Origin of the sequence: Pseudomonas sp. S10E 269 (assembly GCF_002798465.1) — a bacterium.
GTDB lineage: Bacteria > Pseudomonadota > Gammaproteobacteria > Pseudomonadales > Pseudomonadaceae > Aquipseudomonas > Aquipseudomonas pergaminensis.
This window is the reverse complement of sequence record NZ_PHIJ01000001.1, coordinates 2914187-3836932: the sequence shown is the minus strand read 5'-3', so window position 1 is coordinate 3836932 and position 922746 is coordinate 2914187. Positions and strand designations below refer to the sequence as shown.

Annotated in this window: 844 protein-coding genes, 18 tRNA genes, 6 rRNA genes, 1 other RNA gene, 13 pseudogenes and 1 riboswitch (2 of these 883 only partly in view); of the genes and pseudogenes, 367 read left to right on the top strand and 515 right to left on the bottom strand. The window is 59.7% G+C overall.

Features of this window, described 5'->3' with window-relative positions; genetic code table 11:
• Positions 1-2599 carry the 3' portion of a ribonuclease E gene (gene rne / locus CWC48_RS17855; RefSeq protein WP_177409496.1) on the top strand. 569 nt of this gene lie to the left of the window's left edge, so the window shows 2599 of its 3168 coding nt (coding positions 570-3168); the start codon falls outside the window, past its left edge; the stop codon is at positions 2597-2599.
• A gap of 103 nt (positions 2600-2702) precedes the next feature.
• On the opposite strand, the gene CWC48_RS17850 is transcribed toward rne, so the two are convergent.
• From CWC48_RS17850 to CWC48_RS17840, 3 genes are all read right to left on the bottom strand, one after another.
• On the bottom strand, positions 2703-3293 hold the full coding sequence (locus tag CWC48_RS17850; protein ID WP_100492299.1) for an NTP transferase domain-containing protein: 591 nt from the start codon (positions 3291-3293) through the stop codon (positions 2703-2705).
• Positions 3290-4276, bottom strand: coding sequence for an XdhC family protein (locus tag CWC48_RS17845; protein WP_078049859.1), 987 nt, complete (start codon positions 4274-4276; stop codon positions 3290-3292). The genes CWC48_RS17850 and CWC48_RS17845 overlap by 4 nt, the downstream gene beginning before the upstream one ends.
• A gap of 261 nt (positions 4277-4537) precedes the next feature.
• Complete coding sequence (locus tag CWC48_RS17840) at positions 4538-5869, bottom strand: dicarboxylate/amino acid:cation symporter (protein WP_028617588.1); 1332 nt, start codon at positions 5867-5869, stop codon at positions 4538-4540.
• Positions 5870-6207: 338 nt separating this feature from the next.
• On the opposite strand from CWC48_RS17840, the gene CWC48_RS17835 reads away from it, so the two are divergent.
• Positions 6208-7206, top strand: a complete 999-nt coding sequence (locus tag CWC48_RS17835; RefSeq protein ID WP_100492298.1) for an AraC family transcriptional regulator — start codon at positions 6208-6210, stop codon at positions 7204-7206.
• Positions 7207-7336: 130 nt separating this feature from the next.
• Here CWC48_RS17835 and CWC48_RS17830 read toward each other — a convergent pair whose 3' ends face one another.
• Genes CWC48_RS17830 through CWC48_RS17820 form a run of 3 tightly spaced genes read right to left on the bottom strand, consistent with a single transcriptional unit; the run spans position 7337 to position 9684 of the window.
• Entirely contained in the window at positions 7337-8683 is a 1347-nt protein-coding gene (locus tag CWC48_RS17830; RefSeq protein ID WP_078049861.1) for an ATP-binding protein, read from the bottom strand.
• On the bottom strand, positions 8680-9357 hold the full coding sequence (locus CWC48_RS17825; protein ID WP_015885446.1) for a response regulator transcription factor: 678 nt from the start codon (positions 9355-9357) through the stop codon (positions 8680-8682). Before CWC48_RS17825 ends, CWC48_RS17830 begins: the two co-directional genes overlap by 4 nt.
• Positions 9358-9375: 18 nt before the next feature.
• Positions 9376-9684, bottom strand: coding sequence for a hypothetical protein (locus CWC48_RS17820; RefSeq protein WP_078049862.1), 309 nt, complete (start codon positions 9682-9684; stop codon positions 9376-9378).
• 137 nt (positions 9685-9821) lie between these two features.
• Here CWC48_RS17820 and CWC48_RS17815 point away from each other — a divergent pair, with 137 nt between their 5' ends.
• Entirely contained in the window at positions 9822-10538 is a 717-nt protein-coding gene (locus CWC48_RS17815; protein ID WP_100492297.1) for a 4'-phosphopantetheinyl transferase, read from the top strand.
• A 64-nt stretch (positions 10539-10602) separates the two neighbouring features.
• Here CWC48_RS17815 and CWC48_RS17810 read toward each other — a convergent pair whose 3' ends face one another.
• Complete coding sequence (locus tag CWC48_RS17810) at positions 10603-12213, bottom strand: ATP-binding protein (protein ID WP_078049864.1); 1611 nt, start codon at positions 12211-12213, stop codon at positions 10603-10605.
• The gene (locus tag CWC48_RS17805; protein ID WP_099493661.1) at positions 12210-12935 is read right to left on the bottom strand and encodes a response regulator; all 726 of its coding nucleotides are present in this window, start codon (positions 12933-12935) and stop codon (positions 12210-12212) included. The genes CWC48_RS17810 and CWC48_RS17805 overlap by 4 nt, the downstream gene beginning before the upstream one ends.
• A 717-nt stretch (positions 12936-13652) precedes the next feature.
• Between CWC48_RS17805 and CWC48_RS17800 the strand changes: the two genes are divergently transcribed.
• Positions 13653-16547 carry a ribonucleoside-diphosphate reductase subunit alpha gene (locus tag CWC48_RS17800; protein ID WP_071493969.1) on the top strand — a complete coding sequence of 965 codons (2895 nt, stop codon included), beginning with the start codon at positions 13653-13655 and terminating at the stop codon, positions 16545-16547.
• A 102-nt stretch (positions 16548-16649) separates the two neighbouring features.
• Here CWC48_RS17800 and CWC48_RS17795 read toward each other — a convergent pair whose 3' ends face one another.
• The 7 genes from CWC48_RS17795 to CWC48_RS17760 all read right to left on the bottom strand — a co-directional run bounded on the left by CWC48_RS17795 (position 16650) and on the right by CWC48_RS17760 (position 22931).
• A complete protein-coding gene (locus tag CWC48_RS17795; RefSeq protein ID WP_100492296.1) occupies positions 16650-17648 on the bottom strand; it encodes a hypothetical protein in 999 nt (332 codons plus the stop codon).
• Between the two features lie 224 nt (positions 17649-17872).
• Entirely contained in the window at positions 17873-19183 is a 1311-nt protein-coding gene (gene flgE, locus CWC48_RS17790; RefSeq protein WP_078049867.1) for a flagellar hook protein FlgE, read from the bottom strand.
• Between the two features lie 31 nt (positions 19184-19214).
• The gene (gene flgD / locus CWC48_RS17785; RefSeq protein ID WP_100492295.1) at positions 19215-19943 is read right to left on the bottom strand and encodes a flagellar hook assembly protein FlgD; all 729 of its coding nucleotides are present in this window, start codon (positions 19941-19943) and stop codon (positions 19215-19217) included.
• Between the two features lie 16 nt (positions 19944-19959).
• Positions 19960-20403, bottom strand: coding sequence for a flagellar basal body rod protein FlgC (flgC, locus tag CWC48_RS17780; RefSeq protein ID WP_076949604.1), 444 nt, complete (start codon positions 20401-20403; stop codon positions 19960-19962).
• A gap of 3 nt (positions 20404-20406) precedes the next feature.
• The gene (flgB, locus tag CWC48_RS17775; RefSeq protein ID WP_010208346.1) at positions 20407-20814 is read right to left on the bottom strand and encodes a flagellar basal body rod protein FlgB; all 408 of its coding nucleotides are present in this window, start codon (positions 20812-20814) and stop codon (positions 20407-20409) included.
• A 312-nt stretch (positions 20815-21126) separates the two neighbouring features.
• Positions 21127-21954: a protein-glutamate O-methyltransferase CheR gene (gene cheR / locus CWC48_RS17765; protein ID WP_016979774.1), complete on the bottom strand. Its 828-nt coding sequence runs from the start codon at positions 21952-21954 to the stop codon at positions 21127-21129.
• A 44-nt stretch (positions 21955-21998) separates the two neighbouring features.
• The gene (locus CWC48_RS17760; protein WP_100492294.1) at positions 21999-22931 is read right to left on the bottom strand and encodes a chemotaxis protein CheV; all 933 of its coding nucleotides are present in this window, start codon (positions 22929-22931) and stop codon (positions 21999-22001) included.
• Positions 22932-23012: 81 nt separating this feature from the next.
• Here CWC48_RS17760 and flgA point away from each other — a divergent pair, with 81 nt between their 5' ends.
• From flgA to CWC48_RS17740, 4 genes are all read left to right on the top strand, one after another.
• A complete protein-coding gene (gene flgA, locus CWC48_RS17755; RefSeq protein ID WP_078049869.1) occupies positions 23013-23777 on the top strand; it encodes a flagellar basal body P-ring formation chaperone FlgA in 765 nt (254 codons plus the stop codon).
• Positions 23778-23919: 142 nt separating this feature from the next.
• Positions 23920-24243, top strand: a complete 324-nt coding sequence (flgM, locus tag CWC48_RS17750; protein ID WP_078049870.1) for a flagellar biosynthesis anti-sigma factor FlgM — start codon at positions 23920-23922, stop codon at positions 24241-24243.
• A 48-nt stretch (positions 24244-24291) separates the two neighbouring features.
• A complete protein-coding gene (locus CWC48_RS17745) occupies positions 24292-24762 on the top strand; it encodes a flagella synthesis protein FlgN (RefSeq protein WP_015885461.1) in 471 nt (156 codons plus the stop codon).
• Positions 24763-24858: 96 nt separating this feature from the next.
• The gene (locus tag CWC48_RS17740) at positions 24859-25608 is read left to right on the top strand and encodes a flagellar brake protein (protein ID WP_100492293.1); all 750 of its coding nucleotides are present in this window, start codon (positions 24859-24861) and stop codon (positions 25606-25608) included.
• Between the two features lie 60 nt (positions 25609-25668).
• Here CWC48_RS17740 and CWC48_RS17735 read toward each other — a convergent pair whose 3' ends face one another.
• Complete coding sequence (locus CWC48_RS17735) at positions 25669-27048, bottom strand: MFS transporter (RefSeq protein WP_078049872.1); 1380 nt, start codon at positions 27046-27048, stop codon at positions 25669-25671.
• Between the two features lie 437 nt (positions 27049-27485).
• Here CWC48_RS17735 and CWC48_RS17730 point away from each other — a divergent pair, with 437 nt between their 5' ends.
• Entirely contained in the window at positions 27486-28697 is a 1212-nt protein-coding gene (locus tag CWC48_RS17730; protein ID WP_100492292.1) for a site-specific integrase, read from the top strand.
• Here the strand turns inward: CWC48_RS17730 and CWC48_RS17725 are convergent.
• Complete coding sequence (locus tag CWC48_RS17725) at positions 28694-29299, bottom strand: hypothetical protein (RefSeq protein WP_157806832.1); 606 nt, start codon at positions 29297-29299, stop codon at positions 28694-28696. The two genes, CWC48_RS17730 and CWC48_RS17725, sit on opposite strands and share 4 nt — an antisense overlap.
• Before the next feature lie 96 nt (positions 29300-29395).
• Here CWC48_RS17725 and CWC48_RS17720 point away from each other — a divergent pair, with 96 nt between their 5' ends.
• On the top strand, positions 29396-29596 hold the full coding sequence (locus tag CWC48_RS17720; protein ID WP_100492290.1) for a helix-turn-helix domain-containing protein: 201 nt from the start codon (positions 29396-29398) through the stop codon (positions 29594-29596).
• A 210-nt stretch (positions 29597-29806) separates the two neighbouring features.
• On the opposite strand, the gene CWC48_RS17715 is transcribed toward CWC48_RS17720, so the two are convergent.
• Positions 29807-30469 carry a recombinase family protein gene (locus CWC48_RS17715; RefSeq protein ID WP_100492289.1) on the bottom strand — a complete coding sequence of 221 codons (663 nt, stop codon included), beginning with the start codon at positions 30467-30469 and terminating at the stop codon, positions 29807-29809.
• Between the two features lie 577 nt (positions 30470-31046).
• Between CWC48_RS17715 and CWC48_RS17710 the strand changes: the two genes are divergently transcribed.
• Positions 31047-31349 (top strand): hypothetical protein, encoded by a 303-nt coding sequence (locus CWC48_RS17710; protein ID WP_100492288.1) that lies wholly within the window; start codon positions 31047-31049, stop codon positions 31347-31349.
• On the opposite strand, the gene CWC48_RS17705 is transcribed toward CWC48_RS17710, so the two are convergent.
• The 8 genes from CWC48_RS17705 to CWC48_RS17675 form a co-directional block, all read right to left on the bottom strand.
• A complete protein-coding gene (locus CWC48_RS17705) occupies positions 31350-32330 on the bottom strand; it encodes an XcyI family restriction endonuclease (protein WP_100492287.1) in 981 nt (326 codons plus the stop codon).
• A complete protein-coding gene (locus CWC48_RS17700; protein ID WP_100492286.1) occupies positions 32327-33211 on the bottom strand; it encodes a site-specific DNA-methyltransferase in 885 nt (294 codons plus the stop codon). Before CWC48_RS17700 ends, CWC48_RS17705 begins: the two co-directional genes overlap by 4 nt.
• 215 nt (positions 33212-33426) lie before the next feature.
• The gene (locus tag CWC48_RS30565; RefSeq protein ID WP_256581663.1) at positions 33427-34488 is read right to left on the bottom strand and encodes a hypothetical protein; all 1062 of its coding nucleotides are present in this window, start codon (positions 34486-34488) and stop codon (positions 33427-33429) included.
• A gap of 217 nt (positions 34489-34705) precedes the next feature.
• Positions 34706-36430 (bottom strand): ADP-ribosylglycohydrolase family protein, encoded by a 1725-nt coding sequence (locus tag CWC48_RS17690; RefSeq protein WP_157806831.1) that lies wholly within the window; start codon positions 36428-36430, stop codon positions 34706-34708.
• Positions 36431-36444: 14 nt separating this feature from the next.
• Entirely contained in the window at positions 36445-37119 is a 675-nt protein-coding gene (locus CWC48_RS17685; RefSeq protein WP_100492284.1) for a DarT ssDNA thymidine ADP-ribosyltransferase family protein, read from the bottom strand.
• Complete coding sequence (locus CWC48_RS30450; RefSeq protein ID WP_218261618.1) at positions 37116-37331, bottom strand: hypothetical protein; 216 nt, start codon at positions 37329-37331, stop codon at positions 37116-37118. Before CWC48_RS30450 ends, CWC48_RS17685 begins: the two co-directional genes overlap by 4 nt.
• Positions 37310-38521, bottom strand: coding sequence for an AAA family ATPase (locus CWC48_RS17680; RefSeq protein WP_218261617.1), 1212 nt, complete (start codon positions 38519-38521; stop codon positions 37310-37312). Before CWC48_RS17680 ends, CWC48_RS30450 begins: the two co-directional genes overlap by 22 nt.
• 151 nt (positions 38522-38672) lie before the next feature.
• Positions 38673-38888: a helix-turn-helix domain-containing protein gene (locus tag CWC48_RS17675; protein WP_100492283.1), complete on the bottom strand. Its 216-nt coding sequence runs from the start codon at positions 38886-38888 to the stop codon at positions 38673-38675.
• 267 nt (positions 38889-39155) lie between these two features.
• On the opposite strand from CWC48_RS17675, the gene CWC48_RS17670 reads away from it, so the two are divergent.
• Entirely contained in the window at positions 39156-39977 is an 822-nt protein-coding gene (locus tag CWC48_RS17670; protein WP_100492282.1) for a hypothetical protein, read from the top strand.
• 28 nt (positions 39978-40005) lie between these two features.
• Complete coding sequence (locus CWC48_RS30210; RefSeq protein ID WP_157806830.1) at positions 40006-40470, top strand: hypothetical protein; 465 nt, start codon at positions 40006-40008, stop codon at positions 40468-40470.
• 118 nt (positions 40471-40588) lie between these two features.
• Here CWC48_RS30210 and CWC48_RS17665 read toward each other — a convergent pair whose 3' ends face one another.
• Positions 40589-42607 carry a hypothetical protein gene (locus CWC48_RS17665; protein ID WP_157806829.1) on the bottom strand — a complete coding sequence of 673 codons (2019 nt, stop codon included), beginning with the start codon at positions 42605-42607 and terminating at the stop codon, positions 40589-40591.
• Positions 42608-42774: 167 nt separating this feature from the next.
• Between CWC48_RS17665 and CWC48_RS17660 the strand changes: the two genes are divergently transcribed.
• On the top strand, positions 42775-43389 hold the full coding sequence (locus CWC48_RS17660) for a recombinase family protein (protein WP_100492280.1): 615 nt from the start codon (positions 42775-42777) through the stop codon (positions 43387-43389).
• Here CWC48_RS17660 and CWC48_RS17655 read toward each other — a convergent pair.
• The 3 genes from CWC48_RS17655 to CWC48_RS17645 form a co-directional block, all read right to left on the bottom strand.
• Positions 43378-43875: a hypothetical protein gene (locus CWC48_RS17655; RefSeq protein WP_100492279.1), complete on the bottom strand. Its 498-nt coding sequence runs from the start codon at positions 43873-43875 to the stop codon at positions 43378-43380. The genes CWC48_RS17660 and CWC48_RS17655 overlap by 12 nt on opposite strands.
• Positions 43875-44798: a hypothetical protein gene (locus CWC48_RS17650; protein ID WP_100492278.1), complete on the bottom strand. Its 924-nt coding sequence runs from the start codon at positions 44796-44798 to the stop codon at positions 43875-43877. The genes CWC48_RS17655 and CWC48_RS17650 overlap by 1 nt, the downstream gene beginning before the upstream one ends.
• Before the next feature lie 169 nt (positions 44799-44967).
• A tRNA-Arg gene (locus tag CWC48_RS17645) sits at positions 44968-45044 on the bottom strand.
• 325 nt (positions 45045-45369) lie between these two features.
• On the opposite strand from CWC48_RS17645, the gene CWC48_RS17640 reads away from it, so the two are divergent.
• Entirely contained in the window at positions 45370-45597 is a 228-nt protein-coding gene (locus CWC48_RS17640; RefSeq protein ID WP_078049873.1) for a hypothetical protein, read from the top strand.
• Between the two features lie 11 nt (positions 45598-45608).
• A complete protein-coding gene (locus tag CWC48_RS17635; protein ID WP_078049874.1) occupies positions 45609-45788 on the top strand; it encodes a PA3371 family protein in 180 nt (59 codons plus the stop codon).
• Positions 45789-45808: 20 nt separating this feature from the next.
• Here the strand turns inward: CWC48_RS17635 and CWC48_RS30370 are convergent, their stop codons facing one another.
• Entirely contained in the window at positions 45809-46123 is a 315-nt protein-coding gene (locus tag CWC48_RS30370; protein WP_143523225.1) for a hypothetical protein, read from the bottom strand.
• Positions 46124-46172: 49 nt separating this feature from the next.
• Here CWC48_RS30370 and CWC48_RS17625 point away from each other — a divergent pair, with 49 nt between their 5' ends.
• Positions 46173-46499: an Arc family DNA-binding protein gene (locus tag CWC48_RS17625; RefSeq protein WP_003175643.1), complete on the top strand. Its 327-nt coding sequence runs from the start codon at positions 46173-46175 to the stop codon at positions 46497-46499.
• A 175-nt stretch (positions 46500-46674) separates the two neighbouring features.
• On the opposite strand, the gene mgtE is transcribed toward CWC48_RS17625, so the two are convergent.
• The 8 genes from mgtE to ltaE form a co-directional block, all read right to left on the bottom strand.
• Complete coding sequence (mgtE, locus tag CWC48_RS17620; RefSeq protein ID WP_058427502.1) at positions 46675-48117, bottom strand: magnesium transporter; 1443 nt, start codon at positions 48115-48117, stop codon at positions 46675-46677.
• 340 nt (positions 48118-48457) lie between these two features.
• Positions 48458-48534, bottom strand: a tRNA-Arg gene (locus CWC48_RS17615).
• Positions 48535-48606: 72 nt separating this feature from the next.
• Positions 48607-48683, bottom strand: a tRNA-Arg gene (locus CWC48_RS17610).
• Between the two features lie 108 nt (positions 48684-48791).
• Positions 48792-48882 (bottom strand) — tRNA-Ser (locus CWC48_RS17605).
• A gap of 62 nt (positions 48883-48944) precedes the next feature.
• Entirely contained in the window at positions 48945-49133 is a 189-nt protein-coding gene (gene csrA / locus CWC48_RS17600; protein ID WP_003175645.1) for a carbon storage regulator CsrA, read from the bottom strand.
• A gap of 174 nt (positions 49134-49307) precedes the next feature.
• Entirely contained in the window at positions 49308-50549 is a 1242-nt protein-coding gene (locus tag CWC48_RS17595; protein ID WP_010208327.1) for an aspartate kinase, read from the bottom strand.
• Between the two features lie 94 nt (positions 50550-50643).
• Complete coding sequence (alaS, locus tag CWC48_RS17590; RefSeq protein WP_100492277.1) at positions 50644-53262, bottom strand: alanine--tRNA ligase; 2619 nt, start codon at positions 53260-53262, stop codon at positions 50644-50646.
• Positions 53263-53408: 146 nt separating this feature from the next.
• Positions 53409-54413, bottom strand: coding sequence for a low-specificity L-threonine aldolase (gene ltaE, locus CWC48_RS17585; protein ID WP_100492276.1), 1005 nt, complete (start codon positions 54411-54413; stop codon positions 53409-53411).
• A 191-nt stretch (positions 54414-54604) separates the two neighbouring features.
• Positions 54605-54774: riboswitch (FMN riboswitch) on the top strand.
• A gap of 96 nt (positions 54775-54870) precedes the next feature.
• On the opposite strand from ltaE, the gene CWC48_RS17580 reads away from it, so the two are divergent.
• Positions 54871-55383, top strand: a complete 513-nt coding sequence (locus tag CWC48_RS17580) for a 6,7-dimethyl-8-ribityllumazine synthase (RefSeq protein WP_099493698.1) — start codon at positions 54871-54873, stop codon at positions 55381-55383.
• A gap of 143 nt (positions 55384-55526) precedes the next feature.
• Entirely contained in the window at positions 55527-57002 is a 1476-nt protein-coding gene (locus CWC48_RS17575; RefSeq protein ID WP_100492275.1) for a M91 family zinc metallopeptidase, read from the top strand.
• Here the strand turns inward: CWC48_RS17575 and astE are convergent.
• From astE to CWC48_RS17540, 7 genes are all read right to left on the bottom strand, one after another.
• Complete coding sequence (astE, locus tag CWC48_RS17570) at positions 56999-58003, bottom strand: succinylglutamate desuccinylase (RefSeq protein WP_100492274.1); 1005 nt, start codon at positions 58001-58003, stop codon at positions 56999-57001. The genes CWC48_RS17575 and astE overlap by 4 nt on opposite strands.
• 11 nt (positions 58004-58014) lie before the next feature.
• Complete coding sequence (locus tag CWC48_RS17565) at positions 58015-58305, bottom strand: hypothetical protein (RefSeq protein ID WP_003214319.1); 291 nt, start codon at positions 58303-58305, stop codon at positions 58015-58017.
• Positions 58306-58343: 38 nt separating this feature from the next.
• Positions 58344-59690, bottom strand: coding sequence for an N-succinylarginine dihydrolase (gene astB / locus CWC48_RS17560; RefSeq protein ID WP_100492273.1), 1347 nt, complete (start codon positions 59688-59690; stop codon positions 58344-58346).
• A 161-nt stretch (positions 59691-59851) separates the two neighbouring features.
• Entirely contained in the window at positions 59852-61321 is a 1470-nt protein-coding gene (gene astD, locus CWC48_RS17555) for a succinylglutamate-semialdehyde dehydrogenase (protein WP_177409546.1), read from the bottom strand.
• Entirely contained in the window at positions 61318-62343 is a 1026-nt protein-coding gene (astA, locus tag CWC48_RS17550; RefSeq protein ID WP_078049883.1) for an arginine N-succinyltransferase, read from the bottom strand. Before astA ends, astD begins: the two co-directional genes overlap by 4 nt.
• 51 nt (positions 62344-62394) lie before the next feature.
• Entirely contained in the window at positions 62395-63414 is a 1020-nt protein-coding gene (aruF, locus tag CWC48_RS17545; RefSeq protein ID WP_003175655.1) for an arginine/ornithine succinyltransferase subunit alpha, read from the bottom strand.
• A gap of 246 nt (positions 63415-63660) precedes the next feature.
• Positions 63661-64881, bottom strand: coding sequence for an aspartate aminotransferase family protein (locus tag CWC48_RS17540; protein ID WP_099493702.1), 1221 nt, complete (start codon positions 64879-64881; stop codon positions 63661-63663).
• Positions 64882-65171: 290 nt separating this feature from the next.
• Between CWC48_RS17540 and CWC48_RS17535 the strand changes: the two genes are divergently transcribed.
• The gene (locus tag CWC48_RS17535) at positions 65172-71081 is read left to right on the top strand and encodes a dermonecrotic toxin domain-containing protein (RefSeq protein WP_100492271.1); all 5910 of its coding nucleotides are present in this window, start codon (positions 65172-65174) and stop codon (positions 71079-71081) included.
• Positions 71082-71084: 3 nt separating this feature from the next.
• Here the strand turns inward: CWC48_RS17535 and CWC48_RS17530 are convergent, their stop codons facing one another.
• The 7 genes from CWC48_RS17530 to acs (CWC48_RS17500) all read right to left on the bottom strand — a co-directional run bounded on the left by CWC48_RS17530 (position 71085) and on the right by acs (CWC48_RS17500) (position 79119).
• Positions 71085-72065 (bottom strand): GlxA family transcriptional regulator, encoded by a 981-nt coding sequence (locus CWC48_RS17530; RefSeq protein ID WP_078049886.1) that lies wholly within the window; start codon positions 72063-72065, stop codon positions 71085-71087.
• A gap of 245 nt (positions 72066-72310) precedes the next feature.
• A complete protein-coding gene (locus tag CWC48_RS17525; RefSeq protein ID WP_003214336.1) occupies positions 72311-73075 on the bottom strand; it encodes an ABC transporter ATP-binding protein in 765 nt (254 codons plus the stop codon).
• Positions 73076-73102: 27 nt separating this feature from the next.
• Positions 73103-74215, bottom strand: coding sequence for a succinylglutamate desuccinylase/aspartoacylase family protein (locus tag CWC48_RS17520; RefSeq protein WP_100492270.1), 1113 nt, complete (start codon positions 74213-74215; stop codon positions 73103-73105).
• Position 74216: 1 nt separating this feature from the next.
• Positions 74217-74915 carry an ABC transporter permease gene (locus tag CWC48_RS17515; RefSeq protein WP_010208307.1) on the bottom strand — a complete coding sequence of 233 codons (699 nt, stop codon included), beginning with the start codon at positions 74913-74915 and terminating at the stop codon, positions 74217-74219.
• A complete protein-coding gene (locus CWC48_RS17510) occupies positions 74912-75601 on the bottom strand; it encodes an ABC transporter permease (RefSeq protein WP_024077013.1) in 690 nt (229 codons plus the stop codon). The genes CWC48_RS17515 and CWC48_RS17510 overlap by 4 nt, the downstream gene beginning before the upstream one ends.
• A gap of 91 nt (positions 75602-75692) precedes the next feature.
• The gene (locus tag CWC48_RS17505; protein ID WP_078049888.1) at positions 75693-76478 is read right to left on the bottom strand and encodes an ABC transporter substrate-binding protein; all 786 of its coding nucleotides are present in this window, start codon (positions 76476-76478) and stop codon (positions 75693-75695) included.
• 685 nt (positions 76479-77163) lie between these two features.
• On the bottom strand, positions 77164-79119 hold the full coding sequence (gene acs / locus CWC48_RS17500) for an acetate--CoA ligase (RefSeq protein WP_078049889.1): 1956 nt from the start codon (positions 79117-79119) through the stop codon (positions 77164-77166).
• A gap of 397 nt (positions 79120-79516) precedes the next feature.
• Here acs (CWC48_RS17500) and CWC48_RS17495 point away from each other — a divergent pair, with 397 nt between their 5' ends.
• The 4 genes and pseudogenes from CWC48_RS17495 (at position 79517) to CWC48_RS17480 (ending at position 82474) form a co-directional block, all read left to right on the top strand.
• Positions 79517-79786: a DUF2790 domain-containing protein gene (locus tag CWC48_RS17495; protein WP_015885484.1), complete on the top strand. Its 270-nt coding sequence runs from the start codon at positions 79517-79519 to the stop codon at positions 79784-79786.
• Between the two features lie 484 nt (positions 79787-80270).
• A complete protein-coding gene (locus CWC48_RS17490) occupies positions 80271-81521 on the top strand; it encodes a ribonucleotide-diphosphate reductase subunit beta (RefSeq protein WP_005790649.1) in 1251 nt (416 codons plus the stop codon).
• 47 nt (positions 81522-81568) lie between these two features.
• A pseudogene (locus CWC48_RS17485) lies at positions 81569-81802 on the top strand (HNH endonuclease); the annotation flags it as partial.
• Between the two features lie 27 nt (positions 81803-81829).
• The gene (locus CWC48_RS17480) at positions 81830-82474 is read left to right on the top strand and encodes an HAD-IB family hydrolase (RefSeq protein WP_068932303.1); all 645 of its coding nucleotides are present in this window, start codon (positions 81830-81832) and stop codon (positions 82472-82474) included.
• A gap of 115 nt (positions 82475-82589) precedes the next feature.
• On the opposite strand, the gene CWC48_RS17475 is transcribed toward CWC48_RS17480, so the two are convergent.
• Positions 82590-83549: a LysR family transcriptional regulator gene (locus tag CWC48_RS17475; RefSeq protein ID WP_099494362.1), complete on the bottom strand. Its 960-nt coding sequence runs from the start codon at positions 83547-83549 to the stop codon at positions 82590-82592.
• Positions 83550-83742: 193 nt separating this feature from the next.
• On the opposite strand from CWC48_RS17475, the gene argH reads away from it, so the two are divergent.
• From argH to CWC48_RS17440, 7 genes are all read left to right on the top strand, one after another.
• A complete protein-coding gene (gene argH, locus CWC48_RS17470) occupies positions 83743-85170 on the top strand; it encodes an argininosuccinate lyase (protein WP_100492269.1) in 1428 nt (475 codons plus the stop codon).
• Between the two features lie 97 nt (positions 85171-85267).
• On the top strand, positions 85268-86146 hold the full coding sequence (locus CWC48_RS17465) for an amino acid ABC transporter permease (RefSeq protein ID WP_016979819.1): 879 nt from the start codon (positions 85268-85270) through the stop codon (positions 86144-86146).
• A gap of 24 nt (positions 86147-86170) precedes the next feature.
• A complete protein-coding gene (locus CWC48_RS17460) occupies positions 86171-86935 on the top strand; it encodes an amino acid ABC transporter ATP-binding protein (RefSeq protein ID WP_010208290.1) in 765 nt (254 codons plus the stop codon).
• A gap of 25 nt (positions 86936-86960) precedes the next feature.
• A complete protein-coding gene (locus tag CWC48_RS17455) occupies positions 86961-87782 on the top strand; it encodes an ABC transporter substrate-binding protein (protein WP_100492268.1) in 822 nt (273 codons plus the stop codon).
• A 149-nt stretch (positions 87783-87931) separates the two neighbouring features.
• Positions 87932-89101 carry an MFS transporter gene (locus CWC48_RS17450; protein WP_078049903.1) on the top strand — a complete coding sequence of 390 codons (1170 nt, stop codon included), beginning with the start codon at positions 87932-87934 and terminating at the stop codon, positions 89099-89101.
• A 54-nt stretch (positions 89102-89155) separates the two neighbouring features.
• Positions 89156-90103: a hypothetical protein gene (locus CWC48_RS17445; RefSeq protein ID WP_100492267.1), complete on the top strand. Its 948-nt coding sequence runs from the start codon at positions 89156-89158 to the stop codon at positions 90101-90103.
• A 94-nt stretch (positions 90104-90197) separates the two neighbouring features.
• Positions 90198-90578: a helix-turn-helix transcriptional regulator gene (locus CWC48_RS17440; protein WP_078049905.1), complete on the top strand. Its 381-nt coding sequence runs from the start codon at positions 90198-90200 to the stop codon at positions 90576-90578.
• A gap of 55 nt (positions 90579-90633) precedes the next feature.
• Here CWC48_RS17440 and CWC48_RS17435 read toward each other — a convergent pair whose 3' ends face one another.
• The 3 genes from CWC48_RS17435 to CWC48_RS17425 all read right to left on the bottom strand — a co-directional run bounded on the left by CWC48_RS17435 (position 90634) and on the right by CWC48_RS17425 (position 94159).
• A complete protein-coding gene (locus CWC48_RS17435; protein ID WP_100492266.1) occupies positions 90634-92136 on the bottom strand; it encodes an amidase family protein in 1503 nt (500 codons plus the stop codon).
• A 136-nt stretch (positions 92137-92272) separates the two neighbouring features.
• Positions 92273-92992, bottom strand: coding sequence for a hypothetical protein (locus CWC48_RS30560; protein WP_223204477.1), 720 nt, complete (start codon positions 92990-92992; stop codon positions 92273-92275).
• Between the two features lie 108 nt (positions 92993-93100).
• Positions 93101-94159, bottom strand: a complete 1059-nt coding sequence (locus tag CWC48_RS17425; RefSeq protein WP_099494356.1) for an MBL fold metallo-hydrolase — start codon at positions 94157-94159, stop codon at positions 93101-93103.
• A 128-nt stretch (positions 94160-94287) separates the two neighbouring features.
• Between CWC48_RS17425 and CWC48_RS17420 the strand changes: the two genes are divergently transcribed.
• From CWC48_RS17420 to CWC48_RS17405, 4 genes are all read left to right on the top strand, one after another.
• A complete protein-coding gene (locus tag CWC48_RS17420; protein ID WP_078049908.1) occupies positions 94288-94914 on the top strand; it encodes a TetR/AcrR family transcriptional regulator in 627 nt (208 codons plus the stop codon).
• A gap of 188 nt (positions 94915-95102) precedes the next feature.
• Entirely contained in the window at positions 95103-96161 is a 1059-nt protein-coding gene (locus CWC48_RS17415) for a diguanylate cyclase (protein ID WP_100492265.1), read from the top strand.
• A gap of 262 nt (positions 96162-96423) precedes the next feature.
• Positions 96424-97743: a PAS domain-containing methyl-accepting chemotaxis protein gene (locus tag CWC48_RS17410; protein ID WP_078049910.1), complete on the top strand. Its 1320-nt coding sequence runs from the start codon at positions 96424-96426 to the stop codon at positions 97741-97743.
• A gap of 76 nt (positions 97744-97819) precedes the next feature.
• On the top strand, positions 97820-98338 hold the full coding sequence (locus CWC48_RS17405) for a DUF1003 domain-containing protein (RefSeq protein ID WP_078049911.1): 519 nt from the start codon (positions 97820-97822) through the stop codon (positions 98336-98338).
• On the opposite strand, the gene CWC48_RS17400 is transcribed toward CWC48_RS17405, so the two are convergent.
• On the bottom strand, positions 98335-99213 hold the full coding sequence (locus CWC48_RS17400) for a LysR family transcriptional regulator (protein WP_100492264.1): 879 nt from the start codon (positions 99211-99213) through the stop codon (positions 98335-98337). The two genes, CWC48_RS17405 and CWC48_RS17400, sit on opposite strands and share 4 nt — an antisense overlap.
• Before the next feature lie 80 nt (positions 99214-99293).
• Between CWC48_RS17400 and CWC48_RS17395 the strand changes: the two genes are divergently transcribed.
• Both CWC48_RS17395 and CWC48_RS17390 read left to right on the top strand, forming a co-directional pair.
• Positions 99294-99995 (top strand): CTP synthase, encoded by a 702-nt coding sequence (locus tag CWC48_RS17395; RefSeq protein WP_177409495.1) that lies wholly within the window; start codon positions 99294-99296, stop codon positions 99993-99995.
• On the top strand, positions 99992-100363 hold the full coding sequence (locus CWC48_RS17390) for an antibiotic biosynthesis monooxygenase (protein WP_078049914.1): 372 nt from the start codon (positions 99992-99994) through the stop codon (positions 100361-100363). Before CWC48_RS17395 ends, CWC48_RS17390 begins: the two co-directional genes overlap by 4 nt.
• Here the strand turns inward: CWC48_RS17390 and CWC48_RS17385 are convergent.
• Positions 100360-100683, bottom strand: coding sequence for a DUF2025 family protein (locus CWC48_RS17385; RefSeq protein WP_032891062.1), 324 nt, complete (start codon positions 100681-100683; stop codon positions 100360-100362). The genes CWC48_RS17390 and CWC48_RS17385 overlap by 4 nt on opposite strands.
• Before the next feature lie 232 nt (positions 100684-100915).
• Here CWC48_RS17385 and CWC48_RS17380 point away from each other — a divergent pair, with 232 nt between their 5' ends.
• Both CWC48_RS17380 and CWC48_RS17375 read left to right on the top strand, forming a co-directional pair.
• Positions 100916-102043, top strand: coding sequence for a glycerophosphodiester phosphodiesterase family protein (locus CWC48_RS17380; RefSeq protein ID WP_078049915.1), 1128 nt, complete (start codon positions 100916-100918; stop codon positions 102041-102043).
• Complete coding sequence (locus CWC48_RS17375; protein WP_100492263.1) at positions 102044-102697, top strand: AraC family transcriptional regulator; 654 nt, start codon at positions 102044-102046, stop codon at positions 102695-102697. It abuts the gene before it with no gap.
• On the opposite strand, the gene CWC48_RS17370 is transcribed toward CWC48_RS17375, so the two are convergent.
• Positions 102689-103552, bottom strand: a complete 864-nt coding sequence (locus tag CWC48_RS17370; protein WP_100492262.1) for a sterol desaturase family protein — start codon at positions 103550-103552, stop codon at positions 102689-102691. The two genes, CWC48_RS17375 and CWC48_RS17370, sit on opposite strands and share 9 nt — an antisense overlap.
• Positions 103553-103707: 155 nt before the next feature.
• Between CWC48_RS17370 and CWC48_RS17365 the strand changes: the two genes are divergently transcribed.
• From CWC48_RS17365 to CWC48_RS17350, 4 genes are all read left to right on the top strand, one after another.
• On the top strand, positions 103708-104016 hold the full coding sequence (locus CWC48_RS17365; protein ID WP_078049918.1) for a PepSY domain-containing protein: 309 nt from the start codon (positions 103708-103710) through the stop codon (positions 104014-104016).
• A gap of 173 nt (positions 104017-104189) precedes the next feature.
• Positions 104190-105362 (top strand): GAF domain-containing sensor histidine kinase, encoded by a 1173-nt coding sequence (locus tag CWC48_RS17360; RefSeq protein WP_100492261.1) that lies wholly within the window; start codon positions 104190-104192, stop codon positions 105360-105362.
• 120 nt (positions 105363-105482) lie between these two features.
• Positions 105483-106505 (top strand): transporter, encoded by a 1023-nt coding sequence (locus tag CWC48_RS17355; protein WP_078049920.1) that lies wholly within the window; start codon positions 105483-105485, stop codon positions 106503-106505.
• A gap of 102 nt (positions 106506-106607) precedes the next feature.
• Positions 106608-108224 carry an inorganic phosphate transporter gene (locus tag CWC48_RS17350; protein WP_100492260.1) on the top strand — a complete coding sequence of 539 codons (1617 nt, stop codon included), beginning with the start codon at positions 106608-106610 and terminating at the stop codon, positions 108222-108224.
• A gap of 125 nt (positions 108225-108349) precedes the next feature.
• On the opposite strand, the gene CWC48_RS17345 is transcribed toward CWC48_RS17350, so the two are convergent.
• The 3 genes from CWC48_RS17345 to CWC48_RS17335 are packed head-to-tail and all read right to left on the bottom strand — an operon-like array spanning position 108350 to position 111015.
• Positions 108350-109324: a biotin-dependent carboxyltransferase family protein gene (locus tag CWC48_RS17345; protein ID WP_078049922.1), complete on the bottom strand. Its 975-nt coding sequence runs from the start codon at positions 109322-109324 to the stop codon at positions 108350-108352.
• A complete protein-coding gene (locus tag CWC48_RS17340; RefSeq protein WP_100492259.1) occupies positions 109321-110199 on the bottom strand; it encodes an allophanate hydrolase subunit 1 in 879 nt (292 codons plus the stop codon). Before CWC48_RS17340 ends, CWC48_RS17345 begins: the two co-directional genes overlap by 4 nt.
• A 57-nt stretch (positions 110200-110256) precedes the next feature.
• Positions 110257-111015, bottom strand: a complete 759-nt coding sequence (locus tag CWC48_RS17335; protein WP_099494341.1) for a 5-oxoprolinase subunit PxpA — start codon at positions 111013-111015, stop codon at positions 110257-110259.
• Between the two features lie 103 nt (positions 111016-111118).
• On the opposite strand from CWC48_RS17335, the gene CWC48_RS17330 reads away from it, so the two are divergent.
• The gene (locus CWC48_RS17330; protein ID WP_078049925.1) at positions 111119-112036 is read left to right on the top strand and encodes a LysR family transcriptional regulator; all 918 of its coding nucleotides are present in this window, start codon (positions 111119-111121) and stop codon (positions 112034-112036) included.
• Here the strand turns inward: CWC48_RS17330 and CWC48_RS17325 are convergent.
• The gene (locus tag CWC48_RS17325; RefSeq protein WP_100492258.1) at positions 112033-112929 is read right to left on the bottom strand and encodes a LysR family transcriptional regulator; all 897 of its coding nucleotides are present in this window, start codon (positions 112927-112929) and stop codon (positions 112033-112035) included. The two genes, CWC48_RS17330 and CWC48_RS17325, sit on opposite strands and share 4 nt — an antisense overlap.
• Positions 112930-113035: 106 nt before the next feature.
• Between CWC48_RS17325 and CWC48_RS17320 the strand changes: the two genes are divergently transcribed.
• Positions 113036-113794: an SDR family NAD(P)-dependent oxidoreductase gene (locus CWC48_RS17320; protein ID WP_099494338.1), complete on the top strand. Its 759-nt coding sequence runs from the start codon at positions 113036-113038 to the stop codon at positions 113792-113794.
• A 50-nt stretch (positions 113795-113844) separates the two neighbouring features.
• On the top strand, positions 113845-114783 hold the full coding sequence (locus CWC48_RS17315; protein WP_100492257.1) for a LysR family transcriptional regulator: 939 nt from the start codon (positions 113845-113847) through the stop codon (positions 114781-114783).
• Here the strand turns inward: CWC48_RS17315 and CWC48_RS17310 are convergent.
• The gene (locus CWC48_RS17310; protein ID WP_078049929.1) at positions 114755-115192 is read right to left on the bottom strand and encodes a multidrug/biocide efflux PACE transporter; all 438 of its coding nucleotides are present in this window, start codon (positions 115190-115192) and stop codon (positions 114755-114757) included. The genes CWC48_RS17315 and CWC48_RS17310 overlap by 29 nt on opposite strands.
• An 88-nt stretch (positions 115193-115280) precedes the next feature.
• Between CWC48_RS17310 and CWC48_RS17305 the strand changes: the two genes are divergently transcribed.
• The gene (locus CWC48_RS17305; RefSeq protein ID WP_078049930.1) at positions 115281-116135 is read left to right on the top strand and encodes a LysR family transcriptional regulator; all 855 of its coding nucleotides are present in this window, start codon (positions 115281-115283) and stop codon (positions 116133-116135) included.
• Between the two features lie 63 nt (positions 116136-116198).
• Here the strand turns inward: CWC48_RS17305 and CWC48_RS17300 are convergent, their stop codons facing one another.
• The gene (locus CWC48_RS17300; RefSeq protein ID WP_100492256.1) at positions 116199-117041 is read right to left on the bottom strand and encodes a LysR family transcriptional regulator; all 843 of its coding nucleotides are present in this window, start codon (positions 117039-117041) and stop codon (positions 116199-116201) included.
• A 111-nt stretch (positions 117042-117152) separates the two neighbouring features.
• Here CWC48_RS17300 and CWC48_RS17295 point away from each other — a divergent pair, with 111 nt between their 5' ends.
• Positions 117153-117878, top strand: a complete 726-nt coding sequence (locus CWC48_RS17295; RefSeq protein ID WP_100492255.1) for an SDR family oxidoreductase — start codon at positions 117153-117155, stop codon at positions 117876-117878.
• A 71-nt stretch (positions 117879-117949) separates the two neighbouring features.
• On the opposite strand, the gene CWC48_RS17290 is transcribed toward CWC48_RS17295, so the two are convergent.
• Genes CWC48_RS17290 through CWC48_RS17275 form a run of 4 tightly spaced genes read right to left on the bottom strand, consistent with a single transcriptional unit; the run spans position 117950 to position 120482 of the window.
• Entirely contained in the window at positions 117950-119167 is a 1218-nt protein-coding gene (locus CWC48_RS17290; protein WP_100492254.1) for an RNA polymerase sigma factor, read from the bottom strand.
• Positions 119164-119643: an SRPBCC family protein gene (locus tag CWC48_RS17285; RefSeq protein ID WP_078049934.1), complete on the bottom strand. Its 480-nt coding sequence runs from the start codon at positions 119641-119643 to the stop codon at positions 119164-119166. The genes CWC48_RS17290 and CWC48_RS17285 overlap by 4 nt, the downstream gene beginning before the upstream one ends.
• A gap of 32 nt (positions 119644-119675) precedes the next feature.
• Positions 119676-120020, bottom strand: coding sequence for a YciI family protein (locus tag CWC48_RS17280; RefSeq protein WP_100492253.1), 345 nt, complete (start codon positions 120018-120020; stop codon positions 119676-119678).
• A 42-nt stretch (positions 120021-120062) separates the two neighbouring features.
• Positions 120063-120482, bottom strand: a complete 420-nt coding sequence (locus tag CWC48_RS17275) for a nuclear transport factor 2 family protein (protein WP_100492252.1) — start codon at positions 120480-120482, stop codon at positions 120063-120065.
• A 147-nt stretch (positions 120483-120629) separates the two neighbouring features.
• Here CWC48_RS17275 and CWC48_RS17270 point away from each other — a divergent pair, with 147 nt between their 5' ends.
• Positions 120630-121118 carry an N-acetyltransferase gene (locus CWC48_RS17270; RefSeq protein ID WP_100492251.1) on the top strand — a complete coding sequence of 163 codons (489 nt, stop codon included), beginning with the start codon at positions 120630-120632 and terminating at the stop codon, positions 121116-121118.
• A gap of 20 nt (positions 121119-121138) precedes the next feature.
• On the top strand, positions 121139-121744 hold the full coding sequence (locus tag CWC48_RS17265; protein WP_099494331.1) for a pyridoxamine 5'-phosphate oxidase family protein: 606 nt from the start codon (positions 121139-121141) through the stop codon (positions 121742-121744).
• 43 nt (positions 121745-121787) lie between these two features.
• On the opposite strand, the gene CWC48_RS17260 is transcribed toward CWC48_RS17265, so the two are convergent.
• Positions 121788-122270: a GyrI-like domain-containing protein gene (locus CWC48_RS17260; protein WP_100492250.1), complete on the bottom strand. Its 483-nt coding sequence runs from the start codon at positions 122268-122270 to the stop codon at positions 121788-121790.
• A gap of 196 nt (positions 122271-122466) precedes the next feature.
• Between CWC48_RS17260 and alaC the strand changes: the two genes are divergently transcribed.
• Positions 122467-123678 (top strand): alanine transaminase, encoded by a 1212-nt coding sequence (alaC, locus tag CWC48_RS17255; RefSeq protein WP_078049940.1) that lies wholly within the window; start codon positions 122467-122469, stop codon positions 123676-123678.
• Positions 123679-123833: 155 nt separating this feature from the next.
• On the opposite strand, the gene CWC48_RS17250 is transcribed toward alaC, so the two are convergent.
• Together CWC48_RS17250 and CWC48_RS17245 are read right to left on the bottom strand one after the other, a co-directional pair.
• Entirely contained in the window at positions 123834-125186 is a 1353-nt protein-coding gene (locus CWC48_RS17250; protein ID WP_069078116.1) for a GntP family permease, read from the bottom strand.
• A gap of 84 nt (positions 125187-125270) precedes the next feature.
• Positions 125271-125804 (bottom strand): gluconokinase, encoded by a 534-nt coding sequence (locus CWC48_RS17245; protein WP_034108975.1) that lies wholly within the window; start codon positions 125802-125804, stop codon positions 125271-125273.
• Between the two features lie 223 nt (positions 125805-126027).
• Between CWC48_RS17245 and CWC48_RS17240 the strand changes: the two genes are divergently transcribed.
• The 9 genes from CWC48_RS17240 to CWC48_RS17210 all read left to right on the top strand — a co-directional run bounded on the left by CWC48_RS17240 (position 126028) and on the right by CWC48_RS17210 (position 134205).
• Positions 126028-127059, top strand: coding sequence for a LacI family DNA-binding transcriptional regulator (locus CWC48_RS17240; protein WP_177409545.1), 1032 nt, complete (start codon positions 126028-126030; stop codon positions 127057-127059).
• Between the two features lie 294 nt (positions 127060-127353).
• Entirely contained in the window at positions 127354-127773 is a 420-nt protein-coding gene (locus CWC48_RS30205) for a hypothetical protein (protein WP_157806828.1), read from the top strand.
• Positions 127774-128343: 570 nt separating this feature from the next.
• A complete protein-coding gene (locus CWC48_RS30200) occupies positions 128344-128763 on the top strand; it encodes a hypothetical protein (RefSeq protein ID WP_157806827.1) in 420 nt (139 codons plus the stop codon).
• A gap of 569 nt (positions 128764-129332) precedes the next feature.
• A complete protein-coding gene (locus tag CWC48_RS17235) occupies positions 129333-129752 on the top strand; it encodes a hypothetical protein (protein WP_100492249.1) in 420 nt (139 codons plus the stop codon).
• Between the two features lie 453 nt (positions 129753-130205).
• On the top strand, positions 130206-130445 hold the full coding sequence (locus CWC48_RS17230; protein ID WP_099494327.1) for a DUF6124 family protein: 240 nt from the start codon (positions 130206-130208) through the stop codon (positions 130443-130445).
• A 190-nt stretch (positions 130446-130635) separates the two neighbouring features.
• Positions 130636-131268, top strand: coding sequence for a glutathione S-transferase family protein (locus tag CWC48_RS17225; protein WP_078049943.1), 633 nt, complete (start codon positions 130636-130638; stop codon positions 131266-131268).
• Between the two features lie 15 nt (positions 131269-131283).
• The gene (locus tag CWC48_RS17220) at positions 131284-132021 is read left to right on the top strand and encodes an NAD(P)-dependent oxidoreductase (protein ID WP_078049944.1); all 738 of its coding nucleotides are present in this window, start codon (positions 131284-131286) and stop codon (positions 132019-132021) included.
• A gap of 138 nt (positions 132022-132159) precedes the next feature.
• Positions 132160-133575, top strand: a complete 1416-nt coding sequence (locus tag CWC48_RS17215; protein ID WP_078049945.1) for an MFS transporter — start codon at positions 132160-132162, stop codon at positions 133573-133575.
• A gap of 132 nt (positions 133576-133707) precedes the next feature.
• On the top strand, positions 133708-134205 hold the full coding sequence (locus CWC48_RS17210; protein ID WP_100492248.1) for a hypothetical protein: 498 nt from the start codon (positions 133708-133710) through the stop codon (positions 134203-134205).
• A 91-nt stretch (positions 134206-134296) separates the two neighbouring features.
• Here the strand turns inward: CWC48_RS17210 and CWC48_RS30905 are convergent.
• The 3 genes and pseudogenes from CWC48_RS30905 to CWC48_RS17200 form a co-directional block, all read right to left on the bottom strand.
• A pseudogene (locus tag CWC48_RS30905) lies at positions 134297-134722 on the bottom strand (methyl-accepting chemotaxis protein); the annotation flags it as partial.
• Between the two features lie 117 nt (positions 134723-134839).
• Positions 134840-135616, bottom strand: a pseudogene (locus CWC48_RS30900) (PAS domain-containing protein); the annotation flags it as partial.
• 167 nt (positions 135617-135783) lie between these two features.
• Positions 135784-136653, bottom strand: a complete 870-nt coding sequence (locus CWC48_RS17200) for a LysR family transcriptional regulator (RefSeq protein WP_100492247.1) — start codon at positions 136651-136653, stop codon at positions 135784-135786.
• A gap of 96 nt (positions 136654-136749) precedes the next feature.
• On the opposite strand from CWC48_RS17200, the gene gstA reads away from it, so the two are divergent.
• On the top strand, positions 136750-137352 hold the full coding sequence (gene gstA / locus CWC48_RS17195) for a glutathione transferase GstA (RefSeq protein WP_028617676.1): 603 nt from the start codon (positions 136750-136752) through the stop codon (positions 137350-137352).
• A 76-nt stretch (positions 137353-137428) separates the two neighbouring features.
• Here gstA and CWC48_RS17190 read toward each other — a convergent pair whose 3' ends face one another.
• The 9 genes from CWC48_RS17190 to CWC48_RS17150 all read right to left on the bottom strand — a co-directional run bounded on the left by CWC48_RS17190 (position 137429) and on the right by CWC48_RS17150 (position 148089).
• Entirely contained in the window at positions 137429-138817 is a 1389-nt protein-coding gene (locus CWC48_RS17190; RefSeq protein WP_100492246.1) for an aromatic amino acid lyase, read from the bottom strand.
• Positions 138814-139818 (bottom strand): ornithine cyclodeaminase family protein, encoded by a 1005-nt coding sequence (locus tag CWC48_RS17185; RefSeq protein ID WP_100492245.1) that lies wholly within the window; start codon positions 139816-139818, stop codon positions 138814-138816. The genes CWC48_RS17190 and CWC48_RS17185 overlap by 4 nt, the downstream gene beginning before the upstream one ends.
• A gap of 2 nt (positions 139819-139820) precedes the next feature.
• On the bottom strand, positions 139821-140747 hold the full coding sequence (locus tag CWC48_RS17180) for an aliphatic sulfonate ABC transporter substrate-binding protein (RefSeq protein ID WP_100492244.1): 927 nt from the start codon (positions 140745-140747) through the stop codon (positions 139821-139823).
• Positions 140747-141760, bottom strand: a complete 1014-nt coding sequence (locus CWC48_RS17175) for an ABC transporter substrate-binding protein (protein ID WP_100492243.1) — start codon at positions 141758-141760, stop codon at positions 140747-140749. Before CWC48_RS17175 ends, CWC48_RS17180 begins: the two co-directional genes overlap by 1 nt.
• A 161-nt stretch (positions 141761-141921) precedes the next feature.
• On the bottom strand, positions 141922-144558 hold the full coding sequence (locus tag CWC48_RS17170) for a TonB-dependent receptor (protein ID WP_100492242.1): 2637 nt from the start codon (positions 144556-144558) through the stop codon (positions 141922-141924).
• Between the two features lie 241 nt (positions 144559-144799).
• On the bottom strand, positions 144800-145744 hold the full coding sequence (locus tag CWC48_RS17165; RefSeq protein WP_100492241.1) for a FecR domain-containing protein: 945 nt from the start codon (positions 145742-145744) through the stop codon (positions 144800-144802).
• A complete protein-coding gene (locus CWC48_RS17160) occupies positions 145741-146250 on the bottom strand; it encodes a sigma-70 family RNA polymerase sigma factor (RefSeq protein WP_078049955.1) in 510 nt (169 codons plus the stop codon). The genes CWC48_RS17165 and CWC48_RS17160 overlap by 4 nt, the downstream gene beginning before the upstream one ends.
• Before the next feature lie 108 nt (positions 146251-146358).
• Positions 146359-147150 (bottom strand): phosphate/phosphite/phosphonate ABC transporter substrate-binding protein, encoded by a 792-nt coding sequence (locus tag CWC48_RS17155; protein ID WP_100492529.1) that lies wholly within the window; start codon positions 147148-147150, stop codon positions 146359-146361.
• 9 nt (positions 147151-147159) lie between these two features.
• Complete coding sequence (locus CWC48_RS17150) at positions 147160-148089, bottom strand: fatty acid desaturase (protein ID WP_078049957.1); 930 nt, start codon at positions 148087-148089, stop codon at positions 147160-147162.
• A 302-nt stretch (positions 148090-148391) separates the two neighbouring features.
• On the opposite strand from CWC48_RS17150, the gene CWC48_RS17145 reads away from it, so the two are divergent.
• Positions 148392-148829: a GNAT family N-acetyltransferase gene (locus CWC48_RS17145; protein WP_100492240.1), complete on the top strand. Its 438-nt coding sequence runs from the start codon at positions 148392-148394 to the stop codon at positions 148827-148829.
• 59 nt (positions 148830-148888) lie between these two features.
• Entirely contained in the window at positions 148889-149707 is an 819-nt protein-coding gene (locus CWC48_RS17140) for a class I SAM-dependent methyltransferase (RefSeq protein ID WP_100492239.1), read from the top strand.
• 202 nt (positions 149708-149909) lie between these two features.
• On the opposite strand, the gene def is transcribed toward CWC48_RS17140, so the two are convergent.
• The 3 genes from def to CWC48_RS17125 form a co-directional block, all read right to left on the bottom strand.
• Complete coding sequence (def, locus tag CWC48_RS17135; RefSeq protein ID WP_028617688.1) at positions 149910-150449, bottom strand: peptide deformylase; 540 nt, start codon at positions 150447-150449, stop codon at positions 149910-149912.
• A gap of 3 nt (positions 150450-150452) precedes the next feature.
• Positions 150453-151403 (bottom strand): YihY/virulence factor BrkB family protein, encoded by a 951-nt coding sequence (locus CWC48_RS17130; RefSeq protein ID WP_034108996.1) that lies wholly within the window; start codon positions 151401-151403, stop codon positions 150453-150455.
• 181 nt (positions 151404-151584) lie between these two features.
• A complete protein-coding gene (locus CWC48_RS17125; RefSeq protein ID WP_028617689.1) occupies positions 151585-151770 on the bottom strand; it encodes a CsbD family protein in 186 nt (61 codons plus the stop codon).
• 201 nt (positions 151771-151971) lie between these two features.
• Between CWC48_RS17125 and CWC48_RS17120 the strand changes: the two genes are divergently transcribed.
• Entirely contained in the window at positions 151972-152349 is a 378-nt protein-coding gene (locus tag CWC48_RS17120; RefSeq protein WP_078049960.1) for a hypothetical protein, read from the top strand.
• A 115-nt stretch (positions 152350-152464) separates the two neighbouring features.
• On the opposite strand, the gene fadD1 is transcribed toward CWC48_RS17120, so the two are convergent.
• Positions 152465-154156 carry a long-chain-fatty-acid--CoA ligase FadD1 gene (gene fadD1, locus CWC48_RS17115; protein WP_078049961.1) on the bottom strand — a complete coding sequence of 564 codons (1692 nt, stop codon included), beginning with the start codon at positions 154154-154156 and terminating at the stop codon, positions 152465-152467.
• 399 nt (positions 154157-154555) lie between these two features.
• Complete coding sequence (fadD2, locus tag CWC48_RS17110; RefSeq protein ID WP_078049962.1) at positions 154556-156244, bottom strand: long-chain-fatty-acid--CoA ligase FadD2; 1689 nt, start codon at positions 156242-156244, stop codon at positions 154556-154558.
• A 222-nt stretch (positions 156245-156466) separates the two neighbouring features.
• Between fadD2 and CWC48_RS17105 the strand changes: the two genes are divergently transcribed.
• Both CWC48_RS17105 and CWC48_RS17100 read left to right on the top strand, forming a co-directional pair.
• Positions 156467-157411: an alpha/beta hydrolase gene (locus CWC48_RS17105; protein ID WP_100492238.1), complete on the top strand. Its 945-nt coding sequence runs from the start codon at positions 156467-156469 to the stop codon at positions 157409-157411.
• A gap of 69 nt (positions 157412-157480) precedes the next feature.
• Positions 157481-157951, top strand: a complete 471-nt coding sequence (locus CWC48_RS17100) for a MaoC family dehydratase (protein WP_010208208.1) — start codon at positions 157481-157483, stop codon at positions 157949-157951.
• A 55-nt stretch (positions 157952-158006) separates the two neighbouring features.
• Here the strand turns inward: CWC48_RS17100 and CWC48_RS17095 are convergent, their stop codons facing one another.
• Positions 158007-158474 carry a PA2169 family four-helix-bundle protein gene (locus CWC48_RS17095; protein ID WP_078049964.1) on the bottom strand — a complete coding sequence of 156 codons (468 nt, stop codon included), beginning with the start codon at positions 158472-158474 and terminating at the stop codon, positions 158007-158009.
• A gap of 205 nt (positions 158475-158679) precedes the next feature.
• Here CWC48_RS17095 and CWC48_RS17090 point away from each other — a divergent pair, with 205 nt between their 5' ends.
• Positions 158680-158916: a DUF3820 family protein gene (locus CWC48_RS17090; protein WP_010208204.1), complete on the top strand. Its 237-nt coding sequence runs from the start codon at positions 158680-158682 to the stop codon at positions 158914-158916.
• An 11-nt stretch (positions 158917-158927) separates the two neighbouring features.
• Positions 158928-160109, top strand: a complete 1182-nt coding sequence (locus tag CWC48_RS17085) for an aminotransferase class V-fold PLP-dependent enzyme (RefSeq protein ID WP_100492237.1) — start codon at positions 158928-158930, stop codon at positions 160107-160109.
• Positions 160110-160292: 183 nt separating this feature from the next.
• Here the strand turns inward: CWC48_RS17085 and CWC48_RS17080 are convergent, their stop codons facing one another.
• From CWC48_RS17080 to zwf, 3 genes are read right to left on the bottom strand one after another with little or no spacing between them, the layout of a single operon-like run.
• Positions 160293-160958 carry a bifunctional 4-hydroxy-2-oxoglutarate aldolase/2-dehydro-3-deoxy-phosphogluconate aldolase gene (locus CWC48_RS17080; RefSeq protein ID WP_026013852.1) on the bottom strand — a complete coding sequence of 222 codons (666 nt, stop codon included), beginning with the start codon at positions 160956-160958 and terminating at the stop codon, positions 160293-160295.
• Between the two features lie 17 nt (positions 160959-160975).
• Positions 160976-161689 carry a 6-phosphogluconolactonase gene (pgl, locus tag CWC48_RS17075; protein WP_099494309.1) on the bottom strand — a complete coding sequence of 238 codons (714 nt, stop codon included), beginning with the start codon at positions 161687-161689 and terminating at the stop codon, positions 160976-160978.
• Positions 161676-163142: a glucose-6-phosphate dehydrogenase gene (gene zwf, locus CWC48_RS17070; protein ID WP_025858439.1), complete on the bottom strand. Its 1467-nt coding sequence runs from the start codon at positions 163140-163142 to the stop codon at positions 161676-161678. The genes pgl and zwf overlap by 14 nt, the downstream gene beginning before the upstream one ends.
• 219 nt (positions 163143-163361) lie before the next feature.
• Between zwf and CWC48_RS17065 the strand changes: the two genes are divergently transcribed.
• Positions 163362-164222: a MurR/RpiR family transcriptional regulator gene (locus CWC48_RS17065; protein WP_174555598.1), complete on the top strand. Its 861-nt coding sequence runs from the start codon at positions 163362-163364 to the stop codon at positions 164220-164222.
• Between the two features lie 204 nt (positions 164223-164426).
• Here the strand turns inward: CWC48_RS17065 and CWC48_RS17060 are convergent, their stop codons facing one another.
• The 10 genes from CWC48_RS17060 to CWC48_RS17015 all read right to left on the bottom strand — a co-directional run bounded on the left by CWC48_RS17060 (position 164427) and on the right by CWC48_RS17015 (position 175692).
• Positions 164427-165272: a D-hexose-6-phosphate mutarotase gene (locus CWC48_RS17060; protein WP_071489446.1), complete on the bottom strand. Its 846-nt coding sequence runs from the start codon at positions 165270-165272 to the stop codon at positions 164427-164429.
• Between the two features lie 176 nt (positions 165273-165448).
• Complete coding sequence (locus CWC48_RS17055; RefSeq protein ID WP_078049968.1) at positions 165449-166795, bottom strand: carbohydrate porin; 1347 nt, start codon at positions 166793-166795, stop codon at positions 165449-165451.
• A gap of 133 nt (positions 166796-166928) precedes the next feature.
• The gene (locus CWC48_RS17050) at positions 166929-168092 is read right to left on the bottom strand and encodes an ABC transporter ATP-binding protein (protein ID WP_078049969.1); all 1164 of its coding nucleotides are present in this window, start codon (positions 168090-168092) and stop codon (positions 166929-166931) included.
• Between the two features lie 2 nt (positions 168093-168094).
• Positions 168095-168940 carry a carbohydrate ABC transporter permease gene (locus CWC48_RS17045; RefSeq protein ID WP_100492236.1) on the bottom strand — a complete coding sequence of 282 codons (846 nt, stop codon included), beginning with the start codon at positions 168938-168940 and terminating at the stop codon, positions 168095-168097.
• Positions 168933-169841 carry a carbohydrate ABC transporter permease gene (locus CWC48_RS17040; protein ID WP_028617701.1) on the bottom strand — a complete coding sequence of 303 codons (909 nt, stop codon included), beginning with the start codon at positions 169839-169841 and terminating at the stop codon, positions 168933-168935. Before CWC48_RS17040 ends, CWC48_RS17045 begins: the two co-directional genes overlap by 8 nt.
• Positions 169842-170021: 180 nt before the next feature.
• Positions 170022-171308, bottom strand: a complete 1287-nt coding sequence (locus CWC48_RS17035; RefSeq protein WP_078049971.1) for an ABC transporter substrate-binding protein — start codon at positions 171306-171308, stop codon at positions 170022-170024.
• A gap of 104 nt (positions 171309-171412) precedes the next feature.
• The gene (locus CWC48_RS17030; protein ID WP_099494305.1) at positions 171413-172672 is read right to left on the bottom strand and encodes an AGE family epimerase/isomerase; all 1260 of its coding nucleotides are present in this window, start codon (positions 172670-172672) and stop codon (positions 171413-171415) included.
• Positions 172673-172787: 115 nt separating this feature from the next.
• The gene (locus CWC48_RS17025; protein WP_099494304.1) at positions 172788-173633 is read right to left on the bottom strand and encodes an ATPase; all 846 of its coding nucleotides are present in this window, start codon (positions 173631-173633) and stop codon (positions 172788-172790) included.
• Between the two features lie 114 nt (positions 173634-173747).
• A complete protein-coding gene (locus CWC48_RS17020) occupies positions 173748-174746 on the bottom strand; it encodes an NAD(P)-dependent oxidoreductase (RefSeq protein ID WP_100492235.1) in 999 nt (332 codons plus the stop codon).
• A gap of 52 nt (positions 174747-174798) precedes the next feature.
• The gene (locus CWC48_RS17015) at positions 174799-175692 is read right to left on the bottom strand and encodes a LysR family transcriptional regulator ArgP (protein ID WP_078049975.1); all 894 of its coding nucleotides are present in this window, start codon (positions 175690-175692) and stop codon (positions 174799-174801) included.
• Positions 175693-175793: 101 nt separating this feature from the next.
• Here CWC48_RS17015 and CWC48_RS17010 point away from each other — a divergent pair, with 101 nt between their 5' ends.
• The 7 genes from CWC48_RS17010 (at position 175794) to CWC48_RS16980 (ending at position 184042) form a co-directional block, all read left to right on the top strand.
• Entirely contained in the window at positions 175794-176195 is a 402-nt protein-coding gene (locus CWC48_RS17010) for an ACT domain-containing protein (RefSeq protein ID WP_078049976.1), read from the top strand.
• Between the two features lie 5 nt (positions 176196-176200).
• Positions 176201-176800, top strand: coding sequence for a LysE/ArgO family amino acid transporter (locus CWC48_RS17005; RefSeq protein WP_078049977.1), 600 nt, complete (start codon positions 176201-176203; stop codon positions 176798-176800).
• A gap of 178 nt (positions 176801-176978) precedes the next feature.
• A complete protein-coding gene (locus CWC48_RS17000; RefSeq protein WP_078049978.1) occupies positions 176979-177575 on the top strand; it encodes a superoxide dismutase in 597 nt (198 codons plus the stop codon).
• Positions 177576-177703: 128 nt separating this feature from the next.
• Positions 177704-177928, top strand: a complete 225-nt coding sequence (locus CWC48_RS16995) for a hypothetical protein (RefSeq protein ID WP_100492234.1) — start codon at positions 177704-177706, stop codon at positions 177926-177928.
• A gap of 210 nt (positions 177929-178138) precedes the next feature.
• Positions 178139-180190 carry a bifunctional diguanylate cyclase/phosphodiesterase gene (locus CWC48_RS16990; protein WP_078049980.1) on the top strand — a complete coding sequence of 684 codons (2052 nt, stop codon included), beginning with the start codon at positions 178139-178141 and terminating at the stop codon, positions 180188-180190.
• A 127-nt stretch (positions 180191-180317) separates the two neighbouring features.
• Positions 180318-181661, top strand: coding sequence for an imelysin family protein (locus CWC48_RS16985; protein WP_078049981.1), 1344 nt, complete (start codon positions 180318-180320; stop codon positions 181659-181661).
• Between the two features lie 926 nt (positions 181662-182587).
• A complete protein-coding gene (locus CWC48_RS16980; RefSeq protein WP_078049982.1) occupies positions 182588-184042 on the top strand; it encodes a TrkH family potassium uptake protein in 1455 nt (484 codons plus the stop codon).
• On the opposite strand, the gene CWC48_RS16975 is transcribed toward CWC48_RS16980, so the two are convergent.
• A complete protein-coding gene (locus CWC48_RS16975) occupies positions 183999-185057 on the bottom strand; it encodes an AraC family transcriptional regulator (protein ID WP_078049983.1) in 1059 nt (352 codons plus the stop codon). The two genes, CWC48_RS16980 and CWC48_RS16975, sit on opposite strands and share 44 nt — an antisense overlap.
• A gap of 160 nt (positions 185058-185217) precedes the next feature.
• Between CWC48_RS16975 and CWC48_RS16970 the strand changes: the two genes are divergently transcribed.
• The 4 genes from CWC48_RS16970 to CWC48_RS16960 all read left to right on the top strand — a co-directional run bounded on the left by CWC48_RS16970 (position 185218) and on the right by CWC48_RS16960 (position 187365).
• Positions 185218-185529, top strand: a complete 312-nt coding sequence (locus CWC48_RS16970; protein WP_078050992.1) for a DUF962 domain-containing protein — start codon at positions 185218-185220, stop codon at positions 185527-185529.
• Between the two features lie 147 nt (positions 185530-185676).
• Positions 185677-185805 carry a hypothetical protein gene (locus CWC48_RS30555; protein WP_256581662.1) on the top strand — a complete coding sequence of 43 codons (129 nt, stop codon included), beginning with the start codon at positions 185677-185679 and terminating at the stop codon, positions 185803-185805.
• Between the two features lie 74 nt (positions 185806-185879).
• Positions 185880-186062, top strand: a complete 183-nt coding sequence (locus CWC48_RS16965) for a hypothetical protein (protein WP_078049984.1) — start codon at positions 185880-185882, stop codon at positions 186060-186062.
• Between the two features lie 106 nt (positions 186063-186168).
• Positions 186169-187365: an MFS transporter gene (locus CWC48_RS16960; RefSeq protein ID WP_078049985.1), complete on the top strand. Its 1197-nt coding sequence runs from the start codon at positions 186169-186171 to the stop codon at positions 187363-187365.
• On the opposite strand, the gene arfB is transcribed toward CWC48_RS16960, so the two are convergent.
• Together arfB and CWC48_RS16950 are read right to left on the bottom strand one after the other, a co-directional pair.
• On the bottom strand, positions 187362-187775 hold the full coding sequence (gene arfB / locus CWC48_RS16955) for an alternative ribosome rescue aminoacyl-tRNA hydrolase ArfB (RefSeq protein ID WP_016975416.1): 414 nt from the start codon (positions 187773-187775) through the stop codon (positions 187362-187364). The genes CWC48_RS16960 and arfB overlap by 4 nt on opposite strands.
• 109 nt (positions 187776-187884) lie before the next feature.
• Positions 187885-189306, bottom strand: coding sequence for an amino acid permease (locus CWC48_RS16950; RefSeq protein WP_100492233.1), 1422 nt, complete (start codon positions 189304-189306; stop codon positions 187885-187887).
• A gap of 638 nt (positions 189307-189944) precedes the next feature.
• On the opposite strand from CWC48_RS16950, the gene CWC48_RS30365 reads away from it, so the two are divergent.
• Entirely contained in the window at positions 189945-190082 is a 138-nt protein-coding gene (locus CWC48_RS30365; protein WP_003175756.1) for a hypothetical protein, read from the top strand.
• 73 nt (positions 190083-190155) lie between these two features.
• On the top strand, positions 190156-191115 hold the full coding sequence (locus CWC48_RS16940) for a leucyl aminopeptidase (RefSeq protein ID WP_100492232.1): 960 nt from the start codon (positions 190156-190158) through the stop codon (positions 191113-191115).
• Positions 191116-191239: 124 nt separating this feature from the next.
• Here CWC48_RS16940 and CWC48_RS16935 read toward each other — a convergent pair whose 3' ends face one another.
• From CWC48_RS16935 to CWC48_RS16905, 7 genes are all read right to left on the bottom strand, one after another.
• Positions 191240-192169, bottom strand: coding sequence for a tyrosinase family protein (locus CWC48_RS16935; protein ID WP_078049988.1), 930 nt, complete (start codon positions 192167-192169; stop codon positions 191240-191242).
• A gap of 183 nt (positions 192170-192352) precedes the next feature.
• Positions 192353-193564 (bottom strand): 23S rRNA pseudouridine(2605) synthase RluB, encoded by a 1212-nt coding sequence (gene rluB / locus CWC48_RS16930; protein WP_025858414.1) that lies wholly within the window; start codon positions 193562-193564, stop codon positions 192353-192355.
• A 144-nt stretch (positions 193565-193708) separates the two neighbouring features.
• The gene (locus CWC48_RS16925) at positions 193709-193900 is read right to left on the bottom strand and encodes a DUF1289 domain-containing protein (protein ID WP_028617718.1); all 192 of its coding nucleotides are present in this window, start codon (positions 193898-193900) and stop codon (positions 193709-193711) included.
• Between the two features lie 128 nt (positions 193901-194028).
• Positions 194029-194961 (bottom strand): SMC-Scp complex subunit ScpB, encoded by a 933-nt coding sequence (scpB, locus tag CWC48_RS16920; RefSeq protein ID WP_099494296.1) that lies wholly within the window; start codon positions 194959-194961, stop codon positions 194029-194031.
• Positions 194962-194973: 12 nt separating this feature from the next.
• On the bottom strand, positions 194974-195732 hold the full coding sequence (locus CWC48_RS16915; RefSeq protein ID WP_177409544.1) for a ScpA family protein: 759 nt from the start codon (positions 195730-195732) through the stop codon (positions 194974-194976).
• A gap of 60 nt (positions 195733-195792) precedes the next feature.
• Positions 195793-196422: an L-threonylcarbamoyladenylate synthase gene (locus tag CWC48_RS16910; protein WP_016975422.1), complete on the bottom strand. Its 630-nt coding sequence runs from the start codon at positions 196420-196422 to the stop codon at positions 195793-195795.
• 13 nt (positions 196423-196435) lie between these two features.
• On the bottom strand, positions 196436-197299 hold the full coding sequence (locus CWC48_RS16905; RefSeq protein WP_078049990.1) for a PHP domain-containing protein: 864 nt from the start codon (positions 197297-197299) through the stop codon (positions 196436-196438).
• An 87-nt stretch (positions 197300-197386) separates the two neighbouring features.
• On the opposite strand from CWC48_RS16905, the gene CWC48_RS16900 reads away from it, so the two are divergent.
• From CWC48_RS16900 to CWC48_RS16870, 7 genes are all read left to right on the top strand, one after another.
• Entirely contained in the window at positions 197387-197983 is a 597-nt protein-coding gene (locus CWC48_RS16900) for a septation protein A (protein ID WP_078049991.1), read from the top strand.
• Position 197984: 1 nt separating this feature from the next.
• Positions 197985-198284 carry a YciI family protein gene (locus CWC48_RS16895; RefSeq protein ID WP_015885584.1) on the top strand — a complete coding sequence of 100 codons (300 nt, stop codon included), beginning with the start codon at positions 197985-197987 and terminating at the stop codon, positions 198282-198284.
• A 106-nt stretch (positions 198285-198390) separates the two neighbouring features.
• Positions 198391-198798 carry a translation initiation factor 2 gene (locus CWC48_RS16890; RefSeq protein WP_078049992.1) on the top strand — a complete coding sequence of 136 codons (408 nt, stop codon included), beginning with the start codon at positions 198391-198393 and terminating at the stop codon, positions 198796-198798.
• A 7-nt stretch (positions 198799-198805) separates the two neighbouring features.
• Positions 198806-199483 (top strand): response regulator transcription factor, encoded by a 678-nt coding sequence (locus CWC48_RS16885; protein WP_078049993.1) that lies wholly within the window; start codon positions 198806-198808, stop codon positions 199481-199483.
• 249 nt (positions 199484-199732) lie between these two features.
• Positions 199733-200197 carry a Spy/CpxP family protein refolding chaperone gene (locus tag CWC48_RS16880; protein WP_100492231.1) on the top strand — a complete coding sequence of 155 codons (465 nt, stop codon included), beginning with the start codon at positions 199733-199735 and terminating at the stop codon, positions 200195-200197.
• 68 nt (positions 200198-200265) lie between these two features.
• A complete protein-coding gene (locus tag CWC48_RS16875; RefSeq protein ID WP_099494294.1) occupies positions 200266-201609 on the top strand; it encodes a HAMP domain-containing sensor histidine kinase in 1344 nt (447 codons plus the stop codon).
• A 40-nt stretch (positions 201610-201649) separates the two neighbouring features.
• Entirely contained in the window at positions 201650-202999 is a 1350-nt protein-coding gene (locus CWC48_RS16870) for a CoA transferase (protein ID WP_100492230.1), read from the top strand.
• A gap of 114 nt (positions 203000-203113) precedes the next feature.
• Here the strand turns inward: CWC48_RS16870 and CWC48_RS16865 are convergent, their stop codons facing one another.
• Both CWC48_RS16865 and arcD (CWC48_RS16860) read right to left on the bottom strand, forming a co-directional pair.
• Entirely contained in the window at positions 203114-203977 is an 864-nt protein-coding gene (locus CWC48_RS16865; protein WP_100492229.1) for a DNA-3-methyladenine glycosylase, read from the bottom strand.
• Positions 203974-205401: an arginine-ornithine antiporter gene (arcD, locus tag CWC48_RS16860; protein WP_078049997.1), complete on the bottom strand. Its 1428-nt coding sequence runs from the start codon at positions 205399-205401 to the stop codon at positions 203974-203976. The genes CWC48_RS16865 and arcD (CWC48_RS16860) overlap by 4 nt, the downstream gene beginning before the upstream one ends.
• A gap of 448 nt (positions 205402-205849) precedes the next feature.
• Here arcD (CWC48_RS16860) and arcD (CWC48_RS16855) point away from each other — a divergent pair, with 448 nt between their 5' ends.
• The 12 genes from arcD (CWC48_RS16855) (at position 205850) to CWC48_RS16800 (ending at position 220333) form a co-directional block, all read left to right on the top strand.
• Positions 205850-207277: an arginine-ornithine antiporter gene (arcD, locus tag CWC48_RS16855; protein ID WP_078049998.1), complete on the top strand. Its 1428-nt coding sequence runs from the start codon at positions 205850-205852 to the stop codon at positions 207275-207277.
• A 33-nt stretch (positions 207278-207310) separates the two neighbouring features.
• Positions 207311-208567, top strand: coding sequence for an arginine deiminase (gene arcA / locus CWC48_RS16850; protein ID WP_099494289.1), 1257 nt, complete (start codon positions 207311-207313; stop codon positions 208565-208567).
• Between the two features lie 69 nt (positions 208568-208636).
• Positions 208637-209647, top strand: coding sequence for an ornithine carbamoyltransferase (locus CWC48_RS16845; protein WP_016973242.1), 1011 nt, complete (start codon positions 208637-208639; stop codon positions 209645-209647).
• A 156-nt stretch (positions 209648-209803) separates the two neighbouring features.
• Positions 209804-210733: a carbamate kinase gene (gene arcC / locus CWC48_RS16840; protein ID WP_078050000.1), complete on the top strand. Its 930-nt coding sequence runs from the start codon at positions 209804-209806 to the stop codon at positions 210731-210733.
• 18 nt (positions 210734-210751) lie between these two features.
• Entirely contained in the window at positions 210752-211114 is a 363-nt protein-coding gene (locus CWC48_RS16835) for a DUF5064 family protein (RefSeq protein ID WP_078050001.1), read from the top strand.
• 184 nt (positions 211115-211298) lie between these two features.
• Positions 211299-212807 (top strand): sigma-54-dependent transcriptional regulator, encoded by a 1509-nt coding sequence (locus tag CWC48_RS16830; RefSeq protein WP_078050002.1) that lies wholly within the window; start codon positions 211299-211301, stop codon positions 212805-212807.
• Between the two features lie 394 nt (positions 212808-213201).
• Positions 213202-213585: a glycine cleavage system protein GcvH gene (gcvH, locus tag CWC48_RS16825; RefSeq protein ID WP_015885597.1), complete on the top strand. Its 384-nt coding sequence runs from the start codon at positions 213202-213204 to the stop codon at positions 213583-213585.
• Between the two features lie 10 nt (positions 213586-213595).
• Positions 213596-216436: an aminomethyl-transferring glycine dehydrogenase gene (gene gcvP, locus CWC48_RS16820; protein WP_100492228.1), complete on the top strand. Its 2841-nt coding sequence runs from the start codon at positions 213596-213598 to the stop codon at positions 216434-216436.
• Between the two features lie 164 nt (positions 216437-216600).
• On the top strand, positions 216601-217977 hold the full coding sequence (locus CWC48_RS16815) for an L-serine ammonia-lyase (RefSeq protein WP_099494287.1): 1377 nt from the start codon (positions 216601-216603) through the stop codon (positions 217975-217977).
• 39 nt (positions 217978-218016) lie between these two features.
• Positions 218017-219141 carry a glycine cleavage system aminomethyltransferase GcvT gene (gene gcvT, locus CWC48_RS16810; protein ID WP_100492227.1) on the top strand — a complete coding sequence of 375 codons (1125 nt, stop codon included), beginning with the start codon at positions 218017-218019 and terminating at the stop codon, positions 219139-219141.
• A 395-nt stretch (positions 219142-219536) separates the two neighbouring features.
• Entirely contained in the window at positions 219537-219749 is a 213-nt protein-coding gene (locus CWC48_RS16805) for a cold-shock protein (RefSeq protein ID WP_034109143.1), read from the top strand.
• A 95-nt stretch (positions 219750-219844) separates the two neighbouring features.
• Positions 219845-220333 (top strand): RDD family protein, encoded by a 489-nt coding sequence (locus CWC48_RS16800; protein WP_010208122.1) that lies wholly within the window; start codon positions 219845-219847, stop codon positions 220331-220333.
• Between the two features lie 136 nt (positions 220334-220469).
• Here CWC48_RS16800 and nadA read toward each other — a convergent pair whose 3' ends face one another.
• The 20 genes from nadA to CWC48_RS16700 form a co-directional block, all read right to left on the bottom strand.
• Complete coding sequence (gene nadA / locus CWC48_RS16795; protein ID WP_100492226.1) at positions 220470-221528, bottom strand: quinolinate synthase NadA; 1059 nt, start codon at positions 221526-221528, stop codon at positions 220470-220472.
• 256 nt (positions 221529-221784) lie between these two features.
• Positions 221785-223071 (bottom strand): OmpP1/FadL family transporter, encoded by a 1287-nt coding sequence (locus tag CWC48_RS16790; protein ID WP_078050007.1) that lies wholly within the window; start codon positions 223069-223071, stop codon positions 221785-221787.
• 318 nt (positions 223072-223389) lie between these two features.
• Positions 223390-223465: transfer RNA gene (locus CWC48_RS16785), tRNA-Lys, on the bottom strand.
• Between the two features lie 63 nt (positions 223466-223528).
• On the bottom strand, positions 223529-224203 hold the full coding sequence (gene queC / locus CWC48_RS16780; protein WP_100492528.1) for a 7-cyano-7-deazaguanine synthase QueC: 675 nt from the start codon (positions 224201-224203) through the stop codon (positions 223529-223531).
• 16 nt (positions 224204-224219) lie between these two features.
• Entirely contained in the window at positions 224220-224867 is a 648-nt protein-coding gene (queE, locus tag CWC48_RS16775; RefSeq protein ID WP_100492225.1) for a 7-carboxy-7-deazaguanine synthase QueE, read from the bottom strand.
• A gap of 164 nt (positions 224868-225031) precedes the next feature.
• A complete protein-coding gene (gene ybgF / locus CWC48_RS16770) occupies positions 225032-225862 on the bottom strand; it encodes a tol-pal system protein YbgF (protein WP_100492224.1) in 831 nt (276 codons plus the stop codon).
• Between the two features lie 6 nt (positions 225863-225868).
• Positions 225869-226369, bottom strand: coding sequence for a peptidoglycan-associated lipoprotein Pal (gene pal, locus CWC48_RS16765; RefSeq protein ID WP_003209827.1), 501 nt, complete (start codon positions 226367-226369; stop codon positions 225869-225871).
• Between the two features lie 55 nt (positions 226370-226424).
• On the bottom strand, positions 226425-227705 hold the full coding sequence (tolB, locus tag CWC48_RS16760) for a Tol-Pal system beta propeller repeat protein TolB (RefSeq protein ID WP_033898484.1): 1281 nt from the start codon (positions 227703-227705) through the stop codon (positions 226425-226427).
• A 17-nt stretch (positions 227706-227722) separates the two neighbouring features.
• Positions 227723-228796: a cell envelope integrity protein TolA gene (gene tolA, locus CWC48_RS16755; protein ID WP_016975448.1), complete on the bottom strand. Its 1074-nt coding sequence runs from the start codon at positions 228794-228796 to the stop codon at positions 227723-227725.
• Positions 228796-229248 carry a protein TolR gene (gene tolR, locus CWC48_RS16750; protein WP_161634127.1) on the bottom strand — a complete coding sequence of 151 codons (453 nt, stop codon included), beginning with the start codon at positions 229246-229248 and terminating at the stop codon, positions 228796-228798. Before tolR ends, tolA begins: the two co-directional genes overlap by 1 nt.
• 23 nt (positions 229249-229271) lie before the next feature.
• On the bottom strand, positions 229272-229967 hold the full coding sequence (gene tolQ, locus CWC48_RS16745) for a protein TolQ (RefSeq protein WP_010208111.1): 696 nt from the start codon (positions 229965-229967) through the stop codon (positions 229272-229274).
• Position 229968: 1 nt separating this feature from the next.
• Positions 229969-230424: a tol-pal system-associated acyl-CoA thioesterase gene (gene ybgC / locus CWC48_RS16740; protein WP_015885610.1), complete on the bottom strand. Its 456-nt coding sequence runs from the start codon at positions 230422-230424 to the stop codon at positions 229969-229971.
• 138 nt (positions 230425-230562) lie between these two features.
• Complete coding sequence (ruvB, locus tag CWC48_RS16735) at positions 230563-231621, bottom strand: Holliday junction branch migration DNA helicase RuvB (RefSeq protein WP_003193867.1); 1059 nt, start codon at positions 231619-231621, stop codon at positions 230563-230565.
• A complete protein-coding gene (ruvA, locus tag CWC48_RS16730) occupies positions 231622-232233 on the bottom strand; it encodes a Holliday junction branch migration protein RuvA (RefSeq protein ID WP_003175802.1) in 612 nt (203 codons plus the stop codon).
• 65 nt (positions 232234-232298) lie between these two features.
• On the bottom strand, positions 232299-232823 hold the full coding sequence (ruvC, locus tag CWC48_RS16725; RefSeq protein ID WP_016975450.1) for a crossover junction endodeoxyribonuclease RuvC: 525 nt from the start codon (positions 232821-232823) through the stop codon (positions 232299-232301).
• Positions 232824-232980: 157 nt separating this feature from the next.
• Positions 232981-233727 carry a YebC/PmpR family DNA-binding transcriptional regulator gene (locus CWC48_RS16720; RefSeq protein WP_058423270.1) on the bottom strand — a complete coding sequence of 249 codons (747 nt, stop codon included), beginning with the start codon at positions 233725-233727 and terminating at the stop codon, positions 232981-232983.
• 148 nt (positions 233728-233875) lie between these two features.
• Positions 233876-235651 (bottom strand): aspartate--tRNA ligase, encoded by a 1776-nt coding sequence (aspS, locus tag CWC48_RS16715; RefSeq protein WP_100492223.1) that lies wholly within the window; start codon positions 235649-235651, stop codon positions 233876-233878.
• 107 nt (positions 235652-235758) lie between these two features.
• The gene (locus CWC48_RS16710; RefSeq protein WP_010208103.1) at positions 235759-235980 is read right to left on the bottom strand and encodes an FmdB family zinc ribbon protein; all 222 of its coding nucleotides are present in this window, start codon (positions 235978-235980) and stop codon (positions 235759-235761) included.
• Positions 235981-236146: 166 nt separating this feature from the next.
• The gene (locus tag CWC48_RS16705; RefSeq protein WP_078050010.1) at positions 236147-236503 is read right to left on the bottom strand and encodes a ribbon-helix-helix domain-containing protein; all 357 of its coding nucleotides are present in this window, start codon (positions 236501-236503) and stop codon (positions 236147-236149) included.
• 180 nt (positions 236504-236683) lie between these two features.
• The gene (locus CWC48_RS16700; protein ID WP_003193874.1) at positions 236684-237157 is read right to left on the bottom strand and encodes a Dps family protein; all 474 of its coding nucleotides are present in this window, start codon (positions 237155-237157) and stop codon (positions 236684-236686) included.
• 414 nt (positions 237158-237571) lie between these two features.
• Here CWC48_RS16700 and CWC48_RS30690 point away from each other — a divergent pair, with 414 nt between their 5' ends.
• The gene (locus CWC48_RS30690; protein WP_025854767.1) at positions 237572-238174 is read left to right on the top strand and encodes a cold-shock protein; all 603 of its coding nucleotides are present in this window, start codon (positions 237572-237574) and stop codon (positions 238172-238174) included.
• A 79-nt stretch (positions 238175-238253) separates the two neighbouring features.
• On the opposite strand, the gene CWC48_RS16690 is transcribed toward CWC48_RS30690, so the two are convergent.
• Positions 238254-238460: a SlyX family protein gene (locus CWC48_RS16690; protein ID WP_015885618.1), complete on the bottom strand. Its 207-nt coding sequence runs from the start codon at positions 238458-238460 to the stop codon at positions 238254-238256.
• A gap of 3 nt (positions 238461-238463) precedes the next feature.
• On the bottom strand, positions 238464-238889 hold the full coding sequence (locus CWC48_RS16685) for an HIT domain-containing protein (protein ID WP_078050993.1): 426 nt from the start codon (positions 238887-238889) through the stop codon (positions 238464-238466).
• 874 nt (positions 238890-239763) lie between these two features.
• Between CWC48_RS16685 and CWC48_RS16680 the strand changes: the two genes are divergently transcribed.
• Positions 239764-241062, top strand: a complete 1299-nt coding sequence (locus tag CWC48_RS16680; protein WP_078050011.1) for an OprD family porin — start codon at positions 239764-239766, stop codon at positions 241060-241062.
• Positions 241063-241253: 191 nt separating this feature from the next.
• On the opposite strand, the gene CWC48_RS16675 is transcribed toward CWC48_RS16680, so the two are convergent.
• Positions 241254-242096 carry a mechanosensitive ion channel family protein gene (locus tag CWC48_RS16675; protein ID WP_100492222.1) on the bottom strand — a complete coding sequence of 281 codons (843 nt, stop codon included), beginning with the start codon at positions 242094-242096 and terminating at the stop codon, positions 241254-241256.
• Between the two features lie 135 nt (positions 242097-242231).
• Positions 242232-242717 carry a YajQ family cyclic di-GMP-binding protein gene (locus CWC48_RS16670; protein ID WP_010208088.1) on the bottom strand — a complete coding sequence of 162 codons (486 nt, stop codon included), beginning with the start codon at positions 242715-242717 and terminating at the stop codon, positions 242232-242234.
• Between the two features lie 123 nt (positions 242718-242840).
• Between CWC48_RS16670 and CWC48_RS16665 the strand changes: the two genes are divergently transcribed.
• Genes CWC48_RS16665 through CWC48_RS16655 form a run of 3 tightly spaced genes read left to right on the top strand, consistent with a single transcriptional unit; the run spans position 242841 to position 246422 of the window.
• Positions 242841-243758: a putative 2-dehydropantoate 2-reductase gene (locus CWC48_RS16665; protein WP_100492221.1), complete on the top strand. Its 918-nt coding sequence runs from the start codon at positions 242841-242843 to the stop codon at positions 243756-243758.
• 46 nt (positions 243759-243804) lie between these two features.
• Positions 243805-245841, top strand: coding sequence for an ATP-binding protein (locus CWC48_RS16660; protein WP_078050014.1), 2037 nt, complete (start codon positions 243805-243807; stop codon positions 245839-245841).
• A gap of 2 nt (positions 245842-245843) precedes the next feature.
• Positions 245844-246422: a cob(I)yrinic acid a,c-diamide adenosyltransferase gene (locus CWC48_RS16655; protein WP_078050015.1), complete on the top strand. Its 579-nt coding sequence runs from the start codon at positions 245844-245846 to the stop codon at positions 246420-246422.
• A 116-nt stretch (positions 246423-246538) separates the two neighbouring features.
• On the opposite strand, the gene CWC48_RS16650 is transcribed toward CWC48_RS16655, so the two are convergent.
• From CWC48_RS16650 to secA, 3 genes are all read right to left on the bottom strand, one after another.
• Entirely contained in the window at positions 246539-247483 is a 945-nt protein-coding gene (locus CWC48_RS16650; RefSeq protein WP_099494278.1) for a Nudix family hydrolase, read from the bottom strand.
• Positions 247484-247503: 20 nt separating this feature from the next.
• Positions 247504-248721: a bifunctional glutamate N-acetyltransferase/amino-acid acetyltransferase ArgJ gene (argJ, locus tag CWC48_RS16645; protein WP_078050017.1), complete on the bottom strand. Its 1218-nt coding sequence runs from the start codon at positions 248719-248721 to the stop codon at positions 247504-247506.
• A 123-nt stretch (positions 248722-248844) separates the two neighbouring features.
• Positions 248845-251580, bottom strand: a complete 2736-nt coding sequence (secA, locus tag CWC48_RS16640; RefSeq protein WP_078050018.1) for a preprotein translocase subunit SecA — start codon at positions 251578-251580, stop codon at positions 248845-248847.
• A gap of 306 nt (positions 251581-251886) precedes the next feature.
• Between secA and CWC48_RS16635 the strand changes: the two genes are divergently transcribed.
• Positions 251887-252342 (top strand): DUF721 domain-containing protein, encoded by a 456-nt coding sequence (locus CWC48_RS16635; protein ID WP_078050019.1) that lies wholly within the window; start codon positions 251887-251889, stop codon positions 252340-252342.
• 4 nt (positions 252343-252346) lie between these two features.
• Here the strand turns inward: CWC48_RS16635 and CWC48_RS16630 are convergent, their stop codons facing one another.
• Complete coding sequence (locus CWC48_RS16630) at positions 252347-253825, bottom strand: helicase HerA-like domain-containing protein (protein ID WP_100492220.1); 1479 nt, start codon at positions 253823-253825, stop codon at positions 252347-252349.
• Positions 253826-254030: 205 nt separating this feature from the next.
• On the opposite strand from CWC48_RS16630, the pseudogene CWC48_RS30895 reads away from it, so the two are divergent.
• Positions 254031-255062 (top strand): annotated as a pseudogene (locus CWC48_RS30895) (cache and HAMP domain-containing protein); the annotation flags it as partial.
• A 93-nt stretch (positions 255063-255155) separates the two neighbouring features.
• Positions 255156-255920, top strand: coding sequence for a methyl-accepting chemotaxis protein (locus CWC48_RS30890; RefSeq protein WP_371857074.1), 765 nt, complete (start codon positions 255156-255158; stop codon positions 255918-255920).
• Between the two features lie 268 nt (positions 255921-256188).
• On the opposite strand, the gene purU is transcribed toward CWC48_RS30890, so the two are convergent.
• Complete coding sequence (purU, locus tag CWC48_RS16620) at positions 256189-257037, bottom strand: formyltetrahydrofolate deformylase (RefSeq protein ID WP_078050022.1); 849 nt, start codon at positions 257035-257037, stop codon at positions 256189-256191.
• Between the two features lie 351 nt (positions 257038-257388).
• On the opposite strand from purU, the gene mvaT reads away from it, so the two are divergent.
• The gene (gene mvaT / locus CWC48_RS16615; RefSeq protein ID WP_005790963.1) at positions 257389-257763 is read left to right on the top strand and encodes a histone-like nucleoid-structuring protein MvaT; all 375 of its coding nucleotides are present in this window, start codon (positions 257389-257391) and stop codon (positions 257761-257763) included.
• A 91-nt stretch (positions 257764-257854) separates the two neighbouring features.
• On the opposite strand, the gene sbcB is transcribed toward mvaT, so the two are convergent.
• Positions 257855-259282 (bottom strand): exodeoxyribonuclease I, encoded by a 1428-nt coding sequence (gene sbcB / locus CWC48_RS16610; protein ID WP_078050023.1) that lies wholly within the window; start codon positions 259280-259282, stop codon positions 257855-257857.
• Positions 259283-259449: 167 nt separating this feature from the next.
• On the opposite strand from sbcB, the gene CWC48_RS16605 reads away from it, so the two are divergent.
• From CWC48_RS16605 to CWC48_RS16580, 6 genes are read left to right on the top strand one after another with little or no spacing between them, the layout of a single operon-like run.
• Entirely contained in the window at positions 259450-260142 is a 693-nt protein-coding gene (locus CWC48_RS16605) for an RDD family protein (protein WP_100492218.1), read from the top strand.
• Complete coding sequence (locus CWC48_RS16600; protein WP_100492217.1) at positions 260139-261119, top strand: stage II sporulation protein M; 981 nt, start codon at positions 260139-260141, stop codon at positions 261117-261119. Before CWC48_RS16605 ends, CWC48_RS16600 begins: the two co-directional genes overlap by 4 nt.
• Positions 261106-262635, top strand: a complete 1530-nt coding sequence (locus CWC48_RS16595) for a DUF4129 domain-containing protein (protein ID WP_100492216.1) — start codon at positions 261106-261108, stop codon at positions 262633-262635. The genes CWC48_RS16600 and CWC48_RS16595 overlap by 14 nt, the downstream gene beginning before the upstream one ends.
• On the top strand, positions 262632-263801 hold the full coding sequence (locus tag CWC48_RS16590; RefSeq protein ID WP_100492215.1) for a DUF4350 domain-containing protein: 1170 nt from the start codon (positions 262632-262634) through the stop codon (positions 263799-263801). The genes CWC48_RS16595 and CWC48_RS16590 overlap by 4 nt, the downstream gene beginning before the upstream one ends.
• Entirely contained in the window at positions 263798-264793 is a 996-nt protein-coding gene (locus CWC48_RS16585; RefSeq protein WP_100492214.1) for a MoxR family ATPase, read from the top strand. Before CWC48_RS16590 ends, CWC48_RS16585 begins: the two co-directional genes overlap by 4 nt.
• 7 nt (positions 264794-264800) lie before the next feature.
• A complete protein-coding gene (locus CWC48_RS16580; protein WP_100492213.1) occupies positions 264801-266132 on the top strand; it encodes a DUF58 domain-containing protein in 1332 nt (443 codons plus the stop codon).
• Positions 266133-266195: 63 nt separating this feature from the next.
• Here the strand turns inward: CWC48_RS16580 and CWC48_RS16575 are convergent, their stop codons facing one another.
• Together CWC48_RS16575 and CWC48_RS16570 are read right to left on the bottom strand one after the other, a co-directional pair.
• Positions 266196-266555, bottom strand: a complete 360-nt coding sequence (locus tag CWC48_RS16575; protein WP_078050030.1) for a PilZ domain-containing protein — start codon at positions 266553-266555, stop codon at positions 266196-266198.
• A 226-nt stretch (positions 266556-266781) separates the two neighbouring features.
• Positions 266782-267156 (bottom strand): hypothetical protein, encoded by a 375-nt coding sequence (locus tag CWC48_RS16570; RefSeq protein WP_100492212.1) that lies wholly within the window; start codon positions 267154-267156, stop codon positions 266782-266784.
• Positions 267157-267329: 173 nt separating this feature from the next.
• On the opposite strand from CWC48_RS16570, the gene pyk reads away from it, so the two are divergent.
• On the top strand, positions 267330-268781 hold the full coding sequence (gene pyk, locus CWC48_RS16565) for a pyruvate kinase (RefSeq protein ID WP_078050031.1): 1452 nt from the start codon (positions 267330-267332) through the stop codon (positions 268779-268781).
• A 180-nt stretch (positions 268782-268961) separates the two neighbouring features.
• On the opposite strand, the gene CWC48_RS16560 is transcribed toward pyk, so the two are convergent.
• Positions 268962-269711, bottom strand: coding sequence for an enoyl-CoA hydratase-related protein (locus CWC48_RS16560; protein ID WP_078050032.1), 750 nt, complete (start codon positions 269709-269711; stop codon positions 268962-268964).
• 30 nt (positions 269712-269741) lie between these two features.
• A complete protein-coding gene (locus CWC48_RS16555; protein WP_100492211.1) occupies positions 269742-270674 on the bottom strand; it encodes an iron-sulfur-binding ferredoxin reductase in 933 nt (310 codons plus the stop codon).
• Between the two features lie 228 nt (positions 270675-270902).
• Here CWC48_RS16555 and CWC48_RS16550 point away from each other — a divergent pair, with 228 nt between their 5' ends.
• From CWC48_RS16550 to CWC48_RS16525, 5 genes are all read left to right on the top strand, one after another.
• On the top strand, positions 270903-272426 hold the full coding sequence (locus tag CWC48_RS16550) for a fumarate hydratase (protein ID WP_100492210.1): 1524 nt from the start codon (positions 270903-270905) through the stop codon (positions 272424-272426).
• A 103-nt stretch (positions 272427-272529) separates the two neighbouring features.
• Positions 272530-274296, top strand: coding sequence for an ATP-binding protein (locus tag CWC48_RS16545; RefSeq protein WP_100492527.1), 1767 nt, complete (start codon positions 272530-272532; stop codon positions 274294-274296).
• Positions 274290-275615 (top strand): sigma-54 dependent transcriptional regulator, encoded by a 1326-nt coding sequence (locus CWC48_RS16540; protein WP_100492209.1) that lies wholly within the window; start codon positions 274290-274292, stop codon positions 275613-275615. Before CWC48_RS16545 ends, CWC48_RS16540 begins: the two co-directional genes overlap by 7 nt.
• Before the next feature lie 278 nt (positions 275616-275893).
• Positions 275894-277213 carry an MFS transporter gene (locus CWC48_RS16535; protein ID WP_100492208.1) on the top strand — a complete coding sequence of 440 codons (1320 nt, stop codon included), beginning with the start codon at positions 275894-275896 and terminating at the stop codon, positions 277211-277213.
• 152 nt (positions 277214-277365) lie between these two features.
• Entirely contained in the window at positions 277366-277998 is a 633-nt protein-coding gene (locus CWC48_RS16525) for a flavin reductase family protein (RefSeq protein ID WP_078050036.1), read from the top strand.
• Between the two features lie 126 nt (positions 277999-278124).
• On the opposite strand, the gene CWC48_RS16520 is transcribed toward CWC48_RS16525, so the two are convergent.
• Positions 278125-278403 carry a hypothetical protein gene (locus CWC48_RS16520; RefSeq protein WP_078050037.1) on the bottom strand — a complete coding sequence of 93 codons (279 nt, stop codon included), beginning with the start codon at positions 278401-278403 and terminating at the stop codon, positions 278125-278127.
• A gap of 11 nt (positions 278404-278414) precedes the next feature.
• Positions 278415-278756, bottom strand: a complete 342-nt coding sequence (locus CWC48_RS16515; protein WP_065925866.1) for an antibiotic biosynthesis monooxygenase family protein — start codon at positions 278754-278756, stop codon at positions 278415-278417.
• Positions 278757-279082: 326 nt separating this feature from the next.
• Between CWC48_RS16515 and CWC48_RS16510 the strand changes: the two genes are divergently transcribed.
• The gene (locus CWC48_RS16510) at positions 279083-280012 is read left to right on the top strand and encodes an AraC family transcriptional regulator (protein WP_078050038.1); all 930 of its coding nucleotides are present in this window, start codon (positions 279083-279085) and stop codon (positions 280010-280012) included.
• A gap of 62 nt (positions 280013-280074) precedes the next feature.
• Here the strand turns inward: CWC48_RS16510 and CWC48_RS16505 are convergent, their stop codons facing one another.
• The 4 genes from CWC48_RS16505 to edd all read right to left on the bottom strand — a co-directional run bounded on the left by CWC48_RS16505 (position 280075) and on the right by edd (position 285201).
• The gene (locus CWC48_RS16505) at positions 280075-281502 is read right to left on the bottom strand and encodes an ATP-binding protein (protein ID WP_214497477.1); all 1428 of its coding nucleotides are present in this window, start codon (positions 281500-281502) and stop codon (positions 280075-280077) included.
• 31 nt (positions 281503-281533) lie between these two features.
• Positions 281534-282268 (bottom strand): response regulator, encoded by a 735-nt coding sequence (locus CWC48_RS16500; protein ID WP_025854798.1) that lies wholly within the window; start codon positions 282266-282268, stop codon positions 281534-281536.
• A 153-nt stretch (positions 282269-282421) separates the two neighbouring features.
• Positions 282422-283378, bottom strand: a complete 957-nt coding sequence (locus tag CWC48_RS16495; protein WP_078050040.1) for a glucokinase — start codon at positions 283376-283378, stop codon at positions 282422-282424.
• Positions 283375-285201 (bottom strand): phosphogluconate dehydratase, encoded by a 1827-nt coding sequence (edd, locus tag CWC48_RS16490; RefSeq protein ID WP_099494265.1) that lies wholly within the window; start codon positions 285199-285201, stop codon positions 283375-283377. Before edd ends, CWC48_RS16495 begins: the two co-directional genes overlap by 4 nt.
• A gap of 221 nt (positions 285202-285422) precedes the next feature.
• Here edd and gap point away from each other — a divergent pair, with 221 nt between their 5' ends.
• From gap to CWC48_RS30880, 8 genes and pseudogenes are all read left to right on the top strand, one after another.
• Positions 285423-286424: a type I glyceraldehyde-3-phosphate dehydrogenase gene (gene gap, locus CWC48_RS16485; RefSeq protein ID WP_015885658.1), complete on the top strand. Its 1002-nt coding sequence runs from the start codon at positions 285423-285425 to the stop codon at positions 286422-286424.
• 196 nt (positions 286425-286620) lie between these two features.
• Positions 286621-287139 (top strand): RNA polymerase sigma factor, encoded by a 519-nt coding sequence (locus tag CWC48_RS16480; protein ID WP_099494264.1) that lies wholly within the window; start codon positions 286621-286623, stop codon positions 287137-287139.
• 74 nt (positions 287140-287213) lie between these two features.
• Positions 287214-288182, top strand: coding sequence for a FecR domain-containing protein (locus CWC48_RS16475; protein ID WP_099494263.1), 969 nt, complete (start codon positions 287214-287216; stop codon positions 288180-288182).
• A gap of 115 nt (positions 288183-288297) precedes the next feature.
• On the top strand, positions 288298-290862 hold the full coding sequence (locus CWC48_RS16470) for a TonB-dependent receptor (protein WP_100492207.1): 2565 nt from the start codon (positions 288298-288300) through the stop codon (positions 290860-290862).
• A 137-nt stretch (positions 290863-290999) separates the two neighbouring features.
• Positions 291000-291608, top strand: coding sequence for a biliverdin-producing heme oxygenase (locus CWC48_RS16465; protein WP_100492206.1), 609 nt, complete (start codon positions 291000-291002; stop codon positions 291606-291608).
• Positions 291609-291799: 191 nt separating this feature from the next.
• Positions 291800-292201: a YbaN family protein gene (locus CWC48_RS16460; RefSeq protein WP_099494261.1), complete on the top strand. Its 402-nt coding sequence runs from the start codon at positions 291800-291802 to the stop codon at positions 292199-292201.
• A gap of 85 nt (positions 292202-292286) precedes the next feature.
• Positions 292287-293621, top strand: a pseudogene (locus CWC48_RS30885) (HAMP domain-containing protein); the annotation flags it as partial.
• 102 nt (positions 293622-293723) lie between these two features.
• On the top strand, positions 293724-294479 hold the full coding sequence (locus tag CWC48_RS30880; RefSeq protein WP_371857073.1) for a methyl-accepting chemotaxis protein: 756 nt from the start codon (positions 293724-293726) through the stop codon (positions 294477-294479).
• A 102-nt stretch (positions 294480-294581) separates the two neighbouring features.
• On the opposite strand, the gene CWC48_RS16445 is transcribed toward CWC48_RS30880, so the two are convergent.
• The gene (locus CWC48_RS16445) at positions 294582-295145 is read right to left on the bottom strand and encodes an NAD(P)H nitroreductase (RefSeq protein WP_053135698.1); all 564 of its coding nucleotides are present in this window, start codon (positions 295143-295145) and stop codon (positions 294582-294584) included.
• Between the two features lie 139 nt (positions 295146-295284).
• Between CWC48_RS16445 and CWC48_RS16440 the strand changes: the two genes are divergently transcribed.
• The 5 genes from CWC48_RS16440 (at position 295285) to CWC48_RS16415 (ending at position 303273) form a co-directional block, all read left to right on the top strand.
• A complete protein-coding gene (locus CWC48_RS16440) occupies positions 295285-296712 on the top strand; it encodes a di-heme oxidoredictase family protein (protein WP_100492204.1) in 1428 nt (475 codons plus the stop codon).
• 31 nt (positions 296713-296743) lie between these two features.
• Positions 296744-297808 carry an imelysin family protein gene (locus tag CWC48_RS16435; RefSeq protein ID WP_078050050.1) on the top strand — a complete coding sequence of 355 codons (1065 nt, stop codon included), beginning with the start codon at positions 296744-296746 and terminating at the stop codon, positions 297806-297808.
• Positions 297809-297810: 2 nt separating this feature from the next.
• Entirely contained in the window at positions 297811-298908 is a 1098-nt protein-coding gene (locus CWC48_RS16430; protein WP_078050051.1) for a DUF1513 domain-containing protein, read from the top strand.
• Between the two features lie 204 nt (positions 298909-299112).
• The gene (locus CWC48_RS16420) at positions 299113-300243 is read left to right on the top strand and encodes an efflux RND transporter periplasmic adaptor subunit (protein WP_100492202.1); all 1131 of its coding nucleotides are present in this window, start codon (positions 299113-299115) and stop codon (positions 300241-300243) included.
• Between the two features lie 3 nt (positions 300244-300246).
• On the top strand, positions 300247-303273 hold the full coding sequence (locus tag CWC48_RS16415; RefSeq protein WP_100492201.1) for a multidrug efflux RND transporter permease subunit: 3027 nt from the start codon (positions 300247-300249) through the stop codon (positions 303271-303273).
• 60 nt (positions 303274-303333) lie between these two features.
• On the opposite strand, the gene CWC48_RS16410 is transcribed toward CWC48_RS16415, so the two are convergent.
• The 10 genes from CWC48_RS16410 to CWC48_RS16365 all read right to left on the bottom strand — a co-directional run bounded on the left by CWC48_RS16410 (position 303334) and on the right by CWC48_RS16365 (position 311998).
• Positions 303334-303561: a hypothetical protein gene (locus CWC48_RS16410; RefSeq protein WP_078050054.1), complete on the bottom strand. Its 228-nt coding sequence runs from the start codon at positions 303559-303561 to the stop codon at positions 303334-303336.
• Positions 303558-304277 (bottom strand): lipopolysaccharide kinase InaA family protein, encoded by a 720-nt coding sequence (locus CWC48_RS16405; protein ID WP_078050055.1) that lies wholly within the window; start codon positions 304275-304277, stop codon positions 303558-303560. The genes CWC48_RS16410 and CWC48_RS16405 overlap by 4 nt, the downstream gene beginning before the upstream one ends.
• Before the next feature lie 4 nt (positions 304278-304281).
• Positions 304282-304962 (bottom strand): class I SAM-dependent methyltransferase, encoded by a 681-nt coding sequence (locus CWC48_RS16400; protein WP_078050056.1) that lies wholly within the window; start codon positions 304960-304962, stop codon positions 304282-304284.
• Between the two features lie 188 nt (positions 304963-305150).
• On the bottom strand, positions 305151-306431 hold the full coding sequence (locus CWC48_RS16395) for a HAMP domain-containing sensor histidine kinase (RefSeq protein ID WP_099494256.1): 1281 nt from the start codon (positions 306429-306431) through the stop codon (positions 305151-305153).
• Entirely contained in the window at positions 306421-307104 is a 684-nt protein-coding gene (colR, locus tag CWC48_RS16390) for a two-component system response regulator ColR (RefSeq protein WP_003175870.1), read from the bottom strand. Before colR ends, CWC48_RS16395 begins: the two co-directional genes overlap by 11 nt.
• Before the next feature lie 265 nt (positions 307105-307369).
• Complete coding sequence (gene groL / locus CWC48_RS16385; protein ID WP_078050058.1) at positions 307370-309016, bottom strand: chaperonin GroEL; 1647 nt, start codon at positions 309014-309016, stop codon at positions 307370-307372.
• A gap of 50 nt (positions 309017-309066) precedes the next feature.
• Entirely contained in the window at positions 309067-309363 is a 297-nt protein-coding gene (gene groES / locus CWC48_RS16380) for a co-chaperone GroES (RefSeq protein WP_016975516.1), read from the bottom strand.
• Positions 309364-309610: 247 nt separating this feature from the next.
• On the bottom strand, positions 309611-310087 hold the full coding sequence (locus CWC48_RS16375; protein WP_025854816.1) for an FxsA family protein: 477 nt from the start codon (positions 310085-310087) through the stop codon (positions 309611-309613).
• Positions 310088-310153: 66 nt separating this feature from the next.
• Entirely contained in the window at positions 310154-310885 is a 732-nt protein-coding gene (locus CWC48_RS16370; protein WP_100492200.1) for a HugZ family protein, read from the bottom strand.
• A gap of 105 nt (positions 310886-310990) precedes the next feature.
• Complete coding sequence (locus CWC48_RS16365) at positions 310991-311998, bottom strand: DUF481 domain-containing protein (RefSeq protein WP_078050060.1); 1008 nt, start codon at positions 311996-311998, stop codon at positions 310991-310993.
• A 193-nt stretch (positions 311999-312191) separates the two neighbouring features.
• Between CWC48_RS16365 and CWC48_RS16360 the strand changes: the two genes are divergently transcribed.
• The 4 genes from CWC48_RS16360 to CWC48_RS16340 all read left to right on the top strand — a co-directional run bounded on the left by CWC48_RS16360 (position 312192) and on the right by CWC48_RS16340 (position 316983).
• Positions 312192-312506, top strand: coding sequence for an MGMT family protein (locus CWC48_RS16360; protein WP_223204549.1), 315 nt, complete (start codon positions 312192-312194; stop codon positions 312504-312506).
• Positions 312507-312549: 43 nt separating this feature from the next.
• Positions 312550-314082, top strand: a complete 1533-nt coding sequence (locus tag CWC48_RS16355; RefSeq protein ID WP_078050062.1) for an AmpG family muropeptide MFS transporter — start codon at positions 312550-312552, stop codon at positions 314080-314082.
• Positions 314083-314293: 211 nt separating this feature from the next.
• Positions 314294-316009: a proline--tRNA ligase gene (locus CWC48_RS16345; protein ID WP_078050063.1), complete on the top strand. Its 1716-nt coding sequence runs from the start codon at positions 314294-314296 to the stop codon at positions 316007-316009.
• 20 nt (positions 316010-316029) lie between these two features.
• Positions 316030-316983 carry a hypothetical protein gene (locus tag CWC48_RS16340; protein WP_100492199.1) on the top strand — a complete coding sequence of 318 codons (954 nt, stop codon included), beginning with the start codon at positions 316030-316032 and terminating at the stop codon, positions 316981-316983.
• A gap of 130 nt (positions 316984-317113) precedes the next feature.
• On the opposite strand, the gene dinB is transcribed toward CWC48_RS16340, so the two are convergent.
• Positions 317114-318172 carry a DNA polymerase IV gene (dinB, locus tag CWC48_RS16335; protein WP_099494253.1) on the bottom strand — a complete coding sequence of 353 codons (1059 nt, stop codon included), beginning with the start codon at positions 318170-318172 and terminating at the stop codon, positions 317114-317116.
• 278 nt (positions 318173-318450) lie between these two features.
• Here dinB and CWC48_RS16330 point away from each other — a divergent pair.
• The 4 genes from CWC48_RS16330 to CWC48_RS16315 all read left to right on the top strand — a co-directional run bounded on the left by CWC48_RS16330 (position 318451) and on the right by CWC48_RS16315 (position 323020).
• Positions 318451-318527, top strand: a tRNA-Met gene (locus CWC48_RS16330).
• Between the two features lie 208 nt (positions 318528-318735).
• Positions 318736-318812: transfer RNA gene (locus CWC48_RS16325), tRNA-Met, on the top strand.
• A 279-nt stretch (positions 318813-319091) separates the two neighbouring features.
• Positions 319092-321734, top strand: coding sequence for a bifunctional lysylphosphatidylglycerol flippase/synthetase MprF (gene mprF, locus CWC48_RS16320; RefSeq protein WP_078050065.1), 2643 nt, complete (start codon positions 319092-319094; stop codon positions 321732-321734).
• A complete protein-coding gene (locus CWC48_RS16315; protein WP_078050066.1) occupies positions 321734-323020 on the top strand; it encodes a virulence factor family protein in 1287 nt (428 codons plus the stop codon). The genes mprF and CWC48_RS16315 overlap by 1 nt, the downstream gene beginning before the upstream one ends.
• Before the next feature lie 138 nt (positions 323021-323158).
• Here the strand turns inward: CWC48_RS16315 and recJ are convergent, their stop codons facing one another.
• Both recJ and CWC48_RS16305 read right to left on the bottom strand, forming a co-directional pair.
• Positions 323159-324868: a single-stranded-DNA-specific exonuclease RecJ gene (recJ, locus tag CWC48_RS16310; RefSeq protein WP_078050067.1), complete on the bottom strand. Its 1710-nt coding sequence runs from the start codon at positions 324866-324868 to the stop codon at positions 323159-323161.
• Between the two features lie 197 nt (positions 324869-325065).
• Positions 325066-325608, bottom strand: a complete 543-nt coding sequence (locus CWC48_RS16305) for a YaeQ family protein (RefSeq protein ID WP_003193952.1) — start codon at positions 325606-325608, stop codon at positions 325066-325068.
• A gap of 148 nt (positions 325609-325756) precedes the next feature.
• On the opposite strand from CWC48_RS16305, the gene CWC48_RS16300 reads away from it, so the two are divergent.
• Together CWC48_RS16300 and CWC48_RS16295 are read left to right on the top strand one after the other, a co-directional pair.
• Complete coding sequence (locus CWC48_RS16300; protein ID WP_078050068.1) at positions 325757-326956, top strand: CaiB/BaiF CoA-transferase family protein; 1200 nt, start codon at positions 325757-325759, stop codon at positions 326954-326956.
• Complete coding sequence (locus CWC48_RS16295; protein WP_100492198.1) at positions 326956-327828, top strand: TIGR02285 family protein; 873 nt, start codon at positions 326956-326958, stop codon at positions 327826-327828. The genes CWC48_RS16300 and CWC48_RS16295 overlap by 1 nt, the downstream gene beginning before the upstream one ends.
• 170 nt (positions 327829-327998) lie before the next feature.
• Here CWC48_RS16295 and CWC48_RS16290 read toward each other — a convergent pair whose 3' ends face one another.
• The 11 genes from CWC48_RS16290 to ffh all read right to left on the bottom strand — a co-directional run bounded on the left by CWC48_RS16290 (position 327999) and on the right by ffh (position 337569).
• The gene (locus CWC48_RS16290) at positions 327999-328283 is read right to left on the bottom strand and encodes a DUF3509 domain-containing protein (RefSeq protein ID WP_078050070.1); all 285 of its coding nucleotides are present in this window, start codon (positions 328281-328283) and stop codon (positions 327999-328001) included.
• Between the two features lie 337 nt (positions 328284-328620).
• Positions 328621-330030 carry a threonine synthase gene (gene thrC, locus CWC48_RS16285; RefSeq protein ID WP_028617811.1) on the bottom strand — a complete coding sequence of 470 codons (1410 nt, stop codon included), beginning with the start codon at positions 330028-330030 and terminating at the stop codon, positions 328621-328623.
• Between the two features lie 104 nt (positions 330031-330134).
• Positions 330135-331439, bottom strand: a complete 1305-nt coding sequence (locus CWC48_RS16280; RefSeq protein WP_033898582.1) for a homoserine dehydrogenase — start codon at positions 331437-331439, stop codon at positions 330135-330137.
• 129 nt (positions 331440-331568) lie between these two features.
• Positions 331569-332300, bottom strand: a complete 732-nt coding sequence (locus CWC48_RS16275; protein WP_010207987.1) for a thioredoxin fold domain-containing protein — start codon at positions 332298-332300, stop codon at positions 331569-331571.
• A 152-nt stretch (positions 332301-332452) separates the two neighbouring features.
• Entirely contained in the window at positions 332453-333349 is an 897-nt protein-coding gene (gene xerD, locus CWC48_RS16270) for a site-specific tyrosine recombinase XerD (protein WP_078050072.1), read from the bottom strand.
• A gap of 151 nt (positions 333350-333500) precedes the next feature.
• Entirely contained in the window at positions 333501-333914 is a 414-nt protein-coding gene (locus CWC48_RS16265; protein ID WP_016977715.1) for an acyl-CoA thioesterase, read from the bottom strand.
• 82 nt (positions 333915-333996) lie between these two features.
• The gene (gene rplS, locus CWC48_RS16260) at positions 333997-334347 is read right to left on the bottom strand and encodes a 50S ribosomal protein L19 (RefSeq protein ID WP_003175895.1); all 351 of its coding nucleotides are present in this window, start codon (positions 334345-334347) and stop codon (positions 333997-333999) included.
• Between the two features lie 45 nt (positions 334348-334392).
• Positions 334393-335166 (bottom strand): tRNA (guanosine(37)-N1)-methyltransferase TrmD, encoded by a 774-nt coding sequence (gene trmD, locus CWC48_RS16255; RefSeq protein ID WP_174554031.1) that lies wholly within the window; start codon positions 335164-335166, stop codon positions 334393-334395.
• Positions 335148-335684, bottom strand: coding sequence for a ribosome maturation factor RimM (rimM, locus tag CWC48_RS16250; protein ID WP_053135622.1), 537 nt, complete (start codon positions 335682-335684; stop codon positions 335148-335150). The genes trmD and rimM overlap by 19 nt, the downstream gene beginning before the upstream one ends.
• Positions 335685-335689: 5 nt before the next feature.
• Positions 335690-335941, bottom strand: a complete 252-nt coding sequence (gene rpsP / locus CWC48_RS16245; RefSeq protein WP_003175899.1) for a 30S ribosomal protein S16 — start codon at positions 335939-335941, stop codon at positions 335690-335692.
• Positions 335942-336192: 251 nt separating this feature from the next.
• Positions 336193-337569, bottom strand: coding sequence for a signal recognition particle protein (gene ffh, locus CWC48_RS16240; protein ID WP_003193965.1), 1377 nt, complete (start codon positions 337567-337569; stop codon positions 336193-336195).
• A 220-nt stretch (positions 337570-337789) separates the two neighbouring features.
• Here ffh and CWC48_RS16235 point away from each other — a divergent pair, with 220 nt between their 5' ends.
• From CWC48_RS16235 to CWC48_RS16225, 3 genes are all read left to right on the top strand, one after another.
• On the top strand, positions 337790-338602 hold the full coding sequence (locus CWC48_RS16235; protein WP_078050073.1) for an inner membrane protein YpjD: 813 nt from the start codon (positions 337790-337792) through the stop codon (positions 338600-338602).
• 12 nt (positions 338603-338614) lie between these two features.
• A complete protein-coding gene (locus CWC48_RS16230; protein WP_078050074.1) occupies positions 338615-339853 on the top strand; it encodes a transporter associated domain-containing protein in 1239 nt (412 codons plus the stop codon).
• Between the two features lie 356 nt (positions 339854-340209).
• On the top strand, positions 340210-341520 hold the full coding sequence (locus tag CWC48_RS16225; RefSeq protein WP_078050075.1) for an MFS transporter: 1311 nt from the start codon (positions 340210-340212) through the stop codon (positions 341518-341520).
• 105 nt (positions 341521-341625) lie between these two features.
• On the opposite strand, the gene purT is transcribed toward CWC48_RS16225, so the two are convergent.
• From purT to CWC48_RS16200, 5 genes are all read right to left on the bottom strand, one after another.
• Positions 341626-342807, bottom strand: a complete 1182-nt coding sequence (gene purT / locus CWC48_RS16220) for a formate-dependent phosphoribosylglycinamide formyltransferase (protein ID WP_078050076.1) — start codon at positions 342805-342807, stop codon at positions 341626-341628.
• A 69-nt stretch (positions 342808-342876) separates the two neighbouring features.
• Positions 342877-343344, bottom strand: coding sequence for a VUT family protein (locus CWC48_RS16215; RefSeq protein WP_100492197.1), 468 nt, complete (start codon positions 343342-343344; stop codon positions 342877-342879).
• Positions 343345-343507: 163 nt separating this feature from the next.
• On the bottom strand, positions 343508-343723 hold the full coding sequence (locus tag CWC48_RS16210) for a DUF1289 domain-containing protein (protein ID WP_078050077.1): 216 nt from the start codon (positions 343721-343723) through the stop codon (positions 343508-343510).
• Complete coding sequence (locus CWC48_RS16205; protein ID WP_010207972.1) at positions 343720-344244, bottom strand: gamma carbonic anhydrase family protein; 525 nt, start codon at positions 344242-344244, stop codon at positions 343720-343722. Before CWC48_RS16205 ends, CWC48_RS16210 begins: the two co-directional genes overlap by 4 nt.
• A 36-nt stretch (positions 344245-344280) precedes the next feature.
• Entirely contained in the window at positions 344281-344883 is a 603-nt protein-coding gene (locus CWC48_RS16200; RefSeq protein ID WP_071489281.1) for a CoA pyrophosphatase, read from the bottom strand.
• 146 nt (positions 344884-345029) lie between these two features.
• Here CWC48_RS16200 and CWC48_RS16195 point away from each other — a divergent pair, with 146 nt between their 5' ends.
• The 7 genes from CWC48_RS16195 (at position 345030) to nagE (ending at position 353518) form a co-directional block, all read left to right on the top strand.
• A complete protein-coding gene (locus tag CWC48_RS16195; RefSeq protein WP_078050078.1) occupies positions 345030-345578 on the top strand; it encodes an NUDIX hydrolase in 549 nt (182 codons plus the stop codon).
• Positions 345579-345598: 20 nt separating this feature from the next.
• A complete protein-coding gene (locus tag CWC48_RS16190) occupies positions 345599-346102 on the top strand; it encodes a murein L,D-transpeptidase family protein (protein WP_078050079.1) in 504 nt (167 codons plus the stop codon).
• A gap of 263 nt (positions 346103-346365) precedes the next feature.
• Positions 346366-347124, top strand: coding sequence for a GntR family transcriptional regulator (locus CWC48_RS16185; protein ID WP_016977704.1), 759 nt, complete (start codon positions 346366-346368; stop codon positions 347122-347124).
• A gap of 10 nt (positions 347125-347134) precedes the next feature.
• A complete protein-coding gene (gene nagA / locus CWC48_RS16180) occupies positions 347135-348241 on the top strand; it encodes an N-acetylglucosamine-6-phosphate deacetylase (protein ID WP_100492196.1) in 1107 nt (368 codons plus the stop codon).
• Complete coding sequence (locus CWC48_RS16175) at positions 348234-349244, top strand: SIS domain-containing protein (protein ID WP_100492195.1); 1011 nt, start codon at positions 348234-348236, stop codon at positions 349242-349244. Before nagA ends, CWC48_RS16175 begins: the two co-directional genes overlap by 8 nt.
• Positions 349245-349273: 29 nt before the next feature.
• Entirely contained in the window at positions 349274-351784 is a 2511-nt protein-coding gene (ptsP, locus tag CWC48_RS16170; protein ID WP_100492194.1) for a phosphoenolpyruvate--protein phosphotransferase, read from the top strand.
• Between the two features lie 27 nt (positions 351785-351811).
• Positions 351812-353518, top strand: coding sequence for an N-acetylglucosamine-specific PTS transporter subunit IIBC (gene nagE, locus CWC48_RS16165; protein ID WP_099494243.1), 1707 nt, complete (start codon positions 351812-351814; stop codon positions 353516-353518).
• 437 nt (positions 353519-353955) lie between these two features.
• Here nagE and CWC48_RS16160 read toward each other — a convergent pair whose 3' ends face one another.
• Together CWC48_RS16160 and purL are read right to left on the bottom strand one after the other, a co-directional pair.
• On the bottom strand, positions 353956-354267 hold the full coding sequence (locus CWC48_RS16160; RefSeq protein WP_015885716.1) for an NIF3 1: 312 nt from the start codon (positions 354265-354267) through the stop codon (positions 353956-353958).
• Positions 354268-354271: 4 nt separating this feature from the next.
• Positions 354272-358168: a phosphoribosylformylglycinamidine synthase gene (purL, locus tag CWC48_RS16155; RefSeq protein WP_078050083.1), complete on the bottom strand. Its 3897-nt coding sequence runs from the start codon at positions 358166-358168 to the stop codon at positions 354272-354274.
• A gap of 287 nt (positions 358169-358455) precedes the next feature.
• On the opposite strand from purL, the gene mltF reads away from it, so the two are divergent.
• Positions 358456-359916, top strand: coding sequence for a membrane-bound lytic murein transglycosylase MltF (mltF, locus tag CWC48_RS16150; protein WP_078050084.1), 1461 nt, complete (start codon positions 358456-358458; stop codon positions 359914-359916).
• 136 nt (positions 359917-360052) lie between these two features.
• Here the strand turns inward: mltF and CWC48_RS16145 are convergent, their stop codons facing one another.
• From CWC48_RS16145 to treP, 5 genes are all read right to left on the bottom strand, one after another.
• Positions 360053-360331: a PTS transporter subunit EIIB gene (locus CWC48_RS16145; protein ID WP_100492193.1), complete on the bottom strand. Its 279-nt coding sequence runs from the start codon at positions 360329-360331 to the stop codon at positions 360053-360055.
• A 2-nt stretch (positions 360332-360333) separates the two neighbouring features.
• Positions 360334-362850, bottom strand: coding sequence for a phosphoenolpyruvate--protein phosphotransferase (ptsP, locus tag CWC48_RS16140; RefSeq protein WP_100492192.1), 2517 nt, complete (start codon positions 362848-362850; stop codon positions 360334-360336).
• Positions 362851-363030: 180 nt separating this feature from the next.
• Entirely contained in the window at positions 363031-364251 is a 1221-nt protein-coding gene (locus CWC48_RS16135) for a carbohydrate porin (protein ID WP_099494241.1), read from the bottom strand.
• Between the two features lie 152 nt (positions 364252-364403).
• Positions 364404-366050 (bottom strand): alpha,alpha-phosphotrehalase, encoded by a 1647-nt coding sequence (gene treC / locus CWC48_RS16130; protein WP_100492191.1) that lies wholly within the window; start codon positions 366048-366050, stop codon positions 364404-364406.
• A gap of 107 nt (positions 366051-366157) precedes the next feature.
• A complete protein-coding gene (gene treP / locus CWC48_RS16125) occupies positions 366158-367600 on the bottom strand; it encodes a PTS system trehalose-specific EIIBC component (protein ID WP_100492190.1) in 1443 nt (480 codons plus the stop codon).
• Positions 367601-367838: 238 nt separating this feature from the next.
• Here treP and treR point away from each other — a divergent pair, with 238 nt between their 5' ends.
• On the top strand, positions 367839-368543 hold the full coding sequence (treR, locus tag CWC48_RS16120; protein WP_100492189.1) for a trehalose operon repressor: 705 nt from the start codon (positions 367839-367841) through the stop codon (positions 368541-368543).
• Between the two features lie 198 nt (positions 368544-368741).
• On the opposite strand, the gene guaA is transcribed toward treR, so the two are convergent.
• From guaA to CWC48_RS16095, 4 genes are all read right to left on the bottom strand, one after another.
• Positions 368742-370319 carry a glutamine-hydrolyzing GMP synthase gene (gene guaA, locus CWC48_RS16110; RefSeq protein WP_028617834.1) on the bottom strand — a complete coding sequence of 526 codons (1578 nt, stop codon included), beginning with the start codon at positions 370317-370319 and terminating at the stop codon, positions 368742-368744.
• Positions 370320-370399: 80 nt separating this feature from the next.
• Positions 370400-371869, bottom strand: a complete 1470-nt coding sequence (guaB, locus tag CWC48_RS16105; protein WP_038446326.1) for an IMP dehydrogenase — start codon at positions 371867-371869, stop codon at positions 370400-370402.
• Between the two features lie 217 nt (positions 371870-372086).
• Entirely contained in the window at positions 372087-372635 is a 549-nt protein-coding gene (locus CWC48_RS16100; protein ID WP_100492188.1) for a sugar ABC transporter ATPase, read from the bottom strand.
• A gap of 137 nt (positions 372636-372772) precedes the next feature.
• Positions 372773-373540, bottom strand: a complete 768-nt coding sequence (locus tag CWC48_RS16095) for a sulfite exporter TauE/SafE family protein (protein WP_100492187.1) — start codon at positions 373538-373540, stop codon at positions 372773-372775.
• A 99-nt stretch (positions 373541-373639) separates the two neighbouring features.
• Here CWC48_RS16095 and CWC48_RS16090 point away from each other — a divergent pair, with 99 nt between their 5' ends.
• The 5 genes from CWC48_RS16090 to leuA all read left to right on the top strand — a co-directional run bounded on the left by CWC48_RS16090 (position 373640) and on the right by leuA (position 382413).
• The gene (locus CWC48_RS16090; RefSeq protein ID WP_078050093.1) at positions 373640-374530 is read left to right on the top strand and encodes a LysR family transcriptional regulator; all 891 of its coding nucleotides are present in this window, start codon (positions 373640-373642) and stop codon (positions 374528-374530) included.
• A gap of 30 nt (positions 374531-374560) precedes the next feature.
• Positions 374561-375940: an exodeoxyribonuclease VII large subunit gene (gene xseA / locus CWC48_RS16085; RefSeq protein WP_078050094.1), complete on the top strand. Its 1380-nt coding sequence runs from the start codon at positions 374561-374563 to the stop codon at positions 375938-375940.
• A 3-nt stretch (positions 375941-375943) separates the two neighbouring features.
• Positions 375944-376765: a M23 family metallopeptidase gene (locus CWC48_RS16080; protein WP_025859266.1), complete on the top strand. Its 822-nt coding sequence runs from the start codon at positions 375944-375946 to the stop codon at positions 376763-376765.
• A 177-nt stretch (positions 376766-376942) separates the two neighbouring features.
• Positions 376943-380368: a membrane-targeted effector domain-containing toxin gene (locus CWC48_RS16075; RefSeq protein WP_157806826.1), complete on the top strand. Its 3426-nt coding sequence runs from the start codon at positions 376943-376945 to the stop codon at positions 380366-380368.
• Between the two features lie 365 nt (positions 380369-380733).
• Entirely contained in the window at positions 380734-382413 is a 1680-nt protein-coding gene (gene leuA, locus CWC48_RS16065; RefSeq protein ID WP_010207924.1) for a 2-isopropylmalate synthase, read from the top strand.
• A 164-nt stretch (positions 382414-382577) separates the two neighbouring features.
• Here the strand turns inward: leuA and CWC48_RS16060 are convergent, their stop codons facing one another.
• The 21 genes from CWC48_RS16060 to trmJ all read right to left on the bottom strand — a co-directional run bounded on the left by CWC48_RS16060 (position 382578) and on the right by trmJ (position 401394).
• Positions 382578-383369, bottom strand: coding sequence for an amidohydrolase (locus tag CWC48_RS16060; RefSeq protein ID WP_099494232.1), 792 nt, complete (start codon positions 383367-383369; stop codon positions 382578-382580).
• Positions 383357-384505, bottom strand: a complete 1149-nt coding sequence (locus CWC48_RS16055) for a pyridoxal phosphate-dependent aminotransferase (protein WP_100492185.1) — start codon at positions 384503-384505, stop codon at positions 383357-383359. Before CWC48_RS16055 ends, CWC48_RS16060 begins: the two co-directional genes overlap by 13 nt.
• A gap of 114 nt (positions 384506-384619) precedes the next feature.
• Positions 384620-386089 carry a ribosome biogenesis GTPase Der gene (der, locus tag CWC48_RS16050; protein ID WP_078050098.1) on the bottom strand — a complete coding sequence of 490 codons (1470 nt, stop codon included), beginning with the start codon at positions 386087-386089 and terminating at the stop codon, positions 384620-384622.
• 134 nt (positions 386090-386223) lie between these two features.
• Positions 386224-387375 (bottom strand): outer membrane protein assembly factor BamB, encoded by a 1152-nt coding sequence (gene bamB / locus CWC48_RS16045; RefSeq protein WP_078050099.1) that lies wholly within the window; start codon positions 387373-387375, stop codon positions 386224-386226.
• Entirely contained in the window at positions 387368-388009 is a 642-nt protein-coding gene (locus tag CWC48_RS16040) for a YfgM family protein (RefSeq protein WP_078050100.1), read from the bottom strand. Before CWC48_RS16040 ends, bamB begins: the two co-directional genes overlap by 8 nt.
• Before the next feature lie 41 nt (positions 388010-388050).
• A complete protein-coding gene (hisS, locus tag CWC48_RS16035; RefSeq protein ID WP_078050101.1) occupies positions 388051-389340 on the bottom strand; it encodes a histidine--tRNA ligase in 1290 nt (429 codons plus the stop codon).
• Positions 389341-389361: 21 nt separating this feature from the next.
• Positions 389362-390471, bottom strand: a complete 1110-nt coding sequence (gene ispG, locus CWC48_RS16030; protein WP_025859271.1) for a flavodoxin-dependent (E)-4-hydroxy-3-methylbut-2-enyl-diphosphate synthase — start codon at positions 390469-390471, stop codon at positions 389362-389364.
• Positions 390472-390473: 2 nt separating this feature from the next.
• Complete coding sequence (locus CWC48_RS16025) at positions 390474-391481, bottom strand: RodZ family helix-turn-helix domain-containing protein (RefSeq protein WP_100492184.1); 1008 nt, start codon at positions 391479-391481, stop codon at positions 390474-390476.
• The gene (pilW, locus tag CWC48_RS16020) at positions 391481-392239 is read right to left on the bottom strand and encodes a type IV pilus biogenesis/stability protein PilW (RefSeq protein ID WP_100492183.1); all 759 of its coding nucleotides are present in this window, start codon (positions 392237-392239) and stop codon (positions 391481-391483) included. Before pilW ends, CWC48_RS16025 begins: the two co-directional genes overlap by 1 nt.
• Before the next feature lie 12 nt (positions 392240-392251).
• Complete coding sequence (gene rlmN / locus CWC48_RS16015; RefSeq protein ID WP_025859274.1) at positions 392252-393400, bottom strand: 23S rRNA (adenine(2503)-C(2))-methyltransferase RlmN; 1149 nt, start codon at positions 393398-393400, stop codon at positions 392252-392254.
• A 29-nt stretch (positions 393401-393429) separates the two neighbouring features.
• Entirely contained in the window at positions 393430-393855 is a 426-nt protein-coding gene (ndk, locus tag CWC48_RS16010) for a nucleoside-diphosphate kinase (RefSeq protein WP_003175956.1), read from the bottom strand.
• A 92-nt stretch (positions 393856-393947) separates the two neighbouring features.
• Positions 393948-394148 carry a Fe-S cluster assembly protein IscX gene (gene iscX, locus CWC48_RS16005; protein ID WP_003238461.1) on the bottom strand — a complete coding sequence of 67 codons (201 nt, stop codon included), beginning with the start codon at positions 394146-394148 and terminating at the stop codon, positions 393948-393950.
• 14 nt (positions 394149-394162) lie between these two features.
• The gene (gene fdx, locus CWC48_RS16000) at positions 394163-394504 is read right to left on the bottom strand and encodes an ISC system 2Fe-2S type ferredoxin (RefSeq protein ID WP_025859275.1); all 342 of its coding nucleotides are present in this window, start codon (positions 394502-394504) and stop codon (positions 394163-394165) included.
• 3 nt (positions 394505-394507) lie between these two features.
• On the bottom strand, positions 394508-396370 hold the full coding sequence (hscA, locus tag CWC48_RS15995) for a Fe-S protein assembly chaperone HscA (protein WP_100492182.1): 1863 nt from the start codon (positions 396368-396370) through the stop codon (positions 394508-394510).
• A 53-nt stretch (positions 396371-396423) separates the two neighbouring features.
• Positions 396424-396945, bottom strand: coding sequence for a co-chaperone HscB (hscB, locus tag CWC48_RS15990; protein WP_078050105.1), 522 nt, complete (start codon positions 396943-396945; stop codon positions 396424-396426).
• A gap of 8 nt (positions 396946-396953) precedes the next feature.
• A complete protein-coding gene (iscA, locus tag CWC48_RS15985) occupies positions 396954-397277 on the bottom strand; it encodes an iron-sulfur cluster assembly protein IscA (RefSeq protein ID WP_003209680.1) in 324 nt (107 codons plus the stop codon).
• 28 nt (positions 397278-397305) lie between these two features.
• On the bottom strand, positions 397306-397692 hold the full coding sequence (iscU, locus tag CWC48_RS15980) for a Fe-S cluster assembly scaffold IscU (protein WP_003175965.1): 387 nt from the start codon (positions 397690-397692) through the stop codon (positions 397306-397308).
• Between the two features lie 99 nt (positions 397693-397791).
• Positions 397792-399006 (bottom strand): IscS subfamily cysteine desulfurase, encoded by a 1215-nt coding sequence (locus tag CWC48_RS15975; protein WP_017530022.1) that lies wholly within the window; start codon positions 399004-399006, stop codon positions 397792-397794.
• Between the two features lie 50 nt (positions 399007-399056).
• Positions 399057-399548, bottom strand: coding sequence for a Fe-S cluster assembly transcriptional regulator IscR (gene iscR, locus CWC48_RS15970; RefSeq protein ID WP_003194020.1), 492 nt, complete (start codon positions 399546-399548; stop codon positions 399057-399059).
• A 287-nt stretch (positions 399549-399835) separates the two neighbouring features.
• A complete protein-coding gene (gene cysE, locus CWC48_RS15965) occupies positions 399836-400621 on the bottom strand; it encodes a serine O-acetyltransferase (RefSeq protein ID WP_078050107.1) in 786 nt (261 codons plus the stop codon).
• Positions 400622-400623: 2 nt separating this feature from the next.
• The gene (gene trmJ / locus CWC48_RS15960; protein ID WP_003210307.1) at positions 400624-401394 is read right to left on the bottom strand and encodes a tRNA (cytosine(32)/uridine(32)-2'-O)-methyltransferase TrmJ; all 771 of its coding nucleotides are present in this window, start codon (positions 401392-401394) and stop codon (positions 400624-400626) included.
• 145 nt (positions 401395-401539) lie between these two features.
• Between trmJ and suhB the strand changes: the two genes are divergently transcribed.
• Positions 401540-402355 (top strand): inositol-phosphate phosphatase, encoded by an 816-nt coding sequence (gene suhB, locus CWC48_RS15955; RefSeq protein WP_003175971.1) that lies wholly within the window; start codon positions 401540-401542, stop codon positions 402353-402355.
• 57 nt (positions 402356-402412) lie between these two features.
• On the opposite strand, the gene CWC48_RS15950 is transcribed toward suhB, so the two are convergent.
• The 6 genes from CWC48_RS15950 to queA form a co-directional block, all read right to left on the bottom strand.
• Positions 402413-402955: a glycine zipper 2TM domain-containing protein gene (locus tag CWC48_RS15950; protein WP_025858533.1), complete on the bottom strand. Its 543-nt coding sequence runs from the start codon at positions 402953-402955 to the stop codon at positions 402413-402415.
• Positions 402956-403079: 124 nt separating this feature from the next.
• Positions 403080-403994 carry a protein translocase subunit SecF gene (secF, locus tag CWC48_RS15945; RefSeq protein ID WP_065908613.1) on the bottom strand — a complete coding sequence of 305 codons (915 nt, stop codon included), beginning with the start codon at positions 403992-403994 and terminating at the stop codon, positions 403080-403082.
• A 9-nt stretch (positions 403995-404003) separates the two neighbouring features.
• A complete protein-coding gene (secD, locus tag CWC48_RS15940; RefSeq protein WP_100492181.1) occupies positions 404004-405872 on the bottom strand; it encodes a protein translocase subunit SecD in 1869 nt (622 codons plus the stop codon).
• A gap of 62 nt (positions 405873-405934) precedes the next feature.
• Entirely contained in the window at positions 405935-406273 is a 339-nt protein-coding gene (gene yajC / locus CWC48_RS15935) for a preprotein translocase subunit YajC (RefSeq protein WP_003175975.1), read from the bottom strand.
• Positions 406274-406316: 43 nt separating this feature from the next.
• Positions 406317-407432, bottom strand: a complete 1116-nt coding sequence (gene tgt, locus CWC48_RS15930; RefSeq protein WP_003175976.1) for a tRNA guanosine(34) transglycosylase Tgt — start codon at positions 407430-407432, stop codon at positions 406317-406319.
• A 5-nt stretch (positions 407433-407437) separates the two neighbouring features.
• Positions 407438-408487 (bottom strand): tRNA preQ1(34) S-adenosylmethionine ribosyltransferase-isomerase QueA, encoded by a 1050-nt coding sequence (queA, locus tag CWC48_RS15925; protein ID WP_100492180.1) that lies wholly within the window; start codon positions 408485-408487, stop codon positions 407438-407440.
• A gap of 108 nt (positions 408488-408595) precedes the next feature.
• Here queA and CWC48_RS15920 point away from each other — a divergent pair.
• Both CWC48_RS15920 and CWC48_RS15915 read left to right on the top strand, forming a co-directional pair.
• A tRNA-Leu gene (locus CWC48_RS15920) sits at positions 408596-408680 on the top strand.
• A gap of 94 nt (positions 408681-408774) precedes the next feature.
• A complete protein-coding gene (locus CWC48_RS15915; protein WP_078050110.1) occupies positions 408775-409104 on the top strand; it encodes a hypothetical protein in 330 nt (109 codons plus the stop codon).
• 7 nt (positions 409105-409111) lie between these two features.
• On the opposite strand, the gene CWC48_RS15910 is transcribed toward CWC48_RS15915, so the two are convergent.
• Positions 409112-409747, bottom strand: coding sequence for a LysE family translocator (locus CWC48_RS15910; RefSeq protein WP_100492179.1), 636 nt, complete (start codon positions 409745-409747; stop codon positions 409112-409114).
• Between the two features lie 157 nt (positions 409748-409904).
• Here CWC48_RS15910 and CWC48_RS15905 point away from each other — a divergent pair, with 157 nt between their 5' ends.
• From CWC48_RS15905 to CWC48_RS15890, 4 genes are all read left to right on the top strand, one after another.
• On the top strand, positions 409905-410276 hold the full coding sequence (locus CWC48_RS15905) for a PH domain-containing protein (protein WP_098467339.1): 372 nt from the start codon (positions 409905-409907) through the stop codon (positions 410274-410276).
• Positions 410277-410519: 243 nt separating this feature from the next.
• Positions 410520-411674 carry an S-type pyocin domain-containing protein gene (locus CWC48_RS15900; RefSeq protein WP_078050112.1) on the top strand — a complete coding sequence of 385 codons (1155 nt, stop codon included), beginning with the start codon at positions 410520-410522 and terminating at the stop codon, positions 411672-411674.
• Positions 411675-411681: 7 nt separating this feature from the next.
• Positions 411682-411939 (top strand): colicin E3-like toxin immunity protein, encoded by a 258-nt coding sequence (locus tag CWC48_RS15895; RefSeq protein ID WP_025858514.1) that lies wholly within the window; start codon positions 411682-411684, stop codon positions 411937-411939.
• Between the two features lie 24 nt (positions 411940-411963).
• Positions 411964-412587 carry a DUF3916 domain-containing protein gene (locus tag CWC48_RS15890; protein WP_100492178.1) on the top strand — a complete coding sequence of 208 codons (624 nt, stop codon included), beginning with the start codon at positions 411964-411966 and terminating at the stop codon, positions 412585-412587.
• On the opposite strand, the gene CWC48_RS15885 is transcribed toward CWC48_RS15890, so the two are convergent.
• Positions 412584-413156, bottom strand: coding sequence for a hypothetical protein (locus CWC48_RS15885; RefSeq protein WP_078050114.1), 573 nt, complete (start codon positions 413154-413156; stop codon positions 412584-412586). The two genes, CWC48_RS15890 and CWC48_RS15885, sit on opposite strands and share 4 nt — an antisense overlap.
• Positions 413157-413418: 262 nt before the next feature.
• Between CWC48_RS15885 and CWC48_RS30875 the strand changes: the two are divergent.
• Positions 413419-413531, top strand: a pseudogene (locus CWC48_RS30875) (sulfatase); the annotation flags it as partial.
• On the opposite strand, the gene CWC48_RS15880 reads toward CWC48_RS30875, so the two are convergent.
• Positions 413532-413906: a cytochrome c family protein gene (locus CWC48_RS15880; protein ID WP_078050115.1), complete on the bottom strand. Its 375-nt coding sequence runs from the start codon at positions 413904-413906 to the stop codon at positions 413532-413534.
• A gap of 183 nt (positions 413907-414089) precedes the next feature.
• On the opposite strand from CWC48_RS15880, the gene CWC48_RS15875 reads away from it, so the two are divergent.
• The 3 genes from CWC48_RS15875 (at position 414090) to CWC48_RS15865 (ending at position 417521) form a co-directional block, all read left to right on the top strand.
• The gene (locus CWC48_RS15875) at positions 414090-414470 is read left to right on the top strand and encodes a response regulator (RefSeq protein ID WP_078050116.1); all 381 of its coding nucleotides are present in this window, start codon (positions 414090-414092) and stop codon (positions 414468-414470) included.
• 196 nt (positions 414471-414666) lie between these two features.
• The gene (locus CWC48_RS15870; RefSeq protein ID WP_099494221.1) at positions 414667-415281 is read left to right on the top strand and encodes a biliverdin-producing heme oxygenase; all 615 of its coding nucleotides are present in this window, start codon (positions 414667-414669) and stop codon (positions 415279-415281) included.
• A complete protein-coding gene (locus CWC48_RS15865) occupies positions 415278-417521 on the top strand; it encodes an ATP-binding protein (protein WP_100492177.1) in 2244 nt (747 codons plus the stop codon). Before CWC48_RS15870 ends, CWC48_RS15865 begins: the two co-directional genes overlap by 4 nt.
• Positions 417522-418512: 991 nt before the next feature.
• Here CWC48_RS15865 and CWC48_RS15860 read toward each other — a convergent pair.
• The gene (locus CWC48_RS15860; RefSeq protein ID WP_100492176.1) at positions 418513-419832 is read right to left on the bottom strand and encodes a cell wall metabolism sensor histidine kinase WalK; all 1320 of its coding nucleotides are present in this window, start codon (positions 419830-419832) and stop codon (positions 418513-418515) included.
• A complete protein-coding gene (locus CWC48_RS15855) occupies positions 419829-420539 on the bottom strand; it encodes a response regulator (protein ID WP_100492175.1) in 711 nt (236 codons plus the stop codon). The genes CWC48_RS15860 and CWC48_RS15855 overlap by 4 nt, the downstream gene beginning before the upstream one ends.
• 164 nt (positions 420540-420703) lie before the next feature.
• On the opposite strand from CWC48_RS15855, the gene CWC48_RS15850 reads away from it, so the two are divergent.
• From CWC48_RS15850 to CWC48_RS15835, 4 genes are all read left to right on the top strand, one after another.
• The gene (locus CWC48_RS15850; protein WP_078050121.1) at positions 420704-421492 is read left to right on the top strand and encodes a VacJ family lipoprotein; all 789 of its coding nucleotides are present in this window, start codon (positions 420704-420706) and stop codon (positions 421490-421492) included.
• A 130-nt stretch (positions 421493-421622) separates the two neighbouring features.
• Positions 421623-421829, top strand: coding sequence for a hypothetical protein (locus CWC48_RS15845; protein ID WP_100492174.1), 207 nt, complete (start codon positions 421623-421625; stop codon positions 421827-421829).
• Positions 421830-421939: 110 nt separating this feature from the next.
• Positions 421940-423829, top strand: coding sequence for an alkaline phosphatase D family protein (locus tag CWC48_RS15840; protein ID WP_100492173.1), 1890 nt, complete (start codon positions 421940-421942; stop codon positions 423827-423829).
• Between the two features lie 140 nt (positions 423830-423969).
• Entirely contained in the window at positions 423970-424983 is a 1014-nt protein-coding gene (locus CWC48_RS15835) for a diguanylate cyclase (RefSeq protein WP_100492172.1), read from the top strand.
• A 12-nt stretch (positions 424984-424995) separates the two neighbouring features.
• Here the strand turns inward: CWC48_RS15835 and CWC48_RS15830 are convergent, their stop codons facing one another.
• A complete protein-coding gene (locus CWC48_RS15830; RefSeq protein WP_078050125.1) occupies positions 424996-426024 on the bottom strand; it encodes an amino acid ABC transporter substrate-binding protein in 1029 nt (342 codons plus the stop codon).
• 144 nt (positions 426025-426168) lie between these two features.
• Between CWC48_RS15830 and CWC48_RS15825 the strand changes: the two genes are divergently transcribed.
• Both CWC48_RS15825 and CWC48_RS15820 read left to right on the top strand, forming a co-directional pair.
• Positions 426169-427062, top strand: coding sequence for a LysR substrate-binding domain-containing protein (locus CWC48_RS15825; RefSeq protein WP_100492171.1), 894 nt, complete (start codon positions 426169-426171; stop codon positions 427060-427062).
• Between the two features lie 89 nt (positions 427063-427151).
• Positions 427152-428402: an aspartate aminotransferase family protein gene (locus CWC48_RS15820; RefSeq protein WP_100492170.1), complete on the top strand. Its 1251-nt coding sequence runs from the start codon at positions 427152-427154 to the stop codon at positions 428400-428402.
• Here the strand turns inward: CWC48_RS15820 and CWC48_RS15815 are convergent.
• Positions 428399-430423, bottom strand: a complete 2025-nt coding sequence (locus CWC48_RS15815) for a c-type cytochrome (RefSeq protein ID WP_100492169.1) — start codon at positions 430421-430423, stop codon at positions 428399-428401. The genes CWC48_RS15820 and CWC48_RS15815 overlap by 4 nt on opposite strands.
• Before the next feature lie 199 nt (positions 430424-430622).
• On the opposite strand from CWC48_RS15815, the gene CWC48_RS15810 reads away from it, so the two are divergent.
• Together CWC48_RS15810 and CWC48_RS15805 are read left to right on the top strand one after the other, a co-directional pair.
• Positions 430623-431126 carry a DUF6622 family protein gene (locus CWC48_RS15810; protein ID WP_078050129.1) on the top strand — a complete coding sequence of 168 codons (504 nt, stop codon included), beginning with the start codon at positions 430623-430625 and terminating at the stop codon, positions 431124-431126.
• Between the two features lie 70 nt (positions 431127-431196).
• Positions 431197-431916: a hypothetical protein gene (locus CWC48_RS15805; RefSeq protein WP_078050130.1), complete on the top strand. Its 720-nt coding sequence runs from the start codon at positions 431197-431199 to the stop codon at positions 431914-431916.
• 132 nt (positions 431917-432048) lie between these two features.
• Here the strand turns inward: CWC48_RS15805 and CWC48_RS15800 are convergent, their stop codons facing one another.
• From CWC48_RS15800 to hmpA, 8 genes are all read right to left on the bottom strand, one after another.
• Positions 432049-433143 carry a pyridoxal phosphate-dependent aminotransferase gene (locus tag CWC48_RS15800; protein WP_100492168.1) on the bottom strand — a complete coding sequence of 365 codons (1095 nt, stop codon included), beginning with the start codon at positions 433141-433143 and terminating at the stop codon, positions 432049-432051.
• Positions 433144-433288: 145 nt separating this feature from the next.
• Positions 433289-434176 (bottom strand): heme o synthase, encoded by an 888-nt coding sequence (gene cyoE / locus CWC48_RS15795; protein ID WP_003194050.1) that lies wholly within the window; start codon positions 434174-434176, stop codon positions 433289-433291.
• Between the two features lie 11 nt (positions 434177-434187).
• Entirely contained in the window at positions 434188-434529 is a 342-nt protein-coding gene (cyoD, locus tag CWC48_RS15790; RefSeq protein ID WP_016979640.1) for a cytochrome o ubiquinol oxidase subunit IV, read from the bottom strand.
• Positions 434529-435155 (bottom strand): cytochrome o ubiquinol oxidase subunit III, encoded by a 627-nt coding sequence (locus CWC48_RS15785; RefSeq protein ID WP_010206435.1) that lies wholly within the window; start codon positions 435153-435155, stop codon positions 434529-434531. The genes cyoD and CWC48_RS15785 overlap by 1 nt, the downstream gene beginning before the upstream one ends.
• 3 nt (positions 435156-435158) lie before the next feature.
• Positions 435159-437177, bottom strand: a complete 2019-nt coding sequence (cyoB, locus tag CWC48_RS15780; protein ID WP_078050132.1) for a cytochrome o ubiquinol oxidase subunit I — start codon at positions 437175-437177, stop codon at positions 435159-435161.
• A 3-nt stretch (positions 437178-437180) separates the two neighbouring features.
• Positions 437181-438122, bottom strand: a complete 942-nt coding sequence (cyoA, locus tag CWC48_RS15775; protein ID WP_078050133.1) for a ubiquinol oxidase subunit II — start codon at positions 438120-438122, stop codon at positions 437181-437183.
• Between the two features lie 792 nt (positions 438123-438914).
• Positions 438915-439421 (bottom strand): disulfide bond formation protein B, encoded by a 507-nt coding sequence (locus CWC48_RS15765; RefSeq protein ID WP_078050134.1) that lies wholly within the window; start codon positions 439419-439421, stop codon positions 438915-438917.
• 212 nt (positions 439422-439633) lie between these two features.
• Positions 439634-440815 carry an NO-inducible flavohemoprotein gene (gene hmpA, locus CWC48_RS15760; protein WP_100492167.1) on the bottom strand — a complete coding sequence of 394 codons (1182 nt, stop codon included), beginning with the start codon at positions 440813-440815 and terminating at the stop codon, positions 439634-439636.
• Positions 440816-440963: 148 nt separating this feature from the next.
• Between hmpA and norR the strand changes: the two genes are divergently transcribed.
• The gene (gene norR, locus CWC48_RS15755) at positions 440964-442508 is read left to right on the top strand and encodes a nitric oxide reductase transcriptional regulator NorR (RefSeq protein ID WP_100492166.1); all 1545 of its coding nucleotides are present in this window, start codon (positions 440964-440966) and stop codon (positions 442506-442508) included.
• Between the two features lie 109 nt (positions 442509-442617).
• On the opposite strand, the gene CWC48_RS15750 is transcribed toward norR, so the two are convergent.
• Complete coding sequence (locus CWC48_RS15750) at positions 442618-443520, bottom strand: DMT family transporter (protein ID WP_099492605.1); 903 nt, start codon at positions 443518-443520, stop codon at positions 442618-442620.
• 137 nt (positions 443521-443657) lie between these two features.
• On the opposite strand from CWC48_RS15750, the gene CWC48_RS15745 reads away from it, so the two are divergent.
• A complete protein-coding gene (locus CWC48_RS15745; protein WP_100492165.1) occupies positions 443658-444533 on the top strand; it encodes a helix-turn-helix domain-containing protein in 876 nt (291 codons plus the stop codon).
• Here the strand turns inward: CWC48_RS15745 and CWC48_RS15740 are convergent.
• From CWC48_RS15740 to CWC48_RS15705, 8 genes are all read right to left on the bottom strand, one after another.
• Positions 444530-447031 carry a LuxR C-terminal-related transcriptional regulator gene (locus tag CWC48_RS15740; protein ID WP_100492164.1) on the bottom strand — a complete coding sequence of 834 codons (2502 nt, stop codon included), beginning with the start codon at positions 447029-447031 and terminating at the stop codon, positions 444530-444532. The genes CWC48_RS15745 and CWC48_RS15740 overlap by 4 nt on opposite strands.
• Positions 447032-447289: 258 nt before the next feature.
• Positions 447290-448648: a DUF1329 domain-containing protein gene (locus CWC48_RS15735; protein WP_078050140.1), complete on the bottom strand. Its 1359-nt coding sequence runs from the start codon at positions 448646-448648 to the stop codon at positions 447290-447292.
• 26 nt (positions 448649-448674) lie between these two features.
• Positions 448675-450465: a DUF1302 domain-containing protein gene (locus tag CWC48_RS15730; RefSeq protein ID WP_078050141.1), complete on the bottom strand. Its 1791-nt coding sequence runs from the start codon at positions 450463-450465 to the stop codon at positions 448675-448677.
• A gap of 482 nt (positions 450466-450947) precedes the next feature.
• Positions 450948-451859: an SDR family oxidoreductase gene (locus CWC48_RS15725; RefSeq protein WP_078050142.1), complete on the bottom strand. Its 912-nt coding sequence runs from the start codon at positions 451857-451859 to the stop codon at positions 450948-450950.
• A 173-nt stretch (positions 451860-452032) separates the two neighbouring features.
• Positions 452033-452938, bottom strand: coding sequence for an alpha/beta fold hydrolase (locus CWC48_RS15720; protein ID WP_100492163.1), 906 nt, complete (start codon positions 452936-452938; stop codon positions 452033-452035).
• Entirely contained in the window at positions 452938-453720 is a 783-nt protein-coding gene (locus CWC48_RS15715) for a class II aldolase/adducin family protein (RefSeq protein WP_078050144.1), read from the bottom strand. Before CWC48_RS15715 ends, CWC48_RS15720 begins: the two co-directional genes overlap by 1 nt.
• A gap of 150 nt (positions 453721-453870) precedes the next feature.
• Complete coding sequence (locus CWC48_RS15710) at positions 453871-454557, bottom strand: LrgB family protein (protein WP_078050145.1); 687 nt, start codon at positions 454555-454557, stop codon at positions 453871-453873.
• Positions 454547-454918, bottom strand: coding sequence for a CidA/LrgA family protein (locus CWC48_RS15705; RefSeq protein WP_099492598.1), 372 nt, complete (start codon positions 454916-454918; stop codon positions 454547-454549). Before CWC48_RS15705 ends, CWC48_RS15710 begins: the two co-directional genes overlap by 11 nt.
• Positions 454919-455016: 98 nt before the next feature.
• Here CWC48_RS15705 and CWC48_RS15700 point away from each other — a divergent pair, with 98 nt between their 5' ends.
• Complete coding sequence (locus CWC48_RS15700; RefSeq protein ID WP_099492597.1) at positions 455017-455913, top strand: LysR family transcriptional regulator; 897 nt, start codon at positions 455017-455019, stop codon at positions 455911-455913.
• Here CWC48_RS15700 and CWC48_RS15695 read toward each other — a convergent pair.
• Complete coding sequence (locus CWC48_RS15695) at positions 455894-456349, bottom strand: flavodoxin (protein WP_078050147.1); 456 nt, start codon at positions 456347-456349, stop codon at positions 455894-455896. The genes CWC48_RS15700 and CWC48_RS15695 overlap by 20 nt on opposite strands.
• A 137-nt stretch (positions 456350-456486) precedes the next feature.
• Between CWC48_RS15695 and CWC48_RS15690 the strand changes: the two genes are divergently transcribed.
• Positions 456487-456954 (top strand): PAS domain-containing protein, encoded by a 468-nt coding sequence (locus tag CWC48_RS15690; RefSeq protein WP_078050148.1) that lies wholly within the window; start codon positions 456487-456489, stop codon positions 456952-456954.
• Between the two features lie 63 nt (positions 456955-457017).
• The gene (locus CWC48_RS15685; RefSeq protein ID WP_078050149.1) at positions 457018-457623 is read left to right on the top strand and encodes a hypothetical protein; all 606 of its coding nucleotides are present in this window, start codon (positions 457018-457020) and stop codon (positions 457621-457623) included.
• A gap of 2 nt (positions 457624-457625) precedes the next feature.
• Here CWC48_RS15685 and CWC48_RS15680 read toward each other — a convergent pair whose 3' ends face one another.
• The gene (locus CWC48_RS15680; protein WP_100492162.1) at positions 457626-458576 is read right to left on the bottom strand and encodes a MerR family transcriptional regulator; all 951 of its coding nucleotides are present in this window, start codon (positions 458574-458576) and stop codon (positions 457626-457628) included.
• A 218-nt stretch (positions 458577-458794) separates the two neighbouring features.
• Here CWC48_RS15680 and CWC48_RS15675 point away from each other — a divergent pair, with 218 nt between their 5' ends.
• Genes CWC48_RS15675 through CWC48_RS15650 form a run of 6 tightly spaced genes read left to right on the top strand, consistent with a single transcriptional unit; the run spans position 458795 to position 461729 of the window.
• Positions 458795-459355, top strand: coding sequence for an antibiotic biosynthesis monooxygenase (locus CWC48_RS15675; protein WP_078050151.1), 561 nt, complete (start codon positions 458795-458797; stop codon positions 459353-459355).
• 57 nt (positions 459356-459412) lie between these two features.
• Positions 459413-460123 carry a dihydromonapterin reductase gene (gene folM / locus CWC48_RS15670; protein WP_078050152.1) on the top strand — a complete coding sequence of 237 codons (711 nt, stop codon included), beginning with the start codon at positions 459413-459415 and terminating at the stop codon, positions 460121-460123.
• A 20-nt stretch (positions 460124-460143) separates the two neighbouring features.
• A complete protein-coding gene (folE, locus tag CWC48_RS15665) occupies positions 460144-460704 on the top strand; it encodes a GTP cyclohydrolase I FolE (RefSeq protein WP_025858052.1) in 561 nt (186 codons plus the stop codon).
• Between the two features lie 2 nt (positions 460705-460706).
• Complete coding sequence (gene folX, locus CWC48_RS15660; protein WP_003176029.1) at positions 460707-461078, top strand: dihydroneopterin triphosphate 2'-epimerase; 372 nt, start codon at positions 460707-460709, stop codon at positions 461076-461078.
• A 23-nt stretch (positions 461079-461101) separates the two neighbouring features.
• On the top strand, positions 461102-461398 hold the full coding sequence (locus tag CWC48_RS15655; protein ID WP_010206472.1) for a DUF1244 domain-containing protein: 297 nt from the start codon (positions 461102-461104) through the stop codon (positions 461396-461398).
• Positions 461391-461729 carry a HopJ type III effector protein gene (locus tag CWC48_RS15650; protein ID WP_099492593.1) on the top strand — a complete coding sequence of 113 codons (339 nt, stop codon included), beginning with the start codon at positions 461391-461393 and terminating at the stop codon, positions 461727-461729. Before CWC48_RS15655 ends, CWC48_RS15650 begins: the two co-directional genes overlap by 8 nt.
• Before the next feature lie 188 nt (positions 461730-461917).
• On the opposite strand, the gene trxB is transcribed toward CWC48_RS15650, so the two are convergent.
• Positions 461918-462880 carry a thioredoxin-disulfide reductase gene (gene trxB / locus CWC48_RS15645; RefSeq protein WP_003176041.1) on the bottom strand — a complete coding sequence of 321 codons (963 nt, stop codon included), beginning with the start codon at positions 462878-462880 and terminating at the stop codon, positions 461918-461920.
• Between the two features lie 283 nt (positions 462881-463163).
• Between trxB and cysZ the strand changes: the two genes are divergently transcribed.
• Both cysZ and CWC48_RS15635 read left to right on the top strand, forming a co-directional pair.
• Positions 463164-463931, top strand: a complete 768-nt coding sequence (cysZ, locus tag CWC48_RS15640) for a sulfate transporter CysZ (RefSeq protein ID WP_100492161.1) — start codon at positions 463164-463166, stop codon at positions 463929-463931.
• A gap of 54 nt (positions 463932-463985) precedes the next feature.
• Complete coding sequence (locus tag CWC48_RS15635; RefSeq protein WP_078050155.1) at positions 463986-465164, top strand: glycosyltransferase family 1 protein; 1179 nt, start codon at positions 463986-463988, stop codon at positions 465162-465164.
• 796 nt (positions 465165-465960) lie between these two features.
• Here the strand turns inward: CWC48_RS15635 and CWC48_RS15630 are convergent.
• From CWC48_RS15630 to rplU, 7 genes are all read right to left on the bottom strand, one after another.
• A complete protein-coding gene (locus tag CWC48_RS15630; protein ID WP_078050156.1) occupies positions 465961-467064 on the bottom strand; it encodes an NADH:flavin oxidoreductase in 1104 nt (367 codons plus the stop codon).
• Positions 467065-467337: 273 nt separating this feature from the next.
• Positions 467338-467820 (bottom strand): glutathione peroxidase, encoded by a 483-nt coding sequence (locus CWC48_RS15625; RefSeq protein ID WP_078050157.1) that lies wholly within the window; start codon positions 467818-467820, stop codon positions 467338-467340.
• Positions 467821-467921: 101 nt separating this feature from the next.
• Positions 467922-468386 carry a CreA family protein gene (locus CWC48_RS15620; protein WP_015885841.1) on the bottom strand — a complete coding sequence of 155 codons (465 nt, stop codon included), beginning with the start codon at positions 468384-468386 and terminating at the stop codon, positions 467922-467924.
• A 15-nt stretch (positions 468387-468401) separates the two neighbouring features.
• Positions 468402-469520: a glutamate 5-kinase gene (gene proB / locus CWC48_RS15615; protein ID WP_005791305.1), complete on the bottom strand. Its 1119-nt coding sequence runs from the start codon at positions 469518-469520 to the stop codon at positions 468402-468404.
• 111 nt (positions 469521-469631) lie between these two features.
• On the bottom strand, positions 469632-470855 hold the full coding sequence (gene cgtA / locus CWC48_RS15610) for an Obg family GTPase CgtA (protein ID WP_078050158.1): 1224 nt from the start codon (positions 470853-470855) through the stop codon (positions 469632-469634).
• Positions 470856-471048: 193 nt separating this feature from the next.
• A complete protein-coding gene (rpmA, locus tag CWC48_RS15605) occupies positions 471049-471306 on the bottom strand; it encodes a 50S ribosomal protein L27 (protein WP_003176049.1) in 258 nt (85 codons plus the stop codon).
• A 34-nt stretch (positions 471307-471340) separates the two neighbouring features.
• Positions 471341-471655, bottom strand: coding sequence for a 50S ribosomal protein L21 (gene rplU / locus CWC48_RS15600; protein ID WP_007950961.1), 315 nt, complete (start codon positions 471653-471655; stop codon positions 471341-471343).
• A gap of 239 nt (positions 471656-471894) precedes the next feature.
• On the opposite strand from rplU, the gene CWC48_RS15595 reads away from it, so the two are divergent.
• The 3 genes from CWC48_RS15595 (at position 471895) to CWC48_RS15585 (ending at position 473803) form a co-directional block, all read left to right on the top strand.
• Complete coding sequence (locus tag CWC48_RS15595) at positions 471895-472863, top strand: polyprenyl synthetase family protein (protein ID WP_100492160.1); 969 nt, start codon at positions 471895-471897, stop codon at positions 472861-472863.
• Positions 472864-473042: 179 nt separating this feature from the next.
• The gene (locus CWC48_RS15590; protein ID WP_078050159.1) at positions 473043-473384 is read left to right on the top strand and encodes a zinc ribbon domain-containing protein YjdM; all 342 of its coding nucleotides are present in this window, start codon (positions 473043-473045) and stop codon (positions 473382-473384) included.
• A gap of 161 nt (positions 473385-473545) precedes the next feature.
• Positions 473546-473803, top strand: coding sequence for a hypothetical protein (locus tag CWC48_RS15585; protein WP_003194088.1), 258 nt, complete (start codon positions 473546-473548; stop codon positions 473801-473803).
• 139 nt (positions 473804-473942) lie between these two features.
• On the opposite strand, the gene CWC48_RS15580 is transcribed toward CWC48_RS15585, so the two are convergent.
• Positions 473943-474560 (bottom strand): FKBP-type peptidyl-prolyl cis-trans isomerase, encoded by a 618-nt coding sequence (locus CWC48_RS15580; protein WP_078050160.1) that lies wholly within the window; start codon positions 474558-474560, stop codon positions 473943-473945.
• Between the two features lie 246 nt (positions 474561-474806).
• Between CWC48_RS15580 and CWC48_RS30870 the strand changes: the two are divergent.
• Positions 474807-475871: pseudogene (locus tag CWC48_RS30870) on the top strand (methyl-accepting chemotaxis protein); the annotation flags it as partial.
• Complete coding sequence (locus CWC48_RS30865; protein WP_370636473.1) at positions 475863-476726, top strand: methyl-accepting chemotaxis protein; 864 nt, start codon at positions 475863-475865, stop codon at positions 476724-476726. The pseudogene CWC48_RS30870 and the gene CWC48_RS30865, both read left to right, overlap by 9 nt.
• A gap of 179 nt (positions 476727-476905) precedes the next feature.
• On the opposite strand, the gene CWC48_RS15570 is transcribed toward CWC48_RS30865, so the two are convergent.
• The 4 genes from CWC48_RS15570 to CWC48_RS15555 are packed head-to-tail and all read right to left on the bottom strand — an operon-like array spanning position 476906 to position 481004.
• On the bottom strand, positions 476906-477274 hold the full coding sequence (locus CWC48_RS15570) for a glyoxalase superfamily protein (protein ID WP_100492159.1): 369 nt from the start codon (positions 477272-477274) through the stop codon (positions 476906-476908).
• A gap of 29 nt (positions 477275-477303) precedes the next feature.
• Positions 477304-478767 carry an amidohydrolase family protein gene (locus CWC48_RS15565; protein WP_100492158.1) on the bottom strand — a complete coding sequence of 488 codons (1464 nt, stop codon included), beginning with the start codon at positions 478765-478767 and terminating at the stop codon, positions 477304-477306.
• Position 478768: 1 nt separating this feature from the next.
• Positions 478769-479629: a MurR/RpiR family transcriptional regulator gene (locus tag CWC48_RS15560; RefSeq protein ID WP_078050164.1), complete on the bottom strand. Its 861-nt coding sequence runs from the start codon at positions 479627-479629 to the stop codon at positions 478769-478771.
• A 25-nt stretch (positions 479630-479654) separates the two neighbouring features.
• Complete coding sequence (locus CWC48_RS15555; RefSeq protein ID WP_099492621.1) at positions 479655-481004, bottom strand: gluconate:H+ symporter; 1350 nt, start codon at positions 481002-481004, stop codon at positions 479655-479657.
• A 248-nt stretch (positions 481005-481252) separates the two neighbouring features.
• On the opposite strand from CWC48_RS15555, the gene CWC48_RS15550 reads away from it, so the two are divergent.
• The gene (locus CWC48_RS15550; protein ID WP_100492157.1) at positions 481253-481633 is read left to right on the top strand and encodes a lysozyme inhibitor LprI family protein; all 381 of its coding nucleotides are present in this window, start codon (positions 481253-481255) and stop codon (positions 481631-481633) included.
• Positions 481634-481695: 62 nt separating this feature from the next.
• Here CWC48_RS15550 and CWC48_RS15545 read toward each other — a convergent pair whose 3' ends face one another.
• Positions 481696-483141, bottom strand: coding sequence for a SulP family inorganic anion transporter (locus CWC48_RS15545; RefSeq protein ID WP_078050166.1), 1446 nt, complete (start codon positions 483139-483141; stop codon positions 481696-481698).
• A gap of 313 nt (positions 483142-483454) precedes the next feature.
• Between CWC48_RS15545 and CWC48_RS15540 the strand changes: the two genes are divergently transcribed.
• Positions 483455-484387, top strand: coding sequence for a transposase (locus CWC48_RS15540; protein WP_100490184.1), 933 nt, complete (start codon positions 483455-483457; stop codon positions 484385-484387).
• A 205-nt stretch (positions 484388-484592) separates the two neighbouring features.
• Here CWC48_RS15540 and CWC48_RS15535 read toward each other — a convergent pair whose 3' ends face one another.
• The 3 genes from CWC48_RS15535 to CWC48_RS15525 all read right to left on the bottom strand — a co-directional run bounded on the left by CWC48_RS15535 (position 484593) and on the right by CWC48_RS15525 (position 487311).
• Positions 484593-485486 (bottom strand): NAD-dependent epimerase/dehydratase family protein, encoded by an 894-nt coding sequence (locus CWC48_RS15535; protein WP_078050167.1) that lies wholly within the window; start codon positions 485484-485486, stop codon positions 484593-484595.
• Between the two features lie 103 nt (positions 485487-485589).
• On the bottom strand, positions 485590-486486 hold the full coding sequence (locus CWC48_RS15530; protein WP_078050168.1) for a LysR family transcriptional regulator: 897 nt from the start codon (positions 486484-486486) through the stop codon (positions 485590-485592).
• Positions 486487-486546: 60 nt separating this feature from the next.
• A complete protein-coding gene (locus CWC48_RS15525; protein WP_100492156.1) occupies positions 486547-487311 on the bottom strand; it encodes a sulfite exporter TauE/SafE family protein in 765 nt (254 codons plus the stop codon).
• A 183-nt stretch (positions 487312-487494) separates the two neighbouring features.
• On the opposite strand from CWC48_RS15525, the gene CWC48_RS15520 reads away from it, so the two are divergent.
• Positions 487495-488385 carry a LysR substrate-binding domain-containing protein gene (locus tag CWC48_RS15520; RefSeq protein WP_078050170.1) on the top strand — a complete coding sequence of 297 codons (891 nt, stop codon included), beginning with the start codon at positions 487495-487497 and terminating at the stop codon, positions 488383-488385.
• On the opposite strand, the gene CWC48_RS15515 is transcribed toward CWC48_RS15520, so the two are convergent.
• Both CWC48_RS15515 and kynU read right to left on the bottom strand, forming a co-directional pair.
• The gene (locus CWC48_RS15515; protein WP_100492155.1) at positions 488331-489737 is read right to left on the bottom strand and encodes an amino acid permease; all 1407 of its coding nucleotides are present in this window, start codon (positions 489735-489737) and stop codon (positions 488331-488333) included. The two genes, CWC48_RS15520 and CWC48_RS15515, sit on opposite strands and share 55 nt — an antisense overlap.
• Before the next feature lie 131 nt (positions 489738-489868).
• On the bottom strand, positions 489869-491119 hold the full coding sequence (kynU, locus tag CWC48_RS15510) for a kynureninase (RefSeq protein ID WP_100492154.1): 1251 nt from the start codon (positions 491117-491119) through the stop codon (positions 489869-489871).
• Positions 491120-491263: 144 nt separating this feature from the next.
• Here kynU and CWC48_RS15505 point away from each other — a divergent pair, with 144 nt between their 5' ends.
• Complete coding sequence (locus tag CWC48_RS15505) at positions 491264-491737, top strand: Lrp/AsnC family transcriptional regulator (RefSeq protein WP_016974903.1); 474 nt, start codon at positions 491264-491266, stop codon at positions 491735-491737.
• 103 nt (positions 491738-491840) lie between these two features.
• Here the strand turns inward: CWC48_RS15505 and catA are convergent, their stop codons facing one another.
• From catA to CWC48_RS15490, 3 genes are read right to left on the bottom strand one after another with little or no spacing between them, the layout of a single operon-like run.
• Positions 491841-492770: a catechol 1,2-dioxygenase gene (catA, locus tag CWC48_RS15500; RefSeq protein WP_100492153.1), complete on the bottom strand. Its 930-nt coding sequence runs from the start codon at positions 492768-492770 to the stop codon at positions 491841-491843.
• Between the two features lie 41 nt (positions 492771-492811).
• Positions 492812-493102 carry a muconolactone Delta-isomerase gene (gene catC, locus CWC48_RS15495; RefSeq protein ID WP_078050174.1) on the bottom strand — a complete coding sequence of 97 codons (291 nt, stop codon included), beginning with the start codon at positions 493100-493102 and terminating at the stop codon, positions 492812-492814.
• 12 nt (positions 493103-493114) lie between these two features.
• Positions 493115-494242 (bottom strand): muconate cycloisomerase family protein, encoded by a 1128-nt coding sequence (locus CWC48_RS15490; RefSeq protein WP_078050175.1) that lies wholly within the window; start codon positions 494240-494242, stop codon positions 493115-493117.
• A 114-nt stretch (positions 494243-494356) separates the two neighbouring features.
• Between CWC48_RS15490 and CWC48_RS15485 the strand changes: the two genes are divergently transcribed.
• Positions 494357-495232 carry a LysR family transcriptional regulator gene (locus CWC48_RS15485; protein WP_078050176.1) on the top strand — a complete coding sequence of 292 codons (876 nt, stop codon included), beginning with the start codon at positions 494357-494359 and terminating at the stop codon, positions 495230-495232.
• Between the two features lie 133 nt (positions 495233-495365).
• Here the strand turns inward: CWC48_RS15485 and CWC48_RS15480 are convergent, their stop codons facing one another.
• Positions 495366-496346: an AraC family transcriptional regulator gene (locus CWC48_RS15480; RefSeq protein ID WP_078050177.1), complete on the bottom strand. Its 981-nt coding sequence runs from the start codon at positions 496344-496346 to the stop codon at positions 495366-495368.
• Positions 496347-496656: 310 nt separating this feature from the next.
• Between CWC48_RS15480 and antA the strand changes: the two genes are divergently transcribed.
• The 4 genes from antA to CWC48_RS15460 all read left to right on the top strand — a co-directional run bounded on the left by antA (position 496657) and on the right by CWC48_RS15460 (position 501248).
• The gene (gene antA / locus CWC48_RS15475) at positions 496657-498048 is read left to right on the top strand and encodes an anthranilate 1,2-dioxygenase large subunit (RefSeq protein ID WP_078050178.1); all 1392 of its coding nucleotides are present in this window, start codon (positions 496657-496659) and stop codon (positions 498046-498048) included.
• Complete coding sequence (antB, locus tag CWC48_RS15470; RefSeq protein ID WP_078050179.1) at positions 498048-498539, top strand: anthranilate 1,2-dioxygenase small subunit; 492 nt, start codon at positions 498048-498050, stop codon at positions 498537-498539. The genes antA and antB overlap by 1 nt, the downstream gene beginning before the upstream one ends.
• A 225-nt stretch (positions 498540-498764) precedes the next feature.
• Positions 498765-499772, top strand: coding sequence for an anthranilate 1,2-dioxygenase electron transfer component AntC (gene antC, locus CWC48_RS15465; RefSeq protein ID WP_100492152.1), 1008 nt, complete (start codon positions 498765-498767; stop codon positions 499770-499772).
• 72 nt (positions 499773-499844) lie between these two features.
• Positions 499845-501248, top strand: a complete 1404-nt coding sequence (locus CWC48_RS15460; protein ID WP_100492151.1) for an amino acid permease — start codon at positions 499845-499847, stop codon at positions 501246-501248.
• Positions 501249-501407: 159 nt separating this feature from the next.
• Here the strand turns inward: CWC48_RS15460 and kynA are convergent, their stop codons facing one another.
• Together kynA and kynB are read right to left on the bottom strand one after the other, a co-directional pair.
• Complete coding sequence (gene kynA, locus CWC48_RS15455) at positions 501408-502265, bottom strand: tryptophan 2,3-dioxygenase (protein ID WP_078050181.1); 858 nt, start codon at positions 502263-502265, stop codon at positions 501408-501410.
• The gene (kynB, locus tag CWC48_RS15450) at positions 502262-502912 is read right to left on the bottom strand and encodes an arylformamidase (protein ID WP_100492150.1); all 651 of its coding nucleotides are present in this window, start codon (positions 502910-502912) and stop codon (positions 502262-502264) included. The genes kynA and kynB overlap by 4 nt, the downstream gene beginning before the upstream one ends.
• Positions 502913-503287: 375 nt before the next feature.
• On the opposite strand from kynB, the gene CWC48_RS15445 reads away from it, so the two are divergent.
• On the top strand, positions 503288-503632 hold the full coding sequence (locus CWC48_RS15445; protein ID WP_010206533.1) for a cupin domain-containing protein: 345 nt from the start codon (positions 503288-503290) through the stop codon (positions 503630-503632).
• A 48-nt stretch (positions 503633-503680) separates the two neighbouring features.
• Here CWC48_RS15445 and mmsB read toward each other — a convergent pair whose 3' ends face one another.
• Positions 503681-504568, bottom strand: a complete 888-nt coding sequence (gene mmsB / locus CWC48_RS15440) for a 3-hydroxyisobutyrate dehydrogenase (protein ID WP_078050183.1) — start codon at positions 504566-504568, stop codon at positions 503681-503683.
• 15 nt (positions 504569-504583) lie between these two features.
• Positions 504584-506101, bottom strand: a complete 1518-nt coding sequence (locus CWC48_RS15435; RefSeq protein ID WP_016974890.1) for a CoA-acylating methylmalonate-semialdehyde dehydrogenase — start codon at positions 506099-506101, stop codon at positions 504584-504586.
• 129 nt (positions 506102-506230) lie between these two features.
• On the opposite strand from CWC48_RS15435, the gene CWC48_RS15430 reads away from it, so the two are divergent.
• Together CWC48_RS15430 and CWC48_RS15425 are read left to right on the top strand one after the other, a co-directional pair.
• Positions 506231-507178: a LysR family transcriptional regulator gene (locus CWC48_RS15430; RefSeq protein ID WP_028617937.1), complete on the top strand. Its 948-nt coding sequence runs from the start codon at positions 506231-506233 to the stop codon at positions 507176-507178.
• Positions 507179-507492: 314 nt separating this feature from the next.
• Complete coding sequence (locus CWC48_RS15425) at positions 507493-507759, top strand: DUF3077 domain-containing protein (protein ID WP_256581661.1); 267 nt, start codon at positions 507493-507495, stop codon at positions 507757-507759.
• A gap of 215 nt (positions 507760-507974) precedes the next feature.
• Here CWC48_RS15425 and CWC48_RS15420 read toward each other — a convergent pair whose 3' ends face one another.
• From CWC48_RS15420 to mrcB, 20 genes are all read right to left on the bottom strand, one after another.
• A complete protein-coding gene (locus tag CWC48_RS15420) occupies positions 507975-508466 on the bottom strand; it encodes an OmpA family protein (RefSeq protein WP_078050184.1) in 492 nt (163 codons plus the stop codon).
• A 4-nt stretch (positions 508467-508470) separates the two neighbouring features.
• Positions 508471-509733 carry a diguanylate cyclase domain-containing protein gene (locus CWC48_RS15415; protein ID WP_099492576.1) on the bottom strand — a complete coding sequence of 421 codons (1263 nt, stop codon included), beginning with the start codon at positions 509731-509733 and terminating at the stop codon, positions 508471-508473.
• Positions 509730-510305: a YfiR family protein gene (locus CWC48_RS15410; protein ID WP_078050186.1), complete on the bottom strand. Its 576-nt coding sequence runs from the start codon at positions 510303-510305 to the stop codon at positions 509730-509732. The genes CWC48_RS15415 and CWC48_RS15410 overlap by 4 nt, the downstream gene beginning before the upstream one ends.
• Before the next feature lie 141 nt (positions 510306-510446).
• On the bottom strand, positions 510447-512516 hold the full coding sequence (gene recD, locus CWC48_RS15405) for an exodeoxyribonuclease V subunit alpha (RefSeq protein ID WP_100492149.1): 2070 nt from the start codon (positions 512514-512516) through the stop codon (positions 510447-510449).
• The gene (gene recB, locus CWC48_RS15400) at positions 512513-516187 is read right to left on the bottom strand and encodes an exodeoxyribonuclease V subunit beta (RefSeq protein ID WP_100492148.1); all 3675 of its coding nucleotides are present in this window, start codon (positions 516185-516187) and stop codon (positions 512513-512515) included. The genes recD and recB overlap by 4 nt, the downstream gene beginning before the upstream one ends.
• Positions 516184-519633 (bottom strand): exodeoxyribonuclease V subunit gamma, encoded by a 3450-nt coding sequence (gene recC / locus CWC48_RS15395; protein ID WP_100492147.1) that lies wholly within the window; start codon positions 519631-519633, stop codon positions 516184-516186. The genes recB and recC overlap by 4 nt, the downstream gene beginning before the upstream one ends.
• Positions 519634-519778: 145 nt before the next feature.
• A 5S ribosomal RNA gene (rrf, locus tag CWC48_RS15390) occupies positions 519779-519894 on the bottom strand.
• 157 nt (positions 519895-520051) lie between these two features.
• Positions 520052-522943: ribosomal RNA gene (locus CWC48_RS15385) — 23S ribosomal RNA — on the bottom strand.
• Positions 522944-523191: 248 nt separating this feature from the next.
• Positions 523192-523267 (bottom strand) — tRNA-Ala (locus CWC48_RS15380).
• Between the two features lie 30 nt (positions 523268-523297).
• A tRNA-Ile gene (locus CWC48_RS15375) sits at positions 523298-523374 on the bottom strand.
• 82 nt (positions 523375-523456) lie between these two features.
• Positions 523457-524993 (bottom strand): 16S ribosomal RNA (locus tag CWC48_RS15370).
• Together the 16S, 23S and 5S rRNA genes with 2 tRNA genes alongside form the textbook arrangement of a ribosomal RNA operon.
• 545 nt (positions 524994-525538) lie before the next feature.
• Complete coding sequence (gene msrQ / locus CWC48_RS15360) at positions 525539-526159, bottom strand: protein-methionine-sulfoxide reductase heme-binding subunit MsrQ (protein WP_078050191.1); 621 nt, start codon at positions 526157-526159, stop codon at positions 525539-525541.
• Positions 526159-527172: a protein-methionine-sulfoxide reductase catalytic subunit MsrP gene (msrP, locus tag CWC48_RS15355; protein WP_078050192.1), complete on the bottom strand. Its 1014-nt coding sequence runs from the start codon at positions 527170-527172 to the stop codon at positions 526159-526161. The genes msrQ and msrP overlap by 1 nt, the downstream gene beginning before the upstream one ends.
• A 63-nt stretch (positions 527173-527235) precedes the next feature.
• Positions 527236-528093 carry a CDP-diacylglycerol--serine O-phosphatidyltransferase gene (gene pssA / locus CWC48_RS15350; RefSeq protein ID WP_078050193.1) on the bottom strand — a complete coding sequence of 286 codons (858 nt, stop codon included), beginning with the start codon at positions 528091-528093 and terminating at the stop codon, positions 527236-527238.
• A 144-nt stretch (positions 528094-528237) separates the two neighbouring features.
• Complete coding sequence (gene ilvC / locus CWC48_RS15345) at positions 528238-529254, bottom strand: ketol-acid reductoisomerase (RefSeq protein ID WP_003176099.1); 1017 nt, start codon at positions 529252-529254, stop codon at positions 528238-528240.
• 47 nt (positions 529255-529301) lie between these two features.
• Positions 529302-529793, bottom strand: a complete 492-nt coding sequence (ilvN, locus tag CWC48_RS15340; protein WP_003176102.1) for an acetolactate synthase small subunit — start codon at positions 529791-529793, stop codon at positions 529302-529304.
• A gap of 2 nt (positions 529794-529795) precedes the next feature.
• Positions 529796-531520 (bottom strand): acetolactate synthase 3 large subunit, encoded by a 1725-nt coding sequence (locus tag CWC48_RS15335; protein ID WP_078050996.1) that lies wholly within the window; start codon positions 531518-531520, stop codon positions 529796-529798.
• A 431-nt stretch (positions 531521-531951) separates the two neighbouring features.
• Complete coding sequence (locus CWC48_RS15330) at positions 531952-532281, bottom strand: YqcC family protein (protein ID WP_078050194.1); 330 nt, start codon at positions 532279-532281, stop codon at positions 531952-531954.
• Positions 532281-533015: a M48 family metallopeptidase gene (locus CWC48_RS15325; RefSeq protein WP_099490967.1), complete on the bottom strand. Its 735-nt coding sequence runs from the start codon at positions 533013-533015 to the stop codon at positions 532281-532283. Before CWC48_RS15325 ends, CWC48_RS15330 begins: the two co-directional genes overlap by 1 nt.
• Before the next feature lie 16 nt (positions 533016-533031).
• Positions 533032-535356, bottom strand: a complete 2325-nt coding sequence (mrcB, locus tag CWC48_RS15320; protein ID WP_078050196.1) for a penicillin-binding protein 1B — start codon at positions 535354-535356, stop codon at positions 533032-533034.
• A 118-nt stretch (positions 535357-535474) separates the two neighbouring features.
• On the opposite strand from mrcB, the gene CWC48_RS15315 reads away from it, so the two are divergent.
• The 3 genes from CWC48_RS15315 (at position 535475) to CWC48_RS15305 (ending at position 537935) form a co-directional block, all read left to right on the top strand.
• Entirely contained in the window at positions 535475-537031 is a 1557-nt protein-coding gene (locus tag CWC48_RS15315; protein ID WP_078050197.1) for a bifunctional aminoglycoside phosphotransferase/ATP-binding protein, read from the top strand.
• A gap of 93 nt (positions 537032-537124) precedes the next feature.
• The gene (locus CWC48_RS15310; RefSeq protein WP_078050198.1) at positions 537125-537469 is read left to right on the top strand and encodes a pentapeptide repeat-containing protein; all 345 of its coding nucleotides are present in this window, start codon (positions 537125-537127) and stop codon (positions 537467-537469) included.
• Positions 537470-537662: 193 nt separating this feature from the next.
• Entirely contained in the window at positions 537663-537935 is a 273-nt protein-coding gene (locus CWC48_RS15305) for a TfoX/Sxy family protein (RefSeq protein WP_071490018.1), read from the top strand.
• A 260-nt stretch (positions 537936-538195) separates the two neighbouring features.
• Here CWC48_RS15305 and CWC48_RS15300 read toward each other — a convergent pair whose 3' ends face one another.
• From CWC48_RS15300 to CWC48_RS15290, 3 genes are read right to left on the bottom strand one after another with little or no spacing between them, the layout of a single operon-like run.
• Positions 538196-538963 (bottom strand): heme ABC transporter ATP-binding protein, encoded by a 768-nt coding sequence (locus CWC48_RS15300; protein WP_078050199.1) that lies wholly within the window; start codon positions 538961-538963, stop codon positions 538196-538198.
• Positions 538963-540000, bottom strand: coding sequence for an iron ABC transporter permease (locus CWC48_RS15295; protein WP_078050200.1), 1038 nt, complete (start codon positions 539998-540000; stop codon positions 538963-538965). The genes CWC48_RS15300 and CWC48_RS15295 overlap by 1 nt, the downstream gene beginning before the upstream one ends.
• The gene (locus tag CWC48_RS15290; protein WP_100492146.1) at positions 539997-540875 is read right to left on the bottom strand and encodes a hemin ABC transporter substrate-binding protein; all 879 of its coding nucleotides are present in this window, start codon (positions 540873-540875) and stop codon (positions 539997-539999) included. The genes CWC48_RS15295 and CWC48_RS15290 overlap by 4 nt, the downstream gene beginning before the upstream one ends.
• A 158-nt stretch (positions 540876-541033) precedes the next feature.
• Here CWC48_RS15290 and CWC48_RS15285 point away from each other — a divergent pair, with 158 nt between their 5' ends.
• The gene (locus tag CWC48_RS15285; protein ID WP_078050202.1) at positions 541034-541351 is read left to right on the top strand and encodes a Rieske (2Fe-2S) protein; all 318 of its coding nucleotides are present in this window, start codon (positions 541034-541036) and stop codon (positions 541349-541351) included.
• On the opposite strand, the gene sfsA is transcribed toward CWC48_RS15285, so the two are convergent.
• Positions 541348-542058: a DNA/RNA nuclease SfsA gene (gene sfsA, locus CWC48_RS15280; RefSeq protein ID WP_100492145.1), complete on the bottom strand. Its 711-nt coding sequence runs from the start codon at positions 542056-542058 to the stop codon at positions 541348-541350. The genes CWC48_RS15285 and sfsA overlap by 4 nt on opposite strands.
• Complete coding sequence (locus CWC48_RS15275; protein WP_100492144.1) at positions 542058-543230, bottom strand: pyridoxal phosphate-dependent aminotransferase; 1173 nt, start codon at positions 543228-543230, stop codon at positions 542058-542060. Before CWC48_RS15275 ends, sfsA begins: the two co-directional genes overlap by 1 nt.
• Positions 543231-543549: 319 nt before the next feature.
• On the opposite strand from CWC48_RS15275, the gene dksA reads away from it, so the two are divergent.
• The 15 genes from dksA (at position 543550) to CWC48_RS15205 (ending at position 563108) form a co-directional block, all read left to right on the top strand.
• The gene (gene dksA, locus CWC48_RS15270) at positions 543550-543993 is read left to right on the top strand and encodes an RNA polymerase-binding protein DksA (protein WP_025857127.1); all 444 of its coding nucleotides are present in this window, start codon (positions 543550-543552) and stop codon (positions 543991-543993) included.
• Positions 543994-544076: 83 nt separating this feature from the next.
• Positions 544077-544964: a tRNA glutamyl-Q(34) synthetase GluQRS gene (gene gluQRS / locus CWC48_RS15265; RefSeq protein WP_100492143.1), complete on the top strand. Its 888-nt coding sequence runs from the start codon at positions 544077-544079 to the stop codon at positions 544962-544964.
• Between the two features lie 62 nt (positions 544965-545026).
• The gene (locus CWC48_RS15260; protein ID WP_003176118.1) at positions 545027-545203 is read left to right on the top strand and encodes a hypothetical protein; all 177 of its coding nucleotides are present in this window, start codon (positions 545027-545029) and stop codon (positions 545201-545203) included.
• Positions 545187-548141, top strand: coding sequence for a sensor histidine kinase (locus tag CWC48_RS15255; protein WP_177409493.1), 2955 nt, complete (start codon positions 545187-545189; stop codon positions 548139-548141). The genes CWC48_RS15260 and CWC48_RS15255 overlap by 17 nt, the downstream gene beginning before the upstream one ends.
• A 22-nt stretch (positions 548142-548163) precedes the next feature.
• Positions 548164-549594: a sigma-54 dependent transcriptional regulator gene (locus CWC48_RS15250; protein WP_034107044.1), complete on the top strand. Its 1431-nt coding sequence runs from the start codon at positions 548164-548166 to the stop codon at positions 549592-549594.
• A 459-nt stretch (positions 549595-550053) separates the two neighbouring features.
• Positions 550054-550227: a hypothetical protein gene (locus tag CWC48_RS30195; protein ID WP_157806825.1), complete on the top strand. Its 174-nt coding sequence runs from the start codon at positions 550054-550056 to the stop codon at positions 550225-550227.
• A 75-nt stretch (positions 550228-550302) separates the two neighbouring features.
• A complete protein-coding gene (locus CWC48_RS15245; protein WP_078050207.1) occupies positions 550303-551706 on the top strand; it encodes a polynucleotide adenylyltransferase PcnB in 1404 nt (467 codons plus the stop codon).
• Between the two features lie 2 nt (positions 551707-551708).
• Positions 551709-552194 carry a 2-amino-4-hydroxy-6-hydroxymethyldihydropteridine diphosphokinase gene (gene folK, locus CWC48_RS15240; protein ID WP_100492142.1) on the top strand — a complete coding sequence of 162 codons (486 nt, stop codon included), beginning with the start codon at positions 551709-551711 and terminating at the stop codon, positions 552192-552194.
• 366 nt (positions 552195-552560) lie between these two features.
• Positions 552561-553361: a 3-methyl-2-oxobutanoate hydroxymethyltransferase gene (gene panB, locus CWC48_RS15235; RefSeq protein WP_078050209.1), complete on the top strand. Its 801-nt coding sequence runs from the start codon at positions 552561-552563 to the stop codon at positions 553359-553361.
• On the top strand, positions 553358-554209 hold the full coding sequence (panC, locus tag CWC48_RS15230; RefSeq protein WP_078050210.1) for a pantoate--beta-alanine ligase: 852 nt from the start codon (positions 553358-553360) through the stop codon (positions 554207-554209). Before panB ends, panC begins: the two co-directional genes overlap by 4 nt.
• A gap of 224 nt (positions 554210-554433) precedes the next feature.
• The gene (gene pgi, locus CWC48_RS15225) at positions 554434-556098 is read left to right on the top strand and encodes a glucose-6-phosphate isomerase (protein ID WP_078050211.1); all 1665 of its coding nucleotides are present in this window, start codon (positions 554434-554436) and stop codon (positions 556096-556098) included.
• 105 nt (positions 556099-556203) lie between these two features.
• Entirely contained in the window at positions 556204-558141 is a 1938-nt protein-coding gene (acs, locus tag CWC48_RS15220) for an acetate--CoA ligase (RefSeq protein ID WP_100492141.1), read from the top strand.
• 16 nt (positions 558142-558157) lie between these two features.
• Positions 558158-559027, top strand: a complete 870-nt coding sequence (locus tag CWC48_RS15215) for an oxygenase MpaB family protein (protein ID WP_028617965.1) — start codon at positions 558158-558160, stop codon at positions 559025-559027.
• Positions 559028-559084: 57 nt separating this feature from the next.
• Positions 559085-560101: a class I SAM-dependent rRNA methyltransferase gene (locus CWC48_RS15210; RefSeq protein ID WP_100492140.1), complete on the top strand. Its 1017-nt coding sequence runs from the start codon at positions 559085-559087 to the stop codon at positions 560099-560101.
• A gap of 88 nt (positions 560102-560189) precedes the next feature.
• The gene (locus tag CWC48_RS15205) at positions 560190-563108 is read left to right on the top strand and encodes a DUF748 domain-containing protein (RefSeq protein WP_099490979.1); all 2919 of its coding nucleotides are present in this window, start codon (positions 560190-560192) and stop codon (positions 563106-563108) included.
• A 273-nt stretch (positions 563109-563381) separates the two neighbouring features.
• Here CWC48_RS15205 and CWC48_RS15200 read toward each other — a convergent pair whose 3' ends face one another.
• From CWC48_RS15200 to rlmE, 16 genes are all read right to left on the bottom strand, one after another.
• Complete coding sequence (locus CWC48_RS15200) at positions 563382-564002, bottom strand: BON domain-containing protein (RefSeq protein WP_078050215.1); 621 nt, start codon at positions 564000-564002, stop codon at positions 563382-563384.
• A gap of 294 nt (positions 564003-564296) precedes the next feature.
• Entirely contained in the window at positions 564297-566402 is a 2106-nt protein-coding gene (gene pnp, locus CWC48_RS15195; RefSeq protein ID WP_017528788.1) for a polyribonucleotide nucleotidyltransferase, read from the bottom strand.
• Between the two features lie 194 nt (positions 566403-566596).
• Positions 566597-566866, bottom strand: a complete 270-nt coding sequence (gene rpsO / locus CWC48_RS15190; RefSeq protein WP_003177875.1) for a 30S ribosomal protein S15 — start codon at positions 566864-566866, stop codon at positions 566597-566599.
• Positions 566867-566981: 115 nt separating this feature from the next.
• Positions 566982-567899 (bottom strand): tRNA pseudouridine(55) synthase TruB, encoded by a 918-nt coding sequence (gene truB, locus CWC48_RS15185; protein WP_025857114.1) that lies wholly within the window; start codon positions 567897-567899, stop codon positions 566982-566984.
• Positions 567900-567902: 3 nt separating this feature from the next.
• A complete protein-coding gene (gene rbfA, locus CWC48_RS15180; RefSeq protein ID WP_016973761.1) occupies positions 567903-568298 on the bottom strand; it encodes a 30S ribosome-binding factor RbfA in 396 nt (131 codons plus the stop codon).
• A gap of 159 nt (positions 568299-568457) precedes the next feature.
• Positions 568458-570983 carry a translation initiation factor IF-2 gene (infB, locus tag CWC48_RS15175; RefSeq protein WP_078050216.1) on the bottom strand — a complete coding sequence of 842 codons (2526 nt, stop codon included), beginning with the start codon at positions 570981-570983 and terminating at the stop codon, positions 568458-568460.
• 27 nt (positions 570984-571010) lie between these two features.
• On the bottom strand, positions 571011-572492 hold the full coding sequence (gene nusA / locus CWC48_RS15170) for a transcription termination factor NusA (RefSeq protein ID WP_025857112.1): 1482 nt from the start codon (positions 572490-572492) through the stop codon (positions 571011-571013).
• A 47-nt stretch (positions 572493-572539) separates the two neighbouring features.
• Positions 572540-572998: a ribosome maturation factor RimP gene (gene rimP, locus CWC48_RS15165; protein ID WP_003235029.1), complete on the bottom strand. Its 459-nt coding sequence runs from the start codon at positions 572996-572998 to the stop codon at positions 572540-572542.
• 140 nt (positions 572999-573138) lie between these two features.
• Positions 573139-573215: transfer RNA gene (locus CWC48_RS15160), tRNA-Met, on the bottom strand.
• A gap of 96 nt (positions 573216-573311) precedes the next feature.
• Positions 573312-573397, bottom strand: a tRNA-Leu gene (locus CWC48_RS15155).
• 21 nt (positions 573398-573418) lie between these two features.
• Positions 573419-573802 (bottom strand): preprotein translocase subunit SecG, encoded by a 384-nt coding sequence (gene secG, locus CWC48_RS15150; protein WP_010206600.1) that lies wholly within the window; start codon positions 573800-573802, stop codon positions 573419-573421.
• 4 nt (positions 573803-573806) lie between these two features.
• A complete protein-coding gene (gene tpiA, locus CWC48_RS15145; RefSeq protein WP_078050217.1) occupies positions 573807-574562 on the bottom strand; it encodes a triose-phosphate isomerase in 756 nt (251 codons plus the stop codon).
• Positions 574563-574628: 66 nt separating this feature from the next.
• On the bottom strand, positions 574629-575966 hold the full coding sequence (gene glmM / locus CWC48_RS15140; RefSeq protein WP_078050218.1) for a phosphoglucosamine mutase: 1338 nt from the start codon (positions 575964-575966) through the stop codon (positions 574629-574631).
• 16 nt (positions 575967-575982) lie between these two features.
• The gene (gene folP, locus CWC48_RS15135; protein WP_078050219.1) at positions 575983-576834 is read right to left on the bottom strand and encodes a dihydropteroate synthase; all 852 of its coding nucleotides are present in this window, start codon (positions 576832-576834) and stop codon (positions 575983-575985) included.
• An 8-nt stretch (positions 576835-576842) separates the two neighbouring features.
• Entirely contained in the window at positions 576843-578753 is a 1911-nt protein-coding gene (gene ftsH, locus CWC48_RS15130) for an ATP-dependent zinc metalloprotease FtsH (protein WP_010562674.1), read from the bottom strand.
• 200 nt (positions 578754-578953) lie between these two features.
• Positions 578954-579604 (bottom strand): 23S rRNA (uridine(2552)-2'-O)-methyltransferase RlmE, encoded by a 651-nt coding sequence (gene rlmE / locus CWC48_RS15125; RefSeq protein ID WP_010206606.1) that lies wholly within the window; start codon positions 579602-579604, stop codon positions 578954-578956.
• A gap of 106 nt (positions 579605-579710) precedes the next feature.
• On the opposite strand from rlmE, the gene CWC48_RS15120 reads away from it, so the two are divergent.
• Positions 579711-580019, top strand: a complete 309-nt coding sequence (locus CWC48_RS15120) for a YhbY family RNA-binding protein (RefSeq protein ID WP_010206607.1) — start codon at positions 579711-579713, stop codon at positions 580017-580019.
• Positions 580020-580038: 19 nt separating this feature from the next.
• On the opposite strand, the gene CWC48_RS15115 is transcribed toward CWC48_RS15120, so the two are convergent.
• From CWC48_RS15115 to grpE, 8 genes are all read right to left on the bottom strand, one after another.
• Positions 580039-580443, bottom strand: coding sequence for an MFS transporter (locus CWC48_RS15115; protein ID WP_078050220.1), 405 nt, complete (start codon positions 580441-580443; stop codon positions 580039-580041).
• A gap of 28 nt (positions 580444-580471) precedes the next feature.
• Complete coding sequence (gene greA / locus CWC48_RS15110; protein ID WP_003235048.1) at positions 580472-580948, bottom strand: transcription elongation factor GreA; 477 nt, start codon at positions 580946-580948, stop codon at positions 580472-580474.
• Complete coding sequence (gene carB / locus CWC48_RS15105) at positions 580945-584166, bottom strand: carbamoyl-phosphate synthase large subunit (RefSeq protein WP_010206612.1); 3222 nt, start codon at positions 584164-584166, stop codon at positions 580945-580947. The genes greA and carB overlap by 4 nt, the downstream gene beginning before the upstream one ends.
• A 105-nt stretch (positions 584167-584271) precedes the next feature.
• The gene (gene carA / locus CWC48_RS15100; RefSeq protein WP_025857106.1) at positions 584272-585408 is read right to left on the bottom strand and encodes a glutamine-hydrolyzing carbamoyl-phosphate synthase small subunit; all 1137 of its coding nucleotides are present in this window, start codon (positions 585406-585408) and stop codon (positions 584272-584274) included.
• Positions 585409-585667: 259 nt separating this feature from the next.
• Positions 585668-586474 (bottom strand): 4-hydroxy-tetrahydrodipicolinate reductase, encoded by an 807-nt coding sequence (dapB, locus tag CWC48_RS15095; RefSeq protein WP_078050221.1) that lies wholly within the window; start codon positions 586472-586474, stop codon positions 585668-585670.
• Between the two features lie 10 nt (positions 586475-586484).
• Positions 586485-587609 (bottom strand): molecular chaperone DnaJ, encoded by a 1125-nt coding sequence (gene dnaJ / locus CWC48_RS15090; RefSeq protein ID WP_071489991.1) that lies wholly within the window; start codon positions 587607-587609, stop codon positions 586485-586487.
• A gap of 316 nt (positions 587610-587925) precedes the next feature.
• Positions 587926-589842 (bottom strand): molecular chaperone DnaK, encoded by a 1917-nt coding sequence (gene dnaK / locus CWC48_RS15085; RefSeq protein WP_015885931.1) that lies wholly within the window; start codon positions 589840-589842, stop codon positions 587926-587928.
• A gap of 102 nt (positions 589843-589944) precedes the next feature.
• Entirely contained in the window at positions 589945-590505 is a 561-nt protein-coding gene (gene grpE / locus CWC48_RS15080; RefSeq protein ID WP_025857103.1) for a nucleotide exchange factor GrpE, read from the bottom strand.
• A 254-nt stretch (positions 590506-590759) separates the two neighbouring features.
• Here grpE and recN point away from each other — a divergent pair, with 254 nt between their 5' ends.
• Positions 590760-592433: a DNA repair protein RecN gene (recN, locus tag CWC48_RS15075; RefSeq protein ID WP_078050223.1), complete on the top strand. Its 1674-nt coding sequence runs from the start codon at positions 590760-590762 to the stop codon at positions 592431-592433.
• Positions 592434-592519: 86 nt separating this feature from the next.
• Here recN and fur read toward each other — a convergent pair whose 3' ends face one another.
• Positions 592520-592924, bottom strand: a complete 405-nt coding sequence (fur, locus tag CWC48_RS15070) for a ferric iron uptake transcriptional regulator (RefSeq protein ID WP_003194220.1) — start codon at positions 592922-592924, stop codon at positions 592520-592522.
• A gap of 98 nt (positions 592925-593022) precedes the next feature.
• Between fur and CWC48_RS15065 the strand changes: the two genes are divergently transcribed.
• Entirely contained in the window at positions 593023-593550 is a 528-nt protein-coding gene (locus CWC48_RS15065; RefSeq protein ID WP_078050224.1) for an outer membrane protein assembly factor BamE, read from the top strand.
• 64 nt (positions 593551-593614) lie between these two features.
• Here CWC48_RS15065 and CWC48_RS15060 read toward each other — a convergent pair whose 3' ends face one another.
• On the bottom strand, positions 593615-593914 hold the full coding sequence (locus tag CWC48_RS15060; protein WP_078050225.1) for an RnfH family protein: 300 nt from the start codon (positions 593912-593914) through the stop codon (positions 593615-593617).
• The gene (locus CWC48_RS15055) at positions 593907-594341 is read right to left on the bottom strand and encodes a type II toxin-antitoxin system RatA family toxin (protein ID WP_025857099.1); all 435 of its coding nucleotides are present in this window, start codon (positions 594339-594341) and stop codon (positions 593907-593909) included. Before CWC48_RS15055 ends, CWC48_RS15060 begins: the two co-directional genes overlap by 8 nt.
• A 168-nt stretch (positions 594342-594509) precedes the next feature.
• On the opposite strand from CWC48_RS15055, the gene smpB reads away from it, so the two are divergent.
• Positions 594510-594992 carry an SsrA-binding protein SmpB gene (gene smpB / locus CWC48_RS15050; RefSeq protein WP_025857098.1) on the top strand — a complete coding sequence of 161 codons (483 nt, stop codon included), beginning with the start codon at positions 594510-594512 and terminating at the stop codon, positions 594990-594992.
• Positions 594993-595028: 36 nt separating this feature from the next.
• Here smpB and CWC48_RS15045 read toward each other — a convergent pair whose 3' ends face one another.
• Positions 595029-595796: a GntR family transcriptional regulator gene (locus tag CWC48_RS15045; protein WP_078050226.1), complete on the bottom strand. Its 768-nt coding sequence runs from the start codon at positions 595794-595796 to the stop codon at positions 595029-595031.
• 250 nt (positions 595797-596046) lie between these two features.
• Here CWC48_RS15045 and CWC48_RS15040 point away from each other — a divergent pair, with 250 nt between their 5' ends.
• From CWC48_RS15040 to CWC48_RS15005, 8 genes and pseudogenes are all read left to right on the top strand, one after another.
• Complete coding sequence (locus CWC48_RS15040) at positions 596047-597741, top strand: lactate permease LctP family transporter (RefSeq protein ID WP_078050227.1); 1695 nt, start codon at positions 596047-596049, stop codon at positions 597739-597741.
• Between the two features lie 69 nt (positions 597742-597810).
• The gene (locus tag CWC48_RS15035; protein ID WP_100492139.1) at positions 597811-600621 is read left to right on the top strand and encodes an FAD-binding and (Fe-S)-binding domain-containing protein; all 2811 of its coding nucleotides are present in this window, start codon (positions 597811-597813) and stop codon (positions 600619-600621) included.
• A gap of 138 nt (positions 600622-600759) precedes the next feature.
• Positions 600760-601038, top strand: a complete 279-nt coding sequence (locus CWC48_RS15030) for a hypothetical protein (protein WP_010206635.1) — start codon at positions 600760-600762, stop codon at positions 601036-601038.
• A gap of 105 nt (positions 601039-601143) precedes the next feature.
• Positions 601144-601540: a transfer-messenger RNA gene (ssrA, locus tag CWC48_RS15025) on the top strand.
• A gap of 187 nt (positions 601541-601727) precedes the next feature.
• Positions 601728-602982 (top strand): annotated as a pseudogene (locus tag CWC48_RS15020) (integrase domain-containing protein).
• A gap of 898 nt (positions 602983-603880) precedes the next feature.
• Positions 603881-606445 carry a phosphoenolpyruvate carboxylase gene (locus CWC48_RS15015; RefSeq protein ID WP_256581660.1) on the top strand — a complete coding sequence of 855 codons (2565 nt, stop codon included), beginning with the start codon at positions 603881-603883 and terminating at the stop codon, positions 606443-606445.
• Between the two features lie 64 nt (positions 606446-606509).
• Positions 606510-607565: a D-isomer specific 2-hydroxyacid dehydrogenase family protein gene (locus tag CWC48_RS15010; protein ID WP_100492137.1), complete on the top strand. Its 1056-nt coding sequence runs from the start codon at positions 606510-606512 to the stop codon at positions 607563-607565.
• Positions 607566-607592: 27 nt separating this feature from the next.
• Positions 607593-608246: an RraA family protein gene (locus CWC48_RS15005; RefSeq protein WP_100492136.1), complete on the top strand. Its 654-nt coding sequence runs from the start codon at positions 607593-607595 to the stop codon at positions 608244-608246.
• A 433-nt stretch (positions 608247-608679) separates the two neighbouring features.
• Here CWC48_RS15005 and CWC48_RS15000 read toward each other — a convergent pair whose 3' ends face one another.
• Positions 608680-609252: a TetR/AcrR family transcriptional regulator gene (locus tag CWC48_RS15000; RefSeq protein ID WP_078050233.1), complete on the bottom strand. Its 573-nt coding sequence runs from the start codon at positions 609250-609252 to the stop codon at positions 608680-608682.
• A gap of 138 nt (positions 609253-609390) precedes the next feature.
• On the bottom strand, positions 609391-609693 hold the full coding sequence (locus CWC48_RS14995) for a hypothetical protein (RefSeq protein ID WP_177409492.1): 303 nt from the start codon (positions 609691-609693) through the stop codon (positions 609391-609393).
• 314 nt (positions 609694-610007) lie between these two features.
• Here CWC48_RS14995 and CWC48_RS14990 point away from each other — a divergent pair, with 314 nt between their 5' ends.
• From CWC48_RS14990 to CWC48_RS14955, 8 genes and pseudogenes are all read left to right on the top strand, one after another.
• Positions 610008-610994: an aldo/keto reductase gene (locus CWC48_RS14990; protein WP_100492135.1), complete on the top strand. Its 987-nt coding sequence runs from the start codon at positions 610008-610010 to the stop codon at positions 610992-610994.
• A 21-nt stretch (positions 610995-611015) separates the two neighbouring features.
• Positions 611016-612173, top strand: a complete 1158-nt coding sequence (locus tag CWC48_RS14985) for a hypothetical protein (RefSeq protein ID WP_100492134.1) — start codon at positions 611016-611018, stop codon at positions 612171-612173.
• A gap of 10 nt (positions 612174-612183) precedes the next feature.
• Positions 612184-613563: an MFS transporter gene (locus CWC48_RS14980; protein ID WP_078050243.1), complete on the top strand. Its 1380-nt coding sequence runs from the start codon at positions 612184-612186 to the stop codon at positions 613561-613563.
• Positions 613564-613603: 40 nt separating this feature from the next.
• Positions 613604-614434 carry a phytanoyl-CoA dioxygenase family protein gene (locus CWC48_RS14975; RefSeq protein WP_100492133.1) on the top strand — a complete coding sequence of 277 codons (831 nt, stop codon included), beginning with the start codon at positions 613604-613606 and terminating at the stop codon, positions 614432-614434.
• A 62-nt stretch (positions 614435-614496) separates the two neighbouring features.
• Positions 614497-614880: a 5-carboxymethyl-2-hydroxymuconate Delta-isomerase gene (locus tag CWC48_RS14970; RefSeq protein WP_100492132.1), complete on the top strand. Its 384-nt coding sequence runs from the start codon at positions 614497-614499 to the stop codon at positions 614878-614880.
• A 222-nt stretch (positions 614881-615102) separates the two neighbouring features.
• Positions 615103-615356: pseudogene (locus CWC48_RS14965) on the top strand (DUF6124 family protein).
• Positions 615357-615468: 112 nt separating this feature from the next.
• On the top strand, positions 615469-616494 hold the full coding sequence (locus CWC48_RS14960) for a hypothetical protein (RefSeq protein WP_100492131.1): 1026 nt from the start codon (positions 615469-615471) through the stop codon (positions 616492-616494).
• Between the two features lie 124 nt (positions 616495-616618).
• Entirely contained in the window at positions 616619-618052 is a 1434-nt protein-coding gene (locus tag CWC48_RS14955) for a glycosyltransferase family 39 protein (RefSeq protein ID WP_100492130.1), read from the top strand.
• A 15-nt stretch (positions 618053-618067) separates the two neighbouring features.
• Here the strand turns inward: CWC48_RS14955 and CWC48_RS14950 are convergent, their stop codons facing one another.
• Positions 618068-618556, bottom strand: a complete 489-nt coding sequence (locus CWC48_RS14950; protein WP_010206662.1) for a TIGR00645 family protein — start codon at positions 618554-618556, stop codon at positions 618068-618070.
• Between the two features lie 163 nt (positions 618557-618719).
• On the opposite strand from CWC48_RS14950, the gene CWC48_RS14945 reads away from it, so the two are divergent.
• A complete protein-coding gene (locus CWC48_RS14945) occupies positions 618720-620543 on the top strand; it encodes a hypothetical protein (protein ID WP_100492129.1) in 1824 nt (607 codons plus the stop codon).
• A gap of 8 nt (positions 620544-620551) precedes the next feature.
• Here the strand turns inward: CWC48_RS14945 and CWC48_RS14940 are convergent, their stop codons facing one another.
• Both CWC48_RS14940 and CWC48_RS14935 read right to left on the bottom strand, forming a co-directional pair.
• Positions 620552-620869, bottom strand: a complete 318-nt coding sequence (locus CWC48_RS14940) for a hypothetical protein (protein WP_025859221.1) — start codon at positions 620867-620869, stop codon at positions 620552-620554.
• A gap of 318 nt (positions 620870-621187) precedes the next feature.
• Complete coding sequence (locus CWC48_RS14935) at positions 621188-623626, bottom strand: Lon protease family protein (protein WP_078050248.1); 2439 nt, start codon at positions 623624-623626, stop codon at positions 621188-621190.
• 267 nt (positions 623627-623893) lie between these two features.
• On the opposite strand from CWC48_RS14935, the gene CWC48_RS14930 reads away from it, so the two are divergent.
• The 5 genes from CWC48_RS14930 to CWC48_RS14910 all read left to right on the top strand — a co-directional run bounded on the left by CWC48_RS14930 (position 623894) and on the right by CWC48_RS14910 (position 627850).
• On the top strand, positions 623894-624382 hold the full coding sequence (locus CWC48_RS14930) for a DUF3015 domain-containing protein (protein ID WP_015885974.1): 489 nt from the start codon (positions 623894-623896) through the stop codon (positions 624380-624382).
• A 92-nt stretch (positions 624383-624474) separates the two neighbouring features.
• Positions 624475-626328: a DUF4105 domain-containing protein gene (locus tag CWC48_RS14925; RefSeq protein WP_100492128.1), complete on the top strand. Its 1854-nt coding sequence runs from the start codon at positions 624475-624477 to the stop codon at positions 626326-626328.
• Positions 626329-626499: 171 nt separating this feature from the next.
• Positions 626500-626799: a chorismate mutase gene (locus tag CWC48_RS14920; RefSeq protein ID WP_099490998.1), complete on the top strand. Its 300-nt coding sequence runs from the start codon at positions 626500-626502 to the stop codon at positions 626797-626799.
• Positions 626800-626925: 126 nt separating this feature from the next.
• A complete protein-coding gene (locus tag CWC48_RS14915; RefSeq protein WP_100492127.1) occupies positions 626926-627282 on the top strand; it encodes a hypothetical protein in 357 nt (118 codons plus the stop codon).
• 70 nt (positions 627283-627352) lie between these two features.
• Positions 627353-627850 carry a GreA/GreB family elongation factor gene (locus CWC48_RS14910; protein ID WP_100492126.1) on the top strand — a complete coding sequence of 166 codons (498 nt, stop codon included), beginning with the start codon at positions 627353-627355 and terminating at the stop codon, positions 627848-627850.
• Here the strand turns inward: CWC48_RS14910 and gdhA are convergent.
• Together gdhA and ettA are read right to left on the bottom strand one after the other, a co-directional pair.
• Positions 627847-629184 (bottom strand): NADP-specific glutamate dehydrogenase, encoded by a 1338-nt coding sequence (gdhA, locus tag CWC48_RS14905; RefSeq protein ID WP_100492125.1) that lies wholly within the window; start codon positions 629182-629184, stop codon positions 627847-627849. The genes CWC48_RS14910 and gdhA overlap by 4 nt on opposite strands.
• Positions 629185-629516: 332 nt before the next feature.
• Positions 629517-631181, bottom strand: a complete 1665-nt coding sequence (ettA, locus tag CWC48_RS14900) for an energy-dependent translational throttle protein EttA (RefSeq protein WP_025859215.1) — start codon at positions 631179-631181, stop codon at positions 629517-629519.
• A 161-nt stretch (positions 631182-631342) separates the two neighbouring features.
• Here ettA and CWC48_RS14895 point away from each other — a divergent pair, with 161 nt between their 5' ends.
• From CWC48_RS14895 to glyA, 3 genes are all read left to right on the top strand, one after another.
• On the top strand, positions 631343-631954 hold the full coding sequence (locus CWC48_RS14895; protein WP_100492124.1) for a LysE family translocator: 612 nt from the start codon (positions 631343-631345) through the stop codon (positions 631952-631954).
• Positions 631955-632069: 115 nt separating this feature from the next.
• Positions 632070-635921, top strand: coding sequence for a bifunctional diguanylate cyclase/phosphodiesterase (locus CWC48_RS14890; protein ID WP_100492123.1), 3852 nt, complete (start codon positions 632070-632072; stop codon positions 635919-635921).
• A 230-nt stretch (positions 635922-636151) separates the two neighbouring features.
• Entirely contained in the window at positions 636152-637405 is a 1254-nt protein-coding gene (gene glyA / locus CWC48_RS14885) for a serine hydroxymethyltransferase (protein WP_017737423.1), read from the top strand.
• Positions 637406-637582: 177 nt separating this feature from the next.
• On the opposite strand, the gene yjiA is transcribed toward glyA, so the two are convergent.
• From yjiA to CWC48_RS14870, 3 genes are all read right to left on the bottom strand, one after another.
• Positions 637583-638542 (bottom strand): GTPase, encoded by a 960-nt coding sequence (yjiA, locus tag CWC48_RS14880; RefSeq protein ID WP_100492122.1) that lies wholly within the window; start codon positions 638540-638542, stop codon positions 637583-637585.
• A 147-nt stretch (positions 638543-638689) separates the two neighbouring features.
• Complete coding sequence (locus tag CWC48_RS14875) at positions 638690-638887, bottom strand: YbdD/YjiX family protein (RefSeq protein ID WP_003194308.1); 198 nt, start codon at positions 638885-638887, stop codon at positions 638690-638692.
• Between the two features lie 15 nt (positions 638888-638902).
• Positions 638903-640969: a carbon starvation CstA family protein gene (locus CWC48_RS14870; protein WP_034107129.1), complete on the bottom strand. Its 2067-nt coding sequence runs from the start codon at positions 640967-640969 to the stop codon at positions 638903-638905.
• A gap of 174 nt (positions 640970-641143) precedes the next feature.
• Between CWC48_RS14870 and CWC48_RS14865 the strand changes: the two genes are divergently transcribed.
• Entirely contained in the window at positions 641144-641512 is a 369-nt protein-coding gene (locus CWC48_RS14865) for a PilZ domain-containing protein (protein ID WP_100492121.1), read from the top strand.
• A gap of 135 nt (positions 641513-641647) precedes the next feature.
• Here CWC48_RS14865 and radA read toward each other — a convergent pair whose 3' ends face one another.
• The 3 genes from radA to katB all read right to left on the bottom strand — a co-directional run bounded on the left by radA (position 641648) and on the right by katB (position 645237).
• On the bottom strand, positions 641648-643015 hold the full coding sequence (radA, locus tag CWC48_RS14860) for a DNA repair protein RadA (RefSeq protein WP_100492120.1): 1368 nt from the start codon (positions 643013-643015) through the stop codon (positions 641648-641650).
• Between the two features lie 35 nt (positions 643016-643050).
• Complete coding sequence (locus CWC48_RS14855; protein ID WP_099491006.1) at positions 643051-643590, bottom strand: ankyrin repeat domain-containing protein; 540 nt, start codon at positions 643588-643590, stop codon at positions 643051-643053.
• Positions 643591-643695: 105 nt separating this feature from the next.
• Positions 643696-645237, bottom strand: a complete 1542-nt coding sequence (gene katB / locus CWC48_RS14850; protein ID WP_100492119.1) for a catalase KatB — start codon at positions 645235-645237, stop codon at positions 643696-643698.
• Between the two features lie 287 nt (positions 645238-645524).
• Here katB and mscL point away from each other — a divergent pair, with 287 nt between their 5' ends.
• Positions 645525-645944 (top strand): large-conductance mechanosensitive channel protein MscL, encoded by a 420-nt coding sequence (gene mscL / locus CWC48_RS14845; RefSeq protein ID WP_078050265.1) that lies wholly within the window; start codon positions 645525-645527, stop codon positions 645942-645944.
• A 45-nt stretch (positions 645945-645989) separates the two neighbouring features.
• Here the strand turns inward: mscL and CWC48_RS14840 are convergent, their stop codons facing one another.
• Positions 645990-646766, bottom strand: a complete 777-nt coding sequence (locus CWC48_RS14840) for a ferredoxin--NADP reductase (protein WP_100492118.1) — start codon at positions 646764-646766, stop codon at positions 645990-645992.
• 379 nt (positions 646767-647145) lie between these two features.
• Here CWC48_RS14840 and CWC48_RS14835 point away from each other — a divergent pair, with 379 nt between their 5' ends.
• On the top strand, positions 647146-647856 hold the full coding sequence (locus CWC48_RS14835) for a LuxR family transcriptional regulator (RefSeq protein WP_100492117.1): 711 nt from the start codon (positions 647146-647148) through the stop codon (positions 647854-647856).
• Between the two features lie 157 nt (positions 647857-648013).
• On the top strand, positions 648014-649138 hold the full coding sequence (locus tag CWC48_RS14830; protein ID WP_100492116.1) for a class I SAM-dependent methyltransferase: 1125 nt from the start codon (positions 648014-648016) through the stop codon (positions 649136-649138).
• 65 nt (positions 649139-649203) lie between these two features.
• Here the strand turns inward: CWC48_RS14830 and CWC48_RS14825 are convergent, their stop codons facing one another.
• Genes CWC48_RS14825 through CWC48_RS14815 form a run of 3 tightly spaced genes read right to left on the bottom strand, consistent with a single transcriptional unit; the run spans position 649204 to position 651832 of the window.
• Entirely contained in the window at positions 649204-649371 is a 168-nt protein-coding gene (locus tag CWC48_RS14825; RefSeq protein ID WP_078050269.1) for a DUF2474 domain-containing protein, read from the bottom strand.
• Positions 649372-649383: 12 nt separating this feature from the next.
• Complete coding sequence (gene cydB / locus CWC48_RS14820) at positions 649384-650391, bottom strand: cytochrome d ubiquinol oxidase subunit II (RefSeq protein WP_078050270.1); 1008 nt, start codon at positions 650389-650391, stop codon at positions 649384-649386.
• Position 650392: 1 nt separating this feature from the next.
• The gene (locus tag CWC48_RS14815) at positions 650393-651832 is read right to left on the bottom strand and encodes a cytochrome ubiquinol oxidase subunit I (RefSeq protein WP_100492115.1); all 1440 of its coding nucleotides are present in this window, start codon (positions 651830-651832) and stop codon (positions 650393-650395) included.
• Between the two features lie 318 nt (positions 651833-652150).
• Here CWC48_RS14815 and CWC48_RS14810 point away from each other — a divergent pair, with 318 nt between their 5' ends.
• Positions 652151-653389: an MFS transporter gene (locus CWC48_RS14810; RefSeq protein WP_078050272.1), complete on the top strand. Its 1239-nt coding sequence runs from the start codon at positions 652151-652153 to the stop codon at positions 653387-653389.
• Positions 653390-653525: 136 nt separating this feature from the next.
• On the opposite strand, the gene CWC48_RS14805 is transcribed toward CWC48_RS14810, so the two are convergent.
• The 4 genes from CWC48_RS14805 to CWC48_RS14790 form a co-directional block, all read right to left on the bottom strand.
• Complete coding sequence (locus CWC48_RS14805; protein WP_099491010.1) at positions 653526-655709, bottom strand: xanthine dehydrogenase family protein molybdopterin-binding subunit; 2184 nt, start codon at positions 655707-655709, stop codon at positions 653526-653528.
• Positions 655706-656695, bottom strand: coding sequence for a xanthine dehydrogenase family protein subunit M (locus CWC48_RS14800; protein ID WP_078050274.1), 990 nt, complete (start codon positions 656693-656695; stop codon positions 655706-655708). The genes CWC48_RS14805 and CWC48_RS14800 overlap by 4 nt, the downstream gene beginning before the upstream one ends.
• Positions 656692-657198, bottom strand: coding sequence for a (2Fe-2S)-binding protein (locus CWC48_RS14795; RefSeq protein ID WP_100492114.1), 507 nt, complete (start codon positions 657196-657198; stop codon positions 656692-656694). Before CWC48_RS14795 ends, CWC48_RS14800 begins: the two co-directional genes overlap by 4 nt.
• Positions 657199-657294: 96 nt before the next feature.
• Entirely contained in the window at positions 657295-657741 is a 447-nt protein-coding gene (locus CWC48_RS14790) for a DUF4879 domain-containing protein (protein WP_078050276.1), read from the bottom strand.
• Positions 657742-657914: 173 nt separating this feature from the next.
• Between CWC48_RS14790 and CWC48_RS14785 the strand changes: the two genes are divergently transcribed.
• Positions 657915-659210 carry an NCS2 family permease gene (locus CWC48_RS14785; protein ID WP_078050277.1) on the top strand — a complete coding sequence of 432 codons (1296 nt, stop codon included), beginning with the start codon at positions 657915-657917 and terminating at the stop codon, positions 659208-659210.
• A complete protein-coding gene (gene trmA / locus CWC48_RS14780; RefSeq protein WP_100492113.1) occupies positions 659207-660286 on the top strand; it encodes a tRNA (uridine(54)-C5)-methyltransferase TrmA in 1080 nt (359 codons plus the stop codon). Before CWC48_RS14785 ends, trmA begins: the two co-directional genes overlap by 4 nt.
• Positions 660287-660374: 88 nt before the next feature.
• Here trmA and CWC48_RS14775 read toward each other — a convergent pair whose 3' ends face one another.
• The 7 genes from CWC48_RS14775 to CWC48_RS14740 form a co-directional block, all read right to left on the bottom strand.
• Complete coding sequence (locus CWC48_RS14775) at positions 660375-661691, bottom strand: TolC family outer membrane protein (RefSeq protein ID WP_100492112.1); 1317 nt, start codon at positions 661689-661691, stop codon at positions 660375-660377.
• Positions 661688-663013 carry an HlyD family type I secretion periplasmic adaptor subunit gene (locus tag CWC48_RS14770; protein WP_100492111.1) on the bottom strand — a complete coding sequence of 442 codons (1326 nt, stop codon included), beginning with the start codon at positions 663011-663013 and terminating at the stop codon, positions 661688-661690. Before CWC48_RS14770 ends, CWC48_RS14775 begins: the two co-directional genes overlap by 4 nt.
• Positions 663010-664746, bottom strand: coding sequence for a type I secretion system permease/ATPase (locus CWC48_RS14765; RefSeq protein WP_100492110.1), 1737 nt, complete (start codon positions 664744-664746; stop codon positions 663010-663012). Before CWC48_RS14765 ends, CWC48_RS14770 begins: the two co-directional genes overlap by 4 nt.
• A gap of 176 nt (positions 664747-664922) precedes the next feature.
• Positions 664923-665546: a heme acquisition protein HasA gene (locus tag CWC48_RS14760; RefSeq protein ID WP_078050282.1), complete on the bottom strand. Its 624-nt coding sequence runs from the start codon at positions 665544-665546 to the stop codon at positions 664923-664925.
• A 103-nt stretch (positions 665547-665649) separates the two neighbouring features.
• Entirely contained in the window at positions 665650-668400 is a 2751-nt protein-coding gene (locus CWC48_RS14755; RefSeq protein ID WP_100492109.1) for a TonB-dependent receptor, read from the bottom strand.
• Positions 668401-669342: 942 nt separating this feature from the next.
• On the bottom strand, positions 669343-670341 hold the full coding sequence (locus CWC48_RS14745; RefSeq protein ID WP_100492107.1) for a FecR family protein: 999 nt from the start codon (positions 670339-670341) through the stop codon (positions 669343-669345).
• Positions 670342-670404: 63 nt separating this feature from the next.
• Complete coding sequence (locus tag CWC48_RS14740; protein WP_078050285.1) at positions 670405-670926, bottom strand: RNA polymerase sigma factor; 522 nt, start codon at positions 670924-670926, stop codon at positions 670405-670407.
• Between the two features lie 207 nt (positions 670927-671133).
• Between CWC48_RS14740 and aroQ the strand changes: the two genes are divergently transcribed.
• Positions 671134-671583 (top strand): type II 3-dehydroquinate dehydratase, encoded by a 450-nt coding sequence (gene aroQ, locus CWC48_RS14735; RefSeq protein WP_078050286.1) that lies wholly within the window; start codon positions 671134-671136, stop codon positions 671581-671583.
• Positions 671580-672428: a shikimate dehydrogenase gene (locus CWC48_RS14730; protein WP_078050287.1), complete on the top strand. Its 849-nt coding sequence runs from the start codon at positions 671580-671582 to the stop codon at positions 672426-672428. The genes aroQ and CWC48_RS14730 overlap by 4 nt, the downstream gene beginning before the upstream one ends.
• A gap of 145 nt (positions 672429-672573) precedes the next feature.
• On the opposite strand, the gene CWC48_RS14725 is transcribed toward CWC48_RS14730, so the two are convergent.
• Together CWC48_RS14725 and quiC are read right to left on the bottom strand one after the other, a co-directional pair.
• On the bottom strand, positions 672574-673215 hold the full coding sequence (locus tag CWC48_RS14725; RefSeq protein WP_078050288.1) for a TetR/AcrR family transcriptional regulator: 642 nt from the start codon (positions 673213-673215) through the stop codon (positions 672574-672576).
• A gap of 77 nt (positions 673216-673292) precedes the next feature.
• A complete protein-coding gene (gene quiC / locus CWC48_RS14720) occupies positions 673293-675194 on the bottom strand; it encodes a 3-dehydroshikimate dehydratase QuiC (RefSeq protein ID WP_100492106.1) in 1902 nt (633 codons plus the stop codon).
• Positions 675195-675416: 222 nt separating this feature from the next.
• On the opposite strand from quiC, the gene CWC48_RS14715 reads away from it, so the two are divergent.
• Complete coding sequence (locus tag CWC48_RS14715) at positions 675417-676751, top strand: MFS transporter (protein WP_100492105.1); 1335 nt, start codon at positions 675417-675419, stop codon at positions 676749-676751.
• A 1-nt stretch (position 676752) separates the two neighbouring features.
• Here the strand turns inward: CWC48_RS14715 and CWC48_RS14710 are convergent, their stop codons facing one another.
• The gene (locus tag CWC48_RS14710; RefSeq protein ID WP_078050291.1) at positions 676753-677631 is read right to left on the bottom strand and encodes a DMT family transporter; all 879 of its coding nucleotides are present in this window, start codon (positions 677629-677631) and stop codon (positions 676753-676755) included.
• Between the two features lie 178 nt (positions 677632-677809).
• On the opposite strand from CWC48_RS14710, the gene CWC48_RS14705 reads away from it, so the two are divergent.
• The 3 genes from CWC48_RS14705 (at position 677810) to CWC48_RS14695 (ending at position 680259) form a co-directional block, all read left to right on the top strand.
• Entirely contained in the window at positions 677810-678226 is a 417-nt protein-coding gene (locus CWC48_RS14705; RefSeq protein WP_078050292.1) for a membrane lipoprotein lipid attachment site-containing protein, read from the top strand.
• 155 nt (positions 678227-678381) lie between these two features.
• A complete protein-coding gene (locus CWC48_RS14700; RefSeq protein WP_078050293.1) occupies positions 678382-679269 on the top strand; it encodes a neutral zinc metallopeptidase in 888 nt (295 codons plus the stop codon).
• Positions 679270-680259, top strand: coding sequence for a hypothetical protein (locus CWC48_RS14695; RefSeq protein ID WP_100492104.1), 990 nt, complete (start codon positions 679270-679272; stop codon positions 680257-680259).
• A gap of 130 nt (positions 680260-680389) precedes the next feature.
• Here CWC48_RS14695 and CWC48_RS14685 read toward each other — a convergent pair whose 3' ends face one another.
• Genes CWC48_RS14685 through CWC48_RS14675 form a run of 3 tightly spaced genes read right to left on the bottom strand, consistent with a single transcriptional unit; the run spans position 680390 to position 682451 of the window.
• Positions 680390-680977, bottom strand: coding sequence for an HAD family hydrolase (locus CWC48_RS14685; protein ID WP_078050295.1), 588 nt, complete (start codon positions 680975-680977; stop codon positions 680390-680392).
• A complete protein-coding gene (tesB, locus tag CWC48_RS14680; protein WP_025858197.1) occupies positions 680974-681843 on the bottom strand; it encodes an acyl-CoA thioesterase II in 870 nt (289 codons plus the stop codon). Before tesB ends, CWC48_RS14685 begins: the two co-directional genes overlap by 4 nt.
• 38 nt (positions 681844-681881) lie before the next feature.
• On the bottom strand, positions 681882-682451 hold the full coding sequence (locus CWC48_RS14675) for a GNAT family N-acetyltransferase (protein ID WP_078050296.1): 570 nt from the start codon (positions 682449-682451) through the stop codon (positions 681882-681884).
• Between the two features lie 75 nt (positions 682452-682526).
• Between CWC48_RS14675 and CWC48_RS14670 the strand changes: the two genes are divergently transcribed.
• From CWC48_RS14670 to CWC48_RS14660, 3 genes are all read left to right on the top strand, one after another.
• Complete coding sequence (locus tag CWC48_RS14670) at positions 682527-683447, top strand: histone deacetylase (RefSeq protein WP_100492102.1); 921 nt, start codon at positions 682527-682529, stop codon at positions 683445-683447.
• 229 nt (positions 683448-683676) lie between these two features.
• Positions 683677-687000 (top strand): type III effector HrpK domain-containing protein, encoded by a 3324-nt coding sequence (locus CWC48_RS14665; RefSeq protein ID WP_100492101.1) that lies wholly within the window; start codon positions 683677-683679, stop codon positions 686998-687000.
• A 73-nt stretch (positions 687001-687073) separates the two neighbouring features.
• Positions 687074-688300 (top strand): TIGR03862 family flavoprotein, encoded by a 1227-nt coding sequence (locus CWC48_RS14660; protein ID WP_100492100.1) that lies wholly within the window; start codon positions 687074-687076, stop codon positions 688298-688300.
• Positions 688301-688432: 132 nt separating this feature from the next.
• Here the strand turns inward: CWC48_RS14660 and CWC48_RS14655 are convergent, their stop codons facing one another.
• Complete coding sequence (locus CWC48_RS14655; RefSeq protein ID WP_100492099.1) at positions 688433-689767, bottom strand: DEAD/DEAH box helicase; 1335 nt, start codon at positions 689765-689767, stop codon at positions 688433-688435.
• A gap of 48 nt (positions 689768-689815) precedes the next feature.
• A complete protein-coding gene (gene yedA, locus CWC48_RS14650) occupies positions 689816-690712 on the bottom strand; it encodes a drug/metabolite exporter YedA (RefSeq protein ID WP_078050302.1) in 897 nt (298 codons plus the stop codon).
• Positions 690713-690872: 160 nt separating this feature from the next.
• Here yedA and CWC48_RS14645 point away from each other — a divergent pair, with 160 nt between their 5' ends.
• On the top strand, positions 690873-691334 hold the full coding sequence (locus CWC48_RS14645) for an Lrp/AsnC family transcriptional regulator (RefSeq protein WP_078050303.1): 462 nt from the start codon (positions 690873-690875) through the stop codon (positions 691332-691334).
• Between the two features lie 39 nt (positions 691335-691373).
• A complete protein-coding gene (locus CWC48_RS14640; protein ID WP_256581659.1) occupies positions 691374-691640 on the top strand; it encodes a DUF3077 domain-containing protein in 267 nt (88 codons plus the stop codon).
• Positions 691641-691829: 189 nt separating this feature from the next.
• Here the strand turns inward: CWC48_RS14640 and CWC48_RS14635 are convergent, their stop codons facing one another.
• The 3 genes from CWC48_RS14635 to CWC48_RS14625 all read right to left on the bottom strand — a co-directional run bounded on the left by CWC48_RS14635 (position 691830) and on the right by CWC48_RS14625 (position 693816).
• Positions 691830-692441: a PolC-type DNA polymerase III gene (locus CWC48_RS14635; protein WP_078050305.1), complete on the bottom strand. Its 612-nt coding sequence runs from the start codon at positions 692439-692441 to the stop codon at positions 691830-691832.
• Between the two features lie 25 nt (positions 692442-692466).
• Complete coding sequence (locus CWC48_RS14630; RefSeq protein ID WP_057024475.1) at positions 692467-692943, bottom strand: NYN domain-containing protein; 477 nt, start codon at positions 692941-692943, stop codon at positions 692467-692469.
• A 117-nt stretch (positions 692944-693060) separates the two neighbouring features.
• The gene (locus CWC48_RS14625; RefSeq protein WP_025858211.1) at positions 693061-693816 is read right to left on the bottom strand and encodes a DUF2076 domain-containing protein; all 756 of its coding nucleotides are present in this window, start codon (positions 693814-693816) and stop codon (positions 693061-693063) included.
• Between the two features lie 176 nt (positions 693817-693992).
• Between CWC48_RS14625 and CWC48_RS14620 the strand changes: the two genes are divergently transcribed.
• Both CWC48_RS14620 and CWC48_RS14615 read left to right on the top strand, forming a co-directional pair.
• A complete protein-coding gene (locus CWC48_RS14620) occupies positions 693993-694652 on the top strand; it encodes a YciC family protein (protein ID WP_078050307.1) in 660 nt (219 codons plus the stop codon).
• Between the two features lie 40 nt (positions 694653-694692).
• Positions 694693-695781, top strand: coding sequence for an endonuclease/exonuclease/phosphatase family protein (locus CWC48_RS14615; RefSeq protein WP_078050308.1), 1089 nt, complete (start codon positions 694693-694695; stop codon positions 695779-695781).
• 31 nt (positions 695782-695812) lie between these two features.
• Here CWC48_RS14615 and CWC48_RS14610 read toward each other — a convergent pair whose 3' ends face one another.
• Together CWC48_RS14610 and hrpB are read right to left on the bottom strand one after the other, a co-directional pair.
• Entirely contained in the window at positions 695813-696016 is a 204-nt protein-coding gene (locus tag CWC48_RS14610) for a 4-oxalocrotonate tautomerase family protein (RefSeq protein ID WP_078050309.1), read from the bottom strand.
• Between the two features lie 147 nt (positions 696017-696163).
• Entirely contained in the window at positions 696164-698671 is a 2508-nt protein-coding gene (gene hrpB, locus CWC48_RS14605; protein WP_078050310.1) for an ATP-dependent helicase HrpB, read from the bottom strand.
• A gap of 252 nt (positions 698672-698923) precedes the next feature.
• Between hrpB and CWC48_RS14600 the strand changes: the two genes are divergently transcribed.
• Together CWC48_RS14600 and CWC48_RS14595 are read left to right on the top strand one after the other, a co-directional pair.
• Complete coding sequence (locus tag CWC48_RS14600) at positions 698924-699343, top strand: polyribonucleotide nucleotidyltransferase (RefSeq protein WP_078050311.1); 420 nt, start codon at positions 698924-698926, stop codon at positions 699341-699343.
• Between the two features lie 15 nt (positions 699344-699358).
• Positions 699359-700252, top strand: a complete 894-nt coding sequence (locus CWC48_RS14595; protein WP_100492097.1) for a cation diffusion facilitator family transporter — start codon at positions 699359-699361, stop codon at positions 700250-700252.
• Here the strand turns inward: CWC48_RS14595 and CWC48_RS14590 are convergent.
• Positions 700249-701337: a DUF6515 family protein gene (locus CWC48_RS14590; protein WP_099491064.1), complete on the bottom strand. Its 1089-nt coding sequence runs from the start codon at positions 701335-701337 to the stop codon at positions 700249-700251. The two genes, CWC48_RS14595 and CWC48_RS14590, sit on opposite strands and share 4 nt — an antisense overlap.
• 398 nt (positions 701338-701735) lie before the next feature.
• Between CWC48_RS14590 and CWC48_RS14585 the strand changes: the two genes are divergently transcribed.
• Both CWC48_RS14585 and CWC48_RS14580 read left to right on the top strand, forming a co-directional pair.
• Entirely contained in the window at positions 701736-702215 is a 480-nt protein-coding gene (locus tag CWC48_RS14585; protein WP_003194418.1) for an Lrp/AsnC family transcriptional regulator, read from the top strand.
• 191 nt (positions 702216-702406) lie between these two features.
• Complete coding sequence (locus CWC48_RS14580) at positions 702407-702616, top strand: DUF2788 domain-containing protein (RefSeq protein WP_032884769.1); 210 nt, start codon at positions 702407-702409, stop codon at positions 702614-702616.
• On the opposite strand, the gene CWC48_RS14575 is transcribed toward CWC48_RS14580, so the two are convergent.
• From CWC48_RS14575 to CWC48_RS14560, 4 genes are all read right to left on the bottom strand, one after another.
• The gene (locus tag CWC48_RS14575) at positions 702611-703246 is read right to left on the bottom strand and encodes a pseudouridine synthase (protein ID WP_078050314.1); all 636 of its coding nucleotides are present in this window, start codon (positions 703244-703246) and stop codon (positions 702611-702613) included. The genes CWC48_RS14580 and CWC48_RS14575 overlap by 6 nt on opposite strands.
• Before the next feature lie 71 nt (positions 703247-703317).
• Positions 703318-704790 (bottom strand): AMP nucleosidase, encoded by a 1473-nt coding sequence (amn, locus tag CWC48_RS14570; protein ID WP_161630243.1) that lies wholly within the window; start codon positions 704788-704790, stop codon positions 703318-703320.
• Between the two features lie 66 nt (positions 704791-704856).
• Positions 704857-706503 (bottom strand): acyl-CoA dehydrogenase family protein, encoded by a 1647-nt coding sequence (locus CWC48_RS14565; protein ID WP_100492096.1) that lies wholly within the window; start codon positions 706501-706503, stop codon positions 704857-704859.
• A 68-nt stretch (positions 706504-706571) separates the two neighbouring features.
• Positions 706572-708962 (bottom strand): hybrid sensor histidine kinase/response regulator, encoded by a 2391-nt coding sequence (locus CWC48_RS14560; protein WP_100492094.1) that lies wholly within the window; start codon positions 708960-708962, stop codon positions 706572-706574.
• A 277-nt stretch (positions 708963-709239) separates the two neighbouring features.
• Between CWC48_RS14560 and CWC48_RS14555 the strand changes: the two genes are divergently transcribed.
• From CWC48_RS14555 to CWC48_RS14540, 4 genes are all read left to right on the top strand, one after another.
• On the top strand, positions 709240-710037 hold the full coding sequence (locus tag CWC48_RS14555; protein ID WP_049711392.1) for a hydroxymethylpyrimidine/phosphomethylpyrimidine kinase: 798 nt from the start codon (positions 709240-709242) through the stop codon (positions 710035-710037).
• 18 nt (positions 710038-710055) lie between these two features.
• Positions 710056-710685, top strand: coding sequence for a thiamine phosphate synthase (gene thiE / locus CWC48_RS14550; RefSeq protein ID WP_078050317.1), 630 nt, complete (start codon positions 710056-710058; stop codon positions 710683-710685).
• 11 nt (positions 710686-710696) lie between these two features.
• Positions 710697-711980, top strand: coding sequence for a glutamate-1-semialdehyde 2,1-aminomutase (gene hemL, locus CWC48_RS14545; protein ID WP_078050318.1), 1284 nt, complete (start codon positions 710697-710699; stop codon positions 711978-711980).
• A gap of 225 nt (positions 711981-712205) precedes the next feature.
• Positions 712206-712760: a tetratricopeptide repeat protein gene (locus CWC48_RS14540; protein WP_010206766.1), complete on the top strand. Its 555-nt coding sequence runs from the start codon at positions 712206-712208 to the stop codon at positions 712758-712760.
• Between the two features lie 128 nt (positions 712761-712888).
• Here CWC48_RS14540 and CWC48_RS14535 read toward each other — a convergent pair whose 3' ends face one another.
• Positions 712889-713215 (bottom strand): DUF1820 family protein, encoded by a 327-nt coding sequence (locus CWC48_RS14535; RefSeq protein ID WP_003194436.1) that lies wholly within the window; start codon positions 713213-713215, stop codon positions 712889-712891.
• A 131-nt stretch (positions 713216-713346) separates the two neighbouring features.
• Here CWC48_RS14535 and miaB point away from each other — a divergent pair, with 131 nt between their 5' ends.
• The 5 genes from miaB to lnt all read left to right on the top strand — a co-directional run bounded on the left by miaB (position 713347) and on the right by lnt (position 718770).
• Positions 713347-714675: a tRNA (N6-isopentenyl adenosine(37)-C2)-methylthiotransferase MiaB gene (gene miaB / locus CWC48_RS14530; RefSeq protein ID WP_100492092.1), complete on the top strand. Its 1329-nt coding sequence runs from the start codon at positions 713347-713349 to the stop codon at positions 714673-714675.
• 226 nt (positions 714676-714901) lie between these two features.
• Positions 714902-715906, top strand: a complete 1005-nt coding sequence (locus CWC48_RS14525) for a PhoH family protein (RefSeq protein ID WP_078050321.1) — start codon at positions 714902-714904, stop codon at positions 715904-715906.
• Complete coding sequence (gene ybeY, locus CWC48_RS14520) at positions 715899-716357, top strand: rRNA maturation RNase YbeY (RefSeq protein WP_078050322.1); 459 nt, start codon at positions 715899-715901, stop codon at positions 716355-716357. The genes CWC48_RS14525 and ybeY overlap by 8 nt, the downstream gene beginning before the upstream one ends.
• Before the next feature lie 41 nt (positions 716358-716398).
• Positions 716399-717238, top strand: coding sequence for an HlyC/CorC family transporter (locus CWC48_RS14515; protein ID WP_010206772.1), 840 nt, complete (start codon positions 716399-716401; stop codon positions 717236-717238).
• An 8-nt stretch (positions 717239-717246) separates the two neighbouring features.
• The gene (gene lnt, locus CWC48_RS14510) at positions 717247-718770 is read left to right on the top strand and encodes an apolipoprotein N-acyltransferase (RefSeq protein WP_100492091.1); all 1524 of its coding nucleotides are present in this window, start codon (positions 717247-717249) and stop codon (positions 718768-718770) included.
• Between the two features lie 123 nt (positions 718771-718893).
• Here lnt and CWC48_RS14505 read toward each other — a convergent pair whose 3' ends face one another.
• Positions 718894-719655, bottom strand: coding sequence for a YdcF family protein (locus tag CWC48_RS14505; RefSeq protein WP_100492090.1), 762 nt, complete (start codon positions 719653-719655; stop codon positions 718894-718896).
• A gap of 114 nt (positions 719656-719769) precedes the next feature.
• On the bottom strand, positions 719770-720087 hold the full coding sequence (locus tag CWC48_RS14500) for a hypothetical protein (RefSeq protein WP_078050325.1): 318 nt from the start codon (positions 720085-720087) through the stop codon (positions 719770-719772).
• 262 nt (positions 720088-720349) lie between these two features.
• Here CWC48_RS14500 and leuS point away from each other — a divergent pair, with 262 nt between their 5' ends.
• The 5 genes from leuS (at position 720350) to CWC48_RS14475 (ending at position 726506) form a co-directional block, all read left to right on the top strand.
• Complete coding sequence (leuS, locus tag CWC48_RS14495; protein WP_078050326.1) at positions 720350-722956, top strand: leucine--tRNA ligase; 2607 nt, start codon at positions 720350-720352, stop codon at positions 722954-722956.
• A gap of 88 nt (positions 722957-723044) precedes the next feature.
• Positions 723045-723650, top strand: coding sequence for an LPS assembly lipoprotein LptE (lptE, locus tag CWC48_RS14490; protein WP_078050327.1), 606 nt, complete (start codon positions 723045-723047; stop codon positions 723648-723650).
• A 39-nt stretch (positions 723651-723689) separates the two neighbouring features.
• Positions 723690-724727, top strand: a complete 1038-nt coding sequence (gene holA / locus CWC48_RS14485) for a DNA polymerase III subunit delta (protein WP_078050328.1) — start codon at positions 723690-723692, stop codon at positions 724725-724727.
• Between the two features lie 227 nt (positions 724728-724954).
• Complete coding sequence (gene arfA, locus CWC48_RS14480; RefSeq protein ID WP_003176285.1) at positions 724955-725119, top strand: alternative ribosome rescue factor ArfA; 165 nt, start codon at positions 724955-724957, stop codon at positions 725117-725119.
• Between the two features lie 61 nt (positions 725120-725180).
• Positions 725181-726506, top strand: a complete 1326-nt coding sequence (locus CWC48_RS14475; RefSeq protein ID WP_078050329.1) for a lytic murein transglycosylase — start codon at positions 725181-725183, stop codon at positions 726504-726506.
• Positions 726507-726619: 113 nt separating this feature from the next.
• Here CWC48_RS14475 and CWC48_RS14470 read toward each other — a convergent pair whose 3' ends face one another.
• The 13 genes from CWC48_RS14470 to CWC48_RS14410 all read right to left on the bottom strand — a co-directional run bounded on the left by CWC48_RS14470 (position 726620) and on the right by CWC48_RS14410 (position 739120).
• On the bottom strand, positions 726620-727540 hold the full coding sequence (locus CWC48_RS14470; RefSeq protein ID WP_100492089.1) for an LD-carboxypeptidase: 921 nt from the start codon (positions 727538-727540) through the stop codon (positions 726620-726622).
• Between the two features lie 181 nt (positions 727541-727721).
• Positions 727722-728723 (bottom strand): lipoyl synthase, encoded by a 1002-nt coding sequence (gene lipA / locus CWC48_RS14465; RefSeq protein ID WP_162163623.1) that lies wholly within the window; start codon positions 728721-728723, stop codon positions 727722-727724.
• A 26-nt stretch (positions 728724-728749) separates the two neighbouring features.
• Complete coding sequence (gene lipB, locus CWC48_RS14460; protein WP_010206783.1) at positions 728750-729397, bottom strand: lipoyl(octanoyl) transferase LipB; 648 nt, start codon at positions 729395-729397, stop codon at positions 728750-728752.
• The gene (locus tag CWC48_RS14455; protein ID WP_078050331.1) at positions 729397-729672 is read right to left on the bottom strand and encodes a DUF493 domain-containing protein; all 276 of its coding nucleotides are present in this window, start codon (positions 729670-729672) and stop codon (positions 729397-729399) included. Before CWC48_RS14455 ends, lipB begins: the two co-directional genes overlap by 1 nt.
• An 84-nt stretch (positions 729673-729756) precedes the next feature.
• Positions 729757-730914 carry a D-alanyl-D-alanine carboxypeptidase family protein gene (locus CWC48_RS14450; protein ID WP_078050332.1) on the bottom strand — a complete coding sequence of 386 codons (1158 nt, stop codon included), beginning with the start codon at positions 730912-730914 and terminating at the stop codon, positions 729757-729759.
• Positions 730915-731094: 180 nt separating this feature from the next.
• Positions 731095-732093: a septal ring lytic transglycosylase RlpA family protein gene (locus CWC48_RS14445; protein WP_078050333.1), complete on the bottom strand. Its 999-nt coding sequence runs from the start codon at positions 732091-732093 to the stop codon at positions 731095-731097.
• Positions 732093-733103, bottom strand: coding sequence for a lytic murein transglycosylase B (gene mltB, locus CWC48_RS14440; protein ID WP_078050334.1), 1011 nt, complete (start codon positions 733101-733103; stop codon positions 732093-732095). Before mltB ends, CWC48_RS14445 begins: the two co-directional genes overlap by 1 nt.
• A gap of 17 nt (positions 733104-733120) precedes the next feature.
• Positions 733121-734224, bottom strand: a complete 1104-nt coding sequence (gene rodA / locus CWC48_RS14435) for a rod shape-determining protein RodA (RefSeq protein WP_042570827.1) — start codon at positions 734222-734224, stop codon at positions 733121-733123.
• Between the two features lie 31 nt (positions 734225-734255).
• Positions 734256-736154: a penicillin-binding protein 2 gene (mrdA, locus tag CWC48_RS14430; protein ID WP_078050335.1), complete on the bottom strand. Its 1899-nt coding sequence runs from the start codon at positions 736152-736154 to the stop codon at positions 734256-734258.
• 15 nt (positions 736155-736169) lie between these two features.
• The gene (gene rlmH / locus CWC48_RS14425; protein WP_003176297.1) at positions 736170-736637 is read right to left on the bottom strand and encodes a 23S rRNA (pseudouridine(1915)-N(3))-methyltransferase RlmH; all 468 of its coding nucleotides are present in this window, start codon (positions 736635-736637) and stop codon (positions 736170-736172) included.
• 9 nt (positions 736638-736646) lie between these two features.
• Entirely contained in the window at positions 736647-737141 is a 495-nt protein-coding gene (rsfS, locus tag CWC48_RS14420; RefSeq protein WP_010206793.1) for a ribosome silencing factor, read from the bottom strand.
• Between the two features lie 69 nt (positions 737142-737210).
• A complete protein-coding gene (gene nadD, locus CWC48_RS14415; RefSeq protein ID WP_078050336.1) occupies positions 737211-737855 on the bottom strand; it encodes a nicotinate-nucleotide adenylyltransferase in 645 nt (214 codons plus the stop codon).
• The gene (locus CWC48_RS14410; protein WP_100492088.1) at positions 737855-739120 is read right to left on the bottom strand and encodes a glutamate-5-semialdehyde dehydrogenase; all 1266 of its coding nucleotides are present in this window, start codon (positions 739118-739120) and stop codon (positions 737855-737857) included. Before CWC48_RS14410 ends, nadD begins: the two co-directional genes overlap by 1 nt.
• A 174-nt stretch (positions 739121-739294) precedes the next feature.
• Between CWC48_RS14410 and CWC48_RS14405 the strand changes: the two genes are divergently transcribed.
• Complete coding sequence (locus tag CWC48_RS14405) at positions 739295-739978, top strand: DNA-3-methyladenine glycosylase (RefSeq protein WP_100492526.1); 684 nt, start codon at positions 739295-739297, stop codon at positions 739976-739978.
• 108 nt (positions 739979-740086) lie between these two features.
• Entirely contained in the window at positions 740087-741403 is a 1317-nt protein-coding gene (locus CWC48_RS14400) for a bifunctional DedA family/phosphatase PAP2 family protein (protein ID WP_100492087.1), read from the top strand.
• On the opposite strand, the gene CWC48_RS14395 is transcribed toward CWC48_RS14400, so the two are convergent.
• From CWC48_RS14395 to CWC48_RS14385, 3 genes are read right to left on the bottom strand one after another with little or no spacing between them, the layout of a single operon-like run.
• On the bottom strand, positions 741400-741990 hold the full coding sequence (locus CWC48_RS14395; protein ID WP_078050339.1) for an LON peptidase substrate-binding domain-containing protein: 591 nt from the start codon (positions 741988-741990) through the stop codon (positions 741400-741402). The two genes, CWC48_RS14400 and CWC48_RS14395, sit on opposite strands and share 4 nt — an antisense overlap.
• 21 nt (positions 741991-742011) lie before the next feature.
• The gene (locus tag CWC48_RS14390) at positions 742012-742728 is read right to left on the bottom strand and encodes an LrgB family protein (RefSeq protein ID WP_100492086.1); all 717 of its coding nucleotides are present in this window, start codon (positions 742726-742728) and stop codon (positions 742012-742014) included.
• Positions 742725-743078 (bottom strand): CidA/LrgA family protein, encoded by a 354-nt coding sequence (locus tag CWC48_RS14385; RefSeq protein ID WP_015886074.1) that lies wholly within the window; start codon positions 743076-743078, stop codon positions 742725-742727. The genes CWC48_RS14390 and CWC48_RS14385 overlap by 4 nt, the downstream gene beginning before the upstream one ends.
• Before the next feature lie 164 nt (positions 743079-743242).
• Here CWC48_RS14385 and CWC48_RS14380 point away from each other — a divergent pair, with 164 nt between their 5' ends.
• The 3 genes from CWC48_RS14380 (at position 743243) to CWC48_RS14370 (ending at position 746306) form a co-directional block, all read left to right on the top strand.
• Entirely contained in the window at positions 743243-743698 is a 456-nt protein-coding gene (locus CWC48_RS14380; RefSeq protein WP_010206803.1) for a MaoC family dehydratase, read from the top strand.
• 218 nt (positions 743699-743916) lie between these two features.
• Positions 743917-745635, top strand: a complete 1719-nt coding sequence (locus tag CWC48_RS14375) for a C13 family peptidase (RefSeq protein ID WP_100492085.1) — start codon at positions 743917-743919, stop codon at positions 745633-745635.
• Positions 745636-745664: 29 nt separating this feature from the next.
• Positions 745665-746306, top strand: coding sequence for an oxidoreductase (locus tag CWC48_RS14370; protein WP_078050342.1), 642 nt, complete (start codon positions 745665-745667; stop codon positions 746304-746306).
• Between the two features lie 394 nt (positions 746307-746700).
• On the opposite strand, the gene CWC48_RS14365 is transcribed toward CWC48_RS14370, so the two are convergent.
• The 6 genes from CWC48_RS14365 to CWC48_RS14335 form a co-directional block, all read right to left on the bottom strand.
• The gene (locus CWC48_RS14365) at positions 746701-746985 is read right to left on the bottom strand and encodes a YceK/YidQ family lipoprotein (RefSeq protein WP_078050343.1); all 285 of its coding nucleotides are present in this window, start codon (positions 746983-746985) and stop codon (positions 746701-746703) included.
• Positions 746978-747607 (bottom strand): flavin prenyltransferase UbiX, encoded by a 630-nt coding sequence (ubiX, locus tag CWC48_RS14360; RefSeq protein ID WP_028618086.1) that lies wholly within the window; start codon positions 747605-747607, stop codon positions 746978-746980. Before ubiX ends, CWC48_RS14365 begins: the two co-directional genes overlap by 8 nt.
• Positions 747604-748953: a UDP-N-acetylmuramate:L-alanyl-gamma-D-glutamyl-meso-diaminopimelate ligase gene (gene mpl, locus CWC48_RS14355; protein WP_078050344.1), complete on the bottom strand. Its 1350-nt coding sequence runs from the start codon at positions 748951-748953 to the stop codon at positions 747604-747606. Before mpl ends, ubiX begins: the two co-directional genes overlap by 4 nt.
• Before the next feature lie 75 nt (positions 748954-749028).
• Entirely contained in the window at positions 749029-751980 is a 2952-nt protein-coding gene (locus tag CWC48_RS14350; protein WP_157806824.1) for a hypothetical protein, read from the bottom strand.
• Between the two features lie 177 nt (positions 751981-752157).
• Positions 752158-753402, bottom strand: a complete 1245-nt coding sequence (locus CWC48_RS30190; protein ID WP_157806823.1) for a hypothetical protein — start codon at positions 753400-753402, stop codon at positions 752158-752160.
• A gap of 172 nt (positions 753403-753574) precedes the next feature.
• A complete protein-coding gene (locus CWC48_RS14335) occupies positions 753575-755464 on the bottom strand; it encodes a sigma-54-dependent Fis family transcriptional regulator (RefSeq protein ID WP_100492082.1) in 1890 nt (629 codons plus the stop codon).
• 273 nt (positions 755465-755737) lie between these two features.
• Here CWC48_RS14335 and CWC48_RS14330 point away from each other — a divergent pair, with 273 nt between their 5' ends.
• The 11 genes from CWC48_RS14330 (at position 755738) to CWC48_RS14275 (ending at position 767626) form a co-directional block, all read left to right on the top strand.
• A complete protein-coding gene (locus tag CWC48_RS14330) occupies positions 755738-757258 on the top strand; it encodes an aldehyde dehydrogenase family protein (protein WP_100492081.1) in 1521 nt (506 codons plus the stop codon).
• Positions 757259-757476: 218 nt separating this feature from the next.
• Positions 757477-758910, top strand: coding sequence for an ethanolamine permease (gene eat / locus CWC48_RS14325; protein ID WP_078050349.1), 1434 nt, complete (start codon positions 757477-757479; stop codon positions 758908-758910).
• Positions 758911-758962: 52 nt separating this feature from the next.
• On the top strand, positions 758963-760357 hold the full coding sequence (locus CWC48_RS14320) for an ethanolamine ammonia-lyase subunit EutB (RefSeq protein WP_099491085.1): 1395 nt from the start codon (positions 758963-758965) through the stop codon (positions 760355-760357).
• Positions 760354-761187, top strand: coding sequence for an ethanolamine ammonia-lyase subunit EutC (gene eutC, locus CWC48_RS14315; RefSeq protein WP_078050351.1), 834 nt, complete (start codon positions 760354-760356; stop codon positions 761185-761187). Before CWC48_RS14320 ends, eutC begins: the two co-directional genes overlap by 4 nt.
• A gap of 92 nt (positions 761188-761279) precedes the next feature.
• Complete coding sequence (locus tag CWC48_RS14310) at positions 761280-761738, top strand: N-acetyltransferase (protein WP_017528964.1); 459 nt, start codon at positions 761280-761282, stop codon at positions 761736-761738.
• Between the two features lie 310 nt (positions 761739-762048).
• Entirely contained in the window at positions 762049-762705 is a 657-nt protein-coding gene (locus CWC48_RS14305) for a DedA family protein (protein WP_078050352.1), read from the top strand.
• A 6-nt stretch (positions 762706-762711) separates the two neighbouring features.
• A complete protein-coding gene (locus tag CWC48_RS14300) occupies positions 762712-763527 on the top strand; it encodes a zinc-dependent peptidase (RefSeq protein ID WP_100492080.1) in 816 nt (271 codons plus the stop codon).
• Positions 763528-763636: 109 nt separating this feature from the next.
• Entirely contained in the window at positions 763637-764164 is a 528-nt protein-coding gene (ppa, locus tag CWC48_RS14295; RefSeq protein WP_003219382.1) for an inorganic diphosphatase, read from the top strand.
• Positions 764165-764377: 213 nt separating this feature from the next.
• A complete protein-coding gene (locus CWC48_RS14290) occupies positions 764378-765157 on the top strand; it encodes a S24 family peptidase (RefSeq protein WP_078050354.1) in 780 nt (259 codons plus the stop codon).
• A gap of 370 nt (positions 765158-765527) precedes the next feature.
• Positions 765528-766736, top strand: coding sequence for an integrase arm-type DNA-binding domain-containing protein (locus CWC48_RS14280; RefSeq protein WP_100492077.1), 1209 nt, complete (start codon positions 765528-765530; stop codon positions 766734-766736).
• Between the two features lie 170 nt (positions 766737-766906).
• On the top strand, positions 766907-767626 hold the full coding sequence (locus CWC48_RS14275) for a hypothetical protein (protein WP_100492076.1): 720 nt from the start codon (positions 766907-766909) through the stop codon (positions 767624-767626).
• A gap of 80 nt (positions 767627-767706) precedes the next feature.
• Here CWC48_RS14275 and CWC48_RS14270 read toward each other — a convergent pair whose 3' ends face one another.
• Both CWC48_RS14270 and CWC48_RS14265 read right to left on the bottom strand, forming a co-directional pair.
• On the bottom strand, positions 767707-768777 hold the full coding sequence (locus tag CWC48_RS14270) for an inovirus-type Gp2 protein (RefSeq protein WP_100492075.1): 1071 nt from the start codon (positions 768775-768777) through the stop codon (positions 767707-767709).
• A gap of 354 nt (positions 768778-769131) precedes the next feature.
• On the bottom strand, positions 769132-769362 hold the full coding sequence (locus CWC48_RS14265; RefSeq protein ID WP_177409491.1) for an AlpA family transcriptional regulator: 231 nt from the start codon (positions 769360-769362) through the stop codon (positions 769132-769134).
• Positions 769363-769952: 590 nt separating this feature from the next.
• Between CWC48_RS14265 and CWC48_RS30545 the strand changes: the two genes are divergently transcribed.
• Together CWC48_RS30545 and CWC48_RS14250 are read left to right on the top strand one after the other, a co-directional pair.
• Positions 769953-770282 (top strand): hypothetical protein, encoded by a 330-nt coding sequence (locus CWC48_RS30545; RefSeq protein WP_100492073.1) that lies wholly within the window; start codon positions 769953-769955, stop codon positions 770280-770282.
• Positions 770283-770366: 84 nt separating this feature from the next.
• Positions 770367-771335: a DUF932 domain-containing protein gene (locus CWC48_RS14250; RefSeq protein WP_100492072.1), complete on the top strand. Its 969-nt coding sequence runs from the start codon at positions 770367-770369 to the stop codon at positions 771333-771335.
• A gap of 152 nt (positions 771336-771487) precedes the next feature.
• Here the strand turns inward: CWC48_RS14250 and CWC48_RS30185 are convergent, their stop codons facing one another.
• Together CWC48_RS30185 and CWC48_RS14235 are read right to left on the bottom strand one after the other, a co-directional pair.
• On the bottom strand, positions 771488-771655 hold the full coding sequence (locus CWC48_RS30185; RefSeq protein WP_157806822.1) for a hypothetical protein: 168 nt from the start codon (positions 771653-771655) through the stop codon (positions 771488-771490).
• Positions 771656-772039: 384 nt separating this feature from the next.
• Positions 772040-772384: a helix-turn-helix domain-containing protein gene (locus CWC48_RS14235; protein ID WP_100492068.1), complete on the bottom strand. Its 345-nt coding sequence runs from the start codon at positions 772382-772384 to the stop codon at positions 772040-772042.
• 136 nt (positions 772385-772520) lie between these two features.
• Here CWC48_RS14235 and CWC48_RS14230 point away from each other — a divergent pair, with 136 nt between their 5' ends.
• The 3 genes from CWC48_RS14230 (at position 772521) to CWC48_RS14220 (ending at position 775141) form a co-directional block, all read left to right on the top strand.
• Complete coding sequence (locus tag CWC48_RS14230) at positions 772521-772973, top strand: hypothetical protein (protein WP_177409489.1); 453 nt, start codon at positions 772521-772523, stop codon at positions 772971-772973.
• Between the two features lie 33 nt (positions 772974-773006).
• The gene (locus tag CWC48_RS14225) at positions 773007-773384 is read left to right on the top strand and encodes a hypothetical protein (RefSeq protein ID WP_218261616.1); all 378 of its coding nucleotides are present in this window, start codon (positions 773007-773009) and stop codon (positions 773382-773384) included.
• 1331 nt (positions 773385-774715) lie between these two features.
• Positions 774716-775141, top strand: coding sequence for a tail fiber domain-containing protein (locus CWC48_RS14220; RefSeq protein ID WP_100492067.1), 426 nt, complete (start codon positions 774716-774718; stop codon positions 775139-775141).
• A gap of 142 nt (positions 775142-775283) precedes the next feature.
• Here the strand turns inward: CWC48_RS14220 and CWC48_RS30180 are convergent.
• Positions 775284-775949 (bottom strand): annotated as a pseudogene (locus CWC48_RS30180) (transposase); the annotation flags it as partial.
• Between the two features lie 114 nt (positions 775950-776063).
• On the opposite strand from CWC48_RS30180, the gene CWC48_RS30860 reads away from it, so the two are divergent.
• Complete coding sequence (locus CWC48_RS30860) at positions 776064-776159, top strand: hypothetical protein (protein WP_310053003.1); 96 nt, start codon at positions 776064-776066, stop codon at positions 776157-776159.
• 789 nt (positions 776160-776948) lie between these two features.
• A complete protein-coding gene (locus CWC48_RS14210) occupies positions 776949-777446 on the top strand; it encodes a hypothetical protein (protein WP_100492066.1) in 498 nt (165 codons plus the stop codon).
• A 24-nt stretch (positions 777447-777470) separates the two neighbouring features.
• Here the strand turns inward: CWC48_RS14210 and CWC48_RS14205 are convergent, their stop codons facing one another.
• The 6 genes and pseudogenes from CWC48_RS14205 to CWC48_RS14185 all read right to left on the bottom strand — a co-directional run bounded on the left by CWC48_RS14205 (position 777471) and on the right by CWC48_RS14185 (position 784371).
• A complete protein-coding gene (locus tag CWC48_RS14205; protein WP_100492065.1) occupies positions 777471-777653 on the bottom strand; it encodes a carbon storage regulator in 183 nt (60 codons plus the stop codon).
• A 45-nt stretch (positions 777654-777698) separates the two neighbouring features.
• Positions 777699-778562 carry a methyl-accepting chemotaxis protein gene (locus tag CWC48_RS30855; RefSeq protein WP_371857072.1) on the bottom strand — a complete coding sequence of 288 codons (864 nt, stop codon included), beginning with the start codon at positions 778560-778562 and terminating at the stop codon, positions 777699-777701.
• Positions 778554-779309, bottom strand: a pseudogene (locus tag CWC48_RS30850) (MCP four helix bundle domain-containing protein); the annotation flags it as partial. The pseudogene CWC48_RS30850 and the gene CWC48_RS30855, both read right to left, overlap by 9 nt.
• Before the next feature lie 111 nt (positions 779310-779420).
• Positions 779421-780218: an EAL domain-containing protein gene (locus tag CWC48_RS14195; protein ID WP_157806851.1), complete on the bottom strand. Its 798-nt coding sequence runs from the start codon at positions 780216-780218 to the stop codon at positions 779421-779423.
• Positions 780215-780652, bottom strand: coding sequence for a response regulator (locus CWC48_RS14190; RefSeq protein ID WP_157806850.1), 438 nt, complete (start codon positions 780650-780652; stop codon positions 780215-780217). Before CWC48_RS14190 ends, CWC48_RS14195 begins: the two co-directional genes overlap by 4 nt.
• Positions 780653-780762: 110 nt before the next feature.
• A complete protein-coding gene (locus tag CWC48_RS14185; protein WP_100492061.1) occupies positions 780763-784371 on the bottom strand; it encodes a transporter substrate-binding domain-containing protein in 3609 nt (1202 codons plus the stop codon).
• Positions 784372-784513: 142 nt separating this feature from the next.
• On the opposite strand from CWC48_RS14185, the gene CWC48_RS14180 reads away from it, so the two are divergent.
• Positions 784514-785143 carry a response regulator transcription factor gene (locus tag CWC48_RS14180; RefSeq protein ID WP_100492059.1) on the top strand — a complete coding sequence of 210 codons (630 nt, stop codon included), beginning with the start codon at positions 784514-784516 and terminating at the stop codon, positions 785141-785143.
• Between the two features lie 44 nt (positions 785144-785187).
• On the opposite strand, the pseudogene CWC48_RS30170 reads toward CWC48_RS14180, so the two are convergent.
• Together CWC48_RS30170 and CWC48_RS30540 are read right to left on the bottom strand one after the other, a co-directional pair.
• A pseudogene (locus CWC48_RS30170) lies at positions 785188-785493 on the bottom strand (flagellar biosynthesis protein FlhA); the annotation flags it as partial.
• A gap of 25 nt (positions 785494-785518) precedes the next feature.
• Entirely contained in the window at positions 785519-785710 is a 192-nt protein-coding gene (locus CWC48_RS30540) for an FHIPEP family type III secretion protein (RefSeq protein ID WP_256581652.1), read from the bottom strand.
• 302 nt (positions 785711-786012) lie between these two features.
• Here CWC48_RS30540 and CWC48_RS30160 point away from each other — a divergent pair.
• The 11 genes and pseudogenes from CWC48_RS30160 to CWC48_RS14125 form a co-directional block, all read left to right on the top strand.
• Positions 786013-786291, top strand: a pseudogene (locus CWC48_RS30160) (IS3 family transposase); the annotation flags it as partial.
• A 718-nt stretch (positions 786292-787009) separates the two neighbouring features.
• Positions 787010-787279 (top strand): EAL domain-containing protein, encoded by a 270-nt coding sequence (locus CWC48_RS30845; protein WP_100492057.1) that lies wholly within the window; start codon positions 787010-787012, stop codon positions 787277-787279.
• Positions 787280-787460: 181 nt separating this feature from the next.
• On the top strand, positions 787461-787712 hold the full coding sequence (locus CWC48_RS14165; RefSeq protein ID WP_100492056.1) for an EAL domain-containing protein: 252 nt from the start codon (positions 787461-787463) through the stop codon (positions 787710-787712).
• 273 nt (positions 787713-787985) lie between these two features.
• Positions 787986-788612 carry a response regulator transcription factor gene (locus tag CWC48_RS14160; protein WP_100492522.1) on the top strand — a complete coding sequence of 209 codons (627 nt, stop codon included), beginning with the start codon at positions 787986-787988 and terminating at the stop codon, positions 788610-788612.
• On the top strand, positions 788613-792269 hold the full coding sequence (locus tag CWC48_RS14155) for a transporter substrate-binding domain-containing protein (protein ID WP_100492055.1): 3657 nt from the start codon (positions 788613-788615) through the stop codon (positions 792267-792269).
• Between the two features lie 496 nt (positions 792270-792765).
• Positions 792766-793407 (top strand): DUF1120 domain-containing protein, encoded by a 642-nt coding sequence (locus CWC48_RS14150; RefSeq protein WP_100492054.1) that lies wholly within the window; start codon positions 792766-792768, stop codon positions 793405-793407.
• A gap of 329 nt (positions 793408-793736) precedes the next feature.
• The gene (locus CWC48_RS14145) at positions 793737-794369 is read left to right on the top strand and encodes a DUF1120 domain-containing protein (protein ID WP_157806817.1); all 633 of its coding nucleotides are present in this window, start codon (positions 793737-793739) and stop codon (positions 794367-794369) included.
• 473 nt (positions 794370-794842) lie between these two features.
• Positions 794843-795550, top strand: coding sequence for a fimbria/pilus chaperone family protein (locus tag CWC48_RS14140; RefSeq protein ID WP_256581651.1), 708 nt, complete (start codon positions 794843-794845; stop codon positions 795548-795550).
• A gap of 32 nt (positions 795551-795582) precedes the next feature.
• Positions 795583-798174: a fimbrial biogenesis usher protein gene (locus tag CWC48_RS14135; protein ID WP_100492052.1), complete on the top strand. Its 2592-nt coding sequence runs from the start codon at positions 795583-795585 to the stop codon at positions 798172-798174.
• 31 nt (positions 798175-798205) lie between these two features.
• Positions 798206-798778, top strand: coding sequence for a hypothetical protein (locus CWC48_RS14130; protein ID WP_100492051.1), 573 nt, complete (start codon positions 798206-798208; stop codon positions 798776-798778).
• A gap of 562 nt (positions 798779-799340) precedes the next feature.
• Entirely contained in the window at positions 799341-800594 is a 1254-nt protein-coding gene (locus tag CWC48_RS14125) for an EAL domain-containing protein (protein ID WP_256581649.1), read from the top strand.
• A 595-nt stretch (positions 800595-801189) separates the two neighbouring features.
• Here the strand turns inward: CWC48_RS14125 and CWC48_RS14115 are convergent.
• The 8 genes from CWC48_RS14115 to CWC48_RS14080 form a co-directional block, all read right to left on the bottom strand.
• Complete coding sequence (locus tag CWC48_RS14115) at positions 801190-802347, bottom strand: glutathionylspermidine synthase family protein (RefSeq protein ID WP_100492048.1); 1158 nt, start codon at positions 802345-802347, stop codon at positions 801190-801192.
• A gap of 12 nt (positions 802348-802359) precedes the next feature.
• Positions 802360-803070, bottom strand: coding sequence for a DUF1190 domain-containing protein (locus CWC48_RS14110; RefSeq protein WP_078050356.1), 711 nt, complete (start codon positions 803068-803070; stop codon positions 802360-802362).
• Between the two features lie 18 nt (positions 803071-803088).
• Entirely contained in the window at positions 803089-803517 is a 429-nt protein-coding gene (locus tag CWC48_RS14105) for a DUF350 domain-containing protein (RefSeq protein ID WP_078050357.1), read from the bottom strand.
• Positions 803518-803532: 15 nt separating this feature from the next.
• Complete coding sequence (locus CWC48_RS14100; protein WP_099491088.1) at positions 803533-804207, bottom strand: DUF2491 family protein; 675 nt, start codon at positions 804205-804207, stop codon at positions 803533-803535.
• Positions 804194-805228 (bottom strand): ion channel, encoded by a 1035-nt coding sequence (locus CWC48_RS14095; protein ID WP_078050359.1) that lies wholly within the window; start codon positions 805226-805228, stop codon positions 804194-804196. Before CWC48_RS14095 ends, CWC48_RS14100 begins: the two co-directional genes overlap by 14 nt.
• A 72-nt stretch (positions 805229-805300) precedes the next feature.
• Entirely contained in the window at positions 805301-805861 is a 561-nt protein-coding gene (locus CWC48_RS14090) for a rhomboid family intramembrane serine protease (RefSeq protein WP_078050360.1), read from the bottom strand.
• 84 nt (positions 805862-805945) lie between these two features.
• Positions 805946-806644, bottom strand: coding sequence for a PspA/IM30 family protein (locus tag CWC48_RS14085; protein WP_078050361.1), 699 nt, complete (start codon positions 806642-806644; stop codon positions 805946-805948).
• A 17-nt stretch (positions 806645-806661) separates the two neighbouring features.
• Positions 806662-807243, bottom strand: a complete 582-nt coding sequence (locus tag CWC48_RS14080) for a YjfI family protein (protein WP_071493700.1) — start codon at positions 807241-807243, stop codon at positions 806662-806664.
• Between the two features lie 370 nt (positions 807244-807613).
• Here CWC48_RS14080 and ycaC point away from each other — a divergent pair, with 370 nt between their 5' ends.
• The 3 genes from ycaC (at position 807614) to CWC48_RS14065 (ending at position 809426) form a co-directional block, all read left to right on the top strand.
• Positions 807614-808246 carry an isochorismate family cysteine hydrolase YcaC gene (ycaC, locus tag CWC48_RS14075; protein ID WP_100492047.1) on the top strand — a complete coding sequence of 211 codons (633 nt, stop codon included), beginning with the start codon at positions 807614-807616 and terminating at the stop codon, positions 808244-808246.
• Positions 808247-808395: 149 nt separating this feature from the next.
• Positions 808396-808962: a hypothetical protein gene (locus CWC48_RS14070; protein WP_100492046.1), complete on the top strand. Its 567-nt coding sequence runs from the start codon at positions 808396-808398 to the stop codon at positions 808960-808962.
• A gap of 29 nt (positions 808963-808991) precedes the next feature.
• Positions 808992-809426 (top strand): hypothetical protein, encoded by a 435-nt coding sequence (locus CWC48_RS14065; RefSeq protein ID WP_100492045.1) that lies wholly within the window; start codon positions 808992-808994, stop codon positions 809424-809426.
• A 14-nt stretch (positions 809427-809440) separates the two neighbouring features.
• Here the strand turns inward: CWC48_RS14065 and CWC48_RS14060 are convergent, their stop codons facing one another.
• Complete coding sequence (locus tag CWC48_RS14060; RefSeq protein WP_100492044.1) at positions 809441-810472, bottom strand: YhcG family protein; 1032 nt, start codon at positions 810470-810472, stop codon at positions 809441-809443.
• Between the two features lie 186 nt (positions 810473-810658).
• Here CWC48_RS14060 and CWC48_RS14055 point away from each other — a divergent pair, with 186 nt between their 5' ends.
• The 6 genes from CWC48_RS14055 to CWC48_RS14030 all read left to right on the top strand — a co-directional run bounded on the left by CWC48_RS14055 (position 810659) and on the right by CWC48_RS14030 (position 816968).
• Positions 810659-811303, top strand: coding sequence for an NAD(P)H-dependent oxidoreductase (locus CWC48_RS14055; RefSeq protein WP_100492043.1), 645 nt, complete (start codon positions 810659-810661; stop codon positions 811301-811303).
• Complete coding sequence (locus tag CWC48_RS14050; protein WP_100492042.1) at positions 811242-811619, top strand: MerR family transcriptional regulator; 378 nt, start codon at positions 811242-811244, stop codon at positions 811617-811619. Before CWC48_RS14055 ends, CWC48_RS14050 begins: the two co-directional genes overlap by 62 nt.
• A 158-nt stretch (positions 811620-811777) precedes the next feature.
• Entirely contained in the window at positions 811778-812020 is a 243-nt protein-coding gene (locus tag CWC48_RS14045; protein WP_003176346.1) for an exodeoxyribonuclease VII small subunit, read from the top strand.
• Positions 812017-812904, top strand: coding sequence for a (2E,6E)-farnesyl diphosphate synthase (ispA, locus tag CWC48_RS14040; RefSeq protein WP_078050369.1), 888 nt, complete (start codon positions 812017-812019; stop codon positions 812902-812904). The genes CWC48_RS14045 and ispA overlap by 4 nt, the downstream gene beginning before the upstream one ends.
• 110 nt (positions 812905-813014) lie before the next feature.
• Positions 813015-814913 (top strand): 1-deoxy-D-xylulose-5-phosphate synthase, encoded by a 1899-nt coding sequence (gene dxs / locus CWC48_RS14035; RefSeq protein ID WP_100492041.1) that lies wholly within the window; start codon positions 813015-813017, stop codon positions 814911-814913.
• A 159-nt stretch (positions 814914-815072) separates the two neighbouring features.
• The gene (locus CWC48_RS14030) at positions 815073-816968 is read left to right on the top strand and encodes a TonB-dependent receptor domain-containing protein (protein ID WP_100492040.1); all 1896 of its coding nucleotides are present in this window, start codon (positions 815073-815075) and stop codon (positions 816966-816968) included.
• A 50-nt stretch (positions 816969-817018) separates the two neighbouring features.
• On the opposite strand, the gene CWC48_RS14025 is transcribed toward CWC48_RS14030, so the two are convergent.
• The 11 genes from CWC48_RS14025 to nrdR form a co-directional block, all read right to left on the bottom strand.
• Positions 817019-817807 (bottom strand): cobalamin-binding protein, encoded by a 789-nt coding sequence (locus CWC48_RS14025; RefSeq protein WP_100492039.1) that lies wholly within the window; start codon positions 817805-817807, stop codon positions 817019-817021.
• Positions 817804-818223: a nuclear FMR1 interacting 1 family protein gene (locus tag CWC48_RS14020; protein WP_033897956.1), complete on the bottom strand. Its 420-nt coding sequence runs from the start codon at positions 818221-818223 to the stop codon at positions 817804-817806. Before CWC48_RS14020 ends, CWC48_RS14025 begins: the two co-directional genes overlap by 4 nt.
• Complete coding sequence (gene ribA / locus CWC48_RS14015; RefSeq protein ID WP_016978544.1) at positions 818220-818837, bottom strand: GTP cyclohydrolase II; 618 nt, start codon at positions 818835-818837, stop codon at positions 818220-818222. Before ribA ends, CWC48_RS14020 begins: the two co-directional genes overlap by 4 nt.
• Before the next feature lie 129 nt (positions 818838-818966).
• Complete coding sequence (locus CWC48_RS14010) at positions 818967-819686, bottom strand: ABC transporter substrate-binding protein (RefSeq protein ID WP_099491099.1); 720 nt, start codon at positions 819684-819686, stop codon at positions 818967-818969.
• Positions 819687-819752: 66 nt separating this feature from the next.
• Positions 819753-820718, bottom strand: a complete 966-nt coding sequence (thiL, locus tag CWC48_RS14005) for a thiamine-phosphate kinase (protein WP_100492038.1) — start codon at positions 820716-820718, stop codon at positions 819753-819755.
• Positions 820719-820736: 18 nt separating this feature from the next.
• Positions 820737-821237, bottom strand: a complete 501-nt coding sequence (gene nusB / locus CWC48_RS14000) for a transcription antitermination factor NusB (RefSeq protein WP_010206836.1) — start codon at positions 821235-821237, stop codon at positions 820737-820739.
• Positions 821234-821710: a 6,7-dimethyl-8-ribityllumazine synthase gene (ribE, locus tag CWC48_RS13995; RefSeq protein WP_003176356.1), complete on the bottom strand. Its 477-nt coding sequence runs from the start codon at positions 821708-821710 to the stop codon at positions 821234-821236. Before ribE ends, nusB begins: the two co-directional genes overlap by 4 nt.
• A 90-nt stretch (positions 821711-821800) precedes the next feature.
• Positions 821801-822892 carry a bifunctional 3,4-dihydroxy-2-butanone-4-phosphate synthase/GTP cyclohydrolase II gene (gene ribBA, locus CWC48_RS13990; RefSeq protein ID WP_078050375.1) on the bottom strand — a complete coding sequence of 364 codons (1092 nt, stop codon included), beginning with the start codon at positions 822890-822892 and terminating at the stop codon, positions 821801-821803.
• Between the two features lie 15 nt (positions 822893-822907).
• Positions 822908-823570 carry a riboflavin synthase gene (locus tag CWC48_RS13985; RefSeq protein WP_005791849.1) on the bottom strand — a complete coding sequence of 221 codons (663 nt, stop codon included), beginning with the start codon at positions 823568-823570 and terminating at the stop codon, positions 822908-822910.
• A 48-nt stretch (positions 823571-823618) separates the two neighbouring features.
• Entirely contained in the window at positions 823619-824755 is a 1137-nt protein-coding gene (gene ribD, locus CWC48_RS13980; protein ID WP_078050376.1) for a bifunctional diaminohydroxyphosphoribosylaminopyrimidine deaminase/5-amino-6-(5-phosphoribosylamino)uracil reductase RibD, read from the bottom strand.
• A complete protein-coding gene (gene nrdR, locus CWC48_RS13975) occupies positions 824752-825216 on the bottom strand; it encodes a transcriptional regulator NrdR (protein WP_010206843.1) in 465 nt (154 codons plus the stop codon). The genes ribD and nrdR overlap by 4 nt, the downstream gene beginning before the upstream one ends.
• 140 nt (positions 825217-825356) lie before the next feature.
• On the opposite strand from nrdR, the gene CWC48_RS13970 reads away from it, so the two are divergent.
• From CWC48_RS13970 to trxA, 3 genes are all read left to right on the top strand, one after another.
• Positions 825357-825812 carry a YbaY family lipoprotein gene (locus tag CWC48_RS13970; RefSeq protein ID WP_034109512.1) on the top strand — a complete coding sequence of 152 codons (456 nt, stop codon included), beginning with the start codon at positions 825357-825359 and terminating at the stop codon, positions 825810-825812.
• Positions 825809-826465 (top strand): methyltransferase, encoded by a 657-nt coding sequence (locus CWC48_RS13965; RefSeq protein WP_100492037.1) that lies wholly within the window; start codon positions 825809-825811, stop codon positions 826463-826465. Before CWC48_RS13970 ends, CWC48_RS13965 begins: the two co-directional genes overlap by 4 nt.
• A 151-nt stretch (positions 826466-826616) precedes the next feature.
• Positions 826617-827489, top strand: a complete 873-nt coding sequence (gene trxA, locus CWC48_RS13960) for a thioredoxin (RefSeq protein WP_100492036.1) — start codon at positions 826617-826619, stop codon at positions 827487-827489.
• On the opposite strand, the gene CWC48_RS13955 is transcribed toward trxA, so the two are convergent.
• The gene (locus tag CWC48_RS13955) at positions 827486-827833 is read right to left on the bottom strand and encodes a hypothetical protein (protein ID WP_078050379.1); all 348 of its coding nucleotides are present in this window, start codon (positions 827831-827833) and stop codon (positions 827486-827488) included. The two genes, trxA and CWC48_RS13955, sit on opposite strands and share 4 nt — an antisense overlap.
• 130 nt (positions 827834-827963) lie before the next feature.
• Here CWC48_RS13955 and CWC48_RS13950 point away from each other — a divergent pair, with 130 nt between their 5' ends.
• The 5 genes from CWC48_RS13950 (at position 827964) to CWC48_RS13930 (ending at position 831934) form a co-directional block, all read left to right on the top strand.
• Entirely contained in the window at positions 827964-828560 is a 597-nt protein-coding gene (locus CWC48_RS13950) for a DUF2796 domain-containing protein (protein ID WP_078050380.1), read from the top strand.
• 79 nt (positions 828561-828639) lie between these two features.
• Positions 828640-829350 carry an ABC transporter ATP-binding protein gene (locus CWC48_RS13945; protein WP_100492035.1) on the top strand — a complete coding sequence of 237 codons (711 nt, stop codon included), beginning with the start codon at positions 828640-828642 and terminating at the stop codon, positions 829348-829350.
• 1 nt (position 829351) lies between these two features.
• Entirely contained in the window at positions 829352-830617 is a 1266-nt protein-coding gene (locus CWC48_RS13940; protein ID WP_078050382.1) for an ABC transporter permease, read from the top strand.
• 11 nt (positions 830618-830628) lie between these two features.
• The gene (locus tag CWC48_RS13935; RefSeq protein WP_078050383.1) at positions 830629-831141 is read left to right on the top strand and encodes a DUF3299 domain-containing protein; all 513 of its coding nucleotides are present in this window, start codon (positions 830629-830631) and stop codon (positions 831139-831141) included.
• A 94-nt stretch (positions 831142-831235) separates the two neighbouring features.
• The gene (locus CWC48_RS13930; RefSeq protein ID WP_016978527.1) at positions 831236-831934 is read left to right on the top strand and encodes an OmpW family protein; all 699 of its coding nucleotides are present in this window, start codon (positions 831236-831238) and stop codon (positions 831932-831934) included.
• 169 nt (positions 831935-832103) lie between these two features.
• Here CWC48_RS13930 and CWC48_RS13925 read toward each other — a convergent pair whose 3' ends face one another.
• Entirely contained in the window at positions 832104-832988 is an 885-nt protein-coding gene (locus CWC48_RS13925) for a sugar nucleotide-binding protein (RefSeq protein WP_078050384.1), read from the bottom strand.
• 141 nt (positions 832989-833129) lie between these two features.
• On the opposite strand from CWC48_RS13925, the gene CWC48_RS13920 reads away from it, so the two are divergent.
• A complete protein-coding gene (locus CWC48_RS13920; RefSeq protein ID WP_100492034.1) occupies positions 833130-837389 on the top strand; it encodes a DEAD/DEAH box helicase in 4260 nt (1419 codons plus the stop codon).
• A 113-nt stretch (positions 837390-837502) separates the two neighbouring features.
• Here CWC48_RS13920 and CWC48_RS13915 read toward each other — a convergent pair whose 3' ends face one another.
• Positions 837503-839608, bottom strand: a complete 2106-nt coding sequence (locus tag CWC48_RS13915) for a mechanosensitive ion channel family protein (RefSeq protein WP_100492033.1) — start codon at positions 839606-839608, stop codon at positions 837503-837505.
• A gap of 176 nt (positions 839609-839784) precedes the next feature.
• Here CWC48_RS13915 and CWC48_RS13910 point away from each other — a divergent pair, with 176 nt between their 5' ends.
• The 4 genes from CWC48_RS13910 to CWC48_RS13895 all read left to right on the top strand — a co-directional run bounded on the left by CWC48_RS13910 (position 839785) and on the right by CWC48_RS13895 (position 844181).
• Complete coding sequence (locus tag CWC48_RS13910; RefSeq protein WP_100492032.1) at positions 839785-840987, top strand: MFS transporter; 1203 nt, start codon at positions 839785-839787, stop codon at positions 840985-840987.
• Between the two features lie 209 nt (positions 840988-841196).
• The gene (locus tag CWC48_RS13905) at positions 841197-841976 is read left to right on the top strand and encodes an endonuclease/exonuclease/phosphatase family protein (RefSeq protein WP_078050388.1); all 780 of its coding nucleotides are present in this window, start codon (positions 841197-841199) and stop codon (positions 841974-841976) included.
• Positions 841973-843235: a cardiolipin synthase ClsB gene (gene clsB / locus CWC48_RS13900; RefSeq protein ID WP_078050389.1), complete on the top strand. Its 1263-nt coding sequence runs from the start codon at positions 841973-841975 to the stop codon at positions 843233-843235. The genes CWC48_RS13905 and clsB overlap by 4 nt, the downstream gene beginning before the upstream one ends.
• Complete coding sequence (locus CWC48_RS13895; protein ID WP_100492031.1) at positions 843225-844181, top strand: lysylphosphatidylglycerol synthase domain-containing protein; 957 nt, start codon at positions 843225-843227, stop codon at positions 844179-844181. The genes clsB and CWC48_RS13895 overlap by 11 nt, the downstream gene beginning before the upstream one ends.
• A 94-nt stretch (positions 844182-844275) precedes the next feature.
• Here CWC48_RS13895 and CWC48_RS13890 read toward each other — a convergent pair whose 3' ends face one another.
• From CWC48_RS13890 to CWC48_RS13880, 3 genes are all read right to left on the bottom strand, one after another.
• Positions 844276-845031, bottom strand: a complete 756-nt coding sequence (locus CWC48_RS13890; protein ID WP_025857195.1) for a S9 family peptidase — start codon at positions 845029-845031, stop codon at positions 844276-844278.
• Positions 845021-846130 carry a DUF3182 family protein gene (locus CWC48_RS13885; protein WP_099491112.1) on the bottom strand — a complete coding sequence of 370 codons (1110 nt, stop codon included), beginning with the start codon at positions 846128-846130 and terminating at the stop codon, positions 845021-845023. The genes CWC48_RS13890 and CWC48_RS13885 overlap by 11 nt, the downstream gene beginning before the upstream one ends.
• A gap of 171 nt (positions 846131-846301) precedes the next feature.
• Positions 846302-847261, bottom strand: coding sequence for a GlxA family transcriptional regulator (locus CWC48_RS13880; protein ID WP_100492030.1), 960 nt, complete (start codon positions 847259-847261; stop codon positions 846302-846304).
• A 96-nt stretch (positions 847262-847357) separates the two neighbouring features.
• Here CWC48_RS13880 and CWC48_RS13875 point away from each other — a divergent pair, with 96 nt between their 5' ends.
• Positions 847358-847909: a cysteine hydrolase family protein gene (locus tag CWC48_RS13875; protein ID WP_100492029.1), complete on the top strand. Its 552-nt coding sequence runs from the start codon at positions 847358-847360 to the stop codon at positions 847907-847909.
• 29 nt (positions 847910-847938) lie between these two features.
• Here the strand turns inward: CWC48_RS13875 and tam are convergent, their stop codons facing one another.
• Positions 847939-848700, bottom strand: a complete 762-nt coding sequence (gene tam, locus CWC48_RS13870) for a trans-aconitate 2-methyltransferase (RefSeq protein ID WP_078050395.1) — start codon at positions 848698-848700, stop codon at positions 847939-847941.
• Positions 848701-848801: 101 nt separating this feature from the next.
• Between tam and CWC48_RS13865 the strand changes: the two genes are divergently transcribed.
• Positions 848802-849719: a LysR family transcriptional regulator gene (locus CWC48_RS13865; protein ID WP_100492028.1), complete on the top strand. Its 918-nt coding sequence runs from the start codon at positions 848802-848804 to the stop codon at positions 849717-849719.
• A gap of 57 nt (positions 849720-849776) precedes the next feature.
• Here CWC48_RS13865 and CWC48_RS13860 read toward each other — a convergent pair whose 3' ends face one another.
• Both CWC48_RS13860 and CWC48_RS13855 read right to left on the bottom strand, forming a co-directional pair.
• Positions 849777-850292, bottom strand: a complete 516-nt coding sequence (locus CWC48_RS13860; RefSeq protein ID WP_003232445.1) for a single-stranded DNA-binding protein — start codon at positions 850290-850292, stop codon at positions 849777-849779.
• A gap of 9 nt (positions 850293-850301) precedes the next feature.
• The gene (locus CWC48_RS13855; RefSeq protein ID WP_078050397.1) at positions 850302-851696 is read right to left on the bottom strand and encodes an MFS transporter; all 1395 of its coding nucleotides are present in this window, start codon (positions 851694-851696) and stop codon (positions 850302-850304) included.
• 178 nt (positions 851697-851874) lie between these two features.
• Here CWC48_RS13855 and uvrA point away from each other — a divergent pair, with 178 nt between their 5' ends.
• On the top strand, positions 851875-854709 hold the full coding sequence (uvrA, locus tag CWC48_RS13850; protein ID WP_025857202.1) for an excinuclease ABC subunit UvrA: 2835 nt from the start codon (positions 851875-851877) through the stop codon (positions 854707-854709).
• Positions 854710-854775: 66 nt separating this feature from the next.
• On the opposite strand, the gene bfr is transcribed toward uvrA, so the two are convergent.
• From bfr to tyrS, 55 genes are all read right to left on the bottom strand, one after another.
• Positions 854776-855240, bottom strand: coding sequence for a bacterioferritin (gene bfr, locus CWC48_RS13845; protein WP_033900044.1), 465 nt, complete (start codon positions 855238-855240; stop codon positions 854776-854778).
• Positions 855241-855395: 155 nt separating this feature from the next.
• On the bottom strand, positions 855396-856844 hold the full coding sequence (locus CWC48_RS13840) for a catalase (RefSeq protein ID WP_100492027.1): 1449 nt from the start codon (positions 856842-856844) through the stop codon (positions 855396-855398).
• 238 nt (positions 856845-857082) lie between these two features.
• Positions 857083-857469: a 50S ribosomal protein L17 gene (rplQ, locus tag CWC48_RS13835; protein ID WP_007918448.1), complete on the bottom strand. Its 387-nt coding sequence runs from the start codon at positions 857467-857469 to the stop codon at positions 857083-857085.
• A gap of 41 nt (positions 857470-857510) precedes the next feature.
• Complete coding sequence (rpoA, locus tag CWC48_RS13830; protein WP_003176403.1) at positions 857511-858512, bottom strand: DNA-directed RNA polymerase subunit alpha; 1002 nt, start codon at positions 858510-858512, stop codon at positions 857511-857513.
• A gap of 22 nt (positions 858513-858534) precedes the next feature.
• Positions 858535-859155, bottom strand: a complete 621-nt coding sequence (gene rpsD / locus CWC48_RS13825) for a 30S ribosomal protein S4 (protein ID WP_003176404.1) — start codon at positions 859153-859155, stop codon at positions 858535-858537.
• An 18-nt stretch (positions 859156-859173) separates the two neighbouring features.
• Positions 859174-859563: a 30S ribosomal protein S11 gene (gene rpsK, locus CWC48_RS13820; protein WP_002555466.1), complete on the bottom strand. Its 390-nt coding sequence runs from the start codon at positions 859561-859563 to the stop codon at positions 859174-859176.
• A gap of 30 nt (positions 859564-859593) precedes the next feature.
• On the bottom strand, positions 859594-859950 hold the full coding sequence (gene rpsM, locus CWC48_RS13815; RefSeq protein ID WP_076964124.1) for a 30S ribosomal protein S13: 357 nt from the start codon (positions 859948-859950) through the stop codon (positions 859594-859596).
• 129 nt (positions 859951-860079) lie between these two features.
• Positions 860080-860196 carry a 50S ribosomal protein L36 gene (gene rpmJ, locus CWC48_RS13810; protein ID WP_002555468.1) on the bottom strand — a complete coding sequence of 39 codons (117 nt, stop codon included), beginning with the start codon at positions 860194-860196 and terminating at the stop codon, positions 860080-860082.
• A gap of 28 nt (positions 860197-860224) precedes the next feature.
• A complete protein-coding gene (gene secY / locus CWC48_RS13805; protein WP_003194637.1) occupies positions 860225-861553 on the bottom strand; it encodes a preprotein translocase subunit SecY in 1329 nt (442 codons plus the stop codon).
• Positions 861554-861991 (bottom strand): 50S ribosomal protein L15, encoded by a 438-nt coding sequence (rplO, locus tag CWC48_RS13800; protein ID WP_003176407.1) that lies wholly within the window; start codon positions 861989-861991, stop codon positions 861554-861556.
• A 3-nt stretch (positions 861992-861994) separates the two neighbouring features.
• Positions 861995-862171: a 50S ribosomal protein L30 gene (gene rpmD, locus CWC48_RS13795; protein ID WP_003176408.1), complete on the bottom strand. Its 177-nt coding sequence runs from the start codon at positions 862169-862171 to the stop codon at positions 861995-861997.
• Positions 862172-862173: 2 nt separating this feature from the next.
• Positions 862174-862674: a 30S ribosomal protein S5 gene (rpsE, locus tag CWC48_RS13790; protein ID WP_003176409.1), complete on the bottom strand. Its 501-nt coding sequence runs from the start codon at positions 862672-862674 to the stop codon at positions 862174-862176.
• Between the two features lie 3 nt (positions 862675-862677).
• Positions 862678-863028 carry a 50S ribosomal protein L18 gene (rplR, locus tag CWC48_RS13785; protein WP_003186037.1) on the bottom strand — a complete coding sequence of 117 codons (351 nt, stop codon included), beginning with the start codon at positions 863026-863028 and terminating at the stop codon, positions 862678-862680.
• A 10-nt stretch (positions 863029-863038) separates the two neighbouring features.
• Entirely contained in the window at positions 863039-863572 is a 534-nt protein-coding gene (rplF, locus tag CWC48_RS13780; RefSeq protein WP_003194640.1) for a 50S ribosomal protein L6, read from the bottom strand.
• Between the two features lie 12 nt (positions 863573-863584).
• Positions 863585-863977: a 30S ribosomal protein S8 gene (gene rpsH, locus CWC48_RS13775; protein ID WP_010566853.1), complete on the bottom strand. Its 393-nt coding sequence runs from the start codon at positions 863975-863977 to the stop codon at positions 863585-863587.
• 208 nt (positions 863978-864185) lie between these two features.
• Positions 864186-864491, bottom strand: a complete 306-nt coding sequence (rpsN, locus tag CWC48_RS13770) for a 30S ribosomal protein S14 (protein WP_003176414.1) — start codon at positions 864489-864491, stop codon at positions 864186-864188.
• 13 nt (positions 864492-864504) lie between these two features.
• A complete protein-coding gene (gene rplE, locus CWC48_RS13765) occupies positions 864505-865044 on the bottom strand; it encodes a 50S ribosomal protein L5 (RefSeq protein ID WP_003194642.1) in 540 nt (179 codons plus the stop codon).
• 22 nt (positions 865045-865066) lie between these two features.
• Positions 865067-865381 (bottom strand): 50S ribosomal protein L24, encoded by a 315-nt coding sequence (rplX, locus tag CWC48_RS13760; RefSeq protein WP_007896770.1) that lies wholly within the window; start codon positions 865379-865381, stop codon positions 865067-865069.
• Positions 865382-865392: 11 nt separating this feature from the next.
• Positions 865393-865761 (bottom strand): 50S ribosomal protein L14, encoded by a 369-nt coding sequence (gene rplN, locus CWC48_RS13755; protein ID WP_002555479.1) that lies wholly within the window; start codon positions 865759-865761, stop codon positions 865393-865395.
• Positions 865762-865784: 23 nt separating this feature from the next.
• Positions 865785-866051: a 30S ribosomal protein S17 gene (gene rpsQ, locus CWC48_RS13750; protein WP_003176419.1), complete on the bottom strand. Its 267-nt coding sequence runs from the start codon at positions 866049-866051 to the stop codon at positions 865785-865787.
• Positions 866052-866053: 2 nt separating this feature from the next.
• The gene (gene rpmC, locus CWC48_RS13745) at positions 866054-866245 is read right to left on the bottom strand and encodes a 50S ribosomal protein L29 (RefSeq protein WP_002555481.1); all 192 of its coding nucleotides are present in this window, start codon (positions 866243-866245) and stop codon (positions 866054-866056) included.
• Entirely contained in the window at positions 866245-866658 is a 414-nt protein-coding gene (rplP, locus tag CWC48_RS13740; RefSeq protein ID WP_003176421.1) for a 50S ribosomal protein L16, read from the bottom strand. The genes rpmC and rplP overlap by 1 nt, the downstream gene beginning before the upstream one ends.
• A 12-nt stretch (positions 866659-866670) precedes the next feature.
• Positions 866671-867357 (bottom strand): 30S ribosomal protein S3, encoded by a 687-nt coding sequence (rpsC, locus tag CWC48_RS13735; protein ID WP_003176422.1) that lies wholly within the window; start codon positions 867355-867357, stop codon positions 866671-866673.
• Between the two features lie 13 nt (positions 867358-867370).
• Positions 867371-867703 (bottom strand): 50S ribosomal protein L22, encoded by a 333-nt coding sequence (gene rplV, locus CWC48_RS13730; protein ID WP_003103908.1) that lies wholly within the window; start codon positions 867701-867703, stop codon positions 867371-867373.
• An 11-nt stretch (positions 867704-867714) separates the two neighbouring features.
• Complete coding sequence (gene rpsS, locus CWC48_RS13725) at positions 867715-867990, bottom strand: 30S ribosomal protein S19 (RefSeq protein ID WP_003232420.1); 276 nt, start codon at positions 867988-867990, stop codon at positions 867715-867717.
• Positions 867991-868006: 16 nt separating this feature from the next.
• Positions 868007-868831, bottom strand: a complete 825-nt coding sequence (rplB, locus tag CWC48_RS13720; RefSeq protein ID WP_003186055.1) for a 50S ribosomal protein L2 — start codon at positions 868829-868831, stop codon at positions 868007-868009.
• Positions 868832-868845: 14 nt separating this feature from the next.
• A complete protein-coding gene (rplW, locus tag CWC48_RS13715) occupies positions 868846-869145 on the bottom strand; it encodes a 50S ribosomal protein L23 (RefSeq protein WP_002555488.1) in 300 nt (99 codons plus the stop codon).
• Positions 869142-869744 carry a 50S ribosomal protein L4 gene (rplD, locus tag CWC48_RS13710; RefSeq protein ID WP_003176424.1) on the bottom strand — a complete coding sequence of 201 codons (603 nt, stop codon included), beginning with the start codon at positions 869742-869744 and terminating at the stop codon, positions 869142-869144. The genes rplW and rplD overlap by 4 nt, the downstream gene beginning before the upstream one ends.
• A 12-nt stretch (positions 869745-869756) precedes the next feature.
• Positions 869757-870392 (bottom strand): 50S ribosomal protein L3, encoded by a 636-nt coding sequence (rplC, locus tag CWC48_RS13705; protein WP_003194649.1) that lies wholly within the window; start codon positions 870390-870392, stop codon positions 869757-869759.
• An 81-nt stretch (positions 870393-870473) separates the two neighbouring features.
• Complete coding sequence (gene rpsJ, locus CWC48_RS13700; RefSeq protein ID WP_003186070.1) at positions 870474-870785, bottom strand: 30S ribosomal protein S10; 312 nt, start codon at positions 870783-870785, stop codon at positions 870474-870476.
• A 159-nt stretch (positions 870786-870944) separates the two neighbouring features.
• On the bottom strand, positions 870945-872138 hold the full coding sequence (gene tuf / locus CWC48_RS13695) for an elongation factor Tu (protein WP_100492026.1): 1194 nt from the start codon (positions 872136-872138) through the stop codon (positions 870945-870947).
• A gap of 30 nt (positions 872139-872168) precedes the next feature.
• Positions 872169-874274, bottom strand: coding sequence for an elongation factor G (fusA, locus tag CWC48_RS13690; protein ID WP_010206921.1), 2106 nt, complete (start codon positions 874272-874274; stop codon positions 872169-872171).
• Between the two features lie 30 nt (positions 874275-874304).
• Positions 874305-874775, bottom strand: a complete 471-nt coding sequence (gene rpsG, locus CWC48_RS13685; RefSeq protein ID WP_002555493.1) for a 30S ribosomal protein S7 — start codon at positions 874773-874775, stop codon at positions 874305-874307.
• Positions 874776-874893: 118 nt separating this feature from the next.
• Positions 874894-875265: a 30S ribosomal protein S12 gene (gene rpsL, locus CWC48_RS13680; protein ID WP_002555494.1), complete on the bottom strand. Its 372-nt coding sequence runs from the start codon at positions 875263-875265 to the stop codon at positions 874894-874896.
• 216 nt (positions 875266-875481) lie between these two features.
• Entirely contained in the window at positions 875482-879681 is a 4200-nt protein-coding gene (gene rpoC, locus CWC48_RS13675; RefSeq protein WP_078050399.1) for a DNA-directed RNA polymerase subunit beta', read from the bottom strand.
• Positions 879682-879745: 64 nt separating this feature from the next.
• The gene (gene rpoB / locus CWC48_RS13670; RefSeq protein ID WP_034101000.1) at positions 879746-883819 is read right to left on the bottom strand and encodes a DNA-directed RNA polymerase subunit beta; all 4074 of its coding nucleotides are present in this window, start codon (positions 883817-883819) and stop codon (positions 879746-879748) included.
• A 219-nt stretch (positions 883820-884038) separates the two neighbouring features.
• Positions 884039-884404, bottom strand: coding sequence for a 50S ribosomal protein L7/L12 (gene rplL, locus CWC48_RS13665; protein WP_071489831.1), 366 nt, complete (start codon positions 884402-884404; stop codon positions 884039-884041).
• Positions 884405-884482: 78 nt separating this feature from the next.
• Positions 884483-884983: a 50S ribosomal protein L10 gene (gene rplJ, locus CWC48_RS13660; RefSeq protein WP_010206364.1), complete on the bottom strand. Its 501-nt coding sequence runs from the start codon at positions 884981-884983 to the stop codon at positions 884483-884485.
• A 199-nt stretch (positions 884984-885182) separates the two neighbouring features.
• On the bottom strand, positions 885183-885878 hold the full coding sequence (gene rplA / locus CWC48_RS13655; protein ID WP_003232403.1) for a 50S ribosomal protein L1: 696 nt from the start codon (positions 885876-885878) through the stop codon (positions 885183-885185).
• Positions 885878-886309: a 50S ribosomal protein L11 gene (gene rplK / locus CWC48_RS13650; protein WP_003176435.1), complete on the bottom strand. Its 432-nt coding sequence runs from the start codon at positions 886307-886309 to the stop codon at positions 885878-885880. Before rplK ends, rplA begins: the two co-directional genes overlap by 1 nt.
• Before the next feature lie 117 nt (positions 886310-886426).
• Positions 886427-886960, bottom strand: a complete 534-nt coding sequence (gene nusG / locus CWC48_RS13645; RefSeq protein WP_003176436.1) for a transcription termination/antitermination protein NusG — start codon at positions 886958-886960, stop codon at positions 886427-886429.
• Between the two features lie 9 nt (positions 886961-886969).
• A complete protein-coding gene (secE, locus tag CWC48_RS13640; RefSeq protein WP_025857211.1) occupies positions 886970-887338 on the bottom strand; it encodes a preprotein translocase subunit SecE in 369 nt (122 codons plus the stop codon).
• A 45-nt stretch (positions 887339-887383) separates the two neighbouring features.
• Positions 887384-887459: transfer RNA gene (locus tag CWC48_RS13635), tRNA-Trp, on the bottom strand.
• Positions 887460-887616: 157 nt separating this feature from the next.
• Positions 887617-887692 (bottom strand) — tRNA-Thr (locus CWC48_RS13630).
• Positions 887693-887717: 25 nt separating this feature from the next.
• Positions 887718-887791: transfer RNA gene (locus CWC48_RS13625), tRNA-Gly, on the bottom strand.
• A 24-nt stretch (positions 887792-887815) separates the two neighbouring features.
• A tRNA-Tyr gene (locus tag CWC48_RS13620) sits at positions 887816-887900 on the bottom strand.
• Between the two features lie 143 nt (positions 887901-888043).
• Positions 888044-888490 carry a hypothetical protein gene (locus tag CWC48_RS13615; RefSeq protein ID WP_078050400.1) on the bottom strand — a complete coding sequence of 149 codons (447 nt, stop codon included), beginning with the start codon at positions 888488-888490 and terminating at the stop codon, positions 888044-888046.
• Positions 888491-888497: 7 nt separating this feature from the next.
• A complete protein-coding gene (locus CWC48_RS13610) occupies positions 888498-889247 on the bottom strand; it encodes a pantothenate kinase (RefSeq protein ID WP_100492025.1) in 750 nt (249 codons plus the stop codon).
• Complete coding sequence (gene birA, locus CWC48_RS13605) at positions 889237-890196, bottom strand: bifunctional biotin--[acetyl-CoA-carboxylase] ligase/biotin operon repressor BirA (RefSeq protein WP_099491117.1); 960 nt, start codon at positions 890194-890196, stop codon at positions 889237-889239. The genes CWC48_RS13610 and birA overlap by 11 nt, the downstream gene beginning before the upstream one ends.
• Positions 890197-890362: 166 nt before the next feature.
• A 5S ribosomal RNA gene (gene rrf / locus CWC48_RS13600) occupies positions 890363-890478 on the bottom strand.
• Between the two features lie 157 nt (positions 890479-890635).
• A 23S ribosomal RNA gene (locus CWC48_RS13595) occupies positions 890636-893527 on the bottom strand.
• A gap of 248 nt (positions 893528-893775) precedes the next feature.
• A tRNA-Ala gene (locus tag CWC48_RS13590) sits at positions 893776-893851 on the bottom strand.
• 30 nt (positions 893852-893881) lie between these two features.
• A tRNA-Ile gene (locus tag CWC48_RS13585) sits at positions 893882-893958 on the bottom strand.
• Between the two features lie 82 nt (positions 893959-894040).
• Positions 894041-895577: ribosomal RNA gene (locus tag CWC48_RS13580) — 16S ribosomal RNA — on the bottom strand.
• Between the two features lie 553 nt (positions 895578-896130).
• Positions 896131-897330, bottom strand: a complete 1200-nt coding sequence (tyrS, locus tag CWC48_RS13570; protein WP_034109594.1) for a tyrosine--tRNA ligase — start codon at positions 897328-897330, stop codon at positions 896131-896133.
• A 209-nt stretch (positions 897331-897539) separates the two neighbouring features.
• On the opposite strand from tyrS, the gene CWC48_RS13565 reads away from it, so the two are divergent.
• Positions 897540-898958, top strand: a complete 1419-nt coding sequence (locus tag CWC48_RS13565; RefSeq protein WP_100492024.1) for a peptidoglycan DD-metalloendopeptidase family protein — start codon at positions 897540-897542, stop codon at positions 898956-898958.
• Between the two features lie 3 nt (positions 898959-898961).
• Positions 898962-900053, top strand: coding sequence for an anhydro-N-acetylmuramic acid kinase (locus CWC48_RS13560; RefSeq protein ID WP_100492023.1), 1092 nt, complete (start codon positions 898962-898964; stop codon positions 900051-900053).
• Between the two features lie 90 nt (positions 900054-900143).
• Here the strand turns inward: CWC48_RS13560 and erpA are convergent, their stop codons facing one another.
• Both erpA and argC read right to left on the bottom strand, forming a co-directional pair.
• Positions 900144-900494 carry an iron-sulfur cluster insertion protein ErpA gene (erpA, locus tag CWC48_RS13555; protein WP_003176443.1) on the bottom strand — a complete coding sequence of 117 codons (351 nt, stop codon included), beginning with the start codon at positions 900492-900494 and terminating at the stop codon, positions 900144-900146.
• A 165-nt stretch (positions 900495-900659) separates the two neighbouring features.
• Positions 900660-901694: an N-acetyl-gamma-glutamyl-phosphate reductase gene (gene argC, locus CWC48_RS13550; RefSeq protein WP_078050405.1), complete on the bottom strand. Its 1035-nt coding sequence runs from the start codon at positions 901692-901694 to the stop codon at positions 900660-900662.
• 136 nt (positions 901695-901830) lie between these two features.
• On the opposite strand from argC, the gene hemJ reads away from it, so the two are divergent.
• The 6 genes from hemJ (at position 901831) to coq7 (ending at position 906280) form a co-directional block, all read left to right on the top strand.
• Entirely contained in the window at positions 901831-902259 is a 429-nt protein-coding gene (gene hemJ / locus CWC48_RS13545; RefSeq protein ID WP_078050406.1) for a protoporphyrinogen oxidase HemJ, read from the top strand.
• A gap of 24 nt (positions 902260-902283) precedes the next feature.
• Positions 902284-903246, top strand: coding sequence for a nitronate monooxygenase family protein (locus CWC48_RS13540; RefSeq protein ID WP_078050407.1), 963 nt, complete (start codon positions 902284-902286; stop codon positions 903244-903246).
• Positions 903247-903315: 69 nt separating this feature from the next.
• Complete coding sequence (locus tag CWC48_RS13535; protein WP_078050408.1) at positions 903316-904278, top strand: DUF805 domain-containing protein; 963 nt, start codon at positions 903316-903318, stop codon at positions 904276-904278.
• 63 nt (positions 904279-904341) lie between these two features.
• Positions 904342-905130 (top strand): SDR family oxidoreductase, encoded by a 789-nt coding sequence (locus tag CWC48_RS13530; RefSeq protein ID WP_078050409.1) that lies wholly within the window; start codon positions 904342-904344, stop codon positions 905128-905130.
• Positions 905131-905176: 46 nt separating this feature from the next.
• Positions 905177-905515, top strand: coding sequence for a histidine triad nucleotide-binding protein (locus CWC48_RS13525; RefSeq protein ID WP_071490214.1), 339 nt, complete (start codon positions 905177-905179; stop codon positions 905513-905515).
• Positions 905516-905632: 117 nt separating this feature from the next.
• Positions 905633-906280, top strand: a complete 648-nt coding sequence (coq7, locus tag CWC48_RS13520) for a 2-polyprenyl-3-methyl-6-methoxy-1,4-benzoquinone monooxygenase (RefSeq protein ID WP_017138087.1) — start codon at positions 905633-905635, stop codon at positions 906278-906280.
• A gap of 86 nt (positions 906281-906366) precedes the next feature.
• On the opposite strand, the gene CWC48_RS13515 is transcribed toward coq7, so the two are convergent.
• A complete protein-coding gene (locus CWC48_RS13515; protein WP_005792019.1) occupies positions 906367-906789 on the bottom strand; it encodes an OsmC family protein in 423 nt (140 codons plus the stop codon).
• A 245-nt stretch (positions 906790-907034) separates the two neighbouring features.
• On the opposite strand from CWC48_RS13515, the gene crp reads away from it, so the two are divergent.
• Positions 907035-907679 carry a cAMP-activated global transcriptional regulator CRP gene (gene crp / locus CWC48_RS13510; RefSeq protein ID WP_078051000.1) on the top strand — a complete coding sequence of 215 codons (645 nt, stop codon included), beginning with the start codon at positions 907035-907037 and terminating at the stop codon, positions 907677-907679.
• On the opposite strand, the gene CWC48_RS13505 is transcribed toward crp, so the two are convergent.
• The 14 genes from CWC48_RS13505 to CWC48_RS13440 all read right to left on the bottom strand — a co-directional run.
• Positions 907676-908371: a lipoate--protein ligase family protein gene (locus CWC48_RS13505; protein WP_100492022.1), complete on the bottom strand. Its 696-nt coding sequence runs from the start codon at positions 908369-908371 to the stop codon at positions 907676-907678. The genes crp and CWC48_RS13505 overlap by 4 nt on opposite strands.
• Positions 908372-908531: 160 nt before the next feature.
• Positions 908532-909368 (bottom strand): indole-3-glycerol phosphate synthase TrpC, encoded by an 837-nt coding sequence (gene trpC / locus CWC48_RS13500; protein ID WP_078050411.1) that lies wholly within the window; start codon positions 909366-909368, stop codon positions 908532-908534.
• Positions 909365-910414, bottom strand: coding sequence for an anthranilate phosphoribosyltransferase (trpD, locus tag CWC48_RS13495; protein WP_029296763.1), 1050 nt, complete (start codon positions 910412-910414; stop codon positions 909365-909367). The genes trpC and trpD overlap by 4 nt, the downstream gene beginning before the upstream one ends.
• A 9-nt stretch (positions 910415-910423) precedes the next feature.
• On the bottom strand, positions 910424-911017 hold the full coding sequence (locus CWC48_RS13490; RefSeq protein WP_100492021.1) for an aminodeoxychorismate/anthranilate synthase component II: 594 nt from the start codon (positions 911015-911017) through the stop codon (positions 910424-910426).
• Positions 911018-911027: 10 nt separating this feature from the next.
• Positions 911028-912509, bottom strand: coding sequence for an anthranilate synthase component I (gene trpE, locus CWC48_RS13485; protein ID WP_100492020.1), 1482 nt, complete (start codon positions 912507-912509; stop codon positions 911028-911030).
• A gap of 70 nt (positions 912510-912579) precedes the next feature.
• Complete coding sequence (locus tag CWC48_RS13480) at positions 912580-913398, bottom strand: phosphoglycolate phosphatase (RefSeq protein WP_028618148.1); 819 nt, start codon at positions 913396-913398, stop codon at positions 912580-912582.
• Complete coding sequence (gene rpe, locus CWC48_RS13475) at positions 913395-914069, bottom strand: ribulose-phosphate 3-epimerase (RefSeq protein ID WP_046035020.1); 675 nt, start codon at positions 914067-914069, stop codon at positions 913395-913397. Before rpe ends, CWC48_RS13480 begins: the two co-directional genes overlap by 4 nt.
• Positions 914070-914153: 84 nt before the next feature.
• Positions 914154-915302 carry an iron-containing alcohol dehydrogenase gene (locus tag CWC48_RS13470; RefSeq protein ID WP_100492019.1) on the bottom strand — a complete coding sequence of 383 codons (1149 nt, stop codon included), beginning with the start codon at positions 915300-915302 and terminating at the stop codon, positions 914154-914156.
• Between the two features lie 216 nt (positions 915303-915518).
• Complete coding sequence (locus CWC48_RS13465; RefSeq protein WP_017739612.1) at positions 915519-916343, bottom strand: ABC transporter permease; 825 nt, start codon at positions 916341-916343, stop codon at positions 915519-915521.
• 12 nt (positions 916344-916355) lie between these two features.
• Complete coding sequence (locus CWC48_RS13460) at positions 916356-917603, bottom strand: ABC transporter permease (RefSeq protein WP_099493035.1); 1248 nt, start codon at positions 917601-917603, stop codon at positions 916356-916358.
• A 164-nt stretch (positions 917604-917767) separates the two neighbouring features.
• Positions 917768-918808: an ABC transporter substrate-binding protein gene (locus CWC48_RS13455; protein ID WP_010206957.1), complete on the bottom strand. Its 1041-nt coding sequence runs from the start codon at positions 918806-918808 to the stop codon at positions 917768-917770.
• A gap of 43 nt (positions 918809-918851) precedes the next feature.
• A complete protein-coding gene (locus CWC48_RS13450; protein WP_058424775.1) occupies positions 918852-919964 on the bottom strand; it encodes an ABC transporter ATP-binding protein in 1113 nt (370 codons plus the stop codon).
• 225 nt (positions 919965-920189) lie between these two features.
• Positions 920190-920819 (bottom strand): response regulator transcription factor, encoded by a 630-nt coding sequence (locus CWC48_RS13445; RefSeq protein WP_017739608.1) that lies wholly within the window; start codon positions 920817-920819, stop codon positions 920190-920192.
• A gap of 18 nt (positions 920820-920837) precedes the next feature.
• Positions 920838-922746: the 3' portion of a histidine kinase gene (locus CWC48_RS13440; RefSeq protein ID WP_100492018.1), read on the bottom strand. 86 nt of this gene lie beyond the right edge of the window; only the last 1909 of its 1995 coding nucleotides appear in the window; its start codon lies off the right edge, out of view; it ends in the stop codon at positions 920838-920840.

Below are 922746 nucleotides of genomic sequence, written 5' to 3'. Positions count from 1 at the left end.
AGAAGCCTCCCTGGATCGTTCCGCGCCGTTCCTGATCTACCAGGAAAGCAACGTGATCATCCGCGCCATCCGCGATTACCTGCGCCAGGACATCGGCGAAGTGCTGATCGACAGCGTTGAAGCCCAGGACGAAGCCCTGACCTTCATCCGCCAGGTGATGCCGCAGTACGCCAGCAAGATCAAGCTGTACGAAGACAGCGTTCCGCTGTTCAACCGCTTCCAGATCGAAAGCCAGATCGAGACCGCTTTCCAGCGCGTGGTCGAACTGCCTTCCGGTGGCTCCATTGTGATCGACCCGACCGAAGCCCTGGTGTCCATCGACATCAACTCGGCGCGTGCGACCAAAGGCAGCGACATCGAAGAAACCGCCCTGCAGACCAACCTGGAAGCGGCTGAAGAAATCGCCCGCCAATTGCGCCTGCGTGACATCGGCGGCCTGATCGTGATCGACTTCATCGACATGACCCCAGCCAAGAACCAGCGCGCCGTGGAAGAGAAAGTCCGCGAATGCCTGGAAGCTGACCGTGCCCGCGTGCAGGTTGGCCGTATCTCGCGCTTCGGCTTGCTGGAAATGTCCCGTCAGCGTCTGCGTCCTTCCCTGGGCGAGAGCAGCGGCATCGTTTGCCCACGTTGCAACGGCACCGGCATCATCCGTGACGTTGAATCGCTGTCCCTGGCGATCCTGCGCCTGATCGAAGAAGAAGCCCTGAAAGACCGCACCGCCGAAGTCCGCGCGCAAGTGCCGATTCCGGTTGCCGCTTTCCTGCTCAACGAAAAACGCAACTCGATCACCAAGATCGAACTGCGCACCCGTGCCCGTATCGTCATCCTGCCGAACGATCACCTCGAAACGCCGCACTTCGAAGTGCAGCGCCTGCGTGATGACAGCCCGGAAGCCCACAGCGGCCAGTCCAGCTACGAAATCGCCGCTGCCGCCGCCGAAGTGGAAGAAGTCCAGCCAGCCGCCGCGACCCGCACCCTGGTTCGCCAGGAAGCAGCCGTGAAGACTGCGCCGGCCCGCGCCAACGCACCGGTTCCGACCGAAGCTGCAGCCCCTGTTGCCGCGCCGGCTGCCCTGCCTGAGCCAAGCCTGTTCAAAGGCCTGGTGAAGTCGCTGGTGAGCCTGTTCGCCACCAAGGAAGAGCCTGCCGCACCGGTTGTGGTTGAAAAACCAGCCTCCGAGCGCCCAGCACGCAACGAAGAGCGTCGTAACGGTCGCCAGCAGAGCCGTAACCGCAATGGCCGTCGCGACGAAGAGCGCAAGCCGCGCGAAGAACGTGCGCCGCGTGAAGAACGCGCCCCGCGTGAAGAGCGTGCGCCCCGCGAAGCCCGTGAAGAAACCCCGACCGTAGAACGTGCACCGCGTGAAGAGCGCGCCCCACGTACGCCGCGCGCTCCACGTGAAGACCGCAAGCCACGTGGCGAGCGCGAAGAACGTGTACGTGAACTGCGCGAGCCACTGGACGCTGCACCCGCCGTTGCCGGCGCTGCCGTTGTTGCTGAAGAACGTCCGGCCCGCCAGCCGCGTGAAGAGCGTGCGCCACGTGAAGAACGCCAACCTCGCGCCCCGCGTGAAGAGCGTCAACCGCGTGCCGAGAACGCTGCTGCCAGCGAAGAAGAAGTACTGACCGGCGAAGAGCAACTGCAGGAAGACGGTCAGGAAGGCGCCGAAGGCGATCGTCCACGCCGCCGTTCCCGTGGCCAGCGTCGTCGCAGCAACCGTCGTGAGCGTCAGCGTGATGCCAACGGCAACGTGATCGAAGGCTCGGAAGAGACCGGCGAAAACGCAGAAGCCGCTACCGGCGAACCGACTGGCGCCGAACTGGCTGCCGGCCTGGCCGTTACCGCTGCCGTTGCCAGCTCGGTCATCAGCGCACCTGCTGAAGCCCAGGCACACGAGCAGGCTGAACGCGCTACCGCTGCTGTTGAAGAAACCGTCACAGTGGAAACACCTGCCGCCGAGACGCCAGTCGTTGAAGCACCTGCTGTTGAAGCGCCGGTTGCTGAAACTGCAGTCGTAGAATCGCCGGTTGTTGAAGCGCCTGTTGTCGAAGCCACCACCCCAATCGAAGCGCCGGTTGTTCCGGAAGTGGAAGTTGCCCCGGTTCAAGAAGCCCAGCCAGAAGTTGAAGTGGCAGCGGTTGAGCCCGCCCCAGTGGTTGAGCCTCAGCCAGTGGTTGAAGCGGTGGTTGAAGCACCGGTTGTCGAAGCAGCGCCAGAAGTACGTGAAGTCCGCGAAGTTCGTGAAGAACAGACCGCCTTCCAATGGACTGCCGAGCCTGCCGCGCCGGTTGAAGCGCCACAACCTGCCCCTGTGGTAGAAGAAGCGCCAGCACCGGTTGCCGAAGTCGTGGTTGCCGAGCCAGCCCCAGTGGTTGAGCCTGCTCCGGTCGTTGAACCTGCGCCAGTGGTTGAAGCGCCGGTGGTTGCCGAAGTTGCCGCCCCCGTGGTTGAAGCAGCACCGGTCAGCGCGCTGACCGAAAACGGCCGTGCCCCGAACGACCCACGTGAAGTGCGTCGTCGTCGCAAGGAAGCCGAAGCCGCCGCAGCTGCTGCCGCAGCACAGGAAGCAGAGCACGAGAGCAAACCTCTCGCCTGATTCGCGCAGCGACTAAAAAGCCCCGCCTGAGTGATCAGGCGGGGCTTTTTATTGACTACGGGTACACATTCAACCGTAGGAGCCGGCTTGCCGGCGCCTACAATTAGGGTGGGGAGTAATGTAAAGACTGTGGCAGGTCGACATCCCAGAGCACGCCCGGATCATCAACAGACACTTCACATACCTTCGCCTGCGCAAACAACGGCCTGGCACCACGATCACCTTTCAACGCCATCAGCCCTGGCCCAGATGCCCGGCTAAACGCCACAGGGTGCCCATACTGCCCATCCTGCACCGGCACACAGATGCCACCTGCCTCCAGCCCATCGATCACCCGCTCAACGCTGGACGAACAGATAAACGGCATATCTCCCAGCACCACCAGCCAGCCGTCCGCCGCCGCACTGGCTGCAACCGCCGCCGCAATACTGTCACCCATGCCTGCTGAGCGCAGCAGCAAGACCTTGCAACCGTAGGCCTCTGCCAAGCGAATCACTTCAAGCCGGTCCGGTGAAGTCACCACCCAGCGCTCAACCACAGCAGCCGGCAGATTCATCAGCACCTGCTCGATCACCGGCCGTGTTACGCCATCCAGGCCCACACAATCAGCCAACAACTTATCCTGGTCTACCCCCGCCACGGCACGAAAGCGACTGCCCTGCCCCGCCGCGAGCACAATTGCAGTGACAGTCACTCAGCCACCACCGGCAATGGCTTCTTCTGCATCGGCGCCACACCGTTTTTGATCGCGACAATTTCCGCCATCAGCGACAACGCGATCTCCGACGGAGTGTGGCTGCCAATGTGCAAGCCAATCGGCCCATGCAGGCGTGCGATCGCCTCGGCGGACAGTCCCAGCGCGGCGAGGTTTTCCCGGCGCTTCTGGCTATTGACCCGCGAACCCAGTGCGCCGATATAGAACGCCGATGAATTCAGCGCTGTCAGCAAGGCCATATCATCCAGGCGCGGGTCATGGGTGAGGCACACAATGGCCGTGCGCTCATCGGTCTGGATGTTGAGCACGGCTTCATCGGGCATGCCCGGCACAAAGCGGCCATGCTGCTCTTCCCAGCCGTAGACGAACTCATCACGCGGGTCGCAGATCAATACTTCGAAATCCAGCAAACGCGCCATCTCTGCCACATAGCGTGACAGTTGCCCGGCGCCGATCAGCAGCAAGCGCCAGCGCGGGCCGTAGATGGCGCGCAGGCGTTCGCCGTCGAAGGTGACCACATCGGTCTTGCTTGCGCTGGTCAAGGTGACGTCACCACTGGCCAGGTCCAGTTCACGCGCGACGATCTGATGGTCTTCGCACCGCGCCAGCAACTCTGACACCCACGCCCAATCGCGCACACGCTCTTCGGTCAGGCGCAAGGTGCCGCCACAGGGCAGGCCAAAACGCGCGGCTTCATCGCGGGTCACGCCGTAGGTCACCAACTGGACCGGCGGCCCGTCTGCAGGCAACCGGCCATCCTGCAGGCGTGCAATCAAGTCGTCCTCGATGCAACCGCCCGACACAGAGCCGATCACCACCCCATCGCCTCTCAGCGCCAGCATGGCGCCCGGTGGACGCGGGGCACTGCCCCACGTCTGAACAACGCTGTACAACACCACTTGCTGCCCGGCGCGACGCCATTCAAGCACGCTGCGCAGGACATTCAAATCAACACTGTCCACATAACCTCCCGCACGCGCCCCGGCGCAAATGCTCATTTGATGATCGCATGTAGATCGTGCCGCGCGGCGCAAATTTCATCCGCGAAGACCCGGTTCGCCTAAATAGGCTGTGAAGTGAAAAAGGCCTCGTCGGCTTTTGATGAAGTACTCACTTAATTTAAATCAAAACACGGCAAAAGTGACCGGCCGGAAACGCAAACGCCCCGAACCAGTCGGGGCGTTTGTGGGCAGCAGTTGGCGTCAGGTCACGCCATCAGCTGTTTACTTGACGACAGGTGCAGGGCCTTCGGCCACGCCCAGGTCATCCAGCTCGCGGGTTTCCGAGATACCGGTACCGCCGGACGCCAGCTCGCTTTGCAGCTTGTCGGTGTCCAGTTCCTTGACCCACTTGGCCACAACGATGGTGGCAACGGCGTTGCCCACAAGGTTGGTCAGTGCACGGGCTTCGGACATGAAGCGGTCGATACCCAGGATCAGCGCCAGGCCGGCAACCGGCAGGTGGCCCACGGCCGACAGGGTGGCCGCCAGCACGATGAAGCCCGAACCGGTCACGCCAGCAGCGCCTTTGGAGGACAGCAGCAGCACCAGCAGCAGGGTGATCTGGTGGGTGATGTCCATGTGGGTGTCAGTCGCCTGGGCGATGAACACGGCAGCCATGGTCAGGTAGATCGAAGTACCGTCAAGGTTGAACGAGTAGCCAGTCGGGATCACCAGGCCTACTACGGACTTCTTGGCACCCAGGCGCTCCATCTTGATCAGCATGCGTGGCAGTGCGGATTCGGAAGACGAAGTACCCAGAACGATCAGCAGCTCTTCACGGATGTAGCGGATCAATTTGATCACGCTGAAACCGTGGGCGCGGCAGATACCACCCAGCACCACCAGCACGAACAGGATGCAGGTGATGTAGAAGCAGATCATCAGCTGGCCCAACTGCACCAGGGAACCCACACCGTAGGCGCCGATGGTGAACGCCATGGCACCCAGGGCACCGATTGGCGCGAGCTTCATGATCATGTTGATGATGTTGAACATCACGTGGGCGAAGCGATCGATGAAGTCCAGCACCGGCTTGCCGTAGGCACCCAGGCGGTGCAGGGCGAAACCGAAGATCACCGAGAACATCAGCACTTGCAGGATATCGCCGTTGGCGAAGGCACCGACGATGGTGTTAGGGATCACATTGAGGATAAAGCCGACGATGCTCTGGTCTTTACCGGCAGTGACGTAGGCCGCCACTTTGGAGGCGTCCAGGGTCGCTACGTCGATGTGCATGCCGGCGCCCGGTTGCACGACGTTTACCACGATCAGGCCGATCAGCAGCGCGATGGTCGAAACGATCTCGAAGTAGAGCAGCGCATAGCCGCCGGTCTTGCCGACCGATTTCATGCTTTGCATGCCAGCGATGCCGCTGACAACGGTGCAGAAGATGATCGGGGCGATGACCATTTTGATCAGTTTGATAAACCCGTCACCCAGTGGCTTGAGGGCCACACCGGTCTGCGGGTAGAAGTGACCGAGCAAAATACCGATAACGATTGCAACGATCACCTGGAAGTACAGGGATTTGTAGATTGGCTGACGAGTCGTCATTGCAAAGTTCCTCAATCGTCCCGTGTGGCAAATATCCGCCATTGCCCACGACACTTGAATTGCGAACCCTCCTGCACTGGAGGGATTTGTTGTTTGCGAGACCTATAGCTGCAGGCCTGCGCTGTGGTCCTTATCGCAAACGCCGTGCCACTTCTCTCAAAATCCCTGAAGGCCTTTAGACATCAGGCCTGGGGCTCTACAGCCATTCTTCCAAGCCCCCGATCGAGTGGCGGATTTCCGCCCACCGACCCAATCCCGTCCTACAATTTGGCGGATATCCGCCTTGTGACCCTGTCCGGGGATGCTACGATCCGCCCTTTCATGGACGAGGCCTTCGCATGCGTGAACGTACCATCGCCAGTCATTACGCCCGGGCAGCCCTCGGCGGGGCGCGTCGGGCCGCTTACGACTATAAGGGCCTGTTGCAACAGGTGGGTATCACCCCAGAGCTGTTGACCGAACCCCGCGCGCGCATCGCGCCGGAGCAATTTACCCGGTTGCTGCAAATGCTCTGGCTGGCGCTGGACGACGAATACCTGGGCTTCGCCGACGGCCCGAGTAAACGCGGGACCTTCGCCATGATGTGCCACGCGTTGATCCACTGCCGCACCCTGGAGAAGGCTCTGGAACGCGGCTTATTATTTTATAGCCTATTCCCGCAAGGCCCGCGCTGGCAGCTGACACGCGAAGGCGAAATGGCCCGTTTGAGCCTGGACGACTCGCAGCTTTGGGACCCGGATCACTTCCTGAGTGAATGCCTGCTGGTGATCTGGCATCGCCTGGGCAGTTGGCTGATCGGCCAACGTATCCGGCTGCACCAGGCCACTTTCAGCTACCCGCAGCCGGCTCACGCCAGCGAATATGACCTGCTGTTTCCCTGTGCCCAGGTATTCGGTGCACCGAACAGCAGCCTGGTATTTCCCGCCCGCTACCTGAGCCTGCCGCTGTTGCAGGATGAGCGCACGCTCAAGCACTTCCTGGAGCGCTCCCCCGCCGATCTGCTGTCGCGGCCGGACGAAGGCGACAGTTTGAGCAGCCAGCTACGCCGCTTGCTCAGCCGCGACCGCAGTCCCTGGCCGGACCTGGAAGCCGTCGCCCAGCACCTGCATATCAGCCCACAGACCCTGCGCCGGCATTTGCGCGAAGAAGGCACCAGCTTTCAGGCGCTCAAGGATGAGCTGCGGCGGGACATCGCCATCTATCATTTGGGCCGGGCGGATTTGTCATTGCAGGAGATCGCCGAACAGCTCGGGTTTTCGGAACCGTCGGCGTTTCATCGGGCGTTCAAGAAGTGGACAGGGTTGACGCCGGGAGCGTATCGCGCGCAGGAGAGTTAGAGCTGTATTGCCTTTGCCGGCCCTTTCGCGAGCAAGCCCGCTCCCACATTCGACCGCATTCCTACAGGATAAACGTGGTCGAATGTGGGAGCGGGCTTGCTCGCGAAGAGGCCAGTGGCGTCAACAAAGATCACAAGGCAGGAAAGTGAATCTTGAACGCGGCGCCGCCCAACGGCGAATCCCCCAAGGTCAGCCGCGCGCCGTAACTTTCGATGATGTCCTTGACCACCGCGAGGCCAATCCCCTGCCCCGGATGCTGGCGGTCCAGCCGCTCTCCCCTTTGCAGGATCCGCGCACGCTGATCCGGTGGCACGCCAGGGCCATCATCCTCAATGCACAACTCGGTGCCTTCCAGGCCTTCCACCAGGCTGATGCGCACCTCGCTCAGGCACAGACGGTAGGCGTTCTCCAGCAGGTTGCCGAGCAACTCCAGCAGAGCGCCCTTCTCGATCGGCACGTCGCAGTCTTGCGGCAACTCAAAAGACACCGTAACGCCTTTGTCGCGGTAGACCTTGTCCAGCGTGTCGCACAGACTCTGCAGCACCGGTTCCAGCCGCACCTGATGACGCACCAGGCCGCTTTTACGCAGGCTGGCGCGCTGCAACTGGTAGCTGATCTGCTGGCTCATGCGCTCGATCTGCGATTGCAGTACCCAGGCCTGGTCACGGTCTTCCGGGCGCTGGGCCATGTCTTCGCTCACGCCTTGCAACACCGCCAGCGGGGTTTTCAGGCTGTGGGCCAGGTCGTCGAGGGAGTCGCGGTAGCGCGCACGTTGCTCACGCTCACTGTGCAGCAAGCGGTTTAGAGAGCCCGTGAGGCGCAACAACTCGCGGGGGTGTTGTTCGGAGAGGCTTTCGCGGGTACCGCCTTCGATCTGGTCAAGTTCCTGGCTCAGCCGCCGCAGCGCTTGCAGGCCCCAGGTCAGGCCCAACCATAGCAGGGTCAGCAGTACCAGCAAGGCCGCGCCGAAGCCCAGGTAGAGGTTTTCGCGCAGGCCTTCGAGGGTCAGCTGATATTCGCGCACCGGTTGCAGCGCGACGATACTGAACGCCGCACTCTTGCCGCCCAGCAGCCTGACCTCGACGTCATACACGAAGAATTCCTGGCCGTTGGCCTCGCGAATCCGTGCAAATTCGTTACCGCGCCCGTCGTAGCGCGGTTTGTAGTTGATGTTTTCTTCCTTGGTCGCCCGCGAACGCCACACCAGGTGGCCTTCACGGTCGTAGATATAGCCGAGCAGGCGGCTATCGGTGAGGTTGAAGCGTTCGTCGGGCAACTGCGCCGGCATCAGCAGGCGGTTGTTCTCCACGCGTGCGGCAGAGATCAGGGTGGTGACGTCCGACGCCAGGCGCTGCTCGATGGAGTCCTGCAACGCCAGGCTGAACGCGCCCTGCATGGCCGGCAACAAGCCCAGCATGAACAGCACGGCCAGGGTGGCGGCCGCCAGCATCAAGCGCACGCGTAGCGAGCGAATCAACGGCAGCGCTCATTGAACAGGTAGCCCAGGCCACGCACGGTGTCGATCGGCTTGAACCCGCCCGGGCCTTCCAGCTTGCGGCGCAGGCGGCCGACCAGCACTTCGATGACATTCGGATCGCGCTCGTCGTCATCGGGGTAGAGCTGTTCCATCAAGCGGTCCTTGGCGACCACTTGCTGGTGATGACGCATCAAGTACTCGAGGATGCGGTATTCATAAGCCGTCAGCGCCAGCGGCTGCTCATCGAGGGACGCCTGCTTGCGGTTGAGGTCCAGCAGCAAGGGGCCGGCCACGATAGTCGACTGGGTAAACCCGCTGGAGCGGCGCAGCAAGGCGTTCATCCGAGCCTCCAGCTCTTCGAACTGGAACGGCTTGACCACGTAGTCGTCGGCACCGGCCGCCAGGCCTTCGACCTTGTCCTGCCAGTTGCCGCGGGCGGTGAGGATCAGGATCGGGAAGGTCTTGGCCTGGGTACGCAATTGGCGGATCAGGTCCAGGCCGCCCATGCCGGGCAGGCCCAGGTCGATGATCGCCAGGTCGTGATTGAACTGGCCGGTCTGGTACAGGGCCTCTTCGGCATTGGCCACGGCTTCGACCACATGCCCGCTGTCGGTCAGGCGGGTCAACAGGTGATGACGCAGCAACGCCTCATCTTCCACCACCAGCAATTTCATAAGGCTCTCCAAGGCAAATCAACTGTCCGACAGAGGGATATCATAGCGGCCCTGCAGGTCTTGCGGGCGCAGTTTAATGCCATTGTACTGTGCGGTCAGGTGTTCATAGCCGGCGCGATAGGCCGGCTGCGGGGTTGCAAGGCCCAGGGACTGTCCCCAAGGCGCGGGTTGGCTGCCAGACTCTTCGAAACTGACACGCTGGATCAAGGTGCTGGATTTCTTGGTCTTCTCACCACCGAATCCAGCAAAGGCACCGTCGGCGGCCTGCACCCCGGCAGTAGCACTGAGCATGCTTAACGCCAACATCAGCTGTTTGATCGCAGTCATGGTGTTACCTCTACGCGTTTGGCTGTGTATGCCCAAGGCTACGCAGGCGCCCCTGAACTCCTCCTGAACAGGCTCTGAACCGCGGCTGAACCGCTGCGGGCTATCCTCACGCCCATCAACTCGGCAAAATACCGCCCATGAACTCCCTACCCGCATGCTGCACCCCACTCGACGCCCACTGGCCCCTGCCTGAGCCCTTGCCGGGCGCGGTGTTTCTCAGCACCCGCTTTGACCCTGCCATATTAACGGCAGACGACTTCCGGCGCAGTGCCGTACCGCCACCGGCCAGCATCCAGCGCTCGGTGGCCAAGCGCCAAGCCGAGTTCCTGGCCGGCCGGCTGTGTGCCCGCGCAGCGCTGCAACAACTCGATCACCTCAACTGCATCCCCGCGATCGGTGAAGACCGCGCACCGGTGTGGCCTGCGCACATCAGCGGTTCCATCACCCACAGTACCGGGCATGCCGCTGCGATTGTCGCGCACAAGGCGCAATGGCGTGGCCTGGGGATGGACCTGGAGAACGTGCTGGACCTGGAACGGGCGGAACGGTTGGCGGGGGAAATTCTTACCGCCGATGAACTGCAGCGCATGGGCGCCCTCCCGCGCGAGCAGCACGCCCTGTTGGTGACGCTGACGTTTTCGGCCAAGGAGAGTTTGTTCAAGGCGCTCTACCCGATTGTGCAGAAGCGCTTCTATTTTGAGCATGCGCAGGTGATGGAGTGGACTGAGGCCGGCTATATAAGGCTGCGGTTGCTGACGGACCTGTCGACGGAGTGGTGCCATGGCAAGGAGTTGGTGGGGCAGTTTGCGGTGGATGACGGACAGCTGTTGAGCCTGGTGGCCGTCAGCGCCTGATAGGCCGCTATCGCCGGCAGGCCGGCTCGTACATTTGCGATGTGCCCCCTCAGCGAAGGCGATTTCAAGGCTTATCCTGCTCCCTCGGCCAACTCAAACTGAAGCACGCCCCACCCAAGTTATTGCTCTTGCTGATCAACGCCCGCCCGCCGTGCCAGTAGATAATCCGCCGCACAATCGACAGCCCCAGGCCATGCCCGCCGGAGGCGCGAGTGCGGCTGTCGTCCAGGCGCAGGAACGGCGTGAAGATGCGCTCCCAGGCACTCTCCGGCACGCCGGGGCCGTCGTCTTCGACATCGATGCGGCAGCGCACCTGCCCCACTTGATAGCTGATGAGCACCTGGCCCTGTGCATGGCGCATGGCATTGCTCACCAGATTCTGCAGCGCACGGTGCAGGTAACGCGGCTCGGCATCCACCCAGGCATCATCCCAGTGCGCCGAAGACAGGCAAATCCCCCGTGCCACGTTGACCTGTGGACGCAGTGGCGATAATTCGCCGATCACCTGATCAAGCAGCGCATTGAGGTCGACCCGCTGGAAATTCAGCTCCGGCGAACCCTGCTCCAGGCGCGCGTAGGTGAGCATTTCGTCGACCAGGCCGTCGAGGTCCTGGATATCACTGTCCATACCTTCCAGGTATTTGCGCCGCGCCTCGGCAGTGGTGGCATCGCCGACCATTTCCAGGCCGAAACGCAAGCGTGCCACCGGCGTGCGCAGTTCGTGGGACACCGCGCGCACCAGCTCGCGCTGGATCGCCAGCAACTGCTGCAAGTGCTCGGCCATGCCATTGAACGCCGCAGCCAGGCGCCCCACCGAGTCAGCACCGCGGGCGGGCACGCGCACTTCCAGGTTGCCCTTGGCAATGCGAGTAGCGGCGGCTTCCAGGCCGCGCAGTCGACGCTCAAGCTGGCGCACCAGCAGATACACGATCAAACCGATCAGGGTCAGGCCGATCAAGGCGATCAGGATCAGCCATTGCGGCGGGTAAGGATTCATCTGATACAGCGGCCCGAGCTCCAACACCCACGGCGTACCGACCATACCGGCAAACACGCGGATCGAATCGCCGCCCTTGCCCAGGGCCATCACCGTATCGCCTTCCGAGACGCGGCGGCGCTGGTCTTCGTCCATGTCGGCCTGGTCGAGGGTCATCAAATGCATATCGAAGCCAAAGCCCTTGGCTTCTTTGATATCCGCCAGGCGTTGCGGCTGTTCGGCCACGGGGAAGCGCACCAGTTCGTCTGCCAGCAGATAAATGGTAGCGCGCGCCAGCTGTTCGCTGATCTGCTGCACTTCACCGGTAAGAACAAGCTGCTCCTGATCGCTGACCAAGCGCAGTACCCGCGCGGCGTGCGGCCCGGTCTGCTCGACCAGCACCTGGCCGCGTTGCAGGCGAGTGCGCTGGCTCAGGTCCAGTTGCGCCTCGGCCAGCGGGCGCAACTCCAGCGGAATGCCCAACAGGCGTTCCCACACCGCCAAGGCGCGCTGGCGCTCAATGGTACTCATGGGTTGCAGGTTATCGCCCATCAACGCGAAGGTGCCGTGGGCCAGGCGCTCGCGGTACTGGCCGCTGCGCACCTCGTTGAGCAGGTGCAGGGCCAGCACCCCGAGCAGCGCCACCAGGATCAGCGCCGCGCACATGCCGCCGTAGATGCGCAGGAAGATCGAGTTCACAGCGACATGTCGGCGGCGGCTTCGGGGACGAACAGGTAGCCTTTGCTGCGGATGGTCTTGATCAGGCGCGGGTGGATCGGGTCATCGCCGATTTTCGGGCGAATACGTGAAATGCGCACATCGATGGAGCGATCCTGGCCGTCATAGCCAATGCCGCGCAGGGCGATGAAGATTTCTTCGCGGGACAAAATGCGCCCGGCGTTCGCCACCAACAGCCACAGCAGGTCGAATTCGGCGCTGGTCAGTTCGATACCTTCATTATTCAGCCAGGCCTCGCGCAAGGCGCTGTCCACCACCAGGGGGCCGAACCGCAGGCGGCGCGGGCTCTCTGTTGTTGCCGGTTCCGCAGGCTCGCTGCGTCGCAACAGGGCCTGGATGCGTGCCAGCAACAAGCGCGGGCGCACCGGCTTACACACGTAGTCGTCGGCGCCCATGTCCAGGCCCAGCACCTGGTCCATGTCGTCGGTGCGCGCGGTAAGCATCAGGATCACGCCGTCATAGCGCTCGCGTACGGTGCGGCAGATGCTCAAGCCGTCTTCGCCGGGCAGCATCAGGTCGAGGATCACCAAGTCCGGCTGCTCGGCGATGATGCGCGCCGCCGCCAAGGCGCCATCGCCTTCCACCGACACCCGCAGGCCGTTGCTCTCCAGGTAATCACGGGTCAATTCGGCCAACCGCTGGTCGTCCTCGACTATCAATACCTGCCAGGCTTCTTGCTCCACGGGCGACCTCAATGTCTGTCATAAAAGGAGGGCATGATCTGAACCACATCACCGCCCGTTGCGGCCGATTGTAGCCATGGGCCAGTCCCCAAACACAAGCCGGGAAATCCATTCGGTGATCGCGATTTTTTGTGATAGGGTTCGCGCCCTCAAAAATCCAACCGGCTGTTTTTGCCTTGGAATATTCGGTGACAAACGGCCGACTCCAGCAGTAATGCGGCCTACACGGGTGTTCCACGTTTCATACACATTTTACCCACAGCGTTATCCACAGGTAGTGCGTTGCTAAGCCCCCCAAAACGCATTATCTTGTAGGTCGGCGCTAAAAAAACCCTACATGTAGGGTTTTGAGCGAAAAGACCAAACACAGATCAGACAAGAAACTCAAGCCCTTTCTTGCTCTCGTTTGGTTGAACCAACGCATTTTTTGAAAGACCAAACCGCGCACGCGGATGGCAGCCGTTTTCACGCTCCAACAGCGCAAAACGGTACGGGTGTTGCAGTGCTTGAACCTGGCAACTGTCACCCACCAGGAATACGGCCAAGGGCTTTGCAGCCCCGAACCGAAGACTTCGGCATGGAAGCGGCGCGAACAGCTCCCTTCCTCCTGTCCCGAAGTTGTTATGCCAGGCCCAGGCCTGCTGTAAGTGCTTCAGGACGGAACGGTGGGCACCTTGATGGTGCCCAAATAAATATAGAATGTGGAGACAACCCCCCATGCAAACCGACACAACTCGCGAGAACCCGCAAGGCTCCGTGCCGCAGGCCGCTGATTCGAACCTGGATCTGTCCGCCACTGCGCCCGGCCAATTGCGCGTGATCAAGCGTAACGGCACTGTCGTTCCTTACACCGATGACAAAATCACCGTCGCCATCACCAAAGCGTTTCTTGCAGTTGAAGGCGGCACCGCTGCCGCTTCGTCGCGCATCCACGACACCGTTGCCCGCCTGACCGAACAAGTCACCGCGACTTTCAAGCGTCGCATGCCTTCGGGCGGCACCATCCACATCGAAGAAATCCAGGACCAGGTTGAACTGGCCCTGATGCGTGCCGGCGAGCAGAAAGTGGCTCGCGACTACGTGATCTACCGCGACTCGCGCGCCAAGGAACGTGCCGTACGTTCCCCGGCCGAAGAAGCCGCCGTACAGGCTCACCCGTCGATCCGCATCACCCTGGCCGACGGTAGCTTTGCACCGCTGGACCTGGGCCGCCTAAACACCATCATCACCGAGGCCTGCGAAGGCCTGGAAGAAGTCGATGGTGACCTGATCCAGCGCGAAACCCTGAAGAACCTGTACGACGGCGTGGCCCTGACCGACGTCAACACCGCCCTGGTGATGACCGCCCGTACCCTGGTTGAGCGTGAGCCGAACTACTCGTTCGTGACCGCACGCCTGCTGATGGACACCCTGCGTGCCGAAGGCCTGGGCTTCCTGAAAGTCGCCGACAGCGCCACCCACCACGAGATGGCCGACCTGTACGCCAAGGCTCTGCCGGCCTACATCGCCAAGGGTATCGAATACGAGTTGCTGAACCCGGTCCTGGCCACCTTCGACCTGGAAAAACTCGGCAAGGCGATCAACCACGAGCGCGACCAGCAGTTCACGTACCTGGGCCTGCAAACCCTGTACGACCGTTACTTCATCCACAAGGACGGTATCCGCTTCGAACTGCCGCAAGTGTTCTTCATGCGCGTGGCCATGGGCCTGGCGATCGAAGAGAAGCAGAAAGAAGACCGTGCCATCGAGTTCTACAACCTGCTGTCGTCCTTCGACTACATGTCGTCGACCCCGACCCTGTTCAACGCCGGCACCCTGCGTCCACAGCTGTCCAGCTGCTACCTGACCACCGTGCCGGATGACCTGTCGGGCATCTACCACGCGATCCACGACAACGCCATGTTGTCCAAATTCGCCGGCGGCCTGGGCAACGACTGGACCCCGGTGCGTGCACTGGGTTCGTACATCAAGGGCACCAACGGCAAGTCCCAGGGCGTTGTACCGTTCCTGAAAGTCGTGAACGACACCGCCGTCGCCGTGAACCAGGGTGGCAAGCGCAAAGGCGCTGTGTGCGCCTACCTGGAAACCTGGCACATGGACATTGAAGAGTTCATCGAGCTGCGCAAGAACACCGGTGATGACCGTCGTCGTACCCACGACATGAACACCGCCAACTGGATCCCTGACCTGTTCATGAAGCGTGTCTTCGATGACGGCAAGTGGACTCTGTTCTCGCCATCCGAAGTGCCGGACCTGCACGACCTGACCGGTAAAGCCTTCGAAGAGCGCTACGAGTACTACGAAGCCCTCACCGAGTACCCAGGCAAGGTCAAGCTGTTCAAGACCATCCAGGCCAAAGACCTGTGGCGCAAAATGCTGTCCATGCTGTTTGAAACCGGCCACCCATGGCTGACCTTCAAGGACCCGTGCAACCTGCGCAGCCCGCAGCAGCACGTGGGCGTGGTCCACAGCTCGAACCTGTGCACCGAGATCACCTTGAACACCAACAAGGACGAGATCGCCGTTTGCAACCTGGGCTCGATCAACCTGCCGAACCACATCGTCAACGGCAAGCTGGACACCGCCAAGCTGGAGCGCACCGTCAACACCGCCGTACGCATGCTCGACAACGTGATCGACATCAACTACTACTCGGTGCCACAGGCGCAGAACTCCAACTTCAAGCACCGTCCGGTCGGCCTGGGCATCATGGGCTTCCAGGACGCGCTGTACCTGCAGCACATTCCTTACGGTTCGGATGCTGCGGTCGAGTTCGCCGACAAGTCCATGGAAGCGGTCAGCTACTACGCGATCCAGGCTTCCTGCGACCTGGCCGACGAGCGCGGTGCCTACGAGACGTTCCAGGGCTCGCTGTGGTCCAAGGGCATCCTGCCGCTGGACTCGCAACAGATCCTGATCGAAGCCCGTGGCCAGAAGTACATCGATGTCGACCTGAACGAATCCCTGGACTGGGCGCCGGTACGTGCCCGTGTGCAGAAAGGCATTCGTAACTCCAACATCATGGCCATCGCACCGACCGCCACCATCGCCAACATCACCGGCGTGTCGCAGTCGATCGAACCGACCTACCAGAACCTGTATGTGAAATCGAACCTGTCGGGCGAATTCACCGTGATCAACCCGTACCTGGTTCGCGACCTCAAGGCTCGCGGCCTGTGGGACTCGGTCATGATCAACGACCTGAAGTACTACGACGGTTCCGTGCAGCAGATCGAGCGCATCCCGCAAGAACTCAAAGAGCTCTACGCGACGGCCTTCGAAGTGGACACCAAGTGGATCGTTGACGCTGCCAGCCGTCGCCAGAAATGGATCGACCAGGCTCAGTCGCTGAACCTGTACATCGCCGGCGCTTCGGGCAAGAAGCTGGACGTGACCTACCGCATGGCTTGGTACCGTGGCCTGAAAACCACTTACTACCTCCGCGCCCTGGCCGCGACCAGCACCGAGAAGTCGACCATCAACACCGGTAAGCTGAACGCTGTTTCCAGCGGCAACCACGGTGATGACTCGGTCCTCGCCGCTCCAGCCGGCCCGGCCCCAGTGCCAAAAGCCTGCGCGATCGACGAGCCGGATTGCGAAGCTTGCCAATAAGCTGAGCCCGCCTTGGGTTTAATCACCCAAGGCTGCAAAACCCCCGATATGCCTGCGGTGTATCGGGGGTTTTCTTTTGCCTGGAAAATGCACGGGATCTGCCTAGAACAGCACGGTTGCGGTACCCGACTGCGGCACTCCGCCTCGCCGCTCCCACAATTCAACGCGACCATCGATCACGGCCATCGAATGGCCGCCGTATTCCACAGTTCCCACCTTGCCGCTTCTCAATTCGGCATCCGTAGCCGACCTGTAGCGGCCCCTCAACCCAAGGCGGTCCAGACCTTCACGGGAGTGTTCTCCATCATTGAGGCTGTTCATCGCGCCCATGAAACTGCGCCCTGCCGTGCCATCGTTGTCCTCCATCTGCGCCCGCTTGGCGCTCGCGGCATACATGAAGTTGGCATCCGTCATCATCGCCGGGTCATCCCCTTTGAATTGTGCATGCCGGGCCGCCTGCTTCACTTCCTCGTTGGTCAATGAAAGCTTGAAGCCATCGCGCATTGTCACGTCATAGCCGCTCGCTGTCGCCTTCACGTCTTGGAAGACATCGGTGGGCTTCTGGCCAAATTGCATCATTGCGGCTTTTATGGCGGAAACCGTGATGCAATTACCATCCGGCCCCTGGCTGAAGCCACTCCAGATATTGTCAGGCTTTTTGCCGGGGTTGCTGTTATCAGGTGTGTAGTTGAAGTGTTTTGCGCCCTCAGTAATCGGCTTGTTGCTCATGGACTCAGAGGGCCCGAAACCACTTCGGGGAACCCTAGGGCCGCCGCCACCACCACGCGGCAACGATGGAGCAGGTAACGGCGGAGCAGGTGACGGTGCATCGCCCTCATCCGGAAACCACTGCATCAACAGTTGCCTGAGAAACGCGCGAAGTGTCTCGTCAGCCTCCTCCATCATCTTTTTGAGGGCGTCCTTGAATGCCTCACCCCCCATTTTCTCGCGCAGCGCATTCAACTTGTCGCGCGTGTCCTGCATCGTTTGGTTCTTGCCGCTCTGCTGCGCATCGAACAGCTCGCCAAGCAACTGCTTGACCGCAGACACTTCAGTCACCGGCGCAACCGCAGGTGTCTCTCCACCGGCAAGGCCAGGCATATACCCCACACGACCGGTCCCCGGCCCGGACACTCCTGAATGCAACATACCCTTGCCCCTCTTGATTGGTGAGCCAGCCAGGCTCCGGTTCAATCAGTGGCAGAATGGCTACGCAGCGTTCCTTCCCAGGCCTCAAAGCGAGTAACCCGATGTGTCGAGGGCACTTTTCCTACGCCCACAAAAAAGCCCCTCTTACGAGGGGCTTCTTGTGCAGCGCTACCGCATCAGGTCATCTGAATGATGGTCTGCATGATGGTGCTCTGGGTGGAGATGGTCTTGGCGTTCGCCTGATAGTTGCTCTGTGCCTTGATCAGGTCTACCAGCTCGTTGGTCAGGTTGACGTTGGAGTTCTCCAGGGAGTTGGCCACGATCGAACCCAGGGTACCGGCTTGCGGGGTGTCGTAACCCGGCTGGCCGGAGGCGAAGGTCTCTCTCCAGGTAGTACCGCCGGCTGGCTGCAGGCCCTGTTCGTTGTTGAAGCTGGCCAGGGAGATCTGGCCGATGGCCTTGCTCTGCTGGTTGCTGAACGTGGCGAACAACACGCCGCTGCCGTCGATTTTCAGGCCGGTGATCTGGCCGGTGGCGTAGCCATCGGTGACCGGTGGGTTGCGGTAGGTGGCCGAGTTGTACTGGGTGATGTTGGCCATGTTGACGGCGATCCCTGCTGGGTTCGCATCCGCACCGTTGGCCTTCCACACACCGTTGGTCACGGTGCCAGGAACCCAACCGGTAATGGTCAGGGTCTTATCAGAGACACCACCAGTGACCACACTGGTGAGCTTGCCGGCGCCGTCAAAGGTCAAGGCCGATGGCACAGGTGGAGTCGATGGGGTGCCGGTTGGCGCCGAACCGTTGGGGTTGCGACCATCGATCAGGGTATAGGCATTCCACTTGTTACCGTCGGTTTTCACCAGGTACTGCACCATCGGGTGCGCGTTGCCCTGGGAATCGTACAAGGTGGTGCTGTACTGGGTGGTAAAGGTGCTGGTGTCGTTCGGGTTGAACGGCTTGGCCACCTGGTCGATCACCGGCTCCGAGGAGTTCAGGTTACTGGTGGAGTCCACTTTGGTGGAGGCCTTGGGCGGCAGGTTCGACAGGTTCAGTTGCAGGTCGGTCAGGCCGCCCTTGATGATCTTGCCATCGGCATCTGCCGCGTAGCCTTGCAGGCGCGAAGTGCCGGTGTTGTTGGTGATGTAGCCGTCTTTGTCGGCACGGAAGGCACCGCTGCGGGTGTACTCCAGCGAACCGTCGCTGCCCTTCTGCACGAAGAAGCCGCCACCCTGGATCGCCATGTCCAGGATACCGCCGCTGCCGTTGACGTCACCCTGGGTGAACTGCTGCGACACAGCCGCCAGGTTCACACCGTTGCCGATGCTGTTCTGGCCGGTGCCCAGCTTGGACGCGGCGTAGATGTCGGCGAATTCCGCACGGGACGACTTGAAGCCAGTGGTCGCGACGTTGGCGATGTTGTTGCCGGTCACGTCCAGTTGTTTGTTGGCCGCATAGAGGCCGCTAAGGCCGATGTTAAAAGACATGTTTCTCTCCCTCTGCCGTATTTAGCCGGCTCTATGTACCGATAGTCTGAATTTGCGACAGCTTGACGCTGCCCATGCCGCCCGCCAGGTTCAGCAGCATTTCGCCGCCGGTCTTGCTCAGGGTCACGCTCGTTACCGTCGCTGGCAGCGAAGTGGCCAGGGCAACGGAGTCGCCCTTGTCGTTCTTGGTGGTGGCGTTGAAGGTGTAGGTGCCCGCCGGGGCAACCTCGCCCTTGTCGTTCTTGCCATCCCAGATGAAGTTCTGGGTGCCGGCGCTCTGGGCCCCCATGTCGATGGTGCGCACCACGTTGCCGTCTTTGTCGGTGATCTTGACGGAGACGTTGCCCACCGCCGAGGTCACCGCCACCGAACCGGTCATGCTCTTGCTGGTATCAACCATGGCCTTGTCGGTCTGGATGATGATCGAGCGCCCGACCAGCGACGAGGCCTGCAACGCCTGCGACGAGCTGAAGTTGCTGGAGATCGCATTCACCGTGTCGTTCAGGGTGTTGATGCCTTCCAGGCTGCTGAACTGCGCCAGTTGCGCCACGAACGCGCCGTTGTCTTGCGGCGACAGCGGGTTCTGGTTTTTCAGCTGGGTGACCAGCAGTTGCAGGAACGCATCTTTGCCCAACGCCTGCTTGCCCGTCGCAGCCTTGGAAGCGTCGCCGAGGCTACTGGCGTTGTCTGTCGCAGTCTTGACCTTCGAGTTGAAAAGGTCCTGGACTGCCGTGTTGTTTGACGTATCAACGATGGCCATTATTTGGCGCCCCTTATCACTGACCCAGGGTCAGGACCTTCTGCATCATGGTTTTGGCGGTGTTCATCATTTCCGCATTGGTCTGGAACGAGCGGCTGGCGGAAATCATGTCAGCCATTTCCTCGACCACGTTGACGTTCGGGTAGTACACGTAGCCTTTTTCGTTCGCCGCCGGGTGGTTAGGCTCGTAGCGAGCTTCCAGATTGCTCTGGTCCTCAACCACACCGAGTACCTGCACGCCCGAGCCGGCGGCGCCTTGATCCTGGAACAGCGAATCGCTGCCGCCGTTCTGGCCACCCTGGAACATGGTGGCGAACACCGGGTGACGGGCGCGGTAGGTCTGGTCGATGCTCGAAGACACGGTCTCGGCGTTGGCGATGTTACTGGCGACGGTGTTCAAACGCGTGGTCTGCGCGCTCATGCCACTGCCGGCAATATTGAAAACACTGGACAGGGACATGGCTTACTCTCCACGCAGGGCTGACATCAGCCCTTTGAATTTGCTGTTGAGCAGGGTGAAGCTGGCTTGAAAGTTTACCGAGTTCTCGGCGTAGGCCGATTGCTCCAGCTGGGCGTCGACGGTGTTCTGGTCGATCGACGGCTGCATCGGTGTGCGATACAGCAACGACTCGTCACCATTGCTCAGGCCTTGCGCTTCAATATGACGGCTGTTGGTCATGTTCAAGGCGAAGGTGCCGTTCTTGGTCTTGTCCTGCTGTGCGGCGAGCACGGCGGAAAAGTCCAGGTCCCGAGCCTTGTAGTTCGGGGTGTCGGCGTTGGCAATGTTGTTGGCCAGGACTTCGGCACGCTGGGCGCGGAAGCCCAGGGCTTGTTCGTGGATACCGAGCGCTTTATCGAAGCTGATGCTCATGGCGGAAACCTTTAAGGGCTGACCTGCTGTTCGTTAACAGGGTTATAGCAAGGTGTGTGCCAGTTTGTGGGAAGCCCGTATTTAAAGGGCTTGGGGGCGGATTGCCGGGCGGCAATGCCAGAAAAGCGGCAACGGGTTTCCGCGTGGTGCCAGTAAAGCGGCAATCCGGGTTGCCGCTATTGAAAGGTTTGCCGCAAAAACAAATGTGGGAGCGGGCTTGCTCGCGAATGCAGCCCGTCAGTTGATACATGCATCGACTGACACTGCGCTTTCGCGAGCAAGCCCGCTCCCACATTTTTTACCGCGTACGACTTACTTAGCCTGGTAAATGATCCCAGGGCTGCACTGCACCATCTGGTAATGGTCCGGCAAACCGTTCAGCGCTTCGGAAGCACCGAGGAACAGGTAGCCACCACGCTTGAGCGTGCCGTGGATGCGCAACAGGATGTCTTTCTTCACCTCGGCCGAGAAATAGATCAGCACGTTGCGGCAGAACACCATGTCGAACTTGCCCAGGCTGGCGTAGCTGTCGAGCAGGTTGAAGGAGCGGAACTCCACACGGCTCTTGATCGGCGCCTTGACCGCCCAACGCCCCGCCCCTTTCGGGTCGAAGTAGCGTTGCAGGCGTTCCTGGGACAAGCCACGACCCAGTGCCAGGCTGTCGTACTCGCCGGTCTTGCAGTTGGTGAGCATGGTGCCGGACAGGTCAGTGGCCACGATTTGCGCCCCAGCCTTCAACTGGCCCATGTTGGTCCGCTCGAACTCATCGATCGACATCGAAATCGAGTACGGTTCCTGCCCCGAGGAACAGGCCGCCGACCAGATGCGCAGGCGCTGGCCCGGGCTGGCCTTGATGGCTTCCGGGAGCACCTTGCTCTTGAGCACTTCAAACGGATAGGTGTCGCGAAACCACAGGGTTTCGTTGGTGGTCATGGCATCGACCACCATTTCCTTGAGCCCGCTGCGCGGCTGCCCCTGGATGCGCTGGACCAGCTCACCCAACGACTTGATGCCCTGCTGCTCCATCAGTTTGTTAAGACGGCTGGATACCAGGTACTGCTTGTTTTCACCGAGCAATATGCCACAGGCTTTTTCCAGGAAGACCCGGAACTGTTCGAAATCCAAATTACCCGTAGACAATGATACCGCCTCTTAAATCGTGTGACCGCCAGGGGGAAATCCCCCTAGCCGTGATCTGCTGCCTTGATCCGGTCGACAACCCGGGATGCCAGGTCATCAGGACGGAATTTGGCCAGGAAGTCATCGGCACCGACTTTCTTGACCATCGCCTGGTTGAATACACCCGACAACGAAGTATGCAGGATGATATGCAGTTTTTGCATGCGTGGATCGTTACGTATCTCGGCCGTGAGGGTGTAGCCGTCCATTTCCGGCATCTCGATGTCGGAGATCATCATCAAGAATTCTTCTTCCGGTTTCTTGCCGTCATCCACCAGCTTACGCAGGTAATCCAACGCCTGGCGACCATCATTGAGGGCCACCACTTCCACGCCGACGGTTTGCAGGCAACGTGTCACCTGTTTACGCGCCACCGAGGAGTCGTCCACCGTCAACACACGCAGGGAGATCGCCTTATGCGCGGTTTCGGCGTCTACCACACCCACGGAAATCGATTCCGAGGTCGGCGCCACTTCGGCAAGGATCTTCTCCACGTCGATGATTTCCACCAACTGGTTGTCGACCCGCGTCACCGCCGTGAGGTAGTGATCGCGACCGGTGCCCTTGGGCGGCGGATGGATCTCTTCCCAGTTCATGTTGACGATGCGCTCCACCGAGCGCACCAGGAAACCCTGGGTCTTGGTGTTGTATTCGGTGATGATCACGAACGGGTTCCCGCGGTCCTGCAAACCCGCGGAACCGGTGGCCAGGGCCAGGTCAAGAATCGGGATCGTCGCGCCACGGATGTTGGCAACGCCACACACCACCGGGCTGGACTTGGGCATGATCGTCAGCTTGGGGCATTGCAACACTTCCCGCACCTTGAACACGTTGATGCCATACAGCTGCTTGCCATCCAGGCGAAAAAGCAACAACTCCAGGCGATTCTGCCCTACCAGCTGTGTGCGCTGGTTTACTGAATCCATTACTCCTGCCATGCCCAGACTCCTACGCTAAAACCTTAAAGGGTGCGACGCGCACCCAACGCTAAACGGCACGGCCTTTGCTATTTATTGGTCATGGATATTAAAACGACAGTTTCCCGACGCCCCATCCTGACACGTTACCGCAGATCGCTCTGCGCAGCGTTGGCGTTGCTTGCCTTGGGCCTGGGCGCCACGGCCCGCGCAGACAACGTCACCTTGCCTGATCTACTTATCGGCGTCACCCAGGGCTTTCTTGAGTTCACTGTAGAAGATTATCTGGCGACCACCCAGACACCGGGCCGTTACGAAATCCAGGTCAACCAGCTGGACCCGCGCCTGCGCATGCCCATGTGCGACAAGGAATTGACAGCCACCCTGGAAAGCCCCGCCCAACCGATCGGCCGCGTGACGGTCAAGGTCCGCTGCGACGGCGCCTCGCCCTGGACGGTGTTCGTGCCAGCCCAAGTCAAATTGTTCCGCGATGTGGTGGTCGTTGCCCGCCCGCTCAAGCGCACCGGCATCATCGGTTTTGAGGACGTGGTGTTGCGCGAACGCGACATCAGCATGATCAGCCAGGGTTACCTGACGTCCCTCGATCAGGCCGTGGGGCAGAAACTGACCCGACCAGTGGTCACCGACCAGGTCATCACCCTGGTGCATTTGGAACAGGCGGAGGTGATCCGCAAGGGTGATCAGGTGGTGATTTCCGCCAGCAGCGGTGCGCTGCAGGTCAAAATGCCGGGGGAAGCGCTGTCCAACGGCGGCATGAGTGAGCAGATAAGGGTGAAGAACCTCAACTCCAACCGCGTGATCAAGGCACGGGTCACGGCACCTGGCCAGGTAGAGGTGGCTTTATAGAGCACTGGTATCGGGCGCCAGCTTTTCCTACACTGTCGACTGGATGTCGGCCTGTGCAGTTTATTGTCAATCGAGCCTAAAGTTTGTCCGGGTATGGCCGAAAACATGGCAAGCGTCCAAATACCCAGAGGTTTTTTCAATCATGGTCATCGATTTCAGTCGTTTGAATAACACCCCGACCACGTCGGCCCCTACGCGCACCACCGGCACCAAGGACAGCGTAGAAGCCAAGGCCCAGCCACTGCCCGCCAAGGCAGAACAGGCCAGCGCCAGCCAGAGCGGGGAATCCGTACACCTGAGCAATGAGGCTCAACAGTTGCAGAAGGTCACTGACTCGCTGCGCGATCAACCAGTGGTCAATAAAGCCCGTGTGGCCGAATTGAAACAGGCAATCGCCGATGGCAGCTATAAAGTCGACAGCAACCGTGTAGCCAGCAAGCTGCTTAATTTCGAAGCCGAGCGCTAGGCTAAGGCCTGCGCCGGGCTTTTGGACGCTTAAACCCCAAGGCCAGCCATGCATCACGACGAAAATCTGCTTCAACTGATCATTGATGATCTCGCCCCGACCCAACAGCTGCTCGAGCTGCTCAGGGAAGAATCCCTGGCCCTCTATGGCCGGGACATGCCCCTGCTGGAAGAAATTCTGGCGCGCAAGCAGTCGCTGATTGTCCTGCTGGAACAGCACGGCAAAAAACGCAGCCAGATCCTCGTCAGCCTGGGCCTGCCCGCCGACCATGACGGATTGGCACAGCTGGCCAGCCATTCCTCGGTCGGCGATCAATTACTGGCCCAGAGCAAAGAACTCAATCAATTGCTCGCCCAGTGCCAGGAAGCCAACCTGCTCAACGGTCAGTCGATCCAGCTTCAGCAAGCTACGACCGCCAACCAGTTGCGTATACTTCACGGCGGAGAGCCTCCGGCGCTTTACAACGCTCAGGGCTCCACCTCACGCCTGGTCAAGCCAAGCACCCGCAGCCAAGCCTGACGCCGGATCACGGCGCGGCCTATCCAAGGCGCGTCACATACTGGCAGAATGCCTGCTCTTGCGTGTAGTCGTATTTTGTCTGGAGATGGAAGAACCGTGTTCAACGCCCTTAATGCGGAAGATGCCCCGCAGCCACCCAAGGTCCTCACCACCCCTCTGGAAATCGCCAGCACCTTGCGGATGCTGCAAGACAGCCATGACCCGCTGATCATTACCTTCCACGAACGCAGCCAGCGCTTCCAGAGCTACCTGGTGGACGTCAACCGGGACAGCGGCATCCTGGCCCTGGACGAAATGATCCCCCGCGACGGCGAACGCCACCTCGAAAATGGCGAACCCTTCCGCATCGAAGGCTTCCATGACGGCGTGCGCGTTGCCTGGGAAAGCAACGGCGGCATGAGCATCAGCGAAAAGGACGGCCACCGTATCTACACCGGCAGCCTGCCCGACGAAGTGGTTTACCACCAGCGCCGCAACGCCTTTCGCGCCGCCTTGAAGCTGGCCCAATTGGTCAATATCGAGCTGGGTGGCGAGAAGCTCAAGGCGCCCACCAGCGGCAAGCTGCTGGATATTTCCGCTACCGGCTGCAAATTGCGCTTTGAAGGGGACATCTCCGAGCGCCTGCAACTGGGCCAGGTGTATGACCGCTTCATCGCCGCCCTGCCCTTTGGCAGCATGACCACCTCGGTCGAGTTGCGTTACCTGCACTTCGAAGAGAAGATCAACACCACGTTTGCCGGCGTGCGCTTCCATAATATGAGTGGCTTGGTGCAGCGCCAGGTCGAACGCTTTGTGTACCAACTGCAACGCGAAGCGCGGCGCTTCGATAAAGACGACGATTTTTAAACTTAAAGATCGCGGCAAAAAAAACGGGCAGCCCCTAAAGGGGTCTGCCCGTTTTTGCTGTCAGGGGCGCGCCCTGCTCAGGTCGTGAGGGTGGTCGTCCGGCCCCAGGGGTTCAGGCGGCCCCTCAAAGGGCGGCTCATCCACGGGCGGGGTCGGGTCCGCTTCCGGCTCCGGGACGGCGGTTTGCATCTGGTCCTGCACCACCTGCTCATCCACACGCGGGTCCAATGCGGCCACCAGCGGCGAGCTGGACATGCTGTCGGGCATCGCGACGTGATGCAGCGGCGCATCGTCCACCTGATGCAGGTTGGTCACAGCTTTTGGCCGGATACGCCACACCAGGATCAACGCGCACAGGCTGAAAAACGCATACAGCATGTGGCTGCCGAACATCTTCATCACCACACCTGCCAGCAACGGCCCGACACTCGCGCCGACGCCATAGGTCACCAGCAGCATCGCCGTTAGCGACACGCGACGGTCACCTTCCACATGGTCGTTGGAGAACGCCACCGCCAGTGGATACAGGCAGAACTGCACCAGCGAACACAGGAAGCCCGCCACGAACAACACTTCAAGCGGCACCTGGGTCATTATCGCCAACGGCAAAGCAGCCACCGCCAGGCACAGGGCAAAACAACGGATCAGCAGCGCACGGTCATAACGGTCCGACAACCAGCCCAACGGCCACTGCACCAACAGGCCGGCAAAAATGCAGCTACCCATGAACAGACCCACCTGCTCGGTGGTCAGGCCTTGCTGGGAGGCATAGAGCGGCGCCAAGCCGTAGAAAGAGCCCACGATCACACCCGCCCCAAGTACCGTACTCAACGACTGCGGTACGCGCTTGATAAAGAAGCGTGGCTCCATCGGCGCAGGGTGCAGGGGAGCCGGGTGGATACGGCGAGTCATGGCCACCGGCACCAGGCACAGCGCAAAGCACAGCGCGACCAACATCAGCAATTCCAGGCCGAGCTGAGGGTGCATGACCAGAATCAATTGGCCGAGGACCAGGCCCAGGTAAGACGCGATCATATAGCCGCTGAATACCACGCCGCGCTGCTTGGCGTCCGCCTGCTCATTGAGCCAGCTCTCGATGACCATGTACTGGCACATCATCCCCAGGCCCACGATCATCCGCAGCACGATCCAGGCCGGCAGCCAGTCGATCAGGCCATGGCCCAGCACGGCCGCACCGACAATGCCGGCACAGGTTGCATAGGCCCGAATATGCCCGACCCGGGCGATCAGGCGGTGCCCGATCTTGCCACCCAGTACCAGGCCAAAATAGTTGGCCGCCATCAGCGCACCCACCCAAAGGCTGTCGACATGGTCGGCCGCCAGGCGCAAGGCCAGGTAAGTACTGAGCAGGCCGGAGCCGATCAGCATCATCAAGGAGGCGAAATAAAGGGCTCGAAAAGATTTCCAGATCTGGCGCATCGGCGTTCCGAGCGGCTCCTTGCAGTGAGAGACAGGCCTATCGGCATGATAGTCCGGGGTGACGGAGTCCGGACAGCCGGTAGGGGCTGTTTCCGGGGATTATTTTGCTTACGGACTCAGACGCTGTCCGGTGGCTTGCTGGATACACGAATTGCGAGAAATACACCGCGTACGTGCTGTGAACCCTGTTCACCCTCAAGGTTCGACTCATGTTCGGAAAACGCCCACAAAAAAGCCCTGCCAGATGTTCTGTGCAGGGCTTTGTATCTGGTGTCCCAGGGCCGGTTCGAACGGCCAACCTTCCCCTTAGGAGGGACAATCTAAGCCCAACAGGCAAAGGTAAACTCCAGTATTTGCTGGGCCTTAAGTCCGATTGCGTCCGAGAAGACAGATCCGTATAGTGTTTTTTGCACCCATATTGCACCCACGGGGATCAGGTGAAAGAAAAGCTAACTGGCAAACTACTGTCTTCCCTGGAAGTCACCGGCAAAGAGTACGAGGTCCACGACACCATCGTAATAGGCCTATACGTGCGTGTCACGGCAGCCGGAGCTAAGTCGTACATTGTCAGGTGGGGTCGCGCGCGCAAAAAGGCGTTGGGACGAGTCGGTATCCTTACGCTCGACCAAGCCCGCCAAGAAGCGACTCAATACTTATATGAAGCGCGTAAACACGGTGAACCTCTTGCAGTCACCCACGGCCGAAAAGGTACCGCTCTCCCCTCGCTACGCGAGTTCATTGACGATTCCTATATGCCGTGGTTCAAGACTCACCACAAGGGCCACAAAAAAAACTTGCACACCTTGGACAACAATTTCGACGCGATCATGGCTCAGCGGATCGACGCAATCACCGGTCGCGACCTTGAGCAGATCCGCACCACCTGGATGCAGGCTGGCAACAAACCCTCGACCGTCAACCGCAAGATGGGCTCAATCAGCGGTGTGTTTAGTCGGGCGGTAGAATGGGAGTACATCACCACCCACCCAATGGCAAGACTAAAACCACTAAAGGTCGACTCAATGGGGTTGGTGCGCTACTTGGATGAAGAGGAAAACAAGCGCTTACGCGCAGCTATGGACGCACGCCAAGACCAAATGCGAGCCGAACGTGAAAGCGGGAATAAATCGCGCGCAGATCGGAACCAAGCGCAGAAGCCAAGCTGGCTGGGCCTACACTTCACTGATCACATTAAACCAATGGTGCTCGTCTCGCTGAATTCTGGCATGAGGCGTGGAGAGTTGTTTGACCTAAAATGGTCATCGGTAAACTTCATTACAAAGACCATTACTGTCGCTGGTGACACAACAAAGACCAGCGAAACCCGACACATTCCTATGAATAGAGAAGTTGTATCCGTACTTGAAGAATGGAAAAAGCAATCAGGGACGACCGTCTATGTGTTCACAAACCAAGAAGGCGGCCGCTTTGAAGACGTGAAAAGCGCATGGCTCAAACTACTCGAACGGGCCGAGGTGGTCGGCTTCCGGTGGCACGACATGCGTCACGACTTTGCATCACGACTAGTCATGGCCGGCGTACCGCTCAACACGGTACGGGATCTACTTGGGCACGGGGACATCAAAATGACATTGCGTTACGCGCACCTGGCGCCAGGAACCAAAGCAGCCGCCGTAGAGCTGATCTAGCTTTTCAGTTCTGCCTCAATCATTTTCAGGTAGTCCGTGTACTTGGGTGCCACCGATTTATTTTTCACTCGGAACTCTGCGTAGTCTTCAAGCGATGACATTTGTCGATTGATCTTATCCAAATCAACTTTCAAAAGTCGCGGGTCGTCCTCCTCTGTAAGAACCTGTTCAGAGTCGAGAAAAATATCTGTGTCGCCCGAAAACAAATCAGGTGACCATAAAATTGCACCGACCAAGAAGCGATCTTTTTGGCTCATAGCCTCATCCGCCAAAAAATAAAGTCTCATTTTTCTGAGAACTGGGTCATCAGATACGTGAGCCAGTTGCATAGCTTCGAGCAACGTCCAATCCCCACTCCCCCAAAAACGATCATCTACAGATGAGTCGACGTCCTGAATCTCAAATTTTGCCGCCGCTTCGGCGATCAGATCTTCAAGCACCCGCGTTGACGTCTTCCCCACCGCATTCGCCAGCCCTTCGAGACAGGCCTTTGAGATCGCGCTTACGCGCAAATGGATTGTTTCTACTTTCTTCCTGACTGCCATCGCTGGATTCCAGACGCCTGTGGATTTAAACAAGGTTGCCACATCAGAAGCGGACACACAACGAAAACGTGTTGACACAAATGTGGCACCACACATATTGTGGCACCACAGACACGACATCCCGCTGTGTCACCAAGCAACAAAGGCTGCCCGATGAACCAAAATAGCTCTCTGGACCCGATATCGGTCGGAGTGGATGAAGCCGCACGCTTGATTGGCGTTGCTCGATCAATGTTCTATGAAATGATTGCAAACGGGGAGATTCAGACGTTCAAGCTGGGGAGACGGAGGCTGGTACGGGTGAAAACCCTAGAAGCATTCATCAAACGACAGGCTCAGGAAAACAGCAGATGAGTCTTCGCATAGTGGATTTCACTGGAAACGTGCTTGGCATATTGGTGCTGCCAGGCACTATCCTATTAGCAGATTTGGAAGCCTTACGACGGCTAGGCGCCCACAGAATTGAGGTAGTGCCCATTAAGGCCACTTAAGGACTGTGATTAGAGGTAGGGCTGTGACGGACGTGAATGGCGACCCTGAACTCTAAGGTCGCTGTTGACACAACTAGCTAGAAGACGGTGAGGAACTCAGCTCTTTTTTAATTCTATAAACCGTTGCTTCGCCAACATTTGCAGCCTGGGCAATCTCTTTGATCGTCATGTTTGAGGCCGATTGACCTTTGAGAAGTTTTTCAACCCGCTGCCATTTCTCAGCGTTCTTCTGTTTCCCTACAGCCTTCCAGGAGGGATCAGCCACCCTCTTGTTGGCGATACCCTGCCGAATCCGTTCGACACGCTTTTCTTGATCAAGACGGGCCATCGTCGCCATTAGATCAATGAGCATGTTATTGATTACATGCATGACAGAACCTGCAATGTCGCTACGACCGTTAAGGGTACCGTCCAGATGTTCCCAACTAGTAGGCAAGTCGGCCACTACTAGCCTCAATCCTTTTGAATTGATCGTTCCTTTTAGGGTTTCCCAATCCGTTTGGCTGAGCCGAGAAAGACGATCCACCGATTCAACACACAAAACTTCTCCAGGCTCCGCGCTCGTCAATAGCCGGTGGAGCTCAGGCCGCTGCAATTTTGTGCCTGAGAAATTGTCGGCATAGACTCCGGCGACCTCATAATTTCGGCTGGCTGCAAAAGCCAGTAAAGCAGCACGGGCCCGGTTCGCATCCTGATCTTGTGTTGACGCCCGTAGATAGAGGTGGGCAACGACCATAAGAAAATCTCTCATTAAGACCTATAAACAGATAGGCAAATGATAATCTATCATTTGGAGATATATCAATAGCTTTCTGATAGCCACTCTTGCTGCTCCAGCAATTCTCGTAGCAGTAGACCTATCTGATAGTGGCTTATCGCAAGATCCCAGCTCACATGCATGTCTGAACGATAAAGCCATTGCGATTAAACATTAGAGGGCCGGAGCTGATCGCGCAGATGTACCGAAACGCAACGCCGAAGTGTTATAACGCAGATAACCGCATCACTGACAGTACGGAATGGACAAGTCATAGTCCATAAGGCCCTGGCTCTCCGTCTCAAACTATCTCAGATAACACTAATTAGACTGAGAGCAATTTCACTCTGCGAACCACAAGACTCACTCATTTAGGGTCACGGCAGGACTCGAACGCGATGGAAAGTTAAGGCCAACTCGCTTGGTATCGACGCCCTCAGTGCAAAGACATTGGCAAGAACACTAGGTTTAGTGCGTGAAATCCTTTAACATCAGCGCAACTCCTTTTTCTGCCATGCAGATACAACATAACAAATTTATATAGAGCGCTTTAGCCATGCATCTCATCAAAACTTATGACTCACAAGATGAAGCCAATGAGGCTGTTACCCTATTGAATGGGTTAACACGAGTCGCAAGTGAAAGAGATGACAACACAATAATCTACAATTTATTTGCCGAACCCACTTGGGCAAACCTGCACAAACTAAAAATGTATGATTTACCAGAACTTAAGACTTTGTTATCAACACGTATTTCTTGGGGGACTAGCGAATTAGAACGCCACAAGAAAATCTTACAAGGCCTGGAAAGAGCAGCAAAAAACTTTAACATCCAAATTCCAGGCCATTGGAAATAATTATTGAGCGGACGGAATTCCGACCATGGCAATAATATTTTGTTTGAACTCCTCGTAAGACGCCCCTTTCTTGTGCATAAGGTCTTTCAGCGAGTAGAAAGTATTAGTGGTCGGAGATTCAGTCTTTGCTTTGGCTATATCCAATTTAGCGACATTAACTACTGTCCAGCACTCACGATAACCTTCGTTTTTTGCTTTCTGGTGGCTTTTTTCAGCCTCGCCAATACGGTTATGAATATTAGATATATCTGTTCCACTCTTTACTTCAATAGCAAGAATCTTTCTGACTGCACCATCTGCCATTGTTTCACGAATAACAATATCTGGATCGGATGCAAATTTTACCCACACATCTCGGCCTCCCGAATTTTTGATTTCAATTGCCTCACGGGTGGAGCTGACGATTGCATGACTCAAAATCTCTTGAATAACCGCGAATACGTCTACGATACCTTTTTGGCCAAGCTTATTGTTGACACCTCCCCGCATTTGGGGGCCAACCGTCAATAATGTCAAATCATCTAAAAGCTCAATATTAAGATCTGAAGAACTCAAACCACTCACCAGATGGGATGCTGCACCACATAATGCTTGGCAGAGCTCCTCGATGCTTATTTTAGCTTTACTATTAAGTTTCCCGGCCGTCTCCATTGACTTAAGAGACATAACGCCAAAGCCTGAGCCGTAAAACTCTTTTTGGCTATAACCAAGCAATAGTCGATAATAACCAAGCAGCCGTGGGTTTGCGCGCAGCACGGCAGGCACCGCAAAGACTAACTCCCCCCTAAGCCCCTTCGAAGCAAGCTTCTTGAGATTTTCGTTAGAAACGAATTTAGAAAGCTCCACATCAATATTCGAAACTTCAAGTTGACCTATAGTGTCCAGAAGAGCATTTTGCAACCATAGCTCTCGAAACTCTTTAAGCTTGCTAGCAAAAGATACTTGCAGTTCGGGCAATGGAAAAGAGAGGTCCGTCTTCATGCAGCATTGATCCTAACAATTTTATTGAAAGTACCGCCCAAACGATCCAGCGCAAGATCCACGTATGACGGATTTAATTCTATACCAGCAAAATTTCGATTTTCTTCATTACATACTAAACCAACAGTACCGGAGCCAAAAAAAGGATCTAAAACAAAATCGCCCGGCTCAGTAGAAGCTTTAATACATGGGCGAATTAAATCCAGAGGAAAAGTTGCAAAATGAGCCCCAGCGTATGGTTTTGTATTGACATTCCAAACTGATCGCAAATTTCGTAACCCCCCACCATCGGCAACTTGCTTGACAGCATCAGAGTCGTAATAGTATTTCTCAGACTTACTAAACATAAAAAGAAATTCATGTGATCGAGTAGGGCGATCCTTTACGCTCTCGGGCATTGCATTTGGCTTGTTCCAGATGATGTCCGTCCGGAGGTACCACCCATCATCTTGAAGAGCGAAAGCTAGACGCCAGGGAATGCCCATCAAATCTTTCGGTTTGAGCCCTTCGGGAGTGTCCGGACGAACAGTCATAGCTCTAGCTGGATTCTTTTTATCCGCAGCCCTGTAACCACGATTGCCACTCGTATAACCGTCACCTATATTAACCCAGAGCGTACCATCATCAGTAAGCACTCGTTTAACTTCGGAAAAAACCATCACTAACTTTTGAATGAATTGAGGCATAGCCATTTCTAGGCCTATTTGCTCATCAATTCCATAGTCACGAAGCCCCCAATAAGGAGGTGACGTCACAACACAGCGCACACTTCCGCTCGGCAACCGACGCAGAACAGTAAGCGCATCCCCCTCAAATATTGTAGATGCATCGAGATTAAGAACAGGTTCACGTGTAACTTTTTCAACTATTGGCTGCGTCATATCCACCCCTAATGCGTCTGCGGCGGTGATTTTACTATATCCAGAGAGTTTTTGACAGTATTCCGTTAAGCTCTGAACTATAGTAAATTCCAGAAAACCTGTAGTTCACACGAATGAAAAAAACAAAAGACAGCCTGCTTATCAGTCAAAACTCACGAAGCTAGACATCCAAAGATGTTTAGTTAAACAATAACAGCTTTAAAATTCCCACTAAATTAAATATCCCCACTCACGAAATATGCTCTTTCTGGAAAATCCAAATATGACATCACTTTTCTGTTTAGCTTCTTGATATCAGGCATCCCGCCCTGGAGTGCTTCGAAAGCAGCATCGTACAAAACATCCTTAAATGACCGCCAGTCATGAGGATCTTTAAGCATGGCCTGACCATATTTTTCAACCATCAAATACTCATACTTAACATAAAAATACTTATTATAGGTCTTACTCTTCTCTACACGAGAGAGGGCCATATACCCTATATACATAATCAGCCTAAGCTTTTTAAGGTTTTTGGAGCGCTTCGAATCAACAGAAATAAACCTTGAAATACTATCCATGTAAGCTAGATACTTAGACTCCCTGCATTCAGGGGCAAACGAACAAGACTGGCTAGACAGATCAGACCATTGTTCCAACAAGCTTGTATAACTACTATGAAGGAGATCATCAAACTCAAGGCTATCATCAAGCATCAGGATTTTCAAAGCGACCTGAACTTTCTTTGACTTCCTAACTGGAGTACACTGAATATACTCAGAGATAATATCCCCCAAATATTCTTCTATTTTTATTAAAATATCATTATTACTTGTCACATCACCCACACACCACTTACTTAACAACTTCTCGTTCTCTATCAGCAAACCACCAGCAATATATGCATTGCGAAATTTATAATTTTGGTAAGCTCCTCCATAAAAAAGATTCAGATGATGAAACAGACCAATGAAGCCCTGGCCCTTAACAGGTGCAATATGACAAAGATGCACCTTGCCAGCAGGACGATTTCTCACAAGATCCATAGTTTTAATAAAAGACTCTAAAGTATGACCTTGCAGGATTTGGACTGTGCCAGCATTCCTACATTGCCGAACCAAATAAAGCATCTCATCATTTTGGCGTAAATTTGATCTTTTCTGATCTAGCCTTGTCAGACGAGACTTTTTCTTCCGATTATCAATCTTCCTACACTTTGCACTGCAATACTTCTGCACTGCCCACTGCTTAGAATTCTTTTCAATTACGCTTTCACATACTGCACATATTTTTTTCATGACTACTTCTCTGAAGTCGTAGTCATTATTTACAGTTTTAAATTCTAAGCCGTCCCCATAACCTGACTAGTGAGCGACCGAGTAAAACAGTCTCTCTTCAGCCCTTCAATAATGCAAAAAAAATGGGCTAACATTGCTGTGAGCCCAATATTGTCTGTGGCGATGAATGCGTCGAACAGCGGAGTTTCGCACGCCACCTTCGAGCTTTAGCTTAAAGCTACTTTGACTGATTCTTCTTTTGCCTCACATCTATAGCCTTCCCAATTATTGCCGAAAACGCAATTGCATTCTCAATGGCCTGCTCACCGACAACACATTCCAAAAAACACTGCCCTAGTACATCGCTTGCAAAATTGCTTCTAATTACAATATCCGTTAGCTCGGCTACACTACGATTGGTAGGCGGGGGCAAAACACCAGATGAGCTAATTGAGGGATCGACTTCATCTGCGCTTGTAAGCTTCCTGGGTTCCTGGACTCCTACAGCACTTTTAACACTAGACGACACCGCTGGAGGAAATAAAGGAAGACTATCTCCTGTAGATAGCACCTGCTTTTCAATATTACTGGAGTAGGCATCTACGTTCGTCAACGCCATTTTTTTCTTATGTTGGCTTTCAAAGCCAGCATTGCTAGTCCGGTGCTTACAAAGAATAGTCTGACCAAAAGGCATTCTGAACCACTCCCAAGTGAACGGTCCAGAACTCCAGCTTTTACTAATCGGATCGATAGTTCCGAAACCGTTTAGAAAGTAGCCGTCTTCGTTAAGCTGGAGTGCGTTACTTTGATTTGACGGTGGTTGCCAAGTCATTAGATCCGGGTAGCGGAATCCATCGCTATTTCTTCCTTCAGCGATACGAGCTATTCTAATCGCCTGATAGCGGATGTACTCTTCATCCTGAACTGCCCATGACGGGGGAGTCATAGAAATCCCCCCCAAAAGAGCACCAACCATAGTACCAATGGTATCAGTATCACTGCCGAGCGCATTTACGGCGATCTGTATAGTAGTGTCAATCTGCTGATCTTGTGCGATCCAGGCAAGATAAGCTGCTGCTAATGCAGTATTTGTTCCTGTCCCCACACGAGTGGTGAAACACTCCAAAACCTCAAGAGCTTTTAAGTAGCTATTTTCTATATCAACAGGAAAATCTCCAAGAAATGAGACGTACTGCCTCATTTCATCAGCCACTTCATTTACTGCCGAATGTAGATCAACACCACTAGCTTGTTCCCAAGCGCCTAGCCAAAACTTGCCTAGTTGGAAGTCAGCTTTAACAGCCTGGAGGATCTCATCAAAGCCTGCGATAAACCCCAACCATTCCGATGGTCCAGGGACATCACCTGTATCTAAAACATATGCTAAGCAGTCAGCATGAAACACTGCTCCGCACACACCTCGCATGTGGCCGTGGGTGACTAAAGAGTCTTTCAAAACATCAGTTAAATATTCTCTTTTTGATCCTCGAGGCCGCCTCCAAACATGCGGCTGAACTCTCATTGCAGCGCCATTCCCGCCACCCTGAAAATAAGTCTGATCACCCTGAGAGTAAAAATTAGAGAACCAATTAACATCTCGCTTAGCAATATTGGAAGCAGCAACTTTAGTGCCACGCCCTCCACCAAGAGCGTAAGAAGCCCATGTGGAAAGCTCTACCTTAGCAAAGGCTTCTACATCGAAAAAACCATCACCTTGAATACTTCTGCAAACTGCCAAGCGGAGCTGCGTGTCATCAGAATAGGTTCCTGCTGGTAGTTCTACTGTCACACCAGCAATTCCGCCCACTTTGCGTTTCCACGCGACTGTCCGTAGTACCTTACCTTTGCCAGTACGGCGCATCACACCTTTCTTATCAACAAGCTCAGTGATCCAACCCAGCGCATCTGCTGCTGCCGCCCAAAGAGCTGAATTGATAATCGAGTTTTCTAAGTTCGGTCTCACGTTTTCCTCGACTATCAGTTGGGCTGACCAAGAAACTTGGATTCGTTAATGATAACAGAAACGCCAGAAATTTTGTAATATGTAAGCCAGCCTTCCACCAAATCAGAATGATCATCGCTGGTGACATATATACTTTGCAGATAAGAAAGTTCTAACGGGTTCGGGTATAGAACTTCCGCCTGTTCACAAGTTGGAAGACTGGCAGGGCGGCTCAACCTATTAACAGTCCAACCCGGCTTTCGCTCAGTACTGTTAGAAAACAAAGCATCGAGCCCTTCGGCTCCCTTTGCCCTATGGGTTTTTGGATAGACGTTGTTAGTGGTACTAAAATAAACACCTTCCTGGCTTAGTATTGAAGCTTTAAAAGCCAGTATTACCCACCATCTGTCGCCAGATGTATGCCATCGTTGCGACGCAAACTTAAAATAACTACGATTTATTTCTGATATGGAAAGATTTATGTAATCCAACCAATCTTCTTTCTTATCAAAATGACTAGCCGCTTCTTGTCTCGTGGCAGACGTCGGCGCAGCCACATGTGCCAAGTGGTCCTCTTCTGGCAATGCGCGGCGTGATAGAACACTTCCTAATGTAAGAATCCCGACTAACCCGTGATTACTCGTAAAGTGCAAGAGCTCAGTAATTCCCCTACGATCCGCGACGTCTTTTACAGCAATAGTTGTAGTCATAGCTCAATCTCTGTAAATGTGTCAGCCTTGAAAAAACTAATCAAATCAGATTCTTCACCTGGCTTATAGCCGACCAATACAGATTTTTTTGCTCGTCCTAACGCCATTCCTAATAGTCGGCGCAGGCGTAACAATTCATCATCATCTTGCTCAATGCCGTGAGGCGTATTTTTACCACTTAACCCTATAACTATAACATGATCAAATTCCAAGCCTTTTGCTGAGTGCATGGTGCAAAGGGCAATATTCCCCCCCCACTAGGCCAATTTCGACGGCGCGTTAAGTCAAAATACTTTAAACCAGCAGCATCGAGTCCTTTTTTTGTGTCGTCAAACCAGCCTTTCCCCCGCGGCTTTAGAAATGCCACTGTTTCTTTTTCTAAATCTACGTGTTCCTCTATCCAATCTATAGCGTACTGAAGTTGCTGATTGTATTTCCCCTTAATAACCACAGGCAGATTTCCATCCCTAACGGCCGCATTAAGGTCAGGCAATGTACCGTCATCATCTACTTGCAGGCCTTCGAGAATCCCCCTAGCAAACTCCGCGATTTGCTTACTATTTCTGTGATTGACCTTCAAACGATGATAAACACATGTTTGCATGTCAAGCCCTGTCTCGGCCCAAGTAAATCCTCTCGGGTAAAGTCTTTGAGCCGTATCAATAACAAGGGTAAAACAATGCGGAGATGCCAGATGATGCTTTAGTGCTCTTATCTGGTTTGCCGAGAAATCTTGCGCCTCATCAATGATGATAACATCGTATTCCAAGCTGTTTAGTTTCAGCATTTTATCGCAAAGAGAGCTCCAGTCTTGATACCCGCCCCCTTTAAAACTAGACAGGGCATCTTCGTACTTAGCTATCGCAACCAGAAACTCAGGACGCATGGTACGAGGAACTGCTGGACTCGCCCCCCTCCCGGTTCTCTCCAAAGCTATATAATCTTGCCTGCTCTCTTTCTCAAATCTTCCTACTATATACTCCATCTCCGACACAGCAAAATCAGAGGGAAGTCGAATATGAGAACTTGCGCGGCGCAACATGGCCTCTCTAGTAACATCATCGATGATTGGCGGATCATTTAAAGCGTTACTAGCCCAGGCAGCAAATGTTGAAACATCATATGTGACATTCGGCATGGCACCTAGCTGAACACTTGCCAAATGCTCGACGTAGCCCGCCAAAGTCCTATTAAATGTAATCACTAGAACCTTAACCGGCTTTTCCACAGCTAATCGCCTACGCCTTGCGATAAAAGTGTGTGCCAGCGATTCAAGCCTTAGAAGCGCCGTAGTAGTTTTTCCGCTACCTGCGGCCCCTCTGATGACCTCAATCCCCATCTTCGTTCCGCTGATGATCGGCAGCTGCTCAGCTGTAGCTTTATGAGGTTGCAGTATTAACATTTTTTCTGTCCCTGAAGCCCTTCTGCGCCATCGCATGGGTGAGGCAACGCTACCACGTCCCAAAGGGTAGATCACCTATCAGCTTGGCGTCCGCAATTGGGCGGCCCGAGACTTCGATACTCCGCAGCGTGAGAGCATGAGAGACAAAAAACTAAAGATCAACGAATAGAGCTGCAAGCTCGGTTTTGAGGGCGTCAGCGAGTGTTTTGATTGCATCCAGGCTTGGATTTGCACCACCTGTCTCGATTCTCGACATGTAGGTGCGAGCAAAGCCGCACTTGTCCGCGAAGGCTTCCTGGGTCATGCCGGTGGCAAGACGAAGCTCACGGATACGGTGACCAAAGCGATGACGTAGGGAAGAAGGCATTCCCAGATGATGTGGTGATGTGATCTAATCGTGAACACACTAATCGTGACATTGGTTGTTTTATGATCAACTTTCTCACAAAAACCTCGGCCTCTCGCGTTTTTGGCCTTAGCCAGGTACCTAAGCTCTCCGACTACGATAGTGGCGTTATCGCCAAAACCGACGGTGTCGGGATCTTAGAGGCAATTAGACATCACATCTGATTGGTGTTCATGCAACGTTACTGCTACATAAAACTCAATCTTAATGCTGATAAGGAAGTTAGATATGGTCAGGGTTGTTGTGACTCTCTATTTCGCACTGCTATGCACATTGTCTCATGCCGCTTTGCCACCTGCCCCCTTGACTATTTCGGCGGCTCAGGAGGTGGCAAACGAATTCAAGGACCACTATGAGGATGACTTTAATTACGATATGTCCAGAGTTTCGAAGTCCGTATTCCCGACACCAGAGCAGTCATATGTATATGCAAAGTACATGAATAAAGCGTTCGCAAAAGCCGGTTATAGCTTGGACGAGACTTTATATGATTTCTTCAAGATTGGTGGTGCAGCTGGAGGGGTCGCAGGCCATCCTAATATTTTATTTGCTCAAAAACTAAATCTCACTGTATATGCTGCTGCCTTGAAGAATGCTGATATCGCTAACGCGTTTATCAAGGCTAATGCTGTTTCTGAAAGAACAATACTGTATGCAAAAGATGTTGCGATAGATTTTCCAATTACAAATGTTGATTATGTGGTTGACGCAACTCCAGGATATTTGATACCGGACAGCGAAGGGTACAGCCGAGAAAACGGGAGATTCATAGGTCAAATAAAAATTGGGGCTGGCCCTTGGAAAGGCTGGTTGTACTTCGAGTCTGAAACACGTCGGGGTGAACAGTACGGTATCGGAGTTGCAGATATTGCAGGTCTTGACGATGATGAAGCAGAGGTATTCAAAGCGCTAAATGGGAAAAGGGTAAAAGTAGAGGGTACTTACTTTATGGCTAAAGGACAAACGGTGGGAGACCCTAACACCAGAAATTTAGCAATCGACCCGTTACTTTTCGATATGAGTCACAAGTTGATCTTTAAAGTCCTATAACATCCTTGGCTCGCAAAAAGGAATTTCTGTGAATACTCTCAAATATCTAGCCATTGCGGCAATTTCTAGCGTTTCAACTTTCGCATTTTCCCAGCAGTTCACCTACTTCTCATACCAAGAAGACGGGTATGCTGGAAGAATGCTCGTTGCGAATGAACTAGCGTACGGCAGCCCTGTGCAACCTATTGCCGTACATATCCAGACTGTAGATACGAGCACCCACCACGAATGTGATGTTTGGGCTATGGAGAGCACAGTTTCCAGGATCAAGTCGGATGGAGAGATATCTACATCGATGCGGGTGGTAGATGAGAATAAAAAACCCACCGGTGAAACTTTTGATGTTGTGCTAGGGAGATCAGGAGTTGTAATTACGTCGTCCACGCCAAGTCAGTATTGCGGTGTCTCAGCTATGTTCTCGGGTCATTGGGTGCGTAGTCAAGAGGAAGTGGGTGGCGAAAATGAACAGGGAGGTGAGCAAGATGCGTTGTGAGTGTTTGCGCTTGCTAATATAGATATCCAATCTCTACGGCTTAGCTAATTAAAAAAGGCCCCGTTTTGGATTATTCAGCGGGGCTTTTATTTCTGTATTAGCATAGCGGCTAATTTGACTATCGACTCTCCTCTTCACCTTTCATTGCGTCTGTCGAGTGATCTCCTTTTCCTGTTGCAGCTGAGCGAGCAGATCTGTTCAAGTTTTGAAATTCATAAGCCTTCTCGGCAGTATCAATTTTTTCAATCTTTTGAGCGAGAGCTGACGCTTTTTGCTCATCACAATAAAGTAGCGCTCCTAGGAGATTGTAGCTTTGTTCGCTTTCCATCTCAGAAGAACTGGCCATAGTCAAAAAGTCGACCACTTTGGATGGCGAGCTTGCAAAGATCCTAGATTTGTCCTCGACAAAAGTCATCATCACTTTGTCCCAGGTCGCAAATATGTAACCTTCCTTCAAGCTGGTTTTAAGAAAAGTACAAACAGAAGCGTCGTGATCAATAATTATCGATGGCCTTCCAGGCTTTCCGCCAGCAATCTCTTGACGAATTTCAGGGTCCCATCTGCCAGTGGAGATTATTTCAATGCCGAAGTCTTCGAGCATGGACTCGATAGTGTTCTCTATTTTGCGAGGCGTAGAGTTTCCAGCAATACCAAAATGTGCTAAAAAATCTTTGAGCGTATATCCCTCTTCTAGCTCGCCTTTTTCACGAAGATGACTATAGTGACTTAGATACGAGTTGCTAGAAGATTTAAGAGCAATTCGGTTGTCTTCATTTAAAGCGCTGTACGTCTGCAAGAACTCAAGTGCTTCCTTGCCATGAAATACCATTTCGTTCACATAGCACTGGGGAACTGCTATCTGAACACGATGGCTATTACACAGCTGATGTAAAGCAGCAGCGGATATACTATATCTCGACCTTACCGAACCAAAGCACAGGCCAAAAAGCAATGGCATCGCAACACTTGAGTCAAGTAGCATGCGAACGTCGGTGGTACGTCCTAATGCTCTATATATATCGAAAGTGTTTGTGGTAAAGATGTGTTCGATAGTTTTCCCGTATTGACTAACCCTTGCGACAGACAGTTTGGAAAGGTCTTCGTAGAGGGATTGTTTTCGGCGATTCAGATTATGCGCAGCTAGGAATTCTAAGAGGCTAGCCTCCTGTATCCCATCACCATTAAGTACCCCCTCGCGCGCAGACACTTCAAGTGCTAATTCTATGAGTTTTCGAGCATCATCAGTAGAGAGAGAGTACTTAGCTTTGATTTGGTCGATATCATGGCTAATAGACTGCAAGTAATCTTCTTCTGCGGCCTCCATTGATTTGCGAGTCGGTTCTGACAAGTGGAGTCGAGAGGCACCAGTTAATATATCACCTCTAGATGCAAGCCGTGATGTCGCACTTCTAATGTCATGCTCAATATCTACCCCAGGCATACCGCTGGAGATCGAAGAGACCAGCTGCGCTATCGTAATATCTGGATTTTTGAGCAGATGTGCACGAATGTTGCTTTCGATAACGTCCTGGCGGAGATCCTTAGCCTCGTTTGAAAAGAGCAGCAGGTTACTTAACGCAATCTCTTTGGAAGTAGCCGCAATCTTTCCCTGCACTAGATAACCTAGCCTTTCATAAGCCGCCTTCATCACGCCAGGACTTGAAAGCGCTGTTGAAATCCTGTTCAGGTCAATGACAGTTAGCTCGACCTCGCCTTTTTGCCGATAATTATTTTTTTTGAATGCGTTAAGATCAGTGTCTCGAATCGGTCTATTTGTTACATATATCAAATGTCGTTTGCTTGCTGCTCTAGTTACATCGGCTTCATCATTGATTTTATTTTCCCAATCTTTGCGAACACTTAACTGAATTCGGAGATCAGTACGCGAGCAGATAACGTCTCTACCGCCATCACCTGTTCCATCAATAACGCTCAGCTCTTTGTAACCCTCACTTTCTAAGAAGAGCAGCGACACATCGTAGAATTTTTTCTCTTCCACATCCTGAATAGCTCTTCTCAACCCAGAAAAGTACATAAGCGAAGCTCCATGTATAAAACGAATGAGGCCAACAGGCTGACTGTGCAATGTCAAACGTGAAGCCGTAGCGCTGTGTGCATTGCATCGATCTTGCCACATGATCAGGTGCTCCGATACGTAGCTCAATATGCACGTTGAAGTGTTCTATGCGGGTATGCCTATCCAGATACAGGCTTATTTTGCCTTTCTCGCGCTTTTCGCTTGATAAGTAACACCCAAAGTGAAACAGTATTAGTAGAACGCCCTAACTGATACAGGCGCCCATCATGTTCATCCGCGCATATCTCCGAGCATCCACCGAAGAGCAAGACGCCGGCCGCGCCCGCGCCTCGCTCGAGCAGTTCGCCAGCGACTATAACAAGGTCATTGCGAGCGTGTACCTGGAGAATGCCAGTGGCGCCACCGCCGACCGGCCGGAGCTGCTGCGCCTGCTCAAGGATGCCCGCAAGGGTGACGTGTTGCTGGTGGAGTCGATAGACCGCCTCTCCCGCCTCCCGGTTGAGGACTGGCAGAAGCTCAAGGCAGCGATCGACTCCAAAGGCCTGCGCATCGTCGCGCTCGACCTGCCGACCAGCCACCAGGGAATGCAGGACACCAAGGGCGACGAGTTCACCGGTCGGATGCTGGGCGCGATCAACTCGATGCTGGTGGAAATGATGGCAGCGATCGCGCGCAAGGATTACGAGCAGCGCCGCGAACGTCAGGCCCAAGGTATCGAAAAAGCTAAAGCCGCCGGCAAGTATCAAGGCCGACCAGTAGACGAGGACCTGCATAAACGAGTTACGGAGCTGCTCCGCGCCGGCCTCGGAATTCGCGCAACGGCGCGGCACGCAAGCTGTTCAACCACTACCGTTCTAAGGATTCGAGATTCAATCACCTGAAATTTTTGGTATATCTGGCTTTTTCTTTTCGTCGATCATCTCGTTATACCTTCCCACTTGAAGCTGCATAAGCTGATTGGGCAGAGTTAAAGAGATGATGAATGCCAGAGTCGCAAGTGTCAGATAGAGCCTTTCCACCCAAAGAAGTACGTCAGCCGAACCTTTACTTTTATCTAGAAGATTCGCGACAAAAACAAGCCCAAGAACCCCAAGATAGAGCATAAACAGCCATTTGTAACGAATGATTCGGTTTACGAAGGTGGTCTTCTTTGCTGCTGCTTCCCGCCAAATCTTGGCGGTTGGCTTAGGCTCAATCAGCAGCGTAAGGACGGTCATTAGGAAACCGGCCAAGATTGAGAAGACGTCAGTAATCATCGACCTGGCGTCGTTATTCTCATGCACCAAAGGCTGCCCATGCCATCCGCACCAACCGCTGACGAATGCAGCACCCAAAAAGAATACAAGTCGACGCCAGTCAATTTTCATCATTGCTCCAGCAGCTTTTGATTCTTGAGTTGCCCGCAGTACCTAACCATTGCATCCCAAACTTCTACGTGATTCACCGATGTCCCGTTCTTCTCGACGTTGATAGAAGAGTGAAGCTTCACATCCTCACTGGTGATTGGCGTTCCATCGCGCGTGAGAATCGTGAAGCTATCTACGGGTGAGTCGTCGTCAGAAAGAATCTCATTCGCCAAGTCAGTGATCGTGCTCTGAGATTCGACCGTGGCGCGAGAATTTCCATCAAGCCCGATTTCAAGCGCCACGATCATGTCTTGGAGAGACTTCTCCTGAGAGCGATTGGGGTCTTTACCGATCAGTGCCATGACCTCTTCGCCCACGGAAGACAGTACACCACCAAACCATCCCCCATCTTCCTTCGGCAGACTCAACTTATAGGCATTCACATTGAGCCGGATAGATTTCGCTCCCTGTGCATTGAGCAGCGCTACCCTGTCAATGTTGCTTGAGGCGTGAAATTTTATAGGGTCGAGCTGATACCTCTGGGACTTCATGAGCTGGAAAAAATAACTCGCACACTTCTGATGCGTCAGCCCATGCCCACAGAACAAAACATTGTGTGCGTTGACGAGCACGTAACATTCCCCGGCTTTGATCTCCTTCCCTGCGGGTGCACCCAATACCCCCTCATCGTCGAGCTTGCCAACGGCCTTGGGGGTTAGCGTCGAGCTGTGGCTGCCAGGTGAGTACCTTGCGAGATGGTAAAGCCTTCCCAAAGGGGAGTCGCGAAAGCGTTGTATCCGTACAACATCCTCAAACATCGAGATTTCAGTCTGGCCGATATTGAGCTTATCGGAGATGTCGATAAGTGCTGCACTGCAATCCACCAAGCCCCCTTTCGGGTTGATAACTCGAAAGCAGTAGATACGCTTTAGAACTCTACTCATAGGACATTCCTGCATACGAATGGGGAAAGATGCAGGAGGGGAAACCTCAGAGGGCGACCCAGAAGAAATTAGGGCCTGAAAAGCGAGGGGTTCACATCCTATTGCACCCACTACGCACCCACGGCTTAAATCGACGTGAGGCTTAAAACGTTGAAACCCTAGAAAAATATGGTGTCCCAGGGCCGGTTCGAACGGCCAACCTTCCCCTTAGGAGGGGGATGCTCTATCCAATTGAGCTACTGGGACAAATGACAGCCGTCGAGCCATGGGCATGGCGACGGACGGCGTGCATGTTAACGGTCAGGGTGGGTTTTGTCATGTCGTCCGTGGGCTTTTTGAGTGTAGGCCTATACCTCTGTGAATGATCCCGGTTTGGCCCTGCAAATACGGGCTCCCAAGGCCATCGTGCAAATTGCACTCCCCCAAAACGCCATCATTGCAAATTGCAACCTTTCCACCTTTTGAAGTAGACTCAACCTGTTGATTTTATTGAATTATTAGATTGGCACGACACCTGCAATACTTCTCCTACAAACCCAATAAGCCACGGCGTTGAGCGGAGAACATAATCATGAACAGTGCCCTTCTGTTAGCCCTTAACACCGTAGCCCTGGCTGCATTGGTCACGTTTCACTTCCAGTCGACAGGCGCCAACGACCCGGCGCAGATCAGCCAGGCCGTGCCGCACCACCTGCAACAACGTCCGCAACTGGCGGTCATGACGCCTAACGCGCAGTCGCCAGTCCGTCTGGCCCAGGGCACCCAATCTGCACCTGCGTCTGAACACTGGGTTTTCTGAGGAAGTCGTTGATGAACAAATTCGCCTGGCTGTTTCTCTGCCTGACTGCATTGGCCGTCGTTGTTGGCATGGGCACCGAGTCTGCAGACAGCCAAACTACCGCATTCATCGCCAGCGGCGTGTTTGCCAGTCTTCTGGTGCTGACCTTGATTCTAGGTCGTCGCATCAAATTCGATCCCGTCCTGCGCTAACCCCACCCCCCTCGCCTACCTTATGTCGCCTCACCCTCGCTAATCGGCAAATTGCCACTAGTCTTAAAGCTAAGGGCAAAAGGCCACTTTGCGATAGGATGTGCGGCCTCAAACCCTGTGGTGGCCTGACTTGCGGGAAGTTCCCTCGCGGATTTACGCGAAGAAAAATTTTCCAACCAGTCCGCAAAAATGCAAATGAGTGCTGGCATAAAGCCTTTAGGCAGTTCAATATTTGTCACAGAATTGACGCCAAGGAAATGGCAAATCTGAGGCATGATGCGACCTCTTTGCAATTCAGGTTGAACTTTGGTCGTGAGCCTTGTCTTAACACTCATCTTGCGGCCAATTCCAAAAACCGCTCCCCTGAACTAACCGGTTAAATATATGCGCCCATTGAAACAGGCAATTTATTCCAGCCGTACGGCTGACAAGTTCGTCGTACGTCTGCCAGACGGAATGCGGGAACGCATTGCCGAGGTGGCTCGCAATCATCACCGCAGCATGAACTCCGAAATCATCGCGCGCCTGGAACAAAGCCTCATTCAGGAAGGTGCGCTGGGCGACGAGTTGAGCATGCGCCTGGACAGCCCCGAGCTGTCGCTGCACGAACGCGAACTGCTGCAGCGCTTTCGTCAGCTCTCCCACCGCCAGCAAAATGCTCTCGTCTCGCTTATCGCGCATGACGTTGAGGCGGCCGCAGAAGCCAATTGATTTGCAGCTGAAAGCCGAAGCCAGCCATGTGCTGGCTTTTTTTTGCCTGGGATTTGAGGGGGGGGGGTCGCGAAAGCGCCGGAGAGAACGAACGGGCTACTGGGCCTTGTGCGTTATCGTTGAGGACTTTTCGCTGGCAAGCCAGCTCCTACAGGGGAGCTGGCGCCAAGAGGGATTAGAGCAGGAAGATGGTTGCGAGGCCCAGGAAGATGAAGAAGCCACCACTGTCGGTCATAGCCGTGATCATCACGCTGGCGCCCATGGCAGGGTCACGACCAAGGCGGGCCAAGGTCATGGGGATCAACACCCCCATCAGGGCAGCGAGCAGCAAGTTGAGCGTCATGGCGGCGGTCATCACCACACCCAGCGACCAACTGCCATACAGCAGGTAGGCCACCACGCCGATCACTCCACCCCACACGAGGCCGTTTATCAGGCCTACCGCAAGCTCTTTGCGCAACAGACGCGATGAGTTGGCCGTACTGACCTGATCCAGCGCCATCGCCCGTACGATCATCGTAATGGTCTGGTTACCCGAGTTGCCACCGATCCCCGCCACGATCGGCATCAGCGCCGCCAGCGCCACCAGCTTCTCGATGGAACCCTCGAACAGCCCGATCACACGCGAGGCAATAAAGGCGGTGATCAAGTTAACGGCCAGCCAGGCCCAGCGGTTATGCAACGAACGCCAGACCGAGGCAAAAATATCTTCCTCTTCACGCAGACCCGCCATGTTGAGGACTTCGGTTTCGCTTTCTTCACGAATCAAGTCGACGATTTCATCGATGGTCAGACGCCCGATCAGCTTGCCGTTCTTGTCGACCACCGGCGCCGAGATAAGGTCATAACGCTCGAACGCCTGGGCCGCATCATAAGCATCCTCATCGGGATGAAAACTCACGGTGTCGCTGGCCATCAAGTCCGCAACTTTCTTTTCCGGATCATTCACCAGCAGGCGCTTGATCGGCAGCACACCCTTGAGAATGCCTTCGTAATCAACCACGAACAATTTGTCGGTGTGACCTGGCAACTCTTTGAGTCGGCGCAGATAACGCAGGACCACTTCCAGGCTGACGTCTTCGCGGATGGTGACCATCTCGAAGTCCATCAGCGCACCGACCTGATCCTCATCGTAGGACAGCGCGGAGCGCACGCGCTCACGCTGCTGAGTATCCAGCGCTTCCATGAGCTCATGGACAACATCACGGGGCAGCTCGGGAGCCAGGTCAGCCAGTTCGTCGGCGTCCATCTCCTTGGCCGCAGCCAGGAGCTCGTGATCGTCCATGTCGGCGATCAGGGTTTCACGGACCGAGTCGGAAACTTCTAGCAGGATGTCGCCGTCGCGGTCGGCCTTGACCAACTGCCAGAGGGTCAGTCGATCATCCAGCGGCAAGGCTTCGAGAATGTAGGCGACGTCGGCGGAGTGCAGGTCGTCGAGCTTGCGTTGCAGCTCGACGAGGTTTTGCCGGTGAACCAGGTTTTCGACCAGGTTGTTATTCGGGCCGTCCTGGCGATGCGTCAGGTCTTCGACCACGCGCTGGCGCTGCAGCAGCTCGATGACTTGAGCGAGGCGATCCTGCAGGCTTTCTTGTGTTTTCTTTACTTCTACTTCGGTCATAGGCGAACTCCACTCCCAGCAGCGGGGCACGCCGGAAGGATCAATCAGTCAATTCATGATTGGTAAAACGGGATACTGAGTAACTACTGGGTAAGTCCATGGAGGTATTCCACAAGCCCCGGCGGGGCTGACGGGCGCAATGATACACCGCCCGGCCACTTTAAACGTTAAAAAACTGGAAAGAACAAGCGCTTGCGAGCCAAAGCTAAGCATTGGCTGCATCTAAGAACTGCGACGACGCAGCGGGAAAGGAAAACACATGCAGGCAGGAGAAAAAGATGAAGTCCTACACAAACCCCAGACGGCAAAAAGCCCGCACTAGGCGGGCTTTTTGTTTGTATGGTGCACTCGACAGGATTCGAACCTGTGACCGCTCGGTTCGTAGCCGAGTACTCTATCCAGCTGAGCTACGAGTGCAGATTGTGTTTTTAGACCAGATCACAACTGGTTGTAACCGAATCACCTGCATTGCTGCAACTGACTCTTAAATGGTGCACTCGACAGGATTCGAACCTGTGACCGCTCGGTTCGTAGCCGAGTACTCTATCCAGCTGAGCTACGAGTGCATTTGTTGCCGCGCATTATAGGCCGTTCAATCTCTATGTAAAGCTATTTTTTCGAGTAATTTCAACAACTTACCGAAAAAACCAGATTGCAACGTACTAAGCAAATAATGGCGGAGAACGGGGGATTCGAACCCCCGACACCCTTTTGAGGTGTACTCCCTTAGCAGGGGAGCGCCTTCGGCCACTCGGCCAGCTCTCCGCAACACGGGGCGTATATTAACCACGTTCATCCCCGTTTGCAAACATAAAAAACGATAAAAATTAAAGGCTTGGTTCTTCGTCCTTCTCTTTCTTGATCCGCAGGTAGATTTCCTCGCGGTGCACCGCTACCTCTTTCGGAGCGTTAACCCCGATACGCACTTGATTGCCTTTGACGCCGAGCACGGTCACGGTGATTTCGCCATCACCGATAATCAGGCTTTCTGCGCAACGACGAGTCAGAATCAGCATACCTTTCTCCTCACGCATTTCAGTTCAGGAACAACAGTCTGCAAAAAAAAGGCCTTCGACCTACAACCAAAAGGTCATAGTCCTACTGCCTAAGTATTGTCGAGCGCACGCAAAAGAACATGCGCCCTACAAAAAAAGGAAAGGCGCGGTAAACCGCGCCTTCCTGGCACTGCATCACTCGCCCTGTCGGGCCGGAGCGTCCAACTCAAAAGCGGTATGCAACGCGCGCACGGCCAGTTCCAGGTACTTCTCTTCGATCACCACCGAGACTTTGATTTCCGACGTGGAGATCATCTGGATGTTGATGCTTTCCTTGGCCAGGGCTTCGAACATGCGGCTGGCAACGCCGGCATGGGAACGCATGCCCACCCCCACGATCGACACCTTGGCAATCTTGGTATCGCCGACCACTTCACGGGCGCCGATTTCCTTCGCGGTGTTCTGCAGGATTCGCTCCGCCGCATCGTACTCGTTACGGTGCACCGTAAAGGTGAAATCGGTGGTGTTATCGTGCGAAACGTTCTGCACGATCATGTCGACTTCGATGTTCGCGCCGCTGATAGGGCCCAGGATCTTGAAGGCCACGCCCGGGGTGTCTGGCACGCCACGGATAGTCAGCTTGGCTTCATCACGGTTGAATGCGATACCGGAAATGATCGGCTGTTCCATGGATTCCTCTTCATCAATAGTAATGAGGGTGCCCGGACCCTCTTTGAAGCTGTGCAGTACGCGCAGCGGAACGTTGTACTTGCCGGCGAACTCCACCGCACGGATCTGCAACACCTTGGAACCGAGGCTGGCCATTTCCAGCATCTCTTCGAAGGTGATCTTGTCCAGGCGCTGGGCCACGGACACCACACGCGGGTCGGTGGTGTAGACGCCATCCACATCGGTGTAGATCTGGCATTCATCGGCCTTGAGGGCCGCGGCCAGCGCCACGCCGGTGGTGTCCGAACCACCACGCCCGAGGGTGGTGATGTTGCCCTGCTCGTCCACACCCTGGAAGCCTGCTACAACTACCACGCGCCCGGCTTTCAGATCCGTACGAATTTTCTGATCGTCAATCTGCAGGATCCGCGCCTTGGTATGCGCGCTGTCGGTGAGGATGCGCACCTGGCTGCCAGTGTAGGACACCGCCGGCACACCGCGTTTATTCAACGCCATGGCCAGCAAGGCGATGGTCACCTGCTCGCCGGTGGACACGATCACATCCAGCTCACGCGGCAGCGGCTGTTGATCACCACTGATTGCCTTGGCCAGATCGATCAGGCGATTGGTCTCGCCGCTCATGGCCGACAGCACCACCACCAGGTCGTCGCCGGCATCGCGGAACTTCTTAACCTTGTCGGCCACCTGCTCGATTCTTTCGACAGAGCCGACCGAGGTGCCTCCAAATTTCTGTACGATCAAAGCCATTTCTAAGCCGCCTCAGCCCGTAAAGGGGCGCCTAATATCCAATCAACCAGCACCGAGTAGCCCGTGACTAGACCACGGGCCGGTTAACGGTGCCTTAAATACCTGCCTCGACAAACGGCACGGTCAGGGCCAGGGCCGCGTCCAGGGCGCCAGCGTCTACACCACCGCCTTGCGCCATGTCCGGACGACCACCGCCCTTCCCGCCCACTGCCGCGGCGGCTTGCTTCATCAAATCACCGGCTTTGAGTTGGCCAGTCAGGTCCTTGGTTACACCAGCAACCAGAACGACCTTATCCTCATGGACACCGCCGAGCAGGATCACTGCGCGGCCGAGCTTGTTCTTCAACTGATCGACCAGGGCCAACAGCGCCTTGCCGTCCTGGCCATCCAGGCGTGCAGCCAGGACTTTCACGTCCTTGACGTCCACGGCCGAGGCCGACAGATCGTCGCCTGCAGCGCTGGCCGCCTTGGCCTGCAACTGCTCCAGCTGTTTCTCCAGGGCACGGTTGCGCTCCAGCACAGCGGACAGCTTGTCGATCAGGTTGTCGCGGCTGCCCTTGACCAGGGTGGCCGCTTCCTTGAGTTGTTCTTCAGCCGCATTCAGGTAGGCCAGGGCTGCTGCGCCAGTCACCGCTTCGATACGGCGCACACCGGAGGCCACGCCGCCTTCACTGACGATTTTCAGCAGGGCGATGTCGCCGGTACGGTTGGCGTGGATACCACCACACAGCTCCACCGAGAAGTCGCCACCCATGCTCAGTACGCGCACGCTGTCGCCGTACTTCTCGCCGAACAGCGCCATGGCGCCCTTGGCCTTGGCGGTCTCGATATCGGTCTCTTCGGTCTCTACCGGGGTGTTCTTGCGAATCTCGGCGTTGACGATTTCTTCCAGGGCCTTGATCTGCTCAGGCTTGATCGCTTCAAAGTGGCTGAAGTCGAAACGCAGGCGCTGGCTGTCGACCAACGAACCCTTCTGCTGCACGTGCTCCCCCAGTACCTGACGCAGCGCGGCGTGCAGCAGGTGCGTGGCCGAGTGGTTCAGCGCGGTGGCGTGGCGCACGTCGGCGTCTACCTGGGTGTCCACCGGCGAACCGACGGTCAGGTTGCCCGAAGCCAACACGCCGTGGTGCAGGAAAGCACCGCCAGTCTTGGTGGTGTCACGCACGTCAAAACGCCCGGACGCCGCCTTGAGGAAACCGCAGTCGCCAATCTGGCCACCGGATTCTGCGTAGAACGGGGTCTGGTCCAGGACCACCACGCCTTCATCGCCTTCATTCAATACGTCAACCGACTGGCCGTCTTTATAGAGGGCAACCACTTTGGCCGCACCCTGGGTGGCCTTGTAGCCGGTGAACTCGGTGGCCACGTCAACCTTGACCAGGCTGTTGTAGTCCATGCCGAAGGAGCTGGCCGAACGTGCACGCACGCGCTGGGCTTCCATCTCGCGCTCGAAACCGGCCTCATCAAGGGTCAGGTTGCGCTCACGGGCGATGTCGCCGGTCAGGTCCATCGGGAAACCGTAGGTGTCATAGAGCTTGAACACCACGTCGCCCGGCACCACGCTGCCTTGCAGGTTGGCAAGGTCTTGCTCGAGGATCTTCAGGCCCTGCTCCAGGGTCTTGGCGAACTGCTCTTCTTCTGCCTTGAGCACGCGCTCGATGTGCGCCTGGTTCTGCTTGAGTTCCGGGAAGGCTTCGCCCATCTCGGCCACCAGTGCCGCGACGATCTGGTAGAAGAAGCTGCCGTTGGCGCCCAGCTTGTTACCGTGGCGGCAAGCGCGACGGATGATGCGACGCAGCACGTAGCCACGGCCTTCGTTGGACGGCAGCACGCCGTCGGCAATCAGGAAGCCGCAGGAACGGATGTGGTCAGCCACCACTTTGAGCGACGCCTGGTCTTCATTGGCGCAACCGATAGCCTTGGCGGCCGCGGCCAGCAGGCTCTGGAACAGGTCGATTTCGTAGTTGGAGTGCACATGCTGCATCACCGCACTGATCCGCTCCAGGCCCATGCCGGTGTCGACCGACGGCGCTGGCAGCGGATGCAACACGCCATCGGCAGTGCGGTTGAACTGCATGAACACGTTGTTCCAGATCTCGATGTAACGGTCGCCGTCTTCCTCTGGCGAGCCCGGTGGGCCACCCCAGATATCCGCACCGTGGTCGTAGAAGATCTCGGTGCAAGGGCCGCACGGGCCGGTATCGCCCATGGTCCAGAAGTTGTCGGAGGCGTACGGCGCGCCTTTGTTGTCGCCGATGCGCACCATGCGCTCGGCCGGTACGCCGACCTGCTTGGTCCAGATGTCGTAGGCTTCGTCATCGCTGGCGTAGACGGTGACCCAGAGTTTTTCCTTCGGCAGTTTCAGTACGCCGGTGAGGAAGGTCCAGGCGAAGTTGATCGCGTCTTGCTTGAAATAATCGCCAAAGCTGAAGTTGCCGAGCATTTCGAAAAAGGTGTGGTGACGGGCGGTGTAGCCGACGTTTTCCAGGTCGTTGTGCTTACCACCGGCGCGCACGCACTTCTGGCTGCTGACAGCACGGGTGTAGGCGCGTTTTTCCTGGCCCAGGAAGCAGTCCTTGAACTGGTTCATCCCCGCGTTAGTGAACAGCAGGGTTGGGTCATTGCCTGGGATCAAGGAGCTGGAGGCGACACGGGTGTGACCTTGCTCTTCGAAGAAGCGAAGGAAGGCTTCACGGATTTCTGCGCTTTTCATTAGGTTCTTCCACGGAGGCTGCGGCCAAAGGCCAGTGCGCAACATCATCAGACGAAGCGACGGCAAAGGGCCGCATTATATCGGCCCTTTGCCGGTGGTACAGCGTGTTTATGCGATAGAAACAGTCAATTAGACGGTCTGCACTGTCATTTCCGGGAAAAGTCGACGAATGTCTGCACGACTTGCTCGATCTGCGCCCGGCTGATGTCAAGGTGCGTGACCATGCGCAAGCGCGATGCGGCGCTCAACTTGATCCCGCGCTCGGCGGCAAAGGCTTTCAACGCCTGGGCCTGATCACCGATTTGCACATAGACCATGTTGGTCTGCACCGGCTCGACGGTATAGCCGGCCTTGCGCAGCTCATCCCCCAGCCATTGCGCGTTGGCGTGGTCGTCCGCCAGGCGCTGCACCTGGTGATCCAGCGCGTACAGCCCCGCCGCCGCCAGCGAGCCGGCCTGGCGCATGCCACCGCCAACCATCTTGCGCATGCGCCGTGCCTTGGCAATCAGCGCAGTGGAGCCACACAGCACCGAGCCGATCGGCGCGCCGAGGCCCTTGGACAGGCACACCGACACCGAATCGAAGTGCTGGGCAATCTCGCGCGCATCCACCCCCAGCTTGACCGCTGCGTTGTAGAGCCGCGCGCCGTCCAGGTGCAGGGCCAGGCCGTGTTCGCGGGTGAAAGCGCGCGCGTTTGCCAGGTACTCCAGCGGCAGCACCTTGCCCTGCATGGTGTTTTCCAGCGCCAGCAGGCGGGTGCGGGCGAAGTGGAAGTCGTCGGGCTTGATGGCTTCAAGCACATGGTTCAGGTCCAGGGAGCCGTCCGCCTGCACTTCCAGTGGCTGGGGCTGGATCGAACCGAGCACGGCCGCCCCGCCACCTTCGTATTTGTAGGTGTGGGCCTGTTGGCCGACGATGTATTCCTCGCCGCGTTCACAGTGGGCCATCAACGCCAGCAGGTTACTCATGGTGCCGGTGGGCACGAACAGCGCAGCGGCAAAGCCCAGGCGTTTGGCAAGTTCGGCCTCCAAGAGGTTGACGCTGGGGTCTTCGCCATACACATCATCGCCGCTGAGGGCATTGGCCATCGCGTCCCGCATGCCGGGGGTGGGTTGGGTCACGGTGTCGCTGCGCAGGTCGATCACAGACATGAAGCACGCCTCTCAAGGGTTGAGTAAGTTCCTTTTGTGAGTGATTACTGCGGGCAAAGCCGCGCAATATCAAGCCCCAACTGCATTCAATCGAATACCAACCAAACAAACCGATATAGCTTATCGATACAGCGGTCGTGCAGTTTTCGAAAAACCGTGTTAAAAACTCTCCGCCGCCAGGGTTCTGGCGGCAACGTTCTCAGGGCGGGGTGCAATTCCCCACCGGCGGTAATTGCACGCAATGTGCATAGCCCGCGAGCGCTTGGCGCCTCGAACTGCTCATGCAGGACGGCGCCAAGGTCAGCAGACCCGGTGTGATCCCGGGGCCGACGGTCATAGTCCGGATGAAGAGAGAACGGGATTGGCACCTAAGGGCCGCGCACGACGTGTGTTTGCGTACCCTTAAATCCCATTCGATTCATAACGCCCTGTTTTTTTCTTAAACAGGAGTCAGAACATGCAACCCACCGCTATCGACAGCAAAAGCAAACACCACCACGGCGAACGTATCGCGTTTATCCAGGCCTGCTGGCACAAGGATATTGTCGACCAGAGCCGTAAAGGCTTCCTCGCCGAAATCATCGCCCAGGGCTACCAGGAATCGGACATCGACTTCTTCGAAGTCGGCGGCGCCTTTGAAATGCCCCTGCACGCCAAGCTGCTGGCCAAGACCGGTCGTTATGCCGGCATTGTCGCCGCTGCGCTGGTGGTGGACGGTGGCATCTACCGCCACGAATTCGTGGCCCAATCGGTGGTCAGCGGCCTGATGCAAGTGCAGCTGGAAACCGAAGTACCGGTGTTCTCGGTGTCCCTGACCCCGCATCACTTCCACGCCGGTAGCGAGCACCAAACATTCTTCTACGAGCACTTCGTGCACAAGGGCCAGGAAGCCGCCCGTACCTGCGCTGATACCTTGAAGAAAGTCCGCGCGATCCGTCGCAGCGAAGAGCCGCAAAAACTGGCGGTCTGACGCCTCCTCAGCCCGTGATCAAAAATGCCCCGGCAAGCCTTTGCCGGGGCTTTTTTTTGATGCTGCATATCTACCGCTTCAAGAGCGCACCCCTGCGGTTTAGTAAGGCCTGCCCCCTTACCTCCGACGCAAGGAACTGCGAGATGCACCCCAATCAAAATGCCGAAGGCGTCTACGTCATCGATGCACGCACACTCACCCCCAAACCAAGGCGCGAACCCACCAACAAACGTCCTGGCGGCCCGGGCTTTATCGAAATCCACGACATCCTTGAAAATGAAAATGTGCGCATCGAACGCAAGCTGTTCAGGGATGAAGAGGTCGACCAACTATGCCTCACCACCTTCAACACCCCCGACATGGTCAATATCGTTGGCGCCCCTCCGATAGACGCCCTACTGACACTGACGGTGCAGATCAATCAGGCCCGCTACGAGATCACCCTCAACTGGCGCACCCAGACAGTGGTGCTGGACACCCGCGGCGGAAACGATCGAATTCATATTGAAGATAACGTCATTGTGCCGGTCTTTGTGTACAGCGGCGAAGGCGACGACCGCGTGGTCACCGCAGCCAAAACGGCCACCCTCTACACCGGCCCTGGCGATGACTTCATCGCTGTCGTCAACGGCGCTTGCCATGTGGAAGCGGGCGACGGCAACGACGAGGTCCACGGTTTTCAAGATACCCACATGACCGTGTATGGCGGCCCCGGTGCTGACGAGATCAGCGGCGGCAGCGGCGCATGCTTCCTGGATGGAGGCGAGGGTAATGATCATATTGTCGGCGGGCGCGGGTTGAACATCCTCAGCGGCGGCCCCGGTAACGACCGGATCAAGGCCGGCCCGGCCAAAAACGTTATCTACACCGGCGATGGGCTCAACGACGTCACCCAGCTCAAGGCCGACGATGTCACGTACTACAACTTCAAGAGCAGCCTGACAGTTGACTGTGCCTTGATGATGCACCCGGACGTGCCGGATGACCTTCCTCCCGGCCAATTGGCTTCCCACGCGGTTCATTTGGAGCCCAAGCCCTTGGGCCAGAGTGGACTCGTTGTGCAAGGCAGTGCGCAATTCGTCCAGCGGGTCAATGACGATCTACGCCTGCTGCTCGGCTCACTGACCGGGCAACGCTTGCTCGCGCAACTGGAGCATGCCGCACGCGACAACGGACACCCCATCACCATTCATGAGTTCTACCCCAGGCTCAACGGGCTATTCGTCCCGGCACCCGGTACCGCAGATTGGCCGTTTATCGACAATGACCAGCCTGGCCGTCCCTCGTTCGGCGGAAACATTTGGTACAACACCACTGACATAATCCCCGGAACGCCCAGCATCATTAACCTGTTCCACGAGTTGTGCCACGCCTGGAACCACATCAGCGGCACGTTGTTGCGCGGTGAGAGCCCCGACGGTATTGACGGCAACAAACCGCGCTATCCGGTGAAAAACCTCGAACTGCAAGCCGTGGGCCTGCCCACGACAGCACCGCCGTTCGACTTTGATCGCGACCCGAGCACGCCGCCCACCAACACCAACCCGAGGGAGTTCAGCGAAAACGGGCTACGCAAGGAACTCGGGTTACCGCCGCGCAAACAGTACCGGAATAATTAAACCAGGCCGTCCTCGGTGGTGGGCACAATCAAAATTCCCGCGCGCAAACCATTCTTCACCTTCGGGTTGGGGAAGATGATGCGCGCGCCCTCCTCCTCGATCACCCAGCGGGTCTTGGCCACGTCTTCGGCCAGCAGATAACCCTTGGCCAGCGGCGAAAAGTTTTCCACGTCTGCCGGCAGGTGCAGCAAGAAGGCATCGCTGTGCTTGATGACTTCGCGCGACACGGCGAACAGTTGCAAGCCTTCCAGGCTGTCAGTCTCAGGCTCGGTGCCTTCGATGATCTGCTTGAGGAGTGTTTCCAGGCGCGACACATCCACGCCCTGGTTCTGCCCGAATGGCCGGGCCTTGCCCAGTTCGAGGGTGAAGGCCTCGGCGTCGAGTTGCTCGTAGGTAAAGGCCGTAAAGGTGATCGAGGTCTTGTTCTGCAGCAGCACCGCCTGCATGCCGGCCGCGTTCAAGCGCGCCAACTGCTGACGTGAATGCTGGCGACCTTCCTTCCACGGGTACAGGGCAAACTGCTCGATCTTCGAGCCGCGAATGGCCGTGTGCAGGTCGTAATGCAGGCGCGAACGGCCCGGCAGGCTGAAGAAGCTGCGAGCCAATTGCTCCAGCTCAGCGGCGCGCATGGCTTCGGGGCCGATGTTTTTCTCATGGCGGCCGTTGAACAGCCGGTTGACGTCCAGTTCGAGGTAACGCTCGCCGCGGCGCATGGCCTCGGGGTTGCCGAACAGGAACAGAATACGGGAACGGGGCTTGATCTCCCCACGGGCAATGCCATGCAACAGGCGGTCGAGCAGTTCGATCGGCGCGGTTTCGTTGCCATGGATGCCGGACGACAGCAGCACGTCGCTGCCGTTGTCCTTCGCTTCAGGCGGGCGCACTTCGAGTGCGCCCTCGCTGAGCCAGCGCATCTGCACGCCGTCGACAGTCAGTTGAATTTTTTGCGCCGGTTCGCGACCGGCGAGGGTCAGTTCAAGCAGTTTGCCGAGGGCGAGCATAAGCAGCTTCCTTAGTGGTTGCAGCCAGGACCGTGGACGTGATCGTCGTCATCACCTTCGACGTCGGCCGGCTCCATTTCCAGTTGCAGGCTCATCAGGTTGGTGGCCAGCGGGCGCATCAGCAGGTTGGCGTACTCGGCGTCGCCTTCTTCCACGTCCACACCGATCAGCAGTTGACCACGGCCGTCGTGCTGGATCCAGATTTCCTTGCCCTGCCAGACCACGGCGACGCGGGTGCAGGAAGTTTCCAGCTGGGTGCCGTCGGTGTCTTCAAGAATCAGTTTCAGGGTGTCGGTGGTCATAAAGTAGCTCTCAGCATAGGGCGTAAAAGAAGGTGGCGTTAATTGATCTGGAAAGGATATACCGAGCCCAGTTTAAGGATTTGCGTCAGTTCATCCAATGCCGTCCGGCACTCAAGCAGCAATTGCGGGTCCGCCAGGTCGGTTTCGCGCAGGCTGTCGCGGTAGTGCTTGTCGACCCACTGGGTCAATGTGTCGTACAACGGCGCGGTCATGATAACCCCTGGGTTCACCGCCGCCAGCTCGGTTTCGTTCAACGCCACACGCAAACGCAGGCAGGCCGGGCCGCCGCCATTCTGCATGCTTTGCTTGAGGTCAAAGACGTTGACTTCGCGGATCAGCCCGCCAGAGGCCGTGAGGTTCTGCAGGTACTGCCACACGCGTTCGTTGGCGCGGCACTCCTCCGGCACGATCAGCAGCATCGAACCATCAGGGCGGCTCAGCAACTGGCTGTTGAACAGGTAGGAACGCACCGCGTCCTCGACGCTGACCTGGGCCCGCGGTACGCAGACAGACTGGAAGTTGCCGCCCAGCTTGCCCAACTTGCCTTGCAGCTCGCCCAGCATCTGTTCGGTGTTGAGGAACGCGTCCTCGTGATAGAACAGCACTTCGCCGTTACCCACCGCGATCACATCGTTGTGGAACACGCCGGCGTCGATCACCGCCGGGTTCTGCTGGGCATAGACCACGCCCTCATCCTTCAAGCCGTGCAAGCGTGCAACGGCCTGGGACGCTTCGAGCGTCTGGCGCGCCGGGTACTTCTGCGGCGCCGGGTAACGAGTGTCGAAGGCGCTGCGCCCGTACACGAAAAACTCCACGCCCGCCTCGCCATAGTCGCGGCAGAAGCGTGTGTGGTTGGCCGCGCCCTCGTCACCGAACTGCGCCACCGCCGGTAATGCAGCGTGATGGGCGAAGTGCTTCTGGTCGGCAAACATCGCCCCCAGCACGCGGCTGGTGGTTGGGTGTTCGATGCTGCGGTGGTACTTGCAGTTGAGGTTGGCGGCGGTGAAATGCACGCGACCGTCGAAGGTATCGGCACTCGGGCTGACGGTGGCGGCGTTGGCCACCCACATGCTCGACGCCGAGCAGCTCGCGACCAACAACGGCATGGCGTGCTTGGCGGCCTGCTGGATGACCTGGGCGTCGGTGCCGCTGAAACCGAGGTTGCGCAAGGCCGCCACATCAGGACGTTCCTGGGGTGCCAGCACACCTTGCACAAAGCCCATGTCCATCAGGGCTTTCATTTTCTGCAGGCCCTGCAACGCCGCTTCCTTTGGGTTGGAAGACTGCTGGCTGTTGCTCTGGGACGCGACGTTGCCATAGGACAAACCGCCGTAGTTATGGGTCGGCCCCACTAGACCGTCAAAATTGACTTCATAGGATTTCATCGGCGAGGCTCCACGAACATCTGTTTTTATAGGCATCAACTTGTCATCCCGATCAACCGTGGGAGCTGGCTTGCCTGCGATAGCATCAACTCGGTTGTACTGAAAGACCGAGTCGTCTGCCTCGCAGGCAATCCAGCTCCCACATCAGATCGGTGCCACCTTCACTTGAGTGTTACACCGGGGGTCAGGGTTGTTGGCACCACCAGGCTTGGGGTTTCCAACGAGGCCACCGGGTACGCGCAATAATCCGCCGCGTAATAGGCACTGGCGCGATGGTTGCCCGAGGCCCCTACCCCACCGAACGGCGCGGTACTGGCGGCGCCGGTCAGTTGTTTGTTCCAGTTGACGATGCCGGCGCGGCTTTCCAGCCAGAACTGCTGGTAGCGCGCTTCGGAGTCCGACAACAGACCAGCGGCCAAACCGTATTGGGTGTTGTTGGCCTCGGCAATCGCCGCTTCAAAATCAGCGTAGCGGATCACCTGCAACAGTGGGCCGAACAGTTCCTCGTCTTCACGCTCGGTCACACCGGTCACGTCGATGATGCCGGGGGTCAGCAAGGCGGCCTGGTCCTGAGGCTGAGTCATTTCCAGCAGCGCCACAGCGCCATTGGCGAGCATCAGCTCCTGGGCGTCCATCAACGCTTTGGCGGCGGCGAGGGAGATGACCGAGCCCATGAACGGCGCCGGCTGCTGATCAAACGCGCCGACTTCAATCGTCGCGCTGACCGCCACCAGGCGCGCCAGCAACGCATCGCCCCAGGCGCCTTCCGGCACCAGCAAGCGGCGGGCACAGGTGCAACGCTGGCCAGCCGAGATAAACGCCGACTGGATAATGGTGTAGACCGCCGCATCCACATCGGCCACTTCATCGACGACCAGCGGGTTGTTGCCACCCATTTCCAGGGCGAGGATCTTGTCCGGGCGCCCGGAGAATTGCTGGTGCAGATGATTGCCGGTGCGGCTGGAGCCGGTGAAGAACAACCCATCGATACCTGGGTTGGCCGCCAACGCGATGCCGGTTTCCCGCGCGCCTTGCAGCAGGTTCAACACGCCCGCCGGCAGGCCGGCTTCGATCCAGCATTGCACGGTGAGTTCGGCGACCTTAGGGGTCAGCTCGCTCGGCTTGAACAGCACGGTGTTACCCGCCAGCAAGGCCGGCACGATATGGCCGTTGGGCAAGTGGCCCGGGAAGTTGTAGGGCCCGAACACCGCCACCACACCGTGGGGCTTGTGGCGCAACACGGCGGTGGCGTCGCCCAGGGGGCCGCTCTTCTCGCCGGTACGCTCGCGGTAGCTCTGCACCGAAATCGCGATCTTGTTGGCCATGCTGGTGACTTCGGTGGCCGACTCCCACAGTGGCTTGCCGGTTTCCTCGCCGATGCAGCGGGCGATTTCATCCGCACGGTTTTTCAGCGTGGCCGCGAAGGTCTCCAGCACACTGATGCGCTCTTCCAGCGGGCGCCGGGCCCAGGCCGGGAACGCCTGGCGCGCGGCCTGCACGGCGGACTCGACCTGCTCGGCAGTGGCGCCATTGCCGGCCCACAGTACCTGCTGGGTCACGGGGTTGCGCGACTCAAACAGTTCACCCTGGCCAGCCAGCCAGCTACCTGCGATATACAGCGAATTCATTATTTCGACTCCCGAGCAGCGGACAACGGTACGGCACGCACTTGATCACCCACCACCAGTTGCAGGCGCTTGGCGGTCTGTTGATCGACCACCAGCGTGCCTGCGGCCAGGCGGGCCGGTGCGGCGGTAATGCGGCAATCCTCGCGCTTGCGGTTATGGATCAGGAACGGCGTGGCGTCGTCCCCGGGTGTGCCGATGGCCAGTACCAATGACTGGCTGTCGCGCACCGCGCGGATCTTGGTGGTTTCACACTCCACCGCCGGGCCGGCGTCGAAGATGTCGACATAGCCCTGGTAGCTGAACCCTTCGCTCTTGAGCATGCTCAGCGCCGGCTCGGTGTCCGGGTGGACCTTGCCGATGACGTTGCGTGCATCTTCGGAAAGGAAGCAGCTGTACAGCGGAAACTTCGGCATCAGTTCGGCGATAAACGCCTTGTTGCCCACGCCGGTGAGGTAATCGGCCTGGCTGAACTCCATCTTGAAGAAGTGTCGGCCCAGGCTTTCCCAGAACGGCGAGCGCCCGGCGTCGTTGGACACCCCGCGCATCTCGGCGATGATCTTGTTGCCGAACAACTGCGGGAACTCGGCGATAAACAACAGCCGCGCCTTGGCCAGCATGCGGCCGTTGAGGCCGGTGCGGTAATCGGCGTGCAGGAACAGCGAGCACAGCTCGGAATTGCCGGTGAGGTCGTTGGCCAGGAACAGCGTCGGAATCTCGCGGTAGATGTTCAGCTCCTGGGAGGCGCTGACCGTCAGGCCGACCCGGAAGTTGTACCAGGGCTCACGCAGGCCGACGGCACCGGCGATGGCAGAAATGCCCACCACGCGGCCTTCGTCGTTTTCCAGCACGAACAGGTAGTCGGCATCGCCGCGCCCGGCGTCGCCGCGAAAGGTTTTCTCCGCCCAGCCCACGCGGTGGGTCAGGCGCTCTTCGTTGGCCGGCAAGGTCGTGAGGCCGGTGCCGGTGCTGCGCGCCAGATCAATCAGGGCCGGTAAATCGCTGCTGCGTACGGGACGAACGATCATGCTATCTCCTCGAACGGGCCGCTGTTGTCAGCCACCCGCGAAACTCTTTTTTTAAACCGCTACCAGGCGCACGCTCGCGCCTTCGCCAACACCCAGGGCTTCGGCCGCTGCCAGGTCCAACGTCACCGGTTTACCCGGCGCGTAGTCCAGCTCCAGCATTACCGCGCGGTAATCCTGCAACTGCGCGTTGCTCACCAAGTACTGGCGACCGACACCCTTGACCATCTCACCGATCTTCACCGGCACCACACGGCTCTGGGCGATCGAGCGAATGCCCGATACCCGTGCGTGCAGCGTCGGGCCGCCGTCGAAGATGTCGATGTAATGGTCGGTCTCGAAGCCTTCGCGCATCAGGATGTCGAAGGTGATCTGTGCACGCGGGTGCACCTGGCCCATGGCTTCCTGGGCTTCGTCCGGCAGCAGCGGCACGTAGATCGGGTAATGCGGCATCAGCTCGGCGAGGAAGGTACGGCTTTTCAGCCCGCACAAGCGCTCGGCGGCGGCGTAGTTGAGGTCGAAGAAGTTGCGGCCGATGGCGTCCCAGAACGGCGAGTCACCGTTCTCGTCACTGTAGCCGACGATCTCGGTCACCACCGAGTCGGCAAAGCGCTCGGGGTGGCTGGCGACAAACAGCAGGCGGCCACGGGAATTGAGTTCCGACCACGGCGAACCGACCAGCTCAGGCACCACATAGAAACTGGTGAGCAGGCTGTTGCCGGTGAGGTCGTGGCACTGGGAAAGCACGTGGATCTTGTTGTGGATCTTCAGCTCGCGAGACGCGTGCACGAAGGTCTCGTTACGAAAGCTGTAGAACGGCTCCGAGTAACCGGCCGAGGCGACGATGGCCGAGCAGCCGGCGAGCTTGCCGGTCTCGGTGTCTTCGAGCACGAAGAAATAGCTCTCTTCACCGTTGAAACTGACCTCGGCCGCGAAGGACGCTTCGCTGGCGGCGATCTTGTCGCTCAGGCGTTCCACATCATCCGGCAAGGAGGTGACACCAATCGGGCTGTCCGCAGCCAGACGCTGTACCTCGCCCAGATCAGCCATTTGCGCGGGGCGCATCACCAGCATGGTGTCACTCCTTAACTCGAAAAACTCACAGAGGGAAAAATGCCGGACAGGAGAACTGCTCACACCGCTCTCACGGTGTAAACAAATCTATGTGGGAGCCGGGCTTGCCCGCGATTACGGTGCGTCAGTCAGCACAGATGTTGCCTGTACCACCGTCTTCGCAGGCAAGCCAGCTCCCACATTTGATCCAGTCCGGCCTTTGGAATTTGTGTTCGGCGCCCGATTGTTCGGACGCCGAGCGGTCCATCAAGCTTGCGTCAGCGCTTTAACTGCACGTTCAAAACGGTCCAGGCCTTCCTGGATGTCCGCCTCTTCCACTACCAGGCTCGGGGCAAAACGCACCACGTCCGGGCCGGCTTGCAGGATCATCAGGTTTTCTTTCTCGGCCGCGTTGAACACGTCCTTGGCCTTGCCTTTGAACGCATCGCTCAACACGCAACCGAGCAGCAGGCCCATGCCACGCACCTCGGTGAAGATGCCGTATTGCTTGCCGATCTGCTCCAGGCGCGCCTTGAACAGGTCGTGCTTGGCGTTGACGCCGGCCAGCACTTGCGGGGTGTTGATCACGTCGATCACCGCCTCGGCCACCGCGCACGCCAGCGGGTTGCCGCCGTAGGTGGTGCCGTGGGTGCCGACCACCAGGTGCTTGGCCAGCGCTTCAGTGGTGAGCATCGCCGCGATCGGGAAACCGCCGCCCAGGCTCTTGGCGCTGGTAAGGATGTCCGGGGTCACGCCGTAATGCTGGTAAGCGAACAGATGGCCGCTGCGGCCCATGCCGGTCTGCACTTCGTCGAACACCAGCAACGCGTTGTTGGCGTCGCACAGTTCACGGGCGCCTTGCAGGTAGGCCAGCTCGGCCGGCAGTACGCCGCCTTCGCCCTGGATCGGCTCCAGCACCACGGCGCAGGTCTTGTCCGACACAGCGGCTTTCAGCGCAGCCAGGTCGTTATAAGGGACGTGGGTGATGCCGGTGATTTTAGGACCGAAGCCATCAGAGTACTTCGACTGGCCACCGACGTTGACGGTGAACAGGGTACGCCCGTGGAAGCTGTTCAGCGCAGCGATGATCTCGTATTTCTCAGTGCCGAAACGGTCGAACGCCACGCGACGGGCCAGCTTGAACGCGGCCTCGTTGGCCTCGGCGCCGGAGTTGCAGAAGAACACGCGCTCGGCAAAGGTGGCGTCGATCAACTTGTGAGCCAGGCGCAAGGCCGGCTCATTGGTGAAGACGTTGGAGACGTGCCAGAGCTTGTTGGCCTGTTCGGTCAACGCACCGACCAGCGCCGGGTGGGCGTGGCCCAATACGTTGACCGCGATGCCGCCGGCAAAGTCGATCAGCTCGCGACCGGCCTGGTCCCATACGCGCGAACCTGCGCCACGCACGGGGATGAACGCGGCAGGTGCGTAGTTGGGAACCATCACCTGGTCGAAATCGGCACGTTGCACCGGGGCTTGCTCAACGGACATCGGAGTCTCCTGAAGAGGAACGCCTGCCTGGAACTGGCGGGCGATGCAGGGATTGTAAGGACAGTTTTCAGTGCGGCCTTGCCGCCAAGCGACAACTTCTTATAGCGCCAACCCGCGTTTTTGGCGGGTTTACGCCAATGCGACAATTACCGTCGCAAAGGCGCAGTTTAAACTGCCCAGCGGTTTTGCGGCAGGACCAAAACCAGGCGTCCACGCATATCTATCTAAGCTCATCCGTCGCCAGGCGGCTGATCTACTGGCGTTTTCACGTCCATTGGAGATCAGCGCGCATGACCACCCCGTCTTCCTTATTGCCAGCAGCCCTCGGCAGCCCCCAACCCGACAGCCACTACGAAGTGCTCAAGAGCGCAATCCCTCAATGGCTGGGCCAATCCTCACAGCAGGCACGCAATGCCCTAAAAACAGCCAAACTCTCACTGGGTCAGGCGCTTGGCACAGCCCCCAGCCCCTTGAAGTCGGCGTTCACAAAGGCAACGGCTGAGCATTGGACAGCACGCAACAAGGTCGAGCAAACGCTCAAGCAGCTTGAAGATGCCAAGGCGTTCGCCAAGCCCATTCTTGAAGACGCCCTGCTCAAGCGCTTCAACCTGGAGCTGAATTGCGAAACCACTTATCTACGCCTGTACATCCCACAGACCACCCCCTGGTTTCCCGTGCGCACAGGGGCTGCGCGCACGTGGACGGTGTCATTGCTCGATGCGGCCTTGCACAACTTCGAGAGCACGGAGACCGAGGTCGACGCCTACGAGGCGGATTCAACGTTCATCACCCGCCCGTCCGCCAGTGGCCAATTCGACACATTGCCGGCGGTCAAGAAGGTGTTGTCGATTACGGCGTTCACTCGGTTGTGCCGCGAGCTGGACATCGGCGCCCAATACGCTCGTCATGTGCGTGAGGCTTTAGGCCTGGATGAGCCCGTGGCCGCCAGCGCACTGCAACACAAAGTCATAGCCAGCCACACTGCCGCCTTGCGCAATGCCTTGCACCTGGCTCGCATCAGCGGGGACATTGCCGAAGACATGTGGCTTGCCATTGGCGAGCTGATCGAGGGCAAGCCTGCGCGGCTCCATGACGGTCAGCCCCTGCGCGCCTATGATTTGCACATGATGGAGGCCCCGTTGAACGGCGTCCTGCTGTTTGCCGTTGACCTTGAACACCCCCGTTCCGTGCAGCGCGTCGTCGCCTATGTGCCTGATGACCCTCGACACCCGATCAAGGAATACCCCTCATCACTGGCCTTCAAGCAAGCACTGACCGAAAAGCTGCGCGACGAGCAATATCAGGGTTTTTTCAGCCGCTTTGTCAACCATGAACATCACGGGCCATTTTTTTCCGGGCTCAGCCAACGCCTGGCGCGCATTACCTGGCACCCACCGCAATCGGGAAGCGACCAGGCGCCATGGCGCAAGGAGCCCACCACGGATCCTCGGCTGAACTTCTCTGTGCAACCCATTGCCGGCGATCTCTGGCAGCACGTCTATGAACAACGACTCAACCAGATCATCAATGATGCGCGTACACGGGCCGTCTCCACTGCCGAGGCTGACCGCAAGGCGCGCTGGGCGGCCTGGGATGCCTTCGTCAACGTGGCGTCTTCAATCGTTAATGCGGTGGTGATGGTGGTGGCGCCGTTCATTCCCGGATTGGGCGAGTTGATGCTGGGCTACATGGCCTACCAACTGCTGGATGAGGTGTTTGAAGGCATCATCGACTGGGCTATAGGTGAGTCCAGTGAAGCCTTCGGTCACTTGATGAGCATGCTGGAGTCGCTGGTGCAAATCGGCGCCTTTGCGGCCGGGAGCACGATCGGGGTGAAGCTGTTACGCCAGGTCGCGCCGCCCGATGTGCTGGCGTTTATCGACCGTTTCAAGCCAGTCACCCTCGCCAATGGCAGCGGCCGCTACTGGAACAAGGACCTTACGGCCTACCGGCAAAAAACCACCCTGCCGCCACGCCTGGGGATCAATGAACAGGGCCTGCACACCCTGCGCGGTGAGTCAGTGTTACCTCTTGAGGGTGATCTGTATGCCGTGCAACCGCTGACCGACAGCGAACAGTATGTAATCACACATCCAACGCGCCCAGACGCCTATACCCCGCAGCTACAGCACAACGGTGCGGGAGCCTGGCACAGCGAGCTGGAAGACCCCTTGCATTGGGACCGTCCCACCCTGTTACGCCGTCTTGGCCATAACGTCAGTGAATTGAGTGAGGCCGACCGGGAGTTGGCATTGACGCTCAGTGGCGTCGATGACGGCGCGCTGCGCAGAATGCATGTACTCGGCGAACCCGTACCGCCCCTCCTGGCTGACACCCTTGAACGTGTGCGTATTGACCGCAGTTTGCGCACCCTTATCGACCAGCTTGGCAGTGACGATCCCACCACGTACCAGCACGTCGATCCACAAGACGTGTTGCACCTGCTCACCGCCTACGGCGAATGGCCCGAGACCCGCTGCCTACAGATACTCGATGCCCACGGCAATACAGCCTGGGCGTTTGGAGACACCAACAAACCGGTGGTGCAGATCCAAGAGGCGCAATTGAACAAGGGTCAATTGCTCAAGGAACTGCTGCAAAGGCTGACACCGGAAGAGATCCGCACGCTGTTCGGCGAACGCGCGGCCGACCCTGAGCTGAGCCTGGACAACCGCGCCTATCAGTGGCGCAAGAAACTCGCGCGAGTGGCCGAGCGGCATCGCGCCACGCTGTTCGATTCACGTTACGCCCAGCTGCAACCGACAGCGCTCGCGCCTGCGCAACAATTGATACAGAGCGCCCCCGGCCTGCCAACCCAGGTCATCACTCACGTGCTCGACCACGCCAGCGCTGAGGAGCTCACAGAGCTGGACAACCAACACACCCCGCCGCGCCTGGCCGACCTTGCCCGCAGCACGCTGGATGAACTGCGGATCAACCGTGCCTACGAAGGTCTGCATCTTGAGGCAATGCCCACTGTCGACAGCGAACGCCTGGCACTGAACACCCTGAGAACTCAACCCGGCTGGCCGGGCAACGTACGCATCGAGGCCAGGCACCTCACTGTCCAGGGGGAAATGTGGCTGCAGATTGGCGTCAAGGACGCCACGGTTGTTCGCACGCTGGTGCGTACCGCCGACGGCCGTTACGTGCCCCACGATGAAAAAGGCCCGCTGTCAGGTGAGACCGACCTGTACACCGCCATACTCAATGCCCTGCCTGACGCACAACGCGACGCCCTGGGGCTCGGCGTCAATCAGGGGCCTGCGCTGCGAGAGCGACTGCGACAACGACCGCTGCCACGTGAAGAGCTGCGCCAGGTACTGGACACCTCCGTTATCAAACCGCCCACACTGGAAACGCTGCGCTTGCTAGGAATGGATGCCGGTTACCCGATCCAGGACGCGCCGCCTGCCCCAGTCGCGACCTTGGAGGAACGTGCTCGCGCGATATACCCCGCGCTCGATCCGCAGCAACTCCAAGACTTGCTCACCCACTTGCACACCCAACCAGGTGGCGCAGCCAATGGCCTCGCGGCACTGGCCGAGGAATACCGACAACTGCGCAACGACCTGACAAGCTGGCAGCGCCAAATCCCCACCGCCCATCCCGAAACCGGCGCGCGGCTATCCGTCGCCGAACGGCGCAATGAGCGCCAGAACCGTCGCATGATCGCCAGACAATTGCGCCGATGCTGGCGCCGTGAAGAAGCCGCCGACCTCTTCCTGGACCCAAGCGTAGATGGCTACAGCCTGCGCCTGGATTACCCGATTCTCGGCGCGTTGCCGGAACTGACGGCAAATTTCGATCACGTGTCGCTGCTGACCCTCAGCGGTCGCCCGCAAACCGCTAGCGCCCTTGCGTTTCTGGGGCGTTTCCAGCAACTGCGCCAACTGACGGTCAGGGGTTTAAACCTCGGCAGCGTGCCGGAGCTCATTTTCAACCTGCCACACCTGAACTCCCTGAGCCTGAGCAGTTGCAATATCAGGCTGACGCCCGCAGACCAGGCACGTATCGCCTCGCTGCGAGGTTTACAATCCCTGGTTTTGCATGACAACCCTCTGGACTTGGCGCCCAGCGTCGAAGCCATGACGGAGCTGACTCACCTCGACTTATCCCACACCCAGATCGAACAGCTACCGGACGGCATAGTCGACCGCCCCAACCTTCAAACTGCACTGCTCAGCAACACCCGGATCCGCGAGCTACCGCCGGCCCTTTTTTCATTGCCGCCGAACAAGGGCAGCGCCTTCGACTTGGGCGACAACCCGCTGTCGCGGGCGGCAGTGGAGCAGATCAAATCCTACTATCAAAGCCACGGCCTCACGTTTGAAGCCAACGCACTCCACATTGATTTGCGCGACGCACACCAGCTCTATCCAAGCTTGCGCAAGTCAGCGCTCAATCGATTGATCTACGACCTCCCCGGCACGGTCGAAGCTGGCCAGGTGGAATTGGCACGCAGGGCGGCTGAGCTGCAAACACTGCAAGCGCAACTCCAACAATGGGAGGGCGCGCCTGACCTTAGTGGTCAAGAGTTCGCCAGGCGAATCGCGCTGCGCATACGCCTGGAAAAATGCTGGCGCCATGAATTGACCGAGAGCGGCGTGCAACGCCATTCGCTGTTCATCCCAAAAGAACTGACGGGCGCGCTGCCCGCCATTGACGCCTCGTTCGACCACATCACCGTGCTGATCATACAGGGCAATAACGCCCCACTGGATGTCGACAGCTTCCTTACCCACTTCCCCGAATTGATGTCCATCAGTCTCAGTCAGACGATACTCGGCGACATCCCGCCCGAGATTTTGTCACGGACCAAGCTCACGCACCTGCGTCTGGAAAACTGCGCAATCCGCCTTTCAGACAACAGCCGCGCACGCTTGGAGCGCCTGTCAAATCTCAGTCACCTGAACCTGAACAGCAACCCGTTGGGCGCTCCCATTGATTTCAGCCATCTGACTCAACTGACCACCTTGCACCTGCGTGATACTGGGCTCAACACGGTGCCTTTGACCCTGCTGACACACGTCCAGCGCTACACCATAAACCTCAGCGGCAATGCCATCACGCAACTCCCCCCCGAACTGTTCGCCCTGCCAAAGCATCTGGGCCGAGTGTTCGACCTTTCGGCCAACCCCCTGACATACCAGAGCCTTGAGCTGATCAAAAGCTACTGCCAGCGCACCGATGAATGCTTCCACGTCCAGACACCCGCCGAGCACCGCAACAGGGCCCGGCAGCTCTATCCAAGAATGGCCGAAAAAGACACGGACAGGCTGATTTTCGGGCTGCCTGGAACTCTGGAGAACGTTGATGCCAAATTGACTGAACTGGAGGGTGATTACCAGCGACTGGTCGCCGAACTGCAGCACTGGGCGAACGATACACCCGAGCAGCACCCACTGACCGGTGGCGTCTTATCGGACGACCTGCGCATTGCCGACGAGGTCAGTCGTCAGCAGTACAAGCGCCTGCTCGAAGAGGCCTGGCGACGCGAAAGCCCGATAGATGAAGAAAGCCTGGATGACCGCACCACCTATGAAGTTGTGCTCGACCAACCCATCATCGGCACATTGCCGATACTGAGCGTACGCCTGAACCATGTGACGTACTTTGAGCTCAAGGGAGCGTTCACCATCACCGATATAAACGGCACTCTCAAAGCCTTTCCCTGCCTGCAAACCCTGATCGTGACGAATTGCACGCTCGGGAAGTTACCCTCTGCGATTTTCGCAATGCCCAAGCTGAGCGGCCTTGAACTTTCCGGCTGCGAAATAGCCCTCACCCCAGCCGAAGCACGCTCTATCAGCGACCTGGACAACCTTGAGTTCTTGCATTTGAACAACAACCCACTGGGCAATGCGCCGGATGTCAGCGCCCTGCAGCAGTTGACCACGCTGCAGCTGTCCAACACGCAGATCAGTCAGGTGCCGGCCGGATTATTTCAATTGCACGGGCTGCAAAACCTGGACCTGAGCAATAACGCGCTACGCGATATCCCTGCGGACATAATGGAAATGCAGCAAGTGCTCGACAACGACAGCGATTTGCATAACAACCCCTGGACACCGGAAAGCATCGAGCTTCTAAGGGAGTACTACCAGCGAACCGGAAATGATTTCCAGATTCTGGAAGTCACTGTCGACGAAAACGACAATCCACTGGAATCGGTGGACGAGGAGCTCATGGAAGAATAACGCCTAGCCCCGCTCTGACGGCACCGAGGACAGCTCGAAAGGGCTGCTGCTGCGCCGCTGGTTGCGGTCTTCACGCGGGGTGGCGCCGAAGAAGTTGCGGTAGGCGCTGGAGAAGTGTGGCCCCGAGGAGAAGCCGCACGACAGGCCGATCTGGATGATCGACTTGCTGGTTTGCATGAGCATCTGGCGTGCCTTGTTCAGGCGCAGTTCCAGGTAGTACTGGCTGGGGACGCGGTTGAGGTACTGCTTGAAGATGCGTTCGAGTTGTCGTCGCGACACACAGACGTGCTGGGCGATTTCGTCGGTGGTCAGCGGCTCTTCGATGTTCGCTTCCATCAGCAACACGGCCTGGGTCAGCTTGGGATGGCTGGAACCCAGGCGGTTTTGCAGCGGAATGCGCTGGCGTTCGCCACCCTCGCGGATGCGCTCCACCACCAGCTCTTCGGATACCGCACCGGCCAGTTCGGCGCCGTGGTCACGGGCCAACACCGCCAGTAGCAAGTCGAGTACCGACATGCCACCGCAGGCGGTGAGACGGTCGCGGTCCCAGTCGAACAGATGACTGGTGGCAATGACCTTGGGGAAACGCTCGGCGAAATCGTCCTGCCAGCGCCAGTGCACAGCGGCGCGGTAACCATCGAGCAAACCGAGTTGGGCCAGCGGGTAAACGCCCGCCGACAAGCCGCCGATCACGCAGCCGGCGCGCACCAGCTGCTTGAGCGCGGTGCTCAGTTGCGAGGCGATCACGGTTGGCGGCTCATCCGCCAGCAGGAACAGTTTCTGGAAACCCTCGAGCTTGCCGGCCCACGGCTCGCCCGGCAATTGCCAGGCGCCATCGCTCGGCGGCTCGGCTTGCAGGAACGACAGCTCATAGACCACGTCCGGATGCACCCGCTGGGCAACGCGCAAGGCCTCCTCAGCCAGCGCAAGCGTCAGTGCTTTTGTGCTGGGCCAAATCAGGAAACCAATTTTATGGGCGGTCATGGAGTGCTATCCGAAGCCAGTAACAGTAATGAAGACAAGGGCCAATGCTAGCCCGTAAAGCAACACAAAGCTCAACACAAATGGAGATCGAGGTGGGACCTGGCTTGCCTGCGATAGCGGTGGGTCAGTGGGCACATCTGTTTCCGATACACCGCTATCGCAGGCAAGCCAGCTCCCACAGGGGGTCGAGGCCAAATTCAAGACTGCAAAGCATGCACTAAGTCAGTGCACAACGGCAGTCTTGATTACTTCAAGCTGCCGGACAAGAACTGCTGCAAACGCTCCGACTGCGGGTTCACCAGTACTTCGCGCGGGTTGCCACGCTCTTCGACGATGCCTTTGTGCAGGAACACCAACTGGTTCGACACCTCGCGGGCGAAGCCCATTTCGTGGGTCACCACCACCATGGTGCGGCCTTCCTGGGCCAGGTCCTGCATCACCTTGAGCACTTCGCCAACCAGTTCCGGGTCGAGGGCCGAGGTGGGTTCGTCGAACAGCATCACCTCCGGCTCCATCGCCAGGGCGCGGGCGATTGCTACGCGTTGCTGCTCGCCGCCGGACATGTGGCCCGGGAACGCATCCTTGCGATGGCCCACGCCGACTTTGGCCAAGTAGTGCTCGGCCTTTTCACGCGCGTCTTTCTTCGACATGCCCAACACGTGCACCGGCGCTTCCATCACGTTTTCAAGCGCGGTCATGTGCGACCACAGGTTGAAATGCTGGAACACCATGGACAGGCGCGAACGCATGCGCTGCAGCTGTTTAGGGTCGGCGGCCTTCATGGCGCCGTCCTTGTTGGCCACCAGTTTCAGCTCTTCGTTGTTCAGCAGAATCTTGCCGGCGTGGGGTTGCTCCAGCAGGTTGATGCAGCGCAAAAAGGTACTTTTGCCCGAACCACTGGAACCGATGATGCTGATCACATCACCGGCTGCGGCGGCCAGGGACACGCCTTTGAGCACTTCATGACTGCCATAGCGTTTATGCAGGTCTTGGACTTCAAGTTTGTACATGCGGTCGGTTCTCACAAAAACAGGTGGTCAGTCGTTGAGCAAGCGCCCGTGACGCAGCGCTTCGCGCCCCGCCACCTTGGCCAGCCAGAAACCCGCTTGGGCATAACGTAGCCGTTCAACGGCAAACAACACCCCCGAGGTGCCCGCGCAAATCGTGCTGACGCGGTCTTCCAGAGGGTCAATCACTTCAAAAATCGGCTCGCCTTTTTCGACCACATCACCGGCTTTACGCAGGTAACTGATCACCCCGGCGTGGGGCGCGAACAACAATTCGGTGCCTTCAAACGGCAGGCCTTCACAGGGCTCGAACTGTGGCGCGGGCCATTCCCCCTTGATCAAGCCCTGCTCGGCGAGGAACGCGAGGATACCTTCGGCGTGGAAGATCGCCTCGTCGCGCCCCGTATCGGCTTGACCACCCAACTCCAGCGTCGTCGCCAGGCAGGCCAGCGGGATCTGCGCCTCAGGGAATGCCTGGGACAAACGCAACCACGGCAGCGAGCAGGCTTCATCGAACGAACTGCCGCCGGAGTCTTCCGCCAGCAGGCCGATTTTCACATTCAAGTGCGCCGACAACGAACGCCACTGCGGCCAGTGCTGCGGCAGTGCGTACATGTGCAGTGCAGCTTCGGCGTCGCAATGCAGGTCAAGCACCACATCGGCGGTGCAGGCGTGGCTCAGCAAGATGCGCTGCATGCCTTGCAACTGGCTGCTCGGCTCAGGCAATGAGGCGAATGCATCACTCATGGCCTGGCGGATCATGCGCACGTTCGCGTGGGGATCATCGCCCAGCTTGCCTTCGAGCAGCTCGGCCACCGGCTCGCTCAGCTCGACGAAATCACGGTTGAAGTTCTTGCCGCTGCCCACCTCGAAACGGCCCTGGTGGCTGCCTTGCAGCAACTGGCCCAGGCCCATCGGGTTGGCGACCGGCACCAGCTCGATCACGCCGTTGAGGGCGCCTTGCTGTTCCAGTTCGGCGAGGCGCTTTTTCAGCTCCCACGCGGCGCGCATGCCGGGCAATTCGTCGGCGTGCAGGCTGGCCTGGATATAGGCCTTGCGCTCGCCCTTGCCGAAACGGAACACGCTCAGCTGGCGCTCGCAGCCCAAGTGGCCCCAGGGCAACAGGTGATCGATACGTTCCATATCAGTGCTTCCTCGGCGCCAGGTAGCTCAGCCAGCGGCGCTCGGCCAACTTGAACAGGCGCACCAGGATGAAGGTCAGGCACAGGTAGAACACACCGGCGGTGATATACGCTTCGAACGGCAGGTAGAACTGCGCGTTCACTGTACGTGCAGCACCGGTGATGTCGATCAGCGTGACGATCGACGCCAGGCTGGTGGTCTGCAGCATCATGATCACTTCGTTGCTGTACTGCGGCAGCGCGCGGCGCAGGGCCGACGGCAGCAGGATGCGGCGGTACAGCTTGTAGCGCGACATGCCCATGGCCTTGGCGGCTTCGATCTCGCCATTGGGGGTGGCCTTGAGGCTACCGGCGATGATCTCGGCGGTGTAGGCGCTGGTGTTGATCGCAAAGGCCAGGCACGCGCAGAAGGTGGCGCTGGACAGCAGCGGCCAGAGGAAACTCTCGCGCACCGCCTCGAACTGGGCCAGGCCGTAGTAGATCAAGAACAACTGCACCAGCATCGGCGTGCCGCGGATCACGTAGGTGTAGAGCCAGGCCGCACCATTGACAATCGGCTGCTTGGACACGCGCATCAAGCCCAGGGGCAACGCGGCGAGCAAGCCGAAGAACAGCGAGATGGCGAGCAGTTTCAGGGTGGTCAGCAAGCCGCCAAGGTACAGCGGCATGGCCTCCCAGATGACGTTGTAGTCGAAGATCATAGATCAGCCGCCCTTACGCCTACCGAGTAGCGCTTCTCAAGATGACGCAAGGCCAGCAACGACACACTGGTGATCACCAGGTACATCGCCGCCACTGCGAGGAAGAAGGTAAAAGGCTCGCGGGTAGCGTCTGCCGCCTGCTTGGCCTTGAACATCATGTCTTGCAGGCCCACCACCGAAATCAGCGCGGTGGCCTTGGTGAGGACCAGCCAGTTGTTGGTAAACCCGGGGATCGCCAGCCGGATCATCTGCGGCACCATCACCCGGAAAAACACCTGGAAACTGCTCATGCCATACGCAAGGCCGGCTTCGGCCTGGCCCTTGGGAATGGCCATGAAGGCGCCGCGGAAGGTTTCCGACAGGTAGGCGCCAAAGATGAAACCCAGGGTGCCAATACCGGCGGCCAAGGGGTTCAAGTCAATATAGTCGTCATAGCCGAGCAGCGGCGCGACGCGGTTGAGCAGGTCCTGACCGCCGTAGAAAATCAGCAGGATCAGCACCAGGTCGGGGATCCCGCGGATCACCGTGGAGTACAAGTCACCCAGCCAGGCCAACCAGCGCACCGGCGACAGGCGCAACGCGACCCCGATCAGACCCAGAACAATGGCCAAGGCCATGGACGACAAGGCGAGCTGAAGCGTCAACCATGCGCCATCGAGGATGACGGCCCCGTAGCCTTTCAACATGATTCAGGTCCTCGAAAAAGGGGATGAAAAAATGGCGCAAACCTCAGGAATTCTGTTGCTTGCGCCATTTGGGACAGACAGCTGCGACGATTTACTTAGGGTCAGCGCCGTAAATATCGAAGTCGAAGTACTTGTCCTGGATTTTCTTGTACTCGCCGTTGGCACGGATCGCGGCAATGGCTGCGTTGATGCGGTCCAGGTTTTCCTTGTCGCCTTTGCGTACGGCGATGCCGATGCCGTCGCCGAAGTACTTGGCGTCGGTAAAGGCCGGGCCTACGAACGCGTAGCCTTTGCCGGCAGGGGTTTTCAGGAAACCGTCCTGCAGCAGGGTAGCGTCAGCCACGGTGCCATCGAGGCGACCGGCTTCCACGTCCAGGTAGATTTCGTTCTGCGAGCTGTAAGGCACCACGGTGGCGCCTTTCGGAGCCAGGACTTCCTTGGCGAAACGGTCGTGGATCGAACCGCGCTGCACACCGATCTTCTTGCCCTTCAATTCATCCAGGCTATCGCTGACGGTGGTGCCTTCCTTCAACACCAGGCGCGCTGGGGTCAGGTAGTAGCGGGTGGTGAAGTCCACGGACTTCTTGCGGTCATCCGTGATGGACATGGACGACAGGATCGCGTCGATCTTGCGCACTTTCAGCGCTGGGATCAGGCCGTCGAACTCTTGCTCGACCCAGGTGCACTTCACGTCCATCTGCTTGCACAGGGCGTTGCCGATGTCGTAGTCGAAACCGACGATGCTGCCGTCGGGAGCTTTGGAGGCAAACGGAGGGTAAGCCGCTTCGATACCAATTTTCAGGGGCTTGCCTTCAGCGAAAGCCTGCATGGACAGCACGGACAGCGCCAGGGCGCCCAACAGCACGAGTTTCTTCATCTTGGGACTCCATCGGTATAGGGCAAAACAGCAGTATGAGCCATGGCCCACGATGCGACTTAAGGGAAACCGAATTGCGGTGCTGCGTCCCACACCAGTTACACACTGGAGACGACGAGCGAGTGATCGGCATTCTAACGACAGGCCGGAAGTCGATATTTCCTCAATGCGACAACAATTTACAGAAGCACCGAGAAAGCGGTTCCAGCTCATTGACAGCCTCTGAATTTTATGCAGAGACAAAAGACATTAAGCCTGTAGACGCTGCAAATTGCGGGCCTATTATTCGCAAACCCTTCTAGCACGGCAAGTCTGGCGTTTAATCTTATTTCCGGGGGTGTCTAAAACGCGGTTTTTCGAGGCATGGGCGTAGCGCTTTGCCTCACGTTTGGGCGGCGGGTTACACATTTGCGCTCGACGGTAACATTCAGAAATATCCCACAACACAATCCGATATTTATTGACCTTATGTAAGTCGTCCCACCCATGAGCAGCCTTGGAATGCAATCAAACTGTGGGAGCGGGCTTGTTCGCGAAGGCGGTGTGTCAGTCAGCATATCAGCCAACTCATACACCGCCTTCGCGAGCAAGCCCGCTCCCACAGTTGATCTTCAGTGTTTTTGAGAGCGCATTAAAAAGCCCCACCCGGCCTACACCGAATGGGGCTCCATCGCTCAAACCTGCCTTAAGCGACGTTCATGGTCTTGTGCGTCTCAATCAAATGCGCCACCACGCCCGGGTCCGCCAGGGTGGAGATATCCCCCAGCCCGTCGTATTCAGCCGTGGCAATCTTGCGCAGAATTCGCCGCATGATTTTCCCCGAGCGCGTCTTCGGCAAGCCCGGTGCCCACTGGATCACGTCTGGCGAAGCAATCGGCCCGATTTCCTTGCGCACCCAGTTTTTCAACTCCAGGCGCAGCGCTTCGTTCGGTTCTTCACCATTTTTGAGCGTGACATACACATAGATGCCCTGCCCCTTGATGTCGTGCGGCACACCCACCACCGCCGCTTCAGCGACTTTAGGGTGAGCAACCATGGCACTTTCGATCTCGGCAGTGCCCATGCGGTGGCCGGACACGTTCAGCACGTCGTCCACGCGGCCGGTAATCCAGTAGTAACCGTCCTCGTCACGGCGCGCACCGTCACCGGTGAAGTACATGCCACGGAAAGTCTTGAAATAGGTGTCGACAAAGCGGTCATGGTCGCCGTACAGCGTACGCGCCTGGCCCGGCCACGAATCGAGGATCACCAGGTTGCCTTCAGCCGCGCCTTCGATCAGGTTGCCGAGGTTGTCCACCAGTGCCGGCACCACACCGAAGAACGGCCGTGCCGCCGAACCCGGCTTGAGCGCATGGGCGCCTGGCAGCGGGCTCATCATGTTGCCGCCGGTTTCGGTCTGCCACCAGGTATCGACAATCGGGCAACGGGATTGGCCGACGTTCTTGTAGTACCAGTCCCACGCCTCTGGGTTAATCGGCTCACCCACCGAGCCAAGCAGGCGCAGGCTGCTGCCATCGGCGCCTTCACAGGCAGCGGTGCCGGAAGCCATCATCGCGCGGATCGCGGTCGGTGCGGTGTAGAGGATATTGACCTTGTGCTTGTCGACGATCTTCGCCACCCGGGTGATGTCCGGGTAGTTCGGCACGCCCTCGAACAGCACGGTGGTCGCGCCGTTGGACAGCGGGCCGTAGACAATATAAGTGTGGCCGGTGACCCAGCCGACGTCGGCGGTGCACCAGTAGATTTCGCCCGGGCGGTAGTCGAACACGCGCTCGTGGGTCAGGCCGGCGTACAACAGGTAGCCGCCGGTGGTGTGCTGCACGCCCTTGGGCTTGCCGGTGGAACCGGAGGTGTAGAGGATGAACAGCGCTTCTTCGGCACCCATCTCTTTGGGCGCACACACGGTGCCCGCCACTTTCATCAGGTCTTCGTACCAGATATCGCGATGCTGGTTCCACTTGATCTGGCCATTGGTGCGCTTGCACACGATGACCTTCTGGATGCTGCTGGTTTCCGGGTTGGTCAGGGCGTCGTCGACGTTGGCCTTCAACGGAATTTTCTTACCGGCGCGAATGCCTTCATCGGCAGTGATCACCACCTTCGACTTACAGTCGATAATACGACCAGCCAGGGCTTCCGGCGAGAAACCGCCAAACACCACGGAGTGGATCGCACCGATACGGGTACAGGCCAGCATGGCGACCACGGCTTCGGGGATCATCGGCATATAGATAGTCACCACGTCGCCGCGGTGCACATCCTGGCCGCGCAGGGCGTTGGCGAACTTGCAGACTTCTTCATGCAGCTCGCGGTAAGTGATGTTGCGGCTCTCGGCAGGGTCATCGCCCTCCCAGATGATTGCGATCTGGTCGCCGCGCTCGGCGAGGTGACGGTCCAGGCAGTTGTAGGAAACGTTCAGGGTGCCATCGGCGAACCACTTGATGTCGACATGGTGATCGTCGAACGAGGTCTGCTTCACCGTGGTGAAAGGCTTGATCCAGTCGAGGCGCTTGGCTTGCTCGCGCCAGAAGCCATCGGGGTTGACCACCGACTGCTGGTACATGGCCTTGTAGGTCGCCTCGTCGGTCAGCGTGTTGGCTGCTACTTCGGGGCGAACGGGGTACAGGGAAGCCGCACTCATCTTTCTTACCTCGGTGACATAGTTGTTGTTGTATGGCCCTGTTGTAGCCGGGGCTGACCTATAGAACCATTCGACGATGGTAGTAACAAGCCCCTACAAATTGCCCTGATATGCCCCTGCACGGCTCTAGCCCGCGGACCGTGGTGCTTTGCGCCTTTGTGAAAAAAGCTTTACCACAGGATTGTTACAAAAACCGCCAATAGTGTTTATCAAAAGTACGGGTATATGAATATAACCTGGCAGCCTAAAATCACTTCCGTCAACACGACACAGTGATTAACAACGCAACAGCCCCCACGAAGGCAACGTTAATCCGAACTTCCCAACTCTTAAGTTACACACGCGGTCTCACAAGGGCCCCGTGACCCCACTCGCCCTGAATAAGGTAAATAGAGAAATGAAAGCTTTAGTAGTTATGGCCCTCAGCAGCTTGTGCGCAACCGCCGCCCTGGCCGACGAAGCCCCGACTGACGTAGCTGGCCGGAACACCCCGATCGTTGAGGATTACACTTACAGCACCCACTTGGACGTCGCCAAAGTATTGTCCATGAGCAACATCCCGGAAGTATGCGAAGTTGTACCGGTGAAGATGGAATATGAAGATTCGCAAGGTCAGCGGCATATTCTTAATTATCATGTGATGGGCAACGGTTGCTCTAACGGGTAATAACTTGATGCGTTCGATCTGAACCTGATCTTATTCGCCGCAAGAAATCGTTCTTGCGGCAAAGAACCGGCCCCCTCCGCCCCTCGCTGCGCCCCCTCGAAAAAAATCCTGCCGCTCGTCCCTCCGACCAACCCCAGCAAACCCGCGTCTTGGCCTGAAAAGTAGGCTTTTTGTCTGCGATCCGTGAGCATCCGCCGCAACACAAAGCCGATTTTTTCCCTATAATGCGCGGGTAAATCGGGCCTGCAATATCCCTTTACACTGGGATGAAGAGCCAGACCTGAGGCATCCCGCTGGAGCAAGCACCTACCGCTCCGCACCTCAAGCCTCACGCAGCGCACCCGTAACCCTATTCCGTTTAATGCGTGCGCTAGCTGCAACAAACGATTCCTTAAGATCCACCGCGGCCTCAGGGCCGTGTGAACACCCAACCATCCGGTTTCACACGGGCACCTTTGAGCCCTCACGCAGGAGACGACACGTCATGCTGAGCTGGGACGAATTCGACAAAGAAGAAGAAGGCGAAGTAGCCACCAAAGGCGCCAACGCCGGCCACGCCACCGAAGCCAACATGGACCGCCTCGACGGCGCCGGCGCTGCCGCCGCCATCGAAGCCCGCGCCGTCACCGCCAGTGACTCCGCCGCCATCGTGCGCGCCAAGGCCGCCCTCGACAAACTCGACGTCGCCGAAGGCCTCGCCGAGCTGGAAGGTTCCGCCGCCCGTGTCGCCGTTGACGAAAAGCGCATGATCAACTGCCGCGCCGACCTCAACCAACTCGTGCCCTTCAAGTACGACTGGGCCTGGCAGAAGTACCTCGACGGCTGCGCCAACCACTGGATGCCGCAGGAGGTCAACATGACCGCCGACATCGCGCTGTGGAAAAACCCTGAAGGCCTGACCGACGACGAACGTCGCATCGTCATGCGCAACCTCGGCTTCTTCTCCACCGCCGACTCCCTGGTGGCCAACAACCTCGTGCTGGCCGTGTACCGCCTGATCACCAACCCGGAGTGCCGCCAGTACATCCTGCGCCAGGCCTTCGAAGAAGCGATCCACACCCACGCCTACCAGTACTGCATCGAATCGTTGGCCATGGATGAAGGCGAGATCTTCAACATGTACCACGAGATTCCATCGGTCGCCAAAAAGGCCGCCTGGGGCCTGAAGTACACCCGTTCGATCTCCGATCCGAAGTTCGAAACCGGCACCGTCGAGACCGACAAAGAGCTGCTGCGCAACCTGGTCGCCTACTACTGCGTGCTGGAAGGCATCTTCTTCTACTGCGGCTTCACCCAGATCCTGTCCATGGGCCGTCGCAACAAAATGACCGGCGTGGCCGAGCAGTTCCAGTACATCCTGCGTGACGAGTCGATGCACCTGAACTTCGGTATCGACGTGATCAACCAGATCAAAATCGAAAACCCACACCTGTGGGATGCCGAGATGAAGGAAGAAGCGACCCAAATGATCCTGCAAGGGACTCAGCTGGAGATCGAATACGCGCGCGATACCATGCCGCGCGGCGTGCTGGGCATGAACGCGGCGATGATGGAGGATTACCTCAAGTTCATCGCCAACCGTCGTCTGTCGCAGATTGGTCTGAAAGAAGAGTATCCGGGGACGACTAACCCGTTCCCGTGGATGAGCGAGATCATGGACTTGAAGAAAGAGAAAAACTTCTTCGAAACCCGTGTAATCGAGTACCAAACTGGCGGCGCGTTGAGCTGGGATTGATTCCTGAACCAAGCAGCCCCATAAAGCCCTGACACGTTCAGGGCTTTTTTATGCACGATGAATGGCCACTTCTTGAAGCACATCAGGCCGGCCACCTCGCCCAGAAGGGTTCGGATCGCATCACCAATGCTGTAGCCTTGTGCCCCAATTGTCATCAGCGTTGTCACCGGTCGAGTGATCGGAACGCTTTCACTGCAGCGCTTTACCGCAACGTCGGAAGATTGGCACGGGAGTCATCTCCCGCTGTCACACCTGATGCACACTCAAAAAATAGTAGATAGGACCGAGGCCAACCCGTGAACCCAGACATGCTCGAAGCCGGCCCCGCTGACGCCAAAGTACTTTCCGTCTTTGACTTCGACGGCACCCTCACCCACCACGACAGTTTCGTGCCCTTCCTCAAGTTTGCCTTTGGCACCGGTGAGTTTTATGGCCGGATGGTCAAGCTGGCGGTGCCGGGGCTGCGCTTTCTGGTGCGGCAGATCAGCCGGGATGAGTTGAAGGCGCAGTTGATCCGCACCTTTATGACTGGGGTGCAGAAGACGTGGGTGCAGCAGAAGGCCGAGGAGTATTGCCAGCGCAACTGGGCGCGGTTGATGCGGCCGGCGGGGGTGCTTTCGGTGGAGCAGGAGTTGGGCTCCGGAGCGGAGGTCACGCTGTGTTCGGCGTCACCGGCGTTGGTGTTGCAGCCGTTTGCGAATCGGCTCGGGATCAAGTTGATCGGGACTGAGCTTGAGGTGGTGGATGGAGTGTTGACCGGTAAGCTCACTGGGAACAACTGCCGCTGTGAGAACAAGGTGCTGCGACTTGAAGCGGTGTATGGGGATTTGGGCGAATATCGGCTGCGGGCCTGGGGCGATACGCGTGGGGATCGGGAGTTATTGGCGGCGGCGCAGGATGCGCATTTTCGGCATTTTCATGCGAAGAAGAAGCGGGCTCGGTTGCAGCGGTGATGCGGGTGGGTGGGCTCGATAGGTAGCCCGATGTGATCCCTTCGTAGCTTCGCCGGGGCTCGACAACTCCCACATTTGATCTTTGTCAGCCCGTTAATCGGTGTTCAACGGGCGTTTATGTCGTGGCTTTGAGGTTTACGCCCAGGGCTGTGGCGAAGGCTTTTACCATCGGGCTGCGCGGGGCGTTGTGGCGCAGGATGAGGTTGAAGGCGGTGCTCAGGTGAACGTGCTCCGGGCACAGTACGCGCAGGCGCCCTTCTCTTACCAAGGGCGTGGCGTAGTGTTCGGGCAAGAAGCCGAGGAAACGGCCAGTAAGGATCAGGATCGCGACGGCTTCGACTTGTGAGGCCGAGGCGGACTGGCTGTCATAATTGACGAAGTTGGCCTTGTCGCGGTGGATCGCATACCGATGGTTCACCACTTCGTATTGGCGCAAGACCTCGGGCGTGATGTCGTTTGCGTCGAAGAGTGGGTGTCCTACGGCACAGTAGGCGTGGGCCTTTTCTTCATACAGCGGGAAATAATCGAATTCTTCGCGGCGCTGGTACACCGGCACGATGCCGACGATCAAGCGTCCCTCCACCACGCCGCGCTCAACTTCGTCCAGTTGCGAGGCGTGTAGGCGCAATCTAATCTTTGGCGATTCGCTATGTAATTTCCCCAACGCGGCAATTAGCGGGGAATTAACATCGGACACGGTGTTATCAATAACGCCCACACTAAGGTCGCCAATAAGCTCGTTTTGCGCCGAACTAAGCTTGTCGCGAAAACTGTCCACCGAGGTAAATAACTCGATGGATGCCTGATACACCAACTTGCCTTCTTCGGTCAGCCCGAACCCTTCCCTGCCCCGTGTGCACAGGCGCATGCCGATGCGAATCTCGAGGTCGGAGATTTGTTTGCTGATGGCCGCGAGCCCCACGTTCAGCTCGTTTTGCGCGGCACTGAAGCCGCCCGCTTCGACCACGGCCATGAACACGCGCAGCAATTTGAAGTCCAGCCCGCTCAACTGCAGGGGCGGTCTTGTGCCGGGTTTTGGCGGCAGGTTTCCAGAAGTGGAAAGTGGAGTTTCCATAATACGCGTTGACCTCAAGTGCCATATTCAACAGGCTTCAACCCAGTCCTTGAACATAGCCAGGCGGCGATAATGAACATAAACATCCGCCCTTGGCAACCTTGAATACGGCGCGTCAGACGCTGATTCAGTCTAGTTGAAACCTTATTTTTACTGCCTCCGACTCTTCTAAAAACAAGCGTGAGGAATACCCATGTCCCAGCCCACCGACCGCCTTTGGGGCGCTCGTTTCAAGACCGGCCCGTCTGCTGCATTGGCCGCGTTGTCACGTTGCCCCGAGCGCTATTTCCGCCTGACGCCCTACGACCTGGCCGGCTCCCGTGCCCATGCCCGTGAGTTGCAGCGCGCCGGGTTGCTCGATGAGTCGGAGACCCTGCGCACCCTCGAAGCCCTGGACCAGATCGGCCACGACTTCGCCGCCGGCCGCTTGCACCCGACCCTGGATGACGAGGACGTACACACCTTTATCGAACGCGTATTGACCGAGCGCCTGGGCGCCTTGGGCGGCAAGTTGCGCGCCGGGCGTTCGCGTAATGACCAGACCGCCAACGATCTACGTCTTTTCCTACGTGACCATGCGCGCACCATCACCACCGAGGTGCTGGGTTTGCAGCAGGCGTTGGTGGAGCAGGCCGAGCAGCATATCGAGAGCATCTGCCCCGGTTTTACCCACTTGCAGCAGGCGCAGCCGATTGTGTTCGCTCACCACTTGCTGGCTCACGCGCAGTCGATGTTGAGGGATGTGCAACGTCTGGTGGATTGGGATGCGCGCACGGCCTTGTCGCCTTTGGGCGCTGCCGCGATGGCAGGTTCTGCGATTGCGCGCCAGCCGGAGCATTCGGCCAAGGAAATGGGCTACACCGGGCCGTGCGAAAACTCCATTGATGCCGTCGCCAGCCGTGATCATGTGGCGGAGTTCCTGTTTGTGGCGGGCATGCTCGGGGTGAATATTTCGCGCCTGTCCGAAGAGTTTTGCTTATGGTCGTCACGGCAGTTTCGTTGGGTGGTGCTGGATGATGCCTACGCCACGGGTAGCTCGATCATGCCGCAGAAAAAGAACCCAGACATTGCCGAATTGGCGCGGGGCAAGGCTGGGCGCTTGATTGGCAACCTGACCGGGTTGATGTCGACGCTCAAGTCGCTGCCGCTGTCGTACAACCGCGATTTGAGTGAAGACAAGCACAGCGTGCTGGACAGTGTGGATACGTTGCTGCTGGTGTTGCCGGCGATGGCGGGAATGGTCGCGACCATGAAGGTGCAGGTGGAAGAGCTGCGGCGTCAGGCGCCGATGGGCTTTACCTTGGCGACTGAGGTGGCGGATTGGTTGGCGACCCGTGGTGTGCCGTTCAAAGAAGCCCATGAAATCACCGGCGCGCTGGTACAGGCCTGTGAGAAGCATGAGATTGAGTTGTGGGAAGCCTCGCCGGCGATGTTGGCGGAGGTGGATGCACGACTCGCACCCGAAGTGCGCGACTGCCTAACACTGGAAGCGGCGATTGCGGCGCGCAGTGGGTGGGGTGGGACGGCGCCGGAGCGGGTTCGGGAGCAGATTGGGCGGTTGAAGTCCGCATTAGCGGCTCAACAGCAGTGGGCAGAGAGTTATCAGGGGTTCCGGATTTAAATCTGCGGTGTTTGGGCTGGCGTCTTCGCAGGCAAGCCAGCTCCCACATTTGGACCGCGTACAGTAGTTAGAGCGTTGTAAGTTTTGGAGATTCACCATGAACCAAACCCCGGCAGAGCGCTTGGAAGCCGAGCGCAAGTTGTCCGAGAACCAGTTCGATATCACGCAGTACGAACACGTGCCGCGTCGTTATTACGGGCGGATGTTTTTTGCCACCTTGATCGTGATCGTGTTGGCCGCGCTGTTGCGCGCATTCGCCAATGGCCAGATCGAATGGTCCTACATCGGTCAGTTCCTCACGTCTGAGGCCATCCTCTGGGGTCTGGTGAACACCATTGTCATGTCGATTTTGGCGATGGCACTGGGTGTGGTGATCGGGGTGATCACAGCCATCATGCGCATGTCGGCCAACCCGATCCTGCGCTACGTGGCCATCACTTACACCTGGCTGTTTCGCGGTACACCGTTGATCCTGCAGCTGCTGCTGTGGTTCAACCTGGCGCTGATTTTCCCGGTGATCGCGATTCCCGGCCTGTTCAGCATCGACACCGTCGACCTGATGACGCCATTCGTGGCCGCCCTGCTCGGCCTCAGCATCAACCAGGGCGCCTACACCGCCGAGGTGGTGCGCGCCGGCCTGTTGTCGGTCGATACCGGCCAGTACGAAGCCGCCAAGTCCATCGGCATGCCGAGCCTGCAGGCGTTGCGTAGGATCATTCTCCCGCAGGCGATGCGAGTGATCATTCCGCCTGTAGGCAACGAGTTCATCAGCATGGTGAAAATGACCAGCCTGGCCAGTGTGATCCAGTACTCGGAGCTGCTGCACAACGCGCAAAACATCTACTACGCCAACGCGCGGGTCATGGAGCTGCTGATCGTGGCCGGCATCTGGTACCTGGCGGTGGTGACTGTTCTTTCATTTGGTCAAAGCCGCCTCGAGCGTCGTTTTGCCCGCGGCGCCGGCAAGCGTTCGTAAGTCTGGGTTGAGGAGATTTGCCCCATGAGAAGCATCGTCAAGGCCGTCAACCTGAACAAGTATTACGACCAGTATCACGCGCTGCGCGACATCAATATCGAGGTCGAGCAAGGCGAAGTGATGTGCATCATCGGCCCGTCGGGGTCCGGTAAAAGCACCCTGCTGCGTTGCGTCAACCAACTGGAAAAAATCGACAAGGGCGGCCTGTGGGTCGACGGCGAACTGGTGGGTTACCGTGTCGTCGGCAACAAGCTGCATGAGATGAATGAATCGCAGATCGCCCGCCAGCGCCTGGCCACCGGCATGGTGTTCCAGCGCTTCAATTTGTTCCCGCACATGACCGTGTTGCAGAACATCATCGAAGGCCCCTGCCAGGTGCTCAAGCGCTCGCCCAAGGAAGCCATCGAAGACGCGCTGGAGCTGCTGGCCCGTGTCGGTCTGGCGGATAAGCGCAATGCGTACCCAGTGGAATTGTCCGGCGGCCAGCAACAGCGGGTAGCGATTGCCCGTGCGTTGGCGATGCGACCCAAATTGATGCTGTTTGACGAACCCACGTCAGCCCTCGACCCGGAGCTGGTAGGCGAAGTGCTGTCGGTGATGCGCGACCTGGCCACCACCGGCATGACCATGATCGTGGTCACCCATGAGTTGGGCTTTGCCCGCGAAGTCTCCAACCGCATGGTGTTTATGGATGCCGGCCAGATTGTGGAAGCCGGCAGCCCGGAAGAAATTCTAATAAGCCCACAAAACCCGCGTACCCAAAGCTTTATTTCTGCCGTTCGCACTTAACTAAAAAACAAACGAGAACGCCCCCATGAAAAAATTATTTATCCCAACGTTGCTTGCAGGCCTGATGGCCTCCTCCGCTGTTTTCGCAACATTGCCGGCGGCAATCAAGGACAAGGGCGAGATCAGCGCGGCCATCGTGCCGAACTATCCGCCGATGGATTTCAAGGACCCGGCCACCAACAAGATCACCGGCCTGGACTTTGACCTGGGCAACGCCCTGGCCGAGCGCCTGGGCGTGAAGATCAAGTGGCAGGAAACCGGCTTCGAGCAGATGCTCAGCGGCTTGACCACCAAGCGCGTGGACATCGTGCTGTCGGGCATGTCCGACACCGCCGAACGCCAGAAGGCCGTGACCTTCATCGACTACTTCACCAGCGGCCCGCAGTTCTACACCCTGGCCAAGCGTGAAGACCTCAAGGAATTGACAGACCTGTGCGGTAAAAAAGTCGGCACCAGCCGCCGTACCACCTGGCCGTCGGAAATTGCCGCATGGAGCAAGGAAAACTGCGAGGCGGCGGGTAAGCCGGCGATCGTGGTGATCGGCACCGAAGGTTCGGCGGATGCGCGGGCGCAGTTGCAGCAGAATCGCCTGGATGCCGCGATGCAGGGCAGCGAGACCATTCCCTACTTGATGTCGCTGGACAAGGGCAAGTACAAGCCGGTGGGCCTGGCGATTGCCAAGCAATTCACGGGGCTTGGGATTGAGAAGAGCAACACGGAACTGGTCACGGCGATCAGTGAAGCGTTGCAGGGCATGATTGATGACGGCACCTACGGCAAGATCCTGAAAAAGTGGGACCTGGAGCAAGGCGCAGTCGAGAAGATCACCATCAACTCCGGTCAGTAAGTCGATCCAAGTGTGGGAGCTGGCTTGCCTGCGATGGCGGCAGGTCAGCTTGCATCATCATTGCCTGAACCACCGCTATCGCAGGCAAGCCAGCGCCCACATTTGATGTGTGTTGTCTTGAGAACATAACAAGGACACTTGCCCCCACCGTGGCCACCTACTCCCTGGTAATCCGCCGCCTGATGATCTGCTCGGTGACCATCGTGGTCAGCCGCGCCATGACCAGCCCGTTGCTGGCCCTGTTGCTGAGTACTCGCCTGGGCCTGAACCAGCAGGACATCGGCCTGCTGATGGGCATTGCTGTCTTTATCGCGACCTTGCTGGGCCTGTACGGCGGCTACATCATCGACCGCCTGGAAAAGCGCAAGCTGCTGATCCTGGCCATGCTCTCCAGCTCCATCGGTTTTCTGTTGCTGACTTTTGCCAGCAACCTCTACCTCACCACCCTGACCCTGGTCATCACCGAAGCGGCGTCGGCGCTGTTCCTGATTGGCTCAAAAGCCATCATCAGCGAGAACCTGCCGGTGGGTGACCGTGCCAAGGTGTTTTCCCTGCGCTACACCCTGACCAACGTCGGCTACGCCACAGGCCCGATGGTCGGCGTGGTGATCGCCGGCCACCTGCAACTGGCCCCGTTCCTGATTGCCAGTGCGATCGCCTTTGGCAGCGTGTTCCTGATGATCGGCATCCCGCCCACCCAACGAGATGACAGCAACAAGCCCTTGAGTTTTCTCACCACCCTGCGCACGTTGCGCAGCGACCGCACGCTCATCCTGTTCACCAGCGGCAGCTTGCTGAGCACCATTGTCCATGGGCGCTACACCTTGTATCTGTCGCAATTCTTGCTGGTGGCCTACAAGCCCGCCGAGGCGCTGAAGATTCTGTCTGCGGTGCTGGCGTGCAATGCCATCACCGTAATTCTGATGCAGTACCAGATCGGCCGCTTTCTCAAGCGTGAACAACTGCGCTACTGGATCGTGCTCGGCACGCTGCTGTTCATTGCCGGACTGATCGGTTTCAGCCTCGCGGACAGCCTGCTTACCTGGTGCCTGGCGATGTTCGTATTCACCCTCGGCGAGATGATCATCTACCCCTCCGAGTTCCTGTTTATCGACACCATCGCGCCGGATGCACTGCGCGGCAGTTACTACGGCGCGCAGAACCTGGCCGCGTTTGGAGGGGCGATGAGCCCGGTGATTTGCGGCTATCTGCTGATCAATGCAGCGCCGGCCAGCATGTTCTATGCATTGGGGGCGCTGACTGCGGTCGGTGGAACGCTGTGCTTCTTGAGCGGGCGAAGGGTTGCAGGTTCTTGCTGATATTTACGCTGGATCCCGCTATTAATAGCGAAACTTCTCACGGACCCGAGCCCTATGAAATTCGACACGGCCTACAGCCTGAGTCTCGACGACAAGCTGTCGATCTACGACGTACGAGACCTGAATTTCGACGAAACCGCTGATTTCGATTCCGACCACGACAGCTTCCTCTGCCCCAACGATCAGTGCCGTGCAGCGTTTGATGCGAGCAACGCGCTGAGCACGTTCAACGCCAAGAACGTCAACTACCTGCGCACGCCGCACTTCAAGAACAAAACAAGTACCCGACACATTGACGGTTGTCGTTATGCCAGCACCCACAAGACCGCGAGCGGCGAAGGTGACGACGAGCGTGAGGACAATTTTCCCTCGGAATTTGTACTGACTCGTCGACAGTACGAACGCAAGCCGCCCTTGGCTGGCACCGAAGGAAATAGCCCTCAAGCCCCCGCAAAAGCACCTTCTGTCCGTGCCACTGCATTCCCCGGCAACCACGACAGCACCCCGGACAAAACCAGCGTGTTCGCCCACCCGGTGGAATGCTTTGTGTCCAACATCGATGACAAGGACAAACTCAAGTCCATGCCGTTGAAGATCGGCGAGCACACCGCGACCTACTGGACGTACTTCAAAAAGATCGAATACCTGCAGGACAACAAGGGCTTGATCTACTGGGGCAAAATCAAGGCGATCAAGGACTACACCAGCAGCTTTCGCATCGACTTCGAAAAGAAAGTGTGGCTCGACAAAAAGCCTTACTCGGTGAATGTCTACCTGAGCAAAAAACTCATCGACAAATACCGCAAGCGCAAGGCATTCCTGGAGCAGATCAAGGCGGCGGTGGACAGTGAGCGGGCGTTGTACTGCTTCTTCTATGGGGTGACGCCAGCGCTCCAGCAGGTGCCCAGCAAGAAGAACCCCGAGCAGACGTTCGGGGTGTTCAGCGCAAATATCGAGAACCTGGATCACCTGATCATTCGCGAGGCGCCAGGGCTGGAATAGGGGGTCGTTGATAATCCAGTTGATGAGCGGTCAAAACAACTGTACAAAAACACAGTATAGTTTGTCCTCCCCCGTCGAACCCTGGAGAAACCCCATGTCCTCCCTGGCAATGAGCTCTTTTGTAGAACAGCAGATCGTCCTGCATCAATTCACCGCCAAGCACAGCGCACAGGCCCGTGCGATGCTGGGCTGGAGCCGGGAACACCTGGCGCTTCAGGCTGGCGTGACGGTTGAAGCGGTTCAACAGTTTGAAAGCCAATGCGACGTGGGTGACGAAACCCGCCTGGCCCTGGCGTTTCGTTTGGAGGCTGAAGGGCTGGTGTTTTTCCCTGGGTTTGCGCCGGGGTGGGGCATGAGTGTGCGCCGCTTTGACACTGCCGCAGCCGAACCCGTAGCGCAAGGGATCATCTCTCGTTTGATCGGCACAACGTCCGCATCACTTGACTCACCCACCCCTCAACCGAATGGTGCGTAGCGCCCGGCCCTGGGGCCAACGCTGTCACATCGCACACCCGCCGCCCGTTACGGCGTCAAAGTGCCGGCTTGAAATCAGCCTGGGCTGCCTGCTCGTATCCATGGGCCACGGCCAGCAAGGTCGGTTCGGACCATCGGGTCCCGAAAAAATAGGCACTGGTCGGTAGCCCATCCTCATCCTTACCGGAGGGGACGGTGATTCCTGGGTAACCGGCCACTGCCACACCGAAATAACTGTAAGTCTCGAAATCCGACACCATGGCGTCCAGGTTTTCCGCTTTGATCGGGTCATCCATGGTGCTGCGGAAGTCCTGAATGAGCGCGTCCCAAAGGGGTTTACGCTGCTCCGGCGTCAGGGTCTGGGCATTGATTTCCTTGAGGATGGGCTGGTGATCCGCGTCAGCCTCATCGCGCTCGTCGTTGAACTTGATCAGTTCGGTCAGCGACTTGACCGGTAGGCCCGGACGCTTGCCGAGGTAACTGTTCAGCTCATCCTTAACATCAGAGAGCAGCAACTCGTCGTAACGTGATGCATCAGCCAGCCGCAGGTTGACCGGCACCAATACCGCGCCTTGTTCGCGTAGCACGTCCAACGTCCGATTGAATTGCTCGCTGTTATCGACTGACAGGGTTTCGCCCTCTTTGGAAAACGTCGCGGGATAACCGATACGCTTGCCTTTCAACGCGCCCGGAACCAACAACTGCGTGTAATCAATGCCTTGGGGTGCGCCCACGCTCGCCGGATCCTGCGGATCGCTGCCCGACATGGCATTGAGCATCAACGCAGCATCGAACACCGAACGCGCCATCGGGCCCGGTGTGTCCTGGTTCTGACTCGCGGGAATCAACCCGTTGCGGTCCAGCAGGCCAACGCTGGGCTTGAGCCCGACGACCCCATTGCGCGCGGCCGGGACAATAATCGAACCATTGGTTTCAGCCCCCACCGCCAAGGGTGCCAACCCTGCCGCGACTGCGGCGGCAGACCCGGAGCTGGAGCCTCCGACGTCGGCATCCGCATGGTGCGGGTTACGGGTTTGTCCGCCCCGGCTGCTCCAGCCATCGGGACCACCACGAAACCCAGCCAGTTCGGTCATGTTGGTTTTACCGAGGATCACCGCGCCCTGCCTGATCAGGTAATCGACCAATGGGGCGTTCTTGCCGGCCGCTTCACCCACCAGCCCGAAAGCACCTGCACTGGTCTGCATGCCTTCAGTTTCGATGGTGTCCTTGAGCAAAATGGGAATGCCATGCAGCGGCCCGCGTACCTTGCCGCTGGCGCGCTCGCGATCCAGCTCGCGCGCGGCCTCCAGTGCCCCGGGGTTGAGTTCGATGACGGCGTTCAGTTGCGGGTCGACGCTGCGAATGCGCGCCTGCAGGTACGTGACCAGGTCGGCCGAGCTGAGCCCGCCTGGCCGGGCCATGTGCTCGCCAAGCTCTTTGACACTGAGGTACTCGGTCCCAGGGGGAACGGGGTTTGAAGCAACCGCTGAGTAGTCTCCTGCAAACGACTGTACAACTTGCCGGACGACGGAGCCCATTCCATATGCAATACCGAACATAAGACCTCTCGAAGAGTAAGACATGACGAAGGATCAACGTTGATCCGTGGGCCAGTCTAAAAACTCTTCTTCTGCCCGGCAGCGGGATGTGGGCCATTTACGGTGTGGGACAGTTCAGCGCAGCGGGTAGCCTTTCCTATGGGGCCATCAAGCGAAGGATGCTTCGATACTCCCGTATCAGGGCCGCCAACCTTTCTTTTGCCCATCGCGCACCGTAGAACCACAGCGTCGCGCCATCATCGAGCGGCTCGCCAACCCCCGGGTAACCACTCCAGCAGGCCCCATGGAATGCGGCGCTGCGACTGTCGGATATCAAGGCGTCCAAGCGGAATTCGTGCACACGCTCATCGATTTCATTGCGGGCATGCAGGGTCTTGGTCCGGTGTGCATGCACCGGAACCAGCACCACTCCGGAGCGGCGCAGGATATCCAGCGCTCTCAGGAAGGACGGGGTGTGCTCAATCAACTGATGTTCCTGAGCGTCCACCCATCGCTCGGCGAACCCCAGGCGCCTGCCCTCCAACGTACTGTCAGCCGTAAAGGTGGTGTTGTTCTGTACCAGGGGCACTTCCACCATTACCGGCCCGGAGGGGTCAATGCCACTCAACGCAATCAATGACAGCGACGGGTCGCGCTGGAGTTTGAGGGGTAATCCGGGGACGTCATACCCCGGGATCGGGACGCCGCCTCTCAAGCTGACATGAGCCCGGGGATCGACGCCGAAAGCGATACCACCCGGGCTTGCAGGCTCGTGGATTGGCGTTGCCAGACCCGACGACTCAGCAGGCCCAGGCACCGGTAGCCCCGTCGAACAGGGCAAGCCCAGCTGCCAATATTTCTTACACTTGCGCTCCATGAAAACCGCACCCGACAAATGACTTGCCGGGGATCATCGCACCGTTGCCTGCCGCCTGTCGCAGCACTGAAACAGTTTGAAAACTCCTTTTTTCCCACGCGCCTGCCTTCAGCCGGCGAGGTGCTCTTGCGCGCCCTGGGTTTCGACTTCCAGCCACCAGGCCACCCCACGCTCAGGTTGATTCAAGCTGAACACCTGCCCCATCTGCGGCGTGGTGATCGACACATTGCGCTCCCAAGCCAGGGCCATGATGCGGTCGAACGGTTCGTGCCAGGCATGGAAGGCCAAGTCGAAGGTGCCGTTGTGAATCGGCAGCAGCCAGCGCCCCTTGAGATCGATATGTGCTTGCAGGGTTTGCTCCGGTTGCATGTGCACATGGGGCCAATCGACGTTGTAAGCACCTGTTTCCATCAGCGTCAGGTCAAACGGGCCGTATTGTTCGCCGATGCGTTTAAAGCCGTCGAAATAGCCGGTGTCGCCACTGAAGAAGATCCGTCGCGCGCCATCGATCATCACCCAGGAACACCACAGGGTCTGGTTGGCATCAAACAGACCGCGCCCGGAAAAATGCTGTGCGGGCGTGGCGACGAATCGAATGCCCTCCACCTCGGTACCCTGCCACCAATCCAACTGGCGCACTTTGCTGGCGTCTACGCCCCACTTGACCAAGAGGTCACCCACGCCCAGCGGCGCCAGAAAATAGCGGGCCTTGTCGGCCAGTTGCACGACAGCCTTGCGGTCGAGATGGTCGTAGTGGTTGTGGGAAAGAATCACCGCTTCCAACGGCGGCAACGCTTCAAGACTGATGGGCGGCTGGTGGAAACGCTTGGGACCGGCCCAGCTGAACGGCGAGGCGCGCTCGGCGAATACCGGGTCGGTGACCCAGAATTTGCCGCGCATCTTAAGCAATACGGTGGAATGCCCGAGGCGGAACACGCTGTGATCCGGGGCTGCCAGCAGCTGTTCGCGGGTCAGTGGTTGCACCGGGATCTGCCCTACCGGCCGCGTGGTGCGCGGTTTGTTGAACAGCATGTTCCAGAAAATACGCAAGGTTTTGCCGAAGCCCCCGTGCTGCACAGGCGCCTCATTGCTGAAGTGCTTCTGGTCCTGCTCGGCAGGCTTGCGCGTGGCTGGCGATGAATCGACACGGGATGAGAGGGTGGCCATGACCGGGTGACTCCTACGGCTCGCTCATAAATTACACTGCACAGTGTAGTTTCAAGATTGCAACAAAATCCGGAGCAAGTAAACTACCGAGTGTAAGTTTCCCTGACCTGAAGAGCCGATCGCCACCCATGACTGCCCCTCAACGCCTCACCGACCGCAAACGCGAAGCCATCGTGGCCGCGGCCATCGCCGAGTTTCGCGCGAACGGTTTCGAGGTGACCAGCATGGACAAGATCGCCGCCACCGCCGGCGTATCCAAGCGCACGGTGTACAACCACTTCCCCAGCAAGGAAGAATTGTTCGCTGAAATTCTCCATCAACTCTGGGCCAGCAGCGTCGCCCAGCTCGACGTCAGCTACGCCAGCGACCGCCCGCTGCGTGACCAATTGCGCGGGCTGCTGGAGGCGAAGATGAAGATGATGTCGGACGCCAACTTCCTTGACCTGGCCCGGGTTGCCATCGCTGCCACCATCCATTCGCCGGAACGTGCGCAAGACATGGTGACGCGCCTGAGCAAGCGTGAAGAAGGCTTTACCCAGTGGGTGCGCGCCGCCCAGGAAGACGGCCGGCTCAATTGCAGCGACCCGGCGTTTGCCGCGCACCAGATCCAAAGCCTGCTCAAGGCCTTCGCCTTCTGGCCACAAATCACCCTCGGCCAGCCCACCCTCGATGCCGCCTGCCAGGCCAGTGTCATCGAGTCTGCCATCGACCTGTTCCTGGCTGGCTACGAAGTCACCCCGCCGCACCCGCTGTAACGCTGTTGTGCAAACGACATCCCAGGTCGTTTTTGACGCATTCGCCCTCTGTTTTGCGCAAATGGCCTGGAAGGACACTGATTATTCCCACGCGAATAACTGACAATATTCATGGGTGTTATCCGATCAACGGTTAAGCCTGCGAACGCGTGTTGTCGTATTGCACAAAAGAGCTGACCCTGGAATTTATGGAAAACAGACAAGGCAAAGGGCTTTCCTTTGCCCGGCGCATCTACAAGCCAAGGATCATCGGCACAGCCATGTGCTGCATCAGCGTAATAGCGGCGCTGTATCCATTGGCCAAGCCGGGCTGGATCTGGGCGTTGTTGCTGGTCAATGGTTTCGTTTGGCCGCACCTGGCGTATCAATGGGCGACCCGCTCTAAATTTCCCTACGACGCCGAGCAACGCAACCTGGTGTATGACGCGCTGTTCAGCGGTTTCTGGGCTGCCACCCTGCAGTTCACCCCGCTGACCACCGTGACCCTGCTGTCGATGGTTGCCATGAACAACGTGGCCGCCGGTGGCAAGCGCCTGTTGATACGCGGTGCCTACGCCCAGGTGCTCGGCGCGGGTATCGGCGCCCTGCTGTTCGGCCTGCAGTTCAACCCTTCGGTCAGCCTGGTTCAGGTCTACGCCTGCCTGCCCATGCTCACGCTCTACCCCATGGCCATTGGCATGGTCTGCTATCAACTGGCGATCAAACTGTCGGAACACAAACGCGCCCTCAGTGCATTGAGCCGCATCGACAGCCTCACGGGCCTGCTCAATCACGGTTCCTGGAAGGACCTGCTGCACCTCAAGTTTCACAAGTGCCAGCAACAGCAAAGCCACGCCACCATCGCCTTGATCGATATCGATCACTTCAAGCAGATCAATGACACCCACGGCCATATCGTCGGCGACGCGGTACTGCGGCAATTGAGCCTGGAGCTGCGGCGCAACCTGCGGGAAAACGACTTGGCCGGGCGATACGGCGGCGATGAATTCTGTGTGATTCTTCCGCGAATGCCCCTGGAACAAGCGGCCCAAGTGATGGAACGCATGCGCGAAACCTTCAGCAATTACCGCAACCCGCAGATCCCTGAATTGCGCGTAAGCCTGAGCATCGGCCTGGCGGGGTTCCAGCCGTCGTTTACCAATGCCGCCATGTGGCTCGATGCAGCGGACCGCGCGCTGTATGCGGCGAAGGAGACCGGGCGTAACCGGGTTAACGTGAGCGACGAGAAGGTCGCCCACTCCGCCTGAAACGGTGGCACGACAGCTCGTCTGAATCTTCCTGCCGACACACCACAAGAAAGCATAATGCCACCACTGGTCGCCTACCCAAAAAAGGTCCTGCCCTTGGGGCGAACTTCTTGTCAGGCTGATCACTCTTAACCCGTTGTTCCACCCCCTCTGTCAGCACAAGGAAGCTGACAATGAGCAAGTCAACCGTATGGCGCACGCCTTACGGGGGCAGGCGCATACCAAGGAAACTCCAGCAGCCTGCTTGTCCGAGCACCCGAACATGCTATTCAACGCGCACAAGAAAACCATAGAGTCCCTGCAACACACCCTTGCCCAACACACCAGCCTGCTGGACGCCATCGAGCGCTCCATGGCGGTGATCGAATTCGACCTGCACGGCAACGTGCTGCGGGCCAATGCCAACTTCCTCCAGACCATGGGCTACCGCGCCGAACAGATTGAAGGCCAGTCCCATCGCATGTTCTGTACCCCGGCGTTCGCCCGCAGTGCCGAGTACAGCCAGCTGTGGTCGAACCTGCGCAACGGCCTGTTCCAGTCCGGCACCTTTGAACGGGTGGCCGGCGATGGCCAGTCGGTGTGGCTCGAAGCCAGCTACAACCCGGTGCAAGACAGCACCGGCCAGGTAATCAAAGTGGTGAAGTACGCCATGGACGTCACCCCGCGCCTGCAGGCCGAAAGCGAAGCCAACGCCAAGCTCGAAGCCATCGGCCGGGCCATGGCGGTGATCGAGTTCAACCTCGACGGCACCATCATCACCGCCAACGCGAACTTCCTGCAGCGCATGGGTTACACCCTGGCACAGGTCCAGGGCCAGCATCACCGCCTGTTCTGCACCACCGAGCTGGCCAACAGTTCGGCCTACAGCGATTTCTGGCGGCGCTTGAACCAGGGCGAACTGTTCAGCGGCCAGTTCGAGCGGGTGGACAAAAAAGGCCAGACGGTGTGGCTCGAAGCCAATTACAACCCGGTGTACGACGCCAGCGGGCGCCTGTGCAAAGTGGTCAAGTTTGCCTCGGACGTCACTGCCAGGGTGCAGCAACATGCCGCCGACGCCGCCAGTGCCGCCCAGGCGTACCACATCTCGCTGAACACCCGGGACATCGCCGAGAAAGGCGCCGAGGTGATCCAGCAAACGGCCAGCGGCATGCGCGAAATCGCTGCCGACATTGATGGCTCTTCGCAGAAGATCGCCAGGCTGGGCGAGCGTTCGCAGCAGATCACCACCATCGTCAACACCATTCGCGGCATCGCCGACCAGACCAACCTGCTGGCCCTCAATGCCGCCATCGAGGCCGCGCGGGCAGGCGAACAAGGTCGCGGCTTTGCCGTGGTGGCCGATGAGGTACGGCAACTGGCGGCGCGCACCAGTGGTTCCACGGCGGAAATCTCCAGCATGATCGCGATGATCCAGGATGAAACCCGCCAGGCCATCCACAGCATGGACGGCACCCGCGACCGTGCCGCGCAAGGCGTCGACCTGGCCAACCGCGCCGGCACGGTGATCCTGCAGATTCGCGAAGGCACCAGCGAGGCCGTGCAAGCGGTGAGTGTGTTTGCCAATGAGCGTGGGGCCAACTGACCCGATCTTCATGCGGGCGGCCGGGGGCTCGGTCTATAGTGCTTCACTGACTATTTGTTGATGACCCGAGCCCGCCATGACCCCAGAAAAGCCTGCAGCCGCCCCCGTCGACCACCTTCGTTTCCACCGCGCCCACGCCCACCTGGCACCGACCTTCGGCAATGACACCTTTGCCCTCAAGGCCGAAGCCTTCGCGCGCTTCTTCGGCACACCGACCTTCCTGGGCGCGCAAACCGCAATCGTGGTGCTGTGGGTGGTGTTGAACATGACCGGTGTCACGCACTTCGACGTGTACCCGTTCATCCTGCTCAACCTGGCGTTCAGCCTGCAATCGGCGTACGCCGCGCCGCTGATCCTGCTGGCCCAGACGCGCCAGGCGGCCCGCGACAAAGCCCAGTCCGATGCCGACGCCCAGCACCGTGAAGCCCTGGCAATCGCCAACACCGAACGCCAGGCCCAGGCCGCGCAGACCACCAAGCAGCTACTGGAGCTGCTGGAGCAAAACACCCGGCTCACGGAAATGACCAAACAACTGACCGAACATATCGAAAGCCTGACGTGCGAAATGCATGAGCACTTTGTGCGCAAAACCTAAGGCAAGCGCAGGTGCCGGCCCAGCTCATCAAACAGGGTTACCACTGAGCGCAACGCCCGGCAGTCAGGACGCGTGAGCAACCACAACGCGGTATCGTGCCCCGCCAATGCGGGGCCCAGCGGTTGCAGGCCTTCACCCAGCAGAAAATCCGGCAACGCCGCCACCCCCAACCCCGCGCGGACCAACTCGGTAACCGACAGCATGCTGTTGCAGCGATAACTGGGGCGCACACCGGGCAGATGCTCGCGGCGCCAAGCGACCGTGGGGTGATCGGGCAGGAAGTCATCCGGGGCGATCCAGGCCAGCTCAGCCAACTCGCCGCCTTCGTGACGGCGGGCATAGTCGACACTGGCGCAGACTTGGTATGACACGCTGCCCAGGCACCGTCCGACAAGATGCTCCGGCGGTGCCTTGGTCAAGCGCAGGGCGATATCCGCGTCGCGGCGGCTGAGGTTGGCAAAATCATTCGACGTACTCAGTTCCAGGGTCAGCGCCGGGTAATGCGGCATGAACTGCGCCAGGGCGGGCAGCAGCAACCCTTGCAGCACCGAGTCGGTACAGGTCAGGCGCACCGTGCCGCTGATCACTTCACCGCCCTGCTCCACGCCGATGCGCGCCGCTTCCAACGCCTGTTCGGCGCGTTCCGCCTGCTGCGCCAAATTGCTCGCCAGGCTGGTGGGCAAGTAACCGGCGCGGCTTTTTTCAAACAGCGTCTGGCCCACTGCCGCCTCCAGGCGCCGCACGGCGCGGAACACCGTGGACACATCCACCCGCAACAATGCTGCTGCCCGTGCGAGGGTGCCGCCGCGCACCAGGGCGAGGATCAGCGACAGGTCGGGGTAGTCAATTGAATAGTGCGTGACTGCATTGAGCATGTGCTAAAACGCCAATATTGATTGCGTGAGCGCCAATCTATAGTGCGCCTCAGGACACCACAAGCCATGGGATGTACACGATGAAATCCACGCCTCTGCACCTCGCCCTGATCGGCGATTACAACCCCGATGTCATCGCCCACCAGGCCATCCCCGTGGCGCTGCAACAGGCGGCCGAGAGCCTCGGCCTGGGGGTGCACGTGCGGTGGCTCGACACCGATAACCTGCCCCAATCACTGCATGACTTCGACGGTTTCTGGTGCGTCCCCGCCAGCCCTTACCGCGACACTGACGGCGCAATGCGGGCGATCCGGTTTGCCCGCGAGCAACGCCGACCGTTCCTCGGCACGTGCGGCGGTTTTCAGCATGCCGTGCTGGAATACGCGCGCAATGTCCTGGGCTGGAAGGATGCCGAGCATGGCGAACTCGCGCCGCAGGCCAAGCGCGCCGTGATCGCGCCACTGAGCTGTGCCCTGGTGGAGGCCACCGACACCGTGCGCCTGGCACCCTACACCCGGATCGCCGAGGCCTATGGCACCCTGGATGTGCAGGAAGGTTATCGCTGCCGTTACGGCGTGAACCCCGAGTTCCTCGATGCCCTGCTCGAAGGCGACCTGATCCCCAGCGGCCATGATTCGGCTGGCGACCTGCGCGCGGTGGAACTGCTCGACCACCCGTTCTTCGTCGCCACCCTCTTCCAACCCGAACGCGCCGCGCTGCAAGGTATTACCCCGCCCTTGGCGGTGGCCCTGCTCAAAGCTTGTCAGGCGACGTCCGAATGATCGCCCGCACACCTTCGCCGCCCTATTACGCGGTGATCTTCAGCTCACTGCGCACCGAAGGCGATCAAGGCTACGGCCAGGCGGCCAGCCGCATGCTGGAACTGGCGCGTGAACAACCGGGGTTCATCGGCGTGGAGTCCGCACGGGAAGACGGCCTGGGCATCACCGTGTCGTACTGGGAGAGTGAAGCGGCGATCCTGGCCTGGAAGCAGCAGGCCGAGCACCAGGCGGTGCGCGAACAGGGGCGCGCCACTTGGTACTCGGCCTTCCAGACCCGGGTATGCAAAGTCGAACGGGCCTACGATTCGACAAGCCCGCTCACCACAACAAGTACGCCTGCCAAAAAAAGCCGAGCGCCACAGGGCTAGCTCACCAGACTGCGCAACGCACTGATCTGCGGGATCTCCACGCGCCGCATATACACCCGCAGCGGCTCGGTGATATTGATGCGGTCGTCGATGTTCTGGTCCAGCAGCAACTGGATGCGTTCGCGGGACAGCGTCATGGTCTGCTCCGGGGCCGGTAGCCAGACGAATTCGGCGGTGGGGATGATGCCGTCATCGGCCACGTCCATGCCGAAGGAATCTTCGCTGAAACGCACGATGTACTGGCCCGTCTTGCGGTTGAGGCCAACAAAACCGTGGAGTTGGTCGGCGGCCTGGCAGATAAGCTCGGAAGTGATGCGCATGGTAAACCTCACTGAAAAGTCCCACTGGGACTGGAAAGATGGTTTACACGCGTGGCGGGAAGTACCGCCCTCTGACGGGGCAGCTGCGGCCAAGAATACTGCAATGCCTCCTTTAAAAACCCGAAAATTTTGCCCGTGCGCACGTTAATGTCGGTTTGGTGATAGCGCCTTTCGCAATCAATTGTTAAAAAGGAGGCCTTCTCAAAGCTACCTCCACGAAAGGACTTCGCATATGCCTGTCACGTTTACCAAGAGCGCCCTGCTGCTCGCCCTGATGCTCGGCCTTGGCCAGGCACATGCGCAAGACCCGATCAGCCCGGCTGAATTGGCGACAAACGAAGGCATTCCGTACCCGGCCGTGATCGCCCACCGTGGCGCGTCCTTTGATGCCCCCGAGTCCACCGCCGCCGCCTACAAGGTCGCCCGCGACCTGGGTGCCGATTACCTGGAAATGGACCTGCAGCGCAGCAAGGACGGCGTGCTGTTCGCCCTGCATGACAACAACCTGCAGCGCACCACCGACGTGGCCACCAAGTTCCCCGACCGCAAGGACGCCCCGGCCAACGAGTTCACCTGGAAAGAACTGCAAACCCTCGACGCCGGCAGCTGGTTCAACGCCGCCTACCCGGACCGCGCGCGCCCAGGTTTCGTCGGCCTGAAAATCCAGAGCCTGGACGACATCATCAAGATCGCCGAAGGCAACCCGCAGCACAAACCCGGCCTGTACATCGAAACCAAGGAGCCCAAGCAATTCCCGGGCATCGAAGCCGACCTCAAGAACAAGCTCCTGGACAAAGGCTGGCTGAGCTCCGCCGGCTCCAAGCTGGGCAAGAGCAACACCGGCGTCGGCCAGGGCAAGGGTCGCGTGGTGCTGCAAACTTTCGAAGTGGCGAGCCTGAAAGAGCTGCAGAAAGAAATGCCCAACACCCCGAAGATCCTGTTGCTGTGGGTGGGTGAAGGCAGCATCGAGCCGAAGAACAAGCAGACATTTGCTGAATCCGGCGAAACCACCAAGGCCGCCTACTACGCCAAGCAAGAGCCGAAAGACGCGGCCGAGTTCGAAAAGTGGGTCGACGAAGCCAAGAGCCTTGGCGCCATCGGCACCGGTCCCTCGGCTGAGCTGACAGACCACGGCGACCAGAGCTATTCGGACCTGGTCAAACCGGAAATGAACAAGCTGACCCACGACAAAGGCTTGCTGGTGCACGTCTACACCGTCGATGAGCCGGTGGACTTCGAGAAAGTGATGAAGGCCGGCGTCGATGGCATCTTCACCAACCGTGCCGCCGAACTGCTGAAGTTCTACAAGCGCTGGCCGTCGTCCAGCGTGCAGGACCTGCTGAACGACTATAAGTACTGAGTGAAGGCCGAATGGTCAGGCCGCCTGTGGTTGGGGCGTGACTACGGCCTGATCGTCGGCGAGCTGGGGCGCACCGCGCCCCATGCGCACTACGCCCACCAGTTGATGGTCTGCCCCGGCGCGCCGATCACGGTCAGCCTGGAGGGGCAGGTCACTTCGGCCCATCGCCTGTTTATCCCTTCGCGACAGGCTCACGCCATTCTTGAAACTCAAGGTGAGGTCACGGTGCTGTATGCCGAACCTGCCGTGTTTGATATCGCCCCTCTGCTGCACCAGGACCTGTCGCTTGAGGCCTTGCGCCAACTCCCCCGGCGCAGCCTGGATGATCCACGCCTGGCGCGTGCGCTCGCCGCACTGGATCAACAACTCACCGGCAAAGTGTCAGCCCAGGCCCTGGCCCAGGCCGCGCACCTGTCATTAAGCCAACTGGAGCGGCTGTTCTGCGATCAACTCGGCTTGCCCGTGCGCCGGCTGGTGCTGTGGCGACGGTTGCGCATCGCCCTGCAACTGGCGCTGGCTGGCGGCACATTGACCGAGGCCGCCCACGGCGCGGGCTTTGCTGATTCAGCACATTTCTCGCGGACCATGAAGCAGTTGTTTGGTGTGACAGCGGCGGCCTCATTGCGCCAGCTGGATGTTCAGCTGTTAACGTAAATCGTCCGGCAGTGGTGGTTCCTTGCTCAGGCCAACCGGCCTGAACGGATCACACAGCTGCGCCCCATACGCCCGCGGAAAATTCGGCCGGCTGCCAATCCCCAAGTCCCCCGGCCCCATCCGATAGCCCTCGCGATAAAACGCCGTGCCCAGCAGCCAGTCCCACAGGTTGAAGAACAGCCCGAAATTCACATCCCCGGCGCGACCGTACTTCATGTGGTGAAACCGGTGCACCGGCGCCCAGGCGAACACCCAACGCAACGGCCCCAGGCGCATGTCGACGTTGGAATGCTGCAACAGCAATTGCAGGGCAATGGCCAGCGCCAACAGTTGTGCAACGTCCAAGGGAATACCCAGCAGGATCAACGGCAACAGACCTGCCGTGGCCTCGATCATCTGGTGCAGGGGGTGCTTCATCACGCCGTTGAAGCCGTAGAGCCGCTGCACGCTGTGATGCACCGCATGCAGGCGCCACAGCGCGGCAATGCGGTGGCTGGCGTAATGCATCAAGGTGATACCGGCATCGGCCAGCACAATCGCCATCAGCAGTTGCTCCCACAGCGGCCAACCGCGCGGCCATAGGCCTTCAATCGCCAACAGCGCGGTAAGCCCCGGCAAGATCAACAAGCCCACGGCATTCAGGCTTTCATTGACGAGGGCGTGCAACGTGTCGCGCCGACGATCGCCCAGGCTGCGATTCCACTGCGGTTCATAAGGCAACCACTGCTCCACCAGGAACGACACCCCAACCGCTGCAATGAACAGCAAAATCAGCGTGTCTGGCTGCCACAGTCCGCAGCCAATAAAGCCGAACAGAAATGCCGGCGCATAGATCCAACTCACTAACCGTTTCATGCCGAGTCTCCCTTCAAGTGAGCCTCCAGCATGAAATCCCCCGCGCCTGGCGGATTGAACAAACTGCGCAACTGTTTGAATTAATTAAGGGTGAATTAAGTTGCGCTGGTTAATCTGGCCCCACTTAAACAGCTCACCAGAGAAGGACACACACCATGAAAACCCTGACCGCTTTGTTCGCCGCTACCGCCCTGACCCTGACCGCTGGCCTGGCCCAGGCCGATGTTCGTCCAGACCAGATTGAAGGCCTGGTCAAGTCCGGCGCAGTGATGCCTTTCGAAAAACTCAATGCTGCCGCCGTGGCCAAACACGCGGGTGCCACCATCACTGACACTGAGTTGGACCATAACAACAGCGGCGTACTGGTCTACGAAGTCGACCTGACCGACACCGCCGGCAAGAAGTTTGAAGTGAAGCTCGACGCCAAGACCGGTGCTGTGCTGGAAGACAAGATCGACAGCTGAGTCACCGCTTCATTCAACGCCGCGCGCCTTCGGGTAGCGCGGCTTTTTTGTGCCCGCGCATAGGAAAATCCCTACTTAACGAATGAAATTACACCTACAACCCACAAGGTCGCTAAAATCCCACTCATTGGCCGGGGCATAACGCTCACCACCTTCCGGATCGAGAGTGCTGCATGGGGCAAAAAGCCGCCGACATCGCCACCATTGGCCGCATCAGTGCCGTCCCCGCGATGCTCAAGGTCATCAGCGAAATGACCGGCCTGCGCTTTGCCGCCGTAGCGCGGGTGACCGACGACACCTGGACCGCCTGCGCTGTGCTCGACCAACTGGACTTCGGCCTCGGTGTGGGCGGTGAACTGGACCTCACCACCACGATCTGCCACGAAATTCGCGGCTCCCATGTGTCCGTGGTGATCGACAAGGCCAGCGAAGACCCGCTCTACCACGACCACCACACCCCGCGCCTCTACCAATTCGAAAGCTATATTTCGGTGCCAGTGTTCCGCACCGACGGCAGGTTCTTCGGCACTATCTGCGCCCTCGACCCCCACCCGGCCGACCTGCGCAGCAGCAGCATCCAGTCGACTATGGAGTCATTCGCCCGGGTGCTGTCCCTGCAGATCGAAGCCGAGGAAGCCGCGCTTCACACCCAAGCGCAATTGCAGGAAGAGCGTGGCACCGCCGAACTGCGCGAGCAATTCATTGCCGTGCTCGGCCACGACCTGCGCAACCCGCTGTTCGCGATCAATTTCGGTGCCGAGCGGCTGCTGCGCAAATTCCCCGACCCGGCCACCGACACCCTCGTACGCCATATCCTCGCCAGCGGTCGCCGCGCCGCGCAGTTGGTCGAAGACTTGCTGGACTTTGCCCGTGGCCGCCTGGGCAGCGGCATCCCGCTGAACATCAGCGATTGCCTGGGTTTGCAGGAGGCCTTGCTGCATGTGGTCTCGGAAGTGCAAAGCGTGCACCCGCAACGGCTGATCCACGCGGACATCGGCGACCTGCAGGGCGTAAGTGGCGACCGCGACCGCCTGGCGCAGTTGCTCTCCAACCTGGTCGCGAATGCCATCCACCATGGCCGTCACGATGGGCCGGTGGAAGTCACGGCAAAGATCGAGCAAGGCCATTTCAACCTGACCGTCAAGAACCCCGGGCAAATCGACGCATTGGCCTTGCCCCGCCTGTTCGAGCCCTACTCACGCCCCGCCAAGGACACACCCCAGGCCGGCCTGGGGCTGGGGTTGTATATCGTCAAGCAGATTGCCGACGCCCACGGCGGTGAATTGAGCGTCTCCACCAGCGCCGAGCACGGCACTGTATTTACGTTCCGCCTGCCAACGGCCTGATCAAGCGCCCAGGCGGGCCGTCAACTCAGTAAACGGTCACAAAACTGTCAAATCTCCTTGCAATGATTTGCGCATGCGAACCTGTAAAATCTCCTACGGGCGCTTCTCCTGCGAGCCCTCATGAACCACAGCATTGACCACAGCCACCAGGACTCCGACCTGTTTGGCTTGCTTTACGGTTTCCGCTTTCGCCCCGGTGAAAAGGGCGAGCAGATCGATTCAGCCACCGCGCTCCAGGCGCTGCGGCAACCAGACGACCCGGAAGAATTTTTGTGGCTGCACCTGAACCTCGCCCACGCGGCGTGCGAGCGCTGGATGCAGGCAAACCTGGACCTGCCGGAAGAGTTCTTCGAAGCCCTGCATGAAGGCTCGCGTTCCACGCGCATCGAGCACGTCGACTCGGCCTTGTTGGCGGTGGTCAACGACGTGGTGTTCAACTTCAGCAGCATGGTCTCGTCGGATATTTCCACGCTATGGGTCTGCGCCCGCAGTCGCTTGCTCATCAGCGCGCGCCTGCAACCGCTGCACTCGGTGGACAAGCTGCGCTCGTCGGTGAAAGCCGGTGAAAGCTTTCGCTCGCCGCTGGCCCTGCTGGTGCACCTGCTGCGCGACCAGGGTGAGGTGCTGACCCAGATCGTGCGCAAGACCAGCATCAGCGTCGACCATATCGAAGACCAGTTGCTGTCTTCGCGCCTGTCTACCAACCGCGCCGAACTCGGTGCGGCGCGCCGAGTGCTGGTGCGCCTGCAACGCCTGCTGGCGCTGGAGCCGGGCTCGCTGCTGCGCCTGCTCAACCGGCCACCACAGTGGCTGCAGAAGGAAGACGTGAAGGAGCTGCGCAAATCCACCGAGGAGTTTGCGCTGATCATCAACGACTTGATGGCCCTGGGCGAACGCATCAAGCTGTTGCAGGAAGAAATTGCCGCCAACCTTAACGAGCAAAGCAACCGCACGCTGTTCACCCTTACCGTGGTGACAGTGCTGGCGTTGCCGATCAACATCATCGCCGGCTTTTTTGGCATGAACGTGGGCGGTGTGCCGCTTTCCCAGGACCCGGAAGGCTTCTGGATTCTGGTGGCGCTCGTCGCGACCTTCACATTGATCGCCGGGCGCTGGGCCTTCAGAAAGCGCAAGGATTACTGACCAGCGGCCAACTCAATCACCTAAACACTGATGTATGGCAGCATCTCTGTAACATTCTGCAATGACTATGAACGACATCCTCCCCACACTGGATGCCCCGGCATGGCCACCCCTTCCCTGACTGCCTCCCCCCACGCCTCACCTGCTGCCCCCAAACCCAGGCTGGACAAGAAGCCCAGCCTGGTGACAGTGATCATCTTCTTCGCCGTGCTCGCCATGGGCCTGCTGTTCACCGCCTACAGCCTGATGCACGACATGCATGAAATGGGCGCCCAACTCACCACCTGGACACCGTTCTTGCTGCTGGGTGTGGCGCTGTTGATCGCCCTGGGTTTCGAATTCGTCAACGGCTTCCACGACACCGCCAACGCCGTGGCGACGGTGATCTACACCAACTCGCTGCCGCCGCATTTTGCGGTGGTGTGGTCGGGCTTTTTCAACTTCCTCGGCGTATTGCTTTCCAGTGGCGCGGTGGCCTTCGGGATCATTGCGCTGTTGCCGGTCGAGCTGATTTTGCAGGTGGGCTCGTCGGCCGGTTTCGCGATGATCTTCGCCCTGTTGATCGCGGCAATCCTGTGGAACCTCGGCACCTGGTGGCTGGGTTTGCCGGCGTCCTCGTCCCATACCCTGATCGGCTCGATCATCGGCGTGGGCGTGGCAAATGCCTTGATGCACGGGCGTGACGGCACCAGCGGTGTGGACTGGAGCCAGGCGATCAAGATCGGCTATGCCTTGTTGCTGTCGCCGCTGATCGGCTTTGCGTTTGCGGCGATGCTGTTGCTGGCCCTGCGTGCCTTCGTCAAGAACCGCGCGCTGTACAAGGCGCCAAAAGGCGACACCCCGCCGCCGTGGTGGATACGCGGCATGCTGATTGCCACCTGCACCGGCGTGTCTTTTGCCCACGGTTCCAACGATGGGCAAAAAGGCATGGGCCTGATCATGCTGATCCTGGTAGGCACCCTGCCGATGGCCTACGCGCTGAACCGCACCATGCCGGCCGAGCAGTCGTTGCAGTTCGCGGCCGTGGCCGAAGTCACCCAGGTCGCCCTGGTGAAAAGCGCACCACAAGCGCTGACCGGCGATCCGCGTCCGATTCTCTCGACCTATGTGCGCACCAAGGAGCCCACGGCCGAACTGGTGCCGGCTCTCGCAGCCCTGGCCGGGCAGATCGGTGACGAGGTCAAAGGCTACGGCTCCCTGGCCAAGGTGCCTGCGGAGGCCGTCGGCAACGTGCGTAACGACATGTACCTGACCAGTGAAACCATTCGCCTGATGGACAAGGGCAAGGTCGGCAACTTCGATGCCGACACCCAGGGCAAGCTGCAACTGTTCAAGCAGCAGATCGACAGCGCCACGCGCTTCATTCCGCTGTGGGTGAAGATCGCCGTGGCCATCGCGTTGGGCCTGGGCACCATGGTGGGCTGGAAGCGCATCGTGGTGACCGTCGGCGAGAAGATCGGCAAGACACACCTGACCTACGCCCAGGGCGCCTCGGCAGAAATGGTGGCAATGCTGACCATCGGCGCGGCGGACATGTATGGGTTGCCGGTGTCGACCACCCACGTGTTGTCGTCGGGTGTGGCGGGGACTATGGTCGCGAACGGAGGCGGGTTGCAGATGCGCACGATCCGCAACCTGGCGATGGCGTGGGTGCTGACGTTGCCGGCGGCCATCCTGCTTTCGGGCAGCCTGTACTGGCTGTTCACCCAACTCTTCTGACACCACACAGGGCAACAATGTGGGAGCGGGCTTGCTCGCGAATGCGGAGTGTCAGTCAGCCTATTAATTGACTGATCCACCGCATTCGCGAGCAAGCCCGCTCCCACATTTGGATTTGTATTTCTTCAGTGATTGAAAAGCCCAGTCATAGCCTTCAGCCGTTTTTTGTACACCCGCCTTGCCTCCAACGCTTCCTCCAGCGTCACCGGCACAAACCCCGCGCGCTGGTTCGGCTGCATTTGCCCGATCAGGTCCAGGTCGGCGCTGATCACCGTGCCGATCATCGCGTAGCCACCGCCCGACACCGCGTCTCGATGCAACACGATCGGCTCCAGGCCGGCCGGTACCTGGATCGAGCCAATCGGGTAGCAACTGTCGACGATGTTCGACGGATCCGACCCCGCGCCAAACGGCTGCTCCCGTGGCTGGAAACTCAAGGCACTGCCACCTTTGAAGCGATAGCCGATACGGTCGGCTTCGGAACCCACGGTCCACGGCTCGGCAAAGAAGCTGCTCTTGGCCGCATCAGTGAGGCGCTCGTAATACAGCCCCGGCACCACGCGCAGGGTCACGTCACCACCCACTGACCGGCGCAACGCCATCGGCAGGCTGTTGCCCGCCCGGCCCGTGCCGCTGGCTTCACCTATGGGCAATTCATCGCCCTCCTGCAAGCGTCGACCGTGAAACCCGCCGAGTGCGCCGAGGGTGTAGGTGGAGCGGCTGCCAAGCACCAATGGCACGTCGATACCACCGGCCACTGCAAGGTAGGTGCGGGCGCCGGCCTTGGGAAATTCAAAGCGCAAGACCTGCCCGGCGCGCACCTGGAACGCGGTGTCCTGGTGCACCACTTCACCGTCCAGGCGCGGCGACATCAAGGCACCGCTGAGGGCCACCAGCGCGTCCTGCTGAAACTCCAGCTCGGGGCCGATCAGCGTGCATTCCAGGCCCGCCGCACTGGCCGGGTTACCCACCAGGTGGTTGGCCGCACTCAGCGCGTACTGGTCCAGCGCACCTGACGGCGGGATGCCCAAGTGGTAGTAACCTTCGCGGCCAAGGTCCTGCACGGAGGTGGCGAGGCCGGGTTTGAGGACCTTGATCATGCCAGCGCCTCCTGCAGGGTTTTCGGATAGCCGGTGGGGTCGGCGAGAAAGGCATCGAGGGAAAATTCCACCGGGCGGATGCGCAGGTCGAAACGTCCTGCGTCCACTTCAGTCACTGCCTGGTCATAGGCGTCACGGTCCATGGGTTTGAACTGCACGATATCGCCGGGGCGGAAGAACACCATGTGTTCCTTCAGGTACGCCAACTGCTGCGACGGGTCGTAGATGGGCGCCGGGGTCACGCCAAACATCTGGTAACCGCCGGCACCGCGCACCGAGTAGATGCAACCAAAACAGCCGCCATGGCCGAGGGTGAGCTTTGGCGTGTCGGTGCGCGGGCGCAGGTACTTGGGCACCTGCAATTGGCGCTCGCGCTCGACCATCTGGAACATGAACGGCAAGCCTGCGACAAAGCCGACCATCGACACAAACCACGGCGCACCGCTGTGGGCGGCAATGAACGCGTCGACATCGGCCAGGCCGTTGATGCGGGCGGCGTACTCCAGGTCGGTGCCGCTGGGGTCTTGATGGCGGTCGCGAAAGCGCATGAGGGTTTCATGGGTCCAGGGGTCGTTGTAGAGCACCGGGATTTCGATGATGCGCGTGCGCAGGGTGCGTTCGGCCACGGCCTGGGCTTCGGCGGTCTGCACCGCATCAAGCAATATGTGGGGCGCGATGCGGTCGGGGTCGAAGCGAATCTGGAACGACGCATTGGCCAGGCACACATCCAGCACGCCTTCCAGCGCCAGGCGCTCGACTGCACGGGTCACCGCCATGCCTTTGAAAAAGGCCTCCAGGGACATGCTGTCGCTGACCTCGGCAAACAGGTGTTCATCACCGCCGAAGCTGTAGCGGATGGGGGACGTTTCAGCCATGTCTGTTCCTCTTGGAATCATTGTAGAAAGGCAGGCGAAAAAAATAGGGGACCGTTTTTATTGGGGTGTTTTGACCGTGATGCCGGCTTGGTCCAAGGCTTCGCGGGTGGCTTCCACCAACTCCAGCGCACCGGGGGTGTCGCTGTGCAGGCAGATGGAATCGAATTCGATGAACAGGTCTTCGCCTTCTACCGTTCGCACAAGCCCGGTCTGACAGGCGCGCAGGACGCGCGCCGCCACCGTTGCAGGATCCAACGCCCGCACGGTGCGGGTAAACACGATGGAGCCCGTCAGGTCGTACTCACGGTCAGCATAAAACTCGCGCACCACCGGCTGCCCCAGCTCCGTGGCAATGCGCCAGATTACCGAGTTGGGCATGCAGTACAGCCGCAACGTGGGCTCGATGATGCGCAGGTTTTGCACCAACAGGCGCGCCGCTTCTTCATCACGGGCCAGGTGCATGTACAGCGCACCGTGGGGCTTGATGTGTTGCAGGGTCAGGCCTTGGGCGCGGGCGATTTCGCGCAGGGCGCCGAGCTGGTAGAGCATGTCGTCGACCAACTCCTGGGCCGGGGCGTTGATGTGACGACGACCGAAGCCGACCAGGTCCCGAAAGCCTGGATGTGCGCCAATGGCCACGCCCAGTTGCTTGGCGCGTTCGACAGTACGGCGCATGGTGCCGGGGTCGCCGGCGTGAAAGCCGGTGGCGATGTTGGCCGAGCTGATATAGGCCATCAGCTCCGCGTCGACACCGTCGCCGATGGTCCAGGGGCCGAAGCCTTCGCCCATGTCCGAGTTGAAATCCACTGCCTGCATCAGAGTCGCTCCGCCTAAGTGATGCTGGAAAAGTAGGCTGCGGCTTGACCCCTTGGGAAGATCTATTATCAGATGACCCATCTTCTGAAAAACAGATACCGCTATGTCCTTGACCTTGCGCCAAATACGTTATTTCGTCGCCACCGCCGAAATCGGCCAGATTTCCCAGGCGGCCATCCACCTGAACATCTCCCAGTCGGCGGTGACCACGGCGATCAAGGAACTGGAAGCCATGCTCGGTGTGCAGTTGTTCGTGCGCTCAGCCCAGGGCATGAACCTGACCGACGCGGGCCGGCACTTTCTCAACCGTGCCTACGTGATCCTGCGCAGTGTCGACGATGCCTTGAACAGCCCGCTGCCCGACTACCGTGCCAGCGGCGTGCTGCGCCTGGCCGCCAGCTACACGGTGCTTGGCTATTTCCTGCCGCACCACTTGCAGCGCATGGAACACTGGCACCCGGACGTAACCATCGAAGTCTTTGAGCAGGAACGTCAGGCCATCGAACAAGGGCTGCTCGACGGCCAGTTCGACATGGCGGTGGTACTTACTGCCAACCTCACTCACCCGGATATCGTCTCGGAAATCCTGTTCAATTCGGAGCGCCGCCTATGGCTGCCCAGCCATCATCCCCTGTGCGAACGCGGCGCCGTAAGCCTGGCGGATGTGGCCCAGGAGCCTTACATCCTGCTCACCGTCGACGAGGCCGAACACAGCGCCATGCGTTATTGGGAACAAGCCGGGCAGACGCCCAAGGTGCGCCTGCGCACCAGTTCGGTGGAGGCGGTGCGCAGCATGGTCGCCAATGGCAGCGGTGTGGCAATCCTGTCAGACCTGGTGCATCGGCCCTGGTCGCTGGAGGGCAAGCGCATCGAAACCCTGACCGTCACCGACCCCGTCACACCGATGAGCGTCGGCCTGGCCTGGCACCGCGAACGCGCGTTCACCCCGGCGATGCAGGCGGTGCGCGATTACTTCCACGACGCGTTCCTGGCACCGCAGCAATTGTCGGCGCGGCGTTAAAGGTGGGCTTGCAACGTCGCCGCCAACCAGTCCATGAACACCCGCACCCGCAACGGCAAGTGACGCTGGCCGGCGTACAGCAATGACACGTCCAACGGCGGCGCCGGGTAATCCGGCAGCACCGACACCAGTTCTCCATTGGCCAACAAGGTGCGTATCCCCAGCAACGGCACCTGGGTAATGCCGAAGCCGCCCAGGCACGCCGCTTGATAAGCATCCGTGCTGTTGACGGTGACACGCCCGGCCATCGGCACCCGCAGCACTTTGCCGCCCGACAGGTATTCGAAGCCGGATGAGCGAGCGCCCAACGGCCGTACGTAATGCACCAATTGATGATCCGCCAAGTCCGCCAGGGTCTGCGGCACACCGTAGCGCTGCAGGTAGGCCGGGCTCGCGCAGTTGACCATCGGCATGCTGCACACCCGGCGCGCCACCACGGTTTGATCGGGCTGGGCGCCTACGCGCAACACGCAGTCGAAACCTTCGGCGATCAGGTCGACCTGGCGGTCCGAGCTGCTGATTTCCATCTGGATCAGCGGATGGCGTTCCATGAACAGCGGCAGGTGCGGCAGAATCATGCCGCGCGCCATCACGTTGGGCATGTCCACGCGAATCCGCCCGGTCAGTTGCGCCTCATCCTGGCGAAACAACCCTTCCAACTCTTCCATGTGCGCCAGCAAGTCCTTGCTGCGCTCATACAGCACACGCCCATCCTGGGTCGCCTGCACCTTGCGCGTGGTGCGTTGCAGCAAACGCGCGCCGAGCAACTCTTCCAGCGCTTGCACATGTTCCGACACGGTAGAGCGCGGCAGGCCCAAGCTCTCGCCGGCCTGGGTAAAACTCGACAGTTCGGTGACGCGCACGAAGGTGCGCAGCAGCTCAAGTTTGTTCATGGGATTGTTCGCCTTATCCGGCCAGTGATTCCGGTATAGCGCTATTTATCACGTTATGGGCGAATAAATACACTGGGCCCCACTGATCACCTGAGAGGACCGCACCATGACCCGTAAAATCGCACTCATCACCGGCGCCAGCCGTGGCCTGGGCAAAAGCGCCGCGTTGCACCTGGCGGCGCAGGGCGTTGACATTATCGGCACTTACCACAGCGCGGCGGCTGAAGCCCAAGCGGTGGTCGAACAGGTTCAAGCACTGGGTGGCCGGGCCGCCATGTTGCAACTGGATGTGAGGCAAAGTGGCAGCTTCGATGGCTTTGTCGGTGAAGTCGGCCGCTTGCTCAAGGATGTATTTGCACAGGATCACTTCAACTTTCTGATCAACAACGCCGGCATCGGCGCCCACGCCAGCTTTGCCGAGACCACCGAAGCGCAGTTCGACCAACTGGTGGCGATTCACTTCAAGGCGCCGTTTTTCCTCACGCAAAAACTGCTGCCGCTGATTAGCGATGGCGGGCGTATCATCAATATTTCCAGCGGTCTGGCGCGATTCAGCCTGCCGGGGTATGCGGCGTATGCGTCGATGAAAGGTGCGATGGAAGTGCTGACCCGCTATCAGGCCAAGGAGTTGGGCGGCCGTGGGATCACCGTGAACATCCTCGCGCCCGGCGCCATCGAAACCGACTTCGGCGGCGGCGCCGTGCGCGACAATGCGGCGCTCAATACGATGGTCGCCAACAACACCGCCCTGGGTCGCGCCGGTTTGCCAGACGACATTGGCGGCGCGATTTCCACTTTGCTGGCCGATGGCAGCAACTGGATCACCGGGCAGCGCATCGAGGCCTCGGGCGGCATGTTTCTTTAAACATTCTGCGCTAGCATCAATGCCTTCAGATCACTGACGGGCAATCATCGATGAGTTTTGATCCAGGCTTGGCCGGTGGCATGGGCGTGTTGGCAGCGGTGGTCGACAGCGGCAGTTTCGCCCGCGCCGCCGACAGCCTGGACATGACCCCCTCGGGGGTCAGCCGCGCGATTTCACGCCTGGAAAAACGCCTGGGCATCCGCCTGTTCGACCGCACCACCCGCTCGGTACAACTGACCGATGAGGGGCGACGTTTCTATCAGGAAATCGCCCCGCTGCTGGCCGGCCTTGAAGAGGCCGCCAACGCCGCCGCCGACAGTGCACTGACCGTGCGCGGGCGCCTGCGGGTGAATATCGACCCCTATTTTTCGCGACTGGTCTTGGGCCCGGTACTGGGCGACTTCATGCGCCAGTACCCACACCTGCAACTGGACCTGCACACCCGCGACCAACTCGGCGACCTGGTGGCCGACGGCTTCGACCTGGCGATCCGCTTTGGTATCCCGCAATCGTCTTCGTTGATCGCACGCAAGCTGATGGAAGTGCGCGTGCTCACCCTGGCCTCCCCCGCTTACCTTGCGCAATACGGTCGGCCGAATACGCCGCAAGCGCTGGAAACCGGGCACATGTGCCTGGACTTTCGCGACTCTCAGACCGGTCGCCCGTTTGCCTGGGAATTCCACCGGCCCGGCGAACAGATGACCGTGCGCACTGACGGCCGCCTGGTGGTCAACGATGCCAGCACCTTGTACAGCGTGTGCGAGCACGGCCATGCGGTGGCGCAGATGCTCGACCTCGGCCTGGCGCCGGCGCTGAACAGCGGCGCCCTGGTGGACTTATTCCCCGACTGGCCGGACGAGCGCTTTCCGTTGTACGCCTACTACCCGTCGCGGCATTTGCCCGCCGCCAAAGTGCGGGCGTTCCTCGACTTCGTGGCCTCGCTCACGCCCTTGCCGGCTCCTACAGGGCCAGTGCGCGGCGTTGCATGAATTTTTCCCGCAGTACGTCATACCCCCAGTGATACACATAGGTGTACGGCAGGAAGAACAGCAGCACCCCGATATCCAGCATGAACGCCTGCATCAGGCTGATATTCAGCCAGGCGGCGATCAACGGCACGGCGACGATGATCAGCCCGCCTTCGAACATCAGCGCGTGCAGCACCCGCGTCCAGCCCCCGCCGGAGAGTCGCAGGCGCACCTTGAGGCGATCAAACAGGCTGTTGAAAATGATGTTCCAGGTCAGCGCCAGCAGGCTCAGGCCCAAGGTCACCGCGCCCATTTCCAGGGCCGGCCTGCCGGTGATCCAGACCAGCAGCGGTGTGCAGATCAACAAGGCCAGGCCTTCGAAACCCAAAGCTTGGCAAACACGTTCAGTCATCGACTTGGTGGGGTGCATAACCCGTCTCCGTGAGTGGTGATGGTTGCCATGATTACCCTTTGAATCGATACTTCATAACTAATAACCATCGATCAAGGCGATAGTCATGGCCTCCCACGAAGTGTTGCAAGCGTTTGTCCAGGCGGCCACCCAGGGTTCGTTTTCCGCGGCGGCGCGCAAGCTGGGCAAGAGCCAGTCAACCGTCAGCGCGGCGGTGGCAAGCCTGGAAATTGACCTGGATGTGGTGCTGTTCGATCGCAGCAGCCGCAAGCCAACACTGACACCGGCCGGCCATGTGTTGCTGCAACGGGCCGAACAGGTGCTGGAGGCCAGCAGTCGCCTTGAGTTGGCGGCGAGTCAGTTGTCCCAGGGGTTGGAGCCGAAGGTCACGATCGCCATGTCCGATACGTACCAGTCGGAGCGCTTTGAGCTCGCCCTCAAGGCCTTCGAACAGCGCTACCCAGACCTTGAATTGGAATGGCTGATCGCCGAATGCGAAGACTTGATCGCCCTGGTGCAAAGCGGTCGCGCACAGATTGCCTTTATCGAGGCCCAAGCGGTTTACCCGCCCGACCTGACGCGCTCGCCCGTGGCCGAACGCACGGAAATCGCGCTGTTCGTCGCGCCCACCCACGCCTTGACCCGCGCAGAAAACATCGACCCGCAAACCCTGCAGCAACACCGTGAATTGCGTCTGGCAAGCATCATCAGCCCCAACGAAACGCGTCCCTGCGGCCGTGTGTGGTCGGCGCCGAGTTTTCTAATGCTGATGGAGATGGCGCAACTCGGCTTTGGCTGGGCGGAATTGCCACGCTGGCTGGTGGAACGTTTCGGCAATGCGGGGCTGGTTGAACTCAATGTCCGCGGCTGGCCACGTTCGGTGGCCGTGGATGCGCTGTGGTCGCGGCAATACCCACCGGGGCCGGCGTGCAGTTGGATGTTGAGCCAGATGATCGAATAACCAACACTTACTGATAAACAATAAAGATCAAACTGTGGGAGCGGCCTTGCACCCTCGATAGGGTCAGGCCGCGACGCGTTGCGGCGGGCGGTGGGTCTGGAAGTATTCGTGCAGGGCACGTAGTGCGGGTAACGCCAGTGCTTGCGCGGCGAAGCACAATCCGACTCGGCGCGTGGGGGCCGGCAGGTGCCATTCGCGAATCACCACGCCTGCGCGCTCCGCCGCCAATGACTGCGGCAACATTGCCACGCCCACACCGGCCGCCACCATGTGCAAGGCCTGGGTCAGCGAGCCGGCATGCCCGGCCACTGATTGCGGCGAGCGACCGTACAGGGCCATCAAGCGTTGATGGGAATCGTGTTGCGGGCAGGTGATCCAGTCTTCAATCGGCGCCCACGCCTGTTCCGCTCCCGCCTGCGCCATCGGGTGCGCGGCAGGCAAGGCCATCACGTAGGACTCTTCCCATAGCGGCAGGAACAATTCGTCCTCGCAGCACATTTCCTCCACGGCCAGGCGCCCTTCGCCTTGGCAGCCCTCCTGCAAGGTCAGCAGTAATCCGGGCAGGCCTTGGCGCGCCATGCGCAGGAAGGTTTCGATCTGGCTGTCGGCAATATCGCCCTCCACCCCCAGCTCCAGGGCGATGCGATTTTCGCCTCCGCGAAACAGACGGCTCAACCCCTCGGCTTCCGCCACCATGCGCCGCGCCTGGGGGTACAACACCCGCGCTTCGGCGCTGACCTCCACACCACGCGGCTGGCGCAGGAACAGCGCCACGCCCAACTCCTCTTCCAGTTGCTTGATGGTCACCGACAGGGTCGGCTGGCTGATAAACAAACGCTGGGCTGCGGCAGTGATATTGCGTTCTTCAAAGACCGCGAGAAATGCCTTGAGGTGACGAACATCCATAGCTGAATCCGATGGCTGACAGAGGAATAAGGCATTTTTCAGCCCTGGCGGCGCTAAATATACTGCGCCCACGATCCAGTTATCGATTTTTCTTATTGCAGGAGTCCACCCATGAACAAGCCATTGGTCATCATTACCGGCGCCAGTTCCGGTATTGGCGAAGCCACCGCCCGCCTATTGTCAGCCGCCGGCCACCCGCTGTTGTTGCTGGCGCGTCGCATTGATCGCCTCAACGATCTGGGCCTGCCAAACGCCTTGAACCGTGGCGTCGACATCACCGACCGCGCCGCCCTGGTCGCCGCGGTGCAAGAAGCCGAAGCCCAGTTCGGCCCCGCCGACGCACTGATCAACAATGCCGGCGTGATGCTGTTGGGCGCGGTCAGCGAGCAAGACCCGGCGCAATGGGAGCAGATGCTCGACGTCAACGTGAAGGGCCTGCTCAACGGCATTCACGCCGTGGCGGGCAGCATGGTTGCGCGCAAGGGCGGCACGATCATCAACGTCAGCTCGGTGGCCGGGCGCAAGACCTTCCCGAATCACGTGGCGTATGTAGGCACCAAGTTCGCCGTGCATGGGATTTCGGAAAACCTGCGCGAAGAATTGTCGCCAAGCAATGTACGCGTGATCACCATCGCCCCGGGTGCAGTGGAAACCGAACTGCTCAGCCACACCACCGACGAGGCGATCAAGAGCGGCTACCAAGCCTGGAAACAGGACATGGGCGGCACCGTGCTCAGCGCCGATGACGTGGCCTCGGCGATTGCCTATGCCTACCAGCAACCGCAGCATGTGTGCATTCGCGAGATCGTGTTGGCGGCGACGCGTCAGCAGCCGTAACCCGGATATTGCAAACAACGCGGTTCGATGTGGGAGCTGGCTTGCCAGCGCCTACATGCGGACCATCAGTGTTAACGGGACTGCAGCTCGGCCAGGCGCCTTTCGAGGAAGTGTTTTTCCGGGGCTTGCTGGGTCAGTGACAGGGCTTTTTCGTAGGCTGCGCGCGCCTCCTCGACGCGCCCCAATTGCCGACAAAACTCGCCCTGCGCCGAATGCGCCAAGTGGTATTCCAACAACTCGCCACGCGCCAAAATCCCCTCCACCTGCTGCAACCCTGCCAACGGCCCATCCCGCATGGCCAGCGCCACGGCGCGGTTCAGTTCGATCACCGGTGAGGGCACGGCCCTGAGCAACACATCGTAGAGCCCGACGATTTGCGGCCAGTCCGTTTCATCTGCACGCGTGGCTTCGGCATGCACTGCCGCGATGGCCGCCTGCAAGCCATACGGGCCAAAGCGCCGAGTGCCCAGCGCGTGCTCTGCCAACGCGCAGCCTTCGGCAATCAGGGCTGTGTCCCACAGCGAGCGGTCCTGCTCATTCAGCAGCACCAACTCTCCGTTGGCCGAGGTGCGCGCCGCGCGGCGGGATTCATGCAACAGCATCAGCGCCAGCAGCCCCATCACTTCCGGCTCGGGCAGCAACTCCATGAGCAACCGCCCCAGTCGAATGGCTTCGCGCGTCAACTCTTCACGGGTCAGGTCAGCGCCCATGGACGCCGAATACCCTTCATTGAACACCAGGTAAATCACCCGTAACACGCTGTCCAGTCGCTCGGGCAACTCATCACGGGATGGCACCTGATAAGGGATTTTCGCCTCGCGGATCTTGCCCTTGGCCCGCACGATGCGCTGGGCAATGGTGGTGGGCGTGGCCAGGAATGCCCGGGCGATTTCCTCGGTGGTGAGGTCGCAGATCTCACGTAAGGTCAACGCGGCCTGGGCATCCGCCGCCAGCGCCGGGTGGCAGCAGGTGAAGATCAGGCGCAGGCGGTCGTCTTCCACGTCTTCGTCACTCCAGTCAGCCGCCTCCAGTGCGTCGGCCTGCTCCTGCAACAGCGGGGTAAAACGGGCCTGGCGGCGCAGCCGGTCGATGGCCTTGAAGCGCCCAGTGGACACCAGCCACGCCCGTGGATTGTCCGGCACACCGTCCCGCGGCCACCGTTGCACCGCGACCAGAAAGGCCTCGTGCAGGGCCTCCTCGGCCAAATCGAAGTCGCCCAGCAAGCGAATCAGCGTCGCCAGTACCCGGCGCGATTCGCTGCGGTAGAGAGCATCGATCGCGAGGGTCAATCGCCCATGCCCTGGGTCACCAGCGTCACCAGGCGGTCCAGGCTCTGGCCCCAGCCATCGTGAAAGCCCATGGCTTCATGCGCCTGTTTGTCTTCGGCGCTCCAGTGCATGGCGCGGGCGGTGTAGAGGGTCTTGTTGCCTTCGACTTCCTGCAGGGTCACTTCGGCGGTCATGAACGGCTTGCCCGACGGAATCCAGCCCGGCGCGAAGGCGTCCGTGAACACCAGCCGCCGTGGCGCGACGATTTCCAGGAACACGCCTTGGGTCGGGTATTCGGCGCCGTCGGGCGCGCGCATCAGGGTGCGGAACAGGCCACCGACCCACAGGTTCATTTCGCACTCGGGGGTGGTCATGCCGTGGGGGCCCCACCATTGCTGGAGCAAGCTGGGCTCGGTCCAGGCACGGAACACGCGGCTGCGCGGTGCATCGATGACGCGGCTGATGGACAGTTCAAACTCGGCAGGTTGCGTAGACATGGGGTAAACCTCTTGAGTCTTATGGTTGTTGTTCAGAGATTCAATTCGCGCACGGGGCGCACTTCCACACTGCCAACCCGGGCAGCCGGAATACCGCCGGCCACCTGGATCGCTTCGTTCAAATCCCGCGCCTCGATCAGGTAGAAGCCGGCGAGCTGCTCCTTGGTTTCGGCAAACGGCCCGTCGGTGATCGACAGCTTGCCATTGCGCATGCGCACGGTGGTGGCGGTGACGACCGACTCCAGCGCTTCGGCGGCCAGCATGCGCCCACTGCCGTGAACGGCTTCGGCGTAAGCATGGCATTCCGGGTCCTTGGGGCTGTCGGGCAGGCTGTGCAGCAACGCTTCGTCGCTGTAGACCAGGCACAGGTATTTCATGGCGTTCTCCGTTTTCGGACTACTGACTATAGATCGCGGTGGTCAAGGTTTCAGGTCAAACAGACCGGCGCCGGTTGCCATGTCGAACGGTGCAGACCAGTGCTCATGCACCACCTTCCACTGGCCATTGATGCGCTGGTAACCGGCCGTCACACGCATCCAGCAGGTCTTAAGCACGCCATCCGGCCCGGTGCCACCGCAGTGGGCAAGCCAGTGGGCAAAGGCGCTGTCGTCTGCGACGACGATCTGCAGCTCATGAAAGTCAAACACGCCGGGGCCAGGGCAGAACTCCATGCACGCCTTCCAATGCGCCTGGTAGGCGGCCTTGCCCTTGAATTGCAGGGCGCTAACGGCGTCGAACGCGACGATATCGTCGGCGTAGAAGCTAACAATTTTGTCGACGTCCTTGGCGGTGACGGCGTGTTTCCATTGCTCGATCAGGGTGCTGATGGCGGTGCTCATGGTGAGACTCCTTCGGGTGGAAAAGCGCGGAATACACCCTTAATCGAACAAGCCAGCGGCAAATCGACAAGCCACTGAAAAATAATTTCGCCCCCGGCAAACCCGCTAGAATCCACGCCTCTTTGTAGGATTTCGGATGCGCCACCGATGGAAACCCGCCTCGTCCCCTATGAGACGCTGAGCCTTGTGCAGAAACAGCAACTCGACACCCTGCAAGTGCATCCCGAGCAACTGGCGTACTCCGGTGATATCTACTGTGCGCTGAACAGCCTGCTGGTCAACCCCAACCCCGGCGCCATCAAAGGCTTCGCCCTGCTCGCCGAAGACCTGCCCGTGGCCTTCCTGCTGCTCAAACGCCCACCCTGCCTGCCCCACTGGGCCGATGAACACAGCGCGACCTTGCACGCGTTGCAGGTGGATCGGCATCAACAAGGGCGCGGATTCGGCAATGCCTGCTTGCAAGCCCTACCGGCGGCAGCACTGGAAGCGTGGCCGCAGATCAAGGGCCTGGAATTGTCGGTGGACGCGGACAATGTGGCGGCGATGGGGTTGTATCTGAGAGCTGGGTGGGTGGACAGCGGGGAGGCGTATAAGGGGCGTATTGGGTATGAACGCCGGCTGGCGTTAGTATTTTGAACGATAAGGAGGTGGTAAGCATGCTGACAACCCTCGAACAACTCGAAACCCTCTACGGCCTTCCCCACGAGCGCGCCGTGCGCAAGGAAATTCCGTTTCTCAACGAGGACTACCAGGCCATGGTGCGGGCTTCGCCGTTGGTGGTGGTGAGTTCGTCCGGGCCGGAGGGTATCGACGGTTCTCCGCGCGGAGATGTGCCGGGGTTTGTGCGGATTGTGGATGAGCGCACCTTGGCGATCCCGGACCGGCCGGGGAACAATCGCCTGGATACCCTGCGCAACCTGGTGCAGGACCCGCGCATTGCGTTGCTGTTCATCATCCCGGGGGTCGGCGAGACCTTGCGTGTGAACGGCCGGGCGCAGATTTCCATCGAGCCGCAGCTGCTGGAGAGTTTTGCAGTGAACGGCAAGCCAGCGCGCTCGGTGATTCTGGTGCAGGTGGAGGCCGCATATTTCCACTGCTCCAAGGCGTTTGTGCGCTCGGACTGCTGGAACCCCGAGAAGCATCTGGACCGCTCGGCATTGCCGTCGGCGGGGGCGTTTCACAAGCGGCTCAACGATGGGCAGTTTGACGCCGAAGCCTATGACCGGGAGATGCCCGAGCGAGTCAGAAGCACGCTGTATTGATACCACTGCAGGAGCCGGCTTGCCGGCTCCTACGCGGTCGTGGTCAGCCTCGTTCGCCCACGGGCAGCCAGATCTCTACCGTACCGGTGCCTTTGCGCGCGTCAAAGTCGGCGCTGTAGCGCTCGAAATCCGCGCCCATCACCTTGTAGCCTGAATGCGGCAGCCATTCGAACATGATGCGCTCGTACGTTTGCTCCAGTGCCTGCACCGGCCCGTAATGCGCGAACACGGCATAGTTGAGCGGCGGAATCTCGATGGACTCGAAGTTGCTTGGTACGTCGCCTTTGGTGGGGACTTCGACCCCGGCCATGTAGTCGAATTCGCCATGCTTGGGGTTATGGCAAACACCATAAGTCACACCGCCCACGCGCTTTTTGATGTCCTTAATGCAGGTGTCGAACAACTCCCACAGCTTGGGGATATCGCCCACGGTGGCCTTCGAATAACGCCCTTGCACCCCGGCGATCACCAGGGCTTTACCGGCTTCCATGCGTGGCTCTAACGGTTGTTTTGTCTGCTGATCCATACGAACAGTCTCCTTCTTATGAGGGAACAAACCCGCATCGAGTATAGGGGCATATCCACGCTGTACTCCATGCAGAAAATTTTCCTGCGCATCTGGACAACTGGCCATCATCGACCGTATTGTCTGCCCCGCAGGCCACCGCAGTGGCCGACGTCGCTCGGACGGTTCCGGGCGCTTACGTACTCTCGAGGCAACAATGGCCGACCAAGGTTCGCCGCGCCGCTTTGCGCGCATAGATCGACTCCCCCCGTATGTTTTCAATATCACTGCCGAGCTGAAGATGGCTGCGCGTCGGCGCGGCGAAGACATCATCGACTTGAGCATGGGTAACCCAGACGGCGCCACGCCTCCCCACATCGTGGAGAAAATGGTCACCGTCGCCCAGCGCGAAGACACCCACGGCTACTCCACCTCCAAAGGCATTCCGCGTCTGCGCCGGGCTATTTCGCGCTGGTACAAGGACCGCTATGAAGTGGACATCGACCCCGAGTCGGAAGCCATCGTCACCATCGGTTCCAAGGAAGGCCTGGCGCACTTGATGCTGGCCACCCTGGACCAGGGCGACACCGTACTGGTGCCCAACCCCAGCTACCCGATTCACATCTACGGTGCCGTGATTGCCGGCGCCCAGGTGCGCTCGGTGCCGCTGATTCCGGGCGTGGATTTCTTCGCCGAACTGGAACGCGCAATTCGCGGCTCGATCCCCAAGCCGAAGATGATGATCCTCGGTTTCCCGTCCAACCCGACCGCGCAGTGCGTGGAACTGGACTTCTTCGAGCGCGTGATTGCGCTGGCCAAGCAGTACGACGTGCTGGTGGTGCATGACCTGGCCTATGCCGACATCGTCTACGACGGCTGGAAGGCCCCGTCGATCATGCAGGTGCCCGGTGCCAAGGACATCGCGGTGGAGTTTTTCACCCTGTCCAAGAGCTACAACATGGCCGGCTGGCGCATCGGCTTCATGGTCGGCAACCCGGAACTGGTCAACGCCCTGGCGCGGATCAAGAGTTACCACGACTACGGCACCTTCACCCCGCTGCAGGTGGCAGCCATTGCGGCACTCGAAGGCGACCAGCAATGCGTGAAAGACATCGCCGAGCAGTACCGCCAACGCCGCAATGTGCTGGTCAAGGGCCTGCATGAACTGGGCTGGATGGTGGAAAATCCGAAGGCGTCGATGTACGTCTGGGCGAAGATTCCCGAGCAGTATGCCGCCCTGGGTTCGCTGGAGTTTGCCAAGAAGTTGCTGCTGGAGGCGAAGGTGTGTGTGTCGCCGGGCATCGGCTTTGGCGAGTATGGCGATGATCACGTGCGCTTTGCGCTGATCGAGAACCAGGACCGGATTCGCCAGGCGGTGCGCGGGATTCGCGGGATGTTCCGGGCGGATGGGCTGGTCACCAAAGCCTGACGCAATCCACCTGTAGAAAGGTGATCAAAAATGTGGGAGCTGGCTTGCCTGCGATAGCATCACCTCGGTGTATCTGCTACACCGAGGTGTCTGCATCGCAGGCAAGCCAGCTCCCACATTTGATCGGGTTACCACATGGGTAACAGTGGTGCGGCTTAGACCACCAACGACAACAACATGATGAAGATCAGGGCCACGATAGACAGGATGGTTTCCATCGCCGTCCAGGTCTTGAACGTCTCGGCCACGGTCATGTTGAAGTACTGCTTCACCAGCCAGAACCCGGCATCGTTGACGTGAGACAGGATCAACGAACCCGCCCCCGTCGCCAACACCAACAGCTCACGGTTAACCCCCGGAATCATCCCCACCACCGGCACCACGATGCCCGCGCCAGTAATGGTGGCCACAGTGGCCGAACCGGTTGCCACACGAATCACCGCCGCCACCAGCCACGCCAGCAGGATCGGGTTGATCTGTGCATTCACCGCCATGTGGCCGATCACATCACCCACGCCGCTGGTCACCAGCATCTGCTTGAAGCCACCACCGGCACCGATGATCAGGATGATCGCAGCGGTCGGCGCCAGGCTGGCGTCGAGCAACTTGAGGATCTGCTTGGAATGGATGCCCTGGCGATGGCCAAAGGTGTACAGCGACAGCAGCAACGCCAGCAACAGCGCGGTGATCGGGTGACCGATCATGTCCATCCAGTTGCGCACCACGTTGCCTTCGGCAAACGCGATGTCGGCGAAGGTTTTCAGCAGCATCAGGAACACCGGCAGCAGCACGGTGACCAGGGTGATGCCGAAGCTCGGCAGGTCTTTGTTCTCAGGTTCGCGGGCCAGTTGATCGACCAGTTCCTGGGACGGGTTGCCCGGGATGTACTTGGCGATGAACGTACCGAAGATCGGGCCGGCGATGATGGCGGTCGGCAAAGCGACGATCAGGCCGTACAGGATGGTCTTGCCGATGTCGGCGCCAAACACGCCGATGGCCAGCAACGGGCCGGGGTGCGGTGGCACCAGGCCGTGTACCGCCGACAGGCCGGCCAGCAGCGGGATGCCGATCTTGATCAGCGACACACCCGTACGGCGCGCGACGATGAACACCAGCGGGATCAACAGCACAAAGCCGATCTCGAAGAACAGTGGGATGCCCACCAGGAACGCGGCGAACATCATGGCCCACTGGACCTTCTCTTTGCCAAAGGCGCGGATCAGGGTCTGGGCGATCTGGTCGGCACCGCCGGATTCGGCCATCATCTTGCCGAGCATCGTGCCCAGCGCAAGGATAATGCCGACAAAGCCGAGCACCCCGCCGAAACCGTCCTGGAACGCCTTGATGATCTTGTCCACGGGCATACCCGAAGTCAGGCCGAGGAAGCCGGCCGCGATGATCAGCGCAATGAACGGGTGCACCTTGAACTTGGTGATCAGAACGATCAACCCGATGATGGTAACGACTGCGTCAAGCAGTAGGTAGGACTCGTGGGACATGCCAAACATGGGGGGTCTCTCCTGTTTGTTGTTGTTATTAAAGCGGGTGTTGAATTTCCTGCCGGGGATAGCGCTATCTTTTCCGGCAAAAAATTATTTGGATGGTTCAAAACCGTGTTGCAGCCACCAGGCGTTGGTCTGCTCGGCCAGTTCCTCGACGCTGTCTTCACTGGCATTGAGGGCCAGGGTCAGCGGCTCGCCCTTGGGCGATTCAAGGGTGGCGAACTGGCTGTCTATGAGGCTTGCCGGCATGAAATGGCCGGGGCGATGGGACACCCGGTCGGCAGCCACGGCGCGGGTCAGCTCCAGAAACACGAAACCCAGGCCCGGCGCAGCTTCGCGCAGGTGGTCGCGGTATTTCTTCTTGAGGGCTGAACAGGTCAGTACGGGGTGCTCGCCCGCTTTGAGCGAACGGCGCAGTTCATCGCACAGGATGTCGAGCCAGCCGGCGCGGTCGTCGTCGTTCAGGGGGTGTCCAGCGCTCATCTTTTCGATGTTGGCGGCGGGGTGAAAGCTGTCGCCTTCGATGGCAGTCGCACCGTTCAGGCGGCACAGGGCCTCGCTGACGCTGGACTTGCCACAGCCGGAAACACCCATGATGACCAGGGCGGTAACAGGTTGACTCATGAAACACCTCAGGACGCAGATAGCGCTACCTTTGCACGCTGTAAGGCTAGTGCAAAAACAGGCTTTTCCCGCGCCGTCTTGTCTTTTTTTGGGAGTGACGCGTGCATCCTCTCCAAGCGGCTTACTCAAATTCAGACCGGATCAGGCAACCCGTTATTCAAGAATTTGCAGCCCTCTGGAGACAGCGCTACCTTAGTGCCTCGATTTTTGTTTGGCAAGCTGCCTGATGACCTCCAAGAACGATAAAAAATTGCGCACCACGGGTCGCCCGACCCTCAACGAAGTCGCCCGCCTGGCGGGCGTCAGCCCGATTACCGCCTCCCGGGCCCTGCGCGGTATCAGCACCGTCGCCACCGAACTGGTGGAAAAAGTGCAGCAGGCCGCCGCCGAACTGAACTACGTGGTCAACCCCGCCGCCCGCGCCCTGGCCTCGGCCCAGAGCCATTCGGTCGTGGTGTTGGTACCGTCGCTGTCCAACCTGCTGTTTATCGAAACCCTCGAAGCCATCCACCAGGTGCTGCGGCCCAAAGGCTTCGAAGTGCTGATCGGCAACTCCCACTATTCCCGTGACGAAGAAGAAAACCTGCTGCGCAACTACATGGCCTACCAGCCACGGGGGTTGTTGCTGACCGGGTTTGATCGCACCGAAAGCGCCCGACGGATGGTCGAGGCCAGCCATGTGCCTTGCGTGTACATGATGGATTTGGACCCGAACGCCGGCGTGAACTGCGTAGGGTTCTCGCAATTGGCGGCGGGCGAGACGGCGGCGGCGCACCTGCTGTCCCGTGGGCGCAAGCGCCTGGCGTACATTGGCGCGCAGTTGGACCAACGCACGCTGCTGCGGGGTGAAGGTTTCCGCCGCGCACTGCAACAGGCCGGTATGTATGACCCGGCGCTGGAACTGCTGACACCGCGCCCCTCCTCCGTGGGCCTGGGTGGCGAGTTGTTCTTGCAGCTGCTGGCGGCGCATCCGGACGTGGACGCGATCTTCTTCGGCAACGACGACTTGGCCCAGGGCGCGCTGCTAGAAGCCCTGCGCCATGGCATCAAAGTGCCGGAGCGTGTGGCGGTGCTGGGCTTCAACGACTTGCCGGCGTCGTCGTTCATGGTGCCGCGCCTGAGCAGCATCAGCACCCCGCGCGAAGCGATTGGCCGGCGTGCCGCGGAGCATTTGTTGACGATCATGGCGGGCAACAAGATCGCCAAGCCGGTGGTGGATATGGGGTTTGAGTTGCAGGTGCGGGAGAGCACGTGAGCTTCTAGCCGACCATAATTTTGAAGAGTTGAACGTGCTCTGATAGGCAAGGCCGTGGACAACACACCCCGCGCCACTGACACAAAGATTGCACCTGGAAAGGCGTGCCCTCTGAGGTGCAAATTCTTCTGTTTAACGCTTCAAAAAAACTTTTAGCCTAGCCATTACCCCACAATAAAAATACTGTCAACTATGACAGTAGACAACGCATCACTTACGACTCCTAATAAGGACGACAGTTTTAGTTAAACTATAAAACTGTGAGCACTTTAAACAAACAAAGGAGTTTCACTCATGATTTTTTATACAGGCAAAGAAGACGCCCCCTTTTCAGAAGGGAGTTTCAACATAACAAAATCGCCAGACGGTCCATTTATTACCGACCAAGTCAGAATGGATAAAAACAACAGATACCTCAGTGTCTCAGGTTACAAAATACTTGACAGTGGTGAACGCGCAAGAGTAACTCTAACCTTTCTTGATAAACAAGGAACATTCACGGGCAACTTCGGCAACCCTGATCTACCACCATGGGGTTCCTACAATGTAGGCGACTGGGGGTACTTGGTTCGGCAAGGAGAAACAACACACACCTACCTCGAAAAGCCTGAACATGCAACCGGCAAATTTCGTTTCATCGTAAGGATCGACGGTACAGATGTTGAGTGTGAAGGCGATTTCAACGTACAAAAGCATGCAGATCCCTACCCCTAACTCATTTCCTTTTACAACTCACTGCTTTCCGGCTCTATATTAGAAAGTTAGAGCCGGACCCTCTTCAGAGAGGCGTTAGCCCTCGCCCAGCAACCTCAGGATCTCGCGAACCAAGAACAGTTTCAGTATCGTCGAATCAGCTGAAGGTAAAGTTAGCTGCTAAACCATAAATTTGTTCATACCCCCCCTATTGACACAATGGGCATAAAACTCTCGCAAACCGTAAAGCCGGTGGTGGATATGGGGTTTGAGTTGCAGGTGCGGGAGAGCACATGAGCGTCTAGCCGGCCATAATTTTGGAGAATTGAACGTGCTCTGATAGGCAAGGCCATGGACAACACACCCCGCGCCACTGACACAAAAATTGCACCTGGAAAGGCGTGACCTCTGAGGTGCAAATTCTTCTGTTTAACGCTTCAAAAAAACTTTTAGCATAGCCATTACCCCACAATAAAAATACTGTCAACTATGACAGTAGACAATGCCTCACTTACGACGCCTAATAAGGACGACAGTTTTAGTTAACCTATAAAACTGTGAGCACTTTAAACAAACAACGGAGTTTCACTCATGATTTTTCATAAAGACAACGAAGACGGCCCCTTTTCAACAGGGAGTATCAACGTAACAAAATCGCCAATCGGCCCATTTATCGCCGACCAAGTCAGAATGTATAACGAGAGCAGATATCTCTCTATCTCAGGTTACAAAGTACTTGACAGTGGTGAACGCGCAATAGTATCTCTAACCTTTCTTAATGAAGAAGGAACATTCACGGGCAACTTCGGCAACCCTGATCTACCGCCATGGGGTTACTACGGACTAGGCGACTGGTCCTGGACTGCTCTGCGCGGAGAAACAACACACACCTACCTAGAAAAGCCTGAACATGTAACCGGCAAATTTAGTTTCATCGCAAGGATCCACGGTGCAGATGCTGAATGTGAAGGCGAATTCAACATACAACAGCATTCAGATCCCTACCCCTAATTCACTCCCTTTTACAACTCACTGCTTTCCGGCTCTATATTAGAAAGTTAGAGCCGGACCCTCTTCAGAGAGGCGTCAGCCCTCGCCCAGCAACCTCAGGATCTCGCGAACCAAGAACAGTTTCAGTATCGTCGAATCAGCTGAAGGTAAAGTTAGCTGCTAAACCATAAGTTTGTTCATACCCCCCCTATTGACACAATGGGCATAAAACTCTCGAAAACCGTAAAGCCGGTGGTGGATATGGGGTTTGAGTTGCAGGTGCGGGAGAGCACATGAGCGTCTAGCCGACCATAATTTTGGAGAATTGAACGTGCTCTGATAGGCAAGGCCATGGACAACACACCCCGCGCCACTGACACAAAAATTGCACCTGGAAAGGCGTGCCCTCTGAGGTGCAAATTCTTCTGTTTAACGCTTCAAAAAAACTTTTAGCCTAGCCATTACCCCACAATAAAAATACTGTCAACTATGACAGTAGACAACGCCTCACTTACGACGCCTAATAAGGACGACAGTTTTAGTTAAACTATAAACTGTGAGCACTTTAAACAAACAACGGAGTTTCACTCATGAAGTTTTATACAAGTAACGAAAACGACCCCTTTTCAAAAGGGAGTTTCAACATAACAAAATCGCCAAACGGTCCATTTATCGCCGACCACGTCAGAATGTATAAAGACGACGGATACCTCATTGTCGCAGGGGACAAAATACTTGACAGTGGTGAACGCGCAGGAGTAAGTCTATTCTTTCTTGATATAGAAGGAACATTCAAGGGCAACTTTGGCGGCCCTGATGAAACACCATGGGGTTACTACAAAATAGGCAACTGGTTGCACTCTGCTCAGCGCGGAGAAACAACACACACCTACCTCGACAAGCCTGAACATGTAACTGGCAAATTTAGTTTCATCATAAGCATCAGCGGTACAGAACATGAGTGTGAAGGCGATTTCAACGTACAAGGGCTTATAAATCCCTTCCCCTAATTCACTCCCTTTTACAACTCACTGCTTTCCGGCTCTATATTAGAAAGTTAGAGCCGGACCCTCTTCAGAGAGGCGTTAGCCCTCGCCCAGCAACCTCAGGATCTCGCGAACCAAGAACAGTTTCAGTATCGTCGAATCAGCTGAAGGTAAAGTTATCTGCTAAACCATAAGTTTATTCATCCCCCCTATTGACACAATGGGCATAAAACTCTCGCAAACCGTAAAGCCGGTAGTGGACATAGGGTTTGAGTTGCAGGTGCGGGAGAGCACGTAGGACGCCTGTAGGACGCGACTGACATTGCGGTAAGCGCCTTGCCCGGTTGCCTACGCTTACGTCAGAATCCGCCGGCTTGTGCGCCTAGGTGGGGGGCTCTAATGTTTGCCGGTCGCTGAATGTCTCGGTGATCGGGTTTAGTAGCCCACTTTTGGACCTCCTAAACCAGGAGCACTGCTTTGATCAAACAAATCGAAAATCCGCCAAGCACGCTGTTCACCGTCATCCCCGATATCCCGATCGAAACCCTGCTGATCAATAGCTACGAAACCGTGTGTTCCGTCAGTACCCTGTTGCTCGACCTGTCCGACGACCTCACCGGCAAGCAACGCGATGTCGCGCTGGCCATTCACCAACTCAGTGAGCTGAGCGTGCTGTTGGTGGGCAAGGCGATGGACCAGCACACGCCACGCTGTTAAGGCCCTACTCGGTCAAAATGTGGGAGCGGGCTTGCTCGCGAATGAGGTCTGTCAGCACCAAATAAGCTGGCTGGTCTACCGCATTCGCGAGCAAGCCCGCTCCCACAGTTTTTACTGTGCCAACTTGGAAATATCGCCGTAGCCGCCTGCCCCTGCTAGATTGGCTGCTCTCCACCGCCAGGGAAGCACCATGGGACACTCACTGAAAATCTTGGGCCGCACGTCCTCCATCAACGTGCGCAAAGTACTCTGGACCTGCCAGGCACTGGGCATCGACTACCAGCGCGAAGACTGGGGCATCGGCTTCAAGCCCACCCAGTCCGCCGAATTCCTGGCCTTGAACCCCAACGCCCAGATCCCCGTGCTGATTGACGACCACGGCGTGCTGTGGGAGTCCAACACCATTTGTCGCTACCTCGTAAACCTGTACCAGCGTCATGACCTGCTGCCCGCCGAGCCGGCACCCCGTGCCCGGGTCGAGCAATGGATTGACTGGCAAGCCATCGAACTCAACCGCGCCTGGGGCGACGCCTTCACCGCCCTTGTGCGCAACAACCCGGACGGCCTGGACGCAACGCAGATTGCCGCCGCCGTACAGCGCTGGAATGACAGCATGGGCATTCTTGAACAACAGCTGACAAAGACAGGTGCCTACGTGGCCGGCGACGAATTCACCCTCGCCGATATCCTTATCGGCCTCTCGGTGCACCGCTGGCAGATGACGCCCATGGAGCGCCCGCCCTACCCCGCCATTGCGGCTTACTATCAACGCCTCGGCCAACACGCCGGGTTCAAGACCTTCGCCCTCGACGGCCATCACTAACCACAAGGACTACACGTGAAAGGACTCAACGTACTGCTCACCGGCGCCTGCGGCAGAATCGGCAAGACGTTTTTCGAGGCCTCGCAAGACCGCTACCGCTTCACCCTCACCGACCGCGTCACGCCGGACTTCGACCTGGGCGAGCACCGCTTCGTCCACGCCGACCTCAGCGATCGATCCAGCCTGGCGGCATTGCTCGAAGGCATCGACGTGATCGTGCACCTGTCGGGCATCCCCCACGCCAGCGCGTCATTCGACGAACTGCTGCCCAACAACATCCTCGCCACCACCTACCTGTTCGAAGCTGCCGTGGCCGCTGGCGTGAAACGCCTGGTGTTCGCCAGCAGCGCGCAAACTATCGAAGGGTACTCGGTGGACCGCCAAATCACGCCTGGCATGCCCGTGATGCCCGCCAACCTGTATGGCGTGAGCAAATGCTACGGCGAGGCGCTGTGCGGCTACTACGCGGCAAAAACGCTGTTGTCGACCATTGCCCTGCGTATCGGCGCCTTCGAATTCCGCGAAACCCACGACCTCAACAACACCCGCGACCTCAGCGCCTGGCTCAGCCCGCGTGATGCGGTGCAGTTGCTGCAACGCTCGGTAGAAGCCGAGGGCGTCAAGCACCTGATCGCCCATGGCATTTCCAACAACCGCTTCAAACGCCTGGACCTCAGCGAAACCACGCGGGTGCTGGGCTACCAACCGGTGGACGACGCATTCCAGACGTTCGACATACCCATCACCTTCTGAGCGCGCGCCATAAAACCCTGAAACATAACGCCGGCGCGCAATAAATCAGCGAATCGGCGTGTCAACGGGCGCAACTTCACACGCGCAGATTTCCGTTAGCACGCTAAGATTCCAGGTCACTGCCCCTGGAATATGCCCATGTCCACACTCAACGCCCGCGCCACCGACGGCATCGACCCCCTCCGCGCCGCCCACATCAGCGCGCGCATCGACCGCCTGCCAGCCGTCGCCACTGTGTGGCGTCTGGTGGCGCTGCTGTCGATTGGCGGTTTTTTCGAGCTGTATGACCTGTTCCAAACCGCCTACATCAGCCCCGGCCTGATCAGCGACGGGATTTTCCACACCGGCAGCCAGGGCGTGTTTGGCTTCTCGGACCAGGCCGCCTTTGCCTCGGCGACCTTCCTGGGGCTGTTCCTCGGCGCCAGCCTGCTCAGCCCCATCGCCGACCGCTTCGGGCGCCGGGCGATCTTCACCTTTGCGTTGATCTGGTACACCGTCGCCACCGTGTTAATGGGCATCCAGACCTCGGCGCTGGGCATCATTTGCATGCGCTTTTTGGTGGGCATCGGGCTGGGTATCGAACTGGTAACCATCGACGCCTACCTCTCGGAACTGGTGCCCAAGCGCATGCGCAGTTCGGCGTTTGCCTTCGCATTTTTTATCCAGTTTTTGTCGGTGCCGGCGGTGGCATTGATGTCGTGGTGGCTGGTGCCCCAGGCGCCGTTCGGCGTGTCAGGCTGGCGCTGGGTAGTGCTGAGCAGTGCGGTATTTGCACTGTTTATCTGGCAACTGCGCAAACGCCTGCCGGAATCCCCGCGCTGGCTGGCGCAGAAAGGCCGCTTTGAGGAAGCCGGCACGATCATGGACAATCTGGAGGCGCGCTGCCAGAAAGATCACGGCAAACCGCTGGATGAGCCCGAGCCCGAAGCCGTCAGCGTGCAGGGCAGCGGCCGCTTTGCCGATATCTGGCAACCACCGTACCGCCGCCGCGCGTTGATGCTCATCGTGTTCCATGTGTTCCAGGCCATCGGCTTCTTCGGCTTCGGCAACTGGTTGCCCGCGTTGCTGTCAGGCCAAGGCGTGAGCGTGACCCACAGTTTGCTCTACGCCTTTATCATCACCCTCGCCTACCCCTTGGGGCCGCTGCTGTTCGTGAAGGTGGCCAACCGCTTTGAAAACAAATGGCAGATCGTCGGTTCGGCCCTGGGCGCGATGATCTTCGGCAGCCTGTTCGCCCTGCAAACCACGGCGGTGGGGCTGGTGATTTGCGGCGTGATGATCACCTTCTGCAATGCCTGGCTGAGCTTCAGCTATCACTCGTACCAGAGCGAACTGTTCCCCACCAACATCCGGGCGCGGGCGGTGGGCTTCTGCTACTCGTTCAGCCGCTTGTCCACGGTGTTCAGCAGCCTGCTGATCGGCTTTATCCTCGAACACCTGGGCACGCCGGGCGTGTTGGCGTTCATTGCCAGCAGCATGTTGATCGTGATGATCACCATCAGTTGGTTCGGGCCGCGTACGCGAAACCTGGCGTTGGAAAATATCGCCCATTGACGGCAACGGTTGGCCGCCGGCGGGACAACACTTGCCGCGTCGGCCACCGCCCCCCAGTAAAACCGGGCACTTCACACCCGGCACACTATTTGCTCCACCTGTGGCACCGAACATTTCCCCAGGTGACCGATCATGCTGGTTAACAACAACACCCAAGCCGTTTCGACTGTTCAACAGATCAAGCGACCCGACATGGATCCCGCCAACGCCGCCGCCAGCGCGCTGTACAGCGGTGCCCTGCAAGCCGCGCAGCAAAGCGTGACCGTGCCCGCCGCGCAGAAGGAACTGGACAAGGCCGCCGACCGCATCGACGAAGCCTTTGCCAAGACCCGCGTGCAGCTGCAGACCAGCGCGTCGACCAGCGATGGGCCGGCGACCAGCGCCGCTTCCGGTGCACGCTCGGAGTTCACCGACTATATGAGCAAATCCCCGGCCGAGCGCATCCGTGACCAACTGCTCAAGGAGCAGGGTTTGACCGAGGCGGATTTGCAGAACATGTCGAAGGAAAAGCAGGATGCCTTCTCCAAGCAAGTGGCCGAGCGCTTGAAGCAACAGCAAGAACAGCAGGTAGCCGCCAAAACCGCTGACCCGCAGGCCCAGACAGTCAAAGAAACCCTGGCCGCAATCTAACAGCCCCCCAAGTCACTGTAGGAGCCGGCTTGCCGGCGATAGCGTCCTCAAGATCGCCATCGCCGGCAAGCCGGTTCCTACAGGGTTTGGGTTATTGCAGTTGTAACGTCGAGTTGAACTGACCGATCGCATCCACCACATGCCGTGACCCCTCCTGAATTTCCAGGATCACCTGCCCCGCTTCATTCGCCAATTCCACCCCCAGCCCCGTGCGGCTCAAGCTCGATTGCATGCTCGACACCGCGCTCAGCGACAGGTCGTGGTTTTTGCGCACCACATCGACAATTTCCACCGTCGCCTGGCTCGTCCGTGCGGCCAGGCTGCGCACCTCGTCTGCCACCACTGCAAAACCGCGCCCGTGTTCGCCCGCCCGCGCCGCTTCAATCGCGGCGTTGAGCGCGAGCATATTGGTCTGCTCGGCGATGCTGCGGATGGTCTGCACGATGGCGCCAATGATGTCCGATTGCTTGCTGACTGCGTCGATACTCACGGCGGCCTGGTTCAAATCGTGGGAAATTTCTTCGATGATCTGCACGGTTTGCTGCACCACCTCCGACCCCTTGCGGGCGCAGGCGTCGTTTTGTACCGAGGTGGCATGGGCTGAGTCGGCGGCGTTACGCAGGGTGGTGACCTGGTCGGTGATGTCGCTGGCGAACTTCACCACTTTGTACAGGCGGCCATTGGTGTCGAAGATCGGGTTGTAGGAGGCTTCCAGGAACAGGGTCTTGCCGTATTTGTTTTTGCGCTCGAAGCGGTGCGAGTGGTATTCGCCACGATTGAGCGACGCCCAGAACGCCTTGTAGGCCGGCGATTCCACTTCATTGCGGTGGCAGAACATGCTGTGGTGCTGGCCGACGATTTCATCCAAGGAATACTGCACGGTCTTCAGGAAGTTTTCGTTGGCGTTGATGATCTGGCCCTGCGGGGTGAACTCGATCACTGCCATGGAGCGGCCAATGGCATCGATCAGGCTCTGGTTTTCATGTTCGTGGTGGACCCGCGCCGTGATGTCCGACGCGACTTTGATCACGCTCTGCACGTGATTGTCTTTGTCCAGCACCGGCATGTAGCTGGCCTCCAGCCAGACTTCCTGGCCATGCTTGTTCAAGCGCATGAAGGTGCCACTGAGGGCCTGGCCTCGCGCCAGGTCGCGCCATAGCTTGGCGTAGGCATCGGTGTGGGTGTAGGGCTCGTCGCAAAAGAGGCGGTGATGTTTACCGCGTATTTCCTCGACGCTATAGCCCATGGTTTTGCAGAAGTTGTCGTTGGCGTCGAGGATCACGCCACTGGGGTCGAACTCGATCATGGCCATGGAACGGCTGATAGCGGCGAGTTTGGCGTTGGATTCGGTGAGTGCGCAGGAAAAACGTTCGATTTGTTGCAGGTCGGATTTGTGATGGCGGTTGAACATGGTCAGATCACCCTTGATTCCCGGCGCCCGTAAGGCGCATTCCATTCTTTTGTTGGCTATTGCTGGCACACCTTCATGGGGAAATAACCATCCAAATCGCTTTATATGCCAAGCGTCATCAACGGTTCCGGGTGAGCATAGACAGGGCTTGGCGCTATGCAAGGCCACTAGTCAGCCAGCATTTTTAACAATGCGAGGGCCGCGGCTGACAGCGGGCGATCCGACGAGCCGACCAAGGCAAATTCGCGGTGCAGCGGCACATCCAACGCCATCACGCGCAGGCCCTTGCGCTGGGACGGCAAGGCCATTTCCGGCACCAGTGTGACGCCGACGCCCTCACGCACCAGGCTGAAGGCACTGTTCCATTCACGCACCTCAACGCGTACATCGCGCAGGGTCAGCCCGGCGGCGGCGCCCAGGCTGCGGGCATTAGCGGTACAGCCACCAGTAGCCAGCACGAAAGGCTGCTCAAGCAATTCCTCAAGCGACACCGTGGCATCGGCGGGGCGTTGCGCCAGCGCGTGCTCCACTGGCAGCACGGCCATCCACAAGTCACGGCCCAACACCGTCGCATTGCGCTCGGGCGTGGGGTTGAGCACCACGCCCAAGTCGATAAGGCCGGTGTCGAGCAGGGTGAGCACTTCGTTGTCAGTGACATCCAAGGTGGTGACGTCGATACCGGGATAGAGCTGCGCAAAACGCTGCAATGCGGGTGTCAGAAATGTCGCCAGCACCATGGGGAAACTGGCGATGCGAATCGTCCCACGCAACATGGGCCTGGCTTCGTCCACGGTGCTACGAATCGCCTGCAACGCCCCAAGCATGACTCGCGCCTGCTCGATCACACTCAAGCCCAGGGCGGTGGGCAAGGTCTTGCGCGGTTCGCGGGTAAACAGCTGCGCGCCCAGGGTCGCTTCCATACCGGCCATCGCCTGGCTGGCGGCGGATTGGGTCATGCCCACGCGCTCGGCGGCGGCGGTGATGCTGCCGTGATCGGCCACGGCCACCAGCAAGCGCCAGTGCATCAGGTTCATCATGGCAGTAGCTGTCCTTATGGCAGGGGTCTGAACGTTTAATTTTACGCACGGTGCCACGCCCGCGAGACTGGCGCAAATTCAACGGAGCTGCCCCAGATGAAACTGTATTTCTTCCCCCACGCCTGTTCTCTCGCACCGCATATCGTGCTGCGCGAATTGGCGCTGCCGTTCGACCTGGTCTTGGTGGATAACCAAGCCAAGACCACCGCCGACGGCGAAGACTTCCTGCAGATCAACCCCAAGGGCTACGTCGCGGCGCTGAAACTGGACAACGGCCAGGTGCTGACCGAAGCCAGCGCGATCCTGCAATACCTGGCCGACCTGAAACCCGCCGCAGGCCTGGCGCCGGCTAATGGCAGCTGGGAACGCGTACGCCTGCAGGAGTGGCTGAACTTCATTGCCACCGAGATTCATGGCGGCTTGGCCGTGTTCTTCAACGGCGCGATCCAGGGCGAGGTGAAAGCGGCATTCCAGGCCACGCTGTTCAAGCGTTTCACGGTGCTGGTGCAGACGCTGGAGCGCCAGGATTACCTGTTGGGTGCGCAGTACTCGGTGGCAGATGCCTACCTGTTTGTGGTGCTGCGCTGGGCGGCGTTTCACGCGATTGATTTGGATAAGTGGCCGGCGCTGGCGGCGTTTCAGCAGCGGGTGGGTGAGCGGCCGGCGGTGATTGCGGCATTGGCCGCCGAGAATCCATAAGGCAAACGCTGCCCCTGTAGGAGCCGGCTTGCCGGCGATGTCGTCCTCACGGGCCCTATCGCCGGCAAGCCGGCTCCTACAGAGGGAATGGGGTGGATTCGAGGAAGGTGACCAGTGCCAGTACATCCACCGAGCCTGAGCGGTCTTCATCAAGATGAGCCACCTGGCTGCGCACGGCTTGATGGACCAGCCGCACACCTTGCCCCAGCCGCAGCGCCCCCCTTAAATCCACCGCCTGCGCGGCGACGATCAACTCGATACTGGCCAGCCACAGCACCCGCTCGGTCAAGCGACGAGTCTTGTCGACCACCGCCATGGCCTGGCCCGCATAGTCTTCAACACGGTCCGCCACCGGCACGCTGACCGCCGGCAGCGGATTAGCCAGGTGCCCGATTTCCGCGACCAACGCCGAACTGGTGCGCTGCAAGGCGGCCATGCCGACATGACCCGGCTGGGTGATCAGGAAGCGCGGCAGATCGCTGGAAGCCGGCGACAGTAGCTTGGCAATGCGTTCAGCGCTGCACGCGGCGACACGGGTAAGCGCCAGGCCCAACCCTTCAGTGGCCAGCGCCAAGTGGGTGCTGTCGAAATTCGCCGTGGCCAACACAAGCGACGCTTCGCTGATCAACGCCGGGTTATCCGCACCGCTGCGCAGCTCCAATTCAACCAATTCATGCAGGTCGTGCAGCGCCTGCTGCGCCGCACCCTGGACCACCGTGGCACAGCGAAAGCTCAAGGGGTCTTGCAGGCGACGCGGGCTGTCGGCCAGCTCGCCGCCCGCCAGCAACTGCAACAATGCCGCCGACTGTTCGGTTTGCCCAGGTGCCGGCCGCAGGCGTGAAGCCCATGGCTGGAACGGACTGAGGTTGGCCCGGTAGCCTTCACACGACAACGCCAGCGCCGCCAGCAAAACCTCCAAGGCCCGCTGCGCCTCAGCCACCAGCAACGCGCCCAGCCCGACACTGGCGGCATTCGCAGAGACCAGCGCCAAGCCATCTTTGCCGGTCAGCGGCACTGACAACGCGAGACTCAGGTGCGCCAGTGGCGCCAGGTCGCTCTCGCCCAAAGAGCCGAGCAACGGTACATCGGGCTCGACGCCGGAATTGAGCAACGCTAGCAGTGCATCCGCCGCCCCCGGAGAAATACCCGAACGCCCCTGAGCCAATCCGGCCAGCCGCGCAGCCGTGATCGCGCGCAGTTCCTGGCGATTGGCAAGGCGCCCGACCCCCACCGCACGACCCAACGGAATACTCGCCTGCACGGGTGCCACCGCCGTATCCACCGCTGCACCGAGGCCGGTATTTACCCCATAAATTGGCGTGCCTTCAACCGCCAGCTTCACCAACAACTGGTGGCCTTCTTCAATACGCTGACGGGCCTGCGCAGAGAAATCCGCCGGTACGTCCTGGCGGGCAATCGCCAGCAAATCGGCGAGGCTCAAGCCTTCGGGATCGAAGTGAATCATGCCCAGCGCAACCGCTGGCCAATCCCCAGGCGCCCGGCTTTTTCCAGCAGCGCATGGCCCAACGCGATATCACTGAGGCTCAGGCCGCGGTGCCAGAACAGGATGGTTTCCTCGGGGGTTTCACGGCCGCTTTTCAAGCCGGCAACGATCTGGCCCAACTCGGCGTGCAGGGTCTCGGCGCTGAGTTTGCCGGCGTCGACATGCGCGCGCAGCGAACCGAACAGGCCGCCCTTGCACTGGCCCCAATCGTCCACCACCCGCTTGCTCATGATGTCGGTGAGCGACAGTTCCACCGCGCTCATGGTGCCGTAGGGCACCACAAAGGCACCGGGCTTGATCCACTCAGTGCGCAGCAAGGGCTCGGGCTGATCCAGGCGCGAGGCTTCGACCACGATGTCGGCGCCACGCACGGCGGACTCCCAATCCTCGGTGACGATCACCGGTTTGCCCAGGTCCTGGCGCAAGCGTTCGGCGAAGGCTTCGCGGCTTTCACTGCGACGTGAGTGCACGCGGATTTCGTCGAAGTCGAACAGGTGGTCGAGCAGGCGCACGTTCCAGTACGCCGTGCCACGCGCGCCGATGTGCGCCAGCACTTTGCTGTCGGGCCGGGCCAGGTATTTGGCGCCGATGGCAGTGATGGCGCCGGTGCGCATATCAGTGATCGCCGAGGCGTCGAGGATGGCCTTGGGAATGCCGGTGGCCGGGTCCAGCAGGTTGAGGATCGCCAGTTCCGAGGGCAGGCCCTTGCGGTAGTTGTCGACAAAATCCCCCACCACCTTGACCCCGGCGTAACCGATATCGCCACCCAACACACCGCGCAATACGTTGAAGTGACCGTTGATCCCGCCGCCGGGAATCAGGTGGGTACGCGGCTCGATCACCGCCTCGCCACGCCCCTGGATCGCCAGGCTCGCTTCGATGGCGCTGAGGATTTCGTCATTGGTAAGCCCCAGTTCGTCGATATCGAGGCCGTTGAGAAAATCGATGTAGATCGGTTGCATGGTCATGGCGCCTTGAAGACAGCTTGCTGTACATCGACCTTTTTCGGGATCAGGCCGTTGGCAAAGAACAGGTCGGCGGTGTGTTGCTGGGTGGCGATGTCGGCGGCTTGCAGCGGACGAATCGGCGTGGAGGAACGGTGCGAGAAGTAGCTTTTGACCACCGCCGGTGGCAGGCCCAGGGTCTTGGCCATCAGCGCGATGCTCTCGTCAGGCTGGTCCAGGGACAGACGCTGCGCCTTGGCCAATGTCTGGATGATCGCGCCAATGGACTGCGGATACTGCTTGGCAAACGGGCTGCTGACCACGAAGAAACTGCCCGCCGGGTTGAGGCCCTGGCCATCGCCCAGCACGCGGGCGGAACCGTCGACCACGGCCGCGGAGTAGTACGGGTCCCACACCACCCACGCGTCGACTTTGCCTTGCTCAAAAGCGGCACGCCCGTCGGATGGCGACAGGTACACCACATTCACGTCTTTCCATTGCAAACCGGCGCGCAACAGGCTTTTAAGGAACAGGTTGTGGGCGCTGGAGCCCTTGAGCAGCGCCACGCGCTTGCCCTTGAGTTCCGCCACGCTCTGTACGCGGCTGGCTTTTGGCACCAACACCGCTTCGGTCTTGCCCTCGTTGGGTTCTACGGCGAAATACTGCAAGTCGATGCCAGCGGCCTGGGCGAAGATCGGCGGGATATCACCGATATTGCCGATGTCCAGGCTGCCACCGTTCAGCGCTTCGATCAGCGGCGGGCCGCCGAGGAATTCGATCCACTGCACCTGGGTGCCGGGCAACGCTTCCTCGAAGAGTTTGTGCTCACGGGCCAATACCATGCTCACCGAGCTTTTCTGGTAACCGATGCGTAACGTGGCAGGTTCGGCCGCCAGCACCAGACCGGCGACCAGCGAAAGTACCGCAGCAGCGAAGATTTTAAGCATCAGAGCGCTCCTTTGACCTTGGTCGCCACATCGATCGGCACCCATTGCTGCCAGACGTCTGGATGGTCCTTGAGGAACGCTTCAGCGACCTGGCGCGGCGGTGTACGTTTCTCGCTCATTTCGCCGAGGATGCCATTGAGCAGATCAATCGGCAGGTCGACTTTTTCAAACACGCTGACCAGTTGCGGGTACTGCGCCTTGAACGGTGCCGACACACCAATCGCCAGCCGCGCCGGCATCGAGCGGGTGCCGATGGGGTTGGGGTTTTTCGCGTCCGACAGGGTCTTCCAGGCTTCGGCGTTGAAGGGCGGTTCTTCCAGCTTGACCAGCTTGAAGCGACCCAGCAGCGGCGTCGGCGACCAATAGTAGAACAGCACCGGCTTGCCACGACGGATCGACGACGCCACTTCGGCATCCAACGCCGCGCCGGAGCCGGTGCGGAAGTTGACGAAGCTGTCGGTGAGTTTGTACGCCTTTAGCTTCTGGCTGTTGACGATCTCCGACGTCCAGCCCGTTGGGCTGTTGAGGAAGCGTCCACGGCTCGGGTCTTCGGGGTCGCGGAACACGTCCTTGTAGCGCGGCAGGTCGGCCACCGACTTCAAGTCCGGCGCCAGGGGTTTGATACCGCGCGCGGCATCGCCCTTGATCACGAACTCCGGCACCCACCAGCCTTCGGTGGCGCCTTTGACCGTGTCGCCCAGGCCAAACACTTTGCCTTCGTTTTCCGCCTTGACCCATGCCGGACTGCGCCCAGCCCACTCTTCACCGATCACCTGGATATCGTCCTTGGCCAGGGCGGCTTCCAGGCTCACGGTGCTGCCGGGCAAGGTGTCGGTGGGCAGGCCGTAGCCTTTCTCGACAATCAGGCGCAGTACCTCGGTGATCAAGCTGCCGCTTTCCCAGGTGATGTCACCGAAGTGGATGGGCTTGACGGTTTCGGCGGCGGTTGTGGGTTGCGCTAAAACGGCCAGTGCCAGCAGTGAGCCACCGAGCAGTGTTTTAAGTCTTTTCATGCAGAACCTCGTGGTGAATCATTTTCTAGAACACAGAAGATTCAGTGTGGGAGCGGGCTTGCTCGCGAATGCGGTGGGTCAGCGATGCATGAGCTAGCTGACCCACCGCATTCGCGGGCAAGCCCGCTCCCACAGTCGATCTCTGCGGTATTCAAGATCGGTTAAAAGTCATAACTGAGCCGCGTGTAGTAAAACGCCCCCTCCGGCGCCGACGGCGACAGGTAGCTGTATTGCTGGCCTGGGGTCTGGCGCAGGCGGGTGTTGAAGTCATCGGGTTTGCTGTCGAACAGGTTGTTGGCGCCGACCGACAACCGCAGTTGCTTGGTGAACGCGTAGTTCACGTCCAGGTCGGTGTTCCATTGCGCCGCGAAGGTCTGGTCGTACTGGGCGTTGGCTTCGCTGGCGGCGTATTTGCGGTACTCGCCGTAGCGGGTTTCGCTGAGGGCGATGGTCCACGCACCGATGCGGTGGGTCGCGCCGAGCACTAGCTTGTCTTCGGGGTAACCGTGTTCCAGGAAGCCACGGGCTTCGCGGGTGAGGATGTCGAAGCCGTTGGGGTTTTCGTGGACCTTCTCGATCGTGGTGCGTGCCTTGGTGTAGCCGGCCGACAGACTCAACGCGCCGTACTGCGCCAGGTCCAGGTTGTACTTGCCGACGATGTCGACGCCACGGGTGCGGGTGTTGGCCGCGTTGGTCATGAACTGCGCCCAGGTGTACTGGCCAAACCCGGCTTGCTGCAGGATCTGCTCGGCGCGCGGCCCGGAAATGCCGCCGCTGTAGAGCAGGCGATCACGAATCGAGATCTGGTAGGCGTCGATGGTCAGCGAGGCGTTTTCAATCGGGCGCAGCACCAGGCCCAGGGAGTAGTTGGTGGATTTTTCCGGTTTGAGCGGCTCCGCACCCAGCGCACGGGCGGCCGGGTTGTCGGCGGGCAACATGCGCGTCAGCACCGGGTTGCCGTTGATGTCGACGTTGGTGGTGGTGGTCCACGACGTGCCGATCTGCCCCAGGGTCGGCGCGCGGAACGAGTTGTTCACCGTGGCGCGCAAGCCCACCTGCGGCGTGAAGTCATAGCGCGCCGACAGCTTGCCGGTGGTGGCCGATCCAAAGTCCGAATAGTGCTCGGTACGCCCGGCCAGGCCGACCTGGAATTTGTCAGTGAGCTGGTGCTCAAGACCAAAGTAAACGCCGCCGACATCACGCTTGTAGGTGCCGGCGTCGTCTGGCGTGAGACCGGAGGCTTGCACCGCGCCGACCTGTACACCATTGATGCCACCAAAGGAGTAGGACTCGTAGTCGCCCTGCTCCAGCCGATACTGCTCATGCCGGTAGGCAATGCCCGCCGAGACGGTCAGCGGATGGCTTGACCAGTTGACGTCCAAATCCTTGGCGTAATCCAGGCCGATGTTGGTCTGGTCGTTGATCAGGGTGGCCACGTCGAATTTGGTCGGGCTGTTCAGGCCGTAGCTCGGGTTGACCGTGTTGAAGGCCAGCTCATCGTGCTTGTCGCGACCGTAGGTGGCACTGAGGTCGAAGCGCCCGAGGGTGTCGTCTTCATAGCGGGTGCCGACGGTGAGCGCGCCATCCTCATAACGGTAGCGGTATTTGGGAATGGTGCCGTTGGGGTAGATGCCCTGCACGTTGTTCGGGTTATTCGCCAGCAGCGGTGGCGTGTTGTTCACCGACTTGTCCTGGCCGAAGGTGGCGAAACTGTAGAGGCGCCACTGGTCACTCAGGCCAATTTCGGCGTTGGCCGCCAGGTTGAATTTATCGCGCCCTGCACCGCCCCAGCGTGGGTCTTGCAACTGGCCGTCGGCGACGTATTTATCGCCAATGTCGGTGGGTTTGTTGTTGAGGGTGTTGAAGCTCAGGGTGAGAAAGCCATCCCCCGGCAAACCCAAGCCGTACCAGCCGTCGGTGGTTTTGCTGAAGCCATCGCCCTGGGCATATTTGCCCAGTTGAGTGTTGACCTGGCCGCCGCTGTCACGCTCCTTGAGCACGATGTTGACCACGCCCGCCACCGCATCCGAGCCGTATTGCGCCGAGGCACCGTCGCGCAGCACTTCGACGTGGTCGATGCTGCTGATGGGGATCATGTCCAGGTCCACCGGCTGCGCGCCAATGAACGGCACGCCACCGGAGATGTTCACCACCGCCGAGGCATGGCGGCGCTTGCCGTTGATCAGCACCAGCGTCTGGTCCGGCGCCAGGCCACGCAGGGACGCGCCCTTGGGGTTTTGGCCACGGGTGGCGCTCTGGTTCTGCGGAAAGTTGAACGACGGCAGCAGTTGGAACAGCGCCTGGTTGAGGCTGGTGGCGCCGGTTTGCTTGAGTTCTTCAGCGTTGATGACGTCTACCGGGGCGGCGCTGGTCAGGGCCGTGGCGTCACTGCGCCGGGTGCCGATGGCGACCACGCGGTCCAGGGTCGGCGCTTGCGCTGCGCTGGTTTGTGCCTTGACGTTGCTGGTCGCGTTTTTGCTCGCGCCTTCCTTGATGATAAACGCACCGTCTGGGCTGACCTGGACCTGCAGGCCGGTGCCCTTGAGCGCGGCGTCCACTGCCTGTTGCGCCGACAGCGAACCGTCCACGCTGGCCGAGGAATAGTTACCCAGTTGCGGGGTGAACGAGATCACCTGGCCACTTTGCCGACTGATGTTGAGCAGCACTTCATCCAGCGGGCCAGGGGCGATGTGATAGACCTGGCGTGCTTCTTCGGCACCGGCGGCAAACGAGAAAAACAGACTGGCCAACGGCACCAGGGCAAAGGTTCGAAGCGGCACACGGTTGAACTGATTCACTTTGGCTCCCCCCAAGGAAACACGAGAACGCTGCTCCCCGCAGCGCTTACGGGAGTGATGTGGGCCAGCGGGGGGAAAACTTGCAGATCGTTTGGTTATGTCCTTAGAACCCACACAGGCATAGCCTCCTCGCTTTATGTGGGAGCTGGCTTGCCTGCGATGACGTCGGCTCGGTTGGACTGACAGACCGAGCCGCCCGTATCGCAGGCAAGCCAGCTCCCACAGGGACCGAGTGAATCGGCTATACCGCACTGACAGTCACCCACAAACCGGTGCGACGGGTGATGTGGATCGGCAAGGTGCGCGCCAGGGTGTCGAGGATTTGCCGGGGGTTGTCCAGGCGGTAGAGGCCGCTGACGCGCAGGCCGGCCACTGACGGGTCCAGGCGCAGCACGCCGTTGTGGTAGGGCCGCAGCGCGTCGATGACTTCAGCCAGCGGCCGGTCGCGCACTTGCAGGAAGCCATCGACCCAGGCCGTGGCACCGGAGGCACTGGCCTGTACCGGGCCGAACCCGGCACGGTCGTAATGCACCTCATGGCCGGCGGCGAGTTGCAGGCGCTCGCCGTTCTGGCCATCGATGTCCACCGCGCCGTTGAGGGCGACGACCTGGCCCTGCCCTTCCCGCTCGCGCACCAGGAAACGGTTGCCGTAGGCGCGCAGGCGGGCCTGCTCGGTCTGGATCAGGAATGGCCGGATGCGGTCGCTGGCGACCTTGGCCAGTAACTCGCCTTCGCGCAGGCGAACCAGGCGCCGTTGCGGGTCGAACTGAATATCGGCCGCGCTTTGCGCGTTGAGCAACAACTCGCTGCCATCGTCCAGCGTCACCGTGCGGCGCTCCCCGGTGCCAGTGCGGATATCTGCCGTGAGTTCCGTCAATGGCAAGCCCAGCGGTTTGGCCAGCAAGGCTGCGCCGACGGCCACACCGGCACCGGCCAACGCGACCTGCAACACCTGGCGTCGACTGGACGGCGCCTCCAGCGCCTGCTGCAACACCTGGCCACTCACGCCTTGCGCCTGGGGTACCTGGAACACACCCAGGCGGGTTTCCAACTGTCGGCACAGTGCGTCATGCCGTGGGTCGGCGGCGCGCCATTGTTCATACTGCTGCCGGTCGCCCGCCGTGGCCTGGCCGGAACGCAACAGCACGTACCAGCGCGTGGTGCTGTCGATCAGTTCGTCGTTCATTCCAGACACAGCCGCAGGCAACGGTTGAAGGCGCGGGTCATGTAGTCGCTGACCGAACGCTGGGAAATTCCCAGCTCGGCAGCGATTTGCGGGTAGGTCAGGCCATTGAGCTGGGACAGCAAAAAGGTCGCCTTGACCTTGGCTGGCAAACCGTCGAGCAGCTGGTCGATGGCTTGCAGGGCCTCCAGCATTTGCGCCAGCTCTTCCGGCGACGGCGCGCTGCTGGTCTCGTCGTTGTCGAGCGCATCAAGGTAGGCGCGCTCCAGATCACGGCGGCGCCACAGTTGATACATCAGGCGCTGGGCAATCGTGGTGAGCAGCGCACGGGGCTGGCGGATGGGCACGACACCCGGCGCACTCAGGAGCTGGACAAAGGTGTCGGCAGCGATGTCTTCAGCGTGCGCGCGGGAATCGAGATGGCGGTGCAAACGGCTGCACAGCCAGTCGTAATGACTGCGGAACAGTCCGCCCACGTAATCGCTGTGAGAAGTGTCGGCGCCGGACATAGTGGCTCCATCTGAGTAGGTTGCGCGTTATGTCCGGTGTTCCGGTGGAGCGATCCTAGCAAGGCTGCTTATTCTTTAATAATATTTAAAAGGTATTTTTATATAACCTTATTGAAGTATCGAATAACCCACGCTGACAGCCTGTTGTTGGTAGTTCAACAGCACGTGGTAGTCGTCTTCCCGGGCGGGCAGCACCTCTTGCAAGCCGAGTGTCTCGGCCACCTGTGGTAAATCCCGCAATGCCTGGTTCATTGCCTGACGAACCTGATCCGCCTGCTCATCGCTTAAGCCCAGGGCGCCGATATAGGGCAAGGTCGGGCTCGGTGCGCTGCGGGTCACAATGCGCAGCCCCGCCACTTCCTGCGGCGCGAAACGGGCCAGGTAGGCGTAGGTGACGCTGTCGATGGCGGCAAGGTCGGCGCGGTTTTCGCGCAGCCACCGCAGGCTCTCGCGGTGAGCGCCGCTGATGCCGACGCTGGCGAAGAAACGCCCGTCGCGCTGCAAAGGGGCCAGGCGCTCGCGCAGCAGGTTCATGCCGCTGTTGGAGTCGTGGCCGTTGATCACCCCTCGGCTGTTGTAGAAGTCCGCCAGGGTTTGATGCGGGTTGTCGTCGCGGGTCAGCAGCACGCTGCAATGTTCTCCATCGCTGCTGTGGGGCAGCTCATAGCGCGGGCGACCGATCACGCGGACCTGGCCGCGCAATTGGGTTATCAGCGGATAGCCGCAGGTTTGAGTCAGCAGTAACTCAGGTGCGCGCCACAGGGCGTGCAGGTCGAGGTGATCGGCGTTGAGGCGGCGCAGCCCAAGATGTTCGAGGATGCGCGTCAGCCATTGCTGGTTGGCCTGCTGGATCGGCTCGGGCGCGACATACATCAGCAGCTCGGCGTAGTGGTCACTCATGGTCATCTCTCACGCAAAAGGGTGCCGGGGGCTGTCGATGGCCTTGAGGCCGTGGCGGCTGATCAACTGGCCGTAGCCTTGCACCAGGAAGCCACCGCTGCGCGCCACCCATTGCTCACGTCGGGCGCGGTAGACCGTCGGCAGCAAGTACCAGGGCAGTTTCGGCAAGTCGTGGTGCACCAGATGCAGGTTGTTGTTGAGGAACAGCCAGGTCCACGGCCAGGACGCTTCGTTGAGCACCGTGCGTTGCTCCGGCTGCGGGTGCGGGCGGTGTTCATAGTAGGAACGGATCGAGGCCAGGGACAAGGCCGGCACGCTGACCAGCAGCAGGTAATGCCACACCGACAGCGCACTGTAGTGGGCGATGAAACCCAGCATCAGCACAGTGACGGCCCCGTGGACCAGCCACATCGGCCACACCTGGGGCAGGCGTTGCAACTCATGGCGGGCCAAACGGCCAATTGCCAAGGGCGCCGCCAGCAGGAAGCGGCCGAGCACGGTCTTGGTCAGCCAATGCACGCCACGCTCGAACAGCGAGCTGGTGTCCCATTGCTGCTGGTTGAGGTAGCGGCTTTCCGGGTCGATGCCCGGCAGGGTCAAGTCTTCGTCGTTGTGGTGCAGCAGGTGGCTGTCGCGGTACAGCGTGTAGGGGTACCACACGGCGAAGGGGGCGTAGCCGAGGATTTTATTCAGCAGCGGCGAACGGGTGGGATGGCCATGCAGCAGTTCATGTTGCACCGACAGCCACAGCGTCACGAGCGGGATCAGCAACAGGCTGCTCAACCACGGGCCCAGCCAGTGGCTGGCGAGGATCACGGCGAACCAGCCGGTGTACACGCCGATCAACAACAGCCAGGTCGGCCATTCGGTTCTGGCGGTGAAGGTGGTGGCCAGGGCTTCGATTTCCCGGCGTTGGGTCGGATCAAGGTAGTTGGCCATCGGCAGCTCAGAGCAGGTGTTTCCTGCTCTGTGCAATGAGGCGCGAAAATCTTGCAGATCGTTTGGTTCTAAGCTTGTAACTCAGTGACCGAACAGGCCTGTCTCGGTTTTCTTGGCTTTCTTGTCGGCGCGTTTTTCATCCGCGGTCTTTGCCGGTTTTTTCTTCGCGGCTTTCTTTGAATCCATACCTTTGGCCATGATGCATGCTCCACTGACAGGGGATGTAGCACTGGGTATACCACCTATTGCCCGGCAGAAGGCGCTTATAATCTCCGGCCCTTGATAACGCTTGCCTGAACACCATGCCCGAATTGCACATCGAACCCTTGGCAGAGCCGCTGTGGCCGCTGCTGAACAAGTTTTACCGCAGCCACAATTCCCCGATGAAGGCGCTCAAGGGCGGGCGTTTGTGGGTGGCGCGCGACGCTGAGATTGTCGCCGGGTTGTGCCTCACGCCGGTGGTTGGCGGGCAGTTCCTGACCGGGGTGTTCGTTGACCCCGCCTATCGGGGCCAGGGGTTGGCGGCGCGGGTGATCGAGGCGGCGGTGGCCGAGGTGGAAGGAACGGTGTGGTTGCTGTGTCACCCGGACCTGGAACGGCTGTATCAACCCATGGGCTTCACGCAGGACACACCGCTGCCGCAGTCCCTCAGCGAACGACTGGTGCGCTACAGGCGCAACAAACCGATGATCGCGATGGGCTTAGATCGTTTGGTGAGGTCGACCGCAGATAATGTGTGATCAGCGCCTGCAGGGCCCATGCTAGCCTCAGCGGCACAGTGGCCCTTTACAGGATGATCATGAAAACGACGCTTGCAGCTCTCTCCCTCACCGCCCTGCTCGTCCCGGTCTTGAGCCAGGCAGCCGACGCAGCCATCACCGCCGAGCAGTACCAGAGCGTACTCGCCGGTAGTTGGCGCGACCCTGCCAACAGCGCCCGCGACGGTTATCGCCATCCGCAACAGACGCTGGAATTCTTTGGCCTGGGCGCCAAGCAGACGGTGATCGAGATCACCCCCGGTGGCGGCTGGTATAGCGAAGTGCTGGCGCCGCTGCTCAAGGATCATGGGCACTACATCGCCGCGGTGCAGGCGGCGAGCAGCAGCGCCTATGCGCGCACGTCCGAAGAGAACCTGAAGAAGAAATTCGCCGCCGACCCCGCGCGCTACGGCAAGGCCTCGGTGGTCGAGTTCGACCCCAAGGCCCCGGTGTTCGGCAAACCCGCGTCGGCGGATGCAGTGCTGACGTTCCGCAATGTGCATAACTGGGTCGAGGCAGGTACTGCGCCGGCCACGTTCAGCGCGTTCTACAAGGTACTGAAACCGGGCGGCGTGCTGGGCGTGGAAGATCACCGGGCCAAGGATGGGGCGGATCTGCAGGCGATCAAGGACAGCGGTTACCTGACCACCGCGCAGGTGGTGAAGCTGGCGTCCGATGCCGGGTTCAAGCTGGCGGGACAGAGCGAGGTGAACGCCAACCCGAAGGACACCAAGGACTACCCGGCTGGCGTGTGGACGTTGCCGCCGACGCTGAGATTGGGCGAGCAGGATAAGGCGAAGTATGTGGCGATCGGGGAGTCGGACCGGATGACGTTGCGGTTCGTTAAACCGACCCGATAACAATTATTGAAGTATCGGTTTTCTGTGGTGAGCGGGCTTGTCCCGCGCTGGGCTGCGAAGCAGACCCAAACCTTTCACCGCAGTGCGCCTGACGCGCCGCGGTGGCTTGGATAGGGCCGCTTCGCAGCCCAGCGCGGGGCAAGCCCGCTCACCACAACAAGCCCGATCACCACAACGAGCAGCCTCACATTCAGATGCAGGATCAATCGTCGGCAGTGGGATCCAAGTCCGGGAACATCACTTCGATAAAGCCGAACTTGCTGAAGTCGGTGATCCGCGACGGGTACAACCGGCCGATCAGGTGATCGCATTCATGCTGCACCACCCGCGCATGGAAACCATCTGCAAAGCGCACGATGGGCTCACCCTTGGGATCAAAGCCTTCGTAGCGAATCTGCTGGTAACGGTCCACCGCGCCACGCAGGCCGGGTACGGACAGGCAGCCTTCGTAGCCCTCTTCCAGCACCGGGCTCAGCGGAGTGATCAGCGGGTTGATCAGGATCGTCTGCGGCACGGGCGGCGCGTCCGGGTAGCGTTCGCTGGCTTCGAAACCGAAGATCACCAATTGCAGGTCGACACCAATCTGCGGCGCGGCCAGGCCGACTCCGCCCACGTGTTCCATGGTCTGGAACATGTCATCGATCAATTGCCACAGTTCGGGGCTGTCGAACATTTCCGGCGGAACCGGAGGCGCGATACGCAGCAGGCGCTCGTCGCCCATTTTCAGGATTTCACGGATCATCGATCAGACTTCATCAGTAGTGGGCTTGGAGTGGTCCCGGCCAAGGCCTGAGACATGCTGTTTTTCATCGGTATGGCCAGGCTCTTCGAACTCTTTTTCGCCCGGGTCCTTGCCCTCGGCGGACATGTGTTCGATCACCGCGTTCATCTCCGCCCCAAGCAACAGCACGGCAGCGGAAATATAGAAATACAAGAGCAGCACGATGATCGCGCCGATACTGCCATACATGGCGTTGTAGTCGGCAAAGGTTTTGACGTAGTAGCCAAAGCCCAGGGAGGCAACGATCCACACCACCACCGCCAGCACCGAGCCAGGGGTGATAAAGCGGAATTTCTGCTCGACGTCCGGCATCACGTAGTACATGAGGGCCACGGCGAACATCAGCAAAATCACGATCAACGGCCAGCGCAAAATGGTCCACAAGGTGACCACGAATTCCTGCATGCCGATCTGCCCGGCCAGCCATTCCATCACCTGCGGCCCGAGCACCATCAGCGCGGCGGCGGCCAGCAGCATGCCGGCGATGCCAACGGTGTAGAAAATCGACAGTGGGAAGCGCTTCCAGATGGGACGGCCTTCAACCACGTCGTAGGCCGCGTTCATCGCGCTCATCATCAAGCGCACACCGGCCGACGCTGTCCACAGCGCGATCACGATACCCACCGACAGCAGGCCACCCTTGGATTGCTGCAACTGGTCGATCACCGGGTTGACCTGCTCCAGGGCCTGGGGCGGCAACACCAGTTCCGATTGCATGCGCAGCCACGTGAAGAAGTCCGGCAGGTGCAGGAAACCGATCAGGGCAATCAGGAACAGCAGGAAGGGGAACAGCGAGAACAGCATCTGGTAGGCCAGTGCCGAAGCATAGGTAGGCATTTCGTCATCGACGAATTCCTTGACGGTGCGCACCAGCACTTTGTGCAGCTTGAGACCATCGAGAACCGGAAAAATCATAGCGTCTCCTTTCGCCGCAAAAAGGTTGAGTTCGTGGGCGACTCAGGGGCCGTTTTCTACATCAAGGTAGCCTATTTGGCGACCTTGAAACAATTTCGAAACTTTAACCGCATCAGGTGACACAAAAACGGCCATCCGTAGATGGCCGTCGGGCTGCGTGTAACCAGCCAGCGATTCAGTGTTATTTGGTCGCTTTTTTGACCGCGTCCTTGGTGTCGCCTACCGCTTTTTGCACTTCGCCTTTCTTTTCCTGGACCACACCTTCAGCGCGCAGTTTGTCGTTGCCGGTGACTTTACCGACACCTTGCTTGATATTGCCGACCGCCTCGTTTGCCACGCCTTTAACCTTGTCAGATGTGCTGCTCATGGTATTTCTCCGAAAGAACAATCAAGGGTTTTGGGTCATTACCTAAAGATTGACCCGAGGCCGTTCAGCAGAGTTTCAATTATTTTTGCCCACGCATTTCATCGCCGGCCGCAGGTTTGGCTTTATGTTTTGCCGCCAACCCCTGAGAATGCCCGGCACATTCAGGCTCACACGCTGAATAACAGATCCCGTAGGAAGGTTATGAAACTCAATAAAGCACAGGCCATCGCCCGCCGAAACACCGAACTGGGCGGTGCCGTACTCGGCGTCAACAACTGCCACTTCACCGACCTGGACCGCAAGCGCAACATCTGGTGGTTTGACCTGCCGGTGGGCCGTATTGCCGTGGGCCAGTACGAGTGGATCCACCTGTTGATGCACAACGCCGAGACCGACCAGTTGCTGCACTTGAAGGTGCCAACCGTGTTCCTGCGCGAGAAGCTCGAAGGCCTGGTGGTGCGCAATGCGGGCAAGCGCAAGCCGGAGATTACGCTGGAGCTGAGTGCGGACAAGGATTCGTTCTTGAAGGATGTGCGTCCGGCGGGTGCTGGCGTTGGATTCGCGCAGTTCGCCCTATAAAAAACGCGGTTCAAAATGTGAGAGGGGGCTTGGTCCCGATGACGGTGTGTCAGCTACAGATTGCTGACTGATACACCGCCATCGGGGGCAAGCCCCCTCCCACATTGGTATAGCGTTACTTTTTAAGACCGAGCTTCTTCAACTCTTCGTCGCGCAACTCACGGCGCAGGATCTTGCCCACGTTGGTAGTCGGCAACGCATCGCGGAATTCCACGGCCTTGGGCACCTTGTAGGCGGTGACGTTGGCGCGCATGTGCTCCATCACCTGGTCCTTGGTCAGGGTCGCGCCCGGCTTGACCACGATAAACAGCTTGATGTGTTCCCCGGACTTCTCGTCCGGCACACCGATGGCCGCGCACTGCAGCACGCCCGGCAGGCCTGCCAGCACGTCTTCCAGCTCGTTGGGGTACACGTTGAAGCCCGAGACCAGGATCATGTCTTTCTTGCGGTCGACAATGCGCATGTAGCCGTCGGGCTGGATGATCGCGATGTCACCGGTCTTGAGCCAGCCTTCGCTGTCGAGCATTTCGTCGGTGGCGTCCTGGCGCTGCCAATAGCCTTTCATCACCTGCGGGCCCTTGACGCACAGTTCGCCGGTTTCGCCCAGCGCCAGTTCGGTGCCGTCGTCGGCAATGACTTTGCACACGGTGGACGGTACCGGGATGCCGATGGTACCGATCTGGATATGCTGGATCGGGTTCACAGTGGCCACCGGGCTGGTTTCGGTCATGCCGTAGCCTTCGCAGATGCCACACCCAGTCACGGCCTTCCAGCGCTCAGCCGCTGCCAATTGCAGGGCCATGCCGCCGGACAGGGTGACTTTCAGCGCGGAGAAGTCCAGCTTGCGGAACGCCTCGTTGTTGCACAGCGCCACGAACAGGGTGTTCAGGCCGACAAAGCCGCTGAACTTCCACTTCGACAGTTCCTTGACCATCGCCGGCAGGTCGCGCGGGTTGCTGATCAGGATGTTGTGGTTGCCGATCAGCATCATCGCCATGCAATGAAAGGTGAACGCATAGATGTGGTACAGCGGCAGCGGCGTGATCAGGATCTCGCAACCTTCATTGAGGTTGGAGCCCATGAGCGCCTTGCATTGCAGCATGTTGGCGACCAGGTTGCGGTGGGTGAGCATGGCGCCCTTCGCCACGCCAGTGGTGCCGCCGGTGTATTGCAGCACCGCCACATCACTGCTGGCCGGGCTCGCGTCGCTGACCGGTTGACCATGCCCCTTGGCCAGCACGTCGTTGAACTTGATCGCCTTGGGCAAGTGATACGCCGGGACCATTTTCTTCACGTACTTGATGACGCTGTTGATCAGCAGACGCTTGAGCGGCGGCAACAGGTCGGCGACTTCGGTGACGATCACATGCTTGACGGCGGTCTTGGGCACGACCTTTTCCGCCAGGTGCGCCATGTTGGCCAGGCACACCAGCGCCTTGGCGCCGGAGTCGTTGAATTGGTGTTCCATTTCCCGCGCGGTGTACAGCGGGTTGGTATTGACCACGATCAGGCCGGCACGGATGGCACCGAACACCGCGACCGGGTACTGGAGGACGTTGGGCAGTTGCACGGCGATGCGATCGCCAGGCTGCAGGTCGGTATGTTGTTGCAGGTAGGCGGCGAAGGCGCCGGACAATTCGTACAGCTCACCGTAGGTGATGGTCTTGCCCAGGTTGCTGAAAGCCGGTTTGTTGGCGAAGCGCTGGCAGGACTGCTTCAGTACCGCCTGAATATTTGGATACTCGTCTGGATTGATTTCTGCAGCAATCCCGGCGGGGTACTTATCCTTCCAAAAGTCTTCGTTCATGGAAGCCCACTCCTCAGCGACGTCAGCGACGCGAATTCATCATCGCATTTGATGCGATTATTATTGGTGTATGTTTTTTTAGGTGAATCTGGCGCTTTCAAGCAGGCCGAGACGTCACAAAGCGCGCCGAGAGTAGCAGCTTTGCCAAGGGCCGCCTAGAGCCAAAGGAGGGCCCTGCGGTCATAATCACGACTGTCCTACAATAATTGGTCACGCTTTAAACATTGCTGAAATATGCCCTGGAAAGGCTCTGGAATGGGGTATTCAGACCAACACAAGACAAATGTGGGAGCGGGCTTGCTCGCGAATGCGGAGTGTCAGTCAACAGATAGGCTGGCTGATACACCGCATTCGCGAGCAAGCCCGCTCCCACATTTTTGATGGCATTCCAATTCACGGTCAGGCGATGTCGCGCAGCTCCCGGCGCAAGATCTTGCCCACGGGCGTCATCGGCAACGACTCGCGCAACACGATATGTTTGGGCACCTTGTACCCGGTGAAGTTGGTCTTGCAGTACGCCTTCAACTCCTCAAGACTCACCCCTTGCGCACGCGCCACCACAAACAGCTTCACCGCCTCCCCGGTGCGATCATCCGGCACGCCGATCACCGCGCAATTGGCCACGGCCGGGTGCGCCATCACCACGTCTTCGATCTCGTTGGGGTATACGTTGAAGCCCGAAACAATGATCAGGTCTTTCTTGCGGTCGACAATGCGCACAAAACCATCGTCATCGATCACCGCGATGTCGCCTGTCTTGAGCCAGCCCTCGGCGTCCAGCGCTTCGGCCGTGGCGGCCGGTTGCTGCCAGTAGCCCTTCATCACCTGCGGGCCCTTGATGCACAGTTCGCCGCGCTCGCCCAATGGCAGCTCGGCGCCATGGTCATCAATCACCTTCATCGCCGTCGCCGGTACGGGAATGCCCACGGTGCCCAGGCGAGATTTGTTGCCGTAGGGGTTGGTGCTGGCCACTGGGGAGGTTTCCGTCAGGCCGTAGCCTTCGCCAATCGCGCAGCCGGTGATCTGCTCCCAACGCTCGGCCGTGGCCTTGATCAGCGCGGTGCCGCCGGAGTTGGTGAGCTTGAGGTGGGAGAAGTCCAGGGACTTGAAGTCCGGGTGGTCCATCAAGGCCACGAACAGCGTGTTAAGCCCCAGCAGCCCGGTAAAACGCCACTTCTTCAGCTCCTTGATAAAGCCGCCGATGTCCCGTGGGTTGGTGATCAGTACGTTGTGGTTGCCGGACACCATCATGCACATGCAATTCGCGGTGAAGGCATAGATGTGGTACAGCGGCAGTGGCGCGATCATCACCTCCTGCCCTTCCTTGATCAGCGGGTGGCCGTCATCGCCGGTCTGGGACATGCATGCACGCACCTGCTGCATGTTCGCCACCAGGTTGCCGTGGGTGAGCATCGCACCCTTGGCCAAGCCGGTGGTGCCGCCGGTGTATTGCAGCACGGCGATATCGTCCAGGGTCACCGGGTGACGCGTGACGCCCAGGCCCGCGCCCATGTGCAAGGCGCGCTTGAACGACACGGCGCGCGGCAGGCTGTAGGCCGGGACCATCTTTTTGACTTTGTCGACCAGGGTGTTGACCAGCCAGCCTTTGGCGGCAGGCATGAAGTCACCCATCTTGGCTTCGATCAGGTAGTCGATCTCGGTGTCGCTGCACACCTCCTGCACCCGCGAACCAAACAGGTTGAGGTAGACCAGCGCACGCACGCCGGCGTCCTTGAACTGGTGGCGCATTTCGCGCGGGGTGTACAGCGGGTTGGTGTTGACCACGATCAACCCGGCGCGCAAGGCACCGAACACGGCAATCGGGTAATGCAGCACGTTGGGCATCTGCACGGCGATGCGGTCGCCGGGCTTGAGGTCGGTGTGCTGTTGCAGGTAGCCGGCGAAGGCCGCGCTTTGGCGCTCCAGCTCGGCATAGGTGAGGGTGATGCCCATGTTGCTGAATGCCGGACGGTCGGCAAAGGCCTTGCAGGAACGTTCGAAGACTTCGATCACCGACTTGTAGGCAGAGAGGTCGATGTCATTGGGAACGCCCGCCGCGCGTTTGTCATTCCAGAAATCAGGTTGCATTATTCTTGTCCTCTTACCTGAGTGTGTCCGGCCGCTGCAGGTGTAAAACCTCTACACCGATAAAAAGCGGAGCTTTGGGGACGTTAGCAGCTATGGCCAAACAGGCAAATACGGGAAAGAGCGTCATTAATTGCGTGAATCTTCCTACAAGGCCTTGCGCTGATCAGGCGCTTCCCGTGGGATGAGCTATACACTGCAACGACCCTGAGCAAAGGAAGCGCCATGAACCACAGCACCTTCTGGCTGACCGCGAATGACCGCAGCCGCCTGTACGTCAATCAATGGATGCCCGACGGCCCGCCCAAGGCCCTGGTGATGCTGTCCCATGGCATGGCCGAGCACAGCGGGCGTTATGCACGCCTGGCCGAAGCCTTGTGCGGCGCCGGCTACGGCCTGTACGCCCTGGACCAGCGTGGCCACGGCCGTACCGCCGACGAAGGCACCCTGGGCCTGTACGCCGAGAAGGACGGTTGGAATAAGGTGGTGGGCGACCTGGCGAGCCTCAACCAGCATATCGGCCAGCAACAGCCGGGGCTGCCGATCATTCTGCTGGGCCATAGCATGGGCAGCTATATCGCGCAGGCGTACTTGCTGCACCACAGCGCCAGCCTCAATGGCGCGATGCTCAGCGGTTCGAATTTCCAGCCGGTGGCCCTTTACCGCGCCGCACGAGTGATCGCCCGGGCCGAGCGCCTGCGCCAGGGCTTGCGTGGCCGCAGTGCGCTGATCGAATTCTTGTCGTTTGGATCGTTCAACAAAGCGTTTAAACCCAATCGCACTGCTTTTGACTGGCTCAGCCGCGATCCAGTGGAAGTCGACAAGTACATCAACGACCCGCTGTGCGGGTTCCGTTGCACCAACCAACTGTGGATCGACATGCTCGGCGGCTTGCAGCAAATCAGCAAAGCGTCCAATCTCGCGCAGATCGACCCAGGCCTGCCGATCCTGGTCATGGGCGGTGAATGTGATCCGGTCAGTGAGGGCAAGCGTCTCAAAAGCTTGGCCCACGCGCTGCGTGAAGCCGGATGCCAGCACGTGCAATTGACGATTTACCCGCAGGCGCGCCACGAAGTGTTCAACGAGACCAACCGTGACGAGATCACAGGGGATGTGCTGGCGTGGCTGGATCAGGCCCTGACCTTGCGCCGGCCGGCCCGCTGCGAATAACTTTTCTTTTAAAATCAGCCAGTTAAAATCGGCCGATAATGACCGTTTAGCCACAGGATGCACCTTTAGATGACCCAGGTAACCAACACCCCGTACGAAGCCCTCGAAGTCGGCCAGACCGCCAGCTACAGCAAGTTGGTGGAAGAGCGCGATATCCAGCTGTTCGCCGCGATGTCCGGTGACCACAACCCGGTGCACCTGGATGCCGAGTACGCCAAGGCGACCATGTTCAAGGAGCGTATCGCCCATGGTATGTTCAGCGGCGCCCTGATCAGTGCGGCAGTGGCCTGTGAGCTCCCTGGGCCGGGCACGATCTATATCGGCCAGCAGATGAGCTTCCAGAAGCCGGTCAAGATTGGCGACACCCTGACCGTGCGCCTGGAAATCCTCGAAAAGCTGCCGAAATTCCGCGTGCGCATCGCCACCCGTGTGTTCAACCAGCGCGATGAGCTGGTTGTGGACGGCGAAGCAGAGATCCTCGCGCCACGTAAGCAGCAGGTCGTGACCTTGACCGAGCTGCCGCCGATCAGCATTGGTTGATCGTCGCGCATAAAAAAGCCCCGCATCTGCGGGGCTTTTTCTATTCAGCTACGACTCAAGACTGAGCGCGAGCCTGGTTACGCAGGGCTTTCACCTGGTCATGGTTGCGTTGAACGCCACTGAACTGACGTTCAACCAGGTCACGAATGCCCTCCAGGTTGTGCTTATTGATCTTCTCGATCGCTTCCTTGTAAGCCTTCAGGGCATGGTCTTCACCGCGCTCGGCTTCGTTCAGCACAGCCTCTTCATCCTTGCCGGTGAGCATCGACTTCACGTCGACCCAACCACGGTGCAGGGCACCAGCAACGCTGCCGGAATGTTCCGGATCACCGCCCAAGGCACGTACGGCGGTTTTCAGTTCAGCGGCGGCGGTGGCGCAGTCGGCGGAACGCTTGGCAAACAGGGCTTTGAGTTCTGGGTGCTTGATGTCTTCAGCGCACTCCTTGAAACCCTTTTGGCCGTCGATGCTGGTCTCGATCAGGTCGTTCAGTACGGAGATCGATTCTTTATTGATATCAGTCATTTTTCAATTCCTTGTACGGGTTAGAAGGTTGTCTTAGTGTTTGCAGCGCCCGTGCCAAGTTTTCAAAAATATAATTAATCTTATATTTCAATAAATTACGATAATTTGAACCATCTGTATGTACGTTATTTGCATGATCTGTCATTTGGCCTTCATGCAGAATGCCTGTATTTTCCAAGCTCTCGATACAAGCACCTGAGCCCTCATGAATCCCGAAAAACTCGAATTGCTGATCACCCGCGAAATGCCCTTCGGCAAATACAAGGGACGGATCATCGCCGACCTGCCCGGCCCCTACCTGAACTGGTTTGCCCGCGAAGGTTTCCCCCATGGCGAGCTCGGTGGTCTGCTGGCCCTGATGCAGGAAATCGACAGCAACGGCTTGTCTGAATTGTTAGAACCGCTACGCGCAAAACACGGCAAACCCGCCCCTCGTCATTAAGAGCCCAGCCCATGCCACGGAATGCAGACAACGAGCTTCACTGGTACACCGTCGCCCAGCGTTACGCGCTGGAGCCCGGCCCGATCAACCTGGAAAACGGTTACTTCGGCCGCATGAGCCAAGCAGTACAGGCGCAGTACCTGGAACACGTTGCGTTTATCAACCGTAGCAATTCGTTGCATGTGCGCCAGCATTTCGAGCGTGGCGAAAACGACGCGATCCGCTGCCAACTGGCCGGGCTGATCGATGCCGACCCCGCCGCAGTGGCCTTCACCCGCAATGCCACCGAAGCCCTGCAATCGCTGATCCGCAACTACAACCGCCTGCAACCGGGCGATCAGGTGCTGATCAGCGACCTGGAGTACGACACCGTTAAAGGCGCCATGCGCTGGCTGGCGGGCTATCGCGGCGTGGAAGTCATCGAACTGTCCCACACGCACTCGGCGAGTTTCGACAGCCTGGTGCAGACGTATCGCGATGCATTCGTGCAGTACCCACGCTTGAAACTGATGGCACTGACCCACGTCACCCACCGCACCGGGCTGGTCATGCCGGTGGCCGCGATTGCCCAGGCTGCGCGCGAGCAGGGCATCGACATAATCCTCGACGGCGCCCATGCCCTGGGCCAGATCGAATTCAACCTGGCCGAATTGGGGATCCAGTTTGCCGGTTTCAACCTGCACAAATGGATTGGCGCCCCGCTGACGTTGGGCTTTCTGTACATCGCCCCGGAACGTCTGGCAGACATTGATCCGGACATGGGAGAGTTCCACTACCCCGCCACCGACGTTCGCGCACGTACGCCCTACAGCACGCCGAATTTTCCGGCACTGATGACCTTGCCCCTAGTGCTTGAAGAACATCTGCAACTGGGCGGCGCGGCGGCCAAGGGCGCGCGAGTGAATTACTTGCGGGACTTGTGGGTCAGCCAGGTACGGGCCCTGCCTGGGATCGAAGTGCTGACGCCGGACGATCCGCGCCTTTATTGCGGAATTACGGCGTTCAAGTTTATAGGGCGCGATCAGCAGGTGATGACGGAGCGTTTGCTCAAGGACTACAACTTGTTCACCACGACGCGCGTAGGAGCGTCGTTTGGTACCTGTATCCGGGTGACGCCGGGGTTGGTGACGTCAGCAACGGATATCAATGCCTTGGTTAAAGCTATTACCGAACTGAACACCCATACCTTGTAGGAGCCCGGCTTGCCGGCGATGAGGCCCGCAAGACTTGCACCTACCTCGATGGCGCCATCGCCGGCAAGCCGGGCTCCTACAGGTTGTAGTGCACTTTTCAGCGGGCAAAAAAAAGCGGTACACCGACCAAGTGCACCGCAAAAATGCCGTTAAGCACAGCAACAACGATTCAGTAAAAGTAGATCAATCCAGCAGTGCCAGCGCCTGCGCAGTGACTTCCTGGATGCGGGCCCAGTCACCGTTCTTGACCCATTCCGGGTCGAGCATCCAGCTACCGCCCACGCACATCACGTTTTTCAACGCCATGTAGTTTTTGATGTTGGCCGGGCCCACGCCGCCGGTCGGGCAAAACTTCACCTCGCCGAACGGGCCGCCGAGGGCCTTGATTGCAGCCACGCCACCGCTGACTTCGGCCGGGAACAGCTTGAAGCGACGGTAGCCCAGGCCATAGCCTTCCATGATGCCCGAGGCATTGCTGATGCCTGGCAGCAGTGGGATGGGGCTGTGCACCGAGGCTTCCAGCAGGTCGCGGGTAATGCCAGGGGTGACGATAAATTGCGAGCCTGCCACTTCGGCCGCTTCAAGCATGTGGCGGTCGAGCACGGTGCCGGCACCGGTGCACAGTTCAGGCCGTTGCTCGCGCAGTACCTGAATGGCCTTGAGGCCGAACTCGGAACGCAGGGTCACTTCCAATGCGGTCAAACCACCGGCTGCCAGGGCATCGGCCAGCGGCAGGATGTCCTGTTCGCGGGCGATGGTGATCACCGGCAGGATCCGCGCCTTGGCGCAGAGACTGTCGATCAGGGCAACTTTATCCGCCATGGACACGGTCGGTTGAGGGCTTTTCATAGCGGCTGATCCTTGGCTCATGGGCACCAGTAAATCTCTAAAGTAGGTTGCAAAAACGCGCGGATCGGCATGGCAGCAACATCGTCACTGGCCAGCGCGGCGCTCAAGGTGGTCAATTTCGAACTGCCGGAAATCGACAGCACGGTGTAGTTCGCCGTGGCCAGCAATGCGCGACTCATGGTCAGGCGCTGGTGGGGCACGGTCGGCGCCAGCATCGGCCAGCAACGGCGGGTACCGTCGGCCTGCAGGGCCTGGCTCAGGTTCGGACTGTTGGGAAACAGCGATGCGGTGTGGCCGTCATCCCCCATGCCCAGGACCAGCACATCAATGGCTGGCAATTCGGCCAGCAGGCGGTCAGCCTGCTCGGCAGCGTCTTCGAGGTTGGCGGCAGCGCTGTACAGGCTCAAAAACCTGGCCTTGGCCGCCGGGCCTTGCAGCAGGTGCTGCTTCAACAGGCCTGCATTGCTGTCGGCGTGTTCCACCGGCACCCAACGCTCGTCGGCCAGGGTGATGGTGACCTTGGACCAATCCAGGCCCTGCTTGGCCAGGTGCTGGAAAAACGCTACGGGGCTACGGCCACCGGACACCACCAGGGTCGCTTCGCCACGGGCACTGATGGCCGTGCGCAACTGCTCGGCCACGTCATTGGCCAGCCCTTCCGCCAACAGCACCGGGGTGCGGTACTCATGGGGAGTGACGCCCTGGGGCAGTTTCAATTCAGATATCGCCATACCACGACCTCCCATCCCGCGTGATCAGTGCAATCGAGCTCATCGGCCCCCAGGAACCCGCCGCGTACGGCTTGGGCGCATCACCGGATTTTTTCCATCCGGCGATCAACTGGTCACACCACTTCCACGCGGCTTCGATTTCATCTTTGCGAACAAACAGGTTCTGATTGCCGCGCATTACTTCCAACAACAACCGCTCGTAGGCATCCGGGATCCGGGCGCTGCGATAGGTGTCGGAAAAATTCAGTTGCAGCGGACCGCTGCGCAGTTGCATGCCCTTGTCCAGGCCCTGCTCCTTGGTCATCACGCGCAAGGAAATACCTTCGTCCGGCTGCAGGCGGATGATCAGTTTGTTGCTGATCTGCAGGCGCTGCTCGGGAGCGAAGATGTAGTGGGACGGTTCCTTGAAGTGAATGACGATCTGCGACAGCTTCTGCGGCATGCGCTTGCCGGTGCGCAGGTAGAACGGCACCCCGGCCCAACGCCAGTTACGGATATCGGCACGCAGGGCGACGAAGGTCTCGGTGTCGCTCTGGGTGTTGGAATTCTCTTCCTCCAGGTACCCCGGCACAGGCTTGCCGGCGCTGTAGCCAGCGATGTACTGGCCGCGCACCACTTGGGTGGTCAGGCCGTCCGGGCTGATCGGCGCGAGGGCCTTGAGCACCTTGACCTTCTCGTCGCGGATGCTGTCGGCGGACAGGTCGGCCGGCGGGTCCATGGCGATCAGGCACAGCAGCTGCAGCAAGTGGTTCTGGATCATGTCGCGCAGCTGGCCGGCCTTGTCGAAATAGCCCCAACGGCCTTCGATACCGACCTGCTCGGCCACGGTGATTTCCACGTGGGAGATGTAGTTCTGGTTCCACTGGGTTTCGAACAGGCTGTTGGCGAAACGCAGGGCGATCAGGTTCTGGACGGTCTCTTTGCCCAGGTAGTGGTCGATGCGGTAGGTGCGGTTCTCCGGAAAGAACTGCGCCACGGCGTCGTTGACCTTGCGCGAGGACTCCAGGTCCGAACCGATGGGCTTTTCCAGCACCACGCGGGTATTTTCCGCCAGGCCGACCTTGGACAGGTTCTCGCAAATCGCGCCGTACACCGCCGCCGGGGTGGCGAAGTAGGCGATCAAGCGTTGTTCGGTGCCGGCGATTTCCGCCAGGGCCACGTAGTCATCGGCTTTCATGAAGTCGACGTGAACATAGGTCAGCCGCGCCAGGAAACGCTGGGCGATGGTTTCGTCCAGTTCCTTGCCGACGTATTTACGCAATTCTTTTTCAATGTGCGCCAGGTGCTGTTGCTCGGAACCGGCTTCACGGGCCAGGGCCAGGATGCGCGTGTCGTCGTGCAGGAGCGCGGCGCCATCGAGTTGATAGAGGGCAGGAAATAACTTGCGCAGCGCCAGATCACCCAAGGCGCCAAACAGGGCAAAGGTGCAGGGTTCTACGGTTATCGAAGGCATGATGTTTGTTCTTTTATCAAGTTAAGCTACAAATACCTTTTTTCAAGGCATCACTCAAGGAAAAATGTAGTAATAACCACAACATTTTCCCGAAATACGCATTCCGAGTGGTGGTGTTCAGCTACCCTCAGTAGGATAGGCCACCGCAAAAGACCACTCATCGATTGGTTGCCACCTTTTATTTGCATCGTCGCCCGAAGGAAAGACTGAATGGACCGCGTGCGAAATCTTCTGGAACAGATCCGGAACCGCCTCGAAGAATTGAACAAGGCCGAGAAAAAAGTCGCCGAGGTCATCCTGCTCAACCCGCAGCAGGCGACCCGCTTCTCTATCGCCGCCCTGGCCCAGGCCGCTTCGGTCAGTGAACCGACGGTCAACCGTTTTTGCCGTTCGTTCGGTGTCAGCGGTTACCCTGAACTGAAATTGCAGCTGGCGCAAAGCCTGGCCAGTGGCGCGGCGTATGTCAGCCGCGCCGTGGAGGCCGATGATAACCCTGAGGCCTACACCCAGAAGATCTTTGGCAGTGCCATCGCGTCCCTCGACAGCGCTTGCCAGGCCCTGGACCCGAACTTGATCAGCAAGGCCGTGGACCTGTTGATCCAAGCGCGGCAGATCCACTTCTTCGGCCTCGGTGCTTCGGCCCCGGTGGCCATGGATGCGCTGCACAAATTCTTCCGCTTCAACTTGGCGGTGACCGCGCACGCGGACGTGCTGATGCAACGCATGATCGCCTCGGTGGCGCACACCGGTGAACTGTTCGTGATTATTTCCTACACCGGGCGTACCCGTGAATTGGTGGAAGTGGCGCGTATCGCGCGGGAGAACGGCGCTTCAGTGCTGGGCGTGACTGCCGAGAACTCGCCGCTGGCCAAGGCCAGTACCGTGAGCCTGAATATTCCGCTGCCGGAAGACACCGATATCTACATGCCGATGACCTCGCGGATCATCCAACTGACGGTGCTGGATGTGCTGGCAACCGGCATGACCCTGCGGCGCGGGGTGGATTTCCAGCCGCATCTGCGCAAGATCAAAGAGAGCTTGAATGACAGCCGGTATCCGGTGGGGGATGAGTTCAACTAAGCCTGCAACACCGCTGCCGGTGAGAGGGAGTTTGTATGTGGTGAGCGGGCTTGCCCCGCGCTGGGTGGCGAAGCCGCCCTGAAAAACGGGCACCTCGGTACATCAGGTACATACACAGCGCCTGTAATGGGGCTGCTTCGCAGCCCAGCGCGGGGCAAGCCCGCTCACCACAACAAGCCCGCCCACAACAATCGCAATGCCACGCTAAACCCCCGCTCTTGCCTGCAGACTGAGATGCGCCCTCTCCCCCGGCGCCAGGCTCGCCCCCGCCATCGCCGACTCCACACACACAAACCCCGACGCCTCGTTGAAGCTCACGCCCAACAGCGGCCGGCTGCCTGGGTGCCACACCACTGTGTCGGCGCTGTCGCCGGTGTCGATGCACAGTTCACGCTGCCAGGCGTGGTCCTTGAGCTGCAATTCACCCTCGTGCTGGAACACCCGCTGGCACCCGCCCTCCACGCGTAGCTCGCCTTCCTGCTGGCAGACCTGGCGATTGAGCTGGTCGTAACCCTGGGCACCGTCAAGTCCAGACAGCGCTATCTCATCGACGTGACCAATACGCCAGTAAGCATGCAAAGCGTGGCTCAACTGGCACGGCAGCTCATCCTGATGCTCGGTGCTCAGGCGCAGTTCCAGGGTTTCGCCCAGGTGCGCGTGCAGGTCGACCTGCCAGTCACACAGTTGCAATTGCCAGTGCAGGCGGACGCCGTCGTCGTCGGTGCTGCTGTCGAGCAGTTTCCAGTCAATCAGCCTCGCCCAGCCATGGGACGGCCAGGCGTTTTCGCTCGGGTGACGGCCATACCACGGCCAGCACACCGGCACGCCACCTCGGATGGCGCCGACTTGCGGCCACTTGGCCGCACACCACAACCAAGGCTTTTGACCGGTAGGCTGAAAGTGCAGCAATTGCGCGCCCTGGCGACTGAACACCGCCTGGCACAGCGGATGGTCGATCACCAACACATCGCGCATCTGAAAGCGCTCCCAGGCGAACACCGGTCGCTCGCGCAGGGATTTGAAAAAGCGTTGCAGCGGTTGCTCATGCATGTGCCCGGTCCTGAAATTCTTTGTAGGCGCTGGCTTGCCTGCGATGCAGGCAACTCGGTGCTTCAGATAAACCAAAGTGATGCCATCGCAGTCAAGCCAGCTCCCACACAAAAAAAGCGGGTAGCCATGGCTACCCGCAAAATGCGCACAGAGAGGAGGAGCTTATCGCAACAGCGTTAGAACGTAGACTGGATTTTCAGGCCGGCTACCAACGCGTTGTCGACTTTGTCCACGCCGCCAGGCTGGACGACGTATTGCAGGTTGGGACGCACGGTCAGCCAGTTGGTCACCTTGATGCCGTAGTTGAGTTCGACGTTGTACTCGGTCTCGCGAATCGGCGTGTACAGCGGGTTGTCATAGTCGCTCACGCCATTGGCGGCGTTGAGCAGTTCAGAGTTTTTCTTCACGTCATCATTCACGTGCAGGCGAGCCACGCCAATACCGATGTCGTCTTTTGGACGCGCGTCGAATGGGCCTTTGTACACCAGCATGATCGACTGGTAGTTGTCGACCAGGTTGGTTTCCTTGTCGTGGAAGGTGGCGTTGGCTGCGATGTTCAGGCCGCGGGAAGCGTCGCCGTTATGCGTGGTGAGTTGCTGTTGGGCAACGAACCAGTAGCCTTTCTTGCTGCTGCGGGTACGGTAAGCCGCGCCAGTGGTAGCCGCATCGTTGCCGTTGATGTCTTCACGGACGTCAGAGGCATCAGCCGCGCTCTTGTAGTAACCCACACGGTATTCGCCCGGCAGGCTGTTGACCTTCGGCGACCAGACCAATTCCACCGGAATCACGGTGCCCTTGGTGCCGCTGCCGCTGAGTTTGAAGCCGTTGCCGTGCTCCAGCTGCGAAGGGTTCTGGTTGTACGCACCGATCTGCGCGTACAGCTCTGGCGTGATGTTGTACTTCACGCGGATCGCGGCCTGGCTAACGGGCCAGTTGTACCAGGTGTTGACGTAGTTACCCACTTGCGAGCCGCAGAACGACAGGTTCTGGAAGTCGCATGGGAAGGTGTTGAAGTCTTCGCCTTCGCCGAAGTAACCGAGTTTCACGTCCAGCTTGTTGTCGAACATCTGGTGCTGAATCCAGAACTGGGTCAGACGCACCATATGGCCACGACCGTAGACCTCTTGAGACGAGCTCAAGGTGCCGGCACGCGGGTCGCCGATACGGTCGTTGGAGATGTTTTGGCCATTACGGTTGGTCAACTGGATCTTGGCCTGGGTGTTATCCCAGCCCCACAGCTTTTGCAGGTCGAGTGCCACACCGAGACCGAACTGGTCAGAGTAGCGACCGGTCTTGTCGTCGTTGTAGCCGCCATGGGCGTTGTAGCCCATCTCCCCAACGTAGTCAGCCTTGATGTCGATACCTTGCTCGATCAGCTTGGTACGCTCGCCACCCCAATCGCCCGTCATCCACTTGGAACTGGAGCTGAATGCATCGTCTGCCATCGCATTGGCGGACAATACCAGGGCTGCTGCAGCTGACAGTTGGCAGATCAGCCGAGTGTTGTTGTGTTGCTTTTTCATCCCTACATCCTCGTCTTTATTGTTATTAAACTGTTTTTATCTAACGCGGTTTACTTTTTTTATCTAAAACAACAACTTATCTGCTTCTGTGGGAGCCGGGCTTGCCCGCGATGCAGGCAACTCGGTCCTTCAGTTACAACGCAGTGATGCCATCGCGGGCAAGCCCGGCTCCCACAGGGACAGGCTGTGACTGCACAGTGCCCAGTCGCTCGCCCGTGTTGGCGTCGAACAGCAGTACCTTGGAAGGATCGAATTGCAGGGTCAGGGTCTCGCCCACCTGCGGAGCCACGTCGGGTGCCAGGCGGCAGCAGACCTTGGTGTCATTGAGCTGCACAAACACCAGGGTGTCCGGGCCAGTCGGCTCGGTCACCTGGACTTCGGCACGAATGCTTGAGGCACTGTTGGCCTCGCCCACCGCCAGCATGATTTGCTCCGGACGCAAGCCGAGGATCACGTCGCGGTCTTCGAGGCCGGCGTCTGTGGTGTTCAGCGCCAGCTCGCAACGGGCCTGGCCGCTGTCGAGCAGGGCCACCAGGCGACCGTCCTTGCGTTGCAGGCGCAGGGGCACGAAGTTCATCGGTGGCGAACCAATGAAGCTCGCCACGAACTGGTTGGCCGGGTTGTTGTAGATCTCTTTTGGGGTGCCGAACTGCTGGATGATGCCGTCCTTCATCACCGCTACCTTGTCGCCCAGGGTCATCGCTTCGATCTGGTCGTGGGTCACGTAGACCGTGGTGGTCTTGAGGCGCTGGTGCATCAGTTTCATTTCGGTGCGCATCTCGACGCGCAGCTTGGCGTCGAGGTTGGACAGCGGTTCGTCGAACAGGTAGATCTTCGGCCGACGCGCCAGGGCACGGCCCATGGCAACGCGCTGTTGCTGGCCGCCGGAGAGCTGGCCCGGCTTGCGGTTGAGCAGGTGTTCGATCTGCAGCAGCTTGGCCACGCGTGCCACTTCGGCGTCGATATCCGCCTGGGGCATCTTGCGGATCTTGAGGCCGAACTCGATGTTCTCGCGCACGCTCATGGTCGGGTACAACGCGTAGGACTGGAACACCATGGCGATGTCACGGTCCTTGGGGCTCATGCCACTCACGTCCTGGTCGCCGATCATGATCGCGCCGCCGGTGATGGTCTCAAGGCCGGCGATGCAGTTCATCAGCGTGGATTTACCGCACCCCGAAGGGCCGACCAGGATCAGGAATTCGCCTTCCTTGATCGACAGTTCGATGTTCTTCAAGGTGTCGGGCAGGCCGGCGCCATAGGTCTTGTTTACATTGCGAAGTTCAAGCGTAGCCATGATTACCCCTTGACCGCGCCGGCCGTGAGGCCGCGCACGAAATACTTGCCTGCGATCACATAGACCAGCAGGGTCGGCAGCCCGGCGATCATCGCCGCCGCCATATCCACGTTATATTCCTTGGCCCCGGTGCTGGTGTTGACCAGGTTGTTCAGCGCCACCGTGATGGGCTGGGAGTCGCCACTGGAGAACACCACACCGAACAGGAAGTCGTTCCAGATCTGGGTGAACTGCCAGATCAGGCAGACCATGATGATCGGGGTCGACATCGGCAGAATGATCTGACGGAAGATGGTGAAGAATCCCGCACCGTCCAAACGCGCGGCCTTGATCAGCGCATCCGGAATGCTCACGTAGTAGTTACGGAAGAACAGCGTGGTAAACGCCAGCCCGTAGACCACGTGCACAAACACCAGGCCGGTGGTGGTGCTGGCCAGGCCCATCTTGCCGAGGGTGAACGACGCCGGCAGCAGCACGGTCTGGAACGGCAGGAAGCAGCCAAACAACAGCAGGCCGAAAAACAGCTGCGAGCCTTTGAAGCGCCAGAACGACAGCACATAACCGTTCAATGCACCGATGGCAGTGGAGATCAGTACGGCTGGAACGGTGATCTTGATCGAGTTCCAGAAGTAGCCATCCACGGTGGCCCAGGCCTTGACCCAGCCGAGGCCGGAGACCACGGTCGGCCAGCTCAGCAGGTTGCCGGTGCTGATGTCTTCCGGGGTCTTGAAGCTGGTCAGCAGCATCACCACCAGCGGCACCAGGTACAGCAGCACGGCAAGGATCAGCACCGCGTAGATCGCGATGCGACTCAGGCTGATAGGTGATTTGGAGGCGAGACTAGTCATTACGTTTGGTCCTCAGCTCGGAATAGAGGTAAGGCACGATGATCGCGAGGATCGCACCGAGCATCAGGATGGCACTGGCCGAACCCATGCCCATCTGGCCACGGCTGAAGGTGAACGAGTACATGAACATCGCCGGCAGGTCGGACGAGTAGCCGGGGCCGCCAGCCGTCATCGCCGCCACCAGGTCGAAGCTCTTGATCGCAATGTGCGCCAGGATCATCACCGCACTGAAGAACACCGGACGCAGGCTTGGCAGCACCACGCTCCAGTAAATGCGCGGCAGACTCGCACCGTCGATCTGCGCGGCACGCACGATCGATTGATCGACACCGCGCAGGCCCGCGAGGAACATCGCCATGATGAAGCCGGAGGCTTGCCAGACAGCGGCGATCACCAGGCAGTAGACCACGCGGTCCGGGTCGATCAGCCAGTCGAGACGGAAGCCTTCCCAGCCCCAGTCACGCAGGAGTTTGTCCAGGCCCATGCCCGGGTTGAGCAGCCATTTCCAGGCGGTACCGGTGACGATCATCGAGAGCGCCATCGGGTACAGGTAAATGGTGCGGATAAAGCCTTCGCGGCGGATCTTCTGGTCGAGGAAGATCGCCAGGGTCACGCCAATCACTAGCGTGATGCCGATGAACATCCCGCCAAACACGGCCAGGTTCTTGCTCGCTACCCACCAGCGGTCGTTGTCGAACAACCGCGCGTATTGCGCAAGGCCCGCCCATTTGTAGCTTGGCAGGAACGTGGAATTGGTGAACGAGAGTACAAACGTCCACAGGATGTAGCCGTAGAAGCCCACCAACACGATGAACATGCTGGGCGCCAGCACCAGTTTGGGTAGCCAGCGCTGCAGTGCATCGAACGGCGAGGCTTTGCTGAACACAGCAACAGAACTCATGGGAAAATCCAATACAGGGAAAAAGGACCAGCCAATAAACCTTGTGACGCTGGCTTTGTGTGGGAGCGGGCTTGCTCGCGAAGCGGGCGGCGCGGTGTAACCGTTACACCGCGGTGATGCCTTCGCGAGCAAGCCCGCTCCCACACAAGCCCGGCTCCTACAAAAAGCCGTTACCAGACGTTACTTGGCCGATTTGATCGCAGCGCCAAGTTTCTTGGCGGTGTCGGCCGGGTCGGCTTTCGGGTCGTTGATGTAGTTGGTCACGACATCAAAGAACGCACCTTGCACTGCCAGGGTAGTGGCCATGTTGTGCGCCATGCTTGGCTGCAGGCCGCCGGTCTTGGCGTCTGCCAGGAAGTCCTTGGCAGCGGTCTGGGCGCAGGAGTCGAAGCCGTAGGAGTCCATTTTGTTCAGCATGTCGTTACGCACAGGGATCGAGCCCTTGTTGATGCTGAACACTTTCTGGAAGTTTTCACCCAGCACGACTTTGGCGATGTCCTGCTGACCCGCAGCAGTGCCTTTGTCTTTCTGCTTGAACACCGCCAGGGAGTCGATGTTGTAGGTGAAGGCTTTGTCGGTGCCCGGGAAAGCTACACACTCGTAGTCTTTGCCGGCGACTTTCTTGGCAGCGGTCCATTCGGACTTGGCCCAGTCACCCATGATCTGCATGCCGGCCTTGCCGTTGATGACCTTGCCCGCTTCGAGGTTCCAGTCCTGACCTTTACCATCGACGTCCATGTAGGTCGCGACTTTCTTCAGCTCGGTCAGAGCCTTGACCATTTCCGGACCGGTCAGTGCGCCGTTATCCAGGTCGACCAGGGCTTTCTTGTAGCCGTCGGCACCCATCACCGACAACACCACCGCTTCAAACACAGTGCTGTCCTGCCAAGGCTGGCCACCGTGGGCGAGCGGAATGAAGCCTGCGGCTTTCAGCTTGTCGCCGGCTGCGTAGAATTCTTCGAGGGTGGTCGGGTTCTTGGTGATACCGGCCTTCTTGAAGACTTCCGGGTTGATCCACAGCCAGTTCACGCGGTGGATGTTGACCGGTACGGCGACGTAGTCACCGTCGTACTTCACGGTATCGGAGACTTTCTTGTCGAGCAGGGAGTCCCACTTTTCTTCTTTGGCGACGTCTTTGAGTACGTCGGTGTCGAGCAGGCCAGTGGACGCCCATTCCTGGATGTCGGGGCCTTTGATCTGGGCAACGCCTGGCGGGTTACCGGCGACCGCGCGGCTTTTCAGCACGGTCATGGCCGTGGCGCCACCGCCACCTGCGACGGCACCGTCTTTCCAGGTGAAGCCGTCTTTCTCAACTTGGGCCTTCAGGACATCTACAGCCGCCTTCTCACCACCCGAGGTCCACCAATGCACAACTTCAACCGTCCCTTTCGAGTCGGCGGCAAATGCACTGAGGGGAAACAACGAGGCAATGGAAATAGCAACGGCGAGGCGATTAATCGCGTTCATCTGAGTACCTTTTCTTGTTGTTATGCATGCAAGTCTATGGCTTGCGCTGCACGGAGTTTAAACATGGATTTTTGAGGCGCAGGTAACAAAGGGATGCACAAATGTCACCAGCTGGTGACATAACGCCCAACCCCGATGGCACTGCACATGCTGGGTGCCAAGGGCAGTGCAGGCAGCACCACCGCTTGCCAGGCATGGTACAGGTCCGGCTTGCCGCCCCAGATGTTGCTGCTCGGTTGATTGTGCGGGCTGAGTTCGTGGTGCCAACTGCCGTGGGTGCGGTCGATAAAGTGGGTTTCGCAAAACTCCCAGAACCGCCGGTACCAGGTCTCGTAGTGCAACTCGCCGGTGCGCTTGAGCAAGGCCTGGGCAGCGGCACTGGCTTCGGCATGGGTCCAGTGCAGGCGCTCGCGCACGACCGGGCGGTGGTTCCAGTCCAGGGTGTAGACGATGCCGGGGGCACCATCCACGGACCAGGCGTATTCACAAGCGCTGGCGAACAAGCCCTTGGCGTCGCCCACCAGCCACTCGGGCGTCGCCAGCCCGGCTTGCAGGCGCGCAGCTTCCAGGTGCAGCAGCAGTCGCGCCCATTCGAAGCCGTGGCCGGGAGTGATGCCGTACGGGCGAAAGCCGTCGGCGGGGTTGTCTTCGTTGTAGCCGAGCAAGGGTTGCCAATGAACGTCGAAATGCTCGATCACCATGAACTGGTTGCCGGCGGCGTGGGTGTGGATCACACGCTCGACGATACGCTGCGCGCGGTCCAGCCAGCGGGTGTCACCCGTTACATCGGCCAGGGCAAGAAAGGCTTCGGTGGCGTGCATGTTGCTGTTGGCGCCGCGATAAGCCTCGACGCCGCTCCAGTCCTGGGCAAAGGACTCGAGCATCACGCCCTCCTCTTCGCTCCAGAAAAACTGGTCGATGATATGGATGGCGTCATTGAGCAGGTTTTGCGCACCAGGAGCGCCGGCTACCACCGCAGAGCTGGCGGCCAAGGCAACGAAGGCGTGCAGGTAGGCAGCTTTGCCACGGTTGCCATCGAGGGCGTGGGGTGCGGCGAACCAGCCACCGTGCTCACTGTCACGCAATGGGCCACTCAGGGCGGCCACACCGTGCGCCACCAGGTCGGCATACCCGGGCAAGCCCAAGGCGTGCGCCATGGCGAAGCTGTGGGTCATGCGGGCGGTGTTCATGGTTTCGGCGTGGGCGTCGGCGGGCAACTGGCCTTTATCGTCCAGGTTGCCAAAGCCATCGGGCAGTCGAGAAGCCTTGGCAAATGCCAGCAGGCGCTGGCCTTCGGCGGCGAGCCAGGCGTGATGGGCAGGCGCGTTCAGCCAACTGCTGGCAGGCAGTGGTTGCGTGGTCATGGGTGGCCCTTATTATTTTTTGTGGGATGACCGGAGTCTAAACAAGGGCGAGGTGGGGGCAAGTAACGAAGGGGATGGGAAATGTCACCAGATGGTGACATTTCTGTCAGCGCCCTTATTGGCCGAGGGGGGTGATCTTCGCCGGCGCGTTGAGCTGTTGGTTGAGGGTCTGCACCTGGCTCTGCAACGTGGTGATGTTGCGCGTGGTCTGGATGCGGAACACGTCGAACTCTTTGTTGGTAGGCGCATCACTGTTGGCCGGCTGGTTGTCCTGGGCGCTCTTGAGTACCACAAGGTCCTGCTCGATACGGGCAATGGCCGCGCTCGGGTTACCCTGTTTCTTCAAGGCGGCCACGTCAGCGGTCAGTTCCTTGATCTCGGTATCGCGCTTGCCGGCATCACCTTGCGCCGCCTTGAGGGTCGCCACGGCATCGGTCAACGCCTGGACCTGGCCTTGCAATTTGCTGTTGGCGTTGGACAGCTCAGTGGTACTGGCGGTCATCTGGGCCAGGCGCTTGTCCAGCTCGGTGGCCTGGCCGGCCACGCCGATTTGCTGCTTGCCCTGCTCCAGCAATTGGCTTTCGAGTTGCTTGATCTGCAATTTCAACGCTTCGCTGCCATTGTTGACGCTGGCTTCACTGGCCACCACCTTGCCGGAAATATCCTGCAGGCGCCCCGCCGCTTCTTCGCTGATGCGCGCAAAGCTTTCCTGGGTGGCAACCAACTGCTGGCCCATCAGGGAAATCTGCTGGAAGCTCCACCAGGCCAGGCCCGCAAAGGCGATCAGCAGCGCGCCGATCAAGGCCCACAATGGGCCGGTGCTGGCGCTCTTGACCTTGACCACCTTGGTTGTGCGCGAACGCACCGAGGTGGCGGGAGAAGGTTCGAAATCATCGTCATCCCCGACATCCGCCCGCAGGCTGGGAACGTTGTCGAAGTCGTCTTTAGCATCATTACGCATGAATCAACCCTGAATCGGTGAAGGGGCGAGCGACGGGAGTATAAACCGCGTTCCCGGCGCACTGATCGACCTGGAATGCCAAATTCGGTTCCCGAAGTGTTGCCTCTTGTGTGCTTACTTGAACCCCGGATCCTGGGCTTTCCACCAACTGCAGAACTCGTCGAGGGCGGTCCACAGGCTGACTTTAGGCTCGTAGTCCAGATAATGCCTGGCACGGCTGATGTCGAGGGTGAAATCTTTGTTCATCACCTGCATGCCCAGGCGCGACAACGCCGGTTCCGGGCGGCCGGGCCACATCGCGCAAAAGGCTTCGTTGACCGCCGCCATGCTGTAGGACAAACCGTAGGACCGATACCGCGTCACCTGCGGCAGCTCCATCTGGCGCATCACGTAGTTGACCACGTCCCACACCGGCACAGGCGTACCGTTGCTGATGTTGTAGGCCTTGCCCAGCGCCGAGCCCGTGGCGAGCAGGCTGCTGAGCAGCGCTTCGTTGAGGTTGTGCACGCTGGTGAAATCGACTTTGTTCAGGCCGTCGCCAACAATGGCCAGGCGGTTCTTGCGTTGCATTTTCAGCAGGCGCGGGAAGATGCTCATGTCGCCGGCGCCAGTCACGAAGCGCGGGCGCAGGGCCAGCACTTCGAGGCCGAACTCCTGGGCACCAAACACCTTCTGCTCGGCCAGGTACTTGGTGGCGGCATAGGGATGCTTGAATCGCTTGGGTACTTGTTCTTCGGTCAGGCCCAGGTGGTCGCGGCCATCAAAATAGATCGACGGCGAAGATAGGTGCACCAACCGGCCGACACGCTCCTTAAGGCAGGCTTCCACAACGTTCTCGGTCACCAGCACGTTGCCTTGATGAAAGTCCTGGTACTTGCCCCATAGCCCGACGGCGCCGGCGCAATGCACCACGGCCTCGACATCGCGGCACAGGTCGCGCACCAGGTCAGCGTCATTCAAATCACCCTGGATAAACTCGGCGCCGCGCCTGACCAGATGCTCCACACCTTCGGCACGTCGCCCGTTGACCCGCACGTCCAGGCCCTGCTCCAAGGCGAAACGCGCAAAGCGTCCACCAATGAAGCCGCTTGCGCCGGTGACCAGAATCTTCATGTATTACCCCGTGTTCTTTCGTTTTTCATCGCTGTTGCCTTGACGCACGCCATCACTCCAACGGCACCAACCATTGGCCACACGCCTGGGCCAGGTGGTCGGTCAACAAGCCCAGCAGTTGCCCGCCACTGCGCCAATGATGCCAGTACAACGGTACATCGATGGGCTTATCTGGCAATAACTCGACCAATATGCCCTTTTCCAGTTGGTCGCGTACCTGCAATTCCGGCACCAGCCCCCAGCCAAGGCCGGCTTCGGTCAGGCGGATAAAGCCTTCGGACGATGGGCATAAATGGTGCTCGAAACCGCCGTCCACCCCGAGTGAAGCCAGGTAGCGGTGTTGCAGGAAATCGTCCGGGCCGAACACCAAAGCCGGCGTGCGCGCCAGTTGATCGGCGCGCACGCCATCCGGGAAGTGCCGGGCGATAAAGGCCGGGCTGGCCAGCGCGCGATAGCGCATGGCACCCAGCAATAGGCTGCGCGCGCCCGCCACCGGGCGCTCGCTGGCGCAGATACAGGCTGCTACCTCGCCGGCACGCATGCGTTTGAGGCCCACGGTCTGGTCCTCGACGACCAGATCCAGCAGCAGATGCTGCTCGGCGCAAAAGTCGCTGACGGCCTCGGCCCACCAGGTGGCGAGGCTGTCGGCGTTCAACGCGATGCGCAGGCGTTCGGGCATGCCCTCCTCGTCCAGCGCGGGCACCTGGCTTTGCAGGTCACGTTCCAGCAAGCGCACCTGCTGCACATGGTTGAGCAGACGACGGCCAATATCGGTGGGCGTCGGCGGCGTGGCCCGCACCAATACCGGTTGGCCGATGCGCGCTTCCAACAGCTTGATGCGCTGGGAGATCGCCGACTGCGACAACCCCAGCACCTGAGCGGCGCGCTCGAAGCCCGCCTGTTCCACCACCGCCGCCAGGGCCGAGAGCAATTTATAGTCGAACATCAGTTTCTCTAATGAGCGATCAGCAATATTGGTTTTTCTTATACAGCCTGCACCCTGAGAATAGCCAGCATCGCTTCTCTCTTTATTAAAGGAACCTCCCCATGGCTGGCGAAACCGCCCTGGCAACCCTGCTGCGCAGCATGAGCCCCCACCTTAATGAAGGTGACTACGTGTTCTGCACCCTGCCCGATCACCAGATCCCGGCCGGGTGCGAGGTGATCGGCAGCTTCCGCGAGCAGGAAGGCCTGACCTTGATCGTCGAACGCCAGCAGGCGCAACAGGCCGGGCTGGCCTTTGACTACGTCGCCGCGTGGATCACTTTGAATGTGCACTCGGCCCTGGAAGCCGTGGGCCTGACCGCCGCCTTCGCCAGCGCGCTGGGCAAGGCCGGCATCAGTTGCAACGTGATTGCCGGCTACTACCACGATCACCTGTTCGTCGGCCGTGCCGATGCCGAGCGGGCCATGCAGGTGTTGCAACAACTGGCAGCGAACGCGGAGTAACCCCTATGTGGCAGAGTTATGTGAACGGGCTGCTGGTCGCCCTGGGCTTGATCATGGCCATCGGCACCCAGAATGCCTTTGTCCTCGCGCAAAGCCTGCGCCGTGAACATCATTTACCCGTGGCGGCGTTGTGCGTGGTGTGTGATGCCCTGCTGGTGGCCGCCGGGGTGTTTGGCCTGGCGACGGTGCTGGCGCAAAGCCCGATACTGCTGGCGGTTGCGCGCTGGGGCGGTGCGGCGTTCCTGATCTGGTACGGCGCTTGTGCGCTGCGCCGGGCCTGTTCGAAACAGAGCCTGGACCAGGCAGACCATCTCAAGGTGCGCTCGCTGCGCGCGGTCTTGCTGAGCGCGTTGGCCGTCACATTGCTCAACCCCCACGTTTATCTGGACACCGTGCTGCTGATTGGCTCCCTCGGTGCCCAGCAGACCGAGCCGGGCGCCTATGTGGCCGGTGCGGCCAGCGCTTCACTGCTGTGGTTCTCCACCCTGGCACTCGGTGCGGCGTGGCTGGCACCCTGGCTGGCACGCCCCGCCACGTGGCGCCTGCTTGACCTATTGGTGGCAGTGATGATGTTCAGCGTGGCCTATCAATTGATCAGTGCCTGAGGAATATTCCAAAACGCTCTGGAACCTCTATCCCACACAGTTGTTGCGTGGTTTTGCCGCACCCCCGGTGCTATGATCCGGACCCTGCGCCGCAAAGAGTACAAACTCCCCGGCGCTTGTTTGGCCGCCCGTGATCGGCCTTGCGCTCACCGCAACTGACCTGATTAGGAGAATCATCATGGCTTTCGAATTGCCGCCGCTGCCCTACGCACACGATGCCCTGCAGCCGCACATTTCCAAGGAAACCTTGGAATACCACCACGACAAGCACCACAACACCTATGTCGTGAACCTGAACAACCTGGTGCCAGGCACCGAGTTCGAAGGCAAGACCCTGGAAGAGATCGTCAAATCCTCTTCGGGCGGTATCTTCAACAACGCCGCTCAGGTCTGGAACCACACCTTCTACTGGAACTGCCTGGCGCCAAACGCCGGCGGCCAACCGACCGGCGCACTGGCTGAAGCCATCAATGCTTCGTTCGGTTCGTTCGACAAGTTCAAGGAAGAGTTCACCAAGACGTCCGTCGGCACCTTCGGTTCCGGTTGGGGCTGGCTGGTGAAAAAGGCTGACGGCTCCCTGGCCCTGGCCAGCACCATCGGCGCCGGCAACCCGCTGACCAGCGGCGACACCCCGCTGCTGACCTGCGACGTGTGGGAACACGCCTACTACATCGACTACCGCAACGTGCGTCCAAAGTATGTGGAAGCGTTCTGGAACCTGGTCAACTGGAAGTTCGTGGCTGAGCAGTTCGAAGGCAAGACCTTCACTGCCTAAGCACTGCTTGCAGTAAAAAGAGCCCGGCATTCGCCGGGCTTTTTTGTGGGTGATGGAACCGAGCCACGTGACGTTGCCACCCAGATAGGGAGAGGAATTCGCCACTCACCCCTGTCGGAGAAATAACCATGACTATTGGAGCACTCGCAGCACTGCCCATCGTTGGCGACCTCGCCAAGGCCGCTGGAGAGATCACCAAAGCGATCACCCCGCTCATCCAGCCCTTCGCGGATGCCGCCGCGAAGAAGCTATTTGCCGAAGAAGACAGCAACGATCAGAGCGAGCAGAAGAAAATTGAGTTAGCAAAGTCCATCGATACAAAGATTTCCTATGAGCTGTCTAAGTCGGCATAACCGTCTGCCCCCTCATGTAACCTAAGTACCTGTTGTTTTTTGGGCAGGCGGATGCCAATCCGCCCTGCCTATCGCAGGGCCTGCTCCTTTTAGACCGCCCCTGTCCGCATCAAACCTGCCCCTGCCCCAATGTTCCTTTGACTGCCATGCCCAGATTGCCAATACTCATGGCATATTGAAGGCCACCCGCATGAGACAAGGAATGCCCCTTTGAAGCTGGAACTCAAGAACAGCTTGTCGGTGAAGTTGCTACGGGTTGTGTTGCTGTCGGCATTGATCGTGGGCGTGGCGCTGAGCGTGGCGCAGATCGTTTTCGATGCCTATAAGACGCGACAGGCTGTGGCCGGCGATGCGCAGCGCATCCTCGATATGTTTCGCGACCCCTCGACCCAGGCCGTCTATAGCCTCGACCGCGAGATGGGCATGCAAGTTATTGAGGGCCTGTTCCAGGACGACGCCGTGCGCATGGCGTCCATCGGCCACCCCAACGAGACCATGCTGGCGGAGAAAAGCCGTGCCTTGCAGCAAGCCCCCAGCCGCTGGTTGACCGACCTGATTCTTGGCCAGGAACGCACCTTCACTACTGCCTTGGTGGGTAAAGGCCCTTACAGCGAGTACTACGGCGACCTGAGCATCACCCTCGACACCGCCACGTACGGCCAGGGTTTTATCGTCAATTCAGTGATCATCTTTATTTCCGGGGTGCTGCGCGCCCTGGCCATGGGCCTGGTGCTGTACCTGGTCTATCACTGGCTGCTGACCAAGCCGCTGTCACGGATTATCGAGCACCTTACCTCGATCAACCCCGACAGGCCCAGCGAACACAAGATCCCTCAGATCAAGGGTCACGAACGCAACGAGTTGGGGCTGTGGATCAATACCGCCAACCAATTGCTCGAATCCATCGAGCGTAATACCCACCTGCGCCACGAGGCAGAAAGCAGCCTGCTGCGCATGGCCCAGTATGACTTCCTGACCGGATTGCCGAACCGCCAGAAACTGCAGGAGCAACTGGACAAGATCCTCATCGACGCAGGTCGTCGGCAGCGACGCGTGGCCGTGCTGTGCGTGGGGCTGGATGACTTCAAAAGCGTCAACGAGCAGTTCACCTACCAGGCTGGCGACAAACTGCTGCTGGCCCTGGCCGACCGCCTGCGCGCCCACAGCGGCCGCCTTGGCGCACTGGCCCGGCTGGGCGGCGACCAGTTCGCCTTGGTACAGGCCGATATCGAGCAGCCCTACGAGGCCGCCGAGCTGGCGCAAAGTATCCTCGATGACCTGGAGGCGGAGTTCCCCCTCGACCATGAAGGCATCCGCCTGCGCGCCACCATCGGCATCACCCTGTTCCCGGAAGACGGCGACAGCACCGAAAAGCTGCTGCAAAAAGCCGAACAGACCATGACCCTGGCCAAGACCCGGTCGCGCAACCGCTATCAGTTCTATATCGCCAGCGTCGACAGCGAAATGCGCCGCCGCCGCGAGCTGGAGAAAGACCTGCGCGACGCCCTCGCCCGCGATCAATTCCACCTGGTGTATCAACCGCAGATCAGCTACCGCGACCACCACGTGGTCGGCGTGGAAGCGCTCATCCGTTGGCAGCACCCGGAACATGGCTTGGTGCCGCCGGACCTGTTTATCCCGCTGGCCGAGCAGAATGGCACCATCATTGCGATTGGCGAATGGGTGCTGGACCAGGCTTGCCGGCAACTGCGCGAATGGCACGACTTGGGCTTCACCGAGTTGCGCATGGCCGTCAACCTGTCCACCGTGCAGTTGCATCACACCGAGTTGCCACGGGTGGTCAACAACCTGATGCAGATCTACCGCCTACCGCCGCGCAGCCTGGAACTGGAAGTCACCGAGACCGGCCTGATGGAAGACATCAGCACCGCCGCCCAGCACTTGCTGAGCCTGCGCCGTTCCGGTGCGTTGATTGCCATCGATGACTTCGGCACCGGCTACTCATCCCTCAGTTACCTGAAAAGCCTGCCCCTGGACAAGATCAAGATCGACAAGAGTTTCGTCCAGGATCTGCTGGACGATGACGACGATGCCACCATCGTGCGCGCGATCATCCAACTGGGCAAAAGCCTGGGCATGCAGGTGATCGCCGAAGGTGTGGAAACCGCTGAACAGGAGGCCTACATCATCTCCGAAGGCTGCCATGAAGGTCAGGGCTATCACTACAGCAAACCCTTGCCGGCTCGGGAGCTGGCGGCGTTTTTGAAGCAGTCCGAGCGGAATAACGCAGCGATTCTCTGACACCGCAAACCGATACTGAATATTTCCCGCGTATAACCCTTTACACAAAATGCAAATCTTTCGCATTATGTCGCAGTTTTTGCGCTCCCCCGCGCGCCCCATCAACAACCGAAGCAGGATGTTCGCCATGATTCGTATGCCCCTGGCCACCGCCAGTCTGCTGGCCATTGCCATTTCTCTCGCCGGTTGCGGCGAAGGTAAAGACAAGGCCGCAGCACCCCAGGCGCCGACCCCGGCCGCCAGCACTACCGCTCCAGCGGCTGCCACGCCTGCCGGCCAGGTCGACGAAGCGGCCGCCAAGGCCGTGGTCGCGCATTACGCGGACATGGTGTTTGCGGTCTACAGCGATGCCGAGTCCACCGCGAAAACCCTGCAAACCGCGATCGACGCGTTCCTCGCCAAGCCGAACGACGAAACCCTGAAAGCCGCGCGCACTGCCTGGATCGCTGCCCGCGTCCCGTACCTGCAGAGCGAAGTGTTCCGCTTCGGCAACACCATCATCGACGACTGGGAAGGCCAGGTGAACGCATGGCCGCTGGACGAAGGCCTGATCGACTACGTCGACAAGTCCTACGAACACGCCCTGGGTAACCCAGGCGCCACCGCCAACATCATCGCCAACACCGAGATCCAGGTCGGCGAAGACAAGGTCGACGTCAAGGACATCACCCCGGAAAAACTCGCCAGCCTCAATGAGCTGGGCGGTTCCGAGGCCAACGTCGCCACCGGTTACCACGCCATCGAATTCCTGCTCTGGGGCCAGGACCTGAACGGCACCGGCCCGGGCGCCGGCAACCGTCCTGCGTCGGACTACCTGACCGGCGACGGCGCCACGGGCGGTCACAACGAGCGTCGCCGTGCGTACCTGAGTGCCGTGACCCAACTGTTGGTCAGCGACCTGGAAGAAATGGTCGGCAACTGGAAACCCAACGTCGAAGACAACTACCGCGCCACCCTCGAGGCAGAACCTGCCACCGACGGCCTGCGCAAAATGCTGTTCGGCATGGGCAGCCTGTCCCTGGGCGAGCTGGCCGGTGAACGCATGAAGGTTTCCCTGGAAGCCAACTCGCCGGAAGACGAACAAGACTGCTTCAGCGACAACACCCACTACTCGCACTTCTACGACGCCAAGGGCATCCGCAACGTCTACCTGGGCGAGTACACCCGCGTCGATGGCACCAAGCTGACCGGCGCCAGCCTGTCGTCCCTGGTGGCCAAGGCCGACCCGGCTGCCGATACCGCATTGAAAGCGGACCTGGCGGCGACTGAAGCGAAGATCCAAGTCATGGTTGACCACGCCAACAAGGGTGAGCACTACGACCAACTGATCGCTGCCGGCAACGATGCGGGCAACCAGATCGTACGCGACGCCATCGCCGCACTGGTCAAGCAGACCGGTTCGATCGAAGCGGCCGCAGGCAAGCTGGGCATCAGCGACCTGAACCCGGATAACGCTGATCACGAGTTCTGATCAGTACGGTGTTGAAAAAGGCGGCCTTCGGGTCGCCTTTTTTTATACCGCGTATCTGGCCACACCGCTCCCCTGTGGGAGCTGGCTTGCCTGCGATAGCGATGGGTCAGTCACGCATGCTTCAACGGGCACACCGCTATCGCTGGCAAGCCAGCCACATGGGAAGGGGATCGACAGCAAAAACCCGGTCGGCTTTAAGGCCGCCGCGCTTTGCTTTTGATCTTAGGCGCCCCGTCAAACACGCTGGCCGGAATTCGACAGGGATTTGGGGGGTAAACCGGCAGGGATGCCGGTTTAGCCGCCCCGCGCCATGGATGGCGCGTGGCGGCGGCCCCCCAAATACCTGTCGGATTACGGGCACACCGAGCGTGAGCGAGGTGCCGAGTGTTGGGGCAAGAGCCCTTTGCTTACTTTGGGGCTTTTCCAAAGTGAGCCGCCGTAAGGGCGGAACCATTAGCAGCCGTTACCTGAATAACGGATATGTACCTGGTCTGATCCAATATCCTGGTCAGCTGTCAGGCCGCTTTCGCAGGCAAGCCAGCTCCCACATCTGGATCGCGGGGTGACAGTTAGAAAGTGGTCGTCTGTCAGGCCGCCTTCGCAGGCAAGCCAGCTCCCACATTTGGATCGCGGGGTGACAGTTAGAGAGTGGTCGGCTGTTAGGCCGCCTTCGCAGGCAAGCCAGCTCCCACATTTGGATCGTGGGGCAGCAGTTAGAGAGTGGTCGGCTGTTAGGCCGTCTTCGCAGGCAAGCCAGCTCCCACATTTTTGAATTGCGGGGTGACAGTTAGATTGTGGTCGGCTGTTAGGCCGCCTTTGCAGGCAAGCCAGCTCCCACATTTGAACCGTGTCGCCGCGGACGCCCCGGTTTACAAGACCTGCACCGCAGGTAGAATGGCGCCACCCTCAACACCCGAGCTCACTTCATGGCGTTGCCGACCTTACGTATCATCGGTTTCATCATCGGCATCTTCCTGATCACTCTCGCGATCGCCATGGTCGTGCCTATGGCCACCCTGGTGATCTTCGAACGCACCAGCGACCTGCCCTCGTTCCTGTGGGCCAGCATGATCACCTTCCTCGCGGGCCTGGCCCTGGTGATTCCCGGCCGTCCCGAGCATGTGCACCTGCGCCCGCGGGACATGTACCTGCTGACCGTGACAAGCTGGGTGGTGGTGTGCATCTTCGCCGCGCTGCCATTCCTGCTGACCCAGCACATCAGCTACACCGACTCGTTCTTCGAAAGCATGTCCGGCATCACCGCCACCGGTTCCACGGTGTTGAGTGGCCTGGACACCATGTCGCCGGGCATCCTGATGTGGCGTTCGCTGCTGCACTGGCTGGGGGGCATTGGCTTTATCGGCATGGCGGTGGCGATCCTGCCACTGCTGCGTATCGGTGGCATGCGCCTGTTCCAGACCGAATCCTCCGACCGCTCGGAAAAGGTCATGCCCCGCTCCCACATGGTGGCGCGGCTGATCGTGGCGGCCTACGTGGGGATTACCATCCTCGGCAGCCTGGCGTTCTGGTGGGCCGGCATGGGCCTGTTCGATGCGATCAACCACGCGATGTCGGCGATCTCTACCGGCGGGTTCTCTACTTCGGATGAATCCCTGGCGCACTGGAAACAGCCCGCCGTGCACTGGGTGGCGGTGGTGGTGATGATTCTCGGCAGCCTGCCGTTCACCCTGTATGTGGCCACGTTGCGCGGCAATCGTCGGGCGCTGATCAAGGATCAGCAGGTGCAAGGCCTGCTCGGTCTGTTGCTGGTGACCTGGCTGGTACTCGGCACCTGGTACTGGTGGACCACCAACCTGCACTGGCTGGACGCCCTGCGCCATGTGGCGCTGAACGTCACATCGGTGGTGACCACCACAGGTTTTGCATTGGGCGACTACAGCCTGTGGGGCAACTTCTCACTGATGCTGTTCTTCTACCTGGGCTTTATCGGTGGCTGTTCGGGTTCTACGGCGGGCGGCATCAAGATCTTCCGGTTCCAGGTCGCCTATATCCTGCTCAAGGCCAACTTGAACCAGCTGATTCACCCGCGCGCGGTGATCAAGCAGAAGTACAACGGTCACCGTCTCGATGAAGAAATCGTGCGTTCGATCCTGACGTTTTCGTTTTTCTTCGCCATCACCATTTGCGCCATCGCCCTGGCCCTGTCGCTGCTGGGCCTGGACTGGATGACCGCCTTGACCGGCGCCGCCAGCACCGTGTCCGGTGTCGGCCCCGGATTGGGGGAAACCATCGGCCCGGCGGGCAACTTCGCCAGCCTGCCGGATGCGGCCAAATGGATTCTGTCGCTCGGCATGCTGCTGGGCCGACTGGAGATCATCACAGTCTTTGTGCTGTGCATTCCGGCGTTTTGGCGTCACTGACAGCCGGCGCTTCCAGCAACCGCGCCCGGTATTCGCCGGGCGTGGCATCGAACCAACGACGAAACGCGCGAAAGAAGTTACTCGGGTCGGCAAAGCCCAGCAGGTAGGCGATCTCCAGCAGCGTCATGCTCGGCTGCGCCAGGTACTGCTCGGCCAGTTCACGGCGGGTGTCGTCGAGCAAGGTCTGGAAGCTAGTGCCCTCTTCCTGCAGACGCCGTTGCAAGGTGCGCTGGGACAGGTGCAACGTCTGGGCCACCACCTCACGCTTGGGCTCGCCCTGGGGCAGCAGGCGACACAACACTTGGCGCGCCTTGTGGGTCACGCGGCTTTCCGAGAAACGCGCCAGGTATTCACCGGCAAACCGATCATGCAGCAGGGCCATGGCCTCATTGGCCGTGGGCAATGGCGCGTCCATGTCCGCCTGTTCGAAAATCAGCGCGTCATAGGGCGCGTTGAATTCCAGAGGCGCATGGAAGGCTTGTTTATAGGGCGCCAGGTCCGCCGGTTGCTCACCTTGCAACACCACCTTGCGCGGCTGCAGGGTACGGCCGGTCAGCCAGCCACACAGGGCCAGGGCGCTGGCCAGCGAGGCTTCGGCACTTTGGCGGGTGGGGGGCAGATGATCACCGTGCACCGTCAGAATCAGCGCATAACCTTCAGGGACCAATCGGAAACTCAAGTCGGCACTTTCGGCGATGATCCGCTGGTAACGCACCAGGCGCATAAAGCCCTCGGCGAGGGTATTGCTGGACATCAGCGCGTAGCCGGCCACATGGAACGACGCCGGGCGCACCACTTTGCCCATGTTCAGGCCGATCGCCGGGTTGCCCGACACCTCCACCGCCCGTTGCCATAGCCGGGTCATGGAGTCTTGCGGGAACCGCGCATCAGGGTCATTCAGGGCGGCGTAGTCGAGGCCGAGTTGCTTGAACAAGGCGCGGCAATCCAGGCCGTCCATTTCCAATGCCTTGACTATCCCCATCGCCCAGCTTGCAGAAGTTGTTCGTTCGCTCATGGCGTCTTCTTAAAAAAGCAGGCTCAAACGGCAGCCAGGAAGCCAAGGATACTAAAGTGGCATCTATTGTCACTGGCTGTTACCACTGATCACTCTAGACTCAAATAAGCTCCCCGCCGAACATCTGTTGGGCGGCATAACAATCAAAGGGCCGTTCACCGTGGAAAACGTCAAGCGATTCAATAGCTTTGCTGAGTTCTACCCCTATTACCTGGCCGAGCACGCCAACAGCACTTGCCGGCGCCTGCATTTTATCGGCACCACGCTGGTGATCGGCATTTTTGCCTATGCCATCGGCAGAGGTTCGTTGGGCTTACTGATCGCCTTGCCGATCGCCGGCTACAGCTTTGCCTGGATCGGCCACTTCTTCTTCGAAAAGAACCGCCCAGCGACCTTTCAACACCCGTTCTACAGCCTGTTGGGGGATTTCGTGATGTACCGCGACATGATCCTGGGCAAGGTACCCTTCTAGCCAAACGACCGTTTAAACGATGAAAGTTCATCCATCTGCCGACATAAAAATCTTTTTGTCATTTGCAGTGCTGTATCCTGCCAAGGCTTTTTGAGAGCGCGGAATCACCTGCGATTGAAAAAACAGACCTTGCGAGGAGCGACGACGATGCACGAGATACCTAATCTCCCCTTCCCAAGCCTGCACCCTACAGAGCAGCCAACACCGCAGCAGGCCAGCGACAAACAGCCTGAGGCCAAAGAAGCCAAACCAGTCGACAGCGAAAGCCAGGACTGACGCCGTACCAGACCGTGTGGAAAGCGCAACTTTGAGCGCTTTCCACACTGCCTGAATCCATCGAGACGCCCACCATGACCGATACCCTCCCCGACAACCCGGACGCTGCCGTACTCGACGCTGCCCTGCAGATGGTCGAGGTGTGGAACCGCCTTGGCCCAGACAAACAAGCCGCTCTGCTCAAGCGCTTCGGCACCCAGGAAAATGCCTTGGCCGCCCTGGTGACCACCCGATTGCTCGCCCCCACACAGCCCTGATGCGCTGTTGATCGACCGTTTTTTTAGTTTTAGCCGCACGGCCCGGCCAAAGCGCCGGTATCATTAGCAGCCTATCTTTACCTGCTGCGACAGTGGACCTCTCCCCATGCCAGATACCCAGCGCCCCATGGCGGTCACGCTGCAAGTTGTTTCCATCGTGTTGTTCACCTTCATCGGCTACCTGAATATCGGCATTCCCCTGGCCGTGTTGCCGGGCTATGTCCACAGTGAGCTGGGCTACGGCGCGGTCATTGCCGGCCTGGTGATCAGCGTGCAATACCTGGCCACCCTGCTGAGCCGCCCCTATGCGGGCAAAATCATCGATAACCTGGGCAGTAAGCGCGCCGTGCTGATCGGTTTGGTCGGGTGCGGCCTGAGCGGTGTGTTCATGCTGCTCGCGGCGTGGTTCTCGAGCCTGCCCGCGTTGAGCTTGGGTAGCCTGCTGATCGGCCGCCTGGTGCTGGGCAGCGCCGAAAGCCTGGTGGGCTCGGGCGCCATCGGTTGGGGCATTGGCCGGGTCGGTGCGGCGAATACCGCCAAGGTCATCTCCTGGAACGGCATCGCCAGCTATGGCGCGCTGGCCGTCGGCGCGCCGTTGGGCGTATTGCTGGTGAGAAATTTCGGGCTGTGGAGCATGGGCGTCAGCATCATCCTGCTGGCGGTCGTCGGCCTGCTGCTGGCGTGGAACAAGGTCGCCGCGCCGATTGTTGCCGGTGTACGCCTGCCCTTCATGAATGTGCTGGGCCGGGTACTGCCCCACGGTTGCGCACTGGCGCTGGGGTCCATTGGCTTTGGCACCATCGCCACGTTCATTACCCTGTATTACACCACCCAGCATTGGGACAACGCGGTGTGGGCCCTAAGCCTGTTCGGCGCCAGTTTTATCGGTGCGCGGCTGCTGTTCGGTAATTTGATCAACCGTATCGGCGGGTTTCGCGTGGCGATTGCCTGCCTGTCGGTGGAGATCCTCGGCCTGCTGTTGCTGTGGCTGGCACCGGACGCAAACTTGGCCCTGGCCGGTGCGGCGTTGAGCGGGTTCGGCTTTTCCCTGGTGTTTCCGGCCCTGGGCGTCGAAGCCGTCAACCTGGTGCCAGCCTCCAGCCGCGGCTCGGCGGTGGGGGCCTACTCGCTGTTCATCGACCTGTCGCTGGGCATCACCGGCCCACTCGCCGGGGCCGTGGCGGCAGGCTTCGGCTTTGCCTCGATCTTCCTGTTCGCCGCCCTCGCCGCACTCGGTGGGTTGCTGCTGAGCCTGTACCTGTACCGCCAGGCCCCCAAGGCCCGCGAAGCACGCGGCGACTAGAAGTCGACCTTGCCGCGCCCGGCCTTGATACTGCCGCGTTTGGTCTTGGATTCGAGGCGACGCTTTTTCGAGCCCAGGGTCGGCTTGGTCGGGCGGCGCTTCTTCTCCACCTTGGTGGCGCTGAGGATCAACTCCACCAGTCGCTCCAGCGCATCCGCGCGGTTCTGCTCCTGGGTCCGATATTGCTGGGCCTTGAGCACCAGCACGCCCTCGCTGGTGATACGACTGTCACGCAGCGCCAGCAACCGCTCCTTATAAAACTCGGGCAGCGACGACGCCGGGATATCAAAGCGCAGGTGCACCGCACTCGACACCTTGTTGACGTTCTGCCCACCCGCACCCTGGGCGCGAATGGCGGTCAGCTCGATCTCGGCATCGGGCAGGTGGACGTTGTTGGAAATCACCAGCATGGGCAGCGGGATCCTCTGTAGGGGCAACCAAGGATACGCGAATGCGCGCGCCCATTCCTGAAACAACAAACCCGGCGCAAGGCCGGGTTTGGTTTATCTCATGCACACCTCACTTTCCTGCTGGAGCAGCCACCTCCAAGGCTCGCTGCGCACCGCGCTTGTTCTTGATGCCGTAACACACCCACATGAACGCCACCCACACCGGGATCGCATACACCGACACCTGGATTCCCGGGATCATCAGCATGACCACCAGGATAAACACCACGAATGCCAGGCACACGTAGTTGCCGTACGGGTACCACAGCGCCTTGAACAACGGCACCTGGCCCGTGCGGTTCATGTGCTGGCGGAACTTGAAGTGAGAGAAGCTGATCATCGCCCAGTTGATCACCAGCGTGGCCACGACCAGGGACATCAGCAGTTCCAGCGCGTGTTGCGGGATCAGGTAGTTCATCAGCACGGCAACCAGGGTGATGGCCGCCGAGGCGAGGATGGAACGCACGGGCACGCCACGCTTGTCGATCTTCGCCAGGGCCTTGGGCGCATCGCCCTGCTCGGCCATGCCCAGCAGCATGCGGCTGTTGCAGTAGGTACCGCTGTTGTACACCGACAGCGCCGCCGTCAGCACCACAAAGTTGAGGATGTGCGCGGCGGTGTTGCTGCCGAGCATCGAGAACACCTGCACAAACGGGCTGCCGCTGTAGGCGTCGCCGGAAGCGTTGAGGGTTGCCAGCAGGCTGTCCCACGGCGTCAACGACAGCAGCACGACGAGCGCGCCGATGTAGAAGATCAGGATGCGGTAGATCACCTGGTTGATCGCTTTCGGGATCACGGTGCGTGGCTGGTCGGCTTCGGCTGCGGTGAAGCCGAGCATCTCCAGGCCGCCGAAGGAGAACATGATGATCGCCATGGCCATCACCAATCCGCCGACGCCGTGGGGGAAGAAACCACCGTGGTCCCACAGGTTGCTCACCGACGCCTGCGGCCCGCCGCTGCCGCTGACCAGCAGGTAGCTGCCCAGGGCAATCATGCCGACGATGGCCACCACCTTGATGATGGCGAACCAGAACTCGGCCTCACCGAAGACTTTGACGTTGGCCAGGTTGATCAGGTTGATCAGCACGAAGAACGCCGCGGCCGAGACCCAGGTCGGGATCTCCGGCCACCAGTAGTGCACGTATTTGCCGACAGCGGTCAGCTCCGACATGCCCACCAGGATGTACAGGATCCAGCAGTTCCAGCCCGACAGGAAGCCGGCGAAACCGCCCCAGTACTTGTGGGCAAAGTGGCTGAAGGAACCGGCGACCGGCTCTTCGACGATCATTTCGCCGAGCTGGCGCATGATCATGAAGGCAATGAAGCCGCAGATGGCATAGCCCAGGATCATTGACGGGCCGGCGGACTTGAGCACCCCGGCGGAGCCGAGGAACAGGCCGGTGCCGATGGCGCCACCGAGGGCGATCAACTGGATATGCCGATTTTTCAGGCCGCGTTTCAGCTCGCCTGAAGAGGAATGGGGTCCACTCATGAAAAGGGTCTCACGCAAGGTTTGAGGATGTTGACTGCAGGTTGCTGCCTTGAATTACCGACTCAAGCAGCGCTGCTCAAACCCCAGCGCAGGCACCAGGAGTACAGCGTCTTTCTTACGGTCATGCGTCACCTGTTTGTTTTTATCTGTGACGAAATCGAACCCGTCCGGCTCGTGGCCAGGCGGAGTGATCAGGGTGGGTAAACCCCGAGGTCTTGGCCTTTTGCGTGGTTACGCAAGGGGGTCACAGTAAAACGCGGCGGATTGTACACCGCTCGACAGCTTGGGGGCGCCCTAGAAAGACGTGTGCGACGATCTGTCAGGTAATCCTTACAGGGCCTGTTCGACCAATAAAGTGGCCATCTACTCGTAAATTAATCGTTACATCACGGAAAATTAACGTTACAGCCGTGATCTCGATAAAAATTGGCGGTAGGAAATTTCCGAAAGATTAGTCGCGCCAGCTCCCTGAATTTATTCAAGAAACGGCAAACGCCAAAAAACAGAAGAAAATATCCAAATGAAACCGTGTCAATAAAAATTTTGCATTTTCAAACACTCTCTCCTAGGTTCTTCCCACTTGCCAGCGAAGCCCGTTGGCAAGCCGTTCTCAAACAACGTCCTCTAGGAGATACACCATGCAAGCACTGGAAAACGACCTGGAAACCGAACTGCAACTCGACGATTGGTTTGAAGCGCCGACCCATGAGGCCGCCGTTGAAATGATGCAAGCCGATGCCGTTGTGCCATTCGGCACCGCGATGTGGCCATTCTAATAACCGGCAGGCATTCGGCAGGTGCCGTGCACGGCACCTGCCCCCTTACCCAAGGCACAGAAGGAAGTACGTCATGGACAAGGCCCGCGCCGTCGAACACTTTCTCTACTACCTCGCGCACCACCCGGCCCTCAACGGCTTGAGCCGCCCCACCGTGCTGCTGGGCCATACCGAGCGCTACGACGCCATCGCGCAGGCGATCACCCACAGCAGCGCCGCCCGTTTCAACTTCCAGCTACAGCGCCTGGACCTGGCTGCCAGCGACACCCTGGCCGAGACCATCGAGGCCTGCGACCTGTACCTGTTTCTCTACGATTCCTCGACCTTGCCCAACCCACGCGCCGAAGGCCCGGACTTTATCCGCGCCCTGCAAGGCGTGATGGCTGAGCACTGGAAAAAGTCCCTGCTGTTCAAAGATTACGGTGACTACTTCTACGACACCTTCAGCGTCGAACCCCAGCGCATTGCCGACCTCAATGCCACGCTGATCCGGCGCATGTCCCAGGCCCAGGTGTTGAGCTTTACCGACAAGCATGGCTCACGCCTGGAAGCGCCGATGAGCAGCATCAAGAAGTGGACCAACATCAACGGCATCGGCAACCACGACCTGGCCCCAGGCGAGATCGCCACCCACAGCGAAGCCATCAATGGCCAGGTGAGGTTTGTCGGCACCTTTCTCAGCACCATCCCGTTCGCACGCAAATATGGCGTGCTGGCGTCACCGCTGGAACTGTGGATCGAGAACTCGACCGTCTGCAGCGTGGCCAGCGACGTGCCGGGGCTGGCGGACGACTTCAATAAGTACCTGAACGCCAACCCGTCGAACCGGCGTGTGGAAGAACTGGGGATTGGCACCAATGAAGGCGTGAAGGACCTGTATGCGCGCAATGCCGGGTTTGAGGAGCGCCATTGTGGGTTGCACCTGGGCCTGGGGGGCGGGCAGAAAGGCAGCCATCACCTGGATTTGATCTTTGCCAGCGGGGTGTTGGCGCTCGACGACAAGCCGGTGTTTGATGGGACTTTTGCGTTCTGATCAGTGGCGTGAAAATGATGCAGGCCCAACGCTTGGGCTGTTGCAGATAGCGATGCCCCAGCCGGCTAAGGCACCGCTGTCGCTGGCCCGCTCGTTTGCGGGCGCAGGCTGATCTCAAATAGGATCAGGCATCTGGCAGGGGTGCCTGGCAGACCGGTGCTGGCGCACAGGGAAGTATGGTTTTCGAGGTAAATAGACCATAGGTGTAGTCCAGATCTTCAGAATTGATCACCTGTTCCACAGTCCAATTACCTGGCCAAGGCGCAATATCGGACTGCGCGTGGAAAACCAGCGTAGCCCGCAGGTCTAAATCGGGCACACCCGATACCGGCAGATACGGTTTAGACGTAGGGTGCTGGCGTTTCCAGCGCTCCCACAGCAGGTCAAGATAACAATGGTGCAGGAAAAATACCGGATCGTTGGGCGAAGTTGGCATGGACATGTTCCCGCCCACCCACCGGTGCACGGGATCATGCAGCACGCCTTCACAAAAATTTGACCAAGTGTCCGGACCTGGTCCATAGGGGGTCTTGGACAAGGCCATCAGCACCTGGTCGGAGTCTGGCAAGTGCGCGCCAGGTTCTGTGCCCAACTCGCGGCGCAGCCCCGCATCACCCAATTCCATATCCCACAGGCGAATCTTAAAACGCTCGCCCTTAAAGGCGAATGGACCTGAAGTAACGCGCTGATTTTGAGCGCTGTCACCGTTACCGCCCAAAAAGCTAGGCGTGAACGGATTGCTTGGGCCATCCATCGACCAGTCCCAAAACGGTAGGGTAAGCGTCATGTCGCCAACGGCGCGTTGCAAGTCCTGCTCAAATTGGCGCAAAAATACGCGGTGCCAAGGGAAAAATAGTGGAGAGCGATGCGGCATTGGCATGAAAGCCCCGGGACCGCCCATAGCGCTGTGGTGCACTTGCACATAATCGTCATAGCGGTTTTGACGTCCAGGACGCAGTACGCTGTCGACGTCGTTTTTCAACACCAGGATGGCCTCGACCAACGTATCTTTCTGTTCGCGGGTCATAAAGCGGTGATTGATGCGGATGTCCATGTCTGTAACCTCGGGCCACACGTGAAAGGAGCCCACAATCTAGTGCGCCCTTCTTGAAAGCCGGTGGTAGCGGGTTACCCAATACAGGGCACTGATCACTCAGCAAACGAGATCCCGACACGTGTGCCAAGGCAAAAAAAACGCCAACCCGAGGGTTGGCGTTTTTGTGCAGCGTTTAGCGCATCACTGCGGCTTCTTGCGACCAAAACCCGGACGCTGACCCGAACCGGCCGGGGCGCCACGGCGCTTGCCCGACGGCTCGTCCGCGACCAATTTCGGGCCAGGGCGTTTGTTCGCTGCTGGCTTGGCTGGACGCTTGGTGCTGGCGTTGTCCGCTGGGCGATCGGCTTCACCCCGATTGCTGCGACCACCCGACGGAGCAGGACGCGGCGCACGTGGCGCACGCTCGCCTTCCTGGCGCGACGGCGCGGTTGGGCGACGCTCACCTTCAATCTGCGGTTCACGGGAAATACGACCGCCGGTCGCCGGTGCATTCAGCGCAGGGCGCAGGGTGCGGGCAACCCGTTCGGTGCGAGCCACAGGGCGCGACGATTTACGCTGCATACGCTCAAGCTTGTCTTTGCTCTTGGCGTTCATCTGCGGCATAGCGACGGGCGTCAGGCCGACTTCGGCGCTGAGAATGTCGACTTCGTACTGGCTCATTTCGCGCCAGCGGCCCATCGGCAGGTCGGAGTTGAGGAACACCGGACCGAAACGCACGCGCTTCAGGCGGCTGACCACCAGGCCCTGGGATTCCCACAGGCGACGTACTTCACGGTTACGGCCTTCCATTACCACGCAGTGGTACCAGTGGTTGAAACCTTCACCACCAGGCGCTTGCTTGATGTCGGTGAACTTGGCCGGGCCGTCTTCCAGCACCACGCCAGCCTTCAGGCGCTCGATCATCTCATCATCGACTTCACCACGTACACGCACGGCGTACTCGCGGTCCATCTCGTAGGACGGGTGCATCAGGCGGTTGGCCAGCTCACCGTCGGTGGTGAACATCAGCAGGCCGGTGGTGTTGATGTCGAGCCGGCCAATGTTGATCCAGCGGCCTTCCTTCGGCTTAGGCATCTTGTCGAACACGGTCGGACGGCCTTCCGGGTCGTCACGGGTGCAGATCTCGCCATCGGGCTTGTTGTACATGATCACGCGGCGCACCGATTCGGCGGCCTCTTCACGCTTGATGACCTTGCCATCGATGGTGATTGCGTCGTGCAGGTCGACGCGCTGGCCGAGGGTGGCCTCGACGCCGTTGACCTTGATGCGCTTCTGGGTGATCCAGGCTTCGACGTCGCGGCGCGAGCCCACGCCGATACGCGCCAGCACCTTTTGCAGTTTTTCGCCTGCTGGGCCGATTTCCTGGCTGTCGTTCTGGTCTTTGTCGTTCATCTTAAGCACCTCCCGGTGGGTCGATTCAGGCGTGGCCTGAAGAGTGTTGAAAGCGGGGCTTTGGCCGAATAGCTCGGCAAAGGGTCGCGAATCATACGCGCATGACGCGCGTTGCGCATCACAGACTAGTCGATAAGCGCCAAGTCATTTGCTTTTCCGCCGACCGGTGGCGCCCAGGGCCAGCAATCGCAGCTCGGCTTCGGCCAGGACGCTGCGCTTGTCGGCTTTGTCGAGTTTCTTCCAGGCGCGGATCTCACGCTTGCTGCGGCCACAGCCGACGCAGATGTCATCGCTGAATTTGCAGATGCTGATGCACGGGTCTTTGGTAGAGCTCATGGTTTCTCCCAGACAATGGAGATCAAATGTGGGAGCGGGCTTGCCCGCGAATGCGGCGTATCAGTTGACACATACATCGACTGACTCACCGCATTCGCGAGCAAGCCCGCTCCCACAGGTGTATCGCGTCAGTCTTCGAACTGGCGGCGCTCAGCTTCGATGGCTTCGGCCAGGGCCCGGGCTTCGTCTTCTTCGTCGCTCAAAGGCGGTTGTTCGAGAGCGGCGACGGCGGCGAGGAGTTTTTCGCGGGCCTCAGCAACGCCAAGGATGTCTTCCTCTGGCTCAGGTTCTGCTTCGACTTCAGGCTCAGCCTCAACGTTCGGTTGAGTTTCAGGTTCGGCGACGCCGTCACGCAGCAGGTCGTCGAAGTCGGTCTTGATGCCCTGTTCCATGTCGTCCAGTTCCAGCAACAGCGTATGGAAACTGGTCTCGTCCTTGGGCTCTTCCGGCTCGGCGCTGGCGTCGGCCAATTCCTGCAGGCTCGCGGGCACCGGGGCGTCGTCGAAGTCGAGCACCGGCTCGGCCTCCATCTCGCGCAGTTCGGCCAGCGGCGGCAGGTCGTCGAGGTTCTTCAGGTTGAAGTGGTCGAGGAACACCTTGGTGGTGGCGAACATCGCCGGTTTGCCGGGCACGTCGCGGTAGCCGACGATACGGATCCACTCGCGCTCCAGAAGGGTCTTGACGATGTGGCTGTTGACCGCCACACCCCGTACGTCTTCGATCTCGCCCCGGGTGATCGGCTGGCGATAGGCGATCAGCGCCATGGTCTCCAGCATCGCCCGCGAATACCGCTGCGGGCGCTCTTCCCACAAGCGGCCAACCCACGGGGAAAATTTCTCACGGATCTGCAGGCGATAACCCGACGCCACTTCGCGCAGTTCAAAGGCGCGGCCCTCGCAGGATTTGCGCAGGATCTCCAGCGCCTTCTTGAACACCGGCGGCTCGGGCCGCTCGGCCTCTTCAAAGAGTTCGAACAGGCGCTCCAGGGATTGCGGTTTACCCGAGGCCAGTAGAAAGGCTTCGAGCAGCGGCGCCAGTTCGCGGGGTTCAGTCAGATTCATCGATTCAGCTCTTTATTCGGCTCGCGCCCGCACGTGGATAGCCGCAAAAGGCTCATTCTGGACCAGCTCGACCAACGATTCCTTGACCAGCTCAAGGACTGCCATAAAGGTCACCACCACCCCCAGGCGCCCTTCTTCGGCGGTGAACAGCTCGACGAACGGCACGAACCCACCGCCCTTGAGGCGTTCCAGCACGTCGCTCATGCGCTCGCGGGTGGACAGTGCTTCACGGCTGACCTGGTGGCTTTCAAACATATCGCCCCGGCGCAGCACCTCGGCCATGGACATCAGCAATTCTTCCAGGCTCACGTCCGGCAACAGTTTGCGCGCACGGGCCTCGGGGGCGTCGAGCTTGGGCACCACCACATCGCGGCCCACGCGGCTCAAACCGTCGATACCTTCGGCGGCGGCCTTGAAGCGTTCGTACTCTTGCAGGCGGCGGATGAGTTCGGCGCGCGGGTCGTCTTCTTCGGCTTCCACTGTCTCCGAGCGCGGCAGCAGCATGCGCGACTTGATCTCGGCGAGCATGGCGGCCATCACCAGGTACTCGGCGGCCAGTTCCAGGCGCACCGACTGCATCAGCTCGACATAGCCCATGTACTGGCGGGTGATTTCCGCCACCGGGATGTCGAGAATGTTGATGTTTTGCTTGCGAATCAGGTAGAGCAGCAAATCCAGCGGGCCTTCGAAGGCTTCAAGGAAGACTTCGAGGGCGTCCGGCGGGATGTACAGGTCCAAGGGCATTTCCATGACCGCCTGGCCATACACCATGGCAAACGGCAGTTCCTGCTGGGCGCCCGCTTGGCTGTCGACGGTTTCCACGGCCGACATTCAGGCCTCGACCATGAACGGCGCCGGGTCGCCGCAACCCACGCGGATCACTTCGGGTTCGCCGTCGGCCAGGTTGATCACGGTGGAGGCTTTGTTGCCGCCGTAGCCACCGTCGATGATCAGGTCGACGTGCTTTTCCAGCAGGCGGCGCATTTCGTAGGGGTCATACAGCGGCTCATCCTCACCCGGCATGATCAGCGACACGCTCATCAACGGCTCACCCAGCTCTTCGAGCAGCGCCAGAGCAATAGGATGCTCCGGGACTCGCAGGCCGATGGTGCGCTTCTTGGGGTGCAGCAGCAGGCGCGGCACTTCGCGGGTGGCGTTGAGAATAAAGGTGTAGGGCCCTGGCGTGTGGGCCTTGAGCAGGCGGAAGGTGCCGGTGTCGACCTTGGCGAACAGCCCGAGTTGGGACAGGTCGCTGCAGATCAGCGCAAAGTTGTGCTTGTCGTCCAACTGGCGCAGGCGTCGCACACGCTCGACCGCGCCCTTGTCACCAATCTGGCAACCAATGGCGTAGGACGAATCCGTTGGGTAGATGACCACCCCGCCGGCGCGAATGATCTCGACGGCCTGTTTGATCAGGCGCGCCTGGGGGTTTTCCGGATGAATCTGGAAGAATTGACTCACGTGCTCTACCTGTTCAGACGGTGGCAATAATGGGGTCATGCTTGAATCGCCCCCACAAGAGCGGCAAATCTTCCGGGACCGCGCGGTATTCGCCGATCTCGGACCAGCCGCCTGGGCCATGAAAATCACTGCCGGCGCTGACCAGCAGACCAAATTCGCGAGCAAGAATCGCCAGGCTGCCGACCTGTTCGGCGGGTTGATGCCCGTTGACCACTTCAATTGCGTGGCCGCCCGCTCCAATATAGTCGGCAATCAGCTTGCGGCGCTTGCTGCGGGTGAAATCGTAATGCCAGGGGTGGGCCAGGCTCACCCAGGCGCCGGAGGCTCGCAAGGTCTCGACGGTGTCTTCCAGGGTCGGCCAGTGTTGCTTCACATCCCCCAACTTGCCGGCGCCCAGCCATTTGCGGAAAGCCTCGGCGCGGTCCTTGACGAAACCTTCGCGCACCATCCAGTCGGCAAAGTGCGGCCGAGCCGGCGCATTACCACTGTCGCCCAGTTCCTGCTGGATGGCGCGGGCGCCTTCGAGGGCGCCAGGCATGCCTTTAAGGCTGAGCTTGCGGCTTATTTCTTCGGACCGCAGCCAGCGGCCATCGTGCAACTGGGCGATGGCCGCGACCAAAGGCGCGGCTTGCTGATCGAAACCATAGCCGAGCACATGAATGGTGGCGCCGCCCCAGGTGCAGGACAATTCCACGCCGTTGACCAGGTGCATGCCTAGACTGTGGGCCGCGACCCGGGCCTCGTCGAGACCTTCGAGGGTGTCGTGGTCGGTCAACGACAAGACTCGCACGCCTTTTTCAAACGCACGCGCAACCAGTACCGCAGGCGCCAAGGCGCCGTCGGAGGCCGTGCTGTGGCAGTGCAAATCAACGTTCACGGGGATGTGTAACCTCAAGTCAGCTGGCGCTTTCGCTACCAAGGATGTTTGTTATTATGCCGCCACATCCAGCTTCTGGCTCTTACTGTGAAACAATTCATCGACTTCATCCCGCTGTTGCTGTTTTTCATCGTTACCAAACTCGACCCCAGGGTCATCGAAATCGCCGGTCACGAGCTGTCGTTCGGAGGCATCTACAGCGCCACCGCCGTACTGATCATCAGCTCCATCGTCGTCTACGGCGCCATCTTCATCTCCCAGCGCAAGCTGGAAAAAAGCCAATGGCTGACCCTGGTCGCCTGCCTGGTATTCGGCGGCCTGACCCTGGCCTTCCATAGCGAAACCTTCCTCAAATGGAAAGCGCCAGTAGTGAACTGGCTGTTCGCCCTGGTCTTTATCGGCAGCCACTTCATCGGTGACCGCCTGCTGATCAAGCGGATCATGGGCCATGCGCTGACCCTGCCGGACCCGGTGTGGACACGCTTGAACGTAGCCTGGATCGTGTTCTTCCTGTTCTGCGGCGCGGCCAACCTGTTCGTGGCCTTTACCTTCCAGGACTACTGGGTCGACTTCAAAGTGTTCGGCAGCCTGGCCATGACCGTGTTATTCCTGGTCGGCCAAGGTATCTACCTGTCGCGCCACCTGCATGACGCCGCCCCTACCACGCCTAAAACCGAGGACTGACATGCTCTACGCCATCATTGCCACCGACGTTGCCAACTCGCTGGAAAAACGCCTGAGCGTGCGCCCGGCCCATGTCGAGCGCCTCAAGCAGTTGCAAGCCGAAGGCCGTATCGTGCTGGCCGGCCCGCACCCGGCCGTGGACAGCAATGATCCGGGCGATGCCGGCTTCACCGGTAGCCTGATCGTTGCCGAGTTCGCCTCCCTGGCCGACGCCCAGGCTTGGGCCAAGGCTGATCCTTATGTTGCGGCGGGCGTTTACGCCGACGTCGTGATCAAGCCGTTCAAGCAAGTCCTGCCTTGATTCCGGCCGCGCCGAACCTAATCGGTTCGGCGTACTGCTAATTGCTCATTATTCTCGGTAACCTGCCGACAACGTTCTGAATATTCGTGTGGAATCAGGAGTTCCGATGCGCTTACGTCAGTTGTGTCTGTTGGCAGTGGTAATGATCGGGGCTACGGCCCACGCTGAAGAAACCTCGAACACCGGCAGTTCCACGCCCCTGTCCTTGAGTGCCGGCGCCCAGATCACCGAGTTGCAGCAACGTTTGAAAGAAAGCGAACGCCAGCGTGAAGAACTGAGCAAGCAACTGCAAAGTGCGGATGCTGCCCGCGAAAGCGCCCAATTGAATCGCCTTCGCCAAGAGAACCAACGCCTGGCACAGCAACTCAAAGAGACACAAGGCGGTGCCTTGACCCGATGGCTGACCGAGCAACAACAGTGGTTCGTCACCGGCGGGGCCGTCGCACTGATCGCCCTGCTGTGCGGAATCTTTGCCAGCGGTGGGCACCGTCGCCGTCGACAATGGCTAAATTGAGTGAGTCATGAGCGAGCTGTTACTGATAGATGATGACCAGGAGCTCTGCGAGCTACTGACCAGCTGGCTGAGCCAGGAAGGTTTCCAGGTGCGCGCCTGCCATGACGGCTTGAGCGCCCGCAAAGCCTTGGCCGACAGCGCCCCAGCCGCGGTGGTGCTCGACGTGATGCTGCCCGACGGCAGTGGCCTTGAGTTGCTCAAGCAATTGCGCAATGAGCACCCGGAACTGCCGGTGCTGATGCTCTCGGCCCGTGGCGAACCGCTGGACCGCATCCTCGGCCTGGAACTGGGCGCCGACGACTACCTGGCCAAGCCCTGCGACCCACGCGAACTCACCGCCCGCCTGCGCGCCGTGCTGCGCCGCAGCCACCCGGCCGCCGTGTCTACCCAGTTGGAACTGGGCGACCTGTGCTTCAGCCCGGTGCGCGGCGTGGTCAGCATCGACGAGCAGGAGTTCGCCCTCACCGTCTCTGAAAGCCGCCTGCTCGAAGCCTTGCTGCGCCAGCCCGGCGAACCGCTGGACAAACAGGAACTGGCGCAGATTGCCCTGGGCCGCAAGCTGACCCTTTACGATCGCAGCCTGGACATGCATGTGAGCAACCTGCGCAAAAAGATCGGCCCGCACCCGGATGGCCGGCCACGGATCGTGGCGCTGCGCAGCCGGGGCTACTACTACAGCCTATAAGCGCTGCACTGATCCTCTGTGGGAGCTGGCTTGCCTGCGATGGGCTCCACTCGGTGCGCCAGTGATACCGAGTCGTCTGCATCGCAGGCAAGCCAGCGCCCACAGGTGAAATACCCAGCGGTGTGAGTTTTGTCAGTTCGCTTCAAAATCGTCTTTACCCAAGCTTTACCCACACCTGACCGCCGCTGACCTTGATCTCCGTAATCTACTCACATCCGGACTCACCGGAATAGAGACAGGAGAATCACCATGCGCAAGACCCTTATCGCTTTGATGTTCGCCGCTGCCCTGCCAACCGTTGCCATGGCGGCAATGCCTGAAGGCCCAGGCCCGATGGGCGGCCCCGAAGGCCACATGATGGGTGGCCCGAGCCACGGCGGTGAACACGGTCCGCGTGGCAAAGGTGGCCCGTTCAGCCAACTGGACCTGAGCAAGGAACAGCGTGAGCAGATCGGCAAACTGATGGGCGACCAATGGCATGCTCGCAAGGACTTGGTCAAAAAGTACCTGGACAAACTGCCAGCCGCTGACCAGAAAGCCATGCAGGACGAAATCGCCGCCGGCAAGCAGAAAACCCAGGCGGACATCCGCGCCGTGCTGAAACCCGATCAACAGAAGAAATTCGACGAGATCGTCAAGAAGCAAGAAAAGCGCCGCGCCGAATGGAAGGAATTCCAGGCCTGGAAAGCGCAACAGCCGCAAAAAGCGCAATAATGCCCACGCGTTAACACTCCCAGCCCAGTGGCTCGCGCCGCTGGGCTTTTCCTGTTTGAGGGTTTCCTGTGCGTTCATTGTTCTGGCGCATCCTGGCCAGCTTCTGGCTGGCCATCGCCTTGGTTGCCGGGTTGTCGATTCTGCTTGGGCACATGCTCAATCAAGATGCCTGGATTCTCAGCCGCCACCCCGGCCTTAATAACCTGGCCGAAGAGTGGACCCAACTCTACGAAGCCCAGGGTGAGGATGCTGCCCAGGACTTGCTGCAACAGCGCAAACGCCAGTACCACATCGACGTGCAAGTGCTGAATGAAAGCGGCGATCCGGTGGTTCGCGGCACCTTCCCGCGCCGCGCCGCCGCCTTCGAGGCGCGCCAGAACGACAGCCAGGACGGCCATCTGCCCTGGCGTCGCCTGACCGCCGAGTACACCAGCGAAAAGACCGGCGACACCTACCTGCTGATCTACCGCATCCCGCACCCGGAACTCGACGCCTGGCACCGCAGCAGCCTTTTGTGGCCGTTGAGCGCGTTGGCGATTGCGCTGGTGGTGCTGACCCTGTTCAGCCTGCTGGTGACACTGTCCATCACCCGGCCCCTCAGCCGTTTGCGTGGTGCGGTGCATGACCTTGGCCAGGCCACCTATCAGCAAAACAGCCTGGCGCGCCTGGCCAACCGCCGCGATGAATTCGGCGTGCTGGCTACCGACTTCAACCGCATGGGCGCCCGCCTGCAAAGCCTGATCGGCAGCCAGCGCCAGTTGCTGCGCGATGTCTCCCACGAACTGCGCTCGCCCCTGGCACGCCTGCGGATCGCCCTGGCCCTGGCCGAACGCGCCAGCCCCGAAGAACGAGAGAAACTCTGGCCGCGCCTGACCCGTGAGTGCGATCGTCTGGAGGCGTTGATCAGCGAGATCCTGGTACTGGCCCGCGTCGATGCCGACAATGCCAGCGCCGAAGAGATCGACCTCTACCCTCTGCTCAAAACCTTGCAAAAGGACGCCCAACTCAGCGCGCCGGACCAGGTGGTGCAACTGAGCGCCGAAGGCGACCTGCACCTCAAGGGCTGGCCGACCATGATCGAGCGCGCTGTGGATAACCTGCTGCGCAACGCCCAGCGTTTCAACCCACAGGGTCGGGCAATTGAGCTACAGGCCCAGCGCCAGGGCGAGCGCATTCTCATCAGCGTGCGCGACCACGGCCCAGGCGTTGACGCCGAGCACTTGAGCCAGTTGGGCGAACCCTTCTACCGCGCGCCCGGCCAGACCGCACAAGGCCATGGGCTAGGGCTGGCGATTGCGCGTCGCGCCGCCGAACGCCATGGCGGCAGCCTGATCCTCGCCAACCATTCCGACGGCGGCTTTGTCGCCAGCATCGACCTGCCGTTGGAACCTGGGGTTGCCACACCGGCCTGAGGATCTTCTATAGTGGCCCTTCTCTTACGGAGGGCCTTTGATGACTGACCTGCTGACCCCCATCCAAGCCGCACTCGATCTACCGCACACGCCACTGACCTATACCGAAGCCGGCGCCCTGCCCTCGACCTTCGCTGTCACCGACCTGGCCGCCGCCAGCATCGGTGCCGCCGGCCAGGCCGTGGCCCAGTTGATCCAACAACAGACCGGGCGCCTGCCTGGCGTCAGCGTGGACCGGCGGCTCGCGTCCTTCTGGTTCTCCTCCTCGATTCGTCCGGTAGGCTGGGACGTTCCACCGCTGTGGGACCCGGTGGCAGGCGACTACGCCAGCGCCGATGGCTGGATTCGCCTGCACACCAACGCGCCCCATCACCGCGCCGCTGCCGAGCGGGTGCTGGGCAAAGCCGCCGACCGCAGCGAGATGGCCGCCAATGTAGCCAAATGGAAAGCTGCCGAGTTGGAGCAAGCGATTGTCGACGAGGATGGTTGCGCGGCGCAGATGCGTTCGTGGCAGGCATGGCAGTCGCATCCCCAAGGGCTGGCAGTGAATGCCGAGGCGCTGGTGCAGCGCCAGACCAATGAAACCACCTCCGTTAAACCCTGGCTCGGCTCGGTGGCGCGGCCGCTGGCGGGCATCAAGGTACTGGACCTGACCCGCGTGCTGGCCGGTCCGGTGGCCAGTCGCTTTCTCGCGGGCCTGGGCGCCGACGTGCTGCGCATCGATTCGCCCACCTGGAATGAGCCCGGCGTAGTACCGGAAATGACCCTGGGCAAACGCTGCGCCCGCCTGGATTTGAAAAGCCCGGAAGGCCGGCAGGTTTTCGAAGGCCTGCTCAAGGAAGCCGACATCCTGTTCCACGGCTACCGCGCCGATGCCCTGGAACAGCTGGGTTACACCGCCGATGGACTGCAAACCCTGGCCCCCGGCCTGATCGACGTGAGCCTCAACGCCTATGGTTGGAGCGGCCCGTGGCGTAACCGTCGTGGTTTCGACAGCCTGGTGCAGATGAGCAGCGGAATCGCCGCCGCTGGCATGGCCTGGAAACAGACGGACAAACCGGTGCCCCTGCCGTTGCAGGCGCTGGATCACGCGACCGGGTATTTGATGGCGGCCAGTGCGATTCAGGCCTTGAGCGAACGCTTGAAGTCGGGGCGCGGCGGTTCGGCACGGTTGTCGCTGGCGCGCACGGCGAAGTTGCTGGTAGGGGCGGGACAAGTGCCGGAGCAGCCAGCGTTGCGCGCCGAAGAGCCAGCAGATCAAGGCGTGTTGGCGGAGCAGACAGCCTGGGGCCAGGCACATCGATTGTTGCCACCGGTCGCTATCAGCGGCACGCCGTTGCAGTGGGATTTGCCGGCTGGGGAATTGGGTTCACACCGGCCTCAGTGGTGACCTTGAGTCCGCATTCGCGAGCAAGCCCGCTCCCACATTCGACCGCATTCCATGGAGGTACTCGGTCAAAATGTGGGAGCGGGCTTGCTCGCGAAGAGGCCAGTACAGGCACTATCAATCCGCCCGCTGCAACGACGTCCACAAATGCTGCGCCGCATACGCCCGGAGCGGGCGCCAAGCCTCAGCCCGCGCCAACAACTGCCGCGCCGAAACCGGCCCACCTTCCAACGCCGCCAGGGCATTGATCAACCCGATATCCCCCGACGCAAACGCATCCACCTCGCGCATCTGACGCATGGCGATGTACTGCGCGGTCCAGTCGCCAATGCCGGGCAACGCCACCAACCGCGCCACACCGGCCTTTAGGCTGGCCTGGGGTTCGAACAATCGGGGATCATCCAGCAACGCCTGGGCCACACCCGACAAGGTCCGCCCACGCGCCTTGGGCATGCCCAGCGTCGCCAGGTCCGCCGCTGCCAACACCTCGGCGGCGGGAAACACATGGGTGATACCGGCATGCGGCGTTGCCAACGGCTGACCGTATTGCGCCACCAACTTACCCGCCAGACGAATCGCGGCCACCACGGTGATTTGCTGGCCGAGCACCGCGCGAATCGCCAGTTCCAGGCCATCCCAGGTGCCCGGCACACGCAAGCCCGGACGCGCTGCGACCAGTTGCGCCATCAATGGGTCCGTCGCCAGTTGCGGGTTGATCAACTGGGGCTGGGCATCCAGATCGAACATCGTGCGCAGGCGCCGTTCGATCTCAGGCAATGCCGCCGGGTCTGGAAAACCCACCTCCACGTCTAGCGAATCGCCATCCCCCATTGCCACGCTGATCCAGCCGTGCTGCCCGCGGAGGCTGATACTGCGCCGGTACACCCCCGCCTCGACCGTCTCCATCCCGCCGATCGCCCGCGCCGACAGAAACCCCACCATTGCCGCCCAGTCGTAGGGCGGCTGATACGCCAGTCTCACAGCGACAACACCCCGCTGTACAACCCATACGCCGCCAGCCCCGCGCCGGCGATCACGCAGCTGAAAATGCCTTTTTCCATGTGGGTAAACAAGGGCTGGTCCTGCTCGCGCTTGGCCAAGGCAAACAGGATCACGCCAGGTGCATACAGCAGCGCCGACAGCAGCAGGTACTTCAAGCCGCCAGCGTAGAGCAGCCACACCGCATAGCCGAGGGCAATCAGGCCCACCAGCAAGTCCTTCATGCGCTGGCCGTGGGCGCCCTGGTAGGTTTCGCCGCGCCCGCTCAACAACACCGCATAGGCCGCCGACCACAGGTACGGCACCAGGATCATCGAGGAGGCGAGGTAGATCAGGGTGGTGTAGGTGCTGTGGGAAAACAGAGTGATCACCAGGAAGACCTGGATCATTACATTGGTCAGCCATAACGCGTTAACCGGCACCTGGTTGGCGTTTTCCTTTTTCAAAAACGCCGGCATGGTCTTGTCCTGGGCCGTGGCGTAGAGGATTTCCGCGCAGAGCAACGCCCAGGACAGCAAGGCGCCGAGCAGCGAGACCGCCAGGCCGATGCTGATCGCCATCGCGCCCCAGGGGCCGACGATGTGTTCAAGCACACCTGCCAGGGACGGGTTCTGCAAGTGCGCGAGTTCCGGCTGGCTCATGATCCCCAGGGACAACACATTCACCAGCACCAGCAGTGCCAGCACGCCCAGAAAACCGATGACCGTGGCGCGGCCCACGTCCGAGCGTTTCTCGGCGCGCGCCGAGTACACGCTGGCGCCCTCGATGCCGATAAACACAAACACGGTGACGAGCATCATGTTGCGCACCTGGTCCACCACGCTGCCGATAGTCGGGTTGCCCGCGCCCCAGATATCACGGGTGAAGATTTCGGCCTTGAATGCCACGCTGGCAATTACGATAAACATCAGCAGCGGCACGATCTTGGCCACGGTGGTGATCTGATTGATAAACGCGGCCTCCTTGATCCCACGCAACACCAGAAAATGCACGGCCCACAGCAGCAAGGACGCGCAGCCGATGGCCACCGGCGTGTTGCCCTGACCGAATATCGGAAAAAAATAACCGAGGGTGCTGAACAGCAACACGAAGTAACCCACATTGCCCATCCAGGCGCTGATCCAGTAACCCCAGGCCGACGAGAAGCCCATGTAGTCGCCGAAGCCTGCCTTGGCATAGGCGTACACGCCCGAGTCCAATTCAGGCTTGCGGTTGGCCAGGGTCTGGAACACGAAGGCCAGGGTCAACATACCCACGGCGGTGATCGCCCAGCCGATCAGCACGGCGCCCACCTCGGCGCGTGCGGCCATATTCTGCGGTAACGAGAAAATCCCCCCGCCGATCATCGACCCCACTACCAGGGCGATCAGGGCACTGAGCCGAAGTTTCTGGGCGGGTTGGGACATGAACACTCCTGAATGAATAAATCGTTTTAGCTGACAACTGTGCACTCAACTAATTAACCCAGCGAGTGTAGCGTTTATTAGAGACCGCAATAAAACACGGCGCTAATAACCCAAGGGCATGACAGTTTATAGGGTTGAGGCTTATTTAGAATTTAAATACGGCGACTACTTTGTCGTGTATTGGCTACTTATTGTCGCCTGTATGAAAAGTTTGCACATTCGGGAAAACGGACTAGCTTAAAACGTCCACACGTAGCACTAAATGATTAACCAATACCGCAGGGATCGCTCTGGAAAGCCCCTTTGCGCGGAAAACTATTGCCCACGGCTTTGCACCCTAAGTCATTAATTCACAATGGAATGTGCCAATGAAGTGATCTGAGTCAGCTGTTTGATTAGCGCACGGATTTATTCTGTGGTCTCTCTTCTCCTGCATTGGAGTTATGCGATGTCTGAATCTCCCGGAAAACTTCGACTGGGCGCACTGGTTGCACTTGTCGTCGGCTCAATGATTGGCGGCGGGATCTTCTCACTGCCGCAAAATATGGCCGCCAGTGCCGATGTCGGCGCCGTGCTGATTGGTTGGGTGATTACCGCCATTGGCATGTTGACCCTCGCGTTTGTGTTCCAGACCCTCGCCAACCGCAAGCCCGACCTCGACGGCGGCGTGTATGCCTACGCCAAGGCCGGCTTCGGCGACTACATGGGCTTCTCTTCAGCTTGGGGCTACTGGATCAGCGCCTGGCTGGGCAACGTGGGTTATTTCGTGTTGCTGTTCAGCACCCTCGGTTACTTTTTCCCGATCTTTGGCGAAGGCAATACCCCTGCTGCGGTGATCGGTGCGTCGGTGCTGCTGTGGGCCGTGCATTTCCTGGTGCTGCGCGGCATCAAGGAAGCGGCATTCATCAACCTGGTGACCACCGTCGCCAAAGTGGTGCCGCTGGTGCTGTTTGTGTTGATCGCCCTGTTCGCGTTCAAGCTGGACATCTTCACCGCTGACATCTGGGGCGTGAAAAATCCCGACCTGGGCAGCGTGATGAACCAGGTGCGCAACATGATGCTGGTCACCGTGTGGGTGTTCATCGGCATCGAAGGCGCGAGCATCTTCTCCTCCCGCGCAGAAAAACGCTCCGACGTCGGCAAGGCCACGGTAATCGGCTTTATCACCGTGCTGTTGTTCCTGATGCTGGTGAACGTGCTGTCCCTGGGCATCATGACCCAACCGGAACTGGCCAAGCTGCAAAACCCATCGATGGCCGCCGTGCTGGAACATGTGGTGGGCCACTGGGGTGCGGTGCTGATCAGCGTCGGCTTGATCATCTCGCTGCTGGGAGCGCTGCTGTCGTGGGTGCTGCTGTGTGCGGAGATCATGTTCGCCGCCGCCAAGGACCACACCATGCCGGAGTTCCTGCGCAAGGAGAACGCCAACCATGTGCCGGCCAATGCCCTGTGGCTGACCAACGCGATGGTGCAGATATTCCTGGTGATCACGCTGTTTTCCGCCAGCACCTACCTGTCGCTGATCTACCTCGCCACCTCGATGATCCTGGTGCCTTACCTGTGGTCGGCGGCTTACGCATTACTGCTGGCCGTGCGCGGCGAGACCTACGAAAACGCCCTGCGCGAGCGCAAGAAAGACCTGTTCATCGGCGCTATCGCGCTGATCTACGCGGTCTGGCTGCTCTACGCCGGCGGCGTCAAATACCTGCTGTTGTCCGCCCTGCTGTATGCCCCCGGCGTAATCCTGTTCGCCAAGGCCAAGCACGAGTTGGGCAAACCGATTTTCACCCACGTCGAGAAGCTGATTTTCGCCGCAGTGGTCATTGGCGCCCTGGTGGCGGCCTATGGGCTCTACGACGGCTTCCTGACCCTGTAACACCTGAATCTTTTGTTCACTGGAGGATCTGTAATGACCACGGAAAAAGTGAAGTACGGCGTACATTCCGAAGCCGGCAAACTGCGCAAAGTCATGGTGTGCTCCCCAGGCTTGGCCCACCAGCGGCTGACCCCCAACAACTGCGATGAACTGCTGTTCGATGACGTGCTGTGGGTGGCCCAGGCCAAGCGCGACCATTTCGACTTCGTCACCAAGATGCGCGAGCGGGACATTGATGTGCTGGAAATGCACAACCTGCTGACCGACATCGTTGCCATCCCCGAAGCGCTGGACTGGATCCTGGAGCGCAAGATCACCTCCAACACCGTGGGCCTGGGCCTGGTCGATGAAGTGAGCTCGTGGCTGCGCAGCCTGGAGCCGCGCAAAATCAGCGAATTCCTGATCGGTGGCGTGTCGGCCGATGACCTGCCGAGCAGCTTCGGTGGCAAGACCATCGAGATGTTCCGCGACTTCCTCGGCCACGCCAGTTTCATCCTGCCGCCGCTGCCCAACACCCAGTTCACCCGCGACACCACCTGCTGGATCTACGGCGGCGTGACGCTCAACCCGATGTACTGGCCGGCGCGACGCCAGGAAACCCTGCTGGCCTCGGCCATCTACAAATTCCACCCCGAGTTCACCAACGCCGACTTCCAGATCTGGTACGGCGACCCGGATCAGGAACACGGCGCTTCCACACTGGAAGGCGGCGACGTCATGCCAATCGGTAACGGTGTGGTGTTGATCGGCATGGGTGAGCGCTCGTCGCACCAGGCCATCGGCCAACTGGCGCGCAACCTGTTCAAGAATAAAGCCGTGGAACGCGTGATCGTTGCCGGCCTGCCTAAGTCACGCGCGGCGATGCACCTGGACACCGTATTCAGCTTCTGCGACCGCGACCTGGTCACCATCTTCCCCGAAGTGGTCAACCAAATCGTACCGTTCACCCTGCGTCCGGATGAGAGCAAGCCACACGGCATCGACATCCAGCGCGAGAAAACCAACTTCCTCGAAACCGTCGCCGCGGCCCTCAACCTCAAGGCGCTGCGTGTGGTCGAGACCGGCGGCAACAGCTTCGCCGCCGAGCGCGAGCAGTGGGACGACGGCAACAACGTGGTGGCGGTGGAGCCTGGCGTGGTGATCGGTTACGACCGCAACACCTACACCAACACCCTGCTACGCAAGGCCGGGGTGGAAGTCATCACCATCAGCGCCGGCGAACTCGGCCGGGGCCGTGGCGGCGGCCACTGCATGACCTGCCCGATCATCCGCGACCCTATCGACTATTAATTTCCAGGCCTTGGCCGTCGCCCATAAAGCGTCGGCCAGGGGGATAACCTAAACAGAAGGAGATCCATCATGGCTTTCAACATGCGCAACCGCAGCCTGCTGTCGCTGATGCACCACACCACCCGCGAGCTGCACTACCTGCTGGACCTGTCCCGCGACCTCAAGCGCGCCAAGTACACCGGCACCGAGCGTCCGCACCTGAAGGGCAAGAACATCGCACTGATCTTCGAAAAAACCTCGACTCGCACCCGCTGCGCGTTTGAAGTCGCGGCCCATGACCAGGGTGCCCACGTCACCTACATCGACCCGGTGTCGTCGCAGATCGGCCACAAGGAAAGCATGAAAGACACCGCCCGCGTATTGGGCCGGATGTTCGACGCCATCGAGTACCGTGGCTTCGAGCAGGAAATCGTCGAAGAGCTGGCCAAGTTCGCCGGCGTGCCGGTGTTCAACGGCCTCACCGCCGAATTCCACCCGACCCAAATGATCGCCGACACCCTGACCATGCGCGAGCACAGCGACAAACCGCTGCATGACATCAGCTACGCCTACCTGGGTGACGCGCGCTACAACATGGGCAACTCGCTGCTGATGATCGGCGCCAAGCTGGGCATGGACGTGCGCATCGGCGCGCCGAAAGCCCTGTGGCCGCACGAAGATTTCATCAAGCAATGCCAGGCATTTGCCGAAGAAAGCGGCGCGCGTATCACCATCACCGAAGACCCGAAGGAAGCGGTGAAAGGCGTGGACTTCATCCACACCGATATCTGGGTGTCCATGGGCGAGCCGGTGGAAGCGTGGGACGAGCGCATCGAGCAACTGCTGCCGTACCAAGTCAACGCCAAGATGATGAAAGCCTCGGGCAACCCGCGCGTGAAGTTCATGCACTGCCTGCCGGCGTTTCACAACAGCGAAACCAAGGTGGGCAAGGACATCGCCGCGCGTTATCCGAACCTGGCAAACGGCGTGGAAGTGACCGAGGACGTCTTCGAGTCGCCGGCCAACATCGCGTTTGAGCAGGCGGAGAACCGCATGCATACCATCAAGGCGATTCTGGTGTCGGCACTCGCAGATATCTAAACCTCTAGTTGGCAATGAGGACAAATGTGGGAGCCGAGCTTGCCCGCGATGCAGGCACCTCGGTCTTTCAAGAAGGCTGCAGTGATGCTATCGCAGGCAAGCCAGCTCCCACATTGACCGCGTTCCTTCATCAGAACTTTCAGAAGGACATTCTGTATGCGCATCGTCGTAGCCCTGGGCGGCAACGCCCTGCTCCGCCGTGGTGAACCCATGACGGCGGACAACCAACGCGCCAATATCCGTATCGCCACCGAACAGATCGCCAAGATCCATGCCGGCAACGAGCTGGTGATCGCTCACGGTAATGGTCCGCAAGTCGGCCTGCTGTCGTTGCAGGCGGCGGCCTACACCCAGGTGTCGCCGTACCCGCTGGACGTGCTCGGCGCCGAGACCGAAGGCATGATCGGCTACATCATCGAACAGGAACTGGGCAACCTGCTGGACTTCGAAGTGCCGTTCGCCACCCTGCTCACCCAAGTCGAAGTGGACGCCAAGGACCCGGCCTTCCAGAACCCGACCAAGCCCATCGGCCCGGTGTACTCCAAAGCCGAAGCGGAAAAACTCGCCGCCGAAAAAGGCTGGGCGATTGCCCCGGATGGCGACAAGTACCGCCGCGTGGTCGCCAGCCCACGGCCCAAACGCATCTTTGAAATTCGCCCGATCACGTGGCTGCTGGACAAAGGCAGTATCGTGATTTGTGCCGGCGGCGGCGGCATTCCGACGATGTACGGCGAGGACGGCAAGCTGCGCGGCATTGAAGCGGTGATCGACAAAGACCTGTGTTCGTCGCTGCTGGCATCACAATTGAAAGCCGATTTGCTGGTGATCGCCACCGACGTCAACGCGGCGTTTATCGACTACGGTAAACCCACCCAGAAAGCCATCGGCCAGGCCCACCCCGACGACATCGAAAGACTCGGCTTCGCCGCCGGTTCCATGGGTCCCAAGGTCCAGGCCGCCTGCGAGTTCGCCCGCCAGACTGGCAAAACCGCCGTCATCGGTTCACTCTCGGACATCGAAGCCATCGTCCAGGGCAGCGCCGGCACACGCATCAGCACGGCAACACCTGGCATCACCTATCTGTGAAGTAGAGGAGATACGCCTATGGCCACCTTTGAACCGGGTCACCTGCACGTTGAACGTCACGCGCTGAACAAGGATGACTACAGCTACAACCTGTGCATCGACTACGAAGTCAGCCAGGATCCCAAGGAAGGCAAGGGGATGCTGTTCAAGCTGCATGGCTCGGTGCAGGGCAAGGACCTGAAGGAGGAGTTTTTCCTGCCCAAGGACCAGGCGTTCGACTTTGCCCGGCATGCGATGAACATTGCGCAGAAATACGGCATGCCGAAAATTGCCGTGTTGAACGGCTCGATGCACAAGCAGTACGACTTGATGTTCGAGGATGTGCGGCATCAGTTGGATGTGAAGGCAGGCGATCCGGTCAAGCCCGAACACCTCGAATAACCCGATTTCCCAGGCACCAACAATCAAATGTGGGAGCGGGCTTGCTCGCGAATGCAGTGTGTCAGTCAGCAATTTTTCCACTGACCCACCGTATTCGCGAGCAAGCCCGCTCCCACATTTTTGATCTCCATCACCTGTCAGGCATACTGGCCACCCTCAGTACGCCAGAACCAACAACCGTCCCATGCGTATCCACGTCAGCTTCATCGACCGCGTCGGCATTACCCAGGAAGTCCTGGCCCTGCTCGGTGGGCGCAATCTCAACCTGGATGCGGTGGAGATGGTGCCGCCCAATGTCTACATCGACGCCCCGACCCTGAGCGCCGACGTATTGGAAGAACTGCGCGGTGCGTTGTTCAGCGTGCACGGCGTGCAAGCGGTCACGGTGGTGGACATCCTCCCCGGCCAACGCCGCCATCTGCAACTCGACGCCCTGCTGGCCGCCATGACCGACCCGGTACTGGCGCTGGACAGTGCGGGCAAGATCCTGCTGGCCAACCCGGCGCTGATCACGCTGTACGGTCGTGAACCGGCCGGGGAAAGCATCAGCGAGCTGTTCAATGACCCGGCGCTGCTGGACACCCTGCTGGAACACGGCTTTCGCTTGCCGCTGCGCGAGATCAGCGTCAACGGCCAGACCCTGCTGCTGGACGCCACGCCGATCACCGACGCCGGCGCCCTGCTCACCCTTTACCAACCCAACCGCATCGGCGAACAACTGTCGGCGCTGCACCATGATCATGCCGAAGGCTTTGACGCGCTGCTGGGCGAGTCCCCGGTGATCCGCACCCTCAAGGCCCGTGCGCAACGTGTGGCGGCGTTGGATGCCCCTTTGCTGATCCAGGGCGAAACCGGCACCGGCAAGGAACTGGTCGCCCGTGCCTGCCACGCCATCAGTGCGCGCCACAGTGCGCCGTTCCTGGCCTTGAACTGCGCGGCGCTGCCGGAGAACCTCGCCGAGAGCGAGCTGTTCGGCTACGCACCGGGCGCCTTTACCGGCGCGCAACGCGGTGGCAAGCCGGGGCTGATGGAGCTGGCCAACCAGGGCACGGTGTTCCTCGATGAAATCGGCGAGATGTCGCCGTACCTGCAGGCCAAGCTGCTGCGTTTTCTCAATGACGGCAGCTTCCGGCGCGTCGGCGGCGACCGTGAAGTGAAGGTCAATGTGCGCATTCTCAGCGCCACCCACCGCGACCTGGAAAAAATGGTCAGCGAGGGCACCTTCCGCGAGGACCTGTTCTACCGCCTCAACGTGCTGAATGTCGAAGTGCCGCCGCTGCGCGAACGCGGCCAGGACATCCTCTTACTGGCGCGTTACTTCATGCAGCAGGCCTGCGCCCAGATCCAGCGCCCGGTGTGCCGCCTGGCACCCGGCACTTACCCTGCGCTGCTGGGCAACCGCTGGCCGGGCAACGTGCGTCAACTGCAGAACGTGATCTTCCGTGCCGCCGCCATTTGCGAAAGCAGCCTGGTGGACATCGGCGACCTGGACATTGCCGGCACCTCGATGGCGCGCCAGGGCGACGGCGAAGTCGACAGCCTGGAACAGGCCATGGAAGATTTCGAACGCAGCCTGCTGGAAAAGCTCTACGCCCACTACCCCTCCACGCGCCAACTGGCTAGCCGCTTGCAGACCTCGCACACGGCCATCGCCCATCGCCTGCGCAAATACGGCATTCCAAATAAGCCCTGAAGCCGAGCACCGATCAAAATATGGGAGCTGGCTTGCCTGCGATAGCGGTGCGCCAGGCACACCGCTATCGCGGGCAAGCCAGCTCCCACAGAAATTGCAATCCGAGCGTTAAATTTGGTCCAGGAACGACATCCAGTGTACTGAAAGCGCTACAGTGGAACGATATCGCTACAACCCTGTTTTTTGCGCGCCATGCAAGGCTTTGATCCACATAGGCTTTTTTTCAGGCGCCCGAGTGTAGCGAAATCGCTACAGCGAACCGGCATATCGTCATAACCGATTTATTTAACTTGTTGATTTATAACGACTTAACAACCTTGGCCGCGATATTGCTAAGCAACTCCCCATTATTCCAATCCCGTCCACCAGACGAATCTGGCCCCGAGGAGTTTCCATGAGCGAGTTGCGTTTCACTGAAGATCACGAATGGCTGCGCGCCGAAGCCGATGGCAGCGTCACCGTGGGTATCACCGCTTTCGCGCAGAACGCGCTGGGTGATGTGGTTTTCGTGCAACTGCCGGAGTTGCAGGCCTACGACAAGGGCGCTGAAGCGTCCACCGTGGAATCGGTCAAGGCCGCCAGCGGCGTGTACATGCCCTTGGACGGTGAAGTGCTCGAAGTGAACGACAAACTCGACGGCAGCCCGGAACTGGTCAACGAAGACCCGATGGGCGAAGGTTGGTTCTTCCGCTTTAAACCCGCTGATGCCAGTGCAGTGGCTAAGCTGTTGGATCAGGATGCGTACGACCGCCTGATCAAAGCCAACGCTGAAGCTTGAGGAGCGCGCCATGACCGTTAATCTGACTACCGCCAACGAATTCATCGCCCGCCACATCGGCCCGCGCCAGGAAGACGAGCAGCACATGCTCGCCAGCCTGGGCTTCGACTCCCTGGAGGCCTTGAGCGCCAGCGTGATCCCGGAAAGCATCAAGGGCACCAGCGTGCTCGGCCTGGAAGACGGCCTGAGCGAGGCCGAGGCCCTGGCCAAGATCAAGGCCATCGCCGGCAAAAACCAACTGTTCAAGACCTACATCGGCCAGGGCTACTACAACTGCCACACGCCGTCGCCGATCCTGCGCAACTTGCTGGAAAACCCGGCCTGGTACACCGCCTACACCCCGTACCAGCCAGAAATCTCCCAAGGCCGCCTCGAAGCGCTGCTGAACTTCCAGACCCTGATCAGCGACCTCACCGGCCTGCCGATCGCCAACGCCTCCCTGCTGGACGAAGCCACCGCCGCCGCCGAAGCCATGACCTTCTGCAAGCGCCTGAGCAAGAACAAGGGCAGCAACGCCTTCTTCGCTTCGGTGCACAGCCACCCGCAGACCCTCGATGTATTGCGTACCCGTGCCGAGCCCTTGGGCATCGACGTGGTGGTGGGCGATGAACGTGAACTGACCGACGTCAGCACGTTCTTCGGCGCCCTGCTGCAATACCCGGCCAGCAACGGTGATGTATTCGACTACCGCGAGCTGGCCGAGCGTTTCCACGCCGCCAACGCCCTGGTAGCCGTGGCTGCCGACCTGCTGGCGCTGACCCTGCTGACCCCGCCAGGTGAATTCGGCGCCGACGTGGCCATCGGCAGCGCGCAACGCTTTGGCGTGCCGCTGGGCTTTGGTGGCCCGCACGCGGCGTATTTCTCCACCAAAGATGCGTTCAAGCGCGACATGCCGGGCCGTCTGGTCGGTGTTTCCGTCGACCGTTTCGGAAAGCCGGCCCTGCGCCTGGCCATGCAGACCCGCGAGCAACATATCCGCCGCGAGAAAGCCACCAGCAACATCTGCACCGCCCAGGTACTGCTGGCCAACATTGCCAGCATGTACGCCGTGTACCACGGTCCCAAAGGCCTGACCCAGATCGCCCAACGGGTACACCAGTTGACCGCGATCCTGGCCAAGGGCCTGACCACCCTGGGCTTGAAGGTCGAGCAGCAACACTTCTTCGACACGATTACCCTCAACACCGACGCCAACACCGCCGCCCTGCACGACAAGGCCCGCGCCCAGCGCATCAACCTGCGTGTGGTAGACGCCGAGCGTCTGGGTGTGTCGGTGGACGAAACCACCACCCAGGCCGACATTGAAACCCTGTGGGCGATCTTCGCCGACGGCAAGGCCCTGCCGGACTTCGCTGCCAACGTGGACAGCACCCTGCCGGCCGCGCTGCTGCGCCAGTCGCCAGTCCTCAGCCACCCGGTGTTCAACCGCTATCACTCCGAAACCGAGCTGATGCGCTACCTGCGCAAGCTGGCCGACAAGGACCTGGCGCTGGACCGCACCATGATCCCGCTGGGCTCGTGCACCATGAAGCTCAACGCCGCCAGCGAAATGATCCCCGTGACCTGGGCCGAATTCGGCGCCCTGCACCCGTTCGCCCCGGCCGAGCAAAGCGCCGGCTACCTGCAACTGACCTCGGACCTGGAAGCCATGCTCTGCGCCGCCACCGGTTACGACGCGATCTCGCTGCAACCGAACGCCGGTTCCCAAGGTGAATACGCTGGTTTGCTGGCCATCCGCGCCTATCACCAGAGCCGTGGCGATGAGCGCCGCGACATCTGCCTGATCCCCTCGTCGGCCCACGGCACCAACCCGGCCACCGCCAACATGGCGGGCATGCGCGTCGTCGTGACTGCCTGTGACGCCCGTGGCAACGTGGACATTGAAGACCTGCGCGCCAAGGCCATCGAGCACCGCGACCACCTCGCGGCATTGATGATCACCTACCCGTCCACCCACGGTGTGTTCGAGGAAGGCATCCGCGAAATCTGCGGCATCATCCACGACAACGGCGGCCAGGTGTACATCGACGGCGCCAACATGAACGCGATGGTCGGCCTGTGCGCACCGGGCAAGTTCGGCGGCGACGTGTCCCACCTGAACCTGCACAAGACCTTCTGCATCCCTCACGGCGGTGGCGGCCCGGGCGTTGGCCCGATTGGCGTCAAGTCGCACCTCGCGCCGTTCCTGCCTGGCCACGCCGCCATGGAACGCAAGGAAGGCGCGGTATGTGCAGCCCCGTTCGGCAGCGCGAGCATTCTGCCGATCACCTGGATGTACATCAGCATGATGGGCGGCGCAGGCCTCAAGCGCGCTTCACAACTGGCGATCCTGAATGCCAACTACATTTCCCGTCGCCTGGAAGAACACTACCCAGTGCTCTACACCGGCAGCAACGGCTTGGTGGCGCACGAATGCATCCTCGACCTGCGCCCACTGAAGGACAGCAGCGGCATCAGCGTGGATGACGTGGCCAAGCGCCTGATCGACTTCGGCTTCCACGCGCCGACCATGTCGTTCCCGGTGGCCGGCACCTTGATGATTGAGCCGACCGAAAGCGAATCCCGGGAAGAACTGGATCGTTTCTGTGACGCCATGATCGCCATCCGTGAAGAAATCCGCGCGGTGGAAAACGGCACCCTGGACAAGGACGACAACCCGCTCAAAAACGCGCCGCACACCGCCGCTGAAGTCGTCGGTGAGTGGTCGCACCCGTACAGCCGTGAACAGGCGGTATACCCGGTTGCTTCGCTGATCGAAGGCAAGTACTGGCCGCCGGTTGGCCGGGTCGACAACGTGTTTGGCGATCGCAACCTCGTGTGCGCATGCCCGTCGATCGAGAGTTACGCCTGATCTGACTGGGTGAATACGGTCAAAAATGTGGGAGCGGGCTTGCTCGCGAATGCGGTGGTTCAGTCACCAGATGCATCAACTGACACTCCGCATTCGCGAGCAAGCCCGCTCCCACAATTGGACCGAGTGCACTCGATAAATAATAAGAAACCGGAGAACAACTCATGTCTTTAAGCGTGTTCGACCTGTTCAAGATTGGCATCGGCCCCTCCAGTTCCCACACCGTCGGCCCGATGCGCGCCGCCGCCCGATTCGTCGAGGGCCTCAAGCGCGACAACCTGCTGGGCACCACCACCAGCATCAAGGTGGAACTCTATGGCTCGCTCGGCGCCACCGGCAAAGGCCACGGCAGCGACAAGGCCGTGCTGCTTGGGCTGGAAGGCGAACACCCGGACACCGTGAATACCGAAACCGTGGCAACGCGCCTGGCGCAGATGCGCAAGGACGGCCGCCTGAATCTGCTCGGCGAACACAGCATCGCGTTCAACGAGAAAGAACACCTGGCGATGATTCGCAAACCCCTCGCCTATCATCCCAACGGCATGATTTTCCGTGCCTTCGACGCCGCCAATATCCAGATCCGCAGCCGCGAGTACTACTCGGTGGGCGGCGGTTTTGTGGTGGATGAAGACGCCGCCGGCGCCGACCGGATTGTCGAAGACGCCACGCCATTGACCTTCCCCTTCAAGCACGCCAAGGACCTGCTGGGCCATTGCACCACCTATGGGTTGTCCATCAGCCAAGTGATGCTGACCAATGAAAGTGCCTGGCGCCCGGAAGCGGAAACCCGTGCCGGCCTGCTGAAGATCTGGCAGGTGATGCAGGACTGCGTGGACGCAGGCTGTCGCAACGAAGGGATCCTGCCTGGCGGCTTGAAGGTCAAGCGTCGTGCCGCGGCCTTGCATCGCCAGTTGTGCAAGCACCCGGAATCGGCGCTGCGCGATCCGCTGTCGGTGCTGGATTGGGTCAACCTCTACGCCCTGGCGGTCAACGAGGAAAACGCCAACGGCGGGCGCGTGGTCACGGCGCCGACCAACGGGGCCGCCGGGATCGTGCCGGCGGTGCTGCATTACTACATGCGCTTTATCCCAGGCGCGAATGAAGACGGCGTGGTGCGCTTCCTGCTCACCGCCGCCGCCATCGGCATTTTGTACAAGGAAAACGCGTCGATCTCCGGTGCCGAAGTCGGCTGCCAGGGTGAAGTCGGCGTGGCCTGCTCCATGGCCGCCGGCGCGCTGTGCGAAGTCTTGGGCGGCAGCGTTTCCCAGGTGGAAAACGCCGCCGAAATCGGCATGGAACACAACCTCGGCCTCACCTGCGACCCGATTGGCGGCCTGGTGCAGGTGCCCTGCATCGAGCGCAATGCGATGGGCTCGGTCAAGGCGATCAATGCGGTGCGCATGGCGCTGCGTGGCGACGGGCAACACTTCGTCTCGCTGGACAAGGTCATCCGCACCATGCGCCAGACCGGCGCCGACATGAAAAGCAAATACAAGGAAACCGCCCGTGGCGGTTTGGCGGTCAACATTATCGAGTGCTGACGCCCAAAGGCGCGCCGGCACGTTTTTCAGGAGCTGAATATGTCCACCGAAACCCTGTTGAAAACCCCTCTGCATGCCCTGCACATCGAATTGGGCGCGCGCATGGTGCCCTTCGCCGGCTACGACATGCCGGTGCAATACCCACTGGGCGTGATGAAAGAACACCTGCATACCCGTGATCAGGCCGGGCTGTTCGACGTTTCCCACATGGGCCAGATCCGCCTGACGGGCGCGAACGCCGCCAAGGCCCTGGAGACCTTGGTACCGGTCGACATCATCGACCTGCCGGTCGGCATGCAGCGCTATGCGATGTTCACCAATGACCAGGGCGGCATTCTCGACGACCTGATGGTGGCGAACCTGGGCAACGACGAGCTGTTCCTGGTGGTCAACGCCGCTTGCAAGGACCAGGACCTGGCGCACCTGCGTCAGCATATCGGCGACCAATGCACCATCGAACCGTTGTTCGAAGAGCGCGCCCTGCTGGCCCTGCAGGGTCCGGCGGCGGTCAAGGTGCTGGCGCGACTGGCGCCGGAAGTCACCAAGATGACCTTTATGCAGTTCGCTTCCCTGCGCTTGCTGGGCGTGGACTGCTACGTCAGCCGTTCGGGCTACACCGGTGAGGACGGCTTTGAAATCTCCGTGCCCGCCGCCAACGCCGAAAGCCTGGCCCGCAGCCTGCTGGCCGAGACCGAAGTGCAGGCCATCGGCTTGGGCGCCCGCGATTCGCTGCGCCTGGAAGCCGGCCTGTGCCTGTACGGCCACGACATGAACACCGACACCACACCGATCGAAGCCAGCCTGCTGTGGGCAATCTCCAAGACCCGCCGTGCCGAGGGTGCGCGCGCTGGCGGCTTCCCAGGTGCAGACAAGATCTTCACCCAGCAGCAAGCCGGTGTGAGCCGCAAACGCGTAGGCCTGTTGCCACAGGAGCGCACGCCGGTGCGTGAAGGCGCAGAGATCGTCGACGCAGACGGCACCGTGATCGGCAGTGTGTGCAGCGGTGGTTTCGGCCCGACATTGGGTGGCCCGCTAGCAATGGGTTACCTGGACAGTGCATTTATCGCACTGGACACTGAAGTGTCTGCGCTGGTGCGTGGGAAAAAGGTGCCACTTCGTGTAAGTAAAATGCCATTTGTACCGCAACGTTACTTCCGCGGCTGATTGGATGTTTCTATAAGTAACGCGGTTGCGTTAACGTGCACTAATCTGTAACGCAACCGCCATAAAACAGTGCACTGCCGATAGTCTTTCTTATAAGGTTCAACCTATAACAAGTGATCAACTCTATCGAATAAGTCGGGATCCACAACAGTCACCCAAGTGTCATATGCCCCAGCAAACGCTGGGCTTTTGGCAGGGCTTGTTTTTTCTCTATTAGTTGGCGTAGAGTTTATCCACTGTGTTTGCATGGGTCGCTTGGAACCTGGACCTGGGCAGTAGCTGAAGTAGTTGCGCTACAACCCGTTCGACGTCTCTTACTTTCCTGCAACCCAGCCCAGTACTCTTTCATGCGAAAGGGGCTGTCATTAATTTTTAGCGTCAAAGGAAAGAAGAAAATGTCTGATCGTCAGAGCGGTACCGTCAAGTGGTTTAACGACGAAAAAGGGTTTGGTTTTATCACTCCAGAAAGCGGTCCGGATCTGTTCGTGCATTTCCGCGCTATTCAGGGCAACGGCTTCAAGAGCCTGAAAGAAGGCCAAAAGGTCACTTTCAAAGCCGTGCAAGGCCAGAAAGGCATGCAGGCTGACGAAGTACAAGCAGAAGGCTGATCCTTGCTGCGACAAAAAGCCCCTGATGGTGACATCAGGGGCTTTTTTATATGCGTATGCTCGTAAAATGGCTTTTTTAATCAGAGAGCCCTGCCATGTCAAAACCCCTGCTGAGCCCCCAAGGCGAGTTCCCCGCCGTTGGCCTGGGCCGTCGCCTGGCAGCGATGTTCTATGACTTCCTGTTGTGCACTGCCCTGCTGATCGTCACGGCGTTTATCTACAAGCTGATCTGGATCGCGTTTGTCGGCGAGGCGAAGATGCGCACCCTCACCGAATCCGGAGCGCTGGATGGCGACCCGTTGTTGTCGACGATTCTATTGTTTGTGCTGTTCGGCTTCTTTGCCAAGTTCTGGACCCATTCCGGGCAGACCCTGGGCATGCAGGTGTGGGGCGTGCGCGTACAGAACGCTGACGGCTCGCGCATCAGCCTGTGGCAGGCGCTGTTGCGCTTTGTGGTGTCGATTGCGTCGTGGTTGTGCGTGGGGTTGGGGTTTATCTGGTCGCTGGTGGATAAGCGCAAACGCAGCTGGCATGACATCTATTCGGATACGCAGTTGGTGCGGATTCCGAAGCAGAAGAAATAACGCCCTGACGAGAGGAAATCAACATGTGGGAGGGGGCTTGCTCCCGATAGCAGGGTATCAGTTGCAGATGAGCTGACTGACACTCCGTTATCGGGAGCAAGCCCCCTCCCACATTTTTTACTGAGCCCGCCTTGAGTCAGGCGTTACCGGCGAGCTTGAGGCGAGCAGCCTGGGTGAAATCCAGCATGCGCTTGAGCGGGCGCACCGCGTGGGGGATCACGGAAGGCTCGACGAAGATTTCGTTGCTGCCCTCACGCAGGCACTGCAGCGTGCGCTCCAGGGTGTTCATCGCCATCCACGGGCAATGTGCGCAACTGCGGCACGCGGCGCCGTTGCCGGCAGTAGGCGCCTCGACGAAGACCTTGTCCGGGCACAGCTGCTGCATCTTGTAGAAGATGCCACGGTCGGTGGCGACGATGAAGGTCTTGTTCGGCAGGCGCTGGGCAGCGGCAATCAGCTGGCTGGTCGAACCCACGGCGTCCGCCAGTTCGATGACCGCCGTCGGCGACTCAGGGTGCACCAGGATGGCCGCATCCGGGTACAGCGCCTTCATGTCTTCCAACTGCTTGGACTTGAACTCTTCGTGGACGATGCAGGCACCATCCCACAGCAGCATATCGGCACCGGTCTGGCGCTGGATGTAGGTGCCCAAGTGCTTGTCCGGGCCCCAGATGATCGTCTCACCGTTGTCCATCAGGCTTTCGACGATTTCCAGCGCGCAGCTGGAGGTGACCACCCAATCCGCCCGTGCCTTGACCGCCGCGGACGTGTTGGCGTAGACCACCACGGTGCGCTCGGGATGCTGGTCGCAGAACGCCGAAAACTCATCGACCGGGCAACCCAGGTCCAGGGAGCACGTGGCTTCCAGGGTCGGCATGAGGATGCGTTTTTCGGGGGTGAGGATCTTGGCGGTCTCGCCCATGAAACGCACGCCAGCGACCAGCACGGTCTTGGCTGGGTGGGCGGCGCCGAAGCGGGCCATTTCCAGGGAATCGGAGACACAGCCACCGGTTTCTTCGGCCAGGGCCTGGATTACCGGGTCACAATAGAAGTGGGCAACCAGCACCGCGTCCTGAGCCTTGAGCTCGGCGGCGATGGCGGTACGCAGGCTCGCCTCTTCGTCAGCACTGAGAGCCTTGGGCTGCTTGGCGTCGAGGTGGGCTTGTACCAGAAGGCGTTCGGAAATTTGCGTCATGTTCGCAAGACCTGCAGGCGCAGTTGCGCGAAAGTCGAGTGTACCACCGGCTCTGGAGCCCTTCGGGCGCCGCCGGACGAAGTGATTGTGTTCATCAAGCACGGTTAGGGATGAAGCTGCGCAAGGCTACAGAATATCCAAGGGTTTCAAAAGCCAAATCTGGAATTCGCCGGCGTATCTGTCGGGCAAAAAAAAGGGAAACGCCAGGGTTGGAGTCTCCCTTTTTTACCACAGGCTCTTTGCTGTTTCGCAGAGATCAGAAGCGGTAAGTCACCGACCCACCAAAGCCATTGGCGCTGTTTTCATATTTGGCATCATAGGTCAGGCCAACCTGGGAAAGGTTCTGCCGCACCTTGATCGGTTCTTCCTTGAGGTAGGAATACGCCACGTCGAAGGTCAGGTTGTCGACGGGCGTCCAGCCGGCGCCCAGGCTGAACACCGTGCGGTCACCCGTAGGAATCCGCACGGAGCGGTCGGTGTTGTTGGTCGGCGTCTGGTCCACCGAGAAACCGGTGCGCAGCACCAGCTCTTTGTTGACCCGGTACGCCGCGCCGATGGCGTGGGACCATGTGTCATGCCAGTGCTGTTGCTCGGTGATCGAGCCCAAGCCGCCGAATTGAGCGGTGAGGTCGGAGACACCGTCGTTGTTGATGGTGATCTTCTTCAACTGGCTCCAACGCGTATAGGTGCTGCCAAGGTAGAGGGTCCAATCGTCATTCAATTGATGGGTGACCGAGAAATCCACGGACGAAGGCGTGGTCACGTCCAGGCTGGCGTCATACTTCTGCGGCCCGCCGTCGAATGCATCGGAAATCAAGCCGGACGCATGGGTCTTGCCGCTGAGGTGGTACACCACCTGCGAGTGGTAGGTCACGCCAATGCGCGTGCTGTCGAGGGGTTGCACGAGAATACCGGCGTTGAACCCGGTGGCGTTGTCATCACCTTTGACTTTCACGCTTTCGCCAGCGCCGCCACCCAGTGGCACATTGGAATCCAGCTCGCCGCTGATGCGGTTAAAGGTCGGGCCAAAGCCTACCGAAATCTTGTCGTTGAACGCGTAGCTGACGGTGGGCTGCACGGTGATGACCGACACCTTGCTCTTGTTGCCAAAGCCATTGCCCTGGAAGCTGTGCTCATAGTCGGTCACCAAGCCGAACGGCGCGTAGATGCCCAGGCCGAACGCCCAGTGCTCATCGATGGGCGTGACCAGGTAGCCCATCGGCACGGCAATGCCGGGCACCATGTCGCCCTTGTTAGTGCCTGGGTTGTTGGCACCGAACTGCGAGGAACTGGCGTCCTTGATGTTGGTTTTGGCGTCGAGGTAAGTCGCGCCGAGGCTGACTTCATTCTGCTTCAGGCGCGACATGCCGGCGGGGTTGCCGAACACTGTACTGGCGTCTTCGGCCGAGGAGGAGCGACCCGCATAGCCCGTGCCCATTGAACTGATGCTTTGTTCATTGAGCGCGAAACCACCGGCAAGCAGTTGGGTTGAGGCAAGGGAAACGGCGAGCGCCAAGGCGCCTTTAAGAGTTTTGTTATTCATTATTAGGACTCGAATTGTGGGGCAGCGACGAGGAAGCTACCAACGTTCGAGCGGGGGGTTTATGAAGAGTTTTTCATGTGTGGGATTGTCGGACAATTCTATGTATTTCAAAGACTTTGGTTGTTTTTTCGTTTCCCGTAATGACCTTTAAACCCGATTGTGACCCATTGGTTTTGGCGCACGCTGCACCCTGGCACAGATACAAGAAAGCCCCAGGCTTTTCATTCACCTGGGGCTCGATGTGTTTTCAGGCAGGCAAAAAAAAACCCGGAAATCCTCACTTGCGTGGGCCTTCCGGATTTTCTAAACCGCCAAAAATGGTGGGTCGTGTGGGATTCGAACCTACGACCAATTGGTTAAAAGCCAACTGCTCTACCAACTGAGCTAACGACCCGCTGTGTGGTGGCGCGTATAATACTGATTTCTAAGGATTATTCAACACCTTATTTGAAATAAATCAGAAATAAAGCGTTGGGTCAGTAATTCCGGCGGCTTGGAAGCCTTCTGCACGCAGTCGGCAGCTGTCGCATTTCCCACAAGCACGGCCGTCATCGTCTGCCTGATAGCAGGAAACAGTCAGCGAATAATCGACGCCAAGTCCTACGCCCGCCTTGACGATGTCGGCCTTGCTGAGGTTTTGCAGCGGCGCCAGGATACGGAAGCCCTGCCCTTCTACACCGGCCTTGGTCGCCAGGTTGGCCATGCGCTCGAACGACTCGACGAACTCTGGGCGGCAGTCCGGGTAGCCGGAATAATCCACCGCGTTGACGCCGATAAAGATATCGCGAGCGTTGAGCACTTCTGCCCAGCCAAGGGCGAGGGACAGGAACACCGTGTTACGGGCTGGCACGTAAGTCACCGGGATGCCTTCGCCGGGGGTTTCTGGCACGTCGATGCTGCTGTCGGTCAGGGCGGAGCCGCCAATACCATTGAGGTTCAGGCCGATCACCTTGTGTTCGACCACCCCCATGTCACGGGCGACGCGGGCAGCGGCGTTCAGTTCGGCGCGATGACGCTGGCCGTAGTCGAAGCTCATGGTGTAGCAGCTATAGCCTTGCGCCTGCGCCATGGCAACCACCGTGGCGGAGTCGAGACCGCCAGACAGCAGGATTACCGCGCGTTTTTGATCCATGGTGTGTTCAGTCATATCAGCGTCCTGGCTCGTCGTTCCAAAGGTATTTATGCAGCTGCAATTGCAGGCGCACCGGTAGGTTGTCCGCGACCACCCAGTCGGCAAGGTCACGGGCATTCAGGTCATGATGGCTGGGTGAAAACAGCACTTCACCTGCGCGACGGTCCAACCCGTATTGAATCAACTTGGAATTCGCCCAGTCGTAGTCATCGCGCGAACAGATAACAAACTTGACCTGGTCATTGGCCGTCAGCAGCTCGATGTTCTCGTAGCGATTACGGTGCGCTTCCTTGGAGCCTGGGGTCTTGAGGTCGACCACACGGCTTACACGGGGATCGACCGCTGAGATGTCCAGGGCGCCACTGGTCTCCAGGGAAACCTCATAGCCGGCGTCACACAGTTGTTTAAGCAATGGGATGGCATTGGGCTGGGCGAGCGGCTCACCACCGGTCACGCAGACGTAGCGCGGCTTGTAGCCGGCAACCTGCTCCAGGATCTCATCAAGAGTGCGCACCGTGCCGCCACTGAAGGCGTAGGCGCTGTCACAGTATTGGCAACGCAAAGGGCAACCGGTCAGGCGCACAAATACTGTGGGCAGGCCAGCCGTCCGCGTTTCACCCTGCAACGAGTAAAAAACTTCGGTAATACGTAATGTGTCTTGCATAGTCGCCACGGGCGTAACAGCTAAACAGGCTGTCCGCCTCCGTCAGGCACTTTGAGGGACCCCGCCAACGCGTAGACCCCAAAAAGCGTGTTTCATAAAAGGGCGTGGATTCTAACGAAAAAACCCGCGCCAGGCGCGGGTTTCTTCTAAACGGGCTGCATTGCCTACAAGCGTTGCAGGTCCCGCTGGGCCAACTGGGCAGCGGAAGTCCCAGGATACTGGGCCACCACCTGCTGCAGAATGCCTTTGACCTTGTCGGTATGACCCAGGCGGCGTTCTACGTCAGCGAGTTTATACAGCGAATCCGGCACCTTGGCGTGCTTGGGGTACAGCTGGCTGACCTTGGCAAATGCCTGGCCCGCGCCCTGTAGATCACCCTTGGCCAGGTTGACTTCACCCAACCAGTATTGGGCGTTGCCCGCATACTGGCTGTTCGGGTATTTACGCAGGAATGCGGTAAATGCCTGGCTGGCCTTATCGAAATCCTTGGCTTTGATCAGGTCGAAGGCTGCATCGTAATACAGCTTCTCCTTCGCCGGATCACCCGGTTCGCTGCTCGCGGCAGGGGCTTGGCTGGCAGCCGCCCCTGCTGCTGCACCACCGGCAGCGCTTGGTGCGCCACCGGCAGAAGAATTATCAGGAGTTGCGGCAGGTTGAACGCCGGCTCCAATGCGTCGATCAAGATCCTGGTAACGTTCCAGGCCTTCTTGCTTCAGCTGGTTCACTTGGTTCTGCAGTACTTCAATGGTGCCTTGTTGCTGCGCCAGTTGATCCTGCATACGTTGCAGCTGGTTGAACAGTTCGCCCTGTGCCGAGGGAGCGGACGTAGCCGCTCCCCCCGCATAGGCGCCGTTCGTGCCATAACCCGCTGGCGGATAACTGCTCCCGCTATTGTTATAGCCAGAGTTGCTATCTTCCACAGGAACCGCAGCCCACACCGCAAGCGGTGCGAGGCTGAGAGCCAATACAGTTAGAGCACGACGGCACGTTCGCATGACGAATTACTTACGCAGTTCGACGCGACGGTTTTGAGCCCAGGACTGCTCGTCGTGGCCAGTAGCAACTGGACGCTCTTTACCGTAGGAAACCAGTTCCAGTTGGCCTGGAGCAACACCTTGCAGTACCAGGTAGCGCTGAACGGCTTTCGCACGACGCTCGCCCAGTGCCATGTTGTACTCACGAGTACCACGTTCGTCGGTGTTACCTTCCAGAACAACGCGAGCGCCGTTAGCTTTCAGGTCCTTCGCGTGAACGTCCAGAGCGCGCATGGCTTCTGGTTTCAGGTCCGAACTGTCGTATTCGAAGTAGAAAGTGGTGATAGCGCGCAGAGCAGCTTCTTCGCTCAGGGAGCCGTCAACCGCACCAGTGTTAGCGCCGTAACCAGCGTTTGGATCAACAGCTGCGCCTTCACCGGCATTGTCGCCGCCTTTAGACGAGCAACCAACGGCTACGGACAGAGCCAGAGCCAGAGCAGCAAACTTACCAAACTTCAGCATTTCCATCGTGAAACTCCTAATGAACCCCAGTGTGTTAAGTACTTCTTTTTGTAGCGCCGCGTCAGTTCAGGTAAGGGGACCAGGATGGTTCTCTGACTTCGCCTTGTGCGGTAGGAAGTGGGAGCCTTACGCGTCCATTTATGGACACGAGCATCAAGACTCCCCGGCCCTGCTGGCGGGTGGCGTAGATTACCATGGTGCCGTTGGGCGCAACAGTGGCTGACTCATCAAGGTTGGTATCTGTGAGGATTTTTACGGTTCCGCGCTGCAAATCCTGGGCCGCAACCCGGAAATTAGTGAAACCATCCTGACGGTGAATCATCACCAACGTCTTTTCATCGGCCGAAAGCTTAGGGTTGGCGTTGTAGTTACCGATAAAAGTAACACGCTCTGCCCCACCACCATTCACGTTCGCCTTGTAGACCTGTGGCTTGCCGCCGCGGTCAGAGGTGAAGTAGATGGTCGAACCGTCCTTGCCCCAGAACGGTTCGGTATTGATACCCGGGCCGCTGGTTGCGCGAGTGATCTGGCGCGAAGCCATGTTCATCACGTAGATGTCCGGGTTGCCATCCTTCGAGAGCACGAACGCCAGGCGCGAACCATCCGGCGACCAGGCCGGTGCGCCATTGAGGCCTTCGAAGTTGGTGATCTGCTCACGACGGCCAGTATCGATGTGCTGGACGAAGATACGCGGACGCTTCTGCTCGAAGGACACGTAGGCAATACGCTTGCCGTCCGGCGCGAAGCGCGGCGACAGGATTGGTTCACGGGATTGCAGCAAGGTCACAGCCCGTGCACCGTCGTAGTCCGAGCGCTGCAAAGTGTAACGAGTGTTGTCTACAGAGAAACGTTCAGCCGTTACGTAAAGCAGACGCGTCGAGAACGCACCCTTGATACCGGTGAGCTTTTCAAACGACTGGTCCGAGATGTAGTGGGCCATGTCGCGGATCTGCTCAGCAGTGCCCGAGACGCTGCCGGTCAAGACCTGCTGCTCGGTTGCCACGTTGAACAAGGTGTAGGTGATTTGCAGGCGACCGCCGGCCGGCGTGATGTTGCCGACCATCAGGTACTGCGCACCAACGGCTTTCCAGTCACGGAACACGACTTCGCTGGCCTGGTTTGGCTGGCTGATCATATTGCCTTTCGGAATCGGTGCGTAGTAACCGGAGTTGCGCAGGTCGTCGCTGACGATCTGGGCCATGTCGTCCGGCAGCACGCTGCCGCCCTGCCAACCGAACGGTACTACGGCGATCGGGGTGGCCCGATCGCTACCGCTGGTAACCAGGATGTTCTTTTCATCCGCCGCCGCTATCCCTGCCATACAGCAAATAACGACAAGCATTCCTCGAAGAAGGTTTCTCACAAGGCTAGATCCTCAGGTGTGAATGTCATCTTGAATGAACGATAGGGAGCGAAGTCGCTTGGTTTCATTCCCTGCATCTCGGTCAACCGGCCAATGTTCTTGACCGCGGCAACCGCCGAACTGTCGAACGAACCGTCACCACTGGACTTGGACACGCTGACCGAAGTCACCGTACCGTCCGGCAACATGCCGATCTGCAGCACTACTGTCATGCCTTTGCGCGCCGAAGGTGGACGTGTCCAGCCTTCTGCTGCCCGCGCTCGAATCAGGTCGTCGAAACTGCCCGCGACTTCATCACCACGCTCATCGGCCAAGGCTTGCTGACGCTGCGGCGTGTCGGAGAGCAAATCTGCCAAGGCCTGGGCCTTTTTCTCTTCGGCGGATTTGCGCGCTGCTTCCTGGGCCTTTTTCTTCTGGGCGTCGGCGGCAGCTTTCTTCTTCGCGTCGTCGGCGACTTTTTTCTTCGCCTCGTCTGCTTCAGCTTTTTTCTTGGCGTCTTCGGCGGCTTTTTTCTTCGCGTCTTCGACTATTTTCTTCTTGGCGTCTTCAGCAGCCTTTTTCTTGGCCTCTTCTTCAGCCGCTTTTTTGGCTTCTTCTTCAGACTTCTTCTTGGCTATATCAGCCAATTGTTTCTCTTCGGCCTTTTTCGCTTCGGCAGCTTTCTCGGCTTTCTTGGCTTCATCAGCCTTTTTCGCCTCGTCAGCCTTCTTGGCTTCGTCAGCCTTTTTCGATTCCTCGGCCTTTTGAGCCGCCTCTTCTTTCTTTTGTTCCGCAGCAGCCTTCACCGCTTCCTGCTCGACCTTCTTCTGTTCCATCTGCTCGACTTCAGTCTGGCGCGCGGCCGACTTCTGGGCCTCACCCGCAATCTTCTGATTGGTCTGGGTGGTGGCCTGACTTTTCGATTTCAGCTGATACAGGGTCGCCTGCACGATCGGCTTGGCTGGCGGCAGGTCCGGGGTCATGGCAAAGCTGACGAACAGCATGCCAAACACCAGGACGTGCAGGGCAATTGCCCAGACGCTAGGCCAGAAGTAGCTTTCCGAGGCGGACGGCTCTCGCTGTTGCTGCATCAGGGCGCCTCGGTAATCAAGCCAACGTTACCCACGCCGGCCTTCTGCAGCCCGCCCATGGCACCCATGACGGAGCCGTAGTCGACCGCCTTGTCACCGCGGATGAACACCTGGGTGTGCTTGCCGCCTTCGTTGCCGGAACGAATGATCTTGGTCACCGCGTCGGTCATCGCCGGCAAGGTCAGGGCCTTGTCCTGCTGCTTCTGAGTGTCGACTTCGCTGCCAAGGTTCCAGTAATAGGTCTTGTCGGACTTGATCGAAATGGTCAGCACCTGGGTGTTGTTGTCCTGGGGCAAGGCTTCGCTGGAAACCTTGGGCAGATCAACCTTCACACCCTGGTTGAGCATCGGCGCGGTCACCATGAAGATAACCAGCAGCACCAGCATCACGTCGATGTAAGGCACTACGTTCATCTCGGCGACCGGCTTGCGCTTGGTTCGAGCTCGAGTGATTAAAGCCATCGGGAGGTACCTGCTTATTCTTCGCTGGTGTGCACTTTACGGTGCAGGATCGCCTGGAATTCATCGGCGAAGGTGTAGTAACGGCCAATCAGGTTTTCGCCGCGGGCGGCAAAACGGTTGTAGGCAATTACTGCGGGGATAGCAGCGAACAGGCCAATCGCGGTGGCGATCAGGGCTTCGGCGATACCCGGGGCTACGGTGGCCAGGGTCGCTTGCTGCGCCTGGGCCAGGCCACGGAAGGAGTTCATGATCCCCCACACAGTACCGAACAGACCGATGTACGGGCTCACGGAACCAACGGTGGCGAGGAACGGCAAGCTTTGCTCAAGCTTTTCTTCTTCGCGGGAAATGGCCACGCGCATGGCACGGGCCACGCCTTCCATGACCGCTTCCGGGTCAACGCCTGGCTGCTGGCGCAGGCGGGAGAATTCCTTGAAGCCGGCGCGGAAGATCTGCTCGACGCCCGAATCCGGGTCCGGATTGCTGCCGGCCTGGCGGTACAGCTTGGACAGGTCGATACCCGACCAGAAGCGCTCTTCAAAGCTCTCCAAGGCACGTCGACCGGCACGCAGCAGGTTGCTGCGCTGAAAAATCATGACCCAAGAGGTAACCGATGCGGCTACCAGGGTCAGCATGACCAGTTGAACCACAACACTGGCATTGCTGACCAGGCTCCACATGGAGGAATGGTCGACGACGGTAGGTTCCACGCTAAATCTCCTGCTTTGATTGTTTACCCGCGCCGCTTACATCGGCAAAGGCCGCACGTAGAGCTTCGGGAATGGCCCGGGGTTTCAAACTATTGGTGCGCACACAGGCCACCAGGAACTGCCCCTCACAGAGCAGCGTTGCATCCGTTGCCCGCCTGACCTGCTGCTTGAAACGCAGGCTGACACGGTTCAATTCGATTACTTCAGCGCTTACCAACAATTCGTCGTCCAATCGCGCCGGCGCGTGATACCGCGCCTCGCTGGAATGCACGACGAATAACAGGTCCTCCCCTGCCAGCTGGGATTGGGCAAAGCCCAGCTCCCGTAGCCGCTCGGTTCGAGCCCGCTCCATGAACTTGAGGTAGTTGACGTAATACACGATGCCGCCGGCATCGGTGTCCTCGTAATAAACGCGACAGCGATGTGCGAACGACTGATCCCCGTTTTGCGCGCGCATACTCTAGTGCTTACTCCTCAGGTTGCCAATCCGGCTCGCAACTGTTTTTTCATACGCTGAAACATTTCCAGTGACTGAATGACGACACCAGCCACTAGGACAGCACAAACATCGAATAAATCGACTTGCGTGAAGCTTTTAATCGTCCACTGCATCGAGGAATTCGTCTACCACGGGCATCTCGCCCAATCGTGACGGAATGTTTAACCCGAAGTGCAGATAGGCGTGGCGCGTTACCACCCGCCCCCGTGGCGTGCGCATGATGTAGCCCTGCTGGATCAGGTACGGCTCCAGCACATCCTCAATGGTGTGGCGCTCCTCACTGATGGCCGCCGCCAGGCTATCGACACCCACAGGGCCACCGTCGAACTTTTCGATCATGGTCAAGAGTAGACGTCGATCCTGGTGATCGAAGCCGTGCTCGTCCACATCCAGCAGGTTCAAGGCCAGGTCGGCCACGGCCTTGGTGATATGCCCCTTGGCCCGCACTTCGGCAAAATCGCGCACACGGCGCAGCAAGCGGTTGGCAATCCGTGGCGTGCCACGGGCCCGACGGGCAATTTCAAAGGCGCCTTCCGGGTCCAGGGGCAAGCCGAGGATGCTTGCCGAACGGCTGACAATGGTCGCCAGGTCGGCCGTGCTATAGAACTCTAGACGTTGAACAATGCCGAAACGGTCTCGCAGCGGGTTGGTCAGCATGCCTGCACGGGTCGTGGCGCCGACCAGCGTGAATGGCGGCAGATCGAGCTTGATCGAGCGGGCCGCCGGGCCTTCGCCGATCATGATGTCGAGCTGGAAGTCTTCCATGGCCGGGTACAGCACTTCCTCGACGATCGGCGAGAGCCGGTGGATCTCGTCGATAAACAGCACGTCATGGGGCTCGAGGTTGGTCAGCAACGCCGCCAGATCCCCCGGACGCTCCAGCACCGGGCCGGAGGTGGACTTGATCGACACGCCCATTTCCTGGGCAATGATGTTGGCCAGGGTGGTCTTGCCCAGGCCCGGCGGGCCGAAGATCAGTGTGTGATCCAAAGACTCACTGCGCCCGCGCGCAGCCTGGATGAACAACTCCATCTGCTCGCGCACGGTGGGCTGGCCGATGTATTCGGCGAGGCTCAGGGGGCGGATGGCGCGGTCCTGGACCTCTTCACGGTCGCGTGGGCCGGTGGCTGCAATCAGACGATCAGCTTCAATCACTTAAATCATTCCCTTCAGGGCGCGGCGGATCATGTCTTCACTGCTCAGGTTCTTGTCCTTGATGGCCGATACGGCCTTGCTGGCTTCCTGCGGCTTGTAGCCCAGGGAAATCAGCGCGCTGACCGCATCGCTTTCGGCACTGGCGACCTGGCCGGCCGGCATGTCCGGCTGGTTCGGCACCAGGGCAAACATGCTCGGTACGACTTCCCAGGCCTTGAAGCGGTCCTTGAGCTCCACCAACAGGCGCTCGGCGGTCTTCTTGCCGACGCCCGGCACCTTGGTCAGCGCCGAGGTGTCCTGGGCCGAGACGGCACGCACCAGCTCATCCACTTCCAGGCTCGACATCAGGGCCAGGGCCAGTTTCGGGCCGACCCCATTGAGGCGGATCAGCTCGCGGAAGAAGTCGCGGTCGCGCTTGCCAATGAAACCATAGAGTAGTTGCGCGTCTTCGCGCACCACCAAATGTGTGTGCAGCGTTATCGGCTCACCGACCGACGGCAAGCGATACAGGGTGGTCATGGGCACTTCCAGCTCATACCCCAACCCATTTACATCCAGAATCAGGTGCGGCGGCTGTTTCTCAGCCAGGGTGCCGCGCAAGCGTCCAATCACGGTTCAGATCCTTAAAGCTTGGGGTCAGAGCACGGCCCGACCGGAAAACGATTGCGCTGATGCTATCAGAGACGCAGGCGCCCGCCACGACTGCGTGCCGTGCCCAGGCCATGAGGCAGCAAGCTTGAGCGAGTGTGCGCATGGCAAATGGCGATAGCCAGGGCGTCGGAGGCGTCGATCTGCGGTTTTGACGTGAGCTTGAGCATGTGCATGACCATCATCTGCACCTGCTCTTTGTTCGCCGCGCCGGTGCCGACCACGGCCTGTTTGACCTGGGTGGCGGTGTATTCGGCGATTTCCATGCCTTCCTCGGCGCCGGCAACGATGGCGGCGCCACGGGCCTGGCCGAGTTTGAGGGCTGAGTCGGCGTTCTTGGCCATGAACACTTTCTCGATGCCCATGGTGACCGGCCCGTAGGTCTGGATCACTTCACGCACGCCGCGATAGACGATCTGCAGGCGCTCGGCCAACTCGCCCGCACCGGTGCGGATGCAGCCCGACGCGACATAGACACAGCCGCGCGGGGTCTGTTGCACCACGCCAAAACCGGTGATGCGCGAACCGGGGTCGATACCTAGGATTAAAGTCATAACGCCTGCGGGTTGGGTAAACACATTTTTTGATACCGGGAGGTTCAATGTGGGAAGGGGGCTTGCCCCCGATGACAGTGTGTCAGTTATCTCTCAATCGACTGAACCACCGCTATCGGGGGCAAGCCCCCTCCCACATTTAAAACTACATCGCCCTTCAGCCTAGCTGTTCGGCTACAGACTCAGGGATGTCGGCGTTGGAATACACGTTCTGCACATCATCCAGGTCTTCGAGCATGTCCAGCATCTTCAACACTTTCTGCGCTCCGTCCAGGTCCAGTTCGGCACTGGTGGTCGGCAGCATCACGATTTCTGCGTCGGTGCCCTTGAAGCCGGCGGCTTCCAGCGCGTTGCGCACGGCGTAGAAACTGGCAAACGAAGTGAACACATCGATGGAGCCATCTTCGTTGGTCACCACGTCGTCGGCATCCGCCTCCATCGCCGCTTCCATCAGCGCGTCTTCATCAGTGCCCGGCGCGAAGGAGATCTGCCCCTTGCGCTCGAACAGGTAGGCCACCGAACCATCGGTACCCAGGTTGCCGCCGCACTTGCTGAACGCATGGCGCACGGCTGCCGCGGTGCGGTTGCGGTTGTCGGTCATGCACTCGACCATCACTGCAACGCCGCCGGGGCCGTAGCCTTCGTAGCTCAGCTCGACCATGTCGTCGGTATCGGCGGCGCCGGCACCACGGGCCACGGCGCGGTCGATGATGTCACGGCTCATGTTGGCGCCAAGGGCCTTGTCCAGCGCCAGGCGCAGGCGCGGGTTAGAGCCCGGGTCGCCACCGCCCTGGCGGGCTGCGACGGTCAGCTCGCGGATCCACTTGGTGAAAATCTTGCCTTTCTTGGCATCCTGACGCTCTTTGCGGTGCTTGATGTTCGCCCACTTGGAATGGCCAGCCATAACACAACTCCGAAATTCTGTAGAAACCTTGTCAATCCCGCTGGGCAGGACTTCTCTCTTTAAATCACAGCCCTTGTAACGCAAAGGCGCATCCGAAGATGCGCCTTTTTAGACTGCGTAAACCTCAGTGCGCTTTCACGCAGCAGCCTTACTCAGCCTTCGGCGTCTCGCGCAGGCGGATGTGCAACTCGCGCAATGCCTTGGCATCCACCACACCTGGAGCCTGGGTCATGACGTCCGCAGCACTCTGGGTTTTCGGGAAGGCGATCACTTCACGGATCGACTGGGCGCCGGTCATCAGCATCACCAGGCGGTCCAGGCCGAATGCCAGGCCACCGTGCGGCGGCGCACCGTATTTCAGGGCGTCGAGCAGGAAGCCGAATTTCTCTTCCTGTTCCGCTTCGTTGATGCCCAACAGACGGAAAACCGCTTGCTGCATCTCTTTGCGGTGGATACGGATCGAACCGCCACCCAGCTCGGTGCCGTTGAGTACCATGTCGTAGGCGCGGGACAGGGCGCCTGCCGGGTTGGCTTCCAGCTCGGCCGGCGAGCACTTCGGCGCAGTGAACGGGTGGTGCAAGGCGCTGAAGCTGCCGTCGTCGTTCTCTTCGAACATCGGGAAGTCAACGACCCACATCGGGGCCCATTCGCAGGTCAGCAGGTTCAGGTCGTGACCCAGCTTGATGCGCAGCGCGCCCAGGGCTTCGCTGACGATCTTGGCCTTGTCGGCGCCGAAGAACACGATATCGCCGTCGACTGCACCGACGCGGTCGAGGATCGCGTTCAGGTTGTCCAGCGGAATGTTCTTCACGATCGGCGATTGCAGGCCGTCAATACCGTTGGCGCGCTCGTTGACCTTGATATACGCCAGGCCCTTGGCACCGTAGATGCCGACGAACTTGGTGTAGTCGTCGATCTGCTTGCGCGGCATGCTTGCGCCGCCAGGCACGCGCAGGGCGGCAATGCGGCATTTCGGGTCGTTGGCCGGGCCGCTGAATACCTTGAAGTCGACTTCCTTGAGCTGGTCGGCCACGTCCACCAGTTCCAGCGGGTTACGCAGGTCTGGCTTGTCGGAACCGTAGCGGCGCATGGCTTCTTCGAAGGTCATGTGCGGGAAGTCGCCGAATTCCAGGTCCAGCACTTCCTTGAACAGGTTGCGGATCATCTGCTCGGTCAGGCCCATGATCTCTTTTTCATCGAGGAAGCTGGTCTCGATGTCGATCTGGGTGAATTCCGGCTGGCGGTCGGCGCGCAGGTCTTCGTCACGGAAGCACTTGGCGATCTGGTAGTAGCGGTCGAAGCCAGCCACCATCAGCAACTGCTTGAACAGTTGTGGCGATTGCGGCAGGGCGAAGAACGAACCGGCGTGGGTACGGCTAGGCACCAGGTAGTCACGCGCGCCTTCCGGGGTGGCGCGGGTCAGGATCGGGGTCTCGACGTCCAGGAAGCCGTTTTCGTCGAGGAAGCGGCGGATACTGGTGGTCATGCGCGAACGCAGGCGCAGCTTCTCGGCCATCTCCGGACGACGCAGGTCCAGGAAGCGATAACGCAGGCGGGTTTCTTCGCCGACGTCGGAGTATTCGTTGAGCGGGAACGGCGGGGTTTCCGATTCGTTCAGCACTTCCAGTTCATAGCCCAGCACTTCAATGCCGCCGGACGCCATGTTCTTGTTCACGGCACCGGCCGGACGCAGGCGAACCTTGCCGGTGATCTTCACGACGTATTCGCTGCGCACGCGGTCGGCGGCGGCGAAGCTCTCGGCGCGATCCGGGTCGAACACCACCTGGGCCAGACCATCACGATCACGGATATCGAGGAAGATCACCCCGCCGTGGTCGCGGCGACGGTGAACCCATCCGCAAAGGGTGATTTCCTGACCTTCCAGGGTCTCGTTCAGTTGGCCGCAATAGTGGCTGCGCATCATGGTAGTGGTTTCACTTCTCGTAATTCGAAATTCGGTGGAGGCCTGCCTCGTCACCGTACATTAAAGCAGGGGACGGATAATGCAGGAGCCTGCGCGTAGAGTTCAACTCAGTCTGCTTTGTCGCCGCCCGCCAGGTTCTTCTTCGAGCCGGTCTTGAAGTCGGTCTCGTACCAGCCGCTGCCGCTCAGGCGGAAGCCTGGCATGGACAACATCTTCTTGAGCTCCGGCGCCTGGCAGGCTGGGCAATCGACCAGCGGCGCTGCGCTGATCTTCTGAATGGCTTCCAACTGATGACCACAGGAAGCACATTGATAGTCGTACATGGGCATGGAGATGTCTCGGCGATCAGATCGTTACTGCGCCACGCCTGGCCTACGGGTGGGCGGCATGCGTAGCAAAGCGCGGGATTATATCTGGTAAATCGAGGCAGCGCAGCCGGCTTTCTGCCCGGAGCCCTGCCCGCCACGAAGGAAGGCCGGCCCCGAAGCCCGGTGGCTATACCAGGGACTGCCCCGGTAAACAGGTCGGTTCAATACACCCTTTCAAGGCATGAACCACGCACACCACCCTGACCAACCCACTGAAGTTCTTCACACCGCCGTAACGCAGGTGCACTTCCCGATCGACGTAAGACAGCAACGCACTGACTGAACAGGCATTGATCCTGGCTATCTCCGTGAGGATATTCCAATAGATCTGCTCCAGCCGCAGGCAAGTGGAAAACCCGTTGAGCCTCACTGACCGGGACAATGGCTTGGCCAGTCCCATATCGAACCCTTTTGCAAAGGGGTCGATCTTTATCTTATGGAAACCACCGGTTTCCATCACTCCATTACCCACTCCGCGTGACATACACCTGACACTCCATTGCCAAACAGCAGCCCATGGGTTGTCCCATTGGGCAGTCGCCCTATAAAACAGCAGGCAGAAGCAGGCAGCCAGAAGACGCGGCGTCGATAGACGTAGGACAACGCCAGGAAATGCGCGGAAACAAGCGAGCGGCGCCAGGACGGCGCCACTCAGGGTCGGCGTTTACTGATTTTCGAGCAGCGAGCGCAGCATCCACGCGGTTTTCTCGTGAACCTGCATGCGCTGGGTCAGCAGGTCGGCGGTCGGTTCGTCGCTGACCTTGTCGAGCAGTGGGAAGATGCCGCGCGCGGTACGAGTGACCGCCTCCTGGCCGGCGACCAACTGCTTGATCATCTCTTCTGCGCTGGGCACGCCTTCCTCTTCCTTGATGGACGAAAGTCGGGCGTAGATGGAGTAGGCACCCGGCGCCGGGAAACCCAGGGCACGGATACGCTCGGCAATGGAGTCCACGGCCAGCGCCAGCTCGTTGTACTGCTCTTCAAACATCAAGTGCAGCGTGCGGAACATGGGGCCCGTGACGTTCCAATGGAAATTGTGGGTCTTCAGATACAAAACATAGGTATCGGAAAGCAGCCGTGAAAGCCCGTCGACGATGGATTTACGATCTTCTTCACTGATACCGATATCGATTGCCATGTTTATCCCCTTCAATTGACAAGCATTCATTGATCCGGTGCAGGACCACTCTAGCAAGAGTGGCAGCGATGCGCAGCCCGGCGCGGCAATTCGCCCCGGCGTGGCCGGTCAAACGGTGGGCCCAAGCCTTGGGCCAGAGTAGGAAATATCCCTGCAACCCCGCTTGAAACACCTGCACGTGTCTAGGACAAGCGTTTGACGCAGAAATGCCATGTCCCTTGCAACACCCTGAAATGCTTGATTTGAGTAGGCACAGCCTTTGCTGTTAAATAGGCGGCGTGTCGTCGCCGTTACTTTCTGCGGCAGCGGCATAGGCTGATACCCCGCGCACGTGCCCAACGCCTCCCATTGTTCAGAAGCGAACCGTGCCAGTCAGCTCTTCCTTGTGATCCGTCTTAACGTGAGTTAATCAAAATGTTGAAAATCGTCCACCTGCTAACGGGCGTTGCAGCTTTGCTGCTGTCCTTTATACCGAGCTTGCAACAGGGAAGCCCTCCCTACCTGGAACAACACGACGCTCTGTACCTGGCCTTGTTCGGCCTTCTTAACCTGACGCTGGCACCGGTGATCCCTTACTGGAACAAAGGCACACGTCATCAACTGCAAAACCTGGTCAGCGCGCTGTTGGTACTGACCGTTGTCGTACAAACCCTCACCCTCCTGGCACCCATGCCTGAAGTCGGCGGCCACCCGGCCATCCTGCTCAGCCTGGTGATTGCTGTGGTCGCCATCGTTCTTCACCTGGCCATCAGCTTCTACCGTTCGTCCCCTGCGGCCTCGTCGCAAACCTACGACATGACCAATCGGGATACCGGTACCGTCAAGTGGTTCAACACGTCCAAAGGCTTCGGCTTTATTTCCCGTGATTCGGGCGACGATATCTTCGTCCATTTCCGGGCCATCCGCGGCGAAGGCCATCGCGTACTGGTGGAAGGCCAGCGCGTGGAGTTCTCCGTCATGAATCGCGACAAAGGCCTGCAGGCCGAAGACGTGATTGCTGCACTGCCGCGTCGCTGATACCCGCGCTCGCAGCAAAAAAAACCGCGATCCAGCCTGGCTGGTTCGCGGTTTTTTTATGCGCAGCCATTAGCCGCTATCAATAGTGAGGCGGCGGCGCTTCTTCTTCGGACGTTTCGAATTGGCCGCCCATTTCTTCCTGGCGCTTTAGCAGTGCGGTCATCTGCAATTGCAGGCGCTCGACGGCCCGCTGCTGGGTGACGAGGATATCGTTGAGGGTTTCGATGGTGTCGTCCTGGAAGGCCAGGCGGCTCTCCAGGTCAGTGACGCGGTCTTGCAGATCCATGATTCAACCCTGGGTAAAGACAAAGTCAGCAGGCAACAGCTCGCGCAGACGGGCGCGGATGGCTGCCACTTGCGCATCGGTGTAAGGCTGCGCCGGATGCTTGCCCCATACCGGCGCCGGCCAGGCGGCATCATCGCGCTTGCGCACGATCACATGGACGTGCAACTGGCTGACCACATTGCCCAGCGCGCCGATGTTCATCTTGTCCGCCGCCAGCCCGTCATTCAGCACTTGCGCCAGGGCCGTCGTCTCTTGCCACAACTGTTGCTGATCGGCGACATCCAGTTGAAACACTTCGCTGATACCGTTGATACGCGGCACCAGGATGAACCAGGGGTAGTTCGAGTCATTGGACAGCAGCAGTCGGCACAGGGGGAAGTCCCCCAGGGTCAGCGTGTCTTGTTGAAGGCGTTGATCTAAAGCGAACACCGCAGGCACTCCGTTCGGCAGGTCAGGTTCAAGGCCACCAGCATACCTGCGAATCGCGCACGCTTCACGCCAGCCCCTGCGCGCCTGGCCAAAGTGCGATGAAAAAAAGCGCACCATTTCGAGACAAACGAATAATTCGACTACGCTCAATGACCAATCCAGCCGTAAATTGATGAACACTGAGCAAACGATTACGACGAGACCCGCGACACAGAGGCTTCGCAAGTCAAGGCATTGAGCCATCACTGCGGTCGAGCGTCATCGGGGGGCCTGCACCAAAATGACCCATTTATGCCTCAAAGAGATCCGCCGATTACCCACTGGGCGGGGTGAACCGGTAACGTTTTACCCAGGTTCAGGATTTATGCACCCCACACCAAGGAAAGGAAGCGTGCGTCAAGCCCAAACCAATCGGCGTAAAAACCCCGTGCTTATGCGGTTTTCACGAAGCCACGACGTTTTTCACGAAAAAATGACATTCGAATTTCAGTTTGGGCACGCTTGCTGCATTCATCCCTTTATCGTCGGCAACGGCACCGGTAGGGAAGCGGGTGTTTCGCGATGAAAAACAGCAGCGGTTCAATGCGCGCCAAGGATGATTTCAAACTTCGAAAGAAACGTTTTTTTGCGTTCTTTTAACGGTTTAGAAACAGTATTGAAGTTGTCAGCCTCGTTACAGTGGGGCTGTGAATTTGCGACATGGATATAGCAATCTACGACAAGCTCGTAAAGAAGCTGAAAGGAAAGTTGGGCAAGTATCGCCAATATTGTCAGCGTGATATAACTTTGCGCCGACACAAAAAGAAAGAGCCGCCCAGACAAAAATACAGGTGGGACGGCAGTACTCTTCCTAAAACCAAAGGAGCAAATCACGATGCGCGTGATGAAGTGGAGCATGATCGCCCTGGCTGTTTCAGCAGGCACTACGCAGTTCGCAATGGCGTCCGCCCAAAGCGATTCCAAAGGCTTTGTTGAAGACAGCACTTTCAGCATTAATACTCGCGCCCTGTACTTCAGCCGCGACTTCCGCAATGAGCCACTGGATGGCTACGAGAAAGTCAACGGCAAGAATAAAAGCCGTGCTGAAGAGACTGGCCTGGGCTTCAACGCCCTGTACCAATCGGGCTTCACCCAAGGCACCATCGGCGTCGGTGTAGACGTGATCGGCCTGCTGGGCGTCAAGCTCGACAGCGGTAAGGGCCGTGCCGGCACTGGTCTGTTCCCGTCCGGTTCCGACGGTCGCTCGCAGGACGATTACTCCAAAGGCGGCGGTGCCGTTAAATTCCGCATCTCCGATACGGTCTTGAAAGTCGGCGACCAATACACCACCGCTCCTGTGTTTGCCTCCGATGACAGCCGTTTGCTGCCAGAGCTGCCACAAGGTATCTCGCTCACCAGCAACGAGATCAAGGGCCTCAAACTGGAAGGTGGTCACTTCACTTCCAGCGTCGCACAGAACCAGACCTTCCGTGACAGCCTGGGCCTGACGAAGACCGACTTTGCCGGTGCCGTCTACTCCTTCACCCCAGAGGTTACCGGCAGCCTGTACTACGCAAAAACCGAAGATTACTTCCGCAAGTGGTACAGCAACCTTAACTGGACCCACGCGCTGAGCGACGACCAGTCCTTCGCCCTGGACTTCAACATCTACGACACGAAAAGTGACGGTGAAGGCAAGCAACGCGCCTACTACGACAAAACCACCAAGCTTGATAACCGTGCGTTCAGCCTGCAGGGTGCGTACACCATTGGTGCTCACACCTTCACACTGGCTGCCCAGAAAGTCACCGGTGACGGCGATTACGGTTACGGCGTAGACGGCGGCGGCTCAGTGTTCCTGGCCAACTCCATTGCCCGCTCCGACTTCAACGGCGAAGGCGAGAAGTCCTACCAGGCTCGTTACGACATCAACATGGCGACCTTTGGCATTCCTGGCCTGAGCTTCATGACTCGCTACGTAACCGGTAGCGGCGCTCAAACCGCCACGACCTCGAACGGCAAAGAGTGGGAACGTGACATCGAAGCCAAGTACGTGATCCAGAGCGGTCCAGCCAAGGACCTGAGCCTGCGTCTGCGTCAAGCAACCTATCGTTCGGGTGATGGCGTTTACTACGGTTCGCCTTCGATCGACGAACTGCGTTTGATCGCGAACTACCCGCTGAACATCCTGTAATTGACAGTTTTATTACAGCGATGAGTTAAGGTTTCGGCCTTAAACAAAAAAAGCCGCTCCCTTGTTTAACAAGGGAGCGGCTTTTTTATGGCTGTAATATTTCAGCACTGGAATAACTAGCAAGCTAACTAACGAGATTAGCGCTTGCACCTTGAACCTGACCTAACGGCCAAGTTCAAGAATGACCCCAGTTACTTGGCAGCTGTTTCCTGCATCACACGAATAACCCGCTGCGGAAATGGAATATCAATCCCCGCCGCTTTCAAGCGGTCACGTGCAAGTTCGTTCAACATGAACACCACGTCCCAATAATCCGCCGTCTTGGTCCAGCAACGCAGGGACACGGTGATCGAACTGTCACCTAAGGTCGACACCACTGCGACAGCAGCAGGGTCTGCCAATACCCGAGGGTCTTTCGCCAGTTCCAGCAACACGTCACGGGCTTTTTGCAAGTCGGCCTCATAGTCCACACCCACATCAAACACCACCTTGCGGGTCGGCTGACGGTTGGTGTTGGTGATAAGGCCATTGGACAGGATGCCGTTCGGCACGATCACGGTCTTGTTGTCGCCGGTACGCAGTACGGTGTGGAAGATCTGGATGCTATCGACGGTACCCGAAGTGCCTTGGGCTTCGATCCAGTCACCAATGCGGAACGGGCGGAACAACAGAATCAGCACGCCACCGGCGAAGTTCGCCAGGCTGCCTTGCAATGCCATGCCGATGGCCAGGGTGGCGGCACCGATCGCCGCAATGAACGAGGTGGTTGCCACGCCGATCATCGAGGCCACGTTGACCACCAGCATGATTTTGAGCGCGACGTTCGCCAGTCGGGTGATGAAATGTTGCAGGGCCATGTCGGCATTACGCAGTGCCAGCAAGCGCCCCACGCGGTGGGTCAACACGTTAATCAGCCACCAACCGATGACCAAGGTGACCAAAGCCAGCAAGAACCGGCTGCCGTATTCCATGATCATCGGCAGCCAAGATTCCGAGGTCTTGATCAGGTGATCCATTTCAGCGTTCAAATCCATCTACATTCTCCTGGTTACCGGATGTTCGGCGTAATGAGTGGCCATAAATGCAATTGAGCCCCGTAGGGCTCAATAGTAGGCGCAGGTTCTGGGGCGTGGGACGTCAAAAACGCCGACAGGTTCCCCAATGTGCCATCAGTCGCGGAAGTTGTTGAACTGCAGCGGCATGTCGAAGGTCTTGGCGCGCAGGGCCGCAATGGCCTCTTGCAGGTCGTCACGTTTCTTGCCAGTGACACGAACCTGTTCACCCTGGATCGCGGCCTGGACTTTCAGCTTGGCGTCCTTGATGTGGGCGACGATTTTCTTCGCCAGCTCCTTATCGATGCCTTCCTTGAGGATGGCTTCTTGCTTCATCAGCTTGCCGGAGGCGTAGGCATCCTTGATTTCAAGGCACTGCGCGTCGATCTTGCGCTTGACCAGCGACAGCTTGAGGATCTCGATCATCGCTTCCAGCTGGAAATCGGCTTCAGCGGTCAGGTTGACGGTCAGCTCTTTTTCCTTGAATTCGAAGCTGCCCTTGCCTTTCAAGTCATAGCGACGGTCCAGTTCCTTGACGGCGTTCTCGACGGCGTTGGTGACTTCGTGTTTGTCCAGTTCGGATACCACGTCGAACGAAGGCATGTCATTTCTCCAATATAAGGGGCGGGCTCAGTAGAGATGGAGCGCGCCCAAGCTAAAATGCCGGGGCATTATAGCGGTTCTTTCGCCGCATTCACTGTGAGCGACCCCATGGAGCACAAACAGATGTCGACCACCTGGCATATTCTCGGCGCCGGTAGCCTGGGCACACTCTGGGCCACCCGCCTGGCGCGCGCAGGCGTGCCCGTCAGGTTGATCCTGCGTGATGAGGCGCGCCTGGCCAGTTATCAGGCGAGCGAGGGACTGACCCTGGTGGAACAAGGCATTGAGCAGACTTACCCCGTGACAGGCGAAACCCCTGACAGCCCTGGGCCGATTCATCGCCTGCTGGTGGCGTGCAAAGCCTACGACGCCCAAGGCGCCGTCGCACAGTTGCAACAGCGGCTAGCTCCAGATGCCGAGCTGATCCTGCTGCAGAACGGCCTTGGCAGCCAGGATGCGGTCGCCGCGCAGTTGCCCCAGGCGCGCTGCATCTTTGCCTCCAGCACGGAAGGCGCCTTTCGCGATGGCGACTGGCGTGTCGTGTTTGCCGGCCATGGCTACACCTGGCTGGGCGACGCGAGCCATCCTACCCCGCCGCTATGGCTGGATGACCTGCACGCCGCTGGCATCCCCCACGATTGGAGTACCGATATCCTCACGCGGCTATGGCGCAAGCTGGCCCTCAATTGCGCCATCAACCCGCTGACCGTGCTGTATCAATGTCGTAACGGCGAATTGCAGGCCCATCACTGCGAAGTCGCCACCCTGTGCGCAGAGCTGGCTGAACTGCTGGAATGCTGCGGCCAGCCTGCTGCCGCGCTGGACCTGCAACACGAAGTGGAACGGGTGATCCAGGCCACCGCCGCCAATTACTCTTCCATGTACCAGGATGTGGCCGCCGGCCGTCGCACCGAAATCAGCTATCTATTGGGCTATGCTTGCCAGGCGGCCGCCCGTCACCAACTGAACCTGCCGCATTTGCAGCAGTTGCAGGTGCGCCTGGTCGAGCAGTTACTTGCACGCGGATTGCCCCGCGACTGAGCCACGCGCTACCCTGCCCGCCTGTCTATCACCTGGGAAAACCCTGATGCCGCTGCGCCAGCGTCTTGAAAACCTACCGGTCGGGCAGAAACTGCTGGCCGCCCTGCTGGTGCTGTTGACCACCGTATTGCTGGTGGCCAACCTGACCTTTATCAGCGCCGCCTACTGGATCTCCCAGGAAAGCATGGCTCCCCAAGCCTTGCAGGCGATTGGTCGCCTGGTGTCCAACCCCGCGCTCGCCGCCGAAGCCCTCGAATCACCCGCCAAGGCGGACGCCCTGCTCAACGAGCTGACCAGCTATTCCCCCTTGCGCGCCGCCGCCCTGTACGACGGTGAAGGCAACCGCCTGGCGCAGATGCAACACGGCGACCGCCTGCACCTGCCCGACAACTACCGGCATATCGAAGCCTGGCGCGTCACCGAGTTTCGCAGCAACCAGATCATCACCCTGCCCCGTGCTGGCCAAGCGTCCGGGCACCTGCTGCTGGTGGCCAGCAGTGAGCTACCGGTGGCGTTCTACACGGGCACGCTGACGGCCAGCCTGGGCATCCTGATTTTCAGCGTGCTGCTGTGGTTGATCATCGCCCGCCAGATCAAACGCCTGATCACCCGGCCGATCCACGAACTCGAAGAGTTGTCGCGCCAGGTCACCCGCGAAGAGAACTACGCCCTACGCGCTGGCCGTGGCAACCACGATGAAATCGGCAGCCTGGCCGAAGCCTTCAACACCATGCTGTCGCGGATCGAAGCCCGCGAGCAGCAACTCAAGCGCGCACGGGACGACTCCCAGGCGGCCTACGACCAAGCCCAAGGCCTGGCCGAAGAGACGCGCCACACCAACCGTAAGCTGGAACTGGAAGTCCAGGTTCGCAGCAAGATCGAGAAAAAACTCACCGGCTTCCAGAATTACCTGAACAGCATCATCGACTCGATGCCCTCGGCACTGATCGCCCTGGATGAACAGCTCTACGTGACGCAGTGGAACCAGGAGGCCAGCGCGCTTTCCGGTACCCGCCTGGATGAAGCGCTGAACCAGCCGATCTACTTGGCCTTCCAGCCGCTCAAACCCTACTTGCCGCAGATCAGGGCAGCGGTCGAGCAACACACCGTGGAGCGCATCGAGCGGGTCACCTGGTTCAAGGACGACGAACCCAAGCATTACGCCCTGACCTTCTACCCACTGATGGGTGGCGCCGGGCGTGGCGTGGTGATTCGTATCGATGACATCACCCAGCGACTGTCCCTGGAAGAGATGATGGTGCAGTCCGAGAAAATGCTGTCGGTAGGTGGCCTGGCCGCCGGCATGGCCCACGAGATCAACAACCCGCTGGGGGCGATCCTGCATAACGTGCAGAACATCCGCCGCCGCCTGTCTCCCGACCTGCCCAAGAACCTGGAGCACGCCGAGCAGGCCGGCATCGAGCTGGAAACGGTCAACCACTACCTGCAAAGCCGCGAAGTGCCGCAACTGCTCGATGGCATCCAGCAAGCCGGGGCGCGGGCGGCGAAGATCGTCACCCATATGCTCAGCTTCAGTCGCCGCAGCAACCGGCAGATGGCACCGTGCGACTTACCGGCACTGATCGACCAAGCGGTGGAAATCGCCGGTAACGACTTCGACCTCACCATCGGCTTTGACTTCAAGGGCCAAGCGATCATCCGCCAGTTCGACCCGCAGTTGGGCCCGGTACCCGGCACCGCCAACGAACTGGAACAGGTCCTGCTCAACCTGCTGAAAAACGCCGCCCAGGCCATTCACCTGCGTGAAGATGACAGCGAGCCGGGGCGCATCATCCTGCGCACGCGCCTGAACCCGCCGTGGGCAGAAATACAGGTGGAGGACAATGGCATCGGCATGAGCGAGAACGTGCGCAAACGCACCTTCGAGCCGTTTTTCACCACCAAGGAAATCGGCCAGGGCACCGGGCTCGGGCTGTCGGTGTCGTATTTCATCATCACCAACAACCACAAGGGCCAGATGGAAGTGCACTCCACCCTTGGCCAAGGCACGTGTTTCACCTTGCGCCTGCCACTGGCCGGCAGCCAACTGCCGCCTTACGACCTCACCCAACTGGAGCAATGACCATGGGCTTTCGCCTATCGAAGATCTACACCCGCACCGGCGACAAGGGCGAAACCGGCCTCGGTGATGGCCGCCGTGTGCCAAAGGATCATCCACGGGTGGAGGCGATTGGCGAAGTCGATACGCTGAACAGCCAGCTCGGCTTGCTGTTGGCCTATCTCGAAGCACTCGGCGGACAGCATCCCGGCTTGCAGGACGTGATTGAGGTGCTGACCCCCTGCCAGCATCGGTTGTTCGATCTGGGCGGCGAGTTGGCAATGCCGGAGTACAAGGCGTTGAATGCGGCCGAGGTGGATCGGCTGGAGGCGGCGATTGATCGCTGGAATGAAGAGGTCGGGCCGCTGGAGAACTTCATCCTGCCCGGTGGTTCAGCATTGATCGCCCAGGCCCACGTGTGCCGCAGCGTGGCGCGCAGTGCGGAGCGGCGGTGTCAGCAGTTGAATGCGATTGAGCCGCTGGAGGGTGTGGGTTTGGCGTATATCAATCGGCTGTCGGATTTGCTGTTTGTGGCGGCCAGGATAATTGCCAAGCGCCAGGGGATTGCGGAGATTTTGTGGCAGGCGGCCGCTAAGCCACATTGATAATTGTGTGGTGACTGATTTGGCCCATCGCAGGCAAGCCAGCTCCCACACTTGTATGTATTCACAAATCAAATGTGGGAGCTGGCTTGCCTGCGATGGGGCCCGTCAGAACGGCATCAAACTTCAGGCCAGAACGCCCGAATCCCTGCCACACCCTGAGCCCCGGCGTCCCAAGCCTGCTCCCGCTCGGCAGGCCCTACCCCGCCCAACAGAAACACCGGCTTGCTGAACCCACGGATCAACTCCGCCGCCTGCTCCCAACCCAACGGCTGGGCATCGGGGTGAGTCTGGGTCGGCTGCACCGGCGACAGCGTGACAAAATCCACGTCCATCATTTCCGCCAAGGCCAGCTCTTCCGCGTTGTGACACGACGCCGCCAGCCAGCGGTCCTTGGGCAGTGGTCGGCCCTTGCTGGCGTATTTACGCAGTTGCGCCGCCGTCATGTGCCAGCCGGCTGCAGGAAAATCCCCCAACCATTCAAACGGCCCCTTGAGCATCAACTGCGCCTTGCCCGCGCACAGGCCCACCGCATCCACCGCGAGGTCGCGGTATTTGGGGTCGTAGCCGTTGGGCGCGCGCAGTTGCACCAGCTTGATGCCGCCAGCAATAGCTTTCTGGATACCACGCAGTAACACCGGGGTTTCCAGCTCGCCAGGGGTGATCAGGTATTCAGCAGGCAAGCGCGCAGCGGCAACAATCGGTGCGTTGGCCGCCGGGAACTCATAGTTGAGCAAATCACGCGGGGCAACCCACTCCAATGGCTGCCCCTCGGCACCATGAGGCTCGCCGGTAAACGCCGACACTTCCCAGACATCCAGCAACACCTGCTTGTCCGGGTAGTCATGCTGCACCTTGATCAGCGGACGCGCGGCAGTGACCTGGATGCCCAACTCTTCCTGCAATTCGCGGGACAGTGCGCCGGCGACCGACTCATCGGCCTCCACCTTGCCACCGGGAAACTCCCAGAGGCCGCCCTGGTGCTGGGTATCGGCGCGGCGCGCCAACAGGATCCTGCCGTCGACACCGCGGATCACCGCTGCTGCTACATGCACTCGTTTCACCGCGCTTTTCCTCTTGGCTATCAGGTGCGGTATTCCGCGTTGATCTTCACGTATTCGTGGGACAGGTCGGTGGTCCAGATGGTTTCGCTGCACTCGCCGCGACCCAGCTCGATGCGGATGGTGATTTCTTCCTGCTGCATCACCGCCGAGCCCTGGGCTTCGGTGTAGGTCTCGGCACGCGCGCCACGGCTGGCGATGCACACATCACCGAGGAACACGTCGATCTTGCTCACGTCCAGGTCCGGCACGCCAGCACGACCGACGGCCGCCAGGATACGGCCCCAGTTCGGGTCCGAAGCGAACAATGCGGTCTTGATCAGTGGCGAGTGAGCCACGGTGTAGCCCACATCCAGGCATTCCTGATGATTGCCGCCGCCGTTGACTTCCACGGTCACGAACTTGGTCGCACCCTCGCCGTCACGCACGATGGCCTGGGCGACTTCCATGCACACGTCGAACACGGCCTGCTTCAACGCCGCGAACAGCGGGCCGCTGGCCTCGGTGATCTCCGGCAGGTTGGCCTGGCCGGTGGCGATCAGCATGCAGCAGTCGTTGGTCGAGGTGTCGCCATCGATGGTGATGCGGTTGAACGACTTGTTGGCGCCGTCCAGGATCAGGCTGTGCAGCACATCGCGAGAGACTTTGGCGTCGGTGGCAATGTAACCGAGCATGGTCGCCATGTTCGGGCGAATCATGCCCGCACCTTTGCTGATACCGGTCACGGTGACGGTCACGCCGTCGTGCACGAACTGACGGCTCGCGCCTTTTGGCAGGGTGTCGGTGGTCATGATGCCGGTGGCGGCGGCCGCCCAGTTATCCACAGACAGGTCGTCCAGCGCGGCTTGCAGCGCGCCTTCGATTTTTTCCACAGGCAGCGGCTCACCGATGACGCCGGTGGAGTATGGCAGCACTTGGCTGGCATCCACGCCAGTCAACTGGGCCAGCTTGGCGCAGGTGCGCGCGGCCGCCACCAGGCCGGGCTCGCCGGTGCCGGCGTTGGCATTGCCGGTGTTGGTCAGCAGGTAACGGATCGTGCCGGCCACGCGCTGCTTGGCCAGGATCACCGGCGCCGCGCAGAACGCGTTGAGGGTGAACACTCCGGCGACGGTCGAGCCTTCGGCACAGCGCATCACCACCACATCCTTGCGCCCCGGGCGCTTGATGCCGGCCGAAGCGATTCCGAGTTCAAAACCGGCAACCGGGTGCAATGTGGGCAAAGGACCAAGACCAACAGCCATGAATGCGCTCCTTAAAAATAGGTGATGTCTGTGCCGTCGTGATCGACGGTGGAATTAATGGCAAAACGCCGCGACGGCAGAGGCCGGTCGCGGCGCAGGGTGTTGCAGCGTCAGGCAAAAATCTTAGTTGATTTCGCCGTGGCAGTGTTTGAACTTCTTGCCCGAACCGCACCAGCACAGCTCGTTACGGCCCAGCTTCTGATCATTGCGTACCGGGGTTTGAGCCAGGGCCACATCGACCTCTTCGCCCAATACCTCAGGGGCTTCCAGGCCCGGCGCTTCGTCGTGTTGGAACTGCATGCGCGCAGCCAGTGCCTCGGCTTCCTGGCGCAGGCGAGCTTCTTCCTCGATCGGGTCTTCACGACGCACCTGAACGTGGGACAGCACGCGGATAGAGTCGCGCTTGATCGAATCCAGCAGCTCGGAGAACAGCGTGAACGACTCGCGCTTGTACTCCTGCTTCGGGTTCTTCTGGGCGTAGCCACGCAGGTGGATACCGTGACGCAGGTGATCCATGGTCGACAGGTGATCTTTCCACAGGTCGTCCAGCACGCGCAGAACGATCTGCTTCTCGAACGTGCGCAGCGCCTCGGCACTCGCCTGCTCTTCTTTCTCGTTGTACGCGGCGAGCAGTTCGGCCATCAGTTTTTCGCGCAGGGTTTCTTCGTACAGGTGATCGTCTTCGTCCAGCCATTGCTGAACCGGCAAGTCGACACCGAAGTCGCTCTTCAACGCGGCTTCCAGGCCGGCAACATCCCATTGCTCTGGCAGGGACTGTGGCGGGATATGTGCGCTGACGGTGGCGTTGAGTACGTCCTGACGGAAATCTGCGATGGTCTCGCCAATGTTGTCGGCGGCCAGCAACGTGTTACGCATGTGATAGATCACTTTACGCTGTTCGTTGTTGACGTCATCGAACTCGAGCAGTTGCTTACGAATATCGAAGTTGCGGCCTTCCACCTTGCGCTGGGCTTTCTCGATGGCGTTGGTCACCATGCGGTGCTCGATCGCTTCACCGGACTGCATGCCCAGGGCCTTCATGAAATTCTTCACGCGGTCCGAGGCGAAGATGCGCATCAGGCTGTCTTCCAGGGACAGGTAGAAGCGGCTGGAACCGGCGTCACCCTGACGGCCGGCACGACCACGCAGCTGGTTGTCGATACGGCGCGATTCGTGACGCTCGGAAGCGATCACCTGCAGGCCACCGGATTCCAGCACGGCCTGGTGACGCTTCTGCCAATCGGCCTTGATCTGGGCGATCTGCTCAGGGCTCGGGTTTTCCAGTGCCGCGACTTCCACTTCCCAGTTACCGCCCAACAGGATGTCGGTACCACGACCGGCCATGTTGGTGGCGATGGTCAGTGCGCCTGGGCGACCGGCCTGGGCGATGATCTCGGCTTCTTTTTCGTGGAACTTGGCGTTGAGGACCTTGTGCTCGATGCCTTCCTTGTTGAGCAGGTTGGACACGTGCTCGGAAGTCTCGATGGTGGCAGTACCCACCAGGATCGGACGACCCTGGGCCATACCGTCCTTGATGTCGTTGATGATTGCCGCGTATTTCTCTTCGGCTGTCAGGAACACCAGGTCGTTGAAGTCTTTACGCGCCAACGGCTTGTTCGGCGGAATGACCATCACGGCCAGGTTGTAGATCTGGTGGAACTCGAACGCTTCGGTGTCGGCCGTACCGGTCATGCCGGACAGTTTGTTGTACAGACGGAAGTAGTTCTGGAAGGTAGTGGACGCCAACGTCTGGCTTTCAGCCTGGATGTTGAGGTGTTCCTTGGCTTCGATGGCCTGGTGCAGGCCTTCGGACAGGCGGCGACCCGGCATGGTACGGCCGGTGTGCTCGTCGACCAGTACGACCTGGCCGTCCTGCACGATGTATTCGACGTTGCGATGGAACAGCTTGTGGGCACGCAGGCCGGCATACACGTGGGTCAACAGGCCCAGGTTGTGTGCCGAGTACAGGCTTTCACCCTCGGCCAGCTCGCCGATCTGGGTCAGCATTTCTTCGACGAACTGGTGACCGGCTTCGTTGAGTTCGACCTGGCGGGTCTTCTCGTCGATGCTGAAGTGACCTTCTTTGGTCACCACGCCTTCCACTTCCTCGATGTGCTGCTCCAGGCGCGGGATCAATTTGTTGATCTCGGTGTACAGGCGCGAGCTGTCTTCGGCCTGGCCGGAGATGATGAGCGGGGTACGGGCTTCGTCGATGAGGATGGAGTCGACTTCGTCGATCACGGCAAAGTTGAGTTCGCGCTGGAATTTTTCTTCCATGCTGAACGCCATGTTGTCGCGCAGGTAGTCGAAACCGAATTCGTTGTTGGTGCCGTAGGTGATGTCGGCAGCGTAGGCCGCGCGCTTCTCTTCCGGCGGCTGGAACGGCGTTACCACGCCGACGGTCAGGCCGAGGAATTCATACAGCGGGCGCATCCAGTTAGCGTCCCGGCGAGCCAGGTAGTCGTTCACCGTCACAACGTGCACGCCCTTGCCGGACAGTGCGTTGAGGTAAACACCGAGGGTTGCCACCAGGGTCTTGCCTTCACCGGTGCGCATTTCGGCAATCATGCCTTCGTGCAAGGTCATGCCGCCGATCAACTGGACGTCGAAGTGGCGCATGCCCATGACACGCTTACCGGCTTCACGGGCGACCGCAAAGGCTTCGGGCAGCAGCTTGTCGAGGGTTTCACCTTTGGCTATGCGGGCCTTGAACTCTTGGGTCTTGGCGCGCAATTGCTCGTCCGAAAGGGCAACCATCTGCTCTTCGAAGGCATTGACCAGCTGCACCGTCTTGAGCATGCGTTTGACTTCGCGCTCATTCTTGCTTCCAAAAAGTTTCTTTAACAAAGGCGCAAACATATCGGCAGGTTCTTCCACACATAGGGATGGAGGGCGCACCGTCAGTGGCCCGAGCAGCCCTCACGGCCGCATGCGAACGCGCATTCTACCCGGATTCGTGGGTGAGGAAAGTGGCGTTGTTCCCCGATGCTGGCATGGGGCTGTGAGAGGGCTTGTTTAAAATAAGGGCTTTTGCCGGAACTTCAACCCATGGAACGCAGAAGTTACCTATTGATTTCACACCAAAAGCCCGGTGGAGGCATGGCCTGGGGGCGTACAGGTGCTTTCTGCTAAGATGGCGGCTCTGTTACTTAAGGTGTCTCAATAATGGCATTTCGCCCCCTGACAGCCCGCGCGCCCGGCGTGTTGCTTCGCGATGCCAAGCCGCTGAAAGCCATCTTTGGCCATGCGCAACGCCTGGGCCTCCTGCAACGCCTGCTCGAAAGCCAGTTGCAACCGGCCGCACGCGAACACTGTCGCGTGGCGTCCTGGCGTGAAGGGAACCTGCTACTGATTGTCACGGATGGCCATTGGGCCACGCGTTTGCGCTACCAGCAAAAACGCCTGCAGCGTCAATTGATGGTCTTCGATGAATTTGCCGGTTTGACGCGCATCCAGTTCAAAGTGCAACCGCCCACCACCCTGCCTGGCGTGCCGGAGCATACCCACGACCTCTCGGCGAATGCGGCCGAAACCATCCAGGCAACGGCCGACGGGATCAGCAACCCAGGCTTGCGCGCGGCGCTTGAAAGGCTGGCCGCCCACGCCAAGCCCAAGCCCTGACTCGCTATTTGCGCTTGCTGCCGCCCAACAGCGACCCCAACAAGCCGCGCACCAATTGCCGCCCCATCTGATTGGCAGCCTGCTGCATCGCAGACTTCAGCGCCTTGCCCGCCGTGGTGCCCAGAAACGCCCCGGCCTTGTCGGTGAAACTCGGCTCGTCGCTGGCAGGTTTGGCTTCCTCGATCGGCCCCAGTTCCTTGCGAGACATCAGCACTTCATAAGCGGATTCACGGTCAATCGGCTTGTCATAACGCCCCTGCAGCGGTGAACTGGCCACCAATGCCGTGCGTTCGGCGTCACTGAGCGGCCCGATCCGCGATTGCGGCGGTGCAACCAGCACGCGCTGGACCACTTCCGGCGTGCCCTTTTCCTGCAAGGTGCCCACCAAAGCCTCACCCGTGCCCAGTTCGGTCAAGACCGACAAGGCATCAAACGCCGGGTTTGGCCGGAAACCGTCCGCGACGGCGCGTAGGGATTTCTGTTCCTTGGTGGTGAACGCCCGTAGGCCATGCTGGATGCGCAGGCCGAGTTGGGCCAGCACGCTATCCGGCAGGTCGCCAGGAGATTGAGTCACAAAATAAACGCCAACGCCTTTGGAACGGATCAGCCGCACCACCTGTTCCAGACGCTCCTGCAACGCTTTGGGCGTGTCGGCAAACAGCAAATGCGCCTCGTCAAAAAACAGCGCCAGCAGCGGTTTGTCGGCATCACCGCGCTCGGGCAGTTGCTCGAACAGCTCTGCCAACAACCACAGCAGGAAGGTCGCGTACACCTTCGGCGCCTCGTGAACCAGGCGGCTGGCGTCCAGCAGGTGGATGCGCCCGCGCCCGTCAGAGGTGGGCTGCAGGATGTCTTCCAACTGCAGGGCCGGCTCGCCAAACAGGGCTTCGGCGCCCTGCTGCTCCAGCACCGCCAGGCGGCGCAACAGCGCCTGGCTGGAGCCGGTGGTCATCAGCGCGGCGTCTTCGCCCAACAACTCCGGGTGGTAGCGCAGGTGGTTGAGGAGCGCCTTGAGGTCCTTGAGGTCCAGCAGCAACAGGCCTTCGCGATCCGCCACCTTGAAGGCGGCGTAAAGCGCTGACTGCTGGCTGTCGGTGAGTTCCAGCAAGCTGCCGAGCAACAACGGGCCCATTTCGCTGATGGTGGTGCGCAATGGATGACCGGACTGCCCGTGGATATCCCACAGCGTGACCGGATAAGCCTTGGCCGTGTAATTGAGGAAGGGCATGCCAGCGATACGCTCGGCGACCTTGCCCTGGGGGTTGGCCGCCGCTCCCAGCCCGCACAAGTCACCCTTGATGTCGGCGGCAAACACCGCAACGCCAGCCTCACTGAACGCTTCGGCCAGGCGCTGCAACGTGACGGTCTTGCCCGTGCCGGTCGCGCCGGCGATCAACCCGTGACGGTTGGCCAGGCGCATGGCCTGGGCAATAGGCTGGCCGGAAAGGTCGGCCCCGATAAGCAGTTGCGAGGAGTCAGGCATTTCGTCACCTATGGTTAATCTTTAGTGTCGCCAGGTCGATACAGGCTCATGTGAGACCCACAAAGTCTAAAAATAGGTCAGATAGTTCCTACAGGGACCCCCCAGAGCTATCACAAGAAGTATCACACCTTTTTTGACACTGCCATTTTGCGCCTCCCATAAGGACGCGCTTCGGATATTAAGACCTTAGCGGACCCTACAAGCCATGAATAAAAATCTGCGCTTCAGCCACAAAATCCTGCTTGCAGCCTCCCTTATCGTCATTGCCGCTTTCGCGCTGTTTACCCTCTATAACGACTACCTGCAACGCAACGCCATTCGCGACGATCTCAACAACTACTTGCATGAAATGGGTGATGTCACCGCCAGCAGCATACAAACCTGGCTCACCGGGCGCATTGCCCTGGTGGAAAACGCCGCGCAAAACATTGCCATCAACCCCGAGCCTTCCGCGGTTGCCCGTCTGCTGGAACAGAAATCCCTGACGTCTTCATTCATGGCAACTTACGTCGGCGACAGTAAGGGCGCTTTCACCATCCGCCCTGATACCAAGATGCCGGACGGCTTCGACCCGCGTGTACGGCCTTGGTACACCGGCGCCCAGAGCAGCAATGGCTCAACCCTGACCGAACCCTATATCGATGCCGCCACTGGCAAGCTGATTATTTCCGTTGCCACTCCGAGCACGCAGGGCACCCAGAGCATCGGCGTGGTCGGCGGCGACCTGAGCCTGCAAACCCTGGTGGATAACATCGGCGCGCTGAACTTCGGTGGCATGGGCTATGCGTTCCTGGTCAGCGCTGACGGCAAAGTGTTGGTACACCCGGACAAAAACCTGGTGATGAAGACCCTGGCCGATGTGTATCCGAAAAACACCCCGAAGATCAGCACCGATTTCAGCGAAGTCGAGGCCAACGGGAAGGACAACATCGTGACCTTCACACCGATCAAGGGTCTGCCCTCGGTGAATTGGTACCTCGGTATTACAGTAGATAAAGACAAGTCCTTCGCCATGCTCAGCGAATTCCGCACCTCAGCGGTTATCGCCACGATCATTGCCGTGGTCATCATCATCGCTCTGCTCGGCATGCTGATCCGCATCCTGCTCCAACCGCTGCATGTGATGACCCGCGCCATGCAGGACATCGCCGACGGCGAGGGCGACCTGACGCGCCGCCTTACAATCCAGAATCATGATGAATTCGGCACCCTGGGTAACGCCTTCAACCGCTTCGTGGAGCGGATTCATACGTCGATCCGCGAAGTGTCCTCGGCCACCGAACAGGTCAACGAAGTGGCACTGCGTGTGGTCAGTGCGTCCAACTCGTCGATGGTCAACTCCGACGAGCAGGCCAACCGTACCAACAGCGTTGCCGCCGCCATCAATGAGCTGGGCGCCGCCGCCCAGGAAATCGCGCGCAATGCCGCGCAAGCCTCCCACCAGGCCAGCGACGCACGCCACCTGGCTGAAGACGGCCAGCAAGTGGTGGAGCGCAACATCAAGGCGATGAACCAGCTGTCAGCGATGATCAGTGCTTCCAGCAGCAATATCGAAGCGCTCAACAGCAAGACGGTGAACATCGGGCAGATTCTCGAGGTGATCACCAGTATTTCCCAGCAAACCAACCTGCTCGCACTGAACGCCGCCATTGAAGCGGCCCGTGCGGGTGAGGCCGGACGCGGGTTTGCAGTGGTCGCGGATGAAGTGCGCAACCTGGCGCATCGCACTCAGGAGTCGGCGCAACAAGTGCAGAAGATGATCGAAGAGCTGCAAGTCGGCGCACGGGACTCGGTCAGCACCATGAGTGAAAGCCAGCGCCACAGCCTCGACAGCGTAGACATCGCCAACCTGGCCGGCGAACGCCTGAACAGCGTGACCCAACGCATCGGCGAGATTGATGGTATGAACCAGTCCGTCGCCACTGCTACGGAGGAACAAACCTCGGTGGTGGAGTCGATCAACATGGACATCACCGAGATCAACATCCTCAATCAGGAAGGTGTGGAAAACCTGCATTCCACGCTACGTGCCTGTGCCGACCTGGAGCAGCAAGCCGCGCGACTGAAGCAACTGGTGGGCAGTTTCCGGATCTGATCCCGGCGGGCAATCACTCGGTCTCGGGCTGGGATCGGCCCTGCTCACGTTCCCACAACTCGGCGGCACCGGGAAAATCGGTGCCGTCTTCACTGTCCAGGTCATCCGGGTCAAATCGACTCAAGCAGCCCTCCCCTAATATTGCCGGGGCTTTTGACGTGGCTTTGTCCAACGGATCGCTCATTGCTCAATCCTCAACGGGGCGCAAAAAAAGGGCCTGGAACGATTTAACGCCCAGGCCCTTCTTTGTTCAATCACAACGCGTCGGTTAGAACACCACCGTCTTGTTGCCGTGCACCAGCACGCGGTCTTCCAGGTGGTAACGCAGGCCACGGGCCAGCACCATCTTCTCGACGTCGCGACCGAAACGCACCATGTCTTCGATGCTGTCGCTGTGACTGACACGCACCACGTCCTGCTCGATGATCGGGCCGGCGTCAAGCTCTTCAGTGACGTAGTGGCAAGTCGCGCCGATCAATTTCACACCACGCAGGGAAGCCTGGTGGTACGGCTTGGCACCTACGAATGAAGGCAAGAAGCTGTGGTGAATATTGATCACTTTGCCAGCGTATTCACGGCACAACTCCGGCGGCAGGATTTGCATGTAGCGTGCAAGCACTACAACGTCGGCTTCATGCTGCTTGACCAGGCGGGAGACCTCGGCGAAAGCCGGCTCCTTGTCCTGCGGGTTGACCGGCACATGGTAATACGGGATGCCATGCCACTCGACCATGCTGCGCAGGTCATCGTGGTTGGAGATCACGCAAGCAATCTCACAGTCCAGTTCGTCGCTGTGCCAGCGGTGCAGCAAATCCGCCAGGCAGTGGGACTCGCGGCTGGCCATCAACACCACGCGTTTTTTCTGCTCGGTGTCGGTGATGTGCCAGCTCATCGAAAACTCTTCGGCGATCGGCGCAAAGGCTTCGCGGAAGGCTTCGAGGCCAAAGGGCAGCGTATCGGCACGGATCTCATGACGCATGAAGAACCAACCGCTCAAATTGTCCGAGTGATGACTCGCCTCGGTGATCCAACCGTTGTGGGACGCCAGAAAGTTACTGACTTTGGCAACGATACCAACCCGGTCCGGGCAAGCAATCACCAGCCGAAAAGTGCGCATTAGGGGGAAACTCCAGAACTTCGCAAAGGCCGCCATTCTAGCGATTGCGCAGCAAAACTGCAGTATTCCTTGATGCTTATTCTGATCGCCGGCGACAGCCTTACCCCTTAATAGCCTAAGGTTTTACCACCTTTATATGGAATCCATTGGGTTAGCCTAAGGCTGTTCCATGCATTTCAAGGAGATTATCTTTAGGTCTACGCCCTAGTAATTAACTCGAATGCATAGCCAGGCTACAAACATTCAAAGTAATTCACATAAATTCGACCTTAAATGTTTACTTGGGGAAACCGCCTGACTATTATTGGGCCACTATCCCTGTCAATCAGCGCTCTACATAAGGTAGTCCACATGTCTCTGATCAACGAATACCGTGCCACCGAAGAAGCTATCAAAGAGCTGCAAGCCCGTTTGAAGAACCTGTCCCAAGACGACAAACTGCAAACCGAGCTGGAATTCGAAGGCAAATTGCGCACCCTGATGGGTGAATACTCCAAATCCCTGCGTGACATCATCGCGCTGCTGGATCCAGAGTCGAAAGTTAAAGCACCACGCGGCGCTGTGAAAACTACCGGCACCAAGCGTGCTCGCAAGGTTAAACAATACAAAAACCCACACAACGGCGAAGTGATTGAAACCAAAGGTGGCAACCACAAAACGCTGAAAGAGTGGAAAGCCAAGTGGGGCGGTGACGTGGTTGAAGGCTGGGCTACCCTGCTGGGCTAAGCCTCGCCAGGCTCGCGCCTGATAAGCGACACATTAAAAAACGCCAGCCTGCTGGCGTTTTTTTATTGCCTGCCTATTCTGTGAAAAACGACTAAAGATACATTCGCGCGGCCAGAGAGTCCGCATATTCCTGCCACTGCTCCAGCACCCCTTGCTGAAACGGCGTCGCACTAACAATAAACTCCTGCCGGGCTTGCTTAAATGCCTCAAGGGTATTCGGCGCGCCCCACTCCGGGTTCGACAAACGCTGCTGACAAAAAAGTGTCCAGCGTTGTTGCTCCTCGTCGTTCAACGTATCGGGGAAGTTACGCGCGCGGTAGCGAAACAATAATTCGGGCAAACGATGGTCATCAAATGGCCACTGCTGGCGTGCTAATTGCTCAGGCTCAGCCGCCCGGACTTGTTCGCATAAACGCCGATCACGGTCTCCGATAAAACCGTCATACAGCTGTTGCTCCGGGTCTGCAGTCGCCGCGAAATCTTCTTCGGCGTAAATGGCCGCTAACTTATCGCGCCAAAGTTCCTGTGCGTCAGTTAGTCGCAGTGCCCGTTCCTGATAAACATTCATGTCCAAGTGCAGACGTTCACGGTCTTCTGCCCGCAGCACATTCAAGGGAGCAACCACGGGACAGCGATTGATATGCACCAATTTGAGCGGTACCGGCAGTTCGCCCTCGACCAATTCGTCACGGCGTGTGTAAAGACGCTGGCGCAAGGCATCCGCATCAAGGTCCAGCAGCCCTTGCGGATCGAGCCCCAGGTCGCAGACGATCAAGGCGTTGCGATTGCGCGGGTGCCACGCCAGCGGCAACACAACCCCCAGGTAATGACGCTCGGCGGAAAACCGTCCGGAGATATGCACCATTGGTTGCAGCAAGCGCACCTGGTCCATCACCCGCTGTTTACTGCGCAACTGAAACAGCCAGTCATACAGCTTGGGTTGTTTCTCACGCACCAGTCGGGCCAGAGCGATGGTGGCGCGCACGTCGGACAGTGCGTCGTGCGCCTGCCCATGGTCGATACCGTTGGCTTCGGTCAGGCGCTCCAACTTGAGCGTGACGCGCCCATCCTGCTGCGGCCATTCAATGCCTTCCGGGCGCAGCGCATAGGCGGTTCGAACCACATCGATCAAATCCCAGCGACTGTTACCACCCTGCCACTCACGCGCATAAGGATCGAAAAAATTGCGATACAGACTGTAGCGTGTCATCTCATCATCGAAACGCAAAGTGTTGTAACCGGCGCCACAAGTGCCCGGCGCGGCGAGTTCAGCGTGCACACGGGTCATGAAATCAGCCTCGGCCAGGCCTTTTTCCGCGAGTGTCGCCGGGGTGATACCGGTAATCGCGCAGGCCACCGGGTGAGGCAGGATATCGTCGCTGGGCAGACAATAAAGATTGACCGGCGCGCCGATCTCATTGAGCTCGTGGTCCGTGCGTATGCCGGCTACCTGGAGGGGCCGATCGCTGCGCGGGTTGATGCCGGTGGTTTCATAGTCGTACCAGAAAATCGAGGTCACGGGCTGATCCTGTACTGAAGATCGACAAAGTCTAGGCGCTGAACGGTATCCGCGACCAGCAGCAAATACACTGTACAAACATCCAGTAAAACGTTGAATGGTTGCTTCCATCACCGACACTGCTAGCATCCGTGTCTTCCAGCCATTCAGCACTGCCAAGGATCGCGATGCCGTCAACCCCATTGGACACCCGCTACCAGATCGAGACCCCGGAGGGCATCGACCTGCCCTTGCGCCCGGCCGGCCTGGTGCCACGCGTGTTAGCCTTTACCTTTGACCTGTGCCTGCGTGGGGTGGTCATGGGCGTTCTGCTGGTGCCATTGGCCTTGCTGGGCAACGTCGGGATCGGCCTGGGCTCGCTGCTGCTGTTCCTGATCAGTTGGTGGTACATGGTGCTGTTCGAGGTGCTCAACCAGGGTTGCTCGCCAGGTAAACAGGTCATGGGGTTGCGTGTCGTACAAGATGACGGCACCCCGATTGGCTGGTCCGCGTCACTGATCCGCAACCTGCTGCGGTTTGTCGACATGTTACCGTTCGGCTATTTTCTCGGCGCTATCAGTTGCCTGCAGCATCCTCATTTCAAACGCCTCGGCGACCTGGCCGCCGGTACACTGGTGATCTATCGGGAACAGCCACTGGTGCGCCCCCAGATTCCTCAGGCTGCGGCCTTGCGCCTGCCCTTTGCCCTGGACCTGAGCGAGCAACGGGCCATCCTTGGCTTCGCGGAGCGCCAGGGTGAGCTGTCCACGGAGCGCGTTCACGAGTTGGCCTCGATTCTCGCCACTCCGTTGCAGGTATCCCCGGCCCGAGCCGCGGAACAACTCAATGGCGTGGCCCGTGGCCTGTTGGGGCCGACATGAAACAGAGCCTCTTCGAAACCCGTCACCAGCCCCAATGGCACGCCTTTGCCGAGTGCCTGCAACAGTTGGAACATGGCAAGGCCAAGGCCAGTGACGTGGCTGACTTTCCCCATCAGTACCGGCGCCTGTGCCAGCACCTGGCCTTGGCACAGGAGCGCGGCTATAGCAGCTACCTGGTAGACCCCTTGCAACAACTGGCCCTGCGCGGCCATCAACAGCTTTATCGTCATCGCAGCCAATTGGCGGCAACTGTGATGGGTTTCGTACTCGCCGATTTTCCTCGCCTGGTGCGCGAACAGTGGCGATTCGTACTGATAGCCAGCCTGCTGTTCTTTGGCAGCCTGGTAGGTATCGCGCTGCTGGTGTACCTGTTTCCCGACCTGATCTACAGCATCGTCAGCCCGCAACAAGTGGCCGAGATGCAGGGCATGTATGACCCCGATGCAAGCCGCCTGGGCCGCGCCGCCGAGCGTGCCTCGAGCGAAGACTGGATGATGTTCGGCTATTACGTCATGCATAACATCGGTATCGCGTTCCAGACATTTGCCGCCGGGTTGTTGTTCGGGCTGGGCAGTGTGTTCTTCCTGATTTTCAATGGCCTGGTCATCGGGGCCGTCTCCGGGCACCTGACCGAAATCGGCTATGGGCAAACCTTCTGGTCATTCGTCATCGGCCACGGTGCATTCGAACTGACGGCGATCGCCCTCGCCGGTGCCGCTGGCCTGCAGCTGGGCTGGGCACTGATCTCTCCCGGTCAGTTGACCCGTGGAGAATCATTGCGGCGGGCAGCCCGCAAGAGCGTGCAGCTGTTGTGCGGTGTAATGATCTTCTTGCTGATCGCAGCCTTTATCGAAGCCTACTGGTCATCGACCACCCTGATCGCTCCCTGGGTCAAATACCTGGTCGGCGCAATCTTATGGATGCTAGTGGCTGCTTACCTGAGCCTTGCAGGACGGACCCACCATGCGCCTCAGTGATGCCAGCGTGGTCATCCGCCCACGTACTGCCTGGGAAGCCATGGATCTTGGCGTGTTGATGGCCCGGCAAAACCGCGTGCTGTTGATGAGCAGTTGGGCGCTGGTGACCCTGCCAGTGTTCGCGTTGCTCACTGCACTGCTGTGGAAGTCTCCGTCCACGGCGATATTTCTGTTCTGGTGGCTCAAGCCCGCGTTTGACCGCTTGCCGCTATACATCTTGTCCAAAGCCTTGTTTGGCGAAACACCCAGCATCAAACAGGCCGTGCGCCAATGGCCGCGTCTGCTCAAGGGCCAGCTGGTGGCCAGCCTGACGTGGCGGCGGCTCAGCCTGAGCCGCAGCTTTGTAATGCCGGTGAGCCAGCTCGAAGGCCTGGATGGCCCGGCACGCCAGAAACGTCTGGGCGTGTTGCAGCAACGCAATGCCGGCGCCGCGCGTTGGTTGACTACCGTCGGCGTGCACCTGGAGATAGGGCTGTGGTTCGGTTGCATGGCGCTGTTCTATCTATTTATTCCGCAGAACGTCGAGATGGATTGGGACTGGCAACGCCTGGTACTGGCAACCAGCTCGGAAGGCTTGTGGCTGGAACACCTGGGCAACGCGATCTATGCCTTGATCCTGGTGTTTTGGGAGCCTATCTATGTCGCCTGCGGATTCAGCCTCTACCTTAATCGCCGAACCGTGCTGGAGGCCTGGGACCTGGAATTGGTCTTTCGCCGCCTTCGTGAGCGCCTGAGCGGTGTGGCGCCGATGTTATTACTGGTGATCGGACTGACATTGCTGCCGTTCAGCCCACCCGTCATGGCTGATGCGTCCCCGCCCCCAAAGCCCCTGAGCACCCAGGGCGCGAATCAGTCGATCAAATCACTGCTGGAAAAACCACCTTTCAAAAACCCGGAGACCGTTACCCGCTATCGCTTCGGCGAAGAAAAGCCTGCCGTCAAAGACAAGGCCCACGGCGACGCCAAGCTTCCCGCCTGGCTGAAAGCGCTGCTGGATAACCTCAACAGCAATACCTTCAAGCACATCGCACAAGGGGTTGAGGTGCTGTTGTGGGGCCTTCTGATCGGTGGCCTGATCATGCTTGCGTGGCGATATCGCGAATGGCTGCACACCTTCGTCAGTCGGCGCGAGCCTCGCAAAACCCAAGCCATCAAGCCCGTGCCCACGCAGCTATTCGGCCTTGAACTGGGCACTGATACCCTGCCCGACGATGTTGCCAGCGCCGCCGAGCACCTGTGGGCAACGCAGCCCCGGGAAGCACTCGGCCTGTTGTATCGAGGGCTGCTCAGCCGACTGCTGCATGACTTCAACCTACCGCTGAAAAATGCTGACACTGAAGGCCAGGTCCTGGCACGGGTTCACCAGTTGCAGCAACCACAACTGCTGGCTTTCAGTGATGAATTGACCCGGCACTGGCAAAACCTCGCCTACGGTCACCGCCTTCCTCCCCTCTCTGCTCAGCAAAAACTGTGCAGTGATTGGCGCACCCTGTTCCGCTCGGGGAGCAATCAATGAACCGGCTATTGCTGTGGGTGGGGCTTCTACTGGCGTGCTTGCTTGGAGCGGGCGGTTACTACGCATGGAGCAAGGCGATTCCCTACGATGAAGTGGTGGATCGCGGCCCCTCACCAGAAGCCTTGGCCAACCCCTACCTGGCGGCCGAACACTTCCTGCGCGAACAAGGCCTGACAGTTGAACACGCCAATAGCCTGGAGCGGCTGACCACCTTGCCGTCCAAGGGCAACAGCCTGTTGCTGCTCGGTGAGCGCAGTAATATGACGCCACGCCAAGTCGAGCAACTGCTGGCCTGGGCCAAGTCCGGTGGCCATCTGTTGCTGGTGGCCGAGGCGCTTTGGGATGAGGAAACTGGCAAAAGCGGTGACCTGTTGCTCGACCGTCTGCATATCCATCAAACCTTGAGTGACGAACCTGAAGAGCCTGCCGCTTCCGCTAAACCGCCGCGCAAAAAGACAGCCACGGACCTGACCAAACTCTACGTCGACAATGAAACCCCATCGGCGTATTTCAGTTTCGACACAGACTTCAACCTTACCGACCCCAAGCACCTGGCACAGTTTTCGGCCAATAGCGCACGGTCGAGCCACCTGATGCAACTCGACCTCGGGGAAGGCAGCGTCACGGTGATCACAGACAGTGACCTGTGGAAAACCCCCAACATAGGCCAGCACGATAATGCCTGGCTGCTGTGGTACCTGAACCAGGGCACCGCCGTGACGATGCTGTTCAACAGCGACGTCGATGACCTGTTTACCTTGCTGCTGCGCTACTTCCCCCAGGCCTTGGTGGCACTCATTGCCCTTGTCGCCCTGGCATTCTGGCGGGCGGGTATGCGTCAAGGCCCCATCCAACCGCCCGCGCCCAACGCCCGCCGCCAATTGCAGGAACACCTGAAAGCCAGTGCCGACTTCCTGCTGCGCCGCAGCGGCCAGGGCACGCTGCTGCAAGCCCTGCAGCGCGATATCTTGCGTACGGCCCGGCGGCGTCACACCGGCTTCGAACACCTCGACAGCGCAGAACAACGGCGGGTGCTTGAACGCCTGACGCGCCAGCCCCCTCACATCATCAACCAGGCCCTTGGCCCACTCCCGGCAAAACGGCTTTCCAGCGCCGATTTCAGCCGTCAGGTGGCGTGCCTGCAAACTCTCAGGAATGCCTTATGAGTGATTTCCCAAGCGCCACTGCCTTGACCAGCGAATCCCTGCAACACGCCAGTGGGCAAGCCCAGGCCCTGCGCACTGAACTGCGCAAAGCGGTAATTGGCCAGGACGCCGTGATCGACGACGTCCTGACCGCCTTGATCGCCGGTGGCCATGTGCTGCTTGAAGGTGTGCCGGGGCTGGGCAAAACCCTGTTGGTACGTGCCTTGGCGCGCTGCTTCGAGGGTGACTTCGCACGGATCCAGTTCACTCCGGACCTGATGCCCAGCGATGTCACCGGCCACGCCGTGTATGACCTGCATACCGAACAGTTCAAGCTGCGCAAGGGGCCGGTGTTCACCCACTTGTTGTTGGCCGACGAAATCAACCGCGCTCCAGCCAAGACCCAGGCAGCCTTGCTTGAGGCCATGCAGGAACGGCAAGTGACCCTCGAAGGCGAGGCGCTGCCCATCGGCCAGCCGTTCATGGTGCTGGCGACCCAGAACCCCATCGAACAGGAAGGTACCTACCCCCTGCCGGAGGCGGAACTGGATCGCTTCATGCTCAAAGTGCGCATGGATTACCCCGATGCGCAGCAGGAACTGGACATGGTGCGCGAAGTCACGCGCTCGTCGCGGGCCGACATGCTGGATGTACACCCATTGCGTACGGTGCTGCAGGCCGGGGATGTGCTGCAACTGCAGCAGGTTGCCAGTGATCTGGCCCTGGACGAACAAGTACTCGACTATGCCGTGCGCCTGGCACGCGCCACCCGCAGCTGGCCAGGGCTGGCCATTGGCGCCGGGCCGCGGGCCTCGATTGACCTGGTACGTGGCGCCCGCGCCCGCGCCTTGTTGCGTGGTGGTGAATTCGTCACTCCGGACGATATCAAGGGGTGCGCCCTGGCAGTACTGCGCCATCGGGTGCGTATCGCGCCAGAGTTGGATATAGACGGGCTGGAGGTTGACCAAGTGCTCAAGCAACTGCTTGATCAGATTCCGGCTCCCCGGCAATGACTCGCCCATGAAACCGAACCGTCTGCTGTTGAACTGGCTTGGCGTATTGCTGGGACTGGGCATCCTACTGGGCGCGGCATCCGCGCTGCAGTTCAAAGTGCCCGACACCTTGCACTCGGTGGCGTGGGGCTTGCTACTGGCGCTGTTGTTGTTGGCGATGCTGGATGCGATGCGCCTGCGACGCCGCCCATCACCCCGTGTGCAGCGGCAAATGCCCGGAAGCCTGGCGCTGGGCCGCTGGGGCGAAGTACGCCTGGCCTTGGAGCATGACTTCCTGCAGCCACTGACTGTGCGGGTATTCGATCATGTCCCCGACGGGTTGACCGTAGAAGGCATGCCCCAAGCCATTGAGCTGCGCCCCGGTGAGCGCAGTGACCTGGGGTATCGCCTGCGTCCCCTGCGACGCGGGCACTTCAGCTTCAACCGCTGCGAAATCCACTTGCCCAGCCCAATGGGGCTGTGGTCAGCTCGCCGTTCTATCGAGGTGAACGACACCACCCGCGTCTACCCGGATTTCGCCCGGCTGTACGGTGCACAACTACTGGGCGTGGACAACTGGCTGAGCCAACTGGGTGTACGTCAACGTCAACGGCGTGGGTTGGGGCTGGAGTTTCATCAGCTACGCGAATTTCGCGACGGCGACAGCCTGCGCCAGATCGACTGGAAAGCCACCGCCCGACAACGCACGCCCATCGCCCGTGAATACCAGGATGAGCGCGACCAACAGATCGTTTTCATGCTTGATTGCGGCCGGCGTATGCGCAGCCAGGATGACGAACTCTCTCACTTCGACCACGCCCTCAATGCGTGCCTGTTGCTCAGCTACGTTGCCTTGCGCCAGGGAGATGCAGTGGGGCTGTGCACCTTTGCCAGCGACCAACCACGCTACCTGGCGCCGGTCAAAGGCAGTAGCCAATTGAATGTGCTGCTCAACGCGGTATACGACCTGGATACCACCCGAAAGGCTGCTGATTACCAGGCGGCGGCCAGCCAGTTGCTGGCTCGGCAAAAGCGCCGCGCATTGGTGATCGTGGTCAGTAACCTTCGGGATGAGGACGACGAAGAACTGCTGACCGCCGTCAAGCGTATCAGCCGCCAGCATAGGGTACTGGTGGCCAGCTTGCGCGAGGAAGTACTCGATCAATTGCGCCAGGCCCCCGTGCAAACCCTGCCCGAAGCATTGGCGTACAGCGGCACCATCGACTACTTGAATACCCGTGACGAACTGCATGAACGCCTCAGCGCCCAAGGCCTGTCGGTCGTGGACACCTTGCCATCTGAACTGGGACCAGCCCTTGTGACACGCTACCTGGGCTGGAAGAAAGCCGGCATGCTTTGAAAAACGGCGCACGATTACGGCCTGGGCAGCAACTCCCTGGGTCGGGTCGACAGCGCGCCGTGCCTAGGCCGAAGCCTGCAAAGGATCAAAACTGAAGTAATGCAACAGTACGTCGATGAGTTGCCCATAGGCCTCAGGCGCCTGGAGCACACTGAACCCGGAGTCGTAGTGCTGCGGGTTGACATCCTCATGACTCCACAGGCAGATCGCCGTAAGGTCAATGGGATTAAAGGTGCCGTCAGCGGCGGGGATCTTCAGACGCAGCTCGAAGTCCACGTCGACCATCATGGGCAATTGGCTGATCAACATCAGCCCATCTCTCGAGACATTGCCCAAATAGCCGATGGGTCTATCGGTGAGCCGGTTAAATACTTGCAGAAAACAAGGTAGCTGATGCCGCTCGATCCGTCGGTCGGTAAACATGGTGTGATCGCCATCCAGTGGCCATGAATAAGGCCGTGTCAGTGATGCGGAACCAGCAGAAAACGCTCGTTCCCCCTGGATCTCGGTGCGACAACAGGCAACAGTCTGCCGCCAGACAGCCGCCGAGTCCGGGACCCACATCCGTTTGCATTGAAACTTGTACAAACGGACATTCAAAGGATAGCCCAAGACTGGCAACGGGCCAGTTATGAAATGACGAAGATCATCACAAAGACGCTGGACGCGGCTGAGCGATACTTGCACCGGGGTAATGCCCAAGTTGTTGCAAGGTGTCGAGCCGTGCGCGAGCACGGTAGGCGTACTCGCTCGACGGGTATTGATTGATGATGAATTGATAGGTCTGCACGGCGTCGACGAACAGCTTTTGCCGCTCCAGGCATTGCCCGCGCAACATCGACACCTCTGGTTGCACATAACGTCGGGTGCGGCTTTCACGGTCGACCTGGGATAACTCCAGCGTGACACGCTCACAGTCACCGACCTTGTAGGCGCGGTAGGCGTTGTTCAAATGGTGGTCCATCGACCAACGGGTGCAGCCGACAACACTGACGGCCAGGGCAGCAATGAGCAAAATTCGCATGAGGGTTCTCCTGTCTTGTGCAGTGTATCGACCCCTCGCCAAAAATCTTCAAGGATGTTCGTATTCAGCCGCAACGAAAACAAGTCAATCATCGATAAGTAGTGCAAACGAACAATGACTACAACGAAAGAGCATAGTAGCCTTCCTCAGCGCTTGAACTCAGGAGTCTGTGCATGTCCGTCCGTCGTACCAAAATCGTCGCCACCCTTGGCCCGGCCAGCAACTCGCCGGAAGTCCTCGAACAGCTGATTCTGGCTGGTTTGGACGTTGCCCGTCTGAACTTCTCCCACGGCACCCCGGACGAGCACAAGGCTCGCGCCAAGTTGGTGCGTGACCTGGCCGCCAAGCACGGCCGCTTCGTGGCACTGCTGGGTGACCTGCAAGGCCCGAAAATCCGTATCGCCAAATTCACCAACAAGCGGATCGAGCTGAAGATTGGTGACACCTTCACCTTCTCCACCAGCCACCCGCTGACCGAAGGCAACCAGCAAGTCGTGGGTATCGACTACCCGGACCTGGTCAAGGACTGCGGCGTCGGTGACGAGCTTCTGCTGGACGATGGCCGCGTAGTAATGCGCGTCGAAACCGCGACCCCTACCGAACTGCACTGCGTCGTGCTGATCGGCGGCCCGCTGTCCGACCACAAAGGCATCAACCGCCGTGGTGGTGGCCTGACGGCTCCAGCCCTGACAGAAAAAGACAAGGCCGACATCAAGCTCGCCGCCGAAATGGAAGTGGACTACCTCGCCGTGTCCTTCCCACGTGACGCCGCCGACATGGAATACGCCCGTAAGCTGCGCGACGAGGCTGGCGGTACCGCCTGGCTGGTGGCGAAGATCGAACGTGCCGAAGCCGTGGCCGACGACGAAACCCTCGACGGCCTGATCAAGGCTTCCGATGCGGTCATGGTTGCCCGTGGCGATCTCGGCGTAGAAATCGGTGACGCCGAGCTGATCGGTATCCAGAAGAAGATCATCCTGCACGCACGCCGCCACAACAAAGCGGTGATCGTGGCGACCCAGATGATGGAGTCGATGATCCAGAACCCTATGCCGACCCGTGCCGAAGTCTCCGACGTGGCCAACGCCGTGCTCGACTACACCGACGCCGTGATGCTCTCGGCCGAAAGCGCCGCCGGCCCGTACCCGCTGGAAGCCGTGCAAGCCATGGCGCGTATCTGCCTCGGCGCTGAAAAGCACCCGACCAGCAAGACCTCCAGCCACCGCATCGGCAAAGAGTTCGAAAGCTGCGACCAGAGCATCGCGCTGGCCGCCATGTACACCGCGAACCACTTCCCCGGTGTGAAGGCGATCATCGCCTTGACCGAAAGTGGCTACACGCCGTTGATCATGTCGCGCATCCGTTCCTCGGTGCCGATCTACGCGTTCACCCCGCACCGTGAAGCCCAGGCGCGCACCGCGCTGTTCCGTGGCGTGTACACCGTTCCGTTCGATCCGGCTTCGCTGGCACCGAACGAAGTCAGCCAGAAGGCGATCGACGAGCTGGTCAAGCGTGGCGTCGTAGAGAAAGGCGACTGGGTCATCCTGACCAAGGGCGACAGCTACCACACCACCGGTGGCACCAATGGCATGAAGATCCTGCACGTGGGCGACCCGCAGGTCTGAGTGACACGCTGAAAAACAAAAGCCCCGCCATGTGAATGGCGGGGCTTTTTTGCATTTCAAGAGTTCGTGTCGAACTCGGTCAAGTGTGGGAGCGGGCTTGCTCGCGAATGCGGTGTGGCAGTCGACAGGTACATTCGCTGATCCATCGCATTCGCGAGCAAGCCCGCTCCCACAGGTTGATCAGCGCCGGGTGATGAACCCCGACAACGCCGCAATCGCCTCTGGCGACCTCAACCGCTGGGTAAACAACGCCCCCTCCTCCTCAATCACCTGCCGCAGTTGCTCACGATCCACGCTCTTCATGAGCTGCTTGGTCACCTGCACCGCACCCGGCGCCAGGCTTTCAAAGCGCTCGGCCATCTCCCGCGCCTTGGCCAACGCCGCCTCGCCGCTACCCAGCGCCTCCGTGGCAATCCCCCAGGCTGCCGCCTGTTCGCCGGTAAAGCCCTCGCCCAGCAACAATAATTCCGCAGCCTTTGCGTGCCCCAACAACCTCGGCAGAATCAGGCTCGACCCAAACTCCGGGCACAGCCCCAGGTTGACAAACGGCATGCGCAACCGCGCATCGCGGCTGATGTACACCAGGTCGCAATGCAGCAACAGGGTTGTACCAATGCCCACCGCTGCGCCCGCCACCGCAGCAATCACCGGCTTGCGGCAGTTGAGCAGGCTTTTCATGAAGTAAAACGGGGGGCTGTCGAGATCACTGGGCGGTTGTTCGAGAAAATCGCCGATGTCGTTGCCGGCGGTAAAACAGTCACTGCTGCCCTGGATCAGTACGCAGCGCAGGTCTGCGTCCGCGTCGGCCTGCTCCAGTGCCTCGGCCAGTTGCGTGTACATGGCTCGAGTGAGCGCGTTCTTCTTGTCGGGGCGATTGAGCTGCAGGGTCAGCAGCCCGCCTTCGCGCAGCTGTTGGATGGCGTCGGTCATGGCGAATCTCGCGGCTGGAAAGTTCAGCGCTCAACCACGGGGCAGGAACACATCCGCCAGCAGTTGATTACGCGGCAGCCCCGCCAGGAACAAACGCTTGGAAAACGCCTCGACACTGACAGGGTGCCCGCAGAGTAAAGCCAGAGTTTGCCGCGAAACAAGCCGCAGTTGCGCCAATGCCTGGGTCGCCTGCGCCGCCGTCCACAGCTCCACCGTCAGGTTGGAATGCTGTGCAGCCAGTGCCGCCAAGGGTTCGGCTAGGTAATGGCACTCGGCATCATGGGCCAGGTGAATCACGCGGATGTCGCCCTGATGATCCTGGCGCAAGGCCTCACGCAACACGCCCCAAAGAGGGCCAAGGCCGGTGCCGGACGCCAGCAGCCATAGCGGTCGGCTTTGCCAGTCGGGATCGTATTGCAGCGCGCCGCCGCGCAGTTCGCCCAGCCGCAAACGGTCACCCAGCTGCAACTGGCGGGCAAGGTCACTGAATTCGCCAGGCAGACGGCAATCGAGGTGAAACTCCAGGAATGGGTCATCCTGGGGCAAGCTCGCCAGGGAATAGGGCCGCGCCACTTGTCCCGCCCACAACACCAGATGCTGCCCAGCCCGGTAGCGCAGGCCTCGCTCGGGTTGCAGGCGCAGGCGCAGCACACTCGGGCTCAACCAATCGATACCCACCACCTGGGCCGGCAACCCATCACGCGTAGGATCAAAGGTTTCGACGTGCAGATCACCGCTCACCTGGCACTGGCACGCCAATCGCCAGCCCTCCTGGCGCTGCGCCGGGCTCAGGGCATCGGGCTGCGTGTCCTCGACCTCCCCCACGCAACGCACCAGGCACGCATGGCAACTGCCGGCACGGCAACTGTAGGGCACGGCCACACCCGCCTGGTTCAAGGCATCCAGCAGGTTGCTGCCGGCCGGTACCGACCAATGGCGCTCGCCGACGTACAGTTCAGGCATATAAGGACTCATCACAAGGGGCGTGCACAGGGAATCATGCCTGCGACAGTTTGACCATAGTCGGGTGTATCGGCCACCGCGCCGGGTTATACTGCCGCGCCTTTTTAGCGTCGCGCCAACAATACTTGCTCTTCTTGGCGACGCGCCTTGGAAAGGTGGGCTCAGCCGACCGATGCACTTCACTGAGCCCACCTTTATTGAATGTTCCCTTATAGAGGAGCGCGACTCATGACCGTGATCAAGCAAGACGACCTGATTCAGAGCGTTGCCGACGCCCTGCAATTCATTTCCTATTACCACCCCGTTGATTTCATCCAGGCCATGCACGAAGCCTACCTGCGCGAAGAATCGCCAGCGGCCCGTGACTCCATCGCCCAGATCCTGATCAACTCGCGCATGTGCGCCACCGGCCATCGCCCGATCTGCCAGGACACCGGTATCGTCACCGTGTTCGTGCGCGTGGGCATGGACGTACGTTGGGATGGCGCCACCATGGGCCTGGACGACATGATCAACGAAGGCGTGCGTCGCGCCTACAACCTGCCGGAAAACGTGCTGCGTGCCTCGATCCTGGCCGACCCGGCAGGCAGCCGTAAGAACACCAAGGACAACACCCCGGCGGTGATCCACTACTCCATCGTCCCGGGTAACACCGTGGAAGTGGACGTAGCGGCCAAGGGCGGCGGTTCCGAGAACAAGTCGAAAATGGCCATGCTCAACCCGTCCGACTCGATCGTCGACTGGGTGCTCAAGACCGTTCCGACCATGGGCGCCGGCTGGTGCCCACCGGGCATGCTCGGCATCGGCATCGGCGGCACCGCCGAGAAAGCCGCCGTCATGGCCAAGGAAGTGTTGATGGAGTCCATCGACATCCACGAGCTGAAGAAGCGCGGCCCGCAGAACCGTATCGAAGAGATGCGCCTGGAGCTGTTCGAGAAGGTCAACCAACTGGGCATCGGCGCCCAGGGCCTGGGTGGCCTGACCACCGTGCTCGACGTGAAGATCATGGACTACCCGACCCACGCCGCCTCCCTGCCGGTGTGCATGATCCCCAACTGCGCCGCCACCCGTCACGCGCACTTTGTGCTCGACGGCTCGGGCCCGGCCTCGCTGGAAGCGCCACCGCTGGACGCCTACCCGGAAATCGTCTGGGAAGCCGGCCCATCGGCCCGCCGTGTCAACCTCGACACCCTGACCCCGGAAGAAGTGCAGAGCTGGAAGCCGGGCGAAACCGTATTGCTCAACGGTAAGATGCTCACCGGCCGCGACGCTGCGCACAAGCGCATGGTCGAGATGCTGAACAAGGGCGAAAGCCTGCCGGTGGACCTCAAGGGCCGCTTCATCTACTACGTCGGCCCGGTTGATCCGGTGCGCGAAGAAGTGGTTGGCCCGGCCGGCCCGACCACCGCGACGCGGATGGACAAGTTCACCCGTCAGATCCTCGAGCAAACCGGCCTGCTGGGCATGATCGGCAAATCCGAGCGCGGCCCGACCGCCATCGAAGCGATCAAGGACCACAAAGCCGTATACCTGATGGCCGTCGGTGGCGCCGCTTACCTGGTAGCGCAAGCCATCAAGAAATCGCGCGTTGTTGCCTTCGCCGAACTGGGCATGGAAGCGATCTACGAGTTCGACGTGAAGGACATGCCGGTCACCGTTGCTGTCGACAGCAAAGGCGAATCCGTGCACATCACCGGTCCTGCCATCTGGCAGAAAAAGATCAGTGAAAGCCTGGCGGTAGAAGTGCAGTAAGCGCTTCCCCTGCAAACATAAAGGCGACTGTGGCCATGGCCCAGTCGCCTTTTTTATGGCACATGGTATGGTGCACTCCCTTACCGTGCCTGCCCATCACCGTATGATCGTCATCCCTCGCCCACTGCGCCTGACCTTCTATTCCCTGCTGATCATCGCTGGCGCGCTACTGGCCGCGGCCTTGGCCACGCGCCACGCCGAACGCCAGGCCCTGGTGGACGACGCCGCCCGCGCCAATCAACAGCTTGCGCTGTACGCCAACTCGCTGCACACCCTGATCGAACGCTACCGCGCCCTGCCCGCCGTGCTGGCCTTGGACTCGGAAATGATCAACGCGCTGAAGGGCCCGCTGGACGCAACCACCCAGGACCTGCTCAACCGCAAGCTGGAACGCATCAACGGCGCCGCACAATCCTCCACCCTGGAACTGATGGACCGCACTGGCCTGGCCGTGGCCGCCAGCAATTGGAACCTGCCGAGCAGTTATGTGGGGCATAACTACGCGTTCCGGCCCTACTTCAGCCAGACCTTGAGCCAGGGCACCGGGCGGTTTTATGCAGTGGGCGTGACGACCGGCATCCCCGGTTACTTCCTTTCCAGCGCGGTGCTGGATGAACACGAACAGTTCCTCGGCGCCATGGTCGTCAAGCTGGAGTTCCCCGAGCTTGAGCGCGAGTGGGCCCAGGGCAATGACCTGCTGCTGGTCAGTGACGCACGTGGCATCGTGTTTATCGCCAATCAACCGGGCTGGCGTTATCGCAACCTGCGGCCGTTGTCGGCCAGCGACCTCGCCGAATTGAAGGCCACTCGCCAATACGACAAAAAACAACTGCAACCGCTGGAGACTCAGACCCTGCGGCGTTTTGACGAAAACAGTCATCTGATGCGCGTCAACGGCCCCGATGGCAACGCCAATTACATCTGGGAATCCCTGCCACTCAAAGCCGAAGGCTGGACCCTGCACCTGCTGCGCAAGCCGCAGTTCGCCTTTGAGGATCAGCGCAACGCTGGCCTGGCCGCCGCCGGATCCTGGCTGGCGCTGGTGTTCCTGGTGCTGTTCCTGACGCAGCGCTGGCGCCTGGCCCGTTTGCGTCAGCGCAGTCGCGAAGAGCTTGAGCAACTGGTGGAAGAGCGCACCCAGGCGCTGCGCACCGCCCAGGATGGCCTGGTGCAATCGGCCAAGCTGGCAGCGCTGGGGCAGATGTCTGCGGCCCTCGCCCACGAGATCAATCAACCGCTGACGGCGCAGCGTATGCAGCTGGCAACCTTGCGCCTGCTGCTGGATCACGGTCGGGTCGACGACGCTTACCAGGCACTCACGCCACTGGACGACATGCTCACGCGCATGGCCGCACTCACCGGCCACCTCAAGACCTTCGCGCGCAAAAGCCCGAGCGGCCTGCGTGAACGCCTGGACCTGGCCACGGTGGTTGATCAATCCTTGCACCTGCTCGACGCGCGCTTGCGTGATGAAGCCATCGGCGTGGTGCTCGACCTGACCCGCCCTGCCTGGGTGCGCGGTGATGCAATCCGCCTGGAGCAGGTGTTGATCAACCTACTACGCAATGCGCTGGACGCCATGGCCGACAAGCCGCGCAAACGCCTGGAAATCCGCCTGCATGCCGATCAACAGCTGTGGCAGCTCACCGTCAGCGACAGTGGCGGCGGGATTGCCGAGGAGCATTTGAACAGCGTGTTCGACCCGTTCTTCACCACCAAGCCCGTGGGCGACGGGCTCGGCTTGGGGCTGGCGGTGTCCTACGCTATCGTGCACGAATTGGGCGGACGCCTGATCGCCGCCAACCGTGGCGACGGCGCGGTGTTTAGCCTGACCCTGCCTATCGCCCTGGAGACGCCCGACCTATGTTGAACGCGGTGATTGTGGTCGATGACGAAGCCAGCATTCGTACGGCTGTCGAACAATGGTTGAGCTTGTCGGGGTTTGAGGTGCAGTTGTTCAGCCGCGCCGAGGCGTGCCTGGCGCAACTGCCCAAGGATTTTCCCGGGGTCATCTTGAGCGATGTGCGCATGCCGGGTCTCAGCGGCCTGGAGCTGTTGGCCGAAGTGCAGCGCCGCGATGCTGATTTACCGGTGATCCTGCTCACCGGCCATGGCGATGTGCCGATGGCCGTCGAAGCCATGCGCGACGGTGCCTACGATTTCCTGGAAAAACCCTTCAGCCCCGACGCCCTGCTCAACAGCTTGCGCCGTGCCCTGGACAAGCGTGGCTTGATCCTTGAAAACCGCCGCCTGCATCAACAGGCTGACCATCGGGCGCAGTTGGAATCGACGCTGCTGGGCGTGTCCCGGGGTTTGCACACCTTGCGTCGCCAGGTGCTGGACCTGGCGAGCCTGCCGGTCAACGTGCTGATCCGTGGAGAGACCGGCAGCGGCAAGGAGCTCGTCGCCCGCTGCCTGCATGATTTCGGCCCGCGGGCGAAGAAGCCCTTTGTGGCGCTCAACTGTGCTGCGATCCCCGAGCAACTGTTTGAGGCCGAGCTGTTCGGCCACGAAAGCGGCGCGTTCACCGGCGCCCAGGGCAAGCGCATCGGTAAACTGGAATACGCCCACGGTGGCACGCTGTTCCTGGACGAGATCGAAAGCATGCCCCTGGCCCAGCAAGTGAAATTGCTGCGCGTGCTGCAGGAGCAGAAACTGGAGCGGCTGGGCTCCAACCAAAGTATCCACGTGGACCTGCGCATCATCGCCGCCACCAAGCCGGACCTGCTGGAAGAGGCCCGCGCCGGGCGTTTTCGCGAAGACCTGGCCTATCGCTTGAATGTCGCGCAACTGCGCCTGCCGCCCTTGCGTGACCGTCGCGAAGATATCCCCCTGCTGTTCGACCACTTTGCTCAGAGTGCTGCCGAACGCCTGGGCCGCAGCGTTGAGCCCCTGAGCGGCGCACAACTGGGGCGCCTGCTCAGCCATGACTGGCCAGGCAACGTGCGTGAACTGGCCAACGTCGCCGAACGCCAGGTGCTGGGGCTTGGCGAACCGGAACCGGAAGGCATCGAGGCCGGGCAGTCCCTGGCGGCGCAGCAGGAGGCCTTCGAGGCTCACTGCCTGAAAGCGGCGTTGACCCGGCACAAGGGCGACATCAAGGCGGTGCTGGCTGAACTGCAACTGCCCCGGCGCACCTTCAATGAAAAAATGCAGCGCCATGGGCTCGTGCGGGAAACCTTCCTGTAGGGCCCGGCTTGCTGGCGTTGGTGCGCTTGAGGACGCTATCGCCGGCAAGCCGGCTCCTTCAGGAATGCATTTTAGAGGTGGGCTTGCCTGTGATGGCGTCGGCAGCCATAAGCGGATTTCCGCTCATCACCCGATAAATGTCAGCAATTTTCCGCTCACAAAAAACCCGCAACCCTTCTAGACCGGGCCTTCATCCACCTGGCACAGCTCCTGCTATAGCCCCAGCCAGGCAGTGCTCAAGCACGCTCCATAAAAACAACTAGATGAAGGATCCTTCAATGGATAACTCCAACACCTTGCCTCTGGGGTCGGCGGCCGCGCCGGCGAAAGAACGCACCACCTCCAGCCGTATCAAATCGATTTTCAGTGGTTCCGTCGGCAACATGGTCGAGTGGTACGACTGGTACGTCTACGCCGCCTTCTCGTTGTACTTCGCAAAAACCTTCTTCCCGAAAGGCGACACCACCGCCCAGCTGCTCAACACCGCCGCGATCTTTGCCGTCGGCTTCCTGATGCGCCCGATCGGTGGCTGGCTGATGGGCCTGTACGCTGACAAAGTCGGGCGTAAAAAGGCCTTGATGGCCTCGGTCTACCTGATGTGCTTCGGCTCGTTGCTGATCGCCCTGAGCCCTGGCTATGAAGTCATTGGTATCGGCGCACCGATCTTGCTGGTATTTGCCCGTTTGCTGCAGGGCCTGTCGGTCGGCGGTGAATACGGTACCTCCGCCACCTACCTCAGTGAGATGGCGACCAAGGAACGCCGTGGTTTCTACTCCAGCTTCCAATACGTAACCCTTATCTCTGGCCAGCTCATCGCCCTGGGCGTATTGATCGTGCTGCAACAATTGCTCACCACCGAGCAGCTGTATGCCTGGGGCTGGCGTATCCCGTTTGCCATCGGTGCCCTGTGCGCAGTGGTTGCGCTGTACCTGCGTCGCGGCATGGAAGAAACCGAGTCGTTCACCAAGAAGGAAAAAGCCAAGGAAAGCGCGATGCGCACCTTGATGCGCCATCCCAAGGAACTGTTGACCGTGGTCGGCCTGACCATGGGCGGTACGCTGGCGTTCTACACCTACACCACCTACATGCAGAAATACCTGGTGAACACCGTCGGCATGAGCATTTCCGACTCCACCACCATCTCGGCGGCGACGCTGTTCCTGTTCATGTGCCTGCAACCGATCATCGGTGGGCTGTCGGATAAAGTCGGTCGTCGGCCGATCCTGATCGCCTTCGGCATCCTCGGCACCCTGTTCACCGTGCCGATCCTCACCACCCTGCACACCATCCAGAGCTGGTGGGGCGCGTTCTTCCTGATCATGGCGGCGCTGATCATCGTCAGCGGCTACACCTCGATCAACGCCGTGGTGAAAGCCGAACTGTTCCCGACCGAAATCCGCGCCCTGGGTGTGGGCCTGCCGTATGCCCTGACCGTCTCGATCTTTGGCGGTACTGCTGAATACATCGCGCTGTGGTTCAAGAGCATCGGCATGGAAACCGGCTACTACTGGTATGTGACGGCGTGTATTGCGGTGTCGCTGGTGGTCTACGTGACCATGAAGGACACGCGTAAGCACTCGCGTATCACCACCGACTAACCGTTGAACGCCGTTCAAAATGTGGGAGCGGGCTTGCCCGCGAAAGCGGTGTGTCAGTCAACGATTGTAGAGACTGAACCACCGTATTCGCGGGCAAGCCCGCTCCCACATTGGGTATGATGCTGGTCCCGAAACCGAGAGCAGAACAGGCCATGTCCGACGATATCCATTTCTACGAACCCGCCAACGGCCACGGCCTGCCGCATGACCCGTTCAATGCCATTGTCGGGCCGCGTCCGATCGGCTGGATTTCGTCCCACGACAGCGAAGGCCGCCTGAACCTGGCGCCCTACAGCTTCTTCAATGCGTTCAACTACATTCCGCCGATCATTGGGTTTTCCAGTGTCGGGCGCAAAGACAGCCTGAACAACATCGAACAGACCGGCGAGTTTGTCTGGAACCTGGCCACCCGCCCGCTGGCCGAGCAGATGAACCAGAGCTGTGCCGCCGTTTCCCCCGAGGTCAACGAGTTCGAGCTGTCCGGCCTGACGCCGGTGGCGTCGAAGATTGTTGGCGTACCACGGGTGGGCGAGAGCCCGGTGTCGTTCGAGTGCAAGGTCACGCAGATCATCCAGCTTCAGCGCGCCGACAAGGCATTGGTGCCTAGCTGGCTGGTGTTGGGCGAGGTGGTCGCGGTGCACATTGCCAAGTGGCTGCTCAAGGATGGGGTCTACGACACTGCCGCCGCCGAGCCGATCCTGCGCGGTGGCGGCCCGGCGGATTACTTCCAACTGGGCCCCGAAGCCCTGTTCAAGATGTATCGCCCAGGTGCAACACCACGCTGACTGCAAGGCAATAAAACCTGTGGGAGCGGGTTTGCTCGCGAAAGCGGTGGATCAGTCACAGCCGTATCGACTGACACGCCGGATTCGCGAGCAAGCCCGCTCCCACAGTTGGATCAGCAGCGTTCTTTAGTTGGCAGCAGTGGCCCAAGAAAGTTGACCGTCTTCATCCACATCGACCAAGCACTCAAGCTGCAGGGTCGCCGCATCGTCGGCATCGGAGGCGGTCTTGAACTTTTGTCCATCAAGGATCTTGTGAAACTGCGGTGCGCCCATGCCATCCAGTGCCTTGACGGCGACGGCGGCGCTGTAGCCACCCTCACCCGGTACTACCGCGGAAACGGCTTCGTGGTGGGCAAATTGTTTACGTGCCATGTTGCAGGTCCTGGCCAATGGAAAGTCGGCCATTCTAAACCTGATCAGCCGGCGAGTTGCAGGTACTCGCCGTAGGCATTGGCGGCGGATGCATCGGTGAAGGTCTGGAAGTCCATGCTGCGCACGACCATGTCGTTCAACAACTCGGTGAAGATCATCAGCGCTGGAGAGTTGAAGTAGGCGCTCATCGCCTGCTCGCTGCTCCAGAAGCCGGAGATCAACCAGACATCGGGATCGACCTGGGAATGCTGCAACGAGAATTGCAGGCAACCCTGAGCCTGACGGCCCGGTTCGATCAAACTGCTCAAGCGTGCACCGAGTTCGGTGCTGCACCCGGTGCGGGCGCGGATAAAGGCCATATGGCTCGCGGGAATGGGGGTGGACATGTTCGACTCTCCCGTTGAGAAGTGATGCTCGGCAAGCACTGTGAGGGCGTGTTGCCACAGGATCAAAGATAACGGCGCGGGTATGGACGCGGTTAGTCGATTCCTGCCGGCTTATTGCACAATCCTGCGAATAGCGTAGACAGGACGTTCGGCCACCGGTTTTATTCCACGGGCAAACGCCTTGTTTCAGGGAGATGACAGGCCCGGTGCTTGCCTGATTCACGATGTGTCGCAGGATCAGGCAAGGATTGTGCAGAATCGACATAACACTCTCTAACCGCCACCGCTAAGCTGAGCCCATCAAAAAAGTGTGTAGAGGTCGCCCCATGCCGTCGCCCGAAACCAAGTCCATTCCCCTCGATGCCGAAATGGAAAAGCAACGCGCGGAGCTTGCCGGCATCGTGCATCGCCATACCTGGGAAGACGGTTCCTATGGCACGGCGATCACGACCTTGTACCTGAACCGCCACAACACACCGCGCGATTTCATGCCGGTGCTGGTCGAGCCAGCCCTGTGCATTCTTGCCAGTGGCAGCAAGGAAGTGCGCCTGGCGGATGAAATATTCGCCTACGACCCGCTCAACTACTTGGTGTTTTCGGTCGCCATGCCGGTGGCCGGCCGGATCATTGAGGCCACGCCGGAGGACCCGAACCTGTCGGTGCGCATCAATATCGACCCGGCGCAACTGACGGCCTTGATCGCCGAGGCAGGCCCAATGGGCGTGCCGTCACGACCGACGTCACGTGGCATGTACGTCGACCGCATCGACAACCAATTGCTCGACGCGGTGCTGCGCCTGGCGCGCCTGCTCGATACACCCAAAGACATCGCCATGCTCGCGCCCCTGATCAACCGCGAAATTCTTTATCGCCTGTTGCGCGGCCCGCAAGGTTATCGGCTGTATGAAATTGCCGTGGCCAACAGTCAGAGCCACCGCGTCAGCCAGGCGATCAAGTGGCTCAATGGCAACTACGAACAACCGCTGCGCATCGATGACCTGGCCAAGGAAGTCAACCTCAGCGTCTCGACCCTGCACCACCGTTTCAAGGCGATCACCGCCATGAGCCCGCTGCAATACCAGAAGCAACTGCGCCTGCAGGAAGCGCGGCGATTGATGATTGCCGAAGGACTGGAAGCGTCGGCGGCCGGGTATCGGGTGGGGTATGAAAGCCCGTCACAGTTCAGTCGGGAATACAGCCGGTTGTTCGGCGCGCCGCCGCTGAGAGACCTGGCCCGATTGCGCCAAAGCATCTGACTCAACGGAGATCAAAATGTGGGAGCGGCGGTTCGACGCTTCCACATGGGTTTTGTGTTTATTCAGTCCAGACCGCGGGGTAGCTGCAAGGTCACCCGCAACCCACCCTCGCGCAAATTCTGCAAACTCACTTCACCGCCATGGCTATGGGCAATGTTGCGCGCAATCCCCAACCCCAGGCCGTAGCCCTGTTGCTGCCCGGCCAGGCGAAAGTGCGGTTCGAACACCTGCTCAAGACGCTGCTCCGGCACCCCGGGGCCTTCGTCATCCACGTGCAGGATGAACTCCGCGCCATCGTCCTCGATGTACAGGTGGGCGTTCTGACCGTACTTCAACGCGTTGTCGATCAGGTTGCCAATGCAACGCTTGAGCGCCAGCGGCTTACCCGGATAGGCGCTCAGCGCTCGGCCGTGTTGGGTGACCCGACCATTGCCGTTCGGCGCCAGGTACGGCTCCACCAGGCAGTCAAGCACGTGGTTCAGGTCGACCGGCTCGATGTTTTCGTGGATATCCGTGTCCTTCACGCACTGCAGCGCGCCCTTCACCAGTAGCTCTAGCTCATCCAGGTCACGGCCGAATTTGGCTTGCAGGTTCTCGTCTTCAAGCAATTCCACGCGCAGGCGCAGACGGGTGATGGGCGTGCGCAAGTCGTGGGAAATCGCGCTGAACAACTGGCTGCGTTCGGTCAGGTAACGGCTGATGCGTTCGCGCATCGCATTAAAGGCGCGGCCCACTTCCACCACTTCGCTGCCACCGCCTTCGGCCACCGGTTCTACATCGGCGCCCAGGGACATGTCCCGCGCCGCCCGCGCCAGGCGCTTGAGTGGCCGGCTTTGCCAGTGCACCAGCAGGCCGATGAACAACAGCAGGAAGCCGCTGGTCAGCACGATAAACCACACTTGCTGGGACGGCAGGCCTTGTTCTTCAAGGCTGGTGTAGGGCTCGGGCAACAGCGAGGCGATGTACAGCCATTCGCCGGGGGCAAGCTGGATCTGGGTGACCAATACCGGTGGGTTCACCGGTTCCAGGGTCAACGCATAATGGGCCCAAGAGCGTGGCAGCTCATCGAGTTTGAGCCCGGCATTGAAGATCCGCAGGTCTTCGGCGCTGACGAACTCCACCGAGATGTCCACGTCGGCACCCAGGGTCTGGCGCAGCACTTCGTCCACCGCGACCAGTACCGCCTGTTTGCGTGGAGTTTCCGGTAATACCTGCATGTCCAGCGGGCGATCATTGAGGGTCACGACAAACCGGGTGCCGCCCATGCTGCGCAATTGATCGAGGACCAACGGCCGATAGGCCACCGGCAGCGAACGGAAATAACTGACGCTGGCCGTCATCGAATGCGCCAGGCTACGGGCGCTGGTGACCAGGCCTTCGAGCTGGGTGGCGCGCAACTGCGACACCCAGATCACGCTGGAAAGCGCCTGGGCAAACAACACGGCCAGCAGCGTCAGCATCAGCATGCGCCCCAGCAACGAGCGCGGCACCGGAAAGCGACGGCGGTGCTCGGTCAGGTGTTCAGTGGGCATTGCCGGCAACCACGCTGGCTGCCAGTTGGTAACCACTGCCGCGCACCGTGCGGATCAGCCGAGGAGGCTTTTCGGTATCGCGCAGGCGTTGGCGCAGGCGGCTGACGGCCATGTCGACGATACGGTCCAGCGGCATCAGGTCGCGGCCACGGGTAGCGTTGCCGATGGTGTCGCGGTCGAGGATCTGTTGCGGGTGGTCGAGAAATAATTTGAGCAGGGCGAAATCGGCCCCGGAGAGGATCACTTCTTCGCCGTCTACATGAAACAGGCGGTGGCTGATCATATCCAGGCGCCATTCATCAAACACCAGCACGTCCCCACCTACGCTGCGCTCCTGGCCGAACTGGCAACGGCGCAACAGGGCTTTGATCCGTGCTTGCAACTCGCGAGGGCTGAAGGGCTTGCCGATGTAGTCGTCGGCGCCCAGCTCCAGGCCGATCACGCGGTCGGCCTCGTCGGAACTGGCAGTGAGCATGATGATCGGCACCTGCGCCTGGCGCGGGTGTTGGCGGATCCAGCGGCAAAGGCTGAACCCGTCTTCGTCCGGCAACATCACATCGAGGATGACCAAGTCGCAGGGCGCCTCGTTCATCGCCTGGCGGAACCCCGCGCCATCCGGCACGCCACGCACCTGGAAACCGGCGCGACTGAGGTAGGTCTGCAGCAATTCGCGGATTTCCTGGTCATCGTCGACGAGGAGAATCGATTTACTGATTACGCTCACGGGGTCCTCCTTGTTGTTATGGCCAAGCTTAAGTCATTTGTTGCCCTTGAGGCCCCCTTCGCGAGCAAGCCCGCTCCCACATTTGCCTGCATTCCAACAGTGGAATGCGATCGAATGTGGGAGCGGGCTTGCTCGCGAAGGGGCCATAACTCACTACGCAAAGGCCTGTTCGAGCGCGACGCCAGCCCCGGTCAACCCGGAATACGGCGCAGTCACCAACCACACCGGAATACCTTTGAAGTAGTCGCTCATGCAGCCTTTGTCGCTGAAGCTCTTGGCAAAGCCGCTGTTGATAAAGAAGTCGGCAAACCTCGGTATCACCCCGCCCACGATATACACACCGCCGCGTCCACCGGTGGTCAATACGTTGTTGCCCGCCACTCGACCCAGCCAGATGCTGAACTGGTCCAGGACTTCCATCGCGATCGGGTCGCCGGCCAGGCCGGCAGCCGTAATGGCTTCGGGCGTGTCCAGTACCGGGGTGTGCCCGTCGACCGCACAAATGGCGCGGTACAAACGGGGCAACCCACCGCCGCTCAGCGCGGTCTCGGCGCTGACATGGCCGATCTCCGTGTAAATGTGCTGCCACAGCTGGGTTTCCCGCGGGCTGCTCAGGGGCAGGTCGACATGCCCGCCCTCCCCCGGCAGCGCCGCAAAGCGGCCAGCGCCCAAGTCCAGCAACGTGCCAACCCCCAGGCCAGTGCCTGGGCCGATCACCACCGCCGGACGCAACGGCTCCGGCGTGCCCGCGCAGACCACACGAAATTCGTCGGGCTTGAGGCGGGTCATGCCCAAGGCCATGGCCGAGAAGTCATTGACCAGCAGCAGTTCATCCACCTGCAGGGTTTTGCAAAAGTCAGTCTTGCTCAGGCGCCAATGATTGTTGGTGAATTTAAATTCATTCCCACTCACCGGCCCGGCCACCGACAGGCATACCGCGCCGATGTCCCCGATTTCCAGGCCTTCCTCCTTGAGGTAAACCTTGATCGCGTCTTCAGGGCTGGAGTGATCCGCCGTGGCATGCACGCGGATCGAATGCAGTTCCTGATCGCGCCACAACGCAAAACGGGCGTTGGTGCCCCCGATATCACCGACCAGCGCAAGCTTCACTTAAGCGTCTCCAAGGCAGAGGTAAAGGCGCTGGCGCCCTGCTCTGCGGAGCTTGCGGCCAAGCGCATAAATGCAAACAGCTCGCGACCGGCACCCACGTTATTGCCCAACAGGCCCGTGGCAGGCGCGCGCGCTGCGAATTCGTCGGCGTCCACCTTAAGCTCCAAGGTGCCCTTCACGCCATCCACGCGAATGATATCGCCATCGCGCACCCGCGCCAGTGGCCCGCCGCTCTGGGCTTCGGGGTTGACGTGGATCGCGGCGGGGATCTTACCCGACGCGCCGGACATACGCCCGTCTGTTACCAGTGCGACCTTGAAGCCACGGTCCTGCAACACGCCAAGGAACGGCGTCATCTTATGCAGTTCGGGCATGCCATTGGAGCGCGGGCCCTGGAAGCGCATGACGGCCACGAAGTCTTTTTCCAACTGACCGGCCTTGAACGCGTCGGCCAGGTCTTGCTGGTCCTGGAACACCACCGCCGGCGCTTCAACAATTTGATGTTCCGGAGCCACGGCAGACACTTTCATCACGCCACGCCCGAGGTTGCCTTCCATCACGCGCAAGCCGCCCTCCGGCGAAAACGCACGGGCTACGGGACGCAGGATGCTTTCGTCGAGGCTTTCGATCGGGCCGTCGCGCCAGATCAGCTCGCCGTCGACCAGGAATGGTTCCTGGGTGTAGCGGCTCAGGCCTTTGCCGGCCACGGTGTTGACGTCTTCGTGGAGCAGGCCGGCTTCGAGCAGCTCGCGGATCAGGAACGACATGCCGCCCGCCGCCTGGAAGTGGTTGATGTCGGCCTTGCCGTTTGGATACACGTGGGACAGGGTCGGCACCACCTCGGAAAGGTCGGCCATGTCGTCCCAGGTGAGGATAATGCCCGCCGACATGGCGATGGCCGGCATGTGCAGGGTGTGGTTGGTGGACCCGCCCGTGGCGTTGAGTGCAATGATCGAGTTGACGATGGATTTCTCGTCGACGATCTCGCCGATCGGCGTGAAGTTGCCGTTGGCCTTGGTCAAGCGCGTGACCTGGTGCGCGGCTTCGCGGGTCAGGGCATCACGCAGCGGTGTGTAGGGGTTGACGAACGAAGCGCCCGGCAAGTGCAGGCCCATGACTTCCATCAGCAATTGGTTGGTGTTGGCGGTGCCGTAGAAGGTGCAGGTGCCAGGGCTGTGGTAGGACTTCATCTCCGATTCCAGCAGCTCTTCGCGGGTGGCCTTGCCTTCTGCGTAGCGCTGGCGCACGTCGGCTTTCTGTTTGTTGGAGATACCCGACGGCATTGGGCCGCCCGGTACGAAGATCATCGGCAGGTGGCCGTAGCGCAGCGCGCCCATCATCAGGCCGGGGACGATCTTGTCGCAGATGCCCAGCATCAGCGCGGCGTCGAACATGTTGTGGGACAGCGCTACCGCTGTGGACATGGCAATCACTTCACGGCTGAGCAGGCTCAGCTCCATGCCAGGCTCGCCCTGGGTCACGCCATCGCACATGGCCGGGGTGCCGCCGGCAAACTGGCCGACCGAGCCGACTTCGCGCAAGGCTTTCTTGATCTGCTCGGGGAAGTGTTCGTACGGCTGATGCGCCGAGAGCATGTCGTTATATGAAGAAACAATTGCCACGTTGGCCGCATTCATCATGCGCAGGCTGTTTTTGTCTTCGGTGCCGCAACCGGCCACGCCATGGGCGAAGTTGGCGCATTGCAGCTTGCCGCGCATCGGACCGTCGCTGGCTGCGCCGCGAATGAGCGCAAGGTAAGCCTCGCGGGTGGCGCGGCTGCGGGCGATAAGCCGTTCGGTGACCTCAAGGACGCGGGGATGCATGTGTAGAACTCCAGGCTAACGGATGTGGCGACCTGAGTGTCTATGCTGATCAAACGCCCGCAGCGCATGGGATGGCAGGGAGTCGTTTGGATCATCGGACCAGTTGATTCAGGTCACTCGTTGTAGATTGAACAAAATATTGCCACTAAAAAGGCTTGTTTTCTATTTTTATGCGAATAATCTTGTAATTCTTACAACAAATCGACGACAGGCACTTTCCAATGACTCTTCGTATCGCAATCAATGGTTTTGGCCGTATCGGCCGTAATGTCCTGCGCGCACTGTATACCCAAGGCTACCGCCAGGATTTGCAGATCGTCGCCATCAACGATCTGGGCGACAGCTCGATCAACGCCCACCTGCTCAAATACGACACCGTGCATGGCACTTTCGAAGCAGAGGTCGCCCACGATCAGGAAAGCCTGACCGTCAATGGCGACCGGATTGCCGTCAGTGCCATTCGCAACCCCGCCGACCTGCCGTGGGCTGCACACAAGATCGACGTGGTGTTCGAATGCACCGGCCTGTTCACCGACCGTGACAAGGCTGCCGCCCATATTACCGCTGGCGCGCGCAAGGTGATCATCTCGGCCCCGGCCAAGGGCGCGGACGCCACTGTGGTTTATGGCGTAAACCATGACATTTTGCGTCAGTCCCACCAGATCATCTCCAACGCCTCGTGCACCACCAACTGCCTGGCGCCAGTCGCCCAGGTGCTGCACCGCGAGCTGGGTATCGAAAGCGGCCTGATGACCACGATTCACGCCTACACCAACGACCAGAACCTGACCGACGTCTACCACACCGACCCGTACCGCGCGCGTTCGGCCACCCAGAACATGATCCCGAGCAAGACCGGCGCCGCCGAAGCGGTAGGCCTGGTGCTGCCGGAATTGGCGGGCAAGCTGACCGGCATGGCCGTGCGTGTGCCGGTGATCAACGTGTCGCTGGTTGACCTCACCGTACAACTGAAGAAAGAAGCCACTGCCGAAGAAGTCAACGCGCTGCTCAAAGAAGCCAGCCAGCACTCGAAGATCCTCGGCTACAACACCCTGCCGCTGGTTTCCAGTGACTTCAACCACAACCCGCTGTCGTCGATCTTCGACGCCAATCACACCAAGGTCAGCGGCAAGTTGCTCAAAGTGCTGGCCTGGTACGACAACGAGTGGGGCTTCTCCAACCGCATGCTGGATAACTGCCTGGCGCTGTGCAACGCCGAGTAATCCAGTGGGAGTAGGCTTGTGTGGGAGCGGGCTTGCTCGCGAATACAGACGCCTCGGTTCATCTGAATACCGAGGTGATGCATTCGCGAGCAAGCTCGCTCCCACATTTGTCCTGTGCAAAACCGCTCAACGTGCCACTTGCCATTTGAGTTGATGATAAGCATTATCATTAACTGCAAATCGGTCTGGTACCACTGTGAGCCAATCTCGCTTCAACCACGTCTTTCTCACCCAACGGGTGATTCTGCTTCGCACCTTGCAGCGGATGGTGAATAACCACAGCACCGCCGAAGACCTGTTGCAGGAAACCTACCTGCGCGTCACCCGGGCCCTCAGTGAGCGGCCGATCGATCACCTCGAACCCTTCGTCTATCAAACCGCGCGCAACCTCGCGCTGGATCATCTGCGTGCACGTCGGATCCAGGCCCGCATGCTGCAGGAAGATGTCCCGCTGGACGTCCTGCAAAGCGTCGCCGCGCCGATCAGCACGCCCGAAGATGCCACCCAGGCCGAGCAGATGCTTGAAGCCCTCAGCGTCAGCCTTGGCCAGTTGAGCGCCCGCCAACAGCAGATTTTCATCCTCAGCCGACTGCATGGTTGCAGTTACCAGGAGATCGCCGATCAGCTCCAAGTGTCCTTGAGCACCGTGCAAAAGGAACTGAAATTGATCATGGCCATCTGTGTAGGTGTGGCCGAACGGCTGGATCGGCCTTAAGCTTCACTCGACAGAATCGTCGACCCAAGCTGCAGGAAAGTTGAATAGAACGTGGCGAAGACCCGAGGAACACCGTGACGGACCCGAATAAACTGCGCCCCCATGAGCTGGCTCATGAGGTGTTGCAAGACACGGCTATGGACCAAGCCCTCGACTGGCTGATCGCCTTGCAGTGCCCGCAGCCCGGGCAGCAGGCCGAATTCGAAGCCTGGCTGGCCAGCGACCCCGCCCACGTCCACGCCTTCGGCAAGGCCCAGGCTGCCTGGGGTGGCGCGCCGGTGTACAGCGCCGCCGTCGCACTGGCGGCGCCGCGCAAACCCAGCGCCTGGCGCCGGATCAAGCCGCACTGGAAGCCACTGGCCACCGCCGCCGTGTTGTTGATCGGCCTGTTCAGCTTCAGCAATTTGCCGGTACGCCTGCAAGCCGACCACCTTACCGTGGTGGGCGAACGCCAGCGCCTGCAATTGGACGACGGCTCCAAGGTGTTGCTCAACACCAACTCGGCGTTTTCCAGCAGCATCAAGGACCACCAGCGTATCGCCCGCCTGTACCAGGGCGAGGCGTTTTTCGAAATCGTGCCCAACCATGGCCTGCCCCTGGAAATCGACGCCGGCCCCGTGCGCGCCAGCGTGCGTGATACCGCGTTCGCCGTGCGCTACCTCAATGGCGAAGCTCAGGTGCAAGTTCAGCGCGGCGATGTCGACCTGAGCAACACCTTCGATGATGCCCGCGTGCGCCTGCGCGCCGGTGAAAGTATCCGCATCGGGCCCAAGGGCTTCGGCCAACCCGCCAAGCTGGACGCCAACAAGGACCTGGCCTGGGTGCAGGGCCGGCTGATCTTCGAAAACTGCCCCATGAGCGAAGTGCTTGCCGAACTGCGCCGCTATTACCCTGGCTGGATCGTCAACACCAACGATCAACTCGCCAGCGTCGCCGTCACGGGCAATTACCGCCTCGACCAGCCGCTGGACGTGGTGCGTTCACTGGCGCACATCACCTCGGCCAAGCTGTCGGAATACCCCGCGCTGGTGATCCTGAACTAAATGAGAATTATTTTTACTCGATAGCCAACGATGGTACGTCTCGTCTTAGCCAATGCAACTGATTCCTATTTGTTTCAGTTCGCAACTATAAGATTCGTACCCCGGAGCGCTCTCGATGTCCTCTTGTTTCAACCGCCGGTCCTCTTCGCCCGTCCTGTCCTTGCTGACTGCAGCCATCCTGCTGGCCGGTGCGCCAGTGATGACGGCCACCGCCGCAGAACCCGCCCCGCGCAGCCACGGCAACTACAACTTCAGTATCGAGCAGCAGTCGCTGGTCTCGGCACTCAATGCCTTTACCGCCGTGACCGGCTGGCAGGTCGGCTTGCCGGCCGAGCTGGGCCAGGGTGTGTCGTCCCCTGGCGTACGCGGGCCGTTGTCGCCGGAAAAAGCCCTGGACCGGCTGTTGGTGGGGACCAACCTGAGCTACCGCAAACTGGGCAGCAACAACATCGTGCTGGAGAAACGCGCAACGGGCGGCACCCTCAACCTGCAACAGGTGACCATCAGCGCTACCCGTAACGAGCAAAACATCAGCAGCGTGCCCAGCACCGTGACCGTGCAGGAACGCGAGGAGCTGGACCGCCAGAACGTGAATACCATTCGTGAACTGGTGCGTTATGAACCCAACGTCTCGGTCGGCGGTGCGGGTGGCCGCTCAAGCAATTCGGGCTACAACATTCGCGGCATCGACGGCGACCGCATCCTCACCCAGGTGGACGGTGTGGAAGTGCCGGACAACTTCTTCAACGGCCCCTACGCCAAGACCCGCCGCAACTACGTCGACCCGGAAATCGTCAAGCGCGTGGAAATCCTGCGCGGCCCGGCCTCGGCCCTGTACGGCAGCAGCGCCATCGGCGGCGCCGTCAGTTATTTCACCCTCGACCCGGATGACATCATCAAGCCCGGCCAGGACTTCGGCGCGCGCCTCAAGACCGGCTACAGCTCCGCCGACGAAAGTTGGTTGACCTCCGGCACCGTCGCCGGCCGCGTGCAGGACTTCGACGGTTTGCTGCACTTGAGCCAGCGCAATGGCCATGAGATGGAATCCTACGATGGCAACAACGCCACGGGCCTGGCGCGCACCGGCGCCAACCCAGAGGACGCGCGCACCACCAACGTGCTGGCCAAGCTGGGCTGGAACTACGGTGACGACAATCGACTGGGCCTGACGTACGAGAAGTTCAAGGATGATCGCGACGTCAATCTCAAGAATGCCGTGGGTGGTCCGTTCACCGGTGGGCGCGGCTTCAACTTCTACCGTGCGCGGTCGGGCAACGACACCATCACACGCGAGCGTTTCGGCATCGAAAACCGCTTCGCCCTTGACTCGCCGATTGCCGACCAGATCAAGACCAGCCTCAACTACCAGATCGCCAAGACCGACCAGTCCACCGCCGAAATCTACCAGCCGTCCCGCCGCGTCCTGCGCACCCGCGAAACCCTCTACGAGGAAAAACAGTGGGTGTTCGACGCACAGCTGGACAAGGCGTTCAGCGTGGGCGACACCGATCACCGAGTCACCTACGGCACCACCCTGAAACAACAGAAAGTCACCGGCTCCCGCGAAGGCGGCGCTACCTGCCTGGCGGTCGGCAGCGGTTGCACGGCCATCGGCGCGCCCAGCCCGATTGCCAGCGACAGCGTGAAAAAGGCCAGTGACTTCCCGGACCCGACCATCAACACCTACTCGCTGTTCGCACAAGACCAGATCACCTGGGACAAGTGGACCTTCCTGCCCGCTGTGCGCTACGACTACACCCAGCTCAAGCCCAAGTTGACTGAAGAGTTCCTCAACACGGTTGACCCGACGCGGATCTACGCCCACAGCGACAAGGAAAAAACCTGGCACCGCGTGACGCCAAAATTCGGCCTGACCTACGCACTGACCGATCACTACACCTGGTTCGGCCAATACGCTGAAGGCTTCCGCACACCGTCGGCCAAGGCCTTGTACGGCCGCTTTGAAAACCTGCAGCAGGGCTACACCGTCGAGCCCAACCCAGACCTCAAGCCGGAAAGCAGCAAGGGCGTGGAAACCGGGATTCGCGGCAACTTCGATTCCGGTTCGTTTGATATCGCTGTGTTCTACAACAAATACCGCGACTTCATCGACGAGGACGCCTCCGTCGCCGGCGGCACCTCACAGCAATTCGAAGCCAACAACATCAAGCACGCCACCATCAAAGGGATAGAAGCCAAAGGGCGCCTGAACCTCGATGCCTTCGGCGCGCCGCAAGGCCTGTACACCCAGGGTTCGGTCGGCTACACCTATGGCCGCAACGACGACAATGGCGAGGCGCTCAACAGCGTCAACCCGCTCAAGGGCGTATTCGGCCTGGGCTACGACCAGGACAACTACGGTGGCCTGCTGAGCTGGACCCTGGTGAAAAAGCAGAACCGCGTCGACAGCACCACCTTCCACGCGCCTGACGGCAGCACCACCGGCCCGTTCAAGACCCCAGGCTTCGGCGTGCTTGACCTGACCGCCTTCTACAAGGTCACCAACGACGTGACCGTCAATGGCGGCCTCTACAACCTCACCGACAAGAAGTACTGGAACTGGGATGACGTGCGCAGCTACGACGGCGTCGGCGAAGCCGGTGTGACCTCCCCGGCCAACCTCGACCGCCTGACCCAGCCGGGTCGCAACTTTGCGATCAACGTGATCTGGGACATCTGATGAAACCCGCCTCACCCCGGCGCCTTTATTCAACGTCGGGGTGAGGATTTTTTACTGTGCCGCGTCTTCTTGTTCGTCTAGTTGATAACAGCTCTCTTTCGGGCACCAAGGCGCTTCCCTTCTCAAGGACTTTTTTCATGACCGCTTCCTCAACCGCAGAACGTGCAAGCCTGCGCTCCCAGCGCCTGAACCAGATCACCAACGAGCCACATACCAAGCTCGACGCACTGGTCAAGGCCCACGCCCCGTTTGAAACCCAGGCCAACTTCGCCCGCTTCGTCGTGGCGCAGTATCTGTTCCAGTCAGAACTGGTAGCCCTGTACAACGACCCCGAGCTGATCAAGATCGTGCCGGACCTGGCCGAGCGCTGCCGCGCCGAAGCCGCCAAGCTGGACCTGGGCGACCTGGACACCGAGGTACCGGCACCGGTCGCCGGCGCCGTGAAGAACCCGAGCAAGGCCGAAGCCCTGGGCTGGCTGTTTGTCTCCGAAGGCTCCAAGCTGGGCGCCGCGTTCCTGATCAAGCGCGCCGTCGGCCTGGGCCTGAGCGAAACCTTCGGTGCCCGTCACCTGGGTGAGCCGGCCGGTGGTCGTGCCGAAGGCTGGAAAAGCTTCACTCGCACCCTCGACGCCCTGGAATTCAGCGCCGAAGAAGAAGCCGCGGTGGAAAAAGGCGCGATCGACGCGTTTGTGCGCTTCACCGTGCTGCTGGAACAGGCGTACGCTAGCGCCCCTGAACTGGCCTGACCCTTGGCTGGAATGCGATAAAAATGTGGAAGCGGGCTTGCTGTGGTGAGCAGGCTTGCCCTGCGCTGGGCTTCGAAGCAGCCCCTTGGGTCGGCGGTGAGCCCGTCGGGGGACAAGCCCCACTCACCACAGCAAGCCCGCTCCCACATTTAGATCTCATTTCATATTGATTCTCTGTGATATCTCTACCTATGACCGGCAAAACCCAATCCACCTCGAAAATCGCCCGGATCCTCTTCGGCCTGCTGGCCTACGTCAGCCTGGGCATCGGGCTGGTGGCGATTGTCGTGCCGGGTTTGCCCACCACCGAATTCATCCTGCTCGCCGCGTGGGCCGCCACCAAAAGCTCTCCGCGCCTCAGTGCCTGGCTGGAAAACCACCGGCTGTTCGGGCCGATCCTGTTCAATTGGCGCAACGGCAAGATCATCGCCCGTCGTGCCAAAGTCAGCGCCACCGTGAGCATGCTGCTGTGCGCCCTGTTGATGCTGGTGATGCTCGATCATGGCTGGCCGATCTACCTGGCGATTGCCGGGATGAGCCTGGGCAATCTGTGGATCTGGTCACGCCCGGAACGGCTTGCAGCGCCCGTATAACGCTGCTTGTAGGGTTTTCCCTACCACTCATCGCCTCCCTCTCATGAAATGGTTTATTACGCCGATGTTTCAGACATAGCGCTGAATGGACTTGGCCTGCACTGCGTGCCTTCAAACAAGTCCATTCGTGAGTGAACCTATGTTCGACACCCTCTCCATTCGCTTGAAAATCGTGTTGCTGTCGGGCCTTTGCCTGTTGGGGGTGATCGCGCTGGTCGTCGGCATCAACCTCTACAACACCAACCAGAACGATCAACTGGTCAGCGACTCCAGCTCGCGCATGCTCACCGCCAGCGTGGAACAACTGCTGCAGGCCAAGGCCGCCGAGCAAGCGGTGCACTTGCAGAAAACCTTTGGAGACAGCCTGCTGGCCGTGACCGCCCTGGCCGATCAGATCAAGGACCTGCGCAACTTGGCCGCCCAGCGCGGACTGGAGCCTGGCGCACTGCGCGAAGCACTTAACCAGAGCCTGAAAACTGCCTTCGAACGCAACAGCAAAGTGCTGGGCATGTGGTTGTCATTCGAGCCCAATGGCCTGGACGGCAAGGACAGCGAATTCATCGACGACAAGGCTCGCGTCTCCAACGAAAAGGGGCGGTTCTCCAGCTACTGGAGCCGTGCAGGCGGCGAAGGCTTGAACACCATCATGGTCGAGGACGACCTGACCAAGACCACCCTCAACCTCAGCGGTACGCCCTACAACATCTGGTACACCTGCCCACGCGACACCCGCAACACCTGCCTGCTGGACCCATACGAAGACACCGTGGCCGGCAAACCCGTGTTGATGACCACCATCTCCCTGCCGCTGATCGTGGACGCGAAGGTCATTGGCGTGGTGGGCGTCGACATCGCCCTCAACGCCTTACAGGCCAGCACCGACGCGGCACAGAAAGACGTGTTCAATGGCGCCGCGCACCTGGAAATACTCTCCAGCACCGGTTTGATTGCCGCCTACAGTGGCGAGCCGGCCAAGGTCGGCAAGAACCTGATCGACACCCTCGGTGCCGAAGGCAAGGAAATCGTGCAACTGCTGGCGAGCGACAACCGCATGATCCGCGAGCAGGACGGCACCATTCGCGCGGTGTACCCGGTGAAGCCGATCGCCGATGCCAAATCCTGGGGCGTGGTGATCAAGCTGCCAAAAGCGGTGATGCTCGCCGACAACGTCAAACTGCAAGCGGTACTCGATGACGCTCAGGCAGCCGGCACCCTCAAGGCGCTGCTGGTGGCCGCCGCCGCCGGCTTGCTGGGCTTGCTGCTGATCTGGCTGACTGCCACGGGTGTCACCCGCCCAATCAACAGCGTGGCGGCCATGCTCAAAGACATCGCCAGCGGTGACGGCGACCTCACCCAACGCCTGGCCTATGCCAAGAAGGATGAACTGGGCGAGTTGGTGAACTGGTTCAACCGCTTCCTCGACAAACTGCAACCGACCATCGCGCAGATCAAGCAAAGCATCACTGAAGCCCGTGGCACCGCTGACCAGTCCTCCGCCATCGCCCGCCAGACCAGCGAAGGCATGCAGGTGCAGTTCCGCGAAATCGACCAGGTGGCCACCGCGTCGAACGAAATGAGCGCCACTGCCCACGACGTGGCCAACAGCGCCTCGAATGCCGCCAGCGCGGCACGCGGTGCCGATCAGTCGGCGCGTGAAGGCATGTCGATCATTGAGCAGAGCACTCGCGATATCACCTCCCTGGCCGAGGAAGTCAGCAGGGCCGTAGGTGAAGTCGAAGCCTTGGCGGTCAACAGCGAACAGATCGGTTCAGTGCTGGAAGTGATCCGCAGCATTGCCGAGCAGACCAACCTGCTGGCCCTCAACGCCGCCATTGAAGCGGCGCGCGCCGGGGAAAGTGGCCGTGGGTTTGCGGTGGTGGCCGACGAGGTGCGCAACCTGGCCAAGCGCACCCAGGATTCGGTGGAAGAGATCCGCTTGGTGATCGAACGGATCCAGAGTGGCACCCGTGGCGTGGTCGCCACCATGCATTCGAGCCAGCATCAGGCGCAGAGCAATGCGGGGCAGATCCATCAAGCCGTGCAGGCCTTGGGCAAGATCAGTGACGCGGTCACCGTGATCAGCGACATGAACCTGCAGATCGCCAGCGCCGCCGAACAACAGAGCGCCGTGGCCGAAGAGGTCAACCGCAACGTTTCGGCGATACGCACCGTGACCGAGACCCTCACCGGCCAGGCCACCGAGTCGGCGGCCATCAGCAGCCAACTCAATGCATTGGCCAGCCAGCAAATGAAGTTGATGGATCAGTTCAGGGTCTGACAGCTTGCACAAAACCCTGTGGGAGCCGGCTTGCCGGCGATGGCAGCCTTGAAATTGATGCAACTCTCAAGGGCCTCATCGCCGGCAAGCCGGCTCCTACCATTAGAGACCAGTCCAAGCCTGGACAAACGCCGCCACATCCTCTTTAGCCGCGGTACGCGGCGGGTTCTGCGGCGTGCCCAGGTAAAGGAAGCCAATCACTTCCTCATCCGCCGTCAGCCCCAGGCCTTTGGCGACATGGGCCGAGTAGGACAATTCGCCCGTGCGCCACACCGCGCCAATCCCCTGGGCATACGCCGCCAGCAGGATACCGTGGGCGGCGCAGGCGGCGGCCAGCAGTTGCTCGGACTTCGGCACCTTGAAATGTTCCTGCAACCGGGCAATCACCACCACCACCAACGGCGCGCGCAACGGGCCGTTCTGGGCCTTGTCGATGGCGGCTTGCGGGGCATCGGCGTCCTGCAGGCGTGCGGCTTCGGCCAGCAGCGTGCCCATTTGCTCACGGGCAGCCCCTTCAACCGTGAGGAAACGCCAAGGGCGCAGTTGGCCGTGGTCAGGCGCGCGCATGGCGGCGGCGAACAGCACGTCGCGCTGCTCCTGGGTCGGCGCCGGTTCCAGCAGACGCGGCACGGAAACACGGTTGAGCAAAGCGTCGAGAGCCTGCATTGGCCACCTCCAGAGAAAAATGTGCGGTCATTCTAGCGGGAATGAATCGGATTCGACCAAACGATAATTGCTCTTATTCATTGCGCCCCGCCCTGTTAGACTTTGCGACCTTATTTTTCGTCTTCGTCCGGGAAACTCGATGTTCCGTTCGCTTTTTCGCCTGTCCGCAGCCGTGCTGGCCTTGAGCCTGAGCGCCTGCGATGACGCGCCCAGGTTTACCAAGGCCGAGCCGGGTGAATCACGGGCGGGCGGCGCTGCGACGGTGAACAAGCGTGACCAGAACGCGTTTTCCCTGCCTTCGGCCAACCTCTCGCCCACCCGGCGCCTGGATTTCAGCGTCGGCAACAGCTTCTTCCGCAGCCCCTGGGTGATCGCGCCGTCCACCACCACGGCGCGTGATGGCCTCGGCCCGTTGTTCAACACCAATGCCTGCCAGAACTGCCATATCAAGGACGGTCGCGGCCATCCGCCGCTGCCCGACGCCCCCAATGCAGTGTCGATGCTGGTGCGCCTGTCCATTCCGGATACCCCGGCCTACGCCAAGCTCATCGAACAGGTCGGCGTAGTACCCGAGCCCGTCTACGGCGGGCAACTGCAAGACATGGCCGTGCCGGGCGTAGCGCCTGAAGGCAAGGTGCGCATGGATTACACACCGGTCAACGTGACGTTCAAGGACGGCACCGTGGTCGAGTTGCGCAAGCCAGACCTGCAGATCACCCAGCTCGGCTACGGCCCGATGCATCCGGATACGCGTTTTTCCGCCCGCATCGCCCCGCCGATGATCGGCCTGGGCCTGCTCGAAGCCATCAGCGACGCCGATATCCTGCGCAACACCGACCCGAAGACTGCCGACAAGGAAGCCATCGTTGGCCGCGCCAATTGGGTCTGGGACGACGCCCAGCAAAAAACCGTGCTCGGGCGTTTTGGCTGGAAGGCCGGGCAACCCAACCTCAATCAACAAAATGTTCACGCGTTCTCTGGTGATATGGGCCTCACCACATCCCTGAGACCCTTTGATGACTGCACCGATGCCCAAGTTGCCTGCAAACAGGCCCCCAACGGCAATGGCGCCGACGGCGAGCAGGAAGTCAGCGACAATATCCTGCGCCTGGTGCTGTTCTACACCCGCAACCTGGCGGTGCCGGCGCGCCGTGGCGTCAACACGCCGCAGGTGCTGGCCGGTAAAAACCTGTTCTACCAGGCAGGTTGCCAGGGTTGCCACAAACCCGCGTTCACCACGGCCGCGAATGCCGCTGAACCTGAACTGGCCAACCAGGTGATCCGCCCCTACAGCGACCTGCTGTTGCACGACATGGGGCCGGGGCTGGCCGACAACCGCAGCGAATTCAAGGCCGGTGGCCGCGACTGGCGCACCCCGCCGTTGTGGGGCATTGGCCTGACGCAAACCGTGAGTGGCCACACCCAGTTCCTGCATGACGGCCGCGCCCGCAACCTGCTCGAAGCCGTACTGTGGCACGGCGGCGAAGCACAAGCGGCGCAGCAGCATGTGTTGTCCTTTAATGCCGAGCAGCGCGCAGCGTTGCTGGCGTTCCTGAATTCTTTATAAGCTTCGCCCCAATTACAGAAGGGAGCTCGACATGTTCCGTCCCAAGTTGTTGTTCACCAGCCTGGCCGCCCTCGCCCTTGGCGCCTGCTCGCCCCAGGACCCGCAAGCGGTGACCTCAGCGGCCATCGCCAAGCAAGTGATCCTGCCGACCTACAGCCGTTGGGTTGAAGCCGACCGTCAACTGGCCGTGAGCGCCCTTGCCTACTGCCAGGGCAAAGAGAGCCTGGACACCGCCCGTGCCGACTTCCTCCACGCCCAAAAAGCCTGGGCCGAGCTGCAACCCTTGCTGATCGGCCCGTTGGCCGAAGGCAACCGTTCGTGGCAGGTGCAATTCTGGCCGGACAAAAAGAACCTGGTCGGCCGCCAGGTCGAGCAACTCGTCGCCAGCCAGCCGCAGATCGACGGTGCCGCCCTGGCCAAGTCCAGCGTGGTGGTACAAGGCCTGTCGGCCTACGAATACATCCTCTATGACGCCAAGACCGACATTGCCGACGACGCCCAAAAGGCCCGTTACTGCCCGCTGCTGGTGGCCATCGGCGACCGTCAGAAGGCCCTGGCCGAAGAGATCCTGGCCAGCTGGAACAGCACCGACGGCATGCTCGCGCAGATGACCAAGTTTCCTAACCAGCGCTACGCCGATTCCCACGAAGCCATCGCCGACCTGCTGCGCGTCCAAGTGACCGCACTGGACACCCTGAAGAAAAAGCTCGGCACGCCGATGGGCCGCCAGACCAAGGGCATCCCGCAGCCATTCCAGGCCGATGCATGGCGCAGCCAGTCGTCCCTGCAAAGCCTCGAAGCCAGCCTCGCGGCAGCCCAGACCGTGTGGGTGGGTGTGGACAACAAAGGCCTGCGTGGCCTGCTGCCGGCCGAGCAGAAGCCATTGGCTGACAAGATCGACGCTGCCTATGCCGCGTCCCTGAAACTGTTCGCCAGCAACCAGCGCACCCTCAACGAACTGTTGAACGATGACGCCGGGCGCCAGCAGCTCAACGATATCTATGACAGCCTCAACGTCGTCCACCGCCTGCACGAAGGCGAACTGGCCAAGGCGCTGGGCATCCAACTGGGCTTCAATGCCAACGACGGTGACTGATGATGCTCAGGCGACAGGCTTTGGCCGTTGGCAGCGTGCTGCTCAGTGCACTCACTCTGGGTGGCTGGACGCTGTTCAAAAGCAAGGACAAGGGCCCGCTGCTGCTGTCGGCGCGCGATGATGCGGACGGCAAGCACTACGCCGTCGGCTACCGCCTGGACGGCAAGCCGGTGTTTGCCACACAGGTCGGCCAGCGCTGCCACGACATCATCAACCACCCGACGCTGCCGATCGCGCTGTTTGTCGCCCGTCGCCCGGGCACCGAGAGTTATCTGATCGACCTGCGTGATGGCGCGCTGCTGCAAACCATCACTTCCCATGCCAATCGCCACTTCTATGGCCACGCGGTCATCCACAAGAGCGGCGATTGGCTGTACGCCACCGAAAACGACACCTCCGACCCCGGCCGTGGCCTGCTCGGCGTGTACAGGTTCGAAGGCGAGCGGCTGGTGCACAGCGGTGAGCTCTCCACCCACGGTATCGGCCCGCACCAGGTGTCGTGGATGCCCGATGGCGAAACCCTGGTGGTGGCCAACGGCGGCATTCGCACCGAAGCCGAAAGCCGCGTGGAGATGAACCTCAACGCCATGGAACCGAGCCTGGTGCTGATGCACCGCGACGGCACCTTGATCAGCAAGGAAACCCTCGGCCAGCAGATGAACAGCGTGCGCCACATGGGGATCGCCAGCGATGGCACCATCCTCACCGGGCAGCAGTTCATGGGGCCGTCCCAGGAGCGCTCCGAGTTGTTGGCGATCAAGCGTCCAGGGCAGCCGTTCGTAGCCTTCCCGGTGGCCGATGAGCAGTTGCAGGCCATGGGGCACTACACCGCCAGCGTGGCGGTGCACAGCGAACTGCGCCTGGTGGCGTTGACCGCGCCGCGGGGCAATCGCTTCTTTATCTGGGACATGGACAGCGGCGCGCTGCGCCTGGATGGGCCGCTGCCTGACTGTGCCGGTGTGGGGGCCGTCGAGGACGGCTTTGTCGTCACCTCCGGCCAGGGTCGTTGCCGCTTCTACGATTGCCGCCAGAAACAACTGGTAGCAAAACCCTTGGAATTGCCCGCAGGGCTCTGGGACAACCATCTTCACTTGATCTGACGCGATTCCCTGTAGGAGCCCGGCTTGCCGGCGATGAGGGCCTCAAGCCTTGCGGCGACGCGAAGTACGCTATCGCCAGCAAGCCGGGCGCCTACAGGTCCGTTTACCTGTCAAAAATACCGAGTGGAATACCCCCAATACTCGGAGTAATGTTCCGACAATCGTCTGTCTTCGTCTGTCCCAGTTTTTCCAAGGAATCGGAATATGCTGCGCCGTCGCATGCTGATCATGTTGGGTGTCGTCCTGTTAATCGTGCTGCTGTTGGCGGGCTATAAAGCCTTTTCCATCTATCAGCAGATTCAGGTCTTTTCCAAACCCAAGCCGCCGGTCAGTGTGGCCGTCGCGACGGCGGCCGAGCAGCCCTGGCAACTGCGCTTGCCTTCGGTGGGTACGCTCAAGGCGTTGCAAGGGGTGAACCTGAGCCTGGAGGTGGCCGGCACGGTCAAGGACGTGCAGTTCGAGTCCGGGCAGAAGGTCAAGGCCGGGCAACCGTTGGTGCAACTCGACAGCGCAGTGGAAAGCGCCCTGCTGGAAACCGCCCAGGCGGATCTCGGCCTGGCCCAGCTGGATTACGGTCGCGGCAGCCAGCTGGTGGGCAGCCAGGCCATCTCCAAAGGCGAGTTCGATCGCCTTTCCGCGCAACTGCAAAAGAACAAGGCCACGGTCAACCAGCTCAAGGCGTCGCTGGCGAAAAAGCACATCGTCGCGCCGTTCAGCGGCACCATCGGCATTCGCCAGGTGGACGTGGGTGACTACCTGGCCAGCGGCACAGTGATCGCCATCCTGCAGGACATCAGCAGCCTCTACGTCGATTTCTATATCCCCGAACACTCCGTGCCCAAGGTCGCCCTCGGGCAGGCGGTGCAGGTGGAAGTCTCGGCTTACCCTGGCGAGCAATTTCCCGGCAGCGTCAGCGCGATCAACCCCAAGGTGGAGAACAGCACGCGCAACGTGCTGGTGCGCGCCACGCTGGCCAACCCGGAGGGCAAGCTGCTGCCCGGCATGTTCACCAGCCTGGACGTGCTACTGCCCAACCCCGCCCCGCAGATCGTGGTGCCTGAAGGCGCAATTACCTACACCCTCTACGGCAACTCGGTGTACGCCGTGGCCGAGAAAAAAACCGAGAGCGGCGAGGTGGAAAAGGATGCCGATGGTAAGCCCCTGCTAATCGCCGAACGACGCTTTGTCGAAACCGGTGAACGACGCGGCGGCCTGGTACGGGTGAACAAAGGCTTGAAAGCCGGCGAGCAGGTGGTCAGCGCCGGCCAGTTAAAGCTGGACAACGGCACGCCCATTGCCATCAGCCCGGACAAAAACCTGCCGGCAGGACACTGAGCCATGAAGTTCACCGACGTCTTTATCCGCCGACCCGTGCTGGCCATGGTGGTCAGCCTGCTGATCGTTTTGCTGGGTTTCCAGGCCTACAGCAAGCTGCCGTTGCGCCAGTACCCGAGTATGGAAAACGCCCTGATCACAGTGACCACCGCCTACCCTGGTGCCAACGCGGAGACCATCCAGGGCTATATCACCCAGCCCCTGCAGCAAAGCCTGGCCAGTGCCGAAGGCATTGACTACATGACCTCGGTGAGCCGCCAGAACTTCTCGGTGATCTCGATCTACGCGCGCATCGGCGCCAACAGTGACCGGCTGTTTACCGAGTTGCTGGCCAAGGCCAACGAGGTGAAGAACAAACTGCCGCAGGACGCCGAAGACCCGGTGCTGAGCAAAGAGGCCGCCGACGCCTCGGCACTGATGTACATCAGCTTCTCCAGCGGGGAACTGAGCAACCCGCAGATCACCGACTATTTATCGCGCGTGATCCAGCCCAAGCTCGCCACCCTGCCCGGCATGGCCGAAGCGGAGATCCTCGGCAACCAGGTGTTTGCCATGCGTATCTGGCTAGACCCGGTCAAGCTCGCGGGCTTCGGCCTCAGTGCCAGCGACATCACCGACGCCGTGCGCCGCTACAACTTCCTGTCCGCCGCCGGCGAGGTAAAGGGCGAGTTCGTCGTCACCAGCATCAACGCCAACACCGACCTCAAGTCCGCCGAGGCCTTTGGCGCGATCACCGTGAAAACCGACGGCGACAGCCGTGTGCTGCTGCGGGACGTGGCACGGGTGGAAATGGGCGCGGAAAACTACAACGCAATCAGCTCGTTTGGCGGCACGCCGTCGGTGTACATCGGCATCAAGGCCACGCCCAGCGCCAACCCGCTGGATGTAATCAAGGAAGTGCGCAAGATCATGCCGGAGCTGGAATCCCAGCTGCCGCCCAACCTCAAGGCAGAAATCGCCTACGACGCCACGCTGTTTATCCAGGCCTCCATCAACGAGGTGGTCAAGACCCTGTTTGAAGCGGTGCTGATCGTGATCGTCGTGGTGTTCCTGTTCCTCGGCGCCCTACGTTCGGTGGTGATCCCGGTGATCACTATCCCGCTGTCGATGATCGGCGTGCTGTTCTTCATGCAGTTGATGGGCTACTCGATCAACCTGCTGACCCTGCTGGCGATGGTCCTGGCCATTGGCCTGGTGGTGGACGACGCCATCGTGGTGGTGGAAAACATCCACCGGCATATCGAGGAAGGCAAGACGCCCCTGGACGCAGCGCTGGAAGGCGCGCGGGAGATCGCCTTGCCGGTGGTGTCGATGACCATCACCCTGGCGGCGGTGTATGCGCCGATTGGTTTTCTCGAAGGGCTTACCGGCGCCTTGTTCAAGGAGTTCGCGCTGACACTGGCCGGGGCGGTGATCATCTCCGGGATCGTCGCCCTGACGCTGTCGCCGATGATGTGCGCCCTGTTGTTGCGTCACGATGAAAACCCTTCGGGCCTGTCTCACCGTCTCGACCGGATTTTCGACGGCCTCAAGCGCCGCTACCAACGCATGCTGCACGGCACCCTGAACACGCGGCCGGTGGTGATCGTGTTTGCGTTGATTGTGCTGTGCCTGATCCCGCTGTTCCTCAAGTTCACCCAGTCGCAACTGGCACCGGACGAAGACCAGGGCATCATTTTCATGATGGCCAGTGCGCCGCAGCCGACCAACCTCGACTACCTCAACACCTACACCGACGAATTCATCCAGATCTTCAAAGAGTTTCCGGAGTACTACTCGTCATTCCAGATCAATGGCTTCAACGGGGTGCAGTCGGGCATCGGCGGTTTCCTGCTCAAGCCGTGGAACGAGCGCGACCGCACGCAGATGCAAATCCTGCCCGAGGTGCAAAAGCGCCTGGAGCAGATACCCGGCCTGCAAGTGTTCGGCTTCAACCTGCCCTCCTTGCCCGGCACGGGTGAAGGCTTGCCGTTCGGTTTCGTCATCAACACGGCCAACGATTATGAGTCGTTGCTCGAGGTGGCCAACCGCGTGAAAAAACGCGCGATGGAGTCGGGCAAGTTTGCCTTCGTGGACATCGACCTGGCGTTCGACAAACCTGAAGTGGTGGTGGATATCGACCGCGCCAAGGCGGCGCAGATGGGTGTGTCGATGCAGGACCTCGGCGGCACCCTGGCCACCTTGCTGGCGGAGGCGGAAATCAACCGGTTCACCCTGGACGGGCGCAGTTACAAGGTGATCGCCCAGGTCGAACGTGCTTACCGCGACAACCCCGAATGGCTGAACAACTACTACGTAAAAAACGCCAAGGCTGAGCTGTTGCCACTCTCCACGCTGATCACCGTCACGGACCGCGCCCGCCCTCGGCAGTTGAACCAGTTCCAGCAACTCAACTCGGCGCTGATCTCGGGCTTCCCTATTGTCAGCATGGGCGAAGCCATCGACACGGTGCGCCAGATTGCCATTGAAGAAACCCCGCCCGGCTATGCATTCGACTACAGCGGCGCGTCCCGGCAATTCATCCAGGAAGGCACGGCGTTGTGGGTTACCTTTGGCCTGGCCCTGGCGATCATCTTTTTGGTGCTGGCGGCGCAGTTCGAAAGCTTCCGTGACCCGCTGGTAATCCTGGTGACGGTGCCATTGTCGATCTGTGGGGCGCTGATTCCGCTGTTTCTGGGTTGGTCGAGCCTGAACATCTACACCCAGGTCGGTTTGGTCACGCTGATCGGCTTGATCAGCAAGCACGGGATCCTGATCGTGGAGTTCGCCAACCAACTGCGCAAGGACAAGGGCCTGACGCCCCGCCAGGCAGTCGAAGAAGCCGCCGCAATTCGCCTAAGGCCAGTGCTGATGACCACTGCGGCGATGGTGTTCGGCATGGTGCCGCTGATTTTCGCCACGGGCGCTGGCGCGGTCAGTCGGTTCGATATCGGTATGGTGATTGCGACGGGGATGTCGATCGGCACGCTGTTCACGTTGTTTGTGTTGCCGTGCGTCTATACCTTACTGGCCAAGCCGGACAAGGCCTGACACGCAGGCAAAAAAAAGGGCCTCGCATCGCAAGGCCCTTTTCCGGGGGGTTGAATCGTTTCAACTCTGCGGCCTCATGCCTTGAGACATGCCAAACATGAACAGCAACAGTTCATGATCAGGCTTGACCGCAGTGCTCGCCTTGGCAACGCGCGGCAACAGGCATTGCCCGCCACCCTGCGTTGCACTGAGCACCTGTGTGCGAGGCTGTTCCCAGGCCGCCAGCGCCATGGCTGCAACGCCCAACGCCCCGACCAGGAACAGACCTCGTGCTATTTCTAGCTTCATCTGGTTAAACCCTTGATAGCGCTGCCAAACGCCGTCTCGTAAAAGTAGCTGAGTTTCGCCCAGTCGGTAGCGTTCCACGACGAATGGCGACGCAGTTGCAGCATGTCATGGGAGGCGGCCCGATAAGCGGTCAAGCGCTGGCGGCATTTCTCGAAATCCAGCAGTGCCACTTCAACGTTGGCGGCGTCACCTTCGCCCGTCACCCGCACGAAAATATGCTTGATATACAGGCAACCGTGTTGCCAGCGCCCGCGGTGCATGCGCGCCAGGGTGCCGGCCAGTTCCTTGAGCACGCGCTCGTGCACAAGCTCGCCGTACTGCTCACGGCCACCGGCGGCGTACCAGTTTTCGATTTCGTCAAAGCCATCCAGGGCGGCGGTCACCAACAGTGCCTGCCAGCGCTGCTCGGAGTCGCGGCGCGCCTCGCAGAAGACCATCTCCGGCACGCGTACATCCAACAGGCGCAGGCCCTTGATCGCGTCCCGCTCGCGCAGCACAGTGGGGCGGCCCAACGGGTGCAGCCAGCTGCGGTAGATATGCCCGGTCTGGCGCTTGGCGTAGAGCAAGCGTCCATTGGTGCCCATCACGCGCTGCACACCGCTTTCACCACCACGCCGGCGGTTAGGCTCTTCGACCCACTCGCCCTGCTGGCGCCAGAAATAATCAAAACGTTCTTCGGGCGCTACATGACTGCCTGCTACGCACTCAACTGCCATCCTGTTACCTCTTGCGTAATACGTACACTCGCCACATGGCATAGAGCGGAATGAAGTCCAGGGACTCCTGAACTCGAAAACCGGCTTCCTCGAACTCGGCTTCAACAGTAGCAGCCGGTAACACAAATCTATTTTGGTAACCTTCCTGCTCACCCTTCTTGCGACGCTGACCTTCGAGACGCTTGCGTTTCCAGGCTTTGAAGTTGCCATCGACCCACAATGAAACGATCACGCTGTCTCGAGTAACACGCTGAAACTCCCGCAATATCGCCAACCGGTGCGCCGGGTCACCAATGTGGTGCAACAAGCGCATGCAGAAAATGCTGTCGACCGCGTTATCTGGCAAATCGATATCAAAGGCAGATGTCTGCAAAGGCCGTACCCGTTTCACCACATCGGCGGGCTGGGCGACGGTTGCCACCTTTAACATCGACGCCGAATTATCGGCACCGATGATCACGCGGTTGGGCTTTTCGGCCAGCAACGGCCAGAAACGCCCGGCGCCACACGGCAAGTCCAGCACCAGGCCAGGCTCACCGGCCATCGCCAACGCGCCACGGGCCAATTGCTCGTCGCGTTTGTGGGACAGCCGGCGAGCGAGATTGTCCTGATGCTTGAGCAAATATTCGTGGGCGTGTTCGTCGTCGTACTTTTCGGAAAATTCGAGTTTGATCGGGGTAGACATCAACGGATCTCCAGTTGCTGATGCCTACAACCTTAGGCATCGCGCTGTGATCAACTGGTCAACCCGTTGTGAAAAACTTGTCCTGTCCAATCCCATACATTTCAAGACTTTACAGAGACAAGCAATGGCATGGGGCCATCTTCGCCGAATAGCGGTGATCTCTGGCAGGATAGCGGCAGGGGGTGGAGTCAGGCGTTGACCTGACTCAATTGCACATGAAAGCGGCAGCCATTGGGTTCCATGGTGCTGAGGCTCACGCTCCAGCCCTGGTTTTCGCAGATGCGCTGGACCAGCGACAACCCCAGGCCCAGGCCCTCGCCCCGCTTCTCGTTGCCGCGCACAAACGGCTCGAACATCGCTTCGCGCTTGTCCTCGGGGATGCCCACACCAGTGTCTTCCACCACAAAACCGCTCGGCTCCAACGTCAGCCGAATAAAACCCTGCTCGGTGTAATGCAGCGCATTGCGCAACAGGTTGCCCATCACCGCATGCAGGAACGTGGCGTTATAGCGGGTATCCAGCGGGCTGCCCGGCTGGTAGATCAGCTCCAGGCCCTTGCGCTCGATAGGGTCGCGCCAGATACCGAGCAGGTCGTCAGCCACTTGCTCCAGGCTGACCTGGGGCGACATGGTGCTCTCGTCATGTTCGGCACGGGCCAGCATCAGGAAGGTCTGCACCAGCTCGCGCATTTCTTCACAAGCACGGGCAATGCGCTCGACCTGGTTGCGCCCACGCTGATCGATGGCCGGGTTTTCCAGCAGCAATTCGCAGGAGCTGGCCAGCACCATCAACGGCGTGCGCAATTCGTGGCTTACGTCACTGGTAAACAATTGCTCGCGAGACAGCGCCTGACGCAAGCGCCCCAGGGTGGCATCGAAGGCCACTGCCAGCTCACCCACTTCGTCGGCCGCGTAGTCCGGCGCCAGCGGCGGTGCCAGGCCCAGCAGTTGGTCACGATGACGGACCTGGCGCGCCAGGCGTACAACCGGTGCCATCACCTTGCGCGCCAGGACCCAACCGAGGAACACCGCCAGCGCCAGGCTCAGCACGAAGCCCACCAGTACCACGGCAAACAGCACGCGCTCGCGCTCTTCGAAATCGCTTTGATCCTGCAGCAGCACATAGCGCCGACCGTCGACCACTTCGACCATGGCGTGGTACGACAGCGACTCGCGGAAGACTTCATGGAAGCCGGGCTCAAGGTGTCGCAAATCCTTGGGCAACTCGAAGTCGCCAGGCCCGCCACTGAAGTAAAACAGCTGATCCGGTTCGGGCCGGTGCCGCCAGTCCTCGACGGTGTCCATCAGCAGCAGGCGTTGCAAGTCGCCGCCCAGGCCCGCCGAGATCAACTTCTCTTCCACCAGGTGCACGGTCGCAACGATGCCCATGGCAAAGGCGCCCGCCACCAACGCACTCATCAAGGCAAAGGCGATGATGATCCGTTGGGCAAGGCTTTGCTTAAACTCCATCTCGACCCTCGGCCAAGCGATAACCAACGCCGTGCACCGTTTGCAGCAACGGCTTGGCGAACGGCTTATCGATCACTTGGCGCAATTGGTGAACGTGGCTGCGCAGGCTGTCGCTGTCCGGGCAGTCATCGCCCCACAGGGCTTCTTCGAGAATTTCGCGACGCAGCACGTGCGGGCTCTTCTGCATCAGCACCGCCAGCAGTTTCAAGCCAACCGGGTTGAGCTTGAGCAGGCGCCCTTCGCGGGTCACTTCCAGGGTGTCGAGGTCGTAGCTCAGGTCACCCACCTGCAGGGCGCGGCGTCCGCCACCCTGGGCTCGGCGCAGCACGGCTTCGATGCGCGCGGCCAGTTCCGACAGGGCAAACGGTTTGAGCAGGTAGTCATCGGCGCCGGACTTGAAGCCCTGCAACCGGTCATCCAGTTGATCGCGGGCGGTGAGCATGATCACCGGTGTGTCGCGGCGTGCATCTTCGCGCAGGCGTTTGCACAGGGTGTAGCCGTCGATGCCGGGCAGCATGATGTCGAGCACGATCAAGTCGTAATGCTCGGTGGCGGCCAAGTGCAGGCCTGATAAACCGTCCTGCGCACAGTCGACGGTATAGCCCTTTAGCCCCAGGTAATCGGCCAGGTTGGCCAGAATATCGCGGTTGTCTTCAACCAATAGAATTCGCATGGGCAGTGTCTCCGTACGCGGTAACGGCCGTGTTGGCTCGCGCAGCTTAAGGCCAAGTGTGGCTTACGACTAGGGCAGCGGCACGACTCTATAAGTTTTTTCAACCCATTAGTTCCCTTCACGAGTTTTTCACTATCGCTTCACTCGGAGCCCACAGAAAGGCTGGCAGGATGATGCACCCTCACGCCTGGCGAAACCCAGGCATAAAAAAGCCCCGCCGGCATCACTGCCGGCGGGGCTTTTTCAGTACGGGGGTAAGGCTGGCTTACATCATGCCGCCCATGCCACCCATGCCGCCCATGTCTGGCATACCGCCGCCAGCCGAGCCTTCAGGCTTAGGCTTGTCAGCGATAGCAGCTTCGGTGGTCAGGATCAGGCCACCGATGGAGGCTGCAGCTTGCAGCGCGGAACGAGTCACCTTGGTAGGGTCCAGGATGCCCATTTCGATCATGTCGCCGTAGACGCCAGTCGCAGCGTTGTAACCGTAGTTACCTTTGCCGTTCTTGACTTCGTTGACCACAACGCTTGGCTCGTCGCCGGAGTTGGCAGCGATCTGGCGCAGTGGTGCTTCAACAGCGCGACGCAGTACGGCAATACCGACGTTCTGGTCAGCGTTGTCGCCGGTCAGGTTGGCCAGGGCTTCCAGAGCACGGATCAGCGCAACGCCACCGCCAGGTACCACGCCTTCTTCGACGGCTGCGCGGGTTGCGTGCAGGGCGTCTTCAACGCGGGCTTTCTTCTCTTTCATTTCAACTTCGGAACCGGCGCCAACCTTGATCACTGCAACGCCGCCGGACAGCTTGGCCAGGCGCTCTTGCAGTTTTTCACGGTCGTAGTCGGACGAAGTTTCGGCAACCTGGGCACGGATCTGAGTGATACGAGCCTGGATGTCCTGCTCTACGCCAGCACCGTCAACGATGATGGTGTTTTCTTTGGAGATGGTCACGCGCTTGGCACTGCCCAGGTTTTCCAGGGTAGCGCTTTCCAGGCTCAGGCCGATCTCTTCGGAGATAACGGTACCGCCGGTCAGAACGGCGATGTCCTGCAGCATGGCCTTGCGACGGTCGCCGAAGCCTGGCGCCTTGACGGCTGCGACTTTGACGATGCCACGCATGTTGTTCACAACCAGAGTCGCCAGGGCTTCGCCTTCAACGTCTTCGGAAACGATCAGCAGTGGGCGGCCGGCTTTGGCAACGGCTTCCAGCACTGGCAGCATTTCGCGGATGTTCGAGATCTTTTTGTCGACCAGCAGGATCAGCGGGCTGTCCAGCTCGGCAACCATGGTTTCTGGCTTGTTGACGAAGTACGGGGACAGGTAGCCACGGTCGAACTGCATGCCTTCTACAACCGACAGTTCGTTTTCCAGGCCAGTGCCTTCTTCAACGGTGATCACGCCTTCTTTACCGACTTTTTCCATGGCTTCGGCAATGATGTCGCCGATGGAGCTGTCGGAGTTGGCAGAGATGGTACCTACCTGGGCGATAGCCTTGGTGTCAGCGCATGGCTTGGACAGGTTTTTCAGCTCGGCGACGATGGCGATGGTTGCCTTGTCGATGCCGCGCTTGAGGTCCATTGGGTTCATGCCGGCAGCGACGGCTTTGTAGCCTTCGTTGACGATGGCCTGAGCCAGAACGGTAGCGGTGGTGGTGCCGTCGCCTGCGTCATCGTTGGCACGGGAGGCAACGTCTTTGACCAGCTGCGCGCCCATGTTCTCGAAACGGTCTTCCAGTTCGATTTCTTTGGCTACGGAAACGCCGTCCTTGGTGATGGTCGGAGCGCCGAAGCTCTTCTCGATGATCACGTTACGGCCTTTCGGGCCCAGGGTCGCTTTTACTGCGTCAGCCAGGATGTTGACACCGGTGAGCATTTTCTTGCGGGCGGAATCGCCGAATTTAACTTCTTTAGCAGCCATGATCGATAATCCTTAAATACTTTGGAGTAACGGGAAAATGAGCGGGGAAATTACGCTTCCAGTACGGCGAGAATCTCGTTCTCAGCCATGACCAGCAGGTCTTCGCCGTCAACTTTCACAGTGTTGCTGCCGGAGTAAGGGCCGAATACAACCTTGTCACCGACTTTAACGGCCAGAGCACGCACTTCACCGTTTTCCAGGGTTTTGCCTGGGCCAGCAGCGACGATCACACCGTGGTTGGCTTTCTCGGCAGCCGAACCTGGCAGAACGATCCCGCCGGCGGTTTTCTTTTCTTCTTCGCTGCGACGGATTACGACGCGGTCGTGCAGAGGACGAAGCTTGCTCATTGTCGATCTCTCCTAATTGTGTTTTTCATCGGCCGGTGTCTGTACCGGCGGGTTGTAGTCCGGCTGTGCCGGTCGCGCCTCGCCAAGCAAGACGCGGAAGTCTGTCTGGTGTCGCCACCAGAAACCTTGCGGTGACCGTTACATAAGGGCGCATAAGCTTATTACAAGGGGCCGGAGATGAAATTTTTTGCGTCTGCCGACCCGTAAATGCAACACGGCACCCGAAGGTGCCGTGCCAGTGAAGCGGTTACTTACTGTCGCGGTGTTCGAACTCGCCTTCGATCACATCACCTTCACGCCCCAGCGGCTGACGCGGGGCCGGGCCGCCACGGGGTTGCAGGTCGTCGGCGAACGCACGCTGACGGATGGCAGCCTCTTCGGCACGCTGGCGCATCTTGCCCGCCAACAGCTTGCGGGTGACGGGCAGCAACATGACCAGGCCGACCACGTCGCTGATAAAGCCAGGCAGGATCAACAAGCCACCGGCCAGGGCCATCATCAGGCCTTCAAGCATGGTCTGGGCAGGCAGTTCGCCGCGGTTCAGGCTTTCACGGGCACGCAGCGCCGTGGCCAGGCCGGCGACGCGCAGCACCAGGACGCCGAGCATCGAGCCGAGAATGATCAGCAACAGGGCCGGGAAAAACCCGATCGCACCGCTGACTTGAACGAATACGAACAGCTCCAACACCGGGAATAGCAGAAAGAGCAACAAAAAAGGGCGCATCAAATGGTTCCTCAACGCAAGAATGCCTTGCCAGTCCACCTTAGATGACGTCGCCATTTCGTGAATTCAAGCGTCGGCGGCCTCTTTTTTCGGCCAGACCTCGGCGTGGGCCAACGAAACCAAGGCTTCGCGCACTTGTGTCGGCGTGTTGCAAGACGCTGCAAACGGCAACCAATGCAGCGACTGGCCAATGCGCAGGTGCATGCCTTCACTGTCGATACCCGCCAACTGCGCAGGCTCGAAGGTTGGCAAGCCGGTCAGCGCGACGTAATGGGCAATGGCCTTGGTGTGATCGCTGTTCATGTGTTCGATCATGCTGCGTTCCGCCTTGCCCGCGAACGGGTTGGCCAAGGTCAATTGGTCGACCCAGTGAATCGCGCCAAAGCCGCCGATGTAACGATGACGCACGGGCTTGAGCACCCAGAAGTCAAAGTCGTGGGCCTTATGGTAGTTGGCAGAATCGGGGAAGTAGCGGTAATAACGCTCGGCCGCCGCCTCGATGGCAGCACCCTCTTCCAGTTTTTCGGCTTCGGCCAGGTAGGTCAGGCGCCCGACGGCCTGCACGTCGTCGGCCTCGCGCTCACCCACCAGCAGCGAGCACTTGGGGTCTTTCTGCAGGTTATGGGTGTGCTGGGCGATACGGCTGATCAGGATCAACGGGCGACCCTGCTCGTCGAGGCAATACGGCACGACCGACCCGAACGGAAAGCCGGGCATGGCCTTGGACAGTGTGGAGAGAGCCCCACGGTATTCCTTGAGCAACAGCTCTCGGGCGTTCTTGGCAACCTGTGCGCTCAACGTATGACTCCTCGGATAATCAGCCGCCCATGGCCTATGGGAATGGATCTCAACGCAAGGTAATCACATCCGCAAAGGTTGCCAAGCAGGTTTTGTACGCCCGTGTTACCAGGCCACGCCGAAGCCTGCGGTGTAGCGGGTCTTGCTCAGGCTGCTGTCGGAGTCGCCGCTGATAACGTCGCGCTCGGCCTTGAGGTTGAGGGACGCCCACTCGGTGACTTTGTAGCGCAGGCCCATTTCGGCATCCAGGGAATACTCCGCCGGACCGTCGATGGGCTTGCCCACTTCGCCGTTGGTGAAGAATTCGACGGTCTTGCCCACCAGGTAGCGGTTGTAGTTCCACTTCATGGCCAGGGAATAGAAGTTGTCCTTGCCGCCATCGGCGTATTCGTAGTCAGTGCGGTTGACCAGCGAGCCCAGGGAGAACGCGCCCAGCTCATCGTCCCAGAACTGATAGCCCGGGCCGGTACCGACGGTGCGCTGCCGGGAGAGGTCTTCAACCTTGTCGCGCTTGTAGGTCAAGCGCCCCTGCCAGAACCAATGCTCGGTCAGGAAGCGGTCGAGGTCATATTCCAACGCCCAGTTGTCGGTGGTGGTGACATCGTCCTGGAACTCGCGGTTGTACTCGCCCTGGCCGGTATGGCGCCATTGGCCATGACGCGCCGTGGTCTTGAAGTCGATGTCGTAGTCGTTGGTGTCCTTGTCGGCGCGTTTGTAGTCCAGCGCCATGTCCACATTACCTTTCCACACCAGGTCTTCGATCACAGGCTTGGGCTTGATGATCTGCTGGATGCTGGCCAGGTCGACGGTCTTGGGCGCTTCGCCATTGGCCAGCACCACCTTGCCGTCATCCGCCGCCTTGAGGGACTTGGCCTTCTCGCCGATGTAAGCGTCTTGCTTAACCAGCAGTTCCTGGTCGCTTTCCAGGGTTTTCACCTGTTTCCAGTCCACAGGGATGGCGCCGGCATAATCGGTCTGGATCAGCAGCTTGCCACCGTCGAAGACCTTGATCTTGCCGGTCAGGCGGTCACCGTTTTTCAACCAGACGGTATCGGCCAGCAAGGGCGTGGAGGCGCTGAAAACAGCGAGGCACAGCAGGGTTCTGGACAACATAAGCGGATTAGGAGCTCAAGGTTGGCGAAAAGGGGCGATTATCGTGTTAGATAGCTAGGACTGACTCAAGGATTAATGTTGAGTTCAATTCTCACTGGCATGTTTACAGACGTTTCTTACAGAAAGACCGACATTTTAAACGGATAGACCCACCGTGAACCCACCCGCCGAAACCCCGCAAACCCCTGCCGAAATGCGCCGTACTGCGCTGTACCTGACCTTGGCGCAAGTGCCCGAAGGCTGCGTGGTGAGCTACGGCGAGCTGGCCCAACTGGCAGGCCTCGGGCGCGCCGCGCGCTGGGTGGGACGCACGTTGAGCCAGCTTCCCGAAGACACCCGGTTGCCCTGGCACCGTGTGTTGGGTGCCGGTGGTCGGATAAGTCTGCCGGTGGGCAGTGCCTCGGGTGACGAACAACGCGCGCGTTTGCGCGACGAAGGCGTCACTGTCCGCAACAATCGCGTGGATATTCAGCGCCATGGCTGGCGCCCGGTAGAGCACAGCGGTTAGAGTGCGCGCTTTGTTTCCGTGAATCTGAGGCAGACTCCAGCCCATGCCCCGTAAAACCTGGCGCGCCGCGCTCGCCGCCTATGCCAGCCCCTCGACGTTAGTGCTGTTGTTGCTCGGCTTTGCCGCCGGCTTGCCTTACATGTTGGTGTTCTCGACGCTTTCAGTGTGGTTGCGTGAGGCCGGTGTGGCCCGCGAGACCATCGGCTATGCGAGCCTGATCGGCCTGGCGTATGCCTTTAAATGGGTGTGGTCGCCGCTGCTCGATCAATGGCGCCTGCCGCTGCTCGGTAAACTCGGACGTCGTCGCTCCTGGCTGGTACTGGCCCAATCGTTGGTGATCCTCGGATTGATCGGCATGGGCTTTTGCGACCCGCAGAAACACCTGTCCTGGCTGATCGCTATCGCCGTGATCGTCGCCTTTGCCTCCGCCACCCAGGACATCGCCGTCGACGCCTATCGCCTGGAAATCGCCGACGACAGCCGACAGGCTGCTCTGGCCGCCAGCTACATGTCCGGCTATCGCATCGCCGCCCTGCTGGCCACGGCGGGCGCCCTGTTTTTTGCCGAAGGGTTTGGCTCAACCGGCTTCAACTATAAACACTCGGCCTGGACCGGCACCTATGTGTTGTTTGGCGTGCTGATGATCCCGGCCCTGCTGACCACCTTCTTTATGCGCGAGCCGAACGTGCCACTGCGCACCCAATTGCAGGCCGGGCGCTACAGCTTTGTGCATCAACTGGTCTCGGTGTTTGTACTGATCGTGCTGCTGGTGTCGGTGCCAGCGATGTTCACCCAACTGTACAACACCGATTTCGCCAGTGTGCTGTTCCACGGCGTGAGCCTGTGGGAGTTGCTGATGGAGGACCGCGCCTTCCTGCGGGCCATCCTCTATATCACCCTCACCGCCCTGTGCCTGTCGGCCATGGGTCGCCGTGGCCTGGCGCCGGTGCTGACGCCGGTCAACGACTTCATCCTGCGCTACCGCTGGCAGGCGTTGCTGCTGTTGGGGCTGATCGCCACCTATCGCATGTCGGACACCGTGATGGGCGTGATGGCCAACGTGTTCTACATCGACCAGGGGTTTACCAAGGACCAGATCGCCGGGGTCAGCAAGATCTTCGGCCTGATCATGACCCTGCTGGGCGCCGGCATGGGTGGCCTGCTGATCGTGCGCTTCGGCATCCTGCCGATCCTGTTCATCGGCGGCGTGGCCTCGGCCGGCACCAACCTGCTGTTCGTGATGCTCGCCGACATGGGCCCGGACCTGCAGATGCTGATCTTCACCATCTCCCTGGATAACTTCAGCTCCGGGCTGGCGACCTCGGCGTTTGTCGCCTACCTGTCGAGCCTGACCAACCTGAAGTTCTCCGCCACTCAATACGCCTTGCTCAGCTCGATCATGCTGTTGCTGCCGCGCTTGATCGGCGGGTACTCGGGCGTCATGGTCGAGAAGTTCGGGTACCACAATTTCTTCCTGATCACCTGCATGCTGGGTGTGCCGACCTTGCTGCTGATTGCCTTGCATTGGTATCAGGAAAATCGGCGGGCTCGGTTGAATCCACCGGTAGACGACTGACACACCTCGGTCCATGTGGGAGCTGGCTTGCCTGCGATAGCATCCCCCTGATGCAACAGACACACCGCGCCGCTCCCATCGCAGGCAAGCCAGCTCCCACACAAGCCCGGTTCCGATAGAAACACCCCGCAACCTGATGCCTGTACTCCGGCTGCAACCGCCCGTACAATCCCAAGTCATTTCAAGTCCAAGCAACCGACAACGGCCTACCATGCGTACCAGTCAATATTTGCTCGCCACACAGAAAGAAACGCCTTCCGACGCGGTCGTGATCAGCCACCAGCTGATGCTGCGTGCCGGCATGATCCGCAAACTGGCCTCCGGCCTGTACACCTGGCTGCCCATGGGCTTGAAGGTGATGCGCAAGGTCGAAGCCATCGTTCGTGAAGAAATGAACGCCGCCGGCTCTCTGGAAGTGTTGATGCCGAGCACCCAACCGGCTGAACTGTGGCAGGAATCCGGGCGCTGGGAAGAGTACGGCCCTGAGTTGCTGCGCTTCAAGGATCGTCATGGCCGCGACTTCTGCGCCGGCCCGACCCACGAAGAAGTGATCACCGACCTGATGCGCAACGAGCTGAGCAGCTACAAGCAGCTGCCGCTGAACCTGTACCAGATCCAGACCAAATTCCGTGACGAAATCCGCCCACGCTTCGGTTTGATGCGCGGCCGTGAATTCATCATGAAGGACGCCTACTCGTTCCACGCCGACCAGGCTTCGCTGCAGGTCACCTACGACCGCATGCACCAGGCCTACTGCAACGTGTTCACACGCCTGGGCCTGAAATTCCGCCCGGTTGAAGCGGACAACGGCTCCATCGGCGGCGCCGGCTCCCACGAATTCCACGTGCTGGCCGAGTCCGGCGAAGACGATATCGTATTCAGCAACGGTTCCGACTACGCGGCGAACATCGAGAAAGCCGAAGCCGTGCCACGGGAAACCTCCCGTCCAGCACCGACGCAAGAGCTGCGCCTGGTGGACACGCCAGAGACCAAGACCATCGCGGCCCTGGTGGAAAAATTCAATCTGCCGATTGAAAAGACCATCAAGACCCTGATCGTGCGCGCCGAAGAAGAAGGCAAGCTGATCGCCCTGGTGATCCGTGGCGACCACGAACTCAACGAAATCAAGGCGGCCCAGCAACCTGGCGTGGCCAGCCCGCTGGTCATGGCCACCGACGCCGAACTGCGTGACGCGATTGGCGCCGGCGCCGGCTCGCTGGGCCCGCTGAACCTGCCGCTGCCGATCATCATCGACCGCTCGGTCGAGCTGATGAGCGACTTCGGTATCGGCGCCAACATCGACGACAAGCACTACTTCGGCGTGAACTGGGAGCGTGACCTGCCGGTTCCGACCGTGGCCGACCTGCGTAACGTGGTCGCCGGTGACCCAAGCCCGGATGGCAAGGGCACCCTGGAAATCAAGCGCGGCATCGAAGTCGGGCACATCTTCCAGCTGGGCAACAAGTACAGCAAGGCAATGAAGTGCGAAGTGCTGGGCGAGAACGGCAAGCCGATCACCCTGGACATGGGCTGCTACGGCATTGGCGTATCCCGCGTGGTGGCCGCTGCCATCGAGCAGAACAACGACGAGAAAGGCATCATCTGGAGTGACGCCCTTGCGCCGTTCCAGGTCGCCCTGGTGCCGCTGCGTTATGAAACCGAGCAAGTACGCGAAGCCACCGACAAGCTGTATGCCGAACTCACGGCTGCTGGTTTTGAAGTGCTGCTGGATGACCGGGACAAGAAAACCAGCCCGGGCATCAAGTTCGCCGACATGGAACTGATTGGCATCCCGCACCGGATCGTGGTCAGTGACCGCGGCCTGGCCGATGGCAATCTGGAATACAAGAGCCGGACCGAAGCCGAAGCCCAACCGTTGCCGGTGGCTGACGTGCTGTCTTTCCTTCAGGCGCGTATTCGTCGCTGAAAACCAGATCAAGAGAAGTCATGTTCAAGCGAAACACCAGAGCCCTGGGGGGCGCCGCCTTGTGCGGCGCCCTGCTGGTCAGCGGCTGCGCCAACCAGATGTCGCAACGCAGTGAGCACGAGGAGCGGGTCGAGCGTAAGTTGCTCGACCACAGCCTGCAGATCGATGTAGGCGACCCTAAAGTGCTGGAGCTGCCGCAACGCCGGGTTCGCATTCACGAGCAGAAGACCTTCGAGGTCACCGAGTTCGAAGTCACCCGCCGTTACGATCGCTACACCCCCTACCAACCCTGGCGCAAACTCTATGAGATGCCATTGGGGGCGGTCGCCTTGGTGGCGGGCGCGGGCGCCAACGTGGCGAACATTTTTGCCCTCGGCAACCTGCCCACCAGCATGACCCACGACTGGCTGACCTACGGCGTGGACGGCCTCAACCCGTTCATGAACGTGCAATCCCACGGCCGTGCGCAACAGAACCTGGCGGGTATCGATGAAGTCCAGCGCGACAAGCGTGTGGAGTATTCGAGCCTACCCTGGAGCGAGCGCCCAGTGCAGGTTACCGCCGGCAAGCAAGTGCATGAGCTGACCACCGACCGCAACGGCGTCCTGCGCCTGAACCTGTTGGACAGCCCGTTTGCCGAGCAAGACCTGAACCGCGTCACGACCCTGAAGATCAGCGTGGAAGATGGCCAGGACGACGTGCATTCGGACTCGACCCTGGCGATCAGCAACACCCTGCGCGGCAAGTTGCTGGAAGCCCACGGCCTGATCTACGACGACCTGGAAGACGACGAAGTCAGCCAGTGGGTGCACCGGGTCAAACGCCTGTCGGAGCTGGGCCTGGAAGAAGAAGCCAGAGAACTGGAACAAAGCCTGATCGAACTGACCCGCAATGATCCCGAGTTGCAGCAGGAATTCCTGCAGGCGTTGACCAAGGATGCGGGGCGGTTGGTGGCGGACCCTGGGGCGCGCTAAGACTTCAAAAATGTTGTAGATCTAATGTGGGAGCGGGCTTGCTCGCGAATGCGGTAGATCAGTCAATGCATCTGGTGACTGACACTCCGTATTCGCGAGCAGGCCCGCTCCCACATGTGGTTCTCGGTTTCTACCAAGAGAACTCGAGCTGTTCGTTGCCATTGCTTAAATCCAGCAAACGCACCCCAATCCCCAGCAACCGCACCGGCTTCCCGCCGCGATTGAACGCCTGCGTCAGCAGCTGTTGATAACTCTCCAGGTCCCGCCCTGCCCCCGCCTGCTCCAAGGTGGTCTGGGTAAAATCATGAAACTTCACCTTAACGAACGGCTTACCCGCCCGGTAACTGCTGTCGATGCGCGCCATGCGTCCGGCCAGGGTGTCCATCAGCTCAGGGAGTTTGGCCAGGCAGCTTGAGAGATCCGGCAGGTCCACGTCGTAGGTGTTTTCCACACTGATCGATTGTCGGCGACTGTCGTTTTGCACCGCGCGATCATCGATCCCACGCGCCAGGCTCCACAGGCGCTCGCCAAAACTGCCGAATTCGCGCACCAGCGCCAGCTTGTTCCATTCGCGCAGTTGCAGGCAGTCCTCGATCCCCAGGCGGGCGAGCTTGTCCGCCGTGACCTTGCCCACGCCGTGCAACTTGCTTACCCGCAGCTGCGAGACAAAGTCTTCGACCTGGTCCGGGGTGATCACGAACAATCCGTTGGGTTTCTTCCAGTCGCTGGCGATCTTGGCCAGGAACTTGTTCGGCGCCACACCGGCAGACACGGTGATGTGCAATTGGTTGGAGACGCGGCGGCGTATGTCCTGGGCGATGCGCGTGGCGCTGCCGCCGAAATGCGGGCTGTCAGACACGTCCAGATAGGCTTCATCCAGCGACAGAGGTTCGATCAGGTCGGTGTAGTCGCGAAAGATCGTCTGGATTTCCTTCGACGCTTCTTTATAAGCATCCATGCGCGGCTTGACGATGGTCAGGTCCGGGCACAGCTTTAACGCATGACGTGATGACATCGCCGAGCGTACGCCGTAGGCACGCGCCTCGTAGTTGCAGGTCGCAATCACCCCGCGCCGGTCCGCCGAGCCGCCGACTGCCAACGGCTTTTGTGCCAGGCTCGGGTCATCGCGCATCTCGATGGCGGCGTAGAAGCAATCACAGTCGACGTGGATGATTTTGCGCTGCGTCATATAAAGGGGGTGGAAACCTACGGGTGGCCAGTATCGCATTCACACCTGTATATAGCACCAGTAGTTTGATTCTTCCGCTTGAGCGGTAGGAAAATTCCAAGATGAATTTATTTTCTCAATCGAATTTGGCCTTCCGATAGAGCTGAAAGCCTTAGCCAGACTGGGCCCGAGCGCTATCAAGGGGCCTTATGGAGAGCTAAGCGATTGAAGCACAAGCGCTTTTTTTCAATTCACAGGTTGACACACTGGCGTTCCTCTGTAGAATGCCGACACACAGACGCGGGATGGAGCAGTCTGGTAGCTCGTCGGGCTCATAACCCGAAGGTCGTCGGTTCAAATCCGGCTCCCGCAACCAAACATCAAAAAAGGCTACTCGAAAGAGTGGCCTTTTTTGTGCCTGCTCGTTTTTCCTTCCTGTACGAAAATTGTAAGACAAAAAATCTTTACTCGTCGCGCACTTACCGTCCTTGGTCAACGTGTAACGACAAATTCACACTTATTTGACCCATCAGCCCATTAACGGTTGACACCCCGCCGTTGGGCTGTAGAATGCCGCCCACAGACGCGGGATGGAGCAGTCTGGTAGCTCGTCGGGCTCATAACCCGAAGGTCGTCGGTTCAAATCCGGCTCCCGCAACCAAACATCAAAAAAGGCTACTCGAAAGAGTGGCCTTTTTTGTATCCGGTGAAAAAGTTCTTCTGAAACAATGGCATGGCATCTTTCATGAAACCCTACACGGTTTGTTGAGTCCATCTCTGTGCAAGCTATGCTCAATGCTCAATCGCTACCCTCTACGACCAATGGCCGCTGTCGCCGCACCCGGTGATACGCGTTAATATTTGTAATTATTTTGTCCATAGGGATTGGTAACTTGGCTGGATACCTCCATCCTGTCGCGCACAATCCACGAGGTGATTGATGCGCGCCAACTCGTCTGAACCACAAGACACTGTCACAGCAGAACAACCGATCACACCCACTCGTTTACGTTGGCTGGATCTGGTGAGCAAGTATCGGCAACCCATCGGGCTGGCCGTCACGTTGCTGCTGTTTGCCATCGCCCTGATCGCCTGCCGCCACCTGCTGCTGGAACTGGACCTCTACGCCCTCCACGATTCGATCCTGGAAGTGCCCAAACCCGCGCTGCTCGGCGCCTTTGCCGCCGCCGTCGCCGGTTTTGTCATTCTATTGGGCTATGAATTTTCCGGCGCACGCTACGCGGGGGTCAATTTGCCCGCCAAGACCCTGGCCCTGGGTGGCTTTACGGCGTTCGCCATCGGCAATGCGATTGGCTTGTCGATGCTCTCGGGCGGTTCGGTTCGCTACCGTTTATATGCACGCCATGGCATCGGGGCTTCGGAAGTCGCCCACATGACCGTGTTTGCCAGCCTGGCCCTCGGCACTGCCCTGCCACCGCTGGCGGCACTGGCCACATTGAGTAACTTGCCGGCGGCGTCTACCTACCTGCATCTGTCGCAAGGCCTGCTGGGCGGCATTGCCGGCGCCGTGCTGCTGTTGTCGGCGGTGCTGTGCATCGGCATTTATCGCCGACGCCTGCCGGAACAACCCTACCCGGATAACCTGCTGGTAAAAGCCGGTCGTCGCACTCTGCGCCTGCCGGGTCGCCGTCTGACCTTCCTGCAACTGATCATTACCGCGCTGGACGTGGCCGCTGCCGCCACTGTCCTCTATATGCTGCTGCCGGAAGCGCCGCCGTTCGGTCCCTTCCTGCTGGTGTACCTGCTGGCCCTGGCCGCTGGTGTGCTCAGCCATGTGCCGGGCGGTGTGGGCGTATTCGAAGCGATTCTGCTGGCGGCCTTCGCCGATAAACTCGGTGCCGCGCCGTTGGCCGCGGCCCTGCTGCTGTACCGCATGATCTATGTGGTGCTGCCGCTGCTGATCGCCTGTGTGTTCCTGCTGGTCAACGAAGCCCAGCGCCTGTTCCAGACCCAGCAAAGCCTGCGGGTCGCCTCGGGGCTGGCAGCGCCAGTACTGGCCGTCCTGGTTTTTTTGTCTGGCGTGGTCCTGCTGTTTTCTGGCGCCACGCCCGAAATCGACTCACGCCTGGAAAACATCGGCTTCCTGATTCCCCACCGCCTGATTGACGCCTCACACTTTGGCGCGAGCCTGATCGGTGTGCTCTGCCTGTTGCTGGCCCAGGGCCTGCGCCGACGCCTGTCGGCCGCCTGGATGCTGACCATGGTGCTGCTGCTGGTGGGCGCCCTGCTCTCGCTGCTCAAAGGCTTCGACTGGGAAGAAGCCAGCCTGATGACCATGACCGCCATCCTGCTGGCGATCTTCCGACGCTCGTTCTACCGCGCCAGCCGCCTCACCGAACTGCCCTTCTCGCCGCTGTACCTGGTGGCCAGTGTGTGCGTGCTCGGGGCTTCGATCTGGCTGCTGCTGTTCGCTTATCAAGACGTGCCCTACAGCCACCAATTGTGGTGGCAGTTCACCTTGGATGCCAACGCTCCGCGCGGCCTGCGCTCGCTGCTGGGCGCCGCCGTGCTGCTGGTGATCGTGTCCCTGACCTGGCTGCTGCGCACCGCGCGCCCGGTGATCCACCTGCCGACCCCGGACGAACTGGAGCGCGCCAGCAAGATCCTGATGGCCTCGTCCCAGCCCGACGGTGGCCTGGCGCTCACCGGCGATAAAGCGCTGCTGTTCCACCCCAACGATGAAGCCTTCCTGATGTACGCCCGTCGCGGGCGTAGCCTGGTGGCCTTGTACGACCCGATCGGCCCGACCCAACCACGGGCGGAGATGATCTGGCAGTTCCGCGACCTGTGCGACATCCACCATGCGCGCCCGGTGTTCTACCAGGTCCGCGCGGAGAACCTGCCGTATTACATGGACATCGGCCTCACCGCGATCAAGCTGGGCGAAGAAGCCCGCGTCGACCTCAAACGCTTTGACCTGGAAGCCAAGGGCAAAGAGATGAAGGACCTGCGCTACACCTGGAACCGCGGCTCGCGGGACGGCCTGTCCCTGGAGATCTTTGAACCGGGCACGGCGCCGATGGACGAACTCAAGGTGATCTCCGATGCCTGGCTGACCGGCAAAAACGTACGAGAAAAAGGCTTTTCCCTGGGACGCTTCAGCGACGACTACCTCAAGCACTTTCGTATTGCGATCATTCGCTTCGAAGGGCGCCCGGTGGCCTTCGCCAACCTGCTCGAGACCTACAACCACGACCTGGCCAGTCTCGACCTGATGCGCGCCCACCCGGACGCGCCCAAGCTGACCATGGAATTCATGATGGTCGGCCTGATTCAACACTATAAGAGTCACGGCTACGCCCGCTTCAGCCTCGGCATGGTGCCGTTGTCGGGCCTGCAACCACGACGCGGCGCCCCGCTGACCCAACGCCTGGGCTCGATGGTGTTCCGACGTGGCGAGCAACTGTATAACTTCCAAGGTTTGCGCCGCTTCAAAGACAAGTTCCAGCCTGACTGGGAACCCCGTTACATGGCCGTGCCCGCAGGACTTGATCCGCTGGTGGCACTGGCCGATACCGCCGCCCTGATCGCGGGCGGCTTGACTGGATTGGTGAAACGCTGATGATTCGACGCTCCTGGCGGTATGTGTTGGCCTTTGTAGTGCTGCTCGCCCTGATCCTGGGTGGCGGCTATTGGTACTGGAACCGCCCTGCCCCGCAGCCGACCCTGGAGCAATTGCCCCAGGCCGACGGCTCGGTCATGACCCGTGTAACGCCCTACGGCACGCCTAAAGCCCGTGTCGCCGTCGCCGTGCTGGCCGATGCAACCCTGACCGACAGCCAACTGATTGCCTTGAGCCAGGGCGGCAAGGCGCAGCTTGTCCAGGTGATCCTGCCCAAGGACGACTGCAAGCTGCAGGAACAGGCGCTGCAAAACGCCCTGGGCCAGCTCAAGGGCCCGGCCACCCTGGTCAGCGGCATCGGCCCTGGCGCAAGCCTGGCCTGGCGCTGGCTGGCGGCACAGACCGACGACAAGGCCAACGCCATCTCCGTCGGTTTCGCCATGACCCAGGAAGGTTGCAAGGACCCGCTGCCGAAAACGGCGGCCCACGGCAACTGGCTGGTGGCCTGGAACGACAACCCTGACGACGATGCCGCCAGTTTCGTACGCGACACACCGCGTGCCACCACCAGCATCAGCGACTACGACATTCACTACCCGCAAGTGCTGAACAACGAGTTGCGCAAGCAACTGGTGGGCTCGGACAACGGCGGCCTGGCCATTCCGGTGGTTGAAGTACCGGCGGGCCAAGCCAAGGACACCGTCACCCTGTTCCTCTCCGGTGACGGCGGCTGGCGTGACCTGGACCGTGACGTGGCGGGTGAAATGGCCAAGATCGGCTACCCGGTGGTCGGTATCGACACCCTGCGCTACTACTGGCAGCACAAGACCCCGGAACAAAGCGCCAAGGACCTCACCGAACTGATGCAGCACTACCGTCAGAAGTGGGGCACCAAGCGCTTCGTGCTGACCGGTTACTCGTTCGGCGCCGATGTATTGCCGGCCATTTACAACCGCCTGCCGGAAAACGAGCAGCAGCGTGTGGATGCAATCATCCTGCTGGCCTTCGCCCGTACGGGCAGCTTCGAGATTGAAGTGGAAGGTTGGCTGGGCAACGCCGGCAAAGAAGCCGCCACCGGCCCGGAAATGGCCAAGCTGCCCCCTGAAAAAGTGGTGTGCATCTACGGCGCGGAAGAAGTCGACGAGAGCGGCTGCACCGACAAGACAGCCGTGGGTGAGGCGTTGAAGCTGCCAGGTGGGCATCACTTCGACGAGAACTACCCGGCGCTGGCCAAGCGGTTGGTGGATATCATCGTGAAGCACCAGGCCAAGGATAAAGCCGAGTAACTCCAGCTATTACATGGCTTAAAATGTGGGAGGGGGCTTGCCCCCGATGGCGGTGGGTCAGCTACAGATAAGCTGACTGAAGTACCGCTATCGGGGGCAAGCCCCCTCCCACATTTGTATTTGCAGTGTTGTTTAGATTCAGCGCGGTTCGATGTGGGCAATCATCAGTTGCACCGTCTCATTCCCACGAAACTCGTTCACATCCAGCTTGTACGCCAACTCCACCCAACGCACGGTCGGGTTCGGCCAGACCTCACGGTCCACGCCAAAGGCAATGCCATCGAGTTTCACTGACCCGCATTCAGTCTTGAGTACCACCTTCAGGTGCCGCTCACCCACCACGCGCTGCTCTACCAACTGGAATACACCGTGAAAGACCGGCTCGGGAAAGTGCTGACCCCACGGCCCGGCATGTCGCAACGCGCGGGCCAGTTCCAAGTGAAACTCTTCCACCGCCAGAGTGCCGTCCGACAACAAGCGTCCGGTCAGGTCTTCCTCACGCAGTTGCCGGCGCACTTCAGCGTCAAAGGCTTCGGCAAACAGTGGGAAGTTTTCCTCGCGCAGTGTCAGGCCAGCCGCCATGGCGTGGCCGCCGTATTTGGCGATCAGGTTGGGATGCTGGCTCGCGACCACCGCCAGGGCGTCACGGATATGAAAACCCTGCACAGAGCGCCCTGAGCCCTTCAACAGGCCATCACCGGCGTCGGCAAAGGCGATGGTCGGTCGGAAATACCGCTCCTTCATGCGCGACGCCAGAATGCCGATCACACCTTGGTGCCATTCCGGGTCGAACAGGCACAAGCCATAGGGCATCGACTCCACCGGCAGGTCCTTGAGCTGGGCCAAGGCCTCGCGCTGCATGCCTTGCTCGATGGATTTACGGTCCTGATTCATGCCATCCAGTTGCGCGGCCATTTCACGGGCAGCGGCAACGTCGGTGGTCAACAGGCATTCGATCCCCAGGCTCATGTCATCCAGGCGCCCGGCGGCATTCAGGCGCGGGCCGAGGATAAAGCCCAGGTCAGTGGAAGTGATACGTGCCGCGTCGCGCTTGGCCACTTCCAGGATCGCCTTGATCCCCGGCCGCGCACGGCCAGCGCGGATACGCTCCAGGCCTTGATGCACGAGGATGCGATTGTTGGCGTCCAGGGGCACCACGTCGGCGACGCTGCCCAGGGCAACCAGGTCGAGCAACTCGCCGATGTTGGGTTGTGGCTTGCTTTCGTACCAGCCCAGGCTGCGCAGGCGCGCGCGCAGGGCCATCAGCACGTAGAAGATCACGCCCACACCCGCCAGGGCCTTGCTCGGGAATTCACAGCCCGGCTGGTTCGGGTTGACGATGGCGTCCGCTGCCGGCAACTCATCGCCGGGCAAGTGGTGGTCGGTCACCAGCACTTGCAGCCCCGCCGCTTTCGCCGCCGCCACGCCTTCGACGCTGGAGATACCGTTGTCCACGGTAATCAGCAGTTGGGGCTTGCGCTGCAGCGCAACGGCGACGATCTCCGGGGTCAGGCCATAGCCGTATTCGAAGCGGTTGGGCACCAGGTAGTCGACATGCGCCGCACCGAGCAGGCGCAAGCCCAAGGTGCCCACGGTGCTGGCAGTGGCGCCGTCGGCGTCGAAGTCGCCGACGATGAGGATGCGCTGGCGCTGCTCCAACGCGGTCACCAGCAAGTCCACCGCCGCGTCGATGCCCTTGAGCTGCTGATAGGGAATCAACCGCGCCAGGCTTTTATCCAGCTCGGCCTCGGACTGCACCCCGCGCGCGGCGTAGAGACGGGTCAACAGCGGTGGCAATTCACCGAGAAACGGCAGGACAGCGGGCAACGGGCGAGGATCGATACGCATGGGGTGACGGGAGCTTCTCTTCTATTCGACAGTTAGTTGGCAACGCTAAAGGCAACGCAGATCAAATGTGGGAGCTGGCTTGTTGTGGCGAGGGCGCTTGCTCCCGTGGGCTACGTAGCAGCCTCTCGCTTTTTGGGGGCGCTTCGCCCCCCAGCGCAAGCAAGCTTGCTCACCACAACAAGCCGGCTCCTACAGGTTTAGCCGCGTTCGCCGACCAGCCATTGCAGTTGGACTTCATGCTGGCCGCGATCATCGGTGACGAAGATCGTGCCTTCGCTGATCATCACGTCCCACTTGATAACACGGGGCATGTCCTTGGCCAGGGTCTCTAGGACTTCCTGGGGCACGGCGGCGATGTGCACGTTTTTCAGGTTATTCGCCACCGGCACTACCTTGCCTTCCCACACGCGCAGGCTGCCATAGGCCAGCAGGCTGGTGCGTTCGGTGCGGCGCGAGCACCAGGTGAGGCGGTCGGCGTCGGGCTGGCCGACTTCGATCCAGTGCAAAACCCGGTCATCCAGGCTTTTTTCCCACAGGGCTGGCTCGTCTACATCTGACAGGCCACGGCCGAACGCCAACTGCTCGTTGTACCAGAGGGCGTAGGCCAACAGACGCACGGTCATGCGCTCTTCGGTTTCCGAAGGGTGGCGGGCGATGGTCTGTTTGACGCTCTCGTACACCGAGCGATCGAGGTCGGTGAGGTTGAGTTCGAATTTGTAGGTCGTGGACGGCTGGGCCATGAACGGACTTCTAGAGACAGGGAAAGGCGGCCAGTCTAACCGATGGCGAGGTCATTCAACGAATCCTGCGCTGCATCATCCTTATCCTTGGGTCGCTCGCCTATGTTAAAAGGCATCACACTACCGTTGCGCGCAGACAAGGATCCCCATGTCGTTTAATGCCAAACCGCTTGCCGGCCTGAAAGTCATCGAACTCGGCACCCTGATCGCCGGGCCATTCGCCTCCCGCATCTGCGCGGAATTCGGCGCCGAGGTGATCAAGGTCGAATCACCCGACGGCGGCGACCCGCTGCGCAAATGGCGCAAGCTGTACGAGGGCACGTCGCTGTGGTGGTTTGTGCAGGCGCGCAACAAGCAGTCGCTGACATTGAACCTCAAGCACCCGGACGGCCTGGCCATCCTCAAACAACTGCTGGCGGACGCCGACATCCTGATCGAGAACTTCCGCCCCGGCGTGCTGGAAAAGCTCGGCCTGAGCTGGGAAACCCTGCACGCCCTCAACCCCAAGCTGGTGATGGTGCGCCTCTCCGGCTTTGGCCAGACCGGACCGATGAAAGACCAGCCAGGGTTCGGTGCGGTGGGTGAGTCCATGGGCGGCCTGCGCTACATCACCGGTTTCGAAGACCGACCGCCGGTGCGTACCGGCATTTCCATCGGTGATTCGATTGCCGCTTTGTGGGCGGTGATCGGCGCACTGATGGCGCTGCGTCATCGAGAGGTTAACGGCGGCCTGGGCCAGGTGGTGGATGTGGCGCTGTACGAAGCCATCTTCGCCATGATGGAAAGCATGATTCCGGAGTTCGATGTGTTTGGCTTCATTCGCGAGCGCACCGGCAACATCATGCCCGGCATTACGCCGTCCTCGATCCACACCAGCGCCGACGGCAAGCATGTACAGATTGGCGCCAACGGCGATGCGATCTTCAAGCGCTTCATGTGCGCCATTGGTCGTGAAGACCTGGCCAATGACCCTGTGCTTGCCAGCAATGACGGCCGCGATAGCCGCCGTGATGAGCTGTATGGGGTGATTGATCGCTGGGTGAACTCGCTGCCGCTGGACCAGGTGGTCGACCTGCTGAATAAGGCCGAGGTGCCTGCCAGTCGGATCTACAGTGCCGAGGACATGCTCGGCGACCCGCAATTCCTCGCCAGGGAAATGTTCCTCAAGGCCAAGCTCCCCGGTGGCAAGGACTTCAAGATGCCCGGCATCGTGCCCAAGCTGTCGGACACGCCGGGCAGCTGCGAATGGGTGGGGCCGCAGTTGGGCGAACATAACAGCGTGGTGCTCGGCGGGCTGGGCTACGACGCGGCCGCCATTGTGCGTTTGCGCGAGGAAGGCGCGATCTGATGGCACGTCGGCTCGTTCAGCTAGGCCTCGGCGCCCTGCTCGCCTGCGGCTGGCCCCTGGCCGCGAGCGCCGCAGACACGCTGATCTGGCTGTTGCGTGACCTGCCACCCCTGACTATTTTCGAAGGCCCACGCAAAGGCCAGGGGGCGTTGGACGAACTATTGCCGAGGCTGATCGAACGCCTGCCGGAATATCGGCACCAGGTGCTTCACGTCAATCGCGCACGGGGCACACAAATGCTGCGTGAATCCTCGTTCACTTGCGATCCCTCTCTGCTGTGGACGCCGGAACGGGCCACGTACGTGGTGTTTTCTCGCCAGGCGTTTGCCGTTCCCAGTAATGGCGTCACGATCCGGCGCAGCCAGCAGGAAGCCATGGCGCCCTTTATCGTGGATGGCCAATTCGACCTGCAGGCGTTTCTCGACACCCCTGGAGCGCGGGTAGGCGCCACCGCAGAACGCAGCTACGGCCCGGTTATCGATGAGCGACTTAAACACGCCGACGCGCACAAGCTAGCGCTCCATTACGGCAATGATGCGCTGGGCAGCTTGTTGCAAATGCAGCGCCTGGGACGGCTGGAAGCGGTGCTGGGTTACTCGCCGGAAATTCGCTACCACTCGCTGCAACAAGGAATCGCTGCCGACGACCTGCATTTTTACCCGATCAAAGGCACAGCGCCCTACCAACGTACGCATATCGCCTGCTCGGCTACGCCCCAGGGGCGCCGTGCCATCGAACGAATCGACCAAGTGCTGCGTGACTTCCCTTTGCAAGACGTGCAGCAGTCCTATGCCACGTGGCTGGACCCGGTCATGCGCGAACAGTACCTGCGCGACAACCCGCAGTTTTTCCAGGACTCACCAGCGCCGTGACAAATCGCAGGCAAAAAGAAACCCCGAGGCGTGGGGAGACACTTCGGGGTTAAACGTGGCCAACAAAGACCAGTACAGCAAGCCACAAACACCGGAGCACAATGTTTGCTCTTGCTGTTACGAAATCTGACCGGCCACCTTGTAGGAAGTTTCCACACTTAAACAATTCTTCATGCAGCAGCGGGGCTGCGCGTCTGGGCCGCGTTACGCAAGGCCGCGATGACCGAGGGTTCCAAGCGCCCTTCGGCAATCTTGATATCGCGCAACAAGCAATCCACCACGTCTACCAATACGCGCTTGTCCATCAATTGCGCACGATCGACTTCGCGTTCGACCACCATAGCACCGGCAGGATTCTTCACCGTCACCAGGCACTCGTCCTGCACACCGGAGGTGGTCAGCGTAACCTGATAAGGGCTCAGTGCTTCTTCGAGCAATAGGCTGATACTTTCCATCTCGATCACCACTCAATAGTTCGGGAACAATCGTTTCAACGGGAGCTGCATCTATCCTAAGTGACTGGTTGTTACGTAGGAAAGTTCGCTTTTTCGTCTTTATGGGGCCGTCAGGGAGTGACGTGGACCAGCATGCGCTTGCAACATGACAACGAAAAAACGAATCCTATACACGGTCGGCGCTGATCACTTTGCCTTGCAGGCAGGAGCGCAGGTCAAAAGGCCCTTATTTCGGCAGAACTACTCGCGTAGCCGCTGACACAAAGCGGGCCTGCCAGAACAAAAAACGCCGCTGACCCGGGAAGGGAAAGCGGCGTTTTTGTCTACGCGGTGTGCCTTACAGCGGCTTACCCCGGTTGCCATGCTGGCTCACAAACGCCTGCACAGCCTTCAGGTCATTGGCCAATACGGTGCAACGCTCTTCACGCTCAAACAGGTCTGCCAGGTGCACCGGCAATTCCAGCGCCTTGCCAACGCCGGCCTTCTCCACCGCTTCGGGGAATTTAACCGGGTGCGCGGTACCGAGGATCACCATCGGGATGTCCAGGCTACGACGGCATTCACGGGCAGCCTTCACACCGATGGCGGTGTGCGGGTCGAGCAGCTCGCCGGTCTGGGCATAGACTTCAGCGATGGTTTCGCAGGTCTGCGCGTCGTCCACGGCCAGGGAGTCGAACAGCTTGCGGGTTTCGGTCCAGCGCTCTTCTTCCACGCTGAAACCGCCGCCACTCTTGAAGGTGTCCATCAAGCCGGCAATCGCTGCACCGTTACGACCGTGCATGTCGAACAGCAGGCGCTCGAAGTTCGACGAGACCATGATGTCCATCGACGGCGACAGGGTCGCGTGCAGGGTTTCCTTGACGTACTGGTTGCCGCTCATGAAGCGGTGCAGGATGTCGTTGCGGTTGGTGGCGACGATCAATTGGTTGATCGGCAGGCCCATGTTGCGCGCCAGGTAACCGGCGAAGATATCGCCAAAGTTGCCGGTCGGCACCGAGAACGACACCGAACGCGCCGGGCCGCCCAGCTGCAGCGAGGCGTGGAAGTAGTAGACGATCTGGGCCATGATCCGCGCCCAGTTGATCGAGTTCACCGCCACCAGGCGTGTGCCCTTCAGGAAGCTCTGGTCGGCGAAGCTGTTCTTGACCATTTCCTGGCAGTCATCGAAGTTGCCTTCGATGGCGATGTTGTGGATGTTCTCGCCGAAAATGGTGGTCATCTGCCGGCGTTGCACTTCCGACACGCGCTTGTGCGGGTGCAGGATGAAGATGTCGACGTTTTCGCAGTGCTTGCAGCCTTCGATGGCCGCCGAGCCGGTATCACCGGAGGTGGCGCCGATGATCACCACGCGCTCGCCGCGTTTCTCCAGCACATAATCCAGCAGGCGACCCAGCAGTTGCAGGGCGAAGTCCTTGAACGCGAGGGTCGGGCCGTGGAACAGCTCCAGGACCCATTCGTTGCCGTTCAACTGGCGCAGAGGTGCAATGGCGTTGTGGGAAAACACGCCGTAGGTCTCTTCCAGAATCTTTTTGAAGTCCGCATCCGGAATGCTGCCGGTGACGAACGGGCGCATCACCCGGAACGCCAGCTCGTGGTACGGCAGGCCGGCCCACGAAGCGATTTCTTCCTGGGTGAAACGTGGCAGGTTTTCCGGCACGTACAGGCCACCGTCAGTGGCAAGGCCTGCCAGCAGGACGTCTTCGAAATTCAGGGCCGGTGCCTGGCCGCGGGTGCTGATATAACGCATAGGGGCAAACCTTCGGTTTGGGCTTCAAGCTTCAAGCTTCAAGCTGCAAGTCGAAGCGGTTCTGCTTTTACTTGCAGCTTGCAGCTTGGCTGCTTGCAGCTGAATTAATTCAAATGTTCGACGCGAATCCGGACTACCGGCCCAACCACACCTTGGAGAGCTTCCAGCGCCTGGATGGCATCATTGATGTGCTGTTCGAGCACGCGATGGGTCAGCAGGATCATCGGCACCTGGCCGTTTTGCTCCTCGACCTCCTTCTGCATGATCGACTCGATATTGATACCGCGCTCCGACAGGATGCTGGCGACCTGGGCCAATACGCCCGGGTGATCCTGGGCCTGGATGCGCAGGTAGTAGGCGCTTTCGCAGGCCTCGATCGGCAGGATCGGATGGGCTGACAACGAATCCGGCTGGAAGGCCAGGTGCGGTACGCGGTTTTCCGGGTCGCTGGTCATGGCGCGGACCACGTCCACCAGGTCGGCGATCACCGACGAAGCGGTGGGCTCCATGCCGGCGCCGGCGCCGTAGAACAGGGTCGAACCCGCCGCATCACCGTTGACCATCACGGCATTCATCACGCCATTGACGTTGGCGATCAGGCGGTCGGCCGGGATCAGCGTCGGGTGTACACGCAACTCGATACCGGCCGGCGTGCTGCGCGCCACGCCCAGGTGCTTGATGCGGTAGCCCAGGGCTTCGGCGTAGTTCACGTCGGCGGTGGTCAGCTTGGTGATGCCTTCGGTGTAGGCCTTGTCGAACTGCAGCGGGATACCAAAGGCGATGGACGCCAGGATGGTCAGCTTGTGAGCGGCGTCGATACCTTCCACGTCGAAAGTCGGGTCGGCTTCGGCGTAACCCAGGGCCTGGGCTTCGGCCAGCACGTCTTCGAAGGTGCGGCCCTTCTCGCGCATTTCGGTGAGGATGAAGTTGCCGGTGCCGTTGATGATGCCAGCTACCCAGTTGATGCGGTTGGCGGACAGGCCTTCGCGGATCGCCTTGATCACTGGAATGCCACCGGCTACCGCAGCTTCGAACGCGACAATCACGCCCTTCTCGCGCGCCTTGGCGAAGATCTCGTTGCCGTGCACGGCGATCAGTGCCTTGTTGGCAGTGACCACGTGCTTGCCGTTCTCGATGGCTTTGAGCACCAGCTCGCGGGCCACGGTGTAGCCGCCGACCAGTTCGATGACGATATCGATTTCAGGGTTGGTGGCAACGGCGAACACATCGTTGGTAATCGCAATACCGGTCGTTTCGAACTGAGGTTTTGGCGAACGCGTGGCAATTTGCGCCACTTCAATCCCGCGACCTGCACGGCGGGAAATTTCCTCAGCGTTACGCTGAAGTACGTTAAAGGTGCCGCCACCGACGGTCCCTAACCCACAGATGCCTACTTTGACCGGTTTCACTGAAGAACTCCCCATGAAACGGCCGACGCGAGGTCGGCCGTGGAAAACAGCCGCACAACTGCGGCTTTCAATTGATGGCCCGTCGACTTATCCACGGGCCATGATCGTCAAAGGTTCGACGATGCTGGTTTATTTGGCACTCAGCGCCAGTTTGGCAACTTGTGGCGCTGGCTGGTAGCCCGGAATCACTTGGCCGTCAGCCAAAACGATGGCCGGTGTACCGTTCACGCCAATGGACTGGCCCAGGGCGAACTGCTTGGAAACCGGGTTGGCGCATTTGGCGGCCTTGATTTCCTTGCCGTCGACCATCTTGTCCATGGCTGCTTTCTTGTCGGCCGAGCACCACACCGCTTGCAACTGCTCGTCACCCGGCGAACCCAGGCCCTGGCGCGGGAACGCAACGTAGCGCACTTCCACACCCAGCTTGTTCAGCGCAGGCACTTCGGCGTGCAGCTTGTGGCAATACGGGCAGGTGGTGTCGGTGAACACGGTGATGTGGGTCTTGGTCTCGCCAATGGCCGGGTAAACCACAGTCTCGGCCACCGGGATGCCATTGATCAGCTTGGATACGCCCAGGCGTTCGGCTTTCTCGGTCAGGTTGACCGGCTTGCCGTCCTTCAACTGGAACAGGTAGCCCTGGACGATGTACTGGCCGTCGGCACTGGCGTACAGCACGCGGCTGCCCTTGAGCTTGACTTCATACAGGCCGGCCATCGGGCTGGCGCTGATGCTTTCGATCGGGGTGTCGAGTTGCAGGTTGGCCAGGCTCTTGCGGATGGTCTGCTCGGCAGCGTCATCGGCAAACGCAAAGGTGGAAACCAACGCAATGGCTGCGGCGGCAATAATCTGGGTCAAGCGCATGGGAACTCCTGAAGGCAGATGCAGGGACGGGAAGGAATACTGCTTGGAAAACACAGCGCTGGGCCGTCCCCTTTGCTAACCGGCAAAGCCTACCACAGTTGGGCCGCAGGGCAGCCCGTGGCGGGATAAATTGGCCTTCTACAGCATGTTTTTCAGCCTCGCGGGTGATGCTTGGCGTGCATATCCTGCAAGCGTGCACGCGCCACGTGGGTATAGATCTGGGTAGTGGATAAGTCGCTGTGCCCAAGCAGCATTTGCACCACACGCAAATCCGCCCCGTGGTTAAGCAAATGCGTGGCGAACGCATGGCGCAACGTGTGGGGCGACAGGGCCTTGCCAATCCCGGCGACCTTGGCCTGGTGCTTGATGCGGTGCCAGAAGGTCTGCCGGGTCATCTGCTCGCCACGCAGGCTAGGGAACAGCACATCGCTGGGGCGCCCGCCGAGCAGCTCGCTGCGGGCGTCTCGCATATAGCGCTCGACCCACACAATCGCCTCCTCGCCCATCGGTACCAGCCGCTCCTTGCTGCCCTTGCCCATCACCCGCAGCACGCCCTGACGCAGGTTGACTTGCTCCAGGGTCAGGCTGATCAGCTCCGTCACTCGCAGGCCACAGGCATACAGGACCTCCAGCATGGCGCGATCACGTTGGCCGATGGCCTCACTCAAATCCGGCGCGGCGAGCAAGGCCTCCACGTCGGCCTCCGACAGGGACTTGGGCAATGGCCTGCCAAGTTGCGGCATGTCGATTTGCAGGGTTGGATCGAGAGCAATCAGTTTTTCCCGCAGCAGATAGCGATAAAAGCCACGCACGCCCGAGAGGAATCGCGCCGTGGAGCGCGGTTTGTAGTTCTGCTCCAGGCGCCAGGCCAGATGGTCGAGGATCAGCTCACGACCCGCATTTATCAGTTCGAGTTTTTTCTCCTGCAGCCAGCCATTGAATAGGGCCAAGTCGCTGCGGTAGGCCTGGCGAGTGTTGTCCGACAGGCCTTTTTCCAGCCAGAGGGCGTCAAGGAAACGGTCTATCAGGGGGTGGTCGATGGCGGGCATGGGGGCTCAGGCGGATTTCTGTAATGTCTGTTAGATCCTATCGCAGGCAAGCCAGCTCCCACAGGGTTTTTGTGTCGGGCGCTGAGATGTGCACGACACCGATCAAATGTGGGAGCTGGCTTGCCTGCGAAGGCCGCAACTCGGTCCCAGCTCAGTCGGCAAAGCCAGGTAACACCGGCACTGGGCGTTTGTCCGCATCAATGGCGACAAAGCTGAACACGCCCTGGATTGCTTTTTCGCGGCCATCGGCGCTCATGCTCTCGACGAACACTTCCACCTCGACCTTGAGGCTGGTGTTACCAACTTTGATCACACGGCCGATCAACTCGACGATGGAGCCCGCCGGGATCGCGTGGTTGAAGTCGATACGGTCGGTAGACACCGTCACCAGCGGCAAGCGGCAAAAGCGCGTGGCGGTAATGAACGACACTTCATCCATCCACGCCAGGGCGGTGCCGCCGAACAGGGTGTTGTGGTGGTTGGTGGTCGGCGGGAACACGGCCTTGGTCACGTGGGTGACGGACAGGTCAGTGCGGCGCTGGATTTCTTCGAGGCGGGTGGTCATGGACAAATACCGGCAAATAGACAAATTTCAGGCACAAAAAAGCAGCCCGTAGGCTGCTTTTTTCTGCATCGGGAAGCTGGACTTAAGCCAGTTTTTCCTTGATGCGAGCTGCTTTACCGGACAGGTCACGCAGGTAGTACAGCTTGGCTTTACGTACGTCACCGCGACGCTTGACGGCCATGCTGTCGATTTGCGGGCTGTAGGTCTGGAACGTACGCTCTACGCCAACACCGTTGGAGATTTTACGAACAGTGAAAGCACTGTTCACACCACGGTTACGCTTGGCGATTACCACGCCTTCGAACGCTTGCAGACGCGAACGGTCGCCTTCCTTCACTTTCACCTGAACGACAATGGTGTCGCCCGGGGCAAAGGTAGGGATCTCTTTGGTCATCTGCTCTGCTTCGAGTGCAAGGATGATTTTGTTAGTCATGCTGTGCTCCTAAGGTAAGTCAATGGACCTACCATCGATACGTTGTTAACTATCGTCCCGCGCGAGGATGTATTCCTCGAGCAGCTTCTTCTCTTCTCCAGAAAGCGAGCGGCTTTCCAGAAGATCGGCGCGTCGTTCATAGGTCCGACCAAGGGACTGCTGTAAACGCCAACGCCGGATGTGTGCGTGATTGCCACTTAGCAATACGTCGGGAACACGCTGATCCGCATACACCTCCGGTCGGGTGTAGTGCGGGCAATCCAGCAAACCATCCGTGAAGGAATCTTCCTCCGCGGAGTCCACATGCCCTAAAGCTCCAGGCAGCAGTCGTGTAACCGCATCTATCAGGACCATCGCCGGCAGCTCGCCGCCAGACAGGACATAGTCCCCAATCGACCACTCTTCATCGACATGAGCTTCAATAAAACGCTCGTCAATGCCTTCATAGCGACCGGCAATCAGGATCAGTGCTTCCTCATTCGCCAGTTCGCGTACCGCCGCTTGTTTCAGCTGACGGCCTTGAGGGGACAGGTAAATTACCTTCGCCTTCTCCCCGGCGGCAGCCTTGGCCTGAACCAACGCGTCTTCCAGGGGCTTGATCTTCATCACCATGCCCGGACCACCGCCAAATGGGCGATCGTCCACAGTGTGATGTCGATCCGTCGTGTAGTCTCGCGGGTTCCAACAGGTGAGCTGCAACAGCCCCTGTTTCACCGCCCGACTGGTGATGCCGTACTCGCTGATGGCGGAAAACATCTCGGGAAACAAACTGATCACTTCAATGCGCAAATTAGCCACGCTTAGAAGTCCGCGTCCCATTCCACCTTCATCTCGCCCGCTGCCAGGTCGACGGCTAACACGCATTGCTCGGTATAGGGCAACAGGCGTTCGCGATCATCCAGGCTGCCAGCGCAAGGCTTGACCACCATTACATCATTGGCGCCGGTTTCCAGAAGATGATCGATTTTCCCGAACAGTTGCCCGAGTTGATCAATAACCTTCAGACCTTCCAGCTGGTACCAGTAGTACTCGCCGTCGGTCAATTCAGGGAACAGGTTGCGCGGCACGCAGATCTCATAACCGGCCAGAAGACGAGCTTCTTCACGATCATCAAGACCCTTGAGCTTTGCGACCAGGAACTTATCGCTCCCGCGTCCACTGACCAGCTCGACCTGTTTCACACTACCCTCGCGCTTGAGCGTCCAGGTTTTGTACTGCAACAGGTTTTCAGTCGGATCAGTAAAGGAATACACCTTCACTTCGCCGCGAACGCCATGAACAGAGTAAATCTTGCCGATAACGATCAAATCATCAGCAACAGCTGGCGTCGCGTTCATATTGCTCAGGCTGCGGCCTTAGCCGAGTCCTTCAACAGTTTTGCTACGCGCTCGGATGGCTGTGCACCCACGCTCAGCCAGTAGGCTACGCGCTCTTGGTTCACGGACAGACGAACTTCTTGACCACGAGCAACAGGGTTGAAGAAACCAACCTGTTCCTTGTGCGAACCGTCGCGCGGGTTGCGGCTGTCGGTTACGGTCAAGTGGTAAAACGGGCGCTTTTTGGAGCCGCCAAGGGCAAGACGGATTGTTAGCATGTGAACATCGTTCCTGTAGTCGGTGCTGCAAATCTAAATGCACAGCGGGCATAGGTGCCCGAAAGGCCGCATATTCTAAGGAATATCCGGACTTTTGCAAATGTCTTTTTCTGGCGCCTATCAGCGTGCCATCCAGATCTGCTATAGAGCCGTCGGTTAAAACGGCGAGTCAGCGCCCGCCAATCGCGGGTTTGCTGGAGATACCACATCCCTGTGGGTCGGAGCAGGAGCTGGGCTCCCGCTCGAATACTTTACATTTTCGGCATGCCGCCGCCGGGCAACATACCGCCCATGCCGCGCATCATCTTGGCCATTCCGCCCTTGGCAGAGAATTTCTTCATCATCTTCTGCATCTGCTTGTGCTGCTTGATCAAGCGACCGATGTCCTGCACCTGGGTGCCGGAACCCATGGCGATCCGACGCTTGCGCGAACCGCTGATCAGCTCAGGGTCGCGGCGCTCGGCCGGGGTCATGGAATTGATGATGGCTTCCATCTGCTTGAACTGCTTCTCTGCCGCGCCCTGGGCATTGCCCATTTGCGCCAGGTTCACACCGCCGATGTTCGGCAGCTTGTCCATCAGGCCGCCGAGTCCGCCCATGTTCTTCATTTGTTGCAGCTGGTCGCGGAAGTCTTCGAGGTCGAAGCCCTTGCCCTTCTTCAGCTTCTTGGCCAGCTTGTCGGCCTTGTCCTTGTCGAGCGTGGCTTCGGCCTGCTCGATCAGGCTGAGCACGTCACCCATGCCGAGGATGCGCGAGGCGATACGCTCAGGGTGGAACGGCTCGAGCGCTTCGCTCTTCTCGCCCATACCGATGAACTTGATCGGCTTGCCGGTAATGGCACGCACCGACAGCGCGGCACCGCCACGGGCGTCGCCGTCGACCTTGGTCAGGATCACACCGGTCAGCGGCAGTGCGTCACCAAAGGCCTTGGCGGTGTTGGCCGCATCCTGGCCGGTCATGGCGTCGACCACGAACAGCGTCTCGACCGGGTTGATCGCGGCATGCAGCGCCTTGATCTCGCCCATCATCTCTTCGTCGATGTGCAGGCGACCGGCGGTATCGACGATGACCACGTCGATGAACTTCAGCTTGGCTTCTTTAATAGCGGCGTTGGCAATGTCGACCGGCTTCTGGCTCAGGTCGGACGGGAAGAAGGTCACGCCTACTTCGCCAGCGAGCATTTCCAACTGCTTGATGGCCGCCGGACGGTACACGTCGGCCGACACCACCATCACGGACTTCTTCTTGCGCTCTTTAAGGAAGCGCGCCAGCTTGCCGGCGGTGGTGGTCTTACCCGCACCTTGCAGACCGGCCATCAGCACGACGGCCGGTGGCACGGCGCTGAGGTTCAGGTCTTCGTTGGCCGCGCCCATCAGGCTTTCGAGCTCGGCCTGGACGATCTTCACAAAGGCCTGGCCCGGCGTGAGGCTGCGGGACACTTCGGTGCCCACCGCGCGCTCTTTGACCGAGTTGACGAAGTCCTTCACCACCGGCAAGGCCACGTCGGCTTCCAGCAACGCCATGCGCACTTCACGCAGGGTGTCTTTAATATTGTCCTCGGTCAGCTTGGCCTTGCCGGTGACATGGCGCAGCGTCTGCGAGAGACGGTCAGTCAGATTTTCAAACATGCGCGATCCTTTCAGGCCCTATTCATAGACCGAGGTAATGGCGGCCCAGGCTGTGGTAAATCGCTATTAAAAACAGCGCTCGGTGAGCCTGCGGCGTGGGCAGGTCGCGGATTATAGCGAAGACTGCCGCCATGCACACCCGCTGTCTGGCTTGAGAGTCTTTCGTGTTACGCGGGGGTATGCCAAACTCAGCGCCTTTCGGGCTTGCCTAACAGGATTTATGCTCCCTTTGTCACCCAGTTTGCTACCCAGCCTCGCCGCCGCCATTTTGTATGCCGCTGCGACTCTCTACCAGGGCACTCGTCTGGCCCAAGGCGCCAAGGCGGACAAACGCCTGCTCGTCGGCCTTGGCGTCCTCGCCCTGCTGGCCCATGCTGCCAGCCTGTTTACCCATTTGATGACGCCCGTCGGCCTGGGCCTGGATTTTTTCAGCGCTGCCAGCCTGATTGCTGCCGCCGTTATCGCACTGACCCTGATGGCCTGCTACCGGATTCCCGTCGAGAACCTGCTGGTACTGTTGTTCCCGCTGGGCGTGCTGACGGTGCTACTGGCGCAATTCGCCCCCACCGGCACGGTGCAGGTGATTGATGAAGAGCCGGGCATCCTCGCGCACATCCTGCTGTCGATCCTCGCTTACGGCATGTTCACCATCGCGGTGTTCCAGGCCCTGCTCCTGCTGCTGCAGGACCACCAGCTAAAGCACAAGCATCCGTCCGGGCTGATCAAGAACTTCCCGCCGCTGCAAACCATGGAAAGCCTGCTGTTCGGCTTCCTGTGGGCCGGCTGGACGCTGCTGTCGCTGTCGCTGATCTCCGGCTGGCTGTTCGTCGAAAACCTGTTCGCCCAGCACCTGGTGCACAAAACCCTGCTAGCGTGCCTGGCCTGGGTGGTGTTCAGCGTGTTGCTGTGGGGCCGCAACCGCCTCGGCTGGCGCGGGCACAAGGCGATCCGCTGGACCCTGGCCGGTTTCTGCCTGCTGATGCTGGCCTATTTCGGCAGCAAGCTGGTCCGCGAATACATCCTGCATATCTGACGGGCAGCGATCATGGACAACCTGCCACTGGAGCCGATGCTCGCGGTAATCGCCCTGCTGGTCCTATGGGCCGCACTGTTCACCGCCATCGAAGCCGCGCAACAACACCTGCTGGCCCTGCGCCCCGGCACACGCCAGGGCGACAAGGCCGCCACCCGCCTGAGCTTTCCGCGTAACAGCCTGATCCTGTGCAACAGCCTGTGTCGCGCCGCCGTGGTGATCCTCTGCACGCTGCTGGCCATCTATGCCTGGGCGCAGAACGGGCCCTGGCTGGGTTGGATGATCTCCTGCGCGATCCTGCTGGTTCTGGCCGACTACCTGCCCCGCGCCCTCGCCGTACGTTATCCACAGGGCGTGCTGGGCTTTGGCAATACGCTGCTGGGCGTACCGCTGAAAATCCTCTACCCGCTGGCCTGGCTGCTCAATGGCATCAGCCTGTTGCTGTTGCGCCCCTTTGTGCGCAAGGCCGGCGTAGTGAAAAAGAGCGACGAGCCGCTGCCCGGCCACGACGACGAGCCGGAACCCGAGACAGACGAAGACCGCACCCCAGGCATGCCCGGCATCCACGCACTGGACAACATCACCGTCAATGACATCCTGGTGCCACGCAGCGAAGTGGACGGCATCAACCTGGATGACTCGGTCGAGGACATCATCGAGCAACTGCGCACCTCCCAGCGTACGCGCCTGCCGGTGTTCCACAGTGATATCAACCAAGTGCAGGCCGTGCTCAACACCCGGCAGATCCAGCACCTGCTGCCCGACGCCAGCCTGACCAAGGAAGCGTTGCTCGCCGCCTGCCACGAACCCTACTTCGTCCCGGAAAGCACGCCTCTGCAACTGCAACTGCTGAACTTCCACAAGCAACAGCGGCGCCTGGGCATGGTGGTGGACGAGTATGGCGAAGTGCTCGGCATTGTGACGCTGGAAGATATTCTCGAAGAAATCGTCGGTGAATTCGAAAGCGAACAGAGTGCCGACAACCCGCATATCGAGCCTCAGCCGGACGGCCGCTACATCATCGATGGCGCTGCATCGATCCGCGAACTCAACAAGAGCCTGAACTGGCACTTGCCCAGCGATGGCCCCAAGACCCTCAACGGCCTGGTCACCGAAGCGCTGGAGACCATTCCCGATTGCGCGGTGTGCCTGAAAATCGGGCGCTACCGCCTGGAAATCCTCGAGACCGAGGACAACCGCGTGAGCAAGGTGCTGATCTGGCACACCAGCCGGATGCCGGTCGCCGTATAAGCTGCTGGCGAAACACATTCTCCCTGTGGGAGCGGGCTTGCTCGCGAATGCGGTAGACCAGCTGAAGATGAGCTGACTGACCCACTGCTTTCGCGAGCAAGCCCGCTCCCACATTTTGATTTGCGGCGTGTCAGCCCCCTTGTTGTATGTTCAAACCCCTTCCTATAATCGGTGCGGCTTACCAGAGCCGCGCCCGACCGCGTGCTACCCGCACCCAGCGTGTCCAGGCACCGCCTTATCGTGTCCGACCGGTGTTCGCTCCCATCCCGAGCCTGCCCGCGCACACCCCTGATCCATGGGTGTTCGACCAATAATAATCCGCGTCCAAACGCGCAATGACCATCAGGGACACCACCATGAGCACCACCTACAACGAGGCCGCGACCGCCGCCCCGACCAACTCGACGGCACGGGTCGCCACGGCGAGCATCGTCGGCACCGCCATTGAGTTCTACGACTTCTATATCTACGCCACGGCCGCTGCGCTGGTGATCGGCCCGGTGTTCTTCCCGCAGACCTCCGGCACCGCGCAGATGCTGGCGTCGTTCCTGACCTTCGGTATCGCTTTCATCGCCCGCCCACTGGGCTCGGCGCTGTTCGGCCACTTCGGTGACCGCATCGGGCGCAAATCGACGCTGGTGGCCTCGCTGTTGCTGATGGGCGTGTGCACCACGCTGATTGGCTTGCTGCCCGGCTATGACAGCATCGGGGCCTGGGCACCGATCCTGTTGTGTGTGCTGCGTTTCGGCCAGGGCCTGGGCCTTGGCGGCGAATGGGGCGGCGCGGCACTGCTGGCGACCGAGAATGCGCCCAAAGGCAAACGCGCCTGGTTTGGCATGTTCCCGCAGCTCGGCCCGTCGATCGGCTTCCTGGCGGCCAACGGTTTGTTCCTGATCCTGGCCATGAGCCTGAGCGACGAGCAATTCCGCAGTTGGGGCTGGCGAATTCCATTCATCCTCAGCGCTGCGTTGGTGATGGTTGGCCTGTACGCACGGCTGAAGCTGCATGAGACACCGGTATTCGCCAACGCCGTCGCCAAGGAAGCCCCGGTCAAAGTGCCGTTGGTGGAATTGTTCAGCCAGCACTGGCTACCGGTATTGCTCGGCGCCGCGTCGATGGTGGTGTGCTATGCCCTGTTCTATATCACCACTGCGTTTTCCTTGAGCTACGGTGTTTCTACCCTGGGCTACAGCCGCGAAACCTTCCTCGGCCTGCTGTGCTTTGCGGTGCTGTTCATGGGGCTGGCGACACCGCTGGCGGCCTTGGCCAGTGATCGCTACGGGCGCAAGCCGGTGCTGATCGTCGGCGCGATCCTGGCGATTCTGTCGGGCTTTACCATGGAGCCATTGCTCACCCACGGTTCGACCTGGGCCGTGGCGCTGTTCCTGGCGCTGGAGCTGTTCCTGATGGGCGTGACCTTCGCACCGATGGGCGCGCTGTTGCCGGAACTGTTCCCGACCCGCGTGCGTTATACCGGCGCTTCGGCAGCGTATAACCTGGGTGGGATTGTCGGCGCATCGGCAGCACCATTCTTCGCGACCAAGCTGGTGGCGATGGGTGGCCTGAGTTATGTCGGTGGGTATGTGTCGGCGGCAGCGTTACTCAGCTTGATTGCTGTGCTGTGCCTGAAAGAGACGCGTAACAACGATTTGAACAAGGTCGCCTGACAGACCGCCTTCGCAAGCAAGCCCGCTCCCACAGTTGACCGCATTTATCCAATAGGAACGCGGTCGAATGTGGGAGCGGGCTTGCTCGCGAAAGGCACGCCTCGATTACAGCTCGACTACAACGGCTTTGGAAGCACGAGTAGCCTTCGCCCGGGCCGCTTCAATCGACTCATCCCGCGCCAACGCCACACCCATGCGGCGCTGGCCATTCACTTCCGGCTTGCCAAACAGACGCAACGCCGTGTCCGGTTCACTCAACGCGGCGCCCAGGTTGGCGAACGCAGTCTGGGTCGACTGGCCTTCCACCAGAATCACCGCCGAAGCCGAAGGCCCGAACTGACGGATCAACGGGATCGGCAGGCCCAGAATGGCGCGAGCGTGCAAGGCGAACTGCGACAGGTCCTGGGAAATCAAGGTCACCAACCCGGTGTCATGCGGGCGCGGCGAGACTTCGCTGAACCACACCTGATCACCCTTGATGAACAGCTCAACGCCAAACAGACCACGACCTCCCAGGGCCTCGGTCACCGCTTTGGCAACGCGCTCGGACTCGGCCAGGGCAATCGGGCTCATGGCCTGCGGCTGCCAGGATTCCTGGTAGTCGCCCTTCTCCTGACGGTGACCGACTGGCGCGCAGAAGGTGGTACCGCCGACGTGACGCACGGTCAGCAGGGTGATTTCGTAGTCGAAGTCGATAAAGCCTTCGATGATCACGCGACCTTTACCCGCACGCCCGCCTTCCTGGGCGTAGTCCCAGGCTTTCTGCACGTCGTCGACGCTGCGTAGCAGGCTCTGGCCCTTGCCCGACGAACTCATCACCGGCTTGACCACGCACGGGAAGCCCAGGTCCTGCACGGCCTTGCTGTAGTCTTCGAAGGTATCGGCAAAGTGGTACGGCGAGGTCGGCAGGTCCAGCTCTTCGGCGGCCAGGCGGCGGATGCCTTCACGGTTCATGGTCAGCGAGGTGGCACGCGCAGTCGGGATCACGGTGAAGCCTTCAGCTTCCAGTTCCACCAGGGTGGCCGTGGCGATGGCCTCGATTTCCGGCACGATGAAGTGCGGTTTTTCGGCTTCGATCACCGCACGCAGGGCAGCACCGTCGAGCATGTTGATCACGTGGCTACGGTGCGCCACCTGCATGGCCGGCGCGTTGGCGTAGCGATCCACGGCAATCACTTCAACGCCCAGGCGTTGCAGTTCGATTACCACTTCCTTGCCCAGCTCACCGCAGCCACACAGCAAAACGCGGGTCGCGGTTGGCGACAATGGAGTTCCGATTCGGGTCATCTCAGGTCCTCAGGGGAGCGGATCATTGGGAGAAAGGCCGGCATTTTACATGAACTGCAGCAATTGGCCTCAGTTGGCGATGGCGCGCTTGCGGATGCGCCAGGCCATGATCAACCACACCACCGTGACCCCGGCGAATTTCGACACCAGCGCGGTGCCCGCTACCGCTGGGGTGAGCGCGCCGATCAAGCCGAAGAAGATGAAGGTATCGAGAGGAATACTCAGCGCCGAACTTATCCACAGGCGGTCGTGCAGCGGGCGCTTAGTGATGCTGAACACCAGCCAGTCAATGCACTCGGACACCGCAAACGCCGTGGCGCTGGCCAGGGCAATGGCCGGGTCGGACGTGACATACGACAACACCAGTGCCGCCAGCATGGCGATGATTGCACCGTGACCAAAGCGGGTTTGCACCATGTCGCGCAGGATGAATACCAGGCCACCCCAGGCGGACCAGATAACGTCCAGGTGCGGGGCGGTGGAGAAGGCGAAATTGATCAGCACGACGCTGCTGATGTAGGCGATCAGGAAGAGCATGGGGGATGGACCTGTGAACAAGGGGCACAGGGTACTTCACATTTGGAAATATGTCGTCTGGGCGAGCCTCATCGCAGGCAAGCCAGCTCCCACATTCAACCGCGTTTAACCTGTTGGAACCCGGTCAAAATGTGGGAGCTGGCTTGCCTGCGATGGCGGTCTATCAGCCGCCGGATTTCCCGGAAACCATAAACACCATCCCACTCGCCACCGCCCGCTCATGGCACAACCCCAACACCACCCGGCGCTCGGCGTTATCCATACGGCTCCAACGCGTAATCTCATCCACCGTGCGCTGGCAGCCAGTACAAATATCATCGTCATCCAATGCGCAAATGCTCACGCACGGCGACGCAACGGGGCGCTCAATCGGGTTCATTCTTCCTGCTCAACCAAGTCACGCGCATAACGCTGCGAGTTATGCACATAGTGCGCGGCGCTGGCTTCAAGCATGCGTTTCTGTGCGTCGGTCAACTCCCGCACCACCTTGCCCGGCGAACCCATCACCAGCGAACCATCAGGAATTTCCTTGCCTTCGCCAATCAGCGAGTTGGCGCCAATGATGCAGTGCTTGCCGATCTTGGCGCCGTTGAGGATCACCGCGTTGATACCGATCAGGCTGTAATCATCCACCGTGCAGCCATGCAACATGGCGTTGTGGCCAATGGTCACGCCGGTGCCCAGGGTCAGCGGGTAGCCCATGTCGGTGTGCATCACGCTGCCGTCCTGCACGTTGCTGTTTTTGCCGATCAGGATCAGTTCATTGTCGCCACGCAACACCGCGTTGAACCAGACGTTGGCGCCCTCCTCCAGCTTGACCTTGCCCACCAGCGTGGCATTTGGTGCCACCCAGCTCTGCGGATGAGTCTCGACGCGAGCGTCGCCCAGGCGGTATTTCATGGTTGTTCCTCACGGCATTGCCATTCAAGTGATGGCTTAGGTATTGATGAAGCTCTTGGGTGGCTGGTGCAGGCTGATCTTGGCGTCGTCATAGAGCAGATTGATCAACTCGACGATCATAATTGCCGTCAGCCCCCAGATCTTGTATTCACCGAACCGATAGCTGGGCACGTACCAACTGCGGCCCTGGTAATCGATCCGGTGGGTATGTTCCCGTGGGTCTTGTCGGAAGAAGTCCAAGGGCACGCTGAAAACAGCGGCGATTTCGGCATCGTTGGCCAGATATTCGACGTAATCGGGGATGACGCCGACATACGGCGTAACCCGAATGCCATGCAGGGAGATCAACGGGCTCAGCGGGCCGATCACTTCGACCAGCCCGGGCGGCAGGCCGATTTCTTCTTCGGCCTCGCGCAGCGCGGTAAAGATCAAGTCCGGGTCTTCGGGGTCGCGGCGCCCGCCAGGGAAGGCCACTTCGCCACCATGGGTCGAGAGGCCGCTCGCGCGCAGGGTCAGGATCAGCTCAGGTTCGTCACTGCGGGTAATCGGCACCAGCACCGCGGCCTCGGGGAAACGCCCGTCGGTTTCCAGCGTGTGGGGGGTGTGATTGCTTACCCGGCGAAGTAGCTCGTCCAGCATGAGTCATCTCGGTCTGTTGGCTACCTTGCATCATGCACCAAAGCGTGCGGGTGCCCAACCCCAAAACCCGCGCCGTGTCGCTAAACGACAACTTGCAGCGCCCTGCCCGTCACGCCAAGATAGGCGCACTTTCCAGGAACCCCAGCATGAATTTCTGCAGCCAGTGCGGTAAACCGGTCACCCAACGCATCCCCGAAGGCGACGGCCGCCTGCGCTTTGTGTGTGATCACTGCTCGACCATCCACTACCAGAACCCCAACATCGTCGCCGGCACCGTACCCGTGTGGGGCGATAAAGTGCTGCTGTGCCGTCGCGCCATCGAACCGCGCCTGGGCTACTGGACCCTGCCCGCCGGCTTCATGGAAAACGGCGAGACCGTGGAACAGGCCGCCATGCGCGAAACCCTGGAAGAAGCCTGCGCCCGCGTGCACAACCTGAGCATTTACACGCTGATCGACGTACCGCATATCAACCAGGTGCATATTTTCTACCGCGCCGACCTGCTCGACCTGGACTTCGCCGCCGGCCCCGAAAGCCTGGAAGTGCAGCTGTTCGACGAAGTTGACATCCCGTGGTCCGAGCTGGCTTTCCGCACGGTCGGGCGCACCCTGGAATACTTTTTCGCTGACCGCAGGCAACAGTCGTTCCCGGTGCGCAGCGAGGCCGTGCCGCCCATGGGCAAGCCCGCGCCATGACCCAGCGGATACCCGTTTTGATGCGTTGGTGGCTTGCTCTGCTCTGCCTATCGTTCGCCACACTGGCTCCAGCCGCCACGGTGCAGACCCTGGGCGGTAAAACGGTCGAGAAGGTGCTGGTGCTCAAGTCCGCCCACCAGTTGCAGTTGATCAACGACGGCAAGCCGTTCAAGACCTACCGCATCTCCCTGGGCAAGAACCCCAAGGGCCACAAGCTGATCGAAGGCGATCGCCGTACGCCAGAGGGCCTGTACTGGATCGACTGGCGCAAGACCAGCGACCGCTTCAACCTGGCCATGCACATCTCTTACCCGAATATCAGCGACGCCGCCCGCGCCCGCCGCGAAGGGGTCAAGCCCGGCAGCATGATCATGATCCACGGCACCCCCGACACCGAGGACTACCCGGAACAGTGGTTCCACACCCTGGACTGGACCGACGGCTGCATCGGCATGCGCAACGTGGACATGCGCGAAGTGTGGAACCTGGTCAAAGACGGCACCCTCATCGAGATTCGTCCGTAATCTCGTACCGTTCGTAAAATAATTCGAAAAAAATTCCTGCCCTGCCCCGCGCCCGCCGGTGAATACCAGTTCACCCCCGCGGGCTGCGCACTTCTGCACGCGATAAAGACCTCTCTAATACCACTTGATACCAGGCCCCATTGCGGGGCCCTACAACCAATGCCTGCACCATTTTGACTGCATTGACATGGTATTTAAGTGGTATTAATTTCCGGCCCATACCGGGCGACAACACTCCAATAACCGCATCGGAAACCTTAACGATGAATCCCATCCTGGCCCTGCGCCCCGACGACAAACAATCCACGCCGCTGTACCTGCAATTGGCGCGCAAACTGGAAGCGGCGATCCATGCCGGCCAGTGGACGTCCGAGCAGGCCCTGCCGTCAGAACGCGTACTTAGCGAGCAATTGAGCATTTCGCGCGTCACCGCACGCAAGGCGTTGGAAGTGTTGTTTGCCCAAGGGCTGATCCGCCGCAACCAAGGTTCCGGCACCTATATTTCGCCACGTTTGGAACAGCCGCTGTCGCGCCTGTCGGGGTTCAGCGAAATGCTGCGGCTTAAGGGTTTCGTGCCCAGCTCCCAATGGCTGGAGCGTGAACTGACCCAGCCGACCCACGAAGAGATGATCCGCCTGGGCCTGTCGCCCGCCGACAAAGTGGCTCGCCTCAAGCGCTTGCGTAAGGCGGATGACACGGTGATGGCAATTGAAATGACCACCATGCCCGCCTCCGTGCTGCCACAGCCACAAGCCATCGGCCACTCGCTGTACGAATACCTGGAAGGCATCGGCAAACCGGTGGTGCGCGCCCTGCAGCATATCCAGGCGATCAACGCCTCGGACGAGTTCGCCAAGCTGGTCGGCATCGCCCCCGGCACCGCCATGCTGCTGATGACCCGGGTCGGCTACACCGCCGATAACACGCCGATCGAAATCACCGACACCTACTGCCGCAACGACTACTACGACTTCGTCGCAGAACTGCGTCGCCACGACTATTCCGCTGAACTGCGAATTTAGAGAACTGCCCATGTCCGAAGACAACATCCTCACGCCCAGCGGCTGGATTCGCGGCCGCCTGGTGCACGCGCACGGCAAGGTCGTCGCCATCGAAGGCACGCCCTGCGACCCGGCTGAAAACGAGTTGCCCTACCTGCTGCCGGGCTTTATCGACCTGCATGTGCACGGCGGTGGCGGCGCGGACATCATGGAAGGCCGCGATGCCTTCGAGACGATCACCCGCACCCATGTGCGCTTTGGTACTACCTCGTTGCTGGCCACCACCATGACCGCTCCGGTGGAGGAAATCTCAAGCGTGCTCGGCCAGCTCGGCACCTTCTGCGAGCAACGTCCTGCCGGCAGCGCCCGTGTACTCGGCGTGCACCTGGAAGGGCCCTACATCAATCCCGGAAAACTCGGCGCCCAACCCAACTTCGCCCACACCGCGTTGATGGCCGAAGTGGAAGCCTACCTGCGCCTGGCGCCTATCCGGGTGATCACCATCGCGCCGGAAATCGCCGGGCATGACGGCCTGATCCGTGCCCTCAGCGAGCGCGGCGTGCGCATGCAGATCGGCCACACCCTGGGCAGCTACGAAGAAGGCGTCGCCGCCCTCGCCGCCGGGGCCACCAGCTTTACCCATTTGTACAACGCGATGAGCCCGTTGCATCACCGCGAGCCGGGCATCGTCGGCGCCGCGTTGGCCCACGCCAAATACGCCGAATTGATCCCGGATCTGCTCCACGTTCACCCCGGCGCCATGCGCGTGGCGTTGCGCTCGATCCCATGCCTGTATTGCGTCACCGATTCCACCGCCGCCGCCGGCATGCCCGACGGTGAATACAAGCTGGGCAGCCACACCGTGACCAAATGCCTGGGCGGCGTGCGCCTGGCCGACGGCACCCTGGCCGGCAGCACCCTGACCATGGACCAGGCGCTGCGCAACCTGGTGAAGATCGGCTTGCCCATCAGCGAAGCCTCACAACGCCTGTCGCAATTTCCTGCGGACTACCTGGGCCTGGAAGAACGCGGTCGCCTGCAACCCGGCAGCTTTGCCGACTGCGTGCGCCTGGACCGCTCCCTGACACTCACCGACGTAATGGTCGAAGGAGAAACCATTGACTTCAAAAATGCTTGAAGAGGCCCTGGCCTCCTGCGACGCCGTGGCCGCCCAACTGCAACGCCTGGACCCGGCGCTGGAGGAAATCGCCGGCCGCCTGCGCCGTCAGCCGCCGCAGGTGGCGATGACCATCGCCCGTGGCAGCTCGGACCATGCCGCCAGCTATTTCGCCTACCTGACCATGCAGCACGTCGGCATTCCGGTGGCGTCGTTGCCGATGTCGGTAGTGACCCTGTTGCAGGCGCCAATGAAAGTCAGCGGCCAGGTGGCGTTTGGTTTCTCCCAGTCGGGGCAAAGTCCGGACTTGGTGAACAGCCTGCGTCTGCTACGCAAACGCGGTGCCCTGAGCATTTCGCTGGTCAACGCCGAAGACTCGCCGCTGGAAGCTGCCTGCGAATTCCATGTTCCGCTGTGCGCCGGGCCGGAACACAGCGTGGCCGCGACCAAAAGCTTCATCGCCACCCTCAGCGCCAGCGCGCAGCTGATTGGCCACTGGAACCAGGAAACCGAGTTGCTGCAAGCCTGCCGCGCCCTGCCCGATGACCTGCGTGCCGCCGCCCAGCAAGATTGGACGGTTGCCATCGACGCCCTGCGCGACTGCCAGCAATTAATGGTCATCGGTCGCGGCGCCGGTTTCGCCATCGCCCAGGAAGCTGCACTCAAGCTCAAGGAAACCTCGGCGATCCAGGCCGAAGCCTTCAGCAGCGCCGAAGTGCGCCACGGGCCGATGGCCTTGATCGACAAGAATTACCCCTTGCTGGTGTTCGCCCCACGCGGCGCCGAGCAGGCTGGCCTGTTGAGCCTGGCCGCCGATATGCGCCAACGCGGCGCCCGTGTGTTGCTGGCTGCGCCAGACGATATCGCCGAACGCGACCTGACCCTGAGCCGCGCCGAACACCCGACCCTGGACCCGATCCTGGCGATCCAGAGTTTCTACGTGATGGCGGCAGGTTTGGCGCAAGCCCGGGGCATGGACCCGGACCAGCCGCGTCACCTGAGCAAAGTTACCCGCACTCACTGAGTGGCGTTTTCCTGATGAGTACCGTGCCCATGCCCTACAACAATAATGAATTGACCCTCAGCGCCCCGTTAAGCGGGCCCGTGCTGACCCTGGGCGACGTTCCTGATGAAGTGTTCGCAAGCCACGCCATGGGCGACGGTATTGCCATCGACCCCCTGAACGATTGCCTGCATGCGCCCTGTGACGGCGTGATCATCCATGTCGCGCGCACCGGGCACGCCCTGACGATTCGCGCCCAGAACGGTGCCGAGGTGTTGATGCATGTGGGCATCGATACGGTGGAACTGAACGGCGAAGGCTTTGCCTTGCTGGTGAAGGAAGGCGCGAAGGTGAGCAAGGGGCAAGCATTGGTGCAGTTTGACCTGGACCGCATTGCACGTCAGTGCAAGAGCTTGATCAGCCTGATCATCCTGACCAATGGCGAACGTTTCGAATTGCGTTCGGTAGCCGGGCAATCGGTCAAGGTCGGCGAGCCGTTGTTGCGGGTCGTGGCGCGTTCGGCGGCAGCGGTTCAAACCGCTGTGGATAACTCGGACGCTGAAGTCAGCGCCAGCGTGCGCATCACGCATCGCGGTGGTTTGCATGCGCGTCCGGCGGCGTTGATCCGCAAGACGGCCCAGGGTTTCAGCAGCCAGGCACAGCTGCATTTCGGTGACAAATCAGCTTCGTGTGACAGCTTGATTGGCTTGATGGGACTGGGTATTGGCGAAGGGGATGAAGTGCGTGTGAGCTGTCGCGGCAAGGATGCGGAGGCGGCGTTGCAGGCACTGGTCGCGGCCTTGTCCGCCGCCATTAAGGAAGAACACCACTCCCCCGTCGTTGCCACCCCACGCCGAGCCAACACCGAAGCCGGCGTTTTGCAAGGTGTGTGTGCTGCTCCGGGTCTCGTATGTGGGCCGCTGTTCCGCCTGACGGGTATCGAACTGCCGGCAGACACCGGCCACCATGCTGCCGATGAGCAACTGCAACGCCTGGACGCCGCCCTGGAGCAAGTGCGCAGCGAAATTCGCATGACTCTGGATCAAGCGCGCCAGCGCAAGAACGTCGAGGAAGAAGACATCTTCGCCGCCCACCTCGCGCTGATGGAAGATCCTAACCTGCTGGAAGCCGCGACCGGCTCCATCGAAAAAGGCAGCGCAGCGACTCACGCCTGGCGCGATGCAATCCAGGCGCAATGCGCGGTATTGCTGGCCCTGGGCAAACCACTGTTTGCCGAACGCGCCAACGATCTGCGTGATTTGCAACAACGGGTACTGCGTGCGTTGCTGGGTGAAGCCTGGCATTTCGAATTGCCCGCGGGGTCGATTGTCAGCGCCCATGAACTGACCCCCTCAGACCTGCTGCAACTCAGCGCGCAACAGGCCGTCGGCATTTGCATGGCCGAAGGCGGCGCCACCTCTCACGTGGCGATCCTGGCGCGCGGCAAAGGCTTGCCCTGCGTGGTGGCGTTAGGTGCCGAAGTCCTCGACGTGCCCCAAGGCCAACGTGTGGTGCTGGACGCCGCCAATGGCCGCCTGGAACTGGCACCCAGCGACGCGCGCCACGCCGAAGTGCACCAGATTCGTGACGCGCAGAAACTGCGTCGCCAGCAGCAACAGGCCCAGGCCCAACAGCCGGCGCGCACCAGCGATGGCGTGACCATCGAAGTGGCCGCCAATGTCGCTTCCAGTGCCGAAGCCCAAGTGGCGTTTGAAAACGGTGCCGATGGCGTCGGCCTGCTGCGCACCGAATTCCTCTTCGTCGACCGCCGCACCGCGCCGGATGAGCAGGAACAACGCCACGCCTACCAAGCCGTACTGGATGCCATGGGCGACAAGTCAGTGATCATCCGCACCATCGACGTGGGCGGCGACAAGCAACTCGATTACCTGCCACTGCCCGTCGAAACCAACCCGGTGCTGGGCCTGCGCGGTATCCGCATGGCCCAAGTGCGCCCGGAACTGCTCGACCAGCAACTGCGCGCGCTGCTGCAGGTCTCCCCACTGGAGCGCTGCCGCATCCTGCTGCCGATGGTCAGTGAGGTGGATGAGCTGCTGCAGATCCGCCAGCGTTTGGATGAGTTGTGCGTGGAGCTGGAACTGACCCAGCGCCCCGAACTGGGCGTGATGATCGAAGTGCCCGCAGCCGCACTGATGGCCGAGCAGTTGGCCAAGCACGCGGACTTCCTGTCCATCGGCACCAATGACTTGTCCCAGTACACCCTGGCCATGGACCGCGACCACGCCGGCCTTGCCGCGCGCGTCGATGCGCTGCACCCGGCGCTGCTGCGGCTGATCGCCCAGACCTGCGCGGGCGCTGCAAAACACGGGCGTTGGGTCGGCGTGTGTGGCGCCCTCGCCTCCGACCCGTTGGCCACGCCGGTCCTGGTGGGCCTGGGGGTCAGCGAGCTCTCGGTAAGCCCGCCGCAGATCGGAGAAATCAAGGACCGTGTCCGCCACCTGGACGCGGCGCAATGCCGGCAACTGAGCCAAGGGCTGCTCGACCTGAGCAGCGCCAAAGCCGTTCGCCAAGCCTGTCAACACCACTGGCCGCTGAGCTGACAACAACAAGAAAAAAGGAGACTCGCCATGTACCAACATTTCATCGAAGGCCTGCAACGCCTGGGCCGTGCACTGATGCTGCCGATTGCGATCCTGCCGATCGCCGGCCTCTTGCTGCGCCTGGGCGACACCGATCTTTTGAACATCGCGGTGATGCACGACGCCGGGCAGGCGATCTTCGCCAACCTGGCGCTGATCTTCGCTATCGGCATCGCCGTGGGGTTTGCCCGCGACAACAACGGCACGGCCGGTTTGGCGGGTGCGATTGGTTACCTGGTGATGGTCTCCACGCTCAAGGTGATGGACACGTCCATCAACATGGGCATGCTTGCCGGTATCGCCAGCGGCCTGATGGCGGGCGGGCTGTACAACCGCTTCAAGGACATCAAGCTACCGGAGTACCTGGCGTTCTTTGGTGGGCGACGGTTCGTGCCGATCGTCACCGGGTTCAGTGCGGTCGGATTGGGCGTGATCTTTGGTTTGATCTGGCCGCCGATCCAGCACGGTATCAACAGCTTCGGCGTGTTGTTGATGGAAAGCGGCAGCCTGGGTGCGTTTGTGTTTGGCGTGTTCAACCGCCTGCTGATCGTCACCGGGCTGCACCACATCCTCAACAACATGGCGTGGTTTGTGTTCGGCACCTTTACCGATCCGGCCACCGGCGCGGTGGTGACGGGCGACCTGACCCGCTACTTCGCTGGCGACCCCAAAGGCGGCCAGTTCATGACCGGCATGTTCCCGGTGATGCTGTTCGGTCTGCCTGCCGCGTGCCTGGCGATGTACCGCAATGCGCTGCCGGAGCGCCGTAAAGTGATGGGCGGGATTTTCCTGTCCATGGCGTTGACCTCGTTCCTGACCGGGGTGACCGAGCCGATTGAGTTCGCGTTCATGTTCCTCGCGCCGTTCCTGTACCTGATCCATGCGGTGCTGACCGGCCTGTCGATGGCGGTCACCAATATGCTGAATATCCACCTGGGCTTTACCTTCTCCGGTGGGTTTATCGACATGGTGCTGGGTTGGGGCAAGTCCACCAACGGCTGGCTGGTATTCCCGGTTGGCTTGGCCTATGCGCTGATCTACTACAGCGTGTTCAACTACTGCATTCGTCGCTTCAACCTGAAAACGCCGGGGCGGGAAGATATCCAGGTGGTGCAGGCTGAGGTGATGACGGATAACCAGCGCGCTACGGCCTACATCCAGGCCTTGGGCGGTGCGCAGAATTTGCTGAGCGTTGGCGCCTGCACCACGCGCCTGCGGTTGGACATGGTGGATCGCAACAAGGCGGTGGATGCGGAGCTGAAAGCCCTGGGTGCCATGGCGGTCGTCCGGCCAGGTAACGGCGGCAGTTTGCAGGTGGTGGTCGGGCCGATGGCAGACAGCATCGCCGATGAGATTCGGTTGGCCATGCCTTCGTTTGTTGCCAGTGCGCCGGTGGCGGTTGCGTCTGTGGATAAACCGGTGGCGGTGAATGTGCAGGAAGCCGAGAAGTGGCTGAATGCCTTGGGTGGCCGAGGGAATGTTCGCCAGCTGGAAGCGGTGGCGATGACGCGGTTGCGGGTGGAGTTAGGGGATGACTCGGTGTTGTCTGAAGCTGACCTGACGGCTCTGGGTTGCCAGGGTGTGAGCCAGCTGGAAAGCGGTGTTTGGCACTTGTTGATTGGTGACAAAGCGTCGGGCTTGGGTGACGCGTTGGAGCGGTTGGTCAGCGGTCGCCAGATTGGGGCTGGGGCCTAACAAACCTTTGCCTGAACAGGCCCCATCACGGGCAAGCCCGCCTCCCACATTTTTTATCTGTGAATACATTCAAAATGTGGGAGCTGGCTTGCCTGCGATTGGCCTTAACTGGCGACTGGAGTGTTGAGACCAGGAATCTCATTCATGTCCAACACATGATTTCGGCGGGCTTGCAGTCCCGGTCGCTGAATTGGCAGCGACTGGTGAAGATTAGTGAGAGAAGTTCCGAGGGACAACCTGAAAGACCTGTGGGAGAGATCTGAGGCGCCTGTACCGACGCCATCGCAGGCAAGCCAGCTCCCACAGTGAGTGATGTACGACATGACAACGCGGTCGAATGTGGGAGCCGGGCTTGCCCGCGATGAGGCCCTAACAGCCAACAAAAAACCCGCTGACCAAACTGGCCCAGCGGGTTTCGTGTTTATGCAGCCAACGAATCAAAAATCCGCCAACTGCCACACCTCATACGCCGGTGTCTCATACGGGTGACTGAGTTTGAGCGCCGCCACAACAGCCACGATCAACTCGTCCGCCACAACCAGCTCCACCTTCCACTCTTCAACCACTTCAACCTGGCCCACCTGCCCGATGAACGGCTGGCTGCCGTCCAACGCGCGGAATTGGCCTTGGCCCAGCACTTGCCAGGCGCAGCTGTCGTAATTGCCGATGCGCCCGCCGCCAGCGGCGAAGACGGCGGTCTTCACCGTCTCCACGTGGCTGTCGGGCACGAAGAAGCTGAGCTTGTACACCGCCTTAGTTCACCCACACACGGGCGTTGCGGAACATGCGCATCCAGGCGCCGTCTTCGTTCCACTCTTCCGGACGCCACGAGTTCTGCACGGCGCGGAATACACGCTCCGGGTGCGGCATCATGATGGTCACGCGACCGTCGCGGCTGGTGAGGCCGGTGATCCCGCGCGGCGAACCGTTCGGGTTGGCCGGGTAGGTCTCGGTAACCTTGCCGTGGTTGTCGACAAAACGCAGGGCGACGGTGCCGGACAGGTCGGCTTCCAGCAACGCTTCTTCGCTTTCGAACTCGGCATGGCCTTCACCGTGAGCGATGGCGATTGGCATGCGCGAACCGGCCATGCCTTGCAGGAAGATCGAGTTGGACTCCTGCACCTGCACCATGGCGACACGGGCTTCGAACTGCTCGGAACGGTTACGCACGAAGTGCGGCCAGAACTCGCTGCCCGGGATCAGCTCGCTGAGGTTGGACATCATCTGGCAACCGTTGCACACACCCAGGGTGAAGCTGTCGTTGCGCTCGAAGAAACCCTGGAAGGCGTCGCGGGCACGGCTGTTGAACAAGGCCGACTTGGCCCAGCCTTCACCGGCACCCAGCACGTCGCCGTAGGAGAAACCGCCGCAGGCTACCAGGCCTTTGAACTCGTTGAGATCAACGCGACCGGCGAGGATGTCGCTCATGTGCACGTCGATCGCATTGAAGCCAGCGCGGTCGAACGCGGCTGCCATTTCCACTTGGCCGTTGACGCCCTGCTCACGCAGTACGGCAACCTGTGGGCGAATGCCTTTCTTGATGTAAGGCGCGGCGATGTCCTGGTTGACGTCGAAGCTGAGCTTGGTGCTCAGGCCCGGGTTGTCTTCTTCCAGGATCACGTCGAATTCCTGCTCGGCGCAGTCGGCGTTATCACGCAGGCGTTGGATCTGGTAGCTGGTCTCGGCCCACTGGCGTTGCAGCAAGCGGCGCTGACCGGCAAATACAGTGTCGCCGTTGAACGAGATGTTGATCTCGCCGTTGTTGATCGGCTGGCCGATCACGGCCACGCAGTCGTCCAGGCCAGCGGCGCTGAATTGGGCGAGTACGTCCGGGGTAGCGTCCTGGCGAACCTGGATCACCGCACCCAACTCTTCGTTGAACAGGATGCCGTTGATCTCGGCAGCATCCTCGGCAACGCTGTCGAGCACGATGTTCAGGCCGCAGTGACCGGCGAAGGCCATCTCGACAACGCTGGTCAGCAAGCCGCCATCGGAACGGTCGTGGTAAGCCAGCAGGTGGCCGTCGGCGTTCAGGCCCTGGATCACGGCGAAGAAGGCTTTGAGGTCTTCGGCGTCATCGACGTCCGGTGCCTGCTTGCCGAGCTTGCCATGGGTCTGCGCCAGGATCGAGGCGCCCATGCGGTTCTGGCCACGGCCCAGGTCGATCAGGATCAGGTCGGTGGTGCCCTTGTCCATGCGCAGTTGCGGGGTCAGGGTCTGGCGAATGTCGGTGACCGGTGCGAAACCGGTGACGATCAGCGACAGCGGCGAGGTGACGCTCTTGTCGGTGCCGTCTTCGTTCCAACGGGTGGCCATGGACATGGAGTCCTTGCCCACCGGAATGGTGATACCCAGTTCCGGGCACAGCTCCATGCCGACCGCTTTGACGGTGTCGTACAGGCGCGCGTCTTCACCTGGGTGGCCGGCAGCGGACATCCAGTTGGCCGACAGTTTGATGTCGGACAATTTACCGATGCGCGAAGCGGCGATGTTGGTGAGGGTTTCACCAATGGCCATGCGGCCCGACGCGGGAGCGTCCAGCAGGGCCAGCGGCGTACGCTCGCCCATGGCCATGGCTTCACCGGTGTAGACGTCGAAGCTGGTGGCGGTGACGGCAACGTCAGCCACCGGGACCTGCCATGGGCCAACCATTTGGTCACGAGCCACCAGGCCGGTGATGGTGCGGTCGCCGATGGTGATCAGGAAGCTTTTGCTCGCCACGGCCGGGTGGTGCAGCACGCGTTCGATGCTGTCGGCCAGTTCCAGTTGGCTTGGGTCGAAATCATCGCCCAGCTCGGCTTCACGGACCGCCGAACGGTGCATGCGCGGGGCTTTGCCCAGCAGCACTTCCAGCGGCATGTCCACCGGGCTGTTGCCGAAGTGGCTGTCGGTAACCGTCAGCTGCGGTTCGGCAGTGGCTTCGCCGACCACGGCAAACGGGCAGCGCTCGCGTTCGCAGATGGCCTGGAAGCGCGCGAAGTCTTCAGCGCCGACCGCCAATACGTAGCGCTCCTGGGATTCGTTGCTCCAGATTTCGTGCGGGGCCATGCCCGGCTCGTCGTTAGGAATGTTGCGCAGTTCGAAACGGCCACCCCGGTCGCCATCGTTGACCAGTTCCGGGAAGGCGTTGGACAAACCACCGGCGCCGACGTCGTGGATGAAGCTGATCGGGTTCTTGTCACCCAACTGCCAGCAACGGTCGATGACTTCCTGGCAGCGACGCTCCATCTCTGGGTTTTCGCGCTGTACGGAAGCGAAGTCCAGGTCTGCCGAGCTGGTGCCGGTGGCCATGGAAGAAGCGGCGCCGCCGCCCAGGCCGATCAACATCGCCGGGCCGCCGAGCACGATCAGCTTGGAGCCGACCAGGATCTCGCCTTTCTTGACGTGTTCTTCACGGATGTTGCCCATGCCGCCGGCCAACATGATTGGCTTGTGGTAGCCGCGCACTTCATCGCCACGCGGGGTGGTGATGGATTGTTCGAAGGTACGGAAGTAACCGGTCAGCGCCGGACGCCCGAATTCGTTGTTGAACGCGGCGCCGCCCAGCGGGCCTTCGATCATGATGTCCAGCGCGGTGACGATGCGCTCAGGCTTGCCGTACGGCACTTCCCATGGCTGTTCAAAGCCTGGGATCTGCAGATTGGACACGGTGAAACCGGTGAGGCCCGCCTTCGGCTTGGCGCCACGGCCGGTGGCGCCTTCGTCGCGGATTTCGCCGCCGGAACCGGTGGCTGCGCCCGGGAACGGGGCAATCGCGGTCGGGTGGTTGTGGGTTTCAACCTTCATCAGGATGTGCACCGGCTCCTGCACCGCGCCGTACTGGCGGGTTTCAGGGTCCGGGAAGAAACGGCCGGCGACGGAGCCGACGATCACCGAGGCGTTGTCTTTATAAGCAGAAAGAACACCTTCGCTGTGCATCACGTAGGTGTTCTTGATCATGCCGAACAGGCTTTTTTCCTGGCTTTCGCCGTCGATGTCCCAACTGGCGTTGAAAATCTTGTGACGGCAGTGCTCGGAGTTGGCCTGGGCAAACATCATCAGTTCGATGTCGTGCGGGTTGCGCTTCAAGCCGTTGAAGGCGTTGACCAGGTAGTCGATCTCGTCTTCGGCCAGGGCCAGGCCCAGTTCGGTGTTGGCCTTCTCGAGGGCGGCGCGGCCACCGCCGAGCACGTCAATCGCGGTCAGCGGCTTGGGCTCTGCGTGGCTGAACAGGCCGGCAGCCTGTTCCAGCTGGCTGACGATGATCTGGGTCATGCGGTCGTGCAGGCTGCTGGCGATCAGCTCGGCTTCGGCATCGCTGAACTGGCCGGCGACGTAGAAAGCGATACCACGCTCCAGGCGCTGGATTTTGTCCAGGCCACAGTTGCGGGCGATATCGCTGGCCTTGCTCGACCAGGGCGAGATGGTGCCGAACCGCGGCAGAACCAGGAACAAGCGGCCGTTAGGCTCTTGAACCGGAACGCTTGGGCCGTACTTCAGAAGGCGTGCCAGCACTTGCTGTTCGTCGGCGGTCAACACGCCGGTAACGTCGGCGAAGTGAGCAAATTCAGCGTACAAGCCTGTAACAGCTGGAACCTTCTGGCTCAGTTGCTCAAGGAGTTTGCTGTGGCGAAAGGCAGAAAGGGCAGGAGCGCCGCGCAGGATCAACATCTTCGGGACAGCCTCGGGAAGGGGGTGTGCTTTGAGGCCGTGCATTCTAGCGTAAACCGTCGCCAACGGCACCCGAAACGCTACCGGTGGCTGCTGCCAGACGTCAGTTGGCTGGATTACGCCCCTTTCGTGGAGGCGGGCAGGCCATTCGGCGCAGTTATTTTAACCGTCACAATCCCTCGGCAAGCCGCGTTTCTGCGGGCTGCAGCACAGTTTTTCGGGTGCTAGCAGACAACTCCCACGCTGTCGAGATATGGCGCCGTGGGCCGTTTGCGTATACTGCGCAGATGTTCTCCCCAACTGCTTTGCGCCCGCGATGCGCCAAATGGCTCATCGCCACCGGACTCTTCCTGATGCTCAGCGCCTGTGTTGATAAACCCAGCACGCTCGAGCGAATCAAGGAGGATGGCGTATTGCGGGTGGTCACCCGGAACAGCCCGGCGACTTATTTCCAGGACCGCAACGGTGAAACCGGTTTCGAATACGAGCTGGTCAAGCGCTTCGCCGACGACTTGGGTGTGAAGCTGGAGATCGAGACCGCCGACAACCTCGATGACCTGTTCGGCCAGTTGGGCAAGCCCAACGGCCCGGTCCTTGCGGCGGCCGGCCTGGTCAGCAGCGAACAGCGCCAGCAGCAAGTGCGTTTCTCCCACCCTTATCTAGAAGTCACCCCGCAGATCATCTACCGCAATGGCCAGTCCCGACCGACCAATGCGGCGGACCTGGTGGGCAAGAAGATCATGGTACTCAAGGGCAGCACCCACGCCGAGCAACTGGCGGCGCTGAAAAAGCAGAATCCTGCGATTGAATACGAAGAATCCGACGCCGTTGAGGTGGTCGACCTGCTGCGCATGGTGGACGAAGGGCAAATCGACCTGACCCTGGTGGACTCCAACGAAGTGGCAATGAACCAGGTGTACTTCCCCAACGTGCGCGTGGCGTTCGACCTGGGCAACGCCAGCAACCAGAGCTGGGCAGTGGCCGCCGGCGAAGACAACAGCCTGCTTAACGAGATCAACAGTTACCTGGATAAAGTCGAGAAGAACGGCACGTTGCAGCGTCTGAAAGACCGCTACTACGGCCATGTCGACGTGCTCGGCTATGTGGGCGCCTACACCTTTGCCCAGCACCTGCAGCAGCGTTTGCCCAAGTACGAGAAACACTTCCGCGCCTATGCCAAGGAAGAAAAGGTCGATTGGCGCCTGTTGGCGGCCATCGGCTATCAGGAGTCACTGTGGCAGCCGGCCGTCACCTCCAAGACCGGCGTGCGCGGCTTGATGATGCTGACCCAGAACACTGCCCAGGCGATGGGTGTGTCCAACCGCCTGGACCCCAAGCAAAGCATCATGGGCGGCGCCAAGTACCTGGCCAAGATCAAGGATGAACTGGACGACAGCATCGCCGAGCCGGACCGCACCTGGTTTGCCCTCGCCGCCTACAACGTCGGCACCGGCCACCTGGACGACGCACGCAACCTGGCCAAGCGCGAAGGCCTGAACCCGAACAAGTGGCTGGACGTGAAGAAGATGCTGCCACGCCTGTCGCAGAAGCAGTGGTACAGCAAGACCCGCTACGGCTACGCCCGCGGTGGGGAGCCGGTGCACTTTGTGGCAAACATCCGCCGCTACTACGACATCCTCACATGGGTGACCCAGCCGCAGTTGGAGGGCAACCAGGTGGTCGAAGGCAACTTGCATGTGCCGGGTGTGGACAAGACCAAGCCGCCGGAAGATAACCCGCAGTTGTAAGACACACTCCCAAACACCCTAAGACTAATGTGGGAGCGGGCTTGCTCGCGAATGCGGTGAGTCAGTCGCTACACAGTCTGACTGATACACCGCATTCGCGAGCAAGCCCGCTCCCACATTTGGATCTTCACTAGGCTTAAAGGCCGGTGAGTAGATGCACCACTCCGCCCGTCAGCACCATCACACCTGGCACCCCCGCTGCCTTTAACGCCGTAGCATCCACCTTCGCCACATCCTGCAACTGCACCCTCACCCGCGTCAGCGCCACACGCTGCTGCGACTTGAGGTTATCCGCCCCACCCAACGCGTTCAGCACCTCGGCCAACAACAGGCTCTGCGTCGGCGCAGTGACCGTCTCGGCGATCAAATCCGGCGTCAGGGCTTTCCAGAACGCCCGCTGCAATTTCTCGAACATGCTCAAAGCTCCACGACAGGTGAGGTTTCAACAGTGGCCGCGTGATATTGGCGCAGGGCCTCACGCACTTGGGCGGCTTCTTCCAGGCCCAGTACCTGGCGGGCGATGATCTGGCAGTCGGCCAGGTCCAGCTCGCGCACGGTGGCCTTGATGGTGGGGATCAACGGCACGCTGACCGACAACTCATCCACCCCCAAGCCGATCAACACCGGCACGGCCAGCGCTTCGGAGGCCAACGCGCCGCACACGCCCACCCACTTGCCATGGGCATGGGCGGCCTTGACCGTGGTGGCGATCAGGCGCAGCACCGCCGGGTGGAAGCTGTCGGCCTGGCTGGCCAGGCGCGGGTGGTCGCGGTCCATGGCCAGGGTGTATTGGGTCAGGTCATTGGTGCCGATGGAGAAGAAGTCCACATGGGGCGCGAACACGTCCGCCATCAGCGCCGCCGAGGGCACCTCAATCATGATGCCCAGCTTCGGCAACTCGGTGAGCCCCAGCGCCAGCGCTTCCTCTTCAAGAATCTTGCGCGCCAGGTGCAGCTCCGACAGCAGGCTGACCATCGGCAACATGATGTGCAGCCGCGCAAAACCGGCACTGGCGAGGATCGCACGGAACTGTTCGCGCAGCAGTTGCGGGCGCTCAAGGCACAGGCGGATGCCGCGCAAGCCGAGGAACGGGTTGGTCTCGGCGTCCATGGGCACATAGGCCAGCGGCTTGTCGCCACCGACGTCAAGGGTGCGCACCACCAGGTTGCGCCCCAGGCCCAGGGCACGGGCGATCGCGGTGTAGGTGCCGGCTTGTTCCTCGGGGCTTGGTGCGCGGTTGCGGTCCAGGTAGAGAAACTCCGAACGCAACAGGCCAACCCCTTCGCCGCCGAGGGTCAGGGCGTGCTCGACTTCCTGCAACGAGGCTACGTTGGCGGTCACTTCGACGTGATGGCCGTCGCGGGTGGTGGCCGGTAGAGACGCCTGCGCCACATCGCGCTGATGGCGCAGCACCTGGTGTTTGCGGGCGGCCTCCAACTGTTCGATCTCGGCCAGGTTCGGCTCCAGGTGCAGCTCGCCTTTGTCGGCGTCGAGCAGCACCTGTTTGCCGTTGGCCAGCGCCAGCACCTGGGCGGGCACGCCGCAGATAGCCGGCAGGCCAAGGGCTCGGGCCAGAATCGCGACATGGCTGGTCGCACCGCCGCCGACCGTGACAAACCCCAGGACTTTGCGGGTATCCAGGCTGGCGGTCTGCGAAGGGGTCAGTTGCTCGGCGATCAGGATCGCGCGCTCCGGCAAGTCCCAGGCGCTGTCCTGGACCCCCAGTATCAGTTTCAGCACACGCTGGCCGACGTCCGCCAGGTCGGCCGCACGTTCGGCCAGCAGGGCATTGCCTGAACCCTGGAACAGGTCGGCCGTCGCAACCGTGGCACTGTTCCAGGCAAAGGCGGCGCTCTTGCCCTCATCCAGCAGGCTGTGGGCTTGTTCGAGCAAGGTCGGGTCTTCGAGCAACTCCTGATGCGCGCGGAAAATCTCCGCCTGGGCGCTGCCGGCAGCCGTGTCTTGCAGGGTTTGCAGCGCTGCGGTGGCAGCCACCAGGCCACGCGCCAGGGCGGCACGTTCAGACGCTTCATCCGTGCCGTGTTCAGGGATGACCCACTCGGGCTCGATCACTTGCACGACTTGGCCAAACGCCGAACCCGGTGAGGCGCAGACGCCTTTAAGCAACGTCGCCGACAACACCATCGCGACCGGCTCGGCAACGTTCGTCACTGCCTCGCCACAGCCTTCGGCCAACAAGGCAACCAACGCCTGGATCGCCGCCTCGGCATCGGCGCCCGCCGCACTCACTTGCAGGGTGTCGCCCTGCACGGTCTGCAACGCCATGATCGCCACCAGCGACTTGGCATTGGCGCTCTGGGTTTGCTTGTGCAGGTAGATGCTGGCCTTGAAACCCTTCGCCGCCTGGGCGAATACCGCCGCCGGGCGGGCATGCAGGCCGTTGGCATTGGGCAAGGTCAGTGGCTTGGAGAACAGTGCCTCGCCCTCCTCCTCAACCATCGCCTCGGCGGTTTCACGGGGGACTAACTGCAACAGCGGCTGGCCAGCGTCCACAAGACCGCTCGCCAATACGGTAAAGGGTTCGCCGCTGACCACCAGCATCAAGGTCAGCAAACTGCGCGCATGGATAGCCACGTAGTCAGCATCGAACTCGATCAGCGCCTGTCCGGCCTCCACCCGCTGGCCTTCCTGCACCAACCGGGTGAAGCCCTGGCCCGCCAGGTTCACGGTGTCCAGGCCGATATGCAGCAGCACCTGGACGCCGTTGTCATCGGTCACGCTGACCGCATGCCCGCTGTCCTGGATATTGCTGATCACCCCGGCCAGCGGCGCGCACAAGGTCTGCGAGGTCGGGTCGATGCACAGGCCGTCGCCGATCACGCGGCTGGAAAATACCGGGTCGGGGACCTTGTCCAGTGCCAGCAGCACACCGGATAGGGGCGCCAGCAATTCCAGGGGTTTAGATGGGGTCATGACTTCACCTGCTGTTTTGTTCTGTAAAAATCATTGGGTGATGCAACCCCAAGATGACGACGATCCAATGTGGAAGCTGGCTTGCCTGCAATAGCATCGCCTCGGTGTTACTGAAAGACCGAGTCGCCCGCATCGCAGGCAAGCCAGCTCCCACGCAAAGCGCATTCACATGAGTTCGCGCTATTTCCACCAATATTCGACCTGCACGCCAACATTCGACCCATGCCGCGCCGTGCCATAGGAGCCGGTATCAGACAACGCCGACCCCGCCGCCAATTCATTCGCCGCACGTTTGGCCGCTTCGTTCCAGGTTGCATAGGTGTAGTACAAGCGCACCTCCGGTCGCGCCCAGAATTCCGGGCCTTTGGGTGACCAGGTCGGGGCGAAGGTAAATTTGCTCAGTTTGCGTGTACCGCCGGTGGCGTCGACCTGATCATGCCCAAGTTCGGTGACCAGTTTGAACTGCTCGCTGATGGCATACGCCGGGCGCACACCGATGGACATCCAGGTCTGGTCCTGGCTGCCAGGGCGAATGTCTTTCTGGTACACCGCCTCGACCTGCCCACCAAAACGCGGCGTCACCTGCCAGTCGAAAAACTCCACGGCACGGTAACTTTTGCTGCTGTTGTCCAGGAAGGTATTGCCGGTGTAGCCCAGGCCGGTGCCGGGGCCTTCGCCGTACTGCAAGGCGAACTTGTTCTTGCCGCCCAGGAAAGGTTTTTGCACGTGCTGCGCAGTAATCGCCCAGCCGCTGTTGGTGTCACGCCCGCCGGCTTTTTCGATGTAGCTCAGGCCCAGTTCCAGCTCGCCGCCAGGGTTGGTCTTGAAGCCCGCGACGTTGAAGTCGTGACGGGTGGCGTATTCCTTCTGGTACAGGTTGTCCTTGCGCGAAATCGCGTAGCTGTATTTGAGGTCGCCGATCAGCACGTCCTCGATACCACCGCCCGTGGCGCTCTGGTTCCAGTAGTAGAAATCGGAGATATGGATGTCGTTACGTTTGTAGTAACGCCGACCGGCCCATACCGAACCGCCATTGAGCGCGGGCAGGTTGGACCACTGCGCATACATCTGCGGCATGCGCGCGGTACCGTTATTCTCGCCTTGGAACTTCAGCTCGCGGTCGTATTTGTTATAGAGCGACGCCATTGCATCGACGCTGAGCACCGAGCCGTCGTCCAGGGTGAGCAGGTCTTGGCGCAGCTCCAGTTCGGCGTATTGTTCGCATTCGTTACCCAGGCGGTATTTGGTTTGCGCCCCCGGCAGTTGGAAACATTGCTGTGGGCCGCTACCGGTTGAAGTACCCGCGCCGCTGCGCAGGTAACCGGCAAATTCCAGTGCTTGAGCGCCAAAGGGCAAGCCCAGGCAAGACGCAACGAGGCCCAGCTTTATTGTTGTTCTCATGAAACGCTCCTTTTATTTTTATTGTTTTCTTACTTTTTTGCTCGACACGATCCGTTGTAGGCGCCGGTTTGCCGGCGATAGCAGTCCGCAGGGCGATAGCGGTCTTGAGGGCGCTATCGCCGGCAATCCGGCTCTTACAGGGGCGCGTTGTTTCAGTCTTTCAGGTGCAGGACGAAGGACTCATAGGGGCGCAGTGCGACGGTGGCGGTGCGTTGCGGGCAGTCGGGGTAGTTGCTGATCAGCAGGCGCTGCTCGCTGGCCGAGTTGATGACGTCGTCCGGCAGCTGGATTTCGCACGGCGTGCCGTAGAAGTTGTTCAGCACCAGCAGGCGCTCGCCGTGGCCTTCACGCAGGTACGCCCAGACCTGCAAATGGTCTTGCAACAGCTGGCGATAAACGCCTTCCTGGATCAGCGGCTCATGGCGGCGCAACGCGATCAGCGCACGGTAGTGATGCAGCACGGAATCCGGGTCGTCCAACTGGCTCTCGACATTGATCTGTGCCGCATTGGCCGGGATTCCGATCCACGGCTCACCCCTGCTGAAACCCGCATTCGCCCCGGCAGTCCACTGCATCGGCGTGCGGCCGTTGTCGCGGGATTTCTGCATGATCGCGGCCATGCTCGACGCCTCGGACTCACCCGCATCGCGCTTGAGCCGGAAGATGTTCAGGGTCTCTACATCGCGGTACTGCTCGATCCTGTCGAAGCCAGGATTGGTCATGCCCAGCTCTTCGCCCTGGTACACAAACGGCGTGCCCTGGAGGAAGTGCAGCGCGGTCGCCAGCATCTTGGCCGAGACCACCCGATGCTCACCGTCATTGCCGAAGCGCGAGACCACCCGTGGCTGGTCGTGGTTACACCAGAACAGCGCGTTCCAGCCGCCACCGGCCTGCATGCCCAGTTGCCAGTCGGAGAAAATCTGCTTGAGCTGCAAGAAGTCGAAGTCGGCCTTCACCCACTTCTGCAGGTTCGGGTAATCGACTTTCAGGTGATGAAAGTTGAAGGTCATCGACAGCTCTTTCGACTCTGGCCGTGAGTAGCGGATGCAGTGTTCGAGGCTGGTGGACGACATCTCGCCGACGTTGATCAGGTCATGCCCTTCGAACACTTCGCGGTGCATTTCCTGCAGGTATTCGTGCACGTTCGGGCCATCGGTGTAGAAGCGCCGACCGTCGCTGGCGTCTTCGGGGAAATCGGCAGGCTTGGAGATCAGGTTGATCACGTCCAGGCGGAAACCGCCCACGCCTTTGTCGCGCCAGAAGCGCATCAGCTTGAACACCTCGGCACGCACCTTGGGGTTGTCCCAATTCAGGTCGGCCTGGGTGTGGTCGAACAGGTGCAGGAAGTACTGCCCGGTTTGCGCCTCGTATTCCCAGGCCGAGCCGCCGAACTTGGATTCCCAGTTATTCGGCTGGTCGCGCCAGATGTAGAAGTCGCGGTACGGGTTATCGAGGCTGCTGCGCGCCTGCTGGAACCACTCGTGTTCGATGGAGGTGTGGTTGACCACGATATCCAGCATCAGCTTGATGCCACGCTTGGCCGCTTCGCTGATCAGCAAGTCGCAGTCGGCCATGGTCCCGTAGCTGGGGTCGATGGCGTAGTAGTCGCTGATGTCGTAGCCGTTGTCGCGCTGCGGCGAGCGCAGGAACGGCGTAATCCACAGGCAGTCGACGCCCAGCCATTTGAGGTAGTCGAGTTTGTCCACGATGCCCAGCAGGTCACCGGTGGCGTTACCCGCGTGGCTGTGGAAGCTTTTGGGGTAGATCTGGTAGATCACCGAGTGTTGCCAGTCTTGCATGGTGGGTTCCTTCAGTTGATTTGTGTACAGGCCTCTCGGGCCTCATCGCGGGCAAGCCCGGGACGCGTTTCAAATGTGGGAGCTGGCTTGCCTGCGATGGCGTCGGGTCAGGCGACCCTGTACCCAGGCCGAACAATCTTCATGCTCAACGCACAGGTCAAAACAAACGGCACCACCATCGCGATGACCATGCCAATCACAAACACCGCGATGGATTGCGGCACAATCGAGATAAACCCAGGCAAGCCTCCCACCCCGATGGCCGAGGCCTGCACCTTGTTCAGCGCGAGGAAAATGCTGCCCAATCCCGAGCCCACCAAGGCCGCATAGAACGGAAACTTGAAACGCAAATTCACCCCGAACATCGCCGGCTCAGTAATGCCGAAGTAAGCCGAAATCGCCGAGGTCGACGCCATGCTTTTATCCCGCGCATTGCGGGTCATGTAGAACACCGCAAGCGCAGCGCTGCCCTGGGCCAGGTTGGACATGACGATCATCGGCCAGATAAAGGTGCCGCCCTGAGTAGAAATAAGCTGCAGGTCCACGGCGAGGAACATGTGGTGCATGCCGGTGATCACCAGCGGTGCATACAGCAGGCCGAAAATCGCCCCGCCGACCATGGGTGCCAGGTCAAACAGCGTGACCACGCCTTCGGTGATCAGGATGCCGAGATGACGGGTCACCGGGCCAATGATTGCCAGGGCCAGCACACCCGTGACGACGATGGTGGTGATCGGTACGACGAGCAGTTGAATCGCGTTGGGCACCCGCGCCCGCAGCCATTTTTCGATCACGCTCATCACGTAGGCTGCCATCAGGATCGGCAGGATCTGCCCCTGGTAGCCCACCTTCTCAATCTGGAACCAACCGAAAATATCGAAGTACGGCAGACTCTGGCCGTCGAGACCGGCGACTGCCTTGCCGTAGTTCCAGGCGTTGAGCAGGTCCGGGTGCACCAGCATCAGGCCGAGCACGATGCCGAGGATTTCGCTGCCGCCAAAACGCTTGGCCGCCGACCAGCCCACCAATGCCGGCAGGAACACAAACGAGGTGTTGGCCATCAGGTTGATCAGGCTCCACAGGCCATCCAGGTTCGGATACGCCTCCAGCAACGTCTTGCCCTCGATGAACATGCCCTTGGCGCCCATCAGGTTGTTCACGCCCATCAACAGGCCGGCGATGATCAACGCGGGCAGGATCGGCATGAACACATCGGAGAACACCCGCACCAGGCGCTGCATTGCGTTGGTCTTGTCGGCGCCCTTCTTCTTCACGTCAGCGATGGTGGCGGCGGCGAGGCCGGTCTGTTCGCGCAGGGCGGCATAGACCTTTTCCACTTCGCCGGGGCCGATCACCACTTGGAACAGGCCGCCGGTGAAGAACGAGCCCTTGACCAGATCCACCTGGTTCAGCGCACTGCTGTTGACCAGGCTCGGATCCTTGAGCGCCAGGCGCAGGCGGGTGACGCAATGGGCAGCTTGCTCAAGGTTGTCGCTGCCCCCGAGGTTCTCGAGAATCTCGCGGGCAATCGTCGAATAGTCGTGGCTCATGCTTGGTTTCCACTTTGATTTTTTTATTTGGGGGCAGTCATTGGCAGCACGCCGAAGGCAAAAGTACTCGTCTGTACGAGTTAAAGCAACAACTCGTCTGTACGAGTTACATTTTGTTTATTTTTTGTAGGACAGCGCATCGCTACAAGCCGCATAAATCCAAGGGTCTAATGGACAAACCCCCGCTCTGCCACTAAGGTTCCTGCCTTGACCGCAACCCCGGCAAAGAGCCATCCCCATGAGCAAATACAACCAGATCTATACGGATCTGCTTGCCAGCATCACCACCGAACGCCTGCAGCGCGGCACACGCCTTCCCTCCGAAACCGAATTGATGGACAGCTACCAGGCCAGCCGAGGCACCGTGCGTCGGGCCATCGAGCAGTTGCAGGAGCGTGGGTTTGCGCAAAAGATCCACGGCAAGGGCACCTTCGTGTTGTCGCCCAACCCGATCGAGTTCCAACTGGGCGGCATCGTCAGCTTCCACGAAACCCACGCCGACCTCGGCGATGACGTACGCACCGAAGTGGTCGAATTCACTCAATTGCCACTGGAAGGCTCACTGCTGCAACACATCGAAGCCGACCCCGGCACCCTGATCACCCGCATCAAACGGGTACGGCGCATCGGCGGCAAACGGGTGATCCTCGACATCAACCACTTCGTGGCCGACGTGATCCCCGGCCTGGATCGCGCGATTGCCGAGCAGTCGATCTACGCGTTTATCGAGCAGACCTTGCAACTGCAAATTGCCTACGCGCAACGCACCATCGAAGCCCTGCCGCGCAGCAAGGACGACCAGACACACCTCGACCTCGAAGGTCAGAGCCATGTGATCGTGGTGAGCAACCAGACATTTTTGCAGGATGGACGGCAGTTCGAGTACACCGAGTCGCGGCATACGTTGGATAAGTTTTACTTTTCGGATATTGCGCGGCGTTGAGCAGCCTGACGCGCCCACTGTAGGAGCCGGCTTGCCGGCGATGGCATCCTTGAACCCGCCACATCATTCATGGGCCTCATCGCTGGCAAGCCAGCTCCTACAGAGAATCGGGGTGATCCATTTACCGTATTCCATAAACACAAAACCCCGGCACTTGGCCGGGGTTTTGTTATTCAACGTTCACCTGCTACCGCAGGATCACTCCCACTCAATCGTCGCCGGCGGCTTGCTCGACACGTCGTAAGTCACGCGCGAAATACCTTCGATCTCATTGATGATACGGCCGCTGACAGTTTCCAGCAGTTCGTATGGCAGGTGTGCCCAGCGAGCGGTCATGAAGTCGATGGTTTCCACCGCACGCAGGGCCACGACCCAGGCGTAACGACGGCCATCGCCTACTACACCAACAGATTTCACCGGCTGGAAGACCACGAATGCCTGGCTGACTTTGTGGTACCAGTCGGCCTTGCGCAGTTCTTCGATGAAGATGTGGTCGGCGCGACGCAGCAGGTCGGCGTATTCCTTTTTCACTTCACCGAGGATCCGCACGCCCAGGCCCGGGCCTGGGAATGGGTGGCGGTAGACCATGTCGTACGGCAGGCCGAGTTCCAGGCCCAGACGGCGGACTTCGTCCTTGAACAGTTCGCGCAGCGGCTCTACCAGCTTGAGGTTCATTTCCTCAGGCAGGCCACCCACGTTGTGGTGGGACTTGATCACGTGGGCCTTGCCGCTCTTGGCGCCGGCCGACTCGATCACGTCAGGGTAGATGGTGCCCTGGGCGAGGAACTTGATGTTGTCCAGTTTGTTGGACTGGGCATCGAAGACGTCGATGAAGGTGCGACCGATGATCTTGCGCTTCTTCTCTGGGTCGGACTCGCCGGCCAGGTTGTTGAGGAATTGGTCCTCGGCGTTGGCGCGGATCACCTTGACGCCCATGTTCTCGGCGAACATGGCCATCACTTGCTCGCCTTCGTGCAGGCGCAGCAGGCCGTTGTCGACGAAGACGCAGGTCAGTTGGTCGCCAATGGCTTTGTGCAGCAGCGCGGCAACCACGGAGGAGTCAACGCCGCCGGACAGGCCGAGCAGGACGTTGTCGGTGCCGACCTGGGCGCGCACCTGGGCGATGGCGTCTTCAGCAATCTTCGACGGGGTCCACAGGGCTTCACACTCGCAGATGTCGAGGATGAAGCGCGACAGGATGCGGCCGCCTTGCTTGGTGTGGGTCACTTCCGGGTGGAACTGCACGCCGTAGTAGCGGCGCTCGTCGCTGAACATGCCGGCGATCGGGCAGCTCGGGGTGCTGGCCAGGATGTGGAAGTCTTCCGGCATCTTGGTGACCTTGTCACCGTGGCTCATCCACACATCGAGGCCGAACAGGCCGTCGGCGTCGACGTGGTCTTCGATGCCGTCCAGCAGGCGGCTCTTGCCGACCACGTCTACACGGGCATAACCGAATTCACGCAGCTCGGAACCTTCAACTTTGCCGCCCAGTTGCTCGGCCATGGTCTGCATGCCGTAGCAGATGCCGAAGACCGGTACACCCAGGTCGAATACGGCTTGCGGGCAGCGTGGGCTGTTGGCTTCGTGCACGGACTCGGGGCCACCGGCGAGGATGACGCCTTTCGGTGCGAATTCGCGGATCGCTTCGTCGTCCATGTCGAACGGATGCAGTTCGCAGTACACGCCGATTTCACGCACGCGGCGGGCGATCAGTTGGGTGTACTGGGAACCGAAATCGAGGATCAGGATGCGGTGGGCGTGAATGTCGAGGGCCATGAAGTCAGTCTCGTCTAATGAATCAGAAACAACTCGGGGCTGAAGAACAGCCCCGGTTACTTAACATTTTGCTGGAAGCATCAACCTACACGGTAGTTTGGCGCTTCCTTGGTGATCTGCACGTCGTGGACATGGGATTCAGCCATGCCGGCGCCGGTGATCCGTACGAACTCTGGCTTGGTGCGCATTTCTTCGATGTCGGCGCTGCCGGTGTAGCCCATCGAGGAACGCAGGCCGCCCATCAGTTGATGGATGATCGCGCTCAGGGTGCCTTTGTACGGCACGCGGCCTTCGATGCCTTCCGGAACGAGCTTCTCGGCGCCTGCCGAGGAGTCCTGGAAGTAGCGGTCGGAAGAGCCTTGCGCCTGGGACATGGCGCCCAGCGAACCCATGCCACGGTAAGCCTTGTAGGAACGACCCTGGAACAGTTCGATCTCGCCTGGCGCTTCTTCAGTACCGGCGAACATCGAGCCCATCATCACGCAGGAAGCACCGGCTACGATGGCCTTGGACAGGTCACCGGAGAAACGGATGCCGCCGTCGGCGATCAACGGTACGCCAGTGCCTTCAAGGGCTGCGGCGACGTTGGCGATGGCGCTGATTTGCGGCACGCCCACACCCGCTACGATACGGGTGGTGCAGATCGAGCCCGGGCCGATACCGACCTTGACCGCATCCGCGCCCGCTTCGGCCAGGGCCTTGGCGGCAGCGCCGGTGGCGATGTTGCCGCCGATCACCTGTACGTCAGGGAAGTTCTGCTTGACCCAACGCACGCGGTCGATCACGCCTTTGGAGTGACCGTGGGCAGTGTCGACCACCACCACGTCAACACCGGCAGCGACCAGGGCCGAAACGCGGTCGCCGGTGTCTTTACCGGTACCGACCGCAGCGCCCACGCGCAGACGACCTTGGTCATCCTTGCTGGCCAGCGGGTAAGCCTTGGCTTTTTCGATGTCGTTGACGGTCATCATGCCTTTGAGGGCGAATTTCTCGTCGACGATCAGCACGCGCTCGATGCGGTGCTTGTGCAGCAGTTCGCGCACATCGTTCTTGTCGGCGCCTTCCTTGACCGTGACCAGACGCTCTTTAGGCGTCATCACTTCACGGACGGTGACTTCAAGACGGTTCTCGAAACGCACGTCACGGGAAGTGACGATGCCGACCAGGTCGCCATCGTGCAGTACCGGAACGCCGGAGATGTTGTGCAGGCGGGTCAGGTCGAACAGGTCGCGCACGGTAGCGTCGGCTTCGATGGTGATTGGATCTTTCACCACACCGGCTTCGTAACGCTTGACCTTGCGCACTTCGGCAGCTTGCTGCTCGATGGTCATGTTCTTGTGGATGATGCCGATGCCGCCTTCCTGGGCCATGGCGATGGCCAGGCGGGCTTCGGTGACGGTGTCCATGGCAGCGGAAACCAGAGGAATATTCAGCTCGATGCCACGGGTTAGGCGGGTCTTGAGACTGACTTCGTTAGGAAGCACCTCGGAATAACCGGGCACGAGGAGAATGTCGTCGAATGTCAGAGCTTCTTGGCTGATACGCAGCATCGCGGGGGCTCCCGAGCGGGAAAATGGAAGCGCGCCATTATATACATGCACCCTGTCGGGCTCAATGTAAAACTCTGACAAACTTGGTAATACTGATAGATGGAGAAAAACAGCCACTGTAGGAGCCGGCTTGCCGGCGATGAAGTGTTTGAGCCTTGCGCTCGACCATCGGGCGCCATCGCCGGCAAGCCGGGCTCCAGAGTTGCACGGCGGTGGTTTAGAGTTCGACTTTGACCCAGCTCATTTTCTGATCGAGCCAATCGGCAAATTCATCGATAAAGCTCTGTTTGAAGCCCGCCTCCGCCCAGTTGTTGAAGATGAAACCCAAGTTGGAAAACCCGCATTCCTGCAGGAACAGGAAGCCGTTGATGTCGTCTTCATGCCCACACAGCGGGCAGATGAAGTTATCGGTGTGGCCGGGCATCCAGTCTTCCAGGCTTTCGAACAGTGCTTCGCCGACTTCCTTGAGGCACTCCGGGCAGCCGGCCTCTTCGAGAAAGCCCTTGGCCGGCGTGTAGATGCAGCGCTTGTAGATGATCTCCAGGCCGTTGATCGGCTCATTGAACGGCAACGCCTCTGGGTGCAGCACCACCGCGCGAGCACCGTCGGCCAGGGCATAGCCCATGCGATTGCCGGTGCGGCCGCAGGTGGTCAGCTCTTCCTTGATGATGTTCTTGCGCACCAGCCAGCGCACGATCGCCCGCGCGCGGGGTTCATGGACAGGCAAGGTGGAGATTTTCGGGACAAGGATGCTTTGGGAATTCATGGGAGTCCTGCGGTGTGGCCACTGGCGCCATCGCCGGCAAGCCTGGCTCCCACAGTTGATTGCATTCCAATGTGGGAGCCGGGCTTGCCCGCGATGAGGCCCTGAAGGCTGGCAGCTTAATCCCTGCCCCACACAGGTCAAGTACTCAAATACCGCCCAATCAACGCAATCCCACTGGCCAACACCAACCACGTCACCAACCGCACAAACGCCTCACGCGACATACGCATCGTCAAACTGCGCCCACACCACAGCCCCAGGGCCATCGCCGGCAACAGGCACAGCGCCAACATCAGCAGCGGCAGGTCCGCATACACCCCGGCAATCAGGAACAGGCTCAAGCGCACCACCGTGCTGCAACTGATCAACGCACTCTGGGTTGCACGCGCCGCCTCCTTGGGCAGGCGGCTGTTCAGGTAGATCGCATATAAAAAGCCACCACTGCCAAACAGCGCCCCGAACAACCCGCCCACCGTGCCCATCGGAATCGACCACCCCGCCTCCAGCTGCGCGGGCCGCGCCTTCACTGCCAGGCTGTAGATCGCGTAGGCGCTAATAAACAGCCCCATCAATAGCAGCAACAAATCCGAGTGCAGATTGAGCAAAAACACCACACCCAGCGTGCAACCGATGGCCATGCACGGTAGCAATCGCAGCAGCTCCGGTTTGTTCACGTCCCGCCGCGATTGCAGCAGGTTGCCAAACGCCGCGACAAAATCCAGCAACACCAGCAACGGGATGATCTTCGACAGCGGCATGAACAGGATGAGGATCGGCCCGGCGACCAGCGCGGTGCCGAAACCAGCGATGCCAAACACGACATAGGCGACCGCCACGCCCACACCGATCACCAGCCAATCCACACCACCAAACGACCACTGACTCAACAGCTCAAGCGGGCTCATGGGAAATTCCTTGTTAGAGATGGCCATCACTTTAGCCATCGGCGAGGGATGCGACTAATATCTTCAAAGCCCTCCACCCATCTCGAAAAGGCATGACGCGTGATCTCTACCCGCCAACTGCGCTACTTCGTCGAAATCGCCGACAGCGGCAGTTTCAGTGCCGCTGCCGAGCGCCTGTTTGTGGCGCAATCGGCCCTGAGCCGGCAGATCAAGGAGCTGGAAACCCAACTGCAAACCCCGTTGTTCGAACGCACCGCACGTCAACCACGCCTCACCGCTGCCGGCGAAGCCTTTTATCCGCGAGCCCGCAACCTGCTGAGCGAACTACTCAAGGCCAGCGAGATGGCGACTCAAGTAGGCAATGGCGAGCTCGGCACGCTGCGCTTGAGCCATTCAAGCACCGTGCCCATGAGCGGCCTGTTGCTGCAGGGTATCAGCACCTGGCTGGAGCGTTGCCCTGGGGTGTCGATGGATATCGCCAAACTGTCTTCCGAAGCGCAACTGGAAGAAATCGCCGACGGTCGCCTGGAAGTCGGGGTGTTGCGCTTGCCCGTGTTGCGCCAGCGCGAGGGCGTGCGGGTCGTGCCTCTATACAGCGAGCAACTGCTGCTGGCCGTGCCGCCGAATCATGCGCTGGCGCGCAGTCAGATACCCATCGAGCTGGAGCAATTGCGCGACGAAGCGTTTATCTCGATCCCTCACCCCCAGCGTGGCGGCCTCAGTTATTTGTCAGCCGAGTTGTGCATGCGTGCGGGATTTTTCCCCAAGGCTGCACGGGTGATGTCACGCAAGACCACCCAGTTGCAGTTGATCCAGGCCGGCTTCGGCATTGCCTTGTTACCAAAATCCATGCAGGACATTGCGCCAGCCAACGTGCACTTTTTGCCCCTGGCCGACCCGGACTGCCTTAGCACCGTGGCCCTGGCCTGCGCACAGGCGCCGAGCGCGCTGGTGGAGCAATTCTGCCAAACCTTGCGCGAATGCCTATAAACTGCCGACCATGATTAAAGATCGCCTCTCATGATTAAAGACCCGTTTGCCCGCCTGGGCCTGGACCGCGAAGTCCTGACTGTCAGCCAGCTCAACGGCCGCGCGCGGGTGTTGCTGGAAGACGTGTTCACCAATATCTGGGTCGAAGGCGAGATCTCCAACCTCGCCCGTCCGGCCTCTGGCCATGTGTACTTCACCCTCAAGGACAGCGGCGCACAGGTGCGTTGCGCACTGTTTCGCAACAATGCTGCGCGCGTGCGGCAGGCACTCAAAGATGGCCTGGCCGTGAAAGTGCGCGGCAAGGTCTCGTTGTTCGAGGGCCGTGGCGACTACCAGTTGATCCTCGATACCGTGGAGCCCGCCGGTGATGGAGCGCTGCGTCTCGCGTTCGATGCCCTGAAGGAAAAGCTCAGCGCCGAAGGCCTGTTCAGTGCCGAACGCAAAGTGCCGCTGCCAGCGCACCCTCGGCGCATTGGCATTATCAGCTCACCGACCGGTGCGGTGATCCGCGACATCATCAGCGTGTTCCGCCGTCGAGCGCCGAACATTGAACTGACACTGATCCCCACGGCCGTGCAGGGTCGCGAAGCCATCCCCCAGATTGTGCGGGCGTTGAAACTGGCGGATGCGCGCGGCTTCGATGCACTGATCCTGGCCCGTGGCGGCGGCTCACTGGAAGACCTCTGGTGCTTCAACGAAGAAGCCGTGGCCCGAGCGGTGGATGCATGCATTACGCCGATCGTCAGTGCTGTCGGTCATGAAACCGATGTGTCGATCAGCGACTTCGTAGCGGACGTTCGCGCCCCTACCCCCTCCGCCGCGGCTGAATTGCTCGCGCCAGACGCCAGCCACCTGGTGCGCCAGGTCGAAAACCTGCACCGCCGCCTGGTGATGCTGATGCGCAACCGCCTGAGCCACGACCGCCTGCGCCTGGAGGGCATGGCCCGGCGCCTGCGTCACCCCGGCGAACGCCTGCGCCAACAGGCCCAGCGCCTGGATGACCTGGACATGCGCATGCGCCGCGCGTTTGAGCGCAGCCTCAATACCCGGCGCGAACGCCTGATCCGCTTGGAAACCCGCCTCGCCGGCCAGCACCCTGGGCGTCAACTGGCCCTGTTGCGCCAGCGCCTGGAGAGCCTCGCCGAACGCCTGCCCCGCGCCATGCGCGAAGGCCTCAAGGCCCGGCGCCTGCAACTGCAGAGCCAGGTGCAGACGCTGCAGGTGGTCAGCCCGCTGGCGACCTTGGGCCGCGGCTACAGCATCCTGCTGGACGAGCGCGGCCAAGCGATTCGCAATGCCGCGCAAACCCACACCGGCCAGCGCTTGACCGCGCGCCTCGGTGAAGGCCAATTGCAAGTGCGGGTGGAAGACAACCACCTGACACCCGTCACCCTTTCGTTATTGGATTGATTGATGCCACGTTTATTTAGCCTGCTGATGTTGTTTTGCCTCGCCTTCAACGCCAACGCCGACAGCTACATCACCCGCACCTTGAACAAACCGGTGCCGGGTGGCGTTGCCGTGGTTGAGCTGGGCCCCGCAGCAGCGGCGCCAAAAGCCACCTATCAGGGCAAGCCGGTGCTGGTGGTGAAAGAGGCGGACAACTGGCTGGCGATTGTCGGTATTCCATTGACGGTCAAGCCAGGCAACGAACGCATCAGCAGCGGCGGGCGCAACCTGCCGTTTATCGTTGGCTACAAGAAGTACCCGGAACAACGCATCACCCTGAAAAACAAAAGCCAGGTAAACCCCGACCCGGCGCAGCTCAAGCGCATCGAAGCGGAGCTGGCGGTGCAGATCAAGGCCTACCGCAGTTTCAGCCCGAACCTGCCGAGCAACCTGGTGCTGGACAAGCCGGTGAACGGGCCGCTGTCGAGCAAATTCGGTGTGCGTCGCTTCTTCAACGGTGAAGAGCGCAACCCCCATTCAGGCCTGGACTTCGCCGTGCCAGCCGGTACCCCTATCAAGACCCCGGCGAACGGCAAGGTGATTCTGGTCGGCAACTACTTCTTCAACGGCAACACGGTGTTCGTCGACCATGGCCAGGGCTTCATCAGCATGTTCTGCCACATGTCGAAGATCGACGTGAAAGTCGGCCAGCAACTGGCGCGCGGAGCCGTGGTGGGCAAGGTCGGTTCGACAGGCCGTGCGACCGGGCCGCACATGCACTGGAACGTCAGCCTGAACGACGCACGGGTCGACCCGGCGATCTTTATCGGCGCATTTCAGCCCTGAAGCAGCACTTCCCGACAAACAACCCACAGTGCCGTTTTCAAAGGCACGCACGCAGGGCCAGATAACACCCAGTGACACAATCGCTGGAATCAAATGCTCGGTTTTCAGAACGTATAGGGTGCCACGGCTGACAGGGAGTGCCATGCAGCCATCATTCAACTTTTGAGAACCGAAAGCATGCAGCTATCTGCCACTCAAAGACGATCACCGCACGTTGAACAGGGAAATCAGTCCCCCGCTGAACCCCATATCAAATCACGCACGCTACCTGCCTCACAGCTCAAGTCCAGCGCAGCAACGAACCCCCATGAAACAGAATTGCTCAAGGCTTACCTTTCGGCCATACAGGGCCCCACGCTGGACACCCCCTCCGAAATTGTAAACGTGCCCCTGCAGAGCACGCTGGGCCAATGGCTAGCGCTGTATCGAGCACAAATAGAGCATCCTGTCGTTCAACGCTGGCAAAACGAGCAAAACATCGATCAGTCCGCCCTGCTTACCATCAACCCAACAACTGGTGCGTTAACAGCCCAGGTGGGCAAAGAAAAGAAACATTTCGCTCTCACGGACATGTCCGGATGGGGACAGGTCTCGGCTCCGCTCCTGGCAGCCGCCAGGGTCATCGCACCCGGCAACGTTGATGAGCTTCAGGTGCAATTCGGGACTGGCTCAATACACGTCAACGTAGCAGTGGTCTCAAATTTCCAGGGCGAACCTCCCCCAAAGACCCTGGCCCAAACCCGGGCATTGATAAGGCGCCTGAACCAGAACCAAGCGTTTGACCCCATTCCCAACGACGACCGCCTACGCCCGGCCAGTAGCCGCTCGGCACAAGCCCTAGAACAGCACAAACAAAACGCCGCCAAGTTCTACATCAGCGCACCTCAAGCACTGACTTACAAGCGCCTGGCAATCGATGTGGCCAACACGCTGCCTGACGTACGGGCTGAAGCCAAGAAATGGGCAGAAAGCCTTATCTTCCAGTTGACCGGCAAGCACGTGGATGCCGACACGATTTACTTAAATCGGTTCAAGAGTTCAAGCACGCCGCTCAGCCAGGAAACCGCCACAGTGACCGGTTGGGAGCATCCAAATGAGGAACCCTATTCGTCACTGCGCCTACCGGACGCACTGTTGAAGAACTTCTCCGAGCATGACTGGGATCCTGGCAGCCTGGACCTGGAAGCCGGTCTCTACATGGACGGTTCCGGTAAAAGTCAAAAGGGTGGATACGGTTCTTACAACCAGTTCCCTCTGGCACCTTCCTCTGTGATGCACGCGAGTTGGAAAACCGACTTTCAGGCTCAGATGAGCAAAAAAATAGACACATTTTGGAAAGACCACTTGAATGACTATGAGGTAGCGCTCAAAGGAGAGTTCGTTTTTCAGGCCCGCAAGCAACTGAAAGCGTTTGAGCGCAAATCACCCGCAGAGCAAGCCCTTCAAGCGCCTGAGCATCGTTTCACCCGGGACGATTATCGAATGGTGATGGCAGCGGCGCCCCACTTGCCACTGGATGAAAATGCACCACTGACCGTCGAACAACTGGAGGCCAAGGCCCCCGTAAAAGGCAACGTTCAAGTCCATGCGCTAGATATCGGTGGTTTTCCGTCGAGCGATATTCTGCGATTTACCGATCTTGGCAACCACCAGCAAATTCTCTACATACCAGGCGCCGAACCGGCCTTTCTCAAGTTTGCCTCTGTCGAAGCGCTGGATCAGTGGATCGCAGAGCAGACCAAGAACGTAAAAAAAAGCCAGGCCCTGCTTGCCCACTTCCCACTGATCACCCGGCAGAACCACGAACCCAGCACTCTGGAATATATCGGGAGGGCGCTCGCGCCAGAGGCCTCGTTGTTCCTGAAGTTATTCATTGGCTTGCCCAACAAGGTTGAGGGGCTCGACTCCATCTTCCAAAAACTGTCCACGGATAAACTGGAGCCCGGCGCAGCCGAGCACAGCTCGCTGCACAAAATCGAGGGAGATGCTTTTGCCAGCATCGCGAATGCAAGCAAAGTCCGCATGGCCAGTGATGCCGATAGCGTCATCAAGTCTAATAGTGAGGTCACACGCGACACCTGGCTCAACGACGTGACCGTAGCTGCGGGCTTACTGGCCAAACTTGCGCCCATCGCCGCACCGGTTGCTGCCGCGGCGGTAGTGACAGGCTTGACGGAATTGACACTGGGCGCGGAAAAAGAATATTCCGGGGACACCGAGGCAGAACGCAAAGACGGAGCATCCAAGGCATTCGATGGTTTGCTCAATACACTGTTCGGTGTAGGCACAATGGCGCCACTGAAAGATTCGTTCATTTCTCCTGAAGAAAAACCACTTGCCCCGATACCAGGCGAAAGCCCTCGGATCGTCAAGCCGGAGGCAAACCGACTACGCCCCAGCCACGTAGGCAATATCAGCCAGTATGCAGTAGCCGACGGTGAGCAATTGATTGAAAACGCTCCGTGCAACGCGAAGGGCATCTATCAGGTCAAGGATGGAACAACTGGGGAGGATCACTGGTTCATCCGCTTTACCGACACGACCGGCGTTCGCCAGGTGTATGAGATCAAGGGCAATTTCAAACTCAGCAATGAGTATGTGCAGATCATTCAAAGAGAAACGGGCAAGCCCGTGATGACGGTGTATTCCACTGCCGAGGGAGAGTGGCGAGTAAATGAAATACTTGGGGGTAAGCGACATCGGGGCAGGACCTTACCCCCCGAGCACGACACTTACATGAATCGGATTCTCTCGGGCAATGCGGCCCGTGACTTCAACGGTGATCCAGCCGTAACCGGGCAGATCCGGCGGTGGTTCAGACGCGACATGGACATTTACTACATCGATCTGGAAACGAATGGGATGCCGGCCCGTCCTTCGCTTCCCGTAATGACCATCAACAGTACACCGGAGTCGGCCATTCGACGCACGTTATCGCAACCCGGTGTGCGTGGGCTGGTACTGGGAGAAATACATGACGAACCTGCGGCGTATCAATTGGTCATTGATCAAATGCAGAAGTTCAAGGACAGCGGCGTCACCATTATTTACGTTGAAGGTGCACCCTTTATCCAGGGTTCGTCGAACATCGCAGACGCGGCGCTGCTCCCATCAGATGCACCCAATTTTGGTCAACACGTCTACAACCCGGACTACACGGGTGGCCCTACGCTGGTAGACATCATCAATGAAGCAGACAAGCATGGGATAAAGGTCATTGGGCTTGAGCACCAGCAATTGACGTGGCGCACAGACAACCCGATGAAAATGAATTTGTTCACGCACCCTCGGGGAGCGGAATTCCGACTGAAGGAGTTCAACTACCACGCAGCAAAGATCATCGAACAAACACCACCCGGCGAAAAATTCGTGGCCATCGTAGGGAAAGACCATATGAATACCTATGACGGTGTCCCCGGCATCGCAGAGCAGACCGGCGGGGTAGGAATGTCCGTGACGCCCTCGCTCAAAGGCAGCTCCAGTATCGTAAGCCAGCCCCCTAATACACCTCCACCAACGCTGAAATTCCTGCGTGGCACCAGTATCCCCGAGCCTTACGGTGATATTCATGTGGATTACAATATCGACGCACTGACCTATTGACGCGGACGCGTTATCCGGGGCCCACAGCGCATACGCTGCGGGCCAACCGATTGCGCAAAGCCAGATCAGCAGCGCAACAAATCACCATAAATACAAAACAAACAACAACAAAAACCAATAAAACGGTAAAAATAGGAAATTATCTCAATTTTTTTTCGTAACTTGCCATCTTTCCCCCACACGGTTAGGGTTGAGCTTATGAAAACCTCTCACACCCTCATTCAGCTCCGCCAGCACCGCAGCCTGTGCCTTGTCAGCGCACGACTGCCAGGCTGAATCGATCTGCCTCGTCTTTACGTTTTATCCCTAAAAACAGTCATACGGCAGGCCGCCTTTTCTCGGCCCCTACAACAAAGGATTTCCCGATGAGCATGCTCAAAGACCCGTCTTCGAAGTACCGCGCGTTCCCGACCATCGATATTCCGGACCGCACCTGGCCATCGAAGACCATCACCGAAGCGCCGATCTGGTGCAGTTCCGACTTGCGTGATGGCAACCAGTCGCTGATCGAGCCGATGGACGCGGTGAAAAAGCTGCGTTTCTGGAAGACCCTGGTTGCCGTTGGCGTGAAGGAAATCGAAGCCTCGTTCCCGGCGGCATCGCAAACCGACTTCGACTTCGTGCGCACCCTGATCGAAGACAACCACATCCCCGAGGACACCACCATCCAGGTGCTGACCCAGGGCCGTGAAGACTTGATCGCCCGCACCTTTGAATCCTTGCGCGGGGCCAAGAAGGCCATCGTGCACTTGTACAACGCCACATCCCCGTCCTTCCGCCGTATCGTGTTCAACCAGGACAAGGAAGGCATCAAGGCCATCGCGGTCAACGCGGCCAAGCTGTTCGTCAAATACGCCGCCCAGCAGCCGGAAACCCAGTGGACCTTTGAATACTCCCCGGAGACCTTCAGCGCCACCGAGCTGGAGTTCGCCAAGGAAGTGTGTGACGCGGTGATCGAGGTGTGGAACCCGACGCCTGAGCACAAGATGATCCTCAACCTGCCGGCCACCGTGGAATGCGCCACGCCGAACATCTATGCCGACCAGATCGAGTGGTTCGGTCGTCATATCAACCGCCGTGACAGCGTGATCATCAGCCTGCACACCCACAACGACCGTGGCACCGGCGTGGCCGCTACCGAGCTGGGCCTGATGGCCGGCGCCGACCGTGTCGAAGGCTGCCTGTTCGGCAACGGCGAGCGTACCGGTAACGTCGACCTCGTCACCGTCGCGCTGAACATGTACACCCAGGGCCTCGACCCGCAGCTGGATTTCTCCGACATCGATGGCGTGCGCAAAGTCGTCGAAGAGTGCAACCAGATCCAGGTTCACCCGCGTCACCCTTACGTCGGTGACTTGGTGCATACCGCCTTCTCCGGCTCGCACCAGGATGCGATCCGCAAGGGCTTCTCCCAGCAGAAAGACGATGCGCTGTGGGAAGTGCCGTACTTGCCGATCGACCCGGCCGACATTGGCCGCAGCTACGAAGCGGTGATTCGCGTGAACAGCCAGTCGGGCAAGGGCGGCATCGCCTACCTGCTGGAGCAGGAGTACGACATCAGCTTGCCGCGTCGCATGCAGATCGAGTTCAGCCAGGTGGTACAGGCCGAAACCGACCGCGTCGGCCTGGAGATGACCGCACCGCAGATCTACGCGTTGCTGCAGCGTGAATACCTGCAAGCCAACACCCCGTACGCGTTGGTCAGCCATCGCCTGCAGGAAGAGAACGGCAACAGCTTTGTCGAGGTGGAAGTCTCGGGCAAGGGCCAGGGCGAAACCAACCTGCACTGGAAAGGCAAAGGCAACGGCGCGTTGGAAGCGCTGGTAGCGGGCCTGCCGATTGGCGTGGAGATCATGGACTACAACGAACATGCAATCGGTGCGGGCACCAACGCCAAGGCGGCCGCCTACATCGAGCTGCGCGTGAACGGCGAGCGCCCGGTGCATGGCGTGGGTATTGATGAAAACATCACCACCGCCAGCTTCAAGGCGCTGTTCAGCGCGCTGAACCGCTCGTTGAGCCAGCAGGAAGCAAAAGCGGCGTAAGCCGGTTCGTAGGAATGCAAAAGGCCCCTGGGTGAGAACTCAGGGGCCTTTTTGTTGGCCTATCAGATTTGTGTTGCTTGTGAGGGCCTCATCGCAGGCAAGCCCGGCTCCCACAGGTCATTGCACCAAGTGTGGGAGCCGGGCTTGCCCGCGATGGCGGTGGTTCAGACAAACTGAAAGCTATCGGCATCCAGGTTGGCCGGGAACTTGGTGCGATATGCCGCCAATTCCGCCGCATCCAGGTTCACCTGGAACACCCCATCCGCCTCCCCCGCACTCAGCAGCGTCTCACCCTGAAAGTCCAGCACCTGGCTGTCCCCGGTGTAGGCAAACCCCTTACCATCCGTGCCCACGCGGTTCACCGCCGCCACGTAGCACAGGTTCTCGATGGCCCGTGCCGGCAGCAGTCGGTTCCAATGCAGGCGCCGCGCACCCGGCCAGTTGGCGGTGTACAGCAGCAGGTCAGTGTCCTGAGCATCGCGACTCCACACCGGGAAGCGCAGGTCGTAGCAAATCAATGGGCGTATACGCCAGCCCTTCAACTCGAACTGCACCTGGCGTTCGCCGGGGGTGTAGTGGTCGTGCTCGCCAGCCATGCGGAACAGGTGGCGCTTGTCGTAATGCAGCACCTCGCCGTCCGGTCGTGCCCACAGCAGGCGATTGCGGTGGCTGCCGTCGGCGGCGTGGATGATCACACTGCCAGTGATCACCGCGTTGTACTTCGCCGCCTGGGCCTGGAGCCAGCGATGGGTCGGGCCGTTCTCGGGCTCTGCGAGGGTTTGCGACTCCATCGAGAAACCGGTGGTGAACATCTCTGGCAGTACGATCAGGTCGGCACCTTTGGCCTGCTCCAACAGCAACTCGAAATGATCGAGGTTGGCTTGGCGGTCGTGCCAGGCCAGGCTGGTCTGGACCAGGGCGAGAGTCAGGTTCGGCAGTGCACTCAGATCACGCATAGTTTTTCCGCCGCTTGTTGCAGCGTTTCCTCGCGTTTGGCAAAGCATAGGCGCACCAGGCGCTGGCCTTGGGGTGGGGTTTGGTAGAACACCGAGACCGGAATGGTAGCCACGCCGTGTTCGCGGGTCATCCAGAGAGACATGGCGACGTCATCCAGGTCCGGGCGGATCTGTGAGTAATCCACCAACTGGAAGTAGGTGCCGGTCACAGGGGTAAAGCTGAAACGGGACGGAGCAAGCAAATCGCAGAACAGGTCGCGCTTGGCCTGATAAAACGCCGGTAGCTCCTCGACGTGTTCCGGGTGTTCGGCCATGAAGTCGGCCAACGCATACTGCAGCGGGGTTACACCGCAGAAGTTGACGTATTGATGCACCTTGCGCAGTTCGGCGCTGAGGGCCGGCGGCGCGACAACGTAGCCGGTTTTCCAGCCGGTGACGTGGTAGGTCTTGCCGAACGAGCTGACCACGAAAGCGCGCTGGTACAACTCTTCATGGGCCAGCACGCTGACGTGGGGCACGCCGTCGAAGACCAGGTGCTCGTAGACTTCATCGCTGACCATGTAGATATCACGGTCGCGGATCAGTTCGGCCAATTGGTCCAGTTCGGCGCGGCTGATCAGCGCGCCAGTCGGGTTGTGGGGGGAGTTGAGGATGATCATGCGCGTGCGCGGTGACAGCGCGGCCTTGATCTTCTCGAAGTCGAGGGCAAAGCCGTCCAGGCTCAGTTGCACATGCACGCAACGACCGCCGGCCAGTTCCACTGAGGGCTCGTAGCTGTCGTAGCTGGGGTCGAATACGATGACTTCATCGCCGTTGCGAATCACCGCCTGGATCGCACAGAAGATCGCCTCGGTGGCCCCAGGGGTGATGGTCACCTCGCTGTCGGCATTCACCGTGGCGCCATAACTGCGGGCGATCTTGGCCGCCACCTGCTGACGCAGCACCGGTAGGCCGGTCATGGGCGCATACTGGTTGTGACCGAGGGCGATATGTTTGCCCACCGCATCGAGCAAACCCTGGGGGCCATTGAAGTCCGGAAAGCCCTGGGACAGGTTGAGTGCGCCGGTTTCGGCAGCGAGTTGCGACATGGTGGTGAAAATGGTCGTGCCGACATTCGGCAGCTTGCTGGTGATCATCGGAGGCCCCTGCAGGTGAGCCTCAAGTTTTAAGCTGCCGGCCGCACCGGGTCAAGGCACAAACGGTCGCGCACAAAAAAGGGCTCTTCAAGAGCCCTTTTCGCGAGGTCGAAATCAGCGCTTGTCGCGGCGCTTCTTATCGGCCTTCTTGTGGTGAGTCATCAAGCGACGCTTCTTGTTCACCTGACGGTCAGTCAGTGTGTTCTTGTTGCCTTCGTATGGGTTCTCACCACCCTTGAACTCGATACGGATCGGCGTACCGACCAGTTTCAAGACGCGGCGGTAGGTGTTTTCCAGGTAACGCACGTAGGACTTCGGCACCTTCTCGATCTGGTTACCGTGGATCACGATAATCGGCGGGTTGGCACCCCCCAAGTGGGCGTAACGCAGTTTGATCCGGCGGTTGTTGACCATCGGTGGCGCGTGCTCGCCAACGGCGTCTTCCAGGATCTGGGTGAGGCGGTTGGTCGGCCAGCGGGTCACCGCAGACTTGAACGAGTTCTGCACGGACGCGTAGAGGTTACCCACGCCGGTGCCGTGCAGTGCCGAGATAAAGTGGATATCAGCGAACTCGACAAAGAACAGGCGACGCTGCAGCTCGATCTTGACGAAGTCGCGCTCGCTCGGCGTCATGCCGTCCCACTTGTTGATCGCGATCACCAGGGCACGACCGGCCTCGAGGGCAAAGCCCAGCAGGTTGAGGTCGTGGTCCACCACGCCTTCGCGGGCATCCATCACGAAGATCACCACGTTGGCGTCTTTGATCGCCTGCAGGGTCTTGACCACCGAGAATTTTTCAACTTCCTCGTGGATCTTGCCGCGCTTGCGCACACCGGCGGTGTCGATCAGCGTGTACTTCTCGTCGTTACGTTCGAACGGGATGTAGATGCTGTCACGGGTGGTGCCGGGTTGGTCATAGACGATGACCCGGTCTTCACCGAGCATGCGGTTGACCAGGGTCGACTTGCCGACGTTAGGGCGGCCGATGATGGCGATCTTGATACCGTCTTTTTCGCTCGGGCCAGGAATGCGCTTGGCTTCCTCACCTTCGGCGACGATCTCTTCCTCGCCCTCTTCTTCCTCGACGTCATCCTTGGGGAAGTCGCGCAAGGCGACTTCCAGCATCTGGGTGATGCCGCGACCGTGGGCACCGGCGATTGGAATCGCGTCGCCCAGGCCCATCGGGCTGAACTCGGCACGGGCCTGCTCAGGATCGATGTTGTCGATCTTGTTGGCGACCAGATAGGAACGCTTGTTGCGCTTGCGCAGGTGCTCGCCAATCATCTGGTCAGCAGCGGTGTAGCCCGCACGGGCGTCCACCAGGAACAACACGACGTCGGCTTCTTCAATGGCCAGCAGCGACTGCTCGGCCATCTTTTCGTCCATGCCATGCTCGTCACCGGAGATACCACCGGTGTCGACAATAATGTAGGAGCGCCCTTGCCACTTTGCCTCACCGTATTGGCGATCACGGGTCAGACCGGACAAGTCGCCGACGATGGCGTCGCGAGTCCTGGTCAGGCGGTTGAACAAGGTGGACTTGCCGACGTTAGGTCGGCCCACCAGGGCGATTACGGGAACCATGCGGCTCTCCACTTCGTTATTTCAGAAAATACAAAAGCCGCTGCAAGGCAGCGGCTGGTGCTCGGGGCAGCATAATCAAATGCCGCATGCCCCGCCGAAGCGGGGCCGCCTGGGTGTTACCCCAAGCATAGTTCTTACTTGATGGTCAGGGCTTCCAGCTTGCCGCTGTTGCCATACACATAAAGCATGTTACCCACCACCAGCGGACGCGCACGCAGGCCGTCGCTGTCGATACGCTCGCGACCCACGAAGCGACCATCCACCTGGCTCAGCAGATGCAGGTAGCCTTCGAAGTCACCGACCGCCACGTAGCTGGAGAATACTTCCGGCGCCGACAGTTGGCGGCGAGCCAGGGAGTCATTGCTCCACAGTGCAGTGGTGGAACGCTCGTCGACACTTTCAACGGTGCCGGACGAGAGGCTTACGTAGACGCTGCCAAACCCTTGGGCGACACCGGCGTAGCTGGAAGCATCACGCTGCCAGTTAACACGGCCGCTCTGCAGGTCCAGTGCCGCAACACGGCCCTGGTAAGTGGCGACGTAGAGGGTTTCACCGGACAGCAGCAAGCCGCCATCGATGTCCACTACGCGGTCCAGTTCGGAACGACCTTGAGGGATGGCCACACGGGTTTCCCAGGCCGGCACGCCGTTCTGGGTATCCAGGGCGACCACTTTACCGGTCGACAGGCCTGCCACGGCCAGATTGTTGGTCACAATCGGACCACTGGTACCGCGCAACGTCAGCACCGCCGGGGTGCTGTCGTACAACCAGCGCTGTTCGCCAGTGCTGGCGTCGAGGCCGATCACGCGGTCATCCTGGGTCTGCACCACGACGATATCGCCGTTGGTGGCAGGCGGTGCGAGGACTTCACTGGTCACGCGAGCGCGCCATTTCTCTTCACCGGTGCTGGAATCCAGCGCCACGACTTCGCCTTTCAGCGTGCCGAGCAGGACCATGCCGTAACCCACGCCGACGGCGCCGGAGACAGGCAATTCGAGGTCTTTCTTCCACTTAACGTCGCCGTTCATGCGATCCATGGAGATCACCACGCCGGTCACGTCAGCGGCCACAATGCTGTCACCGTCGATTGCCGGTACCAGCATGTTGTAGGTTTCACCCTGGCCATCACCGATGGAGCGGCTCCACTGCTTTTGCAGGACCACTTCTTCCTTGAAGCTGGTCAGCTCCGCAGGCGGCAGTTCTTTCTTACTGTTGCTGCTGCAACCCGCGGCCAGAACGGCCAGAGCCAGCAATGCTGCATGTTTCCAACGGATCACGTCACGCATCCCCTTTGGCCAAGTCGTCCAGCTTGATTTGTAAGCCACCGACCGCCGCTTCATCAGACAGCGCCGCCTTGGCTTTTTGGTACGCAGCATTGGCTTCGTCGGTACGACCCAATTGGACCAACAGGTCGCCCTTGAGCTCTTCGCGAGTGGCTACAAATGCCTTGTCAGCATCGCCGTCGAGCAGTTTGAGTGCTTCGTCAGCCTTGTTCTGTGCCGCCAGTACCTGAGCCAGGCGCTGACGTGCGATTTCACCCAGGGTCGGGTTGGTCGGCTTGTCGGCGATGGCCTTCAGCTCAGCGGCGGCGTCATCCAGCTTGCCGGTGTCGACCGCGACTTTCGCGACAAACAGGCTGCCGTATTGGGCGTAGGTGGTCCCGCCGAATTCGTTCTTCAGCTTGCCGGCCAGGTCTGCAACCTGCGCAGGGTCAGGCTTGCCGTCCGGCGTCAGGGTAGTTTCCAGCAATTGCTGATAGAGGATCGAGGCGCCTTGGGACTGGTTGGCCTGATACTTGGTCCAGGCTTGCCAGCCGAACACCACCACTAAAGCCAGCAGGCCGCCAGTAACCAGGGGCTTGCCGTTGCGCTGCCACCAGTCCTTGAACTCGGCCAGTTGCTCATCATCAGTACTCGACACCCCAATACTCCTTAATCGCTAAATTCGGCTGTTCGACAGCTTCAACCCTGCACGACGCAGGTGGCCAAGTGCGCAGCGAGCGCATCAAAGGCAATGTTCTGTTGCTCACCCTGGCCACGCAGGGGTTTGAAACCTATCACTTGCTGGGCCAGCTCGTCTTCGCCGAGGATCAGTGCATACAGCGCACCGCTCTTGTCGGCCTTCTTGAACTGGCTCTTGAAACTGCCGGCGCCGGCATTGATCTGCAGGCGCAGGTTCGGCAGTTGATCGCGGACTTTTTCGCTCAGGGCCAGGGCCGCCAGTTCGGCCGCCTCGCCAAAGGCGCACAGGTACACGTCCACCTGCCGGGAGATCTCTTCCGGGACCTGCTCCAGGGTTTCCAGCAACAGGATCAGCCGCTCGATGCCCATGGCAAACCCTACGCCCGTGGTCGGCTTGCCGCCCATTTGCTCGACCAGGCCGTCATAGCGACCACCGGCACACACGGTGCCCTGGGCGCCGAGTTTGTCGGTGACCCACTCGAACACGGTCTTGCTGTAGTAGTCGAGGCCACGCACCAGTTTCGGGTTGATCACGTACGGAATACCGGCCGCATCCAGGCGAGCTTTGAGGCCTTCGAAGTGCGTACGGGATTCGTCGTCCAGGTAATCGGCCATTTTTGGCGCGTTGACCAGCACGGCCTGGGTGTCGGCGTTCTTGGTATCAAGGACGCGCAACGGGTTGGTTTTCAGACGGCGCTGGCTGTCTTCGTCCAACTTGTCCAGGTGGGCGGACAGGTACTCGACCAAGGCGACGCGGTAGCGGCCACGGGATTCGCTGGTGCCCAGGCTGTTGAGTTCGAGCTTGACCGCGTCGCGAATGCCCAGCAGGCCCCACAGGCGCCAGGTCAGCACGATCAGCTCGGCGTCGATGTCCGGACCGTCGAGGTTGAACACCTCCAGGCCGATCTGGTGAAACTGGCGATAGCGACCTTTCTGCGGGCGCTCGTGGCGGAACATCGGCCCGATGTACCACAATTTTTGTGGCTGGCCGCCACCGGTGAGGCCATGCTCGAGCACGGCGCGCACGCATGCGGCAGTGCCTTCCGGACGCAGGGTCAGGGAGTCGCCGTTGCGGTCTTCAAAGGTATACATCTCTTTTTCGACGATGTCGGTCACTTCACCGATAGAGCGCTTGAACAGCTCAGTGAATTCGACGATCGGCATGCGGATCTGCTTATAACCGTAGTTATCCAGCAGGCGCGCGACAGTGCCCTCGAAATAGCGCCACAGCGGCGTCTGCTCCGGCAGGATGTCGTTCATGCCACGAATGGCTTGCAGAGACTTGCTCACATCAAATCCTTAAATTCGTTCTTAGCCGCGCGCGATCAGCGCTGCGTCAGCCGCGACCTTCTCGGCCGCTTTCTCGCGGATCAGTCTTTCGAGCTCATCCACCAGATTGTCATTCGTCAACTTCTGCGACGGCTTGCCGTCGATGTAGATCAGGTTGGGTGTACCGCCGGTCAGGCCGATATGCGCCTCTTTGGCTTCACCCGGACCGTTGACCACGCAACCGATCACCGCCACATCCAGCGGCACCAGCAGGTCCTCGAGGCGCCCTTCCAGTTCGTTCATGGTTTTCACCACGTCGAAGTTCTGCCGTGAGCAGCTCGGGCAGGCAATGAAGTTGATGCCTCGGGAACGCAAATGCAGGGATTTGAGAATGTCGTAACCGACCTTCACTTCCTCTACCGGGTCTGCCGCGAGGGAGATGCGGATAGTATCGCCAATCCCTTCGGCGAGCAGCATACCGAGACCCACCGCAGATTTCACTGTGCCTGAGCGTAAACCGCCCGCTTCGGTGATACCCAGGTGCAATGGCTGCACGATTTCCTTGGCCAGCAGGCGGTAGGCTTCTACCGCCATGAACACGTCGGAGGCCTTTACGCTGACCTTGAAGTCCTGGAAATTCAGGCGCTCCAGGTGCTCAACGTGGCGCAGCGCCGATTCAACCAGCGCCGCTGGGGTAGGCTCGCCGTATTTCTTTTGCAGGTCTTTTTCCAGGGAACCGGCGTTGACGCCGATACGAATTGGAATGCCACGGTCGCGCGCCGCATCAACCACTGCGCGCACACGGTCTTCACGACCGATGTTGCCCGGGTTGATACGCAGGCAGTCCACACCCAGCTCGGCTACGCGCAATGCGATCTTGTAGTCGAAGTGAATGTCGGCCACCAACGGCACTTTGACCAGTTGCTTGATGCGGCCGAACGCTTCGGCAGCGTCCATGTCCGGCACGGAGACGCGCACGATGTCCACGCCAGCAGCTTCCAGACGGTTGATCTGGGCAACGGTGGCGGCCACATCATTGGTGTCGCTATTGGTCATGCTCTGTACTGCGATGGGGGCGTCGCCACCCACCGGCACGGAGCCGACCCAGATCTTGCGCGATACGCGACGTTTGATTGGAGATTCGCCGTGCATGACTATTGTCCCAACTTCAGGCGAGCGGTCTCGCCACTGGTGAACGGCGCCACGTCCACAGGCTGGCCGTTGTAGGCCACTTGCGCGCCACGGGCAAAGCCCAGACGCAGCGTCAAAGGAGGCTTGCCGCCTTGGTCGAGCGTATCTCCCTTACGCTTCAGACCGCTAAACAGCACTTTGCCATTGCCATCGGTGACTTGCGTCCAGCAGTCAGCGATGAAGGTAATCTGTACGCGGCCATCACCGGCGATCAGGGCTGGGGTGGTGGGCGGCGAAATCGCAGGGGCTGCCGGCGCGGCTGGAGCGGTGGTAGCAGGCGCTTGCGCAGGAGCGGTCGGCGTATGGGCCTGGGCGACCGGAGCTGCCGGGGTGTGAGCCGGTGCAGCCGGTGTCGCGGGCGCCGGTGCGGCAGCGGTGGCGGCGGGTGCGGATTCCGTTGCTGGCTGCTCTGTGGCAAGCGGCGCTTCAGGCGCGGCCTGCCCCTCGGCCACAGCCTGGTCTTCCGGCTCATCCAGTGGATGAATCTGGGTGGTGCCATCGGCGCTTTCGACTTCGACGTGCTCCATGGCGTTACTGGTGAGGTCCTTGGAGCGCTGGGAGGCCTGGTCTTGCCACCAGACGAAACCGCCACCAATGACCGCGATCAGCAGCAACAGGCTGACAATTCGCAAAATCGTGTGGGAAACCCGCACCGGCTCTTCGATGCGACCCAGGCCATGCACATTGCTGCCCTGGGAGTCGGTACCGGTGAACTGGTCGAATTCCTGGACCAGTACCGCCTGGTCGATACCCAGCAACTTGGCGTAGGCACGGATATAGCCACGGGCGAAGGTGTGCCCAGGCAGCTTATCGAACGCGCCGGCTTCCAGGTTGCCCAGGGACGTGGTGGTCAAATTGAGCTTGAGGGCCACTTCTGCCAGCGACCAACCATTGCTTTCGCGGGCCTGACGCAAGGTATCGCCTGGGTTTACGCGATTAGCTGCTACAACTTCCGGGTGCGCCGCTTTCATCATTGCTCCGACAGGTATTGCTGATATTCCGGCGTACCGGGATAGAGTCGTTCGAGTTGCTGGCCAAAACGTGCGGCCGTGTCGCGTTCTTCATGAACCGTCGCCAGGCGCACACCGAGCAATAGACTACGTGCATTTTGCCCGCTGAGCAGGCTAAAACGCTCGTAATAGTCACGTGCCGGCACATAATGCCTGTCTTCGTAGGACAACTCAGCCATTTCGAGCAATGCCCGAGGCTGGTGACCGTTCAAATGCAGGGCTTTTTCCAGCTGCTGGCGAGCGCTGTCACGCTGGCCAAGACGCATCGAGGTGACCCCGAGGTTCTCGAACACCCGGGAACGCTCAGGATAGAGGGTATCGGCGCTGGCTTGCTGGAAATAAAGGGCGGCCTGGTCATAACGTTTCTGCTCGAACAGGAAACTGCCGTAGTTGTTCAGCAGCCGCGGGTCGGCAGGACGGGAAGCCAGGGCCTTGTGAAAATACCGTTCGGCCAGCTCCGGCTCGGCCTGGGCCTGGAACACCAGGGCCAGTGCGGCATTGGCGTCGGCATCGTCGCTGTCCAGCTCGAGGGCCTTCTTCAGCGGCACCTTGGCCTGTTCACTCATGCCTTGTCGAAGGTAGCCCAAGCCCAATTGCACATAGGCAACTCGCGCCTCATCACGGCCTTTACCTGTTTGCAAAGGGCTGTCATGGCCCGATGAAACACAACCGGCCACTAGACCGGTAACAAGCAAAAGCAGCGCAAGGCGCAAGGGCATAGAGATCCTCTCTCAGATTCGATTCACAGCAATTTGCGGCAGATCGTCGGCGGCGTTCAGTTCACGCACGGCGATATAGCGCTCGCTGCGGCGGGTGCGGTCCATCACCTGCCCTACCAATTGGCCACAGGCGGCGTCGATGTCTTCACCACGGGTGGTGCGTACGGTGACGTTGTAGCCGGCCTGGTGCAGTTGATCCTGGAAACGGCGGATGGCGTTGTTGCTCGGCCGCTCGTAGCCAGAATGTGGAAACGGGTTAAACGGAATCAGGTTGATCTTGCACGGGATGTTCTTGAGCAGCTCGATCATCTCGACCGCGTGTTCAACCTTGTCGTTGATGTCTTTGAGCAAGGTGTACTCGATGGTCAGCACGCGCTTTTCGCCCAGGGACGACATGTAGCGCTGGCAAGATTCGAGCAGCATCTTAAGCGGATACTTCTTGTTGATCGGCACCAATTGGTTACGCAATGCGTCATTGGGTGCGTGCAGCGACAACGCCAGGGAGACGTCGATGTGCTTGGACAGCTCATCGATCATCGGCACCACGCCGGAGGTCGACAGGGTCACACGGCGCTTGGAGATGCCGTAGCCCAGGTCGTCCATCATCAGGTGCATGGCCGAAACGACGTTGTCGAAGTTCAGCAGCGGCTCACCCATGCCCATCATCACCACGTTGGTGATGGCACGGTCGACGGTTGCCGGGACGCTGCCAAAGGATTTGTTGGCAATCCACACCTGGCCGATCACTTCGGCGGCGGTGAGGTTGCTGTTGAAGCCTTGCTTGCCGGTGGAGCAGAAACTGCAGTCCAGGGCACAGCCTGCCTGGGACGAAACGCACAAAGTGCCGCGCTTGCCCTGGGGAATGTAAACAGTCTCGACGCAGCTGCCGGACGCCACGCGCACCACCCACTTACGGGTGCCGTCGCTGGAGATGTCCTCGCTGACCACTTCGGGACCACGGACCTCAGCAATGGCCTTGAGCTTGTCGCGCAGGGCCTTGCTGACGTTCGTCATGGCGTCGAAATCGTCGACGCCAAAGTGGTGAATCCATTTCATTACCTGACCGGCACGGAAACGCTTCTCCCCGATTGAGTCGAAGAATTTCTCCATTTCCGGCTGGGTCAGCCCCAGCAGGTTGGTTTTTACAGTCGATGTCGTCATGGATTCACCCTCACTCTTTAAGCCGATGCTTAGCGAGCGGTTACTTCAGTAGCTGCGAAGAAGTACGAGATTTCGCGAGCAGCAGCGGCTTCGGAGTCCGAACCGTGTACAGCGTTGGCGTCGATGGACTCAGCGAAGTCAGCACGGATGGTGCCGGCAGCGGCTTCTTTAGGGTTGGTAGCGCCCATCAGCTCACGGTTCAGAGCGATAGCGTTTTCGCCTTCCAGAACCTGAACAACCACAGGACCGGAGATCATGAAGGCAACCAGGTCGCCGAAGAAACCACGAGCGCTGTGCTCAGCGTAGAAGCCTTCAGCTTCAGCCTTGGACAGTTGCTTGAGTTTCGAAGCTACAACCTTCAGGCCGGCTTTTTCGAAACGAGTGGTGATCTCGCCGATGACGTTTTTTGCAACAGCGTCAGGCTTGATGATGGAGAAAGTACGTTGAACAGCCATGGTGTAACTCCAGAAACGGTAATTTACGAAAAATTAAACCCGCGAATTATACGCGGGTTATTGGGTATTGCCTAACTGCGTAAAAAGGCGGCTCAGTCTGCTTCTTCGATCCACAGGCCTTGAATCGCCTCCAGGACCTTCTCGCCACCCCGATCAGGGATGTCATCGAAGTCCGGCAGCTCCATCACCAGATTGCGCAGCTTGACGAAGTTGACCGTAAGAGGATTGACCTCCGGATGAGCTTCAGCAAGTTGTATAGCGATTTCTTGTACATCAACCCATTTCAGGCTCATGACATTTCCTTGAATCAATGCGGCGCTTCGGCAGCATGGTTGAGGGAATATTTCGGAATTTCGACGGTGATGTCCTCTGTTCCGACGATGGCTTGGCAGGTCAGGCGCGAAGTCGCTTCCAGGCCCCAGGCTCTATCAAGATAGTCTTCCTCCAGCTCATCGGCTTCGTTGAGCGAGTTGAACCCCGCGCGGATCACGCAATGGCACGTGGTGCAAGCGCACACACCGCCGCAGGCGCTTTCGATTTCGATGTGGTTGTCATGGGCAACTTCGAGGATGGACTTGCCGGTCTCAGCCTCCACGACCATACCGTCCGGGCAGTGCTCGGCGTGTGGCAGAAAAATGACCTGCGGCATTGATTATTCCTCGATTTCATTCAGGTTGCGCCCGGCCAGTGCGGCTTTCACCGTCTGATCCATGCGGCGGGCGGCAAAGGCATCAGTCACCTGCGACAAGCGCTTGGTCTGTTGCTCGATGGCATAGCCATCGTTGCCTTTCATCAGTTCGGCCAATTCCTGCATCTGCAGGTCGATGACCATGCGCTCCTCGGCATCCAGCAGGCGCTCGCCGTCAGCCTCAAGGGCGCCCTGCACCGCTTCGAGCAGACGCTGGGCGTCTACTTGCTGCTCACGCAATACACGGGCGACCTTGTCGTCACCGGCATATTGGAACGAGTCCTTGAGCATCTTGGCGATTTCGCCGTCGGTGAGGCCGTAGGACGGCTTGACCTGGATGCTGGCTTCAACACCGGAGGCCAATTCACGCGCGGCGACGCTGAGCAAGCCGTCGGCGTCGACCTGGAAGGTCACGCGAATCTTCGCCGCACCCGCCACCATCGCCGGAATGCCGCGCAATTCAAAGCGCGCCAGGGAGCGGCAGTCGCTGATCAGCTCGCGCTCACCTTGCAACACGTGAATCATCATGGCCGTCTGGCCATCTTTGTAAGTAGTGAAGTCCTGTGCGCGGGCGACGGGGATGGTGGTGTTGCGTGGAATCACCTTCTCCATCAAGCCACCCATGGTTTCCAGCCCCAGGGACAGCGGGATCACGTCGAGCAGAAGCAGTTCGCCACCATCGCGCTTGTTACCGGCCAGGGTATCGGCCTGGATCGCAGCGCCGATGGCGACCACTTGATCCGGGTCGATTTCGGTCAGCGGCTGACGACCAAAGGCTTCGGCGACAGCTTCACGCACGCGTGGCACGCGGGTGGAACCACCGACCATAACCACGGCACCGACTTCCTCCAGCTCGATACCGGAATCGCGCACTGCGCGGCGACAGGCTCTCAGGCTGCGGGCAACCATTGGCTCGATCAACGCATCAAAGGCTTCGCGGGTCAGTTGGGCCGACCAGGTGCCGTAGGAAACTTCAACACTTGCAGCATCGGTCAGCGCTTCCTTGGCCGCGCAGGCGGTTTGCAGCAGGTTGCGCTGCGCGCCCGGGTCCAGGTCGGCAGACAAGCCGGCGCTGGTGATGATCCAGCCCGCAATGGCGTGGTCGAAGTCATCGCCGCCCAGGGCGCTGTCGCCGCCGGTGGCGAGCACTTCGAAGACACCGCCGGTCAGGCGCAGGATCGAAATATCAAAGGTACCGCCGCCCAGGTCGTAAATAGCGACCAGGCCTTCTGCATGCTGGTCCAGGCCATAGGCCACGGCCGCCGCAGTCGGCTCGTTGAGCAGGCGCAGTACGTTCAGACCAGCGAGTTTCGCTGCATCCTTGGTGGCCTGGCGCTGAGCGTCATCGAAATAAGCCGGAACGGTGATTACGGCACCGACCAGTTCGCCGCCCAGGGTTTTCTCCGCGCGTTGGCGCAGCACCTTGAGGATATCGGCCGACACTTCCACCGGGCTTTTCGGGCCTTGGACAGTGTCGATGAACGGCATATGGGATTCACCGCCAACAAAGCGGTAGGGCAGTTGGTCGCCCAATTGCTTGACGTCGGACAGACCACGACCCATCAAGCGCTTGACCGACAGCACAGTGTTCAGAGGATCGCTAGCGGCTGCCAGCTTGGCTGACTCACCGACTTCGGTGCGATCAGCGTGATAGCGCACGGCGGACGGCAGGATCACCTGGCCACCAGCGTCGGGCAACGGCTCGGACAGGCCGCTGCGCAAGGCAGCAACCAGGGAATTGGTGGTGCCCAGGTCAATCCCGACCGCCAGGCGACGCTGGTGCGGTTGAGGGCTTTGGCCGGGTTCGGCGATTTGCAGTAGGGCCATGGTAATCAGGTCTTATCTGTCTATCAGGCGTGCATCACGGGCAGCACACTGGGTTAATCGTCGAGGCGCTCTTCTAGCTGGCGCACTTCGTAGGTGAGCTTGTCGAGGAACTGCATGCGCCGCATCAGGCGTTCGGCCTGTTCGCGTTGCGCTGCATCGTTCCAACAGGCTGCGAAGCTTTCGTTGAGCTCATCCTGGGCGGTTTTCAGACGACGCTTGAAGACTGCGACGCCGGCCAGATCGGCCTCGTCCTGCAAGTCTTCGAGTTCTTCGCGCCACTGCATCTGCTGCATCAGGAAGTCCGGGTCGTGAACCGTGACCTCAAGCGGCAGCTCGCCACCATTCATCGCGAGCAGGTAACGCGCGCGCTTGGGGGGGCTTTTGAGCGTCTGATAGGCCTCGTTGAGGCTGGCCGATTGCTCCAGCGCCAGGCGTTGCTCACGCTCGGAGGCGTCAGCGAAGCGGTCCGGATGCACGCCACGCGCCAGTTCTCGGTAGCGCGTGGCAAGCTGCTCAAGGTCCAGCCGAAAGCTCGGCTGCAGCTCGAATAAAGCGAAATGACAAGGAGTACCCACGAATAGCCTCAGATGTTGAAGCTTTCGCCGCAGCCACACTCACCGCGTACGTTGGGGTTGTTGAACTTGAAGCCTTCGTTCAACCCTTCCTTGACGAAATCGAGTTCGGTGCCGTCCAGGTAGGTCAGGCTCTTGGGGTCGATGATCACTTTCTCGCCGTGACTTTCGAACACCTGGTCCTCTTCAACCACCTCGTCGACAAACTCCAGCACGTAGGCAAGGCCGGAACAGCCCGTGGTGCGAACACCCAGACGAATCCCCTCACCTTTACCGCGCCCATTCAGGGAGCGGCGAATGTGCTGCGCAGCCGCTTCTGTCATGCTGATAGCCATCGTTGACTCCTTACTCGTCGCCAAATGCTTAGATCAAGCCTTTCTTCTGCTTGTAGTCGCGAACGGCCGCCTTGATAGCGTCTTCTGCGAGTACCGAGCAGTGGATTTTCACTGGCGGCAGGGCCAGTTCTTCGGCCAGCTGGGTGTTGCTGATAGTCACAGCCTCATCCAGGGTCTTGCCTTTCATCCATTCGGTCGCCAGGGAGCTGGAGGCGATGGCCGAACCGCAGCCGTAGGTCTTGAACTTGGCGTCTTCGATAACGCCAGCGTCGTTGACCTTGATCTGCAGGCGCATCACATCGCCGCACGCCGGAGCGCCGACCATGCCGGTGCCGACATCAGGGTCTTCCGCGTTCATCTTGCCGACGTTGCGCGGGTTTTCGTAGTGGTCGATGACCTTTTCGCTGTAAGCCATGGTACTGAATCCTCACTCATCAGGGCCGCTCTGGAACCCTATAGAAACGCCTGCGTTTTCCGCCACGTTCCTACAGAGCTTGGGTGGCGGCTTCTATATTTAGTGTGCCGCCCACTCGATCTTGGAAATATCGACACCGTCTTTGTACATGTCCCACAGCGGCGACAGAACGCGCAGCTTGTTGACGGCTTCGCAGACTTTCTGCGCGGCGTAGTCGACTTGCTCTTCGGTGGTGAAACGGCCGAACGTAAAGCGGATCGAGCTGTGTGCCAGTTCGTCGTTGCGGCCCAGGGCGCGCAGTACGTACGAAGGCTCAAGGGACGCCGAGGTGCAGGCCGAACCGGACGAAACCGCCAGGTCCTTGAGTGCCATGATCAGCGACTCGCCTTCAACGTAGTTGAAGCTCAAATTCAGGTTGTGCGGTACACGGGCGGTCATGCTGCCGTTGATGTACAGCTCTTCAAGGTTCTCGACCTGCTTGTAGAAGCGATCACTCAGGGCCTTGATGCGCACGTTTTCGGCAGCCATGTCTTCCTTGGCTACACGGAAGGCTTCGCCCATGCCAACGATCTGGTGGGTCGCCAGGGTGCCCGAACGCATGCCGCGCTCGTGACCACCACCGTGCATGGTGGCTTCGATGCGCACACGTGGCTTGCGGCTCACATACAGCGCACCGATGCCTTTAGGGCCGTAGGTCTTGTGGGCAGAGAACGACATCAGGTCGACTTTCAGTTTCGACAGGTCGATATCGACCTTGCCGGTAGACTGAGCAGCATCGACGTGCAGCAGGATGCCCTTCGAGCGGGTCAGCTCGCCGATGGCCGCGATGTCGTTGATGGTGCCGATTTCGTTGTTCACGTGGATCACGGAAACCAGGATGGTGTCTTCACGCAGCGCGGCTTCGATCATCGCCGGGGTGACGATACCGTCGGTGGTTGGCTCGAGGTAGGTGACCTCGAAACCTTCACGCTCCAGTTGGCGCATGGTGTCGAGGACAGCCTTGTGCTCAATCTTGGTGGTGATCAGGTGTTTGCCCTTGGTCGCATAGAAATGCGCCGCGCCCTTGATTGCCAGGTTGTCGGACTCGGTGGCACCGGAGGTCCAGACGATTTCACGCGGATCTGCGCCAACCAGGTCAGCGACCTGGCGACGAGCGTTCTCGACCGCTTCCTCGGCTTTCCAGCCGAATACGTGGGAACGGGAGGCCGGGTTGCCGAAGTTTCCGTCAACCAGCAGGCATTCGCTCATCTTTTGCGCGACACGCGGATCAACCGGGGTAGTCGCTGAGTAATCAAGGTAAATCGGCAATTTCATGGACTTTCTCCTAAATCAGGCGGGCTGGCGTGCCGTTAGCTCTTCGGCTGTTACTCGACGGCGGACGCTTCGATCTTGTCCAGACGCGGCGCCTTGGTGTTGCAACGGCGCTGGTCCTGACGCTGGGCTACTTCTTGCACCTCACGGCGAGTCACAAGATCAGCCAGGCTGATACCACTCAAAAACTCATGGATCTGCAGGCTCAGATCGCACCACAAATGGTGCGTCAGGCAGGTGTCGCCGGCGTGGCAGTCACCCAGGCCCTGGCATTTTGTAGCGTCGACGGATTCGTTGACCGCATCGATCACCTGGGCGACCTGGATGCCCTGCATGTCGCGGGACAATTGATAGCCGCCGCCTGGACCGCGAACGCTGGAAACCAGATTGCTGCGGCGCAATTTGGCGAACAACTGCTCGAGGTAGGACAGGGAAATGCCTTGGCGCTCGGAGATATCGGCCAGGGACACCGGCCCAGTTTGCGCGTGCAAAGCCAGGTCAAGCATGGCGGTCACCGCGTATCGGCCTTTTGTAGTCAGTCTCATGGACAATTACCAAGGTGTTTCAGAATGTGGGCAAGTATGCGATTCCCGAGTATTTAAGTCAACTATAAGACCTAGTACTTTAGTCAGGATTACCCGTAAAAAGGGCGCGCGAATCATAGCAGGATGGGGTGGGGACGAACAGCGGCATCAGGCAGGGGCGGAGATGGTGAGACCAATGGAGATTAATTGTGGGAGCTGGCTTGCCTGCGATAGCGGTGGATCAGCACCACATGGGGTGGCTGGCATACCGCTATCGCAGGCAAGCCAGCTCCCACAGGGGACCGCGTTCAGCCCGCCTTGGTGGTGGCGGTTTCGTCTTTGATCTCGGCAAAATCCTCTTCGCGCAATTCGGGCAGATCTTTGGCGCAGTAAGGGCTACCCAGATCCTTCAGCGCACCGCACATACCCTCCAGCTTGCCGTCGACCGCTTGCAGGTGGTCGAGCAACTGGCCAATGGCGCGCGCCACGGGGTCAGGCATGTCTTCGCTGACACCGTAGGCATCAAAGCCGATCTTCTCGGCCATGGCCTTGCGCTTGGCCTCCTGCTCGTCGCCGACTTCCGGCTTGACGATGATTCGACCAGGGATACCGACCACCGTTGCGCCAGGCGGCACAGCCTTGGTCACCACGGCATTGGAGCCCACCTTGGCACCTGCGCCGACGGTGAATGGGCCGAGCACCTTGGCGCCCGCCCCTACCACCACGCCATTCTCCAGTGTCGGGTGGCGCTTGCCTTTGTTCCAGCTGGTACCACCCAAGGTCACGCCCTGATAGAGCGTCACGTCATCGCCGATCTCGGCGGTCTCGCCAATCACGATGCCCATGCCATGGTCGATAAAGAAGCGACGACCGACCTTGGCGCCCGGATGAATCTCGATCCCGGTCAACCAGCGCCCAAAGTTCGACACCAACCGCGCCAGCCATTTCCAGCCCATGCCCCACAAGGCGCCGGATAGGCGGTGGATCCAGATGGCGTGCATGCCCGGGTAGCAGGTCAGCACTTCAAAGGCGTTGCGCGCCGCCGGATCACGATGGAAAACACTCTGGATATCTTCTCGCAAACGCTCGAACATTTTTAATCCTTCCGCTTAAGAAGCTCGCCACGGGCCGCTTTCTGGGTTTCCGTGAGGATGCCACGCAATATATTCATTTCTGCCCGGCTGACCGAGCTGCGTCCGTAAAGGCGACGCAGGCGCGCCATCAAGTGCCGTGGTTTTTCCGGATCGAGGAATTCGATGGCCACCAGGGTTTGCTCCAGGTGCTCATAGAACCGCTCCAGCTCGTCCATGGTGGCCAACTCGCCACTTTTGGTCGACGCCACTTCATCCTTTTCTACCTTGCTCGGCTGACCCTCAGCGGCCAGCCAGGCCATGCGCACCTCATAACTCAACACCTGCACCGCGGCCCCGAGGTTCAGTGAGCTGAACTCAGGGTCTGATGGGATGTGCACGTGGTAATGACATCGCTGCAGCTCTTCATTGGTGAGGCCGGAGTCTTCACGGCCAAAGACCAAGGCGATTTCAGCGCCACCGGCGGCCTCCTCCACCACTTTGGTGCCGCACTCACGCGGGTCCAGCAGTGGCCAGGGGATACGGCGGTCGCGGGCGCTGGTGCCGAGCACCAGGTTGCAGCCGACCAGGGCGTCTTCCAGGGTGGCGACAACCTGGGCTTTTTCCAGGATGTCATTGGCGCCGGACGCACGGGCATCAGCCTCGTGGTGCGGGAACACACGCGGTTCGACCAGCACCAGGCGCGTCAGCCCCATGTTTTTCATGGCTCGCGCCACCCCGCCGATATTGCCGGGATGACTGGTATTGACCAAGACGACACGAATGTTTTGCAGCAAGGGAGGCGCTCTCGGACACGGGAAAGGGGAGCAAATCTTACAGAACAGCCTAAGGTTATGCCATGAAAGCTAACGTCGTCCTTCACCTGAAGAAAGTTTCTGCTAGAATGCTCGGCTTTCTTTAACAACCTTAGGTGACACATCCATGCAGCCCATGCTGAATATCGCGCTGCGCGCCGCCCGCAGCGCCAGTGAATTGATCTTCCGCTCCATCGAGCGCCTGGATACCATCAAGGTCGACGAAAAAGACGCCAAGGATTACGTATCCGAGGTGGATCGCGCCGCCGAACAGAAAATCATCGACGCTCTGCGCAAGGCCTACCCTACCCACGGCATCCTCGGCGAAGAAACCGGCCTGCACAAAGGTAGCGGCGAAGGCGAAGACTACCTGTGGATCATCGACCCACTGGATGGCACCACCAACTTCCTGCGCGGCATCCCGCACTTCGCCGTGAGCATCGCGTGCAAATACCGTGGCCGCCTGGAACACGCCGTTGTCCTGGACCCAGTGCGCCAGGAAGAATTCACCGCCAGCCGTGGCCGTGGCGCCCAACTGAACGGTCGCCGCCTGCGTGTCAGCGGTCGCACCAGCCTGGACGGCGCCCTGCTGGGTACCGGCTTCCCGTTCCGTGACGACCAGATGGACAACCTGGAAAACTACCTGGGCATGTTCCGCGCCCTGGTTGGCCAGACCGCTGGCATCCGTCGCGCCGGCGCAGCGAGCCTGGACCTGGCTTATGTGGCTGCTGGTCGTTTCGATGCGTTCTGGGAGTCGGGCCTGTCCGAGTGGGACATGGCTGCAGGCGCGCTGCTGATCCAGGAAGCGGGCGGCCTGGTGAGCGACTTCACGGGCGGTCACGATTTCCTTGAGAAAGGCCACGTGGTTGCCGGCAACACCAAATGCTTCAAGGCAGTATTGACGGCGATCCAGCCGCACCTGCCGGCCTCGCTGAAGCGCTAAGCGAGCGAGCACAAAAAAGCACCCCGAGGGGTGCTTTTTTTATGCCTGTAGAACCGGTTACTGCTGGTTCTGACCCAGGATCAGACGACCCTCTTTGTCGACTGGAATCTGGCTGCCAGGGTCACGCTCCATACGCACGGTACCTTCCTTGCCATCCAGGTTGTAACGCACGTCATACCCAACCACCTTGTCGCTGATGTCGTTGACGGTGTTACAACGGGTTTGCGTCGTGGTGTAGGTATCGCGGTTCTGCATACCTTCCTGAACCTTGTTACCGGCATAACCGCCACCGACCGCGCCGGCTACGGTAGCCAGCTTCTTGCCATTACCGCCACCGACCTGGTTGCCCAGCAGGCCACCAGCCAGGGCACCCACGACGGTACCGACGATCTGATGTTGATCCTGAACCGGCTTCTGCCGGGTCACGGCGACATCCTTGCAGACCTCGCGAGGCGTTTTAATCTGGGTTTTCACCGGCTGCACCGCCAGCACTTGCGCATACTCAGGGCCGCTTTTTACCAGGCTGTAGGTGGCAACAGCACCCCCGGCAGTCACACCGACAGCACCCAATACCGCACCAACCAGTAACGACTTGTTCACGTTGAACCTCCTGACCATCACAAGCGGACTGAAACGTCCGCGCTATACCCAGCCTTGGAGCAAAAAAAAAGGCGCGAGTTCAATACTCGCGCCTTTCTTGTAACAGCGGATCGACAAACACCCCTCAAGGGCGGTCGTCGACCTCCTTGCCAGTAGCAGCCGGAGGGATCAGGTCTTCGCTGTTGAGGTTCAGCCAGATCAGCACCACGTTGGCGATGTAGATCGACGAGTAGGTACCCGCCAGTACGCCGATGAACAGCGCCAGGGAGAAGCCCCACAGGTTGTCGCCACCGAAGATCATCAGTGCCGCAATCGCCAGCAAGGTGGAGATCGACGTCGCCATGGTCCGCAGCAGGGTCTGGGTGGTCGAAACGTTGATGTTCTCGATCAGCGACGCCTTGCGCAGTACACGGAAGTTCTCACGAACCCGGTCGAATACCACGATGGTGTCGTTGAGCGAGTAACCGATGATCGCCAGCACCGCTGCCAACACCGTCAGGTCGAAGGTGATCTGGAAGTACGCCAGGATGCCCACGGTCACGATCACGTCGTGGATCAGCGACACAATGGCGCCGACACCGAACTTCCACTGAAAGCGGAACGCCAGGTAGATCATGATGCCGACCAGCGCCATCAGCATGCCGAGGCCGCCCTGGTCGCGCAGTTCTTCACCGACCTGTGGGCCCACGAACTCGACGCGCTTGACCGACGCCGGGTTGTCGCCGCCGACCTTCTGCAAGGCCTCGGCCACCTGGTGACCCAGTTGCGGGTCTTCGCCCGGCATGCGCACCAGCAGGTCGGTAGTTGCACCGAAGCTCTGCACGATGGCTTCGTGATAGCCGGCCTTGACCAGCTCGTTGCGCACCAGGGTAACGTCGGCGGGCTTCTCGTAGGTCAGCTCGATGAGCGTACCGCCGGTGAAGTCCAGACCGTAGTTCAGGCCCTTATGGAACCAGCTGAACAACGCCAGAACGGTAAGGAGCACGGTGACGCCGAACGCAACATTGCGAACGCCCATGAAGTTGATTGTACGTAACATGGCAGCCCCTTAAATCCACAACTTCTTGAAGTCACGTCCGCCAAAGATCAGGTTGACCATTGCGCGGGTCACCATGATGGCCGTGAACATCGAGGTAAAGATACCGAGGGACATGGTCACCGCAAAACCTTTGACTGGGCCGGTGCCCATGGCAAAGAGAATCCCGCCGACCAGCAAGGTGGTCAGGTTGGAGTCGAGAATCGCGGTAAATGCCCGGCCGAAGCCTTCATTGATTGCACGCTGTACGGTCATGCCCGCCGCGATCTCTTCACGGATCCGCGAGAAGATCAGAACGTTGGCGTCTACCGCCATACCCATGGTGAGTACGATACCGGCGATACCTGGCAGGGTCAGTGTAGCGCCCAGCAGCGACATCAAGGCCAGCAGCATCACCATGTTGCCCGCCAGGGCCACGGTGGCGATGATGCCGAAGAAGCGGTAGATGGCGATGATGAACAGCGACACGAACAGCATGCCCCACAAGGCCGCGTCGATACCCTTGGTGATGTTGTCGGCACCCAGGCTCGGGCCGATGGTACGCTCTTCAGCGAAGTACATCGGTGCAGCCAGGCCACCGGCACGCAGCAGCAGGGCCAGTTCCGAGGACTCGCCCTGGCCGTTCAGGCCAGTGATACGGAACTGGGCACCCAGCGGCGACTGGATGGTCGCCAGGCTGATGATCTTCTTCTCTTCCTTGAAGGTCTGGACCGGTACGTCTTTTTCGACGCCGTTGACCATCTGCTTGGTGTAGGTGGTGATCGGGCGCTGCTCGATAAAGATCACCGCCATGCTGCGACCGACGTTGCTGCGCGTGGCGCGGCTCATCAGTTCGCCACCATGGCCATCCAGGCGGATGTTCACTTCAGGGGAACCGTGCTCGCCGAAACCGGCCTTGGCATCAGTCACCTGGTCACCGGTGATGATCAAGCCACGCTCGATCAACGCTGGAGGACGGTTGCCTTCGCGGAACTCGAACTCTTCGGCAGTCGCGCGGGTAGCACCCGGCTCAGCCGCCAGGCGGAATTCCAGGTTGGCGGTCTTGCCCAGGATACGCTTGGCTTCAGCAGTGTCCTGCACGCCCGGCAGCTCAACCACGATGCGGTTGGCGCCCTGGCGCTGAACGATCGGCTCGGCCACACCCAGCTCGTTGACGCGGTTACGTACCGTGGTCAAGTTCTGCTTGATGGAGTATTCGCGGATTTCCGCCAGCTTGGCCGGGGTCATCGCCAGACGCAGTACAGCCTGGCCATTGAGGTCAACCGGTACAATGTCGAAATCGTTGAAGTTCTTGCGGATCAGTGCACGGGCCTGTTCGCGGGACGCTTCGTCAGAGAAGCCCAGCTGGATGGCACCGTTGAGCTGCGGCAGGCTGCGATAACGCAGGCGCTCTTTACGCAGCAGGCTCTTCACGTCGCCTTCGTAGACCTTCAGGCGGGCGTCGAGGGCTTTGTCCATGTCGACTTCCAGCAGGAAGTGCACACCACCGGACAAGTCCAGGCCCAGCTTCATCGGGTGCGCGCCGATCTTGCGCAGCCAGGCTGGCGTGGTCTGTGCCAGGTTGAGTGCGACCACATAGTCGTCACCCATGGCCTTGCGCACGACATCTTTGGCCGGCAATTGGTCTTCTGCCTTGGTCAGGCGCAGCAAGCCGCCTTTCGCATCAGCCGCCAACGTTGCCGCCTTGACCTGGATACCCGCGTCATTGAGCGCTTTGCTCGCGCGTTCCAGATCAGCCTGATTGACCTGCAGCGAAGTGCTGGCGCCCGTGATCTGGATCGCCGGGTCATCAGGATAGAGATTGGGAGCGGAATAAATAAAACCGATCGCCAGCACCGCCAGGATCAGTACGTATTTCCACAGAGGGTATTTGTTCAGCATCACGCCGCCCGCTTATAACGCGGGGCGCCTTGCGCGCCCCGTCGATTGGTAAAGGTTGTTACTTAGATCGCTTTGAGCGTGCCTTTTGGCAGCGTGGCGGCGATGGCGCCCTTCTGGAACTTCATTTCTACGGTGTCGGAGACTTCCAGTACCACGAAAGCGTCGGAAACCTTGGTGATCTTGCCAGCGATGCCGCCGGTGGTCACAACTTCGTCACCTTTTTGCAGGCTGCCGAGCAGGTTCTTCTGCTCTTTGGCGCGCTTGGCCTGTGGACGCCAGATCATCAGGTAGAAGATGACCAGGAAGCCGACCAGGAAAATCCACTCGAAACCACCGCCCATAGGACCGGCAGCGGCAGGCGCAGCGGCGTCAGCCATGGCGTTAGAGATAAAAAAGCTCATTTAGCACTCCAGTTGCAAATAGTGAATCTTAGGGTCGGAAAACTCAGTCCAAGGGCGGCACAGGGAGCCCGCGCTTGGCATAGAAGGCATCGACGAAGGCGGCCAATGTACCCTGTTGAATAGCCTCGCGCAAACCAGCCATCAGGACTTGGTAGTGACGCAAATTGTGGATGGTATTCAACATGCTACCCAGCATTTCCCCACACTTGTCCAGATGGTGCAGATAAGCACGGGAGAAGTTCTGGCAGGTGTAGCAATCACAGGTGGGATCCAGCGGCGAATCATCATGGCGATGGAACGCGTTACGGATCTTCAGCACGCCTGTATCGATGAACAGATGCCCATTGCGGGCATTACGGGTTGGCATCACGCAATCGAACATGTCCACACCGCGGCGCACACCCTCTACGAGATCTTCCGGTTTGCCAACGCCCATAAGGTAACGAGGTTTGTCAGCCGGCATCAGGCCTGGCAGGTAATCCAGCACCTTGATCATCTCGTGCTTGGGCTCGCCCACCGACAAACCGCCGATGGCCAGGCCGTCAAAACCGATCTTGTCGAGGCCTTCCAGCGAGCGTTTGCGCAGGCTTTCGTGCATGCCGCCCTGGACGATACCGAACAGCGCCGCCGTGTTGTCGCCATGGGCGTTCTTCGAACGCTGGGCCCAACGCAGGGACAGCTCCATGGAGATGCGCGCGACGTCTTCATCAGCCGGGTATGGCGTGCACTCGTCGAAAATCATCACGATGTCGGAGCCCAGGTCGCGCTGCACCTGCATCGACTCTTCCGGGCCCATGAACACTTTGGAACCGTCTACCGGAGAGGCGAAGGTCACGCCCTCCTCCTTGATCTTGCGCATGGCGCCCAGGCTGAACACCTGGAAACCACCCGAGTCGGTCAGGATCGGGCCTTGCCACTTCATGAAGTCATGCAGGTCGCCATGCTTCTTGATCACTTCCGTGCCTGGGCGCAGCCACAGGTGGAAGGTGTTGCCGAGGATGATCTCGGCGCCGGTGGCGACGATGTCACGCGGCAGCATGCCCTTGACCGTGCCGTAGGTACCCACGGGCATGAACGCCGGGGTCTCGACGGTGCCGCGCGGGAAGGTCAGGCGACCACGACGGGCTTTGCCGTCGGTGGCGAGCAATTCAAACGACATACGACTCATAGTTGTTCCTCTGGGCCGCGTGGCGCCGGGTTACGGGTGATAAACATCGCATCACCGTAGCTGAAAAAACGGTACCCATTGTCGATGGCGGCTTGATAAGCGGCCATGGTCTCGGGATAACCGGCAAATGCCGACACCAGCATCAACAGCGTGGATTCCGGCAAATGGAAGTTGGTGACCAGGCAATCAACCACATGGAACGGCCGGCCTGGGTAAATAAAGATATCGGTGTCGCCACTGAACGGCTTGAGCACGCCATCACGCGCCGCACTCTCCAGCGAGCGTACGCTGGTGGTGCCCACCGCGATCACCCGCCCGCCGCGTGCCTTGCACGCTTGAACCGCGTCCACGACGTCCTGGCTGACTTCCAGCCACTCGCTGTGCATATGGTGGTCTTCGATCTTATCCACACGCACCGGCTGGAACGTACCGGCCCCCACGTGCAGAGTCACATAGGCAGTCTCGACGCCCTTGGCGGCAATCGCGTCCAGCAGCGGCTGGTCGAAATGCAGCCCGGCAGTCGGTGCAGCGACGGCCCCCAAGCGCTGGGAGTACACCGTCTGATAGCGCTCGCGGTCCGAGTCTTCGTCGGGGCGGTCTATATAAGGAGGCAACGGCATATGGCCGACACGCTCCAGCAACGGCAACACCTCTTCGGCGAACTTGAGCTCGAACAGCGCATCATGGCGCGCCACCATCTCGGCGTCGCCACCACCATCGATCAGGATGCTCGACCCCGTTTTCGGCGACTTGCTGGAGCGCACATGGGCCAGCACGCGATGGCTGTCCAGTACCCGCTCCACCAGAATTTCCAGCTTGCCGCCGGAAGCTTTCTGGCCAAACAGCCGCGCCGGAATCACCCGGGTATTGTTGAACACCATCAGATCGCCTGGGCGCAAATGCTCAAGCAAATCAGTGAATTGACGGTGTGCGAGGGCACCGCTCACCCCGTCCAGGGTCAGCAGTCGACTGGCGCGACGCTCGGCCAAAGGGTGGCGAGCGATCAGCGAATCAGGGAGCTCAAAAGTAAAGTCAGCAACGCGCATGATGGGGGTCGTCTAGCAGGGCCGGGAAGTCTAGCGGAAATAGTCAAAATTGACCATGAAACGTGATTGACCAACGGTAATCACCTCTCTATACTTCGCCGCCATTGAGCCCTGATGGCGGAATTGGTAGACGCGGCGGATTCAAAATCCGTTTTCGAAAGGAGTGGGAGTTCGAGTCTCCCTCGGGGCACCATCTTAAAAAAAGACCTTGAAATTCAAGGTCTTTTTTTTCGCCTGTCAAAAAGTGAGTAGGCACAGGCGAACGCAGAAATTGAGGAGCCGGGACCATGGAGTTGACGCTGGAAGCTGTTGCGCTTTTTGCTCTCAAGCTGGTGCATGAGACCGAAGGCGTGAGCCCGATTCTGCGCGATGACCCGGTGATGGAGGGGTATGACCGTGAAGTGTTTGGGCTGCTGATACGCAAAGGCGATCTGGCCGGGATTCAGCAGAAGCTTGATGAGTGTGTGATGCTTGCACTCGAATCCTTGGGCGGCGCCGATACCGTACTAGGTCGCGAGTTACAGCGGCTCGCGGTGGACGTGCGCCAAGCCTCGACACTTGAAGCACTCGACGCCCCGCTCAACGCACTCAAGGACTACCTGAAAGCCATCCTTTAAGCGCGCCCTACCGCCGCCCTTCCACCGCCATCCGCACCGCCAGCCCCATCAGCACCGACCCCATCAGCCAGCGCTGCACCACCTGCCAACCCGGCCGGGTGACGAAAAACACCGCGATCGAACCCGCCATCGTGGCAATCATCGCGTTGACACTCACGCTGATAAAAATCTGCGTAAAGCCCAGCACCAGGGATTGCGCCAGCACACTGCCATGGCCGTTCGGAACGATGAACTGCGGCAGCAACGACAAATACATCACCGCCACCTTGGGGTTGAGTAGGTTGGTCACCAGGCCCATGGTGAACAGCTTGCGCGGGCTGTCCTTGGGCAAGTCCCGCACCTGGAACGGCGAGCGCCCGCCCGGCCGTATGGCCTGCCAAGCCATGTAGGCCAGGTACAACGCACCGCCGAAGCGCAGCGCGTCATAGGCAAACGGCACCGCCATGACCAAGGCCGTGATCCCCAAGGCCGCGCACACCATGTAGACCAAAAAACCCAACGCCACGCCGCCCAGGGAAATCAGCCCGGCCGTGCGCCCCTGGCAAATCGACCGCGAGATGAGGTAAATCATGTTCGGCCCGGGCGTGAGCACCATGCCGAGTGAGATCAGCGCATAGGCCAGCCAGCTGGACACTTCAGGCATTGTTCGGCTCCTTGATCGTTTCTCTGTCGACGTGAAACATTTGGCCAACGTTGTAGGCTTGGATGCCATGGTAGGGCGTTCAAAATGCGCGCGTTAGATACAGATCCGCGAGCAAAACGTCATACACCCACCGCACCACTCACCCAAGGGCAGGCCCATGATCGACTTCAACAACAAAGGCTTCTTCAAGCTCAAGCAAAACAACGAATACGCCGAACGCGTCTCGGCCCTGCTGCTCGACGGTGAGGAAGTGGTCGACGCCTACAAGGCCATGCGTGACGGCGTGGTATTTACCACCAAGCGGATTATTGCGGTGAACGTTCAGGGCATTACCGGCAGCAAGAAGGACTTCACGTCGCTGCCGTATAAAAACATCGTGGCGTATTCGGTGGAGACGTCCGGGACGTTTGATCTGGATTCGGAGTTGGAGATTTACTTTTCGTCGTTGGGGAAGGTGAAATTTGAGTTCACGGGGAAGACGTCGATTGTGGAAATCTCACGGTTAATTTCCAAGCATCTGCTGGGCTGATCGGCGGGCAAAAAAAGACCTTGGCGTCTCGAGGTCTTTCTTAGTGCATGCAATGCTGATTCAACGGATGTACACCTGCCCTTGTAGGCACTGGCTTGCCAGCGATGACGCCAGTCCCAGCGCCATCAATCTGTTCGCCAATAACCTGCTGATTTTTCCCACCATCACCATCGAATAAAGCCGATATCAGGTTCTGACACCCCTCTCGTAGGCTCACTCCTCACACAAGGAAGTGAGCCCGTCATGTCAGAGCGCTTTTACCCACCCACCGAAGAAGACTTACGCAAACGACGGATCCTGACCCCGCCGCCATCGCGTTTGCCGTATTCGCCATCTATTGATTATTTCGAGCCATCCCCTGCCCCGGTACCCACGCTAGCCAAACCTTGCGGCTGCGTTTTCATCAAGCCCTGCCAACTGCCTGACGGCATCACCCATTACTACAACCCAGCCGGGTATGTCCCGTTGGAACTCATCAAGGAGTACGCCCATGTAAGCCTGCTGGGTGGACGTGAGGTGGACAGCCGGGGCGCAGTTGCCTTGCGCAAGATCAGCGGCAGCACATTGCCCGCTGGCCTCGGGCAGTTGGCGTTGCGTTCGGCGGTTTTGGAGTCGGCAGCCACTGCCGTCGGTTCTGTCGCCAGTGGTCTATTGACGGGGTTGGTGGCGCTGGCCTGGCCGTCGGAACTGGGTGACAGCGCGCTCTACAGCGAAGAGCAATTGCGTTCGATGCAACGGGCGCGGTCGCAGATGCGGTTGCATATTGAGCAAAGCGAGGACGGAACGCTCAAGGGGTATGGGTTTTACACGGGTAACCATGCCGATTGGCAGATGATTGATGTGGTGCAGTTTCAAAGCCGTGGCGATCAGTTTGTGGCGGACTTGGACGAGGGCGTGGAGCTGATCTGGACGCCCGCCGTTGATCCAAGTGAAACGCTGGGTATTCCAGCCTTGGAGGCTGCGCCGCAGGCGCCGGTGATCTGGATTTATCCGCCGACGGAGAAGGCTGCGCAGATTCTGGTGAACCCGATTTATCCCCCGGAGTATCGGGATTTTATTCTGGTGTTCCCGGTGGAATCGGGGGTTCGGCCGCTGTATGTGGTGGTCAGTGTCAAGGCTGGGGATCACAAGTACCACAAGGCACCTAATACCGAACAAATAACTGGCTTTGCAGGCCTGATCAAAGCAAAACCCATGACTCCCAGACAGGGAGGCGCCGGGTTAAGAGAGCGTTGGATTGAGGAAAAAGGCCGGAGAATCTATGAGTGGGACTCTCAACATGGAGAGCTGGAAGTTTATCTAGCAAGTGATGGGAGCCATTTAGGTGCGTTCAGCCACGTTACCGGCGAGCAACTAAAAGGACCGAAGAAAAAACGAAATATCAGAAGATACCTGTGAGGTCTACATGGGACTAAAAGTGAGATTGGAATGGTTCGACAGAACCACACAGCAGCTACGTGGCGCGGAGGACTCGGCAGATATGGGAGACGATTACTCCGCGATTTCCGAGCTTGGATTGTCGACAGCCGAAGATGTCAATAACGGGATGTTTGAGCTGCGGAGGGAGTGGCTACCACTGATACAGGCACGTTTTTCTCATGAAATTGCTCTTTTAGAAAGCGACTACTTCATCGCGTTTGATTACGAAGATGCAAACGAATAACACAAACTCCGAGAATTCAGCTTAATGCGCAGACTGTCACTCACAAACAAAAAACTCCGCAACATCCCCAGGCACCTCAGAGCTCTGACCCGCTGGGCAGAAAGCTTCGAAGGCTGTTTTTACGAAGAGTTACCGCTGCGACCCGACTATATAAACCTAAAAATCCCAGTTATTGAAAACCTTGTTGAAGGCAATCAAACCACACCGGAAATTCTGGCGCATTGCGCTCAACAGATGATCAAGGTTGCAGGTCACTTGGTTGAAGCACGATCAGACGGTGACCCTGAGTGCTGGATTGTCGCCTGTATCATGGTCCCGGACATGTTCTCAAGCCGAGTCTGTGTCTACACCGACAAAGCCCGCCTTCTCGGCCACACCCAGCCCTTTGACTACGAGTACTTTCGCCAAACACGCATCATCGGCCGAAGCCTTGCCCGCGAATGGGGGTTGGTCGTTCCGCCGGGCCTCCACGAAGTTGGCTTTCACTTCATCCACGAGGACGAAGACGGAACCGTCTTCGAGTCAGAGCATTGGTACTTCGGCGAAGTCAGCACGACCGATGAAGACCCTGGCGCAGAGCGCTGGAAGTATCAAACCTTCAGGTCCTTCCAAGCACAGCATCCACATTTGTTTGGTCCGTCCACTTAGCTCGCCTTCATCTCACTCCCCGCCCCACCAATCAACACACGATTCCCCGGATCCGTAATATCAAACACCTGCAGCGCACACGCCGAAGGCTCCAGCTTGAACTGAAACTCCACCAGGTACACCTTTGCCTTCTCCGGGCTGAAGGTGCTCATCACCGGCCCACAGCTGTAGTAAACCCCGTTGCCCCGGTTGTTCGCCGTGCTGGCGACGGTGAGTTGCTTGCCAGGGTCAGCTTGGATTTCCAGCTGTGGAAAACGCTTGAACCCTGCACTGGCAACGGTCTGGTTGAGCTTTGCGATCCAGTTGAAGACGCGGCCTTCGCCAGTGTCCATCACGGTACCGAGGGTTTCCATGCGCTGGTCAGGGTCGCCTTCGCGGCGGATCGAGAATTCCACGGGGGCGGTGCCGCCGTAGGCTTTCATGATGACTTTGGCGTGCTCTGCATCCACGGCCACGGTTTTCTGGCGAAGTTGGACGCCGTCCTTGAACAGGCTGGGCGATGAATCGCGTTGGTTGGATTGGCAGGCGCCCAGTGAGAGGGCGATGCAGAGCAGCGCGATGCGTTTCATGGGGATGTCCTTATCGGTAGTGAGAGTGATAACTGGACCCGAGTTTAAACAGATTGTTCCGCACTGGAACCAAGGCCCGTGGGGCTAAAGGAGCGCAGCGCTGCAAGTGTCGTGGCTAGGTAGGCCTACCGAGGTGATCCCATCGCAGCCTCGCCGGGACTCGACAGCTCCCACATTGGATCGGTATCGCAGCGGAAATGGCTTCGCTGCCCACTGGGGGAACGTTGAGGGCGTTGGTGACCAGATTGTGGAACGCCATGGTCCGCGAGAGGACGTCGCCGCGCAGCACCCCAAGGAGTTTCAGCGCCTGCAGGGACTGGCGCGAGGACTGCATGAGACTGCACGGTTGAGCTGTTCAGGAATGTGCTCGATTGATTATTTGGGCTGGAACGTTTCGAGGTACGCCAGGATGTTTTCAATTTTTTCCTGGTCACTGATGCCCCAGAAGATCATGCGCGTGCCGCTCACCACTTTTTTTGGTGCCTCGATATAGGCGGCGAGTTTGTCGCGGGTCCAGACCACACCGGAGTTTTTCATTGCGTCGGAATACTGGTAGTCGGTGGTAGTGCCGGCGGGCCGGCCGATGATGCCGTTAAGTTGCGGGCCGAAGCCACCGCGTGCGCCTTCACCGATGCTGTGACAGCCGCCGCAGGTCTTGGCGAAGAGCTTGCCGCCCGCCTCCGCATCGCCCGCGGCAATAGCTGAGTGGGTGTTTAGTAACAGGACGAGGGCGAGTAATGCGTACTTCATGATGGCTCCGCATCGGGCAAGGAGGGGCCAATTATGCCTGGATCCGCTGCACCGCGTCGCTCAAGGAAACGCTCTGGAAAGCGCTCCAGGACGACCATCCATCGCCCCTATAAACATCTAATCGAACCTATTCCAGCCCATTCCACTCCACCTTACTGAATCCCTGATGGAGGAGTAAGGATCATGGCTCAGCCATCGATTTTGGTACTGGAAGACGACGAAATCATTCGCGCGTTAATGGTGGACGTACTGGAAGATTTCGGTGCAGTCGTTACGTCTTTTCCTTCGGCAGATGAGGGGATGATTTACTTGGAGCGGGCCGATGATCCAGTCGACCTGATTGTCAGCGATATCCAGATGCCGGGCCTGCTCAATGGCTATGACCTGAGCAAAGTGGTGGCCCATCGCTGGCCAACGGTGCCAGTGGTGCTGACCTCAGGCAATACCAAGCTGGCGGCGCAATTGGGCGGCTCGGTGCGGTTTTTGCCCAAGCCGTGGAGCACTGAGCATCTGATTGAGTGCGTACAAACGGCATTGACCCAACAAGGCTTGTCCATGCACTGATAGCGTCGCGATATCACTTAAACCGAACTTCGTGGTGCCATTTAAGGTCATTACTGGGAGCAAGGAGCGACTTTTCTGATCCGCTGGTCAGCCTTTTCGCCCTGTGCGTTCAGATGATGGCCATGAGTTGTGTAGAATCGTCGCCCATTTCCACGCGTCATTCATGGCCGAGAGGCCCACAGTTCGAGCTTATTGAATGCATTCACAGGCCCATGACGTCGGTGCGCCCTCATTGCTGGAAGCGTTGCGCACAGGCACGGCCCTGCTGCACGTGGCGTTGGAAAAGCGCTTGCCGTTTTTTTCCGAGCGCCTGGATACCGACTGGTACCAACGCTTGCTTCAAGCGTATTACGGCTTTTATGCGCCGATGGAAGCAGCCCTGTACGAATGTGATTTGATCCCCGAAGGCTTCGACCGGGTGCTGCGTGTGAAAACGCCCACCCTGGTGAACGACCTTCGCGCCCTCGGCCTGAATGACCACGCCATCAACGCCCTGCCCCGCTGCGCCAACCTGCCTGTCCTGAATACACCCGCTGCCTTGCTCGGTGCGCTCTATGTGCTCGAAGGCGCGACCTTGGGTGGCCAGGTGCTGCGCCGGGAAATGACCCAGCGCCTTGGTGTGAACGCCGACAACGGCGGTGCGTTTCTTGACGTGTATGGCGCCGAGACAGGGCGGCGCTGGAAAGACTTTCTCGACTATCTGGGCCGCCAACCGCTCGACGCTGACGACAAACAGCGCGCGGTGATTGCAGCCTGTTCGACATTCAGCTGCTTTGAGCAATGGCTCGACGGCCAGGAGGTACTGCTATGAAACCCGAAGATTTTGAAGAGCTGCTTGCCAACTGCGCCGACGAGCCAATCCGCTTTCCGGGGGCGATCCAACCCCACGGTGTGCTGCTTACATTATCGGAGCCAGACCTGAAGTTCATCCAGGTCAGCACCAACGTCGGCATGCTGTTCGGCCATGCGCCCGAGGCGTTGCTGGGCCAGCCGCTGCACGTACTGGTAGGCGCCGAACACGCCAAGGCCGTTGCCGCCATGGCCGAACACAACACGTTTTTCGATGCCCCACCGTTGCACGTCACGTTTAACGGCGCAGAGTTCGAAGGCCTGCTGCACCGCCATCAAGGTGTGCTGGTGCTGGAATTCGAGCCGCGACTGAAAGACTTCCGTCCACGGGCACTGAACGGCCGCACCAGTGACCTGGGCAAGATGCTGCAACGTTTGCAGTCGGCGAAAACCCTGCAAGCGCTGTACGAAATCAGCGTGACTGAAATCCAGGCCATGACCGGCTACGACCGCGTGCTCATTTACCGTTTCGAAGACGAAGGCCATGGCCAGGTGATCGCCGAAGCGTCGGCGCCGTCCATGGAACTGTTCAACGGGCTGTTCTTCCCTGCGTCCGACATCCCCGAGCAGGCCCGTGAGCTGTATCGCACCAACTGGCTGCGCATCATCCCGAATGCGGCCTATGAGCCGGTGCCCCTGCTGCCCAAGCTGCGCCCGGACAACGGCCAACCGTTAGACTTGAGCTTCGCCACGTTGCGCAGCGTGTCGCCGATTCACTGCCAGTACATGCAGAACATGGGCGTGCTGTCGTCCATGAGCATCTCGCTGATGAAGGGCGACAAACTCTGGGGCCTGATCAGCTGCGGCAACCGCGAACCGCTGCTGGTACCGAATGACCTGCGCACGGCCTGCCAGACCATCGGCCAGGTGCTGTCGTTGCAGATCAGCGCCATGGAAGCACTGGACCTGAGCCGTCAACGCGAGGAGAAAGTCGAGGCCCTGGCCCGCCTGGATAAGGCCATGAAGGCGTCGGAAGAAAACGTGTTCGACGGCCTGGCCCAGCAACCGCAATTGCTGATGGACCTGACCCTGTCCGGCGGCGTGGCGATCATCGAAGACAAGCAATTGCACCGCTACGGTAACTGCCCGGAACCGGCGCAGATCCGTGCGCTGCACAAGTGGCTGCAGGAAGGCGGCGAGCCGGTTTTTTCCAGCCACAACCTGGCCTCGGTCTACCCGCCGGCCGCCGAGTTCCAGAAAGTCGCCAGCGGCGTGTTGGCCATGAGCTTGCCCAAGCCTGTGGATAACGGCGTGCTGTGGTTCCGTCCGGAAGTCAAAGAGAACATCAACTGGAGCGGCGACCCGAAAAAGCCACTGGACCTGGAAAACTCCGACGCCGGCCTAAGCCTTCGCCCACGCACCTCGTTTGAAATCTGGAAGGTGGAAATGGCCGGCATCTCCACCAAGTGGAGCCACGGCGACCGCTTCGCCGCCAACGACCTGCGCCGCTCCGCGCTGGAAAACGACCTGGCCCGCCAGGTGCTGCGCGAGCAACAGGCCGTGCGCGCCCGCGATGAGCTGGTGGCGGTGGTGTCCCACGACCTGCGTAACCCGATGACCGTGATCTCCATGCTTTGCGGCATGATGCAAAAGGCCTTCAGTTCCGATGGCCCACACACTTCGCGGCGGATTTCTTCGGCCATCGACACCATGCAACAGGCCGCCGGGCGTATGAACGTGCTGCTGGAAGACTTGCTCGACACCTCGAAAATCGAGGCCGGACGCTATGTGGTCAAGCCCGTGGCGCTCGATGTAAGCCAGATGTTTGAAGAGGCGTACTCGCTGCTCGCACCGCTGGCGATGGAGAAAGGCATCGACCTGTCGTTCAACGCCGAGCCTGGCCTGCAGATCAATGGCGACCCCGAGCGTCTGTTCCAGGTGCTGTCGAACCTGATCGGCAACGCGATCAAGTTCACGCCGCGCCAGGGCAATATTGGCATCAGTGCGATGAGCAACGGCGAAGAGATTGTCTTCTCGGTGCGTGACTCCGGCGAGGGTATTGCGCCGGAACAACTGCCGCACGTGTTTGATCGGTATTGGACCCAGGCGGAAAACAACCCGACCGGCAGTGGGCTGGGGTTGTATATCACGCAAGGTATTGTCCAGGCCCATGGCGGCAAGATTGTTGCCGAGAGTGAGGTGGGCCGGGGTAGTGAGTTTCGCTTTACAGTGCCGAAGGTGATTGAAGACTCGCATACCTGAGGCGGTAGAGGTGGCCTGGCAGCCGGCCGCACTCCAACGGCTGCCCCGCGATCCAAATGTGGCAGCTGGCTTGCCTGCGAAGACGGCCTCACAGCCGACCACACTCTAACTGTCGCCCCGCGATCCAAATGTGGCAGCTGGCTTGCCTGCGAAAGCGGCCTGACAGCCGACCACACTCTAACTGTCGCCCCGCGATCCAAATGTGGGAGCTGGCTTGCCTGCGAAGACGGCCTGACGCCGACCACACTCTAACTGTCGCCCCGCGATCCAAATGTGGCAGCTGGCTTGCCTGCGAAGGCGGCCTGACAGCCGACCACACTCTAACTGTCGCCCCGCAATCCAAAAATGTGGGAGCTGGCTTGCCTGCGAAGACGGCCTAACAGCCGACCACTCTCTAATTGCTGCCCCGCGATCCAAATGTGGGAGCTGGCTTGCCTGCGAAGGCGGCCTGACAGCCGACCACACTCTAACTGTCGCCCCGCGATCCAAATGTGGGAGCTGGCTTGCCTGCGAAGATGGCCTAACAGCCGACCATACTCTAACTGTCACCCCGCGATCCAAAAATGTGGGAGCTGGCTTGCCTGCGAAGACGGCCTGACAGCCGACCTGGATGTTGGATCTTACGGGGTACATATCCGTTATTTAGGTAAAGGCTGCTGTTGGTTCCGCCCTTACGGCGGCTCACTTTTGAAAAGCGCAAAAGTAAGCAAAACGCTCTTGCCCCAACACTCGGCACCTCGCCTAGGCTCGGTGTGCCCGTAATCCGACAGGTATTTGGGGGGCCGCCGCCCCGCGCCATCCATGGCGCGGGGCGGCTAAACCGGCATCCCTGCCGGTTTACCCCCCAAATCCCTGTCGAATTCCGGCCAGCGTGTTTGACGGGGCGCCTGAGATCAAAAGCAGGATCAAGGTCAAGGTCAAGGTCAAGGTCAAGGTCAACGGCGGTTCGCTTTGCATCGTGGTTAGTGGTGGTTGCATTGCCCGGTAATCCTCACACCGGCAACACCACCACCGCCTCCAACCCTCCGCCCTGGCGTTCTGTCAGGGTTAGTGTTCCGCCGTGTTCCAGCACAATCGCCCGCGCGGTCGATAACCCCAGCCCGACACCGCCGGTGCTTTTATTGCGCGACCCTTCGAGGCGATAAAACGGCAGGAATACCTGTTCCCGATGTTCAGCCGCGATACCTGGGCCTCTATCCAGCACGCGAATGACCACCTCTCCCGACCGTTGCTGTAACTCGACCTCCGGCGCCACGCCGTAGTGGATGGCGTTATCCATCAGGTTGGTCATCACCCGCTTGAGGCCCAGTGGTCGGCCGAAGTACACCAGGCGCGGTGGGCCACGAAAGGTGAGGTCGATGGACTGGTCGCGGTAGTCGTCGATCAGGGTTTGCAGCAATTCCGCCAGGTCCAGTTGGGTGGCTTGCTCCAGCCGGGCGTCGTCGCGGAAGAATTCCAGGGCCGTGTTGATCATGGCCTGCATTTCGTCGACGTCGCGGAACAGTCGTTGTTGCTGGTCGGCATCTTCGATGAACTCACCGCGCAGGCGCAGGCGGGTTAGCGGTGCGCGCAGGTCGTGGGAGATGGCCGCCAGCATTTGGGTACGGTCCTGGATGAAGTGCCGCAACTGCGCCTGCATGCTGTTGAACGCAAGGATCGCCTGGCGCAGTTCGTGAGGGCCCATCGGTTCGATGGGCGGCGCGCGAAAGTCGGCACCGAAGCGCCGCGCGCCCAGGGCGAAGTGCTGCAGGGGCCGAGCCAGGCGGCGGGTCGCGACCAGGGTGACCAGCGCGGTGGAGATCAGCACCAACAGCACCACGATCAGGCTGCGCGCGCCATCATCCAGCCCCCAACTGCGCGACGACGCGCTGAACATCAGCCAGGATCGGTCAGCCAATTGCACCAGTAGCGCGTAGTGGCCGTTACCGTCTGGCCAGTCAGACGGTTCGTAGGCTTCCATCGAACGCGGCGGCCCCTGCAGCAAATGCTTGAAGACCTGCTCGCCCGAATGGAAGTCCGGGTCGTCCAGCACGGGTAAACCCAATGCCTGCCGCTGGGCCGCCCACGTCACGTTGAACCCGTCATCACCCACCGCCCGGGCCAGGCGCGACCGATGCGAGGGCTCCGAGGCCTCGACCACGCGTACCACCACGGCGATTTTTTCCAGCAAGCCGGTTTCGGTCAGTGGCGGCCGTGCCCACACGCCGGCCAACTGCACGAACAACGCGTTGAAGGCCAGCGCGGTGATCATGGCGATCAGGATGGTCAGGGCGATCCAACGGGCCACGGTGTCACGCGGGCGCAGGCTCATGAACGGGTCACGCTGGCGGTGAACTGATAACCGCCATTGCGCACCGTGCGGATCATCGCCGGGCGCTTGGTATCGAACTCCAGCTTGCGGCGCAGGCGGCTGACTTGCACGTCGATACTGCGGTCGAACGCGTCATGGCTGTGGCCCCGTGCCAGATTCAACAGTTGCTCACGGGTCAATACGCGCTGGGGGTGCTCGGCGAACACCAGCAGCAGGTCGAACTCGCCGGAAGACAGCGGGATCATCACCTGGTCGGGCGAGCGCAACTCACGGCGCGTGAGGTCCAGCTGCCAGCCCGCGAACCGGATCAACGGGCGCGCGACCTCGCCCAGCGGCGGTCGGCTTTCACCCGCCCGGCGCAGTACGGCACGCACCCGGGCCAGCAATTCGCGTGCATCGAAGGGTTTGCTCAGGTAGTCATCGGCGCCCATTTCCAGGCCCACGACGCGATCGCTGAGTTCGCCCATAGCCGTGAGCATGATCACCGGCGTGGCGTATTGCTGGCGCAGGCGCTGGCACAGCAGCAGGCCGTTATCGCCCGGCAACATCAGGTCGAGGATGATCAGGTCGGCCGGCTGGCGCTCCATCGCCGCCCACAGGTCGGCGCCACTGGCAGCCGTCTCGACCCCATAGCCGTGTTGCAGGAAAAATTTCTTCAGCAGCGCGAGGACCTCAAGGTCATCGTCCACGATCAACAGGTTGCTCACCGGCGGTCTTCACTGGGTTGGGTCGAGGTGCCATCTAAAACCATTCGGCGCGGCGCGTCATATATTTCAATCGTGCAATAAAGCGTCAATCGCGCAATAAACCAGACATCTTTGCGCAAGGCAGCAATGCCAGGATCAGCCTCCTTTTTGTGGAGACTGTGCCCATGCGCTCGCTGACGTATCCCCAGCATTTGGCCCGCCAGGCCGTGCTGTTGCTGACGGTGTCCTACCTGACGGGCTGTGCCAGCCCGGCCCCGGTAACGCCCATCACTCGCTGCGCGCCAGTGAACGACTCGGTGTACGACCCCGCCGAACCGGTCAACCGCGGCGTGTTTGCGTTTAACCGGGCGGTGGATGACTACGCCTTGGCACCGGTGGCGCGGGGTTACCGTTACCTGCCGGACTTTTTCCAACAGGGTGTGCATAACTTCGCCAGCAACTTCAGCGAGCCGAAGGTGTTTATCAACGATCTGCTGCAAGGCAACCCAAGGCGCTCGGTCAATACCCTGGGGCGTTTTGCCGTGAATACCACCGTGGGCGTGGTGGGGCTGTTCGACGTGTCGGACCGCCTGGGAATCCCACGGCACAAAGCTGACTTCGGTCAGACATTCGGCGTGTGGGGCGTGGGTAACGGGCCGATCGTGGAATTGCCATTGCTGGGCACCAGCAACAGCCGGGATGCGGCAGGTAAAGTGCTGGGCTTCCTGATTTCGCCGCTGGGGGACAGCGACACGGTGCAGACGTTGGGTACTGTCAGCCTGGTTGGCGGCACTGTCGATACGCGGGCGTCACTGTTGCCGCTGACCGACAGCCTGCAAAAACTGCCGGATTACTACAGCGCGTTACGCAACGTGGTGGCACACAATCGTGCAGCGTTTGTGCTGGAAGGCAGGGACGGGGCGGCTTCACCTGAGGCGAGCGAGTGCACAAATGGCGCGAGCGACGACTTCTGAAGCCAGCTGCGAGAGGGTTGTCATACTTTGCAGCAGGGTGTTTATAGCGGGGCCTTTTTGCGCTCTATACCGTTGGCTTTGCTTCGCCTCATTGTGCGAAGCATCCTCTAATCACTAGCAGGAAACTCCAATGGATATCTCAAACCTCCAAACGCTGAACATCTTCCATTACTCCACGCTGCCGCAGGATGCCGGAGAGTCACAGCGCACGAAGCACAACATTGAGGACATACATTCGGAACGGAACGCCGAGGACAACGACAGTGCAGCCGCCAGTAACAACCGCAGGAAGGGCAACGGCAACACAGACAGCCTGGGAAGGGGCTACTTGCCTTAACCCGAATCATACGAAGAGCTGTGCACGGCTCTTCGTATTTCCCCCTTAACAAAACACTGACATTCACTGCGTTAATCTTGCCGGTTCATCCCGCCTGGACCTTTGCCTGCATGCCGCACCTCGACACACTGCCCGCCGTACTGGCCGGCCCACTGCTGCGACGCCTCGAACCTCGGCGCCTGGTGTTGTGGCTGGTAGGCAGTCGAGCCCTGGAATTGACCCTGACGTTGCATCTGCCAACCGAAACGCTGGAGATCACCCTTGACCAATGCCAGATCGTGCCGGTGGGGCGCCACGCCTTTATCCACCTGATCGACGTCCCGCTGGGTGATGCGCTGCCCCTGGACGTGGAGATCCCCTACGACCTGGTGTTCGACAACACCGGCATCGCCGACTGGGCACCGCACCTGCTGTATGCCAACGCGCAACTTCCAAGTTTTGTTTTGCACAGCCGTATCCATCAGCTGGTACACGGCTCCTGCCGCAAACCCCATCACAGCGCCGACGAAGGCCTGCTGTGCGTTGACCGCCTGCTGGCTGAAGCCCATACCCCGGCCGACCGCCCTGCCCTGCTGATGATGAGTGGCGACCAGGTGTACGCCGACGATGTCGCTGGGCCAATGCTGCGGGCGATCCATGCGCTGATCACACGCCTGGGCCTGTTCGATGAATACCTGGAAGGCGCCGTGGTGGACGACAGCGCCAGCCTCTATGGACACCGCGCCAGCTACTACCATCGCGCCGACTTGCTGCCGGCACTGGACAGTAACGAGACCCTGCGCGAACGCTTCTTTGGCGGAGTGAAAAAACCCATTTTCACCAGCAGTACCGCGGACAATCACCTGGTGACCTTCGCCGAAGTCATCGCGATGTATTTGCTGGTGTGGTCACCCACGCCCTGGACGCTGATCACGCCTCAAGCACCGCAACTGAGTCCTGAAGAACAGCAACGTTATGGCCGCGAACAGGCACAGATCGATACATTCCGCGACGGCCTGCCTGGCGTTGCGCGGGTGTTCGCCCACCTGTCCACCTTGATGATCTTTGATGATCACGACATCACCGACGACTGGAACCTCAGCGCCCAGTGGGAGGAAACCGCCTACGGTCACCCGTTCTCCAAGCGCATCATCGGCAATGCCCTGCTGGCCTACCTGCTGTGCCAGGGCTGGGGCAACCAGCCGGATGCATTTGGCGAACTGATCAGCCAAAGCCAGGCGCTTACCCGCCAACCCCAGGCCAACCATCTGGATGCCGGAGCGCTGGATGAGTTGATCGAAACGCTGCTCAAGTTCCAACAATGGCATTACGTACTGCCCACCACCCCCGCCCTGGTGGTGCTCGACACCCGTACCCGGCGCTGGCGCAGCGAGTTCACCCTCAAGCAACCCTCCGGCCTGCTCGACTGGGAGGCCTTGAGCGAACTGCAACAGGAACTGCTCGACCACCCCTCGGCCATCATCGTCTCGCCCGCGCCGATCTTCGGCGTGAAGCTGATCGAGACGGTACAGAAGGTCTTCAGCTGGTGCGGCCACCCCTTGCTGGTGGATGCGGAAAACTGGATGGCCCATCGCGGCGCGGCCCAGGTGATCCTCAACATCTTCCGCCACTCGCGCACGCCGGGAAACTACGTGATCCTCTCAGGTGACGTGCATTACTCATTCGTCTACGAAGTGCTGATCCGCCATCGCAACGCCGGCCCCAGGATCTGGCAGATCACCAGCAGCGGCATCAAGAACGAATTCCCCCCAAGGCTGTTGGAATGGTTCGACCGCCTCAACCGCTGGCTCTACTCACCACGCTCGCCCCTCAACTGGTTCACCCGCCGGCGCACCATGCAGGTAGTGCCGCATATTCCCGAGCATGCAGAAGCCGGCGAACGACTATGGAATTCGGCGGGGATTGGCCAAGTGTTTTTTAACGAACAGGGCCAGCCTGAAGCGATTTATCAGCACAACGCGGATGGTAAGGCGCAGACGAGGATGGTGGCGCCGCAATAATAGCCTATCGCCATCCACCATAAGCCGTACATCTGCCCTATTCAAAGCCACCAAGCCCCGTTGTACAGTAGCCCCAGCCACGGAGTATCGGCGTCAACAACGACAGGCATTGAGCGCCTGTCCACGCAAGGAACGCGAAGATGAACGATACCTCCGACAACAATCCGTTGAAGCAAGATTTCTCTCACTTCAACGCCGACATGCTGCACACCGTTCTGGAGTTGGTCAGCGACGGGATTTGGGACTGGAACGCCAATACCGGGTTCGTCTATCGCAACCCGGGGTGGTACGAAATGCTCGGCTATCACCGCCATGCGCTGGAGAACAACGTGTTCACCTGGGAAAACGTGATCCACCCGGATGACTACCCTCAGGTGATGAAGCTGTTTGACGACTACATCCACCGCCGCGCCCCTCACTATCAAGCCGAGTACCGTTGCCGCAAGGAAGACGGCAGCTACCTGTGGATCGAAGACCGGGGCTACGTGATTGCGCGCAATGCAGACGGTTCAGTGGCGCGCATGGTCGGCGCGCACCGTGATATTCACCTCAGAAAATGCTCCGTCGAACAATTGGAACGACGCAATCAATCCCTTGAGGCCCTGGTGGCTGAACGCACGCGGGAGCTGTCGCGGGTCAATCGACAGTTACAACTTCAGTTGGATGAAAACCGCTCCTTGGCCGAGCGGGATGCCCTGACCCTGGTCGCCAACCGTTATCGCCTGGAGAAAGTGCTGCTGGAAGAGTGTAACCGTGCCCAACGCTTTCGCCTGCCGCTGACGTTGATTGCGATGGACATCGATGACTTCAAGCCGATCAATGACCGCTACGGTCATGGCGTGGGCGACCGCACGCTGGTGCAGGTGGTGGAATGCCTGGAAAGCTGTATTCGCCCCCATGACGTACTGGCCCGGTGGGGTGGCGATGAGTTTGTACTGGTGCTGCCCAAAACCTCGCTGGAGATAGCCATGGCGCTGGCAGAACGCATTTGCCAGGTGATGAGAAGGCAGCCGCACAACGGCAACCTCAAGATCACCCTCAGCCTTGGCGTGGCCGAGCGTCAAAGGGATGAACCCCCCACAGCCCTGATGGCGCGTGCCGACCAGGCGTTGTATCGCGCCAAGGCTGCGGGCAAGGATGGGGTGTCGCAATAACACCCCTGCGGGTTATCGAACCGGCGGCGCGTACTGGATACCGCCGTTGTTCCACAGTGCATTGAGCCCGCGCTTGATCTTCAGCACGCTGCCCTGGCCGATGTTGCGCTCGAACACTTCGCCGTAGTTGCCCACCTGCTTGACGATCTGCACCACCCAATCCTTGCGCAGTTTGAGGTCCTTGCCGTATTCGCCATCAGCCCCCAGCAACCGTGCAACGTCCGGGTTCTTGGTGGTCTTGGCCTGCTCTTCGACGTTCTGCGAGGTGATGCCCATTTCCTCGGCATTGAGCATGGCGAACAGGGTCCACTTGACGATGCTGAACCACTCGTCATCGCCCTTGCGCACCAACGGCCCCAGTGGCTCCTTGGAGATCACTTCCGGCAGCACCACGAACTCGTCCGGGTGGGCCATCTTGATGCGCTGGGCATACAGGCCCGACTGGTCAGTGGTCAGCACGTCGCAACGCCCGGCTTCCAGGCCCTTTGCGCTTTCGTCGGCGGTGTCGAAGGTAATCGGCGTGTACTTCATGCCGTTGGTGCGAAAGTAATCGGAGACATTCAACTCAGTCGTAGTACCGGCCTGAATGCACACCGTGGCCCCGTCCAGTTGCTTGGCACCGGTGACACCCAACTTGTTATTCACCAGAAAGCCGATGCCGTCGTAGTAGGTCACACCGGTGAACACCAGGCCCATGCCCGAATCACGGGAACTGGTCCACGTGGTGTTGCGAGAGATCACGTCGATCTCGCCGGACTGCAGCGCGGTGAAGCGTTCCTTGGCGGTCAATTGGGTGAACTTCACTTTTGACGCATCACCAAACACCGCCGCCGCCACCGCGTGGCACACGTCCACATCGATGCCGGTCATCTTCCCTTTACTGTCCGGCACGCCAAAGCCCGGCAGTCCATCGCTGACGCCGCATTGGATGAAGCCTTTTTTCTGGATCGCGTCCAGGGTCACACCCGCGTAGGCGGAGCTCGCCAGGCCAAGCGCGGCGGTGGCGCCCATCGCGGCCAAAGTCATTTTGAATGGGTTCATGCATGGCTCTCCCTGTCATTCCTTATTATTCGGCGCCGCACAGCCCGCGCCGGTTTATAGTGCTGCCGGGCAGTATCAACGGCTTTACACCACTGCCACAAACGACCTTTAGGCAAAGGCTCCTTCCGATTTGGAATGAACTGCATGATTTCAAAACGCTTGACCCCTTCGATGACGGCCTTGCAGTGCTTCGAAGCCGCCGCCCGTCATTTGAGCTTCACTCGCGCCGCCGAAGAGCTGCACCTGACCCAGAGTGCAGTCAGCAAGCAGGTGGCGCAGTTGGAAGAGATGCTCTGCCACAACCTGTTCGAACGGGTGCGCCAGCGCTTGTACCTCTCGCCGGCGGGCTCGCTGTACCTGGCCGAGGTGCACAAGATCCTCACCCAAGTGGACATCTCCAGCCGCTATATCCTCACCTATGGCGGCGAAACCGAAGTGCTGCGCATCGCCACCCAACCGACCTTCGGCGACCGTTGGCTGGTGCCCAAGCTCAAGGATTTCGCGGCGAAACACCCGAACATCCACTTGGATGTGCGCAACGAACTGGAGCCCTTCGATGTGCTGCAGGCCAAGGCCGATATCGCGTTTTTCTTCGGCCAGGGCTCATGGCCGGGGGCGACGTGCATCGAACTGTTCCGTGAGGCGGTGGTGCCGGTGTGTGCACCGTGGTTTGTGGCCGAGGGCAGCGATGCTTCCTCACGCCACACCTTGCTGCAATGCACCTCGCGCCCGGAAGCCTGGCACGAATGGTTCCTGGAACAGGGGCTGCACTCGCAGAACAGCTACCACGGACCGCGCTTCGACACGTTCTACATGTGCATTCGCGCGGCGCAATCGGGCTATGGCGTGGCGTTGGTGCCGCAGTACCTGGTGGCCGAAGAACTGGCACAGGGCAGCCTGATGATTCCATGGGACTACGCGATGCCCAGCAGCGGCGCGCACTTTATCGCTCACGCCGAACATGCCGGCGAGATTCCCAAGGTGAAGGCGTTCCTGAACTGGATGGTGGAGTACATCCGCGTACATCCCGACTTTTAATAATGACCCGGCGACTTTATTTCGTTTGCGGCAAGGGCGGGCGCCCGGCTTAGATAAAAACAAGCCCGTCACTGCCGAGTCCCCGATTCATGAGCCGCGAAACCATCAGCCAGTCGATTTCCATCGTTCACCCTATCAGCCTCAGCCACGGTAAAAACGCCGAGGTGTGGGACACCTCGGGCAAACGCTATATCGATTTTGTCGGCGGTATTGGCGTGCTCAACCTCGGCCACTGCCACCCCGGCGTGGTCGAAGCGATTCGGGAGCAGGCCACCCGGCTGACCCACTACGCGTTCAATGCCGCCCCGCATGCGCCCTACATTGAGCTGATGGACCGCCTGACCGCATTCATCCCGGTGGACTACCCCGTCAGTGGAATGCTCACCAACAGCGGCGCGGAAGCGGCGGAAAACGCGCTGAAGATTGTGCGTGGTGCCACCGGACGCACCGCAGTGATCGCCTTTGACGGCGCCTTCCACGGCCGCACCTTGGCCACGCTCAATCTCAACGGCAAGGTGGCGCCCTACAAACAAAAAGTCGGTGTACTGCCGGGCCCTGTGTATCACCTGCCCTACCCCAGCGCCGATAACGGCGTGACCTGCGCCGAAGCACTGAAGGCCATGGACCGCCTGTTCAGCGTTGAAATCGACGTCAACGATGTGGCCTGTTTCATCATCGAGCCGGTACAGGGCGAAGGGGGGTTCCTGGCGCTGGACATCGAATTCGCCCAGGCGCTGCGGCGCTTTTGCGACGAGAAAAACATTTTGATGATTGTCGATGAAATCCAATCGGGCTTTGGCCGCACCGGCGAGCGTTTTGCGTTCTCGCGCCTGGGGATCGAGCCGGACTTGATCCTGCTGGGTAAAAGCATCGCCGGCGGTGTGCCGTTGGGCGCCGTCGTAGGGCGCAAGGCGTTGATGGACAATCTGCCCAAAGGTGGCCTGGGCGGCACCTATTCCGGCAACCCCATTGCGTGCGCGGCAGCGTTGGCGACCCTCGATGCCATGACCGATGAACACCTGAAAACCTGGGGCTTACAGCAGGAAGAAGCCATCGTCAGCCGTTATCAGACCTGGTGTGCGCAAGGCCTGACTCCTTACCTGGGCCGTCTGACCGGCGTGGGCGCCATGCGCGGCATCGAACTGGCCAACGCCGACGGCACACCCGCGTCGAAACAGCTGACCCAGTTGCTCGGCCTGGCGCGGGACGCCGGTGTGTTGCTGATGCCCAGCGGCAAGGCGCGGCACATCATCCGCCTGCTGGCACCGCTGACCATCGAGCCTGCGGTGCTGGAGGAAGGCCTGGATATCCTCGAGGCCTGCCTCAAACAGTTGGACTAGTAACGCGCATCGGCAGGTTTGCCGCCGTTCGGCCAATCCTTGACCTTGTCCGGGAAGTCCGGGCGCGGTTGCCCCGAGAAATACGCGGCCACGTCCACGGCTTCCTGGTCCGACAGACCGCCCTGCCCCAGCGGGAATTTCTCATGGAAGCCAATCGGCATGTTGCGTTTGACGAACGCCGCCGCCGTGTAGGTGCGGGCCATGCCGGCGCCGATATTGAAGGATTGCTCACCCCACAACGGTGGGTAGATAAGCTCGCCATCCGCCCGCGCCAAGCCTTGGCCATTGTCGCCGTGGCACACCGCGCACTGCTTGGCGTAGACCTGCTTGCCATTGGCCAGGTCCGGCTTGATCGCCGGGTCGACCTTGCCCACGCCGCGCCCGGCGACTTTGTCTTCGGGGCGGGTGTTGTTTTTCATCCAATCGAAATAGGCGACCATCGCTTGCATGTCTGCCGATTGTGGCGGCAGTGGCTTGCCATTCATCGAGCGGCGGAAGCAGCCGTTAATTCGTTCTTCCAGGGTCACCACCTTGCCTGCGCGCGGCGCATAGCTGGGGAAAAACGCCGAGACGCCTACAAACGGAGACCCATCCGCTACCGTGCCAGCGTTGAGATGGCAACTGGTGCAATTGAGTGAATTGCCGACATTTTTGGGCAGCAGCTCTTTGGTTTGCAGATGCAGGCGCATGCCGCGAATCACCTGGTCGGCGTTGGGCGCCGCAAGCAACTCGGCCAGGCGCGGGGTTTCGAAGGCCGATGAATCGGTGGTGGCCGGGTTGAGTTGGTCACGCAGTTTCTTCACCTGGCCGGCGCTGATCGGCGTGCCTTCGTTACCCCAACGGGTACGTACGAAACTGAGGATCTCGGCGATTTCCAGATCGTTCAAACGGGCGAAACCCGGCATGGTGTAGATCCGTGGGTGCGTTGCCGTTTGTGCGGTCTCCCAGCCGGTGAGGGTGATGTGCAGCAGTGAAGTCGGGTTGCTGGACGCAATGCTCGGATTGCCGGCCAAAGGTGGGAACAGGCCTTTCACGCCCGCACCATCGCTGCGATGACAATTGCTGCAGAACTGCATGTAACCCAGTCCGCCGCGACTGGTGAACAAATCTGCAGGTGGCACGGCTGGCGCCTGGGCCACGGACGGCATGGGCAAGTCGTCTTTACCGGGCGCTAGGGATTTCAAGTAACTGGCGATAGCCGTCAGGTCATAGTCGCTGAAGTGCTGGGTGCTGTGGTGAATCACATCGGCCATATTGCCGGCGACCGTGGCAAAGCGGTTTTGCCCGGTCTTGAGCAGTTGCACGGTGTCTTCCACCGTCCACAGGTTACGCAGGCTCAGGGCGCGCCAGTGCTCGACGGTTTCGCCGGCCAGGTAGTGCTGGCCGCTGACACCCTCGTCGCTCATGACTTTTTCCTGGAACGCAATGCCCCGTGGCGTGTGACAGGAGCCGCAGTGGCCCAGGCCCTGGACCAGGTAGGCGCCTCGGTTGAGTTGTTCATCGCGTGCGGGATCCGGCTTGAAGGGTTGTTTGTCGAGGAAGACAAAATTCCACAACGCCAGTCCCCAGCGCTGGCTGAACGGGAAGCCCATGTCCGCCTCGAGATTGGCCTGCTGCACCGGCTCGACGCCTTGCATCAGATAGGCGTACAGCGCGCGCATGTCGGTTTCATTCATCTTGGCGTAAGACGGGTACGGCATCGCCGGGTACAGGTTCATGCCCGTCGGCGTCACGCCTTCGCGCATGACGCGGTCGAACTCTTCGAAGGTGTAGGCGCCAATCCCTGTCTCTCGGTCCGGCGTGATATTGCTCGAATAGATCGTGCCCATCGGCGTGCTCAGCTCCAGGCCGCCGGCCATCACCTTGCCTTGCTTGGCCGTGTGGCAGGCTACGCAGTCGCCCAGTTGCGCGACGTATTTGCCCTGCTCGATCAGCGAAGCGTCGGGAACGTTGGCGTGCAGGGGAAGAGACAGGCAAAGCGTCGCCCCCAGCAAGGCCAGGCGAGAAAGGGAAAGCGCCATCGCATTAGTCCTTTAATAACCTGGCGTGGGGCGGTCCCCTCGGCGCAGGTCAGTGGTCGTTTTTATGGGTTCATCAGGCCTCTGTGTTGTAACGGTTTTGTGGGCGGGGAGTGTTGATGTGAGTCAGGGGCAGATCGCTGGACAAAGGCGTCAGTACTCAACGACTATCCACCACCTCCCCTCTGCACGGACGCACACCATGCTCGACATCCTCCAAGGCACGCCCATTTGGGTCTACGCCATTTACCTGTGGATTTGCTACTACGGCATCAAGGCCTGCCTGGGTGGACGCGAAAATCGCCGCTCGCTGGTGATCCTGCCGGTGGTGCTGGTGGTGTGGTCGTTGATGTCCTTGGCGCCTTCAATCTTGTCGAGCGGCGCCTGGGTCGCAGGCGCAGTGCTGGGCAGCCTGGTGGGGATGGTGCTGTTCAACGTTGAAGGGGCGCGGCTGGATGCCAATGGCGAGACCCTGGTATTGCCGGGCACCTGGAAAACCCTGCTGATCTCGCAACTGTTCTTTGCGGTGAAGTACTACTTCGGTTACCAGCAAGCCGTGCATCCGCTGCTGCTGAGCACGCCGACGATGTTGATGGCAGTTGGCGGCGTATCGGGGTTTACCGTAGGTCTGTTTTGCGGACGAGCCGTGCGGCTGCAGCGGGCGCTGACGGCGTTGCGTCGGGATAAGGGCATTGTGCTGCCTTGACCTGACCTCCCTCCCCCCTGAAAATGCCCGACGTTTTTTTGTCCTCGTTTACTGAAGTAGTGAAATTTCAATGTCCGATTCTTACACCGAAAAATCCGCCCCCGAAGAATCCGTAGCCGCGTTGCAATCCAAAGCCGAATACGAAAACGCCATCAATCTTTCACAGCATCTGCCAGCGGCCAAGATCATCAGCGAGATGGTGCTGGACGCGTTCCACACCTCCAAGGAAAGCGACCAGATCCGCGAACTGCGCGTGGCCATCCGCCAGGCCCACGATGCCTTCGACGACGACAAGGCCTACGACTTGATGGGCCAGCTCAAGCAACTCAAGGACGCCGAGGCCGCCGACAACGCCGCCCTGGAGAACCTGAGCAGTCAGTTTTCCATCAGCCGCATCCTCTCCAGCTTCAAGGACGACCCCGAATTCCAGGAGTTGGTCTACGGCCTGGCATTGAAAGTGCTGAACCAGAGCCACCAGGCCATCAGCAACCCAAGCGCTGGCAAGAGCAAGGCGTCACGGCCCAAGAAAGAAGCCGAGGTGTTTGTGATCAGCAAGGATGGCATCAGCGTCACCCTGCCGCTGCGCACGCCGCGCTCCAAGCTGAACGTTGACCGTGAGGCGTTCGAGTTCCTGGGGTTCAGCTTTGTGGGTGAAGGGGATGAAGCGGAGCTTGCGGTTGAGAGCTTTGTGGATAACGCCGGCGCCGAGCAGCCGCTGAGCCGCAAGAGCGTGATCACTGCGCTGCAGCAGCAGACCGCATTTGATGGGTACAGCATCGCACAGCAGTAACCCAAGGCAAGCTGCACCGCAGAATCAAATGTGGGAGCTGGCTTACGTGCGATAGCATCACCTCGGTCTCATTGATATACCGAGGCGTCTGCATCGCAGGCAAGCCAGCTCCCACATTTGTTTTGCATCGGTTTAACCCGCGCGTTCGACTTGTGCCGCAAACACCTCCCGAAACCGCGCCATCTCCCGCTTGTTCCCCACCGTCACCCGTACCCACTGCGGCCAGTTTTTAAACACACGGCCGATCATCACGCCTTGGGCTGCCAGTTTCTCGATCACCTGCTCCGCCGGTTGCTTCACGTCGATCATGAAACAGTTGGCCTGTGACGCCGTGCAGGTGAACCCACGCCCTTTCAGCCAGGCCACGGTCTCATCGCGCAGTTGCTGATTGAGCGCCTTTCGTTGCGGCAGCAGTTTGACGTCCTCAAGGCTGGCAAGGCCGCCGAGCAAGGTAGAGCCTGCCGGCACGTTGTCGCCGCCAAACACGGCCAGTTGCTCCAGCAACGCCGGGTGGCCGATCGCCAGGCCCAGTCGAGCGCCGGCCAGGCCGTAGATTTTCGAGAAGGTGCGCAACACCAGCAGGTCGTCGTGATCCTTGACCCAACTGACGACGCTGGGCACGTCGGCGAAGTCGATGTAAGCCTCGTCCACCACCAGCACACTGCCCTTGGGTTTGTTCGCCAGGGCGTGGCGGATGGCCTCAATCGGGGTGACGGTGCCAGTGGGGTTGTTGGGGTTGCACAGGTAGAACATGCCGGCCTGGGGATCGGCAGCGAGCATGGCCGGGATATCGTGGGCGTGGTCGGCGCCGAGGCTGACTTCCTTTACCGGCGCCTTGTTCGATTCGGCGGCCTGGCGCGGCACTTCGTAGGACGGCGTGGGCATTACCAGGCCACGGGTCTCGCTGGTAAACGCCAGTACTGCGTAGCGCAGGGCGGCCATGGAGCCTGCGAACACAGCCACCTGTTCCTCGGCAATGCCTTGCTGCTGGGCAAATAACCCGGCCAGCGCGTACATATGTTTGTAAGGGTAACGCCCGGACGTGGCGATTCCCTGCTGCATTGCCTCACGGGCGGCCCGTGAGGGCCCGTAGGGGCTTTCGTTGTAGTTGAGCAGCACCTTGTCAGGTTGGGTCGGCGGCGGGCTGGCAACGGCCCAATCGAGGCGCCCCAGCAATGGCAGGGCTGCGCCAAGGGCGAGAAGGGACCGGCGACTGACGCTGACCATAGAGCTACTCCTTGTAGACGGGTAATGGATTCGCACAACGCGTACAGAGGGGTATGACGAGAAAAACACCCGCAGATTTAAAACCACGCCCAAGAAAAAGCCCCGCGCGTCTCTCGACGGCGGGGCTTTTTCACTGCGGGACCACTCAGTGAGCGTAGGTCAGCAACAGCTCTTTCGGCACTTGGAAATCCAGGGACATCATCACGCTGAGCGCGGTGATGGTGAAAATCGAGAACACGAACAGCTTGCGCGCCCAGACGGTGTCGTCCACCGCCTTGTAGCCGGTCCAGGCCATGTACAACCAGTACATGCCCATGGCAGCGGCGACGGCGAGGTAGCTCATGCCGGCGTAGCCACTGAAGGTCAACATCAAGGTCGCCACGAGGAAGGCCAGGATGTACAGCAGGATGTGTTTCTTGGCGACCTGGATGCCACGCTTGACCGGCAGAACCGGAATCGAAGCAGCCAGGTAGTCATTGAAGCGGAAAATCGCGATGGCGTACGAGTGCGGCATCTGCCACAGGCTGAACATCACCAGTAGCGTCAGCGCGGCCATGTCGAAGCTATTGGTCACAGCCACATAACCAATCACCGGCGGCATCGCCCCCGACAGACTGCCCACCAGCGTGCCGTGCACCGACTTGCGCTTGAGGTACAGGCTGTAGAGGCCGACGTAGATGACAAAGCCGATCACGGCAAACAGCGCCGCCAGCGGGTTGGCCACCTTGTACAACAACGCCACTCCGGCAACACCCAGGACGGTCGCATAGATCAGTGCCAGTTTCAGGGAAATGAGGCCCTGGACCAGCACACGATTCTTGGTGCGCTCCATCTTGATATCGATGTCACGGTCGATGCAGTTGTTGAACACACATCCGGAAGCTACCACCAGGGAAGTGCCGATCATCGCAGCCAGGAAGATGGCCAGATCGACATGTCCCTTGGAGGCCAGGAAGAAACCGCCCGCCACAGAAAGCACGTTACCGAAAATGATCCCCGGTTTGGTGATTTGGATAAAGTGCTTAAGCGACATCGGGTCTTACCTCACTTCGCCATCATGAACGTATGGATGCTGAACATGATCCATATCGACAGGCCAACCAGCAGTACGATTACGATCCCAGCGAACACGAATGCAACCACGTTGTCGCGCTGTTCCTTGGAACGATCCAGGTGCAGGAAGTACACCAGGTGAACCAGAACCTGAATCACCGCGAATGCCAGCACGATCATCAAGGTGATCGACTTAGGCAGGGTCGGGTACATCACCAGACCGAACGGGATGAGCGTCAGGATTACCGACAGGATGAAGCCGATGGCGTACGACTTAACGCTGCCGTGGCTTGCATCATGGCTGTCATGGTCATGGGAGTGTGCATTAGCCATTACAGAGTCCCCATCAGGTAAACAACGGTGAAGACGCAGATCCAGACCACGTCCAGGAAGTGCCAGAACAGGCTCAGGCAGCTCAGGCGAGTCTTGTTGGTGTTGGTCAGGCCGTGTTTATTGACCTGATACATCATCACCGCCATCCACAGCAGGCCAGCCGTTACGTGCAGACCGTGGGTACCTACCAACGTAAAGAACGCAGACAGGAAGCCGGAACGGTGCGGGCCGTAGCCTTCGGAGATCAGCAGGTGGAACTCATTGATCTCCATGCCGATGAAGCCCAGGCCGAACAGGAAGGTCAGTGCCAACCAGCTCAGTACGCCTTTCTTGTTGCCCTTGTAGAAGGCCAACATGGCGAAGCCGTAGGTGATCGAACTGAACAACAGCAAGGCGGTTTCGCCGAGCACGTAAGGCAGTTCGAAGATGTCGTGGCCCGATGGGCCACCCGCTACGTTGTTTACCAGCACCGCGTACACCGCGAAGATCGACGCAAACAAGATGCAGTCGGTCATCAGGTAGAGCCAGAAACCGAAAACGGTCATCGGCCCCGAGTCGTGGTGATGGTCATCGTGCCCATGGTCATCGACATGGGCGTGTCCAGCATTGGTCACTAAGTTCGACATGGTTTAAGCCTGTTCCAACGAGGTTTCTACACGGTTGGCCGGGATTTTCTTCTCGGCGACCAGGCGAGCGTGTTGCTCGGCTTCGATGCGTTCGATCGTCTCGACCGGCACCATGTAGCCTTGATCATCACGTGCAGCGTGGACAATGAAGTAGCCGATGGTGCCCACCAGGCTCGCGATTGCCAGCCACCAGATGTGCCAGATCATCGCGAAACCGAACACGGTCAACAGCGCGCCCATCACCACGCCAGTGGCGGTGTTGTTCGGCATGTGGATCGGCTCGTAGTGCTTAGGACGCTGGTACGCAGTACCGTCTTCCTTGGCTTCGGTGAACGCATCAATGGTGTTCGCAGTAGGGATCACGGCGAAGTTGTAGAACGGCGGTGGCGACGAAGTCGACCATTCCAGGGTGTGGCCATTCCATGGGTCACCGGATTCGCAAGCGTTCTGCTTACGGTCACGGACACTCACGTACAGCTGGATCAGCTGGCAGGCGATACCCACAGCGATCATCACCGCACCGAACATGGCGACGTACAGGTACGGCACCCACTCAGGGTTGGTAGTAGCGTTCAGACGACGGGTCATGCCCATGAAGCCCAACGCGTAGAGCGGCATGAACGCGACGAAGAAGCCCGAGATCCAGAACCAGAATGCAGCCTTGCCCCAACCTTCGTGCAGCTTGAAGCCGAACGCTTTCGGGAAGTAGAAGCTGAAACCAGCGATGTAACCGAATACAGCACCACCGATGATCACGTTGTGGAAGTGAGCGATCACGAACAGGCTGTTGTGCAGTACGAAGTCAGCACCCGGGATGGCCAGCAGTACGCCGGTCATGCCGCCGATGGCGAAGGTCACCATGAAGCCCAGGGTCCACAGGACCTGGCTGGTCATGCGCAGACGACCGTGGTAGATGGTGAACAGCCAGTTGAATAGCTTCACCCCCGTCGGGATGGAAATCAGCATCGTCGCCAGGCCGAAGAAGGCGTTGACGCTGGCACCCGAACCCATGGTGAAGAAGTGGTGCAGCCACACCATGAAGCCCAGTACCGAGATTGCGCCCGATGCGTAAACCATCGAGTGGTGACCGAACAGGCGCTTGCCGGTAAAGGTCGAGATTACTTCGGAGAAGATACCGAACGCTGGCAGGATCAGGATGTACACCTCAGGGTGACCCCATGCCCAGAACAGGTTCACGTACATCATTGGATTGCCACCAAGCTCGTTGGTGAAAATGTGGAAATCCAGGTAACGGTCAAGCGACAGCAGCGCCATGGTAGCGGCCAGGATCGGGAACGAAGCCACGATCAGGACGTTGGCCCAGGTGCAGGTCCAGGTGAAGATCGGCATGTCCATCAGTTTCATGCCAGGGGCGCGCATTTTCAGGACGGTGGCCAGGAAGTTGACCCCCGTCAATGTCGTCCCGAGTCCTGATAACTGTAGCGCCCAGATGTAGTAGTCCACACCCACGCCAGGGCTGTATTGCAGGCCCGACAATGGCGGATACGCAACCCAACCGGTCTTGGCGAATTCGCCGACGCCCAGGGACACGTTGATCAGCACCACGCCGGAAACCAGCAGCCAGAAGCTCAGGGAGTTTAGGAACGGGTAGGCAACGTCACGGGCACCAATCTGCAGCGGCAAGGCAAGGTTCATCAGGCCGGTGAAGAATGGCATCGCCATGAAGATGATCATGATCACACCGTGAGCGGTGAAGATCTGGTCATAGTGTTCAGGTGGCAGGTAGCCAGGCGAACCCTCGGTGGCCATGGCCAACTGGGTACGCATCATGATGGCGTCGGCAAAACCACGCAGCAGCATGACCATGGCAACGATGACGTACATGACGCCGATTTTCTTGTGGTCGACCGAAGTCAGCCACTCGGTCCACAGGTAGGTCCACTTCTTGAAATAAGTGATTGCTGCAAACAGTGCCAGACCACCCAGCGCGATCATGGCGATGGTCACCATCACGATCGGCTCGTGGAACGGGACCGCATCCCAACTTAATTTACCAAACATCGTTTACTCCTCTGCCCCAGCAGTTGAATGCGAGCCCGTGTCAGAACCTTCAACCGCGGCCACTTCTTTCTTCTCGTGCTTGACCGGCTTGCCTGGCTTCATACCTTCGTACTTGTCGACGATTTTCTGAAACAGGTTCGGCTCATACGTGGAGTACAGAGCGACTGGGTTGTTTTGGCTTGGTTTGGTCAGGGCGTCGTATTCAGCTTGATCAAGCTGTTTAGGTGCGGCCTTGACTTCGGCTACCCAGGCGTTGAAACCTTCCTGGCTCGTCGAGATCGCTTTGAATTTCATGCCGGTGAAGCCAGCGCCGCTGTAGTTCGCGGAGATGCCTTCCATTTCAGCTTTTTCGTTGGCGATCAGGTGCAGGCGGGTCTGCATGCCTGCCATCGCGTAGATCTGGCCGCCCAGGGCTGGGATGAAGAACGAGTTCATCACGGCGTCGGAGGTGATCCGGAAGTTAAGCGGGGTGTTCTCTGGGAACTGGATTTCGTTGACGGTGGCGATACCCAGGTCCGGGTAGATGAACAGCCACTTCCAGTCCAGCGCGACCACTTCGATGTTGATCGGCTTGACGTCGGATTCCAGCGGACGGTACGGGTCCAGCTCGTGGGTCGACTTATAGGTGATGTAACCCAGGGCGATGATGATGAGGATCGGGACCAGCCACACCGCGATTTCGATCTTGGTGGAGTGCGACCACTTCGGCGCGTAGGTCGCGCTGGTGTTCGACGCGCGGTATTTCCAGGCGAAGGCGAAGGTCATGATGATCACAGGGACCACGACCAGCAGCATCAGCAGGGTGGCGGTGATGATCAGGTTTCGTTGATCCAGACCGATCTGTCCTTTCGGGTCCATCAAGGTCCACTTGCAGCCTCCCAGCATTAACATCATGCCAAGCAGCGGCAAAAAGCCTAGTAATCGGGGGTACCTGTTTTTACTCATCTCACGACCTCTAAAGCAGCTTGCGCAATGCAGTTGGGTTTTGATCGCCAACACTTCACCCTGCCAAGGGTTGGCATTTCTCTTCGATTGAATAAGAGCCTGCCCATCACGCCAAAAGGGGGCGTTTCACGGACCTGCGGTGAGTTCTTATTCGATTTCGTGGTTAAAGGCCTTGTTACAGACCAATTCCATTTGGTGCGGATAGTTGAAAGGCTGCCGGAACCTTGGGGTCGCACAGAGCCATCCATCTGCCCCTCGACCGCTCCAGTGCTCAAATATTGAACAGCACAGGACATTCAGTGCGGGCGATTGTAGTTAGCTAGCGATGTATAAACCATGTCTTATAAAGAAATAATTTTTATCGATTACAGCAATAATCCTTCACCATTATTGCAACGGTTCGCGATCTTATCGCGTTCGATTCTCAACAAAAACCACAAAAATTGCCGTGTTATAGGGCAATCCACCGCAGTCCTTACAGCCTGTAAGGGCATGCCAAACCGATGCAACCCCCCATAAAACAAGGCATTCGGACATCACAGATTCGCTGGCGCGGCGCGAGGTTCACAGACTCGCCAGAACGACGAACTGACAGCACATCTTGGTCATCCGATGCAAATTTAAGCGGCCGTTCGGCGGGTCAGAATCGTCCTGCGACGGCTTCCGTGTGACAACATGTCGCACGCTGCGCACACCCAAAATTGCCCCGCGTCACGTTCCGTTCACAAATCCCTACAAGCAAAAACGCCCCGGCCTTCATTCAGGAAGGACCGGGGCGTTTGCGCGATCGGCTCAGCCTTGGCGCTGGCGATTGCGGTAAATGCCCAGCGGCACCAGGATCACCGTCAGCACGAAGGCAACCAGCGCCCACTGTGCCAGGGACAGGCCGAGTACGGGCGGGTACGGGGTGCTGCAGAAGCCATCAACCTGGAAGCCCAGGGGAAACACCTTGGCCAGCGGCAGGTCATCGACGATCGGTTGCAGCACATCGATGCCGCAGCTGACTTGGGGGAAGAACTGGGTGTACACATGATGGCCGGCGGCAGCCACCCCGCCGAGGGCGCTGAGGATCACCAGGCCTTCAAACAGCGTGATCGCGCCCTTGGTGCGCATGGCCGCGCCGATGAACGCGAAGATCGCGATCAGCAACAAGGCGTAGCGTTGCAGGATGCACAGCGGGCATGGCGCCTCGCCCAGCACCACCTGCATGTACAGCGCACCGCCAATCAGCGCCAGGCAGATGATGCCCAGCAACACCAGAAAGCGCCGCTCCCGGCCTAAACGCAATTCGTCACTCATCTCCGTTTCCCTTTGTTTGGTTGTGCCAATGGCCGCAAGTTTACACACAGGGGATGGTTTAAACAGAGGGGGGTTAACGGGGGATTAATCGTGGGAAATGTTGTGGCTGTATGGACGCTATCGCGGGCAAGCCCGGCTCCCACAGGGGATCACACTTCCCTGTGGGAGCCGGGCTTGCCCGCGATGATGCCAACTCGGTTTAACGCCGAATTTTATTCCAGCGCCGCAGCCGGGCCAAAGAACTCGTAGCGGCTTTGTTTCTCGGGTACACCCAGGGCCTTGAGGTGGCGTTTGATCGCAGCCATGAAGCCTTTAGGGCCGAGGAAGTAGGCATCGATGTCACGCTGCTCAGGCAACCAGGCGGCCAGTTGGTCCTGGCTCAGCAGGCCGACCTTGTCCGCTGCTGGGCTTACGCCGTCGTCTTCGGCATAGCAGTAGTAGCGCTTGAGCTGCGGATGCTTGGCCGCCAGGGTGTCTACCCAGTCGCGGAACGCATGCACCCCGCCGTTGCGTGCGCAGTGGATGAAGTGCACGGGGCGCTCGGTGGCCAGCGCGGCTTCGAGCATTGGCAAAGTCGGCGTGATGCCTACGCCGCCACTGATCAGCACCAACGGTTTATCGCTGGCCGACAGGGTGAATTCGCCCGACGGCGGGAACAGGTCGATGGTCGCGCCGACATGCACTTGGTCGTGCAGGTAGTTGGACACCCGCCCACCGGCCTCGCGCTTGACGCTGATGCGGTACAGGCCCGAATCGGTCAGGGCCGACAGGGAATAGTTGCGGCGCACTTCCTCGCCCTCCAGCACCAGTTTCATGCCGATGTATTGGCCTGGCGCGGCATTGAGGATCGGGCCGTTGTCCACCGGGGCGAAGTAGAACGAGATGATCTCGTCGCTCTCCTCCACGCGCTTGACCAGCAGGAACGGCCGCGCACCGCGCCAGCCACCGGGCGCCTGGGCTTTCTCTTCATAGATCGCCGCCTCGGCGCCGATCAGGATGTCTGCCAGCTGGCCGTACGCCGCGCCCCAGGCGCTCATCACTTCCGGGGTGGCGATCTCGCTGCCCAGCACTTCGGAAATCGCCCGCAGCAGGCAGGCACCCACGATCGGGTAATGCTCCGGCAGGATCTGCAGGGCCACGTGTTTGTTGATGATCTTGGACACCAGGTCGCCCAGCTGGTCCAACTGGTCGATATGCCGCGCGTACATCAGCACACCATTGGCCAGCGCACGGGGCTGGTCGCCGCTGGCCTGGTGGGCCTGGTTGAACAGCGGGCGAACCTGCGGGTATTCCGAGAGCATCATGCGATAGAAATGGGTGATCAGCGCTTCACCGCCGCTTTCCAGCAGGGGCACGGTGGATTTGACGATGGCACGGTCTTGGGCACTAAGCATGGGGAGCCTCCTGGGCTTCTTCACTGATTGCCCTTGAATACTCAGTATTCGTGCCAACTAACAAATCGTTTATTTTCAATGATTTAAATTAAATGTAGTCAGTATGACTTCCTGCACCTTATAGTCACAAAGACTACAAGGAGTCATTATGACTGCACAATCACTGCTCACTACCCTGCTGCCCCTGGTCGCCGACCTGTCCCGCGAGCTGCCCGAAGGCGAGCGGTACCGCCGCCTGCTGCAAGCCATGCGCGCCCTGCTGCCCTGCGATGCCGCCGCGCTGCTGCGCCTGGACGGTGAGTGGCTGGTGCCGCTCGCGGTGGACGGTTTGAGCGCAGACACCTTGGGCCGGCGCTTCAAGGTCAGCGAACACCCGCGGTTCGGCGTGCTGCTGAGCAGCCCCGGCCCCACGCGCTTTGACAGCGACAGCGAATTGCCCGACCCCTACGACGGTCTGGTGGATGGCCTGCATGGGCAGTTGGAAGTACACGACTGCATGGGCTGCCCGTTGTTCGTCGACGACCAGCCCTGGGGCCTGCTGACCCTGGATGCCCTCGACACCGAGCGCTTCGAACGCGTGGAACTGGACGCCCTGCAAGCCTTCGCCAGCCTCGCCGCCGCCACCGTCAACGTCGCCGAACGCATCGAGCGCCTGGCCCTGCGCGCCGAAGACGAACACCAGCGCGCCGAGATCTACCGCCAGGCCAGCGGCCAGCAGCACAAAGAAATGATCGGCCAGAGCAAAAGCCACAAGCGCCTGGTGGAAGAGATCAAGCTGGTCGGCGGCAGCGACCTCACCGTGCTGATCACCGGCGAAACCGGAGTGGGCAAAGAGCTGGTCGCACAGGCCATCCATGCCGCATCGGCCCGTGCGGACAAACCCTTGATCAGCCTCAACTGCGCCGCCCTGCCGGAAACCCTGGTGGAGAGCGAATTGTTCGGCCACGTGCGCGGCGCCTTTACGGGCGCCTTGAACGAACGCCGTGGCAAGTTCGAACTGGCCAATGGCGGTACCCTGTTCCTCGATGAAGTGGGCGAGCTGTCGCTAACCGTGCAAGCCAAACTGCTGCGGGTGCTGCAAAGCGGCCAGTTGCAGCGCTTGGGGTCGGACAAGGAGCACCAGGTGGACGTGCGCCTGATTGCCGCCACCAACCGCGACCTCGCCGACGAAGTGCGCAATGGTCGCTATCGCGCCGACTTCTACCACCGCCTCAGCGTGTACCCGCTGCAAGTGCCGGCGCTGCGTGAGCGCGGACGCGATGTGTTGCTGCTGGCCGGTTTCTTTCTCGAACAGAACCGTTCACGCATGGGCCTGGGCAGCCTGCGCCTGACCAGCGAAGCCCAGGCGGCACTGCTGGCCTATAACTGGCCGGGCAATGTGCGGGAGCTGGAACATTTGATCGGACGCAGCGCACTCAAAGCCCTGGGAAACTGTCGCGAACGTCCGAAGATTCTGAGCCTGAACGCCCAGGACCTGGACCTGCCCGATGTCAGCGCGCCGGTGCTCGACGAACCGGTCGATGCGGTGCCCAGCGTGACCGGCGACCTGCGCCAGGCCACCGAACACTATCAACGCCAGATCATCAGTGCCTGCCTGGAACGCCACCAGCACAACTGGGCCAGCGCCGCCCGTGAACTCGGGCTGGACCGCGCCAACCTGGGCCGCATGGCCAAGCGCCTCGGCATGAAGTAGTAAGATCACCCCAATCGAAATGTGGGAGCTGGCTTGCCTGCGATAGCGGTAAACCCGTCACAGATAAGCCAGCTGGCACACCGCCATCGCAGGCAAGCCAGCTCCCACACTAGACAGCCTTCGCGTTGAAAACCGGGCTCGTAACCTTGGGCTTACGAAACACCAACACATTCCCCAACATCACCAACACCAACCCCGCCAGCGCCGGTGCGGTCCACTGGTACCCTTCGGCAAACGCCGAGACGTTCAGCGCTACAACCGGGAACAGCACCGTGCAATACGCCGCCCGCTCCGGCCCCATGCGCCCGACGAGCGTCAGGTACGCGGTAAAGCCAATCACCGACCCCGGAATCACCAGGTACCACAGCGCACCGAGGTAGCGCGCGCTCCAGTCCATCTCAAACGGAATACCGCGCACCAGGCAGTAAGTCGCCAGCATCAGCGCCCCATACAACATGCCCCAGGCATTGGTGGTCAGCGGCTTGAGCCCGGCCTTCTGCTGCAGGCTCGAGAGCATATTGCCGGCCGAGAAACACATAGTCCCCAGCAATGCCAACCCCAAGCCGAGCAGGGTCTGCGGACTGGCGGTGTGCCCGGCCAGCTCCGGCCAGAACAGCAGGCCCAAGCCCGCCAAGCCCAGGCCGCCGCCCATCAACACATTGCGCGCCACGCGCTGGCCGAAAAACACCCGGGCGTTCAGCGCGTTCCACAAGGTCGCCGTGGAAAACACCACTGCCACAAGGCCGCTGGGGATCCACTGGCTCGCGGTGAGAAAGCACATGAAGTTGACGCAGAACAGGCACAAGCCCTGGGCCAGGCAGATCAGGTGCCCGCGCCGGTTCATCACCTGCAACTTGCGGCTGAGCAGCAACAGCACAAACAGCACCAGCGCCGCCAGGCCGAAGCGATAGACGATGGACACAGGAATCGCCACCACGCCCAATTGCCACTTGAGGGCAATCCAGGTGGTGCCCCAGATCAGCACGGTGAGTAAATACAAGGAAAGGTTCATAGCGGGCTCCATCGATTGAGCCACAGTGTGCCTCCCAACCCAGGGCGCGCTCTTGCACAATCTTGCGCTTTTGTCGGGTGGTGGGCTCACAGCGCCAGCCGCGGGGAGTAGGATGCAAGCGTCGGAGAGTACGAACCATGCCTGATCTGGAATCCCTGCAAGTCTTCCAAGCCCTTAACCGCTCGCCCAACTCACGCCTTGAAGCCTGTGCCGAGCTCGGTGATGGCTTGTCTGCGGCCTTGTGGAGCAACCACCACGACTCGCAGGACTACCAGGCGCCGACGCACCACACTTTGTCGTGCTACATCGGCGGCGGCACCGGCACGTTCCGGCGCGACCAGCCCGGCACCAAGGGCGGCCCCGACAAGTTGTGCATCCTGCCAGCCGAGCATCGGTCGGCTTGGGTGATCAACGGCGAGATCCGCCTGGCCCACGTGTATTTCAGCCCGGAGCAATTTGCCCTGGGTTGCGTCACCCTGCTCGACCGCGAACCGCGCACCCTGCAATTGCGCGAAAGCACCTTCCTGGAAGACGCCAGTCAGGCCCGGCGCTTTCACCAGTTGATCGCGCTGAACTGGCACGAGCCCGCCGAGCGCCTGCTGACCAGCAGCCTGGCCCATGAAATGCTCAGCCATACCTTGCTCAGCCAAGTCGGTGCCCGCGAAGGACTGCGCCTCAAAGGCGGGCTGGCGGCGCACCAGCGGCGGCTGTTGGTGGAGTACATCGACCAGCACCTGGAAGACCCGATCAGCCTGGGTCAACTGGCCGGGATGTGTGCGCTGTCGGAATACCATTTCGCGCGGATGTTCCGCCAAAGCTTCGGCCTGCCGCCCCATCAGTACTTGCTGGCACGCCGCCTCACCCGCGCCCAGGCCCTGTTGCGCAGGGGTGCCCTGCCCTTGAATGAGATCGCCTTGATGTGCGGTTTCTCCAGCGCCAGCCACTTCACCCACCGCTTCCGCCAAGCCATGGGCGCGACACCCGGCGAGTATCGCCAGGCGTTCTGCGCTTAGGTCATCAGCCCCAGGGTCTTGGCCTTGGCCACCGCTTGCGTGCGTCGCTCCACGCCCAGCTTGCTGTGGATGCGCCGCGCGTGGGTCTTGACCGTGTGCAGGGAGATAAACAGGCGGTCGGCAATTTCCAGATTGGAGTTGCCGAGGGCGATCAACTGCAGCACTTCCAGCTCGCGCTGGCTCAGGGGGTTCTCCACGGTGCCTGGCGTGGACGCCTGGGGCTCCATCCCCAGTTCACTCAGTAACCCCGGCGAGCGCAACCGCAACTCGCGGATCGCCTGTTGCACCTGGCAGCGCGCCGCCAGCTCCAGCCCGGTTTGCAACGATCGACGCGCCAGAACAGGGTCGCCGACTTGCCAGGCGACCTCACCGAGGACCAGGTGCAGCTCGGTTTCCAGGCAGAGCATGCCGCGCTGGTGGGTGGTTTCCAGCAACGCCGTGAGCCGTGCCACGGGTTGATCGGCGCAGCCCAGTTTTACTTCCGCCAGCACCAGCAGGTATTCCAAGCGCGGGATCAGCTCCAGGGTGGCCGGCGGCGCCTGCTTCGCCTGGGGCCCACGGAAGTGGCGAAGCACACGCCGCACCGCTTCCACCGTCAGTTCGGCGCGGCCCTGCTGCAGCCAGAAGTGCCCGCTGACCAGCAGCAACACCGCGCGGTACACCGTGTCGGGCACTTGGCGTTGCTGCATCAAGCGTTCGGCCTCGCGCAATTGCACAAAGGCCTGGGCGTAATCACCCCGGTTGGCGGCCAGCAGCGCCAGGCCGAGAAACCCGTAGAGCACGCGTTTGTCCTGGCTGTGCAGGCACATAGCCAAGCCGGTCTCGAAACAGTCGGCGGCCAGGTTGTCTTGGCCCTGGCGCAATGCCAGATGCCCGCGCCGCAAGGCGATGCGCCCGACCAACGGCCCAGCCGTGAGCCGCTGCTTGAGCAGCATCGCCTGCACGTTTTCCAGCAGGCTTTGCGCCCGATAAGGGGCGCCGCGCTGTTCCAGCAATTGCGCATGGTCCAGTTCAAGCAACGCCTCAAGCAGCAGCGAGCCATGGGCTCGCGCGAGGCACAACGCTTCACGGCTCAGGGCCTGGGCGACATCCAGCTCGCCGCGCAGCAAGGCTTGCTGAGTCAGGCCCGACAGGCACATCAGCCGCGAGGTCCAGGCGCTGTCGGGCAAAGCGTGCAGTGCTTCAAGGAAATGTTCGCGAGAACGCTCGGCATCGCCGCCCAGGTGCAGCAGCCAACCCCACTGTGCCTGCCAGCGCGCCAGCAGGTAGCGCTGCTGCGCCGCCGTCGGTTGCGGGGCGAACCGCGCCAATTGGTCGATGCATTGCGCGGCCTGGTCGAAGCGCCCGGCGAACAGCAACGCCGCCGTCACCAGCCCCACCAGTTGCGCCGAACCGAGCATCAATTCATCGCCATGCTGATCATGCAGGCGCAACAGCAGCACCGCATTCTGCTGGCGGAACAGGTCCTCGAAACTGAAATGCTGCAACAGGCTCACGGCCACTTCATATTCTTCGGCCAGCAACGCGTGCTCAAACGCGGCCTGCCAGTCCTGTTCGGTGGTGAACCATTGGCAGGCCCGTCGGTGCCAGGAGCGCTTGGCCGGCCAGGGTTCATCCCGCAGCAATCGGCCCAGCGGTGCAAAGACCTGCAGCCAGTCGGTGTCCTCCCAGGGCTGGATGAACGCGCCGAGGGCCTGCAGATCGCGCAGGTACTGGTCACCGTCGCCAAAACCGAACAGGTGCTCGCACAGTCCTGGGTTGAAGCGCGGCAGATGGGCCAGCACGCGCCAGGCTTCGGCCAATTCGGGGGGCAAGGTGCTGAACAGCTCGTGCTGCAAGTAATCGAGCAAGGTCTTTTCCGGGTGGGCATCGCCGAGCAAGGCAATGCGCACACCCGCACACCAGCCGGCACTGAACTGCAACACGCTGTCGACGGTTTGCCCCGGCGCGTGGATGAGCAGTTGCTGGATCTCGGCCGGGGTGAACGCCAGGTCGGTGCCGCACTCCAGCAGTTCATCGTCCAGCAGCAACCGAGGCCAGTTGCACAAGGGGCGCCGCCGCGCGCCCAGCCACCAGGTCAATGCCGGGCTGCCAAGGGTGAGCAGGCGGTCGAGCAAGGCATCGGTGTCGGGCGTGGGCAAGCGGCAGAAGTCATCGAGAAACAACCACGCCGGGGTCTGCCAGCGCGCAAGGTCCGCCAGCAGTGTTGCTTCGTCGGTGAACGCCAAGCCGAGGCTTTGTGCCAGGCGCTGGCAGAAATCGCTCGGGCTCAGGGCCGCACCATTGAGCGGCAACCAGTACACCTGGCACCCCGCTGGCGCCTGCAACGCGCATTCGGCCAGCAACGCACTCTTGCCGCTGCCACCCGGCGCGCAGAGCAATTTGACCCTGGCCGGCGCCGCCAGTAAAGGCTCGGCCAGGCGTGGGCGCAGCAGATGGTGGGCGGACAGCCGAGGCATGAATCCAGGACGGTCCAGGCAGCGTGTCATGGCGGTCATTGCTGCATCCTGCGTTCTTATTGTTATGCAACCTGACGCCTACCCTAGTCCTGTGGTTGGCGGTTGTTGAAGAAGTATTCAGCGGGGTGATTGATGGGCATAAAATTCAAGGCATTCACAACCCAATGTGGGAGCGGGCTTGCTCGCGAAAACGGTGGATCAGTCTAGGAATTCGGTGACTGACACGCCGCATTCGCGAGCAAGCCCGCTCCCACATTGGAGTTGCATTTCATATCGGGATTGCATTTCACATCGGGGTCAGCGCACGCCTTCGGCCCTCAACGCAGCCGGCGTGTAGTCCGCCGCCTTGGCATTGAAACCGAACACAAAACTGCTTTTCTCCTCGTTCTTCATGCCCAGCGCGATGTAGCGTCCGGCGATGATGTCGTACAGGGTTTCCACGGTATAAGCCGGGGTCTGGTGGTTGTAGTAGAACTGCGCATGCCCCTCCGCCACCCGCCACAGTTGGCCACGGCCATCGTAGTGGTCCACCAGCGCCACCTGCCAGCTGTCTTCGTCGATGTAAATGTGGCGCTTGGCGTAGATATGCCGCTCGCTCGGCTTGACCGTGCCCACCACTTCCCACACGCGGTGCAGCTCATAGCGGGTCAGGTCCTGGTTGATGTGGCCGGCCTTGATGATGTCGTCGTACTTGAGCGTCGGCTGGTCGAGCTTGTAGCTGTTGTAGGGAATGTACATCTCCTTCTTGCCCACCAGCTTCCAGTCGTAACGGTCCGGGGCGCCGGAGAACATGTCGAAGTTGTCGGACGTGCGCAAGCCATCGGACGCGGTACCCGGCCCGTCATACGCCACCTGCGGCGCCCGGCGTACGCGGCGCTGCCCGGCGTTGTAGATCCACGCCAGGCGCGGCTCCTTCACCTGGTCGAGGGTTTCATGCACCAGCAGCACGTTGCCAGCCAAACGCGCCGGTGCGGTCACCGACTGCTTGAAGAAGGTCAGCACGTTGGCCGCCTTGGCCGGGTCCATATCGGGGATCAGTTGCGGCACGGCCACTTCTTCCTCGAAGCGGATCGGCGTGTAGCTGCCGTTGGTCTGCGGAGTGGCCTGGGTGATGATGCGGCGCAGGTTGCCGCCGTGATAACGGGTGATGTGGTTCCACAGCACTTCCACGCCATTCTTAGGGATCGGGAACGCGTAGTAGCGGTTGCCGGTGAAGTTCTCCAGGCCGTTGCCGTCGTTGATCGGCTTGACGTTCAGCGCGCTGCGCTTGATCGATTCGTAGATTTCCGGCGGCAGGTTGACCGTACGGTGGGTCGGGTACACCGGGATCTTGTAGGTCTCGGGGTAGCGCTTGAACATCGCCACCTGGCCATCGGAGAGTTTGTCCTTGTACTTGTCGACGGTGGCGGCGGTGATCACGAACAGCGGTTTTTCACTGGCAAACGGGTCGGCCAGGAAGCCCTTGCTGTCCACCGCGCCGGCGTTCTTTGGGATGCCGCCGGTCCAGGCCGGAATCGAACCGTCGGCGTTGCCGGCTTTTTCAGCGCCTACCGGGGTCAGCGTGGTGCCGAGCTTGGCGGCCTCGTCCGGTGAAACCGCAGCCATCACGTTGACCGCCAACAGGCTGAGGGCCATTACCGCAAATATCTTACGCATAGAGTCTTGTCCTTCTTTAAGCCAGATCAGAAGTTCACGCCGAAGCTGAGGGCGAGGAAGTCGCGGTCGGTCAGGGTGTTGTAGTCGCCGCCAAAAAAGTCGGTGTAGCTGAGGCTGGCGGTGTAGGTGTTGCGGTAGTCCGCGTCGACACCCGCGCTTATGGCCTTGGCGCCCTTGTTGAACAGGCCGTTGGGGCCATAGCCGGCGACGTCATGGGACCAGGACAGGTTAGGCTTGAGGTTGATCCCGGCGATCACGTTGTTGTAGTCCAGGATCGCCCGCGCGCGGTAGCCCCAGGAGGTGGAGGTGACGAAACCGTCGGTGTCACCCTGGAAACCATAGGCGCCATACACCGAGTCGCGGCCGTAGCGCAGTTTGGATTTATCCTCCAGGCCTGCGACGTGCACGATGGCCGCTTCACCGACCACCGTCAGGCGCTCGGCGCCCAGGACCTGGTCGAAGAACTGGGTCATGGAGCTTTGGATCTGGGTGATTTCTTTACGGCGATAGCCTTTGTTGTCGTCGCCGAAGTTGCTGCGGATGGGTGAGGCCAGTTGGCCGGCGACGGGGTTGATCAGGGCCAGGGTCAAATCGGTGGTATTGAGTTGCACCGGGGCATTGGGCCGGTAGCTGATCTCACCGGTCCACGCGGTGCCGGTGGGCAAGGTGGTGGAGAAGCTGGCACCGAACAGGCGGATATCTTCCGGGTAGTCGAGGTAGTACTGGCCGCGGCCGAGCATCAGGCTTTGTACCAGGCCCGCGCCGGAGCCCGGCGCCAGGCCGTTGGCGGTACCGGCGATCGCGCCGAGCGTGGCCAGGCTGGTGTTGTTGGTGATGGTACCCACCGTCGGTGTGCGGCTGTGGTAGTTCATGAAGTACAGGCCGTACTCGGTGTCGTCCCCCAACCAGCGCAACGCGGCGCCGAACTGACCGGAATCACGCGCGTCGCGGTCGCCGGCGCGGCGTACGATCACCCCTTCATTGGTCACGCCAAACCCTTGGCCAAATGCCGCCGCCACTGGTTGCAGAGGGGCAATCGCCGGGTTGCCCACGGTGTAGTTATTGGTGCACCCGTCCGCCGCCACATCGCCGCCGAAGAAGGTGCCGCAGTTATCCAGCACCGTCTGGTCCCATTCCAACTGGTAGAAACCTTCTACCGTCAGTTGGTTGGTGAGGCTCTGGGACGCGAACAGCATGTTGACCGGGATCAGCCCTTCCTTGATCTCGGCACCCGGACGGCGGAACGCAGACACGTCGATCGGGTTGATGCTGTTGATGGAGTTACCGATGAAGGTACTTTCGCCCCAGCTCACTACCTGCTTGCCCGCACGCACAGTGCCCGGCAGATCACCCAGCGAGTAGTTGTGATACACGAATGCATCGAGGATCTGCGCACCGCTGGATTTGGCGCCTTCCTTGCGGTTGTGGTCGCTGATCGGTTTGAACTCGCGGTCTTCGTCCTTCAGTTCGAAGTCGTACCAGTACTTGCCCCGCACGAACACGCCCGTGTCGCCGTACTTCAGCTCAAGGTCGTGCAGCCCCTTGAAGATCTTGGAGAAGGTCTCGCCCTTTTTGAAGTTCAAGCGCCCGTCATCACCGGTAGACGCCTGGCCGGTACCGCCGTTGACGGTGCCCACCAACTTCTTGTCGGCATCGCGCATGCCCCAGCTCGCGCCCACCGACAGCGAGGAATCGAATTGCCCTTCGATCTCGCCAATGTTGAATGAAACAGCCTGTGCCTGCGCACAGCATCCCAACGCAACCGCAGCGGCCAGCGCCTGTGGCCTGAAGATGGCGCGCATTGTTGTTCTTGTCATGCGTCTTCCCCGGTGAGTGACAGAAGGCCCCACCCTACTGCCGCCCATCAGGAGCGATAAGCGCACCAAGGAGGGATTCGTGTTGTCGCTCGAAAGGATGACAAGCCGCTCTGGCCGGGGTCTGGACGCAGGCATGCATCGGGTGGATGGCGGGTTATCAGGAGAATGGATAGCGGGCCAAGCCACTGTTGCTGATTCGGCAACAGTCCTTGTCATGAATCGGCATTACTCATCTTGTTACAAGCGGCTATTCTTACCGGGCTTTGAGGGCAAACGGCCCGCTTCCCCAACCGGAAGAAAAGCCTTTTTCAGATGGATTGATGCCTGTTTTCAATCTGTTACCGGTGTTCACTGACGTTGATTTATCGCTCCTTGATCCAACGTCTTACTTCAGCCGCTGCGTTTGCAGCGGCTTTTTTTTGCCCGGAATAAAACGGGGCGCCATCAGCGCCCCGTGGGATTCAAGCTTTTTCAGGCAACGATCACAGGCTGTACTTCTGCAAATTGGCCATCATCTCCTTCAACGCCTCGATGTTGTCCTTGGGGTGAGCCGCACCGTCGAAGTCGCAAATCTGCTGCCAGTGTGCCGCCACATCTTCTGGCGAGAAGCCGGCCTCCGGATCAAAGCCCACGCCCAGGCTGCGCTCCCAGCGGGTCTTGCCGATCCAGCCGCCGCCCACTTCAAACAACCCCGAGGTTTCCTGGCACGCGTCGCTGCCCAGGTACACCACCAAGGGACTGACCAGCTCCGGCTTGAGGCGCTCGAACACTTGCGGTGGGATCAGGCCTTCGGTCATGCGCGTGCCGCCTGTTGGCGCGATGGCGTTGACCAGGATGTTGTTCTTGCGTCCTTCCAGCGCGAGGGTGCGGGTGAGGCCGTACAGGCCAAGCTTGGCCATGCCGTAGTTGGACTGGCCGAAGTTGCCGTAGATGCCCGAGGTCGACGCGGTAAAGATCACCCGGCCGTAGCCTTGCTCGCGCAGATGGGGCCAGGCGGCGCGGGTGACTTTGTAGGCGCCTTCGACATGCACCCGGTAAACCAGGTCCCAGTCGCTGTCTTCCATTTTGTGGAAGGTCTTGTCGCGCAGGATGCCAGCGTTATTGACCACCACATCGATTCGGCCGAAAGCATCGAGGGCGTTCTGCACGATCTTGTCACCGTCGGTGACAGAGTCATGGTTGGCCTCGGCGATACCGCCCGCTTCACGGATCTCGGCCACCACCCGGTCGGCGGCGGAGGCGTTGGCGCCTTCGCCTTGGGTGGAGCCCCCCAGATCGTTGACCAGTACTTTGGCGCCATGCTTAGCGAACAACAGCGCATGGGCCCGGCCCAATCCGCCGCCGGCACCGGTGACGATCACGACCTTATCCTGGAACTGCACTGACTCACTCATACCGAACTCCAATGGCGACAATGGGAATAGGTCGAGTGTCAGGCACGGGGGCCAGGGTCACAATAACCACGATTGAGCCTGAATAGTGCTCGATAAGGCAGAGGGATGATCATGGAGGAGCGGGCTTGCCTGCGATGCAAGCGCCTAGGTCTTTCAGTTGAAGCGCAGCGATGCTATCGCAGGCAAGCCAACTCCAACACCGGGCCGGCAAGACGCTCGCGAAACGCCAGGTAGTGCTTGAGCACCTGCACCGGCGCCTCGATCTGCGGGTAGTGGCCGATATTGGCCAGCAACACCGTGTCGGCGTGGGGCACCAACTCGTGATAACGCTGGACCATGTGGGCGCCGGAAATCGGGTCGAGCTCGCCATCGATCACCCGCAGCGGTACTTCACCCTGCTGCATCGCGTACACCCATCGCTCACGCAGGCGCCGACGCTGGGGGATATAGGCGATGAGCTTGTGCAGGATGCGCGTGCCTTCGTGGCAATCGATCAAGCTCCAGAAATCATCCAGCGCGCTTTCGCTGGGGCGAGTGGTGGGGCCGAAAATCTGATTGAAGCTGTTCGCCAGGGCGTTGCGCCCGAATGCGCGGCCGATCATCCAGCCCAGTGGGCTGAGCAAGAGCTTTTGCACCAGGGCCGGGCGATGGGTTTCGGGGAACAGCCCACCGTTGAGAAACACACAGCTGGCCATGTGGAAGCGACCTTCATAGTGCCGGGCCAGCAGTTCCTGGGCGACGCTGTCGCCGTAGTCATGAGCCAGCACATGCACCGGCTGCTCCACGCGCAGGTGCTCCAGCAGCGCCTGTTGCAGATCCGCCTGTTCCAGCAGGCAGTAACCATGGTCCAGGGGTTTGGCCGAATCGCCAAAGCCGAGCATGTCGCAGGCGATCACCAGGTTGCGCTGGGCCAGGGGCTGCCACAAGTAATGCCAGTCCCAGCTGGCCGTAGGGAAGCCATGGATCAACAGCAACGGTTCACCCTGCCCCGCCACCCAGTAGCGGATGGTGCGGCCGTTGAAGTCGAACGTCTGGCTGCGTTTGCGCCAGACGCTCAGCGGGATCTCGGCGAGTGGCATCAGCTTCTATACCCAGGGTCTTGAGCGTCCAATGTGCGCAGCAACGCCGGCCAGGCCAGCGCGCCCCCCATACCTTGTGCGCTCTTCGTGACAGCCGCCACCATCGCCTTGGCACCGGCGAGAATCTGCGGCCCGATGGCGATTAATTCGGCACCGCCGTTTTGCGCCAGCACCTGGATATCGCAGGCACGCTGGAAGGTAAACATCATCAAGAAGGTGTCGGCGATGGTGCTGCCACAGGTCAGCAGGCCGTGGTTGTGCAGCATCAGGAAGTTGTTTTCACCCAGGTCGGCCTGCAGGCGGGCCTTCTCTTCGTGGTTCAGCGCCACGCCTTCGTAGGCGTGATAGGCCAGGCTCGACAGTACGAATATCGATTGCTGGCTGATCGGCAACACGCCCTGCTTCTGCGCCGCCACCGCAACACCGGCGGCGGTGTGGGTATGCAGCACGCAGGTCACGTCGTGACGCACTTCGTGGATGGCGCTGTGGATGGTGTAGCCCGCAGGGTTGATCTCGTAGGGGCTGTCCATCAGCTTGTTGCCGGCCTGGTCGACCTTGACCAGGCTCGACGCCGTGATCTCATGGAACATCAGCCCATACGGGTTGATCAGGAAGTCATCAGTGCCGGGCACCTTGGCCGAGATATGGGTGAAGATCAGGTCATCCCAACCGTGCATCGCCACCAGGCGATAGCAGGCTGCCAGGTCGACGCGGGTTTGCCATTCGGCGGCGCTGACCTGATCTTTGACATTCTGTGGCGATAGAACGGTAGCTAGGCTCACGGCAATGACCTCCTTGGCGCACTTTGTTATTGTTTTTTTGAGTGAAGGGCCAGTCTAGTCAGACCGCGAGGCCGCCGGAGTTGCCTTGGCAGCCAGCTTGATGACCGTACGAGTCAGCGTTGAGAATAGTTGAAATCCGCACAATCGGCGTCAGAGAAGTGCCGCCAATAAAGGCGCAGCGAACAGGTTGAGCAAGCCGGTCAGGACCATCACCAAACCGGCGACCGAGCCCTCTTCGCCACCCACCTCATGGGCGCGACTCACGCCGGCACCGTGGGCCCCCACGCCGAACAGCGCGCCGCGTGCAAGCGGGGTGCGCAGTGGCAGCCACTTGAGCAGCACACCGCCAAGCATGGCGCCGAACACACCGGTGAACATCACGAACACGGCGGTCAATTCCGGCACGCCGCCAAGGTCGGAAGACACCGGCATGGCGAACGGTGTGGTGATGGAGCGCGGCACCAGGGACATGGTCACCGAGCTGTCCAGGGCCAGGGCCTTGGCCAAGCCGAACGAGGTGGCAATGGACGCCGCGCTGCCCGCGACCATCCCCAGCAACAACGCCGACCAGTGCCGCGCCAGCAAGCGGCGTTGCTGCCAAATCGGCACGGCAAACGCCACGGTCACCGGGCCCAGCACCAGCATCAGCCAGTGGGTGTCGGCGGAATACTCGGCGTAAGCGGTGTTCATCGGCACAGCCACCGCCAGCAACAGCATCGGTACGAGGATCAACGGCGACAGCAGGTAACGCCCGGTGCGGCGATAGATCCAGCGGCTAAAGATGTAGGCGCCCAGAGTGAGAGCGAGCCAGAACACCGGCATCAGCTCAAGTTTCATGGCGCAGCCTCCAGCGGCACACCAGTTCCACGGTGAACGCCGTGACCAGCATCACCGCCAGGGTGCTCACGCCAATGACCAGCAGGATCCGCCAGCCGTCGTTGCGTAGCAGGCCGCCGTAGTCCAGCAGGCTCATCAACGCAGGGATAAAGAACAGCAGCATCTCGGCCATCAACACACCCGCCCCCAATTGCAGGGCTGCCGGTTTGACCAGGCCACTGGCGAAGGTTGCCAGCAGCAAGCCCAAGCCCACCACTCCGCCCGGCACCGGCCATGCCAACCATGTCGCCAGTTGGCAGCCGAGCAGGTAAATGGCCAACAGCACGACCAGTTCAATCATCAGACGGGTGAAACGTTTCATGGGCTTTGGGTCCTCGCAGGCCTTCATTTTAAAGAGGCCTGCCCTATCCCCACAGCGAATTGTTAGACTGCCAGCTATTCCAATCTGGAATTCAAGCCATGGAATTCAAGCAACTGCGCAGTTTTGTCGAAGTCATCCACCGGGGTGGCTTCACCCAGGCCGGGAAAACCCTGCACATCAGCCAGTCCGCCGTCAGCAAGCAAGTGGCCCAGCTGGAACAAAGCCTCGGCACGCCGCTGCTGGAGCGCACGGGATCGCAGATCCGCCTGACCGCCACCGGCGAGGTGGTGCTGCAGCGAGCCGAAGCCATGCTGCGCCTGCAGAGCGAATTGCTCAGTGAGTTGGATGATATGCAGCAACTGACCCGTGGCGAGTTGCGCCTGGGCTTGCCGCTCCTGGCGGGCGATACATTGTTCGCCGGGCTGTTTGCCGAGTACCGCAGGCGCTACCCGAAGGTCACTATCCAGCTGCTGGAAGGCGGCAGCCGCACGATTGAACACGCGATTCTCAATGGGGAGTTGGATGTGGGCGGCTGCCTGATGTCCAGTGACCCGGCATTCGCCCGGCAGGCCTTCTGTGATGAACCACTCGACGCCCTGCTGCCGATGGATCACCCCCTGGCGCACAACGCACAGGTGCGCCTGGAAGAACTGGCGGACACACCGTTCCTGATGTACCAACGCAGCTTTGTGCTCAATGACCGGTTGATCCAGGCCTGCCAGCAGGTGGGCTTTACCCCGAGGGAGATCGGCCGCAGTGGCCAGGCTGACTTTCTCGCCGCGCTGGTTGCGGCCGGCCAGGGCGTAGTGCTGCTGCCCAGCGTGGTCGCCCGCGGGCTGGTGCGACCGGGTGTGGTGCGCCTCACTTTGAAAGCGCCCGATTACCTGCGCTGGGACATTGCATTTACCTGGCGTGAGGGCGCCTATCTGTCGAAAGCCGCCCAGGCCTGGCTGGCGTTGTTGCGCGAGTTTCCGGTCAGCCGCGCAGTGCAGTGACCAGCTCGGCCAGCCACGGTTCGGCGTCGGTTTCCGGGGTGACACTTTCACTGGCGTCCAGGCGCAGCATCGGCAGCACTTCGCGCACGCCCAGTTCGGCAAACAGCTCGCGCATTTGCTCGCCGCCGCCGCAGAAGGTGTCGCCATAGCTGGCGTCGCCCAGGCCGATCACCGCACCCGGCAGGCCACGCCAGGCGGCGGGCAGTTGGTCGCGAAGGGTGGAGTACAGCGGTTGCAGGTTGTCGGGGAGTTCGCCCATGCCGGTGGTGGAGGTCACTGCCAGAAATGCATCCGGCGCAAACGCCTGTACATCCGCCAGGCTGGCGCGAGCGTTGTGCCACGCCTCGAAACCGGCGGCATTGAGAATATCGGCAGCGTGGCGAGCGACTTCTTCAGCAGTGCCGTAGACCGAGCCGGAAAGGATGGCGACTTTCATCAATCTGATCCTGTAGTTGAGCGAAAGCGTGGGATATTAGCAGCTCGACCGCCCCCTACAAAAAAACGTCACGCCCGATGGAAACATTGCCACGGTGCCTTAGACTTGCGGCACCTCAAATGGATGGATCCACCTGCATGATTAACGCCCAATTGATGCAAATGGTCATCGACGCCTCGAATGACGGCATCGTTATCGCCGAACGGGAAGGCAGGGATCTGCCGCTGATCTATGTCAATCCGGCCTTCGAGCGGATGACCGGCTATACGCGTGACGAAATTCTGTACCAAGATTGCCGTTTCCTGCAGGCCGGTGACCGCGACCAACCCGCCCTGATCGCCATTCGCGAAGCCCTCAGCGCCGGCGTCAGTTGCCGCGAAACCTTGCGCAACTACCGCAAGGACGGCACGCATTTCTGGAATGAGCTGTCGCTGTCCACCACTTACAACCCGGCGGACAAACAGACGTACTTCGTTGGCGTGCAAAAAGATGTGACGGTTCAGGTCAAAGCCCAGCAGCGTGTGGTGCAACTGGAGGCGCAAGTCGCGGAGCTCAAGGCCGAACTGGCGGCGCTCAAAGCGACGAGTGGATCTAACAAAAATTAGAAAAAATAGTCATTAAGAGGATAATGGCGTTTTAATGCCTACCCGCCCCGTTGAGCAAGCCCCATGCAACGCGATGCACTCCTGACGCAGGACGAGCTGGATTTTATCCAGACCATGCAGCACAACCCGCAATTGAACCTGCGTGATGCGTCGTCGAGCTTGACGGTCAACGGCGGGGCGCAGATTCGTGACCTCCTCACTCGCTTGGCTGCCCACGACCACGTCACCATCCAGGCACAGTTCGACAACCAGCAACTCACCTTCCCGCTGCACCTGGTGGAAGATGAGTTTCATGCCGTTCACCTGCGCCTGGGCGTGCCGAGTATTTTCGAAGACGGGCCGATGATCCGCCCGTGGCGACTGGCGCTCGAAACGCCAGTGGCCCTGGAAAATATCAAGGGCAACCCGGGCGCGCTGTGGGTGCATGAGGTGTCGTTCAAGGGTGTGCTGGTCGAGATTCGCGGCCGGATCAAGCCACCGAAAACCTTTTCCCTATGGTTCAGCCCTTCGGGTTACGAACGCATCGCGGTGCGCGGAACCTTCGAACGGGAAACCGCACGCGGCCTGTTCGCTTATCGGCTCAGCCAGGGCGATGCCGATGAAACCGAGCGCCTGCGCCAGTTCATCCTGCACCAGCACCGCCTGGCCCACCCTGAAGTGCACACCTGAAATCAGGTATCCAAGCCGCCGCTCAGGAATTGCTGCAAGCGGCGCTGCATCAGCCGCCCCTCATTGCCCAGGCAGCCGATTGACGAACCGGCGAGGCTGTCCTGCGCCAAGTCCGCGGCATCACCGGCCAGCAGCAAGGGGCAATCGAGGGTCAGCGCCAGCCGCTTGAGCCGCAACGGCAGCTCACTGCCGGGGGCGCGATTGGAAAACAGCACCAAGGCTTGCGGTTGGGTCTTCTCGCAGACCAGTGTCAGTTCATCAAAGGGCTGGCCCACACCCAGGAGCTTGACGGCAAGTTTTTCACCCGTCAGCAGCAGGCCCGCGACCAACAGCTCCAGCTCGCGACATTCTCCGGCAATGGCTGCCAGCAGAACCCGTGGCAGCGGCGTGGCGGCGATCACCTGCAGCCGTTGCGCGGTGCGCGAGCGCAGGAAGTTATCGAAAAACAACCACTCGCTGGCCTGGCCGAAGCGCCCTTGATGACGCAACAACGATTGCCAGAGCGGCATGAGAATGTCTTGAAAGACCACGGCAAGCGGATAGGCAGAAAAAATCTGGCCGTACAGCCGGTCCAGTTGGCGGTCATCGAAGGCGCTGATTGCACTGCGCAATTGCCCGTGCCACTGAGCCCACTCCACGCCGTCTCCAGGAGCCGTACCGGTTTCGCCGAGCGGCTCGCCGCGCGCGAGGATCTTGCCGACTTTGCTCACTGCAACGCCGCGTTCGATCCAGTCGAGAATACGGTGCACCGTGTCGATATCGGTGCGCGAATACAACCGGTGCCCGCTTTCGGTGCGGATAGGCTGGATGAGGCCGTAGCGCCGCTCCCAGGCACGCAAGGTGACCGGGTTGACGCCCGTCAGCCGAGCGACTTCGCGAATCGGCAAAAGGTCATCGGAAACAGCAACGCGGTCAGGGGTCATTTCGCGCTGCAGAGCAATAGTTTCGGGCATCAGAGGTCAAGAACATCCGTGTCAATTTGGAGCCTATTTAACGCTTATTCGGTCGAGCGATTCAAGCCGCGCGGCGAACCGACAGAAGTGTCTGGCGTATTTCAATAAAACAGGAATAATCCTTGCCTGCTTTTTCAAGGCGCAGCCGCATCACCCCGCGGCTGCACCTGGTGCCGTACCTACCCGGTCACGTGCCCCCCTTTATTTGGAGATACACAATGTCTACCTCTCCCGTCACCTTGATGGTTGCGCGTCGCGTGGCCAAAGGGCGCTACGAAGAACTGATGGCCTGGCTGCGCGAAGGCGAGCAATTGGCCACGGACTTTCCCGGCTACCTGGGTTCAGGCGTCCTGGCACCGCCGCCCAATGATGATGAATTCCAGATCATTTTCCGCTTCGCCGATGAAAAGACCCTGCATGCCTGGGAGTTTTCCGCCTCCCGCAGCGCGTGGCTGAGCCGTGGCAGCGATCTGTTTGCCGACCCGTCGGAGCACCGCGTACGTGGCATCGATGGCTGGTTCGGCGCGGTAGGCGCGCGTCCGCCACGCTGGAAACAGGCCGTGGCGATCTGGTTGGCGTTTTTCCCGGTGTCGCTGCTGTTCAACTTTGTGCTGAACCCACTGCTCAGCGAACTGGACCTGGCGCCGCGCGTGCTGGTCAGCACCCTGGCGCTCACGCCTTTGATGGTTTACTGGTTCATCCCGCTGTCGACCCATCTGTTGGCAAACTGGCTGCATCCAGCTCCGGCACCGCGCAAGGCTACCGAAGCCGCAGCGTGAATACAGGGGCGGCCGCGCGCTGGTATAGTTTCAATCTGCCAGCGACGCGAGCCTCCCATGACTGCAACAACCGCCCCGATCCTGATCACCGGCGCCGGCCAGCGTGTCGGCCTGCATTGCGCCATGCGCCTGCTGGACGACGGTCACCCGGTGATTTTCAGCTACCGCAGCGAACGCCCCGGCGTGCAGGCCTTGCGCGAACGCGGTGCGATCGGTGTGTTTGCCGACTTCTCCAGCGAAGCCGGGATTCTCGCGTTTATTGCTGAGCTGAACACCCATGCGCAAAGCCTGCGTGCGATCATCCATAATGCCTCCGCCTGGATTGCGGAAACGTCCGACGAGCACAGCCACGCTTTTACCGACATGTTCAGCGTGCACATGCTTGCGCCGTACTTGATCAACCTGCATTGTTCACCTTTGCTGCAACGCTCTTCACCCGCCGACATCGTGCACATCAGCGATGACGTGGTGCGCAAGGGCAGCCGCCAGCACATCGCCTATTGCGCCACCAAAGCCGGGCTCGACAGCCTCACGTTGTCGTTTGCCGCGCAGTTCGCGCCGCTGATAAAGGTCAACGGCATCGCCCCGGCGATGGTGATGTTCAACGACGGCGACGACGCAGCCTACCGCGCCAAGGTGCTGGCCAAGTCGGCACTGGGCATCGAGCCCGGGCCCGAGGTGATCTACCAGAGTGTGCGTTACCTGCTGGATAACCCTTATGTCACCGGTACCACCCTGACCGTCAACGGCGGGCGGCATATCAAGTAAGCCGTTTGTGAGGATGTTGTATGACCTTATCCCTGCCCCACCACTACCGCGAGATCCTCAAGGGCTTGGGCGAAGACCCCGAGCGCGAAGGCTTGCTCGATACGCCCAAGCGCGCCGCCAAGGCCATGCAATACCTGTGTCATGGCTACGAGCAGAACCTGGAAGAGATCGTCAACGGCGCATTGTTTGCCTCTGACAACGACGAGATGGTGATCCTCAAGGACATCGAGTTGTACTCGCTGTGCGAACACCATTTGCTGCCCTTTATCGGCAAGGCCCACGTGGCCTATATTCCGACCGGCAAGGTACTGGGCCTGTCCAAGCTGGCGCGCATTGTCGACATGTTCGCCCGCCGCCTGCAGATCCAGGAAAACCTAACGCGGCAGATCGCCGACGCCATCCAGGACGTGACCCAGGCGGCTGGCGTGGCAGTCGTCATCGAAGCCAAGCACATGTGCATGATGATGCGCGGCGTGGAAAAACAGAATTCAACCATGAACACCTCGGTGATGCTCGGCGCGTTCCGCGAGTCGAACACCACGCGCATGGAGTTCCTGCAACTGATCGGACGGAGCAAGTAGCAATGCCACAACTTCAACCAGGCATGGCGCGCATCCGGGTCAAGGACCTGTGCCTGCGCACGTACATCGGCATCAACGAGGACGAGATCCTCAACAAGCAGGATGTGCTGATCAACCTGACCATCCTGTATGCCGCCCAGGAAGCCGTACGCGACAATGACATTGATCATGCGCTGAACTACCGCACCATCACCAAGGCAATCATCGCCCACGTCGAGGGCAACCGCTTTGCCCTGCTGGAGCGCCTGACCCAGGAACTGCTGGACCTGGTGATGAGTAATGAGTCGGTGCTGTACGCCGAGGTCGAAGTGGACAAGCCCCATGCGCTGCGCTTTGCCGAGTCGGTTTCGATTACCCTGGCGGCCAGCCGCTAACCCCTGAGATATGCGTGAACCTTATGAACGATCAACAACGCCTCGAACTCGAAGCCGCCGCCTTCCGCCGGCTGGTGGCCCACCTGGACAGCCGCAAGGATGTGCAGAACATCGACCTGATGAACCTCTCGGGTTTCTGCCGCAACTGTTTGTCCAAGTGGTACAAGGCCGAGGCCGATGAGCGCCAGATCGAGCTGAGCCTCGATGACGCCCGTGAAGTGGTGTACGGCATGCCCTACGCCGAGTGGAAAGCCCAATACCAGAAAGAAGCCAGCGCCGACCAACAGGCCGCGTTCGCCAAAGGAAAAACCCATGACTGATTTGAACACCCTGCGCGCCAGCCTCAACAGCGGCGAACATGTTTTTGCCGATACGCTGGCGTTTGTTGCTGCAGGTTATGAGTACCAGCCCCAAGCCTTCACCAATGGCAACGTGGAAAACGCAGCTGGGCAGAACGAGGGTTCGTGCAAGACCCTGGGCCTGGCGCTGCTGGAAGGCCTGAGCGACCAGGAAGCACTGCTGGCGTTTGGTGAGCATTACCGTTCGGTGGTGGCGACGCCTGAGGGCAGCGACCATGGCAATATCCGTGCGTTGATTACCCATGGGTTGGCCGGTGTGAAGTTCAGCGCACAGCCCCTGACCCGCCGCTGATTTAACTTGTAAACCCGGTCACTGTGGGAGCCGGGCTTGCCCGCGATAGCGGTGGTAACTGACACACCGCTATCGCAGGCAAGCCAGCTCCCACAGGGGTTGGGTTAACACTTCATGACCTGGGTGTTAGTTAAATTGCGGACATAAAAAAAACCGGCCTCTCAGCCGGTTTTTTTATTTCAACAGGTTCAGAACGAAGCGTTCTGCAGGCCGTCGAGGTAACGCTCGGCATCCAGTGCCGCCATGCAACCGGCGCCGGCCGAAGTGATGGCCTGGCGGTAGACGTGGTCGGCCACGTCACCGGCAGCGAAGATACCTTCGATGTTGGTGGCAGTGGCGTTGCCTTCACGGCCGCCCTGCACCACCAGGTAACCGTCTTTGGCTTCCAGCACGCCTTCGAACAGCGAGGTGTTCGGGGTGTGGCCGATGGCGATGAACACGCCGTCGACTTTCAGCTCGTCGAAGCTGCCGTCGTTGTTCTTCAGGCGCGCACCGGTCACGCCCATGTTGTCGCCCAGGACTTCGTCCAGGGTGGCGTTGAGCTTGAGGATGATCTTGCCCTCAGCGACACGGGCGTGCAGCTTGTCGATCAGGATCTTTTCGGCGCGGAAGGTCTCGCGACGGTGGACCAGGGTCACGGTGCTGGCGATGTTGGCCAGGTACAGGGCCTCTTCCACGGCGGTGTTGCCACCACCGACCACGGCAACCGGCTTGTTGCGGTAGAAGAAACCGTCGCAGGTCGCGCAGGCGGAAACGCCTTTGCCCATGAATGCTTCTTCCGACGGCAGGCCCAAGTAACGGGCGCTGGCGCCGGTAGCGATGATCAACGCGTCACAGGTGTACACGCCGCTGTCGCCGGTGAGGCTGTAAGGCTTCTTGGAGAAGTCGACCTTGTTGATGTGGTCAAACACGATCTCGGTTTCAAAGCGTTCGGCGTGCTCTTTCATGCGTTCCATCAACACCGGGCCGGTCAGGCCGTGGACGTCGCCCGGCCAGTTGTCGACTTCCGTGGTGGTGGTCAACTGACCGCCCGCCTGCATGCCGGTAATCAGCAGTGGCTTGAGGTTGGCTCGGGCAGCGTAGACGGCAGCGCTGTAACCGGCAGGGCCGGAACCGAGAATAATCACTCGCGAATGACGGGTATCAGACATGACTCACTCCTATCGACCGCCCGGACTACAAGGCGGCTGGAATAAAAAAGGGACTACGAAGCACTTGGGGAAGGCTTGAACTCGCAGGCCCTGAAAAATAATGGGTGCAGCGTATCGAGGGGGGCAAGATTAAGGAAATACGGAATAACAATCCAGCTCATAGGTGGTCTCTATGCAGTCGGTCCAGTTGATCGACGCGTTTGTTACCGTTGATGTCGCCGCTTTCGTCTCCGATACAAAGTCGGTAAGGTCGGCGCGTTCGTCCCTCTGCTCGGAGTTCTCCATGCCCGCCCCCGCTCTTTCCGGCCCGCAATACCTGCGTGAAGGCCTCAAACTGGTGCTGAGCCCCGGCCTGCGCCTGTTCGTGCTGCTGCCGCTGGCGATCAACCTGGTGCTGTTCGTCGGCTTGATCTATTTCGCCGGCCATCAGTTCAGCCTGTGGGTCGATCATTTGATGCCGACGCTGCCGAGCTGGCTGAGCTTTCTGAATTACCTGCTGTGGCCACTGTTTGTGGTGCTGGTGGTGCTGATGGTGTTTTTCACCTTCACCATGCTAGCCAATATTATCGCGGCGCCCTTCAACGGTTTTCTTTCAGAGAAAGTCGAGGTGGTGGTGCGAGGCACCGATGACTTCCCGGCCTTCAGTTGGGGTGAGTTGATCGCCATGGTCCCCCGCACCCTAGCGCGGGAAATGCGCAAGCTCGGCTACTTCCTGCCACGGGCCATCGGCCTGTTTATCCTGTCGTTCATTCCGGTGGTCAACCTGATCGCTGCGCCGCTGTGGCTGTTGTTTGGCGTGTGGATGATGGCGATCCAGTACATCGACTACCCGGCGGATAACCACAAGCTGGGTTGGAACGAAATGCTCGCCTGGCTGCGCCAGAAACGCTGGCAGAGCATGAGCTTCGGCGGGATTGTTTACCTGGTGTTGCTGGTGCCGGTGGTCAACCTGCTGATGATGCCAGCGGCGGTGGCCGGGGCCACGTTGTTCTGGGTGCGCGAACAAGGTGCCGAGGCGATGGCACAGCAGCGAAAGATAACCCAGTCATAAATCCATCATCTCGATGACACAATGACGACATGGCCCACGGCGACACTGTGGGTCATGACGACAGCCTCGCTTCACATCACCCTCATTACCGAAACCTTCCCGCCAGAGATCAACGGGGTGGCCAATACCCTTGGTCGCCTGTGCGAGGGGTTACGGGCGCGTGGCCATCAAGTTGAGCTGGTTCGCCCGCGCCAAGGTGTCGACCAGAGCCGCCCCAGCGACGACGCGTTATTGCTATGCCGTGGCTGGCCGCTGCCGGGATATCCTGGCCTGCAGTGGGGGCAGTCGTCGATGCACAAGTTACTGCGGCGCTGGACGCGTCAGCGTCCGGACGTGCTGTACATCGCCACTGAAGGGCCCTTGGGCTTGTCTGCCCTGCGTGCGGCCCGGCGCCTGGGGATCAGTGTGGTCAGCGGTTTTCACACCAACTTCCAGCAGTACTCGAACCAATATGGCATGAGCATGCTGAGCCGGATGGTTACTCACTATCTGCGCTGGTTCCATAACCGCTCGACCCTGACCCTGGTACCCAGTGCCAGCCAACGCCTGGAGTTGGAACGCAAGCATTTCGAGCGTCTGGGCATGTTGTCGCGCGGGGTGGACAGCCAATTGTTCCACCCCGCCAAACGCGACAATGCGCTGCGGGAACGTTGGGCATTGAACAGTGAGCAAACCGCCGTGCTCTATGTGGGCCGACTGGCGCAGGAGAAAAACCTGGGGTTGCTCAAGCGCTGCTTCGAGACCTTGCAGGACACCTATCCCCTGCGCCAGATGAAACTCATCATCGTGGGTGATGGCCCGCAGCGAGCGACGCTGGAGAAGGAACTGCCGGAGGCGATTTTCTGCGGCACCTTGCGCGGAGAGGAACTGGCGCGGCATTACGCCTCGGGCGATGTGTTCCTGTTCCCCAGCCTGACTGAAACCTTCGGCAACGTGGTGCTGGAAGCGATGGCATCGGGGTTGGGCGTGGTGGCCTATGACCAGGCTGCCGCGACCCAGCATATCCGCCACGGCTACAACGGCGTGCTGGCGATGCCGGGTGACGAAGGTGCTTTCTGCGATGCCGCCAACTGGCTGCTGGAAGACGCCGAAAGCCTGCGCCGCATGCGGCTCAATGCCCGGCAACATGCCAGCCGGCAAGGCTGGCCGGCGATTATCGAGCAGTTTGAGCAGCAGTTACGAGGTGTGTGCCAAGGAGAGTTCGTTGCTTCGCCGTTACCATCTACACACTGATCCGTCGACAGCGCCAGTCGTCCGCTTCACCTCTCAGCGGCTACAACCGACGGTTTACGTGACAGCAATTCGGAATAGGCAATAGGCATTGTCGGAATCGCCGCTATCAAACAGCATATGTCGGGAACGCCGCTCAGATTATGACCACCCATAACACACCTGCCTGGTGAAGGTGGGTACCCCATAATCTGAAAGAGATTTTTATGTCGACACACATCAGCGGAGCAGCGGCTCACAACAATTGGCACTTCAGCACTCCGGCGGCTACGGGCAATCCACTGCAAGCGTCCGAGGCAAACCACCCGCAACAGTGGTATCGCCCGCGCCCATCCCGGCCGGATTACCAACATACCCAGCCAGCCTGGAATCGTCCGCACCGGCCACAACCGAACTACCAGCACACCCAGCCAGGCTGGAATACACCTCACCGGCCACAACCGGACTACCAGCACACCCAGCCAGGCTGGAATACACCCCATCGGCCACAACCGGACTATCAGCACACTCAGCCAGGCTGGAATACACCCCACCGGCCACAACCGGACTACCAGCACACTCAGCCAGGCTGGAATGATCCCTACCCACGTCAACCGGATTACGACTATGCACAACCCGGTAGGGACTATCTGCAGACCACATCAAGGCCTGTACCGACACAGCCCGACTATGATGACGTCTACCGGACGCCCTATGCCGAGCGACGGCCTCTACAACCACGCCACCGCTTGAGCAACCGCTGAAAAAAAGGGCCGGGTATCGACATACCCGGCCCATCTCCAGCTCCCAACGGGCCTTATCAGACCAACGTGGTCAACGCCTCACGGCTGAACGGCAGGATGTCGCCCTCGCGGCCTTCGCGCACCTTCAACGCCCAATCCGGGTCCACCAACAGGGCACGGCCCACGGCCACCAAGTCAAACTCGTCGTTATTCAAACGCTCCAGCAGTTTTTCCAGGCTGGCCGGCTGCGCGACCTTGTCGGTATTGACCATGAACTGCAGGAACTCACCATCCAGGCCAACGCTGCCCACGGTGATAGTCGGTTTGCCGGTGAGTTGACGGGTCCAGCCAGCCAGGTTGAGGTTGGAGCCTTCGAATTCCGGCTCCCAGAAACGACGGGTGGAGCAGTGGAAAATGTCCACGCCCGCGTCAGACAACGGCTTGAGAAACTCTCCAAGCGCCTCGGGGGTTTGCACCAGGCGCGCGGTGTAGTCCTGCTGTTTCCACTGGGAGAAACGGAAAATAATCGGGAAGTCCGGGCCGACCGCGGCACGGGTAGCCTGGATCAGCTCGATGGCAAAGCGCGAACGGTTGGCCAGGCTGCCGCCGTATTCGTCGGTACGCTGGTTGCTGCCTTCCCAGAAGAACTGGTCGACCAGATAGCCGTGGGCGCCGTGGATCTCCACGCCGTCCATGCCAATGCGCTGGGCGTCCTTGGCGGCTTGGGCGAAGGCGTTGATGACCTCCTTGATGTCTTGCTGGGTCATGCCATGCACGACCACGTCACCGTCCTTGAGCTTCTCCATCGGACCGTAGGCCGGCACGCTGGCGTCAGGCTCGGTGCCGATGCGACGTACGCTGCCCACGTGCCAAAGCTGTGGAACGATCTTGCCGCCTTCGGCATGCACGGCGTCGACCACCTTTTTCCAGCCGGCCAGCGCGGCCTCACCGTAAAAGTGCGGGACATTGGGGTAGCCATTGGAGGCCTGGTGGCCGACCACCGTGCCTTCAGTGATGATCAGGCCCACGCCTGCGGCGGCGCGGCGACGGTAGTACTCGATCACTTTGGAATTGGGCACGCCGCCAGGGGAGAACGAGCGGGTCATCGGCGCCATGACAACGCGGGTCGACAGTTGCAATGCACCGAGCTGAAAGGGTTTGAACAAGGCTTGGACGGGCATGGGAGCACTCCACGGAAGACGGGATTTATGACGTGGATAATATGGGGAGCGCAAAGCGCTGGGTAGCACTATTGATCTGGGTGATTAAGGGGTAAAAGTGGCACAACCTGTTGCCGCTAACCTGTAGTGAGCGGGCTTGCCCCGCGCTGGGTGGCGAAGCCGCCCCAGTAAAAAACGCCGCGTTCTGTCTAGAAATGCGGCGTCTGATTTTAGGGCGGCTTCGCCACCCAGCGCGGGACAAGCCCGCTCACCACGAAAGCCTCCTGGACGTCTTCAGGCCAGGGCTTTTTCGATGGCCTGGACGATCGTCGGGTCATCTGGCGCGGTGCGCGGGGAGAAGCGTGCGAGCACTCGCCCATCCTTGCCCAACAGGAATTTTTCGAAGTTCCAGGTGATATCCCCAGGAAACTCGGCACCCTCGCCCGCCAGCAGGCGGTACAGCTGATGACGATCAGGCCCGTTGACCTCAAGCTTGCTGCCCAACGGGAAAGTCACCCCGTAGTTCAGGCTGCAGAACGCCTGGATCTCCTCCTCGGTCCCCGGCTCCTGGCCTGCAAACTGGTTGCACGGCAGGCCGAGCACGGTAAAGCCCTGGTCCTTGTACTGCTGGTAGAGGTTTTCGAGCGCGGCGTATTGCGGGGTCAAGCCACATTTGGAGGCCACGTTGACCACCAGCACAACTTGCCCCTTAAAGGGCGCCAGCGGCAGCTCTTGTCCGTCCAAAGCTTTGAGTTTCAGGTCGTGGAAAGCACTCATGACGAACTCCAGATATCCCATGTTCTTCGCATTGCGGTGCTTCGAGATTACAACCCGCAAGCCTGCAATCATAGACGCCGATTGCAAAACTCGCCTGCGAGTTACTGAGCGGTCGGCCAGGGCAAAATCGGAATGGCCGTGACGGCATTCTGCGGGCTGCCTTCGATCAGGCGGTCGCTGTAGACCAGGTACACCAGGGTATTGCGCTTCTTGTCGAGGAAGCGCACCACCTGCATGGTCTTGAACACCAGCGAGGTGCGCTCCTTGAACACTTCGTCGCCGTCCTTGAGCTCACCCTTGAAGCGGATCGGGCCCACCTGACGGCAGGCGATCGACGCTTCGGCACGGTCTTCGGCCAGGCCCAGGCCACCTTTCACGCCGCCAGTCTTGGCGCGCGACAGGTAGCAGGTCACGCCGTCGACCTTGGGATCGTCAAAGGCTTCAACAACGATTCGGTCGTTGGGGCCGACAAACTTGAACACCGTCGACACCTGACCGATTTCCTCGGCCGAGGCCAGCAACGGCATGGCCAGCAGCAGGCCGAGCAATCCCTTCATGACACGCATTGTGTATTCCTTTGGTTAGACCAGGATCAGGTTATCGCGGTGAACCAGTTCCGGTTCGGCCATGTAACCCAGAAGTCCGACAATCGCATCGGACGATTGTCCAATGATTTTCTGTGCTTCGAGGGCGCTGTAGTTAGCCAGGCCACGGGCGATCTCACGACCGTCCGGCGCTACGCACACCACCATCTCGCCACGGCGGAAACTGCCCTGCACCAGCTTGACGCCCACCGGCAGCAGGCTCTTGTTGCCTTGGGACAATGCCGACACCGCACCCTCGTCCAGCACCAGCGTGCCACGGGTTTGCAGATGACCGGCCAGCCACTGTTTGCGCGCCGCAAGCATGCCGCGTTCCGGCGACAGCAGCGTGCCGATGCGTTCACCGGCCTTGAGGCGGTCCAGCACGCGCTCAAGGCGCCCGCCGACGATGATGGTGTGCGCGCCGGAACGTGCGGCCAGGCGCGCTGCACGCAGTTTGGTCTGCATGCCGCCACGGCCCAGGGCACCGCCGACGCTGCCGGCCACAGCGTCCAGCGCCGGGTCATCGGCACGAGCCTCATAAATAAGCTGGGCATCGGGGTTGTTACGCGGGTCGGCGTCGAACATACCGTCACGGTCGGTGAGGATCACCAACAGGTCGGCTTCCACCAGGTTGGCAACCAGGGCGGCCAGGGTGTCGTTGTCGCCGAAGCGGATTTCGTCGGTGACCACGGTGTCGTTCTCGTTGATCACCGGGATGACCTTGAGCTCGACCAGGGCGCGCAAGGTGCTGCGGGCATTGAGGTAGCGCTTGCGGTCGGACAGGTCGTCGTGGGTCAGCAGGATCTGCGCCGTGTGGCGGCCGTGCTCGGCGAAGCTGGATTCCCAGGCTTGCACCAGGCCCATCTGGCCGATGGCGGCGGCGGCTTGCAGTTCGTGCATCGCGCTGGGTCGCGCGGTCCAGCCGAGGCGGCTCATCCCGGCGGCAACCGCCCCGGACGACACCAGCACCAACTCAACACCGGCCTCATGCAAGGCCACCATCTGCTCGACCCAGACGCTCATGGCTGCGCGATCCAGCCCCTTGCCATCCGCCGTCAGCAACGCACTGCCGATCTTTACGACCCAGCGCTGCGCACCTGTCACTTTGCTCCGCATCATCTTCAACCTTAGATTGAGGGCTGCGCGACCCAGCGCGGCCCATAACGTTAAACCCGGATACTAAAACGCCGCTCTATAAGGAGCGGCGTTCAAGTTTATCGCAACGGATCAGTCACGCACGTAAATGATTTCCGGACCGTCTTCATCATCCACGTCTTCTTCGTCCCAATCATCGTCACCGATGTCGTGGACCGACTTCACGCCGCTGCGGCGCAAGGCACGCTGATCGTCCAGGGCCTGTAGCTGGGCGCGGGCTTCGTCTTCGATCTGCTGGTCGAGCTCGGCGAGTTCGGCCTTGAAAACCGGGTCGGCCGCCAGGCGATCGGCGCGGTCTTCCAAGTAACGCATGATGTCGCGGGTCAGGCGCTCGGTGCCTTCTTTGGCGATGGCCGAGATCACGTAGACCGGACCGGTCCATTCCAGGCGATCAACGATTTCCTTGACGCGCTCCTCGTGCTCTTCTTCGAGGATCTGGTCACACTTGTTCAGCACCAGCCAACGATCACGCTCGGCCAGGGCCGGGCTGAACTTGGTCAGTTCGCTGACGATCACTTCGGCGGCGTCCGGTGCGCTGGTGTCATCCAGCGGCGCCATGTCTACGAGGTGCAGCAGCAAACGCGTACGCGCCAAGTGCTTGAGGAAGCGAATCCCCAGGCCGGCGCCATCGGAAGCGCCTTCGATCAGGCCGGGAATGTCGGCGATCACGAAGCTTTTCCAACGGTCGACGCTGACCACACCCAGGTTGGGTACCAGGGTGGTGAACGGGTAGTCGGCAACTTTCGGCTTGGCGGCCGACACCGAGCGGATGAAGGTACTTTTACCAGCGTTTGGCAGGCCCAGCAGGCCCACGTCGGCGAGTACTTTCATTTCCAGCTTGAGGTCACGCTGCTCGCCCGGCTTGCCTGGCGTGGTCTGGCGTGGCGCACGGTTGGTACTGGACTTGAATCGGGTGTTACCCAGACCGTGCCAGCCGCCCTGCACAACCATCAGCTTCTGGCCGGCCTTGGTCAGGTCGCCGATTACTTCCTGGGTCGCGGAGTCGATGATCGTGGTGCCGACCGGTACGCGCAGTACCAGGTCCTCGCCTTTTTTACCGGTGCAGTCGGTGCTGCCACCGTTGGAGCCACGCTCGGCATCAAAGTGCCGGGTGTAACGGTAGTCGACCAGGGTGTTGAGGTTCTCGTCGGCCATCATGTAGATGGAACCGCCGTCACCGCCGTCACCGCCGTTGGGGCCACCGTTTTCGATGAATTTTTCGCGACGGAAACTCATGCAACCGTTACCGCCGTCGCCTGCTTTTACTCGGATGGAAACTTCATCAACGAACTTCATAACAAAACGCCTCTCGCCGCACGGACGAGCTTAAGAAACCAAGACATAAGACTCTTGCAAAAATGAGCGCAGCGACCTCAATCAACGACCGCACATCCAGCGCTTGAGCCCATCACAAACAGCTTTGCAAGAGACTCACCCCACAAACGAAAAAGCCCCGTCGCAAGACAGGGCTTTTCCAGCGATCTCGCAATTAAGCTGCGACAACGCTCACGTAACGGCGGTTGAACGCGCCTTTTACTTCAAACTTGATCACGCCTTCGATTTTCGCGAAGAGGGTGTGATCTTTACCCATGCCTACACCGTAACCGGCGTGGAATTGGGTGCCGCGCTGACGCACGATGATGTTGCCCGGAATGATTTTCTGGCCGCCATACATCTTAACGCCAAGGCGTTTGGCTTCTGAGTCGCGACCGTTACGGGTACTACCACCAGCTTTTTTGTGTGCCATGAGTCAATTCTCCTAGTGAGGAATTAGGCTGAAATTAAGCCTGAATACCGGTGATTTTGATCTCGGTGTACCACTGGCGGTGGCCCATACGCTTCATGTGGTGCTTACGACGACGGAACTTGATGATGCGGACTTTATCGTGACGACCTTGGGAGATCACTTCAGCCACAACGGTAGCGCCAGCAACAACTGGAGCGCCGATGTTCACGTCATCGCCATTGGCGACCAACAGAACGCGATCAAAAGTAACGGATTCGCCGGTAGCGACTTCCAGTTTTTCGATCTTCAGGTATTCACCTGGGGCGACTTTGTATTGCTTGCCACCAGTAACAATTACTGCGTACGACATGGTATTTCTCCGATAATCCTGCTCACCCAGCGCTTTATAAGAAGAGGTATTGGCTGGCATGGCTGCATGGGATGGACGTCCCGAATGCAATTGCGTAAGGCAGGTGCTGCCCAGGAAGTTCAGGGTGCGCGATTGTACGCAAGGCAACGGGGTGTTGCAAGAGGCCGTCTATCGCGCCTTGACACTACGGGGCCTGGGTCCTAGCATGCCGCGCAACCCTTCTGGAGCGACTGTCGCTGATGCAACCCCAAGCTTTCTACCGCGCGGTCGCGGACGATTTTAGCGCCGTCGACGGCATCATCAAGAAGCAGCTGACTTCTAAAGTGCCGCTGGTCTCCAAAATTGGCGACTATATTACGTCGGCGGGCGGTAAACGCCTGCGTCCTTTATTAGTGCTGCTGTGCGGCAAGGCCCTGGGTCGCGAAGGCGATGACCTGCGCCTGCTGGCGGCCACTATCGAATTCCTGCACACCGCCACCCTGCTGCATGACGACGTGGTCGACATGTCCGGCATGCGCCGTGGCCGCGAGACCGCCAACGCCATGTGGGGCAACGCACCCAGCGTGCTGGTGGGTGACTTCCTGTACTCGCGCTCGTTCGAAATGATGGTTGAACTCGGCTCGATGCCGGTGATGAAGATTCTTTCACAGGCCACCCGCATCATCGCCGAGGGCGAAGTGTTGCAACTGTCGAAGGTCCGCGACGCCAGCACCACCGAAGAAACCTATATGGAAGTGATTCGCGGCAAAACCGCGATGCTCTTTGAAGCCTCCACCCACAGCGCCGCTGCGCTGTGCGGCGCTACGGCCGAACAGGCCGAAGCCCTGCGCACCTTTGGTGACCACCTGGGCGTGGCGTTCCAACTGGTCGACGACCTGCTCGACTACAAGGGCGACGCCGAAACCCTGGGCAAGAACGTCGGTGACGACCTGGCCGAAGGCAAGCCGACCTTGCCGCTGATCTACACCATGCGCGAAGGCACGCCGGAACAGGCTGCCCTGGTGCGCAAGGCGATCCAGAAAGGCGGGATCGAAGACCTGGAGGCCATCCGTGCCGCTGTCGAAGCGTCGGGCTCCCTGGAGTACACCGCGCAACTGGCACGCGACTACGTGGCCCGTGCAATCAAATGCCTGGAAGCCCTCCCCGCCAGCGAATACCGGGATGCCCTGGTTGAGCTGAGTGAGTTTGCGGTCGCGCGTACTCACTGATCCCGCACTGATTAATGTGGGAACTGGCGTGCCTGCGATGACGGTAGTGAACTCACCATCGCTATCGCAGGCACGCCAGTTCCCACGTTTAAAGCGCATTACCAACTGAGCGCCCGCGCTCGCCGCAAAACCCTATATAATGTGCGACTTTTAGCCATCCTGACTCCCAAGGAGCTTTAGTGAGCACGTTGCCACCCTGCCCGAAATGCAATTCCGAATACACCTACGAAGACGGCGCCCAGCTGATCTGCCCGGAATGCGCCCATGAGTGGTCCGCCAATGGCGAGGCCGAAGCAGCCAGCGACGACACCGTGAAGAAAGATTCTGTGGGCAACGTCCTGCAGGACGGCGACACCATCACCGTGATCAAGGACCTCAAGGTCAAGGGCACTTCCCTGGTCGTCAAAGTGGGCACCAAGGTCAAGAACATCCGCCTGTGCGACGGCGACCACGATATCGATTGCAAGATCGACGGTATCGGCCCGATGAAGCTCAAGTCTGAGTTCGTGCGCAAAGTCTGAACCTGCTACCTCCATCCCGCGCCCGCCGCGGGATGGCGTTTCGCCCTCTCCGTTGATCGAACGCAATATCCACACAGAAAAAACCAGAAACCGCCAATAGGCACTTGCTATTCTACGAATAAGAATTATTCTCATTGAAACCCATCAAGGAGATGCGACCCATGACTTATTTGATAGATGCCTGGCTGGACCGCCCACACCCTTACCTGCGGATCCTGCATCGGGAAACCGGCGAAGTCTGTGCGGTACTGGAAGAAGAAGCGCTGAACGAATTGCAGGACCAAGGAGACCTGGACGTCAACGGGCTGAGCTCGAGTGAACCTGGGGTGTTGAAGGAGGTGGTGCGTAATCTGTTTCTGTTTTGCTATGCCCGAGCGTTGCGCCCGGCGACGGAGCTGAATGGCAAGTTCCATCCATGAGCGAGGTTGAATGCACCTGCTTTATGTGGGAGCTGGCTTGCCTGCGATGGCATCAACTCGGTAAGACATCAGACCGAGTCGCCGGCATCGCGGGCAAGCCCGGCTCCCACATAAAGCCAGGCGCAGTAATCAGCAGGTCTTACAGAACGTCGAGCAGCTCGACGTCGAACACCAGGACGCTGTGCGGCGGGATGCTGCCAACGCCTTGAGCGCCGTAGGCCAGTTCGCTAGGCACGTACAGGCGCCATTTGCTGCCGGCATTCATCAGTTGCAGGGCTTCGGTCCAACCGGCGATCACGCCGCCTACCGGGAATTCTGCAGGCTGGCCGCGCTCGTAGGAGCTATCGAACACAGTGCCGTCGATCAGGGTGCCGTGGTAGTGAGTACGCACTTGGTCTTCACGGGTCGGCTTGGCGCCATCACCTGCGGTCAGCACTTCGAATTGCAGGCCGGAAGCCAGGGTAGTGATGCCATCACGCTTGGCGTTTTCAGCCAGGAACGCCAGGCCAGCGCCTGCCGCTGCTTCAGCCTTGGCAGCCGCTTCGGCTTGCATGATTTCGCGGATCACCTTGAAGCTGGCAGCCATTTGCTCTTGGTCTACGCGGCTTGGCTGGCCGGCGAACGCATCGGTCAGGCCGGCCAGGATCGCGTCCAGGCTGACGCCCGGTGGTGGGTTGTCGCGCAGTTGGTCGCCCAACTGACGGCCGATACCGTAGCTGACGCGGGTTTCGTCGGTGGACAGATTAACTTCGGACATGAAGAGGCTCCGCTGTAGGACAACACTGGTTTCCCCGTGCTACCCAAAACTAAAAGGGCCAGCAGACTAGCACACAAGCCCCGCCCATGATCAGCCCCCTCCACGGCCACTGCGGTAGCGCACTTTGTCATCCGGGACAAAATAGCATTTCAGATTCACCTCCTGCCGCCGATACAGCCCTACACAGCAGCTGGCTCCAAAATCAATAACCGTCCAGCACACCCCATCATTCTTGCGGAGCATTCGATGAATAGCTGGTTCGGTAACATCAGCGTCAACCTCAAACTGGGCCTGGGCTTCGGCCTGGTACTGGTCCTCACATCTATTCTGGCACTCACTGGCTGGACCAGCCTGGGCGGCCTGATCGACCGTAGCAACTGGATGAGCGACATCACCCAGCTCAACGCGTCGCTGACCAAACTGCGCATCGTGCGCCTGCAATACATGCTCGCCAACGGCGACGAAGCCGTGGCCCAGAACGTACAGACCAACCTGGATGCCTTCGCTGCCCAGCAACAAAATCTCCTGGACAGCTTCAAGAGCCCGGAGAACCTCAAGCTGCTCAATGAGCAGAAATCCATCATCACCGCTTACCAGCAATCGCTGAACAAAATGCGCGAGGCTTACCGTAACGGCAATGCCTCGCGCCAGGTGATGGGCGACAAGGCCGATATCGCCAACGCACAAATCGACGCGTTGGAAGCCAGCGTGAAGCAAATGCCCGACAGCTCGGAGCACCTGGCCCAGTTCCAGGCCGTGGCCGACGCCAAGATGCAGTTCCAGTTGGCCCGCTACGAAGTGCGCGGCTACACCGGTAACGTCAACCCGGAGACCGAAGCGCGCGCCGCCGCACAGATTGAAAAAGCCATCGCCGGCTTGAAAGGCCTCAGCACCGCCTTTGGCGCCAGCCAGCAAAGCGCACTGACCGCCCTGGAAACGGCTCTGGGTGCCTATCGCAGCGCCGTGCAGAACTACAAGGCAGCCAACGCCAACATCGTCACCGCCCGTGCCGAGATGACCACCCAAGGTGCCGATATCGTCACCATCAGCGACAAGCTGTACGAGATCCAACTGACTCGCCGCGACACCGAAAGCGCCCAGGCCCGTAGCCTGCAGTTGATCAGCACATTGCTGGCCCTGCTGGTGGGCATCATCGCCGCACTGGTCATCACCCGCCAGATCACTCGCCCGATCCAGGACACCCTGGCCGTGGTGGAGCGCATTGCCTCCGGTGACTTGAGCCACAACATCCAGGTCACGCGCCGGGACGAACTGGGTGTGCTGCAACAAGGCATCCAGCGCATGGGCACCACCCTGCGCGAGTTGATCAGCGGCATCCGCGACGGCGTGACCCAGATCGCCAGCGCCGCCGAAGAGTTGTCGGCCGTGACCGAGCAAACCAGCGCCGGCGTCAACAGCCAGAAGATCGAGACCGATCAGGTCGCTACGGCGATGCACGAAATGACCGCCACGGTGCAGGAAGTCGCCCGTAACGCCGAGCAAGCCTCACTGGCGGCAGCCGATGCCGACGGGCAAGCCCGCGCAGGCGACAAGGTGGTGGCTGAGGCCATCGCCCAGATCGAGCGCCTGGCCGCTGAAGTGGCACGTTCCACCGACGCCATGACCCACCTGCAACAAGAGAGCAACAAGATCGGCAGCGTGATGGACGTGATCAAGGCCGTGGCCGAACAGACCAACCTGCTGGCCCTCAACGCAGCGATTGAAGCAGCGCGTGCCGGTGAAGCCGGTCGTGGATTTGCTGTGGTGGCTGACGAAGTGCGCGGCCTGGCCCAGCGCACGCAGAAATCCACCGAGGAAATCGAAGGCCTGGTTGCCGGCTTGCAGAACGGTACCCAGCAAGTGGCCAATGTGATGAACAACAGCCGCAGCCTCACCGACAGCAGTGTCGAGCTGACGCGCAAGGCGGGTGTGTCGCTGGAGAACATCACCCGAACCGTGTCGAATATCCAGTCGATGAACCAGCAGATCGCCGCCGCCGCCGAGCAGCAAAGCGCCGTGGCTGAAGAGATCAGCCGCAGCATTGTGAATGTGCGGGATGTGTCGGAGCAGACCGCTACGGCGAGTGACGAGACGGCCAAGTCGAGTGTTGAACTGGCGCGGTTGGGGAGCCAATTGCAGCAGATGGTCAGTCATTTCCGGGTGTAATAAAACGCCTGAAACCCCTTCATGTCGGTCATCGTTCGGTCTTGGCGTGGTGACATGACCAGCGTTAATATCGGCTTGCAGGTCGAATGCGCCGTTTGAGATCGCAACCCCAGCCACTAACTGGGTTTGCAAAAAAAACCGCCCTACCAAGGCGGTTTTTTTTGCCTGCGATTTACCCCTCAGCCCTCGCCTTCCTCGACAAACACCAAGCGGTTCCCAAACGGGTCCTTGATGCTCATCTCCCGCGATCCCCAAGGCGTTTCCTCAACCCCGGGCTTGGCATACCGATAGTCCTTGCTCGCCAACTGCTGCTGATAGGCGTCCACGCCTTGCGCCTGAATTCGCACCGCCGCACCCGGCGAGGCATCACCATGATGCTCCGTCAGATGCAACACACAGTCGCCCAACGACACCTGCAGATACAGCGGAAAATTGGCCTCGAAACGATGCTGCCAATCCACCTTGAATCCCAGGAAGTCGACGTAGAATTCCAACGCCTTGGCCTCGTCGAAGATCCGCAAGATAGGGGTGACTTTTCCTAAGTGCATGGCAACCGCTCCGTCTAAATAAGCGTCCACTATAGAGACGAAAACCCCCGACGCAAATCCCCACTGCGCGCCAGGAACCGACCCGGCCGCTGACCATTCGCCTGCCCGTCGCTGTAGCTCAACACCCCGTTGACCCACACCCCATCGATGCCCTCGGCCGCGCGTTGCGGTTCCTTGAAATCCGCCACATCGCGCACGCGCAACGGGTCGAACAACACCAGGTCGGCCCAGTGCCCTTCGCGGATTTCACCCCGCTCCGCCAGGCCAAAACGCGCGGCAGAAAGGCCTGTCATCTTGTGCACGGCGGTATGCAATGGGAACAACCCGACATCGCGGCTGAAATGCCCCAATACCCGTGGAAATGCACCCCACAAGCGTGGATGTGGAAACGGGTCCTCGGGCAACCCATCCGACCCGACCATCGACAACGGATGCGCCAGGATCCGTCGCACATCCGTTTCATCCATCCCGTAGTACACCGCCCCTGCCGGTTGTAGCCGCCGTGCGGCGTCCATCAACGAAACATCCCACTCAGCGGCAATATCCTGCAAATCGCGCCCGCCCATCGCCGGGTGCGGCGTCGACCAGGTGATGGTGATCCGAAAGGCGTCAGTCACCTGCTTGAGATCCAGGGTCGAAGAACTCGCCGCATAGGGGTAGCAATCACACCCCACGGGATGGGTTTTAGCCGCCAGTTCCAACGACGCCAACAGCTGCGGACTGCGCCCCCAGTTACCGGCGCCGGCACATTTGAGGTGGGAAATGATCACCGGCGCCTTGGCATGCCGGCCGATCATGAACGCCTCGTCCATCGCCTCAAGCACCGGCTCGAATTCACTGCGCAAATGGGTGGTGTACACCGCGCCGAATGCGGTGAGTTCTTCACTCAGTTGCAGCACTTCATCGGTCTCGGCGTTGAATGCGCTGGCGTAGGCCAGGCCTGTGGATAAACCGAGGGCGCCGGCTTCGAGGCTCTCGTGCAACTGCGCGCGCATGGCGGCGATTTCATCCGCCGAGGCGGTGCGATGCAGGTCGTCCATATGGTTGCTGCGCAACGCGGTATGGCCGATCAACGCCGCGACGTTCACCGCCGGATGCGCGTTCTCCACCGCCGCACGGTAATCGGCAAACCGCGGGTAACTGAACGCCTCACGCGTGCCCAACAGGTTCATCGGGTCTGGCGGATCACTGCGCAAGTTCACCGGCGACGCACTGATGCCGCAGTTGCCGACAACCACCGTGGTCACGCCCTGGCTGAGCTTGGGCAGCATCTGCGGATGGCGGATCACCACCGTGTCATCGTGGGTGTGCACGTCGATAAAACCCGGCGCCAGCACGCGCCCCGCCGCTTCGACTTCATGCTCGGCCACCGCCGCCGACAAATCGCCAATCGTCGCGATGCGCCCATCGCGCAATCCCACATCGGCCACATAGCCCGGGGTGTTGCTGCCATCAATGATCAGCGCCTGGCGTATCAGCGTGTCGTACTTCATATCAGTCTCCAAGCGGCAGGCTGTCTGGGCCTCCGCGATAATCGTCCAGGGCCAGCTTGATGCGGCGCAGGCGTTCCTGGTTGTCGTCCGGCAGGGCCAGCGCCAGCTCAGTGGCGAGCAGGTCGATGGCCAGCAGCATGCCGTAGCGGGCCGCCGTGGGTTTGTAGATAAAACTGGTTTCGGCCGGTTGCAGGGGCAGCAGTACATCCGCCAACTGCGCCAAGGGCGAATCCGCCAGGGTGATGGCGACAATGCGCGCGTCGTAATTGCGCGCCAGTTCCACCACGTCCAGCAGCTCCGGGGTCAGGCCGGTCAACGAACACACGATCAGCGCATGCTCCGGCCCCAAGGTGGCGGCCGTGACACGCATCATCACCGGGTCATGACTGGCAGCAATCGGATAGCCCAGGCGTACCAGGCGCACCTGCAGCTCGTCGCTGCACAGGCTCGATGGGCCGCCCATGCCGAATGCGTGGATCATCCGCGCCTTGCCCAACAGGTGGACCGCATCGATGAAGCTCGCCTGGTTGAACCCCGACAAGTGTTGACGCAAGGTCGCTTCGATATCCCCCAGGATCTGCCGATGAAACGCCGACTGCTCCGGCAACCCCGCAGGGTCGAGGAAGCGACTGCCCACCCCACTCGCCTGGGCCAATTGCAGGCGCAGGTCGCGCAAGTCCCGGCAACCGACGCTGCGCGCGAACCGCGACAAGGTGGCCGTGCTGACCTCGGCCCGTTGGGACAATTCTTCCAGGCTGGCCGACGCGGCAAATCCCACATCATCAAGCATCAGCTTGGCGATACGCCCTTCGCCGGCGCTGAACGAATCCTGGCGGGCGCGGATCTGGTAGAGAATGTCCATGGGGTCTCCGGGTTACAAATGAGGCTCATAAAACAAGAGACAGGCCGTAGGTGAGACCGAAGGCCACCACAGAAATCAAAGTCTCCAGCACGGTCCAGGTCTTGAAGGTCTGGATCACCGTCATATTGAAGTATTCCTTGATCAGCCAGAAGCCGCCGTCATTGACGTGGGAAAAGATCACCGAGCCCGCACCGGTGGCCAGCACCAGCAATTCGGGGTGTGGATAACCCAGGCCCATGGCGACCGGCGCCACCACGCCGGACGCGGTGGTCATGGCAACGGTCGCCGAGCCCGTGGCAATACGCATCAACGCGGCAAACAGCCAACCCATCACCAGTGGCGACAAGTGGAACGCGTGGGCCAGGCCCAGAATTTCGTTAGTTACACCGGCGTCCACCAGGATCCGGTTCAAGCCGCCCCCCGCCCCCACCAGCAAGGTGATACTCGCGGTCGGCGCCAGGCATTCATTGGTGAACTTGAGGATCGACTCGCGGTTGAAGCCCTGCGCGATCCCCAAGGTCCAGAAGCTCACCAATGTCGCCACCAGCAGCGCAATCACCGAGTTGCCGATAAACAGCAGGAACTGGTTGAAGCCGGTACCGGGCGTGGAGATCACGTTGGCCCAACCGCCGATCATCATCAGCACCACCGGCAACAGGATGGTGCCCATGGTCAGTGTGAAACTTGGCAAGCGTGTACGCGGCTCGCGCTCGATGAACTGGCGTTCCAGCGGGTTCTCCGCTGGCAGGTGAATGCGCGGCACGATGAATTTGGCATAGACCGGGCCGGCAATGATCGCCGTAGGAATGCCGATCAGAATCGCATACAGCACGGTCTGCCCCACCGACGCGTTATACGCCAGCACCGCCATCATCGCCGCCGGGTGCGGTGGCACCAGCGCATGCACCACCGACAGACCGGCGACCATCGGCAAACCGACCATCAGGATCGACACGCCTACCCGCCGTGCCACGGTAAAGGCGATCGGCACCAGCAACACAAAACCGACTTCGAAAAACAGCGGCAGCCCCACCAGGAAGGCGATGCACACCATGGCCCAGTGCGCGTTGCGCTCGCCAAACCGATTGATCAAGGTGCGCGCCACCTGCTCGGCACCGCCGGACTCGGCCATCATCTTGCCCAGCATGGTACCCAGCGCCACGACCAGGGCGATATGCCCCAGGGTCTTGCCGACGCCTGCTTCGTAGGAACCCATGATGGTGTCCGCCGGCATCCCGGCCATCAGCGCCAGGCCGATGGATACCAGGGTGATGACGATAAACGGATTGAGCCGGTAACGTGCAATCAGCACGATCAAAGCAATGATGGCGATGGCAGCGTATGCCAATAGCCCGAAGCCCGGTGATGCGGCCATGCGGTACTCCTCGGAAAGGGTCACGTCGAATTGGTTGTGAAACTCATAAATCATTACCAAGGAGTATTTTCAAATTTTATGAAAGTAATTTTCGCCCTCGGACAAGCGCTGTCGCGCTGGGGTATGCCCGACAGGTGTGGATGAAAATTCGAGGGGTGTTCTTACATGAAGATCAGACGATGCCGGAAACTCAACGGGCGCCATTGAGTCTTAGAATGCGCCCCCACTCATGCCCAGGAAAACCGACCATGATTCGCACCTCCCTTGCCGCCAGCGCCCTGTCTCTTGCCCTGTGCGGCACGGCCTCGGCCGCCGATAACGCCGCCCTGAAAAAATGCATGGACAGCGCCAACACAACCGCCGACATGGTCAGTTGCAACGCCAAGGAAGCCAAGGTGCAGGACGCGCGCCTGAACAGGGCCTACAAGACCGCCCTCGCCGCCCAGGAAGGCGCGCGCAAGCAGCAACTGCAGGACGTTCAGCGCCTGTGGATAAAATACCGTGACGCCAATTGCGGCTTCGCCGGCTCTGCCACCGGCGGCACCATCGACCAGGTCAACGGCTCCGGCTGCGTGCTGGACATGACCCAGACCCGCGCCCAGGAACTCGAAGACCTGGTCGGGCCATAAACGCCCCCTGTGGGACCCGGCTTGCCGGCGATGGCGATCCCGAAACCGCCATCACCCCAAGGTCAGTCGTGATGAACCTTGGCCCGCTTGAGCAACTTCTTGCAGCGCTCCGACAGATGCAGCACCCGCAGGTGCTTGCCGGCCTTGCTGTAACGCTCACGCAGGGTCATCAGCGCAGCAATTGCTGAGTAATCGACAAAGCTCAGGTGACGGCAATCCAGCGTCACCTGGGCCGGGTCGTTGGCCGGGTCGAATTGATTCAGAAACGGCGTGGTCGAAGCGAAGAATAGCGTGCCATGCAGGCGGTAAAGCTTGCTGCCATCGGCCTCCATATGCTCATCCGCATACAGCTCCCGCGCTTGTTGCCAGGCGAAATTCAGCGCTGCAATCACAATCCCGCACAGCACTGCGGTGGCCAGGTCGGTGAACACGGTGATGACCGTCACCGCAATGATCACCAGCACGTCATTGAGCGGCACCTTGTTGATCACCCGCAGCGACGCCCAGGCGAAGGTCTGCTGTGACACCACAAACATCACGCCCACCAGCGCCGCCAGCGGAATCCGCTCGATCAACGGCGACAGGAACAAAATGAACAACAGGATCATCACCCCGGCGAACACCCCGGAGAAACGCCCGCGCCCGCCGGAACTGAGGTTGATCACCGTCTGCCCGATCATCGCGCAGCCGCCCATGCCGCCGAACAGGCCCGAGACCATGTTCGCGGCACCCAGCGCCACGCTTTCGCGGTCGGGGTAGCCACGGCTCTCAGTGATTTCATCGGTGAGGTTGAGCGTCAGCAGGGTTTCCAGCAGGCCGACCATCGCCATCAGGAACGCGTAGGGGGCGATGATGCCCAGGGTTTCCAGGGTCCATGGAACCTGCGGCAGCGCGAAGGTCGGCAGGCCGCCGGCGATGTGGGCCATGTCGCCCAGCGTGCGAGTGGGCAGGCCGAGCAGGTACACCGCCAGGCCCACGCCGAGGATCGCCACCAATGCAGGCGGCACGGCGCGCGTGATGCGTGGCAACAGGTAGACGATGGCCATGGTCACCAGCACCAACCCGGTCATCACGTACAGCGGCGTGCCACTGAGCCAGTGTTCACCGCTCTTGAAATGCTCCAATTGCGCCAGGGCAATGATGATCGCCAGGCCATTCACGAACCCTAGCATTACCGGGTGCGGCACCATGCGTACCAGCTTGCCCAGGCGCAGCAGGCCGAAGGCGACCATGATCAACCCGCCCAGCAACACCGTGGCCAGCAGGTATTCCACACCGTGTTGCACCACCAGCGCCACGATCACCACGGCCATTGAGCCCGCTGCACCGGACACCATGCCGGGGCGACCGCCAAACAAAGCCGTAAGGGTGCAGATGATGAAAGCGCCGTAGAGCCCCATCAGCGGGTTGAGGTGGGCCACCAGGGCAAAAGCGATGCATTCGGGCAGCAGCGCAAAAGACGTGGTGAGGCCGGCCAGGGCATCGGCGCGCAGACGGGTGAGATTCATGAGGTACCAGGGCATTGCGGGGGATAAGGCGGGGAATGGTACGGAATTGAAGGGAATGGGGCTAGTCTCGAAGACCGTATCGTCCCCTTCGCGAGCAAGCCCGCTTGTGTCTTGAGACAGGATTAAGCTGAAGGTGAGAGGGTGAGTGGCAAGCTGAATGCCCGAAGTGCTTAAAGCACGTGTGGGAGCCCATGCTGCCACTCACTTCTCCGCTCTGGACATGAGCCCGAACAGTTGAACGAGCCCACCTCGAACAGTTACAAGCGTGGGCCAAGCCAGAGCGCTCTCACTTTGAGTGTAAGAGGGTTTGGCTATGTTTTCCTATCCAGCAGGCATTGATGTTTCCAAGGACAGCCTTGAGGCTCGAGTTAATCTGATTGACGTTGGGGTAAGTTGCGCTAACGCCGAAGATGATTTCCCTGGGTTGATTGGGTGGCTATTGCTTCACCAGGTCGGTCGCGTGCTGTTGGAGGCCACTGGCGGTTACGAGCGCAAAGTCATGAAGGCGCTCCAGGCTGCGGGCCTCAACGTCATCTGCATCAATCCCCGTCGAGCCAAGAGTTTTTCCACGGCGATGGGCCAACAAGCCAAAACCGACCCGATAGATGCAAAGTCCCTTGCACAGTTCGCAGCGGTACTCGACTCGCCAAACAGCCGAATCACCAGCCCGAAACATGACGAGTTGCGCGCGTTAGTCCAACAGCGAGAAAACTTTATTCAGCAGAGAGACGATGACAAAAGGCGCCTGAAAACGGCCTCATGCGACGTAGTAAAACCAGCGTTGCAGAGTCATATCGACTACCTGATCAAGGCTGTGAACGCGATAGATCAGTTGATTCGTCAAAGCGCCAACGTGTTAGATCGCGAAAAAGTCGAACGCCTGTGTTCAGTTAAGGGGATCGGGCTCGTTACGGCGGCTAGCCTTATGGCATACCTGCCGGAGTTGGGTGAGGTTGGCAAGCGTCCGATCGCTGCCCTAGCGGGCCTCGCGCCGTATAACAACGACAGTGGGAAGCACATAGGCGCGCGTCACATTCGTGGCGGAAGGTTTTCCGCACGTCGCTCGCTATACATGGCCTGCTGGGTCGTCATTCGGGACCAGCCTGAATTCCAGGCACGCTATAAAGCACTGCGTGGCAAAGGAAAATGCGCAAAAGTTGCGCTAATCGCATGCATGCGTGTTTTGTTAATCCGGCTGAACGCAATGCTGCGTGATAGGACTGAATGGAAAGAACACGCTGCCTAAATCGGCAGCGATGTGTCGTTGAAGGTCACACGGCTTGAAGCTGTGGGAGTTTGGCTGTCTTTGAAAGCGATGGCCAAGATATGGTCATCAAGACAGTTGCTCCCACATTTGACCGAGTTCCAGCTTTGGAATGCAGTCAGTGTGGGAGCGGCGGTGCGACGATTCGACTTGCTCGCGAAAGAAGCGCCCCGGTATCAAGCGAACATCACACCATCTCGTGACGAATCCACTCCACCACCGACGTACGCTTCGGCGCCCAGCCCAGCTGTTCACGGGCATGCTTGCCGCGCACTCGGCTGTTGGAGCCCAGGCCGTAGTTGGCCATTTCATAACCCCACTCGGCCTCGGCGTCGGCCAATGGCCAATCCTGCGGTTTACCCAGGCCCAGCGCTTGGGCAATCGCGGTGGTCATGTCGATAAACGACGCTTCGCCGCTCTCCACGAAGTAGAAGGTGCCCGGAACGTTTTTGGTCAGTGCCAGCAGGTACAGCGCCACCACGTCTTCAATGTGCACGTTGGACCAGATGTTCTGCCCGGTGCCCACATGGCGCACTACGCCGCTTTTGCGTGCTTGTTTGAGCAGACGCGGCAATTGCACGCTGTCGCGCTTCACACCCAGGCTGTGGCCGTAGATCAGGGTGTTGCAGATCACTGCCGAATTCACGCCTTCTTTGGCCGCCGCCAGGATCAGGTTGTCGATGGCCACGCGGGCGGCCTTGTCGACCGTCGGCTCCGGCAAGCTGTCTTCAAAATAGATGACATCGCTGGCCTTGCCACCCGAGGCATCACCGACAATGCTCGAACCGCTGGTATGCAGGAACGGCTTGTTCGAGCCCTTCAAGGCTGCCAACAAGGTTTCCACGGCAGCGCGATGGTCGCTGCTCGCGGCGTTGATCACCGCATCGGCCTTGTGCGCCTGTTCGGTCAATACAGCGGTGTCATCCAGGGTGCCGATCACTGGGACGATGCCCAGCGCAGTCATTTCAGCCGCTTGCTCGGCGCTGCGCACCAGGCCGGTCACGGTGTGGCCAGCCTTGACCAGGCCAGTGGCGATGGAACCGCCGATAAAACCTGCGGCGCCGGTTACGAATACGTTCATGGAGAGTGCTCCTGACTGGGTAAGTGATGAACCCAGTATCAAGGGCTCACTCCTGACGAATAAGCCCCTGTTGCCCAATTGACTCTTGCGCCAAAGTCACGAATCAGCAGGCATACCGCGCCAGCTTGGCCTGGATAAAGTCCAGGAAGCACTGGATACGCAACGCCAACTGCGAGTTGCGATAGAACACCGCATGGATCGGCTGGCGATAACCACTGTTGAACGCCTCCAGCACGGGCACCAGGCGACCGGCGTCGATATCGTCGATGGTCATGAAGTTCGACAGGCAGCAGATGCCCTGACCCTCCAGCGCCAACTGGCGCACGGTTTCGCCACTGGACGCCGCCACGCTGGGCTGGATCAGCCAACGGTCGCCCTCCACATGGCGCAATGGCCAGTGGTTGAGGGTTTCGGTCTGGGTGAACCCCAGAAGGGTGTGGTCCGCCAGCTCGGCCACTGTGGTCGGCGTGCCGTGCTGCTTGAGGTACCCGGGGCTGGCGAGGATATGCAGCGGCGTACAACCGAGCGCGCGCGCGTGCAGGGTGGAGTCGGCCAGGGCGCCGATGCGAATGGCGATGTCGGTGCTCTGTTCCAGCAGGTCGATGATCAAGTCATCGCTGTTCAGCTCCAGCTGGATGTCCGGGTAGAGGCTGCGAAACTCGGCGATGTACGGCACGATCCCATGCAGCATGAACGGCACGGCCGCGTTGATGCGCAGGCGCCCCGCCGGTTTTTTCTGGCGTGACGACAGGCGCTCTTCAAGCTCATCCATCTGCGCCAGGATCACCTTGGCTTGCTCGAAAAAGTACTTGCCCTCTTCGGTCAGGTCCATGCGCCGCGTGGTGCGGTTGATCAGCGTGGTGTCGAGCTTGGCTTCCAGGCGCGACAAGGTGCGACTGACCGCCGAGGGCGTCTGCCCGACCTGCTCTGCGGCAGCGGAAATCGAACCGCACTCAATCACGCTGACAAAGATCTGTAGCTCATCGGATCGGGCTTTCACACGTTGTCCTCTCATATCGGTTCGCAGCAGCTTACACCGAGAGATTGAACGGCCGCGCCCTTAACCACTGATCAGAAGATGAGCGCCCAATAGCGCCATGCCGATGAAAAATACGCGCTTGAACAACAGCGCACTGATGCGCTGACGCAGCGTTTGCCCCAACCACATGCCCAGCAGCGCCGGCACCAATGCCAGTAGCGAAGCATTGAGTTCACCGCCACCGAGGGTGCCGCGCCAGGCCAGCCCGGCCGCCAGTGCCAGGGTCGATACAGTGAACGACAGCCCCAGCGCCTGCACCAACTGGTCGCGGCTCAAGCCCAGGGCTTGCAGATAGGGCACGGCAGGGATCACGAACACACCGGTCGCCGAGGTGATAATGCCGGTGATCACCCCGCACAGTGGGCCCAGCCAGCGTTCGGTTTCAGGCTTCACCTTTAACGAGGGCAGGAACAAGCCGCTCAGGGCATAGACCATCAATGCACCGCCCAATGCATGAACTACCCAGCCACCACCGTCCATCCCAAGCCATAGAGAACCAAGCCCGGTGCCTAGGAAGATCAGCAGCAGCATCGGCCACAGGCGTTTGATCAACGCGCTCAAGTGCCCGCCGAACGCCAGTTGCCACAGGTTGGTGAAGGTCGATGGAATGATCAATAACGCCGCTGCCTGCGCTGGTAGCATAGCCAGGCCGAGCATGCCCATGGCGACCGTCGGCAAACCCAGGCCGATCATGCCTTTGACTGTACCGGCCAGTAGGAAGGTGCCGATCACCAGCAGCGTCAGGGCGGGGCCGATGTCTTGGTAGAATGCGAGGAAGGTATTCATGGGGTGATTGTGCGGTTTTTCGATGGGTGCTGAAATTCGCCATATACTGAGCCAGCCTCTTGTTTTGCATGAGGCTGATAACCTCTTCGCGAACAAGCCCGCTCCCACAGTTGAAATGCATTCCACGTGTGGGAGCGGGCTTGCTCGCGAAAGCGTCAGTCCAGTCACCCGAGAAACCCAGCCATGCACTTTGACCTGATCGACCTGCGCCTCTACCTGCACGTCCTCGACACCGGCAACATCACCGCTGGCGCCGGTCGTAGCCATTTGTCCCTGGCCGCGGCGAGTGCGCGTATCCGGGCGATGGAAGCTTCGCTGGGCATCGAGTTCCTGGAGCGCGGCCGCCGTGGCGTCACGCCCACCCCCGCCGGCAAGGCCCTCGCCCGTCACGCCCGGCTTTTGCTGCAACAAGCCGAGCACCTGCAACAGGACCTGGCGGAATACGCCAATGGCGTCAAAGGCCAGGTGCGCCTGCTGTGCAATACCACCGCCCTGAGTGAATACCTGCCGGAACTGCTGGCGGACTTTCTGTGCGAGCACCCCAATCTCGATATCGACCTGCAGGAACTGCCCAGCCTGCGCATCACCCAGGCCTTGCGCCAGGGCACCGCAGATCTTGGGATCATTTCCGACGCGGTAGACACCCACGGCCTGCAGACCCTGGCGTTTCGCGATGACCCGCTGGTGCTGATCTCACCGCAGGATCATCCGTTCACCGAAGGGAGTTTTGTCGATAGCCTGCAATACGACTTTGTCGGCCTCGCCCCCCACAGCGCATTGACGGTGTATCTCGAAGAACAGGCATTGCACGCCGGTTTCCGCCTGCAAACACGCATCCGTGCCGAAGGCTTTGATGGGGTGATTCGCATGGTCGCCCGCGGCGCTGGCCTGGGCATCGTGCCCCAAGCCGCGCTGGAGCGCTGGCCTTTGGAACGCAGCTTCAAGGCCCACCCCCTGCAAGAAGAGTGGGCCCGCCGAATGCTGCTGCTCTGCGCGCGCTCGTTCGAGCAATTGCCCGGTTACGCCAGGGCCTTGTTCGATGCCTTGGCCCTGCCCTTGCGGAAGAACCCGTAATACACCGCCGACAGAATCAGCAGGAACGGCACACCAAACACCAAGGTCATCTTGAACGCCTCGGTGAAATACGTGGTGATCATCACCGCGCCCATCAGCACCAGGCCCAGCAGCGTGCTGTAGGGAAACAGCCGCAGTTGGAACGACAGCTTCGGCCCGCCATGGCGCTTGCGGTAGCGGCGGAAGAACAGGTGCGTGAGGAAGATCATGAACCAGGTAAAGATCGCGCCAAACATCGAGATCGCCATCATCAGGGTGAACGAGCTTTCCGGGTACACCACGTTCAACAGCGTTGCCAGGGCAATGCCCGAGCTGGACAGCAGCAGCGCGTTCAGCGGGATGCCACTCTTGCTCAGGGCACCCATGGCCTTGGGCGCGAAGCCGGCGCGGGACAGGCTGAACATCATGCGGGTGGTGATGTAGAGCTGGCTGTTCATCGCCGACAGCGCCGCGATCAGGATCACGAAGTTCATCACCCCGGTGGCCCCCGGAATGCCGATGGTCTGCATCACCGTCACGAACGGGCTCTGGGTTTGCCCGGCCTGGTTCCACGGCACGATCGCCAGCATCAGCGCCAGGGTCAGCAGGTAGAACACCACCAGGCGCACGATGGTGGCGCGGAAGGCTTTCTTCACAGCTTGCTCTGGGTCAGCCGCTTCACCGGCAGCCACGGCAATCATCTCCACGCTCAGGTAGCTGAAGATCGACACGATGACCGCGATCCACATGCCGCTCAGGCCATGGGGGAAAAAGCCGTCGTGGGCGGTGTAGTTCTGCACCCCGTATTCCGGGTTGCCGGAGCCGAACACCACGTACACGGCGAGGATGATGAAGCCGACAATGGCGCTGATCTTGATCGTCGAAAACCAGTATTCGAAGTTGCCGAAGGTCTTCACGCTGATGGCGTTGAGCAGGATCAGCACGCTGGAAAACGACACGATCCACACCCATTCCGGCACGTTGGCGAACCAGTACTTCATGTACATCGCCACCGCCGTGACCTCGGCGCCCACCGCCAGCACGATCGCCGCCCAGTAGGCGTAGCGCACCAGGAAGCCGGCCAGTGGGCTGATGTAGAACTCGGCGTAGGCGCCGAAGGAGCCCGAGGTGGAATGCGCCACCGTCATCTCCGCCAGGCAACCCATCAACAGCAGCGTGATCAACGCGCCAATAGCGTAGCTCACCAGCACACTCGGCCCGGCATAACCGATGGCGTAAGCGCTGCCCATGAACAGCCCGGTGCCAATGGCGCCGCCGATGGCGATCATGCTCATCTGGCCGGAAGTGAGCTGGCGCCGCAGGCCCAGTTCGCGGTGGGTGATCTCGGCAAAGCCGTTGTCTGGAGTGGTCACGTGGTGTGCCCCTTTATTATTGTGATTGTTGTTGCTGACGCTGAACCCTGTGGGAGCTGGCTTGCCTGCGATGGTGCATTCACCACCGTCATCGCAGGCAAGCCAGCTCCCCCATTCTGATCGACGTAGTGTCAGGTGACGCTGTTGCGAACTTTGAATTGCGGCTGGTCCCAGGTGTGGTTGTCGAGGATCTCGCCGAGGATTTCCACCGCGTCCCACACTTCGGTAAAGCTGGTGTACAGCGGGGTAAACCCGAAGCGCATGATGCGCGGTTCGCGGTAGTCACCGATCACGCCACGGGCGATCAAGGCCTGAATCACTGCGTAGCCTTCGGGGTGCTCGAAGCTCACATGGCTGCCGCGCTTGGCATGCTCACGCGGGGTGATCAACACCAGCTCATGGGCCGCGCAACGGGCCTCCACCCGCGCAATAAACAGGTCGGTCAACGCCAGGGATTTGCTGCGCAGGCTGGCCATGTCGGTCTGGCCGAAAATCTCCAGGCCGCATTCCACCATCGCCAATGAAGTGATCGGCTGCGTACCGCACAGGTAGCGGGCGATACCGGCGCTCGGCGCGTAGTTCGATTCCATGGCGAACTGCCGGGTGTGCCCGAACCAGCCCGACAGCGGCTGGCGCACCACGTCCACCAACGCCGGGTTGACCCACACAAACGCCTGGGAACCCGGGCCGCCGTTGAGGTACTTGTAGGTACAGCCGATCGCATAGTCGGCACCGGCCTGATGCAGGTCGATGGGCACCGCGCCGGCCGAATGCGCCAGGTCCCAGATGCTCAGCGCGCCGCACTCATGGCTCAGGGCGGTGAGCGCCTGCATGTCGTACATGTAGCCGGTCTTGTAGTTGACGTGGGTGAGCATCACCACCGCCACGTCCTGGTCGATGGCTTGGGGCAGTTCGTCCGGGCTGTTCACCAGGCGCAGGGAATAGCCTTGCTGCAGCAGTTCGGCCAGGCCCTCGGCGATGTACAAGTCGGTAGGGAAGTTGCTCGCCTCGCTGACGATCACCTTGCGCCCAGGCTGGCGTTGGCGCTGCACAGTCAACGCGGCGCTGAGTACCTTGAACAGGTTGATGGAGGTGGTATCGGTGATCACCACTTCGCCGTCGCGCGCGCCGATCAGCGGGGCCAGACGGTTGCCCAGGCGCTGGGACAAATCCGCCCAACCGGCGCTGTTCCAGCTGCGAATCAAGCCATTGCCCCACTCATCGGCAATCACCGCCTGCGCCCGCGCCAACGCCGCTACCGGGCGCGCACCGAGGGAGTTGCCGTCGAGGTAGATCACGCCCTGCGGCAAGGCAAACTGGGTGCGCAAGGGTGCCAGCGGGTCCTGTGCGTCGAGGGCTTGGCAATGGCTTCGAGTGGTCATGGGTTGTCCTGATTTTTATAGGTAGGAATGAACCAAATAATGAACGAAGCTTTAGAGAATTTTCGTGCAAAGTGGGAGGTAACAGGCTAATTAAGCTGTAGGAAATTCGAATTTAACCTCAAAACACGCGGATTTATTCTAACCATGATTCTTGACGCCACCGACCTGCGCCTCCTGCATTTCCTGCAACAGGATGGCCGCATCAGCAACCAGGAACTGGCAGAAAAAGTCGCGCTGTCACCGTCCGCGTGCCTGCGCCGTCTGCGCCTGCTGGAGAGTGAAGGGATCATCAGTGGCTACCGCGCCGTGCTGAATGCCGAGCAGTTGGGGATCGAGCTGGAGGCGATCGTGCACCTGTCGTTGCGCCAGGATGTGGAGGATTGGCACGAGACGTTTATCAAGAAGGTGCAGGGCTGGCCGGAAGTAGCCAGCGCCTATGTGATCACCGGCGCCAGCAACTATGTGCTGAGGGTGCAGGCGCGCAACCTCAAGCACTTCTCGGACTTTATCGTGAACCACCTGAACCGCACGGCGGGGGTGATGGATATACGCTCGGAGATTGTGTTGCAGAAGATCAAGGATCGCGATGAGGTGCTTGACCTGGTCATCCGCAAATAGCCTCAACACCACCGCCCCTGTGGGAGCTGGCTTGCCTGCGATAGCAATGGTGCATTCACTGCCGTCATCGCAGGCAAGCCAGCTCCCACATTTTTAACCGCGTTTAGTCTTCAAGGGCGCGGACTCGTTGCATGCGCTTTTGCTCTACCGGCGCATCGGCAGTCTGCAACTCAAAGTCAAAATCAATCTGCGCCAACCGCCCTTCCACGCCAAACTCGCGCGCCAGCTGCGGGTCGTCACTGAAGCGAATCTCGGCGATCAACTCATCCCGCGTCGCATAGGCAAAGTCATCATGCAGGTACGGGTCGTCCGACAGGTTGATCTGGGTGGTCAGGTGCCGGTGCCCCGGCGCGGAAATGAAGAAGTGAATATGCGCCGGCCGCTGCCCGTGGCGCCCCAGTTGATCCAGCAGTTGCTGGGTCGGCCCGCTCGGCGGGCAGCCGTAGCCGGATGGCACGATACTGCGGAATCGGTAGTTGCCCTGGGCATCAGTCTCGATGCGTCGGCGCAGGTTGAATTCGGATTGTGTCGGATCGAACCACGAATACGTACCGCCGGTATTGGCCTGCCATACATCCACAATCGCCCCCGCCAGCGGCTTGCCATCGGTACCGCGCACCTGCCCACGCATGAACAGCGGCACCGCGTCGTCCGTGCCATCGTCCAGCCGCGCCTCGTAGTGGCTCAACGGCGCCCCGGCCACATACAACGGGCCTTCGATAGTGCGCGGGGTGCCACCGGATTTACCGGCCTCTTCATCAGCGGCGTCCATCAACAAGTCAAGGTAATGCTCCAGGCCCAGCCCTGCCGCGAGCAGGCCGGCTTCCTGATTCTTGCCCAACTCATTGAGGTAGTTGACCGCCTTCCAGAACTCTTCCGGGGTCACCTCCAGGTCTTCGATGATGTTCACGGTGTCGCGCAGAATCCGGTAGATCAGCGCCTTGGTGCGCGGGTTGCCCGCGTCGTTGAGGTTGCCGCTGGCTTCTTCAAGAAACTGTTGGGCGTGGGCAGTCTGGGACAGTCGGATGGACATGGGGCATTCCTCATCTTGTAATTATTGGGTGCATGACAGGCTTAACGGTCGTCCTCATGGATCGACGAAGGGTGCCGGCACAGGGCGTTCACTTCGATGGCCATGTAGGGGAAAAGCGGCAGTTGCATCAGCAGGTCGTGCAGTGCTTGCACGCTGTCGACGTCGAACACGCTGTAGTTGGCGTAGTGCCCGGCAATGCGCCACAGGTGGCGCCACGTGCCCTCCTCCTGCAGCCGCTGCGCCAGCGCTTTTTCGTCGGCCTTGAGGCTGGCAGCGCGTTCGGGGTTCATGTCGAGTGGCAGGTTCACGGTCATTTTTACGTGGAACAACATGGCAGGCGCCTCTTAGTGTTTGTCACGACGGAAGAACGCCAGGCGCTCTTCATCGATGGCCAGGCCCAGGCCCGGTGCGGTGGAGACATGCAAATGGAAATCGCGGTACACCAGCGGCTCGATGAGGATGTCTTCGGTGAGCAACAACGGGCCGAACAGTTCGGTGTCCCACGCCAGCGTGTTCAGCGTGAGAAAGGCATGCGCCGACGCCAGGGTACCGATGCCACCTTCGAGCATGGTGCCGCCATACAGGCCGATCCCCGCGGCCTCGGCAATCGCCGCTGTACGCAGCACCGCACGGGGGCCGCCATTCTTGGCGATCTTGAGGGCGAACACCGACGCCGCGCCTTCGCGCGCCAGGTTGAATGCATCTTCGACGCACTCGATGGATTCATCCGCCATGATCGGCGCCGGGCTCGACAGGTTGAGCCGCGTCATGCCGCCCCGGTTGTTGCGTGAGATAGGCTGCTCGATCAGGTCGATGCCGTTGTCGCCGAGCACCTGGCACGCCCGCAATGCCACCGCCTCGTCCCAGGCCTGGTTGACGTCGACGCGCACACTGGCACGGTCGCCCAAGGCCTTTTTGATCGCGATCACATGGGCTAGGTCCTGGCTGACCTCACCGGCGCCGATCTTCAATTTGAAGATGCGGTGGCGGCGCAGGTCGAGCATTTTCTCGGCCTCGGCAATGTCCTTTTCGGTGTTGCCGCTGGCCAGGGTCCAGGCCACCGGCAAGGCATCGCGCACACGGCCGCCGAGCAGTTCGCTGACCGGCAGGTTCAGGCGTTTGCCCAGGGCATCGAGCAAGGCGCTTTCGATCCCGGACTTGGCAAAGGTGTTGCCGCGAATGCTGCGCTCCAGGCGCAACATGGCCGCGTTGATATTGCTCGCGTCTTGGCCGATCAGCAGCGGCGCGAAGTGGCGGTCGATGTTGACCTTGATACTGTCGGGGCTTTCGTTGCCGTAGCTCAGGCCGCCAATGGTGGTGGCCTCGCCAATGCCTTCGATGCCGTCGGCGCAGCGCAGGCGGATGACCACCAAGGTCTGGTTTTGCATCGTGTGCATCGCCAGCTTGTGCGGGCGGATGGTCGGGAGGTCGACGATGATCGTTTCGATCGACTCGATGGCGCAAATCGGCATGGCTATACCCGCTGGGTTCTTTATAGGTTTGAGCCAATTCTGTGCCGTATCTTTCAAGGGTTCCAATATAGAATGGGTCTCGAACAATACCCTCAAGGTATGAAAGGAGTCGTCATGGAACTGCGTCACCTGCGCTATTTCCAGGTGCTGGGGGAGACCCTCAACTTCACCCGCGCTGCCGAACGCCTGCACATCGCCCAGCCGCCGTTGAGCCGGCAGATCCAGCAATTGGAGGATGAACTGGGCGTCATTTTGCTTGAGCGTGGCCGACCGCTGCGGCTGACCGAGGCCGGGCGTTTTTTTTATGAACACGCCAACGTGCTGCTGGAACAACTGAACAAGGTCTGCGACAACACGCGACGCATCGGCCAGGGCGAGAAGACTTGGCTGGGCATCGGCTTTGCGCCTTCGACCCTCTACGGCGTGCTGCCGGAACTGATTCGCCGGCTGCGCACCCATGAGGCGCTGGAGCTGGAGTTGGGGTTGTCGGAGATGACCACCTTGCAGCAGGTCGAAGCGCTCAAGGCTGGACGCATCGATGTGGGATTCGGGCGAATTCGTATCGACGACCCGGCCATTGTCCAGCGCGTGCTGGTGGAAGATCGGTTGGTCGCCGTGCTGCCCGCCGGCCACCCGCTGCTGGACGCGCCCGCCACCCTCGCCCAACTGGCCGCCGAGCCTTTTGTGCTCTACCCCGGCAACCCACGCCCCAGCTACGCCGACCATGTGATCGCGCTGTTCGATGCCCACGGCCTCAACCTCAAGGTGGCGCAGTGGACCAACGAATTGCAGACCGCCATCGGCCTGGTCGGCGCCGGCATGGGCGTGACGCTGGTGCCCGCGTCGGTGCAGGTGTTGCACCGTGCGGACATCGGCTACACGCCGATTGTGGAAGCCACGGCGACCTCGCCAATCATTCTGAGCCGACGGGTGAATGACCAGTCGCCGGGGCTGAATCATTGCCTGCAACTGGTGGAAGAGCTCATCTGATTTATCCCAAACACTACAACCCCCCTGTGGGAGCTGGCTTGCCTGCGATAGCGGTGGGTCAGCTGGCACATCAGCTGACTGACACATCGCTATCGCAGGCAAGCCAGCTCCCACATTTGGATCTTCATTGTATTCAAAGGCTGCGCAGTCGCTTGCGCTGCAGGGTCTGGCTCGGCGACTCGTCGAACAATTTTCGATACTCCGCCGAAAACCGCCCCAGGTGGGTAAAGCCCCAGCCCAGGGCGATCTCAGAGATGGTACGGGTAGAGCCGTGTTCAAGGATTTCCTGGCGCACGACGCCCAGCCGGTACTTCCTCAGATAGGCCATGGGCGACAGCGCGAAGTATTTGCGAAAGGCATCGAACAGCTTGAACCGCGACACCCCCGCAGCGGCTTCCAGGTCTTCCAGGTGCACGGCTTCGCGGGCGTTGTCGTGGATGTACTGGCGCGCACGGATCAGGTAGTGCGGAAGCTTCACACCGAGGACATCGCGCAGTTCTTCGGAATAGTTATTCGGCTGGGCCAGGATAAGGCCCTTGATCAGCGAGCTTTCCAGGTCGCAGGTAAAGGCGGCCTGGCCATACAACTCGCTGCCGTGCTCCAGCTCGGCGATGAAGTAGCGCGCCATGCGCCACCACGAGGCCGACGCGCCGTCTACCGCGTCCATCACCGATTCAAAGCGCAGCGGCGCTTCGATGGGCCGTTGCAGCAAACCTTCCAGTGACTCACTCATGGCCGCACGCGTGATCACCACCTGCAACTTGCGGCAGTCGCCAGAGATCGCCAGCACCTGATGCTCATTGGGCGAGATGATCACGCCCTGGTCGCGGTTGGAACTCAAGCGCTCACCGTTCTTGCTCAACTCCTGCTCGCCCACCAGCGGCAGGCTCAGGCTGTAACTGCTGAAGTGCTCGGCGTCTTCGATGTCGATGGTTACATCGGTGCCGTACTCGATCACACCCAAGGTGGTGGCGCGGGACTTGAACACGTTGGCGCTGTGGTGAAAGCGCAGGCGTTCGGGCGTGGCGGTGGCCAGGCGATGGGGCCCGCAGATGCCGGACATCCAGCTGCGGGCACCTTCCAGGTCGAAGCGTTGAATCGTTTGGCTGCTCATCAGGGTGCACCCACGGCGGTTAGGCTTTTGCGCGCTCTGGCGGCGCGTCGTTATGGTTCGAAAGCAAGTAATGCGCCACGCCAGCGCAATGGCCACTGGGTGGATAGCAACGGTCGACTATGTGGATAAGTCGCAGGCTTTTGCACCACCTGCCCCGCCAGACAGTAGCGCATCCCGTCACCGCTGCGCACCGGGTTGGGTATTTGCTGCCCAATTTTCCGGCGCAGGTTCCCCTACTAAGCGGATAGCCCGCACCCTGCCCCGCTGCCTCTAATAAACCACCGATTAGCCCTATCAAAAGGTGCCTCCCATGAGTGGTGCAAGAAGCGTCGAGCAGTGGAAAACATTTATCGAAGGTTGTCTGGATTTTCGCCCGGCGGACGAGGTGTTCCGTATCGCCCGCGACATGTTCACCGAGCCGGAACTGTTTGATCTGGAGATGGAACTGATCTTCGAAAAGAACTGGATCTACGCCTGCCACGAAAGCGAACTGGCCAATAACCACGACTTCGTGACGATGCGCGCCGGGCGCCAGCCGATGATCATCACCCGCGATGGCGAAGGTCGGCTCAATGCACTGATCAATGCTTGCCAACATCGCGGCACCACGCTTACCCGTGTCGGCAAGGGCAACCAATCCACCTTCACCTGCCCGTTCCACGCCTGGTGCTACAAGAGCGACGGCCGGCTGGTTAAGGTCAAGGCGCCGGGGGAATACCCGGAGGGTTTCGACAAGGCCACACGCGGCCTGAAAAAGGCGCGTATCGAGAGCTACAAGGGCTTCGTGTTTATCAGCCTGGACGTGAAGGGCACCGACAGCCTGGAGGACTTCCTCGGCGACGCCAAAGTGTTCTTCGACATGATGGTTGCGCAGTCTGCCACCGGCGAGCTGGAAGTGCTGCCGGGCAAGTCTGCCTACACCTACGACGGCAACTGGAAGCTGCAGAACGAAAACGGCCTGGACGGTTATCACGTCAGCACCGTGCACTATAACTACGTGGCCACGGTGCAGCATCGCCAACAGGTGAACACCGAGAACGGCACCGGCGCAGGCAGCACCCTGGACTACAGCAAGCTCGGTGCCGGCGATGCGAACACCGATGACGGCTGGTTCGCCTTCAACAACGGCCACAGCCTGTTGTTCAGCGACATGCCCAACCCCAGCGTGCGCTCCGGCTACGCCACCATCATGCCGCGCCTGGTAGAAGAACACGGCCAGCAAAAGGCAGAGTGGATGATGCACCGCCTGCGCAATTTGAATATCTACCCGAGCCTGTTCTTTCTCGACCAGATCAGCTCGCAACTGCGCATCATCCGCCCGGTGGCGTGGAACAAGACCGAGATCATCAGCCAGTGCCTGGGGGTGAAGAACGAGTCCGACGCCGACCGTGAAAACCGCATTCGCCAGTTTGAGGATTTCTTCAACGTATCGGGCATGGGCACGCCGGATGACCTGGTGGAATTCCGCGAAGCCCAGCGCGGCTTCCAGGGCCGGCTTGAGCGCTGGAGCGACATCTCGCGCGGCAGCCACCGCTGGGAAACCGGGCCCACGCCGAACAGCGAAGCCATCGGCATCCAACCGGCCATGACCGGCACCGAATTCACCCATGAAGGCCTTTACGTGAACCAGCACCGCAACTGGCAGCAATTCCTGCTCAAAGGCTTGGACAACCAAGCGCTGACACTGCGGGAGGTGAAGTGATGAATGCGCAACTGCAGTACCAGATCGAGCAGTTCTTCTACCGTAAATCCGAGCTGTGCGACGCCCAGGATTGGGACGCCTATGTGCAATTGTTCGACCCGCAGAGTGAGTTCCACCTACCGCAGTGGGACTCGGAGCACGTCTACACCCGCGACCCCAAGCGCGAGATGTCGCTGATCTATTACGCCAACCGCTCGGGCCTGGAGGACCGCGTGTTCCGCCTGCGCACCGGCAAGGCGGCGTCAGCCACGCCGATGCCGCGCACCTTGCACCTGATCAATAACGTGCGCATTGCGGAGCAACCGGATGGCACGCTGGAGGTGAAATTGAACTGGCACACGTTGTTCTATCGATTGGCTACGTCGGAGCAGTTCTACGGACAGGCTACCTACAGCCTCAAGCCCCATGGCGACAGTTGGTTGATCACCCGCAAACACGCGTTGCTGCTCAACGACACCATCAACTCGGTGCTGGATTTCTATCACCTCTAAAGCGCCCTTGTTGTGGTGGTGAGCGTGCTTTTTTGTGGTGAGCGGGCTTGCCCCGCGCTGGGGCGCGCAGCGGCCCCTGGTCCAAACACTGCGGTTTGGCGGGAAAAATGCGGCGACTTTCATGAGGCTGCTTCGCAGCCCAGCACGGGGCAAGCCCGCTCACCACAAAAAGCACGCTCAACACAACAGGCCGTGCGTACGTCATAAATAGGCAGAGAACAACACATGAATTACAAAGTGGCCTTCAGTTTTGCCGACGGCAAGACCCTGTTTTTCCCAGTGGGCGCGAATGAAATCCTGCTGGATGCGGCGCTGCGCAACGGCATCAAGATCCCCCTGGATTGCCGCGAAGGCGTGTGCGGCACCTGCCAGGGCCGTTGCGAGTCCGGCGACTACAGCCAGGACTATGTGGATGAGGAAGCCCTCTCCAGCCTCGACCTGCAACAGCGCAAGATGCTCAGTTGCCAGACACGAGTGAAGTCCGACGCGACGTTCTATTTCGACTTCGATTCGAGCCTGTGCAACGCGCCGGGCCCGGTGCAGGTGCGTGGCACGGTGAGCGCGGTGCAGCACGTGTCGACCAGTACCGCGATCCTGCAGGTGCAGTTGGATCAGGCGCTGGACTTCCTGCCGGGCCAATATGCCCGCCTGTCGGTGCCTGGCACGGACAGTTGGCGGTCATATTCTTTCGCCAACCTGCCGGGTAATCACCTGCAATTTTTGGTGCGCCTGTTGCCCGATGGGGTGATGAGCAACTACCTGCGCGAGCGTTGCCAGGTGGGCGATGAACTGGTGATGGAAGCGCCACTCGGCGCCTTCTACCTGCGCCACGTGACCAAGCCCTTGGTGTTGGTGGCGGGCGGCACCGGCTTATCGGCGTTGCTGGGCATGCTCGATGAACTGGCCGCCAACGGCTGCGACCAACCCGTGCACCTCTACTACGGCGTGCGCGGGGCCGAGGACTTGTGCGAAGCGGCGCGCATCCAGGCGTATGCCGCGAAAATCCCGGGCTTTCGCTACACCGAAGTCCTCAGCGCACCCGCGCAGGATTGGCCCGGCAAGCGCGGTTACCTCACCGAGCATTTCGACCTAGCCGAATTGCGGGACAGATCGGCGGATATGTACATATGCGGCCCCCCTCCAATGGTCGAATCCATCCAGCAATGGCTGGCGGATCAGGCACTTGATGGCGTTCAGCTGTATTACGAAAAGTTTACGCAGAGTAATATCTGACCCCTCAGCACTTCTGAGGGGCTGATGCGGCGTGCACTCAACCCTGAGAAAAACAAGTAGAAGGGAATGTTAATGGCGGATGACATGGTTAACCCGGTAGGCCTCAAGCGTGGCCTGAAGAACCGGCACATTCAGCTGATCGCCTTGGGAGGGGCGATTGGCACGGGGTTGTTCCTCGGCTCGGCCGGGGTACTCAAGTCGGCGGGGCCGTCGATGATCCTGGGCTACGCGATTGCGGGTTTTATCGCGTTCCTGATCATGCGCCAGCTCGGCGAGATGATCGTCGAAGAGCCTGTGGCCGGCTCCTTCAGCCACTTCGCGCGCAAATACTGGGGCGGCTACGCAGGCTTCCTGGCGGGCTGGAACTACTGGGTGCTGTACGTGCTGGTGGGCATGGCCGAACTGACGGCGGTGGGTAAGTACATCCAGTTCTGGTGGCCGGAGATCCCGACCTGGGTCAGTGCACTGGTGTTTTTTGTCGCGGTGAACCTGATCAACACCCTGAACGTGAAGTTCTTCGGCGAGGCCGAGTTCTGGTTCGCGATCATCAAGGTGGTGGCGATTGTCGGCATGATCGTGCTCGGTTGCTACCTGCTGTTCAGCGGCACCGGCGGCCCGCAAGCCTCGATCAGCAACCTGTGGAGCCACGGCGGGTTCTTCCCCAATGGCGGCATGGGGCTGTTGATGTCCATGGCGTTCATCATGTTCTCGTTCGGTGGCTTGGAGCTGGTGGGCATTACCGCCGCGGAAGCCAGCGAGCCGCGCAAGGTCATCCCGAAAGCGATCAACCAGGTGGTGTACCGGATCCTGATTTTCTACGTCGGCGCCCTTACCGTGCTGCTGTCGCTGTACCCATGGGACCAACTGCTGCAAACCCTCGGCGCGTCGGGCGATGGCTACAGCGGCAGCCCGTTTGTGCAGATCTTCTCGCTGATCGGTAACGACACGGCTGCGCACATCCTCAACTTCGTGGTGCTGACCGCCGCGTTGTCGGTGTACAACAGCGGCGTGTACTGCAACAGCCGCATGCTGTTCGGCCTGGCCGAGCAAGGCGATGCGCCCAAGTCGCTGATGAAACTGAACAAGCAAGGCGTGCCGATCCGCGCCCTGGCGATTTCGGCCTTGGTAACAATGCTGTGCGTGGTGGTCAACTACGTGGCGCCGCAGAGTGCCCTGGAGTTGCTGTTTGCGCTGGTGGTTGCCTCGTTGATGATCAACTGGGCGCTGATCAGTATCACCCACATCAAGTTCCGCAAGGCCATGGGCGAGCAAGGCGTGACGCCGTCGTTCAAGACCTTCTGGTTCCCGTTCAGCAACTACCTGTGCCTGGCGTTCATGCTGATGATCATCAGCGTAATGCTGGCGATCCCGGGTATTCGCGAGTCGGTGTATGCGATGCCGGTGTGGGTGGGGGTTATCTATGTGGCCTACCGGTTGCGGGTTCGCAAAAGCAACGCGGTAGTGAACGCACAGTGATTCCTGTGGGGGCCGGGCTTGTGTGGGAGCCGGGCTTGCCCGCGATGCAGACGACTCGGTTTACAGTGAGACCCAGGTGATGCCATCGCAGGCAAGCCAGCTCCCACAGTTTTGAATGCATCCAAAATGAAAAAGCCCCGGTAATACGGGGCTTTTTGTTTAGAGCGTGGAACGTACTCGCCAGAGCTCTGGGAACAACACCGTGTCGAGCATCTTGCGCAAATACCCCACGCCTTCCGTGCCGCCCGTACCGGGCTGGAAGCCGATGATCCGCTCTACCGTCGTCACATGGCGGAAGCGCCATTGGCGGAACGAGTCTTCCAGGTCGATAAACTTCTCGGCCAACTGATACAGGTCCCAGTAGCGGTTCGGCTCGCGGTATACCTCACGCCATGCCGCCTCCACGGACTCATCGTGAACCGTCGCCGCCGTCGGGTCGCGCTCGGCACGTTTCGGGTCAATCGCCAGGCCGGCCTTGATCATCAGGTTGATCGCTTCGTCGTACAGCGACGGCGTGGCAATCGCCACTTTCAGCTCGTTCAACAGCTCCGGCCGATGGGCGTGAGGCCGCAACAGCGCCGCGCTTTTATTGCCGAGGATAAATTCGATCTCGCGATACTGGAACGACTGGAACCCCGACGACTGCCCCAGGAACGGGCGGATCGCTTTGTATTCCGACGGCGTCATTGTCGCCAGCACGGCCCAGGCGTGCACCAGCTGATCGAAGATCCGCGACACCCGCGCCAGCATCTTGAACGCTGGCGGCAGCTCGCCCAGGCGCACGTGTTCACGGGCGGCCTTGAGTTCGTGGAGCATCAGTTTCATCCACAACTCGGAGGTCTGATGCTGGATGATGAACAGCATTTCGTTGTGGTCCGGCGACAGCGGGTGCTGGGCGCTGAGGACTTTGCCCAGGTCCAGGTAATCGCCATAGCTCATGGACTCGGAAAAATTCAGCTCGGCGTTATGCCATTCTTCCGGGGGTTGGTAATCGGCAGAGAAGGGACATTGGCTCATCGCGTGGGCTCCTTGAGCGGACGGAGAATGGCGCGGACCGGGCTCGCGTCCAGGTTGGCAAAACGCAGCGGCAGAGCAATCAGTTCATAGTCGCCTTCCGGTACGTCATCGAGCACGATGCCTTCGAGAATCGCCATGCCGTGGCGCGCCACGGCGTTGTGGGCATCCATGGTCTTGGACTGTTGCGGATCCAGCGAGGGCGTATCGATCCCGATCAAACGCACGCCCAGGCTGGCCAGCAGCGCGATGGTTTGCGGGGCGATGGCGGTGAAATTCGAATCCCATTCAGTCAGCGGCGCTTGTGGATAAGTGCGCAGCAACACACGCTCGGGCAGGTTATCCACACGGCCTTGCAACTGATGCGGCTGCACCAGCGCGCCGCTGTCCAGGCAATGCAGCACCCGACACGGGCCCATGTACACGTCCAGCGACACCTCGCCGATGGGTGCGCCGTCTGCGCTGTAATGCAGCGGTGCATCCACATGGGCGCCAGTGTGAGGCGACAAGGTGATACGCCCGACATTCACCGGACACTCCGGGCCAAATTGCCACACGCGCTCTTCCTGGAACAGCGTATCCCCAGGCCAGGTCGGGGTCGCCGTACTCAAGGGCGGGCTGATATCCCACCACGTTTTTATTGGGTTCATTTGAAGGCTCTCGGCGGTTACTGGGGTGAATGATACGAGGGCCGGCTGCGAATTTTCTTGCGAATTCTGGCGTGAGACGGGAAATCTTTCGCACTTACTGCGAAGAAAGGACGATAAATCGCACGAATATATCGTCCGGATGCGCCACCGTGCCCTGTGGGAGCCGGGCTTGCCCGCGATGACGGTGACACTGCTTGCATCTTCATAGCCTGACACTCCGCTATCGCGGGCAAGCCCGGCTCCCACAAGGGTTCGCGGTAATTTCCGGATCATCACACCGCTGCGCTTCTGGGCATCCCGATGTCGAGTTCAGACCACTGACGCAACGCCCTAGGCCTTAGGGTGGATCTTTCCATTCCCTGCCCTGGAGACATCATGTCCAAGCCCATCACCGTACTGCGCGACACCCACCCCCTGCCGGTCCTGGACGCGTGCAAATGGGAAAAACTCGAAGGCGACCCGCACACCGTCAACCTCAACGCCTACACCAGCGAAGACGGCAGCAAGATCATGGGCACCTGGATCTGCACCCCGGGCAAGTGGTACGTGGACTACGTGAAATGGGAATACTGCCACTTCCAGGAAGGCTACTGCATCATCACCCCGGAAGGCCTGGAGCCGATTCACTTGCGAGCTGGGGATATCTTCGTGGTGGAACCGGGGATGAAGGGGACGTGGGAAGTGGTCGAGACAGTGCGTAAGTATTTTGTGTTTGCTTGAGCCGCAAAAACCCGGGAGCCCACTATTAGCAGGCTCCCGGAAACGCCCCTACTTGGGCTTGCGATAGCTATTGATGATCGCCGAGAAGTCCTTGCCCCCTTCCCCACGCTGGCTCATCGATTGGTACAACTGCTGGGCCACAGCGCCCAGAATCACGGGTTGCTTGGCCTGACGTGCAGCCTCAGTAGCCAGGCCCAGGTCCTTGAGCATCAGGTCGGCGCCGAAACCGCCGGTGTAGCCACGCGACGACGGTGCGGTTTCGATCACCCCCGGCCATGGGTTGTAGGTATCGGAACTCCAGCAGCGCCCGGTGGAGCTGTTGATGATGCCAGCCAGCACCTGGGTGTCGATGCCCAGCGCGTCGCCCAAGGCCATGGCCTCACTGACGCCGACCATGCTGATCCCCAACAGCAGGTTGTTGCAGATCTTGGCGATTTGCCCGGTGCCCACTTCACCGCAGTGCACGATGTTGCGGCCCATCTGTGCCAGCACCGGGTGCAGGGTGGCGAACAGTTCCGGGGTGGCGCCGACCATGAAGGTCAGCGTCCCTGCCGCGGCGCCGCCGGTGCCGCCGGAGACCGGAGCGTCGGCTACGGTTACGCCTTGCTTGGCCGCCGCAGTCGCTACGTCGCGAATGGTTTGCGGGTCGATGGTGCTGCAATCCACCGCCGGTACGCCTTTGCCGATGCCAGCCAAAACCCCGTCTTCATTCAGCCACACGCTGCGCACATGCGCCGCCGCCGGCAGCATGGTAATCACCAGCTCAGCGTCTTTTGCCGCATCGCGTGGTGAATCGCTGACAGTGCCACCCAGTTCGGCCAGTTCCTTGAGTACTGTCTGGTTCAAGTCGAACAGGTTCAGCGCATGGCCGGCCTTGATCAGGTTGCGGGCCATGGGTGCGCCCATGTTGCCCAAGCCGATAAATGCAATCTTCATGGTCTTCTCCCAGAATCAGCGCAGGTTGATGGTGGTGTTGACGCCATCGTTGACCGTGTCGTCATCGAACCAGCGGCTGGTGACGGTCTTGGTCTGGGTGTAGAACTGCACCACTTGCTTGCCGTACGGGCCGAGGTCGCCGAGCTTGGAACCGCGCGAGCCGGTGAAGCTGAAGAAAGGGACCGGCACCGGGATAGGAATGTTGATGCCGACCTGGCCTACATCGATCTCGCTCTGGAACTTGCGCGCCGCCGCGCCGCTCTGGGTGAACAGGCCGGTACCGTTGCCGAACGGGTTGGCGTTGACCAAGGCGATGGCCTCGTCGAGGGTCGCGACCTCCAGCACCACCAGCACCGGGCCGAAGATTTCCTGGGTGTAGATCTGCATATCGGTGGTCACGCCCGAGAACAGCGTCGGGCCGACAAAGTTGCCTTGCTCGAAGCCCGGCACCTTGATGTCGCGGCCATCCAGCTCCAGCTTGGCGCCTTCTTTCACGCCGCTCTCGATGAGTTCCAGGATACGTGCCTTGGCGCGCTTGGAAATCACCGGGCCGACATCAGTGCCCGCTTCACTGCCCGCGTTGACCTTGAGCTTTTGCGCCAGCGCTTTCAGGTCCGGCAGCCATTGTTTGGACGCGCCCACCAGCACCACCACCGAGGTCGCCATGCAACGTTGGCCCGCCGCACCGAAACCGGCGCCGACCAGAGCATTGAGGGTATGTTCACGGTTGGCATCCGGCAGCACCACGGCGTGGTTCTTGGCGCCCATCATCGACTGCACACGCTTGCCGTGTTTGCCGGCCAAGTCGTAGACGTGAGTGCCCACGGCGGTCGAGCCCACGAAGGACACAGCCTTGATGTCTTTGTGGGTGCACAGTGCATCCACCACATCCTTGCCGCCGTGCACCACGTTGAGCACGCCAGCCGGCACGCCAGCTTCCAGCGCCAGCTCGACGAGCAGCATGGTCGACAGCGGGTCCTGCTCGGAGGGCTTGAGGACGAAGGTGTTACCGCAGGCGATGGCCATCGGGAACATCCACAGCGGGATCATCGCCGGGAAGTTGAACGGAGTGATACCGGCGCACACGCCGATGGGTTGGCGCAGGGTGTAGGTGTCGACGCCACCGGCGACGTTCTCAGCGAATTCGCCCATTTGCAGGGTGCCGATGGAACAGGCGTGTTCCACCACTTCCAGGCCACGGAAAATATCGCCCTCGGCATCGGCAATGGTCTTGCCCTGCTCGTTGCTGAGGACCACGGCGATACGCTTGGAATGTTCGCGGATCAAGGCTTGCAGCTTGAGCATGATGCGCATGCGCGCACCGATCGGCGTCAGCTTCCAGGTCTGGAAGGCGCGATGGGCGGCATCGATAGCAGCGTTGACCTCATCGGCCGTGGCGAACGGGACTTTGGCCAGCACCTCTTGGGTGGCCGGGTTGACAATGTCTTGCCACTCTGTGGTCTTGGACTCGACCCACTCGCCGTTGATCAGCAACTTGACCTGTTGCACGGAAATATCGGCAGATGCGTTCATGTGGTCTCCAATCTTATATTTATGCAGAGACAAGGCGCGTAACCGCCTTGGGAAATGAGGCGTTCGGACTGTTTTTGGAGTATAGATGTGCAAATCTCTAATAAGAACGCACATAAAAGCCGGACCAATATGCAAAAAAACATCACGTCGCTGGGCTCCCTGAACTGGGATGACCTGAAGTTTTTCCTCGAAGTGGCCCGCACCCGCAAGGCCAGCGTGGCCGCCAAGCGCCTGGCGGTGGACTACACCACCGTGTCGCGGCGCATCAGTTCACTGGAAGTGTCACTCGGCACCCTGCTGTTCGAAAAATCCCGGACCAACGGTTTCGTGCTCACCACCGAGGGCCAGCGTCTGCTGGGCTATGCCGAGTCCATCGAAAGCACCCTGCACATGGCCTGCGAGCAAGTTTCCGGCTCCGGCGTTGCGCTGTCGGGCCATGTGCGCATGGGCTGCACCGAAGGGTTCGGGAGCTTCTTCGTCACCCCGCAGTTGAGCCACTTCGTCGACACCTACCCGGCCATCTCGGTGGACATCCTGCCCCTGCCCCACTTCATCAGCCTGTCCAAGCGCGAAGCCGACATCGTCATCGCCCTGGAACGGCCGGAACATGGGCCGTATGTGTGCTGCAAACTGTGCGACTACAAATTGCAGCTGTACGCGACCCAGGAATACCTGGACCAACACCCGCCCATCCGCAAACCTGCGGATTTGGCCGAGCATCCGTTTATCAGCTATGTAGATGACTTGGCGTTCAGCTCGGAGCTGCTGTACCTGGCAAACGTGGTGCCCGGCGCCAGCGCCAGCCTGCGCAGTACCAGTGTGATCGCGCAGTACGTGGCGGCGCAGCAAGGACGGTCGATGGCGATATTGCCGTGTTTTTTGGCGGCGCAGGATCCACGGTTGTTGCCAGTGTTGGGGGAGCAGATTTCCATCACTCGCCAGTTCTGGATGTATTGCCGGGAGGACCTGAGGAAGTTGAAGCGGATTACGTTGTTGTGGGACTACATCAGGGAGGTGACGGAGCAGAATCAGGGGCTGTTGATGGGGGAGACCAGGGAGATCAGGTTCGCGGATTAAAGGGCCATCAACGATGATTCGCTTTAATTTGCAGGACGTTTCCTAGTGAATCTCCGGCCTATCGTGCCTTAGGGTTCGAGTCATTAGCCTCCGTACTTCGCTGACATCAGCGAACGGGTTTAGCGACCCGACCCCGGACACAGCCTCCAACGTCAAGCGTTTCATGCTTGTCGTTGTCGTGTTATGGCGGCTGTGCGTGGGAGACCTTTGGGTCTGCCGGGTCCTGGGTCCGGTTCGCTAACCTGCGCACAGCTGCCACCCTTTCATGTTTAGCGACATGAGTGGGTGGCTCCCTAAACTCCCAGGTATGGATCATGACTAAAATCGTCCCCGATCCACCGCTCTCCTCCATCACCACCCTCGGCGTCGTCACCTTCGGGGACTACGGCGAAAACGAAAAACCACTGTTCCGCGTCAACGCCGGCATGCCCATTGAGGAAGCGTTAGAGCACGCCTCCACCGTGCTTTTCTACTCCAAGAAACTCGCGATGGAAGCCGCCCTAGATATGCACGCCGGACCGTTAAGCGCACACCGTTCAGATGTGGGGGCCTGCCTTCGACGGCGGTGGGTAAGGCAATAAATTCTTAACTGAATGACCGCATTCGCGAGCAAGCCCGCTCCCACAATTGAACTGGGTAAGCCGCAAAATCCAGGCCTTGCACAAATAAGTGTGGGAGCTGGCTTGCCTGCGATGGCGGTGTGTCAGTCAGCACATTCTTTGCTGATGGACCGCTATCGCCGGCAAGCCAGCTCCCACAGTTGATTGGGTTTCACATTGAGATTGGCGGGACGGGTTCAGTCCGCAATCACCACAATCGACACCCGCCTATTCTCCGTGCGCCCCTCCACCGTGGTATTCGGCGCCACCGGCTCGCTGCTGCCCAGCCCGCGCAGCTGGATGTTCTCTTCCTTCATGCCCACACCGGTCAACACCGTCGCCACACTTTTTGCGCGGCGCAGGGACAGTTGCTGGTTGTAGGCTTCCTTGCCCGACGCATCGGTGTGGCCGTCGATGCGGACGCGTTCGATGCCGACGCCCAGCAGGGCCTTGCCGATGCGCTGGACGATCTCGGTGCTGGGTGGGTTGAGCGTCTCGACGTCGCTGCCGAACAGCACTTTGCCGGACAGGCCGAATGCCCAGCCTTCGTCGGTCAGTTCAAAGCCTTGTTGCTTGAGGACGGCCACTTGCGCCGGGGTAAGGCCTTTGGGGGGGGGCGTCTGGCAGCCGCCGAGGGCGAGCAGTGCCACCAGCAAGGGGATAAACATGAAACGCACGGTCGAGAACAAGGGATCAGCTCCTGTGGTGAACGTTGGCGGCGGAGGGCTCCGACTCTGCCGTTTGCTGGCCGCCCGAGGACAAACGTTTGGCCTGGTACATCGCCGCGTCGGCAGCATTGAGCAAGGTGCCGGGTGTGGCGCCATGATCAGGGTAGATGGCGATGCCAATACTGAGGGAGGTCAATACCTGAGTGTTGCCGGGCACGGGGATGGGCTGGTCCATGCTGGCGATGATCTTGTCGGCGATGCGCTGGGCGTCTTCTACCTTGTGCAGCGGCGCCAGCAGGATGGCGAACTCGTCACCGCCCAGGCGCGCCACCAGGTCATCCTCACGCAGCTGGGCCCGTACACGTTCGGCGACGGCCACGAGCACGGCGTCACCGGCCGCGTGGCCAAAGCTGTCATTGATCTCTTTGAAGCGATCGCTGTCGAGGTAAAGCACTGCCACCTGCTCTTTGGCCTTGGCCGCGCTGCGCAGGGCACGGATCAATCGGCCTTCGAAGAACGCGCGGTTGGGCAGGCCGGTGAGACTGTCGTGGTTGGCCTGATGGGCAAGGGATTCGTTTTCGCTTTGCAGGTGATTTTGCCAGGCCTCCATCTCGCCGAGCAGGGCGTTGAAGTCACTGCCCAGGCTGTCGAGTTCGGCGATTTTTGCCGGTGGTACGCGGCGGTCGAAGTCGCGCTCGCTGCGGGCGGCGTGGGCCACGGCGGCAAGGCTTTGCAGTGGGCCGGTGATACCGCGTAACAAGCGTCGCGCCAAGTGCAGGGCGATCCACGCGCTGAGCGCGGTGCAGATGAGGATCCCGGCCAGGCCGCTGAGCAGGAAGCGCAGCAGGCTGCCACCGTGACCCGTGAGGTGAGTGCTGCCGATGGCTCGCCCTTGGTGGAGGATCGGCTGGCTGATGGGTTGTTCGAGCAAGGTGTGCGCCAGTTCCAGCTCAACCCGCGAGAGCATGCCGGTATCCGGGCGTATCCACTGCGCCAGCAACTTGCCATTGGCGTCGAAGACTTCGGCCTGGGCCACCTCTTCGGTGGAGGCGATCAGGCTGAGGGCTTCGGTGGCTGCCGCGCTGTCGTTGAACACCACCGCCGCTTCCACGGTGTAGTTAATGGAGCGCGCGATCAAGTGCAGGTTGTGTTCGGCATACACCCGCAGCGCCAACACCCCCAGCAAGGTCAGCGAGACGCTCGCCAGGATCACGGCCACCAGCGCCAGGATCAGGTGCCCTCGGCCGATGACCGAGCGCAATGTCGGTCGCACTTTATCGACCTTCATGGCGCAGGCGCTCGACGACGGGACAACTGCAGCACGCTGGGGTGAATGCGCACGCCGCTGCGCGCCACGGAGTCGAGGTTGACCTCGAAGGACACCTGCTCATCCCCCACCCGCAGGCAGAACAGGCTTCCCACCGTACACTGGTCGCCGCCTTCGCTGATGCTGAGCACCGGATGACCGATCAACGAGGTAAACAGCTGACCACGCTCATCGGCACTGAGTTTTCCGATGTACACCGCATCGCACGCGTTGACGATATCCGAATGGCTGGCCAGCAGACGCTGCACCACGACCGGACGGCCGGTGGCCTGTGTGGTGCCTTTGATCAGGTCGTCGGTGTATTGGGTCGGGCCGACGATACACAGGCGCAATTGCGCGGGCTCGACCGGCCAGCGCGCATAACTGAGGATACCCAGTACCACTTGGGTGACCGCCTGGGCGCGTTGCGCGGCAAGGCCTGCGGGGTCGGATGCCTGGGCAAAAGCGTGTGGCGTAAGCACACACAGGACCGCCACCAGCAGCAGGCGTCTCCAGCTCAAACTGCGCTCTGTGGGCGAGACAGCCACGTTCATGCAGCGATTCTCTCAGGTGTTTTTTAAATGATGCCGCAACGATAGCACAGCGGCGGAAAACCCCGCGAAGACGGGGCTTCATGGGGGTCGCTATTTTTTCAGAAAAATCAGACGCCTGAATCAGAAATATCACATGATCTGTCAGTCAGTTTTTTCAGGCTCGTGACCCAACTCCAGCATCAACCCACTCAAGCGCTTGACCTTGCGCCTTACGGCTTCTTCGAACACGCCGCCACGGGGCTCGATCAGGCTGAACCAGCGCTTGGCCCGGGTGATGCCGGTGTAGATCAACTCTTTGGTGAGCACCGGGTTCAAGGCATCCGGCAGGATCAGCGCAGTGTGGGTGAACTCCGAGCCCTGGGATTTATGCACGGTCATGGCGTACACGGTTTCCACATCATTCAGACGGCTGGGCAGCACAAACCGCACGCCGCCCTGACCATCGTTACGTGGGAAGGCCACACGCAGCACCTGGGGGCCGCCGTCGCTTTCGGGCAATTTGAGGGCAATGCCGATGTCACCGTTCATCAAGCCCAGGCCGTAATCGTTGCGGGTCATCAGCACGGGGCGGCCTTCGTACCATTGCTCGTCGCCTTCGATCAGCCGCACCTTGCGCAAGGCCGCGGTGATGCGCAGGTTCAGGCCTTCCACACCCCAGGGACCTTTGCGTACCGCACAGAGCAGTTGGAACGCGTCGAAGGCTTGCAGCAGCTGCTGCGCCCAGAGGGTCCAGGCGGGGTCTTCACGTGGGGTGCCGGGGGCTGGCCGCGCGCTTTGCAACAGGTTGAGGTAATAGCGATAACCCTCGGCACCGCCACCTTGCCCGTCCAGTACCAAGCGTTCCAGGGCGTGGTCATGCTCGCCCTTGAGGCTGACACAGAACAGGTCATCGTGACTGCGCGCCGCCAACAGCTTGCGGGCTTCTTCGGCGTTTTGCTGGTTGACCCAACGTGCCAGTTGGCCGATGCCACTGCCTTCACCGAAACGTCGCGAGTAGCGCAGCATCACCACTTGCTGTGCCAGGGGATGGGTACCGTCGAGATCTTCCTGCAGGCCAGTGGCGCTGAGGTCTTCACCGCTGATGGCTTGCAGCCATTGGCGGGTCTCGGCGCTGTAGAAGCCAGCTTCGGCGTCGCGGCACAAATCACCCAGTACCGCGCCCGCCTCTACCGACGCCAGTTGGTCCTTGTCGCCCAACAGGACCAGGCGAGCATGGGGCGGCAAGGCGTCGAGCAGGTTGGCCATCATTTCCAGGTCGATCATCGAGGCTTCGTCGACGACCAGCACATCCAGGGGCAATGGGTTGCCGATGTGATGACGAAAATGCCGCGTTCCCGGGCGACTGCCCAGCAAGCGGTGAACGGTGGTGACCTGGGTCGGGATCTTTTCCTTCACGTTGTCCGGTACTTTCAGCGACAGCACTTGCTGGCTGATGGACTCGGTGAGGCGTGCCGCCGCCTTGCCGGTAGGCGCGGCGAGGCGAATGCGCAATGGACTGCCGGACTCCACAGCCGGCGCCTGCAACAGCGCGAGCAGACGCACCACGGTGGTGGTCTTGCCGGTACCGGGGCCGCCGGTGACGATGCTGAATGCACCGCGGGTAGCCAGTGCACAGGCGAGCTTTTGCCAGTCGATCACACCATCGGGCGGCGGTTGGTCGAACAGGCTGTCGAGGCGCTGCGGCAAATCGGCGGCGATGCTTTCCTGAGTGGCGAGCCGCAGGCGCAAGGCGGTGTCAATGCGCCGCTCGTAGGTCCAGTAGCGGCGCAGGTACAGGCGCTTGCCGGACAGGACCAAGGGGCGACTCTGGGCGGCTTCGCTGCCATCAACTGCCAACGCCACCAGATGGCTGGCGGCCAGCGCATGGCACCAGTGGGCGCCATCGAGGCCGTCGAGCAACTGCGACGGCAGCAGCATGGCGCCGGTTTGCAGGTCGCCTTCAGGCGGCAACGACAGGGCAAAGTCCGGTGCCTTGAGGGTTTCGAACAGGTCGAGGCAGACGTGGCCATGGCCCAATTGATGGCTGGTCAGCGCGGCAGCCAGCAGCACCAGCGGGTCAGCGTGGGGTTCAAGTTCGTGCAGGAAGCCGACGAAGGCTTTGTCCAGGGCGCGCAACCAACCGCGATCGACCCAACGTTCCAGCAGTTGCACCAGATCGGCGGCGTTGCTGAGGGGCATCAGCGCCTCCAGCGGTAACGGCGACAGGCTCATAACAACACTCCTTGTTCCCAGGCGGGCTCAACCTTGGGCGGGATGGGCTTGCCCTGGAACAACAGGTCCAGGCCTTCGATCAGTTCCCGTGGCGGCCGGGTGAAATACGCACCCTGGCTCGCCGACTGGGTGCCGCGCAGGAACAGGTACAGCGCGCCGCCGACATGGCGGTCGTAGTCGTAGTCCGGCACGCGCGCCTTGAGTTGGCGATGCAGGGCCAGCAGGTAAAGCACGTATTGCAGGTCGTACCGATGATCGAGGATCGACTGTTCCATGGCGTCCGGGGTGTAGGCCGAATCGTCGGGACCGAGCCAGTTGGATTTGTAATCGGCCACGTAATAGCGGCCGTCATGTTCGAAGGTCAAGTCGATAAACCCCTTGAACATACCATTGAGCAGCACGGGTTCGGCGGCAACGCGGGAAACGCCGTTATGGGTGTATTGGCATACCAGTTTGTCGAGAGCGAGGACGTCAACTTTGTGGCTGGCGAACCAGAACTCCATCTCGATTTGGTACTGCTGCAAATCGCTGAGGGAGACATGCCCGTTATCCACCGGCAGTGGCGTTTGCAACAGGTGGCCGAGCCAGCCGCTGAGGGTAATGATCCAGCCTTCCCAGTTGCGCCGATTGCAGCGTGCGCCGACTGCCTTTTCGATGGCCTCGGGCGTGACGTTGAAGCCCTCCTCCCCCGCCCATTCCAGCAGACCGTGAAGGAAAGTCCCTGGGTTCGGGCCGCGTGGGAAACGGTGAATATCGCCGCCGGACGCCGCCACTTCGCGCGGTGCATCGGGGTCGAGACGCTCGTCATCGAAGAGCTTCTGGGCCTGTGGGCTCTCCGGCGCTTCGAGCGAGGCAGCGCTCATGCTGTCGCCGATGCGCAACGCGCTGTAGGAGGCAATCCACCAGTTTTCTGCGGCCTTGCGCTTGGGCAGCAAGGGCGCCCGCAGCCTGGCTTCGTTGCGAGGTGGGTGAAAGACGATGTCTTGCGCGTCGGGCACTTGGGTGTAGTCGATGGCGGGACACCCTGCTTGCAGGTCCAATAGCCAGCGTGCCAAACCGGCAGACTCCGCCAACGACGCTCCAGCGCCGAGCAAGTAGCCCAGCGCTGAAAGATGCAATACGGAGCTATTGCTGTTGCCGCGCTTGAGGTCGGCGATGCCCAGCCAGCATGCATGCTTGGCGCGGGTAAGCGCTACATACAACAGGCGCAGGTCTTCGGCCAGGCGCTCGTTATCAGCCTGGACGATCAACTCAGGCGTTGGGCGCAGGCTGACCTGGGATTTGCCGTGTTCATCGTGGTAGTGCAGCGGCAACCGGCTGCCGTCCACTGGTTTGGCCGAGCAGATAAACGGCAGGAAAACCAGGTCGTACTCCAGGCCTTTTGACTTGTGGATCGTCACCACCTTGACCAGTTGCTCATCACTCTCCAGACGCAGGATTTGTTCTTCACCCGCTTGGCCGGAGAGTGCCAGGTGTTCGGCCAGATGTCGGATCAGTGCCTGTTCGCCATCCAGTTCCGATGCCGCTTGTTGCAGCAATTCACTGAGGTGCAGCAGGTTGGTCAGCACGCGTTCGCCATCGCTGCGTGCGATCAGGGTTTGCGGCAATTTAAAGTCGTGCAGCAGGCGGCGCAGCATCGGCAGCACGCCTTGGGTCCGCCATATTGCGCGGTAGCCACGGAACTGCATGACGCGGCTTTCCCACGCCAGCTCATCCTGGTTCAGACGCTCCAGTTCCGGCAACGACAGGTTCAGGGTGACGCACGCCAAGGCGGCGCGCAGCGGGCGCTCGACATCCGGCTCGGCGCAGGCCTTTAGCCAGGCGAGCAGGTCGTGGGCCTCTTGGGCAGCGAACACCGAGTCCTTGTCGGACAGATACACACTGCGCACACCACGGGCAGCCAGTTCGGCACGTACGGCCTGGGCCTCCTTGCCATCGCGCACGAGGATGGCGATGTCTGACGGGAGCACGCCCTTGAAGCTTGCATCTGGCTGAAGGAAGCCAGCAGTACCTTGCTGCCCGCCGTTGAGCAATTCAACAATGTGTGTGGCACAGGCGGCAGCCAATTGCTGACGATAAACCGCATTGGACACCGGCTGGTCGGTGGGCAAGTGCCAGAGGTTCATGGCCGGCAGTGTCTGGCCATCCACCTGAAGTTGCTCTTTGCGACCCTGGGACTGCACCGAATGGAAAGGCACCGGGTTTTCACCCTTCGGCTCGCGGAACAGGAACGCGCCGCGACCTGTTTCCGCACGCTGGAACACGTGGTTCACCGCCTCCACCATTGCGTGGCTGGAGCGGAAGTTGGTGCCCAGTGTGTGGTGGCGGCCGGTAGTGGATTGCCGGGCGCGCAGGTAGGTGTAGATGTCGGCGCCCCGGAAGGCGTAAATCGCTTGCTTGGGATCGCCGATCAGGAACAGCCCGCTGTCGAGGTGGTTTTCTTCGATGCGGTAGATACTGTCGAAAATGCTGTATTGCACCGGGTCGGTGTCTTGGAACTCATCGATCAAGGCCACGGGGAACTGCTCGCGGATCACACTGGCCAGGCGTTCGCCACCGTCGGCCTGGAGCGCAGCGTTGAGGCGGATGAGCATGTCGTCGAAACCCATTTCGGCGCGGCGCCGCTTTTCTTCCTCGAAGCGTTTGCCCACCCAGCCGGCGGCGTGCTGCAACACGGCGGCGTCGGGGGTCGGCAGCGCATCAAGGGCCGCCTTGAGTCCGGCCATCGCGTCGATACCGGGGTGCTGGGGCGGCTCGCCTTTCCAGGCTTCGGCCATGCCGTCGGGCGTCAGGCGGGTGAAGCCGGTGCCGATGTCCAGTTGCTCGAGGGATTCGTCAGCGGCCCAGGCGCTGATTTTTTCGAACCAGGGCTCGAAGTAGCGCGCTTGCATCTTGCGGCCATCGACGGCCTTGGCGGCCACGGCTTGCAGGCAGATATCGCGCAGCTCGGCGGCCCATTGTTGCCAGGGGGCCTTGAGTGTCTGCAGTGCTTCGCGGCGCTCTTGCAGGCAGGCGTTGATCAGCTCGGCAGGCTCGCGGGTTTCATCCGTAGGCCGTTCGCTGCCAAACAACGCGCGTACCCGTGGCATCAACGCGGCGGGGCCGCTCCAGTTATTGCGTACCCAGTTGAGCGCATCGTCGCGCATCGGGTAGCAGAACAGCCGCCAGTAATCACGCAACACTTCGCCGAGCAAGTCGCTGTGGTCGGTTTCCAGGGTCTGGGTGAACAGGCTGCCACTGTCGAAGGCATGTTCGCGCAGCATGCGCTGGCACCAACTGTGGATGGTTGAGACAGCGGCTTCGTCCATCCACTGGGCGGCGATGTCCAGGCGATTGGCGCAGGCAGGCCATTGTTCGGAGGGGTAGTCGGCGCGCAGATCGGCGATCAGGGTGTCGGGCTGTTCGATTTCTTCGCGGAAAAAGCGCGCGGCTTCAGCCAGACGGATGCGGATCCGTTCGCGCAGCTCCTTGGTGGCGGCGTCGGTGAAGGTCACCACCAAGATTTGTGGCGGCAGCAATTCACGGCCAAAGCCTGCGTCTTCGCCACCGTGACCGAGGACCAGGCGCAGGTAAAGGGCGGAGATGGTGAACGTTTTGCCGGTGCCGGCGCTGGCTTCAATCAGCTGACTGCCTTTGAGCGGAAACGCAAGGGCCAAGGGTTTGCTGGTCATGCGCCGTCCTCGCCAGTGAGTGATCGCCAGGGTGCGTTGAGCAGCGGGCGATACAGGGTTTCGCACCACCCTTCGAACTCTTCGCTGGCGATGAGTGTGGCGTAGTCGGGAAATTGCCGGGTGAGCGCCGGGGTTTCGCGACGCTCGCCATCGGTGGTCAGGCCGTCGCCTTCGTAGGCTTTACTGGCAGCTGCTTGCGCCTTGGCAGGATCGGTTTGGCTGAGCCACGCGAAAGCGGTTTTCACGGCAACGGGCAGTGGCTGGCTCATTCCGATTTGCCAGGCGAGCAGCAAGTTGCCGAGGACTTCCTGGGCATTGGATCTGTCCAGTGGTGGCAGGAGCAGGGTCTCGTCGCTGGCGACCAAGCCGGTGCTTAACGGCAGACCGCAGGCACAGGCGACCACGTGATTGACCCAGGGGCGAATCAGGCGATGCCATTTGCGGGTCTTGATCGAGCCGATACTGTTGGGAATGGTGGTGACGCTGAGTAAACCGCCATCACTGCGCCGATGCAGACCGCTGACCCAGCCTTCCAAGTGAACGCCATGATGCTCAAAACTGACGGGCTCGGCGCCGGGGTGCGGGGTGGGCCAAAGGGCCAGCAACTGCTGGTAGCGTCGCAGCAGATCGGGCAAGGGCTCGATCAGCTCGTTGCGCAGGCACTCACCGAAACCCACCATCGGCAACAGGCCACTGCCTTGTAAACGCAAGGCCTGTGCGTTCAGCGCCTGGTCGAGGTGATCGGGTTGTGTGAGTGCGGCGCTGAGTAGGCTGTCGCTCAGGCTATAGCGTTGCAGTGCGTCGAGAACGAAGGGCTCTTCGTCAGCCAGCGGCACTTCGGCGGCTTCGAAGAACACTTTCAGGCGTTGGCTGAAGAAGTGTTTGACTGGATTGCGCAGGAAGTCTTGAAGCTGGCCGAGACTCAGGGGTTCTTCCTGTTGATGGGGGGCTAGGTCGTGTTTGGCTGGGATGGCATCGGAGGCCTCGTGGAGCAACTGCCATTCGCGCGCGTAGCTGAACAGCGCATCGCCCTCATGGAAATAACGGGCGCTGAACGGTTGCAGCGGATGCTCTTGTGTCATGGCTTCAATCAGCGGCGTGTCACTGTTTGCGAGGTGCCAGCCGCTGGCGAGATGGTCACGCAGCTGGCCGATCAGTACCGAGGCCGGGCGGTCACTGTTGTCACGGATGCTGCGGCCGACCCAGCTGATATAGAGCTGGTCACGTGCTGAAAGCAGGGCTTCGAGCAGCAGGTAGCGGTCGTCTTCACGGCGTGAACGGTCGCCGGGGCGGTAGTCGCTGCCCATCAGGTCGAAGTCCAGCGGAGGTTGCGCACGCGGGTAATCACCGTCGTTCATGCCGAGCAGGCAGACCAGCTTGAAGGGGATCGCACGCATGGGCATCAGGGTGCAGAAATTGACAGCTCCAGCAAGGAAGCGTTGGGACAGGCGACCTTGGTCGAGGCCGGCGAGCCAAGCTTCACGGACTACGGTAAGTGGTAATTGGTCCTGCAGCCCTACGGACTCGCAGGTTTCCAACCAAGTCTCTCTGAGTTGCTCGAGTTGGCTCAGCAGGTAGTCGTCGTGTTCGCTGCTCGGCAGGAAGAACAGTTGCATCAGGCGTTGCAGGCGTTCGCCCCACTCTTTGGGCGATGCGGGCTGCGACAAAGCTTGATGGGCGTCGTTGAGTGCGTCGAGCAAGGCAACCAGTGGACCAATCAGGGCGGCGTCGAGGCCACCGATTTCGTCGTAGGGCTCGATGCCATCACACGCGGCGCCGGTGCCTACGGCGTAACCGAGCAACATGCGGCGCAGGCCGAAACGCCAGCTGTTTTGTTCCAGCTCCGGTGGCAGGCCAAGGCTGGCACGTTGTTCGGCGCTAAGCCCCCAGCGGATGCCGGCGCCTTCTATCCAGCGGTGCAATGTGGGCAGGTCACGCTCTTTGATGACAAAGCGTTCGCGTAGGGCCGGAACATCAAGCAGGTCGAGGATTTCGCTGACGGGGAAGCGGCTATCGGGGAGTTTCAGCAAGTGTTCGACGGCGATGAGCAGAGGGTCGCGACCGCGCTGGCCTTGATCAGTCAGGGTGAACGGGATGAAGCGTGGGTCGTTGCGCTCAAGCTGGCCGAATACGGCGCGGATGTGCGGCGCGTAGCTGTCGACGTCGGGGACCATGACGATGATGTCCCGGGGGCGCAGCGTGGGGTCGGCACTGAAGCGCTGGAGCAGTTGGTCGTGGAGGATTTCCACTTCGCGTTGGGCGCTGTGTGCAATGTGGAAACGAATTGAGGTATCGCGGTCCAGATCGACAGCTGGCCATAGCTCGCGGGTTTCGTTGAGTGGGCGCAGTTCGAGGATATCGTCCTGGAGCTGGTTGAGCAGTGTGGTCGGTTCGCTGTCGCTGAACAGGTCGATGCGGCCGTCACGGAATGCGGCGCGGTAGCTGTTGGGATCGTCGTAGCTGTCCAGGAGGCTGATGTAGTCACGGCCTTGTTTACCCCACGCGGCCAATAACGGGTGAGCGTGCTGGTGCAGGGTTTGTGGGTCGATGGTGACCGGCATGCCCGCTTTGCGAGCCTGACGCTTGTATTCGTTACGTAGTAGGTCTTTGTCGGCGACGATGTCGGACCAATGATGGCGACAAGGGTTATGTACGCAGAGCAAGACTTGGCTGAATCGCGCGAGACCGGCGAGGGCTTCCAGTGCCTGTGCTGGCAACGAGGAGATGCCGAAAACGATGACCCTGGATGGCAAGCCTGGGGGCGCGCTGTCTAGGGAATTGATGCGCTCGATGAAGCGCTGGTGAACGCCGGCACGGCTTTCGGCCATGCCTTCTTCACCTACATCCAACAGTAATGCGCGCCACAGTTCGGCTTGCCAGCAGTTGGCTGGGTTAAGGGGCTTGGATTCGCCCCGGCCGTTACGCAATTGGTGGCGGCCGGCGGCCCAGTCTTCCAGCCAGTCGGCGCGGTAAACCTGGTATTGGTCGAACAAGTCAGCCAGGCGTTCGGCGAGTTGGTAGCGTTTGCGCAGGTCGGTGTCGTGGGTGAGGAAGCGCTGCAGCGGTTCGAAGTGCGGTTGATCGATAAGCTCCGGGAGCAGACGCATCAGGCGCCAGGTCAATGGGGCTTTATCGAGCAGGGACTTGGGCGGAATTTCGTCACGACCCAGGACCATGCGGTAGAGCTGCCACATGAAGCTGCCGGGCAGTTGCACGTCAATTGCGGCAGCGATGCCACAACCGCCCATGTCGTCGTCTTCCGGATCTTCAGCCAGGGCCAGCTTGAGCCACTGGGCGATACCGTTGCTTTGTACCAGGGCGATTTCGTTTTCCAGAGGGGCCAGGGGATAACGGCGCATCCAGCTGACCACCAGGCTGCGCAGCTCGTCCAGGCGGTTGCCGTGAACCACCATGAATCCAGCACTGAGGGACGTCGCATCCGGCATAACGGCTTCCTTGGGAAAAGCAAAATCGAGGGTGCGACTTTAGCACCGTGGGCAGTTTTTGGCGGAACTCGGATGTTAGCTGTCTTTTCGACCGCCCAAAACAAAACCCCTGTTTGCGTTAGCAAACAGGGGTTCTGGAATTTAATCTTGACGATGACCTACTCTCACATGGGGAAACCCCACACTACCATCGGCGATGCATCGTTTCACTGCTGAGTTCGGGATGGGATCAGGTGGTTCCAATGCTCTATGGTCGTCAAGAAATTCGGGTACTGAGTCGTGACCAGCTGGCCTCGCTTCAGCAAATTGGGTATGTGACAGCTTTCGGTGTTTTGTGAACGTCGAACTTTCGGTTCATTTCGTCTTCACACACCGCAATCTGATGCTCGTTAGAGTAGTCAAATTGCTTGGGTGTTATATGGTCAAGCCTCACGGGCAATTAGTATTGGTTAGCTCAACGCCTCACAGCGCTTACACACCCAACCTATCAACGTCGTAGTCTTCGACGGCCCTTCAGGGAACTCAAGGTTCCAGTGAGATCTCATCTTGAGGCTAGTTTCCCGCTTAGATGCTTTCAGCGGTTATCTATTCCGAACATAGCTACCCGGCAATGCCACTGGCGTGACAACCGGAACACCAGAGGTTCGTCCACTCCGGTCCTCTCGTACTAGGAGCAGCCCCTCTCAAATCTCAAACGTCCACGGCAGATAGGGACCGAACTGTCTCACGACGTTCTAAACCCAGCTCGCGTACCACTTTAAATGGCGAACAGCCATACCCTTGGGACCGGCTTCAGCCCCAGGATGTGATGAGCCGACATCGAGGTGCCAAACACCGCCGTCGATATGAACTCTTGGGCGGTATCAGCCTGTTATCCCCGGAGTACCTTTTATCCGTTGAGCGATGGCCCTTCCATACAGAACCACCGGATCACTAAGACCTACTTTCGTACCTGCTCGACGTGTCTGTCTCGCAGTCAAGCGCGCTTTTGCCTTTATACTCTACGACCGATTTCCGACCGGTCTGAGCGCACCTTCGTACTCCTCCGTTACTCTTTAGGAGGAGACCGCCCCAGTCAAACTACCCACCATACACTGTCCTCGATCCGGATAACGGACCTGAGTTAGAACCTCAAAGTTGCCAGGGTGGTATTTCAAGGATGGCTCCACGCGAACTGGCGTCCACGCTTCAAAGCCTCCCACCTATCCTACACAAGCAAATTCAAAGTCCAGTGCAAAGCTATAGTAAAGGTTCACGGGGTCTTTCCGTCTAGCCGCGGATACACTGCATCTTCACAGCGATTTCAATTTCACTGAGTCTCGGGTGGAGACAGCGCCGCCATCGTTACGCCATTCGTGCAGGTCGGAACTTACCCGACAAGGAATTTCGCTACCTTAGGACCGTTATAGTTACGGCCGCCGTTTACCGGGGCTTCGATCAAGAGCTTCGCGTTAGCTAACCCCATCAATTAACCTTCCGGCACCGGGCAGGCGTCACACCCTATACGTCCACTTTCGTGTTTGCAGAGTGCTGTGTTTTTAATAAACAGTCGCAGCGGCCTGGTATCTTCGACCGGCATGAGCTTACGGAGCAAGTCCTTCACCCTCACCGGCGCACCTTCTCCCGAAGTTACGGTGCCATTTTGCCTAGTTCCTTCACCCGAGTTCTCTCAAGCGCCTTGGTATTCTCTACCCAACCACCTGTGTCGGTTTGGGGTACGGTTCCTGGTTACCTGAAGCTTAGAAGCTTTTCTTGGAAGCATGGCATCAACCACTTCGTTAACTAAAAGTTAACTCGTCATCAGCTCTCGGCCTTAAGATCCCGGATTTACCTAAGATCTCAGCCTACCACCTTAAACTTGGACAACCAACGCCAAGCTGGCCTAGCCTTCTCCGTCCCTCCATCGCAATAACCAGAAGTACAGGAATATTAACCTGTTTTCCATCGACTACGCTTTTCAGCCTCGCCTTAGGGACCGACTAACCCTGCGTCGATTAACGTTGCGCAGGAAACCTTGGTCTTTCGGCGTGGGTGTTTTTCACACCCATTGTCGTTACTCATGTCAGCATTCGCACTTCTGATACCTCCAGCAAGCTTCTCAACTCACCTTCACAGGCTTACAGAACGCTCCTCTACCGCATCACTTACGTGATACCCGTAGCTTCGGTGTATGGTTTGAGCCCCGTTACATCTTCCGCGCAGGCCGACTCGACTAGTGAGCTATTACGCTTTCTTTAAAGGGTGGCTGCTTCTAAGCCAACCTCCTAGCTGTCTAAGCCTTCCCACATCGTTTCCCACTTAACCATAACTTTGGGACCTTAGCTGACGGTCTGGGTTGTTTCCCTTTTCACGACGGACGTTAGCACCCGCCGTGTGTCTCCCATGCTCGGCACTTGTAGGTATTCGGAGTTTGCATCGGTTTGGTAAGTCGGGATGACCCCCTAGCCGAAACAGTGCTCTACCCCCTACAGTGATACATGAGGCGCTACCTAAATAGCTTTCGAGGAGAACCAGCTATCTCCGAGCTTGATTAGCCTTTCACTCCGATCCACAGGTCATCCGCTAACTTTTCAACGGTAGTCGGTTCGGTCCTCCAGTTAGTGTTACCCAACCTTCAACCTGCCCATGGATAGATCGCCCGGTTTCGGGTCTATTCCCAGCGACTAGACGCCCTATTAAGACTCGCTTTCGCTACGCCTCCCCTATTCGGTTAAGCTCGCCACTGAAAATAAGTCGCTGACCCATTATACAAAAGGTACGCAGTCACAGAACAAAGTCTGCTCCCACTGCTTGTACGCATACGGTTTCAGGATCTATTTCACTCCCCTCTCCGGGGTTCTTTTCGCCTTTCCCTCACGGTACTAGTTCACTATCGGTCAGTCAGTAGTATTTAGCCTTGGAGGATGGTCCCCCCATATTCAGACAAAGTTTCTCGTGCTCCGTCCTACTCGATTTCATGACTAAGAGATTTTCGCGTACAGGGCTATCACCCACTATGGCCGCACTTTCCAGAGCGTTCCGCTAATCTCAAAGCCACTTAAGGGCTAGTCCCCGTTCGCTCGCCACTACTAAGGGAATCTCGGTTGATTTCTTTTCCTCAGGGTACTTAGATGTTTCAGTTCCCCTGGTTCGCCTCTTGCACCTATGTATTCAGTACAAGATAACCATCTTATGATGGCTGGGTTCCCCCATTCAGACATCTCCGGATCAAAGTCTGTTTGCCGACTCCCCGAAGCTTTTCGCAGGCTACCACGTCTTTCATCGCCTCTGACTGCCAAGGCATCCACCGTATGCGCTTCTTCACTTGACCATATAACCCCAAGCAATCTGGTTATACTGTGAAGACGACATTCGCCGAAAATTCGAATTTCTCAATTAAGAGAACTCACAAATTTTACCTTAGCCTGATCCGTTACCAGTGAAAGTAACGTTCAGTCTATCTTTCTATCACATACCCAAATTTTTAAAGAACGATCTAATCAAAGACTAGAAATCAACATTCACCATCGCTTGGATGGAATGCTCATTTCTAAGCTTTCAAAACTTCAGAAGCAGTAGTGGTGGAGCCAAACGGGATCGAACCGTTGACCTCCTGCGTGCAAGGCAGGCGCTCTCCCAGCTGAGCTATGGCCCCGTATTTCTACAGGCGTTTCCCACACAAAATTGGTGGGTCTGGGCAGATTCGAACTGCCGACCTCACCCTTATCAGGGGTGCGCTCTAACCAACTGAGCTACAGACCCAATTTCGGGCTGCTTCTTATCGTCTTCTTCAATGAATCAAGCAATTCGTGTGGGAACTTATGGAGCAGCTGATGTCGTCGATTAAGGAGGTGATCCAGCCGCAGGTTCCCCTACGGCTACCTTGTTACGACTTCACCCCAGTCATGAATCACACCGTGGTAACCGTCCTCCCGAAGGTTAGACTAGCTACTTCTGGTGCAACCCACTCCCATGGTGTGACGGGCGGTGTGTACAAGGCCCGGGAACGTATTCACCGCGACATTCTGATTCGCGATTACTAGCGATTCCGACTTCACGCAGTCGAGTTGCAGACTGCGATCCGGACTACGATCGGTTTTATGGGATTAGCTCCACCTCGCGGCTTGGCAACCCTCTGTACCGACCATTGTAGCACGTGTGTAGCCCAGGCCGTAAGGGCCATGATGACTTGACGTCATCCCCACCTTCCTCCGGTTTGTCACCGGCAGTCTCCTTAGAGTGCCCACCATAACGTGCTGGTAACTAAGGACAAGGGTTGCGCTCGTTACGGGACTTAACCCAACATCTCACGACACGAGCTGACGACAGCCATGCAGCACCTGTCTCAATGTTCCCGAAGGCACCAATCTATCTCTAGAAAGTTCATTGGATGTCAAGGCCTGGTAAGGTTCTTCGCGTTGCTTCGAATTAAACCACATGCTCCACCGCTTGTGCGGGCCCCCGTCAATTCATTTGAGTTTTAACCTTGCGGCCGTACTCCCCAGGCGGTCAACTTAATGCGTTAGCTGCGCCACTAAAAGCTCAAGGCTTCCAACGGCTAGTTGACATCGTTTACGGCGTGGACTACCAGGGTATCTAATCCTGTTTGCTCCCCACGCTTTCGCACCTCAGTGTCAGTATTAGTCCAGGTGGTCGCCTTCGCCACTGGTGTTCCTTCCTATATCTACGCATTTCACCGCTACACAGGAAATTCCACCACCCTCTACCATACTCTAGTCAGTCAGTTTTGAATGCAGTTCCCAGGTTGAGCCCGGGGATTTCACATCCAACTTAACAAACCACCTACGCGCGCTTTACGCCCAGTAATTCCGATTAACGCTTGCACCCTCTGTATTACCGCGGCTGCTGGCACAGAGTTAGCCGGTGCTTATTCTGTCGGTAACGTCAAAATTGCAGAGTATTAATCTACAACCCTTCCTCCCAACTTAAAGTGCTTTACAATCCGAAGACCTTCTTCACACACGCGGCATGGCTGGATCAGGCTTTCGCCCATTGTCCAATATTCCCCACTGCTGCCTCCCGTAGGAGTCTGGACCGTGTCTCAGTTCCAGTGTGACTGATCATCCTCTCAGACCAGTTACGGATCGTCGCCTTGGTGAGCCATTACCCCACCAACTAGCTAATCCGACCTAGGCTCATCTGATAGCGCAAGGCCCGAAGGTCCCCTGCTTTCTCCCGTAGGACGTATGCGGTATTAGCGTCCGTTTCCGAACGTTATCCCCCACTACCAGGCAGATTCCTAGGCATTACTCACCCGTCCGCCGCTCTCAAGAGAAGCAAGCTTCTCTCTACCGCTCGACTTGCATGTGTTAGGCCTGCCGCCAGCGTTCAATCTGAGCCATGATCAAACTCTTCAGTTCAAACATCTTTGGGTTTTTAAGAAACCCTAAACTTGGCTCAGCAATCGTTGGTTACATCTTTGATTTCTCGCGGAGTAACTTGTGATGCTGATAATCTTGTTGACTATCAGTCTGACTCCACAAGCACCCACACGAATTGCTTGATTCAGTTGTTAAAGAGCGGTTGGTTAAGATCTTTCGTCTCAACCGAGGAGCGCATTCTACAGCAGCCTCATTTGCTGTCAAGTGATTATTTTCAGAAGTTTTCGAAGATTTCTTCAACAACTTCAACCACTTGCGCTTCCGATCTCTCGTTAGCGGGAGGCGAATTCTACAGCGTTACACGCTGCTGTCAACACCTCTTTTTCTCCGCTTTCGACCGAGAAGATCGAAACGTTAATAGAGCCAAACAACACTGCTCTACCAACTCCTTCTGGGCTTCGATGACCTGAAGCAAGTCGCTGTCGAATTCTGCGTAACTCTTTGTTTACCAAGGAGTTTTCCGTTTCGACTGCGCCGGAAGTGGGGCGAATTATAGACTTCCAGAATCTGCCGTCAACCCCTAATTACACTTTTGTTGCAGAAAGTGGTTTTTTCGCAATAAGCCTTGGGATTCGCCGCATTACAGCGGGTATCCGCAACACCAAGAGCAACGCACCTATAGAAGCATAGATAGCCCACTCCTTCAGATCAGCTCGCACGATCCACAGCATATGCAGCAAGCCAAGCCCAAGAATCGCATACACCAGGCGGTGAAGCTTCTTCCAACGACTTCCCATACGACGCTGACTGTAACGATTCGACGTCACCGCCAATACCAACAGCAACAGGAAAGCCAACGCGCCGACAATAATGTAGGGCCGCTTGCGCAACTCCACACCCAGTTGTGACCAGTCCAAGCCAAGCACAAACACGCAATATGCAGCCAGGTGCAGCACAACATAGGCAAAGCACCACAACCCCAGTTGCCGCCGCACCGCTATCCACCCCGCCCAACCACTGAGCTTCTGCAGCGGCGTCATTGCTAGGGTGATCAGCAAAAGAATAAGAGTACCGAGCCCCAGCCGATCGACCAGCACCTTGCCCGGATCCGGCCCCAGAGCAGAACTCCACGCCTCATAGAGCCAAAACAGTGGCCATACCGCCGCCGTTATAAAGACGCCAATGCGCCAGATCGGGTAACGCATCAGTAGTTTTTCCGCAGATCGAGATCGGTATAAAGAGAGGCCACCTCATCCGAGTAACCATTGAACATCTGCGTCTCACGCACATTGGGACTGAACAAGCCGCTCGGCAGGCGACGCTCCCGGGCCTGGGTCCAGCGTGGGTGATCGACCGTCGGGTTCACATTTGCATAGAACCCATACTCATTGGCAGCAATGCTTTGCCAGGTGGTTTTCGGCTGCTCGCTCACGAGGCTGATGCGCACAATGGACTTCACACTCTTGAAGCCATACTTCCACGGCACCACCAAGCGCAGCGGTGCGCCATTCTGGTTAGGCAATTCGCGCCCATACATACCTACCGCCAGGATTGCCAAAGGGTTCATCGCCTCATCCAGACGCAAGCCCTCTACATAAGGCCAGTCGATCAAACCAAAACTCGAACGCTGCCCTGGCATGCTCTTCGGGTCCTGAAGGGTTTCAAAACGGATGTATTTGGCTTTGGAGGTCGGCTCGACCTGCTTGAGCAACGCTGAGATCGGGAAACCTATCCAGGGGATCACCATGGACCACGCCTCAACACAGCGTAGACGGTAGATGCGCTCTTCCAACTGATAAGGCTTCATGAAGTCTTCCAGGGCATAACGGCCTGGCTTCGCAACCTCGCCATCAATGACCACACTCCAAGGCTCGGTCTTGAGTGAGCCCGCATTGGCTGCCGGGTCGCCCTTGTCGGTACCGAACTCATAGAAATTGTTGTAGTGCGTTGCGTCCTTGAAGGGCGTGATGGCCTCGTCCTTAACGGTGACGGCCTGCCATTTGGTGCCTGGCAGCTTCTCGGCAAACCAGCCCGGCGCCCTGCCCGACTCAACATCGGCATAACGCGAGGCCTCGTCAGCACCGGCCCAACGCGGCAAGCTGCTGGCTGCAATACCGGCAAGCGCACCACCGAGCAGGCTGCGGCGAGAGAGGTAGAAGGATTCAGGCGTGACATCCGATTCGTGGCAATCGGACGCTTTAGGCAATTTGATTAACATGGCAACTCCGCAGCATTGGAGAACTGATGCACCAATAGACTGCGGAGTATGGGGGAAATTACATTAAGGCAATGTTTTGTCGCGGCGCAGATGCAGCAAGTACTGAACCGGCCCCGACGCGGCGTAAACCAGGAACGCCAGCAACAGGATTCGCGGCGGATCACTGAACACCACGGCGAATACCAGCACCACCGCCAGAATCGCCACGAAAGGCACACGCCCTTTCAGGTCCAGCTCCTTGAAGCTGTTGTACTTAATGTTGCTGACCATCAGCATGCCGGCGGCAGCCACCATCAAGGCAACCAGGAACGACATCTTCGAGCCCTGGATGCCGTAATCACTGAACGCCCAGACGATACCCGCCACCACACCTGCAGCAGCAGGGCTGGCCAAACCGATGAAGTAACGCTTGTCGGCGGTCCCCACCTGGGTGTTGAAGCGCGCTAGACGCAAAGCAGCGCCCGCGACATAGATGAAGGCAACCATCCAGCCGACCTTGCCCATATCACCCAGCGCCCAGGCAAATGCCAGCAACGCGGGGGCGACGCCAAACGCAACCATGTCGGACAACGAGTCGTACTCGGCACCGAAGGCACTTTGCGTATTGGTCATGCGTGCAACTCGACCATCCAGGCCATCGAGCACCATGGCGACGAAGATGGCGATTGCAGCAAAGCCAAAATACTTGCTGGCGTTCGCCGCATCGCCTGCCGCCAGCGCACTTTGGGCGCTCATGGAGTTGATGATGGAGTAGAACCCGGCAAACAGGTTCGCCGTGGTGAACAGGTTGGGCAGCAGATAGATGCCACGATGCCGGACCTTGCGGCCTTCAGCGTCATGCCCTTCTTCGACATGCTCATCGATCGGTAGCAGGCTTTCGGCGTCAGGAGCCTGGTTTGGCTCTTCGGGACGTTCGCTCATGGACTTTACCTTGCAACGGTGTGAAAAAATTCGACAAATACTTGCGGCGAGTGTTCGCCCGCAAACGATGCAGCTTTATACCAGAACCCGCCTCCCAAACGAAAAAACGCGGCCTAAGCCGCGTTTTCTCTTGATACGTACGACTTAGTTCTTGGCTTTGTCGACGATCTTGTTGGCACCGATCCACGGCATCATGGAGCGCAGTTGCTCGCCGATGACTTCGATACCGTGAGCGGCGTTGTTACGACGCTTGGCGGTCATCGAAGGGTAGCCGGTAGCGCCTTCGCTGATGAACATTTTGGCGTATTCGCCGTCCTGAATACGTTTCAGGGCGTTGCGCATGGCCTGACGGGACTCGGCGTTGATCACTTCCGGGCCAGTCACGTACTCGCCGTATTCGGCGTTGTTGGAGATCGAGTAGTTCATGTTGGCGATACCGCCTTCGTACATGAGGTCAACGATCAGCTTCAGTTCGTGCAGGCATTCGAAGTAGGCCATTTCTGGCGCGTAGCCCGCTTCAACCAGGGTTTCGAAACCGGCTTTAACCAGTTCGACGGTACCGCCGCACAGTACGGCTTGTTCGCCGAACAGGTCGGTTTCAGTCTCGTCCTTGAAGGTGGTTTCGATGATGCCGGTACGACCGCCACCAACGCCAGCAGCGTAGGACAGTGCCACGTTCTTGGCGTTGCCCGATGCGTCCTGGTAGATCGCGATCAAGTCAGGGATACCGCCGCCTTTGACGAACTCGGAACGTACAGTGTGACCCGGCGCTTTTGGCGCGATCATGATCACGTCCAGGTCAGCGCGTGGCACTACCTGGTTGTAGTGAATCGCGAAGCCGTGGGAGAAGGCCAGGGTGGCGCCCTTCTTGATGTTCGGCTCGATTTCGTTCTTGTACAGCGCGGATTGGAACTCGTCCGGGGTCAAGATCATGACCAGGTCGGCAGCAGCAACGGCGGAAGCAACGTCAGTCACTTTCAAGCCGTGGGCTTCAGCCTTGGCAACAGTGGCCGAGCCTTTACGCAGGCCAACGGTCACGTCAACGCCGGAATCTTTCAGGTTGCACGCTTGAGCGTGGCCCTGGGAACCGTAGCCAATGATGGCGACTTTCTTGCCCTGGATGATCGACAGGTCACAATCTTTATCGTAATAAACTTTCATGAGGTTCCTCTATATATCCAGGCCGTAAGGCCATTCGCTAATTTGGGTTAGATGCTGAGTACTTTGTCGCCACGGGCAATCCCGGTGACACCACTGCGTACGGTTTCCAGAATCGAGGCCGTCCCGATCGACTGGATGAAGCTGTCCAGCTTGTCGCTTGTACCGGTCAGTTGAACGGTATAAACGCTGGCGCTCACATCGACGATCTGCCCGCGATAAATGTCGGTAGTGCGTTTGATCTCGGCACGTTGGGCGCCCGTGGCCTTGACCTTCACCAACATCAGCTCGCGCTCGATGTGGGCACTTTCCGACAGGTCGACCAGCTTGACCACTTCGATCAGCTTGTTGAGGTTCTTGGTGATCTGCTCGATCACCTCATCGTGGCCAACAGTCGTCAACGTCAGGCGCGACAGTGTCGGGTCTTCGGTCGGAGCCACGGTCAGGCTTTCGATGTTGTAGTTACGTTGCGAAAACAGGCCGACAACACGAGACAGAGCGCCGGGTTCGTTCTCCAGAAGCAGGGAGATAATGTGCCGCATGATTAAGTACGCTCCGTCTTGTTCAGCCACATGTCGCGCATAGAGCCGTCTTTGATCTGCATCGGGTAGACGTGCTCGCTGGTATCCACCTGAATATCGATGAACACCAGGCGGTCCTTCATGGCGAACGCCTCTTCCATCTTCGGCTTCAGATCTTTCAAATCGGTGATGCGAATGCCGACATGGCCATAGGCTTCAACCAATTTTACGAAATCCGGCAGCGACTCCATGTAGGAATGGGAGTGACGGCTGTTGTAGCTCATATCCTGCCATTGACGCACCATGCCCAGCACGCCGTTGTTCAGGCAGACAATCTTCACCGGAAGGCCGTACTGCAGGCACGTCGACAGTTCTTGGATGTTCATCTGGATGCTGCCCTCACCGGTGACGCACGCGACGTCGGTGTCCGGGAAGCTCAGCTTCACGCCCATGGCCGCAGGGAAACCAAAGCCCATCGTGCCCAGGCCACCGGAGTTGATCCAGCGGTTAGGCTTGTCGAACTTGTAGTACTGCGCGGCGAACATCTGGTGCTGGCCCACGTCGGAGGTCACAAAGGCGTCGCCCTTGGTCACTTCGCACAGGGTCTCGATCACGGTTTGTGGCTTGATGATGCTGCCGTCACCCTTGTCGTAAGGGAACAGGCCGCGATCACCGCGCCATTCGTCGATCTGCTTCCACCAGCTGGCCACGGAATCCTTGTTTGGCGTCTCGCCGATGTCCTTGAGTGCAGCGACCATTTCGGTCAATACGCTTTCAACAGGACCTACAATCGGCACGTCGGCCTTGATGGTCTTGGAGATGGACGCCGGGTCAATGTCGATATGGATGATCTTGGCATTCGGGCAGAATTTGCTCGCGCCGTTGATCACGCGGTCATCGAAACGCGCGCCCACTGCCAGGATCACATCGGCGTGGTGCATCGCCAGGTTGGCGGTGTAGCTGCCGTGCATGCCGAGCATACCGACGAACTGACGGTCCGAACCCGGGAAGGCACCGAGGCCCATCAAGGTATTGGTCACCGGCAGGTTGAGCAGCTTGGCCAGCTCGGTCAACGGTGCAGAACCACCGCCCAGAATCACGCCACCACCCGAGTACAGCACTGGACGCTTGGCCGCCAGGAGCATTTCTGCGGCCTTGCGGATTTGCCCCGAGTGCCCACGGACGGCTGGGCTGTAGGAACGCAGCTTGGCTTTCTTCGGGAAGACGTATTCGAATTTTTCCGCCGGGTTGGTCATGTCTTTCGGGATATCGACCACCACAGGACCCGGGCGACCGGACTGTGCGAGGTAGAAAGCCTTTTTCATGACTTCCGGGATTTCCGACGCATGCTTGATCATGAAGCTGTGTTTCACGATCGGCCGGGAGATACCGATCATGTCGGTTTCCTGGAATGCATCGGTACCAACCATGGTGCTAGCCACCTGGCCGGAAATGATCACCATCGGGATGGAGTCCATATACGCAGTCGCGATGCCGGTAATGGCATTGGTTGCGCCTGGGCCGGACGTTACCAGTACTACACCGGCTTTACCGGTGGCACGGGCATAACCGTCAGCCATATGGGTCGCGGCCTGTTCGTGGCGAACCAGGATGTGGGTAACAGCCGGTTCCTTGAACAGTGCGTCGTAGACATGCAGCAGAGCACCACCTGGGTACCCATAGATATAGTCGACGCCTTCGTCACGCAAAAAGCGGACGAGCATCTCACCGCCAGATAAAAGCTCCACGTTGTTCACCTCTAAAACGCCAGAATACCGTCCGTTGAAAACCGACGGGTCTTAATAGGTTTACTTCTCAACAGAGCATGAGCGACGGTGGTCGCCGACTACGTCAGCACTGACTGAGCAAGTATTGGGATCGTCCCAAGTGTTGCGGGCTTTTCCCACCCAGCGCGAGGTAACGCGTTGCGGGTGTTACAGGTCGGCGCGGATGTGCGCCTCATGATCTGCTGAGCGGGCCTGCTTCTGGCAGTCCCGATACAGCGGACTTTGGATTCTTCTGTTTCAGGCCCCTCAAGTCAAGCAATAATTGCGCTTTTTTCCAACTAAGCGCATGAGAACGTAGAAGAAAGGGCTCTGAGGAGGGATAAAACTCGCCTGAATGTCGTCAAGCGGTAGAAATGTGCGCAAGACTGCCGGAAAAACCGGCAGTCAGGCAATTAACGAGCGTCGACGATCAATTGGTCGAACTTTTTCAGCGCATTACGCAAGCCAAGGCTTTCCAACGGGCGGTCGGCGTAGACCATCTCGGCCATTTCCAGGATGCCCGACGCATTGGGCAGCGGCAGGTCCTGTTCGAGGATCTGCTTCATGCGCACCAGGAATATCCATTGCAGCCACTGGTGAAAATCCAGGGTATCCACCGAAAACGGCTCGACACTGCTGAGCGCCTCGACGCTGGGGGACACATCGTCCCACCAGCCCTGCACGCGCAACTCTCGCTCAATCAGCAATAACTGTTCGGCAATGGCGGGAAAACGTGCATCCATCAGAGGCTGACCTTGGCTTTCTGGCGTGCCTGGGCAGCACCGGCAGCATCACCTTGTGCGGCACGCGCGTCGCCAATCAGCGCCCACAAGCTGGCTTGCAGGTCGGGACGACCGCTGGCCAGGGTCAAGCCACGACGAGCGAACTGCTCGGCCTGGGGTGCATCACCCTGGGCCATGCGTACCTGGGCCAGGCGGTACAACACTTGCGGCTCGCGCGGAGCAACACGCTGGGCACGTTCGAGACTCGACGATGCACCGTTCAGATCACCACCCGCCTGCTGTTGCTGGGCAGTGGTCAACAGGGCCAGCACCGGCCCGTCCAATTGCTCGTCAGCCGACAGGCCGCCGCCGCTGGAGGACGAGGGAATGCCACTCGGCGTCGATGGCATGTTGTAGGTGCCCTGGGTGACCGGTGCCGTCTGAATCGGCGTGGTATCGATCGGGGCGGAGTTGCTCGGCCCAGGGGTCCACGGCTCGGCGCTGATTGGCGCCGATGTGGCCGCACCACCGCCAGGCACCATCACCACTACGCCCGAATCCTGCGGCATGGCTTGTGGCTTGGCTTGGGCGGGACGATTGGTCACGGTCTGGCGGAAACCGCCATTGGCCGAGATCCGGTCGTTATTGGACACGGCCGTGCTCGAGTCCACCACGGGAATGGAGCCGCGCTGCACACTGGCGCAACCATTGAGCAAAGCCAGAGCTGTAATAGCTGGAATCCACCACTTGTTCACTTGAAACCCTCTTTGCTTAATTCATCCAGCCCTTGACCCAATCCATCACCGATTCCGCGTCAGCAGGGGCACTGCCACCGCATGCGGCGCCGGGTGGCGGTTCGCTGCCGCGAATATACGGCATCTGCACCGCGCCCGGACAGTTGGCATCAGAGCCCTGCCCGGTGTGCGGATCAATCCACGCCTGCACGATGTTATCCGGCTGCGGCATGTTCAACGGCAGCGGATCGGCCTTGCGCATGAAGCTGGTCCAGACCTGCAGCGCACCGGTGGCACCGGTGAACGGCGTCTTGCCGTTATCGTCGCGCCCCAGCCACACCACCGCCAGCACATCCTGGCCGAAACCTGCAAACCAGCTGTCACGCGAATCGTTACTGGTACCGGTCTTGCCCGCCAATGTCAGGTTCGCCGGCAGCACGCTGTAGACCGAACGCCCGGTACCTTCACGCATCACACGCTGCATGGCGTTCTGGATCAGGTAGATGGAGCCGGCGTCAAAACGCTGCTGAATCTGGAACGGGTAGCGCTTGAGCGGCTCGCCCTCGGCGGTCAACACACTGCGGATCCCGCGCATGGGGGTGTTGAAACCACCGTTGGCGAGGGTCTGGTACATGGTCGCGACTTCCATCGGCGTCATCGCGCCAGCGCCCAGCAGGATCGACGGGAAAGCTGGGAACTCACGATTGACACCCAGCCGCGCTATCGTCTTGAGGACGTTCGGCACGCCCACTTCAAGGCCCAGTCGCGACGTAGAGATATTGTAGGAATGCGCAATCCCCTGATACAGGAACACCGTACCGTGGGAGCGACGATCGAAATTCTGCGGCGTCCACACCTGGCCATCGGCACCTTTGACTGACAGAGGGTCATCCGACAACCAACTGGTGAGCGTGTACTTGCTAGGCTTTTCCAGTGCGGTCAGGTAAACCGCAGGCTTGACCAGCGAACCAATCGGCCGCACCGCATCCAGCGCACGGTTGAACCCGGCAAAACTGGCCTGGCGACTGCCAATCATGGCCTGCACTTCACCGGTCTCCGGGTTGGTCACGACCATGGCCGCTTCCACTTCATCAGAACCTTTGCGGCCCGTCAGGCGCTTGAAGGTGTCATTGACCGACGCTTCGGCTTTCATCTGCAGGATCGGGTCGAAACTGGTGAAGATCCGCAGGCCTTCTTCGGTCAAGTCTTCATCGCGGTAATCTTCACGCAATTGGCGTTTGACCAGATCGATGAAGCCTGGGAACGAGCTGTCCGCCAGCTTGCCGCGCGTGGTAACCCCCAACGGCATCTTCTTCGCCGCAGCCACTTGCTCGGCCGTGGCAACACCCTGCTGTTCAAGCACATCGAGCACCAGGTTGCGGCGCTCCAGCGCACGCTCTGGATTGCGGCGGGGGTTGTAGTAGGAAGGCCCCTTGACCATGCCCACCAGCAACGCAACCTGGTGCAGCTTCAGTTCGGACAGCGGCTGACCAAAGAAGAACTGGCTGGCCAAGCCGAAACCATGCACCGCGCGCTGGCCATCCTGGCCAACGAAGACCTCGTTGAGGTAAGCCTCAAGGATTTCCTGCTTGCTGTAGTGCAGCTCCAGCAGCATCGCCATCATCGCTTCGGTGAGCTTGCGGGTCAGGCTGCGCTCGTTGGTCAGGTAGAAGTTCTTGACCAATTGTTGCGTCAGCGTACTGCCGCCCTGGGTCATCTTGCCACCGGAGGTGTTCACCCAGACCGCGCGGGCAATCGACTTCGGCGAGACGCCCCAGTGATGGTAGAAATCACGGTCTTCAACGGCAACCAGGGTTTCCAGCAGGTACGGTGGCACCTGATCGAGTTTGATCAGGATGCGATCTTCAAGGTTTTTCGGGTAAATGCCACCGATCATCAGTGGCTCAAGGCGCACCACAGGCAGCTTCGAACCATTGAGGGAGGACAGCTCGGCGACGTAATCGCCAGAAAAGCGCACGCGCACCGGCTGGGCTTTTTCCAGGCCTTCATAGAACTGGAAGCCGCGGGTATTCAGGTCGACAGTGTTACCGCTGACGGCGGCCGCACCCGGGCCGTTGCTCACGGGTTCGCGGCGATAGCCCAAGGCGTCGAGCTCGGTAAGGAAGTCATCCTTGCTGAGCTTCTGCCCGGTGAACAATTCAAGCGGGCGCGCGTACACCTTGGCCGGAATGGTCCAGCGCTTGCCGGAGAACTTCTCCTGCACCACGGCGTCGAGGTACACCGCAAAGCCGGCGAGCACCACGAGGCCTACCAGGCCTAGCTTGAGCGCCCAGCCCAGCCAGGGACGCAGGCCACGGGAAGGAGGTTTTTTACGGGAACGGGGAGATCGGGTTCGAGTCATGGCGGCGGATTATACGCACTTTATTGATGATCAACATGAGCCGGACAGCGGTTTGCACGACCGGCTGCAACCGCCATAATGCCCGCCATGTTTTCCCACCGACTCCGAAGGATCGCCCGTGAGCCAGTCTCTGATCGCCGCCCTGCAAAATCCGGCTTTATACCCCCACCCGGTTGAAGCGTTCCAAGTCATCGAAACCCATATTTCCTGGGTCGTGCTGACGGGCCCCTACGCTTATAAATTGAAGAAACCGATGAACTTCGGTTTTCTGGATTTCACCGACCTGGAAAAGCGCGGCCACTTCTGCAATGAAGAGCTGCGCCTCAACCAACGCCTGACCGAAGACTTGTATCTTGAAGTGTTGCCAATCACTGGCACTGCCGAGGCCCCGCAGTTGGGTGGCGACGGCCCGGTCATCGAGTACGCACTGAAGATGCGTCAGTTCCCGCAGAGCCAACTGCTCAGCACGCTGCAAGCCAACGGCGAACTGACCAGCGCGCACATCGATGAAATGGCCAAGCAGATCGCGCAGTTCCACCTCGCTGCGCCGAAAGTGCCGCAGGAACACCCGGCCGGGACTCCAGACGAAGTGATGGCACCGGTTCGCCAGAACTTCGAGCAGATCCGTCCGTTCCTCAGCGACAAGGCCGACCTGGCACAACTGGAAGCACTGCAGGCCTGGGCCGAAAGCAGCTTCGAGCGCCTCAAGCCGTTGTTCTCGCAGCGCAAGCAGGAAGGCTTCACCCGTGAATGCCACGGTGATATTCACCTGGGTAATGCCACCTTGATCGATGGCCACGTGGTGATCTTCGACTGCATCGAATTCAACGAGCCTTTCCGCTTCACCGATGTGTACGCCGATACCGGCTTCCTGGCCATGGACCTTGAAGACCGTGGTCTCAAATCCCTGGCGCGCCGCTTTATCAGCCAGTACCTGGAATTGACGGGCGACTATCAAGGCCTGGAAGTACTGAACTTCTATAAAGCCTATCGCGCCCTGGTACGCGCCAAGATCGCACTGTTCAGCATGCCGAGCGAAGCCAGCCCGGTGCAACGCGCCACCACCCTGCGCCAGTACCGCAACTACGCCAACCTGGCGGAAAGCTACAGCACCATTCCGTCGCGCTTCCTGGCGATTACCCACGGGGTGTCGGCCGTGGGCAAAAGCCACGTGGCCATGCGCCTGGTAGAAGCCTTGGGCGCCGTGCGCCTGCGCTCGGACGTGGAGCGCAAGCGTCTGTTCGGTGAACAACATGTCGAGAACACGCCACAGGCCGGTATCTACGCTGCCGACGCCAGCGCAGCGACCTACGCGCGCCTGAATGAAATCGCCGACACGGTATTGCGCGCCGGTTACCCGGTTGTGCTGGATGCGACCTTCCTGAAACGCGAACAACGCGATGCAGCCGCCAAGGTTGCCGAAGCCACCGGCGCGCCGTTCCTGATCCTGGATTGCAACGCCCCACAAGCCGTTATTGCCAGCTGGCTGGCACAACGTCAGGCGGACAAAAACGATCCTTCCGACGCCACGCTGACTGTTATTGAACAACAGCAAGCCAATCGCGACCCGCTGACCGCCGAGGAACTGCTCCTCAGCAAGCGCGTCGAAACCAATGAAAGCGGAACCCTCGATGCATTGGTGGCGCATATTCGCCAGCGCTTGCCAGGCCTGTAAGAAAAATTTCTTGGTCGTGTCGCCTACTTAGGGCGCACGACCGAGCAATAGTGGCACTATAATGGCGTCATAAATCCAACAGGAGTCGCCGTCATGAGTCAGCCCAAGCTTCTTGATACTCCGCTCTACTCGCTCCTGCATAAAGACGATATTCGAGGCTTTAATCAGGAACGCCCTAAAGACGGCGTCATCGACATGCGCGGTGGCGACTTCCGTGGGTTGGACCTGCGTGAGCTGAACGCCAGCGGCGTAGATTTTACCGACGCCTATTTTCGCTCCGCCGATTTGCGCGGCCTGGATTTGCGTGACTGCCCGCTGGAAGGTGCAAGCCTGGCCCATGCACAGATCTCCGGGACCTACTTCCCGCCAGAACTGACCGCCGATGAAATCCTCATGTCGGTCAATTTCGGCACTCGCCTGCGCTACCGCACTCGCTAAATCCCTCTGCAACAGCCCCGGTTTCGCGAAAGCGTGCCGGGGACATCCCGCCTGCCTGATCTCCCCATCCTTATATGTCTTTAGGCCGATTCCGACTAAAGAACTACGCTTTTCCTACTGAGCGCTACACTCCTGTTCAGGCTTGCCTGGTCACGATACCCACCGCACCATTCGGCCGTCGCAAGGAGGCTTGATGAACGATGAGCTGCAACACCTGAAAAACCTTGGCAAGACGTCAGCACAGTGGCTGCATGCGGTGGGCATTCACAGTGCGTCCGACTTGCGTCGCCTGGGTGCCGTCGATGCGTACAGAGCTGTGCGCACTCGCGGGTTTCGCGCCTCTAAAGTGCTGCTATATGCCATCGAAGGGGCGTTGATGGATGTGCACTGGAACGATATCCCGGCCGAGCGCAAGGAGGCGCTGAACCGACAATTGGACGCGATATCGACGCGTCAGAAAAATTAGATCGCCCACAAAACCCAGCATTCACAGGCATTACGAACACCCGTTTGAGAAAACGCGGAGATCATGCAAAAACAAATGTTGACTCTCAAATGAGAATCGTTATGATTATCACAACTGGTCGCGAGATCAGCCGATAACTGAAAGACCATTGGTTCGGACTCTCAGATTATCTCCTCATCAGGCTAATCACGGTTATTTGACCCGGCTCTTGCCGGGTCTTTTTTTTGCCTATGGAAAAGCCGTCTAGAGAAAAGCCGATTTCAGCGCGCAATGATCAGCGGATGCCCGCGCTCCGGGTGGGGTTGTACAAGCACATCCAGGCCAAATACAGCCTTAAGCGGCTCAGGCTGCATGACTTGCGCCGGCGTATCCAGCGCGTGGGGGCGACCCGCCTCCAGCAGCAGGATACGATCACAGTAACGCGCAGCCAGGTTCAAGTCGTGAAGGATCACCAGCACCGCTGCGCCGCGATCGGCAAAGGTACGAATGGCCTGCAAGGTCGTGTGCTGATGCAAGGGGTCCAGCATCGAAGTGGGCTCATCCAGCAACAATGTTTGCCCCGCTTCGCCCGGCCATAACTGCGCAAGTACCCGCGCCAGGTGCACCCGCTGTCGCTCGCCACCGGACAAGGCCAGGTAGCTGCGACCGCTCAGGTGGCTGACATCTGCCGCCTGCAGGGCCGCCTCGATAATCTCGTCATCACGCACGCGCCCGGTCTGGTGAGGCAAGCGCCCCATGCCAACAACCTCTTCTACACGGAAAGCGAAGTCCAGCGTCGAGCTCTGCGGCAATACCGCCAGGCGCTGCGCCCGCTGCGCGCCACTCCACTCGCTCAACGGGCGCTGATCCAGCCACACATTGCCGTGGTCGGGTGGCAACTCACCGCACAATGCCCCCAGCAACGTACTCTTGCCCGCACCATTGGGACCCAGCACACCGAGCACTTGGCCTGGCAGTAGATCAAGCGTGACCGCTGCCAACACCGTCTTTCGGCCGCGACAGATCTGCAAGTCTTCCACACGCAGCATCAGGCACGCCCCCGCAACAACAGGTAAAGAAAAAACGGCGCGCCGATAAACGCTGTGACGATACCGATTGGCAATTCGGCCGGTGCCAAGGCGAGGCGCGCAACCAGATCGGCAAACAACAGCAGGCTCGCACCCGCCAGGACCGACGCCGGTAACAGCACGCGATGATCAGGCCCCGCCAGCAAACGCACCAGGTGTGGTACCACCAGCCCGACGAAACCGATCATGCCCGCGGCGGCCACTGCGGCGCCTACACCGAGTGCCGTGCAGAGGACCAACTCGCGCTTGAGCCCTTCCACGTCGATACCGAGGTGATTGGCCTCTGACTCGCCGAGCAGCAACGCATTCAGCGCTTTGGCCCGGCGCGGCAACCACAGCGCCACGCCAGCACTCACGAGCAGCAGGGGCCATAGCCGCGAATAGCTGGCGCCGTTGAGGCTGCCCAGGTTCCAAAATGTCAGGGTACGCAAGGTGGCGTCGTCGGCGAGGTAGGTAAATAAGCCCACTGCCGAACTGGCGAGGGCTGTCAGGGCGATGCCGGCGAGCAACATGGTCGCGACGTTGGTCTGGCCGTTGCGTCGACCCAGTCGATAGACCAGCGCAGTAACCCCCAGGCCACCGAGGAATGCGCACAGTGACAAAAGATATGGCCCGAACGCGTCCGGCAAACCACCGAAAATCGAACCCCCGACAATCGCCACCGCCGCCCCCAACGCGGCACCGCTGGACACCCCGACCAACCCGGGGTCAGCCAAAGGGTTGCGGAACAACCCCTGCATTGCCACGCCCGACAGAGCCAACACACCACCGACGGCCAACCCCAGCAACGTACGGGGCAAACGGATCTGCCCCAGGATCAACTCGGCTTGCTCCAGCCCTTGGGCTTCGATCGGCATGCCCAGCAACCGCAACGCCGCCTTGAGCGTATCCAGCAAGGGCAAGCTGACCGGCCCCAACGCCAGCGAAAGCCAAATAGCCAATACACACAGCAGCGCCAACCCAACAAACAGCGTCTTCGGTTTAACCAGAGTGGTCATGGGGCAGGCTTGGCCTGGGACGGATAAAAGCCGGCAGACAGGTCCGCGAGACTTTGCGGCAGGCGCGGTCCAAGCCCGCCGACCAGCAGGGTGGGATCGACCTCAAGCACTCGTCCGCTCTTGGCCGCCGGCGTGGACGCCAAAATCGGGTTTTCCTTGAACAGTGCGGCCCGCGCCGCATCACCGGTCAGGGCACGATCGGCAAACACCAGCACATCCGGGCTCAACCCTGCCAACGACTCCGCCGAAAACGGCTTGTAGCCAGTGTGGGTCGCCAGGTTGCGCCCGCCAGCCTGTTGCAACATCCAATCAGCCGCCGTGTCTTTGCCCGCGATCAGTGGCTTGCCGCCTGCATGGCCGAGCAAAAGCAACACGCCTGGCGCCTTTTGCGTGGACTGGGCCTTGGCCACCCAGCGTTTCTGCTGGTCCAACGCCTGCTCATATCCAGTAAACAATTCGTTGGCCTTGGCTTCATTACCCAGCAACTTGCCCAAATGCTGAAGGTTGCCTTTCAACGTCGGCAGGTCCGGCTGCGCCGAGAACATTTCCACCTGCACACCCGCGTTGCGAATCTGCGCCAGCACCGGCGGCGGGCCCATTTCCTCAGTGCCAACCAGTACCTGCGGGCGCAGACTCAGAATGCCCTCCGCCGATAATTGCCGCTGATAGCCAATGCTCGGCAACGCCTTGAGTGACGCCGGGTGTTGACTGGTGGTATCCACGCCCACCAACTTCGACTCACCGCCCAGGGCCGTCACCCATTCCGACAGCGCCCCACCGGCACTCACCCAGCGTTGTGGCAGTTCAGAGGCTTGAGCCCCGTGGTTGACCAGCAGTCCGACAACAAGCGCGATAGCGCTGGCACTCAGGCGCATAACAGGGTTTCCTTCCAAGGGCAGGGCTGCTCAAGCACTCATCGATGTGACAGGAAACGCCCGCCTGGCATCGTATAAAGCACCCGGTCAGCTAACGGGCGAAGCCGGCATTTGATAATTGTTTGCATTTGAACGTCAAGGCACTTAAAAGGATTGAAATGAAGTTTCTCTGCCCCTCCGACGACCTCGCACCCAACTGCAGCCTCGGTTTTGATATCGACGGTTGCAAGCTGTTGGCCGTGCGCCGGGACGGCATTGCCTACTTCTACATCAACCGCTGCCCCCATCGTGGCATCCCACTGGAATGGCAACCCGACCGATTTCTCGACGCCAGCGCCAGCCTGATCCAGTGCGCCACCCACGGCGCGCTGTTCCTGATCGAGAGCGGCGAGTGCATTGCCGGCCCCTGCGCCGGCCAAAGCCTCACCGCCCTGCCCGGCCGCGAAGACGCCCAAGGCCTGTGGGTCGACCTCTAGTCGATCAACACGTCCAAGCGCCGGTCCACACAGATTTCTTCGGCTGTCACCCGCACGCCATACGCCAGCACTTCCACCCCCGCCGCCTTGGCTTCGCGCAGGGCAGCAGCATAGCCGGCATCGATTTCAACCGCCGGGCGCACGGCGTCAATCCCGGAGAGATTGACGCAGTACAACTGCACCGCACGCACACCCTCCCGCGCCAGATGGGCCAATTCGCGCAAATGCTTGGCACCGCGCTGGGTGACTGCGTCGGGAAAAGCTGCAACCGCAGAGCCATCAAACCCCAGGGTCACACTTTTAACCTCGACGTAGGCCGCGCCGTCGGGATAGTCCAGGCGAAAGTCGATGCGGCTTTTCTCCTGACCGTATGGCACTTCACGCTTCAACGCGGTAAAGCCGTTGAGTTCAGTGATGACCCCAGCCAGCAGCGCCTCCTCGACCAGCTGATTGGCACGCGCCGTGTTCACGCACGCCAAGCGTCCCTGAGGCGTCTCGGCAATTTCCCAAGTGCCGGGCAACTTGCGCTTGGGGTCATTGGAGCGACTGAACCACACCTGCCCGCCTTCAACCATACAATTGAGCATCGAGCCGGTGTTGGGGCAGTGAATGGTGAGGAATTCGCCGGAAACCGTTTCGATATCGGTAAGAAAACGCTTGTAGCGACGAATCAGCCGCGCTTCTTCGAGGGGAGGATTAAAGCGCATCAGCCTTGCCAGCTCCGCAAGCCACGGGCGATTCGCTCTACCGCCTCCTGTAGCCGATCGAGGTTTTGCGTGTAGGCAAAGCGCACATGATGGCCCGCTTGATAGCGACCGAAATCCAGGCCAGGGGTAAAGGCCACATGCTCGGTTTCGAGGAAATGCCGGCAGAATGCGAAGGCATCACCGCCAAACGCGCTGATATCAGCGTACAAATAGAACGCCCCTTCCGGCTCGACGGCAATGCCAAACCCCAGCTCGCGCAAGGCAGGCAGCAAGAAGTCGCGACGACGGCCGAATTCGGCGCGGCGCTCTTCCAGAATGCTCAGTGTCTGCGGGGTAAAACAAGCCAGGGCCGCGTGCTGGGCCATGCTTGGCGCACTGATGTAGAGGTTTTGCGCCAATTTCTCCAACTCCCCCACTGCGGCCGGGGGCGCGACCAGCCAACCCAGGCGCCAGCCCGTCATGCCGAAATACTTCGAAAAACTATTCAGCACAAACGCCTCGTCGTCGACTTCCAGCACGCTGGCCACGTCCGTGCCGTAGGTGAGGCCATGGTAAATCTCGTCCACCACCAGGTGGCCATTGCGTGCCTTGATGGCGGCAGAGAGCCCGGCCAATTCGTCACGGGTGAGGATCGTCCCGGTCGGGTTGGCCGGGGAGGCCACCAACGCGCCGACGCTGTCCTGATCCCAGTGCTTGGCCACCAGGTCGGCAGTCAACTGGTAACGCACCTCTGGGCCGACCGGCACCAGCTGGGCTGCGCCCTCCACCAGGCGCAGGAAGTGACGATTGCACGGGTAGCCGGGGTCGGCGAGCAGCCAATGCTTGCCCGGGTCCACCAACAAGCTGCTGGCCAGCAGCAATGCGCCAGAACCACCCGGTGTGATCAAAATGCGCTCGGGGTCGACGTTGAGACCGTAGCGCTGCTGATAGAAACCGCTGATAGCTTCGCGCAGTTCCGGCAGGCCACGGGCCGCGGTGTAGCGCGTCTTGCCGTTGGCTAACGCTGCCTGGCCGGCCTGGATGATGGGCTCGGCGGTGGTGAAGTCCGGCTCGCCGATTTCCAGGTGGATCACATCATGGCCGGCGGCCTGCAGCTCATTGGCCCGCGCCAGCAATGCCATGACATGAAAAGGTTCGATGGCGCGACTGCGCGCACTGTAGGGCTGAGCCATTAGCCTTCCTTAACGGTGAGGACAAAATCTGGATTCTACCGAACCCGCGCCGTAAAACATGCTCTATTGCCTGCCCGGCGGCATGTGCCGGCCGGGCAAGCGCCGGCAAAACGACTAAAATCAACGTTCGAGGCAACACATACCCAGCAACGACGGGCTGATGCAGTTTGCAACCCCATTGCCGTGGGCCTCGACAACCGGGAGTGGCGCACCCCGAATCTATCTGGTAAGTTCGCCCGCTTGCAGCCGCAGGGCCGGCAGGTGTCGGTGACGTTGCAATCCTGCGCAATGGATTAGAAGAGTGAGAGGCGGTCTATTCATGTCCACCCAAGCAAAGCAACAGCAGACTCAAGGCCTCAACGGCTTCGAACCTTACGTAGAAAAGAAAGGTGAGGAGTACATGGGCGAGCCCATGCGCGAGCACTTCACCAAGATCCTGAACAAGTGGAAACAGGACTTGATGCAGGAGGTCGACCGTACGGTTGACCATATGAAGGACGAAGCAGCCAACTTCCCTGACCCGGCCGACCGTGCGAGCCAGGAAGAAGAATTCGCCCTTGAACTGCGCGCCCGTGATCGCGAGCGCAAGTTGATCAAGAAGATCGACAAGACGCTGCAGCTGATCAAGGACGAAGAATACGGCTGGTGCGAATCCTGCGGCGTCGAGATTGGTATTCGTCGCCTGGAAGCCCGCCCAACCGCGGACCTCTGCGTAGACTGCAAGACCTTGGCCGAAATCAAGGAAAAACAGGTCGGCAAGTAATCCAGCCGAGCTGAACGAATGGGGCGTGCAAACGCCCCATTTTTGTTTCTGGCGTTTACCGAATTTCCAGTAGTATCCGGCCCATGACAGCCTCTACCTATATTGGGCGTTTCGCCCCCACACCCAGCGGCCATTTGCATTTTGGCTCCCTGGTCGCCGCCCTCGCCTCCTACCTCGACGCCCGCGCCAACCAAGGCCGCTGGCTGATGCGCATGGAAGACCTCGACCCGCCGCGCGAAGAGCCCGGTGCCCAGGCGGCAATCCTGCATGCCCTGGAAAGCTATGGCTTCGAGTGGGACGGTGAATTGGTCCGACAAAGCGAGCGGCATGAAGCCTACGCCAAAGTGCTTAATGACCTGTTCAACCACGGCCTGGCCTACGCCTGCACCTGCTCGCGCAAACAACTGGAACCCTACAACGGCATCTACCCGGGCCTATGCCGCAATGCTGGCCACGACCAGCAAGATGCCGCCATCCGTTTACGCGTGCCTGAGCTTGAGTACCACTTTACCGACCGTGTACAGGGCGAATTCCGACAGCACCTGGGCCGCGATGTAGGCGATTTCGTTATCCGTCGCCGCGACGGCCTCTACGCCTATCAACTGGCCGTCGTACTTGACGATGCGTGGCAAGGTGTGACCGATATCGTGCGCGGTGCCGACCTGCTGGACTCGACGCCACGCCAGCTCTACCTCCAAGAACTGCTCGGCCTGCGCCAACCGCGCTACCTGCACGTGCCGCTGATCATCCAGCCGGACGGCAATAAACTGGGCAAATCCTACCGTTCCCCGCCGTTGACACCCGACCAGGCTACGCCTTTGCTATTGAGAGCCCTGCGCGCCCTCGGCCAGCAACCCGGTGACGAACTGTTGCACGCCAGCCCACGGGAACTGCTGGATTGGGGGATTACGCACTGGGATGCCACGCAGATCCCGCTCACACTCACGCTGGCCGAAGCGCAATTGAGCTGAAGGCGCTTGCAGCTTGCCAAGCATCCGTTACCATCGCCGCACGTTTTTAGACAGAGGCCAACATGTACATCTATCGATTGGTCCTGCTGCTGGTCGTCGGGATCTACCTGTTCTCCCCCGCCATTATGGATTGGTGGATCGACGCCACGGGCGCCTGGTATCGCCCCTATCTGCTGTGGTTGATCCTGATCGTCGTGACTTTCATCCTGCAGAGCCAAAAAGATGCCGATGAGCTTTAGCCTCACCCAGATGCTGCTGATCAGCGCCGCCTACCTGGCCGCGTTGTTCGGAGTCGCCTGGATCAGTGAGCGCGGAATGATTCCGCGGGCGATCATTCGCCATCCGCTGACCTACACCTTGTCCCTCGGCGTATACGCCAGTGCCTGGGCATTCTATGGCACCGTGGGCCTGGCCTATCAGTACGGTTATGGCTTTCTGTCGAGCTACCTCGGCGTGTCCGGCGCGTTTCTGCTGGCGCCGGTGCTGCTGTATCCGATCCTGAAAATCACCCGTACCTACCAACTGTCTTCCCTCGCCGACCTGTTTGCCTTCCGCTTTCGCAGCACCTGGGCCGGCGCGCTGACGACTGTCTTCATGTTGATCGGCGTGTTGCCGTTGCTGGCCCTGCAAATCCAGGCCGTGGCCGACTCCATCAGCATCCTGACCCGCGAGCCGGTACAGCATCGGGTCGCCCTGGCCTTCTGCGCACTGATCACGTTGTTCACGATTTTCTTTGGCTCACGCCACATCGCCACCCGCGAAAAACACGAAGGCCTGGTGTTTGCGATTGCCTTTGAGTCGGTGATCAAGCTGATCGCCATCGGTGGCGTCGGCCTTTATGCGCTGTACGGCGTGTTCGACGGCCCGCAACAACTGGAACTGTGGCTGCTGCAGAACCAGACCGCCCTCGCCGCCCTGCACACCCCATTGCAGGAAGGCCCATGGCGCACGCTGCTGCTGGTGTTCTTCGCCTCGGCAATTGTGATGCCGCACATGTACCACATGACCTTCACCGAGAACCTCAACCCGCGCTCGCTGGTCAGTGCGAGCTGGGGCTTGCCGTTGTTCCTGTTGCTGATGAGCCTGGCGGTGCCGCTCATCCTGTGGGCAGGCTTGAAACTGGGCGCCACCACCAACCCCGAATACTTCACCCTCGGCATCGGTATTGCCGCGAATAGCCCGGCCTTGGCGCTGCTGGCGTACGTAGGCGGGTTGTCGGCGGCCAGCGGGCTGATCATCGTGACAACCCTGGCGCTGTCGGGCATGGCACTCAACCACCTGGTATTGCCGCTGTACCAGCCGCCGGCTGAAGGCAATATCTACCGCTGGCTGAAATGGACGCGCCGCGCGCTGATCGTCGCGATCATCATGGCCGGCTATGGGTTCTACCTGTTACTGGGCGCCGGGCAGGACCTGGCCAACCTGGGTATCGTCGCGTTTGTCGCCACCTTGCAGTTCTTGCCGGGCGTGTTGTCGGTGCTGTACTGGCCGACCGCCAATCGCCGCGGCTTCATCGCCGGGTTGCTGGCGGGGATCCTGGTGTGGATCGTAACCATGCTGTTGCCGCTGGTCGGCAATCTGCAGGGCTTCTACATCCCGCTGCTGAACATGATCTACGTGCTGGATGACACCAGTTGGCACATGGCGGCGATTGCGTCGTTGGCCGCCAACGTCTTGATGTTCACGCTGATCTCCCTGTTCACCAACGCCAGCCCGGAAGAAACCAGCGCCGCCGAAGCGTGCGCGGTGGATAACGTACGCCGCCCGCAACGCCGCGAACTGCATGCGGCCTCCCCCCAGGAGTTCGCCACGCAACTGGCCAAGCCCTTGGGCGCAAAGGCCGCGCAAAAGGAAGTCGAACAGGCGCTGCGCGACCTCTACCTGCCATTTGACGAGCGCCGCCCCTATGCGTTGCGGCGCCTGCGTGACCGTATCGAGGCCAACCTGTCCGGCTTGATGGGGCCAAGCGTGTCCCAGGACATGGTGGAAACCTTCCTGCCCTATAAGGCCGGCGGCGAAAACTATGTGACCGAAGACATCCATTTCATCGAAAGCCGGCTGGAGGATTACCACTCACGCCTTACCGGTCTCGCCGCCGAACTCGATGCCTTGCGCCGCTACCACCGCCAGACCCTGCAGGAATTGCCCATGGGCGTGTGCTCCCTGGCCAAGGACCAGGAGATCCTGATGTGGAACAAGGCCATGGAAGAACTCACCGGTATCGCGGCACAGCGGGTGGTCGGTTCACGCCTCAATACCCTGGGCGACCCGTGGAAAGAATTGCTGCAAGGCTTCATCAACCTGCCCGACGAGCACTTGCACAAGCAGCACCTGGCCCTCGACGGCCAGACCCGTTGGCTCAACCTGCACAAAGCCGCCATCGACGAACCCCTGGCGCCCGGTAACAGCGGCCTGGTGTTGCTGGTGGAAGACCTGACCGAAACCCAGATGCTCGAAGACAAGCTGGTGCATTCCGAGCGGTTGGCCAGCATTGGCCGACTGGCGGCGGGTGTGGCCCATGAAATCGGCAACCCGATCACCGGTATCGCTTGCCTCGCGCAGAACCTGCGGGAAGAGCGCGAAGAAGACGGCGAGATCACCGAGATCAGCGGGCAGATCCTCGAACAGACCAAGCGTGTTTCACGCATCGTGCAGTCGCTGATGAGCTTTGCCCATGCCGGCGCCCATCAGAACCAGGACGAAGCCGTGTGCCTGGCCGAAGTAGCACAGGATGCCATTGGGCTGCTGGCCTTGAACCGGCGCAATTTCGAAGTACAGTTCTTCAACTTGTGCGACCCCGACCATTGGGTCGACGGCGACTCACAACGCCTGGCCCAAGTGCTGATCAACCTGTTGTCCAACGCCCGTGACGCAACCCCTGCCGGCGGTGCGGTACGCGTCAAGACCGAGGCTTTCGAACATACGGTCGATCTGATCGTCGAAGATGAAGGTAGCGGTATTCCACAGAACATCATGGACCGATTGTTCGAACCCTTCTTCACCACCAAGGACCCAGGTGAAGGTACCGGTCTGGGCCTTGCACTGGTCTATTCCATCGTTGAAGAGCATTATGGACAAATCACCATCGACAGCCCGGCTGACACCGAAAGCCAACGCGGCACCCGTATTCGGGTGACCTTGCCGCGTCATGTCGAAGCGACGTCCGCTGTGAACTGAGACCGTCGAGAGAACTGAATCAATGCCGCACATTTTGATCGTCGAAGACGAAACCATTATCCGCTCTGCCTTGCGTCGCCTGCTTGAACGTAATCAGTACCAAGTCAGCGAAGCCGGCTCGGTGCAGGAAGCCCAAGAGCGTTTCAGCATTCCCACGTTCGACCTGATTGTCAGTGACCTGCGCCTGCCTGGCGCGCCTGGTACCGAGTTGATCAAGCTTGGCCAGGGCACCCCTGTGCTGATCATGACCAGCTACGCCAGCCTGCGTTCGGCAGTGGACTCCATGAAGATGGGCGCGGTGGACTACATCGCCAAACCTTTCGACCATGACGAGATGCTCCAGGCCGTAGCGCGCATCCTGCGTGACCGCCAGTCGGCCAGCAGTGCGCCAGCCGAACAGCGCCCGGCCGGAAAAACGGCCGACAAGCCAGGCGTCGACAACAGCAACGGTGAGATCGGCATCATCGGCTCCTGCCCACCGATGCAGGACCTCTACAGCAAGATCCGCAAAGTCGCGCCCACCGACTCCAATGTATTGATCCAAGGCGAGTCAGGCACCGGTAAAGAACTGGTGGCCCGCGCCCTGCATAACCTGTCCAAGCGTGCCAAGGCGCCGATGATCTCGGTGAACTGCGCGGCAATCCCTGAATCCCTGATCGAGTCCGAACTGTTTGGCCACGAGAAAGGCGCATTCACTGGCGCCAGTGCCGGGCGCGCGGGCCTGGTAGAAGCTGCGGATGGCGGCACGTTGTTCCTTGATGAAATCGGCGAGCTGCCACTGGAAGCCCAGGCGCGCTTGCTGCGCGTGCTCCAGGAAGGTGAGATTCGCCGCGTAGGCTCGGTGCAGTCGCAAAAGGTCGATGTGCGCCTGATCGCGGCCACTCACCGTGACCTCAAGAGCCTGGCCAAGATCGGCCAGTTCCGTGAAGACTTGTACTACCGTCTACACGTGATCGCGCTCAAGCTGCCGGCCCTGCGTGAGCGTGGCGCCGACGTCAACGAGATCGCCAGCGCGTTCCTGCTGCGCCAGAGCGCGCGCATCAACCGTACCGACCTGAAGTTCGCCCCGGACGCCGAGCAGGCCATTCGGCATTACTCGTGGCCGGGTAACGTGCGGGAGCTGGAAAATGCGGTCGAGCGTGCGGTGATTCTGTCCGAGAGCCCGGAAATTTCCGCCGAACTGCTGGGTATCGACATCGAGCTCAGTGACTTGGAGGATGACGACTTCATCGGCCTGGCGCCTCAACAGGGCGGCGGCAGCAATACCAGCCATGAGCCGACTGAAGACCTGTCGCTGGAAGACTACTTCCAGCATTTCGTCCTTGAGCATCAGGACCACATGACCGAGACCGAACTGGCGCGCAAGCTGGGCGTAAGTCGCAAATGCCTGTGGGAGCGCCGCCAACGCCTGGGTATTCCACGGCGCAAGACGGGTGTGGCCAGCGAGAGCTGAGGGCGCGCGCCCACAGGTAACACCCACCGATGTGAAAAAACTGTTACCGCGGATATTTCGCGTAACAAAAGCCGGGGCTTACGGTAACGAAGCCCCGGCTTTTTTTGGCCCGTCAAAAACCCGAAACCACCTCAACCCCCCGGTTTTACTGGGTGGTGCAAAAGTTGGCACGCACCCTGCTATATGCTTAGTACAAAAACAATAACAAGCTTTATACAAGACAATAAAAATAAGACGAATCGACTCACGCATAACAAAAACAACACGGCGGAGGCGCAGCTAACTGATTCTTTTGGAGAGGCGTTGCATTTGGGGCTTGCCCCGCAACCAGGCCGAGAACAACAAAAACTGCCCTAAGGCAGAGCCTGAACTGGTTGGATCGTAGATCAGCAACACAGCGACCAAAGCAATCCGTTTGCTCTTGACTCCCGATTGGGAGTGTCATGAAGGTGAAGCTTCATGGCGAGGGCGATCAACAAAAACAAGAAGCCCGAAATCAATAATAAAAATAGAGCACGCAACTACTTCTGGGGGAGCTTCGGCTCCCCTTGTAGTTTCCGCGATTTGACCTTCCAGCAATCTCTTGAAGCTTTTGGCTTGGGGCTTGCAGCTTGTTCCTACACCATCCCCTGACTAAATGCTAGAATCCCGGCCCATCATGCGGTCATTCTTCGTTATGGCCGAACATTCCTTCAAACAGTGCATCCCATGCTGAAGAAGTTGTTCCAGTCATTCCGTTCTCCCTTGCGTCGTACGCAACACAAACGCAGCACGCCTGAAGTGCTCAATAGCAGCCAGCATTCGCTGCAACGCGCTCAATTCAGCCGTTATGCAGTGAACATCGTCGAACGTTTGCAGAACGCCGGCTACCAGGCTTATCTGGTGGGTGGGTGCGTACGCGACATGTTGCTCAATATCACGCCCAAGGACTTCGACGTCGCCACCAGCGCCACACCCGAGCAGGTACGCGCTGAATTCCGCAACGCGCGGATCATCGGTCGGCGCTTCAAGTTGGTGCATATCCACTTCGGTCGCGAAATCATCGAAGTCGCGACGTTCCGCGCAGGCCACCCGCAAAACGATGAAGAGGAAGACACTAACCAGTCCTCCCGCAACGAAAGCGGGCGCATTTTGCGCGACAACGTCTACGGCACCCTGGAAGAAGACGCGCAGCGCCGCGACTTCACCATCAACGCCCTCTATTACGATCCGGTCAGCGAGCGCATCCTCGATTACGCCAATGGCGTACACGATATCCGCAATAACCTGATCCGCCTGATCGGCGACCCGGTCCAGCGCTACCAGGAAGACCCGGTGCGCATGCTGCGGGCCGTGCGTTTCGCCGCCAAGCTGAACTTCGGCATCGAGAAACACACCGCTGCGCCAATTCGCGACCTGGCACCGATGCTGCGGGAAATTCCCTCGGCACGCCTGTTCGAAGAAGTGCTCAAGCTGTTCCTCTCGGGCTACGCCGCCGACACCTTTGAAATGCTGGTGGACCTGCAGCTATTCGATCCACTGTTCCCGGCCAGCGCCGAGGCCTTGGAATACAACCCGACGTACACCCACACCTTGATCAGCGAAGCGTTGATCAACACCGACCTGCGCATCAAGCAGAACAAGCCGGTTACCCCGGCGTTCCTGTTTGCTGCCCTGTTGTGGCCAGCCCTGCCAAAACGTGTACTGCGCTTGCAGGAACGTGGCATGCCGCCGATCCCGGCCATGCAGGAAGCCGCGCATGAGCTGATCGCCGAACAGTGCCAGCGCATCGCTATTCCGAAACGCTTCACTATGCCGATCCGCGAGATCTGGGACATGCAGGAGCGTCTGCCACGCCGCAGCGGCAAACGCGCCGACCTGTTGCTGGACAACCCGCGTTTCCGCGCCGGCTATGACTTCCTGCTGCTGCGTGAGAGCGCCGGTGAGCAGACCGATGGCCTGGGCGAATGGTGGACCGACTACCAGGACGCCAACGACAGCGAGCGCCGCGATATGATCCGCGACCTCGGCAGCAAGGGCGATGGCGCCGGCGAAGGCCCGAAGAAGCGCCGTCGCAGCGGTGCCAAGCGCAAGCGCAGCGCCGCTGATGCCTCGGGCGCAGCAGGCGAATAAACGTGGAACGCATCTACGTCGGCATGGGCAGCAACCTCGCGGCCCCGGATCAGCAATTGCGCAGCGCTCTTGACGCGCTGGCGCAATTGCCAGGCACCACCGTCGCCGGTGTCTCGACCTTCTATCAAAGTGACTCCCTGCTCCCGGGCCAGCCGCGCTACACCAACGCGGTGGCCGCCCTAGACAGCCGCCTTGCGCCCCTGGAACTGCTGGACGCGCTGCAAGCAATCGAGATTGACCAAGGCCGCGAACGCCTTGAACGCTGGGGCCCACGCACGCTCGACCTGGACATCCTGCTGTTTGGTGATCGCTTGATCGATGAACCGCGCCTCAAGGTCCCGCACTACCAGATGCACCTGCGCGCATTTGTGCTGTACCCGTTGGCCGAACTGGCACCCGCCAGCCTGACGTTACCCGATGGCCAAACCCTCGACGACTTGCTGGCAGCCTGCCCGTTTGTCGGCCTGGAACGCTTGCCCCAAAACTGACTCGATCAATGTGGGAGCTGGCTTGCCTGCGATAGCATCGCTCGGTTTCACTGAAAGACCGAGGCGCCTGCATCGCAGGCAAGCCAGCTCTCACATTTCGTTCACCTACGCCCCTCAAAATCGCTTTCCCACTTGCTGAATCGCGTCAGTAACAGCGGTAACACCGCCATCGTAACAATGCGGTAACACATCCAATTGACTTCCCGTGTCCTCCTCACGACTATAGGCGTCCCGCTGCCGCCAACCCGGCGCTAAAGGGCGCAATCCAGGCCTTATAAGCACTGCTCTCAAGACAGTGCGCCTGTATAAACGAAGACTCACGCGCGTTACTCGCTGTTTCCAAGCGCCTGAACGAGGACCCTTTTCATGCCAGACATTACCCTGACCACCTTGCAGAGCCTCAAGCTCAAAGGTGAAAAAATCGCCATGCTGACCTGCTATGACGCCACCTTCGCCCACGCCAGTTGCCAGGCCGGGGTTGAAGTGCTGCTGGTAGGCGACTCCCTCGGCATGGTTCTTCAAGGGAATGACAGCACCCTGCCCGTCACCACTGATGAACTTGCGTACCACACCGCCAGCGTCAAGCGCGGTAACGATGGTGCCTTCATCATCGCCGACCTGCCATTCATGGGTTACGCGACGCTCGAACAAACCTTCCTGAATGCCGGCAAGCTGATGCAAGCCGGTGCGCACATGATCAAAGTCGAAGGCGCGGTGTGGCTTGCCGAGTCGATCCGCCTGCTGGCCGAACGCGGCGTGCCGGTCTGCGCGCACATGGGGCTGACGCCACAGTCGGTGAACATCCTCGGCGGCTACAAGGTTCAGGGCCGCAATGAGGCCCAGGCGCGCCAGATGCGTGCCGATGCCATTGCCCTGGAGCAGGCCGGCGCGGCAATGATCCTGCTTGAATGCGTGCCGAGCGAACTGGCGGCGGAGATCACCCAGGCCGTGAAAGTGCCGGTGATCGGTATCGGCGCAGGTTCCGCCACCGACGGCCAGGTGCTGGTGCTGCACGACATGCTCGGCCTGTCGATCAGCGGCCGCGTGCCGAAGTTCGTGAAAAACTTCATGGCCGGCCAAGCCAGCATCCACGACGCATTAAGCGCCTACGTCGCCGAAGTCAAAGGCGTGACCTTCCCTGGCGCCGAACACGGATTTTCTGCATGAACACCGTAAAAACCGTACGTGAACTGCGGGCCGCTGTTACCCACGCCCGCAACGCCGGCAAGCGCATTGGCTTTGTGCCGACCATGGGCAACCTGCACAGTGGCCATGCCACGCTGGTGACCAAGGCGGCCCAGCAGGCCGACTTCGTGGTGGCCAGCATCTTCGTCAACCCGCTGCAGTTTGGCGCCGGCGAAGACCTGGACAAATACCCGCGCACCCTCGCCGCCGACCAGGAAAAGCTGCTGCAAGCCGGCTGCAACCTGTTGTTCGCGCCCACCGTTGAGGAAATGTACCCCGGTGGCATGACCGGCCAGACCCGCGTCAGCGTGCCGCAATTGTCTGAAGGCCTGTGTGGCGCCAGCCGTCCGGGGCACTTCGAAGGCGTGGCGACCGTGGTCAGCAAGCTGTTCAACATGGTCCAGCCGGACATGGCGGTGTTTGGCCAGAAGGATTACCAGCAACTGGCCGTGATCCGCGCCATGGTCCATGACCTGAACATGCCGATCCAGATCATCGGCGAGCCCACTGTGCGCGCCGACGATGGCCTCGCGCTGTCGTCGCGCAATGGCTACCTCACCGATGAACAACGGGCCATTGCGCCGGTGCTGTACCGCAGCCTCAGTCACATTGGCGCAGCAATCAAAGCCGGTGACCACGACTTCGCCAAGCTGCGTGCCGAGCAGGTGCTGCAGATCGAAGCCGCCGGTCTGCGCCTGGACTACCTCGAAGTACGCCAAGGCGTGCATTTGCGCCCCGCCACACCCGAGGACCGCGATATCGTGATCCTGGTCGCCGCCTATCTGGGAGCCACCCGCCTCATCGATAACCTGCACCTGACCCTCGACTGACCCCTCCCCGTTGCCCTCTTCGTTGCGTGAATAAAAGTGCCGGTATAAAAAAGTACCGGCCTTAGCGCAGACAAAGCCAAGACATATCGACACGCTAGGTTTAATGTAATCGCCCTGCGCTATGGTTAGCGCTGTCCGGAACCCATTGCTTGATAAAAGACTGGACGTTCCGGGCTTAGAAGTGTCCTAAAGGCAGTCCCCGTAATAAAAGGAAACCCGCAGCGATGGCGTACTACCGCACTCCTCATGACGTTACCGCTCTGCCCGCCTGGCAAGCGCTCAATCAACATCGCCAAGCCATGCAGGATTTCAGCATGCGCGAAGCGTTCAATGCCGATCCTCAGCGTTTCTCCCAGTTCACCTTGAGCAGCTGCGGACTTTTCCTCGATTACTCGAAAAACCTGATCACCAGCGAAACCCGTGACCTGCTCGTGGGCCTCGCCAAAGAAGTCGGCCTCAAAGACGCGATCGACTCGCTGTACGCCGGCGAGCCCGTCAACTCGTCCGAAGGTCGCCCGGCCCTGCACACCGCCCTGCGCCGCCCGGTGGGCGACAAGTTGTCGGTGAACGGCGTGAACATCATGCCGGACGTGCACAAAGTGCTGAACCAGATCACTGACTTGGTCGGGCGCATCCACGACGGCCTGTGGCGTGGCTACACCGAGAAGCCGATCACCGACGTGGTGAACATCGGTATCGGTGGCTCGTTCCTCGGCCCGGAGCTGGTCTCCGAAGCCCTGTTGTCCTACGCCCATAAAGGCGTGCGCTGCCATTACCTGGCGAACATCGACGGCAGCGAGTTCCACGAGCTGACCATGAAGCTGCGCGCCGAGACCACGCTGTTTATCGTCTCGTCGAAATCCTTCAACACCCTCGAAACCCTGAAAAACGCCCAGGCCGCCCGCGCCTGGTACCTGGCCCAGGGTGGCTCGGAAGCAGAGCTGTACCGTCACTTCATCGCTGTATCCAGCAATAACGCGGCAGCCGTGGCCTTCGGTATCCGCGAAGAAAACATCTTCCCGATGTGGGACTGGGTAGGCGGTCGTTACTCGCTGTGGTCGGCCATCGGCTTGCCAATCGCCCTGGCGATCGGCATGTCCAACTTCAAGGAGCTGCTGTCCGGTGCCTACACCATGGACCAGCATTTCCAGAACGCGCCATTCGAAGCCAACATGCCAGTACTGCTCGGCTTGCTGGGTGTGTGGTACGGCAACTTCTGGGGTGCGCAGAGCCATGCGATCCTGCCGTACGACCACTACCTGCGTAACATCACCAAACACTTGCAACAGTTGGACATGGAATCCAACGGCAAGAGCGTGCGCCAGGACGGCACCCCAGTGGCGACCGATACCGGCCCAGTGATCTGGGGTGGCGTAGGTTGCAACGGTCAGCACGCGTATCACCAGTTGCTGCACCAGGGGACCCAACTGATCCCGGCCGACTTCATCGTGCCGATCGTCAGCTTCAACCCGGTGTCCGACCACCATCAGTGGCTGTACGCCAACTGCCTGTCCCAGAGCCAGGCACTGATGCTCGGCAAGACCCGCGCCGAAGCCGAAGCCGAGCTGCGCGACAAAGGCATCCCGGAAGACGAAGTGCAGAAGCTGGCACCGCACAAGGTGATCCCGGGCAACCGTCCGAGCAACACCATCGTGGTCGAGCGCATCAGCCCGCGTCGCTTGGGCGCACTGGTCGCCATGTATGAGCACAAAGTATTCGTTCAGAGCGTGATCTGGGGCATCAACGCCTTCGACCAATGGGGTGTGGAGCTGGGCAAGGAGCTGGGCAAGGGCGTCTACAACCGCCTGACCGGCGCCGAAGAAACCTCGGCCGAAGATGCTTCGACCCAGGGCCTGATCAACTACTTCCGCGGTCGTCACCGCGGCTGATCCAGGTATCGCAGGGCCAACGTCCGTTTGGACGTTGGCCTTGAACCCTCCCCTTGCAGGGTGCATCTTTATCACTTGTTGCCAAAACAAGAATAAGGATCGCTCATGTTCGATATCAGCACGTTCCCCACCGCCGATGCCGTCCGCCGGGCTGCGCAACTCAGTCAGGAGGAGTACCAGCGCCTCTATCGACAATCCATCGATCAGCCGGATACGTTCTGGGCTGAACAGGCCAAAAGCTTTCTCGACTGGACAACCCCGTGGCACACCGTTCAACGCTCAGACATCAAGACCGGCGCTGCGCAATGGTTTGCCGGCGGCCAACTGAATGTCAGCTACAACTGCATAGACCGTCACCTCGCCCTGCGCGCCGATCAGCCGGCCTTCATCTGGGAAGGCGATGATCCGACAAAATCTTCAAAAATCACCTACCGCCAACTGCACCAGAACGTCAGCCGCCTGGCCAATGTGCTGAAAAGCCGTGGCGTAAAGAAAGGCGACCGGGTGTGCATCTACATGCCGATGATCCCTGAAGCCGCCTACGCCATGCTCGCTTGCACGCGGATCGGCGCGGTACATTCCGTGGTGTTTGGCGGCTTCTCGCCGGATGCCTTGCGTGACCGTATTCTCGACGCCGACTGCCGCACCGTAATCACTGCGGACGAAGGCGTGCGCGGTGGTAAACCGGTAGCACTGAAACAGAATGTTGACAAAGCCCTGGCCAGTTGCCCGAATGTGAGCACGGTGCTGGTGGTAGAACGCACCGCAGCGACCGTTAACTGGAGCGAAGGCCGCGATCTCAAGTATCAACAAGCCTTGGATGCGGCCAGCAGTGACTGCCCGCCTGAGCCAATGGACGCCGAAGACCCGCTGTTCATCCTCTACACCTCCGGCAGCACCGGCAAACCCAAAGGTGTGCTGCACACCACCGGCGGCTACCTGCTGCAAGCCGCAATGACCTTCAAATACGTGCTCGACTACCGCGAGGGCGAAGTGTTTTGGTGCACCGCCGATGTGGGCTGGGTCACCGGCCACAGTTACATCGTGTACGGCCCGCTGGCCAACGGCGCGACTTCGCTGATGTTCGAAGGCGTGCCGAGCTACCCGGACAGCTCACGCTTCTGGCAGGTGATCGACAAGCACAAGGTCAATATTTTCTACACCGCCCCTACCGCGTTGCGTGCCTTGATGCGCGAGGGCCATGGTCCGCTGGAGAGCACCTCTCGCGCCAGCTTGCGTCTGCTGGGCAGCGTCGGCGAACCGATCAACCCGGAAGCCTGGGACTGGTACTTCAATGCGGTGGGCGAACAGCGCTGCCCGATTGTGGATACCTGGTGGCAGACCGAGACCGGCGGCATCATGCTCAGCCCACTGGTCAGCGCACAGCGCATCAAGCCCGGCTGCGCTACCCAGCCGATGTTTGGCGTACAGCCCGTGCTGCTCGACGAACAGGGCAAAGAATTCAGCGGGGCCGGCAGCGGCGTACTGGCGATCAAAGCGAGCTGGCCGGGGCAGATCCGCAGCGTGTACGGCGATCCGCAACGCATGATCGACACCTATTTCAAACCTTACCCCGGCTACTACTTCACCGGTGACGGTGCGCGGCGCGATGAAGACGGCGACTACTGGATCACCGGGCGCATCGACGATGTGATCAACGTGTCCGGCCACCGTATCGGCACCGCCGAGGTAGAAAGCGCGCTGGTCCTGCATGACCAGGTGGCCGAGGCCGCCGTAGTAGGCTACCCCCATGACATCAAAGGCCAAGGCATCTATGCGTTTGTCACGCCCATGAATGGGGTGGAACCCGACGATGCGCTGAAAAAGCACCTGCTGGAGCTGGTCGGCAAGGAAATCGGCAGCTTCGCCAAGCCGGAACTGATTCAATGGGCACCGGCCTTGCCGAAAACCCGCTCCGGCAAGATCATGCGCAGGATTTTGCGCAAGATCGCCTGCAACGAACTCGACAGCCTCGGTGATACCTCGACGCTGGCCGACCCGAGCGTGGTGGATGGCCTGATCGACAAACGCTTGAACCGATAGGAACCCCTGAGTCGCCATGGAATTTATCCGCAGCCGTATCGAAAGCCAGTTGATGAGCCTTACAGGCCTGTCGCTGGGCCAACTGGACCTGGAAAACCCCAAGGGCGACCCCGGCCTGTTCGGGCCCGATTCGGTGAGTTGGCAGGTGCATGGCGACTTCAGCAGCATGCTCATCGGCGGCATCAGCGCCTTGATGCTGCAAGCCTTGCACCCACTGGCCCTGGCGGGCGTGTGGGACCATTCGAACTTTCGTCAGGACATGCTCGGGCGGTTGCGGCGCACCTCGCAGTTCATCTCGGGCACGACGTTTGGTTCGCGCAAAGACGCCGAATGGCTGATCGAAAAAGTCCGCACCATTCACCTCCAGGTCGTCGGCCACGCTCCGGACGGGCGACCTTATGCGGCCAGCGACCCAGAGTTGCTGACCTGGGTGCATGTGGCGGAGGTCAGTAACTTCCTCGCCGCTCACCTGCGCTATCGCAACCCGCAGCTTTCAGGTCGAGACCAGGACCGTTACTACAGCGAAATTGCCTTGGTCGCCGAACAGTTAGGTGCGCGGCATGTGCCGCGCTCTCGGCAGGAAATTTCAGATTATCTGGCACGTATCCGCCCACAATTGCTGTGCGACGATCGCAGCCGCGAAGTACTGCGTTTACTGCTTGACGCGCCCTCCCCCAGCCTACTGGCCAAGCCCTTTGGCAGTTTGATGATGCAAGCCGGAATCGACCTGCTGCCGGATTGGGCCAGCGCCATGCTCGACCAACACCAAAGCCCGCTGCAACGCCAGATGATCCGTGCCGGGGTCAAGCGCAGTGCGCCGATGCTGCGCTGGGCGATGCGCAACGGTTCGGTGCAGCGCGCCCATCGACGGATGGGGTTGATGTAGGCGACGGTGCATAGCTGTTAAACTTCGCGCCCTTATTTCCCCAGCAAGGCGCGCTCCATGTCTTCCCTGAATCAGGCGCTGCGCGCCGCCCTCGATCATCGCCAAGACCTGATCAGCGAACTGCACGCCCAAGGCACTGACTGCTACCGACTGTTCCATGGCAGCCAGGAAGGCGCCGGCGGCCTGACCATCGACCGCTACGGCCCGCAATTGCTGGTGCAGAGCTTTCACCAAGCCCTGGAAAGCGAAGAGCTGCTGGCGCTGCATCAACAGGTCAACCAGTACATGGGCCTGGAATTGTTGCTGGTGTACAACGACCGCTCCCGTGGCAATTCGCGCATCGACCGCGAAGACACGGTGTATCGCGCCGAACCCGCTGCGCTGGAAGACCTGGTTGGTCACGAGTGGGGCCTCAATTATCGCGTGCGCGGGCGCCATGCCGGGCAGGACCCGCTGCTGTTCCTGGATTTGCGTAACACCCGTGGCTGGGTCAAGGCAAACAGTGCCGGCAAAAGCGTGCTGAATCTGTTCGCCTACACCTGCGGCGTGGGCCTGAGCGCGGCCGCCGGGGGCGCCCGTGAGGTGTGCAACCTGGACTTCGCCGAGGGCAACTTGGCGGTCGGCCGCGAAAATGGCCTGCTGAACCCGCAACTGCCGACTATGGAATTTGTGCAGTCGGATTACTTCCCGGCGATCCGCCAATTGGCGGGCCTGCCGATCACCCAACGGCGCGGGCAGAAGCTGCCGAGTTATCCACGCCTGGAGCAGCGTCAATACGATCTGGTACTGCTCGACCCGCCAGCCTGGGCCAAAAGCGCGTTTGGCACAGTCGACTTGCTGCGCGATTACCAGAGTCTGCTCAAGCCCGCGCTGCTAGCCACCGCCGACAATGGCGTGCTGATCTGCTGCAACAACCTGGCAAAAGTCAGCATGGATGATTGGCGCGAACAGGTCCTGCGCTGCGCGGAGAAAGCCGGACGCCCCGTACGTGACTGGACAATCATGACGCCAGGCGCGGACTTCCCCTCTCTGGATCAACAGCCACCGCTGAAAACCCTGATACTCCAGCTGTAAGACGTTTCTCAAAGGGCCTTGCTCTTCGGAACCGAAAACCCGTGCCATACTCCAAGGCACTCCTGTTTGACATAGATGGCGTCACCCCATGCCCAAAGGATTGATTCGCGCCGCCGGCGCCTTGTTGACCGCTCTTGCCCTGTACAGCTTGCTGGGCTTTTTGATTCTCCCCGGTATCGCGCTTCGGATTGCCAACCAGCAACTGGCCAATTACGCCACGGTGCCGGCCCGGATCGAGCGGATCGAGCTCAACCCGTTCAGCCTGGAAGTGACGGCATGGGGGCTCCAGATCGGTGAGCCCGGCAAGGAACAGGTGGGTTTCGAACGCCTCTATGCCAATCTTCAGATCGACAGCCTCTGGACCCGCGCCCTGCACCTTGCCGATGTGCAACTGGACAAGCCGAAAACCGAGCTGTTGTTCGACAAATCCGGCCAGTTGAACCTCGCACAGTTGTTCAAGCTGCCCCCCAGCGAGCCAACGCCCGCCGATCCGGATGCCAAGCCCTTCCCGTTGCGCATCGACAGCATCAAGCTGGCGGGCGGCTATGTGCACTTTCAGGACCTGCGCCCCAGCGAACCGATCGAATTCCTCTACGACACGCTCGACTTCGAACTGAAAAACCTCAGCACCTTGCCTGAAGACAATGCCGACATGACATTGGTGGCGGCCGGGCCTGAAGGTGGGCGAATCGACTGGAAAGGTAATTTCAGCCTGGTGCCGATGCTCTCCGAAGGCACGTTGAAGGTCACCGACGGCAAGATGAAAGCCTGGTGGCCCTATGTACGTGATGCGCTGCCACTGGTACTTGAAGACGGCGTGCTCAACTTCAGTACCGAGTACAAGTTCAGCCTGGCCAAAGAGACCGAGCTGAACCTCACCAACACCGCCGCCAGCATCGCGCCATTTGCCATCAAGGCGCCCGACGGTCGCCCACTGGTGCGCCTGGAACGCCTGGACGTCAGCGAGACCACGGTAGACCTGGCGAAACAGCAAGTGGTGGTGGGCAAGATCCGCAGCAACAAACTCGAAACCTGGGCGGCCCTTGAGGCTGACGGGCAACTGGACTGGCAGAAACTGTTCGCCAGCCAACCGAGCAAACCGGCCAAGGCGCCGGAGCCTGCCACCGCACCGGCCACCGCCGACTCGCCAAAAGCCGAGCCCGCCGCGCCGAGCAAGCCTTGGCAAGTACTGCTCAAGGACGTGCAACTGCGCAACTATCAGGTGCACCTGGCCGACCGCCAGGCCAAACCGGCGGTCGCGCTGGAGGTAGGCCCGCTGAACGTCGACCTGCAGAACTTCGATAGCCTTAACCAGAGCCCGTTTACCCTGAAAGTCGACTCAGGCGTGGGCAAGCAAGGCAAAATCCAGGCGACCGGCGAGGTCAACCTCAACCCGGTCAGCGCCAAGCTCAAAGTGAACACCCAGGACATCGACCTTCGGGTTGCCCAGTCCTACATCAGCCCGTTCATCCGCCTGGAACTGCGCAGCGGCATGCTCGGCAGCAACCTCGATGTAAACCTGAAAAGCACTGACCCTCTGAAACTGCAGGTCACTGGCCGCGCCCAGGTCGACCAATTACACACGCTGGACACCCTCAAGACCCGCGACTTCCTCAAATGGCAGCGCCTGGTGCTCGAAGGCGTCAACTACCAGCACGGCGACAGCCTGTCGATCGACAAGGTCAACCTGCTGCAGCCGTATGCGCGCTTCATGATCAACGATGACCGTACCACCAACGTTGATGACCTCTTGATTCCGCAAGCCCCCGACAAAGGGCCCAAGCCCGCCAGCAAGGACAAGCCCTTGGGCATTCGCATCGGCCAGATTGCGATCAACGACGGTTCCGCCAACTTTGCCGACTTCAGCCTCACCCCCAACTTCGCCACGGCGATTCAGCAGCTCAACGGTCAGATCGGCACCATTGACAGCCGCCAGGCCAAACCAGCCAGCGTTGATATCAAGGGCAAGGTCGACCGCTACGCGCCGGTCACGATCAAAGGCAGCGTGAACCCGTTTGATCCGATGGCGGCGCTGGACATTGCCACCAGTTTCAAACGCGTCGAGCTGACCACCCTGACGCCCTATTCCGGCAAGTTCGCCGGGTTCCGTATCCGTAAGGGCCGTCTCAACCTCGACCTGCACTACGTGATCACCAAGGGCCAGTTGAAGGCCGAGAACAAGGTGGTGGTCGAGCAATTGCAACTGGGTGAGAAGGTCGACAGCGCCGATGCCGTGGATTTGCCGATTCGCCTGGCGATCGCGCTACTCAAGGACAGCGACGGCAAGATCTCCATCGAACTGCCGGTAACCGGCGACCTGAATAACCCGCAATTCAGTGTGATGCCCATCGTGTGGCAGACCCTGCGTAACCTGGTGGTGCGCGCAGCGACAGCGCCCTTCAAATTCATCGGCGGGTTGGTGACCGGCGGCGGTTCGGAAGACCTTGGGAATGTGTCGTTCGCCCCAGGTTCCAGCGAGTTGAACAAAGACGCCGAAGGCGCCTTGAATACGCTGGCCAAGGCACTGAAAGAGCGTCCTACCCTGCGTCTGGAAATCGAAGGCACTGCCGCTGCCAGCAGCGACGGGCCTTTCCTCGCTGCGCAGCGCCTGGAACGTGAATACCAATACAACTACTACAAAATGCTCCAGCGCCGGGGTGACAAGGTGCCCGCACAGGCGTCGCTGCTGGTCGTCCCGGAAGGTGAAAAGGCGCCTCTGCTTGAAGGCATTTACCGCACCCGTTTGAAACAGCAACCGCCGGCGGAATGGAAAGACCTGAGCCGCGATGACCGCACAGCGAAGCTCAAGGACGGCGTGATCAAGTTCTGGAGCACCAGTGATGTGTTGCTGCGTCAACTGGGCCAGGACCGTGCCAGCACCATCAAGGACTACTTGGTGGATAAGGGCCAGCTGGAAGACGACCGGGTGTACTTCATTGATGCCAACCTGGGTCAGGCTGAGAAGGACGGACGGGTCGTGACGCCCATGCACCTGGACGCCGAATAGACCCCGCACATCTATAGGAGCTGGCTTGCAGGCGATGCGGGCACCTCGGGTTTTCAGTTGGACCGTGGTGACGCTATCGCCGGCAAGCCAGGTCCTACAGATGACTTGTATTGGCGTGAGATTGCATCCAGCGCGAAATAGAAAAGGCCCCGACACGAATGTCGGGGCCTTTAATGACCACATCCTTGTGGCCGGTCGCATGAACCTGTGTGGTGCGTTGAGTGGATAACTAGCTCACTCTCTGCCGCCTAGTTCAGACGAATTCCTCCAGCGTTACTCTGCTTTCAGGCCGTCGGCCGATACAGCTTTAACGCCTTTGATTTTCTTGGTGATATTCACCGCGGTAGTTTTCTGAGCTTCAGTGACCGCTACGGTCGAAGACAGGGAAACTACACCTTTGTTGGTTTCGACTTTGATGTCGGTACCAGGAATGCCTTTTTCGGTTACCAGATCAGCTTTGACTTTGGTGGTGATCCAAGTATCCGAGGTGGACTCTTTAGCGCTAGCAGCTGCGCCCTTGGTTTTATCGATACCATCAGCTTTGGTTGCGCCGCCAGCCAGTAGGCCATCAGCAGAAACAGCAGTCACACCTTTGATTTTCTTGGTGATGGCTACAGCGGTCGCTTTTTGCGAGTCCGAAATAGCGACGTCGGAGGACAGGGAAACCACACCTTTGTTGGTTTCAACCTTGATGTCCGAACCAGGAATACCTTTCTCGGTCAGCAGGTCAGCTTTCACTTTGGTGGTGATCCAGGTATCCGAGGTGGACTCTTTAGCCTTGGTCACTTCACCGGCCGCCAGGGTCATAGGGGCTTGGGAAGTCTGAGCAAAGGCTACGTTAGCACCCATGGCCAGGGTCAGAGCGGTAGCAGTAGCGAGAGCGAACTTCTTCATACGAGTAACTCCTGTTTTATTAAAAGTCTGCAGTACGTAAACCTTGATGCTGCAGCGTTAACAGGGATATTGCAGGCAGTGTGCCAAGTTTGATGAGCCAATAAAACCCATATAAAACAACAAGTTATAAAAACACGTAATTTTCGGAATCGTGCAAGTTGCATGAATACCATCGTGGCTGCATGCAAGTTGCGGCTTTTGGATTCAGCTAAACGGCTGATTTCCCGCTACTTTCCAGCGCCCATAAAAAAAGGACTCCGAAGAGTCCCTTTTTCAGCTGAAAGCTCGGGGGGATTAAACGCCCGAAGCCTTGGCTGCTGCTACGTCCTTGATGGACAGCTTGATACGGCCGCGGTTGTCCACGTCCAGTACCAGCACTTCCACTTCCTGGCCTTCTTTCAGAATGTCGGTCACTTTCTCAACGCGAGCGTCGCTCAGCATGGAGATGTGAACCAGACCGTCTTTGCCCGGCAGGATGTTGACGAATGCGCCGAAGTCGACGATGCGCTCAACCTTACCGACGTAGATCTTGCCGATCTCGGCCTCAGCGGTAATGCCCAGAACGCGCTGACGTGCAGCTTCAGCCGCTTCCTTGGTTTCGCCGAAGATCTTGATGGAGCCGTCGTCTTCGATATCGATCGAAGCCTTGGTCTCTTCACAGATCGCACGGATGGTCGCGCCGCCTTTACCGATAACATCACGGATTTTGTCGGTGTCGATTTTCATCGCGATCATGGTCGGAGCATTTTCCGACAGCTCGGTACGGGACTGACCAATGATCTGGTTCATCTGGCCGAGGATGTTCAGGCGCGCTTCCAGGGCTTGGCCCAGGGCGATTTCCATGATCTCTTCGGTGATGCCCTTGATCTTGATGTCCATCTGCAGCGCGGTCACACCTTTGGCGGTACCGGCTACCTTGAAGTCCATGTCGCCCAGGTGGTCTTCGTCACCCAGGATGTCGGTCAGGATGGCGAACTTCTCGCCTTCTTTAACCAGGCCCATGGCGATACCGGCAACCGGCGCCTTCATTGGCACACCAGCGTCCATCAGCGCCAGGGAAGCACCGCAAACGGACGCCATGGAGCTGGAACCGTTGGACTCGGTGATTTCCGACACAACACGGATGGTGTACGGGAACACGTCAGCAGCCGGCAGCATGGCCTGGACCGAACGACGGGCCAGACGGCCGTGACCGATTTCGCGACGACCAGCACCGCCCATGCGACCACACTCGCCCACCGAGAACGGAGGGAAGTTGTAGTGCAGCATGAAGGGGTCTTTTTTCTCGCCTTCCAGGGTGTCCAGTAGCTGTGCGTCACGGGCAGTGCCCAGGGTCGCAACAACCAGTGCCTGGGTTTCACCACGGGTGAACAGGGCCGAACCGTGGGTCTTCGGCAGAACGCCGACTTCGATGTTCAGCGGGCGTACGGTGCGGGTGTCGCGACCGTCGATACGTGGCTTGCCGTTAACGATGTTTTCGCGAACGGTGCGGTATTCGATTTCACCGAATGCAGCTTTGACGTCGCTGGCGGAAGGCTGGCCTTCTTCACCGGACAGCTTGGCTACAACCTGGTCCTTCAACTCGCCCAGGCGAGCGTAACGGTCGGCCTTGACGGTGATGGTGTAGGCGTCGGAGATGGCAGCGCCGAACTCGGAGCGGATAGCGCCCAGCAGTTCGGTGGCTTCCGGGGCAGCAGCCCAGGTCCAGGTTGGCTTGGCAGCTTCGGCAGCCAGCTCGGTGACAGCCTTGATGACCGCCTGGAACTCGTCGTGGGCGAACAGTACAGCGCCCAGCATCTGGTCTTCGGTCAGCTCTTTGGCTTCCGATTCAACCATCAATACGGCTTCCGAGGTACCGGCAACGACCATGTCCAGGCTCGATGCTTTCAGTTGCTCGTAAGTCGGGTTCAGCAGGTAGCCGGTGCTTTCGTGGAAGGCAACGCGGGCTGCGCCGATCGGGCCATCGAAAGGAATACCGGAAATGGCCAGGGCAGCCGAGGTACCGATCATCGCAGCGATGTCCGGATCGGTCTTCTTGCTGGTGGAAACGACGGTGCAGACAACCTGCACTTCGTTCATGAAACCTTCTGGGAACAGCGGACGGATCGGACGATCGATCAGTCGGGAAGTCAGGGTTTCTTTCTCGGAAGGACGGCCTTCGCGCTTGAAGAAACCGCCAGGGATCTTACCGGCAGCGTAAGTCTTTTCCTGGTAGTGAACGGACAGAGGGAAGAAGCCTTTGCTCGGGTCAGCGGTCTTGGCGCCAACAACGGTTACCAGTACGGTAACGTCGTCATCAACGGTAACCAGCACTGCGCCGGAGGCTTGACGGGCAATACGGCCTGTCTCGAGGGTAACGGTCGACTGACCGAACTGGAATTTTTTGATAACCGGGTTCACGGTGTCCTACCTTCTTTGTGGCTCTTGGGGAACTTGTCTTCTTGCGAAATTCTTGGGCAATGCCGGGAATCGGCCCGACGCTAGTCCAGGGTAAAACGTATATCCAGATAAAACTTGAGGCTGGGAGCCTGCCATGGGCCAGCGGGAATCCCACTGACACACGGCAGACAACCAACCTCTAGCGCAATCGCTTATTAGCGACGCAGACCCAGGCGACCGATCAGAGTCTGATAACGACCCAGATCCTTGCCTTTCAGGTAGTCCAGCAGCTTACGGCGCTGGTTTACCATGCGGATCAGACCACGACGGGAGTGGTGATCTTTACCGTTGGCCTTGAAGTGACCTTGCAGCTTGTTGATGTTGTGGGTCAGCAGTGCAACTTGCACTTCTGGCGAACCAGTGTCACCAACAGCTTGCTGATAGTCAGCAACGATTTGTGCTTTTTCTTGAACGTCGAGAGCCATGAGGCAATCCTTTTTTCAGGAAACCACCCAAAGGGCAGTTTCAACAGGCCAGGGACAAATCCCTGTATCTAAAAATGAGTGTTGACCGTGCCTGTTAACAGCCACACTCGTTCGGTCATTCTGACCGAATCAGTCGACGCGGCGCTATGCGCCCGTCTTCGCTCACTTCACCGATACCGATAAAGCGACCGTTATGATCCTGTACCCGCACCATGCCGAACTTCGGCGCATCCGGGGCACGCACCGGCTGGCCGTTTAGCCAGTAGAACGCGCTGTGTTCCGAGAAGTGCAGCAATGGCCAATCGAGCAAACCGCTGTCCGATGGCATCAGGAAGCGATCAACCGCTTCATTGCCGCCTTCGGCGTGTACCGCTTCCAACTCTTCCAACGTGACCGTCTGGGCCAGGCTGAAAGGACCGGCCTGGGTGCGTCGCAGTTCTGCAACGTACGCGCCGCAACCGAGCTTCTCACCGATATCTTCCACCAGGGTACGGATATAGGTGCCTTTGCTGCAGTCCACGGCCAACCGGGCGGTGTCGCCTTCACAGGCGAGCAATTCCAAGCGCGCAATAGTAACAGAACGCGGTTCGCGCTCCACTACTTCGCCCGCACGCGCCAGCTTGTAAAGAGGCTGGCCATCACGCTTTAGTGCCGAGTACATTGGCGGTATCTGACTGATTTCCCCACGAAAACCGGGTAAAGCAGCTTCAATATCAGCACGACCAACGGTCACGTCGCGAACCTGCAGAACATCACCTTCGGCATCGGCCGTGGTGGTGGTCTTGCCCAGTTGCATCAGGGTTTCGTAACCCTTGTCGGAATCGAGCAGGTATTGCGAAAACTTGGTGGCCTCGCCAAAGCACAACGGCAGTACACCGGTGGCGAGAGGGTCGAGACTACCGGTGTGCCCGGCCTTTTCGGCGTTGAGCAGCCAGCGGACCTTCTGCAATGCGGCATTGGAGGTAAAGCCAATGGGCTTGTCGAGCAGGATTATGCCGCTGACGTTGCGACGGATACGTTTGACCTGAGCCACCGCTTACTCCTTGGCGTCTTCAGGTGTGGACGGGTGCTGGCTGTCTTCAGCCACGGCGCGCTCGATCAGTGCCGACAGGTGCGCACCCCGCACGACGCTTTCATCGTAGTGGAAGTGCAACTGAGGAACACTGCGCAGCTTCATTTCACGGGCCAATTGCATGCGCAGGAAACCTGCCGCCGAATTGAGCACCTTGATGCTTTGCGCGATTTCTTCGCTGCTGTCCTGCCCCATCACGGTGATGAAGATCTTCGCGTGACCCACGTCACGGCTCACTTCAACGGCGGTGATGGTGACCAGGCCAACGCGTGGGTCTTTGACTTCGCGACGGATCAGTTGGGCCAGCTCGCGCTGCATCTGATCGCCGATACGCTGGGTACGGCTGTATTCTTTTGCCATGTCTTGTTACCTGTTACTGCCACACGGTGAAACCCGTGGGGTCTGAAAGCGGCAAACGCCCGGCCTGACAAAAGCCAGACCGGGCGTTGCGTTTAGAGTCCGTACGCGGTGCGGGGCATCTGCATGCCCACACGCCGCGTGGCTCCGGAAGTGCGCGAGTTAGAGGCTGCGAGCAACCTGAACCTTCTCGAAGACTTCGATCTTGTCGCCAACCTTGACGTCGTTGTAGCTCTTGACGCCGATACCGCATTCCATGCCGGCACGTACTTCAGAAGCGTCATCCTTGAAGCGGCGCAGGGATTCCAGCTCGCCTTCGAAGATAACGATGTCTTCACGCAGTACACGGATTGGACGGTTACGGAACACGGTGCCTTCGACAACCATGCAGCCGGCGATCGCGCCGAATTTCGGCGAGCGGAACACGTCACGTACTTCGGCGATACCCAGGATGTTCTCCCGGACGTCGCTGCCAAGCATGCCGGTGAGGGCTTTCTTGACGTCTTCGATGATGTCGTAGATGACGTTGTAGTAACGCATGTCCAGGCCTTCCTGCTCGACGATCTTGCGAGCGCCAGCATCGGCACGCACGTTGAAGCCGAACAGTACAGCGTTGGAAGCCAATGCCAGGTTGGCGTCGGATTCGGTGATACCACCGACACCGCCACCGACAACGCGCACTTGCACTTCGTCGTTACCCAGGCCATTCAAGGCGCCGTTCAACGCTTCGAGGGAACCACGTACGTCAGATTTGAGGACGATGTTAAGCGTCTTCTTCTCTTCCTGGCCCATGTTCTCGAAGATGTTTTCCAGCTTGCCGGCGTGAGCACGGGCCAGCTTGACTTCACGGAACTTGCCTTGACGGAACAGAGCCACTTCACGGGCTTTCTTCTCGTCGGCAACTACGCTCATCTCGTCGCCAGCGTCCGGGGTACCGTCCAGGCCGAGGATCTCGACCGGGATAGCAGGACCTGCTTCCTTGATTGGCTTGCCGTTCTCGTCGAGCATGGCACGTACACGGCCGTAGTTCGAACCGACCAGTACCATGTCGCCTTGGCGCAGGGTGCCGTCTTGAACCAGAACGGTCGCAACCGGGCCACGGCCCTTGTCGAGACGGGACTCAACCACCACACCACGGCCAGGAGCCGATGGAGTCGCGGTCAGTTCCAGAACCTCGGCTTGCAACAGAACGGCTTCGAGCAGTTCGTCAACGCCGGTACCCATCTTCGCGGAGACTGGTACGAATGGTGTGTCGCCACCCCACTCTTCGGATGTCACGCCGTGAACCGACAGTTCGCTACGGATGCGATCGAGATCAGCGCCCGGCTTGTCGATTTTGTTCACCGCAACCACCAACGGAACGCCAGCTGCCTTGGCATGCTGAACAGCTTCGATGGTTTGTGGCATCACGCCGTCGTCGGCTGCAACCACCAGGATCACGATGTCGGTCGCCTTGGCACCACGGGCACGCATTGCGGTAAACGCGGCGTGACCAGGGGTATCGAGGAACGTCACCATGCCACGGTCGGTTTCAACGTGGTACGCGCCGATGTGCTGGGTGATACCGCCGGCTTCGCCCGCAGCCACCTTGGCACGACGGATGTAGTCGAGCAGGGAAGTTTTACCGTGGTCAACGTGGCCCATTACGGTCACAACCGGTGCACGGGAAACAGCCTCACCTTCAAACTTCAGGGACTCGGCCAAGGAATCTTCCAGGGCGGTGTCGCTGACCAGGGTCACTTTGTGGCCCAATTCTTCAGCCACAAGCTGGGCAGTTTCCTGATCCAGTACCTGGTTGATGGTGGCTGGAGTACCCAGCTTGAACATGAACTTGATGATTTCAGCTGCCTTGACCGACATCTGCTGGGCCAGATCGCCCACAGTGATGGTCTCGCCGATCTTCACTTCACGCACGACAGGGCCGGTTGGGCTCTGGAAACCGTGGGCGTTGCGTTTCTTCAGCTTGGCCTTGCCGCGACCACCACGACGGAAGCCATCGCTTTCTTCGTCGGTAGTACGTGGGGCAACGCGTGGAGCAGGTGCTTTCTCTTTGACCGAAGCACGATGTGGAGCGTTTTTGCGCTCGCCATCGCCACCACCACCGCGACGATTGTTATCGTCAGCACGTGGCTTGTCCGGACGACGAGGTTCGTCGCGTTTACGGGCGTCAGCAGCAGGTGCTGGTGCAGCGGCAACCGGAGCGGCCTCACGCACAGCTTCTACCGGCGCGCTAGGCGCGGCGACCGCTTCAGTGGCAGCGGGTTGCGCAGCAGCAGGCTGGCGACGCGCTTCTTCTTCGGCGCGACGCTTGGCTTCTTCTTCAGCCTTCTGACGAGCAGCATTTTCTACTGCGCGACGTTCTTCCAGTTCGCGTTTGCGCTCGGCTTCGATTTCTTCCGGGCTGCGCTGTACGAAGACTTTCTTCTTGCGTACTTCAACGCTGATGCTCTTGCTACCAGCAACACGCAGGGTGCTGGTGGTTTTGCGCTGCAATGTAATCTTGCGCGGTTCTTCCACTTTCGCCTTGTGGCTGCTCTTCAAGTGAGTCAGCAAAGACTGCTTCTCACTATCGCTCACACCTTCATCGGCGGCGGTGTGCGGCAGACCTGCCTCACGCATCTGCTGCAACAGGCGCTCTACCGGTGTTTTGACCTCATCGGCCAGTTGTTTCACCGTGACTTGCGTCATGCACTTCTCTCCTCAGGCCGCGCCTAGTTACTCGAACCAATGGGCTCGGGCGGCCATGATCAACTTGCCGGCACGATCATCGTCAATGCCGTCGATGTCGAGCAGATCGTCAATAGACTGCTCGGCCAGGTCTTCGCGGGTAATTACGCCGCGCACCGCCAGTTCCATCGCCAAATCCTTGTCCATACCCTCAAGCGAGAGCAGGTCTTCGGCCGGATGGGCGTCTGCCAGCTTTTCCTCAGTAGCGATGGCTTTAGTCAACAAACGATCCTTGGCCCGAGCGCGAAGCTCGTTGACGGTGTCTTCGTCAAAGCCGTCGATGTTGAGCATTTCTTCCAACGGTACGTAGGCAATCTCTTCCAGGCTGGTGAAGCCTTCATCTACCAGCACCTGCGCCAGGTCTTCATCGACTTCCAACTCTTCGATGAAGTTGCGCAGGATGTCACCGGTTTCAGCTTGCTGCTTAGCCTGGATGTCCGATTCGGTCATCACGTTCAGGGTCCAACCGGTCAGTTGGCTGGCCAGACGCACGTTCTGACCGCCACGACCAATGGCCTGAGCCAGATTGTCTGCGCCAACGGCGATGTCCATTGCATGGGCATCTTCGTCAACGATAATTGCCGCCACTTCAGCCGGCGACATGGCGTTGATCACGAACTGCGCCGGGTTATCGTCCCACAGGACGATATCCACACGCTCACCGCCCAATTCACCCGACACTGCCTGGACGCGCGAACCGCGCATACCGATGCAAGCGCCTTGCGGGTCGATGCGTTTGTCCTTGGAGCGGACCGCGATCTTGGCACGCGAACCCGGGTCGCGGGACGCAGCCATGACTTCGATCAGACCTTCGGCGATCTCCGGCACTTCGATACGGAACAGCTCGATCAGCATTTCCGGCGCGGTACGCGACAGGATCAACTGAGGGCCGCGGTTCTCGGTGCGGATTTCCTTGAGCAACGCACGCAAGCGCACGCCGACACGGAAGGTTTCGCGAGAGATGATGTCTTCGCGGGCCAGCAACGCTTCGGCGTTGTTGCCCAGGTCGACGATCACGTTGTCGCGGGTGACTTTTTTCACGGTGCCGGAGATGATTTCACCCAGGCGCTCGCGATAGGCGTCAACGACTTGAGCGCGCTCGGCTTCGCGAACCTTCTGCACGATGACCTGCTTGGCAGTCTGTGCAGCGATACGGCCGAATTCGATCGATTCGATCTTTTCTTCGACGACATCACCGACCTTGGCGCCAGGATGCGTTTCAGCAACCTTGCTTGGCCAGGTTTCGATGGCCGGATCATCAAGATCGGCTTCTTCAACGACCGTCCAGCGACGGAAAGTCTCATAGGCACCGGTGTGGCGGTTGATTTCCACACGCAGATCAACTTCGTCTTCAAAACGCTTTTTGGTAGCAGTGGCCAGGGCCAGCTCCAGCGCTTCAAAAATCACGTTTGCCGGTACGCCCTTTTCATTGGATACCGACTCAACAACCAGCAGTACTTCTTTGCTCATCGTACGCCTCGCCTTTCGCAAGCCATTGGATCCGCGGGATCCGCGTCTCAGTCAAAACTGGGAATAATGTTGGCCTTGTCGATCATATCGATCGGCAACAGGAATTCATGGTCTTCTACCTGCACCACGACATCCTGTTCTTCTACACCGCGCAGAAGGCCCTGAAAGTTGCGTCGCCCTTCAAAGGGAGATCGCAGCTTGATCTTCACTTGTTCACCGGCAAATTTTGCAAACTGATCAATAGTGAACAGTGGGCGTTCCATGCCTGGCGAGGAAACTTCGAGGGTGTATTCAACGGAGATCGGATCTTCAACATCCAGCACACCGCTGATCTGACGGCTGACAATGGCACAATCGTCCACCAGCACGCCGCCCTCTTTATCGATATAAACGCGCAACATTGAGTGGCGACCTTGAGCCGAAAACTCAATACCCCAGCATTCATAGCCTAGGGCCACGACCACCGGGGCCAACAAGGCCTGCAACTCTTCTAGCTTGCTCGACACCTGAACCCCCTCGTGCATGTATGTGCATGCTGTGCAAAATAAAAAAATGGGCGAAACGCCCATCCTTGAAACGCCGTCGAACAGCGGCGTTGAAAGTGTCCAGCTAACAAAAAGCCCCTTAAAAGGGGCTCCGCTAAAACTGGTTGCGGGGGCCGGATTTGAACCGACGACCTTCGGGTTATGAGCCCGACGAGCTACCAGACTGCTCCACCCCGCGACAAAGCTGGGGCGGAAGTATACGACCGATCCCTTACAGGGTCAATGTAACCTTCCACCTACAAGAAAGCCCGCAACAGCGGGCTCTCCTGATAATTGGTACCGAGAAGGGGACTCGAACCCCTACACCCTATGGGCACAACCACCTCAAGGTTGCGTGTCTACCAATTCCACCACCTCGGCAATACAGCGTTTACAACCTTCTTACTTCTGCTCTTGAGCTGGAGGTACGTCAGTCGCTGGAGTAGCCGACTTTTGCTCTTGAAGCACCGGGACATCATCAGAAGCCGGTTTTGCTTTTGGTACTTCCAACACTGCTGGGTTTGGGAGACCTACTTGAGTCAGCACATGAGCTTTCTCTTTAGCAAAGTAACCTAACCCCAAGCTGGTTATGAAGAAACCGGCGGCAAGTATAGCAGTAAACTTACTAAGAAAGGTAGAGGAACCTTGGCTTCCGAACACAGTATTTGAAGCACCTGCACCGAAAGACGCACCAGCATCCGCACCTTTACCCTGTTGCAACAAAACCAGGGCAACTACGCCCAGGGCAGCCAACAGATGAAAAACGACTACGACTGTTTCCAGCATTTTTTCAGTTTCCCGCGGCGCGACAGATCGCACCGAACTCATCTGCATTCAGGGAAGCTCCACCAATGAGCCCCCCATCGATATCCGGCATGCCGAACAGTTCGACCGCATTGGCCGCCTTCACGCTGCCGCCGTATAGAAGACGCACACCTTGTGCGACTTCAGAATTCTCTGCCGCCAACTGCGCGCGGATGGCTGCGTGCACATCCTGCGCCTGTTGCGGTGTAGCAGTCAGCCCGGTACCAATGGCCCAGACCGGCTCGTAAGCAATAACTGCCTTTGCAAACGCACCAACACCCAGCTCCTCGATGATGCTGCCCAGCTGACGCGAGACAACTTCAAGAGTCTTGCCCGATTCACGCTGCTCCAGGGTCTCCCCTATGCACAACACTGGAATCAAGCCACAAGCCTGTGCCGCTGCGAACTTGCGATTGAGTGTCCCATCACGCTCGCCCATCATCTGACGGCGCTCGGAGTGCCCGACAAGCACATAGGAACAACCTGCATCGATCAACTGACTCGGCGAAATCTCGCCGGTCAACGCACCTTGCATGGGCTCCACCGCAGAGTTCTGCGCGCCGACCTGGATCGACTTGCCTTTCAAGCCATCAACCACTTGGTTGATATGCAAGCAAGGCGGAAAAACCGCAACATCGACACCGCTAGGCAAGGCCAAGTGACGAAGGCCATTGATCAGCTCAGCGACACTGGCGCGGGTACCGTGCATCTTCCAGTTACCAGCTACCATAGTGCGACGCATGCTGTACCTCGTCGGTCAAAGTGGGCGCAGATGTTACCCAACCACATCATCACTGGCAAGCCGAATTCAGGCGCAAACTTCAGTTACCAGTTTTGCCAGGTCTTCGGCATGGCCGCGAACCTGTGTTTCGTCGTCACCTTCGACCATGACGCGCACCAGCGGCTCTGTGCCGGACTTGCGCAACAGCACGCGGCCACGCCCCGCCATTGCCAGGGTCACGCGCTCGCACGCCTCTTTGACAGCCGGGTGCTCGATCGGGTTTTCGCCGCCGGCAAACCGTACATTCAGCAGTACTTGCGGACATTTGCGCAGCGCCTGGCGCGCCTGGGCCAAGCTCTCTTCGCGACGGCGCAGCGACAGCAGAACCTGCAGCGCAGCAATGATCGCATCGCCCGTAGTGGTGTGCTGGAAGCAGACAACGTGACCGGAATTCTCGCCACCCACCTGCCAGTTACGCTCGAGCAGTTCGGCGATCACATAGCGGTCACCGACATTGGCGCGCACAAACGGAATACCCAGGTCCGCCAAGGCCAATTCAAGCCCCAGGTTACTCATCAAGGTGCCGACAACACCGCCTTGCAGCTTGTTACGCTCATGCAGGTCGCGGGCAATGATGAACAAGAGGTCATCGCCATCAACGATGGCCCCGGTGTGATCCACCATCAGCACACGGTCACCGTCACCGTCAAAAGCAATGCCCAAGTCGGCATGTTCGGCAAGGACGGCGGCCTGCAATTGCTCCATGTGTGTGGAGCCGCAGTTGTCATTGATGTTCAGCCCGTTAGGCTGGGCCGACAGGACTGTAACGTCCGCGCCCAACTCCTTGAATACGCTTGGCGCCACTTTGTAGGTCGCGCCATGTGCGCAATCGACCACAATCTTCAGGCCGGCGAAATTGGTGCTGCTGGGCACACTGCTTTTGCAAAATTCGATATACCGGCCAGAGGCGTCATTGATTCGCGACACCTTGCCCAGCTTGCTGGACTCAACCACCGTCATCGGCGCATCCAGCAGTTCTTCGATCATCAACTCGATCTCGTCCGGCAGCTTGGTGCCCTGCCCCGAGAAGAATTTGATGCCGTTGTCATCATGAGGATTGTGCGAAGCACTGATCACAATACCGGCTTCAGCGTGAAAGGTACGCGTCAGGTAAGCGATCGCCGGTGTCGGCATGGGGCCTAGCAGCATGACATCTGCGCCCGCGGCGGACAGGCCAGCCTCGAGCGCGGATTCGAACATGTAACCGGAAATACGAGTGTCTTTACCCACCAGGATGCGGCAAGCGCCCATGCTCCGGAACGCCATGCCCGCAGCCCAACCTAGCTTGAGCATGAAATCAGGAGTAATCGGGTATTCGCCGACCCGACCACGGATACCGTCGGTGCCAAAGTATTTCTTAGTCATAAGTGCTCCATCATTCTTATTCGGCTGATTCTACTGCGGCAATCATGCGCACCACATCCACTGTTTCGGCAACATCATGCACACGCAAGATACGCGCGCCTTTGCTTACTGCAAGCGCTGCCAGTGCAAGACCACCGTACAGCCGCTCACCCACCGGGCGATTCAGGGCCAGCCCTATCATGCTTTTGCGCGAAACGCCGACCAGAAGGGGTCGACCAAGGGCATGCAGGGATTCCATATGTTTGAACAGACTTAGATTGTGCTGCAGGGTCTTGGCGAAGCCAAAGCCGGGATCAAGGATGATCTTTTCCGCAGCAATCCCCGCGACAGTACATTGAGCGACCCGCTCTGCGAGGAAACCGCTGACTTCGCCCACAAGGTCATCATAGTGAGGATTGTCCTGCATATTGCCGGGTTCTCCGAGCATATGCATCAGGCACACCGGCAACCCGGTCGCGGCAGCAGCATCAAGGGCACCGTCGCGCTGAAGGGAGCGCACATCGTTGATCAACCCCGCGCCCAGCCGCGCAGTTTCGCGCATCACTGCTGGCGTCGAGGTGTCCACCGAGATGATCACATCCAGCTCACGCGCAATGCGCTCGACTATTGGCGCCACTCGCTCCAGCTCCTCCAAGGGAGAAACCACGCGAGCGCCAGGCCGAGTCGACTCACCACCGACATCAATCAGCGTCGCCCCTGCGGCGACCATCGCCTCTGCATGACGCAATGCAGCATCAAGCTGGCTGAAGCGGCCACCGTCGGAAAAGGAGTCAGGGGTTACATTAAGAATGCCCATAACATGTGTATGGGCCAAATCAAGAACCCGGTTGCCGCAAGGCAACCGGGTGGAGGACAACGCAGAAGTCATTTCAAACCTTAGTGGTCGGCTGCAGGGCCGCCGATCGGGGTTTCAGGGCGTTCATTCTGAACCACCGGCGGAGTGCCAGAGGTGCCCGAACCGCCTTCCCAATCGCGAGGCTCACGCGGCGTGCGGCCAGCCATGATGTCGTCGATCTGGTCGGCATCAATGGTCTCGTACTTCATCAGCGCGTCGGCCATCGCGTCCAGCTTGTCGCGGTTATCGGTCAGGATCTGCTTGGCCGTGCCGTAGCACTGGTCAATGATACTGCGCACTTCGGAGTCGATCAGCTTGGCTGTCTCACCGGAGAAGCTGGCGTTTTGACCGCCACCGCCACGACCCAGGAACACTTCGCCTTCTTCCTCGGCATACATCAGCGGGCCGAGTTTTTCCGACAAGCCCCACTTGGTCACCATGTTCCGTGCAATCTGGCTGGCACGCATGATGTCGTTGGAAGCGCCGGTAGTGACACCATCGAAGCCCAGGGTCATCTCCTCAGCAATCCGGCCACCGTACAGCGAGCAGATCTGGCTGATCAGTGCACGCTTGGAGAGGCTATAGCGATCCTCTTCCGGCAGGAACATCGTGACACCCAGCGCCCGACCACGAGGAATGATCGACACTTTGTAGACCGGGTCGTGCTCAGGCACAACGCGACCGACAATGGCGTGACCGGCTTCGTGATAAGCGGTGTTCTGCTTCTCTTTCTCGGACATGACCATGGATTTGCGCTCGGCGCCCATCATGATCTTGTCTTTCGCCAATTCGAACTCTTTCATCTCTACGATGCGCTTGCCGGTACGGGCAGCAAACAACGAAGCCTCGTTGACCAGGTTGGCCAGGTCGGCACCGGAGAAGCCTGGAGTACCACGGGCAATCACGGCCGGAGCCACGTCGTCACCCATTGGCACTTTGCGCATGTGTACTTTCAGGATCTGTTCGCGACCACGGATATCCGGCAAGCCAACCACAACCTGACGGTCGAAACGGCCTGGACGCAGCAACGCAGGGTCCAGAACGTCCGGACGGTTGGTTGCAGCAATCACGATGATGCCGTCGTTCATTTCAAAGCCGTCCATCTCAACCAGCAACTGGTTAAGGGTCTGCTCACGCTCATCATGACCGCCGCCCATGCCGGCGCCACGGTGGCGACCAACGGCGTCGATTTCATCGATGAAAATGATGCAAGGCGCATGCTTTTTAGCCTGTTCGAACATATCGCGAACACGGCTGGCGCCCACGCCGACGAACATCTCGACGAAGTCAGAACCGGAAATGGTAAAGAAAGGCACCTTCGCCTCACCAGCAATCGCCTTGGCCAGCAAGGTTTTACCGGTACCCGGAGGACCAACCATCAACACACCGCGAGGAATGCGGCCGCCGAGGCGCTGGAATTTGCCCGGATCGCGCAGGAACTCGACCAACTCGCCCACTTCCTCTTTGGCTTCGTCGCAACCAGCAACGTCAGCCAGGGTGGTTTTCACCTGATCTTCGGAGAGCAGGCGTGCCTTGCTCTTGCCAAAGCTCATCGGCCCGCCCTTGCCGCCCGCACCGCCTTGCATCTGGCGCATGAAGAACATGAACACGGCAATGATCACCAGGATCGGGAAGCTGGCTACCAGCAACTGGGTCCAAATGCTCTGCTGCTCAGGCTGCTTGCCTTCGACAACCACGTGGTTGTCCACCAGGTCGCCGATCAGACCGTTGTCCTGGATTGCCGGACGAATGGTCTTGAAGCTGTCGCCATCGTTGCGTTTGCCGGTGATCACGTAGCCATCAACCGCTACGCGCTCGACCTTGCCATCCTTAACTTGCTGGATGAAGTCGGAATAGTTGAGGGTCTGCGGCTCGTTAGGGCTGGAGAAGTTGTTCATCACCGTCACCAGGACAGCCGCGATGATCAACCACAGGATCAGATTCTTTGCCATATCGTTCAATTAACTACCCTCTGAAGCAAGCTCCGCTACTGGCGCGCGCTTCGCATGATATTCACCGGCCTAACTTACTACATTACCTACAACACTGGCAGGCGCCGTCTGTAACCCTTTGTGAAACTTTGACTACACAATATTCGTAAAGCTTCGTGACGAAAGCGATATAAAAAAACCTATCGACTCCCTTCAAACCTTCAAAGACGCTCATCGCTGGCGGCGCCTTCGATCCCGCGGAACCCCCGCGCCAACAGATACTGCTCGCGAGACCGGTCACGAGAGGAGTCCGGTTTGCGCATCTGTACCTTGTCGAACAGCTTGCGGATGTTCTTGTGGTACTCGTCGAAGCCTTCACCCTGGAAGACCTTGACCAGGAAATCACCACCCGGACGCAATACCCGACCCGCCAGATCCAATGCCAACTCGCAGAGGAACATGGCGCGCGGCATATCAACAGCCGGTAATCCACTCATATTGGGGGCCATGTCGGAAATCACAAGGTCCACTTGCGAATTTCCTACAGCTTCCAGGATCTCGGCCAGGACAGCGTCCTGGGTAAAGTCACCGTGTACAAAGGTCACATCCGGGATACTGTCCATCTCCAGGATGTCGGAAGCGATCAAGCGGCCTTGCCCGCCAATCAGACGACTGGCCACCTGGGACCAGCCACCCGGGGCGGCGCCCAGGTCGATCACGCTCATGCCGGGGCGAAACAATTTGTCCTTGTCCTGCAGCTCCAGCAGCTTGTAGCTGGCCCGGGAACGGTAGCCGTCCTTTTGCGCCTTTTTGACGTAAGGATCGTTGAAATGTTCTTGTAGCCACTTAAGGCTGGTTTTGGAACGGGCCACGGGCCACCTCGAAAAATAAAACGGGTCGTGATTAACTGGGCGGTCCCGGACTCGCTCGGGTAAACTGGCCGCCGCTTTTTACAAGATCAGACGCAGGGGTCAGATTATGCCGCTCACTCAAGAGCAGAAGAAACAGTACAAATCCATTGGCCACCATCTGAAACCAGTTCTGATTGTGGCAGATAACGGTTTGACTGAAGGTGTGTTAGCCGAATTCGAACGTGCACTGAACGATCATGAACTGATCAAGATCAAGGTCAACATCCTTGACCGCGAAGCGCGCCTGGCCGCCATTGCAGAACTGTGCAAGGTGGGCAAAGCGGACCTGGTCCAGGTCATCGGCAAGATGGCGCTGCTTTATCGCAAGAACTTCAGCGTCAACAAGCAACTGTCGAACGTACACCGCTTCAAGTAGCGTTTAAATTACAAAAGGGTCATGGGCGCGCTTCGCGTGCCCTGCCACTCCATCCCGGTGCCGGCTGCATGACCAGCACCAGGCCGGAGAACCCTAGCACAAGATAGCTGAACAGCTGCCAGCGCAACGCCTCCGGCAGCCAGACATGCACCACGCAAAACATTGCGCACGCATACAGCGCCATCAACAGCAGTTGCCCGCGAATATCCCGCCATAGACTCCCCAAGCCCTCGGCCTTGACCAGCACCAACGCCTGGAGCGTCACGCACGCCGCCGCGAAACCCACCAGCAACGCGCTGAGTAATCCATCGATCTCATCGATCAGCAACGGTGCCAGGCCAATAAGGCCCAGCGCCGGCAGTACACCAATATGCAACAACCACAGGCCGCCGACCCAAAGCATCTGGGAAAGCTGCCAAAGCATGGCGCCCGCACGAAGCGGGCGCCGCCTTTCAGACGTGACGAACTTCAACGATCTCGTACTCGATTACGCCGCCTGGCGTCTTCACAGCCACCACATCGCCCTCTTCCTTGGCAATCAAGGCGCGGGCAAGTGGGGAACCGACAGAAATCTTGCCGAGTTTAAAGTCAGCCTCATCTTCGCCAACGATGTGATAGACCACACTTTCGTCAGTCTCGACGTTGGCGATTTCCACAGTCGTGCCGAAAATCACCTTGCCAGTCTTCGGAATGGTCGTCACGTCGATGACCACCGAGTTCTGCAGGCGGCCTTCGATGTCACGGATCCGCGCCTCGACCATACCCTGCTGCTCGCGGGCAGCATGGTATTCGGCGTTTTCCTTCAGGTCACCCAGCTCGCGGGCCGTACCGATGTCCTGGCTCAGCTTTGGACGTACGACCTTGGTCAGATGGGCGTGCTCCTCTTCCAGGGCCTTGAAGCCCTGGACGGTCATTGGGTATTTGGTCATGCCTTCAATCCTGCGTGTAGATCCTGCAAGCGACGCACGGTCTTTTCCGGACCGAACTTGAGCGCTTCGCAGATGGCTTCGCCAGCAGCAATGGTGGTGGTGCAGTAGATCTTGTGCTGCAAGGCGTTACGACGAATGGAGTAGGAATCCGCGATCGATTGACGACCCTCGGTGGTGTTGATGATCAGCGTGACTTCGTCATTCTTGATCATGTCGACCACGTGCGGACGGCCTTCCGTCACCTTGTTCACGCGACGCACTTTCAGGCCGGCAGCTTCGATCAGCTTGGCGGTCCCGGCAGTGGCCACGACTTCGAAGCCCAAGTTGATCAGATCACGGGCTACACCTGCAACCAGTGGCTTGTCGTCATCACGCACGCTGATGAAGGCAGTACCGCCGGTCGGCAGTACTTCGCTGGCGCCCATCTGGGCCTTGGCGAAAGCTTCACCGAAGGTATCGCCTACACCCATCACTTCACCGGTGGACTTCATCTCTGGGCCCAGGATCGGGTCCACACCCGGGAACTTGGCGAATGGGAACACCGCCTCTTTCACGCTGTAGAAGTTTGGAATGATTTCCTTGGTGAAGCCGATTTCCTTCAGGGTCTTACCTGCCATCACGCGGGCAGCGATCATGGCCAGGGAGACACCGATGCACTTGGAAACAAATGGCACGGTACGCGAAGCACGCGGGTTGACTTCAATGACGTAGATATCTTCGCCTTGCAACGCCAACTGTACGTTCATCAGGCCGACTACGCCCAATTCCAAGGCCATTTTCTTGACCTGTTCGCGCATCTCGTCCTGGATGTGCGCCGGCAGCGAGTAAGGCGGCAGCGAGCAAGCGGAGTCACCGGAGTGAACGCCAGCCTGTTCGATGTGCTGCATGATCGCGCCGATCACTACATCGGTACCGTCGCAGACCGCATCCACATCCATCTCGATGGCGCAGTTGAGGAAGTGGTCAAGCAGCACCGGGCTGTCGTTGGACACTTTCACCGCATCGCGCAGGTAACGCTTGAGCTCTTCTTCTTCGTAGACAATTTCCATCGCACGGCCGCCCAGTACATAGGACGGGCGCACCACCAGCGGGTAGCCGATCTTGCTGGCTGCACGGATGGCTTCGTCTTCGCTGCGCACAGTGGCGTTTGGCGGCTGACGCAGGTTCAGGCGCTCAACCATTTGCTGGAAGCGCTCGCGGTCTTCTGCACGGTCGATAGCGTCCGGGCTGGTGCCAATGATCGGCACGCCGGCGGCTTCCAGGGCACGCGCCAGTTTCAGCGGGGTTTGGCCGCCGTACTGGACGATCACGCCTTTCGGCTTCTCGACGCGTACGATTTCCAGCACGTCTTCCAGGGTCACTGGCTCGAAGTACAGGCGGTCGGAGGTGTCGTAGTCGGTGGAAACGGTTTCCGGGTTGCAGTTGACCATGATGGTCTCGTAGCCATCTTCGCGCAGAGCGAGGGCGGCGTGGACGCAGCAATAGTCAAACTCGATACCCTGGCCGATACGGTTTGGACCGCCCCCCAGAATCATGATCTTGTCGCGACCCGACGGCGCGGCTTCGCACTCTTCCTCATAGGTGGAGTACAGGTAGGCGGTGTCGGTGGAGAACTCGGCCGCGCAGGTGTCAACGCGCTTGTAGACCGGGAAGATCTCCAGCTTGTGGCGATGTGTGCGCAGGTTCTTCTCGGTCACACCCAGCAATTTGGCCAGACGCTGGTCGGAGAAGCCTTTGCGCTTGAGGCGGAACATCATGTCGCGGTCGATGCTGGCCAGACCCAGGGTCTTGACCTTCTCTTCTTCCTTGATCAGATCTTCGATCTGTACCAGGAACCACGGATCGATCATGTTCATGCCGAAGATGTCTTCGACGGTCATGCCGGCGCGGAAGGCGTCAGCCACGTACCAGATACGCTCGGCGCCAGGCACGGTCAGCTCGCGCTTGAGCACGCTCATGCTTTCCGGGTTGCTCAGGTCGAGTTTCTCGTCCAGGCCGCAAACGCCCACTTCCAGGCCGCGCAGTGCTTTCTGCAGGGATTCCTGGAACGTGCGACCGATGGCCATGACTTCACCCACAGATTTCATCTGGGTGGTCAGGCGTGCATCAGCCTTGGCGAATTTCTCGAAGGCAAAACGTGGCAGCTTGGTGACCACGTAGTCGATGGATGGCTCGAAGGACGCCGGGGTCTTGCCGCCGGTGATGTCGTTCGACAATTCGTCCAGGGTGTAGCCCACGGCCAGCTTGGCAGCGACCTTGGCGATCGGGAAGCCGGTGGCTTTCGATGCCAGGGCCGACGAACGGGATACACGCGGGTTCATTTCGATCACGACCATACGGCCAGTGTTCGGGCAGATACCGAACTGAACGTTGGAACCGCCGGTTTCCACGCCGATCTCGCGCAATACCGCCAGGGAGGCGTTACGCAGGATCTGGTATTCCTTATCGGTCAGGGTTTGTGCCGGCGCCACGGTGATCGAGTCACCGGTGTGCACGCCCATCGGGTCGAAGTTTTCGATGGAGCAGACGATGATGCAGTTGTCCTTCTTATCGCGGACCACCTCCATCTCGTATTCTTTCCAGCCGATCAGGGATTCGTCGATCAGCAGCTCTTTGGTCGGCGACAGGTCCAGGCCGCGGGCGCAGATCTCTTCGAACTCTTCACGGTTGTATGCGATACCGCCACCGGTGCCGCCCATGGTGAAGGACGGACGGATGATGCACGGGAAGCCCAGAGTCTCGAGGACCGCATTGGCTTCTTCCATGCTGTGGGCGATACCGGAACGCGGGCAAGCCAGGCCGATGGATTTCATGGCCTTGTCGAAACGCGAACGGTCTTCAGCCTTGTCGATGGTGTCGGCATTGGCGCCGATCATCTCTACGCCGAATTTTTCCAGGACACCTTCGCGCTCCAGGTCCAGGGCGCAGTTCAGTGCAGTCTGGCCGCCCATGGTTGGCAGCAGTGCGTCTGGACGCTCTTTTTCGATGATCTTGGCAACGGTCTGCCACTTGATCGGCTCGATGTAGGTAGCGTCGGCCATGGCCGGGTCGGTCATGATGGTGGCTGGGTTGGAGTTCACCAGGATGACGCGGTAGCCCTCCTCGCGCAGGGCTTTACAGGCCTGGGCGCCGGAGTAGTCGAATTCGCAGGCCTGGCCGATCACGATCGGGCCAGCGCCGAGAATCAGGATGCTTTTTATGTCTGTACGTTTTGGCATGGGTTTGTCACTCAAATCCGCAGGTCAGTCGGCAAGCCGTCTTGAACAATCTTTGAAGAGCCTGCGGGGGCCACCGAAATCCGGGGCCGCCCGCAGGCCGCTCAGTCAGCGTCGCTTGGCCATCTCATTGATGAAACGGTCGAACAGCGGCGCTACGTCGTTCGGGCCCGGGCTGGCTTCAGGGTGGCCCTGGAAGCTGAACGCGCTCTTGTCGGTGCGCTCGATACCCTGCAGGGAACCGTCGAACAGCGACTTGTGAATGGCGCGCACGTTGCTCGGCAAGGTGGCTTCATCTACCGCAAAACCGTGGTTCTGGCTGGTGATCATCACAACGCCGGTGTCCAGGTCTTGCACAGGGTGGTTGGCACCGTGGTGGCCGTGCCCCATTTTCAGGGTCTTGGCGCCGGAGGCCAGGGCCAGCAACTGGTGGCCGAGGCAGATACCGAATACTGGAATCTCGGTTTCCAGCACGTCCTTGATCGCCTGGATAGCGTAGTCGCAAGGTTCAGGGTCACCCGGGCCGTTGGACAGGAACACGCCGTCCGGTTGCAGGGCGAGCACGTCGCTGGCCGGGGTTTGCGCCGGCACCACGGTCACGCGGCAACCGCGCTCGACCAGCATGCGCAGGATGTTGTACTTCACACCGTAGTCGTAGGCGACCACGTGGTAAGGCAACTCGGCAGCATCGATGGTCGCGTGGCTGTCCGTCTTCAAGTCCCAGACCGTGGAGCGCCACTCGTACTTCTCTTTGACGCTGACGACTTTCGCCAGGTCCATGCCCTTCAGGCCAGGGAACCCTTGCGCTGCGGCAATCGCCGCCTCTTCGGAAATATTGTCACCGACCATGATGCAGCCGTTCTGCGAGCCTTTTTCACGCAGGATGCGTGTCAGGCGGCGCGTATCGATACCAGCGATCGCCACAACGTTGTTGGCTTTCAAGTAATCGGACAGCGACATCGTGTTACGCCAGTTGCTCGCAACCAGTGGCAGGTCGCGAATCACCAGACCAGCCGACCAGACACGATCAGACTCGACATCTTCCGGTGTAGTACCGGTGTTGCCGATGTGTGGATAGGTCAGGGTAACGATCTGTTGGGCGTAGGAAGGATCGGTAAGGATTTCCTGATAGCCGGTCATGGCAGTGTTAAACACCACCTCTCCAACGGTCTGACCGTCGGCTCCAATGGCTTCGCCGCGAAAAATGCTGCCATCAGCAAGGGCGAGTATGGCTGGCTTAGTCAAGAAGACCTCCCGTAAATAAAGCCTGAAAGGGCGATCGCAGGTTGTAAAAAAGCGGAGTGACGTATGGACACGTCACCCCGCTTCTTCACTGAATTATTCTGCGCGCTTTTAGTGGACACACTAAAGCTGTAGTTTACAGAAAAAGGCTTTTTTGGTCCACCGCTAATGAGCCTTAAAGGCAGGGGAATGCGACAGGGCGTCGCTTAGCGGGTAAAAACGGGGCCTAAGCATAAGCTTGAGACCCCTTTTTTGCTACTGATTAGTGCAGATCCAGCACATCGCGCATGTCATAAAGGCCCGCCTCGCGACCTTCCAGCCAGAGCGCAGCACGTACCGCCCCCTTGGCAAATGTCATGCGACTGGACGCCTTGTGCGTGATTTCCAGGCGCTCACCCTCCGTGGCGAACAATACGGTGTGATCCCCCACCACATCACCACCGCGTACGGTTGCAAACCCGATGGTGTCACGCGCACGCGCACCGGTATGGCCTTCGCGCCCGTACACTGCCACTTTCGACAAGTCGCGACCGAGCGCATCAGCAATCGCCTCCCCCATGCGCAGCGCGGTGCCCGAAGGTGCGTCGATCTTGTGGCGGTGATGGGTCTCGATGATTTCGATATCCGCTTCATCCCCGAGCACACGGGCCGCCAGATCAAGCAGTTTGAGCGACAGGTTCACACCCACGCTGAAGTTGGCTGCGAAGACGATAGGAATATCCTTGCCCGCCTCCACCAGCAACTGCTTCTGATCAAGCGTCAAACCGGTGGTGCCGATCACCATCGCCTTGCCCGCCTTGCGGCAAAAAGCCAGGTTCTTCAGCATCACATCCGGCAGGGTGAAATCGATCAGCACGTCGAACTCGTCGGCCACCTGCTCCAGGTTGCCGGACAACGAAACACCGATACGCCCCAACGAAGCCAACTCACCGGCATCCGCGCCAATCAACGTGCTGCCCGGACGAACGATCGCCGCGGTCAGCCCGGAGGCCGGCGAGCGCTGCTGCACCGCTTCGACCAGCGTCTTGCCCATGCGCCCGGCAGCGCCCATTACGGCTATACGTCGCATATTCAATTCCTTACAGGTCGCCGAAGAAGCGCTTCACGCCATCGAAAAAGCCCGCGGTTTTCGGCGAGTGGGAGTCATCACCCTCCATCGAACTGCGGAACTCTTCCAGCAGTTCGCGCTGACGGCGATTCAGGTTGACCGGCGTTTCCACCGCCACACGACACATCAGGTCACCAGCACCACCACCGCGCACCGGCGCAACGCCTTTGCCACGGATGCGGAACTGTTTGCCGGTCTGCGTGCCTTCAGGGATCTTGAGCTTGACGCGACCATCAAGGGTCGGAATCTCCAACTCGCCACCCAGCGCCGCATCAACAAAGCTGATTGGCACTTCACAGAACAGGTGCTTGCCGTCGCGCTGGAAGATCGAGTGCTCGCGCACATTGATCACCACGTACAGGTCGCCCGTAGGCCCACCCTGGGTACCCGCCTCGCCTTCGCCCGACAAGCGAATACGGTCACCGGTATCCACGCCAGCCGGCACTTTTACCGACAGCGTCTTGTACTCTTCGACACGACCTTCGCCGTGGCAGGAGTCGCACGGATCGGAAATGATCTTGCCCTGGCCATGGCAGCGCGGGCAGGTCTGCTGCACCGAGAAGAAGCCCTGCTGCATGCGGACCTGACCAATACCACCGCACGTCGGGCAGGTGATGGGCGACGAGCCCTTCTTGGCGCCCGAGCCATCGCACGGCTTGCAGTTGACCAGCGTCGGCACACGGATATTGACACTGGTACCGCGCACGGCCTCTTCCAGATTCAACTCCAGCGTGTAGCGCAAGTCGCTGCCACGCTGGGCACCACCACGCTGACCACCCCGACCACCGCCGAAGAAGTCGCTGAATACGTCGCCGAAAATGTCGGAGAAGTTCTGACCGCCAAAGCCGGCACCGCCGCCGCCCATGCTTGGGTCGACACCGGCATGGCCATACTGGTCGTAGGCCGCACGCTTGTTGGGATCAGACAGGCATTCGTAGGCCTCATTGGCCTCTTTGAACATCTCTTCGGATTCTTTGCTGTCCGGATTACGGTCCGGGTGGTGCTTCATCGCCAAGCGACGGTAGGCCTTCTTCAGGTCCGTCTCGCTGGAGCCGCGCTCCACACCCAACACTTCGTAATAGTCACGCTTTGCCATAAGTCTTTGCACTCTTAAGGACGTTCAGCCAGACCCTCCTGAGCCCTGCCAAACTCGTTGAGCCCCAATACAGGCCCGGACCCAACTCACGTCAATTCAACGATCCTGGTCATTACTACTTTTAGCCAGGTACCCGGCCAAAATGCGGTATTTATTGCTCGGAAAGCAGGAGCATTCCCGATCACACCGCCAGCACCCGAACACTGTCGCATGCTGTAAAAATTCACATACCCCAGACACGCCAACGCGGGAGCAAGCTCCCGCGCGGCGACATCCTACCAGTCACCGCTTGATAGCGGTCAACCGGGCGACCAACTTACTTCTGGTCTTTGACTTCTTCGAACTCGGCATCGACAACGTCGTCATGCTTGGCTTCAGGCTCTGCCTGTTGCGCGGCACCGTCAGCTGGCTGACCTTGTTCGGCATACATTTTCTGCGCTACAGGTGCAGAGACTTTCGACAGCTCTTCGATCTTGGCTTCGATAGCGGCCTTGTCATCGCCTTTAACGGCGGCTTCCAGGGCAACTACGGCAGCTTCGATAGCAGCCTTCTCTTCAGCAGTCACTTTATCACCAGCGTCAGCGACCATTTTGCGGGTCGAGTGAACCAGTGCATCACCCTGGTTACGGGCGCCAGCCAGCTCGGCAAACTTGGCATCCGCATCAGCGTTGGCTTCAGCATCACGAATCATCTGTTGAATTTCTTCATCAGACAGACCGGAGTTGGCCTTGATGGTGATCTTCTGCTCTTTGCCAGTCGCCTTGTCTTTCGCGCCGACGTGCAGGATGCCGTTGGCGTCGATGTCGAAGGTGACTTCGATTTGCGGCACGCCACGTGGTGCTGGTGGAATCTCGGCCAGGTCGAACTTGCCCAGGGACTTGTTCTGAGCCGCTTGCTTACGCTCACCTTGCAGCACGTGAATGGTCACAGCGCCTTGGTTGTCATCGGCAGTCGAGAACACTTGGGATTTCTTGGTAGGAATCGTGGTGTTTTTCTCGATCAGCGCAGTCATCACGCCACCCATGGTTTCGATACCCAGGGTCAGCGGGCTAACGTCCAGCAGCAACACGTCTTTTACGTCACCAGCCAATACCGCGCCCTGGATGGCAGCACCCATGGCAACTGCTTCGTCCGGGTTCACGTCTTTACGTGCTTCCTTGCCGAAGAACTCGGTCACTTTCTGCTGAACCAGTGGCATACGGGTCTGACCGCCCACCAGGATCACGTCGTTGATGGAACCCACGTCGATACCAGCGTCTTTCAGCGCAATGCGGCAAGGTTCGATGGTGCGCTGAACCAGGTCTTCAACCAGTGCTTCCAACTTGGCGCGAGAGATCTTCACGTTCAAGTGCTTAGGACCGGTGGCATCTGCAGTGATGTACGGCAGGTTCACGTCGGTCGACATGCTCGAGGACAGTTCGATCTTGGCCTTCTCGGCAGCTTCTTTCAGGCGCTGCATGGCCAGCGGGTCACCTTTGAGGTTCATGCCGCTTTCTTTCTTGAATTCGTCAACGAGGTAGTCGATCAGACGAATGTCAAAGTCTTCACCACCCAGGAAGGTGTCGCCGTTGGTGGCCAACACTTCGAATTGGTGCTCGCCGTCAACTTCAGCGATCTCGATAACCGAGACGTCGAAGGTACCGCCACCCAGGTCATAAACGATCACAGTGTGGTCGCCCTTGGCCTTGTCCATACCGTAAGCCAGAGCAGCTGCGGTTGGTTCGTTGATGATACGTTTTACGTCCAGGCCCGCGATGCGACCGGCGTCTTTGGTCGCCTGGCGCTGGCTGTCGTTGAAGTAGGCCGGAACGGTGATCACTGCTTCGGTGACGGTTTCACCGAGGTAGTCTTCGGCAGTCTTCTTCATCTTTTTCAAGACTTCAGCCGAAATCTGCGGTGCAGACATCTTATTGCCATTCACCTCAACCCAGGCGTCACCGTTGTCAGCCTTGGCGATTTTGTAAGGCACCATCTTGATGTCTTTCTGTACGACTTCTTCGTCGAACTTACGACCAATCAGACGTTTTACCGCGTACAGGGTGTTGTGCGGGTTGGTGACAGCCTGGCGCTTGGCCGACTGGCCAACCAGGATCTCGCCATCATTTGCGTAAGCAATGATCGACGGCGTAGTACGCGCGCCTTCGGCGTTTTCGATAACTTTGGCTTTGCCGTTTTCCATGACGGAGACACAGGAGTTGGTGGTCCCCAGGTCGATACCGATAATTTTGCCCATGATTTACTCTCCCGAAACTTGAATTTGGATGCCGCAGCAGTGGTGGCTAACTGCGGTAGCACTTAAACGCTTGACTTATAGATGGGGGCCTTGCGGCGTATTTCAAGCCTGCTCATCAATAGAAGGCGAAACCGGTGCAGGCGCCTTGCTCACCACGACCATCGCCGGGCGCAACAGGCGACCGTTGAGCTGATACCCCTTCTGGAACACTTTCAACACACTGTTAGGCTCCAGGTCATGGCTTTCCTGCATGGCCATGGCTTGGTGATGCTCAGCGTTGAACGGCTCGCCGCCGGTTGGATCAATGGCTTCCAGCTGATAACGCTTCAGGGTGTCCTGGAACATTTTCAGGGTCAGCTCGATCCCCTCGCGCATCGGGCGGATGTTTTCGTCATCCGGGTTGGACAACTCGAGACCACGCTCCAGGCTGTCGATGATCGGCAGCAAGTCACTGGCGAATTTTTCCAGTGCGAATTTGTGAGCCTTCTCTACGTCCTGCTCAGCACGGCGGCGGACGTTCTGCAGATCGGCGGCAACACGCAAAGACTGGTCCTGCGCAGCGGCCAATTGCTCTTCGAGCACCTGCACACGAGTTGCCAGCTCATCGCCGACAGCCGAATTGGCGTCTGGAGTTTGCGTATCCTGCGTCTGTTCGTCAGCCATAGATTTCTCCTTTCAAAATCATGCGCGAACCCAACTCGCGCTTCTGTTCCGGTATATGGGGCCACAATTTCCAGGTTCAAGGGCGCAGGCGTTACCAAAAGTCTTTCCGATGATCGGGATTAATTCCTGCCTCCACATTCCTGATTGCGCTAAAAAACAAACCCATTCAAGCAAATCGAGCTAAGCGCCAGGATTGTCAGCCCCAAACAAAACACTGTATAAATAACCAGACCTAAAGCCTGGGAGCGGCCGTCATGCTCGTGCACCTGTCCGTACATAACTACGCCATCGTTGAACACCTGGATCTCGAACTGGATCGCGGGATGAGCGTAATCACAGGCGAAACCGGCGCCGGCAAGTCGATCATGCTCGACGCCTTGGGCCTGACGCTCGGGGATCGCGCTGACAGCGGTGTGGTACGCCCCGGTGCGGACAAGGCCGATATCCTGGCCACCTTCGACCTGGCGGATATTCCCGAGGCAGAGGCCTGGCTGGCAGAGCGCGACCTTAATAATGACGGCCCGTGCATCCTGCGCCGAGTCATCACGGCAGAAGGCCGCTCGCGCGGCTACATCAACGGAACGCCCTGCCCACTGGGCGACCTGAAGGCCCTTGGCGAACTGCTGATAGATATCCACAGCCAGCATGAACACCAGTCCCTGCTGAAAACCGACACTCATCGCCGCCTGCTCGACGAATACGCGGGCGCGACAGACCTCGCCCGCCAGGTGCAACTTGCCGCTCAACGCTGGCGCCAGACGCGGCAGGAACTGGAACGACTCTCCAACTCCGGTGACGAGCAACGTGCTCGCCATCAACTGCTCAGCTATCAACTCGAGGAGCTGGAAAGCCTGGGTCTGGGCGAAACCGAACTGGAGCAACTCGAGCAGGAACACAAGAATCTCACCAACGCGGAAACCCTGCTGGGTATCTGCCGCCAAGTGGTAGAGCAATGCAGCGAGAGCGACTCCGGCAACGTACTCAATGCGCTGACGGCGAGCCTTAATCGCCTGTCCAGTGTGAACAACGCCTCCGGCTCCCTGAGCGAGGCCACCACCCTACTCACCAGTGCACAGATCCAAGTAGAAGAGGCCGTCGGCGAACTGAACCGCTTCCTGGATCACTTCGATGCAGACCCGGCACGCCTGCAGGAAATAGAAGAACGCCTGGACACCATCTATACCCTGGCGCGCAAACATCGAATCCAGCCCACCGAAGTGGCAACGATGCAGCAAAAACTGCTGGATGAAATCGAGACCCTTAACGCCAATGACGAATCCATCGAGCGCCTGGGTGAAGAACTTGCCTCCTTCGCCCGCCACTATCAGGAGAAGGCACGCGAACTCAGCGACCTGCGCCAGCAAGCTGCGACTAGCCTGGCCAGCGCGGTGGAGGTGGAAATCCAACGCCTGGGCATGCCTGGCGGGCGCTTCACCATTGAATTGCGCGCCAACGCCAGCAACGAACTGCAGCCCCACGGTTTGGAGCAGGTCGAACTACTGGTCAGCGCCAACCCCGGGCAGCCGCTCAAGGCCCTGGCCAAAGTAGCATCCGGCGGCGAGCTGTCGCGGATCAGCCTGGCGATCCAGGTGATAACGGCGCAAACCTCTCGGGTACCGACGCTGGTATTCGACGAAGTCGACGTAGGGATCGGCGGGCCAACGGCGGAGATTGTTGGCCAATTGTTGCGACGTCTCGGGGATCGGGGGCAGGTGCTGACGGTCACCCACTTGCCGCAAGTGGCAGCGCAGGGTCACCAACACCTGTTCGTGCACAAGGTACGCGGCAGCGATGCAACGCACACAGCCGTGTCCAAGCTGAACAAGTCGGAACGGGTGGAAGAAGTGGCACGCATGCTCGGCGGCATTGATCTGACCAAGGAGTCCTTGGCGCACGCGAAGAAAATGGTGGTGGCAGCGAGAGCTTGAGCTGACGATTTTCTCCCTTATAGAAAGCACGAAGGCGACCCTAGGGTCGCCTTCAATCGTTTTGCAGAGCGAATCTGCTTCGATTTTTACTTTTTCTTACGGATGTACAACACAAGATTGTGATCAACCAAATCGAAGCCATGCTCCTCAGCAATCTTGTGCTGCAGCGCTTCGATCTCTGGGCTGGTGAACTCGATTACCTCATTGGTATCCAGGTCAACCATGTGATCGTGATGACCACCATCAGCCAATTCGAACACCGCATGACCGCCGTCGAAATTATGACGAACCACCAGCCCTGCGGCTTCAAACTGGGTCAGCACACGGTAAACCGTGGCCAGGCCAACGTCCTCGTTAGACTCCATCAGCGCCTTGTAGACATCCTCGGCACTCATGTGGCGCTGCTCAGCAGAATCGAGCATTTGTAGAATCTTGACTCGTGGCAGAGTCACTTTAAGACCGGCTTTGCGTAGTTCGCTATTTTCAACCATGGTTAGCTTTCTCGCGGATGCTGCTTCGCAGCTTCTCTTAATACGGGTATGATCGGCGTTTACGTTGTCCCAGCCAAGATAGTGGAAGTCGCCCACCGATGCAAAACACCAAGCTCTTGCTAACCAGTTTCACCTTTGTGGGACTGCTCGCACTCGCCGGTTGTTCATTCCCCGGGGTTTACAAAATCGACATCCAGCAGGGCAATGTCGTCACGCAGGACATGATAGACCAGTTACGCCCCGGAATGACCCGACGGCAAGTACGGTTTATCATGGGTAACCCCCTGCTGACCGACACTTTCCATGCCGATCGCTGGGATTATCTCTACAGCCTGCAACCAGGTGGCGGTGAACGCCAGCAGGAGCGCGTCAGTGTCGTCTTCAATGGCAATGACCAGCTTGTCAGCCTGTCCGGCGACTTCATGCCCGGCGTGAGCCGCGATGAAGCCCTGCTCGGCAAGGATAACGGCACCAACGTGACTGCCCCTGCGCAGGAAGGTGAAAAGCCGAAGTCCGAAGTACCGGCCAAGCCAGGCTCACTGCTCGACAAGATCCAGAAGGACGTCGACGGCGTGGAAACGGTTCCCGTCCCGACGCCACAACCTCTGGACACCAGCCCGCAGTAATATTGCGGCGCTCAGCAAAAAGCCCGGCATGCCGGGCTTTTTTGTTGCCTGCCATTTGGCGAGCCTAGGAATTCTGCTTGGCCAGGGCCGCCTTGGCCGCGCGCAGTCGGCGCACCTCTTTTGGGTCCGCCAGCAACGGCCGGTAGATCTCAATACGATCACCTGCCTGCACGGCACGCACCTCAGCATCCGCTACCACTTTGCCGAATATACCCAAAGGGCAATCAGCCAGATCCAGCTCGGGAAACTGCACTGCAATACCCGACGCCTGCACCGCAGCACGCAGATTCATGCCCGCCGGCACCGTCACCGCCAGCAACACCTGACGATCCACAGCGGCATACACCACCTCAATCTCAACCATGCAGTTGCTTGGCTCGCTGGCAAAACGCGTCCACCAACGTATTCGCGGCTTGGTTGAACAAAGGGCCCAAGGTTGCTCGCACGATAGGCCCGGCGTAATCGAAGGAAAGATCCAGGCTGATTTTGCAGGCCTTGTCTGTCAGCGCCTTGAATACCCACACGCCATGCAGCTGAGTAAACGGCCCTTCCTGCAAATTCATTTCAATGGATTTCCCAGGCACCAGCACATTGCGCGTAACAAAGTGCTGGCTAAGGCCGCCTTTCGCGACCCCAACACTGGCAACCATGTGCTCATCACCGCTTTCCAGCACCTCGGCCGTTGAGCACCACGGCAGGAATTCCGGGTAACGCGCCACGTCGTTGACCAGGTCATAGAGCGCCTGTGCCGGATAGGGCAACAGCGCTGAACGTTGAATATGCGTCGTCATGTGTGCGTTATTTCCACAGCTGAGCGGCAAACATCGCGAAAGAACAGCCCAATCCGCGAAAGAAAAAAACCAGAGAACTGCCCGCATTGTCCGGGATTCGTCCAACACGCTCAAGCACGCAGGTTGACCGTAGCCGACACGCTCGCAACTCCCTATAATGCCGCCCCTATGGCTAAACAAAAGAAACACCCCACAGGGACCATCGCGCAAAATAAAAAGGCGCGACACGATTACTTCATCGAACATCGGTTCGAGGCTGGTCTGGTCCTGGCCGGCTGGGAAGTAAAGAGTCTGCGTGCCAGCAAGCTGCAGCTGGTCGACAGCTATGTGCTGCTCAAGGATGGCGAGGCATGGCTGCTCGGCAGTCATATCACCCCGCTGACCACCGCGAGCACCCACGTGATTGCCGACCCGGTGCGCACGCGCAAGCTGTTGCTCAATGCACGTGAAATCGACAAGCTCGCCGCTGCGGTACAGCAGAAAGGCTACGCCTGTGTGTGCCTGTCCTGGTACTGGAGCAAGCACCTGGTCAAGTGCGAGATCGCCTTGGGCAAGGGCAAGAAGGAATACGACAAGCGTGATACCGAGCGCGAGCGCGATTCCAACCGTGAGCTGCATCGCGCCGTGCGCAACAAGGGCAAGGAAGACTGATCCTTGCAGTGATGCAGCCGCGGGAGCTTCCTTCGGCTACATCCCCTTGCGCCGTTCCGCACGCGCCACACGCTGAACTTCCTGACGCACTTCTTCCAACACTTCCTGCACATACAGCAGGTGACGTGTTGAGACTTCCCGTGCCTGCTCGGCGCGCCCCTCGATAATCGCCAGGTACAGATCCCGGTGCTGATTGATCAGCATGTCGCGGGTTTCCGTGCGCTGCTGGTACATGCCACCAATGTTGGTGACCACGTTGCGTTTCAGCAGGTCGAACAGGCCGCGAATGGTGTGCAGCAGCACAGCATTGTGGCTGGCCTCGGCAATTGCCAAGTGAAACCGCGCGTCCGCCGCGCCCTCTTCCGCTCGACTCACTTCATCAGAGCGGGTGTAGCAATCCTGTAACGCTTCGAACGCTGTCGTAAGCCGCTCGCGATCGACTTCGGTGGCGCGCAATGCTGCGTAATAGGCACAAGAAGCTTCCAGGGTCTGACGAAATTCCAGCAGATCACGCTGAGCCTCGGGATTGTTCTCCAGCAGATGCAGCAGCGGATCACTGAAGGTGGAACCGAGGGACTCCGCCACGTAGTTACCACCACCCTGACGACTGACGAGCAAACCTTTGGCCGCCAACTTCTGGATCGCTTCACGCAAAGAAGGACGCGACACACCAAATTGCTCAGCCAAAGCGCGCTCAGCCGGCAAGCGCTCACCTGACTTCAGCGTGCCCTCAAGGATCATGCCCTCAAGCTGCTCGACGATATCGTCAGACAAACGGCGCTGACGCACCTGATCAAATGCCATAACTCACTCTCCACCATCCCGACCACCCGCCGGGCCCTCTATTCTCGCCTATCGCAGCCAATGCAGCACCTATCAGAACGCCCTCATTCCAACCGATCAGCCACTTGTCCCGCACACCTAAGACCAAAGTTTCTCGGGCGGCAAATTGACACACCCCTGCCAAGGCTTTTACTCTAGCCAACAGCGATTGTAAATTGGTATTACCAATTATCCAAGCTGACCAAACAACAACAATCAGGGGCCACCCCATATGCAAACCTGGCAACAGCTCTACAGCCCGCTCGGCAGCCTCGGCCTGTCCGCATTGGCGGCCGTCATTCCGATCGTATTCTTCTTCCTGGCCCTGGCCGTGTTTCGCCTCAAAGGCCACGTGGCGGGCAGCATCACCCTGGCGCTGTCGATCCTGGTGGCAATCTTTGCCTTCCAGATGCCAGTAGACATGGCACTGGCTGCCGCCGGCTATGGCTTTGCCTACGGTCTATGGCCGATCGCGTGGATCATTGTTGCTGCGGTGTTCCTCTACAAACTCACGGTCAAAAGCGGTCAGTTCGAGATCATCCGCAGCTCGGTGCTGTCGATCACCGACGACCAGCGCTTGCAAGTGCTGCTGATCGGCTTCTGCTTCGGCGCCTTCCTGGAGGGTGCGGCCGGTTTCGGTGCTCCCGTGGCGATCACCGCCGCGCTGTTGGTCGGCCTTGGCTTCAACCCGCTGTACGCTGCCGGCCTGTGCCTGATCGCCAACACCGCGCCTGTCGCATTCGGCGCCCTGGGCATCCCGATCATCGTTGCCGGGCAAGTCACCGGCATCGACGCATTCAAGATCGGCGCCATGACCGGTCGCCAACTGCCCCTGCTGTCGCTATTCGTTCCGTTCTGGCTGGTATTCATGATGGACGGCCTGCGCGGCGTGCGTGAAACCTGGCCGGCTGCGCTGGTCGCGGGCTTGAGCTTTGCCATCACCCAATACTTCACCTCCAACTTCATCGGCCCGGAACTGCCGGACATCACCTCGGCCCTGGCCAGCCTGATCTCCCTGACCCTGTTCCTGAAAGTCTGGCAACCCAAGCGCACCGCAGGCGCACAGATTGCCGGCGCCACTTCCAGCGCAGCAGTCACCGCCAGTGCCGGCGGTTTCGGCCTGCCACGCAACACAATTGTCTCGCCCTACAGCCTGGTGCAGATTTTCAAGGCCTGGTCGCCGTTCCTGATTCTCACCGTGCTGGTCACCCTCTGGACCCTCAAGCCGTTCAAGGCGATGTTCGCCGCGGGTGGCTCGATGTACAGCTGGGTGTTCAACTTCGCCATCCCGCACCTGGACCAACTGGTGATCAAGGTCGCACCGATCGTGACCAACCCCACGGCAATCCCGGCCGTGTTCAAACTGGACCCGATCTCAGCAACCGGCACCGCTATCTTTTTCTCTGCGCTGGTCTCAATGCTGGTGCTGAAGATTGACATTAAAACTGGTCTTACCACTTTAAAAGAGACCTTCTACGAGCTGCGCTGGCCGATCCTTTCCATCGGTATGGTGCTGGCCTTCGCGTTTGTCACCAATTACTCCGGCATGTCTTCGACCATGGCGTTGGTATTGGCTGGCACCGGTGCAGCCTTCCCGTTCTTCTCGCCATTCCTCGGTTGGCTGGGGGTTTTCCTGACAGGCTCTGATACATCGTCCAATGCCCTGTTCAGCTCGCTGCAAGCCACCACCGCGCACCAGATCGGCGTCAACGACACCTTACTGGTTGCGGCGAATACCAGCGGTGGCGTCACCGGCAAAATGATCTCGCCACAATCCATCGCCGTGGCCTGCGCCGCCACCGGCCTGGTAGGCAAGGAATCCGACCTGTTCCGCTTTACCCTCAAGCACAGCCTGTTCTTTGCCACGATCGTCGGGCTGATCACCCTCGCCCAGGCCTACTGGTTCACCGGTATGCTGGTGCACTAAGACCTGCACGCAATAGGGTAAGAATCGACGCCGGATACGATTCCGGCGTCAGCTATTTCTGGAGGACCGATGAGCCTGCCTGCTGCTTTCATAAGCGACGTCGCACAACTAATCCCGAAAAATCGGCGTTTCGACGATCCGCTTTCCACCCTCGCTTTCGGCACCGACGCCAGCTTTTACCGGCTGATCCCACAGTTGGTGATCCGCGTGGAATCGGAAGACGAAGTCGTTGAATTGCTGCAACTGGCTCAACGTGACCATGTACCGGTAACCTTTCGCGCCGCCGGCACCAGCCTGTCCGGGCAAGCCATCAGTGACTCGGTCCTGATCGTCCTGGGCGACAACTGGAATGGCCGCGAAATCCGTGGGCAGGGCACCCAAATCCGCCTGCAGCCCGGTGTCATCGGCGCTCAGGCGAATGCGTGGCTGGCGCCATTCGGGCGCAAGATCGGACCGGACCCGGCGTCGATCAATGCCTGCAAAATCGGCGGTATCGTCGCCAACAATGCAAGCGGCATGTGCTGCGGTACCGCGCAGAACACCTACCACACACTGGCCGGGATACGCCTGGTATTGGCTGACGGCAGCCGCCTGGATACCGAAGACGCAGCCAGTGTGACGGCGTTTCGTGAACAGCACGGAACGCTGCTTGAACGCCTGGCGACACTGGGTCGTGAGACCCGCGCCAACACTGAATTGGCGGCAAAAATTCGCCACAAATACCGTCTGAAAAATACCACCGGGCTATCACTCAATGCCCTGGTGGATTTCGATAAGCCGCTGGATATTCTCAGTCATCTGCTGGTGGGCTCTGAGGGCACCCTTGGGTTTATCAGCGCCGTCACCTACGACACCGTGATCGATCACCCGAACAAAGCGTCGGCATTGATTGTGTTTCCGGATGTCGAAACCTGCTGCAACGCAGTCACCGTCCTCAAAACCCAACCGGTCTCAGCCGTCGAACTGCTGGACCGGCGCAGCATGCGCTCGGTACAGGACAAGCCGGGCATGCCCGCTTTCGTACAGCAACTATCGGAAAATGCCTGCGCCTTGTTGATCGAATCCCGTGCGGCGTCGTCGTCCTTGCTGCACGAGCAACTGGCGCTGATCATGGCCTCACTGGCCCCATTTCCGGTAGAGAAGCAGGTCGACTTCACCGAAGACCCCACTGAGAACGCCAGACTGTGGGCAATCCGCAAAGACACCTTCCCAGCCGTCGGGGCCGTGCGCAAGACCGGCACCACCGTGATCATTGAGGACGTGACCTTCCCGGTTGAGCAACTGGCAATCGGCGTGAATCGCTTGATCGAACTGTTCGATAAACATCACTACGACGAAGCGATACTTTTCGGACACGCACTGGAAGGTAATCTGCACTTCGTGTTCACCCAAGGCTTCAACAGCGCGGAAGAAGTTACGCGCTACCAAGCGTTCATGGACGACGTGGCGCAATTGGTGGCAGTGGAGTTTGGTGGCTCGCTGAAAGCCGAACACGGCACCGGGCGCAATATGGCACCGTTTGTGGAACTGGAATGGGGCAGCGACGCCTATCAATTGATGTGGCAGCTCAAGCGCCTGCTGGACCCCAACGGTATTCTCAATCCGGACGTGGTGCTCAGCGAAGACCCGCAAATCCACCTCAAGCACCTCAAACCGTTGCCCGCCGCCGACGAGATTGTGGATAAGTGCATCGAATGCGGCTTCTGCGAGCCGGTGTGCCCGTCGAAAGGCCTGACGTTGAGCCCGCGCCAGCGCATCGTGATCTGGCGCGACATCCAGGCAAAGAAACGCGCCGGTATCGACACCACTGAGCTGGAAGCCGCGTATCACTACCAGGGCATCGACACCTGCGCCGCCACCGGACTTTGCGCCCAGCGCTGCCCTGTAGGAATCAATACCGGCGACCTGGTGAAAAAGCTGCGTAGCCGCGATGCCGACCGTACGAAAACGGCCGAATGGCTTGCCACTCATTTCGCCACCGCACTACAAGGCGCGCGTTTTACGCTGCATGTGGCCAATGGCGCACGCATGCTGCTCGGCGCGCCTCGCCTGGCGAGGCTGTCGGCTAGCGTGACCAGGCTGTCCAAGGGGCAGATTCCACAGTGGACCAACGCCATGCCGCAGCCGGAAAAAGCCATTCGCTTCAGCCCGGCCGTGACGGACGAGCGCCCACGGGTGGTCTACCTGGCCGCCTGCGTCTCACGCGCCATGGGCCCGGCGGCAGGTGATAAAGAACAGATGTCGCTGTACGACAAGACCCGCAGCCTTTTGGAAAAAGCCGGTTACCAAGTCGTGTCTCCCGACAATCAGGACAGCCTGTGCTGTGGCCAGCCATTCGCCTCCAAAGGCTATGCCGAACAGGCCGAGCACAAACGCCAGGAGTTGATCGGCGCGCTGCTTCACGCCAGCCGTGGCGGGCTGGACCCGATCTACTGCGACACCAGCCCCTGCACCCTGCGCCTGGTGCAAGACCTGGGCGAAACGCGCCTGGATCTGTACGACCCCGTGCGTTTTATCCGTACACACCTGATGGACCGCCTCGACTTTACGCCCCAAGAAGCGCCGATCGCCGTGCACGTCACCTGCAGTACCCAGCACCTGGGCGAGAGCCAGGCGCTGATCGACCTGGCCCGACGCTGCTCCAAGAACGTAGTTATCCCGGAAGGCATTCATTGCTGTGGCTTTGCCGGCGACAAAGGCTTCACCACGCCGGAACTCAACGCCCACTCACTGCGCACCCTCAAGGATGCAGTGCAATATTGCAGCGAAGGCATCTCCACCAGCCGCACCTGCGAGATCGGCCTGAGCCAGCATGGCGGCATTGATTATCACGGGTTGGTGTACCTGGTGGACCGCGTCACCCAAGCCCGCGTCCATTAATGCTGCGAAAAAAAACAGAACCCTCGCGCGCCGGCGTAGTCATCTGCATAGGCCTCGACAATCGAGGCTCATCAGTGATGTCGCTGGCAGCCGTTGAACGCCAGCAGCGTCGAGCCCTTTTGCGCAAGGAGATACCCTATGAAGCGTTCCGCTCTTGCTGGCTTGTTCATTACCGCTGCGATGCTGGCTTCCCCCGTGTTCGCTGCGGGCGAACCCGATCTGTGCAAGATCAATCTGGATAAAATCAACAACGGTAAAGCGCTGCTCGCCACTGACACCAGCGGTAAAAGCGGCGAAATCGACACTGCCGTCTCCCAGGCCAAAGCGGCCCATGCCGCGGGCGATGACAAAAAGTGCATCGAGATCACCTCGAAGGCGCTGCAGGACCTGCAGAATAGCGAAAAAGGCGGCCAATAAGCTGCTCAGTCACGGAAGACCCCACCTTCGGGTTGGCCTTCCGTGACCGTTTGGCGTACACTGCACAGGCTTGTCACTCACTAAGAAACAACGAGTTACAAGCACGGGGCCGTTTAGGATTCGACGCCGGTCGCGAAACTTTAGGTGCATGCCGAGTTGGTAACAGAACTCGTAAATCCACTGTTGCAACTTCTTATAGTTGCCAATGACGATAACTACGGCCAGGAATTCGCTCTCGCTGCGTAAGCAGCCTTAGCCCTGAGCTTCTGGTACCTTCGGGTCCAGCAATCACCAGGGGATGTCTGTAAACCCAAAGTGATTGTCATATAGAACAGAATCGCCGTGCAGTACGTTGTGGACGAAGCGGCTAAAACTTACACAACTCGCCCAAAGCACCCTGCCCTTCGGGTCGCTGAGGGTTAACTTAATAGAAACGGCTACGCATGTAGTACCGACAGCGGAGTACTGGCGGACGGGGGTTCAAATCCCCCCGGCTCCACCATTTGATCAACTAAAGACGTCCACGGACGTCTTTTTTTGTGCCTGAAATCCAGTAAATACGGGGGTTTCAGGGCTATTGCGGGCTTTCGAGGTTTCTAGAGTTCCAGGCATTTTGGCATTCCCAATGGTATTCCCGGCTACCCGGCGCTAATCTTGGGAATACCAAAGAGTGTCATGGAGTACTTCTCATGTGCGCTCACCCCCCCCGCCTCTCCGACCGCCAGCTCAAGGCGGTCAAACCGAAAGACAAGGATCACGTCCTCACGGATGGTGACGGGCTCCAACTGCGAGTCAGGGTCAATCGCTCGATGCAGTGGAATTTCAACTACCGGCATCCCGTCACCAAAAATCGAATCAACATGGCACTCGGCTCTTATCCCGAGGTTTCTCTTGCGCAAGCGAGGAAGAAAACCGTTGAGGCCAGAGAGCTGCTTGCACAGGACATCGACCCAAAAGCTCAGCGCAATGAGCTACAGGAAGCCAAACGAGCGGAAACGGAACACACCTTCGAGAACGTGGCCACCGCCTGGTTCGAGCTGAAGAAGGATTCCGTCACGCCGGCGTATGCCGAAGACATTTGGCGCTCCCTCACACTGCATGTTTTTCCGAGCATGAAATCAACGCCTCTCTCCGAAGTCAGCGCCCCAATAGTCATCAAGCTCCTTCGTCCGATTGAGGCCAAAGGCAGCCTCGAGACAGTTAAGCGAGTGAGCCAGCGCCTTAACGAGATCATGACCTACGGGGTCAATTCCGGAATGATCTTTGCCAACCCTCTCAGCGGCATTCGAGCGGTGTTCAAGAAACCCAAGAAAGAGAACATGGCAGCGCTACCACCAGATGAGCTTCCGGAGCTCATGATGGAAATCGCGAACGCCAGCATCAAGCGGACGACCCGCTGCCTGATCGAATGGCAGCTACACACTATGACCCGCCCTGCCGAAGCGGCGACTACCCGATGGGCAGACATCGACTTCGAAAAACGCATCTGGACCATCCCTCCAGAGCGAATGAAAAAGCGTCGTCCGCACACAATCCCGCTGACCGAACATGCACTCTCGTTATTGGAGACGCTTAAGCCCCATAGCGGCCACAGGGTATGTGTTCCCGTCAGATAGAAACCCGCACACCCACGCGAATAGCCAAACAGCCAACATGGCGTTGAAACGGATGGGCTTCCAGGACCGCTTGGTCAGCCACGGCATGCGCTCCATGGCCAGCACAATCCTGAACGAGCATGGGTGGGACCCGGAACTGATCGAAGTCGCGCTGGCGCATTTCGATAAGGACGAGGTTCGAGGCGCCTACAACCGGGCGGATTACATCGAACGCCGGCGTCCGATGATGGCTTGGTGGAGTGAACATATCCAGAAGGCGGCCACCGGCAGCCTTTCGGCAACCGCGATCAATTACACCAGAGACTTCAACGTCGTACCGATACGCTGAGCATCCTAGAGCTGGTGGCACCGGCGAGAAACCGTGTAACCGTGTGGTGCAGTATGGGGACAGGCTTCACGACTATCGCAAAACCTCCCGCACGCCTGCGCTCCTAAGTCAAAGTCCCTGAGTGTGGGAAAGCTCTGCATTCCCACACTCAGGGACTCACGCTTGAATGATCTATCAGTCAACAACGACTTGCGATCTTCGCACGTGATCACCCACCGCTGAAATAGCTTATCGATCACCATCAAGGGAGCCGCCGAGACGAGCTTTCCAGCGCCAACTGGCGTATTTAACCTCCGATAGTTTTATTTGGATCATATAAGGCTCTCGTATGGGAGCGGGGAGCAGCTGTTAGCATCGTGAAACTTTTTTCATATTCATCTAGAAAATACCTCCCCGTTCCACCAACGCTTTTTTGGCTATTTTTTCTTTCAGCTTTTTTCTCCTCGAAAAAACAGAAGCTTAAGAAAATATCGGCGTTCGAAATTAGAGCTTCATCCAATTATATTGAATAGCTCCCTATCATTTTTTCGATGCCATTTATTCCAAAAAGGTCTTTTGTCGAGAAAACGGGGGCGTGCTTTATTGCTAACAGATGTAACGAGTTGTTTCGAATTTATTGCCGCTTTTCGGTACCGACAAGGGCTTTCTGTCGGCGAACAGGTGAGTTCCGTTCGTTGTGACGCAGTGGGTTAAGCCTGGGACATTGATGATTTTGCTTGTGTCTGTTTGGCGCAATGCAAACAAGGGATTTGTACAATTATCGAGGCTTGAACCCATGAATCATGTGATCAACTCCATACTGGAAAACACGTCAACTCGCCCCTCAATCGGCCATACCAACCCCGCTTTACTGCATGACGTTCTATGGCGAGCATTGGAGCACGCACTCAAGGCAAACATGGATGATGCTTCGCAAACCCCGCACACTCGCGCCTGCCTGAGGATCTACGCCGAAATCGATACGTTGTCGTATCTGGACAAGGCTGATTCGAAACTGGCGGCGGCTCTGGGCAAGGCGTTCTTCGAATCCCGCTCCAGCAAAGACGTCGAGGCTTTCTGGAAACTGTTGCTGATCAAGCAACTGCTGTTCGAATTGTCGGTTAGGAGTGTGGCCACCCAGATCGCTTCGCAAGCCAACCTGCCCCGTCAGTTGCTCACGCTCGACTCGCAGTTGATTGCAGCCCCATCGGGGGTAAATATCAGCCTGGGGCTGCTGTGCAAAGAGACCGACCAGCTCAAGCATTCCGTCGTACTGGTCTTGCAGAAACTGGCGCAGCACGTCGAAGACCGTGGCATGAAAAAGCCCCAGGCCACTGCGCAGCTCCTGCTGGAGTTGTACAACGCCGTGTGGTCGGGCAGTAATGGCACCGATATCGAGTCGCAGATTTTTTACGCCGACAGTGTGTATGACGCGTTACCCGACGTGCATCACGCCCTGGGCCTGGCGCCGCAGGAAAAATGGCTGACCTTGTTTACCTGGTTATACGGCGACAAAGATGGCCGCCCCTATGACACCAACCAGCACACCGAAACCCTGGTCGTGGCGCTGGAAACCGCGGTGCGCAATCGCTATATCGCTGATATAGACAGCCTGATCAAGGACGGCGGCGCACGGCATCGCCTGGAAGAGATTCGCGCACGCCTGGGCAAGGATCATCCCGAGCATTTCGAGCAGCCCGCCGAGCTGATCGAAGCACTGGGCAGCATCCGTTTTACCCAGCCGGCCGCCATTGACCGCTTGCTGCTGCGGGTGCATGCGTTTGGCTTTCACTACCTGGATATCGAGTTTCGTGAAAACGCTGAGATGTTCAGCAGCGTGGTCGATGAGATTCTTTCCAGCCAGTGGCTGGAAACCATCGGCCTGGGCCAGGGCCGGCACTATCATGAGCTGGATGAGCGTGCGCGCCAGGCCGCGCTTGAGGTCGCGCTGGAAGGCCACGAGTCCCAGGCTCCCGCTGCCCTGTGGCAAGGCTATCTGCAACGCACCGCGTCGATTTACACCAAGAAAGCCCAGCAATACGCCGGCCAGGATTACATCGCGCTGATGGAGCAGGACCCGAGCTACATCCGCATGCACGATGCGCGCAATGCGCTCGAGCGGTTTGAAATGATCGATCGGTATCGCGACCGCATGAAAATCCACGGGATCGCCGAATACACCTCGGCCCTCAGCGCGCTGGAGGTGTTGTTCCTGATGAAGGCGGCCCAGGTGCGGGACGGTATCGACATCGCCCTGCAACCCGAAGACCTGGCAGGTGCCGAGCGCACGCTGGCCACGGTGCATGAGGTGTACGAAAACCCGTTGTACCGCCAGCACCTGGCAACGCGAGGCAACCGCCAATACATCACGTTTGGCCCAAGCGACACCGGCAAACAAGGCGGCAAGGCCATGCACAAACTGAACATGGCGATTGCCAACCAGCACAAGCGGATCGCGGCCCGCTACGGTGTCGAGGTGGTTGTCCACGTAATCATGGGCGGGGAACACGCACGGTGTAACGGAGTGATCGCCGAGACCTTGCAGGAGTTCGGTGCGCTGGAGGGTCCGGAAACCCGCTTCATGCTGGCCGGGTGCGCGGAGATGCGCGCTCATCTGCTGACCCGCAACCAGTCCGTCAACTTCCTCAGCCAGTTGTACCGCATGCACGCCGAGCCCCAGCCGCAACCGTCCGAGGACGTCGTTACGGGCAGGATTCAACGCTGGGCTGAGGTGGTGCGCCGCTACCAGGCGACATTCTTCGAGCATCCAGCCCTGCCTTCCCTGCTGCGGGACTTGGCGCGATTCGATGTGGTCAGGGCCACCGCCAAGGGCACCAGGCCGCCTTCTCGCATCTTCAACATCAAGGTTTTCGAGTCCCGGCCAGATGCCATTCGTGCGATTCCCTGGACCCGTGCGCTGTTGGCCGGTGGGTTACACAGCGAACTGATCGGCGTCGGGCAGTTTTCGCGAGAGCCGGCAGCGCAATTGTCGACTGCGTTTAACGAGGATGAGAGTTTTCATACCTACGTCAAAGGTATGGCCTATGCCATCGCGCGAACCGACCTGAAATGCGCCTGGCTGACCTTGACCGGCAGCATCCCGGAGAAGACCAACATCCTGGCGCTGGCTGAAGCCTTGAAGACCGAAGCAGTCGGAACGGCCGAACAGCTGCTGGCCAGCCTGCACCTGGAAGTGATTGAAGGTAAGCGCTTCGTGTACAGAGCCATTACCGGCACCGAGTGGGTGGATCCATGGAAAATCAAGGAAAGCAGCTTGCTCAACCCGTGGCCTAGCCTCAAGGCAGAGGTCTACCGCAAGGAAAAGAACCTGAGAATCTATCGGTTGTTTCTTATCTACGCCAAAAGTAATCCCGAGTTCATCCAGTCTTCGTCGCTGAATGATTTCTACAGCGGGTTCCTCGCGGCCGCCAGTACCGATGCAGGTCTGGTCGATCCCACCAGCGCCCAACATTTCACTTGGTGATCAGTCCCGATACCCAGGGCAACCTGGGTATCGGCAGGCGCTACCCTCCAAGAGGATCAACTGTATGGCGTTTACTACCCTGATACTCGACGCCCCCGGGCCACCGTTGCTGTTTGAAGAAGTCGATCGCTTCCTTAACCTGGGCCTGGCCGTTACCCTCAATCTGCACTATTTCGCGGAAAAGGACCGCATCCGGCAGCATTACACCACGCGCATTCAGTATGCCGAGATTAACTGCCACGACGAGCCTGACTTTATTGCTGCCGTGAATCAGGCCGGGGGTTATAGCGTATTCAAGACACGCCTGAATATCCCCTTCGGCGCTAGCCTGATTCGCGCAGCCACCTCACCCGCGCTGTCTACACCTCTGCGCGCCATTGCCCAGGCAGGCACCGGGGTTAACCATATTGATCGACTAGAGTGCGAGCAGTGTGGCGTGGCGATACTCAACACGCCGGGTTCCAACGCGGCCGCTGTTGCCGAATACGTCGTGGCCCAGGCGCTGTTTCTGTCTCGCGATTTGGATTACTACAACGCCGAAACCCACAACGGCCATTGGGCAAAAGGCGCCTTGGCACCTACCTCCGAATACGCCGAACTCACGCTTGGGCTGGTGGGCACCGGCAGCATTGCCCGGCAGGTAGCACGCAAGGCTACGGTGTTGGGCATCAAGGTGATCGCCACCGGGTCGGAGCGTTTCACCGAACCGGTGGCGCGCAGCCTTGAGCTTGAACGACGAGCAAACCTGGCGCAGTTACTGGCCGAGGCGCACATCGTTTCGATCCACGTCCCGCTAACCACGCTGACCCGAGGCTTGTTCGGCACTGCCGAGTTCCGGCAGATGCGCCAAGGTTCAATCCTGATCAATACCGCACGCGGCGGGATCGTTGACGAACAGCAACTGGCAGCCTTCATGCGCCAGTTTCCCAAGCATATCAAGGCGGTCGCCATCGATACCTTTGCCCTGGAAAAGGACCGGTTCGACTCTCCACTGACCGGCATTCCCCGCGCGCAATTGACGCCGCATATTGCCGGCAATACCACCACGGCAATCAGGTCGGCATCGCGCCAGATCGTCGACAAGATCCATGCATTCAGTAACGCCGCCATCGTGCGTTAACCGACCGGACACAAGGAAGGCCATATCATGCAAACCTCTATTTTTACCCGTATCAACGCCCTGAGTTGCACCGACCTCAGCGACGCGATGGACCGCCTGAAAATCGTTTGCCAGTGCACCGACATCATGCCCCTGGATCGCACGTTCAATCTCACAGGCAAAGCCTGGACCCTGCGCTACGGTCCTATTGGCCTGGACGGCGGCTCGGTGGGGGATTACATCGACGACCTTGAGGCGGGCCAAGTGGTGGTGATCGACAACCAAGCGCGGCTCGACACCACAGTGTGGGGCGACTTGCTGACCTCTACCGCCGCCCGTAATCAGTTGGCCGGAACGGTGATTGACGGTATCTGCCGCGATGTCGACCGTGCGCTGGAGCTCAACTACCCGATCTTTTCCCGAGGTAACTGGATGCGCACCGGCAAGGATCGTGTGCGTGTCGAAGCGATCCAGGCGCCCGTGACGCTGGGGGGCGTGCGGGTACAGCCCGATGATTGGTTGCGCGGCGACGGTGATGGCCTCGTAGTGATTCCAGCCGGTTCACTGATCGAAGTGCTGGCGGTAGCCGAAGAAGTCCACCAGGCCGAAGAGCATATCCGTGCGGCTATCGAGGCGGGAGTGCCTTTGCGCCAGGCGCGGGCCGACTATGGTTACCACGCACTACAAACCCCACGTAGCTGACGATAGCGTTGACTGATGGCGAGTGTGTCTGATTGCTACCCGATATCTATCAGCTATACGCCGGCACTTTGCGAGACATCGGTTAATGGCGACAATCTTCTGCAAAGCAAACAGCTTCAAGCACATCACGGCCGCAGAACGTCTGTAACAGGAGTTGGAAAAGTCAGTATCGCTCCCCTCAGGCAACGCCGGTTTGCAAAGTTACGGATGGCGATGCGAATGAACTAGAGGAAAGCCGAGTAGTATCCTGTAGCGGACTGGATAGCGGTCGAAACTGCTTGGTTTGAGCTGAAAAAAGACTCCGCTACCAAGGCCTATGCCGAGGACATCTGGCGCTCCCTGCGCCCAAATGAACGCCTCGATCATCCAGGGTGTGACAAAGGTAGGCGAGAGAAATGGAGCTATCAGACATCGCTGCACACCGCTAAAACGCTCAGCGAATCTGCTTGCCCATGTTAAATCGAAGCAACATCAACGCCGCATCGCAGGCATCGCCGGCAAAGTGGCTTTTGCTGAAGGCCTGGGCATTCACCGTGGCCCCGTCGAGCAACATCATGATGTAGGTCGCGAGGGTCTTCGCTGTATCGGGGGTGTGGTGGCGGGCTATCTCGTGTTCTACCAGCGCATGCAGTTTGTGCTTGTAGTCGAGAGCGATCTCGCGGATGTCGGAGTGCTCCGGAAATTCGGCCACTGCGCGGCCGAACAGGCAGCCGGCGAAGCTGGTGGAGCAGAACCACTGCCCGCGCCAATCGAAGATCGAAATGATCTTTTCTTCCAGGCTGGGCTTTTCATCCATGCGCGCTTTCAATTGCTCGATCAGATGCGCCGAGCGTTGCGTCAACACGGTTTTGACCAAGTCTTCCTTACCGTTGAAGTTACGGTACATCGTCATTCTGGCGACGCCCGACGCTTCGATGATCCAGTCAACACCTACGGGGTGGAAACCGTGCTGGGAAAACAGGCTGGTAGCAGTGTCGACGACATGCTGCTTCTTCGATACGGACAACTCGGAACTCCAGGTTCAAGTAGTTGGGATGGGCGAAAACCGTAACATTACGATATAGATCAGTCTATCTCAGTCTCCATTCGGTGTTTCGCCCATATGTCGCAAAAACTCAGGTAAAGCTCACGGTATCCCCGCCGTCTACGGCCGTATCCCGCCTTTTTGCTGGCCTTCACGCACCAGGATTTCGCGGAACCCTTCGTAGGTCATGACCGGGATGTTGGTGCGGGTGATGCGGCCGTTACAGTGGCTGACGTGAAAGCCGTTTTCCTTCCAGAACAGCGATTTCTGGCACACCGAAATGATGTCCTCAAGCACGTGTTCCTGTGTCCTGAGGGGTTTGTCGAGCCTTTCCAAATAGTTCGCTTGCGCTTGGGCGCATTCAGCTTTGAAGGTCGGCACCCTGCGTTCCCAATGGCCGATCCAAGAGTCCATCTTGCCCATGCGTTCGTCCTCGATCACGTGAAAGTAAAGAGAGACTGGTATGTATCTGTTGTGAGTGTTTAGTCCACCGAAATTTATGTGTCAATATATTTCTAGTTATTGGATCCAATCATTTGGATTGTATGACGAGATTAATAAAGTGCCGTTTTTCTTGATCAAGCATCTGTTATTCAAAGGCTTTTAGGGATTTTTCTGGATCGTTCTTTCGGTGCTGAGGCGAAAATTAAATTTTATTTATTGAAGTTTTGTGTTGACGGAGAACCGATTTTTTGAAAATTATGTAGAACGATCAGTATCACAAGGAGGGCGATTCCATGGTTTCCAAGATCACATTGGGTACTCAAGGGCTGCGTGTCGGCCGCATCGGCCTTGGCTGCATGGGCATGAGCCAGTGGTATGGCGCGACGGATGACAACGAATCGGTGCGTACCCTGCACCGTGCGCTGGAGCTGGGCGTGGACTTCTTCGATTCGGCCGAGGCGTATGGGCCGTTTACCAACGAGCGGCTGTTGCAGCGCGCGTTTGCCGGTCGGCGTGAAGAGGTGGTGATCGCCACCAAGTTTGGTTTTCGCATCGTCGACGGCCAGATCGTTGGCGTCGACAGCTCGCAGAGCAATCTGCAAAAGGTCGTCGAGGCCTCCCTCAAACGGCTGGGCACGGACCACATCGATGTGCTGTATCAGCACCGGCTCGACCCCACCATTCCCATCGAAGAGGTGGTAGGCGCGATGGGGCGCCTGGTTGATCAGGGCAAGGTCAAATACCTGGGTTTGTGTGAGGTGGGGACAAGCACGATCGAACGCGCCCATAAAACCCACCCGATATCTGTAGTCCAGGGCGAGTACTCGTTGTGGGAGCGCAATGTCGAGCAAGAGATCTTGCCGCTGCTGCACAACCTGGGGATCGGCTACGTCGCGTTCTGCCCCTTGGGCCGAGGTTTTTTGACCGGCAAGGCCGTCAGCGCCACGCACTACGACGCCAATGACTTCCGCCAGCAGGACCCGCGCTTTCGCGAAGAGAACTTCGCGGCCAATACCTTTCTGACCGAGTCGATTCTGGCGCTGGCCGCCTCCTGGTCGATGACACCCGCGCAACTGGCGCTTGCCTGGCTGCTGACGCGCAGCCCGCACCTGGCGGTGATCCCCGGCACCAAACGAGTGGCCTACCTGGAAGAAAACGTCGCCGCCGACGACTGCGTACTCAGCGATGAGCAGCTTCAGGCGATCGAGGCCTTGCTGGGGCAGTGGGCGGTTGCCGGTGAGCGCTACGAGCAGCGAATGATGCAGTTCATCGACCGATAGGCACTGCCAGGGAGGCCAGCCATGCAACCGCACCGCTTGCTCGACGAAACGGAACAGCGCTTTCACCAGAACTTTTTGCAACATAACGGCAACACGCAGGTGACCTCGTTGCTGACGGTGCCTGGGTGTGTGGGCCCTGTGCAGGCCCGCAAAGCGTTCGCGCAATTGGTGGCGGAGTACCCGTTCCTGCACCAGAAGATTGTGCCAGTCGGTGACGGCCAGTACGGGTTTGTGCCGGTCGACAATCACGTGCAGTCGTCGACCAGCACGACGCCACCGTCGCGGCGTACCGACGTACTGCTCAAGCTTGAATTGAACCGCTTGCTGGGGGATCAAGAGGGCTGGCGCGCGTTAGTGGTTGCCGATGCCGAGATCAACCAGACCCACATTCTGCTGACGCGTAACCATGCGATCTCCGACGGCTACAGCACCGCCAGGCTGGTCAACAGCCTGGCCGGTTACCTCGGTGCGATGCCCGCGAGCCTCGATAGCCGGGTGTCGCAGGCGTTCCATATCCGCCTGAAGCATTGGCACGGGTCACCCCTTGAGACGGGTAAAGCCAGCTACGCCGATTTTGTCCGGCTGCAGGTCAGCCACCAGGCCACAGAACGCCTGGATCAACTGCGCGCGGGGTCTGGCTTCACCACCAATGCCATTTGGGGTGGGGTGCTGGCGCACAGCTATCTGAGCTTCGCGGATGTGCCGGCGTTCGACTTGTTTACCGCGTATTCACTGCGTGAGCCCGCCAGCCATGGCCATCCGTTGACCAAGGCCTGCCTGATCGATGTGCGCAGAACCGCCTTTGCACGGCAAAACCCAGGCGTGATCGGCTGTATTGAGCGCTATGCGCAGGCGGTCGCCGAGGGCCGCGCGCAACTGGGCGCCCCCCCAGCCAGTGCGGCCAACGACAGCCCGCGACCCGCACTGGCTTTTACCAATACCGGGCCGCTGGACCGCTTCTTGACTCACCCCGCGCCGGCTGTGCTCGGCTTCTCAACCCTGGTTAACCGCTCCGGCGGCAACTACGACTTCGTCCTGCACCTGGGCAGGTTCAATGGCAACTGGCATGCGGCGCTGGCGTTCAGTTCGCTGAAAGTCGAGCGCGGTACGGCACTGGCGTTCAAGGCGCAGATCGAGGCGACCCTGGAGTCGCTGCCGGCTGCGCTCCACACCTCCTGAGGAATTGATAATGGATACTTCCAGTAATAAGAAGTTGACCCTGTTCGCCACCTGCCTTGGCTTTGTGGTGGTGCTGCTCGATGTGAGCGTGGTCAACGTGGCCCTTGAAAGCTTCAAGGCCGAGTTCGCCACCGACGTGCTGCAACTGCAATGGATCGTCAACGCCTACACGCTGTTGTTTGCCTCGTTTTTGCTGACCGGTGGCGCGTTGGGTGACCGGTTTGGCCACAAGAAAATCTTCCTGTGGGGGTATGCGGTCTTTACCTTGGCCTCGCTCGGCTGCGGCCTGGCGGACACCTTGCCCGCGCTGATCGGCTTTCGCGCGCTGCAAGGCATCGGCGCGGCACTGTTGGTGCCCACTTCCCTGGCGCTGGTGCGAATTACCTTTGAGGTGCCCGCCGAACGCAGCAAGGCCATTGCCTTGTGGGCGGGCGTTGCCGGCATTGCGCTGGCCGCCGGCCCGGTGGTGGGCGGCTTGCTGATTGGTGTGTTCGGCTGGCGCAGCATCTTTTTCATCAACTTGCCCATTGGCCTGATCGGCATCGTGCTGTGCCTGATCAATGCGCCACGTATCCCGGCCAACCACAAAGGCGGTTTCGATTTGTGGGGGCAGTTGCTGGCGTTGTTTACCTTGGCCAACTTGACCTACGCGGTGATCGAGTTGGGCCGCCAGAACGGTGTCGACCTGCGCGTTGCGGTGCATGCCGTGTGCTTTGTCGGCGGCTTGCTCGGTTTTTTGTGGGTCGAGTCGCGCACGGCCCGGCCGATGGTGCCGCTTACGGTGTTCAACAACGCGGCGTTCAGCCTGGCCTCGATCCTGGGCGTGATCGTGAACTTCGTGTTCTACGGGCTGATTTTCGTGTTCAGCATCTTTTTACAGCAGGTCAATCACTACTCGGTGATCAATACCGGGCTGGCCTTTATTCCCATGACCGGGGTGCTGTTCTTCGGCAATCAGCTGGCTGCGCGCTGGCTGCCCAAGTTGGGTGAGCGGCGCTTGCTAGCACTGGGCCTGGCCATCGCGTTGCTCGGCGTGGTGGCACTGACACCCTTCGTGGGTGGCGCGCCTTACGCCAACATCGCCGTGCAAATGTTTGTGATCGGCTTCGGTATCTCACTCACGGTGCCCACCCTGACCGCCACCGCCGTCAACCACGTCAGCAGCGATAAATCCGGCGTGGCCTCGGCCATCGTCAATGCCTCGCGCCAAGTGGGTGGCCTGATCGGAGTGGCCATCTTCAGCCTGTTGATCAACGTGACCGATGCAGCCCAGTTCGGCCACGGGTTCGCCCAAGTTATCGCCCTGTCCTCGCTGCTGTTGGCCGCGGGCTGGGCGTTGACGCTCGTGTTGTTGCGCAAGCAACCCCTGGCCGCGCAATCGGCCGCCTGAAGCAGTGCTCAATAAACCCTGGAAGCAATGGAGATTGAACATGCAAGCAGTCATGAAGACCGAGGCAAATTCCGGCTACGCGCCGCGCCAACTGGATGCCCAGCAAATCCTGGATTTTCGGGCCAATGGGTGGATGAAACTGGAAAATGTGATCAACGCCGAGACGGTGCAGATGTTGCTCCAGGAGGCCAAGACCCGCATGGGCGAGGTGGCGCGCACGGTCGATCGCAACGACCCAGGCAAGCAGATCGAGAATGCCTACCGCTGGTATGCGCGCTGGGATGAAGTCTCCAGCACCTGCCCGCAGATCAAGGCGCTCAGCCATTCGCCTCAGCTGGCCAGCATTGCGTCGCAACTGGTGGGCGAGGACGTGCGGTTCTATTCCGACCACGTGTTCGCCAAGAACCCCGAGTCCGAGGCCGGTGGCGACACCCCTTGGCACCAGGACTTTCCTCACCACCCGCTGGATCGGCAGGGCGCGTTGAATATCTGGATCGCCTTGGTCGACCTGACGCCGGAAATGGGCACCATGCAGTTTCTCAGCCGCAGCCATCGGGCGGGCATGCTGGGGCGTTACTTCAACCGCCGCGACAACGTGACCTTGCTCGACGAGCACCCTTGGGTGCTGGACGAGTTCGAGATGTCGCCGCCCATTGCACTCAAGGCCGGCGATGCCACTGTGCACGACATGAACGTGATCCATGCGGCGCCTGCCAATAGCTCCAATGTGCCGCGCTGGGTGTATTCCACCCTGTGGCTGCCGGTGTCGGCGCGCTACACCGGCGCCTCGAACCACCGCACCGACCCGCTTGGGCTGACGCTCGACATGCCCATGGAGCACCCCAAGTTTCCCGTTATCCCGACCCGCTGACAGCCGTGTACTCCGGCCGGCAATTGCCGGTCGGCGTTCTATTACATGAGGGGAAACCGAACATGCCACATGTCTATCTTGAGTACACCGCAGGGGTGGCTGACGAGGTTGATTTCAAAAGTGCCTGCCAGCGTCTGCATCGAACACTGGTCGAAGTGTCGGGGTTGCGACTGGACCTGGTCAAAACCCGCCTGGTCAGCTACGACCACACGTTCGTTGGCGATTGTGAAGAGCGCCAGTATTTCATCCACCTCAACGTCTCCACGGTGACCGGCAAGGCCGGCGACGATGAGCAGCGACGCGCGATCAGCACGGCGCTGCTTGAGGTGATGGCCGATATCTTTGCGCCTGCGCTGCTGCGCCATAAGGTGGATCTTTCTGTGCAAGTCACCGAGGTTCCGGCCAGCGGCTATGTGCGCAAGCGATCGGCGACTTTGCTGCCGTGAGTGCAACGTAACTAACGAGTGTGGTCATCCAGAGGATCGTTCAGGTGCAGGCAGTTCGCTCAAAAGTGTTTTTATAACCTTATGTCGTAAGAGTATTGGTCTTTGTAGTTTCGGGTGCGCCGGGTTCCTACACTTCCGGCCTGTCAACCCGCGTACAGCTGCCACCCATTCCTGTTTGACAGCAGGGGGCGGTAGCTCCTTAAACAGTGTGGGAGCTTCATCATGAAAAAGATCACCCCCAATCCCCCCTCCGCAACCCTCTTCACCATCGCTCCGGATATCCCCCCCCCGAAACCCTGCTAATTCAAGCCAGCGAAACCCTCGCCTCACTCAACGCCATGACCACCGACCTGGCTTTCGAACTCGAGGGCGCCCACCGTCACAAGGTGCTGGCCACCCAGCAACTGGTCGTGCTGGGCGAGTTGTTGGTTGAGCGCGTGCTGGTCCTCACCCAAGACACACAAACATTCCAGTAACAAAAAGGCCGAGACGCGTTCAGCGACTCGGCCTTTTGCTGTCAGTCTGGAATCCGCCCCCACTTGCGATTACCCTGCTCTCCTCTATCAGACAACCGGAAGTCCGATACCCGTGTTCAAGCCACTCGCCGCGCTCGCCCTCGCCTGCGCCCCTCTGCTCGCAACCGCCGCCGACCTGGCCGGTGTCTGGACGGGCACCTTGGGCAAGTCCGCGATCACCGTCTGTTTCAACGGCGCCCACGGTGCCAATGGCAGCTACTACTACCAGCGTATTCTCACGCCCATTCAGCTTACCCAAGCCAACGCCAGTGAGCCGTGGGTGGAGGACGGGCAAACCGGGTTCTGGCAGTTGGATGATCCGCAAGGCGATACGCTGACCGGCACCTGGAGCAAAGCCCTGGGCGGTAAAAGCCTGGCGTTGGTGCTCAAACGTGCAGACGCCGATGGCTGCGCCAGCGACACCTACAACAACCCGCTTGAAGCCGTGCCGCCTGCGGTAAAGGTCGAGAGGAAGACCTTCGCCGAGCACGCCTATCAAGTGAAGACCCAAGGTGGGCAGGTCATCCTGAAACTCGAAGGCGACGGGGCGGCCATCGACGAAATAAACCGCGACCTCGCGCGCATGGCCATCAACCCGGAAGGCCAGGCTGATTTCTACAGAGAGCGGCGCAATTCACTGGACCAGAGTGGCGGCACTACAACCAGCGAGATCACGGTGGAGCCGTACTACTGGTCATCGCACTGGATCACCGTGCGTTTCTATCGCTGGTCGGCAGGCTACGGGCGCGGGGGCATCAGTTGGGGCCTGCACAGTTGGAACCTGCAAACCGGTGAAAAGGTTGACCCTTGGACGTGGCTCGGAGGCCATGAGCAATGGGACAGCCCCTACTCGGGCCAGGTCAAACTGCCCGCTGCGTTCAGCGCCTGGCTTTCCAAGCAAACCACCGTCGACGAAGGGTGCCCGGCAGTGACCAGCTACTCCACCTTCGATTTGAGCTTTAACACCCAGGGCCTGCAGCTCTCGACGCCCGCGCAGGGCGATGGCTGTGATAACGAGCTGAGCTTTACCTGGGAGCAATTGGAGCCGGTGCTGACGGCCCAAGGCAAAGCTGCCGTGCCCAGTTTGAAAACGCCATAACGGCAAAATCAGCCTTACAAAAATCCAACACTCGTTCACGAAATATTCAGAAACACCAACGGATACTAGCCCATTGCAATGACCGTTCCCCCCGGACGGTCCTCCTGCCTTGGTAGCCACATTCATGACGCGTCCCGCTCCCCTGCTGTTCCTGCTTGCTGGTCTGTTGTTCTTCTTTGCCCTGGGTAACCACGAGCTGCAAGGCTCCACCGAAGCCCGCGTGGCCGGGATCGCCATGGCCATGCACCTGGACAACAATTGGGTGGTGCCCCAGTTGTTTCGTGAGCCCTTCCTGGAAAAACCACCCCTGAGCCTGTGGATCGATGCCGGGGCGATTCGTCTGTTTGGCGGCACCACCTGGGCGGTGCGCCTGGCGTCGGCGTTTGCCGGGTTGTTCAGCGTGATGCTGCTGTATGGAATGCTGCGCAGGTTCGGGCGTCCGCAGACGCTGGCGTTCAGCGCCGCCTTGATTCTGGCGACCATGGCCAGCTACTGGAGCAATGTGCGCGGCGTCGGTGAGGATTCATTGCTCACCCTCGGCGTCACCACCGCGTTGCTGGCGTTCTACCAAGCCGTACGGCCCGACCGCCAAGGTTCCAGCACAGGCGCATGGGCACTGTTTACCGCGGGAATGGTGATCGCCACGCTCAGCAAGGGTGTGCTGGGCCTGGCGATGCCAGGCATTGTGATTTTTGTGTACCTGGCCAGCACGAGCCTGATGGACAAGCGCCTGCACCTTGGCGACTGGCTCAAGCCGGCACTGTTTACTGTATTGGCATTGGTGCCGCTGATCATCTGGCTGGGCTTCCTGTACCAGCGCGGCGGGATGCAGGCGGTGACCGAGGTGCTGCTGACCAACAGCGTCGGCCGGTTCAGCGGTTCCTTTGTCGAAGCCGGGCACTACGAGCCGTTCTACTACTACATCGCCAAGCTGCCCGAGGCGTTCCTGCCGTGGAACATCCTGGTGTACTTGGGCTTGTGGCACTTTCGTAAAAGCCTGGTGCGCAACCGCTACCACCTGTTCTTCAGCGTGTGGCTGGTGGCGCAGTTCACCTTGCTGACCCTGGCGTCGAGCAAACGCACCGTGTACCTGATGGCACTCACACCCGCCGCCGCCGTACTCGCCGCGGAGTACGCGCGGGTACTGCTGGACTGGCTGAAAACCCACCAACCCGCGTTGCACAAGCATCACAGAAGCGTGGTGGGCGGCGTGTTCACCCTGGCCGTGGGTTGCTACCTGATCGCGGCCTTCTGGTTTGCACCCAAGGCCGACGTGCGCCAGTCGTTCGTGCCGGCGATCAGCCAGGTCCAGGCGTTTAAAGACGAAGGCAGGGAAGTGGTGTTGTTCCAGCCCAACGAACGTATCGCCGGCGCCAGTGTGTTTTATCTGCGGGCCTACTTGCCGATCCTGCAGACCGAGGCCGAGCTGCACAACTACCTCGGCGCCAAGCCCGGCAACATTGCGTTGCTGGACCATACCAACGGCCTGGCCACCCCGGTAAAGGTGATCAAGCAGATCTCGATCAACCGCCAGCCTTACTACTTCGTGGAGCAGTAGGGCTGGCGCAGGGCATCAGTGCTTGGTGACCTTGTCCAGGTAACCCATGGCAAACGCCGAGACCACGAAGGTCATGTGGATGATCACGTACCACATCAGGTGCTGCGGATCGACGTTCTTGGCGTCCATGAAGATGCGCAGCAAATGGATGGAGGAAATCGCCACGATGGAGGCCGCCACTTTCATCTTCAGCGACGAAGAGTCCATGGTGCCCAGCCAGTTGAGCTTCTCTTTGTTGTCATCGATATCCAGCTGCGAGACGAAGTTCTCGTAGCCGGAGATCATCACCATCACCAGCAAGCCACCGACCAGGGCCATGTCGATCAACGACAGCAGCACCAGGATCAGCTCGGACTCAGCCATCGAGAACACGCTCGGCAGCAAGTGAATCACTTCCTGGAAGAATTTCAGCGCCAGCGCCAGCAACCCCAGGGACAGGCCGAAATAGATCGGCGCCAGCAGCCAGCGCGAGGCGTACATAGCATTTTCGATAAAGCGTTCCATTGGATCTCACACAGCTTGGCTAAAAATGGCGGCGAGTATACCAGCCACTACAAGACACCTGTAACCACGAGAAAACTGACCTGTGCGGCATCTGTAAGGGAATTTTTCTGCTAGTGTCGAGCCCAATAAATCGGCTCGATGACGTCGGACAGGAAAAACTCAGATGATGGATGTGCGATCCCCTTTGGCCAGTATCGGCCTGTGCGCGGCATTGCTGCTGGCTGGCGGCTGCTCCCCCAGCGACGAGCAGAAGCAAACCACCCTCGAAGAGAAAACCGCCAAGTTCGAACAATCCCTCGACAGCATCCAGGACCCCAAGCTGCGCGACGCCATCGCCGACCTGGGCGGTTCGCTGCTGTTACTGGAACGAGCGCGGGTCAAGCTCGCCACCAAGCCCATCGAAGCCGAGTACGGCGAAGACACCCTGGCCCTGCTCAAGCACTACCCCACGCCCCAGGCGCTGGTCGACACTTACATCAATGGCCTGTTCGTGCTGCGCAAGACGTCCCATTCCGACTACCTGACCGACTTGCAGCCGGTGTTCCCCTTCAACTTCAACATCCCCGACCAGTTCCCCTTCCCCCACGGCCTGGAATGGCAGTCGGTGACCTTGAGCAACAACAAGGTCATCCCCTTTCAACCGGAATGGTCGGAAACCGATCCTGGCATCCAGCTGAGCCCCAGCAGTTCCAACCTGACCAACCCCGACGACCTGACGGTGACCTATCCCTTCATCGACGGCATCGAGACAGAAAACAAGAGTCAGCCGCAGCCCGTGAGCCTCAAGGGCACGGTAGAAGTGGTAGCGCCCGGCAAGGTGTTGACGTTTGACCTGTCGAAAAAGGACGTGGGCCACACGCGTACCGAAGGCAATATCAGCCTCAAGCTGCTGCTCCTGGAGAAAAACTACGCCGAGATCGAGCTGACCAACAGCCAACCGCTGGCGCCCGAAGTGGGCGACGAATCGCCCAACCCGCTGCTGGTACAGGCGCGGGACAGCACCGGGCAATTCCTCACGCGTTCGGGCTCGATCAACGAAAGCAGTGCGCAAGTGGCGTTCTACGAGAAACAACTGGCCGAAATGCAAAAGCAGAAGGCCTGGTCGGACGCCTTCGAAAAACAGCTCACCGATGAACAGAAAGCCTTCGAACACAAGCAGGGCAGCCACTACGCCAAGGTGTACTTCAATGGCGTGATCGACAATCTGCAGGTCAACGTACTGGACTTCTCCACCGCTACCCGCACCCGCAAAGACCTCGACCTGCCAGTGCTGCGCTTCGACAAGAACAGCCTGCAACCCACCGTGCAGGCCTTGCCGATGCCGGTCACCGTGTATGACGACGGCGCCGCCAGTTGGCTCAAAGACGCAAGCCTGACCGAGGACCAGCTGAAAAACAGCGTCACCATCAGCCAGTCGGTCGAAGATGCCAGCGCCGCGCACATCGAATTCGACCACCCGTTCACGTTCAATGACGACCTGGTCGGCAATGAGCGCAACAGCAGTGAATCGCCGGTGACTTTCTTCACCGCCGACGAAAAAGGCGAACGTGGCGAGCCGATCGAATTGCCCACCGAAGCGTTCGAACTGAACCCGGCGCGCGGCACCCTCACCTACGACCTGAACCTGTTCCCGGAAAACCCGGCGTATGTGGTGGGCTCGATCCCGCTATTCCTGGCGACCATCGAGAAAGCCGAGATAGACGTGGCGAAGCTGCCCAAAGGGCTGACGCTCAAGGACAACGCGCTGGTGGTCGACCAGAAGGAATTCCCCGCCGACAGCTGGCGCTTCTACGCCAAGGACGCCAGCGGCAACTACCTCAAGGAAATCCTCGGCGTCAGCCACCGCGCCGAGGAATACGGCACGGCGACGTTTGATGTGCATTATTTCTACGGCCAGCCGACGACCCTGGAAAGCTACCAGCGCACCGACCTGAGCACCGTGCAATACGGTTTCGAGGTCAAGCTGGACAAACCCGAAAGCAAATAACCGGATGGCTACAGGGCCAACCGGTCATGCCCGCCGTTGAGCTGGCGCAGATGGGCCTGCATGTGCAGGCACCAGATCTGCGGGTCGCCCGCCAGCTCGTAACCGTGCAGGGTCAGGCTGTCCACGATGGATTCCAGAATGTTTTCCGCCACGAATGGCCCTGGAAACGGGCCTTGGGACTTGATGGTGGACGGCTGCTCACCGGTCATTCCGGCGGCAAACAACAAGGTCCACATCCCGTTATCCCCCGCGAGAGGGCGAATGGAGCATTCGATACGGGTGACCAGGCCGAAGCACTGGCGAGTAAGGCAGAGGTTGCGCGGCATGGCGGCGACCCTCGGTAGATCGGTGTTCAACCTGCGCCTGGGGCGAGGCTGTTTCTATCCAGCGACTCCTGTGGATATCCCTTGAGCACAGAATAGAAGAAAACCAAAACAAACCAAGGTTGTAGGGACCAACGGGCATTGGCCCCCAACCCAAGTCAATTTAATGACGAACTTGCCAACTATTTCTAAACACACCACAGGCCCAATGTGGGAGCGGGGTTGCTCGCGAATGCAGCCTGTCAGTCAGCATAGTTTTCTCTGACACACCGCTTTCGCGAGCAAGCCCGCTCCCACACTTCACCGCGTCACGACAAAAAATCAGGTGGGCTTGGCTTCGGCCAGGGCCTGTTGTGCCAGCTCCTTTTCGGCCTCCTTCAAGTCTTCCTCGCTGATCATCTCGGCAATAGCACGCAACCGCTCCACCACGCGCGCGTTCACCGAGCCTTCCGGGAATTGCCCCTCGGCATCCGGCTCACCCGCCGGCTCGCCCACCAGCAGGCTCAATGCTTCATCCGCCTGACGCACGGCATAGATATGAAACTGCCCGGCACGCACGGCCTGCAACACCTTCTCATCAAGCATCAGCGTGGCCACGTTGGCCTGGGGAATGATCGCCCCCTGCTCACCCGTCAGCCCGCGCGCTTCACACAGGCGGAAAAAGCCTTCGATCTTCTCGTTGACCCCGCCCACGGCCTGCACTTCACCAAACTGGTTGATCGAACCGGTGATGGCAAAACACTGCTTTAGCGGCGTTTTCGACAGGGCCGAGATCAAGGTGCACGCCTCGCCCAGGGACGCACTGTCGCCATCCACGTAGCCGTAGGACTGCTCCAGCGCGATGCTCGCGGAAATCGCCAACGGGAATTCCTGGGCATAGCGGCTGCCCAGGTAACCTGTGAGGATCATCACGCCCTTGGAGTGGATCGGCTGGCCGAGGTTAACCTCGCGCTCGATGTCGACAATACCGCTGCCGCCTGGGTACACCGTGGCGGAAATCCGCGCCGGCACGCCGAAGGCCGAATCACCGACCTCCAGCACCGTCAGCCCGTTGCACTTGCCGACGGCGGCACCCGCGGTGTCGATCAGGATGACCCCGGCGAGCATGTCGTCGAGAATCCGCGCCGACACCCGCCCAGTGCGCGTGGCCTTGGCCTTGAGTGCGCGTTCGATATGGCCGGCGTCGGTCATCTCGTCACCCGCCAGGTGGCGAATGAAATCCGCCTCGCTGACCAGTTGGAACAAGTCACCAATACGCGCCGACAAACGCCCCTGGTGCTCGGCCAGGCGTGCGCTGTAGGTCGCCAGCCGCGCCACCGCGTCCGACGTCAGCGGCGCCATGCCTTCCTCCGACGTACGGGTTTTGAGCAACTGGGCAAACTGCTCCAGGCTTTCGTCGACCATCGGGATGTCTTCGTCGAAGTCCACCAGCACCCGGAACATCTCCTGGAAGTCCGGGTCGGCGTCCTGCAACGCGTAGTACAGCTGGCGCGACCCGATGATGATCACCTTGACCTGCAACGGGATCATCTGCGGGTTGAGAGTCACGGTGGCCAGGCGGCCCAGCTCGCCCAGCGGCGATTCCATTTTCAGCTTGCGCGACTGCAGGGAACGCTTGAGGGCGTCCCAGACAAACGGCTCGCCGAGCATTTTTTCGGCTTCCAGGATCAGGAAACCGCCATTGGCACGGTGCAAGGCGCCAGGGCGCAGCTGCCGATAGGTGGTGTAGAGCGCGCCCTGGTCGGTGCTGTATTCGATACGGCCGAACAGGTTGTCGTAGGTCGGGTGCGGTTCAAACACCACCGGGGCGCCACCGTTGACCGGATGGCCGACCACCAGGCTGGGGCAGTACTGCTCTTCGAGCAGCTTGCGCGCCTGGGCGTCAGTCTTGGCGTCGTCGACCAGTTGCTCGACCACGGTTTTGAGCAGGTACACCTGCATGGCTTGCAGGTAACCGCAGACGGCGGCGTTTTCCGCGTACTTTTCCGACAGCGGCGCCAGCAACGGTTGCAGGGCCAGGGTGATGGTTTCTTCGTTGAACTGGCGCAGTTGGTTGTTGGACTCGCGTTTCCACTGCGGCAGGCTCGCCAGTTCTTCGTTGAGGCGTTCTTCGAGCTCGGAAATATCCGAGTGGAAGCGCTCGCGGTCGGCTTCCGGCAACTGCGAGAACTCGGCCTCGTCCAGCGCCTTGCCGTCGAGCATCGGCGTGAATGCGATGTTGGAGCTGTCGCGGTACAGCGCCACGTCTTTATCCAGGGCCAGGCGTTCGATCACGTCCAGGGCCTTGTCGTAGCGCTGGTTGAACGCCCGGTCGATGGCGCTTTTGCGCTGTTGATACGTCGGGTGCTCGAACACCGCCGGGAAGGTGGCCACCAGGTTGTCGACCAAACCGTTGATATCGGCAATGAACGCCGCTGCCGCGCCGCCCGGCAATTCCAGGGCACGAGGCTCGCGAGGCTCATCGAAATTATTCACATAGACCCAGTCCGCCGGGGTCTGCAGGCGCTTGCCTTCGGCCTTCAGGTAACGTTTGACGAACGAAAAGCGGCCGGTACCCGGCTCGCCCATGACAAATACGTTGTAACCGGGGCGTGGCATGGCCACACCGAACTGCAAGGCTTCAACCGCACGTTCCTGGCCAAGCACGCCGCGAAAGGGCTCCAAATCATTGGTGGTCGAGAAGCTGAACTGTTCAGCGGAGAAAGGGCGAGTCAGCGCTTCGGGCGCTAGACGCAAGCTGGCAGCAACAGGATCAGGCATCGGGCTTCCTTACATCAGGCGGGGCAGATGACGGCATTCTGGCTCCCGGTTACGCACCCTGGCAAGGCGCGCTTGTGGGAAAGCATAGACAGGGGATGCGTCCTACAAAAAAAACGCAACAACTCTGATTGTTTTATAAAAACACACGGAACCCTTGGAACGTGCCTAAACTCCAAACTGCGCGGGTTGGACTAATAACCGATCCCTAGGGCGCTATGAAGTGCCTGAACCCTTGTCCATTGGTTTGCACACAAAGAGAACAAAGCTATGAAACGGATCCTTCTCGGTACTCTCTTCACCGTCGTCTCCCTCAATGCAATGGCAGAAGCACCAGGTGGCCCGAACTGCGGTTGGGGCAACATGTTGTTTGAAGGCCAGCGCGGTACTCCAGCTCACTTCCTGGCCTCCACCACCAACGGTACTTCGGGTAACGCCACCTTCGGCATGACCTCGGGCACCAACGGTTGCAGCACCAACAGCGCCCTGACCTACGGCGGCAAGTCCTGGATTGCCATGAATGGCATGATGAACGAGCTGTCCGAAGACATGGCCAAGGGTAACGGCGAAGCGCTGACTACCTACGCTGTGGTACTGGGCGTTGCACCAGAAGATCGCGAGCACTTCGCTGCCGTGACCCACGAGCACTTCCAGCAAATCTTCAGCAAGGCTGACGTGACCGCTGATGACGTGCACAACAACACCATTGCTGTACTGAAAAGTGATGCCCGTCTGGCGAAATACGCTACCCAGGCTTAAGCTCGACCAGCCCGCGCCTACCAAGGCGCGGGTTTTATTTTTGGACCCGCCGCCTCCTTGGGTCTTTATTATTTCCGACTTAAGTTGCCCCTATGCTCAAACGCTTTGCCTGGATGGCACTCTTTGCCTGCGCTCCGCTGTACGCGGCCCCGCATCTTGATGATCAACGTTTGCAGCAATTGGCCAACGATCCGTTCTGGCTGTCCCTCGGCCATTACGAAGCCGGCAAGATCAGTGGCTGGCGCAGCTATGTCAGCGACAAGAAATTCTTCCTCGCAGCCGACGGTGCCCACCACCCGGATGCCGAGCTCAAGGCTACCGTTGACGCGCTCTACGCGCCGCCCAGCCTGGGTGAAAAACACGCCCAATGCGTCTACCCCGCACGTACCCGCTGGCTCAAGGATCAGTTGCACCTCACTGACCTGCCCGCCGTGGACTGCACAGAATTCAAGCAATGGTTCAAGGACGTCGCCCCCCACAGCGCGGTGATGATCTTCCCGGCGGCTTACCTCAACAGCCCGTCGTCGATGTTCGGCCACACCCTGCTGCGCATCGACCAGGCCGATGTGCAAAGCAACAACACCGCCCTGCTAAGCTATGCGATCAACTTTGGCGCCTACATCGAAGGCTCCGACAACAGCATCCTCTACGCTTGGAAAGGCCTGATGGGCGGCTATCCCGGCCTGTTCGCCCTGGTGCCTTACCAAGAGAAGCTGTCGGAATACCGCAGCCTCGAAAACCGTGACCTGTGGGAATACCGCCTCAACCTCACGCAGGTCGAGACCGAGCGCATGGTCGAGCACGTGTGGGAACTCAAGCAGATCCAGTTCGACTACTTTTTCTTTGACGAAAACTGCTCCTACCGCTTGCTGGAACTGCTGCAAGTGGCACGTCCCGGCCTGCGCCTGACCGAACAGTTCCCGCTCACGGCCATCCCGACCGACACGGTCAAGGCCGTGAAAGATGCCGGCCTGGTGGAGAAAATCGACTACCGGCCCTCCCGTGAACGCGAACTGCTGGAGCGCGCCAAGCCGCTGGACAGCGACGAGCAGCAATGGGTACTGAAGGTCAGCGACGACCAGAAGCAATTGCAAGAGCCGGCCTTCAAGGCCCTGCCCCGCGACCGCCAGGCCCTGATCATCGACGCCGCCTACCGTCTCGGCCGCTACCGCGCCAACGGCCTGGAACGCGACACCGAACGCTCCCAGCGCAGCTTCGAACTATTGCGCGCGATCAACCAGAACCCGGCGCCCGACCTCAAGATCACGCCCCCTGGTCTCCCGGAAAACGGCCATGAATCGCGCACCTGGCAGGCGGGCATCGGCACCCGTGGCGACAAGGCCTTCGGCGAATACGGCCTGCGCATGGCCTATCACGACCTCAACGACAACGCCGAAGGTTTCCCCCTTGGCGCACAGATCGAGATCCTGCAGATGAAACTGCGCCAGTACGAAGGCAACCACTGGCAACTGCAGCAACTGGACCTGGCCACCATCCGCTCCCTGACCCCGCGCAACGCCCTGCTGCAGCCGTGGTCATGGCAAGTCACCGGCGGCCTGGAGCGGGTACCGGGCAAGCACGACGACGAAACCCTGGTCGCCCACGTCAACGGCGGCGCCGGCGGCACCTGGCAACTGCGCGACGACATGCTCGGCTTCGCCCTCGGCACCGTGCGCGTGGAACACAACAACGACTTCAACGAAGCCATCTCCCCAGCGGCCGGGTTCAACACCGGCGTGCTGTGGAAAAACCCACTGGGCAACCTGAGCCTGGAAGCCAAGGGCGACTTCTTCACCAACGGCGAAGTACGCCGCAGCATCAGCCTCAACCAGCAGTGGGAACTGTCCCGCAACCTGGGCCTGCGCCTGAGCGCACAGCGCGAGTACAGCCATTTGTCGACACCGGTCAATGAAGTGATGCTGGAAGTGAAGTGGTATCACTACTGACCGAAACCTGGCGACGATCAACAGGTGGGAGCGGGCTTGCTCGCGAATGCGCAGTGCCAGTCACTGGAAACTTGGGCTGATACACCGCATTCGCGAGCAAGCCCGCTCCCACACTGATCGCCCTGTATTCAAATACATCGCATGGCCTATCCAACCAGGAGCTCAACCAACATGGTCGTTAACTGCACCACCCTTGGAGAAGTCCGAAACAATATCGACCGCGTCGACGAGCAAATCGTCACCCTCCTGGCAGAGCGCGGCCGCTACGTGTCACAGGCGGCGCGTTTCAAGAAAGATGCTGAAAGTGTCAAGGCTGCGCAACGAGTTGAGCAGGTGATTGACAAGGTGCGGGAGTTGTCCAACGCAGCGGGCGCCAACCCGGAGGTCACGGAGCAGGTGTATCGCGCGATGATTGCGGCGTTTATCCAGCAGGAATTGGCGGAGCATTCTGCACTGCTAGGCACTGCTTAACCTGCAGAAGCCGGCTCCTGCAAATTTTGGATTTGCCCACGCCTTTCTCACCTCCCTTTCACACCGCCCCGACAAATCCCCTTCTAGACTCTCCCTATCAGCCGTGAAACGGCCAGGGAGTACGCCATGTGGCGGTCTGCGGTATTGCTGTGTGCAGTGATGTGGTTGGCCGGCTGCCAATCGACCCATGAGGAGTTGCTGGCCAAAGGTTACCCACCGGCGTTTGCCGATGGTTTTGATGATGGCTGCAGCAGTGGTCGCCAGGCGGCGGGGGTGATTACCGGGGAATTTCGCAAGAACGTGCCGCGGTATCTGAAGGACCGCCAATACGCCGAAGGGTGGGAGGATGGTTTTCGCCAATGCAAGGCCATGCACGAGAACGAGGAGTTGCGCGATTACAAGGAGCGCCACTGGGACGACCGTGATCGCGAATGGCAACAGGAGAAAGACCGCGACGCAGCCCGGGCCTATCGCTCGCAATAGGTCGCTTTCAGACATCCATCGAAACTAAAGCGCGGCGACCATGGCCCAAACTCCATAGAGGGAGAACGTCATGAGCCGAGCTTTTGTAAACGAAGACAACGCTGCTGCCCAGGCCGACCAGCCGGTGGAGCGCCAGGTCAGCGAGCAACCTAACCGCCTCACCGCGCAAGGGCTGGCGCAGTTGCAGGCCAAGGTTGCACAGTTGCAGCAGGAATACAGCGCCGAATCCGCCAGGGGTGAGCACGCTGATAAACAGCGCCAGGCGGACCTTGAACGGGATTTGCGCTACTTCAATCAACGGGTGCAGAGCGCCCAGGTCGTGGCGCCCGTCACCTCCACCGACAAGGTGCAGATCGGCAGTTGGGTGACGTTCGCCAATGAGCAGGACGAACAGCAGCGCATTCAATTGGTCGGCGAAGACCAGGCCGATGCCGGCGCAGGCTTGATCAACTGGGGCTCGCCTTTGGGCCGCGCCTTGCTGGGCGCCCAGGTCGGCGACGAGGTACTGTGGCAACGCCCCGTCGGCAATCAGTTGATCGAAGTGCTGCGTATCGAGGCCGAGGCTTAGACGATGCCTTGAGCCAGCATCGCGTCGGCGACTTTCACGAAGCCCGCGATGTTGGCGCCTTTTACGTAGTTGATCCGGCCGTTTTCTTCGCCGTAATGCACGCAGGCATGGTGGATCGACTGCATGATGTTATGCAGCTTGCTGTCCACCTCGCCCGCCGTCCACAGCAGGCGCATGGCGTTCTGCGACATTTCCAGGCCACTCACCGCGACGCCGCCGGCATTGGAGGCCTTGCCCGGCGCGAACAGAATCCCCGCCTCGATAAAGATATCCACAGCCTCCAAGGTGGTCGGCATGTTGGCGCCTTCGGCCACGCAGATGCAGCCGTTGCGCAACAAGGTGCGGGCGGCTTCGGCGTCAAGTTCGTTCTGAGTGGCGCAGGGCAGCGCGATGTCGCAGGCCAGTTCCCAGGGGGTCTTGCCTTTACGGAACTCCAGGCCGAAACGCTCGGCCAGTTCGCTGATGCGCCCACGCTGCACGTTTTTCAGCTCCAGCAGGGCCGACCATTGCGCTTCGGTCAAACCGCTTTCGGCGTAGAGAGTGCCTTCGGAGTCGGACAGGGAAATCACTTTGCCGCCCAGGTCCATGACCTTGCGCGCCGCGTATTGCGCCACGTTGCCGGAGCCGGACACCGCCACACGCTTGCCTTCGACCCGCTGACCATTGCGCTTGAGCATCTCTTCGGCGAAGTACACGCAACCAAAACCCGTCGCTTCCGGGCGGATCAGGCTGCCGCCATACGTCATGCCCTTGCCGGTCAACACCGAGGTGAACTGGTTGCTCAGGCGCTTGTACTGGCCGAACAGGAAGCCGATTTCGCGGGCGCCCACGCCGATATCACCGGCCGGTACGTCCACGTCTGCGCCGATATGCCGGTACAACTCGCTCATAAAGGCCTGGCAGAAGCGCATGACTTCCGCATCGCTCTTGCCCTTGGGATCGAAATCCGAGCCGCCTTTGCCGCCGCCCATGGGCAACGAGGTCAGGGAGTTCTTGAAGGTCTGTTCGAAGGCGAGGAATTTCAGTACGCCCAGGTTCACCGACGGGTGGAAACGCAGGCCGCCTTTGTAAGGGCCGATGGCGCTGTTCATCTGGATACGGAAGCCGCGATTGACCTGGACCTTGCCGTGATCATCCACCCACGACACCCGGAAGGTAATCGCGCGTTCCGGCTCGCAGATGCGCTCCAGGATGCCCGAGTTCAGGTAGTGGGGATTGGCTTCAAGGAACGGCCACAGACTACGTAGGACTTCTTCTACGGCCTGGTGGAATTCTGGCTGGTCGGGGTCGCGTTTCTTGAGGCGGGCAAGGAAGGATTCGACGGATTCGATCATGAAAAGTCTCGGCAAATTGATTGTTTTTTAATGAGATTGAGCCGGACCTTAGCAATTCACGCCGCACCTGAAAAGCGCAAAATGTCGCCTTTATGAATTTAAATGGTGCACTAGATATAAATAAATACAGTATTTCGCCCCCAAATGGGGATTTCAGCTCAAGCCGTGCACCAATAAGTCATCAGCCATCACAGACACATTGATCGAGTCCATCTGCATCAGCGCGGTCAAATGTGGGAGCTGGCTTGCCTGCGATGGGTCCACCTCGATCTCCCTGAAAAACACATAAAAAAACGGAGCCCGAAGGCTCCGTTTTTTCAAACCAACCCGAATCAGGCCAGTTTTTTGTGCCGTACACGGTGCGGCTGGGCAGCAGCGTCGCCCAGGCGCTTCTTACGGTCCGCTTCGTACTCGGTGTAGTTACCCTCGAAGAACACCGCTTGCGAGTCGTCTTCGTACGCCAGGATGTGCGTCGCGACGCGGTCAAGGAACCACCGATCGTGAGAGATCACAATCGCAGCGCCCGGGAAGTCCAGCAGGGCTTCTTCCAGGGAACGCAGGGTTTCAACGTCGAGGTCGTTGGACGGTTCGTCGAGCAGCAACACGTTACCGCCCTCTTTCAGGGTCAGGGCCAGGTGCAAGCGACCGCGCTCACCACCGGACAGGTCCTTGACGAACTTCTGCTGATCGCCGCCCTTGAAGTTGAAACGACCGACATAAGTACGCGACGGGATTTCATAGTTGCCGATGCGAATCTGGTCGGAGCCGTCGGAAATCTGCTGGAACACGGTCTTGCTGCCGTCGAGGTCGTCGCGGCTCTGGTCCACACAGGCCAGTTGCACGGTTTCGCCGATCTCGATGCTGCCGGAGTCCGGGGTTTCCTTGCCCATCAGCATGCGGAACAGCGTGGATTTACCCGCACCGTTACCACCGATAACGCCGACGATCGCGCCTTTTGGCATGGAGAAAGACAGGTTGTCGATCAGCACGCGGTCGCCATAGCCTTTGGACACGTTCTTGAACTCGATGACCTTGTCACCCAGGCGCGGACCGGCCGGGATGTAGATCTCGTTGGTTTCGCTGCGCTTCTGGAATTCCTGCGATTGCATTTCTTCGAAGCGCTGCAGACGTGCCTTGGATTTGGACTGGCGGGCCTTGGCGCCTTTGCGCACCCACTCCAGTTCTTCCTTCATAGCTTTTTCATGGGCCGATTGCTGCTTGGATTCGGCAGCCAGACGGTCGGACTTGGCTTCCAGCCAACCGGAGTAGTTGCCCTCGTAAGGGATACCGGCGCCACGGTCGAGCTCGAGGATCCAGCCGGCAACGTTGTCCAGGAAGTAACGGTCGTGCGTGATTGCAACCACGGTGCCCGGGAAATCGTGGAGGAAATGCTCCAGCCAGGCGACGGAATCGGCGTCCAAGTGGTTGGTCGGTTCGTCGAGCAGCAGCATGTCGGGGGCCGACAGCAGAAGGCGGCACAGGGCCACACGACGCTTTTCACCACCGGACAAGTGTTCGACCTTGGCGTCCCACGCCGGCAAGCGCAGCGCGTCGGCAGCGACTTCCAGCTGGCGCTCCAGGTTGTGACCGTCGCCGGCCTGCAGGATGGCTTCGAGCTTGGCTTGTTCGGCGGCGAGCTTGTCGAAGTCGGCATCCGGTTCGGCGTAGGCGGCGTAGACCTCGTCCAGGCGCGCCTGGGCGTCCTTGATCACGCTGACGGCCTCTTCGACCACTTCACGCACGGTTTTGGCCGGGTCCAGCTGAGGCTCTTGCGGCAGGTAGCCGATGTTCAGCTCGGGCATCGGGCGGGCTTCGCCTTCGAACTCGGTGTCGACGCCGGCCATGATTTTCAGCAACGTGGACTTACCCGAACCGTTGAGGCCGAGCACGCCGATCTTGGCGCCTGGGAAAAAGGACAGCGAAATATTTTTCAGGATTTCCCGCTTCGGAGGGACAACCTTACCCAGCCGATGCATGGTGAAGACGTATTGAGCCAAAATGTGGACCTCATGAAAAAGTGAGAACAGGCCTACGTAGCGTCATGGCGCTGTACATAGCATTGCGAATCCTCAAGGTTAACCTAAGTGACCGAGCGTATCGAAATCTATCTGTTAGATTAGCTGGCCATCCCCCTCAGCGGCTCCAGGAAACACCCTTCATGCTCAGCGTCATGTCTGCACTCGGGTTGCTGCTATTAATGCCGGGCCCCACCAATACGCTGTTGTTGCGCTCGGGATTACTCGCCGGCTTCAAGCGCGCCTGGCCACTGAGCCTTTTGGAGTGCCTGGCCTACCTGCTGCAAATATCCTTTTGGGGCTACCTGCTCGGCCATCTGGGTGACAGCGCGCCCTGGGGCCTGAAGCTGGTGCAGTTCGCGTCGGTCTGTTATTTGATCAGGACGGCCTACCTGCTGTGGTGCAATCCCGACGAAACACTCAAATCAGCGCCTGAAGCCCGCGTCTCCAGGCTGCATTTCTTTTTGCTGACGCTGATCAATCCCAAGGGTTTGCTGATCGTTTCGTTTATCGTGCCGCTGCAGACGTTTGCCGACGTGGCCCTGTATATGCAGTTCGTCGCGCAATTCACCCTTGTGGTGGTGCCGGTTGGGTGCGTCTGGGTGTTGTTTGGCGCGCGCATCAAACGGCGCGGTTACGCCTGGTTGACGCCGCACACGATCAACCGCACGGCCTCTGTGGTTATCGGCCTCTTCACGCTGGCAATCCTGACTCGGCTGGCGGACAGCCTGATCCACACCGGCGGCGTGCTTTAGTCCCGCCAGGCGGGGCTGGCACTTTGCCACAAGTCAAGGCATGCTAGCCGCCCTCCGGGCGTCCGGCTTATAGTGCACGTCGCGCGCCAGTCCAGCCAAACCGCAGGATCACAGCTTGTCCAAAGTCACGCCGCCAACTCCTCTGCGCGCCGCTCATATTGCGCCGGGAGCGCCCCTGCACGGCACCCTCAAAGGCGCGTTGGCGACGCTTGTCCTCATGCTGCTCGCGTTATTGTTCTGGCAGTTGCTGGACCAATTGCAGCAAAACCAGAAGAACCAGCAGCAATACACCATCGACTACAGCGCCGACCTGGCTGAACAGATCAGCCTGAACATGGCCCTGAGCGCAAAGATCGCCCTGAACCTGCTGCCGATGGTCGAGCCACCGCGCGACAGCGAACAACAACAGGCGTTGATGCGCACCTTGCAACGCTCGCTGCCGGAACTGCGCAGCGTCGCCCTGCTCGCCCCCAGCGGCGCAATGATCAGTGACAGCGCCACCGACAGCCAGGACAGCGCCTGGCTGGAAGAATTGGTACAGCGCAGCCATGCCCAGTCCTATTACCTGAGCAACAGCAACGACGGCACCATCATCTATCTGTTGCTGCACCAGCCCAGCGGCGGTTCACGCCTGTACTGGGCGTTGCGCCTGGCGCCCAACTACCTGGCCAACCTCACCCGCCAGGACGGCGAGGGCCAGCGCCCGATGTGGGTCATCGAGAATCGCGTCAACCATCGCGTCATCAACCGTGACAGCGGCATGCCAGCCCAATGGGCCGGCGCCCTCACCCCGGACGAACTGAATAAAAGCGTACTGGTCACGCCCCTGAGCAAAAGCGACTGGCAACTGCGCGGGCTGTTCGACCGCACGGCCGTGCTGGAGCAATTGCTCCCGGCCTTCATCGGCAAATGCCTGCTGGGCCTGGCGTTCTCACTGGTCCCGGTGATCGTGCTGCTTAACATGCGCCGTCGCCAGCGCCAGGTGCACGAAGGCCGCCGGCGCTACCAGGACATTTTCGAAGGCACCGGCGTGGCCCTGTGCGTGCTTGACCTGTCGGGCCTGAACGCCTTCTTCGACAAGACGCTGCTCGAAACCCGCGAGCAGTTGCACGCTTGGCTGCAGGACAACCCCGACCAGCGCCAGCAACTGCTCAAGGAACTGCGCATCACCGAGGTCAACCAGGTGGCGGTGCGACTGCTCAACGTGGGCTCCTGTGAGGAGGCCTGGGAACGCCTGATCGATGACTGCCCGCGCAATGCCACGTCCATCGGTTACCAGATTCTCGAAGCCGTGCTGACCCAACAGCACCAGTTGGAGCTGGAAATCCAGCTCAAGGACGTGGCCGGCAACGAACAATACCTGTGGCTGGTGATGCGCCTGCCGGAGCAGCAGGACGACTTCAAGGCCGTGATCCTCAGCATCAGCGATATCACCAGCCGCAAGCTGATCGAGCTGTCGCTGGTGGAGCGTGAGAGCTTTTGGTCGGACGTGGTGCGCACTGTGCCCGACCACCTGTACGTGCAGGACGTGATCAGCCAACGGATGATTTTCAGCAACCACCATTTGGGGCACACCCTCGGCTACAACAAGGCCGAACTGCAGCAAATGGGCGAGTACTTCTGGGAAATCCTGCTGCACCCCGAGGACGCCGAGCATTACCACGACTTGCGCCTGGCGCAACGCCAGGTCGGCTATACCACCCAGTTGCAATGCCAGCTGCGTTTCCGTCACCACAACAACCAATGGCGGCGCTTTGACATCCGCGAACAGGCCCTGGCCCGCGACAAGTCCGCGCAGATCACCCGCATCATCGGCGTGGCCAAGGACATCACCGACCAGATCGAAGCCAGCGAATCCCTGCGTGACAGCGAACAACGCTACCGCATGCTCGCCGAAAGCATCAGCGACGTCATCTGCTCCACTGACAGCCAGTTGGCCCTCAACTACATCAGCCCCTCGGTCAACGCCGTGCTGGGCTATGACGTGGACTGGGTGTTCAAGAACGGCTGGCAGTCGATCATCGCCAACCCGCAGCAACTGACCGGCATTTATAGCCTGGTGGAACAGGTCAGCCGTGCATTGGGCAATGTCGAGGCACTGAACACGCTGCGCGACGAAGTTCAGACCCAGTTGTTCCTGTTCGACTGCCTGCGCGCCGATGGTCGCAAAGTGCCGATCGAGCTACGCCTGGTACTGGTGTGGGACGAACATGGCGCCTTCGAGGGCATCCTCGGCGTAGGCCGTGATATCAGCCAGCAACGCCGCGCCGAAAAAGACCTGCGCATGGCGGCGACGGTGTTCGAGCACTCCACCTCGGCGATCCTGATCACCGACCCTGCGGGTTATATCGTGCAGGCCAACGAGGCCTTCAGCCGGGTGAGTGGCTATGCGGTCAGCGATGTGCTCGACCAATTGCCGAACATGCTCACCGTCGACGAACAACAGGAAGCCCACCTGCGCTACGTGCTCAAGCAGTTGCACCAGCACAGCACCTGGGAAGGCGAAGTGTGGCTCAAGCGTCGCAATGGCGAGCATTACCCGGCGTGGGTGGGCATTACCGCCGTGTTCGACGACGAAGGCGACCTGGCCAGCTATGTGTGTTTCTTCAGCGACATCAGCGAGCGTAAGGCCAGCGAGCAGCGCATCCACCGCCTGGCCTACTACGACGCCCTGACCCATCTGCCCAACCGCACGCTGTTCCAGGACCGTCTGCACACCGCGCTGCAGTCGGCCGAACGGCAGAAGTCGTGGGTGGTGCTGATGTTCCTCGACCTCGACCGTTTCAAACCGATCAACGACTCCCTCGGCCACGCCGCCGGCGACCGCATGCTCAAGGAAATGGCCACGCGCCTGTTGGGCTGCGTGGCCGAAGACGACACCGTGGCGCGCATGGGCGGCGACGAGTTCACCTTGCTCCTGCAACCGCGGGTCAGCCGCGAGATGGCGCTGAACCGGGCGATTCATGTGGCCGAGCAGATCCTCGCCAGCCTGGTGAAACCCTTCGTACTGGAAGGCCGCGAGTTTTTTGTGACCGCCAGCATCGGCATCGCCCTCAGCCCGCAGGACGGCAATGAGCTGAGCCAACTGATGAAAAACGCCGACACCGCGATGTACCACGCCAAGGAGCGCGGCAAAAACAACTTCCAGTTCTACCAGGCCGACATGAACGCCAGCGCCCTGGAACGCCTGGAGCTGGAAAGCGACCTGCGCCACGCCCTGGACCAGAACGAATTCGTGCTCTATTACCAACCGCAGTTCAGCGGCGACGGCAAACGCCTGACCGGCGCGGAGGCCTTGCTGCGCTGGCGCCACCCGCGTCGTGGCCTGGTGCCGCCGGGGGACTTCATCCCGGTGCTGGAAGAGCTGGGCCTGGTGGTGGACGTGGGTGACTGGGTGATCAGCGAAGCCTGTCGCCAGCTCAAGACCTGGCACCAGAACAAGGTGCGCGTGCCGAAAGTCTCGGTGAACATCTCTGCGCGGCAGTTCTCCGACGGCCAGTTGGGCACGCGCATCGCCACCATCCTCAAGGACACTGGCCTGCCGCCGGCGTGCCTGGAGCTGGAGCTGACCGAAAGTATCCTGATGCGCGAAGTCAACGAGGCCATGCAGATTCTCGACAGCCTGAAAAACCTGGGCCTGAGCATTGCGGTCGACGACTTCGGCACGGGCTATTCGTCGCTCAACTACCTCAAGCAATTCCCCATCGACGTGTTGAAGATCGACCGCACCTTCGTGGATGGCCTGCCCTCCGGCGAACAGGATGCGCAGATCGCCCGCGCCATTATCGCCATGGCCCACAGCCTGAACCTGGCGGTGATCGCCGAGGGTGTGGAAACCCATGAGCAGCTGGACTTCCTGCGTGAGCATGGGTGTGACGAGGTGCAGGGTTACCTGTTCGGGCGGCCGATGCCGGCGAACCGGTTCGAGGCGCAGTTCAGCAATGATGCCCTCTTCATGTTCGACTGAGTTTTTTGCTGGGGCGGATGGCCTCATCGCAGGCAAGCCAGCTCCCAGCCTTGAATGGGTTCACCGATCAAAATGTGGGAGCCGGGCTTGCCCGCGATAGGGCCGGCCCTGGCACCGCTTATCCCCAGATGAGCCCCGCTTATCCGCGACATGATGTCCTTTCATATGCCATCTAAAACCCATTGGGTTAGAATGCCCTCCTTTTCTGCCCCCGATCCTTGAGGACCGCCATGTTCAGCCGTGATTTGACTATTGCCAAGTACGACGCCGATCTCTTCGCCGCCATGGAGCAAGAAGCCGTGCGCCAGGAAGAGCACATTGAGCTGATCGCTTCGGAAAACTACACCAGCCCTGCGGTGATGGAGGCTCAAGGTTCGGTTCTGACCAACAAGTACGCCGAAGGCTACCCAGGCAAGCGCTACTACGGTGGTTGCGAATACGTCGACGTGGTTGAGCAACTGGCCATCGACCGTGCAAAGGAACTGTTCGGCGCCGATTACGCCAACGTCCAGCCGCACGCCGGCTCCCAAGCCAACAGCGCCGTGTACCTGGCCCTGCTGCAAGGTGGCGACACCATCCTGGGCATGAGCCTGGCCCACGGCGGTCACTTGACCCACGGCGCCAGCGTTTCCTCCTCCGGCAAGCTGTACAACGCCGTTCAATACGGTATCGATGCCAACGGCCTGATCGATTACGACGAAGTCGAGCGCCTGGCGGTTGAACACAAGCCAAAAATGATCGTGGCCGGTTTCTCTGCCTACTCGCAGATCCTGGACTTCCCACGTTTCCGCGCAATCGCTGACAAAGTGGGCGCGTACCTGTTCGTCGACATGGCTCACGTGGCCGGTCTGGTCGCCGCTGGCGTCTACCCGAACCCGGTGCCTTACGCTGACGTCGTGACCACCACGACCCACAAGACCCTGCGCGGTCCACGTGGCGGCCTGATCCTGGCGCGCGCCAACGCTGACATCGAGAAGAAGCTGAACTCCGCTGTATTCCCAGGCGCCCAAGGCGGTCCGCTGGAGCACGTGATCGCCGCCAAAGCGATCTGCTTCAAGGAAGCCCTGCAGCCTGAGTTCAAGACTTACCAGCAACAAGTGGTGAAAAACGCCCAGACCATGGCCAGCGTGTTCATCGAGCGCGGTTTTGACGTGGTGTCCGGCGGTACTGAGAACCACCTGTTCCTGCTGTCGCTGATCAAGCAGGACATTTCCGGTAAAGATGCTGATGCTGCCCTGGGCAAAGCCTTCATCACCGTGAACAAAAACTCCGTGCCGAACGACCCACGTTCGCCGTTCGTCACCTCGGGCCTGCGCTTTGGCACCCCGGCGGTGACCACTCGCGGCTTCAAGGAAGCAGAGTGCAAGGAACTGGCTGGCTGGATCTGCGACATCCTGGCTGACCTGAACAACGAAGCGGTGATCGACGCGGTACGTGAGAAGGTCAAGGCCATCTGCAAGAAGCTGCCGGTGTACGGCGCTTGATTGCAGTTGCTTGAACAAGAAGCCCGGCTCTAGAGCCGGGCTTTTTTATGCCTGTTGTTCGGCGCTCCCACTGTGGGAGCTGGCTTGCCTGCGAAAGCGGCCTGACAGCTGGCACATCATTGGCTGACCCACCGCCATCGCAGGCAAGCCAGCTCCCACAGTGGGCCGTATTTCAATTCAAGACTGGTAAACCTTGGCAAAGCCGTCGCGGATTTTGTCTTCCGGTAGCTCATCGGCAATAAACACAATCACGCTCTCGCGCACCTCGCCTTCGGCCCACTCAGTATCCCAATCGAAGCCGTAGAGCTTCAGCACGCCCTGGAACACCATGCGCCGGTCTTCGCCGGCAATGTTCAGCACGCCCTTGTAACGCAGCAATTGCTTGCCGTGGTCTTCCAGCAGGTCGTTCATAAATTCGCTGAGCCGGTCGATATCCAGCGGCTCTTCAGTCCGCAGCACCAGGCTGGAAATTCGGTCGATGGACGGCGCGCCACTGACCGGGCGCAGGCTCATGCCGGCGTTGAGGTTGAAGCCGCGCACATCGAGCAATTCCGCCAGGTCGATGTTGCCATGGTCCACCACACGAATCGGCGCACGGCGGTTGATGCGGGTGAGGCGCTCGCTGAGTGCGTCGAACGTGGCGTCATCCACCAGGTCACGCTTGCTCACCAGCAGGCGGTCGGCAAAGCCAATCTGGGCCTGGGCGATGGTCTGGGTCAGGTGGTGCTCGGCGTGGGCCGCGTCCACCAGGGTGATGATGCCGTCGAGGATGTAGCGCTCGCGCAGGTCCTCGTCGATGAAAAAAGTCTGGGCCACGGGTGCCGGGTCGGCCAGGCCGGTGCACTCGATCACCAGGCGGTCGAAGGCGATCTCGCCGCTGTCCAGGCGTTCAAGCAGCAGGTACAGGGCTTTGGTCAGGTCGGTGTGGATGGTGCAGCACACGCAGCCGTTGGACAGGGTCATGACTTGCACAGGCTCGGCACCCAACAGCTGGGTGTCGATGCCGGCGTCACTGAATTCGTTTTCGATCACGGCGATTTTAAGCCCGTGCTCGGCTTTGAGCAGATGGCGTAGCAAGGTGGTCTTGCCGGCGCCGAGGAAGCCGCTGAGGACGGTGACCGGGATGGGAGAGGACAAAGAATTCTCCTTGAAGAAACACAAAACAAATGTGGGAGGGGGCTTGCCCCCGATAGCCGTGTGTCAGGCACTTATCTGTCACTGACACACCGCTATCGGGGGCAAGCCCCCTCCCACAAGGGATCACTGCCCGCCCGAACTATCGGGTTAGCAGCACTTGGGCCCACCCTTGCCACCGTAACGGGCCTCTTGGCGTTCCCGGAAGAACGCCTTGTAGTCCATCACCGGTTTGTCCGGGTGTTTGGTTTGCATATGCTCGACGTAGGTGTCGTAGTCGGGCATGCCGACCATCAGGCGCGCGGCCTGACCGAGGTATTTACCGAGGCGACTGATGTCATTGAACATGGTTGCAATCCTCGATTACGCGTCCGGTACCGCCTGGAACGGGGCTTCTTTATCCGTACGCTCTTTGTTGCCCCAGGCGGCGACGCCGACCTTGAGCGCATAGAACAGGATGCTGAATACCACGAACAGGAACAGCGCCGTCAGCGTTGCGTTGGTGTAGGCGTTCCAGATCACGTGCTGCATCTGGTCGATGCTCTTGGCCGGGGCCAGGATCTGGCCGTTGGCCAATGCATCGCTGTACTTCTTGGCCAGCGACAGGAAGCCGATCGCCGGGTTGGCGTCGAACAGCTTGATGAAGCCCGCGGTGGTGGTGCAGATCAGCAGCCAGACGGCCGGCAGCATGGTCACCCAGATGTAGCGTTGGCGTTTCATCTTGATCAGCACAACCGTTGCAAGCATCAGCGCGATACCGGCCAACATCTGGTTGGAGATACCGAACAGCGGCCACAAGGTGTTGATGCCGCCCAGTGGGTCGATCACGCCTTGATACAGCAGGTAACCCCACATGGCCACGCAACCGGCGGTCGCGATCAGGTTGGCGGTCCACGACTCGGTGCGTTTCAGCGCCGGCACGAAGGAGCCCAACAGGTCCTGCAGCATGAAGCGACCGGCACGGGTACCGGCGTCGACGGCCGTCAGGATGAACAGCGCTTCGAACAGGATCGCAAAGTGGTACCAGAACGCCATGGTGTTCTCACCCGGCAGTACGCTGTGCAGGATCTGCGCGATACCCACCGCCAGGGTCGGAGCACCACCGGCACGTGCCAGGATGGTGGTTTCACCGATGTCATGGGCCACGGCAGACAGCGCTTCGGGCGTAATCGCAAAGCCCCAGCTGCTGACAGTCTGTGCCACGGTGACCACGTCGGTGCCGACAATCGCGGCCGGGCTGTTCATGGCGAAGTACACGCCCGGTTCGATCACCGACGCGGCAACCATCGCCATGATGGCCACGAACGACTCCATCAGCATGCCGCCGTAACCGATATAGCGGGCATGGCTTTCATTGGCCAGCAACTTCGGCGTGGTGCCCGAAGAGATCAGCGCGTGGAAACCCGAGACCGCGCCACAGGCAATGGTAATGAACAGGAACGGGAACAGGCCGCCCTTCCACACCGGGCCGGTGCCGTCGATGAACTGGGTCAATGCCGGCATTTTCAGGTCGGGCATGGTCACCAGGATGCCGATGGCCAGGGCGATAATGGTGCCGATTTTCAGGAAGGTGGAGAGGTAGTCACGTGGCGCCAGGATCAGCCACACCGGCAGTACCGCCGCGACGAAACCGTAGCCGATCAGCATCCAGGTGATCTGGATCCCGGTGAAGGTGAAGGCCTTGGCCCAGACCGGGTCAGCTGCAATCTGCCCGCCCAGCCAGATCGACCCGAGCAGCAACAGCACGCCGATGATCGAAATTTCACCGATGCGGCCTGGGCGGATGTAGCGCATGTAGATGCCCATGAACATCGCGATCGGGATGGTCGCCATCACCGTGAAGATGCCCCACGGGCTCTCGGCCAGGGCCTTGACCACGATCAGCGCCAGCACCGCGAGGATGATGATCATGATCAGGAAGCAGCCGAACAGCGCGATGGTCCCCGGGATGCGGCCCATCTCTTCGCGAACCATGTCGCCGAGAGAACGACCGTTACGACGCGTGGACAGGAACAGGATCATGAAGTCCTGCACCGCGCCGGCCAGCACCACGCCGGCAATCAGCCAGAGCGTGCCGGGCAGGTAGCCCATTTGCGCCGCCAGCACCGGGCCGACCAACGGGCCTGCACCGGCAATCGCCGCAAAGTGGTGACCAAAAAGGATATGTTTGTTGGTCGGCACATAGTCCAGACCGTCGTTGTTGAGCACTGCGGGGGTGGCCCGCCGTGGATCGAGTTGCATCACGTTGTTAGCGATGAACAGACTGTAGTAACGGTACGCAACCAGGTAGATGGCCACAGCAGCGACCACAATCCACAAGGCGTTGATCGCCTCGCCGCGGCGCAAGGCCACTACGCCCAGGGCGCACGCTCCTACAATTGCCAGCACCAGCCAGGGTAGGTGGCGTAGCAGGCTATTATTATTTTTCATTTTTATATTCCAGCCAGGGTGGACAGAAAGGACAGCCATCCGGAGTTTAGCGCTACTGGCCTTAAAGGCCACCCCCCTACGTTGGTCTAGAGCCTTGCGGCGGCAAAAAAAGCAGAAATAAATGCCCGATGATGGCTCGGGGCTACAATCCCTCTATCCACAGAGGATTTGACCATGAGCGAGCAACCCTCAGATCGCCGACGTTTTCGGCGTATTGCCTTTGATGCGCGCACGACCATTGCACAGGACGCCTGGAATTGGCCGGTGCAACTGGTGGATTTATCGCTGAAAGGTTTACTGGTGCAACGGCCCGACGACTGGCGGGGTAATCGCGCGGAGCCCTTCGACGTGGATATTCGCCTCGATCCGCAGGCGCATATCAAGATGCAGGTAAAACTCGCCCACGACGATCATGGCCAGTTGGGCTTTGAGTGCGAGCACATTGATGTGGAGTCGATCAGCCATTTGCGGCGGCTGATCGAGCTGAACCTGGGTGATGAGGAGGAACTGCACCGGGAGTTGGCGGCATTGTTAGAGGCCTAACGACCAACATCTAAAAAATGTGGGAGCTGGCTTGCCTGCGATAGCAGAGTGTCAGCTAATGCTGTGCAAGCTGATCCACCGCAATCGCAGGCAAGCCAGCTCCCACATGGAACACTGTGCCAGTGAGTTCTTCGATTATTCGAAGAGTGCATCCAGCGCTTGTTCCAGGCGCGTCACCCCAATGATCTGAATGCCCGGCGGTGATTCCTTGGGCGCATTGCCCTTAGGCACGATCGCCCGCTTGAAGCCATGTTTGGCCGCCTCCTTCAAACGTTCCTGCCCACTCGGCACCGGGCGCACCTCGCCCGACAAGCCGACCTCGCCGAACACCAGCAAGTCATGGGGCAATGGCCGGTTGCGCAGGCTGGACATCACCGCCGCCATCAATGCCAGGTCGGATGCGGTCTCCAGCACCTTGACCCCGCCGACTACGTTGAGGAACACGTCCTGGTCGTGGGTGGGAATACCGCCGTGGCGGTGCAACACGGCCAGCAGCATCGCCAGGCGGTTCTGATCCAGGCCCAGGGTCACACGGCGCGGGTTGGCCAAATGGCTGTCATCCACCAACGCCTGGACTTCAACCAGCATCGGCCGGGTGCCTTCCCACGTGGCCATCACCACACTGCCTGGGACTTCTTCCTGGGCGCGGGTCAGAAAGATCGCCGACGGGTTGGAGACTTCTTTCAGCCCACGGTCAGTCATGGCAAACACACCCAACTCGTTCACCGCGCCAAAACGGTTCTTCACCGCCCGCAGCAAACGTAGGCGGCCATCGGACTCACCTTCGAAATACAGCACGGTGTCGACCATATGCTCCAGCACCCGTGGCCCGGCCAAAGCGCCCTCCTTGGTCACATGGCCGACCAGGAAAATCGCCGTGCCGCTCTGCTTGGCGTACCGCACCAGCAGCGCCGCACTCTCGCGCACCTGGGACACGCCACCCGGCGCCGACTGCAATTGCTCAGTGAAGATCGTCTGGATCGAGTCGATTACCATCACCTTGGGCTTTTCGATACGGGCCGTGGCAATGATGCTTTCGATGCAGGTTTCGGTCATGACCCGCAACTGGTCCTGGGGCAACCCCAAGCGACGGGCGCGCATGGCGACTTGCTGCTGGGATTCTTCGCCGGTGACATACAGCGCCGGCATGCGACTGGCGATGCTGCACAAGGTTTGCAGCAGGATGGTCGACTTGCCGATGCCCGGATCACCACCGATCAGCACCACTGAGCCGTCCACCAGGCCGCCGCCCAGCACGCGGTCCAACTCGCCGGACGCGGTGGAGAAACGCGGGATCTCTTCGACGCTGACTTCGGCCAGGGTCTTGATCTGTGCGTGTTGCCCGGTCCAGCCGGCACGACCGGTGGGGGCTGCGGCGCCGCCACTCTCGATCATGGTTTCAGTCAGGGTGTTCCACGCGCCGCACTCGGTGCACTGGCCGGCCCACTTGGGAAAGGTCGCGCCGCACTCCGTGCAGCCGTACATGCGCTTGGCCTTTGCCATTTGAGAACCTCCAACCGAAAAACCGCGATGATAGCTCAGCGCGACGCCGGGGTCCGGATTTCACCGCTGGCCAATCGTGAAGCACTGTTGCCGACCGGGTCTTCGGCGTTGAGATCGGCGCCTCTGGCTTTCAGTTCGTCCAGCAACTCGATCCGCTTGAACAGCCCGGCGTACATGGCCGCCGTCTGCCCGGCGCCGTTGCGCTGGTCGGGGTTGCAGTCGGTGGCCAGCAGGCGTTGGGCGATTTTCAGTTCGCCTTTGAAGATCGCGCCCATCAGCGCCGTGTTGCCGCGTTTGTCCTGCACGCAGGCGTCGGCACCGGCGTTGAGCAGGCGCTCCACGAACGGGCCCTGGCCGTGGTAGGCGGCGAGGATCAACGCGGTGTAGCCCTTATCGTCTTGGGTGTTGAGGCTGTAGCCGGAGTCGATGAAGGTGTTGAGCATGTCGAGGTCGCCACGGCGGGCGGCGTCGAAGTAATAGTCCTGCAGTTGTGTCTTGAGCTTCGCAGGGTCGGCCGGTTCGGCCCACGCACCGAACGCCAGGCATGCCAACACTGCGCCTATGAAAATTCGCATAGCCAATCCTCCGTATTACCCCCCTTTGCAGGAGCCGGCTGGCCGGCGATGGCGTATTCGAGGACGCCATCGCCGGCAAACCGGCTCCTACAAGGGGTTGCCTGGTTAGTCGGTGAGTTTTGCCGCCAGCGCCTTCACGCGCGCCAGGTCACCCTTGGCAACCTTGGCCACGCCAGTGCCGTACTCGGGATCGGCCTTGTAGAGGAACGACAGGATGATGTGCTTGCTCTCGTCATCGGTAGTCGCCAGCGAGCCGCCGAAGTTGTCGATCAGGTCCTGGCGCTCTTTCTTGCTGTAAGAACGGTACAGGTCACCGGCCTGCTTGAAGTTCTGCTCACGCTGGATCTTCGCCTGCTGGGTGCTGCCCGACAGTGCCGACTGGCTGTAGCGCGCGGTTTGCGGCTCTTCCCGTGGCAACAGGCGGCTTGGCTGGTAGTTCACGCCGGTCGCGGTCTTGCCGAAGTTCATCGCGCCGTCCTGGTTGCCGTTATTGACGGTCACCCGTGGGGCGTTGATCGGCAGTTGCAGGGCATTGGCGCCCAGGCGGTACATCTGGGTGTCGGCGTAGGAGAACACCCGGCCTTGCAGCAGACGGTCTTCCGACGGTTCGATTCCCGGCACCAGGTTGGCCGGGGCCATGGCCACTTGCTCGGTTTCCTGGAAGACGTTGGCCGGGTTGCGGTTCAGCACCATTTGCCCGACTTTGCGCTCGGGCACATTCGGCCAGATCTTGGTGGCGTCCAGCGGGTCGAAATCGAACTTGGCCAGGTCTTCAGGCTTGAGCACCTGCACGTACAGGTCCCACTTGGGGAAGTCGCCCTTGTTGATATGCGTGACCAGATCGTTGGTCATATGGCTGTAATCGCGGCCCTGCACTTCGGTGACTTGCTTGGGATCAAGGTTCTTGATGCCTTGCAGGCTCTTCCAATGGAACTTGACGTAGTGCACTTCGCCCTTGGCGTTGATCAACTTGTAGGCATGGACGCCGTTGCCGTCCATTTCCCGGTAGCTGGCCGGGGTGCCGGAGTCGGAGTACAGCTCGGTCAGCGTACGAGTGGCTTCGGGCACATGGGAGAAGAAGTCGAAGCGACGGGAGTCATCGTCCAGGTTGGTGCGTGGGTCCGGCTTGAAGGCGTGGACCATGTCCGGGAACTTGATGGCATCGCGGATAAAGAACGTCGGGAAGTTGTTGCCTACCAGGTCCCAGTTACCTTCTGCGGTGTAGAACTTGGTGGCGAAGCCGCGTGGGTCACGCAGGGTTTCCGGGGAGTGGTTGCCGTGGACCACGGCGGAGAAGCGCACGAATACCGGCGTGGCTTCGCCGGCGGCGAACACCTTGGCCTTGGTCAGGTCGCTGAGGTTGTCAGTGACGGTGAAGGTGCCGTGGGCGCCGGTGCCACGCGCGTGCACCACCCGCTCAGGGATGCGCTCGCGGTCAAAACGCTGCAGTTTTTGAATAAGCTGTACGTCTTGCAGCAGCACCGGGCCAGTAGCGCCGGCGGTCTGCGAGTTCTGGTTGTCACCCACGGCAGCGCCATTATCGCGGGTCAGGTTGGCGGCTTGCACAGACAGGGAAAGCAGGCTGGCAGTCACCAGCACCAACGCAGATCGCGCTGAAACAGGCCTGCGGCTCATTGGATTCTTCATCGAGGTTTCCTCTGGTTTTTTTGGTGCACATTCAGTTGTGCTTGCCAGAGGCTAGTGACCCGAGCGTCAGAAGATAAATAGAAAAGCCGTACCAACCCGATTAATAAAATAATGTGGTAACCCACTGATATAGCGGGTATTTCGCGCGCGATTAGTGGCACTTTGCAAACTATTTGCGATTTAATGTGTCGATAAAAACTAACAGTGTTAACAGTTGTGTCGGGCAAGCCCGCTATGACTGAATTACACTGGGTTCCACCCTTCTCATCTGTAACAAGGAATAACCTATGGGCGTGATCAGTGAGTTCAAGGCCTTCGCGGTCAAAGGTAATGTGGTCGACATGGCCGTCGGTATTATCATCGGCGCAGCCTTCGGCAAAATTGTTTCCTCGTTTGTAGGCGACGTGGTGATGCCGCCGCTCGGTCTGCTGATCGGGGGGGTGGATTTCGGCGACCTGGCGATAACGCTCAAGGCAGCGCAAGGCGATCTGCCTGCGGTTGTCCTGGCGTACGGCAAGTTCATCCAAAGCATCATCGACTTTGTCATCATCGCGTTTGCGATCTTCATGGGTGTGAAGGCAATCAACCGCCTGAAGCGTGAAGAGGCCGTGGCGCCGAGCCTGCCACCGACGCCGAGCAAGGAAGAAGTGTTGCTGGGTGAGATCCGCGATCTGCTCAAGGCACAGAACGACAAGCCGCTTCAGTAAAGACCGGTTTGAAAAAAAAGGCGCCTGCTTGAGGCGCCTTTTTTATTACCAGTAGTTTTCCACCGCCACCTGGCCGGGGCGGCGGCTCAAGCTCAGGTTCATGTCGCGCTGTTTGAGTAACTGGCGCGTGTCATCGACCATCTGCGGGTTGCCGCAAATCAGCACGCGCGAATATTCCGGGGTCAACTCGACGCCGGCTGCGCGCTCCAGCTCGCCACTCTCTATGAGGGTGGTAATGCGCCCGTTCAGTGCGCCCGGATGCTGTTCACGGGTGACGGTCGGGATGTAGGTGAGCTTGTGCGCATATTCAGCCAGGTACTCGCGTTCGCCCAGTTCCTTGATCAGGGTTTGGTAAGCCAACTCCTTGGCCTCGCGTGCGCTGTACACCAGGATGATGCGTTCGAATTTCTCCCAGACCTCGAAGTCCTGCAGGATCGACAGAAACGGCGCTACCCCGGTGCCGGTGCCCAGCATCCACAAGTCACGGCCATCCACGAACCGGCTCAACGTCAGGAACCCGGTGGCCTGGCGCTCCACCATCAAGGTATCGCCCACCCGCAGGCGGCTCAGCTCACTGGTGAACTCACCGTCCGGGACGACGATGGAGAAGAAGTCCAGGTGCTCGTCAAACGGTGATGACACCAAGGAGTACGCACGCCATACGGTGCTCCCATCCGCCTTGGTCACCCCCAGGCGCACGAACTGGCCCGCGGTAAACCGAAAGCCCGGGTCACGAGTGGTGCGCAAGGTAAACAGGCTGGGGGTCAGCGATTGCACGTCGAGCAAGGTCTGGCGGGTAAATTTCTCAGCACTGGCCGTCATGGGGGGCTCCGTTCTACAGGTGCCCTAGTGTCCCTCAAAGTCGCGCGCGGAAACACCCACGCAGGGTAGTGGCATCATCAACGCACACGATAATGGCAATATAATTGCACCACTAATTAATTCGCTATTAGCATTCCCGGCAGGTTTATAAACAGGTTGTTAGTTGCCCGCTACAGCATCTTCAAGCCCCTAAAAAGCCGGGACTTTCCAACTAGCAGCTAGCAGCGCCAACTGACCCCTGGCAGAAAAATTCTTAAACCCGCCCGCGCAAGAACAAAAATTTCCTCTCGCAGTGTAGTCCGTGTCCTACACTCACTTTCGTGCGGTTTTGGGGGTTCAGGACGTACCCCAGGCCACGGAAATTCATGGAGAGTGACCAATGATCAATTGGCGAAATACCCGACTCCGTAAGCTGGAAGGCGAGAACGAGATCACCAGTGTGTTTGAGATGGTCATCAACCGGGCGTATGAGCTGGGCTTTCAATACTGCTCTTTCAAGATGACGTCCCAACAGCCGAACAACCAAACCAATCCATTTGAAATCAGCAACTACCCGAACGAATGGACAACTTTGTATAAACAGGCACGCTTCTTCGACGTAGACCCCATTGTGAAACGCTGCAAAGAGTGCGTATTGCCCATTGTCTGGGAGGAAAAAACCTTCAAAGACGCACCCGGCCTCTGGTCGTTGGCCCAGACCTTGGGCGTGAGCGTGGGGTGGACCCAGGCCGTACATGATTTCCAGGGTGTGTTCAGCATGTTGACTCTGGCACGGGGCAACAACGACGTCAGCCCGGAGGAGCTGTACGAAAATGCCGGCCAGGTATTGTGGTTGTGCCATGCAATGCATGCCGTGGTGGCGCAGAAGTATGCCGAGACCCCGGACGTCAGCCCGGCCAGCAAATTGACCTCACGAGAAAGGGAGATCCTCATGTGGTCCGGCAAGGGCAAGACCGCAGCAGACATCGCCACCATCCTGTGCTTGTCCGAACGAACAGTTGGCTTTCATATCTGCAGTTGTTTCAAAAAGCTGGGGGTCAATAACAAGATTGCCGCCGTGCTCTGCGCCGCGCGCAGCGGGATTATTTGACTGGCAAAGAAACACCGCATGTATTCCCGCTGAAAAAAACGTAACATTTACGGCCAATTCTGAGTGTTGAGCAGCCCCCGGGGCCGCCCGTTGTTCACTCAGACGGTTTGGCCGAAGACTGCCGAACACCCATCGTTTACCCAGAGCCTCCCCCGCCATGCCCCTGCTCGAAAGCCCCTTCGCCCAGCTCGATCTGATCCGCCAGCCAGAGCAACATAACGATCCGCTGCAAGCCTTCGATGCCGCCGACGAGTACCTGCTCAGTCATCTGGCCGAACAGCAGCCGACGGTGGCGACGCGCGTGCTGGTGCTTAATGACAGCTTCGGTGCCCTGGCCGCCAGCCTTCAAGGCCAGGTGCAAGTCACGTCCAGCGGCGATTCATTCCTGGCCGCCCAAGGTCTGGAGAAAAACCTGGTGCGCAACGGCAAGGCCTTTGATGCGGTGGCCTTCATTCCCGCCAGCCAGGTTCCGGTCGGCCCTTTTGATCGTGTGCTGATCCGTGTGCCGAAAACCCTCGCCTTGCTGGAGGAACAGTTGATCCGCTTGCAGGGCCAATTGGCGCCAGGCGCAGAAGTGATCGCCGGGGCAATGATCAAGCACTTGCCACGGGCGGCGGGCGAGTTGCTGGAGCGTTACATTGGGCCGATGCAGGCGTCGCTCGCGGTGAAGAAGGCGCGATTGCTGATCGCCACTGTTGAAGAACGCCCCGCCGCCGTCTCGCCCTACCCCACCCGCTACACCTTGGACACCCCGGCCATTGAGCTGCTGAACCACGCCAACGTGTTCTGCCGCGAAAGCCTGGACATCGGCACCCGCGCCTTCCTGCCACACCTGCCGAAAAACCTGGGCAGCGCCCGCGTGGCGGACCTGGGTTGCGGCAACGGTGTGCTGGCGATTGCCAGCGCCCTGCAAAACCCCGAAGCACACTACACCTTGGTAGATGAGTCCTACATGGCCGTGCAGTCAGCAGCCGAAAACTGGCACGCCGCACTCGGTGAACGCGATGTCGTCGTGCGCGCCGCCGACGGTTTGGCCGGGCAAGAGCCGCAATCGCTGGACGTTGTGCTATGCAATCCGCCTTTTCACCAGCAGCAGGTGGTGGGCGACTTCCTTGCCTGGCGCATGTTCCAACAGGCGCGGGAAGCCCTGGTGGTCGGTGGTGCCCTCTATATAGTTGGCAACCGTCACCTGGGTTATCACACCAAGCTGGCGCGCTTGTTCCGGGGTGTCGAGCAAGTCGCCACCACGCCTAAATTCGTGATCCTCAAAGCGCGCAAATAAAAAAACCCTGCTTCTCTGGCGAGAAGCAGGGTTGAAAACCGGGCTGCAACGCCCGGATCGGGATGTCAGTGGGTGGTCAGGCCGGCCGCATTCATGAACATGCGCATCAGGCTGGCCACAATGAACAGGGCCAGCACGCTGCCGGTCCAGATCATCGCCAGCCACCCCAAGCGTCGCCACAATGGCTGCTTCTCGGCCTGTTCAATCTCGTGCAACGAAGGTTTACCGGACATGGGACGACCCTCCTAGTGATAACCGTCTTCGTGGGTGACCTTGCCGCGGAACACGTAGTAGCTCCAGAAGGTGTAGCCCAGGATGAACGGGATGATGAATAAGGTGCCCACGAGCATGAAGCCCTGGCTTTGCGGTGGCGCGGCAGCGTCCCAGATCGATACGGATGGCGGGATGATGTTCGGCCACAGGCTGATGCCCAGGCCGCTGTAGCCCAGGAAGATCAGCACCAGCGTCAGCAGGAACGGCGTGTAGTGCGCGTTACGCGCCACCGCGCGGATCAGCCCATACATGGTCACCAGCACCAGGATCGGCACCGGCAGGAACCAGAACAGGTTGGGCAGGGTGAACCAGCGCGAGGCGATTTCCGGGTGCGTCAACGGCGTCCAGATACTCACGATGCCAATCACCGCCAGCACCACGAAGGCCAACGGCCGTGCGAGGTTATGCATCTTCTCCTGCAGCGGTCCTTCGGTCTTCATGATCAACCAGGTGCAGCCGAGCAACGCGTAGGCGATGATCAGCGCCACGCCGCAGAACATCGTGAACGGCGTGAGCCAGTCCAGCGAGCCGCCGGCAAACTGGCGATCCACCACCGGGATGCCGTCGATAAACGCCCCCAGCGCCACGCCCTGGAAGAACGTCGCCGCCAGCGAGCCGCCGATGAAGGCTTTGTCCCACAGATGACGCTTGTGATCCTTGGCCTTGAAGCGGAACTCGAAGGCCACGCCACGGAAGATCAAGCCGATCAACATCAGAATCAGCGGCAGGTACAGCGCCGACAACACCACCGAATAGGCCAGTGGGAACGCGCCGAACAACGCCGCGCCCCCCAGCACCAGCCAGGTTTCGTTACCGTCCCACACCGGGGCCACGGTGTTCATCATCACATCACGGTCGGTCTTGCCGGGGATAAACGGAAACAGGATGCCGATACCCAGGTCGAAGCCGTCCATGACCACGTACATCATGATGCCGAAGATGATGATCACGGCCCAGATCAGCGGAAGATCAATACCCATCTCAATTCCCCTTGTGCTGGATGTGCGCGTGATCGTCGTCGCTGCCGTCATCGGCTGCAGACAACGGACGAGCCGGCGTGCGTTTCTGGCCAGGGCCACCGTGGGTAGGTTCGCTGCCTTCGTGGGTCTGAGGACCTTTGCGCACCAGGCGCATCATGTAGCCCAGGCCCGCACCGAACAGCGCGAAGTACACCACCACGAACAACACCAGGGTGATCGTCATCTGCGCCAGGCTATGCCCGGAGGAAGCGTCCGCCGTGCGCATCAGCCCGTAGACCACCCACGGCTGGCGACCGATCTCGGTGGTGAACCAGCCAGCGAGAATCGCGATCAGGCCGGACGGCCCCATCCACAGCGCCAGGTACAGGAACGGCTTGGATTTATACATCTTGTCGCCCCGGCGCAGCCAGAGGCTGAACAGGCCGGTGAAGATCATCAGGAAGCCCAGGCCGACCATGACCCGGAACGACCAGAACACAATGGTCGAGTTGGGACGGTCCTCGGGCGGGAACTCCTTGAGCGCCGGTACCTGCTTATCCAGGGAGTGGGTGAGGATCAGGCTGCCCAGGTACGGAATTTCAACCGCGTACTTGGTTTTCTCGGCCTTCATGTCGGGCCAGCCAAACAGGATCAGCGGCGTCGGTTCGTTGCCGATGTTTTCCCAGTGACCTTCAATCGCGGCGATTTTCGCCGGCTGGTGCTTCAAGGTATTCAGCCCGTGGAAGTCACCGATCACCGCCTGGATAGGCGCGACGATCAGGGCCATCCACATGGCCATCGAGAGCATTTTGCGGATCGCCGGGTTGTCCTTGCCGCGCAGCAAGTGCCAAGCCGCCGAGGAGCCGACGAAGAACGCAGTCGCTACGAACGCCGCCGTGGCCATGTGCGCCAGGCGATACGGGAACGACGGGTTAAAGACCACGGCGAACCAATCGGTGGGGATCACGCGGCCATCAATGATTTCGAAGCCCTGGGGCGTCTGCATCCAGCTGTTGGACGAGAGGATCCAGAACGTGGAAATCAGCGTACCCACAGCCACCATCACGGTGGAGAAGAAGTGCAGGTTACGCCCGACCTTGTTCCAGCCGAACAGCATCACGCCAAGGAAACCGGCCTCGAGGAAGAAGGCCGTGAGCACTTCGTACGTAAGAAGCGGCCCGGTGACGGCGCCAGCGAAGTCTGAGAAGCGGCTCCAGTTGGTGCCGAACTGGTACGCCATGACCAAACCGGAGACCACGCCCATGCCGAAGTTGACGGCAAAGATCTTCGACCAGAAATGGTAGAGGTCACGGTAGGTGTCGTTGTGGGTCTTGAGCCACAAGCCTTCCAGCACCGCGAGGTAACTGGCCAGGCCGATGGTTATCGCCGGGAACAGGATGTGGAAAGAGATGGTGAACGCAAATTGAATTCGGGCGAGATCTAGCGCCTCCAAACCGAACATAAGTCTTCCTCTGTCAGGTAATACCGGCTGCTGGCGGGAGCCTGCACCCACTGCCCCCACGGATATGGAGTCTGGCGAATTTCAATTCGTTTCTTTTTTTAACCCACCGCGTAGGGAATCTGGCCCTGGGGCCGCCAGGGCAACGCCCGGGCGGGCATTGATCTGGATCAAGCATTGCTGAAAGAGTAGTCCCATTTTCAGGAATGAACTGTGTGGTCTTTTGCCGCGTGACAGACTGCCTCAGCTCAGTTCTTGCAACTATCTGTTACAACTTAATGATAATCTCGGCGCTCCCTCCGGCCCTGACCTGAATTCCCGATGCCTAGTGAACCCGCGTTGCTGTTGCGTCATCACCGCCCTTTCATCGCGTTCTGGCTGGCGCGCATCTTTACCGCCAGTGGTTTCCAGATGCTCACCGTGGCCATCGGCTGGAACCTCTACCAACTGACCGGCAATGTGCTGGACCTGGGGTTGGTCGGGCTGGTGGAGTTCGTGCCACGGGTGCTCTTCATGCTGCACACCGGGCACGTGGCCGACCGCTATGAACGGCGCAAGGTCGCAGCCATCTGCCAGACCGTGCAGGCGCTGATTGCCCTGTCCCTCGCCATAGGCGGCCTGACCGGCAACGTGACCCGCGAGATGATCTTTATCCTCGCGTTCCTGCTGGGCGCCGCGCGCTCGTTTGAAATGCCCACCACCCAGGCGCTACTGCCGAGCATCGTGCCCAGCGCACTGTTCCCGCGGGCCGTGGCTTCGTCGCAGTCGGCCCAGCAACTGGCAACCATCGTCGCGCCGGCGCTCGGCGGTTTGCTCTACGCCTTTGGCAGCGTGTGGGTGTATGGCCCCACCGTGGTGCTGTACCTCATCGCCTGCGTGCTGACCCTCAACCTGCCCGCCCGCCAGACGCCGCTCAACAAAGGCAAGGCCACCCTGGATTCACTGTTGGCCGGCATCCGTTTTATCCGCAGCCGCCCGGACATCCTTGGCGCCATCTCCCTCGACCTGTTCGCCGTGTTGCTGGGGGGCGCCACCGCGTTGTTGCCGGTGTTCGCCAAGGACATCCTGCTGACCGGCGCGTGGGGCCTGGGCCTGCTGCGTTCGGCGCCGGCCGTGGGTGCGTTGTTGATGTCGCTGTGGCTGGCGCGGTTCTCGGTGGACCGCCATGTCGGCCGCGTGATGTTCACCGCCGTCGGCGTGTTCGGTGTGGCAACCATTGCCTTCGGCCTGTCCACCTCGTTCTGGTTTTCCCTGGCGGTGCTGGTGGTGCTGGGGGCAGCGGACATGATCAGCATGGTCATTCGCGCGTCGTTCGTGCAGTTGGAAACGCCGGACGAAATGCGCGGGCGCGTCAGTGCGGTCAACGGCCTGTTTATCGGGGCGTCCAACCAACTGGGTGAGTTCGAGTCGGGCATTACCGCTCACTGGTTCGGGACCGTGCCCGCCGTGGTGATGGGCGGGATCGGTACATTGGTGGTGACGGGGGTGTGGATCAAACTGTTCCCGACCCTGGCGAATCGCGACCGCATGCATGTGCCGGTGGAAGAGCCCAACGTCTAAGGTGTGCCTCAATACCTGTGGGAGCCGGGCTTGCCCGCGATGGCGGTGTATCAGCCAGTGATGCGTTGACTGATACACCGCCATCGCGGGCAAGCCCGGCTCCCACAGTTGATTTTCAGTGGGTCATAGGTCCGGGTCAGAGGACTTTATCCAAGGTAATCGGGAACTCCCGCACCCGCTTGCCCGTGGCGTGATAAATCGCATTCGCCACCGCCGCTGCCACCCCGACTATGCCGATCTCACCCACGCCCTTGGACCCCAAGGCATTGACGATCTCGTCATGTTCCTCGACAAACACCACGTCGATCTCGCCAATATCCGCGTTAACCGGGATGTGGTACTCGGCCAGGCTGTGGTTCATGTAGCGCCCCAGCTGATGGTCGATCTGGGTTTCTTCGTGCAGGGCCATGCCGATCCCCCACACCACGCCGCCAAGGATCTGGCTGCGGGCCATTTTCGGGTTGACCACACGCCCGGCGGCAATCGCACTGACCACGCGGCGCACCTTGATGGTGCCGAGGTCTTCGTCCACCTGCACCTCGACAAACACCGCCGAATGGGTGGCAGTGCTGTAGCCCTCGCGTTTCTTATCGGGCTCGCTGTCGACCTGCACCTCCAACCCATCCTCGCCGCTGTCCTTGACCAACTGCGCCAGCGACACACTCACGTCCCCGGTATGCAGGTGGCCGTCTTCGAAGCGCACGGATTCGGCCTCCTTGAAGACCGGGTACGTCTGCCGGGCAATGGCCAGCAGTTTGCCGGTCAATGCCTCGCAGGCTTGCTGCACGGCCGTGCCGACCGAGGACACGGTAAACGACCCGCCCTGCAACGGCGCGGTGGGTAATGACGAATCGCCAAGCAGAAACACCACGTCCTCGACGGCCACACCACTGGCTTGCGCCGCGATCTGGGTCATCACCGTGTAAGTGCCGGTGCCGATATCGGTGGTGGCACTGCTGACCGTCAGCTTGCCCTGCGCGTCGATCCGCGCCTTGGCGCTGGCCTTCATCTGCATGGCTTCCCACACCCCGCCGGCCATGCCCCAGCCGATCAACTGGCGCCCGTCACGCATGCTGCGCGGCTCGGGGTTGCGCTGGCTCCAGCCGAAACGCTCGGCACCTTCGCGGTAACACTCGCGCAGGGCCTTGCTCGACCAGGGTTTGTCTTCGTTCTGGTTGCGCTCGGCGTAGTTGATCAGCCGCAGTTGCACCGGATCGATGCCCAGGGCGCAGGCCAGTTCGTCCATGGCGCACTCCAGGCCGATCACGCCGAGGGCAGCACCGGGGGCGCGCATGTCCAGGGGCGTGAACACATCCAGTGGCACCAACTTATAAGTAAGCTGCACGTTATCGCAGTGATAGAGCATGCCGCTCCACTCCACCACATGCTCGCTGAAATCCTCGAATCGCGAGGTCTGGCCGATGGCGGTGTGCCCCAATGCCGTAAGGCGTCCATTCGCGGCGGCGCCCATTTGCAAACGCTGCAAAGTGCGCGGGCGGTAGCCGAAGGTAAACATTTGTTGGCGGGTCAGGGTGACGCGCACCGAGCGTTTGAGCGCCAGGGCGGCCATCACCGCCAGCGGCAACTGGTACTGCGGGCGCAAGCCAGAACCAAAGGCGCCACCGACGAAAGCGGCAAAAATACGCACCTGGCTTTTATCCAGGCCGAAGACCTTTTGCACATAGGCCTGGCAATTCTGTGGGCCCTGGGTCTTGTCATGGATGTGCAGGGTACCGTCTGGCTGATACAGCACGGTGCTGGCGTGAGGCTCCATCGGGTTGTGGTGTTCGATGGGCGTGCTGTAGTGCAAGTCCAGGCTGACCGCAGCGCCGGTCCATTCGGCCTGGAAGTTGCCGCGCGGCGCGGGCGGGGTCTGCGGCGAGGCATGCGCCTGCTCTTGCTGGGCCAACAGGTCGGTTTCGAAGGCTTCGGTTTCGTACTCGATGTCTACCAGGGAGCCGGCATGCCGCGCCAGCTCGAGGTTATCGGCGATCACCAACGCCAGGGGCTGGCCGCTGTACAGCACGTGGTCGTTGTAGAGCGGGCGAAACGGCGAGCCGTCGGCGGCGTCGTCGTCCTGGAAAGCATCGTCATAACTGGCGATTTTTGGCCGGTTGAGGTGATGGATAACCTCCACCACACCCGGCAAAGCCAGCGCCTTGGAGGCGTCGATGCGCAGCACACGGCCCTTGGCGACGGTGCTGGACACCACGCTGCCATGCAGCAGGCCATCCTCGGGAAACTCACCGGCATAACGCGCCTGGCCGGTGACCTTGAGCAGACCGTCGACCCGGTCCAAGGGTTTGCCGATAGCGGTCATGAGCGTTCTCCTGCGACAGCGGCGTCACTCAGGGCACGAATGATCCCCCGGCGTGCCAGCTTGATCTTGAACCCGTTGTGTTCCAGCGGCTCGGCGTCTTGCAACAGGGCATCGGCGGCGTGGCCGAAGGTTTCGCGGCTGACCACCTGGCCGATCAGCCCGGCTTCCACTGCGCGGTCGCGCCAGGGTTTGTGGGCCACGCCGCCAAGGGCCAGGCGGGCGTCGACGATGGTGTCGCCGTCCAGTTCCAGCGCTGCCGCCACCGACACCAGGGCGAAGGCATAAGACGCGCGATCGCGGATTTTCAGGTAGTTGCTATGGTGCGCCAGGTTGTCGGCGGGCAGCTCGACAGCGGTGATCAGCTCATCGTCGGCCAGCAGGTTGTCGCGTTGCGGCGCATCACCGGGCAGGCGATGAAAATCGGCAAACTCGATGATCCGCGCACCACCACGGCCTTCGACATGCACCCGCGCCTCCAGCGCCGCCAGGGCGACGCACATATCGGATGGGTGGGTGGCGACGCACTGCTCACTGGCGCCGAGGATCGCGTGGATCCGGTTCAAGCCGGTGCGCGCCGGGCAGCCACTGCCGGGCTCGCGCTTGTTGCACGGCACGGTGGCGTCATAAAAGTAGTAGCAGCGGGTGCGCTGCAACAGGTTGCCGCCAGTACTGGCCATGTTGCGCAGTTGCGGCGAGGCGCCGGCGAGGATGGCCTGGGACAGCAGTGGATAACGCTGTTCGATCAGCGGGTGCCAGGCCAAGTCGGCGTTACTCACCAGGGCGCCGATCAACAGGCCCCCGTCGGTCGTCTCCTGAATGTCATGCAACGGCAGGCCGGTGATGTCGATGAGGTGCTCGGGCCGGCTGATGTTTTCTTTCATCAGGTCCAGCAGGTTGGTGCCACCGGCAATAAAGCGCGAGGCGCCACTGCTCAGGTGCACGGCCTCCTGTACATCGACGGGCTTGCTGTAATGGAAGGGGTTCATTGCTCACCTCCCACGACTTCCACGATGGCGTCGCGGATATTGCTGTAGGCGCCGCAGCGGCACAGGTTGCCGCTCATCAGCTCCTGGATTTGCGCGCTGTCGTGGGCACGACCTTCATTGGCCAGGCCCACGGCGGAACAGATCTGGCCGGGGGTGCAGTAACCGCACTGGAAAGCGTCGTGCTTGATGAACGCCTGCTGCATCGGGTGCAGTTGGTCGCCGTTGGCCAGGCCTTCGATGGTGGTCAGCTCGGCGCCGTCGCACATCACCGCCAGGGTCAGGCAAGCATTGATTCGTTTGCCGTCGCGCAACACCGTGCAGGCGCCGCATTGGCCGTGGTCGCAGCCTTTTTTGCTGCCGACCAGGTCGAGTTGCTCGCGCAACAGGTCGAGCAGCGTGGTCCAGGGCAACACATCCAGTTGGCGGTCCTGGCCGTTGAGGCTCAGGCGTATCGAGTGGCTGGCGAACGGTTGGGCCGCCGCGCCATTGGGGGTCGCGCTCATAAACACCTCACGGGTTGGTGGACATCCGCGGCGTTCAGGAAAGTCGCCGTCTCAGGGGTACGACTTCCCAGGGTATTGAGCGTTCAAGGTGATTGATCAGCGGATATTGAGCTGCGTCGACAAGGTGTTGCGCGGCGGGTTGATGGACGAGTTGCTGTATTGGAACCAGCCCTGGGCCTCGACATTCAGGTCAAACACATAGATGTAGCCCATCAAGGTGCCGGCGCCACTGCAGGCTTCGCTAACGTTGCCGACCTGGCACACCGCCGTGCGCTGGCCATTCAACACTGCGCCATTGAAGAGGCCGACCGGGTTATTCCCCAGGCCCACTTCCATCACCGACACCTTGGTGGGGCCGCGGTGCGTACACATCGCGGTGTCCTGTGCGCGCTCGGGGATGGTTTCCGTGCAACCGGCCGACTCAACCTTGAACACGCGCACTTCGCTCAAGGGCGGTGCAGTCGCGCCCCACGCCGGTGCTGCGCCGAGCAACAGGCTGATACAGGGGATCAGGGCTAGACTCCACGGGCTGGCGTTTTTCATGTTGCAGGTGACCTTCGTTTAAACGTCGGCGCAGTATGCCTCAAGGCCTCGGCTGCTGGTATGATGCGCCGCTTTTTCCGATCCTCTCTGAAACCACAGGCGCTTGGCGCAGTTTGTGCTTTGACTTAGAGGTCAACAAATCACGACGCCACAGAGCGTCACAGGGAGCAGGCATGCTGGAAAAGCTGTTTCAACTCAAGGCACACAACACCAACGTGCGCACCGAGATCCTCGCGGGCATCACGACATTCCTGGCCATGGCCTACATTCTGTTCGTGAACCCGAGCATCCTCGGCGAAACCGGCATGGACAAGGGCGCCATCTTTGTTGCGACGTGCCTGGCAGCGGCCATCGGCTCGACCGTGATGGGCCTGATCGCCAACTACCCGATCGCACTTGCGCCAGGCATGGGCCTCAACGCCTTCTTTACCTACACCGTGGTCCTGCACATGGGCCACACCTGGCAGGTTGCACTGGGCGCGGTGTTCATTTCGGCGGTGCTGTTTTTCATCCTGTCGATCTTCCGCATCCGTGAGTGGATCATCAACAGCATCCCGCTGCCGCTGCGTTCGGCGATTGCCGCCGGGATCGGCCTGTTCCTGGCGCTGATTGCCCTGCACAACGCCGGTATCGTGGTCGGCAACCCGAACACGCTGGTGGGCATGGGTGACCTTAAAAAGCCCGCGGCGATCCTCGCCACCCTCGGTTTTATGCTCATCGTGGCGCTGGAAGCGCTCGCCGTGCGCGGTGCGGTGCTGATCGGCATTCTGGCCGTCACCCTCGTGTCCATCCTGCTGGGCGTCACCGAGTTCGGCGGCGTCGTGTCGATGCCACCGTCCCTGGCCCCTACGTTCCTGCAACTGGACATTAAAGGCGCGTTGGACATTGGCCTGGTCAGTGTGATCTTCGCGTTCCTATTCGTGGACCTGTTCGACAACTCCGGCACCCTGATTGGCGTAGCCAAGCGCGCCGGCCTGATGGGCAAGGACGGCCACATGCCGAAAATGGGCCGTGCGCTGATTGCCGACAGCACCGCCGCCATGGCCGGTTCCCTGCTGGGGACGTCGACCACCACCAGCTACATCGAGTCCGCCGCCGGTGTGAGTGCCGGTGGCCGTACCGGTTTGACCGCCATTGTGGTCGCGGTCCTGTTCCTGTTGGCCTTGTTCTTCGCGCCGCTGGCCGGCAGCGTTCCCGCCTTCGCCACCGCGCCAGCATTGCTGTTCGTGGCGGTGCTGATGACCCAGGGCCTGGCCGAGATCGACTGGGATGACATCACTGTTGCAGCGCCGGTGGTGATCACCGCCCTGGCGATGCCGTTCACTTACTCCATTGCCAACGGCATCGCCTTCGGTTTCATCGCCTGGACCGCCATCAAGCTGCTTTCGGGCCGCTACCGTGAGCTGAACCCGGCGCTGGTGATTCTGTCGATTCTGTTTGTGATCAAGCTGGGCTGGTTCAACGCATGACTTTTGACGCCGCACGCTACACCGCTCAACTGCAAGACAAGGTCACGCGCTTGCGTGACCTGCTGGCACCGTTCGACGCGCCAGAGCCACAGGTCTTCGACTCGCCGCTGCAGAATTTCCGCCTGCGCGCGGAGTTCCGCCTGTGGCGCGAAGGCGGTGAGCGCCACTACGCGATGTTCTCCCAGGACGACAAGCGCACGCCGATCCTGATCGAAGAGTTCCCCATCGCCAGCCAGCGCATCAACCAGTTGATGCCGCAGCTCAAGGCCGCCTGGCAAGCCAGCGCCGTCCTGAGCCATAAGCTGTTCCAGGTGGAGTTCCTCACCACCCTGGCCGGCGACGCGATGATCACCCTGTGCTATCACCGCCCGCTGGATGAGCACTGGCACACCGCCGCAAACCAGCTGGCAGCCGACTTGAATGTCAGCATCATCGGCCGCTCCAAGGGCAAGCGCGATGTGATCGGCCATGACTACGTGGTGGAAAAACTCGACGTGGGCGGCCGCACCTTCAGCTACCGCCAACCCGAAGGCGCCTTCACCCAGCCCAACGGCACGGTGAACCAGAAGATGCTCAACTGGGCTTATGAAGCCCTGGGTGATCGCCCGGATGATCTGCTGGAGTTGTATTGCGGCAACGGCAACTTCACCCTGCCACTGGCTACGCGTGTACGCAAAGTACTGGCTACCGAAATCAGCAAGACCTCAGTGAATGCTGCCCTGAGCAACCTTGATGAAAACGCGGTGGATAACGTCACGCTGGTGCGTCTCTCTGCCGAAGAACTCACCGAAGCGCTGAACGAAGTACGTCCGTTTCGTCGCCTGCACGGTATCGATTTGAAGAGTTACGAATTCGGCAGCGTCTTCGTCGACCCACCGCGCGCCGGCATGGACCCGGACACCTGCGAACTGACCCGTCGCTTCGACAACATCCTGTACATCTCCTGCAACCCGGAGACCTTGGCGGCGAATATTGCGCAACTGCACGACACGCACAAGATTACCCAGTGTGCGCTGTTTGACCAGTTCCCGTGGACCCACCACATGGAATCCGGGGTGCTGTTGACCCGTCGCTAACCCGCAAAACCTGCAGGAGCCGGCTTGCCGAAGCGGTTTTACAGATGAGTAAGCACAAAAAACCCGGCGAATGCCGGGTTGTAACCACTCATGCCGAGGGCTGGAAATACCCCGCCAAGGCCCGCAAGTCCTGCTCGTTCAGCAACCCCGCGTAATACTTCAGCTGAATCCTCGCCAACAGATACGCATGTCGCGCATTCGCCAAATCGCGGCGGGCGGTGAAGAGTTGTTGTTCGGCGTCGAGCACGTCGAGGTTGACCCGCTCACCGCCGGCCACACTCTTTTTCGTCGCAGCGACTAAAGCCGTGGCAGAGCTGACGGCCATTTCATAAGCACGCACTTTGGCCGCGCCGCTGGTGTTGAGATTGAACTGTTTGCGCAACTCCACCAGCGTGGCCGAGGTTTGCGCGTCCAGCTCGTACTGGGCCTGGGACAGTTGGTTCGCCGCCTGGCGCGTGGAGGCTGATACGCCGCCACCGGCAAACAGCGGCAGGCTGACCTGGATGCCGACGCTGTTGGTGTCGTACTTCTGGTTGTAGCTGCTTTCCGAATCGGAACTGGTCTGGCGGCTGGTGGCGTACAGGCTGACCTTGGGCATATGACCTGCACGCTTGCGTTCCACTTCATAGGAAGCCACGTCCAAGGCGTGGTGCTGGGATTTAAGCTCCGGGTTATTGGCCATGGCCATTTCGCGCCAGGTTTCGAAACGGTTGGGCTGCAGGGGCGGAATGTCGAACTGGCGCGTCAGCGGCGCCAGTTCTTCGATCTGCAGCGGTTGGCCGACGATGGCTTCCAGCTCGCGCAGGGCGCTGTCCTGGGCATCCTGGGACTCGATCTCTTCGGCCTGGGCCAGGCTCAGGCGCGCCTGGGTTTCCAGCACATCGGTGCGCGTGCCCTCACCGCCCTTGAGCAGGCGATCATTGAGTTGCAGGCGCTCGGCATACGCACGTTTCTGTGCGCGACTCAGCTCGATACGTTCTTGCGCCAGCAAGGCCTGGCTATAAGCGTTGAGCACCCGCACTGCCAGTTCCTGGCTCTTGCCGCGAAAACGCTCATCGGCCATCAATGCCTGGGCAGTGCCCTGGCGAAACCGCGCGTAGGCTTCGTAATCGAGCAGCGGTTGCTGCAAGGTCAGGGTCGACGCGTAACTGCGGTAGTCACGGTCGCTGGTGACATCACCCGCCGTCACGTCGGATTCGTTACGCGAGTTGTTGTAGCTCCACGACAGGTTCGGCAACAACGCCGCACGCCCGATCACACGATTTTCTTCACCGGCCTCACGCTCCTGGATAGCGGCCTGAAAGGTCGGGTCGTTACGCAGGGCCAAGTCGTAGGCATCCAGCAAGCCCAGGGCATGCGCCGCCGAGGTACAACCAAAACACAGGGTAAACAACAGCGCCTTCATTCTTCCACCAGGGCCATATGGGTGCGATCCATCAGGGGTTTGAACAGGTAGTTGAGCATCGAGCGCTCACCGGTCTTGACGAAGGTTTCCACCGGCATGCCCGGGCGTATCTGCACGCCGTCCAGTTGTTGCATGCCCGCCGCGCTGACCTGGGCACGCAGCGTGTAGTAAGGCTCGTCGGTGCGTTCATCGACCTGGCGGTCTGCCGAGACCAGGGTGACTTCACCGGCCACCCGTGGCGTGGTGGCCTGGTTGAAGGCCGAGAACAGCAACTCCACCGGCAAGCCCGGATGCACCTTGTCGACCATCTGCACTGGCACCCTGGCCTCCACCAACAAGGGTTCACCCTGGGGCACGATGTCCATCAACGCCTGGCCGGGCTTGATCACCCCGCCCTCGGTGTACACGTCCAGCCCCACCACCACGCCGGACGCCGGCGCGCGCACCCGGCTGTTGGCCAGTTCGAACTCGGCCGAGGCCAGGCGGTTGCGCAGGTCGTCGCTGCGGGTGCGGGTGTCGGCCAATTGGCTGCGCAGGTCTTTCTGGAAGTCTTCGCTCAACTGGCGAATTCGCAGGCGCAGCTCCAGTACCTGGCGTTGCAATTGGCCGATACGGCCGTAGTCCTCGGCGATGGCGCCGTCGACCTGCGAGTACAGGCGCTCGCTGTCGAGCAGGCGATTACGCGGGATGTAACCCTCACGCGCCAGTTCGCGCAGGCCCTGCAGTTGCTCATTCAACGCCGCGCGTTGCTGGACTTTGCTGGCTTGCGAATCCCGTGTCCCGCGCAACTGCGCCTCGGCGCCAGCGATGGTTTCGCGCAGGCCTTGTTGCTCGGTGGCCAGGGCCTGGGCACGGCTATTGAACAGCTGTCGTTGCAGGTTCAGGGTGCCCGCCGCCTCCGGATCATTGAGCAATTCGGGACCAAAGGTGATCGCCGACGCCCCCTCGCTTTCGGCACTCAAGCGCGCTTCGCTGGCCAGGGAGGCCAGGTACTGGCTGCGCAGCGACTGCATCTGCCCGCGCAATGGGGTTTCTTTTAATCGCAGCAGCACCTGGCCGGCGCTGACCACCTCACCCTCGCGCACTTCAATGCGCTCGACGATGCCCCCGGCCGGGTGTTGCACGGTCTTGCGATGGCCCGACACCATGACCTTGCCCGACACCGCCACGCCCTTGTCCAGCGGCGCCAACGCCGCCCAACCGAGGAAACCGGCAAAGCCACCGAGTACCAACAGCCACCCCAGGCGCGAATACTTTTTGTCATCCAGCGCCAGCACATTGTTCGGCGCCTCGCTGATCAACACGGGTTTGTTCTGGCTCATGCCTGTTTTCCTTCACCGAGGCGGTAACTCATGCTCAGGGTCGACACCGGCTTGTTCGCGGCGGGCTTTTGCCGGGCCTCCAACACGCGCGCAGTGGGCCCGAACGCCTGCAACTGACCGTCCTTGAGGATCAGCAGTTGGTCCGTCAGGGTCAGCACGTTGGGTTTGTGGGTGATGAGGATCACGGTACGGCGCTGTTGCTTGAGCTGGTTGATGGCCTGGAGCAAGGCCTGCTCGCCCACTTCATCAAGGTTGGCGTTGGGCTCGTCCAGCACGATCAGCGCAGGCAGGCCGTACAGCGCACGCGCCAGCGCGACGCGCTGTTTCTGGCCGCCCGACAAGCCGGCACCGCCCTCCCCCAACTGCGTGTCGTAGCCCTGGGGCAGTTGCAGGATCAGGTCATGCACGCCGGCCATTTGCGCGGCAGCGAGGACCTTGTCCGCCTCCACCTCGGCAAAGCGTGCGATGTTTTGCGCGATGCTGCCGGCGAACAATTGAATGTCTTGCGGCAGGTAACCGATGTGCGGCCCCAACTGCTGCTTGTCCCACAGGGCCAGGTCGGCACCGTCCAGCCGCACTTTGCCGGCCAGGGGCGCCCAGGCGCCCACCAATAGTCGGGCCAGGGTGGATTTGCCGCAGCCCGACGGCCCGATCACGCCCAGGACGTCGCCCGCCGCCAGGGTGAAGCCCAGGTTGGCGAGCGCGGGCCGACGGCTGCCGGGAGCACAGGCGCTGACGTGCTCCACGCTCAGCTGGCCTTTGGGCACCGGCAGGTTCATACGAGCGGGCCGCGCAGGGTTGTCCGCCAGCACCTGCGACAAGCGCTGGTACGCCAGGCGCGCCGAGCCCCATTGTTTCCACACGCCGATCAGTTGGTCGATGGGGGTCAGCACCCGGCCCATCAGGATCGAACCGGCAATCATCATCCCTGGCGTGATATCGCCCTGCACCGCCAGCAAGGCACCCAGGCCCAGCACCAGGGACTGCAACGCCAGGCGCACACCCTTGGACCAGGCACTGACGGCCGCAGTCTTTTCACTCGCCAGGTTTTGCTGGGCCAAGAAAGCTTGATGCTGGCTGAACCAACGCGCGCGCAATGTGCCGAGCATGCCCATGGCTTCAATGGTGTCGGCATTGCGCAGGTTGGCCGTGGCCTGCTGGCTCGCGCCGATGGACAGCTGGCTGGCCAGGGCCATCGGTGCCTGGCTGACGTGATGGTTGACCCACGCCAACGCCATCAACAACACCGCGCCAACCAGTGCCAGCACGCCGAGCCAGGGGTGGAACAGGAATATGACCAACAGGTACACCGGAAACCACGGCGCATCGAAAAACGCGAACAACGCCTGGCCGGTAGCGAACTGGCGCAGGGTGGTCAGGTCATGCAGCGCCTGGCCGGCCGCCTGGGTGCCGCCCTTGAGTTGCGCTTCGAACGCAGCGTCGTACACCCGCTGGTTCAAGCGCATGTCCATCTGTGTGCCGAGGCGGATCACCACCTGGCTGCGCACCCACTCCAACGCGCCCATCAGGCCGAACAGGCCGAGGATCATCAGCGTCAGCATCAGCAGGGTCATCTGGTTACCCGAGGCCAGCACCCGGTCGTACACCTGCAGCATGTACAGCGCCGGGGCGAGCATCAGCAGGTTAATCACCGCCGAGAACAGGCCGATGTTGAAGAAGCCACTTTTATAGGCCGTGAGGGCGGCCAGGGTTTCGTTGCCGGCGTGGCGCATCTGGGGATTCTCAAAGGGTTGAGCGGGCAGCGTCGCCGCGTTGACAGGCCATGCGACGCTGCGCAGAATTCGGCACCGCCGTCGCCTGAAGAGTTAGAAGGCTTGGGCAACGACGGTGTGTCATGCGGCGAATGGGAGAGCGATCTTCCATTCGCTTTTTTCATGCAGCAGAGGGTTTAGGCCGCGAGTGCCCAGTCCTGCGCCACGTCTTGCACGCCCACCAGCGCAACGTCGGTGGCCGCCGGGGAAGCGGCGTGGCTGGCGACCGCAGCGGCGATGTCGTCGAAGGTGCTGTTGAGGCCTTCGCCGATCGAACCCAGCAGATCGGTGAGGACGGTTTCCAGGGCAGACGTGTTGCCCTGCATCAGGCCGTAGATCACGCTCTGCACCTCGTTGCCGACGCGACCGGCGTCCGACGCCGCGCTCAGGTCGAGGCCGTTGAACGCCACCTTGAAGTCGGTCAGGCTGAAATCGCTGCCGCCACCACCGCCCAGGCCAGTGCCCAGTTGAACGTTATCCAGCTCGCCCCACAGGAAGTGGTTCTGGTTGCTGCTCGCCGGCAGCGTAGGGTTGAACACGTAGTGCAGGCCATTGCTGGTGTCGCTGTCGGCGATAAAGGCGTAATCCGAGCTGTTGGCACCGTGGGTAGCGTACTGGTCACCGCTGAGGGAGCCATTGCTGAAACCACCGGTATTGCTACTGCCGTGACCCGCAGTGGCGAAGCCCAGGGCCCAGGCGCTCAGGTACTCGTTAACAGTGATAGAACCCAAGCCAGAATCGTAGCTAACAGAAATAGTCATCACTAAACCTCGTTAAACAACGCTATTGATGAGCACGCACAAGTGGCGCACTTTTTTACCCACCCTTGGGTAAAACCATTGATCAAGTACAGGCTGCTACTGATCAGAACTTGTATTCCAACATCCCGCTCAGGGTCCGGCCGCGGGCCAGGCTGAGGTTGTTGGCATCGCCCATGGCGACGAAATAAGCCTCATCGGTGGCGTTTTCCAACGCCAGCGCAATGTTCAAGTGGTCGGTCATCCAGTAGCTGGCGTACAGGTCATACAGGGTGTACTGGGGCCAGAGCGCCTGGTCGATCAGGTCGTAACCCTGCTGATTCAGGTTCTCCCCATTGCCCGCGCTGTAGCGCACACGCACGCCGGTATCCAGGCGTTTGTCCAGGAAGCGCGCCCCCAGGGTCAGGGAGCCGCGGTCGGCGGGCATGTAGGTGGCGTTACCCATGATCCGGCCGCAACTTTCCTTGTTGTTGGCGACGTCATCGTCGAGCACTTCGTAGCGGGTCACGAGCCGGATGCGGGAAACGCCGTTTGCGTCCACATAGCGTTCGATACGCGACGTGCTCGGCCCGTTCTTCTTCGCGCCGCCCAGGTAGTAGTTCTTCGAACAGAACTCGTTGCTGCCGATCATGTGGGTGTAGCTGAAGTTGGCGTACGCCCGGCCCATGTCGTAGTTGAGCTGGTACTCCATGCCGCGAAAGCGCGTGGGGTTGGTGTTGTTGACGTAGGCCATGGTGCCGAGAAAGCCGCCGACGGTGGTTTCCGGCAGGCTGACGCTGGTGTTCAGGAACGAGAAGTTCTCGATCTTGGTATCGAAGTAAGCCACCTTCATGCCCAGGCGGTCGTCACTGAACAACAACCCTTCCTTGAACACGTTCATGCCCACTTCCCAATCCTTGGATTCCTCCGGCTTGAGGTAAGGGTTTGGAAACACACGCTCACCCGAGCCGCCGCCGTGGGGGCGACCGGTCATGAAGGTTTCGGTCACCCCTGGTGGGCGCCAGCCCTTGCCCCAGCGGGTGTACAACTGCAACCAGTCCACGCCGGGTTTAACCGCGATGCCGAAGGTCGGGGAAAACTGGCCTTCCTCACGGTCGATATCAATCACTTCGGACACGCGCTTGGCGCCCACCAGGCTGCTGTAGAAGCGATCACGCCGGTACAGCGTCATGCCGGTTTCGCCTTCAAGCCTGTAGCGGTCGTAACGCAGGCCGCCGTCGACGGTCAGCCAGTCGTCATATTCGTATTGCAGGTTATTGAAGAGGCTGGCGATGGTACGTTTACCGCCGGGCGTGCCGCCTTCGGCATAGGGCAGCAGGCCGAGCAGGTTGACGGCTTCGACCTTGTTGGTCCGTGGCTTGAACTCGTCCTGGTACAACTCCACGCCGTAGTTCCAGCTCACATGTCCCCATTCGCCGAAATCAAACCGCGAGGTGTTGTCACCCTGTAGACCCCAGGTGTCAGTCTGGAAGTGATCGGTGTAGGCCCCCACGTAGTTGCCGGTGCCCACCGACGCCATGTTCGGTGTGTTGGCACGGTCCAGTTGAGTGGTGACGTAGTAAACCTTGGCCTTCAGATCGACCAGCGGGTTATCCGGCGTGTAGCTGTAGTCCAGCGCAAAGTTCTTGGCGTTGAGGTTGTTCTTGCTGACACGGTGGTAGAACACACTTTGATTGTCATCGGAGGTATAGGCCCAGGCATCGTTGCTGTCGCTGTCACTCTCCAGGTAGCTCAGTTGCACACGCTGGTCATTCGGCAGGTTGAGGCCGAGCTTGATGATCTGCGAACGGGTCACGCTGCCCATGTCGCCGACTTCGCTGTTCAACCAATCATCGAACGCGGCAGGCATGACCTTGCGCGCACGCAGGTTGGTGCCCAGCTTCTGGTCATTGTGGGTACCGGCGCGGTAGTTGCCGAAATGCCGCTCGCTATAGCCGAGCAGCACATCGCCACGCTCATCACCAAAGGCAAACACGCCACTGCCATTGAAGTAGGTACCGTTGCCCAACTCACCGATACCGCTGCCCGCGCGAAAACGTCCGCCGATCTCTTTACCGTCCTTGAGGAACTCGCTGGCGTCCAGGGTCTTGAACGAGGCGATCCCGCCGAGTACGGCCGCCCCACCCTGCCCCGACTGGCTGCCCTTGTCGATCTCGATGCTGGAAACGAACTCCGGGTCGATCACCATGGTGCCGTTGCGCTGCTGGTGACCGTTGACGTTGAAATTCTGGCGCATGCCGTCGATGTTCATGTTCACGCGGCCGTAATCCTGCACGCCACGAATATTCACCGAGAGGCCGGGGTCACGCTGGTTGACGGCGGTGTAGACGCCGGCGGTTTCCTCAAGCATGTCGGCCGCGTGACGGGGTGGACGTTTGTCGATCATGTCACGGCTGATGACTGCCACGGACTTTGGGGTCTGATACACCCAATCACTGGCCTGGCCAGTGGTGTTGCCGGTGATGGTCGTGGTGCCTACGGTCATCGCGCCGTCGTGATCGTCGCTGACACGGTTGAGCGTGACCTGGCGCTCGCTGGTAAAGCGATACTCCACCGGCGCGGCCCCGAGCAAACGGCCCAGGCCTTCCTGCACGCTGAAACTGCCCTTGATCGCCGTGCTGCTCAAGCCTTGCAGACGCTGGCTGTCGAACAACACCTGCAAACCGGCCTGATCAGCAAAGGCCAGCACGGCACTGCCCAGAGGTTGCGCGGGAATATCAAACGTCAGCACGGCAGGTTGAGTCGCGCCCGACTGCGGCTGCGCGGCACACACCGGAGCGACTGCGGCGAACAGCCCCAGATGAATGGCCAGGGCTAACCGGCTACCGGTGATACGCCCCTTGTTGAGTGCTGACATTTAGGATGTTCCCTGCGCTAAGCGCTTTTTGTTTATGCGAATGCTTCTCACCTAGCAAGACGTACGACGCGCAGGAAGTCAGTAAGACTTTTTCAAAAGTTTTTTAACAAAGGGATGTCAGGCAGCAAAAAGGAGCCGACTTGCCGGCGATAACCACAAGTACGAACACAACGCTGTAGCCCCAGGTACCCACGATGCGAAGCGAGCCGCTTTTGATCGTGATCTTGATCTGGCTTTTGATCTGGCTTGTGATCTGGCTTTTGATCTTAGGCGCCCCGTCAAACACGCTGGCCGGAATTCGACAGGGATTTGGGGGGTAAACCGGCAGGGATGCCGGTTTAGCCGCCCCGCGCCATGGATGGCGCGTGGCGGCGGCCCCCAAATACCTGTCGGATTACGGGCACACCGAGCCTAGGCGAGGTGCCGAGTGTTGGGGCAAGAGCCTTTTGCTTACTTTTGGGCTTTTCAAAAGTGAGCCGCCGTAAGGGCGGAACCCATAGCAGCCGTTACCCAAATAACGGATATGTACCCGGTCTGCCCCAACATCCAGGTCGGCTGTCAGGCCGCCTTCGCAGGCAAGCCAGCTCCCACATTTAGATCGCGGGGTGACAGTTGGATTGTGGTCGGCTGTCAGGCCGCCTTCGCGGGCAAGCCTGCTCCCACAGTTGGATCGTGGGGTGACAGTGGGAGAGTGGCCGGCTGTCAGGGCGCCTTCGCAGGCAAGCCAGCTCCCACATCTGGATCGTGGGGTGACAGTGGGAGAGTGGTCGGCTGTTAGGCCGTCTTCGCGGGCAAGCCTGCTCCCACATTTGGACCGTGGGGTGACAGTGGGAGAGTGGTCGGCAGTTAGGCCGCCTTCGCGGGCAAGCCCGCTCCCACAGTTGGATCGGCTGTCAGGCCGCTGGCGGGAGCACGGTCCCTTGGCCAGCGCCAACAGGACAATCAATAGATCAGGCTTAAGCCCGCCAGGTCCAAGCGCTGCACTTGCAACTCCTGGGTCAGCGTGCCAAGGGCAGTGTCGAGCATGTCGAGACGAAACACCCCGCTGACCTCGCGATCACCCAATGCCGAATCGGCCAGCACCACACGCCCAGGCCGGTAGCGGTTGAGCTGCTCGATAACCTTGGCCAACGGCTGGCGATCAAAAATCAGCACGCCGCGTCGCCAACTGGTGGCCCGCTCTACATCGAGCTGGTCCAGGGGCACGATGCCCTCCTCGAGGTTATAGCGCGCAGCCAGGCCCTCCTTGACCACCCGGTCGGCCGGCCCCTTTTTCGGGATAGCTTGCAAGGAAACCTCGACACTGTGCTCCAGCACGCCAACCCACGCCTGGCTATCGCCCTCGCGCGCCACCACAAACCGCGTGCCCAACGCGCGGGTTTGCCCCCCGGCGCTTTGCACCACGAACGGCCGGGTTTCCTCACCCACCATCGGCGCCACATCAAAGATCGCCGAGCCCTGGAGCAGGCTGATACGGCGTTGCACACCGTCGTAGTCCAGGCGGATGGCGCTGTCGGAGTCCAGCTCCACCTTGCTGCCATCGGCCAGGTGCACGGTGCGCACCTCGCCTTTCGGGGTGATGTAGTCGGCTTGCATCCGCAGCACCATGTCCGGCCCGCGCACCCAGCCGACACCGGCCACCACCATAACCAACGCGACGGCGGCCGCACGCTGCCACGGCCGACGCCGTGTGGAACGCCGCACGGGTGGCGTCGCCGCTGGCGGGCGCTGACGGTGCACCGGTTCGTCCTTGTACGCGTCACCCAATGCCGCCCAGGTCTGCTCGGCAAAGCGCAATGCCGCTTCATGGCGGCTGTCGCAGGCGATCCAATGCTGCAGCTCGGCCTGCTCCTGTTCGGTCAGGGCACCGGCGTGCAAGCGCACCGCCCACTCGGCGGCCGCCTCGGTAATGCTGTGCTGTTGCGGACCCTGGCTATTCACGTGTGAATCTCGAATTTTTCGTTATATAACGCTGTGACGTCTGACCTGGTGCATTTCGGTAACTCATTCGTCGGATGGCGCCACCTCGCCTTCCTGCAAGCGCTGCATCACGTAGGCCAACGCCTTGGCCAGATGCTTTTGCACTGAGCTGTCAGAGATGTCCAAGTGCCGGGCGACCTGGGCGTGGGTCATGCCTTCGATGCGGTTGAGACGGAAAATCTGCTGGGTGCGTTCCGGCAACTCCGCCAGTGCCTGCTTCAATGCCTGTCGCTGTTGCTGCGCCATTGCCTGAGCCTCCAACCCGGCCACTTCATCTTCAATCTCGGCCAGCGCCTCGTGGGGCACGGAGTCTGTCTTGCGCCGCGCTTCCTGGCGAATATGGTCGATCAGCAGATTGCTCGCCGTTCGATAGAGATAGCCCTGGGAGTTGTCGATGCGCTCGCCGGCCGGTTTTTCCGCCAGGCGCAGGAAACTCTCCTGCACCAGGTCTGCGGCCAACTGCGGGTCCCGCACCTTGCGCGCCAGATACCCGCGCAAGGTATCGGCGTGCTTGAGAAACAGGCCTTTGAGATCCACGTCCGACAAACCGACTCCCTGGAATGTTAAGGAAACAGACGGGCATCTTAAGCGTTGTCGAGAATGATTTTCAATTGATATCTAATCTGATTCCACCGCAACAATGAGCCGATTAACAGTTCGGTAATCGAACACATCCGGCGCCATCAATTGACCAAATTAACCAACCAGTACATTTTATCCACACAACTAACAAGAACTGTGGAGATCCACCCTATGCCGCCCATCGTGCTGGTGCTCAACGGCCCCAACCTCAACCTGCTCGGCACCCGCGAGCCCGCTACCTACGGCCACGAAACCCTCGCCGATGTCGCCGCCCTGTGTGGGCGCAGCGCCGATCAGCTCGGTTTGAACATCGAATTTCGCCAGACCAACCACGAAGGCGAATTGCTCGACTGGATCCACGGCGCCCGCGCCCGCTGCGCGGGCATTGTGATCAACCCCGCGGCCTGGACCCACACCTCGGTGGCGATTCGCGACGCGCTGGTGGCCAGTGAAGTCCCGGTGATCGAAGTGCATCTCTCCAACGTGCATGCCCGTGAAGCGTTCCGGCATCACTCGTTTGTGTCGCCCATTGCCAAGGCCGTCCTCGCAGGCTTCGGCAGCCACGGCTACCACCTGGCCCTGGAACATTTCAGCCAGTTGCTCAAAGGGTCGTCCCGATGAAACCGCGCATCCTCGCCGGCCTGATCGGCGCCGGTATCCAGGCCTCCCGTACACCTGACCTTCATGAACAGGAAGGTGATGCCCAGGGCCTGCGCTACTTGTATCGCCTGATCGACCTCGAACCGCTGCGCCTGGACATCAACGCCCTGCCCGACCTACTGGACGCCGCCGAACTCATGCACTTCACCGGACTGAATATTACCTACCCGTGCAAACAGGCAATCCTGCCGTTGCTCGATGAATTGTCCGACGAGGCTCGCGGCATTGGCGCGGTCAACACGGTGGTGTTCAAGGACGGCAAACGCATCGGCCACAACACCGATTGCCTGGGGTTCGCCGAAGGCTTTCGGCGCAACTTGAATGACGTCGCCCGCGAGCGTGTGGTGCAGATGGGTGCCGGCGGTGCTGGCGCGGCGGTGGCCCATGCGCTGCTGGCGGAAGGTGTGCAGCACTTGAGTATTTTCGACGTGGACGCCAGTCGCGCCCGCGACCTTGTGGATAACCTTGCGCTGCGTTTCGGCGCTGGTCGGGCCCAGGTGGGCCAGCACCTGGAAAACGCGATGGCCGAGGCCGATGGCTTGGTCAATACCACGCCGATGGGCATGGCCAAACTGCCGGGCACGCCGGTGCCTGCAGCGTTATTGCGGGCGCAATTGTGGGTGGCGGAGATCGTGTATTTCCCGCTGGAAACCGAACTGCTACGCGACGCCCGCGCCTTGGGTTGCCGCACCTTGGACGGCGGCAACATGGCGGTGTTTCAGGCGGTGAAGGCGTTTGAGTTGTTCAGTGGGGAAGTGCCGGATGCACAGCGTATGTTGGCGCATTTCCAGGCCATGAATACCTAACTGCCGAAACCGGATCAAAAAATGTGGGAGCGGGCTTGCTCGCGAATGCGGCGGGTCAGGCAACCATGTTGCGACTGATCCACTGCATTCGCAAGCAAGCCCGCTCCCACATTGATTGCATTTCAGTTTTGAGAGCCGCGCTTACTCAAGCCTGCAAGTAACGCATCACCGACTCACAAATCATGTCCCGATGCCGCTGTTTAACCGCCTCATCCGACAGATCGATCTGAAAAATCTCACTGAAGGTATGGCGGTTGGACACGCGGTAAAAGCTGAACGAGTTGATCAGCAGGTGCACGTCCAACGGCTCCAGCCCCTCGCGAAACAAGCCCAGCTCGGCACCACGGCGCAAGGTTTCGCCCAGCCCTTCAAGGATCTTGCTGTTCATCGCCTTGATGGTGTCGGTGCGCTTCACATATTCGGCATTGTGGATATTTTCGATACTGACGATGCGCACGAAATCCACGTTCTGGTCATGGTGATCAAAAGTGAATTCCACCAGCCGGCGGATCGCCTCGCGGGGCTCCAGCGCCGTGAGGTTCATGCGCGTTTCGGTGTTGCGGATGTCGCCGTAGAGTTTCTCCAGCACCTCGACGTACAACTGCTCCTTACTGCCGAAGTAGTAATAGATCATGCGTTTGGAGGTGTGGATACGCTCGGCGATCGCGTCCACGCGAGCGCCGGAAAGGCCCTGCTGGACAAACTCGACGATGGCTTCCTGGAGTATGTTCTCGCGGGTCTTTTCCGGATTGTTCTTACGACTCTTGCGGGGTGCCTCGGAGGTCATGGTGCGCTCACGGCCAGTGTTATGCAGGCCGTGATTATGGGCCGCGACGCTCGCCGAAGGAAGCACCCGACCCGCCGTTATAAACGTGCCTGGCGCGCCGCACCGCTGCGCGATTTGGCCATCGCCGCCAGGCGCACTGCCACGTTGGCCGCGCCGTAGCCGGCATAGCCGTTCTTGCGCTGGATGATCTCGAAGAAAAACCGCCCCTCGAAAGGCTCGGTGTACACGTGAAACAACTCACCGCCCTGGGCGTCGCGGTCGTACAGCACGTTGTAGTACGCCAATTCGCTGAGGAACTCGTCATCGAAATCGAAACGCGCCGCCAGGTCGTCGTAATAGTTGAGCGGGATATCCAGCAGCGGCACACCCGCCTCTTTGGCGCGGCGCACCTCGGCGAAAATATCCGCGCAGTCGAAGGCAATGTGGTGCACGCCCGAGCCGCGATAGCTCGATAGCGCGTGGGAAATCGCCGTGTTGCGGTTTTCGGAGATGTTCAGCGGCAGGCGGATCGAGCTGCAACGGCTGCGCAGGGCACGGCTTTTCACCAGGCCGTAAGGGTCGGGCAGCACCACTTCGTCATCGGCTTCGAAATCCAGCAGGCTCTTGTAGAACAGCACCCAACTGTCGAGGCTGTCGGCCGGCAAGGCCATGGCCATGTGGTCGATGCGCAGCAAGCCGCCGCTGGACGACGCGGCAGGCTGCAGGTTGAAGTCGGTGTCATACAAGCCGCCTTCGCTTTGATCCACCAGGTAAATCAGGCTGCCATCTGGCGCACGCACCGCCGCCAGTTCCAGCTCGTTGGGCCCAACCAGGCCGCGATACGGCTGGCCCTTGTACGCCACCGCCCGTTCCAGCGCCTTGGCGCTGTCCTTGACCCGAATCGCGGTGGCGCACAACGACGGCCCGTGGGCCTCAAAAAAGTTGTGCGCGAACGAATAGGGCTCGCAGTTGAGGATCAGGTTGATATCACCCTGACGCAACAGGCTCACGCTCTTGGAGCGATGCTGCCCGGCCTTGACGAACCCCAGGCGTTCCAGCCAATGGGTGAGCTTGGCGCCGAGGCTTTCGTCCACGGCGAATTCGAGGAACTCGATGCCGTCGTATTCACTGGCCGCCGGGGTGTCAAACAGAATCTCGACAGGTTGCGCCGGCACTTCCTGCTTCAGGCGCTCGCGGGTCTTCTCTTCCAGGTACAGCAAGGAGCGCAGGCCATCCGCCGCATTCGCGCGAGTCGGCGCGGCGCGGAAGCCGTCGTTGAAAATCTCCAGGGACAGCGGCCCGGTGTAGCCACTCTTGATGATCGGCGCGAGGAACCCCGCCAGGTCGAATTCGCCTTGGCCGGGGAAGCAGCGGAAATGCCGGCTCCACTCCAGGACGTCCATGGCCAGGATCGGCGCGTCGGCCATCTGCACGAAGAAAATCTTGTCGCCGGGGATCTCGGCGATGGCGCTCGGGTCACCTTTGAGCGACAAGGTGTGGAAGCTGTCGAGCAGCACGCCAAGGCTCGGGTGATCGACCTGGCGCACCAGGTTCCATACCTGTTGCCAGGTGTTCACGTGCTTGCCCCAGGCCAGCGCTTCATAGCCAATGCGCAGGTCTCGGCGGCCGGCGTGCTCGGCGAGCAGGCTGAGGTCGTCGAGCAAAATGCGTTCGTCACCCACGCAGTCGGCCGAGGCATTGCTGCACACCAGCACCAGGTCGGTGCCCAGTTCCTGCATCAAGTCGAATTTGCGTTCGGCGCGCTCCAGGTTGCGCGCCAGGCGGTCACGGCGGCAGCCTTCAAAGTCGCGAAACGGCTGGAACAAGGTAATGGCAATGCCGAGGTCGGCGCACATCTGCCTGACTTCGCGGGGGCTGCCATCGTAATACAGCAGATCGTTTTCGAAGATTTCTACACCGTCGAACCCGGCCGCCGCGATGGCTTCGAGCTTTTCTGGCAGGGTTCCGCTCAAGGAAACAGTGGCAATAGAGCGTTGCATGGGCGACTCCCGGCATTTGAGGATGGTCTTATTTACGGCAAATTATTGGCCGCTAAACTGTCGACAGCAATTAAAATGTACGAACCGGTTAGTTTTTGGTGCGATTATCGAACACTATGCCGCTTTGGCGAATTGACGATTTTTTAGCCGCTGCTCACCATCGATCCGGTAACAAAGACCCAGAACACACCATAAAAATTTCAAAAAAACGGGTACGACCTCATGCCTCTGCAAAACTCCGCCCTGGCCGCGCGCCCGGGCAACCCGCACGCCGGCATCGGCGACAAGATCCGCGGCGCCCTGGCCGTGGGTAAAACGCGCTGGGGCATGCTGGCCCTGGTGTTCTTCGCCACCACCCTCAACTACATCGACCGCGCCGCGCTCGGTGTGATGCAGCCGATCCTCGCCAAGGAAATGAGCTGGACGGCGATGGACTACGCCAACATCAACTTCTGGTTCCAGGTCGGCTACGCCATCGGCTTCGTGCTGCAGGGCCGCTTGATCGACCGGGTGGGCGTGAAACGCGTGTTCTTCTGCGCGGTGCTGTTATGGAGCCTGGCGACCGGCGCCCACGGCTTGGCTACTTCGGCGGTGGGTTTCATGGTGTGCCGGTTTATCCTCGGGCTGACTGAAGCGGCCAACTACCCGGCCTGCGTCAAGACCACACGCTTGTGGTTCCCGGCCGGCGAACGGGCGGTGGCCACCGGTATTTTCAACGCCGGTACCAATGTCGGCGCGATGATGACGCCGATGCTGCTGCCGTTGATCCTGCACATGTGGGGCTGGCAGGCGGCGTTCCTGTGCATGTCGGCACTCGGCGGGATCTGGCTGGTGTTCTGGGGCTTGAAGTACTTCAACCCGGAAGACCATCCCACCGTCAAACAATCCGAACTGGACTACGTGCAGCAGGAAGTCGAACCGGAACAGCCCCGCGTACCGTTCAGCCGCATCCTGCGCATGCGCGGCACCTGGGCCTTCGCCCTCGCCTACTCGATGACCGCACCGGTGTTCTGGTTCTACCTGTATTGGCTGCCGCCGTTCCTGAACCAGCAATACAACCTGGGCATCAACGTGACCCAGATGGGCATCCCGCTGATCATCATTTACCTGACCGCCGACTTCGGCAGCGTAGGTGGGGGAATTCTGTCGTCGTTCCTGATCGGTCGTGGCATGAACTCGATCAAGGCGCGCCTGCTGTCGATGCTGCTGTTTGCCTGCTGCATCGTCGTTGTGATCATGGCCGCCGGCTCAAGCCAGCTGTGGGTCGCGGTGTTTGCCATCTCCCTGGCGATTGGCGCGCACCAGGCCTGGACGGCCAACATCTGGAGCCTGGTGATGGACTACACCCCCAAGCACATGATGAGCACGGTGTTCGGTTTCGGCGGCATGTGCGCAGCCATTGGCGGCATGTTCATGACCCAGATCGTCGGCCACATCCTGACGGTGACCAACAACAACTACACCGTGTTGTTCACCCTGATCCCGGCGATGTACTTCATTGCGCTGACCTGGATGTACTTCATGGCCCCGCGCAAGATCCCGACCGTAGACGTCTAAGCTATCTGCGCCGCTGCTGCCAGGCAGCGGCCAGCCCGCTCATGCAGATCACCCCGATGCCGACCACCGTGGTCAGGTCCGGGGTGTGGTTGAACACCAACCAGCCCAACAACCCCGCGAACACGATCTGGCAATAGCCGAACGGCGCCAGCAAGGCCGGCGCCGCAAAGCGGAACGCCTGGGTCAGCATCAAGTGCGCGGTCATCCCGCACGTGCCCAGGGCCAGCATCAACACGCCATGCCACAGCGTGGGGACCTGCCAGAAGAACGGCACCATCGCACTCATCACCAAGGTATTGCACAGGCCGGCGAAGAAGTTGCTGGTGGTGGGCGTGTCGTATTGGCTGAGGATGCGCGTGAGCAGTTGGTAGAAGCAGAAGAACAGCGCCGAACACAGCGGCAGCAACACCGCCGGGGTGAACAGTTCGCCGCCGGGGTGGATGATGATCAGTACGCCGACAAACCCGCAGATCACCGCCAGCCATTGGCCACGCGTCACGTGCTCACCCAGCAGTGGCACCGAGAGCGCCGTCACCAGGATCGGCGCCAGGAAGTTCACCGCCGTGGCTTCCGCCAGGGGGATGTAATGCAGCGCCGTGGTGAAAAACAGGCTGGTGCCCAATAGGCACAGCGCCCGCACCACCTGCATCCCCGGCCGCTTGCTGCGCAACACCCGCAGGCCCGATTGCGGCAGGAAGATGCCTGCCATCAATAAGGTGTGCACCAGGTAACGGGCCCAGACCACCATCACGATCGGGTAGAACCCCGCCAGGTATTTGGACAAGGCGTCATGGCTGGAAAACAGAAACGTCGCCACCACAATCAGCAAAATGCCTTTGAAGGGGTGGTTGACGCCGGAAAGCGGGGTACTGACAGTCATTGAATTCTCTTGCGTGGCGCACGGTAGGACTCAACCCGGTAATCTAGCAGCCGGGTCGGCGTCTGCCCCAAGAGCATAACCAAACACCGTGCGAACAGCGCACTAAATCACCGGATTCGAGTCCAACGCTGCACCTTAGCCCCTGCGTTGTACACTTTTTAACCAAGGCCCTGCCGCTATGAAAAAAATACTCTTTGTTCTTTCTGCCCTTGCCCTGCTCACCGCCTGCAACCAAGAAGCCAAGGACGCGCCCAAGCCCGCGCCGGCTTCCGTACAGGCCACCCTGGTGCCGCAAACCCCACCCACCGACAAATGGGTCGGCAAATGGATCGGCGTCGAAGGCCTCAACCTGACCATCGCCAAGGACGACAGCATCGGCCGTGGTCACTACATCCTCACCATGCAATACGGCCTCGACGCCGATGACTCGGGCACCTTCAAGGGTGAAGCAGCCGAGGACGGCATCACCTTCACCCGTCCAGACGGCCCGCAACTGCTGCGTGCCGGCGACGGTGCCGCCACCGGGCTGAAATGGCTGGCGGATAAAAAGGATTGCCTGGTGGTGGATACCGGCGAAGGTTACTGCCGCGACTGAAGCGGTATTGCTGACACAAGTTTCATCTGGCGCCCCTGCCGGGACCGGCCGAGAGCAGCGATACTACGCAGCTCTCGAACCTGTCGGACAGCCGGGCTGGCGCCATTCCTACGCACCAACAACACTGTTCCAGAGTTCATCGAGAGGATTGCCCCATGCTATGGAAAAAAGGCCGACGCAGCGACAACGTGGTAGATGCCCGCGATGACACTGGAGGCGGTGGTGGCGGCATGCGCTTTGGGGGCGGCAAGGGCCTGAGCCTCACGGCCATCGTGCTGATCGTCGGCATCGGCTGGCTGACCGGCCAGGACCCCATGCAGATCCTCGGCCAACTGACCGGCCAGATGGAACAGGCGCCGTCTGTGAGCACGCAGTCGCGCCAGGCCCCTCCGGCCAACGATGAGCAAGCTGATTTTGTCCGCGCCGTACTGGGCGACACCGAAGACACCTGGGGGCAGGTGTTCCAGGAAAACGGATTAGCCTACAAGAACCCGAAACTGATTCTGTTCCGCGGCCGGGTGAATTCGGCCTGCGGTGGCGCCACCTCGGCCAGTGGCCCGTTTTATTGCCCGGCTGACCAGCAGGTGTACCTGGACCTGGATTTCTTCCGGGAAATGTCGCAACGCTTCCAGGCCGCCGGCGACTTTGCCCAAGCGTATGTGATCGCCCACGAAGTCGGGCACCACGTGCAGACGCTGCTCGGCATCTCGTCGAAGATCCAGGCCGCGCGCCAGCAGGGCCGGCAGATGCAAGGCGATGGCGGCCTGCTGGTGCGCCAGGAGCTGCAAGCCGACTGTTTTGCCGGGGTATGGGCCAACCGTGCGCAAAAGCGCCTGAACTGGCTGGAGCCTGGCGACATTGAAGAAGCACTGAATGCGGCCAACGCCATTGGCGATGACCGCTTGCAGCAACAGGGTCAAGGGCGCGTGGTGCCGGACTCGTTTACCCACGGCACCTCGGCACAGCGGGTTCGCTGGTTCAAGACCGGCTTCGCCCAGGGCCAGATCACTCAATGCGACACCTTTACCGCCAAGAGTCTTTAGATGAATAAACGATTGGGATTGCTGCTGGGTTTGTTGGTCACCTGTTCCGCCTTGGCCGCCGGGCCTGTCGTAAAAGAGCATGGCGTAAAAGAAGTCAGTCCCGATCGTTTCCACCTGGAGGCCGGCGACCTCAGCCTGGGTTTAAGCCAGGACTGGACTAAACCGCTGCCCCAGGTCACCCGCGCCTTGATCATCGTGCATGGTCGCCTGCGCAATGCGCAGACTTACCTGCAAAGCGGTGAAGACGCCGCCGAGCATGTGGGCCAGGCCGCCCATACACTGGTGATTGCGCCGCAGTTTCTAAATGAATCCGACGTGAAGCGTAACCACCTCGACAACCAGCTGCTGCACTGGAATGGCAACGACTGGATGGCCGGCGACCCCTCCACCGGTCCGGGGCAGATCAGCTCCTATGGCGCTCTCGACCAGATCATCAAGCACTTGGGCAACCGCAAGCTGTTCCCGGCGCTCAAAGAGATCGTGATCGCCGGCCATTCCGGCGGCGGCCAGGTGGTGCAGCGTTTCGCGCTCACCGGACACGACCACCCAACCCTGCAGACCGAAGGCATCAGCCTGCGCTACGTAGTGGCCAATCCATCCTCCTACGCCTATTTCACCCCGCAGCGCCCGGTGAAATTCGACACGGCCAGTTGCCCCGATTTCAACGACTGGAAGTACGGCCTGCAAAACCTGCCGGCCTATGCCAAGGGCCAGAGCGCCGAGCAGCTTGAGCAGGCCTACGTGTCCCGCAACATCACCTACCTGCTGGGCCAGCAAGACACTGACCCGAACCACCCGGCGCTGGATAAAAGCTGCGCCGCCGAAACCCAAGGCGCCTATCGCCTGATTCGCGGGCACAACTATTTTGACTACCTCAAGCAGCGTCATCCGCAGTTGAGCCATCATCTGGTGGAAGTGCCGGGGGTGGGGCATAACGGGGATGGGATGTTTACGTCACCGGAAGGCCAGCGGGTGTTGTTCGTCCAATAACTGACGGAACCGGATAAAACTGTGGGAGCGGGCTTGCTCGCGAATGTGGTGTGTCAGTCACTGAAAATGTTGACTGGCGCACCGCATTCGCGAGCAAGCCCGCGCCCACATTGGATCTTCAAAGACCGATCTAAATCATCCGGCGCAACACCGAGCAATCCTCGGCATGCCAATCTGCCAATTCCGGCCAGGGGTTCTCCGGCAGGTTCACCAATACCGTCCGCGTTCCCGCCGCCCGGCCACAATCCAGGTCGAAGCGGTAATCGCCGACCATCACCATTTCGCTCGGCGCCACGTCCCAAGCGGCCGCCAGCTTCAGCAGGCCATCCGGATCGGGCTTGGGTTGCGCATCATCACGCCCCAGTACGTCCTCGATGGCAAAGCAGTCCGCCAGGCCGATCGCTTCCAGGGTGATATGCGCCAACTCGCGCGCATTGCGGGTCAGGATGCCCAGGCGATAGCCACGTCCGGCCAGCTCGCGCACCAGTTCCACCGCGCCTTCGGCAGCCACCGAACCCAGCGCCAACGCCCGCTCATGCTCCAGCAGCCAGGCGTGCTTGGCCGCCGCAACCTCCGTCGGCAACGCCGCCAAGTGAGTGAGGATGTCGTCCTCGGGCGGAATCTCCAGGGCCACGCGAATGGCCGCGAAGTCATGCACGGCGACCGTGAGGGTGCCGTCCATGTCGAACACCCAGTGCCTGACGTCCGCCAGGCTCATGCCCAATCCTTGCGATGGCGAATCAGGCCTTCCTGGGTCACCGAGGCCACCAGTTGCCCGGCGCGGTTGTACACGCTGCCACGGGAGAACCCGCGGGAATTGCCGGCCCATGGGCTGTCCATGGCGTAGAGCAACCAGTCATCGGCACGCAGGTCAGCGTGGAACCACAGCGCGTGGTCGAGGCTGGCGACCTGCATGTCTTTCTGCCACACGGTCTTGCCATGGGGCAGCAGCGAGGTGGTCAGCAGGCCGAAGTCCGAGGCGTAGGCCAGCAGGTATTTATGCAGCGCCGGCGCATCAGCCAGGGCGCCGTCGGCGCGAAACCACACGTATTTGACCGGGTCGGACGGCTGCGGGTTGAACGGGTCTTTCTCGGTCACCGGGCGCACTTCGATCGGCTTGGGGCACAGCAGCTTGTCGCGCATGTGCTCGGGGATCAGGTGCGCGCGCTGCTGGGTCAGTTCCAGCTCCGACGGCAGGTTTTCCGGGCCAACCACCACGGGCATGGTGGTCTGGTGATCGAAGCCCTGTTCGTCGTACTGGAACGAGGTGGTGCAAGTGAAGATCGGGTGGCCCTTCTGGATCGCGGTCACGCGGCGCGTACTGAAACTGCCGCCGTCGCGCACGCGGTCCACCGAGTACACCACCGGCAACTTCGCGTCGCCAGGGCGCAGGAAATAACCGTGCAGGGAATGCACGTGCCGCGCTTCTTCTACGGTCTGGCTGGCTGCCGACAACGACTGGCCGAGCACTTGGCCGCCGAACAGCTGGCGAAAACCCAGGTCCTGGCTGCGGCCGCGAAAGAGGTTTTCCTCGATCGGCTCCAGGGTCAGCAAGTCCACCAGATCTTCCAATACTTGGCTCATAGAGCAACTCCTAAAATCTACGGGGCATTCCGGGCTGCCTATCCGTGCAGCGTGTCCAACCATTGGGCGCGGGTGATGCGATACAAAACATGATGGCGCAGCGGGTCATCGGCTGCGACCTTGGGGTGTTCAAAATCTGCCAGCGGATCGTAATGCATACCGATGGCTTGCATGACTTTTTGTGATGGCAGATTGGCCTCCGTGGTGAAGGCTACAATTTCGTCCAGGCTCAAGCGATCAAACCCACAGCGCAATGCGGTCCACGCGGCCTCGCTGGCGTATCCCAGGCCCCAGTGTTCGCGGGCCAGGCGCCAGCCGATCTCCACCGCCGGGGCGAAGTCGGCGTCGAAGCTGACATTCAACAGCCCGGTAAGGCCGATGAATTCGCCGGTGTCCTTGCGCTGCAATGCCCACAGGCCAAAGCCGTATTCGGCGAAGTGGCCGCGAATGCGGCCGATCAACGCGGCGCTTTCCAAGTGGCTCAGTTTGGCCGGGAAATAACGCATCACCTGCGGGTCGGCGCACATGCGCGCAAACTCCGGCAAGTCGCTGTCGCGCCATTGGCGCAACACCAGGCGTGCACTTTCCAATTCCAGTATCGGCTCCATGGGTCCCCTCCCTTGCCATGTCCGTGAGTGTACAGCGCTGTTAAGATCCGTCGCAGGTTCCCGTCAGAAAATCCCATGCCTTTGCCATTGATCTACCACGATGACTACAGCCCCGAGTTCCCGGCGGACCATCGGTTCCCCATGGACAAGTTCCGTCTGCTGCGCGACCACCTGGTCGACAGCGGCCTGACCGAGGACAGCCAGTTGCTGCGCCCACAACTGTGCCCGCCAGAGATTCTGGCCCTGGCCCATGACAGGGGCTACATCGAGCGCTACATGGGCGGCGAGCTGTCTCGCGAAGACCAACGTCGCCTCGGCCTGCCGTGGAACGAAGCCCTGGCCCGACGCACCGTACGTGCGGTCGGCGGCTCGATCCTGGCGGCGGAGCAGGCGCTGGAACACGGCCTGGCCTGCCACCTTGCGGGCGGCACCCACCACGCCCACTACGATTACCCGGCGGGTTTCTGCATCTTCAATGACCTGGCGGTGATCAGCCATTACCTGCTGGCCAGCGGCCGAGTGAATCGCGTGCTGATCTTTGATTGCGACGTGCACCAGGGCGACGGCACCGCGCGCATCCTCCACGACACGCCGGATGCCATCACCGTGTCGCTGCACTGTGAAAAGAATTTCCCGGCCCGCAAGGCCCAGAGCGACTGGGACATTCCGCTGCCGATGGGCATGGGCGATGCCGACTACCTCAAGGTGGTGGACGACGCCCTCAACTACCTGCTGCCGCTGTACCAACCCGACCTGGTGCTGTACGACGCCGGCGTCGATGTGCACAAGGACGACGCCCTCGGCTACCTCAAGCTGACAGACCAAGGCGTGGCCGCCCGCGATGAAAGCGTGATGCGCCACTGCCTGGGCCGCGACATCCCGGTGATGGGCGTGATCGGCGGCGGCTACAGCAAGGACCGCCCCGCCCTCGCCCGCCGCCATGGCATCCTGCACCACAGCGCGCAACGGGTGTGGACGTCATCAGGCTGTCACTGAACTGTGGGCGTTACCCACAATCCCTGTGGAACCACCTGTGGATAACTTGAGCGTAAGGGCCTGAAAGCCATTAGCCGTATGGCTTGTAAGAAACTGTACGTTTTTTGACCAGACACTTTTCCACAGCCGTGAAACGTTGTGGAACTTAGCGCCGGCGGCCGTTTTGCAACAAAACTGCCGCACGCTGGCGTCACCTTGAAGGCCTATCCCGCTTTCAGAGTACCCCGCGATGGCAACGTACAAGATCGGCAGCAACTCGACACCCGGCAATGACGACGCCCTGAAGAAAGTCGCCGCCACCTTCGACGCGGCAATGTCCCGCGCCCTGTCCGGCTTCAAGGAAGCCGCCCACCCCGGCAACTTCAAGGTGCTGGCCGCGACCGACAACACCAAGGACCAGAAGATCGCCGACGTCAAAGCCACCGGCGACCAAGAAGCGATCAAGCGCCTCGACGACCCGAACCTGGCCGACATCAGCAACACCGGCGTGCCCCTGGCCAACATCGCCAGCATCACCAAGATTTCCGATAACGTCCTGGAGCTGAAAACCCGCGACGGCAAGGACATCATCATTATCAAGCAGATGACCCCGTACCTGTTTGACGGCATGGCCGGCAAAGCCGACGCCGTGGACGCGCTGAACAAGAGCAAGGCCGACGGCTACCGCATCGCCCAGGCCGGCGACACTGCACCGGGCCTGGACACCTACAAGGCCATCGGCCCGGCTGACGAAGTCGGGCCGGGGATGATTCGCTACGAAACCCTGTCGGGCGACAAGGTGGTCGTCAGCAAGGAAACCAACCTCGACCTGTACGAAAAAGTGAAGTCCGACGGCGAAACCTGGGGCCTGATCAACGACAGCAAGGACGAAGGCTACCGCCTGGCCAGTGCCGATGAAGCCGGCAGCGTGAGCCTGGTGGGCACCCCGGAAGAACTCGGCCACGGGCTGATCCGCTACGAAACCGCTTCCGGCGACAAGATCATCGTGTCCCAGGCCATCAGCCCCGACCTGTACGCCTCGGTGGTGAAAGAATCCAACGGTATCTTTGGCGTCGACGGCGCCGTGGACACCAACTGGATCGACAACTCCAAGTACGCCAGCGCCAAGGACTGGGACAAGATCGTCGGCAACACCAGCGGCACGCCAACCCAGGAAGAACGCGACCTCGACCGTCCGCGCGCCGCCTCGAAAATGCTCAGCGACAACTGGGACAAATGGGGCCTGCACGACCGCCCCATCGACTTCTCCAACCCGCCCGCCGACCTGCCGCCCGAAGCCCAAGCCTGCCTCAAGTACCTGGCCGGCAGCCCGAGCCTGATGAACGCCCTCGACAGCGGCGGCCTGGGCAAAAGCGATGGGGTGATTACCCACGCCGATGTGGATAAGTTCATCAGCCAATCGAACAAGGACCTGTCGGCCGCCTCGAAGTCCTACGGCACCTTCCTCAGCAAGAACCCGGACGCCACAAACCTGGCCAAGGAAAATGCCAAGTCCGCCGCCATCGTCATGGCCAATATCTCCCTGGTAAGCAGCGCCGGCCCGGAAATGCAGGGGCCCAACCAGCGCGCCAACAATGGCAGCCTGAACACCGCCAATCTCAAGGCGATCAAGGATGACTCGGGCCTGAGCCCCGAGTTGACCGGCGCCGCAGGCTATTGGTCCACCCCCGGCATGCTGCGCACTCTCGACATGGCCGGCGACCTGCCCGCCACCGCCAAGGCCGACGGCATCACCCAACAGAAAAACATCGGCGCGTGGCTGGAAAACCAGGCGCCCAAGGACGACCACGGCGTGTTGATGATGCTCAGCAACGCCGCGGTACGCAGCTCGGTGGCCGACGTCGACACCTCCAAACTGACCAAGGACGTGCTCGAACACCCGGAGAACTACGACGGCAAGACCAAAGCCGCCGTGATGATGGAAATCAGCGACGCCCGCGCGCGCATGGCCGCCAGCGATAAAGTGGGCGACGGCGACCTGTATGCGGGGATTACGGCGGACACCGAATACCACCTCAACCCGACCAAATCCAAGGTCACCGACCAGCTCGATGCCGCCATCGGCAAGTTGTCCAGTGACCCGGATGTGAAGACCTTCCTCTCGCAAAACCAAGCGTCCGGCATGCGCGATATCGTCAACAGCGACCCGGCGATCAAGCATGAACTGCAGGCCTACCAGGACGGCCAGATCAACAGTGGCAATGTGCTCAACACCGCCCTGAACACCAAAGGGGCTGATGGCAAACCGCTGTCGCTCATGGACGCCCTGAGCCTGGCCGGCACCGACGCCACCCTCACCGACCTGGCACTGGGCGGCGATGGGCATGTGGACCTCAGTGTCATCGCGCAAAAGTCCGGCAAGTCCGGGGACATCGAGCAGTTCTTCAAGGACCACATCCTCAACGGCAAGGACCTGGAAGACGCCCTCGCCCAGCCGAACGCCGACCCGATGACCGCCATCGGCCAGTACGCCGCCCACGCGGAATTGCTCAAAGAGTTTCTCGGTGACAAGGTCTCGGCCCAGGACTCGTCGACGGTGCAGCAGTACGTCAACCAGGCGGTGTCCGACTCCCTGGTCAACGGCGCCAACGACGACGTGCTCAAGGGGGCGTTCGGCGATGCCAATGGCAACTTTGATGAGGCCAAGACCACGGCCATCATCGAGAAAGCCATGGCCGACGACCCGGAGATGTTCAAAGACGCCACGGGGGCGCAGATCAAGCCACAGGACGTGATCTCGTTGATCCGCTCGATGTGGGACGTGAACCGTCAGGGCCAGAAGATCAGCGACGTACTGCCCAAGGCCGTGGACGGGCTGAAGCTCAACGCCAGCGATTCTTACAAACAAGGCCTGCTGCACATCGGCAGCGCCTTGCTGGCCGGCGGCGTACTGGCGGCGCGCTCGGCCACGGGCGGCAACAGCCCGGCGGACAACGCCGGGCGCGTGGCGGCGGGCATGCAGTTTGCCGGCCTGATCACCGAGGGCGGCACCAAGTACGCCAAGGAAGCCGGCTACGGCATGACCTGGAAACCCACCCCGATCGACCCGAACAAACCCCAAGGGATCGGCGACTTCCCCACCGGCAAAATGGTGCAGAACACCGACGGCCTCAACCGCCTGGGCAACCTGGGCAAGATCGTCGGCGGCACCGGCAGCTTTATCGGCGGCGTGTTCGGCCTAATCAGCGGGGTCAACAGCGCGTTTGCCGGGGATAAACTCAACGCCGGTTTCTCCCTCACCAGCGGCGCCCTGGGCACCGGCGCGGCAGTCGCCTCGATTATCGAAGGCGGCGCGGGCCTGTTCGGCATTGCCGATGCGGCGGCCATCGCGGGGACCTTCGCCGGCGTACTGGGTTGGGCCACCGCCGGTCTGGGCATCGTGACCAGCTTTGTGTTCCCGATCATCGAGGTGGTGAAGCGGGAAAAACAACAGGACGCGTTCTTTGGCAACCTGGTGCAGACCCTGGATAAATATGGTCTCACCGGCGGCCCGATCACCGACGCCGACCGTGCGGACGAGTACCCGCCGTACGCCAACACGGGTTTTGCCTGAGTACGTTTTGCCTAACGGCACGGGGCGCGCATTGCTTACAATGGGCGCCCTTTGTTTTTGACCAGGCCTGCCGATGTCCGCTACTGCTCCTTCCCACGTTGCCATTATCGGCGGCGGCCCTGCCGGGCTGATGGCCGCCGAAGTCCTGAGCCAGGCGGGCGTGCGGGTGGACCTGTACGACGGCATGCCCTCGGTGGGGCGCAAGTTTCTGCTGGCCGGCGTGGGCGGCATGAACATCACCCACTCCGAGGACTACCCCGCGTTTCTGTCGCGCTACGCCGAACGTGCGCCGCACATGGCGCCATTGTTGCGCGCATTTGGGGCCGAGGCGTTGTGTGAATGGATCCACGGTTTGGGGATCGAGACCTTTGTCGGCACCTCGGGCCGGGTATTTCCTACGGATATGAAAGCCGCCCCGCTGCTGCGCGCCTGGCTCAAGCGCCTGCGTGACCAGGGCGTGGTTATCCACACCCGTCATCGCTGGCTGGGCTGGAATGCCGAGGGCGACCTACTTATCCACAGCCCCGACGGCGAAAAAACGGTCCACAGCGATGCCGTGCTGCTGGCCCTCGGTGGCGGCAGTTGGTCGCGCCTGGGTTCCGACGGTGCGTGGCTCAAGTTGCTGGAAGATCGCGGCGTACCCTACGCCCCGCTGCAACCGAGCAACTGTGGCTTCGAGGTGTCGGCCTGGAGCGAGCTGATGGTCAGCAAGTTCGCCGGCGCGCCGTTGAAAAACGTCGCCATCGGGCTGGGGGATGACAAGCCTCGCCTGGGCGAATGCGTGGTCACCGCGACGGGGATCGAGGGCAGCTTGATCTACGCGCTGTCGGCGCCGATCCGGGAAGCGATCAACCGCGATGGTTCAGCCACCGTGCATATCGACCTGTTGCCGAGCAAGCCATTGGACAAAGTCCAGGCAGCCTTGGCAAAACCCCGTGGCTCTCGCTCGATGAGCAAGCATCTGCACAGTCAGCTGGGGTTGGACGGCGTGAAGGCCGCGCTGCTGCGTGAGTTGACGCCTGCCGCGCACTTCACCGATCCGGCGCAATTGGCGGTGGACATCAAGGCGCTGCCATTGACGCTGGTAAAGACCCGGCCAATGGATGAGGCGATCAGCACCGCGGGCGGCGTGCCGTTCGAGGCGCTGGATGAGCGATTGATGCTCAAGCCATTGCCGGGGGTGTTCTGTGCGGGGGAGATGCTGGACTGGGAAGCGCCAACGGGCGGGTATCTGTTGACCGGGTGTTTTGCCAGTGGCAGAGCGGCTGGGCGGGGGATGTTGGAGTGGCTTCACCGCTGAGATTTGCGGTGAATTCCGAGCCGCCTTCGCGGGCAAGCCCGCTCCCACCTTTGACTGCATTCCAATGTTGGAACTCGGTCAAAGGTGGGAGCTGGCTTGCCTGCGAAGAGGCCATCAGCAGCGCTGAAAAACTTACTTCTTCTTACGCGGCCCGGTATTGAACACCGGCACCTTGCGCACCGGCTTGATCGACGGCTCAGCCGGCGCGACGTCGCCGCTGTCCACCCACTTGCCCAGGTTGCGCTTACCGCCCCCACCCGACGCTTTAGGCTTCTTCGGTTTTTTCGGTTTCTTCACCACCTGCCCGCTGGCATCGGTGTCCGGCACACGATGCTCCGGCTCGAAGTCCGGCTCCATCTTGCGGGTCAAGGTCTGGCGCGTCAGCATTTCGATGGCCGACAGCATGTTGACTTCATCGGCACACACCAGGGAAATCGCTTCCCCGGTGTTACCCGCACGCCCGGTACGGCCGATGCGGTGGATGTAGTCTTCGGCCACGATCGGCAGGTCGAAGTTGACCACCAGCGGCAGGTCTTCGATATCCAGGCCACGGGCCGCCACGTCGGTGGCGACCAGGATCTGCACTTCGCTGGATTTGAAGCGGTCCAGCGCACGCTGGCGCGTGGCCTGCGGCTTGTCGCCATGGATGCCGTCGGCATTGATGCCCAGGCCCTGCAACTTATCCACCAGCGCGTCCACGCCGTTACGGGTCTTGGCGAACACCAGCACCTGCTTCCAGCGGCCTTTGCGCATCAAGTGCACAAACAGCTCCGGCTTGCGCTTCTTGTCCACCGGCACCACCCATTGCTTCACGGTGTTGGCAGCGACGTTGCGCGGGCTGACTTCGATGCTCAGCGGGTCGTTGAGCATCTGCCCCGCCAGCAGGCGTATGTCATCGGAGAAGGTCGCGGAGAACAGCAGCGTCTGGCGCTTTTTCGGCAGCATGCGATAAATGTTCGCCAGCTCTTCGGAGAAGCCCAGGTCGAGCATGCGGTCGGCTTCGTCCAGCACCAGGGTTTGCAGCTGGTTGAGTTTCAGCGCGTTCTGGCGGAACAGGTCGATCAGGCGGCCAGGCGTGGCGACCAGAATGTCGACGCCCTTGCGCAGTTTCATCATCTGCGGGTTGATGCTCACGCCGCCGTACACCGCGTAAGTGGTCAGCGGCAGGTGTTGCGCGTACTCGGCAACGCTGGCGTGAACCTGCTCGGCCAGCTCGCGGGTCGGGCACAGAATCAGCGCGCGCGCTGAGTTGGCGGCGACTTTCGGCCCTTCCATCGTCAGCAGCTGCAGCAGCGGCAAGGCAAAACCGGCGGTCTTGCCGGTGCCGGTCTGGGCCGCAGCCATCAGGTCGCGACCGGCCAGCACTGCCGGTATGGCTTGCGCCTGCACCGGCGTCGGGGTCTGGTAGCCAAGCGTCTCAAGGGCGCGCAGCAAGGGTTCGATCAGGCCAAGGGTGGCGAAAGTCATGTGTTTACCGTAGGAAAAATTCAGCGCAAGGGCGTAATGCGCCGCAGTTTACCTTATTTCCGGCTTGGGCTTGCGCCACTGGGGCAGGCTGATCAACAGCACGGCGCTGATGATCACCAGCATGGCCAACGCCTCTTCCAGGCCGATGGTCTCGCCGATGAACACGATCCCCAGCAACACCGCGACCGCCGGGTTGACGTAGGCATAGCTGGTCGCCGCCGCCGGGCGCACGTGCTTGAGCAGGTACATATAGGCGTTGAAGGCTATGATCGAGCCAAACACCGTCAGATAGGCCAGGGCCAGCCAGCCTTCCAGCGGCGGCGTGGCCTGCAGGCGTTCACCGGAAAGCGCGCTGACGAACAACAGCGCCACACCGGCGACCAGCATCTCCGCAGCACTGGCCATGGCGCCCTGGGGCAACGGCAATTGCCGGCTCCACACCGAACCAAACGCCCAGGAAGCAGCCGCCACCAACAGCAACACAGCACCCATCGGGCTCGACTGCAACGTGCTGCCCATATTGAGCATGGCGATGCCGATGATCCCCAGAATCACCCCCGCCCACTCCAAGCGAGTGTTGCGCGCGCCCCAGAAATACCCACACAGCAAGGTGAACAACGGCACCGTCGCCACGGCCAGCGCCGCCACGCCGGACGACACCCCCATGTGTTCCGCCACGCTGACACCGCCATTGCCCACGGTGAGCAGCAAAAGACCAATCATCCCGGCTGCTTTCCACTGCGGCCACGTCGGTGCCGGCACCCCACGCCAGCGCAGGAAGCCATACATCAACGCCCCCGCCGTGCAAAACCGAATCCCCGCCAGCAACAACGGCGGCCAGTACTCCACGCCGATGCGAATCACCAGATAGGTGGAACCCCAGATCACATACAGCGCAAAAAAGGCGGCGATCAACGGTAAGGGAAAGCGACGTGGGCCAGGCATTGGGCGGCTCTATGGCAGGAGATGGGAGGCTTATTCTAAAAAGACAGGTCGTTAAACATAAGTTACAAAACCTGTTTAAAACGCCAATACACTTTTCAAAGCATGGTTGTGAAGGCTATAAACCGTGTTTTCGAAAGCCACGCGCAACCGGAGCCTTCTCATGGACAAATACGACCGCATGCTCCTCAGCGCCCTGCTCGAAGACGGCCGCGCGTCCTACGCGCAACTGGCGCGCACGGTAAACCTCTCCGCCCCCGCCGTGGCCGAGCGCGTGGCCAAGCTGGAGGCCAGCGGCGTGATCACTGGGTATCAGGCCAAGGTGGACCTGTCCAAAGTGGGGTTGCCGATCCAGTGCGTGATTGAACTGCGGCTGACCAATCATGGCAGCCAGAAGGTGTATGACGCGTTGGCGGAAATTCCCGAGCTGACAGAGTGCCATCGGGTGACCGGCGACCCGTGCGTGATCATGCAGGCAGCCGTGGGGTCGATGCCGGAGTTGGAGAACCTGATCAACCGGGTGGCCAAGTTCGGGTTCAGCAAGACCTCGATTATTTTGTCGAGTGCGATAGAGCGGCGGGTACCGTTGGGGCAGTTGGAGGGCAATGGGAAAAATGGTGGCTGAACCGTAGCCATCGCAGGCAAGCCAGCTCCCACCGTTGAAATGCATTCCAACGGTGGGAGCTGGCTTGCCTGCGATGACGTCAGTTGCATCAAAGCCTGCGCCCCGGATGCGCCCCATTTCATTCTGAACGACAACCTGAGCTTCGAAGACGCCCTCGCCCATGCGGCCGATTTGCTGCATTGCGCGGTGGAGACGGCGCAAGCGCCGAGTGAGGCGATGAAGGCGCAGCAGCGGGCGGTGATGCATTTGGTGGGGATGGCGAAGGGCGTGGTGGATCGGGCGTTGCAGTGTGTGCAGCCACACTAGCTTTGTGGTGAGCGGGCTTGCCCCGCGCTGGGCTGCGAAGCAGCCCCAATTAAGGGCGCCGCGTTCTTTCAGTTAGCACGGAGTGTCAGGTTTCGGGGCTGCTCCGCAGCCCAGCGCGGGGCAAGCCCGCTCACCACAGAAGCCCGCTCACCACAGAGAAGACCGGGCCCACAGGAGATTGTGGCGAGGTCAGAACCCGCGATGCTTCTTCAGGTGCTCATTGATCTTCGCCGCCGGCACTTTCTGCAAGGTGCACAGCAACTCATGGGACAGTTCGCGCAAGCCGTGGGTGCGGCGCAGTTCCTGGGCCAGGTGGGCTGTGAGGTTAGCTGCCATTTCCGCATCGGCCATCGCTCGGTGAGCCTTGCCGGTGTGGGGCAGTTGCGCGTAGGTGTTGAGGGTGCCGAGCTTGTGGTTGGGCGCAGCCGGCATGAGGCGGCGTGCAAGAAGCAGGGAGCAGGCGAATTTTTGCAGGCGGGTACGGCGGATCAGGCCCAGTTCGTAGTCCCAGAACTTCTGGTCGAACGCGGCGTTGTGCGCCATCAGTGGCGTGGTGCCGACGAACTCGTTGACCTCGTTCATCACTCGCTCGGCCGGCGGCGCGCTGCGCAGCATGGCGTTGCTGATGCCGGTGAGTTGCTCGATAAAACCCGGCACGCGCACGCCGGCGTTCATCAGGCTCTGGTAGCGGTCCACAATCTGGCCACGTTCGAGGATGACCACCGCGATTTCAGTGGCCCGGCAATGGCTGCTCGGGGTGATGCCGGTGGTTTCAAAGTCGATGACCGCTATACGTTCCAAACCTGTTCCAACTCCGTCTTAGCATTTATTTGAGCAACAACGCGCCTTCAATCGGCACGTAGCGACTGGCGGCGCGTATCAATGAATTGGCCGTCAGCCCCGGTACGCCATAGGCCACGGCCTCGACGCCATGCTTGTGGATAACCCGGTCGAGCAACATGTCGAAATCACCGTCGCCAGAGGCCAGCACGATTTCGTCGACGTGGTCGGCGGCGTCCATGATGTCGATGGTGATACCCACGTCCCAGTCGCCCTTGGCCGAGCCGTCGCTGCGCTGGATGTAGGGCTTGAGTTTTACCGTGAAACCCAGGTTGCGCAGGATCTGCTGGAATTGCTGCTGTTTGCTGTCGCCACGGTCGATGGCATACGCGTACGCCTCGACGATCTGCCCGCGCGCGCTGATATCAGCCCACAACGCGGCGTAGTTGAAGTGGCAGCCATAGGCCTGGCGAACGGTGTAGTAGAGGTTTTGAACATCGGCGAACACTGCAATTTTCTTCACCGCACTTCCTCATGACAGCCAGGCGCCAGGGCCCGGAAAGGGTGCCAGTATGCCAGCCGCGAGAAGGTTTCCGGGAAAAATCAGACCGGGGCGACGAAGCGCCCCGGCCGAGGTGGGTCAGACGAAGGAATCGTCGTCGCCGAAGGAAGAAGAATCGTCGGAATAATCGCTGTCGGTGAAGCTGTCCGAGTTGTCACTGCCCCAGCTGTCATTGCCGGCGTACTTCTGGTCATCGCCGCCCCAGCCGCCCTGGTCACTGGCGGGCGCCGGCTGTTCGATGATTTCCTCGACCACCTGCGGTTGCTGGTTGTGATGGAACAGGCTGCTGATGCCTTCGGCCAGCAACACACCACCGGCCACGCCGGCTGCGGTTTTCATCGCGCCGCCGAGGAAACCGCTACCTATCGGGGCTGCCGGCGCTTGTTGCGGCTGTTGGTAGTTCTGCTGGGGCGCGCCGTAGTTCTGCTGCGGCGCAGGCTGGCTGAACCCAGGCCGCCCCGGTTCACGCCAGCCGCCACCGGAAGACGCCGGGGCGCTCTGCGCAGGTTGGGGGTCGCGGGAACCACCGCCAAAGATGCTCGACAAGAACCCACCGCTGCTCGCCGGAGCGGCTGGCGCGGATTTCGCCCGCTGCAGCTCATCCTGCAACTGCTGGATCTGCTGCGCCTGCTCCTTGTTTAGCGCGTCGAGGCTTTTGAGCGCGTGCTCTTGCACCAGGATCGACTGGGTCATGTAGTACCCGGCTGCCGGTTGGCGCGTCATGTGCTCCTTGATCCGCGCTTCGGCCTGGGCGTCGCGGGGGGCTGAGTCCGTTTCGGCTTGTTGCAACCGTGAAAACAGTCCATCGATCAGGGTTTGCTCTTCGCTGTTCATGGCGACCTCGTTAGATTGCCGGTAGAAATCGTGGTCTCGCCTGTGATCAGGCGCCGCTCTAGTTATGGGGGTGTTACGAGTTGTTTCAATGGTCTTTACTCAAGGTTTACGTTTGCTTACCGCCCGTGATGATCGGTTAAAGTGTTGCCCTTGCTTTCAGGCCTGCGATGAACTCGATGAATCCGTTAGACGTGCTGCGCGACTCCTTCCGTTTCACCCAACGCAACCTGGGCGCTATCGTCCAGCTGTGTCTGCCGTTGGTGATTTTCGAGGCCCTGCTGCAACAGGTGCTCAACCACGTGGTGGGCCCGGATGCATTCCCTGGCTACAGCGTGGTGGTGGGGTTGCTGGTGTACCCGCTGTACACCGGCGCGTTGATCCTGTTTCTGGATGCCCGCACCCGTGGCGAGTCACCGACGACCAAGGATGTATGGGCCATGGCCCTGACCCTGTGGCCGCGCTTCGCCCTGCTGACGGCCATGAGCACGCTGCTGATCCTGCTGGGGCTGTCGCTGTATTTCCTGCCGGGCCTGTGGCTGATGGTGGTGCTGGCCTTTGCCGAGTACCTGCTGGTGCTGCGCGGCATGCCGGCGCTGGAGGCGATGAAGGAAAGCTTCCGCCTGAGCCGTGGGCATTTCTGGCTGATCCTGGTGTGCCTGCTGTGCGTGATGACGCCACTGTGGCTGCTCAAGGGCGCCAGCGTTGCGGCCTACCCCACGCCTGCGCCGCTGCTGGGCCTGTTTCTGGACAGTGCCCACAGCTTCCTGCAACTGTTTACCAGCGTGGTGCTGTTCCGGTTATTCATGCTGATCGGTGGCGATGCCGACGCGCGGTGATATGCTCCGTGCCACTCCTGAAACGCTATAAGCCGAGCCGATGACCCGTTTATTGCGCATAACCCTGCTGGGCCTGCTGATCATTGCAGGCCTGCTCGCCGCCCTGATCTACAGCCTGACCTGGCGCCCCGAGGCGAAGGAAACCCTGCCGGTGAGTTGTGTCGCGCCCCGTGCGCCCACGCTGCTGCCCGGGCAGGCGCTCAAGGTCATGACCTGGAACGTGCAGTACCTCGCCGGCAAGAACTACGTGTTCTGGTACGACACCGCCGACGGCAGTGGCCCGGACGACCGCCCGACCGTGGAAGACATGGCCGCCAGCCTCGACGAAGTGGCGCGGGTGATCCGTGACGAACAACCCGACATCCTGCTGCTGCAGGAACTCGACGAAAACGCCAAGCCCTCCCATTACCAAGACCAGCTTGCCCTGTTGCAAGAGCGCCTGGTCGACCTCTACCCCTGCAGTGCCCAGGCCTTCGACTGGAAAGCCGACTTCGTGCCCGACCGGCATATCTTCGGCAGCGTCGGCCGTAAATTGGCGACCCTCAGCCGTTACCAGATCGAACACGCCGAACGCCTGCAATTGCCGGCCCCCGAGGCGAACTTCATCAGCCGCCAGTTCCAACCCAAGCCGGCCTTGCTGTTGACCTACCTGCCGCTGAGTGACGGTGGCCAACTGGCCGTGCTCAACACCCGCCTGGACGGTGACGCCCCTGGGCGCAGCGCGGTGCAGGAGCAGGTACAAACCACGGTCAAGCTGCTGGATAAATTTGAAGGGCGCGGCACACCCTGGCTGATCGGCGGCGACTTCAACCTGCTGCCCCTGGGCCAATTCCTGCGGCTGGACGCCGGCAAGCGTGGGCAATATTCGCCGGACAGCGAGCTGCATTTGCTGTGGGACAAATACCCGATGATCCCGAGCAACAGCCAATCCAGCGGGATTGACCGTGAGAAGTGGCTGACCCACTTCCCCAACGACCCGAGCGTCGACGGGCCGGACCGCACGCTCGATTACCTGTTCTACAGCCCGCGAATCAAGCGGGTGGAGGCGAAAGTGCGGCAGGAGGACACGTTGCGCATTTCCAACCACCTGCCGGTGATCGCTCGGTTCCTGCTGCCCGCCGCACAATAATCCCTGCCATGGGAGCACGGGCTGTGCGCGTTTATTCGACTCTTTTTCGGTACTCGGTGGTGGTGATTCCCGCGTAGCCCCAGTTATCCGTATCCACCTCTTCGATGACGATGTGAGTAAGGTGCGGGTCCTTATTGAGCACGGTTTGCATGGTGTTGGTTATTTCGGCGATGACCTGGGCTTTCTGCTCCTGGGTGACGCCATCACGGGTAATACGGACGCTGATGAAAGGCATGGAAAAGTCTCCACTTCGTCCCTCATCGACATGATGAGGCGGCAAGTGTGGAAACTTTAGAATGTTGCCTTGGGCGGATAAATGCGGCGGCGGGAACATCATTTGTGATGCCGCGTAATGAATAAAGGCACATCCTGTGGGCGCTGATTATTTACGCGGTTTGATTCGCGCGGTTGCCTCGGCCACCAGCGGGTCATCCGGCCAGTAATGCTTGGGGTATCGCCCTTTCAAATCCTTTTTTACTTCGGCGTAGGTACTGCGCCAGAAGTTCGCCAGGTCCTGGGTCACTTGCACCGGCCGGCGTGCCGGGGACAGCAGGTGCAGCTTCACCACCTGGCGCCCGCCGGCAATGCGCGGGGTGTCGGCCAGCCCGAACAGTTCTTGCAGGCGCACCGCCAAGATCGGCGGCTGTTCGCTGTAGTCCAGGCGCACCGACGAGCCCGAGGGCACTTTCACATGCTGTGGCGCCAGTTCGTCCAGGCGCTGGGGCAGCGGCCAGGGCAGCAGGTTGTGCAGGAAGCTGGAAATGTCCAGGTTGGCGAAATGGCTCAAGCGCGAGACTTTGCCCAGGTAAGGCATCAGCCAATGTTCAAGGCTGGCGAGCAACGCCTTGTCGCTGATATCGGGCCACTCGCTGGTTTTGCCGGCGTCGAGGTGCCGCAGCAGCATGACCCGCGCCTGCCATTGGCGCAGCTCGGGCGTCCACGGCAGTAGCTCGAGGCCTTTGCGGCGCACCAGGTTGACCAGCGCCTGGCTGCGCGCGGACTCGTCCAGGCCGGTCAGGGGTTCGCGGCTCAGTACCAGCTCGCCGACTTTGCGCTGGCGCTCGGCGCGCAGTACGCCTTCGCGTTCGTCCCAATCCAGCTGGTCGACGTTGCGCACTTGTTCGGCGAGCACCGTGTCGAACAGCGCCGGATCAAAGTCCGCCGCCAGGTAGATGCGTTCCTCACGCTGGCCCTGGCGGCTGCCCAGATCGGCGATGACCAACCAAGGCTGTTTCATCAGGCTGTCGGCTTCGGCGAACAGCGCCGCGCGGCCGTTGGCCAGGCGGTATTCAGCGCCGCCGGCGCGACGCTGTTGAGCGACACGGTCCGGGTAAGCCAGGGCGAGCAAGGCGCCGAGCCAGCGCGAGTGGTCGGGGTCGGCCACCGGTTGCGTGGCCTGGCCTCTCAAGTAGCCGCGATACTGTCGCGCCAGTTGCTTGGCCCGCTGCACCCCGCCTTGGGCGCCACGCGCGCGTGCTTCGCCGGACAACAGCGCCAGGCGACTGTGCAAATCCGCGCCGCCGCCGCGCAGGATATCGCGCTCGCCCAGCAGGGCCGCGACATCGCAGGCGGTGGCAGCCAACCCCAGGTCCTGCCCGCGCAACAGCAGGTGCGCGATACGCGGATGGGCCGGCAGTTCGGCCATTTTCTGCCCGTGGGCGGTCAGTTTGTCGTCGTCCAATGCGCCGAGGCGCACGAGCAGATCCTGGGCTTGGGCATACGCGGCGGTGGGCGGCACGTCCAGCCACACCAGCTGCGTGGGCGTAACGCCCCAGCGCGCCAACTGCAGCGCCAAGCCGGCCAGGTCGGCCGCAAGGATTTCCGCACTGCCGTAGGCGGCCAGGCCTTCATGCTGGTCCTCGGACCACAAGCGATAGCAAACGCCTGGCTCCAGCCGCCCTGCCCGGCCGGCGCGCTGAGTGGCACTGGCGCGGGAAATGCGTTGGGTGTCGAGACGGGTCATGCCGCTGCCCGGGTCGAAACGCGGCACCCGCGCCAACCCGGCGTCGATCACTACGCGCACGCCGTTGATAGTAAGACTGGTCTCGGCGATGTTGGTCGCCAGCACCACTTTGCGTGTACCTGCGGGCGCCGGGTCGATGGCGGCGCGCTGGGCGGCAAGGTCCAGCTCGCCATGCAGCGGGCACAGCAGCACATCACTGCGATCGCCCAAGGCCTCGGCCAATTGCTGGTTGACCCGGCGAATCTCCGCCTGCCCCGGCAAGAACACCAGCACGCTGCCGGTTTCGTCATGCAGGGCCTCAAGGATGGTTTGCACCACACGCGGCTCGATGAATTCACCGGGCTGGTAAGGCCGGCCCCAGCGCATCTGCACCGGAAACATGCGCCCTTCGCTGCGCAGGATCGGCGCGTCATCCAGCAGGCTGGCCAGGCGCTCGCCTTCGAGGGTGGCGGACATCAGCAGGATTTTCAGCGGCTGCTCATCGCGAAACAGCTCGCGGCCGTTCAGGCTCAGGGCCAGCGCCAGGTCGGCGTCGAGGCTGCGTTCGTGGAACTCGTCGAAGATCAGCAAGCCCACGCCGTCCAGCGCCGGGTCGTCTTGCAGACGGCGGGTGAGGATGCCTTCGGTGACCACTTCGATACGGGTGTTGGGGCCGACTTTGCTGTCGAGGCGAATGCGATAGCCGACGGTTTCTCCGACCTTCTCGCCCAACTCACTGGCCAAGCGTTCGGCCGCTGCCCGGGCTGCCAGACGGCGCGGTTCGAGCATCAGGATGGTCTGCCCGGCCAGCCATGGCTCGTTCAACAACGCCAAGGGCACACGGGTGGTTTTACCGGCGCCGGGGGGCGCTTCCAGAACGGCTTCATGGCGAATCGCCAAGGCGTCACGCAGGGCGGGTAAAACTTCATCAATCGGCAACGAATTCATACTGGCTCCAAAGCAGAGCGGCGAGTATAACGGCGAACTGCCAAGTGCCGACGATGGTCTCAGAAACGCCACCCACATCAATTGTGAATGCAATCAAGGGTGGGAGCTGGCTTGCCTGCGATAGCGGCGTGTCAGCCAATGCACTGCTGGCTGCTCCATCGCTTTCGCAGGCAAGCCAGCTCCCACGTTGGACCGGCGTTGTTCAGCTGATCTGGCTTATAGTCCTCTTTAAATCGTGTTCAGGAGAATGTTATGCGTATCGCTTCCCGTGTCATTGGCGGTGTCCTCGCCGTCACCCTGCTGAGCCAACTGACGGCCTGCGGTTCGATCTTCTACCCGGACCGCCGTGGCCAGATCGACGGCAAGATCGACCCGACCATCGCTGTGCTCGATGCCATCGGCCTGCTGTTCTACGTCATCCCCGGCCTGATTGCCTTCGGCGTGGACTTCGCCACCGGCGCGATCTACTTCGAGCCGGGCAAGACCGCCCAGGTCGACCCGCAAAAACTCCACGAAGCCATCGGCGCCGACGGCCAGGTCGACAATGCCAAGCTGCAAAGCATCATCCTGAAAGAAACCGGCCGCAGCCTGCCGCTCGACGACCCGCGCATGATCCAGTTCAAAGGCAGCGTGCAACAACTCGCCACCCTGGGCCTGCAACCCGCCGCTTAAGGATTCGACCCGCCTATGACCAGCAGCCCCGAACACGCCAGGCTCTTGCGCCTGGCCACCCGCGCGTCGGTGGGCGTGGCCTGTGTGCTGATTGTCACCAAAGCCATCGCCTGGTGGTTCAGTGGCTCGGTGAGCATGCTCGCCGGCTTGACCGACTCCCTGCTGGACGGCGTGACTTCACTGCTGAACCTCGTCGCCGTGCATTACGCCCTGCGCCCCGCCGATGACGATCACCGCTATGGACATGGCAAGGCGGAGTCGCTGTCGGGCATGGCCCAGGCGCTGTTCATCGGCGGCAGTGCGGTGTTGATCGCGCTCCAGGCCTACGAGCGCCTGCAACATCCGGAACCGGTGGGCGCGCCGTGGTTGAGCATCAGCGTGATCATCTTTTCCCTGGTGTTGACCGTGGCCTTGTTGATGCTGCAACACCGGGTGATCCGCGAAACCGGCTCCAATGCCGTGCGCGCCGATTCACTGCACTACCGCTCGGACTTGATGCTCAACGGCAGCATCCTCGTGGCGCTGGTGCTGGCGGGCATAGGCTTTCACCAAGTCGACGCCTGGTTCGGCCTGGGTATCGCCGCCTACATTTTGTGGAGCGCGATCCAGATCGCCCGGGAAAGCTTTGCGGTGTTGATGGATGAAGAGCTGCCGCCAGACGTCAGCCAGCACATGCTGGAGCTGGCGCGTGGTGTACCGGGGGTGTTGGGTGCGCATGATTTGCGCACGCGGATTTCCGGCAGCCACTGGTTTGTGCAGCTGCATTTGGAATTGCCAGGGGAATTGACGCTGTCAGTGGCCCACGGCATCAGCGACCAGGCCGCCGATGCCATCCACAAGGCCTACCCGCGCGCCGAAGTGCTGGTGCACGCCGACCCGCGGGAAGTGGTCACAGGCAACAAAACCTAGTACTGCACCTGATAACCGCGACTGCTCAGGCAGTTGCCCTGAGCCTGACGGTAGGTTTGCACCACCGCCGGGTCGGGGGCGTAGGTGACTTGCTGCGGGTCGAAACCGCTTTGCTGCACAGCCCAGCGATAACAGTCGTAGCCGTCCTGCTGCACCTGGGCCGGTGACTGGCCGTTGGCGGGATACGCCACCACGTCATAGCCATTGCCTTGCGGCGCGGGCTGCGGTGCCGGTACGGCGGCCGGCGGTTGCACCACCACGTACTGCTGGGAGCTGCTTTCGTAGGTGTAGTAGGAGCCCGCCGCGAGGAAGAACAGCGCACTGCCTATCCACACTTCACGCGCGTAGTCCGGCAGGTAATGCACGCGGATGCCGTACGGCGGCGTCACCACCACGTAGCGCGGCCCTTGCGGACGGTACCAGTAGCCGCCGGAGTAGAAGTAATCCTGGCCACGGTAAGGCACGCGGTAATTGCGGTCGGGGAAACGGTCGATCACGTAACCCGGACGATGTTGCGGGCCCGGGCCCCAACCATTGCCATGGCCGTCGGGGCGGCCTGGCCAGCGGTTGTCGCCGGGATGGCCATTGTTGAACCCGCCGCCATTGTTACCGGGCCGAGAGCCTGGGCCGCCGGCTTCCCAATGCTGGTTGCCGTCGTTGCGTCGCGGGATGTCACGGTAATAGCCCTGGCGCGGTTCCTGGGTCTGGCGCACGGTGTCGGGGCGACTCTGGATCGGCAGGTTGTTAGACGGCTGTGGTTGCGGTGGCTGCACCGGTCGCCCCTGCTCATTACCCTGGGGACGCCCCTGCCATTGGCCACCCCCGTTCTGGCCTCCGCGATCGAAGTGTTGGTTCTGTGGGCGCGGCTGATTGTTTTCCGGCCTTGGCTGGTTATTCTGCGGACGCGGTGGGTTGTTCTGCGGGCGGGGCTGTTCACTTCCCCCTGGCCGTCCGCCCTCCGGCCCTCGTTCATGCTGACCACCGCCTTCACCGCGCGGCGCATTTTCACGCTCGTCGGCCACTGCCTGGGCGCCAACGGTGACCATCAGCAAACCTACACCTGCCAAACGCCAGATGCGCTTCATGCTATTCCTCACTGCGGATTAGGGCCTGTCCATGAGACTGGAAAAGCGAGGCCCGGTTCTCGCACAGGTTATCAGCAGGCAAAAGAAAAGGGGTGACCCGTCGGCCACCCCTTGAGAACTTCGTCCTGGCTCAACGCTTTTGACGTTGGCTCACCTCACGCCGTCTTGTGGACAGTGTGCAGCCTGGAGGCCGGCTCAACCCTGCTGGGGTGGCGGCCGCTGCGGGCCTGATTGGGCTCGCTGCAAGTGGACTGTTGTCCAGGCGGTGATTCTGTTGATAAAGATACCCGCCAGCGCCCGACAGATGATTGCGAAGATTGCGTCAATAAACAGTGCTTGCGCAATTTTTAACCCTTCATGGATAATTCACCGCAATAGTTACGACAAAGGCCAACCCAATGAGCAAGCTTGACCGATACGACCTGAGTATTTTGGCGGAATTGCAGCGCGACGCGAGGATCTCCAACCAAGAGTTGGCCGAACGCATCGGCTTGTCGCCATCGCCGTGCTCGCGCCGCGTCAAGCAGTTGGAAGACGACGGTTACATCGCGCGCCAGGTCGCCTTGCTCGACCGCAAGATGCTCGGCCTGAGCCTCACGGCCTATGTGCTGATCGGCATGGACCGCCACACCCCCGAGCGTTTCGAGAACTTCGAAGCGGCCATCCGCACCCTGCCCCAAGTGCTGGAATGCAGCCTGGTGACGGGGATGGATGCTGACTATCAGTTGAAAGTGGTGGTGCCAGACATGGATCACTACCAGAAACTGCTGCTGGGTCACCTGACCCGCATTGAAGGCGTGACCAGCGTGCGTTCCAGCTTTGTGTTGAACCAGGTACTCAACAGCACCGAGTTGCCGCTGACTCACCTAAGAACCTGAGATCACCACTCAACAATGTGGGAGCTGGCTTGCCTGCGATGCAGGCAACTCGGTGTGTCAGCAAACCGAGGTGATGCTATCGCAGGCAAGCCAGCTCCCACATTGACCGCGCCGACTCAGGTCAATGTTGCGCCTCAGACGCTGCCTTATACTGCCCGCCTGCCTTTGTCGGAAAATTCGCCATGAACAACATCGACCCCGCCCTCTTTGAAGAATGGATGATGACCGGCCTGGTCACTGTCCTGATCATTTTCATGGGCTTTATCGTCTGGGACCTGGCAAAGAAGTCCAAGGCCGGGCGCTTTGGCTCGTTCATCCTGTTCTTCGTGCTGGGCCTGGGCGTGGCCGCGTTCATCATCAAGAGCGTGGTGATCGGCCTGATCGAGTCCGGCGCGTTATAAGCGCGCCGGCACTTCCTTCCACTGGCCTTGATCCAGGCCATCGATTGTCCAATCGCCAATCCGCACGCGCACCAGCCGCAACGTGGGCAACCCCACGGCGGCGGTCATGCGCCGTACCTGGCGGTTGCGCCCTTCACGAATGACCAGCTCCAGCCAGTGCGTCGGGACGCTTTTGCGAAACCGCACAGGCGGGTTGCGCGGCCACAACTCGGGCTCATCCAACGGCCGCGCTTCGGCGGGCAAGGTCTTGCCGTCGTTAAGCTCCACGCCCTCGCGCAAGCGTTGCAGCTGCTCTTCGGTCGGCTCGCCTTCGACCTGCACCCAGTAGGTTTTCGCCAGCTTGTGCTTGGGGTCGGCAATCCGCGCCTGCAGCTGGCCGTCATTGGTCAGCAGCAACAGGCCTTCGCTGTCACGGTCCAGGCGGCCCGCCGGGTAAATGCCGGGGATGTCGATGAAATCCTTGAGCGTCGCACGCCCGCCTTCGTCGCTGAACTGGGTCAGTACGTCGAATGGTTTATTGAACAGGATCAGCTTCGGCTCGGCAGGCGGTGCCTTGGCGACACGCCGCGCAGCGGAATACGGGGGTTTCACACCAGGGCGGCGCGAATCGGGACGGGTGGGACGGGACATGGCAAAGGAACATCTAACGGTCAGGACCGACAATGCTAGTGGCCTGACCGTTAAATGACCATCCCAACCGCTTAGCGGAACGGCGGCTCGTCGAAGCTGCGCAGTTTGCGCGAGTGCAGCGAGTTGAGTTCGGTGCGCAGCAAATCCACCGCTTCGATGCCGATCTTCAAGTGCTGGCTCACCGCACGCTCATAGAACGCGTTGGCGGAGCCTGGCAGCTTGATTTCGCTGTGCAGCGGTTTGTCCGACACACACAGCAAAGTGCCGTACGGCACCCGCAGACGATACCCCTGGGCGGCGATGGTGCCGCTTTCCATATCCACGGCCACCGCGCGGGACAGGTTGATCAGCGGGCGTTCCTGGGCCCAGCGCAGTTCCCAGTTGCGGTCGTCATAGGTCAGCACGGTGCCGGTGCGCAGGCGCTTTTTCAGCTCTTCGCCTTTTTCGCCGGTGACGTTGGCCGCCGCTTGCTGCAAGGCCAACTGCACTTCGGCCAGGGCGGGGATCGGGATGTTCGGCGGCACGACGCGGTCGAGAATCCCGTCGCGACGCATATAGGCGTGCGCCAGTACGTAATCGCCGATGGTCTGGGATTGGCGCAGGCCGCCGCAGTGACCGATCATCAGCCAGCAATGCGGACGCAGCACGGCCAGGTGGTCGGTGATGTTCTTGGCATTGGATGGGCCAACACCGATGTTCACCAGGGTCACGCCGTGGCCATCGGTGGCCTGCAGGTGATAGGCCGGCATCTGGTAGCGGTGCCACACCACGCCAGCGGCAATCGCCGAGGCCTCGCCGTGGTCCATGCTCTTGTCGATCACCACGTTGCCCGGCAACACCATGCGGATAAAGCGCGGGTCGCTGCGCAGTTGTTCCAGGCCATGCAGGATGAACTGGTCAACATAGCGGTGGTAGTTGGTCAGCAGGATCCACGGCTGCACATGGCGCCAGTCGCTGCCGGTGTAGTGCACCAGGCGACGCAGGGAAAAGTCCACGCGCGCCGCATCGAACAGCGCCAGGGGCAGCGGGTCGGTGTTTTCCCAGTCGTAGAGGCCATCGGCGATGCCGTCGGTGGCCGCCGACAGGTCGGTGCTGGGGAACACACGGGCCAGGGTCGCGGCAGTTACACCCGAACCGGCCAGTTCATCGCCCTGCTCCACCACGTAGGGGTACGGGATGTTTTGCTGGCTCACACCGACTTCCACCGTCACGGTGAAATCGTGCATCAGCGGCACCAACTGCTCCAGCAGGTATTTACGGAACGCCGCAGGATGGGTGACGGTGACGCTGTAGGTCCCCGGCAACTGGACCTTGGCATATGCCCGGGTAGTCTGTGGGACTTCGCCGTGGCAGTGGTAGGTCAGGCGCAGTTCCGGGTAGCGAAACAGCGCACGTTGTTCGGCGTCGGGCTCGACGCGGTCTTTGAGGTATTGCTTGAGGGCTTGATTGAGCGCGCCCGTGGCACGCTCATGCAGGGCCGCCAGCCGGTCCACGGCTTCTTCAGCGGTTTGAACGACAACAAAAGCTTCGGTCACGGTAAGCATCCTGTGTTCTGACGTGCAGGCCTTTATCTTGCCTGTATCCCCGTCAGACGCAAACTTTGAATGCAATCAACAAGGTGTGGACCTGGCGACAATCGCCGCCACGTCCACGCCACGCGGCAGGGTGCCATACACCCGACCGGACGCGTCGCCCAACCGGCTGGCGATAAACCCATCGCTCACCGCCTCATTCCCCGCCTCCAGTAGCAACTTGGCCTGCAACGCCACGGCGATGTCTTCGGTGAGCTGCCGCGCGCGGTATTGGATGTCCTGGGTGTCCATAAATGCCGACTTCAGTTGCTCGATATGCCGCGCCAGCAGACGGTCGCCATGCCCATCGCCCAATTCGACAAACAGTGCCTCCAACACACCCGGCTCTTTGGACAGCGCCCGCAGCACGTCCAGGCACTGCACGTTGCCCGAACCTTCCCACGTCGAGTTCACCGGTGCCTCACGGTACAGACGCGGCAGGATGCTGTCCTCGACATACCCGGCACCGCCCATGCACTCGGCGGCCTCGTTGATCATCGCCGGGGCGCGCTTGCAGATCCAATACTTGCCCACCGCCGTCACCAGCCGGGCGAACTTGGCTTCCTGCTCATCCCCCAGATGATCCAGCGCCCGGCCCATGCGCAGGCTCAGGGCCAGCGCGGATTCGCTTTCCAGTGCCAGGTCAGCCAGCACGTTTTGCATCAGCGGTTGCTCACTGAGCACGCGGCCACCCACGGAACGATGGGCACAATGATGGCTAGCCTGGGTCAGCGCCTGACGCATCAGCGCGCTGGAGCCGACCATGCAATCGAAGCGGGTCATGGCGACCATCTCGATGATGGTCGGCACACCACGGCCTTCTTCGCCGATCATCCAGGCCAGGGCGCCACGAAACTCCACTTCGCTGGAGGCATTGGAGCAGTTGCCGAGCTTGTTTTTCAGGCGCTGGATATAGAACTCGTTGCGCGTGTCATCCGGGCGGTGCCGGGGCAGCAGGAAACAGGTGAGGCCTTTGTCAGTCTGGGCCAGGGTCAGGAACGCATCGCACATCGGCGCCGAGCAGAACCACTTGTGGCCCACCAGCTCATACGCCTGGCCCGGGCCGCCGGCGCCCACCGGATAGGCGCGGGTGGTGTTGGCGCGCACGTCGGTGCCGCCCTGCTTCTCGGTCATGGCCATGCCGATCGTAGCGCCGGCCTTGTGGGCGATGCCGACGTTGCGTGGGTCATATTGGGTGTTGAGGATTTTCGGCAGCCAGGTGTCAGCCAGGTCCGGCTGCAAACGCAGGGCGGGCACGCAGGCGAAGGTCATGGTCAGCGGGCATCCGGTGCCGGCTTCGGCCTGGCTGTGCAAGTAAGTCATGGCGGCGCGGGCCACATGGGCACCAGGCTGCGGGTGCGCCCAGGGCAGCGAGGGCAGGCCATGTTCGACGGCAGCGCGCATCAGTTCGTGGTAAGCCGGGTGAAACTCCACCAGGTCGATGCGATGGCCATAGCGGTCATGGCTGCTGAACACGGGTTTGTTCTGGTTTGCCAGGAACCCGGCTTCCATCAACGGCCCGCCGGCCAGTGCACCGTAGGCATCGATGCGTTCCTGCGCCCAGCCGGCGCCAAAGCGGCGCGACCATTCCTGCAGAGGCAGATCGATACGGTACAGGTTGGTGCCATCCAGGGACGGCGGCTGGTTGGTGACGTCGTGGGTTTCGGCAAACTGATGCAGGTTCATGACGGGCCTCCTGAAAAAAGGCCACGTTCAGTTGAGGCCCGAATTTCAGTTAAGCACCGTCATACGGCTTAAAAAAGTGGCATACCCGCCGAATGTCCGGCGCTTTCGCCCTCTACCGGGCCCAGCAACCGGCGCTCCAACACCGCCTGCAGTGCCTCGAAACGCACCGGTTTGGCCAGGCGGTCCGAGACACCGACGCCGTGACAATGCTCGCGCTCCGACACATTCAGCGAGGTACTCAAGGCGATCACCGGCAGCTCACCGCAGCCAGGCAGTGCACGAATCTGGCAGCACAACGAAAACCCACCTTCGGGAATATCCAACAGCACCGCGTCGAAATTCCCACTCTGCAAGGCAGCCAAGGCATTCGCGCCGCTGTCCACGGTTTTCACCCGGTAACCCAGTTTGAGCAGCATGCCGCGCACGACCAGTTGGCCGACACTGTTGTCATCCACCAACAGCACCGCACACTCCTGAGGCGCGCGTTGCCGATGGGGCGCAGGCTTGGACTCGGCCGGCACCGGGCTGACTTCCACTTCCAGTTGGAAGCGGCTGCCTTTGCGGGGCTCGGAATGATGGGTGAGGCGCCCGCCCAGCAACTCGATCAGTTGTCGGCAGATGGCCAGGCCGATACCCAGGCCGCCGTACTCGCGCGTGGTGGAACCATCGAGCTGGAAGAAACGCTGGTACAGGGTCGCTTCATCGAGGAAAGCAAAGCCGATACCCGTGTCGGTGACGATAAAGCTCAGGCGCAAGCGACCGTCACTGTGGGGCACGCCGACCACACGCAGGCGAACCGAACCTTCGTGGGTGAATTTGAACGCGTTATCCAGCAGGCAGTCCAGGCATTGCAGCAGTTTGTCGACGTCACCTTGCACGCGGTCTGGCAGTTCGTCCGCCACGTCGATGGAAAACGCCAGGCCTTTGCTCTGGGCGCTGGCGCTGAACTGCTGGCGCAGCGTGTCGAGTGCGCCGCGCAGGCTGAACACCTGGGGCTGGGCGCTCAGGCGTCCGGCCTGCAGCTCGGTGAGGGTGAGGATGCCGTTGACCATGCGCATCATGTCCCGCGCCGAGCCGGCGGCGGTTTGCTGGTACTGCGCCAGGTCCGCATCCAAAGGCACGGTCTGCATCAGTTCGAGGGAGCCGATCACGCCGTTCATGGGGGTACGCAGTTCGTGGGTCAGGGTGGCGAGGAATTCATCCTTGAGCCGGTTGCTGCGGGCCAGTTGCTGGTTGAGTACTTCGAGCTTCTGGCTGGCGTCGAAGAGGATCTGCGCCTGTTGCTCGCGCATGCCGTTGATGCGGTCCGCCAGGGCCAGGGACAGCAGGGCCACTTCAATAGCCGAGCCGATCTGGCTGGCGTACATCGTCAGGAACATATTTGGCAAGTAGCCCAGCACCATCATCGTGTTGACGACCCCGCCCAGCAGGAACGCCGACCAGGCGATGATGAAGTAACGCGCCATGCGCTGCCCGCAATACCAGGCCTTGATGGCGGCCACGAAGATGGTCACGGTAAACACCAGCGCCAGGCCAGTCGCCAGGCGCAACGCCAAGGCGTAACTGGTCATCAGCGCCAGCAGCATCACCACGGCGCCGCAGCCCACCAGCCCAAGCAACAGACGATTGATCCAGCGGCTATGCTGGGCGGTGTGCAGGAAGCTGCGCGCAAACAGGCTACCGAACAGCGCTGCCGAGCCAATCAGGAACGGCACCGCGGCGTTGGTCCACCACGGGTTGTTCGGCCAGAAATACTCCGCGGCCACGCCGTTGACCGACAACTGGTACAGGCCGAACGAGGCGATATAAAGGATGTAATACAGGTAACTGGTGTCACGCACGCTCAGGTAGATGAACAGGTTGTAGATCAACATCCCCAGCAATACACCGTAGATCGCTCCCAGCACGTACAAGCGCAGCGGCTGCTCTTCCAGGTACGCGGTGCCGGACCAGAGCGTCAAGGGTGCCTGGATCGAGCCTTGGCTCTGGAGGCGCAGGTAGACGGTTTGCTGTTGGTCGGGCACAAAGTTGAGCTTGAACAAATAATTGCTCTGGCTCACTTGCCGGCTGGAAAACGGCAACGCGCTGCCGGTGCGGGCCGTGAGTCGATAGTTGCCGGTGGTGTCGCGCTGGTACAGGTCCAGACGGTTCAACGGCGGGTAGGCCAGTTCCAGGAACCAGGTGCGCGGGGATCGCGGGTCTTTGGCCAGGTAATGCAGGTCGACTTTAAGCCAGAACACCGAGTGTGAATAACCGGCATTGAGGGTGGCTTTGTCGTGAGTCTTGAACTGTGCGGCGTAGGTGGGGGATGTGACATCGGCGATGGTCAGGGCATCGGTCGGGTCTTCGAGCACTTGCATGGCTCGGCCCAACGGCAGGCTTCGCGTGTCCTGAGTGAACTCGATGGCGCTGGCGAGCATCGGCAGCCCGCACAACAATAAAATCAGCAAATAGCGCATAGAGCCCCAGCGTGGCCTGTCCGGTTATGTCAAAAAGCCCCCCATTCCTTTTGAGAAGACGTACACCGGCAATACAGTAAGTAGTTTGGATCCACTCTAGCATAGCCACTAAAGGCTATTGGACACCATTGAAATAATTTTTTGAAAGGCTCTAGAACAGGCCTTACAGAGGATTTTTGACGTTAAGCCACGCGCCAAAAAATCGTCGCCCACCCGGCAAAATTCAACCATCGCCAGACGGCCCCGCCAAAAGCGTTTGGTGGTAAGCTCGCGCACCATGAATATCTACAGCTCTCGCCCTGTTGTCCTCTGTCTCTCCGGCCATGATCCCAGTGGTGGCGCCGGCTTGCAGGCAGATATCGAAGCCCTGCTCGCCCAGGGTTGCCATGCGGCTCCGGCCGTCACCGCCCTGACCGTGCAGAACACGGTCAACGTCAGCGATTTCCGCGTGCTCGACCGCGAATGGGTACTGGCCCAGGCCAATGCCGTGCTCGGTGACTCCGAAGTGGCGGCGGTCAAGCTGGGTATGCTCGGTTCCACCGCGATGGTCGACACCGTGGTCGAACTGCTGCAGGCGCACCCGCACCTGCCGGTGGTGTGCGACCCGGTGCTGCGTGCCGGCGGCGGTGGCAGCCTGGGCAAGGACGAAGTCGGCTATGCGATGCGCGAGCGGTTGTTGCCGCTGTCACTGATCGCCACGCCGAACCTGCCCGAGGCACGCATCCTCGCCGAGCTGCCTGAGGGCACCGCAGACGAATGCGCCGAGAAGCTGCTGCCCTACATCAAGCACCTGTTGATTACCGGTGGCCACGGCGACGAGCACGAAGTGCACAACCGCCTCTACAGCCGCGATGGCACACGCCAGACCTTTACCTGCCAGCGCCTGCCCGGCAGTTATCACGGTTCGGGCTGTACGCTGGCCAGCGCACTGGCGGGTCGGATTGCCCAGGGCGAAGGGCTGGTGAGCGCCGTGCAATCAGCCCTCAACTACACTTGGCGCACCCTGCGTGACGCTGAACAACTCGGCCAGGGCCAGTTTGTACCGCGCCGGTTGCCGCTGGATTTCTGCTCTTAAGACCAAGAGGCCTGCCCGATGAAACTACGTGGCCTTTACGCCATTACCGACAGCCAACTGTTGGCCGGCAAATTCCTTGCCTACGTCGAAGCGGCGCTGGACGGTGGCCTGACCCTGCTGCAGTACCGCGACAAAAGCAACGACGAAGCCCGCCGGCTGCGCGAAGCAGAAAAGCTGCGGGAACTGTGCTCGCGCTACAAGACCCAGTTGATCATCAACGACGACGCTGAATTGGCCGCGCGCCTTGGCGTCGGCGTGCACCTGGGCCAGACCGACGGCCCACTGACCCCGGCCCGTGCGCTGCTCGGTTCCAAGGCCATCATCGGCTCGACCTGCCACAGCCAGATCGAACTGGCCGAGCAGGCGGCCAAGGAAGGCGCCAGCTATGTCGCCTTCGGCCGCTTCTTCAATTCCAATACCAAGCCAGGCGCCCCCGCCGCCACCGTCGAGATGCTGGCCCAGGCCCGCGCGCGCTTGCATTTGCCGATCTGTGTGATCGGCGGCATTACCCTTGAGAACGCCGAACCCTTGGTGGCCCACGGTGCCGACCTGCTGGCGGTGGTGCACGGCCTGTTTGGCGCCGACACGACCCAGGAAGTCACGCGCCGCGCGCGCGCGTTCAACGATCTGCTTAAAATTTCAGTTTAGAGAGCCCCATCATGTCCCGTTCCGAAACGCTGTTTGCCAATGCCCAGAAACACATCCCCGGCGGTGTGAACTCCCCCGTGCGTGCGTTCAAGAGCGTCGGCGGCACGCCGTTGTTCTTCAAGCATGCCGAAGGCGCCTACGTCACCGACGAAGATGACAAACGCTATGTGGACTACGTGGGTTCCTGGGGCCCGATGATCCTCGGCCACAGTCACCCGGACGTGCTGGACGCGGTGCGCAAGCAGCTGGAACACGGCCTTTCCTACGGTGCGCCGACCGCCATGGAAACAGAAATGGCGGATTTGGTATGCAGCATCGTGCCGTCGATGGAGATGGTGCGCATGGTCAGCTCGGGCACCGAAGCCACCATGAGCGCGATCCGCCTGGCCCGTGGTTTCACCGGCCGCGACAGCATCATCAAGTTCGAAGGCTGCTACCACGGCCATTCCGACAGCCTGCTGGTCAAGGCCGGTTCCGGCGCGCTGACCCAAGGCGTACCGAGCTCGGCCGGCGTACCGGCCGCGTTTGCCAAACACACCCTGACCCTGCCGTTCAACGACATCGCCGCCGTCGAGCAGATGCTCAGCGAAGTCGGCCAGGACGTCGCGTGCATCATCGTTGAGCCGGTAGCGGGCAACATGAACTGCGTACCGCCAGCGCCGGGCTTTCTCGAAGGCCTGCGCGAGCAATGCGATAAGCACGGCGTGGTACTGATTTTCGACGAAGTGATGACCGGTTTCCGCGTCGCCCTCGGTGGCGCCCAGGCGCACTACGGTGTCACGCCGGACCTGAGCACTTTCGGCAAGATCATCGGCGGCGGCATGCCAGTGGGCTGCTTCGGTGGCAAGCGTGAAATCATGCAGCACATCGCGCCACTGGGCCCGGTGTACCAGGCGGGCACTTTGTCGGGTAACCCGCTGGCCATGGCCGCCGGCCTGACCACCCTGCGCCTGATCAGCCGCCCGGGCTTCCACGCCGAGCTGACCGACTACACCACACGCCTGCTCGACGGCCTGCAACAGCGTGCCGATGCCGCCGGTATCCCGTTTGTTACCACCCAGGCGGGCGGGATGTTCGGCCTGTACTTCAGCGGCGCCGACGACATTGTCACCTTTGATGACGTGATGGGCAGCGATGCCGACTTGTTCAAACGCTTCTTCCACCTGATGCTGGAAGGCGGCGTGTACCTGGCACCAAGCGCTTTCGAAGCCGGCTTCACCTCGATCGCCCATGGCGACGCCGAGTTGAAACTGACCCTCGACGCCGCCGAACGCGCCTTCGCCGCACTGAAATAAAAGGCCGAAAAAATCAGGCACCGGCCAAACGGTGTCTGATTTGCTACTTTGCTTACAGAGATTTCCGAGTTTTTTCGAGAAATCACCTGCAATCCGGCAGATAACTTGCCCAAGCAGCAGAAAAACGAGTAAAGACTTTGTAAGCAGAGGCCTGCTTATTTCATAATGCGCGCTTATTGGATCCCCCGAGGGTCCGCGTGCCCCGTCAGAGGTAAGTCGATTCCCATGAAACGCACCGGCCGCACCCTGGTTCTGGGCTGCCTGTTGCTCCTTCAGCCGCTGCTGGCACATGCACAAGCAGGCGGCAACTCGTTGTTAATCCCAGCGATGGGTCGTTGCACCCTCAATACCCAGCCAGACAGCCAGGCCGAAGCGCTGAGCGCGTGCCAGAAACAGGCCGATGGTGGGGATGCGCAGGCGCAATACGAGTTGGGCGAGTACTTCCACGACAGCAAAAACCCTGCCCGCGACCTCAACAAAGCCTTGAGCTACTTCGAGAAAGCCTCGTTGCAGGGCCACGCCCAGGCGCAATTCGAACTGGGCAACATGTTCTTCAAAGGCGAAGGCGTGCCGGCCAATAACGTCCAGGCCTACATCGTGCTGAAAATGGCCGCGGTCAACGGCGCCGAAGACGCACTGGACACTGCCGACGAAGTCGCCGAGCACATGCAGCGCGATGAGTTGGAAGTGGCCACCCAGGTACTGGGCCAGATTTTCCGCAACTACCTGCAGGAATTGCAGAGTGCCGATGGGCGCTCGCCCTTCTCACCCCTGCCCTGAATTCATCTAGACCCTTCTATCGCTATCGCAGGCAAGCCAGCTCCCACACTCGATCGAGTTCCAGCATAGGAATGCGGCCAACTGTGGGAGCTGGCTTGCCTGCGATGGGCGCGACGCGGTCTGAAGCCCTACTTCTCAGGCATCGGCATCGGAAACGGCATCACATTGCTGGTGCCCCGTGCCTCGCTGATCTTCGGCGTGCCCAGGCGCTCGACTTCATCGATGCGAACAATCGAATGCATCGGCACAAAACTGCGCACCACGCCTTCAAACTGAGCCTTGAGTTTCTCTTCGCCCGGGTCGACGACCAATTGGGTGCGCTCGCCAAAGACGAACTCTTCCACCTCCAGGAAACCCCACAGATCGCTCTGATAGATCTGCTTGGCGTACATTTCGAACACCTGGCCCTGGTTGAGGAAAATCACCTTGTAGATTGGAGCTTCACGTTTGGTCATGGTGGGCGAACAACACATCGGGGATATAAAAGAGGGCGCGAACTATAGCATGGCACCCGATGCACAACGCTAGGAACCAATGGGCATGCCCCCTATAATGCGCGGTTCTTTACCACCAGTTGACGATCCCCATGGCCAAGAAGCTTTACATCGAAACCCACGGTTGCCAGATGAACGAGTACGACAGCTCGCGCATGGTCGATCTGCTGGGCGAACACCAGGCCCTGGAAGTCACCGCCCGCGCCGAAGATGCCGACGTGATCCTGCTCAATACCTGCTCGATCCGCGAACGGGCACAGGACCGTGTGTACTCGCAGCTGGGCCGCTGGCGCGAATTGAAACTGGCCAACCCGGACATGGTGATCGCCGTCGGCGGTTGCGTGGCCAGCCAGGAAGGCGCCGCGATCCGCGACCGCGCGCCCTATGTCGACGTGGTCTTCGGCCCGCAGACCCTGCACCGCTTGCCGGAAATGATCGACGCCGCACGCTTCACCAAGCTGCCGCAGGTCGACGTGTCGTTCCCGGAAATCGAAAAATTCGACCACTTGCCCGAGCCACGTATCGATGGGCCAAGCGCCTACGTGTCGGTCATGGAAGGCTGCAGCAAGTACTGCACCTTCTGCGTGGTGCCTTACACCCGTGGCGAAGAAGTCAGTCGGCCGTTTGACGACGTACTGTCGGAAATCATCCACCTGGCCGAAAACGGCGTGCGCGAAGTGACCCTGCTGGGCCAGAACGTCAACGGTTACCGTGGCCTCACCGACGATGGCCGCCTGGCCGACCTGGCGGAGCTGATCCGCGTGGTGGCTGCCGTGGACGGTATCGAGCGGATTCGCTACACCACCTCGCACCCGCTGGAGTTCTCCGACAGCCTGATCCAGGCCCACGCGGAAGTGCCGGAACTGGTCAAGCACCTGCACCTGCCGGTGCAATCGGGTTCGGACCGCATCCTGGCGGCCATGAAGCGCAACCACACCGCCCTGGAATACAAATCCAAACTGCGCAAATTGCGCGCGGCGGTGCCGGGTATCTGCATCAGTTCGGACTTTATCGTCGGCTTCCCCGGTGAAACCGAAAAAGACTTCGAGCAGACCATGAAGTTGATCGAGGACGTCGGTTTCGACTTCTCTTATTCATTCGTCTACAGCCAGCGCCCCGGCACCCCGGCCGCCGACCTGGCGGATGACACCCCGGAAGCGCTGAAAAAAGAGCGTCTCAATGCCCTGCAACATCGCTTGAACCAGCAGGGTTTCGAGATCAGCCGACAAATGGTCGGTTCCACCCAGCGCATCCTGGTCACCGACTACTCGAAAAAAGACCCGGGCGAGCTGCAGGGCCGTACCGAAAACAACCGAATCGTAAACTTCCGTTGCGATAATCCGACCCTGATCGGCCAGTTTGCCGACGTGCACATCGATGCGGCGCAGCCTCATTCGTTGCGTGGGTCGTTGATCCCGTAACCCATCGGTATCATTGACTGACGGAGATCAAAATGTGGGAGCGGGCTTGCTCGCGAAGGCGGCGGTTCAGTCGATACATGCATTGGCTGACCCAACGCCTTCGCGAGCAAGCCCGCTCCCACATTTGGACCGCGCAGCATTCCGATAACGTAAGTGCTTTCGTACCCGCGCCACTGGCGTTATTCTCTCTTTCACCTCAACAGCCAAAGGGCGGCTAAAAGCGACCTTGAACGCACCCACAGTAGAACCCCATCGTTTTCTCCTCGAGCCCTTTGAGGCTCGCCGTTTCGCCAACCTGTGCGGACAGTTCGACGAGCACCTGCGCTTGATCGAACAACGCCTGAGCATCGAGATCCGCAACCGCGGCAATCAGTTCGAGCTCATTGGTGAACCTCAACACACCACGTCCGCAGAAAACCTGCTGCGCCGTCTCTACCGCGAAACCAAGGGCAGTGAGCTGTCTCCGGAAACGGTGCACCTGTACCTGCAGGAATCGGCGGTGGAAGACCTGGCCAACAACCCTGTGGCCGAAGCCAGCGTGGCCCTGCGGACCAAAAAAGGCATGATTCGCCCACGCGGCTTGAATCAGCAGAAGTACGTCAAGGAAATCCTCGGCAACGACATCAACTTCGGCATCGGCCCAGCCGGTACCGGCAAGACCTACCTGGCCGTGGCCTGTGCGGTCGACGCCCTGGAGCGCGAGCAAGTACGCCGCATCCTGCTGGTGCGCCCGGCGGTCGAGGCTGGCGAAAAGCTCGGCTTCCTGCCCGGCGACCTGGCCCAGAAGATCGACCCGTACCTGCGCCCGCTCTACGACGCACTCTACGAGATGCTCGGCTTTGAGTACGTAGCCAAGCTGATCGAGCGCCAGGTGATCGAGATCGCCCCGCTGGCCTACATGCGCGGCCGCACCCTGAACAACAGCTTCATCATCCTCGACGAAAGCCAGAACACTACCGTCGAGCAAATGAAGATGTTCCTCACCCGGATCGGTTTCGGCTCCACCGCCGTGATCACCGGCGACGTCACCCAGGTCGACCTGCCCAAGGGCACCAAGTCAGGCCTGGCCCAGGTGATCGAGGTGCTCAAGGACGTGCCGGGCATCAGCTTCACGCACTTCATGCCCAAGGACGTGGTCCGCCACCCGCTGGTGCAGCGCATTGTCGAGGCCTACGAGCGCTTCGACCATCGCGACGACGCGCCGGCCAAGGACGTTCGCCGCGATGCTTGAGCTAGACCTGCAACTGGCCACCGAAGCGCCCGCACCCAGCGAAGCCCAGTTCCGTCAATGGTGCGCCCTGGCCCTGCGCCAGCGTACCGCCGACTCGGAACTGACCATTCGCCTGGTCGACGAGCCCGAGGGCCGCGAGCTGAACCACACCTGGCGCCAGAAGGATTACGCGACCAACGTGCTGTCCTTCCCCGCCGACGTGCCGGATGAACTGCTGGATATCCCCTTGCTGGGCGACCTGGTCATCTGTGTCGAGGTGGTGGAGCGCGAGGCGAAGGAACAAGGCAAGGAACTAGAAGCCCATTGGGCCCATCTAGTCATCCACGGCTGCTTGCATCTCTTGGGTTACGACCATATAGACGATGATGAAGCCGAGGAAATGGAAACACTGGAACAAACGTTGCTTGCAGAATTGGGTCATCCGGACCCTTATGCAGACGACGACGTTTAAAAACACTCAACTGTAACAATAAAGGATTCAGAGTAATCGCTATGAGCGAAGACCGATCGAGCAACGGGCAGAAGTCATGGCTGGGTAAACTGACCCAGGCTTTTGCCCACGAGCCGAAAAACCGCCAGGAGCTGCTTGAGCTGCTGCGCGAGGCCCATCAGAACAAGTTGCTGGACAGCGAAGCGCTGGCCATCGTCGAAGGCGCCATCCAGGTGGCTGACCTGCAAGTACGCGACATCATGGTCCCGCGCTCGCAGATGATCAGCATCAAGGCGACCCAGACCCCACGGGAGTTTCTCCCGGCCGTGATCGACTCGGCGCACTCGCGCTACCCGGTGATCGGTGAAAGCCATGACGACGTCATGGGTGTCCTGCTGGCCAAGGACCTGCTGCCGCTGATCCTCAAGGAGAACGGCGACAGCTTCAACATCAAGGACCTGCTGCGTCCGGCCACCTTCGTGCCTGAATCCAAGCGCCTGAACGTGTTGCTGCGTGAGTTCCGCGCCAACCACAATCACATGGCCATTGTGATCGACGAATACGGCGGCGTGGCCGGCCTGGTGACCATTGAAGACGTGCTGGAACAGATCGTCGGCGACATCGAAGACGAACATGACGTCGAAGAAGACAGCTACATCAAGCCGCTGCCCAGCGGTGACTTCCTGATCAAGGCGCTGACGCCGATCGAGAACTTCAACGAGTTCTTCGACAGCGAATTCTCCGACGACGAGTTCGACACCGTCGGCGGCCTGGTGATGAGTGCGTTCGGGCACCTGCCCAAGCGTAACGAAACCACCGAGATCGGCGCTTATCGCTTCCGCATCCTGAATGCCGATAGCCGCAGGATCCATCTGATCCGCCTGACACCCATTGCCCGCTAAGGAATGACATGCAGCGCCTAACCCGCCCCGGCTGGCCCGGTAATCTGCTGGCCGTGGTGGCCGGCGCCATCACCACCCTGGCGCTGGCGCCGTTCGACCTGTGGCCGTTTGCGCTGGTCGCGGTCGGCGTGTTCTACGTGGGGCTGCGGGACCTGAGCCCGCGCCAGGCCCTGGGGCGTGGTTGGTGTTTTGGTTTCGGCCTGTTCGGCGCCGGCACCAGCTGGATCTACTACAGCATCCACCATTTCGGCGGCGCTTCGGTGCTGCTGGCCGGGTTCTTGATGCTGCTGTTCACCGCCGCGATTGCCTGGTTCTTCGCCCTGCCCGCCTGGCTGTGGGCCCGCTGGTTGCGTCGCAATGAAGCGCCATTGGCCGATGCGCTGACGTTCGCCGCGCTGTGGGTGGGCCAGGAAGCGTTTCGCGGCTGGTTCCTGACCGGGTTCCCGTGGTTGTACTCCGGCTACAGCCAACTCGACGGTCCGCTGACGGGCTTGGCCCCAGTGGGCGGCATGTGGCTGATTTCCTTTGCCTTGGCACTCACGGCAGCCTTGCTGTGCAACCTGCCGCGCCTGCTCGCTGGCAAGCGCAACGCATTTATCGGTGCGGGCCTGGTGTTGCTGGTTGCGCCCTGGGCCATCGGCCTGGCGCTCAAGCACCACGCCTGGACGGCGCCTTCGGGTGCGCCACTGACCGTAGCGGCCATCCAGGGCAATGTCGAACAAAGCATGAAATGGGACCCGGAGCAGCTCAACGCACAGCTCGCGCTGTACCGCGACATGAGCTTCAGCTCCAAGCCCGTCGACCTATTGGTGTGGCCAGAAACAGCAGTGCCGGTGCTCAAGGAGTCTGTCGAGGGCTACTTGGGCATGATGGGCAAATTCGCCGCCGACCGGCACACCGCGCTGATCACCGGCGTGCCGATCCGCCAGGAAGTGCATCACCAGAAGCGCTACTTCAACGGCATCACCGTGGTCGGCGAAGGCGACGGCACCTACCTCAAGCAGAAACTGGTGCCGTTCGGCGAATACGTGCCGCTGCAGGACATGCTGCGCGGCTTGATCGCTTTCTTCGACCTGCCGATGTCGGACTTCGCGCGCGGCCCGTCCGACCAGGCGATGCTGCAGGCCAAGGGCTATCAGATTGCGCCGTTCATTTGCTACGAAGTGGTGTACCCGGAATTCGCTGCCGGCCTGTCAGCCCAGAGCGATCTGTTGCTGACCATCAGCAACGACACCTGGTTCGGCCGCTCCATCGGCCCGCTGCAGCACCTGCAAATGGCACAGATGCGTGCGCTGGAAGCCGGCCGCTGGATGATCCGCGCCACCAACAATGGCGTGACCGGCCTGATCAACCCGTTTGGGCAGATTACCGCGCAGATCCCGCAATTCGAGCGCGGCATCCTTTACGGGGAAGTGGTGCCGATGCACAACCTTACGCCGTACCTGCAATGGCGTTCGTGGCCGTTGATCATTGTGTGCCTGGGGCTGTTTGGCTGGGCGCTGCTGGCGGGCCGGATGTCCAAGACCGTTTGACCGACAGGCACATGACAATGTGGGAGCTGGCGGGCCTGCGATAGCGGTCGGTCAGCCAGCAAATGTGCCGGCCGGCAGTCTGCCATCGCAGGCAAGCCAGCGCCCACATTTGCATATGCGGTGTTATCGGTAGAACAATCGGTAACCTATCTGCCCCGCCGCTTCATTGATCAACTGCCCGCTGCGCCACACCGCTACAAACTCCGGCATCCACCCGCCCAGCAGCCTGGCGTTGTCCACCCCCAGAAACCCCACGGGCGCCGGCACCACGGTAAAGCCAGCCTTCTCGAAGCTCCACACCGAACGCGGCATGTGCCAGGCCTGGGTCACCACCACCACGCGCTTGATCCCCTCCGGCAGCAGAATCTCGGCGCTCATCTGCGCATTTTCCCAAGTGGTACGGCTGCGTTCTTCTTTCCAGCGCACCGCCACGCCGAAGTCATCCTGCATCGACACGGCCATCAACTCGGCCTCGCTGGGCGGCGTGCCGTAATGCAGGCCGCCGGTGGTCAGCACTGGCAACCCGGAGGCCTTGGCCAGTCGTGCGGCGTAACGCTGACGCTCCAGGCCGGTACCGGTGGGTTGGTCGGTGCCCCACGCCGGGTCACCGCGCTCACGCCCCGACCCCAACACCACGATGGCATCGGCACGCTGGGCCAGGGTGCTCCAGTCCTCGCGGGCCAGCGGCGGCTCGGTTTCCAGGGCACGAGCCCCCCACTCCACCATCACCGGCAGGCTGATCAGCCACATACCGCCCAGGCCCAGGGCAAAGCAGCACGCGGCCAAGCGCGGGCGGCTGCGACGAAACCACCAGGCAAGGGCCAACAGCAGCAAGAGAATGCCGGGCGGCAGGAGCAGTTGTTTGATGAAGTAACGAATAGGCATCGGGCATCTCCATAGATGCCCGAAGCCTAAGGTGTAACGGGGTTTAGCGACAATCTTTACGGTGACCTGTCTTGCAGTGACATAGAGCGATGATGCAGTTCAGGGGGGAGTGAATTACTTGTAGCGGGCGGACCGGAGCTTTTCCGGGCCACGACCGGCCGACAAGTCCTTGAGCCACACCACCTTGGCTGAATGCGTAGGCTCCTTGACTGGCGGGGTTGCCACCCAGGGAGGCGCACTGCGCCCATTGCGTTCCAGATAAGCGTTGATCAGTTCCAGCTCCGCGCGGCTAAGCCCACGCAGTTCCAACTCAACAGGCCGTTCATCACGCAATCGGCCCGCTGTCCTCGCTGCATCCAATGCACGACCCAATCGGTCGATCAGTCCTTCGTAGATATCCGGTTTCGTTACGATTCGCTGCGATTCAACCATCCCCTCACCTCATTGAAGATATGACTCACTCCCCAATAAACAGCGTAGCCCCCATGGCTGCACCTGCCTGGCGCCGCGACAGACGGCCCTGCCGGCGCAATCAGGGTTTCCCTCGATAGAGTGGGGTCATGTATGCTACGGCGCTTCCTGTAACTCCACTTCCCGCAGGGTTTGGGCACGGACGCGCCGCTTTTTGGTGTCGATCAACCTGAATGTTGCACCGAAGAGGATTAGGCCACCCCTATTCAGTTCAAAAGTAGCCATGCACGAACAATATCAGCCCCGTGAAATAGAAAATGCCGCCCAAACCTTCTGGGACGAGCAAAAGTCCTTTGAAGTCAGTGAACAGCCAGGCAAGGAGACTTACTACTGCCTATCGATGTTCCCTTACCCCAGCGGCAAGCTACACATGGGGCACGTGCGTAACTACACCATCGGCGACGTGATTTCCCGTTACCAGCGCATGCAAGGCAAGAACGTCCTGCAACCCATGGGTTGGGACGCCTTCGGCATGCCGGCAGAAAACGCCGCGATGAAAAACAACGTGGCCCCCGCCAAGTGGACCTACGAAAACATCGCCTACATGAAGAGCCAGCTGCGCAGCCTGGGCCTGGCGGTGGACTGGTCCCGCGAAGTGACCACCTGCAAGCCGGACTACTACCGCTGGGAACAATGGCTGTTCACGCGCCTGTTCGAAAAAGGTGTGATCTACAAGAAAAGCGGCACCGTGAACTGGGACCCGATCGACCAGACCGTACTGGCCAACGAACAAGTGATCGACGGTCGCGGCTGGCGTTCCGGCGCGCTGATCGAAAAGCGCGAAATCCCGATGTATTACTTCAAGATCACCGCCTACGCGGATGAGCTCTTGTCGAGCCTCGACGACCTGCCGGGCTGGCCTGAACAGGTCAAGACCATGCAGCGCAACTGGATCGGCAAGTCCAAGGGCATGGAAGTGCAGTTTCCGTACAACGTTGACTCGATCGGCGAAGCGGGCGCACTCAAAGTCTTCACCACCCGCCCAGATACACTGATGGGCGCGACCTACGTCGCTGTGGCCGCCGAACACCCGCTGGCCACCCAGGCTGCACAGAACAACCCTGAGCTGCAGGCTTTCATCGCCGAATGCAAAGGCGGCAGCGTGGCCGAGGCCGACGTCGCCACCCAGGAGAAAAAAGGCCTGCCGACCGGCCTGTTCGTCGAGCACCCGCTCACCGGTGAAAAGCTGCCGGTATGGGTCGCCAACTACGTGTTGATGCACTACGGCGATGGCGCCGTCATGGCTGTACCGGCTCACGACGAGCGCGATTTCGAATTCGCCACCAAGTACAGCCTGCCGATCAAATCCGTGGTGCGCACCAGTTCGGGCGACACCAACCCGGCCCCGTGGCAAGACGCCTACGGCGAGCACGGTGAGCTGATCAATTCCGGCGAGTTTGATGGCCTGGACTTCCAAGGCGCCTTCGACGCCATCGAAGTCGCCTTGATCAAGAAAAACCTCGGTGCCTCGCGCACCCAGTTCCGCCTGCGCGACTGGGGTATCAGCCGCCAGCGCTACTGGGGCTGCCCGATCCCGATCATCCATTGCGAAAGCTGTGGCGACGTGCCAGTACCGGAAGACCAACTGCCAGTCGTCCTGCCGGAAGACGTGGTGCCGGACGGCGCCGGTTCGCCATTGGCGCGCATGCCCGAGTTCTACGAGTGCAACTGCCCGAAATGCGGCCAGCCTGCCAAGCGTGAAACCGACACCATGGACACCTTCGTCGAGTCCTCGTGGTACTACGCCCGCTACGCCTCGCCGCACTATGAGGGCGGCCTGGTAGAAAAATCCGCGGCTGACCACTGGCTGCCGGTGGACCAGTACATCGGCGGTATCGAACACGCCATCCTTCACCTGTTGTACGCGCGCTTCTTCCACAAGCTGATGCGTGACGAAGGCCTGGTGAGCTCCGATGAGCCGTTCAAGAACCTGCTGACCCAGGGCATGGTGGTCGCCGAGACTTACTATCGCCGCGAAGCCAATGGCGCCTACACCTGGTTCAACCCGGCGGACGTCGAGCTTGAGCGCGACAGCAAAGCCAAGGTCATCAGCGCCAAGCTGATCGCCGACGGCCTGCCGGTGGAAATCGGCGGCACCGAGAAGATGGCCAAGTCGAAGAACAACGGCGTTGACCCGCAGTCGATGATCGATCAGTTCGGCGCCGACACCTGCCGCCTGTTCATGATGTTCGCCTCGCCGCCTGACATGAGCGCCGAATGGTCCGACTCGGGCGTTGAAGGCTCGCACCGTTTCCTCAAGCGCGTCTGGCGCCTGGCGCACGCCCACATCAGCCAGGGCCTGCCGGGCAAACTGGACGTGGCAGCCTTGAGCGACGAGCAGAAGCTCATTCGCCGCAGTACCCACCTGGCCATTAAGCAAGCCAGCCAGGACGTGGGCCAGAACCACAAATTCAACACCGCCATCGCCCAAGTGATGACGCTGATGAACGTGCTGGAAAAAGCGCCACAGGTCACTGAGCAGGACCGTGCGCTGGTACAGGAAGGCCTGGAAACGGTCACCCTGCTGCTGGCCCCGATCACGCCGCACATCAGCCACGACCTGTGGAACCGCCTGGGCCACAGCGACGCCGTCATCGATGCGCGCTGGCCGGTACAGGATGACAGCGCCCTGGTACAGGACACGCTGCAACTGGTGATCCAGGTCAACGGTAAACTGCGTGGCCAGATCGACATGCCGGCCACCGCCAGCCGCGAAGACGTCGAGGCGGCTGCCCGCGTCAACGAGAACGTGCTGCGCTTTACCGAAGGCCTGACGATCCGCAAAGTGATCGTGGTGCCTGGCAAACTGGTCAATATCGTCGCTAGCTAATCGGATCGGGCGCAGGGCTTGAGCCCTGCGCCGAACAAAGCCTTCAGGGCCTCGATAAGGCCCACATGGTTTCAAGGGGAGCAACAAAATGATCAAACGCAATTTGCTGGTTATGGGCCTTGCCGTGCTGCTGAGCGCTTGCGGCTTCCATCTGCGCGGTACCGGCACCAACGAACTGGCGATCAAGGAACTGGACGTCAGTGCCCGTGACGCCTACAGCGAGACAGTGACCCAGCTGCGTCAGGTCTTGGAAAACAACGGCGTTCACGTCTACACCGGCGCGACCTACAAGCTGTTCCTGGCCAATGAAACGCAAACCCAGCGCAACCTGAGCTACGCCAGTGCTGGCCGTGCATCCGACATCGAACTGAGCACCGTGCTCAGCTTTGAAGTCCAGGGCCGCGACCACCTGCCATTGATGAGTGACGACGTCCAGATCCAGAAAATCGTCGGCCACGACGGCAACAACCTGGTGGGTTCGGATTCCGAAATCATCCAGGTGCGCAAGGAAATGCGTCGCGAGCTGGTGCAGCGCATGGTTCTGCGCCTGTCGATGATCACGCCGGAACAACTTGAGACCTTGCAGCAACGCGCTGACGACAAGGCCAAGGCTGATGCCGACGCGCTGAAAGCTGCCAAAGAGTACGAAGACAACACGCCGAAACAGTCGCCTGTTGAAGTCCCTGTCGAGTAAGCCAAACGGGGCGCCCCAAGCGCCCCGTTTACCCTGCCTATGAAACTCGCCCCCGCTCAACTCGCCAAACACCTGCAAGGTGGCCTTGCGCCTGTCTACATTGTCAGCGGTGATGACCCGCTGCTGTGCCAGGAAGCCGCCGACGCCATTCGCACCGCTGCACGCCAGCAAGGTTTCGACGAACGCCAGGTCTTCAGCGCCGACGCCAGTTTCGATTGGGGCACGTTGCTGCAAGCCGGCGCAAGCATGTCGCTGTTCGCCGAAAAACGCCTGCTGGAACTGCGCCTGCCGTCGGGCAAGCCTGGCGACAAAGGCGCCGCCGCCCTGATGGAGTACTGCTCGCGACCGGCCGAGGACACGGTGCTGTTGATCAGCCTGCCCAAGCTCGACGGCAGCGCGCAGAAAACCAAATGGGGCAAGGCCTTGGTGGAAGGGGCGCAGACCCAGTTCATCCAGATCTGGCCGGTGGACAGCAGCCAGCTGCCGCAATGGATTCGCCAACGCCTGTCCCAATCCGGGCTGTCGGCGACCCAGGATGCAGTGGAGCTGATCGCGGCTCGGGTCGAAGGCAACTTGCTGGCCGCCGCCCAGGAGATCGAAAAGCTCAAGCTGATGGCCGAAGACGGGCAGATAACCGTCGAGACCGTTCAGGGCGCTGTGGCGGATAGCGCACGCTTTGATGTATTCGGGCTGGTGGACGCGATCCTCAATGGCGAACCCGCCCACGCGCTGCGCATGCTGGAAGGCCTGCGCGGCGAAGGCGTGGAGCCGCCGGTGATTCTTTGGGCCCTGGCCCGGGAACTGCGGGTACTGGCCAATATTGCCCTGCAATACAGCCAGGGCACGCCATTGGACAAAGCCTTCAGCCAAGCCCGGCCACCGGTATGGGACAAGCGCAAGCCGCTGATGAGCAAAGCGCTGCAACGGCACTCGGCGCAACGCTGGGCGCAGCTTTTGCTGGAGGCTCAGCGCATTGATGCGCAGATCAAGGGCCAGGCGGCGGGATCGCCGTGGATGAGCCTGAGCCGTTTGTCGCTGTTGATGGCTGGACAGCGCCTGACCCTCCCCGCCGAATAACCCCGTCCAGGCACTACATTTCCCTGTGGGAGCTGGCTTGCCTGCGATAGCGGTGGGTCAGCTTGCATGTCCGGCACTGACATACTGATTTCGCAGGCAAGCCAGCTCCCACATTAACCGTGCCCACTTCAGGTTGCGAAAACGCCTACATATCGCAGGGCTTTACAGCAGCCCAACTTCGGCAGATGATTCGCACCGTTTCATCCCACCTATCGAGAGTACCGATCATGAGCAAAAAGCCATCCAAGCATGGCCCCAACAAGGCCAAATCCATCATCGCCCAGCCACTGTTCCGCAGCCGTCAGGAACGCGCCGGCAAGGGCAAAGGCAGCTACCGCCGCGAAGCCTTCCAGTCTAATAGCTGGGAGGCTTCTTACTTTCTGGCTGCCTGAAGGCAAGCGCCCCTCTGGCATGATAAGGTCTGCACCTGATTTGTAATCCCTGGACCTGTGCATGCCCTCTAGTCTTTCCCGTCGCTGGCACCTTCGCCAATTGATCGCTGCCTCCAGCCTCATTCTGCTTGTCGCCTGCGCGGAGAAACCCACCGCCGCCGACGCTCAACCGCTGCCCAAGCTCCAGACCGCACCTGTGGTAGCCCCCGCTGTCGTGGCCCCGCTGGCTGTGGATAATCTTGATATCCAACCGACCCAGACCTTCGCCGAATGGCAGGCAGCCTTTCGTGTGCAGGCCCTGCAGGCCGGTATCACCCCCGCCGTGTTCGACACCGCCTTCGCCGACGTCACCCCCGATATGGCGGTGATCCGCGCCGACCGCAGCCAGCCGGAGTTTTCCCGGCCGGTTTGGGAATACCTCGATGGCGCCCTCTCGCCCGTGCGCGTGCGTAACGGCCAGGCATTGCTGGTCAAGTACGCCGATATCCTGCAAAGCATCGAACAACGTTATGGCGTCGACCGCCAGGCGCTGGTATCGGTATGGGGCATGGAAAGCAACTTCGGCCAATTCCAGGGCAACAACTCGGTGATCCGCTCCTTGGCGACCCTGGCCTACGAAGGCCGTCGCCCGGCGTTCGCGCAGGCGCAGTTGCTGGCGGCGCTGCAGATCATCCAGCACGGCGATATCCAGGCCGACCAGATGAAAGGCTCCTGGGCCGGCGCCATGGGCCAGACCCAATTTATCCCGACCACCTACAACACCCACGCCGTGGACTTCGACGGCGACGGTCGCCGCGATATCTGGAACAGCCCGTCCGATGCCCTCGCCTCCACCGCACACTATCTGCAAAGCTCCGGCTGGCAGAAAGGCCAGCCGTGGGGCTTTGAGGTGAAACAACTGCCGGCGAACTTCGATTACGCCCTGGCCGACGGAGGTATCCGCAAGACGGTCGCTGAATGGCTGAAACTGGGCATCCAACTGCCACCGGGCGCAAGCATGCCGCCCAACGTCGACCAACTGTCCGCCGCCCTGCTGCTGCCGGCGGGTTATCGTGGCCCGGCGTTCCTGGTGCTGGATAACTTCCGCGCGATCCTCAAGTACAACAACTCGTCGTCCTATGCACTGGCGGTAGGCCTGTTGTCGGAACGCTTCGGTGGCGGTGGTGTGATTCGTGGCGATTGGCCAAAAGATGAGCTGCCGCTGAGCCGCTCGCAGCGCATCGACCTGCAGACGGCCCTGAGTGCCAACGGCTATGACGCGGGCAACCCGGACGGGATTATCGGCGCCAACACGCGCAAGGCGATTCGTGCGGCGCAGCAGGCGCTGGGCTGGCCGGCGGATGGGTATCCGACGGTGAAACTGCTGGAATCGCTGCAGAACCGGTAAACCGTCGCACGGCAACTACCGTTATCGCAGGCAAGCCAGCTCCCACAGGGGAATACGTTCCAAGTGTGGGAGCTGGCTTGCCTGCGAAGACGGCCTGACAGGCAACCTCAAACTCAAGGCTTAAGCACTACATCCTGCTCCAACACCACCCGCTGCTCCCCCGCATCCAGCCTCACCAACGCGCCCATCGGCAAGGTCAGGTTCGGATCACAATGCCCACTGCGCCAGCCGGCCAATACCGGAACGCCCAGCGGCGCAAAGGTCTGCTTCAACAGCCGCTCCAACGCCACGTTATCCACGCCCGCCACATCCCCCACCAGCACGCCGGCAACCTGCGCCAGCTTGCCCGCCAGACGCAGGTGCGTGAGCAGGCGGTCGATGCGATAGATCGGCTCGTTGACGTCTTCGATCAACAGAATGATGCCGTCGGCGTCGATTTCGTAAGGCGTGCCCATCACCGCGGCGATCATCGACAGGTTGCCGCCCAGCAAGCGCCCGCAGGCGATGCCAGGCTCGATGGTGGTCAACGGGTAGGCCACCGGGTGAACCAACTCGCTGCCGGCGCCCAGTTGGCCGCGCAGCAGGCTGAACAGGGAGGACTCGGTGGGTTGTTGCTTGCCGCCGAGCAGGTCGGCATTCAGCATCGGGCCGTGAAAGGTCACAAAACCGGCGTAGCGGCTGATTGCCAAGTGCAGCGCGGTGATGTCGCTGTAACCCACGAAGGGTTTGGGGTTGGCCCGCAGCAGGTCGAAGTCCAGGCTGTCGAGCAAGCGTGGCGTGCCGTACCCGCCGCGCAAGCAGAAGATCGCATCGATTTCAGGGTCTGCAAAGGCTTTGTGAAGGTCGGCGAGGCGGGTTTTATCGCTACCGGCGAGGTAGCCGTCGCGCTCATAGACACCGGGGAAGATTCGCAGGTCGTAGCCGCGGGCGCGCATCCATTGGCCGGCTTTTTCGACGTCCAGGGTGGCGGGGCCGGCGGGGGCGATCAGGGCGATGGTGCCTTCGGGTCGCAAGGCAGGTACGGCGACAGTCATCCACAATTCTCCTTACCCAACGCAGAACCAAATGTGGGAGCGGGCTTGTGTGAGAGCTGGCTTGCCTGCGATGGCATCACCTCGGTGCATCTGTTGTACCGAGGCGTCTGCATCGCGGGCAAGCCCGGCTCCCACACAAGCCCACTCCCACATTGGATCAGCGGTGTTGCCCGAATCTGTATTACGAAACCAGGCTAGCCTTGACCAGCTTGGCCTGCTCGTCCGCATGGTACGAGGAGCGCACCAACGGGCCCGAGGCCACGTTCTTGAAGCCCATCTTGTAGCCTTCTTCGGCGAACCAGGCGAAAGTATCCGGGTGCACGAAACGCTGCACTGGCAAGTGGCTGCGGGACGGTTGCAGGTACTGTCCCAGGGTCAGCATGTCGATGTCGTGTTCGCGCATGCGCTTCATGACTTCGATCACTTCTTCATCGGTCTCGCCCAGGCCCAGCATCAAGCCGGACTTGGTCGGAATGTGCGGCATCATCTGCTTGAATTTCTGCAGCAGGGTCAGCGACCACTGGTAGTCCGAACCCGGACGCGCGGCCTTGTACAGGCGCGGCACGGTTTCCAGGTTGTGGTTGAACACATCCGGCGGCTCGGCGGCGGTGATTTCCAGCGCCACGTCCATGCGGCCACGGTAGTCCGGCACCAGGGTTTCGAGCATCACGTTCGGCGACAGCTTGCGGATTTCGCGGATACAGTCGGCAAAGTGCTGGGCACCGCCATCACGCAGGTCGTCACGGTCAACCGAAGTGATCACCACGTACTTGAGTTTCAGGTCGGCGATGGCGATGGCCAGGCTTTCCGGCTCGTTGACGTCCAATGGCTTCGGACGGCCGTGGCCGACGTCGCAGAACGGGCAACGACGGGTGCAGATGTCACCCATGATCATGAAGGTGGCGGTACCGCCTGAGAAGCACTCGCCCAGGTTCGGGCAGGACGCTTCTTCGCACACGCTGTGCAGCTTGTGTTTGCGCAGCAAGGCCTTGATACGGTCGACTTCCGGCGAAACCGGGATGCGCACGCGGATCCAGTCAGGTTTCTTCGGCAGTTCGGTGGTCGGAATGATCTTCACCGGGATGCGTGCAACCTTCTCGGCGCCGCGCAGCTTGACGCCGGCTTCCACCTTGGCACGCGGGGCCGGGGCCGGACGCTCGGTAACGTCCAGCGTCGGGATCATGGTTTGCACTGCATCAGTAGTCATAATCAGTCGATTCCGCCCGTAAGGGTCGTCTGCTCAGCATAGTCGAGGTGTTTGACGAGCTGCGCACGCAGCCGGGCACTTACCTCGGCAAATTTAATCGGTGTGGCGTGGTCGCTCAGTTGCGTCATCGCCAACCCGGCATAGCCACACGGGTTGATGCGCCGGAACGGTGCCAGGTCCATGTCCACATTCAGGGCTAGGCCATGAAAGGAACACCCGTGGCGAATGCGCAACCCCAGGGAGGCGATTTTCGCGCCGTCCACGTACACACCGGGTGCATCGGGCTTGGCCGCGGCGCTCACGCCGTAACTGGCCAACAGCTCGATCAGGCAAGCCTCCATACGGCTGACCAAGTCACGTACGCCAAACCCAAGCTTGCGCACGTCCAGCAGCAGATAAGCCACCAGTTGACCCGGCCCATGGTAAGTCACTTGCCCCCCACGGTCGACCTGCACCACCGGAATATCCCCCGGCAGCAACAGATGCTCGGCCTTGCCGGCCTGCCCCTGGGTGAAGACGGGCGGATGTTCCACCAGCCAGATCTCATCGGGGGCCGACGTGCCGCGCTCATTGGTGAAGCGCTGCATGGCGTGCCAGACGGGCTCGTAGTCCATCCGGCCGAGCTCGCGAAAGCCCAGGACGTGAGACATCACAGCACCATGTGCACGAAGCCAGTGGCCCGCAGTTCGCTGTTGATGTTGTAGAGCTGGTCTTGATCAGTCGCAACGATGTGCAACTGGATCGTTGTGTATTTGCCGGTAGAGCTGGATCGCTCATCCACGCGCTGATCGTTGATCGTCGCGTGTTTACGCACGATCTCGAGAATCAGGTCTTTACGGCCGACACCGGTATCGCTGATCACCTTGATGGGATAGTCCACCACCGGGAATTCGATCTTTGGCGCGTTTACTTCTTTATCGGTCATGGCGTAACGGCCTCGTAAGCGTAAGCCGTGGCGACGGGCAAAGCCCCGTGTCGGATCAACACGGGGCTTTGCAGGTGCACACAATCAGTTGAACAAGCTGTAGAAGAATAGACGGATGCTATCCCAGACGCGGCGGAAGATACCACCTTCGTCGACGGCGTCCAGCGCGATCAGGTCGGCACTGTGAACCACTTTGTCGTCCAACTTCACTTCGACCTTGCCGATCACGTCACCCTTGGCGATTGGGGCAACCAATTGCGGGTTCATGGTCATGCTGGCGGCGAGCTTTTTCAGCTGGCCTTTAGGCATGGTCAGGGTCAGGTCTTCAGCCAGGCCGGCTTTGACTTGGGAGGTAGCGCCTTTCCACACGGGCGCGGTCGCCAGTTCAGTACCCTTCTGATAGAAGGTCTGGGTTTCGAAGAAACGGAAACCGTAGGTCAGCAGTTTTTGCGTCTCGGCCGCACGGGCCTGCTCGCTGTTGGTGCCGAAGACCACGGCGATCAGGCGTTGGCCATCACGTACGGCGGACGACACCATGCAGTAGCCGGCTTCGTCGGTGTGGCCGGTTTTCAGGCCATCGACGGTCTTGTCGCGCCACAGCAACAGGTTGCGGTTAGGCTGCTTGATGTTGTTCCAGAAGAACTCCTTCTGGGAGTAGATCGCGTAGTGCACCGGGTCGACACGGATGATCGCGCGCGCCAGGATCGCCATGTCGTGAGCCGACGAGTAGTGCTCTGGGTTCGGCAGACCGGTCGGGTTCATGAAGTGGCTGTTGGTCATGCCCAGGTCGGCCACGGTTTTGTTCATCATGTCGGCGAATGCGTCTTCGCTGCCGGCGATGTGCTCGGCCAGGGCGACGCTGGCGTCGTTACCGGACTGGATGATGATGCCGTGCAGCAGGTCGCTCACGGTGACTTGCGAGCCGACCTTGATGAACATCCGCGAACCGCCGGTGCGCCAGGCGTTTTCGCTGACAGTAACCGGGTCGTTCTCGCCGATCTGGCCGCGACGGATTTCCAGGGTCGCGATGTAGGCGGTCATCAGCTTGGTCAGGCTGGCAGGCGGCAGGCGCTGGTCACCGTTGCTCTCGACCAGCACGTTGCCACTGGCGGCATCCATGAGGACCCAGGACTTGGCGGCCAGTTGCGGTGAAGCCGGCACCATTTCAACCGCCCAGGCGGCCGGGGTGATGATCAGCGAGATAAGCAGGCACGTGCGTTTGGCTAAGGTGGTGATGTTCATCCGTCTCTCGAAATTGCTTATGGAAACTTGCCCTCGCGGGCAAAACTTATTCAGACAGCCCGTTGCCAGACTGTCGCGTGTTCGGTTGCCCGCTCACCCCTTGCCCCTGGGTTTTTATTGTTCAACGAGCCAACAACCAGGGTCCAAGCCCGCGCACGAGCTTGAACCATCAATGCTTACTTATTCTGCTGTGACCACGCTGGGCTGCCCCAGGTTGGCCAGGCGCACGCTGTTCTGCACCTGCGCGACCTCGCTCGGCGAGCCGATCGGGCCCATGCGTACACGGTGCAACGTCTGCTGGTTACGCACGATGGAGCTGATAAATACCGGCGCGTTGACCATGCTGCTCAGCTTGGACCTTAACAGTTCTGCCGCATCCGGGTTGGCGAAAGCGCCCACCTGCAAATATTGTCCGCCTGCCAGCGAAGCGCCCTGGGCGGCTTGCGGCACGGCCACGGTGTCCGGGGCGTGCTGCTGTGGCGGCGGTGTCCACTGCTCGACCTTGCCGGCCGACGCGGTGATTTGCGGTTGCGGAGTCTGCGGCTCATTGAGCATCAACGGCGCCGGCTTGCCACGCTGGGCCCAATACTGCGCCGGGTCGATGCCTTCGACCTTGACCCGCGCGGTGCCGGTTTCGGCGTAACCGAGTTTCTTCGCGGCGGCGTAGGACAAGTCGATGATGCGGTCCGAATAGAACGGTCCACGGTCGTTGACCCGCAGGATGACCGTGCGGTTGTTATCCAGGTTGGTCACCCGTACGTAGCTGGGCAGCGGCAACGTCTTGTGCGCCGCGCTCATGCCGTACAGGTCATACACTTCGCCGTTGGCGGTGTTCTGGCCATGGAACTTGGTGCCGTACCAGGACGCTGTGCCCGATTGCACGTAGGTCTTGGATTCCTGCAGCGGGAAATAGGTCTTGCCCAGCACGGTGTACGGGTTGGCCTTGTAGGCGCCGGTGTGCAGGGTTGGCGTGGCATCCGGGATCTTCGACACGTCGACGTCCCACCACGGCGCGCCGTCTTTGTGCGCGCGGTTGATGTCCAGGCCCGGCTGGGAACGGACGGCCGTGCCCCCCGACTTCTGCACCGGACCACGGCTGGTGGAACAACTGACGACCAGCAGGGACAACGCGGCGAACGCCACCAGCTTGAGCGGTTGATTGAACGGCGATGCCCGCATTACTTGTTGCCCCGTGCTTGGACCAGCATGTCTGACAGCTGATGCACGGCCATGGCGTACATCACACTGCGGTTATAACGCGTGATTGCGTAGAAATTCTTCAGGCCCATCCAGTATTCCGGGCCGTTTTCGCCTTCGAGGCGGAATGCCGTGACCGGCATATCATCCGGCAGCGCATTCTGACTCGACCAGCCCAGCGCCCGCAACTCCCCGACCGTCTTGGCCGGCTCGATGCCCTGGGTCAGGCCTTCGTCGGCGCGGTCCCCGGCGACATCGGCGCGGATCACCACCGGCTCGCCGGCGACCCAGCCATGACGCTTGAAGTAGCTGGCTACACTGCCGATTGCGTCGTCAGGGTTGCTCCAGATATTGATATGCCCGTCGCCGTCAAAATCCACCGCATAGGCGCGAAAGCTGCTTGGCATGAACTGCGGCAAGCCCATCGCACCGGCGTAGGAACCCTTGAGGGTCAGCGGGTCGACCTGTTCTTCACGGGCCAGCAGCAGGAACTCGCGCAGCTCCTTGCGAAAGAAGTCAGCACGCGGCGGGTAATCGAAGCCCAGGGTCGACAAGGCGTCGATCACCCGGTAACTGCCAGTATTGCGCCCGTAAAAGGTTTCAATGCCAATGATCGAGACAATCACCTGGGCCGGCACGCCGTATTCCTGCTCGGCGCGGGCCAGTACCGCCTCGTGTTGGCGCCAGAAGTCCACACCTCGTGCCACGCGGGCGTCGGTGAGGAACATCGGGCGGTATTCCTTCCACTGTTTCACGCGTTCGGCTGGGCGTGAGATGGCGTCGAGGATCGCCTGCTTCTTCTGGGCTTCGCGGAACACGCCCATCAGCTGTTCACCGGCGAAACCATAGTCGCGGGTCATTTCACCGACAAACTCGGCGACCTGGGGTGAACCATCGTAGTCACCGGCCTGCGCCTCTTGCGTTGCGCCCAGCAGCCCAATCAGGCCCATCCAGGACGCGTGCCGAGTCGCCCAGCCGCGCATTACTTGCATTGACATCTTCACCTTATTCAAACCTGTGCGATCCATTTGCGATGCGTATGAATCGACATCAAAACCCCAAACGCTGACAGCAATGTCACCAGCGAAGTTCCGCCGTAGCTAATGAACGGCAACGGCACCCCAACGACCGGCAACAGGCCACTGACCATACCGATGTTGACGAAAACGTAAACAAAAAAAGTCATGGTCAGGGCGCCAGCCAGCAATTTGCCGAACAGCGTCTGCGCCTGTGCGGTGATCACCAGGCCGCGACCGATCAACAGTAAATAGATCAGCAACAGCGCGCAAATGCCCACCAGGCCGAACTCTTCGCCCATCACCGCAATAATGAAGTCGGTGTGGCTCTCGGGCAAAAAGTCCAAGTGCGACTGGGTGCCCAGTAACCAACCCTTACCAAATACGCCACCGGAGCCGATGGCGGCCTTTGATTGGATGATGTTCCAGCCGGTGCCCAGCGGATCGCTTTCGGGATCGAGGAAGGTCAGGATCCGCTGCTTCTGGTAGTCGTGCATAAAGAAGAACCACATGGCCACGGCCACGGGCACGGCGGCGGCCAGCACGCTGAGGATCCAGCGCCAGCGCAGACCGCCCATGAACAGCACGAATGCACCGCCCGCCAGGATCAGCAGCGAGGTGCCGAGGTCGGGCTGGCGCACGATCAGGATAAACGGCACGCCAATCAGGATCAGGCTGATCCCTACGTGCTTGAGCTGCGGCGGCAAGGTGCGCTTGGACAGGTACCAGGCGATGGTCGCCGGCATCAGAATCTTCATGAATTCCGACGGCTGGAAGCGAATCACCCCCGGAATGTTGATCCAGCGGGTCGCGCCCATGGCGTTGTGGCCCATCACGTCCACCACCACCAGCAGTAACACGCCGGCCACGTAACCGAGCGGCACCCAGCGCGCCATGAAGCGCGGCTCAAGCTGGGCGATCACCACCATCGACAACAACCCAAGGCCGAACGACGAAGCCTGCTTGATCAGCAAGTCCCAGTTCTTGCCACTGGCCGAATACAGCACGAACAGGCTGCCGGCCGCCAGGGTCAGCAGCAGGATCAGCAATGGTCCATCAATGTGCATGCGCTGCAGCAACGTCGCACGGCGACGCATCACATCCTCACTGGAGAGGATGCGGTCAAAATTACTCTTCACGGGCCGTAACCTCGGTGCTTGAAGGGGGGCCGCCATATTCGGGCTTGAGCCTGCCGTCGTCGGCCAACAGCCAGGCGTCCATCACTTGACGCACCACGGGCGCCGCGACGCCGGAGCCGGACTCGCCGTTCTCGACCATCACCGCCACCACGATTTTCGGGTCATCCGCCGGGGCGAAGCCGACAAACAAGGCGTGGTCACGGTGGCGCTCCTGGACCTTGGTGCGGTCGTATTTCTCGCCCTGCTTGATCGCCACGACCTGGGCGGTACCGCTCTTGCCGGCGATGCGGTATTGGGCGCCAATCGCGGCCTTGCGCGCAGTACCACGGGCGCCGTGCATCACTTGCTGCATGCCATGGTTGACCTTGGTCCAGTCGGACGGGTCGCGCAGCACGATGTCCGGGATCGGGTTTTCATCCAAAGGCTTCTCGCCCTCGATGGTCTTGGCCAGGTGCGGACGGTTCCAGATGCCTTTGTTGGCCACCAGTGCGGTCGCCTGGGCCAGTTGCAGCGGCGTGGCCTGCATATAGCCCTGGCCAATACCCAGAATCAGGGTTTCGCCCGGGAACCATGCCTGGCGGCGCGTCGCACGCTTCCATTCCCGCGACGGCATCAGGCCGGGGGATTCTTCGAACATGTCCAGGGAAACCTTCTGGCCGAGGCCGAACTTGCCCATGTAGGCGGACAAGCGATCGATACCCAGCTTGTGCGCCAGGTCGTAAAAATAGGTGTCGTTGGAGCGCATGATTGCGGTGTCCAAATCGACATAGCCGTCACCGGTGCGGTTCCAGTTACGGTATTTGTGATCGTAGTTGGGCAGCATGTAGTAGCCGGGGTCATAGACTCGACTGGAGGCCGTCACCACACCCGCGTCCAACCCCGCAATCGCCACCGCCGGTTTGATCGTCGATCCCGGTGGATACAGGCCGCGCAGTACGCGGTTGAACAGCGGCCGGTCGATGGAATCGCGCAACTCGGCGTAGGCCTTGAAGCTGATGCCCGTCACGAACAGGTTGGGGTCGAAGCTTGGCTGGCTGACCATCGCCAGCACTTCGCCCGTCTTCGGGTCCAGCGCCACCACCGCGCCGCGACGACCGCCCAGGGCCATTTCCGCCGCTTCCTGCAGCTTGATGTCCAGGCTCAGTACGATGTCCTTGCCCGGCACCGGGTCGGTGCGTTTGAGCACCCGCAGCACGCGGCCTCGGGCGTTGGTCTCGACTTCTTCGTAACCCACCTGGCCGTGCAGCTCGGGCTCGTAGAAGCGCTCGATGCCGGTCTTGCCGATATGGTGGGTGCCGCTGTAATTGACCGGATCGAGGGTTTTCAGCTCTTTCTCGTTGATCCGCCCCATGTAGCCGACTGAGTGGGCAAAGTGCGGCCCTTGCGGGTAATGCCGCACCAACTGCGCCACCACTTCCACACCCGGCAAACGGAACTGGTTCACCGCGATCCGCGCGATCTGCTCTTCGGTCAGCTCGAACAGGATCGGCACCGGCTCGAAAGGCCGGCGCCCCTGCTTCATGCGTTTCTCGAAGATCACCCGGTCTTCCGGCGTCAGCTGCAGCACCTCGACGATCACATCGAGGATCTGCTGCCAGTCGCCGGAACGCTCGCGGGTCATGCTCAGGCTGAAGCTGGGCCGGTTATCCGCAACCACCACGCCATTACGGTCGAAAATCAGCCCACGGGTCGGTGGGATCGGCTGCACATGCACCCGGTTGTTTTCCGACAGCGTGGAGTGATAGTCGTACTGGATCACCTGCAGGAAATACAGGCGGGCAATCAGCACGCCCAACAACGCCACCACCATGATCGCGCCAAACACCACACGCGCGCGTACAAGACGTGCGTCTTTCTCGTGGTCCTTGATGCGGATCGGTTGGGTCATCGGGAGGGGCGCAGATTATTTGTGGTAAGGGTGCCCGGACAGAACTGTCCAGGCGCGATACAGCTGTTCACCGATCAGGATCCTTACCAGCGGGTGCGGCAGCGTCAGCGCCGACAGCGACCAACGCTGGTCCGCCCGCGCGCAGACTTCCGGTGCCAGCCCTTCGGGGCCGCCAACCATGAAGTTGACCGTACGCGAGTCCAGGCGCCAGCGATCCAGCTCCACCGCCAGCTGCTCGGTGCTCCAGGGTTTGCCGTGCACTTCAAGGGTGACGATGCGCTCGTTGGGGCCGACCTTGGCCAACATGGCTTCGCCTTCCTGACGGATAAAGCGCGCCACATCGGCATTCTTGCCCCGGGTATTGAGCGGTATCTCTACCAGTTCCAGCGACAGCTCAGCGGGCAGACGCTTGGCATACTCGTGCCAGCCTTCTTCCACCCACTTGGGCATGCGTGAACCGACAGCAATCAGACGCAGGCGCACAGCCGTTCCTTATTCCTGGTCTTTGTTCAGCTTGTCGAAGTGCGCATGGCCCACTTCCGGGCTGTGGTGCTTGCCATCGGCGGCACGGCTCTGCTCGGCGCCTTTCCACAGACGCTCCAGGTCGTAGAACTGACGGGCGTTGGAGGTCATCATGTGAACGATCACGTCGTCCATGTCCAGCAGCACCCAGTCGCTGTCGCCCTTGCCTTCTTCACCCAGCGGCTTCACGCCCTGGGCCTTGACGGCTTCGCGGACCTTATCGAGCATCGCGCCAATCTGGCGGTTCGAGGTACCGGTGGCGATGATCATGTAGTCGGTGATGCTCTGCTTGTCGCGCACGTCCAGCACCTGGATGTCCTGGGCCTTGACGTCTTCCAGGGCCGCCACGGCGACTTTTACCAGCTCTTCGCCAGCCAGCTCAGGGCCGGTGTGGGCTTCTACTGGCAGCGGGGCGCTTTTGAACGTGCCTTTGCGCTTAACTTTGCTTACGTCTTTGTTCGTCATATAAAACTCGTTTTGCTCGTATGTTCGGGCGCTCGTTCTACGACTGTGCGTAGGTTCAAGCACGCCTTTTCAGTTCGACGCACGGTAAAGCCCGTGCGCATCGATGTAGGCCAGGACCGCGTCAGGCACCAGGAAACGTACCGACTTCCCGCTGGCCAGCAGTTGACGGATCTGGGTGGCGGACACCGCAAGCGGGGTCTGCCAGACGAATGCAATATTCCCGTTCGGCCCGGTCAGGGCCAAGGGGTCACTTACCGACCGCGCGGCCAGCAGGTTGCGCAAGGCATCCGGCGGTTCGCTGTCGGCATCCGGGCGTTGCAAAACCAGGATGTGGCAATGCTGGAGGAGTTCCTCCCAGCGGTGCCAAGAGGGCAGGCCGCAAAATGCGTCCCAGCCCAAAAGCAGAAACAACTGGTCATCCGCGGCCAACTCGGCGCGCATCAGTTCCAGGGTGTCAACAGTGTAGGACGGTTTATCGCGCTTGAGCTCGCGGTCGTCCACCACTAGCGGCGCTATGCCGTCCACCGCCAGGCGCACCATTTCCAGGCGCTGCTGCGGTGACACCTGCGGCGTATCGCGATGGGGCGGCCGTGCGTTGGGCATCATGCGCAACTCATCGAGCGCGAGGGCATCCGCGACTTCCAGGGCACTGCGCAAATGGCCGATGTGCACGGGGTCGAAAGTACCGCCGAGCAGCCCGATGCGTTTACCCATCAAGTGCGCACATGACCGTCGCCGAACACCACGTACTTCTCGCTGGTCAGGCCTTCCAGGCCAACCGGGCCACGGGCGTGGAGCTTGTCGGTGGAAATACCGATCTCCGCCCCCAGGCCATATTCGAAGCCGTCGGCAAAGCGTGTCGAAGCGTTGATCATCACCGAGGCGGAATCCACTTCGTTGAGGAAGCGTCGCGCATCGCTGAAATGCTCGGAAACGATAGCGTCAGTGTGCTTGGAGCCGTAGGTGTTGATGTGTTCGATGGCTTCGTCGAGGTCGTCGACAATCTTGATCGACAGGATCGGCGCGGTGTATTCGGTGTACCAGTCCAGCTCGGTCGCCTCGATCACGTCCGCGCCCAGCAGCGCACGGGTACGCCCGCAACCGCGCAGCTCGACGCCCTTGTCGCGGTAGATGGCAGCCAGCGGCGGCAGCACGCGATCGGCAATGCCGACGTGCACCAGCAGGGTTTCCATGGTGTTGCACGGGGCGTAGCGGTGGGTCTTGGCGTTGTCGGCGATGCGGATCGCCTTGTCGATGTCGGCGGCGACGTCGATAAACACGTGGCACACGCCGTCCAGGTGCTTGATGACCGGCACCTTGGCATCGCGGCTGACGCGTTCGATCAGGCTCTTGCCACCGCGCGGCACGATCACGTCGACGAATTCCGGCATGGTGATCAGCGCGCCCACGGCGGCGCGGTCGGTGGTTTCCACCACTTGCACCACTTCGGCAGGCAATTCGGCCACGGCCAGGCCCTGCTGGATGCAGGCCGCAATGGCGCGGTTGGAATTGATCGCCTCGGAACCGCCGCGCAGGATGGTGGCATTGCCAGACTTGAGGCACAGGCTCGCGGCGTCGATGGTCACGTTTGGACGCGACTCGTAAATGATGCCGATCACGCCCAGGGGCACGCGCATCTTGCCGACCTGGATGCCGGACGGCAGATAGCGCATATCGCGGATTTCACCGATGGGGTCAGGCAGCTTGGCCACCTGACGCAGGCCTTCGATCATGTCGTCGATACGTGCCGGGGTCAGCGCCAGGCGGTCCAGCAGGGCCGGCTCCAGGCCATTGGCGCGGCCATTGGCCAGGTCCAGTTCGTTGGCGGCGGTGAGCTCGGAGCGCGAAGCATCCAGAGCGTCGGCGGCAGCCAGCAGGGCACGGTTCTTCTGCGCGGTGCTCGCACGGGCGATCAACCGCGAGGCCTGACGGGCAGCGCGACCCAGGCGGGTCATGTAGTCAAGAACGGACTCAGTCATGGTCAGGGAGTCTTGGCAGGGAGGAAAGCGGCAGATTATAGCTGTGACGCCGCCCGACTGACAGCGGTGAGGGGCGGATGGTCGAAATGAACTGTAAAAACCTGGGGTTCAGCGGTAATTAAGGTGGGAGTTGTTATGATTCCGTCACATTTAGCCGTATTTACCCTGACCGCCATGCCCAGTTCACCGCCGCAACTCCCCGCCAGCGCCCTGCCCGACAGCTTCTTCGACCGTGACGCACAAACGCTCGCGCGCGATTTGCTCGGAAAAGTCATACGCCATCGCGTGGGAGAAATCTGGCTTTCGGCGCGAATTATTGAAACCGAAGCGTATTACGTGGCCGAAAAAGGCAGTCACGCGTCATTGGGCTACACAGAAAAGCGTAAGGCTTTGTTTCTGGATGGTGGCCATATCTACATGTACTACGCCCGTGGCGGCGACTCCCTTAACTTCAGCGCCCATGGGCCAGGCAACGCCGTGTTGATCAAATCGGCCTATCCATGGGTCGATGAATTATCCGGCCCGGCTAGCCTGGCGCAGATGCTGCTGAACAACCCGAATGCCGACGGCAGCCCGCGCGCCTCGCAAAAGCTGTGCGCCGGCCAGACCCTGCTGTGCAAGGCCTTGGGTCTGAAGGTGCCGATGTGGGACGCCAAGCGCTTCGATCAGGAATTGCTCTACGTTGAAGACGTGGGCCAGGCACCGAGCCAGATCATCCAGACCACCCGCCTGGGCATCCCCAGCGGGCGCGATGAGCACCTGATGTACCGCTTCGTCGATGCTGGCTATGCGCCTTATTGCACGCGGAACCCGCTGCGCCGGGGCCAGGTCGAAGGCCGCGACTATTTTTTGATTTGATAACACGACCTGTAAGCGCCCGGCTTGACGGTGAAGGCGGTCCCATGGGGGCCATCGCCGGCAAACCGGGCGCCCACACGGTGTACGAACTTGGATGGAGTGGATTGTATGGGCCAATGGCTCGATAGCATTACCGGCTGGTTGACCCTGAATCCCGAATGGCTGGCGGTCGCGGTGTTTATCGTCGCCTGCGTGGAATGCCTGGCCATCGCCGGGCTGATCGTGCCGGGCACGGTATTGTTGTTTGCCATTGCCGCACTCGCCGGCAGCGGCGCGCTGTCCCTGAGCGAAACCCTGCTGCTGGGCTTCCTGGGCGGGCTCTTGGGTGACGGGGTTTCCTACTACCTGGGACGACATTTCCACCAGAATATCCGGCGTTTACCTGGCTTGCGCCACCACCCCGAATGGATGAACAGCGCCGAAAGCTACTTCCACAAATACGGCATCGCCAGTCTGCTGGTGGGGCGTTTCATCGGCCCGCTGCGGCCCATGCTGCCGATGGTGGCCGGGATGTGCGACATGCCCTTCCCGCGCTTCGCGGCGGTGAGCATCGTTGCCGCGGCCGGCTGGTCGGTGGCCTACCTGTTGCCGGGCTGGGCGACCGGCGCGGCCTTCCGCCTGCCGCTGCCCGAGGGTTTCTGGCCTGAGGCCGGTGTTGTGGCGGCCTGTATCGCGGTGGTGGTGGGCCTAAGCCTGAACAGCAGCCTGCGCGGCCATCGTCGCGCCACCTGGTGGATCGGCTGCGCCAGCCTGACGGTATTGATCGCCCTGTTTATCGGCTACCCCCACCTTAATGACTTCGATCAGGGCCTGAGCGCCCTGGTGCAGGAACACCGCAGCCCCTGGCTGGACGAAGTGATGGTGCGCATCACCCAGTTGGGCGAGTTCAAGAAGATGTTCGTGGCCAGCGCTATCTTTACCGGCCTGCTGCTAGTGGCGCGGCAATGGCGTCATGCGATTTTTGTTGGCGTGACCCTCGCCGGTGCGGCGGTAATCAACACCGGGACCAAGCTGTTCTTCGCCCGTGGCCGCCCGGAAATCCTCACCGACCCGCTGACCAGCTTCAGCATGCCCAGCGGCCACGCGTCCGGCGCGTTCGCGTTTTTCCTGGCGCTGGCGATCCTGGCCGGTCGCGGGCAACCGATCCGGCTGCGCCTGACGTGGATGCTGCTGGGCTGCATCCCGGCAGCCTTCATTGCGCTGTCGCGGGTCTACCTCGGCGCCCACTGGCCCACGGACATCCTCGCCGGCACGCTGTTGGCAATGACGGTGTGCGCGTTCAGCCTGGGCATCAGCCAATACCGAAGCCCGCTGCCGGCGATGTCGCAAAAGACCTGGTGGCTGTTGCTGCCGGCATTGGTCGCGGTGCTGAGCTTCATCGCGTTGACCGGTACACCCCATGCTCTGCTGCGCTACGCCTATTAGGTGAACAGTTCGCCCTGCAACTCGTCGAGCAACATCTGGATCGCGTCTAACCGCTGCTGCGGGTCGTCGAGTTGCAGCAGGTCGATCTTGTCGGCCTCAGTGAAAGGCAGCAGATACGCCAACTGATTGCCCAAGGCTTGCTGCCCCTCGGCGTGGGCGTCCATGTCCAGCGAAGCCACCATCGGGTGCTCGGCCAATGCCTGCAGCAGCGCCAGCAAGTCGGCGTCCTCTTCCTCCAGCGGCTGGTCCGGCAGTTCTTCGAGCCACTGCACGTCGGCCACCAGCAATTGGTCCTTCTGCACGCCGGCGTCCCGCACCCGGAACCTACGACCGCCTTCGACACGAATGCCCAGCAGGCCGTTGTCCTGCTGCTTGAAGTCGCGAATCAGCGCTTCACAGCCGATCAGCGCGTAGCCGTCCGGGGCCATGCCCACTTCCTTGCCGTCGAGGATGCACACCACGCCAAAGCCTTCGCCCTTTTTCATGCAGCGACTGATCATATCCAGGTAGCGCGCCTCGAATATCTGCAGGTCGAGGGTGCAACCAGGGAACAGCACGGTATTGAGCGGGAACAGCGCCAGACTCATAAAGGTTTCCTTAAACCCGGTTTAAACGATCACGGACACGGCTAACGGCAGGAACACTGCCGTGGCCACACCCATCAGACTCATGGCCAGCGCTGCAAAGGCGCCGCACTCTTCGCTTTCCTGCAGCGCCACCGACGTGCCGACGGCGTGGGCGGTCATGCCCAGCGCCATGCCGCGCGCCTCGGCGCTGTGCACGCCCAGGCGTGACAGGTACGCCGGGCCGATCATCGCACCGATCACGCCGGTGATCAGCACAAACACCGCCGCCAGCGCGGCCACGCCACCGATCTGCTCGGCCACCAGCATGGCGATCGGCGAAGTCACCGACTTGGGCGCCATGGTCATCAGCATCATGTGTTCGGCGCCGAACCACCAGCCCAGCAGCACACACAGGCCGGTGGCCAACACCCCGCCTATCACCAGCGTAGTAAAAATCGGCCAGAACAATTGGCGAATGCGCCGCAGGTTCAGGTAAAGCGGCACCGCCAGCGCCACTGTCGCCGGGCCGAGCAGGATGCCCATGATCTCGGTGCTCTTGCGGTACTCGGCGTAGCTCAGGCCACAGCTGATCAGCACACCGATCACCAGCAACATCGAGACCAGCACCGGTTGCAGGAAGATCCAGCGGGTTTTCTCGAAGCCAGCCAGCACCAGTTGATACGCACCAAGGGTGATACCGATGCCAAACAAGGGATGGTGAATCACCGCCGTCCACGCGCCGTGCCAGTCGAAGGTCATTGGTCCTTCTCCTTGCGCTTGACCATCTGCTGCATCAGCACGCCGACAAAGCCCATGGCAATCACCAGCGACAGCACCAGCGCGCCGACAATGGCCCAGAAGTCAGCGGCGATGTCCTTGGCATACACCATCACCCCCACCGCGGGCGGCACCAGCAGCAACGGCAAGTAACGCAACAAGCTGCTGGCCGCCAGGCTCAGCGGCTCGCCAACTTCGCCTCGCCACACCAGAAAGCCGAGCATCAGCAGCAGCCCGATGATCGGCCCCGGCAGCACCGGCAACAGCAAATGGTTGATCGCGGTGCCGATCAGTTGAAACAGCACCAGCCAGGTCAGGCCACGTAACAGCATCCGTTCTTCCCCCCTCAGGACTCGCCCGCATTATAAGCACGCCAGCCCTATGCACCGGCATTCGCCAAAAGCATGGTGGGTTGACCGGGCTGATTGGCCATGATGATCTACATTGGTTCTCTGTAACCCATAAAAACAGCACCGATGAACCAAGGAGAGACGCAATGCCCTATGTACCCGTAGCGCAGCTCAAAGATTATGTCGGCAAGGAACTGGGACGTTCCGAATGGCTCACCATCGACCAGGCGCGTATCAACCTGTTCGCCGAAGCCACTGGCGATCATCAGTTCATCCACGTCGACCCGGTCAAGGCCGCACAAACCCCGTTTGGCAGCACCATCGCCCACGGTTTCCTGTCGCTGTCGCTGATGCCCAAGCTGATGGAAGACCTGCTGATCGTGCCCGAAGGCCTGAAGATGGCCGTCAACTATGGCCTGGACAGCGTGCGCTTCATCCAGCCGGTGAAGGTCAACTCCAAGGTGCGCCTGAACGTGACCCTCAATGACGTCACCGAGAAAAAGCCCGGCCAATGGCTGCTCAAGGCCACTGCCACCCTGGAAATCGAAGGGCAGGAAAAACCGGCCTACATTGCGGAGTCGTTGTCACTCTACTTCGTGTAAGGCCGGTGGCACAAAACCTCACTTGTGGTGAACGGCCTTGCCCCGCGCGGGGCTGCGAAGCAGCTCCAGAACCTGCAACCTGATGCTTCCTGAAGGAACGAGTTGCCTGTATTTGGGGCGGCTACGCCACCCAACGCGGGGCAAGCTCGCTCACCACAAATTCATGTATGAAACTCGCAGCTGCGGCATACTCGGCGCTCAATTATCCGGATCCCGCTATGCGCCCACTCGCTCCCCTCGCCCTTGCCCTGTTGCTCACCGCTTGCGGAGACGGCGAATCGCTGTTGCCGCCCGATGCGCGCCTGCCCGACGGCGGCCGTTACCGGGGCGATGTGGTCGATGGCTTGCTGCAAGGCCAGGGCCGCGTGGACTACCCCAACGGCAGTTGGTACGCCGGCCAGTTTGACAAAGGCCAGTGGCACGGCCAGGGCGAGTGGCATGGCAGTAATGGCGAAGTCTATAAAGGCCAGTTCCAGCAGGGCCTGTTCGATGGCCAGGGCAGCCTGACCACCGCAGGCAGCCACTATGTGGGCGGTTTCAAGAACGGTCGACGCAACGGCGAAGGTACCCTCAAAGAGGGCCAGATGACCTATCGCGGCGAATTCAAGGACGACCAGTATTCCGGCCTCGGTCGCCTGGAGCTGGCGGACGGCAGCCAGTACCAGGGCCAGTTCGCCCACGGCAAACCGAATGGCGAAGGCCAGCGCAACGACGACAGCGGCAACCAGTTCAGCGGCCATTTCGTCGATGGCCAACTGGAAGGCAACGGCACCTTCAACAGCGCCGATGGCGATATTTATGTCGGCCAGTTCAAGCAGAACCAGCTCAATGGCAAGGGCCGCTACGAGAACGCTGATGGCGACGTGTGGATCGGCCAGTTCAAGGAAGGTGCGCTCAGCGGCAAGGGCGAGTTGATCGGTGTCGACGGCAGCCACTATGTCGGCCAGTTCAGCGATTGGCGCTTTACCGGTGAAGGCCGCCTGAACCTTACTGACGGCAGCTTCTATATCGGCGGTTTCGACAGCGACAGCTACCAAGGCAAAGGCACCCTGGTGCTTACCGACGGCAGCGTGCAGGCCGGCACCTGGGTGAACGGCCTGCGCGTGCGTGACGCCGATGGCAAACTGCTGCCCGACCCACTGGAGATCGGCGTGCTGGCCCAAGGCCGCCTGCTCGACACCGCCCTCGCCGCCGTACCCGCCTCTACCCCCGCCGTCGAGCTGTATACCCTGGCCGTGGCCGGCGATGGCAAGCAGAGCGTGTTCCTGCGTGAAGCCGATTACGTCAGTAACATGCTTGCTACCCGCTTTGGCGCGCGGGGGCAGATTCGCCTGGTCAATCACCGCGACCACATCGCCGACCGCCCCCTGGCCACCCGCGAAAGCCTGCGTCGCGCCGTGCTGACCCTGGCCGAACGCACCGGCCCGGAAGACCTGGTGTTTATCTACATGACCAGCCACGGCACCCACGAACACGAATTGGTGCTGGACCAACCGCGCATGGAGCTGGCTGACCTGCCCGCCGATGAGCTGGCCGCAGTGCTGGCGCCGCTGAAGAACCGCGACAAGATCGTGGTGATTTCCGCCTGTTACTCCGGTGGTTTCATCCCGGCCTTGAAAGATGAGCGCACCCTGATCATGACCGCCTCCCGGGCCGACCGTGTGTCCTTCGGTTGTTCCGAGGAGGCCGACTTCACCTACTTCGGCGACGCCCTCTTCGCCCAAGCCTTCAACCAGACCGACGACTTGCAGCAAGCCTTCAAGCTGGCGCAACTGCATGTGGCCGAACGCGAACAGGCGGACAACTTCGAAGCCTCCGAGCCGCAGATCTGGGCCCCCAAGGGTGTGATCGCCCATTGGCAATTATTACGCAAACAGCAGGCACGAAAGGCGCTCGAAAGCGTCTCAATGAATAGCAAGGAAGCCATAGGCAACTAAGCTGAACTGTGTAACAAGGGGGAAACACCATGTACCTGACGCCTCAGCATATCTTGCTCGCCGGAGCCTCCGGCCTTACCGGCGAACACCTGCTCGATCGCCTGCTCAACGAACCCACCGTGACCCGCGTGCTCGCACCCAGCCGCAGGCCATTGGCCGAACACCCCCACCTGGAAAACCCGGTCGGCGACCCGGCGGTGTTCCTGCCGCAACTGAGCGGCCCGGTGGACCTCGCCTTCTGCTGCCTGGGCACCACCATCAAACAAGCCGGCTCCGAAGCCGCCTTCCGCGCCGTCGACCTGGACATGGTCGTGGCGTTCGCCAAGCGTGCGCGGGAAATGGGCGCGCGGCACCTGATCGTGATCAGCGCGATCGGCGCAGACCCGAAGTCTTCGATCTTCTACAACCGCGTCAAAGGGGAAATGGAAGAGGCACTCAAAGCTCAGGACTGGCCACAACTGACCATCGTGCGGCCATCGTTGCTGTTGGGGGAACGCTTGGAACCACGCCTGGCAGAACAACTTGCCGGCCCGTTGTCGCGACTGATTCCCGGCAAATACCACGGCATCGAAGTGTGCGAACTGGCCCGGGCCATGTGGCGCCTGGCGCTGGAAGAACAGGATGGGGTGCGGGTGGTGGAGTCGGATGAGTTGCGTAAGCTCGGTAAATAATCCGGTTTAACGACCTGACAGAGATCCAAGTGTGAGCGCGGGCTGGCTCGCGAAGGGGGCGTGTCAGTCGATGCATGAGCTGCCTGACCCACCGCATTCGCGGGCAAGCCCGCTCCCACATTTGATGGGGTTCACACCGCTCTAATGTGGGAGTTCTACACTGGATGGGGTTCACACAGTTCCAATGTGGGAGTTCTACATTGGATGGGATTCACACAGTTCCAATGTGGGAGTTCTACATTGGATAGGGTTCACACAGTTCCAACGTGGGAGTTCTACATTGGATAGGGTTCATACAGTTCCAATGTGGGAGTTCTACATTGGATGGGGTTCACACGGTGCCAATGTGGGAGCCGGGCTTGCCCGCGATGAGGCCAGCCCAGGCACTACACCTCTAAAGGCCACCTGTGGCGTTAAACCCAACGCCCAACACCGTCAACACCGACAGCGGTAACAACAGGGTATCGAGCAACGCACTCGCCGGCAGGTCCACTCCCGGATAAGCCGGCGCCTCGGCACCAAATCTGTCCATGGCGCAACAGCCGCCATTCATGGCATACAAGTCCAACCGCGTGCCGGCATACACCACCGGCGCGTTTGGTTTAGCTGCGTCCAAGGTGCGCGCGGTGGCGCAGCCCGTGAGGTGCAACGCCAACACCATCAGCAGCGCCTTATTCATCGCTGCTCAAATGGTGTTCGCCCCAACGTGGCAGCATGTCCTGTGGGATGTTCAGCAAGTTGAGAATGCGCGCCACCACAAAGTCCACCAGGTCATCGATGGTCTGTGGCTGGTGATAGAAACCGGGCGAGGCCGGCAAAATCGTCACGCCCATGTTCGACAGCTTGAGCATGTGCTCCAGGTGAATGCTCGAATATGGCGCCTCACGTGGCACCAGGATCAACTGCCGGCGCTCCTTCAAGGTCACGTCCGCCGCGCGTTCGATCAAGTTGTTGCAGGCACCCGTGGCAATCGCCGACAAGGTGCCCGTGGAACACGGCACCACCACCATCGCCGCCGGCGCGCCTGAGCCGGACGCCACGGGCGACATCCAGTCTTCTTTACCGTAGACCTTGATCTGCCCCGCCGCCGCACCGGTGTATTCGGTGAGAAAGGCCTGCATTGTCTGCACCTTGGGCGGCAACGCGACGTCAGTCTCGGTGGCCATCACCAACTGCGCGGCCTTGGAGATCAGGAAGTGCACCTCACGGTCTTCACGCACCAGGCAATCGAGCAGGCGCAAACCATAGGGCGCGCCTGAGGCGCCGGTCATGGCCAGCGTGACGCGCTCCGGGCCGCTCATTTCAGCGCCTCGGCCAGTTTGCCGTGCAGGCCACCAAAGCCGCCGTTGCTCATCACCACCACATGGGTGCCCGGTTTAGCTTGCTGCTTGACGTGTTCGATGATGCCTTCAATGGAGTCACACACGGTGGACGGCACCGTGCACAGCGCGGCAATCCCCGGCAGGTCCCAGCCAAGGTTGGCCGGTGCGTACCAGACCACCTGGTCGGCGTCGTTGACGCTTTCCGGCAGGCCGTCGCGGTGGGCGCCGAGTTTCATGGAGTTGGAACGCGGCTCGACAATCGCAATGATCGGCGCGTCGCCAACCCGCTTGCGCAGGCCATCCAGGGTGGTGGCAATGGCCGTCGGGTGGTGGGCAAAGTCGTCGTAGATGGTAATCCCATTCACGTCGGCAACTTTTTCCATGCGCCGCTTCACGCTCTTGAACGCGCTGAGCGCGGCGATGCCCATGGACGGCACCACGCCCACATGCCGCGCAGCCGCCAGGGTGACCAAGGCGTTGGCGACGTTGTGCTGGCCAGTCATGTCCCACTCGACAATGCCTTGGGCCTCGCCTTCGAACAGCACTTCAAAACGGGAACCGTCTTCGCTGAGCAGCTTGACCTGCCACTGCCCGCCCGCGCCGGTGGTTTGCACCGGGGTCCAGCAGCCCATCTCGATCACACGCTGCAGGGCAGGCTCGGTGGTCGGGTGGATCACCAGGCCTTCGCTTGGAATGGTGCGCACCAAGTGGTGGAACTGCCGCTCGATGGCCGGCAGGTCGGGAAAGATGTCGGCGTGATCGAACTCAAGGTTGTTAAGGATCGCCGTACGCGGGCGGTAGTGAACGAACTTGGAGCGCTTGTCGAAGAAGGCGCTGTCGTATTCATCCGCTTCGATCACAAAAAACGGTGTGTCGCCCAAGCGCGCCGACACCGAGAAATTCTGCGGCACGCCGCCAATCAGGAAGCCCGGGCTCATGCCCGCATGCTCAAGCACCCAAGCCAGCATGCTGCTGGTGGTGGTCTTGCCGTGAGTGCCGGCGACAGCAAGTACCCAGCGGCCTTGCAGCACGTGGTCGGCCAGCCACTGCGGGCCAGACACATAAGGCAAACCTTTGTTGAGCACATATTCGACCGCTGGGTTGCCCCGCGACATGGCATTGCCGATCACCACTAGGTCCGGTACCGGGTCGAACTGCGACGGGTCGTAGCCTTGGGTCAACTCAATGCCCTGAGCCTGCAACTGCGTGCTCATGGGCGGGTAGACGTTGGCATCGGAGCCGGTGACATGATGACCCAGTTCTTTGGCCAGAACCGCCATCGAGCCCATGAACGTGCCGCAAATACCGAGAATATGAATGTGCATAGTCGACCTCGTAAAACATCGAGGCAGGTTAGCGCAGGGCGGGGGAAATCGCACTCTTTAGGTGAGCCGCCCACGCTATGCGACGGCTTGTTTATGCGGTGCTGGCACCTTCGTCAGCGCGTCACGTATGGCAGCTATTTTTTTCTCAATTGTATTCAGTCGATCCGCAACGCCGCCGTTGCCCTGACTGACGGAGGCTTCGTGTTTGTACGGTTTGAAAAAAACCTCATAAGCCTGTGCAATATCAATAGTGAGCTCCTCGAGCAACGCCAGGAAAGCCTCCAACTGGTCGACGACCTGCAGCGGTTCGCTGGACCATTTCGGGATGTCTACCACAACACCCGGCGCCAATTGCAACGATAACGTACCCAACTCACCGGCGCCCCGCGTTGCAGCGTCGAGACGAGCTCGAAGGGCAGGGTCAACGGGTGCAACTATCGGCCCCAGGTCCACTACTTCTACGTCGCCGGGGTTAACACCGCCGTCAGGTGCGGCAGGACGCTCGTAGTGTTTTTGGAAAGCAATTTGCGTCTCAGTGATAGCAGCGTCTAAGCCAGCATCGGTCACCGCCTCAGTTACCCGGCGCTCGAACGGACCGACAGAAGCGGAAGGAGAGTGCCGGGCAAAGCCCTTCAATGGCGCGCCGTATGGCGTTTGAGTCACAGGGTCGAAGGCATACCATTTTCCGTTGCGCTCCACGGCGATGACGTTAACCGCATCGCCATTAGCGCCCAACGGCCTGTAGAGGCCTTCGGCAATCCCGTGATTGTTGCCTACTTGGGGAAGATCAAAACTGCCGCCGCGCCCGCCAAGACGGCTGACTTTTTTAAAGCCTGCCTTACCCAGTTTAAATACACCACGGCCCACGTCATAAATATCTGCTAGAGGGTTAAGCGCCTTCACGCCGGCTTTGCCAAACCCCTTGATGAAGTTCAGCGTTGTACCCAATCCGGCTCTAACACCGTGCTTGACGCCTTGGAGCCCGCCTTTTAGCCCCGGAATAAAAAAGCCAAACAAATCCAGCACTAAATTGAAAAAACCTTCAGCGGGCCTGCCATTTATAAAACTTTCAACCGCATTGTAGAAAGGAATCAATCCTAAAAAGAACGCCTTGACGGCCTCTGAACGCGCGCTTTCCCGCTCTTGCTCTGTGCTGCCATTGGCTGTTGTTTTCGCCTCATCCAAGCCTCGCGTGAAATAAGCACCGACAGCGGCTGACAGTTCATCGGTTTTAGGCGAAAAAAAAGTCGCCGGCGGGGCGGGATGCTTTCCGGGTATACCGGCCTCCAACGATTTGGACGGGTAGATACGATAGGCGGAAAAGTCTACCGGGTCGTTTTTCGGCGATGTACTACCGACTGTGCTCCACAGGATAGTGACCGACGGTTCTTTACCGCCCGGCGAATCAGGCAGCGACATCGAGAAGTACAAACGAGAGCCTGGAAACTGCAGGCCAGGCCTGGAAGGGTCGGCATCCTTGATGATTCGGCCCATCGCCGGTGAATACAGATAATGACAAACCGTCCCATCACGTTCAGCCCTGATAAGTACCGCGCCGCTGCGTATATACGCTTGAATTTTATGATCAACGCTGACAGGGCCCTGATTGGCATTGGGCTTCTGGAGGGTGAATGTCGTGACCTTGCCGTATTCAATCAGCCGCCGGTCATCGAGCGGGAGCAATGAGAGCTGATATTTGAACTGCGCGGCAAAACCGTCTTTGAGCCCTTGGGTGTATTTGTCGAAGCTTTCATCAAACTGCTGTTTGATGTTTGGCAACTTCGGAAAGCCTGCATTCACTTTCACGGTATTGAAGTCAAGGTCGCTGGATATCCAGAAGTGCTTACCCAGGTCGCCTGACATGTAAATATCCAGCAGCGAATAGGCTTTTCGACCAGGCGACCCCGGTGGGATATTCGCCAGCAGCTTCTGCTCAAAAAAAGCTTCATTTTCGACGCCATACACGCGCCGCAGCTCAACGAGGGCCAACTCTCGTCGGGTTGGCATCGGCGTGGACAGCGCATCAATGGAATCAGCCAAAGCCTTATGCTGTGCTTGCATGGCCTTCAATGCGCTTTCGACTTCCTGTGGGGTGTACGCATCATCACTTTTTTCAACAATGACGCCGTTGGCAATACCCCAGTCGATAACGGCCGTCATCTGAGCGAGTTGTTGCTGACGCTTTTCAAGCTCCGAAACAGGCGCTATCTCATCGTCTTTCATGATCTGCGCATAGGTTTTCGCAGACGTCGATCCCGGGTCACTCGCCTCTTGGCGAGCCACCGCTGCACTGAAGGTGGCCCATTGGTGGGAACCATACACCAGCGCCGAGGGCAGATCCTTTACCAGAAACTCGGGGGCGGACACCGACAACAGTTGAAAAGCGATGATTTTGGCATTGGCTTCGCCGAACCGGGTGGCTAGATGCGCTTCAAAACGCGTGACAATTTGCGCAGCGCTGTAACCCCAGTTGTCTGGCTGACGCAACGAGTACCCAGCCAGATTATTACGCTCCAGGCCTCCTGCCGAATCCACATCCAACAATAGCGCGCTAAGCAGTACTTCCTGCAGACTGGTAGCCGTGGGTACTGCGTCGATGCTGTCCTGGAGTAACCTGGCCAACGCAAGACCTTCTGGAGAATCGAGAATGGCTTTAAGGGTTTTTTCAGGCTCATCCTTACCAGACCGTAAAGGTTCAGGAAGGGTAAGCCGCAAGCGTTCGATAAGGCTCGGCACACCGCTGGCATCATCAGTGCTTACTTTCGGTTGAGCGGCTTTCCAAGTGGCAACTATCTGGCGTAATTTGGCCTGGGCGTCAGCCGCCAAAGGGACGTCTTTAGTTAGCAGCCCACCATAATCAGCCACGTGTGAAGATGAAGAAGACGCCGCACTGCGTCGATAGCGTGAAGGGGGGAAAGTTTTGGATATATCGGGAGGAGTTGCACCCTCAAACTTATTATCTATCGGCGATTCAGACTGAGGGTAGAGCGACATAAAACGTGATGAATCCAGATGATTGGAAATCATAGCGACACCTCCGAAAGCGATTGCGCGTTACCGGGCAATGTTTCAGAAAAGCCTGTCACAGATACTCCATTCAGCGTCAGGCTTATCACCAATAACCGTCGACTATACCTCCCCTATCGACGCTGAGAAATTAATATGCACTGCAAAAGCCAACAACGAAATCCTGCACTGAGCGGTTCACTCTTTACTGGCAGGCTTGTCCATTTTTAGCAAGATATCAGCCTGTGCCTTATTCAGCTTGGCTATTCGTGCCTCGAGTGTGTCCATACGACTTTCCAGTCCGTCAAGCCCTTGGGCAGCGGGTTCAATAGCCAGATGAGGTTTGAAGAAAACTTCATATTGGTTGGCAACTTCCTTCGTATGCTGTTCAGCGAAGTCCAATAGGTTCTCAAGTTGGCTCATGCGCTCAAGCGGATCTTTCGACCAGTTTTGATTCGGCACGAATCCCGTTTCGGTATCCCCAAACTTGAGCGCCATCGACTGATTGGACACCGTGAACGCCAGGACCTGAGCCTCATTCATTCTCGCATAGAGCTTATCGAGGTCAGGGGTCGCCGGCGCCTCTGGACGTTCGACCACTGACTTCCCGCTGGGCGTCGGCGGAATCATGGGTTGAGGCAGATACGAAGCCTTGATTTGTTCGGAAGCGGCCGTAGACCCAGCATATGCCCCAATGTTAATTGGCGCAGACACCACCCCTGTTATCCCAGCACTGATCGCTGCATCGCGCGCGACACGCGCCGCAGATGGCGACGATGGAATCACGCCCGACTTGACCATTTTTTCGGCATTCATCATCCGGGTCGTGGCTTCCGCAATCGTCATTTTAGGCGTAGCAGCGGGCGCTGGCACTTTGTTCTTCCAATCGAGGACCTTTTGGCTGATTGTGGGCGGAAGCAGATGTTCATGAGGTTCGTTATTGCCCTTGACGGCACTGGCCTTATCCCTTGCTACCTTGCCGTTCTTATCGAGCGGTCTTCCAGTGCTATCAATCAGAAAGCCTTCTCGATTGACGCGCTTTCCGTCCCTATCGACCAAGTGCCCCTCAGTATTGACCAAGCGGCCCGAGTGATCGACCAAGCGGCCTTGGGTATCGACGAGTTGATTTTTCTCATTGATAAGCTTGCCTTGGGTATTTATCAAATGCCCCTTTTCATTGATCAAACGGCCCTTATTATCGATCGCCTGACCACTGTTATTAACCCGCTGCCCCTGTGCATTGATCCGCTGGTTATTCGAATTAATCAGATGACCTTGTTTATTAACCGCCTGTCCTTTGTCATTGAGCAACTGACCTTGTTTATTGACCAGTTGCCCTTGCTTATTATAAGAACTGCCTGGAGGCGCGTAATGCGGAATCGCTTTAGGCGGCACCGGCGGAGGTTTGGGCAAGTGAGCGGGGGGTGGTTTGATTAGCGGCATATCGTCACCTCATAATAAACAGGTATTAAACCCAATAGCGAAGCCTTATGACTTCTGTTCATTACGTGGTCACCGGCAGCAAAACAGTTCCCTGCAGCCTGTACAAGCCACAGCCTATTAGATAAATCGCCACTACCCGAGTTAGACAGCGTTGCTTCAGGGCACACTTACATTAACTGGATACCGCCACAGGCCGTTTGATTTTATACTTGCGCAATTTCCTATAAAGCGTATTACGACTTATACCCAGCGCTTGCGCCGTGTACGTCATATGCCAGTGCCGTTGCTCTAATGCCGTCAGCAACGTCTGTCGTTCGGCATCATCGAGGGGTGACTCGCTGGCGTGTTGAACAGGGGGGCATTGCACCATAGCGGGCAGATCCAACAACCCTATCCGTCCGTCATCGCTGAGTGCCACCAGTGTGCGCAATACCGTGCGCAACTGACGAACATTGCCCGGCCAGGCGAAGGCCAGCAATGCCTCGCGCGCTGCGGGCTCCACACTGACCGGTTGCTCACCGGCCTCCTCCCCCAGCAGGAAGTCCAACAGTTGCGACTTGTCACTGCGCTCGCGTAACGCCGGCAAGCCGATTTCCAGGCCGTTAAGCCGGTAATACAGGTCTTCGCGGAAGCTGCCGTCCCGCACGCGCTCATGCAAATTACGGTGCGTGGCGCTGATAACCCGGACATCCACGGCTTGAGGCTCGCCCCCGATGGGGACCACCAGGCGATCCTCCAGCACCCTTAATAGACGGGTCTGCAAAGCCAGTGGCATATCGCCGATTTCGTCAAGGAAGAGAGTGCCACCGTCGGCCTGTTGGAGCTTACCGCGCATGCCATCCTTGAGGGCACCAGTGAAACTGCCGCCACGATAGCCGAATAACTCGCTTTCAATCAGGCTTTCCGGAATGGCGGCGCAATTGAGCGCTACAAACGCTTTATCGGTGCGCTGACTGGCGCGGTGCACAGCCTTGGCGAAGGCTTCTTTACCGGAGCCGGTTTCGCCATTGATGAGCAGTGGCACATCACGCTCAAACACCCGCAGCGCTTTGCGAAAGTCATTTTGCAGCGCCGGATCGCCCAGGCAAATGCCGGACAACTGAGGCGGCACCGGCTTGGCCATGGGGGCAGGCACGCTGCGAGACTGACCGCGCAATGCGGCGAACAGTGGCCGTCCATCACGGGTGCGCAGCGGCCAACTGGCCGTGGCGTTGGCGCTGGCTCGACCGAGCAGTTGGTCCAGGGAGCAATCGAAAAACGCTTCCACCGGTTGCCCCAGCAAACCGCCGCGCAGTCGCCCCAGCAGGTTCATCGCGCTCTGGTTGACCGCGCAGATCCGGCCTTCACCGTCGAACGCCAACAGCCCTTCGCTGAACAACCCCACCGACTCGGCCTGCAAATGAAAACGCAGCAACCAGTGGTTTTCAAAATGCCGCAGGAAGTAACAACTCTCGATCATCTTCGCCGACAGATTGACCAGCGCCATGGTGTGAAACTGGCTCTGACGCGACACCGCCTCCCGTGCGGATGACACATCCAGCACCGCCAGCAAATCACCATGGGGGTCGAACACCGGGCTGGCCGAACAGGTCAGCCCGGTGTGCCGGCCACGAAAATGCTCATCACGGTGAATGGTCAGGGACTGGCGCTCCACCAGGCAGGTGCCGATGCCGTTGGTGCCTTCGCACGCCTCGCTCCAATCGGCGCCCAGCCACAGCCCGGCGCGTTCGAAGATCTTGCGCTCGGACGGCGCGGTGACACAGTTGAGGATCACGCCCCGCGAATCGGTCAGCAACACCGCATGGCCGGCGCCCGAAAGCTGCTGGTGCAGGCTGTTCATCTCACTGCCGGCGATATGCAGCACCTGTTGCAGGCGCTCGCGGCTTTCCAGCAGGCGCCCGTGTTCCAGCACGGTGGGGGCAATGGTTTGCGCAGGGTCGAGGTGATAGTCCTCCAGACAACGCAGCCAGGAGCGGGCGATGGAGGGATCGCTGGATGGGTCGCGACCATGGGCCACGGTGAGGACTTGCTGGGCATGGCGACTAAAATGATCGTTGTGCATTTCTTATTATTCTCCCTGCGTGAGAACGCCCAGCATCCCCCAGGCCTCCAGCCATTGCAATCCCGGGCAGACTCACCGGTCACCGGCTGTATCAAAGGTGGCACAAACTGTCACACCGCCTGTACCACCCTTGGTACAGCAACGCCTTGCAACAAACCCTAAACCCTTGATTTACCTGGCCCGCAAAGCAGTGGCCCAACCTTTGCTCTACGCTTTATAACGCGCTCGTTGCGCTGCACTCCCAATAAACATAAGAGCCAGGAGATACCCACCATGCGTTACGCACACCCCGGTACTGAAGGCGCCATCGTTTCGTTCAAGGCCAAGTACGGCAACTACATCGGTGGCGAATTCGTTGCGCCGGTCGATGGCAACTATTTCACCAACACCTCTCCGGTCAACGGCAAGCCTATCGCCGAGTTCCCGCGTTCCACCGCCAAAGACATCGACAAAGCACTGAACGCCGCCCACGCCGCCGCTGACGCCTGGGGCAAAACCTCGGCCCAGGACCGCTCGCTGGTCCTGCTGAAGATCGCCGACCGCATCGAACAGAACCTCGAACTGCTGGCCATCACCGAAACCTGGGACAACGGCAAGGCCGTGCGTGAAACCCTCAACGCCGACATCCCGCTGGCAGCCGACCACTTCCGCTACTTCGCCGGCTGCATCCGCGCCCAGGAAGGCACCAGCGCCGAGATCAACGAACACACCGCCTCCTACCACTTCCACGAACCACTGGGCGTGGTTGGCCAGATCATCCCGTGGAACTTCCCGCTGCTGATGGCCGCATGGAAACTCGCCCCGGCCCTGGCCGCCGGTAACTGCGTGGTGCTCAAGCCTGCCGAGCAAACCCCGCTGGGTATCAATGTGCTGCTGGAAGTGATCGGCGACCTGCTGCCACCGGGCGTGCTGAACGTGGTGCACGGTTTCGGCAAGGAAGCCGGCGAAGCGCTGGCGACCAGCAAGCGCATTGCCAAGATTGCCTTCACCGGCTCCACGCCCGTGGGCTCGCACATCATGCATGCGGCGGCCGAGAACATCATTCCATCCACTGTGGAACTGGGCGGCAAGTCGCCGAACATCTTCTTCGCCGACATCATGAAAGCCGAACCTTCGTTCATCGAAAAGGCAGCCGAAGGCCTGGTGCTGGCGTTCTTCAACCAGGGCGAAGTGTGCACCTGCCCTTCCCGCGCGCTGGTGGAAGAGTCGATCTACGACGACTTCATGAAAGTCGTGATGAAGAAGATCGAATCGATCAAACGTGGCGACCCGCTCGACACCGACACCATGGTCGGCGCCCAGGCGTCCGAGCAGCAGTTCGACAAGATCCTGTCCTACCTGGAAATCGCCAAGGGCGAAGGCGCGCAACTGCTCACCGGCGGCAAGGTCGAGAAGCTCACCGGTGATATGGCTGGCGGCTATTACATCCAGCCGACCCTGCTCAAGGGCACCAACGAAATGCGCGTGTTCCAGGAAGAAATCTTCGGCCCGGTGGTGAGCATCACCACCTTCAAGGACGAAGCCGAGGCCCTGGCCATTGCCAACGACACCGAGTTCGGCCTGGGGGCCGGGGTGTGGACCCGCGACATCAACCGCGCCTACCGCATGGGCCGGGCGATCAAGGCGGGCCGCGTGTGGACCAACTGCTACCACCTGTACCCGGCGCACGCCGCGTTCGGCGGTTACAAGAAGTCCGGCGTGGGGCGTGAAACGCACAAGATGATGTTGGATCACTACCAGCAGACCAAGAACTTGCTGGTGAGCTACGACATTAATCCGCTGGGCTTCTTCTAACTTAGCCTCCTAGCAGGCGACCCGCTCTCCACCTGAAATGAGATCAAGTGTGGGAGCTGGCTTGCCTGCGAAAGCGGTGTATCAGCCAAGTAGGTGTTAGCTGACCAAACGCTTCCGCAGGCAAGCCAGCTCCCACATTTGAACTTCGCAAGTAGCTGCTACCTCATTCGGCACACAGAGGCCGAGTTAAAAACAATAAGAATGGAAGGTACTTTCCAATGCCTAGCGAACCCACTGGATCCTCCGTCGACTTCGAAAAAGTCGGCACCGACTACTTCCAACAACGCGAATTGAAAAAAGGTGCTGCCGGCTGGGTGCTGCTGGTCGGCCTTGGCGTCGCCTACGTGATCTCCGGCGACTACGCCGGTTGGAACTTCGGCCTGGCCCAAGGCGGCTGGGGCGGGATGTTCCTCGCCACTTTACTGATGGCCACCATGTACCTGTGCATGTGTTTTTCCCTGGCCGAACTGTCTTCCATGATCCCCACCGCCGGCGGTGGCTACGGCTTTGCCCGCAGCGCCTTCGGGCCCTGGGGCGGGTTCCTCACCGGCACCGCGATCCTGATCGAATACGCCATCGCGCCCGCCGCCATCGCGGTGTTCATCGGCGCGTATTGCGAGTCGCTGTTCGGCATCGGCGGCTGGATGATCTACCTGGCGTTCTACATCATCTTTATCGGCATCCACATCTTCGGCGTCGGCGAAGCCTTGAAGTTGATGTTTGTGATTACTGCCGTGGCCGCGATTGCCCTGGGCGTGTTCCTGGTGTCGATGGTGCCGCACTTTAATGTCGCCAACCTGCTGGACATCCCGGTGACCGAAGCCAAGGGCGCCAGCACCTTCCTGCCGTTTGGCTACGTGGGTGTGTGGGCGGCGATTCCCTATGCCATCTGGTTCTTCCTCGCCGTAGAAGGCGTGCCCCTGGCCGCCGAAGAAACCAAGAACCCCAAGCGCGACCTGCCGCGCGGCCTGATCGGCGCCATTGTGGTGCTGACCAGTTTTGCCTTGCTGATCCTGGTGATCGCACCGGGCGGCGCCGGCACTTATGCGCTGATCAAGTCCGGCAACCCGCTGGTGGAGGCGCTGGCCTTGTCCTATGGCGGCTCGACCTGGATGGGCGGCTTCGTCAACCTGGTTGGCCTAGCCGGGCTGATCGCGAGCTTTTTCTCGATTATCTACGCTTATTCGCGGCAGATCTTCGCACTGTCCCGCGCCGGTTACCTGCCGCGCAAACTGTCCCAGACCAACAAGAGCAAGGCGCCCGTGCTGGCCTTGGTGATCCCCGGCATCATCGGCTTTGGCCTGTCGCTGACCGGCCAGGGTGACTTGCTGATCCTGGTGGCGGTGTTCGGTGCGACTATTTCCTACGTGCTGATGATGGCCGCGCACATCACCCTGCGCATCCGTCGCCCCAAAATGGACCGTCCGTACCGCACGCCGGGCGGCATCTTCACCTCCGGCATTGCCCTGGTACTGGCCTGCGTGGCCGTGGTGGCGGGCTTTCTGGTGGATCCACGGGTGGTGATTGGCGCCGCGATCATCTATGGAGTATTAATTGCTTACTTTGCTTTCTACAGCCGGCATCACTTGGTAGCGGGCACGCCCGAAGAGGAATTCGCGGCGATCCAGGCCGCAGAGGCCGCCTTGCACTGATAGCCGTAAACCTCGACGCAGGCGCGTGCCTGCGTCGCCAAGGAGACACTGTATGGCAAGTTTTTCCCACGCGGTGGGTGCTCAAACCTACCGCTTCGACAGCCTCAAGGACGTGATGGCCAAGGCCAGCCCCGCCCGCTCCGGGGACTTTCTCGCCGGCGTCGCCGCACAGAACGACGGTGAACGCGTGGCGGCGCAGATGGCGTTGGCAAATATCCCGCTCAAACACTTCCTGGAAGAAGTGCTGATCCCCTATGAAAGCGATGAAGTCACCCGACTGATCATCGACACCCACGATAAACAGGCCTTTAGCGTGGTCAGCCACCTGACCGTCGGCGGCTTGCGCGACTGGCTGCTCAGCGACGCGGCCGATGAACATTCCCTACGCGCCTTGGCGCCTGGGCTGACACCGGAGATGGCCGCCGCCGTGTCCAAGATCATGCGCGTGCAGGACCTAGTGCTGGTGGCGCAGAAGATCCGCGTGGTCACGCAGTTTCGCGGCACCATGGGCCTGCGTGGGCGCTTATCCACACGGCTGCAGCCCAACCACCCCACGGACGAACCGGCGGGCATCGCCGCGAGCATTCTCGATGGCCTGTTGTACGGCAACGGCGACGCCATGATCGGCATCAACCCGGCCACCGACAGCATCGCCTCGATCTGCGCCATGCTGGAGATGCTCGACGCGATCATCCAGCGCTACGAGATCCCGACCCAGGCCTGCGTACTTACCCACGTCACCACCTCCATCGAGGCCATCAACCGTGGCGTGCCGCTGGACCTGGTGTTCCAGTCGATCGCCGGCACCGAGGCCGCCAATGCCAGTTTCGGCATCAGCCTGAGCGTGCTGCAGGAAGGTTACGAAGCGGGGCTGAGCCTCAATCGCGGCACCCTGGGCCAGAACCTGATGTACTTCGAAACCGGCCAGGGCAGCGCCTTGTCGGCCAACGCGCACTTCGGTGTCGACCAGCAAACCTGCGAAACCCGCGCTTATGCGGTGGCCCGGCACTTCAAACCATTCCTGGTAAATACAGTCGTAGGATTTATCGGCCCCGAGTACCTGTACAACGGCAAGCAGATCATCCGCGCCGGCCTCGAAGACCACTTCTGCGGCAAGCTGCTCGGCGTGCCCATGGGCTGCGACATCTGCTACACCAACCACGCCGAAGCCGACCAGGATGACATGGACACCCTGCTGACCCTGCTGGGCGTGGCCGGGATCAACTTCATCATGGGCATCCCCGGCTCCGACGACATCATGCTCAACTACCAGACCACTTCGTTCCACGACGCCCTGTACGCCCGCCAAACATTGGGTTTAAAGCCGGCGCCGGAGTTTGAACAGTGGCTGGCCAAGATGGGCATCTTCACGCAAGCCGACGGCAAGGTGCGCTTCGGCAACAGCTTGCCACCGGCGTTTCGCCAAGCCTTGGCGCAATTGGGATGAAGGAGCCGCCTGTGCAACTCGACCTGCCTGACAACCCTTGGCTGGAACTGCGCCGCCTGACGCCAGCCCGTATTGCCCTGGGCCGCACCGGCACCAGCATCCCCACCAGCGCGCAGTTGGATTTCCAGTTCGCCCACGCCCAGGCGCGGGACGCGGTGCATTTGCCCTTCGACCATGCAGGCCTCAGTAGCCAGTTAGCCGAGCGTGGGCGTGACAGCCTGTTGCTGCACAGTGCTGCCACTGACCGTCACATGTACCTGCAACGCCCGGACCTGGGGCGGCGCTTGAGCGATGAGTCGGCCCAGTTGCTGCGCGACCATGCATCGGCCAACCCCGGCGGCGTGGACTTGGCGGTCGTGGTCGCTGATGGCCTGTCGGCACTGGCGGTGCATAAACACACCTTGCCGTTTCTGACACGCCTGGAGGAACAGAGCAGCGCTGACGGTTGGTCCTTGTCGCCGGTCATCCTGGTGGAACAGGGCCGCGTGGCGGTGGCGGATGAAGTGGGCCAGTTACTGGGGGCCAAGATGACCGTCATTCTGATCGGCGAACGGCCCGGCCTCAGTTCGCCGGACAGCCTGGGCCTGTATTTCACCTACAACCCCAAGGTGGGTCTCACCGACGCCTACCGCAACTGCATCTCCAATGTGCGCCTGGAAGGCTTGAGCTACGGCATGGCCGCCCACCGCCTGCTTTACTTGATGCGAGAGGCGTGTCGTCGGCAGCTGTCGGGGGTCAATCTCAAGGACGAGGCGCAGGTTCAGACCATCGAATCGGATGATCCGGACCTGATGAAAGGCAATTTCCTGCTCAGTTCACCGGATGACTGAACGCTGCACGATTGCGCTTTTTCGCGCCATTAGGCAGCATCGAGTCACGGCCGCTTGTGTGGTCATCCCCCATTTGGAAGTTGAGGCCTGGCATGCGGATTACTCAAGCGACCCTGGAACACCTGGACCTGTTGACCCCGCTGTTCGTCAAATACCGTGAGTTCTACGGCGCCCTGCCCTTTCCGGACTCATCGCGGGCCTTCCTGGAAAAGCGCCTGCGCCGCAAGGAATCGGTGATTTACCTGGCCCTGGCGGATGACGATGACAAGAAATTGCTGGGGTTTTGCCAGCTCTACCCGAGCTTTTCGTCGCTGTCGCTCAAGCGCGTGTGGATCCTCAATGACATCTACGTGGCCGAAGACGCCCGCCGGCAACTGGTGGCGGACAACCTGATGCGCACGGCGAAGAAAATGGCCAAGGAGACCCACGCGGTACGGCTGCGCGTGTCGACCAGCAGCGACAACGAAGTGGCGCAGAAGACCTATGAGTCGATCGGGTTCCGCGAAGACACCGAGTTCAAGAACTACACGCTGCCGATCAGCGAAGATTGATCCCACACCCCATCTAATGTCGACGCAGGCTTCTGTAGGAGCCGGCTTGCCGGCGATAGGATCATCTCGGTCTCAGCTGATACACCGAGGTGCCTGCTATCGCCGGCAAGCCAGCGCCTACAGATAATGTTGAGCCTGCGATTGCCTTTGCACGACATCCCCCGCTACAAAACCAACACGCTTTTCACCTCCCAATCCGTATAATGCGGACCTTTCAGGGTTGTAAGAAATGCGGCATACACTTGTAGCCTTATTAACCCGAGCTTCCGCACAGGCCTGCTGAGCCGGGCCATTCACACAGGTGCCATCCATGGATTTCAACCCGCTCGACCTTATCCTGCATCTCGACGTTTACCTCGACCTGCTGGTAACCAATTACGGTCCGTGGATCTACGCCATTCTGTTTCTGGTCATCTTTTGCGAAACCGGCCTGGTGGTCATGCCGTTCCTGCCAGGTGATTCGTTGCTGTTCATCGCCGGCGCCGTGGCGGCAGGTGGTGGCATGGACCCGGTATTGCTGGGCGGCCTGCTGATGCTGGCGGCCATCCTGGGTGACAGCACCAACTACGTGATTGGGCGAACGGTGGGCGAACGCTTGTTCAACAACCCGAACTCGAAAATCTTCCGTCGCGACTACCTGCAAAAAACCCACGACTTCTACGACAAGCACGGCGGCAAAACCGTGACGCTGGCGCGCTTCCTGCCGATCCTGCGCACCTTTGCACCGTTCGTGGCCGGCATCGCGAAAATGCCATACGCGCGCTTCTTCGGTTTCAGCGTGCTGGGCACCATCCTCTGGGTCGGCGGCCTGGTGACCCTGGGCTACTTCTTCGGTAACGTGCCGTTCATCAAGAAAAACCTGTCGCTGCTGGTGGTGTTCATCATCCTGCTGTCGCTGGTGCCGATGATCATTGGCGTGTTCCGCAGCCGTTTTGGTCGCGCGTCGTCCCAAGCCAAGTCGCAGTAAGCGCCCATGTGGTCTCTCAGCGCCTGGCGTCGCCAGCGCTTACTGGTCAAGCACCCAATTGCCGATGACACCTGGCAGCGGGTGCGCCACCACCTGACCTTCCTCGACGGCCTCACCGCCGAGCAGGACCAGTGGCTGCGCGAAGCCTGTGTGGTGTTCCTCGCCGAGAAACACCTCACTGCCTTGCCCGGCGTCGAACTGCACCAGGAACAACGCCTGCTGCTCGCCGCCCAGGCGCAACTGCCGCTGATGAACCTCGGCGACCTCGACTGGTACCAGGGTTTCCACGAAATCGTGCTGTACCCCGACGACTTCGTCAGCCCCCAGCGTCATCGCGACAGCAGCGGCATCGAACACGAATGGGACGGCGAGCACAGCGGCGAAGCCTGGCAACAAGGCCCGGTCATCCTCGCCTGGCCCGGCGTGCTCGCCAGCGGCAATTGGGAAGGCTACAACCTGGTCATCCACGAACTGGCACACAAGCTCGACATGCTCAACGGCGACGCCAACGGCCTGCCGCCGCTGCACAACGACATGCGCGTGCAGGAATGGGCCAGCGTGATGCAGAGCGCCTACGACGACCTCAACCGACAGTTGGACGCCAACCCGGACGCCGACACCGAGATCGACCCCTACGCCGCCGAAAACCCCGCGGAATTCTTTGCCGTCACCAGCGAATATTTTTTCAGCGCCCCGGATTTACTGGTCAGCCATTATCCCCAGGTGTACGCCCAACTCAGCCGCTTTTATCGCCAGGATCCCCTGGCCCGCCTCACCCACCTGCAAGCCAGCGACCCGCGTTATCAGCCGCAAGGCGAATGACCGTACGACGTCTGGCGCATGGCATCGGCGGCGGAATGTGCCTATAATCGCCGCCACTTTTAGGCCAATCCGGCCAAGTTTCTTGGCCAATTAACGGGGGCAACGCCCAATGAGCTACAGCAAGATTCCGGCTGGCAAAGACCTGCCGAACGACATCTACGTCGCCATCGAGATTCCGGCCAACCACGCGCCGATCAAATACGAAATCGACAAAGACAGCGACTGCCTGTTCGTTGACCGTTTCATGGCCACCCCGATGTTCTACCCGGCCAACTACGGTTTTATCCCCAACACCCTGGCTGACGACGGTGACCCCCTCGACGTGCTGGTCGTGACCCCTTACCCGGTTACCCCAGGCTCGGTTATCCGCGCACGCCCGGTCGGTATCCTGAACATGACCGACGACGGCGGCGGCGACGCCAAAGTGATCGCGGTTCCACACGACAAGCTGTCCCAGCTGTACGTGGACGTGAAGGAATACACCGACCTGCCGCCACTGCTGCTGGAACAGATCAAGCACTTCTTCGAGAACTACAAAGACCTCGAAAAAGGCAAATGGGTGAAGATCGACGGTTGGGGCAACGCAGACGCCGCCCGCGCCGAGATCCTGAAGTCGGTCGCTGCCTACAAAGGCTGATACCCGCTCCTCATTGCTTCGGCAATTGAAAAAGCCCCGATCATTCGGGGCTTTTTTGTGGGAAAAATTAAACGACAAGTTCAACATTTTATAAACAACGTTTAACTGATTCTTTAATACGACGTATTAGGCTACAACTAAGCAAAGGCCTACACGCGCAACTCAACGCATGGTTTATTTGATCTGTAATTCCGGCCAGTAAACTCTGCGTTTATGAATACATCAGGTGATCGTTTAAAAGCGCTACTACGGGAAGTTCATCTTTCCGCCTCCGACTTCGCCAAGAACCGTGGTGTCACGCCTCAACACGTGAACAACTGGTTCAAGCGCGGTGTACCCATGGGCCGACTCAACGAGATCGCAGAACTGCTGTGCATCTCCAGCCGTTGGCTGCGCACCGGCGAAGGCCCCAAGCACCCACCGGCCAACTTCCTGCTGGAAGGCCCGGACACCCGAAAAGGACTGCCCGCACCCACCCGCGAAGGACGCGGTAAATACCTCGCAGACCCCGCCTGCCCCCCAGGAAAAATCGACGTGGAGATCGACCTCCACCCCTCATTCACCTCCACCGAATGCGTCCGCATCACCCTGCACACCCTCCAGGCCCTCAACGTAAAACCCGACCGCGCCCTGGGCGCCTACATGGTCGACAACAGCATGATCGACATCATCCAACAAGGCGCCACCCTCGCCATCGACCGAGGCCGCACCCAAATCATCGACGGCGAAATCTACGCGGTAGAACACGACGGCATGCTGCGCATCAAATACCTCTACAACCGGCCGGGAGGCGGTTTGCGCATGCGCAGCCACAATGCCAGCGAACATCCCGACGAGTACCTGACGTACGAACAGCGCTTCGAACAGAACTTCCAGATCGTGGGCTGGGTGTTCTGGTGGTCCACGTTGAATAACCGCAGGCCGCCCGTGCCGCTGGATGAGCATTTATTGGGCTGGGAAGGCTCTAAATCAGATCCTGAGGTGGGCATTTGAAGTGAATATGGGTATCATGCCGCCCACATTTGGCAGGGGGTGGCTTCGCGCTATCCACCTTGCCTGGCGAAGCGGAGGAGTTCCCGCGGATGCCCCTACTATTCAGCCCGACGCAACGTGGGCTGAGCGATTTGAAGGCTGGTGAGGTTTGTCAAAAACAAGCTGAAGCAGTCCCCGAGAAGCCGGCCACAAGCCGGCTTTTTAATTGTCCAATATAATCCTACCCCATCCAAGAGTCTTCCTGATAGCCTAGCTATTCCGGGGGTTTCAGGCATTCCCCTGTCCGATGGCGTTCAACGCAATTTGACCCCATCCAACGACTGAGTGGGGGGACAGGTGGGGGGACAAAGCGGACGAGAGGAGAAATCCAATGGGTAAGCTCAATCCGAAACAAGTCGAAAATCTGACCGAACCCGGCACCTATGAGGATGGTGACGGGCTTCGGTTAGTCGTCAAGCCTACCGGGCGTAAATCCTGGCTGCTTCGCTTCCAACTGGCGGGCCGTCGTAGAGAGATGGGGCTGGGCTCATTCCCTCAGGTGAGTCTCAAGAAGGCCAGGCAAGATGCCAGTGCTAAACGCACTCAATTGAGTGACGGCATAGATCCCTTAGCAGCCAGAGACGTCGAGCGCGCTGCTCAACGAGAAGCACAGCGTGCAAGTGAAGCCAAGCAACTGAAGTTCGAAACGCTCGCAACCGAATACTGCGATGCTCACGGCGCGGCATGGTCGGAGAAGTGGCGCAAAGGATGGCTGCGAAAGTTGGAGCTGTATGCGTTTCCTCACATAGGCAAGCTGTCAGCAGAAGACATTGGCACTCCCGAAGTGCTTATGGTGTTGCAGCCCATCTGGGCCACCAAGACCAGAACCGCTGACGAGGTACGCGGCCAGATTGAGCAAGTTTTAGATGCGGCCAAGTCACGCAACCTGCGACAAGGTGAGAATCCTGCTCGCTGGCGTGGGCACTTAAACAACCTGCTGAGCCGCTCTGAAAAGAGGAAGGCTCGAAAGCGTGAGCACTTTGAAGCCTTGCGCTGGCAGGAAGTGCCTGAGTTAATGATAAAACTCAGGGCAAACTCGACACCTCCATCTCAGGCCGCTCAACTGCTGATCATGACGAGCGCACGCGCCCACATGGTTAGATTCGCTCGTTGGGATGAGTTTGATCTAGAAGCTAGAACTTGGTCACTCCCAGATGAGCGAATGAAGATGCGAATAGCTTTCGTGATTCCGCTTCCCGAAGAGGTGGTGAAGCTGGTGAGGAGTATTCCGAGAAATGAAGGAAGCGCCTTTCTATTCCCTGGTCAGGGTAAGACAGGTGTAATGCACGCCAATGCAGTACGAACACTCCTACACAGCATGGGGTATGAACACATCACACGCCATGGCTTTCGATCTTCCTTCCGAGACTGGGCGGGCGAATGTACCCACTATCCGCGTGAGGTTTGCGAGATGGCACTAGCGCATGATGAGCGCGACCAAACTGAAGGGGCCTACTCTCGCTCAGACTTTCTCGATAAACGACGCCTTCTAATGAATGAGTGGAGCAAATTCATAACTACTTCCAGCGGAGATGCTTAGTGATAAATTACGTGTCAGAGGATGCCCACTTGCCAGTATCCGATATATGAGAATACTCTCCAGTCGGTTGCACTGCCCCTGAGAAGTTTGTGCGCGGGCCTTGCTACCCTCCTAGAAAGTCAGGTATCGCGTGATACGGATTTCTAAAAAATCAATCATAGAGCTACACAATGAAAGCAATCAAACCACCTCTATTTTCACCGACCCAATTCGCAATAAACATGAATAAAAGTATCGGCCTCACTACACTAGGTGAAGCCATTGCTAGAAACCACTGCCTGCTTCGGGAACACATTTTTGATTCGCCACTTGATGTCGACGACTATGCTCAGCTGCTGGAAGCTATCCGCGCAGTCACAAACGAGCCAGCACTACAAGCCGAGCTGGAAACTCGTTGGAGGAACCAAAACAGTAAGCAGGATGAAGAAACCAACACACTGCAGCGTCACGTAAGATATGCCTGCTTATACCTTGAACTGGCAAGAACCGCCGAGGCACATAAGGACCGCGAGCGAGCATGGGCTTTCACCAACTACGCCAGCCTGATGATTGGTGAAATCATAGAAAAATCTGCTGCCGCCATCAATGCGATGGAAGCTGATAAACGCTCAGACAAAAATAGTAAAAATGCTCAAGGGCGAAACAAATCTATCCTTCTGGTAAAAAACGAGGCAGCAAGACTACTAGTGGAGCGACAACCTGAGAATGGGTGGCCAACAAAGATTAAAGCCGTTTATCACCTTGAAGATCCCTTGGCCGAATTTATTGAAAAAAATAACATTCCTGCTCTAAAGATTTCAAATATTGAGAAATGGCTGACCGCGTGGCTACGTGAAGATGTACTCGTTAATCAGGCTTGGGAAAAAACCAAGCATGCTAAAGCACGATAAAGTCTGGATTAGCGGCATTGAATTTTATTCATCGACCAGACTGCCTTCAGCGCCTCTAAGGGGCCTCTGCGGCGATGCCCCTAGACCATGCGCTCCCTTGACGACGAAACAGCCCTTGGCCTACCACGGGCGCCTTTGGGGGCAGGGCTTAACCCTTTGCCCATACCCCGGCCTTGAGTTTGCAGCTTCATGTAAAGGTCCGTTTTCGTGAGGTAGATCACCGCGCCTCGCAAAGCCTCACGTAACGCGGACTGAGTATGGTCGATCATCCCGACCCCACAGGTCTTGTAGGCGTGCTTGTTCGCATTGCAGTTGAAATACAGACCACGCCCTTTCGTGACTACATCCGACCAATACTCCCCGACCCGCCTAGCCAGGGTCACGTCTTCTCGAACCTTAGACCCATCAAAGAAAAACATCATGTGGTAATGAAAACCCTTCACCGGGCCGTGCTCCAACTTCCAAATATAGCCCACCATATTTTTGAACAATTTATTCGACCTGGCGTTCCCGAATAGGCGTTCTCGATCTTGCTTAGCTTCCGCTTGGGTGGTTTTAGAGTTCTCTTTCGAATAGGAAAGGTCAACCCTCACCACCAGCAGCCTTGAGTAGCGCTCAAACAAAGCATCAACGTACCCGGTGAGCTCCTTGTAGTTTTTGTTGCTCGACCGCTGATAGCTGTTGAGCCGTGCTTGGAACGCTTTAGTCTTGACACTTTGACGAATCTGATTCACACATTCATTTAGGTGCTTCATGAGCATTTCAACTTCACTCACCGGCCCTGTAGCCCTCCAGGACGTGCAGAGCTGATACAGACCGAACTCCTTAACCTTACCCATTGCCATCTCCAGATATGGCTCAAGCGTATAAAGGGCGTTGAACCGGTTATCATCCGGCATGTGTATCCTTACCAACTTGATTAACAACTTACCTGCAGTGCAGCTTTCCAGACTTGCGTTACCAAACTCATCTGTTGCAGTTAGTCTGAATGCGTCTCCTTGCGACTTCACTAGACCTCCTACATAGAAAGAAGCCTCCTTCAATATACAGATCAATCCTCCATCTACAGCTCCTACCTGACCAACATCTGCTACGTGCAAGTCAAACTTACTCACGAGCGCCGTATAGCGCTCCTCAATGTCAACACTCATAGGCGCGCACCATCACTTCTCCAAAGACTCGTTAATCAATTGAAGTTACCGACCTACTTGATTACTGACCAATCCCATCCACTTCGCTTGTCTAAACACACCTCCTACTCACATACTCATACACATCAACAGTCACAGGTTGTCGTTAAGAATGACAACACTTACTCATTAACAACGCTACTAAAACTACCAATAAACTACTAATAACATATAAACCAGAAACAATAACGCAATACAGTTCTGATCAAAGCACTATCAACAGTGGGCCTTTCAATTTAAACATCGCAGAATTTTATATACAGAGTTAGTGCGAGATCTCAACACAAAATAGCTAAGGCTTTTCCAGCTCAATACTTAGCGCGCCTCCTTAGCAGACATTCGCTGCTCAATCCAGGTGGTGATTTCGGAGTCAATCCAGCCGATAGCCGCGGCCCCCAATTTGATCGGTTTCGGAAACGTGGCGTCGTACCTTGGTGACTGGGCGTCCATACGGTCATAGATCGTTGACCGGCCTAGACCTATGCGTTCGCTCAGTTGCTTGAGACGTAAAATTCTCGGGTAGGGAACAGATGTTGAATTTGTCACTTGCCTTCTCGCTGTTGGCTTGGGAGTTATCGAACTTTAAATCTCTCTCAATCCAACAAAAAGCTCGGCAGCGACGAGTATTTTTTTCCTGAGCCCGGAATAGATTTTCTGATTCAAGCTGAGCAAGTGCGTCGCTGTAGAAGTCGTATACCGGCCTGCTGCTTGCAACGGCGATAGGTCACCTTTACCGTGGGTCTCTAGACCCTGACATGCCTTGGGCTACCCCGGACACTCAGCAGCTTCTCGTACATCCAGGCACTGCTCAGCTTTATGGGGGCTGCTCTGATCGTTCAGGTGGATGACCGAATGTTGGCCGGTGCGTATGCCATAACGCATCCGAGTAGTTTTTTTCCCAGCGATCCACTCCAGCCGAAAATGCAGTCAAAAAGCGCCGCAAAGGCGGGCAAAGAACTAACTCTGCACATCGAGCACTGGAGTCGTTTTCAGCAGGAACTAACTCCGTACAGCTTTTACTGAAAATTGCCGGTTTTGGGCACCGCCACAAGGTGCACACCTGCTCCTCCCCGAAAATTAGAACGATTTTTAAGCCTATATCACGACACTGAACATCCACCGTGGAAACCAAAACCATGTCACTTCAGTGCCCTCGCTGTAACTCCAAAGAGATTGCTTTCCTCAGAGCAGCAATGACGATCGGGGCCAGTATTGGTGCCGTAGGCGGTGCTGCGCGAGGGGCGAGTACTATACTCACGGGTAGCCAAATAGGCGCTACTGTCGGCGCGCTTGCCGGACCGCTCGGCATCACCATCGGTACGGTCTCGGGCGCCCTTCTTGGCGGACTCGCTGGCGGTGTAGGTGGTTGTGCCATTGGCGCCGAGCTCGGCGAGAAACTGGATCGCCATGTATTGGCAAATAACCACTGCTTGGTCTGCGGGCATCGCTTCAACCTGCCTACTTAAATCCCCCCTACTCAACATTAATCCCCGATCGTGCTGCGCTTTGTGCAGCACTTATGCCGACCTGCACCCAAAGGAATCTTTCCCATGTCTCATCTCATTGACCAAATGGCTTACGTTGGCGCTACCCCTTGGCACGGCTTGGGCAGTCGCCTTACCGGAAAACAACCACTGGAAGTCTGGCAGCAAGAAGCGGGCATGAATTGGCAGATACAGGACAGCCCGGTTCACTTCCAAGTCGAGGCCGCCGCTCACTTGGGCTGCATTCACACGTTTCCTGAGCAAAAAGTGCTGTATCGATCAGACACCAAAGCACCGTTGTCGGTGGTTTCGCACCGATATCAGGTTGTACAGCCTCGAGAAGTGCTGGAATTTTACCGAGACCTGACGGAGTTCTCGGGCTACGAACTGGAAACCGCTGGCGTGCTGAAAGGTGGCCGCAAGTTCTGGGCGCTCGCCAGAACGGGGCAAGCGACCACATTGAAGGGCAATGATCAGGTCAGCGGCTATCTGCTGTTAGCAACCTCCTGTGACGGCACACTGGCGACTACCGCCACTCCCACCACCGTGCGGGTGGTTTGCAACAACACCTTGAGCATTTCTCTCAACGGCGCCACTCACGCCATCAAGGTGCCACACAGCACGCGCTTTGATCCTCGAACTGTCAAAAAACAACTAGGTATCGCCGTCTCGCAATGGGACGAGTTCATGTACCGGATGCGTACCCTCGCCGAACGCAGAGTTCAGTCGAAAGAAGCCCTAGGCTTCTTTATGGACGTGTTGTGTAACACAAGCCCCCATGCCCCCATTCCCGAAGTGTTGCCCAATAAACGAGCGATGGAGAAGGTGCAAAGCCTGTACGAAGGAAAAGGTCGGGGTGCAGATCTATTGTCCGCGCGCGGTACCGCCTGGGGCTTGCTGAACGCGGTAACGGAGTACGTGGATCACGAGCGACGAGCCCGAAGCTCGGAGTACCGAATGGATTCCGCTTGGTTTGGCCAAGGGGCGGTGATCAAACAGAAAGCGCTGAATGCTGCGCTGCAACTCGTGGCTTAAGCCAAAGAACAACGCTCATAAACCTGCACAAACTCAACGCGAGCGATACCGCTGGCAACCTGGAGCACAGCTATCTCTAGAGATCCAATCCAGCAAACACTTCCCCTCCGTCACTCACACTTTAAACGTCCTATTACAGGAAAACGTCCATGTCAGTACTTCGATTTTTTCTCACGCTGTTCATGTTCATCTGCCTGCTCGCCGGTAGCAGCGTCGTGGTAACGACCCTCTGCCTGATGTTGCGCTTTCCACCCCTGCTGTTCGCCGTTGTGCTGGCTTGCGCTCTGCTGTTCATTCTCCTGAGTCAACTTCGCAGGCATAACAGCGCGACCGTTTGATGCCCACGGCGGCGTGCTCAACACTGCATTCACTCTCCAGATTAGAGATCCCGTATGAACCTACACTGTTTGATTTGTGAGTCTTCAGCCGTCCTTAGCCAAGACAGCGCCAAGGCGATCGTTCAGTTCTTTACTGTGCTAGATAGCTTCGCTCGCGAATGGTAAACAACCCCTTCCACCAAGAGCATGCACACAGTGGAGCCTATAGCGTGGTTTCTGCAGAACATGACGGCGGCTGTGGCCAGCGCCACCTCAGCGTTTAGCGCAAGTGACAGGTTTATTCAGGATATGCACAAATATCAATTCGGCTCCTTTACCTATTTTTGCTTACGCTGCGGCGCCCACATTGATTCCGTCGACCCATGATCACGCTTTAAGTCGATAAACTAAACGCTCGACTAGTTCGACCACCAATTGTCTATCGGACTGATTCAAGGATGCCAATAAATGACTGATCCGACTCGCCTGGTCATCCACCAGTGGGCTCACTTCACTCAGTAAGTCAGCGGCCTCACAGCCAAAAATGTCGGCGAACTCCAAAAGCCGAGTGATATTTGGCATCACGATCCCTCGCTCAATGCGAGAAACCGCCTCGTTCCCCACCCCCAAGTGTTCTGCAACCGCCTCCTGGGTTAGCCCGCTACGCACCCGCTGTTTAGATATGGCGCGCCCTACTGTGCCCGCCAATTGCTTCTGATCAATTTCAGCCATTTCGCTCTCCCATTTCAACCTAGATGGTTGGGGATCACCTCATTGACATGAAGAACATAAAAGGTTGAAAATCACCCTTAAAGGTTGTAATTCACCCTAAAACTACACATCAGCCTCCTCGATAAGGAACATCCCCATGAATACTAAAACCCTATTAATGATGGCGCTTAGCTGCCTGGCTGCAAATACCGCCTCTGCCGGAACCAATACTTGGACCTCGGGCTGGGCGATGGGCACCGCCGAATATGCCGTGGACGACGGTAACGGCAATGAATTAGTGATTGCATGCCCCAGTGATGACGACCGCTATGTCTCCGCCAGCGCTACCGTAAATGGCCGGGGGTATAGCTCAGAAGAAGGGCGAGGTTTTGACCTCATCGTGGATGGAAAAACCTTCCATAACCCGTTTTACACAGACTGTCGTGCCTGCAGCAGCATCTTCACTCAAGAGTTCTGGGGGGCCTTGCGCAACGCCAATCGGTTGCAGTTCAGCGCTCAAGACAAGGTCTTCAACCTACCCACTCAGAACCTCAAGGCGGTCTTGCCAGCTCTGAACGACGAAAACAACAGCTGCTTGGCTGCCTGGTAACTGATCTGCCAATCATCACAAAAGGAGAATCAAGTGTCTCAACAAGGCGAAAACCCACAGAGCCGCATCAACGAAGAAGACCGTAGTACTAGCAGCATCAGCCCAGCCATGATTGGCTGGGGTGTGGCAGCGGCGGTGTTGGCAATAGTGAGTGTGACCTTCAATACCTCGTCCATGGTGTTGAGCGCAGGCTGGTTTGCTAAAGGCGTGGCCGTACTGGTCGGCGCGATTTTGGGCTGGCTGGGTGCCATGGCCGGTGATGCGATCCGTAAATTCGCTCATCCAGATGCAGTCTTCACCAATGGTGGCATCCTGAGCCTAATTTGGATCAAGGTGTTTTGGGCGGTTGGTCCGCAAGTACTTGGCTTATGTGTGGGCGTCTTCTTCGGCTGCGCCATAGTGCTGCGCTGACTCGCGGAGCCAGCCTACACCCAAGATGCCGTGCGATCGGTGCACTGTTGGTACTGGCCGGTTGTTCTGATGAACATTCACAGGCCAGAGTAGACTTCATTTCTGGATGCGTACAAAGCGGAGCGCCGAAAGCTATTGGCCAGTGTACCTTTCAGAAACTGGAGGCGAAGTACTCGCCATCGGAGCTTCGCTCAAGTAGATCGGACAACTTGCTTAGGTACGTCCTTATTGCCGCGAACGCCTGCCGTAAAGGATGATCGTCAAATTTTACAGTAAGAGTGAAGACAAGACGAACTAGCTTTATAAGTAGAAAACCTGAAGAGCCGCTTGCGTAATCCGGTTAACCCTTCAGGTTTTTTTTGAGCGTTGAGAAGCTCTTTTTCCACCGAGTAAAATTTGGATGTACAGTTCGGCGCCTGACAACTTGACTGCGAGCAGAATTATCATTAGATCATTTGATGAACTTAAAAATCCATTCAAGAATGCTAATCAAAGGCTTGAGGATGACAGCGTTTCAACACTAATATTGCTAATCACATTCAAGCTATCAACAGAAAGCGTGTTTTTCAGGATGTGTTTACTTGCATCCTGCTAGACTGCACTTAGTACGCGAGCCTTAGCCTTGGTGTGGCGTGTACCACACTGTAGGCGTAAGCCATACCGAGAGCATGGGCGTAAAGTTTCACGTCGGCATTGTAGTGGTCGAATGAGGCCGGACAACCATTTAGGCGAGAATGATCGCCAGATCGTGGTGTCAAATTACCAAACAGCGCCGCTCGTTTATTCCTGAATTCAAGAGCAGGCTGCCTACCTCGTGCTCAAATCAAACTAAAGCTAGATCCAAGCTAACTGTTTACTCGGCATTGGTGATTCAACATTGCGCCGATGGGTTGACCAAATTCAGAAAGAACATAACGACGTCACCCCCAAAGCAAGGCGCTAAGTTCGGAACAATAAAAACTCAGAAGTTGGAAGCCTGGGGCGCGCGGCTTGAGCGAGAAAAATCCACACTAAAAAAGGGCACCGCGCTCCTAATTTCAGAAGATCACGAGCGTCTGCGCTGATTGACCAACTGAGTAACCTATGAGCCGTTTTATCAACAGTGCGAGGTGCTTGATGTGCCCGCTCGCTCAACCGCTTTATTGCATAGTAACTAGTAGGCGTTCTGTTGTGGCAGCCAGCCATGCAAATCACGCTCAGAAATTTCCTACATACAGCTCTATCGGAAGAAGTTCATAATTAGTCAATGCCATTAGTCAAGTATCCATTTTGCCTAGGCATTGACGCTGTATCGTATCTTATAGCGAACAGTTCATTAAGAGGAAAATTCCATGAATATAAAAAATATGCTTTTGGGTTCCGCCGTAATTTTTTCGCTGGCAAGCTTGCAATTGTTTGATGCCCCATTCGCAGAAGCAGACGAACCGGTAATGTGTGGAGATAGGGTGTGCGCCCCACTTCCGGGTATGGGCCAAGGGTGCTGCCCGTTCAGCGATGAAAGACTCAAGCAAGACATCAAGCCCCTGCAAGGATCGGTGGACGATTTAATAAGATTACATGGAGTGTCATATGCCTACAAAATTGACAAGAAAAAAGATATAGGGCTACTTGCGCAAGATGTACAAGCCGTATATCCAGAAATCGTTCATGAAACCGACGGTTACAAGCGAGTTGATTATGAAAAGCTGGTAGCTCCACTTATTGAAGCAATTCGCGAACTCAATCAGCGATTGAAGATGTTGGAAGAAAAAGGCTAATGTCCTCAGGCTAGCTGTTTGCTCTGAACTAGCACGGCCCTGCGATTGAGTTGCAGGGCCAAACTCGGATGCAATGCTACAGGTAAAATTTTGGTAAGCGCTCCATATACCCCACCGACGTCAAGATGGTTGGGGCGCTTAGCTAGTCCACCAGCGAGCAGTTCCACGGCAACAGCGCTTCGTAATCTTCAAACGAGGTTGCCAGCGGCAACCGTTCTAATGCGTGGCGCAGCGACGCAAAGGGCTCTTGATCGTTGGCTTAGGCAGTCGTGATCAGGCCATAGAGTTTAGTACTTGCCCTATCGCCTTTGGACGGCCAGTTCTCTCTTCTGATCACGAACGGCCTGGTCGCACGTTAGGCCGCGTTATTGTCGATTGGCAAGTGCACTTCTTAGACGAACCGTTCGAGGCTGTACCAGCTACTCGCTAAGTAGCTGATGGCTTCGCCCTGGGCGCTCTGAGACGAAATCGTGGCTGTGTCTTTTCTATCCTTTTTTTTAACTGAGCCAGCACCGGCAGGCTTCGCTCATGCAGACCAACTTCAAGATTTGCTCGCCAGCATATTTCAGATAACGCTCTACGCCACAAAGCTTATTGATAAGTTTCAGTGCGATATCAGCCCCTCCCGTCTTGCCTTTCGGTGCACTTTTTGCATCTCAACAAACTTGCGCCTTGCGTGCGCCCAGCAGACCTACCGTTCGACTCCGGCCAGCGCGCCAAACGCGTTATAACCGGCGTAATCATCGGTCAACACGTAGCCACGATACCCATCAAGCAGGCGTATCGGCACCTCATGCGCGCGGCCAGTTCGGCACCAATGACAACTGCCTGAACCTCAAAGCCAATAACCTGGCCAACACGAAGTACACACCGAGATGTCACTTGCCGGATCATAGATGCTGACTTTGCCAGAAAAAGCTCGATGATCAACAAGAAATCAATGCTGTTGCAGTCGGGGATCTCGCTGATCAAGCAAACCGCTCAGATGCCAGGAATGATCATGTCGCTTCTGGGCTAAGTCACAACGCTTCAATCGATAGAATGCCACCCCGGGACAGGCCCCGAACGGATTAGGGAGTTTTTTTGGCCTAGCGAAAAGACCAGCGGCGTGGCACTTAAGAAATTTCTTGCATAAAACGCACGGACAAAGTGGAAAAATTCTACTTCCAAACTCGATAACTCCCCGAACCTTTATGAACATACCCTTTGCGGACATTAAGACTGGTCACCCGGAGCAATCAGCGTATTTCTGCGCGGTGCATTACAAGCTGATCCTGTTCAAAAGTGAAACCAGCCACAGCATCGGCCAGAGCCTATCAGGAGGTTGCCTGCCGGAGTCTCTGGTTCAGTACCCGGCCAAGTGAATGACCGGCAAGCACTGATCGCCCATGCCTGGAACGACAGCGTGGTAGGTCCGGCAGCCTCAATCAGCAGGCCTATACCTGCGCAAGATTTTCGGCGACGAAAAAGAACGGCAGATTACGCAGACCGTCGCACGACGTGACTATCGGTTAAACCGGCACTCCTGATAGCCGCACAGGCTGAGCACAACGCGGCGACGACCGATGTGCAACCGGCGGAAACCAGCGTACCGACGTCAGGTTTGGGCGACCAGCTTAAGTGGACCATGGGCATGATGTCAGCGACGGTATTGATGGGAAATTCCATTACCTCCCTGCCCAATCAACTCTATGCGAGCCGCTGGCAAGTCGATGAAAACAGTGTGGTGTATGTGGAAACCCGCATGTGCGGATAATGGAGAGCCTATGCGCTGGAAAACAGTAGCGGGCAAATGGAAGGAAAACTCATGAAGCTCAGTACTTGGTTATTTTGCATCTCGCTCACCTGTACCAGCGTTTCCGTGTTGAGCTGCGAGCAGGTATTGAATCAGCAAAAGAAAGTCGCTGAGCCTTCGTTCATGCACTCTGGGTTGGCAGTCACACTCGACAATGTACGCAGCGTGCGCACCGCGACCCTGGACGGTATGCCAGCAATTCATATAGTGGCGGGTTCAAATCGCCGAAATGTGCTTCACATCACGCTCCTCAAGGCTTTTCTGCGCGAAGGTTGCGTGTCGATGAACCGCGCTCAAATGCAAGCACACTGGCATCGCCTCGATTACCGTCTTTCTGATGGGCATCCAACCGAAGCTGATGTGGTCATCAGTTCGGTTACGCCTGAGGAGGTTATCATTAAACTGTCGGCTACCCTGGTCTCTCCGATGACAGGGAAATACTTGAAAGTGTCCCCGTCCGTCCTAGTGATCCGGGGCCCTCTTCTTGATGCGGTGACGTCCTCACACTGAATGGTCGCTGGTAAGTCCTGGCTGCTATTTTTTGGGCGTTTTACCTACTATTTCCTTCCGCAGGATCAGAACGCTATGAGGCGCGGTAAATGCCAGCTTCGCGCTGTTATTATTTTGAGTGTTCACGATCTTGACTTTGATGTTCCCGTCGATTGAAAGCTGCGTGGTCAGGTCGATTGTGACTTCCCGCTTAGAGTACTGAGTCATGGTGTGTCCTCATGAAAGGGTGGGAGCTCGAGGTAAGGCTTTGCGTCAAATCACAAACTTGGAAATCATCCTGTTCAGGTCCACGGCCAGGCTGGACAGCTCATGGCTGGCAGCCGTGGTTTGATTGGCCCCGGCTGCGGTTTGGGTCGAGAGGTCGCGGATATTCATCAGGTTACGGTCGACTTCCCGCGCCACCTGGGCCTGTTCTTCCGCCGCGCTGGCGATGATCAGGTTGCCTTCGTTGATGGTGTTGATCGCCTGAGTGATACGCTCCAGGGACACGCCGGCGCTGTGGGCCAGGGTAAGGGTGGACGCCGCTCGCTCGTTGCTGCTTTGCATGGCGGATACCGCTTGCGTTGAGCCCTGCTGCACTCCCTTGACCATATGTTCGATTTCCTGGGTCGAGTGCTGAGTGCGATGGGCCAAGGCGCGTACTTCATCGGCCACTACGGCAAATCCGCGACCGGCTTCTCCAGCGCGTGCCGCTTCAATAGCCGCGTTTAGCGCGAGCAGATTGGTTTGCTCGGCGATAGCGCGAATCACATCAAGCACTTTGCTGATGTCTTGCACGCTAGCGGCCAGTGTCTGGATTTCACAGGTGGCCGAAGTGACTTCTTCCGCGAGCATGGAAATAGATTCGACGGTTTGCAGAACATGGGCGCGGCCATCTGTCGCCATAAGATCACCTTCACGCGACGCATCCGCGGTGGACACCGCATTGCGGGCTACCTCATCCACGGCGGCGGTCATTTGGTTGACGGCAGTGGCGGCTTGCTCGATCTCGCCGTTTTGATCATGCAGGGCGCGGGTAGATTCTTCGGTTACCGCCGATAACTCTTCAGCCGCCGACGCCAATTGGTTGGAGGAGTCGGTAATCAGATGGATCGTTTCACGCAGGTCTTCCTGCATTACACTCATTGATTGGAGCAGCTGGGCAGGCTCGTCCCGACCGTCTATTTCGATCCGCACAGTCAGGTCGCCCTTGGCGATTTTTTCGGCGATTCCGACCGCCTGGTGCAACGGCTGCACGATGCTGCGGGTAAAGGCGCTGGCAAGCGCCACGGTGAGGATAACGGCCAGGACGATAGCGCCCATCACCCAGTTGATCGACTCCTGGAACGTCGCATCGGATTCGTCCGCCGCTTCTTGCGCCTCTTTAATATTGATGTTCAACAGGTTGACCAGCTCAAGGCTGAGTGCATCGCCTTGCCCGTTGAGCTCACTATTCATAAGCAAAATAGCGGACTGGAGATCACCCTGTTTAGCTAAGGCCAGCACTTGATCTTGAACGCGTGTGTAATGGGTTTGGACGGTCTTCATCCGTTCAAAGCTGCTGCGCTCTTCATCGGTAGCAAGGTTGCTGGCATACAGTTCAGTTGCCTTTTGAATGGCCACGCGACTATCGGCGATTGCAAACTCGTTTGTGGTGTCCTGGCTCGCTTGTTTGGACAGCAATGTGCGCATCATCTTCAACCGTAGGTCGGCGACGGCGCGCTGGACGTCTTCGAGGGCAAGAATGCTCGGTAGCCACTTCTTATCCACCTCATCGGACTTGTTCGACATCTCGTGCATTTGGAACAGCGAGAGGCTGCCCAACAGCACGACAATCAGGCCCATCAAACTGAAACCTGCGGCCGAGCGCAGGGCTATCTTCATGTTTCTTAAAAGCATGGTTTCACCGATTCAATAAAAGTTTGGCGTATGGCTGTTGCTATTCGTTTGCGTAGGGGCACAGCCCGTGGTTACAGGCCGTCGTGGGGGCGCGTATCAGGGGGGGGGCAGGCTCAGGAGGCGGCGGCGAACCGTCGATAAGTAGTCCTGGAACACTTTGTTGAATAACCAGACCAAAAGCTTGGTGGCGGGCATGGGCATGGCGAAGTAATAGCCCTGGCCCAGCCTGCAGCCCAAGTTAATCAACTGGGTGCGCTGCTCCTGGGTCTCGATCCCTTCGATCACTACGTCGATGCCCAGGGCGTCCGCTATTTGCAGGGTGCTGGTAATCGCCACGCCGCTGCGGGAAGTTGCATTCAGTTCCCGTACAAACAGGCCGTCCAATTTGATCTCGTTGAATGGCAGCGTGCACAAGCGTTGCAGCGAGGAGTGACCGGCACCGAAGTCATCGATGGACAGGACGCAACCGAGCATGCGCAAGCGCACCAGGTTCTCCAGGTTCATCGGCGTCAACGTCTGGGCATCAGTTTCCGTCATCTCAAAACACAGGCATGTACCAGGCGTGTCAAATGCGCGCAAGCGCGTGCTGACGGCGTCGAACAAGCCCTCGCTGGCCAACTGGAACGTTTGGATATTGATCGAGAACTTGAAGTCAAAGCCGTAGGTTTTTGCTTGTTGGCGAAAGTGCAGGCATTGGTCGATTTGCTGATGCAGCAAGCGGTCGAGTAAGCCCAAGCGCTCGAGTGTGGGTAGAAACCGCGAGGGGGATAACAGCCCCAGGCGTGGATGATTCCAGCGGGCAAGTAGCTCCAACGAGTCGACCTGAAGGTCCTGCAGGGTAAACTTGGGCTGGTAATACACTAGGAACTGACCAGCTTCTAATGCATGGATCACTTCTGCGTCGCTGACGGAGGCGGGTGCAGCCCCCCCGACAAAGAAGGCAGGACGTAATGCTCCAGCAGCCTTTTCAAGTTGGGCGGGCGGGCATTTTTGGCCAGTTCTCCTAGCAACTGCATTCCGAGCAGCTTGACCATCTGGCCGATGGTTTGCAGAAGGTCCGGTGCCAGATCGCTGCTGATGATCACAGCATGGGCCAATTGCCGCTGGCCTGCCTCGCGCAGAAAAGAAAGGCCATCCATGCCCTCCATGCAGATATCGCACAGGGCTATATCTACCGCCCCCTGCTGCTGCAACGCCGTCAGCGCCTCATTGCCGTCAGCGGCCTCAATGACGTGCTGGCAACCCAATTCGCGCAGGCTACGCACAAACGCATGACGTAGCAGGGGTTGAGCTTCAAGGACTAGGATCCTCAGCGTAGATAGTGACACCGGGATGCCTCCGTAAAGTAACGGTGACTAGCTTGGTGTGTTTCGGCGCCGATTTATCGCGGGTATTTCTTACAACCCTGCAAGAAATTTCTTAAGGTGGTTACCTTCCACTACTTTAGCCAGCTCATCAGCCGTTGCAGATGATTGCCCATTTCCTCCGCGGCGCGGCTCAGTTGTGCATTACTGCCCTGTTGCAGGCAAGCGGCCTCAAGGTTTTCGCAGGTGATCAGCAGCGCGTCAAACCGCACCAGTCGCGCGCCGCCTTTGAGCTGATGCGCCAGTAGTAGCAAGGCTTGCCGATCGTCTGCGGCTAGCAGGTGGCGGAGATCTACCTGCGCGCGATGGCTGCTCTCCAGCAGCTCCGAACACAGGCGTTGCAGTGTCGGGGCGTCGTGGCCTGCCAGTTCATTGAGGCGTTCATACAGCGCGTCGCGGGTCAGTTCGTCAGGCATACCAGCGTCGAAGCTGACGTGATACAAGCTCAGCAGGCGGGCGTTCAGTTGTTCCAGGCTGATGGGTTTGAACAGGCAGTCATCCATCCCGACTTGCTGGCAACGCTGGCGCTCCTCAGGCACGGCATTGGCGGTAAAGCCCAGCAGCAGGCACGGCGGTTCATTACGCAATTGTTCTTGTTCGCGAATTGCTCGGGCCAGTTGGTAGCCATCCATGTTGGGCATATTGCAGTCGGTGATGATCACATCGAACGGCTGTTCATTCCACAGGGCCAAAGCCTGGACTCCATCACTGGCCTCGCTCACTTCGTGGCCCAAGTAGGTCAGTTGCCGCGACAGGACAATCCGATTGGCCACGTAGTCATCGACGATCAAGATGCTCATCAGTGGCGTCGGCTTGGTTGGCACCATGACGTGTGGCACCGCGACGCAGCCCGCAGCCCCATCAAACACCGGTACCCGTACCGCGATGACCACTTGCGTCCCCGTGGCGGCTTCGCTGCTCAGCGTAAGGCTGCCCCCCATCATATCCACCAGCGTTCGGCTGATCATCAATCCCAGGCCTGAGCCTTTATTGGCCGTCTCGTAGGACGCATTGACTTGGCTGAACGGCATGAACAACCGTTGTTGGTCGGCCGCTGCGATACCGATGCCGGTGTCCGTGACTTCAACCCGTAGCAACATAGAATCTTCGTCATAGTCGGCGCTCATGCACACTTGCACCGTACCCTGGGCGGTGAATTTGATTGCGTTGCTCAACAGGTTTGCCAGCACTTGCTTGAAACGCATGGGATCGATCAGCACGTCGGGCATCGGCTGCGAGCCGATATCAGCCTGCAGGCGCAGGGACTTCTGCTTCGCCGGACCGTCGAAAATACGCACCACCGACATCACCAGATCGCCAGGATTGCAACGCTCCGGTGTGATGCTAAGTTGCCCGGATTCGACCCGTGCGATGTCCAGGATGTCGCCGATCAAATCTAGCAGGCCCTTGGCCGCATCGGACGCCACTTCGATCGCCACTTGATCGAAAACCCCTTGCTCGGCAGCTTTCGACGCCATCTCCAGCATACCAATCACTGCATTCATGGGCGTACGGATTTCATGGCTCATGGTGGCGAGGAATGTGGTCTTGGCGCGGTTGGCAGTATCCGCCTCAGTCTTGGCCGCATGCAGCTGATGAATCAGGCGCTGGCGTTCGCTGACATCGATCCAGCCACCTATCAAACCTTTAACCTGGCCGTCGCTGCCGCGAAAAGGCAGCATCCAGTGATAGATCGTCAGCACTTGGCCGGAGGCTGAGATCAGCAGGCGGTCCTTAAAGGAGGGTTCGCCACTGTGCATGACATCGAGATAGTCCTGGTGATATTCATCGGCCTGGACTGGGTCTGACAACAGGCCTTGAACCACTGTGGTGCCCAGCAGGTAGGAGCCATCCTGGACATTGAACGTGTCGAGGTAGGCCTTGTTACAGAGCAACAGGTTGGCGTCGCGATCTCGCGCGTATATTGGATGCGGCGTGCCGTTGATCAGCACGCGCTCGAACTCGAGCCTGTCAATGAGTGCGCGTTCTGCAAGCTTGCGCTTGAAGACTTCGCGACGCAGGGACGTGATCCAAACGAATATCCCGACGATCACCAGCACGGTGGCGATCAGGACCGCCGTAATGGTGTCATGGTGCCGCTCCCAGTAACTGTCTTCCAATACCACCGCGCGGCGCCAGCGACTGGCAACTTCGTCCAGCTCCTCGGGAGGAATGCTCAGCAACGCTTTGTTGAGGATCGAAAGGAGTTCGGGGGCCGTCTTGCTTACGGCAAAGGCCACTTGTCCGCCCTGGGTGCCGATGGTGGAGACGACTTTCAAGCGGTTCGGATATGCCCTGGCGATGATGTAGCGAGCAGTGGTCAAGGAGCTGATAACAGCGTCCACGCTGCCGCCGGCCAAGCGTTCAAACGCGCGGCTGTAATCCGCGACCTCTACTAACTGGATGCCAGGAAAATCACGACTAATCGTTTCCCGATAAGCGTTACCTTCGACAATCGCCAGCTTTTTTCCAGCCAACTGATTCAAGCTGCGGGGAGCAGTCTGCTCGTCCCGGACCACCATGACCAATGGCGCGGACAGGTAAGGCCGCGTAAAGCTCACGTCTTGTTCGCGGTCGGCACTGGGGGACAGGGCTGGCATCAGGTCATAGTCGCCCGCTCGCAATGCGCCAATCATGGCGTTGACCGATGAGCCTTGTCCCACCTCGAACGTGATGCCGGTGCGCAAGCTGATCTTACCCAGTACATCGGCACTCAGGCCGCGAAAGTTGCCCTGCTCATCGTTATAAGTGAATGGCAGGAAATTTTTGTTGAACAACACCTTCGGTCGCGGGTGTTGTTTGAGCCATGCCTGCTCCTGCTCGCTGAACACGATCCGTTGCATGCCCGCCAAATTCGGGGCTGCGTTGCCCCAACGATGAGCGATCGCCCTGCGCTCCATGGCCGGGATGCTGTCCAGGGTCGTGTTGATTATACGCAGCAGGCGTGGGTTATCCTGCAGCATTGCGAACGAAAAACTGCTCACTTTCAGGGTTGGGTAATTAATGATTTGCAGCGTGTTCAGGTAGCTCTTATTGATTAAATAGCTGGCGCTGACACTATCGCCAAGATACAAGTCGGCATCGCCAAGTGCTACTGCACCGATGGCATTGAGTATCGAGGGAAAAAGCAGAAGTTGGCTCTCTTGATAGTAGGTTTTGACGGTGCCCAAGGCCAGATAATGATCGACCATGGCAATTTTTTTTCCTGCAAATGAAGTGTTCGCGATGCTGTACTGATCCGCAGGTGCAACCAACGTGGGCTGGTCCAGGGTATAGGGTGTTGAAAGTACCAGGCCGGGGATGGCCGATTCAAAATCATTGGCAGTCCCGATCACATCAATGCGATGGTCTTTAAGTGCTTGAATAAGCGCGGCGCGGTTAGGGTAGCTGAGTATCCGAACGTTGATATTTAGAATATGACCGATCAGTACTGAATAATCGGCCGTGATTCCTTCGAACTCCTGATTATAAGTGGTGATATCAAATGGCGGATAATCAGGACGGGAGACGCCGATTCGCAATACTTTGTTGTTGGCCAGCCACTCTCGATCGGGCTTGCTCAATGCGACACCACCAGGCTCGACCACGGACCTTCCGAGGATACTCAACTCCAGCGAGGCTTCGCTGGCAGCAGCGCTGACAATGCAGAACAGGGTTAGAAGGCCGATCCACAAAAACTTCAACGGGCGATTCCTTTCTAGCGGTAATCCAGGCTGCAGATACAGCAGTGATTTGTCCGGGCACTATTGCGAGCGTCGCGCCAGTGATATCGCAATGGTATCATGGTAGTCTCACCACTTAGTTTTTGCAGTCGGGGATATATGAATGGCATACCGGGTACTGATCGTTGATGACCATCCTTTTATCCGCATGGCGGTGCGCTCCCTGCTGGATCAGCATGGTTACGAAGTTATCGCCGACGCTTCCAATGGGGTCGATGCAGTCAGTTTGATACGCCAGTATGTTCCAGATCTGGTGTTATTGGACATTACGATGCCCAAACTGGATGGGATTGCGGTGATTAACCGGATTAGAACCCTGAAATTACCGACCAAGGTCATCGTGCTCACATCGTTGGCTTCTGATTATTACGCGCTGCGCTGCATCAAAGCCGGCGCCTGCGGTTTCATCTCGAAAAGCGATGACCTAGACTTACTCTGTGAGGTCATGAAAGTAGTCATGAAAGGGCTTGTCTATTACCCCGAAAGTGTCAATGTCTCGACCCGAAAAAGCGATTTGATGGCCCGCGAGATGGAGTTGATTGCATCGCTGTCGGATCGCGAGTTGTCTGTACTGCTACAACTGTCACGGGGGATGAGCAACAAAGACATCGCGGAAAATATCATGCTCAGCAGCAAGACCGTCAGTTGTTACAAGGCGCGCTTGATCGCCAAACTCAATGTTAAATCCGTGGTTGATCTGGCCGATCTGGCGCGCCGCAACAGTTTGATCTGAAGTGCGGAGCCCAACGGCCTTAACGCATCCGTCGTGGCGCTTTTTCCCAGGGTGCCAATGATCTTCATACTGACATTTCCGGTATCTCTTCCTGCGGCAGCGTATGCAAGCCAGGATTGAACACCCGAGCATAACTGGCGAGCAACGGCCGCAGTTGCGGAGTCACAGTCAGCACTGGCTGATGACCATCCTTACGTAGTTTTTCCTTCAACGTAGGCATCGCGTTCTGCAATTGATCAAGCAGGCTGTGCTCTCCCCGAACGGTGTGCAGACTGACCGTTCCGGCTTGCTGGCGCTGCTCAAGCGCCGCGCAAGGTGTAATGCAACGCATTGTCGAGGACAAAGACCCCTCGCTTCTGCAGGCTGCCGACATCATCATGTTTGAAATATGGGCCAGGTTGTCGCGAGTGACTTTACTACAATGAAGTTGATGATCATCAGTATTAAGAAAACATTAGTGCCGACGACAAAGTTGCCGCCGATCAGGACATCACCAAGTGCCTCGATCCCCTTACCCGCCGCCCCCGTATCGGTGGGCTTCGAGCGGCCTAATACGCGTCGATGCAAAGTTCAGAGTCAGGTGCAGTAGGAGGGTGATCAGGAAGATTGAGGGGAAGAACAAAAGCCCACGGGACTCTTGGATGACACGCTGACCATCACCACCAGAATGGCCGCGGAATGTGGATAGTATGGATATCCATCAGCACCATCAAAAGAATGACTAGTAGAGTTCCGATGCGACCGCTGCGCAAGGCCTGTAATAGGTGGTGCAATAGGCTCATAATTACGCCTTGTTCGCCATGCGTTGGCGTGTCGACGCATAGACTCTGGATAAGGCGCTACAGCATTCCGACCCAGGCATGAACTAAAGCAGCTGCGATTGGCGCAGCTTTTTGAAGGCAGACAATTTGGCTGCCAGCATGAGTCACCGAGGCAACTGTCATGACAACGTCCTGGCAGAGAGCTCTTCCCAGCATCTAAAACGGGAACGAATAAAACTGAAAATCTACAACTCGCGGCAAGATGCTAATAGTGATGTGTTCGATTACATGGATATGTTCCACACCGTAAACCCCCGCCGCGGCTTCAACAATCAGCTGCCACCGGTAGAGTTCGAAAAACGGTGCGTACTGAGCTTGCAAGGTGTAGAGAACCCGGTACGATTCAATACTCTATTAAAAGCGCTCAAGACCTTGCGGGCACCTGAGCCGCCTCACGCTAAATAGGCGAAAAAGCATAATTTCACATCTGCATAGCTGCTCAAAGTGGTGAAGCCCCCCATGACAAGCGCAATGTTTATCGAATTACTGCCAAAAAGCCCGCCTCAGTACTTCTTCTTAGCTTAGCCCGGCTAACGCTCTAGGAAATTTCCTACACACCGCCAGGAAGAGACCATCTCATGTGAGTCCTCTTAATCTGTCAGCATGAGGTCGTCCCGTAAGGCCATGGCAGCCGATTGAAGATTCCTCGCATCCTTGTCCTAGAACCCAAATCTATCCACCGCAGTCCAATCATTAGTAAGCTGGAGCAACTGAGCGTAGTAGACGTTTTATAAGCAGATAATAAAAAAGACGCGATGGCCTTAATAAGGCTGCGAGGAGTCGTTGAAGTTACGATCTACGACGCATCCCATGGAAGCATCGACTATCTGGCTTTACTACGCCGTGCTGGACAGTTTGGCCTGGTGAGAGCGGTGATCTTGTTTGACGAAATAAATTCAGAGTCTTATCGCAAGATAGAGCAGATAGCTTTCTTGTCGGGATTGGAGCTCTTAGCAGCTTTAAGAAAGCCTGTGCAGCTTACAGCACTGCAGAAAGCCCTGCGAAGATACAACGGGAGGTGGCCGTTAAATTACGCTATTGAAAAATCATTCACGAGCAGCCGAGTGAAGGCGATGTTCATCGCGGACTCGCTTTAAGCCAATTTATTGCTTACTTTCAACCCCATTGCGCGCTCGGTAGCAGAGCCGTGATCGGCGCGGAGGTATTGGCGCGATGGCAGCATCCAACAAGAGGGCTGCTTCTCCCTGAAGATTTTTTAGCCGCCATAGCGGCCTATTACCTGTTAGATGAGGTAACAAAACAGGTATTCGTGCAAGGGACGCTTTTACAAGCAAATCTATGCCGACTGGGCTGACACCTTGGGCTCGCGTTCAATTTGCACGCTTCGCAACTGATACACGATGGATTAACAAAGCACAATCAGAGCTTGATCCACCACGAACTATCCGATGCGGACTTTACTTTGGAGTTCGCAGAGAATGGTCTTTTGGATATGCAGGCGTCTGCAAATGTCGGTTTGATTCGATTGCAAATCGATGGGATGTCGTATGGCGTTTGACGATTTTGGAATCGACTTTTCGTCACTGAAATTACCCTACCAGTTGCCTTTTACCCAAATCAAGCTAGATAGCGCATTCGCAAAGGATTTTCAAAAGCCGGAAAATAAAGCTGTCATAAACAGTTCCTTATCGCTAGCCAAGTCTTTGAGCATGGATTTGACCATCGAAGGTGTAACAAATCAACTGGAGCACGAAGCACTGTTAAATATAGGCTGTGTCTATGGGTAAGGTGGTTACTATGGCGGTCCTATGATAGCAAGTGCTTTCATACCGTGGATCATCGTCACAAATCGAAGAGGCTATTTCATGGGACGCCAATGCCTCCCCCAGAGTTCAATAAAACCGTCGTGTTTCTTGGGGTTGGATAAATAAATCAAACAGCGATTGCAACACGTTTGCGCACAGGCTATGCAGAGATATCTGTACGGCTCAATCAAAAGCCGCCACTGTGTTTGCATACACATTCCTTCAACCACCCCCAGCGCCATCGCAGAGATCCTAATGTATAAAGCCATGATTGTTGATGACCACCCGCTTATCCGCGCCACGATGAAAATAATTCTCAAACAAGAGAGTTTCGAAATTGTCGCCGAGGCTGATAACGGCGCAGATGCAGTGCAACGCGCTCGTGAACACGTGCCAGACTTGGTTATTCTCGATATTTCCATGCCCAAGCTTGATGGTCTGGAAGCATTAACTAGAATTACAGCTTTAGGGCTACCGATAAAGGTCCTTGTAGTGACTTCTCAATCGCCTGTATTTTACGCTATGCGCTGCATGAAGGCCGGCGCAGCGGGCTATGTGTCAAAAAGTGATGAGCTCGGCGACGTAGTCAAAGCGATCAGCTCTATCATGTCTGGTTACACGTTCTTCCCGAATCTAACGATTAATTCAGTGCGCAGGGATGATGTCGAGGCCTCGGAACTGAAGCTTATCGAAAGCTTATCTGACCGTGAGTTGGCCATTCTGCAGCAACTTGCATTGGGCTGGAGCAACAAAGAAATTGGCGACGCAATGTTGCTGAGTAATAAAACAGTTAGTACCTACAAAACTCGTTTGATTGAAAAGCTCAATATGAAATCACTGGTACACCTTTCTGATTTCGCAAAACGCAACAATTTGATCTGAATGAGCATATTCAGTCGGGTCTTTCTGGTGCTCGCATGCCTTGCTTGCACCACAACGTTCAGCGCACCCATAGCTATCGGCGCAGAAAAACTAGAGCTCTACGGCCGCTCGAAGGTCGATGGCTATAGCGTCAGGCTCAATGAGTCCGATTGGCGTTGGTTACGACAAAAAGGGACGCTGCGCCTTGGCTATTCACAGCCAGATTATCCTCCATTTGACATTGCTTCCAAGACATCACTCGAAGGCATAAGCGCAGATTTCGCCGTTCTAATATCTGAACTGCTGCACGTCAAAATCGAAGTGCAACGTTATGACTCCCGTGAAGAGGTGATTCAGGCGTTGAAATCCAAACGTGTTGATCTCTTAGGGACGGCCAATGGTTATGAAGGCGCTGATCCTGAATTGCAGTTGTCCGATCCCTACGCACAGGACCAGCCGACCCTAGTGACTCGTAGCGATGAGCCTGAGAAACTGGTCCCAAGCCTAGCGGGTAAGCGAGTGGCCATGCTGTATCACTACCTACCGCTCAGTGCTGTGAGGGCTTTCTACCCTGATGCGACTATCAAAGTCTACCCCTCGATTTTGAGCGCTATTGGCGCGGTTGCTTTTGACCAAGCAGATGTCTACCTCGGCGACTCTATCAGTGCTAACTATCTAATAAATAATGACTTTCTGAACAATGTTCAACTCGCAGATTTTTCATTACTGTCGAGCAATAATTTCTCCTTCGCTGTTGTCCGCTCTGATCAGCGTCTGCTGCGCATACTCGACGCTGCCCTTAACGCGATCCCGACCAATGTTAGTGCGACGATACTGCGCCGCTGGAGCGCAGGGGGCAGCGGTTTAAGAGTCAATGATAGACCGCAGTTTACAGCTGCAGAACAGGCCTGGTTGGATAGCCACCCGCGTCTAAAGGTAGTTATTAACAGTGACTTCCTGCCGCTCACGTTTTTGGACAGCTCAGGTAAATTTCGCGGTATCAGTGCGGATGTCCTGGCAAAAGTCAGTCTTCGCACCGGACTCAGATTCGATGCTCATTTAGGGGGCTCGGCTCTTGATCTGATAGACCAGGTGAAAACCGGGGAAGCCGACATAATTGCTGCGTTTACCGCCAGTGATGAGCGCGAGAACGACCTGCACTTCACGCGAGCCTTCCTGAGCACGCCATTAGGGCTTGTTACCCGAGTCGGAACCGACCAGCCGGCAACAATGGCGGATCTTTCCGGCAAAAACGTAGCGTTGATCCGCGGTAACTTCGCTAGAGGATATATAGAGCATAACTACCCACAGGTTCGTATTGTCGAAGCTGACAACGCTACCGACGCCATGGCGTTGGTAGCGCAGGGCAAGGTCGATGGGGCAGTCAACCCCCTCATCAGCGCACGGTACATGATTTCTCACGCCTACCGGGGCCAGTTGCATGTCACCTCAACCGTAGGCATTTTCCCTGCCCGAATGAGTTTTGCCACTAGCCGAGGCGCCCTGGAACTCAATTCAATTCTCGATAAAGCGCTGCTGAGCATTTCACCTGAAGAAATGCTGGAATTGACCAATCGCTGGCGCAGCGAGGTAGTGGTTAACGACAGCTTTTGGTTGAAAAACCGCTCCATGATTATACAGGGCGTAATCGTAGCTGCCGTATTACTGGGAGTAGCGCTGTTATGGATTGTCTATTTGCGCCGGTTGATCCGCCAACGCCAGGTAGCTGAGTTGGCGTTGAGCGATCAGATAGAGTTTATGCGTGTACTAATCGACGGTACCCCACACCCGATTTATGTACGGGATCGCTTGGGACGATTGGTAAGTTGTAATTCTGGATATCTTGAGGCTTTCAAGGTCAGCCGCGATTCGGTGGTTGGAAAAACACTATTGGAAAGCGTCTCAATGCCATCGGCTCAAGCGCTTGAATACCATAGTGAGAGCTTGCAGGTAATGGACGAAGGTGAGCCTCGACTGGTTGATCGAGAGCTAACTATGACTGATGGCAGGACATTGATGATTTATCATTGGATGCTGCCCTATCGCGGGAGTGACGGTAAGATAATTGGTCTTATAGCCGGTTGGATCGACATCACTGAGCGACATAGGCTGCTCGAGGAACTACAGGTTGCGAAAGGTGCCGCCGAAAGCGCGAACAAAGCCAAAACGACTTTTCTAGCTACCATGAGCCACGAGATTCGGACGCCAATGAATGCCGTAATCGGCATGCTTGAACTGGCCATGAAGAAGGCTTCACAAGGGGTTCTGGATCGCCTGGCTATTGAAGTGGCCTCCAATGCTGCACGCGGCTTGTTGGATTTGATTGGTGATATTCTCGACATTGCCCGGATTGAGTCCGGGCACCTATCGTTAGTACCAGAGCGAGCCAACCTGCAGGAATTAGTGGAGTCAGTTGCACGCATCTTCGAGGGTTTGGCCAGACAGAAACGTTTACAGCTGGTTCTCGACATTGACGTGGATTACCGTCGCGATGTACTGATTGATCCTTTGCGATTCAAGCAGATCCTGTCCAATTTGTTGAGTAATTCGATCAAATTCACCAGCGAAGGTGAGGTACGGCTTTGCCTACAGGTCCTTCCTGAATCCGATCAAGCGTTTAAAGCTATTCGTATCGTTGTAGAAGACACCGGAATGGGTATTTCCACCGAGGATCAACAACGCCTGTTCAGCCCTTTCGTTCAGGGCACCAACAACAACCAGTCGGCGCGCAGCGGTTCGGGACTCGGATTGGTAATCAGCCGTACGCTCTGTGAGATGATGGGGGGTGGGTTGTACCTCAGCAGCGAGTTAGGCAAGGGTACGCGGGTAGAAGTGGTGTTCAGTTTGCCTGTACTGGAGCCACTTGCTCATTCCGACGCAACTATCCTTGAGCCGGCGTCACAGACGCAGGTTTTGAACGTGCTCGTGGTTGATGACTACCCGGCCAATCGACTATTACTTTCCCAGCAATTGGCTTACCTCGGCCATAAAGTCACCGATGCCCAGGATGGAGCCCGCGGGCTTCGAGCATGGCGTAACAATCATTTCGATGTTGTCATCACCGACTGCAATATGCCCGTTATGAACGGCTACGACCTAGCTCGGGCTATTCGCGACGATGAGCGAGCTAGAGGCGTGCCGCCGTGCGTCATTCTTGGCTTTACAGCAAACGCGCAACCTGATGAGAAAAGCCGTTGCCTGGAAGCTGGCATGGACGATTGTCTGTTTAAGCCTACCAGTCTTGAAAGCTTGGGCGTCCACCTTAATTCTGTGCATCCGGACATGCAGTTCATGCTGACGGGGCAAGAGCCTCTCGCCGTAGCGGGCGCTATCGATCTGACAAGTCTGGAGCAGCTTACCCGTGGGGACGCTGGATCTTTGAACGCATTGCTACTCGATCTGGCAAAAAGCAACGATCAGGATTTGATCAGGCTGGGAGAAGTCGCCGCAGAGGCAGACCATCAGGGATTGGATGACCTTGCTCACCGAATCAAGGGTGGCGCGCGCATCATCAAAGCGTCGGCCCTGATTAGGGCATGCGAGCAACTGGAGGAAATTTGTGGACTGTCTGAGATTGACCCTTCTACTCTCACCCATTCAATCGACGAGTTACGGCACCAAATGCAAGAATTGGCCGCGACCCTGCAGCAGCACTTTTGTAAGCTAGACAGGCGCTAAATTGTTTATTCACAACAGTCCCGAGATGGTGCTGCTTTCGCAAGCCTCCCACAAGTCATAGGCTGTCTCGGGAGGTCAGCAATCCAGCATCATCAAATGTTTGTCCAAGGCTTCAAGTAGCACCACGCATAACGTCCGGCTATTTTACCCCTCCTGCCGCCTCCCTGACGGCACTGGCGAAAGTATATTCGAATCCGCTACCCGCGCCGCCACGCTCAGAGCGCCGTTAACCCAAGCGACGAAAATACGTCCGTAACCGCAGAAGCCGGCAACAAGAGGGTTGCTATCGCACGCTGGAACCCAAATTACCTTTCAGGACTTTCAAATAACTCTCGTCAGGAAATTTCCTACAAAAGCTTCGGCCGTTTCGCGTAGGCCGTCTCCCGAGGCTCGGCTAACCTACGCTAAAGGTTAAAGAGTTGAAATACAGGTTCCGTACTCATCTCCATTCCTTAAGTTGTCCCCTAAATACTTATCACTCGGGTGAATCGTCTTGATGTTCAAATCTAAAGCTCTTCTGACTATGCTAACGCTTGCGAGCGCTAGCTCAGTATTTGCTGCAGCTACCGCTGATTTGCGTATAACGGGCACCGTTACCCCTGCTGCATGCACGCCAGTGTTTGCGAATGGTGGTGTGCTTGATTTTGGCAATATTGCTGCGGGAAGTTTGAAATCCACAGACTATACTAGTCTTCCACCCCGCGAGATAACCTACACAATTACGTGTAATGCGCCAATTGCCATCGCTACAACTTGGGTAGATAACCGCGCCGACTCTGTTGGTCCTGACTTCGTCCCAAATCATGACTTTGGACTTGGAAAGCAGGGCGCCGCAAATATTGGTGCTTACACTATGGCCCACATTGGAAGCCAAACGTCAGCAGACGGCTCTACGGTTGACCTGATCATTGCTAACACAGGTTCTTCAGTTTGGGCTAATAACTCATCAGGAAACATGCAGGTTATGCGTAATACGATGGTCTCCTATGCTCCGACAGGCACTTTAATACCCGGAGCGTACACCACTTATTCTGGAGCGTTGACCGTGCCAGTAGTACTTAATCCAATGAACACGTTGGACGTAACCACTCAGATTGATCTTGACGGTCTTGCTACTATGGAGGTGGTTTATCCTTAATGCGTAGCTATCAACTATGAAAGTAACTGCAGAGAAATCTGCGTTGCTCAATAGTGCCTGCTTGTAATATCTCGAGGGCCCTGCGGTGTAGCAATATCGGCAATGTTGGCCTTTACGTGTAGGGCTTTCTATGTGGACAAGCAAACTATAAATACCTTTAAGTAGGGCTGATAGTGCGCCTCGCTATCATTGCTACGCCAATACTGTCTTGCCAACAGAAGCGCACTATGTGAGGTTTGCTAGAAAATCTCCGACACTTTCGCGTATAACGCCTCCAAGAATCGTACTTAAATATTCTTAGCTAAATATCTATACATAGGTACCTTATGATGCTGATTAATTCTAAAGCTCTTCTAGCCGCGCTGACGCTCGCTAGCGCAAGCTCAGCCTTCGCTGCTGCAACCGCTGATTTGCGGATAACTGGCACCATTACCCCTGCTGCATGCACGCCGGTGTTTGCGAAAGGTGGTGTGGTCGACTACGGCAATATCGCGGCGGAAACTCTTTCCTCAACAAGCATAACCAAGCTTTCAAGAGAGTATTTAACATACACAATTACATGTGATGCACCCGTTGCTATCGGTACATCTTGGGTCGATAATCGAGCCGATGCCGGCGGTAACGGCTCCGATTCTTTCGGACTTGGGAAGCAGGGATCGAAGGACATAGGCTTTTATCAAATACGGCATGTAATTGGCATAGCGAACGCAGATGGCGCAGATGCTGACAATGTCTACAGTGAGGCAGGCTCTGCCTGGAAACGTTACAATAACGAGTGGGTTCGCTCAGACAATGGTCAGATAGTTTCCTTCGCCCCTACCGGCACCTTAACCCCCTTTGCTTATACCACTTATTCTGGGGTCTTAGAGATACAAGCATCTATTTTTGAAGCAAACAGTTTGGATATGACCTCTGCGATTGATTTTGACGGCCTAGCTACCATGGAAGTGGTTTATCCTTAAAGCGTAGCATATCAACTATGCAACTGTAGAGAAATCGCGTTGCTCAATAGTACCTGCTTTTAATATCTCGAGAGCGCTGCAGCGTAGCAATCTCAAGGCGCGCTATCACGAATTTTGGTTGATACGCGCGCTGTGCACGCAGAGCGTGGCCACACTTGGCTTTTGCAGGCATGTGAGCCAGCTAATCGAATGTTGAAACCTCCAACCGAAGCCATCGCTGGGAAATTTCCTACAAGCGCTTGGGCCGATTCATACCGACGCAACGGCCACATTCACATATATTACTTTCATCAGCGGCGGCCGAAGTGATAAGTAGTTTAACTCACAACTAACAATTTCTGAAGCTTCGACACTTACTTAGCACATACTGTTCCTCAATAGTCTTTAAGCATGTGCTTTCCTATGTATCGAAGCAGGCTGACGCTTTTTAAAGCCGAATATCCGGTAAGTCATAATCGCGTGTGGAGAGTCCCTTGAGTAATTCAAAAATCACTAGCATTGTAATTTTTTTCTTGTCCTTCATGTCTGTCAGCACGTTTTCCAGCGCAGCTGGTATGGTGCCTGAAACCTCTGTAGTCATGGTAAAGGTCGCCGACGGAGAAGGCACTATCAATATTACTAACACCGACAGTAAAGCAGCGCTGTTATACACTTCGCTTGAAAATTTGCCTGAAGATAATGAAAATTTTTTAGTGGTTACGCCTCCGGTAGCGCGAGTTGAAGCAGGCGAAAAACAGTTGGTTCGGTTTATCATTCAATCTCAGGCCCCAATCACTACCCAACGTCTTAAGCGCGTAACTTTCGAAGGTATTCCTCAAAAAAGCTCGGATGGAAAACCGACTGTTGGCGTTACAGTTCGCCAAAACCTTCCCGTTCTGATTACCCCAGCAGACTTGCCTGAGAAATCAGACCCTTGGACCTTTTTGACGTGGTCAGTTAATGGTCAGACACTGACAGTTAAAAATGACAGCCGCTACATCGTTCGTCTAAATCAGCAAGTGAACATCTTACCTGCCGACATCAAACTCGCGTTGCGGCGTATGTATATTTTACCCGGCGAAGTTGAGACTTTGCAGCTTCCATCTGGCAGCTCGGTTACAGCTGACTCCACCATTCGTATCTATCCAGTCAGCGCTTACGGTTACGGCAACAAGCCTTTCGATACGGTACTCAGCAAGTAACTTTAGTCTTAACTTCTCAGACAGTAGATTTCATGACCCTCATACCTACGAAGGTGTATGCCGCGCGAGAGAAAATGCGCACCGTTAGCACGTCCATACCGGTCCCTCAGCTAAAACCGCTGATACTGCTGATAGCCGGCTTGTTGGCCTGGGAATCACAGGATGCTACGGCGGCTAATGTTGGCACCGCTCCTACCGACAACTCGAAGTTGACGGGTGTGAATGATGCCTTGTTCGACGTAGACATGCTGAAAAGTCGCGGTTTGGACTCCAAGGTCGCTGATTTCTTCAGTAAGGCTCCACGTTTTAGTCCTGGAACGCGTCGCGTCGGTCTGCGCGTCAATGGCAACGAGCGCGGGACTGTGGATGCGACCTTCAATGGTGACGGACAGCTGTGTTTTAACGCTGCCTTAATGGATCAGGCCAACCTGATCCTTCCAGACGGCCGCTATGAGTTGGTAGGGGATAAAGGGGGTTCGGATAATGCCTGCTTCGATTTCGTTGCCGCATTTCCGCAGACTGAAATCGAATTGCGCCCAGCCCGAGAAGAAATTTCGCTTGTGGTCAGCACTGACGCGTTGCGCCCATTGAGCGAAGACCTAGGCACCTATCATAGCGGGGGCACTGCTGGCCTGATTAACTATGAGGTTCTGGGCCAGAACAGTCAGTTTTCCGATGGAACGAACCGTTTCTATACTGCCAATACCGAGTTGGGTTTCAATGCCGGCGACTGGCTTGTACGCAGTCGGCAGTCGCTCACCGTGCAAAATGAGACTCGCAATTTCCAGTCGCTCTACACGTACGCGCAGAAGACGTTTGTTCCTTACAAGTCGACCTTGCAAGCTGGCCAGATCAATATCCGTAATTCGGTCTTTCCGGGGGCCGCTATCACGGGTTTGCAGGTAACTCCAGATGCTGGTCTGGAGGGGAAGGACCTGGGTGGCGCCACGGTGGAAGGCATTGCTCAAAGCCAGGCACGTGTCGAAGTTCGTCAAGCTGGCGCGCTTATTCATACGTCATTGGTGCCCGCAGGTCCCTTCAAGCTACCTAACGTTCAAGTGCTCAACGGTTTCACCGATCTTGATGTGCGGGTCATTGAAGCCGACGGTCAGCAACGTAGCTATACGATTCCCGCTGCGTCACTGGCTAACGTGTCGATGAGCGCTCCGGGGTATTCGATGGCGGCCGGCAAGGTACGAACCTTTGAGAGTGATCAAATGGATTCTCCGTTGGTCGTCACTGGCAGCGGAGGCTGGCTGTTGAGCCCTACCAGTAAGCTATCAAGCGGCCTCATGATCAGCTCCAATGATTACCAGGCGATAGCGTGGACTTTGGACTCAAGTTTGACGCCCTCTACTTCGGTCAGTTTTCGTAATACGGCGTCTAGATCAGGCGAGGAAAAGGTCGTGGGTACCCAGGCAAGCGTAAGCCTCAATACCAGCCTTGCGAAGAATGTAAGCGCAGGCGTGAACGCTACCACGCAGACCCGGGGTTTTCGCGATCTTCTTGACACAACCCAGGTTCCGGCAGACGGCTATATCAGCGGGCTTAGTCAAAACCAGTATGGTTTTTCCTTGGGCTGGAGTGATGACTTGTTTGGAAGTGTTACTGCAAGCTATTCCGCCTCGACCTCGTTTGGCGGTCACCAGACACGCAGTGTGAGCGCTGCGTGGAATAAAAACTTTAAGCACGCGAACGTCAGTATAAATGTTGAACGAAGCCTGGGTGAGACCGGCTACGACGACGACTACCTGAACCGAGGGCGAACCCGCAGTATTAATAATGCCAACGGCGATACGGCGGTCTACGTCACCGTAAGCGTCCCACTCGGCAAAAGCCGTGGCGTTCGCAGTTACGCGAACAAGCGAAACGGTAATACGCGTTTCGGCGTAACGCTGAACGATTACAGCAATGATGTGGCGACTTACAGCATCAACGCTGAGCGTGACACACTTAACAGGCAGCAGGATTTATCGGGTAACGTGAATATGATTCCGCGTTATACCCAAGTTAACCTAGGTTATGCGAAAAGCGGCTCAGAAAGCACCAGCTATACCGGACAAATTCGCGGCGGCGTCGCCGTTCACGAAAATGGCTTGACGTTTTCGCCTTATCAACTGGCAGACACGTTCGGCGTCGCTAAAGTCGGCGACGTTTCTGGCGTAAAGATTAATACACCTAGCGGTCCGGTTTGGACTGACCGATGGGGCAATGCGGTGATCCCACAAGTTAATGCATACCAGAACACACAGATTGAATTGGAAACAAAAAGCCTGCCGCGCAACGTCGATATTCAGAATGGTTTCAAAGCGGTAACTGCAGGGCGTGGTTCAGTCAGCAAGCTAGATTTTCCGGTCGTAGTCTCCCGTCGAGCATTGCTACAGGTTACTGATGACAACGGCCACCTGCTTGGAAAAGGTAACTCTGTCCTGGACAGCAAGGGCAACTTTGTCACGACGGTCGTCGAAGATGGCAAAGTATTCTTGACGAATGGACAACTGAGCGAACCATTGTCTATCAGTTTAGGTGATGGAAAAAGCTGTGCGATTCATTACCAGCTGCCAGTTGAGCCTGATTTAAAGGTTTATTTTGAAAACACTTCCGCTACCTGTACTGCGATTTGATAGGCCTCTTCTTAATATTTCAGGAACAGATATGAATAAGTTCTCGCATCAACGGAACACTACTTTATTTGCATCGTGGCTCCTGATTGGGCTGCTAAGCGCTGGTCAGGCGTTCGCTCAAGACTGTGAAGTCAGCGTGAGTAATTCCGCAGTTGACTTTGGTCGAGTAGTTCAGCATGGAGCGAACGATGCCGTAGTTGCCGGAAATATGCATAAACTTGGGAATCGCTCGATTAGTCTCAACGCTATATGCCCAGCGGGCTCCAAACTTGAACTCAGCGTGCTCGGAGAACACCAGGCCGAGCAGTTCAAATTCGCCCAGCGGGGGAACATCAGCGTGAGTTTGAGCAATGCTCAACTCGACGGCCGTCGAGTCGATCTTGCCCAGATTAAGACATCCGGTGCTGTCCCAGGCGTATCTTCTCCTTCGCTGGTAGCGACGCCCGGAGATTTGATCATACCAACGAGTGGTGGGGTCACGGCTGAAGGATCTGTGTTGTCGGTCCAGATCGAGGTTCGGCCCATGATACCCGTTGCTGAATTTAAAACACGAGATACGAAAACCCTGGAGGCGAACTTGTCTTTTGAGGTCAGGGCTTACTGAATAGATTTTTTAATGCCCAGTTGACGTCAAAGAATATTCCCTCATCACAGCATCGAAATCGCGACTTCAATGCGGGGTGACTATCGCCACCATCCAATGCCGTGAATTAATACGTTTAATCCGCGGCATACATTCTTTGCATGCCGGGTGCATCCTCTATCTGGTTGCATCCTATAGCTCAATCACGGCATCCAGATAGAGCTTTAAGTAAAAGCGTTTCTGAATGGTGAGCATCGCGGGTGACTGCAACTTTAAGTGCAAAGGAATAAAAGTCAGATCAGCCATGCCAGGCGAGCGAGCCGGATTTGGCTCTAACCGTACTGTGCAGGTTACCGACAGCAGCATGTCCTCAATTGATGCCGAATACGGCTATAGCTACGATATCAATGCGCCTTGCGGCTGTCGGTAGGTAAGCGTTATCTGGGGTTACCTACCATATTGAAAACATTCTCCGTTCAGCTTCGGATGGTTTTTTAAGTCACTTTCCATATCGTAACCGTCGGAAATTTCCTACAAATACTACTGATGATTCGTCGTTATTCCCGCGAGGCGTTGGAGCATTATGAATCATCGCTATTTAACGAGAATCGCACCTATGCTCACCTCTCCGCTTCGACTAATCGTCCTTGAAGACCATGCGTTCCAACGCGCCATTGCCGTTAACATGCTGCGCCAGTCGGGATATGTAGAAGTCTTTAGTGCTGCCGACGGCAACGAAGCTTTGGCTGTGTTGGAAAAGGTTGGGCCCGTAGACATCGCCTTGTGCGACTTGCGCATGGAAGGTATGGACGGGCTCGAATTCATTCAGCAAGCTGGCGCTTGCGGGCTGGTTAAGTCGATCATCGTTTGCAGCTCTGTATCACCGGACCTACGCCGCGCAGTAGGCCAGGTCGCCGCTCTTTCAGGCCTTGAATTGCTTGGCGACGTTGGCAAACCGTTGAAGTACGAGCCATTAGAACTGCTTTTAAAAAAATACGTAGCTAAACCCGCTGTTAAGGTGCAACCACAGAGAGTCATCGATCTACCGAGTGAATATGAAGTTCGCCGCGCGATTGCGGCAAAGGAATTTACCCCGTACTTTCAACCCAAATTCAACCTGCGGACCGGAAATGTAAAAGCGGTTGAAGTACTCGCCCGCTGGCAGAACCCCACCCTAGGGCTATTGCCGCCATCGCTTTTCTTGCAGACAGTGGAACGTTGCGGTCTGATGGACGAACTGCTGTTTGGGCTGATGGAAAAAAGTTTGCACGTGCAGCAGCAGCTTAAAAAACGCAGTCATGGCCTCAATTTCGCTTTCAACATGCACTCTTCGCAGCTATCCAGCATGCACCTGCTCCCTAGGATCAGAGGGCTGCTCGCCGAGCATAATATGCCAGGATCAGATCTGACCTTTGAACTCACAGAAAGCGGGTTGTTGGAAATCTCCGCCGCCAGTCTGGATACTTTAGTTCGCCTGCGGATGATGGGCTGCAACCTGTCAATTGACGATTTTGGTGCTGGCTTTTCATCGCTCCAGCGCATGTGTCAGCTACCATTCAACGAGCTTAAAATCGATGCAGAATTCGTCCGCATGCTTGGCCATGAGCCTCGTTGCGAGGGAGTGATTATAAGTACTCTTGCGCTGGGCAAAGAGCTGGGGCTATCTGTTGTGGTTGAAGGTATTGAGACCGAGCATCAACGCCGGCAACTGCTTGAATGGGGCTGTGTTGAAGGACAGGGTTACCTGAAGGCTCGGCCTATGAACGGCTCAAGCCTGGCTAAATGGATGGACTCTCTCCGTCTGATCCAAAGTGATAGCTTTGGTGAAAGCAGGTGAAATATCTCAGCAAAAATACCTTTAGGATAATGGTTGCACATGATGAGTATGCACAACGCGTAGCCATTGAGAAGTATTTGAATAGCCTCGGGTATTATCACATTGCACCCGTAGGCTCATTCAAGGACGCCGTGATACTCAGCCAGCCTCCTTGCAAAGCATTTGATCTGCTGATTATTAGCCCGGGACTCTGCGCTTTCGCCGAGCAAGGCTTATCGTTCGAAGATAAGGGTATGCCGAGAGTTTCCAATATATTCATCTGTGAGGATCAATCGGTCTTGACACAAAAAAAGGGTACTCGTGAGTCAACGAGGTCTGAACACGTAGATGATTAGGTAGAGCAACTGGGTTTTATCACACACGCATTCTTTAACTGGGGGGACAGATGGGGGGACAAAATCAGTGAAACCGAAAAAACCGAATGAATATTAGGTAAATATCTAAAATAACGCCGGCCACAAGCCGGCTTTTTAATGCCCGTTAAAACCCAAAGTCAATTGTCCAACAAGCTGTTGGACAATTGAGTGACCAAAAGCGGGCGGTTTACAACCCCTCGTCTTCATATCGTTTATTCCAGATGATGACGATAAGACGCTCAACCCAGTATCAAATGCGGCAAAAACCGGCTCGAATCCTTGGTAATCAAACTATTGTCTTCCCGCACTCCAATCCCCGCCGCCTGATCCCCAATCACCCAAGACCCGATCAACGTATAGCTGTCCCCAAACCGTGGCAGCGGTGCAAATTCCTGAAGAATAAACGGCGCATCCGTATACGGCCCGTCCTCTTTCACAATCAGCCCATCAGCGGTTTGCAGTTCGATGTTGGCACCTTCCCGTGAGAAGAACGGCTTGCGCACCCAACCCTTCGGCACGGCTTTACCCGGTTCAGTGTCCAGGTGCGACGCAAGCAAATTCGGGTGCCCTTTGTTGAATTCCCATAGCAGCGGCAGGATGCCTTTGTTGGAGAGGATGGCTTTCCACGCTGGCTCGAAAAACTGTGTGTCGCACTGGGCAATGGCAGTGCCGAAGGGTTCGTGGAAGATGAACTCCCAGGCGTGCAGTTTGAACAGGTGGGGAATCCAGCGATCTTCGAGGTCAACGAAGCGGCCTTCGGCGGTCAGGCCGATGTCTTCGATGTCGATATGGCGGGATTCGATGCCGACTTTTTCTGCGACGAGGCGCAGGTAGTCGGTGGTGCCTTTGTCTTCGACCGAGTCTTTCATGGAGGCGAAGTAGAAGGGCTGGTTGACTTGCAGTTGGGCGAAGGCCTGGTGCAGTTTGGTGTCGATGCTGTTGAATTGGTCGGCGTGTTTGGGCAGCAGGCCGCGTTCAATGCATTGTTCCAGCCAGCCCCATTGGAATGCCGCGGCTTCGTAGAGGCTGGTGGGGGTGTCGTAGTTGAGTTCGAGCAACTTGGCGGGGCCGGTGCCGTTGTAGGAGAAGTCCATGCGCCCGTACAGGTGCGGGTGGCCTTCCAGCCATGAGGTGCGGATCATGTCGTAGAAGGACGCGGGGATGCTCAGGCGGTCGAGCAGTTCTTCGCTATGGACCACGCGCGCGACGAGGTCCATGCACATGTCATGGATCTCGGTGGTCGGGTCTTCGAGGTCGTGCTCGATTTGCTTGAGCGTGAACTGGTAGTACGCGCTTTCGTCCCAGTAGGGTTCGTTGTCGATGGTGTGGAACAGAAAGCCGAGGCTGTCGGCGGTCTGTTTCCAGTCATGACGTTCTGCGCAGTGGATCTTCTTCATGGCCCGCCTTCCTTAACTGCTCGACCCGCCGCCACCCCAGCCGCTGCGTGCGCTGGCCTTGCTGCCGAAGCCGCCACGGGAGGTGGCCGAAGCGACGGAGCTCGACTTGGCGGAGGTGCGCAGCGTGTTGGTGTAGTTGCTGCTGCCGTAGCGGGCCTGGTTCGAGCGGCCAAAGGTGGCGCCATTGGAGACGCGCTGGTTGAGCGTCGAGGAGCCGTAATTGCCGCGATCGTCGCGGTAGCGATACACCGGCTCGGAGCGGTAGCTGTTGCGATTGTTGCTCAGCATGTTGCCGATCAGCAGGCCGGTCAGCAGGCTGGTGGTGGAGAAGCCTGAGCCGCCACTGTTCGCTTGGGAGTTGGCTTGAGCATTGGCCGCATCGACCTGGGACTGTGTCACCTGGCCTTCGGCGGTCAGTTCGAAACCGCCCAGGCGGGGGATGAACTTGCCGGTGGAGTCCTGCTGGCACCAGTCGGCGACGAAATCGGCATCGCAATCGGCCTGGCTGTCGTACACCGGCGCAATGCGGCGATGCTCGGCCATGGCGGTCATGTAGGCATCCGAGCAGACGTCTACCGGAAGTTTTTCATCGGCGCACTGCTGGACCGACTGGAAGTTGTACTTCTTCTGCAGGTCGTAGGTTTTTTCCGTCGGGCCACAGCCGGATATCGCCATGGCGACCGACGCTGCCAGCGACAGCTGGACGTACTTGCTTCGTTTCATCGGGAGCTCCGGGCGCGATCAGTTCTGGGTAGGCGTCATGCACGCGGCATTCAACATGCCAACGCTGATGGCCACGGCGGCGACGTAGATGCCGGCCGCGAGTTCGCCATTCTTGATGCGCTCGGACGTGCCTTTGAGCACCAGGCTGGTCAGCAGGAACGCCAACAGTTGGACGACGGCGGCGATCACTGCCCAGACCACGAAGTCGAGGAGGTTGATGGAGTAGGCAATCACGTTGCTGGCCGGAATGGCGAAGCCGACGATAGCACCGCCCAGGGCGACCGCCGCAGAGACGTTGCCCGCACGGATCAGCTCGAACTCCTTGTGCGGGGTGATACGGGTGTAGATGAACTGGAACACCGCGAACAACACCGCAGCCCCGAGGATGTAGATGACAAACCCGAACACAGCCGCTTTGTTCAGGGAGATGGAGAGAGCTTCTAGCATATGTTTCGTCCTTTTTTAGAGCGCGTTCAAGTCGGTTGTGTACAGCGAAATGCCCAGCGACGTGCTCAGGCTGATGGTGCCTTCCGCGTCTTCTTCGACGGAAAACAACAGGAACTCCCGTCGATCGGTCAGGCCTGTGTCACGGGCATATAGCATTGAGCGGTGCTCGACGCTGTAGGAATCCTCGGGGTTTATCACGTGCTCGCTCATTGCCACCAATTCAGTCTGGCCCTCCTCGCTGCCCCATACGCGCGTGTATTCGACGCCATTGTGGGTGTAGGTCGGCAACCCGATCAGGCTCTGAGGCCCCGCCAGCCGGCGCAGTTCAGCTTCGCTGCTGAGGGTGACGTAACTGAGGTAGTTGAACAGGATGACGGACTCGACCTGCCCGGCGATGTCGCCGGTGGTGTGCACCTGCAACCAGTAATCTTCGTCGTTCATGTAGTAGCGCGACAGCCAGGTCGACTGCCCGAGGTCGACGGTGCCGTTACTCCAGATTTCCTGGGAACCGGGGATCACCACCGAGGTATGCCCGTCGAGCAACAACTTCAGGGTGGTGTCGAACATCACGCCTTTGCCTGGAGCCAGGCCCAGCGGACCGGTGGTCGGCAGGGCTTCAGCGGCGGGCCGGTTCGACTGAGAGTTCGCGTTCGGGGCCTCAAGCCCCATCAACTGTTTAAACCATCCCATTGGAGATTTCCTTGAGGCGGGTAGAGGCGATGTAGAAGAGTTCGCCACCTTCAACACGCGTGGCGCTGGGCGGGTTGATCGACGGTTGCTGGGCGCCTTTGGCGCGATAGCCGATGAGGGTGGCGTTGTGGTGTTCTTTCAACCGGGTGTACAGGTCGCCGAAGGTGGCTTCAAAGGCCTCGGGCAATTTCATCAGGTATTGGGTGGCGCCCTGCCCCACGCACAGTAGCTCATTAATGACCACCGACGAGCCCGGGTCTTGAGAGGCGCGCACCAGCATTTCGATGGCCATGCTGGAAGTGCATTCCAAACGCGGCGCGTAGGAGCTGGCCAGTGCGGCAATTTCACTTTCATTGAAGTGCGCGACCACATGCCCGACAGGATTCAACTGATTCACTGCCAGCACGGTGGCCAGTGTCAGGTCGTCCGACGGGGTGCGCACCAGCACACGCTCGGCGCCGGGTACACCGGCACGCAGCAATAACGCCGTGGAGGACAGGCTGTCACCGCGAATGAACGCCGCTTTGCCCGGCATCGGGTTTTCGTCGAGGGTGCAGTCGCAGATGACGATCAGGTTGTCGTTCGAGGTTTCGTCTTGCAGCAACAACTCAATGACCCGCTCACTGGACGCGCCTTCCCAGCCAATAAGCACCGTATGGCCGACCTTGCCGGTGAAATCGCCTTTGCCCTTCATGCCTTTTCTCCATGCATCGATGACACTGCTGGTGGTTTTGCCGATGGCGGCGGTCAGCAGCGCAATGCCGCCGAGCATGACCCAGGCCGCCACAAACACCCGGCCTGCCGAGGTCTGCGGCGCAAGATCGCCATAGCCGACGGTCAGTGTGGTGGTGAGATAGAAGTAAACAAACGTGGCGGCCGCAGTGAGGTGTTGCTCGCCCAGAAGCACCAGGCCCAGGTAAGCCGTGCTCAGGTGTACACCCAAGGCAATGACCAGGCCTGCCCAGCCGAAGCGGTGAAAGAGGGAGGACGCGTAGAGGCGCAACAGAAGAAAAATCGACATTTCGTCCCTGACTCCCTGGGTACTTGATTCCTGATGACGTCTTCGCCTCGACATCTGGATGCTCAAGTGCGCTCAGCCGGCATTAAACCTGCTGCGTGGTTTGGAGAGAAGTACCTTGGCTGCAATAAATCCGGCGAATGCACCAAACAGATGCCCTTCGAAGGAAATGCCCTGGCGAGGAAGGAAGCCAAGGACCAATCCGCCATAGAGTACCGCCACGACACCGGCCGTTATCAGGTTGCTCCAGCTCCGGTGGAACCAGGCGCGCGATAACAGGTAGGCCCACAACCCGAAGACCCAACCGCTGGCCCCCACGTGCACGCCCGCAAAGCCGAACAGCCAGACCAAAGAGCCGCCCAGCAGGATGATGATCGCGCTGACGGTCACGAATCGATTGAGCCCCTCGACAATCACCAGGGTGCCCAGGATCAAGAAGGCAATCAGGTTGGCGCTGAGGTGTGCAAAAGAGCCGTGCAGAAACGGTGAGGCGAGGATGCCGAACAGCCCCTGCAGCGTCCGTGGGACCAGGCCGAAGACCAAGAGGCTGTAACCGGTCGCCACATTGAGCACTTGCAGCGCGACCATGAACAGCGCCAGGCCTGCGATTGTCTTGAAACCCTTCAGGGCGTCCATCCTCACCTCGAGGTCACAATAAATACCATCCGGGCGACCGGTAACCTGTGGCGAGGAGCTTGCGCCCTCGCCACAGGTGCAGTGTTACTCGGCCGACTTTTGCTTCAGGCGCTCCAGAATCGCATTGGCGCTGCCTTCGTTCGGCGTGATGCCGGCTTCGCGCAGCTTGCGTTCCAGGTCGGTACCGGTCGACGCCTCGGCCAGTTCATCCTGGGCTTGCAGTTCCGCAGCACGTTGCTGCTGCTTGGCCTGCAGGCGATTCAGCGTACCGACGGCAGTTTCCAGCTTGCCGTTGGCACCACCGCTGGCGATGGAGGCGCTGACCTGGGCCTTCTGTACGCTTTCGCGCGCCTTGGCCATGTCCACTTGCTGGCGCAGGCTTTTGATCCGGCTTTCGGCCTTGGTGATGTCCTTGCGCATGCTGTCGGCGTAGGCGCCGAACTCAGTGGCCTGCTTGTGCTCGGCGTCGCGCTCGCTGGTCAGGGTCGAAATGGCTTCGGCCACTTCCAGGGCCAGGTCTTCGCGATTGGCCTGCAGGGCAGCCATTGCCTTGGACTCCAGGTCCTTGATCTTGGCGTCGTACTCGCTGACGCGATCAGTGGCCAGTTTGTGCTTGGCCATGATGCTGACCAGCTCACGCTTGGCGTTGGCCAGCGCGGTGTCCGCATCACGAATTTCCTGATCGAGAATGCGCAGGGCTTGTTGGTCGACGATTGATTCGCCGACTTCGCTGGCACCGCCGCGCAGCGCGGTGAACAGTTTGCTCCAGATGGATTGAGTCATTGGATACTCCCGAATGCTTAATTGAAGAAACGTTCAAAGGCTTCGCTGGCGCGTTGCACGTTGTCGACCAGGGTTTTCACCTCGGTCACGATGTTGGTCAGGCTGGAGTCGGAGCTCAACGCGCCGAACATGTTGTAGACCACCTGCCCGTTAGGCATGGACTCGATACCGATGGAAGACAGCGGGAACATTTCCCGGCTGCGCAGTACCGCGTCATTGAATTTCGCGACATCGTTGATGGACTCGACATCGACCAGCACGGTGTCGACGATGATCTGCTCGCCCACCACGGCGATGTAAATCGGCAAGCCACCGAAGTCGTTCATCTCCAGCTTGATGCTCGACTCGGAGCCTTGAACCAGAGAAAGCGTAATGTCGTTGGAGACCACCTCGTCCAGGGCCTGAAGCGCCGTGAAGAGGCGATCGATATTCCAGTTGTTACCTGCGCTCATGAAATTCTCCGACATGAATGAGCCAGCCAGGATCGGCTGGCGAAGCTGTTTCTCCATCTGCTTGAGCAGGCTTCGGTTTTCGGGAAGCACCCAAGTCTCGTGTTTCACATAGCCGGCGGCCGCCAGGCCCGCGCGCATCTGCTTCATGTAAAAGCTCGATGGCTTTTTCGCGGACGGCTTCGAGCGCTCTCCCGGAAGGCTGGCTGAATCGGTATCGGGCCCTGCTGGCGGGCTCGATGGAGAGCTGCTTTTCATGGTACTGACCTCGCTGTGAAAAACTCACGCGTGAGAAAATCTACAGGCTATTTTCGCCACACTCAATAGCTCACGCGTGAGATTTTTTTCCTTACATTTTCCTGTCACGAAACAGAGTTGTCCTCTTGCCCGCGCAACAATTGTCTCGTCTGAGTTGACGGTATTACCTATCCCAGCCGATTTATCCCTCGCAGGCCACCCATTAATCTGTGCCCATGTTGAACGCAACGCCCAACCAACCTAAACAAAAAAGGATCCAACCATGAGCACTGCAACCTACAACCGCTTGAACAAAGACGACGCCGTAGTCCTGCTGGTCGACCACCAGACCGGCCTCATCTCCCTGGTACAGGACTTCTCGCCCAACGAGTTCAAGAACAACGTCCTGGCCCTCGCCGACCTGGCCAAGTTCTTCAACATGCCGACCATCCTCACCACCAGCTTCGAGCAAGGCCCCAACGGCCCGCTGGTGCCAGAGCTGAAGGAGATGTTCCCGGACGCGCCCTACATCGCTCGCCCTGGTCAGATCAATGCCTGGGACAACGAAGACTTCGTCAAGGCGATCAAAGCCACCGGCCGTAAGCAGATCATCATTGCCGGTGTGGTCACGGACGTTTGCGTAGCCTTCCCGACCTTGTCGGCGCTGGCGGAAGGGTTTGATGTGTTCGTGGTCACCGATGCGTCGGGCACGTTCAACACCACGGTGCAGCAGGCGGCGTGGAGCCGGATGACGCAAGCCGGGGCGCAGATGATGAACTGGTTCTCGGTGGCGTGTGAGCTGCATCGCGACTGGCGCAACGACATCGAAGGCCTGGGGAATCTGTTGTCCCAGCGCATTCCTAACTATCGTAATTTGATGAATGGTTACTCGGCGTTGACGGCGCGTAAGGACTAACTCAACTGCTGCACACACTAAGCCTGCCTTAAAACGCAGGCTTTTTTGGTTAACTAGCAAAGCGCCATTAGCACACTCGCCCTAATTGTGACGGCACCGCCTCACCAATAAAGTCCTTCGCTTATTTCGAGCCTCAAGGAAGGACGCTATTGAATACCTTAACCACAGTCGGGCGCTGCCTGGCACTGCTGCCCGTCTTGCTGATCAGCACAACGTCGGTATTGGCCGATGAAGAAACACCGATCGGCGACTGGTCGATCATCTACGGCAGCGGCCGGGCCCATCAAAATGTCATGTATGTGGCCGACCGCACTTCGGTGGTTCCATCGAACCACAACAAGGGCGCGAAACTGGTGGCCGTCACGGTGGTTTATGAAGAACCGGGCAAGCCGATGATCGATGTGTACAACATCGAAGTGCAGTGTTCCACGCGCAAGGTGCGCTTTCTCAATGGCCAGTCGGTTGCACCGTTTTCCTACACCCTTACGCACTTGAAAGTCTCCAACACGTGGCAGACGCCAAAGGAGTTCTGGCTCGACCGCACGCTCGCGTATGTCTGCGAACCGGGCAAGAGCAAGGACACCATCGCCATGGGCAAGATGACCCACCTGCAGATGATCCAGACCACCAAGGCCATGTTCGACCAGTTGGGGCCGACTCAGGAGAAGAGCCAGATGATCGATGACCTCGACGACATGCTGGGCAACAAGCGCTGAGCAACACTCACCTATAAGAAGGATTCACGATGCCTACATGGACAAGGCTGTTGCTGGCTGGGCTTTTGTTGCCCTCCGTGCTGTTTATCAACGGGTGTCACCTGATTGCACAGTCGCGCTGGGAAGGCCGTGACGTGCAAGAGGCGCTGGATTTATTCGGCAAGCCCGACTCGATGAAGAAGCAGAATGCGCCCAATGGCGACACGCAGGTAGTGATGACCTGGCACAAATCCTCTTCATGGACAACCACTGAAGCCGCCGGGACTTCAATGAATCACACCGGGAACGGGATGGTGTACACCGAGTATTACCAGCAAGTCGGGCACAGTTCGGATTGCAAGCTGGAAGCCACGGTGGATAAGGCGAAGAAGATCGTGCTGTTCAGAATTGAGGATGGCCGGATCCTGCATGGCAAGTGCCTGAATGTGCCATTTGTGCCGGGGTATATTCCGCCGGGGTTTTGAGGCTATCAGTCGGTTTAACCCGCCAGCTCCCGCTCGATCTGCTCGATGCTTGGCAGGCTGGTTCGCAGCTCTGCGGGCAACGACTCAACCAGTTGATATTCCGCTACACCAATCGGTCGATTGTTATCGCGCAACGCATATTCGGCGACGACTTCGTTCTTGCTCTTGCACAACAGCAGGCCGATGGTGGACCCATCTTGTGGATGTTTAAGCTGGGCATCGACGGCAGCCAGATAAAAGCTCAGCTTCCCCAGATGCTCGGGCTTGAACTTGCCGGCTTTCAGTTCGATGACCACGTAGCAGCGTAGCTTCACGTGATAGAACAGCAGATCGACAAAGAACTCATCGCCTCCGACATCCAGCAGTACTTGCTGGCCGACAAAGGCGAAACCGGCGCCCAGTTCCAATAGAAAGTCGGTGACGTGTTTGATCAAGGCGTTTTCTATGTCGCGCTCCTGCGCGTCCAGGGCCAGGCTGAGGAAGTCAAAACGGTAAGGGTCTTTCAGCGACTCACGCGCCAGGTCGGATTGCGGTTTGGGCAGGCGGGTCTCGAAGTTGCTGACCGCCTTGCCACTGCGATCCAACAAGCGGTTTTCGATGTGCATCACCAGCGAGTTACGCGACCAGTTGTTCTCTATCGCCTGGGCTATGTACCAGCGGCGGGTTTCGGGGCCGGGGAGTTTGTCCAGTAATGCCAAATGGTGATACCAGGGCAATTGTGCAAGCACCTCTTGCACAAATTCAGCATCTGGCCACGCCTCGGCAAAAGCACGCATGTACTTGAGATTACGCGGCGAAAAACCCTTCATTCGGGGAAAGGCCGCACGCAAATCCTGGGCAAGTCGATCTATGACTTTGCTGCCCCAGCCCTGCTCCGCCTGGCGGGTCAAAATGTCGTGGCCGATCTGCCAATAGAGCAACACCAATTCCCGATTCACTGCCAGTGTTGAGCGTTGTTGCGCCGCATGAATACGGCCTTTCAGGTCCGTCAGCCAGTCACTGTAGCCCGCTGGTGGTGTGGTCAAGCCGATAGAGGGTTCGCTCATGCCATGTCACTCTGGAGTTTTGAGGCAGGCTAGTCAGGCGCATTGACGGTCACAAGGGGCGAAGGTCGTTACAAGAAGGCCCCTTCAATACCTACAGAAACGTCCTGCTGGCCATTGCAGACTACTGACTTGACTCTCCCCTATGCAGCAGCCTTTACCCTGGAACGCCCTGTTCAGGACCTCCCCATGACCCCGCGTACCCTGGTGATCCTCGGCCATCCTTCCGCCTCTAGCTTTTGTTCAGCCCTGGCTGATACCTACATCCAGGCGGCAAAAAACGCCGGCCATGAAGTACGTGTCGTACGCTTGGGCGACCTGGCTTTCGACCCCGTCCTTCATCACGGTTACACCCAGATTCAGCCGCTGGAGCCCGACCTGCTCAGCGCGCAATCCGACATCCTGTGGGCCACTCACCTGACATTTGTTTTCCCGATCTGGTGGGGTGGCATCCCGGCGTTGATGAAGGGCTTTATCGACCGAATTTTCCTACCCGGTTTTGCCTTTAAATACCGAGCGGGCAAGGCTTTTCCTGACAAACTGCTCCACGGCCGAACGGCACATTTACTGGTGACCCTGGACACGCCGCCATGGTATTACCGTTGGTTCTATCGCATGCCGGGCATCCACCAGATGCGCAAGACCACGCTGGGGCTTTGTGGTGTCAAGACTGCAAAGACGCTGCTGTTTGGGCCGGTGTTGGGCTCCACTGCGGCGCAGCGGGATACATGGCTGAAACAGGCCGGCGCTTTAACGGAAAAAAGGAGTTTTCATGTACATCGGCAAAGCCGCGCAGTTGTCGGGCACGACCATCAAGGCGATTCGTCACTATGAGGCAATTGGGCTGCTGCCTGCGGCACAGCGTCAGGGCCAATACCGGGTCTATTCGGCGCAGAACGTTGAGCTGCTGATGTTTATCAAGTGCGCGCAGCAATTGGGGTTCAAGCTCAAGGAGTTGCAGGAAATTCTTGCAGGCCACATAGGCGATGCATTGCCTTGGGAGCGGGCGAACCAGGCAATCGCAGACAAGAAGCAGGAACTGGCCCTGAAAATTGCCGCGCTACAGGAAATGCACGTGGGATTGCAGACATTTGAAGCACAGTTGAAAACATCACAAGAACAGTGCTCGTCAATGACGCAAAGATCCTGACCGGCGGTGAGCCGAATAAAATGGGTATTCGGCTCATTTGATGAGCCGAATAGGGCGCTTATTCGGTTCACCGCCTGAACACCCACCCCCGCTTATTTGCCCAGAATCCCCATGTCTGCTAGTGTCCCGCCGGTTTACCGTCTACCGGAATAGCCGCCATGGCCCGCAAAAAAGTTGCACTCGATTTCGAACAATCCCTCGCCGACCTGCAAACCCTGGTCGAGCGGCTGGAGAACGGCGAGTTGTCGCTGGAAGACTCGTTGACGGCGTTTGAGCAAGGCATCGGCCTGACCCGCGACTGCCAGAGCGCCTTGGCGCAGGCGGAGCAGAAGGTGCAGGTGCTGCTGGAGCGTGACGGGGAGTTGGCCGAAGAGCCTTTCGATGCGGAACAGCCCGAATGATCGACGCGTATCAGGCCAGTAGCCAAGCCCGGGTCAATGCGGCGTTGGAACCGTTGTTTGTTGCGCCAAGCCCCGAACTCAAGCGTCTTTACGAAGCCATGCGCTATAGCGTGATGAATGGCGGCAAGCGCGTGCGCCCGCTGCTGGCGTATGCGGCGTGTGAAGCCTTGGGCGCCACCGCCGAGCAGGCCAATGGCGCGGCCTGTGCGGTGGAGTTGATCCACGCCTATTCCCTGGTGCATGACGATTTGCCGGCGATGGACGACGACGATTTGCGTCGCGGCCAGCCAACCACCCATAAAGCCTTTGATGAAGCCTGTGCGATCCTCGCCGGTGACGGCCTGCAAAGCCTGGCGTTCAGCGCACTGCTGGACCCGGCGCTGAGCAACGTCAACGCCGAGATCCGCTTGCGCATGGTCACCGCCCTGGCCGTGGCGGCAGGCCCGGCCGGCATGGTCGGCGGCCAGGCCATCGACCTCGGTTCGGTGGGCCAGAAGCTTGATCAACACGCGCTGGAATACATGCACCGCCACAAGACCGGCGCCTTGATCGAAGCCGCCGTGCACCTGGGTGCCCTGGCCAGCGGGCGCGCCGAGGCAGCGCAATTGGCGGCGCTGAAGACCTATGCGCTGGCCATCGGCCTGGCGTTCCAGGTGCAGGACGACATTCTCGACGTGGAAAGTGACACCGCGACCCTGGGCAAGCGCCAAGGCGCCGATATCGCGCGGGACAAGCCGACTTACCCTGCATTGTTGGGGCTGGAAGCCGCCAAGGCCTATGCCCTGGAACTGCGCGACCAGGCCTTGGACGCCCTGCGACCTTTCGACGCGGCGGCCGAGCCACTGCGTGACCTGGCGCGGTATATCGTCGAACGCCGGCACTGATAAGCGCGGCCTTTGCAGCCGCATATCAGCCAAGTTCGGCGCTCTGCGTGGGCAGTTTGCGATGCTTGAGGTAAACTGCCGCCTCTTCTATACCTATAACGATTCGCCTGATGCCCACGACGTTTCAAGAGATTCCCCGCAAGCGCCCGTCCACGCCCCTGCTTGACCGTGCTGTCACGCCGGCCGGCCTGCGTCGACTGGGTGAAGCCGAGCTGGAAACCCTGGCCGATGAGTTGCGCCTGGAATTGCTCTACACGGTCGGCCAGACCGGTGGGCATTTTGGTGCCGGCCTGGGCGTCATCGAGCTGACTATCGCCCTGCATTACGTGTTCGACACCCCGGACGACCGGCTGGTGTGGGACGTGGGCCATCAAGCGTATCCGCACAAGATCCTCACGGGTCGCCGTGAGCGCATGGGCAGCCTGCGCCAGAAGGACGGCATTGCCGCCTTCCCGCGCCGCGCCGAGAGCGAGTACGACACCTTTGGCGTCGGCCACTCCAGCACCTCCATCAGTGCAGCGCTGGGGATGGCGATTGCCGCCCGCCTGCAAGGCAGTGATCGCAAGGCGATCGCGGTGATTGGTGACGGCGCGTTGACCGCCGGCATGGCCTTCGAAGCGCTCAACCATGCGCCGGAAGTGGACGCCAACATGTTGGTGATCCTCAACGACAACGACATGTCGATCTCGCGTAACGTCGGTGGCCTGTCCAACTACCTGGCAAAAATCCTCTCCAGCCGCACCTACGCCAGCATGCGCGAAGGCAGCAAGAAGGTGCTCTCGCGTCTGCCTGGCGCGTGGGAAATTGCCCGCCGTACCGAAGAATATGCCAAGGGCATGCTGGTGCCTGGCACCCTGTTCGAAGAGCTGGGCTGGAACTACATCGGCCCGATCGACGGCCATGACTTGCCCACTCTGATCGCCACGCTGCGCAACATGCGTGACCTCAAGGGCCCGCAGTTCCTGCACATCGTCACCAAGAAAGGCAAAGGCTTCGCCCCGGCCGAGGTCGACCCGATTGGCTATCACGCCATCACCAAGCTGGAACCCCTGGACGCTCCTGCCGCCGCGCCGAAAAAGGCCAGCGGGCCGAAGTACTCCGGTGTGTTCGGCGAATGGCTGTGCGACATGGCCGCCGCTGACCCGCGCCTGGTGGGCATTACCCCGGCGATGAAGGAAGGCTCCGACCTGGTGGCGTTCAGCGAGCGTTTCCCGCTGCGTTACTTCGATGTGGCGATTGCCGAGCAGCACGCGGTGACCTTCGCCGCCGGCATGGCCTGTGAAGGCGCCAAGCCGGTGGTGGCGATCTACTCCACCTTCCTGCAGCGCGGTTACGACCAGTTGGTGCATGACGTGGCGGTGCAGAACCTCGACGTGCTGTTCGCCATCGACCGCGCCGGCCTGGTGGGCGAAGACGGCCCGACTCACGCGGGCAGCTTCGACCTGTCGTACTTGCGCTGCATCCCCGGCATGCTGGTGATGACGCCGAGCGACGAGAACGAACTGCGCAAGATGCTCAGCACCGGCCACCTGTACAACGGCCCGGCAGCCGTGCGCTACCCGCGCGGCAACGGCCCGAATGCGGTAATCGAAAAGGACCTGGCGCCTATCGAGATCGGCAAGGGTATCGTGCGTCGTCAAGGCAGCAAGACCGCGTTCCTGGTGTTCGGCGTGCAATTGGCCGAAGCACTGAAAGTCGCCAAGAAGATCGACGCCACCGTGGTCGACATGCGTTTCGTCAAACCCCTGGATGAAGCCCTGGTGCGCGAGATCGCCGGCAGCCATGAACTGCTGGTGACCGTCGAAGAAAACGCCATCATGGGCGGCGCCGGTGCGGCGGTCAGCGAGTTCCTGGCGCGGGAGAATATCCTCAAGTCGGTGCTGCACCTGGGCTTGCCGGATGTGTACGTCGAACACGCCAAGCCGGCGCAGATGCTGGCAGAGTGCGGCTTGGATGAGGCCGGGATTGAGGCTTCGGTGCGCGAGCGCATGGCACTATTGGGCCTCTAACCCAATCTCCAAGCTGAAACCGGAACTAGAATGTGGGAGCGGGCTTGCTCGCGAAAGCGGTGTATCAGTCACTAGATGTGTGGCTGTTCGACCGCGTTCGCGAGCAAGCCCGCTCCCACATTGGTTTTGTGTGAATTTTAAAAAAGCCATGGACAGCCCATGAAACGCCTTCGCCTCGCCCTCCCCTTACTGCTTCTAACCTCGCCAGACCTGCTCGCCGACACCCGCGACGACGCGCTGAAACTCCCCAACGTCGTCATCAGCGCCAACCGCCAGGTTCAGGCCCGCAACGACAGCAGCGCCGCCAACACAGTGTTCACCCGCGACGATATCGACCGCCTGCAACCCACCAGCCTTACCGACCTGCTCAGCCGCGTGCCCGGCGTGCAGATCGCGCCCACCGGTGGCCGTGGCAGCTTGCCCGGGGTCTATATCCGTGGCACCAAATCCGCGCAAAGCCTGGTGTTGGTGGACGGTCAGCGCATTGCCAACACCACTTCCGGCGACAGCGGCCTGCAATACCTCAACGTCGACCAGATCGAGCGGGTGGAAGTGCTGCGCGGCTCACGTTCGGTGATCTACGGCAGCGATGCGATTGGCGGGGTGATCCAGGTGTTTACCCGGCGCAATGCCGGGCAGGGCCTGCAACCGCGCCTGAAGCTCGGGTTTGGCAGCCACCAGACCTGGGAGCGCAGCCTCGGCCTCTCCGGTGGCGATGAACAGACCCGTTTCAACCTCGGTGCAAGCCTGGATGAAACCGCCGGCATCAACTCGACGCACACCTCATTCCCCAGCGATGGCGACCATGATGCCTACCGCAACCGGTCCCTCAGCCTGAACCTCAGCCACGCCTTCAGCGATGCGCTGGAGGTGGGTTTCAATCTGCTGGATAACCGCGGTAAATCCGAGTACGACAACAGCTTCGGCCGCTACGACGTCGCCACCGGGCAAACCGTCGGGCAAAAGCCCTACACCGACTACACCGTGAGCAGCGCCAGCGGCTATGTCGATGCCACGCTCAATGAGCACTGGCAATCGCGCCTGGAACTGGGCCACAGCGAGAACCGTGACACCAAGCGCGACACCCTCAGCGACGATTTCAGCGTGTTCAACACTTACCGCGATTCGGTCAACTGGCAGAACGACCTGACGCTGAATGAGCAGAACAGCCTGATCCTCGGCGGTGACTGGTACGAAGACCGCTTCCACGGCTCCACCACCTTCACCGAAAACAGCCGCTGGAACCGCGCGGCCTTTGTACAGCATCGCTTCCATGGCGAGTGGTTTTCCACCGAGCTGGGCCTGCGGCGCGACCAGAACCAGCAGTTCGGCGGGCAGAACAGCTGGAGCGGCACCCTCACCTTGCCGATCAACCCGGACAATGACGTGCTGCTCAGCTACAGCGAAGGTTTCCGTGCGCCGACCTTCAATGACTTGTATTACCCCGATACGAAGTACAGCAACCCCAACCTGCAGCCTGAAACCTCAAAGAGCTACGAGCTGCAATGGCGCAGCCAACTAAGCGATAGCACCCGCCTGGAAGCCTCGCTGTACCGCACTGACTTGAGCGATGCGATCATCCTCGACCGCTCCGGCAAGCCGCAGAACGTAGCGTCGGCGCGCATCAACGGCTTTGAGGCTGCGCTAAAGCAGGAACTGTTTGGCTGGCAGGGCAACCTCGGGCTGTCACTCATCGAACCCCGCGACCGTGACAGCGGCCACACCCTGGCCCGGCGGGCGCGGCGAACGTTAAACCTGGACCTGGACCGGCAATTCGACAAACTGGGATTGGGCGCCAGCTGGCAGGCGATCAGCAGCAGCTATGACGATGAAGACAACACGCAGCGCCTGGGCGGCTATGCGTTGCTGGGGTTGCGCAGCAGTTGGGCGCTGAATCGGGAAGTGTCGTTGTCGCTGAAGGTCGATAACCTGCTGGACAAGACCTATGCGCGGGCACGTTACAGCTATAACGACCCGGGGTTCTTGAACAATCAGGATTATCGCGAAGAGGGTCGGGTGTGGATGCTTGGGGTCACGTGGACGCCTGAGATATGAATTGGCGGTGAATGCGTTCCCCTGTAGCTGGCTGGCTAGCGATAGCGGTATCAGCGGTCCGGCGCAATCACCTGACACAACCGCCCCACCGCCTCCAGCATCTGCCCGCTAGGCCGTTCCAGGCCTTTGTCGGGCACCAGCCGCACCCGTTCTGCCATCGCCGGCCAAACCTTCCAGGCCTCCTCCTGGGCTTGATCCCCCACCAGGATCATCTCGGGATCACGCTGCAATAACGACTCGATACTCACCTGCGGCGCGGGCAACTTGAGGTCATCGAACACATTGCGCGCGCCGCACACGCTCAGCGCATCGCTGATGATCTGCCCACCGCCCACGGTATACAGCGGCTGGTTCCACACTTGATAAAACACGCGTAACGGCTCGGTACGCCGGTAGCGCTGGCGCAATTCGGCCAGGCGTTGGCGCAAGTGCGCGGCCAACTGTCGGCCGGCTTCAGCGCGGCCCAATTGCTCGGCAATGGCCTGGACCTGGGTGGTGAGCTGTTCAAGGCTGTGGGGTTCGGCGACGTACACCGGAATATTCAGACGCTGCAGTTGCTCGCGCTGGGCTGGGCCGACACTGCCGGGCCACAGCAGGATCAGGTCGGGCCTGAGGCTGAGCAAGCGCTCCATGTCCAACTGGCCGTAATGCCCCACTGACGGGACGTGCGCCAGCGCCGTCGGGCGGTCTCCGCCGTCGAGCACGCCCACCAACATGTCGGCGGCACCCAATTCAGCGACGATTTCAGACAGGGAAGGCGCCAGGCTCACGACACGCTCGGCCGCCAGCGCCTGGGCGCTCAATGCCAGCAGCAGCACCGCCAGCCAGTGACACCTCATCCCAGTTGACGGGGAATGCGGTAGAGGTAGAACAGCACCAGCGTCGACAGCGCCAACAGGAACAGCGGCACCGCCTCCAGGCCAACGAACACCGCCAGCGCACCGATCCAGGCCGGGACGGCTGCCACCAGCAGCGCCGTGCGCCGCCGGGCCGCCAAGGTGATCCAGGCAGCCGGTTCTTCGGGGGTATCGAGGGCTTTGGAGGTGGCGATCAACGCGTGTTTATAGCCGTTGAAGTAGCGCAGGCTGAGGAACATCGAGGCCACGCCGGCAATGAAGAACGGCATGGCCAGCACCGGCAGCAGGGATTCGGCTTGGCCGAACACCAGGTTGATCACGAACAGGGGCAGCAACGCCAGGGCCAGGTACTGCCACCAATTGAAGGACAGTCGCCGTTTCACCTGGCCTCGGGTCACGCGCGGTCGACCTCGCCCTGGTGCTCGTTACCCATCATGTGGTCGAGCTTGCTGGCCTTGGTGGCCAGGTAGAGCTTGTTGTGCGGATTGTGCCCGGTGTGCAGCGGCACACGCTCGGCCACGGTGATGCCCATCTCGGTCAAGGCTTTGACCTTGCGCGGGTTGTTGGTCATCAAGCGCAGGGACTTGACGCCCAGGTGCTCCAGCATCGGCAGGCAGATCGCGTAGTCACGCTGGTCGGCAGCAAAACCCAGGCGCTCGTTGGCTTCGACCGTATCGGCGCCGCCATCTTGCAGCTCGTAGGCGCGGATCTTGTTCATCAGGCCAATGCCCCGGCCTTCCTGACGCAAATACAGCAGCACGCCCCGGCCTTCACGGGCGATGGCCCGCATAGCCGCTTCCAGTTGCGAGCCGCAGTCGCAGCGCTGGCTGAACAACGCATCGCCAGTCAGGCACTCGGAGTGCACACGGCCAAGCACCGGCGCGCCGTCCGCGATATCACCGAGGCTGAGCACAACGTGCTCGCGCCCGGTGGCTTCTTCGAGAAAGCCGTTCATGGTGAACGTGGCAAAAGGGGTAGGCAGCTTGGAAGCGGCGACGAAAACGACGGGCACCGTGTGCTCCTGAATTCAGTTTTTACAGAGGCGGCCATTGTAACAGCACGTTCCTACAGACGCTTAAGCTGAATTATCGCTGATAAAGATCAATAGGTTCGATTGGCCTTCGACCTGGTTCTATGCACGTCAGAACGGATAGGGTTGTTTCCAGCGCTCGAATATCGGCTTTAACTCGCCGCTTTTCACCAGGGCCGCCATGCGCTGGTCAAAGACAGCCATCAAGCCCCGGCCCCGCTCGTTATCGGCAAAACCGATGTACAACGGCAGTTCGGCAATCGGCGTGAGTGCAAACTTCGACGGCTCATCGGCCTGGCTGAGCACGTACTTGGCCTCGGTCAACGCATCGATGTAGAAGTCGGCCCGGGCGTGTTCCAGCATCGGCAGAATGCCGTCGCGGCGCTCGATCTGGTTGAAGCGGTGCACGTTGGGCAAGTACTCCTCGTACTTGTAGCCGCGCACCCAGGCCAGGCGGTAATTGCCCAGCGTGGCCACTGTCGGCGCCGGCGTACTGGCCAGCCCGAGCGCGTAGATATGGTCGGAATCGAAGTTCCAGTGGGGGTACAACACACCCTCGGCTTCATCACGATAGGAGCCCACCCAACCGTCCACCTCGCCGCGCTGGGCCAGGCCAACCGAGCGGGTATAGGGCACGGAGCGGATCTGCACCTTGATACCGGCGGGTTCGAAGACCTGGCGCATCACGTCCCAGGCCAGGCCGGTGCCGTCTTTGTTGGTGTAGTCGTTCCATTCCTCACTGGCCAGCATGATCTTGCCGGGCACGTCCTGCGCCTGGGCCACCGCCATAAAGGCACACAGCACTATCAGCAGCCAGCGGCGCACATCCATGGTGACGACCTCCTACAGGGCCTTGCATCCGTGATAACGCTATAGAGGGTAGCGCAGCTCGCCGATTCAGGGCGTCTCGCTAAAATGCTGGTAGCCACGGATGGCCGGCGTGATGTCCTGCCCAGTGGCGTCAAGCAGGGTCACGCCCTGCCCCGCCTCGACCCGGCCGATCACATGGATCGGCCAGCCGTCGTCCAGCAATGGCGCCAACTCGACAGGTGGCAGGGTGAAGGCCAGCACGTAGTCGTCGCCGCCGCTCAGGGCCGCCACGCGCGCTTCGTCATCGCCGACAAACGCCAGCAGCGCCTGGGACAATGGCACGCGCTGGCGTTCGATCAGCAGGCTGACCTTGGACGCCGTAGCGATATGCCCACAATCAGCCAGGAGCCCGTCGGAAATATCCATCGCAGACGTCGCCTTGCCGCGCAGTGCCAGCCCCAAGGCCAATTGCGGCTGCGGCGACCAGTAATGGGCCAGCAATGTATCGGCAACCGCCGCGTCGGCGCTGCGCAGGCCCAACACCAGCGGCAAGGCGCCGGCAGCATTGCCCAGTTCACCGCCAACGCACAGCAGGTCGCCGGGTCGCGCACCGCTGCGGGTCAAGGCTTGCCCTGCCGGTACACGGCCAAACACTGTCAAGGTCAGGCTCAAGGGCCCACGGGTGGTGTCGCCACCCACCAGGCCCACGCCGCAGCGTTGCGCCATGAGGTTCAACCCTTGGGCATAGCGTTGCAACCAATCGGCATCGACGGTCGGTGTGGTCAAGGCAAGGGTAAACGCGAGGGGGTGGGCGCCCATGGCGGCCAGGTCGCTGACGGCCACGGCCAAAGAACGTTGGCCCAGCAGGAACGGGTCGCAGGGGTCGGAAAAATGCACCCCGGCCACCAATGTGTCGGTGGAGATCGCCAGTTGCTCCCCGGCAGGGAGCGCCAGCAAGGCGCAGTCATCGCCGATCCCCAGGGCAATGCCTTCGCCGCCTTGCGCACAGGGCGCGGCGGCGAAGTAGTTGCGGATCAGCTCAAACTCGCCCATTCAGGTTTCAAGCGCGATTCAGCGCTTGTACGCCTTCACTTCGGCTTCACGCAGGCGCGGGGCCAGCTTGTCGAGCACGCCGTTGACGAACTTGTGGCCGTCGGTCGAACCGTAGACTTTCGCCAGTTCGATACCTTCGTTGATCACCACGCGGTACGGCACGTCGACGCGATACAGCAGCTCCCAGGCCGACAGGCGCATCACGCACAGCTCAACCGGGTCCAGCTCTTCGATGGTCAGGTCCAGGCAAGGCGCCAGGGCTGTATCGATCTCGGTCAGGTGGGCATGCACACCGTGCAGGATGTCGTGGAAGTACGGCAGGTCAGCGAAGGTGAAATCGTTGTCGACGCGAAACTGTGCTTCGATTTCGTTCAACGATGCGCCCGCCAGGTGGCGCTGGTACAGCGCCTGGGTCGCCAACTGACGAGCAGCGCGACGCTTCTCGTTCTTGGAAGGCTTGCCAGCATCGGCTGGACGTGGCTCGCGCGGGTTGAAGTTGTCGCTCTCGTCGGAAATCACTTGGCCTCCAACTGCGACAGCAGGCTGACCATTTCCAGGGCGGACAGGGCAGCTTCAGCACCTTTGTTGCCGGCCTTGGTGCCGGAACGCTCGATGGCTTGCTCGATGGAATCCACGGTCAGCACGCCGAAAGCGACGGGCACGCCGAATTCCATGGACACCTGGGCCAGGCCCTTGGTGCATTCGCCTGCAACGTATTCGAAGTGCGGGGTACCGCCACGAATGACCGCGCCCAGGGCGATGATTGCCGCGTATTCACCCTGCTGAGCAACTTTCTGCGCAACCAGTGGAATTTCGAAGGCGCCAGGGGCACGGATAATGGTGATGTCGCTTTCGCTCACACCGTGGCGAACCAGGGCGTCCACGGCACCGCTTACCAGGCTTTCAACCACGAAGCTGTTGAAGCGGCCAACCACCAGGGCGTAGCGGCCTTTGGGGGCGATGAAGGTACCTTCGATGGTCTTCAGGGTCATTCGACAAATCTCTTAAAGAGCCGGGACGCGTGTATGACGCGTCCCTTAGTGATATTTGAACCGCGAACAAGGGGCGAAAATCGCCAGCCTTTATTCGGAGGGCACGTATTCTACTACTTCCAGGTCGAAACCGGATATCGCATTAAATTTCATCGGCGCACTCATCAAGCGCATTTTGCGCACGCCCAGGTCACGCAGGATCTGCGAACCGGCACCGACGATGCTGTAGGTGGTCGGTTTTTTCACCGGCGCGTGGTCAGCCGTTTCGCGGATATGCGCCAGCAATACGTCGCCATCCAACGGATGACCGAGCAACAGCACCACACCGCTGCCGGCCTCGGAGACCGCAGCCATGGCGGCGCGCAGGCTCCAGCGGCCCGGTTGCTTGACCAGCAGCAGGTCACGCAGTGGGTCCATGTTGTGCACACGCACCAGGGTCGGTTCTTCGGCGCAAATGGTGCCCAGGGTCAGGGCCATGTGCACATCGCCTTCGACTGAATCACGGTAGGTCACCAAATTGAATTGGCCCAGTTCGCTGTCCAGTGGCTGCTCGGCAATCCGCTGAACGGTACGTTCGTGGATCATGCGGTAGTGAATCAGGTCGGCAATGGTGCCCACCTTGATGTTGTGTTCGGCGGCAAAGGCTTCGAGTTCGGCACGACGGGCCATGGTGCCGTCATCGTTCATCACTTCGCAGATCACGCCGCTTGGCTCGAACCCGGCCATGCGCGCCAGGTCGCAGGCGGCTTCGGTGTGGCCGGCGCGCGCCAGGGTGCCACCCGGCTGGGCCATCAGCGGGAAGATGTGGCCGGGGCTGACGATGTCTTCGGCCTTGGCGTCTTTTGCAGCGGCGGCTTGCACGGTGCGCGCGCGGTCAGCAGCGGAGATCCCGGTGGTGACACCCGTGGTGGCTTCGATGGACACGGTGAACTTGGTGCCAAAACCCGAGCCATTGCGCGGCGCCATCAACGGCAGCTTGAGCAATTCGCAGCGCTCACGGCTCATGGGCATGCAGATCAGCCCGCGGGCGTGCTTGGCCATGAAGTTGATGTGCTCGGCCTGGCAGGCCTCGGCGGCCATGATGATGTCGCCTTCGTTCTCGCGGTCTTCGTCATCCATCAGGATGACCATCTTGCCTTGGCGGATGTCTTCAACCAGTTCTTCGATGCTATTGAGCGCCACGCGGCACCCCCTTGGTCAGGATTTCAGGTAGCCGTTAGCGGCCAGAAAACTTTCGGTGATGTTACCGGATGCTGGCTCTGCGGCCTTTTCGCCCAGCAACAGGCGCTCCAGGTAACGGGCAAGCAAGTCCACTTCCAGGTTCACTCGGCGACCCGGCTGGTACGAGGCCATGATCGTTTCGCTGAGGGTGTGGGGAATGATGGTCAGTTCAAATTCGGCGCCGTTCACGGCGTTCACGGTCAGGCTGGTGCCGTCGACGGTGATCGAGCCTTTGTGGGCGATGTACTTGGCCAGTTCTTTAGGCGCGCGGATGCGAAATTCCACGGCACGCGCGTTTTCGCTGCGCGCGACCACTTCACCGACGCCGTCGACATGGCCGCTGACCAGGTGACCGCCAAGGCGGGTGGTCGGGGTCAGGGCTTTTTCCAGGTTCACCGGGCTGCCGGCCTTGAGGTCGTTCATCGCGGTGCAATCCAGGGTTTCCCGGCTGACATCGGCAGCAAAGCCATTGCCCGGCAACTCGATGACGGTAAGGCACACGCCGCTGACGGCGATGCTGTCGCCCAGCTTGACGTCGCCCAGATCGAGCTTGCCGGTTTCAACCAGCAGGCGCACGTCGCCGCCTTTGGGGGTCATGGCGCGGATGCTGCCGATGGATTCGATAATGCCGGTGAACATGGCCTTCTCCTGGAAAAACGGGACGGGCACTTGAGCGCCCGGTCAGAATTATACGCTCGCTGGTAGAAGCGGGATGGCAGTGACTCGCCAGTCGTCGCCCACAGCGCGCATTTCAGTGATCTTGAGTTGGGGGGCGTCGGCCAGTTTCTCAAGCGGCCAATCCAGCAAAGGCCGGGCGGCGGAACCGAGGAACTTGCCGGCGATGAATATCACGTACTCATCCACCAGGCCTTGCTGGGCAAATGCGCCCGCCAGGCTTGGGCCGGCTTCCACCAATACTTCGTTGACGCCACGGGCGGCCAGCGCCACCAGGGCAGCACGCAAGTCGACCTGGCCATCGACGCCCGGCACCACCAGGCACTCGGGGCCACGGGGGAATTGGTTTTCCGGCGTAACACAGGTAATGACCAACGCCGGGCCAGCCTTGAAGAAGGGCGCGTTGAGCGGCACGCGCAGGCGGCCGTCGATCAGCACGCGCAACGGCGGACGCGACATGGCCAGGGCGGTGGTGGCTTCATCCAGGCCGAGTTCGGCGGCGCGCACGGTCAGGCGTGCGCCGTCGGCCAGCACCGTGTCGGCGCCGGTCAGCACCACGCTGGCCTCGGCGCGCAGGCGCTGCACGGCGGCGCGGGCGGCGGGGCCGGTGATCCATTGGCTTTCGCCGCTGGCCATCGCGGTGCGGCCGTCCAGGCTCATCGCCAATTTGACCCGCACGAAGGGCAACCCGTGCTCCATGCGTTTGAGGAACCCCGGGTTCAACGCGCGGGCTTCGGCTTCCAGCACGCCGCTGCGCACTTCGATACCGGCTTGTGCCAAACGCTGCATGCCACGCCCGGCCACTTCGGGGTTCGGGTCCTGCATGCCGGCCACGACGCGGGCGACTCCCGCCGTGACCAACGCATCCGCGCAGGGCGGCGTACGCCCGTGATGGCTGCACGGTTCGAGGGTCACGTACACCGTGGCGCCACGGGCCTTGGCACCGGCAGCGCGCAAGGCATTGGGCTCGGCATGGGGCTCGCCGGTGCGCTCGTGCCAGCCTTCGCCGACGATTTGCCCATCACGCACGATCACGCAGCCAACCCGGGGGTTGGGGTGAGTGGTGTACCGGCCCTTGCGCGCCAGTTCGAGGGCGCGGGCCATGTAATGGGCGTCGAGCACAGCTTGTTCGGCAGAAGGCGGGTTCATTCTTTGGCAGGCTCACGGGCCAGGCGGTCGATCTCTTCGCGGAACTCATTGAGGTCCTGGAAGCGTCGATACACCGAAGCGAAACGGATATAGGCGACTTCGTCGAGCTTTTGCAGCTCGCCCATCACCAACTCTCCCACCACCAGGCTCTTGACCTCGCGCTCACCGGTGGCACGCAGCTTATGCTTGATATGCACCAGCGCCGCCTCCAGCCGCTCGACACTCACCGGGCGTTTTTCCAGGGCGCGCTGCATACCGGCGCGCAGTTTTTCTTCGTCGAAGGGTTGGCGGCTGCCGTCGGATTTGATCAGGCGCGGCAACACCAGTTCGGCAGTTTCGAAGGTGGTGAAACGTTCACCGCAGGCCAGGCATTCGCGCCGGCGACGCACTTGATCGCCCTCGGCGACCAGACGCGAGTCAATGACCTTGGTGTCGTTGGCACCGCAGAAGGGACAGTGCATGGTTGGCAGGCAACAAATAAAGGGAGGGCCATGGTAGCGCATCCCCGTGGCAAGACAAGCCATAGCCTTTACGGTATATAGGCTGACTATTATGTTTCATATTTTTTAAGCCACGGATTTTGTCCTTTCTGGAGCCGTACATGCAGTTACGACCACTTGTTTTGCTCACCCTGTTCAGTGTCCTGGTCGCCTGCAGCAGCGAAGCCCCCAAGCCAGCGGCACCTCAACCCACCCCGGCACAAGAGAAAAAAGTCCCCGGCATCGAAGACCTCGGCCCCCTGCCCGCCTTCCAGCGGGAAATCAGCGGCAGCCTGACCAACATTCCGGCCGGTGCCGAAGTCGAAATGGCCCTGCTGGTGATCGACGATCGTTCGCGCCCACAGCAATTGCTCGCCAGCAGCGTGCTGACCGGCAACGGCCAGCCCCTGGCTTTCCGCCTGCGCTTTAACCCAGAGGCCTTCCCGGCCGGTGCGCGGGTTGAATTGCGCGGGCGCGCGAGCCAGTCCGGCCAGTTGATCCTGCACCTGCCCGCCGTGCGCATCACCCAAGCGATCACCCAGACCACCGGCCCTCTGCAGCTCGTCAAGGCACCATGACGCCACCGCTGGACCTGCAAGCGGCCCTGAGCGAACTGATCGGCGACGCGCAACTGGTGCCCTGCTCATTGCCGGGCACCGAGCTGTCGTTGTGGCTGCTGGATGCAGACAACATGGACCGCGCCTTCAGCCCCGAAGAAACCCGGCGCATCCTGCATGAACCGCCCTACTGGAGTTTTTGCTGGGCCAGCGGCCTGGCGCTGGCGCGGTACCTGGCGGCGAACCCCGAGTGGGTCGCCGGCAAGCGCGTGCTGGATTTTGGCGCCGGCTCCGGCGTGGCCGGGATTGCGGCGGTCAAGGCCGGCGCGTTGGAAGTAGTGGCCTGCGACCTCGACCCGCTGGCCTTGGCGGCCTGCCGGGCGAATGCCGCGCTCAACGACGTGGAGCTGGGCTACTGCGCCGATTTTTTCGCTGAAGCCGACCGCTTCGACCTGATCCTGGTCGCCGACGTGCTCTACGACCGCGCGAACCTGCCACTGCTCGACCAGTTCCTGACCCGAGGCCGCGAAGCGCTGGTGGCGGATTCGCGCGTGCGCGACTTCCAGCACCCGGATTACCAGCGGCTGGCGATTCTTGATGCGCTGACCTTGCCGGATCTGGCGGAGCCTTGGGAGTTTCGCAAGGTGAGTCTGTACCATTCCCGGCGCTCGTGAGACCTTCGCGAGCAAGCCCGCTCCCACATGTGACCGCATTCCCCCTGTGGGAGCGGGCTTGCTCGCGAAAGCGGTGCCGAATCCACCGCACTTTCAGACAGGCTCGCCAGCCCTTATAGTTGCCCCATTCCCGCTTTATTCGAGACGCCCCATGAGTGAGCCCACGCCGTACATCTTCGATGTCACCACCGCCAACTTTGACCAGGCAGTGATCCAGAACTCCTTCGAAAAACCCGTGCTGGTGGATTTCTGGGCCGAGTGGTGCGCGCCGTGCAAGGCGTTGATGCCGCTGCTGGCGCAGATTGCCGAGAGTTATCAGGGCGAGTTGCTGCTGGCCAAGGTCGATTGCGAAGCCGAGCAGGATATCGTGGCGCGTTTTGGCATTCGCAGCCTGCCGACAGTGGTGTTGTTCAAGGATGGCCAGCCAGTGGACGGGTTTGCCGGGGCACAGCCGGAGTCGGCGGTGCGGGCAATGCTCGAACCGCATGTGCAGATGCCGCCACCGGCTGCGGCGGATCCGTTGGAGCAGGCCAAGGCGCTGTTTGCCGAAGGCCGCATCAGCGATGCCGAAGCTGTGCTGGTAACACTGCTGGGCGAGGACAACACCAACGCCGCCGCGTTGATCCTGTACGCCCGCTGCCTGGCTGAGCGCGGTGAATTGGGCGAAGCCCAGACCGTGCTGGACGCCGTAAAGAGCGACGATCACAAGGCCGCCCTCGCCGGGGCAAAGGCGCAGATCACCTTCCTGCGCCAGGCTGCCGACCTGCCGGACGCCGCCGACCTGAAAAGCCGCCTGGCGCAAGACCCGCAGGACGACGAAGCGGCCTATCAGCTGGCGATCCAGCAACTGGCGCGCCAGCAATACGACGCGGCGCTGGAAGGCTTGCTCAAGCTGTTCATCCGCAACCGCAGCTACAGCGAAGGCCTGCCACACAAGACCTTGCTGCAGGTGTTCGAACTGTTGGGCAACGACCACCCGCTGGTGACCGTGTACCGCCGCAAGTTATTCGCCGCGTTGTACTAATCGCCAACCCAGCTGTACAGCGGCGTATCCCCGCCGCTGGCAACCTTCACGTGGGCACTGTGGCGCAGGCGCACCAACAGGCGCTTGCCCGCCGAGGCGTCGCCGGCCAAGCCTTCCAACTGGTCAAGCAGCTCCAGGCCACTGAGTTGTCCGGCCTTGCGCAACAGGTCTTGCGCGCCTTGCCACAGGTCATCATTGTGTTTGACCGGAGCCACGGGCGCGGTAGCCGCACTGGCGACAGGCGTCGCCTGCAATTGTGCACCCAGTCGCGCCCAATCGCCGTCGTCCAGCTCCAGGGTCAAGTCCACCGGCAGGTCGCCGACGGTTCCACGAATTCGCAACATCGTCCCTACTCCCGCAGTTTTCTGACAGGCATGCTCCCACGCGGCTTGCGCAACGCCAAGCGGGCGGTCAAACTCTCGGCATATTGTTATAAGATCACATAACAAAACTTTCATGTCCTGGAGCTTTCTCATGCGCCGTCTGTTGCTTGCTTTGCCGTTTGCCCTGCTGCCCTTGGCGGTTGCCCATGCTCATGACGATCACGATCACGACCATGAACACGGCAGCCTCGGTGCCCATGAGCATGGCGTCGGCCGCCTTAACGCCGTACTCGACGGCCAAGCCCTGGAGCTGGAACTGGACAGCCCGGCAATGAACCTGGTGGGCTTTGAACACCTGGCAACCACCCCGGCGGATAAAGCCAAGGTCGCCGCTGCACGCAAACAGCTGGAGAACCCTGTCGCCCTGTTCAACCTGCCTAAAGCCGCCGGTTGTGTGGTCAGCAGCCAAGAACTCAACAGTCCGCTGTTCGGCGACAAACCCGAAGCCGACCATGACGACGATGATGATGACGCTAAAGACGGCGCCCACGAACACCATCACGACCACAGTGAAATCCACGCCCACTACCAGTTCACCTGCGCCACACCGACGGCCCTGGGCAATCTTGACCTGACCCAGGTGTTCAAGACCTTCCCCGCCACCCAGAAAATTCAGGTACAACTGATCGGCCCGAGCGGCCAGCAAGGTGTGGAAGCAACCGCACAAGCCGCTACCCTGAAGTTCTGATTGGACCCTGTAGGAGCCGGCAAGCCGGCTCCTACAGTGATTGGTGCCCTTTTCTAGCCGCAGGCGATATTGATTTCTCATGACTCAAGCGTTGATCGAACTGTCTGACCTGGGCTTCAACTGGCCCGGTCACCCACAGTTGCTGGACATCCCCGCGTTCCGTCTGGAAGCGGGGGAAACCCTGTTCCTCAAGGGCCCGAGCGGCAGTGGCAAAACTACGCTGCTAGGCCTGCTCGGCGGTGTGCAGAAGCCCAGCCGGGGCAGCATCCGCCTGCTCGGCCAGGAGCTGACCGACCTCTCGGCCGGTGCGCGCGACCGTTTCCGGGTCGACCACACCGGCTATATCTTCCAGCAGTTCAACCTGCTGCCGTTCCTGTCGGTGCGTGAGAACGTCGAGTTGCCTTGCCATTTCTCCAAACTGCGTGCGCAACGCGCAAAGCAGCGCCACGGCAGTGTCGACCAGGCCGCTGCGGCGTTACTGGCGCACCTGGGCTTGAAGGACAAAGACCTGCAGGAACGCCGCGCCGACTCGCTGTCCATCGGCCAGCAGCAACGGGTGGCTGCTGCCCGTGCGTTGATCGGCCAACCGGAGCTGGTGATCGCCGACGAACCCACCTCGGCTTTGGACTACGACGCCCGCGAAGCCTTCCTGCAACTGCTGTTCGCCGAATGCCGCGAAGCCGGCGCCAGCCTGCTGTTTGTCAGCCATGACCAGAGCTTGGCTTCGCTGTTCGACCGCAACCTGTCGCTGGCCGAACTCAATCGCGCCGCCACGCCCGCAGAGGTTTGAGATGTATCTGTTCCGTCTAGCCATGGCCAGCCTGGCTAACCGCCGCTTTACCGCGATCCTCACCGCCTTCGCCATCGCGCTTTCAGTCTGCTTGTTGCTCGCCGTGGAGCGCGTGCGCGTTGAGGCGCGCAACAGTTTCGCCAGCACCATCAGCGGCACCGACCTGATCGTCGGCGCCCGCTCGGGTTCGGTGAACCTGCTGCTGTACTCGGTGTTCCGCATCGGCAACGCCACCAACAACATCCGCTGGGACAGCTTCGAACACTTCGCCGCCAGCCCCCAGGTGAAATGGGCGATCCCGATTTCCCTCGGCGACTCCCATCGCGGCTACCGTGTGATGGGCACCAACGAATCCTACTTCGAGCACTACCAATACGGCCGCAAGCAGAACCTCGAACTGGCCAGCGGCCGCGCCTTCGCCACTGACCCGTTCGAAGTGGTGCTCGGTGCAGAAGTCGCTGACGCATTGCATTACAAACTCGGCGACAAACTGGTGCTGGCCCATGGCGTGGCAGTGGTCAGCCTGGTGAAACACGATGACAAACCCTTCACCGTGGTCGGTATCCTCAAACGCACCGGCACGCCGGTGGACCGTACGCTGCACATCAGCCTCGGCGGCATGGAAGCGATCCATATCGACTGGCACAACGGCGTGCCGGCCCAAGGCAAAGGCCGCATCAGCGCCGACCAGGCTCGCAACATGGACCTCACCCCACAGGCCATCACCGCGTTCATGCTCGGCCTGAACAACAAGATTTCCACCTTCGCCCTGCAGCGGGAGATCAACGAATTCCGTGGCGAGCCGATGCTGGCGATCCTGCCCGGCGTGGCGCTGCAAGAGCTGTGGAGCATGATGGGCACCGCCGAAAAAGCGCTGTTCGTGATCTCACTGTTCGTGGTGCTCACCGGCTTGATCGGCATGCTCACAGCGATCCTCACCAGCCTCAACGAACGCCGTCGCGAGATGGCGATCCTGCGTTCGGTGGGCGCACGGCCGTGGCACATCGCGACGCTGCTGATCTTTGAAGCCTTCGCCCTGGCGCTGTCCGGGGTGATCGCCGGCGTGGGGTTGCTGTATGTGTGCATCGCCGCGTCGCGCGGGTACCTGCAGGCCAACTACGGCCTGGACCTGCCGATGTCGTGGCCGAGCGAATATGAATGGACGCTGCTCGCCGGTATCCTGGCGGCCGCGCTGTTGATGGGCAGCGTGCCCGCGTGGCGCGCCTATCGACAATCCCTGGCCGACGGCCTGTCCATACGTTTATGAGGAAGGCCTTGATGCGTCGCGCCCTGTTTGCACTGTTGCTGCTGCTTGCCCTGCCCGCCTGGGCTGCCGAGCCTAAAGAACTGACGTGGTCGGAACTGATACCGCCGGATGCCCCGCCAGAAGTGCCGAACATGCAACCACTGCACAATCTCTCCAGCATGGCGGATGCCCTGGAATCGGCGCCCGCGGCCAAGCAGGACCTGCCCAATGCGCCGGTGGTGCAGGGCCTCGATGGCCAACACATACGTTTGCCGGGGTACATCGTGCCGCTGGAAGTCAGCGAAGAAGGCCGCACCACCGAGTTTCTACTGGTGCCGTATTTCGGCGCGTGCATCCACGTGCCGCCGCCACCGTCGAACCAGATCGTGCATGTCAAAAGCGAAATCGGCGTGAAGCTCGATGAGTTGTACCAGCCGTACTGGATCGAAGGCGCGATGCAGGTCAAACCGTCCACCAGCGAGTTGGCCGACGCCGGTTACCAGATGGAGGCCGAGAAAATTTACATGTACGAATTGCCGGAATGACGCTGATCGACCTTTCATTGAGCTGAGTCAAAAGACCGGGCGGAACGATCTTTACCATTGGACCTACAACTTTTAAACGTCCTTTGGAGCTCCCATGAACAAGTCTCTGCTCGGCGCGTCCCTCTTCGCGCTCGCCCTCGTAGCCCCCGTTGCACACGCTCACGAAGCGGGCGACATTCTGGTGCGCGCCGGTGCAATCACCGTGAACCCGAAGGCAGACAGCGGCCACGTCAAAGTTGACCAGGGCCCACTGGCCGGCACCAACCTGGGCGGCAAGGCGACCATGAGCAGCGACACCCAGCTGGGCTTGAACTTCGCCTACATGCTGACCAACCACGTCGGTATTGAACTGCTGGCCGCCACGCCCTTCGAACATGATGTGAAGATCAAGGGCACTGCACTGAGCCCGGCCAACGGCAAGCTCGGCACGCTGAAACACCTGCCGCCGACCCTGAGCGTCGTGTACTACCCGCTGGACAACAAGTCGGCCTTCCAACCGTACGTGGGCGCCGGTATCAACTACACCTGGATCTACGACGAACACGTCGGCAGCCGTGCCCAAGGTGCAGGCTTCAGCAACTTCAAGGCTGAAAACTCCTGGGGCTGGGCCGCGCAGATCGGCGCGGACTACATGATCAACGACAAATGGATGATCAACGCCCAGGCGCGCTACATCGACATCAGCACCAAGGCCACCGTGGAAAACAACGGCGTGGCACCGGGCACTCGCGCCAAGGTCAATGTGGACGTGGACCCGATGGTCTACATGGTGGGTATTGGCTACAAGTTCTAACTAGGCGCCAATAAACGCGGCCAACCAAACATGTGGGAGCCGGCTTGTGTGGGAGCTGGCTTGCCTGCGATAGCAACGCCTCGGTGCAATGGGTAGACCGAGGCGACTGCATCGCGGGCAAGCCCGGCGCCCACACAAGCCGGCTCCCACATTGGTTTTGTGCGCCCGATCAGCCGTGGCGGTAGAACCGATCCAGCAACGCCGGCAGCCCCGCCCGCCACGCCCGTGGCTTGATGCCGAAAGTGTGGAGGATTTTCTTGCAGGCGAGCACCGCGTGTTGCGGCTCTTCACTGGCATCCGGCCTTGCCGCGTGGGCCTGGGCGGTGGGGGATTCGATCGCCAGCGGGTGAAAGTTGCGCGCTTCGGTGAGGATCGCCTGGCCCAGCGCCAACGGCGTGGTCGCCTCGTGGCCGGCGTAGTGGTACGTGCCCCACAGCGGCGCGGCGCAATCAAGTTGCTTGAGCACCGAGATGATCACCCGCGCCGCATCGTCCACCGGTGTCGGGTTGCCGCGACGGTCGTCGGCCATCAGCAATTCATCCGGCTTCTCGGCCCGCGCCAAAAAGCGCCCGAGGGTGCCGTCGACACTGTCATCCAGCAGCCAGCCGAACCGCAGCAATACATGTTGCGGGCAGGTAGCGCGTACGCTCTGTTCGATTCGCCACAACGCCTGGCCGCGCAGGCCCAGGGGCACCGGCTCGTCCTTTTCGCTGTAGGCGGTGGCGCGGGAGCCATCGAACACGCGGTAGCTGGACGGTTGCAGCAAGGTGATGTTGTGGTGCTGGCACAGTTCGGCCAGGCGTTCGATGGCAAACTCCTGGGCGGCCAGGCGGGTTTCGCTGACCACTTCCGCCTGGAACCAGTCGAAATAGTAGGCGAGGTTGATCAACGCATCGGGACGGGTGTCGTCGAGCAGTTGGGTAAGGCTCGCGGCATCCCAGCCGTCTTTGGGCGGTTTGGGGGCGAGGAAACCGATGTCTTCCTCTGCACCGAGGCGAATCAGCGCCTGCCCGAGGGCATTCCCGCCGCCCAGTAACATAAGGCGCATTCGCATAGATTGAGCAGGCCCGGTCTGTGTGGAACGAAGGTTATTAGGTATTTGTCAGAATCGTTGCATTTTGCGGGTTTGTAGCGCAACCGTCACGGATAAAGTGCGGGGTTGCAACTTGTTGTAGCCGGCCGCATAACGTAAGGCATGAACCTACCTGAATCCACGGACACGGTCCTGGACGGCTTCCACCCCGCTGTCAGCACCTGGTTCCGCAGCACGTTCCCTTCGGTGACAGGCGCCCAGGCACAGGCGTGGCCGCTGATCCGCCAGCGCCAATCGACCCTGATCGCCGCGCCCACTGGCTCTGGCAAGACCCTCACGGCGTTCCTGGCGGTACTGGATGACCTGGTCCACCAAGGCCTGGCCCACGGTGGTGAGTTGCCGGATGAAACCCTGGTGGTCTACGTGTCGCCGCTCAAGGCGCTGTCCAACGACATCCAGATCAACCTGCAAAACCCCCTCGCGGGGATTACTGAGCACCTGCAGAACCTCGGCCTGCCGCCGCTGGTCATCCGCACCGCCGTGCGCACCGGCGACACCCCGCAAAAAGACCGCGCGCAGATGCGCAAGCGCCCGCCGCATATCCTGGTGACCACCCCGGAATCGCTCTATGTGCTGCTGGGCTCGGACTCCGGTCGCCAGATGCTCGCCAGCACGCGCACGGTGATCGTCGATGAAATCCACGCCATCGCCGCCGGCAAACGGGGCAGCCACCTGGCCTTGAGCCTGGAACGCCTGCAAGGCCTGTGTGCCGGGCCGCTGATGCGCATCGGCTTGTCGGCCACGCAAAAGCCCATCGACGCGGTGTCGCGATTCCTGGTGGGCAGTGGCCGGGCATGCGCGATTGTGGATATTGGCCACGCCCGCCCACGCGATCTGGATATCGAAGTGCCCCCCGTGCCGCTCTCGGCGGTGATGGCCAACGATGTGTGGGAGCTGGTCTACGACCGCCTCGCCGAACTGGCGCGCGAGCACCGCACCACGCTGGTGTTCGTCAACACCCGGCGCCTGGCCGAACGCCTGGCCCGGCATTTGAGCGAGCGCCTGGGCAAAACCGCGGTAGCCGCCCACCACGGCAGCCTGGCCAAGGAAATGCGCCTGGACGCCGAGCAGCGCCTCAAGGGCGGCGAGCTGCAAGTGCTGATCGCCACCGCGTCCCTGGAATTGGGGATTGATATCGGCGATGTGGACCTGGTCTGCCAGATTGGCTCGCCCGGCTCCATCAACGGTTTTCTGCAAAGAGTCGGCCGCTCCGGGCACCAGGTGGGCGGCACGCCCAAGGGACGCCTGTTCGCCACCACCCGCGACGACCTGATCGAATGCGCCGCCCTGCTCGACTGCGTGCGCCGCGGCGAACTCGACACGCTGCACATTCCCGTGGCGCCCCTGGATGTACTGGCCCAACAAATCATCGCTGAGGTCAGCGCCCAGGAATGGTCCGAGCAGGCGTTGCTGGACCTCATCCACCGCGCCGCACCTTACGCCACGCTGGATGAACGCCACTACCAGGCGCTGCTGCAGATGCTCGCCGAGGGCTACAACGGGCGCCAGGGTATCCGCAGCGCCTACCTGCACCGCGACGCGCTGGCGCGCACCCTGCGCGGCCGGCGGGGCGCCAAGCTGACCGCCGTGACCAGTGGCGGCACCATCCCTGACAACGCTGACTACAGCGTATTGCTCGAACCCCAGAGCTTGAACATCGGCAGCGTCAACGAAGACTTCGCGGTGGAAAGCATCGCCGGGGATATCTTCCAGCTCGGTAACACGTCCTACAGAATTCTGCGGGTCGACGCCGGCAAAGTGCGGGTCGAGGACGCCCATGGCCAGCCGCCGACCATCCCCTTCTGGCTCGGTGAAGCGCCGGGGCGCAGCAACGAACTGTCGGCGGCGGTGGCGCGCCTCCAGGGCCAACTGGACGCGTTGCTCAGCGCTACGCCCGGCGAGCTGCACGCCGCACAGGACTGGCTCACCGGCACCCTCGGCCTGAACCGCGCCAGCGCCGAGCAGATCCTCGATTACCTGGCGCGCACGCGCTTGGCCCTGGGTGCGTTGCCGTCCCAGGACACGTTGATCATGGAGCGGTTTTTCGACGCGTCCGGCGGCACTCAGTTGATCATCCACACGCCGTTCGGCAGTCGCGTCAACCGCGCCTGGGGCCTGGCCCTGCGCAAGCGATTCTGCCGTACGTTCAATTTCGAATTGCAGGCGGCCGCCAGCGAGAATGCAATCGTGCTGTCACTGTCCACCAGCCACAGTTTCGAGCTGGATGAGGTGTGGCGTTACCTCAATAGCCACAGCGCCGAACACATCCTGATCCAGGCTGTGCTGGATGCGCCGCTGTTCGGCGTGCGTTGGCGCTGGAATGCCGGTGTGGCGCTGGCATTGCCGCGCTACACCGGTGGACGCAAGGTTGCGCCGCAGATCCAGCGCATGAAAAGCGAAGACCTGATCGCCAGCGTGTTCCCCGACCAGATCGCCTGCCTGGAAAACCTCGCTGGCGAGCGCGAAGTGCCCGAGCATCCATTGGTGGAGCAAACCCTCGATGACTGCCTGCACGAAGCCATGGACAGCGACGCCTGGCTGGCCCTGCTGCGGCGCATGGAGCGCGGCGACGTGCGCCTGATCAGCCGCGACCTGCCAGCGCCCTCCCCCATGGCTGCAGAAATTCTCAGCGCGCGGCCCTACACCTTTCTCGACGATGCGCCGCTGGAAGAACGGCGGACCCAGGCCGTGCTCAACCGGCGCTGGAGCGACCCGCAGAGCACCGACGACCTCGGCGCCCTGGATGCGGAGGCCATCGCTGGCGTGCGCGAGGAAGCGTGGCCGGCACCCAACGGGCTGGATGAAATGCATGAGGCGCTGATGAGCCTGGCGTGCATCGCCAGCAACGAAGTCACCCCGCAATGGGCGCAGTGGCTGCAGGCGTTGGCCAAGCGTGGTCGCGCCTATCAACTGCACACTCACTTGCACACCAGCCTGTGGGTCGCGGTTGAACGCCTGAGTTGTGTGCAGACAATCTACCCCGGCGATGTGCCGTTGCTGCCCGGTTTCGATGAGCCCTGGACCGTTGAGGAGGCCGTGACCGAAGTACTGCGCGCGCGCCTCGGTGGGTTCGGCCCGCTGAGCCTGATCGAGATCGCCGCGCCCCTGGCCTTGCCGGTGGCGGATGTGACCCAGGCGCTCGCCCGCCTGGAGCAGGAAGGCTACGTGCTGCGCGGGCATTTCAGCCCTGGCGCCACCCAGGAGCAATGGTGCGAACGCCACCTGCTGGCGCGCATCCATCGCTACACGGTCAAGCGCCTGCGCCGGGAAATCGAGCCGGTGGCGTTGCAGGACTTCATGCGTTTTCTATTCGATTGGCAGCACGTGTCCGACAGCACCCGTGGACAGGGCAGCGCGATGTTGCCGCAGATCGTCGGGCAGTTTGAAGGCTATGCCGCTGCCACGTCCGCCTGGGACAGCGACCTGCTCAGTGCGCGCCTCAAGGACTATTCCGCCACCTGGCTTGACGAGCTGTGCCGCAGCGGCAAGCTGGTGTGGACGCGCTTGAGCAACAAGACCAGCGCCATCGCGTTGCGCAGCACGCCGGTGGTGTTGCTGCCACGCAGCCAAGTGGGGCTGTGGAGCGGCCTCACCGAACTCACTGACGCCACCACGCTGTCGCCCAAGGCGCAAAAGGTGCACCAGGCACTGCGCGATCACGGCGCGCTGTTTTTTGATGAACTGGTGCACGAAGCCCACTTGCTGCGCAGTGAACTGGAAACCGCCTTGCAGGAACTGGTAGGCGCCGGGTTGGTGAACGCCGACAGCTTCGCCGGCCTGCGCGCCCTGACCACCCCCGCCAGTAAACGCCAGGCACGCAGCAGCCGGCGTGGGCGCGGGGCGTTTGTGGGCGGTATGGACGATGCGGGTCGCTGGGCGCTGGTCCGGCGCCCGTCGACTGCCGCCGGCCCGCACTCGGCCGAAACCCTGGAGCATGTGGCGATGACCCTGCTGCGCCGCTATGGCGTGGTGTTCTGGCGCCTGCTGGAGCGCGAGGCGGAATGGCTGCCGAGTTGGCGCGAATTGCTGCGCACCTTTCACCGCCTGGAAGCGCGCGGGGAGATTCGTGGCGGACGGTTTGTGAGTGGCTTGGCGGGAGAGCAATTTGCGTTGCCGGAGGCGATTCCATTGCTGCGTGAAGTGCGGCGTCGGCCCCATGATGGGAGTTTGATAGCGGTGTGTGGCGCTGATCCGTTGAACCTGGTGGGCACGCTGTTGCCAGGCAGCAAAGTGCCGGCAGTGAGTGGCAATCGAGTTGTGTACCGGGACGGGTTGCCGGCAGCGGTGATGGTCGCGGGTAAGCAGCAGGTGTTGCTGGAGGGGGATCAGCAGGTGATTCAGGAAAAATTGATCCGGCATTGAGCCTGTATTGACCCTGCTGCCCTCATCGCGGGCAGGCCCGGCTCCCACATGGGCGTGCATTCCAAGTGTGGGAGCTGGCTTGCCCGCGATGAGGGCTCAACCGTCAACATCACTTATTGAGGCCTGGGCTGCTCCGTCAACACCACCGACGTCGGTACTTCCTCATCCGGCTCATCCACCTGCGGCGTACGCTTGGGCAACAGCACCTGCTGTGGATAAGTCTGCGCGAAGTGCACCTCATCACAGTTATCCACAAGCTTTTTCAACCGCTGGTTAAACGCACGACTTACCGCATATTGCCCGCCCGACACGGTGCGGAACTGCGCAGTGAGCACCACGCCGTTAAGGTCCATTTTGTCGACGCCAAACACCTCCAGCGGCCCTTGCAGGTTGTACTTGAGGAACACGTCATCGCGGATCGATTGCCCTGCTTCGCGGATCAACTCTACGGCCTTGTCCACGTCCGTGTCGTAGGTGAACTGCACCGAGAAGAACGCGTAGGCGAATTGTCGCGACTGGTTGGTGACCGCCTTGATTTGCCCGAACGGCACCGAGTGCACAAAGCCCTTGCCGTCGCGCAGGCGCAAGGTGCGGATGGTCAGGCCTTCGACCGTGCCGGCGTGGCCGGAGTCGAGCACCACCCAGTCGCCAATGGACAGGGTGTCTTCGATGATGATGAACAGGCCGGTGATCACGTCCTGCACCAGTTGCTGCGAACCGAAACCGATGGCCAGGCCGACCACCCCGGCACCTGCCAGCAGCGGCGCAACGTTGATACCCAGGTTGGCCATGGTGGTGATCGCGCAAATCACCACCAGGATGATTTTCACCGCATTGCGCAGCAGCGGCAGGATGGTCTTGACCCGCGTGCTGGGCTGGCGGCTGGAGCGTTTGTTGACCGGTGGTTTCAACGCTTCCTGGATGGCCGTGTCGAGCACCACCCAGAACAGCCAGGTCATCAGCAGGATCAGGCCGATGCTGCTGAGCGAGTCACTGATCGCGCGGCCAATCGAGTTGCGCTCGGCGAATTCAAACAACGACACGCCCCAGATGCGCCCGAGAACCTCGATAAATGCCACCGCCATTACGATGCGCAACAGCGCATGCAGCAGACTGAGGAAGCGCTCTTTGTAGGCACTGCTGCGCTGGATCGCTACTTGGCTGCGGGATTTGAACAGGTGTTGCAGTACCGTGCTGAGGAATACCGTGCCGATCAGCAAGATCGTCGTGAACAACGCACAGCGCAGCACCTTCTGGTTGTCGTCGCCGGCCCCGATCAGGTTGATCGCCGAGACCAGCACCATCAGCAGGATCGGCCAGTACCACAGCCCCGAAAAGATGCGCAGTGATTGCTGCAAGGCCGGGTGTTTGAGGCGCTGGGCCAATGGCCGGTTGCGGATCAAGTGGGCGACCGGGCGGCGCAGGCGAACCACCAGCACACCGAAGATCACCGTCGCAAACAGGCCGGTGAAGACCGCGATGCTGCTGGTGATATTGCCGCCCAATTGGCGTGCGATCTGCGGGCTGGTCAAGGCGTCGCTGAGGGCGGCGAGGAAGCCGATCAGGAACAGCGGCTTGGGGCAGTAGTCGCGAATGATCTGCACCGCCGGGCGCTTGTGGCCGACATTGAACATGACGATCACGCACAGCAGCATCGAGGTGGAAAAGATGCCGCTGCTGGTGGCGTAGGCAAAACACAGCGCCAGCGCGCGCCCCACGGAGGTGGGCAGAAAATGGCTGACATACAACGTGAGCGGCAGGCACACCAGCGCCGGCAGTGTGTAAGGCACTACGTAGCCCAGCACGGAGTGGAGGCGGTGGCGCCGTTCGAAAAACGTGCGATGCCCCAGGCGCCGCACAATCACACGCCCCAGTAACGTCAACAGCGTAAAGGCACCGATCCACACACCGGACAGCAACAAAAAGTCCCCGGCGACGCTCCACGGCGAGCGCTCAGTGGTTTGGTTGACCAGCCGCCCGACTTCGTTGGCGGCCCGGTCTGCACGCAGGCGCCATTCGTCAATGAAGTTCTGGTTGAGGTCCAGCTTCTGCTGCACGTCATCGATGCTGGAACTGATCGCCCCGAGAAGCCCGCCCTCCACCAACAACTCCGGCTTGGCCGGCGCTTCGGGTTCAGGCGCGGTGGCCGCGGCTTGCAGTGCGCCGCTGCCGCAAAACAGCAGTGCGCCGAGCAGTAATGCAGTCTTTAGGTTCAGCAAAACACCGGGCTCCTTCAACAGGGTCTGTAAGGAACTGACGGGTTTGAGCCTTGATCGTTCCCCTTTTGCGGCATCTTTGACTTGCAGGCAAATATCAAATGCCAATCCCTGGCTTTTTCAGCAACAGCCGCCCCCCGACACTGCGCTCCTGATTGAAACCCACCGGAGTTGCAGCCATGCCCATTGCCTTGCTCGCGCTGACCCTCAGCGCTTTCGCCATCGGGACGACCGAGTTCGTCATCGTTGGCTTGCTACCCACCATTGGCGCCGACCTCGGCGTCGACCTGCCCTCCGCCGGCCTGCTGGTCAGCCTCTACGCTCTGGGTGTGGCCATCGGCGCGCCGGTGCTCACGGCCCTTTCCGGCAAGGTGCCGCGCAAATTCCTGCTGCTGTCGCTGATGGTGCTGTTCACCCTCGGCAACCTGCTGGCCTGGAAGGCGCCGAGCTATGAATCCCTGGTGCTGGCGCGGATCGTCACCGGCCTGGCCCACGGCGTGTTTTTCTCGATTGGTTCGACCATCGCCACCAGCCTGGTGCCCAAGGAAAAAGCCGCCAGTGCGATTGCGATCATGTTTACCGGCCTGACCGTCGCGCTGGTCACCGGCGTGCCGCTGGGTACGTTTATCGGCCAGCATTTCGGCTGGCGTGAAACCTTCCTCGCCGTTTCGGCGCTGGGTGTGATCGCGTTTATCGGCAGCCTGATTTACGTGCCGAACAACATCGCCCACAGCAAACCCGCGTCCTTGCTGCAACAACTGCAGGTGCTCAAGCAACCGCGCTTGCTGCTGGTATACGCCATGACGGCCATCGGCTACGGCGGCTCGTTTATCGCGTTCACTTTCCTGGCGCCGATCCTTCAGGATATTTCCGGGTTCAGCGCCAGCACCGTGAGCCTGGTGCTGCTGGTGTACGGCGTATCGGTGGCCGCCGGCAACATCTGGGGCGGCAAGCTGGCGGATAAACGCGGCCCGATCAGCGCGCTGAAAATCATCTTTGCCCTGCTCGCCGCCGTATTGTTCGTGCTGACCTTCACCGCCGGCAACCCCTGGCTGGCCCTGGCCACCGTGCTGGTGTGGGGTGCGGTCGCTTTCGGTAACGTGCCGGGCCTGCAGGTGTATGTGGTGCGCCAGGCCGAGCATCACACGCCGCAAGCGGTGGATGTGGCCTCGGGGCTGAATATCGCCGCGTTCAACCTGGGGATCGCCGGAGGCGCCTGGGGCGGCGGCTTGATCGTGGCGCATATGGGCCTGATTCACACCGCCTGGATCGGTGGGCTGGTGGTGCTGGTGGCATTGGCACTGACCGCCTGGAGTGGCCGACTTGATCGGTTGGGGCCGGTGCATGCCGAGTCGTCGCCCCGGGTCGTGGCCGGGCACTGACTCGCTCCCACCATCGAACCAATGTGGGAGCGGGCTTGCCCGCGAATGCGGTGGGTCAGTCAATCATTCAGCGACTGACACACCGTAATCGCGGGCAAGCCCGCTCCACAGTTGGTTAATGCCGTCTGTAGAAAGGGGGAAACTTTCGGCCAAAAATCGTAGTCAGCCATAAACGGGGGCCTGGCCCCCCTTCTTTCACAGGAGCAACCATGGCTGCGATACCCGACTGGGTGCCCATCACCCCCAGCGTCGCCATCACACGCTTCACGGTGCTGACGGTCAATATCCACAAGGGCTTCACCGCCCTGAATCGACGTTTCATCCTGCCCGAGCTACGGGAAGCGGTGCGCAGCGTGGGCGCCGACATGGTGTTCCTGCAGGAAATCCACGGCACCCACGAGCGTCACCCCCAGCGCTTCAGCGACTGGCCGAACATGCCGCAATACGAGTTCCTGGCCGACAGCATCTGGCCGCAGTTCGCTTATGGCCGCAATGCGGTCTACCCCCACGGCGACCACGGCAATGCGCTGCTGTCGAAATTCCAGATCGTGCGCCACGACAACCTGGATATTTCCCAAAGCGGCCATGAAAACCGTGGCCTGTTGCACTGCGTGCTGCGCCTGCCGGGCACCGGCCAGGAGGTGCATGCGATCTGTATTCACCTGGGCTTGCGCGAGGTGCATCGCCAACAGCAATTGCGTCTGATCGAGCAGCGTATCAGCGAGATCCCGGCCGACGCGCCGCTGATTGTCGCTGGCGATTTCAATGACTGGCGCCAGAAGGCCGACTTGAGCCAGAGCGGCCTGAAGGAAGTATTCGTGCAAACCCTGGGCAAACCCGCGCGCACCTTCCCAGCGCGCCTGCCGTTGCTACCGCTGGATCGCATCTACGTACGAAACTTGAAGGTGCATAACCCCCGTGTGCTGACGACGCGGCCCTGGTCCCATCTGTCCGACCATGTGCCGCTGTCGGTGGAGATCGAGCTATGAACGTGGCCATTGAGCATATTTCCACCGATCAGCCGCCCGACGAGGCCAAGGCCCGCGACCTGGATTACGGCTGGCAGAGCGGCAACCAGGTCGAGTTGCTGGAGAACGGCGAGGCGTACTTTCCCAAGGTTTTCGAAGCCCTGCGCGAGGCCCGGCGCGAGATTCTGCTGGAGACCTTCATCCTCTTCGAGGACAAGGTGGGCCATGAACTGCAGGGCATTCTGATCGAGGCCGCGCAGCGCGGCGTGAAAGTGGTGGTGAGCCTGGATGGCTTTGGTTGCGGCGAGCTGAGCCCGGCATTTCTCGGCGAGCTGGCCGAGGCTGGGGTGGCCGTGCAGATGTTCGACCCAGCCTCCAAGACGCTGGGCATTCGCACCAATTGGTTTCGCCGCTTGCACCGCAAGATCGTGGTGGTGGACGCCGAGGTCGCCTTCATCGGCGGGATCAATTTTTCCGCCGACCACCTGGGTGATTACGGCCCCGAAGCCAAGCAGGATTACGCGGTACGCGTGATTGGCCCGGCGGTGGCGGACTTGCATCATTTCGCCCTGGCACAAAGCGGCCGCCAGCCACGCACGCGTCGGGGCTGGCGGCGGCGCCAGCAACGGCCTGCGCTGTGGTCCACCGACAAAGGCGACGGCCAGGTGCGCCTGATTTATCGCGACAATGTGCAGCACCGCGATGACATCGAAGAAGCCTATATCCATGCACTGAGCCAAGCGCAAAAACGCGCGGTGATCGCCAACGCGTATTTCTTCCCCGGCTACCGCCTGCTGCGGGAAATCCGCAATGCCGCGCGCCGTGGCGTGCAGGTACAACTGATCATGCAGGGTCAGCCCGACGTGCTGTTGGCCAAGCTGGCGGCACGCATGCTCTACGACTACCTGCTCAAGGATGGCGTGGTGATTCACGAATATTGCCAGCGCCCGCTGCACGGCAAGGTGGCGCTGGTGGATGACGACTGGAGCACCGTGGGCTCAAGCAACCTCGACCCGCTGAGCCTGGCATTGAACCTGGAAGCCAACGTATTGATTCGTGACCGGGCGTTCAATCAGCAGTTGTATGAACGCCTGGAAACCCTGGCCAAGAACCATTGCCAGACCATGCCCGAGAACCGCAAGCCGCGCCTGTGGCTGTGGCGCTTGACCGTGGGTTTCCTGGTGTTCCATGTGATGCGCCACTTCCCTGCGCTGACGGGCTGGCTGCCGGCGCACAAACCGCGACTCAAGCCGTTTGAGGCCCAGCACCATGACGTCTGAAACCCAAGGTTCGCGATTCAAGCGTTGGAAAAAACCGCTGACCATCGCCTTCTTCCTGGTGCTGATCGTCCTGTTCACCCTGCTCGCACGCCGCATCGACTGGAGCGAGGTGGTGCAGACCCTGAGCGACTTCAAGGTGCGCACCTTGGTGATCGCCAGCGCGCTGACGCTGTGCAGTTTCCTGGTCTACGCCAGCTTCGACCTGATCGGTCGCACCTACATTCGCCAAAACCTGGTGTGGAAGCAGATCCTACCCGTAGGCATCATCAGCTACGCGTTCAACCTCAACCTGAGCGCGTGGGTCGGCGGTATCGCCATGCGTTACCGGCTGTATTCGCGGCTGGGGGTGAGCACCGGCAATATCGCCAAGATCCTCGGACTGAGCCTGGCCACCAACTGGTTCGGCTATATGGCGATCGCCGGAGTGGTATTCAGCAGCGGGCTGGTCACCATGCCGCCGGGGTGGAAAGTCAGCACCACGGCGTTGCAAGGCATCGGCGCGCTGTTGGTGCTGGCCAGCCTGGGTTACCTGGTGGCCTGCCAGTTTTCTAAGAAGCGCGCGTGGACCATTCGCGGCATGGAGATCAACCTGCCGTCGGTGCGCATGGCGTGCCTGCAGTTGCTGTTAGGCGCGTTGAACTGGTCGCTGATGGCGGCGGTGATCTTCACCCTGCTGCCGGCGAAACTCGACTATCCGTTGGTACTGGGTGTGCTGTTGATCAGCGCGATTGCCGGGGTGCTCACCCATATCCCGGCCGGGTTGGGCGTGCTGGAGGCGGTGTTTATTGCACTGCTGCAGCATGAGGCGTCGCGGGGCAGTTTGCTCGCCGGGTTGATTGCGTACCGGGCGATCTATTTTATTGTGCCGCTGCTGATTGCGCTGGTGATGTACCTGGGGGTGGAGGCGAAGGCCAAGGCGTTGCGGGTGAAGAAGACACCGGCTTGATCGCTATCGCTGGCACGCCAGCGCCTACAGTTTGAATGCGTCCCCTGTAGGAGCCAGTTCAGCTTGCCGGCGATAGCAATCTAAAGAACACCCCCTACTGAGACTGGATGATGCTCAACCGTTCACCCACCACCATCTCGGTGATCCAATCCACCAGGATCGAGGTATAGGCCTGCTGCGACACCGGATCGCTGAGAGAATGGTCGGCGCCATCGATGATGCGATGGGTCAGGGAGTGCGTCTGCTGGCACGCCGCGCGGTAACTCATGATGGTGGCATGGGGCACATGATCATCGGTTTCAGACTCGACGATCAGCACATCTCCGGTAAACGCCGAGCACGCGTGCAAGGCGCGGTTGGTTTCGGCATGCACCAGCGTGCTGCGGTAATCCATCAGATCGGCCTTATCCAGATCACGCTTGGGCTTGAGCCATTCCTGGTCGCGGTACAGCGCCGGTACGCGCAGCGCCAGCCAGCGCACCGGGCGCAGTGAGGTGAGGATGGCGGCCAGGTACCCGCCGTAGCTGGTGCCCACCACCGCCACCGCCGAGGTGTCGATGGCCGGGTGGGACAACAACCGGTCGTAGGCCGCCAGCAGGTCACGCAGGTTGTCCTCACGGGTGACGCGGGACAATGGAATGCCGGTGCCGGCGTGGCCACGCAGGTCGAAGGTCAGGCACACGCACCCAAGGCCGGCGATGCCTTTGGCGCGTTCGAGGTCGCGCTCCTGGCTGCCGCCCCAGCCGTGCACAAACAGCACCCCCGGTACTTTGGATTTGGGACTCAGGAAGGTGCCGCTCATCTGTTCGTCGTCGATATCGATCGCAATGCTTTCGCTTCTAGCCGTCATAAGATTTAACCGTCACGTACTTGAGAAGAAACTCGCTGTTTTCCGCCGGCCCGCGATACACCTCGATAGCATCCGCCGGCAGGGGTTGGTCCACGTAGGTTTCCACCGAGGACACGTGGATCGCGCGCAAGCCGGGATGATTGATAAAACTCTGCAACGCCGCGACTTCCGCGCTGCTCGCCCCGCCCATGCGCCAGGATTGTTCGAGCACGCCACTGCGCCGCTGGCCGTTACTGTCCAGGCCTTGTGCGATGTCGTAATTGCGCCGAGAGGCATAAAAACCCGGGTAGGCCTCATCGGCGGCACTGTCGAAAACCTGGGCTTGTTCGATGGCTTCGCGTACGTCACCGGGCAAGTCGAGCGTTAACAGGTTTTCGTAGCCACCGGGCACCACCAGCAGGTTGGAGCCGCCATAGACGTCTTCGCCCTGCCCGTCTTTCGTCAGGTATTGCTCGCCGCAGTAGCTGAACACGTGCTCGCCGATAAAGCTCTGGCCGACACTGTGGGTGATCACGTCGTGCAGGTCTTGCTCCAGCACCACGCCTTGGTTGAACAGTTCTGCGGCGTCGGGTCGCGCCAGCACGGCGTCGAATTCATCAAGGCTGTGGATAACTTCCTGCCCACGGCCCGCGCAGGCGTGCACGGGTTTCAAACGCAGGGGCCCACTGTAGAGCAGGCGGGTGGCGGCGGGCCGTGCGTCCTCCAAGGCGAACACGCTCAAGCCATCCAGCACCACCGGTCGCACACGCTCGCAAAACAATGCCGACCAGCCTTCCGGCGCCTTGGCCTCAGGGCCGAGCAAGCCATGGCTGATCGCTTTGGTGCAGATGAAGTCGTGGTCGACGTACCCGCCCCACAGATCCTCCGGGCCATTGATGTTGAGCGCCCGCGCCTGCGCTGGGCCGACCAGGGTTTGCGTGGGCAGCAGGTACAGCGCGCGCCCCGCATGCAGATCGGGGTCGTAGCTGCCGCCGAATTTGAGCCCGAGTATCTGTGCCAGCCAGCGCGCCAGGGCGCGGTTGGTTTCGACCTCGTGCAGCGGCGCGCCCTCGCGTGTGGAGTGAGCCACTACCAGCTTCTTGCGTTGAGTTGGGGTCATGCGTCCCCCCTGGCTATCGCGCCCTGTGTGTGCCGAGAAGGTTGCAGGGATCAGGCCAAGGCTATTTCGCAGAAGATGGTTTTCGAATCAAGCAGTTGCCCGAACACCGATGGCAGTTGGCCTGCCTCATTCTGCACGACGTTGCGTTGGTGTCGCGGCGTTCTGCACGATTCAGACGCCAAAACGGCTGCGGTAATCGCTGGGCGCCAGGCCGGTGATTTTCTTGAAGGTGGCGCGGAAGGCGCTGGGGTCCTGATAACCCACGGTCCAGGCGATATGGTCAATGGTGCCATTGGTGAACTCAAGCATCTGCCGCGCCTTGCCCACACGCAGGTGCTGGCAGTACTCGGTGGGTTTCAAACCGGTGGCATTGCGAAAACGCCGCAGGAACGTACGCTCTTCCAGGCCTGCCTCTTGGGCCATCGCCGCCACGCAAACCTCCACTGCACCGCTGGCCTGCAACCAGTGCTGAACTTTGAGGATGGCTGCATCACCGTGGCCGAGAATCGGCGCAAAGTTGCTGCCGCACTGGCTGGCACTGTCACTGTGCTCGATCACCAGGAAACGCGCCGTATCGGCCGCGATGCTGGGGCCCATCAGGCGGTCGACCAGGCGCAGGCCAAGTTCGGACCAGGCCATCAAGCCGGCGGTGGTGATCAGGTCGCCGTCATCGACGTTCGGCTTATCCGCCTCCAAGCGTACGGCCGGGAAGCGGGCTGCGAAGGATTTGGCGGAGGACCAGTGGGTGGTGGCGCTGCGGCCATCAAGCAATCCACTGCGCGCCAGCATGATCGAGCCAATACACACGCCACCCAGCACAGTGCCCGCCGCGTGTTGCTGGCGAAGCCATTCCAGTAACGCAGGGGGCGCCTGGTCTTCGGTAAACTCCCCAATCGAGGGCGGCACCAGCACGGCCATCATCGGTTGATCCGGGCCGGGGTGGCTGCTGAATGCGCGCACCGGTGTGCCGGTCGCGTCCACCTGCCAATGGCTGACCCGCAGCAGCGGCAACTGCGCGGATTGATGCTCGGCGGCAATGCGGTTGGCTACGCCGAACAGGTCGGTCAGGCCATGCACGGCCGCCAGTTGCGCACCTTGGTAGATCAACACGCCCAGCTCAACAACGACCATTGTCAGTTTTCCCCCTGTTATTGTCGGTGCAGCCAATCCCAGGTGCAGGCGCCAGCTAAGATACTGAGCCCATCAACCCATCACGAGGCAACACACATGGCCAAGCAAGCGCTCATCCTAATCGATATCCAGAACGACTACTTCCCCCAGGGCAAGTGGCCACTCGCCGGCGTGGACGCCGCGGCAGATAAGGCCGCGCAGGTGTTGCAGGCATTCCGGCAGGCGGGCGATGCGGTGATTCACGTGCGTCATGAGTTCACCTCCGAGGATGCGCCGTTCTTCACACCGGGTTCCGAGGGTGCGCACCTGCATAGCAAGGTGTCGAACGAGGGCAGTGAGCCGGTGGTGCTCAAGCACTTCGTGAATGCGTTTCGCGAGACCAACCTGCGCGCCCTGCTGGAACAACGCAGCATCACGAAACTGGTGGTGGTCGGCAGCATGAGTCACATGTGCATCGACGCGGTGGTACGGGCGGCAGCGGACTTGGGCTACAAAGTCACGCTGATCCATGACGCCTGCGCCACGCGAGACCTGGAGTTCAATGGCAAGGTGATCCCGGCGGCGCAGGTGCATGACGCTTATATGGCATCACTGGCGTTCGGCTATGCAACCGTCGTGTCGACCGATGAATTCCTCGCCCCCGTGTAGAAGGCTGCCGGCAATAGCGTCGTTACGGCCTACGCAGTGGCGATGATGAACAGGCGCGGAAAGGGCAACAGCACGGTGCCATCGGCCAGTGCTGGGTAAGCCTGAGTAATCCGCGCCTGGTATTCCTGTAGGAAGGCAGCTTTTTCGCTGTCATCCAAAGGCGCGAGGAATGGCCTCAGTGCCGAAGCCTTGAACCACTCCACCACCGCCGCGTGATCCGCCAACGGATGCAAATACGTGGTACGCCACACATCGACACTGCTGCAATGCTGACTCAGCAGCTCGTAGTAGTAACCCGCCGCATGGCGTTCATTGTGTTTGACCGCGCCGATCTTGGTAGACCAAGGCCCATCAGCGGCGACTTCGCGGGCCAGCCGGTGGGCGGGCTCGTCGAGGTTGTCCGGCGTTTGCACCGCCAGCGTACCGCCCGGTGTCAATTGGCGGACCAGGTGCGGATACAACGCTGCGTGGTCGGGCAGCCATTGCAGCGACGCATTGGCCAGGATCACATCGAAGGCTTGCGTCGGGTGCCACGCCCCGATATCCGCCAGTTCAAAATTCAGCGCCGGCAGCCGTTTGCGGGCGTCGACCAGCATGTCGTCGGAGCTGTCCATGCCGGTGACGTGGGCCTGTGGATAGCGCTCGGCCAGTACTTCGGTGGAGTTGCCGGGGCCGCAGCCCAGGTCGACGGCAGTATGCACCTCAGTATTCGGAATAGCCGCGACCAGATCACGGACGGGACGGGTGCGCTGCTGTTCGAACATCGTGTATTGCTTGGCTGACCAGGTCATCACGGCTTTCCTTCTTTTTGAGGTTGGCTACAGCCTAATTTTTGAGAGCCATGAGAACAAATGCCAGGATTGGAGCCCTCCCATACCTGAAAAGTATCCCTATGCTGGAGCTTCGCCAACTCAAGGCCTTCGTCGCCATCGCCGAAGAAGGCTACATCACCCGTGCCGCCGAACGCCTGGGCATGCAGCAGCCACCGTTGACCCGAATGCTGCAAAGCCTCGAAGCCGAGTTGGGCGTGGTGTTGATGGAGCGCTTGCCCCGTGGCGTGCGCGCTACGAATGCCGGGCTCGCCTTGCTGGACGAAGCGCGGGAGATGCTCGCCCAAGCCGAAGGGATTGCAGAGGTAGTACGCCGCGCGGCACGCGGTGAACGCGGGCGGTTGGCGATCGGCTTCACCAGTTCGGCGGCACTGCATCCCTTCGTGCCGAGCGTGCTGCGGCTGTTTCGTGAAACCTTTGTCGGCGTCACCGTGGTGTTGGAGGAAGCCGGTACCGGCGAACTGCTGGACGCGCTGGCGCACGAGAAACTCGACGCGGCGTTTATCCGTTCTCCGCTCAGCGGGACGCAGTCGCTTCAGGACGAACCGATCCTGGTGGAGCCTATGCTGCTGGCATTGCCGACGGACCACCCGCTGGCAAGCGACTCCGCATCCCCCCTGCCCTTGGCGGCCTTGGCGACCGAGTCCTTCGTGCTGTATCGCCGTCGCGTGGGCCTGGGGTTGTATGACGCGATCCTGGTGGCCTGTCGCGAAGCCGGGTTCAGCCCGCAGGTGGTTCAGGAAGCGCCGCGCATGACCGCGACACTGAGCCTGGTAGCGGCTGGGCTTGGGGTCTCCATCGTGCCGGCATCGATGCAGCGGTTGCGCGGTGACGGCATTGTTTATCGGGAGTTGACGGAGTGCCGGAGCCTGGTGGCGCCGTTGCATTTGGCGACGCGGATTGGGGATGGCTCGGCGGTGTTACAACGGTTCAAGGACATGGTCGTCACCGCCGCGTCGACTGAAGCGGATCACGGGTAATAAAAAACCCCCGTGGCCTGAGCCAACGGGGGTTTTGTGCGTTCCGGGTGTTAAACCTTAGAACGGGATATCGTCATCAAAGCTGTCGAAATCCGGCGCTGGCTGCGGCGCGGCCTGCTGTGGCGCTGGACGCGACTCACGCTGTGGCTGCTGGCTTGGCTGCGGACGCGACTGCTGTGGACGCGGTGCCGAGTTGGACATGCCGCCCTGGCCCTGTTGGTCGCCCTGTGGACGGCCGCCCAGCAGTTGCATGGTGCCTTGCATGTCGACCACGATTTCGGTGGTGTAACGCTTGATGCCGTCTTTTTCCCACTCGCGGGTCTGCAGCTTGCCTTCGATGTACACCTGCGAACCTTTGCGCAGGTACTCACCGGCGATCTCTGCGACCTTGCCGAACATCGACACACGGTGCCATTCGGTTTTCTCGACCTTCTGGCCGGTCTGCTTGTCGGTCCACTGTTCGCTGGTCGCCAGACTCAGGTTGGTCACGGCGTTACCGTTAGGCAAGTAGCGAACTTCGGGATCCTGGCCGCATGTACCGACCAATATGACTTTGTTAACCCCACGGGCCATAACGTTCTCCTAGGCTGGGCGCGCTGTCGGCACTGGGTTGACCAGTTGCTCGAGCGTCGCGCGATCCAATAATTCGGTGTCCAATTTGATGTAGATGGCGGCTTCTTCAGCGACAACCACGGCATCGGTAACCCCTGTAACGGCCTTAAGGCGCTCGACCAGACCGGCTTCGCGGATCGCTTCAGGCGATAACGGCAAACGCAGACTCGTCACATAGGGAGGTTCGCGCATGGTAACAGCAAAGGCTAGCCAGAGGGCAGCCAGACCTGCGCATCCAAGAAACACAACCGACAAACCGCCATGCTGGAACATCCAGCCACCCATGATGCCGCCCAGTGCAGAACCCAGGAACTGGCTGGTGGAATACACACCCATCGCCGTCCCTTTGCCGCCGGCCGGTGAAACTTTGCTGATCAGCGAAGGCAACGAAGCCTCCAGCAGGTTGAACGCGGTGAAAAACACCACCGTGCCGATTACCAGCGCCCGCAGGCTGTCGCCGAACTGCCAGAAGAATAGCTCAGTGAGCATCAGCGTCGCGACGGCGCCGAGCAGGATTCGTTTCATTTTGCGTTTTTTCTCGCCATAGATAATGAACGGGATCATGGCGAAGAACGAAATCAACAAGGCGGTGAGGTACACCCACCAGTGCTGCTCCTTGGGCAGGCCGGCTTTTTCCACCAGCGCCAGGGGCAAGGCGACGAAGCTGCACATCAGCATTGCGTGCAACACGAAGATACCCAAATCCAGGCGCAGCAGGTCCGGGTGCTTGAGCGTTGGCAGCAATGCCTGGCGGGCGACGCCGGACTCGCGGTGCTGCAACGTGCCGGTAGAGCGAGGCACCATAAAGGCCACGATCACGATACCGAACAACGCCATGCCGCCAGTGGCCAGGAACAGCCCGTGCAGGCCGAACGCGCGGGTCAGCAGGGGCCCTACCACCATCGCCACGGCGAACGACAGGCCGATGGTCATGCCGATCATGGCCATGGCCTTGGTGCGGTGTTGCTCGCGGGTCAGGTCGGACAGCAACGCCATGACTGCCGCGGAAATCGCACCGGCGCCTTGCAGGATACGCCCGGCAATCACACCCCAGATCGAATCGGACTGCGCGGCGAGCACGCTGCCCAGCGCGAACACGATCAGCCCCAGGTAGATCACCGGACGGCGGCCAATGCGGTCGGAAATGATCCCGAACGGGATCTGGAAAATCGCCTGGGTCAGGCCATAGGCGCCAATCGCCAAGCCGATCAATGCCGGGGTCGCACCTGCGAGATCCATCCCATAGGTCGCCAGCACTGGCAACACCATAAACATGCCCAGCATACGGAAGGCGAACACCAGGGCCAGACCGCTTGCCGCTCGGGTCTCGCCGCTACTCATGCGTTCGCTGTGGGGATCGTGCATGGAAAAACCTCGTGTGAACCGGCGGCGATTCTACCAGTCCCATCGATTGAGAGGGTATATGCGGCGCTTTGCCGCGCAGCTTTCATGTAAGGCTGCAAGCGGCCTTTCGACAGTGTATATTCATCCAGTCTTTAGCCGTATACTCCGGCATTATTTACGCCCGCCGTGCGAGGCCATCTTGGACAAGATCCTGATTCGTGGGGCTAGAACCCACAACCTGAAGAACATCGACCTGACCCTGCCCCGGGACAAACTGATCGTCATCACCGGCTTGTCCGGGTCCGGCAAGTCGTCCCTGGCGTTCGACACGCTGTACGCCGAAGGCCAGCGTCGTTATGTGGAATCGCTGTCGGCCTATGCCCGCCAGTTCCTGTCGATGATGGAGAAGCCCGACGTCGACACCATTGAAGGCCTGTCGCCGGCGATCTCCATCGAGCAGAAGTCGACCTCCCATAACCCGCGCTCCACCGTGGGCACCATTACCGAAATCTACGACTACCTGCGCCTGCTGTATGCACGCGTGGGTATTCCGCGTTGCCCGGACCACGACATTCCCCTGGAAGCCCAGACCGTCAGCCAGATGGTCGACCTGGTGCTGGCCCAGCCGGAAGGCGCCAAGCTGATGCTGCTGGCGCCGGTGATCCGTGAGCGCAAGGGCGAACACCTTTCCGTCTTCGAAGAGTTGCGCGCCCAAGGTTTCGTGCGCGCGCGGATCAACGGCAAGCTGTATGAGCTGGACGAAGCGCCGAAGCTCGACAAGCAGAAGAAACACTCTATTGATGTGGTCGTTGATCGTTTCAAAGTGCGTGCCGATCTGCAGCAGCGCCTGGCGGAATCCTTTGAAACCGCGTTGAAGCTGGCGGACGGCATTGCCCTGGTGGCGCCGATGGATGACGAACCGGGCGAAGAGATCATCTTCTCCGCGCGCTTTGCCTGCCCGATCTGTGGCCATGCCATCAGCGAGCTGGAACCCAAGCTGTTTTCCTTCAACAACCCGGCAGGCGCCTGCCCGACCTGTGATGGCCTGGGGGTGAAGCAGTTCTTCGACATCAAGCGCCTGGTCAACGGTGACCTGACGTTAGCGGAGGGTGCCATACGCGGCTGGGACAGGCGCAACGTCTATTACTTCCAAATGCTGGGGTCGTTGGCGTCGCACTATAAATTCAGCCTGGAAGTGCCGTTCAACCAACTGCCGGCAGACCAGCAGAAGGTTATCCTCAACGGCAGCGGTTCGCAGAACGTGGACTTCAAGTACCTGAACGACCGTGGCGATATCGTCAAGCGTTCACACCCGTTCGAAGGCATCGTGCCGAACCTCGAGCGTCGCTACCGTGAGACCGAGTCGGCCAGCGTGCGCGAAGAGTTGGCGAAATTCCTCAGCACCCAGCCCTGCCCGGATTGCCGTGGCACCCGCCTGCGTCGTGAGGCGCGGCATGTATGGGTGGGCGAGAAGACATTGCCAGCAGTGACCAACCTGCCGATCGGCGATGCCTGTGAGTACTTTGGTGTACTCAAGCTGACCGGTCGCCGTGGCGAAATCGCTGACAAGATCCTCAAGGAAATCCGCGAGCGCTTGCAGTTCCTGGTCAACGTTGGCCTGGATTACCTGTCGCTGGATCGCAGTGCCGACACCTTGTCCGGCGGCGAAGCTCAACGCATTCGACTGGCCAGCCAGATTGGTGCTGGCCTTGTGGGTGTGTTGTACATCCTCGATGAACCGTCGATCGGCTTGCACCAGCGCGACAACGACCGCCTGCTAGGCACGTTGAAACATCTGCGGGATATCGGCAACACGGTGATTGTGGTCGAGCACGATGAAGACGCAATCCGCCTGGCGGACTACGTGGTCGACATTGGCCCAGGTGCGGGTGTGCATGGCGGACATATCGTCGCCGAGGGCACGCCTGCCGAAGTCATGGCTCATCCCGATTCGCTGACCGGCAAATACTTGTCCGGTCGTGTGAAGATCGAAGTACCGGCCAAACGTACCCCGCGCAACAAGAAGCTGGCACTGCACCTCAAGGGCGCGCGTGGCAACAACTTGCGCAATGTCGACCTGGAAATTCCGCTAGGTCTGCTGACCTGCGTGACCGGGGTTTCCGGCTCGGGCAAATCGACGCTGATCAACAACACGCTGTTCCCCTTGAGTGCCACCGCGCTGAATGGCGCGACCACCCTGGAAGCCGCGGCCCATGACAGCATCAAAGGCCTGGAGCATCTGGACAAGGTGGTCGATATCGACCAGAGCCCGATTGGCCGTACACCACGCTCCAACCCGGCAACCTACACCGGTTTGTTCACGCCGATTCGCGAGCTGTTCGCGGGTGTTCCGGAATCCCGTTCACGGGGTTACGGGCCGGGCAGGTTCTCGTTCAACGTCAAGGGTGGTCGCTGTGAAGCATGCCAAGGCGATGGCCTGATCAAAGTGGAGATGCACTTTCTCCCGGACATCTACGTGCCGTGCGATGTGTGCAAGAGCAAGCGCTACAACCGCGAGACCCTGGAGATCAAATACAAGGGCAAGAGCATCCACGAAACCCTCGAGATGACCATCGAGGAAGCGCGGGTGTTCTTCGACGCAGTCCCGGCGCTGGCGCGCAAGCTGCAGACGCTGATGGACGTAGGCTTGTCGTACATCAAGCTGGGGCAATCGGCGACCACGCTGTCAGGTGGTGAGGCGCAGCGGGTGAAGCTGTCCCGCGAGCTGTCCAAGCGCGATACCGGCAAGACCCTGTATATCCTCGATGAGCCGACCACCGGCCTGCACTTCGCGGATATCCAGCAGCTGCTGGACGTGTTGCACCGCCTGCGCGACCACGGCAACACGGTGGTGGTGATCGAGCACAACCTTGATGTGATCAAGACCGCGGATTGGCTGGTCGACCTGGGGCCGGAAGGCGGCTCCAAGGGCGGCCAGATCATCGCGGTTGGCACGCCGGAGCAGGTCTCCGAAATGCCGCAGTCGCACACCGGTTACTACTTGAAACCCTTGCTGGAACGCGACCGGGCCTGACTTATTCAGGCCCAATGAAAAGCCCCTGTCACTTTACGGTGACAGGGGCTTTTTCGTAGCCGGGAATCAGAACTGCGATTGCAGGTAATTCTCCAGGCCGATCAACTTGATCAGGCCCAACTGCTTTTCAAGCCAGTAGGTGTGATCTTCTTCGGTGTCATTCAACTGCACCCGCAGGATTTCACGGGTGACGAAGTCGCTGTGCTGCTCACAGAGCTCGATGCCCTTGCAGAGCGCGGCTCGGACCTTGTACTCGAGGCGCAGGTCGGCGGCGAGCATGTCAGGTACCGTGGTGCCCACATCCAGGTCATCGGGACGCATGCGCGGCGTGCCTTCGAGCATGAGGATACGGCGCATCAGTGCGTCGGCGTGCTGTGCCTCTTCTTCCATCTCGTGGTTGATACGCTCATAGAGCTCGGTAAAGCCCCAGTCTTCGTACATGCGCGAGTGGATGAAATATTGGTCACGAGCAGCCAGTTCGCCCGTCAGCAACGTGTTGAGGTAATCGATTACGTCGGGGTGACCTTGCATCGCCCTACATCTCCCTGCTTGAAAGTCTGTAGTTTGAACCATGATGACTCGAAGGTCACGGGACCAACGGCAGAAAAGTGAAGATTTCCGGAGAAAAGTAGCTGAAATAACGCAAAAACCGCCCAAATGAGGGCGGTTCTGCTTATCGTTTAGAGTTAGTTAAGCGATACACCCAGTGCCTTTGCGATTGCTTCTCCATAAGCAGGATCTGCCTTGTAGAAGTGCTGCAACTGACGCTGGACGACATCACTGGAAACCCCACCCATCGCACCGGCGATGTTACTGGTGAGCAACGCTTTCTGCTCATCGTTCATCAGGCGGAACAGCGCACCGGCGTGGCTGTAATAATCAGTGTCTTCTCGGTGATCGTAACGATCAGCCGCACCGCTCAAGGTCAAAGCAGGCTCAGCGTACTGCGGTGCCTGTTTCGGTGCATCCGCGTAGCTGTTCGGCTCGTAGTTAGGCGCCGCACCGCCATTGCTGCCAAATGCCATCGAACCATCACGCTGGTAGCTGTTCACCGGGCTACGTGGAGCGTTGACCGGCAGTTGCTGGTGGTTGGTGCCAACACGGTAGCGGTGAGCATCGGCATATGCAAACACGCGGCCTTGCAGCATACGGTCTGGCGACAGACCTACACCTGGAACCATGTTGCTAGGACCGAACGCAGCCTGTTCCACCTCTGCGAAGTAGTTTTGCGGGTTGCGGTTCAGCTCCAACTCGCCGACTTCGATCAACGGGAATTCTTTCTGCGACCAGGTCTTGGTCACGTCGAATGGATTCTCGTAATGAGCGTTGGCCTGGGCCTCGGTCATGATCTGAATGCAGACGCGCCATTTCGGAAAATCACCGCGCTCGATTGCACCAAACAAATCGCGCTGAGCGTAATCAGGATCAGTACCGGCCAGGCGTGCAGCTTCGGCCGGCGCCAGGTTCTTGATGCCCTGCTTGGTCTTGTAGTGCCACTTGACCCAATGACGCTCGCCGGCGGCGTTGATCAGGCTGTAGGTGTGGCTGCCGAAGCCGTGCATGTGACGGTACCCATCGGGGATGCCACGGTCCGAGAACAGAATGGTGACCTGGTGCAGCGCCTCAGGAGAGTGCGACCAGAAGTCCCACATCATTTGCGCACTCTTCAGGTTGCTTTGCGGCAGGCGCTTCTGAGTGTGAATAAAGTCCGGGAACTTCAATGGGTCGCGAATGAAGAACACAGGGGTGTTGTTACCCACGATGTCCCAGTTGCCTTCTTCGGTGTAGAACTTCAGGGCAAAGCCACGTGGATCGCGCTCGGTGTCAGCCGAACCACGCTCACCGCCTACGGTAGAAAACCGCAGGAAGGTCGGGGTTTGCTTGCCGACGGACTCAAACAGCTTGGCGCTGGTGTACTGCGTAATGTCTTGGGTAACGGTGAAGGTGCCATAGGCGCCCGAGCCCTTGGCGTGTACACGGCGCTCAGGAATGTTTTCACGGTTGAAGTGGGCAAGCTTCTCGATCAGATGAAAATCGTCGAGCAGAAGCGGGCCACGCGGGCCGGCGGAGCGGGAATTCTGGTTGTCCGCAACGGGAGCGCCGCTGGCGGTGGTAAGGATTTTATTCTGACTCATGCTCAATTTCCCTCAGGTCGGACTTGGAACTGCCGGCTAATCGGCTTGGAGGAAGTATTGATCATCAATATGACGTCTACAAATTCATTAAATTGTAGGCGTCGATAGAGAATAACTACCAGACTCCCCAGCTTTCATAGTGCCGACCACAACCCGTGGGCGCTTGTACAAATCGCGCTTTTGTTACGCGCACAAAAAACCGGGCACTAGGCCCGGTTCTTCGTTACAGCTTGTCGTCTTACTCGGCGCTTACAGCTTCGCCGGCAGTAGCACGATCAACCAACTCGACGTACGCCATAGGCGCGTTGTCGCCAGTGCGGAAACCGCACTTGAGGATGCGCAGGTAGCCACCCTCACGGGTAGCGTAACGCTTGCCCAGGTCGTTGAAGAGCTTACCAACGATAGCTTTCGAACGAGTACGGTCGAAAGCCAGACGGCGGTTAGCCAGGCTGTCTGTCTTGGCCAAAGTGATCAGCGGCTCAGCAACGCGACGCAGTTCTTTAGCTTTCGGCAGTGTAGTTTTGATCAGCTCGTGCTCGAACAGCGACACCGCCATGTTTTGGAACATGGCCTTGCGGTGCGAGCTGGTACGGCTCAGGTGACGACCACTTTTACGATGACGCATGGTTCATTCCTTACCAAACTCACGTTCGGTGATTACGACGATCAGGCAGTCGCCTTGTCGTCCTTCTTAAGACTTGCAGGCGGCCAGTTGTCGAGGCGCATGCCGAGGGACAGACCGCGGGAGGCCAGAACGTCCTTGATTTCAGTCAAGGATTTCTTGCCCAGGTTCGGAGTCTTCAACAGTTCTACTTCGGTACGCTGAATCAGGTCGCCGATGTAGTAAATGTTTTCCGCCTTAAGGCAGTTAGCCGAACGTACAGTCAGTTCCAGATCGTCAACCGGGCGAAGCAGGATCGGATCGATCTCGTCTTCCTGCTCGATTACCACTGGTTCGCTGTCACCTTTGAGGTCGACGAACGCAGCCAACTGCTGTTGCAGAATGGTTGCAGCGCGGCGAATAGCCTCTTCAGGATCCAGAGTACCGTTGGTTTCCAGATCAATAACCAGCTTGTCCAGGTTAGTACGCTGCTCGACACGGGCGTTTTCCACCACGTATGCGATACGGCGAACCGGGCTGAACGAAGAGTCAAGCTGCAAGCGACCAATGCTGCGGCTTTCGTCTTCATCGCTCTGACGCGAGTCGGCCGGTTCATAACCACGACCACGAGCTACGGTGAGCTTCATGTTCAGGGCGCCGTTAGACGCCAGGTTAGCGATTACGTGATCGGGGTTAACGATCTCGACATCATGATCCAGCTGAATATCGGCAGCGGTAACCACCCCCGAACCCTTCTTCGACAAGGTCAGCGTAACTTCGTCACGGCCGTGCAGCTTGATAGCCAGACCTTTAAGGTTCAACAGGATTTCAATTACGTCTTCCTGTACACCTTCGATGGCGCTGTACTCGTGGAGCACACCGTCAATCTCGGCCTCGACTACTGCACAGCCGGGCATTGAGGACAACAGGATGCGGCGCAGCGCGTTGCCCAGGGTGTGGCCAAAACCACGCTCGAGAGGCTCGAGAGTAATTTTGGCGCGGGTTGGACTGACAACCTGCACATCAATGTGGCGGGGTGTCAGGAACTCATTTACCGAAATCTGCATGGATGCACCTATTTTCTAGCCCTTACTTGGAGTAGAGCTCGACAATCAGGCTTTCGTTGATGTCGGCGGACAGATCACTGCGAGCAGGAACGTTCTTGAAAACGCCCGACTTCTTCTCAGTGTCTACTTCTACCCATTCTACGCGGCCACGTTGGGCACACAGATCGAGAGCTTGGACAATGCGAAGTTGGTTTTTTGCTTTCTCGCGAACTGCGACCACGTCACCAGCACGAACCTGGTAGGACGGAACGTTTACGGTCTGACCGTTAACGCTGATCGACTTGTGCGATACCAGCTGACGGGATTCGGCACGAGTCGAACCAAAGCCCATACGGTATACAACGTTGTCCAGACGGCATTCGAGCAGTTGCAGCAGGTTTTCACCGGTTGCACCTTTTTTGCCAGCAGCTTCTTTGTAGTAGCCGCTGAACTGACGCTCGAGAACGCCGTAGATACGACGGACCTTCTGCTTTTCACGCAGTTGGGTGCCGTAATCGGACTGGCGACCGCGGCGTTGGCCGTGGATACCAGGTGCTGCTTCAATGTTGCACTTCGATTCGATCGCGCGCACGCCGCTCTTCAGGAAGAGATCGGTGCCTTCGCGACGAGCGAGTTTGCATTTTGGACCAATGTAACGAGCCATTCTTTACAATCTCCTGGATTACACGCGGCGCTTCTTCGGCGGACGGCACCCGTTGTGCGGGATTGGCGTCACGTCGGTGATGCTGGCGATCTTATAGCCACAGCCGTTCAAAGCACGGACAGCAGACTCACGACCTGGACCTGGACCTTTGACGTTAACGTCGAGGTTTTTCAGGCCATATTCCAGCGCAGCTTGGCCAGCACGTTCAGCAGCTACTTGAGCAGCAAACGGGGTGGACTTGCGGGAACCGCGGAAACCCGAACCACCGGAGGTAGCCCAAGAAAGCGCGTTACCTTGACGGTCGGTGATGGTCACGATGGTGTTGTTAAAAGAAGCATGGATGTGGGCGATGCCATCAACCACTGTCTTTTTAACTTTTTTACGAGGACGAGCAGCAGGTTTTGCCATGATAATTTTCCTGTCGATTCGCTGGGGCGATTACTTGCGGATCGGCTTACGCGGACCTTTACGGGTACGCGCGTTAGTCTTGGTACGCTGACCGCGTACTGGAAGACCACGACGATGACGCAGACCGCGATAGCAACCGAGGTCCATCAAACGCTTGATTTTCATGTTGATTTCACGGCGCAGGTCACCTTCAGTGGTGAACTTCGCCACTTCGCCACGCAGCGATTCAATCTGCTCGTCGCTCAGATCCTTGATCTTAGCGGCTGGGTTTACCCCAGCAACTGCGCAAATTTTCTGCGCAGTAGTGCGACCAACACCATAGATGTAGGTCAGCGAGATAACAGTGTGCTTGTTATCTGGAATGTTAACGCCTGCAATACGGGCCATTCAGTGGGACTCCAATTGACAGCTACCTACGCCCCGGAAGCCAAGAAATAGGGCGCGAGATAATATCGCTGTAATAACAAATAATCAACCCGGCAGCGCACTAGCTGCCGGGCTTCAAGCGGATCACACTCAGCCTTGGCGCTGTTTGTGACGCGGTTCCGCGCTGCAAATTACTCGAACAACACCTTCGCGGCGAATAATCTTGCAGTTACGGCACAGCTTTTTCACCGATGCACGAACTTTCATCACCAACTCCTCGAACCTTATGGGGTACTCAGCGCAACATGCCGCTGCCGTAGCCCTTCAGGTTGGCTTTCTTCATCAGGGATTCGTACTGGTGCGAAACGAGGTGCGATTGTACTTGGGACATGAAGTCCATCACAACCACGACCACGATCAGCAACGAGGTCCCGCCAAGGTAGAACGGAACGTTTGCTGCAACCACCAGGAACTGGGGCAACAAGCACACGGCCGTCATATATAGAGCACCGAACAGGGTCAAACGAGTCAGAACGCCATCAATGTAGCGCGCAGACTGCTCACCTGGACGGATGCCCGGAATAAAGGCACCGGACTTCTTCAGGTTTTCCGCTACGTCTTTCGGATTGAACATCAACGCCGTATAGAAGAAGCAGAAGAAAATAATCCCTGCACTAAACAGCAGAATATTCAACGGCTGACCAGGAGCGATCGACTGAGAGAGGTCCTGCAGCCAGCCCATATTTTCAGACTGACCAAACCAGGTACCCAACGAAGCCGGAAACAGCAAAATGCTGCTCGCGAAAATTGCCGGAATAACACCGGCCATATTCACTTTCAGCGGCAAGTGGCTTGTCTGCGCAGCAAAAACCTTACGGCCCTGCTGACGCTTGGCGTAGTGAACAGCAATACGACGCTGGCCACGCTCAATGAACACCACAAAACCGATAATCGCTACTGCCAGCAAACCGATGGCAACCAAGGCGAAAATATTGATATCACCCTGACGCGCAGACTCGAAAGACTGCCCAATCGCTCTCGGAAGACCGGCGACGATACCTGCGAAAATCAACATCGAGATACCGTTACCAACACCACGCTCAGTAATCTGCTCACCCAGCCACATCATGAACATCGCACCAGCCACAAACGTGGATACCGCGACGAAATGGAAGCCAAAGTCACCAGTGAACGCAACGCCCTGCCCGGCCAGGCCAACGGACATGCCGATAGCTTGAACCAAGGCGAGGACGACAGTGCCGTAGCGGGTGTACTGGCTAATCTTGCGACGGCCAGCTTCACCTTCCTTCTTCAACTGCTCCAGCTGCGGGCTGACGGCGGTCATCAGTTGCATGATGATCGATGCCGAAATGTACGGCATGATCCCCAGTGCAAAGATGCTCATCCGCTCCAGCGCGCCGCCGGAAAACATGTTGAACAAGCTAAGAATGGTCCCCTCATTCTGTCGAAACAGGTCTGCGAGTCGGTCCGGGTTGATACCTGGAACCGGGATGTGTGCGCCTATTCGGTAGACGATAATCGCCAGGAACAGAAAACGCAGACGAGCCCAAAGTTCAGACATACCGCCTTTGCCGAGCGCTGAGAGAGCACCTTGCTTAGCCATTTATTCCTCGAACTTGCCGCCAGCTGCTTCGATAGCCGAACGCGCACCTTTGGTGGCGCCGATTCCCTTGCCGATAGTGACAGCGCGAGTCACTTCACCGGACAGCATGATTTTCACACGCTGTACGTTGACGTTGATCACGTTGGCATCTTTCAGGGTCTGCACAGTAACGATGTCGCCTTCCACTTTAGCCAGCTCGGACAGACGCACTTCTGCGCGGTCCATGGCTTTCAGGGATACGAAACCGAACTTAGGCAGGCGACGATGCAGCGGCTGTTGACCGCCTTCAAAGCCTGGAGCGATGGTACCACCGGAGCGGGAGGTTTGACCTTTGTGGCCACGGCCACCAGTCTTACCCAAACCGCTACCGATACCACGGCCCGGACGATGCTTTTCGCGACGGGAACCCGGCGCTGGACTCAGATCATTGAGTTTCATCGATTAACCCTCTACACGCAGCATGTAGTAAGCCTTGTTGATCATCCCGCGATTCTCGGGAGTATCCTGGACTTCTACAGTGTGACCGATGCGACGCAGACCCAGACCTTTAACGCACAGTTTGTGGTTAGGGATGCGGCCGGTCATGCTTTTGATCAGCGTTACTTTAACGGTAGCCATGATCAGAAGATCTCCTTGACAGTCAGGCCACGCTTGGCAGCGATGGACTCAGGAGATTGCATAGCTTTCAAACCTTTGAAAGTGGCGTGAACCACGTTTACCGGGTTAGTCGAGCCATAGCACTTGGCCAGAACGTTCTGAACGCCAGCAACTTCGAGGACAGCACGCATAGCGCCGCCAGCGATGATACCGGTACCTTCAGAAGCAGGCTGCATGTACACCTTCGAAGCGCCATGGGCGGACTTCATTGCGTACTGCAGAGTGGTGCCGTTCAGATCAACTTGGATCATGTTGCGACGAGCAGCTTCCATTGCCTTCTGGATCGCAGCAGGCACTTCACGCGACTTGCCACGGCCGAAGCCAACGCGCCCTTTACCATCACCAACCACGGTCAACGCGGTGAAAGTGAAGATACGGCCGCCTTTAACGGTTTTGGCTACGCGGTTAACTTGAACCAGCTTCTCAATGTAGCCTTCGTCGCGCTTTTGGTCGTTATTTGACATAACTTAGAACTCCAGCCCAGCTTCACGAGCAGCATCAGCCAGCGCTTTCACGCGACCGTGGTACTTGAAGCCAGAGCGGTCGAAAGCCACTTGCGAGACGCCAGCGGCCTTAGCACGCGTAGCGACCAGCTGGCCAACCTTTGTGGCCGCGTCGATGTTGCCAGTGGCACCATCACGCAGTTCTTTATCCAAAGTCGAGGCGCTTGCCAGGACTTTGTTGCCGTCGGCCGAGATGACCTGGGCGTAGATGTGCTGCGACGAGCGGAACACGCAGAGACGCACGACTTCGAGTTCGTGCATTTTCAGGCGTGCTTTGCGAGCGCGACGCAGTCGAGTAACTTTTTTGTCGGTCATTTGCTATGCCCTACTTCTTCTTGGCTTCTTTACGACGGACGACTTCGTCCGCGTAGCGCACACCTTTGCCTTTGTACGGCTCTGGTGGACGGAAGTCGCGGATCTCAGCGGCCACTTGACCTACCAGCTGCTTATCGATGCCCTTGATCAGGATATCGGTCTGGCTAGGGGTCTCAGCAGTGATGCCCGCTGGCAGTTCGTAATCCACAGGGTGCGAGAAGCCAAGGGCCAGGTTCAAAACCGTGCCTTTTGCTTGCGCTTTGTAACCAACACCGACCAGCTGGAGCTTACGCTCGAAGCCTTGGCTTACGCCTTGGACCATGTTGTTTACCAACGCACGCGTGGTACCGGCCATTGCGCGAGTTTGTTGATCGCCATTGCGAGCAGCGAAACGCAGCTCACCAGCTTCTTCAACGATCTCAACGGACGAATGGATGTTCAGTTCAAGAGTACCCTTGGCACCCTTCACCGAAAGCTGTTGGCCTGCGAATTTGACTTCGACACCGGCTGGCAGCTTAACGGGGTTCTTAGCGACGCGAGACATGCTTATCCCCCCTTAGAACACAGTGCAAAGAACTTCGCCGCCGACACCGGCAGCGCGCGCAGCACGATCCGTCATCACACCTTTGTTGGTGGAGACGATAGACACGCCCAGACCGCCACGAACTTTCGGCAGATCTTCAGCGGACTTGTACTGACGCAGGCCTGGACGGCTAACGCGCTTCACTTCCTCGATGACCGAACGGCCTTCGAAGTACTTCAGCTCGATGGACAGCAGTGGTTTGGTTTCGCTGCTGATCTGATAACCCGCAATGTAGCCTTCGTCTTTCAGGACTTTGGCAACAGCTACCTTCAACTTGGAAGATGGCATGCTTACGACGGACTTTTCAGCCATCTGGGCATTACGGATACGAGTTAGCATGTCCGCTAACGGGTCCTGCATACTCATGGGCTAGACGCTCCTAATACAAAAAAATTAGCCTTGCGGCTACATATGTCGCCGAGAATCTCCGGGCATAGAAAACACGGGCTCAGGCGAGCCGGGTATTCTAGACACACTCCGGAAATGAAACAAGCCCCAAAAGGGGCTTGTTCCAGATTCAAGGTCACCGGTGGTCGTTATCTTGCGATGCCGACCACCTGGACTCTGAAAGTACTTACCAGCTGGCTTTAACCAGACCTGGTACGTCACCACGCATTGCCGCTTCACGCAGTTTGTTACGGCCGAGGCCGAACTTGCGGTAAACGCCGTGTGGACGACCGGTCAGGCGGCAGCGGTTACGCATGCGCGAAGCGCTTGCGTCACGTGGCTGCTTCTGCAGAGCTACTGTAGCTTCCCAACGCGCTTCTGGACTTGCGTTCAGATCAACGATGATCGCTTTCAGTGCTGCACGCTTCTTGGCGTACTTGGCAACCGTGAGCTGACGCTTCAGCTCGCGGTTTTTCATGCTCATCTTGGCCATGGTCCTACTCCAATCAGTTGCGGAACGGGAATTTGAAAGCACGCAACAGGGCGCGACCTTCATCATCGTTCTTGGCAGTGGTGGTCAGGGTGATGTCCAGACCGCGGAGAGCATCGATCTTATCGTAGTCGATTTCCGGGAAGATGATCTGCTCTTTCACGCCCATGCTGTAGTTACCACGACCATCGAAGGACTTGGCATTCAGGCCGCGGAAGTCGCGAACCCGAGGCAGGGAGATCGACAGCAGACGATCCAGGAATTCGTACATACGCTCACGGCGCAGAGTCACTTTGACGCCGATCGGCCAACCTTCACGGACTTTAAAGCCAGCGATGGATTTCCGAGCGTAAGTCACAACGACTTTTTGACCGGTGATCTTTTCCAGGTCAGCAACAGCGTGCTCGATGACTTTTTTGTCGCCGATCGCTTCGCCCAGACCCATGTTCAGGGTGATTTTGGTGACGCGCGGAACTTCCATCACGTTCCCGAGCTTAAGTTCTTCCTTAAGCTTGGGGGCGATTTCCTTCCGGTAAATCTCTTGTAGTCGTGCCATGGTCTTATCTACCTAGCAGTGTTCAAGCATCAACCGCTTTTTGGGTCGACTTGAAGACACGAATTTTCTTACCGTCTTCTACTTTGAAACCAACGCGGTCAGCCTTGTTGGTTTCGCCGTTGAAGATGGCGACGTTAGAAGCGTGCAATGGCGCTTCTTTCTCGACGATACCGCCCTGTACGCCCGACATCGGGTTAGGCTTGGTATGACGCTTGACCAGGTTCAGACCACCAACGACCAGACGGTCGTCAGCGAGAACCTTCAGCACCTTACCGCGCTTACCTTTGTCTTTGCCGGCGATCACGATGATCTCGTCGTCACGACGAATCTTTTGCATGTCGGATCTCCTTACAGCACTTCTGGGGCGAGCGAGACGATCTTCATGAACTTCTCAGTACGAAGTTCACGGGTCACTGGCCCAAAGATACGGGTGCCGATCGGCTCTTGCTTGTTGTTCAGAAGAACAGCAGCGTTGCCATCAAAGCGGATAATGGAGCCATCAGCACGGCGTACGCCGTGACGAGTGCGGACTACAACAGCAGTCATCACTTGGCCTTTTTTCACTTTACCGCGAGGAATTGCTTCCTTCACGGTAACTTTGATGATGTCACCGATACCAGCGTAACGACGATGGGAGCCACCCAGCACCTTGATGCACATAACACGGCGAGCGCCGCTGTTATCGGCCACATCGAGCATGGATTGAGTCTGAATCATATAATTTCTCCGACCCCTAGTCCTTAGACTTCCACAGCGCGTTCGAGAACATCAACCAGTGCCCAAGACTTGGTCTTGGCCAGCGGACGAGTTTCACGAATAGTGACCTTGTCGCCGATGTGGCACTGATTGGTTTCGTCGTGCGCGTGCAGCTTAGTCGAACGCTTAACATATTTACCGTAGATCGGGTGCTTAACGCGACGCTCGATCAGAACGGTGATGGTTTTGTCCATCTTGTCGCTGACAACACGGCCAGTCAGCGTACGGACAGTCTTTTCGGCTTCAGCCATGATCACTTACCTGCCTGCTGGTTGAGCACAGTCTTCACGCGAGCGATGTCACGCTTAACTTGCGAGAGCAGATGAGACTGCCCCAACTGGCCAGTTGCTTTCTGCATACGCAGATTGAACTGGTCGCGCAGCAGGCCGAGCAGTTGCTCGTTCAGCTGCTGTGCGGATTTTTCACGAAGTTCATTCGCTTTCATCACATCACCGTCCGTTTAACAAAGGAGGTGGCGAGCGGCAGCTTTGCAGCAGCCAGGGCGAAAGCCTCACGCGCCAGCTCTTCAGAAACACCCTCGATTTCATACAGGACTTTGCCTGGCTGAATCTGGGCTACCCAGTATTCCACGTTACCCTTACCTTTACCCATCCGAACCTCGAGAGGTTTTTTGGAGATCGGCTTGTCCGGGAATACACGGATCCAGATCTTGCCGCCACGTTTTACGTGACGGGTCAGAGCACGACGCGCTGACTCGATCTGACGAGCGGTGAGACGACCACGAGCTACAGACTTCAGCGCGAACTCGCCGAAGCTGACTTTGCTACCGCGCTGAGCCAGACCACGGTTGTGGCCTGTCATCTGCTTGCGGAACTTCGTACGCTTAGGTTGCAACATTTGGCGTACCCCTTACTTAGCAGCTTTTTTACGAGGCGCTGGTGCTTGTGGTTTCAGTTCTTCTTGGCGACCACCAATTACTTCGCCTTTGAAGATCCAAACCTTTACACCGATCACACCGTAAGTGGTGTGAGCTTCGTAGTTGGCATAGTCGATGTCGGCACGCAGGGTGTGCAGTGGCACACGACCTTCGCGATACCATTCAGTACGTGCGATTTCAGCACCGCCGAGACGACCGCTCACTTGGATTTTGATGCCCTTGGCACCAATGCGCATGGCGTTCTGTACGGCGCGCTTCATAGCGCGACGGAACATTACGCGACGCTCCAGCTGCTGAGCTACGCTCTGCGCAACCAGCATACCGTCGAGCTCCGGCTTGCGGATCTCTTCGATATTGATGTGCACAGGCACACCCATTTGCTTGGTCAGGTCCTGACGCAGTTTCTCAACATCTTCACCTTTCTTCCCGATAACGATACCTGGACGAGCGGTGTGGATGGTGATACGTGCAGTTTGCGCCGGACGATGGATATCGATACGGCTTACGGACGCGCTTTTTAGTTTGTCTTGGAGATACTCACGCACCTTCAGATCAGCGAACAAATAGTCCGCATAAGTCCGACCGTCTGCGTACCAGACGGAGGTGTGCTCCTTGACGATTCCCAGGCGAATGCCAATGGGATGTACTTTCTGACCCATCTCTTCGACTCCGTTACTTGTCAGCAACCTTGACAGTGATATGGCAAGACCGCTTGACGATGCGATCAGCACGGCCTTTGGCACGTGGCATGATGCGCTTCAGCGAACGCCCTTCGTTGACGAAAACGGTGCTGACCTTCAGGTCATCAACGTCTGCGCCTTCGTTATGCTCGGCGTTGGCTACGGCCGACTCCAGCACTTTCTTCATGATCTCGGCGGCTTTCTTACTGCTGAAAGCCAACAGGTTGAGCGCTTCGCCCACCTTCTTCCCGCGGATCTGGTCGGCGACCAAGCGGGCTTTCTGGGCGGAGATTCGAGCGCCCGACAACTTAGCGGCTACTTCCATTTCCTTACCCCTTAACGCTTGGCTTTCTTGTCTGCCACGTGCCCACGATAAGTGCGGGTACCGGCAAACTCGCCTAGTTTGTGGCCGACCATGTCTTCGTTCACGAGAACTGGGACGTGCAAGCGACCGTTGTGTACAGCGATGGTCAGACCGACCATTTGTGGCAGGATCATCGAACGACGCGACCAGGTCTTAACTGGTTTGCGATCGTTCTTTTCCGCCGCCACTTCGATCTTCTTCAGTAGGTGAAGATCAATAAAAGGACCTTTTTTCAGAGAACGTGGCACTGTCGTATCCCTCTATTTACTTGCGACGACGGACGATCATTTTGTCGGTACGCTTATTACCACGAGTCTTCGCGCCCTTAGTCGGGAAGCCCCATGGAGATACCGGATGACGACCACCAGAGGTACGACCTTCACCACCACCGTGTGGGTGGTCAACCGGGTTCATGGCAACACCACGAACGGTTGGGCGAACGCCACGCCAGCGTTTGGCACCAGCTTTACCCAGCGAACGCAGGCTGTGCTCGGAGTTCGAGACTTCGCCCAGGGTCGCGCGGCATTCAGCCAGCACTTTACGCATCTCACCAGAACGCAGACGCAGGGTCACGTAGACACCTTCACGAGCGATCAGCTGAGCCGAAGCACCAGCGGAACGAGCGATTTGCGCGCCTTTACCTGGCTTCAATTCGATGCCGTGTACGGTGCTACCAACTGGAATGTTGCGCAGTTGCAGAGCGTTGCCCGGCTTGATCGGTGCCAAAGCACCTGCGATCAGCTGGTCACCAGCGCTCACGCCTTTAGGGGCGATGATGTAGCGACGCTCGCCATCTGCGTACAGCAGCAGAGCGATGTGAGCAGTACGGTTTGGATCGTATTCGATACGCTCGACAGTGGCAGCGATGCCATCTTTGTCGTTGCGACGGAAGTCGACCAGACGATAATGCTGCTTATGGCCACCACCGATGTGACGAGTGGTAATGCGACCATTGTTGTTACGACCACCAGACTTCGATTTTTTCTCGAGCAGCGGTGCGTGAGGAGCGCCTTTATGCAGCTCCTGGTTGACCACCTTGACCACAAAACGGCGGCCAGGGGAAGTCGGTTTGCATTTAACGATTGCCATGATGCACCCCTTCCTTACTCAGCACTGCTGCTGAAATCGAGATCTTGGCCTGGCTGAAGGGAGATAACTGCCTTCTTCCAGTCATTACGCTTGCCCAGACCGCGAGCAGTGCGCTTGCTCTTACCCAGAACATTCAGGGTAGTAACACGCTCTACTTTCACGCTGAACAGGCTTTCGACGGCCTTCTTGATTTCCAGCTTGGTTGCGTCAGTTGCAACCTTGAAAACGAACTGGCCTTTCTTGTCAGCCAGAACCGTAGCCTTTTCGGAAACGTGCGGGCCAAGCAGAACTTTAAATACGCGTTCCTGGTTCATCCCAGCAGCTCCTCGAATTTCTTCACGGCCGACACGGTGATCAACACCTTGTCGTATGCGATCAGACTAACTGGATCGGAACCTTGCACGTCACGTACATCAACGTGTGGCAGGTTGCGAGCAGCCAGGTACAGGTTCTGATCAACAGCTTCAGACACGATCAAAACATCGGTCAGGCTCATGTTGTTCAGTTTGCCCAGCAGATCTTTGGTTTTCGGGCTTTCAACAGCGAAGTCCTGAACCACGACCAGACGGTCAGTACGCACGAGTTCAGCAAGGATGGAGCGCAGAGCTGCGCGGTACATCTTCTTGTTGAGCTTCTGCGAGTGATCCTGAGGACGAGCTGCGAAAGTGGTACCGCCGCCACGCCAGATTGGGCTACGGATGGTACCGGCACGAGCACGGCCAGTGCCTTTCTGACGCCAAGGGCGCTTACCGCCACCACGTACGTCGGAACGGGTCTTTTGCTGCTTGCTACCTTGACGGCCGCCGGCCATGTAGGCCACGACTGCTTGGTGAACCAGCGTCTCGTTGAATTCGCCGCCAAATGTCAGTTCGGAAACTTCGATCGCTTGAGCGTCATTTACATTTAATTGCATGTCAGCTTCCCCTTAACCGCGAGCCTTGGCCGCTGGACGTACAACCAGGTTGCCGCCAGTAGCGCCAGGAACAGCACCCTTGACCAACAACAGATTGCGTTCAGCGTCGACGCGCACTACTTCGAGGGACTGCACGGTCACGCGCTCAGCGCCCATATGACCGGACATTTTTTTGCCCTTGAATACACGACCAGGAGTCTGGCACTGGCCAATAGAGCCCGGGACGCGGTGGGAAACGGAGTTACCGTGAGTGTTGTCTTGGCCACGGAAATTCCAACGCTTGATCGTACCCTGGAAGCCTTTACCTTTGGACTGACCGGTTACATCAACCAGTTGACCAGCGGCGAAGATTTCAGCGTTGATCAGATCGCCAGCCTGGTAGTCGCCGTCTTCAAGACGGAACTCCATAACAGTACGACCAGCTGCAACGTTTGCTTTAGCGAAGTGACCTGCTTGAGCAGCAGTCACGCGCGAAGCACGACGCTCGCCGACAGTGACTTGCACTGCACGATAGCCATCGGTTTCTTCAGTTTTGAACTGGGTGACGCGATTCGGCTCGATCTCAATGACCGTGACCGGAATGGAGACACCTTCTTCGGTGAAAATACGGGTCATACCGCATTTACGACCGACTACACCAATAGTCATGTTGTAAACCTCATGAGTGTACGGGGCTTTCACCCGCTATGGCCGCCCATTTCAGAGCGTTACACGACTAAGACCCAAGTCTTAGCCGAGGCTGATCTGTACTTCCACACCGGCCGCCAGATCGAGCTTCATAAGTGCATCAACGGTTTTATCCGTTGGCTGGACGATGTCCAGTACGCGCTTATGAGTACGGATCTCGTACTGGTCACGCGCGTCTTTGTTGACGTGCGGGGAGACCAGAACGGTGAACCGCTCTTTACGGGTAGGCAGTGGAATTGGACCACGCACTTGAGCACCAGTACGTTTCGCGGTTTCCACGATTTCCTGGGTGGATTGGTCGATCAGGCGATGGTCAAAAGCCTTCAACCTGATACGGATTTGCTGATTTTGCATTGGATTTCAGACTCCGGCTGCTATTCCCACCGGGCGCAATGCGCCCGTTAAAAGGAGGCGCAATTCTATAGACGCCCCCGATAGGTGTCAACCCAATAAAAAAGGCCCCCGCTAAGCGGGGGCCTTCTCAAAAAAACCGAGCTATCTCAGAAGAGATAATTACTCGATGATTTTAGCTACAACGCCAGCACCAACGGTACGGCCGCCTTCGCGAATAGCGAAACGCAGACCGTCTTCCATTGCGATGGTTTTGATCAGGGTAACAGTCATTTGAATGTTATCGCCTGGCATTACCATTTCAACGCCTTCTGGCAGTTCGCAGTTACCGGTCACGTCAGTAGTACGGAAGTAGAACTGTGGACGGTAGCCTTTGAAGAACGGAGTGTGACGACCGCCTTCTTCCTTGCTCAGAACGTAAACTTCTGCGGTGAACTTGGTGTGCGGCTTGACCGAACCTGGCTTAACCAGAACCTGGCCACGCTCAACGTCGTCACGCTTGGTACCACGCAGCAGAACGCCGCAGTTCTCGCCAGCACGACCTTCGTCGAGCAGCTTACGGAACATTTCAACACCGGTGCAGGTGGTGACGGTGGTATCACGCAGACCAACGATTTCCAGTGGATCCTGAACGCGAACGATACCGCGCTCGATACGACCAGTCACAACAGTACCGCGACCGGAGATCGAGAATACGTCTTCGATTGGCATCAGGAACGGCTTGTCGGTCAGACGAACTGGTTCTGGGATGTAGCTGTCCAGAGTTTCAACCAGTTTACGAACGGCAGTAGTGCCCATTTCGTTTTCGTCTTTGCCTTCCAGAGCCATACGAGCAGAACCGATGATGATCGGAGTGTCGTCACCTGGGAAGTCGTAAGTGCTCAGCAGATCGCGCACTTCCATCTCAACCAGTTCCAGCAGCTCAGCGTCGTCTACCAGGTCAGCCTTGTTCAGGAAAACCACGATGTACGGAACGCCTACCTGACGGGACAGCAGGATGTGCTCACGGGTTTGTGGCATCGGACCATCAGCGGCCGAGCAAACCAGGATCGCGCCGTCCATCTGGGCAGCACCAGTGATCATGTTCTTCACGTAGTCAGCGTGACCTGGGCAGTCAACGTGAGCGTAGTGACGAATAGTCGAGTTGTACTCAACGTGAGCGGTGTTGATGGTGATACCACGAGCTTTTTCTTCTGGTGCGCTGTCGATCTTGTCGAAGTCAACACGAGCCGAACCGAAAACTTCGGAGCAGACGCGAGTCAGAGCAGCGGTCAGAGTGGTTTTACCGTGGTCAACGTGGCCGATGGTGCCAACGTTTACGTGCGGTAGGGAACGATCAAATTTTTCTTTAGCCACGACAATTAACTCCTTGCCTAAAGGACTGAATCAGCCTTGTTTTTTGGATACAGTTTCAGCGATGTGCGCCGGAGCTGTGTTGTATTTTTTGAATTCCATAGAGTAGCTTGCGCGACCCTGGGACATGGAGCGAACGTCGGTCGCATAACCGAACATCTCACCCAACGGAACCTCGGCGCGAATCACTTTGCCGGAAACCGTGTCTTCCATACCCAAGATCATGCCGCGACGACGGTTAAGGTCGCCCATGACATCACCCATATAGTCTTCAGGTGTAACAACTTCTACCGCCATGATTGGCTCAAGCAACTCACCACCGCCCTTCTGGGCCAGTTGCTTGGTTGCCATGGAAGCAGCCACCTTAAACGCCATCTCGTTGGAGTCGACGTCGTGGTAAGAACCGTCAAAAACGGTTGCTTTCAGGCCGATCAGCGGATAGCCGGCAACAACACCGTTCTTCATCTGCTCTTCGATACCCTTCTGGATAGCCGGGATGTATTCCTTAGGAACCACACCACCAACTACTTCGTTCACGAATTGCAGACCTTCCTGACCTTCGTCAGCAGGAGCAAAACGGATCCAGCAGTGACCGAACTGACCACGACCGCCGGACTGACGAACGAACTTGCCTTCGATTTCACAGTTCTTCGTGATGCGCTCACGATAGGAAACCTGAGGCTTACCGATGTTGGCTTCGACGTTGAACTCACGGCGCATCCGGTCAACCAGGATGTCCAGGTGCAACTCGCCCATGCCGGAGATGATCGTTTGACCAGTCTCTTCATCAGTTTTGACGCGGAAAGATGGATCTTCCTGAGCAAGTTTACCCAGAGCGATACCCATTTTTTCCTGGTCATCCTTGGTCTTAGGCTCTACGGCAACCGAAATAACCGGCTCCGGGAAGTCCATGCGAACCAGGATGATTGGCTTGGCAGCGTCGCACAAAGTCTCACCAGTGGTGACGTCCTTCATGCCGATCAGGGCCGCGATGTCACCAGCGCGCACTTCCTTGATCTCTTCACGGGCGTTTGCGTGCATTTGCACCATACGACCCACGCGCTCTTTCTTGCCTTTAACCGAGTTGATCACGCCGTCGCCGGAGGCCAACACGCCCGAGTAAACGCGGACGAAGGTCAAAGTACCCACGAATGGGTCGGTTGCGATCTTGAACGCCAGAGCCGAGAACGGCTCGCTGTCATCGGCGTGACGCTCCATCTCTTCTTCCTCGTTATCCGGGTTGGTACCCTTGATAGCAGGAATGTCGGTTGGAGCCGGCAGGTAGTCGATAACGGCGTCGAGAACCAGGGGAACACCCTTGTTCTTGAAGGAAGAACCGCAAACAGCCAAGACGATCTCACCAGCGATAGTACGCTGACGCAGAGCAGCCTTGATTTCCACGTTGGTGAGTTCTTCACCTTCGAGGTACTTGTTCATCAGCTCTTCGCTGGCTTCGGCGGCAGCCTCAACCATGTTGTTGCGCCACTCGTCAGCCAGCTCCTGCAGTTCTGCAGGGATAGGCTTACGAACAGGCACCATGCCTTTGTCGGAATCATTCCAGTAGACCGCTTCCATGTTGATCAGATCGATCTGACCCTGGAAGTTATCTTCGGAACCGATAGCCAATTGAATTGGCACCGGAGTGTGACCCAGACGCTGCTTGATCTGACCGATCACGCGCAGGAAGTTGGCACCAGCACGGTCCATCTTGTTTACATAAACAAGACGTGGAACGCCGTACTTGTTGGCTTGACGCCATACGGTTTCCGACTGAGGTTCAACACCCGAGGTACCGCAGAACACAACGACAGCGCCGTCGAGTACGCGCAGGGAACGTTCAACTTCAATGGTGAAGTCTACGTGGCCTGGGGTATCGATTACGTTGAAGCGATGCTCGTCTTTGTACTGCTTCTCGGAACCTTTCCAGAAGGCGGTAATAGCAGCAGAAGTAATGGTAATACCACGCTCCTGCTCCTGAACCATCCAGTCTGTGGTCGCGGCGCCATCATGCACCTCGCCCATTTTGTGACTTTTGCCGGTGTAAAACAGTACGCGCTCGGTGGTGGTGGTTTTACCAGCATCCACGTGAGCAACGATACCGATGTTACGGTAGCGGCTAATCGGAGTAGTACGAGCCATAAAGCCCTCGCAAAATTAGTGAAGCTAAGATTAGAAGCGGTAGTGCGAGAAAGCTTTGTTAGCTTCAGCCATACGGTGCACGTCTTCACGCTTCTTAACAGCAGCACCTTTACCTTCAGCAGCGTCCAACAGCTCGCCGGCCAAACGCAGAGCCATAGACTTCTCGCCGCGCTTACGGGCGAAGTCTACCAACCAGCGCATTGCCAGAGCGTTACGACGGGACGGACGAACTTCAACCGGAACCTGGTAAGTAGCACCGCCTACACGGCGCGACTTCACTTCGACCAGCGGAGCGATGGCGTCGAGAGCTTTCTCGAAGATTTCCAGGGGGTCGCTGTTCTTGCGTTCTTTAACCTTTTCCAGCGCGCCATAAACGATACGCTCGGCAACGGCTTTCTTACCGCTTTCCATCACGTGGTTCATGAACTTGGCCAGGATTTGGCTTCCGTATTTTGGATCGTCAAGCACTTCGCGCTTGGCTGCTACGCGTCTTCTTGGCATGGATAAGCCCTCAAACGGTCTTCAGGTTCGTTCGGAATCGGTGCCCTTGCGGGACGCCTCCGACCTTACTCTTATCGACTCAGAAAATAAGATGATTCAGTTTTACAAAAAGCCGCTACTACTTAGGCTTCTTGGTACCGTACTTCGAACGACCCTGGTTACGACCTTTAACGCCGGAAGTATCCAAGGAGCCGCGTACGGTGTGGTAACGAACACCTGGCAAGTCTTTTACACGACCGCCGCGGATCAGCACCACGCTGTGCTCTTGCAGGTTGTGACCTTCACCACCGATGTACGAGGAAACCTCGAAACCGTTGGTCAGGCGCACACGGCATACTTTACGCAGTGCCGAGTTAGGTTTTTTCGGCGTAGTGGTATACACGCGAGTGCATACGCCACGACGTTGCGGGCAGTTCTGCAGCGCAGGTACGTCGGATTTCTCGACGATACGCTTACGCGGCTGACGTACCAGCTGGTTGATAGTTGCCATCTACTAGCTCCACTGTTGTCTTGCGACGCTATTGTCTTGCAAGAAAAGCAAAATGGCAGGAACGAATTCCCGCCAAATTTAGGGGTACAAGAGTCTAAAGAGGATCTTGTCCCCAGTCAAGGCAAGGCCCCGACCTCCCCTCTCATCGAATCGGGGCAAAAATGCCTCGATCCGACGAATGGGGCTGCCAGGGCCCAGACTTATTTACCGCAGAACTCAGTTACCGCTTGAGTTCAGCGCTTCGGTCAGTGCAGCTTCCACTTCACTGGCGCTTACGCGCAACGGCTTGTCAGCATCACGGCGGCGCTTGCGCTCGCTGTGGTAAGCCAAACCGGTACCGGCTGGGATCAGACGACCCACAACCACGTTTTCTTTCAGGCCGCGCAGGTAATCGCGCTTGCCGGTTACCGCTGCTTCGGTCAGAACACGAGTGGTCTCCTGGAAGGAGGCCGCCGAGATGAACGACTCAGTGGACAGCGACGCCTTGGTGATACCCAGCAGTACGCGAGTGAACTTGGAGACAAATTTGTCTTCCGCGCCCAGACGCTCGTTCTCTACCAGTACGTGAGTCAGTTCCATCTGGTCGCCCTTGATGAAACTGGAATCGCCGGATTCAGCGATCTCAACTTTACGCAGCATCTGACGCAGGATGGTCTCGATGTGCTTATCGTTGATCTTCACGCCTTGCAGGCGGTAAACGTCCTGGATCTCGTTAACGATGTACTTGGCCAGCGCACTCACACCCAGCAGGCGCAGGATGTCGTGTGGATCGCTCGGGCCGTCGGAGATAACTTCGCCGCGGTTTACCTGTTCGCCTTCAAACACGTTCAGGTGACGCCACTTCGGAATCAGCTCTTCGTACGGATCGCTACCGTCGTTCGGAGTAATGACCAGACGGCGCTTGCCCTTGGTCTCTTTACCGAACGCGATGGTGCCGCTGACTTCAGCCAGAATCGACGCTTCTTTCGGACGACGAGCTTCGAACAAGTCAGCAACACGCGGCAGACCACCGGTGATGTCACGGGTTTTCGAAGTTTCTTGCGGGATACGCGCGATAACATCACCGATCGCGATCTTCGCACCGTCCGCTACACCGACCAGGGCGTTGGCTGGCAGGAAGTACTGAGCGATTACGTCAGTGCCTGGCAGCAACAGATCCTTGCCGTTGTCATCGACCATCTTCACGGCAGGACGGATGTCTTTACCGGCAGCTGGGCGATCTTTAGCGTCGAGTACTTCAATGTTGGTCATACCGGTCAATTCGTCAGTCTGACGCTTGATCGTGATGCCTTCTTCCATGCCCACGTAGGTCACGGTACCTTTCATTTCGGTAACGATTGGGTGAGTGTGCGGATCCCACTTGGCCACGATTGCGCCAGCGTCGACCTTGTCACCTTCTTTAACCGAAATCACAGCACCGTACGGCAGCTTGTAACGCTCACGCTCACGACCGTAGTCATCAGCGATTGCCAGCTCACCGGAACGGGACACAGCAACCAGGTGGCCATCCACTCGCTCTACGTGCTTCAGGTTGTGCAAGCGGACGGTACCGCCATTCTTCACCTGAACGCTGTCAGCTGCGGAGGTCCGGCTTGCCGCACCACCGATGTGGAACGTACGCATGGTCAGCTGGGTACCCGGCTCACCGATGGACTGGGCAGCGATAACGCCGACCGCTTCACCGATGTTCACCTGGTGACCACGAGCCAAGTCACGGCCGTAGCACTTGGCGCAAATGCCGTAGCGGGTTTCGCAGCTGATCGGCGAGCGAACGATCACTTCGTCGATGCTGTTGAGTTCGATGAACTCGACCCACTTCTCATCTACCAGGGTGCCGGCAGGAACGATAACTTCCTCGGTACCTGGCTTGAATACGTCACGGGCAATAACACGACCCAATACGCGCTCACCCAGCGGCTCTACAACGTCACCGCCTTCAATGTGCGGAGTCATCAGCAAGCCATGCTCGGTGCCGCAATCGATCTCGGTCACGACCAGATCTTGCGCAACGTCTACGAGACGACGAGTCAGGTAACCGGAGTTCGCGGTTTTCAACGCGGTATCCGCCAGACCTTTACGAGCACCGTGAGTCGAGATGAAGTACTGAAGTACGCTCAAACCTTCACGGAAGTTCGCAGTAATCGGCGTTTCGATGATGGAACCGTCCGGCTTGGCCATCAGGCCACGCATACCGGCGAGCTGACGGATCTGCGCAGCAGAACCCCGTGCGCCCGAGTCGGCCATCATGTACATCGAGTTGAAGGACTCTTGGTCAACTTCGTCGCCGTGACGATCGATGACTTTCTCTTTCGAGAGGTTGGCCATCATCGCCTTGGAAACTTCGTCGTTCGCCTTGGACCAAAGGTCGATTACCTTGTTGTACTTCTCGCCCTGGGTTACCAGGCCGGAGGCGTACTGGCTTTCGATCTCTTTCACTTCATCAGTAGCAGCACTGATGATGCGGGCCTTTTCATCCGGGATAACGAAGTCGTTAACACCGATGGAAACGCCGGAAATGGTCGAGTAAGCAAAACCGGTGTACATCAACTGGTCAGCGAAGATCACGGTCTCTTTCAAACCAACCACGCGGTAGCACTGGTTGATCAGCTTGGAGATCGCCTTTTTCTTCATCGGCAGGTTGACGACATCGTACGACAGACCTTTTGGCACAACCTGGTACAACAACGCACGGCCGACAGTGGTGTCGACGATACGAGTGTTGCTCACGCTGCCGCCGTCACGGTCGTTGACGGTTTCGTTGATCCGCACTTTGACCTTGGCGTGCAGTGCGGCTTCGCCGGCACGGAACACACGGTCAACTTCTTGCAGGTCAGCGAACACGCGACCTTCGCCTTTGGCGTTGATCGCTTCACGCGTCATGTAGTACAGACCCAATACAACGTCCTGCGACGGAACGATGATTGGCTCACCGTTGGCTGGCGACAGAATGTTGTTGGTCGACATCATCAACGCGCGCGCTTCCAACTGGGCTTCCAGTGTCAGCGGTACGTGCACGGCCATTTGGTCGCCGTCGAAGTCGGCGTTGTACGCAGCACAGACCAGCGGGTGCAGCTGGATAGCCTTACCTTCGATCAGTACCGGTTCAAACGCCTGGATACCCAGACGGTGAAGGGTCGGTGCACGGTTGAGGAGAACCGGGTGTTCGCGGATCACTTCAGCGAGAACGTCCCAAACCTCTGGCAGTTCGCGCTCGACCATTTTCTTGGCCGCTTTGATGGTGGTCGCGAGACCGCGCATTTCGAGCTTGCCGAAGATGAATGGCTTGAACAGCTCAAGTGCCATCTTCTTAGGCAGACCGCACTGGTGCAGACGCAGGGTCGGGCCTACGGTAATTACCGAACGACCGGAGTAGTCAACACGCTTACCGAGCAAGTTCTGACGGAAACGACCTTGCTTACCCTTGATCATGTCAGCCAAGGATTTCAGAGGACGCTTGTTGGAACCGGTGATAGCGCGGCCACGACGACCGTTGTCGAGCAAGGCATCGACAGCTTCTTGCAACATACGCTTTTCGTTGCGCACGATGATGTCCGGAGCGGACAGATCAAGCAGGCGCTTCAAGCGGTTGTTACGGTTGATCACGCGACGGTACAGGTCGTTGAGGTCGGAAGTCGCGAAACGACCGCCATCCAACGGTACCAGCGGACGCAGGTCTGGCGGCAGAACCGGCAGAACAGTCAGCACCATCCACTCTGGCAAGTTGCCGGAACCCTGGAAGGCTTCCATCAACTTCAGACGCTTGGACAGCTTCTTGATCTTGGTTTCGGAGTTGGTTTGCGGAATTTCTTCACGCAGGCGGCCAATCTCGTGCTCCAGATCGATAGCGTGCAGCAGTTCGCGGACAGCTTCGGCACCCATGCGGGCATCGAAATCGTCGCCAAACTCTTCCAGCGCTTCGAAGTACTGCTCGTCGTTCAGCAGCTGACCCTTTTCAAGGGTAGTCATGCCTGGATCGATAACGACATAGCTCTCGAAGTAGAGAACGCGTTCGATATCACGCAGGGTCATGTCCATCAGCAAGCCGATACGGGACGGCAGCGATTTCAGGAACCAGATGTGGGCAACTGGCGAAGCCAGTTCGATGTGCGCCATGCGCTCACGACGAACCTTGGCCAGTGCAACTTCAACGCCGCACTTCTCGCAAATCACACCACGGTGCTTCAAGCGCTTGTACTTACCGCACAGGCACTCGTAATCCTTTACCGGGCCAAAGATTTTGGCGCAGAACAGGCCGTCACGTTCAGGTTTGAACGTACGGTAGTTAATGGTTTCCGGCTTTTTAACTTCACCGAACGACCACGAACGGATCATCTCAGGCGATGCCAATCCAATACGGATGGCGTCGAACTCTTCGACTTGACCCTGGTTTTTCAGCAAATTCAGTAGGTCTTTCAAGGCCTTTCCTCCTGGCGGAGCAGAGAGCGGGCTAAACGGCCCCGCTCTCGATTCGCGTCACGTGTTATTCGGTTTCCAGATCGATATCGATGCCGAGGGAACGAATTTCTTTGATCAACACGTTGAAGGACTCGGGCATGCCCGGCTCCATACGGTGATCGCCGTCCACGATGTTTTTGTACATCTTGGTCCGACCGTTCACATCGTCCGACTTCACTGTGAGCATTTCTTGCAGAGTGTAAGCAGCACCGTATGCTTCCAGTGCCCAGACCTCCATCTCCCCGAAACGCTGACCACCGAACTGAGCCTTACCACCCAGCGGCTGCTGGGTAACCAGGCTGTACGAACCGGTAGAACGAGCGTGCATCTTGTCGTCTACCAAGTGGTTCAGCTTCAGCATGTACATGTAGCCAACAGTAACCGGGCGCTCGAACTTGTTGCCGGTACGGCCGTCGAACAGCTGCATCTGGCCGCTTTCTGGCAGGTCTGCCAGTTTCAGCATGGCCTTGATTTCGCTTTCCTTGGCACCGTCGAACACCGGGGTAGCCATTGGAACACCGCCGCGCAGGTTCTTCGCCAGATCCAGGATTTCCTGGTCGGAGAAAGTGTCCAGCTCTTCGTTGCGACCGCCGATCTCGTTGTAGATCTCGTGCAGGAACTTACGCAGGTCTGCGACCTTGCGCTGCTCTTCAATCATACGGTTGATCTTCTCACCCAGACCTTTGGCCGCGAGGCCCAGGTGAGTTTCGAGGATCTGACCAACGTTCATACGCGATGGTACGCCCAATGGGTTGAGGACGACGTCGACCGGGGTGCCATTGGCATCGTGCGGCATGTCTTCAACCGGCATGATCACGGAGACCACACCTTTGTTACCGTGACGACCGGCCATCTTGTCGCCCGGTTGGATGCGACGACGGATTGCCAGGTAAACCTTGACGATTTTCAGCACGCCTGGAGCCAGGTCATCGCCCTGCTGCAGTTTGCGCTTCTTGTCTTCGAACTTGTCGTCCAGCAGACGGCGGCGATCAACGATGTAGGCCTGGGCCTTCTCGAGCTGCTCGTTCAGAGCATCTTCAGCCATGCGCAGTTTGAACCACTGGCCGTGCTCAAGACCGTCGAGGACTTCGTCGGTGATGTCCTGACCTTTCTTCAGACCTGCACCGCCTTCGGCCTTGTGGCCTACCAGGGCGGAACGCAGACGTTCGAAGGTCGCGCCTTCAACGATACGGAACTCTTCGTTCAGGTCCTTGCGGATCTCGTCGAGCTGGGTCTTCTCGATGGACAGTGCACGAGCATCACGCTCAACGCCGTCACGGGTGAAGACCTGTACGTCGATGACAGTACCTTTGGTACCGGTAGGTACACGCAGGGAGGTGTCTTTAACGTCGCTGGCTTTTTCACCGAAGATGGCACGCAACAGCTTCTCTTCCGGAGTCAGTTGGGTCTCGCCTTTCGGAGTGACCTTACCGACCAGGATGTCGCCTGCGCCTACTTCAGCACCTACGTAAACGATACCGGCTTCGTCCAGTTTGTTCAGTGCAGCTTCACCCACGTTCGGGATGTCTGCAGTGATTTCCTCTGGCCCAAGCTTGGTGTCACGGGCCACACAGGTCAGTTCCTGAATGTGGATCGTGGTGAAACGGTCTTCTTGAACAACACGCTCGGACAGGCAGATGGAGTCTTCGAAGTTGAAGCCGTTCCATGCCATGAACGCGATGCGCATGTTCTGACCCAGTGCCAGTTCACCCATGTCGGTGGACGGGCCGTCGGCCATGATGTCGCTACGCTGAACACGATCACCCTTGCTCACCAGCGGACGCTGGTTGATGCAGGTGTTCTGGTTCGAGCGGGTGTATTTGGTCAGGTTGTAGATGTCAACACCGGCTTCGCCAGTTTCAACTTCGTCATCGGCAACACGAACCACGATACGGCTGGCATCAACAGAGTCGATCACGCCGCCACGACGAGCCACGACGCAAACGCCGGAGTCACGGGCTACGTTACGCTCCATGCCCGTACCTACCAGCGGCTTGTCGGCACGCAGGGTGGGTACAGCTTGACGCTGCATGTTGGAACCCATCAACGCACGGTTGGCGTCATCGTGCTCCAGGAACGGGATCAGCGACGCTGCAACCGAAACTACCTGCTTCGGCGAAACGTCCATCAAGGTGACGTCTTCCGGCGCCTTGACGGTGAACTCGTTCAAGTGACGAACAGCTACCAGCTCGTCGATCAGGACTTTCTTGTCGTTCATCGTGGCCGAAGCCTGAGCGATCACGTGATCGGCTTCTTCGATGGCGGACAGGAACACGATCTCGTCGGTGACCAGAGCGTCTTTCACCACGCGGTACGGGCTTTCGAGGAAGCCGTACTGGTTGGTGCGCGCATAAGCAGCCAGGGAGTTGATCAGACCGATGTTCGGACCTTCCGGCGTTTCGATCGGGCAAACACGACCGTAGTGCGTCGGGTGTACGTCACGAACTTCAAAGCCAGCACGCTCACGGGTCAGACCGCCCGGGCCCAGTGCAGATACACGGCGCTTGTGGGTGATCTCGGAGAGCGGGTTGTTCTGGTCCATGAACTGGGAAAGCTGGCTGGAACCGAAGAACTCTTTCACCGCCGCAGCCACTGGCTTGGCGTTGATCAGGTCTTGCGGCATCAGGCCTTCGCTTTCAGCCATCGACAGACGCTCTTTGACCGCACGCTCAACACGTACCAGGCCAACGCGGAACTGGTTCTCGGCCATCTCGCCTACGCAGCGAACACGACGGTTACCCAGGTGGTCGATGTCATCGACGATGCCTTTACCGTTACGGATGTCGACGAGGGTCTTCAGTACCGCGACGATGTCTTCCTTGCACAGCACGCCCGAACCTTCGATCTCGGTACGACCGATACGACGGTTGAACTTCATCCGGCCGACCGCAGACAGGTCATAGCGCTCAGGACTGAAGAACAGGTTGTTGAACAGGGTCTCGGCAGCGTCTTTGGTTGGTGGCTCACCAGGACGCATCATGCGATAGATCTCGACCAGCGCTTCCAATTGGTTGCTGGTGGAGTCGATCTTCAGCGTGTCGGAGATGAACGGACCGCAGTCGATGTCGTTGGTGTACAGGGTCTCGATGCGAACAACCTGAGCCTTGGCGATTTTGGCCAGGATCTCGGTGTTCAGCTCGGTGTTGCACTCAGCCAGGATTTCGCCTGTCGCCGGGTGAACAATAACCTTGGCGGTCGTGCGACCCAGGACGTAGTCCAGAGGCACTTCCAGCTCTGTAATACCGGCTTTTTCGATCTGGTTGATGTGGCGCGCAGTAATACGACGACCCGCTTCAACAATGACCTTGCCCTTTTCATCCTGGATGTCCAGGACGGCAATTTCACCACGCAGACGGGAAGCGATCAGCTCCAGCTTGAGGGTTTCATCCTTCAGGCTGAATACGTTGGTGGTGTAGAAAGCGTCCAGCACTTGCTCAGTGGTATAGCCGAGCGCGCGCAGCAGTACCGAGGCCGGCAGCTTGCGACGACGGTCGATACGCACGAACACGCAGTCTTTCGGGTCGAACTCGAAGTCCAACCACGAACCACGGTACGGAATGATCCGCGCGGAGTACAGGAGCTTACCGGAGCTGTGCGTCTTGCCGCGGTCGTGGTCGAAGAACACGCCCGGGGAACGGTGCAGCTGGGAAACGATCACACGCTCGGTACCGTTGATAACGAAGGTACCGTTCTCAGTCATCAGTGGGATTTCGCCCATGTAGACTTCTTGCTCTTTGATGTCCTTGATCGCTTTGTTCGACGATTCTTTGTCGAAAATGATCAGGCGGACTTTTACCCGCAAAGGTACGGCGTACGTAACACCGCGCAACACGCATTCTTTGACATCAAATGCCGGTTCGCCCAGGCGATAACCGACGTACTCCAGCGCAGCATTGCCGGAGTAGCTGATGATCGGGAAAACGGATTTGAAGGCCGCATGCAGGCCCACGTCGCGGAACTGATCTTTGGTCGCTCCCGCCTGCAAGAATTCACGATACGAATCCAGCTGGATAGCCAGAAGGTACGGGACATCCATGACGTCCGGCAACTTGCTAAAGTCCTTGCGGATACGTTTTTTCTCAGTATATGAGTAAGCCATCAGCGTTCCCCAGCTTGGTCACCTGCTTGTTTGGCCCCCCCGACGGGAGCAGCCAGAAAATCTCGCAAACCCCATGGTTTGCACCACCGCATCGGGTGGCTACAGCGCGTTAATGGCGGCGACCGAGTCGACAGCCAAGAACGGAAAAAGGCCGGTGGCAAGAGCCACCAGCCATCAGCCTTCAGCTTAACGCTTGGGCTGGAGACGCAAGGTCGATGCTTACTTCAGCTCGACTTTAGCGCCTGCTTCTTCCAGAACAGCTTTGGCTTTGTCAGCGGCGTCTTTCGACACTGCTTCCAGAACCTGGGCAGGAGCGCCGTCAACTACAGCCTTGGCTTCTTTCAGGCCCAGACCGGTCAGTTCACGTACTGCCTTGATCACGTTTACTTTCTTCTCGCCAGCTTCCACCAGCATGACGTTGAATTCGGTTTGCTCTTCAGCAGCAACAGCAGCAACAGCTGGGCCAGCGGAAGCAGCGGCAGCGGAAACGCCGAATTTTTCTTCGAAAGCTTTGATCAGCTCAACAACCTGCAGAACCGACATTTCAGCTACGGCGTTGAGGATATCGTCTTGGGAGATAGACATTGCTGTATTTCCTGAATTGGGGGACGGCCTACTCGGCCATCGAAATAAACAAAAATACGCGAGATAAGTCGCTCAGCCTTAGGCTGCGGCGGCTTCTTTTTGCTCGCGAACTGCGGCCAGAGTACGAGCCAGCTTGCTGGTAGCGCCTTGAATCACGCTCATCAGCTGCGAAATGGCTTCGTCGCGGGTCGGCAGTGTTGCCAGTACGTCGATTTGGTTAGCTGCGAGGAACTTGCCCTCGAACGCAGCTGCCTTGATCTCGAACTTTTCCTGACTCTTGGCGAATTCTTTGAACAAACGGGCAGCAGCGCCTGGATGTTCTTTGGAGAACGCGATCAGAGTCGGGCCGGTGAACACGTCGTTAAGGACACTGTATTCAGTGTCAGCAACGGCGCGCTTGAGCAGGGTGTTACGTACAACACGTACGTATACGCCAGCTTCACGAGCCTCTTTACGGAGTCCGGTCATAGCGCCTACTGTCACACCACGGGCATCAGCCACGACAGCGGACAGAGCAGCTTTGGCAGCCTCGTTGACTTCAGCGACGATGGCCTTCTTGTCTTCGAGATTAATTGCCACGGGTTTAACTCCTGCTTGTTACCGTTTCATCTGGCCGGAGCCGGATGTCGTTTTGGTGTCTGATTCGGTAAGGAACCGGGAGCACCATCTGCGTAGGCTTGTGGTTTAAGACTTGCGCCGCCTACGGTCTTGGATAGCCCCCGCCAGGCAGGGACCCCAATTTTTTCAACTGGCGTGATCGCTCACGCCAACCTGTGTCTTATACGTCCAGCGAACCTTGGTCGATGACCAGACCCGGGCCCATAGTGGTGCTCAGGGTAACGCGCTTGACGTAGATACCTTTCGAGGAAGCAGGCTTGATACGCTTCAGATCAGCGATCAGGGCTTCAACGTTTTCCTTCAGCTTGACGGCATCGAAGCCGACTTTGCCAACGGAGGTGTGAATGATGCCGTTTTTGTCGGTGCGATAACGAACCTGACCAGCCTTGGCGTTTTTAACCGCGGTGGCTACGTCTGGCGTTACGGTGCCGACTTTAGGGTTAGGCATCAGGCCACGTGGACCCAGGATCTGACCCAACTGACCTACAACGCGCATTGCATCCGGGGAAGCAATAACTACGTCGTAGTTCAGGTCGCCGCCTTTCATTTCGGCAGCCAGGTCGTCCATGCCAACGCGGTCAGCGCCGGCGGCCAGAGCAGCTTCAGCTGCCGGGCCTTGGGTGAAGACAGCTACACGTACAGTCTTGCCAGTACCGTGTGGCAGCACAGTTGCGCTACGAACGACCTGGTCGGATTTACGTGGGTCAACACCCAAGTTTACAGCAACGTCAACGGACTCGCTGAACTTGACAGTCGACAGCTCAGTCAGCAGGGCAGCGGCGTCTACAAAGTTGTAGGCCTTGCCTGCTTCGATTTTGCCGGCGATAGCCTTTTGGCGCTTGGTCAGCTTAGCCATTACACACCCTCCACGTTAAGGCCCATGCTACGAGCAGAACCGGCGATGGTACGCACGGCTGCATCCATATCAGCTGCAGTCAGATCCGCGTTTTTGGTTTTCGCGATTTCTTCCAGCTGAGCACGAGTTACGGTGCCAACCTTAACGGTGTTCGGACGAGCGGAACCGCTAGTCAGACCAGCAGCTTTCTTCAACAGAACCGAAGCCGGAGTCGACTTGGTTTCGAAAGTGAAGCTACGGTCGCTGTATACAGTGATGATCACTGGAGTCGGCAGACCTGGCTCAAGACCCTGAGTACGGGCGTTGAAGGCCTTGCAGAATTCCATGATGTTCACGCCGTGCTGACCCAAAGCTGGACCGACGGGTGGGCTAGGGTTGGCCTGAGCGGCCTTCACTTGCAGCTTGATGTAAGCGGTAATCTTCTTGGCCATGAGGCACTCCAATTACGGGTTCGAACGCCTCGAAAGGCTCCCCGGTTACTTGCGCGTTTATCCCAGTGACGACAAAACCCCACAGCCTAAGGCTGCGGGGTTGGGATGCTTGCTCAGCTAGACCTTCTCGACCTGGCTGAACTCCAACTCTACCGGAGTAGAGCGACCGAAAATAAGCACTGCCACTTGGATCCGGCTCTTTTCGTAGTTAACTTCTTCGACAGTACCGTTGAAATCAGCAAACGGACCATCTGTGACACGAACAACCTCACCCGGCTCGAAAAGCGTCTTCGGCTTAGGCTTGTCGCTACCATCAGCAACACGACGCAGAATGGCTTCTGCCTCTTTATCAGTGATAGGAGCAGGCTTATCAGCAGTACCGCCAATGAAACCCATGACACGAGGAGTGTCCTTGACCAAGTGCCAAGTACCTTCATTCATGTCCATCTGAACCAGCACATAGCCAGGGAAGAACTTGCGTTCGCTTTTGCGCTTCTGACCATTCCGCATTTCAACCACTTCTTCAGTGGGAACCAGAATTTCGCCGAAGCCATCTTCCATGCCTGCCAGCTTTACGCGCTCCAGCAAAGAGCGCATAACATGCTTCTCGTAACCCGAGTAAGCATGCACAACGTACCAACGCTTAGCCACGGGACACCCTTAGCCAACAATCAAGGAAACAAGCCAGCCGAGCAGGGAATCAAGACCCCACAACAGCAACGCCATAACCAGAACAACAGCCACAACAATCAACGTGGTCTGCGTGGTTTCTTGGCGAGTCGGCCAAACGACTTTACGAATTTCGGTGCGAGCTTCCTTTACCAGGACCGCGAAAGACTTGCCTTTGGCAGTCTGCAGGCCTACAAAGGCAGCTACAGCAGCAAGGACAAGCAAAGCGAGTACACGGTACAGGATCGGCGAAGCAGAATAGTACTGATTGCCAACAACGCCTACGACCACCAATGCGACTACAGCGAGCCACTTGACGAGATCGAAACGAGAGCTTTGAGCTTCAGCCTTAGGAGTCATCTATGAAGATCCTGTGAAAAGAAAGCCAGATACACCACGTGAATCTGGCAGGTCAGGAGGGAATCGAACCCCCAACCTACGGTTTTGGAGACCGTCGCTCTGCCAATTGAGCTACTGACCTAAAACAAAATCAGGCCGACCATTATGCAGGCCTGAAAAAGACTTTACAACAACCAACCCCAAGAGACTTGAAATCACCTGATAACACCAGGCCAACACCATCAAGCCGAGATAGCTGTTAAAACAAAGGCAGATATTTTCATATCTGCCTTGTTATATGGAGCTCTTGAGCGGATTTGAACCGCTGACCTCACCCTTACCAAGGGTGTGCTCTACCAACTGAGCTACAAGAGCAAAACACCTGCACAACCTGCAAACTTGGAGCGGGTAGCGGGAATCGAACCCGCATCATCAGCTTGGAAGGCTGAGGTTCTACCACTAAACTATACCCGCGGAGCTTGCAGCTCACGCTAAAAATGGTGGAGGGGGAAGGATTCGAACCTTCGAAGTCGTAGACGTCAGATTTACAGTCTGATCCCTTTGGCCGCTCGGGAACCCCTCCTAAGCGAGCCGGCATTTTACATTACGCCGACCTTCTGTCAAGCATTTTCTCATTTAAAAATATGAGGTTAGCTGCGTTGACGTTTGCTTCACATCGCTGACCTTAAAGGTCTTCACTGCGAAGCGGGCGCCATTCTATGCAAACTATTCGAGAGTTGCAACGCCTTCGCACAACATTATTTTATGTTTTAACTCATTGAATTCCTTAGCAAGGTTTTCAAAGGGCAGATCATCAGCCAAGCGTCGACTTTCAGGAGCCACACGGAGCCAGTAGCCAGAAGCATCCGCAGTATTCAACAATTGGACCTTGACCTTTATATCCAGGCTCGTGAGCCGCTGCTCAACTGACTGCGCTTGGCGCTGATCGGCAAAACCACCGATGTACAAGCAAGTGTTCTGCGCATCGGTTGCTTTTGCACGGTCCCTTCGCACCACAGCATCAGAGGACTCGCTGAGCAGGCGAATGTCCTGCTGCGAGCCCTTGTATAGACTCAAAGGCGTGACATCTTTTGCGCGCAACGGCGCCTCTTGCTGATGCCAAATGTAGTAGAAGGCGTTGAGAACAAGTAAAAGCAAAAACAGCCAACGCATAATCACCTCAGGACAAAGGGCAAGCCATCGCCAAACCGACAAACACCAGATCAGGGACGAGTTGCGCTTGCGGCACTGCGTCCGCCACCAAATCAGCATCCCCCCCGGTCAGGAACACGGTAAATTCATCACCCCAATAGCTTCGCGCCAATTCTAATTGAGTGAGCACAAACCCTCTCAGCATGAGCGTACACCCGCGCTCTACCGCCTCTACAGTCGTACGCCCTGGCGAAAGGCGCTCCAACGCCCTTTCAGCAGCGGCGTCGTCATAGCGTATCTTGCGCGTGTGTGTTCGTAGCTGGTTGCGCATGAGAGGCATACCTGGACAAATGAAACCACCCAAGTGATCACCATCTGCCGCAATAAAATCTGCTGTGGCAGCCGTTCCGAAATCAAGCACCAGACAAGCGCCGCGAGCGAGCTTGAACCCACCCAGCATCGCCAGCCAGCGATCAAGCCCCAGACGCTCGAAATCTTCGTAACCGTTTCGTACCCCAGCCATCTCCCTTGCAGGAGCAGCACAGGAAACGGCAACACCGAAAGCCTCCTGCAGAGCCAACACGAGCTTGCTTGTTTCTTCTTGGGCGCGAACGCTCACTAATCGGCAGCGCGTGAGCAACAATCCAGGAAGTGCCACCAGGCTTTCAATCAACGCCAGATCCGAACCGACAACCCCCTCGTTCGATGCACTGGCGTCATCCGAACCAAGCACGCGCCATTTGATAAAGCTATTCCCACAGTCGAGCTCAAGAATCATCACGCAACCTCAGGCTTAGCTCACCACCACTGTATATTTTCTCGACACCATCGACACTCAAGCGCAATGCCCCCTGGCGATCTACCCCCAGCACAACTCCATCGACCTGGTTGACACCTGCGATGAGGGATACCGACCGCCCCTGCCAGGCATGATACTGCTCCCACTCCTGCTGAAGAGCGACAAAACCGCCCTCCCGATGTCGATAAAGGTAGCCCTGCAGCTGCAGCCCTAACTGCGCAACTAGAACGTTACGATCAGCAGGCGAACCTGTCTCGAGCTGCACCGAAGTCCATTGCTGATCGACCTCATCAGCCCTCTGCATATTGACGTTGATGCCTATTCCCAGGACAACGTGGCAGATATCAGCAGGGTCTCCTACCAACTCCAGCAAAATCCCGGCAATCTTCTTCTGCCCCACCAATACGTCGTTTGGCCATTTCAGCGCCGCTCCCTGCACACCTGTCTCACGCAAGGCCTGCATGACCGCCAAGCCGACAACAAGACTTAGCCCCTCCAACTGGCGCAACCCCGACTCAATACGCAATACAAGACTGTAATAAACGTTTTGTGCAAACGGACTAACCCACTTTCGCCCCCTCCTGCCTCTCCCCGCCGTTTGCTGCTCCGCTAGCACCAGAAACGGCGCGGTGCACTCAGCACCCACAAGTCGCAAAGCCTCGGCATTCGTGGAGTCAATGGAGTCAGAGATATGAACGGGCCACGCCAAGGACGGCGCATTCAGCGCAATATCTTCAGCACTCAAGAACACCAGCGGTGATGCCAACTGATACCCCTTGCCACGAACCTTATGGATGGGCAGGTTCAATTCAGCCTCCAGGTGCTGGAGCTGCTTCCAGACAGCACTACGACTGACGCCAAGGGCAGCACCAAGTGCTTCTCCGGAGTGGAACCGGCCATCTTTCAGAAGTTTCAACAACGTCAGCATGCAAGTATCGCCTCACAATGAGGCACGCATGATAGCTATGCGCAGGGTCATTGCATAGAAAGGCCGGACTTTAGTACTGGAGACTATTGACGCGAGCCGCTACGTACTTTTCGACCGCCCAAAACAAAACCCCATCTGCTTTCGCAAATGGGGTTCTGGAATTTAATCTTGACGATGACCTACTCTCACATGGGGAAACCCCACACTACCATCGGCGATGCATCGTTTCACTACTGAGTTCGGGATGGGATCAGGTGGTTCCAATGCTCTATGGTCGTCAAGAAATTCGGGTACTGAGTCGTGACCAGCTGGCCTCGCTTCAGCAAATTGGGTATGTGACAGCTTTCGGTGTTTTGTGAACGTCGAACTTTCGGTTCATTTCGTCTTCACACACCGCAATCTGATGCTCGTTAGAGTAGTCAAATTGCTTGGGTGTTATATGGTCAAGCCTCACGGGCAATTAGTATTGGTTAGCTCAACGCCTCACAGCGCTTACACACCCAACCTATCAACGTCGTAGTCTTCGACGGCCCTTCAGGGAACTCAAGGTTCCAGTGAGATCTCATCTTGAGGCTAGTTTCCCGCTTAGATGCTTTCAGCGGTTATCTATTCCGAACATAGCTACCCGGCAATGCCACTGGCGTGACAACCGGAACACCAGAGGTTCGTCCACTCCGGTCCTCTCGTACTAGGAGCAGCCCCTCTCAAATCTCAAACGTCCACGGCAGATAGGGACCGAACTGTCTCACGACGTTCTAAACCCAGCTCGCGTACCACTTTAAATGGCGAACAGCCATACCCTTGGGACCGGCTTCAGCCCCAGGATGTGATGAGCCGACATCGAGGTGCCAAACACCGCCGTCGATATGAACTCTTGGGCGGTATCAGCCTGTTATCCCCGGAGTACCTTTTATCCGTTGAGCGATGGCCCTTCCATACAGAACCACCGGATCACTAAGACCTACTTTCGTACCTGCTCGACGTGTCTGTCTCGCAGTCAAGCGCGCTTTTGCCTTTATACTCTACGACCGATTTCCGACCGGTCTGAGCGCACCTTCGTACTCCTCCGTTACTCTTTAGGAGGAGACCGCCCCAGTCAAACTACCCACCATACACTGTCCTCGATCCGGATAACGGACCTGAGTTAGAACCTCAAAGTTGCCAGGGTGGTATTTCAAGGATGGCTCCACGCGAACTGGCGTCCACGCTTCAAAGCCTCCCACCTATCCTACACAAGCAAATTCAAAGTCCAGTGCAAAGCTATAGTAAAGGTTCACGGGGTCTTTCCGTCTAGCCGCGGATACACTGCATCTTCACAGCGATTTCAATTTCACTGAGTCTCGGGTGGAGACAGCGCCGCCATCGTTACGCCATTCGTGCAGGTCGGAACTTACCCGACAAGGAATTTCGCTACCTTAGGACCGTTATAGTTACGGCCGCCGTTTACCGGGGCTTCGATCAAGAGCTTCGCGTTAGCTAACCCCATCAATTAACCTTCCGGCACCGGGCAGGCGTCACACCCTATACGTCCACTTTCGTGTTTGCAGAGTGCTGTGTTTTTAATAAACAGTCGCAGCGGCCTGGTATCTTCGACCGGCATGAGCTTACGGAGCAAGTCCTTCACCCTCACCGGCGCACCTTCTCCCGAAGTTACGGTGCCATTTTGCCTAGTTCCTTCACCCGAGTTCTCTCAAGCGCCTTGGTATTCTCTACCCAACCACCTGTGTCGGTTTGGGGTACGGTTCCTGGTTACCTGAAGCTTAGAAGCTTTTCTTGGAAGCATGGCATCAACCACTTCGTTAACTAAAAGTTAACTCGTCATCAGCTCTCGGCCTTAAGATCCCGGATTTACCTAAGATCTCAGCCTACCACCTTAAACTTGGACAACCAACGCCAAGCTGGCCTAGCCTTCTCCGTCCCTCCATCGCAATAACCAGAAGTACAGGAATATTAACCTGTTTTCCATCGACTACGCTTTTCAGCCTCGCCTTAGGGACCGACTAACCCTGCGTCGATTAACGTTGCGCAGGAAACCTTGGTCTTTCGGCGTGGGTGTTTTTCACACCCATTGTCGTTACTCATGTCAGCATTCGCACTTCTGATACCTCCAGCAAGCTTCTCAACTCACCTTCACAGGCTTACAGAACGCTCCTCTACCGCATCACTTACGTGATACCCGTAGCTTCGGTGTATGGTTTGAGCCCCGTTACATCTTCCGCGCAGGCCGACTCGACTAGTGAGCTATTACGCTTTCTTTAAAGGGTGGCTGCTTCTAAGCCAACCTCCTAGCTGTCTAAGCCTTCCCACATCGTTTCCCACTTAACCATAACTTTGGGACCTTAGCTGACGGTCTGGGTTGTTTCCCTTTTCACGACGGACGTTAGCACCCGCCGTGTGTCTCCCATGCTCGGCACTTGTAGGTATTCGGAGTTTGCATCGGTTTGGTAAGTCGGGATGACCCCCTAGCCGAAACAGTGCTCTACCCCCTACAGTGATACATGAGGCGCTACCTAAATAGCTTTCGAGGAGAACCAGCTATCTCCGAGCTTGATTAGCCTTTCACTCCGATCCACAGGTCATCCGCTAACTTTTCAACGGTAGTCGGTTCGGTCCTCCAGTTAGTGTTACCCAACCTTCAACCTGCCCATGGATAGATCGCCCGGTTTCGGGTCTATTCCCAGCGACTAGACGCCCTATTAAGACTCGCTTTCGCTACGCCTCCCCTATTCGGTTAAGCTCGCCACTGAAAATAAGTCGCTGACCCATTATACAAAAGGTACGCAGTCACAGAACAAAGTCTGCTCCCACTGCTTGTACGCATACGGTTTCAGGATCTATTTCACTCCCCTCTCCGGGGTTCTTTTCGCCTTTCCCTCACGGTACTAGTTCACTATCGGTCAGTCAGTAGTATTTAGCCTTGGAGGATGGTCCCCCCATATTCAGACAAAGTTTCTCGTGCTCCGTCCTACTCGATTTCATGACTAAGAGATTTTCGCGTACAGGGCTATCACCCACTATGGCCGCACTTTCCAGAGCGTTCCGCTAATCTCAAAGCCACTTAAGGGCTAGTCCCCGTTCGCTCGCCACTACTAAGGGAATCTCGGTTGATTTCTTTTCCTCAGGGTACTTAGATGTTTCAGTTCCCCTGGTTCGCCTCTTGCACCTATGTATTCAGTACAAGATAACCATCTTATGATGGCTGGGTTCCCCCATTCAGACATCTCCGGATCAAAGTCTGTTTGCCGACTCCCCGAAGCTTTTCGCAGGCTACCACGTCTTTCATCGCCTCTGACTGCCAAGGCATCCACCGTATGCGCTTCTTCACTTGACCATATAACCCCAAGCAATCTGGTTATACTGTGAAGACGACATTCGCCGAAAATTCGAATTTCTCAATTAAGAGAACTCACAAATTTTACCTTAGCCTGATCCGTTACCAGTGAAAGTAACGTTCAGTCTATCTTTCTATCACATACCCAAATTTTTAAAGAACGATCTAATCAAAGACTAGAAATCAACATTCACCATCGCTTGGATGGAATGCTCATTTCTAAGCTTTCAAAACTTCAGAAGCAGTAGTGGTGGAGCCAAACGGGATCGAACCGTTGACCTCCTGCGTGCAAGGCAGGCGCTCTCCCAGCTGAGCTATGGCCCCGTATTTCTACAGGCGTTTCCCACACAAAATTGGTGGGTCTGGGCAGATTCGAACTGCCGACCTCACCCTTATCAGGGGTGCGCTCTAACCAACTGAGCTACAGACCCAATTTCGGGCTGCTTCTTATCGTCTTCTTCAATGAATCAAGCAATTCGTGTGGGAACTTATGGAGCAGCTGATGTCGTCGATTAAGGAGGTGATCCAGCCGCAGGTTCCCCTACGGCTACCTTGTTACGACTTCACCCCAGTCATGAATCACACCGTGGTAACCGTCCTCCCGAAGGTTAGACTAGCTACTTCTGGTGCAACCCACTCCCATGGTGTGACGGGCGGTGTGTACAAGGCCCGGGAACGTATTCACCGCGACATTCTGATTCGCGATTACTAGCGATTCCGACTTCACGCAGTCGAGTTGCAGACTGCGATCCGGACTACGATCGGTTTTATGGGATTAGCTCCACCTCGCGGCTTGGCAACCCTCTGTACCGACCATTGTAGCACGTGTGTAGCCCAGGCCGTAAGGGCCATGATGACTTGACGTCATCCCCACCTTCCTCCGGTTTGTCACCGGCAGTCTCCTTAGAGTGCCCACCATAACGTGCTGGTAACTAAGGACAAGGGTTGCGCTCGTTACGGGACTTAACCCAACATCTCACGACACGAGCTGACGACAGCCATGCAGCACCTGTCTCAATGTTCCCGAAGGCACCAATCTATCTCTAGAAAGTTCATTGGATGTCAAGGCCTGGTAAGGTTCTTCGCGTTGCTTCGAATTAAACCACATGCTCCACCGCTTGTGCGGGCCCCCGTCAATTCATTTGAGTTTTAACCTTGCGGCCGTACTCCCCAGGCGGTCAACTTAATGCGTTAGCTGCGCCACTAAAAGCTCAAGGCTTCCAACGGCTAGTTGACATCGTTTACGGCGTGGACTACCAGGGTATCTAATCCTGTTTGCTCCCCACGCTTTCGCACCTCAGTGTCAGTATTAGTCCAGGTGGTCGCCTTCGCCACTGGTGTTCCTTCCTATATCTACGCATTTCACCGCTACACAGGAAATTCCACCACCCTCTACCATACTCTAGTCAGTCAGTTTTGAATGCAGTTCCCAGGTTGAGCCCGGGGATTTCACATCCAACTTAACAAACCACCTACGCGCGCTTTACGCCCAGTAATTCCGATTAACGCTTGCACCCTCTGTATTACCGCGGCTGCTGGCACAGAGTTAGCCGGTGCTTATTCTGTCGGTAACGTCAAAATTGCAGAGTATTAATCTACAACCCTTCCTCCCAACTTAAAGTGCTTTACAATCCGAAGACCTTCTTCACACACGCGGCATGGCTGGATCAGGCTTTCGCCCATTGTCCAATATTCCCCACTGCTGCCTCCCGTAGGAGTCTGGACCGTGTCTCAGTTCCAGTGTGACTGATCATCCTCTCAGACCAGTTACGGATCGTCGCCTTGGTGAGCCATTACCCCACCAACTAGCTAATCCGACCTAGGCTCATCTGATAGCGCAAGGCCCGAAGGTCCCCTGCTTTCTCCCGTAGGACGTATGCGGTATTAGCGTCCGTTTCCGAACGTTATCCCCCACTACCAGGCAGATTCCTAGGCATTACTCACCCGTCCGCCGCTCTCAAGAGAAGCAAGCTTCTCTCTACCGCTCGACTTGCATGTGTTAGGCCTGCCGCCAGCGTTCAATCTGAGCCATGATCAAACTCTTCAGTTCAAACATCTTTGGGTTTTTAAGAAACCCTAAACTTGGCTCAGCAATCGTTGGTTACATCTTTGATTTCTCGCGGAGTAACTTGTGATGCTGATAATCTTGTTGACTATCAGTCTGACTCCACAAGCACCCACACGAATTGCTTGATTCAGTTGTTAAAGAGCGGTTGGTTAAGATCTTTCGTCTCAACCGAGGCGCGCATTCTACAGCAGCCTCATTTGCTGTCAAGTGATTATTTTCAGAAGTTTTCGAAGATTTCTTCAACAACTTCAACCACTTGCGCTTCCGATCTCTCGTTAGCGGGAGGCGAATTCTACAGCGTTACACGCTGCTGTCAACACCTCTTTTTCTCCGCTTTCGACCGAGAAGATCGAAACGTTAATAGAGCCAAACAACACCGCTCTACCAACTCCTTCTGGGCTTCGATGATCTGAAGCAAATCGCTGTCGAATTCTGCGTAACTCTTTGTTTACTAAGGAGTTTTCCGTTTCGACTGCGCCGGAAGTGGGGCGAATTATAGACAGATATAAAACGCCGTCAACACTTAATTTCAGGTTTATTCGGATTTGAGCGTAATACGCGCAAATGCCTTCTTCCCAGCTTGGCAAACATGGGTAGCGCCCAGCTCGTATATAAAGGTGCGATCTACAACCTCACCATCTACACGCACACCACCGGAACCTAGAAGGTCCCGCGCAACCGCCGAGTTCTTGACCAGACCGGCCTTATTAAGCACAGCAGCGATCGGCATCGCCTCAGCAGCAGACAGCTCGATCTCCGGCAGATCATCCGGCAGCTCACCATCCTTCATGCGATTACCCGCAGCACGGTGAGCATTGGCCGCAGCCTCCTCACCGTGGAAACGCGCAACAATCTCTTCTGCCAGCTTGATCTTCACGTCACGCGGATTGGCGCCTGCCTCTACATCAGCACGCAGCGCATTGATCTCATCCATCGAGCGGAAGCTCAGCAGCTCAAAGTAACGCCACATCAGCGCATCAGGAATCGAGACGAGCTTGCCGTACATCACGCCCGGTGCTTCCTGGATACCGACATAGTTACCCAGGGACTTGGACATCTTCTTGACGCCATCCAGGCCTTCCAGCAACGGCATGGTCAGAATGCACTGGGCTTCCTGCCCATACGCACGCTGCAGCTCACGCCCCATCAACAGGTTGAACTTCTGGTCGGTGCCACCCAACTCAACATCCGCTCGCAATGCCACCGAGTCATAGCCCTGAACCAACGGGTAGAGGAACTCGTGAATGGCGATCGGCTGATTGGTGGAGTAACGCTTGTCGAAGTCATCACGCTCAAGCATGCGCGCGACGGTGTACTGGGACGTCAGGCGAATGAAATCTGCCGGCCCCATCTGATCCATCCAAGTAGAGTTGAACGCCACCTCAGTCTTGGCGGGATCAAGGATCTTGAATACCTGCGTCTTGTAGGTCTCGGCGTTATCGAGAACCTGCTCTCGAGTCAGCGGCGGGCGAGTGGCGCTCTTGCCACTCGGATCACCGATCATCCCGGTGAAGTCACCTATAAGGAAGATGACTTGATGCCCCAGCTCCTGGAACTGACGCAGCTTATTAATAAGCACGGTATGACCCAGGTGCAGATCCGGCGCAGTCGGATCAAAGCCAGCCTTAATACGCAGGGGTTGGCCACGCTTGAGCTTTTCGATCAGCTCAGCCTCGACCAACAGTTCTTCCGCACCACGTTTTATCAGCGCTAGCTGCTCTTCAACCGACTTCATAACAGACCCGCAAGGCTCAGATTCAAAAGGGAACCAACCATACAAGATCAGGGACTAATTACAAGTTTTGCCCTGCGAACGGACACCGTTCAGCAAGCCCAGCATTCGCGAGCTTGCGCCACAGATGATTTGGTTATATTTTATACAGTTATTTCATCTTCATCATGTCATTCATCTTTTCCATTTCATCTTCAAAGTCAAAATTACCTATGACCACTGAACCGTCTAAAGCGCCGCCGCTTTACCCGAAGACCCACCTGCTCGCCGCAAGTGGTATCGCCGCCCTTCTCAGCCTGGCACTCCTGGTATTCCCTTCCAGTGACGTAGAAGCCAAACGAACATCCCTGAGCCTTGACCTGGAAAGTCCAGTTGAACAACTGACACAAGATCAAGACGCTTCCGACGCGCAACAAGCCACAAACGCACCTGCCGAATCGCCGTTCGCCCAAATAGTAAGCAGCCCCGAAGATACCCAGCAAGCAGTCCAGGACCAGCCTGCACCTGTTGCCGAGGCAGCCAAAAATCCACAACACCGCGAAGTGATCGTGGCCAAGGGCGACACGCTGTCCACCCTGTTCGAGAAAGTCGGCCTCCCCGCCGCCACCGTCAATGAGGTGCTGGCCAGCGACAAGCAAGCCAAGCAATTCACCCAGCTCAAGCACGGCCAGAAACTTGAGTTTGAACTGACGCCTGACGGCCAGTTGCACAACCTGCACAGCAACGTCAGCGACCTCGAAAGCATCACCCTGACCAAGGGCGCCAAAGGCTTTGCCTTCAACCGCATCACCACCAAACCGGTGATGCGCTCCGCCTACGTCCATGGCGTGATTAACAGTTCGCTGTCCCAGTCGGCAGCCCGCGCGGGCTTGTCCCACAGCATGACCATGGACATGGCCAGCGTGTTTGGCTACGACATCGACTTCGCCCAGGACATTCGCCAAGGCGACGAATTCGATGTGATCTACGAGCAGAAAGTCGCCAACGGCAAAGTCGTCGGCACCGGCAATATTCTGTCCGCACGTTTCACCAACCGCGGCAAGACCTACACCGCCGTGCGCTATACCAATAAACAAGGCAACAGCAGCTATTACACCGCCGACGGCAATAGCATGCGCAAAGCCTTCATCCGTACCCCTGTGGACTTCGCCCGTATTAGCTCGCGTTTCTCCATGGGTCGCAAGCATCCAATTCTGAACAAAATCCGCGCCCACAAAGGCGTCGACTACGCCGCTCCACGTGGCACGCCGATCAAGGCAGCCGGCGACGGCAAAGTGCTGCTGGCCGGACGTCGTGGCGGTTACGGCAATACAGTGATCATTCAACACGGCAACACTTACCGTACGCTGTATGGCCACATGCAAGGCTTCGCCAAGGGCGTGCAAACCGGCGGCACCGTGAAGCAAGGCCAGGTGATCGGCTATATCGGCACTACCGGCCTGTCCACCGGCCCGCACTTGCACTATGAATTCCAGGTCAATGGCGTCCACGTCGACCCACTGGGCCAGAAGCTGCCGATGGCCGACCCGATCGCCAAGGCCGAACGTGCGCGTTTCATGCAACAGAGCCAGCCGTTGATGGCGCGCATGGATCAAGAGCGCTCCACCCTGCTGGCTTCGGCGAAGCGCTAAGGCATGTCGCTCTATATAGGTGTGATGTCCGGGACCAGCCTCGATGGCCTGGACATCGCCTTGATCGAGCAAGCCCCGGCGATCAAGCTGATCGCCACGCATTACATTCCCATGCCAGATACCCTGCGTACCGAGTTGCTCGCTCTGTGCGCCAGCGGTCCGGATGAGATCGCCCGCTCAGCCATCGCCCAGCAGAAATGGGTGAGCCTGGCAGCGCAAGGCATTCACGCGCTACTCAATCAACAACACCTCAAGCCCCGGGACATTCGCGCGATTGGCAGCCATGGCCAGACCATCCGCCACGAACCCGCCCGAGGCTTTACCGTGCAGATCGGCAACCCGGCCTTGCTCACCGAGCTCACAGGCATCACCGTGGTCAGCGACTTCCGCAGCCGCGATGTTGCCGCCGGCGGTCAGGGTGCCCCGCTGGTCCCCGCCTTCCATGAAGCACTGTTTGGCGAGCACAGCGGTAACCGTGCCGTATTGAATGTGGGAGGTTTCAGCAACCTAAGCCTGATCGAGACAGGCAAACCTGTAGCCGGCTTTGACTGCGGCCCTGGCAACGTCCTGCTGGACGCGTGGATTCACCAACAACGCGGCGAGAACTTTGATCGCGATGGTCAGTGGGCCGCCAGCGGGAAGGTGGAGCCCCAGTTGCTCAATGCCCTGCTCAGTGATCCATTCTTCGTGACCAAGGGCCCCAAGAGCACTGGGCGCGAAGTGTTCAACCTGGAATGGCTGCACCAACACCTTGATCGCCTGCCTGCATTCGAGCCTCAGGATGTACTAGCCACTCTGCTGGAGCTGACCGCGCTCACCATTGTCGAGTCCCTGCAGTCCGCCCAACCCCAAACAGAAACGCTGCTGGTATGTGGCGGTGGCGCTCACAATGCCACGCTGATGCAGCGCCTGGCAGCCTTGCTGCCGTCAACCCACGTCAGCAGTACCGCCACCTACGGCGTAGACCCGGACTGGGTCGAGGCGATGGCCTTCGCCTGGCTGGCCCATTGCTGCCTCGAAGGCATCGCTGCCAACCGCCCGAGCGTCACCGGCTCACGCGGGCTTCGGGTACTGGGCGCGATCTATCCTGCCTGACCGGCCCCAATAATCCGTAGACAGCAAAACGCCGCTTGGCCTATCACAGCCAAGCGGCGTTTTGTTATCCGCTACAGATAAAGCTATCGATCAGATCGAGAACGAAGACCCGCAACCACAGGTGGTCGTAGCGTTAGGGTTCTTGATCACGAAACGCGAACCCTCCAGACCTTCCTGGTAATCCACCTCGGCACCTGCCAGGTACTGGAAACTCATCGGGTCCACCACCAGGCTCACGCCCTCACGCTCAACGATGGTGTCATCATCGGCCACATCTTCATCGAAGGTAAAACCGTACTGAAACCCTGAACAACCGCCGCCCGTAACGAATACGCGCAGCTTCAAGCGATCATTACCCTCTTCATCGACCAGGCTCTTCACCTTGTGCGCAGCACCATGGGTGAATTGCAAAGCCGTGGGGGTGAAGGATTCAACGCTCATGCTGATAATCTCCCGGCGTAACGCCGCCATATGCGTAATGGCCGGTATTATCCGCTTCTCCTAGAAAAGCGGTCAACTATTGTTACGGTATATCAATCTGCACAACCGCCATTAAAAACACAAAAGGCCCGATCAACGGGCCTTTTGCGCAACAGCCAGGCAGCCTTAAGGCAACATGCCCGCGTGGGACAGGCCAAGCTTCTCGTCCAGGCCGAACAGGATGTTCAGGTTCTGCACCGCCTGGCCCGACGCGCCCTTGACCAGGTTATCGATCACCGACAACACCACAACCAGGTCGCCATCCTGAGGACGGTGCACGGCAATCCGGCACACGTTCGCGCCGCGCACGCTGCGGGTTTCCGGATGACTGCCGGCCGGCATAACGTCGACGAACGGTTCGTTGGCATAACGCTTTTCGAACAGCGCCTGCAGGTCTACCGAGCGATCAACCACGGTGGCGTACAACGTGGAGTGAATACCGCGGATCATCGGGGTCAGGTGGGGCACGAAGGTCAGACCCACGTCTTTACCGGCCGCGCGACGCAGGCCCTGACGGATTTCCGGCAAGTGACGGTGACCTTTCACCGCATAGGCCTTCATGCTTTCCGATGTCTCGGAGTACAGCGAACCGACTGCCGCACCACGGCCAGCACCACTGACGCCGGACTTGCAGTCAGCGATCAGTCGCGACGCATCCGCCAACCCAGCCTCGAGCAACGGCAGGAAGCCCAGCTGTGTGGCCGTCGGATAGCAACCCGGCACCGCGATCAGACGCGCTTGCTTGATCTGCTCACGATTGACTTCCGGCAGGCCGTACACCGCCTCGTCCAACAGCTCTGGCGCGCCGTGCGGCTGGCCATACCATTTGGCCCACTCATCAGCGTCCTGCAAACGGAAGTCGGCGGACAGGTCGATCACCTTGGTGCCAGCGGCCAACAGCTCACCGGCCAATGCGTGGGCAACACCGTGAGGTGTGGCGAAGAAGACCACGTCACACGCGCCCAGCGTCTTGATGTCCGGAACACTGAACGCCAGCCCGTCGTAATGGCCTCGCAGGTTCGGGTACATATCGGCCACGGCCAGGCCAGCCTCGGATCGGGAGGTGATGACCACCACCTCAGCTTGCGGATGCTGAGCCAACAGACGCAGCAATTCGACACCGGTGTAACCCGTGCCGCCGACGATACCGACCTTGACCATAAACCTGCCCTCAACGAACCCACTGGAAAGCCGTCGATAATAGGGGCCGTATCGTCCTGCGACAACCGTCAACGTGACGTACGGGCGCATGAGCCACTACTATCTTCAGTTACCGTGAACCTGGGAATAACTAGAAATGCTCTATCTATGGATCAAAGCCTTCCACATCGTCAGCATCGTCTGCTGGTTTGCCGGGCTGTTCTACCTCCCGCGCCTGTTCGTTTACCACGCCCAAAGCGAAGACACCGTCAGCAAGGAACGCTTCAGCATCATGGAGCGCAAGCTGTACCGCGGCATCATGGGGCCAGCGATGATCGCCACCTTGTTATTCGGCGGCTGGCTGATTTACCTCAACCCGGCCATCTTTCAATCCGGTGCCTGGATCCACGCCAAGCTCACCCTTGTAGTGCTCCTTATCGGCTACCACCACATGTGCGGCGCGCAGGTAAAACGTTTCGCCCGTGGCGAAAACACCCGCAGCCATGTCTTTTATCGCTGGTTCAATGAAGTGCCCGTTCTGATATTGCTGGCTATCGTAATTTTGGTCGTGGTCAAACCGTTCTAACTTCAATTACTCGGGGTACCTCCAATGTCGCTGCCCGCTCTGCTTGAACACCGTCTGCGCCTGCCCGTCGTGGCGGCGCCGATGTTCCTGATTTCCAACCCGCAACTGGTCCTGGCGTGCTGCCGCAACGGGGTGGTCGGGAGTTTCCCGGCGCTTAACCAACGCGAAAGCAGCGGGTTCAAGGCCTGGCTGGAAGAAATCGAAGCAGGCCTGGCACAGGTGGACAACCCCGCGCCCTACGCCGTCAACCTGATCGTGCACAACAGCAACCCTCGCTTGGAGGCAGACCTGGCGATTTGCGTTGAGCACAAAGTGCCGATCGTCATTACCAGCCTGGGTGCAGTGAAAGAACTGGTGGACGCGGTACACAGCTATGGCGGCCTGGTGTTTCACGACGTCACTACCCGTCGCCATGCCGAAAAAGCTGCCGAAGCCGGCGTGGATGGCCTGATCGCCGTAGCGGCCGGTGCCGGTGGCCACGCCGGCACTTGGAGCCCGTTCTCGCTGATTGCCGAGATCCGCCAATTCTTCGACAAAACCCTGCTGCTCGCCGGCTGCCTCAACCATGGGCATGAGATACTCGCCGCCCAGGTGCTGGGCGCGGACCTGGCCTACTTCGGCACACGCTTTATCGGCACCACCGAAAGCCATGCCCCAGATGCGTATAAAGAGATGCTGCTCACATCGCGCGCGGCCGACATCGTGCACACTCCTGCTGTTTCCGGCGTGCCCGCCAGCTTTATGCGCCAGAGCCTGGAAAACGCCGGCTTTGACCTCGCGGCCCTGCAAGGCAAAGGCGAAGTCAACTTCGGCTCCAAGCTCAAGCCGTTGAACGACGAGGCCAAGGCCTGGAAGACTGTATGGTCCGCCGGCCAAGGTGTCGGTGAAATTGATGATTTGCCCAGCGTCGATGAACTGGTTGCCCGCCTGGATGCCGAATACCGTAAGGCGCGCGAACAGGCGGCACAACTGACCTGGCCACGCTGACCCAACCGCAAGGCTTGCCCAGTGAGCAGGCCTGCACCACCTCCCTGAACAAGTGACAAGGAAGCCCGCATGAGCGACAACCGTTTCAAGATTGTGTTTGATGGAGCCTTGCTCCCGGGTGTCGAAAGCACCACGGCCAAATTGAACCTGGCCGAGCTGTTCAAGAGCGAAGTCGAAGCCATCGAGAAGCTCTTCACCGGCCGCCCGGTTGCGCTCAAACGCGACCTGTCGCGCTCGGACGCCGAAACCTACCTCACCGCGCTGAAAAACGCCGGCGTCGATGCCCGTATCGAACCGGAACAACCCGTCGCCTTCAGCCTCGCCGAAACCCACGAAACGGACTCCGGCGCCTCTGGTTTCTCACGCCCTGCCGCGTCACCGTATGCGCCACCGCGCGCGGCGGTGGGCGATAACCTGCCGGAATACTCCACACTCAAGGTGTTCACCATCCACGGGCGTATTGGCCGACTTCGGTACCTCGCCTGGACCCTGGTTCTCACCCTTGCGCTGCTGGTTGCGGGCGGCATCATCAGTACCGTCAGCTTTGCTGTCGCCACCGCTTCGCCGACCGCCGGCACCCTGCTCGGGGTATTGCTGGGTCTGGCATTGTTTGTCGCGCTGGTGTGGGTCAGTGTCCAAATCGGTGTTCAGCGCCTGCACGACCTGGGGTGGTCCGGCTGGTTGTACTTCCTCAACCTGGTGCCGCTGGTGAACAGTGTGTTCCCGATCCTGCTGCTGGTATTGCCGGGGAACGCAGGAGCCAACCAATACGGCGCGCCGCCGCCACGCAACTCCACCGCGGTGAAAGTCCTGGCCACACTGTGGCTGGCGTTCATTCCGGTCATGCTTGCCATCGTGGTGACCCTGGGCATGAACGGTTACCTGGACCAACTCGAAGCCAACATGGACAGCGGCTACGAGAGCAGCTCCATCACCTCCGATGAAGACACTGACCAAAGCGCAACCGTAGAAGAAGACGACGCGCAGAGTGCTGACGAAGCGGGTGAACCTGTAGACTCTCCAGAACAGTGAAGAAACGCCCCCGGCCTGTAATGCCTTTGTTACAGGCGCGGCGGCGTTGCGATGGAGAAAGGCATGACCCGTTACGCTCTGATCACCGGCGCCTCCAGCGGCATCGGCCTGGCCCTGGCCGAAGCACTGGCCCGTCGCGGCCGCAGCTTGATTCTGGTGGCCCGCCAGCGTGATCAGTTGGAAAGCATCGCAATCGAATTGACCCAGCGCTTTGGCGTTGAAGTGCTGTTTCGGGCCTGCGACCTGGGCGAGCCGCTGCGCTTGTCCGGGTTCCTGCTGGAGCTTGAAGAAGGTGAACGGCAGATCGACCTGCTAGTGAACTGTGCCGGTATCGGCACCAGCGGTCCTTTCCTGGCCCAAGACTGGATGACCGAACAAGACCTCGTAGAGGTCAACATCCTGGCACTCACCCGCATGTGCCACGCGCTCGGAAACTCGATGGCACTGCACGGCGGCGGGCAGATTCTCAATGTGGCGTCCGTCGCGGCGTTCCAGCCGGGCCCGTGGATGAGCACCTACTACGCCAGCAAGGCCTATGTGCTGCATTTCTCCGAAGGCCTGCGTGAAGAGCTGAAAACCTGCGGCATCAAGGTCTCGGTCCTCTGCCCCGGCCCTACACGCACGGCATTCTTCGGCACCGCGCAAATGGACACCGCCAAGCTCGACCGCAGCCAACAACTGATGAGCCCTGAAGAAGTGGCGCTCTACACCGTGCGTGCGCTGGAAAAGAACAAAGCCATTATCATTCCCGGCCGACGCAACCGCTGGATCGCCTTCAGCCCGCGCTTCAGTCCGCGCTGGCTGACCCGCAAGATAGCCGGCGCCATCAACAAGGCCTATTGCCCACGCTGACCCGCTGAGTACACTCACCCTGCACATTCATAATGGAGAAACAGCTGTGGATACTCTGTTCACCAAGATCATCAACAGAGAAATACCCGCGGATATCATCTACGAAGATGACCAAGTCCTGGCGTTCAAGGACATCTACCCCGCGGCGCCTGTGCACTTCCTGGTCATCCCGAAGAAACATATCCCCACGCTCAACGACCTGACAGAAGAAGACAAAGCCCTGGCGGGTCACATTTTGTTCACCGCCCAGCGCCTGGCCGTGGAACAAGGCTGCGAGGAAGGCTTTCGGGTCGTGATGAACTGCAATCCGAAAGGCGGACAGACGGTTTATCACATCCATATGCATGTGCTGGGTCAACGCCAGATGAACTGGCCGCCGGGCTGATTCTCCTAGCAACAAGGGTCACGGCTTCAGGCTGCGACCCCATGCCCTTGACTCAGCGCAAACGCTTCCCCCTCTCTTGCGGTAAACTGGCCGCCGAGATTCTTCCCGGAGGTCAGCATGACTACCCAACGTCACTACTCGCCGATTGACCGTCTGTTGCTGCAAGCCGACATGGCCATGCGCACGTTGCTGCCCTTCAGCGGCCAGCCGTATCGCCCTTCGCCCGCCATCGTGCAGCCCGACGCACAGATGAGCGAGACCGATACCCGCCACGTCGCCGGCCTGATGCGCATCAACCACACTGGCGAAGTCTGTGCCCAGGCGCTGTACCAGGGCCAGGCCCTGACCGCCAAGCTGCCGCAAGTGCGTGCGGCCATGGAACACGCCGCCGAGGAAGAGATCGACCACCTGGCTTGGTGCGAGCAACGCATCCGCCAATTGGGCAGCCACCCCAGCGTACTGAACCCGCTGTTTTATGGCCTGTCGTTTGGTATCGGCGCTGCTGCTGGTCTGATCAGCGACAAAGTCAGCCTGGGTTTTGTGGCGGCGACCGAACATCAAGTGTGCAAACACCTGGACGAACATCTGGAACAGCTGCCAGCCGAAGACGAAAAGTCCCGGGCCATTCTTGAGCAGATGCGTATCGATGAAGAACATCACGCCGAAAGCGCGCTGGATGCTGGTGGCTTCCGCTTCCCGGCGCCGGTGAGGTTTGGCATGAGTGTTTTGGCCAAGGTCATGACTAAAAGCACCTATCGAATTTAGTAGACTCGAATTTAGTAGCATCGAATCGACGGGCAAAAAGAAGGGCGCTATCACAGCGCCCTTCTTTGTGCCCGTCGATTGAGCGATCAACCCAACTCGATGATTTCGTAATCATGGGTGATGGCCACACCGGCCGCACCGAGCATGATGGAGGCCGAGCAGTACTTTTCGGCCGACAGTTCGATAGCACGCTTGACCTGGGCTTCTTTCAGCGCCCGGCCCTTCACCACGAAATGCATGTGGATCTTGGTAAACACCTTGGGGTCTTCAGTGGCACGCTCGGCTTCCAGGAACGCTTCGCAGCTCTCCACGGCCTGGCGAGACTTTTTAAGGATGCTGACCACGTCGAAATTGCTGCAACCGCCCACACCAAGCAGGAGCATTTCCATCGGGCGTACGCCCAGGTTACGGCCACCGGCTTCCGGCGGGCCGTCCATGACCACCACATGGCCACTGCCCGACTCACCGAGGAACATGGCTTCGCCCGCCCATTGGATGCGTGCCTTCATCGCCCAGACTCCACTGCTAAAAAAGGGTCGCCAGCTTAGCACAGGGCCCGCCTGCGTCAGCGTTTGCGACAAAAGCGATCAATAGCACGGTTTACGTGAAATTTGGCTAATCGAGACAGAATGTGTCTGTTAAGCTGGCGCCAAATCGATGGCGTATTGCCACCCTTTATGCACCGTGTATCAATGCCGATACCGATGAATACAACAACTCCATCTACCTCGCGCAGTCTTTTCGGGACACAACCATGGTTGCCCTTACTCCCATACCCAAGATCAAGAATCTCGACAAACTGTTGATGCATTGCCAGCGCCGTCGTCATCCGGCCAAGCACAACATCATCTGCGCCGGCGAGCGTTCCGAAACACTGTTCTTCATTATCAAAGGCTCGGTCACCATCCTGATCGAGGACGAAGATGGCCGTGAAATGATCATTGCCTATCTGAACACCGGGGATTTCTTTGGGGAGTTGGGGCTGTTCGAACAAGCTGGCAAGGAACAGGAACGCAGTGCCTGGGTGCGGGCCAAGGTCGAGTGCGAAGTGGCCGAGATCAGCTACGCCAAATTCCGCGAGCTGGCCCAGCAGGATCCCGACATCCTCTACGCCCTCAGCGGCCAGATTGCCCAGCGCCTGCGGGACACCACGCGTAAGGTCGGCGACCTGGCATTCTTTGATGTCACCGGTCGTGTCGCCCGCTGCTTGCTGGATTTGTGCAAACAGCCCGACGCCATGACACACCCTGACGGCATGCAGATCAAGGTCACGCGCCAGGAAATCGGGCGTATTGTCGGCTGTTCACGGGAGATGGTCGGTCGCGTGCTCAAGGACCTGGAAGAACGCAACCTGGTCCACGTCAAAGGCAAGACGATGGTGGTGTTCGGTACCCGTTAAACCGGCAGGAAGCTGGCCAACATTTGACGGTACAAGGTGTCCAGCCGGCTGATCGCATCCGGTGCAGGGAAGGCTTCGTGCAGGGCGATATGGCTGTCGGCACGCACCCGCTGGTCGAGGCCGCAGGCTTGATTGAAGCGGTTGACTGCCGCGATCAGCTCTTCGCGATCGTTCTCCAACAACAGCGCACCGTGCACCAACCCCACCGGGCGACCACCACTTTGGCGCCAGCGCTGGGCCGTGCCGACCATTTTTCGGCCGTTAAGGTTGACGTTGTAGCGACCGTCGCAAAACGCACCGTCGATTTCACCGACGGAGGCATCGCCTCCCAACTCGATCAGCAAATCGCAGATCGGTTGGCATAAACGCAAATAACCGGTTTCGATACGGTTCTGATCGCCTTCACTGCGTGGCGGAGCATAGACCAGGGCGATGTTGACCGTCGCATTCGACTGCGGCACCGGTTCTCCACCGGTTTCACGCAATAATACCGGCCAACCGGCATCCGCGGAAACCTGGCTGGCGGTCTCAAATGCCGGCAAGCGGCTCAAACGACGCGGCATGACCAAGGCTTGGTCGCTGGGTTGCCAGAACAGCAAGCCGAACTCTTGTTCGCCAGCGCAAACAGCCGCCAACAAGGCTTGCTCGGCGGCAAGACCGGCTTCAACAGTCATCGCTTGCGGCTTAACCATCAACACCTACCTCTCTGAATGAACACCGAACAAATTGTGGGAGCGGGCTTGCTCGCGAATGCGGTAAGACAGCAATGAATATATTGACTGACACACCGCTTTCGCGAGCAAGCCCGCTCCCACATTTAGACTGCATTCCAAATGATGGCCGCGTTTCAAATCAATCCAGTGTCGAACCGCTGACCGCCACACCACGCTCCGGGAAGAATAGGCGCTGCAATTCAGCTCCTGGGTTCTCGGCACGCATGAAGGTCTCGCCCACCAGGAACGAATACACGCCACTGATCTCCATCAGCTCCACATCCGCACGGTTGACGATGCCACTCTCGGTAATTACCAGACGGTCACGCGGGATGCGCGGCAGCAGGTCGAGGGTGTTTTCCAGGCTGACTTCGAAGGTGTGCAGGTTACGGTTGTTGACCCCCACCAGCGGTGTGTCGAGGGTCTTCAGCGCGCGCTCCAGCTCATCGCCGTCGTGCACTTCCACCAGCACGTCCAGGCCGACGCTTTTGGCCACGGCCGCCAGCTCGGCCATCTTCACGTCATCCAGCGCGGAGACGATCAGCAGCACACAGTCGGCGCCCAGGGCACGGGCTTCGACGATCTGGTAAGGGTCGACCATGAAATCCTTGCGGATCACTGGCAACTTGCACGCGGCACGGGCCTGCTGCAGGAACAGGTCGGAGCCCTGGAAGTAGTCGATATCAGTCAGCACCGACAGGCACGTCGCCCCGCCCTTCTCATAGCTCTTGGCTATGTCTTCAGGGATGAATACTTCGCGAATGACGCCCTTGCTAGGCGAAGCCTTCTTGATTTCCGCAATGACGGCGGGCTGTTTTTCCTTGGCCTGCTTGATCAACGCGTTGGCAAAGCCACGTGGCGCATCAGCGACCTTCGCCTGCTCTTCCAGCTCGGCGAGGCTCACGCGAGCACGGCGTTCGGCGACTTCTTCAGCCTTGCGAGCCAGGATCTTTTCCAGAACGGTCGGCACACTCATCCTTCATTCTCCATCTTGAATACTGCGGTGAATGCTCCCAGCTCTTCGAGCTTCTCGCGAGCCAGACCGGTGTGCAGCGCATCGTGGGCCAAGGCGACACCTTCCTTAAGACTATAGGCGTGGTCGGCCGCATACAGTGCAGCGCCCGCATTCAAAACAATCATCTCAGCGGCTTTTTGACCGTTTTCGGTCTTGCGACGCCCCAGGGCATCACGAATCAGTTCCAGAGACGCCGCCGGGCTTTCCACTGCCAGGCCGTGCAGGCTCTGGCTCTTCATGCCCAGGTCTTCCGGCTCGACCCAGTATTCGGTGACCTGGTCATTCTTCAGCTCCGCCACGAAGGTCGGTGCCGCCAGGCTGAATTCGTCCAGGCCGTCCTTGGAATGCACCACCAGCACATGCTTGCTGCCCAGGCGCTGCAGCACTTCGGCCAATGGCCGGCACAACGCCTGGCTGAACACGCCCACCACCTGGTGTTTCACACCGGCCGGATTCGTAAGCGGGCCGAGCATGTTGAACAAGGTGCGCAGGCCAAGGTCCTTGCGCGGGCCGGCGGCGTGCTTCATTGCGCCATGGTGGGACTGGGCAAACATGAAGCCAATACCGACATTGTCGATGCAGCGCGCCACTTGTACCGGGGTCAAATTCAAGTAGATACCCGCCGCTTCCAGCAAGTCGGCACTGCCGCTTTTGCCGGACACGGCGCGGTTACCATGCTTGGCCACGGTGCAACCCGCTGCCGCGACGACAAAAGAAGAAGCGGTCGAGACGTTGAAGATGTTCGCACCGTCACCGCCGGTGCCGACCACGTCCACAACACCGTCGAGGGTCTTGAGCTCAACCTTGTCCGCCAGCTCGCGCATCACCGATACGGCGCCGACGATCTCGTCGATGCTTTCGCTCTTCATGCGCATCGCCATCATGAACGCGCCGATCTGCGCATCAGTGCATTGACCGGTCATGATCTCGCGCATGACATCGCTCATTTCAGCGGTGCTCAGGTCCAGGTGGCCGACGATACGGCTCAGGGCAGTCTTGATATCCATGGAAAGTCCTTAGCGCGTGCCGCCGCTCTGCTTGAGAAAGTTGGCGAACAGCTCGTAGCCCTGCTCGGTCAGGATCGACTCGGGGTGAAATTGCACCCCTTCGATATTCAGTGTCTTGTGGCGCAGGCCCATGATCTCGTCGACGGAGCCATCTTCCAGTTGGGTCCAGGCAGTCAGCTCCAGGCATTCCGGCAGGGTTTCGCGCTTGACCACCAGCGAGTGGTAGCGGGTCACCGTCACGGGCAAGTTAAGCCCATGGAACACCCCTAGATCATGATGAAACACTGGGCTGGTCTTGCCGTGCATCACTTGACGCGCGCGCACCACTTCACCACCAAAGGCCTGGCCAATGGACTGGTGGCCTAGGCACACGCCCAGGATCGGCAGCTTGCCGGCGAAATACTTGATCGCCTCCAGGGAAATACCCGCCTCGGTCGGCGTGCACGGGCCTGGCGAAACCACGATGCGCTCCGGGTTCAGCGCAGCGATCTCGGCCACGGTCAGTTCGTCATTGCGCACTACCTTGACCTCGGCACCCAACTCACCCAGGTACTGCACAACGTTGTAGGTAAAGGAATCGTAGTTATCAATCATCAGCAACATGGGGGAAACCTCAAGAATTAGGGGTCTGTTCAGCCAGCGCAACGGCGCGGAACATCGCGCGGCGCTTGTTCAGGGTTTCTTCCCATTCGAGGGCCGGCACTGAGTCGGCAACAATCCCGCCGCCGGCCTGCACGTGCAACTCCCCGTCCTTGATCACGGCCGTGCGGATCGCAATGGCCGTGTCCATGTTACCGTTCCAGGCGAAATAACCCACGGCGCCGCCATAGACACCGCGTTTGACCGGCTCCAGTTCGTCGATGATTTCCATCGCGCGGATCTTCGGCGCACCCGACAAGGTGCCTGCCGGCAGAATCGCGCGCAGTGCGTCCATTGCTGTCAGCCCGGCTTTCAGCTCGCCGGTGACGTTGGACACAATGTGCATCACATTCGAATAACGCTCGATCACCATCTTCTCGGTGAGCTTCACGGAACCGATTTCCGAGACACGCCCGGTATCGTTACGGCCCAGGTCGATGAGCATCAGGTGCTCGGCGATTTCCTTGTCGTCGCTCAACAGGTCTTCTTCCAGCGCCAGGTCGGCCTCTTCGGTCGCACCGCGTGGGCGCGTACCGGCGATCGGGCGTACGGTGATCAGGTTGTCTTCGACACGCACCAGCACTTCCGGCGAACTGCCCACCACGTGGAAGTCGCCAAAATTGAAGAAGTACATGTACGGCGTCGGGTTGAAGCAGCGCAGCGCGCGGTACAGATCGATCGGCGCGGCCTTGAAATCGATGGACATACGCTGCGACGGCACCACCTGCATGCAGTCACCGGCAAGGATGTATTCCTTGATGGTATCGACCGCACGCTCGTAGTCATCCTGGGTAAAGCTGGAGCGGAACACCGGGTCGGCTGCCGGCGGACGGCTGAGGTCCAGGCCGCGACGCGGGGTAATCGGCTGGCGCAATTTATCCAGCAGGGCTTCGAGGCTGGCACGGCCTTGCTCGAACGCGTCCTCCTGGGATGGATCGGCGAGTACGATCGCGTGCATCTTGCCGGCGAGGTTATCGAACACCACCACGGCATCGGAAACCATCAGCAGAATGTCCGGCACGCCCAGCGGATCCGGGTTCGGGCATTTGCCCAAGCGTTTTTCCACATAACGCACGCAGTCATAACCGAAGTAACCCACCAGGCCGCCGTTGAAACGCGGCAGACCAGCAATGGTCGGCACGTTGTAGCGCGCCTTGAACGCTTCGACGAACGCCAACGGGTCTTCTACATCATGGTTTTCGATCTCGACGCCATCATGGGTAATGCTCACATGATGGTCGTGCACGCGCAGCACCGTACGGCACGGCAGGCCGATGATCGAGTAACGCCCCCACTTCTCGCCGCCCTGTACCGATTCGAGCAGGTAAGAGTTCGGCTCGTCGGCCAGTTTCAGGTAGATCGACAGCGGCGTGTCGAAGTCGGCCAGGGTTTCGCAGGCCAGGGGAATGCGGTTATAGCCGGCAGCGGCCAAACGCAGGAATTCTTCGCGGGTCATCATATGCCTCGTGGCTTGAGGGTCTAACAGTCAGGTATGCAAACGCGCCGCAGAGTGCGGCCAGGATCAGTCAGGCGCGCCAACGCCAGCGGGCCAGGGCCTTGATGACTTTCATCCAGAGTTTGCGAGTGACCACCACGATGGAATTTCCAGAAGGGGACGGATCGGTATCGGGCAACGTTATCTCAGCGCCAGCTCCCAAGCAACCGGGGATTAACAGGCGCAGGTCATCAATCACGAGTGATGGCGACTCTTCGGCGATCGGCCGACCATGGTTATAGCCGTAGCTGAGGGCCACGCACTGCACGCCCGCAGCCTTTGCCGCCAGCACATCACTGCGTGAATCGCCGACAAACAACGACTGCGAGGCCGGGATATTGGCCATTTTCATCACGAAAAACAGCGCCGCCGGGTCGGGCTTTTTCTGCGGCAGGGTATCGCCGCCGATGATCCAGCGGAAATAACGGCCGATTTTCATCTGGTCCAACAATGGCGCGACGAAGCGCTCCGGCTTGTTGGTGATCAGGGCCATTTCCACGCCCTGCTTGCTCAGCCACTTGAGGGTGTCGCGCACGCCGGGGTAGACCACGGTCAGTTCATGGCCGTCTTCATAGGCGGCGTTGAACAGTTCCAGGGCGTGTTCGGCCTCGACTTCATCCACGCCTTCGGCGTCGATATTGTTGGCCAAGGCCCGGCGCACCAGCATCTGCACGCCGTTGCCGACCCATTCGCGCACCGACTCGATCCCGGCCGGCTTGCGGCCCAGCTTGAGCAGCATCTCGTCCACCGCCGCCGCCAGGTCGGGCACCGAGTCGATCAAGGTACCGTCCAGATCGAACATCACCAGCCGTGGCAATTTGCCGGGGAACAGCTGCTCAAAGCCGCTCATGGACGCGCCAGCGCCAGTTCGGCGCGCATCTTGTCGATGACTTCCTGGTAGTCCGGCGCGTTGAAGATCGCCGAGCCGGCCACGAAGGTGTCGGCGCCCGCCGCGGCGATTTCGCGGATGTTGTTGACGTTGACCCCGCCGTCGATTTCCAGGCGGATGTCACGGCCCGAAGCGTCGATCAGCGCGCGGGCTTCGCGCAACTTGTTCAGCGTGCCGGGGATGAACTTCTGCCCACCGAAGCCTGGGTTGACGCTCATCAGCAGGATCATGTCGACCTTGTCCATCACGTACTCAAGCACGCTCAACGGTGTGGCCGGGTTGAACACCAGGCCCGCCTTGCAGCCGCCTTCGCGGATCAGTTGCAGGGTGCGGTCGACGTGCAGCGAGGCTTCCGGGTGGAAAGTGATGTAGGTCGCGCCGGCGTCAACGAAGTCGCCGATGATGCGATCCACCGGGCTGACCATCAGGTGCGCATCAATCGGCGCAGTGATGCCGTACTTGCGCAACGCGGCGCAGACCATCGGGCCGATGGTCAGGTTGGGCACGTAGTGGTTGTCCATGACATCGAAGTGCACGAAGTCGGCACCCGCGGCCAACACCTTGTCCACTTCCTCACCCAGGCGGGCGAAGTCGGCGGAGAGAATCGATGGAGCAATGACGAAGGGCTGCATGACGCACCTTTTTTGAGCTAAATCACGATGGCGCGCATTGTATACCTCATGCTTTGCCGCGCGCACCGTGACCTAACTCAACGGTTAGTAAGCCGCCCGATAGATTTTCTCGATATCGGCCGCGCTGAGCTTGCGTGGATTGTTGCGCATCAAGCGCTCAATACCCGCCGCTTCTACCGCCATGGCTGGGATCGCGTCCTCGGGCACCCCGAAACTGCGCAAGCCCGCCGGGATCTCCACTGCGGCACACAGTCGCGTCATCGCCTCGACGGCCTGGTCGGCGGCATCGTTGACGCTCAAGCCGGTGACATTCACGCCCATCGCCTGAGCGATGTCCTGCATGCGCTCGACACAGGCCAGCTTGTTCCAGTGCATCACGTAGGGCAGCAACAATGCATTGCTCACGCCGTGGGCGATATTGAAGCGCCCACCCAGCGGATACGCCAACGCATGCACCGCCCCCACCCCGGCATTGCCGAACGCCATGCCGGCCATCAGGCTGGCAGTGGCCATGTCGTCGCGGGCCTGCAGGTTGGCCGGGTTGGCGTAGGCCTTGGGCAATGCATTGGCGATCAGCTTGATCGCGCCAATCGCCAACGCATCGGTGATCGGCGAGGCATTCAGCGACAGGTAGGATTCGATGGCATGCACCAGCGCATCGACACCACTGGCGGCGGTAACACTACGCGGGCAGGTGAGGGTCATCTGCGGGCTGATCAGCGCCACATCCGGCAGCAGGTAATCGCTGACGATGCCTTTTTTCAGCTGCGCGACCTTGTCGGAGAGGATCGCCACATTGGTCACCTCCGAACCGGTGCCGGCGGTAGTCGGGATAGCGATCAGCGGCGGCCCCTTGCGCGGCACCTGGTCGACGCCGAACAAGTCGGCCAGCGCGCCGTGATAACCGGCATAGGCCGCAACACTTTTGGCGATATCAATGGCACTGCCGCCGCCCACGCCGATCAGGCCGTCGTGCCCGCCCTCGCGGTAAACGCGCATGCAGTCTTCGACAATGGCGATTTCCGGGTCGGGCAACACCCGGTCGAAAATCTCGTAAGTGCGTTCGCCCAGGTGTTCAAGGGCCAGCGACACCGTGCCGGACTTGACCAGCGCAGCGTCGGTGACGATCAGCGGGTTATCCACATCCAGGCGGGCTAGCTCAAAGGCCAGTTGTTCGATGGCGCCAGCGCCGGTCAACAGTTTGTGGGCGATCTTGAATGAGGAAGTACTCATGTGCGCGGCCTCTTATTAAGTGATGGGCTGGCACAAGAGTAGCTCGGGATTTTGGGTTGCCTAGCATTCAGGGTCTGAATGGTCAGGTGACTCAACGCGGGCACGGTTTATGTGGGAGCTGACTTGCCTGCGATTCAGGCGACTCGGTATGGCAGGCAAACCGCGGCGATGCAATCGCAGGCAAGCCAGCTCCCACAGGTGATCGCGTTTACCCGCTCAGACCTGGGCGGTACGCAGTTTCTCGCTACGCCCACGCAACCATTCCAGGGTCAGCAACAGCAACACCGAGAATGCAATCAGCAGGGTCGCCGCCGCCGCAATCGTCGGGCTGAGGTTTTCGCGGATGCCGCTGAACATCTGGCGCGGCAGGGTCGCTTGCTCGGGGCCGGCGAGGAACAGCGTTACTACCACTTCATCAAACGAGGTGGCGAAGGCAAACAGCGCCCCAGAAATCACGCCTGGCGCGATCAACGGCAAGGTCACCCGGCGGAACGCCGTGAGTGGCGAGGCTCCGAGGCTGGCGGCCGCCCGCACCAGGTTATGGTTGAACCCCTGCAACGTGGCGGACACGGTGATGATCACGAACGGCACGCCCAGCACCGCATGCACCACGATCAGCGAGAAGAAGCTGTTGCCCAAGCCCAGCGGCGCGAAGAACAGGTAACTGGCCACGCCGATGATCACCACCGGCACTACCATCGGCGAAATCACCAGCGCCATCACCAGTGCCTTGCCGGGGAAATTGCCGCGGGTCAGGCCGATCGCCGCCAGGGTGCCGAACACCATGGCCAGCACCGTGGCCGCCGGGGCGACGATGATGCTGTTCTTCAACGCACGCATCCACTCGGCCGAGGCGAAGAAGTCCTGGTACCAGTGCAGCGAGAAGCCTTGCAGCGGGTACACCAGGAAACTGCCGCTGTTGAACGACAGCGGGATGATCACCAGCACCGGCAGAATCAAAAACAACAGGATCAAGCCGCAGAGGATCCGCAAGCTGTAGAACCACACCCGCTCAACGGGCGACATATAAGGGCTCAGCATCGCAAGGTCTCCTTAGCTCAGGCGCAGGCGACTGGCGCCCACCAACCGGTTGTAGATCAGGTACAACACCACGGTGGCCAGCAGCAGCAAGCCGCCCAGTGCCGTGGCCATGCCCCAGTTGATGCTGGTATTGGTGTAGAACGCCACGAAGTAGCTGACCATCTGATCGTTCGGGCTGCCCAGCAGTGCCGGGGTGATGTAGTAACCAATTGCCAGGATGAACACCAACAGGCAGCCGGCACCAACACCGGCGTAGGTTTGCGGGAAGTACACGCGCCAGAAACTGGCGAACGGGTGGCAGCCCAGGGAAATCGCCGCACGCATGTAGGTGGGCGAAATACCCTTCATCACGCTGTAGATCGGCAGGATCATGAACGGCAGCAAGATATGCACCATGGAGATGTAGACCCCGGTGCGGTTGAACACCAGCTCCAGCGGCTTATCGATCAGGCCCATGCCCATCAGTGCACTGTTGATCAGGCCACCGGACTGCAGCAACACGATCCACGCCGCCACCCGTACAAGGATCGAGGTCCAGAACGGTAGCAACACCAGGATCATCAGCAGGTTGCTTTTGCGTGCCGGCAGATTGGCCAGTAGGTAGGCCAGCGGATAGGCCAACAGCAGGCAGACCGCAGTGATCACCAGGCCCATCCAGAAGGTGCGGGCGAAAATATCCAGATAGATCGCCTGGTCCGGCGTGGCCGGCGCCACTTCACCGAGGTCGTCGATGCGGTGATCGACGGCCGCCAGCAGGTAGAACGGTGTCAGGCTGCTGGTATTGCGCCGGATCGCCTGCCAGTAAGCCGGGTCGCCCCAGCGTTCGTCGAGGTTTTCCAGCGCTTCTTTATAAGAGCCAGGCGCTTCGCTGAACGGCAGCGCCCGCGCGGTTTTGGTCAGCAGGCTGCGGTAGCCGGCCAGTTCCATGTTCAGGCGTTTGGACAGATCGCCCAGGGTCTGGTTTTTGCGCGCTTCGCCCAGGTCCTCACTGAGCGCCTGGTACACCGGCTCGCCCGGCAGGCCACGACCGTCCCAGGCCGTGATCGCAACTACAGTACGCGGCAACCCACCCACCACTTCCGGGTTGCCGACGCTCTTGAACAGCAGCGCTACGATCGGCACCAGGAACACCAGCAGCAAAAACAGCACCAGCGGCGCAATCAAGGCCTGGGCCTTCCAGCGATTGAGCCGCTCGGCACGCGCCAGGCGTTGCTTGAGGGTGGGGCTGTTGACCTCGTTCGAGGGAACGGCGATGGCCATGGCTGACTCCGGAAAATCTACGGTTGGTCCTTGGCAACACGGTCACTGTGGGAGCTGGCTTGCCTGCGATGGCATCAACTCGGTGCATCAGCTGTACCGAGGTGTCTGCATCGCAGGCAAGCCAGCTCCCACATGAAGCGGTTTCGCCAGAGGGGTATGCGGTGTTACTTGGCCGCCCAGGAATTGAAGCGCTGCTCCAGTTGCTCGCCGTTGTCCGCCCAGAAGCTCACATCGATCTGCACTTGGTTGGCGATGTTTTCCGGAGTGGTCGGCATGTCCTTCAGCACGTCCTTGGCCAGCAACGGCACGGCTTGGGTGTTGGCCGGGCCGTAGGCGATGTTTTCCGAGTAGGTCTTCTGCTGCTGCGGCTGCACCGAGAAGGCGATGAATTTCTTGGCGGCCTCGGCACGGTCCTTGGCCAGGCCTTTAGGAATGGCCCAGGCGTCGAAGTCGTAGATACCGCCGTTCCACACCACTTTCAGGTTGCTTTCTTTCTGCACGGCAGCAATACGGCCGTTGTAGGCCGAGCTCATCACCACGTCACCCGAGGCCAGGTACTGCGGCGGTTGTGCGCCGGCTTCCCACCACTGGATCGACGGCTTGAGCTCGTCGAGTTTCTTGAACGCACGGTCCTGGCCATCTTTGCCGGCCAGCACTTTGTACACGTCTTTCGGCGCAACGCCGTCGGCCATCAAGGCGAATTCCAGGGTGTACTTGGCGCCTTTGCGCAGGCCACGCTTGCCAGGGAATTTCTTGGTGTCCCAGAAATCCGCCCAGCTGGTTGGCGCGGATGCCAGCTTGTCAGCGTTGTACGCGAGCACCGTCGACCACACGAAGAAGCCCACGCCACACGGCTGGATCGCCCCCTTCACGTAGTCGGCGGTGTTGCCGAACAGTTTCGGGTCCAGTGGCTCAAACATGTCTTCGTCGCAGCCACGGGACAGTTCCGGCGATTCCACTTCCACCAGGTCCCAGGACACGCTCTTGGTGTCGACCATGGCTTTGACCTTGGCCATTTCACCGTTGTACTCGCCGGCGACGATCTTGCCGTTGCCCGCGCTTTCCCACGGTGCATAGAAGGCCTTGACCTGGGCCGCCTTGTTCGCGCCACCAAAGGACACGACCGTCAGGTCCGGGCCTGCCATGGCCTGTGTCGCACCCATCAAGCTCAATGCCAAAACGGAATACTTCAAGGAACTCAACATTGTTGTTCTCTCCACGTGCAGGGTTGGTGAAGCCAGGGGGCGATCAATTCGCCTCTAGAAGTGGGTCGAGTGCGCGAACGTGCTCGACTTGCCAGCCAATCGGTACCACGTCGCCGACCGCCAGGGCTGGGTCCAGCTCAGCAATCGGTTGTTTCACAAAAAAATCGGTCTTGCCGCAGACTTCCAGGCGCACGCGCACGTGGTCGCCCAGGTAGATGAATTCCGCCACCCGCCCAGAGAAGCGGTTGACGCAGCTTTCGCTGGAGCCATTGAGGCTGACACGCTCCGGGCGCACCGACAGGGTCACCGGGCCGCCGACCTGGCCGACATTCACCGCCAGCGCCTCGACCTTCTCGCCCCGCGCCAGCTCCACCACGCAGCGCTCGCCGGTGTGGCTGTGCAGGCGGCCATTGAGGCGGTTGTTCTCGCCGATGAAGTTGGCGACAAAGGTGTTCTTCGGTTCTTCATACAGGGTGCGCGGCGCAGCGATCTGCTGGATCTCGCCCTGGTGGAACACCGCCACCCGGTCTGACATGGTCAAGGCTTCGCCCTGGTCGTGAGTCACATACACCACGGTCACGCCCAGGCGCTGGTGCAGGTGCTTGATCTCCATCTGCATGTGTTCGCGCAGTTGCTTGTCGAGGGCGCCGAGGGGTTCGTCCATCAGCACCAGCTGCGGTTCAAACACCAGCGCCCGAGCCAAGGCCACGCGCTGTTGCTGGCCGCCGGAGAGTTGTGCCGGGTAACGCTGGGCAAACGCGTCGAGCTGGACCATGCTGAGCACGCGTTTGACCCGCTCACTGATATCGGTCTTGCTCAGGCCACGCACTGACAGCGGGAACGCCAGGTTCTCGGCGACGGTCATGTGCGGGAACAGCGCGTAGTTCTGGAACACCATGCCGATGTCGCGCTTATGCGGTGGCACGTTGTTAATGGAACGCCCGGCCAGCTGGATTTCGCCAGCCGTCGGCGTCTCAAAGCCGGCGAGCATCATCAGGCTGGTGGTCTTGCCCGAACCGGACGGCCCGAGCAGGGTCAGGAACTCGCCCTTGCGAATCTCCAGGTTGAGGTCTTTGACGATCAGGTTCTCGCCGTCGTAGCTCTTCTGCACGCCACGAAAGCTGACCAGCACATCATTTGAATCCACCTCGCTCATACCCGCACCTTTGTATTTTGGACTGCTGTGGAACAAGCGTAGTCCAGGCGCAAGGCCCCGGAAATCGGGGGCCAGGAGAGAATTGCATCAGCCGGATGGAAGGTTTGGGGTAGGAATCGCCCTACACGGATGGCGCGCACGGGACGGTGCAGCGACAAGTGGCGAGCTGCAAGCGGCAAGACTGGGCTCGGCGGGGTTTTCGCGGTGTCGTTATCAGGTATGTGGTTAGAGCAGCTTGTGTTCCATGGCGTACTTCACCAACTCCGCCAGGGACGTGATATTGAGCTTTTGCATCAGTCGCGCCTTGTGGGTGCTGATGGTCTTGCTGCTCAGCGCCAGTTGCTGGGCGATGTCGTTGACGTTGGCGCCCTGGGCCAGGCGCTCGAACACCGAGAACTCGCGCTCGGACAGTAATGAATGCAACGGTCGCGTATCGGTGAGGCCGACTTCGAAGACCATCCGGTCTGCCAGGTCCGGGTCGATGTAACGCCCGCCGGCCGCCACCTTGCGGATTGCCGTGAGCAACAGCGCCGGGTCGCTGTCCTTGGTGGCGTAACCGGCGGCGCCGACCTTCAAGGCGCGGGCGGCCATCTGCGCTTCGTCGTGCATCGACAACACCAGGATCGCCGGCGGATTGCTCAGTGCACGGATGCGCGCGATCGCTTCCAGGCCGTTGACGCCAGGCATCGAGATGTCCAGCAGCACCACCTCGCACGGCACATGGCGCAACGTCTCCAGCAGTTGCTCGCCATTGCTCGCTTCCCCAACCACCAACAGGTCTTTGGCCAGGCCGATCAATTGCTTGATGCCTTCACGAACGATGGTGTGGTCTTCGGCTACCAGTACGCGGATCACAGGGACTTCCTCTTGGTGTTATGCATCCAACGGCACCGTGACACTCAGGGTGGTGCCCTCCCCCAACTCGCTGTCCAGGCTCAATTGCCCGCCCATGATCAGCACCCGCTCGCGCATGCCCACCAACCCGAATGACACCGGGCGGCCCTGGGCCTGGATGAAACCGACGCCATCGTCGCTGATGGTCAGTCGCAAATCCGCGCCCTCCACGGCAAGGGTCAGCTCCACAGTATGCGCCTGGGCATGGCGCATCACATTGGTCAGCGCCTCCTGCAAAATGCGGAACAGGCCGATGGCCTTGGCATCGCTGAGAGCCGGCAGGTTATCCGGAACCTGCACCAGGCAGGGAATCTGCGTACGTGCTTCAAAGCGCCGCGCCTGCCATTCGATGGCCGAGGCAATGCCGGCATCCAGAATCGGCGGCCGCAGCGCCGTCGCCACATCGCGCACCAACTGGAACAGCTGGGCGATAAGGCGCTTCATGCTGTTCAAACGCTCGTGCAAACCGGGGTCGAGTTGCGCATAGGCCAGCTCGCACATCGAGGTTTCGAGCTTGAGCACCGTGAGCATTTGCCCAAGCTCGTCGTGTACCTCGCGGGCGATGCGAGCCTTCTCTTCTTCGCGCACGGTTTCCAGGTGGGCGGACAGTTCGCGTAACTGCGCCTCACTTTGCAGCAACGCGGCCAACGTCCGGCGCAACTCGGTGACGTCATTAAGGTAAACCACCAGGTATTCGGCCTCGGCGAACCGCAGAAAACTCAAGGACACATTAGTCGGCAGGATGCTGCCATCGGCTCGCCGGCAGTCAGTGGCAAAATTCTGCGGGCCGTCTTCGCTGGCCCGCGCACGCTTCCACAGGTTGAGCCAGCGGTCCATGTCCAGGCTTGGATCAAGGTCGGCCAGCGGCCGCTCGATCAGCGCCCCGGGGCCGTAGCCGAGCATGTTTTCGGCGGCACGGTTGGCGTAGCGCACATGGCTGTCCCAGTTGACCCAAAGGATACCGACAGTGCTCTGATCGATGGAAAACTGCGTCAGTCGCAAGGCTTCGGCACCGGCGGCACGGGCTGCGCTTTCTTCACGAGCGGCAAGCAGGCCCTGCTCCAGCACCCGTTGCTGGCGTCGCTGCCAGACCACGACGGCCAGGCTGGCAAGCAGCAACAGGCCCAGCAACAGGCTGAGGTTTTGCCACAGCCCCTGGGATTCCGTGAGGCGCGGGTACTTGGGTTGCAGCAAGCGGCTGTGCAATTGGTCCAGGTCGCGGGCAGGAATCGCGCGAAGTGCGCTTTCCATGATGCCGGCCAGTTCCGGCCATTCCCGACGCGTGGCCACCCGCAACAATTGCGGCAAGCCGATATCGCCCACCACCGCCAGCCCGGCAAACTCGGCCTCCCCGGACAAACGGCTCAACTGTGCTTCATCCACCACCGCGTAACGCGCCTGCTGGCTCACCAACAACTGCAGGGCCTGGCGCTCCATTGGCACGCCTTGCAGGTTGAGGGTGGGATAGGTGCTGCGCAGGTAATCGGCCACGGCACTGGGCATGCGCACAGCGACACGGGATTGCTCATCGAGCTTTTCCAACTCAACGGCGCCGCCGCCCTCCCGGATGCCGACGATGTGTTGCGGCACGCGCATATAAGGGTCGGTGAACAACCACAAGCGCAAGCCGGCCGGGGTTTGTTGCAGGCCGGGGGCGACGTCGACTTCGCCTTCGCGCACAGCGGCTTCCAGTTGCTCCTGGTTGGGAAAATTGCGCCAGGTCAGCTCGATGTTCAGGGCCTTGGCCAGCCACTGCATCAACTCGACATTCGCCCCGGACAGCCGTTGCAAACGCCGATCGTATTGCGCGTAAGGCGCCTGCAACACCAGCCCCACCCGCAGCTCGGGGTGCTGGGCCAGCCATTCGCGTTGCTGGGCAGTGAGCTGC

Excerpts from the sequence above, each read along its gene's own strand:
- CWC48_RS14090 (WP_078050360.1), bottom strand. The coding sequence starts at position 805,861 with ATGGACGCCCTGAAGGGTTTCAAGACAATCGCAGGCCTGGCGCTGTTC.
- ispA (WP_078050369.1), top strand. The coding sequence starts at position 812,017 with ATGATCGACGCGTATCAGGCCAGTAGCCAAGCCCGGGTCAATGCGGCG.
- CWC48_RS14870 (WP_034107129.1), bottom strand. The coding sequence starts at position 640,969 with ATGAAAAATAATAATAGCCTGCTACGCCACCTACCCTGGCTGGTGCTG.
- CWC48_RS15045 (WP_078050226.1), bottom strand. The coding sequence starts at position 595,796 with ATGGCATTTGATCAGGTGCGTCAGCGCCGTTTGTCTGACGATATCGTC.
- CWC48_RS17565 (WP_003214319.1), bottom strand. The coding sequence starts at position 58,305 with ATGACCACCGACACCCTGAAACTGATTCTTGAAGACACCGACGGCACC.
- CWC48_RS14150 (WP_100492054.1), top strand. The coding sequence starts at position 792,766 with ATGTTCAAATCTAAAGCTCTTCTGACTATGCTAACGCTTGCGAGCGCT.
- ybgC (WP_015885610.1), bottom strand. The coding sequence starts at position 230,424 with ATGCGCGCGCAAAACGGGGATCAGTCGTTCGCACATCGCTGTCGCGTT.
- gstA (WP_028617676.1), top strand. The coding sequence starts at position 136,750 with ATGAAACTGTATTTCTTCCCCCACGCCTGTTCTCTCGCACCGCATATC.
- CWC48_RS14665 (WP_100492101.1), top strand. The coding sequence starts at position 683,677 with ATGGCAACGTACAAGATCGGCAGCAACTCGACACCCGGCAATGACGAC.
- CWC48_RS17490 (WP_005790649.1), top strand. The coding sequence starts at position 80,271 with ATGCTGAGCTGGGACGAATTCGACAAAGAAGAAGAAGGCGAAGTAGCC.
- CWC48_RS16975 (WP_078049983.1), bottom strand. The coding sequence starts at position 185,057 with ATGAGCGAACGAACAACTTCTGCAAGCTGGGCGATGGGGATAGTCAAG.
- CWC48_RS17315 (WP_100492257.1), top strand. The coding sequence starts at position 113,845 with ATGAGTTTTGATCCAGGCTTGGCCGGTGGCATGGGCGTGTTGGCAGCG.
- ybgF (WP_100492224.1), bottom strand. The coding sequence starts at position 225,862 with ATGCGAACGTGCCGTCGTGCTCTAACTGTATTGGCTCTCAGCCTCGCA.
- katB (WP_100492119.1), bottom strand. The coding sequence starts at position 645,237 with ATGAAGAATCCAATGAGCCGCAGGCCTGTTTCAGCGCGATCTGCGTTG.
- CWC48_RS30555 (WP_256581662.1), top strand. The coding sequence starts at position 185,677 with ATGCACGAGATACCTAATCTCCCCTTCCCAAGCCTGCACCCTACAGAG.
- CWC48_RS17300 (WP_100492256.1), bottom strand. The coding sequence starts at position 117,041 with ATGGATGTTCGTCACCTCAAGGCATTTCTCGCGGTCTTTGAAGAACGC.
- CWC48_RS17370 (WP_100492262.1), bottom strand. The coding sequence starts at position 103,552 with ATGAAACGGTTAGTGAGTTGGATCTATGCGCCGGCATTTCTGTTCGGC.
- CWC48_RS15480 (WP_078050177.1), bottom strand. The coding sequence starts at position 496,346 with ATGAGCAGCCAAACGATTCAACGCTTCGACCTGGAAGGTGCCCGCAGC.
- CWC48_RS17680 (WP_218261617.1), bottom strand. The coding sequence starts at position 38,521 with ATGTTAATACTGCAACCTCATAAAGCTACAGCTGAGCAGCTGCCGATC.
- folP (WP_078050219.1), bottom strand. The coding sequence starts at position 576,834 with ATGACTTCTGCGTTGTCCTCCACCCGGTTGCCTTGCGGCAACCGGGTT.
- CWC48_RS17355 (WP_078049920.1), top strand. The coding sequence starts at position 105,483 with ATGAACCACAGCATTGACCACAGCCACCAGGACTCCGACCTGTTTGGC.
- rpsP (WP_003175899.1), bottom strand. The coding sequence starts at position 335,941 with ATGCTAACAATCCGTCTTGCCCTTGGCGGCTCCAAAAAGCGCCCGTTT.
- CWC48_RS17335 (WP_099494341.1), bottom strand. The coding sequence starts at position 111,015 with ATGCAGGCAGTGGATTTCAACTCGGACATGGGCGAAGGCTTCGGCCCC.
- trmA (WP_100492113.1), top strand. The coding sequence starts at position 659,207 with ATGACTTTTGACGCCGCACGCTACACCGCTCAACTGCAAGACAAGGTC.
- CWC48_RS17440 (WP_078049905.1), top strand. The coding sequence starts at position 90,198 with ATGTCCTCCCTGGCAATGAGCTCTTTTGTAGAACAGCAGATCGTCCTG.
- CWC48_RS14050 (WP_100492042.1), top strand. The coding sequence starts at position 811,242 with ATGTACATCGGCAAAGCCGCGCAGTTGTCGGGCACGACCATCAAGGCG.
- CWC48_RS15850 (WP_078050121.1), top strand. The coding sequence starts at position 420,704 with ATGCGCTCGCTGACGTATCCCCAGCATTTGGCCCGCCAGGCCGTGCTG.
- trpC (WP_078050411.1), bottom strand. The coding sequence starts at position 909,368 with ATGAGTGTGCCGACCGTTCTGGAAAAGATCCTGGCTCGCAAGGCTGAA.
- tolA (WP_016975448.1), bottom strand. The coding sequence starts at position 228,796 with ATGCAGCAACAGCGAGAGCCGTCCGCCTCGGAAAGCTACTTCTGGCCT.
- kynA (WP_078050181.1), bottom strand. The coding sequence starts at position 502,265 with ATGAGCCAATGTCCCTTCTCTGCCGATTACCAACCCCCGGAAGAATGG.
- flgE (WP_078049867.1), bottom strand. The coding sequence starts at position 19,183 with ATGTCTTTTAACATCGGCCTTAGCGGCCTCTATGCGGCCAACAAACAA.
- CWC48_RS15260 (WP_003176118.1), top strand. The coding sequence starts at position 545,027 with ATGTACATCTATCGATTGGTCCTGCTGCTGGTCGTCGGGATCTACCTG.
- CWC48_RS14405 (WP_100492526.1), top strand. The coding sequence starts at position 739,295 with ATGCCCAGTTCACCGCCGCAACTCCCCGCCAGCGCCCTGCCCGACAGC.
- CWC48_RS15540 (WP_100490184.1), top strand. The coding sequence starts at position 483,455 with ATGTTTTCCTATCCAGCAGGCATTGATGTTTCCAAGGACAGCCTTGAG.
- CWC48_RS17415 (WP_100492265.1), top strand. The coding sequence starts at position 95,103 with ATGGAAAACAGACAAGGCAAAGGGCTTTCCTTTGCCCGGCGCATCTAC.
- CWC48_RS30565 (WP_256581663.1), bottom strand. The coding sequence starts at position 34,488 with ATGAAAAAAATATGTGCAGTATGTGAAAGCGTAATTGAAAAGAATTCT.
- rplX (WP_007896770.1), bottom strand. The coding sequence starts at position 865,381 with ATGCAAAAGATTCGTCGTGACGACGAGATCATCGTGATCGCCGGCAAA.
- iscX (WP_003238461.1), bottom strand. The coding sequence starts at position 394,148 with ATGAGCCTGAAATGGGTTGATGTACAAGAAATCGCTATACAACTTGCT.
- CWC48_RS16815 (WP_099494287.1), top strand. The coding sequence starts at position 216,601 with ATGTCTTTAAGCGTGTTCGACCTGTTCAAGATTGGCATCGGCCCCTCC.
- cyoD (WP_016979640.1), bottom strand. The coding sequence starts at position 434,529 with ATGGCTAATGCACACTCCCATGACCATGACAGCCATGATGCAAGCCAC.
- CWC48_RS15525 (WP_100492156.1), bottom strand. The coding sequence starts at position 487,311 with ATGAATACCTTCCTCGCATTCTACCAAGACATCGGCCCCGCCCTGACG.
- acs (WP_078049889.1), bottom strand. The coding sequence starts at position 79,119 with ATGAGTGCGGCTTCCCTGTACCCCGTTCGCCCCGAAGTAGCAGCCAAC.
- CWC48_RS16980 (WP_078049982.1), top strand. The coding sequence starts at position 182,588 with ATGGCGTTGCCGACCTTACGTATCATCGGTTTCATCATCGGCATCTTC.
- rplU (WP_007950961.1), bottom strand. The coding sequence starts at position 471,655 with ATGTCGTACGCAGTAATTGTTACTGGTGGCAAGCAATACAAAGTCGCC.
- hemL (WP_078050318.1), top strand. The coding sequence starts at position 710,697 with ATGTCCCGTTCCGAAACGCTGTTTGCCAATGCCCAGAAACACATCCCC.
- CWC48_RS17095 (WP_078049964.1), bottom strand. The coding sequence starts at position 158,474 with ATGACTGATATCAATAAAGAATCGATCTCCGTACTGAACGACCTGATC.
- iscU (WP_003175965.1), bottom strand. The coding sequence starts at position 397,692 with ATGGCTTACAGCGAAAAGGTCATCGACCACTACGAAAACCCGCGCAAC.
- astE (WP_100492274.1), bottom strand. The coding sequence starts at position 58,003 with ATGCTCGCCCTCGGCAAACTGCTTGAACTGACCCTCGCCGGTCGCGAA.
- CWC48_RS14270 (WP_100492075.1), bottom strand. The coding sequence starts at position 768,777 with ATGAGTGTTGACATTGAGGAGCGCTATACGGCGCTCGTGAGTAAGTTT.
- panC (WP_078050210.1), top strand. The coding sequence starts at position 553,358 with ATGAACACCGTAAAAACCGTACGTGAACTGCGGGCCGCTGTTACCCAC.
- CWC48_RS14555 (WP_049711392.1), top strand. The coding sequence starts at position 709,240 with ATGAATATCTACAGCTCTCGCCCTGTTGTCCTCTGTCTCTCCGGCCAT.
- carB (WP_010206612.1), bottom strand. The coding sequence starts at position 584,166 with ATGCCAAAACGTACAGACATAAAAAGCATCCTGATTCTCGGCGCTGGC.
- rpmJ (WP_002555468.1), bottom strand. The coding sequence starts at position 860,196 with ATGAAAGTTCGTGCATCGGTGAAAAAGCTGTGCCGTAACTGCAAGATT.
- CWC48_RS16925 (WP_028617718.1), bottom strand. The coding sequence starts at position 193,900 with ATGAGCTCTACCAAAGACCCGTGCATCAGCATCTGCAAATTCAGCGAT.
- CWC48_RS14210 (WP_100492066.1), top strand. The coding sequence starts at position 776,949 with ATGAAGCTCAGTACTTGGTTATTTTGCATCTCGCTCACCTGTACCAGC.
- rpsL (WP_002555494.1), bottom strand. The coding sequence starts at position 875,265 with ATGGCAACTATCAACCAGCTGGTACGTCAGCCGCGTAAGCGTATCGTC.
- arfA (WP_003176285.1), top strand. The coding sequence starts at position 724,955 with ATGAGCAAAAAGCCATCCAAGCATGGCCCCAACAAGGCCAAATCCATC.
- CWC48_RS16520 (WP_078050037.1), bottom strand. The coding sequence starts at position 278,403 with ATGGCCGACTTTCCATTGGCCAGGACCTGCAACATGGCACGTAAACAA.
- CWC48_RS16055 (WP_100492185.1), bottom strand. The coding sequence starts at position 384,505 with ATGATCACCAGCAAGCTGCCGAATGTCGGCACGACCATTTTCACCACC.
- secD (WP_100492181.1), bottom strand. The coding sequence starts at position 405,872 with ATGCTGAACAAATACCCTCTGTGGAAATACGTACTGATCCTGGCGGTG.
- CWC48_RS17165 (WP_100492241.1), bottom strand. The coding sequence starts at position 145,744 with ATGAACGACGAACTGATCGACAGCACCACGCGCTGGTACGTGCTGTTG.
- CWC48_RS15585 (WP_003194088.1), top strand. The coding sequence starts at position 473,546 with ATGACTTATTTGATAGATGCCTGGCTGGACCGCCCACACCCTTACCTG.
- CWC48_RS16660 (WP_078050014.1), top strand. The coding sequence starts at position 243,805 with ATGCCGCTGCGCCAGCGTCTTGAAAACCTACCGGTCGGGCAGAAACTG.
- CWC48_RS15860 (WP_100492176.1), bottom strand. The coding sequence starts at position 419,832 with ATGAGCCTGCGCCCGCGTGACACCGTGGCCCGTTGGATCGCCCTGACC.
- CWC48_RS16575 (WP_078050030.1), bottom strand. The coding sequence starts at position 266,555 with ATGTTTACCGACCGACGGATCGAGCGGCATCAGCTACCTTGTTTTCTG.
- pilW (WP_100492183.1), bottom strand. The coding sequence starts at position 392,239 with ATGCCCTTGCGCCTTGCGCTGCTTTTGCTTGTTACCGGTCTAGTGGCC.
- CWC48_RS14410 (WP_100492088.1), bottom strand. The coding sequence starts at position 739,120 with ATGACTGAGTCCGTTCTTGACTACATGACCCGCCTGGGTCGCGCTGCC.
- CWC48_RS17525 (WP_003214336.1), bottom strand. The coding sequence starts at position 73,075 with ATGTACAAACTTGAAGTCCAAGACCTGCATAAACGCTATGGCAGTCAT.
- aruF (WP_003175655.1), bottom strand. The coding sequence starts at position 63,414 with ATGCTGGTGATGCGCCCCGCGCAAATGGCTGATCTGGGCGAGGTACAG.
- CWC48_RS14080 (WP_071493700.1), bottom strand. The coding sequence starts at position 807,243 with ATGAAGCAGATGCGCGCGGGCCTGGCGGCCGCCGGCTATGTGAAACAC.
- CWC48_RS16555 (WP_100492211.1), bottom strand. The coding sequence starts at position 270,674 with ATGCCTGAACTGTACGTCGGCGAGCGCCATTGGTCGGTACCGGCCGGC.
- CWC48_RS14620 (WP_078050307.1), top strand. The coding sequence starts at position 693,993 with ATGAATCCGTTAGACGTGCTGCGCGACTCCTTCCGTTTCACCCAACGC.
- infB (WP_078050216.1), bottom strand. The coding sequence starts at position 570,983 with ATGACGCAAGTCACGGTGAAACAACTGGCCGATGAGGTCAAAACACCG.
- CWC48_RS17495 (WP_015885484.1), top strand. The coding sequence starts at position 79,517 with ATGAAAGCTTTAGTAGTTATGGCCCTCAGCAGCTTGTGCGCAACCGCC.
- CWC48_RS15030 (WP_010206635.1), top strand. The coding sequence starts at position 600,760 with ATGAAGCGTTCCGCTCTTGCTGGCTTGTTCATTACCGCTGCGATGCTG.
- ffh (WP_003193965.1), bottom strand. The coding sequence starts at position 337,569 with ATGTTTGAAAATCTGACTGACCGTCTCTCGCAGACGCTGCGCCATGTC.
- CWC48_RS16720 (WP_058423270.1), bottom strand. The coding sequence starts at position 233,727 with ATGGCTGGCCATTCCAAGTGGGCGAACATCAAGCACCGCAAAGAGCGT.
- CWC48_RS15285 (WP_078050202.1), top strand. The coding sequence starts at position 541,034 with ATGAAGTTTCTCTGCCCCTCCGACGACCTCGCACCCAACTGCAGCCTC.
- CWC48_RS15630 (WP_078050156.1), bottom strand. The coding sequence starts at position 467,064 with ATGCCCGTCCAAGCCTTGTTCAAACCCTTTCAGCTCGGTGCATTGCAA.
- aspS (WP_100492223.1), bottom strand. The coding sequence starts at position 235,651 with ATGATGCGCAGCCACTATTGCGGCCAACTGAACGAGACCCTGGAAGGT.
- CWC48_RS17280 (WP_100492253.1), bottom strand. The coding sequence starts at position 120,020 with ATGAAATACCTGTGCCTGGTCTACAGCGACGAAGCGTTGCTGCACAGC.
- CWC48_RS13890 (WP_025857195.1), bottom strand. The coding sequence starts at position 845,031 with ATGACGGCTAGAAGCGAAAGCATTGCGATCGATATCGACGACGAACAG.
- dnaK (WP_015885931.1), bottom strand. The coding sequence starts at position 589,842 with ATGGGCAAAATTATCGGTATCGACCTGGGGACCACCAACTCCTGTGTC.
- CWC48_RS14595 (WP_100492097.1), top strand. The coding sequence starts at position 699,359 with ATGACCAGCAGCCCCGAACACGCCAGGCTCTTGCGCCTGGCCACCCGC.
- gcvH (WP_015885597.1), top strand. The coding sequence starts at position 213,202 with ATGAGCGAGTTGCGTTTCACTGAAGATCACGAATGGCTGCGCGCCGAA.
- leuA (WP_010207924.1), top strand. The coding sequence starts at position 380,734 with ATGAGCATGCTCAAAGACCCGTCTTCGAAGTACCGCGCGTTCCCGACC.
- CWC48_RS13860 (WP_003232445.1), bottom strand. The coding sequence starts at position 850,292 with ATGGCCCGTGGGGTTAACAAAGTCATATTGGTCGGTACATGCGGCCAG.
- CWC48_RS13935 (WP_078050383.1), top strand. The coding sequence starts at position 830,629 with ATGCGTCGCGCCCTGTTTGCACTGTTGCTGCTGCTTGCCCTGCCCGCC.
- CWC48_RS16305 (WP_003193952.1), bottom strand. The coding sequence starts at position 325,608 with ATGGCCCAGCCGTCCACGACCTACAAATTCGAACTCAACCTCACCGAC.
- CWC48_RS14575 (WP_078050314.1), bottom strand. The coding sequence starts at position 703,246 with ATGTCCCGTCCCACCCGTCCCGATTCGCGCCGCCCTGGTGTGAAACCC.
- CWC48_RS16430 (WP_078050051.1), top strand. The coding sequence starts at position 297,811 with ATGCTCAGGCGACAGGCTTTGGCCGTTGGCAGCGTGCTGCTCAGTGCA.
- gap (WP_015885658.1), top strand. The coding sequence starts at position 285,423 with ATGACTCTTCGTATCGCAATCAATGGTTTTGGCCGTATCGGCCGTAAT.
- CWC48_RS17535 (WP_100492271.1), top strand. The coding sequence starts at position 65,172 with ATGACCACCCCGTCTTCCTTATTGCCAGCAGCCCTCGGCAGCCCCCAA.
- CWC48_RS15435 (WP_016974890.1), bottom strand. The coding sequence starts at position 506,101 with ATGAACGCATCTGCCGATATTTCCGTGCAACAGGTCAAGTTGCTGATC.
- CWC48_RS16410 (WP_078050054.1), bottom strand. The coding sequence starts at position 303,561 with ATGAAGCTAGAAATAGCACGAGGTCTGTTCCTGGTCGGGGCGTTGGGC.
- CWC48_RS16210 (WP_078050077.1), bottom strand. The coding sequence starts at position 343,723 with ATGAACCCGATTGAGCGCCCCGTTGCGTCGCCGTGCGTGAGCATTTGC.
- CWC48_RS15785 (WP_010206435.1), bottom strand. The coding sequence starts at position 435,155 with ATGTCGAACTTAGTGACCAATGCTGGACACGCCCATGTCGATGACCAT.
- antC (WP_100492152.1), top strand. The coding sequence starts at position 498,765 with ATGAATTACAAAGTGGCCTTCAGTTTTGCCGACGGCAAGACCCTGTTT.
- CWC48_RS30205 (WP_157806828.1), top strand. The coding sequence starts at position 127,354 with ATGATTTTTTATACAGGCAAAGAAGACGCCCCCTTTTCAGAAGGGAGT.
- CWC48_RS15625 (WP_078050157.1), bottom strand. The coding sequence starts at position 467,820 with ATGAGTGCTTTCCACGACCTGAAACTCAAAGCTTTGGACGGACAAGAG.
- CWC48_RS13955 (WP_078050379.1), bottom strand. The coding sequence starts at position 827,833 with ATGTTGCGAATTCGTGGAACCGTCGGCGACCTGCCGGTGGACTTGACC.
- CWC48_RS16635 (WP_078050019.1), top strand. The coding sequence starts at position 251,887 with ATGGCATTTCGCCCCCTGACAGCCCGCGCGCCCGGCGTGTTGCTTCGC.
- CWC48_RS16705 (WP_078050010.1), bottom strand. The coding sequence starts at position 236,503 with ATGTCACGCGGAGTGGGTAATGGAGTGATGGAAACCGGTGGTTTCCAT.
- flgB (WP_010208346.1), bottom strand. The coding sequence starts at position 20,814 with ATGAGCATCAGCTTCGATAAAGCGCTCGGTATCCACGAACAAGCCCTG.
- CWC48_RS13880 (WP_100492030.1), bottom strand. The coding sequence starts at position 847,261 with ATGGTCGTTGTTGAGCTGGGCGTGTTGATCTACCAAGGTGCGCAACTG.
- fusA (WP_010206921.1), bottom strand. The coding sequence starts at position 874,274 with ATGGCTCGTACTACTCCGATTAGCCGCTACCGTAACATCGGTATCGTT.
- rpoA (WP_003176403.1), bottom strand. The coding sequence starts at position 858,512 with ATGCAGATTTCGGTAAATGAGTTCCTGACACCCCGCCACATTGATGTG.
- coq7 (WP_017138087.1), top strand. The coding sequence starts at position 905,633 with ATGACTACCCAACGTCACTACTCGCCGATTGACCGTCTGTTGCTGCAA.
- CWC48_RS16190 (WP_078050079.1), top strand. The coding sequence starts at position 345,599 with ATGCGTTGGTGGCTTGCTCTGCTCTGCCTATCGTTCGCCACACTGGCT.
- CWC48_RS14955 (WP_100492130.1), top strand. The coding sequence starts at position 616,619 with ATGACGCGTCCCGCTCCCCTGCTGTTCCTGCTTGCTGGTCTGTTGTTC.
- rpsH (WP_010566853.1), bottom strand. The coding sequence starts at position 863,977 with ATGAGTATGCAGGACCCGTTAGCGGACATGCTAACTCGTATCCGTAAT.
- scpB (WP_099494296.1), bottom strand. The coding sequence starts at position 194,961 with ATGAATCTGACTGAACCCCGCGAACTGGCGCCGCTGCTCGAAGCCTTT.
- sfsA (WP_100492145.1), bottom strand. The coding sequence starts at position 542,058 with ATGCGCTTTAATCCTCCCCTCGAAGAAGCGCGGCTGATTCGTCGCTAC.
- aroQ (WP_078050286.1), top strand. The coding sequence starts at position 671,134 with ATGCCGCCCATCGTGCTGGTGCTCAACGGCCCCAACCTCAACCTGCTC.
- pssA (WP_078050193.1), bottom strand. The coding sequence starts at position 528,093 with ATGAGCGAACGTCCCGAAGAGCCAAACCAGGCTCCTGACGCCGAAAGC.
- rpsO (WP_003177875.1), bottom strand. The coding sequence starts at position 566,866 with ATGGCTCTCGACGTTCAAGAAAAAGCACAAATCGTTGCTGACTATCAG.
- CWC48_RS17435 (WP_100492266.1), bottom strand. The coding sequence starts at position 92,136 with ATGTTCGGTATTGCATATGGAATGGGCTCCGTCGTCCGGCAAGTTGTA.
- CWC48_RS17360 (WP_100492261.1), top strand. The coding sequence starts at position 104,190 with ATGGGGCAAAAAGCCGCCGACATCGCCACCATTGGCCGCATCAGTGCC.
- panB (WP_078050209.1), top strand. The coding sequence starts at position 552,561 with ATGCCAGACATTACCCTGACCACCTTGCAGAGCCTCAAGCTCAAAGGT.
- guaA (WP_028617834.1), bottom strand. The coding sequence starts at position 370,319 with ATGGCCCTCGACATTCACGCCCACCGCATCCTGATCCTCGATTTCGGT.
- CWC48_RS17815 (WP_100492297.1), top strand. The coding sequence starts at position 9,822 with ATGAACTCCCTACCCGCATGCTGCACCCCACTCGACGCCCACTGGCCC.
- edd (WP_099494265.1), bottom strand. The coding sequence starts at position 285,201 with ATGCATCCCCGCGTCCTTGAGGTCACCGAACGGCTTATCGCCCGCAGC.
- rplW (WP_002555488.1), bottom strand. The coding sequence starts at position 869,145 with ATGAACCAGGAACGCGTATTTAAAGTTCTGCTTGGCCCGCACGTTTCC.
- holA (WP_078050328.1), top strand. The coding sequence starts at position 723,690 with ATGAAACTCGCCCCCGCTCAACTCGCCAAACACCTGCAAGGTGGCCTT.
- CWC48_RS14220 (WP_100492067.1), top strand. The coding sequence starts at position 774,716 with ATGAATATAAAAAATATGCTTTTGGGTTCCGCCGTAATTTTTTCGCTG.
- CWC48_RS14670 (WP_100492102.1), top strand. The coding sequence starts at position 682,527 with ATGCCTTTGCCATTGATCTACCACGATGACTACAGCCCCGAGTTCCCG.
- CWC48_RS17405 (WP_078049911.1), top strand. The coding sequence starts at position 97,820 with ATGACCCCAGAAAAGCCTGCAGCCGCCCCCGTCGACCACCTTCGTTTC.
- CWC48_RS15805 (WP_078050130.1), top strand. The coding sequence starts at position 431,197 with ATGTCCGATTCTTACACCGAAAAATCCGCCCCCGAAGAATCCGTAGCC.
- CWC48_RS15330 (WP_078050194.1), bottom strand. The coding sequence starts at position 532,281 with ATGGATGCACGTTTTCCCGCCATTGCCGAACAGTTATTGCTGATTGAG.
- CWC48_RS16405 (WP_078050055.1), bottom strand. The coding sequence starts at position 304,277 with ATGGCAGTTGAGTGCGTAGCAGGCAGTCATGTAGCGCCCGAAGAACGT.
- CWC48_RS15060 (WP_078050225.1), bottom strand. The coding sequence starts at position 593,914 with ATGGTTGAGATTGAGGTGGTGTATGCCGCTGTGGATCGTCAGGTGTTG.
- CWC48_RS16460 (WP_099494261.1), top strand. The coding sequence starts at position 291,800 with ATGACCGGCAAAACCCAATCCACCTCGAAAATCGCCCGGATCCTCTTC.
- trmD (WP_174554031.1), bottom strand. The coding sequence starts at position 335,166 with ATGGGACGCGGACTTCTAAGCGTGGCTAATTTGCGCATTGAAGTGATC.
- CWC48_RS15650 (WP_099492593.1), top strand. The coding sequence starts at position 461,391 with ATGACTGATTTGAACACCCTGCGCGCCAGCCTCAACAGCGGCGAACAT.
- CWC48_RS14700 (WP_078050293.1), top strand. The coding sequence starts at position 678,382 with ATGCTATGGAAAAAAGGCCGACGCAGCGACAACGTGGTAGATGCCCGC.
- CWC48_RS13505 (WP_100492022.1), bottom strand. The coding sequence starts at position 908,371 with ATGGTTAAGCCGCAAGCGATGACTGTTGAAGCCGGTCTTGCCGCCGAG.
- CWC48_RS16235 (WP_078050073.1), top strand. The coding sequence starts at position 337,790 with ATGCTCCCTTTGTCACCCAGTTTGCTACCCAGCCTCGCCGCCGCCATT.
- rplA (WP_003232403.1), bottom strand. The coding sequence starts at position 885,878 with ATGGCTAAGCTGACCAAGCGCCAAAAGGCTATCGCCGGCAAAATCGAA.
- CWC48_RS16890 (WP_078049992.1), top strand. The coding sequence starts at position 198,391 with ATGCGCTTACGTCAGTTGTGTCTGTTGGCAGTGGTAATGATCGGGGCT.
- CWC48_RS16175 (WP_100492195.1), top strand. The coding sequence starts at position 348,234 with ATGCTTGAAGAGGCCCTGGCCTCCTGCGACGCCGTGGCCGCCCAACTG.
- CWC48_RS14470 (WP_100492089.1), bottom strand. The coding sequence starts at position 727,540 with ATGACTGTCGCCGTACCTGCCTTGCGACCCGAAGGCACCATCGCCCTG.
- CWC48_RS17665 (WP_157806829.1), bottom strand. The coding sequence starts at position 42,607 with ATGTGGCAAGATCGATGCAATGCACACAGCGCTACGGCTTCACGTTTG.
- rpoB (WP_034101000.1), bottom strand. The coding sequence starts at position 883,819 with ATGGCTTACTCATATACTGAGAAAAAACGTATCCGCAAGGACTTTAGC.
- CWC48_RS17800 (WP_071493969.1), top strand. The coding sequence starts at position 13,653 with ATGCAAACCGACACAACTCGCGAGAACCCGCAAGGCTCCGTGCCGCAG.
- CWC48_RS17575 (WP_100492275.1), top strand. The coding sequence starts at position 55,527 with ATGCACCCCAATCAAAATGCCGAAGGCGTCTACGTCATCGATGCACGC.
- CWC48_RS16605 (WP_100492218.1), top strand. The coding sequence starts at position 259,450 with ATGCCGTCAACCCCATTGGACACCCGCTACCAGATCGAGACCCCGGAG.
- antA (WP_078050178.1), top strand. The coding sequence starts at position 496,657 with ATGAGTGGTGCAAGAAGCGTCGAGCAGTGGAAAACATTTATCGAAGGT.
- CWC48_RS14760 (WP_078050282.1), bottom strand. The coding sequence starts at position 665,546 with ATGACTATTTCTGTTAGCTACGATTCTGGCTTGGGTTCTATCACTGTT.
- CWC48_RS14445 (WP_078050333.1), bottom strand. The coding sequence starts at position 732,093 with ATGCGGGCATCGCCGTTCAATCAACCGCTCAAGCTGGTGGCGTTCGCC.
- CWC48_RS14940 (WP_025859221.1), bottom strand. The coding sequence starts at position 620,869 with ATGCCGCGCAACCTCTGCCTTACTCGCCAGTGCTTCGGCCTGGTCACC.
- CWC48_RS17025 (WP_099494304.1), bottom strand. The coding sequence starts at position 173,633 with ATGCGTAATGATGCTAAAGACGACTTCGACAACGTTCCCAGCCTGCGG.
- CWC48_RS17200 (WP_100492247.1), bottom strand. The coding sequence starts at position 136,653 with ATGATGAACCTGATGCACTGGCGCTTGCTGGTGGCCGTGGCCGATCAC.
- CWC48_RS15700 (WP_099492597.1), top strand. The coding sequence starts at position 455,017 with ATGGAATTCAAGCAACTGCGCAGTTTTGTCGAAGTCATCCACCGGGGT.
- CWC48_RS14920 (WP_099490998.1), top strand. The coding sequence starts at position 626,500 with ATGGTCGTTAACTGCACCACCCTTGGAGAAGTCCGAAACAATATCGAC.
- CWC48_RS14450 (WP_078050332.1), bottom strand. The coding sequence starts at position 730,914 with ATGAACATCACCACCTTAGCCAAACGCACGTGCCTGCTTATCTCGCTG.
- trxB (WP_003176041.1), bottom strand. The coding sequence starts at position 462,880 with ATGTCTGATACCCGTCATTCGCGAGTGATTATTCTCGGTTCCGGCCCT.
- grpE (WP_025857103.1), bottom strand. The coding sequence starts at position 590,505 with ATGGCTGACGAACAGACGCAGGATACGCAAACTCCAGACGCCAATTCG.
- queE (WP_100492225.1), bottom strand. The coding sequence starts at position 224,867 with ATGCAAGACACATTACGTATTACCGAAGTTTTTTACTCGTTGCAGGGT.
- CWC48_RS14930 (WP_015885974.1), top strand. The coding sequence starts at position 623,894 with ATGAAACGGATCCTTCTCGGTACTCTCTTCACCGTCGTCTCCCTCAAT.
- CWC48_RS15565 (WP_100492158.1), bottom strand. The coding sequence starts at position 478,767 with ATGAAGTACGACACGCTGATACGCCAGGCGCTGATCATTGATGGCAGC.
- CWC48_RS14370 (WP_078050342.1), top strand. The coding sequence starts at position 745,665 with ATGTACCTGACGCCTCAGCATATCTTGCTCGCCGGAGCCTCCGGCCTT.
- CWC48_RS13875 (WP_100492029.1), top strand. The coding sequence starts at position 847,358 with ATGGCCAAGCAAGCGCTCATCCTAATCGATATCCAGAACGACTACTTC.
- nagE (WP_099494243.1), top strand. The coding sequence starts at position 351,812 with ATGTACCAACATTTCATCGAAGGCCTGCAACGCCTGGGCCGTGCACTG.
- CWC48_RS15680 (WP_100492162.1), bottom strand. The coding sequence starts at position 458,576 with ATGCCCGAAACTATTGCTCTGCAGCGCGAAATGACCCCTGACCGCGTT.
- CWC48_RS16710 (WP_010208103.1), bottom strand. The coding sequence starts at position 235,980 with ATGCCCATGTACGACTATCAATGTGCTTCCTGTGGTCATCAGTTGGAA.
- CWC48_RS14505 (WP_100492090.1), bottom strand. The coding sequence starts at position 719,655 with ATGCCTATTCGTTACTTCATCAAACAACTGCTCCTGCCGCCCGGCATT.
- CWC48_RS16205 (WP_010207972.1), bottom strand. The coding sequence starts at position 344,244 with ATGAAATACCGCCTGGGCGACGCTCGCGTCGAGACTCATCCGCAGAGC.
- ycaC (WP_100492047.1), top strand. The coding sequence starts at position 807,614 with ATGAGCACTGCAACCTACAACCGCTTGAACAAAGACGACGCCGTAGTC.
- CWC48_RS16830 (WP_078050002.1), top strand. The coding sequence starts at position 211,299 with ATGCGTATCCACGTCAGCTTCATCGACCGCGTCGGCATTACCCAGGAA.
- CWC48_RS16960 (WP_078049985.1), top strand. The coding sequence starts at position 186,169 with ATGCCAGATACCCAGCGCCCCATGGCGGTCACGCTGCAAGTTGTTTCC.
- CWC48_RS15765 (WP_078050134.1), bottom strand. The coding sequence starts at position 439,421 with ATGAGTGACGAATTGCGTTTAGGCCGGGAGCGGCGCTTTCTGGTGTTG.
- CWC48_RS15875 (WP_078050116.1), top strand. The coding sequence starts at position 414,090 with ATGGCTCAGCCATCGATTTTGGTACTGGAAGACGACGAAATCATTCGC.
- CWC48_RS16665 (WP_100492221.1), top strand. The coding sequence starts at position 242,841 with ATGTCGACCACCTGGCATATTCTCGGCGCCGGTAGCCTGGGCACACTC.
- argH (WP_100492269.1), top strand. The coding sequence starts at position 83,743 with ATGTCCCAGCCCACCGACCGCCTTTGGGGCGCTCGTTTCAAGACCGGC.
- CWC48_RS15005 (WP_100492136.1), top strand. The coding sequence starts at position 607,593 with ATGCAAACCTCTATTTTTACCCGTATCAACGCCCTGAGTTGCACCGAC.
- CWC48_RS16195 (WP_078050078.1), top strand. The coding sequence starts at position 345,030 with ATGAATTTCTGCAGCCAGTGCGGTAAACCGGTCACCCAACGCATCCCC.
- fadD2 (WP_078049962.1), bottom strand. The coding sequence starts at position 156,244 with ATGCAACCTGATTTCTGGAATGACAAACGCGCGGCGGGCGTTCCCAAT.
- CWC48_RS14645 (WP_078050303.1), top strand. The coding sequence starts at position 690,873 with ATGGACAAATACGACCGCATGCTCCTCAGCGCCCTGCTCGAAGACGGC.
- CWC48_RS16375 (WP_025854816.1), bottom strand. The coding sequence starts at position 310,087 with ATGCGCCCTTTTTTGTTGCTCTTTCTGCTATTCCCGGTGTTGGAGCTG.
- pgi (WP_078050211.1), top strand. The coding sequence starts at position 554,434 with ATGGCGTACTACCGCACTCCTCATGACGTTACCGCTCTGCCCGCCTGG.
- CWC48_RS17460 (WP_010208290.1), top strand. The coding sequence starts at position 86,171 with ATGAGAAGCATCGTCAAGGCCGTCAACCTGAACAAGTATTACGACCAG.
- rpsJ (WP_003186070.1), bottom strand. The coding sequence starts at position 870,785 with ATGCAAAATCAGCAAATCCGTATCAGGTTGAAGGCTTTTGACCATCGC.
- CWC48_RS14730 (WP_078050287.1), top strand. The coding sequence starts at position 671,580 with ATGAAACCGCGCATCCTCGCCGGCCTGATCGGCGCCGGTATCCAGGCC.
- CWC48_RS14010 (WP_099491099.1), bottom strand. The coding sequence starts at position 819,686 with ATGGATGTGCGCCGCTGGCTGCTGATAGTGCTGTGTGCCTTTATGGCG.
- secY (WP_003194637.1), bottom strand. The coding sequence starts at position 861,553 with ATGGCTAAGCAAGGTGCTCTCTCAGCGCTCGGCAAAGGCGGTATGTCT.
- CWC48_RS15635 (WP_078050155.1), top strand. The coding sequence starts at position 463,986 with ATGACGACAGCCTCGCTTCACATCACCCTCATTACCGAAACCTTCCCG.
- CWC48_RS14350 (WP_157806824.1), bottom strand. The coding sequence starts at position 751,980 with ATGATTTCCAATCATCTGGATTCATCACGTTTTATGTCGCTCTACCCT.
- CWC48_RS17835 (WP_100492298.1), top strand. The coding sequence starts at position 6,208 with ATGCGTGAACGTACCATCGCCAGTCATTACGCCCGGGCAGCCCTCGGC.
- CWC48_RS14990 (WP_100492135.1), top strand. The coding sequence starts at position 610,008 with ATGGTTTCCAAGATCACATTGGGTACTCAAGGGCTGCGTGTCGGCCGC.
- CWC48_RS13885 (WP_099491112.1), bottom strand. The coding sequence starts at position 846,130 with ATGACCCCAACTCAACGCAAGAAGCTGGTAGTGGCTCACTCCACACGC.
- CWC48_RS16680 (WP_078050011.1), top strand. The coding sequence starts at position 239,764 with ATGCGCGTGATGAAGTGGAGCATGATCGCCCTGGCTGTTTCAGCAGGC.
- gdhA (WP_100492125.1), bottom strand. The coding sequence starts at position 629,184 with ATGATCGAATCCGTCGAATCCTTCCTTGCCCGCCTCAAGAAACGCGAC.
- CWC48_RS15620 (WP_015885841.1), bottom strand. The coding sequence starts at position 468,386 with ATGCGTGTCATGAAGGGATTGCTCGGCCTGCTGCTGGCCATGCCGTTG.
- CWC48_RS16600 (WP_100492217.1), top strand. The coding sequence starts at position 260,139 with ATGAAACAGAGCCTCTTCGAAACCCGTCACCAGCCCCAATGGCACGCC.
- CWC48_RS14560 (WP_100492094.1), bottom strand. The coding sequence starts at position 708,962 with ATGCGCTATTTGCTGATTTTATTGTTGTGCGGGCTGCCGATGCTCGCC.
- recD (WP_100492149.1), bottom strand. The coding sequence starts at position 512,516 with ATGAGCCTGTCGCCGTTACCGCTGGAGGCGCTGATGCCCCTCAGCAAC.
- rpe (WP_046035020.1), bottom strand. The coding sequence starts at position 914,069 with ATGCAGCCCTTCGTCATTGCTCCATCGATTCTCTCCGCCGACTTCGCC.
- CWC48_RS15820 (WP_100492170.1), top strand. The coding sequence starts at position 427,152 with ATGAGCCGCGAAACCATCAGCCAGTCGATTTCCATCGTTCACCCTATC.
- CWC48_RS15825 (WP_100492171.1), top strand. The coding sequence starts at position 426,169 with ATGATTTCAAAACGCTTGACCCCTTCGATGACGGCCTTGCAGTGCTTC.
- lptE (WP_078050327.1), top strand. The coding sequence starts at position 723,045 with ATGATCAAACGCAATTTGCTGGTTATGGGCCTTGCCGTGCTGCTGAGC.
- CWC48_RS17420 (WP_078049908.1), top strand. The coding sequence starts at position 94,288 with ATGACTGCCCCTCAACGCCTCACCGACCGCAAACGCGAAGCCATCGTG.
- CWC48_RS13905 (WP_078050388.1), top strand. The coding sequence starts at position 841,197 with ATGGCTGCGATACCCGACTGGGTGCCCATCACCCCCAGCGTCGCCATC.
- CWC48_RS17640 (WP_078049873.1), top strand. The coding sequence starts at position 45,370 with ATGAACAGTGCCCTTCTGTTAGCCCTTAACACCGTAGCCCTGGCTGCA.
- guaB (WP_038446326.1), bottom strand. The coding sequence starts at position 371,869 with ATGCTGCGTATCAGCCAAGAAGCTCTGACATTCGACGACATTCTCCTC.
- rplS (WP_003175895.1), bottom strand. The coding sequence starts at position 334,347 with ATGACTAACAAAATCATCCTTGCACTCGAAGCAGAGCAGATGACCAAA.
- norR (WP_100492166.1), top strand. The coding sequence starts at position 440,964 with ATGACTGCACAATCACTGCTCACTACCCTGCTGCCCCTGGTCGCCGAC.
- CWC48_RS14230 (WP_177409489.1), top strand. The coding sequence starts at position 772,521 with ATGAATACTAAAACCCTATTAATGATGGCGCTTAGCTGCCTGGCTGCA.
- CWC48_RS14705 (WP_078050292.1), top strand. The coding sequence starts at position 677,810 with ATGAAAAAAATACTCTTTGTTCTTTCTGCCCTTGCCCTGCTCACCGCC.
- acs (WP_100492141.1), top strand. The coding sequence starts at position 556,204 with ATGTTCGATATCAGCACGTTCCCCACCGCCGATGCCGTCCGCCGGGCT.
- CWC48_RS14275 (WP_100492076.1), top strand. The coding sequence starts at position 766,907 with ATGAAAGCAATCAAACCACCTCTATTTTCACCGACCCAATTCGCAATA.
- rodA (WP_042570827.1), bottom strand. The coding sequence starts at position 734,224 with ATGCGTCGCCGTGCGACGTTGCTGCAGCGCATGCACATTGATGGACCA.
- CWC48_RS17125 (WP_028617689.1), bottom strand. The coding sequence starts at position 151,770 with ATGAGCAGCACATCTGACAAGGTTAAAGGCGTGGCAAACGAGGCGGTC.
- CWC48_RS17410 (WP_078049910.1), top strand. The coding sequence starts at position 96,424 with ATGCTATTCAACGCGCACAAGAAAACCATAGAGTCCCTGCAACACACC.
- hemJ (WP_078050406.1), top strand. The coding sequence starts at position 901,831 with ATGCTCTATCTATGGATCAAAGCCTTCCACATCGTCAGCATCGTCTGC.
- thrC (WP_028617811.1), bottom strand. The coding sequence starts at position 330,030 with ATGCGTTATATCAGCACCCGCGGCCAGGCACCGGCCCTGAATTTCGAA.
- ilvN (WP_003176102.1), bottom strand. The coding sequence starts at position 529,793 with ATGCGGCACATTATCTCCCTGCTTCTGGAGAACGAACCCGGCGCTCTG.
- CWC48_RS17015 (WP_078049975.1), bottom strand. The coding sequence starts at position 175,692 with ATGTTCGACTATAAATTGCTCTCGGCCCTGGCGGCGGTGGTGGAACAG.
- treC (WP_100492191.1), bottom strand. The coding sequence starts at position 366,050 with ATGCAAGACTGGCAACACTCGGTGATCTACCAGATCTACCCCAAAAGC.
- dxs (WP_100492041.1), top strand. The coding sequence starts at position 813,015 with ATGCCCACGACGTTTCAAGAGATTCCCCGCAAGCGCCCGTCCACGCCC.
- CWC48_RS15115 (WP_078050220.1), bottom strand. The coding sequence starts at position 580,443 with ATGCTTTGGCAGCTTTCCCAGATGCTTTGGGTCGGCGGCCTGTGGTTG.
- ppa (WP_003219382.1), top strand. The coding sequence starts at position 763,637 with ATGAGCTACAGCAAGATTCCGGCTGGCAAAGACCTGCCGAACGACATC.
- CWC48_RS16365 (WP_078050060.1), bottom strand. The coding sequence starts at position 311,998 with ATGTTGTCCAGAACCCTGCTGTGCCTCGCTGTTTTCAGCGCCTCCACG.
- CWC48_RS15880 (WP_078050115.1), bottom strand. The coding sequence starts at position 413,906 with ATGAAGTACGCATTACTCGCCCTCGTCCTGTTACTAAACACCCACTCA.
- gcvP (WP_100492228.1), top strand. The coding sequence starts at position 213,596 with ATGACCGTTAATCTGACTACCGCCAACGAATTCATCGCCCGCCACATC.
- CWC48_RS14585 (WP_003194418.1), top strand. The coding sequence starts at position 701,736 with ATGAGCAAGCTTGACCGATACGACCTGAGTATTTTGGCGGAATTGCAG.
- pgl (WP_099494309.1), bottom strand. The coding sequence starts at position 161,689 with ATGGCGATATCTGAATTGAAACTGCCCCAGGGCGTCACTCCCCATGAG.
- dapB (WP_078050221.1), bottom strand. The coding sequence starts at position 586,474 with ATGCGACGTATAGCCGTAATGGGCGCTGCCGGGCGCATGGGCAAGACG.
- rsfS (WP_010206793.1), bottom strand. The coding sequence starts at position 737,141 with ATGACGAACAAAGACGTAAGCAAAGTTAAGCGCAAAGGCACGTTCAAA.
- CWC48_RS14105 (WP_078050357.1), bottom strand. The coding sequence starts at position 803,517 with ATGCTAGAAGCTCTCTCCATCTCCCTGAACAAAGCGGCTGTGTTCGGG.
- fadD1 (WP_078049961.1), bottom strand. The coding sequence starts at position 154,156 with ATGAACGAAGACTTTTGGAAGGATAAGTACCCCGCCGGGATTGCTGCA.
- CWC48_RS14290 (WP_078050354.1), top strand. The coding sequence starts at position 764,378 with ATGAATACATCAGGTGATCGTTTAAAAGCGCTACTACGGGAAGTTCAT.
- CWC48_RS16915 (WP_177409544.1), bottom strand. The coding sequence starts at position 195,732 with ATGGTGTATGGCCAGGCGGTCATGGAAATGCCCTTGGACCTGTACATC.
- zwf (WP_025858439.1), bottom strand. The coding sequence starts at position 163,142 with ATGCCTTCGATAACCGTAGAACCCTGCACCTTTGCCCTGTTTGGCGCC.
- CWC48_RS17150 (WP_078049957.1), bottom strand. The coding sequence starts at position 148,089 with ATGGCCAACTACCTTGATCCGACCCAACGCCGGGAAATCGAAGCCCTG.
- CWC48_RS14590 (WP_099491064.1), bottom strand. The coding sequence starts at position 701,337 with ATGAAGCGCATCTGGCGTTTGGCAGGTGTAGGTTTGCTGATGGTCACC.
- CWC48_RS17400 (WP_100492264.1), bottom strand. The coding sequence starts at position 99,213 with ATGCTCAATGCAGTCACGCACTATTCAATTGACTACCCCGACCTGTCG.
- cyoB (WP_078050132.1), bottom strand. The coding sequence starts at position 437,177 with ATGTTTGGTAAATTAAGTTGGGATGCGGTCCCGTTCCACGAGCCGATC.
- CWC48_RS16570 (WP_100492212.1), bottom strand. The coding sequence starts at position 267,156 with ATGCGAATTTTGCTCATTGCTGCCCTGGCCGTCAGTGTTGTCGGCTGC.
- CWC48_RS16805 (WP_034109143.1), top strand. The coding sequence starts at position 219,537 with ATGTCTGATCGTCAGAGCGGTACCGTCAAGTGGTTTAACGACGAAAAA.
- purU (WP_078050022.1), bottom strand. The coding sequence starts at position 257,037 with ATGCGCACTTTTCGGCTGGTGATTGCTTGCCCGGACCGGGTTGGTATC.
- CWC48_RS15275 (WP_100492144.1), bottom strand. The coding sequence starts at position 543,230 with ATGGCTCAGCCCTACAGTGCGCGCAGTCGCGCCATCGAACCTTTTCAT.
- CWC48_RS15750 (WP_099492605.1), bottom strand. The coding sequence starts at position 443,520 with ATGAACCTTTCCTTGTATTTACTCACCGTGCTGATCTGGGGCACCACC.
- CWC48_RS17705 (WP_100492287.1), bottom strand. The coding sequence starts at position 32,330 with ATGAAGACGGACCTCTCTTTTCCATTGCCCGAACTGCAAGTATCTTTT.
- secE (WP_025857211.1), bottom strand. The coding sequence starts at position 887,338 with ATGACTCCTAAGGCTGAAGCTCAAAGCTCTCGTTTCGATCTCGTCAAG.
- CWC48_RS17390 (WP_078049914.1), top strand. The coding sequence starts at position 99,992 with ATGATCGCCCGCACACCTTCGCCGCCCTATTACGCGGTGATCTTCAGC.
- CWC48_RS15695 (WP_078050147.1), bottom strand. The coding sequence starts at position 456,349 with ATGAAAGTCGCCATCCTTTCCGGCTCGGTCTACGGCACTGCTGAAGAA.
- CWC48_RS16580 (WP_100492213.1), top strand. The coding sequence starts at position 264,801 with ATGAAACCGAACCGTCTGCTGTTGAACTGGCTTGGCGTATTGCTGGGA.
- CWC48_RS17035 (WP_078049971.1), bottom strand. The coding sequence starts at position 171,308 with ATGAACGCGATTAATCGCCTCGCCGTTGCTATTTCCATTGCCTCGTTG.
- folM (WP_078050152.1), top strand. The coding sequence starts at position 459,413 with ATGACTGCAACAACCGCCCCGATCCTGATCACCGGCGCCGGCCAGCGT.
- CWC48_RS17145 (WP_100492240.1), top strand. The coding sequence starts at position 148,392 with ATGCCCGAATTGCACATCGAACCCTTGGCAGAGCCGCTGTGGCCGCTG.
- CWC48_RS17510 (WP_024077013.1), bottom strand. The coding sequence starts at position 75,601 with ATGTTGAAAGGCTACGGGGCCGTCATCCTCGATGGCGCATGGTTGACG.
- CWC48_RS16145 (WP_100492193.1), bottom strand. The coding sequence starts at position 360,331 with ATGTTCGAGAAATTGCAGCGGGCGTTCTGGAAAGCCCTGACGCCGGAT.
- CWC48_RS13940 (WP_078050382.1), top strand. The coding sequence starts at position 829,352 with ATGTATCTGTTCCGTCTAGCCATGGCCAGCCTGGCTAACCGCCGCTTT.
- CWC48_RS15975 (WP_017530022.1), bottom strand. The coding sequence starts at position 399,006 with ATGAAATTGCCGATTTACCTTGATTACTCAGCGACTACCCCGGTTGAT.
- dnaJ (WP_071489991.1), bottom strand. The coding sequence starts at position 587,609 with ATGGCAAAGCGTGACTATTACGAAGTGTTGGGTGTGGAGCGCGGCTCC.
- purL (WP_078050083.1), bottom strand. The coding sequence starts at position 358,168 with ATGTTGATCCTGCGCGGCGCTCCTGCCCTTTCTGCCTTTCGCCACAGC.
- CWC48_RS17060 (WP_071489446.1), bottom strand. The coding sequence starts at position 165,272 with ATGCATGAGCAACCGCTGCAACGCTTTTTCAAATCCCTGCGCGAGCGA.
- CWC48_RS16275 (WP_010207987.1), bottom strand. The coding sequence starts at position 332,300 with ATGCGCTTGACCCAGATTATTGCCGCCGCAGCCATTGCGTTGGTTTCC.
- CWC48_RS16025 (WP_100492184.1), bottom strand. The coding sequence starts at position 391,481 with ATGAAAGCGGCGCACCCGGAAGTTGTAGCAGCTAATCGCGTAAACCCA.
- rplQ (WP_007918448.1), bottom strand. The coding sequence starts at position 857,469 with ATGCGTCATCGTAAAAGTGGTCGTCACCTGAGCCGTACCAGCTCGCAC.
- CWC48_RS17660 (WP_100492280.1), top strand. The coding sequence starts at position 42,775 with ATGTTCATCCGCGCATATCTCCGAGCATCCACCGAAGAGCAAGACGCC.
- CWC48_RS17130 (WP_034108996.1), bottom strand. The coding sequence starts at position 151,403 with ATGATTTTTCCGGTTCTCGATGGTCTCAAGCTGCACAAAGTGCTGGTG.
- lnt (WP_100492091.1), top strand. The coding sequence starts at position 717,247 with ATGCAGCGCCTAACCCGCCCCGGCTGGCCCGGTAATCTGCTGGCCGTG.
- CWC48_RS17010 (WP_078049976.1), top strand. The coding sequence starts at position 175,794 with ATGGCTGGCGAAACCGCCCTGGCAACCCTGCTGCGCAGCATGAGCCCC.
- CWC48_RS15570 (WP_100492159.1), bottom strand. The coding sequence starts at position 477,274 with ATGCACTTAGGAAAAGTCACCCCTATCTTGCGGATCTTCGACGAGGCC.
- secG (WP_010206600.1), bottom strand. The coding sequence starts at position 573,802 with ATGCTGGAAACAGTCGTAGTCGTTTTTCATCTGTTGGCTGCCCTGGGC.
- CWC48_RS17580 (WP_099493698.1), top strand. The coding sequence starts at position 54,871 with ATGCAACCCACCGCTATCGACAGCAAAAGCAAACACCACCACGGCGAA.
- CWC48_RS15010 (WP_100492137.1), top strand. The coding sequence starts at position 606,510 with ATGGCGTTTACTACCCTGATACTCGACGCCCCCGGGCCACCGTTGCTG.
- CWC48_RS15705 (WP_099492598.1), bottom strand. The coding sequence starts at position 454,918 with ATGAAACGTTTCACCCGTCTGATGATTGAACTGGTCGTGCTGTTGGCC.
- rpsM (WP_076964124.1), bottom strand. The coding sequence starts at position 859,950 with ATGGCCCGTATTGCAGGCGTTAACATTCCAGATAACAAGCACACTGTT.
- thiL (WP_100492038.1), bottom strand. The coding sequence starts at position 820,718 with ATGGGCGAGTTTGAGCTGATCCGCAACTACTTCGCCGCCGCGCCCTGT.
- CWC48_RS14155 (WP_100492055.1), top strand. The coding sequence starts at position 788,613 with ATGAGCATATTCAGTCGGGTCTTTCTGGTGCTCGCATGCCTTGCTTGC.
- csrA (WP_003175645.1), bottom strand. The coding sequence starts at position 49,133 with ATGCTGATTCTGACTCGTCGTTGCGCAGAAAGCCTGATTATCGGTGAT.
- CWC48_RS16200 (WP_071489281.1), bottom strand. The coding sequence starts at position 344,883 with ATGCTGGACGAGCTACTTCGCCGGGTAAGCAATCACACCCCCCACACG.
- CWC48_RS14535 (WP_003194436.1), bottom strand. The coding sequence starts at position 713,215 with ATGACCAAACGTGAAGCTCCAATCTACAAGGTGATTTTCCTCAACCAG.
- CWC48_RS14365 (WP_078050343.1), bottom strand. The coding sequence starts at position 746,985 with ATGAATAAGGCGCTGCTGATGGTGTTGGCGTTGCACCTCACGGGCTGC.
- CWC48_RS14895 (WP_100492124.1), top strand. The coding sequence starts at position 631,343 with ATGCTCAGCGTCATGTCTGCACTCGGGTTGCTGCTATTAATGCCGGGC.
- CWC48_RS16435 (WP_078050050.1), top strand. The coding sequence starts at position 296,744 with ATGTTCCGTCCCAAGTTGTTGTTCACCAGCCTGGCCGCCCTCGCCCTT.
- kynU (WP_100492154.1), bottom strand. The coding sequence starts at position 491,119 with ATGACCACTCGAAGCCATTGCCAAGCCCTCGACGCACAGGACCCGCTG.
- CWC48_RS14710 (WP_078050291.1), bottom strand. The coding sequence starts at position 677,631 with ATGACTGTCAGTACCCCGCTTTCCGGCGTCAACCACCCCTTCAAAGGC.
- proB (WP_005791305.1), bottom strand. The coding sequence starts at position 469,520 with ATGCGGAGCAAAGTGACAGGTGCGCAGCGCTGGGTCGTAAAGATCGGC.
- CWC48_RS14205 (WP_100492065.1), bottom strand. The coding sequence starts at position 777,653 with ATGACTCAGTACTCTAAGCGGGAAGTCACAATCGACCTGACCACGCAG.
- CWC48_RS16355 (WP_078050062.1), top strand. The coding sequence starts at position 312,550 with ATGCCCCGTAAAACCTGGCGCGCCGCGCTCGCCGCCTATGCCAGCCCC.
- CWC48_RS15040 (WP_078050227.1), top strand. The coding sequence starts at position 596,047 with ATGCAAACCTGGCAACAGCTCTACAGCCCGCTCGGCAGCCTCGGCCTG.
- CWC48_RS14600 (WP_078050311.1), top strand. The coding sequence starts at position 698,924 with ATGCGTATCGCTTCCCGTGTCATTGGCGGTGTCCTCGCCGTCACCCTG.
- CWC48_RS14910 (WP_100492126.1), top strand. The coding sequence starts at position 627,353 with ATGAGCCGAGCTTTTGTAAACGAAGACAACGCTGCTGCCCAGGCCGAC.
- CWC48_RS30855 (WP_371857072.1), bottom strand. The coding sequence starts at position 778,562 with ATGCAGGAAGACCTGCGTGAAACGATCCATCTGATTACCGACTCCTCC.
- CWC48_RS17480 (WP_068932303.1), top strand. The coding sequence starts at position 81,830 with ATGCTCGAAGCCGGCCCCGCTGACGCCAAAGTACTTTCCGTCTTTGAC.
- suhB (WP_003175971.1), top strand. The coding sequence starts at position 401,540 with ATGCAGCCCATGCTGAATATCGCGCTGCGCGCCGCCCGCAGCGCCAGT.
- CWC48_RS14300 (WP_100492080.1), top strand. The coding sequence starts at position 762,712 with ATGTGGTCTCTCAGCGCCTGGCGTCGCCAGCGCTTACTGGTCAAGCAC.
- groES (WP_016975516.1), bottom strand. The coding sequence starts at position 309,363 with ATGAGCAAGCTTCGTCCTCTGCACGACCGCGTCGTAATCCGTCGCAGC.
- CWC48_RS17055 (WP_078049968.1), bottom strand. The coding sequence starts at position 166,795 with ATGAAAAAGCAACACAACAACACTCGGCTGATCTGCCAACTGTCAGCT.
- CWC48_RS17310 (WP_078049929.1), bottom strand. The coding sequence starts at position 115,192 with ATGCACCCCACCAAGTCGATGACTGAACGTGTTTGCCAAGCTTTGGGT.
- fdx (WP_025859275.1), bottom strand. The coding sequence starts at position 394,504 with ATGCCGCAGGTCATTTTTCTGCCACACGCCGAGCACTGCCCGGACGGT.
- CWC48_RS30545 (WP_100492073.1), top strand. The coding sequence starts at position 769,953 with ATGTCACTTCAGTGCCCTCGCTGTAACTCCAAAGAGATTGCTTTCCTC.
- rplK (WP_003176435.1), bottom strand. The coding sequence starts at position 886,309 with ATGGCCAAGAAGATTACCGCTTACATCAAGCTGCAAGTGAAGGCCGCT.
- CWC48_RS17825 (WP_015885446.1), bottom strand. The coding sequence starts at position 9,357 with ATGAAATTGCTGGTGGTGGAAGATGAGGCGTTGCTGCGTCATCACCTG.
- iscA (WP_003209680.1), bottom strand. The coding sequence starts at position 397,277 with ATGGCTATCAGCATGACAGAAGCGGCTGCGCAGCACATTCGCCGCTCC.
- CWC48_RS17385 (WP_032891062.1), bottom strand. The coding sequence starts at position 100,683 with ATGCGCATCACTTCCGAGCTTATCTGCCAGGCCGCCGACCAACTCCAC.
- mvaT (WP_005790963.1), top strand. The coding sequence starts at position 257,389 with ATGTCTCTGATCAACGAATACCGTGCCACCGAAGAAGCTATCAAAGAG.
- CWC48_RS17160 (WP_078049955.1), bottom strand. The coding sequence starts at position 146,250 with ATGTCCGGCGCCGACACTTCTCACAGCGATTACGTGGGCGGACTGTTC.
- alaS (WP_100492277.1), bottom strand. The coding sequence starts at position 53,262 with ATGAAAAGCGCAGAAATCCGTGAAGCCTTCCTTCGCTTCTTCGAAGAG.
- CWC48_RS15735 (WP_078050140.1), bottom strand. The coding sequence starts at position 448,648 with ATGCGTAAGATATTTGCGGTAATGGCCCTCAGCCTGTTGGCGGTCAAC.
- CWC48_RS15810 (WP_078050129.1), top strand. The coding sequence starts at position 430,623 with ATGCTCGACATCCTCCAAGGCACGCCCATTTGGGTCTACGCCATTTAC.
- CWC48_RS16965 (WP_078049984.1), top strand. The coding sequence starts at position 185,880 with ATGACCGATACCCTCCCCGACAACCCGGACGCTGCCGTACTCGACGCT.
- CWC48_RS15415 (WP_099492576.1), bottom strand. The coding sequence starts at position 509,733 with ATGAAGGTCGATAAAGTGCGACCGACATTGCGCTCGGTCATCGGCCGA.
- nadD (WP_078050336.1), bottom strand. The coding sequence starts at position 737,855 with ATGGGTAAACGCATCGGGCTGCTCGGCGGTACTTTCGACCCCGTGCAC.
- CWC48_RS16670 (WP_010208088.1), bottom strand. The coding sequence starts at position 242,717 with ATGCCTTCGTTCGACGTGGTATCCGAACTGGACAAACACGAAGTCACC.
- CWC48_RS13450 (WP_058424775.1), bottom strand. The coding sequence starts at position 919,964 with ATGAGCGAGGTGGATTCAAATGATGTGCTGGTCAGCTTTCGTGGCGTG.
- CWC48_RS16630 (WP_100492220.1), bottom strand. The coding sequence starts at position 253,825 with ATGCCTGACTCCTCGCAACTGCTTATCGGGGCCGACCTTTCCGGCCAG.
- ispG (WP_025859271.1), bottom strand. The coding sequence starts at position 390,471 with ATGCACGGCGAATCTCCAATCAAACGTCGCGTATCGCGCAAGATCTGG.
- CWC48_RS15460 (WP_100492151.1), top strand. The coding sequence starts at position 499,845 with ATGGCGGATGACATGGTTAACCCGGTAGGCCTCAAGCGTGGCCTGAAG.
- CWC48_RS14785 (WP_078050277.1), top strand. The coding sequence starts at position 657,915 with ATGCTGGAAAAGCTGTTTCAACTCAAGGCACACAACACCAACGTGCGC.
- erpA (WP_003176443.1), bottom strand. The coding sequence starts at position 900,494 with ATGAGCGTTGAATCCTTCACCCCCACGGCTTTGCAATTCACCCATGGT.
- CWC48_RS13470 (WP_100492019.1), bottom strand. The coding sequence starts at position 915,302 with ATGAGTACTTCCTCATTCAAGATCGCCCACAAACTGTTGACCGGCGCT.
- tolB (WP_033898484.1), bottom strand. The coding sequence starts at position 227,705 with ATGCTTGTCGTTATTTGCTGTATGGCAGGGATAGCGGCGGCGGATGAA.
- CWC48_RS14810 (WP_078050272.1), top strand. The coding sequence starts at position 652,151 with ATGCCTAGTGAACCCGCGTTGCTGTTGCGTCATCACCGCCCTTTCATC.
- CWC48_RS15210 (WP_100492140.1), top strand. The coding sequence starts at position 559,085 with ATGTCTTCCCTGAATCAGGCGCTGCGCGCCGCCCTCGATCATCGCCAA.
- CWC48_RS16700 (WP_003193874.1), bottom strand. The coding sequence starts at position 237,157 with ATGGCAATCGATATCGGTATCAGTGAAGAAGATCGTAAATCCATCGTC.
- CWC48_RS14145 (WP_157806817.1), top strand. The coding sequence starts at position 793,737 with ATGCTGATTAATTCTAAAGCTCTTCTAGCCGCGCTGACGCTCGCTAGC.
- bamB (WP_078050099.1), bottom strand. The coding sequence starts at position 387,375 with ATGCGTGACGTGATCCGTTGGAAACATGCAGCATTGCTGGCTCTGGCC.
- alaC (WP_078049940.1), top strand. The coding sequence starts at position 122,467 with ATGGCCGACCAAGGTTCGCCGCGCCGCTTTGCGCGCATAGATCGACTC.
- CWC48_RS14400 (WP_100492087.1), top strand. The coding sequence starts at position 740,087 with ATGGGCCAATGGCTCGATAGCATTACCGGCTGGTTGACCCTGAATCCC.
- CWC48_RS17175 (WP_100492243.1), bottom strand. The coding sequence starts at position 141,760 with ATGAAAAGACTTAAAACACTGCTCGGTGGCTCACTGCTGGCACTGGCC.
- CWC48_RS16265 (WP_016977715.1), bottom strand. The coding sequence starts at position 333,914 with ATGACCACCCGCCTCGAAGAAATCCAGCGCCGCACTGACCTGTCCGTC.
- CWC48_RS16940 (WP_100492232.1), top strand. The coding sequence starts at position 190,156 with ATGGACAAGGCCCGCGCCGTCGAACACTTTCTCTACTACCTCGCGCAC.
- iscR (WP_003194020.1), bottom strand. The coding sequence starts at position 399,548 with ATGAGACTGACTACAAAAGGCCGATACGCGGTGACCGCCATGCTTGAC.
- CWC48_RS13865 (WP_100492028.1), top strand. The coding sequence starts at position 848,802 with ATGCTGGAGCTTCGCCAACTCAAGGCCTTCGTCGCCATCGCCGAAGAA.
- CWC48_RS14390 (WP_100492086.1), bottom strand. The coding sequence starts at position 742,728 with ATGACCTTCGACTGGCACGGCGCGTGGACGGCGGTGATTCACCATCCC.
- CWC48_RS17080 (WP_026013852.1), bottom strand. The coding sequence starts at position 160,958 with ATGAAAAGCCCTCAACCGACCGTGTCCATGGCGGATAAAGTTGCCCTG.
- CWC48_RS15490 (WP_078050175.1), bottom strand. The coding sequence starts at position 494,242 with ATGCCGATTTGCGCCATCGAGTCGATCGAAACGATCATCGTCGACCTC.
- ftsH (WP_010562674.1), bottom strand. The coding sequence starts at position 578,753 with ATGGCAAAGAATCTGATCCTGTGGTTGATCATCGCGGCTGTCCTGGTG.
- CWC48_RS14775 (WP_100492112.1), bottom strand. The coding sequence starts at position 661,691 with ATGAAGGCGCTGTTGTTTACCCTGTGTTTTGGTTGTACCTCGGCGGCG.
- CWC48_RS16845 (WP_016973242.1), top strand. The coding sequence starts at position 208,637 with ATGGCTTTCAACATGCGCAACCGCAGCCTGCTGTCGCTGATGCACCAC.
- mpl (WP_078050344.1), bottom strand. The coding sequence starts at position 748,953 with ATGCACATTCATATTCTCGGTATTTGCGGCACGTTCATGGGCTCGATG.
- CWC48_RS17625 (WP_003175643.1), top strand. The coding sequence starts at position 46,173 with ATGCGCCCATTGAAACAGGCAATTTATTCCAGCCGTACGGCTGACAAG.
- CWC48_RS16540 (WP_100492209.1), top strand. The coding sequence starts at position 274,290 with ATGTTGAACGCGGTGATTGTGGTCGATGACGAAGCCAGCATTCGTACG.
- CWC48_RS15730 (WP_078050141.1), bottom strand. The coding sequence starts at position 450,465 with ATGACAAGAACAACAATGCGCGCCATCTTCAGGCCACAGGCGCTGGCC.
- CWC48_RS15840 (WP_100492173.1), top strand. The coding sequence starts at position 421,940 with ATGCCGCACCTCGACACACTGCCCGCCGTACTGGCCGGCCCACTGCTG.
- mmsB (WP_078050183.1), bottom strand. The coding sequence starts at position 504,568 with ATGAAGATTGCATTTATCGGCTTGGGCAACATGGGCGCACCCATGGCC.
- ptsP (WP_100492192.1), bottom strand. The coding sequence starts at position 362,850 with ATGACCCCATCTAAACCCCTGGAATTGCTGGCGCCCCTATCCGGTGTG.
- thiE (WP_078050317.1), top strand. The coding sequence starts at position 710,056 with ATGAAACTACGTGGCCTTTACGCCATTACCGACAGCCAACTGTTGGCC.
- CWC48_RS15425 (WP_256581661.1), top strand. The coding sequence starts at position 507,493 with ATGACTAAAATCGTCCCCGATCCACCGCTCTCCTCCATCACCACCCTC.
- rplB (WP_003186055.1), bottom strand. The coding sequence starts at position 868,831 with ATGGCAATCGTTAAATGCAAACCGACTTCCCCTGGCCGCCGTTTTGTG.
- CWC48_RS16935 (WP_078049988.1), bottom strand. The coding sequence starts at position 192,169 with ATGGACATCCGCATCAATCACCGCTTTATGACCCGCGAACAGAAAGAT.
- CWC48_RS16885 (WP_078049993.1), top strand. The coding sequence starts at position 198,806 with ATGAGCGAGCTGTTACTGATAGATGATGACCAGGAGCTCTGCGAGCTA.
- quiC (WP_100492106.1), bottom strand. The coding sequence starts at position 675,194 with ATGCAACGCTCTATTGCCACTGTTTCCTTGAGCGGAACCCTGCCAGAA.
- CWC48_RS15830 (WP_078050125.1), bottom strand. The coding sequence starts at position 426,024 with ATGAACCCATTCAAAATGACTTTGGCCGCGATGGGCGCCACCGCCGCG.
- CWC48_RS17265 (WP_099494331.1), top strand. The coding sequence starts at position 121,139 with ATGCTGACAACCCTCGAACAACTCGAAACCCTCTACGGCCTTCCCCAC.
- CWC48_RS14945 (WP_100492129.1), top strand. The coding sequence starts at position 618,720 with ATGATGGATGTGCGATCCCCTTTGGCCAGTATCGGCCTGTGCGCGGCA.
- msrP (WP_078050192.1), bottom strand. The coding sequence starts at position 527,172 with ATGTTAATCAAATTGCCTAAAGCGTCCGATTGCCACGAATCGGATGTC.
- CWC48_RS14975 (WP_100492133.1), top strand. The coding sequence starts at position 613,604 with ATGCAAGCAGTCATGAAGACCGAGGCAAATTCCGGCTACGCGCCGCGC.
- CWC48_RS15555 (WP_099492621.1), bottom strand. The coding sequence starts at position 481,004 with ATGGCCGCATCACCGGGCTTCGGGCTATTGGCATACGCTGCCATCGCC.
- folE (WP_025858052.1), top strand. The coding sequence starts at position 460,144 with ATGACCTTATCCCTGCCCCACCACTACCGCGAGATCCTCAAGGGCTTG.
- ptsP (WP_100492194.1), top strand. The coding sequence starts at position 349,274 with ATGCCCTACAACAATAATGAATTGACCCTCAGCGCCCCGTTAAGCGGG.
- CWC48_RS16465 (WP_100492206.1), top strand. The coding sequence starts at position 291,000 with ATGACCGCTTCCTCAACCGCAGAACGTGCAAGCCTGCGCTCCCAGCGC.
- mprF (WP_078050065.1), top strand. The coding sequence starts at position 319,092 with ATGCGCGCCAACTCGTCTGAACCACAAGACACTGTCACAGCAGAACAA.
- glmM (WP_078050218.1), bottom strand. The coding sequence starts at position 575,966 with ATGACTAAGAAATACTTTGGCACCGACGGTATCCGTGGTCGGGTCGGC.
- ruvC (WP_016975450.1), bottom strand. The coding sequence starts at position 232,823 with ATGACTTTAATCCTAGGTATCGACCCCGGTTCGCGCATCACCGGTTTT.
- clsB (WP_078050389.1), top strand. The coding sequence starts at position 841,973 with ATGAACGTGGCCATTGAGCATATTTCCACCGATCAGCCGCCCGACGAG.
- CWC48_RS15865 (WP_100492177.1), top strand. The coding sequence starts at position 415,278 with ATGAAACCCGAAGATTTTGAAGAGCTGCTTGCCAACTGCGCCGACGAG.
- CWC48_RS15520 (WP_078050170.1), top strand. The coding sequence starts at position 487,495 with ATGCACTTTGACCTGATCGACCTGCGCCTCTACCTGCACGTCCTCGAC.
- CWC48_RS14100 (WP_099491088.1), bottom strand. The coding sequence starts at position 804,207 with ATGGGATGGTTTAAACAGTTGATGGGGCTTGAGGCCCCGAACGCGAAC.
- rlmN (WP_025859274.1), bottom strand. The coding sequence starts at position 393,400 with ATGACGACATCGACTGTAAAAACCAACCTGCTGGGGCTGACCCAGCCG.
- CWC48_RS14675 (WP_078050296.1), bottom strand. The coding sequence starts at position 682,451 with ATGGAGCCGATACTGGAATTGGAAAGTGCACGCCTGGTGTTGCGCCAA.
- CWC48_RS14250 (WP_100492072.1), top strand. The coding sequence starts at position 770,367 with ATGTCTCATCTCATTGACCAAATGGCTTACGTTGGCGCTACCCCTTGG.
- CWC48_RS30560 (WP_223204477.1), bottom strand. The coding sequence starts at position 92,992 with ATGGAGCGCAAGTGTAAGAAATATTGGCAGCTGGGCTTGCCCTGTTCG.
- CWC48_RS14045 (WP_003176346.1), top strand. The coding sequence starts at position 811,778 with ATGGCCCGCAAAAAAGTTGCACTCGATTTCGAACAATCCCTCGCCGAC.
- CWC48_RS14925 (WP_100492128.1), top strand. The coding sequence starts at position 624,475 with ATGCTCAAACGCTTTGCCTGGATGGCACTCTTTGCCTGCGCTCCGCTG.
- CWC48_RS14815 (WP_100492115.1), bottom strand. The coding sequence starts at position 651,832 with ATGTTCGGTTTGGAGGCGCTAGATCTCGCCCGAATTCAATTTGCGTTC.
- CWC48_RS14725 (WP_078050288.1), bottom strand. The coding sequence starts at position 673,215 with ATGACCTCCGAGGCACCCCGCAAGAGTCGTAAGAACAATCCGGAAAAG.
- kynB (WP_100492150.1), bottom strand. The coding sequence starts at position 502,912 with ATGAACCCAATAAAAACGTGGTGGGATATCAGCCCGCCCTTGAGTACG.
- CWC48_RS30185 (WP_157806822.1), bottom strand. The coding sequence starts at position 771,655 with ATGCCTGCGAAGTTGACTCAGGAGAATGAACAGCAGAGCGCAAGCCAG.
- CWC48_RS17050 (WP_078049969.1), bottom strand. The coding sequence starts at position 168,092 with ATGGCTACGCTTGAACTTCGCAATGTAAACAAGACCTATGGCGCCGGC.
- CWC48_RS14130 (WP_100492051.1), top strand. The coding sequence starts at position 798,206 with ATGAATAAGTTCTCGCATCAACGGAACACTACTTTATTTGCATCGTGG.
- CWC48_RS15535 (WP_078050167.1), bottom strand. The coding sequence starts at position 485,486 with ATGAACGTATTCGTAACCGGCGCCGCAGGTTTTATCGGCGGTTCCATC.
- eat (WP_078050349.1), top strand. The coding sequence starts at position 757,477 with ATGCCTAGCGAACCCACTGGATCCTCCGTCGACTTCGAAAAAGTCGGC.
- CWC48_RS13540 (WP_078050407.1), top strand. The coding sequence starts at position 902,284 with ATGTCGCTGCCCGCTCTGCTTGAACACCGTCTGCGCCTGCCCGTCGTG.
- CWC48_RS17180 (WP_100492244.1), bottom strand. The coding sequence starts at position 140,747 with ATGCTTAAAATCTTCGCTGCTGCGGTACTTTCGCTGGTCGCCGGTCTG.
- CWC48_RS15310 (WP_078050198.1), top strand. The coding sequence starts at position 537,125 with ATGAGTCAGCCCAAGCTTCTTGATACTCCGCTCTACTCGCTCCTGCAT.
- nagA (WP_100492196.1), top strand. The coding sequence starts at position 347,135 with ATGTCCGAAGACAACATCCTCACGCCCAGCGGCTGGATTCGCGGCCGC.
- CWC48_RS17670 (WP_100492282.1), top strand. The coding sequence starts at position 39,156 with ATGGTCAGGGTTGTTGTGACTCTCTATTTCGCACTGCTATGCACATTG.
- CWC48_RS16185 (WP_016977704.1), top strand. The coding sequence starts at position 346,366 with ATGAATCCCATCCTGGCCCTGCGCCCCGACGACAAACAATCCACGCCG.
- secA (WP_078050018.1), bottom strand. The coding sequence starts at position 251,580 with ATGTTTGCGCCTTTGTTAAAGAAACTTTTTGGAAGCAAGAATGAGCGC.
- CWC48_RS15915 (WP_078050110.1), top strand. The coding sequence starts at position 408,775 with ATGGAGTTGACGCTGGAAGCTGTTGCGCTTTTTGCTCTCAAGCTGGTG.
- CWC48_RS15410 (WP_078050186.1), bottom strand. The coding sequence starts at position 510,305 with ATGAACGTGGCTGTCTCGCCCACAGAGCGCAGTTTGAGCTGGAGACGC.
- CWC48_RS13480 (WP_028618148.1), bottom strand. The coding sequence starts at position 913,398 with ATGAGCGGCTTTGAGCAGCTGTTCCCCGGCAAATTGCCACGGCTGGTG.
- arcC (WP_078050000.1), top strand. The coding sequence starts at position 209,804 with ATGCGCATCGTCGTAGCCCTGGGCGGCAACGCCCTGCTCCGCCGTGGT.
- leuS (WP_078050326.1), top strand. The coding sequence starts at position 720,350 with ATGCACGAACAATATCAGCCCCGTGAAATAGAAAATGCCGCCCAAACC.
- CWC48_RS14310 (WP_017528964.1), top strand. The coding sequence starts at position 761,280 with ATGCGGATTACTCAAGCGACCCTGGAACACCTGGACCTGTTGACCCCG.
- CWC48_RS15545 (WP_078050166.1), bottom strand. The coding sequence starts at position 483,141 with ATGAATCTCACCCGTCTGCGCGCCGATGCCCTGGCCGGCCTCACCACG.
- CWC48_RS14160 (WP_100492522.1), top strand. The coding sequence starts at position 787,986 with ATGTATAAAGCCATGATTGTTGATGACCACCCGCTTATCCGCGCCACG.
- CWC48_RS16690 (WP_015885618.1), bottom strand. The coding sequence starts at position 238,460 with ATGGATCTGCAAGACCGCGTCACTGACCTGGAGAGCCGCCTGGCCTTC.
- CWC48_RS15120 (WP_010206607.1), top strand. The coding sequence starts at position 579,711 with ATGCCGCTCACTCAAGAGCAGAAGAAACAGTACAAATCCATTGGCCAC.
- queA (WP_100492180.1), bottom strand. The coding sequence starts at position 408,487 with ATGCGCGTTGCTGACTTTACTTTTGAGCTCCCTGATTCGCTGATCGCT.
- arcD (WP_078049997.1), bottom strand. The coding sequence starts at position 205,401 with ATGTCCCAACCCGCCCAGAAACTTCGGCTCAGTGCCCTGATCGCCCTG.
- gluQRS (WP_100492143.1), top strand. The coding sequence starts at position 544,077 with ATGACAGCCTCTACCTATATTGGGCGTTTCGCCCCCACACCCAGCGGC.
- CWC48_RS13985 (WP_005791849.1), bottom strand. The coding sequence starts at position 823,570 with ATGTTCACCGGCATTATCGAATCCATCGGCAGCATCCGCGCCATGACC.
- antB (WP_078050179.1), top strand. The coding sequence starts at position 498,048 with ATGAATGCGCAACTGCAGTACCAGATCGAGCAGTTCTTCTACCGTAAA.
- CWC48_RS17120 (WP_078049960.1), top strand. The coding sequence starts at position 151,972 with ATGAAACTCAATAAAGCACAGGCCATCGCCCGCCGAAACACCGAACTG.
- CWC48_RS14385 (WP_015886074.1), bottom strand. The coding sequence starts at position 743,078 with ATGCTGTTACGTGGCCTGACCTGGCTGGTGCTGTTTCAACTGATCGGC.
- CWC48_RS14455 (WP_078050331.1), bottom strand. The coding sequence starts at position 729,672 with ATGACCGATAAAGAAGTAAACGCGCCAAAGATCGAATTCCCGGTGGTG.
- rplE (WP_003194642.1), bottom strand. The coding sequence starts at position 865,044 with ATGGCACGACTACAAGAGATTTACCGGAAGGAAATCGCCCCCAAGCTT.
- CWC48_RS16510 (WP_078050038.1), top strand. The coding sequence starts at position 279,083 with ATGCCGTCGCCCGAAACCAAGTCCATTCCCCTCGATGCCGAAATGGAA.
- CWC48_RS15055 (WP_025857099.1), bottom strand. The coding sequence starts at position 594,341 with ATGACGACGCATATTCAACGTTCAGCGCTGTTGCCCTATCCGGCACAG.
- CWC48_RS13950 (WP_078050380.1), top strand. The coding sequence starts at position 827,964 with ATGCGCCGTCTGTTGCTTGCTTTGCCGTTTGCCCTGCTGCCCTTGGCG.
- CWC48_RS16560 (WP_078050032.1), bottom strand. The coding sequence starts at position 269,711 with ATGACCGACGCCATCCAACAGCTGCGCGAAGGCGGGCTGCTGACCCTG.
- CWC48_RS14995 (WP_177409492.1), bottom strand. The coding sequence starts at position 609,693 with ATGGGCAAGATGGACTCTTGGATCGGCCATTGGGAACGCAGGGTGCCG.
- CWC48_RS14125 (WP_256581649.1), top strand. The coding sequence starts at position 799,341 with ATGAATCATCGCTATTTAACGAGAATCGCACCTATGCTCACCTCTCCG.
- CWC48_RS14025 (WP_100492039.1), bottom strand. The coding sequence starts at position 817,807 with ATGAGGTGTCACTGGCTGGCGGTGCTGCTGCTGGCATTGAGCGCCCAG.
- CWC48_RS14330 (WP_100492081.1), top strand. The coding sequence starts at position 755,738 with ATGCGTTACGCACACCCCGGTACTGAAGGCGCCATCGTTTCGTTCAAG.
- eutC (WP_078050351.1), top strand. The coding sequence starts at position 760,354 with ATGAAGGAGCCGCCTGTGCAACTCGACCTGCCTGACAACCCTTGGCTG.
- CWC48_RS13460 (WP_099493035.1), bottom strand. The coding sequence starts at position 917,603 with ATGGCCATCGCCGTTCCCTCGAACGAGGTCAACAGCCCCACCCTCAAG.
- CWC48_RS16300 (WP_078050068.1), top strand. The coding sequence starts at position 325,757 with ATGTCGTTTAATGCCAAACCGCTTGCCGGCCTGAAAGTCATCGAACTC.
- CWC48_RS14765 (WP_100492110.1), bottom strand. The coding sequence starts at position 664,746 with ATGCGCCACGCCGGCAACGAAACCCTGGCCGCCCTCACGGCCTATAAA.
- CWC48_RS17530 (WP_078049886.1), bottom strand. The coding sequence starts at position 72,065 with ATGACCGCCCATAAAATTGGTTTCCTGATTTGGCCCAGCACAAAAGCA.
- CWC48_RS15690 (WP_078050148.1), top strand. The coding sequence starts at position 456,487 with ATGATTAACGCCCAATTGATGCAAATGGTCATCGACGCCTCGAATGAC.
- CWC48_RS17100 (WP_010208208.1), top strand. The coding sequence starts at position 157,481 with ATGACCCAGGTAACCAACACCCCGTACGAAGCCCTCGAAGTCGGCCAG.
- CWC48_RS16360 (WP_223204549.1), top strand. The coding sequence starts at position 312,192 with ATGCGCCGTACTGCGCTGTACCTGACCTTGGCGCAAGTGCCCGAAGGC.
- CWC48_RS14950 (WP_010206662.1), bottom strand. The coding sequence starts at position 618,556 with ATGGAACGCTTTATCGAAAATGCTATGTACGCCTCGCGCTGGCTGCTG.
- CWC48_RS16060 (WP_099494232.1), bottom strand. The coding sequence starts at position 383,369 with ATGCGTGATCTGAGTGCACTGCCGAACCTGACTCTCGCCCTGGTCCAG.
- CWC48_RS17455 (WP_100492268.1), top strand. The coding sequence starts at position 86,961 with ATGAAAAAATTATTTATCCCAACGTTGCTTGCAGGCCTGATGGCCTCC.
- CWC48_RS17710 (WP_100492288.1), top strand. The coding sequence starts at position 31,047 with ATGCATCTCATCAAAACTTATGACTCACAAGATGAAGCCAATGAGGCT.
- CWC48_RS13455 (WP_010206957.1), bottom strand. The coding sequence starts at position 918,808 with ATGTTGAGTTCCTTGAAGTATTCCGTTTTGGCATTGAGCTTGATGGGT.
- CWC48_RS15065 (WP_078050224.1), top strand. The coding sequence starts at position 593,023 with ATGCAAAACACCAAGCTCTTGCTAACCAGTTTCACCTTTGTGGGACTG.
- CWC48_RS13490 (WP_100492021.1), bottom strand. The coding sequence starts at position 911,017 with ATGTTGCTGATGATTGATAACTACGATTCCTTTACCTACAACGTTGTG.
- smpB (WP_025857098.1), top strand. The coding sequence starts at position 594,510 with ATGGCTAAACAAAAGAAACACCCCACAGGGACCATCGCGCAAAATAAA.
- msrQ (WP_078050191.1), bottom strand. The coding sequence starts at position 526,159 with ATGCGTTACCCGATCTGGCGCATTGGCGTCTTTATAACGGCGGCGGTA.
- yedA (WP_078050302.1), bottom strand. The coding sequence starts at position 690,712 with ATGCCTGGCCCACGTCGCTTTCCCTTACCGTTGATCGCCGCCTTTTTT.
- hscA (WP_100492182.1), bottom strand. The coding sequence starts at position 396,370 with ATGGCCCTACTGCAAATCGCCGAACCCGGCCAAAGCCCTCAACCGCAC.
- cysZ (WP_100492161.1), top strand. The coding sequence starts at position 463,164 with ATGCCCGCCCCCGCTCTTTCCGGCCCGCAATACCTGCGTGAAGGCCTC.
- CWC48_RS14085 (WP_078050361.1), bottom strand. The coding sequence starts at position 806,644 with ATGACTCAATCCATCTGGAGCAAACTGTTCACCGCGCTGCGCGGCGGT.
- CWC48_RS17140 (WP_100492239.1), top strand. The coding sequence starts at position 148,889 with ATGAAAACGACGCTTGCAGCTCTCTCCCTCACCGCCCTGCTCGTCCCG.
- CWC48_RS13560 (WP_100492023.1), top strand. The coding sequence starts at position 898,962 with ATGTCGCTCTATATAGGTGTGATGTCCGGGACCAGCCTCGATGGCCTG.
- CWC48_RS15710 (WP_078050145.1), bottom strand. The coding sequence starts at position 454,557 with ATGAAACTTGAGCTGATGCCGGTGTTCTGGCTCGCTCTCACTCTGGGC.
- CWC48_RS14165 (WP_100492056.1), top strand. The coding sequence starts at position 787,461 with ATGGGATGTCGTATGGCGTTTGACGATTTTGGAATCGACTTTTCGTCA.
- rpmC (WP_002555481.1), bottom strand. The coding sequence starts at position 866,245 with ATGAAAGCGAATGAACTTCGTGAAAAATCCGCACAGCAGCTGAACGAG.
- rplD (WP_003176424.1), bottom strand. The coding sequence starts at position 869,744 with ATGCAATTAAATGTAAATGACGCTCAAGCGATCGAAGTTTCCGAACTG.
- CWC48_RS17795 (WP_100492296.1), bottom strand. The coding sequence starts at position 17,648 with ATGCCTGGCCTTGCCGGTGGAGAGACACCTGCGGTTGCGCCGGTGACT.
- rpsN (WP_003176414.1), bottom strand. The coding sequence starts at position 864,491 with ATGGCCAAGATGAGCATGAAAAACCGCGAGCTGAAGCGTCAGCTCACG.
- CWC48_RS30890 (WP_371857074.1), top strand. The coding sequence starts at position 255,156 with ATGGTCAACTCCGACGAGCAGGCCAACCGTACCAACAGCGTTGCCGCC.
- der (WP_078050098.1), bottom strand. The coding sequence starts at position 386,089 with ATGGTTCCCGTAATCGCCCTGGTGGGCCGACCTAACGTCGGCAAGTCC.
- CWC48_RS16515 (WP_065925866.1), bottom strand. The coding sequence starts at position 278,756 with ATGTCCACCCCCATTCCCGCGAGCCATATGGCCTTTATCCGCGCCCGC.
- CWC48_RS15580 (WP_078050160.1), bottom strand. The coding sequence starts at position 474,560 with ATGTCCGAAGTTAATCTGTCCACCGACGAAACCCGCGTCAGCTACGGT.
- CWC48_RS15720 (WP_100492163.1), bottom strand. The coding sequence starts at position 452,938 with ATGCCACTCGCCGAGATCCCGCTGAGCGTCTGGCGCAAACGCAGCCAG.
- CWC48_RS15910 (WP_100492179.1), bottom strand. The coding sequence starts at position 409,747 with ATGCCTGAAGTGTCCAGCTGGCTGGCCTATGCGCTGATCTCACTCGGC.
- CWC48_RS16895 (WP_015885584.1), top strand. The coding sequence starts at position 197,985 with ATGCTCTACGCCATCATTGCCACCGACGTTGCCAACTCGCTGGAAAAA.
- arcD (WP_078049998.1), top strand. The coding sequence starts at position 205,850 with ATGTCTGAATCTCCCGGAAAACTTCGACTGGGCGCACTGGTTGCACTT.
- lipA (WP_162163623.1), bottom strand. The coding sequence starts at position 728,723 with ATGATCCCGACGCTGGACGTTACCGAGCGTCCGGCCCCGGCCCCGCGT.
- CWC48_RS13615 (WP_078050400.1), bottom strand. The coding sequence starts at position 888,490 with ATGCGTTGGCTGTTTTTGCTTTTACTTGTTCTCAACGCCTTCTACTAC.
- CWC48_RS14695 (WP_100492104.1), top strand. The coding sequence starts at position 679,270 with ATGAATAAACGATTGGGATTGCTGCTGGGTTTGTTGGTCACCTGTTCC.
- CWC48_RS15550 (WP_100492157.1), top strand. The coding sequence starts at position 481,253 with ATGATTCGCACCTCCCTTGCCGCCAGCGCCCTGTCTCTTGCCCTGTGC.
- CWC48_RS17395 (WP_177409495.1), top strand. The coding sequence starts at position 99,294 with ATGAAATCCACGCCTCTGCACCTCGCCCTGATCGGCGATTACAACCCC.
- CWC48_RS14095 (WP_078050359.1), bottom strand. The coding sequence starts at position 805,228 with ATGTCGATTTTTCTTCTGTTGCGCCTCTACGCGTCCTCCCTCTTTCAC.
- CWC48_RS15200 (WP_078050215.1), bottom strand. The coding sequence starts at position 564,002 with ATGAAGAAGTTCGCTCTCGCTACTGCTACCGCTCTGACCCTGGCCATG.
- CWC48_RS16995 (WP_100492234.1), top strand. The coding sequence starts at position 177,704 with ATGACTATTGGAGCACTCGCAGCACTGCCCATCGTTGGCGACCTCGCC.
- CWC48_RS17005 (WP_078049977.1), top strand. The coding sequence starts at position 176,201 with ATGTGGCAGAGTTATGTGAACGGGCTGCTGGTCGCCCTGGGCTTGATC.
- CWC48_RS14055 (WP_100492043.1), top strand. The coding sequence starts at position 810,659 with ATGACCCCGCGTACCCTGGTGATCCTCGGCCATCCTTCCGCCTCTAGC.
- arfB (WP_016975416.1), bottom strand. The coding sequence starts at position 187,775 with ATGCTGGTGATTTCCAACAACGTCCACCTGCCCGATGCCGAGATCGAG.
- CWC48_RS14060 (WP_100492044.1), bottom strand. The coding sequence starts at position 810,472 with ATGAGCGAACCCTCTATCGGCTTGACCACACCACCAGCGGGCTACAGT.
- CWC48_RS17040 (WP_028617701.1), bottom strand. The coding sequence starts at position 169,841 with ATGAGTTCTGTTGCTGTGTTCAGCAAAGCCTCGCCGTTCGATGCACTG.
- CWC48_RS16100 (WP_100492188.1), bottom strand. The coding sequence starts at position 372,635 with ATGAATTCCCAAAGCATCCTTGTCCCGAAAATCTCCACCTTGCCTGTC.
- ybeY (WP_078050322.1), top strand. The coding sequence starts at position 715,899 with ATGCTTGAGCTAGACCTGCAACTGGCCACCGAAGCGCCCGCACCCAGC.
- CWC48_RS15905 (WP_098467339.1), top strand. The coding sequence starts at position 409,905 with ATGATCGACTTCAACAACAAAGGCTTCTTCAAGCTCAAGCAAAACAAC.
- CWC48_RS15685 (WP_078050149.1), top strand. The coding sequence starts at position 457,018 with ATGCAACGCGATGCACTCCTGACGCAGGACGAGCTGGATTTTATCCAG.
- CWC48_RS15305 (WP_071490018.1), top strand. The coding sequence starts at position 537,663 with ATGAACGATGAGCTGCAACACCTGAAAAACCTTGGCAAGACGTCAGCA.
- CWC48_RS17155 (WP_100492529.1), bottom strand. The coding sequence starts at position 147,150 with ATGAGTGACCACTACGCCGAGCTGCTGATGTATGTCGCGCCCGAGCCG.
- CWC48_RS16595 (WP_100492216.1), top strand. The coding sequence starts at position 261,106 with ATGCGCCTCAGTGATGCCAGCGTGGTCATCCGCCCACGTACTGCCTGG.
- hmpA (WP_100492167.1), bottom strand. The coding sequence starts at position 440,815 with ATGCTTAGTGCCCAAGACCGTGCCATCGTCAAATCCACCGTGCCCCTG.
- CWC48_RS16315 (WP_078050066.1), top strand. The coding sequence starts at position 321,734 with ATGATTCGACGCTCCTGGCGGTATGTGTTGGCCTTTGTAGTGCTGCTC.
- CWC48_RS16095 (WP_100492187.1), bottom strand. The coding sequence starts at position 373,540 with ATGAGCCCGCTTGAGCTGTTGAGTCAGTGGTCGTTTGGTGGTGTGGAT.
- cgtA (WP_078050158.1), bottom strand. The coding sequence starts at position 470,855 with ATGAAGTTCGTTGATGAAGTTTCCATCCGAGTAAAAGCAGGCGACGGC.
- CWC48_RS15445 (WP_010206533.1), top strand. The coding sequence starts at position 503,288 with ATGTCCAAGCCCATCACCGTACTGCGCGACACCCACCCCCTGCCGGTC.
- CWC48_RS16675 (WP_100492222.1), bottom strand. The coding sequence starts at position 242,096 with ATGGATTTGAACGCTGAAATGGATCACCTGATCAAGACCTCGGAATCT.
- CWC48_RS14715 (WP_100492105.1), top strand. The coding sequence starts at position 675,417 with ATGCCTCTGCAAAACTCCGCCCTGGCCGCGCGCCCGGGCAACCCGCAC.
- CWC48_RS17540 (WP_099493702.1), bottom strand. The coding sequence starts at position 64,881 with ATGTCCGTTGAGCAAGCCCCGGTGCAACGTGCCGATTTCGACCAGGTG.
- CWC48_RS14755 (WP_100492109.1), bottom strand. The coding sequence starts at position 668,400 with ATGTCAGCACTCAACAAGGGGCGTATCACCGGTAGCCGGTTAGCCCTG.
- CWC48_RS17715 (WP_100492289.1), bottom strand. The coding sequence starts at position 30,469 with ATGGTCGTTGCCCACCTCTATCTACGGGCGTCAACACAAGATCAGGAT.
- CWC48_RS14540 (WP_010206766.1), top strand. The coding sequence starts at position 712,206 with ATGAAACGCACCGGCCGCACCCTGGTTCTGGGCTGCCTGTTGCTCCTT.
- rpsG (WP_002555493.1), bottom strand. The coding sequence starts at position 874,775 with ATGCCAAGAAGACGCGTAGCAGCCAAGCGCGAAGTGCTTGACGATCCA.
- CWC48_RS17330 (WP_078049925.1), top strand. The coding sequence starts at position 111,119 with ATGTCCTTGACCTTGCGCCAAATACGTTATTTCGTCGCCACCGCCGAA.
- ribE (WP_003176356.1), bottom strand. The coding sequence starts at position 821,710 with ATGACCCTGAAGACCATCGAAGGTACCTTCATCGCCCCCAAAGGCCGC.
- CWC48_RS16790 (WP_078050007.1), bottom strand. The coding sequence starts at position 223,071 with ATGAATAACAAAACTCTTAAAGGCGCCTTGGCGCTCGCCGTTTCCCTT.
- CWC48_RS17635 (WP_078049874.1), top strand. The coding sequence starts at position 45,609 with ATGAACAAATTCGCCTGGCTGTTTCTCTGCCTGACTGCATTGGCCGTC.
- trpD (WP_029296763.1), bottom strand. The coding sequence starts at position 910,414 with ATGGATATCAAGACTGCCCTGAGCCGTATCGTCGGCCACCTGGACCTG.
- cydB (WP_078050270.1), bottom strand. The coding sequence starts at position 650,391 with ATGGGTATTGATCTTCCGCTGATCTGGGCCGTGATCATCATCTTCGGC.
- CWC48_RS13565 (WP_100492024.1), top strand. The coding sequence starts at position 897,540 with ATGACCACTGAACCGTCTAAAGCGCCGCCGCTTTACCCGAAGACCCAC.
- CWC48_RS17655 (WP_100492279.1), bottom strand. The coding sequence starts at position 43,875 with ATGAAAATTGACTGGCGTCGACTTGTATTCTTTTTGGGTGCTGCATTC.
- CWC48_RS17720 (WP_100492290.1), top strand. The coding sequence starts at position 29,396 with ATGAACCAAAATAGCTCTCTGGACCCGATATCGGTCGGAGTGGATGAA.
- CWC48_RS30200 (WP_157806827.1), top strand. The coding sequence starts at position 128,344 with ATGATTTTTCATAAAGACAACGAAGACGGCCCCTTTTCAACAGGGAGT.
- CWC48_RS17345 (WP_078049922.1), bottom strand. The coding sequence starts at position 109,324 with ATGATCAAGGTCCTCAAACCCGGCCTCGCCACCTCCGTGCAGGACCTT.
- CWC48_RS17185 (WP_100492245.1), bottom strand. The coding sequence starts at position 139,818 with ATGCAACCGATCTACATCGATTTTCTCAACGGCCTCGATATCGACGAA.
- pyk (WP_078050031.1), top strand. The coding sequence starts at position 267,330 with ATGTCCGTCCGTCGTACCAAAATCGTCGCCACCCTTGGCCCGGCCAGC.
- CWC48_RS13530 (WP_078050409.1), top strand. The coding sequence starts at position 904,342 with ATGACCCGTTACGCTCTGATCACCGGCGCCTCCAGCGGCATCGGCCTG.
- CWC48_RS15035 (WP_100492139.1), top strand. The coding sequence starts at position 597,811 with ATGAGCCTGCCTGCTGCTTTCATAAGCGACGTCGCACAACTAATCCCG.
- CWC48_RS16225 (WP_078050075.1), top strand. The coding sequence starts at position 340,210 with ATGAGCACCACCTACAACGAGGCCGCGACCGCCGCCCCGACCAACTCG.
- def (WP_028617688.1), bottom strand. The coding sequence starts at position 150,449 with ATGATCCGTGAAATCCTGAAAATGGGCGACGAGCGCCTGCTGCGTATC.
- yajC (WP_003175975.1), bottom strand. The coding sequence starts at position 406,273 with ATGAGCTTTTTTATCTCTAACGCCATGGCTGACGCCGCTGCGCCTGCC.
- rplR (WP_003186037.1), bottom strand. The coding sequence starts at position 863,028 with ATGACCGACAAAAAAGTTACTCGACTGCGTCGCGCTCGCAAAGCACGC.
- birA (WP_099491117.1), bottom strand. The coding sequence starts at position 890,196 with ATGCTGACGTTGTTGAAACTTCTGAAAGATGGCCGGTTCCACTCCGGA.
- CWC48_RS17650 (WP_100492278.1), bottom strand. The coding sequence starts at position 44,798 with ATGAGTAGAGTTCTAAAGCGTATCTACTGCTTTCGAGTTATCAACCCG.
- argC (WP_078050405.1), bottom strand. The coding sequence starts at position 901,694 with ATGGTCAAGGTCGGTATCGTCGGCGGCACGGGTTACACCGGTGTCGAA.
- CWC48_RS14795 (WP_100492114.1), bottom strand. The coding sequence starts at position 657,198 with ATGAGCGCGACCCCCAATGGCGCGGCGGCCCAACCGTTCGCCAGCCAC.
- CWC48_RS17515 (WP_010208307.1), bottom strand. The coding sequence starts at position 74,915 with ATGATCTTCGACTACAACGTCATCTGGGAGGCCATGCCGCTGTACCTT.
- CWC48_RS17325 (WP_100492258.1), bottom strand. The coding sequence starts at position 112,929 with ATGAACAAACTTGAGCTGCTGCGCACCTTCGTGCGCGTCACCGAACTG.
- CWC48_RS17840 (WP_028617588.1), bottom strand. The coding sequence starts at position 5,869 with ATGACGACTCGTCAGCCAATCTACAAATCCCTGTACTTCCAGGTGATC.
- CWC48_RS16835 (WP_078050001.1), top strand. The coding sequence starts at position 210,752 with ATGGCCACCTTTGAACCGGGTCACCTGCACGTTGAACGTCACGCGCTG.
- CWC48_RS14985 (WP_100492134.1), top strand. The coding sequence starts at position 611,016 with ATGCAACCGCACCGCTTGCTCGACGAAACGGAACAGCGCTTTCACCAG.
- CWC48_RS17700 (WP_100492286.1), bottom strand. The coding sequence starts at position 33,211 with ATGACGCAGCCAATAGTTGAAAAAGTTACACGTGAACCTGTTCTTAAT.
- dksA (WP_025857127.1), top strand. The coding sequence starts at position 543,550 with ATGTCCACCCAAGCAAAGCAACAGCAGACTCAAGGCCTCAACGGCTTC.
- CWC48_RS14835 (WP_100492117.1), top strand. The coding sequence starts at position 647,146 with ATGATCAATTGGCGAAATACCCGACTCCGTAAGCTGGAAGGCGAGAAC.
- CWC48_RS15745 (WP_100492165.1), top strand. The coding sequence starts at position 443,658 with ATGCCTGATCTGGAATCCCTGCAAGTCTTCCAAGCCCTTAACCGCTCG.
- CWC48_RS15885 (WP_078050114.1), bottom strand. The coding sequence starts at position 413,156 with ATGAAACGCATCGCGCTGCTCTGCATCGCCCTCTCACTGGGCGCCTGC.
- recN (WP_078050223.1), top strand. The coding sequence starts at position 590,760 with ATGCTCGTGCACCTGTCCGTACATAACTACGCCATCGTTGAACACCTG.
- CWC48_RS14855 (WP_099491006.1), bottom strand. The coding sequence starts at position 643,590 with ATGCGAATTTTCATAGGCGCAGTGTTGGCATGCCTGGCGTTCGGTGCG.
- CWC48_RS17675 (WP_100492283.1), bottom strand. The coding sequence starts at position 38,888 with ATGCCTTCTTCCCTACGTCATCGCTTTGGTCACCGTATCCGTGAGCTT.
- catA (WP_100492153.1), bottom strand. The coding sequence starts at position 492,770 with ATGTCCATCCGACTGTCCCAGACTGCCCACGCCCAACAGTTTCTTGAA.
- CWC48_RS14805 (WP_099491010.1), bottom strand. The coding sequence starts at position 655,709 with ATGACCGCTATCGGCAAACCCTTGGACCGGGTCGACGGTCTGCTCAAG.
- rpmD (WP_003176408.1), bottom strand. The coding sequence starts at position 862,171 with ATGGCTACCGTTAAAGTAACGCTGATCAAAAGCATGACCGGCCGCATC.
- CWC48_RS14135 (WP_100492052.1), top strand. The coding sequence starts at position 795,583 with ATGACCCTCATACCTACGAAGGTGTATGCCGCGCGAGAGAAAATGCGC.
- CWC48_RS17275 (WP_100492252.1), bottom strand. The coding sequence starts at position 120,482 with ATGAGCACCGCCATCAGCACCCTGATCGAGCAATGGAAACACGCCGTC.
- recB (WP_100492148.1), bottom strand. The coding sequence starts at position 516,187 with ATGACCAGCAAACCCTTGGCCCTTGCGTTTCCGCTCAAAGGCAGTCAG.
- CWC48_RS15815 (WP_100492169.1), bottom strand. The coding sequence starts at position 430,423 with ATGGCGCTTTCCCTTTCTCGCCTGGCCTTGCTGGGGGCGACGCTTTGC.
- CWC48_RS17595 (WP_010208327.1), bottom strand. The coding sequence starts at position 50,549 with ATGGCTTTGATCGTACAGAAATTTGGAGGCACCTCGGTCGGCTCTGTC.
- CWC48_RS15740 (WP_100492164.1), bottom strand. The coding sequence starts at position 447,031 with ATGACCGCCATGACACGCTGCCTGGACCGTCCTGGATTCATGCCTCGG.
- CWC48_RS15900 (WP_078050112.1), top strand. The coding sequence starts at position 410,520 with ATGTCAGAGCGCTTTTACCCACCCACCGAAGAAGACTTACGCAAACGA.
- trxA (WP_100492036.1), top strand. The coding sequence starts at position 826,617 with ATGAGTGAGCCCACGCCGTACATCTTCGATGTCACCACCGCCAACTTT.
- ubiX (WP_028618086.1), bottom strand. The coding sequence starts at position 747,607 with ATGAGCGGCCCGGAGCGCGTCACGCTGGCCATGACCGGCGCCTCAGGC.
- CWC48_RS17445 (WP_100492267.1), top strand. The coding sequence starts at position 89,156 with ATGAAATTCGACACGGCCTACAGCCTGAGTCTCGACGACAAGCTGTCG.
- CWC48_RS13945 (WP_100492035.1), top strand. The coding sequence starts at position 828,640 with ATGACTCAAGCGTTGATCGAACTGTCTGACCTGGGCTTCAACTGGCCC.
- CWC48_RS16800 (WP_010208122.1), top strand. The coding sequence starts at position 219,845 with ATGTCAAAACCCCTGCTGAGCCCCCAAGGCGAGTTCCCCGCCGTTGGC.
- CWC48_RS17215 (WP_078049945.1), top strand. The coding sequence starts at position 132,160 with ATGTCCACACTCAACGCCCGCGCCACCGACGGCATCGACCCCCTCCGC.
- rplL (WP_071489831.1), bottom strand. The coding sequence starts at position 884,404 with ATGTCTATCTCCCAAGACGATATCCTCAACGCCGTAGCTGAAATGTCG.
- CWC48_RS14110 (WP_078050356.1), bottom strand. The coding sequence starts at position 803,070 with ATGAAACGAAGCAAGTACGTCCAGCTGTCGCTGGCAGCGTCGGTCGCC.
- rpsC (WP_003176422.1), bottom strand. The coding sequence starts at position 867,357 with ATGGGTCAGAAAGTACATCCCATTGGCATTCGCCTGGGAATCGTCAAG.
- CWC48_RS17760 (WP_100492294.1), bottom strand. The coding sequence starts at position 22,931 with ATGGCAGGAGTAATGGATTCAGTAAACCAGCGCACACAGCTGGTAGGG.
- ribD (WP_078050376.1), bottom strand. The coding sequence starts at position 824,755 with ATGAACCCGCCTTCTGCCGAACAAGCTGTGCTCGACGCCCATTACATG.
- CWC48_RS14305 (WP_078050352.1), top strand. The coding sequence starts at position 762,049 with ATGGATTTCAACCCGCTCGACCTTATCCTGCATCTCGACGTTTACCTC.
- CWC48_RS17270 (WP_100492251.1), top strand. The coding sequence starts at position 120,630 with ATGGAAACCCGCCTCGTCCCCTATGAGACGCTGAGCCTTGTGCAGAAA.
- CWC48_RS30865 (WP_370636473.1), top strand. The coding sequence starts at position 475,863 with ATGGGCACCACCCTGCGCGAGTTGATCAGCGGCATCCGCGACGGCGTG.
- CWC48_RS16525 (WP_078050036.1), top strand. The coding sequence starts at position 277,366 with ATGTCCGACGATATCCATTTCTACGAACCCGCCAACGGCCACGGCCTG.
- CWC48_RS16075 (WP_157806826.1), top strand. The coding sequence starts at position 376,943 with ATGCAGCTATCTGCCACTCAAAGACGATCACCGCACGTTGAACAGGGA.
- CWC48_RS16230 (WP_078050074.1), top strand. The coding sequence starts at position 338,615 with ATGGACAACCTGCCACTGGAGCCGATGCTCGCGGTAATCGCCCTGCTG.
- ilvC (WP_003176099.1), bottom strand. The coding sequence starts at position 529,254 with ATGAAAGTTTATTACGATAAAGATTGTGACCTGTCGATCATCCAGGGC.
- CWC48_RS16135 (WP_099494241.1), bottom strand. The coding sequence starts at position 364,251 with ATGAGAACAACAATAAAGCTGGGCCTCGTTGCGTCTTGCCTGGGCTTG.
- CWC48_RS14840 (WP_100492118.1), bottom strand. The coding sequence starts at position 646,766 with ATGACGGCCAGTGCTGAGAAATTTACCCGCCAGACCTTGCTCGACGTG.
- CWC48_RS30190 (WP_157806823.1), bottom strand. The coding sequence starts at position 753,402 with ATGCCGCTAATCAAACCACCCCCCGCTCACTTGCCCAAACCTCCGCCG.
- CWC48_RS14565 (WP_100492096.1), bottom strand. The coding sequence starts at position 706,503 with ATGAACCTGCATCAGTTTGCCGAAACCCACGACGTCACCAACCAGCCG.
- CWC48_RS17090 (WP_010208204.1), top strand. The coding sequence starts at position 158,680 with ATGAATCCCGAAAAACTCGAATTGCTGATCACCCGCGAAATGCCCTTC.
- CWC48_RS17365 (WP_078049918.1), top strand. The coding sequence starts at position 103,708 with ATGAAAACCCTGACCGCTTTGTTCGCCGCTACCGCCCTGACCCTGACC.
- CWC48_RS14380 (WP_010206803.1), top strand. The coding sequence starts at position 743,243 with ATGCCCTATGTACCCGTAGCGCAGCTCAAAGATTATGTCGGCAAGGAA.
- CWC48_RS13515 (WP_005792019.1), bottom strand. The coding sequence starts at position 906,789 with ATGAAGGCACGCATCCAATGGGCGGGCGAAGCCATGTTCCTCGGTGAG.
- ltaE (WP_100492276.1), bottom strand. The coding sequence starts at position 54,413 with ATGTCTGTGATCGACCTGCGCAGCGACACCGTGACCCAACCCACCCCC.
- rplN (WP_002555479.1), bottom strand. The coding sequence starts at position 865,761 with ATGATTCAGACTCAATCCATGCTCGATGTGGCCGATAACAGCGGCGCT.
- CWC48_RS15430 (WP_028617937.1), top strand. The coding sequence starts at position 506,231 with ATGCAAAAAAACATCACGTCGCTGGGCTCCCTGAACTGGGATGACCTG.
- CWC48_RS16985 (WP_078049981.1), top strand. The coding sequence starts at position 180,318 with ATGATTCGTATGCCCCTGGCCACCGCCAGTCTGCTGGCCATTGCCATT.
- rplO (WP_003176407.1), bottom strand. The coding sequence starts at position 861,991 with ATGAAACTCAATGATCTGAGTCCAGCGCCGGGTTCCCGTCGCGAAAAG.
- CWC48_RS17820 (WP_078049862.1), bottom strand. The coding sequence starts at position 9,684 with ATGACTGCGATCAAACAGCTGATGTTGGCGTTAAGCATGCTCAGTGCT.
- CWC48_RS16215 (WP_100492197.1), bottom strand. The coding sequence starts at position 343,344 with ATGCTCTTCCTGATCGCCTACATCAGCAGCGTCGTGCTGATCAATTTC.
- miaB (WP_100492092.1), top strand. The coding sequence starts at position 713,347 with ATGGCCAAGAAGCTTTACATCGAAACCCACGGTTGCCAGATGAACGAG.
- CWC48_RS13920 (WP_100492034.1), top strand. The coding sequence starts at position 833,130 with ATGAACCTACCTGAATCCACGGACACGGTCCTGGACGGCTTCCACCCC.
- glyA (WP_017737423.1), top strand. The coding sequence starts at position 636,152 with ATGTTCAGCCGTGATTTGACTATTGCCAAGTACGACGCCGATCTCTTC.
- CWC48_RS15655 (WP_010206472.1), top strand. The coding sequence starts at position 461,102 with ATGAACGATCAACAACGCCTCGAACTCGAAGCCGCCGCCTTCCGCCGG.
- CWC48_RS15300 (WP_078050199.1), bottom strand. The coding sequence starts at position 538,963 with ATGCTGCGTGTGGAAGACTTGCAGATCTGTCGCGGCCGAAAGACGGTG.
- CWC48_RS15295 (WP_078050200.1), bottom strand. The coding sequence starts at position 540,000 with ATGACCACTCTGGTTAAACCGAAGACGCTGTTTGTTGGGTTGGCGCTG.
- CWC48_RS17285 (WP_078049934.1), bottom strand. The coding sequence starts at position 119,643 with ATGTCTACGCAACCTGCCGAGTTTGAACTGTCCATCAGCCGCGTCATC.
- crp (WP_078051000.1), top strand. The coding sequence starts at position 907,035 with ATGGTTGCCCTTACTCCCATACCCAAGATCAAGAATCTCGACAAACTG.
- CWC48_RS16870 (WP_100492230.1), top strand. The coding sequence starts at position 201,650 with ATGACTGACCTGCTGACCCCCATCCAAGCCGCACTCGATCTACCGCAC.
- amn (WP_161630243.1), bottom strand. The coding sequence starts at position 704,790 with ATGCTTACCGTGACCGAAGCTTTTGTTGTCGTTCAAACCGCTGAAGAA.
- CWC48_RS15245 (WP_078050207.1), top strand. The coding sequence starts at position 550,303 with ATGCTGAAGAAGTTGTTCCAGTCATTCCGTTCTCCCTTGCGTCGTACG.
- CWC48_RS14915 (WP_100492127.1), top strand. The coding sequence starts at position 626,926 with ATGTGGCGGTCTGCGGTATTGCTGTGTGCAGTGATGTGGTTGGCCGGC.
- nadA (WP_100492226.1), bottom strand. The coding sequence starts at position 221,528 with ATGACGCAAATTTCCGAACGCCTTCTGGTACAAGCCCACCTCGACGCC.
- CWC48_RS13925 (WP_078050384.1), bottom strand. The coding sequence starts at position 832,988 with ATGCGAATGCGCCTTATGTTACTGGGCGGCGGGAATGCCCTCGGGCAG.
- CWC48_RS15505 (WP_016974903.1), top strand. The coding sequence starts at position 491,264 with ATGATTCTTGACGCCACCGACCTGCGCCTCCTGCATTTCCTGCAACAG.
- CWC48_RS15675 (WP_078050151.1), top strand. The coding sequence starts at position 458,795 with ATGTCTACCTCTCCCGTCACCTTGATGGTTGCGCGTCGCGTGGCCAAA.
- CWC48_RS16400 (WP_078050056.1), bottom strand. The coding sequence starts at position 304,962 with ATGTCTACCCCGATCAAACTCGAATTTTCCGAAAAGTACGACGACGAA.
- CWC48_RS15845 (WP_100492174.1), top strand. The coding sequence starts at position 421,623 with ATGGATATCTCAAACCTCCAAACGCTGAACATCTTCCATTACTCCACG.
- CWC48_RS17245 (WP_034108975.1), bottom strand. The coding sequence starts at position 125,804 with ATGAGTCAACCTGTTACCGCCCTGGTCATCATGGGTGTTTCCGGCTGT.
- CWC48_RS17735 (WP_078049872.1), bottom strand. The coding sequence starts at position 27,048 with ATGCGCCAGATCTGGAAATCTTTTCGAGCCCTTTATTTCGCCTCCTTG.
- mrdA (WP_078050335.1), bottom strand. The coding sequence starts at position 736,154 with ATGACCCAACCGATCCGCATCAAGGACCACGAGAAAGACGCACGTCTT.
- CWC48_RS16470 (WP_100492207.1), top strand. The coding sequence starts at position 288,298 with ATGTCCTCTTGTTTCAACCGCCGGTCCTCTTCGCCCGTCCTGTCCTTG.
- treR (WP_100492189.1), top strand. The coding sequence starts at position 367,839 with ATGAGCAAATACAACCAGATCTATACGGATCTGCTTGCCAGCATCACC.
- CWC48_RS13465 (WP_017739612.1), bottom strand. The coding sequence starts at position 916,343 with ATGCTGAGCCCTTATATGTCGCCCGTTGAGCGGGTGTGGTTCTACAGC.
- CWC48_RS16445 (WP_053135698.1), bottom strand. The coding sequence starts at position 295,145 with ATGCAGGCTCTCGACGCTTTGCTCAACCGTGTTTCCGTGCCGCGTCTG.
- CWC48_RS14115 (WP_100492048.1), bottom strand. The coding sequence starts at position 802,347 with ATGAAGAAGATCCACTGCGCAGAACGTCATGACTGGAAACAGACCGCC.
- CWC48_RS13855 (WP_078050397.1), bottom strand. The coding sequence starts at position 851,696 with ATGCACGATCCCCACAGCGAACGCATGAGTAGCGGCGAGACCCGAGCG.
- CWC48_RS15255 (WP_177409493.1), top strand. The coding sequence starts at position 545,187 with ATGCCGATGAGCTTTAGCCTCACCCAGATGCTGCTGATCAGCGCCGCC.
- CWC48_RS17235 (WP_100492249.1), top strand. The coding sequence starts at position 129,333 with ATGAAGTTTTATACAAGTAACGAAAACGACCCCTTTTCAAAAGGGAGT.
- pal (WP_003209827.1), bottom strand. The coding sequence starts at position 226,369 with ATGGAAATGCTGAAGTTTGGTAAGTTTGCTGCTCTGGCTCTGGCTCTG.
- CWC48_RS16395 (WP_099494256.1), bottom strand. The coding sequence starts at position 306,431 with ATGGAGTTTAAGCAAAGCCTTGCCCAACGGATCATCATCGCCTTTGCC.
- arcA (WP_099494289.1), top strand. The coding sequence starts at position 207,311 with ATGACCACGGAAAAAGTGAAGTACGGCGTACATTCCGAAGCCGGCAAA.
- rplP (WP_003176421.1), bottom strand. The coding sequence starts at position 866,658 with ATGTTGCAACCTAAGCGTACGAAGTTCCGCAAGCAGATGACAGGCCAC.
- flgA (WP_078049869.1), top strand. The coding sequence starts at position 23,013 with ATGGATATTAAAACGACAGTTTCCCGACGCCCCATCCTGACACGTTAC.
- CWC48_RS15595 (WP_100492160.1), top strand. The coding sequence starts at position 471,895 with ATGCAACCCCAAGCTTTCTACCGCGCGGTCGCGGACGATTTTAGCGCC.
- CWC48_RS17340 (WP_100492259.1), bottom strand. The coding sequence starts at position 110,199 with ATGGCTGAAACGTCCCCCATCCGCTACAGCTTCGGCGGTGATGAACAC.
- flgD (WP_100492295.1), bottom strand. The coding sequence starts at position 19,943 with ATGGCCATCGTTGATACGTCAAACAACACGGCAGTCCAGGACCTTTTC.
- CWC48_RS13535 (WP_078050408.1), top strand. The coding sequence starts at position 903,316 with ATGAGCGACAACCGTTTCAAGATTGTGTTTGATGGAGCCTTGCTCCCG.
- rluB (WP_025858414.1), bottom strand. The coding sequence starts at position 193,564 with ATGAACGACAAAGACCAGAACGACAGCCAGGAAATCGGCCCAGCAGGC.
- astB (WP_100492273.1), bottom strand. The coding sequence starts at position 59,690 with ATGAAATCCTATGAAGTCAATTTTGACGGTCTAGTGGGGCCGACCCAT.
- CWC48_RS17425 (WP_099494356.1), bottom strand. The coding sequence starts at position 94,159 with ATGGCCACCCTCTCATCCCGTGTCGATTCATCGCCAGCCACGCGCAAG.
- rplC (WP_003194649.1), bottom strand. The coding sequence starts at position 870,392 with ATGACTATTGGTGTAGTCGGTCGTAAATGCGGTATGACCCGTATTTTC.
- tyrS (WP_034109594.1), bottom strand. The coding sequence starts at position 897,330 with ATGAAGTCGGTTGAAGAGCAGCTAGCGCTGATAAAACGTGGTGCGGAA.
- CWC48_RS14280 (WP_100492077.1), top strand. The coding sequence starts at position 765,528 with ATGGGTAAGCTCAATCCGAAACAAGTCGAAAATCTGACCGAACCCGGC.
- CWC48_RS16550 (WP_100492210.1), top strand. The coding sequence starts at position 270,903 with ATGACCGTGATCAAGCAAGACGACCTGATTCAGAGCGTTGCCGACGCC.
- CWC48_RS15725 (WP_078050142.1), bottom strand. The coding sequence starts at position 451,859 with ATGAGTGAGTCAGTGCAGTTCCAGGATAAGGTCGTGATCGTCACCGGT.
- CWC48_RS13930 (WP_016978527.1), top strand. The coding sequence starts at position 831,236 with ATGAACAAGTCTCTGCTCGGCGCGTCCCTCTTCGCGCTCGCCCTCGTA.
- CWC48_RS16345 (WP_078050063.1), top strand. The coding sequence starts at position 314,294 with ATGCGTACCAGTCAATATTTGCTCGCCACACAGAAAGAAACGCCTTCC.
- CWC48_RS14515 (WP_010206772.1), top strand. The coding sequence starts at position 716,399 with ATGAGCGAAGACCGATCGAGCAACGGGCAGAAGTCATGGCTGGGTAAA.
- CWC48_RS17105 (WP_100492238.1), top strand. The coding sequence starts at position 156,467 with ATGAACCACAGCACCTTCTGGCTGACCGCGAATGACCGCAGCCGCCTG.
- CWC48_RS16415 (WP_100492201.1), top strand. The coding sequence starts at position 300,247 with ATGAAGTTCACCGACGTCTTTATCCGCCGACCCGTGCTGGCCATGGTG.
- CWC48_RS17465 (WP_016979819.1), top strand. The coding sequence starts at position 85,268 with ATGAACCAAACCCCGGCAGAGCGCTTGGAAGCCGAGCGCAAGTTGTCC.
- fur (WP_003194220.1), bottom strand. The coding sequence starts at position 592,924 with ATGGTTGAAAATAGCGAACTACGCAAAGCCGGTCTTAAAGTGACTCTG.
- CWC48_RS13910 (WP_100492032.1), top strand. The coding sequence starts at position 839,785 with ATGCCCATTGCCTTGCTCGCGCTGACCCTCAGCGCTTTCGCCATCGGG.
- tam (WP_078050395.1), bottom strand. The coding sequence starts at position 848,700 with ATGACCTGGTCAGCCAAGCAATACACGATGTTCGAACAGCAGCGCACC.
- CWC48_RS17225 (WP_078049943.1), top strand. The coding sequence starts at position 130,636 with ATGGGACACTCACTGAAAATCTTGGGCCGCACGTCCTCCATCAACGTG.
- CWC48_RS17380 (WP_078049915.1), top strand. The coding sequence starts at position 100,916 with ATGCCTGTCACGTTTACCAAGAGCGCCCTGCTGCTCGCCCTGATGCTC.
- CWC48_RS15800 (WP_100492168.1), bottom strand. The coding sequence starts at position 433,143 with ATGGTCAGCGTCAGTCGCCGGTCCCTTCTCGCCCTTGGCGCAGCCCTG.
- CWC48_RS16290 (WP_078050070.1), bottom strand. The coding sequence starts at position 328,283 with ATGGAAAGTATCAGCCTATTGCTCGAAGAAGCACTGAGCCCTTATCAG.
- CWC48_RS14980 (WP_078050243.1), top strand. The coding sequence starts at position 612,184 with ATGGATACTTCCAGTAATAAGAAGTTGACCCTGTTCGCCACCTGCCTT.
- CWC48_RS30690 (WP_025854767.1), top strand. The coding sequence starts at position 237,572 with ATGTTGAAAATCGTCCACCTGCTAACGGGCGTTGCAGCTTTGCTGCTG.
- CWC48_RS16655 (WP_078050015.1), top strand. The coding sequence starts at position 245,844 with ATGGGCTTTCGCCTATCGAAGATCTACACCCGCACCGGCGACAAGGGC.
- CWC48_RS16590 (WP_100492215.1), top strand. The coding sequence starts at position 262,632 with ATGAACCGGCTATTGCTGTGGGTGGGGCTTCTACTGGCGTGCTTGCTT.
- CWC48_RS15205 (WP_099490979.1), top strand. The coding sequence starts at position 560,190 with ATGCCCAAAGGATTGATTCGCGCCGCCGGCGCCTTGTTGACCGCTCTT.
- CWC48_RS14235 (WP_100492068.1), bottom strand. The coding sequence starts at position 772,384 with ATGGCTGAAATTGATCAGAAGCAATTGGCGGGCACAGTAGGGCGCGCC.
- CWC48_RS14685 (WP_078050295.1), bottom strand. The coding sequence starts at position 680,977 with ATGAGCCTGGCGGACGTCAGGCACTGGGTGTTCGACATGGACGGCACC.
- CWC48_RS15895 (WP_025858514.1), top strand. The coding sequence starts at position 411,682 with ATGGGACTAAAAGTGAGATTGGAATGGTTCGACAGAACCACACAGCAG.
- CWC48_RS14320 (WP_099491085.1), top strand. The coding sequence starts at position 758,963 with ATGGCAAGTTTTTCCCACGCGGTGGGTGCTCAAACCTACCGCTTCGAC.
- CWC48_RS15835 (WP_100492172.1), top strand. The coding sequence starts at position 423,970 with ATGAACGATACCTCCGACAACAATCCGTTGAAGCAAGATTTCTCTCAC.
- CWC48_RS16950 (WP_100492233.1), bottom strand. The coding sequence starts at position 189,306 with ATGAGTGGACCCCATTCCTCTTCAGGCGAGCTGAAACGCGGCCTGAAA.
- CWC48_RS15560 (WP_078050164.1), bottom strand. The coding sequence starts at position 479,629 with ATGGACATTCTCTACCAGATCCGCGCCCGCCAGGATTCGTTCAGCGCC.
- CWC48_RS15485 (WP_078050176.1), top strand. The coding sequence starts at position 494,357 with ATGGAACTGCGTCACCTGCGCTATTTCCAGGTGCTGGGGGAGACCCTC.
- hrpB (WP_078050310.1), bottom strand. The coding sequence starts at position 698,671 with ATGAATTCGTTGCCGATTGATGAAGTTTTACCCGCCCTGCGTGACGCC.
- CWC48_RS15015 (WP_256581660.1), top strand. The coding sequence starts at position 603,881 with ATGGATGATGCTTCGCAAACCCCGCACACTCGCGCCTGCCTGAGGATC.
- xerD (WP_078050072.1), bottom strand. The coding sequence starts at position 333,349 with ATGCCCGCCATCGACCACCCCCTGATAGACCGTTTCCTTGACGCCCTC.
- CWC48_RS17210 (WP_100492248.1), top strand. The coding sequence starts at position 133,708 with ATGCTGGTTAACAACAACACCCAAGCCGTTTCGACTGTTCAACAGATC.
- CWC48_RS30880 (WP_371857073.1), top strand. The coding sequence starts at position 293,724 with ATGCAGGTGCAGTTCCGCGAAATCGACCAGGTGGCCACCGCGTCGAAC.
- CWC48_RS14770 (WP_100492111.1), bottom strand. The coding sequence starts at position 663,013 with ATGAGCCAGAACAAACCCGTGTTGATCAGCGAGGCGCCGAACAATGTG.
- greA (WP_003235048.1), bottom strand. The coding sequence starts at position 580,948 with ATGACCAAATACCCAATGACCGTCCAGGGCTTCAAGGCCCTGGAAGAG.
- CWC48_RS16585 (WP_100492214.1), top strand. The coding sequence starts at position 263,798 with ATGAGTGATTTCCCAAGCGCCACTGCCTTGACCAGCGAATCCCTGCAA.
- CWC48_RS16535 (WP_100492208.1), top strand. The coding sequence starts at position 275,894 with ATGGATAACTCCAACACCTTGCCTCTGGGGTCGGCGGCCGCGCCGGCG.
- CWC48_RS14800 (WP_078050274.1), bottom strand. The coding sequence starts at position 656,695 with ATGAACCCCTTCCATTACAGCAAGCCCGTCGATGTACAGGAGGCCGTG.
- CWC48_RS17250 (WP_069078116.1), bottom strand. The coding sequence starts at position 125,186 with ATGTTTGGCATGTCCCACGAGTCCTACCTACTGCTTGACGCAGTCGTT.
- queC (WP_100492528.1), bottom strand. The coding sequence starts at position 224,203 with ATGGATCAAAAACGCGCGGTAATCCTGCTGTCTGGCGGTCTCGACTCC.
- bfr (WP_033900044.1), bottom strand. The coding sequence starts at position 855,240 with ATGCAAGGTCACCCCGACGTAATCGATTACCTCAACACGTTGCTGACG.
- CWC48_RS14030 (WP_100492040.1), top strand. The coding sequence starts at position 815,073 with ATGAAACGCCTTCGCCTCGCCCTCCCCTTACTGCTTCTAACCTCGCCA.
- CWC48_RS16545 (WP_100492527.1), top strand. The coding sequence starts at position 272,530 with ATGATCGTCATCCCTCGCCCACTGCGCCTGACCTTCTATTCCCTGCTG.
- rpsD (WP_003176404.1), bottom strand. The coding sequence starts at position 859,155 with ATGGCTCGTTACATTGGTCCAAAATGCAAACTCGCTCGTCGCGAAGGC.
- ndk (WP_003175956.1), bottom strand. The coding sequence starts at position 393,855 with ATGGCTGTTCAACGTACTTTCTCCATCATCAAGCCTGACGCTGTTGCA.
- trpE (WP_100492020.1), bottom strand. The coding sequence starts at position 912,509 with ATGACCCGCGAAGAATTCCTGCGTTTGGCCGCTGCCGGCTATAACCGC.
- folX (WP_003176029.1), top strand. The coding sequence starts at position 460,707 with ATGCCACAACTTCAACCAGGCATGGCGCGCATCCGGGTCAAGGACCTG.
- CWC48_RS14935 (WP_078050248.1), bottom strand. The coding sequence starts at position 623,626 with ATGCCTGATCCTGTTGCTGCCAGCTTGCGTCTAGCGCCCGAAGCGCTG.
- CWC48_RS14395 (WP_078050339.1), bottom strand. The coding sequence starts at position 741,990 with ATGAGTCTGGCGCTGTTCCCGCTCAATACCGTGCTGTTCCCTGGTTGC.
- CWC48_RS17030 (WP_099494305.1), bottom strand. The coding sequence starts at position 172,672 with ATGACCACGCAACCACTGCCTGCCAGCAGTTGGCTGAACGCGCCTGCC.
- flgC (WP_076949604.1), bottom strand. The coding sequence starts at position 20,403 with ATGTCCCTGTCCAGTGTTTTCAATATTGCCGGCAGTGGCATGAGCGCG.
- CWC48_RS17260 (WP_100492250.1), bottom strand. The coding sequence starts at position 122,270 with ATGGATCAGCAGACAAAACAACCGTTAGAGCCACGCATGGAAGCCGGT.
- CWC48_RS14615 (WP_078050308.1), top strand. The coding sequence starts at position 694,693 with ATGACCCGTTTATTGCGCATAACCCTGCTGGGCCTGCTGATCATTGCA.
- CWC48_RS30365 (WP_003175756.1), top strand. The coding sequence starts at position 189,945 with ATGCAAGCACTGGAAAACGACCTGGAAACCGAACTGCAACTCGACGAT.
- CWC48_RS17475 (WP_099494362.1), bottom strand. The coding sequence starts at position 83,549 with ATGGAAACTCCACTTTCCACTTCTGGAAACCTGCCGCCAAAACCCGGC.
- nrdR (WP_010206843.1), bottom strand. The coding sequence starts at position 825,216 with ATGCACTGTCCCTTCTGCGGTGCCAACGACACCAAGGTCATTGACTCG.
- CWC48_RS16340 (WP_100492199.1), top strand. The coding sequence starts at position 316,030 with ATGTTCAAGCGAAACACCAGAGCCCTGGGGGGCGCCGCCTTGTGCGGC.
- CWC48_RS16080 (WP_025859266.1), top strand. The coding sequence starts at position 375,944 with ATGCCACGTTTATTTAGCCTGCTGATGTTGTTTTGCCTCGCCTTCAAC.
- CWC48_RS13610 (WP_100492025.1), bottom strand. The coding sequence starts at position 889,247 with ATGATTCTTGAGCTCGACTGTGGGAATAGCTTTATCAAATGGCGCGTG.
- mgtE (WP_058427502.1), bottom strand. The coding sequence starts at position 48,117 with ATGACCGAAGTAGAAGTAAAGAAAACACAAGAAAGCCTGCAGGATCGC.
- CWC48_RS13970 (WP_034109512.1), top strand. The coding sequence starts at position 825,357 with ATGCAGTTACGACCACTTGTTTTGCTCACCCTGTTCAGTGTCCTGGTC.
- argJ (WP_078050017.1), bottom strand. The coding sequence starts at position 248,721 with ATGGCTGTTGGTCTTGGTCCTTTGCCCACATTGCACCCGGTTGCCGGT.
- rpsE (WP_003176409.1), bottom strand. The coding sequence starts at position 862,674 with ATGTCAAATAACGACCAAAAGCGCGACGAAGGCTACATTGAGAAGCTG.
- CWC48_RS16440 (WP_100492204.1), top strand. The coding sequence starts at position 295,285 with ATGTTCCGTTCGCTTTTTCGCCTGTCCGCAGCCGTGCTGGCCTTGAGC.
- CWC48_RS13965 (WP_100492037.1), top strand. The coding sequence starts at position 825,809 with ATGACGCCACCGCTGGACCTGCAAGCGGCCCTGAGCGAACTGATCGGC.
- cyoE (WP_003194050.1), bottom strand. The coding sequence starts at position 434,176 with ATGTCGCTTAAGCACTTTATCCAAATCACCAAACCGGGGATCATTTTC.
- rimM (WP_053135622.1), bottom strand. The coding sequence starts at position 335,684 with ATGAACGCGACGCCAGCTGTTGCTGATGATTTGATCGTTATCGGCAAG.
- rplF (WP_003194640.1), bottom strand. The coding sequence starts at position 863,572 with ATGTCTCGCGTCGCTAAGAACCCCGTTAAGCTGCCAGCCGGTGTCGAA.
- CWC48_RS14875 (WP_003194308.1), bottom strand. The coding sequence starts at position 638,887 with ATGTTCAATGACATCAGTCGCCTCGGTAAATACCTCGGTCAGGCCGCG.
- CWC48_RS17350 (WP_100492260.1), top strand. The coding sequence starts at position 106,608 with ATGGCCACCCCTTCCCTGACTGCCTCCCCCCACGCCTCACCTGCTGCC.
- CWC48_RS30370 (WP_143523225.1), bottom strand. The coding sequence starts at position 46,123 with ATGAGTGTTAAGACAAGGCTCACGACCAAAGTTCAACCTGAATTGCAA.
- CWC48_RS15290 (WP_100492146.1), bottom strand. The coding sequence starts at position 540,875 with ATGCGCCTGAGTGCCAGCGCTATCGCGCTTGTTGTCGGACTGCTGGTC.
- CWC48_RS30860 (WP_310053003.1), top strand. The coding sequence starts at position 776,064 with ATGATCAACAAGAAATCAATGCTGTTGCAGTCGGGGATCTCGCTGATC.
- colR (WP_003175870.1), bottom strand. The coding sequence starts at position 307,104 with ATGCGAATTCTATTGGTTGAAGACAACCGCGATATTCTGGCCAACCTG.
- rbfA (WP_016973761.1), bottom strand. The coding sequence starts at position 568,298 with ATGGCAAAAGAATACAGCCGTACCCAGCGTATCGGCGATCAGATGCAG.
- mscL (WP_078050265.1), top strand. The coding sequence starts at position 645,525 with ATGGGCGTGATCAGTGAGTTCAAGGCCTTCGCGGTCAAAGGTAATGTG.
- CWC48_RS17295 (WP_100492255.1), top strand. The coding sequence starts at position 117,153 with ATGAACAAGCCATTGGTCATCATTACCGGCGCCAGTTCCGGTATTGGC.
- CWC48_RS15215 (WP_028617965.1), top strand. The coding sequence starts at position 558,158 with ATGGAATTTATCCGCAGCCGTATCGAAAGCCAGTTGATGAGCCTTACA.
- xseA (WP_078050094.1), top strand. The coding sequence starts at position 374,561 with ATGATTAAAGACCCGTTTGCCCGCCTGGGCCTGGACCGCGAAGTCCTG.
- CWC48_RS14375 (WP_100492085.1), top strand. The coding sequence starts at position 743,917 with ATGCGCCCACTCGCTCCCCTCGCCCTTGCCCTGTTGCTCACCGCTTGC.
- CWC48_RS14625 (WP_025858211.1), bottom strand. The coding sequence starts at position 693,816 with ATGAACAGCGAAGAGCAAACCCTGATCGATGGACTGTTTTCACGGTTG.
- CWC48_RS17190 (WP_100492246.1), bottom strand. The coding sequence starts at position 138,817 with ATGATTCACTTCGATCCCGAAGGCTTGAGCCTCGCCGATTTGCTGGCG.
- CWC48_RS14500 (WP_078050325.1), bottom strand. The coding sequence starts at position 720,087 with ATGGTTGAATCGCAGCGAATCGTAACGAAACCGGATATCTACGAAGGA.
- mltB (WP_078050334.1), bottom strand. The coding sequence starts at position 733,103 with ATGCAAGTAATGCGCGGCTGGGCGACTCGGCACGCGTCCTGGATGGGC.
- CWC48_RS14830 (WP_100492116.1), top strand. The coding sequence starts at position 648,014 with ATGCCCCTGCTCGAAAGCCCCTTCGCCCAGCTCGATCTGATCCGCCAG.
- secF (WP_065908613.1), bottom strand. The coding sequence starts at position 403,994 with ATGTTACGTACAATCAACTTCATGGGCGTTCGCAATGTTGCGTTCGGC.
- CWC48_RS14475 (WP_078050329.1), top strand. The coding sequence starts at position 725,181 with ATGCCCTCTAGTCTTTCCCGTCGCTGGCACCTTCGCCAATTGATCGCT.
- tgt (WP_003175976.1), bottom strand. The coding sequence starts at position 407,432 with ATGTCGTTTGAATTGCTCGCCACCGACGGCAAAGCCCGTCGTGGTCGC.
- nusA (WP_025857112.1), bottom strand. The coding sequence starts at position 572,492 with ATGAGCAAAGAAGTACTGCTGGTTGTTGAGTCGGTATCCAATGAAAAG.
- CWC48_RS17305 (WP_078049930.1), top strand. The coding sequence starts at position 115,281 with ATGGCCTCCCACGAAGTGTTGCAAGCGTTTGTCCAGGCGGCCACCCAG.
- lipB (WP_010206783.1), bottom strand. The coding sequence starts at position 729,397 with ATGTCTCACGTCCTGGGCTTTCGCGAGCTCGGCCGGATGGACTACGAG.
- CWC48_RS16420 (WP_100492202.1), top strand. The coding sequence starts at position 299,113 with ATGCTGCGCCGTCGCATGCTGATCATGTTGGGTGTCGTCCTGTTAATC.
- CWC48_RS14065 (WP_100492045.1), top strand. The coding sequence starts at position 808,992 with ATGCCTACATGGACAAGGCTGTTGCTGGCTGGGCTTTTGTTGCCCTCC.
- CWC48_RS17685 (WP_100492284.1), bottom strand. The coding sequence starts at position 37,119 with ATGACTACAACTATTGCTGTAAAAGACGTCGCGGATCGTAGGGGAATT.
- tpiA (WP_078050217.1), bottom strand. The coding sequence starts at position 574,562 with ATGCGTCGCACTATGGTAGCTGGTAACTGGAAGATGCACGGTACCCGC.
- CWC48_RS14180 (WP_100492059.1), top strand. The coding sequence starts at position 784,514 with ATGGCATACCGGGTACTGATCGTTGATGACCATCCTTTTATCCGCATG.
- recJ (WP_078050067.1), bottom strand. The coding sequence starts at position 324,868 with ATGCGTATCGATCCTCGCCCGTTGCCCGCTGTCCTGCCGTTTCTCGGT.
- CWC48_RS14825 (WP_078050269.1), bottom strand. The coding sequence starts at position 649,371 with ATGTCCGGTAAACCTTCGTTGCACGAGATTGAACAGGCCGAGAAGCAG.
- rpsK (WP_002555466.1), bottom strand. The coding sequence starts at position 859,563 with ATGGCAAAACCTGCTGCTCGTCCTCGTAAAAAAGTTAAAAAGACAGTG.
- rpmA (WP_003176049.1), bottom strand. The coding sequence starts at position 471,306 with ATGGCACACAAAAAAGCTGGTGGTAGTACCCGTAACGGTCGCGACTCA.
- CWC48_RS17505 (WP_078049888.1), bottom strand. The coding sequence starts at position 76,478 with ATGAAGAAACTCGTGCTGTTGGGCGCCCTGGCGCTGTCCGTGCTGTCC.
- CWC48_RS17320 (WP_099494338.1), top strand. The coding sequence starts at position 113,036 with ATGACCCGTAAAATCGCACTCATCACCGGCGCCAGCCGTGGCCTGGGC.
- rplV (WP_003103908.1), bottom strand. The coding sequence starts at position 867,703 with ATGGAAGTAGCCGCTAAGTTGTCGGGCGCTCGAATCTCCGCCCAGAAA.
- CWC48_RS17745 (WP_015885461.1), top strand. The coding sequence starts at position 24,292 with ATGCATCACGACGAAAATCTGCTTCAACTGATCATTGATGATCTCGCC.
- CWC48_RS16880 (WP_100492231.1), top strand. The coding sequence starts at position 199,733 with ATGCGCAAGACCCTTATCGCTTTGATGTTCGCCGCTGCCCTGCCAACC.
- CWC48_RS16295 (WP_100492198.1), top strand. The coding sequence starts at position 326,956 with ATGGCACGTCGGCTCGTTCAGCTAGGCCTCGGCGCCCTGCTCGCCTGC.
- CWC48_RS15890 (WP_100492178.1), top strand. The coding sequence starts at position 411,964 with ATGCGCAGACTGTCACTCACAAACAAAAAACTCCGCAACATCCCCAGG.
- cysE (WP_078050107.1), bottom strand. The coding sequence starts at position 400,621 with ATGTTCGAGCGTTTGCGAGAAGATATCCAGAGTGTTTTCCATCGTGAT.
- CWC48_RS13895 (WP_100492031.1), top strand. The coding sequence starts at position 843,225 with ATGACGTCTGAAACCCAAGGTTCGCGATTCAAGCGTTGGAAAAAACCG.
- dinB (WP_099494253.1), bottom strand. The coding sequence starts at position 318,172 with ATGACGCAGCGCAAAATCATCCACGTCGACTGTGATTGCTTCTACGCC.
- CWC48_RS14640 (WP_256581659.1), top strand. The coding sequence starts at position 691,374 with ATGCATTCCAACGGTGGGAGCTGGCTTGCCTGCGATGACGTCAGTTGC.
- CWC48_RS30195 (WP_157806825.1), top strand. The coding sequence starts at position 550,054 with ATGGCGAGGGCGATCAACAAAAACAAGAAGCCCGAAATCAATAATAAA.
- CWC48_RS14335 (WP_100492082.1), bottom strand. The coding sequence starts at position 755,464 with ATGCACAACGATCATTTTAGTCGCCATGCCCAGCAAGTCCTCACCGTG.
- CWC48_RS14610 (WP_078050309.1), bottom strand. The coding sequence starts at position 696,016 with ATGCCTTTCATCAGCGTCCGTATTACCCGTGATGGCGTCACCCAGGAG.
- CWC48_RS14660 (WP_100492100.1), top strand. The coding sequence starts at position 687,074 with ATGTCCGCTACTGCTCCTTCCCACGTTGCCATTATCGGCGGCGGCCCT.
- radA (WP_100492120.1), bottom strand. The coding sequence starts at position 643,015 with ATGGCAAAGGCCAAGCGCATGTACGGCTGCACGGAGTGCGGCGCGACC.
- CWC48_RS14790 (WP_078050276.1), bottom strand. The coding sequence starts at position 657,741 with ATGAAAAACGCCAGCCCGTGGAGTCTAGCCCTGATCCCCTGTATCAGC.
- catC (WP_078050174.1), bottom strand. The coding sequence starts at position 493,102 with ATGTTGTTCCACGTAAAAATGACCGTGAACCTGCCACTCGACATGAAC.
- mrcB (WP_078050196.1), bottom strand. The coding sequence starts at position 535,356 with ATGACTCGAACCCGATCTCCCCGTTCCCGTAAAAAACCTCCTTCCCGT.
- CWC48_RS13840 (WP_100492027.1), bottom strand. The coding sequence starts at position 856,844 with ATGAGTCAGAATAAAATCCTTACCACCGCCAGCGGCGCTCCCGTTGCG.
- CWC48_RS15250 (WP_034107044.1), top strand. The coding sequence starts at position 548,164 with ATGCCGCACATTTTGATCGTCGAAGACGAAACCATTATCCGCTCTGCC.
- CWC48_RS14655 (WP_100492099.1), bottom strand. The coding sequence starts at position 689,767 with ATGACTTTCGCCACCCTTGGCCTGATCGAACCCTTGCTGCGCGCCCTT.
- CWC48_RS15870 (WP_099494221.1), top strand. The coding sequence starts at position 414,667 with ATGCATTCACAGGCCCATGACGTCGGTGCGCCCTCATTGCTGGAAGCG.
- CWC48_RS14970 (WP_100492132.1), top strand. The coding sequence starts at position 614,497 with ATGCCACATGTCTATCTTGAGTACACCGCAGGGGTGGCTGACGAGGTT.
- treP (WP_100492190.1), bottom strand. The coding sequence starts at position 367,600 with ATGAGCCACGACTATTCGACGATTGCCCGCGAGATTCTCGAGAACCTC.
- CWC48_RS17020 (WP_100492235.1), bottom strand. The coding sequence starts at position 174,746 with ATGAAGATTCTGGTCACCGGCGCAAGCGGCTTCATTGGTGGACGCTTT.
- tesB (WP_025858197.1), bottom strand. The coding sequence starts at position 681,843 with ATGAGCCAAGTATTGGAAGATCTGGTGGACTTGCTGACCCTGGAGCCG.
- gcvT (WP_100492227.1), top strand. The coding sequence starts at position 218,017 with ATGTCCACCGAAACCCTGTTGAAAACCCCTCTGCATGCCCTGCACATC.
- CWC48_RS17520 (WP_100492270.1), bottom strand. The coding sequence starts at position 74,215 with ATGGAACGTATCGATCACCTGTTGCCCTGGGGCCACTTGGGCTGCGAG.
- purT (WP_078050076.1), bottom strand. The coding sequence starts at position 342,807 with ATGACCCGAATCGGAACTCCATTGTCGCCAACCGCGACCCGCGTTTTG.
- groL (WP_078050058.1), bottom strand. The coding sequence starts at position 309,016 with ATGGCTGCTAAAGAAGTTAAATTCGGCGATTCCGCCCGCAAGAAAATG.
- CWC48_RS14865 (WP_100492121.1), top strand. The coding sequence starts at position 641,144 with ATGAGCGAGCAACCCTCAGATCGCCGACGTTTTCGGCGTATTGCCTTT.
- CWC48_RS17085 (WP_100492237.1), top strand. The coding sequence starts at position 158,928 with ATGCCACGGAATGCAGACAACGAGCTTCACTGGTACACCGTCGCCCAG.
- astA (WP_078049883.1), bottom strand. The coding sequence starts at position 62,343 with ATGATCGTTCGTCCCGTACGCAGCAGCGATTTACCGGCCCTGATTGAT.
- CWC48_RS17045 (WP_100492236.1), bottom strand. The coding sequence starts at position 168,940 with ATGACTAGTCTCGCCTCCAAATCACCTATCAGCCTGAGTCGCATCGCG.
- CWC48_RS17000 (WP_078049978.1), top strand. The coding sequence starts at position 176,979 with ATGGCTTTCGAATTGCCGCCGCTGCCCTACGCACACGATGCCCTGCAG.
- recC (WP_100492147.1), bottom strand. The coding sequence starts at position 519,633 with ATGCCGGATGCGACGTCCCTCAGTGCTGGATTCATGGTGGTTCACGGC.
- rpsQ (WP_003176419.1), bottom strand. The coding sequence starts at position 866,051 with ATGGCTGAAGCCGAAAAGACTGTCCGTACGCTGACTGGCCGTGTTGTC.
- flgM (WP_078049870.1), top strand. The coding sequence starts at position 23,920 with ATGGTCATCGATTTCAGTCGTTTGAATAACACCCCGACCACGTCGGCC.
- mltF (WP_078050084.1), top strand. The coding sequence starts at position 358,456 with ATGTTCTCCCCAACTGCTTTGCGCCCGCGATGCGCCAAATGGCTCATC.
- cyoA (WP_078050133.1), bottom strand. The coding sequence starts at position 438,122 with ATGAGTAAAAACAGGTACCCCCGATTACTAGGCTTTTTGCCGCTGCTT.